This window comes from Hyphomicrobium methylovorum, assembly GCF_013626205.1.
Classification (GTDB): Bacteria; Pseudomonadota; Alphaproteobacteria; order Rhizobiales; family Hyphomicrobiaceae; genus Hyphomicrobium_B; species Hyphomicrobium_B methylovorum.
Genome location: NZ_QHJE01000001.1, coordinates 2,362,314 through 3,285,059, shown reverse-complemented (window position 1 = coordinate 3,285,059; position 922,746 = coordinate 2,362,314). Strand labels below are relative to the sequence as shown.

The following is a 922,746-nucleotide window of genomic DNA, read 5'->3' as shown; positions in this document are numbered from 1 at the left end:
CTCATCAATGCACTTGCTGCCGATACCAAAAGCGTCCAGCAACCTATCGGCCGCACCGTGACGCTTGCAGTCGTCGCCGCGTCCCTCGCTACTCTTGTGCTCTTCCTCTCGCTGATCGGCGCACGTCCTGATTTTTCGACGGCTGCTTCAACGTCTCCGCGCTTTCTGTTCAAGTTCGTGGTGACGCTGAGCCTCGCAGTTCCCGCATTCCTGCTTGCGCGGGCCATTTCGCGGCCCGACTTCACACCGAACGCGCGGTTGCTTTGGCTCGCACTCGCCCCTGCTCTTCTCCTGGCCGGAACCATTCTGGAAATGACGTTGGTTCCGAAGACGGAATGGCACACGCGGATGGAAGGCCATAACTCGATCACCTGCATGGTTCTTATTCCGATGCTGGCGCTCGTGCCGTTTGCTGCGATTTTCTACGCGCTGAAATCGGGCGCACCCGCAAACTCGTCGATGGCAGGCGCAATCGCCGGTCTTCTGGCGGGAGGCATCGCAGCAACGCTCTATGCATCCCACTGCACGGACGACAGTCCCATGTTCGTCGCCGCGTGGTATCCATTCGGCATCGTCTTGATGACCATTCTAGGAACGCTGCTGGGCAAACGCTTCCTGCGCTGGTAGCTCAGATGAGATCGCGCATCCGATAGTAAAGCATTCCGAGCGCCAGCATTTCGTTGCCGAACTGTCCGCTGAACGGTAAGTGCCGGTGACGGATGCGGTCGAAGAGATCGAAGCGCTCCGTCGTCCCTGAGATCGCATCGCATACGATCGACGCGGCGATGTGCGACGCGCTAATCCCATGCCCCGAATACCCCCCGAAGTGATAGAGGTTCGGCTCCAGCCGTCCCATCGCCGGAACACGATTGATGACGATGCCGATCCGCCCGCCCCACGCGAAGTCGATTTTCGCATCTCTGAGCTGCGGAAATATCTGGATCATCCGCGGACGGATCGACCCGGCGATGTCTTTCGGATCGCGGTTCGAATAGTTGCAGCGCCCGCCAAACAGCATGCGCCGATCCGCCGACATCCGAAAATAATCGACGACGACATTGCTGTCCGCCACCGCGAGATCCTGCGGATTGATCTCTGTTGCGAGACCTTCGCTCAAAGGCTCGGTCGCTATGATGTAGCTTCCGGTTGGCAGCATCAGACCGGAAAGCTTCGGCTTACCGAAGCGATCGAAAATCTCACCGGCAAGAATGACGATCCGCGCTTCCACCCGCCCTCGCTCGGTCTGCACCCAAGGCCGCGCGCCGCCGCCGAGAGAGAGAACACGAGAACGCTCGAATATCCGAACGCCAATGTCGGCCGCCGCACGGGCTTCACCCAAACAGAGATTGAGCGGATGCAAATGCCCGCTTGAGGGATCGATGTACCCGCCATGATAGGCAGATGTGCCGAGCACGCGACCGATCTCTTCCGGCTCCACGATCTTCAGATCCGCGCCATCCCCCTCGCGGCGGCGCTCATCGACATAGGTGCGGAGCGCTTGCATGTGGCGTGGACGTGTCGCGACCTCCATCCATCCCCGTTTCCAATCGCAGGCGATGCTATATCGCGTAACCCAGCGATCGACGATCTCGTGCCCGATATAGCGAATATCCCGCACGAGCTTGGCACCCGACGGTCCGAGCTGCCGGATGATTTCCGCTTCACCGCTAATGCCGCCGATCAATTGCCCGCCGCTACGTCCCGACGCGCCCGACCCGATCCGGTCCGCTTCGACCAGCACGACGGACCGCCCGCGTTCCGCCATTAACAGCGCCGCGGCTACGCCGGAAAAGCCCCCGCCGACAACGCACACGTCCGCTGTCACCGTTCCTTCAAGAACAGGAAATGGCTCCAGAGCGTTCGCCGTCGCTGCGTAATAGGAGTGTGTATGAGTATTCAAGGTCACGATCTCAAATGCTTAGACCGCCCCACCGTCACAGACAACGCCCGGCACGAAGCGCCACTTAACGGACGGAAGGCCTAGGTCAACGAACGCAAGATACAGCGGGTATGCGGCGTTTAGACATTAACGACTAACGCCCGTCCGCTGCCTTGAGGCTGTCGTCCATGTATGATGGTCGTTCGGACCGAACGCATTCATCTGGATACCAACCATGACGGCCTCTTTCGGCGCCCCACCTAGCGAAGACGGCGAATTCGGTGTCGGAACGACGCCCGAGTCTCTGCGGCACTGGTTACGCCAGCATCGGATCGAAGAAATCGACTGCGCTATTCCCGATATCGCAGGCGTCGCACGCGGCAAGACGATGCCGGCCGAGAAATTCGTCAAGCTCGACGCGGTTCACCTGCCGATCTCGATTTTCCATCAGACCATCACGGGTGACTACGTCGGCTTCGAGGAAGACGGGCAGCAGCTCTACGCCGAGAGCGACTTGATGATGGTGCCGGACCTTTCGACGATCCGCCCCGCGCCGTGGGCATCAAGTCCGACAGCTCAAGTCATACACGACGCGCGCTGGCAGAGCGGCGCACCGGTCGAGATTGCACCTCGCAACGTGCTGAAGCACATCACCGAACTCTACGACAAGGAAGGCTGGCGCCCGGTCGTTGCGCCCGAAATCGAATTCTATCTCACCAAAACAAACCCCGATCCGGACTATCCGCTAGAGCCGCCGATGGGGCGCTCAGGTCGTCCGGGCGCAGGACGCCAAGCCTACAGCCTCGGTGCGGTCGACGAGTACGACAAGATCGTCGACGACATCTACGAGTTTGCCGAACGCCAATATCTGAAGATCGATACGATCATCCATGAAGGTGGCGCAGCGCAGCTTGAAATCAATCTGCTGCACGGTGATCCGGTCGATCTCGCCGATCAGGTGTTTCTGTTCAAGCGCACCATTCGCGAGGCTGCATTCACGCACGGCTGCTATGCGACGTTCATGGCGAAGCCGCTCGCCAACGAGCCGGGCAGCGCCATGCACATTCATCAAAGCATCGTTGATGCGAAGACGGGCCAGAATATTTTCACGCTTGAATCCGGCGAACCCAGCCCGCTGTTCTTCAACTTCATCGCAGGACAGCAAACGTGCCTTCCCGCCGCGATGTGCCTCATCGCTCCTTACGTCAATTCCTATCGCCGCCTGGTACCCAACAGCGCTGCGCCGATCAACGTCGAATGGGGCTACGACAATCGCTCGGCAGGCTTGCGTGTTCCAATCTCTCCACCCGCTGCACGTCGCGTGGAAACGCGTCTCGCAGGCGCGGATTCAAATCCCTATCTCGCAATCGCCGCGAGCCTCGCGTGCGGATATATCGGAATGAAATCCGCACTAGAGCCGCGCCCCGCTGTGGTTGGAAACGCATATCAGAACCGGCGCCAGTTACCGCGCGGTCTACTGGAAGCATTGACGGAGTTCGAACACAGCTCCCCGCTGCACGACATTCTCGGCCAGCGCTTCTGCCATGTTTATCTGGCGTTGAAACGCAGCGAGTTCGAAGAATTCATGCGCGTCATCAGCCCCTGGGAACGCGAACACCTGTTGTTGAGCGTTTAGCAGAGCGGTACCTATTTGCAGCCACGACCGGCCTGAAGTACCGAAAGAATAGGCCAAACTCAGTAGGCGTCGTTTCGCTTCGTTCAAATTCGGAGCAGCCGGTAGACACTCCTTAAGAGTGTTTGCGAACACCTCTCAAATTTCCACGAATGCCGCATTGCTTATAAGCAATTTGATACGCATTTCACCCAGCATAAAATTGTTTTCATACGCCAGCTGGATAGAACCACGCTGACCAATGATCCGCACAGCGCATTTCCACTTGTGAACGAACGGGTTTGCCGATGCATGCAACGATCGAAACAACCGCAAGCCGTGGCGGCAAGATCCTCTTCGTTGACGATGAAGCCCTCTCGCTGAAGTACTTCAAGGCGGCGGTTGGCAAATATGCCGATGTCGTCACTGCGGAAAACCCCGAAGCGGCCATGAAAATCCTGGCAGCCGAAGGCGACGCGATTTCCGTCGTCGTCAGCGACGAACGCATGCCGCGCGAAAGCGGCGTCGCCTTCCTCGCAAGCGTACGCAAGTCTTGGCCGTCCACAGTCCGCATCTTGACCAGCGCGTACACGAACGTGGATCTGCAGGAAGCAATCAACAGCGCAGCGATTTCCCGCTTCGTTCCGAAGCCATGGAATTTCGACGAGCTTTGCAATGTGTTGAAGGAAGCATTGCAGAGCGAGCACGCAGCCGAAGCGACACATGATTTCGATGAAGCGCCCGCAGCAAATCCCGCTAATCCCGACGCGCAAAACGCAACTCTTGAATTGCTCGCTGTTCTATCGCGCGAACTGACGGAGCCTCTGGCAGAGATCGACGCTGAAAGCCTTCGCCTCGCGTCACTCGCGGGTGCCGACACGGCGATCAATCCATCGCCCGTGCAATCGTTGTCGGCCAACTGGGCGCGGCGCCTCCACGCTGGCCAGATTGGAACATCGGCTGCACGCATCCATACGCTCGTCGAACACTGCCGCGCTCTTGCGAAGCCGATTGTCGACTTGGCGGAAGGTCTGGCAGTTGGCGTATCGCCGTCTGCCCATTCAATGGCAAACGCGCTGTCCGAGGCAAGCGAGCAAATCACCCGCAAGAGCGGCGGCCGCATTCGCATGACGATCGACGCGCGGAACGACTTTTCCTACTGCGCCCCGAAAAAGATCGTTGAGTTCGTACTCATCGAACAATTGGAATTTAGCCACGCCTCAACCGAAAACGGCGCATGCGACGTTTCCGTGAAACTCGTTCCGGGCGCGACTTATAATGATGTTGTGATAACGGTCCCGGGACACTCGGTGAGAAATTCACCTGAGAGCCTACGCATGAGCCGCTGCGCGCTTTGGGCCTTTGGAGGCGAAGTGCTGCTCCAGGAGGCCGATGATAAGGCTGTGACGAAATTGCGCTTTCCCGCCGCCACTGTGACGCTGCGGCACGCCCGGAAACATTAACGATCTTCTCATTCATTCTAAACGAGATCTTAATCTGACGCATCAAAACTGGACCGCCGCATGATAATGTTGGCTCTGCAGGGTTTCAGTAATGGAGCGGTTCATTGCGCATTGAGCGAGACATCGACCGCACGGTCTCGTTCGTCGGCAGTCAGGGCACCACTGTCCGGGGGACACTAAGCAAGCTTTCACGTCGGAATATCGTTTTCGAGATTTACGATCCTTTCTCGACAATTCAGACGAGTGAAGTTTTGACCGACCTCAAAGTGAGGCGCGGCAAGGACGTTGTTTATCAGGGAGATGCCATCGTAACGGGCGTGGTGAGCACCAGTATTCTGGTGATCGTCTCGGCTACGCTCGTGAACGATTGGACCCGGCTTGGCGACGATCCGGTCTCGACCCCGGGACTTCGAGATGAAGTTGCGCGCTTCGTCGATGAATGGGAGCGGCAGCACAAGCTCGACCCCAATTATCAGCTGAAGGTCGCCGATCTCCGCTCATTTCTCTCCGAATTGAGCTTCTGGCTCGATCAGGTCGATCTTACCGCGGAAGCCGCCCAAGGCGTGGACGAAGCCAAATTCGATTCTGAGCGATTCGAAGAGATTAAAGCGCCGGTCATGCCGCGCCTGACCCGCCTTTTCATGGAACTCGAAGATGCCTGCCGGCAGCTGGACGTCGACGAAGTCGAGTCTCATAAGCAGCTGGCCCAGCGTGATCTCTTACCATTGATGATGGCCTCGCCGTTCTTCAACCGCGTCTATTCAAAGCCACTTGGCTACGCGGGCGACTACGAAATGGTCAACATGATGTTCCGCAAGGAGCGTGGCGGAAAGACCACGTACGCGCAGATCGTCAACGAATGGCTGTTGAACGGCGGACCACCTCAGGCGCATCGCAACCGCATCTACATGCTCGAAAAGATGCTGGAAGACGCCGCCGATCAGGCCATTCGTAGCAACAAGTGCCCGCGCGTGCTCAACGTCGGCTGCGGTCCGGTTCAGGAGTTGCAGCTCTTCATCGCCAAGAATCCGGCCGCGCCGCGCTTCTCATTCGACCTGCTGGACTTCAATCCGGAGACCTTGGCTTACGCAAAACGCCAAATCGAAAGCATCACATCCGATAGGCCGGAAGCGCCCAAGGTCACCTATATCCTCAAGACGGTGCAGGAGCTTCTCCGTCAGGCGATCGAGATGGAGACGCCCGCCCAGAGCTATGACGTCCTCTATTGCGCAGGGCTCTTCGATTACCTTTCGGACCGCGTCTGCGCCAAGCTCGTGAAGCTATTTTATCAATGGTGTGAACCAGGTGGCCGGGTTCTGGTCACCAATGTCCATTCATCGAACCCTGTGAAAGGTTTGATGGAGCATGTCATGGAATGGCATCTGGTGATGCGGGACGAGTCAGATATGCTCCGGTTAGCGCCGGACCCCGCTTTGGCGAAAGTCTACACCGACGAGACTGGCATCAACGTCTTTCTCGAGATTGTGAAGCCTGCAAACTAGCCTATGGATGACAACGCTGATCTTCAAAATGCTTTCGAAGCAGAAGAGCATGAGCTTCGGCTTAGGCAGTCGAAGGTCGCGTGCATCCTTGGCATAACGCTGATTCCAGCGGGAATCTTCCTCGATTATATTTCCTATCCCGATCTTCTTCTGACGCTGGGCAGCATCCGTTTAATCGCTGCCGCGCTCATCGCAATTATCTTCGCCCTTCATTTCTGGGATCGGACTGCGGTCTATGTCCGCCAGCTGACGATGTTGGGGCTGCTGATCGCGGTGACATCCATCGCCGTCATGATCGGCATCACCACCGGCGCGGAATCGACCTACTATAACGGCCTCTTCCTCATCCTCTTCGCGGTCGGCGTGCTCGCCGCCATGCAGCCGTTCGAAGCCACGCTGCTCTGCATTTCGACGCTGGTGATCTACACCATAAGTTGTCTCTACGTGCCAAACGCAGAGATGATGACCAAAACACTGCTGAACAATCTCTACTTCCTCATCCTGACCTGCATCATCACGGTCACGGCCGTTCACTTCAACTACCGCCGACGCTTCAACGAATTCGGGTTGAAATATCGCCTCGCCGCGCAGCATCAGGAACTGTCCGCGATGGACCGCCTGAAGTCGCAGTTCTTCGCCAACGTGAGCCACGAACTGCGCACACCGCTGACGTTGATTCTCGCGCCCGTCGAAAAATTGAAGAGCGACGCCGCGGCTCTTCACGGCCCCGCCCAGGAACTGCTCGAAGTCATCGAGAACAACGCGCTGCGGTTGCTCCGTCTGGTCAACGACATCCTTAGCCTCATTCGCCTTGAGGAAGGTCGCGCCACGCTCGCCAAGCGCTCGATCGATATGGCTCACTTCCTCAGCCACACCACCGCATCGATGCGCCACCTAGCAGCGATGAAGGGCATCAACCTCAACCTTGGCGAACTGCAGGGCGACCTCATCATCAACGCTGACCCTGACGCTCTCGAAAAGATCGTCAGCAACGTCATCGCCAACGCAATCAAGTTCACACCGCCCGAAGGCCGCATCGACGTCTCGGCCGCTCACGTCGATCGCATGGTTATCGTGCGCATCTCGGATTCCGGCATCGGCATCGCGCCCGATCAGCTGCCGCACATCTTCGATCGCTTTTATCAGGTCGATGGCTCAGCCACCCGCCGCCATCAAGGTCTCGGCCTTGGTCTGGCGCTCGTTCGAGAATTGATTACGCGCCATGGCGGCGACGTGACAGCATCAAGCGACGCAGGCCACGGCACGACATTCGTTTTACGTTTTCCTCATTCTGAGCAAGATACACTTGCAGACATGCCCTCTCAGGACAAACCAGATCAAATCGCAGATCCATTGCGTAAGTTCGATCGCAAGGCCTCATCACAAGCTTTGACAATACCAGACCATCAGCCTGCACCGATGCTGCAGCAGCAGGAAACACAGACCAACGATGAAGCAAGCGCAGATCTGCCGCTGCTTCTCGTCGTCGACGACGAACCGGATATGCGCCGCTATCTCGCAACCATGTTGCGCGAAAGCTACCGCGTTGTTGAAGCGGGCGACGGCATCGCAGCTCTCGAAATGGCGCAGAAACTGACGCCCGAACTCATTCTTCTCGATGTCATGTTGCCTGGCGCCAGCGGACTTGATGTTTGCCGCTCGCTGAAGGAACGCGCCGAGACGCGCGGCATCAAGATCATCATCCTCACGGCGCGCGCCGACGAGGAAGCGAAAATCATCGCGCTGAAACACGGCGCCGACGACTTCCTGATCAAGCCATTCAGCGGCCTGGAAGTGCGCTCACGCATTGCCAATCTCATTCGGGCGTCACACCTCGAACGAGACCTGCAGCGCACGAACGTGGAATTGAAGCAGAGCTTGCAACAGTTGCGCGAAACGGAAGCAGCGCTCGTGCAGAACGCCCGCCTGAGCGCGCTCGGCACGATGGCGGCTGGTCTGCTTCACGAAATTGGAAACCCGCTGAACTTCATGGGCACCGCGCTTCAACTTGCTGCACGTGACCCAACGATTCAAGCCGATCCCGACACCGCCGACACGATGAAGGACATCCAGGAAGGTTACGATCGCATCCACCGCGTCGTGACGGACCTGAGAGGCTTTACCGCGCCGCAGAAGCCCGAACATCCGCGTCCTTTCCCGATCGAATCCGCCATCGATCACGCGCTCCGTTTTACGGCACACGTTCAGAAAGGGATAAGCATAACGCGCAATTTAACCGAGAACAGTCTCGTCTTCGGATCGCAATCCACCATCGCTCAAGTCTTGGTAAATCTGCTCGTCAACGCTGTTGCTGCAGTCCGCGCAGTCGAAGAAGAACGACACCCCGAGATCAAGATCAACTCATGGACAGAAGGCGAGCAATTGTTCGTTTCCGTGCGCGATAACGGCACTGGCATCGATCCGAAAATCCAGACTCAGATCTTCGATCCGTTCTTCTCGACCAAGGACGTCGGCGAAGGAATGGGCCTCGGTTTGGCCGTTAGCCATCGCATCATCGCGAATCACGGTGGTTCATTGAGTGTTAAGAGTTCCCTAGGAGAGTGGACCGAATTCGTTTTCAATCTGCCGCTCGCATCCGAGCAGGAGAATCAGATCTCCCATGGAGTCGTTTCGTTCTAGTCAGCCCGTCGAAATTCTAATCGTCGACGACGAGCCGCAAGCGGTCAAATACTTCAAGAAAGCTTTTGGTACGAAGTACGACGTCCTCACGGCGACAAGCGCTGACGAGGCCGAAGCACTTGTCCTTTCGGGCGATCACAACATTGCGCTTGTCATCACCGACCAGCGCATGCCGGGCCGCAGCGGCGTCAGCCTGCTGAACCGCATCCGCAATGAACGCCCCGACATCGTTCGCATGTTGACGACGGCTTACGCTGATCTCGACAGCGCTATCGACGCCGTCAACAAGGGCGAAATTCTTCGCTACATCTCGAAGCCGTGGGACCTGCGGGTTCTCGAAGCGGAAATCGATCAGGCGATCACGTTCTATCTGCTCAAGAACGAATACGACATGCTCCTGCGCGACAAGCTCAGCGCGCTCCATCGCACGCTGTTGCGCGATCGCATGAACAGCCTCTCCGTCGTAGCGGGAACGCTGCCTTACAACAACGCCGCCGAAACGATGTACCGCTACCTGAAGGACTCGCTGTCCGAAGTTGCATGGCGTCCGTCGGTTCGGAAGCAGTGGTCACAGCTCCGCGTCCAGGATCACTGGCGCATTCCCGTCGAAGAAACACAACGCGCCATCGACCTGACGGAAGAGTTGATGGACCGCGCGATGCTCACAGGGCATGACGTCGGTGAAGCCGATCTCGTTGCCATTGCGCATGAGTGCGCCAAGGGCATCAACGAAGAGCACGGCGCGCCGCAAGTTCGCGTTTCGAGCGAGCAGGAAAAAATCATCGTTCCGGTCAACGCTGAAACCATTCACGCGCTGCTGCGCGGCATGATGCAGCCGATCAGCCGCTGGGCTGCTCCCGGCAGCATGTTGAACGTCAACCTCAAGCACGAAATGTTCAGCCACGAGCCGGGCGTCGCCAATATCCAGTTCGAAGCGCGCAACTGCGATCCCACGAAGGCGATTCAGGACTGCGTTCTCTTCACACCTGCCATGCAGGTGACCTCGAAGAGCGCCGGCGATCTGCTGCGGTCGTTCTTGGCCGTCGGCCATCTCGGTGGTCGCGTCGCCTCCCCGCCAATGGCAAACGGCTACAAGCAGATTACGATCGACCTGCCGCTCGGCGCAGCGCGCGATTCAAGGGGAATCGAGACGTTCCCGAAACAATGGGTCCAGGATCTAAGCGACGAATACGAACGCTGGGTGCTCGGAACGTTGGATGTCTCCGCGGCCTGATCCGCGTAGGCGTCTCACAACCCCTTTTCTCAACTCTTCCGCATCGCTCGGCCTCGCGCGTCAACGCTGGTGTTCGCACGCGCGGATGCCATGCGTCAGTGATGACGCGGCTACACGTCCCCCCACAGGCGCTGAAACGCATCGGCTCCTAGTGGGTTGATACGTTTTGCTCTCACCGGACGGGCAACCCCACATCCTCGATCGCCCCACCCTCCCTAAGAGGTGGGGACGACAATGCTGCCACAATTGCCGAATGAAGCTCGGGGTGCATATGGTAACCGAGTCCTTACTCAGGCGTTGATCTCTCACACATCGCCAAAAAGACCGGACGTGACAAAGGATAACCCGTTGATGACAGCCCATGTTTTGGTCAACAACCAGTTCGTCCTAAGTGGCGTTCTTGCAAAGCAACGAGCAGCTTTCCTGCAGGATGGGCCACCCGATCTCAAGCAGCGCAAAGCCGACCTTGCGCACTTGAAATCAGCCGTTCTCGCCCGCCGCGCAGCAATAGAGGCGGCCGTCAGCTCGGATTTCGGCAATCGGTCCGCCTATGAGACGCGGATCATGGAGCTGATCCCACTTATTCAGACAATCAATTACTTGCGCCGCAACCTCCGCAAATGGATGCGCCCCGAGCGACGCCGCAACTCCCTGCATTTCATCCCGGCGTCGTCCTATGTGATGTATCAGCCGCTCGGTGTCGTCGGCATCATCTCGCCCTGGAATTACCCCTTCTCGCTGGCGCTGATGCCGTTGGCGACGGCGATCGCAGCGGGTAACCGCGTCATGCTGAAACCGTCCGAGCACACGCCAGCCACCTCGGCACTCATGAAGGATATGCTGGGCAAACTCTTCCCCGAGGATCAGGTTTCTGTCACCTGCGGCGGCCCAGAAACAGGTTCAGTGTTCGCAAGCCTGCCGTTCGACCATCTGGTGTTCACCGGCAGCACCGCCGTCGGCACCTCTGTCCTGAAAAACGCCGCCGAAAACCTCGTACCGGTCACGCTCGAACTCGGCGGCAAATCACCCGCCATCCTCGGACATGACGCGGACTTCGAACGCGCAGCCGTCAGCATCGCTTACGGCAAATTGGCCAACGCGGGACAAACCTGCATCGCGCCGGATTTCGTCCTCGTCCCGCGCGACAAAGCCACCACGTTCGCCGAGCATTACAAGACAGCAGTGCAGGCACTCTATCCCGAAGGCGCAGCCAGCCGGAATTACACGTCCATCATCAATGCCCGCCACCAGACGCGCCTGCGCGACCTGCTGGCAGACGCACGAAAGAAGGGCGCAACCATCGTCCCGCTCGGGCCCGAAACACCGGCGGGCAACGACACAGGCAAAGCCTCGCCCGTGCTTATGCTCAACGTCACGATGGACATGGCGGTGATGAAGGACGAGATCTTCGGACCAATCCTCCCCCTCGTCACGTACGATAGCATCGACGAAGCCATCAAACTGGTGAACCGGCATGATCGTCCGTTGGCGCTCTATTACTTCGGCAATGACGGAGAGGATCGCCGCAAGGTTTTGGCGCGCACAACCTCGGGCAATGTGACGATTAACGATACGCTGATGCACTACGTGCAAAACGATCTGCCGTTCGGCGGCGTCGGCGCCAGCGGTATGGGCGCCTATCACGGCCCCGAAGGCTTCAGGAACATGAGCCACGCCAAAGGCGTCTTCGAGCAATCACGCTGGAATCTGGGTGGCTTTCTGCGTCCGCCGTTTCGCCGCGTCACAGATATCGCGATCCGCTATCTGCTGTGGTGATTTTCCACTGGAGCCATCGCGCCGATCCCGCTTAAGAGAGGATTGGAAAGCGATAAAGGAAGGCTTCATTGGAACAGACAGTCGTCAGGGTCATCTGCGCAATCGGCCAGTCGGGCCAGCTCGGTCTGAACGGCGAACTGCCGTGGGAAGGCAATCGCGATCCAGAGTATGTCGCGGACGTCGCGCGCTTCTTCGATATTACGCGCGGCCACGTACTGCTTGCTGGTCCAAAGACCATCGCCAGCGTACCTGAATTCGCATTTGCGGATCGAACGATTGGCGTGCTGCGCTCCAGCATGGACCCGGAAGAAACGCTGAAGCAATACGCCGGTCGCGTCGTCTACATCGGCGGCGGTCCCCCGGTGTGGGACATCTACGCACGCTTCGTTTCGCATTGGGATATCACGCGGCTGCCGTATGACGGCCCGGCCGATCGCTGGTTCGATCCCGCTTGGCTGACCGGCAGAACCAGCCGCGACGCGCCACACTGAACTCAGCAAATTCAAGTCAACCGGAAGGCGGTGAATCCGCCTTCCGCGGTTAAGGTCGCGACGCGCGCATTACACGCCAGCAAGCCTCAATGGCGAGGTTCGTTGAACGTAAACTCAAAATCATCGCTGATGTTCTGCGTCGCCTGCCGCCAGTCGGCACCGCCGTTGACGTTGTGCGGAGCATCGATCTCTTGCGTCTCGTAGCGCGGTTGCCGATCGATGGCCTGCTGCTCGTAACGCGCCTGCTGATCGATGGCCGTAACCGAAGGCTTCTGAGCGCTCGGCGCGGGCAACACACAGAGCCGACCCGCGAGCGTCTGCAGTTCTCCCAGAATAGCTTCGCGGCGCATCTCGTGCTGAACCGTCACTGTGCGAACTTCCCGCAGCAATTGCTCATCGACGCGACGGATCGCATCGCCAAGCGCGCGGACCAGTTCCATCTCTCCCTGCGAATCCTCGGTCAACCGAGCCAGCAGTTCTTCGACGTTCTGATGTAGGCGTGTCATTGGCGTCCCCTTCTCGTAGGAGACATCAACCATGTGATTCTAATGGCGAAATAAAGATACTAAACACCTATCCACATACTCTAACTGGTTATAACTACAGCTTTTTTAGCCCTTAGAATCTGACCTGCCAACGCTTGGCCGTTCCCTTTGATGCGTTCTCTCAAAGCAACGGCCCGTCGCGATCACCAGCCGAAAGCGCGCCAGCGGCGGAGAGATCGTCTCTCCCCGACACCGAGCGCAGACAGCGGACCGCTCAATTCGAGCTCGGCGAATTCATTGCCCAAAGCACGCCGAACGGATCACGCAACTGGCCATAGCGATCACCCCAAAACATCTTTTCAACAGGCATGACCACCGTCGCACCGGCATCGACCGCGCGTTGAAACAACGTGTCGATATCCCCAACCGTTAAAAGCAGCGAATATCCCTGTTGATCTTTCAGCGGATGGCCATGCTCGGGAAACGCATCGCTCAGCATCAGAGAGTTGCCGTTGACATGCAGATGGATGTGCATGTGCCGTCCCTTTTCATCGGCCGGATGACGAAAAACTTCAGTCGCACCAAATGCGCGAACATAAAAATCGGCGGCTTTGCTGGCGTCGCTAAGACTGAGATACGGAATGATCCCGCCAATCGCCGGACACTTCTTCGTCGCTGTGTCGAAGTCTTCAGCTACGTTCTGCGTTTGAGCTTGTGTCATTAACGGGTCTCCTCAGACTTGGTTGAGTTCGATGTCACATCTGAAAGACGTTTCGCCGTCCACTCATCCGACATCCGCTGGGAATTTTATTTTAGCCGAGCCTCGGCGCATTCGTTTGTCGGCCTCAACGCAGCTAAGATCGAGCTAAATTCGGTTTGTTGTCTTTGATAAAGCGATCGATCTGAGTACGAATATGCGCGGCTTCAGCCGCTGTATTTGCGCAGGCAATCGCCCGGTCGAACGACGTCTTTGCTTCTGCTTCGCGACCGAGCTGCAGTAAAAACGCTCCCCGCGCGCCGTGAAAGTAGAAGTAGCTCCCAAGCGGTTCCGCGAGCGGTTCGATCAGCGCCAGAGCCGCGGCAGCGCCCCGCACTTTATTCGTCGCTACTGCGCGATTGAGCGTGATGACAGGCGACGGCTCGATCTGCTCCAGCGTGCGATAAAGCAGCTCGATCTGAAGCCAATCCGTATCCTCAGGTCGTGCAGCCTGCGCATGCAGCGCGGCAATCGCAGCTTGAATCTGATACGGACCAGGCTGGTGATGGCGCACCGCTTTTTCTAGCATAATAAGAGCTTCCGCGATGGCGCCCTTATCCCATCGCGTGCGATCCTGATCCTCCAGAACGACGATCGCTCCTTCCGCATCAAGCCGTGCCGCTGCACGCGCATGCTGCAGCAAAAGCAGCGCTGTCAGTCCCATCACCTCCGGTTCGGCATTGAAGAGCCGCAGCAGCAATCGCGCAAGACGAATGGCCTCTTCACAAAGCGGCGCCTTAATGTGCGCCGTCCCGCCGGTGGCAGCGTAGCCCTCATTGAAAATGAGATAGATCACGGTCGCGACCGCGCGCAGACGTTCGGCGCGCTCCACAGCACCCGGCGTCTCGAACGGAATTTCGGATTCACCGACCCGCCGCTTCGCACGTGTGATCCGCTGCTCCATCGCCGCTTCGCTGACGAGGAATGCGCGCGCAATCTCCTTCACCGACAATCCGGAAACAACCCTGAGCGCGAGTGCGATCTGCTGCGCGACAGGCAAAACGGGATTGCAGCACACGAACAGCAAACGGAGAATGTCATCGCGGTAATGGGTGCCATCGATGCGTTCAGCCATACTGTCTTCAGCGTCTTCTAAATCCGACATCTGGGCTTCGTCCGGCAGAGCATCTTCTTTGCGACTTCGCCTCAAGCGATCGAGCGCAACGTTGCGGCCAACAAAGATCAACCAGGCTGCAGCATCTCGCGGCGGACCGTTCACAGGCCACGTCTGCAACGCCTTGAGGCACGCCTCCTGAAACGCATCTTCCGCCATGTCGAGGTCGCGAAAATTGCGCAGCAAAGCCGCAACCGCGCGCGGCCGCGCTGCCGTCAACAGCGCCTCGATCGGATTGGCGCTGCTCACGCCGCGCCTGCGTTCGATGTACCCGGCAGATAAAGCCCTATGGGCCGCACTTCGTAGGCACCACCCGGGTTCGCATCACCCAACTCGCGCACGAACGCGAGAACGTCTTCCAGCGTGTCGCCTTCCACAACATAGAAGCCAAGCAATTGCTCTTTCGTCTCCGCGAACGGACCATCCAGAATAACGGCAGGCTCGTTGGTCTTCCGAAGCGTGGTTGCGGCGGTCGTCGGCATCAGACGCGCAACAGGGCCGAGCTTGCCCGTCTTCGCGAAGCGCCCATGGACCTCCATCAGCCGCGCCATAACGGCGTCGTCTTCTTCCTTCGTCCATGCGCAGACGGCATCTTCGGAATGGTAGCAAAGCACTGCGTACTGCATCTCAAGCCTCCCTTTTTGCTGTCCCAAGGACGCACGAGTAGACGCCTAGCCGACACCGGTCCGTAGAAAAAGCAGTCCGATCGGCGGAAGGATCCAGGGCGCATCCGATTTCGGGGCAATAGGCCGCCAGTCCCGGCCTTGCACACGCGCTCAGGCGCGGCTAACTGACTGGAATGCCTCGATACCGGCACAACACCGGTGAGCGCCCGAACTCATAATCCAGCCACTTCGACCGGCGAGAGGCAGCGATGCAGCCACCATCCAATTCAGCACTCCCGACGCCGCCCGTCATTGCAAATGCCGCGGAATTGCTCTCGCGCTACGAAGTTCTATTCTGTGACGTCTGGGGCGTCATTCACAACGGTCTGATCGCCTATCGCGATGCATGCGAGGCGCTGGAAGAATTCCGGCGCCGCGGTGGAACTGTCGTGTTGGTCTCCAACGCACCGGTTCCGAAACAGCGCGTTGCCGATATGCTCGACACGCGACAAGTACCGCGCTCTGCCTGGGACGACATCGTTTCCTCCGGCGACATCGCGCTCGCCCACGTCGCAGAACGCGGCTTCCAGGCGCTGTATTGCATCGGACCGCAGGATCGCGACCAGGCGCTCTTTCGCGCCTTGTCCGCCCGCTCCGTTCCGCTCGCCGAAGCGGAAGCGCTGATCTGTACGGGCCTGAACGACGACAAGACGGAAACGCCTGAAAACTACCGCGCAATTCTGGAGCAGGCACTCGCCCGCAAACTGCCGTTCATTTGCGCCAATCCCGATCTGATCGTCGATGTCGGCGGCACGTACTACTATTGCGCAGGCGCGATTGCAGATCTTTATGCAGAGATGGGCGGAGCGGTTTACTGGGCAGGCAAGCCTCACCTCAACGCCTACGAAACCGCGCACGCCAAGGCGGAATCCCTTCGTGACCGTAACGTCGAAAAGCGCCGGATCCTCGTCATCGGCGACTCTCTGCGCACCGACATGAAAGGCGCCGAAACCTTTGGCTGCGACGCCCTGTTTATCGCCTCGGGCATCCACCGCCACGAAACGATGGATGACGCACACCTGTCGCCAGAACGGCTCGGAGCGCTGTTCGATGCGCAGGCCCCGACGGCTGTTGGCGCGATGGCCCAGCTTCGCTGGTAGGCGAAGAGGCGACGATACTTGCCGCCTCTCCACCCAACAGGCCTCTAAAGCCTAAGGCGTTGGTTCAGCCGGTGCTGCAGGCGTTGCCGCTGGAGCGCCGGTCGGATGCACGGGCGCTTCGTTCTTCGGCGGCTTCGCCTTTGCTTCACCCGAAAAGCTGTTGAACACCAGATCGGGCGACGAGGTGTTGTGGCGCGACGGCACAAGGCGGCCCGCCCAAACGTCTGTCGCCGTCGCCTTGTCGAAGGCCATGATGTTATTTTCGAGCCAGCCCTTCGCGCCGTTCTCGCGCAACGCAATCCGCGCAACGTCGTTATTGAACTCGGTAATGTACATCGACCGCAGCATTGCGAATGGCGAGTCCGAGATGCCCTTGTCGAACGTGACGTCGAGCGTCAGCTTATTGGTATCGGCGTTCATGAGGCGAACGACGGCATTGCCGCCACGCTCGAAATTGAGCGTGAAAGCCCGCGTTGCAGGTTCGAACACGACCTCTTTGATCTTGACCAGCGGACGCCCGTCATAGTCGACGGGCCCGACAAGAAACGACGACCCGTATGCCGTGTTGCGCATCGTGTCAGGCGTCATCGGCCGCGGACGCCAATAGCCATCCTGCGGATAAAGCACGAGCACTTCTTCCGCGCCGTCTTCACGACGGATCCAAAGCTGCAGCATATGAATGCTGTTGTCGACGTGCTCGCCGATCCGAACCGACGCCGTTGCCGGACGCCAGAACGTCGGGAACGTATAACCGATGACCCAGATCGCCGGATCTTCGTAGAGCGTCACTTTTTTCGGCTGGCTCGGCGGCGCAAATACGGGATCGCCTGTCATATCGCAGGCCGTCCAATCGGGCTCGAAGTTGTTGCGCAACCCCGGCGAGAGATAGGCCGGATGCGCGGCCTCAAGACGGAATGACCGAACCTCTTTGTTCGTGAACGAGAGCGCGACGTTATCCTTCTCAGCGCAGAGCACCGGCTCACTTTCGTTTTTAACATCGACGGCAAGCGCGTCGAGCGAAGCTGCACGCACCGGTCCAGTGACAAGACACGAGAGCGCGGCCGCCGCGGCGAAAACCCGAAAGCAATGATGCATTGATGAACTCCGATTGCGTGAACGTGAAAGTATAAGTGTTACGAACCAAGCAACGCATAAACGTCACCCGAATTCGCCTCGTCCGGTAAGGCGAGAATATGATTTGCCATCTCTGCGGCTGAAATCCAGTCGTCGAATGTCAGTTGCTGTGTTTCGCCGAACGCGACGTTATAGCGATAGTCTCCAAGTTGCGACAAACGGTCGAGACATCCGAGCGCCACGTCTCGCGCAATTGTCGTAAATTCAAACGACAGTGCTTTGACAGCACGTGACAGCCCAAACAGAACGGCTTCCTCTGATCCCTCGACATCGATTTTGATGAATGCCGGCACGCCGAAACGCGAGATCAGCGCGTCGAGCGTCACGACATCGACAACGAGTTCCGCATCCCAATTCTGCCCTTCCCATCCGGGTGCATCCACTGCGCCTGCTATGAAGCGCTTAGACAGCGTCGAGACGGTGGGATTGATCGTGTTGATGTGCAGCGTCAAAAACTCCGCACGAGGCCCGACGGCGCGATCGACGATTTCAACCAGCGGATCGCGTCCATGAATGTGCCGCAGCGCATCGAACAGCAGCGGCTGCGGTTCAACTGCAACGACGCGCGCACCGAGACGTCGGAACGATGAGACGCGATCACCGACATGCGCACCGATGTCGAATGCAAGATCGCCCGGCTCGATGAACTTGCGATAAAGCGCGTCCATCTCCGCACGTGGCACGTCGGGCCCGTGATAGACCCGCAAGGATCGGAATACGCCTTTGAGAGCGGGAGACACCATGCGTCAGCCCCTCCCTGCCGGTTGCACGGCAAGAACTTCGGGCGGCGGAGCGAAGTCTTCCGGGATCGCAGCAATGCCGCCACGGCGAAGCGCCCGGCCGAATGCTGGATTGGCAGTCAGCACCGCAAACGGAATGGCGAAAAGAAACCCAGCTGTGAACGGCAAGCTCAGCAATGCCAGCATAGGAGAAACAGCCGCAAGCAAACCAACAACGAGCACGCTGAATAGGAAATGCCAGCCAAACGCTTGCGTCGCCACTCGCCACGAGATCGCTCCCGCATCGCGCCGCTGGCTGCCCCAACCGATTGACTTTCCGAGCACTAGGCCTCCCATGAAGATCGCTGTGCGCAGCGACGTAATCGCGGAAAGCAGAAGCGAGAACACAATCTCGATAACGGCACTGAGCGAAAAGCGAACAGCGCCGCCGAAACGCTTCACTTCACCAGGAGTGAGAAACGCATCCACGATGCCCGCGAGCTTGGGCGTGAGATGCATGATGAGAATGGTAAGAAACAAAGCGACGGCCGAAGCTACCGAAAAACTCGGAGCATGAAGCACCTCGCTCGATGCCGCAGGCAACAGAACCAGAAACGTCATCCATGCCGGAACGCCAAGAAACATCAGCACGGCCCAGCCGAGTTGAAATCGGCTGACCGGACGCAGGCCGGGCAATCCAAGCAACGACACGTATTGCATGTTGCCCTGGCACCAGCGGCCATCGCGGCGGGCGAACTCGATCACGTCCGGCGGATTGTCTTCGAACGAGCCGATCTCAACCGGCAGCACGCGCACTTCAAATCCGCCGCGCCGCATCAGCGCCGCCTCGACTTGATCGTGGGAAAGGATCGGTCCCCCCCAAGGCGCGCTTCCGCCAAGCTCCGGCAAAGTGCAATGTTCGAGAAACGGCTGTATCCGGACAACGGCGTTATGTCCCCAATAGGGTCCGCAATCGCCGACCCACCATGCTTGCCCCGCCGTATAACTCCGCATGCCAAGCCGCATGCCAAATTGAAAGATGCGCGCGAAAGCGGATGACGACGGCGTGCCGACAACGAGACTCTGCAAAATGCCGAGCTTCGGATATTGTTCCATCAAACGGACAAGTTGAACGACGGCATCGCCCGTCATCAGGCTATCGGCATCGAGCGGCAGCATCAGTTCATAGTCTGCGCCCCAGCGCGAAGCGAAATCCCTGAGGTTGCCCGCTTTGAATCCGGCGTTATCCGTCCGTCGACGGTAAATAATCCGCGCGGTGTCCGCTGCGTCGTCCGTCTGCCACCGCGCGATCGCCGCCTCTTCCTGGGCCACAACGTCCGCACGGTCGCTATCGCTCAGAACGAAGTAAGCAAACTTTCCGCCCTCACCCGTTGCATCGATGCTCGCTTTAAGCGTGCGAAGACGGAGCAACGCACGTTCGGTATCCTCGTTGCGCAGCGTCATCACGATCGCGGTGTTAACCGTAATGGCAATCTCCGGCGTCACCGATCCGAACGCAAATCTTCCATCGCCACCGCGGCGCGCACCGTGAAGACACCACACGCCGATCAGCGCATTCCAAAATCCAATGACCGGCCATGGCAAACCAACCGCCAGCGCGAGGAGCAGCACAGCACTGAGCCACATCCATCCGTTCGCCGCCAAAACACTCCCCGCCCACACCAGCAGAAGCGCCCAGGTCGCCACGTTCAAGAATGCGACGAGCACACGGCGGCGCCTGAGCGTGGCGATTGCATCGATGCCCGCCGGTGTCGTAAGGCTTTGACTCGCGTCCGGGACAGCTCTAGCGCCCGACAACAGTTCGCGTTCCATATCGGCCGTCATGACGGAAACCGTCCTTCGCAATGAGTACCGAGCACTCCACGTCAGGCGAAGGTCCTCTCGACACGCGCCGCAGTCGCGGCCAGATCATCGTTGCCCGCGCGCTTTGGTACGTCAAACCAGGCGCAGCGGAACTTAGGAACGAGCGCCTCTCCCCATTGACGCCCAGCGATGCGCGCGTCGCAACGGAGTTCAGCGCCATCAGCCGAGGCACGGAGCGCTTGGTAGCGCGGGGCGAGGTGCCCGAAAGCGAATGGCCGCGCATGCGTGCTCCACTCCAGGCTGGAGACTTCCCTTTTCCGGTCAAATACGGTTATTCCGCGGCCGGTGTTGTGACAGCCGGGCCGCATGAGATCGTTGGCCGCCGCGTCTTCGCCTTGCATCCACACCAAGACCATTTCCAGACCGCAGCAAGCAACCTTGTGCCAATCCCTGATGCCGTCCCGTCACGCCGCGCCACGCTCGCGGCGAACATGGAAACCGCGCTCAACGCGCACTGGGACGCCGCGACCGCCCCGGGCGACCGCATTCTCGTCGTCGGTGCAGGCATCGTCGGGCTGCTCGTCGCTTATCTGGCACACCGCATCGCCGGTACAGACGTGACGATCACCGACATTGATCCCACCCGCGCCGAAACTGCCAAGGCGCTCGGACTAAAATTCGCCGCCCCAGGACACTGCCCGGAAGACTGCCGCTTGGTCTTCCATACCAGCGCCTCATCGGACGGGCTTGCTACGGCAATCGCATCGGCAGCGTTCGAAGGCACCATCATCGAAATGAGTTGGTATGGATCACGTCCCGTAACGGTCGAACTTGGCGGCGCCTTCCATAGCCGTCGCTTGAAGCTCGTCTCCTCGCAGGTCGGTCATGTTGCGCCGAGCCATCGCGCGCAAGTCACCCTGCGCGCCCGCCTCGAACGCGCTCTGGCACTGCTCGACGATCCGGCACTCGATTGTCTCGTCGCCGAAACCGTTCCCTTCGCTGACCTGCCAGTCGTCTTGCCTCAGATCTGGTCTTCGGCCACCTTGCCGCCCGTCATCGCTTATTGAACCCATTCGAAACGAGCCCAACCCTATGTTCTCCGTCGAAGTTCGCGATCGCATCATGATCGCCCATTCGCTGCCCAATCCGTTCTTCGGCCCGGCGCAGAATCTCCATGGCGCAACCTACGTGATTGACGTCGCGTTCTATCGCGAAGAGCTCACGCCCGAGAATGTCGTTGTCGACATTGGCGCGGCTCTTTCCGTTTTGTCGGCCACGTTGAAACCACTTGCTTACCAAAACCTCGACGTTTTACCTCAATTCAAGGGCCACCTCACGACAACCGAATTTCTCGCTAAGTATGTCTTCGATCGCATTGCCGATGCGGCCCGTTCGGGTAGCTTGGGCGAAAGCGGGAAATCATTGGCGCGCATCCGTGTAACGCTGTCCGAAACGGATCTCGCGCGCGCCACCTACGAAGGAAATATTCGTGGCTGAAGCCCTATTCGCCATTCCGGGAGACTTGCGCAGCACGACGGGCGGCTATGCCTACGATCGCCGCGTTCTCGAACTCCTGCCGGACTTCGGCGTGAACGTCTCGGTGCTGAATCTTCCGGCGTCGTTCCCGAACCCCACGCCCGCCGATCTCAAGGAAACCGCGCGCCTCTTCAAAGGAAGCCGCAGCGACGCCGTGACGATGATCGACGGCTTGGCTTTCGGCGCCTTCTCTCCACAGGTCGTCTCGGAGCTCAAGGGTCGCGTCATAGCCCTCGTGCACCACCCTCTGTTTCTGGAAACAGGGTTACCTCACGCGCGCAAGGTGGAACTCAAGGCAAGCGAAGAGAACGCCCTCAACCGCGCCGACAACATCGTCGTGACGAGCCGGACGACGAAGCGCATTCTCGTCGACACGATGGGGCTGCCTGCAATTAAGATCACGGTCGCGGAGCCCGGCACCGATCCCGCGCAACGCGCAACCGGCACCGGCGCACCGATGCAAATCCTATCCGTCGGCGCGGTCCTGCCGCGCAAGGGATACACAGCGCTGATCGAGGCGCTTGCTCCGCTGAAAGATATCGATTGGCGCTTGACCATCGCGGGCGCGCTTGATCGTCATGAGGGAGCCGTCGCCGAGTTACAGGATGCGCTGCGGAAAACGGGTCTCGAAGACCGCGTGACGCTCGCAGGCAAAGTCGTCCCGGCCACGCTCGACCGTTACTACGACAGTGCCGATCTTTTCGTCTCCGCCTCGCTGTTCGAGGGCTACGGTATGGTGCTCGCCGAAGCTATGGCGCGCGGCCTGCCGATGGTCATCACCGCAGGCGGCGCCGCTGCGGAAACCGCGGGCCGCGCCTCAGCGCTGCACGTCGAGGCAACCGACGTCGCCGGATTGACGGAAGCAATCCGAAAAGCACTGACCGACAAGAAACTGCGCGACAGCCTTGCCGATGCTGCATGGGAAGCCGGACGCACGTTACCGACGTGGCATGAAACGGCGCGGCGCATCGCGGCGGTCATACTCGGATTACGAACGTGAGCGATTTCTCCGCCGAATGGCTCGACCTACGCGAAGCGGCTGACCTCCGCGCGCGGAGCCGCACGATCGCAGATGCCGTTGCCGGACGTTTCGCTCTGCGCGATGAAATTCGTGTTCTCGATTTGGGATCCGGCACCGGCGCTAACCTACGCGCCACCGCCGCCTTACTTCCGAAGCGCCAATTCTGGACGTTGACCGATCAGAGCGCAGCCCTGCTCGATGTCGCCAAGGCGCGTCTTGCCCGCTGGGCTGATACGTCAGCACCTGAGGGTAACGGCATTCGCCTGACGAAAAACGGCAGCGACATCACCGTGTCGTTTGCAACGCTCGATCTGGCACAGGGCACCGAAGCCATGCTCGCCCAGGGCTGGGACCTTGTCGCGGCATCAGCCTTTTTCGATCTGGTATCGGAAGACTACATTCGCCGTCTCGCCAAGGCGATCGCTGAGCACCGCGCGGCATTCTACGCGGCGCTGACGTACAACGGCATCCGGCGCTGGACGCCGCCACGGCCCACAGACAACGTCCTGACTGCTGCGTTTCATCGCCATCAGATGCGCGATAAAGGCTTTGGCCCGGCTGCTGGCCCCGTTGCTCCGGTTCACCTCGCGGACCAGTTCCGCATCAACGGTTACACCGTGTTCGAAGACGATAGCCCATGGCGGCTCGATCGCGCCGACCGCATGCTCGTCGATGAACTGGTGCGCGGGCACGCCGTCGCCATCTCGGAAACGGACGGCATCGATCAGGCAACCATATTGAGCTGGGTCAACGTTCCGCACACAGCCGCACACGTCGGCCACACGGATACCTTTGCCGTCCCGGAACTCTGAGCGCTCAGTCGCGGCAAGAGATCAGACGATCCGCTTCGGCAGCATCCGTTCGACGACACGATCCCGGCGAACGAAGCGATGATAGATCGCGGCCGCGATGTGAATAACGACGAGCGCAAGCACAAGCATTGCGCCCGCCTCGTGCCAGCCGAACACCTCTTTCGACATGTCCTCATTCTTTTCAGTGACTGTCGGAAAGGGAATGCCGAACACATCAAGATAGCGCCCGTATGAACTCGCGACGTAACCGAGAATGGGCACAACGATCAGCAACGCATAGAGCGACCAGTGCACCAGATGGCTGCTACCGAGCATGGCTCGATTGAGCGTTGGATCCGGCCGCGGTGCGCCATGCATCAGGCGATAGCCGAGACGCAACAGCACGATCAGCAGGATCGTGACGCCGAGAAGCTTGTGTGAGTTGTAGAGAAAGCCTGTTACCTCGTCCCATACGCCGGTGACGGGTGCACCCTTCTCGTCAACGCCCGGCATCTCGTTGCCGCGATAGACCATGTAAAAGCCGAGAGGGAACTGCACCGCGATCAGCAGCGCCACTGTCCAATGCAGCAGGCGTGCAGGCGGTGTGTAGGTCGGAAGCTCATATCGTGGATCGTGCGCCATGGCGTTTAGCCTCGCCGCTGATGCCTCAGATCACAATCGAACAGCACATCGCCGTCGTCAAGAACGTGAACCTTCGTCGTTGGGCGAAGCGCCTTATCAAGGGTCGAGATAGGCGGCAGCGAAAGACCTTGAACGCCAGAGCCGATAATGATCGGCGCAATCAGCATATGAACCCGGTCAACGGCGCCCGCGTCGATAAAATGCGAGAGCGTTCGCGCACCGCCTTCGATCAGGATTTTCTTCAATCCAAGATGGAAGAGCGCCATCGCGATCGCAGCAGGATCAAGACGTCCGCCTGCAAACGGAACGGCTACAGCCTCCGCGCCCGTCGCGACTGGCCCTTCGCCACCCCGAACGACGATACGGCGCGCGCCATCATCCGCAAGCCACTGCGCAGGCGCCGCGAGCCGTCCAGTGGGATCGATCACCACACGCGCAGGCTGCCGCCCGGCTACGCGGCGCACCGTAAGACGCGGATCGTCAGCAACAATCGTTGTCGCCCCAACGACGACCGCATCGACGTGGGCGCGCAGCCGATGCAAATGATCCAGCGCAGACGCGCCGTTGATCCAGCGCGATTCTCCGCTCGCCGTCGCAATACGCCCGTCAAGTGATTGCCCAAGCTGCGCAATCACGAACGGCTTCTGGGGGTCGGCACCGACAATCGGCCCAAATATGGGATCATTAACGAGCGCGAGCGGCGCATGATGCTCGCCCCGCCCATCGCCTTCGGTCCGATGCGTTTTACCCAATGTATTCATATCGAATAATGATATAGGTCGCCGCCGCTGAACGACTCCTGAATCAGTCGTTTTCCATTTACACAAAGCTGGTCACACCGGCACCAGCCCGACGAATACGGTTTTTTGAGCCTCCGCCCCGAAATAGCGAAATGACCGAAAAACCGCTTGGCCTCATCCAGATCTATACGCGCTCGCTCGGCCTTCTCGCGTCCGAGAAGTATCTCGCTATCGGGCTCGCGAGCGCGGGCGTCGTTATCGCCGCGATCCAGCTTGCTGAGCCGATTCTTTTCGGCCGCGTGGTCGATGCGCTGAGCAAAGGCGAAAGCGCGTACGGCTACATCGGCCTTTGGGCGCTACTCGGGCTCTTCGGCATCATCGCGGGCGTGATCGTCGGCATCAACTCGGACCGGTTGGCGCACAGGCAAAAACAAGTGCACCTCGCGTCCGTCTTCGAAAAGGCGATCGCGATCCCGCAGAGCGTCCACGCCGCGCGCGGCTCCGGCGCCACCATCCGCACTATCCTCGCCGGAACGACCGCGCTCTTCTGGCTTTGGCTCGGCGCCATGCGCGAACAGCTCGCGGCGATCTTCGGTATTCTGCTGCTAATCCCAACGGCCATCAGCATGGACGCGCGGATGGCGATGATCCTGTTCGTTCTGGCCGCCGCCTACACGCTGATGAACGTCATCGTCATGCAACGCACCGCCGTCGGACAGGCGGCCGTCGAAAGTCATGAGTCGGGCCTCTCGAGCCGCGTCGTCGACGTCATCGGCAATGTCATGGTCGTGCAAAGCTACACGCGCTTGAGCATCGAGGCAGACGCTCTGCGCGCGGCATCCCGCGAGCTGCTGGCGGCGCAGTATCCGGTGCTCACGTGGTGGGGAATCCTGACGGTGATGCAGCGCTCCGCCGCCACGCTGACGATGGTGATTATCTTTGTGGCAGGCGCTGTTCTCGTCGGGCGAGGCGAGTTGACGGTCGGCCAGATCGTCAGCTTCGTTGCCTTCGCGACGCTGTTGATCGCCCGCCTCGATCAACTGTCCGCATTCGTCGTCCGCGTTCATCAGCAAGCTCCCGCCCTCACCGCGCTGTTCGCGCTGATGGATGAACCAGCAGGCACCCGCGACAAACCCGGTGCAATACCCCTTCCGCCCGGCGATGGAGCAGTCGCGTTCGAAAATGTCTCGTTCCAGTACCCTGGCAGCGCGCAGGGCATTTCCGACGTCAGCTTCCTTACGCGCGCAGGCGAAACGACCGCCATCGTCGGCCCAACGGGTTCAGGAAAATCAACAACCATTGCACTTTTGCAGCGTTTTCAAACGCCAACCGAAGGCCGCATCACGATCGACGGTACCGACATCGCGAACGTGACGCTCGACTCCTTGCGCCGGAGCATATCCGTCGTTTTCCAAGATGCGGGACTCTTCAATCGTTCGATCGGAGACAACATCCGTATCGGCAAACCCGACGCGACTGATGCCGAGGTCGAACGCGCCAGCCGTCTCGCGGAAGCGCACGATTTCATCATGCGTAAGCCCGAGGGCTATGACTTCATGATCGGCGAACGTGGATTGTCGCTATCGGGCGGTGAACGCCAGCGCATATCCATCGCGCGCGCCATTCTGAAGGACGCACCAATCCTGATTTTGGATGAAGCAACGAGCGCACTCGATTCCGAAACGGAAGCAAAAATCAAGCGGGCACTCGACACCCTTCGCGCCGGACGCACGACGTTCGTGATCGCACACCGCCTCTCGACCGTCGCAGATGCCGATCAGATCCTCGTGCTCGATCAGGGTGTGATCGTGGAACGCGGCCTCTTCAACGAACTGGCAGAAGGCGACGGCGTCTTCTCGCGTCTCGTCGCCGAAGGCGGCTTCACCGTTCCCAAAACGACGGAGACGCCACCCGACGAAGACAACTACGGCGGCGCATAGCCTTTACGCCCGGCCGCACTTTCCGAACCAAAGTCGGATCGCACCCAAAAAAAATTCTACAGCTTGTGCGCCATGCGCGCGCGCTTGGTTTCCAGATAGCGCGCATTGAACTTGTTTGGCACGATGACAAGCGGCAACCGCTCAGCAATGCGAATGCCCTTGGCCTTCAGCGCCTGTTCCTTGGCGGGGTTGTTCGAAAGCAGACGGATCTCGCTCATTCCGAGATCGCTAAGAATGCGCGCGGTCAGCCCGTAGTCGCGGCTGTCGATCGGCGCGCCCACTTCGATGTTAGCTTCGACCGTATCGAAACCCTGATCTTGCAGCGCATACGCCTTAATCTTCTTGAAGAGCCCAATGCCGCGCCCTTCGTGATAGGGCACATAGACAACAGCGCCATAGGGCACTTCGGTGATTACCTTCAGCGCTGCCTGCAGTTGCTGATAGCAATCGCACCGAAGCGAATGAAAAATATCGCCCGTCACACAGCCGGAATGGATGCGCACCACCGGCACGGGCTCGGACCCAGAAGTGATATTAGGATCGCGGTGAATGAGGACGAGCACCTGCTCTTCCTCGGTTTCGCCCTGATACGCGTGCGCCTCGAGCATCAGCTCGCGGCCCTCAAACGCAATCGGCAATACCGTTTCAACCGACCAGTCGGCTGGTAGCTCTATAGACGTCAAGACACCCGGCTTCATGGTTAGCAGTTGCTCCGGTCTTCGTGAAAGGCATATGCCCCATTCGGCGCGCCGGGGAAAGGTCGGTATCCCTTTGCCGTCCCTTCACGCCCCAGAATGCACCCACGTCCCCCTACATGGCCATAATCTGATTGAAAAATTAGGACGTCAGGATGACGCAAGCAGGAGGCCTTCCTGGCGCTCTTTAGAGAGTTTGGCCAGGCTCTAAGGCATAGTACGCGGCCCCCGGCTCTGCTATCGAACGCTGGCAACGCACGTGTCGTGGCAAGGGAGATAATGAGCATTTGCAGTTGCTGTTAACAGCGGGCCTCGCGTTCGTCCTCTCAACGGTCGCCACTCGCGCTGCCATCCCGTGGCTCAAGAGTCAGGGTGCTCTGGCGAGCGAAAATCAGCGCACCATGCACCGGGGGCTCATTCCGAAAGGCGGGGGCATTCCGCTGCTCGCCGCTGCGGCGGTGGCCGTATTTGCCGCCATGCCCCTTCCACCAGCCACGCCCGATTGGCTCATCGTGGGGACCGCGGCACTGTTCGCGGCGTTGATTTCGTGGCGCGACGACCTCGGTCATCTTTCGGCTTTTATCCGCCTTCCAGCGCATCTCGGCATCGCCGCCCTCGTGCTTTCTAAACTAGACCCCGGCACGCTCGTCTTCCATGACCTTCTTCCTCTTTGGGCCGACCGCGTTGCAGCAACCGTTGCGCTCGCCTGGATGATGAACCTCTACAATTTCATGGACGGCATAAACGGGCTCGCCGGTTCGGAAACCATTTCCATTTCACTCGGCTATCTCCTGATCGCCGCCGTCGCAGGAATCGCCCTACCCTATGCGCCACTGGCGGCTGCGTTGCTCGGCGCTGCTGCCGGGTTCCTGATCTGGAACGCACGCACGGCACCGCTGCTCTTCCTCGGAGATGTCGGTAGCGTTCCGCTTGGCCTGTTGACCGGCGTCCTGTTGCTCGATCTTGCGCAACGCGGCCTATGGGCGGCGGCGCTCATTCTACCGGCCTACTTCCTCGCCGACGCAACATTGACCCTGGTTCTCCGCATCCTGCGCGGAGAAATTCCGTGGGAAGCCCACCGGAGTCATGCCTATCAGCGCGCGGCGACTGCCCTCAATTCGCACCTTGCCGTCGTCGGGATCATCGCTGTAGCAAACGCGCTTCTGATCGCCGCCGCGCTTTTCTCCGTCTCCAACCCGGTGACAGGACTCATCGCTGCGGCAATGATCGTGACGGGCCTGATCGCTTATCTCAACCGAGCCGCGAAAGTTCGATCTTCGGGCACCGGTTCATGACGACAGTAAACCCGTGTGCGCGCGCAAGCTCCGCCGCCGCGTCGTTGATTACCCCGAGTTGCATCCAGATGACTGACGCACCGAGACGATCCTTCTCCGCTATCGCGGCCTGAACGATTTCGAGAGCCGCTGCTGAACTACGAAAAATATCGATGACGTCGACGGGCGCCGGAACACTCGCAAGATCAGCGTAGGCGGTTTCGCCATGAATACTTTTCCCCGCGACACCAGGGTTGACCGGACGCACCACGTAACCGCGCACCTGCAGGAATCTCATCACGTCATTACTGGGACGTTCCGCCTTCAGGCTCGCCCCAACTACCGCAAACGTCTTCGCCCGCTTGAGGAGCAGACGGATCTCGTCATCACTCGGATTATTGAATCTCATGCACCGGTCTCCGGGGCGGCGGGTGCCGGAAGCATCGGCTGACCATCGTCAGCAAGCGGCAGAAACGGGTTGTATGCCGTCTCCCAAATGTGCCCGTCCGGATCGGAGAAATAGCCGGAGTATCCGCCCCAGAAAACTTTCTGTCCTGGCTTCAGCAGCTTCGCCCCGGCCGCCACGGCTTCGCGGAGAACCCGGTCAACGTCCTCCTCCGATCTGACGTTATGCGCGAGAGTTATACCTGAAAATCCCGCCGCGCCGTTCGGAACGCAAGCATCCTTGGCAAGCTCGTCCCGACCGAAAAGCGCGAGAACGACACCGCCAGCATCGAAAAACGCAATCCGATCCTGGCTCGCTGACGACGCACGAAATCCCAGCGCTTCATAGAAACGCCGCGACCGTGCAACGTCGTCCACGCCGAGCGTTATGAGCGAAACCCGCGGTTCCAAATTCAACTCTCCCGATCAATCCACGCTGGCAGCGTTCGCCACCAATTGGCAATCGATCAATCGTTGCCCCAATTTGGCGGGCGCTTTTCGAGAAATGCCGCGATGCCTTCTTCGGCCGCGGGCGTCATCAGATTGTCGACCATCACTTCGCTCGCGAAGGAATACGCGTCGACCAACCCCATTTCCGTCTGGCGATAGAAAGCCGCTTTGCCCATCGCCACCGTTGTCCGCGATTTCGACGCGATGACATGCGCCATTGCAGCAGCTTCACCGACCACGCTACCCGCAGGCATCACGCGGTTGATTAGACCGTAGTTCTTCGCTTCCGTTGCCGAGATAGGCTCGCCAAGCAGCAGCATCTCCATCGCCCGCTTGCGCGAAACATTACGATTGAGCGCCACCATCGGCGTCGAACAGAAGAGCCCGATATTCACACCAGGCGTCGCGAAATCGGCGTGCGATGATGCAACGGCCAGATCACACGTCGCGACAAGCTGGCAGCCCGCCGCCGTGGCATGGCCTTCGACCGCCGCGATGACAGGCTTCGGGCACATCACGATCGAAAGCATCATCGCTGAGCAGGCGTACATCGTTTTACGATAGAACGCCTTCCCGCCATCTGGATCGCTGCGATGGGCGGTCAATTCCTTTACGTCATGCCCGGAACAAAAAACGCTTCCCTTCGCTGCGATAATGATCGCGCCAATGGTGTCATCCTTCCCAAGACGTTCAATCGCATCGTGCAGTTCGCGAATGAGTGCTGGTGACAGCGCATTGCGGGCATCGGGCCGATTGAGCGTGAGCATCGCTACACCCGGCTCGACTTCGCTCTGAAGCAAAATTGCTGGAGCGTCTGTAGGAGTATCTTGAATCAAATCACCGCCTTGCGCCGCGGCCGGATCGGCCAGCGCTGTTTGCGTTATCGTGGCGCCGCTACGGCAGCGCCTTCTCGATTTCAGCCCGATGGGCTCTCACGATCTCGACATTCTCTTTGTACTGGAGTCGCGGAGTCGTGTTGATCGCTTCCGTCAATTCCTCCACGAGTTGCTTTTTGTCGGCGTCGGGAATGCTTGAGTCCTTCTCTACCCCCTCGCGTTCTTTAAGCAGAACTTCGACCGGATCGACAAAATTGCCGGTGTTCGCATCAAGACCGGCAATCACCATCGAGATATTCGCTGCCACGTCGTCAAGCTCGGAAAAGCTACCAAATCCGTGCTTGGCGGCGATGCCCTCAAGTTCCGTCTGCAGCGCCGGATCAGGCTTATCACCCGCATCTTGCATCTTTGATGTAATCGCGGCGAGATCCGTCTGCGCTGCAATGAAATGCTTCACCTGCTCGTCGGTCAGCTTAATCTGTTTAACGTCGGCCTGAGCGGAAGGGCCCGAGCCCTCGTTCTTGACGGCCCCATCCTGCGCACCGGCATCGTTCTGGGCGCCGCCGTCGTCCTGAGGCCCCGGTTCCGCTTGTGTCTCAGTACCTTCCTGAGTTGCATCACCAGCAGCAGGCGCGTCGGTCTGCGCCATGAGCGGCCGGGCATTCAGTGCCACGCCCCCAAGACCGAGCATGAGCCCGCACACAACCAAACCGATACGCCCGGATACCGTCGTGCCCCCTAAGAGCCTCGCCATCCCGTTCCTCCACCTCTGAAGAGCCACCGCGCCACGCGGCTAGAAAACCTGACACGCCGACTGAGACGAGAATAAGAGAACCGACAGTCCCCGTTCGGCCCGAGAAAACCACGATCCGCCAGAGAATGCACCCCGCACTTTTGCTTTCCCTGGTAAAACCCCAAAAGCAGCTTACATTTAAACGGTATTCTGCAACCACATTACGGTATCTAATTACCACCCCCGATAAACACGCTATTTTCCGCGAAAAATCGCGGTTAATGCAGGTTCGAAACCTTGCGTCCGGCCTCAAATACCGCTATGCACGCCGCTTCCCGGACCCGCCTCCCGTATAACGAACGTGACGGTGTAGAAGGTCCAATCCGTCAAGGAGCCTAAAGACCAATGTCTACCTATGTCGCCAAACCGGCCACGGTGGAGAAGAAGTGGGTCCTCATCGACGCCGAAGGGCTGGTCGTTGGACGCCTCGCCGCTCTCATCGCAACGCGGCTTAAAGGCAAGCACAAGCCCATCTATACCCCTCACGTCGATTGCGGTGACAACATCGTCGTTATCAACGCCGAGAAGGTCGTCTTCACCGGCGCCAAGCGCGAAGACAAGGTCTACTACAAGCACACCGGTTATCCGGGCGGCATCAAGGAACGCTCTCCGCGCCAGATCCTTGAGGGCAAGACCCCCGAACGCATCGTTGAAAAGGCTGTTGAGCGCATGCTCGCACGCGGCCCGCTCCAGCGCCAGTTGATGCGCAATCTGCGCGTCTACAAGGGTGGCGAGCATCCGCACACCGCGCAGAACCCAGAGCAGCTCGACGTCGCTAAACTCAACCGTAAGAATGTGAGGGTCTGATTACAATGACCACCGAAACCAAGACCCTCGCCGATCTGGCACCCGCAAAGGGTGAAGGCGCTGAAGCCGCCCCGGTCCGTACCCAGAAGCTCGACAAGCTCGGCCGCGCCTATGCCACCGGCAAGCGTAAAGACGCCGTTGCTCGCGTCTGGCTGAAGCCGGGCAAGGGAATGATCACGGTCAACGAAAAGGACTACAAGGCCTATTTCGCCCGTCCGGTTTTGCAGATGCTGTTGCAGCAGCCGCTGAACCTCGCCAACCGCGCAACCCAGTACGACATTCGTATTACGGTTGCTGGCGGCGGTCTTTCGGGCCAGGCAGGCGCAGTCCGCCACGGCATTTCCAAGGCTCTCACATATTATGAGCCGGATCTGCGCGGCGTGCTGAAGAAGCAGGGCTTCCTGACGCGCGACAGCCGCACCGTTGAACGTAAGAAGTACGGCCGCGTCAAAGCGCGTAAATCCTTCCAGTTCTCGAAGCGTTAAGAGAACCGATTATCCGGTCCAGGACGATCGCAGCCCGCCTCATCGGCGGGCTGCTTTTGTTTTTGCGTCCCTGAGCCTTGCCGGATGGGGTTCGTGGTGCCACATAACCGCCCATCGGCGCACGCGAAGCGTGCAGTCTTGGGGGAACGGAGACCGCATGGAATGGTTTTTGAACGGAATTAGCGAGCTGCTCTCCGTGCTCGCAACAGATATTGAGCTGCTCCTCTCCCCCTCATGGTGGAGCGCTAACTCGGTCGCTCTCTTCAACATTTTGATGATCGACCTGACGCTCGCGGCCGATAACGCCATCGTCGTCGGCATGGCCGCGTCTCGCGTCGAACCGCACATCCGCACCAAGGTCATCTTCTGGGGCATCGCCGGCGCGGTGATCCTGCGCATCATTTTCGCCAGTATCACTCAGCAACTGCTGCAGGTTATCGGCCTCACCCTGGCGGGTGGCATCCTGCTGCTGTTCGTATGCTGGAAAATGTACAAGCAGATTATCGACAGCGACGCCCATTCAATCGATGCCGTAGAGCGCGATCTCGCGGCTCCCCTCGAGGCGCATAAGGCAACGAGCTTCTGGAGCGCGCTCTGGACGATCATCCTCGCCGACCTGTCGATGTCTCTCGACAACGTTCTGGCAGTCGCGGGCGCCGCGGGCGAATCCACACTGGTTCTCGTGATCGGCCTGGCTGTTGCGATCATTCTGATGGCAGTCGCCTCGACCTACATCGCCAAGCTTCTGCACCGCTTCCCTTGGATCGCTTGGATCGGTCTGATCATCATTCTTTATGTAGCGCTCAGCATGATCTACACCGACACGCATCGGATCGTGTGCGTGAACTACGGTGTCGGCTGCTCAGAGACACTGTGGGATGGCATCATGCACCGGCTTGGCCTCGGGAACTGACATGGCTGCAACGAAAAACGATCGGTCCCAAAAGGCGAAGGCAGCGACTGTCTTCATCGATGGCGAAGCGGGAACGACGGGACTCGAAATCCGCGAGCGCTTGTCACACCTCGATGCGATCGATGTGAAAAGCATCGATCCGGCCCTTCGCAAGGATCGCGGCGCGCGTCAGGAGTTGATGCGCGCTGCCGACCTCGTCGTGCTCTGTCTCCCGGATGATGCAGCTCGGGAAGCCGTGGCGTTAGCCGACGAACTCGGCGCTGACGCCCCAAAGATCGTGGACGCATCAACCGCGCACCGCGTCAGTTCTGGCTGGGTCTATGGCTTCGCCGAAATGGCAGCGGATCAGGCGGACAAAATCCGCAACGCCGCACGAGTCGCCAATCCCGGCTGCTACCCGACAGGCGGCATCGCGCTTCTGCGCCCGCTCGTCGACGCTGGCATCATGCCGAAGGATTATCCCGTCACCATCAATGCGGTCTCGGGCTATTCGGGCGGCGGCCGTACCATGATTGAAGCATACGAAGCCGGAACAGCTCCGCCCTTCGACCTCTACGGCCTGAGCCTGGAGCACAAGCACATTCCCGAGTTGCAAACCTACACGGGTTTGACGCGGCGGCCGATCTTCGTGCCGAGCGTCGGCAACTTCCGCAAGGGCATGCTCGTCTCGGTTCCGCTGCATCTCGATACGCTGAACGGCGCACCGTCCGTTGCAGAGATCGAAGGCGTGCTCGCAAAGTACTACGACGGCGCTGACCTCGTCCGCGTCGTCCGTGCGGACAAGGCCCCGCTTTCACGGCTCGACGCCGAAGCGCTCAACGGAACCGACCAGCTTGAGCTGTTCGTAACAGGCAAACCCGAGCATGGTCAGGCCGTTCTGATCGCGCGCCTCGATAACCTCGGCAAAGGCGCAGCAGGTGCCGCCGTGCAGAATATCAAACTGATGCTGGGTCTTACCTGAGCTGACCGGCCGCGATCTGCGACGTACCGCGGTGGCGCACCACGTAGAGGTGCAGCACCGCCAGCGTCAGCACGATCGCGCCACCTGCCTGATGCAGCAACGCGACGTCGAGTTGCACGTGCGTGAGCAGCGTTGCGATGCCCAGTCCCATCTGTGCAAACACGACAACGGCGAGTGCGATTGCCGTCGTTTGGATCCGCCGATCGAAGCGGCGTCCCCAGACAAGCCAAACTTCCACCAGAGCTGCGATCCCGACGAGATATGCCAACATCCGGTGATTGAACTGCGACGCCGCGTGGCTCTCGAAGAAACTGAGATACCAAGGCGTCGTCCAGTAGTCGCTCGGCACCCACTGACCATTCATCGTCGGCCACGTATTGTAGATAAAGCCAGCCTTCAAACCGGCAACGAATGCCCCAAGCACAACCTGCGCAATGACGATCACGAGAAGAAACGTCGCCATGCGCCGAACCGTTAGGCTGGCAGCTTCACCCGTTGGCGCAGACGTATTCGGCCATTCCTCAAGGGCTAACCAGACGAGAAGTCCGAGGATCAGAAACGCCGTGGTGAGATGCAGCGCGAGGCGATACTGGCTGACGTCGATACGATCGACGAGTCCAGACTTCACCATGTACCAACCGATCACGCCCTGAAGCCCCCCGAGCGCAAGCACGCCCAGAAACTTCACGCCGCTTCCGCGCTTGAGCGAACCCGTTACCCAGAATGCGAGCAGCGGCAGCGCAAACGCGAGGCCGATGAAGCGCCCGAGAAAACGGTGGCTCCACTCCCACCAGTAGATGAACTTGAACTCTTCAAGCGTCATCCCGTGGTTCATGATGTGGTACTGCGGGATCAGCTTGTACTTCTCGAACGCCTCGATCCAATGGCTCTCATCGAGGGGAGGAATCGCACCCAGCAGCGGCTGCCATTCGGTAATGGAGAGACCGCTTTCTGTCAGGCGCGTCGCACCGCCGACGATAATCATCGCCACCACGAGCGCCGCGACGAACCAGAGCCACAACGAGACGGCGCGCTGAACGCCCTCGCGGTCCGCGTTCCTCGTTCGCTGCTGATCTATCGTCGGAGCCATCGTCATCGGTATTATCCCGGCCGTGTCTAAAGCTGTGATACCTGAGCTTTTCCCCCGGACAATGCGCCTATCGGGCGCGGTTGCGGCGAGACGCTGGCCGCTGTAGCTCATGGATATGACCCTGCGCACCCGCAAATTTATTGGAACGATCGCGCTTTTCGCGCTCGTCACCGTTTATGCGTTGATCGCGCTGGCGGTCGCTATCGTTCTGCAAGTGCACGAAGCGAATAAGCTTGTCGAACTGGTCTATTACGTCGTCGCCGGGCTTCTTTGGGTGCTTCCGGCAGGCGTCATCATCTGGTGGATGCAGAAGCCGGGCGCGTAGCGGCATCACGCCCACTCAGCTTTCTCGCTCCGGCTTTCACTGGAGTGAGAACAGACTTCACCCCATCCCGAAGCGCAAACGGCAGCCCTGAAAGCAGCGCGCTGAGATAGCGCACATCCTGATAATGCCCGTTCAGCGAAAGCCGCGGCAATGCCGTTAGTGCATCTGCATGCGGCGCGTACAGGAGACCTTTGCGCGTCGTCACCGCCGTCTCGACGCCAAGCTCGCGCGCAATCTCAAACTCCCGTTCGGCCGCACTTCCCTCGTCACCATACGGATAACTGAAATGCCGGCATGGACGCCCGAGTTCACGCTCGATGCGCGCGATGCTCTCAGCCATTTCCTGGCGGGCTTCTTCATCCGGCAATTTCGCCAGCGCCATGTGATTGCACGTATGCGCACCGATGCAAACGAGCGGATCGCGAGCCAGCGCCCGGATTTCGTCCCAACTCATAATCAAGTCACGGCAAAGCGCATGGCCATCGATTCCAGCCTGAGCAGCCAGACCGTTCACGACAGCGCGCGCGTCACGTTCCGGCATTTTCCGCAGAGACCAGTAGATGTCGTGAAATGCAGCCGTCTTCTCGCGATCATTCGCCAATGAATACGCGCGCTCGTCTCCATCAAGCGCGACAGTCACCGCCTCGAGCCGCTGCAGCGCTGTTTCCAGCATCAACCACCAGAGATCGCCCTCGCCGTCCGCGTACGTCGACGGAACGTAGATCGTGAACGGAACGCCGTGCCGTTTGAAAACGGGATAGGCAAAATCGCGATTGTCCTTATAGCCGTCGTCCAGCGTGAAGACCGCGAACGGCTTATCACCGTCACCACGGTCTTTGAGACGTGAGGGAACATCGTCAAGCGAGATGATCTCGAAACCTTGCGCGCGGACTTCCTGAATGACGGTATCGAGAAACTCCGGAGTGACTTTCAAACTCCGGTTTGGATCGAACGCGCGAGCGGGTTCGGGCGTCACGTGATGAAGCATCAAAATCACGCCGTCGCCTGACGTAAACGGCCGTGCCATCCGCGCCATGCCGGAGCGATGCAATGCCGAAAGCGCCGCTTTCAGAATTTCCGTCGTTTGTCGGCTCATAGCGTTAACTCAAACCACTCTTCTGTGTCCGTTATCGAAACATCGCTCCGCGCGATGCAAACTTCGTGCTTTCTCCGCCGCGTTGCAGTTCCAACGTCATCAAGCCGAACGCGCGATATCGTCTCCACGAGGGCGCATGATCCGATCTATCCGTGAACGGTCTTTCGCAACTTCTTCGTTAGCGCCTGCGAGATCAATGAGCTCGATGCCTTGAACGTCAAAACCGAGGAATGTCCCGGGCACGCGCACGTCCGCCAGGCCCGCGGAAGCCGTTCCATCCACCGTCGCCTCTCCAGCATTCCCCAATACGGTAACGCCCGCATCGAAGCGGCCTTCGATGACTTCGAACAACCGACGCGCTTCCCCACGATGCCGTCCGACAACGATGATATGATCGTAGGCTTCATCAAGCGCGTCGAGCACGAGATTCATCTGCTCGCTGGCAAGCGCACCAAAATCGGCGCCAAGGGCGGTGCCCGTCGCAATGGCGTGCACGCTCGTTCCCGTTAGCCGCTGAATGATCGCTTCGAAGCTCACCTCGCCGCGCATGAGATCATTGATACCGGGACCAGAGCCCGGACCCGAGACCTCGACGATGCCCTCACCTGCCGGGCTCCAATCGAGCAAGATGACCTGTCCGCCAGCCTGCGCCATTGCTTTCGCAAGCGCGATCGCGTCCTTCGAGGGATCAATCGCTTCAGTTGCACCCGTAATGATCGTGCGATATCCGCCGGATTCTGGCCGCCGCTCGATGAGCAGCGATGCGACAGTCGTAACGTCGGCCGCCTCGATAATCGGCACGGGGATAACGGCGACAGGCTCTGCCTCTGGTTGTGGTTCCATCGCCGGTTCGGACACAACCGCGGCTTCCGCCTCCGGCAATAACGGAAGATCAGGCTCCGAAGCAGCGACGATGCCCTCGTCCAGAACGGGTTCGGTCCGCACACGTCGAGTCTCTGCGCCAGCACGAGCGCGCGGCAATTTCTTGCGCCGGGGATTTTGTCCAGACTCGGCGCGTCGCGCTTCGACAAAAAGAGCTTTCGTCACCGTCCAGGCAACGCCAAACATCAACGCAGCAGCAGCCGCCAGTGCCGCCATGCGTCCCTTCTTCGGGAACACAGGAACGCTTTCCGCTTGCGCGTTTGAAATGATCTGCGCTTCGACGGGCTGCGCACGCGCATCGAGCTTCTTGCGGTTCGCCTCAAGTTGCCCTTGCAAATTTTCAAGCTCTGCGCGTTTCGCCTTGGCGGTCGTCTCAAGCTGTCGCAATTGCGCTTCTTCCGGCGCATTGCTGACCACACGTGCCTTGATGTCGGCGAGGCTCTGCTCAATGCTGGCCTCGCGCCCACGCGCAACTTTGGCTTCCTTGTCTAGGCTATCGACGATCTTCGATACCTCGTTTCGAACCTGAACGTTGAGACCCGCGAGATCCGCTTTCAGCTGCCGCATACGCGGATGGCCTGAAAGCAGCGTCGCCGAAAGCTCGGAAATCTGTCGCTCAATCCCGACGCGTTGCTGTACGAGGTTTTGAATGAGCGGAGACTTCTGCACATCGGGAAGCGCGTCCGCCGAACCGTTCGTCATCATTTCGCGCGCCGATGCCGCACGCGCTTCGGCTTCCCCGCGCGCTGCTTTGGTCTTCGTCAGTTCGGCCGTCAGCTCCGACATCTGCTGTTCGTTGAGACCGGTATTCTGAGCGCCGCCACGAAAGCCATCGATTTTACCGCGAAACCGGTCGACAGCCGTCTCAGCCGCCGCAACTTCGCTCGCAAGCTTTCCGATTTTCGATGTCAGAACGCCCTGCAGATCGTCGACTTCCGCAACGCCCTGTTTAGCGAGAGACGCGCGATAGGACTCCGCAAGCGCATTTGCAATCCGCGCAGCAATCTCAGGGTCCGTTGCCGTCATGCGGACGCCGATGAAACGGCTTTCCTTCGCGGTGTAGATTTCCAGCCGCTCGCGCAGCGCATTCAAAACGCGATCGCGCGCCGTCTCACCAGAGCGCGGCGCACCGATCCCGATCATACGTAAGAGGCTGTCGATCGTATCAACCGGCCCGAGCGCGCTATTGAACTCAGGCCGCTCTTCAAGCTTCAGATCTGTCGCGATCTTCTCAAGAAGATCCGTAGACTGCATTGCGCGCACATGCGTATTGATCGCTTCCTTGTCCATCCGCGTCGTGATGAGATCCGGACCGGAGCCCTGGTTGCGGGCATCGGAGAACGAGCCGGAAGCGCCGCGCGCGACAATGGCAAGCTCAGCTTCGCTCTGATACCGCGGCGCCATCAGCGACGCGACGGCATACGTCAGCCCGCCTACGAGAAAGCAGAGCAACAACAAACGCGGCACGGCGCGACGAAGCGCGTCAACCACCGCGGACATTTGAATATCGTCGGGTGACGCATGAGAGCGGGACGGCATACTCGGGCTCAACTTTGCTAAAAAAAGCGCAATTCCTGTCCCGAATAAGCCGTGCCTTCAGTTAGCAACTGATTAAGCGCGTCAGATAAATACACCGCATCAGCATTTCTTAACCTTGCGCCGCTAGCGTGATGAACGTCGTACGCATTGGAATTTCAGTCATGCCGTCTCGCGTGGTTTTCGTATTGGCCCTCGCCGCTCCGCTTCTTACAGGCGGGTGCGCCAGCCTGGGTGTCTACACATCTGACGAATTTGTTGCCGAGCGCGCCGCCGGGCCGAACGCCGATGGCTATCCCGTGCCCGTCACGCTTGCCTCCGCTGACGCTGTCGCGTGGGGCCCGCCGCTGGTGATGCCGGCTCCTGTCGTTCACGCTGAAATCGTTGCAGACAATGATGGCCCCTACCTTCTCGACACCGGCGATCGGCTCCGCGTCTTCATATACGGGCAGCCGAACCTCTCGCGGCTTTACACAGTCGACCACGAGGGCAAAATCGCGGTCCCGCTCATCGGCAGCGTTCGGGCACGCGGCCTGACGACCAACGCCCTTCAGTCCGCGATCCGCTCGCGGCTTGGCCAGGAATACGTGAAGGACCCCCAGGTCACGATCGACATTCAGCAGAACCGACCATTCTTTATCCTCGGTGAAGTGAAAAACGCCGGACAGTTCCCTTACGTTTCCGGCATGACGGTCGAAACCGCCGTGGCCATCGGAGGCGGATACACCGAGCGCGCAAGCGAACGCAGCTTCCGGATTTCACGAAATGTTGGCGGCGTACTCCAGCAGATCGAGGTTCCCGGCGCTGCAGCCGTTCGGCCCGGCGACACGGTTTACGTGTTCGAGAGATTTTTCTGAAACACGTCTTATCCTCCTCATGTAACAGTTCCTTGGAATGCGCATCCTCCATTGTCTTCGCGCCCCAGTGGGCGGCTTGTTTCGCCACGTTCTCGACCTGGCAGCAGCCCAAGCCGAACGCGGGCATGATGTCGGCATCTTTGCTGACAGCACCGCCGAGAACGCGCTGACGCGGTCTAAATTCGCAGCGATTGCGCCTCTACTGACTCTCGGTGTCGAGCGCGTGCCTATGAGCCGTAAGCCCGGCATTGGCGATATTTCGGCGGCGGCAAAAGTTCGCCGCCACGCGCAAAAACTCAACGTCGACGTGTTGCACGGACATGGCGCGAAGGGCGGGGCTTATGCGCGCCTCGCCGGAGCGAGCCTTTGGCTTCGCGGTCGCGACGTCAAATCGTTCTATACGCCCCACGGTGGCACACTCAATCACAAGCCCGGTTCGCTGGAGCAGCGCGGACTGTTCTTCGCAGAACGCGTACTAGAATACGTCACCGACGGGATGATTTTCGAAAGCGCGTATGCCGCCAATCTCTATCGCCAGAAGGTGAACTCCAGTGGTGCACCCGAGCGCATCATTCCAAACGGCCTGAAGCTCGCCGACTTCAAACAGATCACACCGATGCGCGACGCGACGGACCTCCTGTTCGTCGGCGAACTCCGTGATCTCAAAGGCGTCGATCTGCTGCTCGCAGCCCTCGCGGACCTGTCGCCCCAAAATCTAACAGCGACGATCGTCGGATCGGGGCCGGATGGCGACAAGCTCAAGGCAATGGCGACCGAGTTAGGCCTGGACGGACGCGTCCGCTTCACCGGAGCACTTCCGGCTTATGACGCCTTCGCTCTCGGGCGCATCATGGTTGTGCCATCGCGGGCCGAAAGTTTTCCATACATCGTCCTAGAAGCCGCCGCCGCTGGGCTACCGCTGATCGCGACCAACGTCGGTGGCATACCCGAGATTGTTGCAGGCACGGATACGGCTCTAGTCGCTCCGGATAATGTCCCTGCACTGACGGCCGCGCTCCGTGAAATTCTCGCCACCCCGGAACTGGCACGCGCCAAAAGCGCACGCCTGCGCGACGCAATCGCCAGGAAATTCACGGTCGCAGCTATGACGACAGGCGTTCTCAACTTCTACACGTCGCCGACACCTCAAGATTAGCGCCAGCAACACGATTGCAGGTTAACGGCTCTTAACTCCCTTGGCACAGTGCCTGCTTCTTCCGTCGTCACATTCGGAAATGGGACGACGCATCAATGGCACTTTCGCACTCCATGCTCACCTCGACGGTCATCAACTTCGCCGACGCGAAATTGGCACACCGTGCCGCGCGTCGTCCGAAACTGATCGACGATCGCCGCACGGCCGCTCAGAGCACGATGTCGCCGGTTGTCGTCCGCGGCAGCATTCGCGCCATCGAGTTCCTGACCGTAGCTCTCCTTGGCCTCGCCATCGCCCAGCTCTACGTTGACACCGGCGTCCTGCAGAACACCACCTACCCGCTCGCGACGGCCCTGGTTGGCGCAGCGACCGTGTTCGGCTTCGGCATGCTCAATCTCTACAGCCTGCACGCGCTCTCGGCTTATGTCCGCAACATGCCGACCGTGATGCTCGGCTGGACGACGGCGTTCGCCGCTCTGGTTGCTGGCGTGTTCTTCTTAAAGATCGGACAGGATGTCTCTCGCGTTTGGCTGCTCACCTGGTTTGCTTCGGGTGCGCTCGCATTGATCGCCATCCGCGTCGCCGCTGGGTGCTTCGTGAAAGCGGCCGCCCGGTCCGGCCGTCTCTGCCAGCGCGCCGCCATCTACGGCACGGGGCCCGTAGCCCAGGCGCTCATCGATGATCTGGAAGCCGATCCGAATTCGATCGTCCGCATCGCTGGCGTCTTTGACGACCGTGGCGACGCACGCGCACCGTCGGAGATTTCTGGCTATCCCAATCTCGGCGGTGTCGACGACCTGATCCGCATGAGCCGCGCAAAAACGCTCGATCTCGTGATCGTGTCTCTTCCGCTCGCTGCCGAAGCTCGCCTCTCGAACCTGGCGACCCGTCTTTCGGTTCTTCCGGCCGCGATCAAGATGCCCGCTCGTGCCGCTGGGATCCGCTTTTCTCCGCACACCTATTCGCATGTCGGCTCGGTCGCGATGATCGACCTGTTCGACAAGCCGATCTCGGATTGGAACTCCGTATCGAAATGGCTCTTCGACAAGATCGTCGGAACCGTGGCCCTCGCGCTTTTCGCGCCGCTGATGCTCATCATCGCGCTTGCCGTAAAGCTGGAAAGCCGCGGACCGGTGCTCTTCCGCCAGAAGCGCTACGGCTTCAACAACGAGCTGATCGAAGTGCTGAAGTTCCGCTCGATGTACACCGACCGTTGCGACGCCACCGCTTCCAAGCTGGTGACGAAGAACGATCCGCGCGTCACGCGCGTCGGCCGCTTCATCCGCAAAACGAGCCTCGACGAGCTTCCCCAGCTCATCAACGTCCTCTGCGGATCGCTGTCGCTGGTCGGCCCGCGTCCCCACGCCGTCAAAGCAAAAGCTGGCGATCAGCTTTATGACGAGGTCGTCGACGGCTACTTCGCACGTCACAAGGTGAAGCCGGGCATTACCGGTTGGGCACAGATCAACGGCTGGCGCGGCGAGACCGATACCGAGGAGAAGATCGAAAAGCGCGTCGAGCACGATCTCTACTACATCGAGAACTGGAGTGTGTTCCTTGACCTCTCCATCCTTCTCAAGACGCCGATTGCCCTGCTGAAAACGGAAAACGCGTACTGATCTTTTCGCAAGCCGCTTGAGAGAAACGCTGCAATGATGTCGTCCGCCGCCCTGGCGCCAGACACCGCTTACATCGATTTCGGCCGTGCGCGCACGAACGGATACGTGCATCGCATTGCGTTGGCGTGCGTGTGGTTGACGATCGCGTTGAGCTCAATCGTGTTCAGCGAACCAGCGCCCGTCGACGCATTGACACTCGGCCTGATGATCTTGTTGCCCGTCGTAGGGCTGACGCAAAGCAAACCGTTGCTTTGGGCGGGATTTGCAATCCTGCTGGTCATCACGGCCTCCGGGTTCCTGAGCGCCATCCCCGCACGGGACAGCGCGCTTGCAACCTCATACATGATCGTAAGCCTTTATCTCGTCGGCGCCGCGTTCCTGTTCGCAAGCTTCGTGGCGAAGCGGCCCGAAGCGCACATGCCGCTTATTCTCAATGCGTTCCTGATCGCCGGTGTCATTGCAGCTCTATGCGGTATCGTCGGTTATCTCGATCTCTTGCCCGGCGCATACGATCGCTTTACCCGCTACGACCGCGCCTCCGGACCGTTCAAAGATCCGAACGTATTCGGGCCATTTTTGATCGCCCCGCTGTTGACCGCGTTGCATCTCTGGCTGGTTCGTCCGCTTCATCGCGGTATCATGCCGATCGTGGCGGCAGCCATACTCGCAGCGGGCATCCTGTTCAGCTTCTCGCGCGGTGCGTGGGCTGCGGCTGCAATCGCCGTCTCGCTCTACGTCTACTTCTATACGATCACGGTGCGGACGAACCGCGAGCGCGTCAAGCTCGGGGCACTCATCCTGTTTGGAGCGATGGCGTTGGTTATGCTCCTCGCAGTCGCCCTGCAATCGAACGCGATCGCCAGCTTGCTCGAGCAGCGTACCGCTCTGACGCAATCCTACGATGTGGGGCCAAACGGTCGCTTCGGCGGGCAGATGAAAGCCGTCGGGCTGATCCTGGAAAACCCATTCGGTATCGGCTCGCAGGTGTTCGCGCGCTTCTACCATCATGAGGAAGTCCACAACGTCTATCTCAGCATGTTCCTCAATGCCGGATGGATCGGAGGCCTCCTATTCCTGCTCGTCGCAGTCGCAACGATCGTTGTCGGGTTCCGTCATGCGCTCCTGCGGGGACGTGAAACGCCGCTCTTCCTGATCGTGTATGCGGCACTCGTCGGGAATCTCTGCGAAGGCGTTCTGATCGACAGCGATCACTGGCGCCATATCTATCTGCTGCTGGGTTTGGTGTGGGGCATGATGGCGGCGGACCGGCCCACAACGCGCCGTCCAAGCATCGTGTCCGCTTAAAGCGTCTCCACCCGCAGAACGAGACGCTGGGTGAATATGAGACGTTTGGTGCCGGTACTTTTTCCCGGACTCCCTAAAAACCGCCCATTCTGAAGCAACTTCAGCCGAGGCGTGCGATTGCCGACTTAGGCAACGCGAGTAGAATTATTCTCCAATATGTGGGAAGTTCAATCTTCGATATTTGAAGCCGCAGGCAAAGTCCGCGGCGATTCTCCGGCGCGGGACATCTGGGCTGCATTTGCCCGGTTTTCGGCCGCTACACGCTTCGAACGGCGCTCCTCAAGCACCAACTGATGGTCGATGAATTCGACCATCCTGACCCGATGGAGGTTCGCCACGTAGGATTTAAAATGGGTCGACATCACTGGATCACTCGGCTTCTTTGCCAGGCTGCAGTGCATGTTCTTTGCCAAATCCCGGGAAATTCGCCCGTATAACTTGACGCACCACGGTCTTCGACGCAAAAGAAGTTACAATGTAACAAATGCCCTAGGAACCGCCGGTCAGATGCCACTTAGACGACGCTTGCTGCTGTTGGTTGCCCTCGTCCTGGCCGCGTGTCTTTTGGTAGCGAGCGTGCTCACCTACTGGGCAGGTCTGAGGAAGATCGATCTGGAAATGTCGTCGGCCATCGAAGTCGGCGACAGCGCCGTGATGGAAGCCATGGCATCCATCGACTCCAGCACCGATCCTGCCGCGCACGTCCGCCGAACCATCGCGTCGTTTAACGGAGACCGTCATCTCGTGGCGCGGCTCATCGGCCCGGACGGTGAGGTCGTCGACGTTTCCCAACTCAAACCACCCGCCGATCCACCTCCGGCTTGGCTGTTCGATCTGCTGGGACGCCATTCCTATTCGCGCACCTTCCCTCTGCCCGGCGCATCCAAAAACCTCGGCCAACTACGCATAGACGCCGATCCGCACAACGAAGTGTCGGAAGTCTGGGAAGATCTGAAACTGAAACTGCTGATCGTAACGGCCTTCTGCGCGGTCGTTTTGAGTTTGATCTACGCCATTCTCGGCAGAGCGCTTCGTCCGCTCGAAGATCTCTCCGCCGCGCTTCATCGCATTGGCCAAGGCGATTACACAGCCAAGGTCTCAGAGACAGGCCCGCAAGACCTGCAGGACATTTACCGCGCCTTTAACCGCATGGCCGACGAATTAAACGCGTCCGAGCAGCAGAACCACCGCCTCAACGAGCAACTCTCGACGGTACTTGAGGAAGAACGCTCGGAAATCGCGCGCGACCTGCACGACGAGATCGGCCCGTTCCTGTTTGCCGTGGACGTGGATGCCCAATCGATCCCCTCGCATTTATCGCGCGACGCGAAAGACGCCGTTAGCGATCGCGCCAAGGCCATTCGCCAGAACGTCCAGCATATGCAGTTGCATCTGCGCAGCATTCTGAGCCGTCTTCGTCCGGCGCTGCTCATCGACCAGGGGTTGGACCATGCGGTTGAAAATCTCATCGCGTTTTGGCGAACCCGGCGGCCGGGCATCACATTCAATTCGCAAGTTACTAACGAACGCTTTCCCGCCAACATCGAAGAGACGGCATTCCGCATCCTGCAGGAAGGCACCAGCAACGCGGTCCGTCACGGCAAGCCCTCAACGATCACGTTGACGGCGCGGATCTCCAGCCCGCGGACGCTTGAAGTGACCGTGTCCGATGACGGCACCGGACTTTCCGCCACCTCCAATCGCGGTTTCGGACTGATTGGAATGCGGGAACGTATCGCCATTCTCGGCGGTAAACTCAATGTTGTTACGAGCAATGACGCACAGGGCGTCACGCTCATCGCAGAACTTCCGTTGCCTGAAAAATCAAAACAAACAAGAAACAGCTATTTAGCGACGAGTGCAGCATGAAAATATTGATTGTCGACGATCACGGTGTTGTTCGTGAAGGCCTGCAGAGATTATTTGTCTCCCATTTCGAGGCAGACGTTTCTGAGGCCGTGAATATTGAAGATGGACTTGCAAGCTATACGCATGCGCGCCCCGACGTCGTGGTGCTCGATCTCAATCTCGAAGGCGCTGGCGGACTAGAACTGCTTCGCCGCGTGCTGGGCTATGACCCCAACGCTCGCGTCATCGTATTCAGCATGCACCACGAGCCGATATATGCGGTGCGTGCACTTCGCGGCGGCGCCCGCGGTTACGTCAGCAAAAGCGCGCCGGTCGAGGAACTCATCTCGGCAATCCGAAAGGTGCGTGCTGGCGAGCAGTACATCGATCGCGATCTTGCCTCGCGCATAGCCGTCAGCCAGATTTCGCCCGATGATCCACTGCAGTCGCTTTCGATCCGCGAGGTCGAAATCCTGCGCATGCTCGGTCAAGGCAAGAGCATGACGGCGATTTCGGAAAACCTTGGCATCGCTTACAAGACGGTCGCGAATATCTGCACTCAAATGAAGGTCAAGCTCGGCGTCGACCGGACGGCAGATCTCATCCGCCTCGCGATAGAGACCCTGAAAACCTAAACGCAGCCACCAAGCACAGCGCGCAAAAAAGCCGGTAGCGGTGAGAACCATTACCGGCAAATTCAAAACAATTTCGAGATCAGGCGGACGCGTTCTTAGTCGTCGTTATCGGGCTTCGCGCTCGCGCCGCTCTCTTGAGCCTTGATGTTGTCGAGGCCCGCCTTGAAGATCGTATCGATCACGTCGCGCGCTTCTTTCTTGTCCTTGCCTTCTGCCGGATCGAAGACAGCAGACCAGGCAAAATTGATCTCGTCCTCATCATCGTCGTCCGGCGTCAGCGCAAACTGCGCCTGATAGTTCGTAACGGGAAGCGGGCTCTCGAGGATTTCATAGCGATAGAAGTTCGGCTTCACATCGAGCAGCTTCTCTTTGATCTTGCCGCCGTCCTTGAGCGTCAACACCCTCATCTTCGCATCGCCCTCCATGCTTTCCTCGCATGAAGCAACGGCAGGATGCCAATCCTTGATGGCGCACCATCCGCCAAATTTCTCCCAAAGGCGGGTGCGCTCCGCATCCATGTTCTTGGGATCAACTTTGATTTCGAGCTTCTTGCCGACGGCCAAACTGGCGGCGTTGGCAACCGTGCCCGTCAGCATTGCCGAAGCTCCCAGCGCAACTGCACCTACGGCGGCGGCGGCGGCCTTTGCAAAACCCATTGCTTCACTCCCGATGTTGATCCTCGCAGCAAGCTCTACGAGAAAAACGCGCGGATGCGCTTCACAAGAATGTTACCTTATTACAACGGGAAGATCTGGAAAAGCTGGTGCGCGTCAGAAATGTACGAATGGGAAATTTTCGCGATCAGGAAACGGTTGCGGCTTGGGGTCCAGCGGCCAGCAAGGTCTCTATTGCCAAAGCAAACGCATCGAACGAATAGGGCTTCGATACGATGATCTCGTCGCGGAACTCGGGCAGAATATCGCGCGCGTTGTAGCCGGTGCCCCACGCGAACGGAATTCCACGGGCGCGAAGAGTTTCAGCCAATTCGTATGTCAGCGGACCATCGAGAGCCATATCGAGAATGACAGCATCAAACTCTGTCGTTTCGATGAGGTTCAGTGCCTTGCCGATAGTAGAGGCAGGACCAACCGTCTCGTGGCCCAAATCAGCAATCCAGCTTTCGAGCATCATCGAAATGACTGCCTCGTCCTCGATGATGAGTACTTTCGCCATAAAATCTGCGCCTTAATCAGAACGGCCGAGATACGTAGCCGGATGCTGGCGATCTGTCTGTGTAATTTGACATGCCATGCCAGAATGTGACCCGCGGGTGGCTGTTACCATTTGGGATGTCACAGGCGCAGCTTCCAATTAGTCCCGCGCACATAGCAGCCATTCGCTTCTATACGGCCAAATCACAAGCCTTGCGCGTGCAGAAAAGGTGGAGCGCCCGGATCCCCTGTTTTTGAACCGGGACGCTCCGAAACCACAGCATTGGGGGCAGTCGCACTGAGGGAGGTGCGTGCTGTGGTCGGAATTGTACCGCTGAGCGCAGCCCTGGTTTCATCATGCGTCAAAATAAGTCTAATTCAGAGATATGATAGGAGCGGGCCCGTCATCACGCCTTGACTCGGAACTGCCCTCCTCCCAACTCGTTGTCACTATAAAGATTTATTCCCCAAATCCGCGGAGAACACAGATGAAAACGCCGATGCTCGTGACCGCTGCCCTGCTGTCCGGTGCCGCCCTCGCAACAGCAGCTTATGCCGCACCGGTTTCTGTCGATATTCACGCGATCTCGGCGGCCGGGACGGGTGACAAGATCGGCACGGTAGAAATCTCGGAGAAATCCGGTGGCGGTCTGGAATTCAAAGTCGATCTGACGGGCATTGCGCCTGGCGAGCACGGCTTTCACGTTCATACGAACGGCGATTGTTCCGCCGCTGAAAAAGACGGCAAGACCGTTCCGGGATTAGCTGCAGGCGGACACTACGATCCCGATGGACACAAATCCCACAAGGGTCCGGCAGGCGCCGGACATAAGGGCGATCTTCCGTTCCTCATTGCGACCGACAAGGGCGTCAATGTCGTCGTTTCCGTTCAAGATCTGAAGCTGAGCGACGTCCTCGGACGCGCACTCGTCGTCCATGAAGGCGGCGACAACTACACCGATCATCCGGAAAACGGCGGCGGCAAGGGACGCATCGCCTGCGGAGTCATCCCGAAAGGATAACATCATGCACGCACGTGTTCGAAACGGCATAGCCACGTTGGCAGCAATCGGTGCATTGCTGCCTCTGGCGGCGCAATCATGGGCGCAGGCACCAGCCCCGGCGCCTTCCGAAACGGCACCTGCTGCTGAACCAAACGCCGACCAGGGCGATCTCCAAAAGGACGAGCCACTCACCAAGAAGTTCGACAAAAACGACGGCGTTTTAAAACCGCCGTCGGGAGTCGATCCGGAAATTCACAAGCCGACACCTGAAGGCACGGGCGATAAGATGCCGGTCATCATTCCGCCCGGAGAACCCGGCGGCGATCAGAGCATCAAACCGAAGTGACGAACCTAGCCACCAGCGGACGCGCGACGAATTACTTCGTCGTCGCGTTCGTTGCAGATGTCTCGATCATCGCAGCCTGAGTGGCGGACGCAGCGCCGCTGGCTTTGCTCTTTTCGGTCTTAGCCGACCCCGGTTGAGCTGCCATGTGCAGCGTGTCCCCGCTACCCTGCTGAACGCGACCAAGAAAACTCGCGAGACGTGCTCCCCAGATATCCCAGCCCCGGCGGTCGTCAGCAATGGTGTGCCCGTCCCGGCCATACGGCGGAAGGATGTGTTCCTCGACTTGCCCGCCAGCATTCCCCCAGACTTGCGCCAGACTTTTCGCGAGCCGCGGTCCAAAATAGCTGTCGTTCTCGGAATAGAACCAAATCGTCGGCACGTGTGAATGATGCGCATAGCTCTGCGCTGCCGACAAAAGCTCTTCGACACCGCAAACAGCGTTGGCTCGTCCATAAGCATGGCCGCCGCGTCCGCCCGCGAAATTCACCACGGCTTCGACTTGCGGAAGATTACGTCCGGCAAGCGCGAGCGACGCCCAGCCGCCGGTCGAAACGCCAACAACCACCGCGCCCTTGCTGGCGACAAACGGTTCCTTAGTCAGGTATTCGACAACAGCTTCGATGTCATCGGCAGCCACGTTGCCCGAAGCGAAATGATCCGGACGATCGCAGGTACCGATCGATTCAACGAGCGCTCCACCGGTTGCCCCGTGCCCCCGCCGCTGCGGCAGAACGACGACGTATCCACGATCCACGAACCAGCGCGACATCCAGTAATAGATCGGCATCGCCACAGCCAATCGCGTCGCCTCATCCGTTCCGTGATTGATGACGACGAGCGGACGCGGGCCCGTAAAGCCTGCACCGTCATCTGGCCGGAACACCGTCGCGCGCAAACTCAGATTGGGATCGCCACTCGGCAGGATCCAAAGCTGTTCGCGCATGCGCGAACCTTCAGGACCGAATGCTCCATATCGCTGGTCGCCAGCGCGCGCCGCATTTGAAATCGCAGCGCATGACAGCACTGCAAACGCCATAGTCAAAATAAAAGATAGCCACGCGCAGCGTGGTGATCCCCCGGAACTCAACATACACTCCATCCCCGTAGCGCATTGCGCCGCAATATTGGAGCGCGCCCCGGAATATACGTCAAGCGCCAATAACCCGTGCGAAACACACGGCAATTGCCCGGAATCCGGGCTTCAATCGGCTTTCAGAACTGCGGCATTTCAGATTCCGATGCAGCTCCGACACAGGATCGGAACGCGATCCCAAGCTCGGTCATCCGCTCGTGCAAAACGCAATGATCGCCTGCGGCGCCGTCGCTCTACGCCAACGAGTCCGGAACGAAATCGAAAAGGCGGAGTTGTGATTCGCGGTGATAAGGAAGACTTTGCAATGAGAATCGCACAAATCGGACCTCTGATTGAAAGTGTTCCACCGCGGTACTACGGCGGCACCGAACGCATCGTTTCGTACCTTACCGAAGAACTCGTCGCTCAAGGTCACGACGTCACGCTGTTTGCCAGCGGCGACTCCATCACGTCGGCAAATCTCGTTTCATGCTGCACGAAAGCGCTGCGCCTCAATCCGGACGTACGCGATCCGATCCCCTACTACATGATCATGCTCGATCGGGTTCGCCGCATGGCGCCCGCGTTTGACATCATGCACTTCCATATTGACCAGTTTCATTTTCCGCTGTTTCACGGCATCGCCAGCCATACGATGACGACGCTGCACGGTCGCCAAGACCTGCGCGATCTTCAGCAGCTCTACCATGCGTTTCCCGATATGCCGCTTGTCTCGATCTCGGACTCGCAACGCACGCCGCTCCCGTTCGCAAATTTCGCAGGCACCGTCTATCACGGCCTGCCGCAGAACTTGCATCGGCCGACATTCGCACCGCACGGCGGATACATGGCATTCGTCGGACGAATTTCTCCGGAAAAACGCCTCGACCGCGCAATCGAGATTGCTCACGCTGTCGGCTTCCCAATTAAAATCGCAGCGAAGATCGACAAGGTCGACGTCGAATATTTCGAACAGAAGATCAAACCGCTTCTGTCAGGTGGCGACGTGGAATTTGTCGGCGAGATTTCCGACGCCGACAAATCTCGCTTCATCGGCGAAGCATCCGCCCTGCTGTTCCCGATCGATTGGCCCGAACCATTCGGCCTCGTCATGATCGAAGCGATGGCATGTGGCACGCCCGTTCTCGCGTTCAATCACGGCTCTGTGCGCGAAGTGATCGATAACGGCGTGACAGGATATATTGTCGATAGCGTAGAAGAGGCAGTCGCCATCGTTCCGCAGCTTCTCGCGCTTGACCGCAGGCGTGTACACCGTCAGTTTGAGAAGCGGTTCACGGCAGCGCGCATGGCGAAAGCCTACACACAGCTTTATGCGCGGGCACTCGCATCGCGCGTTCCAATGCGCGAACGCATTTCGGACGAGGTCGGACCGCCGATGGAAACGGCCGTCAACTAACCGGCGGCAAATTGTAAATGGGGGTGGGCGAAGCCTGGGCAACAGGCGTGCCTAAGCGGGAGACATCATTAAATGACAGTCGCGGCACGTCGCGAACAACGCGCCGACGAACGCGAGGAACCTGAATTTCTCGTGTCGACGTCCAACGGATCCGGGCGTGCGCAGGAAACGCTGAAGCACGACGATGCCTTTGCCGTCGTAGACACGCATGGCGACATCGGAGCTTACGGCGACCGCGCCAACGGCCTATTCTACAAAGATACGCGCTATCTTTCCCGGCTCGAATTGCTGGTCGCGCGCAGCACGCCGCTTCTTCTGGGTTCGACACTCGACCAAACCGATTTGCAGCTCTGTGCCGATCTGACGAACCCGGACGTCTTCGCAGATGACGCACTTTGGCTGCCCAAAGATGCCATTCACATTTTCCGCACAAGCTATGTTCGAGATGGCGCGCTTCGCCAGCGGATACATTTCACCAATCATTCCCACAAGGCGATCGATCTCGTTGTATCGATTATCTTCGATTGCGATTTTGCCGACATCTTCGAAGTACGCGGGATGCGGCGCAACAAGCGCGGCACCGTCACGCGCAGCCTGAAAACGGCGCACTCGGTCGGGTTCTCGTACGAGGGACTCGATGGGGTCATGCGGCGCACCGCAGTCCACTTCGAGCCAAAACCGAAGTCGCTTTCCGAAAGCTATGCGCTGATAAACCTGCATCTGACGCCCAAACAGTCCTCGAGCGTGTTCGTTACAGCGACAGTCGAAACCGGACGCGTCAATCCACCTTGTTCTTACATAAAAGGCCTGCGCGACGCTCATAGGGCCCTTAAACGTCTCGACAACGAAGCGACTGGCATTTTAGTCGCGAACCCGGAACTCAATTCCGTTCTGAAGCGCGCACAAGCCGATCTTCGTCTATTGACGACAGAGACCGAAGACGGACCTTACCCCTACGCTGGCACGCCCTGGTATTCGACGACGTTCGGCCGGGACGCGCTCATCACAGCACTACAGGTGCTCTGGCTTGAGCCCGCTCTGGCGCGCGGTGTGTTGAAGCGACTTGCACGCCTTCAGGCGACGGAATTCGACTCCGAAGCCGACGCACAGCCCGGAAAAATCCTCCACGAAATGCGCGGCGGCGAAATGGCGGCGCTGCGCGAGATCCCGTTCGCCCGTTATTACGGTAGCGTCGATTCCACGCCGCTTTTCGTGATGGTTGCCGGCGCTTACCTGATGGCCACGAACGATCGCGCCTTCTGCGCGGAAATCTGGCCCAGCGTGCAGCGTGCGCTCGAATGGATCGACGGCCCGGGAGATCCTGATGGTGACGGCTTCGTCGAGTATGCCCGCGAAACCGATAACGGATTGGCCAATCAGGGCTGGAAAGACAGCTTCGATGCGGTTTTTGATCACCAAGGTAATCTTGCAAATGGCCCGATCGCCCTCGTCGAAGTGCAAGGATACGTTTACGCCGCGAAACATGCAGCAGCCCACATGGCCGCTCACCTCGGCGATAGTCGACGAGCGGTAGACCTCCGACAACAGGCGGAAAGCCTCAAAGCAAAATTCGAACGCAAGTTCTGGTGCGACGAGATCGGGTTCTATGCACTCGGACTCGATGGTGACAAGAACCCCCTTCGCGTCCGCTCGAGCAACGCGGCGCATATGCTGTTTACAGGCCTCGCATCACGCGATCGCGCGCACCGTGTAGCAAGCGAGATCAGGACGCCCGACTTCTTTTCCGGTTGGGGCATCCGCACTGTTGCGACATCTGAATCGCGTTTCAATCCGATGTCGTATCACAACGGTTCTATCTGGCCGCACGACAACGGCATGATCGCCGCGGGCCTTGCGCATTACGGATTGCGCGATCGCATTCAACCGATATTTGACGGCCTGCTAGCAGCCGCCCTGCAGATGGAGCAACGGCGGTTGCCGGAGCTTTTCTGCGGATTCCGCCGCCGCCCGAACCGTGCACCGATACTGTATCCCGTCGCGTGCGCACCCCAGGCGTGGGCCAGCGGCGCCATGCTGCACATGTTGAGCTCGATGCTTGGCCTTGAAATCAACGGTGAGCTTCGAACGCTGGCTCTTCGGTCGCCAAGACTGCCACCGAGCGTCGGCTCAATTTCGATTGAGGGAATTCGCGTCGGTGAGGGTTCTGCTGACTTTACGCTTCATAGCCGGGGCGAGCGCGTGGTGCTCGACGTAACGGATTGCCGGGGCGGTGCAAAGGTCATCATGGCGTAGCGCGCAGCGCTGGTCTGCTCATGACGACGTGTTGAGATCTAAGCCGCGGCCGGACGAAGATGCGCGCGCGTGTCGAAGAATAGCGCCTGACTGATGATTGCCATGACGGTCTCACGCTGAAATGGCTTCGAGATCAGGAATGTCGGTTCTGGCCGCGCACCGGTGAGAACTTTCTCCGGATACGCCGTGATGAAAATAATTGGCACCTCGCCGTCAGCCACGATTTCCTTGGCCGCATCAAGCCCGCTGCTGCCATCGGCCAGCTTCACATCCGCAAGAACAAGACCGGGTTTGCGGCGCTGAACAGCAGCCAATGCTTCCGTTTTGGTCGTCGCAACATCCTGCACGGTATGACCAAGGCTCGTGACGATCGTCTCGAGATCCATCGCAATCAGCAGTTCATCCTCGATGATGAGAACGTTCGTTGCCACCTGATGCGCAATTTCCTGCCCGGCGATGTCGAGCAGCCGTTCGATGTCACTCTCTTCAATCTCAAGAATGGTAGCCGCTTCGCTCGCAGTAAAACCTTCTACGGCGACGAGAAGAAAGGCCTGACGCGGCAACGAACTGATCGAATTGATACGCTGCTGTGCAGTTCCAGGCGCGTTGATAGCTTCTGCTCCGGGTGAAGAAAGCCGCACCGAATTCCATACGCGCAAAAATAAATGATAGAGCGCAACTCTCGGCGGTAACTCAGCGGGAAAATCGCTAGGCGACGACACTAAGCCCTCAAGAAGCGTCGCGACATATCCGTCACCGGCTTCCTGTGTACCGGACAATGTCCGCGCAAAACGCCTGAGATACGGCAAATGTGGACGAATTGCTTGGGCGATCGACATCGGATTGGCACCTCCCACCACGGCTGGATCCCGATTGCAGGTTCCTCCATGCTGCTCCGCAACCCCAAACGTCGAAACAATTCATAAGTTCCAGCCTGGAACGAATTTAACTCCGCGACGTTCGCCTTTCATGGAAACGCCCCAGAACAACATTGTTCGAAACTTTGTCTCTACAGCGGCGATCGCAAATACGGTGGAATCTTAGATCTTTTCTATGCAGCAACGGTTCGACATTCCGGATGACCGGAACGGCAATGACCCCGAGATCACGGAGCGGGAAGAGCCGATCCCTGCGCCCGAGCCGGAGTTAGATGCGCATCAAGTCGCGAAACTTCCAGGCATCGCGACGCAGCTCATCGGCGAACGCATACGTTCGATGTACGCGGTGATGGTCAGTGAAGCCGTCCCCGACGAACTCTTGCAACTCATCCGCCAGCTCGAGTCCAAGGAGTAGCCGGATTGACGGAGACTCCGAGCTTTGGCGACGCGTTGATCGCAACGATCCCCAATCTACGGGCCTTCGCGCATTCGTTGTGTGGAGATAGCCAGCTATCCAACGATCTCGTGCAGGAAACGCTGCTGAAGGCTTGGGCACACAAGGACTCGTTCGTTCCAGATTCCAATCTTAAAGCCTGGCTTTTCACGATTTTGCGCAATACGTATTTCACGCTCTATCGCAAGTCGCAGCGCGAAGAACTGGACGAAGATTACGCCGCCATGAACGCCAGCGTACCGCCGACGCAATTGATGCATCTAGAATTTGCTGACATGCGAAAAGCGCTGATGCGGCTCACACCGGATCACCGCGAAGCGCTTTTGCTCATTACCGCCGAAGGCTTTTCGTACGAAGACGCGGCCCGCGTTTGTGGCTGCGCGGTCGGCACCATGAAAAGTCGCGTCAATCGCGCGCGCAGTCGCCTCATCGAGGAAACGAGTGGCGGCGAACAGGAAGCGCCCCCCTCCCCGCCCGCCAAAACATCGACATCAGGCGGCTGAATTTAACCGACAGGATTCTCATGGAGCGACGGGCTGGGTCGTTTGCTCGCCCATGTTTACGCTAAGAGAGCGCTGAACAGCGCGCCGCTCGGCCGGTAAAAATATTTGCATCCGAGCCGAAAAAAGACGGAACCAAACCCCGTTCGATTGCGTTGCTTAGCGTTTATGTCATGCGGGGAATTTCAATGTCCGAGCAAATGGACGTCGCTGGGCCTGACCGGGCCGACAACACCAGCTCCGTCCTCGTTGAAATGCTCCACGCTCTCCAGGCTGTGAAATCCGGCGACTTCTCGGTCCGCATGCGCGGTGACTGGGAGGGAATTCCGGGAAAAATCGCCGACACATTCAACGACATTATTGCAACGAACCAGCGCATGGCAGGGCAGCTGCACCGCGTCGGCGAAGTCGTCGGCAAGGAAGGCCTCACCAATCAGCGCGTGACTTTCGGATTGGCCCACGGTGCCTGGGGCGAGATGGAGCAATCGGTCAATTCGCTCATCGACGATCTTTTGCGCCCGACAGCTGAAGTCACCCGCACGATTGAAGCCGTGGCGCAGGGCGACCTGCTCGAGCCAATGCGGCTCGACGTGAACGGGCGCCCGCTAAAGGGCGAATTCTTGCGCTCCGCCACGATCGTCAACACGATGATCAAGCAGCTCTCGGTATTCACCTCGGAAGTGACGCGCGTCGCGCGCGAAGTCGGCACCGAGGGCAAGCTCGGCGGACAGGCACAGATCCGCGAAGTGACCGGCGTTTGGAAAGATCTGACCGACAGCGTCAACTCCATGGCCTCCAACTTGACGGCGCAGGTTCGAAACATTGCCGAAGTCACCATCGCCGTCGCGCACGGCGACCTATCGAAAAAGATCACCGTGGACGTGCGCGGCGAAATTCTTCTTCTGAAGGAAGCCATCAACACGATGGTGGAACAGCTTCGTTCGTTCGCCGCTGAGGTGACGCGCGTGGCACGCGAAGTCGGAACCGAAGGTCGCCTTGGCGGACAGGCTGTCGTGCCCGGTGTCGGCGGCACCTGGAAAGATTTGACCGACAACGTCAACCTGCTGGCTGCAAACCTCACGACGCAGGTTCGTAACATCGCTGAAGTGACGACCGCCGTCGCCCGCGGTGACCTCTCACGCAAGATCACCGTCGACGTGAAGGGCGAAATTCTCGAACTGAAAAACACCATCAACACGATGGTCGATCAGCTGAACGGCTTTGCCTCGGAAGTGACGCGCGTGGCACGCGAAGTTGGCACCGAAGGACGCCTCGGCGGACAGGCCACCGTGCCGGGCGTCGCCGGTACGTGGAAGGATCTGACCGACAACGTCAACTCGATGGCCGGAAACCTCACCGGCCAAGTGCGCAACATCGCCGACGTTGCGACGGCCATCGCCCGAGGCGACCTCTCGAAGAAGATCACCGTTACGGTCTCCGGCGAAATCCTTCAGCTCAAAGAAACTATCAATACGATGGTCGATCAGCTGAACGCATTCGCATCGGAAGTGACGCGCGTGGCACGCGAAGTCGGCACCGAAGGGAAACTCGGCGGACAAGCCGATGTCCGCGGCGTCGCCGGAACGTGGAAAGACTTGACGGAAAGCGTCAACTCGATGGCGTCCAACCTAACCACACAGGTGCGCAACATCGCAGACGTTTCGACAGCGATCGCCTCAGGCGACTTGTCGAAGAAAATCGACGTGGATGTACGCGGCGAAGTTCTGGAGCTGAAGGAAACCATCAACACGATGGTCGATCAGTTGAACGCATTCGCTGGCGAAGTCACCCGCGTTGCGCGCGAAGTCGGCACCGAGGGCAAGCTCGGCGGACAGGCAACCGTGCCGGGCGTCGGCGGCACGTGGAAAGACTTGACCGACAACGTCAACTCAATGGCGTCGAACCTGACGGCGCAAGTCCGAAACATCGCCGAGGTGACGACCGCCGTTGCGCGCGGAGACCTCTCGCGGAAGATTACCGTCGACGTGAAAGGCGAAATTCTCGAACTTAAGAACACCATCAACACGATGGTCGATCAGTTGAACGCCTTCGCCTCCGAAGTGACGCGCGTGGCGCGCGAAGTCGGCACCGAGGGCAAGCTTGGCGGACAGGCACAGGTCTCCGGCGTCGCTGGAACGTGGAAGGACTTGACCGACAACGTCAACTTCATGGCTGGCAACCTGACGGCGCAAGTTCGAAACATCGCCGAAGTCGCAACAGCCATTGCCTCGGGAGACCTGTCGAAAAAGATCACCGTGGACGTGCGCGGCGAGATCCTTCTGTTGAAGGAAACGCTGAACACGATGGTGGAACAGCTCCGGTCGTTCGCAGCCGAGGTGACGCGCGTTGCACGTGAAGTTGGCACCGAAGGCCGCCTCGGCGGTCAGGCCGTCGTGCCCGGCGTCGGCGGAACGTGGAAAGACCTGACCGACAACGTCAACCTGCTGGCCGCAAACCTCACGACGCAGGTTCGAAACATCGCCGAAGTCACGACCGCCGTCGCGCGCGGTGACCTCTCGCGAAAGATCACCGTCGACGTCAAAGGCGAAATTCTCGAACTCAAAAACACCATCAATACGATGGTCGATCAGTTGAACGGCTTTGCCTCGGAAGTGACGCGCGTTGCGCGCGAAGTCGGCACCGAAGGGCGTCTCGGAGGACAGGCCACCGTGCCGGGCGTCGCCGGTACGTGGAAGGATCTGACCGATACCGTCAACGTCATGGCCGCAAACCTCACCGAACAGGTGCGCGGCATCGTCAAGGTCGTGACGGCCGTTGCTGAGGGCGATCTGAAGCCAAAGCTCACCGTAAAATCAAAAGGCGAAATCGCGGCCCTCGCCGAAACGATTAATGACATGACCGATACGCTGGCACTCTTCGCGGACCAGGTGACGACAGTTGCGCGCGAAGTCGGCGTTGAAGGCCGCCTCGGCGGTCAGGCGAACGTTCCAGGTGCTTCGGGAACATGGAAAGATCTGACAGGCAACGTCAACCTGCTTGCGGACAACCTGACGAACCAGGTGCGCGCCATTGCTGAAGTCACAACCGCCGTGACCAAGGGCGACCTCACACGCTCAATCCAAGTGGAAGCACGCGGCGAAGTCGCGGAATTAAAAGACTACATCAACACGATGATCGGCAATTTGCGCCTAACGACAGAGCGCAACACCGAGCAAGATTGGCTGAAGACGAACCTCGCGCGTTTCACCGGCATGCTGCAAGGCCAGCGCGATCTCGTCACCGTCGGCAAGAGATTGCTTTCGGAACTTGTCCGGCTGGTCAACGGTCACCAAGGCGTCATCTACCAATTCGATGCAACCAGCAATCAACTGAAGCTGCTGGCACGTTACGCGGACGACGCCGATCAAGGATTCCCCGAGCGCCTCGAATTTGGATCGGGCCTCATAGGCCAATGCGCGTTGGAAAAACAGCGCCGGCTGCTGACGGACATTCCACCCTCTACCATTCCGATCGACGCGGTCGTCTTCAAGGCCGTTCCCAAGAGCGTCATCGTCCTGCCGGTCACATTCGAAGGTCAGATCAAGGCCGTCATTTCGCTAAGCTCGTTGCACGACTTTGAACCCGCGCACCTGACGTTCCTCGAACAACTGACCGTCGACATCGGCATCGTGTTGAACAGTATCGAAGCGACGATGCAGACCGAAGAACTGCTGACGCAGTCGCAGGAACTCGCATCCGAGTTGCAGGAACAGCAAAAGGCTTTGCAGAAAACCAATGAAGAGCTGGCGCAGAAGGCGCAGCAGTTGGCGGAACGAAACGTCGAAGTCGAACGCAAGAATGAGGAAATCGATCAGGCCCGCCGCGCCGTCGAGGAAAAGGCAGCCGAACTCGCACTCACCTCGCGCTATAAATCTGAATTCCTCGCCAACATGTCCCACGAGTTGCGCACGCCGCTCAACAGTATCCTCATTCTCGGCCAGCAACTGGGCGACAATCCGGATCGCAATTTGACGGATAAGCAGGTCGAGTTCGCGCGCACGATCCACGGCGCTGGAACAGACCTGCTCAATCTCATCAGCGACATTCTCGATCTCTCCAAGATCGAATCCGGCACCGTATCGGTCGATGCCGAAGAGATCGCGTTCAACGGATTGCTTGAAGCCGTCGCTCGCCCCTTCCGCCACGAAGCAGAGCGTCGCGGCCTCGACTTCACGATGAGCTTCGATCAAAACCTCGGAAGAACGATCTACACAGACTCAAAGCGCCTTCAGCAGGTGCTGAAAAACCTGCTGTCGAATGCGTTCAAGTTCACGCATGAAGGACGCGTGCATTTTTCAATAAAACCGGCTTCCATGAAGTGGCACGCCGACCAGCCGCTGCTCGCATCGAGCCCCCTCGTCGTCGCTTTCGAAGTCGAAGACTCTGGTATCGGCATTCCGGCCGACAAACAGAAGCTGATCTTCGAGGCATTTCAGCAAGCGGACGCCAGCACCAACCGCAAGTATGGCGGCACCGGCCTCGGCCTCGCCATCAGTCGCGAACTCGCACATCTGCTCGGCGGCGAAATTCAATTACGCAGCGAACCGGGAAGAGGCAGCGCATTTACACTCTATCTCCCCATTCGTTATGCATCCCGCACCTCGGAAACGCGACCCAAAGCAGCCCTCGCGTCGCTGCAGAATTTGCCATCACAAACGCAGACGATTGTAAGCGAAACGATCGATGACGATCGCGACGCCATCTCGGCTGGCGATCAGGTTTTGCTGATCGTTGAAGACGACGCAAACTTCGCGCGTGTTCTCTTGGATGCCGCGCGCAAGACCGGTTTCAAAGGTATCATCTGCCAGCGCGGCGCCGATGCCATGACAATTGCAACGGATTACAATCCGACGGCGATCTCTCTCGATATTCACCTGCCGGATATTCTTGGCTGGTCCGTTCTCAGCCAGCTGAAGCACAATCCGTTGACGCGCCACATCCCGGTTCAGGTCATCACCGCGGATGACGATCGCCATCACGGCTTGGCTCGCGGTGCGTTCTCCTACCTGACGAAGCCTCTCGAAAAAGATCACCTGAAGCAGGCGCTCTCCCGCATCGCCGCCTATGCCAACTCGGACCGCAAGCGCCTGCTGATTGTCGAAGACGATGCCGCGGAGCGTTTCAGCATCGCTGAACTTCTCGAAAATGCCGACATTGAAATCTTGACCGCCGCCGACGGCACAAGCGCCATAGACATCCTCAATAGCCAAGCCGTCGACTGTGTCGTTCTCGATCTCAAACTGCCCGATATGACGGGCTTCGAATTACTCGAAAGAATGTGCGCGAGCGCGGAACTGCGGGACATTCCAGTTGTAGTCTTTACTGGTCGCGAACTCTCAACCGAAGAAGACAAGAAAATCCGCCAGCTTGCACGAACTGTCGTCGTGAAAGGCGTGGAATCGCCGGAACGCCTCCTCGATGAAACCGCACTCTTTCTCCATCGGGTCGTCTCAGACCTCCCGGCTGATAAGCAGGCATTGTTATCGCGGCTGCACGGCACAGATGATTTTCTGATCGGTCAGAAAGTTCTGCTGGTGGACGACGATGCACGAAATATCTTCGCCTTGAGCAGCCTGCTGGAACGCCGCGGCATGGACGTTCTGACAGCGACAACAGGGCTTGAAGCCATAGAAATGCTGGAGTCCAATGATGTTTCTATCGTTCTCATGGACATTATGATGCCGGAAATGGACGGCTATCAAACGATGCAACGCATTCGGGGAAGCGAACGCCACCAGCGCTTGCCGATCATCGCCTTGACAGCAAAGGCAATGAAAGGTGATCGAGAAAAGTGCCTGGAAGCCGGCGCATCGGACTATCTTGCGAAACCGGTCGACACCGAACAGTTGATTTCAGCGCTGCGCATGTGGCTGCATCGATAGGGGGGAAGACGTGGCTTCAGAAACGACCGTCAATATTCTCATTGTCGATGATCAGCCGGGCAAACTGCTGACCTATGAGGCGATCCTCGCGGATATCGACGCGACGCTCATCAAGGCGACGACGGCCGAAGAAGCGCTCGCCGCACTCTTGCGGAATGAAATTGCCGTCATCCTGATGGACGTCTGCATGCCGGATCTTGACGGCTTCGAACTGGCTGCGATGATCCGTGACCATCCGCGCCACGAAAAAACCGCCGTCATCTTCATTTCCGCCGTGCGCATCGACACCGATGATCTTCTGAAGGGCTACCGCACAGGTGCCGTCGATTACGTTTCCGTTCCGGTTGTACCGGAAATTCTGAGAGCGAAGGTTCAGATTTTCGTCGAGTTGTTTCGCAAGACACGGCAGCTGGACGCGCTCAATGCCGAGCTTGAAGGGCGGGTTTGCCAACGCACGGAGCAACTTGAAGACTCCCACGACAAACTGCGCCAAAGCGAGGAACGTCTGCGCCTCGCCAGCGAAGCCGCACGCCTCGCAACATTCGAATACGACGAAGCGGAACGAACGCTTCATTGGTCGACGAACATCAACGACGTCGTCCATCTCGACATTCCCGAGCGTCAGTCCTTCGATGAGTTCATCGGCACGGTCTATCCGGATGACCGCGACACGGCACTCAGTTACTTCCACGCTGCCAACTTTTCCGACCAAACGTCCGAACTGGAATTTCGCGTCTTCGGCGCGCGCGGCATCACTTGGGTGCTCGCGCGCGCACGCGCCTTCCAGACGGACACAGGCATTGCTCGTGTCATCGGCACACTGCTGGATATAACGGAGAGAAAATCAGCCGATAGTCACCAACAGCTACTGATGGCCGAACTCGATCATCGCGTGAAGAATATTCTCGCAAACGTTGCTGCCATCGCCCGCCTGTCGAGTAGCAACGCTGTTTCGATCAGCGCCTTCGCCTCAGCGCTCGACGGACGCATCCACGCCATGTCGAACGCTCATGATCTGCTGCGTCAAAGCAGTTGGACGGGCGTCGACCTCCACGAATTGGTCAAAGGCGCGCTTGAGCCATTCCGCACGCACACCAGCAATGATGTGATCATTGAGGGCGACAAAATTCGCCTGACATCGAAATTCGCGCAATCCATGGCGCTTGTGTTGCATGAACTCGTGACGAACGCGGTGAAGCACGGCGCACTCTCACGCTCCAACGGCCGCGTTTCCGTCAATTGGTCACGCATACCCGCTGACAACGAAAACGGCGAAAAAATCCAGTTTGCCTGGAGTGAATCCGGCGGCCCCCCATGCGTTAAGCCGATCCGCAACGGCTTCGGCTTGACCGTAATCCGCAGCGCCGCATCGGAATGCGGAGGGCAAGCGAAAATGAATCTTGCACCAGAGGGCTTCGAGTTCAGTTTCGAAGGCGCACTTTCCACGCGCACGCAAATGGTGGGAACCCGCCACGTTGCAATCCTGCCCAAAGCGCGCAAACCCGAAGTGATTGCCGAAGGCGAACCAACGGGCGCCCGCATCCTCCTCGTTGAAGACGAGGTTCTGATCGCGCTTCAGCTAAAGATTGATCTCGAAGCAGATGGACATGTCGTCATCGGCCCATACGGTCAGCTTTCCGACGCATTGCGTGCTGCCGACGAAGCCGATATCGACCTCGCTCTCGTCGACATCAATCTTGGAGCCGATAACAGCGCACCAATCGCCGAAATTCTGGATCGCCGCATGATCCCGTTCGCATTTACGACCGGTTACAATGACCTGATCTTTTTGCCGCCACAGCTGCGCTCATACCCACACCTGACCAAACCTTACAGTCCCGCAGACATAAAAGGCCTCGTTGCGCGGTTGCAGGATCAGGCGGCGCGGCAAGCACGCGAGGTTCACAAAGAAGCGAACCAAGTCGCATAGAGATGCGCATATTGTGGTGCATTGAAACCAAGCCCTACACTTAGGCGTTTACGTCGCTTCACCGAACACAAGTCCAGGAAACTCCATGACGGCTGCGAAAAAGCATGCTCCGCTCGACATTGCGGCGATCGGCAACGGACGTGTGGCCGCGTTGATCGACCCAAGCGGCCGCATCGTCTGGTGGTGCTTCCCTCGTCTCGACGGTGATCCAGTTTTCTGCCGGCTTCTTTCTGGCTCCGAAGAAAAGGGTTTTTGCGACATCGTCCTCGAAGGTCAGGTGACCTCGAAGTCAAACTACATTCGCAACACCGGAATTCTCGAAACAATTCTCACGGCCGAAAACGGCGCGAGCGTCAAAATCACCGACTTTGCGCCGCGTTTCATACGCTTCGGCCGCTCATTCCATCCAACGCAACTGATCCGGCGTATCGAGCCGCTGAGTGGTCTGCCGCGCATCGTTTGCCGCGTACGCCCGACATTCGACTACGGCCAGCCTGGGATGACACCGTCGCAAGGCTCAAATCATATCCGCTATTCGTCGGGCGCAACGCACATCCGCGTTACGACCGACCTCGCAGTCTCCTACATCGTGCACGAAACGCCATTCGCGCTAACGCATCCTGTAACACTCGTCATCGGCAACGACGAGCCGATCGACAGTGCCATCGATCAAATGTCGCGCGAGTTTCTCGATCAAACGCGAGATTATTGGACATCATGGGTGCGCGGCCTCGCAATCGGCTACGACTGGCAACCCGAAGTGATCCGCGCAGCGATCTCGCTTAAGCTGTGCGCATTCGAGGAAACGGGCGCCATCATCGCGGCCTTGACGACCTCAATTCCCGAAGCGCCGAACACTCCACGAACGTGGGATTATCGCTTCTGTTGGCTGCGCGACGCGTACTTCGTCATACGTGCCCTGAATCGCCTCGGCGCAACGCAATCGATGGAGCACTACCTCGACTACATCACGACGATCGTCGGCGACGTGCGGAGCCCGTTGAAGCCATTCTATGGCATCGTCCATAACGATACGGTCGAGGAGCGGACCGCTCCTGATCTGCAGGGCTTCATGGGCATGGGCCCCGTGCGCGTCGGCAACCTGGCGTCACAGCAGCTCCAGCACGATGCGTACGGCAGCGTCATCCTGGGCGCATCACAGATGTTCATCGACCAGCGTCTACCGCGTATGGGCGACGTTAGCCTCTTCCGCGAACTCGAGCATTTGGGAGAACAGGCGCGTCGCGTTTATCTGCAGCCCGACGCTGGAATTTGGGAGTACCGCGGACGCGAACGCATTCATACCCATTCCGCCACGATGTGCTGGGTTGCGTGCGATCGCCTGCAACGCATCGCCGGCATGCTTGGGCTGACGGACCGCGCACGATACTGGGCGGAATCCGCTAACCGCATCCGCACCGACATTCTCGCACGCGCATGGAGCGACAAGCGCGGCGCGTTCACAGGCGCCTTCGATCACCACGAACTCGATGCCAGCGTTCTGTTGCTCGCCGAGTTCGGCCTCGTTGCGCCAAATGATCCACGCTTCGTAAAGACCTGCGAGACGATCGGACGTGAATTGATGCGCAATGGCCTCATGCTGCGTTACGCGGCCGAGGACGATTTCGGTCTGCCCGAGTCCGCGTTTCTCGCATGCCAGTTCTGGTACATCGACGCGCTCGCTTCGATCGGCCACACCGAGCACGCCCGCGAACTGTTTACAGATCTACTTGGCCATCGAAACGCGTTCGGCATGCTGAGCGAAGACCTGCACCCGACGACCGGACAGCTTTGGGGCAATATCCCGCAAACCTACTCGATGGCGGGTCTGATCAATTCCGCGATGATCCTCTCGCGCCGATGGGATGATGCCTGGGTGCCGCCCCTTACCGAGTCTGACGGACATCGGATTCAAAAGTCCGATGGCGTCGCGGAAATAACCGGCAAAAAAGTGCCGCGTCTCTCTTCGATGTCTTAACTCGATGACATCGCAGCGCCGCGACCGCGCGTGCGTCGTGTTGTCTGTGCGGGGCGCCGGACGACCGCTTCGATGCGGCAATCAACGCCCCCAGGCGAGAACTCACGCGTAACCTTTGCGCTCGGAAACCCGCTATCGATCAGGATTGATCCCAAGCCACGATGCTGCGGTTGCCCAACGGGCGGACCGCCGCGTTCTTTCCACAGCAGAACGAAGTGCGCATCATCCTCATCGACCGGATCGAACGTCCAGGTCACGCTGACCGCACCAGTATCGTTCGACCACGCGCCGTACTTGATAGCATTGGTGCCGAGTTCATGCAGCGTGAGTGCGAGCGCATTGGCGACGTCACCGGGGATGATCCCGTCTGCTCCGCCGAACGTAAAACGTGACTGCCCCGGCGGCACCAACGGCTTCAGCGTATCTCCCACGAGATCGCTCAGCGACGCTCCGAGAAAACTCCGCGTTGCCACGAGATCCATCGCCGTGCCCATGGCCGAAAGACGTCCCGAAAGCGCGCTTGCGAAACTCTCAATACTTTTGCTGTGCCGCGCCGACTGACTGACGAGCCCGGAAATCACGGCAAACGTATTCTTCAGCCGATGACGCAATTCGACATTGAGTTGCTCAAGTTGCAGTTCCCCCATCGCGCTGTCTTGCAGGAGAGCTTCGTTTCGATCTCGCTCATAGAGCAAGCTCTCCACCTTACGATTGAGAAGATGCACGATGCCGACGACAAGGCACGAAAGCACTCCGAAAGTGAAAAGCGCGAGAATGGGTGCATCAGTTTTGGGTTGCGGATCAGACGAAAAATGAAGCGTCCAAACGCATATGATCGAAGCTGCAACGACGAGAAGAGCAGGCCCCGTCCCCGCAATCAGTGCTGTAACGAGAGCCGCAATGAAGAACGTGAGAAACGGCAGGTTTGGAAGCCAATTCGAGACAACATCGCCAACCCCCACGGCGGCGACAAAAATCAAGATAGCCACCGTGTAAGCCAAAAAAGGCCTGCGCCGAATCCTCGGAAGCACACGCTCCACGACGTTATCGACGTATTGGCTCATCCGCCGCACGTCTGGCCCCCAGTGGTCATGAATGCGTTCGAGGACTCTTCAGCGAGCAGGCAAGTGTTGTTTGAAATGAACACTAGCACGTATTTCGGCAACACGCGAGATAACCCCTGTTTCAACTTCGAATTCCACCTCGGCGAAGTCCCGACGCGAACATCGTAACGTCGTTTTTTTACATCCGCCACCTGCTCGGTTAACATGGCGGAACTAATCAGCAATCTTCCGCGTTTAGCTGTCGTTCATGTTGCGCCGGGTGCGCCGCTAAAACCAACAAAACTCGCCAATTAGAAAAGGGGAATGCCGCGTGTCTCGGCTCGTTATGGTTTCTAATCGTGTCATTGATTTCAACGCCGCAACGCAGGCGGGCGGGGTCAGTGTGGCCATCTATGACGCACTCACGCGACACAAAGGATTTTGGTTCGGTTGGAACGGGCAAGTCGACGAAACCGAAAATGCGACACCCCAGGTCGCTGAATCTGGCGGCCACAAGACGGTAACAATCTCCCTCACGCCTGACGACTACAACGAATTCTATCTCGGTTACTCGAACTCTGTTCTCTGGCCCGTGCTGCACAACCGCCTCGACCTCGCGCAGTTCGAGGCAGGTTATTATGCGCGCTACATGTCCGTGAACGAGAAATTCGCGTCCACACTCGCGCCGCTGATCGAACCCGACGACGTGATTTGGATTCACGACTACCATCTCGTGCCGATGGCACTTGAACTGCGCAAACTCGGTATCGATAATCCGATCGGATTCTTCCTGCATATTCCAGTTGGCCCGGCACAGTCGCTGCTCGCGATCCCCGAGCACAAGGCGCTCGCGCGCGCGCTGAGCGCATACGATCTCGTCGGATTGCAAACGCAGTCAGATGTCCGCAATCTCATGGATTTTCTGCAGCAGAGCGTTTTTGGCCGCCTTCTGCCCTCAGGCCGCATGCGCGTGTTCGACGCTGAACTGGATATCAGTTGCTTCCCGGTTGGCATCACGCCATCGGATTTCGCAACGCCCGCTGCCGATCTGCCGATCGAAACGCCTGAGATCAGCCGCATCATCGGCATCGACCGGTTGGACTATACGAAGGGTCTGCCGCAAAAATTCCGCGCATTCGGGAAATTCCTCGAAGAGTTTCCAGAACATCGCCGAAAAATTGGCCTCTCGCAATTTGCGCCGCCCACGCGCGAAAGCGTGGAAGCATACGCCGATATCCGCGCCGAACTTGAAGCGCTTTCAGGCGCAATCAACGGCCGGTTCGGCGAGCTGGACTGGGTGCCCATCAATTACATTCACAGACCGATGCCCCGCGCCGAATTGCGCGATGTCTACCGGTCGTCGCGGATTGGCTGGGTCACACCACTGATGGACGGCATGAACCTTGTGTCGAAGGAATATGTGGCGTCGCAAGATCCCGCAGACCCGGGCGTGCTTATCCTTTCAATGTTTGCAGGCGCCGCTGAGCAACTGCGCGACGCGGTTCTGGTGAATCCATACGACCCGCTCGACATGGTGCAAGCGCTGCACACCGCAATTGAAATGCCGCTCGACGAGCGCATCGCGCGCAACGCCAAACTTGCACGCACCGTCGCAAAAGGAGACTCCATCACCTGGAGCAATTCGTACTATCGCTCGCTCACAAAAGCCGGACAACGCCGCATCGGAAAAGTTGCGCCGTCCGCCCGCATGACCGACGCGTTGAAGAAACTTAGCTCGACGTCTAAAAAAAAATCTTCACTCAAAAGCCATGAAGCACACGCGGAGGGCTAATGTCCGCGATCATTGAATCCGAACGTTTACGCGGCACGGCGAAAAAAGCGGGCAGCTCCAACATCCTTGCCGTGGATATCGGCGGCACGCTGATCAAAGCAGCCGTTGTCGATCCTGCAGGAACGCTGGTGTCGGAATTTGTGACGACGCCAACGCCGAAGCCCGCGCCGCCGGAAGCCGTCATCGATCTTCTTGCTCGCGTCGCAGAACCGCTGCCGCCGTTTGGCTGCATATCCGTGGGCTTTCCGGGAGTCGTCTATTGCGATCGGATTGAAACGGCGCCGAACCTCGGTACGCCGTTCTGGCGGAACTTCGACTTGGCCGGCGCACTGCACGGAACGTTCGGCGCCCCGGTGCGCATCCTGAATGATGCGGTCGTGTATGGCTTGGGCGTTGCGACAGGTCCCGGCCGCGAGTGCGTTCTGACGTTCGGAACCGGCATGGGTTGCGCGCTCTTCAGCGACGGCACGGCATTCTTTGGACTCGAACTCGGCCAACACCGTGGCCTCGGCGATGGAAACTACGACCAATATGTAGGCCACGCGGCCTATCTCGAAATCGGCCTTGAAGCCTGGAACGAGCGCGCCAAACGCGTCATCGAAACGGTGCAGGCCTTGACGAACAGCGACCGGATGTATCTGGGCGGCGGCAACTCACGACGCATCACCTTTCCGCTCCCGCCCTGGGCGACCGTCGTCGTTCCTTCATCTGGTGTCGCGGGTGGCGCGCGGCTCTGGCACCGCGATATGGATCGCTTCTTTCAAACGCCGTCCGGTAGCAAGGCCGGGGCACGCCAATGAATGTTCTCACCATCGGCGGTGCGATGGTCGACACGATCGTCGTAATCGACAGCGACAAGATTGAGCAGATGAAAATGCTCAACGCCGAAAGCTCCTTCTTGCTTCTCGAAGAGGGCGTGAAGACCGAGGCGGATCAAATTTCGTCAAGCATAGGCGGCGGCGCAATCAACGCCGCCGTTGCCGCCGCGCGCTTAGGTCATCGCACATCGACGATCGTCCGTGTCGGCCGCGATCCAAAAGCAGGCACCATCATTGACCGGCTCGTCGAGGAAGGCGTCGAACTCAACTCCATCGTCACTGATGAAGACGAGCCGACGGGTGCATCTGTCATCGTATCGTCACACGATCGCAACGCGGCTGTCTTCACCTACCGCGGCGCCAATACGCGGCTCCAACCCGGCGACATTCCCGCTTCAGCTTTCGAGGGAAAGAACCTCGTCTACGTCGCCAATCTCAGCAACAACTCTGCAGATTGCTACCCGCTGATCGTCGAACGCGCCAAAACGGCCGGAGCAGAACTGGCCGTCAATCCAGGCGTCCGCCAATTGACAGCGCGCTACGATGACTTCTGGTCGAGCCTGTGCAAGATCGACATTCTATCGATCAATCGAACCGAAGCGCAGGCCCTAATGCCACGGCTTCTCCAATCCTTCAGCGAAGGCGGCGCTGCGCTCGCCGTAAAGAGCGGAGATCCAATTCCTCCGTTGGCCAAACGCGGCCTTCGAAACGGCGGCTACGAAATGACGCTCGTAAAATTCATGGGCGCATTGATGGAGCTCGGCGTCGGCACCGTGGTGCTGACCGACGGAGCAAACGGCGCATTCATCGCGCAAAATGGTCAGATCCATTTTCGCGAAGCACAGCACGTTGAAGCTGGAGCGACAACAGGGGCCGGAGATGCCTTCTCCGCGACATTCGCGAGCTATCTTTCAAGCACTAAAGATGTTTTTCAATCACTCGGTGCGGCCGCGATCAATGCCGCAAGCGTCGTACGATTTGTGGACACGCAGTCCGGCCTGTTGTCGAAAGAGGCTCTTCAACACGAGCTCGAACGCGTTACGAATCCATCGATTTATAGTTGGCAGATATAAGGAGCCGCGCGCATCATGCAGCGCATGACAAAACAGAAGAACCTCGACGTTAGCGACGTTCAAGAAAACGAACAGGTGAGAGTGGCTGGCGATCGCGCCATTCTCAACAGGATCGAAGAGGTTCTTGCAGCCCGCAAGCCCGTCGCGCTTTACCTCGACATCGACGGAACGCTCCTCGACATGGCGCTGACACCAACGACCGTGCGTGTCCCGCCGGATCTCGCAAGTCTTCTTGAAAAACTGTCGGAACGGCTGTCTGGCGCGTTGGCTGTCGTCACGGGTCGGCGGATTGCCGAAGCAGATGAATTGCTGACGCCGTTGAAATTCACGGCGGCGGGTGTTCACGGCGCGGAAATGCGCCTCGCTCCCGAAGCCAAGACGCAGTCGTTATCGCCAACCTTCTCTCCCGCACTTAAACGCGAGATCAAAGCCGTTGTTGAAGCCCTCCCCGGCGTGGTCTTGGAAGACAAGGGTGGTGGCGTCGCGCTCCACTACCGCCTCGCCCCAGAACTTCACAGCTCGCTACTGATTTCCCTACGCGCTTTGGCGCCGAAACACCCCGGGCAATTCGCAATCTGCGAAGGGCGCATGGTCATCGAGCTTCTGCCTGTTGGCTTTTCGAAAGGCCGGGCCCTCGAGCGGCTTTCCGTGCTTCCAGCGTTCGAGAACCGCATCCCGATCATGATCGGAGACGACATCGCAGACGCGGACGCTTTCGAGATTGCCAGAGCCCAAGGCGGCTTTGGGCTAAAGGTGGCGGGCGAGAACTTCGCTCTTTCGGAAGCCACATTTACAGGCCCATCCGACGTCCTCGCCTGGCTCGATGGGCTTTCGCACCGCCTCTGAGCGAAAACGGCATTGCACCCTCGCTCGCGAAAATGAGACGCCTGGCGGTTCTCATTTTGGGACAATTGCGAAATCAAAAAATTTCAAGATGTACTTTTTACTTAATCTCGGCCGCGAGAATTTGAGGGTGTAACCCCGCGGAATATCTTAAGAAGCAACTGAGGGCACCCCGTAAATCATACCCTAGGCCGGCCACCAGAAGCGCGGCACCCAGAAACTTCACATACTGGCTTGGAACTTGCGTCGGATGTCGTCATCGGCATTCGGAATTGTATGTAAAGCGTAAGGGATATTATTGATGAAAGTGCTCGTCACCGGCCACCTTGGCTACATTGGGACGGTAATGACTCCGTTGCTCGTTGCCGCCGGGCACGAAGTAACGGGATGCGACAGCGACCTCTACGAGCGTTGCACGTTCGACGCTGGCGGCAAGATCATCCCACTTCCCAACCTGAAAAAAGACGTTCGCGATATCAACGCGAGCGATCTCAAGGGCTTCGATGCTGTCATCCATCTTGCGGCGCTTTCCAACGATCCGCTGAGCAACCTCAATCCGGATATCACCTACGCCATCAATCACCGCGCCAGCCTTCGCCTTGCCGAACTTGCCAAGGCCGCCGGAGTCAAACGCTTCGTCTTGGCGTCCTCGTGCAGCAACTACGGCCTCGCCGGCGACAACCTGATGGACGAAACAGGAGACCTCAATCCGGTCACCGCATATGGCGAGTCCAAAGTCTTTTCCGAGCGCGATATTTCCCGCCTCGCCGACGATAGCTTCTGCCCCGTTTACATGCGCCCGGCCACTGCCTACGGCGTGTCGCCGCGTATGCGTTTCGACATCGTTTTGAACAACCTTACAGCATGGGCCGTAACAAAGGGCCTGATCTATCTGAAGTCGGATGGAACGCCCTGGCGCCCCATCGTGCACATCGAAGATATCTCGCAGGCATTCGCAGCAGCACTCACTGCGCCGCGCGAGAATGTCTTCAATCAGGCATTCAACGTCGGTCGCACCGACGAGAATTATCGCATCAGCGAGATCGCCAACATCGTCGCTGAAACGGTGCCCGGTTGCCGCGTCGCGTACGCGGAAGACGCGGGTCCCGATACACGCTGCTACCGCGTCGATTTCAGCAAAATCGCGCGGGCGCTGCCGGACTTCAAGCCGAAGTGGACCGCACGCAAGGGTGCTCAACAGATCTACGACGCATACAAGAGCTCAGGGCTGACGCTCGAAGAGTTCGAAGGACCGCGCTACCAGCGCATCAGCCACATCAAAAAGCTCTTGAGCGAAAACATCGTCGATATCGACTTGCGCCACGTCAGCCGCGCTGCGGCCTAACGAGCGGCACACAGGCGCGCGATCCACTCGCGCGTCCTCCGAAAAACCGGGTGGCGGTTACCGCCACCCGCCAATCAACCCAACTCGAAAATGATAATCGACATCCAGAATCAACGCTTAACCAAAAATCGAAATTTTAAGTCAATTTTTAAATAACGTACTATTCGGTGAAAGGCATACCCCATACAGTCTGGATATGCGCAAACCGACGCAATTGGCGTACTGCTCAAATAGCGTAGGTAATAGGTAGCCATCGTGAAGAATGACCCCGCGGGAGCAACCCCGCTCGGTGTGAGCGGAGCCGATATCGGTAACTCGCCGCACAACACCGGTTCACATTCCAATCAGGCATTCCGTACCTCCGGCCCTATTGTGGTACTTGATCGCCGCGCGTTCTACCGCGATTGCGTCGCCAAAATTCTCTCGACCGGCTATGGGCTGACCGTCCATGCAATGGGCAGTGTTGAAGAGTGGATATCCTCGTCCAACGACAGAGCCCCCTCCCTCATTTTGTTATTCGTCTCAAGCGGATCAGTTTCTGAGCAGATCACCTTGCTTACGTCTGGCTTGGAGAAAGCGGGCCGAGGCGCACCCTTTATCGTGTTCTCCGACGACGAAAAGATAGACGACATTATCGGAGCCCTGGAAAAGGGCGCTCGCGGGTACATCGCGTCGACGACGCCGCTCGAGGTCGTCGTGGAAGCACTACGCCTTGTGGCCGCTGGCGGCACATTCGTCCCGGCATCGAGCGTCATCGCCGCCCAACGCAACGGCGAGAGCTACAAAACGGCAAACCAAAAAACGATCACCGACGGCGCCTTCACGCCCCGCCAATCGGCGATCATCGAAAAATTGCGCATCGGCAAATCGAACAAGCTCATCGCATATGAGCTTTCGATGTGCGAGAGCACGGTTAAAGTTCACGTCCGAAACATCATGAAAAAGCTGAACGCCAAAAATCGCACGGAAGTTGCATTCCTGGCCAGCAGACCGGCGCGCTGATCCCTCCGCGCCGAAATCGAGACATTCGGCAACGGAAATTGCGATGCGTGCGCTACCAACCACAATCCCGGCATCGAAGCGTTATGCGCATCGCGACTCCGAGGTTCTGTGGAGCCTGCTTTACGCCAGCGTCTTCGGAATTCTGTTTATCCGGGCGTCACTCGATACCGTTCTCGACATCGTTCAGATCCCGGTTGGTTCCGGCGGGCAGTTGACGCTTGGCGCAGGCTTCAATGCGGCGCTGATCGGCATCACGCTGCTTCTACTGCTGATCAACAAAAAACCGATCGATTGGAAACTCCAGCTGCCGTGGCTGGCGTTCATCGGGTACTGCGCATTCATGTCGATCACGACGACAGACCCGGTCGGCGTAGTCCGACTGCTGCTCGTGATCATCTCCTATCAATGCGTGTTTATGCTGCCGTTCCTGCTCATTCGCACGCCTTTGGATGCGCGGCGTTTCGTGAACGTCGTTATCTACTCGTCATTCATTCCCGCGATCATCGCGCTCGACCAAATCCCTTACGGCAATGGCACTGAAGACGGGCGCATCGCAGCCACGTTCACGCACCCCAACATTCTCGCGTTCTATACGCTTGTGGTGATGGCAGCCATTGCCTTCAGGCTCGTCAGTCCGCTCTTTAAAGACACGCAGGCGAAGCGCGGCTGGCTCATCGTGTACGGCGGGATTATGGGCATCGTCCTGCTGGCGACGCAAACGCGCAGCGCATGGGCAAGCGCAACGATCTTCCTTTTGGCCTACGCGATATTCGTCAATCGACGCGCACTTCTCGCGCTATTCGCACTTCCCGTGCTCGTCGCGCTATCGCCGTCAATCCAACAGCGATTGCTGGACGCAATTTCGCCAGCCGAATACATCGGCACCGGCGTCATTCTGAACTCATACGAATGGCGCCAGCAATTGTGGCGCGATGCGATGTCTTGGATCGAACAGAGTCCCATCGTCGGTCACGGTGGTCTCGGATCATTCCTAAAGTATTCGCCCGAATTCTTCCCGTTGGAGACCAACGGCGTCTACGCACACAATGTCTATATTCAGCTCGCCTTCGAAACCGGCGTTCTCGGAGCGGTTTTGTTCGCCACAATTTTCCTGTTCATCGCTTGGCGCTTTGTCAGAGTCTTCAATATCGATCGCGCTGCGTCCGTGATCGGCGCCGCGTTCTGCATCGTCTATCTCGCGCTCTCCTACTCCGACAACATGCTCTACTACCTCGCGTCAAACTGGTACGCGTTCATGTTCCTCGGAACGCTGCTTGTCATCACGGCACGCAGCCCAGGACGCAGAACACCGTCCAACGGAACCGCGCGCCCGCGCTCGCTCGCGATGGCGGGTAACGGCAGCCGCCCAGGAGCTACCACTTCCGGTCTGGCCACTCGACGCTCATACCCAAAATTGCGTAGTCGCCTTTGACCATGTCGTTCTCCGCGCAATGTTTTTTCTCACACCGGAGAGCTTGCTAAGATTACCAGACCGTAAACAAATGGAGATGCTGGCGCGAGTTTTGCTGTTGGCCTTATGCGCATCTCGTGCGCGTTCGAAACCGGTACAGAGTTGAGCACCTGTTGTGTTGACTGAGGCGTACAAGCTTTTGCCTTCCATCGCGGCCCCTGCAAACAGGCGCTCGGAACGAGGCATGCGGACAATCTGGTCCGCCAGCGCAAGCAGCAACCGCCCTGCCCATATCGATTTTTCTTCGCCATCGCAGAGCGCCGAAACGCGATACTCGGCATTGACTCTCAAAAATTTACTTAATGGCAACATTTCTGTGCCGAGCGCCTCGCCGCCATCTACAACGATAAAAATCATTTCACGATCGAGCGCCGTCACCTCGCAACAACAACGTCCATTCGCTGCCGTCGGCGAATGTATTTCAGAACTTTGAGAAGCAAAACGCGTCCGCCCTACCGCATTCAAATAATGCGGCGCACAGATCACATCGGAGAGCCAAGATGCATCCAACCCACCTCGATCGCACCGGCCGGAAATTTCCGGCTCGCGTCGTCGCGCAGGCCGCCCTATTGGTCGGTCTTGGATTGGCCATCGCGCCGGCGGTGACCCAGATTGCGCGAGCTGACGGCTTCCCTGTTGAAACGCTCGCCGGGATGGACCGGCCCGCGCCGACGGAAGCCGCCATCACGTCGAACGAAAGCAACGACGTCGACCAGATCTACAATCTCGACGTAGGCGACCGCGTAAAGGTCTCGGTCTACGGCCGTGAAGATCTCTCGGGCCTCTACACCGTCAACGACATGGGCAAGGTTCGTATCCCGACCCTTGGCGCATTCACCGCTGCCGGAAGCAGCCCGCTTGCCTTGGAAGATCAGATCTCCGCGGCAATCGAGAAAGTCATGCAGCGTAAAGCAGACGTCACCATCGACGTCAGCGGCCGTCGCCCCGTGTTCGTCAGCGGTCTGGTTGCCAAGCCGGGCTCCTATCCGTTCATCCGCGACATGACAGTCATCCAGGCATTGACCCTGGCTGGCGGCTCACTCTCATCGGCGACCATGCCGTGGCTGCCGACCGAAGCGCTGCGTGAAATGTCTCGTTTGCGGACGTCGGATATTGAATACAAGCGTCTCGTTGCACGTCAGGCGCGCCTCCTGGCAGACAAGGAAGATCGCACTGAAATTGCTACGCCTGCGATGCTCGTAAACCTCGTCGGCACAAACGAAGCAAGCCGGCTGATCGGAGACGAGCAGCGTTACTACAATACGCAGCGCGAAAGCCTGCAAAGCCAGATCGCATCCATCAAGGAGCAGATCCAGCAGGCCAAGATCGAAGTCGATTCCTACGTCAAGGAGCAGGCAATCATCGAGGATCAGCTCGTTTCGCGTCGTACGATGCGCGACACCATCCAGAAGCTTGCCAAGGGTGGGCTGACGACACAGCAGCGCCTCACCGACACTGAAATTCTTGTCGCCATGGTCGAACGCGACCAGCGCCAGGTTGCAGCAAATATCGCTCGTGGCCGCCAGAACATCAGCCGCCTCGATCGTGAACTCGCCGTCCTGACGCTCGACCGTCACCAGGCGATCGAAAAGGAACTTCAGGGTATCGACGATCAGCTGGCTAATCTCGAAACGACCATCAACGGCTCTTCGAAGATCATCCACCAGGTTGGCGGCTTGCCGGCGGACATCACAAACGCAGAGGGCGGTTCGGCATTCCGCTACGAGATCCTGCGGAAGAATGACGTTGGCGGCCTGATGTCGATCAGCGCAACCGACTCGACCCCCCTTCTTCCGGGTGACGTCGTGAAGGTCATAGCTGAACGTACGGCAGGATCGATCCCGAACAACAACATGTTCCTCGACGCGAGCAACCCGGTGACGAACATCACCAACCGCTACACGTCGAACTGGAAGAACTAATCTCAAGGCGGCAACAGCCGCACTGAAAATGGACCACCCAAGACCCGGCGGCGCAGACCAACCAGTCTGCGCCGTTTTGTTTTGGAAGGCGCGGCTCATGGGGAGCGCAAAGCCAGAGCCCGGCAGCTAGCGTTGCCGAAGAACACGACTTGGTTGTTGCCCCTTCCCCTCCCACTCTACGACGCGGATAGGGAGCCAATGTCGCGATACCGGATAATGCTATAATCCGGCTCGGCGATTCACGGGGCGAGAGAGCGACGCATGAAATTCATAGAGACACACTTGCGCGGAGCGTTCGTCCTTGAGCTTGAGCGCCATAACGATGAACGCGGTTTTTTTGCCCGCACCTTTTGTCGAGATGAATTCACGGCACACGGATTAAAGCCGGTCATCGCGCAAGCGAACATCGCGCACAACAGTCGCAAGGGCACAATTCGCGGCATGCACTTCCAGTATCCGCCTGCCACCGAAACAAAGTTGGTGGCCTGCACCCGCGGCGCGATCATCGACGTTATCATCGACCTACGACCCGAAAGCGAAACTTTCCTGCAGCATTTCTCGGTTGAGCTCACCGAAGACAACGGAAGATCGCTCTACGTTCCCGATCGCTTTGCCCATGGCTACCAGACGCTCCGGGACCAGACCGACACGACCTATCAGATGGGTGAGATGTATACCCCAGCACTCCAGGCTGGGATCAAATACGACGACGAGCGGCTCGGCCTCCAATGGCCGCTCGAGCCAACCGTGATTTCCGAAAAAGACCTGTCGTATCTCCGCTTCGACGAAATCGAAGCCGAGCTTGTAAAACGCATGTCAGTCATCTCCTCGACCGACATCGCATAAGCTGCCGCCAGTTCGCCGCTCTACAGCAACACCGACGCGCTGGCGATCACATCGCCAGCGGACCAACGTTCTTCAATTGTCATTGCTATCCCGTCGTATGACGCAGCCTCGTCCGGCTACGCGAAAGGCAAACAAAGTTCTGCGGAACCCTCAGCAGAACTATCCCAGCCTGAGCTTGCGGACAAAGAACCCCTCGGCAAACCGGTCAGGCGCACGGCACTCCATTCCCCGCAGACGCGCTAGGCCGCGAAACGTTTCGGCATCGAACCAATCCTTGGAACGCTGCGTACCGAAATGCTTGAGCAGCAGCTCAACCTTGCGCTCCATCACCGGTTCCGGCAGCGCCATATAGCTGTTGGGACGGCCGAGATCGCCATCCCACTTCGGAATTTCGTATTCCAAAATTAGATTGTCTCGGAACAGATTCCACGTGAGTTCCGAGATCACACGGTGATCCTGGTGCGCATCTTCATCCCGGTGCGTGAAGATAACATCGGGCGATGCAATCGATTTCCCAATGCCAGCCAACCAGGTTTTGATATCGGCGGCCTGATAGGGAAAATAGCTGTCCTTGAACGAGCCGATCTCAATCGCAAGTCGCGAGGCACCTGCGCAAAAAGCGGCGGCCGAAGCCTCCGCTTCTTCTTTGCGCGGACCGTTAGCACTCACGACGCACCACGTCACGTCGACCCGAACACCAGCTTCGATCAACGCCATGATCGTGCCACCGGCACCGATCTCGATGTCGTCAGAATGCGCCCCAAGACAGAGCACGCTGAGGCTCTCGCCCGGGGATGCAAGACCGAGAGATTTCATTCCGCGGCAACGGCCACATTATGCCGTCCCACCGCACCGTCATTGATGCGCCAAGGCATGCTGCCCTTCTCGATCATATCTTCCAGGATCTGACGATCCCGCAATGTATCCATCGAACGCCAGAAGCCTTCGTGCTTGTAGGCAATCAGCTGATCCGCTTCGATCAAGCGCTTAAACGGTTCCAGAACGAGTTCTTCGCCTTCACGCATGTAATCGAAGATCTCCTTGCGGAAGATGAAGTAGCCGCCATTGATCCACATCTCCGAACGATCGGACGAGCGGAATTCACGCACCTTCCCATCCGGAGCGATGTCCGCGAGATGGTAGGTCAGCGGCGGACGTATCGCCAGGAAGCACGCGACCTTACCGCTCGCCTTGAAGTGCGCGATCATGTCGTCGAGATTGACGTCGGTCAGTCCGTCAGAATAGTTCGCAAGGAACATCTCTTCATTGCGCACCTGATCGCGGACGGCCCAGAGGCGCTCGCCAATGTTGCGCCAGATGCCGGTATCGATCATCGTCACGCGCCAGTCTGCTTCCGGCTCGCTCAAGAATTCGACCTTTGAGCCGAAGCCCGACACAACGCAATCAGCCATCGCTTGCGGGCGATAGTTCAAGAAGAAATCTTTCACGGTGTTTGCTTTGTAACCAAGGCACAGCACGAAGTCCTGGTGACCGTACTGGCTATAGTACTGCATGACATGCCACATGATCGGGTGGTTGCCGATCGGGATCATGGGCTTCGGAATTGACTCGGAGTATTCACGAATGCGCGTCCCGAGCCCGCCACAGAACAGAACCGTTTTCATCGTGTGAACTCCTTCGGATCAATGACGGCGACTTCAGGCACTGGCACGATGAACTTGCCGCCCCAGTCAGCCACGTGCTGCATCTGGTTTACGATCTCGTCTTTGAGATTCCACGGAAGGATCAGAATGTAATCCGGTCGCGCCGCGTCGATCGCTTCGACCGGATAAATCGGAATGTGCATGCCCGGCGTGAAACGGCCGTGCTTGTAGGGATTGCGATCAACCGTGAAATCCAGGAAGTCCGGGCCAATGCCACAGTAGTTGAGCAGCGTGTTGCCCTTGCCCGGCGCACCATACCCGCAGATCCGCTTACCCTCTGCCTTGGCCTGCGTAAGAAATGCGAGAAGCTTATGCTTCGTCTGGCGAACCTGCTCTTGAAAGCCCGAATAGCCATCGAGCCGATCGAGACCCGCCTGCTTTTCTTTTGCCAGCAGAGCCGCAACGGCATCGGACGGAACGCGCGCAGACGCCTCGTGCGCAAGATAGACGCGCAGCGAACCGCCATGAGTTGGCAACTCCTCAACGTCGATGATCTTCAGCCCATGACGCGCCGCCATGTGTTCAATCGTCAGCAGCGAGAAATAAGAGAAGTGCTCATGGTAGATCGTGTCGAACTGGTTCTCCGCCATGAGACGATGCACATGCGGAAATTCGAGCGTAATCACGCCTTCGTCGGCGAGCAGGATCTTCATGCCCGCTACGAAATCGTTGAGATCCGGAACCTGAGCCAGAACGTTGTTGCCGGCGATCAGATCGGCCTTCTTGCCTTCGGAAACGAGCGTTTTTGCCAGCTTAACGCCGAAGAAGTCGACGCGCGTCGGAACACCCTTCGCGATCGCCACATCCGCAACGTTCGCTGCTGGCTCAATGCCGAGAACAGGCACGCCGAGCGGCGCAAAATGTTGCAGCAAATATCCGTCATTGCTCGCAAGCTCGACCGCGAGACTTTGCGCTCCAAGCCCCAGCCGCTCCGTAATCATCTCGACGTAACGCTTTGCGTGCGCCACCCAACTCGTCGAGAAGGATGAGAAATACGCGTACTCGTGGAAGATCTCGTGCGGGCTGACATACTCCTTGAGCTGAACAAGGAAGCATTCGCCGCAGACCATCACACGCAACGGATAATACGGCTCCATGCGATCGAGCTGATCGTGCGCGAGAAACGTCTCACAAAGCGGCGACATCCCGAGATCGACAAATGTCTTATCGGCGGTCGAGCCGCAGAGGCGGCAGGACGTCGTATCGTGGGCGTGGCCATGTGCTTGATCGTGCGCAACGCGGATGTTCATGAGACCCAAATTCCATTTTGGATGACAGCCCACAGAATGCTGGGGCCGAATGTTCCCAAAACCTGCAACGGCCATGCCAAAATCGGTAAATGGCCCTTCCCGATGCCGAGCACCGCCAATTTACCGTCCGCGCGCTTTAGAAATCAGGCCAGAATGAGTGGTACGCCCCGTCGCGAGCCTACGCCTTTAGAGGAGGAGGCTCGGACGGGGGTGCTGAACGTCCATCATCGGGACATCTCCGATCCCTCCGACAAGAGGTCGTGCTCTGCGAGTTCCCGCGCAACGTCCGCTATGATCGAAAATGGGATACCGGAGCGCTCGGCAATATCGAGCAGGGAATGCGAACCGTCACATAGGTTCATCACCCAGAGTCTCGCCATGTTACGATCGGCAACGCTTTTTTCACCACCAACCGAGCCGTAAAGCCCGCGCCGCCCAAGCTGTGGTTCGCAGAAGGGATTATTGCTGACGTACCGCTTTTCGTTCTCAATGACGCTCAGGACCGACGCGACCATCTCAAACGATGAAGCCAGATGCTCGGGCTTGATGAAATCCAGATTGTCATCCGAGCAGTGGTACTCCGGAAATGTACCGAATTGGCTCCTCTGAAACAGCCCAACTGGCAGGTTGAAACCCGGGGAGCAAAATTGCCGCTCGTCGTAGCCGTATGGAATGAAATCCAGAATGTTCGGCTTGCGGCTCGCATGCTTCAGAACGTGAGTGAACGCCCTGTCTATGAACGCGTCTCCAATGCGCGACTTCTTGTAGGTCGGGCCGCCGCCATCGCCCACACATGAGAGCACGATGCCGTGCTTGACCCTGGACGCAGTCGCGCGATTTCGCGAAAGCCAACTGATGGCGCCGAGCGATCCCGGCCCGAAAAGAAAGCGGTAGCTGTAGCGCGTCTTCTGCTTCGCGAGCCGCTTGATCAGCGCCGTGAGCAGCGCAAGCCCGGAACAGTTATCGTTGGCAAGCGATGGATGACAGATGTGCGTCGTAAGCAGAACTTCATCTTCGGTCGCGCCGCGAAGAAACGCTTCGCCGTAAGTCAGGCTTCCCTCTTCGAGCGACGACTCGATCGCGACCTCATAGGTACCGTCTTCAAGCGCCAGAAACTGATTGTGCGCCATGCAAAAGCCCCAGCGATCTCCGCCGTAAGCCGTCCTGTAAGGCACTGCATCGGGTTGCTCCGGCAGGGTGTAGATGTGCTCTTTCAGCTCTTGGAGCGGCATCCTTGCCCGCACCGGCTTGCTATAGTTCAGCACATGAAGGCTTGACCTCTGAAAATCGACGACGCGTTCACCAGAAGGAGCGCGAATGTAAGCTTCGCGGATGTTCCACTCGCGCGGAATGGTCCAATCGAAAACCTTCGTCCCAGTCGGCACTTCGTGCACCTCGAGATCGATATGCTGACGTAGAATATCGAGTGTCTGCCGCACACCGTTACCAGTGATGCTCCGGCAGATCGGAAAAATCTCGGCAGCAAGCGAATATATCTCGTCTCCGACGGCAGCGTTCGCGACATCATCCGCTGCAAGTAAGTCGAAGCCGGACACAGTTTGGGAAGTCATTCGATCACCACGAGCATGAGAGAACGCGGCTCCGCGTTATCGCCTTTTGCTTACGAAATGGCCAAGAAACGGGCGGAATTACCGCGCCGACAGGGCGCCGCTTCAATGAATAGGAAATGAGATCCATCGCCTCTCGAGGCCGCACCCGAATAATCTTGGACCATGCGATCCAGTACGCATGCTCCCCCAGACGTTTCCGAACCAAGTCCAGCAACCCCTGAGCATCAGGGCATGCCGCACCCTCGTTGGCGAAAAAGCTCGCAAACGCCGCTTCCCGTTCAACGAAGTCGCGCAAGAAGCTCTGTTCGTAGGCTGAACCGTGCCGCGCCTCATGTTGGCGTCGAATGGCTTGGACTTCGGTCGTGATGGCAACGCCGCCATGCAGCGCCATCCTCAACCACATCTCCAAATCATCCGTGTAGGGCAGGCTCGCGCGATAATGGCCAACCTTCTTCTGCACTGACGTCCGCCGCACGACTGTCGGGGCACCAATCCAATTGATCGGATGCTGGCAGAGCCCTGCTATGAATTTGCCCCCGTCCAGCGAGTGCCATCCGGGGTCGAGCTCAAAGCGCTGCCAATAAGGAATTTCAACATTCCCGGCAGGCGTCAGCATAGCTTCGACACCGCACGTAAATGCGATGTCCGACCGCGAGTCTAGAATGTCCGTGGCCCGCTTCAGGCATCCCGGCGCTAGCAGATCGTCCGCGTCGAGCAGAAGAAAGTAGTCCCCGGACGCCCAATCCACGGCTGCGTTGTAGTTGCCGTTTGGACCGATGTTTTGCGCGTGAGAGATGTAAGAAACGCGCTTATCTTCGTGTGCCAACTCCTTCGCGACCGCCAGACTATCGTCGGTCGACGCGTTGTCGATGATATGCACGCGAAGTCCATCGACATCCTGCTCCAGCACGCTTGAAACGCACTGTCGCAAATATCGGCCGTATTGGAAGCAGGGAATAGCAACATCAATGCTGGACATACGCCTCATTCAGCTCCCGCGCCGTGCGGGCGCTTACCACCCGGAAGAATGTAGCCGAATGCGCTGATTGCCTTTCCGAGTTCGCCCGAAAGGACATGCCCGGTCAGATAGAGCCCGATCAGCCAGCCAATTGCGCTCAGAATGGCGGCGAGAAGAACGCCGAAGTAGCTCATAACGTCGCTTCCTGACAGAAGCACAACAGCGAGCGGCCCGGCAGCACTGAACACCGTCACGAGCACCGATCCCCGAACCGCCTTGAGAATATCCGACCAGCTCACGTCGACATGACGCTGCACGAACCAGATCGAGACATAAGCCTGAAACGGAACTGTCACGAGCCACGCAAGCGCGGCAGCCGTAACGCCAAACATCGCAGCACACGTGATGACCAACGCTGATATTGGCCACGCAATCAGGCTGCGTTTGAAGATGTCACGCATCGCGCCCATCGCCATCAGAATGGGATAATTAAGCTCCGCGGAAAACGCGAACATCGACGCGATTGCCATGATGCGAACCAACGGCACACTTCCCGCCCATTGATCGCCAAGCAGGATATGCACGAGCGGATCCGCAAGAATGGCAAGCACGGCGAGCGCCGGCCACTGAACGGCAGTGATAATTTCAACCGAGCGCAGATACGCGTTCTTCAGCGATCGGCCATTGCGAATTTCGATAGCGAAAGCGGGGAGCAGAATAGCATCAAGACCCCGCAGAATGGCCCGGTCAGGAAGCTGACACATCGTTATTGCACGCGAATACAGCGCAAGTTGCTCGAACGACAAGAGACGCCCGAGTGCGATCGAAGGCAGTGCTTCATAGATCCGATAAAGGATGACGTTGAGGCCGTTATATCCGCCGAATTCCGCCATCCCTCGCCACGTCCGGAATGACAGCCGGAAGATCGACCAGTCCCGCCACAATACAAGCGAGACCAAAGCGATGGTGATCGCCGATGCGAGTGCTGCCCAGGCAAAGCTCATGTAGCTGAAGCCAAGAGACGCAAGGCTCAACGTGACAGTCGCACCAACGAGAGCCCCGGACAAATTGATCACTGCGATCGTTCCGAAAGCCATATTCCGGCGCAGCATTGCAATCACGAGAGCGCCAATCACCTCAATCACGATCGCAACGGCAGCGATGGAGAGGTAAGGCACCAGCCTTGGCTCGCCATAAAACCTGGCAATCAGTCCCGAGATCGATACCAGAACCACCGAGATGAGCACCGATATCGAGAGCAGGATCGTGAACGTCATATGCACGTGTTCAGGCAAAAGGTTGCGATGCTGAACAATGAAATTCGTCGTCGCAAACTCACGCACCGACAGGATGAGCGTCGTAACGGCGAGCCCGACAACTGAAACGCCAATCTCAGCGGGCGTCAAAAGACGCGAAACGACAGCCAGCGTGACGAAGCTGATCAACAGCCCGGCGTAGCGTTCGCCGCTGGCTATGAAGAGAGCTCGTCGTATTCCGTTCATTCTTGGACCCCGAACTGCAGGCGCAATATATGTGAAAAGCTTAAAAACACCCGCACCCGTCAACCATTATGCAAGCCACCTGCCATATAGCCGGACGGCTTCGTCCTACATTTCGAGACCCGCGACCATCTTGCGATCGGTTAACCAAACCCGCGCCTCGTCATTCGGCGCTTTCGCCAGAACATCCATGTTCTTAATCTGGACCGGATATTGCTTTGTCCTTCGAATCCCGAATTTCGCACCCCTCCTGATGCTCGGGGCGCAGCGCTCATAAATGGATGCGAACGAAAATGGATCAGATGCCTGCCCGGGCGACCTCCACGGCCCGGCCAGACACCAGCGTGTCGCGCCAAAAGTCCCCGAAACCCCACCAACCGGCTCGGAAAATCGGACTGTTTGGCTTTTTTGGCATCGAGAACTTCGGCAACGACGGTTCAATGGAAGCGATGCTGCGCTTCCTTCGCAAGCAATCGCCCGCAACCGAGGTCATAAGCATTTGCGGCGAACCGGACAAAATCGCCGCGCTGTACGACGTTCCGGCCGTTGCGATCAGCTACCAGCCAAAAAGACGGCTGCTACGCTATCTAAATCGACTGTGTTTCAGCATTCCTGGAGAATTCGTATCACTCATCCAGGCGGCACGTCAGCTCCGCCAAATGGATCTCTTGCTCGTTCCAGGAACGGGTATCCTCGACGACTTCACGACCGGCCCCTTCGGCATGCCCTACTGGATTTTCCGGTGTTGCGCACTTGCCAGAATTTTGGGCACCAAGGTCGCATTCGTAAGCATTGGCGCAGGGCCAATTCATCATCCATTAAGCCGTTGGCTGATGAAATCCGCGGCTGGAAACGCCGACTATGTTTCTTATCGAGACGACGTCTCATTTAAATTCATGAAGGAGATCGGTTGCGACGTCAGTTCGCATGCGATCTTCCCCGACGTTGCATTTGGCCTTCCCGATCCTATCGCCCTGCGCCCGACGCGCCCTGAGGGCGAGGCGTTAACCGTCGGAATCGGCGTCATGACTTACAACGGCTGGCGCGGTGACAAGGCCCGCAATACTGCGATCTACGACGATTACATCGCAAAAATGGTGCGTTTCATTAGCTGGCTGATCGCGAGAAATTATCGCGTACGTCTGCTGACGGGCGACGGGGTCGATCAGGCTACGATCGAGAAAATCCTGAACGAAATCCGTGGACCTCACCCGGAAAACAGCGATGCGCCGATCGTCGCCGAATATGCCTACTCACTGCATGATGTTATGCGGCAGATGGCTGAGACAGATATCGTCGTGGCCACGCGCTTTCACAATATCGTCTGCGCATTGAAAGTCGGTCGGCCGACGCTATCCATCGGTTACGCCGCCAAGAACGACGCACTGTTGGCTTCCATGGGTCTCAACAGCTTCTGCCAAAGCCTCGAAGATCTGGATTTCGATTTTCTAATTGAACAGTTCGAACGGCTTGTGGCGGGGCGTAAGACATTCGAGCAGGAACTCGCCCGGCGTAACGCCGAGGTCTTGGCCGAACTGCATCGTCAGGAAGCAGAGCTTACTGAACGCTACCTCTAACGGTCACGGTCTCCGGCGGGTGTCCGTGATAATTTCAGGATGCGGATCGCCAGTCCATAATCCCGATTTCCTTAAGCAATTGGCGCAATACTTGCTTTGAGACAAATGGGAGAGTGCGTCCGGACGCTGGTGCCCATGAAGCATAACTCGAACTATGAGCGACAATTGCTTCGGCCGCTGACAGTCCGGCACGGCGTACTCAAGGTGGCGTAATTCGCCGACGTGAATGATGTGTTCGCGGATCGCGACGATCCGTAAGGGAGCCAAGCGTGAACAGTATTTCCAGCCGTTTCCAATCGTCCCGCGCCTTGCAGAAGCGCGCACACGAGATCATCCCCGGCGGCTGCCACACCTACGCAAAGGGAGACGATCAGTATCCCGTATTGGCACCTGGCTTCATCGTCCGAGGCGAAGGCGCCCACGTCTGGGACGCGGATGGCAATACCTACATCGAATACGGAATGGGCAATCGCGCCGTCGGCCTGGGCCACGCCTACCCGGAAGTTGTCGAGGCAGCGCGCCGCGAACTCGTCAACGGCAGCAACTTCACGCGACCATCCACATTGGAAGTTGCATGCGCTGAGGAATTCCTCTCGCTCATCGAAACCGCAGAGATGGTCAAGTTCTGTAAGGACGGATCGGACGCAACGTCTGCCGCCATGCGCCTCGCACGCGCCTACACGGGACGCGATAACATCGCGATCTGCGCCGACCACCCGTTCTTCTCGACCGACGACTGGTTTATCGGCACCACCGCGGTAAGCGCTGGCGTTCCAAAGGCGACGCGCGACCTCACCCTCACCTTCCGTTACAACGACAATGAAAGCGCCCGCCGCCTGTTCGCGGACAACCCCGGCAAGATTGCTGCTGTCATCCTGGAAGCCGCTCGCGCTGACGACCCGGAGCCAAACTTCCTGCACGATCTCAGACGTCTCTGCCACGAGAACGGCGCGCTGTTTGTGCTGGATGAAATGATCACCGGCTTCCGCTGGCACAACGGCGGCGCCCAGCGCTATTACGATATCGTTCCTGACCTTTCGTGCTTCGGAAAAGCGCTCGCCAACGGTTTCTCCGTCTCCGCCCTCGCCGGACGCCGTGAATTCATGCGCCTCGGAGGCCTTGATCACACCGATAAACCGCGCGTCTTTCTCCTCTCCACCACCCACGGTGCCGAAACGCACGCTCTTGCGGCTGCGATGGCCACCATCGGCGTTTACAAGCGCGAACCAGTGATCGAACACGCCAACCGCCTCGGGCAGCGTCTCCTCACGGAAGGAAACGCTCTCATCGCCTCGCGCGGACTTGGCGAACACGTGCGCATTCTCGGAAGGCCGAGCTGCCTCGTCTACTCAACGCTGGACCAAGAATTGAAGCCGTCGCAGGCATTCCGCTCGCTGTTCCTACAGGAAACAATCCGGCGCGGCGTTCTCATGCCCTCGCTGGTCGTAAGCTATGCGCATACCGATGCAGATATCGATCGCACACTCGAAGCAATCGGCGGCGCGCTCGAAATCTATGCAGAGGCCCTCGCTGGCGACGTGAGTAAACTCCTCGTCGGACGGCCGTCTCAGATAGTCTACCGCGCTTATAACGACGGCAAAACCGCCGCTCTCTAGAGCGGCGGCTAAACGTTCTTCAATAGATTGGACAGGGCGTCCTCGCGGGCAGCTAATGATGAGCTGAGAAATCAGCCCATCACCCGAGAAGTTATGCCGCCGGCCGAACGCGAGATTTCAGGGCATCGATCTTTCCGCCGACCGCGTTCCACCAAGAGTCCGGTATGATATCCCGAAGCCGCTCGACGCTCGGACGCGCAACCCGGTTCAGCACGATACCAACGGGCTTGGACTCGCTGTTGAACAATTGACGGATAATGTTCTCCGCCGCTTTTCGATTTGTAACACCCGACCTCACGACCACGACGACACCATCGGCAACGTCGATGACGGCACCAGCATCGATGTAGTCACCCGCCGGAGCGGTATCGATGACCGTCAGTTCGTAATTCTGACGAGCCTTGTCGAGCAACTTGCTAAGCACCGGCGCATCAAGAACGTCGAGTGCCGATTGACCCTGGTCGAGCGTAGCGCCCCGGAAATCTGGCGATTTTTCCCCCAGAGAGATAATCCCCGGTGCAGTTCCGGAGTACGGGTATTCACCGTCCTGCAAGTTTGCAAACGCTCGCGTCAAACCATGCGAGCGGAAGTCGGCGTCAACGAGAAGCGTCTTCCGTCCAGTGCGAGCCGCGGCGAAGGCGAGCGCCGACGCAATCGTGCTGCACCCATCGCCGGGCTTGTTCGAGACAACCGCAATGACGATGTTTTTAGATCTGGAAACACCTTCCGCCCAGCGCCGCAGTGTGAACACGGCCTGCTCGATCTTGCCGCCAGAGAACCCGCTGAACGCGGCTCGTCCCAGATCCAGACCAAAACTCCGCTTCTCGGGAACGAGCGTCAACGGTGCGATGCCATAGATGCGTTCGACATCGGCCGCGGAGTAGATTTTCGCCCGCATGAGTTCGCGAACCAGGATCGCAGCAGATCCAAGCAAGAGAGACAGGAACGCAGCCAATACCAGCATGAGCGGCTTCTTCGGGAAGCTCGGCGTGCTGGGCGTTACAGCGTAGTTCACGATCTGCGCATCGGGAGAAATCGCGCTCTCTTGCGCTTGCGTTTCGCGGTAGCGGGTCAACAGCGCAACGTATGTCTTCTTCAATGCGTCGGCGTCCCGCCGAAGCTCATCCAGCTTGAGAAGCTGCTCGGAACTCTTCTGAACCTTCTTCTTCAGGTCTTCGAGACCAGCTTCGAGGATTTTAACCTGGCTTTTTGCGGCATCGCGCGCCAACTCGTTCGCCATCGAGCCAACCTGCCCAACGCGCGCATCTGCCTGCGCCGCCATCGCCCGCACCTTTGCCAGTTCCTGTTCGTGGTTGGCAACCTCTTGCTGAGCGAGCGTCACTGTGCCGAGTTCAATGATATCGTTCTCAGCTTTGTACTTCTGGATCTCCTGCTCGGACTTGACCAGTTCATCGCGGAGCTCTTCGACCCGCTCCTTGAGAACCTTGCTATTCGACCTCGTAGCGACCGACCGGCTGTCCAACTGATCGGCGATGTAGCCGTCCATATACGCATTGGCGATGCCCGCCGCGCGAACGGGGTTTGTATCGGAATACATCACATCGACAAGGAGGCTCCGGCCCTTACGTTCGATTTTGAGACGGCGCAGAAGGCCGTCGATCAAGCTCGGATCACGCATTTTGCCGTTCAGATGTGCGCTATGGTTGAGCTGGCTCGTATCCGTCACCGACGCCTTCGTCTCGACGGCTGGCAGCGAAATGCCCCGCTCCTCCATAAGATCGATCACCCGCTCGGCAACGCGCGTAGATCGCAAAAGCGCGATCTGCGTTTCGATATTGTCTTGATTGGCGTCGCCACTCGCCAGGAGGCCATCGAGATTGAAAAGCTTGGGCTGGCGGGAATCGAGCAGAATACTGCCGCTCGCCGTGTAACTCTTCGGCGAAACCATCAGGAAGAGCGTCATCAGACCGACGCCCACGGCCGCTATACCGGCAAGCAACCGCATGTTGCGCCGGACCATCTCGGTGAGCATGGTGAGGCTGATGCCGCCGGACCGATGGAACTGCTCGCCCTGAACATCGATGGGCAAATTAGCCTCCGCGAGACGTCGATCGAATTCCATTGGGCAGCTCCGGCTGTATCGCATCGGGGCTCCCGTCTTGAGCCACCGCGAGGAATTCGTGCACGCTCTATGCCAGGGCCCTCGCCCGGTCCGTTAACGACGTTGAAACGCGCCGAACCAGCAATCCCGGACTTGACCCTCCACCGAAGACGGCCGCCCACCCCGGCGCAAAACGAATGACGTAAACAGCGTCGGCAGTTCAGCAAGACGCGTTGCAATCAGGAACGATCCGACACGCGACCTCGGATTATCGATACGAAAGGCAAGCACACCGGAAGCCCGACCACCATCGAGTTGTCGCTCCACCAAAATGGAACCCGGCCCGCTGAGCCGGACGATTCCTGCGATGATAATCAGTAACGGCGCTAACAGGATGAAAGCCAAAACAGCCATAGCGAGCCGGACGAAGCTCTTAAGCGCCTTGGCTACGACGGGCCGCCGCCACTCATCCAATGCAGCGGAGTGCGCGGCCTCGGAAGCTGGCTGTCTGTCATCCGTCATGCGGAAAGAGAACCGCCGACGCGGGTGAGGAAAATGAACGTCGCTCACAGCCTACTGTCTACTTTGAACGCCACAATACAAGACGGCGCGCAAACCTGCACCGTCGACGAACAAGCAATGTCTCCAAGAAAGACACTGATTAAGCACTCGTTAATATATCTTAAAATCGCAAAAGGCCGTTATGGCCAATATCCTATCAATTTGACGTAGGCAACGCGCCATCCAACCTGAGCGCAGAGCAAGGCTCTGGCGTCGCCGCAGCGTTCGCTCTTAAATGACGATCAATCGACGTCAGTCTATTTCGATTGGCAAAGGGATTGCAGGGGCATCGGAAACCTATCCAAAGGCCGGCGATTACCCGCATGCACAAGCCGATATCCAGACACGAGCACGTGGCAGGCGCGAACGTCGCTTACGTCGTCAATCAATATCCGAAGGTGAGCCACGCCTTCATCCGGCGCGAAATCAACGCGCTTGAGGATCAGGGCATCTCCGTTGCCCGCTACGCCATCCGCGGATGGGACGACACCAGCCTCGTCGACCCCGCCGATCTGAGCGAACAACGCCGGACGTCCTACGTCCTCCAGCAACCCCGACTGACACTCCTCACCACAACCGTATCGGCGGCCCTCCGGAACCCGAGATCGTTCCTCCGGGCAACGTCGCGCATGCTTTCGATGATGCGGAAGGCAAGCAGCCGCCGCTTCGTCCACATCGCATACCTCATGGAAGCGGCCGTAATTGCGCGGTGGGCAACCGAAAACAAAACCGACCACATCCATGCGCATTTCGGCACGAACTCCGCCGAAGTCGCGATGCTCGCACATCTGCTCACCGGCATCCCCTACAGCTTCACGGTCCACGGCCCCGAAGAGTTCGACAAACCCGTCGAACTCGGCCTTTCGGAAAAGGTGCAGAACGCGAGCTTTGCTTGCGCCATCAGTTCCTATGGCCGAAGCCAGCTCTGGCGTTGGCTGCCTCAAAACCAGTGGCACAAGATCAAACTCATTCGCTGCGGCTTAGACGAGCGCTTTCTCGCCGCCACGCCGGAAGCCGCGCCGCCAACCAACCGCCTCGTTTGTGTCGGGCGTCTCTGCGAACAGAAGGGCCAACTTCTGCTCGTTGAGGCTGCTGGCCACCTCGTCGCGAAAGGCGTGGACATCAATCTCGTCCTCGCCGGCGACGGCGAAATGCGCGCCAATATCGAAAAGCGAATTTCCGAACTCAACCTGCGCGATCGCGTTTCGATCACGGGCTGGATCAGCAGCGAGCAGGTCGCCCGCGAAATAGAATCCGCCCGCGCACTCGTGCTCCCGAGCTTCGCCGAAGGCCTTCCCGTCGTCATCATGGAAGCAATGGCGTTGGAACGCCCGGTCATTACGACCTACGTGGCGGGCATCCCCGAACTCGTAACGGACGGTAACTCCGGCTGGTTGCTTCCCGCTGGAGACGTCCACGCCTTAACGGATGCAATGGCCGCGTGCCTCGCGACACCGGCTTCAAAAATCCACGAGATGGGGCGTATCGCGCGCGAACGCGTGCTGAACGCGCACAACATCAATACGGAATGCAAGAAGCTGGCAGCGCTCTTTCAAGCGTCGGCGCTGTCGAAATCAGCTTCAGCTTACTGACGATAGAGCGGTCTGGAACCGAACATGTCCTTCGTGCTTTTCATTGCAAACGCAATCCTGCTGACGATTGCAGCGGCGGCGCTGGTAGCCGTCCTCACACTTGCGCTCGAAGTCGTGATGTCGCCATTTCGCACGCCAGCGTCCCGACCATCGAGCGCACCGCGGTCGCCCATTGCCGTTATCGTCCCGGCACACAATGAAGCTGGCGCCATCGCCGCAACGATCGAAGAAATCAGCAAGCAGCTTTCGAGTGCCGATCGGCTTCTCGTTGTCGCCGACAACTGCACCGACGAAACGGCGCTCATCGCACGCCGCGCGGGTGCAGAGGTCGTGGAGCGAAATGACACCACCCGCATCGGCAAGGGCTACGCACTCGACGCAGGCGTAAAGCACCTCGAAGCATCCGATCCCCGGGACGTCATCGTCTTCGTAGATGCCGACTGCAGACTTTCAGACAGCGCAATTGAATATCTGGCTCGAGCTTGCGCCGAAAAGGGTGGACCCGTTCAGGGCATATACCTGATGAACAGCCACGAAAGCGCGACCGCCCGTCAACGGATCGCAACATTCGCCTGGCGCGTGCGAAATAAGGTGCGCCCGCTCGGATACCACGCTCTCGGGATGCCGTGCCTGCTGACGGGTTCGGGCATGGCAATTCCGCGTCACGTTCTCAAGCGCATCGATCTCGCCACCGGTCACATTACAGAAGACACGCTCATCAGCGTCGAATGCGCCCTGCAGGGCTATCCGCCGACGTTATGCCCCGATGCCGAAATCACAAGCGACTTCGCGCCGACAGAATCCGGCCGCGATGTTCAGAAGACACGCTGGATGCACGGCCACCTCTCGGCAATCATCAGCCTAGTGCCGCGGCTGATCGTCGGCGCGGTGCGCAAACGCGATATTCGCTTGCTAGCGCTGGCCGCCGACATCGCCGTACCACCGCTCGGGCTGCTGTTGGCGCTGCTTGTGATCTTGACGCTCGTCACCGCAACTCTCCTCCTAGCGACGGGCTACGCGTTGCCTTTCATTCTTTCGTTCGGCGCAGGTGTCCTTGCATTTCTGGCTCTGCTGCTCGCATGGGCAAAAGGCGGCCGCGATCTCATCGGCGCCGCAGAAGTCCGCGAAATTTCGCAATACGCGTTGCGTCAACTCTCCGTCGCAAAAGACTTTGTTGCCGGCCGCCGCGCGGCCTGGATACGTTCGGAGCGCGACCGATAAATGTCTGCCAACGCTCCGGACATGGAGACCGCCATTATCGGCGGCGGGATCGTCGGATTGGCAATCGCCGCCGAATGCGCCCGCCAAGGTCAAGATGTCTATCTTCTCGAACGCAACGCCGCTCTCGGGCAGGAGACGAGTTCTCGCTCGAGCGAAGTCATTCATGCGGGGATTTACTACCCGAAGGGTTCGCTCAAAGCCCGATTGTGCATCGATGGCCGCAACCGCCTTTATGCCTATGCGCGCGAACACGACGTCGGCTTCAAGAAGCTCGGAAAACTGATTGTCGCCACGTCCGAAGACGAAGTTCCGACACTCGACGTGATTGCATCGAAAGCGAAGCAGAACGGCGTCGACGATTTAGCGGTCCTATCCCGCTCGGACGCGCATGCCCTCGAACCCGAAATCGCTGCCGTCAAAGCCCTCTTCTCTCCATCGACGGGCATCATAGACAGCCACGAATTCACACTGGCGCTCGAACGCGACCTCATCGACCACGGCGGCACGATCGCACGCAGCACCAACATCCAAAGCGTGAGCCAGAGGCCGGACGGCATCTTCGAAATGTCGATGACGACCGGCGGACAAAACACAACAATGACCGCGCGCAATCTCATCGTTGCTGCGGGACTCGGAATGGCGGAGCTTGGGAATAAACTTCCGCACGCACCCTCCTATCAGCCGCCGCAACTCTTTTTCGCAAAAGGTCACTACTTCGCACTCAATCGCGCGACGCCGTTTCGCCACCTCGTTTATCCCGTCCCGGTCGAAGGCGGCCTCGGCACGCATCTGACCCTCGACATGGAGGGCAACGCCCGCTTCGGACCCGACGTCCTCTGGATCGATCGCGTCGATTACGCATTCGAAGAAGACAACGGCTTACGTCGTGAGGAGTTCGAACGCTCGATCCGTCGCTATTGGCCATCGATCGCCGAAGGCGCATTGGTCCCGAGCTATACAGGCATTCGCCCCAAGATTTCGCGACAGGGCGAGCCAGCCCGCGATTTCGCAATTCACGGCCCTCGCGATCACGGAATCCAAGGGCTCGTTGCATTGTACGGCATCGAAAGCCCGGGACTTACGTCCAGCCTTGCGATCGCCAACTACTGCAACACGCATGTGCGGCAGGCGCTGTAGAGAAACTCTCAACCCGTCAACAAACGAGTACGCTACTCGGCTTTGAGAATTTGATCCGTCGCGATTTTGTAGACGCTTCCGGCGTAACGCGACAGAAACAGCGTTTTTCCGTCTGGGCTGAATGCCAACGCCGCAGCGCCGGATCCAGGTGGCAAATCACCTGTAATGTCCCGCCAATTTCGCCCGCCATCCACGCTGACGTAAATATGCTGCGGCGCCATTCCAGACCACGAGGTCGTGCTTACGACAACGAGATCGGAAACCGTTGGATGCGCGGCGATCGCCTTCGTCGTCTCCGTATTTGGAAACCGCGATACGGTCGTCCACGACGCACCATGATCTTTCGAAACGAAAACGGCGCCGCCATTCATTGCTCCCGTCGCGTAGATCGCTCCGTCGTTCGCCGCCACCATATCGAAGACAGCGCCGCTCTGCCGAAATACGGGTACCCAGCTTTTTCCATCGTCGGTCGAGCGATAGATGCCGCCCTTATCACCGACGATACCCCAGTAGAGATATCCTGGCTGCGTTTTGTCGACGGCAAACGCGCTGTAAAATTTGAGCGACGGCGGCCGCCCAGAAACGCGTGTCCACGTCCGCGCGCCATCTTCTGAAATGAACAGCCCGCCACCATCATCACCATCGATGCCGAGGTAAAAGCGTTTGTCATTTCGCGGGTCGATCGCCAGCACGCGCGGATACCCCTGATCCCAAAGCGTATTGATGACAGGCCGCTTGTCCGGCAAGCCGGTGCGTATCTTCTCGAACGTCTTGCCACCATCCTCGCTGAGCAAGACCTGATTTATCGGCGCGTTCCAAGGCGACGACGTCGCAACGATGCGGTTCACCGATGGGCTGGCGATGCGCCAAACGTGCCCGTTCTCATCGTCTTTGTAGCCGGTCGATGGAAAGAGAGCCGTAAACGACGCGCCGCCGTCATGACTTCCAAGAAGCCCATTGTCCATCGTCGCCGCCAAGACTGTCTGATCATTATGGGCGACAATATCGGTCCCGACCGTATTCGGAGTTCCCCGTATTTTCTCTTGCCAGGTCTCGCCGCCATCCTGGCTACGCCACACACCCCACCAGTCCGTACGGAAAACCACGTTCGCTTCAAACGGCGACGCCTTCAACGACGTGATCGCGCCTTGCGTGCCGGCCCAGGACCGCGTTGGATCGGCATGAATATCGCCTTCCGATGGTCCGCTCGTCGCACGCCACGAACTCAGATCCATATTCGAATAGAAAACTTTGCCGCTCCAATCCTTGTTCTGGACGGCATATACGCGCTTCGCGGACGCACTGTATTCAATACGGAATATCGAACTCGGATGCACGCTTGGAATACGCGACCAACGCTCGCCCTTACCGTCCGACTCCCAAATGGCGCCGTCACTCGCAGCAAGAAACCGTTCTTCGAACGGAATAAGATCCGTGACTTTCGGCAGAGGCGTCGCCGAAGTCCAAGAGCGCGTCGCCGAGTGAAAGATGTGAACGCCGTCGGCCCGCGCCGCGATCAGCCCGGACGCATCCATCAGACGCTGCAATGAGACGACCGGTCCGCTGCCCGCCGAGGGCGGAACCTTGAGATCATCCCAGGTGCTGCCGCGATCCGAAGAGCAGAAAACCTCTCCCTTGGCAGTACCCACGCAGATCGAGTTGTCGTCAGCACGATCAAGCAAAATCGAGCGATAGTTCGCAGGCCTTTCAAAACCGATCCGGCCACCGAGATTATCCAACGCCTGCCAATGGCCGCCAGCGTCAGTCGACACCGAAACACCGGCTTGAGTGGCAGCAAATAGAATGTCCGAATTCGCTGGAGAAACTTCGACGATCGAAACGGTCAAATTGTTGAGCCCGCGCGTTATGAACGACCAGCGCTCCCCGCCGTCATCGCTGCGCCACATCCCGGCAACGTCCGATGCCAGATACATCCGGCCCTTGTGAACGGGATCAAACACAATGTTCGGGTAGCACCCGCCGCCATACCACCCGGCGAACGTCCAGAGGACTCCTGTGGCGCCCGCAATTCCGCTGAACACGATCACAGCGACGCAAACAACAAAACCCTGAAACCAACGCATCGCGACACCCTAACGATCGCATCTCGACGGCGCGCCATCTCGCATCCGCGAGAGAACCGCTGCCGCAGCAGATGCATCAACGCCCGGGCATATCACCAAAACCGGCGCCGACGATTGCGAATTCCGTTTCGAGCTTAATCCCATGCGCCCCGCAACATCGGCCACCGGCGTTTGATCTTGCACGAAAAAGCACAACGGGAATTTATCTCGCCGCGCAACCATCACGCCCGGATTCCGCTCTGCAGCAGAGCTGCACAGATTATCGGCCGCCCGCCCGGACTATATCGAAAGATCTACTTGTTGCCCGAATGGAAGTCGAATAGGCGTCGCAAAACTGTAATAAAACTGAAATATTTGGACAGCCCCTGTGAGACAACCCGCATGGATCCAGTCATTGCAGGCCTCGCGCGCTAGCTCCATTGCAGCGATCGGACTACTTGTTGCAGTCGCAGGATATTGCCTGGCATTCGAACGTTCGCTTTACGCAGCAGGTTGGTCTCTACTCATACTCGCGCTTCTAGTGCTTGTCCTTGGGCGCCTGTTAACATCCTCTCTTGCTCTCGCCGCGATCGTTCTTTCAGTTGTAACGGTCTCGATTGTAAAAAATCACATTCTTCAGATCGCGCTGCACTCATCCGATATTTTGATGATTTCCAATTGGGATATGCAGAAGTATCTCTGGAGCGATCAGCGCCACTACATGGTCGCTCTTTACGCAAGTGCCGCTCTAATCATAGCGATGTTGGCGGCCGTCTATATGCGGGATACGTCGTACATCCCGCGCATCACCGGTTTTGCTATCCTAGCAATCGGCTCGCTATTTTTCTTCACCGCGGCCAGTGCACATAGTGAACACCCCGAGTTCAACTTTACGAGCGTGAATCGCCATCTCACAAATTTCTACGCCTCACTCAGAGAAACCACGGGAATCGCGCAAAATCGCTCGTACTTCGGTATTTCGAATAACGTAAAGGCCGCCGGCATCAATCAAGAAAGATGCAATCGAACTGAAGACACTCCGAACATTATTATGATCCACGAAGAGTCGCTCTTTCCCCCGAGCCTCTACAGTGAGATCGAATACGACCGCAGCATCGATCCATTCTTCAAATCGGTCGACGGTGATCTGCACTTGCTGCGCGTCGAAACCTTCGGATCGGGATCGTGGCTCACTGAATTTTCCGTCTTCTCCGGCCTGTCGACGGAAGCCTTCGGCGGCGTAAGAAGCATGGCGCCAGCCATCATGACGGGGAAACTCGGCGACTCCCTTACGCAATGGCTGAAATCATGCGGCTACACCAACATTGAACTGAGCCCATTTCCGGAAGGTTTTGCATTCTCTGGCCGCTTCCTTCGGTCGATAGGCTTCGACCGTATTATCGATCGGAAGGCGCAGAAGGCTTCGACATTCAACGAGCGTGACGCCTTCTATTTCAACAACGCCATCGCCGAGATGAAAAAGCATTTCGCTGATAGTTCTCAGCCGCTCTTCACATACATAATGACGATGGCAACGCACTATCCCTACGACTACACCTATGCGCCAGAAGAAAACGTTGCAGGCGGAACAGCAAAATCGGCGCCTTATATAGATGAGTATCTGAGGCGCGTAGGGTTGGCCGTTAGAGACTATCGAGCGTTCGTTTCGACGCTCAAAGCAAGCTTCCCGTCCAAGAAGTTTCTGATCCTTCACTACGGCGACCATCAGCCGATCGTAACAGGCAACCTCGCCGCTTCATCCAGCACGTCGAGCGACCCTCGATCTTCGATTGGGTATTTGACGTATTTTGCCTTTGATACGATCAATTACACAGCGCCGCCTTTGCCGAAGCAGAAGATAGTCGACATCCCATACCTAGGCAGCATTGCGCTGATGATGGCCAAGTTGCCACTCAATGAAGCCACCGCGAGCCGACTTAGTCTGCTCGAGGAATGCGACGGCCGTTACTCATTCTGCCCTAAAAAGAAGCTCATCGCCGATTTTCAAGAGCGCCTATTTGAAACTGGCGCTCTGAAAGTTCACTAAGAACCGGGTGCGCACTCACCAATAACCCACGCCTTGGCCTCTGGTCATTCGGATGGTCGCGAGAACATAAACGACCGCATCCATCGAAAAGCCAACCGCCGTCATCAGCAGCGTCTTTGCTGACATGCGAATATCCGTGCGCTTTCCTATGTTCAGTCGCTTGTGCAGAAAGTGGAACGGAACATATCCGAACGGCGCACGAGGAAGCTCGGCCTTGAGCGTCGTCCGTAACCAATCTTCATCGTCGGCAACGGCTCTCAAATATCTCTTCGCCTCGTCGAAGCTCATCTGCTTACGGCGCAGCGAGGCGAATAGCGCAGCATTGATCGCACTACCAATGACGATACGGGTCTGATGCCGCAGAAGTTGTCTGACAGTGCGCAGCGATTCATAAACATGGAAGACGTCGTTTCGCCCATCGATGCGTGAAATCTCTTCCGGTCGCGAAAGAAGATCGGTCAGGATCATCTCGCGCAGGAAGCCGTCTTCAACCGGCAGGCCGATCGGCATCGTGATGCTTCGCGCCGTCTCGGATCGAATAACGTAGAGTTGTCCTGAGATCGACGTTCGATAGTCATCGAGCATGCCACCGCCCTGATTGATCAACCAGGCGACCGGACCGACCTTCAGATTATAGTATTGGATGTCCTTCACCGGCCTGCTGACATACACCTTCAGCTCGGAACGCGCCGCGAGACTCTCGGACATCATCTGGATGGTGCGAGGGTCCACCAGCCGGATATCGGCATCCATAAAGATGACTTGCTGAGCGTCGGGGCGGAGCAGCTGATGCGTGAAAATATTCCAGCTTCTGGACTTGCCCGATTTCTGGATCGTCGCGATCTCAATGCGGTGCGCCAGCCGTTCTGGCTGTTCACTCTTCCATCGTTCAGCAACCGCAGTGGTATCGTCCGAGCAACCATTTGCCATAACAACGAGGCGCCAATCCGTCCCGTCGTTCGCAAGTAAGCTCTGCTGCACCAAATCACCTAAAACGCTGGTGATCCGTTCGGCTTCATTGTGGGCAAACAGGCAGATATCGATCACAAGGCCACTCATTTGGCATCAGCTCCAAATGACGAAGCGTGAACGGCCGTTCGTAGAGGCCTGAGACCGTGCCAATTGAGAACAATCAGAACCCGCGTTCCGAAATGAAACCTTGGATGGAGCAGCGGCATGCATCGAAAACGAACTCCTGGAAGGGGCGCTCTCTCCAAATGCAAATTCTGTGGCAGGGCCGAATGCGTCGGTCACGTTAACGTCCGAGGTGAAAAAGGTTCATCTCGTTAGGTTTAATTCTTCCCCAAAACCGCCGCTGACAGACGAGCCGATGGACAGACGGAAGCCGCAGGAACGATCGTCAACGCGAGCTGCTTCAGCCCCAAACAACCCTACAACGAGTTTTTGTAAATCTTTCCGTCTTTCATGATCACGACGAAGTTCTTATCCGGATCGGCGACGAGATCGATGTTCTCCAGCGGATTTCCATCGACCAGCAGCAAGTCGGCAAACGCGCCCTGCTCAATCACCCCCAGCTTGCCGGGATAAGGATTGCGCTCGCCAGACATCTCCAAGAGTTTGGCATTGGTTCCGGTCGCCATGATCAGCGCTTCGGCAGGCGTGTACCACCGCTTGAGTGATGCCAGAATTGCGCCTTGGCGCTTCGCCAACGCATGAGAAAACAGAACGTCGGTGCCCCACGCCGTCTTGACCTTGTATTTCTTCGCGAACTCGTACGTCCGACTGATACCCGGCCAGACCTTATCCGCCTTGATGCGTTGGATCGACCCGACAGGAAAGCCTGTCCGCAGCTCCTCGGGAAGCGGCTGCAAGCTCAGCCAAATGCCTTTCTCCGCAATGAGTTTGACCGTGTCTTCGTCCATCAGGAAGCCATGCTCGATGCACGTCACACCCGCGGCGATCGACATTCTGACGGCAGCCGTCGTAAAGGCGTGCGCGCAAACGTAGGTTCCCCAGTTCGTCGTCGCTTCAACGGCTGCGCGAAGCTCCGCGTCGGTGAACGTCACAACGTCGATGGGACTGAACGGCGAGGATACGCCTCCGCCCGCCGTGAGCTTGATCTGAGACGCGCCCTGCATCAGTTGTTCCCTGACGCGCACGCGCACTTCGTCCGGACTGTCGGTGACCATACTGCCACCAAGCTGTTCCATGCGACTGAGCGTGCCGCCCAGCTTTCGCGGAAGCTCAGAAAGTTGGCGGAAATCCCCGTGCCCGCTTGTAACGGTAATCATGGCGCCGGAAGGATAAATGCGCGGACCGCTGATGACACCTTCATCGATCGCTCGTTTGAGCCCGAATACAGGTCCGCCCAAATCGCGAACCGTCGTGAAGCCGCGCAGCAGCGTATCTTTAGCCTCATCTCCAGCGACAATATTGTTGTACCCAGCATCACCGTTGATAGCCTGAGCGGGGTCAGGACGTATCAGCATTGCGTGCCAGTGCGCGTCGATCAGGCCCGGCATCAGTGTCCGGCCGTCGCCTGCAATAACCGTTGTCGAAGCGCCTTTCTCAACCTCGATTGGATCCTTGGAGATCGTCTCGATGGTGTTTCCACGGACGAGCACATTCATCGCGGGGCTAAGCGTTTCGCTTTTACCGTCAAAAATGCGGACATTCTCAAAAAGCGTAGCGGCGGGCGTTTCACCCGCAGGCGGATTAGCCATCGCAGCGGAAGCGGCAATACAAAGAAGAGAAACGACGAAAGCCATCCGAAAAGGCATGGAGTGTTCCTTCTTTCGCATCTAGCCCGCGAAGGAAAACTAGACCTCCATGCGCATCGTTACCACTTAAAACCGTGTCTGATGCTCCATGAGTTAATCGGACTTCTCAGCATGGCCCAGCCCGAAACATCGTCCCTAATACTGAAATTGGCCTGTAATGATCATCTTTGACCGCTCAGATATGCAGCGCATCCCGGGCAATTCGTAAGCCGCGCATTATCCTTCCATACCGCCGCGCGGTCCTGCGTGCCGGTAAACCGGAAAGATCAGATTGACCGAGGAGTGACGTGAGAACGCTTTGGTTCTCGCTCAAAAACTTTGCGAGGCTCGAGAAACCGGACGGCCATCCAGCCGAAACGGTCGTAAAATGAACGGCGTCAGCCATCCCAAGTGCAACGAGGTCGGTGAACGCGTTCACCGTTGCTTGGCGCCTGTCGTCATCGCTGGTGTAGTTTTTAGAGACATGCAGCGCCTTGCCTGCCTGATCGGGCAGCTCCGTCACAAAAAACGGATAGCTGCATTTCAGCGCGTCCATAGCGTAGGAGCGCACGTCGCGATTGTCAGTGCAAATCAAGACGCGCTTGCGTATCAGCCGCGGGGCGAGCGCTGCAAGAAACATCTTGTAGTCCGTCTGATGATCGGTGTGACGGATATGAATCCCCACATAGCCGGGTTCAATGTCGCGCAGCGCATCGGTGATCGCGCGAGCAACTGGCGCGGAAAACCTGATGTGAGAAAGCAGAGATTGCGAATATGAACCGCCACCGCTTTGGCTATGTACGAGTAACGGTTCCGGGTGATCGCAAGCGAAATCAAAGGAAAGTTGCGCACCGGTCAGTTGATCAACGTGGTTCTTTCCGCAACCTGCCCACCTGGGAACATACTTTCCAAAGCGGCCGGCGATTTCCGGCGGTCGACAATCAAGTGCGTTGAGCGCTTCGATGCAGTCCGCAGACACCCATGGGATGATCTTTTCATCGCAATCTGAAAACTCGAAGTAATCTGTGAAGTGGCCCATCAAGCCGGTCCGCACGGTGTCAGTAATCAGCGTACGGTCATATGCTTTGGCGTATCTCCTGCATTTTTCAATCTGGCAGAGAGTGTCGTTTAATCCGCCGATCGGCGAACACAAAAGCAGCCTGTCGCTGTCGCGCATCCGTGAATACTCCCTGGCCGAGCCAGCTTAGATTATGGCGCGCCAGGGAATGCACAATATATCCGTCCACAGATGATTACAGGAACGAAGGCTTTTGCACGGGTCTCTCACTCCCCCTGCCCATCTGCTAATTCATGCGTAACGACGCATACTGAAATATCTGTGTTTTACCCTTCGCGATGACACGGGAATTTTCGCGCTTGCTTCAGCGGAGAGCATTTGAAACTCAGTATACGGCCGAATTGGCTGGCGAATTCGTGGGACGAGCGGCGCATGCCACCGTCACACTCACAAAGTCACTTGTTCAGTTCTCGTGACCGGAATGATCTGCGAGCCGCGAACTCTCGACAAAAATCGTCGACTGGGACCCGTTTGGGACACGGCAAGAACTCAGCAATGAGTGATGGCAACTTAGGTCTTTGATTGAATGGTCGGAGCGAGAGGATTTGAACCTCCGACCCCCAGTCCCCCAGACTGTAATTTCCTGTCTTTTCGCGACTCTCATCTTCTTTTTGCGTCTCTCTCAAAAAACCAATAGACCAAAGATTTACAAAGTTTTGATGAGACATAACGCGACGTGAAGAGTCGAAGGAAGTCACGCAAACCGGGACACCATTGGGACACGGGATTGATTGAAATCGTCCGATCTTAAGCGTACCGAGTTGTATGCCCGAGATCGCGTGCAACGTCCTGACGGTTAAGTCTCGCCTCAAAGGCGAGCGCGCTGTCTACCAGATTGCTGGCGTTCCGGGACTGCACCTAGCGGTGCTTGGCGGTGGCCGCGGATCATGGCGAATTCGCTACCGGCCACATCGCGGCACTGAAAAGAAGTGGCACACGATTGGCGATGCCCAAACGGTCGAACTAGGCGACGCGATCAAAAAAGCACGCGATTTGCTGGCCACGCTCCAACTGGACGGCACCGACCCTCGGGCTCAGGCAGAGAAGCGTGCCGCAGCGACCATGACATTCGCGGACGTATACCGGGAATGGCTCGAACACCCTGGCCGTGCGCGCACACTGCGAAGCCGAACACGAAGCGAGTATGACCGCCTATTCAAGACACACGTCGAGCACCGCATCGGCAAAGTGAAAATGGCCTTGCTCGACAAGGCCACGGTCAAAGCGAAGGTCGAAGAGGTCCGCACAGCCTCGACCAACGCCAAGATGGGGCACCGCGGCCTGCAGGCGGCCAAAGCGTTGCAGATGATACGCTCAGTGTGCCGTTATGCACTCGCCAAGGAGTATGTGGACCGCGATGCCACGTTCGGCATCGAGCAGCCCGTACCCGATGAGCACCCCGATGGCCGTCAGAACCGCCCGCCGACCAACGACGAATTGAAGACGCTGTGGCTGGCCGCCGATGGCGTGCGCGCCAAGCCGAAACGCGAATTCATGGCCCCGCAGACCCGCCGGGTGTTCAAGCTCGCCGTGCTGCTCGGCAAACGCATCAGCGAACTCGTCGGCGTGCTGAAGTCCGAAGTCGAGTTCGGAGATAACGCGAACCTGTTCATTCCCGGCACGCGCGAGGGCAATAAGAGCCGCGAAGATCAGCGCGTGCCGTTACCGCCCCTGGCCGAAAAGATCATCCGCGAGGCTATCGCAGAGGCTGGCACGTCGCCCTTCCTGTTCCCCGGCGACGGATCGAAGCGCGCCAAGGGCCGCCAAGGTGACTTCTCCATCTCGCGGCACACGCCGTCCCATGCGCTGCGGAAGTTGAAAGCGGACCTAGGCATCGCGGAAAACGTCCGCTTGCATGACATGCGCGGGCTGATCGTGGATCAACTCGCAGCAATGGGCGTGCCGAGCGAATACCGCAGCCACATCCTCCACCATACCGGCGACATGCGCGCGACCCTGGCCAACGATATCTATTCGACTTACGACTTCCTGCCGGAGAAGCGCCGCGCGTTGGAGCTTTGGGAAAAGCGGCTTCTCGAAATTATCGACGGCCGCAAGCCATCAGGATTGAAGTGGGATTAGATGCTCTGCACACGGCATGCAACGTATCTGTCATTGAAACAATCGTGCCCGCGATTTTACAACACGAGCTCATCATAACGCCGCTGCAAATATCGTTTAAAAGCCTTTTGATCTTCCAAGCCAGCGAAGTCGAGCAACTTAACTAGGTCGTTATCTGTGAGGACAATTACAAATCCCCTCCCATCGCTAGCTGTATCGCGGCAAGTTTGGATAGTTTTTTCGCGGCGACCATCGGTTCTACAAGTGAGAAAACCGAGAAAACCACGCTGGTGGCCAAACCTTGAGCTAATTTGATCAAATTCAGGGTTTCCAATATCGTAAGTATAATTTTTACATTCAATTGGCACATGCGTGCTGCGCGTTTGCGGCGCGACTAGCATTGTGTGAAAAAACCCATCGATAGCGGCGTTTGTAAACACGATGTCCACCCTCTTTCTGCCCTCATGAATTTCCTTCTCTTTAATTGGATAGATTAGATGCGGATAAAAAAGGAAGGTGAGTATACCGATCATCAAAGAATGATAGTTGCTCGCGTAACCGCTCCCAGTTGGACAATTTTGCAACTGAACCTTTAGCACCTGAGCAAACGCAGCAGCGTCGAAGTCGTTTTCAAAGTCTTCAATTCCGAGCGCACCTTGCGCTCCCTTGAGTTCTTTATAGCGATCCAAGACCTCCGGATGTTGGCTGACAAATTTTGCAAGCTCATCCTTGATAAAGGGATGAGTGGCCTTTACGTCCTTCTTGGTGATTTTCTTCCTGAAAACGTGGGTTAGACCGGCAACCCCAAGTTGATACTCACTTTGCAAATAATTGATCATGTGGTGGTTGTAGAATTCCTGACTGTCCAATGACAGTCGACGCCTTACCGAATACTTCGGCACAAGCAAAACTGGCTTGCCCCTTATCACAGGCAAGCAAGCGTAGCCCGATTCCCATCGTGATGTTCGCACGTTCCATGCGGGCTGATGCGCAACGCTCTTCGTGAGAACACCGTGCAGGTCACATTGAGATTTGGTATACTTGATCAATGGTCCACGAATTATATTCGTCGTCAAATCCGATACCTTATCTGGACCGATCCCAGCTACAAATAGTTCCGCCTCACCTAGATCAGACAAAACCCCAGTCGCGACCGCTCGACTCTTTCGCAAGGCGTTTAAAAGCAACCCGCCCTGTTCATCCCCAACGCCCCTCCCTTTGGGACGCCCTTTGGATAAACCTAAGTATGTTTCTCTTGGTTCATGAAGGTGAGAAACCAACGACTCGGCTCGATTAGTATCGCCCGCTTTCAGGGCATCAAGTACCTCTTGAAAAAATGACCTAATGTGATCGCCACATGTTCCAGACCATTCATCATCTTTGATTTCGATTGCATAAGGATCGATGAAGAGCCGAGTATCACGCATCGGATCGATATCAACGAAATCAAGTTCGGGCTGCGACTTGCCCAACCCAAAATGTTTTGAAAATCTCATTTTCCCGCCCCCCACCCGCTGGAAACGCCGATTTTTTTATTCCCTATTATACCGCATGCGGATGATGCGACAAATTCTTATCGCACGGCGTGACAGCGCTTGATGCCGTGGACTTCAATGACAGGCTGAGCACGCTTTGCGATCTGGCAAGCATCCGCCGCAGCCGCTCCGCGCTCGTGAACGTCACGCTGGCATAGAAAAGCCCGCCGCATTGTGTCGATGCAGCGGGCTCGCTCGATGCCGGCAAACCACGGGAGGTGAAATCCGGCAGAGCATCCAATCGGCCGCTCGCGCGGCCTTCTCGATCAGATCGGCAGCGGCTTCAATCCAGCAACGGCACGTAACGCCTGGATGCGGTCGCGCTCCTGATCAGCGTCGAACTGCCATGAGAAGTGGCTCGACGGCGCGCAGTGCCCTGTCGGTCCGTACTGCCGGATCATCGCGAGATGTGATCGCGCAGTTTCAAGGATCTTCCGCTGAAGCTCCTGTGCCCTCAGCGGGTCCCGTGGAAGTTGGGCATCTGAGATCCAGAACGCGTCGGAGCCCCTCGATTCATCAACCGGATTGCCTTGGCGGTCCGTGCGGTATTCGGCACCGAAGACCCGACGATTCATTTCCTCGGCATCGTCTGGATCGTATGGATTTAATTCGCTGGTGAACTTCGACTTTGTGGGAATTACTTTCGCTTCGAATATGGGCATTTGAACACCTGACTCTAATCGTTATTGTGCAGCACAATTACCGCTCAATTCGCACCAATTAAATATCTCATATACGATTGCATGAGCAATGTAAAGATGGTAAACCTCAATTAGCATTTACGCTTTTTCGAGATTTAACAATGCCATGCCGTATCTGGTTGAGAGTACCGGCGATATGCGAGTTAACGGCACTCTCCAATGACACCGTGATCCGCTTGGCCAATCGTCACGATTGGCCGTGGAAATCCGCAGCTAATTCGACCGTCAAGCTATATGCGGCCGATGCAGTCGAGCAGACGCTCGATCTCACATTCAATATGGATAATTTAATTGCCGTCGCGCGCCGGTTAAATCGCGTCGCGGTGCTCATCGAAACGGAGAATAGCCCGTGAAGACATCTGAAAAGAAAACGCCCGCAGATATCGTCGCCGGGCTCGTATCAGAAGCGGATCGTTGCGCTGCCGAAGTCGCCGCATTGCGCAAAGATATCGAGACTAAAGGTCAACGCATTCTCTCGCTTGCATTGGAGATTCGCCAAGGCGATGGCATCGCGTTAGCCGAAGTCGGCACATTGCGTGCTGAGATAGCGGCAGCGAAAGAGCAGTTGCCACTGACCGAACGAGCGGAACAGATCCTACGCACGGAAGCGCAGGCTGAACGGGATAAAGAAAAGCTACAGCGAACGCGACACCTAAAGCGAAAGACAAGGAAGGCATTGGAGGCGCTACCGCCAATCGCAGCACGCATCGAAGCGCAGTTCGAAGCCGTCATTCGCGAGATCAAACTGCTAGAAGCGACGGCCGAGCCGATTGCTATTTCGTGGCAGTCCGAGTTTGGCGCGAAACCGCCGGTCCTTTACCCAGGCTCGGTCACTAAGATGCTCGGCCACGCGCTGTTTATGATCATCCGTAAGCACGGCGCAACGCTCCCGGAGATCAAGTACCACCAGGTGCAAGGGTGGAACGCTGGCCTCGCTGACTTCTGGGCCACCAACGTGAAGGAAGCAGGAGAACAGCTGCTCGCTGACGATAGCGTACGCATGGCCAAGCCGGCCATCGAGGCAGACGAACAGCGCGAAGAATTCACACCGGCAGCACCCCACGTCTGGACGGATGCTGAGATCGCTGCCGCGAACGCACAGGGCAACCCACATGGGTGGCCGCTCTCACCGCGGGAATGGGCACATGGCGAACGCAGTGGCGAAGATCTGAAGCCGACCATGCCGGATGGTCACGACTTCGATGTGTTCGGTCCGTGAAGTTGAAAACGCCACCCTCGACGGCAATCGGGGGTGGCGCAATAGCGTCAGAAAAGGAAGTGTTGCAATGTCTCGAATATCATCAATGCCGCCTGGCGGCAATCCCTTAATAGGCATGTTCGCATATTCGCGATACCCAAAGGGCCTACCGCCAGAATCTCAGATTACAAAAAACTATTTGAGAATCGAGGCGCAAGTCGCGCCAACATCATTCCTTGCGGCGCACATGCACGCACGCCCCGGCGAGGGGGTCGCTGGATATCGAATAATCGAAATGGGCGAGCTTCGCGACTGCGCTTTCTTTGCAAGCCATCCAGAAATGTTCGCGCATTGGGAGAGCATCATGGATCAGATATTGTCCACGCCCTATTCGCTCGCAGTGCGGCGAAAGCTGCAGGCAAAGGACCTAGCAGAGCTCGAAAGTATCAAACGGACCAAGTAAATGAAAAAGGCTCGCATCAGTTTCCCCACCGATGCGAGCCGAATTAGTGACAACCCCATCCAAAGGATTGTATTATGAATCTAATAGAGCCTGCCCAAATCGTCAAGCCAGATATCGGCCTCGCCATTCAGCATATCGAGCTTTTGACCGGCGCCGCCGATTACCCGTGCGACTTTCGACTCCTGCATGATAGTCAAAAAGGCGAATTCACCCCTCGCAATCTGTTCGGCACGGTCGAGGATCTTTGGCCAGAGATCGAAGCGGCGCAGCGGGAAGGCTATGGCGTCTTTGTCGTCGTCAATGAGGGCGGCCAAAATGATGCCTCGATTAGCGGCACCCGCGCTCTCTTCATTGATGGCGACGACGTACCGATGCCAAGCCGCTGGCACTGCCCGCCGTCCTTCATCGTAAAGCGCAGCGATATTCGATGGCACGCATATTGGCTCGTTGATGGTCTGCCACCCGACGCGTTCAAACCGGCGCAGCTTCGGCTCGCAGCGAACTACGGCACCGACCCCTCGGTTTGCAATCCGTCTCGTGTGATGCGCCTCGCTGGCACGATGCACATGAAGGACCCGGCCGCGCCGCAGATCGTCATGCTGGAAGAGATCATGGGTCGTTGGGCTGGACCCTATGCAGCCGACAATGTGCTCTGCGGCGTGGCCACCGTGCCCGTCAAGCTCGCGGAGAAGCGCAGGGCCGCCGCGGGCGTCGAGATTGATCACCCTCGCCATATCGAGCGCTTCACACAGCACCTCGGTGGCCTGGTCGCACGCAGCGAAGTTGCTATCGAAGGGCAGCACGGTGACGCTCGAACGCTTCAGGTGGCCAATGTCGGCCTCGATCTAGGATGCTCCCCGGAAACTGTACATCGCTTGATGCTCGATCATTTCAACGACCAATGCGTGCCGCCTTGGGAGGTGGATGACTTAGCCGTCAAGGTGATCAATGCCAGCAAATCGCGCGAGAACGACATCGGCTGCGATGCCCTGCCATCGTCGCAGGACGCATTCGGCCATCTCGCTTCGAACGTGCAGGCGGCCACGTCTCCGGTATCGAGCACTGCACAGGGAAAGGCATCCCGCTTCAAGCCCATTCGTGAAAACGAGATGGACGCCATTCCACCACCAATCTGGTTAGTCGATAACCTAGTTGAAGATCGGACAATCTGCGTTGTCGTTGGCGAGAGCGGTAGCTTCAAAACTTTTATCCTTGCCGATCTTTGCTTCTCGGTGGCCGCAGGCGTGAAGACAGCGTTCGGAACCATGCCCAACCGCAGCGGCCCCGTGTTTTATGCGTCGCTCGAAGGGCTTGCCAACGTCATGCAGGAACGACGGCAAGCATGGCGCGAGGGGCGAAGCATCACGGGCACGTTCCCATTCTTCGCTATGCCCGCCCCGGTGCTGTGGAGTGTGGCCGAGCAAGAAGAATTCGTCGCTCAGATTGATGCAACCGGAGAACGGCCGGCGCTCATCGCACTAGAGACGTTCACGACCATGCTTGACGGCAAGGAGAACGACACCGAAAGCGGCGCACTGTTCGCCAAATTCTGCCGTGGCCTTATCGAACGCTACGGCTGTGCGGTGGTTACGGTCCACCATAATTCCGATAAGGACGGCGCATCCAAAACCGGGCGCGGCACATCGAGCATCAAAGGCAACTGCGACAGCATGATTTTGGTCGAGGGTGACCCGGTGACCAGAACCGCCGATGTTTCTGTATTGAAGCATCGCTCATTCGCTATGTCTGCCAAGCCGTGGCACCTGCGGGGGCGGCCTTGTGGCCCGGCGCTGGTGTTTGGGCTTATCACACCGGAAGAGGTGCGAGCGGCGCAGATCGAGCGTGATCCGTACCACCCGACACATATCGGAGCAGCGCTACGCAACCTTGGCGCTGTAAGGCCAGACAAGGCGGTGGCATCTCGGATCCTCGCAAGCGAGCTTGTGCCCACGGAACGCCATGCCACGGTCGAGGAAAGAGATGCCGCAATTAAGTCGGCCACGAACCGGATTAACGAGCGGGCGGCATTCCAGCCTGGGGAGAAAAAATCCCTTTGCGCCTATGCTGAGAAAACAGACCGCGGCTGGTATTGGAGCTTACCAGGCTAACTGCGAAGGTCATCGAGCAGATAAGATCGGTGGCCTATTTCACCCACCTTAAACAACACCCTTCCCGCCCTTCCCGGGGGATAAGCCCCCCGGGGCGGGAGGGAAGGTACGGCACTTACCTCCCGGGACCTCCCGGCTCTCCCGGGCGAAATATAAGGCATTGATTTGGACGTATATTTTTCTCCCGGTTTGCTCCCGACCTTCCCGCGCCAAGTGCAGCCTATTTTTCATTATGGAAATCGACCTGGGAGGAAATCCGGGAGTAGTATTGCATATGCGACTACAATTTGAGATTTAGGAATAGTTATATTGGACGGGTTTTCAATTACACCGCTGATATCCGTCGCTAATAATTTAATTGTATTTTCGCGTCGGTTTATTTCGACCTCGATCTGAATTCTGGGAATTTCGCTCGCGAAAAGTGGCGACCCTCACCGCGCAATATGCGACCAAACCCGTGAATGCCGTTTAATTGCATCTGCATGGGCGACATTTCATTTATTACAAAATAAATTATGAGAACGACATTTAATTACGCGCCATTTTCTTCGATCACCCGATAAACCGAGCTTCGGCCAATGCCGACTTTGCGGGCAATAAACGTGGCCCCATGCTCCGCAGTATCCAATTCGAGGATCTTGGCCACGATATCTGCCGAGAGGGGCTTGCGGCCCTTGTATTTGCCCTCAGCCTTCGCTTTGGCGATGCCCTCGCGCTGGCGTTCGAGCATCATCTCGCGCTCGAACTGCGCCACACTCCCCATGATGTTCAGCATCAGCTTGCCCGTTGGCGTCGTCGTATCGATACCGAGATTTAGGATTTGCAGCCCAGCGCCCTCGCGTTCGATCTGCGTAATGATCTGACCCATGTGCTGGACGTTGCGAGCCAAGCGATCGAGCTTCGTTACCACGACCACATCGCCTGGCCGCACCATCGCCAGCACCTTATCGAGCTGCGGGCGCTTAGCGACGCTGCTCACCTTCTCATCGTATATCCGGTCACAGCCGGCTGCCTGCAAATCCCGAATTTGAGCTTCGAGCCCGGCTTCCTGCTCCATTGTGGAGGTTCGTGCATATCCAATTTTCATTGCAATATCCCTCAAATGAACCAATAGCATCTAAGATAGATGCGCTAATTCGCCCCATATTGCAATATACCATTTAATTGGGGCAGTTTTGTCATATCCCAATTGGGGAGGGCCTAAAGACACAATTCGCACTAGCTATTTGCCCCTCGAACTATTCCGTTCGATACCTTCCCTCGCCGTGGTGGTCTGCGGGCCAAATCTACCCGGCACCCTACCCCCGGACCCCCGCCGAACGGCATTCCTGATAACAATTCCAGGCTTTGTCTCTTTCGCGCCGTCGCAAAAATTCAGCCGAAAATTCCGGCGGAAAAATTCGAAAATGCCCCCACTTCTATTTCCGGCCGCTATTCCGAAATAACCGGTCAGTTAATTCCGGCGGCGATTACCGCAACCCGAATTTCCATAACATTCTGCGGCATTGACAATTTACCCGTGCAAGATTCTCCGGATTAACCCCGGAGAGCCGAAAATGTCTTTGGTCGAAGAGATCGCCCCGCACGATATCGAGGCGCTGCACCGCGAGCACTCGCAAAAGTATCGCGATGCACGAGCCGAAGCGGACAAGCTGCACACGTTCCGTCGCGCGGAAGCCGAGCGCACGTTCGCCCACGACGTTCTAAGCGCGTATGCCAAGCGCCGCGAAGCGCTCCGCACAGTTCCGTCGTCATGGGGCTGCGATGGCAGTGGCCGGACCTTCGCCGTGGGTGACCCTGATGCCATCGAAGCCGCCGAAGCGGTCTATCGCGAAGCATTCCGCGCCGCAGAGATCAAACGCGATGGCGCAATCGGTATTGCACGCGAAGAGCATGGCCGCGCCATCGATACGGTGCGCAACACATACCGCCACTCGGGCGGATATCTTGGAGAGACGCTGTGATTGAGACACCCGAACAGAAGTACGCCCGAGCCGTTGAAGAGTTGAGATCTGTTCATGAGCAAATCATGGCCGAACGGACAGCCGAGCACGAAGACCGCATGGCCAATGGCACACCGGACCCGCTCTATGCGCAGTCGCTCAGCCTCTACGAAGATTTGTACCAAGAAGCGCTTGTGGACATCTTCGATGAGTACGCAGTCGAACTTGGCTCCGCGACGGGCGGGAACGGGTGATATATAAGCACAATGCAGGCAGCACCCGAACGCTTCACAGCAAGAGCTGCGACGGTATCGTGACGGAACTCACGAGCTTCGATAATCCGCGCGAGTTCGCGCGCGGCGGCGCATGCATTAGCAATGCTTCATATCGAGTTGCTGGCAAAAATCGAGTTCGGCGGTCACAGCATTTCTTACCGCACTCGGCTGTACGCCCCGGATATCGCGGTTGGATGCCATGACCGGCGACTGATTTCCCCGCATTGGGGATGCAGCCCCCCCCTTAAAACACTTGCATATTACAATAATTTTTGTAATATAACTTCATGAACAGTAGAGACGCCGTCACCTGTCTTGCCGCACTGGCACACGACCAGCGCTTGGCCATCTTCCGCCTTCTGGTGAGGGAAGGACCGTCGGGCCTGCCCGCTGGAGAGATTGCCGATGCCGTCGGCGCAACGCCAACCGGCGCTTCCTTTCATTTGAAGGAACTAGACCGTGCGGGCCTCATCCACGCGACGCGGGTCGGCCGCTACATCCGCTACGCCGTACATTTCGACAAGGTTCGCCAAATGCTGACGTTCCTGACGGAAGACTGCTGCCAAGGCCAGCCGGAGCTTTGCGGTTCAACGATCAAAAAAGCGCGCAAGTTGTGTAAGTGAGAAACGAAATGACCGACGACCGCCCCCTCAACGTCCTCTTTCTCTGTACGGGCAATTCCGCCCGCTCGATCATCGCCGAGGCCATTATGAACCGCGTCGGCGCAGGTAAGTTCAAAGCCTACAGTGCCGGCAGCATGCCCAAGGGGCAGGTCAATCCCTTGGCAATCAATCTGCTCAACAAACTCAATTACGACACCTCGGCGATGCGATCGAAATCCTGGGAGGAATTCGCGGCACCGGGCGCTCCGGTCATGGATTTCGTCTTCACGGTTTGCGACAACGCGGCCAATGAAGTCTGCCCAATTTGGCCCGGGCAGCCAATGAGCGCGCACTGGGGCGTGCCTGATCCGGTTGAAGCCGAAGGTGACGCTGCCCAGAAGGCGTTGGCTTTCGCCGACACCTACCGCATGCTCAACAACCGCATTGGCATCTTCACGAGCTTACCGCTGAAGTCCTTGGATGAATTGAGCTTGCAGAAGCAGCTGGACGCCATTGGCAAGTCCAAGTCTCCGGCGCCAGAGAGAGCCTGACGATGTCCACCTTTGAACGCTATTTGACGGTGTGGGTCGGTTTCTGCATCGTTGTCGGTATCGCGCTCGGCCATTTCTTCCCTGCGGTGTTCCAGTCCATCGGCGCCGTCGAGATCGCCAAGGTCAACTTGCCGGTCGCGGTGCTGATCTGGTTGATGATCATTCCCATGCTCGTGAAGATTGACTTCTCGGCGTTGTCGAAGGTCAAGGAACACTGGCGCGGCATTGGCGTCACGCTGTTCATCAACTGGGCCGTCAAGCCGTTCTCGATGGCGCTTTTGGGTTGGGTCTTCATCGGGTGGCTGTTCAGGCCGTACCTGCCCGCCGACCAGATCAACAGTTACATTGCAGGACTCATCCTTCTCGCGGCGGCGCCGTGCACTGCCATGGTCTTCGTGTGGAGCAATCTCACACGCGGCGAACCCCACTTCACCTTGAGCCAGGTGGCGCTCAACGACGTCATTATGGTGTTTGCGTTTGCGCCGCTCGTCGGCCTCCTGCTTGGCCTCTCCGCGATCACCGTGCCCTGGGATACGCTAGTGCTATCGGTCGGGCTCTACATCGTCGTGCCGGTCATCATCGCGCAGATCATTCGCCGCCGCGTGCTCGCCACCGGCGGACAGCGGACCCTCGACGGATTGCTCCGGCTTCTGCAGCCGCTCTCCTTGCTGGCGTTGCTTTCCACGCTGGTCTTGCTCTTCGGATTTCAAGGCCAACAGATTCTGGCGCAGCCGCTCATAATCGGGATACTCGCGGTTCCCATCCTCATCCAGGTCTACTTCAATTCTAGTTTGGCGTATCTGCTCAACCGAGCGGCGGGTGAAGCCCATTGCGTTGCCGGACCTTCCGCGCTGATCGGGGCCAGCAACTTCTTCGAACTTGCCGTGGCGGTTGCAATTAGCCTGTTTGGCTTCCACTCGGGCGCTGCGCTCGCGACAGTTGTCGGCGTATTGATCGAGGTGCCCGTGATGTTGTCGGTGGTTAAAATCGTAAATTCCTCACGGGACTGGTACGAGAGGGGTCAAGCCGTCGAGAAGCGGGGGTTATCCGCTCAGTTTGGAGAGTGAGCCGTGACCATCACCATCTACCACAATCCCGCCTGCGGCACATCGCGGAACACGCTGGCGATGATCCGGCAAAGCGGTGAGGAACCGGAGGTCATCGCGTATCTCAAGACGCCGCCGTCGCGCGCGACGCTGGTGGATTTGATGAAACGCATGGGTATCGTCCCGCGCGAGCTGCTACGCCAGAAAGGCACGCCCTACGCGGAACTTGATCTCGGCAATCCCAAGTGGAACGATGACCAGCTGATCGACTTCATGTTGAAACACCCCATCCTAATCAATCGGCCGATTGTGGTGACGCCGCTCGGCGTGAAGCTGTGCCGCCCCTCGGAAGCCGTACTCGACATCCTCCCAAATCCCCACATCGGCTCCTTCACCAAGGAAGACGGCGAAGTGGTGCCCTCAAGGAAGACAGCCTGATGGGCAAGAACCGCACGAGTGACCTTCACAACGTCGCTCCCGAGCACCTCCACATCCCTGCCAAGGAAAAGCTTGCTGCAACCGTCGCCCACAAGCCACGCATCCTGTTGCTCTACGGCTCCCTGCGCGCGCGGTCATACAGCCGCTTCCTCACCATGGAAGCGAAGCGCCTGCTGGAGCACTTCGGTGCTGAGACCAAGATCTACCACGCGCATGGTTTGCCGCTGCCCGACGACGCGCCCGAGACGCATCCCAAGGTGAAGGAATTGCGCGAGCTTGCAGCTTGGTCCGAGGGGATGGTGTGGTGCTCGCCAGAACGCCACGGCGCCATGAGTGGGGTACTGAAGTCTCAGATAGATTGGATACCGCTATCCACCGGCGCCATCCGCCTAACTCAGGGAAAGACGCTGGCAGTGATGCAGGTCAGTGGAGGCTCACAATCGTTCAACGCCGTGAACCAGATGCGCGTGCTCGGCCGCTGGATGCGGATGATTACCATTCCGAACCAATCATCCGTGGCGAAGGCCTTCAACGAATTCAACGAGGACGGCCGCATGAAGCCGTCTGCCTACTACGATCGGGTCGTGGACGTGATGGAGGAATTGGTGAAGTTCACGCTGCTTACACGCGACCGCGCCGCCTACCTCGTTGATCGCTACAGCGAGCGCAAGGAAAGCGCAGAGGAGCTGTCGCGGCGGGTCAATCTCCCGTCAGCCGTTGTGGGCGACGATTCTACCCCGTAGTCGATTGCGAGCACCACGGCAAAGTAGTTCGCGTTCCCTGGCATCCAGCAGCGCTGGAAGGATCCAGTGAGGAAAGATCTGATTGCGGCCTGATCCTCGGGATTACGAGTGTCGCCAGACTTTTACCGCGGAAATTAGAAGGATAATCGCGAGCGCGGGTAGCAGGATGGAATTCGGAACAATGCCGAGCAGCAAGCCGCCCACAAAAGTCCCAGCGATTGAACCAAGCGCCATGATCAGCAGAAACGCCTTGTTGCGGCGGAGAACAGAGAAGCTTTGATCGCGACTATAGCGTGCGAATCCGACCAGCATCGTGGGCAGGCTGACCGCAAGCGATAGGCTTCCTGCAAGCTTGATATCCGCGCCAAACAGCAGCACCAGAGTCGGGATCAGCAATTCGCCACCCGCCACGCCCAAGAGTGCCGCGACAATGCCAATGATAAAGCCCGCTATCACGCCAACGATGACCTGCGCGGCACCGGTCAGCAAAGGCTGGGCCGCCGTAGCGTCGTGCCCTAGGAGCAAAACAACGGCGATTGAAACGAGCATGCCCGCTATGACTTTGTAGAGTGTCTCCGATTTCAGACGAGTTGCCCAGCCAGCGCCGAACCATGCTCCGAGCAGGTTGACTACGATCGTCCAGTGATCGGCAATCGCGCTGAAAGGCACCGTCCCGGCTCGGAACGGGAGTGCCGTGGCCACCACAACAAGACTCATGGCCTTATTGAGGATCACCGCTTCCAGGGCAGCAAAGTTGAAAAGACCGATAAGGAGCCGCAATCGGAATTCGGCACCGCCAAGGCCTATCAATCCTCCGAGAACGCCAATGATTGCTCCGCCGCCAAATGCCACTGGAGGGTTTCTGTTTGTCGATGGGTTGGCAGTTTCACTCATGGCCGATATGTATGCATGGATATATCGATGTGGGCGGGAAATATATGCTGATGAGTGTGCCAAATTGTTGATGGTGCGTTGCCAACGGAATGACTGGCGGCGAGCCCGTAGCGAGCAATCGATCTCTTTTCCTGACGGCAAAGGCCGACCCACCCAATCCTTCGGGCATGATCATTCCCTACCGGCATGTTGAGACACCATTCGATTTCAACGCTGACGAGTGGGCAGACTTCGGAGAGATACTCAACGAAGCCAAGCGATATCTGAGCCAATATCAGCCGGACGGTTTCACCATTGGCTGGAACGTCGGTTCGGCCGGTGGTCAGCACGTCTTCCACGCCCATCTTCACATCATCTGTCGCTATCGAAATGATCTTTCAGGGGGCCGGGGATTGCGTGACTTCGTCCTGCGCTGATCGCAATTCGCATACGTCGACCACATGATGCGCGCCTTATCGCGCCCCGATTATTTGGCATCACGAGATAGAGATTCGGTTGACCGCGCAACGCCGCCCGTAGCTCGCAGCGATAATCAGTAGAACGTCGGCCTGCGGCTACGGCGCTTCGGCTTTTGCAAGCGCGCCATTTCAAGCGTGATCGCGTGGCCGCATCAGATCGCGCTCCCCGCGAGCGCCACGCTCGTTGCGGATTACGTCGCCGCAAAGACGTTTTGTACGGACCTCTCGCTTGCGCCGCGTGACCACTGTTTCGTGCGCGACGGCGCGCATTGGAACGTGTGGTGCTTTGCCGTTCGCGAGGATGCGGAGACGTTTCGCGCTCACTTCGGTGGAGAATTTTTGGAGCCGAGCGCACGGCCGAAATGGCCGGGGAAGTGATGGTCAGTACGCAGCGTATAGCTCGGCGATTTGTGCACAAGTGCTCTGACAATATTGCAATTCAGAGCGAATCAATAAAAACAAAAAGCGAACACACCGCTCGGATTCAGGGCCCGCGGTGCGTTCGCAATGCATTCGGAACAATGGCAAGCCGATGATCGTCAGCAGCACTGTTCACAAGCGTTCGGTAGCTGCGCCGCGGGGGCGGTGTCAAGCGATCTTCGGCCCTTCAGAGGGATTCGAAGATGGAAGAAACAGATGCGCCACTTTTAGGTGGAGAACCTGCTGCAGATGATGCGCGGTTGGGGACAAACAGAGTTGTTATCCCCGAGCGAGCCAAACTCGAAAAACCAAAATTCGAGACGTTTGAGATTGCTCTGCAGACGGGGAAGCGCATCGCAGCGTTCATCCGGAAAGAAGGACGCGTGCGCATTGAAGCTGGCGTGCGATTACTGAATGCGCATCCTGACGAAACATACAGCAAGCCTCCTGCAGGTGCTCAAGTGGAGTACCTGCAGGAGTTTGTCCTGCCCGAGGCGCATGCGAAAGCGCGTCGAAGACAATCTCCGTGCCCCTGCTGTCAATTTCAGTCGTCCAAGTTCGCGCGTGGCATTGTGGCGTGGTTTCCCGATGAATGTGTTATCCGGGTCATTGGCCGCGATTGCTTCGCTAGGCTTAGCCCCGAGGAACATCAAAAAGCCCTTCGTAATTATCATCAGCGCCAAAAAACCGAAAAGCAAATTGCAGCGCTACTACGCAACATCCCGCTAATCGGCGGAGTCCGAGACGCCATTGAGAGCAACCTCGATATTGCTCGCAGCCTGGATCGAATCCGCGCTGACATCCTCAATGCACTGTCGAAACATGACGTTCGTCTGTGGCCAATGATCCGGCAAGGTTGGCTCAACACGGTCAAAGAGAGCCGGCGAAATAACGTGTCGCCCGGGCGCATGACCAAGACAACTATCACGACAAAAACGAAAGTCGCCCCAGTGCGTGGAACGCAGTTGATCGCACCAAAGACTTCACTCACCTTCGAAGATCGTCTGCAGCAGTGCATATCAGTCCTGAGTACGATCGAGCCGACGAAAGAATACTATGAGAAAGTAGAACAATCAGACGACCGCGAACGAGCCAAATTAGCGCGTATCATACAGAATGCGTTCAAGACTCTAAAAGCTATCGAAAAAGATATGCTCGACCAACTTCAGTTCGTTGACATCATCACTCTAAAGACCATTCGCTCCTGGAGCCTGCGCGAAGATGCAGAAGCCGACTTGTTTTTGGAGCTGGAAGATGATGATAGCGTTCTTCTGCTAGGTAGAGGGCTTGGACGTTATGAACGAATCCGGATCGACGGTGCACTGAGGCGGCGACTGGAATCGATGACGGGCATCTCTGCGAAGGACATAAATTAGCGATACTAGCTAGGCGCGTAGGATCGCCTGACTCACGTCCGCAACGCTCCCGAAATTCTCTCTGCCGTGTATCCCAGCGCGGCATTCCACGCGATGACGATATCCTGGCTATCCACTCTCAAGATACACCCTGGAAAGCGTTCGCTCAAAATGCCGTCGAGAAGTTCCGCGGCGCGGTTGAGTTCGGCGGGCGTATCGAATTCGATGCCGATGATCAGCGAAGCGAGCGGGCTGACGTAGCCGGTGCTGCCGTTGCCGGTGGCCGCGAGATAGCGTTCGAAGTCGTTACGTTCGAAGCCGCTGCGCCTGGCGCCGAGTTTCGTCTTTTTCAGATCGCCGCTTTTGGCCAAGCGATCCACTTGCCGCAAGCTCAGCCGCAGCACCTTGGCGGCTTCAGCGCGTGTCACGTGCTCGGGAAGCGGCTTGCTCATGGCGGCGGATGATCCGCGAGTCGCGAACGGTCCACAAGGATCGCTGACCGGGACACCATTGGGACACCGACCAATTTCAGGAAAAGAAATCGAAAGCTAAGTCTTTGATTGAATGGTCGGAGCGAGAGGATTTGAACCTCCGACCCCCAGTCCCCCAGACTGGTGCGCTAACCAGGCTGCGCTACGCTCCGACATGCTCGATCCGCGCGATGAACGGCGGCGACGGCCGCGACGCCCTGATACGTGCGCAACCTCGGCCGTGGGTATCGGAACGGCCGCGCCACGTCAAGAACGGACCGGCTGCACCCACGTTTACCGAACGCCCATCAACGCTAAGACACGCCGCCGCAGGACCACCGACATCGCCTTAACGCTTATACTCGGGCAAACGGTCCAGCAGATCGATGATCGGGTTCTCGACCCAGGCGCGCGTCAGCAGATCGCGATGCCGCCCCCCGCCGCCCGGCACGACCGCAACGCCACCGGATGCGAGCCGGTTATCTATCTCGCCGCTGACGGTGACGTCATGCGCAGCAAGAATGCCTTCAAGCTGCGCATTCTGATTGCGCGTCGAGCCAAGATAGACGCTGACGAAAAACGCCGAAGGATCGGCTTCAATCCACTTCGCGAACTTGTCGAGATCGCCGTAGAGGGAATCGAGCAGCACGACGCCGCGGACGCGCTTCTTCAGTCCCCCGCGCTCAATCGCAGAAGCCGCCGCGACATACCCTCCGCTGTAGGCAACGATGACGATCGGCATGCTGGCGAATGTCCGCCGCGATTTCCGGTCACCGTGAAGATGCGAGAGTTGCTGCCCCGCCTCCCCGATAAACCGCCCGAACGCACCCGGCTGCCAGAACTTACCCGCACTCGAGTCCTTCGCATCGACCGCGAGTTGCGGTGCCACCAATACGACATTCGCATTCGACGCCGAAATCTGGCCCGGCACCTTTTGCCGCGCAAGCACGTCGCGCTCAAGCGTCGCGCCATGCCCATGGAAGAAGACCAGCATCAACGCCGGCCGGCGAATGTCGAAGCCCTTCGGGATGTGTAGCAGCACCCGATTATCGTTGTATGTCTGATCTTCCCAGTAGACGTGACCGGATCTCGTGCGATGCCCCTTCCGGCCATTCTCGTTGACATTCAGGAATGGCGTCGACGATCCGGGCAGCGATCCATGATAGGGAAACGGCGCGGCATCGAAGGGCACAAGCGCCGTTCGTGCCGATTTGAGCGGAGCGCTACGAGACTGAACTTGCGTCTTGGACGGCGCAATGGGGCGCTTATTGCCCTTCCGGGCCACAGCCCGCGCGCCGGAAGCAAATGCCAAACCCGCGCCGATGCCTGCCGCAAGAAACGACCGCCGCTTCCATGTCATGGCCGGAGGTCCGTCACGAATAAGGCCTCAGAATGCTTTCATGAAATGAGACATTTACCCTCGCCGTCGAAATCCGTGTGCGAAAGAAGACGAGTTGCCTAGACGCATTACGGTCCAAAATTGTCCATATCGTGAGTGAGAGCAGATCCGCCGCAATTCGGATATCGAACGAATTGAGTGACAGAGTCCCGCATTAAGGGCCCAGCAATCTCGATTAGGCATTTTGGCAACTGCGATCCAACTTATGCAGGCGACGGTTGTTGGAAAGTCACCGAGTTAATACTGTCGCGCGATTCGGCCATGGTTTAGCCAAAATATGACAACCGCTACCAGTGTGAGCATGCCCGCGCCCATGGCGCCCGGCCTAGACGTCCGCACCGTTTCAACCATGACCGCAACGGCTCTCGCCGTCGCAGACATGATCGGCATCGGCGTTTTCACCAGCCTCGGATTTCAGTTGAAGGACATTCCATCGGCATTTTCAGTGCTGATGCTTTGGACGATCGGCGGCGCAGCGGCGCTCTGTGGCGCGCTCGCGTATGCCGAGCTTTCGGCCGCCTTCCCGCGTTCTGGCGGCGAATACAATTTTCTGTCGCGAATATATCATCCAGCCGTCGGCTTCCTGGCAGGATGGATTTCCGCTACCGTCGGATTTGCCGCTCCAATCGCCCTCGCCGCAATGGCGTTCGGGGAATACTTCAAAGGCGTCATTCCCGGATCGCCACCGGCACTTCTCGCTCTCGCCGTCGTCTGGTTGACGACGTTCGTGCAATTGAGCGGCGTGCGCCATTCGAGCAGGTTCCAGAACATAGCGACCGCCGTCAAAGCCACGCTTATCATCGCACTCATCATCGCCGGACTCGCATATGGAAATGCGCAGCCCATTTCGTTTGCTCCGGCAACGGGCGATCTGTCTTATATCACCAGCGCACCGTTTGCCGTGAGCCTCGTGTTCGTCATGTACGCGTATTCCGGTTGGAACGCCGCGACGTACATCGCGGGTGAAATCCGTGACCCCGCGGTAAGCCTACCGCGCTCGATCATCGCCGCGACCTTGATCGTGATCTCGCTCTATGTCGCGCTCAACGCCGTCTTCCTCTACACGACGCCGATTGAAGCCATGGCCGGACAGCTCGATGTGGCGCTGATCGCGGGCAAGCACATCTTCGGTGACTTCGGCGGCCGCATCGTCGGCGCACTGATTTGCATCGGCCTGATCTCGTCAGTCAGCGCGATGACGTGGATCGGACCACGCGTCACGATGGCGATGGGCAGCGATCACCCGTTTCTTGCGCGCTTGGCGAAAACCTCACCCAAAGGCGTGCCCGTGGCGGCAATCCTGCTGCAGCTGGGCGTCGTCAATATCATGCTGATGACCAACAGCTTCGAAGCGGTGCTGGATACCATCCAGTTTAGCCTTACGCTCTGCTCGTTCCTCGCCGTCCTCGGCGTCATCGTATTGCGCTGGAAAGAACCCAACCTCAATCGTCCGTATCGCACGTGGGGCTACCCTGTGACGCCGTTTATCTTCCTCGGTGTCACCGGATTTATGATGTACCACCTTATCGCTGAGCGCCCGTTGCAGTCCTTCATCGGACTGGCGATCATGTCGGCAGGCCTCGGCGTCTATGCGTTCTCTCAATGGCGCGCTGGCGCCGGAAATCTGAGCAAGGTCACAAATGGTTAGAACGCGAATTTTCTCGATGCTTGCCGCAATGATCGTTGCGGCCGCTTCTTCCCTCGCTGCGCACACCGCTCCGGCATCGGCCGCAGCAACGGCGAGCGCCGACGATACCGCACGCTTCCTTGCAGGCATGCCGCCGTCAGACGGATCATCGCTGAAGACCTATACGAACGAAGGCTTCTGGAAGCTGCACGCACGTGTGTTTGACAGCACATGGGATGGCCTCGAAAAGCGCCAGCTTTCGAAAATCCGCACGCTCGTCGCGAAGCATTTCAACGATCCAAAGCCGACGCTGTTCTACACCTTCAGCGGGCCGGACTTTCTCTATGCGGATGCGTTCTTCCCAACGGCTGAAACGTACGTAATGGCCGGGCTTGAACCGCCGGGAGCAATCCCGAACCTGAACAAGTTCTCGAAAAAGGAACTGGCCAACGCGCTCGGCGAACTCCGTGGGTCGCTGAGCTCGGTTCTGAGCTACAGCTTCTTCCGCACCAAATCGATGCGCATCGATTTCGGCAAAGCCCGCATGAACGGAACCGTTCCTGTTTTGATGGCCTTCCTCGCCCGTTCCGGCAAAACCGTATACGACGTCTCGCTTATCGATCTTGATGAAACGGGCGCCGTTCATCCCGCTGAAGAGAAGATTGCCAACGCCAAATCCAAGGGCGTGAAGATCGTTTTCTCTGACAACACCGGCAAGAAGCGCACGCTCTATTATTTCAGCACCGACCTTTCAAACGACGGCATCAAAACCAGCGGCTTCCTAGCTTTTGCTGGCAAGCTCGGCAGCGCCGACGCCTTCATCAAGAGCGCGTCGTATCTGATGCACGAAGACAAATTCTCGACGATCCGCGAGTTCCTGCTCGCAAACAGCTCGTCGATCCTCGAAGACGACTCCGGCATTCCCATTCGCTATTTCGCGCAAGGATGGCGTCTCCAGCCATTCGGACGATACGTCGGACCGATCCCGCTGTTCCGTGGTCAAAACCAGCCCGCGCTCAATCGCGTCTTCTCGAAGGACCGCGCAACGCCGATCGATTTCGGCATCGGCTATCGCTGGCGCCCGATGGAATCGAACCTGTTGCTCGCCGTGAAAGACAGCGCGGCGAACGCCCCCGAACTCTCGCCAGAGAATGCGGCTGCCGAGCGCGAGAAAAATCGCAAAAGCGATAGAAGCGCCGTCGAAGGCAAGCGGGTAAAGGAAGCCCGCGCGGACATTCCGAAACGCGAGCCGCGCACGCCTCGCAAGCGCAAGCAGCAGGCCGCTCCGGTTGGCTCACAGATGTTCTTGTTCGAGCAGCCCTGAGCCGTGAGCCAAGACGCCTAGCTGACCTAAACGTCGGCTAGGTATTGCGACAACGCATCGGCTGTTGCGGGAAAGCGCTGCACGTCAACGTGCTCGGGCAGCGCTGTTGCCGCGATCGCCGCGACGTATCCCTCCGGTACCGATAAATCCCCAACCCGCAAACTGGCGACGCGATCATCCATCCCTCGCACGCCAGTTGATTGGGCAATAACGCCGTGCGCCGTCAGCATCCGGCCGATGCCGCTCCCCAGCGCCTTGGCAACCGCTTCGAGACGAACCCAAGCGCGCAGCACGTCATCGTCACTCGCGGGATCGAGAGCATCGCACGCCGCATCGATGGCAGCCGCTGCGGTAACGAGCCTCTGCCGCCGCTCCAGCGACATCGACAGAGTTCGCGCACCCTCGATGTCGATTCCGACGGCGCCGCTCTGCGCCACGGCAATGAGTGCCACGCCCCCACTATGTGAGACGTTGAAGACCGGCATGCCCGCCGGGAGTTCCGGACGTCCGCCATCGGCCAAGATGAAATCGACGCTGCGGATCGTCGGTCCAGCGTAACGTTCGAGCACGATCCGCGTCGCAATCCGAGCGGCGCGCCAACGCATCAAGGTCTCGACGTCACCGCCCTTGCGTTCGGCACGAGCACGATCTTCGGGTGACAGGCACGGCAGCGCATCCTCTGTTGCAAAGAGTAGCGGCCGCGCAGCATCAAGATCGACGAACGTTACAATCGGCTCTGCGCTGAGTGCTGCGCCAGCCACCTCACGAGGCCCGCGCGCAGTGTTCACGGCTGCTCCGCACGCACCTTCTTGGCCTCAACCGCCAGATTGGCCCCAGTGATCGGCAAACCAAGCAGAATGGCGCGTGCAATCTCAAGCTCGCGAATGGCCGTGAGCACGACCATCTTCGGTTCCGGACGCGCGACCACTTCGGTCACAGGAAGCGGTTCAGGTGTTGGAGCGGTGAACGTCTTTACGGGCGAGATCGGCTTGCGCCCGCGCTTCTTTCGCACGGGTTCCGCGCCGGTTTTCGCGACTTGCTCGGCAACGCGATGGGCCGCAGCCTTGACTTGATCGATCCCATGCTCGCGCAAAATCTTCTGCACACCGCGGATCGTGTAGCCCTCCGCGTGCAGCAGCGCGCGAATGCCTCTGAGCAATTCCATATCTTCCGGACGATAGTAGCGGCGGCCGCCGCCACGCTTCATCGGCCGAATTTGCGGAAACCGTCCTTCCCAAAATCGCAGGACGTGCTTCGGGATCGCTAGCTCATCGGCAACCTCACCGATTGTGCGAAACGCTTCCGCCGATTTGCCCAACTTCAGACCCCCTCTGAAAATCGCAGCTTGCACGCAACGGAGACGCCACCGGCTGCGATTGCGCCGGCGCCTTCCGCTAAAAGGACCTTAGTCCTTCACGTGACCCTTGTTGATGCGATCTTTCATGATGTTCGAGGGACGGAACACCAGCACGCGCCGCGGCGTGATCGGAACCTCTTCACCGGTCTTCGGATTGCGCCCGATCCGTTCGCCCTTCTGACGGATTCCGAACGAACCAAATGACGACAGCTTGACGGCATCACCACCCGCGAGGCTGCCCGAAATCTCTTCCAGCACACGCTCCACGAGATCCTGGCTCTCGTTGCGCGGCAAACCGACTTTGACGACGACGGCTTCCGCGAGATCCGCTCGCGTCAACGTTTTGCCCGTCATAATTTCCTCCCGCCGACGACTATTCGACCTACAATGCTAGCGGCAGTACGTCGCGGGGTCAACGTAAAGCGTTGAATGCGCATGTTAATTGTTTGGCCAAATGAAGAAATTCGGGCTTTTCCAGCCGTGCGCTACCAGCGCGCTAACACGGAGCCCCAGGTAAAGCCGCCACCCATGGCTTCCATCAGGATCAGCGAACCTTCCTTGACGCGGTGAGCCTCGAACGCATCGTTCAACGCCAGCGGGATCGACGCTGCCGACGTATTCCCATGCTTTTCCAGCGTCATCACGATCTTTTCGGGCTCAACGCCAAGCTTCTTGGCAATGCCATCCAGAATGCGCTTGTTGGCCTGATGCGGAATGTAGAGATCGATCTCATCGGCCGCGTAGCCCGTCGCAACCAGCGTTTCCTCGATCACGCCTGAAATCTTCTGCACGGCATGACGAAACACCTCGCGCCCGTTCATGCGCAGATGCCCTGTCGTCTTCGTAGAACCCGGACCACCATCGACATAGAGCAGGTCTTCGTATCGTCCGTCCGAGCGCAACAGCGTGGAGATGATGCCCCGGTCTTCGCGGGTGCCGTGCTGCGGCTGCGCTTCAAGCACAACCGCACCAGCGCCATCACCGAACAACACGCATGTCGAACGATCCGACCAATCGAGAATGCGCGAGAACGTTTCCGCACCGATGACGAGCGCGCGCCGCGATTGTCCCGTCTTCAGAAAATTATCCGCGACCGTCATCGCATAAACGAAACCGGAGCAGACAGCCTGCACATCGAACGCCGCGCCTTTCGTGACGCCAAGCATCGACTGGATGCGCACCGCTGTTGCGGGAAAAGTCCGGTCTGGGGTCGCCGTAGCGCAAACGATCAAGTCGATATCGATCGGATCGATGCCAGCGCGTATCAGCGCCTTCTTGGCGGCTGCGGCTCCGAGAAATGATGTCGTCTCGTGCTCGTCCGCAATATGCCGGCTGACAATGCCCGAGCGTTCACGGATCCACTCATCGGTCGTATCGACGATCTTCGACAGGTCGTCGTTCGTAACGACCTTCTTCGGAAGAGCAGCTCCAACACCGCGAATAACAGAGCGAAGAACTGCGACCACGCCTATACCTTTCGAAGCTCTGCGCTACCGGCGGGCTGTTCCGAGGGCGAACTGGGGGAACTGGCCACGGATAGCTGTTGATGGAAGCCGTTAATATCCGCCGTCAGGCGCGCAATAAGACCGGAGTCAGCCATTTCGTAAGCAAGATCGACCGCGCTCGCAAATCCGAAGGCGTCCGTGCCTCCGTGGCTCTTCACCGCAATGCCGTTAAGCCCGAGGAAAGTGCCACCGTTAACCCGCCGCGGGTCCATCTTTTCCCGCAGAACGCGAAACCCGCCCTGCGCCAGAAATGCCCCAACCTTGCTAATGATCGAACTCTTCATCGCAGCGCGCAGGTAGGCCCCGATCTGCCGGGCGGTCCCTTCGGCGGTCTTGAGCGCAATATTGCCCGCGAACCCTTCAACGACGACAACGTCGACCGCGCCTTTACCAATCTGATCGCCTTCGACGAAACCTTTGTAGTCGAGAGGCAGCGCAACGGCCGATTTAAGCAGCGCATGCGCAGCCTTCACGTCCTCGTTGCCCTTCATGTCCTCCGTGCCGACATTCAGCAGACCGACCGAAGGGCGTTCGACGTGGAAGACCGCACGCGCCATCGCGGCGCCCATCAGAGAAAAGTCGCTCAGTTGCGAAGCTGTTGCACCGATATTGGCGCCAACATCGAGAACGATGCATTCCGCAGAGATCGTCGGCCACAGCGCCGCGATGGCCGGACGTTCGATGCCCGCAATCGGACGCAGGATCAACTTCGCCATTGCCATCAGCGCGCCGGTGTTGCCAGCCGAGACTGCCGCATCCGCTTCGCCGACTTTGACCGCCTCGAGCGGCATCCACATGCTGGAGCCTTTGCCGTGGCGCAGGGCCTGGCTTGGCTTCTCGTCCATCGAGATGATGCGGTCGGTATGAACAATCCGCGATTTTGCAGCGAGCGCAGGATGATCTTTCAGAACGGCTTCGATGCGCGTCTGCTGGCCGTAAAAAATGAAATTCAATGAGGGCTGGCGCTCAAGCGACAGCGCGGCGCCCGGAACCAGGACTTCCGGTCCGTGGTCGCCGCCCATAGCGTCGATAGCAATCGTTTTTGGGCCAGCCATGCGTGCCAAATATGCCCATGATCCAGTCTCCGGCGCGACGCGCACGAAAAACGATCACAGCCCTTTAGAACCCCGGATTCGCCGCGAACATAATCTTTTGGGGTCAACCGACAAGGCGAAATCGCGCCTCATGCACCGCTTGCCGCAGCGGGCGCTCAATCTTTGCTCTTAAGCTTGGATAAAGCTGCGAAAGGGCTCAATTTTTCCTCGCCTGCCGCCTGCGGGTCGCTCCATTTGAACTCGGCATCCCGTTTCCGGGGGTAAGGGTCAAGCGAACCCGATAGCGTCTCAAAGACGATCCGGCCGACCGGAATGATGCCCCGCTCCAGGACGTCGAAATCCGGCCCGGACAGCACGCTGACGTCACCGTCTTCGTCGTCTGAACCTTTCTCGACCTCCGGCCGGAATTCCACATCGTAAGCCGCGGAAATCGTAGAGGCGACCGGCTCCAGCGTAACGACGCACGGCTGTTCCAGAGCCGCCGAGATCGTGCCGACCAGCCTGTATCCGCCACCCGCAACGGCTTTAATTCGAAACTTGGAGCTCAATCGCGAAAGCACGAGCAGCCCCAGCTCCGCAGCAAGAGCATCACGCTCGGCATCCGTCGCCTCGCGTTCCCCGTCGAGATAGCTCGCAGGAATTTCCGTTGCCTTGTAGGCCCAGTCCAAAATCTCTGTCACGATGCTCGCGTCCCGCTCAGCAAATCGCCAAATCCTCCCCGCGCCGCAAACGCTTCAAACGCCTCGTTACCCAGCGCAACGGAAGCACTCCGAACATAGGCGGCAAGCGCGTCCGGATCAGCAGGAGCCTCCGGTTTGTCTCCAAAAACATGCCGGACCAAGCTCTCGCGCAGATCATGGCATCCGGCAAAACTCAGACCCCGGCGATAATCCTTGGCGCGCTCGTAAAAGGCAGCGGCCGCCCGCTTAACCTTCTTCCCAACCGAAAGATCCCCGACCCCCATTTCCCGCATGCAGTCGTCCATATCCGTCACAAAACCTTCAACCAGCCGCTGCGACAGGCGTTGATCCACCACCCCGCCCGCCCGAAGAGTTTCAAGGGCGAAAAAGAGATGTAGAGCAACAATTTCGAAGCGGCCTTCCGGTGTGTCAGGAACGCCCATCCGAGCGTAAAATGCCGGATGCCGCGCCGCGGCCACGACCGCGCCATAAAGCTCGCTTGCTCTCTGGGTGGTTTCGGCACGACGCCTGAACCATTGCAACATGCTTTCGTGGGTCCTTTGATCCATCCGGAAGACCGGGGGAATTGCCTGGGGATCGTGTGGGGATATGGCACTGGCTCTCAGTTGCCCGAAATTTCCGCACATTCTAAACACACCCCTATCGGACGGCGAAGCGATTCTGGTTAGGCGAAGGGCCGAATGCGACAGCATGGCAAGGTACGAGTGCGGCGCGCGGTAATCTCCCGCTTGCTGGCGCTTGCCGCAGTAGCGGTTCTTCCGGCGTGCGAAGGCACGATCACAAAACACGGCCAGCAGTTCCGCGCGACGGATCTTCAGGCGATCCAGCCGGGCATGAGCCAGGATCAGGTCCGCGGTGCGCTTGGCACCCCGGCGACGACGGCCATCGTCGGCGACGGGCGCGCCTTCTATTACATCTCGAGCACGGACACGCAGTCCTCGTTCTTCCTGCCAACTGAGCAGGATCGCCAAGTCGTAGCCGTCCATTTCAATCAGGGCGGCACGGTACAAGACGTGGCGCACTACGGCCTGAAGGACGGCAAGGTGTTTGATTTCATCAGCCGCACCACACCGGCTCCGGGCGGCAAGGATGAAGGCATCGTCAAATCGCTGTTCCGCAACCTCGGCAAGCAGCAGCTCTTCGGAAACACCTGACGCTTAGCCTGCCTAAGCTCCACATCGGGCATAATCCCGCGCGATTTCGCGCGGGCATTGATCCCGCATGACGGCGTTAAGCAATCCTGGGTTGCCCAATCGGGTTATGCGCTTCATGTTGCTGCGCTAGGCTTACGGGTGGATCAAAACCGGGAAGCGCTGCATATGGAAAATATCGAAGTCGGGTTCATGGTCTTTCTGGCTGACGGTGCCGACGCCGTCGGCGCAGTTCGCGAAGTCTCGAACACATCCCTTGTCATCTACGTCGAAAACGGCGGCGAGTTCGAAGTCCCCCGCTCGGCGGTCAAGGACGTGCATTCGGACAAGGTGATCCTCGACGCGGGCCGCCTCGACTCTCACATCCTAAAGGCCGTCGGACACGCGCACGATCGCGAAGACCCGAACCTCACCGGCTAAAACTTTCGCACGTTCAGCCCGCCTCGACGGACGAGCGTCGGAATGTGCAAAAAAACAAAGGCCCCGGATCGCTCCGGGGCCTTCGCATTTGTCAGTATCGAACGCCTACCAGTGCGCCAGAACGGCAAGCAGCAGCAGCGCAACGATGTTGGTGATCTTGATCGCCGGGTTCACAGCCGGACCCGCGGTATCCTTGTAGGGATCGCCGACGGTATCGCCCGTTACCGAAGCCTTGTGAGCTTCCGAGCCCTTCTCGTGCTTGACGCCGTCTTTGTCGACAAAGCCATCTTCGAAGCTCTTCTTTCCGTTGTCCCAGGCGCCACCGCCCGAGGTCATCGAGATTGCAACGAAGATACCCGTAACGATCACGCCGAGCAGCATCGCACCCACCGCCGAGAACGCAGCGCCCTTACCGGCAATCGCGTTGATGACGACGAACAGTACGATCGGCGACAGCACCGGCAGCAACGACGGCGCAATCATCTCCTTGATCGCGGCGCGCGTAAGCAGGTCGACCGCACGAGCGTAGTCGGGCTTCGACGTACCCTTCATGATGCCGGGGTCTGCTTTGAATTGGCGGCGAACCTCTTCAACGATCGATCCGGCTGCACGTCCGACCGCCGTCATCGCGAGGCCGCCGAACAGGAAGGGGATGAGACCGCCGAGCAGAAGACCCGCAACGACGTATGGGTTCTCAAGGCTGAAGTTGATGTGTACGTCCTTGAAGAACTGATAGCCCGTCGCGCCCGGAGCATTCGCTTCCGAGATGAAGTGCTGCAGGTCGTAGCTGTAGGCCGCGAACAGCACGAGCGCGCCGAGGCCCGCAGAACCGATCGCATAACCCTTCGTCACAGCCTTCGTGGTGTTGCCGACAGCGTCCAGCGCGTCCGTCGAGCGACGAACTTCCTTCGGCAGTCCGGCCATTTCCGCAATGCCACCCGCGTTGTCCGTCACCGGACCGAACGCGTCGAGAGCGACGATCATACCGGCAAGACCGAGCATCGTCGTTGTCGCGATCGCCGTTCCGAAGAGACCACCAAGCTGATACGTCGCGATGATGCTCGCAACGATCGCGATCGTCGGCAACGCGCAGGCTTCAAGAGAAACCGCAAGCCCCTGGATCACGTTGGTGCCATGACCCGTCACCGACGCCTGGCTGATCGACCTCACCGGACGATAGCCGATGCCGGTGTAGTATTCGGTGATCCAGACGATCAGGCCCGTCAGCGCGAGGCCGATGAGCCCGCAGATGAACAGGTTTTGTCCCGTAATCACCTGCCCCGCCGCCGTACCGACTTCACCAAACCCGCCGAGCACGTATTCGGTCGCGACCCAAAGGCCGAGCACCGACAGCACACCCGACGCGATAACGCCGCGATAAAGCGCGCCCATGATCGAGCCATTCGTACCGAGCTTCACGAAGTACGTGCCGACAATCGACGTGATGATGCACGCTGCGCAGATCGCGAGCGGATAGAGCATCAGCGCAGCGAGGCTCGGCTGACCGGCGAAGAAGATCGCGGCGAGAACCATCGTTGCAACGACCGTCACGGCATAGGTTTCGAACAAGTCGGCCGCCATACCGGCGCAGTCACCGACGTTGTCACCAACGTTATCGGCAATCGTCGCCGGGTTGCGCGGATCGTCTTCGGGAATGCCCGCTTCCACTTTGCCGACGAGATCGCCGCCGACGTCCGCACCCTTCGTGAAGATGCCGCCGCCGAGACGGGCGAAGATCGAAATCAGCGACGCGCCGAAGCCGAGCGACACCAGAGCGTCAACCACATCGCGGCTGCCCGGCGCCAAGCCCATTCCGTCCGTCAGGAACGCATAATAACCGGCGACACCAAGCAGTGCCAAACCGGCGACGAGCATGCCCGTGATCGCGCCAGACTTGAACGCGATGTCGAGGCCCTTGCCCAACGAAACCGTTGCAGCCTGCGCCGTTCTGAGGTTAGCGCGCACCGACACGTTCATGCCGATGAATCCGGCGAGGCCCGAGAGAACCGCGCCGATCAGAAATCCGAATGCCTGAAGGGGTCCAAGCAGCAGCCAGGCCGCCACAAAAATAACAGCTCCGACAATCGCAATAGTACGGTACTGACGGTTCAGGTACGCCTGAGCACCCTCCCTGACAGCAGCCGCAATTTCCTGCATGCGTGCGTTGCCTTGATCGGCACTGAGCACGAAGTTCGAGGTAATGAATGCGTAGAGGATGGCCAGCGCCCCGCAGGCGATGATCCCCAGTAGTATGCTGCTCATGGAGTGGTCCTTTTTGCCCCGTTATTATGGCGGCTCGAACCAGCCGGAAGGCGATGGTTCGATTCCCCCCTTTGGCTTCCTAGGTACACAGAGTCGCGGCGGACCATGCCAAAAGCGCACGGGCGTTGCAACCAAGTCACTGGCGCCACGCCCATGAAAAAGCGGCCCGACGAGAAATACTCGTGGGCCGCGAAAGTCAGAAGATGGGGACGGGAAAGAGAGCCGCCTTAGCGGTGGCGGTGGTGGCCCCAGTGGCGGTGTCCGCCGCGGTGGCCCCAATGCCGGTGATGGCGATGGCCCCAATGACGGTGCCCCCAGTGGCGATGGCGCCAGCGGGGTCCACCATAGTAGTAGCTCGGACCGCCGTAGTAGCCGTAGCGATAGCGCCGCGGATAGTATCCGTAACCACCCCAGCCCGGCGCACCGAAGCCGAAGTAAAGTCCACCACCGCGCCAACCGCGGTGACGCCAATGGCGATGACCCCAGTGCCTATGACGGTATCGAACCTGGGTAGCACCAGGCGCAGGCTTCTCGATGTTCATCTTGGTTAGTCCGGCAGCCGCGTTCGCGGACGCCGGCGACGTTCCGGCGAACGCCAAAAGGCCGCCGAGAACGGATAACGACATGAATAATTTTCGCATGTGAATCTCCTAGATACGGCACCCGTTACGCTCTGCGAATTCGGACAGTACCGATATTCTCCGTAACGTATGACCCGGCTCCGAGTTGCACCTCAGGAAGTTTCTATGTTCGCCCGACAACCAGATTACGCGTCTTTTGCAGTGAACGGCGAATGAACACAGTCGATATGCATAGCGACTATGCCAATTCTGAACGCGAATTGAGGCTGGGACGCTTGCACTCCCAACATGCTAAATCAAACGGACAGTAACGAAAGCGGAGGCTGTCGTGACGATTGATACAAGCTTAAGATCGCCTGAAGGCCAGAGCCTATTGAAGACAGCCGCACAGGCTTATGGCTTGGACGATCAAAAGGCTGGAACCGCCCTTCGCTCGCTGGCGGACTCGGTGAAAGTCCGGATCGAGCGCGCCATGCTCTCCCGCGGTGGCGTCGCCGACGTCGCCGCGCTCGTCACCAATCCCAATAACCAATTGCTCGAAGAACCCGGTTCGGCATCGCTGTCAGCCGCCGAGGAAAACGGCAACGACATTCTCAGCGTGCTGACCGGAAGCAAGCATATCAGCCGAGGCATCGCTGCAAGCGCTGCGCGCCAGTCCGGCCTTCCGGCATCGACGACAGAAAAACTTCTGCCCGCCGTTGCAACCCTGCTCGTTGGAGAGTTGCAGCGTCAGTCCCAACCCGCGCTCGACAAAATCGTGCAGCAGTCTCCGTCATTGTTCGGAGAACTCAGAAACCCGCTCGGCGGACCGGGGAGCCCATCGCAATCGTCCGCGCCGTCATCTGAGATCGACGCCGGACCTCCTCCGCCCATTCCGGGAAACACGATTCCCGGCGTCGGCCGGTCAGCATCGCGACGGTATCAGCCGGATCAAGACAGCCCATATGATCGGCTGCCCGACATCGTTCGCCGTGGCGGCGCCCCCGCACCGGGCGGCGGATCGCTGGAAGATGTCATTCGATCGATATTCGGAAAGGTCCTTGGATCCAACCGAGGCGTTATCGGTACGATGATCCAAATCTTCTTGATCCGCTGGCTCGCGTCGATGGCGCGGCGCATTCTCTCGCGCGTCGTCACTGGCCGATAAAGCCAGACGACGCGACGAGAAGAATTCAACAGCGAAAGATCAGCGGCAAGGCCGTGAGCTGAGATCGCAACCCCAAGAGCCAGCTGAGCCCGTGCAGTTGGCCTGCTTGCCAGCAGACCGCTTCCAGCTTGCCCACCTGGAGCCGTACTCAAAATCAGTGAACTGGATCCATGACTTTACGGCTGCAGCCATAGCGGCAGCTTTCGTTGCCTGGCCAGAGCTTGAACCATAATGGAAGTGGTCCACGAAGCAGACGCGACCACCCTCGCGGCGCTGAGTATGGATGGAATCCAACCCCGTTTCGTCAGCGATTACAGGTGGCGCGGCGATAGCAAAAAAAGCAAGTGCGGCAAATGCCGGACGAATCCAAACGGAACGATTCATTGTGCTGTCCCCGACGAACAAGGGATCTACTCCCCCGGACGCATCTTGCAGATTCAGCACGTTGTCCGAAGGGCCGACGCCCTTCGAACGATGAAAATCTCACTCGCAGCGGCAAACAGGGCACACTGCCCGCCTTGGCGGGACATATGCGCCACGGCCGCGCCTGCGTCTCTACTTTACGGCGACGACCGAAATTTCAACCAGCATCCGCGGGTCGATCACTTTAGCTTCAACGCACGCGCGGGCCGGAGCATCCTTGCCGCCGAGCCAAGCGCTCCAGGCTTTGTTCATGCCATCGCGGTTGCGAATGTCGTTGAGCCATACCGTGGCCTGAACGATCTTCGATTTGTCGGTTCCCGCAAGCGCCAGCAAGCGGTCGACCTCGGTCAGAACTTCGGCAGTCTGACCTTCAACGTCGCGTGAAAGATCGGTCGGGATGACACCCGCGGTGAAGACGAAACCGTTCGCCTCCGTGACCTTCGAATAAACGGCCGTCGATTCATAACGATTGATCGTCATTTGAGCGCTCCCCAAACTATTGTTGGGGGGCGTCTTAGCAGCCCGAACCGCTCTCAAGAAGCCTCAAAGCAGGGGCGGGTCGACGTGCCGCTCACCATCGATAACAAGCCCCTTGAGGGCTGCCTCGCCGTCGCCGCCAACCGCCACGATGGCCTCGATTTTATGGTCGCGCACCTTCTCTTCCAGCACACGCCCCGTGCCTTCGGGAACGAAATAGCTTTCGATCCCGTAGCGAACATTGAGCACGACGTCCCGTTTGTCCTGGGCCGACCAAACGTTGATGACCTGCCCTTTGAGAACCCGTTCGTCCGGCGAGAGCTTCGGCGCATCGGCGCTTACCCCGCTAACGGTCCAGTTTCCGTCCGCGCCTTTGCCGAGGCGAACGTAAACCGTCGAACCCCGGCTCAAATTCGCAATCTCAGGCGCCGGGCCAGGCTGGCGGATCGACGAAAGATCGTAACCGAGGATCACATACTCGCCACGGAAAATATCGCGCGGATCAACCGGCTTCACCGGCAGCACAATCTCTTCGCCTGATTTGATGAGCCGGTCGCGATCATAGAGCACCTTCACCAACGCAGCCGACTGCACCGTGGCGACCAACCCGAGAAGCGGCCAGAGGTACTTCGAGATGCCAATCATGCTGCAACCTCGCTCGGGCGGACGCTTCTAACCAACCGCAGCGCCAGGAAAGCAAGCGCGGCAACAATCACCGCCGCAATCAGGAAGAACAGCGACGTTCCGAGGATCGATCCGACCGTCCGCCAATAGAGCGAAAGGATCTCGAGCGAAAACCCAATGTAGCCAACCCAAAGCACTCCGCGATTTCCGGTCTGCACGCCGTAAGCAATAGCGCCGAGCAAAAGAACAAGCGTAACGATCGCGAGCGTAATCAGCATCGAGAGCGTCGGGCTTTCCCAAAACTGCAATGCGAATAGCCCGGTGAATGCGACAGCGATCGGATAACCGAGCACGGCTCCCGCAGCGGGAGCCATGTCCGGCCGCAGCTTTTCAACGGCGATCACGGCGATGGAAGCCGCAATGCCGATAATCGCGACGATGGCGTTCTCGCCATGTGCAGACAGCAGAAATCCGAGCGAGACCACAAACCCCGACAGCGCCAACGCCGAGAGGTGCAATCCGGGATACCACCGCTGCCAAATAAATGCCGCCGTCACCGCAAGCCAGCCGATGAGGAACGGCCAATGCACCCCCACGAATGACCGCGATGTCGTTTCCATGCCGGACCAGACACACACGAGCACCATCGCAAAGCCAAGCGTCGGATCTGAACGCAGCAGAACACCGGCAAAGAGAGCCGCAACCCACCACAGCAAAACCGCGTCAGGCGCATGACCATCGAGGTGATACATCTGGCTGATGAGCATGATGCTGGCGCCGAACATCGCCGACGAAAACAAAACGGCGGCATCGGCAAACGCAGGCTGATCGCGTCCGGCGAAAACGCCCGCTACCCCGTAACCCGCCCAGATCGAAGCAAGCAAAAGCCCGAGACGCGCGAGCCGTGGAACATCCGCCCAATGCGCGGCGACAAACGAGATTGCGGCGAAACCGAACAGCACGCTCGCAAGAACGGCGAGCGCGCCCGCCAGACTGAACTCGCGATTGTTCTTTGCCACATCGGCAAGAATGACGGTGCGGGAGCTATCGGTGATCCAGCCGTTCGCTTGCCAGCGGTCCAGATCGCGCGCTAGCCGCTTGCTATATCTGCTCCACATCCCAATCCGCTTCCGCGCTGCATGAACCGTGCGCCGATACGTGCCTGCCCTTGCCGGCAAATTCAAGACAGGTTGAGAGGTTAGCGTTTCCGCACCAAAACAAATCGGCGCATTTCAAAGCAGTCCGTCGTCTGAATTGCACAAGCCGTAACCTTGTTTGTGCGCATGCCAGCCCGGAAGACACACACCCGGCAAAGGTTGTGTATCCACACCGGCATTTCCTTGACGAGCGCACGCGACTATTGCACCTTGTTGCGAATGATTGTCATTTGCGAAAAGAAACTTTCTCCCTGATGGACGTCAAAACCGACCCTCCGACGAACGCATCTCCGAAATCCCAATCCGGGCAGACATCAACTTGGAGGCGGGACGTCGGGGAACGATCCCTCGGCGAAGTTTTCGCGTCCGTTCCCGTCGATGCCAAAGCTTCGCCGTGGCGCCGCTTCGCTGCGTTCGTTGGGCCGGGCTACCTCGTCGCGGTCGGCTACATGGACCCCGGCAACTGGGCCACGTCGATCGCGGGTGGATCCAAATTCGGTTACGCGCTCCTCTTCATTGCTCTGCTGTCGAACATCATGGCGGTCATCCTGCAGAGCCTCTGCGCGCGCCTGGCCATCGGCTCGGGACGTGATCTCGCGCAGGCATGCCGCGATGGCTATCCGCGCTGGACCGCAATCCCGCTGTGGCTCCTCGCCGAAATCGCAATCATTGCAACCGACGTCGCCGAGGTCGTCGGCACCGCGATCGGTCTCAACCTGCTGTTCGGAATTCCCCTTGAGATCGGCGTCATCCTGACGGCGCTCGACGTTTTCGTCATTTTGCTTCTTCAGCGTCTCGGCTTCCGCTACCTCGAAGCCTTCATCATCACGATGCTCGGCGTTATCACAATCTGCTTCGGCATCCAGATCGCGCTCGCCGATCCGCAATGGGGCGAAGTGATACGCGGCTTCGCGCCAACGACCGACATCTTGAGAAATCCGGACATGCTCTACATCGCGCTCGGCATCATCGGCGCGACGGTCATGCCGCATAACCTCTATCTTCATTCGGCAATCGTTCAGACACGCGCTTACGGCACGACAACGAAAGAGAAACGCGAAGCACTGAAATTCGCAACGGTAGACTCAACCGTTGCGCTCACGTTAGCCCTCGCCGTCAACGCATCGATCCTCATCCTCGCAGCAGCAGCGTTCCACAAAACAGGACGAACCGAAATCGTCGAATTGCAGGAAGCGCAATCGTTGCTCCATCCGCTGCTCGGCTCGGCCATCGCACCCACGTTGTTCGGCATCGCGCTACTCTGCTGCGGGTTGAATTCAACCGTCACAGCCACCCTCGCTGGACAAACGGTGATGGAAGGCTTCATCGACATTCGCCTGAAGGCTTGGCTCCGCCGCCTCGTGACGCGCGCCTTTGCGCTCATTCCCGCAGCGGGCGTCACGCTGCTCTATGGCGAAGCCGAAACGGCGAAGCTCCTAATTCTCTCGCAAGTGGTCCTCAGCCTCCAGCTTCCCTTCGCGATCGTCCCGCTGGTGCAGTTCACAGCAAGCCGCGCGAAAATGGGTGCGCTGGTATCACCGAGATGGTTGACGGCAATTGCAGTCGTAATCGCCGCGCTCATCATCGCGCTCAATCTGAAGCTGATTTTCGATTTTCTCGTCGAAGGCTGAGCGCCTGCCGTCCTGCGCGCATGAGCGGGTTGCAACGTCGGACTACCGCGCTTAAGTAGCCGGGCGCTCAGGCGCCAACCGGCCGCGTCGCGCGCCGACGCATCCCCTTCAACTCGCAGATCGAAACGCACCAACGAATGCCGCTCAAGAACCAATCCATCGTGCACGTCGTCGGAGCAGGCCTCGCAGGCTCTGAAGCCGCTTGGCAGATCGCATCCCGGGGTGTGCCGGTCGTGCTGCACGAAATGCGTCCCGTGCGTTCGACAGAAGCGCACAAAACGGACGGCTTCGCCGAACTCGTGTGCTCGAACTCCTTTCGCTCAGACGATTGGGAGAACAACGCGGTCGGCTTGCTGCATGAAGAGATGCGCCGCGCGAATTCGCTCATCCTGTCCTCGGGCGACAAGGCAAAGCTTCCGGCAGGCGGCGCACTTGCCGTCGATCGCGATGCATTCTCCGCCGAAGTGACCGCGCGCCTCGAAGCGCATCCCCTTGTCTCGATCGAACGCGGCGAACTCTCTGCCCTGCCGCCAAGCGATTGGCAAAACGTCATCATCGCGACCGGACCGCTGACTTCGCCGGACCTCGCTGCAGCGCTTGCGGAACTGACGGGCGAAAGCTCACTCGCATTCTTCGACGCCATCGCCCCCGTCATTCATCGCGAAAGCATCGACACGTCGATTGCGTGGTTCCAATCGCGATATGACAAGGCCGGACCCGCGGGCACCGGCGCCGACTACCTGAACTGCCCGATGTCGAAACCGGAATACGAAGCCTTCGTCGACGCGCTGCTCGCGGGCGACAAGACGTCGTTCAAAGAATGGGAAGCCTCAACACCCTACTTCGACGGCTGCCTGCCCGTTGAGGTAATGGCCGAGCGCGGCCGCGAGACACTGCGCTATGGACCGATGAAACCCGTCGGCCTTGACGATCCGCGCACCGGACGCTGGCCCTATGCGGTCGTGCAACTTCGCCAGGACAACGCGCTTGCCACGCTTTGGAATATGGTCGGCTTTCAGACAAAACTGAAGCACGCCGAACAGGTGCGCATCTTCCGCACGATCCCTGGTCTCGCAAACGCAGAGTTCGCGCGCCTCGGCGGCCTTCATCGCAACACCTATTTGAACTCGCCGCGCCTGCTCGACCGCGCGCTGCGCCTGAAAGCCGAGACACGCCTACGCTTTGCCGGACAAATCACGGGCGTTGAAGGCTACGTCGAAAGCGCCGCCATCGGCCTTCTTGCCGGTCGTTTCGCCGCTGCCGATGCATTGGGCGAAACGATCGCGCCGCCGCCGCAAACAACTGCGCTCGGCGCTCTTCTCGATCACATCACCGGCGGGCACCTCGTCACCGAAGACGGCGAGGCAGGCAAACCGCGTTCGTTCCAGCCGATGAACATAAACTACGGCTTGCTGCCCGATCTCGAAACGGTCCCGACGCACGACGACAACGGCGCCCGCCTCAAAGGACCCGAACGCGGCCGCGCGAAAAAGCGCGTGATGTCCCGCCGCGCCATCGCCGATCTAACGGCGTGGCTCGACGGACAATCGGCAACGAAGCCTGCCGAATGATTTCGCGCGCGGCTTCGACTATTGCGAAGCTGGCGCGAACGGCTTGATCTCCAGGTCGTCAGACTGAGGAGCAGGTGCCGCGGGCGGCACTCCTTGCTGAGACGGCTGAGCGGAAGGCTGCGTCTGCGTCTGAAACTCTCCTGACGACGCCTCAGAGGGGATCGGCGGTAACGGCTCACCCTGCGCCGAAGGCTCTGAGAAAGACGGCGCAGACGGAATTGGCGGCAAAGGCGTCCCCTGCCCCTGCACCGGCGCCGCATCGGGCAACGGCCCGCTATCGACCGAGCTCGGCGAGCCAACGACAGCCTCCGTTCGCGGCTCTGATCCGTCATCCGCAGGTTCCAGGGTGGTCGCTCCAAATCCTTGCCCGGCGGGCACAGCCGGATGTTGCGCGCCAGGAATTGGAGCAGGCGACACCGCCGCGGGCGCTCCTGGCGCGTTCATCGCAGGGTGCTGCTGCGGTGGTGCAGTCGCATCAGGCGAGGGTTCGAGGCCCGCCGCGGCGGGAGGCGCCGCGGAGCGCGGCGATGCCTGCCACCCGGAAGGTTGTTCGTTGGGCTTTGCTGGCTCCGTCACCGCACCATTTGAAGGCAGCGGCGTCACGGTAGTTTCCTTCGCCAATCCGGGCGCTGTGAGGATCGCCTTCACATCGGGAACGGCCATTCCCGGCTCATCAACCGCGGGTGCGGGACCATCGTCCGGAACGGAGATTGAAACGGCCGGTATGTCGCCTTCCTCTTCTCTCGCATACTTTGCAAGAACCGCGCGCGCCTTGTCGACGACGGAGTCGGCAATCGCGGCCTGACCTTCCGCTGTCGGATGGAACGCGCCGGAATACGTCGACGCCAACACCACCTGGAACGGCGCGAACGGCTCAATTTTCAGAACCTTCGTCATGAGTCCGGCCGCAACGTGGAAGTTGCCGGTCATGAATGCGTCGTTCGGCGTGCGGAACCACCGCTGCCGCGTAGCATACGCTTGATAGTCGCCGGGGTTGTAGGGAACCCACTTGCCGTCGATCTTGCGCGGCAGCCGAAGGTCGTCCGCCTGCCCGACGCCTTCAACGCTCAATCCAGCGCATAGCCCGCGCCCGATGAACTTCCGCCGGTGCGTTTCGACGAACGTCCAGCCGAATTCTTCCGCGCTCTGCCGCATCTCACGATGCAGCTTGTCTGCGAACCACGTGCCGAGCCTCAGCTTCGTTTCATCAAGCTGGAAATCGGGAACGACTTCCATGCCGGAGTTGCCTGTCTTGCACGTCTCGCTGCCATCGCCTTCAAGCGCCATGCCGGGATAGGCGACGAGAAGAATACGATCGCTCTCTTGCCACGGCATGTAGAGAATGTTGTGCAGCGCGCGGTTCAACGATTTGTAGCGCGCGTTGAGCCGCTTCAATTCCGCAGCCGCTTCCGCCTCGCCATACACTTCACCGAGCCAGCCGCCGAGCTGTCGCAGCAAAGACTCGTTCGAGAGAACCGCGTTTGCGACCAACCTGGAAAACCCGATGTCGTTGCCGCCGATCGACAGCAGCAAGAGATCGATCTTGCGCGCAACATTGTGCGGACACTTCCTAAGAACCAGCCCACCCTTCAACTCAGGGATCTGCCCGTTGATGTGATAGGCCTCGGGAACATCCAGCAGTTCGGCCTTCTCGTTGCCGCACTGCGCTTCCGCCACGGCCGAGATTTGCGACATGCGCGGCGGGTTCGGCACCCACTCGTTGCCTTTGTAGCGAAGGAAAAGTCCATCCGTGATTTCCGCGCCCGCGCATGACACGCCGACGAATGTCACAGCCCTGTGCGGTTCTTCGACAGCAAGCTGCAACGCCGCGCGCAACTGTTCCGAATAGAGCGAACGATGGCACGCCTGATCGAGCCAGCGCGCGTTCTCCTTGATGAATGCCTTGTCGCCGAAATCGCGCCACGGCCCAACGCGCGCCGGATAACCCGTAAGCCCGCTATAGATTCCGACCGTGCTATAATCCGCCGAACGCTCGCGCGAGAAGCGGACGGCAACATCCGGATTGCCTTCGCCGGATGCGAAGCTATCGCCCATTCCGGCGACCAGAATATCCTTGACCTTGACGTCGGTCTTGGCGACTTCGCGCCCGCCGATCTCAAGCGTCACCGCCGATCCGCCAGGATAGGGAACTTCAAAACGAACGCTCTCGCTGCAGGGCTGCGTCACAGCCTTGCCGCGCGGATGATCGCCATCGCGCGGTGCCGTTAGCCACGTGCATGAGAGCATGTTCGCATCGTCCACACCCTCGACCTTGACGATCACGGCATGACGGGACGGATTGATGTAGTCTTCGTAGGCCTTGCACTTGAACTGATTGTTGTTCCAGCACGTCTTTTGATAAATCGACGATGCCCAACCATCGGCATCGTGGCTCTGAAGCGCGCGTTCGCCGGAGAGAACAGGTGTTGCACGAGCGCTTTGGTTCAACCCCATAAACGTCGCGCGATGTGCTTCGGTGTCCCGCGGATCGGTAAAAAATCGAAATGGATTTTCCACGCGCCACGTGATCTCGGCGGCCGCATGCGCGGAATTGGGGAAGCCGATCAGCGCTGCCGCAGCGGCAGTGACCCATGCGAACGCCAGGATACCCAAGGCGCTCCATTGGTTCGATGGTGAGCGATGAGACATCTGCCCCCTTTTAAGTGCCCGGTCGATTGATACCCGCCACGTTTCAGACCGAACCGGTCCAGTGCGCACGTGCGACGCGCCACAAACGCATGAGCGGCGCGATCTCTACAATGTCGCGTTCAGGCTCATGCCCTGCCCTCTGCAAAGCGCGAAATTGGGGCTCGATGAGGGCGAGAGGCAACAATGCTGTCGTGAAGACGCGAGGTTTTTCCGCAAGTTGCCGCCGAACGGCCGCGATTGCGGACCGTGAGTCGCGGATCAATCTGGGGATCTGCGAACGCCAATCCGGAGCGCCGTCCGGCGCATTTGCCATCCATGTTGCGGGCAACGGCGACCGGCCGGCCGCAAGCGCATAAGGGAGTTCAATCGCCGTCCGCGCATAACCAGCGGCCCGTGCCGCATCGTTGAGAAGCTCGCGCGAGCCTTCATCAGGTACCCCGGTCAGAATCTGTAGCGAGACCCGCAGCGGCGTACCGTCGATGGCTTGAAATTGGGTGTCGAGCGCAGCCTCATCCGCAGGCGCGTCGGCAAATAGAGCGTCCATGTGGGCGTCGAAATATGCGGAGAACATCGACAGAGGCAGGCGATGCCGCCGCACCACATCCGCGAACGCGTCGAGCACGGGACTTCCCGAAAGCTCCGCGCCCTCTTCCGCTCGATGCAGCGCATCGCGCCACCACGCCATGCGAATTTCACCGAGCGCCGGATCCGTGACCTGCCGCGCGATATGCGCGATCTCGCCGTCAAACGCAGCAGCCGCGATGAGGTCCGGCCTCACCTTGGCCGGGGCAAACAGCGCCGCATAAAAACGGTCAGGCGCGTGGGCTCGCGCACTCGAACGAACCACCTCGGTATTTGCATCCGTTTGCTTGACCGCTGTCACGCCGATCTCCGGCACGGCTTCAATCAACCGCGATCAGCGCCGCCGCAATCGGACGCTTTTCCGCGATCAATATGTTGTAGGTCCGAGCCGCTGCGCCCGTCGACATCGGCTCGATGCCGATCCCGGCATCGGCGAATGCCGCATAAACCTGTTCATGCGGCCATTGCTGCTGCGCGCCTGTACCGAGAAGCAGCGTGATCGGCGGCGTCAGCAGAGACAGCGGGAAAGTGAAATCTTCAACCGTCAGCGCTGCGCCATCGCGCGGTTCCCACGCGTAAATCCCACTCGGCAGGCAAAGGATCGACCCGCGGTGACTCATTTCAGCAAAACGAAAACCGCCGTTACCATAAGCCGTAACGGCGGTCTCGTAAGGGTAGCGCGCACCCGCATCGGTCATTCGGGGCGGCCTCCGGCCATTAGGCCTTCGCCTTGGTCTTTCCTGATGCAACGGCCTTCGCGAGCGCATCGCTCCAGTCGCGCTTGACGCCCAGGTATCCAAGCAGCGGCGCCGCGATAAAGATCGACGAATACGTGCCGATGATCACGCCGAGCAGCATGGCGAGATTGAAGCTGCGGATGACTTCGCCGCCGAAGATATAGAGCGAGAGAAGCACCGCGATTGCCGTCATACCCGTAAGAATGGTGCGCGAAAGCGTTTCGTTAATCGACAGATTGAGAAGCTCGTTCAGCTCCATTTTCTTGAACTTGCGCAAGTTCTCTCGAATACGGTCCGACACGACGACGGTATCGTTGACCGAATATCCAAGAATGGTCAGCAGCGCCGCGACCGTCGACAAATCGAACTCGAACTGGAAGAGCGCGAAGATACCGGCAACCACCACGACGTCATGCGTCAGCGATAAGACCGCACCGACCGCGAATTGCCATTCGAACCGGAACCAGACGTATCCGACGATCGCGAGAATACCCGCCGCAACCGCTATGAAACCGGTCATCCGGAGTTCACTCGAAACCGCCGGTCCGACGACCTCGACACGCCGCTCCGTATAGTCGGCGGAGATGGCTTCCGTTACTTTCTTGACGCTGGCCTGCTGCGCGAGTTCGCCTCCCGGCTGCTCTTCGAGGCGGACCAGAACGTCGGCAGGAGATCCGAATTCCTGGATCTGCACGTTGCCGACACCGAGCGCATTGAGCTTCGTGCGCAGCGCGCTAACGTCGGCATTGCCGGTCTTGGCTCTGAGTTCGATCAGCGAGCCGCCCTTAAAATCGACGCCGTAGTTCAGACCCATGACCGCGCACAAACCGAGCGCAATCGCCATCGCCACGATCGACCCGATCAGAGCAGCGCCCTTGTAACGCATGAACGGAAGCCGGAGGTCATGGGGAAAGAAGTCCATCCCCTTGAAGACGGGTACGTATTTCATAAGCACGGCGCGTCTCCTAAACCGGAACAGTAATCTTCTGGCCCTTCGGCTGAGCCTTGAGCCAATACCAGATGAGCAGACGCACGACGGTAACCGACGCAAAAATCGACGTCAGAATGCCGATGGTCAGCGTCACCGCGAAGCCGCGGATCGGACCCGAGCCAAGCCAGAACATGATGATGGCGCAAGCAAGCGTCGTTAGCTGGCTGTCGGCGATGGTGATGAATGCGCGCGCGAAGCCCGCATCGATTGCGCTGACAGGTGATTTGCCCACACGCAGCTCTTCTCGAATACGCTCATAGACAAGGACGTTCGCGTCGACGGCCATCGCAACGCCGAGCACGAGACCCGCAATACCGGGCAACGTCATCGTCGATCCGATCAGCGTCATGAGCGCGATCGTGAGTATCAAGTGCACGAGAAGTCCGACGACCGCGAAGATGCCGAACGTGCCATACGCGAGAATTGTCAGACAGACGACGGCGATGCCGCCGATCAAGCCTGCATCCTTGCCCGCTGAAATCGAGTCCGCGCCGAGCGACGGTCCGACGGTGCGTTCTTCAACGATTGTGAGCTTCGTCGGCAGCGAGCCGGAGCGAAGCTGCACAGCCAGCGTGTTCGTGCTCTCGACGGTGAAATTGCCGGAGATCTGGCCCGACCCGCCGAGGATGGGTTCGCGGATCACCGGAGCCGAAAGAACCTTATTATCGAGGACGATCGCGAACGGCCGTCCAACGTGGTCCTTCGTGAAGTTACCGAACTTGCGCGCACCAGCCTGATTGAAGCGGAAGTTGATCACCGCTTCACCGGTGCGGCTGTCGAAACCGGGCTGTGCGTCGGCCAGGTCTTCACCCTGAACGACGGGCTGTTCACGCAGCAGATAGTCGCCGCCGCCTTCGCTCTTGTCGCTGGGGAAGATTTTGTATCCTGGCGGCACCGTCCCAAGCTTCGCGTCTTCGCCCGACATCGAAGGATGCACTTCGTGGAACGTCAGCTTCGCGGTCTCGCCGATCAGCTTCTTCAGCTCCTTGGTGTCGGTAAGACCCGGAAACTGGATCAGGATCCGGTCGGCGCCCTGGCGAACGATCGTCGATTCCGACGTGCCGAGGTTGTTGACGCGCCGGTTCACCGTTTCGATCGAAGCAGAAGCGGCGTTGGAAACACGCTGCCGGATACCTTGCTCGCTTTCGCGAACGATGACCGTGCTCGGATCTGGCCCTGCAAACACGTCGACGTCGTATCCGCCGCCGCCCATAAGCATGCTTCCGAGCGGCTGGCGCACCTTGTTGAGTGCCTTGATCGCCGCGTCGCGTTCTTCGGGTTTTGCAAGCTTGATGACGAGCTGCGTCAGACCTTGCGTGCCGATCCCCGCAAAACCAATCTTGGCTTCGCGCAATACCTTGCGCGATTCATCCCTGAGATTGTTGATCCAGTCCTTCTTGATCTCGTCCTGGTCCATGGCGAGCAGAAGATGCGCACCACCCTGCAAGTCGAGGCCCAGCGCGAGCTGATGCTTGGGCATGAACCAAGGCCACGATTCAACAGTCGACTTCGAAAAGAAATTGGGCAGCGCAACAATCAAGCCTGCCAAGCAGGTCAGTACGATAGCTAGTATTTTCGCGCGCGTGAAATGCAACATCGGAATGTAATCTCTCGTCTTGCGAGTATCTCAGAACGAACGGCGAGCAGCGGCGGAATTATCTTCGCATGCCCTCGGCAGCAAAATCACGTTGCGTCTTTGACAGGTTCGCTCTTCGAACGAACATCCAGCAGCGTGCTCTTGACGATCCGCACCCGGAAATTTTCCGCGAGCTCAACTTCGATCTCATCGCTCGTGTCGGATGATTTCAAAACCTTGCCGATCATGCCGCCAGCCGTAACGACGGTATCGCCGCGGCGTACGGCGCTGACACGATCACGATGCTGTTTCGCCCGCTGCGACTGCGGCCGGATCAGGAAGAAATAGAAGATTGCCAGCATCGCCAGCATCGGGATCATCAGACCACCAAGGGGATCGAGCGGATTCGCTGCGGCAGCCTGAGCGAAAGCTGGGGTCGAAAACATTTGCTATGGGATCCTTTGGATGTGAACGGAAAAAGCGGCCGCGCCCGAGAGCGTGAACCTCAGGGAGAGGACGGCGCCAAATTCTGGCCGGACTATAGTGTCCAGCCACCCATTTGCAACATGGCAAACATCGATTCTACGGGCCTCATTTGCCGTTGGCATTGGAGATTCAAGCGCCTAAAGACGCTGTTCGCCTTGAAAGCCCCCACAGGACCACAGATGAGCGACGCAGAATCCATCACTCCCCTCCTCGAACGGATCGCCGCAGCGCTTGACCGTCTTGCCGCACCCGCAATGGCAACCCCCGATTTTACGGCCGCCGACGCGTTCGTCTGGCAGCCGGACGGTTTCGGTTTAGAACCCGTCCACGAGGTGAACCGTGTACCGCTCAGTCTGCTGCGCGGCATCGATCGCACGTCCGTCATCCTGCTCGACAATACCCGCCGCTTCGCCGCCGGCCTCCCAGCCAACAATGCGCTGCTATGGGGCGCCCGCGGCATGGGGAAATCCAGCCTCGTCAAAGCGGCGCACGCAGAATCCCAGGCTGCAGCAGGCGGCAAGCTGAAGCTGATCGAGATTCACCGCGAGGACATCTCGACCCTTCCCCGCTGCCTCGCCTATTTGAAGGCCGCGCCATACCGCTTCATCGTGTTCTGCGACGACCTGTCCTTCGATCACGACGACACCAGCTACAAATCGCTGAAGGCCGTTCTCGAAGGCGGCATCGAAGGCCGGCCGAAAAACGTCATCTTCTACGCAACGTCAAATCGCCGTCACCTGATGCCGCGCGATATGATCGAAAACGAACGCTCAACGGCCATCAATCCGGCAGAAGCGACGGAAGAAAAAGTCTCGCTGTCGGATCGCTTCGGTCTGTGGCTCGGATTTCATAACGCCAGCCAGGACGACTATCTCGCCATGGTCCGCAGTTACGTTTCGCATCTCGCACTTCCGATCGATAGCGCGGAGTTGGAGCGTGACGCGCTTGAATGGGCAATGACACGCGGCTCACGTTCTGGCCGCGTTGCCTGGCAGTACGTTCAGGATCTTGCGGGCCGCCTCGGAAAACCAGCGGACGTGAGCTGAACGCTGCAGTCCATCGCGTAAAATAAAAAAGAGCCGGATCAGGAGATCCGGCTCAAGTTTCCCTCTATGCCAGCGCAGCAAATGGCTGCCCCAAGCCAAGTGAATTCGTCAGAGCCGTTCGAGATAAGGCAGCGGATCGACCGGCTTCGACCCCTGACGCAATTCGAAGTGAATCTGCGGTTGATCGACCGAACCCGTCTTTCCAGCACGAGAGATCACCTGCCCGCGCTTGACCTTGTCGCCGTGCTTCACGAGCATTTCGTCGTTATGCGCGTAAGCCGTTACCCAGCCGTTGTCGTGACGCAGCAGAACGAGATTGCCATACCCCTTGAGCTCGCTTCCCGCGTAAGCAACGACGCCAGATTCCGCAGCGTGAATTTCCGTTCCGAGCGGCACCGAAAGATTGATGCCATCGTTATGCGTGCCATCCGGACGCCCGCCAAAACCGGCGATGATCCGGCCCGTTGTCGGCCAGCGCAATTTCACGCCATCGACAACAGCGGTGCCCGTCGGCGCGGCCAGAGCGACCTTTTCTTCCTTCGGCGCAGGCGCAGCAGCGACCGGTGCTTCAACACGCGGCGCGGAATGCTGCGGCTCGGGCGACGCATCGTTCGCCTTGTTTTCCGTCAAAGCAGCAACGCGCTGCTCACTGTTGATGATCGTCGGCCGCGTCGTGGTGCCGGGTGCAGCAGACGACATGGACGTCGACGAGTCCGTTTCCGCTGCAATCGGCGGCACGATTGGAGAAGCCGCGCGCTCCGTGCTCCGGTCACGATTTTGGAAAGCCGGAGGCGAAGCGGATGGAGCGGCGACAGGTGCCGCAGCCGCCATATGCGTCGGCTCGGCCGAAGCGCGTCCAGGCACACGAAGAACAGTGCCAGGCTTCACACGCCGCGGATCGGTGATCCCGTTGACCTCTTGCAGCTCAGCGAATTTGACGTTGTGCGCACGCGCAACGGCGTAAAGCGAGTCACCCTGCTTCACCGTATACGTACCGCCATAACGCGACACGGTTTCGGCTGACGCCTCCGCAAGCGGAACCGGAGCCGGACGCGCGGACTCGACGGCTTTTGCAGCCGCCACGCTGCTGCGGCTCGGAGTTTCAGAGTCGGTAGGAAGCTGAAGCTTCTGCCCCGGCCTCAGATTGGGACTGCTGAGCGAATTGGCCTGCATGAGCGCAGCAACCGAAACGCCGTGACGTCGCGAAAGGCCATAAAGCGTATCGCCGGGCTGCACATCGATGGTCCGGCCGCTGGCTACGGATGGACGAGCAGCGGGCGGCGTAGATGCCGAATACCCATCGCGGCGCGGCGCGCCGAACGGGCGGGGCTCATACGAAGGGGCGCGCTCAGGCGCCACCGACGGCGCAGATCGCGACGGCGAATAGGAAGGATACGAATACGACTGCGAACCGGCCCCTTCGGGCTCCGGAAGCGCCGCCACCTCGACCGAGGATGCACCCGCGCCATAGGGTCCACGCGGAGACGACCGTGAAACGGTAGACCCGTCGTTCAGCGCGCTCGTGCGCACTGGCTCGGATGGAACAGGCGGTGGATCATTGAAACTGAAAGACGTGCTGTCGAAGCGCGTCACGTCTGCGCTACAGCCACCGATCGCAAGACCGGCAAAAACGATGACCGAAAGGGCCCCTGCGGACTTGAGGCTAAACTGCCCGCGCCGGCCGACGGCTACACAACTGATCATGGTACGCACCTCTACTCGCACCATCTATTAACCTTTAACCGGTTAATGAGAGGTAAACGCCGCCAAAAAGATCGCCCCTGATCGGAAGTGTTTAGGCCATGCCGCTTGCACTTGCCCCAGGCGAACGGCATGCAAAAATGAAACGTCGTGCCGGAAGGGAGAGCAAAGCCGCCCGTCCGATGGTTATCTCAATAGGAGGTAATTGCGCTTAATTCGCGGACGGATTTCGTCATTCCGGCGACTTTTGCGAAGCCTAAGCAACCGTCAAAAAGACAATCAACCCAGACGCTGCGCCAGCGCTTTGGCAGCAGACTGATCGGTTAGATCAAGGCTCAACGGCGTGACTGAAATTTTGTTTTTTGCGATCGCCGCAAGATCCGTACCCGGAACCAGAGTCGATTTCCGCCGTTCGAATCCAAACCAGAAGTAAGGCGTGCCCCACGGATCTTTCCGGCTGTCGATGTTCAGCAGCGCCTGATCGCGAACGCCTTGCGACGTCACCGCGACGCCCTTCACTTCATCAGGCGCAACGTCCGGAAAATTGACGTTGATGAGCGTGTTCGGATTCCACTTCTTCTCGATCAGCTTCTTGATGAGCTGCGGCGCATGCGCGAGCGGCGTATCCCAAATCGCGCGACGGCCGCCCTCTTCGAAACTCATCATCAGCGAGAGCGCGATGGAACGAATACCAAGCAGCGCACCTTCCATCGCAGCCGCGACAGTGCCGGAATAGGTAATGTCTTCGGCAAGGTTTGATCCGTGGTTGACACCCGACAGGATCAAATCCGGCGGCTGCGCCTTGAGCAGGTGGCGCACCGCCATGATGACGCTATCTGTCGGCGTGCCGTCGACTGCGAATGTGCGGTCATCAAGTGTACGCAAACGAAGCGGCGTGTGCAGCGTCATCGAATGCGAGGTGCCCGACTGATTGGTCTCCGGCGCAACAACCCAGACATCCGGCGAGATGCCAAGCGCAATAGCCTTGAGGATCTCGAGACCCTTCGCGTTCACGCCGTCGTCGTTGGTGATGAGAATACGCATGATTAGCTGATGATCTCGCCTTGGCTATTTACGCGGATCGGGGAACCGCGATTGGTTTCCGCATCGACATCGCGTCCGCCCGTCGCAGTGACGTCGCTCGGGTGCAAGCACCAAACCCGCTGCAAATCATAGACGAACACAGCAATACCATCTTCCGTGACTTCGCCGATAACGTGCCCCAACTTGCCACGAACTTCCACATCTTCGAAGTCCGGCGCAATGATCACGACGTCATACGGCTCCAGCTTCGTCATGCCTTCGCGGCCTCGATCTTCGTCAGGCCGCCCATATAAGGCCTGAGGACTTCAGGCACTACGACGCTTCCATCCGCCTGCTGATAGTTTTCGAGAACGGCAACCAGCGTTCGCCCAACGGCGAGCCCCGAGCCATTGAGCGTGTGAACATAAACGGGCTTGCCGCCATCCTTCGGGCGATAACGCGCGTCCATGCGGCGGGCTTGAAAATCGCCGCAGACGGAGCAAGACGAAATCTCGCGATATGCGTTCTGCCCAGGCAGCCAAACCTCGATATCGTAAGTTTTCTGCGACGCAAATCCCATGTCGCCGGTGCACAGAAGAACGGTGCGGAACGGCAGGCCGAGCCGCTTCAAAATCTCTTCCGCGCAGCCCGTCATGCGCTCGTGTTCAGCGAGCGACTCTTCCGGCGTCGTGACGGATACCAACTCGACCTTGGCGAACTGATGCTGGCGGATCATGCCGCGGGTATCACGCCCCGCTGCACCCGCTTCGGAACGGAAACACGGCGTCCACGCCGTCATGCGCAACGGCAGGCGCACGCCATCGAGTATCTGCTCACGAACAAGGTTCGTCAGCGAAACTTCCGCTGTCGGAATAAGCCAGAAATCATTCGTCGTCTTGAAAAGATCTTCCGCGAACTTCGGCAGATTGCCGGTTCCGTATGCAGCGTGATCCTTCACCAGCAGCGGCGGGTTCACCTCGGTATACCCGAACGTATCGGTATGCAGATCGAGCATGAAGCAGCCGAGCGCACGCTCCAGCCGCGCCAGCGCGCCCTTCAACGCAACGAACCTCGCACCGGAAATCTTTTGCGCCGCCTCGAAGTCCATGAGGCCCAGCGCTTCACCGATCTCGAAATGCTGCTTCGGCGTGAAATCGAATTTGCCGGGCTCTCCGACCTTGCGCACTTCGACGTTGTCTTTCTCGTCGGCGCCGTCCGGAACGTCGTCACGCGGCAAGTTGGGAATGACTTCCAGCGCCGCCTTTATCTTGGCATCGAGATCGCGCTCGTCTTCCTCGCCCTTCGCGATTTTGTCCTTGAGATCGGCAACTTCGGCCATCAGCTTGTCGGCCGTCGCGTTGTCCTTCGCGCCCTTGGCCTTGCCGATTTCCTTCGAAGCCGCGTTCCGGCGCGACTGCGCCTCCTGTAACGTCGTCAGCGTCGTGCGGCGCGCGTCATCCAGCGCAATGAGGCCGGCAGCAAGCGGCTCGAGCCCGCGCCGCGCCAGCGCCTTGTCGAACGCGTCTGCGTTATCCCTGATCCATTTGATATCGAACACGGGTGGTCCTCATGATGAGATGATGAGGCCGTCCTATACGATGGCGCAGAATGGGTCCAGAGGATCGCCGACAAAGCTCCGCAGCGGAGGCGTTGTCACCCTGCCCACTTCGACTTAAGGCGCATTACAGCGCGATCGGACCTAAGACGAACTGCCGTCCGCACTCGCTGCCGCTTGCCGTTTCTCGACGAAGCGCACGGCGAGGATCGAAAACTCATAAAGCGCGACCGTCGGCAGCGCCATGATGATCATGCTGAGTGCATCCGGCGGCGTCAAAAGCGCAGCCGCTGCAAAAATCCCGACGACCGCATAACGCCGACCATGACGCAGTCCTTCCGACGTTATCATCCCCGTACGCGCCAGGAGCGTCAGAATAACCGGCAACTGAAAAACGATGCCGAAGCCGAAAATCAACGTCATAATGAGCGACAGATATTCCGACACCTTCGGCAACAGCTCGATCGTCGGCATGCCCACGCCCGTCGTCTGCGTCAATCCGATGGAAAACCGGATGAGCACGGGCATCGCGATGAAATAAACGACCATAGCGCCGATGACGAACAGAACCGGCGTCGCAACCAGATAGGGCAGAAACGCGCGCCGCTCGTTCTTGTAGAGGCCGGGCGCAACGAATTTATAGATCTGCGTCGCGATGATCGGAAACGACAGGAAGCCCGCGCCAAACATCGCGAGCTTAACTTGCGTCATGATCTGCTCAAGAAAATGCGTCGCGATCAGCTTCACATGATCGTTGCCCGACGCCCACATGTAGGGCCAGACCAGCACGTTGTAGATGTGCCCGGCGATCGAGAAGCAGAGGAAGAACGTGACGACGAATGCGGCCAGAGCCCAGATCATCCGCGATCTAAGTTCGATCAGATGATCGAGAAGCGGCGCGCTGCTCGCGTCTATCTCGTCTTGGCCCTCTCGACGCGGCTCGTCAGGCAGTCCGGCGGGCGGCAAGCGCTCCAGCATGAGACTCAGCGCTCCTGCCCAGGAGGCGATGGCATCGGCGGCGCCAGCGTGTTGGCCGGAGCCGGATGAACGGCGCTATCGGACACCAAGGCAGTATCTGCTGAGGTAGTCGAGGTGGTTGATGAGCTCGATATGTCCGCAGAAGCGCTCTGCTGCAGGCTATCGATCGTCGATCCCGCGCGCATGACTTCAGAATTGATCGAGGCTTGCATCTTATCGACTTCCTGACGCATCGAATCCAGTTCGGCTTCCCGCATCGCGGCGTCGAACTGCGCCTTGAAGTCATTGGCATGACGGCGGACCACACCGGCATACTTGCCGAGCGTGCGCATGAACACGGGGAGTTCTTTCGGCCCTACGAACACGAGGACCACAATCCCGAGGATTAGAATCTCGCTCCAGCTGATTTCAAACATGACGTGACCTTGCCGAAATCAGCCGCGCTAGGCCCCGGTCTTCAGCTAACCTTGGAGCGGTCGGAGCCCGAAACATCGTTCTCGATCGTGCGCGGCTGCTTCGCCTCGGGAACCTCGTCTTCGGCCATTCCCTTCTTGAAGCTCTTGATCCCCTTGGCCACGTCGCCCATGAGCTCGGAAATTTTTCCGCGCCCGAACAGCAGCAGGCCGATGACCAGAAGCAGAAGGATATGTTGCGCGCTTAAACCCATTGGTACCTCTTGGGGGCCGAGGCCGCCCTATATATGATCTTCTATATATTACAGAACCAGCCGCAGGCGGCAAGGTTCAAAAGACTTACCATTCAGGCGCACCGTGTCGCGAAACAAGCGAAAAGACCGGCTTTCCGGCGGTTGTTGCAGCATCTACCGCTAACGATGTTAAAGGACTGTAACAATCCGCAAGGGAGAGAACCCGGGAAACACCCTTATTCGCCGTCGTTCTCTGATGGCGTTCTCTCACCGGACGGCTCCACGGCATCCGTTTGATGCTCGTCTTCGGCCCCTTCATCCTCGCCGGACTCGAGCTCAAGCTCCTCCTGAGTCTCTTCGTCGCCGTCGTCCGTCAGAGGTAATTCATCCGGCATCAACGCCGCGACGTCTGTCGGCGCGGGCATCGTGAAGCCGGGCGGCAAATTGGCATCGAGCAGACCAGCCGCCTTGAGATCGGCAAGACCCGGCAGATCCTTGATCGCATCGAGCCCGAAGTGCACGAGGAAGGACTCCGTCGTGCCGTAAGTCAGCGGACGGCCCGGCGCACGCCGCCGCCCGCGAGGACGAATCCAGTTGGTTTCCATCAAGACGTCGAGCGTACCGGGCGAAGTGGAAACGCCGCGAATTTCTTCGATCTCAGCGCGCGTGACTGGCTGGTGATAGGCAATGATCGCCAGCGTTTCGAGCGCTGCCTTGGAAAGCTTGCGCTCTTCCTTCTGCTGCCGCTCGAGCAAAAACGAAAGATCATCGGCGGTGCGAAACTGCCAGCGGCCGGCAACGCGCACGAGCGTTACGCCGCGATCCTTATACTGCTCCTCCAACTCCGCCATTAGCAGGTTGACGTCATCGTCCTCTTCGAGACAGCGCCGCAAAGCCTTGGCATCGAGAGGTTCTGACGAAGCAAACAGCATCGCCTCCAGACGCCGGAGCTTTTCGCGAAGCACGCTTTGGGACAAATGATCGACTGCCGCCTCCGGATCGCTGAGGGCACGCTGGATGGCCGCCTCTCGCGCCTCAGCCGCCTCGTCTCCGTCGAACTCGTCGCTGTCGTATTGACTATCCGACACCAATGTCAGTCTCGGCGGAACCATAGCTTTCGAGCCCCCTTATACCGGCACCGCGCGGCGCGCTAGAGTGCTTCCGGAAATGTGCGAACCGTCTTTCCGTTGAAAAGCACGTTAAACAAAGAGCCAAAGACCTTCCGAGCGTCACGCCCGGAAAGGCATCAGCCAACCTTTTCCCAAGTCGCCCCAGCCTCGCGCTTGCGCATGTAAATCGGCGCAAACGGCTCGTCCTGACGCAGTTCGATTAACCCTTCGCGCGCCATTTCGAGCGTGGCCCCGAACGAACTCGCCAGAGCGCTCCGCTCTTCCTCGTTCCGCGGTAGATACTGCTCGAGGAAGAGATCGAGTTGCTCCCAGGCGCCCTCAGTCGCGCCAACCAACCGTTCGAGCCGCTGCCGCGCCTCTTTGATCGACCAGACCCGCCGCGCCTTGACGACATGAACGACGCGCGCCGTACGCTTTCTCTGGTCGGCATACGCCTTGAGAAGGTCGTAGATCGTCGCCGTATAGGTCGTGTCCCGTGTCACGTGAACACGCTCCGGCGCACCCCGGGGAAACACGTTCTGGCCCAAACGCCGGCGCGTCATCAGGGAGGCCGCCTTGTCCCGCATCGCGTCGAGGCGCATGAGGCGGAATGCCAGCCGCTGCGCCAATTCCTCCGCCGAAGTTGTATCAACTTCGTCTTTTTCCTTCGGAAGCAACAGGCGCGATTTGAGGTAAGCGAGCCAAGCCGCCATCACCAGATAGTCGGCCGCAATCTCAATTCGGAGCTCCTGCACCTCGCTGATAAAACCGAGGTACTGCTCGACAAGTGCAAGAATGGAGATCTTCGACAGATCGACCTTCTGCGTCCGCGCCATAGCCAACAGCAGATCGAGCGGACCCTCGAACCCTTCGATATCGACGACGAAAGCCTCGTCCGCAGCCGGCAGGCTCTCGAACGCTGGCGCACCGAAGTCCGCTGCGCCCCAATCTCCCGCTCCGGGTTCGCCCGCGCTTGGAGTGTCGCCCTGTGCTGCCGTCTCGTTCATGAGGTATTTTTGATTCCTGGCGGCGGTCCTCAAAGACCGCAGGCCAACACTATACTGATTCAGCCGATCCGAGTCCGCCGGACCTGAACCTCCGCCAGCAGGTCCAACGCCGCCGCACGGTCGCAGGCCTCACCCGCCTGTGTACACGCAATGGCCGCAGCGAATCGTTTCTGCGCCCGGCCCGAAAGCTGTGGCACGCCCGCGGCCACGGCCCGCATTTCATCGAGATCGCCGTTGCAGTGGAGCGCCACGTCGGAGCCAGCGGCTATAACGGCCTCCGCTCGCGCGCGCATTGGCCCCTTCAAAGCCTTCATGCTGAGGTCATCGCTCATCAGCAGCCCATCGAAGCCAATCTCGCCGCGAATGATCCGCTCGGTCATCACCTTCGATGTGCTCGCGGGCGCATCCGCATCGATCGCACTATAGACGACATGCGCCGTCATCGCGGACGGCATCGCAGCCAGTTCCTTGAACGGCGCGAAATCGGTCTTCGACAGAACCTCGTGCGGCGTCGACACGACAGGAAGCGCGAAGTGGCTGTCAGCCGTCGCCCGGCCGTGCCCCGGAATGTGCTTGATGACGGGAACGACACCCGCGGCCATCAAGCCTTCGCCGACAGCGCGCGCCAGCGCCACGACTTGCGCCACGTCTTGCCCGTAAGCGCGATCGCTGATGATCTCATGCGCCCCTTCGACAGGGAGATCGACAACCGGCGCGCAGTTCATGTTGATGCCGAATTCGCGCAACTCTTCGCCGGTCAAGCGCGCAACCGCATGGGCGGCGCCGATCGCATAGCTTGGATCCGTACGATAACAATCCGCGTACGCGGCAGCCGGTGGCAGAAGGCGAGAAATCGGCGGCCTGAGACGCTGAACGCGCCCACCTTCCTGATCGATCAGAACCAGAAAATCATCCCGCCCGACGGCCGCGCGAACATCGCTTGTAAGACGCGCGAGCTGCTCGCGGCTCTCGACGTTGCGGGTGAAGATGATGAACCCGGCGGGTTGCGTTTCCGCGAAAAAACGGCGCTCGTCATCGGTGAGCGACGTGCCCGAAACACCGGCGATAAATGCAGCAGTCATAGAGGCCTCACGCAGGCGCACCGCGCCTCACAAAGCGAAACGGCCGGCGCCGGAGCGCTGGCCGATGATGAGAGTGTTGCGAAGCTAAAACCGGCAATCAATAGGATGCAACCCAGCAATCATTGTATCCGGCGGATTTAAGCTCGGAACAAACGCTGTTCGCTTCGCTTCGCGATCCCGGCGGACCAACGACCAGCCGGTCATACTTGCCCTTAGCAAGCGAAGCACTCAGCACGTCCGGCGTCTTGCCCGAAAGCGCGGACGAATACTTCTGCTGCATGTCTGCAAAACGCTTAAGCGCGTCCATACGGCTCGACGATGATTTCGGAATAGAGGCCAACACCGCAACGAAACCGCTGTGTGCTGCCGTGCCCGAACCTGAAGCCGTAACCGGCGAGCTCGACGTGTCGCTATAGGCGTCGGTAGCAGTGCCAGATTCAGCGCGCGCCACCTTCTTGAGCGCCTTCGCCTTGGCCGGAGGAGCAACGGCATCATCCTGAGCGCCGATGCTGCCCGTCTGCGCCGACCTGGCGGAAGCCGTCGAATTGACCGTGACCGGTGTTACCGGCTTGCTGGCGGGAGGCGGGCTGGCTTCAGCTGCTTGCGCCCGGCCGTGATTGCCAAACGTATCGACGAGTGCCGTACCCGGAACGGCAACGCCTGAGCCGCCCGCAACGGTGCCCGGCGGCGGCGCCTGGATCGATCCATCGCGACCAACAACAAGCGTTGAAACCTTGCGCGGCCCGCCCTCATCGGCCTGAGCAGGCTCTGCATCGTGCGACGCATCCGCAGTCTGCTGCTGTGCGTCGTCGTGTGCCGGTTCCGCCGCTGGCGCTGCGTCCGCCGGAGCCGACGACGTACCGTCGCCCAATCGGCCCATGATCTTGGTATCGGAATAGGGAAACATCTTCCCGCCCGCATCCGCCGGCTTCGTCTTCGAGGGGAATGCCTCACTCTTGATGATTGGCGGCTCACCGCTGAATTCGGTGGTGGAAATTTTCTTGTAGCCGTACGCCATGCCGCCACCGATCACGATGGCGCCCGCAAGCGCGGCCATAATTTTCAGCGGCCAGCGTCTACGCGGCGCTTCTTCGTCTTCGTATTCGCCCTCTTCGTCCTCGTAGGCCATATCGAGGTCGCCGCCTTCGGCCTGCGCGAATCCAAGCGCGCCGCCCTGCCCCGGCTGCTGGTAGGGATCGGTCCCGAAAGCGCCAGGCTGTCCAGCCCAGTCCGAAGCGCTGAGTTCGTTCTCGTGGTAGGCGTGTTCACCATAAGCCGCCGCGCCGCCATAGCCGCCCTGGTTCGTTTGGGCGGGCGCGCCGTAATGATTGGCGTCGAAACCGCGCGAATCGGCCCCGCCCTGCGGCGGCCACTGGGACGCGGCCTGATGCCCATAATGCTGTGAAGGCTGGCCACCATAGTTGCCGTGCTCGGCTGGCGTGTACGGCTCAAATTGGGGCGCATAGGGGTCATTGAGTGGCGCGCCGCCCTGATGACCCTGATTTCGGTTTCCCGTCTGCAGTTCCGCCCAGCGCCCGTAATCTTGGGCCTGCTGATCGCCGTGCGATCCGTGCTGGGGATTGTGTCCACCATAGTTGGATGGGGGCGTGAAACTATCCTGATAGCCGTGCTGTTGCTCCGGTGGCCAAGCATTTCCCGCCGGTTGCGCGGGGGCATGAAGCTGAGCTTGCGGATTGACCCAGGACGGATGGCGCTGCTGCTGCTCTTGTTGCGCGGCACGCGCGGAGGGCACGGCAGGCCGTCCCCTACCCTGTCCTGGAAACGTATTCTGCGAGGACATCGCGAAAACCCCTCAAAACAGCGCAGACCCCCCTACGCTTAATCGTCGATTCGAGACTCTATCGCATTGCGTCGGGCGCCTCGACGCCAAGGATCTCAAGTCCTGACTTTATCACCGTCTTTGTGGCAGCGATGAGAGCCAATCGCGCCGCGGTCGCAACCCCGTCATTTGATTGAATAAATCTTAAATGTGGCGAATCGTTGCCACGCGTCCACTGTGAATGAAGCGCGCTCGAAAGCTCGTAGAGATAGAACGCAATGCGGTGAGGCTCGTGTGCGGTGGCTGCGCCATCGATCAATCGCGGATAGCCCGCGATCCGCTTGATGAGGTCAATTTCGCCCGCGTCCGTCAGGATCGAAAGATCCGCTTTTTGCAGAGCCGCCGTCGACACGTCGAGCCCGGCGATCTGCTCGCTGGCGTTGCGCAAAACGCTTGCTGCGCGCGCGTGGGCATATTGCACGTAGAAGACGGGATTGTCCTTCGACTGCTCCGTCACCTTCGCGAAATCGAAATCCAGCGTCTCCTGGTTCTTACGATAGAGCATCATGAAGCGGACCGGATCACGGCCGACTTCATCCACGACATCGCGCAGCGTCACAAACGTGCCCGCCCGCTTCGACATCTTGAAGGGCTCGCCCGCTTTGAAGAGGCGAACAAGTTGTACAACCTTCACATCAAGATCGGCAGCGCCGTCCGAAAGCGCCGTCACCGCCGCCTTAATGCGCGGAATATATCCCACGTGGTCCGCACCGAAGACGTTGATGAGATGCCGGAACCCGCGCTGCAGCTTGTCGTAGTGATAGGCAACGTCGCCCGCAAAATACGTGTAGCTGCCGTCTGATTTCTGCAACGCCCGATCTTCATCGTCGCCAAATGCCGTCGACTTGAAGAGCGTCTGAAGACGGTCTTCCCATTCGTCGTCGTCGTGCCCCTTCGGCCTCTCGAGCTTACCTTCGTAGATAAGCCCCTTTTTCCGCAAAGCTTCGATCGCGGCCTGAACCTGATCGCGACCGTCGGCCGAAAGCGACCCTTCCGAAAAGAACACATCGTGACGGATATTGAGCGCGGCGAGATCATCGCGGATCATATCCATCATCCGGTCGATGGCGATCCTGCGGACGATCGGCAGCCAGCGATCCTCCGGCATGTTGGTAAGCGATCGCCCATATTCCGCGGCCAACGCTTCGCCGACCGGTTTCAGATAGTCGCCCGGATAGAGCCCTTCAGGAATGGCGCCAATGTCATCGCCCAGCGCCTCGCGATATCGCAGGAACGCCGACCGCGCGAGCACATCGACCTGCCCGCCCGCATCGTTGATGTAGTATTCACGCGTAACGTCGTAACCGGCGAAACGGAGCAGGTTCGATAAGGCATCACCGAACACCGCGCCGCGGCAGTGCCCAACATGCATCGGGCCCGTCGGGTTGGCCGAAACGTATTCGACGTTGAGCTTTCCATCCGCCTTCGCCGGACCCGCGCCAAACTCAGATCCGGCCGCGAGAACGTTGCGCACGAGATCGTGCCACACGCCCGGCTTGAACGTGATGTTCAAAAAACCGGGCCCCGCCACATCGATCTTCTCGACGTCCTGATGAGCCGCAAGCTTGCCTTTCAAAGCCTCCGCGATATCGCGCGGCTTCATCTTCGCGGCCTTGGCGAGAACGAGCGCCGCGTTGACGGCAATATCGCCGTGGCTTGCGTCGCGCGGCGGCGCGGCTTCGAAATCCGGCAGCACGAGATCGGCTGGCAGCACGCCATCCGACTGCAGCTCCGTAAGGGCCACCTTCGTGCGCGCTTCGACTTCGGCAAAGAGATCCATTGTCTACCTTAAGTTTACCCCGGCTGCTTAAGCGCGCCGGGCGTCACGCGGCATAGCCTGCGTGAACAGAGAAAAAGGGTGTCCGGCGCCTATCGCAGTTCCGTCGTCGCGTCAAACAGGCGGCAGTATTCCGCGATCGCATAGCGATCCGTCTGCCCCGCAAGAAAGTCGCAGGCCAGCCGCGCCCGCCCGCGCTGCCCGAGACCTAAGTAAACGCCGCGCCAATCGGCGGGATAGGCCTCGGCATCCGAAAAATAGCGGCCGAACAACTCGCGCACGATGCGCTCCGCTTCGTCCATCACCGTCATAACTTTGCGATGATGGTAGACGGCCTGAAACAGAAACGCCTTGAGCGCGGCAAGCTCCGCCGCCATCGGTTCCGAAAAACCGATTGTCGCCCGGCCCGCGTTGCGAATGTCGTCCGCCGACACCGGAGACAGCGCCGCGAGACGCCGTCTGCTTTCCGCGACCAGATCCGTCACCATCACGGTGATCATCCGTCGCGTCACCTCGTAGAACGCACGGCCGCTTTCCACACCATGCGCGAAACTCCGAACCTCTCGCGCGATGTCCCCAGCCAAAGGCGCGTCCGTCAAAGATGCAACCGAAAGCAACCCGGCGCGCAGGCCATCATCCACGTCGTGCGAGAGATACGCGATATCATCGGCAAGGCTTGCAACTTGCGCTTCAGCCGACGCCCATCGATCGAGTTCGAGGGAACGCCACGCTTCGACGCCGCGCATAACCTTGACGATCGGATGCGACATGTCCCGAACAGGCCCGTTGTGTTTTGTGAGACCTTCAAGCGTCTCCCACGTCAGATTGAGCCCGTCGAACGCCAGATACTTGCGTTCCAGCACAGTGACCGTCCGCAGAGACTGCGCGTTGTGATCGAAACCGCCGAACTCACTCATCGCGCTGTTCAGCGCACGCTCGCCCGCGTGTCCGAACGGCGAGTGCCCGAGATCGTGCGCCAGCGCGATGGTCTCCGCCAGATCCTCATCGAGCCGCAGTTGCCGCGCAACGGTCCGGGCAATCTGCGCAACTTCGAGCGTATGGGTCAGGCGTGTTCTGTAGTGGTCGCCCTCGTGCGGAAGAAAAACCTGCGTCTTGTAGGTCAAACGGCGGAACGCGGAAGAATGAAGAATCCGGTCCCGGTCCCGCTGAAAGGGGCTTCGGGTGAAGCAATCCGGCTCCACGAACAGCCGCCCGCGCGAAGCTGACGCACCTGCGCTATAGCTCGCCGGAGAGCGTTCTCCCGGCCGCAATGCCTGCCCGAAATCCGGCCGCACGGAACCTGTTCCTAACCCCGTTGGCATATGCCGCCGCGCTTGGTATTTGATTTGTTCACGAGCGTTCCTATCTTCTTGCTGCGCCCGGCGTTAGCGCTGGCACCGGAAACAACCGGCCACGCAGGGCGCGAATGCAGTACTGGACAACAGCATGACCATGTCGACCGTCACCGTGACAGAACGTGCCGCCACCCGCATCGCCGAGATTGCGGAAAGTGAACCGGCGGCCTCGGTCCTGCGCGTTTCCGTCGAGGGCGGCGGATGCTCCGGCTTTCAATACAAGTTCGATCTGGTCGGCAACCGTGCCGACGACGATTTCGTCATCGAACGCGACGGCGCAGTGGTCGTCATCGATCCGGTCTCGCTCCAGTACATGGAGGGCGCCGAGATCGATTTCGTGGACGACCTGATCGGCGCCGCCTTCAAGATCAATAACCCCGTCGCCAGCGCGTCCTGCGGCTGCGGCACCAGCTTCTCCATCTGATACCGCTTCGCATTTGCTTTGCCCGGCGGCCAGTGGCACACAGTCGGGCATGCTCATCGCCACCTGGAACATCAATGGCGTCAAGGCCCGCCTCGAGTCGGTGCTGACCTATCTGCGTCAGCATCAGCCTGACGTTATCTGCATGCAGGAAATCAAGTCGGTCGACGAAGGTTTCCCGACGGCCGCCTTCCAAGACCTCGGCTACAACGTCGCCACCCACGGACAAAAGGGTTTCAACGGCGTCGCGATCCTGTCGAAGTCGCCGCTTGAAGACGTCGTGCGCGGTCTTCCCGGAGACGACACGGACGTGCATGCGCGCTGGATCGAAGCCTCGGTGCAAATGGGCGAACGCATGGTGCGCGTCGTCTCGCTTTATTTGCCGAACGGCAACCCGATCGACACCGAAAAATTTCCCTACAAGCTGGCCTGGATGAAGCGGCTCTATGCGCGGGCCGAACAACTGCTCGCGGAGGAAATGCCGCTCGTTCTCGCCGGAGACTACAACGTCATTCCCGAACCGGAAGATGCGAAACGTCCGCAGGCCTGGGTCAACGACGCGCTCTTCCAGCCGGAAAGCCGCGCCGCGTGGCGCAAGCTCGTCAATCTCGGATTGACCGACGCGACGCGCGCCTGCCATCCGGGTGCTGGCATTTATACGTTCTGGGATTATCAGGCGGGCGCTTTTCAACGTGACGACGGCATCCGCATCGATCACATGCTGCTATCGAGTCAGGCGGCGGACTTGCTGAAGGCTTCAGGCATCGACCGCGCGACCCGTGCGCAGGAAAAGCCGTCCGATCACGTGCCGGTCTGGATCAAGCTCGCAGCCTGATTAGCGCGGAGTGCTTGGAGAAAATCCAGCAGCCGGCGGGCCCATGAGTGATCCGCCAAGCCCTGACGCAGGCGCAAATCCCGATGCGGCAGCAGGACGGCTCAGCCCATGCGTATTCGGCGTCGCGCTGATGATCGGATGCGTTGGAAGATGCGCACCTGCCGGACCGGTGGACATCGGCTTTACGAGTTCGCCGTTGGAACACGTCCGGACAGCCTCGACCGAAAGATCGTCAAGTCCATCGCCGGTATCGCGCTTCACATGCGGCCTGCGGCCATAGCGATTGTGCCACTCCGCAACCCGGCCGGTCGCCTGCTGGCGGACGCCCTGGCCCGCGTTGCAGAAAATGTTTTGATAGATGTCTTCGATCCAGACGCGCTCGCTCGGCGGCGCATTCGAAACCGCGACGTCGATCAGGTTCAGAGCAGCAGCTTGATCCTTCTCGACGAACTTACCGCGCCAAAGCAGATCCGCCAGAAACGCCTGTGCCCCAGGATGGCCGGACCGCGACAGCCGAGACAGCCAATGACGGCCGTTCTCGATCTTGCTCGCCGGATCTTCAAACCCGCCCATTGTGAGTTCCGGGCCTTCGCCACGCAGCAGAACCTTCGCAAGTTCAAACTGCGCGTCTTCATCGTTGAACGTCAGCGCCGCGCGCTGCAGCGCCTGATCGGCCGCCGCACGGTCTGGACGGATTCCCGCGTCGGTGATGCCATCACGAAGATAGAGCGAGACCGCGGTTAGAGACTTGGCGGCGATCGGCGCGAGTTCCTCATCGTCCGGATCGACGTCCTTCATTTCGTCCGCAAGTTCTTTGAACAGGCGGAAGGCCTTGCCGTGATTGGTATAGGCGCCATCGTTGTCGCCGTAGATTCGCGCTTCGTAATAATGCGCGATCTGCGGTTTGGAAATTTCGAGAGCTTCGAACGCTGGCAGCGCCAATTCATAATAGCCGCCATTGAACGCCGAGATGCCTTGCTTCATGGCATCGTCGGGCGAACGAAAGGTAACGTCCCTGGCCATCGCAGAACCGAAGGCCAGGGCGCTAATCACAACACTTCCAGCGACGAGCAGTCTAAATGTCCGCATAGCAGTGGACTTCCGCCTTTCCACCCGCATGGGTGACGGCGCCGTAACGCGCCGGTCCCACTTGGTCTGCAAATTTTCGTATCGCCCCGCTCTGGTACGCATTCGGGGGCGCCTTCCAGGTCTTGCGACGGCGTTCAAGCTCGGCTGCGTCGACTTCGAGGTCGAGCGTGCCGGTCTCGGCATCCATCGAGATCATGTCGCCGTCTTGAATGAGCCCGATCGGCCCGCCCACGGCAGCTTCCGGTCCAACGTGACCAACGCAGAACCCGCGCGTCGCTCCCGAGAAGCGCCCGTCGGTGATGAGCGCAACACTGTCGCCAGCGCCCTGACCGTAGAGCGCCGCCGTCGTCGCCAGCATTTCACGCATACCGGGACCACCCTTCGGTCCCTCGTAGCGGATGACGAGCACTTCGCCCGGCTTGTAGTTGCGCGCGTCCACAGCGGCGAACGCATCCTCTTCGCAGTCGAAGCAACGAGCCGGTCCGCGGAACTTGAGATTCTTGAGGCCCGCGACCTTCACGATCGCACCGTCGGGAGCAAGCGTGCCCTTGAGTCCTACGACACCACCCGTCGGCGTGATCGGATTCGAAACCGGATAGACGACCTTCTGCTCCGTGTTGAACGTCACGGAGGCGAGGTTTTCGGCCATCGTCTTGCCGGTAACGGTCAGGCAGTCGCCATGCAGAATGCCGCCGTCGAGCAGCGCCTTGAGAATCTGCGGCACGCCGCCGATCTCGTGCACGTCCGACGCGACGTACTTTCCGCCCGGCTTGAGGTCAGCGATGTACGGCGTCTTCTTGAAAATCTCGGCCACGTCGAACAGGTCGAAGTCGATGCCGCATTCGTGGGCCATGGCTGGGAGATGCAGCGCGCCATTTGTCGAACCGCCCGTGGCAGCCACGACAATCGCCGCGTTCTCGAAGGCTTTGCGCGTGCAGATATCGCGCGGACGGATGCCGAGCGCGATAAGCTTCATCACAGCTTCGCCGCTCGCACGCGCATATTGATCGCGACTCTCATAAGGCGCGGGCGTTCCAGCCGATCCCGGCAACGCCAAACCGATCGCTTCCGACACACACGCCATGGTGTTGGCGGTGAACTGAGCGCCGCACGCGCCTGCGCTCGGACAAGCGACGCACTCGAGTTCGTGCAACTCCGCGTCGGTCATGCCGCCGACCGAATGCTTGCCGACGCCTTCGAACACGTCCTGCACGGTGACGTCATGGCCCTTGAATTTGCCGGGCAGTATCGAGCCGCCATACATGAACACCGACGGCACGTTGAGGCGCAGCATCGCCATCATGGTGCCCGGCAGACTCTTGTCGCAGCCCGCAATGCCGACGAGCGCGTCGTAGCTGTGACCGCGCATGGTGAGTTCGATGGAGTCCGCAATCACCTCGCGCGAGACGAGCGAGGACTTCATGCCCTGGTGGCCCATCGCGATGCCGTCAGTGACGGTGATGGTGCAAAATTCTCTCGGAGTTCCGCCGCCGAGCTTCACCCCGGCCTTCGCCGACTGAGCCTGGCGCTGAAGCGCGATGTTGCAGGGAGCTGCTTCGTTCCAGCAGGACACAACGCCAACGAACGGCTGATGGATCTCTTCTTCCGTAAGACCCATTGCGTAATAATAGGAACGATGCGGCGCGCGTGACGGACCTTCCGTAACGTGGCGGCTTGGCAATTTAGATTTATCGAACGTCTTCGCGTCCATTCCAGTCCTCTTGGGCACCCGCCCTCTGCTATTCCGGTCCGGTCGACCGGATAAACAGGGATGCCAGTCGCGCGGCCTCGACGAAAGGCCTTTGCAACGAAAATGGTGCCGCACCCGGCTTCGACTCTTCACCATTGGACGTGCGCGGACTTTGTGGCTCGAAAGAGGCGCAGTCAAAGCCCAACGTTGCTAATTAGCAACAAATGGTAAATCCGCAGATCGCAGTACTATGAGTACGCTTCGCCATCCACGGAGATGCAGCCCGTCGGCCGATTGATCCATCCATGTCAAACATCCAAAAGCAGAATCGGATGCGAATGGTTTTGCCGTCAAACTTCGTCATCACCACGGCCCGACTTTGTCACCGGCGAGACATTCATTTTACCCCGCGCCATGACTAGATGACGCCTCACACGCAGCGTCGGCGCTGCAGGGTTAATTCGCTGAGAGTGATATGCAGGCCAATTCCGGCACCGGTGCGAGATCTCCAAGTTACTGCCGCTATACGCGTCCCGGAAACAATCCCGTGGATGGAACCGCGTCGCTCGGATTAACCGGCGTCGAGATTGATTTCGGCACGGGAAAACCGCGAACGCTTTGGCGCTACGACGGATTGAAAGCGCTGGAGCCGCTACGTGCCAATACCATCGACGTTTTGCTGTCGTCGCGCGATGAGCCCGGAGCAACACTTTTCGTGCAGGGCCGCGCGTTTGCAGCCAGTTTGCGCGAGCACGCGCCGCATCTTTCCGCACGCGCCACACGTTGGCGGCGAGCCCGTCTCTGGCTGCTGTTAATCGCATCCATCGTCGGCATCGTGACGGCAACGATGGTGACCGGCTGGAGCCCGCTGCGCTTCTATGCGGGCATGCTTCCGGAAAGCTGGCGCGCACGTCTGGGAGACGCCGCACGCGACTCGATGACGGAAGGATACAGCCAATGCGTCGACGCAAACGGCACGGCCGCCCTCGCCCGCCTGAGTGAGCGCTTGTCCAAGGCTGCACCTGAAGGCGTGACCTTCGATATTCGCGTTTATGATTGGCCGTTGATGAACGCCTTCGCCGTGCCCGGCGCAAAGATCATTCTGACCAAGGGGCTCCTCGATAAATCCGACAGCCCGGACGAGATCGCGGGCGTCCTCGCGCATGAAATGGGACACGCCATCGCGATGGATCCCGAGGTCGGCATGCTCCGCAGCGTGGGCCTCGCCGCGGGACTCGAAGTGATGCTCGGCGGCACCGGTGGCGGATTGGCGAACATCGGCGTGATGTTGGCGCAGCTCGGGTATTCCCGTAGCGCAGAGCACGAAGCCGACGTCGAAGCCCTCGTCCTTCTCAAAAATGCAGGCATTTCGCCAAAGGGGCTTGGATCGTTTTTCGCCCGCGTGACCAAGATGGAATCGGACGACCACTCGTCCGGCCCATCCGGATGGACGTGGCTGCAAACCCATCCGCCCGCCAAAGAGCGCGCCAAACTCGTCCGAGCGCAACTAGACTACCCGTCGACGCCAGCTCTTGATTTCCAGTCATGGAACGAGCTGAAAGAGATCTGCAAAACGACCGCGAAATCCACAGCAACGAAACACGGCGACGGCTGAACGCTCCGATGTCTGAAGTTCGACAGAATTTCGTGTCACGCGAGCCCCGTTCGACCGCCGCCTTCAGGGATGATGGGAGGTACGCATGAAACCGCTACTTGCTCTTGCGTCCGCTGTTGTCTTTGCAGCTACGATCTACATCGCTGCGCCGTTCGTAACGGCATGGAACATCCGTGAAGCGGTCCGGTCTGAAAACGCGACCTACCTCGCAACGGCGATCGAATGGCCGAGCGTCCGCGCAACGCTGAAACCGTCGATCGCCCGCATCGCACTCGATCTTCCCGAAGGAGCTGCTAACGCAGCACCCGATCAGAACGCCGGGCTCTGGCAGCGCCTGAAAGCCTACTGGGGACAGAGCGCCGTCGACAGCATCGTCGAAAGCTACGTCACGCCGGATGGCCTGCCCAAGCTCTTCTCGCTTCGCAAAGCTTACCGCGACTACGTCTCGGGCGCGGACGACCCCGCGAATACACTCCCGATGACAGAGCGCATCGCAAAAGCATGGTCACGCGTCAAACGCGCGGAGTTCACCGGCTTCACGACGGTTGAGATCGACATGGAAGACAAGCTCGATCCGACGCGCGTTTACCTCGGCAAATTGGAATTGACCCGCCGAGGCTGGATGCTCACGGAACTGCGCGTGAAATTCCTGACGACCGCTGGTGGCGCGATTCAGAATTTCGTCGCCGCCCCCAGCGCGCTCTAATCTCACCGCCGAGTAAGCGTCAGACGCCTTCCAGACGCTTGAGCGCCGCCGAGAAGCGCTTGATCTCAGCTTCGAGTTCCGCCTTGCGTTCCTGGGCTTCCTCGATTGCTTCCTCTTTCGCGCGTTCCATGAACTGCGGATTGGAAAGCTTCGCGTCCATCTTTTTCAGATCTCCGCTCGCCTTCTCGATCTCCTTCGCCAAACGGCGCTTTTCCGCGTCCATGTCGATGATGCCAGCCAGCGGTAGTGCCGCCGTCGTCTCGCCCGCAACGACGAGAGCCGCACCCTTCGGAGCAGCGTCTTCAAAATCGATCTCGTCCAAACGTGCAAGCCGCTTGAGCGTATCTTCGTTGCGCCGAACGCGCTCACGCGTCAGGGCATCCGCACCAACGATAACGGCCGGAATCTTTGCGCCAGCAGGAACATTCATCTCGGTCCTCACAGACCGGATCTCAGAGATGAGCAACACAACCCAGTTGACTTCATCGACAGCGTTCTGCTCGACGAGGCCATCAAGATTGGGCCACTGGCTGTGGCAGAGAAGCGTGTCGCGCTTCACGCCATGCTCCACCATGTGCGCCCAAAGTTCTTCCGTGATGAACGGCATGAACGGATGCAGCATCTTGAGAATCTGGTCGAGCGTCCACGCTGCAACCGCGCGTGTTTCCGCTTTCGCGTCCTCATCGTCGCCTGCCAGAAGCGGCTTGATGAGTTCGAGATACCAATCGCAGAATTCGCCCCAAACGAATTCATAGATCGCCAACGCCGCTTCATTGAAGCGATAGGATTCGAGCGCAGCCGTGACGGCCTTCGACGTCAGCTCCGCTTCACCGATGATCCACTTGTTGAAAATCTGCTTCGCGGTCTTCGGATCGAAGCCGCGCTGGCGCACGCACTCGTTCATCTCTGAAAAGCGCGAGGCGTTCCAGAGCTTGGTCGCGAAGTTGCGATAGCCTTCGACGCGTGACTTCGCGAGCTTGATGTCGCGACCCTGCGCCGCCATCGCCGCGAGCGTAAAGCGCAACGCGTCCGCGCCGAATTCGTCGATCAGCACCAAGGGGTCCATGACGTTGCCCTTGGACTTCGACATCTTCTGCCCCTTCTCGTCACGAACGAGGGCATGGATGTAGACGTCCTTGAAGGGCACATCCTTCATGAAGTGCAGACCCATCATCATCATCCGGGCAACCCAGAAGAAGATGATGTCGAACCCGGTAACGAGAACGCTCGTCGGATAATATCGTTCGAGCTCCGGCGTCTCGTCCGGCCAGCCAAGTGTCGAGAACGGCCACAGCGCCGACGAGAACCACGTATCGAGCACGTCTTCATCGCGCCAAATTGGAACGACTTCCTGTCCACGCTCTCTCTTTGAAAATCCTATCTGGCGATCAAAGAGATCCTTGGCTTGGCTTCGGTCCTTTACAAATTCTATCTTTCGACCCTGGTAGTAATCATTCAGTTGTTGACGAAGTGACTCTTCACTCTCAGCGCAGAAAATCTCGAAGGTCTCATTTTTTAGACCGAGTTCAAATGTGCCTTTCTGTACTTGCTTAGGCCCATACCACGCCGGGATTTGGTGCCCCCACCACAGCTGGCGCGAAATGCACCAAGGCTGGATGTTCCGCATCCACTCGAAGTACGTCTTCTCCCAGTTCTTCGGAACGAAGACCGTCTTGCCCTTTTCGATCGCTGCGATAGCGGGCTTCGCCAGTTCTTCGGCGTTGACGTACCACTGGTCCGTCAGCCACGGCTCAACGACAACGCCGGAACGGTCACCATGCGGAACCGTATGCGTCGTCGGCTCGATCTTTTCGAGCAATCCCAACGCATCGAGATCTTCGACAATCTTCAAGCGCGCCGCAAACCGCTCTAGCCCGCGATAGGCTTCCGGCACGTCGTCCGTCAGATGGCCATGCGCGTCGAGCACGTTGATCTGCGCGAGATTGTGCCGCTTGCCGACTTCAAAGTCGTTGAAGTCATGCGCGGGCGTGATCTTCACCGCACCCGTTCCCTTCTCGGGATCGGAATGCTCATCCGCAACGATCGGAATCTCGCGATCCACGAGCGGCAGCTTCACCTTCGCATTCGCAGCCAGCAGAGCCGCGTAGCGTTCATCCTCGGGGTGAACCGCAACGCCGCTGTCGCCAAGCATCGTCTCGGGTCGCGTCGTGGCGACCACAATGTAGTCGCGCGCGTATCCCGGAACCTTCGCCGCCAGCGGATAGCGGAAATGATACATATGCCCGCTCGGATCCTTCGCGAGCGCCTTGGCCAGCACAGCGGCATCGAACGGCTCGCCAGCGGCTTTATCCCACGTAACGGACCCGCGCTTCTCGACCTGAATAACTTCAAGATCGGAGATCGCCGTCTGGAACTTCGGATCCCAGTTGACCAGCCGCTTGTCTTTGTAGATCAGCCCGTCGTTGTAGAGCTGCACGAAGACCTTCACGACCGCCTTCGACAGCCCCTCATCCATCGTGAAGCGTTCGCGCGACCAATCGCACGATGCACCAAGACGGCGAAGCTGTTCGACGATGGTGCCGCCGGATTCTTCCTTCCACGCCCACACGCGCTTCAGGAATTCTTCGCGGCCAAGGTCCCGGCGCGACGGCTCTTTGTTTGCCGCCAGCTGCCGCTCAACGACCATCTGCGTGGCAATGCCCGCATGATCCGTTCCCGGCTGCCAAAGCACATCGCGCCCGCGCATGCGTTCGAAGCGCACAAGGATGTCTTGCAGCGTGTTGTTGAGGGCATGCCCCATATGGAGCGATCCCGTCACGTTGGGCGGCGGGATGACGATCGAATAGGCGGCATTCTTGCCGCCTGAGACGGAGCTGCCGGCAGCGAACGCGTTTGCCTTTTCCCATTCGGAATTGACGCGCGGCTCAATATCGGCCGGCCGGAACGTTTTTTCAAGCATCAGAGGGGGCGATGTGTCCAACCGTGGTTGTTTGACATCGGTCGTAAGGCTGACGTTTGCCGGCTGTCAACCTTCGCCCCCCAAATGCTGCCTTGCACGGCGAACCTCAGTACCGATTATTCCCGTCGGACTTCTCTTCGCTGAGCAGTGCGCGCTCGACGATTCTCGGCATATTGTCCGTCAACCATTGCTGCAGGATCGGCCGCAAAAGCTGGGCTGCGGCATCTTCGATACCACCTCCAGGTTGCTGCGACACGCCAGGTCCTTCCGGAAGACGCGGCGGTTCTGGCGCGCGGCTACGGTGCTGCACCGGCTCTGGCACGGGCGGAGCTGGCGCGGGCTCGGGCGGCCGTCCCATGGCGCCCATACGGTTGAGCCGCGTATCGAAAAACGACGGCATGACACGCTGAATGCCATCATTTTCAGTCGACAGCTTTTGAACGGCTATCGATTGCGGGTTGGGTTCTCCGAAGGCCACCGGCGGTGGCTCGATCATGCGTCCATGAGCGGGCTCGAACGGAATAACCGTTCGTGTGCGACGTCGCTCTGGCTGCGGTTGTCCGTTCGCGCTCAAGGCTTCGCTCAGCCTCCCTAACAAGTTTGGACGCTCGCTTGGCGGCGGTGCCGCCGCTTTAAAAATTGCAGGTAATTCGAAATCCAATGCTTCATCAGCGACGGCATTGCGGTTTCTGAGAGTCGAAGCCCGCTGCCGCCGGTCACCGAATTTTTGCTCGTCGAATGCTGGCTGCCGGTCCGCAATACTCGTGCGGATGGAAGCGAGAATGTCTTCGACGTCGTGTTTCGCTCCGTTCATTCTTGTCATGACGCTACCCCTTCTGCGTACTCAATGCTTTTCGCAGAACCGCGTCGGCGCCCCGTGCCCCTCCCGGTTCGACCTCATGAGGGAATCCGCCAAAACCAAACGGCACCCCCGTGACGTCACGAACACCGCAATCCCGTCTTCCAAGCGAGCCCGACAGTGTTCGTCTGATGAAAAACCTAGGCCGAGGTCGAGGCGGCCGTGTGGCAAAAGCAACGCGCAATAAAAAAAATATGCAGATACACAAAAAGCGGAGACAAGCTCCGCTTTTACTCAAACCATTTATGAGTCAGGTGATTAGTTGTCTGAGTTGTCACGCCCTGGCAACAAGCGCTCACTCATCTCGCGCCTTAATGCACGCTCGACGATCTTGGGCATGTTCTCCGCAAGCCAAGTTTTCAGAAGTGGCCGCAGCAGATCCGCCATCGCGTCTTCCATCGTGCGCTCGGCCGGAGGCTCTGCTTTAGACGAGGTCGCGAGCATTGAATCGCGGCGCGGCTCGCTGTCCGCATTCCGATCCTCTTCGCGCGTCGGACCGTAAGTCGCTCTCGAAACCTCGGTTCCGCGCGGAGGCGCGTCCTCGCGCGGCGCTTTCGTCTGGAATGCGTTCGACAACGGTTCGAGACGCCGCTGTGGACCTAGCGTCGCCGATACGCTCGGCACTGCAAACGGAGCAAGCTGACGCTGCGATGGTGGCACCGGCTGAGGCGCGTCAGAGTTCATAAACCCCGAAGAGCGCGGCGCCGCAGCGGCTGGCGAATGCGAGCCGTTGAGCTTGTAGGGATTGCGATCAACGTACTTATGCGGCTCGTCCGTCTGCTCTCGCGCCCGAGTTTCTTGCGGACGCGGCGCAGAACTGCCGTTCATCTGCGGTTGTGCCGGAGCGGCTAGCGTCGACCGTGCAAACGGCGAAGGCCCGAGATCAAACGCAAATGGGTCAGCCGCCGTATCTTGAATATTTTCGGCGCGCCTCAGCTGTGCAGCACGCTCCGAGGTTGGAGAGGGCTCATCTTCCGCGCGTGCCGGCTTTTCCGTGTGGCGCGGAGCGGCGGGTTCACTGTGAACTTCGATCGGCTGCGCACCTACTGTGGGTTTGCGCTCCTGCGAAGCGTGCACGGCTATGAGGTCATCTCCGAGAAGCTCAGCAAGCTGAGCATCGATGCTGGCAGCAATGCGGCTGCGATCCGGCGGAGCAAGAGCCTTTTGCTCGGCTGGCGCAGACGATTGCGCGATAAGCCGCCGGGTGCTCTCCTCTTCCGCGGACTTGGATTCCGGAGCCGAAGCAATCGTTTCAGCTTTTGCGACGTCAGCTTCATTCGCTGTCGGCTTTGGCGCTTCGGGCTGCAACTTCGCAGTCTCGGCTACCTCGGCGCGCTGAACCGGCTCCGCCTTGTCTTCCATCTTTGCGATGACTGTCGGCGCAGCGGGTTCGCGCGGCCGCTCAGCATCCTTGCTTCGCTCCGCTTCGACTTCTGATGGCGGCGTAACCGGCGTGAAGTAGCGCTCCTTCGCTTCGGGTGCGGGCACAGCGGCCGGACGGATGAAGGGTTCACGATCCTCGCGATTCATGAAGCCACGGGACTGCGCCGGTGTTGCCGTCTGCCGGGAGTCAGCGCGAGCCTGCGTCGGCGCCGGTGGTGGTAGCGTTGATCTTGAACCCGCCCCGTCCTCCGCGATAATCCGGCGGATCGAAGCAAGGATCTCTTCCATGCTCGGTTCGGCGTTAGGCTCAAATCTCGACATACTCTACCTTCTCGCGGCAACGAACGCTCAGAAACGAATAGCGCATCCTCATGACTCGGCTGGCGCCGCGCGTCGCCGAGTACAGCCGACAACCCCCGCTGCCGACCGTGATATCGTGGCAGTTTGCGCAAAGACCGGCAATATTTCCAGTCTCGGTTATCCCCCGAGCGCGGCGCTCTCAAGGCAATAAAAGCCTAGCCGCGAAATATGACGTCTCAAAATGAGTCAAATCGCAGAAAAATAAGCAAAAAAACTAGATTGATAAGGCGCCCTACTTGATGGGCGCCCACCCGTTGTCCTGGGTGTCCACGTGCTCGCGGCGACCGTCCGCGTGGGTGATATCGATGCCGAACCACTTATTGCGAACGTCCTGATAGTGGACTTCCGGATTGTACACCGTAGAAACCGCGCCAACCTCAGCCACACTCAGACGACCAACGGCCGACACAACCGTATAGGACGCGACGAGGATATTGCGCTTGGTCGTTTCCAGGTTCACCTGAGAGTTCAGCAATTCCTGCTGCGCGTTCAAAACATCGAGCAGCGTGCGCTGACCGACGCGCTCTTCTTCCTTCACGCCCTCGAGAGCTGTCGTGTTCGCCGTGATCGATGCGCGATCCGATTCCGCCTGGGCCTTAAAGCCCTGCAGCTGAGACCATGCCTGCACGACCTGCGATTGCGTTTCAGAGCGCGCAACCTCGATCTGCTGCAACAGCGAAATATGGTTGTGTTTCGCCTGACGAACGCGAGCGAAGACTTCGCCGCCACCCGCATAGATCGGCACATTCACGCGACCAACGATCGACGCAGAGGAATTCTGATTGATGAGCTCCTGCGTATCGTATGAATCCGTGTAATTCGCCTCAACCTGCGCCTGCGGAAGCAGCTCGCCGCGGATCTGGTCAACCTGGAAGCGCGCGGCTTGCTCCGAATAGAGCGCCTGCACGACCAGCGGATTTTCCTTCGTCCCGATCGCAATCGCGTCGTTGATGTTGGGCGGGACGAGCCGCGTATTCGGATTTGGCTCCACAAGCCGAGAGGGCGGATGCCCGATGACCTGCTCATAGATCGCCCGGCTCGACTTCAAGTTCGCCCTTGAAAGATCGAGGTTCGATTGACCGAGTGCACGGCGCGCCTGCGCCTGCGCAACGTCCGTCTTCGTGACTTCACCAACGTTGAAACGATCCTGCGTCGCCTTCAACTCGGCGTCGAGGAACTTCAGGTTGTTTTCATTGAGCCGCACAACGGCTTGATCGCGCACGACATCGCCATAAGCGGTCACTGCGTCGAGCAACACCTGTTGCTCTGTCTGCCGAAGTGTTTCGCGGCCGGCACGGTCTGTCGCCTCGGCAGAGTTGACTGCGTTGGTAACCTGAAATCCGGTGAAGACAGGCTGCACCAAGTCAACGGAATACCCGCGCGGCGACCCGATGCTGTTGGTGTTGCCCGCGCGCGAACGCGTCCAGTTCTGCTGGCGGCCCACGGAAGCCGAGGCACTGATATCGGGGCGATAACCCGAATTTGCACGTGCAATATCTTCATCGCGTGCGCGCTGACGGGAGCGTTCGGCGTCAAGTGTCGGGCTGTATTGATAAGCGGCCGCCAACGCATCGATCAGCGTTTCGGCACGTGCGGTTTGAGGCAATATAGCTGCACCGGCTGCAAGCAAAATCGCCGCCGACACCCCGTGCCACGTGATTGAATAACGACGCGGCGCTTTGAAAATCGTATCAGTAGGCAATGGTGTGCACCCGTTTTGCCGCTCGTACCAGACACCAACCGAGCGAACCCCCAAACGTAGAGTCCGTCTTAACCGATTCGAAACGCGTGATATCCCGCAGATTCGAATCCCCCACAGAGCGTAGCGGATATCATTGCAATACAATGCCGTTCCACGCGCCCGCCGTAACGTTTCGTTAACGAGCGTGGCCGGAAGCACACGGTAATCGGCCTAAAACAGAGGCACGGATGTACGAAAAACCTGCAGGCGAACTGCAGTGATGTGTGAGATTTAGAAAACGAACTCTGGTTTCAACGCTTCGAAGCCGGGAAGCAGAGGCGCAGCCGCCTGAAACACGTCGCGGCGCGCGAACGCCCGATCGGTTTTTTGCAGAACGAACGCCCGCCCCACACCGTGTCCGACTTCGATGCCGACCAGACGGCCTGACGGTGCGAGTTGCGCCGACAGCGCCTCGGGCACGTCTTCGAAGCCGCCTTCGATAACGATCGCATCGTAAGGCGCATGAGCGGTATCGCCCGACGCCAAAGGCCCCACAACGACGGTGACGTTGCCGATCCCAGCGGTTGCAAGGGCCTCGTTTGTCTCGCGCAAAGCAGCTTCATCCGGCAGAAGCGCAATGACATTCGGCGTGAACTGCGAGATCAGCGCCGCCGCATACCCAGCGCAGCCGCCAATGACCAGAACGCGCTCGCCCTTATCGATTTCAGCGGTCTGAATCAGCTTAGCTAAAGCAGCCGGCGCCAGGAGAAAGCGGCCCGGTGCAATCATCAGCGTTTCGTCGCTATACGCGAACTTCTGCCACTCCGGCGGCACAAAGCACTCCCGCGGTACGGTCGACATGGCAGCCGTAATCCGCCGATCCGTAACGTCTGACGGACGGACCTGTCCTTCGACCATATTTTTGCGTTGGAGTGCCGTCTCGCCCATTGCGCGCCTTCTATGCTGAGCCGAGGCGTTCAGCCTGTACTGTCCGCCAACCACGACTCTATACGCGAGCCGTTCAGAAGGCGCGACAGGAAAGCCGTCGCACGCCGGAATAGTCATTACGACTTGTAAGGAGTTGATGCTCCATGATAGACGCCGAACGCGCGCATTGTTCCGCAGCCGAGGACCGGCTCACCGCCGGGACCGATGTAATAAGCGACGCATTGAGGCCACGTGGCGGAGTGGTGACGCAGCGGACTGCAAATCCGCGTACCCCGGTTCAATTCCGGGCGTGGCCTCCATCCTGATTTCGCACAACATTTCAAGAACCACGCACGTAAAGTGCAGCAGAAAAACGCCCTAGCGCGCGTTCTCGCGCCGCAGGCGAAACAAAAACAGCAAAAGGCCTCGCCAGAGGCAAATCGTTCTGCTATGCGGAGCCCTTCCCGCCTTGTTGGCACGGTATTCCGCGGTAGCTCAGTGGTAGAGCGTCCGACTGTTAATCGGATGGTCGTAGGTTCGAATCCTACCCGCGGAGCCAAATATCTCTTCCAGACACACGAAGTCCTTGAGAACCGGCCGCCGACGCTAGGCGCATGCCGCTTGAGCACGCGCTAGGCCATCTTCCGTCCGCGTTTCGTCGTTAGTGGCTATGGTCAGGTCCGACGTAACGGAGTTCGCTGACCGTGCCCGCCAAATCGATTTCCTCCGGCATCGTGCACCAGTTGCCAAAGGATCTTCGGGCCGTCCTCTCATCCGACGCAGCAATGCTGTCGGCTTGGGAAGACATCACGCCAATTGCCCGCAATGAATGGATCTGCTGGATCGAATCCGCCGTAAAACAGGAAACGCGGACCAAACGGATCGAAAGAGCGCGCGAGAACCTCACCAGCGGCAAGCGGCGGCCGTGTTGCTGGCCCGGATGCCCTCACCGGTAGGTTGAAGTCCCCTAGGACCAAAAGTCCGCTCGCTGCCCGTTAATGACGCCCCGAGCTATTCCGAGCGATCGTCGATAACGCTGCCGATGCCTGGATCGGCAACAACCGCAGAACTTTGCACATAGAGCGTCGATCCGTCGGCGCGCGTCACCCTCAAAGCATCAGCAAACCCGATGCCCGCCTCAGGCTCATCCAGCAGGCGTTCTCCGGAATAGAGCAAGACGCAACCGGCCGGTGGGACACCGTCGCGCAATTGCGCAGCCACATGATCATTGAGTTGCATCAGCGCGTCGCGGTCCCGGCATCCGAAGCCGCCCGAGGGTTTCACCATCCAGACGTCCGCATAAGCGGCGGTCCCGGTTGCAGCTATCGCGAGCGCCACAACCAACAGGCGGAGATGTTCGGCAATTCTGCTGTCCGGCATGGATCACTCATCAAGTCATGAAACGTCGGTCGAAGCGCACGTTACCCGTCCGCACGGCACATGAGGCCAGCGGAACTCTCCCATTCCTTATAGACCTCGAGAAGATGTGCCTTGGCACTTTTGATCCGCGCCTCCGCCCATACATCGCGCTCAGTAACGCCGTGAATTCCAGAATTCGAACCAACAGGAACGAGATCATACGACACGAGGTAACAGTTCGGCTCAGGCTGACCCGACTCGTTTGTCATGAAGTCCAAGTTGCCTGACCACCCCGTCGCGACGACAGGCTTCTCTAACAGGAGCGCTTGCTTGAGAACCAGGCCAAACCCCTCCGACCTGTGCAGAGACAGCAGACAGTCGCAGGCGCCTATCAGAGACCACGTGTCTCGCTCGCTCAGATCGTCCGCAATCATCGCAATATTTTTTCCGCAGTACGACTGCACGACAGCAAAAGCCGCCGGATCGAGATGACCATCATGGCATTTGAGGATCAGTCGGGCCTGCGGACGATCGTCGAACGCCGCCTTGAAGGCCGCCACCACGCCCGCGACGTTCTTACGGCTCAACCCGGATCGAATATTGAAAACGCAAAGAACCGCGAAGACATCCTCGGGAATACCAAATCGGGTTCGCGAGGTATCGAGATCCTGCGGCACATCCAGAAGATGAGGAACGACGCGTATCGGCTTTTCGAGACCGGCCCTTTCTACGGCCTGACGCACAAAATGCGACGGCACCCAGAATTCGTCTGCGAAAGCCATAGGCCCCAGCCACGCTTGCGGCAGATGCTCGAACTCCCACACAAGTGACTGGACGATATACTTCGAGGCCACGAGCTCAGACGGAAGGATCGATAGAACGTAACCCAGCTGATCCGGGTTGACGTGCACGACAAGTGTGCCCGGTCCCTTTGCCGTATCAAGTTCGGGTTGAGGCAAACGGTTCGATGCGTAATCCGCCCAGAAATAGGAAGAAATATCGACGGCCCGCGCCGTCTCCTGCTGCGCAATTAAAGTGGCGAGCGTGCCGCGCAGTGCCCAGCCGAAACTCGTGGAACTGGACGCCAATCCGCAAACGAAAAATGGACCAACCGCTGTCGCTGGACGAGAACCCCGCTCGTCCGCACCCCGCGTTACGATATCGACGATCCGCCGCCTGATCCGTTGCGGCACCTTCTGCCAAACGCGAAAGAGACCAAGCCGAAAAAAGAGAAACGGAACCACCGCAAGAACCATGCGGCGGAGGCGAAAGACCAGCTGGCGCACAGGGCGAAAGAACGCATTCAAGGTGTGCACGTCCTGAAAATGCAAGGCGCGTTGATGGGTTGAGACCCCATCGCACAAACAGCAACGCGGCCTACTTTTTTATAATCTAAGAATTGCGCTCATTGTAAAATTCGAGGGCCTCATTGATCTCGCCCATAAAGGCCGTCCGCCCACGCTCCAGAACCAGTCCGTGCGTGCAGAGCGATTTCATGAGCGCCACATTATGGGTGGCCAGAACCAGCCCGCGGCTCCCCTCGACCAAACTCATCATGCGCTCCTTCACCTTCACGCGGAAGCGCGCATCACCGACGCCGATCCACTCATCAAGCAATAGAATGTCTGGCTTGATCATCGTCGAAATGGAGACAGCCAGCCGCAACCGCATACCGGTTGAATACGTGTTGATAGGCCGGCCGATCGCGTCTTCCAATTCGGAAAACGCTAGAACTTCCGGGATAAGCGCTCGGATTTCGTGCAGCCTGAGACCCATCTGCAATCCGCGCAGATAGATGTTCTCGAGGCCCGTCGCTTCCGCATGCATGCCGAGCGAGATGTCGAACAGCCCCATGGCATTGCCGTTCACCTTCAGCGCGCCGGACGTTGGCGTGTAGATCCCGGCAAGCACACGCAGCAGCGTAGATTTTCCCGCGCCGTTAGGCCCGATCAACCCAAGGCGATCCCCGCGCTGCAAGGTGAAAGTAATGTCGTCGAGCAGCGGCGAAATCGATCTCTTCGTGTTGAAGCGATAGAGATCCGTCACAAGCCGCCAGGGATGCGTCAGCAGGTTCTGATCGTTGGGCGTGATGGTCGGCACCTGCAGACCAAGGCCGCGGGCCGAAACCAACACGTCTTCAGCCGCCGCCGAAGCACCAGTGCCCACACGGAGATCTCGCGCCGGTGAGAAATCCTCCGCCAGCCAATCATCCTCTGATGGTGATTTCGTCCCCGTCACAGCCTCTATACCCAAAGCGGAACAAATCTCCCGTACCGCGACCTCAGCCACTTGGCCGTCAAAAATGTGACAGCCGTCATCGACAGAACCAGCCCCCATGTCAGAGCACTGATCGGCTGCCCAAGTAGAGGCGCCCGAAGAACTTCAAGAATATGATAGAACGGATTGAATATCAGGAACGCCCCCAAAGCGCCGCCCTGCATACCATCAGTCGGCATCCACATGATCGGCGTGGCCAGAAACGCGATGCGCAACACCGCGTTGAAAACTTCTGAGACGTCCCGATAGCGCGCACCGAGAATGCCGAAAATATGCGCGATCCAGATGCCATTTGCGATGACGATCGCGAGCCCGACAAGGCTCAACAACGCGCCGCTATGCAAGTGAACATCGTAGAGGATGAAAACCACCACGATGATCAGAACCTGATGCATGAAAGCCAAGACGGCCTTCAGAACATCGATCACCACAATATCATCGAGCGAAAGCACGCCTTCCAGAATCTGCGCACGGTTGCGCTGAAACACGGTCGACGAATTCATGATCAGAACCTGGATCAAAGACCAGCAGACCAATCCGACGGTGAGAAACGGAATAAAGAGGTGGGCCTGAGCCTGATTGATGTGCGCGTAAAGGCGTCCGAGGACCGCGATGAACAACGCGGGTCCAACCAACATCCACAGTGGACCGATGGCCGTCCTGCGATAACCGATGAGAAATTGAATCGCAGCGTAGAAAAATACTGACGAGATCGGCCGCTTACGCTTCTGGAAAAACCCGAGTTCAGGTCGGTTGCGCGTGTCTGGGGATGCGTTGACGCTCGGCTCATGTATGGATTGCATCAAGCACACCTTTTTGCGCTTGGACGTATGCGACGACGCGAGCGCGGTCTATAGACCGGAATAGCTATCAATCCATATAACTGCATAGTGCGAACAACCTAAGCCGGGGCAACCAGCGTTGAAAGCATGAATACTTCCGGCGCTACAACAGCCCACAATTCAATGCAGGACGCTCTCTTGCACTTGGCACGACCTCTATTGGCTCTCGCCCGTTCAGGCAACCTGATTTCGGACATGCCAATCGAAGCTGGGCAGAGACGCGAATATGCTCATCTCGAAGCCGTGGGACGCCTGCTCTGCGGCATGTCGCCGATGCTCGAACGGATTGCGCGAGCGCCATCGAGCCACGCTGAAATGACGGTTCTCGAAGACTGCCGGCACCTGATATCGACCATCGCAGATTCCGAGTCGTCGAATTTTGTGAATTTTCGGAACGGGCGACAACCCCTGGTCGATGCGGCATTCCTGGCACAAGCGATCGTTCGCGCGCCGACAGCACTTTGGTCAGGTCTCTCGCGCCGCGCGCAAGAAGACCTTTTGAATGCCCTGCGGAAAACTCGAGACATACGCCCCGGACACAACAACTGGCTGTTGTTCAGCGCAATGATCGAAGCGGCGTTCAAAACGGTCGGTGAAAGCTGGGATCAGATGCGCGTCGACTTCGCCCTGACGCAACTGGAGCACTGGTACGCGGGTGACGGATGCTATTCCGACGGTCCAATGTTTCGCTACGACTACTACAACAGCTACGTAATCATTCCGTTTCTGGTTGATATCCTGGAAGCCGTCGCCGATGCCAACCTCGCATGGCAAGAGCAGAAACGAACGGTGAAACTGCGCGCCGCACGCCACGCGTCGATCCTCGAACGACTGATCGGACCGGACGGCTCATTTCCCCCCATCGGACGATCGATAACGTATCGCTGCGGCGCGTTTCACGCTCTTGCTCAAGCCGCGCTTCAAGACAACCTCGCGCCGCACCTTCAACGCGGACAAGTCCGATGCGCACTGATGGCCGTGATCGAGCGAACGTTGTCAGACGAAGACAATTACACACCTGATGGCTGGCTGCGGATCGGACTGAATGGATCTCAACCGAACATGGCGGAAAGCTACATCTCTACCGGCAGCCTCTATCTCTGTAGCACCGCATTTCTGCCGTTGGGACTGTCGCCGTCGGCACCATTCTGGTCGGACGTCGACCGTGACTGGACACAAAAAGCGCTCTGGGGCGGACGAACAGACGTCGGCGCAGACAAGGCGCGCGACTGATGAGCCAGAAAAAACTCGGCAGGGTTCCTTCCCGGCCGCTCGTATCTATCGTGATGCCAACCCTGAATCAGGGTCGCTTTATAAAGCAGTCGATCGAATCCGTCCTAACGCAAGACTACTCCGAATTAGAATTGGTCGTCGCAGACGGAGGCTCAAGCGATAACACGCATGGGCTGCTCACAGACATGAGCACTGCAGACCCCCGATTACGCTGGTCGTCACAACGCGATACCGGCCCCGCCGAAGCGCTCAATCGCGCTCTGCGCGGTGTTCAGGGAACGATCGTCGGCTGGTTGAACTCAGATGACCTTTACACACCTGGTGCAATCCAAAGCGCAGTCAACGCCTTCGCTGCACAGCCCGACTGGATCATGACATACGGCCATGGCGAGCATGTTGATGAAGAGGGAACGGTCCTCGCTCCATATCCGACGCTAAGACCTGACGGCCCAATCGAGCGGTTCTCTAACGGCTGCTTCATTTGCCAACCGACGGTTTTCTTCCAGCGATCAATGTATCTGCTGCTCGGCGCGTTGGACAACAATCTCAAGGCGTCATTTGATTTCGATTATTGGCTGCGCGCGTTTCGAGCGTTTCAGGACCGCATCGGATTCATCGATGCGGTGCAGGCCCAGTCGCGCCTGCACGACGCCTGCATCACCAAGACCGCTCGAAGGACTGTCGCACTTGAAGGAGTTCGCGTCGTCGCCCGGCATATGGGAACGGCGCCGACCCACTGGTTCGTGACGTACATCGAGGAACTACTGCACCAAGCTCCCCCTGAAGGAGATGGCCACATCGAAGAACAACTGCGAACGGCGCTCGACGAAGTGAAAGACTGCTTCGAGCCAAACGATCTCCGCGCGCTACAGGAACAGCTGCGGTACATACTTCCGAATGACGGCAACCGCTGAAATTCTCATAATGCGATTGATCGTTCATACCGCTAGCGTATCGTGAGCGCGAACCGGTCAAAGATAACGCCCGCTAGAAACACCGCTTGTTCTGAAATCTCCTGTAAACTTCCATCCCGGCCCGCTGCATCGACTCAACGCGTTTAGCCTCGAACCGCCGCAACCCACGCAAATCATCGAACAGTCCATCTAGCTCGTTGCGCCGGACATGAATAACGGCGTCGTCCCATTTCAAATTTTCGCCGGGTATCGTTGGCCACACCCAGTCTTCGACAATAACGACAGGAATGGCGCCAATCGCGAGCGCTTCCCAGAGCCGGATCGTGTTGGGCCCAGCGCCTTCGGGACAGAGCGCGAATACACTTTCCGACAGAACCTCATTGTAATGCTTGGTTGCTACGCGCTCAGCAGCCGCCCCACGAACGCTGAGCGGTATCCCATCGATCTGCTGCTGATAAACAACGCGATTGAAATGCCAATCACCAGTTAGCTCACAGACCACGTCGGAAAACCCATCGCGAAGAACCTCATCGCGAACTCGCAGTCGGACATCCGAGCGATAATGATCCATGTGCGCACCGATGAACGACGCGAGATACTTTTTGGTCGCCGGCGGCTTATTCAGCAGCAAACCTTCACGGCGATCGGCATTGACGACGTTTGCGGCAGCAAGATGCCAACTATGTAAGCGCACGTCAGAGAGGATCGCGTCCGGCTCCAAATGCGAAACGTGCAGGTCTGTCACGCCAATCTCGCGCCAGAACTGTAAAAGCCTAGGCCAATATATATGCTGGCAAACAGTATGGATTTCGACGGTCGTTTGCTCTGCTCGCGTCGCATAAGCGATGCGCCCAATGTATTCCGATAGACGGCGCTTTATCTCTAAACGCTGAGATTCTGAAATCCCGCCCGCGTCAATAAAAGTCGCCCACGGAGCACCGAAATATCCGCGGGGACCGGAACAAGCCTCGACCGCTCCAGGCACCAATCGATCAAAATGCACATCGAGCGCAGCCTTCTCCGTTATCGCCGGATACTGCCAGTTTGCGAGATCCTCACATCCGATCGCCTCTGGAGCGAGTTGTGTACGGGGCATGGCATTTTGTTTTTGCTGAGGAACACGTGCCTGCGCTCAGATACAGGCTAGATATAAAAATCCAAAAAGGTATCACGCACTATCGTCCGTGTTCGTCGCAAAATACAACCCCTTCTCGCTTGCGATCATTTCTTCGCGGACACTAATCCCACGCTTTTTCCAATGCGCGCGCCAGAGCGCTATGGCAGCTTTCTCATCAGGACGATCAGCATCATCCAAAACCAAGTCGATCTCGTGCTTCTCCAAGTGCTTGAAAATAAGCGGAACGGCCGGATATCTCGCGTTCAAGCACGTCGAACCAGGAGGTCCGTCCACCAAGACTAGAATGCGTTTGCTCCCGCCGGCAGAAAGACGCTTGGCCAAAGCGGCCAACGCTGCATTGCAATCGTAATAAGAATATTTCCCGGTCTCATCCTCCCAATCCTTGAGAGGCGTGTGCAAGAGTTCCACATGCTCTTCCACACCCACGGATCTAAGCAGTCTCTGCGTTTTGCGTAGAAAGCGCGGATTATGTTCGAACGAACACAGCGAAGGCGCACCCTGAGACGTCCGACTGGACGCGTGGTTTTGATTTGTGCGCAAATTCCGATTGATCTCTAACGCTCGAGCCTGCAGTGCCGTCGACGTTCCACTACCAAATTCGATGATCATGTCGTACCGGCGCTCGCCGATTCGTTCGATCAGGAACTGGCCAATATCCGGACTTATTGGCCAACCATGAAAACTGGGAAGTCCCTTCCCTATGGCCATATAATTCTGGATGAAAGTGAAGGCTTCGATCTGTTTGACTGCCTTACTCAGTTCGTCACGAAGTCCCTTTTTTAGTCGCGCTTCAATGGTCTCCAGATGGGACATCTGATCGGCACGCAGATTATCGATCTCGCGCCGCATCTGTTGTTGTAGCTCGCGCAGAACAGAATTCGCATCGGTCGCAACTGACGTCCCGGCGTGAGTACGGTTTTCCCGATCGCGTTCGGCCAACTCAACGATATGATCAGCTCGGAGATGCTCGATCGCATTCCGCACATGATGCAATTCTCGCAGGACAGAATTCGTATCAGCTTTCGCTGCAGCTCCGGCTAATGCGCGACTCTCTCGATCGTGCGCACTCAGGGTACTTCCGAGTGCGTGGAGATCTCGTCTTAGATTGGCTTCGACGCTGACGATAGTTGTCTCACCGGCGTTCGCAGCTCGATCTTTCTCGGCCAGAGCAGATTCATACTCGGAACGGATCTGCTCGATTTCTAACTCTGTTCGCCGCAACAATTCGCTCTGCGCAAGCTCCGCGTCGGCTTTCGCCGCCGCAAACGCTTGCTCCCGCACGGCGATGTCGCGGATATAGAGTACGTGCGCGAGCCCGGGATGGCGTTGCGGAAATGGGTGCACGCATTTCAATCCAGCCGAACGCAACAGTGCATCAGCCGCAGCGCGCCGCGCTTCCGGTGCAATATCGACGTCCTCACTCACCGCCACACGCACAACGACGAGATCGGCTTGCGCCAAGAGCCGGCTGCCTCCCTTTAACAGGGTCGCCGCGGGAAGACAGTCAAGCAGCAGCCAATTGAATCCTTGCTCCGCCTCATCCCACAGCGCGTCGAGTGTCACTGCGGCAGCATACGATTCAGCATGGATAGGCCGAAGATTGGGCCAAAGGGCCCGCAAATCGTTCGGCGGAATCAATCCGCTTTCGGCCGGATTCGAGGCTTGATGGAAAGTAACGGTGTCAGACGTGTCAGCCACAACATCCCGTCGCAGCGTCCAATTGTGCGCGGGTGGCACCTGATGCCGCAAGGCCTGAAATTGGCCTTCATCACCCTCAACCAGCCAGACCTTGGCCTCGGGCCTGACGGCGAGCCACTTGATCCATTGGCTTTCACCCGATCCTGCGCCAACGACGAGAACGCCGCGCGGTGGCTGCGTTACGCTCAATACGTCGAGCCACGACGACAGCGACAACGTTTGCTGGCTTCCGGAATGACCCATAATGCGTCCTGCTGTGTAAACTTAGGAGGTATCTTCGCTTCGCTCTAGGCAAACGGCACGACATGACGCGGAATTGGTCAGACGTTCTTGAGGTTCAATATTCCAAGCGCTCTTCACCCGTTTCCGGACAGTGCCTCAAATTCAGATCGAGCAGATTCGCGCTTGCTTCAAACGAATGGCCAGCGCTCGATCATCAAGGCCTCCACGACTTGCGGGTGAGATGACATTCGGAAACTGAAGTTCAAGCGTCGATCGCCGTTCCGTCGTCGGCGTATCAATCTCGAGCTCACCGCTCGCTCGAACAGGCCAAACGGGCTCCCGCCGCCAAACCTCTTTGTAAAGCTGCTTAACGGACGCCATGGCTCCAGATCCCGCTCCATTTTTGCGTCCGAGGTTTTTGAAGCGTAATGAAAGCGGCTTGCCATCCAGAGTCGCGCGCAATCCGTGCACAATTTCCGCCGACATCGCATCCACGATGTCCAGCTCCAGACTGTAGCGCCCCTTCGACAACGGCGGCATGCGCAAAACGCTCTTTGTGCCCGGACCCGACCAGCGGCCATCATCCTCAGCAAAGTACCAGTTTTCGCCGTCGATGAAGTGGCGCATATCGATCGTGAGATTCGTGGTCTTGGCCGTCGCGCTGACCGTTTTATTTGTATTAGAAGGAGATGCATTTGCCGCCTTTCCAACGGCAGGCGCCGTCGCAACATCGGCTATAGTCTTGACCGATGCTGGAGGGAGTTGCGTTGGCGTAGCATCACTGGCCTCAGAAGGAGTCGCCTTCCCACTCAGCTCCCGATATTTCAAGAAGTAATGCTCAAGCTCATCTTGGACCTGCTGAAGTTGCAACAACAGCAGGTCCGCTCTCTTATCCGCCTCGGCGAGTTTCGCTTGTAGAGTGATCACCTCACCATGAGAGGCCTTTCCCTGAGATGCGCTGGCACTACTGATCCGAGGCTCACCCTCGCGCGCATCCTGCGCCTGTCGAAACTTCGTCTTCAACTCCGAATGTTCTGTCTGCAGCGATTGATGTGCGAGTTCGACGCGCTGTAAGCGCGCTGATAATTCCGCTGCATCCTCCCGCCCATCTTCCAGCTTCTGCAAAAGGCGTTCGTTTTCCTGCTGCTGTGTTTCGTGCTGTGTCCTTGCGAGATTTTTCCCGAAACCCAAGCTTTCTATTCGTTTAGCTTGAGCATGATTTTCCGACCAAGCACGGCAGGCCAACGTGCGCGCATCCATCGTTGCGAAGGACGGCACCTGGGCAACGCTTTCCAATTCCTGAAACAGTGCATCGGCTTCTTTCGCATCACGCAAAAGAACGGAAGCAGTCAATCGCGCAACGGCGTTCTGCGGCTGCGCCAGATTGTCTGCGAACTGCGGTTCAGAAAAATCGAATCCGAAAACGTCTCGCGCCTTTGTGAGAAAATCTTGCGGATCAACAAATACCGGCTCGATGTTCACCAGCAGCGAACGATCCCTATTGCGATAGTAGAAACGCAATAGCTCGCTGTTATACGCGACCCAGTTTTCAATCGTGTGCTTCAGTCCGTCTGCATTCGTAGTCTGGGAGGCAATGTAGCTAGCAGCGACATACGCAGGTGAAGAATAGACCAGACAAAACCGAATGCGCGGATCGAAATCGCGCATATAGTCCAGGAGATAAAGACTATGCGCGTCAGGCCATCCCCAATGCGGCGCATCGAGATTTGCCACCATGAGATCGACGGTTAGCGCTTCCCAAACACGGCTCGGAGCAATTTGAGCAAAAGTGTTCTTTTCGCCCTCTACGACACCATGTGCGTCAAGCAACTTGCGCGTTAAATCCTGCGGCGAAAGAGTCTGCTGCTTCGATGGATTTGCGTCGGCCAATCCGGCGCTTTTTAAGAGCGCATGAGCGACTTCAGGGCCCGAAAGTGCGTGCCCGCATGTGAGTACGATTGACATTGCCCCATACCGCTATGAATTTTTCGACTGCAGACAAGCACGCGGTCGTCAGTGCCGCAAATCGAAATTTTCCCCGAAACATTCAAGCAATTGGTTGTGCGCGACCAGACCTGAAAAACCAATAAAAATGCTATCTCGCTGCATTCCTGGTTAAGAACGCCCGCCATTGCGGCAGGATCGTCGAAACCTCGTAACGTTCCGGGATGAGCTGCGCCGCTTGCTGCACAGAAACTCGACGGTCGCGGCCCTCATCGCTCAGAAGATGCGCCAGTGTGCTGGTCAGATCCTCCGCTGAATAGGGATCGAAATAGCCGGCCCCCTCACCGTAGATTTCTCTATGCACCGGAATATCTGAAGCCACCACGAGGCCGCCACACTGCATTGCCTCGACTCCCGAATAGTCGAACCCTTCACCGACACTCGGGCAAAGCGTAACACTTGAATGTTCATAGAGTACTCCGAGTTCTCGAGCGGGAACATTGGTCAGATGAAAGAGCTGCCCCCGGCGCATTCCGCGACGCATGAGTTCGAAAACGTCCCCGTCGTCCCACCCGCGAGCGCCCACCAAAACGAGACTGAGATCTGGAAATCCCTCCTGCCGCAATCGCTCCCAAGCGGAAAGCACACACGAATGGTTTTTGCGCGGCTCGATCGTCGAAACCATCAACATGAAGGGGCCCGTGGGGCCCGCAACGACGGCAGCCGCGTCGAGCATTGCCTCGGACAGCCGCTCCTGAATGATATTGCTCGCCTGCTGCCGCGTCGAATTCTGACGCTGATACGCGTTTGAAACGATGTTGTGGATCACGGCTGAGCGTGTTTCCAATTCCGGGAAGATGCGCAAGAGATCTGCTCGCGTGGCTTCCGAACAGCAAGCAAACAAGGCGCCCCTATCCACGTTCAGCTTCAATGCCTGCAAATGAATGGCCTGATGGATCTTCTTCGCGCCAATGGTGTGCGGCATGAAAATCGGAACAGCGTCGTGATAGCGTACAATCAACTGCGTGCCGGGCAAGACGCGCGCCGGAAACGGCGTTTGCGCTAAAACATAATCGTAGCCGCGCGTATCGAGCATGAGATGTTGCGGCGGATGAAAGCTGCTAAGTCCACCCAGCCCGACATGGTGAAACATATCCCGCGACGGACCAACAATCTTATAACGCGCCGCCGTCACGACATCCTTGGACTGGACGTCCAAAGACTTCGAAAACAGGCGAGACCAAACAAAGTCCTGAAACAACTCTGCGTCGAAAGCTCCAAGAGGAACATCCCGCTCCCGGCGCGCCTGCCAACGCAAGCGATACATCTGCTGCAATCGCGCGAGCCGTCTTTGGTAGCTCCGCAACCGGCCAAGAACGGGCTCACTGTCGAATGACGCAATCGTTCGCGACGTGCGGATGATCCGGTCGCTCAACGAAAGCGGAGCGTCGGCGTCTGGATAGATCTGGAGGGTTTCATGCTGATGTTGAATGAGGCCATCGACTCGAAAGTCACCGCCAAGATCCTGCAGAGCGCGAAACAACAGACGTGACTCTTGCGGAATTCCCGCGTGCCCATCCAATGCAGGCTTCAAGTCGACGAGGACGTTCAAATTCTTCATGTTCAAATACGTTCTGCCGACGAGATACACAAAGACGAGCCAACCGAATTGAGTTCACACAGAATGAGCGTTCCGTTTCATCTGTGCCGCAGCCCCAGACAACCGCTGAACGAAAACAGTGGAGGATCCGCTAATCTCGGCCAAGAGGCATGGGCAGCGGCATCCGTCAAGGTGGAAGCGCAAGACGAAATCGATGTTCCCGTTCTGTGGACGCTATAAACGCTTGCGAGCAATTCGGTGATATCGGTGCCGAACATAAACCGGCCGACGCGTTACACACCGCGTCGGCCTCATGGCTCAATAAAATCTCATCTGATGAATGCTGTATCGAATTAGTGGCCGGTGGCATCCTTCACGCATTTGGTCGAGAAACTCTTTTCCGCCGCTCCGTGAAGATTTTTAGCTTTTGCCTCAGCCGCGCACGTCGTCGCCGCATCCTTTTCGCACTTCGTCATGAAGCTTTTGAGAGCAGCTCCCGCGAGCTTCTTATCCTTCGCAGTGTCATCACACGAGGCATGCGCAGCGGCTGACAATGTCGTCAGTAGAACCGTCGCGAGCACAGCAAGACCAGTCTTCATTCCTTCCTCCACGAAAACTAAGCCAAAAGACCGCGCCAGAAAGACACAGTCTTTCCGGCCTATGTGGTCTGCGCCCGCCATAAGTCCTCATCAAGTCGAATATCGAGGTTTACCGAAATGTATGCGCCAGACCGGCTGTCCGCGGCGCTCCAAGCTGTTTTGAAACAACCGCTATTGGGTACTTCTTCCCATATAAATTGCTCCGCTTACGGCCAATTTCCGAAGATGAATGAATATACAGAAATCTCTCCGAATCACGAAAAGCACCGCAAATGCTGTATTTTTCCGCATTTGCGAATAAGCGCGCCCCGATAATCGAAATTATCCCGCTGTCTGAACGTTCATATCCACGGCTTGCTTGCGCCATGATTTCACCTAGTGTCATTAAACCGTAATGATCAGCTGCTGGAGGGAATATTGGCTCGAATGGTAGGGGGGCGAGGAAACTGGGTTGGAAGTGGAATTGCAGCAGCATTCCTTTCCGGACTCATCTTGGCATCAGCAGGATTTGCGCACGCCGAAGTCGTGATCGGTGAGCCGCGCGCTGGCCCGACGGCATCCAATCCCGAGCTGCAATACGTTCCCGACGAAGAATTCCCCTACGAACTGCGCAAAGTTTCCGGCCCACTCGAATCGCCGTGGTCGATCGCCTTCTTGCCCGACGGACGCATACTCGTAACCGAGCGGCCCGGCCGCCTGCGCGTTATCGAAAACGATCAGCTCCTGCCGCAGGCCATCTCGGGCGTACCGCAAGTCACCGCGGGCGGACATTCGGGCCTTCTCGATATTGTCGTCGACAAGGACTTCAGCACCAACCAGCGCATATTCATGTCCTATATGGCGGGCCCTGCGGAAAACCTGACGATGCGCATCGTTCGCGCCCGGCTCGACGGGATGAATCTCGTCGACAAACAGGTTATTTTTGAAAGCGAACCCCCGATAAAGGGAACGGATCAGATCGGCGGTCGCCTCGCATTGGGTGCCGACGGACACGTTTATCTGACGATCGGTGATCGCTGGGAGCAAGATCGCGCGCAAAACCTGATGGATGACGCCGGCAAGATCATCCGAATCACCGTTGATGGCGGGATTCCCGAAGACAATCCGTTTGTCGGCCGCTCAGATGTCCGTCCGGAAGTCTACAGCTATGGCCATCGCAACCCGCAAGGCTTGATCACCAATGCGGGCGACGGGCGGATGTGGTCGATCGAGCAAGGTCCGAAGGGCGGAGACGAGCTGAACATCATCAAGCCCGGCGCCAACTACGGCTGGCCTGTCGCCACCTTCGGCGTCAATTACGACGGCACGATCATTTCCAATCAAACATCAGCGCCTGACATGGTCGATCCGGTCCACTATTGGGTGCCGTCAATGGCAACCGCGAGTTTGGTTGCCTATTCGGGAGATGTGATGCCCGACGATTGGCGCGGAAACCTCCTCATCGGCACGCTCGTCGGCCAGTCGCTCATCCGGCTCGAGATTGAAGACGGCATCGTCGTAAATGAGAAGCGCTATCTGCACGACAAGATCGGCCGCATCCGCGACGTGGCTGTCTCGGAGAATGGATTCATCTATTTGCTCAGCGACGGCAGCGAGGCCACCCTTTACCGCCTCGAACCAATAACAGACGAAGTGGCGCGAGCCCGGATCACGCCCTGAACGACACACCGTCTGCATAGATAGCGAAAAGGGTCAGCCACGTGCTGGCCCTTTTCCATTTCAGTCGTTGCGCGTTAAGCCAAAGACTTGGGCGGCTCACGCCGGGCAAGGTCACAGATGCCATCGATGAACGCAGTGGTCGCCGCTGCAAATGCCTCGGCCGGATCGAGCGCCTTGAGCGACGGCACCAGTTCCCGTGTGGTCTTGAACTCCACCGGATCGAGCGCGTCCAACTCGGCCGCGTCGTCATCGCTGATCGGACGTAGCAAGCCTTCGGCTTCCGCAAGCGCGAACCCAAGCACGAACGCGTAGAACGCCAGCCCGAGCCCAACAGCGTCGCGATCGCTAAGCCCCGCCCGCCGCATCGCGCTGTAAACGAGCTCGCCTTCGATATGGTCGGTCGGAGAGGTCGAATAGTACCGGAAGTGGAGATGGAAAATCCGCGGATTCTGGCGGGCCAACTCCCGGTATGCCTCAGCCACCGTCCGCAGGTCGTTTTGCCAGCTCGCAGTGGCAACAGGAACGTCGATACTCTGAATTGCCTGCGCGGCAATCGCCCTCAACAGGCCATCCTTGGATTGAAAATGATGCAAAATCGTCATCGGATCGACACCGATAACCATCGCCAGCTTACGGATGGAAAAACCCGCCTCACCCTCGTCGGCGAACAGCTTCAGCGCGGCTTCGAGAATAGCGAGCTTGCTGATCTTACGTCGCGCACGGGATTTGACATCCGCCACAGCCATCTTCCAGTTCTGCTCTACGCCGTAGAAATCAATTGTTTTGACGACTAAAGACTGTAATGTAAACAAGACTGACCGATCAATTTCGGTAGCATTGCGTCGCCCAATATGTCGTCGTAATATGATTAATATAAATATCCTATTTGCGCCTGATCTGTTCGCTCGTCAAATGCCAGCCAAAATCCGGTCTGGCATGGCGAACGGCGTACTCTCGCGTAAGCGCGAGCTTTTGAAGCTTTGCGCGCGCATCGGCTACACGCCACACTAAGTCTTCCAGCACCGCTTGCATGACGCCTGGGAACCATCCCGGGCCTGGACCTATGCTGAAGGCAAAGCCGTGACCAACCGACTCCAAACACAACAATTCCAAGACCTTGATGCGTCGCATCACCTGCATCCGTTCTCGAACCACAAGACGCTTCGCACGCCGAACGCGACGCGCGTCATCGTGCGCGGCGAAGGCCCCTATATCTTCGATAGCGAAGACAACCGCATTCTCGACGGCATGGCGGGCCTTTGGACCACCAACATCGGTTATGGCAGCGAAGAGCTTGCCAAGGCGGCTCACGATCAGATGCTCGAGCTGCCGTTCTACAATACGTTCTTCAAGACGACCCACCCGCCCGTCGTCGCCCTGTCGCGCAAGCTCGCAGAACTGGCACCCGCCGGGATCAATCAGGTCTTTTATGGTTCGTCGGGATCGGAATCGAATGACACCGCAATCCGCCTGATCCGCCATTACTGGGTTCTAAAGGGACAGCCGAAGCGGCGGATCATCATCAGCCGTCGCAACGCCTATCACGGCTCCACCATCGCCTCGGGCTCGATGGGCGGCATGACTCATGTCCATCATCATAGCTATCCGGTCTACGAGGGCTTCCGACATGTGATGGACCCATATTGGTTTGGCGAGTCGATGCCCGGCGAAACGCCGGAAGCATTCGGCATCCGCGCCGCGCGCGCGTTCGAAGAGGAAATTCTGCGCTGTGGGCCGGAGAATGTCGCGGCAATCGCAGCCGAGCCGGTGCAAGGCGCCGGTGGCCTCAAGATCGCACCAGATACGTACTGGCCCGAAGTCCAGAAGATTGTCGACAAGTACGACATTCTCCTTCTCGCCGACGAAGTCATCACCGGCTTCGGTCGCGTCGGCACTTGGTTTGCGTCGGAATACTATGGAATACGGCCGAACCTCATCACCTTCGCCAAGGCCGTCACATCCGGTTACATCCCGCTATCCGGCCTCTTGATTGACGACCGCATCGCCGAAGCTCTGATGAACGAGGACGATGATTTCAACCACGGCTATACGTTCTCAGGGCACCCGGTCGCCTGCGCCGTCGCGCTGAAGAACATCGAAATCATGGAGCGCAACCAGCTGGTCCCTCGCGTGAAGGAGACGACCGGCCCAGCGCTCGCGCGAGTCCTCGCCCGCTTCAAGGATCACCCCCTCGTCGGCGAAGTCCGTTCGCTCGGCATGTTCGGCGCGATCGAACTCGTCGCCGACAAGAAAACGCGGCGGCGCTTCGACGATCCGGGACGCGTTGGTCTCATCTGCCGCGATCATTTCTTTGAAGCGGGATTCATCATGCGAGCCGTGTTCGACACGATGGTTTGCGCGCCGCCGCTGATCTGGACGGAAGAACAGTTTGAAGAAGCAAGTACCGGAATTTCCAAGGCACTCGATCTAACCCTTGCTGACGTGAGAAGAGAACTTTCAACATGAGCCGTCCCATCGTCGTAATTCCCTGCTGCACGAAATCAATCGACGGCCTGACGTTTGACGCTACGGGCAGAAAATATTCTGCTGCCGTCGCTGATGCTGCCGATTGCCAGCCTCTTCTGATGCCGCTCGGTCCGAACATGACCGATGTCGAAGCTGTTCTCGATCTGGCCGACGGGATTCTGCTGCCCGGTAGCCTCTCGAACGTCGAGCCGAGCCACTACGGCGATGAGCAGCCGCTCGATCCGGCCACCGTCGACCGCGATCGCGATAACCTCACGCTGCCGCTGATCCGCTCGGCGATTGCGCGTAAGTTACCGATCTTCGCGATCTGCCGCGGCTTTCAGGAATTCAACGTCGCGCTCGGCGGCACGCTGCATCAGGCCGTCCACTCGGTTGACGGTCATCACGATCATCGCGAACCGACCCACGAAGACTACGACGTCAAGTTCGGACCGAAGCACCGCGTGACACTTCAGGGCGAACTGAAATCCTGGGTCGGAGTTGACGGATTGACGGTGAACTCGTTGCACTGGCAGGGCATCAAAACCCTCGCGCCAAGCCTCGTCGCGGAAGCCTTCGCAGAGGATGGCCTCATCGAAGCGATCCGCGCGCCGCAAGGCAACCCATTCTCTCTCGGCGTGCAATGGCACCCGGAATGGAAACCGCGTGATAACCCGGCGTCCCTCACACTCTTCCGCCGGTTTGGCGAAGCCGCCAGAACCCGCAATGCAAAAGGCCACACGGCATGACGAACACTTGGATCACACTAGACGAAGCCCAGGCCTTCCTGCGCAGCAATCCCACCGTCGTATGGATTGATCTCATCCTCTTCGACATGAACGGCATCGCGCGCGGCAAACGCCTTCGCCGCGACGACCTTCTGACCGTAGCCCGTGACGGCATCATGATTCCGTCCACCGTCTTCGTGATGGACTCACGCGGCAATTGCATCGAAGAAACGGGCCGCCTTTGGGAGACGGGCGATCCTGACGTTCCGTTTCGCATCATCGAAGGCACGCTCCACGCCATTCCGACTGGAGAGCGCCGCTTGGCGCAAGCCGTCATCTCCGTGGCTGAGCACGACGACCTGTGCCCGCGTGGCATCCTCGCGCAGCAAGTGAAGGCCCTTGAAGCCGATGGACGAACACCCGTCGTTGCGGTCGAGTTGGAATTCTATCTCACCAAGCCGCGAACCAACGGCGCCTTCAACGTCGAGACACCGGACGGCCTCGCCCAGGATACCGACTATGCGATGACGCTCGCATTCGGCGAACTCGATGCCGTCGCTCCCTTCATCGACACGATCTACGAGATCGCCGATACGCAGAAACTGCCGGTCGGCGCGGTGATGCAGGAAACAGGTCCAGGCCAGTTCGAGATCAACCTGAAGCACCGGGCGGATGCAGTCGCCGCGGCAACGGAAGGCCTTCTCCTCAAGCGCGCAGTCAAAGCCGCGGCGAAGGAACATGGCTTCGAAGCATCCTTCATGGCCAAGCCGCATCACGATTGGCCGGGCTCGGGCATGCACGTCCACACCAGCCTGATCGATCGCGACGGCAAAAACATTCTTGCGGGCGATCCTCTCTCTCCGCTGGGCAGAAATGTGATTGCCGGGCTGCAGACCTCGATGGCGGACTTCATGGCGGTGTGGGCACAATCGGCCAACGCCTATCGCCGTTACGTACCAAACAGCTACGTCTCGCTCGCGGCCGAATGGGGCTTGAACAATCGCAACGTCGCGCTGCGCATACCACGTGCGTCCGGCGCAGCAACCCGCATAGAGCACCGCGTCTCCGGCGCGGACGCCAATCCCTTCTTGGTGATTGCATCCATTCTCGCGGGCGCACGGCACGGCATAGCCCAAAACCTCGAGCCCGGCCCGATGGCGCTCGGCGAAAAGGACAACCCGAATACGCCGCGCCTGCCAATCGTCTGGTTCAATGCGCTCGAACGCTTCGCGACATCGAGCGTCGTTCGTGATGCCTTCGGCCCGACCTTCCAGCACGTCTATTTCAAACTGAAAGACACCGAGCGCGCTCACTTTGAGCGCATCGTAACGTCGCTCGATCACACCTGGTACGCCCAAGTTGCATAAGGTTTGCTCGCCATGACATCGCTCGCGCATTTCGAAGCCATCGCCAACGCACTGAAGCTCCCTTCGGACGCGATCATCGATGGCGCATGCGTTGCGAGCCAGTCGGGGAAAACGTTCGCCAATGTCGGGCCGCGCAATGGCCGCGTGCTGAACCACGTCGCCGAATGTGGCGCGACCGATATCGATGCCGCCGTTAAAAGCGCGCGCCGTGCTTTCGAAGCCGGCGACTGGCGCAGGCTACACTACCGCGACAAGAAACGCGTGCTGATGAAGTTCGCGGATCTTATGGAGCGTGACGCCGAAGCCCTCGCCGTGCTCGAAAGCCTCGACGTTGGCAAGCCGATCACCAACGCGCTCAAGGGCGACATCCCGGGGTCGATCCGTACGCTTCGCTATTACGCCGAAGCGCTCGACAAGGTTTACGGCGAAGTCGGCCCGGAAGCGCCAGACCGCTTGTCTTTCGCGGTTCATGAACCGCTCGGCGTCGTTGGCGCAATCGTGCCGTGGAATTTCCCGCTGCTGATGGCGATGTGGAAAATCGCACCCGCACTGGCCATGGGAAACTCGGTCGTTCTGAAGCCCGCCGAGCAATCGCCCATGACGGCGTTGAAGATCGGCGAGTTGGCGCTCGAAGCAGGTTTACCGGCGGGCGTGCTGAATGTCGTGCCGGGATTTGGCGAAGACGCAGGCAAGGCGCTCGCACTTCACGCCGACGTCGACATGATCGCTTTCACAGGCTCCGGCACCGTCGGCAAACTGCTGATGCAGTATTCCGGGCAAAGCAATCTCAAACGCGTCAGCCTCGAGCTTGGCGGAAAGTCTCCGCACATCGTCTTCGCTGATTGTCCGGATCTCGGCCGCGCCGCAACGGAAGCGGCGTGGGGCATCTTCTACAATTCCGGACAGGTGTGCACGGCAGGCTCCCGCCTTCTCGTACAGAACGAGATCGCGGACGAATTACTCGATCGCCTTCTCACGGTCGCGACCGGCATCGTGGCGGGCGATCCGCTAGAGCCCGCAACGTCTTCGGGCTCGATGGCCAGCGAAGCGCAAATGCAGACCGCGCTCCGCTACATCGAAACAGCGAAACGCGAAGGCGGAGCGTTGACACTCGGCGGCAATCGCACCCGCATCGAAACGGGCGGCTTCTACGTAGAGCCAACGATCTTCGACCGCATCGATCCGAAAGCGACACTCTCGCGTGAAGAAGTTTTCGGACCCGTGCTCGGCGTAACCCGATTCAGCGAGGCGGATGAAGCGATCCGCATCGCCAACGACACGACGTATGGCCTCGCCGCTGGCCTATGGACCAAAGACATTACGCTCGCTCATCGCGCCGCGCGCGAACTCCGCGCCGGTCTCGTGTGGATCAACGGCTGGGATAGCTGCGATCTCACAATGCCTTTCGGCGGCTTCAAGCAATCCGGCTTCGGCCGCGATCGCTCTTTGCACGCCCTTCACAAGTACGCCGACTTGAAGTCGGTCTCCATCACACTCTGAACGGACATACGCAATGAACGCGCAAACGACGACCTTCCCAACCGCGTGCCTCATCGGCGGCGAATGGGTAACGAAAGACAAGACGTTCCCGGTGTTCGATCCCGCAACGGGCAACAAGCTTGCTGACGTGCCGGATCTCGACGCGACCGACGCGCGCCGCGCAATCGACGCCGCGCATGCTGCATTCCCTGCCTGGGCAGCCCAACCCGCAAAGGAACGCTCAAAGGTCTTGAAGCGCTGGCTCGCGCTGATCACAGCCGAAACCGAAGCGCTTGCTCAGTTGATGACGGCAGAACAGGGCAAACCCCTCGCCGAAGCGCGCAGCGAAGTCGCCTACGGCGGAACGTTCATCGAGTGGTTCGCCGAAGAAGGCAAACGCGCGTACGGCCACACGATCCCGACAACAAACACCGCGACGCGCTACATCACGATCAAGCAGCCCGTTGGCGTTTGCGCAGCAATCACGCCGTGGAATTTTCCGATTGCAATGATCACCCGCAAGGTCAGCAGCGCGCTGGCGGCGGGCTGCACCATCGTCGTCAAACCATCGGAAGAAACGCCGCTCTGTGCGCTGGCTCTTGCCAAACTGGCCGTTGACGCAGGCGTTCCGCCGGGCGTCCTGAACATCATCACGACGAACGATGCCGCCAGCGTGGGCGAAGCTCTGACAAGCGACAGCCGCGTCCGCAAGCTGACGTTCACCGGATCAACCGACGTCGGCAAGATCCTGTATCGCCAGTGCGCTGGTACCATCAAAAAACTGACGCTCGAACTCGGCGGCAACGCGCCGATGATCATTTTCGACGACGCCGATCTCAAGGAAGCGGTCGAAGGCACGATGGCGTCAAAGTTCCGCAACGCCGGGCAAACATGCGTTTGTGCGAACCGCATTCTCGTGCAGTCCGGCATCTACGACGAATTCGTCGCCGCGCTGAAAGTCGCCGTCGAAAAACTCACGGTCGGGCCCGGACGCCAGCCGGATGCAACCGTTGGACCGCTGATAAATGCCGACGGCATCGAGAAAGTGAAATCGCTGATCGCCGACGCAACGTCAAAAGGCGCAAAGATCGTCACGGGTGGAACGCCAGCGCCGCAAGGCCCGCTTTTCTTCACGCCAACCATCATCACGGGCGTCGAACCGGCGATGGCCATCGCGAAGGACGAAATCTTTGGGCCCGTCGCGTCAATCATTCGCTTTGAAACGGAAGCTGACGCGATCCGCATCGCCAACGATACGCCGTATGGCCTCGCCTCTTATCTCTTCAGCCAGAATCTCGCGCGCGCTTGGCGTGTTGCTGAAGCTCTGGAGACAGGTCTTGTCGGCATGAACTCCGGCCTGTTCTCGAACGAGGTCGGACCGTTCGGTGGCGTCAAACAATCCGGCCTCGGTCGGGAAGGCGCGCAGGAAGGACTTGAAGAATATCTCGAAACAAAATTCCTCTGCCTCGGCGGAATGAATTCGTAATCACACCGGCATCCAGATCCCAAGGACGACCATGAACACGCAAATCAAGCCGAACGACCTCTCGGCGTTCTGGATGCCCTTCACCGCCAATACGCAGTTCAAGAAAGCGCCGCGCCTCTTCGTGTCCGCCGACCGGATGCACTACACCACAAACGACGGCCGCCGCGTTCTTGATGGAACATCCGGACTCTGGTGCGTCAATGCCGGTCACTGCCGACCGAAAATCGTTGATGCCATCAAGGAGCAGGCTGAAACGCTCGATTTCGCGGGCTCATTCCAGATGGGTCATCCACGCGCGTTCGAAACCGCAAACCGGCTCATCGCAATCGCTCCAGATGGCTTCGAGCAGGTTCTTTTCTCTAACTCGGGATCGGAAGCGGTCGAGACGGCGCTGAAACTCGCGATTGCGTATCATCGCGCCAAAGGCAACGCTTCGAAGGTCCGGCTGATCGGCCGGGAACGCGGCTATCATGGCGTCAACTTCGGCGGCATGTCGGTTGGCGGCATTGCCGGCAATCGGAAAATGTTTGGCGCACTCGTCTCGGGCGTCGATCATCTGCGTCACACGCACGATCTCGCGCGCAACGCCTTCTCCCGCGGCGAGCCCGAGCATGGGCAAGAGTTGGCAGACGATCTCGAACGCCTCGTCGCGCTTCACGATGCATCCACCATCGCCGCGGTTATCGTCGAGCCGGTCGCCTGCTCCACCGGCGTTCTAATTCCGCCGAAAGGCTATCTCAAACGCCTCGAAGCCATCTGCCGGAAACACGACATTCTGCTGATCGCAGACGAGGTCATAACCGCCTTCGGCCGCCTCGGCACGCCGTTCGGATCGGATTACTTCGGCATCTCGCCGGACATCATCACCGCGGCCAAAGCCGTGACGAACGGCACGATCCCGATGGGCGTCGTATTCGTAAAGTCGCACATCCACGATGCCTTTATGAACGGCCCGGAATGGATGATCGATTTCTTCCACGGCTACACATATTCCGGCCACCCCATGGCCTGCGCCGCCGCGATCGGAACGCTCGACACTTTTGCCGAAGAAGGACTGCTGACGCGCGCCGCGGATCTGGCCGCCTATTGGGAAGACCGCGTGCAGGCGTTGCGCGACCTTCCTCACGTTATCGACACGCGCAACATCGGCTTGATCGGCGCCGTCGAATTCGCGCCCGATCCCGCGCAGCCCGGCAAACGTGCTTACGACCGCTTCGTCAAATGTTTCGAAGCGGGCCTGCTGGTGCGCCAGACCGGAGACATCATCGCGCTGTCGCCGCCGCTCATCATCTCCAAGGATGAAATCGATGAGCTGTTCGAGACGTTCACGAAGGTTCTGAAGACCACAACGAGCTAGCTGCGCCGAACGTCCTCTAAGCCGCGATCCCCAGCGCGCGTGCGCCGTCCAGACTATCGAACCCAAGCGACAGCGCAACGGCTTGGTGCATGATGCGCCCATCCTTGACGTTGAGCCCGGCCGCAAGGTGCGGATCGCGGTCGAACGCTGCGAGTCCCTTCGCCGCCAGTTTGAGCACGAACGGCAACGTCGCGTTGTTCAGCGCCTGCGCTGACGTAACCGGAACCGCCCCGGGCATGTTCGTCACGCAATAATGGACGATGTCATCGATCGTGAACGTCGGCGCGGCGTGTGTGGTCGGCCGGGATGTCTCGAAACACCCGCCCTGATCGATTGACACGTCCACCAGAACTGCGCCCGCCTTCATCTTTTTCAGCATATCGCGCGTGATGAGCTTCGGCGTCTTCGCACCAGGAACCAGCGCCGCACCGATCACAACGTCGGCAGCGTCGACCGCGCTCTCAATCGACTCCATCGTAGACGCCAGCGTCCTCACTCGGCCTTCGAACAGTTCATCGAGCTGGCGCAACCGGGCAAGAGACCTGTCGATGATCGTAACATCTGCGCCGACGCCCGCTGCCATGCGCGCAGCGTGAGTGCCGACAACACCGCCGCCAAGCACGACGACTTGCGCTGGTTTCACACCGGGAACGCCGCCGAGAAGCACGCCCCTGCCCCCGGTCGAGCGGCGCAATCCCAGTGCCGCCGCCTCAATCGAAAGCCGCCCAGCCACTTCGCTCATCGGCGCGAGCAAAGGCAGGCCGCCCCCAATATCCGTGACCGTTTCATAGGCGATTGCCGCCACCCCGGACTTCATCAGACCGACGGCCTGCGCCCTGTCAGGCGCCAGATGCAGATAGGTGAAAAGGATCTGATCACGCCGCAACTGCGCCCACTCGGCAGGCTGCGGTTCCTTGACCTTCACGATCAGATCCGCATCTCGATAGACGGCTGCGGCCGTCGGCACGATACGTGCGCCAACTCTTTCGTAAGCCGCATCGTCTGCGAAAATTCCAGCGCCCGCCCCGGTCTCTACGATGACCTCATGGCCCTGCGCCACGACCTCGCGCACCGACCCCGGCACGAGACCGACGCGATATTCATCGCTTTTGATTTCTACTGGAACGCCTATTCGCATTGCCCACACTCACGATTCAATTCCGTGGGGCAAGCTTAGGATGATCCGTCACTCTAATCGAGCGTCATCGGCGCGTATCGTGAACCGGTCGCGGGCCATCCACAAACCGGCAGGCCCAACACTGAACGCTTCAGGCTCAGGGCGCGAGTGCAGCAGCCGAAGCAGCCGGCGGAGCGTCGTCGCCATCACGCTGATACGACGAGCGCAACGCTGCGCCATCGCGGCCGTAGATATCCGGACGGAACTCAATCAATCCATTCGAAGGCTCTGCCCACGCCGTAAGATAGGCGAAATACACCGGAACCGGCCGCGTCAGCTTCAGCTCCATCGGCTGCCCTCCGGCGAGCGTCTGGCGCACGCGGCCCGGCTGTTCCCAGCCCGGTTCGTTGTGAGCGATCCAATCGCCTAGATCGAAGACATTCTGCACGCGCACGCAACCTGCGCTGAAGGACCGGCCGCGCTGGTCAAACAGGTTTTTCATCGGCGTATCGTGCATGTAAACGCCGTGTTCGTTCGACATATCGAGACGCAGAAGTCCAAGCGCGTTCTTCTCGCCCGGGTCCTGCTTGAATTTGTACGTCGCGGTCTGCGGTGACGACCAATCGATGGTATGCGGATCGAGTTCCGGACCGTTGTAGCCGTTGTAAACGCGGATACCTTCATCGGTCAGATACTGCGGTTCGGTCTTCAGGCGCGGAATGAGATCGAGCGTTGCTACGCTGTCCGGCACGCGCCAGTAGGGAAAGAAGTTCAGCGCTTTCACCGTCGCGCGAAGATCAGGCGTATCCCGGCCCGGCCGCCCGACGATCACGCGATGGCGCAACTGCACCTCGTACTTATCAACCGCCTCGAGCTGAAACGCAGGCACGTTGACCAGGATGTAACGATCCTCGATCCCGTGCATCAGATTGTGCAGCCGGTCCAAATTGAGCCGGAGTTGCGCCAGGCGTTCTTCCGCCGTCGCATTCAACTCCGCATAGACCGATCGCTCGACACGACCTGTCGGCCGGATGCCGTGACGGCGCTGAAAACGCTTCAAGCCTTCCTCAAGCTCGGAATCGAACGTCTCGGAATCGTAGTACGAGCCTTTCGCCGGCATGTCCCCGCTGATGCGCAACCGCTTGCGCAGAATGGGCACGCGCGGATCGTCCTCGCCCACGCGCATCATGCGGCCGGGAGGAACTGTCGGCCAACCACCAGCGGCGACGATCGCCTCATAGCGTTGGATCGCGCCACCCAGCGCATTCAACGACGCATCGCTGCGCCAGGGCGTCGAATCCGGACGAAGATCATCCAGCGGCTCAATCTTGCGAACCGGCGCCTCGTCCGCACCGCGCCCAAAGGTCGGTCCAGTGAGCTGATCCCAGATACTCATTTGCGCCTGCGCGGGCTGCACACTCTGTGGCAGCACTTGCACCGCGAACACCGCCGCGCCCAGCGCCGCAGCACGTGCCCAAAAACTCAAAGAAAGCATCTTGGATCGTCCGTCGCTCATTCCCTGCCCCAGCCTAAGATCCGCGCCGCCATAACATCCTGAACGCGCAAGACGCATCAATCCTTCCCTGGTATGCGAATGAGTGAGAAGGAGTGCCCTTTCGGCCACCTAAAGGTGTACCGGGGCATATGGCCAAACGGTGACCGATTAGCAGCCCGGTGGACGCCTGAATACGGGGCTATACGCAGACCAGACCTGCGTTCCTGCAGGCAAAATGGCGCGGCGGGCGTTTTGCCAACCCAGCGCGTCTTCCGTGCATCGCCAGGGCCTCTCACACGTTAAAATGGTCATACCCGAAGCGTCGCGGCGTGATCGGGCTACCGTCAGCATCAACGACCCTTAGGCCGCCGCTCTTCTCCAACACACCGACATCCATGATTCCGACGCCCGCCTGCGCCGCGCCGTCACGAAATCCGGCAACGTCGTCCGGTGGAACGGCAATCAGCAGTTCGTAATCGTCCCCGCCGCCGAGAACGGCATCCCGAACCCGTTCGTCCGCCTCGAGCGCCGCCCGCAACGGCGGCGAAAGCGGAATGTCGCCGAACTTCAGTGTCAGCCCGAGATCGCCCGTAAGACGCGAAAGATCTTTCATAAGTCCGTCGGAAATATCGAGCGCTGCACGCGCGTGCGTCCGCACCGTTTCGGCAAGCTCGACCCGCGGCCGCGGCTGCAGGTAACGGATCACGAGTTCGCTACGGCCTTCATCCGTCAACACCGTCGCAAACAGAGCAGGATCACGGTGGAGCAAAAGGCCAAGCGCCGAGTCGCCAATCGTCCCGCTGATAAAAACGTGATCGCCCGCCTGCGCTCCTTGCCGACGAACGAACCGGCCAGACGGCACATGGCCGAAAATCGTAACGGCAATGGAAAGCGGTCCAGGCGTTCGGTCGGTATCGCCGCCGATCAGCCCGCAACCGAACGCGTCCTGCGCCGCCCGAAGTCCCTTCGCAAAGTCGCCCATCCACGCGCGCTCGGGTGCGTCCGGGAGTGCCAGCGTCAGCAGATACGCGATTGGATCGGCACCCTTTGCGACAACGTCCGATACGTTCACCGCCAGAGCCTTCCATGCGACATCAGCCGGAGCGTCTGTCGGCAAAAAATGAACGCCCGCGATGATTGGATCGGTGCTGACGACGAGATCGCTGCCCGGTTCGTTCGCGATCAATGCCGCGTCGTCGCGCAAACCGAAAGCACCCGGCATTGGCTGAGCAAGGGGCGCCAGATACGTCTGGATCAGATCGGTTTCATTCTCGACGCGATCCCCATGAAGCGGCTCGACGTCTACGCTGGATCGATTTTCGGCCATGCTGACTCCGACCCGGCGCGATCGACCGGCTCAGGTCCGCGCGGCAGGCTTTCGCTCGAATTCCCGCGACCGCACGCGCCGTGCGATCTTATCTAGAATGCCGTTGACGACCCTTGGTTCATCTTCATCGAAAAATACTCGGGCAACGTTCACGTATTCGTTGATGGCAACGCGCGCCGGAACGTCGTCCCGATCGACAAGTTCCGTCACGCCGCCGCGTAAAATCGCCCGCAAAATGGAATCTACTCTGACAAGCCGCCAGCCCGTAGCAAGCTGCTCGTCGATCAGCGGATCGATCTCCCGCTGGCGGCGCACGACAGCGCGCAACACGTCAGCAAAGAAAACCTGATCGGCACCCGCCAACATCTCGTCGCGATTGTCACCGGCAAATCGCTCGCGCATGAACTCGGCTATGACGTCGGAAACGTCGATACCGGAAAGATCCATCTGATAGAGCGCCTGCACGGCACCGATGCGAGCCGCGGTTCGCGCAGTGATCTCAGACGGTCTCGACCTTTCACTCGCCGTCATGCCTGCGCTCCCCAGAACGCACGCTTGACTTCGATCAGACGCAAACACGCGCGCACCGCATCACCGCCCTTACCGTCGATGCCACCTTCCGCGCGAGCAATCGCCTGCGCTTCGGTATCGACGGTCAAAATTGCGTTGCCGACCGGAACCTCGTGCTGCATCGCGATTTCCATCATCCAATGGTTGGCGTTGTTGCAGACGATGTCGTAATGCGCCGTCTCTCCACGAATGACACAGCCAAGCGCCACCGCGCCATCGAACGTGGTGCGGCCCGCAGCACGCGCGGCCGCCGCAGCGCCGAGCACTTGCGGAATTTCCAAAGCTCCAGGCACAACGATGCGCTCGTACGTAACGCCTCGCTTCTCACATTCAGCAAGGGCACCCTCTGCAAGGAGATCGCCGATGCCTTTGTAGTAACGCGCTTCGATAATGAGGATGTGCGCACGAAATGGATGCGCGCTCTTGTCGTCACCTTGAGAGCGCGTTGGCATTTTCTGAATCATATGGAGCTACTCGATTTTCCGTGTGCCGGTGACCCGCAGCCCAAAGGCTTCGAGGCCGACGTAAACATGTTGCGGTGACGTTGTGAGCAGAACCATGTCCGTCACGCCAAGATCGGTGAGGATCTGCGATCCGATTCCGATTTCGACCTGCCGCCGCTCATTCCCCGGGCTACCATCGGATCCGGGGCGCGAACCACTTGCCACCCAATTCGACATCGACTTCGGCCCAAGATCGCGAATGAGCACGATGACGCCGCGGCCTTCGGCTTCAACGGCCTTCATCGATTGCTCGATGACGGTGCCGTTCTCTCCGCAGTGATCGCCAATGCAAAGCAAATCGCTCAGCACATTCACGGCATGCACGCGAACGAGCACCGGCCCGCCCTTGGAGAGATTGCCTTTGACGAGAGCAAGATGCTCTGCCGGTTCCGGTGTCGTCTCGTATACGAAGAGCTCGAACCGCCCCGCGCTTGACGTCTCGACCTGCGTCTGCGCCACGCGCTTGACGATCCGCTCGTTCTTGAGGCGATACGCGATCAGGTCTTCGATCGAGCCGATCTTCAACCCGTGCAAGTTCGCGAACTCAGCAAGATCCGGAAGACGGGCCATCGTCCCGTCGTCCTTCATCACTTCGCAGATGACGGCAGCAGGATAGAGCCCTGCGAGCCTCGCAAGATCGACTGACGCTTCCGTGTGCCCAGCGCGAATGAGAACTCCGCCCTCGCGCGCGATCAGAGGAAACACATGACCGGGCGAAACGATATCATTCGCACCCTTCGTGGTGTCGATCGCCGTCGAAATTGTGCGTGCGCGATCGAACGCCGAGATGCCGGTTGAAATGCCTTCGCGTGCTTCGATCGATTGCGTGAAGGCGGTGCGGTTGCGCGAACCATTCGTGCGCACCATGAAATCCAACTGCAGCTCAGTCGCCCGTGCTTGCGTCAGCGCAAGGCAAATGAGTCCGCGGCCATGCTTGGCCATGAAGTTGACTGCATCCGGCGTCGCCATCTGTGCGGGGATAACGAGGTCGCCCTCGTTCTCGCGATTTTCCGCATCGACCAGAATGACCATACGGCCATTCTGCATGTCCTCAACGATCTCCTCGATCGGCGAAACGACCGTGTCTGAAGACGCAGCCTGCAGCTTTGTCGGGGCGGACATCAAATGCGAAACTCCATGAGACGCGCAACATATCGGGCAAAAACATCGACTTCGAGGTTCACCACGTCGCCGGGCCTTTTCGCGCCCCACGTCGTTACCGTCAAGCTGTGCGGGATGAGATTGACACCAAACCGCGCCTCCGAGACTTCGTTCACCGTAAGCGACGTTCCGTCCAGCGCGACCGAACCCTTGGGCGCAATATAGCGCGAAAGATGCTCCGGCGCTTCGAATAGAAAGCGCTGGCTCGCGCCGTCTTGCGTGATCGTTAGGATTCTGGCGATCCCGTCCACGTGCCCCGAAACGATGTGGCCGCCGAGTTCACCCCCGGCCTTGAGCGAACGCTCCAGATTGACGCGCGTCCCCTCTTTCCAGCGCCCAAGCGTCGACTTGGCGAGCGTCTCGTTTGAAACGTCGACGAAGAACTCCGCGCCCGACTTAAGAGGCTTGATCTCGGTCGCCGTAAGACAGACCCCGTCGCAGCAGATGGAAGCGCCGGCATCTTCCGGCGTCAGCGCGTATGCCGTCCGCAAGCTGAAGCGCCCGCCGGACTGCCCGGTAACCTCGCCCACATCCGTGATCAAACCGGTAAACATTACCTCAACGTCCTTTCTGCAACGGTTCGCGAACGAGCTGCCACATCATATCACTACCCATTCGCCGCCGTTCAACGGCATGCAACGCCATCGGCCCAAGCCAACGGGCTGCCGCGGCCAGCGCCTGTTCGTCCGACGGATCACCCGCCATATAGAGAACAATCTCGTCAACGAGCGAGGCGTCCGCAAATGCTCGCCAGATGCGCGGACCACCTTCGACCAGAAGCCGGGTGATCCCGCGCGCCACCAGCGTTTCCATGATCGCCGGTAACCACAAAGTGCCCTGAACCAGCGTGCTGTCGATAACCTCGGCCCCGTGCGCCTCGAACTGGGAGCGCTTGGTAGCGTCGCTTCCGACACCTGTCATGACCCAGGTCGGCACAGTCGCAGCCGAGCGAACGAGCTTGGCGCCCATCGGAATATCGAGCGATCGCGAAAGCACGATCCGAACGGGAGAACGGTCGAAAAGCCCCGGCAGCCTGCACGTCAATTCGGGATCGTCATCGAGGACGGTCTGCCCGCCGACAAGGATCGCATCGGACTTTGCTCGCAGCAGCATTCCATGCGCGCGTGACATCTCGCCAGTAACCCAGACGGGAGAGACACCGCTGCCACGTGCGATCTCGCCAGTTTCGTCGAGCGCAAGCTTTAGCGTCACAAACGGCCGCCGCTCAGTGATGCGAACGATATGCCCACGTGTTATGTGACGCGCCTGCGCGGCCCCGACGCCACGCGTTACGTCGAGCCCGGCGTCGCGCAGACGGTCAAGACCGCGGCCCGATACACGCGGGTCAGGATCCTCGATCGCAACGACAGCGCGACGCAGTCCGGCAGCAACAATGGCTTCGGCACATGGCCCCGTTCGTCCGTGATGCGAACAGGGTTCCAGCGTAACGTAGATCGTAGCGCCGCGCGCACGCTCACCCGCGGCTGCGATCGCTGTCGTTTCAGCATGTGGACGCCCGCCCGGAGCCGTCGTCGCCCGCGCAAGAACTTCGCCTGTCGCTTCGTCCGCAATCACCGCGCCCACGGATGGATTGGGCGACGTCGCACCAAGACCGCGCTCAGCCATCGCGAGCGCAATCCCCATCATCTCAGCATCGAACGTACTGTTCGCGGTTTTTGCGATTGCGGTCATAGCTTTTTCGGCTCGAACAAACCGTCGCGATCACCGCCAAAGCGATTGCCGGTATCGAGAGGATCACGCGTCTCGTCCGCAAGCTCGCGGAGCACGGCATGAAAATCCGCAGTATCGCGAAAATCCCGGTAGACGGATGCAAATCGGACATAAGCAACCGGATCCAGTTCCCGAAGCGCGATCATCACGAGTTCGCCAATGTCCGCCGACGTGATCTCGGTTTCGCCGGAGCTTTCAAGCTGGCGCACCAGTCCCGATACCAACCGGTCAATGCGTTCGGGCTCGATTGGCCGCTTGCGCAACGCAACCGAAATCGATCGCGAAAGCTTCTCACGATCGAACAGCACCTTGCGTCCGGAACGCTTTAGAACCGTCAGTTCGCGCAGCTGCACGCGCTCGAACGTCGTGAAGCGCCCACCGCAATCGGCACAGACGCGCCGTCGGCGAATGGCTGCATTCTCATCCGACGGGCGGCTATCCTTCACCTGGCTATCTTCGCTTCCGCAGAACGGACAGCGCATAGTGCAATCCTTGTAATCAGCCGCCGCGGCGGCCCTAGTCGAACACCATTCGGCCAGGACTTCAATAAATTGAAAGTGCCGCCGGGGGAACGATGCTCGTCAGTCGTTCCGGAAGTCTTTTCAGCGTCTTCGCAAACGCTCTCCCGAGAGGCATGCAAACCGCTGAAACCGCGAGAAGAGTGACGCCCGCAATAGCCTCTAGCATCCGCAGTTACGTCCAGGGATGCAAAAGGCGCCGGAATCACCCGGCGCCCAAGCGTATCTTCAAAACGCGTAAACAGCGTTATGCGTAAATCGGGAAGCGATCGCAAAGAGCGATAGCCTTTGCCTTGACGGCCGCTTCGACGGCACCGTTGCCATCTTCGCCGTTCTTCGCAACGCCATCCAGAACTTCCGAGATCAGGCGGCCGATTTCCTGGAACTCAGCAACGCCGAAGCCGCGCGTCGTTCCAGCAGGCGAACCCAAACGAATGCCCGACGTCACCATCGGCTTCTCGGGGTCGAACGGAATGCCGTTCTTGTTGCAGGTGATGTTGGCACGGCCAAGCGCCTTCTCAGCCTTCGTACCGGTCAGCTTCTTCGGCCGCAGATCGACGAGAACCAGGTGCGTGTCGGTGCCGCCAGAAACGAGCGCGAAGCCGTTCTGCACAAGCACTTCGCCGAGCGCGCGGGCGTTGTCCATCACCTGCTTGATGTAGACCTTGAAGTCCGGACGCAGAGCCTCGCCGAATGCGACGGCCTTACCGGCGATGACGTGCATGAGCGGGCCGCCCTGGATGCCAGGGAAGATCGCCGAGTTGATCTTCTTCGCGATGTCCGCGTCGTTCGTCAAAATCATGCCGCCGCGGGGTCCGCGCAGCGTCTTGTGCGTCGTCGTCGTTACGACGTGGGCATGCGGGAACGGGCTCGGAATGAGACCGGCCGCAACAAGACCGGCGAAGTGCGCCATATCGACGAGGAAGATAGCGCCAACCTCATCCGCGATCGCGCGGAATGCAGCGAAATCGATCTTGCGCGGATAGGCCGAACCACCAGCGATGATGATGCGCGGCTTATGCTCCTGAGCCAGCTTGCGCACTTCGTCCATGTCGATGAGGTGCGAGTCGGGCTTGACCATGTAATGCACGGCCTTGAACCACTTACCGGACTGGTTCACCGGCGCGCCGTGGGTCAAGTGACCGCCAGCTGCGAGCGAGAGACCGAGGATGGTGTCGCCCGGCTGCGCGAGAGCGTTGAACACGCCCTGGTTCGCCTGGCTGCCGGAGTTCGGCTGCACGTTCGCGAATTCGCAGTTGAAGAGCTTCTTGGCGCGGTCGATCGCGATGTCTTCAACGATATCGACGTACTGGCAGCCGCCGTAGTAGCGCTTGCCCGGATAGCCCTCGGCATACTTGTTGGTCAGCACCGAACCTGCTGCATCGAGAACGGCCTGCGAAACGATGTTCTCAGACGCGATCAGCTCGATCTCGTGCTGCTGGCGGCCAAATTCCTTTTGGATGGCGCTGAAAATATCGGGATCCGTCTCCGACACGTGCGACTTGAAAAAACGGGACGTGGGAGCAGTACCTGCAGCCGGTGCGGACGACATGAGTTTTCCTTCAAAATGAAAGTGATTTAACTGCGCGCTCAGGACACGGAGTCAAGTCCGGCCAACGAGCTTTGAACCATAGTACGAGGCTGGACACCAGCACTCAACCGACCCCGAGCCCCGTGTAACAAGGGCGCGGGAACGGCCGTGGCGGGTTAGGCCGGAGGCCTATTCAGCAGCGGCGAGGCTCTCAATCAGCGCCATTGGGCATTCCTGCCAAAGCGACGCCAGAACCTCGACGAGATGATCCATATCGGCGTCGGTATGCTGCGGAGAGGGCGTCAGACGCAGCCGCTCCGTACCACGCGGAACCGTCGGATAGTTGATCGGTTGTACGTAGATACCGAACCGGTCGAGAAGCACGTCCGTCAGCGCCTTGCAGCGGACAGGGTCTGCAACAAGCACCGGCACGATGTGGCTTGGCCCGGACATCACAGGGATGTCGGCAGCAAGCAACCGGCGTTTGAGTGTGCGTGCCCGTTCCTGGTGCTGTTCGCGCTCAACCGAGCTGGACTTGAGATGGCGGATCGAAGCAACCGCTCCAGCCACGATGGCAGGCGCGAGAGACGTCGTGAAAATGAAGCCCGGGGCATACGAGCGAATGGCGTCACAGAGCGTCCGCGAGGCAGCGATGTAACCGCCCATGACGCCGAAGCCCTTAGCGAGCGTGCCGTTGATGACGTCGACCCGGTGCATCACGCCATCGCGTTCCGCGACGCCGCCGCCGCGCGGTCCATAGAGACCGACCGCATGGACTTCATCAAGATAGGTCAGCGCGTTGTACTTCGCCGCAAGATCGCAGATCGCACCGATGGGAGCGATGTGCCCGTCCATCGAGTAGACGCTCTCGAAAGCGATGATCTTCGGCGTTTCGCGCGGAACCTGCGCCAGCTTGGCTTCGAGGTCCGCCAGGTCGTTGTGCAGGAAGATCTGCTTCGGGCCGCGGCCGTTGCGAATCCCGGCGATCATCGATGCGTGGTTTTTCTCGTCCGAGAAAATGATGCAGCCCGGCAGAAGCTGAGCGAGCGTGGAAAGAGCGGCTTCGTTCGCGACGAATGCTGACGTGAAGACGAGAGCAGCTTCCTTGCCATGAAGGTCGGAAAGCTCGTTTTCGAGTTCGACGTGATAGTGCGTCGTGCCTGCGATGTTGCGCGTCCCGCCGGAACCAGCGCCGACCATGTCGATCGCTTCATGCATCGCAGCAAGAACTTTGGGATGCTGACCCATGCCGAGATAGTCGTTCGAGCACCAGACCGTAATCGACTTGGCGGCATCGCCTTTGACGACATCGGCCTTAGGGAATGCACCGCGACGACGCTTTACATCCGCGAACACCCGATAGCGGCCTTCACGTTTGACCGAGTCCAGGGCGTCAACGAGCTTCTGCTCATAGGTCATAAGGAATTTCCGCTCCCAAAGGCATGACGAAAATTATTTTAGTTATAGTCTTTATGGCTCGACTTCTCACCGAGGGCCAGTGCTCATTCGTCGCGCGGCGAAAGGAAATTGTCACGTCTTGATGTGGCTTTTTGTTGAGGCTTTACCTCAGATTATGCAAACCCGGCGTTCTGCCACCAGACGTCGTAAATTCCCTTTGTCGCCAAACCGATTTCCGTGTCTCGCCTTCAATAATTCGAGGCGACTTCGCCGATTCCATCTTTCTGATAGATGTCGCGGCGGAACTGCACGACGCCGTCCGGCGTCGCCCAGGCGCTGATGTAGACGAACAGCAGCGGCACCGGCTTCTTAAGCCTGAGATCCAGGCGCCGGCCTGACGTCTTCATGTAGGTGATGCGCTCGCTATCCCAGCCCTTTTGCTCCTTCAGCAGCCACTGGGCCAGATTCTCGATATTATGAACCCGGATGCAGCCTGAACTCGCCGAGCGAAAATTGCGCCCGAAAATTCGGTCAGACGGCGTGTCGTGCATGTAGACCGATTGCGCACTATTGAAATTGATCTTCAGAAAGCCGAGCGGATTCTCTTTTCCCGGCTGCTGGCTGTAGCTGTAGGTGCCCGGCGTTACCTTCTGCCAATCGATCTGCGACGGCTCCACTTTCTTACCGCCAGCGTAGGCGTCGATCTTGAACTTCTCGAGCACGTTCTGCCCCTTGGACTGCATCTCGCGTCCCCGGGGAATGAGGTCTTCCGAAACCACGGTCGGAGGCAGCCGCCAAACCGGATTGAAGTTTAAGTCCGTGATGGGCGTGTTGAGCATCGGCGTTGGCCGGTCCGGCTTGCCGACGACCCCCGCATAGCGTCCGACGATCGCGCCGTTCTCGACAGTCTCGATCTGGGCCGCGGGAATATTAACGAGAACATACTTCTTCGACGTCGTTCCGACGCCCTGCTGCAGGCGCGCCAGGTTGACCTTGAGTTGCTTCAGCCGCGCTTCCGCTGGAACGTTGAGCGCAAGCACCGTGCGAAGGTCGGCGATGCCGGTTGGCGTCAGTCCGTTGGTCGCCTGAAACCGCTTCAGCGCCTTATCGACACTGGCGTCGAAGCTCGTCGACGTTCCCCCAGCTGGCAGCTCTCCCGACGCCATCAACCGCGCTCGAAGCACGCTGACCTCGGGACTATTGATGCCGTACTGCAGAAGCTGATCGCGCGGCGTCTTTCGCGCCGGCTCCGGCACGAACAGCCACCCGCCACCCGCAACGATCGCCTCGTAGCGCTTTATTGCCTGCTTCGTGGCTTCGACATTGGCCTTAGACAGCGTTGCGAAGCCCTTGGGCGGATTGGCTTCCCATTCGCGGATGAAATCGGGATCATAGGAGTTCGTCGTGCCGCCGGGAGGCACGCCAGTCGGCCCAAACTGGATCCAGTCTTGCGCTATCGCAGGGCTTGCCCCTGGTCCGTCAAGGGCCAAAGCGAAGAGCAAACCGGCCGCCAGCGTCGTCGCGCAGAAGCTGCGCACGAGGCGACAGGCACCCTCGATATCGGTGGTTCTCCGGTGCACGATCCGCCCCTCGCCCCGTTTCAATCATCGCCGCCCGCCGGACAATGCGATCGCCCCATAAGTTGCAGACACGACCTCACCCTGGCGGGGCTCAAGCATTCCCCAACCGGCTTGTACTCTAAAAGTGATAGCCGACTCGGGCGAGCCTTTTTTCTCGGCCCCTACCCCCACTCCCCTCTGGGCAACACCCATCATGGCGCTGAAAAACGAAAAGGCCGCTCCGCGGGGGCGGAACGGCCTGAGCAAATCGCGGCAAAGCTGCCGAAGGGAGGCAAACCGGGCGCTAAGCCGCGCCCAGCCGCTAGAGACGGTAGCGGATCTGATCCGACCAGAAGCGCTCCAGGCGCACGAGCGCCTTGTTGAGGCTCTTCACATCATCGCCCGACACTTCTCCGACCGATTGAACCGAGTTGAGCTGGCGCAGATAGAGCTTGCAGACGATATCGCGAGCCTCGAGACCTTTTTCGGTCAGGCTGACGCGAACCGACCGCCGGTCCGTATCGGAGCGCTTGTAATGGATATAGCCCATGTCCACGAGCTTCTTGAGATTGTAGGACACGTTCGAGCCGAGATAATAGCCGCGCGTTTTCAACTCGCCTGCCGTCAGCTCGCTTTCGCCGATGTTATAAAGCAGCAGCGCCTGAACGCTATTTAAGTCGGCGCCACCCTGACGGTCGAACTCGTCCTTGATGACGTCGAGAAGAAGCCGGTGCAGTCTTTCGATAAGCCGCAATGCCTGGAGATAGTCGGCGCGAAAACCGTCTTCTTGGATCGGCGCGCGTTGCCGCGCAATATCGTACGCTAAACTCATGACTCTTGCCTCACTCATTGACGCCATATCCGGTTTTGTCCCGGATTTTGAATAAATGTGTAACGCGAACAGCTGAATTTCGGCTAAATAGATATAGTAAAAGAATAGTACAGGGGGGTATTTGGAAGCTATTTTTAACTAATGCGGAAAGAAATGCGTTGCGTGGTCAATATTGCACTAACGCGATTACAAGAATGGGGCGGTAGCGGCGCCTGAAAAGCCTCAGACGCGCGCTGCCTGCATGTCCGAACGGATCGGCAGAACCAATTCATCCGTCCCAAGCGGCGCAAAATAGCCTTCAATCAATTCAGACGGTACATCTTCAACGCGCGCGTGGCTCCACCTCGGCGCGCCATCCTTATCGCGCAGTGCGGCTCTGACGCCTTCTTCGAAATCGGAGGCCTCAAGAAAGCGGACCACCAATCGATAGTCCTGCATCAACGTCTCGCGAATATCGAGCGAACGCACACTTCGAATGTGCTTGTCCGTAATCGCAAGCGAAACGGGAGAGGAAGCGCGAAGCCCCACGAGCGTCTTACTTGCCCAGTCAGATCCCTTTGCTGCCGCTGCCTCGAGCGAAGACATAATCTCGACGATCGACGGCAACGAGAAATGCTCTTCGATCAATGAGCGCTCAGCCTGAATAGGCCCGGGCGCTTGCATTTCATTCAGGCCATCAAGCAATGGATCGACAGGTTGCGCGTCGCTCAATTTCTCGACGATTTCTCCGAAACGCGATGCCGAAATGACATGCGTCACGAGACGCAGCCATTGCGCATCGGCGCGCGAGACGGAGCGTCCAGTTAATCCGAGATAAAGTCCGATCGGCCACGGCATCCGCGATAGGAGATGCGATATGCCGACATCGGGAAACAACCCGATTTTCACCTCGGGCATCGCCCACTTGTAATTCTCGCCCGCAATTCGATGGGTATTGTACGCCGTCAGCCCAACGCCCGACCCCATGCAAATACCGTCAATGAAAGAGACCGTTGGCTTTGAAAAACATTCAAGCAGCCAGTTGAGCGAATACTCATTGCGCTGGTGCGCTTTCGCGCCGTCGATATCGCGCCGCGCCAGATCCGTCAGCACCACCACGTCGCCGCCTGCGCAGAATGCTTTCGCGCTGTTGGAGAGCAACGCCGAGATGTAGACATCCGGATTGCGCGCGACGGCGGGAATCTCCTTCGCAAGCACCGCGCACATATCCGCATCGAGCGCGTTAAGCGCCTTGGGCCGCGACAGTCGGAAAATCTGCACAGCACCGGAGCGCTCAGCGATGAGCTTCGGCTCTGACGCCGCCGCGTCTACAGCATGGGAAAGGTGTTCGTTCACGGAGATCCTAAAACCAAAGAAATTACGACAAGAGCCTAGATATGGCCGGTTTTCGCTCAGATCGCCACTTTTCGCCGCTATGACTGAATCGCGACGCCTTTCATCGGAAACGCGTCTTCGAGCATTGCGTTACTTGTCCCGCCGTTCGCGATTCAGCAATGTTTTCTTTGGTCGCGATTCAAAGGGCCGCCTCAACGCTGATTCTGGAAGGAATGCCCGTGTCCGCCGCTCGCCGCCTCTTCTCCCTCGCTCTCGTAGCGGCATCAGCCTCGTGTTTCATGCTCAGCAGCACGTCACCGGGCATCGCTGCGTCGCACAAGAAGGACGGCAACAAGTCCAAAGCGAGCACATCGGCAGCGCCACAAGGTCCCGCGAAGGCGGACCCCACTCCATCCGAAAAACCAACGGCAAAATCTGCCGACCCGGCACCTGCCCCCGACAAACCCGCTGATGATCCAAAGGCGAAGGCTGACGCCGCTGCGAAAGCGCCGGATGCCTGGTCCGAGGGCGAGATCGCTGAAGCCAAGGCGAAGTGCGCAGAAGTCTTGAAACGCGTCGATGCGGTCATCGTTGCGAAGGAGCCGATCAGAGCCGGCGCATGCGGAGCCCCCGCGCCCGTTGAAGTGCTCAGCATCGGACATAGCCCCGAAATCGTCCTGTCACCGCCCGCTATCATGCGCTGCGACCTCGTCGACGCGCTCGCCACATGGCTGGAGAAAGATGTGCAGCCGCTCGCGCGCAAGCATCTCAAATCGGAAGTCGTCAAAATCGAAACGATGAGTTCTTATGCCTGCCGCAACGCCTACCGGCGTAAGACAACGCGTCTCAGCGAGCACGGCCTTGCAAACGCGCTCGACATTGGAAAATTCGTAACGGCCTCGTCGAAGTCGGCATCCGTTCTCGACGCCTGGGGCGAAACTGAGCGCGAGCAAACCGCAAGGCTCGCCGCTGAGAAAGCTGCAGCAGAAGAAAAGGCCGCCGCCGAAGTCGCAGCAGCCGAGAAGACGGCGAACGCCAATATCGCAAGCGCCAATTCAACCGCCGCCACGCCGGTCGCGCCCGCATCGGCCCTTGCAGCCCCTGCGGCCGGTCTCGTCCGAGCGACGATTGCGGAAGGCATCGGGTCGGAGGCCGATACCCCGAAGGACAAATCAAAGAACCCCGCCGCGCGGAAGCACGCGAAGGCGGATAAACTCGGCGGACCGGCGGTACGTCCGGACGCCGACAAAAAGACCGGAAAGAAGCGGCCGGTCGCGTTCACCCCGCCCAAGGCCACTCCCCCACAAAGCCCAGAGATGCAGGCCTTCCTGAAAGCATCCCACGACGCCGCGTGCCGCATCTTCGGCACGACCTTAGGGCCGGAAGCAAACCGCGATCACCTCAACCATTTCCACGTCGACATGGCGGAGCGGAAGTACAAGAAAATTTGCGATTAACGCTGCGACAGCACGACCCTGCCCACGGCTTGCGTTGACGCCATAGCCGGGGGCAATGTCGACCCTTCCCTATTTCCAACCATCAGGCCTCGATGACCAGCCGCGTGCCCCCCATCAAAAACGCTTCCCCACATGCCACCGAACCGGTGCTGGGCGGCTATCCAGCGATCCGCATGCGCCGCAACCGCAAGGCGTCCTGGTCGCGCGCACTCGTCGCGGAGCATCGCCTTTCGCCGGCGGATTTGATTTGGCCGATGTTCGTCACCGAAGGCAAAGACGCACGCACAACAATTGCGTCCATGCCAGGTGTCGAACGCTTGAGCGTCGATCTGATTGTTGACGCCGCACGCGAAGCCGTCCGCCTCGGCATTCCCGCGGTCGCGCTCTTTCCGTTCACCGATCCCGCCAAGCGCACGGATGATGCACGCGAAGCCTTCAATGCCGACAATCTCGTCTGCCGCGCGACGCGCGCGATCAAAGCCGCAGACTTGGATCTCGGCGTGATCCTGGACGTAGCTCTCGACCCCTACACCAGCCACGGCCACGACGGACTTCTAATCGGCGATGAAATCGCCAACGACGAAACGAACGCCGCGCTCGTGAAGCAATCGCTCGTGCAGGCGGAAGCGGGCGCTGACATTCTCGCTCCATCCGACATGATGGACGGGCGCATCGGCGCAATCCGCGCGGCACTCGAAGCAGAAGGCCGTCACAATATCCAGATCATGTCCTACGCGGCGAAGTTCGCGAGCGCGTTCTACGGCCCTTTCCGCGACGCAGTTGGATCGGTCCTGAAAGGCGACAAGCGCACCTATCAGATGGACCCCGCCAACACCGACGAAACGCTCCGCGAAGTCGCACTCGATCTCGCTGAAGGTGCGGATATGGTGATGGTGAAACCGGGATTGCCGTATCTCGACGTGGTGCGCCGCGTGTCGGACACGTTCAAGGTGCCGACCTTCGCGTATCAGGTGTCTGGCGAATACGCGATGTTGCAAGCCGCCATTGCAAACGGCTGGCTCGACCACGACAAGGCGATGCTTGAAAGCCTGCTCGCGTTCAAGCGCGCGGGAGCCGCTGGCGTGCTCACCTACTTCGCTCCGAAAGCAGCACGTCTGCTGGCGACGACTTAGATCAAATGCCTAAATCGAGGATGCTACGCGTCGATCGCTAGCGCCGAAGGCGCCGACGGAATTCCGGCGGGATATCGCCATCATCCTGCGGCCCGGCATCAGGCGATTGTGCGCTCGGCGGCACATAGGCGTCGTTCGGTTGTTCGCCGGTCGCCACTGGCGCAGGAGGCGGCGGAGGCCGGGACGCCGTGGTCGTTTTCGGCTTGTCGCATTCCGCCAGCCAGACATCATACGTCGGATGCTCGAGACCGTAGATGCCGGGGCTCTCGGCAAACATCCAGCCCGTAAAGATTCGCTTTTCCGATCCGTCGAGCTGCGTTTCATCAACTTCGACAAATGTCGTGGTCTTCGGTTCTTCCGTCGGTGGGCGCGAATAGCATGCCCGCGGCGTTACCCGCAGCGCTCCGAAGGTAATGGTCTTTCCAATCTCGACTTCCAGCTTCGAAATCCGCGCCGTCACCTTGTCGAGCGCAGAAAACACCGCAACCTTGTTTTCGATGCGATCTGCCTGCGCCGGTCCTGCGATACCGGCACTTAGAAAAACGGCCGCGCCGAGAATCCGCCAGCTACTCACCAGCCGCGTCTTTAAAGGTGATGATCGTAACAACTGAAATTCCACCGCGTGGGAGTGCCCGTGGTTGAGTCGTCATCTGACGGCAAAAGCAGGCAATTTTTCGAACGGCCCCTTATCGCGGCCGCCATGCCTTATAGTCGGTGGTGGCTTTGGCGCGTTCACCGGTGCCAAGGATCGACCCCTGGGGCCGATAAGCACCCGCCGTTCCGGTCAGATTGCGCTGATGGCGCTTCTGCCAGGGTTTCGGCTGATAGCGCTCCTCGGTCGGCGGCACATCGACAGTGTAGTGAAGCCAGCCATGCCAATCCGGCGGAACCTGGCTCGGTTCGGAAAGAGTAGGATAAGTGACCCAGCGCGCTGGTACGCCCAGCGGACCGACCCCGCGAACCTGCACATAATATCTGTTGCCGAACTCATCGCTCCCGACAAGTTTGCCTTTTCGCCAGGTGAACAGCCGCGTTCCCCAAGTGTTGCCACCCCACCAGCTGAAAATTTCGCTGAACAAGCTCATATCGCTATCGATTCCTTCATGCGCCCGGCACTTCGACTTAGCTTCACACTACCCCGGATGTCCAGCAACGCGGCATCGGTGCAGCCATGCAACAGCCCTGTCTCGGAATCAGGGTAGCCTCAAGCCGTTAGAGGGGTCCATTTGCGTGTCATCCCACCTCGTCCACACCACCGGACCCGCGTCAAACTCCGAAAATGCGCCCTATTCCGCGGATTTCGCGGCAAACCACAAAAGTTGTCCACACCACTACATGTTGTGTCGGTTGCGTCTGCCACCGCAATATATACCTCAAACCCAATGACGCCTCCCCACGAATCGTCCTAACTTTCTCTCCATCGGACCAATGACGACGGGACTGTGAACCGCCGCCGTTGAGACCAGAAATTCATGTTGAGGGACACGATCACGGTTCACGCATCGTCTGTTGCATTCGCGGATGAGAAGAGGGGTTCGTCCGCGTGCACGTAGCGTAAGCGCACATCCAATTTGCAAGTTTGGGTCGGCCCAAAGCCGGCGGGATACGGCTGCTTGCCGCGCTCCGCAGGCACGGAGACCTGCGCTTTGAATGCCAGAAGCGATGCCGCTTCAAAGTCTATCCGAAGCGCTGCTCCGGCCTGTTTTTGGGCCGGACAGCAAACCAGAACAACCATTACGGCGCACGGCATCGATTTGCTTTGCGTCCCGCATGCCAGGGGAATCTATCAATGAAGATCACGCGGCGTTTCACTGAAGCCGGACGCTCTCCCTATTCCACCATTCCGTTCCGCCGTGCGACCTCCGAGATCAAAAATCCCGACGGCTCCATCGTCTTCAGCCTCAAGGGCTTCGACGTTCCCGAACATTTCAGCCAGGTCGCAGCCGACATCCTGGCGCAGAAGTATTTCCGCAAGGCGGGCGTCGCCACGCGCCTGAAGAAATTCGAAGAAACGCAGGTGCCGTCGTGGCTCTGGCGCTCGATCCCGGATGAGGCAGCCCTCTCCGAACTGGCCGCTGAAGATCGCACGGGTGGCGAAACGGACGCCCGCCAGGTGTTCGACCGCCTCGCAGGAACCTGGACGTATTGGGGTTGGAAGGGCCGCTACTTCTCCTCGGAAGAAGACGCCCAAGCCTTCTTCGACGAGCTCCGCTACATGCTCGCGATGCAGATGGCCGCGCCGAACTCGCCGCAGTGGTTCAACACGGGTCTGCACTGGGCCTATGGCATCGACGGTCCCGGCCAGGGTCATATGTACGTCGATTTCGAAACCGGCCGCCTGACGGAATCGACCTCCGCCTACGAACACCCGCAGCCCCATGCCTGCTTCATTCAGTCGGTTGCCGACGATCTCGTCGGCGACGGCGGCATCATGGACCTCTGGGTGCGTGAAGCGCGCCTCTTCAAATACGGCTCAGGCACGGGCTCGAACTTCTCGTCTCTCCGCGGCGTGAACGAAAAGCTTTCCGGCGGCGGACGCTCGTCCGGCCTGATGAGCTTCCTCAAGATTGGTGACCGCGCGGCGGGCGCCATCAAATCGGGCGGCACCACGCGCCGCGCCGCGAAGATGGTCGTCGTCGACGTCGATCATCCAGATATCGAGGAATACATCTCGTGGAAGGTGAAGGAAGAGCAGAAAGTCGCCGCTCTCGTCACCGGCTCGAAGATCTGCCAGAAGCGGCTCAAAGCCGTGCTGAAGGCGTGCGTGAATTGCGAAGCCGAGGGTGAAGCCTGCTTCGATCCGCTGAAAAACCCGAAGCTCAAGCAGGCCATCCGCGAAGCCAAGCGCGATTCCGTCCCGCAGAATTACGTCCTGCGAGTCATCCAGTTTGCGCGCCAGGGCTACAAGGAAATCTCGTTCGACACCTACGACACCGATTGGGATAGCGAAGCCTATCTGACGGTCGCCGGACAGAACTCGAACAACTCCGTGCGCGTCACGGATGAGTTCTTGAATGCCGTCGTCGCCGACGAAGAGTGGAATCTGCGCGCCCGCCTCGGCGACCGCGTAACGAAGACGATCCGCGCCAAGGACCTCTGGGAAGACATCGGCTTCGCCGCATGGGCCTCGGCCGACCCCGGCATCCAGTTCCACACCACGATCAACGACTGGCACACATGCCCGCAGTCCGGCCCGATCCGCGCGTCGAATCCGTGCTCGGAATACATGTTCCTCGACGACACGGCGTGCAACCTCGCGTCGCTCAACCTGCTGCGCTTCCGCCGCGACGACGCCTCCTTCGACGTCGAAGCCTACGAGCACGGCTGCCGTCTGTGGACGATCGTTCTGGAAATCTCGGTGCTGATGGCGCAGTTCCCGTCGCGCCGCATTGCGGAACTCTCCTACCGCTACCGCACGCTCGGCCTCGGCTTCGCCAACATCGGCGGCCTGTTGATGTCCGCCGGAACGCCATATGACTCAGCCGAAGGCCGCGCGATCTGCGGCGCCATCTCGGCTATCATGACCGGCGTCTCCTACGCGACGAGCGCGGAAATGTCAGCCGAGCTGGGGCCCTTCCCTGGCTTCCAGCCGAACTCGTCGGACATGCTGCGCGTCATCCGCAATCATCGCCGTGCCGCGCACGGTGACGTCGGCGGCTATGAGAAGCTGTCCATCTCGCCCGTGCCGCTCGATCATGCATCGCTCAAAGACGCGCGGCTCTCGACCGCCGCCAAGCTTGCGTGGGATCGCGCACTCGAACTCGGCGAGAAGTACGGATACCGCAACGCCCAATCGACCGTCGTCGCGCCGACCGGCACGATCGGTCTCGTCATGGATTGCGACACGACCGGCATCGAACCGGACTTCGCCCTCGTCAAATTCAAGAAGCTCGCGGGTGGCGGCTACTTCAAGATCATCAACCAGTCCGTGCCCGAAGCTCTGAAGACGCTCGGTTACCGCCCGTCCGAAATCGCGGAAATTGAAGTCTACGCAGTTGGCCATGGATCGCTCGCGCAGGCTCCCGCGATCAATTCGGCAACGCTCAAGGCGAAAGGCTTCACCGATGACGCACTCGCCAAGATCGAAAAGGGCCTGGCGACGGCGTTCGACATCAAGTTCGTCTTCAATCGCTGGACGCTGGGTGACGACTTCCTGACCGGAACGCTCGGCGTCCCCGCCGACAAGCTGGCCGATCAGACGTTCGATCTCTTCGCCCACCTCGGCTTCTCGAAAAAAGACGTTGAGGCCGCGAACGAGCACGTCTGCGGAGCGATGACGCTGGAAGGCGCGCCGCACCTCAAGGCCGAGCATCTTGCGGTGTTCGATTGCGCCAACCCTTGCGGCCGCAAGGGCAAGCGCTACCTCTCGGTCGAGAGCCACATCCGCATGATGGCGGCATCACAGCCGTTCATTTCGGGTGCCATCTCGAAGACGATCAACATGCCGAACGATGCGACGGTGGAAGACTGCAAGCAGTCCTACATGATGTCGTGGAAACTGGCGCTGAAGGCCAACGCGCTCTATCGCGACGGCTCGAAGCTCTCGCAGCCGCTGAACAGCCAGATCCTCGGCGATGATGAGGACGAGGCAGCCGACGCGCTCGAAAACCTGATGACGCAACCGCTCGCAGCGCGCACCGCGGTCGTCACGGAAAAAATCGTAGAGAAGATCGTCGAAAAAATCGTCTACGTGAAGGAAGACCGCAAGTCCGAACGCGAGAAGCTTCCCAACCGCCGCAAGAGCTACACGCAGAAGGCGACGGTTGGCGGCCACAAGGTCTACCTGCACACCGGCGAATACGACGACGGCCGTCTCGGTGAAGTCTTCATCGACATGCATAAGGAAGGCGCCGCTTTCCGCAGCTTGATGAACAACTTCGCGATTGGCGTGTCGCTCGGTCTGCAATACGGCGTGCCGCTGGAAGAGTTCGTCGAAGCCTTCACGTTCACGCGCTTCGAACCGGCTGGTCTCGTGCAGGGCAACGAAACGATCAAGAACGCAACGTCGATCCTCGACTATATCTTCCGCGAACTTGGCGTCTCCTACCTCGGCCGTCACGATCTCGCACACGTCGATCCGCGCGAAATCGTCGGTGAAACGGGCCTCGGCTCGAGCGACGACGCAACGGACGAGCAGCTCGCGCTCGACCTGCCGACCGTCTCGAAAGTTGTTTCCAAGGGTCTTGTACGCGGCGCGTCGGTCGTGCGTCTCGCCAGCCGGACAACCGTCTCGCAAAGCACCTCGGAAAGCGCAACGGCCTATAACCAGGCGGCGCCCTACATCGATCAGACGCTAACGCACGGCGCAAACGCTCTGGCGCTCGACACGCAACCGATCGAAATGCGCTCGCCAACGGCGGCAGCATCCGCGTCGGCCGCCGCACCGATGAGCGCGTCCGACCTCTACAAACAGCGTTCGTCCGAAGCCAAACTCCGCGGCTACGTCGGCGTCGCCTGCACCGAGTGCCAAAACTTCACAATGGTCCGCAACGGCACCTGCCTGAAGTGCGACACCTGCGGCAGCACCAGCGGGTGCAGCTAGGTACCACGGAGGCATCGCGGGGTCGGATCGTTCCCACCCCGCGAGCTAGATTTCAATGCAACAAAATTGCCGCCAGAATTTTAATCACGAGATTGCCGAGCGCGTCACTCCGCTCGGTCAGGTGCGCGAAGCATTGGAATATTATTGCTCGGCTATTGCTGCCGAAGAGCGTCTAAGGCTGGCTCACAGCAACCTAGCCATATCGCCTGTCTATTATTTACTCGGACACTCGATTGAACTGTCACTGAAGGCATTGTTGCGCCAAAGCGGAATGCACCCGAACGAATACCGAAAACGACATATCGGACATGATTTATGTAGTTGCTTTCACCACGCTGAGAAGAGATGTCCAGCCGTGTTCAAAGGCATGAGCGATGGGGATAGGCTTCTCCTAGAACTTCTCAACCAACAATACTCGAACAAAGGGTTTGAGTATTTTGGGAGAGGGATAATTCAGGTCCCAGAGTTCGACGCTATTCGTATAGTTGCTCACAATGTTTTGGCTATAGCGATCAACGAAATCCCTATGGCAATGAGCCATCTTCGCGGCAGTCGAAGCGAAATATTCCAAGACGGGTTTACTATCTCGTCATCCTCGGCCGAATGAGCGAAGCGAATGACGGCCGGGGATCCAGCGTAAGTCTCGGCGCAGCCGTCGAAACCAAACCGCAATTCAACAAGGCGCTTCGAATGGAGCGCCTTGTTTGTTTTAGAGCCTTCGGCAATTCTTGTGCTGGATCCCCAGCCTTCGACGCGAAACTTCGTCTCGCGCTCGGCTGAGGATGACGGTCGGGGTGCTAAAACAGATGAAGCGTGCGACCGGTGTTGAGGCTGGCAAAGGAAACATTTCCTGATGCGCGTCGTTCGCCCCGCTGTCTACATCCTGGCGAGCAAGCGCAATGGAACGCTCTACATCGGCGTCACCGGAGATCTCGCGGCGCGAGTTTCAATTCACCAGCAGGACATCGCTGAAGGCTTCACGCAGCGGTACGGCGTGCACCGGCTCGTCCACTATGAACATTTCGAAACGATGTTGAATGCGATCGCCCGCGAAAAGAAGCTGAAGAAAATCTCTCGCGCCGAAAAGCTCGGTCTGATCGAAACAGCCAACCCGGAGTGGCGCGATCTCACCTCCGAGATTTGCGCCTGGCGCGAAGAATAAATTCCCCCACCGCACCAGCACAAAAAACCGAGAACGCAGTCCGGCGCGGAGACACCCGAACACGTTCTCGGTTGGTAGCAGGCTCAACAGCCCGGGCGGTGCCCCCGCCCAGGCGGGGCCTCGCTAGTGCGTCTTCTTCGACGACCTATGCGCCTTCGAATGCTTGTGCGATTTGTGCGCATGCGCGTGCTTGCGCTTATGCGCCCGGCGCGCGTCCCGCTTCTTGCCGTCCTTCCAGAACGTCACCTGCGTCGGCCCAGCTGCGGCAACACCCGGTTTCGCCGGAACCGAAAGAGCAGACGCTGAACCCGCAAAACCTGCCGTGGCAATGACAGCCGCGACCAAGGCACTAAGAACGATTTTCATAATTGCAAAATCCCCAAGCATGACCCGCAGCGCATGTCCGCTGCATTGCAAGACGCTAGGCAGTGACGAGCAAAAAGAGAAAGAAGATAAATTCAAATGCTCTGAACTCAGATTGCATTGCAATCCTCTGCTCCCCACCTCCCCTACGCGTAGAGCCTGCCGCAAGAGCGAGCGAACTCTTCCGTCGCGTTAGCCGAGATGCGCCGACCATTCGAACGCGCGATGACAGCGGCGCTATTCACGCACACTTCTCTGCGTCAGCGCTATTTTTGCCACGGAGCGAAAACGCCAAAAACGAGCCATTTAGCCCGGAAACAGCGTGCTGAACGCGTTATCCTCATTCGTCCACATACGATCGTCCAGACACCGCTAACCCTAGTTGCGGACATGCGAATCAGGTCACTTTCGGAGTGAAATTGCTCTCGAATTAGGTTGATCATGTCTCACGTTGCGATGCGCGCCCCTCTATCGGTCTATCTATTGGCCGATCACCTCGACGCCATCCTTGCAGCAGGAGAGGACATTGTTGCGCGCGGACACGACTGGCGTGCACTCGCAGAAAAGAAAAGCGACCCGGCAGACTTCGTCGTTCGCCAACGCGCCATTGCTGAAGAGGTACGGGGCCTCGAACTCGTACTCGTCGCGCGCGTGCTGAAGGCACGGGATCATGCCCGCTCGCTGGCTGAAATCGACGACCGCTTTCGCCCGGTCGGATCGCTGTTCGCATCGGGCACGGCACTGTTGCTTGACGCGGTAGAGGAAAGCGGCGACGCGCGCAGCGAAGATTTCGAAACGGGCGACGACATCGTATCCTATGTCCGCAGCCGCGGCCTGATCGCGCCGGACGCGCCAGCCGTTCGCGAAGCTGCACAGTTGACCATCGACGATAGCTTCCTCATCGCGAAGCGTGTTGCACTTGGACCGCTTCTCGATATGGCAGCGGCATTTCTCGACGCGCTCGACGTGCAATACACGCTCTTCGTCGAAGACGATCCGCTGCAGGCTGGTCAGCTCCGCATTGAGCCAGACGATATCGATCGCGCGCCGCTCAACTGAGAGCTACGCCAACGACGCTCATTACGTATCCATTGCACAGCATAGCTGCCGCTAGACTGCGAGCAGAGCACGTAGCGTTTCAGCCGCCTCTTCGAGCTTCGCGCCATCAGTCGAGCGCAGCACAAGATCCGCAACGGGTCGGCCGTCGCACAATCGCGGATAACTTCCCATCGCAACGTCCGGATAGCGCAACTGATGCGCCAGGAAGACGTCCGCGATCTCGCTCTCGGGTTTGTTGACAGCAATCGTCACCGACAGCACTCGATCACCTGCCTCCAAGGCGGGCGTGACGGCTTCGAGCATCGCCCGCATGATGTCGGGAACACCCGCCATGACAATCACATTCTCGATGCGAAATCCCGGCGCTCCGGAAATCGTATTGGCGATCAGCGAAGCGCCCGCAGGGATACGCGCCATTCTCAGCCGCGCTGGCGTCAACGCCATACCGCGATGCGCATAATGCTGCTTCAGCATGGCTTCCGCCCGTGGATCGACATCGATCGAAACACCCAGCGCCTTCGCGATGCTGTCGGCCGTGATGTCGTCGTGGGTCGGGCCGATGCCGCCGGTCGTGAAGACGTAATCGTAGCGTGATCGGAGCGCGCCGATCGCATCGCCAATCTCGCGCTCATCGTCCGCAACCACACGCACTTCGCGCAGCCGAATGCCAATGCCCGTCAGGTGCTCAGCAATCGTCCCGATATTGCGATCCTTGGTGCGCCCCGAAAGGATCTCGTCGCCGATGACCAGGAGACCCGCAGTTACAATTTTTTCGCTTCCCACGTCGGCTCCGTGCGCTTTATCCATCCGCGCTATCTATACCGTCCCCACCAACCCCTTGCCCAGCCGCATCCAGCGGACAATAAGGTGCCATGCAATTCCCAACGCCGCTCGTTCCGGGCAAACTCATCCAGCGTTACAAACGCTTTCTCGCCGATGTCATGCTGGAGGGCGGCGTTACCGTCACGGCAAGCTGTCCTAACACGGGCTCGATGCTCGGGCTGACGGGACCAGGCTCCACTGTGTGGCTCTCCGAAAACGATAGCCCCACCCGCAAATATCGCCACGCGTGGGAGCTGATCGAAAACGATCTGGGCGCCGGGCCTCACCTCGTCGGCATCAATTCAAGCCGCCCGAACGGTCTCGTCACCGAAGCCATAACGGACGGTGTGATACCCGAACTCGCCGGCTACGCGACCCTGCGCCGCGAAGTCCGATACGGCCTCGCGAGCCGTATCGACATTCTGCTGACGGGCGGCGATCCCCGCCCCTGCTATGTGGAGGTCAAGAACGTCCACCTGATGCGAACCGCCGGACGCGCCGAATTTCCGGACAGCAAAACAGAGCGCGGCGCCAAACACCTGCGCGAGCTGTCCCAGATGGTTGCCGAGGGAAATCGCGCCGTGATGATGTTCCTGGTGCAGCGCGGCGACGCCGAGAGCTTCGACATCGCCCGTGACATCGACCCGGCCTATGCCGAAGCCTTCGCCGAAGCGCACCGTGTCGGCGTCGAAATGCTGTGCTATCGTTGCCGCCTGAGCCCAACGGAAATTGTCGTCGATCAAGCAGTGCCCATTCTCGGCCTCGGCTAAGGCGGATAGATTTTTCGCTCACGCCGCTGAAACGCTGCCGCAGATCCCGGCGTACTCTCCCCAAAGGCGCATATGCCGAGCGCCCGAGACTGAGACGAAGAGGTGGAAGCCATGTACTCCCGGCGCGATTTTGCGATCCTTGGCCTAACGCTTGCGGGTGGCGCCGCCGCCTACAAGGCGATTTCGGGCGGCACCGGTCAGGGCTCGATTGCGGCCAACGCCGCCGAAAAGTTTGAGATCACGAAAACAGAAAGCGAGTGGCGGCGAATTTTGACGCCGGGACAGTTCAGCGTCTTGCGGCGCGAATGGACCGAACCGCCGGGCTCCTCCCCGCTCGACGCCAACGACAAGCCCGGGACCTATGTCTGCGCGGGCTGCGCGCTCGCCCTCTTTTCGTCGGAGACCAAATTCCATAGCGGCACCGGCTGGCCAAGCTTCTGGAAGCCGCTCGATAACGCGGTTGGGACGAACGTCGACAAAAGCATGATGATGACGCGCACCGAGGTGCATTGTCGGCGCTGCGGCGGACACCTGGGGCACGTATTCGAAGACGGACCCAAGCCGACTGGTCTTCGCTATTGCATGAATGGCTTGGCCCTGAAATTCGAGCCGAAACCCAACGCATGAAACAGGCGCCGGTCTAGCCCGCCTGTTCCAGTAGCCCTTGGTTCAGTTCAAGCAGCTCGGTCGTTTCCGCGCCGGAAAGAGGTTTGCCGAGAAGCGCACCTTGCCCGTGTGACACATTGAGATTGAGCAGCCGCTCGCGCTGCTCGTCCGTCTCGATGCCCTCGGCGACCACGCTGCAATTCAACGTCTGGGCCAATTGCGCCAACGACCGCACGATAAGATTGCTCTGAGCCGACTGCCCGAGTTGGCTCACGAACAACCGGTCGATCTTGATGCGATTGAACGGGAAGCTGACGAGATACGCGAGCGAGGAATACCCCGTACCGAAATCGTCCAGCGCAACCGAGGTGCCCATCGCCTTGAGCCGTTTCAACGACTGGATCGACTCCGGATCGTCTTGAAGCAGACTCAATTCCGAAACCTCGATCTCCAGTTCGAGACGACGTGCCGGAAGCCCGGTCATCTTGAGCGCTTTTTCGACCCGGTCGGCAATCGTACCCGAGCTGATTTGCAGCGACGGAAGGTTGATGCCGACGCGAATATCACCAGGCCACTTAGACGCCTGACGGCACGTTTCCGTAATCACCCAATTACCGATATTTTCGGCCAGACCGATGTCTTGCGCGATATTCATGAACTGGGACGGCGGAAGAAGTCCACGCAGCGGATGATGCCACCGCAGCAGACATTCAAAGCCCGTGATCTCGCCGGTCGCGAGCAGGCAGATGGGCTGATAGTAGAGTTCAAAACCGTCGTTGACGAGCGCAGTACGAAGCCCAAGTTCGATCAAGCGACGCTCATCCGCCGAGCGCTGCATATCCGCCTCGAAGATGCAGAAGCTGCCGCGTCCCGAGCCCTTGGCCGCATACATCGCAAGGTCAGCCTGCTTCAGCATACCATCGCTTTCGGCGCGGCATTCCGATGCCAGCGAAACGCCGACGCACGCGCCGACCTGCACCTTTTGCCCATCGAGCATGTAAGGCTCACTCAGCGACGCAACGAGCCGTTCGGCCAATGCACTAGCCGCCACCCGGTCCGCGATGTCGTGCGCGATGACTGCAAATTCGTCGCCACCGAGCCGCGCAACGAGATCGCCCTTCCGGATCGACTCCTCAATGCGCACCGCAGCTGTCTTTAGAAGATTGTCGCCGACGCCATGGCCAAGCGCGTCATTGACCGCCTTGAAGCGATCGAGGTCGATATAGAAAACGCCGTAGGTCCGGTCGGCACGCCGATCCGACCTGAGCGCCTCCAAACGCGCCATGAACGCCCGGCGATTGGCGATGCCCGTGAGCCCATCGGTCATCGCGACGCGTTCTGTTTCTTCACGCGCTTCGCTCAGGGCTCTGATTGTCGTCTTGAGTTCGTTGATGACCGCGGTGCGTTCCCGGAACATCCGGGCTTTCGTGACAATGAGACCGGCCAGAAAGAATTGGAAACTGAGCGTAAGAGCACCGACCAGAACGTAGTGCCCACCGAGAAAGAACAAGCATTTGATCGCAGTCGGCAGCAGGATGGTTGCCGAGTAGATCAGAGCCGCAGCCGGCACGGGTGAAAGGAGCGTGGCACCGCTCGCCGCCATGCCAACGACCAGAGCGAGAAGGACAAACTTGAGATCACCGGTCCAGACTTGATCCAGATAAACTGCAAGCAGGGTCCAAGGGAGAGCGAGAAGAACCGCGAAGACCAAAGCGCTGATCGCGCTCCGCCCGGTCTTTCCCGATTTTTTCAGCGGCGCGGACGGCACGCGCGACCGTTCGAAGGATCGGATGCCGATATAGAGGCACAGGCCGAGCGCGGTCACGGCCCAGAGCGCAAGCCCCGTATCCGATGTGTGCCCGCGAAACGCGAACACGGCGACACCCACGTTTATGCCGTAGCCGATCATGGCCACGGGCGTCGCGCGTGCCAAACTCTCAAGCTGGTCGCGATGAACGCGTGTCCAAGCCGCCCGAAGGCGGAAACGCAACAGTTCCGTCATAGGACCTCAGTACCCCTGAAGCCCTAAAAAATAGCCGCGAATAGCTTAACGATCGGCCATGACCCCGGCCGCAATTTGAAGAATTTTGCGTGAGACGCCTCCTTCTTTAGGTGGCAATTAGCTCCTCGATGGCACCTTCCCGCTCGGGCAGAGGCAAAAACCGAGTTGGTAATACCATTTAGCTGAAAATGCCTCCGAAAGGCCTCCCATCCCGCGACAGAGCGACACCGAGATGGGGTTTCAGCGGTTAAGGATGTCGCTCGCAACGGATTTGGGCCCAGCGCACGTTTTCAATGCAGGTCCGGAAAAGGTACGAGCCCCGAGCCTTTGGGACCCCCGTCGGCGACAACCTGCGGCAACTGAGAATTGATGGATTGACGGATAATGAAGCTGATGAAATCCGTTCTGACATTACTGGTCGTGGCGGCCATTGCCGGCGGCGCCTACTACGTAATGCAACAGAGCGGCCCCAATACCGCTCAGAAGGCCCGGGGCGGGTTCGCCGGGGCCGGCGGCCCTGTTTCCGTGATCGTGAAAGAGGCGCAACGCGCTAACGTGCCCGTCTATCTCGAAGGCGTCGGCTCGGTGAAAGCGTTGAACACCGCCACCGTCCGCGCCCAGGTCGACGGCCGGCTTGTATCCGTAAATTTCAAGGAAGGGCAGGACGTCAAGAAGGGCGACGTGCTCGCCAAGATCGACCCCGTAACCTATCAGGCGCAACTTGATCAGGCGGTCGCCAAACAGGCACTCGACGAAGCCTTGCTCGCCAACACCAAACGCGATCTCCAGCGCTTTGAAAAAGTCGGCACGCTCGCAATCTCCCAGCAGCAGATCGACACGCAAAAGGCGCTCATCAAGCAGCAGGAAGCGCAGATCAAATCCGATATCGCTGCCGTTGAGAACGCGACTGCCATCCTCGGATACACCACGATCGTCGCGCCGTTTGACGGCCGCACCGGCATCCGCATCGTAGACGAGGGCAATCTTGTGCACGCGGGAGACGCGGGTGGCATCGTTGTCATCACGCAGGTGCAGCCAATCAACGTGCTCTTCACCCTGCCCCAGCAGAACTTGCCGACGCTCACCAAGTCGGTCGGCTCGGGCAAGCTCCCGGCGCAAGCCCTCTCGACGGATGGCCGCAACGAGTTCGACTCCGGCTTCCTCGAAGTCATCGATAACCAGGTCGACCCGCAGACCGGCACCATTCGCCTGAAAGCGGAATTCGCGAACGCGCAGCGCCAGCTCTGGCCAGGTCAATTCGTCAACGTCCGCCTTCTCGTCGATACACTCAAGAACGTCGTCGTCGTGCCGACCGAGTCCGTTCAGCGCGGTCCGGACGGAACGTACGTCTACGTCGTCTCCGCGGAAAACCAGGTGGCGATCCGCCCGGTCAAGATCGAACGCCAGGATGACAAGGTCGCCGTCGTTGCCGAAGGTGTCTCACCCGGCGACCGCGTCGTGACGAGCGGCTTTGGCCGACTGAAGGACGGCGCCCGCGTGTCGATCAGCGATGGATCGGACGCTCTCCCGGCCAGCAGTTCGGCCGCGCCGCAGACACGGACAGGGAAAAACGAAACCGCGCCCGGCAATAGCGCGCTCGCCGCCAAAGACTCTGCGGACAGTTCCCTCGTCACCGGCTCAACAGCAATGAACGCCGCAGCGGCGTCGAAGAATGCTGCCGCGAGTGACGAAGCGAAACGCGGCCGGCGCAATCACCGCGATACCGCCAACGGCACATCGCCATGAGCGTCTCCACACCGTTTATCAAGCGGCCAATAGCGACTTCGCTCCTGGCCGTTGCGACGCTGCTCGGCGGCATTCTTGGCTATTTCTCGTTGCCGATCTCGTCGCTGCCTCAGGTCGATTTCCCAACGGTTGAGGTAACGACCGAGCTTCCAGGCGCCAGCCCCGATACAATGGCGAAGCTCGTGACTGCGTCTCTCGAACGCCAGTTCGGGCAGATCCAGTCGCTCCAGACGATGAACTCGACGAGTTCGTTCGGTCTCAGCTCCATTACGCTGCAGTTCGCGCTTGACCGCGATATCGATGCCGCCGCGCAGGACGTGCAGGCCGCCATCAACGCGGCCGGATCGACGCTGCCGAAGAACCTCCCCTATCCGCCGACGTATTCAAAGGTGAACCCCGCCGATACGCCGATCCTGACGCTCGCAATGACGTCCGACACCGTATCGCTGCGAACACTGTCTGACCTCGCCGATACGATCCTGACCCAGCGCATGAGTTCGGTATCGGGCGTCGGCCACGTATCGATCGAGGGCGGCCTGAAGCCCGCCATCCGCATTCAAGCCGATGTCCGCCGCTTGGCGAGCTACGGCCTGAGCATGGCCGATCTCAGCACCGCAATCAGCGCCGCGAACGTCGCCGGTCCAAAAGGCTCGCTCGACGGCGCGAAACAATCCTTCACGATTGCAGCCAACGACCAGATCAACAACGCGCATGCGTACGAAGACGTCATCATCGCCTATCGCAACAACGCGCCGGTCCGTCTGAAAGATGTGGCCCAAGTCACCGACGGCCTTGAGAACGCACGCGTCGGCGGATGGTACAACGGCAAGGAAGCCGTAATCGTCAACATTCAGCGCCAGCCCGGCGCGAACGTGATCGACACCGTCGCGCGGATCAAGGCCGAACTGCCACGCGTCGAGCGCAGCATGCCGTCCGGCGTCAATCTGCAGGTTGTCAGCGATCGTACGGGCACAATCCGCGCCTCCGTGCATGACGTGCAATTTACGCTGGTCCTCAGCGTCGCCCTCGTCGTGATGGTGGTCCTACTCTTTCTCCGCTCGATCCGGGCCACGATCATCGCTGGCGTCGCCCTTCCCGTATCGCTCATCGCCACCTTCGGCGTGATGTATTTCTGCGGTTTCAGCGTCGACAACCTCTCGCTGATGGCACTGACCATTGGCACCGGCTTCGTCGTCGATGACGCGATCGTCATGATCGAAAATATCGTGCGGCATATGGAGAAAGGCGAGAAGCCGCTCAAAGCCGCGCTCGAGGGCGCACGCGAAATCGGCTTCACCGTCATTTCGCTCACGGCTTCGCTCGTCGCCGTCTTCATCCCGCTTCTTTTCATGACCGGACTCGTCGGACGAATGTTCCACGAGTTCGCGTTGACGCTGACAATCGCTGTCGTCGTCTCAGCCATCGTGTCGCTCACGCTGACTCCGATGATGTGTTCGAAGCTTCTGCGCGCGGGCGGCCATGACGGCGGCGGACGGATTGGCCGTGAATTTGGCCGCTTCATGGATTGGGTCATCCGCGGCTACGGACGCTCGCTCGAATTCGTTCTGCGCCACCAGCCCGCAACGTTGGCCGTCGCTTTTCTGACGGTGGTGATCACCGTCTGGCTTTACGTCATCATGCCGAAAGGCTTTCTGCCCGATCAGGACACTGGCGCCATCACGGCCGTCGTCGAAGGCGAGCCGCAGATTTCCTTCACGGAAATGTCCCGCCTGCAGCGCGAAGTGGCGGCGATCGTCTCGGCCGACCCTGATGTGACGAGTGTCGCGTCCATCGTCGGCATCGGCCAGCTCAACGCAACTCAAAACGTCGGCAATCTCAAAATTCAGCTTCGTCCGCGCGCCGATCGCAAGGCAAACGTTACCGAAGTCATCGACCGGTTGAAGAACAACGTCACGTCGGTTGCCGGAACGATCGTTCACTTCCAGCCCGTACAAGACGTACAGATTTCGACGCAAGCGAGCCGAGCCCGCTATCAATATACGCTCGTCAGCACCGACGACGCGGAGGTCTCGGAATGGGCGAAGCGCTTGGTCGAAGCGCTTAAAACTTCGCCCCATCTGCGCAACGTGTCGTCAGAGGAAGTGGAAGGCGGATTGATCGCCCGCATCTCCGTTGATCGCGTTCTCGCCGGGCGTCTCGGCGTCACCATGGAGGCCGTCAACGATGCGCTGAACAACGCATTCGGCCAGCGCCAAGTCTCTACCATCTACGAACAGTCAAACCAGTATCGCGTCGTTCTTGAAGCGGCCGCCGAATATCGCAGCGATCCCTCGCGTCTGAACCGCCTTTACGTCCCCTCCAGCACGACTGGAACGCAAGTCCTGCTGATGTCGGTCGCGACCATGACGTACGAAACAGCGCCCCTTGCCATCAGCCACCAGGACCAGTTCCCGGCAATCACCCTCAGCTTCGATCTCGCTCCGAATTCATCGCTGAGCGATGCGCTCACGGCAATTGATGCGGCCAAAAAGGAAATCGAGCTGCCCGCAACGGTCACCGGCACGTTCTACGGCGATGCGGCGGAGTTTTCGAAATCGCTGCAAGGGCAGCCATGGCTGATCCTCGCCGCCATCATCACGATCTATATCGTCCTTGGCGTTCTATACGAGAGCTTGATCCACCCATTCACAATTCTCTCGACGCTCCCGTCGGCTGGCATCGGCGCAGCGATCGCACTCGAACTCACGGGCCAGGATTTGTCGTTCGTGGCACTCATCGGCATTATTTTGCTCATGGGCATCGTCAAAAAGAACGCGATCATGATGATCGACTTCGCACTCGACGCCGAACGCACGCGCGGATTGTCACCTCGCGAGTCCATCTTTGAAGCGGCGATGCTGCGCTTTCGACCGATCATGATGACGACGCTCGCCGCGCTTCTCGGCGCACTGCCGCTGGCAATCGAAAGCGGCACCGGCTCGGAGCTTCGCAATCCTCTCGGCATCACCATCGTCGGCGGATTGCTGCTGAGCCAATTGCTGACACTCTACACGACGCCCGTCATCTACCTGGCCATGGAACGCCTCCGCGACCGCATCACCGGCAACCGCCCACCGGCTGGAACAACGCCGGATCAGTCGCGCGTCAGCCGCCAGAGCAATTTCGAAGAGGCCGCCGAGTAGCGCCATGAACGTCTCGCGCATCTTCATCGAACGGCCGATTGGAACTGCGCTATTAGCGGTCGGGCTTTTTCTTGCGGGCGCAGTTGCGTACATTTTCCTGCCGACCGCGAGTATGCCCGCGATCGAGTTCCCAACCATTCGCGTGAACGTCTCACGGCCAGGCGCCGACCCCGCAACAATGGCCGCCAGCGTTGTCGCCCCACTCGAACGCCGCCTAGGCGAAATCGCGGGCGTGACCGAGATGACGTCGCAAAGTTCTCTCGGCTCAGCCGGCATCACGATCCAGTTCGATCTCAACCGCAGTGTTGATGGCGCCGGCCGCGACGTGCAGGCGGCGCTGAACGCTGCAACCGCTGATCTTCCTGGCGACCTACCGCAGGTTCCGACATTTCGAAAATACAATCCGTCCGCATCGCCCGTTCTCATCCTCGCATTGACTTCGAAAACGATGACGACGAGCGACATGTATGACACGGCCGACACCGTAATCGGCCAGCGCATTTCGCAAGTCGAAGGCGTAGCAGACGTGAACGTCAGCGGCGCCGATCAACCCGCAACCCGCATCGAGGTCGACCCCTCGCTGACCGCGCAAATGGGCGTCAGCCTGGAAGATGTGCGCGTAGCCGTTGATGCCGCGAACAATCTATCGCCGATCGGTTCCGTCGACAGCGACCGCCAGACGATCGTCCTCGAAAGCAACGCTCAGATGAGTAAGCCCGAGGACTACAAGGACATCATCGTCAAGAACACACCGAATGGCGACATCGTGCGCGTCGGAGATGTCGCGAAGGTCGTGCTGGCCACCCGCAATCGTCTTTCCTCAGCCAGCTTCAACGGCAAACCGGCAATCCTGCTGATCATCACGAAGAAGCCGGAAGCCAACGTGATCGAAACAGTCGATCGCGTGAAGGCCATGCTCCCGCTGCTCAAGGAATGGATTCCAGCCGGGATCGACATTTCCGTTCTCTCGGACCGGACCGGCACCATTCGCGCCTCCGTCCACGACATGCAATGGACGCTTGGCCTGACGATCATCCTCGTCATGACGGTGATCTTCGTCTTCCTCCGCCGCTCCACACCGATGATTGCCGCAGGAATTACCGTGCCGCTATCCCTCGCTGGAACATGCGCCGCGATGTGGGCGGCGGGCTATTCGATCAACAATCTGACGTTGATGGCCTTCGCCGTTGCGGTCGGCTTCGTCGTCGATGACGCGATCGTCATGATCGAGAACGTATACCGCAACATGGAACGCGGCATGAAGCCGATGGCGGCCGCGCTCGAAGGCTCGCGGCAGATCGGCTTCACCGTCATATCGATTTCCGTTTCCTTGATCGCTGCATTCATCCCGGTGTTGTTCATGACCGGCATCGCCGGTCGGCTGCTGCATGAATTCGCGATGACGCTGACATTCGCCATCGTGATATCCGCGATCGTTTCACTGACCGTCACGCCGATGATCTGCGCCCACTTCATGAAAGCGGGCACGGGCGAACAAAAGTATCTGATCGATCGTCTCTTCGAAGGCGCCCTCGCGAAGATCGTCGCCGCTTATGCATTCACACTTCGGATCGCGCTGCGCCACTTCGCTATTATGCTGGCCATCTTCGTCGCCACCATCGCGCTGACTGTTCACTTCTATAACGTGACGCCAAAAGGTTATCTGCCAGACGATGACACCGGCCTGATCCTGGGCGGAACAGAAGCCAGCGCCGATGTCTCGTTCGCCAAAATGGACGAGTTGCAGCGGCGTGCGATCGAAATCATTCTCGCCGATCCAGCCGTTGAGAACGTCGGCTCGTTCTTCGGAAGCGGCGGCCAAAACAGTACGCTCAATCAGGGTCGCGTGTTCATCGCGTTGAAGCCGCTCGCTGAGCGCAACAATCTTCCGACGGCCCAGATCATCGACCGGCTGCGCAAGCCGCTTGGAGAGGTTGTCGGCCTGTCGACACGCCTCTTCCCTGCGCGCGATATTCGCTCTGGCGCGCGCCAAGGCAAAGCGGATTACCAGTACACGCTTTGGTCATACGACGACAAACTCTACGACTGGGTTCCGAAAGCACTCGCCGCAGTTAAGACTGTGCCGGGCGTGGTCGACGTATCGTCTGACCGCGAGCAAGGCGGCCTGCAGCTAAATGTGACGATCGATCGAGACACCGCTTCGCGTCTCAAAGTGTCGATCAGCGATATCGACAACGCCCTCGATAACGCATTCTCCCAACGTCAGTTCTCAACGATCTATGGCGACCGCAACCAGTACAAGGTCATCATCGAGATCGATCCAAAACTGCAGCGTGAACCGAAGGATCTCGGAAAGATTTACGTGCCGAACGGAAATGGCGGGCTCGTTCCGCTTTCAAGCCTCGTTACCCTCAACGAAGGTGTGGCGCCGCTGGTGGTCAATCACCAAGGCCCATTCCCGGCAGTCACGATCAATTACAGCCTGAAACCTGGCGCGAACATCGACGAGACGCTGCAAGGCATTGAGCAAGCTCTTGCCGAACTCCACATGCCTGAATCGATCCGCAGTGAACCGGCTGGCGACGTGAAGGCATTTGCAGAGCAGGCACGCATGCAAGGTCTGCTCATCATATCGGCGCTGATCGCAATCTACATTGTCCTCGGCGTTCTCTACGAAAGCCTGGCGCATCCGCTCACGATCATCTCGACGCTTCCATCAGCGGGACTGGGCGCTCTTCTCGCGCTCCAATCCGCGAATATGGATCTCTCTGTGATTGCTCTGATCGGCGTCATCCTGCTGATCGGCATCGTTAAGAAGAACGGCATCATGATGGTCGATTTCGCGCTCGCTGCGGAGCGAGAACGCGGACTTTCGCCAAGGGACTCGATCTACGAAGCCTGCCTGCAGCGCTTCCGTCCGATCCTGATGACAACGCTCGCCGCGCTTCTCGGCGCCGTTCCGCTCGCCTTCGCGATCGGTCCAGGATCGGAAATCCGCAGGCCACTGGGCATTACGATCATCGGCGGCCTCGTCGTCTCGCAAATCTTGACGCTTTATACGACGCCGGTGATCTATCTGCTGCTGGAAAAACTCAAGGCACGCTTTGCCCGCCGGCGCGGCGAAGACACTCCGCCGGCCGTATCTGCCTGAGATAAAAAAGTGCAGTGCCCGCGATGACGAGCGAAGCTCAGAGTTTGCAGAGCGTCGCAGAACCGCGGCATTGCCAGCCGATCACATCCCCGGGGCCGCAACGATAGGCGCGCTTCCCGAACGAGTAGCCGGGCGTCGTCCCACTCGAGACATACGTGAAATAGATGTTCCAGTCCGTCGCCTGCAAAAGCGCAGCATCGACCTGGAACTTCGCCAAGTCTTCCGTCAGCGCATTGCCGACAGCCGCTTTTTTGAAGCACGACTTCGCTTCAGCCGGCGCCCCGGCGAGCGAAACCGCAGCGGCGGCCATCAGAGCCATCGAAACGCGTGTCATCGTCCGCATCGTCCCAACTCCATTCATTGCGTCGGGCCTATCCCAGAGGCGTGCAGCCAAGTCGTGGCTCTGCGATGGACGAAGGTCCGCCATCGCGTTCTGGGTTCCCGACCAAGACGACGGACCATACACACGTGCCTCGAACTTTTTCAGACGGCCGAAGCCCCGTCTCCCACTTTCATGTTCAAGCGTGGCGCGGGAAGCGCACTGCCGATCTCCCGGTGAGCACATCGGGAGACCTACAAGCGATCCCGAACTCGGCAATCGTCGAGGTACAAGCTCTTGCTGCAGCAACGCCTAAGGCGCTGCTATAATGTCGAAACGGATTGGCCGATCGACTTGGAAGCACGGATACACTGCGGAATGAATATCGATGTTTTTATCGTGGACGCATTTGCGGACAAACCTCTTTCAGGAAATCCAGCCGCTGTCTGCCCGCTGACTTCGTGGCTGCCACCAGAAACGATGCAGGCCATTGCAGCCGAGCTCAATCAATCCGAAACGGTCTTCTTCGTTCCGGAAGACGACGGCTTTCGTATCCGGTGGTTCACGCCAACCCGTGAGGTCGATCATATCGGTCACGCAACGCTAGCCGCCGGACATCTGATTCTCTCACGCTTGAATACAATGCTCGATGCCGTCCGCTTTCGCACGGGCGACGACTACATGCTTGTGTTGCGGGATGGCGATGGCGTGACATTGGATATGGCGGCCTTGCCTCCGGTTCCGTCGATCGTCACAGAAGCAATTGTTGCGGCTTTGGGGGCAACACCCAAGAAGGCTTTGGCCGCCAAACATCATCTGTTTGTCTTCGACCACCCACAGGATATTGCCGCGCTCAATCCCGACATGGCTGCGATCGCAAAACTCGACCTTCCTGCTGTTATCGTGACTGCACCGGGCGGCGAAGGATCAGATTTCGTGTCCCGCTTTTTTGCCCCGGCCAATGGCGTTCCGGAGGATTCGGTCTCCGGCGTCTCTCATTGCTGCTTGGCGCCGTATTGGGCAAAGCGTTTAGGACGCAGCCGCCTTATTGGACGACAGCTTTCAACACGTGGCGGCATCGTCGTATGCGAGGACCGCGGCCAGCGCGTTGTGCTGGGTGGAAAGGCAACGATTTCCCTCGAGGGGACACTTCACTTGCCGGGAGCGAAATCCGTTTAATCTCAGCCCAAAACGATCACGCGCCACTCTGCTCCTGGCAAAGCGGCGCGTAACACCTCGTTCCTAAAGCCCGCCACAGCACACTCAAATGGCGGACGACGGCTTACGTGACAGAAACGGTCACCGTTAGAAGTTGATCAAGGCACCCACAGTGAAGAGACTGAGATCCTGCAGATCGGTCAAAGACGGAGCGCCTGTCACGTCACCTTCATAACGCTGATACTTGAGATACGTTGTCATCGCAGCAGCGTCGATCTCTTGCGCAATACCACCGCCATAACGGGTCAACTTGCTTGAGGTCGCACCGCGCGCGAGAGCAGCAGGCCCCATCTGATCCAGATATTCCGCGTAGTCACCATAGATGATGGTCGCGCCGAGCGAGTTCCACTTCTGCCGGATACCGCTCTTGATGTACCAATGCTTGCCGTCAGAGACTTGCATGCCGTTCAGAAGCAATTGCTTGCTGTTATTGTCCTCATATCCATAGGCACCATGGAGGAAGAGGCCGGTGGCGACGTGCTCTACGTAAGCACCTGCCTGGAAGTATGAGGTGTCTTTCTGAGTCAGAACACGCGGCCCGGTTACTTTCGCATCGCTAGAATGAGAATAGCCGACCCCAAGAGATAGCTTGAAACCGTTATGTACTCCGGCATAGCGAGCAGCAACTTCCCAAATATCATCCTCGCCCCAACTCACAGCTGCCGTAAATCCGCCGAACGCCGGCAAATCGTAGCGCACGCCATTCATAACGATGCCGGTGCAGTCGCCGCCGAATGGCAAGTTCTGATAGTAACAGAAGCCAAGGTTGCCCCACGTTACCGGAGGCGTCAGGTTATCGCCGCTCCGAAGGTAAAACTGCGGAAACCCGGCCAAGAACGTGTAGTTGTCGATGATGGCGGTACCGGATTGGTCCGTACCCATCGCCGCACTTTTCGCGGCGTGCGCAAGGCGGCCAACGCTAAGTTTGCCAAGGTCCTTGCTCTGCAAATACCAGAACGACATCTGGACGTTCAATCCAGCGTCGTAGTTCGAGCTATTCTGATTGATCGCAGCGCCACCGGGGCCCGCGCCGAACGCATTACCACCAAGATCCTGGATGCGCATCATGTAACCCGCAGTCCAGCCCGGAGCGATGACGGCTTGCCCGTTGAGCTTGAAATGCGACGCCTGCGTCGGACCAAGTCCGTGGATATAGGTATTTGTCTCGCGGCCATCATCCCAGAATGTGATTTCTTGGGCGATGTATCCCGAGATCGTCAGCGAAACTTTGCGGTTACCTTTTCGAGCCGTCGTCGCCTCGAGCTCGGCTATGCGTTCCTCCAGGTCGGCGCAGCAGTTGCCACCGAGATCTGCGGCCCGTGCTGGAGCGTCAAAGCTTGTAGCGGCGACTGCGAAAACCGCAGCGAGCGCCACCTTCCAATAGAGTTTATCTGTTGCCACGGAACCCGTCCCCCAAGCATTCTTTTTGAGTCGTTCTTATTTCGACGCAGATACACTGAGGGGCAGTCGCCCGACGCTACAATTATTATATAGATGAATTTGAATATTTATTGAGGGACTGTTGCACGGGAGCCTCAAGGTTCCGCCGCCGCCGTGCTCTTCGTGACAATTTTCGAAAGAAAACGTAAACGGCAACGCCGCAAGTACGCTGAATTCACTCAGCCCACCGCCTATTTGCAGCACGCGAGATGGGCTTCAGCCACTTACCCGCTCAACGGCATATGCCGCGCAATCAATAAATGAAATTGGCCGGAACTGGTCCGGCGCAGCATCGGGATGTGATTCGTACGAACGGGCCGAAAACGGCGGATGCGCTGAACCCGTCAGCGCATCCAAAAACCAGTCCGCTTGATGTCGTAAAGTAGGCTCTCCTACTCTACGCCGCCCTTATTGGCGCCATCTTCTTTGTCGTCGCTATTCTCCGGCGTCACGTCCAAAACCGCGGCATGCGCCGAGATCTTTGCCTTATCCGGCTTGCAATTCGACATGCACGGCTCTTCGTTCTTCACGTAGTTCGGCTCGGACAAGCGATCATCGTCGATGAAATTCTTTTCATTCGGCAGATGGATCGACGTGAAGTTTTTGTCTGACAGCTCGAAGTTTTCGTCTTGAATGACGTCATTGAGTTGCAGCAGGAAAGCCGTCAACGCATAGACATCGTCATTCGAAAGCGACCGCGCGTTCCCGAACGGCATAGCCCGACGCACGTAGTCATAAACGGTCGAGAGATACGGCCAATACGAACCTATCGTTTTCAACGGCCGCTCGGCCGTGAGCGTTCCGGCGCCGCCCGCGAGAGGTGGCCAACGCCCGGTCGCCTCACCGAAATCGCCATGACACACGGCACAATGGTCGCCGTAAATCTGCTCGCCTTGTGCCGCCGTTCCCTTGCCCTTTGGCAGACCGACTCCATCGGGACGTATGTCAATGTCCCAAGCAGCGATCTCATCCTCAGTCGCGAGCCGGCCAAGCTGGTGCGTCGACACCTTGGTCACTTGTTCCGTCGTAGAGGACGCATCCTTCTTCGACGTCGCAGCGACCTTCTTCGTATCTGCCGCGTTTACGCCAGACACAACGCCAAATGCAGCAAGAGCAGTGACGGCAAATAGAACCTTAAGTGACTTCGACATTTTCGATCACTCCGTCAGGCCCGACGTGCCACGTCTGAATGCCGTTATTGTGATAAATAGAGTTTGCACCGCGCACTGCCCGCAGCGCTTCCTTCGTAGGCTGAACATATCCAGCCTCGTCAATTGCGCGCGACTGCAGGAACAGTTCCGATCCGTCCCAATCGAACTCGTAGTAGAAGCGATGCAGCGCCATGCTCAAACTTGGACCGTCGATCCGCGCCGTGTTCCAGTTGCGACCGCCATCGATCGACACGTCCACCCGCTTGATCGTTCCGTTACCCGACCACGCGAGCCCCGTTAGGACAAGAGGACCCTTGCCGTGCTTGATCGGAGCTTGCGGGCTGGGATTGGTGATGACGGATTTGACATCCATCCCCCAAGTGAAACGACGCGCCTTTCCGTTCGGCAAAAGATCCGTGTACTTCGATGTTTCTTCGCGATGGTGCCACGGCTCATCACCGAGCTCGAGCCTGCGCAGCCACTTGACCCACATGTTCCCTTCCCAACCAGGAACACAGAGACGGAGCGGATAGCCTTGCTCGGGGCGCAGCGCTTCGCCGTTCATTGCGAATGCCACGAGACAATCGTCGAGTGCTTTTTCCATAGGAATGGATCGCGTCATAGCCGACGCGTCAGCACCTTCAGCCAAAAGCCATTTTGCGTTGGTCTTGACTCCCGCAGCAGCGAGGATGTGCTTCAATGGAACGCCCGTGTACATGACACAGTGGATCATGCCGTGCGTAAACTGACATCCATTGAGCTGTGAACCTCGCCACTCCATTCCGGAGTTCGCGGCACATTCCAGGAAGTAGACCTTATTCTCGCGCGGGAAGCGCATAAGATCCGCCATTGTGAATACGAGCGGCTTCTCAACCAGCCCATGGATCATCAAGCGGTGGCTCTCACGCGGGATCTTGGCGATACCGCCGTGGTGACGCTCGAAGCACAATCCATTCGGCGTGATGATGCCGTCCAATTCGTGCAGCGGCGTAAAGTTGATCGACGAAATCGGATCCGCCGTAAGCCAAGGCACGCTCTTGCGAACAACGCCCTTTTCGAACTCGGATGGCTTGCCATACGGATAGGCGTCTACACCCTCGCCGAGGGCACTATTCCAGTCCTGGATCTCGGTTATAAGCGGATCACCTGCAGCTCGCGCGCCGCCGGCGGCAGCAGCAGTTGCTGCTGCTGCCGCCGCCATGCTGCCCGCGCCGGCGCCAAGGAGGAAACGTCGCCGGCTAGCTGGCTTGGAAACAGGGTCTGTATTCTTTTCCTCAGGCATGGGACTCCCCTAATTGCGAGAGTGATATATATTCATATTTTTCTATATATCAAGCCAAACTCGTAACGCCAACACTAAATTATCGTCAATTTCAGTGTTTAATTTTCACGCTCCGGTTCTCCGCGAGCTGCACCGTTGGATTTCTCTTGAGGTGCTCCTCTACGACATCCCAAATCGGCGGACCCTCAGTCGCCTGATTGACGGAAGCCCACCCGGCAACGACATAATTCTTTGTCGGTTCAATTGCCTCGCCCGTTTTCAACAAGACCATATCGGATATACGGCTTCCCATTTCGCCCTCGGGGACAATCGAGTAGCCCATCCCACCGACGCGAACCATGTCGCCGCCCTGCTGATAGTAGGGGTCCTTATGGAAGAGATTGTCGGCCACATCCTCCAGAATATCCCGGAGCTGTTGACCACTCATCGTGGAGCGATAAGCGGAGGGGTAAGTCATTGCGCAGGAGTTGTGCAAATCCTCGACCGTTATCTTTGCACCTGGGAGAACCGAGGTGCCCCAACGGAAGCCAGGAGAAAGCGCAATATCCGCTTCCCGAACGTCAAGCAAAGCCTGGCAGATCAAATCGTCGATCGTACCGTTGAAGTTGCCGCGGCGATAAAGAAGCGTATCGGCTGTCGCCAGCTCGCGTTTGAGTTCAGATTCGTAGGGAGCGCGCAAATCCGCGACCAGTTTCGTCATGGCGGCATCTTGCGCGATGACGTCAGAAAAAACGGGAATCAATCTGTATCGAAAACCGGCAACGCCATCTTTTCCGACATCGAGATCCAACCGGCTAACGAACTTCCCGTGAGACCCCGATGCGATCAGCAGTGTCTTTCCGACTTTGACCGGCTCCGGCAACGCATCATGCGTATGGCCGGTTAGAATGACGTCGATACCCGGGACGCGGGACGCGACGGCGCGATCGACATCGAATCCGTTATGCGACAGCAAGACAACGAGCGAAGCGCCTTCGGCCCGGGCGGCTTTAACGTTGGCAACGATTTCTTCTTCACGAATCCCGAACGACCAATCCGGGAACATCCAACGCGGGTTCGCAACCGGGGTATAGGGAAACGCCTGACCGATGACGGCAATCCGCACGCCACCCTTCTCGAACATCTTGTAGGCCTTGAACGCCGGCTCGTTCCACTCGGCGTCGTAGATGTTTCCACCGAGAAATGGAAACGGCAGCGAGTCGACGATTTCCTTAACTCGGGCGGTGCCATAGGTGAATTCCCAATGCCCCGTCATGGCATCGGGTTTGAGCGCGTTCATGGCATCCACCATGTCCTGCCCTTTGGTCTTCAGTGACGTGTAGCTGCCTTGCCACGTATCGCCACCATCCAGCAGCAGCATGTTATCGCCGCGTGCTGAACGGATCGAATTGACGATCGTTGCAATGCGGTCCATGCCGCCCATGCGCCCATACGCACTTGCGAGCGAGGTAAAATCGTCAGATGTCAAAGCGTAAGCTTGCGGCGTCCCCGGCTCGATATTGTACAGCTTGAGGAAGTCCGCGCCGCTGACGTGCGGCGGCAGCCCCGCCACGCTTCCAACACCGAGATTCACCGATGGCTCCCGGAAGTGCATCGGCATCAACTGCCCGTGGATATCGGTGATATGCACGAGCGTTACGTTGCCGAACGACTGGAAGTCCAGAAGGTCACTCTGGCTCAGCGCCTGCCGACTAGCGGCACGCGCCCAATTACTCGAGAGCCCGGTTCCGGCAAGCGCCGATAGCGCAGTCGTTGCTGCAAGAAACTCACGTCGAGAGATCATAAATTCTGCTTTCAGCTCAAGACATCTCGTTGCCGGAGCAAACCGACAAACCGAAAACTAAGATACCGATGCCAAGCGTTGCCTAGTGGCGAACGGCCGGCGTCTCTACCGATAGACCGGTGCCTCGAGACGTCACGTAGACCTCGAGCGCCAACAACTCGTCGGACATCCCGTCAGGCATGTTTGCCCGAGAGTCACGGATGCATCCGCGAAACCGTTCGTGCGCCGAAACCATTGAGCCCGGTTGAAAGCGATACGTCGGAAACCCGTTGATCTGACCCTGGCTGAGGTAGTCAGCGCGGATATGCTTCCCGAAGCCGACTTCGTGGCAAGAGGCGCAATTAAAATTGAGCTGACCGGTGCGCAGGTAAAAGCGATCTTTGCCCTTCTCCCACCAAGTCTTCATTTCTCCATCATCAAGGTTCAGCGAAATCGGCTGACCCATGGCTTGATGTTTGATGAAAGCGGTAAGAGCGATCTGCTGGGGCGCATTATACGCGTAGGGCTCGGCTCCCATATTGTCGACGCGGCAAGCATTGATCTGCCCTTCGACGTTTATGGGTTTGTTGGTTTTCTTGTCCCACTTAGGATAATGCGCACCAACATTCTTCATGCTTTCCGGAGCGTCATTGTGACAGGACGCACACGACTTCCCAGCCGTGCCCTCCACTTTGCCCCAAAGAGATTCGCCCTCTTCCACGGCAAGCATGCCTGGATTCTGGAATGCATCCGCCTGCATCTTCCGAGTTTCCGGCTCGCGATAAAGCCAACCCGAAACGACCTCATCGAACGGAAGACCATCAATCGCCTTCGCGCGCGTGATGATCTCGACGCCGTCTATTTCGAGTTTCTCATCAGCAGGATCACCTGATGCCGAGACTGCGCCAATCAGACAGGCGAAAGCCGTGGCTCCAATCGTGAAAATTTTCCGCACACGGATCTCCCCGTTCTATCTAGCGGCGACACAGATGTCGGCGGTGCATGCAAGAGGTCACTTAACTTCGATTTTTTGTTCATCCGAATAGGAGGAGCCGTCGTCGTCCATCCAGATGAATTTGAAGGTTCCGCTTTGGGAAACCTTGACGCCAAATTCGAAATACGGATTCGACGAAACAGCGGGATGAACGTCGCAGGAAAAGACCTGCTGCCCATTAAATTCCGCGATGAATTTATTGATGATATGCCGAGGGATCAGCTTCCCATCTTTGTCTTTCCGCTGACCGGATTCCATATCGTGGCTGATTAGCGTCTTGACGATAACCACTTCCCCGGCCGTTGCAGTTTTTTGAACTTTTACGCGCGGCTTTGGCGTTGCCATTGCATTTTCTCCCTGGAATTTTAATTAGCCGCCGCAGCCGCCGATGGTGACCTTGACAAGCTTTTTGTCCATGTACACGGAGCCGTCTGCCATTTTGGCGATAGCGATGACGTTCTGTGTTTTCGCGAGGCGTATGCGCGTCGTTGCAGCAGCAGTACCCAGCGCAGTAAAATTGAACGTGGCAACGCTCGGGAACGGATTCGCGTCCGCGACAAGCATCACGGATTGAACCAAATCGCCGTCGGTCATCTTGCTATCTACAGAGACCGACACAGGAACGGTGTTTCCGTTCTCCGCAATTTCGGGAACAGTGAGCGTAACTTTACCGGCCGCCGGAGTTTTGCCCCCGGTAAACGTGTTAATTTCCTTATCCAATAGGTCATCGGCCATGGATGGGGAAATCGCACCGAGCCCTCCCAACGCGACGACGGTCGCGCCGGCGGTGCAATACATAAGAGCTTGCCGTCGACTGAGATTCATTATGTCCTCCTTCTTGAAGCCATTCTTGTTGTTATTTGAGCGTCACGAGGTAAGCGACAACGTCTTCCACTTGCTGTGGAGAGAGAACCGTCTTTCCCACGAGATCGTCTCGAACATACTTGCCGACTTCCAGTGTGTAGAAGCCGGGCATAATCGTATCAGGGCCAAACACCTTCTTGGCGTTGGCAACGATCGCTCGTAATTGTTCAGGCGTATAACGCTCGGCTACGCCATCCATCGTCGGGCCAACATCGCCATGAAACAATTCCTTTTCCATGGCCTTGTTCGCGTGACATGCTAGGCAATTACCCAAGCTGCGATCCAGAAAGGTCGCAGCGCCTTTCACGGGATCACCTGGCTGCCCTGAAATCGAAGAAGCGACCGCGCCGTCTTCGAATTTGACATCGGCGGGGCTGACATCGTCAGCCGATACCGACGAGACCGAGAGCAATGCCCCCAAAACGCCGACTACAGCACATTTCCAACCCATAGAGAGCAGCCCCTCTTTCCGAACCAATCGAATCAACTGCCGGCAAAATCCGATACAGAAGGCCTGCATCGACTTCGGGATCAATGCATACATATGATTTTATGAATACTTAGCACCGAAGATTGCCGGTCGCAAGGCTTATGCGTTGCGCACCTGTAAAATAGCTCTTTTTGCTATCCGATTGACACGGAGCCTTCGGCCCCCCGCGCCCTCCAGGATCAACAGAGGGCAACCGAACCCAACCACTTCCCCTGACATTCGAACAATGCTACCGACAATTCGTAGATTTCGCAGCGCACACGCTCATCCGAACGTGTGGTAATTCGATTTCAAGTTGCATCGCAGCCCGGAAAAATTCTGATCCGAATGGGCTCGAAATAGTCTTACGGAAATATCGGTTACGTATTAGACTGCACTTCGAGATGGTCGGGCACCGTTGTGCTCCGCAACAAGAATGCGCTTAGGGTGCGAGAGTTGTTCGTGGTGACAAAGATGCTACACCGAACAGAAGCAAAGGCATGACTGCTCCGGTTAGGTCAAAAGACATAGCGGTTGACTATGACGCGCTATTGGACAGAGCGCGGAAGGCCAGCGAGCTACTGAAGGCGCTTTCTCATGAAAGTCGCCTGCTCATCATGTGTCTGCTGACAGACGGAGAAAAGTCGGTATCGGAACTCGAAGAGATCATGACGCTGCCACAGGCAGCCGTCTCCCAACAATTGGCACGTCTTCGTTTCGATCGACTCGTTGATACGCGTCGCGATGGCCGCGTAATTTATTATTCCATCTCTGATCCCGAGATACGCAAAGTTATAGAAACTCTGTATACTCTCTTCTGCGAGCCCATTATCAGCCCTAAAAAGAGCAAACAAAAATAAGGGCTGTAGGCGCTAGATCTGCAAAGATCAGGGAGGAATCCATGAGTGTTCTCGAGTCTCCTTGGACATTGCCTTTGGCTGGTGTCCTAGCTGGAATCGCCATGGGCTTCGTAGCTCGGCGCCACCATTTCTGCACAATGGCTGCCCTCGAACGCTATTGGTACGCCGGCGATAGCCGTGGACTTAGAACTTGGATTCTTGCTGCGGCCATAGCTATTGCGCTGTCGCAGACCTTCTATTTCGCAGGCTACGCAGACCTTCGCGCCTCTTTCTATCTGTCTCCACTGCTGGGCTTGACCGGAGCAGTTATCGGCGGCCTCGCATTCGGCGTGGGTATGGCCCTTGTCGGAACGTGTAGTTTCGGCGCGCTCGTTCGAACGGGAGGTGGAAGCCTAAATTCCGCGGTGGTGCTGATTGTGCTCGGCCTCTCAGCTCTCGGGGCACAACGCGGATTGGTGGCTCAACTGCGAGTCGCCACCGTCGACAATCTCGCCATCGACGTATCGGACGCAGGCGATCAATCCATTGGCAGCCTGCTGACTTGGGCCACAGGCTTGGACCTCGCCATTCCAACGGCGATCGTAATCACCGTCGCGTTGCTTGCATGGGTCTTTAGCGAACCGAGCTTCCGAAGAGAGCGCGGAAGCATCGCGACCGGCGTGGTGCTCGGAGCAGCGATCTCCTTTGGCTGGCTTGCTACGACGTATCACCTGCGGCACTCGCTTGAGGTCGTGCAGATCGAGGCTGGTTCGTTCGTCGTCCCGTTGGGTGACACCATTCTGCAATTCGCGACAAACACCGGCACGATGCCTGACTATGGGGTCGGTCTCGTTCTCGGCGTGATCATGGGCTCGGCGCTCTGCGCATGGAGATATAAGGACGTTCGCTGGGAAGCTTGCGACAGCGCGAGCGAACTTGGACGGCACGTTTTCGGCAGTTTCCTGATGGGAACAGGCGGCGTGTTCGCCGCGGGCTGCACAATCGGTCAGGGCGTTACGGGATTTTCCACGCTCGCCGTTTCAGCGCCGGTCGTCTTCATATCCATCGCCATCGGCGCCAAACTTGGCCTCGGATATCTGATCGAAGGATCGGTCCTCGCAGGTTTCCGCTCGTTACCGCGAGAAATGGTGAAGTAGCCTCACAACCGATCAGGGCTTGGCAGCTTCCTGGACGATCTGGCTGAGAAGCGTGTTAATCGCATCACGCTCCTCGCCGGCTGGAAGCTTGCGATATCCAACCTCAACGACGCCCGGGTTCGCCTCCGTCTCATAAACAAAAACGGTATAGGGGCAGTACGCAATGTTGTTGGGATTTTTCTCGAAGGCTTTCCGCGCAAGCAATACAGAACAGAACTGCAGGTATTCAGCATTCTTGTAGACGCTGCCGGTCGCTCCGACCTCATCTTGCGTGCGCTTCAACATAGTACCGACGTGGCCGCGATGATCGACGACATACCCACGATTAACGATCGCATCCTCGACATCGAGTACGACGCCCGCATACGACGCGTTGACGGAAAGCACTACAAGGTCATCTTCGGCGCGGGCAACCGTCACCGGAATCAGGGCCGCCAAAAGCACGGCTTTCAGATAACAGCGCACGCTGAGAAAACTCCGTTAGCTGACCACCGTTGCCTGGCGTTCGTCCCGTCCATCACGCGCCTTTTCACGGCTCGGTGAAAAATAGACGTACGCCGTCGGCAAGATCAGCAGATTCAACAGAGTTGAACTCAACATCCCACCAACCAAAGTCAATGCCACCGCGCCCTGGAATTCCTTCCCGACCGGATCTCCAATCATAAGCGGAATGACCGCCAAGATCGTCGCCAACGCCGTCATCAGAATAGGCAACATGCGATCGGTAGCACCGTGGATCGCAACGTCCTCGTCGCTGAGCTCATGGCTCTCACCGAGCGCCTGATATCGCGAGAGCAGCAATATGCTATTCCGCGCAGCAATCCCGGTAAGTGCGATCAGTCCGATGATCGAGGCCACGTTGAGTGTTTCGCCAGAGATCCATAACGCGAACACACCTCCGATGAGCGCAAACGGAATACTCACCATCACGAGTGTCGCAAACCAGAAAGACCGGAACGCGAGCAGCAACAGCATAAAGACGATTGCAAGCGTTGCGGTTCCCGCAAGAAGCAGGTTGTGGGTCGCACGCTCTTGCCCGACATAGTCGCCGCCGAACTCGATCGAGTAACCGGCATCAAGTTTGACTTGGCTGGCGATAGCCTCGCGAGCAGCAACAATACTCTTGTTCAGATCGGTACCCGTCACGTTCCACTGCACAACAGAGCGTCGCGTGCCTGAATCGCGATTGATCTGATAGGGCTCAAGATTAGCTTCCAGCGTCGCGACCTGACGAAGCGGTACCACAGGCCCCTGCTTCGATTGCAAAGGCATATCGCGAATATCTGAAAGAGCAGCGCGACTAGGCTCATCGAGACGCACGAAAAGATCATAAGTGCGATCATCCTCGAGAACGCGCGATACGGCCGTTCCGTTCAACGCCTGACCGACCTGACGAACAATCTCACCTGGCGTAAATCCGAAGCTCGCCGCCGCCTGCCGATCGACACGAATATCGATTCCGGGAACACGGATCATTGGCTCCGCCTGCAGATCCGTAACACCGATGACCGGCTTTACGGCCTCGAGGATCTCGGCCTGCTTCGCAGTGAGTACGTCAAGGTCAGGTCCGAAGATCTTCAGAACGACCTGCGCTTTTACCCCGGACAGAATTTCTTGCATCCGGTGCGTGATGAACTGCGAGACGTTGATGTTGATGCCGGGGAATTCGCCCAAGCTCTCCCGAATGGTCTTCAGAACCGCATGGGGATCACCGACGTCCGGCTTCAGGGTTACGTCGAACTCGCTGAAATTGACGGGCTGCGCATCCTCGTCCAGCCGCGACCGACCTGCCCGCTGAGCAACGCTGGCGATTTCCGGAATAGCACCAAGCCGCGCTTCGATCTTGCGGCCCATGCGAAGATTTTCCTCCAACGATGTGCCGGGCATCATCGTTGTCGCAATGACAATGTTCCCTTCCGCCAATGTCGGCATGAACGAGCGGCCGAGCGAAAACAGAAGAACCGCAAACAGAACAAGACAGGAAACGTACGTCGCCAGAATGATCCGGCCACTACCGATAGTCCGTTTCAAGAAGTTGCCGTAATGGCGCTTAAGCCAACTCGCAACCGGGCTCATCGCGTTCTGCGTGGCGTTCGCCGAGCGTGCCATCCCGTAGTACGAGAGCACCGGCACAAGCGACAACGCGACAAACAAGGAACCAACAACAGCCGCAAGATAGGCGATCGCCATCGGCGCAAAGATGCGACCCTCGATGTCGGACAAGAAAAAGATCGGCAGGAAAGCCGCGGCTACGATGAGTGTAGCATAGACCACCGAGTTGCGGATCTCTCGCGAGCCCTCATAGACGATATGCATCGCGCTCGCAGGCGATTTCTCTTTGTCGTTTTCACGCAATCGCCTGAGAATATTTTCGACGTCGATGATCGCATCGTCGACGACCTCGCCTATCGCGAAGATCAAGCCTCCGAGCGTCAAGGCGTTCAGCCCTATGCCCCCGAACCAAAGGAAAAGCACGCCCACCGTCAACGAAGCGGGTATGGCGACAAGACTGATAAAAGTCGGTCTCCACCGGCCCAGCAGAAGTAGCAGAACGAACCCCACGATGATCGCGGACTCCAAGAGCGCCTCGGTGAGGTTGCTCATGGAGCGTTCGATCGATGTCGCCTGGCGGAAAACGTGAGAATGCATCTCGACGCCCGGCGGAAGGTTCTTCGCAAGGTCAGCTAGAACCGCATCGATATGGTTCGTCGTCTCAATGGTATTTGCGCCCCACTGCTTCGATATCGTGGCGACGATCGCTTCGCCGCCGAGCATCATCGCATCGCCGCGCTTGATTTCCTCGCCGAGCTTCACTTCCGCAACGTCACTCAGCAGTACGGGCACGCCATCGCGTGTCGCCACCGGCGTCCGCCCGATATCCGTGAGGCTCTGCGCAAGCCCGTTGACGCGAATGGTGTATTCCTCATCCGGGCTCGGATAGATAAATGCACCAGGCGCAACGACGTTCGCTTGCTCAGCAGCCGCGATCACATCCGAGAACGGGATACCGTAGGATTTGAGCTTGATCGGGTCGACCTGCACTTGGAATTGCTTGACCTTGCCTCCAACCGCAACGACCTCCGCAACGCCGGGCTGCGCCAACAGCCGGTTGCGATACTCCCAATCGACGAGACTCCTCAGCGCCATCGGATTTGGATTCGGCGACCAGTCGACCAGCGCAAACTTCACGAGCCAGCTGATGGCTGACGTCATCGGCATCATCTGCGACGGGTTCACGCCCGTCGGCATCTGTCCGCGCACCATCTGCAATCGCTCTTGAGCGATCGCCCGCGCGCGATAAACGTCGATGCTATTCTTGAAGACAACGATGACGCGAGACAGACCAACCGAAGAATTCGAACGAATCTGATCGACCTCCGGCATGCCCTGAAGAACAGCCTCAAGCGGTCTCGTCACCAACAGCTCGACATCCTTCGCGGAGAAGCCCGGAGCCTCCGTCTGAACCTGCACCTGCGGCGGCGCAAATTCCGGAAAGACATCCACAGTCATTTTGGGAACGACAGCTACAGCCGCCATCGCCAGCAGAACGTAGAGTATCAAAACAACGAGTCTGTTGCGAAGCGACCAGTCGATTATCCAATTGAACATACCGATGGCCTCAATGACTGTGATCGTGGTGGTGATCGGGCTCAACGCCACCAACCTGATGACGATATGCGCCCTCCAGAACGGTCTTGCCGCTCGTCACAAGCTTTTCCGTAAGCGCAACATTGCCGACGCGCACCCATTGGCCCGCGCTCTCGAATGTCTCAAGCGATCGCCGCTCAAAAGAACCGTCCGCCTTCAGCACAAAAGCTACGGGTTGCAGCTCCTGCCGTAGAATGGCGGCGCGAGGAACCCACACACCCTCCGCAGACTCCTTCAGCACCGCAACCGGCAGCGTGTCGCCAATCGAAAACTCATGCGAAACATCCTTCAGGTCCACGATCGAGCGCACCATCTGGGCTGTGCCATCGACCTGAGGCGCAACATACGTGATCGGAACATCAACCGATGCGCCGCCCTGCTTTGCTGCAAACCTCACGTGCGTAGTGCCGGGCCGAAGCGACGACATGGTATTGGCATACGCGTAAACCTCGAGCAGCGGCGCGCGTTCGGTTTCGAGCATCCGCGCAATCACCCGGCCGAGAACGATGAAATTCTGCATCGTTTTATCGCCCGCATCGATGACGTCCCCGGGCTGTACCGAGATCTCCGTGATAACGCCGTCGACTGGAGCAGGAATTGTAATTTGCTCGACAATCGTCTTGCTGCTCGCGAGCTCATCAATCTGCTTCTCGGTCATGCCCCACCACTTAAGGTTCTCACGGGCACTCTTTAGAAAGTTGGGGAGGTTGCCTTCCTCTCGCAGAATGGCAAGCCGCTCCTCATTGCTGAGCAAGATTAGATACGACCGCTGTGTAAAGACGAAATCCGGACTCGTAACCGTAGCGATAGCGTCGCCCTGCTTAACGACGGAGCCCGTGCGCACGAGCACGCTTTCGATCTGGCCGCTAATATTGGCGTTGATGTCCCGCACCGCAGCCGGATGAGCGATGACGCGGCCGAAGGTGTTGTAAGCATCCGCTGCAGGTTTCGCTTGCGCGGAAGCTAAAGTCACCAAGGTCTTGTCGGCGATAACAACCGACGGATTATCGTCGTGCTTTTCCTGCGACGACCCTGTGCCGGACGCGTGCTCATCATTGGCAGCGGATTGAGTTGGCACGATTGCAGAAAGCGAGAGCAACACCAAAGCCGTGAACAACCCGCACCGCAGGATGCTGTCTCTAATGCTTGCCATGATGGTGGTCGTCCTCACGATCTTTGTTTTGCAGGGCGACGAGAAGGGTCGTTCCTGAAAGAAGCGCACCAGCGCTTTGCGCATCCGGCCGAACCCGGACCGTCACCGTCCTGTTTACAGGATTGATCTGGGTAACCGCAGTCTCCACGGTTCCCTTGATCGCCTCGGATGAAGTCGTACCCGGAATATGAAGTTCGACGACCTCACCCGGCTTCAACTCCGCAGCGATGTGATGTGGCATCTGCGCTTCAACCAGAAGCGCATCAGCGGTCGCCACGCGGAACAACGTCGTCCCCGCAGTGCTAAACAGGCCTCCGCGCGATCCGGCAGAAACGATCTGCGATGTCGCGACGTTGACGCCTATAAGCATCCCATCGAGCGGCGACACGATCTCGACCGTCTGCATCGGACGGCGATCTTTTTCGATACGATCGATCTCGGAGTTCGAAAGGCCCCGCCACCGCAAATTCATGCGGCCTTCGAGAATTTTTTCTTCGCCGGTCGTGCTGAACGCCGTCATCGCCTCGCGATTGATGATCGTTTCAATAAACGTCTGCTGCAGCGTCGCGAGCTCGGCGCTTTCAAACTCGGCGAGAACCTGTCCCTGAGAGACTTTCTCTCCGATAAAGCCCGTAAGCAGTCGCGTTATGCGCGCGTTGACCTTGAGGACGACGTTCTTGCTCTTCTGCGGATCGATAACGACTGTCGCCGGATAGAAGGTACGCTCTTCCCTCTCATGATGCGAATGCACAGCGCCGTGATCGTCACTTGCGAAGCTCGAAGCGTCGGAATGCGCGTGGACGTGTCGGGGCAGAACAACCGCACACAACAAGAAAAGCGAAACCAAACCCAGATAGCGCACCGCAAACCTCCTTAAGCGGTCAACCCTCAGAAGAGCGGAAGCGATAGGCCGTACCGTCAGCGACTGCAACGCCTTCTCCCGGATGCGGGAGATGATAGCCGATCAGTCTCGCTTTTTCATGAGTAGCACGATCCAGAAGTTTATTCCGTGTAACGACACTTTCCTTCGGATCGTGATCGGTACCCCAATGCCAGTTCGGATGTGTAAACGACACCGGGCTGGAAAGAACGTCGCCCGTAATCAGCAGCGGAGAGTTGCCCTCTCCGTGAATCATGAAGGAAGCATGCCCAGGCGTATGACCCGGCGTACCGATAGCTTCAACACCCGGTATGACTTCAGCGCCGGGTGAAAACAGCTCCAGCTTCTCTTTGATCAAAGGCAGGCGTCTCTGCGCGCCAACGACAAAGGTTTTCCGATCCTCGGGCGTCTTGTCCAATGTCGATGGATCAGACCAATAATCCCATTCAGCCTGCATCATTCTGTAAGTTGCATTCGCAAACACCAGCTCGTCGAATTCATCCGTCAGTCCCCAAAGATGATCGGGATGCGCATGTGTAAACACGACGTCTGTGATGCTATCGGGCGAAACCCCAGCCTCCCCGAGATTCTCCAGAAGCTTGCCGGCCGTGGGCATGAAGTTCCCGCCCGAACCGACATCGAACAACACTGACCGCTCTCCGAGACGCAACAGCACCACGTTGCAGTCCGGCTTCACAGTATCCGTTGGCAAGCCGCTTTCCGCTAAAGCACCGGCACGCTCGGCATCGGCGACTTCTGGAAACACAAAAGAAGCAGGAAGAACGAGATTTCCGTCACTGATAATGACGATCTCCGAAGCGCCAATCGAAAAGCGCTTGAGCGCCTGCGCCATCGACGAGTTGTACAGAGACGCAACCGCCACTCCGGCACCGGCCGCAAGTTGCAGGGCTCCACGTCTCGAAATCGACTTCACGTCGTCAACCTTGGTGACCACTTTAATCGTGCTCCACGATAGAGACCTACTTGGTGCTGTCTTCGCCCCAACATGGACCGCTGCCAAATTTGGGGCATGTCGTTTTTTCGTTTGAAACGGCATCTGTAAAGTCCGCTTCACCGATATCCGCCGCACTCAGATCCGCACCGGACAGGTCGGCTTCAGAGAAGTTCGCAAAGAACAGTCTCGCATTGTAAAGATCGGCATCAACCAGCTTGGCGCGCTCGAAATTTGCGCTTTCAAGGTTCGCATTGTCGAACCTTACGCCTACGAGCGAAGCAGCCTCAAAGTTGGCATTCACAAGCTTCGCGAGCGTCAGCGTCGCCCCGTCCATCGTCGCGCCCTTGAAAATCGCCCCTTCCATATGCGCCCCGCCAAGCAATGCGGAGCGAAGATCGGCATTCTCAAATTTGGCACCGTCCAGCTGCGACGCATTCAAATTGACGCTCTGAAGCTTCGCGCCAGATAGATCGGCTCCGCGCAAGTCCGCGTGTATCAGTCCAACGCCCGAAAGATCGACGCCCGCCAAGTCACAACCGGAGCAAGCGTTCGTCTTTATAAGGCGGTCTCTATTGGACTCTTCAGCGAAAGCTGAAGACGCAGCGAGGCTGAAGACAAGCAAGAACAACACACGCCGCATGATATCCCTCGATAGCTACGAAAAAGGGAGAATAGGCTCCGTCAACGAGGAATGTCGAAGCGGATCTGCACTGGACTTTCTCCAGGCATCGTCAAATCCACCACAACACGAACGCCCTTTGTCTCGTCAAGCTTGGCGCTGGCGCGGAAGGCATTCTTGTCGGCAGGCTGGAGATCTAAAGACGTTCGCGCTCCATTGCTACCGAAGATCGTCACCCGGGCAGCAGCCCCTTCTGTACTTTGAGGCACGTCACCATGATCGGTGAGCCAGGCATTCACTGCGTCTGGCTTGAGCAGCAATTCAATGTGGTAATCACCGGACATCTGAACCATGCCGCCATTCGGTCCAGGATGAGCCGCAAGGTCGGCGTTATCGTGAGCACCAGCCGAGTGCATTGACACTGCTGCTCCCATAACAAGTGCAAACAGCGCAAAAAGAGAGTTGACCCAAATTCTCTTGAACATCGGAATTTCCCTACTCCCGAAGCCACCCGGTTTAATCGAAACACGTACGCGCCACAGTCACGAAGACTGTGGCGCGATACGAACACCGTATTAAACGGAAGTACTGCGTGATGCCTTGAGGCCTTCCCAGGACTCAGGAACAACGACGTGATCGTGGCTACCCGCTGCCGTCGGCAAGCGTGCAACGATCTCATCGGAGTCTGCGTCGATCACAACGAGGCCCGACTGACCGGCCTGATGGCCGCTGTACACCGTCGTGATGTACTTGCCATCGGTCGTGCAATCGCACGTGTGCGGATCGGGACCCGTATCCCACTTGGCCGCAATCTTCCACGTCTTGGGATCCACCTTACAGATGAAGCCGTTGTTCGGCTTGCGAGCCCAGATCGTGAAGAAGACCCAACGGGAATCCGGCACGTTGCCCATGTGCAGAGGCAGATACTTGTTGCCGAAGCCTTCAACAAAGTTCTCTTTCTTCCACTTCCTCGGATCGGGATCTTCGGAACGGTAGACAGCAACGTTGTTCTGCAGAACGTTGTTGCAAGCGAGGAAGTACTGACCGCTGGTGATGAAGCCAGCTTCATGCAACGGCGAAAGAACCGACGGGATCGAGAACGTCCACGTGTAGCCGGTCTGCTTGATGAGCGGGAACGAGTCCGGCGCACCCTTGGCAGTCGACAACAGCGCCACCGGTTCCCACGTATCCGTGTTCACGATGCAGCAGCAGCCATGACGACGAATGAGGATGGCTCCGAGAGGCAACGTCGGATGCCAAGTGAATGCGTCGACGAATACCGCTGTGGGATCCGCAGGCATCAACTCTTCACCAAGCATAGCTTCGTGAGACGTCTTCATACCCTTACGGCCCTGCAAGTCGAACTTGCCCGTAGAGCCCTCAGGGAACATGTGAGAAATATGAAGTTCGCGCGAGTTGGGATCGTAGTCGCAACGGAACGCCTTCACGATCTTCGGATCGTCATCGACCGTCGTGATCAGCACCATGTCCTTCTGGCCATCAGCGAACGCGACGTACTTGTTCGCGTTGACGCCAACACCGATGGACACGTGAACGCCGAGCGCCATGCCGGTCGTTGCCGAGATATCGTTGACGACAGAAATGGAGTTCTGCGCTCCACTTCCATCATAACGCATCTTGAACATCTTGAAGTCGCCGCGGTTGCGCCACTCCGGAGAGTTCTCGTTGACGTACGGCGCGCCAGGCGGCTGCATCGTCTGATAGAAATCAAACGACTTGTACGGATCGCTCGACGGCATCGCCGCGATATGATGCGGAATAGGCATGTCGATGCCTTGGCGTCCGAATGTGTACCAAGCCAGCGTTTCCGGCACGCTCAGATCGAGCGCCGAAACGTTGCCATTGTACTTGCCAGGGATAAGCACAACCTGGTTCTTAAACTTGCTGAAAAGCGAGTGCTGAGCTTCTTTGCTGGCGTCATGCGTTGCAGCAAATGCTGCACCCGACAACGGCTTCTGTAGCGCGAGACCTGCGCCAACTCCAACACCAGCGGCGCTGGCGAGCCAACGCCTTCTAGAAATTTCCATGGACCATCTCCCAACTATGTTTCTTATAGATCGCCTGTTTTCCACTCGCGGGAACCGACGAACTGTTTCTCCACCTTCCCGTCCTTGCTAATCAGATAGCTCGTCGGGAGACCACGGAAACCAAGCCTGTTGGAAATTCCGCCCGGGTCTAGAACGTTATTCGGCGCCACGAAGATCGGTGACGTCAGATTGTTTTCCTTCTTGACGAGATTGATGGTCCGAACGGTTTCTGCGATCGGCTTTGCTCCCATGAGAGCAACACCAACCGTATCCGCATTCGCGAAAATGACCTGCGTGTCGCTCTTGTCGGCAGCGACAAACTTATCGATTTTCGAGAGCTCAGCGACAGACACAGGCGCCGCTGAAATGAAGAACACCAACAGAGTCCGCTTGCCGGAAGTGATGTCTCCTAGGTTCTTTTCCGCCCCGCTTTCGTCAAAAAGTTTGACGTCCATCGGGAAGGCATCGCCAGGTTGCAGGCCCTTAGGAAAGACCTCGCCGCCGACCAGATCAGCGGTTGGGAAGGTACCTTCTTCATAAGCCTTCACCGAAAGGCTGCCCGCAACTGACAACGCCGCCATGGCGCAGATCAGTTTGAGCGTCGGTGCACATCGGAAGTACGTGTTCACAGGAAATCCTCTCTTGCTGGGACACTGGGCGATTGCGCATTTTTCGCTCTTTGTCCTGTTTGCACTTCGAGTGCGATCGCATCTCGCAGGCCAAACAGTAGCTGCTTTGGGGGGCAACGCAAGATACTCATGCAATAATTTATATGTTTGTATCTAAAGGCTTGATCTATCAAGCGGTGGAACGCAATAATTTTCCACAGTTCGTCAAAATTTTAATATTTTGTTCCGAAAACACGGAAAACGGGACAGCGAATAGGCACTGAACACAAAATAAAAGCAAAACAACACTCCTCGACCAAACCCGAAATTTTGCTCGCAATTTTCCGCCAAAGTGCTCGAGAGACGCGAAGAAGAAAAACACGTCGCTCGCCCGTTTCGTCACTGAACTGACATTTTGGAATTCTGGATTCGATCCGCAAGCCTAACGACCACCCCACGAGAGGTTCCGCCGCACCCACAAGTTTTTTCTAAATCTGCAGGTGCGGTCGAGATCGTTCGTGATACGCAAAATCACGGGATGAGAAGTCCGCGTTGGAGACGCCTTAGGCGTAGTTGCGCGACATACAAGATCGGTAAAATACGCTGCCGTCCGCAATACCCGAGGGTCATGACCAAGCATGAAGCTGACAGCGTAAAAGACCGCTATTCAAACTCCATTTCGGCATAGACCACGCCGGCATTCTTGGTCGCCAGTTCCTCAAACGTATCGAGGTGAGACCACTTCGACTGATCGACGTAATACGCCGCTTTCAGATCTCCGCCCTCGTCTATCAGAGCTTTCACTTTGGCGCGAAGATCAACGAGATAATCGTGCGTATAGCGCGTCACCTGCGCGAGATTTGTTGGATGTCCATGCCCCGGAATGACGTATGTCGGCGCGAGCGGAACAAGCTTATTTTCCCAAGTATCGATCCAGCACGAGGTGCAGGTTCCTTCAAAAATTGGCGGCAGCCTTTCGTGAAAAGCGAGGTCTCCCGTAATTATCAAAGATTGATTGGGCAGCCATACCTGTGCATCGCCGGGACTGTGCGCTGGCCCGAGATGAAGAATTTCGATACGGAAATCCCCCATCGTAATAACGCGACTGTCGGTGAAGGTCTCCGTCGGCCCCATCGGGACTGTTCCTTCAGCATTTTCGCGCGCGTACTTCTTCAGCGACTCCAAGTGTTGCGGACTACGATCGGCAAAATCCGCAGCAGCATCGGCATGCGCTAAAACCGGTACTTTTTGCTCGATCCAATAGTTATTTCCGAGCATGGCATGGCCTTGACCATTCTCATTTATTACTAGCTTCACAGGCTGATCGGTGACGAGTTTTATCTCGTCGTGCAGCGCCTTTGCCAGGCGCCATGAAGCACCCGAATTTACAACGACAACGCCATCGCCAGTGACGATGAAGGAAAGATTGTTGTTGTGGCCTGCATTCTCATACGTTGGCGGCGCAGTTGCCCCGATAGCTGTGAATACGTGAGGAATGAACTCGACAGGCTTTGAGTACAGTACGGATTGCGGATACTGATCCGGAATATCCTCTGACGCAGCGGCCGAAAATGCCGACAACAGCAGCATCGCCAAAGCGTAACGCATAGTTCCTCCAAATAAGTTCTGTTGTTGTGCGCGGCCGAAAACCCGAACCACGAAACAACGCTGCGTGTGCGTATTTCCACTCTTGGATCGGAACATGGACTGGAATTATGCTGTCGGCAATACGAGCGCTGGCAACACAGAGCGCGGCCGCACGAAGCTTAACGCCGTCGTATCGAACTCTACGTCGGCGTCCCGATATTCATTTTGTCGAAGCTATCTTCGGCAGCAGAAAGCCGTACGAAACGGCTTAAAGTCTCAACTTGGAGGTGCCCGCTACTCGGTCAATGCAGCCCAGTGTCCAACGGCCTTGCACCGCTTTTCGACCTCTTGCAGGCGGAACTCCATCATATCCCGCATGCCGATAATCCCACTTAATCGGCCGTTGTCCGACACCGGAATATGACGAATGTGATACTGCTGCATAAGATGCATCACCTCGTCCAATTTGGTCGAGGGCGTACACGTAACCACTTTGCGAGTCATGATCGCTGAGACCGGGCACAGGTGCAGCTCGCCACGACGTTCGGCCAGGCTATAGGCAATATCGCGCTCGGAAACGATGCCGTCGATTGTTTGTCCATCGCGGCTGACAACCATGACGCCGACACGGTAGCGCTGAAGCTTGCGGGCCAAGAGGCCAACGGTCTCGTTTGGCTTGATGGTCAGAAGCTGTTGCTCTTTTCCATCCAGTAGATCCGCAACCCTCATGGCGCTTGTCCCTTTCCGTTTATGTTGCGATGCCGCAGCGCGAGCACGCGTTTAAAGGAGACTGTCGCAAAGCATTTTTGGACACTTGGCGAACGGACATTGGGCCATTTCAACGTACGCTGATGCAATCTCGAGAATGTCGCGCGACATATTGCACGACCAAGTGGGGAAGAGTCGTGCTGACTGTTTCGCAGATGCTCAAAACGTCAACGACGCCTTGTGATAGACGCGCGTGCGCGTGGTAACAAACTCCATCACGTTGTGCCGGAGGTCCTGGACGGTCTCCGCATGTCGACACGCACAGAACTCACGAACTGATACCGAGCTATATCCGTAAGCAACAAGAATAACCGGAACTCGCGCCGCAATCGCAGCACCGCAATCAGCGTCGGTATCGCCAATCATCAGCGCATCATCGGGCCGTCCTCCAGCAAGAGCAATCGCCTCGAGCAGCGGCGCAGGATCGGGCTTCTTTGCACGATCATCTTTATGCCCAACGACCGCATCGAACATGTCGCGAATGCCGAGTTGATCAAGGATCGTCAGCGCAATTGACTCCACCTTGTTCGTGCAAACCGCCATCCGAACGTCGCGGTCTTTCAGCTCCTGAAGAAGTTCGCGTATTCCCGGATAAGTGTGCGAACGCAGAACTGGCGTGCGCCGGTACAGAGCGATGAATTTGTTAAACGCCGCTGCGGCTTCGTCGGCCGGCAGATCGAGCCTCCGATCGACAACAGCACGCCAGAAAAACGTACCGAGTCCATCGCCCATCATGGAAACAGCGTTTTTTGGGCATGTCGTTCCGGAGCTATATGGCGAAATCGCCTCATCAAACGCGGCAGCAATGTCCGCCACCGTGTCGACAAGCGTGCCATCAAGATCGAAGACAACCGTCTGCGAAACAGGGTTCTGCATAACTCTCTTTCATTTGTGCTTTTGAAAGCTGACGCACGAACAACTTCAATACGATCAGGATGGATCTCTCGGTGACCGCGCCGGAGCGGATCCGCCGTCAAAACCACCGCTAAAAACCCGGCTTGCGAGAATGTCCGGCGCGCGGATCATCGACAGTTCGGAGACCGGTATGCCCCCGGCACTGCTTTCGAACAGCCGTCTGGAATGACGAAGTTTCGCTCTATCGAGTGCGTTCCGGATCGAGCGCGCATTCGCGAAAAGCGGTTGCTGGCGGCGGAGCGCAATGTAATCGCGCAACGCTTCGCGCGCCGCCGGATCGATACGATAGCTCTGACGGGTCATCACCAGATCTGCGATCTCAAGCAACTCGTCATCGCCGTAGTCGGGGAATTCGATGTGATGAGCGACGCGCGACCTGAAGCCTGGATTTGAGCCGAAGAACGTTTCCATCCGGGCGCCATAACCCGCAAGAATGACGACGAGATCGTCACGCTGATTTTCCATGACCTGCAGCAGGATTTCGATTGCTTCCTGCCCGTAGTCGCGTTCGTTCTGCGGACGATGCAGATAGTAAGCTTCATCGATGAACAGCACGCCGCCCATCGCTTTCTTCAGGATCTCCTTGGTCTTCGGCGCCGTGTGACCGATGTATTGTCCGACGAGGTCGTCGCGCGTCACCGAAACAACATGAGCTTTACGCACGTAGCCCAACCGATGAAGGATCTCGGCCATCTTCAAGGCGACCGTGGTCTTGCCCGTCCCCGGATTGCCGGTGAAGCTCATGTGAAGCGTTGGAACTTCGCTCTCGAGCCCGAAACGCTTGCGCGCTCTATTCACCAGCAGCAATGCCGCAATCTCTTTGACGCGCTGCTTGACCGGCGCGAGCCCGATCAGTTCGCGATCGAGGCTGGCTACGGTTTCGCTGAGACCGGTCTCAGCAAACTCAGCTTGTAGATCAATGACTGCATCAGAGTTAGCTGCTGCCTGTCCCGCGATCTCAACACGCGCCAAATCTTCAGACATTTTTCGATCCTATATCTAGGAAAAGAAAGCAAAGCGGCGGCAAGTGAGAACCGCCGCCGCTCTCGCATCAGTCGCGATATCGCTCCCCTTCCGGCTTGTCAGTCGCATATGCCCGCGTGGTGTATGCGATCGATCTGCCGGCACCTTCCTGACGAACCAAAGCGTAACCCGCTTCGTCTCTCGGGCGATCAATGATGAAGGACAACTTCACGGACTCCCATCCGTGTGTATTATCGAATGCCGTCACGCGGATGTAAGCTCTGCCGCCATGTACCTTTCGGCATGCATTGATTTCCTGCATCACACCTGCAGCATCGGGAATGTCGAACATGGGCAGGTTCCACATATCCCAGAAACTGTTGCGGGGATGTGGATCATCCGTAAATTCGACGTTCACTGCCCAACCGTTCTCGAGGCAGTACTGAATCTGCCTGCGGATTTCAGCGTCCGTAAGATCGGGCAAGAATGAGAATGCACCTTGAGTTACGCGCATGTCTTAGCTCCTAATGTCGTGATCAATTTTCTATTCTGCGGCAGTAGCTGTCGGCACAAAATCCGGACTATCCGTCGACGTGTAGTCGAAGGTCACATCCTTCCATGTATCGAGTGCCTGTCTCAGCGGCGTGCACCACTTCGCAGCTTCCGCCAGGATCTGCGGACCTTCCTTGACGTAGTTGCGGCCTTCGTTGCGCGCCAGAACCATGGCTTCCAGCGCGACGCGGTTGGCTGTTGCGCCCGCCTGAATCCCCGCCGGGTGACCGATCGTTCCACCGCCGAACTGCAACACAACATCCTCTCCCAGAAGATCGAGAAGCTGATGCATTTGCCCCGCGTGGATACCGCCCGATGCAACCGGCATCACCTTGCCAAGACTACCCCACTGCTGATCGAAGAAAATTCCGTGCTCAAGACACCGCGGAACATAATCCTCGCGGCAAACATCGTAGTAGCCGCGCGTCGTCAGCGGATCGCCCTCAAGCTTGCCAACAACGGTGCCCGCATGAATGTGGTCAACACCCGCAAGCCGAGCCCACTTAGCGATGACGCGGAACGACACCCCATGCGATTTCTGCCGCGTATATGTTGAATGCCCTGCGCGATGCAGATGCAGGATCATATCGTTGCGGCGGGCCCACTTGGACATCGACTGCATTGCCGTCCAACCGATCACGAGATCGATCATAATGACGACGGAACCCAGGCTCTTCGCAAATTCGGCGCGCTCGTACATCTCCTCCATCGTACCCGCGGTTACGTTGAGGTATGTTCCCTTCACTTCGCCCGAAGACGCCTGCGCTTTATTGACGGCCTCCATGCAATAGAGGAAGCGTTCGCGCCAATGCATGAATGGCTGCGAGTTGATGTTTTCGTCGTCCTTGGTGAAATCGAGTCCGCCCTTCAGCGCTTCATAAACGACGCGCCCATAGTTTCGACCCGAAAGCCCGAGCTTGGGCTTCACAGTTGCACCGAGCAGCGGCCGGCCGAACTTATCCAGACGCTCACGTTCAACAACGATGCCGGTCGGCGGGCCCTGGAACGTTTTCACGTACGCAACCGGAAAACGCATGTCCTCAAGTCGCAGCGCCTTCAGCGGTTTGAAGCCGAACACGTTGCCAATGATAGACGCGGTGAGGTTAGCGATCGATCCCGGCTCAAAGAGATCGAGGTCATAAGCGATATAGGCAAAGTACGAACCAGGCGCATTCGGCACCGGATCAATTCTGTACGCCTTCGCGCGATACTTATGTGCGGCCGTAAGACGATCGGTCCAGCACACGGTCCATGTCGCTGTCGAGCTTTCGCCCGCCACCGCCGCTGCAGCCTCCACCGGATCAACGCCGTCTTGTGGCGTAATACGGAACAGAGCCAGGACATCGGTATCTTTCGGAACGTAGTCACCGTTCCAGTATCCCATCTTGCGATATTCCAGAACGCCCGACTTGTAGCGCTCTTTTCCAGTCAGTTCGCCAGCCTTGATATCCACTGTCTTGCTCCTTTGAATTCGATGAAATGCAGATGCGCGTCAGGCAGCCTTGGCAACGTCGGTCGGCGGAGTGGGGATTCCGAATTCACCCGCCGCGTATCGCTTCGCCATATCCGACATGGCGATAACTTTGATTTTTGAGGCATTGCCCGCGGTGCCGAATGCTTCGAAACGCTGCAAGCAAAGCGCAGTCATTGCGAGCATCGCTGGTTTGAGAAACTTGCGCGGGTCGAATTCCGATCTCTGCGTCTCGGCCACACGGCGGAATTCCGCAGCCGCAGCCAGACGAAGATCGGTATCGATGTTGATCTTTCGAACACCGAAACGAATGCCGCGAACGATCTCCTCGACGGGTACGCCATAGGTTTCATTCATCGCGCCGCCATACGCTTTGAACGCATCTTGCCATTCCTGCGGAACGGACGAAGAGCCATGCATAACGATGTGCGTATTGGGCAGCTTGGCATGGATCTTCTCGATCAAATCCATTGCCAGCACAGCGTTCGTCGGCTTCTGCGTGAACTTGTAGGCGCCGTGGCTAGTGCCAATAGCGACCGCCAGGGCATCGACATTCGTCTCCGCTACGAAACGCTTCGCCTCACAGGGATCTGTGAGAAGCATGGACTTGTCGAGCGCGCCTTCGAAGCCGTGTCCGTCCTCTGCTTCACCCCGCCCGGTCTCGAGCGAACCGAGGCACCCGAGTTCACCTTCAACTGACGCACCAACCATGTGAGCAAGGCGCGCAACCTCGCGAGTAACGGCGACGTTCTCGGCATAATTTCGGGGCGTCTTTGCGTCTTCCCCAAGGGATCCATCCATCATCACCGATGTGAATCCATGTTGAATGGCCGACAGACACGTGCTGACGCTGTTGCCATGATCCTGATGGATGCAAATCGGAATCTCAGGATAGATCGCTTCCAGCGCGTCCATGATTTTTGCCAGCATGATGTCGTTGGCATACGTCCGCGCGCCGCGGCTCACTTGCAGAATGACGGGGCTGTCGGTTGCGCGCGCAGCCTCCATAATCGCAAGCGCCTGTTCCATATTGTTGATGTTGAACGCGGGGACACCGTATCCGCGCTCGGCTGCGTGATCGAGAAGTTGACGAAGAGTGATGCGTGCCATCGAATAAACCTCAAAGGTGAAAAGAGCTGCGGAGTGACGGCCCGTAAGACGTGTTAGGTCGTGCGAGATACTTTGCGATATCGATGATGTCGTCGGGCGTAATCTTGAAGTGCCGATAGAGCTCGGAAGCCGGACCGGATGCACCGAAGCTGGACATCCCAACGAAACGGCCTGTGTCTCCGATCCAGCGATCCCAGCCGAGACGGGCAGCAGCTTCGATGCCAATGCGCGGTGCTTTCCCGAGAACCGCAGCGCGATACGCTGGGTCTTGCGCTTCGAACAATTCCCAGCACGGCATCGAGACGACGGCTGCCTTGATGCCACCGGCGTTCAGAGATTCAGCCGCGATCATGGCGATCTCGACTTCTGATCCCGTAGCAAGCAGCGTGACGTCCCGCGCCTTACCCACGTCATGCAGAACGTACGCACCTTTGGCGCTTAGGTTTTCGTCGCAATCGCGCCGCAGCGTTGGAAGCGTCTGCCGTGAAAGGCAAAGCGCAGAGGGTGTTGCTCTCAACGCGAGTGCCAATTCCCAGCACTCCGCCGTTTCCACCACGTCGGCTGGACGGAACACATTCAGGTTCGGGATCGCCCGCAACGATGCAAGGTGCTCAATCGGCTGATGCGTCGGGCCATCTTCACCCAGGCCGATTGAATCGTGCGTCAATACATAGATAACTCTCTGCCGCATCAAAGCCGACAAACGAATGGCGCCTCTCGCGTAGTCAGAGAACACGAGAAAGGTCCCTCCGTACGGAATAAATCCACCGTGCAACGCGATGCCATTCATCGCGGCGGCCATCGCATGCTCGCGAATACCGTAGTGAAGATAGCGGCCGCGAAATGAATCCGCTGATACGGCCGGCTTGAGCTGCTCCGTCAGCGTCAAGTTGGAATGCGTGAGATCGGCCGAGCCGCCAATCGTCAGATCGGTCTCATCATTGATGACCGCCAGCGCCATCTCACTCGCTTTCCGCGTAGCCACCTTGGGCTTCGTCGCAACGAGTTGTTCCTTGAACTGCGACATGCGGCGGGAAAACGACGCCGGTAATTCGCCAGCGTCAATTCTTTCAAAGTCATCCTTCGCTGAAGACTGCGCTAAACGCTGCTCCCATGCGTGACGCGCAGAGGCTCCGCGCCGCGCCACGTCACGCCATGCTTCCAGAATATTTTCCGGAATGACAAATGGCTCATGCGGCCAATCCAACATTTGACGTGCAGACGAGATCTCGGCCGCGCCAAGAGGAGCTCCGTGCACACCTTCCGTTCCTTGCTTGGTTGGCGCACCGCGGCCAATCACCGTCCGACACGCAATCAGACTCGGTCGAACCGACTTCCGAACCACGCTGATTGCCGACGATATTTCGTCGTGGTCGTAACCGTTCACACTGACGACATCCCATCCGGAGGCCGCGAAGCGATCCAGTTGATGCGTCGACGTTGACAGGTTGGTTCGGCCGTCAATGGAAATTCCATTGTCGTCCCAAAGCACGATCAATCGGCCGAGCTGAAGATGGCCCGCAAGATCGATTGCTTCCTGCGAAATGCCCTCCATCAGGCACCCGTCGCCGGCCATCACATAGGTATAATGATCGACGAGATCGTTTCCGAAGCGCGCGTTCTGCATGCGCTCCGCAATGGCCATGCCCACCGCCATCGCGATGCCTTGACCGAGCGGCCCCGTTGTTGCCTCAACGCCCTGGCAGTGACCAAATTCCGGATGTCCTGCGGTCGTTGCGCCAAATTTACGAAAGCGTTGCAGCGCCTCGATCGGCATATCTCGATAGCCGAGCAGATAATGGATCGCATACTGCAGCATCGAACCGTGTCCGGCGGACAGCACGAAGCGGTCGCGATCTGGCCAATAGGGAACTGCGGGATCGAGTTTGATATGATCTCGAAACAACACCGCCGCAACGTCAGCCATACCCATCGGCATCCCGGGGTGCCCGGAGTTCGCTTCTTCGACGGCATCCATCGTCAGAAAACGAATGGCGTTGCCCATGCCTGCAGTATCAGACCCGGAAAATGCTCGCGCGTAGCTCATGCCTTTTCTTGCTCCAATGCCGAGATTGCATTTGCGCCCCAGCCGACGCGCCGCTTTCTGTCGATCAATTCCAGAATGATGGGCGTTAGAATGAGCTGCATCGCCAGATCGAGCTTCCCGCCAGGAATCACGATTGAGTTCGCGCGGCTCATGAAACTGGAATCAATCATCGACAGCAGATAGGAGAAGTCGATTCCGCGCGGATTCTTGAATCGGATGACGACAAGAGATTCATCCAATGTCGGAATCCAGCGAGCAACGAACGGATTGGACGTATCGACAATCGGCACGCGCTGAAAATTAATGTCAGTCTCGGTGAACTGCGGGCAGATGTAGTGCACGTAATCCGGCATCCGCCGAAGGATCACATCGGTAATGGCTTCAGTCGAATACCCGCGCGTCGATCGATCGCGATGGATCTTTTGAATCCACTCAAGATTGATCACCGGCACAACACCGACCTTCAGGTCGACATGCTTGGCAATATCAACGCCAGCTGAAACAAGAGCGCCGTGCAGCCCCTCATAAAAAAGTAAATCCGTATTTTCCGGCAAGTCGCGCCAGGGCGTGAAATTTCCTACGGGAACGCCATACGTTTCAGCATCGTTTTCGTCGTGAACATACGTGCGCGTTCTTCCCGTCCCATTCACACCATAATTTTTGAAAGTCTCTTCCAGCTCCTTCAGAAGGTTCGCTTCAAGCCCGAAGTGGCTCGGCTGGGGCAAGCCAGCCGCGAGCGCAGCTTCGTTCTCTTTCTTCATTCCGGCGCGGTCATAGCGATGGAATGCATCGCCTTCGATGCAAGCCGCGGTGACATTCTCGCGATGAAAAATCGCATCAAACGTCGCCTTGATCAGAGTCGTCCCTGAACCTGATGAACCCGTGACCGATATGATTGGGTGCAATTTCGACATAAATTTTCACGTTCCAGAAATTGAAGTCGTTCGCGAGGTGTCAGTGGCGAAAAATATCGCGCTGAGAAAAGAGCGCGGGGCTCCGTTCGCGTGAATGAGGACCACGCGTGTAATAGCGAACGAGTTCGACATCGCCGCGCGAACCAAAAACGAAAGGCGTTCGCTGATGCAGGCGCGTAGGTTTGACGTCGAGGATGCGTGCGCTGCCATCGGTCGCCAATCCACCGGCTTGCTCGACGAGGAGCGCGATGGGATTGGCTTCATAGATCAAGCGCAAACGGCCGTTCTCGTAGCCGTTTCGCTCGTCGCTCGGATACAAATACACCCCGCCCCGAACAACGATACGCTGTGCTTCAGCGACCAGCGACGCAATCCAACGCATATTGAAATCGCGTCCGATCGGTCCATTCTTGCCTGCAGCGCAATCATCGACATAGTGGCGAACGGCCAAGCTCCAGTGGCGAGCATTGGAGCAATTGATCGCAAATTCAGACGCATTTCTCGCTATTTTCGCGCCCTTTGAGTTGAGTACGAATAGGCCGCTGTCGGGATCGAGAATGAATACGTCGGTTCCGCAACCGCATGTCAAAAACAGCGCGCACTGCGGGCCGTAAACAAAGAATCCTGCCGCAACCTGCTTGGCACCTGGCTGAAAGAACGTTGAGTCTGACGTCGCGTCAGATGCAGTCGGAAGAATTGAAAAAATGGTGCCGATGGGCGCGTTCGTCTCGATGTTGGACGAACCATCAAGAGGATCAATAGCGACAGACAGCGACGCTCCAGGCGTTATTTCAATGCTCTCTTCGCATTCCTCTGAAGCGAGCCACGCAACAGGCAAGCCCTGCAAAGCGTCGACCACATAATTGTGAGCCAGTACGTCAAGGCGCTTCTGCGAATCCCCCGTTCCGTTGTCGGCCTTCACGCATTTGGCGAGACCGCCACCTGCTTCACCACGAGCAATAAGCTTTGAAATTTTTATCGCCGAACGTCCGAGCGCATCAACAATGCTCTCGAGTTCCGACGACGCGTTTCCTTGAGCGACCAGCGTCGACAAATAACTTTGGAGATCTATTTCCTTTTGCATTGGCCCGTCTCCTCCAGCTTCCAAAGTGCGACTGTGGAAAGAGGATGCGCCTCGTTGATAGATAGATAAAATCGAATATAATGAGTTCTGTGCTAGATTTTATTGACTGGTGAAAAATGCGAGACGCGACCCTGAGACAGCTCCGATCTGTCATTGCGATAGCAAAATCGGGCAAGATTGTTATTGCGGCCAATAGGTTGGGGCTAACGCCACCTGCCGTCACGGAGCAACTCAGACTCCTTGAGCGAGATCTCGATCTGCGCTTGTTCGATCGAACGAAAAGCGGATTGCGACCGACGGACGCGGGCCACATCGTGCTTGAAGCTGCGATGCGCATCGAGGCTTTGATTCAAGATACGACCGAACAGCTTCAATCGTTGAAGGGCCTGGAGACCGGCAGCATCACAATAGGCGTGGTCAGCACGGCAAAGTATTTCGTACCGCGACTCATCCATGCGTTTATTCAGACCGTACCGAGCGTCGAAATACGCTTGCTGGTCGGCAACCGCGAAGAAACGATCGCTGCTCTCAGGGACTATGAAATCGACATTGCGATGATGGGGCGCCCGCCGAGCGACATCGTCACGAGCAAGGCATGCTTTGGACCGCATCCCTACGTCCTGATCACACGGCCCGATCATCCCTTAGCAAGCCGCAAGCGTGTCATGGACCGCAGCGTGCTGATCGGAAACAAACTGCTTGTCCGCGAAGAAGGCTCAGGCAGCCGCGTAACCGTCGAAAAGTTCTTCAAAGGCACACCTCTTGCCCACCCCTCGTCCATTATCGAGTTCGGATCGAACGAAACAATCAAACAAGCGGTGATGGCGGGTTTAGGAATCGCCTTGATATCGGCGCACACAATTGAATTGGAAATCGAGGCCGGATACCTATCCATTCTCAACATCAAGGACCTACCCGTAGTCCGAGAATGGAATCTGGTGCACCGCCTCGATAAAGGATTGGGTCCAACCGCTACGGCGTTCTGGACTTACGCATTGAAAGACGGGGCAAAACATCTGCCACAGGTACCCGGCATATAATCACGGCCGAGAAACGCGGTGTATTCACCATTTCAATGCGGTTTGAATATTTTGCAAAAGAAAAAGGGGCGATAGCGAAGCCAAGTCTGCGCTATCACCCCGAAGGTACTTACATGCATGCACTGCATTGATCGCTCTTGCGACCAAACACCATCCAACGCTTATTTCTTGAATAGTCCGCAGGCCACGCGAGCGCCGGCGCCGCCAATGGGCTGCGTGATGTGATCATCCGCACTGGCGTGAATGACGACCGCCGAGCCGTCTTCATCGTAGATAGCGTTTTCGCCCGTGAGCGACAGGCCAGGAACAAACATTTCGGCCAACACAGAACCATCCTCATGCGCCCAGACGTTCGGCAGATCCGAAGGATGAGGTCCCTTCGGATTCAAAAATCCGTGCTCGGTTTTGCTCGGGTTAATGTGGCTCTTTGAATTCTTGAAGCCCTCATCCGAGCAGTCTCCATGCTCGTGGATGTGAATGCCGTGAGCGCCTGGGGTCAGCGCACCCTTGTCGAGGTTAAGCACCAAGACCAGACCATGCGGTCCCTCTTTCGCTTCGATCTTGCCGATCTTCGCCATATTTGGCCCGACAACATCAGCAGACTGAGCAAAAGCAACAGTTGGAGCGGCAGCAATCAGCGCCGTGACAGCAAGAACGAGCATGCGCATTGAGAAACCTCGATGTTGGATTTGGATCTGACTTAGAAGGGGAAGACGCCTCGGCAGCTACCTTTCCGCATCAAATAGCAATATTTATATGTTAATATATATCATGCGCGTGTAGAGTCGCAATAGACTAAACAGCGAGCATTGACGTCCGCCGCTGATATGATTGAAGATCGTGGACGTCATCTTCCGGGGCGGGGGAACGGGGCTATGAGCGGCACGCAAAAGCAAATCATCGTAAGCGTGGCACTGCTACTCTTCGCGGCGACGCTTGCATCGTTTTTTTGGCTGCGTAGTCCAAAGAAGATCTCGGTCGGTCCGCTGGGAGATGAGCGGCCGCTCGCTTCTCTGCTCGACCATTGCTATGAAATTGCCAATGGCAAGGAGCCGTCGCGTAAGAACTATGCCACTCAGACAGAGTGCAAGACGATATCCAAAGTTTGCTCTACGAAGAAAGAGACGACAACCAGCCTTGCCATCAGTCACCGCTGAATTGCACAGCGGGCCAACGTGGCCCTCGCTGAAGTTTGAACCGGCTACGACCTGGACGATGGCGGTTCAAAGATATGCCGGAGCACCAACGCTTTAACGTCCCGCGCATCAACCGGACCGTCCGGCACAAAGTCACGCTCGGATGACATGAAGACCGGCGTGTGTTCGGCGGGTGTATCAGCCCGCCCATGCGAACCGCGCACCAGCTTGGCGTCGAGCGGAATGACATTCATCAGCGTCCGAAAGCCAAGAATCTTTTTCAGCAGACGCCATCCGACAGCAAGCTTCGGAAATCGGATCGCGGGATCGAGAAAAAGCTCGACCGGATCGTATCCAGGTTTGCGGTGAATTTCGACCGTCCGCGCGAAATCCGGCGCACGCGCGTCATCGAGCCAATAATAGTACGTGAACCAGGCGTCGCTTGCTGCAAGCACGACGATCTCGCCAGACCGGGAATGATCGAGCCCGTGCCCACGCTTGCCGTCTTCGTCCAGAATGGCGTCGATACCGTCGAGCTTCGCCAACACCGCACGCACCAGCGGCAGCGCCGAGGGATCGCGGACATAAACATGCGCGATCTGATGATCGGCAACTGCAAACGCCCGAGAACGTGGAATATCGAGCAGCTCGCCGCCCTGCTCCGTTCGAACCGCCAGCAGCCCGGCTTCGCGCAACGCGCGATTGATATGCACCGGACGCCGAACGGGAACGATCCCATACTCGGAAAGCAAAACGACCCGACGACCGAGCTTTTCCGCCTCGGCGATCAGATCGCCCACCACGTCATCGATCTCGGTGAGGTCCGAACGAATTTCCGGCGCGTCCGGCCCGAACCGTTGCAAGCCGTAGTCGAGATGCGGAAGGTAGACGAGCGTCAACGTCGGATCGCGCGCCGTCATCACGTGCTTGGCCGCGTCCGCAATCCAGCGACTGGATGCGATGGTCGTCGCCGGTCCCCAGAACTGAAACAGCGGAAACACGCCGAGCTTCGCTGAGAGTTCGTCGCGAAGCTCCGGTGGATCCGAATAGCAATCCGGTATTTTGCGGCCGTCGGCCTTGTAGATCGGACGCGGCGTAACGGAATAGTCCGTCGCAGCGCCCATCGCGTACCACCAGAACAAGTTCGCGACTGTGAAGTTCGCGTCTTGCTTTCGAGCGGCGTCCCAGATGTGCTCGCCCGCGACCAGCTTGTTCGATTGCCGCCAAAGCCAGATTTCCAGCACCTCGCGGAAAAACCAGCCGTTGGCGACAATTCCGTGCTCTCGCGGCAGACTCCCGGTCGTCAAGGTTGCTTGAACGCTGCACGTGACGGCGGGCGTGATCGTCGTCAGTGCACGCGCAGCACCACGCTCGGCAAAGCGCCGGATGTTCGGCGTCGCATCACCGATCAACGCCGGCGTCAAACCGACGACGTTGATGACGATCGTGGGAGTCATGATGGGAGACCCGCCCTTCGAACGAAGGCTCTTACTTCTTGAGCGAGTGAATGTAAGCGATCATCTGCAGGATCTGGTCCTGCGTGACACCGCGGATCGAGAACGAGCGCATCGCACCCGAAGCACCGGAGTGAATGATCTCGAACATGCCGACATCCGTGTTCGCGCGCGTGTTCGAATACACGTCGTCGACGAGGCTCGGCCCCATTCCGCCCGACGCATCGTCGGCGTGGCAGGCAACACAGTGCTCTTCGAATTGGGTTTTGCCGGCTGCAATCGCCGCTGCATCGCCGTTGTACGGGTTCTTGCCGTCCTTGTGGAACGACTTGACCGCATCGGTGAACGTCTCGCCCTTGATCGGCTCAAGATCGAGCGGGGAATCGTCAAGCGCATTGAGGAACTTGACGTCGGCGACGGCCGGAGCCGTCAAAGCGGGCGTCAGCGCAAGAAGCGACCCGGCGAGAAGGATGGTGAAGAAGCGCGTGTTCGACTGCATGAAATAAATCTCTTGGTTCTGGACTAACCGTAAGTCACGGGGCCTCTCTGCAGATTTCGCAAAGAGGCCCCGGTATTTCAAGCGTAGTTTTTCGACTTAGTTCTTTTTCGTCTTTGCAACTTCGGCGCCCGGAGGCACAGCGTCAGCCGCTACAACGCGCCAGAGCGATCCCGGCGGGTTTGCCGTGGCGCCTCTGTCGTCGGTGTAGAAGCAGTTGCAGTTAACGGCGAGAACCGTTCCGTCCTCGTCATTGTTGCCGGAAGTAAACTGAAGCGCGGTCTGCGCCAGTTCCTGCAGCTGCCACTTGGTGCCGTCCCAGCCAGTTCCGAAGACCCGGCCCGAGCACCAGTCGCCCGTCAGGAAGACGCCGTTCATGCCAGCATAGTTGGCAACGCCGAGACCCTGCACCGAGCAGCCCCAGCCATCCTTCAGCTTTTCAGCGCCGGGATACGGAGTCTGGTGCGGGTATTCTGCGACCGGAAGAACGCCGACGATCGGGCATTTGTCATTCGGCCCCAACATCGGATGGCAGTTGGTGCCCATGTTGTGCTTCCAACCGTAGTTCTCGCCGCCCTTGCTGGACGCAGGCTGCCAGTCGATCTCTTCGAGATGGTTCTGGCCTACGTCAGCGATGAACAGGTCGCCAGTCTTCTTGTTGAAGTGGAACGAGTAGGGATTGCGAAGACCGAAAGCCCAGATTTCAGGACGCGAGCCCATGTGGATCTGTGCGAACTGCTCTTCGGTGACGCCGAACAGCGTCATCATGCGTGCCTGCGAAGCGTGAGCCCACGGGTTGGTGTCGGGAATCTTGTAGCCGACGCCATCCGGCGTGTTGACGTCGAGGCGAAGCATTTTGCCCCAAAGCTCATTCTTGCTCTGGCCGGCGTCCAAAGGATCGCCTTCCCAGCCCGCGTCGCCCTTGCCGACATAAAGATAGCCGTCGGGCCCGAACTGAATGCCGCCGCCGTAGTGGTTGTAGTAGGGCTGCGGGATATTGATGATGACCTTAACAGACTTGTTTGCCTGCTCGACCGTCACAACGTCCGGGCTGGCCGGATCAACCGTATAACGTGCGATAACGTGCGCGCCGTTGAAGGGCAGCGACGAATAGCTCACGAAGAAGTAGCCGTTTTCTTTGAACTTCGGATCGAAAGCAACGGACCAGAGTCCCTGCTCGACGAAGCCGGTCTGAACTTCCGAGCCAAGCGGGCTGTTCTTCGTCAGATCGAGGAACGGCTTTTCGTTGACCTTTCCGTCCTTGGTGACGACCCGGATCTTGCCCTGACGTTCGACAACAAAGATGCGGCCCGATCCGTCAAAAGCTGACGCAACGCCGACAGGATCCAAAAATCCGTCTGCAACTTTGACGAGCGCGATTTTGGGATCGCCCGGAAGCTTTCCGCCTGGGCGGGCAACTTCGTCGGCCTTGGTCGGCACGACCTGAGAAAATGCCGGAACCGAACCAAGCATGAGCGTGGCGGCAGCGGCAATCGACGCGGCAAGTTCTAACCGCATTCGCATTGGACGTTACTCCCTTATGGAATTTGCTGTCGGCGCGAACCGAGGGACCTTGGATCGGCGCCGTACTTCACCGCGCTGACGCATTTGATGCGTCTGCGGCGTAATCACGCTACGTTACGGCATTCATCGGCACAAGCTCACCTCCGCTCTGATCAACTAAATGTGAGAAAACTTATCTACTGATGAGAAAGCAAATAGGATCTTCATGCGGATCAGCAAAATCGAACTTTGAACCGGGAATAATTCCCTGCGGGTGTTGGAAGGTAAACGGCGAGCGCACACGACCAATCATCGAGCCGGACAAAATCACGTGCGAGCAACCACAACGCGTGCTCCAGCCTCGCTACGCCATCATTAGGAAAGCTAAAAATTCGCACGCAAAAACGGGCAAAAAGCAGCTAAGATATCGAGCTGGCCTTGCAATTTGCGATCGCCGCAACGTAGACAGCGCAAGCATGGGAATGGAGTTTAACGAGTGTCGAGCACAATCAGCGACGCACTGGAGAAGTTCGAAGCACCTGGACAGATCCGAACCTACTACCAGCGATTTTCCGTCCCATACGAATATCCCGTTCTCTTCACCCGAGATATTTTTTCTCCTGGGAATACTGCCCTCCGTGAGTGCATCACGAGCAACGGCGGACCGAACAAACCCCGCGTGACGTTCTTTATCGACAGCGGCGTCGAACAGCAGATGCCCGACATTGCGCGCCGGATCTCGAATTACGCGCTCGCGCACACCGACGCATTTGATCTCGTACATCCCGTCGAATGCGTCGATGGCGGAGAGATCTGCAAGAACGACACGACAATCGTCGAAACGCTTCAGCGGCGCCTCGTGGACGCAGGCATAGACCGGCACTCGTATGTCGTCGGCATCGGTGGCGGCGCAGTTCTCGATCTCATCGGATACGTCGCCGCAACCACTCATCGCGGCATTCGCCATATCCGCGTTCCGACGACGGTGCTGGCGCAAAACGATTCCGGCGTCGGCGTCAAAAACGGCGTCAACGCTTTCAGCGTGAAGAACCTGCTCGGCACGTTCCAGCCACCGTCTGCGGTCATCAACGACTCAGCATTCATTGACGTGCTGCCGGGACGCGACAAGCGCGCCGGAATGGCCGAAGCTGTGAAGGTTGCCCTCATCCGTGACGGCGAGTTTTTCAAGTGGCTTGAAGATCAGGCGGGTGCACTAGCCCTGTTTCAGTCTGAGCCGCTGGACCGCTTGATCCGTCACTGCGCGATGCTTCACATGCGCCAGATCGCCCAGGGCGGCGATCCCTTCGAACGCGGCAATGCGCGGCCGCTCGATTTCGGCCACTGGGCAGCTCACAAGCTCGAGACACTCTCCAATTATACCCTACGCCACGGAGAAGCCGTCGCCATCGGCATCGCTTTGGATACGCGCTACTCCGTCATTTCCGGATTGCTGCCGGAAGGCGACGACATCCGTGTGCGCCGTCTTCTTGAACAACTCGGATTCACTCTTTGGCACGAAGCGGCCGGTGAAAAGAACGCGAGCGGCGGGTTGAAAGTGCTCGACGGGCTTGAAGAGTTCCGCGCCCATCTCGGCGGCGAACTGTCCATCACGCTGCTGTCTGCCATCGGCGTTGGTGTCGAAGTCCACACGATGGACCCGAAACTGATCGTCGAAGCGATCGACTGGCTTCGCGAGGAGATGCCGGCCTAATGCAGCTTCCTCTCCCGGGCAGGCCGCACCTCACATACTGCACCAACATCCACGCCGGCGAAACGTGGGCCGAAATCAATACTGCGCTTCGCCGGAATCTACCTGCTGTAAAAGCAGCCATATCTCCCGATGCCCCGATGGGCGTCGGCCTTCGCTTGTCGGCGATCGCCGCCGCAGAACTGGAGCAACCGGATACGCTCGCCGAACTTCAACAGTTCCTGGCTGACAACGGTCTGTACGTCTTCACAATCAACGCGTTTCCCTACGGCCCTTTTCACGGGCAGCGCGTGAAGGAGCAGGTGTACGAGCCCGACTGGCGTCGTCCTGAGCGCCTGGACTTCACACGTCGCGTCGCGAACATCCTGTCAAAACTCGCGCCTAACGGCTCGGAAACGAGCATCAGCACTGTTCCAGGTGGCTTCAAAGCTCACATCACAACGGACGCCGACGTCGAAGCAATTACGCATGCGCTGGTTGCTTGCGCCGCGCACCTGCATTCGCTTCGCAAAACGACCGGGCAAACAATCGCTCTCGCTATCGAACCCGAGCCCGCGTGCTTCCTGGAAACCACTGACGAGGCGATCGACTATTTCTCGCAACACCTGTTCGCAGACTCTGCTGTTGCGCAATTTGCGGCGCTGACTGGCGCTTCGAAAGAAGATGCGGAAGCCGCGCTCCGGCAGCACATCGGCCTCTGCTTTGACGTATGTCATTCCGCGGTCGAATTCGAAAACCCAGACGAGATACTGGAACGCGTTGAGCGCGCAGGCATCCGCATCCCAAAAATACAATTGAGCTCAGCTCTTCGGGTGGCCAACGTCGAGCCGGGTACCAAAGCCGAACTCGCGAAGTTCGACGATGGAGTCTATCTGCATCAGACGGTTGAATCTCGAAATGGCGCCATCACACGCCACACCGACCTCGCTGACGCATTCGCGGCACTCGGCCGAGGCGAAGCAGGCGGAGAATGGCGCGTTCACTGCCACGTGCCTGTTTTCGTCGATCGATTTGAAACCCTGCAATCGACGCAGGCCTCGTTGCGCGATGTGCTTCGCATTTGCCGCGAGCGCACGGTCGCGCCGCATCTGGAGGTCGAAACGTACACCTGGAGCGTGCTACCGTCGGAACTCCGCCAGAGCGACATGACGAGTGCTATCGTTCGCGAACTCGATTGGGTGCTGAAGGAACTCGGCACGTGAGCAAGCTCGGCACGTTTCTTCGGCTAGCCCGCGTCTCCAACCTGCCGACAGTTTGGAGCAACGTCCTCGCAGCAACGGCGCTGACCGGCGCCGTGTTCGATGATTACGTCGTGCTCGTGATGCTTGCGGCATCGCTGCTTTACACCGCCGGCATGGTTCTCAACGATGCCTTCGACCAGAAAATCGATGCCGTCGAACGCCCCACCCGTCCGATCCCGTCACAAAAAGTCAGTTTGCGAAGCGTCTGGATTGTAGGCATCGCCATGCTGATTTGTGGCGTCGGCGTGTTCTCAGTGTTCGGCCTGGAGACCACCGCCGCTGCCCTGGCTCTGGCGGCTGCGATCGTCGTTTATGATGCCTGGCACAAAGGCAACCCGATCGCCCCGTTCATCATGGGGCTATGCCGCGCGCTGGTGTACATCGCCACGGCCGTAGCGCTGAGCGCGCTGTTGACCGGTCCCCTGCTCCTCGCAGCGCTCGCGCTGCTCGCCTACGTCGCGGGCCTCACCTTCGCGGCAAAAGAAGAAAGCTTTGACCGGGTTCGCTCATGGTGGCCGCTCGCGCTCCTTGCCCTTCCGCTTCTAAATGGGCTTCAATACGCTTCGAGCGAAGCGGCTGTTCTTCCCTTCATCGCCCTGACAGCCGGAGCGATTGCGTTGGCGCTGCATTGGCTGCGGCGGCGGGCACCGGGCGACGTCGGCCGCGCCGTATCGTTGTTGATCGCCGCGATCGCGCTCTGCGATGCAATCGCGGCTGCATCGGCAGGACGTATCGACATGGCGCTGGCGTGCTGCGCACTCTTCGTCGTGACGGTAATGTCCCAGCGCACGATTCCAGGCACCTAGGATTGGTTCGAAAGCATGTCTCAAGTTGACGACGTTCCTGCAAGGATTGCGATGCTCCGCGGCTGGCTGGAACGCAGAGTTTCCGCCGAGCAACTCCTCTGGATTGATCAGCGCCTCTCTGCAATCTCGAGCGAACCGCGCCAACGCGAACTCTCCCTCGCCGTCGCCCTTGCACCGCGGAAACTCGGCAAGGCTGACCTCGAACTCTCCGCAGACGAACGCGCCGAAGCCGAACGTGTCCGCGCTGGCCTCGATACGACCGGCTGGAGCGTCGACCAGACGGCGCGCATCCTGTTCGCGCTTGCAAGCTATAAGGGAGACGCAGCCGCCTTCGCGTCCGGCTTGGATTTCATCTTCCAGTCGGGCGAAATCAGTGAGCACATCGCTTTGTTGCGCGGACTCCCGCTTTACCCCGCAAGCAAGCAACTCGTCCCACGCGCCGCCGAGGGTCTTCGCTCCGCTATGGGGCCGGTATTTGAATCCGTTGCGCATCGAAATCCCTTCCCGAAGGAAGAGTTCAATGAAGCGCAGTGGAATCAAATGGTGCTGAAAGCGTTCTTCATCGAAAGCGTGCTCGCGCCGATCCAAGGCATCGACGAGCGTCGCAATCCCGACCTCGCGTCAACGCTGATCGACTACGTGCATGAACGCTGGGCAGCGGGACGCGCAGTCTCGCCGGAAATCTGGCGCTGCATCGGGCCATACGTGCGCGAGCAGGATCTCGCCACGCTCGTCAAAGCGCTTCGATCAAACACTGAGATGGAAGCAAACGCTGCCGCCCTCTCTCTTTCTGAAAGCACCCTGCCAGCTGCGCAACAGGCGCTGAAGCAGCACAGCGCGGTGGTGGACCGCGTTGCAAATCAGCGCATAACCTGGAACTCGATCTGCCGCTAGCCGAGCGCATCGCCCACGAAGGAGCCTCTATACTATGCCCTACATCGACCCGCATGCGCACATGATCTCGCGCACGACCGACGACTACGAAGCAATGGCAAAGGCTGGCGTCGTCGCCGTCATCGAGCCTGCGTTCTGGACAGGGCAAGCACGCACGAACGCCGGAAGCTATCGCGATTACCTTTCGCACATTCTCGGCTTCGAACGCTTCCGCGCCGGTCAGTTCGGTATCTGTCACTATTGTTGCATCGGCCTCAATTCCAAGGAAGCCAACAATGAGGAACTTGCGGAAGCGGTGATGGACCTTCTGCCCTCGTTTGCCGTCAAAGAGGGCGTCGTTGCCATCGGCGAAATCGGCTACGACGAACAGACGGCGCTTGAGGACAAGTATTTTCGGTTGCAGCTCGATCTCGCGCGCGAACTCGATTTGCCGGTCATGATCCACACGCCTCATCGCGATAAGAAGCGCGGCGCATCGCGTTCAATGGACGTGATCCTCGAACACAAGCTGTCGCCAAACCGCGTCGTCATCGATCACGTCAACGAAGAGACGATCCAAGAAGTGAAAGACCGTGGCTTCTGGGCGGCGTTCTCTATCTACCCGCACTCGAAGATGACCGCGGAACGCATGGCGGCACTCGTGAAACAATACGGCGCCGAACGGTTGATCGTCGATTCCGCATGCGATTGGGGCATATCCGATCCGCTGTCGGTTCCCAAAACGGCCGAGCTGATGGCAGCGCAAGGCATCTCCGATAGCGACATCCGCTTGGTAACGTATGCAAATGCGCTCGCGGCTTACGGGCAGAGCGGCCAGATCAAGGAAGACGACTGGCTGAAGCCCGCGCCGATCGATCAGCGGACGCTTTATCAGGGCAACACGGTCCTGCGCGGCGGACAAACTCCGCAAGTCGACACCAAGAGCTGACGCAAACCAGCAGTGCTGAACATGCCGCTGCGCACCCTTCGCCGACAACGCGGGGGTGCGCATTCGTGCGTCGGCTAGCCGTCTCCGCGACTAAAGATTGGGGTCGATCGTTACCTTCAGCACGCCGGAATAATTGCCGCTGATGATCGGATTTCCGCTGAGCAAATTGACATCGACATTGATGTTGCCATTGGAGGTCGCACCTGAACCGACGTTCTTCGAGCCGCTATCGGCTTGAGACGCAATCGACGTATTCAGCGAACTCGAAGCATTCCCGAACGTCCCGTTCGCGCGCCAGTTGATGGAGTTATCGAACCCCGTTTTGGGCGGCGTCGCCAAGACAGGCTGCATCGCTGACCCACTGAGACGCAGAATGGACGGCGCCGTGCATTGCACGTTCGTGAACTGCGTGGACTTCACAATCGCCGGATTGGGCACCCCGTGCGAAATCGCGGATGTGAAATCGAGCGTCGAGGAGCTTGGCGCGGGCAGAACGCACTTTGACACCACCGAAATCGATGGAACGAACGCCTGCTGCGCAATGATGGCTCTTGGAGTATTGCTCAACAAAACCCCTCGCGAGACGACAAGCAGGGTGACCTGCAGATCCGAATAGTTTCCAGCCGCCACCAGTTGGCCCGCCGGAACACGGATGATGACATTGACGGATACGCTGCCAAGCAATGGCACAACGGCGTCAATGCGATTGGCGGGAGCAGGACTAGAGCCTTGCACAAAGCCTGTTGTCTGCAGAAGCGTTGCCCCGCCTGGCGACTCTATCGTGTACTGCAACGAATTCGCGCCCTGGCTCATGACAGCGGGCAACCCCGCCAAGCGCGTAAATGAGATGGAAACGTCGCAACCAAGAGAAATGAGACTGTTCGACAACGTAATCGTAACGCCGAGTGTCGCGTCGGTGCCCGAAAATGGATCATAAGGTGACAGCAGCGTCGTCGTCACCGAACTAACAGTGATCGGAAACGGCGCGACGCACAGCGCTGCCTGCCCCGGCGTTGCCGTCACCACAAGGCATAGCGCGGCCGAAATGAAGCCAGCCACTGCCGATATCAAACGCCGCAATGTCACGTCGCGCCCCCTGGCATCAGATCTCCAGCTTTGAATAGACCGATCGTTCCGGGCGGAACGTCTATCGAATAGTGCGTCGCGTCTTCGTCGCTGCCCATGTCGATGATCCACCGCCCCGGCGACAATCCATCGGCCGCGAAGCGACCCGCCGAATTCGTGAAAATCTCGACACGCCTGTCAGGTTCTTCCGAGGCGTGGGCCGCACCCGTCAGCAACGCCAGCGGTTCGCCTTGGGCATCAAGCAACTTGCCATAGACAGAAACGGAGTGGGCCGAACCGACTTGAATTCGGTATCCGGCCTTATAAGGCGCAACCGCTTCGTACGTTCCGGAGCCTAGACTGTATCCCACCGGCAGATCAGGAACGTCGACAGGAATCGTGGTTCGCGAATAGGCGGGTAAATTCGGAACGACCGCCGGCCCCAGCCAATCCGCTTCGGCACTTACGTCCTCAGGCATTCCGGCAACAACAGTCAGGTCGGCGATGCTCTCATGCGGGCTGAGGATAGCGAAACCGTTTCCCCGTATCGGCCGACCGACTCCAATCACTCCGTCCGCAAATGCAATCGACGTCGCCGCCTCGATACTGGTGACCGACCCACGCGGTCCTCCCTCGAAGCCGTTGAAAACGGATGCCGCAAATCCTGCACGCTGCGCCACCCGCACCTCGCTGCGGTTCCCGATATACGTGATCGATCCGTCGAACGAACTTGTATCGGAACTGCCATCCTGTTGCGCATTGATCGACGTCTGCCAGCTTCCCACGCCATAGCCAGACTCGCGCGACGCAAACACATAGCCCGCATCGTTGAGCGTATCGTAGCTGGTTTCGATCCGCGTATGCTCCGCAGGGATCGCCGACAGCCGAACCATGAGGCGGAACTCGGGCTCCTCCCGTTCGTAAAAATTTCTGTAGGCATAGGATTCGTTCGAATAGCCGAGTGTGAGGCTCCCACTCATCCACGATGTCAGCGGGCGAGAGAGTGTAAGATCGGCGCCGTACCGATCATCCTTGAGCGTGTAGGGCGAAAGGATCAGTGCATCATCATTGGCGAATTGGTATCGCGCGCTGAGGGTGGCCGACGTCACCGGCGAAAGCGCCATCGAGTAATAAGCCGAGAGCCGAAGCCAATAAGGAAACTGCGGGTAGAGAATGTCCCCCGCACCAACGAGAAATTCGCCAGGCTCCCGAAAATCCCTGCTGCGGTACTCCGCGTTGAAGCGGAATGATTCCGGGAGATCGCTGTAGTACGAGAACGGCCCGCGAAAATTCGTGAGGTCGTACTTCAACTGGGTGGCAAAGCCGAAACCTGTATCGCTCGTACTCAGCGCGCCATCGAGACCGAAAAGCCCCCACGGCGTTCCAAGGCTTCCACCCACGCCGCCCATCGCGACCCTCTGATCGCCCTGCAGATTTACTTCACCAGTGAGCGCGTCGGTCAATCCGTAGCGCAGAAATCCCGTCCCGAAGAACGCGCCGCTTTCATAGCGCCGCTCGCTATCGAACAAATACGAAGGAACGCCCGCCGAAACCGACCATTCGTTCATTCCGGGCGCCAGCAGCGTATCGCCCGCAAAGGTCGAGAAGTGTAGGCTCCGAGTCTGCCCAGCGTTATCCGTAATGACGAGCTCGATATCGCTCGCGCCGCTCGGTAACGGAAAATTGGAAAGATCATACGTGCCCGCCGCAAGCCGCATGTGGCGCACGACGACACCGTTGACGCGCACATCGATTTCAGACGTGCGATCGAGTTGAAAACGCGTCCTTCCCCCAGGCGACGTATCGATACCGGGGTGAAATTTGCGCGGCGATTTCTCTATCGTGAACCCCGCAACGTCCGGCGCGCGCTGAAACCCGCTGGTGAAAACGTCCGCGTCTCCGGCCTGAATGCGAATGTCATCATCGGGAATATCGTAGACGATACGCGAGCGCGTCCGCCTGAAACCATTGAGGTCGTCATAGATGCAGCGCGCGCCGAGAGGGCAAAGACCATCGCCCCCGCGTCCGCCAAGGCTCGCTTCATTCTCGATCACGCTGCCATGCCACCGCATAGCGGATTGAAGATTGACGTGCGCTCCGGGACCCGAGCCCGTAACGCCATCATCCCAGTAGTAATCGACGCCCGCGGTGACATTCACGTAACCTGAAAAATCGGCAGGCCGAAGGGGCGGCGCGGCGGCCTTCGGCGCACGCGTGATCGGCACATCGGTTTGATGAACGTCTGCATCCGGTATCAGCACAAGTTCAAGCCGGCGACGGTCAAACTTAAGTTTGACTCCGGTGCTGTTGATATCGATCAGCGACAAGCGGCCGGAATTTCCAGGCAACGCCGCGAGACGGGCATGAACGGCGGAATCGATAACCGGTTCGAGAAGCGCGAGAAGCGGTTGCTTGGGAATGAGAACGCTATCGTTTTTCCCAATAACGACGGAGATATCACCCAGCGCATCCCCCGCGCGCGTCAACGGCACGGCGAGCGTCACAGCGCGACCGGTGCTGTTCAACGTATGCTCCTGGGCAACAAACTCGCTACCGTCCTGCGGTGCGACCCCCGCCAACAGGGGATCAGTCCGAAGCAATGCGACTCCTAAAAAACCAACAGCAGCAAAAAGCGTCGCGAGCTGCCCGCGCACCGCACGAACCGAATGGCCGCCCTCCGCTTGCCGAGCCGCGTTCGGCGTTGTCTCCGCCGCTCGCAAACTGCCGGTCATCATTTCAACTTGTAAGTTAGCGCTGCCCCCACCGCCGCAACGTTGTCAGGAACGGCGACCGGCAGCACGAACGAGCGTCGCTTTCCGGGCTGAACAAGCCCCATCCCAAGCCGCTCACGAATGATGGCCGCAGGAACCTGCGTCGACCATCCGTGCCCCGACACGTCGATCGTGGCGCGAGACAACAAAGCATGGACATTGCCGGTATTCTCGACGGTGATCGTCGGATGCCGGTGGCCGCCGCGATCGTTGGAGATGCCAGCCGCAACGACACGAAGGTTCGGCGTGCCGGAAGGTGGCGCAACGTTGACGACAACGCCAAGTCCCACGACGACCTGAACCTGACTGCGCGCTCCTTTGAACTTCACCGGCACCTGACTGACAGACATCAGATAGGATTTGCTGGCGGCAATATCCGGCTCGCCCACCCACTGCAGCCGGAAGACCTGCGTTTCGCCGGGCGCGATCATGGCTTGCGGCGGAAACACCAGAAATTCGTCACCCGCCGCACTCAGCGTTCGCCCGCTGGCCTCATCAAGGGTCAGCTTGTTCAGCACCAATTCAACGGGAAGCGGAAGATCTCCATCGTTTGTAACGCCGATCTGCGCGCGGCTTTTCCCGCCCACCGTCGACATCTCAATCTCCGTTGGCGAAACACTCATCGCCTGGGCTGCGTCAGCAGCCAGGAAAGCGATAAGCACGGCCAACACGAATACAAGCGCACGGCTGCTTACGTCCGAAGCACGGCGATATGCAGCGCGAGCGCGACGTCGGCTATCGGCCGACACCTCGCCCTGGCCATTCATATCTGCGGAACAATCGAAACGCGCAGGGTATCGGCATAGGCCCCGGCGACCAGTGGTTGGGCCGTTATCGGCGTAATCGTGACCGTGAGGCTTCCAGCTTTGGCGCCGCTCGTAGACGTCGTGCCAAGAACCTTCGTACCGAGAGGACCGACGGCTGTGCTGGATGGCGCAATCGTTACGAAACCACCGGCGCCCGCGGTATAATCGATGAAATTGTCGAAGCCGGTGATGGCTCCTGCCACCGTCGTCATGCGCCCGTTGATCGACGTCAGCGTCACATCTGCAGAAGCATTACAGATCACGGCATACGATTTCACGATCGCCGTAGAGTCGACAATACCACCAGGTGCCGGAACGGTCGCTGAATCGGCGCTCGGGGATAGCGATCCCTCAATCGTGCAGAAAGCAGCAACAGTGGCCGTCAGATTGATGTTCTGGTCCGTAGCGCTTGCCTGTCCAGCTACCACGAAGGAAAAAAAGGCAAACACGATCGATCGGAAAAATACCGGCATTGAGAGTCCTCGCATGTTGACAGTCAGATCAGAGAAAAAAAAGAAACTTTGAAACGTACAGAGACTTCGAAAAACGTAGTGCGCGCTAAAATGTACACCGTACAGAAACTATCGTGATTCGCGGCAACAGTCTGCGGCACGCCGTCGCCACGCAAGCGGCGAGCAAGGTTCGCGCAAGGTTGCAGGGACGGAATCATCCGCGAGCCGCATATCTCTATACTGACGACATCCGTTGCCTTTGCTCGACAGCCCGCGTTTTTCGATCCGCATCGCTTGACAGATTTTGCCCTCCGATGCGAAATTCGAGCACCTTAGCCAAGGTGCAATCGGACAAAATCGCGACGCGTCGCGTAGAAATTTAAAGCGCGCAGTTGGCTCCCCTAAGAAGCAATGTGTTTCGCGTCGATCACTGGGAGACTGTCGCGATGGATGACCTCGATACCCTCAGGGACACTTCGAGCTTCACGCCGATCAACATCCGCTTTGATCTCTATGGCAGCGTAGAGAAGACGCTCGCTGCCCATGGCGTCAGCATCAAAGACTTCGTCTTGCGCGCCTTCATAGAAGTATCGAATTGCGGCAACGGGTTCGAAGTCGCGCATCAAGCTTTCGAACTGCGCGGAAACGGACAGTCTCTCTGGTTCAATGTTACGTCCTATCCGCGGCTGGACGACGCCGAGGTTTGCCTTTGCATATCGCCCGGAAAAGGTCCGAATAACCGCGAGCCTGCCGACAAGTTCTTTGAAGAATTATCGTGCAATCTCTTTGACGAATCCGCGACAAGCACAAAACACTAGCCGCAATGACGCTGGCTCAATGAGAGCGCTCCTCATTGTTCTGTCCAGACACCGCAAGATCACACGCTCCGGAGAAAAATTCCGAAAGCCTGTGGGGTCAATGAGTTTGGCTTGACCACTCGGCAGCCAGCTTAATCCAATAAGCGCTGACGAATTTTGAGCCGCGGCATTGCTCGAAATAAAGCGCCGGACTCGCCAAATTTGGCCGCCATTAATCCATTTAATTTTCCATAAAAATTCTATTTTTAACCGAATACGCAATAATGCCGCCAAAACTCATCAAATCCCGCTAGTTGTAGAGGTGTATTTTATTCCGATGAAATGAACACGAATTGATATTCATATAACGGCGAGAATTGCCATGACGGCAACGCTGAGAGTTCAAACATTCTACCAACTGCTGCAACCATACAGCGCCCGCAGGCGCCGCAAGCGCATTAGTCAATTCATCAACCGAATGGGCTTGCGACCCGGAATGCGGGTCATCGACCTTGGTGGAACACCCAAGATCTGGGAGTTGGTGCCGACGCCTCTTGATATAACTCTGCTCAACAGCGGCCAAGATCCCTGCACCGTCAGGTCCAACGGCAAATCACATCACAAGTTTACATATGTCCAAGGGGACGCGTGTGATCTGACCGCACCGTCGAACAGCTTCGATCTCGTATTTTCAAACAGCGTCATCGAACACGTGGGCGACAGTGGCCGCCAGGAAGCATTCGCTACAAACGCACGCCGCCTCGCACCCAGATATTGGATCCAGACGCCAGCCAAATGGTTCCCGATCGAGGCCCACAATGGCATGCCATTGTGGTGGTTCTATTCGGAAGCACTGAGAGAGAAATATCTGCGCCGCTGGAAAGAAAAAATGCCGGAATGGACCGAGATGGTAGCCGGCACACGCGTAATCGAAAAGCGCTCCTTAATTACAATGTTTCCGGACGCAAAAATATTCGTCGAGCGATCTCTGGGAATAGTAAAATCATATACCGTCTACCGCATCTGACTGGACACACACCGAATCCCAATTCGTCACCTCGGCCTAAGCGGACCCGTTCGGTGCGGGCGCCACTTGCAAATATCCCACAGCAACGCACCGATTGCGACGACCGCTGCATAAATGACGATGATGTCTGTAGCGCTCAGCATAGCGCCTTAAGAAGGGATGATTCGCACACCACATCGCCACCGCGCCTTGCACCCAGCCTCACAAAACATCGCGAAATTGTTGTTCCCGTTGACAACGATTGCGAGCGTTGTTTTCAATAACAATACGAAAGTGGGGCTAACAAAATGACCAACCTACTCATAAAAATTCAGTCCACCGAAGAATGGAAGCGTGGCGCACTGGCGGCGCTAAAGGCCGCGCAGAAGGGCAAGACAAAGGCGGAGCACTCTGTTGGCTTCCCAACCTATTCGGACATGCACGAAACCCTTGCGCCGTCGCGCCTCGAAATTATCAAGGCACTGGCTGGCCAAGGACCGCTTGCCATTCGTGAGGTTGCGCGCAGGGTTGGGCGCGACGTGCAAGCCGTGCATCGCGACGTGACTCGCCTCATCAACGCCGGCGTGATCGAACGCGACGAAAAGGGCGTGCGGTTCGATTATGATGGGCTGAAGTTTGAGTTTAAGGTTGAGCTGGCGGCGTGAATTAATCGCAAGCACAACCAACCCCTTATCCGCACAAATCCACAAACTTCGCGGATCGCACTTCTTGTGAGCGTCGGTCCTAACTTTTGCAGGAAGTTGCTTCGTAAGGCTGAAACGGGCGTCTGCGGAAGGTAAGTTGGTGGAGAGGGCTGGATTCGAACCAGCGTAGGCGAAGCCAACGGATTTACAGTCCGTCCCCTTTAGCCACTCGGGCACCTCTCCCCAGGGCGACACTGAAGCCGCCAAACGAAAGCGCCCTGCCGTCGAGGGCAGGGCCTACGCCCGCGTTATCTTCACGGGGGCCTTCCCTGTCAATCGGAAAAGCTGCAATGTCGCGGCGACATCCAGTGCTTAGCCGCTTCTCAGCTCTGCTTGGCCCGCCAGAACGGGCCGGCGTGCCGAAAGCCGCCCATTCAAGTGCGAGATCAGCCCTGTCAAACGAACGCTTCAAGAAGCCATGGCGCGAGAAAAAGCGCTTTTCGAGCCGCCTAGAACGCGCCCGCGGCGCGGCGTCGGGCGGAAAGCCGCAGCGGCACGGCGCGCCGGGAGAGCAAGGCTCGGCGGGGCACGATGGCCCGCTCGAACTCTTCGGCCTGCACGCGGTAGAAGCTGCACTCCGTAACCCAGCGCGACGCGCCCACCGGCTCCTACTGACAGAGAACGCTGAGCGACGGCTTATCGAGGCCCTGGGCGCGATTTCCCCCCCGATTGAACGGGTCACACCCCGGGACCTGGATCGCCGCCTCGGTGCCGATACGGTCCACCAGGGGGTGCTGCTGGAGACGGAGCCGCTTCCAGAGCCCCACTTTGAAGATCTCGCAAAAGATGCGAACGCACGGCCCTTGATTGTGCTCGATCAGGTAACTGATCCCCACAACGTCGGCGCGATTCTGCGATCGGCTTCTGTATTCGGGGCCAGCGGCCTCGTGATGACGCGACGGCACAGTCCTCCGCTTAACGGCGTTCTCGCAAAATCGGCCTCGGGCGCACTGGAACTCGTACCCGTCGCGCTGGTGGCCAACCTGGCGCGGGCGCTCGATGAACTGAAGGAAGCGGGTTTTACCGTCTTGGGTCTGGATGGCGAAGCGGAACAATCGATCGCTGACGCCGACTGGTCTCGACCAACCGCAATCGTCATGGGCGCCGAAGGCAAAGGCTTGAGAGAACTCACGCGGAAAACGTGCGACAGCCTTGTGCGCATCCCGCAGGACGGCCAGCTCGCCAGCCTGAACGTATCGAATGCCGCAGCAGTTGCGCTCTATGCGGCAATGGCCTCACGCCAGCAGCGAACGAAGGCTTGATCCCGCGGACGCATACTCCAACGCGTCCCCCAAAAACGCGTCCGGCGGCGCTATGAACGCCGCCGATCGACTCAATCTGAAAACGATGTCGTTGCTTACCAATCGCCGCGGCGATGTCCGCCGTAATGACGGCGATGCCATTCGACATGGCGATAATTGCGCTTGGGCGATCCCCACGACGCGTAATATGGCGGCAAATGTCCGCGATAGCGCCGGACCTGACGCGGACCCCACTCACCCGAGTTGTAGTAGGGATACCATCCACGCGGAGAGTAATAGTAGCCGTAATAACGTTCGAGGTCCGCCGCTTTATCCGGATCGAACTGGCGATAGCGCAGGTCCGGACGATGCAGTGCATCGAACGCGGACACCGGCTGACTAACAGAAAGCAGCGCCGCAGCGGTTGCTGCGAGTGCTATTAGAGAAGGCGTGCGCATTGGGCAGCTCCAGGTCTCGTCGGTGCGCCGGCAGTTCGCCACCGCAGTAGAATCGTTGCCTAGATTATCTGAAGATCGCCTAAACAGCACGGGCCGGACAATCGCTATCAGCCGTTTCTGGCGTAACCGTAGCATCGCCGCCATGGCCACAGCAGGCCCCGGATCAGCCGAAAAGCACCCTCTAGAGCGCGTTCCGGCTCGCCTTAGGCGAAATAAGCGTCAGCAGAATAATGTAGAGATCGAAACCCATCGAGCAGTTATCGATGTAAAAAAGATCATGCTCGACGCGTTGGCGCATGGCGTCGTCAGTGATCGTAGCACCCCGGAAGCCATTGACCTGCGCCCAGCCGGTAATTCCGGGTTTCACATTCAACCGACGGGGATAGTCAGCAATCCGGCGTTCGAACTCCCGATCGTGAGCCACCGCATGCGGCCTCGGCCCCACCAGCGACATCTCACCCTTGATGACATTGATGAGCTGCGGCAGTTCGTCGAGAGACGTCCGGCGAAGGAAATTGCCGATCGCAGTTATGCGCGCGTCGCCTTTGGTTGCCTGCCGAATGGTGTCACCGTCGTCGAGCGTCGTCATGGTGCGAAACTTCCAAATTCGGAACTCCGCCGTGTTGTAGCCACGCCGCCGCTGCTTGAAGAACACCGGCCCTTTGCTATCGAGCTTGATCACCAATCCGATAAGCGCAAAGAGCGGCGCAAGAAGCACAAGCGCCAGACTAGCGACGATGAAATCGAAAGCGCGCTTCGCCGCCGCTTCGAATGAGCCGAGCGGCGCGCGCGTAATTGACAGCGCCGCAGCGTGGCCGAAGCGTGCAACGCGCACGTGCTTGAACCGCGCAAGAAAGCCACCCGCACTCAAATGAATGGCAACCGGAAGCGCACTGAACGCCGCTACGGTTTTCTCCAACGTATGCTCGCCCGAAAGCGAGTTTGAAATGATGACGTCTTCGATGCCCAGCGCCCGCGCCTTTGCCACGGCGGAACTGAGCGCTGCGTCGAGATCCGCGCGATCCGCATCGCTATCGCCAAGCGTCATGCGCGCAGCAACCGCGAACCCAGCCGCGCTGCTCACGATCTCCCGTTCGAGGTCGGATAGATCGGTATCGGTCGCGACAATCATAAGCTTCCGGCAGCGCACCCAACTGCGGGCAATCAGCAGCGAAATCAACGCGCGGAGTCCAACATTGAACAAAAGCACGGTGATAAAGCCGAAGACGTAAAAGAGCGTCAGCCAGCCTCGCGAATAGATCTGCGTTCCCTTGGTGAGAAAGCCGATCACTGCAAGTGCAACGAAGACGATGTTCCAGTTGATGAACAACCGGCCCGCTGTACGGCGACCATCGAGAAGGCTCTCGACGCCGTATTCTTCGCGGATGAGGGATGCGAGTCCAAACCCCATCGCGATAAGGGCGCCGATGGCCGCGAAGCTCCCGATTGAACCCAACGATCCGTAGACCAGAACGTGATACGCACTGCCCGTCGCTACCGCAGCGGCAATGATACAAAGAATCTCGATGAAGAAAGCTGCGGCACCGATACGAGGATATGTCAGCGCAAAGCGCGGCCATCTCAACTTGGTATCAGCCGCAATACTGTTTGCGCCGCTGTTCACGAGTAACTTCCCTGTCACGTTCCAACGAACCGGATCGTTCGTCGTGAACCGACAATGCATTTCGTGGGCCTAGATATAGCGCCGCCTTAGATTATTTCTGCCGGACTAAATTTATCGAAAATTCACTATCTCCATACTGCTTCCGTATTAGGCCTCAACCCCACCTAAGTCCCCCGGCCACCATAAATATCCCGCCTCACCGGGACCTGCCGGGACTTTGGGCATACCTCTTGCAAAATGACCGTTCAGAAAAGCTGCCCGGGCTGGAAAGCGCGCGACGTGCTTGCGTCGATCTTTGCAACCTCAAGGCAGCTGCGTTTGGTTTTAATACGTCAACGGCGCAAAATGAGACACTTCGATGCTCTCGATAATCTTCAGGCATCAGTCGTTCACTTTACCCGGCGCCGCACAGGTCATTTGGAATGCCGATACGCAGAGCGCAGAACACCGGATCCTCGATCGTCGAGTCATATGAAGAGAGAGACCCGCCAACGACGGACAATCTTTTTGCCGGCCTCCAACGGAACCGGCGCAAGATCTATGTCTCCGTTCTCCTGACGCTCGCAGCCGCTCTGGCATTTCTTGCAGTCAGCCGACCCGCTTACATGGCGTCGGCTTCGCTGTTCGTCGATCTCCGCAATCCCAAAGTCGTCACGAACAACGCCGCGGCAAGCGGTTACAATCCGGATGCGGCGCTGCTCGAAAGCCAGATCGTCATCATCAAGTCGCGCTCAGTACTGAAGCGCGTGGTCGATAGCCTTAACTTGGCAAATGATCCGGAAGCGACGGGAGACAATCCAGGCCTCCTCGCCCGGATAAAAAGCCTCGTCGTCCCGCAAGTTCCTCGCGGCAATGCCGCCGACCGGGCACTCGATGCGCTGTCCCGCACCGTTCGCGTGCAACGCGCAGCGAACACGTACGTCATCAATATAGACGCCACGTCATCGTCGCCGGAAAGGGCGGCTCAAATCGCCCAGGGAGTATTGGACGCCTATCTCGCCGATCAGATGGACGCCAAAAGCGCCGACGAAAAGCGCGCCAACGCTCTGATCAACGCCCGCCTCGACGAACTTCGCGCCACTGTCCGCAGTGCCGAGGCGCGCTACGACAATTATAGACGCGCCAATGCCATTCTGACGGCGGAAGGCCGCGCCGTCGCCGAACAGCAGCTCACCAAGTTAAGCGAACAATTGACGACCGCACGCGCCGCGACCGCCGAAGCCCGCGCACGCCACGAGCAAATCCAAAGCACGCTCGCATCTTCGTTCGGCGCAAGCCTCAATACAGAAGCGCTGAAGTCACCCCTCATCCAGCGGCTGCGCGATCAATACGCCCAGATAGCCCGGCGCGAAGCCTCTCTGTCATCGCAATTGGGAGCGCGTCACCCGGTGCTCGTAGACGTGCGCTTCCAACTCACCGAGATGCAAAACCAGATTGACGCCGAACTTGTCCGCATCTCGGGAGCCGCCGCAAATGATTATCAGGCCGCGCTAAAACGCGAACGCGATCTCGTCCACGAACTCGAAGATGCCAAGCAGGATGTAACCCGCACGCAAACCGCAGAGATCAAGGCACGCGAAATCCTGCAGGAAGTGATGACAAGCCGCGAGTTGATGCGCCAATTTCTTCAGCGCGCCAAGGAAACGAACGAGCAGGAAAAAATATCAACGCCGGACGCACGCATTATCAGCGCGCCATCCGTGCCATCGAAGCCGTCCAACCCGAGCTCCATATTGGTCCTGGGAGCGGGCCTTGTCAGCGGACTTGGCCTCGGGCTGGGCTGGGCGTTCCTCGCACACAGCTTCGATGAAACGATCCAATCCCCCGCTCAACTGGCCACCGATTTGGGCCTCGAGTCCGTCGCCGCCCTCCCCGTTTTGACAGAGACGCGGGGCGGCCGAGGCGCGACCGCAGCCAACATTAAAATCCCGGATGCGAAACAGTTCAAAGCGCTCTTACACACCATTGCTGATCCAAGAACCCCAGACCATAGCCGCTATCGCCAAGCCGTCTTAAGGCTTCTTGCGCGCATCATGGCGCACGGACGCGCTGGCCATCCGCCCGTCGTCATGATTGCTTCGCCACATCACGGGGCAGGAAACTCGACGGCGGCACTTGCTCTCGCCTATGCAGCCTCGCTCAACGGCGACCGCACACTGCTGATCGATGCCTCATCCTCGAATCCGGAACTGTCGAGAGCCTTCGCAACATCGTTGCAGCCAACCACGGTCATCAAGCTCGACAACAAGGATCATCTCAATCAGATCACGACACACGATGCAGGATCCGGCCTCGCGTTCCTGCCGATCGCGCTCGCCGATCTCCGCAAGCTGAAAAGCGATCAGCGCCGCCGCCTCGTAACCGGGTTAAGCGCCCTCTGCCCGGGCTACGACCTCGTCGTCATAGACGCCGGCAGCGTGCTGGAAGACGAAGCAACCGCGAGCCTGCTGCCTGTTGTCAGTCAGGTGTTCCTGCTCGCCCGCCAAGGCAGAACGGCCAGCGTCGATCTTATCCAGACATTGGACGTACTGGACCCGGAAGGTGAACGCCTGGCCGGAGCAATTTTGACTATGAACGAAGCATCCTCCGCTTAGGGCACAAGGCCCAATATTCGCATTTTTGGTCTAGAGTTCGAACAAATGGGATGCGGGCATGGAACTTGCTGACCCTCTCGATACCCATTGGGCGGACACCCCAACTGAAACTGTCCGCTCGATAACCATTAAGCGGACGACCATGTTGCAATCGCCGAAATCCATACTCGCCCGCGTTGACGGCTACACGATCAATTCGCCCGATCTCGCGGACGCCATCGACTCCGCTCTCGACCGCGCTCACGCTGCTGTCCCCTTCACCGTCTTCACGTTGAACCTCGATCACTTGGTCAAGCTTCGCCGCAACGATGCCTTCCGACGGGCGTACGCCAACGCCACCATCGTTACGGCCGACGGCGCGCCGGTCGCCATGTTGGCGCGGCGGCAAGACGAGCGAATTGAACGCACCACAGGCGCGGACATGGTCCTGCCGCTGATCCGCGCCGCCGCGGCATCCCATCTCCCGATTTATCTCTTCGGCTCCTCGCCGGACATTCTGCGCGACGTCAGCGCAAAGCTTCGCGAACTGACTCATGGGTCGATCGACATCCGCGGCGCAGCTTCGCCTTCACTGTCGTTCAATCCCGAAGGCGCTGAAGCAGACGCCGCACTCGACGCAATCAAGAGATCAGGCGCGCGCCTGTGCTTCGTTGCACTCGGCGCCCCAAAGCAAGAGGTATTCGCCGAACGCGCACGCGCGGAAGGCATCGCTTGCGGAATGGTCTGCATCGGCGCCGCTCTCGACTTCATCGTCGGCGCACAAACCCGCGCGCCTCTTGTTTTTCAAAAGACCGGACTGGAATGGGCGTGGCGGCTCGCGTCCAATCCGCGGCGCCTAGCAAAACGCTACCTCGACAGTGCCTTGCTCTTCGCGGGACTTCTCCTAAAGCCGAGCAGGAACTAATCGCGACGAAATGAATCGCGACGCGGCAATCGCGCGCCATCATCGTACGCACAATCTGCCCGCCGAGCGTGTGCGCACGAGAGTACAGCACCATTGAGATGAGCATCTCGGTCCAAATCTCGGAAACATCCGGCATTTATGCTTTGCGAAGATAATTCCGCCCGAATTCGACGGATAAGTCCCCGCGCGGCGTTACCTCACTGAGATGCGGTGCCGCCGCATCAATGAGACTAGCGAGATTGGAGATAATCTTGAAATTTAAAACCATTGCTCTGTTCGCCATGCTGTTCGCCGTCCCGGCAACGTCTGCGTCGGCGGTCACCGTTGCGAACACGCAAGCGATTGCATCGACCTCATCCACGTCAACGCTTCATACGGTCGACTATCGGAACAACAAGAAGCACTACCGTCAACACCGCCACAACAAGCGGCACTACAAGCCGGGCCATCGCTACGACAGAGCGCCCGCCAACTGGCATCGCCATCATAAGCGCCCGGGTGACTGGCAGCGTCGCGGCTGCATCATGGTCGGCCCGCTCTGGTGGTGCCCGTAACGCTCTGATGAGCGGAACGTGACGAATCAAGTTTTGGGAGCAGAGACATCTCTGCTCCTTTTTCTTTTGCTGATTTTTGGAATGGTGCCGGCTGCAGGATTTGAACCTGCGACCCCCTGATTACAAATCAGGTGCACTACCACTGTGCTAAGCCGGCAAACCAAGAAGAATACGCGAGCGAGGACCCCGCCCAGGAGCACGCTTTTCGAAGCGCGATTGGCGCTTAATACAAGAGGTTACGCATTCCGCGCAAGCTGCGCATTTTGGCGCCCCTCAAGCGCTCGACCCAGCCAAGCAAAAGGCCTGCCCGACCCCAAACGCCTCATTTGCCGTTCGTTGCTTCTGCGGGCGAAAAGAGGCGCCCGGCCACAGGGGCCGCCGTCCGATCACGCACCTGCCGCGCGATGGTTGGCAGAAACGGCTCGATCGCCTCGCGTCCCATCGCAATCATCTCATCGGCACGATGAAAATCGAGAACACCGATGTGCGCCAGATCAGGCGCCAGCAAATGATCGGGCGGATCACCCATCAGCCGCGCCCGCGCGATCCGATCATGAAAAATGCTGAACGAATTTAGAATGACCGACGTAATACCGGGAGCCGCCTCCTCACGATGTCCGAAGAGCTGCCGATGCAGCAACTGTAGCGCGCCGCGCCCATTCCATCGCGTAATCGGCACAGGCGGCGCAGACTCCATTGGCGCGATCTCGACGGTTTCTTCGTCGTCGTCCAAAAGAATTCCACCGCGCCCGAATTCGCTCGTCAGATTGACGGCAACGACCGTCCGCGCGCCCATCGAACGGCAGACCGAAACCGGAATGGGATTGACCAGGCACCCGTCCACTAGCCATCGGCCATTGATGCTAACCGGGCGAACGATCCCCGGAATGGCGGAAGACGCGCGCACCGCCTCATTCACGCATCCGCGCCGCAGCCATATCTCATGCCCGCTGGAGAGATCGGTCGCGATTGCCGCAAACCGCGTCGGCAGATCTTCGATCTTCAATCCGCTCAGATGATCGTCGAACCGGTCGAACAGGCGCTGTCCGGTGATGAGCCCAGACCCCGAAACGCTGAGATCGAGATAGCCGAACACGCCCCGACGCGTCAGCTGGCGTGCGAACTCTTCGAGAGCATCCAGCCGACCCGCTGCATAATGGCCTCCAACGATGGCACCTATCGACGTGCCGACAACGATATCCGGTTCGAGATCTGCCTCGATCAATCCGCGCAAAATTCCGATATGCGCCCATCCACGGGCCGCTCCGCCCCCTAACGCCAACGCAAATTTTTCTTTAGCCATAGAATGTCCCGGAACGGTTGCCTGTCACAGGCAACGCGCGGCTACGCCAATTGGTTCGCAACGACAGGGGCCACTGCCGCCGTTTCGAAGGCGAGTTTGCTCAGGAACCCCACATCGGTTGGTGAGTTAGCCATCGCAGGACCGTCTTTTCTCTGCCGCAAGCCACGGCCAAATGCGCAGAAAAGAAAAACGCATGAAACATACCGGGCGAATTGCATGGACGAGCGCCGTAGCGCTGACCCTTGTGTTGATTGAGTCCGGCAACGTCGGTGCCCAAGCCGCTTCGCCGCCCCAGACGCCGCCGCACACCTCCGATACACCACAAGCCTCACCACCTCGAAAAGGAGATCCCAAAGATCTGCCCACCAAACTTGAGGGAACGCCGGCCGTAGTAGTCGATGACACCGAAGTCGAAAGCCTGCTCGGCAAAGACATCAAAAGCGCCACTGGCGAAAAACTCGGACAGATTACGGACGTCATCGCCGGCAAGTCCGGTGACATTCGCGCGGCCATAATAGACTTCGGCGGCTTCCTGGGAGTCGGCACGCGCAAGATTGCGATCGCATGGTCTGCGCTCCGCTTCACGCCGGAGGCGATTGTCGTCGACATGACGCGAGACGAGCTCCGCGTCTCGCCGGAGTATCGGCACGGCGAACCGATCGTGGTCGTTGGCGCAACGAGCAGCTCACCTCCTGGCAAAGCGGCTGCCTCCTCCAACGCCCCGCCACAACAGAAGCCGTCACAAGCTCCCGGAAAATGAGAGCGTTATGCGCGCCACCAGCGGATGGGATTAGGCGATGCAGAAACGTGAGCAAAGGGAATGCCCACGCACTCTAAAATCCGCGCGCCGAAGTGGACAAGGCATCGACTGGTTCGCGTTCTTCGTTGCCGACGTACAGATGGGCTTTGGCCCGTTTCTCAGCGTCTACCTGACGACTGAAAAATGGACCAACGCGGACATAGGCCTCGTCTTCACCATCGTCAGCGTGATCGCGCTTTTGGGCCAACTCCCAGGCGGCGCGCTCGTCGACGCTGTCCGCCGCGAAAAGCTTCTCGCAAGCATTGCAATGGTTGCCATCGGCATCAGCGCCTTTTGCATCGCGCTCTGGCCACGCTTTTCAGCCGTCATCCTCGCCCAGACGCTGCATGCTGCCGCAAGCGTCATCATCGGTCCGGCACTCGCAGCACTCAGCCTGCGTCTCGTGGGCCACCGCCTGATCGGGGAGCGCCTCGGCCGCAATGCGGCTTTCGGTTCAGCGGGCAGCGTGGTCGCCGCAATAGCGATGGGCGTATGCGGCTATCTGTTGACGAGCCAAGCGGTGTTCTTCGTTTCAGCTTCGATGGTGATCCCAGCACTCATCGCCTTGCAGTTCGTTTCGAGCGAAGATCTCAAACATCATAAAGTTGCGCAGATCGAAGACACGACCTACGATTTCAGAAACGCGCTCAAAGAACTCTCAGGTCACCGGCCGCTGTTGATCCTCGCCATCAGCGTCGCGCTCTTTCATCTTTCGAATGCTGCGGTTCTGCCGCTTGTCGCCAATATCATTACGCTCCGTTCCAGCGAGGCGGCCACGGCGCTCGTTGCGCTCTGCATTATCGGTCCGCAAATCATCGTTACGCTCGCATCCGCTCCGGTCGGACGCTACGCCGACCGATATGGACGCCACAAATTGCTGCTGATTGGATTTGCCTCGCTGCCAATCCGCATCGTGCTTTTGGCCGCAACGACGGAACCCGCTATTCTCGTGACGATTCAGATTCTCGATGGCATCTCAGCAACCGCGCTCGGCGTGCTCGTCGCCAGCTCCGTCGCCGACATCACTGAGGAAAGCGGAAACTTCAATCTCGCGTTGGGCTTCATCGGCATTGCCATGGGCCTCGGCGCTGCGATCAGCACCGCGCTCGGTGGTTACCTCGCCTATCGTCTCGGCGTCGAAGCGGCCTTCCTGGCACTTGCATCGATAGGTCTCGTCGCATTCACCACAGTCGCTTGCGCCCTGCCGGAAACGAAGATCAAAGACACACGCGAACAAGCAGCATAGCTGGCCGCAGTCTGCTCAAGTTATCTCACACACGCTTTTGCGGCGGCAGATCGGTGCAGATCCCTTCAAAAACCTCGGCTGCCATCCCGATAGATTCCGACAGCGTGGGATGCGGATGGATCGTCTTCCCGATATCGACGGCATCCGCGCCCATCTCGATCGCCAAACACACTTCGGAAATCAGATTGCCCGCTTCAACGCCAACGATAGCGCCCCCTACGATGCGCTCTGTTTCGGGATCGAAGAGCAGCTTGGTGAAGCCCTCCGCACGTCCGTTCGCAAGCGCCCGGCCTGACGCAGCCCAGGGAAAAATTGCCTTACGATAGGGAATGCTCCGCGCCTTCGCGTCCGTCTCGGTCAATCCCGCCCAAGCGATTTCTGGGTCCGTGTAAGCTACCGACGGAATTTGCCGCGCATCGAACGCACTCCGCTTTCCCGCTGCGTTCTCCGCCGCTACGTGCCCCTCATGCACGGCCTTGTGTGCAAGCATGGGCTCGCACGCGACATCGCCGATCGCAAAGATATGTCTGACGTTCGTCCGCATCTCACGATCGACGGGGATGAACCCTCGCTCCGAAATCCGAACCCCCGCCTTCTCGGCTCCAATCGCGTTGCCATTCGGCTTTCGACCGACTGCCGAGAGCACAAGCCCGTACTGCATCGTCTCGCCCGGCGCGTTCTTGCCTTCGAAGGTGATCTCTATACCGTCTTGCTTTGCCTTCGCCGCGACAACGCGCGTATCGAGCATGATCCGACCAAAGCGGCCCGCATTGAACTTCTGCCAGACGGCAACGAGATCGCGATCCGCTCCCGGCATCAATCCGTCGAGAACCTCCACGACGTCGACGCGCGCACCCAGCGCCGAATAGACCGTCGCCATTTCAAGACCGATGATACCACCACCGATGACAAGCATCGACTTCGGCACGTGTCGCAACTCCAGCGCGCCGGTCGAATCCACGATGCGCGGATCATCAGGAAGAAACGGCAAGCGCACAGCTTCCGAGCCCGCCGCAATGATCGCAGACTCAAACCGAACAATCGTTTCCTGCGCGCCGGACGTAATCTTCAAAGAATGTTCGTCAACAAACGCCCCCACTCCGGTGAGCGTCGTGACCTTGCGCGCCTTGGCCATGCTCGCGAGACCGCTCGTCAACTTGGTGACGACCGCATCCTTATGCGCCGCAAGCGCCTTGAGATCGACTTCCGGCGCACCGAAACGAACACCCTGCCGCTCAAGAGCCCGAGCAGCTTCAATGACGCCAGCCGTATGCAGCAACGCTTTCGACGGGATACAGCCGACGTTCAAACACACGCCGCCAAGCACCGGCCACCGTTCGACCAAAACCGTTCGCGCACCAAGATCAGCCGCGCGAAATGCAGCGGAATACCCGCCCGGCCCTGAGCCAAGAACAAGCACATCACACTCGTGGTCCGCAGCCGCGCGCTTTTCCTTCGATTGCACCGACGTTTCCCGAGAAGACGCTGATTGCTTCTCGCCTTTCGAAGGGTCAGCATCAGCGGTGGCAGCGTCGTCCTTGTCGCTACTCTCAAGGACCGCAATCTCCGTCCCCTCGCTCACGCGATCGCCCACCTTAACGAGCACGTCAACGATGACGCCGTCTGCGGGCGAAGGAACATCGAACGACGCCTTGTCGCTCTCGAGAGTGAGCAATGCGTCTTCCTTGGCGACCCTTGCACCCGGCTTCACCAATACCTCGATAACCGGCACATCTTCGAAGTCGCCGATATCCGGAATTCGAATCCGTTGTTTACTCATCTCTGGTGTCCATGCTCCCGAGAGAAGGCACGATCGTGAGAGCGCCCGCTAAAGCACAAGCTGGCGAACATCGCTAAGCGCATCGCTCATTTTCCGCAGAAAACGCGCGGCAAGCGCACCGTCGATCGCACGATGATCGTAGGAAAGACAAATCGGAAGCATCAAACGCGGTTGAAACGTCTTGCCGTCCCAAACAGGTTTCATCACCGCCCGCACAACACCAAGAATAGCGACTTCCGGCGCATTCACGATCGGCGTGAAACCCGTTCCGCCTATCCCACCGAGACTCGAAATGGAAAACGTGCTGCCCTGAATATCCGTCGGCGTAATCCGCCCCTCGCGCATCCGTTCCGACACGGCGGTCAGCTCCTGGCTCAGCTCCAGAATGCCCTTCCGATCCACATCTCGGATCACAGGCACGACAAGCCCGTCCGGCGTATCGACCGCAACGCCGATGTTGTAATAGCGCTTGAGAATGAGCGCATCTTTACTCGGCGCGAGCGACGCATTGACGTTCGGATGTTGCTTCAGCGCGAAAACGGAAGCCTTCAGCAGAAATGAAACGAGCGTCACGCGATATCCTGAAGCCTTCGCCGTTTCATCGAGAGATTTGCGATAGCTTTCAAGTTCCGTAATGTCAGCTTCATCCGAATTGGTGACATGCGGAATGTTGAGCCACGAACGATGCAGATGCGGACCGGCGAGGCGTTGCAGCCGCGACATCGGCTTCGTTTCAATCGGACCGAATTTTGCGAAGTCTTGAGCGGGGATTTCAGGAATGCCGACGCCGTGCGACATCGCGCTGCCCGCGCTCTCCGCGATATGGCGTTTCACATCGTCCTTGGTGATCCGGCCCTTCTCACCCGACCCCTTCAACTTGGTCAAATCGACATCGAGTTCATGCGCTATCCGGCGCACCGATGGACTCGCATGCACAAGTCCCGGCTCCACCGGCAGCGATGAAGGCGCACGTGGCATCTCTGGCCGAGCTTCCTCATCCTCGCGCGACTGCGGTTCACGCTTAGACTCGTGATGATCTGTATTCGCTTTGTCTTCGTCGCCTTTGTCGTCGTCTTCGTCATCCGCCGGTTTACTATCCTTCTTCCCGGTACCGCCCGTCTCGAGACGCAGAATGACCGCGCCCTCGCTGACTTTGTCTCCAACCGAGATGAGAATGTCTGTAACCCGCCCTGCTTCCGGAGCCGGAATATCGAGCGCAGCCTTATCGCTTTCGAGCGTAATCAGCGGCTCGTCGGCGGCCACCGTTTGCCCCGTCTTCACCTGAACTTCGACAACGGGGACGTTCTCGAAATCGCCGATATTCGGTACTTTTACGTCAACCAGCGCCATTTCGATAACCTGTCGTTTGTCAGCTGCGGGCCGGATTGGGCTTGTTAGGATCAATCCCATACTTCGCGATAGCTTCGGCCAATTTGATTGACGGAATCTTGTTTTCGTCCGCCAGCGCCTGCAGCGCGCTCAACGTAATGAAATAACGATCGACTTCGAAAAATGACCGCAACGTGCGCCGATAGTCAGATCGTCCAAATCCATCCGTTCCCAGAACGCGAAAGCGGTTCGGCACAGCCGAACGGATCTGGTTGGCATAAAGTTTCATGTAGTCGGTGGATGCAATAACGGGCCCTTCGCCGCGTTCCGAAATCTTCTGCGTGACATACGGAATGCGCGGCATCTCAACCGGATGCAGCAGGTTCCACCGTTCGACGTCTTGCGCCTCGCGGGCGAGCTCCGTGAAACTCGTAACACTCCAGACGTCCGCCGCAACACCCCAATCCGATTGCAACAAATCAGCCGCCGCGATGATCTCACCCAGAATGGCGCCAGACCCCATGAGCTGAACTTTATGGCCCGCCCCTTCTTCAGCGGCACGCCACAGATACATGCCCTTGACGATGCCATCTTCCACGCCCTCCGGCATCGCGGGGTGGGCGTAGTTCTCGTTCAGCAGCGTCAGATAAAAGAACACATCTTCCTGATCCTGAAGCATCCGCTTGAGGCCATTCTGAATAATCACCGCAACTTCATAGCCGAACGACGGATCATACGAGATGCAGTTCGGTATCGTCGTCGACAGCACATGACTGTGACCATCTTCGTGTTGCAGCCCCTCACCGTTCAGCGTTGTTCTGCCCGACGTTCCACCGAGAAGAAAACCGCGGCAACGCTCGTCGCCTGCCGCCCACGCAAGATCGCCGACACGCTGAAAACCGAACATCGAATAAAAAATATAGAACGGCACCATAGGAACGTTTGACGTCGAATAGCTCGTCGCCGCCGCCATCCACGAAGCCATCGCGCCCGCTTCGTTGATGCCTTCCTGCAAGACCTGCCCGGTTTTATCTTCCTTGTAGAACATAAGCTGGTCAGCATCCTGCGGGCGGTAAAGCTGACCGACCTGACTGAAAATACCGAACTGCCGGAACATGCCTTCCATGCCGAACGTGCGGCTCTCGTCCGGTATGATCGGCACGATACGCCGCCCAAGGTCCTTGTCGCGCATCAGCGCATTCAGGATCCGCACGAACGCCATCGTCGTCGAAATCTCGCGGCCGTCCGATCCCTTGAGTTGCGTCTCAAACATCGACAGCGGCGGAGCCTGCAGCGAGACCGACTTGGCACGCCGCGATGGCAAATACCCGCCCAGCCGCTCGCGCGTTTTATGCAGGTAGTCGTCCTCGACCGAACCTTTGGGAAAACGAATGAACGGAAGGTCGACGATTTCCGAATCCGACAACGGAACCTTGAAGCGATCGCGGAAATGCTTCAGCGCCTCGATGTCCATCTTTTTAGATTGGTGCGCGAGCATCGTTGCTTCGCCCGCCGCGCCCATTCCGTAACCCTTGACGGTTTTGGCAAGAATGCACGTCGGCTCACCCTTGTGAGCAACGGCAGACGCATACGCTGCATAAACCTTCGACGGATCGTGTCCGCCACGCGTTAGCCGCCAGATCTTCTCGTCAGACCAGTCGGCAACCAATGTCGCCGTCTCAGGATAGCGGCCGAAAAAATTCTCGCGAATGAACGCGCCGTCGCGCGATTTGAAAACCTGATACTCGCCGTCAACGCATTCTTCCATCAACTGACGCAGCCGGCCGGTGTCGTCACGCGCCAACAACTCGTCCCATTGCGAGCCCCAGATAACTTTCAGAACATTCCAGCCCGCGCCGCGAAAATTGCGTTCCAGTTCTTGAATGATCTTCCCGTTGCCGCGCACCGGCCCATCGAGCCGCTGCAAATTGCAGTTGATGACGAAGATCAGATTGTCCAGCTTCTCTCGTCCGGCGAGCGAGATTGCGCCGAGGCTTTCCGGCTCGTCCATTTCGCCGTCACCGCAAAACACCCAAATTTTGCGCTTCTCGGTATCTGCAAGCCCGCGATTGTGGAGGTACTTGAGAAATCTCGCCTGATAGATCGCCATCAACGGACCAAGGCCCATCGACACGGTCGGAAACTGCCAGAAGTCGGGCATCAGCCACGGGTGCGGATAGGATGACAGACCACGCCCGCCGACCTCCTGCCGAAAATGCAGAAGCCGGTCTTCGTCGAGTCGCCCTTCAATAAACGCGCGAGCATAAATGCCGGGCGACGAATGTCCTTGGATCAAAATGAGGTCGCCGCCGTGATCGTCCGTCGGCGCATGCCAGAAGTGCATGAACCCGGTTTCGTAGAGCGTCGCCGCAGACTGATAGCTGGCGATGTGCCCGCCGAGTTCGGAACTCTCCTTGTTCGACCGCACGACCAACGCCGCAGCATTCCATCGGATCGCGGCGACGATCCGGTGTTCGATCTCACGGTCCCCTGGATGCTTCGTCTCGTCTTCTAGCGGAATGGAATTGATGTACGCGGTGCTGGACGCGAACCGGATCGCGGCACCACTTGCTCGCGCGCGCTGCACAACCTCGGCAAGAATATCATCCGCGCGCCCAGTTCCCTCGAACGCAATAACGGAGGAAATCGCATCCTTCCACTCAGCCGTCTCTGCATCGTGCGACGAGTCGGACCGAGGCGAGCGTTTGCTCATGGTATGCTCCGAGTCACCGGCAACGCCGGCATATGATCCGCGCTCGACAGGCAGCCGCACGAACGCGCGCAAAGCGGACGAACGAACACAGTCCATCGACGGTAGATTCGTACGCCGCTCGAATAAATGTGGTCTTTCGACCGCCTCTCCACAAGGCGCGAAACAGCGCGATGCCGCCTAGTTCGCCTTAGGCAGCCACCGCCAGATGCCGGCAATATTTACGACGAGCAGCACCCCGTTCTGAACCATCAGAGACGGCTTCTGATCGAGCCAGCCCGAGAGCATCCAAGCCACGCTCGCGAACACGAAGACGCAAAAACCAAGAACCATGATGCGCGGCGAATAATTCGACGCGATGAAAATCGCAGCAACAATCGTACTAGCCGCGCCAAAGGCGTTTACAATTGCGAGAGAGTCCATCGCTCGCCCTTCCGACTCCAGCGCGTTTAATCAATTGAGGGCCAAACGTGAAATTCCATTCAGCCCCTACAAACAACACGATATAAACGCGCCAATGAAGACTGCGTTCCGTGGGCTGTCTCCGTAGAGCAAGCGCAGATCGAACCAGCAACCCGGTAGCTAAACATCAAGAAATCTTCTACCAAATATCGGCGTTCGGTTCTCTGTGCCAATCGGCAGGATACAAGATGAACTCACAAACATTCGCCCAATCGAAAATACTGTCGGGGCGAATTCGCCTGAAATGGATTCAGGATAAGAGCAGACTTCCGCTCACATCGGACCATTGGCCACTCTATCGAAAGATCCACCGCTCGTATTTCAACGCGCTCGGAAAATTTCCCAACCTCGTGAATAGCCGCTCGCTGAACGACAAAGTACAGTGGCTAAAACTATTTGACCAAAGCGATCAAATCATTCAGTGCAGCGACAAACTGGGTGTTCGCGAATTCGCGAAAGAAAAACTCGGAACGTCCTGCTTGCTCGACATCTATCAGGTTGCCGACACATTCCAGGACATAAATTTCGATAAACTACCGAAAAGCTTCGTCCTTAAAACAAACCACGATTCAGGTTCTGTTGTACTTGTTCGAGACAAATCGACTTTGGATCTCGCCGCACTTGAGAGCAAGTTCTCTGAATCGTTGCAACGCGCCCCCCATGGCGCTCACGCAGGCGAATGGGGATACGAGTTCATATCGCGAAAAATTTTCGCAGAAGAGTTCATGGAACCGGAAAACCCGGCACCGCCTCCGGATTATAAATTCCACTGTTCAAGTGGCAAAGTCGGCTTCGTCCATTTCCTCTATGATCGCGGCGTCGATACGAAAGAACAAACGCTCACTCCTGAAGGTCGTGATCTCGAGTTTCGCCTTTCACTTCACTACAAAAAGGGGAATGACTTCAAACGACCGAAGAATTGGACCCACCTTATCGCGGCAGCTGAAAAGCTGGCAGAAAATTTCAAATACGTTCGGATCGATCTCTATCAGAGCCAAGACCGCATTTACCTAGGAGAGATGACGTTCTGGCCCCATGCCGGACTCTACAAGGGTGACGGCCAGGAAAAGCTAGGAGAATTTATAGAGTTTGATCGACAGACCGTGAAACCTCTATATCGCGCGACATCACAGACTCAGTAGCTGCCCCCCAGCCATATTCTCTTCCCGAAAGACGTCGCGACATTTCGGAAATTCCGTCGAAGTCACCAGAGGTCGCCTCGTCTTTCACAATTGCCGCAAAAATTCGCGCGAGCTCCTTGAGATCGAAATATTCAATACCGCGCCGGGTAATCTCCTGCATTCCGATCCGGAGCGTAGGCTTTCCATAAATCCGGCGAGCATTGCACAATAACCCCGCTTCGATGAGACGTCGCGCAACTTTCGACGTCTTGTCATCAGAATCGAAGGTGACCAACAGAATATGCGATTCCGTAAATTCGGCCCCCACCTTGAAAAGCGATAGACCATGTGCGGCGAGTTCACGGCCAAATATCTGAGCATTATCTGTAAGAGCTTCTGCATAGTCAGCCGCGTGCTCTAGCAGCTCTAGCATGGTGACATGCAGCGCCGCCGTGGCCGCCGTCTCTTGGCTAGAAACCGTTGCGCACGACAACGTTTCCGCGACGACAGCAGAGATACTCGCATCGTTGCAAAGAGCGATCGCCTTCGGCGGCCCAGGAAATGACTTGTGCGTATTTCCCTGCAAGAGATCGGCCCCGTCACGCAACGGCGCTTGAAACCGGCCGCCAGCAATCAGCCCTAGCGAATGGGAGGCGTCGTAGACAATGAGCGTCTGGTCTCCGACTATGTCACGAAGCGATGTCAGTTGAAGTGGAAAGAGTGGTGCACCGCAGTCCAAGAAAATCAGTTTTGGGGCGTGTTGCTTCGCTCGGCGAGAAATTTCTGAAGCATCAAAATCGTGACTGTCGACATTCCAGGGAAGATAGTCGTGCCGTCTTCCGGAGCATTGAGCAATCCCCCTCGTCGCAAAGTGACCGGCACTCATCTGGGGATCCAAACTCCAAATAGTGTCTCCAGGATTGGTCAACCCTAGGATCGCGGTCGCAGCACAATGAAGTCCCGAAAGAAACCGGGTTTCAACATGGCTCGAACCAAACAGCGTGCACGCCGCGGCATGCGCTCGTTCCTCTATTCGATTGAGTCCTGGGAGATTCCCTAAAACAAGACCATTAAGAACTGTGGTTGTTTCATAGCCTCGGCCTTCGCATGTCCCGAGAAAATATCTCGAATAATAGTCTGACGACAGAGCCGCTTCGCCCGCTAGCGAAAGCACGTTTTCATTGCAGGCCAAATTGATCTGACGATGCATGAGTTTGCGATCTTCGCGCAAAGCGGCATGCACCCAAGCTTCATGGGAGCTTCGGTCATCGATCATCATTTTGCGAACGTCCCCAACCCGCCGCGGATCCATTCCGGAACCGTGGAGAGGTGACGCTAACTCCAGCTGCAAGAAGTGTCGATGCCGGATTTTTTCCCGGCGCGCATTGAGTCCGATTCTTGTTTGCTTGTTTCGGCTAATCCATCGTGTTAGCCGAGCCGCTGTCGATCAACTAACGACTTCGGTAGGCAGCGTCCGACTACTTTCCCGACGCGCAACCAACGAGCAACATCGGACCACGAATGTGAGCAAAGTTTTCCAGTCGTTTTGGGTTGGATCATCGATTTCGCCGTATGAAAAATTGTGCCTGCGTTCATTTATCGATCACGGACATTCGTTCCATCTCTACTGCTATGACGACTCACTGAAAGTTCCCAAGGGAGTCGTCCTGAAAGACGCCTCTGAAATTCTCGCTCGAGAAGAGTGTTTCGCTTACAAAAGCGGCGCGGGAAAAGGGTCGTTCGCAGCGGGATCCAACTTATTTCGCTACAAATTACTTGCCGAACGCGGAGGCTGGTGGGTCGATACGGATGTCGTGTGCATGTCGGACGACATCGCATTGACGCCTCCATTCGCAGCTTGGGAAGACGATGTCCTCGTAAACAATGCCCTCCTGTGTTTCGAGGCAGGAGATAGCTTGATGAGGGAAGCTGCAGCTATCGCGATGCACGTCGGTGACAACGCAGCGTGGGGTGAAATTGGCCCAGGCCTCGTAACGCGACTTCTAAAAGAGCAGAATCGGATCGAAGCGGCCTATCCTCCTGAAATCTGTTACCCGATCCACTATAGCGAGGCGCTCAACGTTCTCGTCCCGGCACAGCACGACGCGCTCGCCCAACGCCTGAACGAAGCTAAATTCCTTCATCTGTGGAATGAAGTATTCCGGCGCGCCAAGGTCTCAAAATACCTGCTTCCACCCGCAGGCTCACTTATGCGTCGGCTCGTAGACAAGCACCCGGTTTCCGGATGGACGGGAGAATACAAAGTCAAACCGCCGCGCACAGAGCGCCCGAGCAAAGGACCAAAATTCAGGCAGAAGTTTACGCCTTGGCTCTACGTCCGCTCGATGATGAATCCGGATTGAGTTTGAAGCGCTCAGCCACCCTGAAACCAGCGCCCCCCCTCTCACACCTATGCAGTGTTCAAAACAACAATTTGCGCACGTCCGTTCTTAACACTGGGAGAAGCTCCGTCTCGAACCACGGATGACTCATGAGCCATCTGTTATTGTGCCACGACGGATGCGGTAGCGGGATCATGCGCAACGCCGGATCCGCGTGATAGTAGCTCCGCCATTGCGCAACAGTATCGTTGACACCTTGCCGGCCGACGCTCGCTCCCAAGTGCCATCGTTGCGCGTAGGCGCCGATGACAAGAAGCAGTTGCAGGTTCGGTAGCCGCGCAAATAATTTCGTTCGCCAGAGTTCCGCGCATTCGCGACGCGGAGGAAGATCGCTTCCGTTAGATCTGAGACCAGGGAAGCAAAAGCCCATCGGTATGATGGCTACTTTGGACGGATCGTAGAATGTCACCTCGTCGATACCGAGCCAGCCGCGCAATCGCACTCCAGACGGATCATCGAACGGACGGCCGGAACGATGTACCCGCGTGCCCGGAGCTTGACTGGCGATACAAATGCGCGCCGTCTTCGAGATCTGCACGACCGGTCTCGGCTCGTGAGGCAGCGGATCTCCATATCGCGGATTGTCCAGACAAACGCGGCAAGCCCGGATGTCGCAAAGAAGAGCGTCCAGCGTTTCGGATTTATCTCTCACGGGCCTCAGCGCGCCGCCTTTCCAAGAAGCACATCTCTCAGAACCACGGCATCGTTATGCGCCTCGTCATGCGCGCTATAGATAAGCGTGACGGTCTGCGCCTTTGCGAGTTTGCGAATGCGCTCCAGATCCGTCTCGTGTTCACGAAGCTCCGTCCGATACCGCCGCTGAAACTCGCTCCATCGCTCTGGATCATGCCCGAACCATTTGCGCAGTTCCGTGCTCGGGGAAATATCCTTGTTCCACTCGTCGAGCGCCGCCTTATCCTTGCTGACGCCACGCGGCCAAAGCCGATCAACGAGAATTCGAATTCCATCTTCTGGAGCCGCAGGTTCGTAGGCGCGCTTCAATCGCAGATGAGAAACTGGAACCCGCGTAACCGTCACCGCATGCCTCCGTGTAAAGCATCAGCCCAGCCCAATGGAAAAGCTCGCCGAGAGCCTGCACCTGGACACAACGTTCGGCAAATCAACGCCCAACGAATGGGGCCGCAACTCCCGCAGCGTCGCACCACAGGAAATAGGTTGGAACTGGTTCCGAACTAAAACGCGAGTTTCGAACGTCCAACCAATCCAAATACTGCATATCTGCTCCAATTATTCAGCAGACGTATAAAATGCCATCCATTACCCTGATTGCCGCTATAAATAAAAGTGACAGCAGATAAGATCGCACTCCCCTTGCAAATTCAGAGCTGACATTTATTCTCTACGGTGGTGAGGGCTCCGACCCTCTTCATTTCCACATTTCATCCCGGGACGGCCCGGCCCAGATAAAAGGGGCCCGATGTGGCTTGGATCGTTCTATTCATCGCTGGTGTTTTCGAGATTGTTTGGTCTTTCTTCCTCAAAAGGTCTGATGGCTTCACCCTGCTTGTGCCCTCGGCCATTACCGCCGTAACGATGTTCATCAGCGTTGTGCTACTCGCCAACGCTATGAAAACGCTACCGCTCGGAACGGCCTATTGTGTCTGGACGGGCATAGGGTCCGCAGGTGCGTTTCTGGCAGGAATTGTCTTCCTGGGAGAAGCTGCGACACCGCTCCGTTTCGTTGCGGCAGCCCTCATCGTTGCGGGCATCCTGCTGATGAATTTATCTCAAAGCTGAACTTTCCCGATCTATTTACATTTTGATCTCAATACTCTGACGTTCGCGGAGGCCTATTCGTCATGTTCGATAGCTATCACCCCCGGGATACGACATCGGTGTTCGATGTCTTCTTCTCGCTCAAGGGCACGCTGCCCAGAGAGCAGTGGTGTTTGGCGATGATCACCGCCGTCGCCGTTTTTCACTTGGGCATTTCACTGTTGCTCGCGGCTGGCGGACATCAGGACGTGCCGTCGATAGTGCTGATCGCGCTGTGGGCTTTCGCCTTCGTCTTCATCGTGTCGCTGCTGGTCGCAAAACGCCTGTTGGACATCGATCGTACGGTTTGGCTCGCTCTGACAATCACCGTTCCCGGGATTATCATGACCATCGGCTTTCTTTCGGGGTTTAGACTGACGGACGTGAACTCAGTGCTGCTGGCGGGCTATCTGGGAATGTTCATGGTTCCCGCATTGATCGCGTGCCTGCGTTACGAGAGCGACAACTGAATCCATCTTCGTCGGCTCTGAAGGCAGACGCCGGCAAGCGACTAACGCAGAAGATCCTCGTATGTCCGGTCCGTAAGCGACTTCAGAAACGCAATAAGATTGTCGACATCCTGCGATGAAAGCGGTGACGCTTGCAGCTCCGCGCGCGCAACGTTGTCCGCAACCTCGGGCGTATCCCAGTTCCGTCCGGTTTCCGGATTGATTTGGGCTTCCGAATTATGAGGCGAGAACCGCTGATGGAATAGAACGGCCGTTCGAAGCTCCTGGAACAGGCCATTGTGCATGTACGGACCGGTTACCGCGACATTGCGAAGTGTCGGCACTTTAAACCGTCCGCTCTGCGCAGGATCATCGATGGCCGCGTTTTCGAGAAGACCGTGATCGATGCGATCGGGCTTACTACCGTTCAGCCTTCGCACCGTATCGTTCTTCGGCACGCCCAAGTTATAATAGCGGAAGTTTGTAAAAAGCTCGGCCTTTGAGCCAGAAGACTCTGATGTCATGTGGCATGCGCTACAACGACCATCGGCGAAGAATATATCGCGCCCCTTGGACTCCGCGGCACTCAAGACGACTTCGCCGCGCAACGATCGATCGTACTTCGAATCGAACGGCGCAAAGTCTCTCGTGCGAAGAAACGCAGCCATCGCCTCCTCTGCAGCCGCAAACGCGCGCGGCGTATCGGACAAGACCTCGGGCCCGAACAGCGATGCAAAAGCTTCTTGATACTCCGGCTTCTCTCGCAAACGCTGGACGACACTCTCCTCGTCCGGCATTGCCATCTCTACGGGATTGAGAAGCGGGTCGCGTATTTGATCTTTCAGCGTCGAAGCGCGCCCATCCCAAAACATCCCGCCTATCGCTGCGCCACCGGCTGCACGATGAAATGCTGGCGTAAACGCGATGTACATAAGCGTCGGCGCATTGCGGTCGCCGAATGAACGCCCATCGCCGCCACGCGAAACGGCGCCATTGATCTCACCCAATGACCTCGGATCCGAAAACGCAAGTTGTGGAGAATGACAGCTCACGCAATTCTGCTTGCGGCTGAACGAGAGATCACGATCGCTGAACAGCTGGCCTCCGAGCGCCTCAAGCGCATCGAGGTTCGGAACCACTGCCGATTGCGAGAAGGCAGATATCGCAAAAGAGGCAAGGACCGACGCCGACAGCACAGCCGCCAACGCCAGTCCTCGTAAAGGGAACGTCGCCACCGTCGAGCCCCGGGGTTACTTATCGGCCGCCGGTCGGATCGTTACCTTAATGGAATCGTTCACGACACCACTCACCTGCACCACAACGGGTCCTTCACGTAGTTCGAAACGAACGCTTTTGCCCATGGTCTCGCATTCTTTTGCACCCGTGAAGGCCGTCGACTGAAGCAGCTCTCCACCCTGCACAACATCGATCCATGAGTGTTCCGATATCGTGACCTGGTACAGGCCCGGAGCCGGCACTTTCTCAATCGTGAACCAACCCGAGTAGCTACCTGGCGGAAGCGCCTGCTTCTTGATGCCAGGCGCAACCGGGAACTTAACGGACGTCGTCTGATCCAGCTTGACCTTTATCGCCTTCGCCGGAATGTCTGAAAGCGTGCCACCCACAGAGACGTCTTGCAGATCCTTGGCCGCCATCCACGCGGCTTCAGTTTCGACGGGCCATTTAAAGCCCGCACATTTGTCGTCTGCGCGGACCGCGCTCCCCATCGCCGCAGTCATGAGCGCGGCGATGAGGATGCCCGAAAACTTTCGAGCAGATGGGTTTTTTGTAATTGTCTGCATAGCTGTGTGCTTCACTCTCGACTTAGAATTTCCAGCGCATGTTGGCGTAATAGCTGCGTCCCATTTCCGGATACCCGTCCGCCAACTGGTAGTTATCGTCGAACAGGTTGCGTGCCGCCAGCATGAGGCTCGTACGTTCGTCGAAATCATACTCAGTCTGCAGGTTCGCCAAAGCAAAAGTACCCGTGCGATAATAGTTCTTGCCGTCAGTTGTCACCGTCCAACGATCGTTGGCGAATTCAACACTCGGCGTCACGCTCCACGCATCCGTGATTTGATACGTGAGGTAGCCAATGCCCTTCCACTCAGGAACGCCTGTCAGCTCGAACTTCGGATTCGTCGGATTAGTTACGTCACGCTGCAGCCACGTAACGTTGCCGCCAACCACCAGCTTATCGCTCACCGCATAGTCGACCGAGAATTCAACGCCATAGAAATTGCCATCACCAACGTTCTGACTTTGCGTAACGGCGTTGCCTTGGAAGATGAACGGCACAGACTGGATCATATTCGTCACGTCGCTGTAGAAGACAGCGGTCGCGACTTGGCTGTTACGCGCAAAATTGCTGGCCCAGCCGATTTCGTAGTTTGTAGCGCGTTCCGGAAGAAGCCCCGGATTCGACGTCGCTCCGCCGAAGCGCGAGCTGAAACGTTCGAAAATCGTCGGGAAACGAGTGCGGTCAGAGACGCTCGCGTGCAACGTGTCGGTGTCGTTGTAGCGATAAATAATAGCACTCTGCCAATTGAACGCGTCCGAGTCCTTCTTGTTGTACTCGAACATCCCAAGGTCGGTCGTAAATTCTTCCGCCTTGTAGAGCTTGCGCCAGTCGTAGCTGACACCCGCAACAACATCGATCCGCTTCGTTAAATGAACGGTATTCTCGAGCGCCACCGAATAGGTGTCTTCGATATCGAGCTGCTCAGGCTCCTGGAAGCACGGGAGAATGGAACCGCAAGGCCGACCTCGCACGTTGTAGGCCTGCGTTTCCGCGTGCTGATCGCGACGGAAGTGAAACGACGCTTTCAGCGTATCCCATTCCGTAATGTCGGTAGCGCCGAGGATGCTGCCACCTGCTGCCCAATCTTTGTAGTCGCTCCGGAAGGCCTTCGGCAGGCTCTGCGTCGTCTGCTTGGGATCGTCATAGCTCATAAGCTGATCGGAAAATGTCGTGTAATACATCTTCGTCTCGACGAACGAAGCCGTTCCGATCTTCGTATGCGAGAGCCAGTACAGATTTTCCTGCTGCGTATTTGGCCAGTCCCAATACCGTTGCGTCGCGACCGGATCGGTCGTGTGGTAAGGAGCGCCCTTCCCACTATTGATCCTCTGATAGTTGATCGAGTAGTCATCCGTCGCATTCGGCGTCAGACCGAACTTGGCGTTGATCTGCCAGTTGTTCTTGTAGGAGTTCTCGCGCTCGCCACCATTTTCGTTAGGCGTCGGCGTGAAGTCGTTCGATAAGAACCAACCATCCGTATCCAGAACGGCGCCGCTGACCTGAGCGTAATAGCCTCGTTGCTTGGTCCCAAGCGAAGCGTAGGTTTTATATCCCTCATACTGGCCGTCGGTACCAAACAGCAGGCCGCCCTGAACCTGGGCATCGAGCGCTTTGGTGGGCTTCTTCGTAACGAGGTTGATCGCGCCGCCGAGACCGCCCGGCCCATTGAGAACGGACGTGTACCCCTTCGCAATCTGCACTTCCGAAATGTCAGCCGTCTGGAAACTTGAGAAATCGATGCGGTTATCAGCCGGTCGATAGATACGAATACCGTCGATAGACAACGGCACCTGCCAGCGATCGAACCCGCGTACGAAAATCAGCTGCTCGTTGCGGCTTCCGCCGGAATTCGAAGCGGAAACGCCCGGAGCCAACGACAATGCCTGATCGAGCGTGTTCTTCGAGAAGGTCCACATCGCGTCGTTCGTGATCGACGATCCGCCGACCATGTCGAGCTGCCCGAGCGTAAAGACCGCCGCGCTCCCTGGCAGGCCAGCGTTCGGGCTGGAGATGCTGCCGTCTCCCTCGCCGTCGGAATCAGATGTCTGATTGCTCGCTTCACCCGAGGCCGTTTCCGTGCCAGCCGCCTTCGGTTTGTACTTAGGCCGTTGCTGAATACGCTGCTTCGGCGAAGCGACCACGACTGGCGGCAATGGCACCGACGTGACGTCGCTCTGATTGTTACTCGCCGCTTCCTGGGCCTGCAGGTTTCCTGCCGTCGTTGCCATGAGTGCTGCGCAAAGAGACACGCAAATTCCGCGTTGACGCATTTTTCTAGTTTCCCCACCAATCGATATAGCTTTGTAACTATGTCGACAAGCGAAGTCTTCTCAAACATAAAATCCGCACAGCGATCATTTCTGACAGCCTGCGTGGCCTTCTTATCTCAAATAACAAAATATCTAGTCAAAACAATGTTTTGCGAGGACGTTAAAATTGCAATCGCACACCATTGACGCCGCGTCGGAAAGACTCGTCACGTAATAGCCGAGTCGCTATCGCGCAAAAATACCTACAGCGGCGCAGCCAGCCTCACCGCATGCAGCCAAGGCGAGCTCAAACTCGCGGAATTCACCCTCCGCTGAGAAGAATCAAAAAGCGCCAGGGAGAGGTCCCTGACGCTCACAACCTCTTAAACGACAGCGGCCATCATCAACGGCAGATGCGGCGTCCATTTCGCCACCAGCAGTGACGAGGTCCGCGCCACGGGCCAACCCAGCGACAATGCCGACGGCCGTTCCGCCACCAGCAACGGTAGCGAACCTGCTCCGTTATTCCAGGTGCTTTGGAAGTCTTAAGCGCATGAGCATCGGTTGTAATAACCGCTGCATTCGCGCTCGGACTTGTAATGACGTCAGCAAATGCGAAAACACAGAAAAGTGCGATAAGCGGAAGCAATATTCTCATTATTATCTCCCTTACTTTACATGTTATCTCGCGGATCAGTGAGCTATAGAACGAACGATAGTCACGTTAGCAATTCTGGTACGTCACAACAGCAGGGCCAACAAGAAATTCATCTGAATGACGGCACATGGTTGCCAAGGCACTGAATAATATAGTCAGGCTCGTATAAAAATGTCCTTAGCACGTTAGTGCCTGCTGGATCCAATCGATTTAGCATCCAAAATGCAAATGCGAAATCTGGATTGACCTCGGAACGCACGGAGATTGGCGGAGAATGTTCGAACCCAATACCCCTTCAAAGATCGAAGTCCCCTCGCCTTTTGGGAGACGCTCGAAGATTGCGGAGCTTTCGCACGCTCGCCCGATTTCAAAACGCATTGCCACTACGACATGACGTCATCAGCAATACAGCTTTCTGGACTTTTGAGTTTCACGATTGCAGTGCTGGTGTTCTTCGCGGGCGTCAGCATCAACAAAGTGGTCAAACCGATAGGCCGCTGGAACATCCCGGAAGCCGTAACCGGCGGAATGCTCGCGGCAATCATAACTCTCGGCGTTTACGTATTTTTCGGAACCGAAATCGCGTTCACGCTGGACGCGCGTGATTTGCTGCTGCTCTACTTCTTTGCCGGCATCGGCCTCAACGCCAAATTCAACGATCTCGTTTCAGGTGGCCCCCCCCCTCGCTGTGCTCCTGGGGCTTACCCTGGCCTATCTCGTCATACAAAATCTCGTTGCTTCGGCCAGCGTCGTTGCGTTGGATCTGCCGCACGGCATGGCCCCTCTCGTCGGCTCGGCATCGCTGATCGGAGGACATGGCACAACGATCGCGTGGGCGCCGATATTCACGGAACGCTTCGGGCTAACCAATGCTCTTGAAATCGGCATCGCCTCCGCAACGCTTGGATTGGTCATCGCAAGCCTCGCTGGCGGACCGATCGCAAGCTTCCTGATCGGCCGTCATCAGCTGAGCGGAGCACCAACGTAGGACCCTTTAGTCGGAATCCCCGATGACCTCGCCAAACCCGAGGCCGACGACATCAATCACATTGAACTCTTACGCACCATCTTCGTTCTGAATGTCGTTATCCTGATTGGCGTAGCACTTGATGAAGTCGTCGCCAAAACGGGATTGAAGTTACCGTTGTTCGTCATTTGCCTTCTCGTCGGAATCGTCGCCACAAATACCATTCCGCTCGCGTTCCCCGCAGCCAGATGGCCGACACGCACGCGCGCATTGGCACTGATCTCGGACCTATCTCTCAATATCTTCCTAGCCATGTCTTTGATGAGCATGCAGCTCTGGACACTTGGCGGCATGGGACCAGCGCTTGCAATTATTCTGGCGCTGCAGACGGCCGTCGCGGTTGCATACATAATCTTCGTCGTTTTCCCGATGATGGGACGGAACTACGAAGCCGCCGTGCTCTCCGCAGGGTTCACGGGTATAAGTCTCGGCGCAACACCAACGGCCATCGCGAACATGTCAGCGGTGACAAAAGTACACGGTGCCTGCGCAAGAGCCTTCATCATCCTACCCTTGGTATCCGCGTTCTTCATCGACATTGCGAACGCCATCGCAATCGGCTTCATGGTCCGCTAGTCATAAAGCGCGTCGGAGTAGTCCTCGACCCTGTGTCGATACAGGACGCCACCGCTGCGTAACTACAGATATGGGTAACTCCATGAGAATTCTGCATACCGCAGACTTACACCTCGGCCGCCAGTTCAACGGAATCCCTCTCGAAGAGGATCACCAGGCGATCCTCGATCAAATTGTAAGCGCCGTTAAAGCCTCGTCCGCCGACGTCCTCATTATTGCTGGCGATATATTCGACCGCGCGAACCCGCCAGCAACAGCCGTTCGTCAGTTCAATACGTTCCTTTCACGCATCGCGTCCGAAACCTCGGCCGCAGTCGCGATGATCGCCGGCAATCACGACTCAGGCGATCGCATCGCATCAATGTCTGTGATGACCGATGCAAAGCGCGCGCTTATTCGCGGCGTTATAAGCGCCGACGAAAAACCTCTGCTGCTGCACGATGCTCACGGGGTCGTTGCCTTCTCCGGCTTACCCTTCTCATACGAATTCGCGGCACGAGAATGCTTTGCCGACGAAACAATGCAAACCCCGGAGCACGTGCTTGCCGCACAAGTTGCAGCAGCGCGAAACAATGTTCCTGACGGCGCACGCTGGGTTGTCATCGCTCATGCTTTTGTGGCGGGCGCGCAGGGAAGCGATAGCGAACGGCCGCTTGCGCGCGTGGGCGGAATCGAAACGGTCCGACCAGAAATCTTCGAAGGCGCACATTACGTCGCGTTGGGTCATCTGCATCGCCCTCAGTTCGTCGCCCAAACTCACATTCGATATTCAGGATCTCCATTAGCCTTCGGCTTCGACGAGGTAGATGCTGCAAAATCCATGAACCTCGTGGAAATCGACGCGGCAGGCATATCGACAACGGAAGCAATTCCATTCAAGCCACTGCGCGGCATCCGTATCCTCAAGGGCAAGCACGCAGAGCTGCTGCTCAGCGAGCCTTCGACGGACTTCGTCAAAGTCATTCTGACCGATGACACACCTGTTATCGACGCCATGAAGCGCATGCGTGCAATATTTCCGAACGCTTGCGATCTAACGTACCAGCGGGACGAACGCCCGCGCGAAACCAAACCTCTCGAAAGATCGAGCGTACGATTGAGAGACCCGATCGAAGTCGTCGGCGACTTCCTGAACAGCGTCAGCAACGAACCGATGACAGAAACGGACCGCAGCATCGTGACCTCAGCTCTCCATTCCATCGAAAATGGCGAGGAGGCAGCGTGAGGCCAGTAAGACTGACAATGCAGGCCTTCGGTCCTTACCCGGGACGCGTCGCAATCGATTTCCGCAGCGCGGTCGATGCGGGCCTTTTCGGCATCTACGGGCAAACCGGTTCCGGAAAATCCACCATCTTTAGCGCGATGACGTTCGCACTATTCGGCGCACCCGCAAAGCCGGATCAGGAACCGACATCGCTGCGTTCCGATCATGCGGATCCCGCCTTGATGACCGAAGTCGAGTTCGTGTTCGACATCGGAAACCGTCGCTATGTCATAGTTCGGCGGCCCGAACAGAAGCGGCCGAAGCAACGAGGAAATGGAGAGACCTCAACCCCGCATGAGGCTTTTCTTTTTGAGGCCACCGGGCAAACGCTCGAGTCGATCAGCGAGAACCAACGCGGAAAGATCATCGCCGAGAAAAAGGTCGGACTGGTCGATCAGGCGGTCTCGGATATGCTGGGCTATGGCGCCGACCAATTCCGCCAGATCGTTCTTCTGCCACAAGGCCGGTTCGAAACATTTCTTGCTGCAAAAACGAAACAACGTCTCGAAATCCTTCGTGATCTCTTTGATGTCTCGCTTTACCGCAACCTCGCAGCCAAGCTGAAAGCAGACGCCAAAGCCGTTGAAGATCGAGTGAGCCACGACCGACACGTCTGCGCGGGTCGTCTCGCAGCCGAAGGCTTCGAAAGTACCGACGCCTTGAGCGACGGGATCGTCAGCGCCGATGCGCATCATGCTGATTTGATCGAAGCCGAAAAGACTGCACTCGGGCTTTTTACAGAGACGCAGACAGCCGTCACCAATGCCGAGAAAATCGAAGCGCTCTTCAAAGCGTCTGAAACGGCTGCGAATACCATAACCGCGTTTGAAGAAAACAAAAACGAGATGAAGGCTCTGGCTGAGCGCGTCACAAAGGCGGAACGAGCACGTTCCCTGCTTGACGTAGAAGCGCACGTCACGACCTTCGCCACCGATGTCGCAACGGCCGAAAAGAAATTGCAGAGCGCTCAACTCCACGTCGAGCAAGCGGTAGACGCAGCAAACAAAGCAGCGGAGCAACTAAAGAAAGAAATCGATCGAGCAGATGAGATCGATGTTCTGCGCCGGAACATCGAAGAACTCGAACGCCACGCGTTAGTGCTGAAGAAATCAGCAGACCTAAAAAGCGAGGTCGACAAAGCACACGCAGCCGAGCGCGCTGCAAGTATCGACCTGGACCAAGCTCAACGAAGGCTGACAGACCTCCAAAGCGCAGGTCAGAAGAAATCGGAGGCGCTCAAACTCGCGCACCAGAGAGACGCTCAGCGGAGCGAAGGAACAATCCAGCTTCATACGCTGAGCGCAGCTCTTGTCGAAGCCACGGCTTTTGAGAAAGCTGGCGATGACGTTCAAAAGGCGAGCGTCAATGTCGAGCAACGAAACGCAGCCCACGAAACCGCGAAGCGCCAAGCCGAGGCCGCAAAATCCGCATACGAGGTTGCAGAGCAAAGCTTCTCTGCCGCTCAGGCTCTGCATCTCGCCTCGAGACTAGAGCCGGGCTCCCCCTGCCCCGTTTGCGGCTCGACCAACCATCCAGCACCCGCAACGCACGCGGTCGAGCACGTCGAAACCGAGCAAACATTCCGAGACGCGAAAAACGCTTGGCAGCAGACAGACGCAGCCGCACGTGACGCCGCGGAACACTTAGCGTCAGCCCGCAGCGTGCTGCAGGACCGCCAGAACAGGCTCGAAGACCTACAAAAGCCCGCAGACAGCGCATCATCTCTGAATACGAAAATCCAAGACATAAAACGCACCCTCGAACATCTTGGGCCTCAGATAGACCTTTCCCAGGCGAACGCCGAGTTCGAGCAATTGAGCAATGACATCGAAACGCTCAAGCAACAGATTGAGACATTGCGAGATGCGCACTCTGAGTGTTTGAGAAAAAAATCAGAGGCACGCGTTCGCCTGGAAGAAACTCTATCTCCCATTCCTGAAAGCCTGAGAAATCCCGAAACTCTCTCGTCCGCCAAACAAGCTGCATCAGAAGCGTACAAGTCGCGCCTCGTCGCAAAAGAAACCGCCGAACGGATTGCGCAAGAGTCCCGCGAGGCGGCTCTGACCGCGCAGAAAGATCAGCAAGCCGCCGACAGCGCCCTCTTGGATTGTCGCGAACGTCACCGGAACGCGATCACCATTTTCGAATCCCGGCTTGCCGAGAGCGGGCTCACCGCCGATGATTTCCTCGTTCTGAAACCTGCAATCAAGACCATCGAAACAGATCGAGCGATCGTGGCGGATCATGATCGCAAGTTGGCACTAGCAAAAGACACTGCTGCAAGTGCAGCAAAAGCCATAGACGGCAAAGCCCGTCCTGATCTCATAAGCCTCATGGCACGTCAGAAAGAAGCCGGAGAAAAGCTGGCCGAAGCTTCCGATCAGCGATCTCATGCCAAGGCCAAGCTAACGCAGCTCATTAAACTTCGCGACGAACTCGCCGACACATTCCGAAAGCTCGACGAGGAAGAAGCCACTTCCGGGCCGCTGCGCAAACTCGCGGCCCTCATGAACGGCAACAACAAACAGAACCTCGATCTGGAAACGTTCGCCATCGGCGCGATGTTCGATCAGGTTCTCGAAGCCGCCAACCTGCGTATTGGCCCGATGACGAATAATCGCTACCGGCTGGAACGAGATCTGGATATCGGCCGCGGACGTCGCGGCCTCGACATTCAAGTGTTCGACACGCATACGGGCAAAGCGCGGTCGACAAGCACGCTATCCGGCGGAGAAACATTCATTGCCGCCTTGGCTCTCGCGTTAGGACTCGCCGACGTCGTTGAAAGCGCCAGCTGCAAGATACGCCTCGACACCATTTTCATCGATGAAGGCTTCGGCAGTCTGGACACCGAGAACGGCGCGGGCACCCTCGACCAAGTGCTCCAGGTTTTGAGCAAGCTCGTCAGCCAGAACCGCTCAGTCGGCATCATCTCGCACGTTCCCCTCGTGCAGGAAGCCATTCCAAACGGTTTCTACATACGCAAAGACATCGCCGGTAGCACCGTGGAAACCAAGATCGCAATTTGAACAGTGATGGCGCAACAAAAGAGACGCGCATGTCCTCCTACACCGATTGCGCTTGAGGCCCGACGCGTCTGACGACCACTGGGATTGATTTATAAGACGGTGTTCCGCTTCGCCGATCATACTGATCGACTGCGATGAGGCTGTTGGCTTCGGGATAGTAAGTCGCAACGGAACCCGCGGCGATATCGAACGCAACTGCGGTCAGGCCGCTCAGCGTGCGCGGTTCGTCGCCATCGTTGCACACCGTTTCTATGTCGACAGTGTCACCATGGTGCAATCCACGCGCCTCCAGATCGGAAGCATTCATGAAAATGATATCGCGGCGGCCGGTTATACCGCGGTAGCGATCGTCCAAGCCGTAGATCGTCGTATTGTACTGATCGTGACTGCGCACAGTCGCGAGGACAAGCGCGCCGGGTTGTTCGCAGCGCGGGTCCTCTTCGAGCCCGCCGACAACGAGGAACTCCGCCTTTCCTGATTTCGTCTTCCACTCCCGACGAGACGCAGGAACCGACAGACGGAAGCCACCGGGCAGCTCGATACGCTCATTGAAATCGAAGAAATCCGGAAACACGGCTTCTATCTTTTCGCGGATCAGGCTGTAGTCCGCAACGAGGTCATCCCAAGGAACGTTCGTATCGGGGATCGCGGCCATTGCCAGACCGGCGACGATTGCCGGTTCCGACTTCAGATGCTCCGACGCAGGTTTCAGACCACCCGAGGACGCATGCACCATCGCCATAGAGTCTTCGACCGTCACCGTTTGCCGCCCGGTATCCTGCATATCGAGTTCAGTCCGCCCAAGGCAGGGTAGAATAAAACTCTCCTTGGCGATGAGCAGATGCGATCGGTTCAACTTCGTCGCAATATGCACGGCAAGATCAAGCTGACGCATTGCGTGAAACGTTACGTCTGGATCAGACATCGCCACCGCAAGATTGCCACCCAGGCACACCAACGCCTTAGACTGCCCGTTGACGATCGCTTCGATGGCCTCAACGGCGTTATGCCCCTTCTTACGTGGCGCCTTGATGCGAAAAACGGCTTCGAGATTATCGAGCAGATCCTTCGATGGGTTTTCAGTGATGCCGACAGTCCGATCACCCTGAACGTTCGAATGTCCACGCAGCGGGCAGATGCCGGCGCCTTCCTTGCCGATATTACCCCGCATCAGAAGCAGGTTCGCGATCTGGTTGACGTTCGATGTCCCGTGGCAATGCTGCGTAATGCCCATGCCGTAGCAGATGATGACCCGATCGGCTTCAGCGTAGATCTTCGCAGCCGCCTCGATATCCGTCCGCGACAAGGCTGAGTAGCGCTCGATCTGCGCCCAATCGGTCGCATCGATGTTCCGAACAAGCGCATCGAACCCTTGCGTGTGCTCGGCAATAAACGCACGATCCAGAATGCCTTTCCGGCCTGCCGCCGTTTCCGCGCGATCCATTTCAAGCAAGGACTTCATCATGCCCTTGAGGACGGCGACATCGCCGCCGATGCCAACCTGATAATATGACGACGCAATCGGCGTCGATCCAAGCGTCACCATCTCGAAGGGATTCTGCGGTGCCTGGAAGCGCTCCAGCCCACGCTCTCGTAGGGGATTGAAAACCACGATTTTGCATCCGCGCTTGGATGCCTCGCGAAGCGTACCAAGCATGCGCGGATGATTGGTGCCCGGATTGTGGCCGATGCAGAAGATCGCGTCGGCATGATCGAAGTCCTCGATCGTCACCGTTCCTTTGCCAACGCCGATCGAGTCCGGAAGACCGACGCTCGTCGCCTCGTGACACATATTCGAGCAGTCGGGAAAATTGTTGGTGCCGAATTCGCGAACGAAGAGTTGGTAAAGAAATGCGGCCTCATTCGAGGTGCGCCCGGATGTGTAGAACTCCGCCATGTTCGGATCAGGCAAGGCCTGCAGCGCTCGACCGATGCGAGCAAACGCCTCCTCCCACGCGATTGGCTGAAACTTATCCGTCGCGCGATCGTAGACCATCGGATGCGTTAGGCGGCCCTCGCCTTCAAGCGCGTAGTCGGACCAGCTCCAAAGCTCCGAAACCGTGTGATTGGAGAAAAACTCCGGCGTCGTGCGTTTGCTCGTTGCCTCCCAAGCAACCGCTTTCGCTCCGTTTTCGCAGAACTCGAACGACGACGTGTGACGCGGATCCGGCCAAGCGCAGCCAGGACAGTCGAACCCAGTGGGCTGGTTCATCGACAGCAGGCTGCGGACTTCTCGCGACACTGCCATCTCATGGCTTAGCGCCTTGGCCACCGCCTTGAGAGCACCCCAACCGCCCGCAGGTCCTGAGTACGTCTCAACACCCGGAACCGCGCGCTTACTTGCTTTGGTGTGCGTACCCTTGAAGGGTTGCTCCGACATTCTCGGCTTTTGATCGAATGTTTCGCCGGGAGACGGATGGCCGTTATCGCGGCGCTGCTGTTGCCGCTCGCTTTCAAGGCCGGAAACGTAATGGGGGTTGCGCGCCATGATGAACTCCAGACTTGGACGAGGCCAGACCAACAGAACATGGAAGACGGCTAAAAGCGGTACAAGTTCCTTATCGAGCTTTGCGAAGGCCAAACACTAACACAACCATGACCGCCTGACATGGATTGATGGCAACTGCCGCGACGGTCAGCAGCCCACGCGGATGGAAGGTATCGGCAATTTAAGGCGCATCCAAATGGATTAACGCGGTGCGCATCGGCGCGCTCGACAATTGCAGTAGCCCATTCATCGCGTCGCTATAGTCCATGATGAGAAACAGAGGCGACGTGATGGAAAGCGCCGACATCACCACCGCCACGTAGACCAGACCATTCCTTGGCGACGTCAGTCCGAAAACACCGAAGATGATCGCCAGCCACGAGGCGAGAATAAATAGAAACGGCCACGAAATATCTGACCCCGTCGACGTGATGATCTGCCAGCGTGTTTGAATAATATCCGACGAAATATCACGCATGCGTGTCGCAGCTTCCCGATGAAAATCATCTGCGGGCTTAAGCTGTAGAATTTGTTGATCGGCTCGAGAAAGAAGATCGCCGAGGGTCTGTCTTTCAAATCCCGACCGTTGCGGAAACGTCGGGTAGTCTCCTGCGGGATGTGGCTGGGACGGCCAAGAGTCAGCGATGGCGGCAGCGAGATACGTCCGCAAATCTTTTCGGATCGGATCGCCCTCCGCGCCGTAGAGACGCAAGCGATGATCGAGATCAATGAAGTTCGCGCTCAATAGCGCCAGTTCTTTGTCGTAATTATCAAAGCGGTTTTTGGCGTTGGACGTGAGCAAGCCGAGAACCAACGCTGAAAACGTCAAGAGCATGCCCATCAGCAAGCGGATGCTGTCGAACGTTTCGTGGCTGGTGTGACGTTCTTGAAGCTTGGTCCGTGCAAACCAACCGGCCCAGGCGCTGGCCAAAAGCACGAGAAACACGAGAACAGGAAACACGATATCCATGCGCCGCGTTCTCCTCGCCGCGCACGCACTCGTCACGGCATACTTGAAAAATGATCGTCGTCTTGGATCAGGCCAACCGTCGAGATTTGGACGGCTTTGCAATATCCGGCGCCGACCGATGGGCGCTAGTAAAATTCACGGAAACTAGGCCTGTCTACACCCGCCTGGGACGGGCGGCTCAAAAAAGCGGGCTATTTCAATAGCCACCACCAGGGTAAACCAAACACGTGCCCCACCGGCGGCTCCCGCCCCGGCACTGTCGTCTCTCGATTGCCAACCGCAAACGAGATGTCCTTGCCCTAAAAAAATTCCCGCGCGATCCGGAGATCGCGCGGGAATGAAATCGTCCATCTCAATCTTCAAACCGGCTTACCAGCCGTATGACAAGCGAGCGTAATAGACCGACGGTGACGGCTCGTTGCTGTGCGTCTGAGCGGTGATCGTTCCAGCGGCATTGCGCGTCGTCAGAATGCGATCGTCGTCGGTGCGCAGGAGGTTGCTGGCCGACAGAGTCAGCACAGCCTGATCAGCCAGCCCAATCCGCACCGAGGCATCCAGGCGATCGAGATTCGAGAAGCTCGTGTGCTGGAACGTACCATTCACCTGCTCGATGTCTTGATCGTAGGCGTAGGTGCGATTGTAACCAAGACCGAACGTCGTCGACCAAGCACGCACGTAGTAGTCGGCACCGATGTTCGTGATCAAATCCGGCTGCTCGGCGAAGCGACGTGTCTGTCCGGTCTGCTGATCGGTCAATTCGGACTTCATCGTGGTCCCGTTGGCCCACAGCGTCAAATCCGGAAGCCCGATCATATGCATCGGCAGGCGGCCTTCGAGTTCCACGCCGTAAAGCTCACCGTCACCGGCGTTGCGCGGCGTAGAAATCCACCGATTTGACGGTCCCTCTCGCGTCAATGTTCTTTCGATCTTGTCCTCGAAGGACCGCGCGAAGAAGTTGGCAGATACGATGCCTGTACGCTGGAACAGGAAAACGTCGGTGCCGACATCCAGTCCCCAAATTCGTTCCGGCGAAACATCAGGATTGCCGCGCATATCCGGATCGGCAATCGAACCAGCACCGGAAATAACTGTCGGAGTGAGCTCACGCAGATCGGGACGACGCAGAGTGCGCGCAATTCCAAGCCTGAAATCGACGTTGGGAGCCGCCTCAAGCTTGTATTGGATGGACGGGTTCAAATCCGCCGCGTCCTTGTCCGAACTGTTCCTCGTGAAATCCATCGTATCGGTCACGCTGTATTCAAACCGCAGACCGAGCGTCAGCAGATCGCGACCGAAAACCGAAAACGCATCGCTTACGTAAGCGTGATAGATGCTTTCGCTAACCTCGTAGTTGCGTTCCGGAAGCGGGACATTGGCAATGCCGCGCACTTCGCTCTCGGCTCTCTGCGTCTGCGCCCAGCCAATTCCGGCTTCGAGCTGATGCCCGCTGATGCGCGTCGTCACCGTGCCGCCAGAGGCAATACGTTCTAGATCGATAGGAACGAAGCGCGGATCTTGCACGGCAGGCGAACCGCCCGGCAAGGTCGTCCGTGTGGACCTGCGCGTGGTATCCTCGCGGCCGCGTTGATAGTCGAAGAATACGCTCGAGCTGGAATACCCGTTGAACGCATGCTGCCATTCGAGATAGCTGCCGTAGGTTTCCCGGGTGCGATGACGAATTTCGTGCGTATCGCGATTAACCGAGGCCTGGTTGTTGGCAAGCCGGAGCGTGTGCTGATCGCGAAATTCGTTCGTGCGCAGGTAGCTCGGCGCGAAAATAATCGTGTTCGCCGGGTCGATCGCGAGTTCGAAGCGAGACAGGAATGTGTACTCGTCAAACTTCCGATGCTGATCGACGAGTTCGCCGCCCCTCCGGACTGTTCCGTTAGCGCCGAAAACGTACTCGTCCGAGCTCTCCTGAACGAGCCGGCGCTGATAGCCACCACCGATGAAATAGCGAAGAGCACCGGCTTGCCCGCCTTGCCACGCGGAGAATTCGCCCGGCGTGCCGTTGCCTTCAACGTATCCGCTGCCAATCGTGATCTGTCCGCCCGTCGGTCCAAAATCGCGGCGCGTAATGATGTTGACGGTGCCCGCAGCACCGCCTGATTCCATGCTGGCGAGCGGGCTGCGTGTAATCTCGATGCGTTCGATGAAGCTCGCCGGAATACGGTCCACTTCCATGCTGCGGCTGGAATCGCCGTCGATGAGCGGACGGCCGTCGAGCAGAACCTGCGTGTATTCCTTGCCGATACCGCGAAGCTTGATGTCGCGCGAGCGATTGACGCCTGGGAAGGTAACGCCGGGCAGGCGCCGCACCGCGTCGCCGATACTCATGCTGTTGAACTGCTGAAGTTGAGCGCCTTCGATCACGACGGTGGCATTCGGGGCGTCCGACCGCGCCGTCATCGCACCCACGGTGGAATTGGTGATCGCGTTGCCGGTATCAATCTTGGAATGAGCAGCGGAGTTATCGGTCGAAGGATCGGAAGGGGGTGCCGCTGGAGCCTGCGAGGGGGCTGTTGACGTGCTCTGGACGGGCTTTGCCTTCTTGGCCGGCGCTTTTTTTACGGGCTTTGCCGCGCCGCCGGCCGTAACAGTTACCGGAGGTAGAGAAGTTTCCGCATCCTGTGCAGAAACGAGCGTGCCCGAGCCAGCCAGAACCAACGCCGCACAAACAGTGCGAGCCCCCAAATCCCACGTCATTCCATTTCCCCCAAGACTTAAACTTGAACGGGAAAATTAAACACCGATTATAAGTATACAATATTGTATACAAAAAAGAGGCACATTCGGGATGCGCAGATGCTCAACTGCCACAGAATGCAACGCCTGCAGATCGATTCGAAGCAAGCGCCCTTAGAAAAATATAATTAGATTACTTGGCGTTGCGCAATCTGACGGCGGCGTCTGAAATGCCGCCGTGACCACATAAGAACGCCTGTGAAAAGCAATAAGATGAGAACCACAGACGTTACGATGTTGATAGACGCGGACCAGAGCCCTGCCCAATTGCCTTCATGGAGCAGCTTCGGCCAATTGCGCGGCATGGCCACGAGACCGGTCGTCGAAACGAGGTAGTTTCGGGACTCCCCGTCTTCGACGAAGCGGGCTTCAATAGCTTTGTTCCTCAAACGGAGCGAAAGCATCGTCGACAAATCTCTTTCCCGCCCTGCGATACGAAGCGCTTCAAGAATTGTGGCCGGCGCTGTATCCGCTGCGATACGCGGGGGCGGTCCGGCAAACGTAACCTTGTAGACCATCGCCAGTCCGCTAAGCGGCGCAATAACGACGAGCGGCAGAGCGATCCAAGCCGACGCCGTGTGCCAGCCACTCGCCGTGTTACGCAATGGCCGGGTGCCCATCACAAGGCCGATCAAAACCAGCGCCAGCATGGCGAACGTCGACGCGGTCACCGCCCATCCGCCGTCGAGAAGTAATCTTTTATGGATATCACGCGCGACCGAAAACACCGAAAGCGAGGTACTCGTCTGGCTGGCGGGCTCGCCAGTCGCGAGATCGATTTCCAAACCGCCGCGCTTGTCGAGAACGAGCGTGCCGAGGTGCCCATGAATAAAGATGCGCTTCGTCGCGCCTTGCGGATCGTGCTTGGCCAGCGCCGCCTCGACTTGAGCAACGTCGACGGAATTAGGCTTTAGCGCCGAAGCCACGACTGCAGGTTCAAACGATAGAATTAGAGCAGTCACAAACACGGCCAGCAACGGCAACGAGAATATGAGCGCCAGCCATCGGTGCAGGCGAAGTGTCCAGGCTTTCAGCAAGTCGAACTCAATTGTTTAGGAGTTAGAGGGGCGAGGAGAAAAACAGGCCCCACACGCGTCCAGACGCACGCAAGACCTGCTTCGCGCTTCATATAGCGATCGGATCGCATTTAGCCAGCGGTGTATTCCAGGCTAATCCAGATTGCTTTCGACGCGCGCCCCATCGGCCACCTTTAAACGCAGCGCCGCATTCTCTTGCTCAAGAGCCGCCAGTCTCTCTTTCAAAGGCTGAAGCATGTCCTCGATTTGGGGCACCGAGAACCGCGGCGTGATGTGCTGCGGACAGTTCCAATCATAACCCTCCACATGGATGATGATGCCGCGCTCAACCCTGGCGGCATAACCGTCCTGAAGCTTCGCGGCGATTTCAGGCTCGGTCTCGGGATCGATGATCGACGCATGCCCAATCAGCTTCAGCCGCTGTCGATTTGGGTAATCCATCAAGAACAGCGCCACGCGATCGTCGCCGCTCAGGTTCCCAGCGCTGACATACTGACGATTGCCGCGATAGTCCGCAAAGCCGATCGTGTGCGCGTCGATGACCTTCAGAAATCCCGGAAGTCCGCCGCGATGCTGCACATAAGGCCACCCCGTCTCAGAGACTGTAGCCATGTAAAAGCTGTCGCGCGCCGCGATGAATTCCGCTTCGTGAACGGTCAGCGGATCACTGCCCGCTTGAGGCTGGCCGATCATACGGGCGTAGGACGCGCGCGAGCCCTGCTCCGCCTGAATTTTTTGTACCCGGGGTGTGAACATCAGGTCTGCAAACCGGTGTCTCATAGCGTTCACTCCAACCTGGCGTGCCGGCGTCGTTCGACATCAGCCAACGACGTCTCATTTGCGGCTGCCTGCCCCCTCCGTCTCCCAGAACTCGTGCTCTCGGGATCCCGATTATTCGCTCGCCGCAGCCAGATAAGTAGATGTTTCCAAAAATCAGAGGTAGATAGAGAAATCGGAACCCTTATTCCCAAAATATGGAAGGATAGATGGATAGGTTCGAGGCAATGTCTGTCCTCGTCGCGGTGGTCGAAGAGGGAAGCTTATCCGCTGGCGCGCGGAAGCTAGGAACGCCGCTCGCGACCGTCAGCCGTAAGGTCTCGGATCTCGAAGAGCATCTGGGCACCAAGCTCCTAATCCGAACGAGCCGCCGCGTAGCACTGACGGACGCGGGGCGCGGCTATCTCGAAGCCTCCAAGCGGATCTTGGAGCAAGTGGGCGAAGCCGAGCGGATCGCAACCGGTGAGTACAGCGAACCGAGAGGCCAGCTCTCCATCACCGCCCCAGTCGTGTTCGGCCGCCTGCACGTCCTGCCGATCGCCGCCGATTTTCTTATCGCCCATCCGAAGATCGATCTTCGCATGTACATGATCGATCGCAACGTGAGCCTGATCGATGAGCATCTCGATGTCGGCGTGCGTCTGGGACATCTTGAGGACAGCGCACTGATAGCGGTGCGGGTCGGAACGGTTCGCCGCGTAATTTGCGCCAGTCCCTCCTACATCGCGCACGCTGGCATGCCGAAGGTGCCTGAAGATATCCAGAACCATGATGGGATTACGCTTCAGGGATTCTCCACGTCTCCCGGCTGGCGCTATCGCGGCGATAACGACGAGCTAACCGCAGAACCGCGCACACGCGTTTCCGTAAACACTGTCGAAGCTGCCATCGATGCCGCAAGCCAAGGCCTTGGTGTGGTGCGCGTCCTCTCTTATCAGGTCGTCGAGGAGATCAAGTCGGGCGCGCTCGTGCCGCTGCTCGAAGCATACGCGCCGGAGCCGATCCCCGTGCAGCTGGTCTATCCGGGGAAAGGCATGCTCCCGGTGAAGGTGCGGGCGTTCCTCGATTGGATGACGCCGCGTCTGCGGGCACGCCTCGCAGCGGCCGGGTTGGGTTAAGCAGGTCCACTCGACTGATCCCAGCCGCGTGCCTCCGAGCAAACTTGACCGGCTCCGCACGACACTTGGGCGGCCGGGTAAAAAAAACCGCCTTGGGATAATCAGTCCAGTGCACTTCGATCTTGAATATGGGCCTGCGCCGTAGGAACAGTCGTCGATCGCTCTCTATTTTTACTATTTTCGCTGCTGATAGTCCTTGGCCGTGGGCCGCCGAGGTATTCGTGCAATTGCAGAGAGACGGGATTGAGCCGATGACCACGCGAAAGACCCGAGGCATAGCGCTGCTTGTAGCACTCATGACCGGCCTCGTCGGTCTGGGGACTGGCTACGTACTATGGGGGCGCGCTCCAAACTGGTATCAAGTTCGCGATGTCTTTCAACTTCCGGCAACTCCGGAAAACGAACTCATCCAATATGGCTGGCAACTCGTCACTGAAACGCCGCGCTTGATCGGCAAGAGCGCCTCGGATCCGAAGCTGCGATATGCCGGAAACGATTTGGCTTGCACGCAGTGTCATATCAAGGCCGGAACGCAAGCGTATGCGGCACCCTTCATTTCAACGTTCACATCGTTTCCGATGATCGTGAATGATGAAGTTCTGACGCTCACGGAACGGATCAATGGCTGCATGAGACGCAGCATGAACGGACAGCCGCTACCCGAAAACGGACACGAGATGAATGCCCTCATCGCTTACATGCGATACGTGGGAAAGGATTCTCCTGACGACGTTCGGATTGCAGGTATGGGATTGATGCCGCTGCGGCCAGCACCAGAGACACCCGACCGCGAACGCGGCGCGAAAATCTTCTCCGATTCATGCTCCAAGTGTCATGGAAGCAATGGCGAGGGCCAGCAAAAGCAATCACCGGAAGTTGGTTTTTCGGTGCCGCCGCTGTGGGGCTCAGAGTCGTTTAATTCGGCGGCCGGCATGAGCCGCATGACGACAGCAGCAGCCTTCATTCGCGCAAAGATGCCCTACCTGACGACGGACTATCACAATCCGTTTTTAAGCGATCAGCAGGCGTGGGACGTGGCCGCTTACATGACATCGCAACCCCGACCGCCCGGCCCTCCGGCGGAACACCGCTAGAAGACCAATGCCTTGGCGATAGACATCGTTGAAGATCTTCGCGTGCAACGACGGTCGTCGCACGCTCATTTTACGATTGGTTCCAGATGAGTATCACCGCCGAGCCAACTGCTCCCTGACTATGCGGTCGAGGGGGCCAACTTCGGCGCGCACGCCGGTTTCAATAACGAGGAATAGGCGATCCAGAGCGCGACCGAGATAAGCGCAAAGCTTCCGAGGATCATAAACATTGCGCTGTATCCGAATATCTGCGCGATCCATCCGCCAATGGCCGGGCTCAAGGACGCGCCGAGTCCTTGGACGGTCATCACGGCACCTTGCCCGATGTTGATACGTCCCGTTCCATTCAGAATGCGTGCAACAAGCCCCGGCACGGCAACGCTCTGCAACCCTGCACCGACGCCATCCAGTATCTGAACTGGATAGACGCCCCAAGGAACCAGCAGGTCGGCGGCAACAAGCCCTCTAACGGGCAGCGCAGTAAATGAAATGAGCAGCACAAGCCAGTAACCCTCGGCTTCTGCCATGCGCATGGCAACGATCGAAGCAACAATCATCGTAGCCTGCGCGACGACAACGGTAATCGCAACAAATCCGGGCCCGTTTGTTGAACCGTCGGAAACGACGGCCATCCCGTACAACGGCAGCATGGCGCCGTTGCCCAGATGGAAGGCCGCCAATGCGGCCGCCAGCACAAGAAGGGGCTTGCATTCGAGCAAAGTCTGCAAGCCGCTCACCTTGCCGTCTTCGCTACCCTCACCTGTCCCGCGCGCGACGTCATGATCGATGCTCGCGGGAGAGATCATTAGAACGGATATGATCGTCAAAACACCGAACACACCGGCGAGAATAAAAACGGCCGGGTAGCCGAACTTCCATCCGAGAAAGCCGGAGAGCCCCGCGCCAACAACATTGCCAGCATGATTGAACGCTTGATTGATCCCGTTCTGACGGTTGAACCCAGCCTGGTGAACAATGCCGAGCGTCATCGCATTGACGGCTGGCCCAATAATGGCTCCGGCAATGGCTGTCGCGACCTGAGACGTCGCCACCAGCCAGAATTCTTGCGATATCAGGATAAGTGCGGACGCCGCTATCGTTGCGATGGCGGGAATGATGATGCTGGCGCGCTTATGGCGCGTCGCGTCTATAAAGGCTCCGGCCGGAATGGTCATCAGCATACCGGCCACGCCGCCGATCGTCATGACGGTGCCGATAAGACCGCTTTGCCAATGGTGCGCGAGTAGAAACACCCCAAGAAACGGACCGATACCCGCTTGGAAGTCGGCCATGAAAAAGTTTACTGAAGCGAGCGGCCAAACATTGACCTTGCCACCCGACCGCTGGCCGGATTTCTGCCCCGACGGTTCGCCTTGGTCCATAACCCTCAACCTTCCAAAACGGCCAAGGGCGGAATGGGAATGACGCCGCGCCGGCTCCCTTCAATTTGAAGGCAGCCCCCACAACACCTATGCCCAGTGAGATGTTCCCAAGCGTCGCTTCAGCCGCTCAGCTTCGACCCTGCGCCCGCCTGAATCTCAGAAAAGCCGATCACCATCAACCTGTCACTTCGACCAAGTGATTGGCGAGCCCGGCGGCCAACAGGGCTTAATGCCTTACGCAGCCACAGCGCTTTCTCAATCTACGAGCGTCGCCTGTGTCTTCGCCCAATCGCAGAGTTTAACGCCGGCAAAGTCCAGCCATCGGCGTCCCTTGGTATTCCAGGAAAGCAGTTCCGCCGGCCCCTCCTCGCGAAAGAGCAGCAGCGGGCCGTTGCCGTAGCGAAGGCAATCCGCGAGACCGATCGCAACTCGGTACCTCTCGCCCGAGTCAAAGTTCTTGACCCTGACATCCACACTGACATCGTCGTTCTCTGCCGTACCAACCACGCGAAGAGAATTATCGTCACTCAGATATCGCCCGTCCGACACGACCGCAAAAAACTGCCAGTCCTCCGCAGGCGCAGAAGACGCGAGCAGCACCAGAGAGATCAAAAACGATTTCATACCGATCCGGCCCGACGAAACTCACACACACCCTCACAGACAGACGATTGGCTTGCATAGTCAACGGGGCAATGCCGCGCTGTTGGGGACAAATCGAATTAAAGGCCCGTCAGTCTGCGCGCTCGCTAAGACAAAACCCGTCAAAGGCCCTTCGACTCCACCGCTCTCATCGCTATCCAGCAATACGTGCAAGGATCCGAAGGCAGCAACCACCGATAAAACTCACTACAATCACAACGGAGTTCAAGATGTTCTGCTGCAAAATCATCTTCCCACGAACGATTTCAAGTCAAAGACTGAGAAAACGGGAAATCTAGACAACTGCGGGCATCAGAATAGTCATCAGCACACGTTTCATGCACTTGACGTACCAAGTCTAAGCTGATGTGAATCACCACGCGACACGGAACGCAGGAAACGAGTTGGGGAAATGGCTCAAGCTGAGAATCTGCCGGTTGTTCTGATTACACCATACTACGAAGCAAACTCGGCAGACCGTCAGCGAGAATTGAAGTTCTGCCTCCAGGCGAATGTAAATTGTCGCGCAATTTCAAAAATCATCCTCGTCATCGATGACGACTCGGAGCCGCCGATAGAGTCGGAAAAGATTTCCGTAGTGCGGGTCTCCCAACGGCCGACATACCGGCACTGGATCAACATTTCGAAGCAGCTCGGCTATCCTCATATCTCCGTTCTGTCCAACAGCGACATCTATTTTGACGATACCGCTGAGGCATTCGAGACATGTTTGACGGACGACCGATCATTCGTTGCGCTTTCACGCTACGAAAAGATTGGCAACAAACTTGAGCCGCATCCTGATCCCCACTGGTCGCAGGATGTTTGGGCCATTCGCCATCCGGTAGATCTGTCTGACTCTTTTTTGCAGTCGATCGAAATACCCCTTGGCGTTCCCCGGTGCGATAACAGGATCGCCTACATATTTAAGATCAACGGCTGGCGCGTCGTGAATCCGTTCGGCGCCATCATTGCTGGGCATGCGCACGAGACCCAAATTCGCACATACGACAAGAAGAGAGACACGACGATCATCGGCGGAGTTGCATATGTGCATCCCTGCGAACCATCCGGCACTTCTGACATCGATATCGATGTCTGGATGCTTGATGACGCAAACGTCAAATCGCTCAAGATCAACAAATGGCTGATGCAATGGCACTCAGAACCGCGATCTCAACCCGCGGTTAAAGAAACAACTCGGCCGACGGCTTCACCCGTTCGACAAGGGAAGCTCAAATCGAATGGTCAAACGGTACAGATCGCGAAGCTTGAAAAGCAGCGCGACTTGGCCGCGATTAAACCGGTCCTCGATATCGATATAGCCATTAAGCAATACTCTAAAGGATCTGGAGATCCGCACTTTTGGCAGTACCCGTGCTTCACTGAGAAGCAAGCTTTCGAGAACCACGATACGATCCCCGTCGGAAGCCACATCGACGAGCGCACACGCACGGTACACACATACCTCGCGCTTCCTTGGGCGACATACATCGACCTTCAAGCTCCGATCAATGAAACCTTAGATACTGTGAGAAAGCGGGTTAATAGCGCACGCAAAACTGCTCACCAGGCGGGATACAGACTGCGCGTCCATACGGTTTGCCAACATTATGCCTGGCACCGGCTCAAAAGCGCGTTTTCTTTGGTCGGCGTAACAGACCTTCATTTGGCACATTGCACATCGACGCTGTTAGCAGAATCAAGACCCTCATTCCGCTTCCACAGCTGGCCACTTTTCGCACCCAATATCGAGAACTCATACAGGTCTCGCGGTACACAGGTCGGCGTCCATCCGAAGAAGAAGTCGTACCTCGCGTCGTTTATCGGATCACATATGAAGCACTACAGATCCGAAACACGACTTGCCCTAGAGCATGCGGCCATCGCAGATGGCGGATCGGATATCCTCGTCGAGTTGACATCCATCTGGCACTTCAATCAATCGGTCTACGACGAGCAGGTAAAAGGAAAAACATTATCCGCGGACTCGCAGAGTCAGCAATTGCAGGCCGCCGAACGCTACAATCGCTTACTGTCCAATTCCGTCTTTTCGCTCTGCCCAGACGGGGCTGGACCAAATACGTTGCGAACTTGGGAATCCCTCGCGGTCGGGTCCATTCCGGTGATCATTGCAGACGATTGGGCACCACCAAATCTGAACGGCAGAGATCTGAGCGATGCGTGTCTCTTTGTTGAACGCTCCGACATTCCCACTCTTTTCGATCGACTTCGGTCAATACCCGACGCCGAGCTCGCAGAGCGAATGCGCGCATGCTTCGATTGCTACTTTGCTGCGCGCAACATGACGGCATTTGGCGCTCATGACTTCGAAGAAATGGAAAACCCCATCTCAGCCAAGGCCGCACGAAATTCTAACAACCTCGTCGAAGTGCCCGCCTAGGACGCCCTGTTACGATAGTATAGAAATCCATCGTCAAATTTGACGGTGCCAAATTCAGTGTCTACTTCCGAACGCCTCGGAAACTCGATAACAGGCTCCCATCCCTTCGCCTTCAATAGTTCAACGAGAGCTTGATGCTTTTGATCGTTCTCGTGCGTTCCGATCATAAGCGCTTTTACATTTGCCGAGAGAAATTCAATACCGTCGGGAATGACGTCATACTCAGCGCCCTGAACATCGACATGAACAAAATCGATGGGGCCGGAAAAGTAAGAGAAGAGGTCTTCTAAGCGCCGAGCGGGAACTTCCACAATATCATCAGCCGACAGTGCTGCACGAATTGACGCTCCGTAGTTTTGATCGGGTTCATGGACGACTGGAAACTTCACAGTCCCTGACGTGGTCGTAACAGCTCCATGGACTAGGCTATATTCGCGGGGGTCGAGCTGATTATCCCTGAAGTGGTCAACCATCCAATTGTAGTGGGTTGGATCAGCCTCTACACCGAGAAGCTCAACTTTCTTTATCGCAGACATTTGAGCCGCGGCGAATCCACATCGGACGAGCCAAGGTGCCCATCCGGCGCCGAGTTCAGCCATCCTCAGGGTGCCCTCTGCGCGTGACACGCAGTCTAACAAAGCGATCCAATCGAAATAATGCTCATTCAATGGCGGGTAACCAGGCTTAGCTTTTTGCTCTACCCGTGTCGCAAATTTTTCCCAACCACTTCGAAACTGAGCCCTTGTCCGAGTGCCCAGAAAATCAAACACATGGATGCCCGTTCCGACGACTTCCTTGCGATCGTAACGCTCAAATATTGGATGATGATTCATTGCTTCCCAGTCCGCGCTGCCCAATCAACAGATAGTGAAACAGAGCGCCCGGCGCTATAGATAATGCAAAAACGAGCGATGGAACCGACGAGGAGTTCCATCATCAAAGCAGTAAGATCGCCCTACGCCCGAACAAAGCCAAGAAGATCTTCGAACCGCGAACCCGTGCCGTCGATGTTAGCTGAGAGACGCTCCGCGGTTGCTTCGGTGCGATTGAGCCAGAATGTTCGATAGCCGAACCAAGTCGCGCCGACGGCGTCCCATCCCGCAAAGGCAACATAGATGATTTTGTCCTTGCTCAGTTGAAGCGCCTCCTCTCCCATCGCATAGGCTTTTGGATCAGGTTTGAACCGGCTCACGCGATCAGTCGACAAAAGAACGTCAAACTTCACGTCAGGCGCATTTGCCGCCGCCGACGCCATCATTGCGTCTGTGAAGTTCGAGAGTATCCCAAGCCGCAGGCCCTTCGACTGAAGCGCCTTGACGCCGTCAGGAACATCCGGCCACGGCCGGAGGTTTAGATACGAATTGAGCAATGTCTGCTGATCGGAAACCGATAGAGAAATCCCCAACTGCTCTAACGCGCCGCTCAAAGCATCCGCTGAAACATCCCAAAAATTCTGATACCTACCGCCCGAGTTTCTGAGCCACGTGTACTCAAACTGCTTCGTGCGCCACACGCGCATGAACTCGGGGCTGCGGTCTCCAATCAAACGCTGCGCCGCAACGCCGACAGGACGCGGATCGAAAATCGCGAACGCATCAAACAGGACCGCCTGTGTCTGTTCGTTCAGAGCGGCAAAGCTACTTGAGGCACTGAAACTCAGAAAACCCCCTGCTGCTCCCTGCAGTAAGAGTCTGCGGCTGACGCTCATGGGATCCTCTGCAAAAAAAGAATTTTGCGAGAATGGCAAAGTTTCAGGGAAATAATCAATACGAACGATCACCACTCGATCATTCAAATAATCGGCACACACCGTATCGCCGCCGAGCGCCTTCAAGCGCCGCAAATGATGAGTCTTTGCCGCCTAAGGTCGGAGAGTCGCGTTTTGGCACCCTGCTGCCCGCTTTCAGGACAACATAGCGCTTTCAGGACGCTTGTCCTTGGTTGCCGGTTCAGCCAAAGCGGCCGCCAGACGCTCGACACCTGCCGTGATTTGTTTCTCAGTCAAAGACGAATATCCAAACATGAGATGGCGTTCAGCATACGCCGTTTTGGCAGGACTGACAGCTGCGCGCGCCGATAGATCGTAGACGCCAACGCCATATTCCAACGCTTTGGAGACAACGGTCGAAGCTGCAGGAAAGTGCTTTGGGATACGCCATACGAGATGCATTCCAGCGTCGGCACCAATCGCGGCCCCGTGGCCGAAATGAGAATGCAATGCCTTTAGAAGCGCGTCTCTTTTCCCAAGATAGTGCTGTCGAATGATCCGCAGGTGACGTGCATAGCTCCCAGTATGCATGAAGTCCGCAAGAACAGCCTGTTCGAGCCAAGGTTGCCCGTTGTTCATCAGAGTCTTGTAATGCCGGGCAGCGGGCAACAGCGACGGCGGAACCACGACGTAACCGATGCGAAGTCCAGCGCCGAGACACTTTGAGAACGTACCGACGTAGAATACGCGATTTGCCCGATCGAGAGCTTTCAACGCGGCCAGAGGCGAACCCACATATCGAAAGTCGCTATCGTAGTCATCTTCGACAATATAGGAATTCGTCTTCACGGCCCACGCGAGAAGCTCGAGCCTTCTATCCAAAGGCAACGTGTAACCCATCGGGTATTGATGAGAAGGCGTCACGTAAGCCAAGGCCCTGGTGACGTCCGGAAGCCGTGCAACGTCCAGTCCCCTCTCGTCCACTTCGATGGCGTGAATACGCGCACCGAATGATTCAAAAAGATAAGACGCACCCGCATACCCCGGCGACTCTACGATCGCGTCGGCGCCGGAAGGCAGCAACATCCGGCACACAAGATTAAGGGCTTCCTGACACCCACCGGTAATAATGATCTGCTCCGGATCGACATTGATCCCACGCGCAGGACGCAGATGATCGGCAATAGCTTGCCGCAACTCGATCAGGCCCGTTGGATCGCGATATTCGGTCAAGGCGGTGCCGGCACTTAACAACCGCTTGGTCATCAGCCGCGCCCACGTTCGAAGCGGAAACGAGCGAGCGTCCGGGCGTCCCACCCAGAAATCAATCAGAGATCGATGCTGTTTCGCATCAACCAAATTGTGGGATCTGATTTTCAGTAGGTCTGGCCGAAAGTGATCCAAAGCGACCGGCACAGCATTGGGTTCGGGATCAACCTGCAATGCGTGCAATGCTTGTTCTGGTATTTGGCGGGAAACATACGTCCCGAGCGATTTTGCTGTTTCAACATAGCCTTCGTCTGCAAGGCGCGCGAAAGCGAGCGTGATCGTGATCCGAGAGACCCGCAACTGCTGGCATAAATGACGGCTGCTCGGCAGGCGTTGCCCGGAACGCAACCGCCCGGTGAGAATCATGCCGCGTATTTGTTCAAAAATTTGAGTCTGAAGATTGAGTGCCGAGCGTCGGTCCACTTCAAGCGGAAGCTGCAAATCATCCTCCAATGGACCTACAAACAACGCTCCATCAGAAGCTAATATATATCCAGAAAATCAAGACCGCATAGGTCCACGCGCGTTGGCTTGCATATGGCCATGCCTCAGATGAGGAAGAGTCATCCATTGAAATCATGAAACATTGCATAATCTCGCAACCAAGTCGGGCGTGGCCTTACCAAAATATCCCGAACCGGAACTACTGATCTGATCAACTTTGCGTCAACATGACTTTACCAATCGACCAGGCACAACGGCTCATACGCAGCCCCAAACACGCGCCCGGCGAATGGTGAGAACCCTGATCAATAGGGTTCGATAACAAAGCAAGTTGGAGGAAGTCGACAATGCGCAAACTCATGTTTGCCGCAAGCGTTACTGCCATGACTCTCGTCACGCCAGCGCTTGCAAATGAAGACGTCACAAAGAACCAAGCCAATCCCAACAACTGGGCTTCGCAGTCGGGCGACTACAGCGCCACGCGTTACTCGACGCTCGACCAGATCAACACCTCGAACGTCGCCGATCTCAAAGTCGCGTGGACGTTCTCGACGGGCGTGTTGCGTGGACACGAAGGATCGCCGCTCGTCATCGGCGACGTGATGTATCTTCACACGCCGTTCCCGAACATCGTCTTTGCTCTCGACCTGAAGGACGAGCAAAAGATCATCTGGAAATACGAACCGAAGCAGGACCCGTCGGTCATTCCGGTGATGTGCTGTGATACGGTCAACCGCGGCCTGGCTTATGCCGAGGGCAAGATTATTCTGCAGCAAGCAGATACCAATATTGTCGCTCTCGATGCAAAGACCGGAAAAGAAATCTGGAAAGTCGCAAACGGCAACCCGAAGATCGGTGAAACGGCAACGAACGTCGTTCTGATCGCCAAAGACAAGGTTATCGCAGCGATTTCCGGTGCCGAATTCGGCGTTCACGGCCATGCAACGGCTTATGATCTCAAGACCGGCAAGCGCGTTTGGAGGGGCTATTCGGTCGGCCCGGATGACCAAATTCTTTTCGATCCCGAAAAGACAATGTCTCTTGGCAAGCCAGTCGGCAAAGACTCGTCTTTGAAAACCTGGAATGGCGATCAATGGAAGATCGGTGGCGGTACGACGTGGGGCGGATGGTCATATGATCCGGAAGCAAACCTCGTCTATTACGGCTCGGCCAATCCGTCGACGTGGAACCCATCTCAAAGAGCTGGGCCCGATGGCAAGCCGATCGACCAGAAGTGGACGATGTCGATCATTGCGCGCGATGTCGATACGGGCGTTGCAGCCTGGGCCTACCAGATGACGCCATTCGACGAGTGGGATTATGACGGCGTCAATGAAAACGTTCTCGTCGATATCGACATCGAAGGGAAATCGACGCCGGCAGTCGTCCACTTCGACCGCAACGGCTTTGCCTATACGCTCAATCGCAAGACGGGCGAACTTCTCGTCGCCGAAAAATTCGATCCGGCTGTCAACTGGGCAAGCGGCGTCGATATGGATAAGGCAAGTCCAAACTACGGTCGCCCCATCCGCGTCGCTAAGTACTCGACGTTCAAGGACGGACAAGGTGCCGACGTAAACACACAAGGCATCTGCCCGGCGGCTCTTGGCTCGAAGGACATGCAGCCATCTTCGTTCTCGAAGCTGACAGGCTTGTTCTACGTTCCAACGAACCACGTGTGCATGGACTACGAACCCTTCAAGGTTTCGTACACAGCTGGCCAGCCGTACGTTGGCGCAACGCTGTCCATGTTCCCGGCTCCCGATAGCCACGGCGGCATGGGTAACTTCATCGCCTGGGATGCAGCGAAAGGTAAGATTGTCTGGTCGAAGCCCGAGCAGTTCTCGGTCTGGTCAGGCGCTCTGACAACCGCTGGTGGCGTCGCCTTCTACGGCACGCTTGAAGGCTACTTCAAAGCAGTCGACCAGAAGGACGGCAAGGAACTGTTCAAGTTCAAGACACCTTCGGGCATCATCGGCAACGCTATGACTTACACCCACGGTGGTAAGCAGTACGTTGCAGTGTTGTCGGGTGTCGGCGGCTGGGCCGGTATCGGTCTCGCAGCTGGCTTGACGAACCCGACCGATGGTCTCGGTGCTGTGGGTGGCTACGCTGGCCTCAAGCAGTACACCAACCTCGGCGGTACGCTGACAGTCTTCTCGCTGCCCTAGCGCTTCCTCCAATAGTGAAGGTCTGCGAGAACTTCGCCGGCACGGAACACGCACCGTGCCGGCTTTTCCTTGTCCGCTTCTCGATAATGATCTGGAAACGGCGCCACGTCCTCAGAGTCACGAAGCGCCGGGGCATTCTTTAGCTCCATCCGATCAAGCCGAATTGGAGTTCGGTTGATCTATGCGAGCACGATGATATCGACGATCTCAAACGTATCAGGATCGACGATCGCTATGCGATTGTCCTCAAGCATAATGTACTCGTAGTCCCGATACGCCGGTACGATATCGATAATTTCTACCGGAACCGGGTACAGGTGCACGGAATGTGGGATCCGCGCGCCGACGCTGACCGCAACGTTGAGGTTGCGTGCAGGCTCGACGTGATGACGAGAAAAAACAGAACGAACTTTTGTCTTTTGTTCTGATGTTACGCTCGTGATCGATCCCCGATCACGCCCAGAGCGACCTTCCGTCCCTTCGCTCGCGCCACTCGATGCGCCTTCGCGATCACGCGATCGGGCGTCGTTTCTGTTACTCTCTCTACTGTTGCGGTCTCGACTTGTGTCGGCGCGGTCGCGATTGTCCCGATCAGTAGCCTTAGATTTCGACTCCGATCGCCGATCCGATTTATCTAGTTTCTTGTTATGCCCGGGTGCGACGTCGCTTGCCGAGTCTCCAGACTTTGTGTGGCCGGGCGCTACTGAATTTGCAGACCCGCCCTCTTTTCTATGTCCTGGCGCAACGTCAGAAGCAGACGAGTTCGAACCCGAAGCACCTTCGCTCGCGCCGGAGGATGCGCCAGACCGGTCACCAGACCGCTCGTGCGATGATCCGGAAGACTCCGGTCCGGATGAGCTTGGAGCGGAACTGGACATTCCCGCTCCGCCCTGTTTGCCGGTATCACCGGCGCCTTGTGCAAATGCCATTGGGGACGCGAGCAGCAAAGCCCCGATAGCAAAGGAATATTTCAACATAGTTGCGTCTCCTAAGCCGATGTTGCTCCCCAGCAGCAAAGTCTCAACGGGCGCTTTTGGCCGAAGTTCCGCAGATAAAATTTTCAGCAGATGATCGACGAACGGGCGAGGAAGTCGGCGCACCGACACGTACGCGCGATATGCGACAGGCTTTGCGCCACGCCGCGGAATATAGCTTTCCGCCGTATTCGAACGTTTGAGTTCTGATGCTGCTCCCGCTCGCATTCAAAGCTGACGAAAAATCGGAAAACCTTCACTGGCTTCGAAGAACGATGAAGCAATTCTGGCCGGATTGAAGGAGCCAAGTAGATATGAATTACGCAGGCTATGTTTGCAGCTCTCTTCACAAAAAGGTGCGTTTGGAGGCGTCTTCGCTGAGTCTACAAAAGCAGACTGCCTAGGGGATATTGAAAGGACTGCGAGATGAGACTGAGGTTTTCAACGGTTTGCATTGGCGCTCTTCTAACGGTGGTGCCTGTGCTGGCTTTCGCGCAAGACGATCAAATCAATCGGTTGACTGTCCCTAAAATGGAAAATTTTGAATTGGACAGCATCGCGTGGAAGCATGAAGCGCTGCTCCCAGGCGAGGCGCAGAGTGCTCTCATCGCGGGCGACCCGAGCAAGCCCGGAGTTTTCATGGCTTATCTCAAGTTCCCTGCGAACTACGAAATTCCCTCTCACACGCACCCCTTCGCAGAAGTCGTTACCGTGCTGAAGGGCACGGTTTGGAATGGCATGGGGGAAAAACTGGATCGGCAAAAAGGAGACAAGCTTGGAGCTGGAGCCAGCTTCACGTTACCCGCCGATCACCCGCACTATCTTTGGAACGAGGAAGAGACTGTCGTTCTTCTTACCGCGACCGGTCCGTGGAACATCAAGTACGTCAACCCTGATGACGACCCACGAAAATAGATCATCGCGCTACAGACAAAGAAAGCGCCAGGATAAGAACCCTGGCGCTTATGCAATTCAGCTTAGACGCGATCAATCCGTATAAGTCGTCTCCACCGATCGGATGCGGCACTGGCCGTGGCGGATCAGTTCTCGAAACCTCACAGTCAACAGAAGAACCAGTGGACCAATGACGTCTTGGTATGAGGCGTCATTCAATGCGGTCCTAGGGCATAGAGCTCGCAGTTGTAAAACGAAGCGGGTTGCTGAGGGCTCGCGTCCCTAGGCGCAAAATTAGAGGTAGATACCGCCCGCCATCAGTCAAAGCTGAGTCACGGAAGCCCGCTGCGTAAGTGGCAATCAAAAAGTTTATAGGAGTTTATAGTTTTTAGGACGTATGCGTCGTAACGCTAAGTCCTTGAAATATTTGCTGGGTGATCACGGGCTCGAACCGTGGACCCGCTGATTAAGAGGAAGTTCCAAGCACTCGTCGAGACTCACTCTCGCTCGCTCAGGCGCAATTTTACATCTCTGAATCTGCAGTTAAAAATCGATAATAGCACGCGCCAGGATGCGCCAAATCAGACGATCGGGGAGTGCTATGATCGCAACTTGCGCTCTCAAAACCTCATCCGGCGATATTCGAGGACGGCAGCGGTCAGCTGTCACGCTAGAGGGCTAATTGTCGTGACACCCGCTCGCCCCCCTTAGCGATTATCGGATTCCCAGTAACGCACGATAGCAGAGCTTCGGCTTCGCCGAGTTTGCTGACATCTGGGGAGGAGGCCGGAATGGCCGCGCTCCGGCTAAGACCGTGTCTGCTAATCGTTTAAAAGGAGCCCTCGCTCGCTGCAATTTGCTGCCCGACCGTTACGAGGACGAGTTTTCCACAAGTTGCCCTTTCCGTTCAAGACCAGTGGTCTCTATAGAGGTGGGGGCTGGGGATTCTTCTTGAGCCGGGTGCAGCTTATGGGCGGGGCGCGGGCGTGGCTTCATCATTTTTCGACCATCCAATTCTGAACTCGCCCTATCTGCCGCCCACGCGGCATCATCCGCTAGACAAAGAAGGGCAACCGTTGGATGGGCCGCCTGTCGAGCGCCGCCGTCCGTCTGAGCTGCTGACGCCTGTACCAAAGCCGCGGAAACGAAAGCGCGGCGATGCTGAGGATGCGTCGCTCTTCGATCGCGATAAGGACGCCAAGTCAAAGCAGAAGTACGACGTCAACCTGTTGGTCAACACAATCCGGCGTCATGTCGAAGGCTGGCGCAGCCTCAAGAACCCGGCGGATTGGGGCGTGACGCCCGCGACGGCCCGCCTGCTGACTCACTGGCGTTCGCACCAGTTCAACGGCCCGCGCCCGTTCTTCTGTCAGGTCGAAGCCGTCGAGACCATGATCTGGCTAACAGAGGTCGCGCGAGGTGACCGCAAGTTCAAGCCGATCTGGGACCAGATCATCGACGCCAACAACGATGCCAATCCCGAGCTAATGCGGCTCGCGATGAAGATGGCAACGGGCAGCGGCAAGACCACAGTCATGTCTATGTTGATCGCATGGCAGACGGTCAACGCTGTGCGCTCGCCGACGAGCCCTCTGTTCAGCCGCGGTTTCCTGATCATCGCGCCCGGCATCACGATCAAGGACCGCCTGCGCGTGCTGCTGCCGGACGACACCGAAAGTTACTACCGATCGCGCGAGATCCTGCCGCTCGACCTGTTACCCGATATGGGCAAGGCGAAGATCATCATCACGAACTATCACGCGTTCAAGCTGCGCGACACGATCCAGGCGTCAAAGGTGACGAAGGACCTCATCGAAGGGCGCGTGCCTGGCCGCCCCGAGAAATTGCGCTCGCTGCAGACCGAGGGGCAGATGCTCCATGACGTCTGCTCCGAGCTGCTGGCCATGAAGAACGTCGTGGTCATCAACGACGAGGCCCATCACTGCTATCGCGAGCGCCCGGACAAGGAAGATGAGGGCGACCTCAAGGGCGAGGAAAAAGACGAGGCAAAGGAAAACAACGTGGCTGCCCGCCTGTGGATCTCGGGCATTGAAGCGCTGAATCGCAAGATTGGCGTACGCGCGACGTACGATCTGTCAGCCACGCCATTCTTCCTGCGCGGTTCAGGCTATGCCGAAGGAACGCTGTTCCCTTGGACGGTCAGTGACTTCTCTCTGATGGACGCCATCGAGTGCGGGATCGTTAAGCTGCCCCGCGTGCCCGTCGCCGACAATCTGCCCGAAGGCGACATGCCGATCTACCGGGACCTGTGGAACCACCTCAAGGAGCAGGGCTACAGCCTCCCGAAGAAGGGTACCGCCAAGGCAGGTGTGCTCGATCCACTCAGCCTGCCTCCGCCGATCCAGACGGCGCTCCATTCTCTCTATGACCACTACGTCAAGGTTTTCGAAGAGTGGAAGCGAGCTGGCATCACGGTGCCGCCGGTGTTCATCGTCGTGTGCAACAACACGTCCACGTCGAAGCTCGTCTATGAATGGATCGCAGGTTTTGAGCGCGAGAGCGAAGACGGTGAGAAGGTGCGCGAGCACTCGGGACATCTCGAGCTGTTCCGAAACTATGATAATCTCGGCAATCGTCTCGCGCGACCCAACACGATTTTGATTGATAGCGCGCAGATCGACTCGGGCGGGGCGCTCGACAAGGACTTCCGCGAAGCTGCCGCAGCCGAGATTGCGCAGTTCCAGAACGAGATGCGCATCCGCGGCGCGTCGCAGAAGGACATCGACAATCTCGAAGAGGCAGACCTTCTTCGCGAGGTCATGAACACCGTCGGTAAGGAAGGGCGTCTAGGCGAGCAAATACGCTGTGTCGTGTCAGTGTCTATGCTGACGGAGGGCTGGGACACAAACACTGTCACCCATATCTTGGGCATCCGCGCATTCGGCACGCAACTTCTGTGTGAGCAGGTCGTCGGCCGCGCGCTACGCCGCCAGTCCTATGAGGTCAACGAAAAGGGCCTGTTCGAGGTGGAGTACGCCGACATCCTCGGCATCCCGTTCGACTTCACGGCCACGCCCGTCGTTCCGAAGCCGACCAAACCGAAGAAGGCCACACGCATTCAGGCCATCAAGGAGCGGCAGAAGCTGGCGATCTCGTTCCCGCGCGTCACCGGCTACCGCCGGGACCTCGCGGATGAGACGATCCGCGCTGAGTTCACATCTGACTCCAAGCTGCTGGGCACCCCCGCGATGGTTGGCGCATGCCGGACTCTCCTTGAGGGCATCGTTGGCCAGGGCAACGAGATTGGACCAGACAAGCATAGCAGCGTGTTCGGCGACATGCGCCGAAGCACGATGGTCATGCACGTCGCCAAGCACCTGCTTTTTACGCGCTTCAAGGAGCCGGGCGAGCCTGCGCCTATGCACCTCATGACGAGCCTCATGAGCGTCACGCGCCGCTGGTTCGATGAGGGTTACTTCGAGTGCACGGGCGGAACGATGGAGGGCATGGTCACCTACATCGAGATTGCCGACCGCGCCGCGGACAAGATCTACCTGGCGTGCCAACGCGCCGTCGGCAAGGATAAAAGCCTGCGTGCCATCCTCGACCCCTACAATCCGCGCGGATCGACAAACCACGTATCCTTCAACACGACAAAGGAAACGCTTTACGCGACGCAAACCAACAAGTGTCACGTCAATTACGTCGTCTGCGACAGCGAGTGGGAGGCGGAGCTAGCCCGTGTCGTCGAGGCGCATCCAAGAGTGGTCACCTACGTCAAAAATCAGGGACTCCAGTTCGAGATCCCATATCGAGACGGCGGTATTCAGAAGAAGTACCTGCCGGATTTCATCGTGCAGGTCGCCGATGGACACGGGTCCGACGATCCGCTCAACGTCGTCATCGAGATCAAGGGCTTTCGGGGACTCGATGCCCAGCTCAAGGCAGAAACAATGAGTGCGATGTGGGTGCCCGCGGTCAACGCGCTGGAAACCCACGGCAGGTGGGCGTTCGGCGAGTTCCGCGACGTGTACGAGATAGAGAAGGCATTCGCGAAGCTGGTCGACGACGGCCGAGTACCAGTCGGCCGCTGAACAGCAGGAGGAGCTGGATCCCCGCGCGCCTATCTCGTTCCGTCGCTCGCGCCCCTTGGCGCAAGGCGAGACGCGCGCCCGCAACACCGACGCCGATCCGCAGATCGTTTGGAAGGGTGCACGCATCCGCCTGACGGACAAGCAGATCGAGCAACTGAAGGAAAAGGGCGAGATCGAGATCGGCGATGCGCAGCTCGTCTGGCGCGGCAAGGATGAGCAGGACTGGTCCGACCTCGTCGTCACCGCGCCGCCGCTCTACATCCAGGACAAGATTCATCCGCAGGCGATCATCGACGATCTCGTGCGGCAGAGCCAGGAGAAGCGCAAGGGCGGCCAAACCGCTGACGACGATCAGCTCTCGATGTTCGCGGATCATTTCCACGACTTCAACGGGTTGAATGATCCTGAGATGCGCACGGAGTTCTACCAGCACGACCAGTATTGGCAGAACCGAATGATCCTCGGCGACAGCTTGGCGGTGATGGCAAGCCTTGCCGAGCGGGAGAGCCTGCGCGGCAAGGTGCAATGCATCTATTTCGATCCGCCTTACGGCATCAAGTTTAACTCGAACTGGCAGGTATCGACGCAGAACACGGCGGTGGTCGATGGCAAGCAGACAGACGTCAGCCGCGAACCAGAGCAGGTAAAAGCCTTTCGCGACACATGGAAGGACGGTGTCCATTCCTACCTGACCTACCTTCGCGACCGCCTGACTGTGGCGCGCGAACTTCTGTCAGATAGCGGGAGCATTTTCGTTCAGATCGGGGATGAAAATGTCCATCGTGTACGGGCTTTGATGGATGAAGTTTTTGGAGATGAGAACTTTGTTTCATTGATCACGCTCACGAAGACAAGCTCGGCTACAGGTGACTATCTTGCAGGCGTCGCAGATTATATCCTTTGGTTTGCGCGCGCTCGTGCGCAACTAAAATACCGCCAGTCTTCAAGGTCAAAGCCGCTGGGGGCGGAGGATCAGCTCATTACAATCAGCTTTTGCTGCATGACGGCGCTACACGATCGGCAACGCCTGACGAACGCGCGGGATCGCTTCCAGAGGGCGCTGACTTGTTTACAGCTGACCAGCTCCAATCAACAGGAAGCCATGGAAGTCTGAAGAGTGCTGGAGCAGCGTCGTGGTTTGAGGTGTCAATTGTAGGCAGGAGCTTCTTGCCGACGTCCAAGAGCATTTGGAAAACTAGCCAAGAAGGTATGCGCCGTCTGGCTGCCGCAAACCGCCTAGTTCCCCAGGCCAATGCGCTTCGCTACATGCGCAAATTGTCCGATTTTCCCGGGTACACAATCAATAATGTTTGGACCGATTTCGGCGGAGCAACTGATCGCCGATACGTCGTAGAGACGAACCCCCGGATCGTAGAGCGCTGCATCCTGATGACCACCGATCCTGGCGACCTCGTTCTCGATCCGACCTGCGGCTCAGGCACGACCGCGACAGTCGCCGAGCAGTGGGGCCGCCGCTGGATCACCATCGATACATCGCGCGTTGCGTTGGCCCTCGCCCGCACGCGCCTGATGAGCACGCGCTACCCTTATTACCTGCTCGCCGACAGCAAGGAAGGTCGCGACAAGGGGCAGGAAGTTTCCGGCAAATTACAACCCGGCACGCCGACAAACGGCGACATCCGACAGGGCTTCGTTTACGAGCGCGCCGCTCGCATAACATTAGGTTCCATCGCCAAGAACGCTGCCATCGACGAGATCTGGGAACGCTGGCAGGCGACGCTGGAGCCGTTGCGTGCCAATCTGAACAAAGCGCAGAAGCAGTCTTGGGAGGAGTGGCAGATCCCGCGCGAGGCCGAAGCTGGTTGGTCAGATGCCGTCAAGAAGATCCACGCGGCTTGGTGGGAGGCTCGCGTCAACAGGCAGAATGAGATCGATGACTCGATCGCCAAGGCGGCCGACGTCGAATACCTCTACGACCGCCCCTACGTGGACAACACTCGCGTCCGCGTAGCCGGCCCGTTCACGGTTGAAAGCCTGTCGCCGCATCGCGTCATCCCTTCCGGTGACATCGAGCTTGCCGAAGGGATCGGCGAGCCGGAGAAGAAGCGGCGAGCGAAGCTCGCCGCCCCGCCGAGCGATTTCACGGCCATGGTGATCGAGCACCTGCGTTCGTCTGGCGTACAGCAAGGTGCAAAGGGTGACAGGATCGAACTCGATCCGATCAGCGGCTGGCCAGGCGAGTATATCGGTGCCGAAGGCATCTTCATGGAGAAGAACGGGAAGGGACCTGTACAGCGTAGTGCCGCCATCCTGATCGGCCCGGAGTTCGGCACACTGTCCCGCGTCGATCTCGTCGCTGCCGCCCGCGAGGCCACAGAGGCGCGCTTCGACGTGCTAATCGGGCAATCTGTTCATCGTGTTCGGCGAACCCGACATCGACGTCCTCGAGCAAGACGGCGACCAGATCGCCGTGAAAATCAACGGCGTCGACGTGTTCGACCAGAACACAGGCGCCATCCGCTCGGGCGATACCAAGAGCATCGCTGCTTGGTTCATCGACACGGACTACAACGAGGAGAGCTTCTTCGTGCGCCACGCCTACTTCCTGGGCGCCAACGATCCGTACAAATCTCTAAAGACCGCGCTGCGCGCCGAAATCGACGAGGAAGCCTGGGCAACACTGTACCGTGACACCTCGCGCCCCTTCCCACGGCCAAAGACCGGCCGCATCGCCGTCAAGGTCATCAACCACTTCGGCGACGAGGTTATGAAGGTTTGGAAGGTGTGACGTGGAATTCCGCATCGCCGACAGTTTTACCAAGTCCCTAACTCGTCTCAGTCGCGATGAGCAGAAGGCCGTAAAGGCCTCGGTGTTCGATCTGCAGACGAACCCTGAGTCCACTGGCCTTCAGCTGCATCGGATCGACGCATCTAAGGACCCGAACTTCTGGTCCTGCCGAGTTAACCGCGACATCCGGATCATCATCCACAAGACCGCGTCGAGTTTCCTGCTCGCCTATGTGGATCATCACGATCAAGCGTACGCCTGGGCCGAGCGCCGTCGGATCGAGGCCCATCCGAGGACGGGCGCCGTTCAAATCGTTGAGGTCCGAGAGCGCGTCGAAGAGATCGCCAAGCGCCGCGCGACGCAACTTCCATTCGACCTCGGCGACGACATCACCACGCTGCCGATCGCACCGCCACTCGCTGTCCGCAAACTATTCGCGGCACTAGCTCCCGACGACCTTCTGTCGATCGGCGTACCGCCGGATTGGCTAACCGACGTCACGGCCGCCACCGAGGACGGCTTCCTCGATCTCGCTCCGCATCTACCCGCCGAAGCCGGTGAAGCGCTGCTCGAGTACGCATCCAGCGGCATCCTAAAGAAGCCCGAGCCGGTCGTCGTCACTGATCCCTTCGCGCACCCCGACGCACAGCGCCGCTTCCGTGTCATCGAGAACGTCGAGGAGCTGGAGCGTGCGCTAGAGCTGCCATGGGAGCAGTGGGCCATCTTCCTCCACCCGTCTCAACGCGCATTTGTAACACGGACTTTCTCGGGTCCAGCCCGCGTCGCGGGCTCCGCCGGGACGGGCAAGACAGTCGTAGCGGTTCATCGCGCAGCCCGCCTTGCCGCCAGCAATGACCGTACGCGCGTTCTCCTCACGACATTTTCCGAGCCCCTTGCCGCGTCACTTGAACGTAAAGTCAAGGTACTCGCGGGTGACGCTGGCTCCGTCGTGCCGCGCATTACCGTCGCGTCGTTCGTCGGTATCGCGCGCGATCTTTACCAGCTCGTGCACGGGCGCAGTCCACAGATCGCATCCGAAGATCTAGTCCACGGCCTGTTGACTAAGGCGGCAGCCGCCGAGCCAGGACCTCCGATCAACGAGCGGTTTCTGCTCTCGGAGTGGAAGCACGTGGTGGACGCTTGGCAGCTCAAATCTGCCGAAGGCTACGCGGACGTACCCCGGCTCGGCCGTAAAAATCGCATGGGCAAGAAGCAGCGTGACAGGCTCTGGCCCGTGTTCGCACATGTGATCCACGAGTTGAACGCTCGCGGTTTTGTGACCGAAGCTGGCGTATTCCAGTCTGTAACCGATCATTATGCGGCGAAGGCGGAGAAGCCGTTTCACCATATCGTGGTCGATGAAGCTCAAGATCTTGGCGTACCGGAACTGCGCTTCCTGATTGCGATCGCGCCAGCCGGCACAGATGCCTTGTTCTTCGCCGGGGACCTCGGTCAGCGTATCTTCCAGCAGCCGTTCTCGTGGAAGGCGCTCGGCGTGAACGTCACCGGCCGGTCGACAACCCTGAAAGTCAACTACCGAACCTCGCATCAGATCCGCGAAACTGCAGACCGCTTGCTGCCCGGCGCCGTCGTTGATGTCGATGGTCGCGACGAAGAACGCAAAGGCACGGTGTCGGTATTCAACGGACCCGTGCCGATCGTAGTTGCGGCGGCCGACGCAGCTGCCGAGCAGACAGCCGTTGCGAAGTTCATTGACGCCGCACTGGCCGACGGCGTCTTGCCGGAGGAGATCGGCGTGTTCGTGCGTACCCGCGAAGTGATGAGCCGCGCCCGCGCGGCAGTCAATGCGACTGGGCGCGACGTAAGCGAGATCACGTTGCATCGGATTGGCGGCGTTGGCACCGTGCGCATCGGCGTCATGCATCTCGCCAAGGGCCTCGAGTTTAAGGTAGTCGCAGTGATGGCGTGTGACGATGATGTCCTGCCTCTTAAGGCCCGTCTCGAGGCCGTCGCCGACGAGACCGAGCTGGACGATGTGTTCGACACAGAGCGCCAGCTCTTCTACGTCGCCTGCACCCGAGCCCGCGATCGGCTGATGGTGAGCGGCGTTAAGCCGGGCTCACAGTTCATGTCGGATCTCATGAGATAGTGTTCGAGCATGTGGAACGGCAGACCCTACGAATACCTCGTGGAATGTGTCTATTCTTCCAGTTGGTCGCAGGATCGAAGTTAGCAGACATGAGGCAGAACAGCAGCGAGGCGGGCAAGAAACGACTGCCAAGGTCGGCTTCTGGGATTGCGCGGTCGTCCTGACGGACGGGCCAAGATTCGATGGCCGCATTGGCCCAAAGCGGACTCACCGCGTTCATTCTCTTCGAAAATATCGACCGACGCCTTCAGAGCATGTGCTCAATTGCTTCCCAAGGAATGATACTGCGGATAGTTGCGCACATCGAGGAGAACGTACCCGAATTTCGTTTTGCTAACCGCGCTGCTGTTGCCACCAGACGCTTGTCGACGCCAGCCGCTTCGCCCAGCCACAAAGCCATTGGGGGGCAGCAGCAATGGTTGTAAGCAAAGGCCGCATCATAAGCTCTACCTTTACGGCCATATGCACCGGGGCCATGGTATTCGCTGAGCCAGCCGATCCAATGCTCTTTTTGACTGGCATACCAAGTTGGCTTCTTCAAATGAAGCTTTTGCAGCGCTTCGGTGTGCGGCGCTCGCACAGGAAGCTTTTCAATTTTTTTGATAAGCTGGTAAGGTGTCATGCGTAGCGCCATCTCATCTTTTCTTCAAAAATCGGCTCGAACTCTCGTTCGGCCGCGCGTGCGTATAAACGCTCGTGGTCTTGAGGTCCGCGTGCCCGAGCGTCTGCGAAACGAGCGTGATCGGCGCACCATTGTCGATCGCATGACTTGCATGCGCATGGCGAAACCAGTGGGCGGACGCTGCTTCGTTCACCCCAGCGCGCTTTGCCGTCCGCTTGATTAGATAATTGATCTCGCGCTCCTTGATCCCGAAGACGCTCGCCTTGGGCGAAGCGCCACATCGGAGCGCCGTCAATCGCGCGGCAATGTCGGCGGGCAAGAGAACATGGCGCGGCTTATCGCCTTTGCCGATGAGCGCGAGCTGCGCCTCCCCGTTCTCGCGTGGAATGATCTCATCCCAAGTTAGGCTCGCAAGTTCCGAAACGCGCAGTCCGCCGTAGTATCCCGTCTCGAACAGGGCCCTATCGCGCTGTGGATGGCGAGAGCCAGCCGTGGCGCGGATGAGAAGATGAATTTCGACTTCCGGCATAATCCGCTGTGCGAGCTTCCTAGGTGCCTTCTTGAGCTTGAGAAGCGGTCCGACGTTGAAGCGGGTGTATCCGACCTGATGCGCGAACCCGAGCAGGGCCTTTACTGCGGCGACCTGGCGGTTGCAATTCTGTTGCACGCCGCGTTGCGGCAGAAAAAATTAGGGCTTAAGTTGTTGAGAGTCCTGGCGCTCCCTATGGGAGTCGAACCCGTCTTTTCAGATTGAAAATCTAATGTCTCAGCCGAAACCGGATCGCACCGGGTTCGCACCCGTTCAAGATTCTACGATCGCCGGATTTGTATAAGTCATTGATTTGTTTGGTGGGTGATCACGGGCTCGAACCGTGGACCCGCTGATTAAGAGTCAGCTGCTCTACCAACTGAGCTAATCACCCGCCGATTGCCGCCTTGTCGAATAGATGATGGCCACTGGGGCCCAAGGACGGCGATGGGGCCCGATGGGCCCCGTCCCGCAGCGAATAGCATCGGCCGGGGGCGCTTGTCCACCCCTGCTTTTCGGAATGCGACGTCAAACACAACGTGTCGCTTAACAGGCCTCAAAATGCGCCAAAACTCGCCGCTGGCCGGTCGCGCCCGTGCACGTAGGCCGACATCGCGAGCCCAAGGCCGACCATCAGCGTCATCATGGACGTCCCGCCATAGGAAACGAGCGGCAATGGGATGCCGACGACCGGAACAAGCCCGGTCACCATCGCAAGATTGATGAAAACGTAAATGAAGAACGTCATCGCCGAACCGGCAATCGCGAGCCGGGCGAACGGGTTTTCGCACCTTCCCGCCATCCGCATCATCGTCGCAATCAATGCCACGTAAAGAATGAGAAGAAGCATCAATCCGGCAAACCCCCATTCCTCGCCGATGATCCCTGCGATGAAATCGGTGTGCTTCTCGGGAAGGAAATCGAGCTGGCTTTGCGTACCCTGCACGAAGCCCTTTCCGGTGATCCCGCCAGCACCAAGTGCGATCTTGGATTGCATGATGTGATAACCGGCGCCAAGAGGATCAGCGTTCGGATCCAGAAACACCTCGACGCGACGACGCTGATAATCGTGCAGGCCAGACCAGATGAGAGGCAGGGCCGCCAACGCGGTCAGCGCGCCGCCAACGAAGTAGCGCATTGGAACGCCCGCAAGGAACGTCAGCGCCAGACCGAGCGCGAGAAACACCATCGCCGAACCGAGGTCTGGCTGCTTGAGTGTTAGCACGACCGGCACCGCGACCATTACGAGCGGCACGAGAACGTAGCGCAACTTCCCCACATCTTCGCGCGGCAGCCAGAGATAATAGCGCGCCAACGCTGCCACCAGCGCGAGCTTCATGAACTCCGACGGCTGAAATGAAATCGAACCCGCTCCGATCCAACGCCGCGCGCCCATCGCCTCGACCCCGATGAGCGGAACGAGCACGAGCGTGACGAGTGCGATGGCATACGCGGGATAAGCAAGCTTCACCCAAACGTCGAGCCGGATCAGCGCCATTCCGACGACGATTCCAAACGCGATCAGAAATCGCAGCGCATGACGCTCTGACCACGGTTGAAACGAACCACCCGCGACCGAGTAAAGCGTAACCACGCCAACGGCCGCGATCAAAGAAACGATTGCGAGCAGTGGCCAGTGCACGCGCCAGAGTTTTTCGCTGACCGTCAGCGGACGCCGGTTCGACCATGCTGTGTAAAGCGCCATCTAGCCTGCCGTTCCCGAGTTGCCGCGATCTTTCGCATCGTTCCGTTGCAACGGATCGGTGTTCGTCTGGATACGCGCGTTGCGGTCAAGAAGCAGATTCAGAACATCGCGAGCCAACAACATTGCGCTTTCTTGCGCGCCGCCAACGCGTTCAACGACCGTAGCGATGGCATACCGTGGCGACTCCGCGGGAACGAACGCAACGAATGGCGCGTCGGTTCGCCGTGCTTCAGCACCCACTGAACTCGCGCCAGACTCCGCTGTTTCGGTCGCCGTCTCACCGGTCTTTGCAGCAACGAGCGGCCGGCCTTTCCCGAGCTGAACGCCGAGCGCTGTACCACCAGCAGCAGTGCCCGCCGCAATCATTCCAGCCCGAACGATCGAGAGATGCTCAACCGAGAACGGGAACGGAGCACGACTGCCGCTTCGAGGCTCTGACTCGGATCGGATCGAAGGAAAAACATTATTTCCGCTCGCAATCCGTGCGGTCATCAACGCAAGTTGCAGAGGCGTGGCCAAAACAGAGCCGCGCCCCATGCCGAGCAGCAGCGCCGTTTCACGCGCGCCCTGCTCGCCGGGTTGAATAGGCATCGTGTTCTTGGCGAGAATTCGCCCAGCCTTTTCGTCTGTCAAACCGAACTCGTAAACGGCACCGAGGCCAAGTTTGCGCGCTGCGGCGGCAAGCGCATCGACACCCGCACGCCGGGCCATTTCGAGAAAGAATAGATCGCACGACGATCGCAGCGCTTCGGAAACAGTCAACGCCCCGTGCCCTGAGGCGCGCGAACACACGTATCGCCGTCCATCATAATCGGCGTGACCTGTACATTTGAAACGCTCCGTCGGCGTAACGACGCCAGCCTGAAGTGCGGCCAGCGCCGTAACAGGTTCGAATGTCCCGCCAGGCGAATAGAGAGCCGACACGACGCGGTTGAGCAGCGGGTTCCCCTCGCCGTCGCGGATCTCGCGCCACTCGGACGCGCGAATGCCATTCGCAATCCGCCCCGGATCAAACCCCGGCACTGAGACGGACGCAGCGATCTCGCCCGTTCCGACATCGATAACGACTGCGGCCGATTTCCCGTCCTGCGCCATACGCGCCGCAATCGCTTGCTGCAAATCGAGATCGATCGACAAACGCACGTCGCGCCCGTTCTTCGGTTCGGACGTTTCGAGGTGGCGCATGATATGCCCACGCGCATCGACTTCGATTTTCGCCGTTCCGCCCGCCCCTCGCAGCTCAGACTCGAACCCCGCCTCCGCGCCCTTCTTGCCAATGCGCATATCCGGCAGCCGCAGGATTGCATCGTCATTCGGATCGAACTTCTCGACACTGCCGACAAATCCGGCGACGTGCGAAATCGCATCCGCGCCATGATAGCGTCGGCGCCACGATGTTTCCGTGCCAACACCCGGCAGGCTCGGCGCAAAGAGATTGAGACGCGCGATCTGCTCAAAGCTGAGATCCGATGCGACGACTGTCGGCACGTTCCGCGCACGCTTCTTCGAACGCGCAATGATGGTCGCGATGCCTTCATCCGTCAGCGGCAGGATCTCTTTCAGACGCGCGAGAACGGCAGGCAAATTCTTGACCAACGCCGGTGTAACCGTCGCGCGGAAAAGATCTTCGTTATCGGCAATGGGGCGGCCGAACCGATCCAACAGGCGTCCCCGGCGCGGGGGCAGGATCAGCACGTTGATGCGGTTTTCGTCCGCAAGCGGCCCATACCGGTCGCGCTCGATCACCTGTAACTGGAAGAGCCGCCATCCGATCAGCGCAAATCCCGCAGCCTGCACGCCACCAAACAAAAGACTACGGCGCGTAAATCGCGTTTGATCTGAGCTTCGCGTCTCGCCGCGCGTCATCATGCGCTAGCTCCCGCGCTCGAGACGCACGTTGCGATCGCGCGCGGCAGCGTTGTCGAGAAATCTCAAGATCGGTAACAGCACAAAAAGCGACGCAATACTGGCGAGCAGCGCTCCGGTCGCGTACGGCCGCCAATCGAGAAACTCAAAGAAATACAGCGACGCCACGGCCCACGCGACGACAGTGACGGACAGAATAGCAAGCCCGAGAAGAATGAGCCGGCTGAATGTCCCGCCCAGCGCATAGCGCGTGCTTACCGTCGCAGCCAGATGCACCAGCAGATAGATCAACGCCCAATAGCCGAGCGGACCGTTGGTCAAAACGTCGAGCGTCAGCCCGGCAAGAAAAACAACCCATTCCGGAAGCCAGGCATCATGCCTCAGCGTCCAGTAGTGAATGGCAACGGCAGGTAGCAGCGGGAGGAAAAATCGATCGCCCGCCGGGATTCCAAGCGGCAAAGCCGCAATCAGCGTCAAGACCGCCACCGAGCCGATCGGCGCCACGAGCCGCCGCCACGTCATCGCACTTTCTCCGTCGCGGCGTTGTTCGCAGAAGGCTTCGGGCGACGCTCCTGTTCGGCTTTCACTTCGCCACGCAAATCCTCCGCGAGCGCACGCGCAGGGTCGTCAAACAAAAGCACGCTGACATACGCGAGACGATCGAGATGCGCCCTCAGCGCAACGCGCGGCGTGCCCGCGATATCACTGACGACACCAATCCTTAGTCCGGCGGGAAACAGCCCGCCGATGCCCGATGTCCCAACCGCGTCACCAACGCGAACCTCGGCGCCTTCCGGCAGATACAGCAAACGCGGCTCGGGCTCGTTGTCACCCGCAAGAATAGCGCGCACACCAGATGCGCCAACGCTGACGGGGATACGGCTGTTGAGATCGCTCGCAATCAATACACGTGCGGAGTTCGGGCCAACATCCACCACCCGCCCAACCAGCCCGTCGGCATTCACCACTGGGTAGCCCGGCTTCACGCGCTGCTTCTCACCGGAATCGATCATCACGCTGCGCGCGAACGCGCCGCTCGAATCGGCGATCACACGGCTCGTCACGAACTCGAACCCTTGCTGCGGAACAACCTTCATCTGAGCTTCGAGATCGGCAAGCTTGGCTTCGAGTTGCTGAGCTCGCCAATCCCAACCACTTAGCTTCTGATTTTCAGTCCGAAGGCGTTCGAGTTCGGCGGTCATATCAATCTGCGAGGAAATCGCCCCGGCGAATTCGCGAATGGGCGCGGTCGGCACAGTCGCCGCTTGCAGCAGAGGTGCGAAAAAGGAAGCGACGCGCCAGCGCAGATCCGCGATTTGACTGTGATGCAGGCGGCTCAACAGCAGCAGGGACAGAGACAGGAAAATCAACAACGCGACGATCGGGCGAACAGCCCGCCGCGGCTCGGCGCGATCGCCCCGCCGAAGAAGAAGATAGTCATACCTGAGGCGCGCCATGCCGGTTGTCCGCGATCAGGGCTTGATCAAAAGATGCTCGCGCTCCTTGAGCGTGCGCAACAGAACCGCAGAGCCCTCAATAACGCAATGCTCAGGCTTCTGCGGCATATGACAGGTGATGCCGATGCGACGCTCAAGTTCCTCACCGAGCTTGGCCAACTTGGCGCCGGCACCCGACAAATGGATGCCCCGCTCACAAACGTCCGTCGAAATCTCCGGCGGCAGATCCTCGATCGCATGCTGGATGAATTCCGCGATCTGCTCGATAGGCTGAGCAAGCGCCTCCGCGATGTGATGCGGCCCGAGCACCACCGTCTTCGGTTTGCCCTCGCCGAGCTCGCGCCCACGAATGAAAATTTCCGCTGTCTCACCATCAACGATGCGAGACGCCGAACCCGCTTCGATTTTGATCCGCTCCGCGTTCTCGTCACCAATCACAAGCTGATGCTCGCGGCGGACATAGCGCACAATCGCCGCGTCCATCGCGTTTCCACCGCAACGGAGCGAGCGCGCCTCGACCACACCGCCGAGCGACAACACCGCAATATCCGTTGTGCCACCGCCGATGTCGACGATCATCGATCCCTTCGGTTCATCGATGGGAAGCCCAGCGCCAATCGCGGCCGCGACCGGTTCTTCAACCAGAAAAACACGCCGCGCACCGGCTGACAGCGCTGTCTCATAAACCGCACGCCGCTCAACCGGAGTTGCGCCCGCTGGAACGCAAACGAGGATACGCGGCCGCACAAACTCGACGAGCGACTTCGTTCGCCCGATGAACTGCCGCAGCATTTCTTCCGTTGCCACGAAGTCCGCCACCACGCCATCTCGCAACGGCCGGATCGTTTCGATGTTTTCCGGCGTCCGGCCAAGCATCTCCTTAGCCTTGTCGCCAACCGCCATGACCTCGCGCACGCCGCCGCGCGAACGGATAGCAACGACCGACGGCTCGTCAATAATGACGCCGCGTCCTTCGACGAAAACGAGGGTGTTAGCTGTGCCGAGATCGATGGCGATGTTGTCGGACAATACGGCTCTGACGCCCAAACCGAACATGACGCGTGTCCCGACCTCCAACCAACGTTCTGAGCTTATAGGTGGAACCGCGCCAATCAAGGACGATGGCCTGTCGAAAGCGTGGCACCTAGCGATATGGTAAGCGTATTCGCGAACGATTGAACACGATTTCCCAGATCGAAACGCAAAACGGCGCCGGATCGCACCGGCGCCGTAATCAATTTCGGAAGTCGGCAAGCACGCGCCGATCAGACGGCTTGCTGCGCTTGAGCCGTCTTCTGCCGCTTGACGACGAGCTTGCTCAGCGCGGCGACATAAGCGCGCGCCGAAGCCACAAGCGTATCGGGATCGGCCGAACGACCTGTCACGATGCGCCCGTCTTCTTCAAGGCGCACGGAAACTTCAGCCTGCGCATCCGTCCCTTCGGTCACCGCATGCACTTGGTAGAGATCGAGACGTGCATTGTGCGGCAACAGCTGCTTGATCGCATTGAAAGTTGCATCAACAGGTCCGTTGCCCGTGCTCTGCACGGTCTTGGACTCGCCCTCGATATCGAGCGTCAACGTCGCCGTCTGTGGTCCCATCGTACCGGCGATCACCGTCAGCGCCGCAACGCGTACGCGATCATTCATATGCGCGACGCCGTCGTCGACAAGCGCTTCGATATCTTCGTCGTAGACGTGCTTTTTGCGGTCAGCGAGCGCCTTGAAGCGATTGAACGCGTCCTGCATCGCGTTGTCGCCGAAGTCATAGCCAAGCTCTTTCAGCTTCGCCTTGAACGCGGCGCGGCCCGAGTGCTTACCCATCACCAGCGACGACTTTCCAACGCCGACCGATTCCGGCGTCATGATCTCATACGTCTCGGTGTGCTTCAGCACGCCATCCTGATGGATGCCACTCTCATGCGCGAACGCGTTGCGGCCAACGATCGCCTTGTTGTACTGCACCGGAAAATTCGTCACCGCCGAAACGAGCTTCGACGCGCGTGACAGCATCTCACTCTTAATGCCGGTGAAGTGCGGCAACAGATCGTGCCGCGTCCGCACTGCCATCACGATCTCTTCGAGCGCTGCGTTACCCGCGCGCTCGCCCAGACCGTTGATGGTGCATTCAATCTGCCGAGCCCCAGCGCGAACGCCAGCGAGCGAGTTGGCAACGGCCAAACCGAGATCATCGTGGCAGTGCGTGGAGATCACGACCTTGTCCATGCCCGGAACGCGTGTCTTCAGCATCTGGATCAGATCGAAGTATTCTTCCGGCAACGCATAGCCGACGGTGTCGGGAATGTTGATCGTCGTCGCCCCGGCCTTGATGGCGGCTTCGCAGACCCGGCAGAGATAATCATGCTCGGTGCGCGTTGCGTCCATCGCGCTCCATTCGACGTCGTCGGTATACCCGCGCGCACGCGTTACGGACGCCACGACGCGTTCGTAAACTTCGTCCTGATTGAGCTGCAGCTGATGCTGCCGGTGCAACGGCGACGTTCCGATGAACGTATGAATGCGGCTACGGCGAGCATGCTTGATCGCTTCACCCGCCCGGTCGATATCGCCGAAGTTCGCGCGCGCGAGACCGCACACGACCGACTCCTTGACGAGTTTCGAGATCTCTGTGACGGCCTCGAAATCGCCTTCCGACGCAATCGGGAACCCAGCCTCGATGATATCGACGCCCATGTCGTCGAGCAGCTCCGCAACCTGGAGCTTTTCCTCGAACGTCATCGTCGCGCCCGGGCACTGTTCGCCGTCGCGCAGCGTCGTATCGAAAATGATGATCTTGTTGTCGTCGCGTTCGGGCTCGGCCGACGCAGTGTCCTTAACGGACGTCATGGCTCTTTATCCTTCGCTGGGCAGCCCGTCATGCGGTGCCGCCGCTATTCGCTCTACGCTCAATTCGGAGGCCGTCCAATCCCCTGGGCACGATCCCGGCAGACAGCCGGGGTTCATGCGGCCCAGGGGCCGATAAGGAGCAGCGAAAATGGAAGCGCACGGTCAGCCGCACCGCAAACCGGATCTGTCTGCAGGGGAGAGGCAAAAAGGGCCGTTTTAATCGGGCGCGCCATTGGGAACCGAGGGTCCATGAAAGCGAAAATACGGCCTCACGGCCGACGCCGTTCCAATACCCGAAATCAGTGGGACAAATCAAGACCGCCCTGAAGGCCCGCCCAAGGGCAGACCAGCCGCAGAGGGGACGTAGATCCTCAGCGTGCCCTCGGCCACCCGGACCGCATGGCCGCCGATCCGCACCCCCTCCAGCTTGCCCCGAGCCACCGTCATGGTGAGCTGGATAGCACTCGGACGGCCCATTTCAATGCCCTGTTCAATGGCGCGCTTGTGCGTACCGTCGGGCAGAACGTCAAATTGGTGAATGATCGACGCAAAACTCGCCGCCGCCGAACCCGTAGCCGGGTCTTCCGGCACACCAAGGTCGGGGGCAAACATCCGCACGTGGAACGCGGAATGGGCACGCACGCATTGGCGCGTATAGAGATAGACGCCGTCCACGCCGTGATCGGTAAACGCACGCGCCCAATGTTGCGGCATCACCTTCACTTGCGACATGACATCGAGATTCGAGATCGGCAGAAACGCAAAGGTGCTGTGGCCACGCATCAGTGACGGCTTGTGATTTTCGAACCCGAGCTCGACGGGAATTAAAGCGATCGCCGCGGCAAGCTCCTCCGGCTCCGAAATCGCCTCTACCGCAGCGGACGACATCTTCGGCGCATCGAACTCTCCGAACGACACCGAATTCGCGCGCATTCGAACGCCGACGCGAATGCTCCCAGCTTCTTCCTCGAGCGCGATGATCGCATCGTTATCGCCATTGCCATTCGTCGCGCGAAGCTCGGCGAGAAGAATGGCCGCTCCAAGTGTCGGATGGCCCGCGAACGGCAATTCACGGCTCGGCGTAAAGATGCGCACACGCGCCGTATGCCCGGCCGACGTCGGCTTCAGAACGAAAACCGTTTCCGAAAGATTGAACTCCCGCGCGATCGTCTGCATTTCGGCCGTCGTCAGATGATCGGCATCCAGCACCACCGCGAGCGGATTACCGCCGAACGGCCGCTCCGTGAACACGTCGAGAATATGATAAGCAAGCGTCATTCTGCACTCGTCTCCGCCGCTGGCCTCAGTCTGCAACGGACCGCGCGTGCGCACGTACCATGCTGCAACGCAATCCCCTCGCCAAGCATTTTCTACAGCGGCGGATTGGAACGGCCGTCGGCAAACAACGCTTCGATCAGCAGTCTCATATAGGCCGGCATCGCAACACCGTCAGCGTCACTCAGGCGCCGGAGAGCAACGACCGCCTCGAGTTCTGAGTTTTCAGACGCCGCGATATGCGCATCCGCTTGGCGAAGAAACTCGGCCGTCGTCATCGCCACTTGAAACGGCACGCCGAGCGACAACTGCACGCCTGATCGCGTGAGATAAAACCCTTCCCCACGGACGAGAGATTCCGGCGCGACGCCCGTTTCTTCCACCGCCTCACGGGCCGCGCTCGCCGCAATATCGATATAGCCATCGGCATCGACATCCTGTGCGTCGATGAATCCGGCTGGCGCGTAAGCCAGACCCGCATTGACGTTTCCTGCCCGTTGCCGCCCGAGCATGATGTCGCCATCCAACGAACGGATCAGCGCAGAGCCGAAGCCATCCAGCACCCCGGCTTCCGGAAAGCCCTGCATGCGCCAAAAGATATAATTTCGGAAATTCGTCGCCAGCAGCGACGCGGTCAATTCGCCATTCGCGAATTCAAATCCATCGATGAGAAATATGCGACCATCGAAGTAATTCGGATTCGATTGCCGCACTTCATCCCAATGCGACTCAATCTCGGCTTTGTTTCGCGCCGCGTAATCCCACGCGCCGTCACCCACACGCAGTATCGCAGTCCGACAATGGAAGACGCCATCTTGCGCTGTTGCGCTGCCGTTAAGCCGTTGCCCGCGCACCATTAACCTCACACACTACAACAGCCACGCAATAACGCGTCACAATTAAGTCTCGATCTGACCAAAAGCCAATTGCCCGAATTTGAGACAGAATGAAATGCTCCAACCACTGATATGATCGGGCTTTTTTCCGTATAAGGTCGCGACGTAAAAAATGTGCGGCCTTTTATTTTGCGAACTTCGGTCATGAGGCGGACACGATTCGATACGCATATCGCACTCACGACAGCGTCGCTGGGGGGCGACAGTCAAGATCTCCCAGCACCTCATTGCCGGTTTCATTTCTGGTGTTGCGCCAGGAGCCATTACGGCGAGGTGTGATGGATCGGATCACCTGCCTCCCGATGGAATAGCCATCGGGTTCACGCAGCGCCTGCGCTGTGGTTGAGCCCAAACTTATCCGAGGAAGCCGCGTCAGCGGCAGAATTCGGAAACGGGCGGCAGAGGTCCCCGCTCCTCTGCCGCCCGCGTTAGTCCCGGCTTGGCGTCCGAAGGGCGACAGCTGGATTATGACGTGGACCGCCCGCGCTGCCGCACATAAACCCTCCCCAAGAGCGCGGCAGTGCGGGACGGTTCACTTCATCAGCCCGCGGGCCAATCCAATCCAATCCCGATCAGTCCAATTCGTCTTTTCGTCATCAGACGAATGAGTCTCGTGCGAACTGCGCGTTAAAGCAGTCGAAACGTCCAGGCAGCCGAAAGAGCGAGCGCAGCGATGTAGGCTAAGAGAAGAATCGCAGCCCACCAGTGGTCGCGGCGCGCAACCGCTTGCACGGACTGGCCATCTTCTCCGCTCCAACTCGTCGCCACCACGCGCCAGAGCGCGGCGATGATGAATGCGTACGACGCGAGATATATCTTATCGATGAGCATTAAGTAACCCACTTCGGGCAGAGTTGATGTTGCCGTCAGCTGCAAAGCGACAAGCGTCAGCAACGCCGTGATGCCGAGCCCGATGCGTCCGTCGACACGGCTCGGCATAATGAAGAAAATCAACGTCGAGCAAACGATGATGAGAAACACCGGCAGAAACGCTTTCACCGCGACCGTCACCAGTTCGCGCGCAACGGGAATCTCCACGATGACGCGCGAATAGCTTTCCGCAGCGCCGGAAGTCAGATCACCGAAATTCGTGTGATAGTCGTGATCGACGATCTTCATAACGGGCTGCCCCACGCGAAATCCGGGCAGCGTGATCCTGGGATTCAGAAGAACCGGCACCTTATCCGGCACGTAGATCTGATCCACGTTCGTCGTCAGCGTATCTTCAATTTCGATCCGGAAATTCTGACGATCAAACGGATAGCGTTCGAGATTGAACTTGGTCGCGAGCTGCCCCTGTTCGCGAACGACAGAGTAAAATGTGCCATCCGGCATCGCCTTCGGTTCTTCCGTCAGCAGATCGCGCTGGTGATCGTAGGGCTGGAAGCGGTTCATGAATTCCATCGACTTCGATGGATTGGCCGCAGCGTCTTTCCAGCGAAACCAAACATAGAGATCGATGGCATAGCTGTGCGTCGGAAAACTCACTTCCTGAATGTCGTTGATATAGAGCCCGACCACAACGCGATGCGGCGTGCCCTCACCGCCAGCGTTTCCCGCATGTGCATCCGGCGCTGTTGGTGCTGCCTGTAATGACGGCATGGTTTGAGCGGGCTGCGGAGGCTCCGCATTAGCGACACGCGGCTGCAGCGCTAGCAAAAGAACCGCGAGAAACGCTAGCGAAGCGAGCGCAAACCGAAGACCGGCACGCCGAAAGCGATGCGAAGGAAAGGGCAATCTCATCTCCGTCCCCGAGTGCGAAGAGAGAGCCTAGGAATAATCCCACAAAAAAGCACGCAGCGAATGAATTCGCTGCGTGCTGAGAATATCGATCGATCGAATAAGTTAGCCGACGAAGAGCAAACTTAGTTCTTAACCTTGTCGACCAGCTTGTTCTTCGCGATCCACGGCATCATCCCGCGAAGCTTCGCGCCGGTTTCTTCAATCTGGTGGCTGTCGTTGAGACGGCGCGTAGCCTTGAAGCTCGGCTGGCCTGCTTTGCATTCCAACATCCAATCGCGCGTGAAGCGGCCCGACTGAATATCGGCAAGCACGCGCTTCATCTCAGCCTTCGTCTCCGCGGTAACGATGCGCGGGCCGGTCTGGTATTCGCCGTACTCAGCCGTGTTCGAGATTGAATAGTTCATGTTCGCAATGCCGCCTTCGTAGATCAGATCCACGATCAGCTTCACTTCATGCAGGCATTCGAAATACGCCATCTCCGGTGCGTATCCGGCTTCAACGAGCGTCTCGAAGCCGTTACGGATAAGCTCAACCAGACCGCCGCAAAGCACAGCCTGCTCGCCGAACAAGTCCGTTTCGCATTCTTCCCGGAACGTCGTCTCGATGACGCCCGAACGGCCGCCGCCGATGGCCGACGCATACGACAGGAAGAGATCGTGCGCGTTGCCGCTCTTGTCCTGATGGACGGCGATCAAGCACGGAACGCCACCGCCCTTTTGATATTCGCCGCGCACCGTATGTCCCGGTCCCTTCGGCGCAACCATGCCGATGTCCAGATCTTCGCGCGGTTCGATCAGATTGAAATGCACGTTGAGGCCATGCGCGAACATCAGCGCAGCGCCCTTCTTCATGTTCGGTTCGAGGTGCTCGCGATAGATATCGCCCTGCAGTTCATCCGGAACGAGGAACATGATGACGTCGGCCCACTTCGCGGCGTCAGCCACGTCCATGACCTTGATGCCTTCCTTCTCGGCCTTCTGCGCCGATGCCGAACCCTTGCGCAGAGCTACGACGATATCCTTCACGCCTGAATCCCGAAGATTGAGAACGTGTGCATGCCCCTGGCTGCCGTAACCGACCACGGCGACTTTCTTGGATTTGATCAGGTTGATGTCGGCATCACGATCGTAATAGACGCGCATGGGCGGCCTTTCGGGTTCCCCGGTCGGTTTCGACGGTCGGGCTGGTTTGAGGAAGGAAGCCGCAGACGCGCTCCCAAAATACGCCGGAAACCTACTCAGAACACGCCAATGTTTCAACGGGCATTGGCAGCCGAATCCCGGCCGTGGCAATGCGCCCGCCGCCCACTGGCAGGCGGCCCGAAAGTCTTAACTGAAATCTAACCCGAAATAGGCAGGATTGCCTCTACGCGCCATTCTCACAGACGTCGGAAAAACCATGCGTTCGCTAGTCGTAATCGGAATGCTGGGAACCGTGGCTCTGCTCGCTGGCTGTGGCGAGGACGCGACCGCCGTCCAGAAAGAACCGGCAAGCCCGCAAGGCATCTTTGTTTCCTCCGGAGATTGCGCCAGCGCGGGAACCTTGACGATCGATCAATGTGGCCAGGCAATCGACCGCGCCGTCGCCTTCGACCAGAAGAACGCGCCAACCTACGGCTCGCTTGCGTCTTGCAACAAAGCCCAGGGCCCGGGCCGCTGCGCCAAAGCCGTTGACGGTGCCTACCGCGCCAACATTCAGGCCTTCCTCGTAACGATGTCGAAGAAGCCCCGCGCGACCGCGCTCTATGCGGCGAACGACGGCTCCATCGGCTTCGCAGACGCCGAGAAAAACGCGTTCGGAGTGGAGAGCGAGACCTACACCGTCTCGACGTCCGCCCAGGCGTTAGCGCACGAAAACGCTCACCTGAAAAACTAGCGTCAGATCGTCGACGATCCCCGTCCGATTGCCGCGATACCGGTGCGTGAAACTTCGACGAGACCCAGTTCGATCATCAGTTGGATGAACGTCTCGATCTTCGAAGGCTTGCCCGTTACCTCGAAAACGAAGTGCTCCACAGACGTATCGACGACCTTCGCACGGAAGATTTCAGCAAGCCGCAATGCCTCGATCCGCTTCTCGCCGCGCCCGCCGACTTTGACAAGCGCCAGCTCGCGTTCGATCGAGCCGCCCTCTTCCGTCAGATCACGCACGCGATGCACCGGCACGAGACGCTCGAGCTGATGCTTGATCTGCTGCAGCACATCCGGCGTACCGCTGGTGATGACTGTGATGCGCGAGAGATGTTTTTCGTGCTCAACCTCAGTCACTGTCAGCGAGTCGATGTTGTAACCGCGACCGGCGAAAAGACCGATCACCCGCGCAAGAACGCCGGGCTCGTTATCGACGATCACCGAAAGGGTGCGCGATACCACCGCCTGCGCCGTGGGCGCGTTCGGGTAGTGTGATTGCTTCTGTGGCTCGGTCATTGATCTTGCTCGCTCAGATGACGTTTTCGACAAGGGTATGGCCGGCGGCATAGTCGGCAATTCGCCAAGTCTCTTTAAGTGCTGCTTCGCGCCACGCAACGAACGCCGGATTTTTCAGCGCTGCGTCCATATAGGCGCGAGTCTCGGTGCGAACGGGCACCTGAAATGTCTCGAACCGCGTGACGACCGGCAAAAACATGGCATCGGCCGCCGTGAACTCGCCGAACAGATACGGCCCGCCAGCACCGAATTTACGGCGCGTCTCAGACCAGATCGTCTCGACACGGTCGATATTCGCTTTGAGAGCCGGCGTCATCTCAGGCGTTTTGAAACGCACGCCAAGATGCATCGGGCAGCCCTGGCGCAACGGCATGAAGCCGCCGTGCATTTCATTGGAGATCGCGCGAGCATGAGCGCGCGCCGCCTTATCCTGGGGCCAAATCGCTCGGTCCGGATAGGTCTCAGCCAGATATTCGATAATGGCGAGGCTTTCCCAGATCACGACATCGCCGTCGAGAAGCACGGGAACCTTCCCGCTCGGCGAATAGCGGGCGAGCTTCGCCGGCGTATCGGCCTCGCGCAGAGGAATGATGATTTCCTCAAACGGAATGTCGAAGTTCTTGAATATGAGCCAGGGGCGCAGCGACCACGACGAATAGAGCTTATTCGCAATAACCAGTTTCATCACTACTTCTCACCCTGCGCGCCTTCATCGCCGAGCTTATTCTTTTCAGCTTCCGCAGGAAAAACCGCGCGAACGAAAATCGGCATACCGTTCTTGTCGACAAGCTGGCGGAATGCCTCGGCCTTCTTCACACCGATCTTATACTGCGAGAACGCCGCGACGAAGCGCTGTCCCATTCCGTTCGCCAATTCTTCCGGCGCCGGCACACCCATCTTCACACGTTCCTTTTGCGGGATACGCGCATAGATCCGCGCCAGAACTTGCGTGTGCATGTAATCCTGCGCCAGGCAGGCTTCGAGACCTTGCGTGAAAGTGCTGGACAGCATGTGCGTGCGATAACAAGCATCGAGAAATTTCATGACCCCCGCCGAGCCTTCGCGTTTATGCAAAACAGCGAGGCGTTTGGCAGCGTCCTGAATATTCGCGACCTTATTCCAGTCCTCTTTCGCAGCCGCCGGGAACACCGGCGCGGAAAGCGCCATCACCAGGATGAGCGCTTTCAAAATTCCACGCAGGTTGCCCCCGAATGCTGTGATTGTTCTCACACCAACACCTTGCCCTCTTCGCCGATGGCCCGTTCGACGTCCTCATCCGACACATGCTCGCCGAGCAGCATCTCGTTGTGGGCCTTGCCGGAAGGAATCATCGGGAAGCAATTGGCAAGCTTGGCGACGCGGCAATCGAAGATCACCGGCCCTTTGGTATTGATCATCTCAAGAATAGCATCGTCGAGATCAGCCGGATGGTCGCAGCGCATTCCCGTCCAGCCATAAGCTTCCGCCAGCTTGACGAAATCCGGCAGCGCCTCGGTGTAGCTTTCCGAGAGCCGGTTTCCGTGCAGCAATTGCTGCCACTGACGCACCATACCCATGTACTCGTTGTTCAGGATGAACACCTTCACCGGCAGACGATACTGCACCGCCGTCGAACATTCCTGAATATTCATCAGAATGGAAGCGTCACCCGCCACATCGACAACAAGCGATTTGGGATGGGCGATCTGCGCACCGATAGCCGCTGGCAATCCGTAGCCCATCGTACCGAGCCCGCCTGACGTCATCCAGCGGTTCGGCTCTTCGAAGTGCAGGAACTGCGCGGCCCACATCTGATGCTGGCCAACTTCCGTCGTGAAATACGTATCGCGATCCTTCGTCAGCTCATAAAGCCTCTGACACGCATACTGCGGCATGATCATGTCTTTGGAATTCTTGTAGGAGAGTGATTTCTTCGCTCTCCATCCATCGATCTGCTTCCACCAGGATTTGTGGGCCGCCTTATCGAGCGTCGGCGCCTTTGCTTTCCAAAGCCGCAGCATCTCTTCGAGCACGTATGCGCAATCGCCAACGATCGGAATATCGACGTGGATATTCTTGTTGATCGATGACGGATCGATGTCGACGTGAATTTTCCTCGAGCCCGGCGAGAACGCATCGACCCGACCGGTGATGCGATCGTCAAAGCGAGCACCGATGTTGATCATCACATCGCAGTCGTGCATCGCGAGATTGGCTTCGTACGTGCCGTGCATCCCGAGCATACCAAGCCACTGCTTGTCGGATGCCGGATACGCGCCGAGCCCCATCAGCGTCGAAGTAATCGGATAGCCGGTAAGACGCACGAACTCACGCAGAAGCTGGCTCGCCTTCGGCCCCGAATTGATTACGCCGCCGCCCGTATAGAAAACCGGACGCTTTGCCGACGCGATCAGATCCACGGCGTCACGTACCGCGGCCGTCTCCGGCTTCAGCTTCGGCTTATACGTTTTATGCTGGATGTTCGACGGACCAACGTAATTGCCGGTCGCGAACTGCACATCCTTCGGAATGTCGACAACCACAGGACCCGGACGGCCCGTGCTGGCGATATGGAACGCCTCGTGCAGAACACGCGCAAGATCGTTCACGCTGCGAACGAGCGTGTTGTGTTTCGTGCACGGCCGCGTAATGCCGACCGTATCGCATTCCTGAAACGCGTCGTTGCCGATGAGGTGCGTCGGCACCTGGCCGGTGATGCAAACGATGGGAATGGAATCCATCAACGCGTCCGCAAGTCCGGTCACGGCGTTCGTCGCGCCTGGACCCGACGTCACGAGCACAACGCCGACTTTACCGGTCGAGCGCGCGTATCCTTCGGCAGCGTGAAGCGCGCCGCCTTCCTGACGAACGAGGACGTGACGGATCTTGTCCTGCTGAAACAGCTCGTCGTAGATCGGTAGCACTGCGCCACCGGGATAACCGAAGATGTACTCGACACCCTGGTCAGCGAGCGCCGTAAGAACCATCTCAGCGCCCGTCATCGTCCTGGCCATTGTATAAGCTCCCTTGGCGACCGCCTTCACGGCCCGCAGTGCAAAAAAATATGCGGAGCATACTACCGCGTCAACGCTAACGCTGAATAAAAGCGAATATAGCGCGCTTCAAACTTTCCATTTATTTCTTAAATGCGTCACTCCACGAAATCATATGACGACGAAACCAAGTTCCCTGCCTTTTTATGTATTGGCGCGTCTCAACCTTCGCAGCCGCAACAGCGTCAGCGACTGTAAGCTTACCTTCGCTGGCCGCAATGAGAGCACCGACGCCGATCGCCCGCATAGCCGGCAAACCCGGATCGAGCCCCAACCGGCCGAGCGCTACGGCTTCATCCATCGCCCCCTGATCCATCATCCGGTCGAAGCGCGCATCTGCATCGGCAAGGAGATCGGAACGCTCACGCCGAACCAAAATCTTGGTCGCACCTTCAGCGCCGCTGATCGGTTGCTTCGGAAGCGCCTGCCATTCCGCCAGAGACTTCCCAGTCTGCTCGATCACTTCGAGTGCGCGGACGATACGCTGCGTGTCCCCAGGCGCCAGCCTCGAAGCCATGACGCTGTCTCGTGCAGCAAGCAGCCGATGAAGTTCGCCTTCGCCAGCGCGGTCCGCTTCGCCCCGCCAGCGCGCACGCACAGCCGGATCAATCTCTGGGATCGGAGAAAGCCCTTCGAGCAACGCTTTAAAATAGAGTCCCGTGCCGCCAACGATGATCGGGCGCTGCCCTGCCTCTTTCGCATCACTGAGCACGCGTGAGACGTCTCGAATGAAACGGCCCGCGGAATAACTCTCCGCCGCACTGACCGAACCATAAAGCGCATGAGGAACGATGGCTTCGTCATCCGCGCTCGGTCTTGCCGTGAGAATCCGCAGTTCGCGATAGACCTGCATGCTGTCGGCATTGATGATGATGCCGTTGACCTGACGCGCGATTGTCAGCGCCAGCGCAGACTTACCGCTCGCGGTTGGCCCCGCAATGAGAATTGGCGCCGAAGAAATCTCACCGTCTAACGCAGTACTTTCTCCAGCGTCGCTACGATCCACGCTATGCATCGGAGCCGGGCCGCCGATCAAGATGGGCATCGCCCTGAAGACCTGCCCCGCTACGATTACCGATCCGAACGGGCATCTCCCGCCCCGTAATGCGCTGCCAAAGCACGGCGACACGCGGCCGGATCCGCGCCCAGGCACGCGCAGTCTCCAGCTTGACGCGCGTCTTCACCATCCGCCCATAACGCCAGACCCACGAAGATCGGATCTCGTCGAACAGCGCGTCCTTCCACGGCACGAACCAGTTGTAGAGCCGCGCAAACCATTCGATCCGCATCAGCGACGGCTTCGTGAGAATGAAGACACGCGCGATCAATGCCGTCGACGCAACCTTCGCTCCGAAGAACACCAACGTAGCGGTCGCAAAATATTCGTTCGCCAATAGCCAGACGGCAACGAGCTTCAACGGCAGCAGCAGCGTTGTCGGCAATGCGAAAACCACCAGCGCACCATACGGCGGAAGCCCTGCGATCCACCGCTCGATGGCAGCGATCGGTGCGTAAGCGGCAAGCCGTCCAAGCAGCGCAGCGAGCGGACGCCAGCCCCACTCTTCGAACAGAACGATGAGCGCCGCCGCAACATTGAACGCAGAGATCAGCGGCCCCCGCGCAAGTCCCCAGGCGGTACGCAGCACTTCGCGCGCGCTCCAGAGCGCGATGACGCCAATGCGCGCCGCGCCTGCCGCAGCCCGTCGAACGACGCTGATGAAGTCTTGCCAACTCAAACGGGATAATCCGCAAATGCAAAAGTCGAACGCCTGAACGGAGTGTAGCAGCGCCGCGTAAAGCGTGGATTAGTTCCAATTTCTACGTTGGAACTGAAAAACACGGAAATCCGCCCTCACGATCGCGCCGCGGCTTGGGCCATACCGTCGCATACCTCACCTAAACGGACGTTCTTGCCCGGATGACGCTTGAGATGCGCGCTCGCCTGTTCTATACTTTTTACGTACAGAATAAGCGACGAGGAAACATCATGAAGCTCGTTTACCAGATTGCGTTTGCCGGCGCGATCACGCTTGCCGCGGCAGTAACAACGCCAAGTCTGGCCAATGCAGCCGAGCATGTAATCAAGATGCTCAACAAGGATGAAGCCGGAAACAAGATGGTGTTCGAACCAGCCTTCGTGAAAGTCGAAGTGGGCGACACCGTGAAATTCGAGCCGACCGATAAAGGCCATAACGCGGAAAGCGTTCCGAAAATCTGGCCCGAAGGCGTCGAGCAGGTAAAGGGCAAGTTCAGCGCCGAAGTCGTCTTCAAGGCTGAGAAAGACGGTCTCTACGTATTCAAGTGCCTGCCACACTACGGCATGGGCATGGTCGCACTTGTTCAAGTCGGCAAGCCGGTGAACCTCGAACAGGTCAAAGGCTTCGTCGCAACGGGCCTCTCGAAGCAGCGCTTCGAAGCAGAACTCAAGAAAGTTACCGAATAAGCGTCTCGCACGCTTTCACGAACCGAGTTCGGTCACGGCGGACCTGGACCTGCCCTAGACCGAAGCTCGTAACAGCCCCGAGACAGGTTACCCGACCCCTGTCTCGGGGTTAGTTTTTTGCTCGCCAGCTTCGAGCGGTTTACTCGGCACCTTCGCGCGTATCGACAATCGCTGCCGTCCGGTCTTCACCGGCCTCTTCCAGCGCATGCACCAATTCCTCGCGCGCCTTCTCCGCCTGGCGCTGTCGCGTCCACAAGCTCTCGTAAAGCCCGCCCTTGGCGATCAGCTGCGTATGCGTCCCCTGCTCAACCAGACGCCCCTCCTCCAGCACCACGATCTGATCGGCATGCACGATCGTCGATAGCCGGTGCGCGATCACGATGGACGTACGATTCTTCGCCACCTGATCCAGCGCGTCCTGAATCTCGCGTTCCGTATGGCTGTCGAGCGCACTCGTCGCTTCGTCAAGAATGAGGATCGGAGGCGCTTTGAGAATCGTGCGCGCAATTGCAACGCGTTGTTTCTCTCCGCCCGAAAGTTTCAGCCCGCGCTCGCCGACCATCGTGTCGTAGCCATCAGGAAGCTGCCGAACGAAATCATCGATCTGCGCAAGTTTCGCCGCCGCGAACACCTCTTCGTCCGTAGCATCCGCGCGGCCATATTTGACGTTGTAGAAAATCGTATCGTTGAACAACACCGTATCTTGCGGAACGACGCCGATCGCATCACGCAGCGAAGATTGCGTCACGTCCCGAATGTCTTGCCCGTCGATCGTGATCCGGCCGGACGTCACATCGTAGAAGCGCAGAAGCAGCCGACTGATCGTCGACTTCCCTGCGCCCGACGGACCGACGATCGCCACCATCTTGCCCGCTGGCGCCTCGAACGAAACATCATGCAGAATGGTCCGGTCAGGATCGTAGGCAAAGCGCACGTTCTCGAACCTGATTGTTCCGCCGCCAACGTTGAGTTCCGTCGCATCCGGACGATCCGCAACTTCCGGAGTCTGATCGAGCACCTCCATCATGCGCTCGATGTCCGTCAGCCCCTGCTTGATCTCGCGATACACCATGCCCATGAAATTCAGCGGCATGAAGAGTTGCAGCATCAGCAAATTGACCATCGCAAAATGGCCAACAGTATGATTGCCTGCGATGACATCATTCGCCGCCATCACGAGGCAGACCGTCAACGCAACCGTAAAAATAACCGCCTGCCCTGAGTTCAGAATAGCCAGCGACGTGTAGGTCTTGATGCTCGCCTTTTCATAAAGCGCCATCGACCGGTCGTATCGCGCCGCTTCCCATTGCTCGGCGCCGAAGTACTTCACCGTCTCATAGTTCAGCAGACTATCGATCGCCTTCGTGTTGGCATCGGTATCGCTCTCGTTCATCGCGCGACGGATCTGAAGCCGCCAATCCGTTGCCCTGACTGTGAACCAGAGATAGCTGATGATCATCAGCACGATCGTCACGATATAGCGCCAGTCGAACTCGATCGCGCACACAGCGATAATCATCACGAACTCGACCGCCGTCGGGATCAGCGTCATCAACGCCATACGGCTGATGTTCTCGATGCCCGTCCGTCCGCGTTCGAGCACGCGCGTCAGCCCGCCCGTTTTGCGCTCGAGGTGAAAACGCAGAGACAGCCGATGCATATGTTCGAATGTGCCGAGCGCCAGCTTCCGCACGGCATGCATCGCAACGCGCGCGAACATGCCTTCGCGCACCTGCACGAGCAGCGCCATGATGATGCGCGAAACGCCGTAGAGGACACTTGCGAGGATCGGCGCTCCGATCAGCCAAGGCACCGTTTGACTTGCGGGCACTGTGCCGCCCGTCACCGCCACAAGCGCATCCGTTGCCCACTTGAGCGTGAACGGCACGCCGACCGTAACCGCTTTCGCAATCACGATCAGAACGAGCGACCAGATAACCGTCCGCTTCAGATCCGGGCGGTCATGCGGCCACACGTAGGGCCAGAGCGCGCGAAGAGCCTGCTGTGTTTCGTTGGATGGCCGTAGCTGCGCGAGCGTTCGCGCAACGTATCCGGGCGACTTGGGTTCTTGCATGCGCTACGAGATAAGAGCAGCCGCTTCTAAAGTCCATTGAGCTTGGCGCGCAGACCGTCGCTTGGCGTTAGGTTCGCCGCGGCAAAAACAGCTTCTGGCACGGATAGACGCGGTGCGGGCTGCGAAGGATCGACCGGTTCGCACGAAAGATCCGCATATACCGCCGCCCGTCCTTATAGTGCCGCCGCGAGATGGCCCACAGGGTATCGCCGCGCCGGACAACGTAGCGACCCGGCAACCTGATTTTGCGCCCGGCATGCCGACAGACCGCACGATACCGTCCCGAGCGCCAAGCCCAGCGCTTGACCGCAGTTCCCCGCGCCATGCGGTAGCTGACGCGAGATGCCCGGGCGGGAGCCGGCGCGACGTCCTCCCGAACAGACCGTATCTCGTCAGCCGGTAGCGGCTCGCTCTTCAGCTCGACCGACAAATCGGTATTCTTCTCATTTTCCAGCGTCGCGGCACGGGCTTTCTCTTCTGCCAGCTTCGCTGCCGCACGCACGCGCTCATCCTCCCGCGCCCGAGCTTCATCGGCCTTCCGCTTCTCCGCGGCCGCGACACGCTCGCGTTCGATCCGCGCCGCTTCCGCTTCGATCCGCTCGCGCTCCTTGCGTAGGTCGTCCGCAAGTTGGGTGGTATCTTCCGCAGTTCTGGACGTGGACGCTTCCGCCTCTTTGGTCTTCGCTTCGCGATCCTGTGCTTCGCGCAGCGCTGTCTCGACATCAGCCTTCATGCGTTCGGTTTCTCGTGCGAGCGCATCAGCTTCTGCCTTCGCCAACTGGGCGTCGCGTTCTTCTTGCGCCTTGGCGTGCTCTTTCTCTTGCCGCACGGCTTCTGCCCGCTGCTCATCCGCTAAGGCCTTTGCCTTTTCCGCTTCGGCCCGGGCCGCTTCTCGCTTGCGTGCCTCTTCCTCACGCTTGGCTTCGACCGTTTTCAACGCGTCTTCAGCTCTACGTATCGAAGCGGCAATGTCCCCGTCGAGATCCTGCAATTGATCGATCTTCTGGGTAATCTCCCTAGGCGAACGGCCGCTCTCAGATGGAATGGAAAGCCGCGGCACGACAGTCGACTGAAACTCTCGGTTCGCGCGCGCCAGCCAATCCTGAACCCGCTCCATGAATCCGAGATTACTGGGCGCCGGATCGGCCGGTTGCGGCCGCGCCAACGCTGACGCATCCGGGCGATCGCCAGCCGCAGCGGGTGTCGGCGTATCGGCGCTGGCGGACGTGACGGCAGCCGTTGCGGCGCCGGTTTCGAAAACCGTCCCAGGAAGATAATCGCGAGCCGACGTGAGCCGCCCTTCAACCCCAAGCGCCGCGCGTTGCTCTGCAGCCTTCCATCCGCTGAGGATAACCGTATCGAGTTGAACCGGAGTCAGAACGCCAAGCGTCGCAACAAGCCCCGCAAGGCCCACTCTGCGTAGAGCAGCAGAGACGCGCCTTTCCGCGAAAACAGCAGCTTGACTAGATTTCATGACAACGCCCACCGATTGCGCCAAGCTAAGCACAACTGCATGAGACGGCCAACGGCCGCAGGAACGGCTCTCCCGAAGGTATGGCCGAAAAGCCTCGCTTTTACAGCGCGCCGTTAAGGCCACCGCCGACGAAGCACATCCTGAGATTGAGCACGCCTTGGTAGTGTCACGGGCTCTGCCTACATAATATGTCTGATGTTTCGATAATGGATTACGAATGAACGAATTGATCAAGTCACCGGCAAGCGCTGAAAGCGTCTCCGGCACGCCCTCCGCTTCCCTCATTCAAGGCGTCTGCGTTTACTGCGGCTCCGGCAAAGGTCTGAAGCCCAGCTACGCGATCGCGGCACGCAAACTCGGAAAGTCCCTCGCCGACAATGGCATCCGCCTGATTTACGGCGGCGGCAGCCTTGGCCTGATGGGCGAAGTCGCGCGCGCAGCGCTCGGCGCTGGAGGCAAAGTCAGCGGCATCATCCCAGAATTTCTCGGCGCGCGCGAAAAGATGCTGAAGGATATCGACGAGCTGATTGTCGTTGAGAACATGCATGCGCGAAAGCAGCTCATGTTCGACCGGTCGGACGCCTTCGTCGCTCTGCCGGGTGGCGTCGGCACGCTCGAAGAACTCGTCGAACAGCTGACATGGTCTCAGCTTGGCCGCCACACCAAGCCGATCGTGATCGCGAATATCGACGGCTTCTGGGATCCATTCCTGAAACTGCTCGCGTGCATGAAGTCTGATACCTTCATTCGCGAAGGGCTCGACGTCCACTACACCGTGGTCAATACCGCCGAGGAAATCCTGCCCGCCCTCATCGCTCACGCACAACCCCAGAGCAACGCCAGCGAACAAAAAGTCCTCGCCGAGTTCTAACGCAAAGGACCAACGCTCAATCAGCGGTCAGTCGCTTCGTGCTGCCCGTCGCGATGTCTCGCGTTCCCGATTCCTTGAACACTTCTGCATACATGTCGTTCAATTGGACCGCGCCAACGGCATTGATATGGTTGTCATCGAAGTACATAACCTCATCGCCTTTCATGTACTTGCAGACGTCACCATCGCAAAACCTCTCATGCGGATAGATCACGCGCACGTTCTCGATCTCGTCCAACCGGGCCAGCAATGGAAGAATGCTGCGCTCATGCTCGAGGAACATTTTGCGCGTCACTGGCTTCGGTAAAGGTTGGCCCCAAGCAAGATGCCGCGCGTACGCCGACATTACGTTGAAACTCTGCTCGGGAACCGGACCGAAAATCACGACCTCGCGCCCAAGGTCCGCAAGTTGCCGGACGGTTCGCTCTAACGCGATCGCAAACGCGCGGCCGTCGCCACGGCCACGACCATAGAAAATTTCGCCGTCCTCATCCTGGCGGACAAACTCAGCGATAGAGGCCCAACGCGCTCCAAGTACCACGCGCTTGACGTTCGGAGCCGATGCCGCAATCAGCGATGCGTCATTGATCTCACGGCATGTCTTGGCGACGGCAATGTAATACGTAACGCCCATAAGAGGTCCACATGCGGGATGCGGCGCCACAAGAACGCGCCGACCAGTTTCTTCCGCATAGCGCGCAATACCAGGAAGCATTGCCAGCATATGGCTATCGCCCCAAAAAATAGTGTCCGGCGGTGTCGTTGCGCGGCCCACCTCATGCAAGCGGCTCGCACGCCCGTTCTCGGTATCGACCGGCCGGGCAATATCGGCTGCTTTGGCCCATCGCTTCTCAACCATCGCCATCTGCTCAGCCGCTGGAGACCATTGTTGAAAGGCTTTTGGCCAAGCCACCACTGCGCGCGCCGTACCAGACAAGAGAAGAACTGCGAGGGCGGAAGCCGCAAACACCGTAAGCTGCGGCCGGTGCGCGAAGACCGGTGACGATCTGGAGCGCTTGCGCCGGAAGGGCTGCTCAATGAACAGCCAGGAAAGATAGCCAAGAACCAAGCTCAGCACGACCAGAAACAACGCCAACCCGAGGCGCGATGGTGCGTCCGCGGCAAATTCCAGCGGAAACCTGTAGCGAGCGAAAACAATCAGCGGCCAGTGCCAGAGGTAGACGGAATATGAAATGAGCCCGATGCCCACCGCCAATCGAGATGACAGCACCCGCCCAACCATCGTCGGCGTCTCAGCGCTTCCCGAGTGAATGATAAGCCCCGCACCAAGGCAGAATGGCAGCGCGGCCAACCCGGGAAAGGAAGTTTCCGAAGTATAAAAGAAATAGCATGATGCGATCAGTGCGAGCCCGATAAACGCAGCCGCTTCACGCGCGGCATGACGACGTATGACAGGCACCGCGCCGAACGCGAGAAGCACGCCCACCAGCAACTCCCAGACACGGCCCGCCGTCGAAAAGAAAGCCTTCTCAGGAAAGAGGGCAACGCCGCGCACGCTGTAGGCAAGCGATGCCAAAGCAATCACCCATAGCAACGGCAAAATGGATGCCCGACGAAATCTGAATACAAGCAAAAGCAGCAGGGGCAAGCCCGCGTAGAACTGTTCCTCGACGCTGAGCGACCACGTATGCAGCACCGGATTATCGGCGGCAACGTCGCCGAAGTAATCACCCGCCTTGCGACCAAAGAAGATATTGGACGTTGCAGTAGCCACGCGGGCCAAGCTTTTGCCGAAGACTTCAAAATCGGAGGGAAACAGGATGAGCGACGCGACAATAGTAGTCGCCAGCATGCACACGACGAGCGCCGGGAGAATTCTGCGCATACGCCGAACGTAAAAATTCGCGATAGAAAACGTACCGTGTTCGAGTTCAACCTTGATAAGCCCAGCAATCAGAAATCCGGAAATCACGAAGAAGACGTCGACGCCACCGTAGCCCCCAGAGATCCCGCCGATGCCGAAATGATAGGCGACGACGCCGAGAACCGCGAGCGCGCGCAGCCCATCAATGTCCGGCCGATAATGCCCCATCTTCCCGCTGGAGCTTTCACTCAACATGCGATCCCCCGCCCCAACTCTCAACACGAGTTCGAGCTTGAGGCATGCGGCCACACGCCAAAAGTGTGATGCTCACGCTATACACAATTAAACAAAGAGCGGCGCATGGTCCGCGCACGACCATTGCTTATTAGTCACACGGCCCTTATCAGCGCTTATGACCGACACGACGAGAGACATCCGCCCCCCGGTTGGGCGCATCCCAAACGGCGACGTTCCCAACACGATCGAACGCATGCGAGCGGGCGAACGCCGCGCTATCGCAAGCGTCATCACGGAACTCGAGCGCCTGTCCGATTCCGCTCCCGCGCTTCTCAAGGCGCTCAATCCTCACCTCGGCCATTCGCTTGTGCTGGGCTTCACCGGCCCCCCAGGGGCTGGCAAGTCGACTCTCGTCAACGCCATCATCGCCGAGATGCGCAAGGACGGAAAAACCGTCGGCGTCATCGCAGTCGATCCGTCGAGCCCCATCTCCGGTGGCGCAATACTTGGCGACCGCATTCGCATGACGGCGGCACTCGACGACGATGGCGTGTTCGTCCGCTCGCTCGCCTCGCGCGGATATCTCGGTGGCCTGTCGCCCGCCGCTGTCCGCATCATCGATGCGATGGACGGCGCAGGTTTCGACGTCATCCTTCTGGAAACCGTCGGCACCGGCCAGAATGAGATCGACGTCGCCGAAGTTGCCGATATCCGCGTCGTCATCGCCGCGCCAGGTCTCGGTGACGACATTCAGGCGATGAAATCCGGATTGCTCGAAATTGCCGACGTCATCGTCGTCAATAAAGGGGATCGGCCCGGCGCCGATCAAACGATGCATCAACTCGCGGGCGCTCTGTCGATCCGCGCGACGATGGCAGAGAAAGTGCCGGTTCTGAAAACGAGCGCTCTCAACGGTGACGGCGTTCCCGAACTCCTGAAGACACTCGCCGACATCGGCACGCGCGTCCACGCCGCCGATCCGGTCAGCCGCCGCCGTAGACGCGCCCGCTACCTGATCGCGCGCGCTGCTTCCGACATTGTCGCCGAACGCATCAAGGTCGGCGGACCGAGCGGTCTCGATCCCCTCGCCGACGCGGTTCTGTCAGGTACGCTGTCGCCACATGAAGCAGCGAAGCGGCTTTTCGATTAGCCGGCCCGCCACCTCGCCGTTAGGCGGTGGCCAGCTTGCTGTTGCGGATCGAATAAACGAAGTAGATCACCAGTCCGACCGCGAGCCAGCCAAGGAAGCGCAGATGTGTTTCGTACGGCAGGAACAGTATCAATGCCCCGCATGAGATCACGCCGCAAATCGGCAGGAGAATGCCTCCTGGCGTCTTGAACGGCCGCGGCATGTCGGGATGGGTCGACCGCAGAACGATCACACCCGCGCACACCATCACGAACGCCGCGAGCGTGCCGATGTTGACCAGTTCCGCCAGAATACCGAGCGGAATGAACCCGGCCATCGTTGCCATGACGAGACCGGTGATAACGGTCGTCCGGACGGGTGTCTGCGTTTTCGGATGGACGACGGTGAAGAACGACGGCAGCAGCCCATCGCGCGACACGCCGACGATGATGCGTGTCAGCGCATAATAGAGAACGAGCATCACCGTCGAGAGACCGGCAATAACACCAGCCGCAACGAGCCCCGCAGCCGTGCTGTGGCCGATGCGAAGAAGGGATTCAGATGCTGGCGAAGGCACATTGAGAACGGTGTAAGGCACGATGCCCGTCATCAAGGCCGACACGATCACATAGATGACCGTGCAGAACACGAGCGCCGCAATGATGCCTCTCGGGACGCTGCGTTGAGGATCGTGCGCTTCTTCTACTGCGGTCGACACCGCATCGAACCCGACATACGCGAAGAAGACGATCGACGCCCCGGCGAGCACACCAATCGGCTTGCCGTCTACGTCATGACTGAACCAGCCGAACGGCAGGAAGGGCGACCAGTTCTCCGGATTGACGTTGAACACCGCCACCGCAATGAAAATCGTGATTGCCACGAGCTTGATCGCAACCGCCGCCGCGTTGATCCGCGCACTCTCTTTCACGCCGATAATCAGAAGAACCATCAGAGCGATGATGATGAGGAATGCGGGGAGGTTGATGATACCGCCCATCCCGGCTTTCTGAATTGCATCAGCGTGCGGATCGAATCCGAACCATTCGAGCGCGCCGCCAAGATACCCATTCCAGGCCAGCGCCGTAGGTCCGCGCGTTAGAGGCTCAGGCAGCCCGAAGCCTATCGCCTCCAGGCCGTTGTTCAAATACCCGGACCAGCCGTTCGCGACCGCGGCGACCGAGACACCGTATTCAAGGATGAGATCCCACGCGATAATCCAGGCGAGCAACTCGCCGAACGCCGCGTAGCTGTAACCGTAGGCGCTGCCGCAACCGCCGACACTGGAAGCGAGCTCCGCATAGGACAGCGCAGCGAAAGCACACGCGAGCCCGGCCACCATGAACGAGAGAACCACACCCGGCCCAGACTGCACCGCGGCCGCGTGTCCCGTTAAAACAAAAATGCCGGTACCGATGATGGCCCCGACACCGAGAAGAGTGAGATCGAACGCACTGAGGCAGCGCCGCAGTCCGAAGTCGGAGTCGTCGTAACCTACAGGCTTCTTCCGAAAGAGCTGGCGCATCAGCGATGGATCCCCTGGTCCCCAGCGCGGCTAGCCTCTCCGACCTATCGGTGCCAAGCCGCGCAAAATCGACAAACCCCGAGTCCGCTTGGTTCCCCCCTTGCAGCCTCCGGCGCGGCGCGAAGCTTCGCTCAGCCGCCCCCAGATGTCTACAACGCAGCTAAATCCATCCGGGGGTTCCCAAAATTGCCTCGGGCCGCTTGGGATCCCATACACCCAAATCCAGGTTGTCGCCTTGCCCCGTTCCTCCAAACCCGATAGCCAGAACGGAAAGTCGGGCACCCGGCCTCTCGGACATGCGGGAGACTGGGCAGGAGGATTGACATGTCGGAAGATGAGGCGGTCGTCGCGCAGACCGGGCCGTATCAGGTCGAATTGGTCCAGGGCGAGGAATACTGGTACTGCCGTTGCGGACGGTCGAAGACGCAGCCCTTTTGCGATGGGTCGCATGAGGGCACCAGCTTTCAGCCCATGCAGTTCACCGTCGACCACAACGGCACGTTTAACATCTGCGGCTGCAAAGCGACGGACGACGAACCGTTCTGCGACGGCACACATAACATCATCTAAGCCGACGATGCGCCGCGGGGTCGATCTCGCATTCCGATAGCGGACGCGGATCCGCTTTCGCGCGAACGCGGCAAAGCAAAAGTGAACAAAAAGTCGGGTAGAGAACGCCGCGCGAAAATCGAAAAAAGCGCTGGCTTTGAAATCAAGGGATGGGTGGATCGCACATCCCAATGCGCGGTCCATATATACGCCGGCGCAATGCCGGTGCTGAAATCGATCCCGCCGGTGAGGCGGCTGAAGTTAACGTCCCTGGGACGCCGACATGCATTCCGTCAAAAAGCGCCGTTCGAGCCTCGAAAGCTCATCCGGAACGGCCTTACCAGAACGACGAAACTCAGTGATCCTCTTTTTCACGAGTGCGTAGCATTGGCGCGGATCGTCGTCTGACTGTTCCATCTGGTGGACCAATTCGGCGAATTCACCGCTGCCCATCTGTTGTGCCATATCCTTCTAGTCTCCCGCTTTCATTTTTCGAAAGGCGACGCCTTACCTCTCGTCAAACCTTTCGACTCATTACCCCGTAAATGTATGGTCGCCGATGTTTGAATAGAATGGGCTGTTAAGCCCAACATCAACGATTTCGCTGAGTGTGTCTTTGACGCTGTGAATATAATCTGAACAGAAATTCCGCTCTCCACAGGCAACGCTCGTATCTAGCGGCTCGCTTCATGGCTGAAGCTCGACGATGACTTGCGCCTCTGCTTCACGAATTGTTTCAGATCGTTAGCAGCCCCGGCCTCTATTCGAAGCGACCTTCAGGCAAAGACGTTCGCGGAAATAGCGCCTCGATTGATTGCTGCGCCATTCGCGCTCTGCTACGCATCCCGTCGTTGCATCAAGGATTTAGCTTATGATTCCACGTTACTCGCGCCAAGAAATGACCCGCATTTGGGAACCGCAAACACGCTTTCGTATCTGGTTTGAAATTGAAGCTCATGCTGCAACTGCGTGTGCGCAAATCGGGCTAATTCCGGAAAGTGCGGCGAAAACGATCTGGGAAAAGGGATCAGCCGCCAATTTCGACGTTGCGCGAATTGACGAAATCGAAGCCGTCACCAAACACGACGTAATTGCCTTTTTGACGCACCTTGCCGAATTTATCGGATCTGATGCCCGTTTCGTACACCAAGGCATGACGTCGTCGGACGTTCTCGACACCTGCTTGAACGTGCAGCTTATGCGCGCCGTCGATATCCTGATTGCCGACGTCGATCGACTTCTGGCTGCACTCAAGACCCGCGCCTTCGAACACAAGAATACGATCACCATCGGACGCAGCCACGGCATCCATGCCGAGCCGACAACGTTCGGCATTAAGCTCGCCTACGCCTACGCCGAATTCGAGCGCGCCCGGCACCGTCTGATGGAGGCCCGTAAGGAAGTCGCCACCTGCGCCATCTCCGGCGCCATCGGCACCTTCGCGAACATCGACCCGCGGATCGAAACCTACGTCGCCGAACAACTCGGCCTGACGCCGGAACCTGTTTCCACGCAGGTCATCCCCCGCGACCGCCACGCGATGTACTTCGCCACCCTCGGCGTCGTGGCTTCCAGCGTTGAGCGGCTCGCCGTCGAGATCCGGCACTTACAGCGTACGGAAGTGCTGGAAGCCGAAGAGTACTTCTCGCCGGGGCAGAAGGGCTCGTCCGCCATGCCTCACAAGCGCAACCCGGTGCTTTCTGAAAACTTGACCGGCCTTGCCCGCATGGTCCGCGCCTATGCGATTCCGGCCATGGAAAACGTCGCGCTCTGGCATGAACGCGACATCTCACACTCAAGCGTCGAGCGCATGATCGGCCCTGACGCGACCGTCACTCTCGACTTCGCCCTCGTTCGCCTCGCAGGCGTAATCGAGAAGCTGGTCGTCTATCCCGAGACGATGAAGAAGAATCTCGACCGCCTGGGCGGCCTGCACAATTCCCAGCGCGTACTTCTGGCGCTCACGCAGGCAGGCGTCAGCCGCGAGGACGCGTATGCTCTGGTGCAGCGCAACGCGATGAAGACGTGGGAGCAAGGCAAGGACTTCCTGGCCGAACTCACCGCCGACAAGGATGTGACGGCCAAGGTTCCACCGGACAAACTGGCCGCCATGTTTGACCTCGATTATCACACCGCCCACGTCGACACGATATTCCGTCGCGTTTTCGGCACAGCCTGACGGAACGCGCGCGAAGCGCAACCTGACCGTCTCATGCGATTGCCGGCTCCGTTCTCTCAACGGTGCCGGCAAAGCTTATTGCAGGGCACGCCGTCTCCATCGCCATCGAGCTGCGTGAGCCCGCAGTCGTTGAGATAGTGTTTTGCCTCCTCGCAACTCGACATCTCGCGGCAAAAGCGTTTTGCACCGCACGCCTGCGGACTGGCCTCGACCGGTATCGGCTTTTCAGGCTCAGTCTCATCCGCGCCAGCATCCGCCGGAGCCATCAGAGTAACCGGACGTTTCGGCTCTTCGTCCTTGCGCCTTTCCTCACCCGGAAGAAAAAGCGGCGCAGCAAGCCCGAGCGTCGCCGCCAACTTCTTTACCCACGCGCGCCCGGAACATCCCGGCGCAACGGGCTCGCATTCTCTGCTGCACCCTTGATGCGGCGGCGGCCCGCAAACCGAAACGATGTCTTTCCAGCCGACACATTTCTTCGTTGCGAGACTTCGGTATCCGGGACCGCCTTTGCATCCGCATCCTTTGCAGGCGACGTCGCAGTGAATCATCCGTTTGACGGCTTCGCCAGCCTTGGCGGCCAACTCTTTCGATACCAGCGGACAAAATCGTTCCGCGTCTTCCGTTTCAACGGGATCGGACAACTGAGCGAGTGCTGGACGCGGAACAGCCGCTAGGGTGAATGCAAACACCCCACACACGACCAAAAGAGATTTGGCAGCGGCTCGCACCAACTCACACCTCCGCGACGGGAGACGACCCGGGGAAACCTACGGTCGATCGCGTGGAAAGTCAGCCTACCGACGAATGAAAAACGCCTCCCCGAAGGAAGGCGTTTCTGAACAGCGTAGAGAAATGCTGTGTCGCGTCGAACCGCTACGCGGCTTCCTTGTTGAGCCGCCCTTCGGCAAGCTTCGTCAGCTTGTCGTCCGCCGCATACTCTTCCTTGAGTGTCTTCTCGAGGATAGCAGCAGCATCCTTGTGGCCCAGCAGCTTCGCCCAAGAAACGAGCGTGCCGTAACGGGTAATCTCGTAGTGCTCAGCGGCTTGCCCGGCTGCGATCATCGCCGCGTCACGCGTGTCGGCATCTTTGATTTCCGACATCAGTTCCTCGCCCTCTTCAAGGATACCCTTGATGGCGGGGCACTCCGTGCCTTTCGGCTTACGCCCGAGCGCTTTGAACACCTCTTCGAGCCGGACGACGTGTTCTTTGGTCTCTTCCAGATGCCCCATAAAGGCCTCCGCAAGGGCAGCGGAATCCGACGCTTTCGCCATCTTCGGCAGTGCCTTCACCAGCTTGCCCTCGGCGTAATAGATGTCTTCAAGCGTATGATTGAAAAGGTCTTCCAGATTTTCGATTTTCATGGGGGGCGTCTCCTTGATCTTGCACTCATTCCCCTCGGCAACGTCCGCATGCTCGCCCGGTTCCGGAGTTATCGGGCACATTTTGTTGCCGCGCCGCACCGGAGCATCGACCAAAAGCCTGCATTGAGATGATGCGCGCCACCTCTGTCGCCTTCCCTAGCCGCGACACCTCCGCTAAGCACATCTGTGATGAAAAGCTCTGAAGTCGATATTCTGATTGTTCCCGGCTGGCAGAATTCCGGGGACGACCACTGGCAAACCAGGTGGGAACGAAACCTCAGGACCGCGCGCCGCGTCATCCAGGAGGATTGGGACAATCCGGAAGTGAGCGCCTGGGGCGACCGCATGGCAAAATTTGCCGGAGGCGCAACGCAGCCCGTCGTGGTCGTCGCGCATTCCGTCGGCGTACCGGCCGTGGTCTATGCTGCCGACAAGTTAAAACGAAACGGCGTCATCGGCGCCTTCCTCGTCGCGCCAGCGGATTTGGACTACGCAACATTCTGGCCCGACACCGGTGGCCGTCGCTGGCCGCCCGACAAAGGCACAGGCGGCTTCGACAAAATGCCGGACCGGCGTCTTCCCTTTCCGGCGCATCTGGTCGTTGCCAACAACGATCTCTATTGCAGCTATGCGCGTGCCGAGCTTCTCGCAAAGCAGTGGGGCGCAACCCTGATCGATGCAGGCGAAAGCGGACACATCAATATCGCGTCCGGTCATGGGCCGTGGCCCGACGGCCTGCTGCAGTTCGGGCAGTTCCTGAGCCGACTCGGCTGAGCGCCGCACACTGCACGCGAACGGAAAGCGATCGTCAGCCCAAACGCGCTGCACAAAATGATGGGCGGCCCGGTTGCCCGCGCCGCCCAATATCGTCAGCTCTTTGAGTTTTCGATCTCGACGACTGCTTTCGCCAGCGCCTCGGCCATCACCTTGCGGATTTCCGCATCGTCGATCGCCATGCCCTTCGCAGCGAAGTCACCCTTCACTTTGCGGAACACGTCGTCGTCGCCAGCTTCTTCCAGATCCGCCTTGCGAACAGCACGGATGTATCCGTCGAGTTCATCGCCGCTTAAACCGAGCTTTGCGCCGGCCCACTCCGCAACGGCTTTGTTGCGACGGCTCTCGGCTCTGAACTTCAACTCGGAATCGAGAGCGAACTTTTTCTCAAATCCCTGCTCGCGTTGGTCGAACGTCGTCATCTCGAAGTGTCTCCCTGAAGGTCCCGGACTGTCTGCCGGACCACTACTTCTGCGTGCAAGCAACAAAGACGCACGCCAGGAGCGTGTTGCATGAGCATTTCTGAGACGTCTTGAAACCGGGTTAACGAGAGGCTCCAAGATAAATCAAAGGTTTGGCTCAAACGCTCCCCGAACGCCGCTGCGGCTCATGGTCTACATTGTGTCGCCACCCGCGTTCGGCTAGTGTCCGGACCAGGCTTTCGAGCGCGAAAAGGCGCGCGGCTCCTTTCCTGCCAAGCACAAAAGAATTTGTAGAATCAAGGCGTCAGCGTACGAGCACCTGCTCGAATAGAGAGTCCACCTACGTATGAGTGAGAGCAAGCTTTTGATCCTCAGAGGTCCCGGAATGAACAAGCGTCGGCGCATCTACGAGGGCAAGGCAAAGGTCCTCTATGAGGGTCCAGAGCCGGGTACCCTCATCCAACATTTCAAAGATGACGCCACCGCGTTCAATGCAAAGAAGCATGCATTGATCGAAGGCAAAGGCGTGCTGAACAATCGCATCTCGGAATACATCTTCGTCAAGCTCGGCGAGATCGGCGTTCCGACTCACTTCATCAAACGCCTCAACATGCGTGAGCAGTTGATCCGTGAAGTGGAGATCATTCCTCTCGAAGTCGTCGTGCGCAACGTCGCGGCTGGCTCGCTGTCCACGCGCCTCGGCCTCGAGGAAGGCGCACAGCTCCCGCGCTCGATCGTGGAATTCTACTACAAGAAGGACGAGCTGAACGATCCGATGGTCTCGGAAGAGCACATCACCGCGTTCGGTTGGGCGACCCCGCAGGAAATCGACGAGATCATGCAGCTCGCGCTGCGCGTGAACGACTTCCTCGTCGGCCTCTTCCTCGGCATCGGCATCCGCCTCGTCGACTTCAAGGTCGAGTTTGGCCGCTACTACGACAACGATCAGGTGCGCATTGTCCTGGCTGACGAGATCAGCCCGGACTGCTGCCGCCTCTGGGACGCCCAGTCGGGTGACAAGCTCGACAAGGACCGGTTCCGGCGGGACCTCGGTGGCGTTCTCGAAGCCTACCAGGAAGTCGCCCGCCGCCTCGGCGTCCTGACGGAGACGCCGCGTCCGCGTGGTTCAGGCCCCGTGCTTGTTGCATCGAATCCCGATACGGGACCGGTGAACGGCAAGCCGAACTGAGATAACTCTTGCTCTCCCCGCAGCCCAGCGGGGAGAGACACCACAGGACCACATCGCACCATCATGAAAGCCCACATCAAGATCACGCTTAAGAACGGCGTCCTCGACCCGCAGGGTAAAGCGATCGAAGGCGCGATCCGCGGCCTCGGCATCTCGGGCGTAGGTGATGTCCGGCAGGGCAAGTACATCGAAGTCGACCTCGGCGAAACCGATCCGGCTAAGGCCAAGGACGTTGTCGAGCGGATGTGCAAAGACCTGCTCGCCAATATGGTCATCGAAAACTACAGCTACGAGATCGCGCCCTGATGCGCACACGGCCGTGGATGATGGCAGCGGGCATCGCCCTTTTCCTCGCCGCGCCGGCTTCAGCAGATCCCGCGTCTTCACCGCCGACGATCGACTGCGCTGCGGGCTTTGAAGGAATCAGGGCCCAGGTCAGCGCGCTTCCAGGCATCCAGCAAGCATCACAAGACCGGTTCGATGTCGTCACGCTGTCCGCTCCCGACACGTGGCGGGTCAGCATCGCCTTCACTCGGCCGGATCATCCCGCGCACCCATCCGTCGTGATGCGTACGTCACGCAAGCAGGTGACGGGCGTATGGACGGCTGAAAGCAAAGGATGCGGATTTGGCGACTCGAGCGTCTTCGCCGCTTTGATGGCGGAAATGAAAACAGAAGATTCGCGGCTAACCAACGAGTCGAGAGCCGTCGTCGAGCGCGAAAGACGAGACCGCTCGCCGCTTTCGCCATCACCCTGACGCCGCGTCAGTCGCGTTCTGGACACGCACTGAATACGCCCGTAATGGTCCTACATCGTCTATCGGAGAATTGAGATGCTGCGCGCGTCCGTCATCGTCTTTCCAGGGTCCAATTGCGATCGCGACGTCAAGACCGCGCTTGAGCGGGTGACGGGCTATTCGCCGAAGATGGTCTGGCACGGCGACGCCAGCGTTCCCTCCTCTGACGTCATCGTGCTGCCCGGCGGCTTTTCCTTCGGCGACTACCTGCGTTGCGGCGCGATGGCGGCCCACTCCCCGATCATGCGCGACGTCGTCGCCAAGGCGAAAACCGGTACGCCGGTGATCGGCATCTGCAATGGCTTCCAGATCCTCTGCGAGACAGGCTTGCTTCCGGGCGCACTGCTCCGCAACGCATCCCTCCACTTCATCTGCCGCGATGTATTTCTGAAGGTCGAGAACGATCAATCGTTCTTCACCAAATGCTATCGCAAGGGCGAAGTGATCCGCATTCCGATCGCCCACGGCGAAGGCAACTACTTCGCCGATACCGATACGCTGGACCGTCTCGAAGGCGAAGGCCGCGTCGCATTCCGCTATTCGGATGCGGCAGGCTCAACGGATGCAGCGGCCTCACCGAACGGCGCCCAGCGCAACATCGCCGGCATCACGGACGAGACGGGCCGCATCCTCGGAATGATGCCCCATCCCGAACGGCTCTACGAAGCTGCGCTCGGCGGCACCGACGGACGGCGCATATTCGAAAGCATCCTGCTTTCGACGCTCGAAGCCGCCTGATCCTGGCGCCGTTTCCGTCCGCAATTGTGATCTTTCAGGGGCAGCGCTTCCGGCCTCTTGTCGAACGTGGAAGCGCACCTAAATCCTAATGGATTGCGGGGCCGGGCCCCTCTGGCAGAGCCAATGACGGCGCTGCGATGTCGGACCGCATCGGGCACGCCCGGTGCTATTCTTTTTTCGCCGGACACGCCCTCCATTCCGACTGGAGGTTCCTATGCTTCCCTATTTTTCCACTTTGCTTGCACGTGCCACCGCCATTCGCGAAGCGATTGAGCGGGAGGAGCGCTTAGGTGCGCTCGACTCCGTCAAGCTTATGCGATTGAAAAACTTGCATCTGCGCCTGTCCGCGAGGATGCGCGACCTCATCGCGATGGCATCCGCTCCGCGCTTGCGGTCAAACTTCCTGTACGCGAGAGCAAATTCCACACCGGCCATCCCCCATCGCTGGTGAAAGCCAAAACGTTAAAGCGCGTTGACGATCCAAAACGTCAACGCGCATAAAAAAGGGGAGAGAGCTTTCGCTCCCTCCCCCAATTCGAACAACTTGCAAGCGTGGACTTGGAAGCGCCGAATTCGTTAGCGGTTACTTCGCAGCAGCCGCATTGTAGGCGACGCGCTGAGCAACCTTCACCGTCATGTTGGTCGCGCCGGGCGCACACTGGAAGATCACCGATCCATCCACGGCGTCGACGCTACCGGTTGCACCCGAACCAACCGTCAGGTTGACCCGGACAGGTGCCGTTGCTGGAGTTCCGTCACCGGCGTAGGCGTCCGACAGCATCAAGGTCAAGCGGCAGGCACCATCTGTCGCGGCGTAATAGCCGACCGCACGCTTTGAACCGACGGTGAAGCTGACACCCTTGAGCGGTTTGACATGATAGGCAGCCGGCTCACCCGCCGAAACTCCTGCAGCTCCTGAGAGCATGGCCAAACCAGAGAAAAGCGCTACGGAAGCGAGTTTCGCGAAATTCCTCATTGGAGGGATCTCCACATTCAAGAACGTTGAGTTCAAGCCCGCGCACAATTGTCTGGGCATGACGCCAACGCTGATCACCAAGATAAGCGCATGACCCGCCAGTAAAATCCCAAATTGTTGCAATGCGGTAATGCGAGCTGTGCAGCGCGGAACGGTCACAGCCCAAACGGGTAGGACACGTCATCCGCAGCTCAAGCGAGTATGTTAGGCGCCCGCCTCCAGTTGGGTCGCACCGGGGGCAAAGAGCCTCGCGCAACGCGAGTCGCCAGCGCACAACAAACCGCTATAAAGCGACCACGAGACCTCCCCACACAGATTCGCTTACGTGAGTGCCCGATGGCCGCTGAGACGACGAAAACAATCACTCCCGAAATGGTGGCCGAGCACGGCCTGAAGCCCGACGAATATCAGCGCCTTCTCGAGATCCTCGGCCGCACGCCGTCGATCTGCGAACTCGGCATCTTCTCCGTCATGTGGAGCGAACACTGCTCCTACAAATCGTCTCGCGTCTGGCTGAAGACTTTGCCGACCTCCGGCGCGAAGGTCATCCAGGGCCCTGGCGAGAACGCTGGCGTCGTCGATCTCGGCGGCGATGATGCCGTCATCTTCAAAATGGAAAGCCACAACCACCCCTCGTACATCGAACCGTTTCAGGGTGCCGCGACCGGCGTCGGCGGCATCATGCGCGACGTCTTCACGATGGGCGCTCGCCCCGTCGCAAACTTGAATGCGCTGCGCTTCGGCGCTCCCGATCACGCAAAAACGCGCCATCTCGTCAACGGCGTCGTTGCGGGCATTGCCCACTACGGCAACTGCACCGGCGTTCCGACGATCGGCGGCGAAACAAACTTCGACGAGGGTTACAACAACAATATCCTCGTCAACGCCATGTGCGTTGGCCTTGCGAAGAAGGACAAGATTTTCTACTCGGCCGCAAAGGGCGTTGGCCTGCCTGTCGTCTACGTTGGCTCTAAAACCGGCCGCGACGGCATCCACGGCGCAACGATGGCCTCCGCCGAGTTCGACGAGAAAAGCGACGAAAAACGCCCAACCGTTCAGGTCGGTGACCCCTTCACCGAAAAACTGCTGATTGAAGCGTGCCTCGAATTGATGGCAACGGACTCGATCATCGCCATTCAGGACATGGGCGCCGCGGGCCTCACCTCTTCGACGTCCGAAATGGCGGACAAGGGCGGCGTCGGCATCGAGCTCAATCTCGATTACGTACCCCAGCGCGAAACCAACATGACCGCCTACGAGATGATGCTCTCGGAAAGCCAGGAACGCATGTTGATGATCCTGAAGCCCGAGCGCGAAGCTGACGCAAAGGCGATCTTCGCGAAATGGGGGCTCGACTTCGCCGTCATCGGCAAGACGACGGACACCGGCCGCATGGTCATCATGCACAAGGGCAATGTCGAAGCCGACCTTCCGGTGCCAGTGCTCGCGAACTCCGCGCCGCAATACACGCGACCGTATGAAGAGCCAAAGAAGCTCGCGAAAATTCTGCCCGAATGGGTGCCCGCACCGAACGCCGTACTCGGCACCCTCAAGACGCTCATGTCCGGTTCGCACCTCGCGTCGCGCCGCTGGATCTGGGAACAGTACGATCACATGGTCATGGGCGACACCGTCGGCCGGCCGGGCGGAGACGCTGGCGTCGTGCGCGTGCACGGCACGTCGAAAGCCATCGCCGTCGCGTGCGATGTGACGCCGAGATACGTCACCGCCGATCCCGAGGAAGGCACGAAGCAGGCCGTCGTCGAAACCTGGCGCAATCTCACCGCCGTCGGCGCTGATCCGCTCGCGATCACCGACAACATGAACTTCGCCAATCCCGAGCGTCCTGAAATCATGGGGCAGTTCGTGGCGAGCGTGCGCGGCATGGGCGAAGCGTGCAAAGCGCTCGACTACCCCGTCGTTTCCGGCAACGTCTCGCTTTACAACGAGACGAATGGCGTTGGCATTCCACCCACGCCCGCAATCGGCGGCGTCGGTCTGATCCCGGACGCAACGAAACTCGCCGACATTCGCCTGAAGACCGAAGGCGACATGCTTATCGTCATCGGCCGCGAGGAAGGCCATCTCGGCCAGTCGCTTTACCAGCAGCACGCCACCGGCAAGTTCGAGGGCGCTCCGCCGCCCGTCGATCTGCAATCGGAAATCAAAGCGGGTCGTCTCATCCGCAGCTTAATTCGCGAAGGCCGCGTCTCCGCCGTACACGATTGTTCGGACGGCGGCCTCCTCGTCGCCATCGCCGAAATGGCGCTCGCAGGCGGCGATCATGGTTTAACGCGCGAAGCGTCCGGCCTCGGCGTTGAACTCTATCCCTACGAAGGCAAGCTGCCAGCACACGCCATCTGGTTCGGCGAAGACCAGGGCCGATACGTCGTCGAAGTCAGTCCGCAGAAAGCGGAAGAAGTTCTGGAACGCGCCCGCTTGTTGGAACTGCCGGCTCGCATCGTCGGCCGCGTATCCGGAAACGCGCTGAGCATCAAAGGCGAAACAGCCCTGCCGCTCTCCGAACTCCGCACCGCGCACGAATCCTGGCTGCCGAAATTAATGGGCGCCTGAATCGAGAGACACTCATTCTCGCAACACGAATGGAGCAAGAACCGAGATGCGCAAAGCCTCACGGGCAATAGTCGTCAGAACCGCCGCCGCCGCGCTTGCCGCCTTCGCGATAAGCGCCAGCATCAACCCCGCATTTGCAGAACCACAAGGATCTACCATGACCACCACATCGTCCGGCCTTCAGATCGAAGACACCGTCGTCGGCACCGGCGCGACGCCCGCAACGGGGCAGACGTGCGTAATGCACTACACGGGCTGGCTCTATGAGGATGGCAAGAAAGGCGCGAAGTTCGACTCGTCCGTTGATCGCGGACAGCCCTTCGAATTTCCAATTGGAACCGGCCGCGTCATCAAAGGCTGGGACGAAGGCGTCGCCACCATGAAGATCGGCGGCAAGCGCACGCTCATCATTCCGGCCGCGTTGGGATATGGCGCGCGCGGCGCCGGCAGTGTTATCCCGCCGAACGCCACGCTTATTTTCGATGTCGAATTGCTCGACGTGAAATAGCGAACGTAAATCGCGCTATTTGTGCGCGCCCGAGTGGTCGTGCATTTCTTTATTCGCAATCGAACCGTCATCCGGCTTCGCGTTGGGCATCGATGTCGATCCCGACGTGTCGCCGTTGACGCCCGGCTGCTCTTGCATCTGCTTTTCCGAAAGACTGCCTGAGTTCGGCTTCGCCGTCGCGTTAGACGTCGAACCACCCATGGTTCCCGGATGATCCTTCATCGCTTTGGTGGTGATGTTGCTATCTTCTGCTGCGAACGCGAACGTTGTCGACAAGGCAAGCGCCAGCGCTGCCAAAAATGCCTTCGGCATTGGAACCACTCCTGTTTGAACGAGTTATGTTCTGTCCAATGCGAACCGCTCGCGCTGCTGCGCGAAATGTTCGCAGTTTAATTGCGCCATTCGCAGGCGCACATGTCGTTACGCCACCGTGAGGGGCCTCGTTTCACGCTTCCAATTATTTTTTTTCGACAGTCTCGCGCGCTGAACCGAGACCATGAAATCGGCCAAGTCCCTCCTGTTCCATGCGGAACAGTTACGGCCGCGAAAAACCGCTTTAAGGAGCCCAGAGTTTTCAGCCAGATTTTTTTTTCACGAAGGAGCAGGTCATGAGCGGAATGAAGTTAATCGCATCCGCATGTGCAGTCGCCTTGTTGCCAGCCGGTATAACCGGCGCAGCTGCTGCAAACGACCCAATCGGAATCTGGCTGAACGACACCGGACGCGGCGCCGTTGAAATCAAGAAATGCGGCGACACGCTTTGCGGTCACGTCGTCTGGGTGAAAGACACATCCGACAGCAAAGGTTGCGGCAAACAGATCATCGGCAACGTCGCCTCTGTCGGCGGCGGACGATGGGACAACGGCTGGATCTATTCGCCAGAACGCGGCCGCCGCTACAATGTCGAGATCACACCACTGGCCAACGGAACACTTCGCGTCACCGGTTATGCAGGCATGAGGTTCCTGTCCAAGACCATGGTCTGGAAGCGCGCGCCGGATAACCTCGAGCGCTGCGATGCCGTGGAAGCAAAGGCAGCTCCAACGGCGACGCCTCAACCGGCGCCAGAGCCGAGTTCGTCAGTCGCGAGCGTCGCGCCGTCAGCATCGAACGCCCCTGCTGCCGAAACGCCGAGCGTCCCAACCACAGCAAACCCTCCAGTCGTGACGAACCCAGCGCCAAACGACAATACGAAGTTGGCCGCGCCGAGCAGCGAAGCATCGACGCCGCCCGTATCAACCCATGAGGAAGCTGCATCTACCGAAGAGTCCAATCAGGAAACCGCATCAGCGGAAGACAACGGGCCCGACATCGCCGAGGCTCTTAACGGATTGGGCCTTGGCAAGGTCATCACCAAAACCAAGTCGGGCAAATGCAAGCTCGACCTTCCGTGGGTGAAAGTAACGCTCGACTGCGATCGCTGAGAAACCTCGCGAACAGACGCAACCGAATGCGGGCGTTCCCTCCGCTCGCTTAGCGCCACGGCCTCCCCCCGTCCTTGGCGCAAACGAGACGCCCGCCCAAATGAGCTGGGCGGGCGTCTCAAAATAAAAACGCGACGGCTGGAAAATCCCAGCCGTCGCGCTCTAGAAAAAGTCAGTCGATCGACTTAGATGAGGTCGATCTCAGCCGGCAGATACGAAGTAACTTCGAGGCCGACTTCCTGCTCGCGAACTGCGGGCTTGGTCCAGGTCTTCATGGTGTCCTCCATTAGACATTTCCAGGAACGTTCGTTCCCTATAGCTAATGTAGTGACGCGCGACGATAACGTCCAATCGCAATCGCGTGAGAGAGTCATCAGAAATACTGATCCGATACCTTGCTTCGCCTGATCGATCGGGTGATAAAATCACTCTAAATTCCAAGCAAATGGCAACTTCCAGGAGCCGACTTGAATGCCGATGCCCGCAACCGAAATTGAACGCCTTATTAAGGCCAGCCTTCCTGACGCAATTGTTCAATTGAAGGACCTTGCGGGCGACAACGATCATTGGGCCGCCCACGTGATCTCGCCCTCCTTCAAGGGCAAGAGCCGCGTGCAGCAGCACCAGATGGTCTATGACGCACTCGGCGGCCGCGTTGGCGGTGTTTTGCACGCCCTGCAGCTCACCACCGCAGCCGATTGACTTCGCACCGCGACTAACCACATTTCGGAATTGAATGGAGCGCGGGCCGCTCCCGCGCAAAGGAACATCCGGTATGACCGACCCTACTCAAGCAAAAATTGCCGAGACGATTGCCGCCAATGACGTCGTGCTTTTCATGAAGGGCACGAAGCAGTTTCCGCAGTGCGGCTTTTCCGCGACGGCCGTAAAGATCCTCGAACACCTCGGCGTCGCCTTCAAGGATGTCGACGTTCTTGAGGACGCTTCGATCCGCCAAGGCATCAAAGACTTTTCCAACTGGCCGACCGTGCCGCAGCTCTACGTGAAGGGCGAATTCGTCGGCGGTTGCGATATCATGCGTGAAATGTACCAGGCAGGCGAGTTGCACGATCTCATCTGCGACAAGGGCATTCCGCATAGCCATCATCACGCCTGATCCGGCGCACCAAATTCAAAACCGGCGAAGCAGCTATCTGCTCCGCCGGTTTTTTTATGCCTGTATCTTCGCGCGAGCATCTTCGCGCGTGTATCGTTGGCGCGCGTTAGCTTTGGAGCGGCGCAGGTGTGCTTGCCGCTGTCGGCTTGCCTTTCTTGCCGGCGCGCCATTCTTCGAACCGCTGCACGATCGCGAACAGCGACGGCACGAACAGAACCGCAAGAAGCGTCGACGCGATCATGCCGCTGAACACGGTGATGCCGATCGATTTCCGGGCCGAAGCACCAGCGCCCGTCGCCATCACGAGTGGCGCAACGCCCAGGATGAACGCGAACGACGTCATCAGGATCGGCCGGAACCGCGCGCGCGCCGCTTCTCTCGCCGCGTCGACGATAGCCTTACCCTCGGCACGGAGTTCACGCGCAACTTCGACAATCAGAATTGCGTTCTTCGCCGAAAGCGCAATCAGCAGCACCAGACCAATCTGCACATAAAGATTGTTGTCGATGCCGAGCCCCTTCATCACGGTGACTGGCCCAATGAGTGACAGCGGCACCGCGAGCAACACCGAGATCGGCGTGTACCAGCTCTCGTATTGTCCAGCGAGCACGAGATAAACGAGCAGCATCGCCAGGGCGAACACGAAGTAGATCTGCCCTCCGACAATCATCTCCTGATACGACAACGCCGTCCAAGACGAGCCAACACCCGGCGGCAACGTATGCGCTGCGGTCTGGTCGAGCAGGCTCATGGCATCGCCAGACGAAAAGCCCTTCGCTGGCATACCGACCACTGTTGCGGATGGATAAAGATTGTAGAGGCTGATTAGCGACGGACCGACGCTCGGCGTAATCGTCAGCACCGTGCCGAGCGGGATCATATCGCCGTTTTGGTTTCGCACCTTGAGCGTGAGGATGTCGTTAGGCGTCATGCGGAACTTCTCGTCGCCCTGCACATAAACCTGAAACACCCGGCCGAATTTGTTGAACTGATTGACGTAGGTCGAACCGAAATAGCTCGCGAGCGTCTGGAACACCTGATCCGTCGTCAGCAGAAGCGTCTGAATCTTTTCGCGATCGATCTCGATCCTGTATTGCGGAGCGGAAGCACGGAACGTCGTCGAGATGCGCTGAATGCCTGACTGCCCTTCCGCCGCGTCCACAAGCGAATGAGCGGAACTTCCAAGCTTACCAAGATCGAAACTTCCGTCGCGCAGCTCAACCTGAAGCGAGAAGCCGCCCGCGTTTCCAATGCCCTGTATCGGTGGCGGCGGAAGCACCATAACGGTGCCGTCCTCGATCACAGATAGCTTCTCGTTGAGCAGCTTATAGAGCGAGGCAAGATCTTGCCCCGGGCCACGCTCGCTCCAATCCTTGAGCATCACGTAGGCAACGCCCGCGTTCGCAAGCGATGAACTGTTGTCGAGCGGCGAGATGCCCGCAATCGTAATGACACGATCAACCCCGGGCACGTCTTTCGCGATCTCGTTGACCTTTTCAAGCGAGGCTTGCGTACGCCCCAGCGCCGCGCCGTCCGGCAACTGCACCGCTGCAAGCATATATCCCTGATCCTCGATCGGCAGGAATCCAGTCGCAACGCGCGTCATGCCATAGATCGAGCCACCGGCAATCGCGAGAGCTACCAGCGTCATCAGCACGCTCCGATGCACCATCCAGTCGATGAAACGGATGTACCCATTCTCGAGGCGCGCATAGACGGCGTTGAAGCCGCGAAAGAAAAAGTTGCGATCTTCAGGCGGCACGGGACGCCGTAGCCAGAGCGCACACTGCGTGGGCTTCAGCGTGGCCGCGTTGATTGCGCTGAGAAGCGCGGTGGCCGCGATGACGAGCGCGAACTGCGCATACATTTTTCCGGTCAATCCCGGCAGGAAGGCCGCCGGAAGGAAAACCGCCATCAGCACCAGAGTGATGCCGATAATCGGACCCATCAACGCGTTCATCGCGCTGATCGCAGCATCGTGGCCCGACATGCCCTTTTCAATATTATGCGCCGCACCTTCGACAACGACGATCGCGTCGTCCACCACGATGCCGATAGCAAGCACGATAGCGAACAGCGTCGACAGATTGACGGAGAAGCCCATCGCCGCCATGGCCGCAAACGCACCGATGATCGTGACGGGCACGGTCGTCGCGGGCACGAGCATGGCGCGCCAATCCTGCAGGAAGACCAGGATGACGATCAAAACCAGAAACGCCGCTTCAAATAGCGTTTTGTAGACTTCCCAAATCGCCTGATTGACGAAGATCGTCGTATCGAACGGAATGGTATAGACGACGCCTTCCGGAAACTCTTTCGAAAGAGCTTCCATTTTTTTCTTCACCAGATCCGCGACCGCAAGTGCGTTCGCTCCGGGCGTCTGGAAAATCGCAAGGCCCGCCGCGGGCTGTCCGTTCAGGCGGAACACCTGCCCATACGTCTGCGCACCGAGTTCGACGCGGCCGATGTCTTTGACGCGCGTGAGATCACCTGACGCGCCCGTCTTCACGACGACATTGCCGAACTGTTCCGGATCGTCGAAGCGGCTCGACACTTCCACCGTGTATTGGAACGATTGCGTGCTCGGCGCTGGCGGCATGCCGATCTGTCCGGCCGTCACCTGCTCGTTTTGCTGCTGCAGCGCCTGAATCACGTCCTGCGTATTCAGGTTGCGCGCCTGCATCTTTTCCGGATCGAGCCACACGCGCATCGCATACTGACCGGCACCGAAAACGTTGACGTTGCCGACGCCCGGAAGCCGCGCGATCTCATCCTTCAACCGAATTGACGCGTAGTTACTGAGATAGAGACTGTCGTACCGAGAATCCGGCGACGTCAGCGTCACGATCTCCAGAATAGACGTCGACTTTTTCTGTACGACGACGCCCTGAACCTGCACGGATTGCGGCAACCCGGCCATCGCCGCCGAAACGCGGTTCTGCACCAGCACCTGCGCTGCGTTGAGGTCCGTTCCGATGTCGAATGTCACCGTCAGCGAATAGCTGCCGTCCGCCGCGGCGAAGGACTGCATATAGAGCATCCGTTCGACGCCGTTCACCTGCTGCTCGATCGGCAGCGCGACGGTGTCGATGACGGTGCGCGCGCTCGCGCCCGGATACCGCGTCGTCACCTGAACCGTGGGCGGCACCACTTCAGGATACTGAGCGACGGGAAGCCCGTAGACCGAAACTGCTCCGATCACGACCATCAGGATCGCGATGACGTTGGCAAGGACTGGCCGTTCGATGAAGAATTTCGAGATCATGGCGCTTGGCCCGCCTCGTTTTCGTCAGCGGCAGAGATCGTCTTATCAACCGGATCGATCTTCTGTCCGGCAACCGTCGTCATCAGACCGGAAATGAGCACGCGGTCGTCGGGGTTAAGTCCCTTCTCGATAACGCGCAGATCTCCATGCTGCTGTCCCAGCTCGACCTTGCGCTGCTCGACAACATTGTCCTTGTTCACTACCAGCACATATCGGCCACTTTGATCGCTTCCCACGATGCGATCGGGAACCAGAAGCCGGTTGGGCTCCTCAGCACGCGGTACGCGAACGCGAACGAAATATCCCGGAAGCAGCGAATGGTCGTTGTTTTCGAGAATACCGCGAACCATCAGCGTTCCGGTTGATGCCGTGATCGTCGGAGCTGCGTAATCAAGCTTGCCGACGTGCGGATACCCGCTCTCGCTCTGCAGGCCGACTTCGATCGGAATTTTCTTCAAGTCCTCGCTGGTCAGGCCGCGGGCTTTCACAGCGGCCCGGATACTTTGCACGTCGTCTTCGCTGACGGCGAAGTTCACATAGATCGGATCGACCTGAACGATGGTCGCCAACGTGGTCGGACTACCCGCGCCGACGAGTTGCCCAATCGAAACCTGGCGCGAGGAAACGATGCCATCGAACGGCGCTTTCACCTCTGTATAGTCGAGATTGAGCTGTGCCTGCTGGATATCGACGTCGGATTGCTTCTGCTTCGCAACAGCCGCATCTTTCGCCGCCGTCGCCTGATCCAGCGTCGACTGGCTCGAATAATTCTTCGACGCAAGCTCCTTTTGGCGCTCGTAGTCCGCCTGCATCTGCTTGGTTGAAGCAGCAGCGCTCGATTGCCCCGCCTCCGCCTGCTCAAGAGCGAGCTGATACGGCTTCTGTTCAATCACGAACAGCACTTGCCCGGCTTTGACGGTATCGCCGTCCTGATATTTGATCGCTTGAACGAAGCCTTGCACGCGCGCCACTAGGGTCGTGCTGTTGATCGCCTGCGTGTTGCCCGTCCCAAAGAGATAGCGCGTAACCGTCTGCTTGAGGGGAACGGCAACCTCAACCTTGGCAGGCGGCGGCGCAACGAACGTGTTCTTTTCTTCGCACGCAGCGAGCCCCAGCGCCGAAGTGACGATCACCGGTAAAACGAAAACGGCTCGTCGCCGCCTTGGATGACAACCCAGCCTCGCGGCCTCCCAGCCAAACGCCTGCAAAAGTCGAGAGCCGCCGGTCATGCTATCCGCCGTTTTTTCTGAAAGATGGAATTCGATCAGTGTTATATGCGGCGCAGAGGTTATTTCATTCCAAAGAAATCGTACAGATACGCATCTCATGATGGATGCGGTCGCGCTCGCCCTTAACGCCGCCACAGGCGTTAATCTGCATAAGGACTAGAGGTTGTCGTTCCAACCTGGTCGGGCTATTCGCCGAAAGCTAACGGTACGCGCGATTACGCTCTTGCACCCGCGTCTCAGCGAAGGTTGTGCCGGCATTGGGATCGCCGCGGAACGCAAAGTGCTCTTCAGCCGGCGGATTCGTTTGGCCTCTTAATCCGCTGTAGAGCCCCCATCCCCGTCCGCCAGTCTTACGACCCGCATAAGGGCTGGCGACCGGCGCAGCGTCGCGTGCGGAGCCCGTACGGATCTGGTCTGGGTTGTACTGACGTGCATTCGGGGGAGCCGGAACAAAATCGCTTGAACATCCAGTCAAGAACGCGGAGGCGGCCAGCACCAACAGCCCCCATCCGGAAGCAGGCCCGCGCCAACGCAATATGTTCACTGAAGTAGCTCGCCCCATTCGCGCGCCGTAATCCTACTGGTCGAGCCGTCCAAAATTCTTCGGCAGATTGATAGGCATTTGCACACTCGGTATAGCCGACCTTGGGTTTTCTTGGGAAGCGGAGCAATAGCCGCGTTGCACAATTGATCGTTTAAACCTGCATTACGGGCACAGCCGGGCCAGTCTCCCCATTTCTGCCCAACATGGGTGTTGCATCAATGTGGCAGTGGACGAAAAGTATCCACCTGCGGGCTCTGATCGAGACGACCGCCCATGACCGTACGCGGCCGGCGCTTTTTCCTGTCTCTCACGATTTTGACCGCAAGCGTCTGCCTCGCGCTCGGCATCACCCTGCCGATCCTGAAGCTGACGACCTTCACGTTCTGGACGACGGAGCATTCGCTTCTGTCGACAGTCAACGTGCTCCTCCGGGACGGACAGACCTTTCTCGGCCTCGTCGTGCTCGTATTCTCGATCCTGCTGCCGATAACGAAGCTGCTCTATCTGCTTCTAGTTTCAACTCTGCCGCCGATTGAGATCGTGCGCCATCAGCGGCGGCTACGCGCGCTCGAATGGCTCGGCAAATGGTCGATGCACGACGTCCTGGTGCTGGCACTGACGATCTTTTTCATCAAAAGCCAGGGCGTTTACGACGCCGCGAGCCTCAACGGCGTCTATTTCTTCACTGCCGCCGTCATGCTGATGATCCTGGCCTATGCCTGGATCAGAACCGATGGCATGGCCGCCGCGCCCGAACTCGTACCCGTGCTCCCGGAACCCGATATCGGTTTGGAAGCGCGATCGAGCAAATGGCGCAACTTCGCGCTGAGTTTCCTGATCATCGTTGCCACGGTGTTCTTCGCGCTCGGCCTAATCCTGCCGACCATCCGCTTCACGACGGCATATGTCTGGACCAATGAGCACTCGATCCTGACGATCATGTACGCGCTCTTCGAGACGAACGAGTATTTCCTCTGCGCCGTTGTGTTCGCCGTGTCCGTTTTCTTTCCGTTCCTGAAGCTCTTCTATCTGCTGACACTGATCAGTTCGCATGACATGCCCGCCGAGTTCCGCAGCCGCTCGATCGCGACGATGGAATGGCTGGGCCGCTACTCGATGACGGATGTCATGGTGCTGGCGCTGATGATCTTTTACGTCAATTCGTCTGGCTATACCGAAGCCACGGTGCTGCCCGGCGTCTACTTCTTCGCCGCCTCCGCGCTAATGACGATCCTGGCTTATGGCTGGGCGAACGTCGACCGCCCGACAGTGCGGCAGCGGCGATCAGGAAGCGGGCCGGCGATATCGGGCGATCCGCGTGTCACCATCGCGCGTGAAAATGTGCGGCGCCACGCCTGACGAAAAAGGCCGCTATTCAAGCGGCCTTTTCCCGAACCTACATTCCACGCGCTTACACGGCGACATGTCGCTCGTCAGATCGTGTTGATGTCACGATCCTTGGTTTCCGGAATGAACAGGAAGCCGATGACAGCCGTCGCCGCGGCGACAACGATCGGATACCAGAGGCCGTAGTAGATATCGCCCGTCGCAGCGACCATGGCGAATGCCGTGGCGGGCAGAAGGCCTCCAAACCAGCCGTTGCCGATGTGATAGGGCAGCGACATCGACGTGTAGCGGATCTTGGTCGGGAACAGTTCGACCAGCGCCGCCGCGATCGGCCCGTACACCATGGTCACATAGAGCACCAGGATGAAGAGGATGCCGACAACCGTCGCCGCCTGACTGCGGAAGATGTCGAAAGGATGGGCCAGCTTCACGATGCCGGGATCATTCGCCCGCGGATAACCGGCTGCGTTGATCGCTTGCGAACCGACGGTGACCTTGTCCTTCGGATCACCGATGACCGTCTCGAGATCGGCGGCCGGAATTTCCTTATCGCCGATCACGACTTTCGCCGATTGACCGGCGGGACCTGCCTCAGTCGAGTATTTCACCGATGCCTTCGACAGCCAGTCGCGGGCCTTATCGCAATTGGTCGTGTACTTGCGCGTGCCGACCGGATTGAACAGAGAACCGCATTCGGCCGGATCGGCAACGACCTTCACCTGTACGGTTTCAATCGCATGCGCGAGCGCCGGGTTGGCCGTCTCAGTGAGAAGCTTGAAGAGCGGGAAGTAGGTCAGCGCCGCGATGAGGCAGCCTGCGAGGATGACCGGCTTGCGGCCGATCTTGTCCGACAGCCAGCCGAAGAACACGAAGAACAGCGTGCCGAACAGCAGTGACCAGGCAATCAGAAGGTTCGCCGAATAGCCGTCAACTTTGAGAATGCTCTGCAGGAAGAACAGTGCGTAGAACTGGCCGGTGTACCAGACAACGCCCTGACCAGCGACGAGGCCGAGCAGCGCGAGCAGCACATACTTGTTGTTCGGATAACGGAAGAAGCTTTCGGTCAGCGGCGCCTTGGAGCCCTTGCCCTCCTCCTTCATTTTCTTGAAGGCGGGCGATTCCGACAATGACAGACGAATCCAGACTGAGATCCCAAGCAGAAGAATCGAAACCAGGAACGGAATGCGCCAGCCCCATTCCATGAACGCGTCCTCGCCGACGATGGTGCGCACCGCGAGAATAACGATAAGCGAGAGGAACAACCCGAGAGTCGCGGTTGTCTGAATCCAGCTCGTATACATACCGCGCCGTCCGGCCGGAGCGTGCTCGGCGACATACGTCGCGGCGCCGCCATACTCGCCACCGAGCGCCAAGCCCTGCAGCAGACGCAGTCCAATCAGGATGATCGGAGCGGCAATGCCGATCGACGCCGCACTCGGCAGCAGGCCGACGACGAACGTCGACAGGCCCATGATCAGGATCGTTACGAGAAACGTATTTTTGCGGCCGACAAGATCACCGATGCGGCCGAAGATGATCGCGCCGAACGGGCGGACGATGAAGCCGGCCGCGAACGCCAGCAGCGCGAAGATATTGCGCGTCGATTCGTTGTAGATGAAGGCGCCGGACGGATCCTTCAGCGAGAAGAACTGCGCGGCGATGATGGTCGCTAGAGAGCCGTAGAGATAGAAGTCATACCATTCGAAGACCGTGCCGAGCGAGGATGCGAATATCACGCGGCGTTCCTCGCGCGACATGCCCCTCTTACGGTCTGACGAAGTTATCGGCTCTGCTTGCGTCATGCGTTCGCCCCCTTCAGCTTTCCGCTTTGTTATTCTCAGTTCTAAGCTGCGAAGCGAATGACTGTTGCAGATATTATATTCTGTTCTCGGTCGACGCGCCTTCCAGGACACAAAAAAGCCGGCGACGTGCACCGGCTTTTTAATTTTAGTTTGCGCATCGGCGTGGGCGGCGGGCTCCCACAGGGAGTCGCCGACGCCAAACAGAAACTAGCGCGAATAGAATTCGACGACGAGGTTCGGTTCCATCTGCACCGGATAGGGAATATCCGAGAGCGCGGGAATACGGGTCAGAGACACCGTCATCTTGTTGTGGTCGGCGTTGACGTAGTCCGGAACGTCGCGCTCGGCGCTCTTGATCGCTTCAAGAACGAGCGCAAGCTGCTTGGCCTTTTCCGAAACTTCAACGACGTCGCCGATGCGGATCCGATAGCTCGGGATCGTGACGCGGCGGCCGTTGACCGAAACGTGGCCGTGGCTGACGAACTGGCGAGCCGCGAAGACTGTCGGCACGAACTTGGCGCGATATACGAGGGCATCGAGACGGCGCTCGAGAAGGCCGACGAGCAGCTCAGAGGTCGAACCCTTGAGGCGTGCAGCTTCGTCGTAAATCGCGCGGAACTGGCGCTCGGAAACCGAGCCATAATAACCTTTGAGCTTCTGCTTGGCCTTGAGCTGCTGACCGAAGTCGGAAAGCTTGCCGGTGCGGCGCTCACCGTGTTGGCCAGGACGGCTCTCGCGACGGTTCAGCGGGCTCTTCGGACGGCCCCAGATGTTCTCGCCAAGACGGCGATCAATCTTATGCTTGGCGCGAATGCGCTTTGTCATCTTCTAGCACTCCAAGTTGAAAAGCCGTGCTGGCGCAATCGCTGGCACGGCGGTGGAGCGCCCCCTCCTTTGCCTCCGCTAAGAGGCTGACAGGCATGGACCTTCGACAGTCCCGCCCCGGGTGCGCGTAAAACCAAACGCGGGCCCAAAAGCCCGCGTTAACTGCCTGATACCGGTGTTGCCCTGCGGCGTCAACCCGTGAAAAGGCCGCTATTTCTTTTCGATAGCCGTCTCGCTGACGGAGGTCGAGCCCGTGGAGGCCGGGGCGCCCTGGTTTTGCCCCTGGCGCTGCGGCTGCTGCCCTTGCGGGGCTGCGGCGACTGCAGGAGCCGGACTTGCGGCCACATAAGCCGCAATCATCTCCTTAACCTTCTTTTTCTGCTCGTCGGTGCAAGTCTGCGCCGTCTCTTTCTTCTCGTCGATGACGACTTCCTTGTCGCCCTGCTTCTCGACCAGCTTGATCCGGCCCGTGAGCAGCATCAACGTCGTCAGATGCAGCTGGCTGATGTAAACCATCTGCTGCTGCGTCCATTTCTTTTTGGCATCCTCCCGGCGCATCAGCGCCCGGTGGTTCTGCACCTGATCGTCCCCAAGTTCGCAGATCTGAGCGTGTGCCGAGAGACGGCCAGCCTTGATCACTTCGCGCGCGACGTCGAGCGGCACGAGGACCTGATCCTTCTTCGTCTTGTCGATCATGATGACCGAGCCGTCAGGCTTGGAGAACTGCTGCGGCGTCAACGACCACGCATATTCCATGAACGATTTGACTGCATGCTCACTGAGATCCTGCGCGCCGGCGGGCGCGACAGACCAACCAAGCGTCAGCCCATACACAGCCGCTAACACTACCCCCGCCCTAATCTTCATCAACATCTCCAGTTGAGTCTCTGCGATTTCATCTCGTCTGAATGTCGTATTGTTCGGCTGTCGCGATCCAGACGACGGTCGCGTTGCATGTCGCCACTATGCCCATTCGATTGGCATCGCTCGGCCCAAAACTTGTCGAGATCAAGGCGTCTCATCCCCGCGCTTTCGGGCCTTTCCCTTGCCCTGTGAGAGAGTGGCAACTATGCCACGAAGCGTCCGCACTTCTTGATCGGTCGCGTTCAATCTCGTCAAAAGCGTGCGCAAATTCTGCGCCACAACCGTCTTGCGATGAGCCGGGTTGAAAAAGCCGTTGGCTTCCAGCTCGCGTTCTAAATGTTCAAATAGGCCAATCAGTTCCTGTTTCGTCGCCATCCGGTCACGACCAAGGTACAACCCCTCAGTGAGCGGTTTTTCGTAGGTCGTCACCCGGCCGAGGCTTCGTCCCTCGTCGCCCCGCATCCACTCGTAGCCGATAAGCAGCACCGCCTGTGCCAGATTCAGCGACGCGAAACGCGAATTAACCGGAATCATAATCAGTGCGTCGGCCATCGCGACTTCGCTGGTTTCGAGGCCATTCCGCTCTCGACCAAACAGCACCCCGCAGCGCTCGCCCCGCCCAATCCGCTTGCGCATCTCCGCCACCGCCTGCTGAGGCGTCATGACGGGCTTGCGAAGATCCCGCTGGCGCGCAGTCGTTGCCGCGATCCAGTTGAGGTCGGAAATACCCTCGTCGAGGCGAGCATATGCTCGAGCGTCGTCGATGACATAGTTGGCACCGGAGGCAGCAATCCGTGCCTTCTCGTTCGGCCAGCCATCGCGCGGATTGACGAGGCGGAGATCATCAAGCCCGAAGTTGGCGCACGCGCGCGCCACCATTCCGATGTTGTCGGCGAGCTGCGGCTCCATCAGAACCATGCTCGGCGTTTCGCCATCGCCCGCGACAGCCTCGCCCTGAATATGTGCGCGCCGAATTCCATGCCGAAGCTTGCGGATAACGCGGCGCGCCCAGAACCAGTAATTTTCTCCCGACCATTGCTTGACGAGCGTTTCGAGGCACGGCGTCGTAACCGTATCGGTACCTTCGCCTTTGAGCCGAACCCGGCCGTCGCCGACGATCACTTCCTTTTTCGACAGGATGAACTGATCGAGCGTCTCAATGCCCAGCGCCTCTGTGCGCCGCTTGCAGCCCGGACACGTCACGCGATCGTCGACGCACCTGAGGCTCGCGCAATACTGCAGAACGGGTTCCAGCGTGTCGCGCGTAAGTCCGGGAATGGCGAGCGAAGCGATGCCCTGGTCGATCGTCGCTGCATGACATTCGTGCACAATGGCGCCAACCGGCGTATCGCGCGGACCGATAACCGGCTCACGTTGGGGAGCGACGCGCACCGCCAGCGATACCTCGCGCTCGTCCGTGCCGGCATTCACCACAATCTCCATCGCTCCCAGGCAACCGGCATCGCAAGCCAACTGTTTGAATTAGTCTTATGCTAAGTCCTGCGCGGACTCCAAGTGCCCTAAACGCGATACGCCGCCAGCTTCAAATAGGGCGCACGTGCGGGGCTTGAATAAGCAGACGATCTGCAGCACGACTGCGTCCAAGGTACGCTTCATCCGCCGCCCGCTCGGCGTTACTGTCGGACGGATCCCATCACAGCTCCATCGTCCACGAGATCAATCCATGAACAAAGTCAAGGTTAAAGGCACCGTCGTAGAACTCGACGGCGACGAGATGACCCGCATCATCTGGAAGCTGATCAAGGACAAGCTGATCCACCCGTACCTCGACCTCAATCTCGAATACTACGATCTCGGCATCGAGAGCCGCGACAAGACAAACGACCAGATTACGATCGACGCTGCGAACGCCATCAAGAAACACGGCGTCGGCATCAAGTGCGCAACGATCACGCCGGACGAAGCACGCGTCAAAGAATTCGGCCTGAAGGAAATGTGGAGAAGTCCGAACGGCACGATCCGCAACATCCTCGGCGGCGTCATCTTCCGCGAACCCATCGTCTGCTACAACGTCCCGCGCCTGGTCCCCGGCTGGACCAAGCCCATCATCGTCGGCCGTCATGCCTACGGCGATCAGTATCGCGCCACGGATTTCCGTTTCCCCGGCAAGGGCAAACTCACGATCAAGTTCGTCGGCGAAGATGGCACGGTCATCGAGAAGGAAGTCTTCGACGCGCCCGGCAGCGGCGTCACGATGGCGATGTACAATCTCGACGATTCAATCCGCGAATTCGCGCGCGCCTCGCTGAACTACGGCCTCATGCGCAAATATCCGGTCTATCTCTCGACCAAGAACACGATCCTGAAGGCGTACGACGGCCGCTTCAAAGATATCTTCCAGGAAATCTACGAGGCCGAGTTCCTCGCTGAGTTCAAGAAGAACGGCATCACATACGAGCATCGCCTGATCGATGACATGGTGGCCAGCGCGCTCAAGTGGTCGGGCGGATACGTGTGGGCCTGCAAGAATTACGACGGCGACGTCCAGTCGGATACGGTCGCGCAGGGCTTCGGCTCACTCGGCCTGATGACCAGCGTTCTGATGACACCCGACGGCAAAACGGTCGAAGCCGAAGCCGCACACGGCACGGTCACGCGCCATTACCGCGAGCATCAGAAGGGCAAGGAAACATCGACCAACGCCATCGCTTCGATCTTCGCCTGGACCCGCGGCCTTGCTCATCGCGCTAAGCTCGACAACAACGATGAATTGAAGAAGTTCGCCGACACGCTGGAACGCGTCTGTATCGCGACCGTCGAGTCAGGCCTTATGACGAAAGACCTCGCCTTGCTGGTCGGGCCGGATCAAAAGTGGCTCTCGACGACGGGCTTCCTCGACGCGGTCGACGCGGGCCTGAAAACGGCTATGGCAAAAGCCTGACGCAGCAAAGCCCCGGCGCAAGTCTCTGTGTCGGCCGAACGGTCTAGTGTTGGCGGCTTTCGTCCGTGCCATAGTCGGCGCGTCGGAGGTCTGCCATGCTTCGTTTGCCGCTGTTGGCTTGCGTTCTAGCCCTCACATCCTTCCCCTGCTCAGCCGAGCCAGTTGCGCTCTGGACGTGTGCGCCTGTCTGGAGCTTCAGCGGCATGGGAAACAGGAGTTATACGGGCGGCGGCGAAAGCGAGGCCACGGCACACGCCGCAGCGCGCACTGCATGCATCAAAGCAAATCGCGCTCTCGAGCTTGATGATTTCTGCGTCGCCGATCCCAAAGACAGCGATTGGAAATGTTCGCAGCGAACACCTCAAGCAGCGACGCCACCATCTCCGAACGAATGATCGATGACTTCGGCAAGCGCAGGCCAACGCACCGCGCTGTGCCGCGTGGCTAATGCTTCAATCGCAATGTCAGAAAATATGGTGGGCGGTGAGAGGGTCGAACTCCCGACATCCTCGGTGTAAACGAGGCGCTCTACCACTGAGCTAACCGCCCGACGCGAACCGCGTCGTGAACACTGTTGCTAATCGCTCGACAGCGTCGTGTCAAAAACAAAGACGCGCGCAGCTCGAAAGCAGCGCGCGTCGAATGAGCCGACTGCTCTGATTAGTTGAGCGCGTCCTTGAGACCCTTCGCAGGCGTAAACTTCGGCACGCGCGCAGCCGGGATCTGAATCGTCTTGCCGGTTGCTGGGTTACGGCCTTCACGAGCCTTGCGGGCAGCAACTTTGAAAGTTCCGAAGTCCGGAATGCGAACCTCGTGACCATCCTTCATCGCGGCGCGAATGTGGGCGAGAACAGCGTCGACGGCGACACTCGCCTTCTCTTTCGTCAACTCGCAATCACGCGCGACGGCATCGATCAAATCTTTCTTGCTCATCTCGTCATTCCTCTAGCGTCGGAAGTTGTGGTGATCAGCGTGGGAAGAGCCCACAGCGGCCGGACAGGGGGGTGAAGTCAGCCGCGCATGCCCGCGTAAAAGCGCCCAATCGGAGGGTCCGTCAAGCACAAAAAGCCCGTATTTCCGGACAAAACCGCATATATATGCTCTGTTAATTTACAATGAAACGGCCCTCACGACGCAATTGTCGCAAGGGCCGCTCAAACTCATTTCTTCGTCAACGGCGATCAGTGCGCGGTGATACGCGAACCGGCTTTCGCAGCTTCCTTGGCTTCGAGAGCCTCGGCTTCTGCCGCCTCATCCCACGTGATCGCTTCCGGCATGCGCACAAGCGCAACCTTCAGCACATCTTCGAGACGGGCGACCGGAATGATCTCCATCTTGGTCTGCACTTCGTTCGGAATCTCCGCCAAATCCTTGGCGTTCTCCTCCGGAATGACGACCGTCTTGATCCCGCCGCGCAACGCCGCGAGCAGCTTCTCTTTGAGACCGCCGATCGGCAGCACGCGTCCACGCAACGTGATCTCGCCCGTCATCGCCACGTCCTTGCGAACGGGAATACCGGTGAGAACCGAGATGATCGCCGTCGTCATTCCGATACCTGCAGACGGGCCGTCCTTCGGCGTAGCGCCTTCCGGAACGTGCACGTGGATATCGCGCTTTTCGAACAGCGACGGGTGAATTCCGAAATCGATCGAATGCGAACGCACGTACGCGTTAGCAGCCTGAATCGACTCCTTCATCACATCGCGAAGGTTGCCGGTGACCGTCATCCTGCCTTTGCCGGGCATCATGACGCCTTCGATCGTCAGCAGCTCGCCGCCGACTTCCGTCCACGCCAATCCCGTGACGATGCCAACCTGATCTTCGAGCTCGGCTTCGCCATAGCGGTATTTCGGTACACCGAGGAAATCGTGGACATTCTCCGCCGTGACGACGATCGCCGTCTTCGACGAGGTGAGAATTTCCTTCACAGCCTTACGGGCAAGCTTCGCGATCTCGCGTTCGAGCGAGCGCACGCCAGCTTCGCGCGTATAGCGGCGAATGACTTCCTTCAACGCACTGTCTTCGACCGTCCACTCACCGGCTTCCAATCCGTGCGCAGTAACCTGCTCCGGAATGAGATGGCGCTTGGCGATCTCCAGCTTTTCATCTTCCGTGTAACCGGCAAGCCGAATGATCTCCATACGGTCCATGAGGGCCGGCGGAATGTTCAGCGTGTTGGCCGTCGTCACGAACATCACGTTCGAGAGGTCGTAATCGACCTCAAGGTAGTGATCGTTGAACGTGCCGTTCTGTTCCGGATCCAAGACTTCGAGCAGCGCCGCCGCGGGATCACCACGGAAGTCCTGACCCATCTTGTCGATCTCGTCCAACAGGAACAGCGGGTTCGTCCGCTTCGCCTTCTTCATCGACTGGATGACCTTGCCGGGCATCGAACCGATGTAGGTGCGGCGGTGACCACGGATCTCCGCTTCGTCGCGCACGCCGCCGAGCGACATACGTACGAACTCACGGCCCGTTGCGTTGGCAATCGATTTGCCAAGCGACGTCTTGCCGACGCCCGGAGGCCCGACGAGGCACAGGATCGGCCCCTTGAGCTTGTTCGTGCGCGCCTGCACCGCGAGGTATTCCAGAATCCGCTCTTTGACCTTCTCGAGCCCGTAGTGCTCCTGGTCCAGAATGATCTGCGCCTCAGCAATGTCCTTCTTGACCTTGCCTTTGACGCCCCACGGAATCGACAGCAGCCAGTCGAGGTAGTTGCGCACCACCGTCGCTTCGGCCGACATCGGCGACATCTGCTTGAGCTTCTTCAGCTCAGCCAGTGCCTTGTCCTTCGCCTCTTTCGACAGCTTCGTGCTTTCGATCTTCTCCTCGAATTCGGAGATGTCATCGCGCTCGTCGGAATCGCCGAGTTCCTTCTGAATGGCCTTCATCTGCTCATTCAGATAGTACTCGCGCTGCGTCTTCTCCATCTGGCGCTTCACGCGCGAACGGATCTTCCGCTCGACCTGAAGGACCGAGATTTCGCTTTCCATCAGCGTGTAGACGCGTTCCAGCCGCTCCGAGATGCTGACCGTTTCAAGAACGTCCTGCTTGTCCGAAATCTTGACCGCGAGATGCGACGCGATCGTATCGGCGAGCTTCGCGTAGTCCTCGATCTGGCCGACGTTGCTCAGAACTTCCGGCGAAACCTTCTTGTTGAGCTTCACGTAGCTCTCGAACTGCGTCACGACCGAACGCGCAAGCGCTTCAAGCTCGTCCTTCGCGCCCTGCGAGTCGGTCACGCGCTCGACTTCGGCTTCAAAATAGTTCGTGTTCGCGGTGTAGCGCACGATCTTCGCGCGTGCGTTGCCTTCAACCAGAACCTTCACGGTTCCGTCGGGCAGCTTCAAAAGCTGAAGCACGGACGCCAGCGTTCCGATCTCGTAGATCGCGTCGGGCGTCGGATCATCATCACCAGCGTTCTTCTGCGCAGCGAGAAGAATCTGCTTGTCCGCCCGCATGACCTCTTCGAGCGCCGCGATAGACTTCTCGCGCCCGACGAACAGGGGAACAACCATGTAGGGGAATACGACAATGTCCCGAAGCGGCAGAACCGGATACAGTTCCTTGGCGGGCGACTTGTCTTTGGTTTTTTTCTCTTCGCTCATTTCGCTACCTTATCGGCCTGCGCCGGAATCGCTCAATTGAAACTACCAGCGCATTCCACGCTCGTTCCACTTTTTGAGCCATGCGTCCCGTCCCTTTTTATTGGCGACGTTGGCATGCTCGTGAGCGCGAGCGCGGGGCGAGGCATTTGCCAGAGAAAGCCGGGTTACGACGGAGGAAGTTCCCCGGTTGGCCTATGGCTGCCACTCCCTCCGAACAAATAGGGACCAGTGCCCCGTAAACAAGTCCTGCGGCATCACTTCAAAAGCAGTGAATGCCGCCAGGATTTAGGCCGTCGATCCCTTTTCTTCGACGCGTTCCGAGTAGATGCGGAGCGGCTTCGCCGAACCGTCCACAACCTCCGGACCGATCACGACTTCTTCGACGCCCTTGAGCGTCGGGAGGTCGTACATCGTGTCGAGCAGAATGCCTTCCATGATCGACCGGAGACCACGAGCACCGGTCTTCCGCTCGATCGCCTTGCGCGAAATCGCCTTCAGCGCATCGAGCGTAATCGTCAGCTTCACGTCCTCCATTTCGAAGAGGCGCTGATACTGCTTGATGATGGCATTCTTCGGTTCGGTCAGGATCTGCACCAGCGCCGCCTCGTCGAGATCTTCGAGCGTGGCGATGACAGGCAGACGGCCGATGAACTCCGGAATGAGGCCGAACTTCAAAAGATCCTCAGGCTCGACATTGCGCAGGATTTCGCCCGTGCGCCGCTCGTCCGGACCCGTAACCCGTGCCGAGAAGCCGATCGAGGAACCCTTGCCCCGCCGCGAGATGATCTTCTCGAGACCTGCGAACGCGCCGCCGCAGATGAACAGGATGTTCGTCGTGTCGACCTGCAGGAACTCCTGCTGCGGATGCTTGCGGCCGCCCTGCGGAGGAACAGACGCAACGGTGCCTTCCATGATCTTCAACAGAGCCTGCTGCACGCCCTCACCCGATACATCACGGGTGATGGACGGATTGTCAGACTTGCGGCTGATCTTGTCGACTTCGTCGATGTAGACGATGCCCCGCTGTGCCCGCTCGACGTTGTAGTCGGCCGACTGCAGCAGCTTCAGAATGATGTTCTCGACATCTTCGCCAACGTAGCCCGCTTCAGTGAGCGTCGTTGCGTCGGCCATCGTGAACGGAACGTCGAGAATGCGTGCCAGCGTCTGCGCCAGCAGCGTCTTGCCCGAACCCGTCGGACCGACGAGCAGGATGTTCGACTTCGCAAGTTCGACGTCGTTGTTCTTCGTCGCGTGGTTGAGGCGCTTGTAGTGATTGTGAACCGCCACAGAGAGCACGCGCTTCGCGTGGAACTGGCCAATCACATAGCTGTCGAGCACGCCGCAGATTTCCTGCGGAGTGGGAACGCCGTCCCGCGATTTGACGAGCGTGTTTTTGTTCTCTTCACGGATGATGTCCATGCACAGCTCGACGCATTCATCGCAGATGAACACAGTCGGACCGGCAATTAGCTTGCGGACCTCATGCTGGCTCTTGCCGCAGAAGGAGCAATAGAGAGTGTTTTTCTCTTGAGCCATTTTTTCTCGCTTTCAGGTCAAGAACATCGAGCCGGATGTTCTTGATTTGGCCCGCCGATGACGTCCTAGCCTTTTTTCACGCGATTCCGATGATGACAACACCGGATTCAAGTTCAGCACGCTAGCGTTCAGCAGATCAAGATTGGATTAATGGATCGTACCCGGCCGTCCCCTGCAAGCGGCGGTATTGCCACAGTTGGTGAACGCAGTGGCAACATCGCAATTCACCCTAACGGTTCATCACGATGAAACCCGCCGCGTGCAGCGTTTGTTCTCACAAACAGCCGGAAATACGAGATGGGACGCGACTAAGGCGTCCTCAAGGTATGAGTTGTCGCAGCACCTGAGCGCGTTATGACGCCGCCGGAGCCTCGAATGCACCGCCAGCCTCATCGCGGTTCTCAAGAACGCGGTCGATCAAGCCGAAATCGCGCGCCTGATCCGCGGTCATGAAGTAGTCGCGGTCGAGCGTCTTTTCGATCATCTCGTAGCTCTGGCCGGTATGCTTCACGTACGTCTCGTTGAGGCGCCGCTTCATCTTGATGATGTCTTCAGCGTGGCGTTCGATGTCGGAGGCCTGACCCGAGAATCCGCCCGACGGCTGATGCACCATGATGCGCGCGTTCGGCAACGCATACCGCATGCCCTTATCACCAGCGCAAAGCAGCAACGAACCCATCGACGCGGCCTGCCCGATGCAAAGCGTCGCCACCGGCGGCTTTACGAACTGCATGGTGTCGTAAATCGCCATGCCGGCTGTCACAACGCCGCCGGGTGAATTGATGTACATCGAAATTTCTTTCTTCGGATTCTCGGACTCGAGAAACAGAAGTTGCATGCAGATCGACGCCGCCATGTGGTCTTCCACCGGGCCCGTCACGAAGATGATGCGCTCTTTCAAAAGTCGCGACGGCAGATCGTAGCCGCGTTCGCCGCGTGTCGTCTGTTCGACCACCATGGGCCAGAACGTATTCGTCACGGTGGTGATGGGATCGCGCATCGTATCGGTCTTTCCTGATATCAACCAACCACGCGCCGTGCGTGGCTGGAGCGTCTAATATTTCTGCCCGCGCGGGAACGCCCGTATGGCGAACCCGTACAACAAGCGCCCGAGTTAGGCGCCCGTTGCCTCTTCGACTGCCTTCAGTAGATCGTCACGCGATACTTTCTTTTCAATCGGCGCTGCTTCCGAGATGACATAGTCGATCACTTTGTCCTCGAAGAGCGGCGCGCGCAATTCAGCAAGCGCACCCGGCGTTTTCTCATAGTATTCATAGACCTGCTTTTCGCGGCCCGGATAACGGCGTGCCTGCTCCACGAGCGCACGGCGCATCTCGTCTTCCGCGACCTGCAGCTTATTCTTTTCGCCGATCTCACCGATCACGAGCCCAAGACGCACGCGACGCTCGGCAATTCCGCGATACTCGGCTTTAAGTTCGTCTTCGGACTTATCTTCGTCGGCAATCGTCTTGTTCGCAGCCTTCAGATTGTTCTCAAGCTGCGTCCAGATGTTGTTGAATTCGAAATCGACGAGCGACGGCGGCAGCTCGAACGTATGCGCCTTGTCGAGCGCATCGAGGATCTCGCGCTTCAGCTTTGCGCGCGACGCCTGATCGTATTCCCGCTTGATCTGCTCGCTGACGAAGCCTTTGAGCTGGTCCAAGCTTTCGGCGCCAAGACCCTTCGCGAAATCTTCGTCGATTTCCGGCTTCTTCGGCAGCGCGACAGCCTTCACCGACACGTCGAACTGCGCCGTTTTTCCAGCCAGCGTTGGCATCGGATAATCTTCGGGGAACGTCGCCTCGACGACCTTCTCGTCACCTGCCTTGAGGCCGGTGATGCCTTCCTCAAAACCCGGAATGAACTGCTTCTTGCCGATAACGAGGCTCGCACCTTCGCCCGAACCGCCTTCGAACGCTTCCCCATCGATACGGCCGACGAAATCCATCGTCACCAGGTCGCCTTCGCCAGCAACGCGGCCTTCTTCAGACTCATACGCGGTATTGCGATCAGCGAGATCATTCAACGCTTTTTCGACGGCCGAGTCTTCGACGTCCGTCACCAGCTTTTCGAGCTTGAGCGCTTTGAGATCCGTGACCTCGATCGGCGGCAAAACTTCGAAAGACATTTCGTAGGCAAGATCGGCTTCACCGTTGACGATACGCTCGAACGCGCCGCGATCGTCGTTGCCGACGAGTTCGACCTTCGGCTGCGCCGCGGGACGCTCATTGCGGTCCTTGATCACCTTCACGCTGGTGTCATTGAGCGTCTGCTCCATGACTTCCTGCATCAGCGACTTGCCGTAGAGTTTCTTCAGATGCGCGACAGGAACCTTGCCTTTACGGAAGCCCTTGATCTGCACGCGATCTTTCATTTCGTCGAGACGTTCGGAGAAACGCTCATTCAACTCGGCTTGTCCAACCACCACCTGAAGGGTGCGCTTCAAACCGTCTCTCGCCGTCTCGGTAACCTGCATCGTCCGTTTCCTGGTTTGAGGCTCGCCACAATCGGGCGCCCCTCTTAGATAAGCTGATACGACCGGGCTAAAACCCGTCTAGTTGCTGCTACTGCGCTTTGCCGCGCCCCAATGGCACGGGTCGACGGCTTGCGCCCCCGAACCTGCGCACGTGCTTCGAAATCCTTTGCAAAGTGGTGCGAGCGAAGGGACTCGAACCCCTAAGCCTTTGAAAGCGCTCGGACCTAAACCGAGTGCGTCTACCAATTCCGCCACGCTCGCTAAGCCAGTCTCGGGGGATTTGTCACCGCGTTTGACATGGATTTTGACCCTATGCAAGGGCGGCAAGCGGGCCATCATTTCCAGCGGGCTAACGATACGCTTGGCGCGTTCCCGCACACCGCTCGCTTCGGCGAGCGCGCTGGCGCTTCCCTGGGTTTACCGCCCCGCCCGCGCCCACCCAAATGGACGCGCCGACACGCCCGGGCACAAACCTGCCCTATACCGCCGGGCCGGAGCCGAAATCTGAGGAGGGCCAAAAGCGCAAATGCGTGGGTCAGCCCCGGTTTCCCCAGAAATACAGCCTATGTCCCGCCATGTAGCATTTCAGTCATTTGCGGCCTAAGTCAAAACTCTGAGCGCTCAACAGCTTGCGACCTCCACTCCTTTTGCCTATGTGCAGGGGGCCGAAAAATCCACCGTCAAGCCAGAACCCAGGGGTACGCTTTGCCGACGAATGCCCAGCATTGGATCGTAGAAACCGATTGGCTTGAAAGCCACCTGTCTTCCCCTGATCTCATCGTTCTCGATGGCAGTTGGCACCTTCCGAACGCCGGGCGCGACGCGAAGAAGGAATATCTGGCAGAGCATATTCCCGGCGCCATCTTCTTCGACATTGAAGATCTCTCGGACGAAAAATCGTCCCTGCCGCACATGCTGCCGTCGACGGTCAAGTTCGCCTCCCGCATGAAGAAAATGGGCATCGGCGACGGCGCACGCATCGTCGTCTACGACTCGACCGGCATCTTTTCGGCCGCGCGCGTCTGGTGGACGTTCCGCGCAATGGGCCACCGCGACGTGGCCGTCCTGAACGGCGGCCTCAAAAAATGGAAGGCCGAGGGCCGTCCGCTGGAAGACGGCCCCGCCCCGCGCCGATCTGAGCGCCACTACTCTCCGCTCCAGAACACCGAAATCATTCGCGACCTCGACGAAATGAAAGCGCTGCTCAAGAAACCTGGCGCGCAGATTGTGGACGCCCGCCCAAAACCTCGTTTCGAAGGCGCCGAGCCTGAACCGCGCCCGGGCCTTCGCAGTGGCCACATTCCGGGCTCCCGCAGCGTTCCGTCTCAATCTCTGCTGCAGGCCGACGGCACATTTAAACCGACTGCTGAACTGGCCGAAATCTTCAAGAGCGCCGGTATCGACGTGACCCGCCCGGTCGCAACGACATGCGGATCGGGCGTCACCGCATCGATCCTAGCGCTCGCGCTTGCAACCCTCGGACAGACCAACGCGGCCGTTTACGATGGCAGTTGGGCTGAGTGGGGCCAGGAAGATAACGGCTTGCCCATCGAAACCGGCCCGGCGAAGTAAGCCGCCTCAGCGCGTCACGGAGAGATCGGTCTCAGTTCTGCAAAGCAGAAGACGCAGGCGCTGGTTCAGCCAGCGCCTTGTCGATCCATCCCGTCAATTCCTCGGACGTCGGCTCGAGCTTGGTTGCAAACGAGCGAACGAGGTGCCCGTCGCGCCCAATGAGATACTTGTGAAAATTCCAGTTGGGCACGCCTGAAGGGCCCATCGCCTCCGCTACCCATTTATAGAAGGGATGCGCAGCCTCCCCGATCACATGCTCCTTCGACGTCAGCGGAAACGTCACGCCGAACGCGCCCTCACAGAACGTTTTGATTTCCCCCTCCGACTTCGGCTCCTGCTCGCCAAAGTCGTTGGATGGCACGCCGATGACGACCAGACCCGCCTTTTCGTAGCGCGTCCAGAGCGTCTGAAGTCCGGCATACTGCTTGGTGAACCCACAGAATGAAGCTGTATTGACCACCAGCAACGCCTTACCGCGCCAGTCCGATAGCTTCATCGGCTTTCCGTCAATCGCCTTGAACTCAAAGTCATAGGCCGACCCGGGGACCGACTTGGAAGGCGCAAGGCTCGGAGCAGCAGTCCACATCGCGATCAGGCTAACGGCCATGGTCCAAAGGTTGCGCATTCTGCTTCCTCGTTTCTGCGAGCATCCGAAAGGCCATCACGTGAAAATCGTGTTCCACCCGGAACAGCGGCAGGTTTAAAATCCCCGTACACCAGCCTCCAGGAAATGAACACCGGGCCAATCGCCCGATCAAGGAGGAACCTTCCAATGACGAACTTCGGAACCATTGTTTTTCGCTCGGCCGCACTCGCAGCGATCGCGACCGCATCTCTCCTGTCCGGTAATGCCGCGAACGCACGCGGCAAGGAAGTGTTCGTTCAGGATTACAAATTCGCCAAGCCGATGCACGGCTATTCCGGCCATTCCGGCAACTATTACTGCGATTATCAGCGCCTGCCGAACCGCAAGTGCGTGAGCACACCCGGCGGCGGCGAAAGCTGCAAGATCGTGAGCTGGACGCTCCGCGAGATGTGCCAGTAGGCCCGCAGAAAAACTCGACTAATGAATTCGCAAAAGGCTTCGGACATCCCCGGAGCCTTTTTCGTTTGCGAGCCGCGTTTCTCCGCTCGTCGCAACACGCACGACACCTGTTCCCGCGGAAACAGCGCGCTGCCTCGCCCTCCCCTAAACCTCCCATGTCGGCCAGGCAAACGACTGGCCACTCGCTCGAAATTCTTAAGGAGGATTGTCATGAGCACCAACGGAAACAACCAGCGCCCGAAGCGGCGTTTGCTATCGAAGATCTTCGTCGTCGTGGCCGCAGCAGGCGCCGGCGGGTTGGGCACGATCGAACTTGCAAAGACGGATCTCTTCACGTCGAAGGCCGACGCGAGCGACGGTCTGAAAATCGAAAATGCTTCCGCACGGATCGACTGGGTTGCCGCAGCCCCCGGTCGCATCGAACCGAAATCTGGCCTGGTCCGCGTTGGCGCGGCACTGCTCGGCCGCATCTCTGAAGTGACCGTCAAATTGAACGACAAGGTCGAGGAAGGCGAGCTGCTGATCCGCCTCGACGATGACGAGGCCCGCGCCCGCTTACAGGCCGCCGAAACAGAAGTTGCATCCCGTAAGCGCGAACGCGACGCACAACCCCTCGATCGCGCACGCGATGAATTGCGCAAGGCAGAAGACGACGTATTTTCCGCGGAACGCGCTCTGACGAACGCTCGCTTCGCGCTTGAATTCGAACTGCAGGCCCAGCGCCAAGGTACAGGCAGCGCCGACCGCGTTGCCGATGCGCGTCAGGATGTCGAACGCGCGAAGGAAAAGCTGCAGAACGAACGCTCGTCTTACGCCACAGCACAGGCCAAGTCTGACATTCCTGCGCCAAACAGACTTGAATCGGCGCTGCAAGCCGCACGCTCGGATGTGCAGGTCGCAGAAGCTCTGCTGGAAAAAACACGCATTCGTGCCCCGGTCGCCGGAACCATTCTTCAGCTTCCTGCGAAAGCCGGTGAAATGGTAGCGCCCTCGCCAGATCAAATCCTCGCGGTGCTGGGCGATATGTCAGTCGTCCGCCTGAAAGCCGAGGTCGACGAGATCGATGTTTCGAAGATCAAACTCGGCGGCAAGGTCGTCGTGAAGAGCAACGCCTATCCAGGCAAGGAATTCGAAGGCGTTGTCGCGGAACTCGCACCGTCGTTGACCTCGCCACAGTTCGCACTGCGCGGCGCGCGCCGTCCGATGGATGTCGAAGTGCTCGCCGTAACCGTCGATCTCTCAGGCAATCCGCCGTTGCTGCCAGGCATGAGGGCCGACGCTTTTTTCAAGTGACGGGAGCGGACGATCTCCCGAAACCCATCGGCCGCGTGATGCTTGCAAAGCATCGATAGAAAGTTCGAACAGGCCAGTGGCGGTAACGCTTCCTCCTTAGCGGAGCAGCTGCCGGTCCTGGAGCGGGGAGGCAAGACGGTACGGGGATTGCGGCCCCTTCCGTCTTCCTCCCCGCAACCGTTTCCGCGCCGACCCAACAGCGCGCAGCTCCCCAACTCACAAAAATTCTGCACCCGCTTCGCGTCGTGTTTCTCCCGGAACAGCGCCGAACGCGCGTCTTCCGCATGATCCGCCAACAAACGAATTTCATCGCAACCTTGGCAGTGGAGAGACCTCATGTACGGCGCAATCAAAAAATTCCGCGGCGATCTCGGCATCGGCATCATCGCTGCTGAAAACGGACGCGATTACCGCTTCGAGCAGACGGCGATCCTCAATTCTCAGCGCGATCTCGAAGGCCAGGAAGTTCATTTCGAACTCGGCGAATTGAAAGCCCGCGAGATCATCGTGCTGGCCGGATCGCCCTGGTCTGCATTCGGCGGCATCGGCCTTTAAGGCAACAAGCGAGGAAACGCACCATGCCTTCCCAATTCAATCTGGACGATGTCCCATCCGTCAACGCCGCGGATTTCAAAGTGCCGATGGATCTTCTGATTCAGCGCGGACATGGGCTCGCACTCATCACGGGGCTAACGGAGAGCGAGATCCGTGCGCTCGAAAGCGAAATCTGGAATGCGTTCGCAGACCAACCCGAAGTGCGTTTGCCGATTGCGTTGCGCTTTCGCGCCTTGCTTCACGTTTTTGCCGCGCGCCGCCTCAGAAACCTGCTGTTGGAACGCGGCTTCAAGGTTCTGACGGCGGCACTGATCGCAGCTTCCGAACAGCGTCTCAACACGCGCTTCGGCTTCAGCGCGCATAGGCTCTTTCTCGCCATCGATGCGGCAACGGCGCCGTCGCAACGCACACACCTCCCGCAAACCTCATTTCAAGCCGCCGCCTGACGCCTGTCACCGCCGGAACTGCTGCAATCCAGCGCTCAGCATAAATCTCGCGAACACAGTCATCAGACGCATCCGAGGGTATCATGGCAATCGACACGGGCTTCAAAATCAAAGGCGGAAAAGTCGGAATTCTGTTGCTGCATCGGCTCTGCGGCACACCGGTCGAGATGCGCTTCGTCGCAAACGGATTGGCGAAACAAGGCTACACCGTGCACTGCCCGATGCTCGCCGGACACTGCGGCACCGGCACCGAATTGACGGCCTCCACCTGGACTGACTGGTACCGCAGCGCTCAACAGGCGCTCGATGATCTCAAAAGCGAATGCGATGTCGTCATCGCTGGGGGACTTTCCGCAGGCGCCGTACTCGCCGTGATGCTGGCAGCGAAAAACCCGCATAAAGTCGACGCAACTGCACTTCTCGCGCCGACGCTTTGGCTCAACGGCTGGATGATCCCGTGGTACGCGCGGCTCTTTCCGCTCGTGCGCCAGAAGTGGCTCGCGAACCTCTTCCGCTTCCCCCACCACGACCCGCACGGCATCAAGGACGAGCGCATCCGCGACTTCATCCGCCGCGCCCGAACGGCATCCGGCACGGCTGAATGCGGCCACCCCGCAACGCCCGGCGGCGCCGTCTTCGAACACCGCCGCATGGTGAGTGCTGCCAAGAAGCTCGTCGCGTTCGTGCGCCAGCCGTCGCTGATCCTGCACCCGCTGGAAGACGACTACGCTGGGATGACCAACGCCACCTATCTGCGCGACGGCATCAAAGGCCCGGTCGACCTGCAGATCCTGGACGACTGCTATCACATCGTAACCATCGATCGGCAGCGCCACCTCGTTGTCGAAGCGATCGATCGGTTTGCACGCGCGCTCACCGGAGAACCCGCCGTCGCTCCCGTCGCGGACATCGCCACCGCGCGCTCCGCGGCCGCATAAATACCTGTTTTAATTAAAAAAATAAAAATTCTCCGCACCTCGCAGTCGTGTTCCGGCCGGAACAGCGGCGGCGGCCAGCAGACGGCATTCTCTCACCCATGGCCGGCGATGACCGGCGCCAACACGAACAACCAGCTTTGCCCCGTAGGAGGCTCCAATGACCAAGATCGCAATCGCCCTCGCCGCTCTGCTCGCCGGAACAACACTGACCAGCGCTACCAACGCAGGCAGCATTCGCGTCGGCTTCGGCTTCCCGCTCGGCTCCTTCGTTGCCCATCCCCACCAGAACTATGATCGCGGCTATGACCGTGACTACGATCGCCGCCCAGCGCCCCGCCGCATCGCTCAGCCGAAGAAACCCATCGCCAAGCCTGTCGTAACCGCCGCCAAACCGCAGCCGAAGGCGCTGGTGAAAACGGCGAAGCTCGAAGACAAGCTATCGAGCGATCCCGCCACCACGACCGAAATCGCCAAGACGACGCCTGCTCCGAACAAGACTGAAACGGCAGCTCCGGTCACGACCGCTTCGACAACCACGACGGACTCCAAGCCGGTCAAAACTGCAGCGACGCCGTCCACCGAAACGAAAACCGCATCAACCGCCGAAACCAAGCAGATCTGCCGCCGCTATTCGGCAGCCACTGCCGGCCTCGTCGATGTCCCCTGCAAAGACTGAACAACACCACACCTGGCAACCCGCAATCAGCCGAACGCAATCAACCGGCCAACGCCTCAAGGAGGGGCAGGTCATGGAACTCGCAGCAAACACACCCTTTGAAGCCGCTCCGCAGGCGAAACCGATGAAGCGCAGTGGCACTGGCCGCCGCTCTATGCCGATGGTCGTGAAGCTCGCCTACCGCAATCTGTTCCACGATCGCATGAGCTTCTTCGTAACGATCGTCGGCATCGTCTTTTCGGTGGTTCTGGTGGCGGTCCAGTCGGGCATCTATCTCGGTTCGCAGAACAAGATCTCCGCGATCATCGACGCCGCCCCCGCTGATCTCTGGGTCATTCCGCTCGGCACCAAGAGCTATGACGATCCGTCATTCCTGTCGGGACGCGAACGTCACATGACGCTCTCGACACCCGGCGTCGAAAATTCCGAAGATATGGTCGTGTCCTTCGCGCGCTGGAGGAAGCCTGCGGGCGGCACGAACACCGTGCTGTTGATCGGAACGGCAGGCGACAGCCCGAATGCGCTTCCCTGGAACATCGTCAAAGGCAGCCGCGATGCGCTGGAAGCGCCCGGCACCGTTGCAATCGACGAAAGCTACTTCAAGGATCTCGGCGTCGACCGCCTCGGAAGCCACGCTGAACTCAACGGGGCCTCCGTCGAACTCGTCGCCGTAACCAAACGCATCCGCTCCTTCACGACGCTACCGTTCGTCTTCACCTCGATCGAGGAATCGCGCCGCCTGGCTGGCGCCGACCAAGACCAGGCATCCTACCAGCGCGTTACGCTCCAGCCGGATGCCGACCTGGAAACGGTACGGGCTGAAATTCAGCGCCGCCTCCCGGATACCGAGGTTCTGTCGCAGGCGGAATTCCGCAGCCGCAGCCAGAATTACTGGCTCTTCCAGACCGGCGCAGGCGCTGCCTTGATCGCCGGGGCCCTCCTGGGACTGATTGTCGGTATCGTCATCGTCGCTCAGACGCTTTATTCAAGCACGAAGGACCACATCAACGAGTTCGCGACGCTCCGCGCTCTGGGCGCAGGTGCTGGGTACATTGTGAAGGTGATCCTGATGCAGGCTGTTCTCTCTGGTTTCATCGGATACGTTCTCGGCATGGCGCTGGCGCTCGCCGCCATCCAGGCCGCACAAGACACGAAGCTGACGATCATTATGACGCCCGCTCTAGGTGGCGCATTGTTTGCCGTCACCATCGGAATGTGCGTATTCGCTGCGATCAGCGCCATCCTCAAGGTCGTCCGGATCGACCCGGCCGTCGTATTCAGCCGCTAACCGAACTCTGGAGAGACCCCAATGACCGCGCCATCTGACAGCAAGATCATTCTGGAAGCCCAGGGCATCGTAAAGGTCCTCGGCGCTGCCCCGAACGAAGTGAAAGTCCTGAAAGGCATCGACGTCGAACTGCACACCGGAGAGTTGACGCTGCTCATGGGGCCTTCCGGCTCCGGCAAGACGACGCTGCTCTCGATCCTCGGCTGCATCCTATCGCCGACCGAAGGCAAGCTGAACGTCGCCGGATACGAAACGCATACGATGGGCAAAGAGGAATTGGCCAATCTGCGCCGCCAGCACGTCGGCTTTGTCTTCCAATCCTACAACCTCGTTCCAACTCTCTCTGCCGTTGAGAACGTCATGCTCGCCCTGGACCTGCGTGACCAGAGAGGCCCGGACGCCTACGATCAGGCGGCTGAAGCTCTGGAAGCGGTTGGTCTCGGCCATCGCATCAAAGCGATGCCGTCAAAGATGTCCGGCGGTGAAAAACAGCGCGTTTCGATCGCACGTGCTCTAGCAGGTTCGCCGTCCGTCATCCTCGCCGACGAACCGACGGCGGCACTCGACAGCAAGAACGGCCTCGCGGTTATGGAACTCTTGGCAAAGGTCGCGCAGGATACGCGTCGTGCGGTGTTGGCGGTTACTCACGATCATCGCACTCTTCAGTTCGCCGACCGGATAATCACGATCGACGACGGCCGCATCGCAAGTTCGGAACGCCCGAAACTTTCCGGACAGCCCTTTGCCGTACCCGCGCATTGAGAGACGTAAACGAAATTACTTAATTTGGCCCGGCAGTTAATCGAGTTCGGCCAAATCCGTCGAAAGGGGCCAATCGCCGCGCATTAGGCCCTTTTCGCCATCTGGACCACCGGTTGCATTTGTGTAGGATGCACCCCAACAACCCAATTACATATCCGGAATATCTAAGGAAATTGAGCCCATGACGGGGTCTGAAACCACCACTCCCGTCGCCGCGGGGCAATTGATGGCCGGGAAGCGCGGCCTGATCATGGGCGTTGCGAACAATCGTTCGATCGCCTGGGGCATCGCCAAGGCATGCGCCGCGCAGGGAGCCGAGATCGCGCTCACATATCAAGGCGACGCGCTGAAGAAGCGGGTTCAGCCGCTTGCTGCCGAGCTTGGAACGAAACTCGTTCTCCCCTGCGACGTGACCGACGCCGCGTCGATGGACGCAGTCTTCGAAACGCTCGAGAAGACCTGGGGTCGTCTCGACTTCCTCGTTCACGCGATCGCGTTTTCCGACAAGAACGAACTCGACGGCCGCTACGTCGATACGACGGAAAAGAACTTCACGCAGAGCCTTTTGATCTCCTGCTATTCCTTCACCGCGCTCGCCAAGCGCGCCGAGAAGTTGATGCCGGACGGCGGCTCGCTCGTAACGCTCACCTACTACGGCGCCGAAAAGGTCATGCCGCATTACAACGTCATGGGCATCGCCAAAGCCGCACTGGAAGCCAGCGTCCGCTATCTCGCGGCAGACCTTGGACGCACCGGCATTCGCGTGAACGCCATTTCCGCAGGACCGATCAAAACGCTCGCAGCGGCAGGCATCGCGGACTTCCGCTACATTCTGAAATGGAACGAGTACAACTCCGCCCTCCGCCGTAACGTCACCATCGAAGACGTCGGCGGCGCTGGTCTTTATCTGCTATCCGATCTCTCGCGCGGTGTGACGGGCGAAATTCATCACGTCGATAGCGGCTATCACCTGCAGGGCATGAAGAACGAGGACGCTCCCGACATTTCGGTCGTGAAGAGCGACGAGACTTGAGCACCCAATCGCCGGGCCTGCTTCGGCCCGGCACGATCCTCTACTTCATCCGTCACGGCGAAACCGATTGGAATCGGGACGCACGCTATCAGGGCCAGCGCGACATTCCATTGAATGCCACCGGCCGCGCGCAAGCGAAGCGTCACGGTGACCTGCTGAAGTCGCTGCTTTCAGACCCAACAGCCGTCGATTTCGTATCGAGCCCGCTCGGACGAGCTTCCGAGACGATGCGCATCGTTCGCACGGCTCTTGGGCTCAATCCCGAGGCGTTCGCAACGGACGACCGGATCGTCGAATTGAGCTATGGCCACTGGGAAGGCGAACTCGCCGCTGAACTTCCGAGCAAAGACCCGGCGGGCGTCGCTGCCAAATCTTTGGATCCGTTTCATTGGCGACCCATCGGAGGCGAAAGCTACGCCGATCTTGAAGCGCGTATTTCGCCCTGGCTTGGCGGAATAAAGAAAACGACGGTTGCCGTTTCACACGGCGGCGTAAGTCGCGTCGCGCGCGGCGCCCTCTACGATCTGGACCGCGCCACCGTCCCCTTCCTCGCGGTTCCGCAGGACCAAATCCTCGAGCTCCGCAGCGACAACCTGCGCTGGCTCTAGTCTACCGTCATCCTCGGTCGAGCGCGGCGCAGTCGCGTCGAAGACCGGGGATCCAGCGCAAGAGTCGCCGAAGGCGCAAATAATCTGCTCGTTTGTGAAATGAGCGACGGCCTTGCCGAGTCTTGCGCTGGATCCCCGGCCCTCATTCGCTTCGCTCATCGGCCGAGGATGACGAACGGCGCTCCGCGCCCGCCTCACCCCACGAAGAGAAGTCGGTAAAGGTCCCACCCCACGACTGCGCTGGCGGCCGGCTCGACGAAGGAGAGTCGCTAGCGCCATCAAAAATCTCCAGCGCCAAACAAAAAGAGCCGGAGATGCGGCTCTCCGGCTCTTCGGCGTCCTAGTGGACGCATAATGAAAGACCATTCGAGCCAGAGGTGCTCAAGCCCCCAGCAGGACGGTCTTTTGGGTCTCAGGCTCACCCGTCACCGGACGTCGAAATTTGAGCCAATAACCCCGATGCTCCAATAAAAGAGCATCATCCGCACCAGTCCTGGAACATGCGATCTTTCGAGACCACGCGGGCCGCTGTCAGGCGGTAAAAGCGTGTTCGGCCGAGTTGCAGGTCGAATGCAGCCTAAAAGTTATCGTCAAAACCTCGCCGGACGCGTGACGGAGCCGTCGACAAACGCAAACTGTGGCGGAGTAAATCTGCGTCGCTGGAACTTGTCACTCACCTTTCGAGCCGCTCCGGGCTTGCCCGCCTCCCCGGCCGCTCCTAAGAACATCAGTGACGCACGGCGGCAACACACTCAGGTTGCTGGCCGCTCGACCGACGGCTTCTAACCTGGCAAGCAGCAAGCGATGTCTCACAACACTTTCGGCCACCTGTTTCGCGTGACGACCTGGGGCGAAAGCCATGGGCCCGCGATTGGCGCGATCGTTGACGGCTGCCCGCCAGGAATCGCACTCACCGAAACAGACCTCCAAGGCTACCTCGACAAGAGAAAGCCAGGGCAATCCCGCTTCACCACCCAGCGGCAGGAAGCCGACGCCGTGAAGATCCTCTCAGGAGTCTTTCAGGACTCTTCGGGACAGCAGGTGACGACAGGCACGCCGATCGCGCTCGAAATTCTCAACACGGATCAGCGCTCGAAAGACTACGGCGAAATCAAAGACACCTACCGGCCGGGCCACGCCGACTTCACCTACGACGCGAAATACGCGATCCGCGATTACCGCGGCGGCGGCCGTTCCTCGGCGCGTGAAACGGCCTCGCGCGTTGCCGCTGGAGCCGTCGCACGCAAAGTGCTCGCGGGCGTTACAATTCGTGGCGCGCTCGTACAGATCGGCCCGCATAAGATCGACCGTAAGAATTGGGATTGGGACGAAGTGAACGCCAATCCGTTCTTCTCTCCCGACAAGAAAGCCGCCGAGCTTTGGGCCACCTATCTTGACGGCGTCCGCAAGTCGGGCTCATCGGCCGGTGCAATCATCGAGGTCGTCGCGGAAGGCGTGCCACCGGGTTGGGGCGCGCCGCTCTACGCGAAGCTCGATCAGGATATCGCCAGCGCAATGATGTCGATCAACGCCGTGAAGGGTGTCGAAATTGGTGCGGGAATGTCCGCCGCCGCGCTTTCGGGCGAGGACAACGCCGACGAAATCCGCATCGGTGACGACGGCAAACCGAAGTTCCTCTCGAACAATGCGGGCGGCATCCTCGGCGGCATCTCGACAGGCCAGCCCGTTGTCTGCAGGTTCGCGGTTAAACCGACGTCGTCCATCCTGGCACCGCGCCGGTCGATTGACTCAAAAGGCAACGAGACCGACATCGTCACGAAGGGTCGTCACGATCCCTGCGTCGGCATCCGCGCTGTACCCGTCGGAGAAGCCATGATGGCGATCGTGCTCGCCGATCATTTCCTCCGCCATCGCGGCCAAACGGGGCGCTGAGATACACAGCTCTAGCGCCGGAAGATCGCGACCACTTCCACGTGCGCTGAATAGATGAACTGATCGACCGGCGTAACGGATTCGATTTTGTAGCCGCCATCTACGAGATGCCGCGCGTCGCGCGCAAGCGTCGCTGGATTGCACGACACAGCGACCACCGTTTTCACCTTGCTCCTTGCAAGCCGCTGCGCCTGCGCGTCGGCCCCCGCGCGCGGCGGATCGAACACCACCGCATCGTGTTCGTTGAGTTCCAGCGGCGACAACGGTTCGCGAAACAGATCGCGCACGCGCGCGGCAATCGGCTTGAGACCTTTGGCAGTCCGAACGCCGGCAGACAACGCAGCGATTGCCGCTCGATCTCCGTCGAACGCCGAAACCTTCGCGCGCTGCGCCAGCGGAAACGTGAACGCCCCAAGCCCCGAAAAGAGATCGGCAACAGTCTTCACCTTGCCGACCGCGGCAACAATGCGCGCTGCGATTTCGCGTTCCGCTTCGGCAACCGCTTGAACGAATGCGCCGGGCGGAAGCACAACCTCGGCCGTCCCAAACTTCAGAACGGGCGGCAGCATCTGGCAAACATCGTCGCCGCCGATGACAAGCCGCGCCAAACCCATTTTATTCGCTTCAAGCGCGAGCTTGCTGCGAATATCGGGCGTCAACCGGCGCTCCGTCCCCTCGACGGAAACATCAAGGCCACCCTCCGTAGCTGTCACGGTGATGCGGGCACCCACTTTCGAAACAAGCGGCCCAATCAACGCTGCAAGCTGCGGCAACGCAGCCACGATCTTTGGTTCAAGCACCGCACAATCGTCGATTGGAACGAGATCGTGCGTTCCCGCCGCGTGAAATCCGATATCCAAACCATGTTTCGACGGCACAGCACTGAAGATCGCGCGGCGGCGCCGTCCCCGCGGTTCGACCACATCGCCAATTTCAATCTCGAGCCCGCGCTGGCGAAACGTAGATTGAACGAGGTCGTGCTTCCACGCGCGATATGGGCTCGGCGCAAGATGCTGGACGGAACAGCCGCCGCAAACGCCGAAATGTCGGCAGACCGGAGCAATCCGGTCTGGGCTTGCCTCAATAACCTCGATCAGCCGCGCCCGATCATCAGATACGCTTGCAAGAACACGCTCTCCCGGCAAAGCAAACGGCACGAAAAGCATGCGTCCATCGACGTCCGCGATGCCATCGCCTTGCGCTCCGAGGCGCGTAATCGTCAACTCTCGATCAGCCGTCACTGCGAACTGCCCCAAGCAGAAATTCTTCATTTCCTGATCCGCCAAGGATCGGCGAAATCATCTCTCCGGCGATAGACCAACCACGTCGATCGGCAATCCAGGAACGAACGCCTTCGAGTGCCGCCTGGCGCTTGACTGGATCGCGCACAATCCCGCCGCTGCCAATGTTCTCCCGCCCGACTTCGAATTGCGGCTTCACCAATACCACCAGCCACGCGTTCTCTGCCGCGAGCGGCAACACCGCGTCGAGAACTTTCGTCACCGAGATAAAGCTGACATCCACGACGATGGCATCGACGGACGTTTCAAGATTGGCAACTGTCAGGTTGCGCGCATCGAAATTCTCAAACGCCGTGACGCGCGGATCGCCCTTTACATCCGGATGCAATTGCCCGCTCCCAACATCGACTGCGAACACGCGCGCTGCGCCGCGCTCCAGCAGAACCTGCGTGAAGCCCCCTGTCGATGCGCCAACGTCAAGCGCCACTTTGCCGGACGCCTCAAACCCGAAATGATCGAGCGCAGCCGCAAGCTTCTCCGCACCCCGAGAAACGTAAGCCGGTGCATCCCGCGCAACTTCGATCACCTGATCGCTATTCACATCGAGCGCAGGCTTGCCGCAAACCTGTCCGGCAACGCTCACAAATCCACGCTTGATCAAATCCTGCGCGCGCGCTCGCGATGGCACCAGGCCACGAGCGACGAGCGTCTGATCCAGTCGCATGATTGTTCCCGATAAGAGCCGCGGCTTCAGCGTCTCAAGCTCGCTCGCCGATTTCGTCCGCGCGTCCGAGCGCCGTGAAAACCGTCGCTACGATGCCTGAAGCATTGAGCCCGGCCACGTCATACATGGCCTCGGGCTTACCGTGATCGATGAAGATGTCCGGCAGAACCTTGCAGCGCACCTTGAGGCCGCGATCCAGCAGACCATTGTCCGAAAGGAACTGCAGAACCTGACTGCCGAAGCCGCCAATCGATCCTTCTTCGACGGTTATCAGCACTTCATGGTTCTGAGCGAGCTCACGGATGAGCCGCTCGTCTAACGGCTTTGCGAAACGCGCATCCGCAACCGTCGTCGAGAGGCCGAATGTCTGCAACTGATCGGCCGCCTTCAGACATTCGGCAAGCCGCGTACCGAACGACAAGAGCGCAATCTTTGAACCTTCGCGCACGATCCGGCCTTTGCCAATCTCAAGCGCAACGCCAACGTCTGGCATCTCGACGCCGATCCCCTCGCCGCGCGGATACCGCAGCGCGCTCGGGCAATCGTCAATCGCCGCCTGCGTGGCGACCATGTGAACGAGTTCCGCTTCATCCGCCGCGGCCATGATGACGAAGTGCGGCAGACAACCGAGGTACGCAACGTCAAAGGCACCGGCATGCGTTGGCCCGTCCGCTCCAACGAGCCCCGCGCGGTCGAGTGCGAACCGCACCGGCAGCTTCTGGATCGCAACGTCGTGCACAACTTGATCGTAAGCCCGCTGCAAGAAGGTCGAGTAAATCGCCGCGAACGGCTTCATGCCTTCGCTCGCGAGCCCCGCCGCAAACGTCACCGCATGCTGTTCGGCAATGCCAACATCGAACGTGCGATCGGGGAATTCTGCGCCGAAGAGATCGAGCCCGGTGCCCGAAGGCATCGCTGCCGTGATCGCAACAATGCTCTTGTCCTTGCGCGCTTCCTTAATCAGGCTCTCCGCAAACACTTTCGTGTAGCTCGGAGCATTCGGCTTCGGCTTCACCTGCGCGCCAGTCACGACGTTGAACTTGTTCACGCCGTGATATTTGTCGTCCGCAGCTTCGGCAGGCGCATAGCCTTTGCCCTTCTTCGTAACGACGTGCGCGAGGATCGGCGCCTGCGTCGCATCACGCACGTTCTTCAGCACCGGCAAAAGCTGGTCGAAGTCATGCCCATCGATCGGCCCGACATAATAGAAGCCAAGCTCCTCGAACCACGCACCGCCCTGCCAGAGATGACGCGTGTATTCTTCCACGCGTGCCGCGCGCCGCTCCCACTGCTTCGGCAGCATCTTGGCAAGCTGCTTGGCATAATCGCGCAGATGCAGGTACGTGCCGCTCGACGTCGCGCGCGCGAGATACGCCGACAACGCCCCCGTCGGCGGCGCAATCGACATGTCGTTATCATTGAGAACGACGATCAACCGCTCGTTGCGCGCCCCCGCGTTGTTCATGGCTTCGTACGCCATGCCCGCGCTCATCGCACCATCGCCGATAACGGCAATGACGTTGTTGGTGCCGTTGTTGAGATCGCGCGCAACGGCCATACCGAGCGCCGCTGAAATCGACGTCGACGAATGCCCCGCGCCGAAGGGATCATACGGACTCTCGTCGCGCTTCGTGAAACCGCACAGACCGTCTGGCTGCCGCAGCGTGCGAATACGATCGCGTCGACCCGTCAAAATCTTATGCGGATACGCCTGATGGCCGACATCCCAAATCAGCCGGTCATCGGGCGTATTGAACACCCAATGCAAAGCGACCGTCAGTTCGATCACGCCAAGGCCCGCACCGAGATGCCCGCCCGTGACCGACACGGCATCGATCATCTCCGCGCGCAATTCCTCCGCGAGTTTCGGCAAATCTGCTTCGCCGAGTTCACGCAGCTCATGGGGCGTCTTGATACGATCGAGTAAAGGTGTCTGGCTCACGATTAACCTTGCGCTATCCAGGACGTCGGCAGCACAGCGTCCACGACGGAAATCTAGTGCCCTCCATAGCCCGTATTGCGCGCGGGCTGAAGAGGGCCGAACCGCGCTGCTGGTCTCACGCTATGGTCAGATCGGTTTATGGCCGCGAAAAGTGGCGCGCTTTGGAGCGGTGCGGTCAGAATGGCGCGCCGTCGTCTCCGTCCAGCGGTGTCGCGCCCTTGGGCGCCCCATCCGGCCCGAGCGTCAATTTCTCGACCCTTGCTTCGGCGGCCTTGAGCAACCGATCGCAATGATTTCTGAGAGCTTCACCGCGCTCATAAATCGCGATGCTTTCCTCCAGCTCCACGTCGCCACGCTCGAGCTTGCCGACAATGCTCTCAAGCTCCTTCAACGCCCGCTCGAACGTCATGTCCTGGATGTCCGCGAACGCATTAGGCGATGTCTTTGCCGTGGTCATAGTATCCTGCTTAGAAAAATGCGGGGTCGATCACCCGCCTGCCTCGATCAGCGCGCTGACATGCGCCGCCGCCGAATGCGCGAGCCCGTCGAGGTCATACCCTCCCTCGAGCATCGATACAATTCGCCCCTTTGCGTGCCGCCGCGCCGTCTCGGCCAAAACGTCCGTAACCCACCGAAAATCCTCTTCAACGAGCTGCAATCCCCCCAGGGGATCGCGGCGGTGCGCGTCGAATCCGGCAGAAATTAAGAGCAGGTCCGGAGCAAAATCATGAAGTGGCGCTAGAATCCGCTCCCGAACCGCGGCCTCGAAAGGTTCGCGCCCATCCCCCGCCCGCAGCGGCGCATTGAAGACATTGCCAACGCCCGCCTCGCGCGTCGCGCCAGTTCCCGGAAAGAGCGGCATCTGATGCGTCGAGCCATAAAACAGATCTTTGTCGTTCCAGAAAATCTGTTGCGTTCCGTTGCCGTGATGCACATCGAAATCGACGACGGCCACACGCTCGGCGCCATACTTCGAGCGCGCGTAGTGCGCAGCGATCGCAACGTTGTTGAAAAAACAAAACCCCATCGCGCGATTGCTTTCCGCGTGATGACCGGGCGGCCGCACTTGGCAGAACACATTCTGCACGCCGCCTGTCATGACAAGATCGACACCATCCAGCGCCGCGCCGACCGCACGTCGCGCGGCCTCCCATGAGCCCGCCGACATCACGGTATCGCCGTCAATGAACTTGTGCGTACTGGAAAGATGTTCTGCGAATGTGCGGATTTCGTCGAGATGCTCGGGCCGGTGAGCTTTGGCGATATAAATCGCATCGTCATCACGCAACGGCGCGCTGTGCCGCTGAAGATTGGCAAAGGCCGGTTCCGAAAAAGCCTTATCGATCGCAGCCATTCGACTGGGACGTTCCGGATGCCCGGCACCGGTATCGTGACCAACAAATGCGGGATGCGTGATGAGAGCGGTCGTCATATCTCAGCGCGTAACGTGCAATGTCTGCACCATGTTTTCAACCTGTCCTATGCCAGTTCCGCCAAGCGCGCGATCTGAACTCCAGGCGGCGGCTTATCATTGACTGGAACGAAGAAATCCGGCGCGAGCGGCACCGACGAGTCAAGCCGATACTGATCGAAATCGGTAACCCCTCCCTTCGTGTAAAGAAAGGTGTCGTCGATCAGAAAGTTCCCCGTAAAGCTCTTCGCGGGTTGCCGGAAGGCAAGATGCGCCGCATCGGCTAGAATTTCGGGCTTGCGGCTCATCGAAATAAGCTTCTCGCCGATAACGTTCTTCACCGCTGCCGTGGCAATCGTCGTGCGCGGCCAAAGCGCGTTAACCGCAATGCCGTCCTTCGCGAGTTCGCCCGAAAGCCCAAGAACGCAAATGCTCATGCCATACTTTGCAATCGAATAGGCGACGCGAGTGGAAAACCACGCGGCGTGCATTTCAAGCGGAGGCGACATCGTGAGGATATGCGGATTCGCAGCGCGCTTCAGATGCGGAAGGCAAGCCTGCGAAACGAGGTAAGTGCCCCGCGCATTCACTGCGAACATCAAGTCTAATCGCTTGATATCGGTATCTTCAATTGGCCCGAGATAGATCGCGCTCGCGTTATTGACGCAAATATCGATGCCGCCAAATTTCGCCGCGGTTGCATCAACCGCACGCTTTACGTCCTCGCCATTCCGAATGTCACACTCGACCGCGAGGGCCTTTCCGCCAGCCTTTTCGATGGCCTCGGCAGCGGAATGAATCGTACCTTCAAGTTTCGGGTGCGGGCTCGTGGTTTTCGCAGCGACGGCGATGTTGGCGCCATCTTTCGCTGCTCGAAGCGCGATGGCGAGTCCAATGCCTCTGCTGGCGCCAGTTATGAATAAGGTTTTGCCCCTTAGCGCCATTGCATTACCTCGTCATTCCGAACGTAGTTTAATTTAATACGTTTGAAAGAGTCGTGTAAGCCGTAGAGACGAAGAGGACGAATTAAAGTTTCGCAGAACATTCAAGACACAAATTTGTGCGCTGCCGAAATAACTTCCGGCCAATTCCCTCAGTTTGCAGTGCCCTTGCCTCGCGTCGCAAAAAACCGATCCAACGCAGCAATAGCGTCGGGCGACGATAGCAAGTCCCGAAACGCCACCACCTCCGCATCAATCCTCGCGCGAATTTCCCTCGCATCGCTGCGCATGAGATCACGCGCCGCCGTCAATGCAGCACGCGGCTTCGCCGCAAGCCGTGCTGCAGCAGCGAGTGCTGTCGCGTCCAACGCATCCTTGGCAACGATCGCATTGACCATGCCAGCAGCAACCGCGCGCACAGGCGAAAACGTGTCGCCGAGAACGAGCATCTCAAACGCGCGAGCGTAGCCCATCCGCATCGGCATCAGCAGGCTGGACGCGGCCTCAGGAACGAGCCCGAGATCCAGGAACGGCGTGGCAAACGAAGACTCGGGCGTGCAGTAAACCAGATCGCAATGGAAAAGGAGCGTCGTTCCGATCCCTATCGCAGCGCCGTCGACGGCCGCCACCATCGGTTTGCGAATGTCGGGCAGCAACCTGATGAATCGCAGCACGTCCGAGCTGAGATCGCCATTGCCCCGCGCGCTCGCCAGAAAATCTCCGAGATCGTTTCCAGCAGTGAAAATACCGCCGGATCCAGCGAGAATATGCGCGCCGACCGCCTCATCCCGCTCACCCGCTTCAATCGCATCGGCGAGCGCACGATACATCTCGCTCGAAATCGCGTTCTTCTTTTCAGCTCGCGTCAGCCGCACGATCTGCACAGCGCCATTGCGCGAAATCGTGACGGCCTCACTCATGCGAACACCGCCCCATGAGGATCGACCAGCACAGACTCGGCGCCGCTTTCGATTGCGTCAGCAAGTCCGATCGCTTCCGGCAAAAGATTTTCCGCAAAGAAACGCGCCACCGCGACTCGCGGAGACGCTGCGTCCTCCGCAAGCGCACCCTTGGCGAGATACGTGCCGCCAGCAACAAGGCTCAATAGCCGGAGATACGGCGTCGCCCCTGCGAGCGCTCGTTCCGGTGCTGTGCGCAACGCATCCGCCATCCAGAGCGTCGCCGACTGGAGACGTGCCAGCGCAGCGGCAAGCCGCGGCCCCATCGCACCGAATTCAGCTCGATTTGCAGCTTTCACGTTTCCAACAATACCGGCCAACTCGATGAGATACGCTGTGATCGTAGCACCGTCATCGAGCGGCAACTTCCGCGTCACGAGATCGATGGCTTGAATGCCGTTGGTGCCTTCGTAAATCGGCAGGATACGCGCGTCGCGAAGGAACTGAGCGGCGCCGGTTTCTTCAACGAACCCCATGCCGCCATGTACCTGAACACCAAGTGAAGCCACCTCATTCGCGATGTCGGTTGAAAATGCTTTCGCGAGCGGCGTCAGCAGAGCGGCACGTTTGAGCGCGGATTGCCGCTCGTTCTCATTCTCTGAGCGCCGACCGATGTCCAGTTCGCGCGCCGTTGCAAAGCAGATCATGCGGGCAGCTTGCGTCAGCGACTTCATCGTCAACAGCATCCGGCGAACGTCTGCGTGTTCGATGATCGGACTTGCTGCCGATCCATTGGCGAGGAAGCTCTTCCCCTGCCGCCGCTCGCGCGCATACGCCAACGCGTGCTGCAGCGCGCGATCCGCAACCCCGACACCCTGCAAACCAACTCCCAGACGCGCCGCATTCATCATGACGAACATTGTCGCCAGTCCGCGATTTTCCTCTCCGACGAGATATCCTGTCGCCCCGCCGTTATCTCCGAACGTCATCACACACGTCGGGCTCGCCATAATCCCGAGCTTGTGCTCGATGCCGGTGCAGACAACGTCGTTGCGCGCCGCAAGCGAACCATCTGTGTTGACGAGAAACTTCGGCACGACGAACAGCGAGATGCCGCGCGTGCCCGGGGGCGCTCCAACAATGCGAGCGAGCACGAGGTGGATGATATTCTCCGCCATATCGTGTTCGCCGTAGGTGATGAAGATCTTCGTACCGGTAAGCCGGTAAGTACCGTCCGCCTGCGGCTCGGCGCGTGTCGTGAGCGCCGAGAGATCGGAACCGGCCTGCGGCTCCGTCAGATTCATCGTGCCGGTCCAGCGTCCGGTGACCATGTTGGGCAGGAACGCTGCCTTCAAATCCGCGCTGCCGCCCACTTCGAGCGCATGAATGGCGCCTTGCGTCAGCAGCGGACACAAACCGAAAGAAACGTTCGCGGCGCTCCAGATCTCTCCGGCTGCAGCCGCAACGACCTCAGGTAAATTCTGACCGCCAATGTCTTCGCTGCACGGCAGCGCACCCCAGCCAGCTTCCGAAAATTGGCGATACGCTTCGGCAAAACCCACCGGCGTCGTGACAGAACCATTCGAGAGTTTGGAACCGGAACGGTCGCCCGGAGCATTGAGAGGTGCTAGGACCTCAGCGCCCAGTTTTCCGGCTTCTTCGATAACGGCTGTCACCGTCGCCATATCGAGGCCTGGATAGAGGTCACGCGCCAGAAGGTCGTCGAGACCCGCTGCCGTCTTGAGAGCGAAGACGATGTCGTCTACTGGAGCGAGATAGGCCATGAATCGTTTTCTCGGTATCGTTGCGCGGTGCTTGGAAGATTAAGCATTTGGAACACCGTAGCAAACCGGATGAATTTATGCAGGGCAGGATCGTGCCGGCCAATGCGGAATGGACCGCGGAGGCTGGAAACCTCATCCGCGCCGGCGCACTGGTCGCCTTCGCCACTGAAACCGTTTACGGCCTCGGCGCCGACGCGACAAATGGCGAAGCTGTCGCGCGCATTTACGAGACCAAGGGCCGCCCGACATTCAACCCGTTGATCGTGCACGTATTGGGCATTGAACAGGCCGTCATCATCGGCACGTTCTCGCCCGTTGCGCGCATGCTGACTGAAGCCTTCTGGCCCGGCCCGTTGACGCTCGTCGTGCCGCGTCTCGAAACGACAACCGTCACCGAACTCGTATCAGCCGGATTACCAACCGTCGCGATCAGAGCGCCCGCGCATCCGCTCGCACGCGCTCTGCTGAAGGAAGCGCACCGTCCGATCGCGGCTCCTTCGGCCAATAGATCGGGCCGCGTCAGCCCCACACGCGCCGAGCATGTCGCCTCCGATCTGGGAGACAAAATCGCACTCATTCTCGATGGGGGACCGGCGTCCGTCGGTCTTGAATCGACCGTCATTGGCTTTGTGAACGATCGGCCCGTCTTGTTGCGGCCGGGCGCCATAGCCGCCGAAGCCATCGAGGACGTCATCAGCGATCGGCTGTCTCGTCACACAGAAACGGGAGAGCAGCTTTCCTCACCAGGCCAGTTGCGAAGCCACTACGCTCCAAATGCCAGCATGCGGCTCAACGCTGAGACGTGGCAGCCCGATGAAGCCGTGTTGGCGTTCGGAAAGGTTTCAGAACGTCCTTCCAGGAAAACGATCAATCTCAGTCCATCAGGTGATCTGGTCGAGGCGGCCGCCAATCTCTTCGCCAGCCTGCGTGCGCTCGATCAAAGTGGCGCAAGCGTCATCGCCGTGACGCCCATACCTACGCACGGGCTTGGTGAAGCAATCAATGATCGATTGGAACGCGCAGCAGCGCCGCGCGATTGATGCGGATGAAAGGCGGCATTAGCCGCCACCGCCTTGCACGATGACGATGCGATACACGATCGGCGCCAACGCGGGGCTTTCCATCGCAATAGAACTGAGCGTCTCGCGCGCCGACATCAGAACATGCGGAACGACCGGAGCCAGCGCCAGAATTGCGCCGTAGAGAACAGCCGTCGAGATGCCGTTGACGAGCAGATAACGCCGCAACATCCGTGTCTCACCTTGCTCGTTAACTTCCTATTAATCAAAGCACGAGCGGAGAGAACGGTTCAACAGAATTTGCAGGAAGCGACAGTCATGGTTAACGGGCCGGAGGCTGGCGGTTTTAAGCGCCAACTGTCCCAATTCGGAAAGCTCCCCTGATCCGCTCCATGACGCCACGGCGCAGCCGGAGAGACGGACCCTCAATCACGATCCAGGACACGAACGCGAGCGGCACCACGATCACGAACGCAGCGAAGGTGAGAAGCAGCGGAGAAATGCCGGGCGCCAGCCACAACAGCGTCTGCTGGATCGGACCCGCGAAAATGTAGATGCCGAACGAGATGTCGTAACGGTTGCAGATCTCGCGCAGCCGACCAAAGCGCATCGTCCCAAGATAGAGCGAACCATAGCCAAGGAACACAGCAGAGCCGACTTCCGCGAACATTGTATTCGCGGACGCAACGAAGACGGCGAACAGTGGCACGAGCAGAATGCCCGCAATCACGATCCGCTCGCGCACCAGATAAACCAGCGCGCCACCGAAAAAGAAAACAGTGAAGTAACGGACGTTATCGATCAAACCATACTGAGCCGGGTCCGAAGGCAGCGTCAGAGTTACGGTCGCAACGACCAGCAAAAGACCGCCAACAGCAAGCCGTCTGCGGCGCACTTCGAATAGCCCCACAAACCCCAGCGCTGCGAGCACGACGTAGCAGATCACCTCGTACTTCAGCGTCCAAAGCGATGAGTTGACGAAACCGGCATACGGCAGATTTTCGAAAACGCCCGGCAGCGGCGCGGCGCCTGTCGAGAGCGACAGCGTCTTCGCCACATACGTGTAGAGCCCCGGGCTCGCGAAATACTGAGACAGCGAAAGATCGCTGACGATAGGACCGAGCACAAACGCCGTCACAAGAACGCAAACAATCAGCGCAGGAAAAATACGCAGCCCACGCGCCACGGCGAAATCCGCCGGATTGCGGCTGCGATCAAAACTCTGCGCCACCATCACGCCGCTGAGAAGGAAGAACACCTGCACGGCATATTCGCCGAGCGATTGGCCGAGCCATGCCGTGAGAGGCTCGGCTTCGGACGTGCCTGCCGAATAAAGATAGCTGTGCGAGATCAGAACCAGCGACGCCATGAGCAGGCGCAACACCCCGAAGCTATTCGTCTCGGGCGTCAGAATTTCGGAGAGGCGGGGTGCTGTCGAAAGGCCAATGTTGGCAGGAATGAAATGACGGGTCATCGGCTCACGTGTGCTGGAATGAGATTTCGCCTCAGAACCAAGCACGGCCCATGCCAGAAAGGTAAACGGGCGGCGGCGCGTATATGCCTAACCGAACCTTGCCGCCCGCTTCAATTTGAACGTTACGCTGAAGCCGAACCGCCTTCGGTCGCGTCCTTCGTCTCGCGTGACTTCGACGGCCAGCTCGCGCCAAGCCAATCGTCCGTTCCGAACAGCCAGTACCAGAAGCCGTGACGCCGACGATACCGCTCGATAATGAAACGGTTCATGTTGTCCATATGCGCGTTGAGCGAATTGATGGTCTCGGCAGGGATTGCGTTGCCTTGGTCCAGACTCGCGATCCGGTTGATGATGTTCGCAACATCCGTCGCCGAATCCGTGCGCCACTGATCCATCGAACCCGCAAGCGTATGCTGGTTCTGATTGAGCTTCATCAGCGCGTCATGCACTTCGGTCAGGTCGTTCGTGTACGCCTGATGCTTCGCCGCCGACGTTTCGATCTCGCCCGTCACAGCGCGCTCAACAGCACCGAGCCGCTCGCTCAGATCCGCCGACACCTGCGAGACAAAGCCGTGTTGCTCGTCGATACGCTCCGACAGACTGCCGATGCGTTCTAACCCCGCCGCAAGCGACGCATCCGCCGTCGGATCGGCCGGAACCGCAAGCACGTTTGAAATGTCGCTGCGGAGTTTGTCGAAACGCTCGCCAAGTTCTGCGCCAAGCGCTGCGTGCGTACCGCCGGAGTTCGTAAGCACCGCCTCCTCGATAATCGCAAGCCTGTCCAACAGAGGCCGCAAGTCGACCGCGGAGCGAATATCCTCGACAGACGGCCCTGCATCCGGTTCACGCCGCTCGCGCACGGCGATCTCGAGTTCCTGCAATCGTTGCGAAAGGACGCTCCAGGATTGCGTCATCTCCTGCAGCCTGAGTTCCAGAGCCGCTTCGACATCTTCGAGCTTGCCGACGAGAGCCTTGTCCGATCCGGGTGCTCCGCGCGATTCAAGAACGGCCTCTTCGAGCGTACCGATGCGATCGAGAAGCACGCTTTGCCGGTGCCCGCCATCTTCCTGCTGCGCGCGTGTCTCGCGCGTCAAATCGCGAACAAGCCCGGAAATGATATGCCGCTCGTTGGACAAATCCTGCCCAAGCGCGCGCACCATTTGTTCAAGCGCTTCGATGCGCGAATTCTGAAGCGCGTCGGTGGTCGTCCCGGAATAGTCGCTGCGATACGATCTCTGCCCATCGGAAAGATAGCGAACGCCTGGCGCCTGCGGATACCGTCCGTCGCCCGCGCGCGTCAGCGGCGGCAACGGTTCTGGCGCTTCGCGCAGCGGCGCACGCGCCGTGTAGTGCAAAAGAATTTCAGACGCGGGCAGCGCACCGCGATGATCGAACAATGCCTGCACCAGATCGTCGACGCTGACCGCAGTCTTTCGACGGCTGGCGGCATAGGCGGCTTGACGCAAAAGCTCGGCAAGTTCCTCCGACCGCCGTGGCGAGACCGGCTCGTTTCCACCGACCGCCGGAATTTCACTGGCAATGATTGTTCCGGTTTCTCGCCGGAGAGACGGAATGCGAATGCCCCGCGCTTCAAGAACGGTGGCTGCTGCATCGAGGCGTGTCATGGCGTTGAGAAGATGCTCAACACGAACCTCGCCCGCGCGATGCGCAACGGCAACGTCATAAGCCTGATTGCAGCACGCCAGCACGATGTCATCGACCAGGATCGGATCCGTGCGATAGCCCGAACGCTTGCCGTTCTGCTGCGAAACATCCGTGGCGGCGAACTCTCCGGCAGCAGCGGTGAACGTCTGCGAAGTTCTAAGATCGAGGTCTTCGCCCCGGTAAGCCATCTGGTCGTCTCCCATCGGGTAACTTCGCTCCCTGCGTCGCCCACCTGCCTCTGGCCCGAGTAGGGCCCTTCCCGACCGGTCTTCTACACAAGGATATCGGCGAGGTCTTGACTTTCGAAGTTAACGCCGATCGCGCACGCTCGCGAGTCTCAACCAAGGTCGAAGGCGAGTCCCAGGATTCAATCGATGAGGGTCCCTGAGAGCCCTCCTCCACCTAAAGAAGCGTCGTAATCACAGGCGTTTGGAGGTCGGCTCCCTCCGAACGTGGGTTATTGAGGCGCGGATCTACGGCTGTGATGGTGATCAAGCCGTCCGGAAGCGGGCCGAGAAGATCGCTGATACCGACCGCAGACCCCGAAGAACAATCAAGCCAACGGGCATAATCCGCAGGTTCCAGAATGACCGGCATCCGCTCATGAAGCGCCGCCATATCGCCGTTCGCCGCCGTCGTCAGGATCGCCATCGTCTCGATCTCACTGCCATCAGCACCGAGCCAGACTTCCGAGATCCCCGCTAAAGCAAAGAGATCGCGCCCCTTCAGCTCAATCAGATGTGGTTGCCGCGACCCGCGTGCGCCGGTCCATTCGTAAAAGGCACTCGCCGGAATGAGGCAGCGTCGATGGCGGAGAGCACCGCGAAATGAGGGCTTGTCAGCCGCCGTCTCTCCGCGGGCATTCATGAGCATCGCAAAGCTTCGCGGGTCTTTGACCCAGGCAGGAATAAGCCCCCAGCGCACCAAACGCGCCTCGCGCTTGCCCCGCGGATCGTTCGCCACAATGAGAACAGGCTGAGACGGCGCGATGTTGTAACGCGGTGGAAAATCATCAATCTGCTCAAGCTCGAAGAGCAATCGCAGAGCCTCAGGAGGCGTCGTCAGGCTATAACGCGAGCACACATCGAATTCCCGGCAATCACTTCAGCCGGCATGTGTCTTATCACGACCGACCGCCGTATCCAGGACGAGAATCTGATTTAAGAGTGCTGCATGAACCAGTCATCTCGACGTTCGACAGCGCGAAAGCCGCTCCGGCATGGGCCGGTGCGCGCCATCATGGCGACGCTGGTGTTCGTAACGGTCGGCCTGCCGATAGCGATGCCGCAAACCGCTGCGGCCGTCGAAACGAAGCCATACGATGATAGGCTGCTTCGGCTATCGGAAATCCTCGGTGCGGTTCACTTTCTGCGCGAGCTGTGCAGCGCCAATGAGGGCCAATATTGGCGCGACCGCATGCGCGAGATCATGGACGCGGAAGGTTCGAGCGCACTGCGCCGCGCCAAACTGACCCGCGCTTTCAACCAGGGGTATCGAAGTTACAGCCGCACCTATAACACGTGCAGCCCCTCGGCCCAGACCGCCGTAATGCGGTTCTTGAAGGAAGGGTCCGAACTCTCGGAAGGCTTACTGAAAGCTTTCCCGTAACGATTGTCTGACGCGCTGGCAACGACCGGTTTACTGTGAATTGCGCGCTTACCGAACTTCCCCAAACGACCATGCTAGTCCACAGTGCCATGAGGGGGAGCCAACCCGTTCTGGGTTAGGCCGCGGGCAAGAAACAAACATGCAATGCTTTGAAGACATCGATACGAAGAATCCGACGCTGAAGGCGCTCGACCTCATCCTGGCAGCCTGGGATGAAGGCGTCGATACCGGCGTCGAGCCGCAGCAGATGGCATACGCGGCGCTCTTCACGGCGTTGACGGATCTGGTCGCAATCTATGGCGAGGAAGCCGTGATCACACTCACGCGCGGACTTGAAAAGCGCGTCGTCGAAGGCGAGTTCACACTCACGCGCCGGGATCAGTAGCGCCAGCCGAAAACCGGCACCACTCAGAAATTCCCGGCTTTGTAGATCACTTCGGCGATCAACACTGCGCCGAAGACCGCGAGCAAAATGCCCGCAATGCGATTGACAAACTGAAGCAAATCCGGCCGGATTTGGTGCCGATACCGGCCGATGATGTTCGACAGCGTAACCCACCAGATCAGGCTGCCGCAGACGATCGCCGCAACCATTAGGAATACGTCGACGGTCGAATGCACTTCGACGAACGTGCTGATTCCGCCAAACACCGCGAACAGACCAAGCACGGCTCCGGGATTCGTGATGGTGAGGAAGAACGTCTGCGGGATGTCCCAGACGAAATCCCTAAGTCGCGCAGTCGAAGCTTCCTCTTCGGTCGCGATGCGAAGCCGCGGCGCGCTGAAATAGAGGCGCGCACCAAATCCCATCAACGCGAGGCCGCCGCAGATTTGGATGATGGCGCGATGATTCTCGACTGCGCCCGAAACGGATCCGACACCGAGACCGGCGCAAAGCGCGATCAGACCATCTCCCATCACCGAGCCGATACCCGCCGCAACTCCGCCCCAGAAACCGCGCTCGATAGCACGCTGAATGCACAGCACGTTGACAGGGCCGACCGGCGCCGCAATGAGAACGCCAACGATCAATCCAATCGGAATGATGAGGGGGTTGGGAATGAAGTCCATCAATGGAAGAAGCGCTCGATGTCAGGAAGGAAGGTTGCGTCGCTCTGCGATGCGCGCAATCTATTTGGCTTCGTGAGCAGACGGCAGGACGGCAATGGCGACACCTTCTAAAGTCCGTTCCGGATCCACATTCGAGAACGCACGGCGAATTACAACCGCGCTTTCCACACTGCGGCACTTCTTCATCATACTGGTAGTTTCGGCTACGTCGCTTGTCTATGTCTTGCGACCCGCTTTCGCGACGCCTGATAAAACTCCAACCCTGCCGCCGCATGTCGCAGAACTGCGCGACGCGATCCTCTCTGCCGCACGCACCGGACGAATCGAAGAACTGAAAACCGTGTTCGATATGAATGGTGGCGCGCCCGAGTTCGGTATCGCGCTCGGCGACGACCCTATCAAGGCATTGAAAGGGTATTCAGAAGATGGCGAGGGCCGCGAAATCCTGGCTGGATTGATCGAAACACTCGAGATGGCGCCCGCCACCATCCCTTTCGGCAACGACCTGGAAAATAATCTCGTCTACGTTTGGCCGTATCTGGCGGTCCGCCCGCTCGACACGCTTACACCCGCAGAAGACGTAGACCTCTACCGGCTCGCCAGTGTGCCTAAGGCCACTGAGATGCATGAGAAAAAGCGGTGGACATGGTGGCGCCTGCTGATCGGCGCAGACGGAACCTGGCTGCTGTTCAAACGCGGCGAATGATCTCTCGATCTCGCCTGATTCGTTGAGATGCATATCCGCCAATTGCCGCAGTGGGGTGTCTTATACGCACTTTCTGGTTTAGGTCCGCGTCACAAACCAAGCGAAGAGCGAGGATCAGTATCATGAAGAGTATCGCGGTTTTAGCAGCCGTCATTTTTGGCTGCGCGCTCGCTGCCCCGGCTCAGGCGTTCCATCCCGACGAGGAAACGTACGGCTACGTCGCCCCCAAGAAATTGAAGCGCGGACAGCGCGCGGCTGCGGAAACCAAGCCTCTCCCAAGCATGGGCTGGGACTGGGGCCGCCCGCAAAACAATCGCGCCGATGAAGAAGACGAAGACGATGTCCGCGGGAGCTCTCGCGGCACGCTCACCGGTGGCGGACAGCCGAACATCGCGGCCACCGCACCGCCAAAAGTGAGATTCCCGAATTCCTACGCCGCTGGCTCGATCGTGATCGATACCGCCGGACGCCAGCTCTACTACGTGCTCTCGTCTTCCAGTGCCTATCGCTACCCGATCGCCGTCGGCAAGCAGGGTTTTGCCTGGTCAGGCGTTGAGAAGATCTCGCGCAAGGTTGCATGGCCAGATTGGTATCCGCCGGCGGAAATGCGCGCTCGCAAGCCGGGCCTCCCGGAGCACATGAAGGGCGGCATTCACAATCCGCTCGGCGCAATGGCGCTCTATCTCGGCAACACGCTCTATCGCATCCACGGCACCAATGACGTTCGGTCCATCGGCACCGCATCCTCTTCAGGCTGCATCCGCATGAAGAACGGCCACGTCATGCACCTCTCCAAGATCGCTGGAGTCGGCACGACGGTGCATGTGCTGAAGCGTCTTCCGGCCAACATCGCCCGCGTCGCGAACGCTGGCAGCGAAGGCTGATTTACCTAAGCGCTGGCGGCCGGCTCGACGGAGGAGAGTCGCCAGCGCCGAACTAGACTTCGGCCGGCTCTACGAAGGAGAGTCGCCACAGCGCCAGACGACCAGCAGCCGATAAAACGTCAGCCGCGGAACCCTTCAAGAAAACCAATGGGCTCGCCATGTGCGGGCCCGTTGATCTCTCCCTGCCACATCACGGTCCGGCCACGGACAATCGTTCCAACCGGCCAGCCTGTCACCTGCATACCGTCGTACGGCGTCCACCCGCACCGGCTTTCGATCCAGCCATTGCTGATCGTTTCTTTGCGCTTGAGATCGACGATGGTGAAATCCGCATCGTAGCCGACCGCGATCCGCCCCTTATTGCGAATGCCGAAAAGCCTCTGCGGACCATGGCTCGTCAAATCGACAAAGCGCTGCAGCGAAAGCCGCCCCGCGTTGACGTGATCGAGCATCGTCGGAACGAGTGTCTGCACGCCGGTCATGCCGGAATGCGTATCAGGATAGACGTGCTCTTTTTCCTCGCGCGTGTGCGGCGCGTGATCGGAGCCAAGAACATCGACAACGCCTGCTTCGAGCGCACCCCAGATCGCCGCCCGGTGCCGCGCATCCCTGACGGGCGGATTCATCTGCGCGTAAGCACCGAGACGTTCGTAACACTCCGGCGCTTCCAGCGTGAGATGATGCGGCGTGACTTCGACCGTCGCATACGCCTTGTGATCGGCAAGAAACGTCATCTCCTCCGCCGTGGAAATGTGCAGCACGTGCACACGTTTCCCATGCTTCTCCGCAAGACGGACCAGCCGCTTCGTCGCGATCAGCGCCGCTTCCGGATCGCGCCACTCCGGATGCGATGATGGATCACCCTTGCGCCGAAGCCCCATCCGCTCCTTGAGCCGCGCTTCGTCCTCTGCGTGAAACGATGCGCGCCGCGAAAGATTGGCGATGATGCGGTCGAGCGCCTCTTCTTCATCAACCAGAAGATTGCCGGTCGACGAGCCCATGAAAACCTTGATGCCTGCTGAGGCTTCGAGCTTCTCGAGCTCCGGAATATCGCCGATATTTTCGCGCGTTCCGCCAACGAAGAATGCGAAGTCGCAGAACATCCGATGCCGTGCGCGGCGAACTTTGTCGGCAAGCGCTTCGGCATTGGTCGTCAGCGGTTTGGTGTTCGGCATCTCGAACACGCCCGTAACCCCGCCCGCCACCGCTGACCGGCTGCCGGTTTCCAAATCTTCCTTGTGATCAAGGCCGGGCTCGCGGAAATGCACCTGCGTATCGATCACGCCCGGCAGAATGTGCAGCCCGGCTGCGGAAATCACATCCGCCGTCCTGGCGAACCCGAAGTCTCCAATGGCGGCGATACGGCCCTGCGAAATCGCGATATCGCCGATCCCCTCGCCATCATGATTGACGATTGTGCCGCCGCGTATCACGAGATCGAACGGTTCCGACATCTGCGCGGCGCTCCTACCCTTGCCATCAACGATAACCCCGCATACGTAACTCTCGCTCCGTTTGCAATCGAGGCGAGTCTATGCCCAACGCCAGCATCGTGCGGCTGACCGACCGCGGCGTCGTCAACGTCGCAGGCCCCGACAGTGAAAAACTGCTGCAAGGGCTATTTACGAACGAAATCGAAGGCTTGGCGGAAGGTTCCGCTCGCTTCGCCGGACTGCTCTCGCCGCAGGGTAAAATTCTGTTCGATTTTTTCGTCGTGCGCGTCCCCGATGGCTATCTGCTCGACGTCGCGGCCGAAAAGGCGCCCGATCTCGTCAAGCGCCTCGCGATGTACAAACTACGCGCCGACGTAACCATTACAGACGTTACGCTGGAGTACTCGGTGCATGCGCTTTGGGGAAATAGTGCTGACCAACTCGCGGCGTGCGCCGGCGGCATCCTCTTTGCCGATCCTCGCGCCAGCGATCTAGGCTTTCGGCTGCTGACGCAGGACGCCGTTCCCGCTCTATCGATTTCGCAACTGGCCCACCTCGATTACGACGCGCTGCGCGTTCGTCTCGGTGTGCCCGAGGGCGGAAAGGATTACGCATTCGGCGACGCCTATCCGCATGAAGCCGACTACGATCTCTTTAACGGCGTCTCATTCACCAAGGGATGCTACGTCGGCCAGGAAGTCGTTGCGCGCATGCAGAACAAGACCGTCGTACGAAAACGAGTCGTAAGGATCAGCGCCGCCTCGCCCCTCGTATCGGGCGCCGACGTTTTGGTGAGCGACGTGGTGATCGGGCGCGTCGGCACGGTCGATGGCACGCGCGCACTCGCGCTTATCCGGCTCGATCGCGTGCTCGACGCGGAAGAAAAAAACCTCTCTCTCACCTCGCACGGAACGACGATAACGATCGAGAGCGATGCACTAGACCGCTATCGCCGAAGCGCGCGTTCGTCGGCGACACTGCAATCATGAGCAAAACAACGAAACTCGTGCGCTGTTCTTGGGCTGGCGAAGACGCGACCGAATATGCGCGCTATCACGACGAAGAGTGGGGCGTCCCGATGACGGACCCGCGAGCGCTCTTCGAGAAATTATCACTCGAAGGATTTCAAGCGGGCCTCTCCTGGCTGACGATCCTGCGCAAACGCGAAAATTTCCGCAAAGCATTTCACAACTTCGATCCCGAGCGCGTGGCGCGGATGAACGCCAACGACGTCGAACGGCTGATGGCGAACGAAGGCATCATCCGCAATCGTGCCAAGATCGAAGCATCGATCTCCAACGCAAAAGCCTACCTCGCGTTAAGCGAGAAGACTCCATTCGCCAAATTCCTTTGGAGCTTTGTCGACGGCCGTCCCGTAATCAATGAACGCACAACATTGCAAGGGGTCGAGACGGAAACCGAAGCATCGAAACGCATGAGCAAGGCGCTCAAGGCCGCTGGCTTTCGCTTCGTCGGCGCGACGACGCTCTACGCGTTCATGCAGTCGACCGGCATGGTGAACGATCACCTTGTCACGTGCTTTCGCCACAAGCCTTGCGCCGCGCTCCAGAAGAAATTCAGAATTGAAAACCTATGACAGCCACATCCAATGCGCCGCCTCGCGCATGGCAGCGGATGCTGTCGGGCCGACGTCTCGATCTTCTCGCGCCGCGACCGGAAGACATCGAAATCGAAGACATCGCACATGGCCTCGCACGCGTCGCGCGTTGGAACGGGCAGACCGTTGGTGAACACGCGTTCTCCGTCGCGCAGCACAGTCTCCTCGTGACGGATATTCTCGCGATCATCGAACCGGGCTTCGGCAAAAAAGAACAGTGTGCAGCGCTTCTGCATGATGCACCGGAATACGTCGTCGGTGATCTCATCAGCCCGTTCAAAGCCGCGATCGGTTTTGATTACAAATCTTTCGAACAAAGACTTCTAGACGCCATTCACCAGCGCTTCGGCATCGACAAAATTGAACCAACCGTGACTGCGGCCATCAAGCGGGCAGACACGATTGCGGCCTACTACGAAGCGACGGTGCTGGCGGGGTTCGAACAGGCGGAAGCAGATTTGTACTTTGGTCGCCCCACCCTTCCCAAGGCGGCCGACGACGATCTAAGATCGATTGCGCCCTGGCCGACAAGCACGGCGCAAACACGCTTTCTCGACGCATTTACGAAGTTCGTGAGTCTCTGAAAATTCGGCGTTTTTTGGGCAATTTGGGGCTATTTAGTTATACCCCTCAATCTGAAAATAGCCACGATCCCCCAGTAGCTCGCCAATGGGGAGCACGGGGAAGACACGTATGAACATGGAATTATCTGGCAGGAGAAAACCGACGCCCGACAAACCACATCGGGCTTCCGAAGCTGACGCCGATCAGGCTCTGGCCGTCGGTATCGGTCTCAATGCCGCAATTGTAGCGGTGGCAGATAATGAGCCCGTCGCGCTTGTTGTGCGCGGTGAGCCAGACAGCATTGGCGCAACAGACGTTCTGCCATTTGGACCTTTTAATCCGCATGAGCATCGCACACTTGAGAGCGGATTACGCGCTTGGGTGCACGATCAGACCGGTTTGGAACTCGGTTACGCCGAGCAGCTCTATACATTCGCCGACCGTGGCCGCCACACCGACTCGGCCGACGACGCACCGCATATAGTCTCCATTGGCTACCTGGCGTTGACACAGGCTGTTGGACACCATGGCCTGACCAATGGGATGTGGCGCAGCTGGTATAAGTACTTCCCTTGGGAAGACTGGCGCCGCGGTAGGCCCGATATCATTTCCAACGAAATCGAACCTCGCCTGAAGGCCTGGGCCGAGAAAACCACGGCAGCAAAGCCGGGTCAGTCGGTTGCGCGCCTTGACCGTGCGCGTATCTGCTTCGGCCTCGACGGCATGGCGTGGGACGAAGAAAAAGTGCTCGAGCGCTTCGAGTTGCTCTACGAGTCGGGCTTGGCCGAAGAAGCTCTGCGTGATGGGCGAAACGCTGCTCGCGAATGGAGTGAGCGACCTAAGCTTGGACTTCCGATGCAATCCGATCACCGCCGCATCCTGGCAACGGCAATCAGCCGGACGCGCGCCAAGATCAAATATCGCCCGGTAGTGTTCGAATTGATGCCGGACGAATTTACGCTCTACGAACTGCAGAAGGCTGTGGAAGCCATTCTCGGACCGCATCTGCATAAGCAGAACTTCCGCCGCTTGGTGGAAGGCGCAGGCCTTGTAGAACCGACGGGTGAAGTCAAAACCCGCACCGGCGGCCGTCCCGCGAAATTGTTCCGCTTCCGCCGGGATGTACTGCTGGAGCGCCCCGCACCGGGCGTGCGCGTCTCAGCGCCACCAGCGCGCAACTAATTGACGAGATCACAAGATACGATTCCAGGGTCGCAGCGGAACCGCGGCCCTGGAATTTTGTTTGATCCTGCATTATCTTAACACCACGGAAGAATACTCAATTTGAGTATTTCAGTGTGCGGAAAGACGGCAGGACGTGCCGACGCAATTTACGTCCTAAATATACTCGAAACGAGTATATTTATCAGAGGAGGGCAGTTGAATGGTCTTAACTGTGGCACGCGGGACGAGTCGCCCAACCCCTGCGGCAGCGGCTCCAAAAGCCCCGCTGGCGTACACTTGGTCCAAGGCGCTCGAAGCCGAAATGGCTCCGATCTACGCGCGGGTGAAGAACGTCATCACCCCGATGGAATGGCCGCACTATGCGCCGCTCATCAAATCCATCAACAGCCTGAAAGAGCAGCGCCAGGCCGTCATCCTCGCGCACAACTACATGACGCCTGAGATCTTTCACGGCGTAGCGGATTTCCGCGGCGACTCGCTTCAGCTCGCGAAGGAGGCCGCACGCACGGACGCCAAGGTCATCGTCCAGGCCGGCGTACACTTCATGGCGGAAACGTCGAAGTTGCTGTCACCGGACAAGACGGTGCTGATTCCCGACATGCGCGCAGGGTGTTCTCTCGCCTCGTCGATCACACCTGAAGACGTGCGCATGCTCCGCGAAGCCTATCCGGGCGTTCCGATCGTCACCTACGTCAACACGTCTGCGGCCGTGAAAGCCGAATGCGATATCACGTGTACGTCGTCGAATGCGGTCCAGGTTGTTGAAAGCCTCGGCGCACCGCGCGTGCTGTGCATCCCCGATCAGTACCTGGCGAAGTGGGTCCAGTCGCAAACCAAGGTAGAGATCATCGCCTGGAAAGGCGCCTGCGAAGTCCACGAACGCTTCACCGGCGAAGAGCTGGAACGGATGCGTGCGGATGAGCCCGGCCTGAAAATCATCGCCCATCCCGAATGCCCGCCGGACGTTATCGCCGCGGCCGACTTCACCGGTTCGACGTCGCACATGATCCAGTGGGTAAAGGACAAGCAGCCTCGCAAGGTGATGCTCGTCACTGAGTGCTCGATGGCATCTAACGTCGCCGTCGAAGCGCCGAACGTCGAGTTCATCCGGCCGTGCAACCTCTGCCCGCACATGAAACGCATCAGCCTCGAGAACATCTACGAGTGCCTGCTGGAAATGCGCCACGAGGTTACCGTCGATCCGGATGTCGCCGTGCGTGCCCGTCGCGCCGTCGAGCGCATGGTCAATCTGACCAACTAGTGTCGGCAAGACACGCGAGGAGACGAGGCAATGGTTCTAGGCACTGAAAAAAAGGGCGCCACGTCCTTCGCCGCCTTCGAAGCGCAACCCGGTTCCGGTGACATTGTCATCATCGGGGCCGGGCTTGCCGGCCTTTTCACGGCGCTGAAACTGGCGCCCTTGCCCGTCACGGTGATCGCCGCTGCCCCGCTCGGGGAAGGCGCATCGAGCATGTGGGCACAGGGTGGCATCGCGGCCGCCGTCGGCGAAGGCGACAGCACAGACAAACACGCTGCCGACACCATCGAGGCTGGCGGCGGCATCGTCGATACAGCCGTTGCAAAGATCGTCGCACACGAAGGCCCAGACCGCATCCGCGATCTCCTGACCTACGGCGTCCCGTTCGATCGCGACCTCGAAGGCCACTACATTCTGTCCAAAGAAGCTGCGCATTCGGAAAAACGCGTCGTGCGCGTTTCGGGTGACCGCGCAGGCGCCGCCATCATGCAGGCGTTGATTGCAGCCGTGCGCGCCACGCCCTCGATCCGCGTTCTGGAAGGTTACGAAGCCGACGATCTGATTTCCAGCAACGGCCGCGTTGAAGGCGTGCGTCTCATCCGTGCCGAACCGCTCGGTGGCGGCAGCTTTGTTTTCGTACCAGCCTCTGCCGTCGTGCTTGCGACAGGCGGCGTCGGCGCGCTGTTCGCGCTAACGACCAATCCGTCCTACGCCAAAGGCGAAGCGATCGCGATGGCAGCCCGCGCCGGTGCGGTCATTGCAGACCCCGAGTTCGTGCAATTCCACCCGACCGCGATCGACGCTGGAATTGATCCCGCCCCACTCGCCACTGAAGCATTGCGCGGCGAAGGCGCAATTCTCGTCAACAGCGACGGCCACCGCTTCATGCTGGATATCGATCCTCGAGGCGAACTCGCGCCGCGCGATATCGTAGCCCGCACCGTCCACAACGAACTGCTCGCGGGCCGCAGCGTCTATCTCGATTGCCGCGAGAGCATCGGCGCACATTTCGAAGCTGAGTTTCCAACGGTCTGGAGCCATTGCCAGCGCGCGGGCATCGACCCAACGAAAGAGCTCATTCCGGTCGCGCCAGCCGAGCACTACCACATGGGCGGCATTGCAACCGACGTTCGCGGACGCACCAGCCTCGTGGGACTTTGGGCTGTCGGCGAAGTTGCATCCACCGGCCTGCACGGCGCCAACCGCCTCGCATCGAATTCGCTGCTCGAAGCCGTCGTGTTCGGCGCACGCGTTGCCGCCGACATACGATCGGGCCTGCAGGGCATCCGCATCGGACATATCGTCGAACCGCGCCGGGTGTCGCCGCCCCTCCCCGTCGACATGGCCATCCGGGACAAGTTGATGTCGGAGTTGCGCAACGTAATGACGACCTATGTCGGCGTCGAGCGTTCAGCCAAGGGACTGAGAACGGCTCTGTTGCGCCTCAAGGAACTCGAAGCCGTATCGGAAGACGATACCGTTTTGGCGAACATGATTTTGACGGCGCGATTGATCGCAATGGCGGCGCTATTCCGCCGGGAAAGCCGCGGCGGTCATTATCGTGTCGATTACCCCGAGACCAATCCGGCGCTCGCGCAGCGCACCTTCATGACAATCGACGATCTCGAAATGGTCGAGCCCATCGCAACGCCTCCCCCGCTTGAGATCGCTCCGGCGGCCTGCCATCCATGACAAATAAGATCTCTCGAAATCTCCCCGTGCTTCCGCACGGGCTCGTCGTTGCCGCCGTCCGCGCCGCGTTGGACGAAGACTTGGGTCTCGCTGGCGACATCACGACCAATGCCACGATCCCCGCCGATGCACACGCCAAAGCGGTTATAGCGGCGCGAAAGCCTGGCGTCGTTTCGGGTCTCGACGTCGCCGAGATCGCATTCAGCGAATTCGATTCCAGCATTCGTTTCGCAAGAGCGATCAACGACGGCGATAGCGTGACCGCGGGCACTGTCGTTGCACGCATCGAAGGCCCCGCACGCGCGGTTCTATCGGCGGAACGCGTCGCGCTGAATTTTCTCGGACGCATGTCGGGCATCGCAACGCTGACGCGCCGCTACGTGGATGCCGTTGCCGGAACCGGCGCACGCATCGTCGACACGCGCAAGACGACGCCCGGACTCCGCGCATTTGAAAAATACGCCGTACGCTGCGGCGGTGGATTCAATCATCGCGTCGGCCTCTTCGACGCTGTCCTCATCAAAGACAATCACATCGTCGCCGCGGGCGGCATCGCGCCAGCAATCCGCGCTGCCAAGGCTGCTGTCGGCCACATGACGAAAATCGAAATCGAAGTCGATACGCTCGATCAACTCGAACTCGTACTGCGCGAACCCGTCGATTGCGTGCTGCTCGACAACATGAACCCCGCCACTCTCGCGAAGGCTGTTCAGCTCGTTTCCGGCCGCTGCCTCACAGAAGCCTCCGGCGGCGTAACTCTCGAGACGGTAAACGCGATTGCGAAGTCGGGCGTCGACCTGATTTCCGTCGGAGCGCTCACACATTCCGCACCAGTATTCGATTTCGGCCTTGATTTCCTGGCCGCAACCGCTGGCTCCTCGACCGAGTGTTGACTTCGCCCCATTCGCTACGCATTTTCCGCGCTAATCTGGAATCCGGACGAAGCGTCGGGTGTGCCTACGAAAGGAAAGCGGAATGCAGTGGATTGTGATCTGGGGCCTTAGCGCGGTCACAGCCTCTGTTCTGGCGTTGATCCTCGCTGGCTGGAAGAATCGTGACTACTCCTATTGGGCCGCGTGGAGCTTCCTCGTTCCGCCCGTCGTCCTGTGGCTGTTGCTGATGCCGAAGAACCAAGGCCCTCGCCCGCGCCAGCCGCGTCTTGACGATATCGACCGCCGCGAGAACGGCCCGCTTTGATAAAGCCGCACACGGATTGGGTCTAACGCGCAAGCGGCCAGAGCAGACTCCGGCCGCTTCTTTTTTGCACCCAACGTGAAAAATGCTTTCCCAACGGAAGAGCACGCCGAACACAGCCGAACGGCGACCGTTAGCTCGCCTTCCCGGAGAGCCGACGGCGGATCGTCGCCTGCGCCGCCGAGAGGCGGGCGATGGGAACGCGGAACGGCGAACAGGACACATAATCGAGCCCAATGTCCTCGAAGAACGCGATCGACTTCGAGTCGCCCCCGTGCTCTCCGCATATTCCGGTCTTGATGTCGGGCTTTACCGAACGGCCGCGATCGACGCCGATTTTCACGAGTTCGCCAACGCCCGGTAGATCGAGCGAAACGAACGGATCGGTCGTGATCACTTCGTGCTCGAGATAGTTCGACAGGATCGGCGCCGCGTCGTCGCGTGAAAGCCCGAGCGCCGTTTGCGTCAGATCGTTTGTGCCAAACGAGAAGAAATCGGCACCCAACTCACCGTCAGCGATCTCAGCCGCAAGCAGTGCAGCACGCGGCAGCTCGATCATCGTGCCGACGTCGTAAGGAATCGTGATGCCGGTTTCTTTTTTGACCGCCTCCGCCGTCTCGACGATGACAGCACGAAGAATATCGAATTCGCGCCGATATCCGATGAACGGAACCATCACTTCCGGACGAACAGCATTGCCGGTCTTCTTCTGCGCGTTGACCGCGGCCTCGAAGATGGCACGCACCTGCATGCGCGTAATCTCGGGATACTTGATGCCGAGGCGGCACCCGCGGAACCCAAGCATCGGATTGAATTCTTCGAGTTCCGCAACGCGTGTTTTCAGCCGCACCAAGTCCATTCCGAGAGCGGCTGCCACCTGCGCAGCCTCTCGATCTTCGTGCGGCAGGAATTCGTGCAGCGGAGGATCGAGCAGCCGAATGGTGATCGGCAATCCGGCCATGATCTCGAACAGCTCTTCGAAGTCTGCGCGCTGCACCGGCAGAAGTTTATCAAGCGCCTGCTGACGGCCTTCCTGATCTTCCGCGCAAATCATCTCGCGCACGGCGAGAATGCGGCTCTCTTCGAAAAACATATGCTCGGTCCGGCACAGGCCGATGCCCTCAGCACCAAAAATCCGCGCCTGCTTGGCGTCGCGCGGCGTGTCTGCGTTCGTGCGCACCTTCATGCGCCGCGCCTCGTCGGCCCATTCCATCATCGTGCCAAACGTACCCGACAGCGACGGCGGCAGCATCTTTGCTTTGCCCGCATAGACACGGCCGGTGCTGCCATCGATCGAGATGATGTCCCCGGATTTGAACATCCTCGCGCCAGCGCGCATCGTGCCCGCGTTCGCATCGATGCGGAGCGTGCCCGCACCGGAAACGCAGGGCCGCCCCATCCCGCGCGCAACAACTGCTGCGTGGCTCGTCATGCCGCCTCGCGCAGTCAAGATGCCGACAGCGGCGTGCATGCCGTGCACGTCTTCCGGGCTCGTCTCCGAGCGAACCAGAATGACGTCTCTGCCTTTTGCCTTCAGCGCCTCTGCCATCTCGGAATGAAAGACGAGTTCGCCGGATGCCGCGCCGGGCGAGGCTGGCAAACCGCGCGCAATCAGATCGTGTTCCGCTCCAGGATCGATCGCCGGATGCAGCAACTGGTCAAGTTGCGCAGGCTCAATCCTGAGAATTGCTTCATCGCGGCTGATAAGTCCGTCCGCAGCAAAATCGACAGCGATCTTGAGCGCCGCTTCCGTCGTGCGCTTTCCAGCACGCGTCTGCAGAATCCAGAGCTTACCCAGCTGCACGGTGAACTCGATATCCTGCATATCGCGATAATGATGCTCGAGCTGCTCGAAGATCTGCACCAATTCGCCGAACGCATGTGGCATCGCAACTTCGAGCGAGCTTTCGGACGCTTCACCCGCGCCCTTCCGCGTCAACGGCTGCGGCGTGCGGATGCCCGCGACAACATCTTCGCCCTGGGCGTTCGGCAGATACTCGCCGAAGATGTCTTTCTCGCCGTTCGAAGGATTGCGCGTAAACGCAACGCCGGTCGCGGAATTGTCTCCGAGGTTGCCGAACACCATCGCCTGCACAGTGACAGCCGTTCCCCAGTCATCCGGAATATCGTGCAGTCGGCGATACGTCTTCGCACGCGGATTGTGCCACGAGCCGAACACCGCAGCGATCGCGCCCCAGAGCTGCTCGTTGGTATCCTGCGGAAAGGGCGCGCCATACTCGCGCTCGATCGCAGCCTTGTAGTCCGCAATAATCTCCCGCCACGACTCTTCATCGAGATCGGTATCGGCGGCAAACCCGTTAAGGTTCTTGAAATTCTCAAGAATGTCTTCGAACGCGCCATGATCGACGCCAAGAACGACATCCCCGTACATCTGGATAAAGCGGCGGTAGCTATCGAAAGCAAACCGGGAATCGCCAGTCAGCCTCGCGAGGCCTTCGACCGTCTGATCGTTGAGCCCGAGGTTGAGGATCGTATCCATCATGCCGGGCATCGACGCGCGCGAGCCAGAACGCACGGAAACGAGCAGCGGACACTTCTCATCGCCGAAGCGCGCGTCAACCATCTCGCCGATCCCGTCGAGCGCGCGCATCACCTCCGCCTTCATCGCCTCAGGCAAAGTGTTGCCCGCCGCAAAAAAAGCGTCACAAACGTCGGTCGTGATCGTGAATCCAGGCGGCACGGGAAGCGCAAGCCGCGCCATCTCCGCGAGATTCGCACCTTTCCCGCCAAGCAATTCCGCCATATCGGCACCACCCTCAGCGGCGCCTGGCGAAAAAGCGTAGACCCATTTCCTTTTGCCGTCAGTGTCCGGCTGTGCCATCAGACCTCCGGTGCGGTCGTCATGCTGCCATGATCCGCGTCAGGAGACGTGCCATAGCAAATGGAGCACGCCATTGATAGCGCGGGCGGTTTGCCCAAACGCGCTTAACAGTGTGGAAAGCAATACAATGTCCCGGCTCGAAACCGTACTTGATACTCTCGCACAATCTCAACCGGACGGCCTCGCCCGGTTATTTGAGCTGCTTGGGATAGACAGCATCTCAACGGACCCCGCCTACAAGGCGAGTTGCCGCAACGCGGCCGACTGGTGCGCCAAGACGCTGCGCGACATCGGCTTTGCCGAAGCCAAGGTTGTGCCAACAAGTGGCCATCCGATGGTCGTCGCGCATGATCGCAAAACCCGCGCGCCTGGCATGCCGCATGTCCTCTTCTATGGCCACTACGACGTCCAGCCGCCGGATCCGCTCGATCTTTGGCAAACGCCGCCGTTCGAGCCGCGCACCGCAGACGATCCCGACAACGGCAAAATCATCGTCGCACGTGGCGCCGAAGATAACAAAGGTCAGCTGATGACCTTCTTCGAAGCCGCCCGCGCGTGGAAAACAGTCGCCGGAGACTTGCCGGTCGCCGTCTCGGTCCTGATCGAGGGCGAAGAAGAATGCGGCTCACCCTCTCTTCCAGCTTTTCTCGCCGAGCACGGCGAAGAACTGAAAGCCGATCTCGTTCTCGTCTGCGACACTGGCCAATGGGACAAGGACACGCCGGCAATCACGACGATGTTGCGCGGCCTCGTCGGTGACGAACTCGTCATCACCGGGCCGTCGCGTGATTTGCACTCCGGCATCTACGGTGGCCCGGTCGCAAACCCGATCCGCGCACTCGCGAAAGTCATGGCCGCTTTGCATGATGAGACGGGCCGCGTCGCCGTACCGGGCTTCTACGATGGCGTCAAAGACCCCTCGCCCGAACAACTGAACCAATGGAAATCGCTCGGACTACGCGGCGAAGCCTTCCTTGGCGCAGTCGGCTTAAAAACCCCCGCCGGGGAACAAGGCCGCTCCGTGATCGAGCAACTTTGGTCGCGCCCGACGCTCGAGTTCAACGGTGTAACAGGCGGCTACCAAGGCATCGGCTCCAAGACCGTCATTCCAGCCAAGGCATCGACGAAAATCACGTGCCGGTTGGTGCCGGGACAGGATCCCGAACGCGTCATGGCCGCGATCCGCGCCTACGTCGAAGAGGTTCTGCCAGCCGATTGCAAGGCGACATGGCTCGGCCACCACGGCTCCGGCGCAATCATGTTCGATACCACCGAACCTGCAATGCAGGCTGCCGCCAAAGCACTGGAAGAGGAATGGCAGAAGCCGACGGTCCTCATGGGCTGTGGTGCATCGATCCCGATCGTATCATCGTTCCGCGATGCGCTCGGCATGGACAGCTTGCTGATCGGCTTCGGGCTTGAAGATGATCGCATCCATTCGCCGAACGAAAAGTACAACGTCCGCAGCTTCGAAAAAGGCGCCCGAAGCTGGGTGCGCATTCTTGCAGCGTTGGCGGAACGAAACGCGTAATCACTGCAGATCGGAACCACTCGGTTCAACCGACGAGTTTGACGTTTCCAAGGATCGACGCCGAATGCGCACTTCGATTGTCCGACTAGCTGCACTCTTCGTGGCCGGACTGGCCATCGCCGCAAGCTCTGCCGATCTTTCCGCACAGCAACGCTGGCCGTGGTCGAACGATAAGGATCGGAACCGGTCTCAGAACGTCGCCGGTGAGTTCGACTATTACGCGCTCGTTCTCTCCTGGAGTCCGAGCTACTGCGCCGAAAAGGGTGACGACCGCGACGACGCCCAGTGCAACCGTCGCGATGGCCGCCGATATTCGTTTGTCGTGCACGGCCTGTGGCCACAGTACGAACAAGGCTGGCCGTCTTCGTGCCGGTTGTCGCGCCGCCCGTTCGTGCCCGATTCCATCATTGACGGAATGCTCGACGTGATGCCGAGCCGCGGCCTGATTATTCACGAGTACCGGACGCACGGAACCTGCTCGGGGCTCGATCCCGCGCGCTACTTCGCAACCACGCGCAAGCTGTTCGAAAGCATTTCCATTCCGCAGCGGTTTGCCAATCCGTTCGATTCCCAGATCGTCTCGCTATCGGACGTTCGCAACGAATTTCTCCGCGCCAATCCGCGCTTCGGACCCGACATGATGTCAGTCGTCTGCGGTGGCAGCGGCAAAGCGCTCAAGGAAGTGCGCTTCTGCTTCTCGAAAGACGGACAACCGCGCAACTGCGGTCAGAACGAAAATCAGCGGCGCCAGTGCTCCACGGATCGCGTCTTCATTCCACCCGTCCGTTCGACCGCGCGAGGTAACCCACCAACCCCGCGCCTGCAGCCGAGCCAGCCCGCGCCGAACACCAACAGTTCGCCCCTGCCGGGCCCGCGCATGGACTATGACTACGGCCGCAACCGCCTCTAAGCGAGCGGCTACGACGCATCCGTTGAGATAAAGCTGGGTTCTTAGCTAAGCGACTTTGTGCATCCGCTCGGCACGCCAGGCCTGCGGTGCCCGCGCGATGAAACCGACGCCTGCATCCTTTGCCAGACGCTCGATCGTCATCGGATTGATGCTCCACGTTCCAGCGATGCTGAGCACATGCAGCTCGGTCGGATGGAGATGAAGCGCGCCGCCGAGATCGCCGTGACGATCGCGGATTCCGCGCAGCTCGACCATCGAAAGCCCGATACGACGCTCCGGCTTCGAAAGCCGTCCCGCATCCCAGACGAGGCCATCCTCACCGATCGCCACCGCTCGAACAGCGATGCCGCGTTCGAAACGCGCCCATGCGTAAAAGTCGATGATCGGGAAGGAGGCGAAATAATCGCAGCAGCCGAACTCGCGTGACAACCGCTCAATTAATGGCGCGGCTTTGTCGATGAAGGCGCCACCCGTGGGCAGCGGCAACGCCACGCCCGCAACCAGCGTCCAGCCTTTGATCGGAGGCGCAACGAATACGAATGAATCGGAAAGATCGACGTCGTAGATCGCGCCTATACCGGAATTCCAGTTGGCGGCGCGTGCCTCTTCGAGGCCGAGAACGTCAAGCAGGCGGGAAGCGTCCGTTGTTTTAACGGCCAGCCACGCCATCTCGCTGCCAAACGGCTGCGGCCGGTCCGGCGCGACGTCCAGCGTAACGCGACGCGGCAGAAGACGAGGCGCCAGCAGAACTGCCGCCACAGCCATCGTCAGAAGCACAGAAATGACAACCGCTGGAATCAAGGATCAGATGCCCGCAACCAAGCCTCACGCCAAGTAGTGTCGTGAGTTGCCGCTTCCTGCAAGACTTCTCAGCGACTCACGTGAAATTCTCTCGCAGTGTTCTATGTGACTCGCACTGCTTCAGACAAAAAAATTGGGGCCCCGAAGGGCCCCAAGCGAAGACGAGAGTTGTATTTCAGATTAGGGCAGCGAGACGCCGGCAGAGAAGACGAAACGCGAATCTGCATTACCATTATCGAAGCCATTCGAAGCCGTCTGGCCGATGTTCGTATCCCAGTAGCGGAAGTCCATGAAGAACTTGTCGACTGCAAGCTTCAGACCCGCGTTCCAGTAGGTGTAATCCTTCTGGCCGAGGAATGCGCCGTCAGCCCAATCGCTGTTCCGCGAGCTGGTCGAATAGCCAACGATACCGCCGATGGTCGGCGTGAACATCGCGAACTGCGGCAGCTGATAGCTGACGTTGCCTTCGATCGTTTCCGTTTCCGGATAAGCAAAGCCCTGGTTCGGCGTGAAGTAGCCCGTGACACCCATCGTCAGGTTGGTGACCGGCGTGATCGAGGCGGCAACCTTGAACTCGACGTAGTCGAGATCGCCAGCAATCTTTGAGTCGGGGTAGGTGTACCAGAGGACACCGATATCCCAGCTAACCGGCCCGGTTACAGGACGGATACCAGCGGTGACGTCCATTTCGAACGGCCGAGCTGCGCCATCGATGTTAGACCCCCACAGGCCGACGTAGGCAATGCCGTACCGGAGTTCGATCGACGGCTGGAATGCCGGATCGCCGTTCGTCAACGAAATGCCGCGGAAGATATAGTCGCTCGTAGCGGTCATCGAGATCGTGTAGTCAAATTTTCTTTCTTCGTCTGCCGACGCTGTTGCCGACATTCCAGCGGCGGCAAAGGCGAGAGCCCCTACAGCAACCGCAAAGCGTCCAAACTTAGCCATTTAATAACCCCCAAAATCACGTCCCGAGCGCGATCCCCGGTCAAATTTGATTCTCGCTGCTTGAAGTCAGATCAACGTTTCGGAGCCCATTCCACAAGCGTTCTGAGTGCAATTGGCCCACTTGCGCCATGCGCTGGTGCCGAGCCGCAACAATGATAACTAGAAGAGCGCTCAAACCCGACAATTTGCATCCAAAATAGGCAATTGCCGCTGTTGCAATATCGCCAATCCCGACCAATCTCCCTCGAAACAACCGCATCCGACGATATGCGAGTCGTTCAGCGCACATGATTCGAGATCGGAAGTCTGCTACCCCGGCCCGATGACCCAGAAATCCGAACGACAGAAGTCTGCACTTATCACTGGCGCCGCCCGGCGAATTGGCCGTGCCGTGGCCCTCGAACTGGCGCGCGGAGGGTGGGCCGTCGCCATCCATTACCGAAATTCATCAGTAGACGCCGAAAAGCTGGCGGAACACATCCGCTCTGAAGGCGGCCGCGCCGAGATATTCTCCGCCGACCTCAAAGACCTCGCCGCGATCGATCGCCTGGTGGCGGACATCGGCCGCTCGATGGGTCCGCTGACCGCACTCATCAACAACGCCTCGGAATTTCAGCCCGACAGCATCGAGACGCTGGACGAAGCAACCTGGGACCTGCACCTGGACGTCAATCTCAAGGCGCCAGCCTTCCTCTCCAAAGCCATGGCGGCGCAACTGCCCCCGGACGCGGAAGGCAACATCGTCAACATCATCGACCAGCGCGTGTGGAATCTGACGCCGGACTTTTTCTCCTACACGGTCTCAAAAGCCGGTCTCTGGGCAACGACCCGGATGCTCGCCCAGGCCCTCGCGCCGCGCATCCGCGTCAACGCGATCGCCCCGGGCCCCGTGTTGCAGAGCGTCCATCAGACGGCGCAGGATTTCGCGCACGAAGCACAATCAACGCTGCTCGGTCACGGCCCAACCCCGGAAGAGATCGCTGGGGCCGTTCGCTTCATCCTCGCAACGTCGTCCATAACGGGACAAATGATCGTGCTCGACGGCGGCCAGCACCTCACCTGAGGACGCGCCGAGCGCAAATCGAGTAATTATCAAATGCTCAGCGGGCCCGCTCGCGCCCCAATCTGACCCCGGCCCGTTCGCAATGCCGCCCTATTGGTTGGCGATGCTCGATTCGGCCCAGGGGGGTCGTCAATACTTTCTTAACGTTAAGCGCCTATGAACCTTAATTGGTATTGTTGGGCGCTCTCTGAGGGGTGCCGCGTCGTTATGGGTGGATCCATGATTTGCCGCGTGGGAGCGCCATTGGCGTTCATCATCGCTGCAGCCAGTGGTATGGCTGCCGTTTCTCTGCCGGCGTTCGCCGCCGACCTTCCACAGATCAAAGTGAGCAAGACCAACACGGTCCCGGCGTGCGCTACGCCCGGACGCATGATGGCCTTCCTCAACAATCGAAACCCCAGTCTCGATCCCCGTTTCTCAACGATCGCCGCAGATTACATGCGCGTCGGCGAGGAACTGAAGATCCGTTGGGATATCGCGTTCTTCCAGATGTTGCTGGAGACCGGCAACCTCACCTTCAAGGGTGACGTCTCTGCCTCGCAGAACAACTTCGCAGGTCTCGGCGCAACAGGTCGCCGCGTTCCGGGAGAAAGCTTCCCCGACGTTCCGACCGGCGTAAAAGCCCATCTTCAGCACCTTCTCCTTTACGCTGGTGAGCATCTCGACAATCCGGTCGCCGAGCGCACGCGCAAGGTTCAGGAATGGGGCGTGCTGACCTCGTGGCTGAAGGCTCAGTCCGGCCCAACAGACTTCGAGCAGCTTGCGAAGAAGTGGGCGCCGACATCGCGCCGCTACGCACGTGACATCTCCGGCATCACCGAATCCTTCTACGGCAGCCCATGCCGCGCGGCCGATCCGCAGCCGGAATTGCTCGCGCTCGCGCGGCCAGGATCCGCACCCGTGCAGCCGTCCGCCGCCGATCCAAAGATCGCGATGGCCGAAGATGCATCGTCAGATACGGACACAACTCCGAAGATTTCCGGAGCCGAACTCGCGCGCAAGGCGAACGAAGAAGCACGCAAATCCGGTTCGTTCGCACGCTGGAGCCTAGGTGCCGAACTGCCGAAAGACGACACGCCCGCCGTCGCCGTCGGCGAGCCCGCTCAGACTGCAAAGCCGCAAACCGTGAAGATCATCAACGCGGAGACCGAGCCCGAAGTCGCGGCATCCGCACCGGCTGGCCAGACGCCTGCCGCACCTATCGCCAAAGCTGAGCAGGAAAAACCCGCCAGCACAGCGAAAAAATTGACGACAAAGAAGATCAAGACCGCGGCCCTCGGCGCAGGCACCAAGTCTGCCGTCACGCCGGACAATGCGGTGAAGGCTGCGCCGACGATCTCTCCCGCTCCGCGCCCGTCTTGCAAAGTCTGGACTGCGAGCTACGGCGGCGGCCATTCCGTGATCATCAAAGCGAAAGCCGATCAGCAGGACAACTACACGGTTCTCGACGTCAACGAAGGCGCAGAGAAACGCGAAGCTGACGCCTACATCGCAGCTTACGCGAAGGGCGGCGTATCGGTGGGCCAGTTTTCAAACCCATCGCAAGCGCTCGATAAGGCCTTCGAACTCTGCCCGGATGGTTGAGTGTTGGCCGCTGTCGTGAACCCGCGCATGAGTATCAAGTACAGGGAAGTGTCAGCTATGCGCTCGGCGCTTCTCACCTCCGCGGCTGCTCTCCCGATTATTTTTGCCGCGACGGGCGCACTCGCCGCTCCCGCAATCCGGACTGACGCAACCAATCGCGTTCCGGCATGCGTGACGCCGGAGCGCCTGATGGCGTTCCTCACTGAGCGCAACGATCGCCTCGATCCGCGCTTCCGCGGCATCGCGCTTTACTACAAGCACTACGGCGAAGGATGGCGAGTCCGCTGGGACTACGCCTTCTTTCAAATGGCGATCGAAACCAACTTCCTGAAATTCAGGCGCGGTGACGGAAAGCGCGGCGACGTTCGCGAAACGCAGAACAATTTCGCTGGCATCGGCGCGACCGGAGGCGGCGTTCCAGGTGAACGCTTTGCCGACGTCCAGACCGGCGTCCATGCACAGATCCAGCATCTCGTCGCTTATTCTGGCGAACACCTCGCGGCTCCGGTCGCAAAGCGAACGCGCGAACAGCAGAGTGGCATCATCCACCTATCTTTGCGGCTCGGCCGCCCGGTGACATTTGGAGATCTGGCGCGGCGTTGGGCGACAGACCGCAACTACGCCAAATCGATCGACTTCATCGCCAACAGTTTCGCCCAGAGCTACTGCAACGGAGCGCCGGTGCAAACCGCTCGCGATACCGTTCCGCCAGCGCCACAGCCCGCTCAACGCAGGCGCGCGTTGCCGTTCCCGCCTCCGTCAGGACTGGGTGGTCCGAAGCCGAGCGAAATCGAAGATCAATCCGCAGATATCGAGATCGCTGCCGATGCGGAAGAACTGCCCTGGCTTGCGAAACCCAAGCCCGCGCACACCGATACACCCGCACGGCCGGCCTCGTCCAAACCGAAGCCCGCACCCGGAAAGCAGAAGCCTGCTCAGCAAGATCGGGTGAAAACGATCTGGTCCCGCGACGCCGTCATACAATCCGACGGTGGATCGCAAGACGCCCCATCGCGGAATGCGTCCGGCGATCCGGCTCTCGATAGAAACACCGCCGAGAGCACGACTTCGCCCGCACCGGCAGCGCCTTCAGGCTTGCCCGTTTTTAAGATCACGCCTTCAACCGGTCCGGAACCCTCGCGTCTCGGCGGACCCGTGCCGGACATTCGCAACGCACCCGCGAACAGCAAACCATGCCGCATTCTGATGGCGAGTTACGGCGGAACGAAAACGCTACTTCTCCGCTCCGAGACGAACGGCGAAACGCAACTGACGGCGCTCACCGTACTCGACGGCTTCGAGAAATCGATGTTCGAAACCTATCGCCGCGTAACCAGCCCGGCAGCAGAGATCGTTGGTGAATACGCCGACAAAGACTCCGCCCTCGCCGACGCACGCAGCAATTGCCCAACAGATTGAACAAGCGGACGAAGCGTCAGGGCGTCGGCTGAAAGTATTTGAGCGCGGCCGTCGAAACGGCTCCGCCGACGACACACGGAATGCCAAACTCGACCTGCCCCATCACACCGGCGGCGACGCATCCCAGCGCGAACACCGTTTGCCCGGCTTGCCCCCACCAATTGTAATTGCGCAGGTTTTCCGGGCCTTTTGCCTTCAATTCTTCAATCGAAGCCAACGCATCTTTGCGCAGCTGCGATAGCTCGAGGCTTTCCGCGGCGTCGATGACTTCAGCAAGCGGCTTTCTTACTTTTGGGTCGGAATCGGCCGAGATCTTCCTGATCATCATCAGCAGATCGTTGTCGCGTGAGGCGTTCTGCGCCAGCGTCCATTTTGCCATCGCGCCGATCGTGAGCGTCTCGACCTCGTTCTTGTCGCCCGCATATTGTACGGCGGCGACAATGCGCCGAACTGGCGCCTCCCACCCGGTCGCGAAATAATAGCCCCAGTTCAAATCCATGACCGTCGCATCGTCTTTGATCTGCAGCGCCGTCAGAACCGGCTTGTCGCCGTAAAGATATTTCTGAATGAGTTCCTTGCGCGCGGGCATACGCTCGACGAACGATGACAGGAGCGGACGCCATTTCGGCAAGCCCGAATACGCGATCCCCTTGATGATGATGACCTGGTTCTCAGGCGGCATCGGAAACATCTGCTCGACGAGGTCTGAAGCACGATCGCCGTTGGCGCCAATGGCGCCCGCCACAAAACCGATATAGAGCGCCGACTGCTCCGCATCCTTGGTGACGCCTAGCGCCGATATCGCTTTGACGGCCAGCGGAATCCGGCCGGGCTCGGGATGGTGCCGATACCCGTTGATCCACCTCAGAAGCTCTTCGCTACTCGTAAACGGCTTCTGCGGCTTCTCTTTTGCTGGCTTCGCAACGGCGGCAAACGGGAAAACGAAGGCCAATGCGAACGCCGCAAAGGTCAAAATTGGGCGCATGGTTCCCCCTTTACGCACACAGTCCCATGGCTGAACCTTGAATCGACGCCCCGCAGGTGGTGATTTTGTGGCGCATGGGGCAACGCCTTGCTTGACGTTTGGCCTGCCCCAATTTTAGGTGCGCCATGACCGAAGATCAGCCGCCCGCGGATTTGGCGGCGACCCCCAGTCGGCCGCCAAAATCCGGCACCGATGTTATTGCGGGATATCTCAAAACACTGCCTCACACGCCGGGCGTCTATCGCATGCTCGATGCGGAGGGAGAGGTAATTTATGTTGGCAAAGCGCGGTCGCTGAAAGCGCGCGTCTCCAATTATGCGCGCCTCCAGGGCCACACGAACCGCATTGCGCGCATGATCCTCGCAACAGTGTCGATGGAGTTCATCACCGTCCGCACCGAGGCCGAGGCGCTGCTGCTCGAAGCCAATCTCATCAAACGCTTCCGCCCGCGCTTCAACGTCCTGATGCGCGACGACAAGTCGTTCCCATACATCCTGATTGCGCGCGATCATCGCGCTCCTGCCGTCATGAAACATCGTGGCGCTCGCAATCGCAAAGGCGAATACTTCGGCCCATTCGCATCCGCTGGCGCGGTGAACCGCACCGTCAACATGCTGCAGCGCGCGTTCTTGCTGCGCTCGTGTTCCGACAGCGTTTACGAAAGCCGCACGCGGCCGTGTCTGCTGTTTCAGATCAAACGCTGCTCGGCCCCTTGCACCGGAGAAATCACGCTCGAAGACTATTCCGGCCTCGTCGGCGAAGCCTCTCGCTTCTTGAGCGGCGAAAGCCAGACCGTGCGCGAACTGTACCAGCGCCTGATGCAGGATGCGGCGGAGAAGCTCGAGTTCGAGACGGCCGCCAAATACCGCAACCGTCTGTGGGCGCTCGCCCACGTCACCGCCGATCAATCGATCAATCCCGAAGGCGTCGAGGAAGCTGACGTCTTCGCCGCCTATCAAGACGGCGGACAGACGTGCATTCAGGTCTTCTTCTTCCGCACCGGACAGAACTGGGGCAATCGCGCCTACTACCCGAAGGCCGACCGCGCGCTCGATGTCGCGGACGTTCTCGATAGTTTCGTCGCGCAATTTTACGACGACAAACCCGTTCCGCGCTTGATCCTACTCTCGCACGACGTCGCAAACCGCAGCTTGCTTGCCGAAGCGCTATCGACCAAAGCCGAGCGCAAGGTGGACATTCGCGTGCCATCGCGCGGCACAAAGTCCGGCCTCGTCGAGCACGCGTTGTCGAATGCGCGCGAAGCACTGGGACGCAAACTCGCGGAAAGCTCATCGCAAGCGCGACTCCTCGAAGGCGTTGCCGAACGGTTCGGACTGCCCTCAGTGCCGCGCCGGATCGAAGTCTTCGACAACAGCCACATCTCTGGAACGAACGCCGTCGGCGGCATGATCGTGGCGGGCCCGGAAGGCTTCGTCAAAGGCCAATACCGAAAGTTCAACATCAAGTCGCCGGACACAACACCGGGCGACGATTACGCGATGATGCGTGAAGTTCTGACCCGCCGCTTCCGGCGCATCTCCGATACCGAGGTGCTCGAAGAAATCGAGACGGAAGTCGCCGAGCTCATCGCGGACACGACAGGCAATCCTGTCGACGTACCGCTACCGCAAGACGAGGAAGATGTTCCCGACGAAGATCAAGTCTTCCCTGACCGCCCGGACCTCGTTTTGATCGACGGCGGCTTGGGCCAGCTTTCCATCGCACGTGAAGTTCTGAGCAGCCTTGGCTTGCACGACATTCAGTTGATCGGCGTCGCCAAGGGTCCGGATCGCGACGCTGGCCGGGAGCATTTCCACATCCCGGGACGCGAGCGCCCGATGATGCTCGAAGCACGCGACCCTGTGCTCTATTTTGTTCAGCGGCTTCGAGACGAAGCGCATCGATTTGCAATCGGCACCCACCGCGCCAAACGCTCGAAAGCGATCGGCGTCAATCCGCTCGACGAAATCGAAGGCATCGGTCCAACGCGCAAGCGTGCGTTGCTGAAGCATTTCGGCTCCGCCAAAGCCGTTTCCCGCGCCGGAATGGAAGATTTGAAGGCCGTCGACGGGATTTCTGCGGATATGTCCCGAAAGATCTACGATTTCTTCCACGAACGGCCACAATAACGAGGCTGATGCGAGCAAAAGACGCTGGTGCTTCGCGCTTCTCTTGCCCTAATTTCGCGGCACTTGGGGGGCCGTCGCCCAGACATACTTCTTCTCTTTAGGGTTCTCGATCTCTGATGCTGAGATACGCCGCTGCACTCACAGTTGCAGTCTTCTTGTCCGTGACTTCGGCCAGCGCGCAAAGTCAGCCGCAGCCGCACGTCGCCAATCCTGAAAAGCCGATCTCGGCAACATCTCCGGCACCCGCCAAAGCGCAAGCCGCGCCAGCGCCTGCCGCGACGCCAGCACCCGCTCCAACAGCAGAGCCCCCAGCCGCCGCGGCAACAACTCCCGCCGCTCCCACAGCAGCACCGGCGGCGAACCCGGCACCCGCAGCGCAGCCCGCTGCTCATCCGGCACCAGCCGCGCCTCCCCCACCCCCACCTGTCCAGGTTTTGCCAGCGGAGGTGAACACCACCATCAACTCGATGGTCGGCGTGATGGATGGCGCGGAGAAAAAGCTGACCGCGATCAGCAATGCAAATACCGACCTCGGCACGCTTCGCGACCAAGTGGACAGCGTTATCGCGAAATCGACGCAGACCGCCGATGGTTTGCGTCCACGGCTTGCCGACCTGCAGCATCAGATCAGCAAGCTCGGTGATCCGCCTGCCGAAGGATCACCACCCGAAGCCGCGACCGTCACAGCCGAACGCGCACGCTTGCTCGCGGAATCATCCGAGCTTTCCGGCGCCGTCAAAACGCTGGAAGTGACGTGGTGGCGCGCACGCCAAGCGATCGACAAAATAACGGGCCTTCGCCTTCAGCTCTTCGTGCGCAGCCTCACCGAACGCATCACGAGCCCGATCTTCCCGGAATTCTGGAACGACATCTCGCGCGCTGCGCCGAGCGTTTCCTGGCGTCTGAAATATAACGCGACCGATTGGTGGTCGTCCGTCAATCAACAGAAGATCAACGTCACGCTGCTGCTCGCGGCAACGGTCGGCCTTTACCTGTTCTTGAAAGCCGTCGCGCTGGCGCTAATCCGCTATCGACCGAAACCTGATGGCACACCGCCGACGTTCTTCGAACGCGCTGCATCCGCGTCTTGGATAATCCCCGTTCGCGCGACGCCCGCAATCGCATCGGCGCTGCTTCTCTACGGCGGGCTCGATTACCTTGGCCTGCTCTATTACCCGACTGCAGCACCCGCCAGCGCAGCATTGCTGCGAGCCGCGCTTATTTTCATTGGCGTATCCGCGCTTGTGAGCGTCGTGTTTGCGCCGAAACGGCCCGAGCGCCGCCTCGTGCTCCTGTCGGATCGAAGCTCGCGACGAATTTCGCGCCTGCTTAAGCTGCTTGCGCTGATTTATTCGACCGACCTCTTTCTCTCGGCGTTCGGACAGATCCTGTATTTCCCGCTGTCTATGAGCGTGCTGCAGTCTCTCGTTGCCAGCATCTCATTCGCCATCGTGCTCGCAGGCCTGCTGCTGACGCCGTTCGAGTCGAGCGAAGCCTCTCCGATGGTCCGCGTGGGACGCAGCGAACCTCTGTGGCTCAAGCTGCCGCTTTGGATCGCGGCGCTCGCGATCGTCGCCTGCTGCCTGTTCGGCTATGTCGCGCTTGGCCGCTTCCTGGCGCAGCAAATGGTGATGACGGGCGTTGTCGGCCTCGTCGCAACGTTGCTGTATCTGGCCATTCGCGCGTTCACGCGCGGCAGCACGACGTCGAACAGCAGTTTCGGAGCGTTGCTGCAAGATCGGATGGGCTTCGATGATGTCCGCCGCCGTCAGATCAGTTGGCTGACAGAGACGGTCCTGACGTTCTGCGTCATCTTTGCCGTCATCCCGGTTTTGCTGCTGCAATGGGGCTTCTCAGGACCGGATATCCGAGACTGGCTGAAATCCTTGCTGTTCGGTTTCGAGATCGGACAGTTCCGCATTTCCCTTTTCCGGATTCTGATCGGCGTCGGCATTTTCCTGGCGCTGCTGTTCCTGACTCGCGTTGTTCAAAGCCGCTTGCGCGAGAACGTTCTGATCCGTCCGCGTATGGACGCCGGCATCGCAAACTCGATCGACACGACGGTCGGGTATGCAGGCACCGCACTCGCGGCGATCATCGCGATCTCCTACGCCGGGTTCGACATCACCAACCTCGCGATCGTCGCTGGTGCGCTTTCAGTCGGTATCGGTTTCGGCCTGCAGTCCATCGTCAACAATTTCGTCTCCGGTCTGATCCTGCTCATCGAGCGCCCCATCAAGGTCGGCGACTGGGTCGTGATCGGCGGCGAACAGGGAACGGTAAAAAACATCTCCGTCCGTTCGACCGAGATCGAAACCTTCGATCGCGCCAGCCTCATCGTGCCGAACTCCGAACTCGTCACCGGCCGGGTTCTGAACTGGACGCACCGCAACGCGCTTGGACGCGTCGTCATGAAATTCAGCTCTGGACCAGACACAGATCCCCGGCGGGTCCTGGCGATTTTGGCCGAATGCGCGGGTCGCCATCCAAATGTGCTGCGCGAACCGGCCCCTGTCGCCGTTTTCGAGGGCTACAACGAGGACACGACCGATTTCTCGCTGCGAATTCTGCTGCCCGACATTTCGCACGGACTGACGGTGCAGTCGGACCTGAGAGTCGCGATATTCGAGGCTCTTCGCCGCGCCGATATCGGTGGTGCCAAGGACTTCGTCGCCCACCCCGCCACGGGAACCGCTGCGGGCTGATTTCGAAGCGTTTTCGTCTGTTTGTTCCAACCCCCATTGACGGGGCCGCGCCGCTGCGGCTACCCCAAGCCCATGGACCGTGTCGCACGCCGCTCGTTTCCGATGAGCTTGCCAAACATTCTGACCTACGGCCGGATCGTTGCTGTTCCGGTTCTCGCCGGTGTGCTGTTTTTCGGCACGAGCGAAGCTGCCCGCTGGCTCGCGTTTACCATTTTTGTGGTGGCCTGCCTGACGGACTGGCTCGACGGCTATCTGGCGCGCATCTGGGAGCAGCAATCAACGCTTGGGCGCATGCTCGATCCGATCGCCGACAAGCTCCTCGTCGGCGCAACGTTGCTGATGCTCGTCTACGTCGATACCATCGGCGACTGGTCGATCTGGGCTGCGATCATCATTCTGTCACGTGAAATCCTGGTTTCAGGATTGCGAGAGTTCCTGGCAGAACTCAACGTGAAGGTGCACGTAACGCAGCTGGCCAAATGGAAAACGACGGCGCAATTTGTATCCCTGGCGCTGCTGTTGGCTGGCCCCGCGGCAGAGGAAATCCTGCCCGGAACGACCATTGCCGGAATCGCGCTCCTTTGGGTCGCCGCACTGCTGACGTTGCTGACCGGCTATGATTATCTGAAGGCGGGCATCCGCCACGCCATCAATCGCTGAGGCGCTATGACTGCAGAAACTCAGAAACCCGAAGTCGTATTGCGCTACTTCGCCTGGCTGCGCGAACGCACCGGCTTCTCCGAAGAGCGCATTCGCCTCCCCGAGGGTATCGAGACGGTCTCCGACGTTCTGCGCTGGCAGACAACGCGCGGCCACCCGTTTGACGTTGCGTTCGCGAAACCGGATCCGATCCGCGTTGCCCTTGACCGAACGCACGCGAAGACAAGCGCATCCATCGCAAATGCACGCGAGATCGCGTTCTTTCCGCCCGTAACGGGAGGCTAACGCGATGTCCGTCCGCGTCGGAGAAGCGGATTTCGATGTCTCGGCGGAACTTGCAGCCGTCGCCGGCAAAGACCACGGCGTCGGCGGCGTAGCGATATTTGTCGGCAAGGTTCGCGACCACGCAGGCGGCGAAAAGCTGACTTCTATGACGCTTGAACACTATCCGGGCATGACCGAAGCAGAGCTTGAACGCATCGAAACCGAAGCCCAAAGCCGTTTCAAGCTGTCCGGCTCGCGGATCGTGCATCGCGTCGGCACGCTCGCGCCCGGCGACAACATCGTGCTGGTCATCGCCACCTCGCCCCACCGCAAAGATGCGTTCGACGCAACCGAATTCCTGATGGACTACCTGAAGACGCGCGCGCCGTTCTGGAAAAAAGAATCGCTCGCCAACGGATCGACTCGCTGGGTCGAAGCGCACGAGAACGATGCGCTAGCCGCCGCCGCCTGGACAACGCCCAGCGCCGATTGAGTTGCTGCGGCAGCCAATCTTCAAACGCAAAGAAATCGCGATTTAACGAGGGCTTAACTCGCGTCCAGATATCCTTAACGGGCGTACCACTCTGACCGCCAAAACGCCATTTTCCATGGGCATACAGACGATTGTGGTGCCCGAGGGAAATTGGGGGCGCGCCACGGGGGAATTTGGAATGCGAAGTTTGGCACATCGTGTGCTGCGTTCAACGTTTGCTCTTTCTCTGCTGATGACGTTCGTCATGCCTTCGCAGGCGGCTGACGTCCTCGCTAAGGCTGCAGCAATCGCAAATCCCGACGAAGTTCAGCTCGCCGTTGCCAGCCCGGAAGGGGCGCCGGCAGTTCGGCAGGACTCGCTGCGCACCCGTTTCGTCGTCGGCCTCGAACGCAAGGTCGACTATAGCGTCTTCGCGATCTCTCATCCGAACCGTGTCGTCATCGAACTTCCGGACGTAAAGCTGCGCCTTCCCTCCCATGACGCGAACAAGCCCGTCGGCCTCGTAAAGGCATTTCGTGCAGGCCTCGCGGCACCAGGAAAAACCCGGATCGTTATCGGCGTAACCGAACCGGTGATCGTCGAAAGCGCAAATATTGAAAAAGGAGAGAATGGCGACTCTCGGCTCGCTGTCATCATTCGCCCAGCCGCCAATCTTTCAGCCGATGAATCCAGCGCTGCGGCCAAGGCCGGTGCCACCAAAAACATTCAGCCGCCCCTTCCCCGCCCAGCCGTAAGTCCAGCAGAACGCGCCGAACGCGCGGCGCGCGCTTTCCGCCCCATCATCGTTCTCGATCCGGGCCACGGCGGACACGACTCCGGCGCTGAAAAACTCGGCGTCGTCGAAAAGAACGTCGTGCTCCAATTCGGTCTTGTTCTGCGCGATCTGCTGGAAAAATCCGGCCGCTACAAAGTCATGATGACTCGCGACGACGACACGTTCGTGCCGCTCGACAAACGCACGGCCTACGCTGAGCACCACAAGGCAAGCCTCTTTATCGCAATCCACGCGGACTATGCGGGCGGACGTTCGAGCGCGCGCGGCGCAACGATTTATACCCTGCGCGACCGCGTCGCCAAAAACCTTGAGCGCTCGGCTCAAGGCAGCGTCGCCGATAACGTGCTGTCGCCGGATGAAATCAATACGGTCAAGGAAGTCAGTTCCGACGTCGGTGCCGTCAAAAGCATCCTCGCGGATCTCGCTGGCCGAGACGTTGCACGCACGCACGACCGCACAGGAATGTTCGCCAAAGCCGTGATCGAGAACATGGGCGAGAGCACGCCGATGCGCAACGACCCCGACCAACAGGCAGCGTTCCGGGTCCTGAAGACGGCGCAGTTCCCGTCCGTACTGATCGAACTCGCTTACGTTACGAACAAAGCCGATGCAGCCAATCTCAAGTCAGACGAATGGCGCGAGAAGGTTGCCCAGTCGATCGCCGATGCAATCGACAACTATTTCTCGCACGACATCGCCCGCCTGCCGATGTGATAGACCGCACGCGTGGCCCATCGAAACGCATGACATCCCAAAATAAAAAGGCCGGCTCGAAAGCCAGCCTTAGAATTTCTGCGTGGCCGGGAGTTGTCGCACTCGACCCGGCATGCCTCAGTTAAGTTCTACTTGGGGGATGTTTGATGTGTTGACGCCAGAGCAGAAACAACCAACGCTGACCGTGCGGCGGATCTTGGCGAGCGAACGCTTCGCCGCAGCGGGACAAACCGTTTGAACGGTGACAGCGCTTCTGCATGAGGCACTCCATCTTCAAAATATCCGCACCCGCGCCCCTGAGAGCGCGGCCTTCTCGGCCGGTGCAACGCACGCGAACGCTCAGCACACGGGCTCGCTGAGTGGCGCGCTAACGTCTGAAGTTCGGCAGTGAAGTAGCGGGAAGGGTTGGACAGGTTCGTGAAGGTGTCGGGCACAAACTCAGACGACGCTCCCTCGGGCAGCCCAGTCCATTGCTGCCACGCGCCGTTTGAAGTCATCAGCCGGTCCGGTCGGATCCGGCTCAGAGAAGAGAAGGGCATAGACCCAAGGTTCTCGCTCTGACGCTCGCACTGCGTTGCAGAGGTTAAGCTCCGCAACCCTTCACCTCTTCAAGGTAAGCGATTCGTGTGACGTTTCGTAAGATCAGCAACATGGCTGTCAGGCACGATTAGGCGAACGCGTGGCCCGTCTGCCGTAATGACCAGCGGAGACAGATCCGCAACGTCTCCATCGATCTCGATCGGCACAGGCCAGCGATGCCCGACGGCGGCTTTACGTACGGGCAACACGGAAACGCCTTTGGGGCAGGTCTCGCCGGATGCCAGCCGCCCCAGCGCCAAAGCAATGGCGTGTCGCGAAAGCGCAAACCGGCTTTGCGCTTCAAACACCACCGCCACCATGCTCTCCTCCCCGACAACCGTCTCGCGCGTCAGCACCAAAGATCCGCCATAGCGGCTAGCCAGCGTGATGATGACCCAACTCGCTTCGAACAGGCGCCCATCAATGTCGACGTCAAACACAACCGGCCCTTCGGCCAATGTCTTGAGCACCGGCACCGCATAAGCGGCGCGGCCGAGGACGCGCTTGGCACGGTAGTTGAGGCGCGAGACGATGCGCGCATCGAAGCCCGCGCCCGCCATCAGAAAAAACGGCTTCCCGTTCGCAAGCCCGCTACCAACGTCGATAACCTTGCCTGAGAGCAGCGTTCGGGTGACAACCCCAACGCGCCGCGAAAGCCCCAGTTCGTGCGCCAGCACGTTGCCGGTTCCAAGCGGTACGAACCCGACCGGCAGATCAGTTCCCGCTGCACCCGTTGCCACCGCGCGGAACGTGCCGTCGCCGCCTGCCGCGATCACCGCGTCGGGAGCGTCTGCCGCCTTCGCCAGCTCTGCCACCCGCTCACTGGCCTCCTCAGCGCTCCGGGAAGGCACCTGAAAGACCTCGCAACCCTCCGCCCTTAGACGCGCCAACACGCCGTCCAGCAGCCGGGGAAGCGCATGCCCTGCACGGGCGTTGAAAATCAGGGCAAAGCGTCGGCGCATCGATTTCTGCAAAAAGCTGTGGCGGCACCGGATGATGCCGCCACGCTTTATAGAGCAATGCTGTTAGCAGTCGCGGCCGAAAACGCTGTCAGCCACGGAGCCGCATTAGGTGGCTGCGCCAGCCGGCGCCTCAGCGCGCCGAGCCGTTGACGTTACCGCCTTCTGCACCTTCTCGAACGCACGAACTTCGATCTGCCGGATACGCTCCCGGCTCACTCCGAACTCTTCGGAAAGCTGCTCGAGCGTCGAAGGATCTTCCGACAGCCGCCGTGCTTCGAACACACGCCGCTCGCGATCGTTCAGAACGGACATAGCCGAAGAGAGGTACGATCTCCGCCGTGTCAGTTCCTCATCCTCTACGAGACGGTCTTCCTGCGTCGGCGTATCGTCGACCAGCCAATCCTGCCACTCACCGGATTCCGACTCTGCACGGATCGGCGCGTTGAGAGACGCGTCACCGCCAAGCCGCCGGTTCATGTTGACGACATCATCTTCCGGCACGCCGAGCTTGGTCGCGATCGCCTTGATCTGATCGGGCCGCAGATCGCCGTCATCCAGCGCCTGCAGCTGGCTCTTCGCGCGCCGCAAGTTGAAGAACAGTTTCTTCTGCGCCGCCGTCGTGCCCATCTTCACAAGGCTCCACGAGCGCAAAATGTACTCTTGAATGGAGGCACGGATCCACCACATCGCATATGTGGCGAGACGGAATCCCCGTTCGGGATCGAAGCGTTTCACCGCCTGCATCAGCCCGACGTTGCCCTCGGAGATAACTTCACCGATCGGCAAACCGTAACCGCGATAACCCATGGCGATACGCGCCACGAGGCGGAGGTGTGACGTGATGAGCTTCTCGGCGGCGTCTGAATCCTCATGCTGCTGCCAGCGTTTTGCGAGCATGTACTCTTCGTCGGGCGCGAGCATGGGAAACTTGCGGATCTCCTCGAGATACCGCGTGAGGCCGAGTGAACCTCCGGCCAGAGTAGGAAGACCTTTTGCTGCCATGAGCCCTCTGAGACGAACCTTGACCCGTTAGGACGGTTCGGTTCGCCACTCCCTTTGCTGTGGCGGGAGTCTATATTCGCGCCCCGTACGCCACACGTTACATAGTGGTAAAATCCGGCATTGCACGCTCCGTTCCCTCACGTTGAATTGAGAAGAGGTGTGCTAGGTATTAACGCGTTCGCCCTAGGTCTTCCGTCGCGATGGACGCGTTTTTCCGCCCGGTGAAACGCGCGGTTTTTCGGGCTCCAGAGACGCACGTAGTTCCTCGAGGTCCTTCGGCAACGGACTGATGAAACTCAGTTTTTCGCCAGTCACAGGATGCTCGAACGCTAAGCCTTCGGCGTGAAGTGCCTGTCGCGAAAGGCGCGTCACCAGGTCACGCGACCTGTCAGTCAGGGAAGCCGTCCGCGTCTTGAAACCGGCCCCGTAGACCTGATCGCCTAGAACTGGATGGCCGATATGCGATAGATGCACGCGGATTTGATGCGTACGCCCCGTTTCCAGTTGTAGCCGAAGCAGCGAAACGTCTCCCGTCTCGCGCTCGCCCGTGTAAACGTCGACCACCTCGTAATGCGTCTTCGCGAATCGGCCCGCCTCAGCACCGCGCGCCACAGCAATCTTGGTGCGATTTGCGCCGCTACGCTGCAGCCGCGCTTCGATCGAGCCTTTGCGCAAATCCATCCGCCCCCAAACGAAAGCCAGATAGCTTCGCTCGAGCCGTCCATCCAGGCCGTGGCTCTTGAACTGATCGGCAAGGCTTTGATGCGCGGCATCCGTCTTGGCGACGACCAACAGACCGGACGTGTCCTTGTCGAGTCGGTGCACGATCCCCGGACGCTTCACCCCGCCAATGCCGGATAGACTGTCGCCGCAATGTGCAACGAGCGCATTCACCAGCGTGCCGGACGCATGCCCTGCGGCCGGATGCACGACCAGCCCGGCAGGCTTGTCGATGACGATCAGGTCATCGTCCTCGTAGACAACCGCAAGCGGAATGTCCTCTCCTGCAACGTCCGTAGGCTCGGCGTCGGGCACGGTCAGCCGATACGTTATGCCCGGTTTGACCGGGGTGCGCGCCTCCCCTATCGTCCCGCCGCCGCTCACCCGGCCCTCCCGGATGAGTGCCTGAATCCGGGCACGGCTCACATTGCCTATCTTTTCGGCCAGCCAACGATCGATCCGCTGGCCGGCGTCATCCGGACCAGCAGTCAATTCGATCGAGCCTGAGAGTTTCGCTGCGGTCGTCACGATCACGCGATCAATAGAAAGAATTCGATTTCGATGACCCAAGGCAAACCCCAGCCATCCACGCCCGACTTGATGCGCGAACAGCGCGTACAGCGCAACCTGAAGATCGTCGTCATCTTATTGGGCATGCTGATCTTGCTGGGTCTAGGTGCCGTCATCGCGAAAGTCACCGGCCTCGCCACGGGACGGTTCGGCCAATCCGCACGGCCCGGCGTCACTACCACCATCCCAGCGTCGTCCGCGGCCGCATTCAACCTCGAAATCCCGCCGGGAGCCAAGGTTGTATCGATCTCGATTTCGGGCAGCCGCCTCGCCGTCTATTACGAAGGCGGCGGCGAACCAGGCATAGCTGTGATTGACATCGAAACAGGCCAGCGGGTCGTCGACGTAAAGCCAATCGGCGCGCTGCCCCACAACTAGGCCCGGCGATCCCTCCGCCTCGACCGAAACTCGCTCGCGGATCGCAACTTTTGCCTCAGGTGCAGAGCCTCATCTATCTTCGGGGTTGATCCGCAACGGGCAACCCTTTACACGTCGCATCTTGCGCCGGCCCCGTTCGTCTAGTGGCCTAGGACACCCGCCTCTCACGTGGGCAACAGGGGTTCGAGTCCCCTACGGGGCGCCAATATTCCTCTTACTCTGTTTTTGATGACGGGGCGGTCGGACTTCAGGTTCGGACCGCGAAGGCCCGTTGGATAGCGACGCTCCTCAACATACCCTCAACTCCTCAGCCTATGATAGCGCGCCAACTCACGCCGCAGAAGTACTTCAATGAGTGAAGTCAGTTGCGCGCGCCGATCCGCAAATCGAAATCAAGCGCAACGACAAACGCACGCCGCGTACTGCGCAATTTGTTCAAATACACATCATTTCTTCTTCTTCGTCCGCACCGAATAAATCGACTAAAGTCTTATACTGCGAAGGTTCATTTACGTCTGAGAAACCGACTTCAGAGCCGTGTTATTAATAGATGCGACATTACACTGTTCGGACTAGTCAAGTGATCGCGATACGTGGTTGGCTTCGGCGGACGGCCGAAAAGAGAAATCGTCAAAGTATTTCGAGCAGATCGCCGCTGAATGCGAATACAGGGGAATTCCGGAAAAAGCTGATCTGAGCTCGGTCAAAAGGGACAGGGCAGGATATGAGAGAGTTCCACACCGACCCGTCGGCCCGCTCATCGATCAACGTAGGGCGCCGGTGGCTTAAAGCGCAAAGGGCATTGGACTGGCCGTCTACCGGGCTGCCCGAACTCGATGATTGGGATCAGGCTATCGCCATAGTTGCGCGATTGGTTGCCTGCTCCTCTGCTCCAATGGCGCTGATGATCGGGTCAAACGGCATTCTGTTCGCCAACGAAGCCGCCGAACGCCGACTGTTCACCGAAACAACCGAAGCCATCAACGGACGCTCGGTGTTCGACGTCCTCCCGCGAAACGCTGCTTTCTTTAAATCCGTCCTGACGCAGGCTCAGACAGGTAAATCCCTGAGCTTTCGAGAGCAGGCACTGTGCCCAACATCCGGCGACCTCAAAAGCGCCAGTTGGTTCAATCTCGATTTTATTCCAGTCACCGATACAGACGGAAACATTGCCGGCGTCCTGGGCATGGCAAACGATATTACCCCATTCGTAAATCGCATCGACAGCCTCAGCGATTCCGAGCAACGCCTGCGTCACGCACTCGATGGCTCCGGCATGGTCGGCATATGGACCCTCGACGTTGCAACGGGCATCAGCACCGCCGATGCAAATGTCGCGCGCATATATGGTTTGGCGGAAAAGACCTGCGAAGAGGGCATAAATGACAGCCTCTTTTTCAAGGCAATCCATCCTGACGATCGCGAACGGGTAAGAACGTCGCTTGCCGAAGCAATCGCTTCAGGCACACCCTATCGCAGCCGATATAGGATCATAGACAAAAACAAAAACGTCCGCTGGGTGATTGTATCGGCAAAGCCCATTCAAAATGACAACGGCGGCATCGCCCGCCCTGCTGGGCGTAGTCGTCGAAGTGACTGACCAAATGAATACCGTCTCTGCACTCGCCGAGAGCCGGTTTCAATTCCAAACCCTCACAGAAACGCTGCCGCAAATCGTCTGGAGTTGTGACGTGAAGGCCGGCACGACTACTTCTCCGCACGTTGGAGCGAGTTCACTGGAATTGAGCCTGCGGACATCACCGAGGACACGTGGAAATTCCTCGTTTATCCGGAACATCAGGCCATGGTCGCTTCAGTCTGGACGAAGGCTTTGCGCACCGGAGAGGCCTACGACATCGATTATCGCTTCCGTCACCGTTCCGGCGAGTTTCGTTGGCTGAGAGTAATGGCGCTTCCTATCCATGACGATGAAGGACGGATCATTCGATGGTTCGGCACAAGCACAGACGTGCACGATAGCTACATCGTGACCGAAGAAAGAGAACGCCTCGCGCAGGAGCTAGAACGCATTGCCACAGAGGATCAATTGACCGCGCATACACGCGGCGCGCCTTCATTGAACGGGCAATTGCTCGACTGGACCAGGATCGCCGTCCGAAAAAGACGACAAGCCTTCTGATGCTGGATATCGATCATTTCAAATCGATCAACGACAACTACGGGCATCCAGCCGGTGACAAAGTGTTGGCCGCAGCCGCGCGACGCATCAAGACCGCGGTTAGGGAACGCGATTTTGTTGGCCGGCTTGGAGGTGAAGAGTTTGCGGTGTTCTTGCCCCAATGCTCTCGGCGACAAGCGATCGAGATCGCTGAGCGAATCCGATCTTCGATCGAAGAAAATCCCATATTGCTCGACGATGGACGCCGAATTTCTATCACCATAAGCATCGGCGCAACGTCCGATTCCGCCTCCAGAACCTCTCTTGAGCAACTTCTATCGTCTGCCGATCAGGCTCTATACGGCGCAAAGTCCGAGGGTCGAAATCGCGTTCTCTTTTCCGCACCTGCGTTGGTGGAGTAAGCGACGCTTCGATACTTCGGAAGCGACCGAGACTATCTCAATCAGACTGCAACACCGGCAATAGTGAAACGAAATTTGATCGCGGTATCGCACGCTGATCTCTGCTCACCGCCCCTGCGGAATACCCCGCTATTAAGCGCTGGCAATCGGCGCAACACGGTCTAATTCCGCAGCAGTGATAAAGCAGCGAGTATTTCTCGAACCAAATCTCGCCATTCTCATCGCGTGAGGTGCTCTGAGAACCCTTCGCATGTAATGCCCATTCCAATTGGGGGCGCGAAAGTCGAGTCACGCAAGACGTGCCACAGCCGGACCAAGCATCAACAGTGTTGCCGGTGCCAAACAGCTTCTTCCACCCCATGAAACGACGCGGCGAGAAGCATGATGGCTGCAATGATTTTCGAGCTCAGCATCGCACTGCTTTGGCCCGCAGTATTGTTCGCGGCCGTCTGGGCGATCGCCGCATATGCCCTATCTGAAAAAGATCAAATCTCGAAGGTCGTCGAAACGCTGACTCAGAGGATTGGAAGCGTTGAAACAGATCCTTCAGATGTATCGAAAGTAAAGGCTAAGCGATGAAACCGACGCTTTCGCCAATCCCATCCGCCGCGATGAGAACCGCCATTTCCCTGATGCTCGCTGCAGAATTATTGGCAGCGTGGGCGCCAACAGCACACGCCACGCGTTTCGAGTTCGACAAGCGGCGCACCGAAGTCCGCTTTATCTACACGATGGCCCTTTCGAAACAGCGCGGCCGCTTCACCAAAGTCAGCGGCACGCTCGATTACGATGAAGCCGCGCCCCAAAAGAGCAAGATCAATGCCTCGATTGCCACAGCCAGCCTGACCACCGGCGAAGCGATCGTGGACGACAAGCTAAAGGGTGAATCCTTTTTCAACGTAAAGTCATCACCCGTCATCGCCTTCAAAAGCCTCGCCGTGCGCGCCAACTCGCCCACAGCCGCCGATGTATCGGGTGAAATAACTGTCAACGGCATCACTAAGCCGGTCGAACTCAAAGTCAGTCTGGAACCTCATGACGACCCTGCGCTGAAACACGACACCGGTGCTCGCAAATTCCTCGCAACAACGCGCATCCAGCGCAGCGCATTCAAGATGACCGACTATCAGGCAATGGTCGATGACGACATCGATATCGAAATCGATGCAATCGTCCGACCAAAGAAGTGAGCACACGGAGGCACTCACCTCTGATACTTCTGTCTAAAGCCTTCGGCTCCATCTTCCTCGTTAAGATCTCTCAGAACTTGCTGCGAAGCTCCGTGCGGAAGCCGAAGTTATCGTCTCCATGTTCCTGGATTTGATACGTCGCGTCGGCGCGGAACAGCCAAGACCGCGTGATCGGAATCTGATAGCGAACCCCAAATCCATACTGCGCATGCCTTGCGCCGATGCCGTCATTCTCGAACGGCTGGACTGTCGCAACCTCGAATACGAGTTGCTGATCCAGATTGAAAAGATACTGCAAACCAAGCGCGCCACCGAATGTGTTGGACGCCGTATCGTCCAGTTTCGGATACCCGGTTAGCGCGTCAGTCTCAAAGTTGATGCCGACGTTCTTCAGAATACCCGCATTGTTTCCGTCAACCAGCGGCTCGGGCTTTCCGAAGCCGACAAAGAAATTAGCGTAAGGAAGAAGTGTACTCGGCAGCGACGTGATCAGACTGTTTTCTGAGATGATGGCCAGACCGTCGCCGTTCCCTCGCCCATCGTCACCGAAGTTCGCAAACACGCGCGTCGAGTTGGAAATCGTGTTGGCATAGCGCCGAGAATACGCGGCCGTCAGAAAGTGCTGCTCGACACCCTCTTGGATGCCTGTGCCCTGCAGGAAGCCGTAACCCGCTTCGACGTATCCGTTAAAGGCATCGACGAATGCCGTAACGCCGAAGAGATGAGCGTTGTCGTTGTCCACCGTCCCATTCGCCCGCGTGAAGCTCGCATTATCAATGTTATCGAACGCGGCGAAAAAGGTGATGTCGAAGTTTGAAAGCCCCAACGCTGCAGAGTTTTTCGCGGGAAGCGAGACCGCGCCGCCGAGTATCGCGTCGTTCGCCCAAATTCCGTTCTGCAGGAACAGAGGGAAGAGCCCGACGGTAAACGGCAAGTCGAAGCCCGCTTGCTTGCCCGAGAAGCCGGAATAAAGCGAGCCAAAATCACCTTCGAAGAATAAGGTTTGCGGCTCGGCATCAAATTCCGCATTGAATCGCTGATCGCCATCACGGCCGCCAAATTCAAAGCGCGTGAACTTCGCATTTCCATCCTGAAACGGCGTGAAGAAAGCATGGATCCGCTCCGTCGCGGTGATTTTGAAGTCCACGTCGAGATTGAGCCGCGTCGCAACCTGCGCAATGTCCTTCCCGTTGTTCCTATTGTAGGCAATCGCCGTGCGCCAATCGCCATAGACCGCTAAGCCTGGCAGCAGCGGATTCAATTTGCCGAGAACCGTGCTGCTCTCGTCGAATATGCCGGATGTGTACTGCTCGCGACCAACTTCGAGCAGCGGACGCGGCGGCTCAACGGCGCCCTTGCCGCCATAAATATCGAGTTGCTCCTTAGCATCGTATTTCCGCTCATACGTCGGACCAGGCCGGAAAGCCGACTTGGTCGATGTCGTGATTCTCTTTTTGCGCTTAGGTGCTGAAGTCGATTGTGATCCCTTGTCAGATACCTCTTTAGCGCGGGCGTCCTTGTCTGTATCAGCCAGCGCTTTGTCGTTTGCATTCGCGCCAGCCTTCGAACCGACGACATAGGTCTTCGCAATCCAAGTCTCATTCCGGGTGGGATCATTGCCGCTTTTGCCTGTTTCGGTTTCCGCGGCTGAAACGGAGGTCAGCAGGTAACCGCCCGCCATCAGCGCCAGAGCAACTGTCGAAGCCCCCGTAAGGAACCGAAGATCAGCATTCGAATAGCGAGTCACGTAGAAGCTCCAGCGTCATGGCTCCGGCGAGAGTTTTTTCTGCTCAGCTCGCAAGAGTCTTCGGAGATGCTTCGGACCCGCGTTTGGACTGAGTGTCCAAATCCGAAATGCGCTTGTGGTTCAGTGTTAGCCTTTGACGTCAACCTCGACGGCGAAGTCATGGAAGTTCATGATCCGCTCATTCATGGCTTGCTCCATTGCCTTGGTCGCTCCAACGAAGCGCATGAAGTAGATCGGCTCGGCTCGGCTTCGCATGCGAAACGCGAGCTGATATTTGCCCGGCTTCTTGATCAAGCTGGCCGGCACGCGATACGCCGCTTTCTTCTCCGCCAGCGGTGCCAGCGAGTGGTTCTCCATCCGCACCAACGGCGGATGATTGAGAACCGTCGTCGGAATTTGCGGCGGACGAAGTTGCGGCAGCGGATCGATATCGAAATTCACCGGCAAATACATTTCGCGGTCGGTGCCCTTGACGTTCGTCGTCAAGAACTTGGTCTGGAAATGCATGAGCTGCTGATCTGTATCGATGCGCCCGGCAGCAACATCCAGACTGTGCAAATCGGCCATGTCGCCATTGCTGTCGACATATCCCGACTCCCAAATGTTATGCCCATCCGGATCGACGAGCGCGACGTTCACCCAAAGCTGCGGCTGCGCACCTAGCGAACCAGACGGCAGATTGTGCCCCGGATTGACGTTCTTAATCTTGTAAGTGAACGCCAGATCCGTGCCGACACTTGGCGTGCCCTCGATGTATGGCCCATCAACCTTGCTCGAATTCTCCATGACCTTCTTTCGAAGTTTGTCACGTTCATCGAGCTTCGCGATGTTCTCGCCAATGATCTGCCGCGCGTCCTCACGGTCATTCGGATCGGCCCAACGCTTCGGAAATTTGACTTTGATCTTACCGCCCGCAACTTTGTCTTCGAACTGCGCCGTGCCCCAACCCGCGCGCCAATCAAACTTCAACCAGTCCTCGACGCTGGTGGTGAGCGCCTTCGGATTATGCGGAAAGATTCCAGGGTGCGCGATCGAATAACCCGGACCGATAAAGCGGTGATTGGCGTGCCGTCGCCCAGGATTGATCTCCTTACCCCCGACGATTGCTGACGGTGCTTTCGCATACCCATCAGGCTTTCCCGGCGCCTTGCCCATGTGGCAGTCCTGGCAGCTAACGCCTGCTTTGCGAGCCGGGCTATCGCGATACTGATCCCAAACGATCTCAAGCTTGATCCCAAGATTCACCGCCACCTGATGGCAACTGACGCAGAACTCGGACTTCGTGATCTGATCGTTCTTGATCATCCCTTTGTGAATGTCATTGCCGCGACCGTTGGCGCTCGTTTTAACGGAATAGGTCTCCTTATTGGCGCGCACATTCTTGATCGCGCTCTTCTCTCCACTTCCGTAAACCGGTTCGTAGATCTTGCCCGGCTCGACGCGACGCTCGCCGTTGACCTTGCCATATTGCTCCTTGACCCTGTGGCATGTGATGCACGTCACGCCTTCGCGCGAAATCTGGCTACGTTGCCATAGCGGCGTTTCGCGCTTTTCGCCAAGCTGCGTGCCAACCTGTTGGTGACAGCGAACACAGAACGTGCCGACCGTCCCCTGAGTCATTGAGGTGAACTTCTGCTCAAATTTGTGGAACATCGGCGAGATCGACGCATAGGCATGCTGCGACGACGACCACTCATCATAGATCTGCTTATGACACTCGCCGCATTGGGCAGCCGTCGGATAGAGCGATAACGCTTCATCGCTGACAGAGATACCAGCTTCGTCTTTACCGGCAGCCGCTGACGCATCGGGTTGTCCCGTATGCGTAATAATCAGCTGGCGCTGTATTTCGGATTGATCGACCGCCCCGGGTCCGGCGATAGCATCCTGACGAAGCGAGGGTGCACAGATCGAGCCCACGCCCACGACCGCGCAAGAGACAATCGCAAAATTGAATAATCGCTTCATTGCCTTATCCCTGTAATCAATACATGTCAGGGCGGCATATCAATCCAGGTATCGAGGCCAAGAACGAAGATAAACGGCCATACAAACGATTGATGCCTGATCATTTAAAGATATTCGAAAATGGGCCGCGATATGGCCGACCTTTCGGCAAAACCGGAATAAATACCGAGCTCACATCTTGAAATAAAACGAAATGACGACTCTGCCAGAAGATCCAACAAAAATCCGCCGAGCCATGCTTGGGCGCGCCACAAAACCTTGTATTATCGAGGCAATTCGTGAAATCAAAAAGCGCGTTTCGAACAATATATATCTATTGCTCATAAGCCTAATTCCATTTTCCTTTTAATTCGTCACGCCATCCGTCGATCTCAACAAATTCAATTTAGCATTTCTGCATTTTCAAAAAACTCTTCAAAGAACCACTATCTGACCATGATGCCGGATTAGCGAGAAAAATGCCTTTCGCCCGAGTTCCAATTCCGGCGAAAACTCCCGTCGCTCCATAGGAGCGTCACTCGATATCTTTGTAGGATTGCGTAATGTCGAGACATCACCAAGTCACTGTAAATGCGAGCAGCTTTCAAACCCGGCATGGCGAGTTACTGCTCGACGTCGCTTTGAACAACGGCGTAGACCTGCCCTACAGCTGCCGCGCCGGACACTGCGGCACGTGCTGCGTACGCCTCGTATCTGGCAAAGTGCAGGGCGGAAAAGGCGTCGAGTCCGGAATCGTACACGCTTGCCAGTGCCGAATCCTCAGCGACGTGGTGATAGAGACGCGTCAGCAATCCGACGTGCGTACGATTGAAGGCGTACTGAGTTCACTGTTGCCGCTATCGCCGGACGTAATGGAAGTCGGCATCACGACAGACTGCACACTCCCCTTTCACGCCGGACAGTACGCCCAGATAACTTTTCACGGCTTTCCGAGCCGCCCGTTCAGCTTTACCCATCCCCTTCGTGGCAATTCGAAAAGTCGTTCTATTTGGCTTCATGTCCGGCGGATGGAGAGCGGACGCGTCACGTCATCTCTTGGCAAAGACATCAAGGTTGGTCATCGAGTGAAAGTTGCCGGGCCTTATGGCTCGGCGCACTTCCGGCCCAATCTCGACGGCCGGATGATCCTCGTCGCCACCAATACCGGGTTCGCGCCGATCTGGTCTATCGCCGTCGCGGCACTTCGCGAAAATCCCGAACGCCGAATGATGATCATCGCGGGCGGCCGCACGATCGAGTCGCTTTATATGGCTCCGGCACTTGCACAGCTCGCGCGCTTTCCGAATGTCATGGTCGCGCCGATCTGCAGCACACCTCAAAGCTTGACCAACGTCGTGATGCAGGGTCGGCCGACGGAATATCTGCCGCGATTGCTTCCAACCGACGTCCTCTATGCCTGCGGCGCACCCGGAATGGTCGATGCGATCAAGGAGATCGCCGAACGCATCGGCGCGGTTTGCTACGCCGATCCCTTCCTGCCGAACTCCGCCGACCCAGTACAACGAGGTGCGCTCGCGCGCGCCGCGCGACGGCTCACGGAGCCTGCAAGTCAGCCGAGACGCCGACGCATTGATGATTACACGCGCATGCACAGCAACGACCTGATACTGCCGCATACGCTTGCCGATGCAGGATACGATCGTTGAGCGGAGCGCGACTGGTCGCCGTGGGCACGAATAGAACAATCCGACATCTCGGTTCTCGCAACACCCGACTGCGGTCGCTCGCGACGAAACTTTCAGGAGTGCTGATGATTTTCGGCTTTGCCGCTTACAGCGCCGCTGCATCTGATCCGACCAAGACGGTCGGCCCGAACGTCTGTGCCGAATGTCACAAGCAGGAAGTTGCGGCTTGGAAGGGCTCGCATCACTTCAGCACGTTCCGCAACATGCCGCGCGATCTCGAAGCGAGCCAGATTGCGAAACGAATGGGCGTACGGCGCATCAAGTCAGAAAGCTTATGCCGTGATTGCCATTTCACTGTGCAGCAGAAGACGACTGAACAAGAAGCAATCGCAGGCATCTCATGCGAGTCATGTCACAGCCCTGCGAAAGATTGGATCAAAGTCCACAGCAGTTACAGCGGCAAAACAGCGAAGACAGAAAGTAAGACGGAGGCACAAGAGCGTTGGAAGCAGGCCGACTCCAAAGGAATGATCCGGCCTCGCGCAATCTATCAGCTTGCAAAGAACTGTTATGGTTGCCACGTCGTGCCGCGCGAGGACCTTGTGAACAAAGGCGGCCATCATGCCGGCAGCGCGTTTGAGCTCGTGTCCTGGTCACAAGGCGAAGTTCGGCACAACACTTGGCACTCCAAGGGCAAAGAGAATGTGCCGGCAAACGCAGCGCGCAAGCGCATGCTTTATCTCGTAGGTCTCGGCGTCGAACTCGAAACCGCATTGCGCGCGCTCAGCAAAGCGACTGAACGAAAGCCCTATGCATTCGAAATGGCGTCACGCGTCGACCGGGCGCGCAAGCTGCTCGCGGCGGCAGCGAAAGCCGCCCCGAATGTCCCGGAAATTTCGAAGATCGTCGAATTTTCTCATTCCGCTGGATTGAAGCTGAACAATGAAAGTCGCCTGACGGCTGCAGCAGATGGCATCTCCAAACTCCTCGAGCGCATCACCGAGACATACGACGGCAGCACAATGTCCGGTTTGGACAGCTTCATTCCCAGACCGGACAAATTCAAAGGCGCCGCAAGAACCGCCGCCGACGTAAGCGCACCCCATTGAACATAGTCGAGGGGCAAGCAGCATGGGCCTGACGGGGAAACAAATGCCGCGATGGGTGGCGTCAAGAAGCAACCACTCGCCGCGCGGGCCAATCGCGAAATCTCAGCGCGCTTTGGGCTATTTCGTAAGCCGAAGTCTACTCGCGCTTTCGATTGCGACGATATCCGTCGGTCTGTTCTGGCTCGTCTGGATCTACGGCAACGGGCTTCGCGACCCGCGCTACTTCGACGGCTGGGTACTGGCCGGCGGCATGAGCCTCCAAGTCTGCTTTCACATCGCTATCAAAACGGAAAGTCTGTCACCCAAATCCGCAAGGCGCTGGCAAAAATTCCATATCTTCCTCGGCTATTTGCTCATCGCCGCATTTCTCTCGCACACTGATTTTTCACTCCCGGACAGCGGCTTCGAATGGATGCTATGGGCCGCCCTCGTGTTGGTGACGCTGAGTGGAATCTTCGGCACCTATCTCGCTTGGTGGCTTCACGCGAAGGGCGAAATTCCGGACCGCGTCACCTTTGATCGCATCCCAGAATTGCGTGCCGATCTCGCACGCGACATCCAAATGACCGTAGCGCAAATCGACCAGGACGAACCCGCGCTTCCTTTGCCCACGCCACCCCACGACGCCTGGATCGCGGACCTCTACACCACACACTTGCAAGACTTCTTTGAAGGTCCGCGCAACGCCACTGCGCACCTCATCGGATCCCAGCACCACCTTAAAAAACTGACCCACGAGATCGATAACCTATCGCGGTACGTCGATGCGCGAGGCCAAGAGAAGCTGGCCGCGATCAAGAGTCTCGTCATCGATAAGGACAAGTTGGATTTCGCGCGTGTCTATCTTGGCCTCACCAAAGGCTGGCTGTTCATACACGTTCCGATCACATATTCGCTCGTCGTTATGACGATACTGCATGTCCTCGTCGTCTATGCCTTTTCGTCGGGGGCGTGGTGATGCAGCGACCGTTGTGGAGCAGAGCTTTCCGTCTCCTGAAGCGGGATGCGCCAGCCAAGCCGCAATCGCTGCGCGATCGGATTGCAAAATATACGGCACTGGGAACCCTCGCTTTCGCAAGCCTGGCCTTCATTCTCTCAAACGGCACGCAGCTTCTCATGCCCGGTCCGCTGACGAGCGCCCATAGCAGCATCAAAAATTGCTACGGCTGCCACGCGCAGAGCGGCAACGGAAAGGTGAGCTGGATTCAAGGTCTCATTCCTGGGGAACCACACGCCGATAGCAAGGCCTGCCTCACCTGTCACAACATGCCGGAGACGGCATTCAATCCCCACGGAGCTTCTGTCGATGTGCTGAAGCAAAGCACTGCGCGACTGATGAAAGTTGTATCGAACGTGCCGGCATCCGCGCGCGCTCAAAGCATCGCGTTTCCAACCAATGAAATGGTGTCACACGGGCTTTCCTGCGCGACGTGTCACCAGGAGCACCAAGGCGCCAATTTCAAGCTGAATAAAATCTCGAATGAGCAATGCCGCTCGTGCCACGTCGTGAAGTTCGACAGCTTCGATGGCCAGCATCCAAAGTTCGATGGATATCCGTTTAAAAGACGCACACGCATCGTCTACGACCACGCGGAGCATTTCAATAAACACTATCCCGAAGTCGCGAAGAAGGATCGCGCGAACCTCATCCCCGCCACATGCTCGACATGCCACAACAGCCGCGACGACAGACGCATCATGGCGGTCGCACCGTTCGAAAAAACCTGTGCGGCGTGCCATCTCGACCAGATCACCGGGAAAGAACGAGCGACCGGCCCGAAAGGTATCGCATTTCTCTCGCTACCCGGCATCGACATGCAATCGCTGAAAGACAAGAAAGCTTCGATCGGCGAGTGGCCGAGCACGTCAGAAGCCGAGCTCACGCCCTTCATGCAGATTATGATCGGCCGCACCGCGCGTGGCAGAGCAATTCTCAAAACGACCGGCAGCTTAAACCTTCAGGATCTTTCGCGCGCGAAAGACAGCCAGATCGCAGCGGTGACAAATCTCGTTTGGGAAATCAAATCTCTTTTCAATTCTCTGATCCTCGGAAAAGGTTCAGACGTTCTGGCCGATCTCAATATTTCTGGCGGCGCAAAACTCAGCACGGATCTCGTAACCGCACTCACCGCGAGCATCCCACGCGACGTGCTCGTCAGCGCACAACAACAGTGGCTGCCAAATCTCCCAACCGAGATGGCCAATCTGCGTGTCACGGGCGATCAAAAAGACAGCAGTTGGATCGCAATGGCACCGCAAGCCACACCGGCCGTTGCAGTTTCTGAGGACGCACCCGAGAAAAGCAACACGGCGAATAACGAACCCGGCGCTCATGATGAAACATCGCCAGCGGACACTAGTGATGAGGCTGGATCTCAAAAGGCTGCGAATAAAGCAAACAAACTGGATACCCCGCCATGTGCAATCCGCATCCTCGGCCAGTGCCTGGTAGCGGGCAAAACGGAAACCGCGAGCAGCAAGCACGACACAGATAAAGATACGTCTTCTGCCGCAAAGCGACCTCCGGCAATGAGAGCTGGTCTCAAGAGCGTGGCTCCAGCAGTCGACACCGAAAGCGACGCTGAAAATCCAGTGATGTCGAACAGCAAGGCAAAGCCGACGCAGATAGCCGACAATCAGACTCCGGCGAAATCAGCCGACCAGTCGGACGATCTGCTCTACCCGAACGAAAGCGAGCGCCGCGAAATCAAGGCACTCAACAAAGGCATCAAGAAACCAGCAGAGCCGGATCTATCTGTACCGGGAGCAAAGTCTTTCGCAGACACGGCAGCCAACACCCAGACGCAGGCTACACCGATTATCAGCATCGACAGTGGCGTCGATCCTGAAAGCTGGGCCCAATATGGCGGTTGGTATCGGCAGGACTATGCGATTTTCTACCGGCCGACCGGACATAAAGACAGGTTCATCTACTCGTGGCTTTTCATAACCGGCCCCCAAGCCCCGAAGGGTAATGCGAGTCCGGCGGCAGCCGTTTTTGAGTCACTCATCGGCAAAGACGCGCAAGGCTCTTGCACGAAATGCCATAGCGTTGACGACATTCAAACCAAGGGACGCCTCGTCAATTTCGCTCAATCATCGGCCGAGACAAAACGCGGAAGGTTCACGACGTTCGCGCACCAACCGCACTTCAGCATGACTGAAAATCGCGGCTGCATGACCTGCCACGACCTGGAGAAAGACCGCTCCTATCTGAAGAGCTACGAGCAGGGCAACCCGCACGTTTTTGCATCGAACTTCGGCGGAGTGAAAAAGGAACTCTGCCAGACCTGTCACCAGAGCAACATGACTCGGCAAGATTGCCTCACCTGCCACAAGTATCATGTGAACGGTGTGACCTCACCAATCATGAGCACCAGGATCCCGACGCCTTAGGCAAGTCCGTCAAACTATTTCGCAGGAGATTGGACATGACGCAGCTTTACGTATCGGTCGTAACCGGAACCGCTGCCACGTTGATGGCGATCACGCTGCTGTCGTTGCGCCTCAACATTGATGGACACCGGCCGGTCTTGGCACTTGTGAGACGGTGGGTTGCGACCGGCGCCCGCACGTCTGGTCTCGTATTGGTTCTGATATCTGCGATTGCCGTTTACAGCTTCGCGCGAATTCCGATGGCCGAATTGAGTGAACTCGCTGATACCATCAGCGCGTCGACTCCGATTGCGGAAAGCACCGCAAATGACGTGGACGAAAATTCGGATCAAGCCGCGTTGGATGCTCTGCGCGCATTCACGAAGAAGATCGATCCAAACGCCCATTCCGCAGCGCCGATGTCGACCGCGTCGAACGCCGCCAGCCTGCCTGACGTCAATACGATGATTGCAATGCTTGTCGCACGCCTCGAAAAAGAGCCCGGCGACGTGAAGGGTTGGAAGATGCTCGGCTGGTCATACCTCAATACTGAGCAAGCGGCGGATGCTGAGAAGGCCTACGAGACGGCGCGCAAGATCGATCCGAACGACGTCGAAGCTCAGAAAGGACTTGAGGCAGCAAAAGCAGCGCAGACTGCGAGTGAAACGCCGCTTTCAAATCCCGGCAACATGGCAGCCGAGGAAAACACGGATGCCCAGCGCGACGACATGATCCGCGGAATGGTCGACCGATTGGCCAAGCGGCTTGAAGCGTCTCCGAACGATGAGGACGGCTGGGTGCGTCTGATGCAATCGCGCATGACGCTCGGCGACAAGACAGCAGCAAAAGCTGCATTGGCCAAAGCACTGGAAGCATTCGCCGGTGATCCCGCCGCGAAAGAGCGCGTGAACTCAGCGGCCCGCGAACTCCACGTCGGCGCTGACTAGAAGACGCGTTTCGAACAACGCAATACACCTGATAATGCTCGCGTTTTTCCCTTCAGCTTAGCGGCATCCATAGCCGAGGAGGTGCACGCCCTTGACATTTTTAGCCCGAATGCTTCTATAGAACAAAATAGGAACATTTGGCATGCATCCAGATACCATTCCAGCTCTGCGGGAGCTCCTGGAACGCGAGCGCCCCTCGGGAAATCCAGTAGATCGCATCCCCTTCGGTATCAGCCGGATCGACGAGGTGACAGGCGGCGGACTTGCCCGGCAAGGCGTCCACGAAGTCTATCCCAGCGCTGCCGTCCACTTCGGTGCCGCGACGGGTTTTGCCGCTCTCCTCGCTTTGAAGGCAGCCGGTGCGAAGCCGATCCTATGGGCCCGCCAACAGTTTCTTGACCGCGAAACGGGCAGCCCCAGCGCCTCGGGATTTGCCGAACTCGGCCTCGACCCTGCCCGCCTCGTTTTCGTTCGCGCACCCAACGGTGAAGGCGTTCTGCGGGCGGGTGAGCAAGCCCTGCGCTGCGCCGCGCTCGGCGCTGTCATCATCGAGCTTTGGGGAGAACCTAAAACACTCGACTTCACTGCGAGCCGACGCTTGTCACTGGCATCCGTGAAATCCAACGTCCCGATCTTCATGCTGCGCGCCGCGGCATCCCCCGGCCAAAGCGCCGCCATAACACGCTGGAGTGTTGAATCCCTACCCTCTCGTCCACTCGAAGCGAACGCGCCGGGGCTTCCTGCTTTCAAGTTGAATTTGCTCCGTCACCGCGGCGGCACGACGGGGCATGAGTGGCGTGTGGAGTGGAACCGTGACCGAAAATGTTTCCAAGACCCGCAAGAAAGCGTCGCGCCGGTATCTAGCTCTGTGGTTTCCCTTCCTCTCAGCCGACCGGCTGCAGCGACGCAGGAATGGCGCCGGGCCGGATGAAGCACAGCGCCCTCTCGTCATCGTCGAGAAAGAGAAGGGCGCGTTGCGGATCTTCGCTGTCGATCGGCACGCAGCGCGGCTGGGCCTGGCACCGGGCCTTGCATTGGCCGACGCGCGTGCCCGTATTCCTCAGCTTACCGTCGCCGACAGAGACGCGAAGGCTGACGCTTGGCTCATCGAACGCCTCGAGCTTCTCTGCGAACGTTATACGCCCACCGTTGCGTTCGATCATCCCAATGGCCTCATCCTTGACGTCACGGGATGCGCGCATCTGTGGAACGGTGAGGCGGGTCTACGAACGGAAATCATAGACTGGCTTGCACGCCAAGGCTTCGAAGCGCGCGCCACCATTGCTGGAACGCCGGACGCATCCCGCGCCCTCGCCCGCTTCAGCCGCACCGCCATCGTGCGCGAAGGAGAGGACGAGCGCGCGGTCTCAAAATTGCCGGTTACCGCGCTCGCAGGCTTGGAACGGGAAACGATTGTTGCACTCACACGCGCTGGACTCAAAACCATCGGCGATGTCGCCGCGCGCCCGCCGCAAGTTCTGGCCGCGCGCTTCGGGCAGTCCTTCATAACGCAACTGCACCGCACGCTCAGCCAGGAAATCGCCCCCCTCGCGCCGCTTCGGCCGGAACCTGTCATCTCCGTCGAGCGCCGGTTTGCAGAGCCCTTGAGCCAAACGGAAGCACTTGAAGCTGTCCTCGCAGACCTCATCGCGGAAGCCGCGCGCGCACTCGAAGCCCGTGATGAAGGCGGCCGCACCTTCGAAGCAAGCTTCTTCCGCAGCGACGGACACGTCCGCAGGTTGACCGTCGAGACCGGACGTCCCTCACGCGAAGCTGCAACGATCCTGAAGCTCTACCGCGAACGACTCGACACGCTGGCCGAGCCGATCGAAGCAGGCTTCGGCTTCGATGTCATTCGTCTGACCATCGCCATCACCGAAAACCTCATCGCTGCACAATCGCCGCTGATGAACGTGATGGAAGACGCACGCATGAGGGAAATGGAAGCGGTTGGCGCTCTCATTGATCGGCTCATCGTCCGTTTCGGTCGCGACCGCGTGCTGCGCTTCGAAACGGAGAACACGCACAACCCTTCGCGCGCGGATCGCCTCGTCCCTGCCGATACGATGTTCGCTAAAGTGAAAGCACAAACCTCCTGGACCTCACCAGAAGCGGGCGAACCTCCATTGCGTCCTCACCATCTGTTCGATCCACCCCAGCCCATCGAAGCGCTTGCGGAAGTTCCGGATGGACCACCGCGCCGATTCCGCTGGCGGCGTATGCTGCATGATGTCGTGCGCGCGGAAGGGCCGGAACGCATCGCACCGGAATGGTGGCGGAAGGCGCACGGCGAGCCGGATCGCGATTATTACCGCGTCGAAGACGCAATGGGCTGCCGCTTCTGGATCTTTCGTCAAGGCTTATACGGAGAGGGTCAGGCTCATCCTCCGTGGTTCATACACGGCCTGTTCGCATGACGGGATATACGGAATTTTCCACGGCAACGAATTTCTCATTCCTGCGCGGAGCCTCAACCGCGCGCGATCTCGTGCTGACGGCTCTGCTGCTCGGTCATCGCGGCATCGGCATTGCCGACCGCAACACGGTTGCTGGCGTCGTGCGCGCCTACACCGCTCTGAGGGACATCAAGGAAGGCACCGTTTCTCTTCCTCCCGAAATCGACCCTGTTTGGCTCAAAGAGCAGACAAAAAAATTCAAACTCGCAACCGGCGCACGCCTGGCCTTCACAGACGATGCGCCAGACATTCTCGCATATCCGAAAAATCGTGACGGCTGGGGAGCGCTAACGCGGCTTCTAACCATCGGCAACAGGCGCGCAAAGAAGGGCGATTGCATCCTGACGATCGAGGATCTCCTCACGCACGCGCATGACCTCGTCTTGATCGTCATGCCCGGCCGGAAGCTTGAGGGACTAGAGCATCTGCTTCCTCGCTTGCGCGATGCCGCCCCCCGCTCCGTCTGGCTCGCCGCCTGCATGCTTCGCCGCGGAGACGACCGCCGCCGCCTCGCGCAACTGAAACAGATCGCGGCACAAGCATCCGTCCCCTTGCTCGCGACGAACGACGTTCTCTACGCCACCCCGGAGCAGCGCGATCTGCAGGACGTCCTAACCTGCATCCGCTCGGGCACAACCATTTTCGAAGCCGGGCGAGTTCTTGAAGCCAACGCCGAACGTCACCTCAAGACGCCTGAAGAAATGGCGCGCCTGTTCCGCGATTGCCCCGAAGCCATCGACGAAACGCAGAATGTTCTTAAACAAATCGGCTTCTCGCTCGATCAACTGAAATACGAATACCCGGACGAACCGGTCCCACCCGGATGGGAGCCGCAATCATGGCTCGAAGAGTTGACGCAACGCTGCGCAATCCAACGCTATCCTGAAGGCGTGCCGAAGAAGGTCGCGGACCTGCTGGAATCCGAACTCAAGCTGATCAAACAACTGGAATACGCCCGCTATTTTCTCACCATTCACGACATCGTCCGCTATGCGGAAAGCCAGAGCATCCTGTGTCAGGGGCGCGGCTCGGCCGCGAACTCCGCCGTTTGCTACGTACTCGGCATCACGGCCGTGGACCCCAGCGCACACGATGTTCTGTTCGCGCGTTTCATCTCGACGGAACGCAAGGAACCGCCCGACATCGACGTCGATTTCGAGCACGAGCGGCGCGAAGAGGTGATCCAGTACATCTACGAGAAATACGGACGCCATCGCGCAGGCATCGCCGCCACCGTCATCAGCTATCGGCCGAGAAGCGCCATTCGCGATGTCGGCAAGGCACTCGGCCTCTCCGAAGATATAACGGCGCGGCTTGCCAATACCCAATGGGGAAGCTGGGGAAGCGACATCAGCAACGCTCAGATCCGCCAAGCGGGATTGGATCCGGAAAATCCGACGTTGCGCCGTGCGGTCGATTTCGCGATCCGGATATTGGGATTTCCGCGCCATCTCTCCCAACACGTCGGCGGTTTTATCCTGGCGCGCAAACGCCTCGATGAAATCGTGCCCGTCTGTAACGCCGCCATGGCGGACCGCACATTCATCGAATGGGACAAGGACGACATCGACGCGCTCGGCCTGATGAAAGTCGACGTGCTGGCGCTTGGCATGTTGACGTGCATCCGCAAATCCTTCGACCTGCTGCGCGAGCATGAGGACATCGACTACGACCTCGCCAGCATCCCGCAGGAACAGAAAGACGTCTACGACATGCTCTGCAAGGGAGACTCGCTTGGCGTCTTCCAGGTCGAGAGCCGGGCACAGATGAACATGCTGCCGCGCCTCAAGCCGAGAGAGTTCTACGATCTCGTCATTCAGGTCGCGATCGTAAGGCCGGGTCCGATCCAGGGAGACATGGTGCATCCATATCTGCGGCGGCGCGCGGGATTGGAGGATGTTAGCTTTCCCGCGCCCCTGCACGGCGACCCAAACGAACTCCGGGACGTATTGCAAAAGACCATGGGCGTGCCCCTGTTTCAGGAACAGGCGATGAAGCTCGCGATGGTCGCCGCCAAATTCAGCGATGAAGAAGCCAACGGGCTGCGCCGCGCCATGGCGACATTCCGCAACGTCGGAACCATTGGCACGTTCGAAAATCTGATGATCAGCCGGATGGTGGAACGCGGGTACGAACCGGATTTCGCACGTCGTTGCTTCGGACAGATCAAGGGCTTCGGCAGCTACGGATTTCCAGAAAGCCACGCCGCATCTTTCGCCAAGCTCGTCTACATTTCCTCTTTCATTAAATGCCGCCACCCGGCCGTCTTCGCCTGCGCGCTTCTCAATGCGCAACCAATGGGCTTCTACGCCCCCGCACAGATCGTACGCGACGCGCGCGAACATGGCGTCGAGGCGCGCGCCGCCGACATCAATGCCAGCCTCTGGGACAACACCCTCGAACGAACAGAGACAGGCGCGCTCGCCCTACGCCTCGGCTTTCGCCAGATCGACGGCTTCGCCGAAAGCGACGCTAAGAAACTCATCGAAGCACGCACGAAGCCGTATGCAAGCGTCGAAGACTTGGCCGTCCGCGCGCGCTTGTTCAGTCGGCCGTTGCGTCTCCTTGCGGATGCGGATGCATTCCGCTCGATCGGCCTCGACCGCCGCGAAGCCATGTGGGCCGTGCGCCGTTTGCCGGATGATGACCCGTTGCCGCTTTTTGCCGCCGCCGATGCGCGTGAGCTTGCGGCGGAGCCAGATGCGCAGCTTCCCACGATGCCTCTCGCGGAACACATCACGACCGATTACCAGACCGTGCGCCTTTCGCTGAAAGGCCATCCGATGGAAATTCTTCGCCCCGTCTTCGCCGCCGAACGGATTGCGACATGCCTTGAGACATCGAACAAACCCGACGGCGCGCCGACGCGCACGGCCGGCGTCGTTCTCGTACGCCAGAGGCCCGGCGCCGGCAATGCGATCTTCCTCACGCTGGAAGATGAAACCGGCATCACAAACGTCGTCCTGTGGGCGCGCCTGTTCGAGCGTTATCGCAAAGAGGTGATGGGCGCACGCCTGATCGTGGTCGAAGGCAAGGTGCAGCGCAGCCAGGAAGGCGTCGTCCATCTCATGGCCAAGCGGGTATTCGATCGAACGAACGAGCTTCGCCGTCTATCGGAAGCTCAGGATATGCTCACCGACCCAAATCAAGTCGACGATACGATCCGCCAGCAGACCATGCGCGCAAGCCACCCGCGTGAGGTTCGCATCCTGCCGAAATCGCGCGATTTTCATTGATTGTCGTGCGCGCCGTCACGTCGATCGGCGGCTCGCGATTATTCCGGAATTCGGATTAACACGCGCGCGCAAGCCACGCTCACAACGCCATGTTTTCGCCCAGAGGAATTGATGCATATGCAGCAGCGGGAGTGTTCGACAATGGAAGCAGAAACAGGATCGGCCCATGCTCGCCTCCGCTTATCGCACATCCAGCGACGAATACGCGTATGACGGCGTCGACATTCATTACGAAAACTATGACCAAGGCTATGGTCAGAACGAATTCGTCTTGGGTGAACGCATATGCGAACCCTTAGGCAATCCGCGCGGCAATACTCTGCTCCGCGTATGCAGTTCGCTTGTCATCGCGCTCATCGGCGGGTGGGCGTTGCTGCACAGCGAAGCAATTTTTCACAAACTCGAGTCCGCCGCCCGCACCGCCGCTGCGATAGCGTCCTCGTCCCGCAATGAAGTTGCAACGGCCGCCCCTCCAACCGTCGCGAGCACGCCCGCGGAACCCGCTCCGCTGTTGCCCGAACTAAAATTATTGGAAATCGCCGCTGCTCCCGGTACGCCGCCGCCAATTGGTGACTCAGCGCCAGCCGATCACGACACAGCCCGCACTCCAATCGACGAGGCTGCCAACGACAATACGTCGAAGCAAACTGCTCAGCCAAAATCCAGCACGATTAAAAGCGACGCGTATACGAACGACGCTTACAAGAGTAACGATCCCGCTCGGTTGCGCGCCGAAGCCGTTGGCCTCAATCCCGATCTCTCGAAATCGCTGCTGGCCCGGCTCTCACCCGCCGACTATCGCAACGCCAACGTCGCTATTCAAACAGCACTGAAAAAAACAGCAGACAACGACACATTCGTTTGGCCGAAAAAACAAAGCGCAAAACTCGCTCGCTTCGAAGTCAGCTTCGTCGCCGGAGCAGCGCCCGATTGCCGACGCTACGTCGTGACGATCACCAAGGATCACTGGACGACCACCGCGCTACCAATGGAAAAATGCGGCACCAAATCACCGCATGAGAAAACCGCGAACCGCCTCTGACGAAAATTACGCGGGATGCTGACACTCATCCGCCGTCGATCACCGCGTACGGCTGCGGCACATGCCCGAACATGGCGACCAACCGGCCCAATCCCCTGCCAAGCTTATCCCCGCCAAGCAAGGCCAACTGCTTGAACGACTTCAAGCCGAATATGATCCCGGCGGGGCTCACAACGACAAGAAGCGTACCGACCAGCAGATGCAGCGGGATCGTATGCAGCCGCCGAAGCGTGGCATAAGGCCAGCCGAACTTCGTAACATCTTTTCGGAAATTGGCCGACGCAATCCAGTAAGATCGATGCAGCTGACGCGCATAGGTCAACCGCTCCGGATGGATGGTCTCATAGGTGATCGCACGCGCCGTGTGTCGAATGGCGAAACCCTGTTTGTGGGCGTTAAAAAAGAACTGGGAGTCCTCGCCCCCGCCAAGCCCCAAATTCTCGTCGAACTTCAATCCAGCGGCCGGTAGCGCCATGCTGAACCGCACGTTGTTCGTGTAGGCGGCCGTGCAAGCCTGCCCCTCGTTCGGCTTCTTCGAGTCTGCATCAGCCACATACCAAAACGGAACCGTCTCCGGCGGCTGCAATATCTGCCATCCCATCAGAACCGGAACATCGGCGTAGTCGGAATGCATGAGCCCCGCGACCCAATTGGGATCGGCCGTTTCATCGTCATCGATGAACGCAAGCCATTTCGCTCCTCGAGCGCGCGCAGCCGCAATCGCCCGATTGCGCGCCGCCGCTATGCCTCGCCGCTCCTCAACGACGTATTCAACAGGCATCGGCGCGCGATGTGCAACTTCGGCAACAACCTGCGCCGCCGTCCGATCGCGATCGTTATCGATAACGATAATGACAACCGACAGATCTTTGGGAAGCTTCTGGGTCTCAAGCGAAGCAAGACACGTCGCGAGCAGCCGCGGTCGCTTATAGGTGCAAATGCAGATCGCGAGATCGGCTGTTGTGGAGATGGACGTCGGCATCACCCTCGGCTTCCATTAGGACATTGCTGTTTTGAAGAGGCTCGGCAAACAGCGGCCCAAGCCCCAATCTACTGAACCCCCATCTTTCGCTCCGGCGCATACGCGTGTGCGAACTGCATTCGGAACAAGCGGCTATAGGCGCCGTTGAGAGCGAGAAGCTGATCGTGGGTTCCACTTTCGATAACGCGGCCCGCATCGATAACGTGGATCAGATCCGCGTGCAGAATTGTCGAAAGCCGATGCGCAATGACCAGCGTCGTCCGCCCACGCGTGAGTTCTCGAAGCTCCCGTTGAATGACTTCCTCGGTTTCGCTATCGAGCGCCGATGTCGGTTCGTCGAGCAGAATGATCGGTGCGTCCTTCAGAAAAGCGCGCGCAAGCGAAACGCGCTGCCGTTGGCCACCAGAAACCTGCGCGCCGAGTTCACCGACTTGAGTATCGTACCCGCGCGGCAGCCCTTCGATGAACTCATGGGCATTTGCAGCCCGCGCCGCGCTGAAACACATCTCATCGGTCGCGTCAGGCAATCCGGAGCGAATGTTGTCCAGAATACTTCCTTCGAAAAGAAATACGTCCTGACCGACAACCGAAATATTTCGCCGCAAAGAATCCAACGAGACCGCGTCGATCTGCTGTCCATCGATCTCAATCGTGCCATGCGACGGCCGACGCAGACGTTGCAACAGCGCAAATATTGTTGACTTGCCACCGCCCGAAAGGCCGACCAGTGCCGTCATCTTTCCCGCAGGCGCCTGCAATGAAAGCCGTCGGATAATCGGCTTCTCAACGTCATAGGCAAAATCAACATCGCGGAATACGACTTCGCCGCCGCGCACCTTGAGATCCGGCTTGCCAGGAGGCTCGTCCTCAACGGCGGGAAGATCGAGAATTTCGTACATCATCTTTAGCCCGACGGACGCCGACGCGAGCTTCAGGCGAACCCGAGAGAGGCGGCGCGCCGGATCGGCACAGAGCAGCAATGCCGTGATGAAGGCAAAGAACTGCCCGGGAGTATCGCCATAATAAAGATTGCGCCAACCCGCGTACATGACGACACCGGCAACGGCAAACCCGCCCACCGTTTCCATCAGCGGGTTCACACTCGCCTCGATGCGGAGAACCTTGTTGGCTCGCCGCTCCACCGCACCGATCGCATCCGATGCGCGCGCGCGGATCGCGTCCTCAAGCTGAAACGATTTGACGACCTTTGCGCCCTGCGAGAGTTCCCGCATTGCTTTATTGATGCCGCTGGCAGACATGAGCTCGCTTCGCGCGGCCTTCTGCACGCGCTGCACCATCTTGCGCGAGGTCAACGCAGCGATCGGCCCGCCAATGAGCGCAATTGCCGTCATGATCGGATCCAGCACCAGCATGGTGATGAACAATCCGAGCACCGTGCAGAAATCCCTCCCGAAACTCATCAGGATCATATTCAGCACGTCGCGAACCGAAGCCGCATTGTTCGAAATGCGAGTCACAAGATCGCTGGACGAGAACTTCTCGAAAAAGGCCATATCCACTTTAAGCAAGTGGTCGAACATCCGCTGCTGCGTCTGCGCAACGAGCCGATTGCCTATCGTCCCAAGCGACACCTCGGACAAATAGGAGGCGATACCCTTCACCATAAAAAGCACGACGATTGTAAGCGTGATGCCCGTCAACGCCGCGCGGTTCTGATGCACGAAGATCGTATCGATCACGTACTTCATCACGTAGGCGGTCAGCGAAGTTGCGCCCGCCATGATGAACATGAAAACGAGCGCCACGGCATAGCGCGGCGCATACTCCCGCCCCTGCTCCTTGACGAGCCGCTTGATCAGCTCGGAGCTGCCCTTGGTATTATCGAGATCGGCCACCCGCAACCTTCGTCAATTACCAGCTCTTCGTCAGAGCTCTCCAAGAGATTGCCCCATCAAACATAGAGTATGTCTAACGTGGAGAGGTAGCTTAGAATATTGCAAGCGAAGATAAGCAGCAACACAACCGCTTCGTCCTTTGGGCTGCCCAGTCGCCACAAGCGATATATTCTCATGAAGCGATACCATGCCTGAAGACTAGCGTATTTCAAACCTGCCCAGCCGCCCGTAAAGTGCCCGCGCACAACATAATACTTCAGAAAGTGCATCGGCATTTCAGTAATCAGACGCAGAAACACTTTGAACCGCGGCTGCGGCTCTCCATTGGCCACAGTCAGCCACATACGCTCATCAAGCTTGCGCCGCATGTCTTCGAACGACCGAATCGAGTGGTGATGAAGCGCCGAAGACATCTTCCCCATCTTGTGCCCGTCCGTAACGACGGAGTCGTGCAGCGATGAATCTCGAAACCGCATAACACGGCGATCATAGAGCCGAATGCAAAAGTGATCACGCGCCCACAGCCTGGGCTTTGTATGCCCAGGATAAACAAGCGCGACCGACATCCCGTAGCCCGAAAATTCTGGCTCGCCGTTCGCAAAAACGTCCGCAATCTCGCGAGCAAGCTTTTCCGTTACGACTTCGTCGGCATCAATGTTGAATAGCCACTCATTCCGGCAAAGCTCTTCGGCAAATCGCTTCTGCTGCCCGAAACCAAGCCAAGCCCTCTGCACGACCCTCGCGCCCTCGGCTTCCGCGAGCTGAACCGTATCGTCAGTACTGAAGCTATCGACGACGATAACCTCGTCCGCCCATTCCCGCACGGACCGGATCGTACGCCCAATTCTATCAGCTTCATTCTTGGCAATTATAAAACACGAAACTGGTAGTTTTAGCATCGCGTCCCCCGACAGACGACTGCACCTGCAAATGACGGCGCTAAGCAGGTGGCGTCTATGGGATTACTTCCTGAGGGAGCATATTTGCGTAAGAGTGGGTAAAGAGTGTCAATTCCGACGAAATAGGACATGAATGCCAACTGCGAAACTGTGCGACAAGAATCGCCCCTCGGAGGGCCGTTAATCCGGGAAGCATTCCGCCCCGAAAAATTTTTTCGCAAGAGGCAGATGGAAGCGGCAAAGTGATTTCCACACGCACTATCATCCCACCCTCGATAAATGGCGTATCAATAGGGCAAACACCACCAATCCGTGCTAGATGAGTAAGCTTTCAATCAGTGGAAACGCCATGTCATTGCTTCCATTTGATCTCAGCAGATTGCCGGTGACCGGCAAATGACGGCGACCGATCACATTGCCGTCGTCGTATCGACGTTCAATCGCTACGACTGTCTGGACGATGCTCTCCAGGCACTCCTCCGCCAAGACTACGCCAATTACGAAATCATTGTCGTCGATAACTCGCCCGATCAAAACGCGGCGCGCAACTATGGAGAGCGATACGCAGGTTCTGATCGCATCACGTATCGGCTTGAACCCGTTGCTGGGCTATCACGCGCCCGCAATATCGGCGTTTCCAATTCATCGGGTAGCATCATCGCCTTCATCGATGACGATGCCATCGCCGAACCCAATTGGGTTTCCGAAATCGCGGCAGCCTTCACATCGTTTCCAAATGCCGGAGTTGCGGGGGGCCGGATATTTCCCCGTTGGAGCAGTGAACCGCCAGTTTGGCTGACGCCAAAACTGTACGACTACCTTTCGCTTGTCGATCTTGGCGATGAAATGCGCGAAGTCGCTCCGGGCGAATACCTTGCGGGATGCAACATAGCCTTCCTGCGAAGCGCGCTGAGCGCCGTCGGCGGCTTCGCTGAGAACCTTGGCCGCAAAGGTGGAAGCACGACGCTTCTTTCAAGCGAAGAAACAGAACTCACCGAGCGTATCCGCCGCGCCGGACAGAGCGTGATCTACAATCCCCGCGCCGCCGTTCATCACATCATCGACCCAGCGCGTCTCTCTGAAGAATGGTTTTGCAAACGCGTCGCATGGCAGGCGGTCTCTGACTTCATGGCGGATTCAGAGGCCATGCAGCGCTATGCCCCCAAGGCGGCGAAGCGGGCCATGCGCGGTCTCAAGCAGGCGACCTTACCTGGAGATGGAACTGTCGATGAGCGTCTCCAGCTCGTTTACAATCTCATCATCGCAAGTCTCGGCGGCGAGATGACCTTCTCTAAGGCGAAGATGCGATCCCACTCCCGCTTGGCGCGCCTGCAAACAGCCATCAAAAAGCTACCCGGAAAACTTGTCCGGACACGCTGATACGCAGGCTCAGAACGAAGCGTAAGTTGCGCGGAACTCAATCGGTATCGATGAGGAAGTTCTTCTGCGAGTGTCCGACGGCCTGCGGCAGGTCCTCTGCCTCATCCTTCAAATTGACGCCGGAAATATTGCGGCGGCGTGCTTCCGACATCAGGAACCAGAGCTTGTGAGCGGCGCCTGCGTAGCTCAACCCTTCTTTGCGCACATTCGAGATGCAGTTGCGCGCTTCGTCCGTCAAACCGCGGCGCGGGTTCAGCGTCATGTAGATGCCGAGGCTGTCCGGCGAACTAAGGCCAGGTCGCTCACCGATCAAAACGACGACCATGGCAGCGCCGAGAATCTCGCCAATCTCATCGCCGACCGCCACTCGCGCTTCCTTGACGACGACGATCGGCGCAACACGTGAACCCGCACGCTCGATTTGCGGCATCAGCGTCGCAAGAAAGCGCGCGGCGTTCTCTTCGATCGCGAGGGCAGAAAGTCCGTCGCCGATGACGAATGCTAAATCATAAGGCTCGGCCGGCTTCGGCAACGCAATCAGCGCTTCTCGTGAGGCTTCGTCGAGCATTCGCCCCTTGTCAGGACGCTGCAGATAGGTCGGCCGGTCCGCGGCGGCGCTGTGAGCAACGATAACGTCTCGGCCCTGAGCCGCTAGGTCTTTTCCAAGTGTCTCGATATCGAGATCGTGGTGCACCGCTTTACGCGCTCGAGCGTGCGCAAGCTGAAAATCGAGATGCGGCTTGGTTGGAAGGCTCGTTCCCGATCGGCCAAGTGCGATCCGCGCAGGCGTATAATCCCGCAGCTTGGTCCAGGGATTGGAAACAACCGTCGGGATGCGCGAAGCGGCCATTGTACGACCTCAATGAAGATGCGCGAGCGCGCGCTGGAATGCCGGCGGCAAAGCATCGGAAAGCCTTACCTCGTCGCCAGCGGCAAAAATTCCGGCCTGCTGCAGCCAATCTTCGAATTCAGGCGCCGGCTTCAGGCCAAGAACACGACGCGCATAAAGCGCATCATGGAATGACGTTGTCTGATAATTCAGCATGACATCATCCGAGCCCGGAATGCCCATGATGAAACTGACACCCGCCACCCCGAGCATCGTCAACAGAATGTCCATGTCATTCTGATCGGCTTCCGCGTGATTGGTGTAGCAAATATCGCATCCCATCGGCACACCAAGCAGCTTGCCGCAGAAATGGTCTTCGAGCCCAGCGCGGATGATCTGCTTGCCGTCGTAGAGATATTCGGGACCGATGAACCCAACCACCGTATTGACGAGCAACGGCTCGAACTTCCGCGCGACAGCATAGGCGCGCGTCTCGAGCGTCTGCTGATCGCAGTCATGATGTGCATTCGCCGAAAGAGCACTTCCCTGCCCCGTCTCGAAGTACATCACATTATTGCCGACAGTTCCGCGCCCGAGGCTGAGACCGGCATCACGCCCTTCCTGAAGGGTGGCAAGCGTAATCCCGAAGCTTTTGTTCGCCGCTTCCGTTCCCGCGATCGACTGGAACACCAGATCGAGCGGCGCCCCGCGATTGATGGCTTCGATGCTGGTCGTCACGTGCGTCAGCACGCACGATTGCGTCGGAATGTTGTAGCGCAAAATGATTTCATTCAGCATCTCCAGCAGCGTCGTCACCGCTGGAATACTGTCTGTCGCCGGATTGATTCCGATCACCGCGTCGCCATTGCCGTACATCAATCCATCGACGATGCTGGCAGCAATTCCGGCGGCATCGTCCGTCGGATGATTGGGCTGCAACCGCGTTGAAAGCCGCCCTTTAAGACCGATCGTATTCCGGAACTTCGTCACCACCCGGCACTTCTGCGCAATCAGAACGAGATCCTGGTTGCGGCTGATTTTCGAAACAGCAGCGACCATTTCCGGCGTCAGTCCCGGAGCGAGTGCAGCGAGAGACGCCGCATTCGCCTGATCCGACAGCAACCAGTCACGAAATTCGCCGATCGTCTGATGGGAAACGGGAGCGAACGCCTTCGCGTCATGCTCGTCGATGATGAGCCGGGTCACCTCGTCGGTCTCATAGGGAACGACATGCTCGCTGAGAAACACAGGCAGTGGCACATCGGCAAGCGCCATCTGAGCCGCAACCCGCTCCTCGTCGTCCCCCGCCGCTGTTCCGGCGAGATAGTCGCCGGAACGGGCTGGGCTGGCTTTCGCGAGCAACTCTCTAAGAGTCTCGAAGTGATAGCGATGACCGCCAACCGTATGAATGTAACTCATCGGAACACCAACTAGAGCACAGCTGGAGCTTCTTCACCCGGTGCGGCGGCAACCAAGTGATGTCGGCTGTAGAACGCAAAGTAAGCGATAAAGATGGCGTAAACCACTGCCGCACCGATCACGACTCGCGGATCGACAAGGAAGCCCGCCACCACAGCAACGCACGCCAGCACCAGCGCGATACCGGACGTAACCAAACCGCCGGGAGTCCGGTACGGCCGGGGCAGATTGGGCTCACGAATGCGCAGTGCGATATGCGACGCCATCATCATCACATAGGAAACGGTCGCGCCAAATACAGCCACCAGGATCAACAGATCTCCCTGGCCGCTGAGCGACAGCAGGAAGCCGATGATGCCGGGTACGATCAACGCCACGTAAGGCGTTTGCCGCTTGTTGGTGAGCGACAGCACGCGCGGCAGATAACCCGCACGAGACATCGCGAACACAAGCCGCGAATAGCCGTAGATGATCGAGAAGAAGCTCGCGATCAGACCGGCAAGGCCGACAAAGTTCACGAACCGGCTGACAAACGTCGGACCGTTGAAGACGTTCGGGGATTCAAGCGCCGCAACCAGCGGGTTACCCGAGTCCTGCAGTGCAGCAGAACCAGCACCACCGGGACCGAAGACCAGGATCAACGCGCAAGACATGAGCAGAACCATCATGCCGCCGATCAGGCCGCGCGGCAGGTCGCGCTTTGGATCCTTCGTTTCTTCCGCAGCAAGCGGCACGCCTTCAATGGCAAGGAAGAACCAGATGCCATAGGGAATTGCGGCCCAGATGCCGATGTAGCCATGCGGAAGAAACGCACTCGCACCCACAGCGTCGGTCGGCGCAATGTCGAACAGCCGGTCGACGCTGAAATAAGGGATCATCGAGACGATAAACGCGATCAGCGCAATCACGGCGAGCGCAGTAATCGCGAAGATCAACCGCAATGCTTCGCCCGCGCCGTAAATGTGAATGCCCAGGAACACCACATAGAAGCCGAGGTAGACCATCCAACCGTCAATTCCGAACAACGACTGGCAGTAAGCTCCGATGAACACCGCGATGGCGGCAGGTGCGATGGCATATTCGATGAGAATGGCAATGCCGCACAGAAATCCGCCCCAAGGACCGAAGGCCCGGCGCGCAAAGCCGTATCCGCCACCGGCCGTCGGCGCGATCGTCGCGAGTTCGGCAAGGGCAAAGCACATGCAGGTGTACATGGTGGCCATGAGGATGGAGGCGATAAACAGTCCGCCCCAACCACCCTGCTTCAGACCGAAGTTCCACCCGGCGTAGTCACCCGAAACAACGTAAGCGACACCAAGCCCTACGAGCAGCAGCCACCCGGCTGCACCGCGCTTGAGCTGACGATTCTCAAAATAGTCTTTATCGACCTTTTCGTATTCGATACCGCCAGTGGAGGTAGGGTCCATGTGTTTTCTCCGCTCGTCATCAATCCCCCCGAACAAATGAAATCTCGTGTTCGGGAAACCGGCCCTGGCGCCGTTATTGCGACGCGATGAGTGCGTGTCGGGAGCCGATCCTAAGCAACAGCTACGCCTGATGCGACGCGATGACTATCCGATTTCGGCAGAATTCGACTTTCGAAGGGCGCCGGTCGGTAAGGTTTTTGCGTGTCGGGGGCTTATGCGAGGCCGTCCGCTGGGGTACAATTGGAGCACAGGGGAAAGCTCCTTCCATGCCCCAATGCCCGGTATAAAATGATCGAAGGCGGCAAAGCTGTTGCGCCAGATCCCGCTCCCCCGAGCGCACCCGCCGTCATCAACTTTGCCAAAACCCACGACATCGACGAACAGGCAGCCTTCCTGAAAGGCTGGAACCAAACCTACGCCCAAACGTCGGCAGGCGTTTTCTCGGGCTCCATCCAGGAAATCGTCTTCGGCGGATTTCACCTCTTCAGGGAAGAAACCGGCAGCTCGCTCTACCAGCTCGGAGCATTACCATCCGACGTTTATGCCGTCGGCCTGCCGCTGAGGCTGTCGGGCCTGGCCACCTTCTGCGGTACACATTGCGACGGCCGGAGCCTGCACGTCTTTTCCGGAAGCGACGGCTTCGAATTCCATACGCCCGGAGGCCTCGTGATGTCGGGTCTCGTCCTGACCAAGGCGACGATCACCGCCGCCTTTTCTGGCGAGGATCAGGACGCCATTTTGCGATGTCTTAACTACCCTCACCTCCGTCGCGCGCCGCTCGAACGTCTTGGCGCCTTGCGTCTGGTGCTCGCGAATGCGTTCGAGCTTTTCCACGCATCACCCGAAATCGCAAGCAGCAGCAATGTCGTCGACGCCGTCCGCAGCGCGCTGATATCAAATCTCTCCTACGCGCTGATGGACCAGAACGGCGTGGACGAATTGCAGATCCGCCCATCGCGGCGCTGGCAGATCGTCCGCGACGCCGTGGATCTGACGGTGCAGAACGTCGAGAAACCGCTAACCGTCGCCGAACTCTGCCGCGGCCTGGATGTCAGCCGCCGGACACTGCAATACTGCTTCCATGAGGTTCTCGGCATTGCCCCGGCAGTCTTCTTGCGCGCCGTCCGCCTCAGCGGAGCTCGCCGAACGCTGAAGACAGCTTCATCCGTTACCGAAGCCGCATGCCTCTGGGGCTTTTTGCACTTCGGCCGCTTCGCCCAGGACTACAAATCGATGTTTGGCGAACGGCCCTCCGACACGTTCATCCGTTACCATGCCCAATCGCCTAGAAACTGAACGAAGCCCTTAAACAGCACGACAAATCCCGGATCGTTTGCATCGTAACTACTCCCTTCACGGACTGTTAAGCACACCTCCAACCCGTGACCGGCCATTAACGCAGTAGAGGGTGCTTCTAGGTATCTTCCTCGAACGAAATGGAAGTCGCAGTTGCGACGGTTACGGAAGAAAGTTACGCGTCATGCCCACGATGCTCTTGGACCGGCAGATTGCTGCAACGGAAGCTCACATTGAGTCCGATGAGGAGATCGCCGAGATGATGGCTGAAGCCGCGCGCGTGGACGCAATGTTCCAAAGCGGCGTGATCTCCACGATGTTCCTTGCTGCATTCACTGACAGCATTCGGAATGCGACCATGCCCCTGCCCTCACCAAACGTGGCCGCAGACGTAGTCGCGGAATATCACCGCGGCTGATGGGCCTATTTGCCTGACATGCGGGACGGTTTAATCACCCCTCCAGATCAATGGAGGAGACGGACCGATGATCAAAGTCAGTGTATTCTACCCGAATACCCCCGGCGCACGTTTTGACCACGAGTACTATCGCGACAAGCATATGCCGATGGTGCAGACGAAGATGGGCGCAAACTGCAAACGCTATACGGTCGACAAAGGCATCGCAGGCGGCGCTCCGGGAGCACCGGCACCCTTCATCGGAATGTGCCACATCTATTGTGAGTCAGTCGCAGCGTTTCAAGCGGGCTTTGGTCCGCACGCCGCAGAAATCATGGCCGACATCAAGAATTACACCGACCTCTCGCCGGTGATTCAAATCAGCGAAGTGACCGTGGAATAAATCCCGGAAGAGCGGCGGCTTCCATGCAGCCGCTCGATACGCCCCTGACCACGCCAAAAATCTGAGAGAAGGCCTGCACCAAACGACGAAGAGCGTGCGGTCGCTATTCGCGGCCACGCGCTCAACCTCATGACGCCGTAGACCGATAGGAGGACACCGATCCATCCGCGGCAGTCACCGAGACGGTTTCCAAACGCCAGTCGTCGGCGTCCGGCTTGAATCAGTAACGGCACGCGAACCGCGATGCGTTTTCCGCACCTAATGGCTCGCGTGCCGTGACATGCTACTCAGATGTCCAGCGTGTTGTCCAACTCCCACTTCGACAAGTGCGAGCAGTACGAGTTCCATTCGCTCATCTTCAGCTTGACGTACGAGCGGCAGAAGTCCTCGCCGAGCAGCTTTTGCAACTCTGTATCCTTCTCGAGATTCCTAAGCGCGTCGAGGAGGTTGAGCGGCAGCTTCGGCGCGTCTTTGACCAGATGCCCGTCCTGATACATGTCGAGATCGCAACGCTTGCCGGGGTTAGCTTTCGTCCGGAAGCCGCTGAGCCCCGCCGCAACGATAACGGCCTGCATCAGATACGGATTGGCAGCACCATCCGGAAGCCGAAGTTCGAAGCGGCCCTTGCCGGGAACCCGAACCATGTGCGTGCGGTTGTTGCCGGTCCAGGTGACCGAATTCGGCGCCCACGTGGAGCCGGATGCGGTACGCGGAGCATTGATGCGCTTGTAGGAGTTCACCGTCGGATTGGTGATCGCCGAAAGAGCTTCGGCATGCTTCATAATTCCGCCGAGGAAGGTGTAGCCTTCCGCGTTCATTCCCATATCGTCATTCATGTCGAGGAAGACGTTTTTCTTACCCGTCTTGTCCCAGACTGAAATGTGCGCGTGGCAGCCCGAACCCGTTTTACCGATGAAAGGCTTGGGCATAAACGTTGCGCGCAACCCGTGTTTCTCGGCAATCGCGCGCGTCATAAATTTGAAGAAGGCGTGACGGTCGGCCGTGATGACGCAATCGTCGAAGCCCCAGTTCATTTCCCACTGGCCGTTCGCGTCTTCGTGGTCGTTCTGATAGGCGCCCCAGTTGAGCTCCTGCATGTAATCGCAGATCTCGGCGATCACATCGTAACGACGCATCATGGCCTGCTGGTCGTAGCAAGGCTTGGTCGCATTATCGGCTTCGTCCGCCAAGACCGTGCCGCACGGCTTGGTCAGGAAGAACTCGCACTCAACGCCAGTCTTGACGTAGAGGCCCTCTTTCTGAGCGTCCGCCATGACCTTCTTGAGAACGACACGAGGTGCCTGATCGAGCGGCTTTTCATCCATCATGCAGTCTGCAGCGACCCAGGCGATATCCTTCCGCCACGGAAGCTGCATGAAAGACGACGGGTCGGGCAAACCGAACATATCCGGATGCGCCGGAGTAAGATCGAGCCACGTTGCGAAGCCAGCGAAACCCGCGCCGTCTTTCTGCATGTCTGCAATCGCCGACGTCGGAACCAGCTTCGCGCGCTGGCTGCCGAAGAGATCGGTGAAAGAGATCATGAAGTATTTGACGCCGCGTTCTTTCGCGAGTTCCGTCAGATTTTGCGCGGTCTCTTTTGGAGACCCCTTCTGTTGGTCCTGCTGTGCAAGCATATGCGTTTTCCCTAGTGATATCTTTTGTTTTGCGGACTTAAAGGTAAGGGCGGTTAGAGACCGCCCTGTCCTTGTCCTGGAATCCAAGTGGTGCCTGCGATGGGAACCCGCGCCATTGCCGCCGCTTCGACGGTAAGTGCCACGAGGTCTTCTGGCTCGAGATTATGCACGCTGTTATGTCCACACGCCCGAGCAATGGTCTGCACTTCGAGATTCATCACCTTCAAGAAATTAGCGAGACGCCGTCCACCTTTCACGGGGTCGAACCGAGCCATGAGCTCCGGATTCTGCGTCGTGATGCCAGCGGGATCTCGTCCTTCATGCCAGTCGTCGTAAGCGCCCGCGGTGGTGCCAAGGGCTTGGTATTCGCTTTCCCAGGCCGGATCGTTATCACCAAGGGCTGCCAGTGCTGCGATACCGATCGATACGGCGTCCGCACCGAGAGCAAGCGCTTTCGCAACGTCGCCACCGTTCCGGATACCGCCAGACACGATGAGCTGCACCTTGCGATGCATACCGAGATCCTGGAGAGCCTGAACCGCAGGACGGATGCAAGCAAGCGTCGGGAGGCCGACGTTCTCGATGAAGACTTCCTGCGTGGCAGCGGTGCCGCCCTGCATGCCGTCGAGAACAACAACGTCTGCACCTGCCTTAACGGCGAGCGCGGTATCATAGTAGGGCCGCGTGCCACCGATCTTCAGATAAATCGGCTTCTGCCAATCCGTAATTTCGCGAAGCTCGTGGATCTTGATTTCAAGATCGTCGGGCCCCGTCCAATCCGGATGCCGGCAAGCCGAACGTTGATCGATGCCCTTCGGAAGGTTGCGCATCTGCGCGACGCGATCCGAAATCTTCTGGCCGAGAAGCATACCGCCGCCGCCGGGCTTCGCACCCTGACCGACAACGACTTCGATCGCGTCGGCCTTGCGCAGGTCATCAGGGTTCATACCATAACGAGACGGCAGATACTGATAGACGAGCGTCTGCGACTGACCGCGTTCTTCTGGCGTCATGCCGCCATCGCCCGTGGTCGTCGAGGTACCGGCCAAGGACGCGCCGCGACCGAGAGCTTCCTTCGCGTGGGCCGACAATGCGCCGAAGCTCATGCCTGCGATCGTGATCGGAATCTTCAGTTCGATCGGCTTCTTTGCGAAGCGGGTTCCAAGCGTAACGTTTGAGGTGCAGCGTTCGCGGTACCCTTCGAGCGGATAACGCGAGATCGATGCGCCGAGAAACAGCAGATCATCGAAATGGGGCACACGGCGCTTCGCGCCGCCGCCACGGATGTCGTAGATGCCGGTTTGCGCGGCACGGCGGATTTCCGACATCGTATAGTCGTCGAATGACGCCGGTTTCCGAGGCGTGGTCGGCGGGTTATGATATGACATCAGTAAGCATCCGCATTGTCGATGTTGAAGTTGTAGAGCTTGCGTGCCGAGCCATAACGCTTGAACTCGCTCGACTTGACGTCCGTGATCCCTGCCTTCGCAAGCAGTTGATCGAGCGTCTTGAGATGCTCCGGCCGCATTTCTTTTTCGATGCAATCGGCACCGAGGCTCTTCACCGTGCCGCGCACGAAGAGCTTGGCTTCGTAGATCGAGTCACCGAGTGCGTCGCCAGCATCGCCAAGCACGACAAGGTGTCCGCTCTGCGCCATGAACGCTGAAAGATGGCCGATGTTGCCGCGAACGACGATGTCGATACCCTTCATCGAAACACCACAGCGCGACGCTGCGTTCCCTTCGATGACGAGCAATCCGCCATGGCCGGTGGCTCCAGCATACTGGCTGGCGTCGCCCGTGATGCGGATGTTGCCCGACATCATGTTTTCAGCAACGCCCGGACCAGCCGAACCATGCACCGTGATAGACGCCTGCTTATTCATACCGGCGCAGTAGTAACCGACACTGCCCCGGATGTTGATGTTGATCGGCGCATCGACGCCGACAGCGACGGCGTGAAAGCCCTGAGAGTTGACAATCTCCCAGTCCGTCTCGTTGGCGCCTTCCGACTGCCGATGCAGATCTTCGTTTAGTTCGCGAAGAGTCGTCTTCGCGAGATCAATCTTGCGCATGGATTGAGATCCCAGATGTGATTTGTCTTAGCGTTCCCAGAAATAAACGGTTGCCGGTTCCGGCTCCCACACCTTCGCCTTGTCGATGTTCGGAAGATTGACCAGCGCACGGTATTCGCTGCCGAATGCAACGTACTGGTCCGTCTCTGCCATCACCGCCGGCTTGCACGCGATCGGATCGCGAAGCACACCGAAACCATTCTTCGTTCCGACAACGAACGTGAAAAACCCATCCAGATCGTCGAGGCTCTTCGTGAGCGCTTCGCCGAGGTTCATGCCTTCGTTCATGCGCGCCGTAAGATAAGCGGCCGCAACCTCGGAATCGTTTTCCGTTTCGAAGGTCATTCCCGAGCGGCGCAATTCGCGACGCAGGTTGTTGTGGTTCGACAACGAGCCGTTATGGACCAGGCACTGATCGAGGCCGGTCGAAAACGGATGCGAACCAAGCGTCGTCACCGCCGACTCCGTCGCCATGCGGGTATGACCGATGGCATGCGAACCCGTCATCTTCGACAATTCAAAACGCTTCGAAACCTCGGTCGGATAGCCGACCTCTTTGTAGATCTCGATAGACGTGCCGCTGGCCATGACCGAGATCGAAGGATGCGCAGCGCGCACGGCAGCGCGTGCCTCTTCCACCTTGTCTTCCGGCACAGTGAGCACTGCGTGCGAAGATTTGATTTTGAGATCGACTGGAGCACCGATCGCCTTGGATACGGTTGCGTCCAGTCCTTTGAAATCAGCATCGGCATTGGCGGACTGCAAAGTCAGCTTCGCCTTGCCGTTCGCCGGGGCACCAAAGACTGCGAAGCCGGCCGAGTCCGGACCGCGCTCGCACATGGTAGCCAACATCTGATTGGTCAACGCGCCGAGCTGCGGCTCCAGCGCCTTGTCCTTAATAAATAAACCCACGATTCCACACATTTTCGCGCTCGTCCGCCGGTTGCTTCTAGATGCAAGCAACCTAGCTCAGGGCCAAAAAGGTGTCAATCATTAGGAAACTAATTTTCTTATGGCTCAACACCGATTTTGCGAATTTGGACGCACGTTCGCGCCCCTCGGCACGCCGCAAATCATGCAGCGCGCCCAAAATTTATTTCGCAAATGCGAATTATTGAATCACGCAAGTCGCGCAAGTTTTTAAATAGACTTACCGCCAAGAGGCAGCCGCGAATATTGCAAAGCAATATTGAAAATGGTGCGAAGCAGCGAATTGCGCAAATACTGAGCGTAAAATTTTTTTACGCGTCAGCGGCGCTGGTAGACGATAATCGAGAGGTAAGTCGCCGGCAGCTTGATCAAACTTTCCGGACCGTGGAATTCCGCCGAGTCAAAAAGCAGGCAATCGCCGGGCTCGAGGCGGTAGCTATCTTCCCCGTGCAAGTAGGTGACTTCGCCCGTCAGCATGTAGATGAGCTCAAGTCCCTCGTGACGAAACTGCGTATAGGGCTCGGCATCTTTGCTTAGCGTGATGAGATACGGCTCGAACGCGATGGAACCGCTGATCGACTGCCCGAGCTGTTGATACTCGTGGCCAACCTTCGTCCCCCGGCGCTTGATGCTGAGTCCCTTGCCCCGCTTGACGAACGAACAGCCCCGACGACCTTCATAAGACGCAAGCAACATGCTCAGCGGCAGATTCAACGCCGAGGCGAGCTGCTGCAGGACCGAGAGCGAGGCTGAAATCTGTCCGTTCTCGATTTTCGAGACCATGGCGGTCGAAATTTCCGCGGCCGCACCAAGCTCCGAAACGGTAAGACCTGCTGCCTTCCGGAAGTCCCGAACCTGCGCTCCGATTGCACTTTCGAGCGTCCGCGGCCCCGCCTCCGGAGCCCCCGATCCAGTCGTCAGTGACCGTTGCGACGCGCGCGTCTGGACCTTTGCTTTTTCAGCCATTTTTTCATTCCCAATTTTCTTTGCCAGCACGGCACGGAGCGTCACCAACTTCGCGAACTCCGCATTGCCTGCATTGCCTCGCGCGTCAACGCCGAAACCACGTGCGTGGGCGACTTCAGCACTCGACAACCCCAGAAACTTGCTCCCTCCAAAACTTAGTCGTGCAAAGCAACATAAATTGCGCAATGCACAAACGAGATCAAACGCGTCCCCCGAATAGAAATTTTCTCTCGCTAAAACAAACCTCATAGCACGGTCGGCTGATAGATAGACAGCGCATTGCCGCTTCCAAACGCACAATTTACCGGCTTACATCATGTTTCTCTTCAGGCAAATTTGTTGACTTGGAGAAGAGCGTGACGTATTTCTGAATAACTGCGGGAGCGAGCCGATAGGGATAATTCCGCTATAATTTCGCGGTCCGACCCAAATCAATTCGGAATCGTCAAAAATAAAAAACGGCGCGCAATAAACATCCAGGAAAGCTGTCGCACGGAATAAACAAACTAAAAAAACAAAGGGATGAGAAATGTCACAACGTCAATTGGATTCTCGAATATCGAGAAAGTTTGCGGGGGACAGGTTTTGGTCCTTGGCCGCTCTGATTCTGCTCTGGTGCCTTTATACGTTTGTCTTCTTCGCCGTCATTCCGCTCGCACCCAACCCTGAAGTCGTTTGGGCACTCGCGATCGCTGGCGGGTTGGTTCTCTTGTTCAATACTGCTTCGGTTCTCGTGATGGTCGCTCATCTGAGCGAAGATCGCGCCGAGATCTACGGCCTCGATCTCCACTATCTCGATGCCGCTAAGAAGCGTCCGACATAGAACGGAGAGAACCAATGTCTCAAACGCGATATGAACCGCCAAAACAATCAGCTTTTGGCCAATTTTTCGACAGTCTGTTCCTCCTGGCCCTCGTGCTCGTCGCACTCTTCGTGCCGCTGTACCTCGGCTTGGCGGGCGGCGGAAAAACAGAACTCAAAGTTGCTGACCCGACGACGTGGGAAGGCCTCGGCCAGAACGCGGTCCAGACCGAACAGTGGGTGAAGCTCGGCATGACGCCGGAGACGGCAGCACCCATCATCACCTCCCGCTACGACTATTCCTTCAATCCGGTCGAACTCGCCATCACTGCCATCGTCGTCATGGGCTATTTCCTCCTGCTGTTTCGCTTCTCAAAGATCGAATACCGGGACGTGATTGCCGAGCGCTTTGGACAAAAGAATGGGGCCCGAAATGAATAGCTTTCATCTCCTCGAAACTGCGGCCTGGGTCATTTCAGCGATTCTGGGTCTCTATATGCTGATCGATCTCATCAAAACCAATCGCGCCTACTCCGAAGACGTGCTGACGTCGTCGAAAGAAGGTGAGATCGACGACAAACTCGTCGCCGAGCCGACTCACCAAGGGGGCAACCAGTGAGCCAAGCAACAGCTGTTCAGGGAGAAAAAATTTCTCTCCTGCGCGTCCTCGGTCCAGCGCACATCTGGGCTCTCGGCGTCGGAATCGTTCTCGTCGGCGAGTACATGGGTTGGAACTTCGCCGTCGGCAAAGGCGGAGCTTTCGCCGCTCTCATCGCATGCTGGTTCGCCGGCTTGCTTTACACCTGCGTCGCCATGATTGACTCGGAGGTCACCTCCACGGTCGCCGCCGCAGGCGGTCAGTACGCGCAGGCGAAACACATCGTCGGGCCCGTCATGGCATTCAATGTCGGACTCTATCTCGTCTTTGCCTACACAATGCTCGAGGCCGCGAACGCCATTACGCTCGGCTACCTGGTGCAAACTGTCGGCAGCATGGCCGGCTTTGAGAACGTACACGACAAGCCATTCATCGTTCTCACCATCATGTTCCTCGCTTGGTTGAACTATCGCGGCGTCTACACGACGTTGACGTTCAACCTGATCCTGACCGCGACTGCCTTCGTCGCCATCATCATTCTCTTCAGCTTCTCGAAGCCGTGGTCGAATGACATGCTCAGGCACAGCGAGCTACTGACGGGGCTGCCATACGGCTTCATCGGTGTCGTCGCCGCGCTCCACTTCGGCCTCTGGTACTACCTCGGCATCGAGGGAACCTGTCAGGCCGCCGAAGAAGTGCGCTCACCGGCCCGCTCGTTGCCGCTCGGCACGATGGCCGGCATGATCACGCTGCTGCTGGCTGCCACGATGACATGGTACGTCTGCACCGGCTTGATGCCGTGGGAGTATCTTGGACAGGCTGTTACGCCTCTCTTCGATGCCGCACGTCTAACCGGCTCTCAGCCGCTGATGGTTCTGCTGTTCGTGGGCACGATGTTCTCCACGATGGCATCCGCCAACGGTTGCATTAACGACGCCTCGCGCGCTTGGTTCTCCATGGGCCGCGACCGTTACCTGCCGACATGGTTCGGAGCGGTGCATCCCAAGAATCGCACGCCGTTCCGTTCGATCGTGTTCCTTGTTCCTGTGGCTCTTATCTTCGCATACTTCGCGCCGCTGGATCAGGTGATCACGTTCTCGATCCTCTCCGGCCTTCTGGGCTACACCTACATGTCCTTCCAGGTCATCATGTTCCGGAAGAAGTGGCCGCTCGACGTCATTAAGCGCGGCTACATTCATCCTATGCATCCGATACCGGCAATCGTGCTGCTGACACTGTGCTCAGTCACCTACTTCGCGGTGTTCCTGGGTTACGGCACGCAGCTCGTGGCAATGATGCTCTTCTTTGCCATCGCCTCGATCTGGTTCCACTTCCATCGCTACCGCTACGTTCGCCGTGGCGATCAGTTCAGCATGCAGTGGCCACGTCCCGTGGGCTACTGACGCGGAAGACAAAACGGCAGGGCGAACAACCCTGCCGTTTTTATTTTGTGACCTCGCCAGAACGTGCGACGTCTGGATTTCAAACAATTACGAGACAGCCATTGCCTTCGGAATTGCTTCTTCTCATCGCCATCGTCGGGGTTTGCGTCGTAACCGTAAAGGCTCGCCGCGATCATGCGCGTCAGCGCGCGCTGCGCACCGGGCTGTTCGACAGTTGCGTCGGCTTGCTCGATCTCGGCAGCGTCAGTTTTGGTGAGGACGGCTATCCAATTCTTGAGGGCCGCCGGCTCGGAAAATTCATCCGCGCCATCTTCATTCTCGACACAATGACGATCCGGCGCTTGCCGCAGTTGTGGCTTTCGGTAACGCGCATCGAGCCGCGCAAAGGCCGACCCGCTTTCGCTGCCCTCGTCCGTCCGGCCGGCACAGAGTTCTACTCGCTCTCCTCCACGTTTCCGCATCGGCTCGACAATCCGCCGAACTTCCCCGACGAGGTTCTTGTCCGCGGCAGTGGCGAGGCAGCTCAAACGCTGCTTCTGCGCATGGAGGATGCGATCCGGAAAATCCTCCTCGATCCCAAGATCAAAGAGATCGCCGTGACGGAAAAAGGCTTGCGTGTCATCTGGCAGGCTGCCGAAGGACGCCGCGGTGAGCACCTCATTCTCAGACAATCAATCTTTGACAACAACACTGTCAGCGCTGAGGACTTCAATCAGATGCTCGCGCATCTCGATGCGCTGAGCGAAGCCGCGGCAACTGCAGATCAGGTACGCACATAATGGCCGCGCCCAAAAAAAGAGCACCGCTCAATCCCTATCTCGTTCTCCTGGTCGCCGCAGTTCTACCCGGCGCCGGACACGTCATCGCCGGAAAGCCCTATCGCGGATTGGGCTTCGCTTTGTTCGCACTGCTGATCGGCGGATATACCTGGATCACGACGACGCCGGAGCATTCCTTCATCGGCCGGATTTCAGGCGGCATCTTCGTCTGGGCCATGTCGCTGCCGGACGCGTATCAAATCGCAAGAATGCGCTACGAAGTCTGGAAACAGGATATGCGCGCAAAGGGTTGACCGGCGAAAGCTGTCGCCTACAGGCCGTCACCCTTCGAAGACTAACCCCTCAATGTTCGCCGCCTGTAGCACGCCCTTCACGACACCCGCGAGTTCGCGCGGGATGTGGCCAAGTTCGCGGTAGCGTGCAACGAGCGTGAGTTTGCGCGAGATCTGCGGCCCAGGCAGCTTTTCGGTGACGAGATTCTTGTTGGAAAGCTTGGCCTCCGCGATGCAGAGCGGCGTCGTGATTGCGAACCCATCACCCGCCGAAACCATTGCCGCGACGGCATAGGGGCTATCGAATTCAAACGAACGCGCCGGCTCGATACCGAGACGACGCAAATGACGCTCGATCTCGACGCCCGTCTGCGAACGCCCGCTAAATCGGATCAGCGGCACGCAAGCAGCAAGCTTCTTCAGATCGCTAAGCGTGCGAACATGCGTATTCCGCCCGTTAATCAGCAACACATAAGGCTCGCGCACAATTTCCCACCGCTCGAGCCCGGGCGATTCCTCAAGATCATCGACCCCAAGAAACAAATCGAGACGCCGGGTCAGAAGCTCGCTCGCATGCGTCGCGGTGAGTCCCGACAGCAACGAAACTTCTTCCGCCTTCGCTTTGAGATGCTGCGATATCGCAACCGTCAGCGAACGACCGAGGGAATCGACCAGCCCGACACGAATGAGAGGAACGCGGCCATGCTCCGTCTCCTGCAGCATCGGCGCAATCTGGCGTGCGTCGGCGATCAGCGCACTCGCCCGCTGCCTCATCAGACCACCCGCCCGCGTCAGCGCCAGCGGCCGAACCGTTCGATCGAACAGCTCGGTCCCGATTTTCCGTTCGAGTTCAGAAACGGCGAGGGAGATAGCCGGCTGCGTCAGCCGAAGCTCACGAGCAGCCGCCGCCATACCGCCCGCCTCGCAAACGGCAAGGAAGATTTCGAGCGATCTCAGATCGAAAGGAAGACTGTGGCTCCGGTCGGACATTTCCACACTATAAATCATACTTATAGAGACCACAATCCAGTCAATTGGCAATATGCCAACGATTAGCCGAGGAGCCTGATTGGACATGTCAGCCGATCGATATTCGATATTTTCCGTACTCCGCGAATCCCTTCGCGGTCACACCGGTTGGGGACCCGCTTGGCGAGATGCCGAACCGCAATCGTCTTATGACGTCGTCATCATCGGCGGTGGCGGCCATGGTCTCGCAACGGCCTACTATCTTGCGAAGAACCATGGCGTGAACCGCGTCGCGGTTGTCGAGAAGGGCTGGATCGGCGGCGGCAACGTTGGCCGCAACACGACGATCGTCCGCTCGAACTACATGCTGCCGGGCAACATCCCGTTCTACGAACAGTCGATGAAGCTCTGGGAAGGCCTGGAGCAGGACATCAACTATAACGCGATGGTCAGTCAGCGCGGCGTGCTGAACCTTTATCACTCCGACGGCCAACGCGATGCGTTTGCCCGGCGCGGCAACGCGATGCGCATCCACGGCGTCGACGCCGAGTTGCTTGATCGCGAAGCGGTCCGCAAGATGGTTCCCTTCCTCGATTTCGATAACGCACGCTTCCCAGTTCAGGGCGGCCTTCTGCAAAAGCGCGGCGGAACCGTGCGGCACGACGCAGTGGCCTGGGGCTATGCGCGAGCTGCCGACCGGCGCGGTGTCGACATCATTCAGAATTGCGAAGTCAAAGGCTTCCGTCGCGAGGGTGACCGCATCGTCGGCGTTGAAACGTCCCGCGGATTCATCGGCGCAAAGAAAGTCGCTATGGCGGTCGCTGGCAACTCATCGCGCGTCGCTGCGATGGCGGGTCTCACGTTGCCGATCGAGAGCCACGTCCTGCAGGCGTTCGTTACGGAATCGATCAAGCCATTCATCGACGGCGTCGTGACGTTCGGCGCGGGCCACTTCTACATCAGCCAATCCGACAAGGGCGGCCTCGTATTCGGCGGTGACCTTGACGGCTACAACAGCTACGCCCAGCGCGGAAACCTCCCGGTCGTCGAAGACGTGTGCGAGGGCGGCATGGCGTTGATGCCGCGTATCGGACGCGTCCGCCTGCTGCGCAGTTGGGGCGGCATCATGGATATGTCGATGGACGGCAGCCCAATCATCGATCGCACTCCGCTCGAAGGCCTCTACTTCAATGGCGGCTGGTGCTACGGCGGCTTCAAGGCAACTCCGGCATCAGGTCTTTGCTTCGCGCATCTGATCGCGCGCGACGAACCTCATCCCGTCGCCGTTCCCTATCGCCTCGATCGCTTCGTCACCGGCCACGCGATCGACGAAAAAGGCATGGGCCCGCACCCGCAGCTTCATTGAGATAATTCGACTCGAAGGATTCGAAACATGCGCATCAACTGTCCACATTGCGGTGCTCGCGGGGTCGACGAGTTCGTCTACAACGGCGACGCGACAGTCACCCGTCCGGATGCATCAACGCCGTCGGCGATGACGGATTTCGTCAAGTTCGTCTACGATCGGAAAAACGCACCAGGCCCGCATGAGGAGCTTTGGTATCACGCGGCTGGTTGCCATGCCTGGCTCGTCGTATCGCGTAACGTTTCCACCCACGAAATCTCGTCCGTCGAACTAGCGCGGGATGTCGCCCTGAGGCGCAATTCCGCAGCGAAGGAGAGTGTCTGATGTCAACACAGCCCTTCCGCCTCGCCTCCGGCGGCCAAATCGACAGACGCCGCGAAATCTCTTTCACGTTCGATGGCCACACGTATTCGGGTTACGCTGGCGACACGCTGGCCTCCGCACTTCTCGCCAACGGCGTTCGTCTGACTGGCCGCTCGTTCAAGTATCATCGTCCGCGCGGCATCCTGACCGCAGGCTCCGAAGAGCCGAACGCGCTCGTCGAATTGCGCACGGGTCCGCGGCGCGAAGCCAACACCAAGGCGACGACCATCGAGCTCTACGATGACTTGACCGCCGCGAGCCAAAACCGCTGGCCGTCTCTGAAACTTGACCTGATGGCGGTCAACTCGATCCTGTCGCCGGTCTTCGTTGCAGGCTTCTACTACAAGACGTTCATGTGGCCCGCAGCGTTGTGGGAAAAGCTCTATGAGCCCGCCATCCGTCGCGCCGCAGGTCTCGGGCGCGCATCCAAAGATGCTGACCCGGACACGTATGAAAAAGCCAACACGTTTTGCGATGTCCTGATCATCGGCGGAGGCCCCGCCGGTCTTGCGGCAGCACTCAGCGCCGGACGCACCGGCGCGCGTGTCATCATCGCTGATGAGAGTTTCGCACTCGGCGGCAGCGCTCTGAATGACTCCGCACCGATCGACGGTATGCCACCAGCAAAGTGGGTTGCATCGGCGCTCGCTGAACTTTCGCAGATGCCGGACGTGCGCATTATGCGCCGCACGACCGTGTTCGGCATCTACGATGGCGGAACCTACGGCGCCGTCGAACGCGTGAACGATCACGTCGCAACTCCGCCCATGGGCCAGCCGCGTCAGCGCCTCTGGCATATCGTGGCGAAGAAAGCCGTGCTCGCTGCGGGCTCGATCGAACGCCCAATCGTTTTCGGCGGCAACGATCTGCCCGGCGTCATGCTGGCAAGCGCCGTCCGCGCATACGTCAACCGCTTCGCTGTTGCACCGGGCGAAAGCGCCGTCGTCTTCACGAATAACGATTACGCTGCAACCACTGCGGCCGACCTTGCGCGTGCTGGCGTGAAAGTCGCGGCAATTGTCGACTCTCGCCCGCAACCGACCGAATGGGTCCGCAACATTGCTAAGACCGCGGGCATAGAGTTGATCTCCGGCGTCGTTCTTGACGCAAAGGGTGGACAGCGCGTGGAAGGCGTTGTCGTCCGCACGCGCGACGGACAGGAACGCAAGATCGCTTGCGATCTCGTCGCGATGTCCGGCGGTTACAATCCCAACATCCAACTCACCACGCATCTTGGCGGCAAGCCTGCTTGGAATAACGACCTTGCCGCATTCGTTCCGGGCTCGTTTCCTCCCGGCATATCGGTCGCGGGTGCGGCTGCAGGCCAATTCGGCTTGCAAACCGTTCTCGCGGCCGGTACCGCGGCTGGTTCCGCCGCGGCCGGTGCGAGCGGAGGTTCCGAACCGCTCGCACCAGCTCCTCGGGCTGAAGACGAAGGCACTGCAATCTCACCGCTTTGGCGCGTTGAAGGATATCGCGGCAAAGCATTCGTCGATCAACAGAACGACGTCACGGCTTCCGACGTCGAGCTGGCAGAGCGCGAAGGGTTCCGCTCCGTCGAGCATCTCAAGCGTTACACAACGCTCGGCATGGCAACGGACCAGGGCAAGACCGCGAACGTCAACGCGCTCGCGATCATGGCCCACCTTACGAACAAGTCCATTCCCGACACCGGCATGACGCTGGCACGGCCGCCCTATACACCGGTCGCGTTAGGCGCCCTTGCGGGTCATCATCGCGGCAAGGACTTCAAGCCGACGCGCTTGCCACCGTCTTACGCCTGGACCAAGGAACAGAACGGCCGCGTCGTCGAGACAGGTCTCTGGCTTCGTCCGAGTTACTACCCGCGTGCGGGCGAGAACGATTGGCTCGATACGGTCAAGCGCGAGGTCAACACGGTTCGTAATTCCGTCGGAATTTGCGACGTGTCGACCCTCGGCAAGATCGACGTCCAGGGTGCAGACGCAGCCGAATTTCTCGACAAGATCTACATGAACGCCATGCGCAAGCTGCCGGTGGGCAAGGCGCGTTACGGCGGCATGCTGCGCGAAGACGGCATCTTCTTGGATGACGGCACCGTCGCCCGTTTCGATGAAAACCACTTCTTCATCACAACGACGACCGCCAACGCGGTGAAAGCATTCCAGCACATGGAATTCTGTCACCAGTGGCTCTGGCCGGAACTCGACGTGCAGATGATCTCGGCCACCGAGCAATGGGCGCAGTACGCCGTCGCCGGACCGAAATCGCGCGACCTGCTTCGCAAGATCGTCGATCCTGAGTTCGATATTTCGGATGAAGGCTTCCCCTATCTCAAAGTCGGGCACATCACGGTGTGCGGTGGGATCAAGGCGCGCCTCTACCGCCTCTCCTTCTCTGGCGAACGCGCTTTCGAAATCGGCGTACCCTCTCGCTACGGCGATGCTCTCCTTCGCCGGATGATGGAAGCCGGTAAGGAATTCGGCGTCTGCCCATATGGCACCGAGTCTCTTGGCGTAATGCGCATCGAGAAGGGCCACATCAGCGGCCCCGAACTCAACGGCATCACCACGCCGAACGACGTCGGGCTCGGCGGAATGGTTTCGACCAAGAAAGACTTTGTCGGCCGCGTACTCAATGGACGGCCTGGTCTTACGGATCCCAATCGTCCGGCGCTGATCGGTTTCCGTCCGGTCGATCGCTCACGGCGGCTGCGATCTGGCGCGCACTTCCTCGCCAAAGACGCGTCTCCGTCTCCGGAGAATGACGATGGCCATATGAGTTCGGTCGCATATTCACCGACGCTCGGTCATTGGGTCGGCCTTGGTTTCCTGCGGCGCGGTCCGAACCGCATCGGAGAGATCGTCCGCGCTTACGATCCGCTCCGCGGAGAAGACACGCTCGTCGAAGTCGTTTCACCGGTCTTCGTTGATCCTGAGGGAGTAAAAGTCCGTGGCTAGCCCAACATTGGCGGCACGCTCCGCCTTCACGCACGCAACGCCCATCGCTGCAGCAGGACTGGTGATCCGTCCTCACGAAACGCTAACGATGGCCAGCATCACGGCCAGCAAAGGCAAGGTGGATCAGGTTCGCGCGGTAATTCGCGAGCACTACGGCGCTGAACTTACCAACACGCCACAGCGCGTGACGGGCAAGGACATCGCATTCGTTTGGACAGGCCCGGACCAATGGACCGCCGTCGCCGAACGTGGCGAGAACCGCGATATCGAGCTTGAGTTAAAGCCGCTACTCGCTGGACTGGCCGCTATCGTCGATCAGTCCGACGCACGCGCCGTCGTCCAGATCTCGGGGCCACGCGCACGCGAAGTGCTGGCAAAAGGCGTTCCAATTGACCTGCATCCACGTGAATTCCCCCGCAATGGGGTAGCCATCACGCATGCCAGTCATATCGGAATCATCCTATGGCAGATGGATGATAAGCCGACCTATGAGATTGCCGTCTTCCGCAGCTTTGCCGACAGTCTTTGGCATTGGCTAGAATCGTCGGCAGCCGAATTCGTCTAAACATCATCGCCCAAAAAAAGGAAAACAACGTGAGCGCACAACTCATCACCAAACTCCCTGAGTCAGGCCCAGATCCGATCACAACTGATCTGCCTGGTTGGAAGGTCGTCAGCGGCACGCCGTCGATGAAAACCTGGATTCTGCACAAGGCAGCCGACGGCTCGATGATTTCGGGTATCTGGGAAGCAATGCCCGGCACCTATCACACGACATACGACAAGTATGAATTCGTGCATCTCATCTCCGGACGCATTACAATCACTCCAGATGGCGGCCAGCCAATTGAATTCAATCCCGGCGACGCGTTCGCTGTTGAGGCTGGCTTTACAGGCACCTGGGTCATTACCGAGCCGGTGCGCAAACATTTCGCCATTCGCTTAGCCTGAACCCTCTGACCTGCCTTGGTCGGACTCTGGTTCATGGACTGAGCCTGCGAACGGCAAAACTGCCGTTCGCGTATCTCTCCAGTTGCATAAGGGAATACGATGACGACCAATCAAAGCAAGCGTATCGGCATTCGCGTTGGTGAAGCACTTGTCGCCGGCGGACCTCCGGGAACGGCGGCAGAGCCTGAAGTCGCAATCGGCGAACTCGATGGACCGTTCGGAACTGCGTTCGCAAATCTCCTCGGCGATCAGACAGTCGGCCACAGCCGGGTACTCGCACTGATGAATACGGACGTCATGGTGCGTCCACCGACCATTTGCGTAAGCAAGGTCACCGTCACCGACGAACGCTACACCAACATCCTGATGGGAACGGTTCAGTACGCCACGGCAATGGGCGTTCTCGACGCTGTGCGCAACGGAGATATCCCGCGCGATAAAGCCGACGAACTGGGCATCATCGTTTCCGTGTGGCTCAACCCGGTCGTGTCGACGATCAAGGATCTCGACCACAAGATTCTATTCGACATTCATCGCAAGGCGACCACGCTGGCCATTCACAAGGCCATGACCTTCCAACCATCGATCGATTGGCTCCTGGAGAACCAGGACAAGATCGTTCACAAGTACTTTGAAAAAGGTCTCAAGGGCGAAATATAGAACCAGCGCCAGTTGGTAATCGCCTCAATGGTGACCTGCAGATGATTGAGCCTGCGCAAGCGCGGACGTCGGCAGGTCACCGTTTTCATCCGTCTCGAATACATTCTGCAGCTTTGCGGCCACGACGCGGAAGTGCTGCATAAGCTGCGCACCGACCTCCTGGTCCAACCCGACGCGATCGATCGCGATCGTCATACAGTTCAGCCAATCGTCGTGAGCTTGCCGGTCAATCACGACATGAACATGCATCTGGCGAACGTCGGAATGCCCGTGCTGCTCGCGATACAATTTCGGCCCACCAAGAAAATCCGATAAAAATTTGAACTGCTCGATCCGCGAATGAGCGACGCCATGTCCGCGCAGATGTAGCATTTTCAGAGCCCGGCCTTCCGGCTCGAATTCGATAATATCGTAGAATGTCTCGATGAGCTTCCTGAGCCCTTCTTCACCACCAACACGTGTGTAAAGAGAAGCAGTCTTTTTCACTTCAATTCCTTTCTAGGTCTCGTTCCTTCTTGGCTTGCGTCTCGCCGCATTAAAGAGACGCTCGTCATCCGAAATACACATCGCTTCGCAGGAAAAATGGCTGGAGGTTGGAACCCCCAGCCAAGTTGGCGTCCGGGATGTCACGAACGCTCGGAAACCGGGTGAGTTCTAAGACGCTTGGGATCGTAGAACGGCATCTGAACGACAACAGCATTCAGATCTTTGCCGTCATGGATAACGAGTTCTGTCCCAAGCTTCGTATACTTCGGCTCGATCTGCGCCATGGCCAGAGACTTCATCAGATGCTGGCTGAACACCGTGCTGGTGACAACGCCAACTTCTTTGCCGTTCGCCGTGATTTTCGATCCCGGCGCAACCGCATCAGAATGATCGACTTCGAGCCCAGTGATGAACGAGCGCTCCTTGCCCTTTTTCGCAGCAAGCGCCTGCTTGCCGATGAAGTCAGGCTTCTCGAGATCAACTGTCCAATCGGCGCGAACTTCCCACGGCGTCGTATCGCCGTGTGACATGTCATAGGGGAAGAACAGCAAGCCGCCTTCCACGCGGACGATATCGAGGCAGGACCAGGACACCGGAACAACGCCCTTGTCTTTGCCGGCCTTCAGGATCTCATCCCAGATAAAGGGCGCGTCTTTCGCAGAGCAAAAGACTTCATAGCCGCGCTCAGCCGAATATCCGCCGCGTGCAAGCGAGACGTCTTTGCCAAACAGCGTCGATTTCTGATGCTTGAAGTAGCCGAGCTTGCTGAGATCCATCGGCGTGTGGGCATTAAGCACTTCCAGCGCAGCAGGTCCCTGCAACGACAGCACGTGCACATCGTCATCGCGCTTGATTTCGACGTTGAACTTGCCCTTGGCTTCGAGCGCCGCTTCTTCAAATGCGCCGCCACCATGTGAAACGCGGTATGCGTTCGGCCCATCGACATAAATAAGAACGTCGTCGATCAACGCGCCATCGCTGTTGACGATGTTGCTGATATGGGAATCGCCAGCCTTTGCCTTCGACACATCCGTCGTCAGGATGTGATTCAGAAATGCCGTCGCGTCAGGACCCGATACATCGAGAAAGCGAAGCGCTGTAACATCGATGAGTCCAGCGCGATACCGCACCGCCGCCGTTTCCTCGTAGGGGCACGTCGAATAGTTTTGGGGAATTGGCATGTCGTTCCAAGCGGAAGACAAGTCTGAGCCAAGAGCTCGATGGCGATCGTTGATTGCCGATTGACGCGAGTTGGTCATGCGCGTTTCCTTTTCCGTTTTTCTGAGTTGTCCAGGTTAAAAGCCGGGCGGGTTTGCCGCCTCTATTTGTGATTGAAGAGAAATCCTTGCGGCGTCGGCTTGCCATCATCGAATTGATCGAGCCACCGCAAAGTGGTTTCGCGATAAGTGCCGAGACCTTTGTATTCGACGAGCTCCGGCGGGATGCTTCTGATGACGCGAGGGAAACGCCGTGCCCAATCCGGCTGCGTAACCAGCTCTCGCATCTTCAAGAGATACGCGCGGATAGAAAACGCGATGGCGTTCGAGCGAGGAAGACGCCACAGCGCCTGCAGCTCGACACGCAAATGAACCTTGTCGCCAACGTTCTCGTCCGTCACAGTCGTCCGATCGATACCCCACTTGTCATAGTTCTCGGGGCTCGTATCCAATCGCGGATTGATGGTCATCGTCCAGTTCAGGCGCCGCACAGGCTGGCCCTGCTGCAAGTTCATCAGAAACTTCAGCGCGCGATCAAAAACGCCAGCTTGATGTGCCAGCGGCACAGGCCCATGCCATTCCATGAAATTCATGCCGACATCGAAATCGATGGACCAATCGGCCTGCGATGTTGCGATACCCGCATCCATCCAAAGATTGTTTTCGCGCTGGTCCTGAAGTGTAAAGTCACCCTGGCACTGCCGCGTGATGTATTCCATCGGCTCATACGGAAGCGATGAAACATCGCCGAACGTAAACTTATTCTCGATCTGCAGCGGCCGGTTGATCCAGTGCCAGTGCGCACCATCCCGATGCAGCGTGAAGTACTGCGGATAGTCGCGCGCGAGCGATGTCATCAGCAGTTCAAGCAAATCCCACTGCGCCGGCATCATATGCGGCAGCGCCTGCACACGCGTCGGATCTTCCTTGAGCACGATCGCGCGGTCGCGCATGTCCGAAACGTAGTGCTCGTCGATATCGATCGGGAATTCGTAAACTGAACCCTTCGGCCCAGCCGTATGCGGTTCGATGTTCACCGAATACATGTACTTGTCTTCCCAGAACGGGAAGGGAAAGCGCTTCACGCCCTCCGGGCTGTTCGCAAATGTGTAATCATCGCGAAACGTTTCATCTCTGAAATACGTGTTCATTTGCATCTCCTTTCGCCGAAGCGAGAACCGAAACTAAAGATCGAGTGTCAGCGACGTTCCCTCGATCCGCGACACGCACGTCGCGATCTGATTTCCGCAAGCCCTCTCATCTTCGGTCAGATAGTGATCGTTGTGTCGAAGGCTTCCCTCGACGCCGAGCACTCGCGTAATGCACTGACCGCACGCACCGCCCCTGCAGAGATACGGCGCATCGACTCCTGCCTGCTCCAAAGCCTCGAGAATGCTCTGATGCTCACCGACCCGGATTTCGCGGCCGGACTTCGCAAGCTTGACAACGAAGGGATTGCCCGCGGGCGGCGCATCGAAATGTTCGTAGTGCACGTTCTCGTCCGGCCACCCGGCAGCGCGCGCGCTCTGCGTCGTCCAATCGATCATCCGCTGCGGCCCGCAGACATAAATGTGCGTTCCTAAGCGCTGATTCTCCAGAATCTCATGCAGCGGAATGCGGTGACCGCGATCCGACCTGTAGAGATGAACGCCCGGTGCGCCTTCTTGCTCGAATGCACCGAAATAAGCGCCTTCCTCAGCGGAGCGCACGGCGTAATGCAGTTCGTAGTTCGCCTTATCGTGGCGGAACTGCGCCAGCATTGCCATGAAGGGCGTGATGCCGATGCCCCCTGCAATCAGGATATGTTTGCGCGCAGTATGCGCGATCGGAAACAGATTGACGGGATCGCCGATTTCGAGCGTCGCACCCTTTGCGATGCGCTCGTGAACGAAGGACGACCCGCCACGCGACTCCGGAACATGGAGTACGCTGATCGCATAATGACTTTGATCGAGCGGCGAACTCATCAACGAATAGGCATTGCGATACACGCGATCGCCGTGACGCATCGTTACGATGACGTGCGCACCAGCGGAGAAGATCGGCAACGCACCGCCATCGACATCGCTGAACCGAAGCCGCTTTACACGTGCCGCAACCGGGGTCACGTCATCGACACGCACAAGTCGCGAATTCCGAGCCGTCATAGATAGTCCGCCTTTTCTTCTGGAATATTGCCGGGGGCATCGGCATCGATGCGAACGCCTTGGAACGCCGCGTGACGCCGCGAATAGTGATCGCGCACCAACAGGCTGTAACCACAATGAGCGCAGATGACGGGATTGGTCGTCACGTTCTCCGTTATGCCCTTGCAATGAACGCATTGAACGCGCCGCTTCAGCGATCCGCGATGTTCTTTGTAAATCGAAGAGTGCCCCACGCCGTGCGCCATTGCGGTCTTCTCGACCAAGCCGATCAACGGCTCGGTTCCAGCCACATAGAGCCGCGTACTCATCAGCGCCTTATCGAGAACGCCATCCAGTCGCGATATAACCGTTTCAATCGTCGGAAAAACCGCGATGTCAGTAATGCCGAGCGACTTCAAGCGCTCGAGTGGATCCGTTCCATTGCCGCCGGCTCTGCAAAGGATCACCGTGGTGCGGGACAGAAACTCCTGATCGACTTTCTTTGCGAGATCGGCAATCGCCTCCGAACCTCCGGCGTCAGCCACCATCAGGTTCTGTTTGGCCTGCAGGTCCGGTTTGAGACCTGGATACTTTGGCCGGCTTTTGATTTCAGATTCGAGCATCGTTGTTTACCAGTTTGGAGTGAAGCACAGCCGCCGCATCAATTGCTCTGCGGCGACTGCATTCGCCTTGGTATCTGGTCAGGGCGATGGGAGGTAGTCGCCCTGACCTCTTCGGCGCGGCAATCTCACGAATTGCCGCCGCCTTTATCTCGGGTCCGATCACGCAGGAAGCGTGAAGAACCAGTTCGCAACCAACACGACAACCACACCTGCAATCAGCGTCAGGTACGGCAGGATGCCCGCCTTGCGCTCCTGCATTTGGCCCGGAGTCAGTTTCAAGTCTTCCAGCATATGGTCGGGGAACTGACCGCGATCCTGCACATAGTGACGGAACAGGAAGACAGGAATGATCAGAGCTGCAGCGATCGCGCCGGACTGCAGCGCCACCGGATTCCACACCTTCGCGCCCGCGCCCATGAACGCTGCGTTGACGAACGCGAACAGCGTGCCAATGGCGAGCAAGATGTTCGGCGCGCGCCACGGCCGCGGAATGTGGCCGTTGTCGATCCGGTGTATCCAGCCCGAGTTGAGATTGAGGAAATTGAAGATGATGTAGCAGCAGTTGGAAACGGCCAGAATGAAGAAGAAGCTGGTCGCATCCGCCGCCGCAATAGCAAGCAGACCGAGGTTGAAAATAAGATCGGTCCACATCGCACGCGTCGGCGCGCCATGCTCGTTCGCATGCGTCAGATACCGCGGAAGCCACCCGTCGACGGAGCCCTGATAGAGCGTCCGCGACGAACCCGCCATCGCCGTGTTGATCGAAAGCATGAGCGCCAGGATCATCAGCATCACCATGATGTTGACGATGAACCCCGAGCCGCCAACCATCGAGGCCATCGCATTCGCAACACCGGAACCATCAACGATCGACGGCGCCAGCATGCCTTCAAGACCAAGAACGCCCTGGAACGTGAACGGCACAAGCGTATAGAGCAGCAGACACAAGAGACCAGAATAGAAGATGGCCTTAAACGTATCCGTCTTCGGATCTTTGAACTCGCTCGTATAGCAGATCGCCGTTTCGAACGCGTACGTTGACCACGCGGCAATGAACATACCGCCAAGCACCAGCGTCCACCCGCCAACATTCCATTCCGTCATATTGAGCGGCACGAGCGGCGAATAGTTGCTCGCATGAATCTGTCCCGTGAGAATGGGAACAATGCCGACAATGAGCATCGGCACAATCACGAGCAGCGCAATGTACTTCTGCACGTTCGCCGTACCGAGAATGCCCCGATGCTGAATCGCGAATGTCAGAAGCATCAGCGCGGCGCCGATGAAGAACACCAGGTTCAGAGAAATCGTGACCGGACCGAGAGCGTGCGTGAAGAGTGTCCAGTTCCGGAATGCAGGCGTCAATGAGGTGATGCCATCCTGCGCAAGCAGAGCTTTTACCGCGTCGTCTGCGCTATGCCCGGCGTTTGCCGCAAGCCATTCGGCAATGCGCGGACTGTCAGCAGCGAGCGTTGAAGCGTTGGCTTGAACCCATGCCAGAACCTCAGGCGAGTCCGCCGCCGGAATCGGTCCAATTGCGTTTAAGATGTAAGCCGCCGCAATCGAACAGCCGAGAGAAAGAACCGGCGTCCAAGCGAGCCAGTTGCACCAGACCGAAAGCGGCGCAATCAGCTTTGAATATCGTACCCACGCCGCTGCGCCATAGATCGACGCGCCACCCGACTTATTCGGAAATAGACCGGCGATTTCCGCATACGTGAATGACTGCAGGAAACCCATAAACATCGACACGGCCCAAACGAGAAAGGCGAGCTTTCCCGTCGTGCCTGCAATACCGCCGATGGAAAACAGAACGAGCGCAGGGACACCGCTCGCAACCCAAAACGCCCCTCTCCAATCAATTGCTCTAACGAGTTCTCCCGGCACCTGTCCGGGCATTGCCCGCGTTTCGACCGCCATTGTTTCTCTCCGCCCAAGTTCATTTTTATTTTTGTGACCCTCGACCGGGGTCGTCGGCTCTAATTTTCAGAAACTAGGATTTGAATGAACAATCACAAACCATTCACAACCAGAATTCACCAAAATAGCCGATATGGCAGTATTTCGTCGATGACAGTTCGACGCAAGCGAAAAATTCATTCCGCTGGATAAAATCCAATTGCACAACAATCGTCTTCGCAGTGCACAAAATTGGGGCTTTTTCGACAATCTGCATCGATAACTGATTTTTCGATCGTTTTTAAAGTCAGTGGGATTTTGGTGTTTTTTGGTTGACGATTGTCCGGAGGCATTGTCTGATTATTTTGCAATGCGGCTGGCCGTCACAAACGATCGGCCCATAGGACGAACGTCAAAAACAAGAATCGGAGAAGCGTCATCGCCACGTCCGACCATAAGAACCGATGGCTCGTCTGCACCCTGTCGGCGCACGCGGCGAGCCGCGCGTGCGAACCAACAACGGAAGCATTCCTCTGGCGCAAATCCGCTGACTACATGACGGGCTTTACCGATAGCGATCCGCGTCGCGCAGCCGGTTATAGCAACGCCGCACTCGGCGCTTGGATGACGGGCGATATTGACGGCGCTGTTGGCTTGATAGAAACGGCCGCGCATCAATGGAACAAATCCGAAGACTGGATTGCAGAACTCGACATTTCGCTTGCCGCAACAGGCACCGCATTTCATCTGATGCTTGCCGCGCGTCATGGCGAAGTCTTCACACGTCTGCGCCGCGCCAAACTGTTCGCACTTTGCCGAGGCGCTGCCGCCATCACCAAAACCATCGCACAGCGCTTGACCAAAGCACCGGAAGCAAAAAGGTCCACGATGCCGGATGACAGCGTTGCGGCGCTCGAATCCGCGTTCGGTCCCAACTGCGCTGAAATCGAAATTTGCAAACGCATGATGACGAACGAAGACGCATGCGGCTCGCCGTGCGAACTCAACTTTCTTGGAGATCGCTGGAGCGATGAAGCACGACGCACACCGCCAGAAATCCGTCCGCTTGTTGACGCAGCGTATCTGACGGCCGGACTTCACCGATTGCCGCCAATGCAGCAAACAGGACTCTACGAAACTCTGCCCACGAACAGGGAGGACTTCGCATGAACGAATTGATCGTTAGGGCCGCCCCCTGGCTGAACGACACGACCAATCAGCCATTCGTGAAAGAGCGCGTGAAAGAAGCGGCCGGCAAGATTTTCATGCTGATTCAGTCGGGCCGTTATTCCTTCGGAAGCCGGCTCGACGCCGAACGAATTTTGGCTGACGAACTGGACATCACGCGAACGACAATCCGACAAGCGATCGATTTCCTGGAGCATTACGACGTCGTTAAGCGCCGTGCGAACAGCGGAACGTTCGTCACGTATCGCCCGTCCGAGTCAGACGCAAACTCCAGAAGCAGCGCTTCCGACGGCATCGACGTACAATCCATCGTTGAGGTATCTTCACCCTTCGAGATGAGCGTCGTCTGCTCTCTGCTCGAACCCGAGATCGCTCGCTTGGCTACGCTATATATGTCAGTGCGCGACCTGACAAACCTTCGCCGCTTGCTCGAAGAAATCGAAACCATCGTGGCCGATGGCGAGCAGTTTGCTCACCTTGAGAAGCTGTTCCTGATGCAGATCGCCGAAGGCACTCACAACCGCCTACTGATCACGATGTACCGAATTATCTGCGAAGTGCGAAAGCAGCCCCAATGGTGCGCAACACGCATCCAAACGCTGTCCCCGGTTCGAATTCGCGAAATTCAAAAGAAATTCCGATCGCTCTACGAAGCACTCGAATGCCGCGACATCGAAGGCGCAGTCGAATTCATGAAGCTGCTCGTCGCCAGCAATCAGGAAGATCTGATCTACCAGCCGTAGCAATCGCGTCAGCGACTTGTAGCCAACTTTGTTTGGCGCTGATCCCACATGAGCCCCATCTCGCGCATGTGCTTAATCAGCAGCGTGCTATTCATCGCCCACCAATCGAGGATCGACCCGAATTCGACGATCCGAGCTTTCCCGTTTTCAATCCTGACGACAGGCCAATATCCGACAAGCGCGTTATCGATGCCAAAGAGCTCTCGGCCCCACCACGTCGCATCACCAAACACGTGCTTACCGGCACCGCCAACTTTCATCGCCGCAAGCACCGTTGCGGTATCGAATGTGCGTGCACGCTCGACAGCAGCTTTCCAGATCTCAAGAATTGAAAAATATTCCCACGAGACCGCGCTCCACGTGCCCGAGTATCGCGAACAAAACTCCTGATAAAACTCGTTCGGTTCGCTGAAATTGATCTGCGCCTCGTTCAGCCGCGGATCATCGAAATCCGGAAACTGAAAAATGAAGTTCTCCATGAACTCGGGGCTCGTCTTCGCAATCAGCTCCGCATAATTATCGCACGTGCACGATAGCAGACGGCCTTTAAACCCGTGCCGGAAAGCTTCGACCGTAAGCGCATGCACGAACGGCTCATACGCTGTATCCCAGCACAGAATATCCGGCTGACGAGACATCAGATCCTGAACGATTCCGGAGAATTCCGTCGTCTCGATCGGAAACAAACGCTCTGCAACAAGTTCAATCCCCGCCGCTTCGAACGCCGCACGATACGTAGCGATTGACGGCCGCCCGTGCGCATCGTCCTGCGTACACATCGCAGCCGTTCGCAAACCCGGATCATTCCGCTTCAGCCAATCGACGCCGGTTACGTTGTAGATCGGATGGACCTCACAAGGCGCGATCAGCGTGCGTGCATCCGGCGAAAGGTCACTCGGAAGCAGCGTCGTCACTAACGTTTTTCGTTCGCTGACGAAATCGCGGACCTGATTGGAAAAGTCATCACCGCCAACCATGACGATCAGATTAACGCCGTCTTCGAGCACGAGCTTCCGCGCGCCTTCGAGCGCCCGCTCTGGCCGAAAGCCGGTGTCAAACGGAAGAATGTCCACCAGATATTGCCGATCGCGAACCTTTATACCGCCGGTCGCGTTCACGCGGTCGCGCCACATGAGGCAGCCATGATAGCCAGGTTCAGCCCACGACTTCAGTTTGCCCGAAAGCGGCGCGAGGAAGCCAATTCTCGCTTCTTTTTTTGTTTCGAATTTCAGCCGGGGCATCGCCAGCGACAGCGCTGATGCGAGCGGACTGCCTATACGTCTGGCCATAAAAGATCTGTTCTCCGCTTCCCGTCGAGCGCGGCCATCGATAACGAAGACCCGGCTCGTTGGCCAGTATGAGCTTTGAGAAGCCACGCCGGAACCACATGCCGGTCACGAAACGCTATCTGCGGCAATCGCGGAACTCAAGAGTGCCGTATGCCCCATCGAAAAGGCGGCCAAAGCCCGGGGCTCGGCCGCCTTTATATTGAAGGCGCCATCACGCCACCCGGGCCACCGAACAAGCAGACCTGATTACAATAGGTCCAACCATTTATTGAGAACCGCACGGTTCGCTTGCTCGAACGCCACAGATCGCGAAGTGCTCTGCTCAATAATTGCGTCCGCGCTGAAGCCGTTCGAAGCCATGTAAGACTCGTTATTCCGGCACATCGCCTCGATCAACGCCATATCGGCCTCGGCGTGATACTGAAATCCGTAAGCGCTCTTTCCATAACGAAAGAGCTGACACTCAGTAAGCGCCGATGAAGCAAGAGTCACAGCCTCGCTCGGCGGCCTGATGACATCACCATGGAAGTGGTACGCCAACAAAGTCTCTGGATGCCCATTGAGCAATGGATCGCTATCAGCACCATTCGAGAGCTTCAGATCGTACCAGCCGATCTCTTTCTGCTTTCCCGACAGCACTTCGCCGCCGAGCGCATACGCGAGGATCTGCGCGCCAAGACAGAAACCTGCAATCGGCTTTCCCTCAGCCAGAAACGCGTGACAGAGATCCATCTCCGAACGCAGAAACGGATAAGTCTCCGTTTCATATGCGCTCTGGGCGCCGCCAAGAATTACGAGCCCGCTGAACGCATCCGATTTGAGTCCGCTGAAATCGGCCTCAAACCCAAGCACCGTCGTCGACTCGATTCCGCGCTCGGCCATCAGCGACGCAAGCAACCCTGCGCCTTCATGCGCATCGTTTTGTAGAACAAGAACTGGCTTCGTCACTCCGCCCCCAATGCCTTTCGCTGCTTCTGTGAAGCCGTGACCTTGCGAGTGTTCGCTGAGGCCTTCCGGTCTGACTCTTTGTAGCCAAGGTGCAAACGTATCGCCCGTTTGAACTCGTCCACCGTTCTCACCATGTCGAAATCTTTCAAAAAGAAAGAACGCGCCATCGTGCCATCGAGCATTGTCGAAATCATCGCCGCGACGACCGGAGGATCGACCTTCCGGAAGAGACCCTTCTCGATACCTTCGCGAATGATGCCCTCAAGCATCTTGTTCTCATACCGGTAGAACCGCTTGATAGGCTCGTCGTGAACGCCGATGACACCTTTGCAGTCCATGCTGATTTTGATGACGCTGCGCAGCTGCTTATGCAGCGTAACGTGAACGTCCAGCCAGTTGTCGATCGCATCGACGGCATCTTCGTGCGCCGCGCTGCTGCAATGGTCTGAGAACAGCTGGAACGCTTCGGCGATCGCCGTTTCGATCGCGGCGCGGAACAGATCTTCCTTGTCCCGATAGTGATAGTAAATCATCGAGCTGTTGACTTTGGCGGCACGCCCGATGTCACGGATCGATACGGATGAGAAGTGGCGCTCTGCGAAAAGATCTAGCGCAATCCGCGCCAACTCCTCCGGACCAGGTCCCGATGCTGCAGCGCTTCTCCGTCCGAGTTTAGGTTCGGCTGACTTTTTTGTTCGCTCGCGTGTTGTTGCCACGTTTATTCCCGTTCGCTTTTCAGCGAGCTTCGCAGATCTAGGCAAACTTCGCCGTCTCACCAAACCTATCGAGACTGCCCATCGCCAATTCTGAGCATTGCGTTCTTCAATATCGCGAGCGGCACTTCAACCGATCAAGTAGCCACTCAAAAGAAGCCCCACAACGCGCGGATAAAATCCGATCTCGCTCTGGTTGGATATTATAGATGCTCGTTCGGACCCAAAATCCCAGAACCGGCAATCAATTGATCGACCGATGAAGGAGCACAGGAAAACGAAGCATCTCCAAATCGCGAGCACGATAGGCCGCCCGTATCGTGAAGGCAACGACTGCGCCTTCAAGCCGAGAATCTATTCCTGCTCATACACTTGCAAGCACTCCCGCGCAGGATATGTCAAAAAAATTGCGCCGCACTGCAGCAAAAAATAGGTGCGACAACTAACTAATCAATCGATTGATTTATTAGAAACGTTGTGTCAGGCTGCCACTTCCATCGAGCGATGGAAACGCCTTCGAACCCGGCGCGCGATGGAAAGAACGTAGATCCCGCTCGAATGAGAACGCGGGACAAATGGAATTCTAGGAGAACTCATCTATGGCCAAGTACATGCTTTCGGATCCCAACTTCAGCGACGGGACTCGCAAGGAAGTTATTGACGCGATCATCGGCGAATTCAGAGACAAGCCGGGCCTGAAGCTGATCGGCTATGAACCGGACGCCGACTTCGACCGTCTCCCCGCCGAATTGCTCGGAACGCCGGAAGCTATCAAGGAAGCGCTTCTCTCCGCGTCCGCCAAGGCATACGAGCTGATCGATATGGAGAAGCAGCACGGTCGCCATCCACGTATCGGTGCCGTCGACACGCTCGAAATTTATCCTGCCAAAGACGTCAGCATCGAAGAATGCGTCCAGCTCGCTGAAGAAATCGGCCAGGAGCTGTTCAAGCGCCACGGCGTTCCGATTTACTTCACCGGCAAGAACGCACGCCGCCCCGATCGCGAAGGCCTGACGGTCATCCGTAAGGGCAACTACGAAGGCCTGCGGGACGCCGTTCTCATCGACCCGAGCCGCGCTCCTGACATCGGACCTGCTAAGTTGCACCCGACTGCCGGCGCAACCATCGTTGGTGCAGCAGAACAGCACGACGCCTACTTCAACGTCGTTCTCGACACCACAGACTTGGCGATCGCAAAGAAACTGGCGAGCTACGTACGTGGAAAGACCGGTGGCTTCACCAACATTCAAGGCACGATTGGCCTGCCGAACGTCCATCGCCGGACAGGCAAGCAGTGCGTGATCGTTTCGATCGAAGTCAGCAATCCTCTGCAGACGCCATTGCACCGGATCTACAATCTGCTCAAGGCAGAAGCAGCGAGATACGGCGTGAACGTACTAGCAGGACAGGTCTGCGGCACCATCGCAGCTGAAGTTCTGGTGCAAACGGCCGAATGGTACTTGCAGCTCGAAGGCATCAACGGCCCGTGGGACTACAAGAGCCAGATCCTCGAAAACCACTTGCTCGATCTACAGGGTTAATCACGCTGCACGACTAGGAGAATAAGAACGAGATCAAAACCGGCTCAAATCGCAAAAGCGATCACGCCAAGAATAAAATAGGCGGTCCGGTTTTGATCTCCATAACGCGATCTGGGAGGATCGATAATGCAGCAGTATGAAGCGACGCAAGGGGATCAAACATTGCGCGCAGGTCATGCTGGCACTCACGCGATGAGACGGGATGTCAATTGGTGGCAGGTCGTCTTCATCGCCGCGGGTTCACCGGCACTTGTAATGTTCAGCCTCGGTGGAATATCGGCCGTCACGGGCACGATCTCGCCGTTGGTCTGGTTCATCTCAGTCATGATCGGGTTCATAGCAATCTTCACTTACGCGGAGATTGCGGGCATGCATCCGAACAAATCGGGTGGCACCGCCGTATACGGTGCAACCGCCTGGGTCCGGCACAGCCGTATCATCGCCCCAATGTCCATCTGGTCGAACTGGTTGGCGTGGAGTCCAATTCTCGCAATTGGTTCGGGGCTTGGATCGGGATATTTGCTGTCGATCTTCCTGCCGCCGGATCATGCATTAAACACCTGGCAGCTCACGCTCATCGATCTCGGGTTCCTCAAGGAAGGTCTGACGATCCGCATCAACGCACAGTTCATCGTCGGTACGATTCTGATGGTGGCCGTGTGGAGCATTCAACACAGCGGCATCGCGAGAACGGCGAAGGTGAATATCGTTCTGACGCTCGGAGGCATCATTCCGCTTCTGTTCGTCACGCTCATTCCCTTGTTCACTGGACAAGTGCACATCAATAACTTCGTGCCGTTCGTCCCGATCAATGGCGAATGGAACCTCGAAGGATGGCGCCTGCTCATCGGCGGTCTTTTCCTTGCAGCATGGGCGGCATACGCGGCAGAAAACGCCGTCTGCTACATGAGCGAAATGAAGGAGCCGAGAAGAGATGGCGCACGCGCTATCATCTGGTCGGGCATCCTCTGCGTCGCTCTTTACTCACTCGTTCCCTTCGTCTTCCAGGGCGTGCTCGGAACCGAATACATGCTGTCTCCCGGCATCGCGTCAGGTGAAGGCGTAGGTGTTGCCCTCGCCAGCATGGTCGGCGCCGGTGAAGTCGGGGCTAAAATCCTCGTCGTCATGCTGACGTTCACGTTGTTCCTCGGCATCATGACTGCGATGGCAGGATCATCGCGCACGCTCTACCAGGGCGGACACGACGGATGGATGCCGAAGTTCCTGGACCAGCTCAACGAAAACGGCGTGCCAACACGCGCCATGTGGGCTGACCTCGCGTTCAACGCAATCCTGCTTCTGATGTCGGATTACCTGTTCGTGCTGGCGGTTTCGGCAGTCAACTACGTGCTGTTCCACTACCTGAACCTGAATGCGGGCTGGATCCATCGTCTCGACAATCCGGATTCCGACCGTCCCTATCGGACGCCCAAGGTCCTCTTGATTGCGGGAGTCTGTCTTGCCTACGTCAACGCGTTCTTGATCGGCGCCGGTGCCAACATCTGGGGCAACCACATTCTGTTCCTCGGCCTGGCCGCTGCGTTCATCTCGACTCCAGTCTTCTGGTACCGACACTACATTGTCGACAAGGGTAAGTTCCCTGACCACATGCTCAGCGATCTTATTCCTCCCGGCAAAACCGAACTCACACCGACTCGCGCTGGCATCCTGCCCTACGTGGCACTTGCCGGTGGCGTGACCTCGATGGCACTCGGTTACTTCATCTTCTGGAGCGGTAACTTCATTTAAAATTGGGCGCCGGGTTCGTCCCGGCCCCCTTCACCGCCCAGTAAGACCCAGCGTCCATTGCGAACGCGCGCGTTGGCATAACAGAGACTACTGAAAAAAGACGTTCGCCCCACCGGGCGAGAGGGCGGCGCTGTGTGTCAGCGGACCGACTCGAAACCCAGAAACCCAACTTCTCGGTAGAGATCCACCCTCAGGGATTTAGAGAAAATGACTAAGACGATTGGCAGCGATATCGAAGTGGCACGCGCTGCGAAACTACAACCGATTGAACAAGTCGCCGCAAAAATTGGCATCGCGGAAAGCAATCTGTTCCGCTACGGCCCACACAAGGCAAAGGTCGGCTTCGGCGACGAACTGAATTCGCGCCCCGACGGCAAGCTCGTTCTTGTAACCGCCATCAGCCCGACACCCGCAGGCGAAGGCAAAACAACGACCACGGTCGGCCTCACAGACGGCCTCAATCGCATTGGCGCAAAGGCAATATGCTGCCTTCGCGAACCCTCTCTTGGGCCTTGCTTCGGCATGAAGGGCGGCGCGGCTGGCGGCGGCTACGCCCAGGTCGTTCCAATGGAAGACATCAACCTTCACTTCACCGGCGACTTCCACGCCATCACGTCGGCGCACAACCTTCTCTCGGCGTTGATCGATAACCACATCTATTGGGGCAACAAACTCGGCATCGACAGCCGCCGCGTCGCGTGGAAGCGTGTGATCGATATGAACGATCGCTCACTCCGCAACATCGTCAATTCGCTCGGCGGTGTCGCGAACGGCTATCCGCGCGAAGACGGATTCGACATCACCGTCGCGTCGGAAGTCATGGCCATCCTCTGCCTCGCGATGAACCTCGAAGACCTCGAGCGCCGCCTCGGCAACATCGTGATCGGCTACACGCGCGACAAGGCCATCATCCGCGCGAAGGATATAAAGGCTGAAGGCGCAATGACCGTCCTGCTGAAGGACGCAATGATGCCGAACCTGGTGCAGACGCTGGAAAACAATCCCGCCTTCATTCATGGCGGCCCGTTTGCCAACATCGCGCATGGTTGCAACTCCGTCCTGGCGACGAAAACCGCGCTGAAGCTTGCTGATGTCGTTGTGACGGAAGCCGGCTTCGGCGCGGACCTGGGTGCCGAAAAATTCTTCGACATCAAGTGCCGCAAGGCTGGCATTACGCCGTCCGCCGTCGTTCTCGTATCGACCGTTCGTGCACTCAAGATGCACGGTGGCGTCGCGAAGGACGACCTCAAGAAGGAGAACACGGCCGCCGTCGCCAAGGGTTGCGAAAACCTGAAGCGCCACATCGAAAACCTGCGCAAGTTTGGCGTTCCGGTCGTCACCGCGATCAACAACTTCGTCACGGATACGGAAGCGGAAATTCGCGAAGTCATGAATGCCGCGGAAAGCGTTGGCGTGAAAGCCGTGCTGTGCACGCATTGGGCTGAAGGTGGAAAAGGCACCGAAGCACTTGCACAGCAGGTCAGCGCGATCCTTGAATCGAATACCGCTGACTTCAAGACGCTGTATGACGATGAGTTGCCACTCCGCGACAAGGTGAAGAAGATCGCAACGGAAATCTACCGCGCAAGTGACATCGCATGCGATGCGGCGGTCGAAGCCCGTTTCAAGGAGCTGCAGGACAACGGATTCGGGCACTTCCCGATCTGCATGGCAAAGACGCAGTATTCCTTCTCGACCGATCCGAACAAGCGCGGCGCACCGACAGGCCACGTGGTTCCGATTCGTGAACTGCGTCTCTCTGCAGGAGCGGAATTCATCGTTGCGGTGACGGGCGACATCATGACCATGCCCGGTCTACCGAGAGTTCCATCCGCAGATTCAATCCGTCTCAATGCTCAGGGGCAAATCGAAGGTTTGTTCTAGAGCTCAATAAATCAATCGATTGATTGATGGGTATCGGCGTGTTTTGTATGCTTCCTCCTCCGAGCACCACAGAACATGCCGATACCAACCAGCAGCGAAACACAAAGGAATGTCCTGGGAGATGTCCATGCTTATGAAGTTATCGGTAGAAGATTTCTGCGGAGTTTTGGGCTCCGACGCGCCGGCGCCCGGCGGCGGCAGCGTTGCCGCTCTTTCGGGAGCCCTCGGCGCTGAACTCGTTGCCATGGTGTGTCGCCTGAGCGTCGGTCGCAAGGACCTTGAGCAGCATCAAGCCTTGCTGAAAGACACGCTCGAAAAGGCACAAGCGCTGTCCGTTAGCCTGCGCAAGCGCGTCGATCTCGATACCGAAGCGTTCAACGGCGTCATGGCGGCATTCAGGCTGCCGAAGGCAACCGACGAGGAAAAGAAGGCGCGCAGCGAGGCCATTCAATCGGCCTACAAGGAAGCGGTTCAGTCTCCCCTGTCGATCGCGTGCGAATGCCGTGACGTTCTCACCCTCTCGCACAAGATCATTGGCAAATCGAACGCCAATGCCTTGAGCGATCTCGGTGTCTCGTCGCAACAGGCGATGGCTGGTCTTGAAGGCGGCCTCATGAACGTTCAGATCAACATGCCGTCGATCAAGGACGACGAATTCAAGTCGCAGATTGCCTCGCAGACCAGCGCGATCCTCGAGGAAGGCCGGAAACTCACACACAACGTGTACAAATATGTTCTCACGAACATCTAAATCGGCAGAAATTGCCGAATTTCCCAGCTCGAACATTCTCGAGCGGTTGAAGAGCCTGCACCCGAAGTCGATCGACATGTCCCTCGATCGACTTCACAGGCTCTTAGGCGCTCTGGGTCACCCAGAGCGCCGACTCCCGCCCGTCGTCCACGTTGCCGGGACGAATGGCAAGGGCTCGAATATTGCCTTCATGCGCGCCATCGCTGAAGCAATGGGCAAGCGTGTCCACGTGTACACGTCGCCCCATCTCGTCGATTTCCACGAACGCATCGTCCTCGCGAAAGGCGCGAGCGGCGCTCCGATCAGCGAAGAGCGACTCATGCGCTGCCTCGCGCGTGTCGAAGAAGCCAACGACGGCCGGTTGATTACGCTCTTCGAAATCACGACGGCCGCCGCGCTCGTCGCGTTCTCCGAAACGCCTGCGGATCTCCTGCTTCTGGAGACGGGCATGGGCGGACGACTCGATGCCACAAACGTAGTGGATCGACCGCTCGTAACCGCCATTACACCGATTTCGATCGACCACGTTTCTTATCTTGGCGATTCACTAACCTCCATCGCCAGAGAGAAAGCCGGCATTCTAAAGCCGGGCGTGACCTGCGTGGTCGGCCGCCAGCAGAAGGAGCCGCTCGATGTCATCAAGTCGAGAGCGGCCCTTCTCGGCGTCCCGCTTAGAATTTTCGGCCAGGATTTCGACGCTTCGGAACGCAACAGTCGCTTGATCTATCAAGGCGCTCAGAACACGTTTGATTTGCCATTGCCCGCGCTACTCGGCCGCCACCAGTACGACAACGCTGCATCAGCAATCGCCACAGCCGAGGTTGCCTTCGGCGAAGACCTGACGATCGAAGGACTGCAAAAGGGCCTGTTGGGCGCACGCTGGCCCGCGCGAATGGAACGTCTGCCGATCGGTGGGCTCCATGAGTTCGTGGCTCCGGGAACCGAGATCTGGTTGGACGGCGGGCACAACGCTGCCGGAGCCGAAGCAATCGCGCGTGCTCTTCCGCAGATGATGGGCCCAGAACCGATCCATCTCGTCTGGGGAATGATCGAGACAAAAGACGCCAACTCCGTCATCGCGCCTTTCAAAGGCTTGGTCGATCGCGTCTTCACCGTTCCGATACCCGGCGAACCAAGCGCATTCCCACAGAATACCTTGACCGAAATCGCCAAAGCGGCGGGGTTCAACGCAACGACGACCAGCGGCATCCAACAGGCACTGATGCAATCGCAGGCAGCATTTGCGCGTCCCGGACGCGTACTGATTTGCGGTTCGCTATATTTGGCGGGCCACGTTCTAAAACTTCATCGGAGCTGAAAATCGCGGCAGTTCCGCAAGGTGAGCACGTGAAATTCTCAACCGGACATCGGCAAAAATGAACTTGGTAAGCGATAAAATATCGAACCACGCTTCAAAACGAAACCAGGAGATAACAAAAGTCCGCAAGCCGCGTCTACTCGGAAACGAGCATGTGAAGGTCTCGTTCGAATTCTATCCGCCGCGCACGGAAACGATGGAGCGAAAGCTCTGGAGCGCAATCAAGCGCCTTGAACCTTTGAGCCCCGTGGATGTTGCGGTTACCTATGGTTCGGGTGAAGAGACGCGGGCGAGAACACGCGAAACGACGGCGCGAATTCTTCAGGAAACAAAATTAAAAGTCGCGGCTCACCTCACCTGCGTTTCCGCGACACGCGAAGAACTCGACAAGCTCCTGAAGTGGTACTGGAGCATCGGCGTTCGCCACATCGTAGCCTTGCGCGGAGATGCAGCCGTCACCAGCCTCCAGCCCGACGGCTATGCAAATTCAACCGAGCTGGTTCGCGCGGTCAGTAAGGTCGCGCCATTCGACATCTCGGTAGCGGCCTATCCGGAAAAGCATCCCGACTCGCCGTCAATGGAACATGACATTGATAATCTGAAGCGGAAGATCGATGACGGCGCGACCCACGCCATCACTCAATACTTCTTCGACAACGACGTCTATTTTCGCTTCCTCGACCGTGTTCGTGCAGCCGGAATCCAGATTCCGATAACGCCCGGCATTCTGCCGATACACAATTTGCAGCAAGTCGCCCAGGTCGCCGCAAGATGCCGCGTGCACATCCCGCACTGGTTGACTCGGCGCCTCCAGGACATTGACGATGGCGAAACACGTCACGTGGCAGCCGCCGCTCACAGTGCCGAGCAAGTGCTCGATTTGGTCGATCGCGGCGTGCAGCACGTCCACTTTTTCACGCTCAATCGCGCCGATCTCGTTTATGGAATCTGCCACATGATCGGACTTCGGGCATCGTCAGCGACCTGTTGAGAAGCGCCGTTCATACGCTAGAGCGAGCCCACTGCGAGTTAACTGACGTCTAAGGGCGCGGAGGCCGCCGCCGATCGTGGAACCACGCGCGATACTCCGCCATCTTCTTACGCTGCGCAGCGGACGCGCGCCGCTTGCACGTCGACGCTTCATCGCTCTTCTCAGCGGCACCCCAACGGAGCTCAACGCAATCATTGACGTTGTACGCCATCTCAAGGTCCGCGGTCCGATCCGCAACGTCCTTCAGCGCCAACGTCCAGGAAGACCCATCGCTGCGCGTATACGAAACTTTGCGCGCGGCAAGCTCTGACGCAAGACTGCTCTCCAGTTCCGTCTTGACGTCAGTGGCGCTCTTGCCTGCAGGCATCGCATACCGCTCCGGACGTCGTGCAACACGATCCGGGAATCCGCGCACCACGTCGATCGCAATCAGCAGACGCAAGTCGCGCGACGGCGTCGCAAAATCTTCCCACGCACCGGTCGTTTCAAAAATCGAAGCGCCATCTGGTATTGCGACTTCAGCGCCGCCGCCGCTCTGATATTTGCGCCCGTTCTCGACCGACGTCACCCGGGCTTTCACCTGCTCGTCGAGCGCCGTGATCGCCTCCCCTATCGCGCGCGAAGGATCAAGCGGCGCAGGCGACATCACATCATCCATACGATCGTAAAAATCTTCGACGCTGATCTTCGATTGCTCGAGCGAGAAGTCGCCGTACTGCGGATTCTTGGTGATCTCGGCATTGGTCAACCGCCGCATGCCCCGATTCTTCTCGGCAACGACCGGGCGAAATCTCTTGAACCCAGCGCCGCCTAAAGCAGGATCTTGCGCAAAAAGGAAATTGCCGCGCCAGAAGCGCTTGCGCGCAACCGTGCCGTCCGGCTGTCCGTCAACGGCAAGGAAAACACCCGCAGCATCACCCGTTTGCGATACCCGCTTGGTGAGCACCAGAAGATGCCCGTAAGGGTCAGCATAGACCGTCCCCGGACGCAGCGTCTCTGCCGTTAACGGCACGGGATAATAATCGGTGTTGTCATCAGTCGCCGCCGTACGCCCGTTTCCGGAGTGAACAGAATTGGCGAGTGTGCTTCGCAGATAGAATCCAAACCCTGGCACAAGCCCCTGCTGCTTGGCGGAAGCCGCTGGACTTTGAGGTTTGGGAGCTGGCGCAGAAAAAATTCCGAATGGATCGTTCGACGCCGTTTTCTGTTCGCGTGGCGCAGGAGGCGGTTCCTCCTTTTGAATGCTCCACCACTGTGTACACTTCGGCGCCGAGCCGCCCCCACCGCGCGTGCATTTCGAGTAGCCAAACGGCAGTCCCATCTTGAAGGCGAAATACACGCGCAAGAAATAAGGAAGATCGGCGCAGTCTGGCCGGATCACGAGCTTCTTCTCATCTTCGCCAAGGCCAAGATGGTTGAACAGCGCGTTGCGTGATTTATCGCGCAGCACCTCGTGCAATGCTGGCCACGAGGGCGCCTCATCGAGCGGCGCATCGAACAGCTTCTCGATCCACGCGGAATAAAGATTCTCAGTCCCACGGTTCCATGAATCGCGCAACGGCCAAACGCTTCCTCCAGTCGCACGCGGCGGCGCGGCCTTCGCAGCGAGAACGGAAATATCGCGGGAAATCGTGCTGCAATCTGCCGACGCGCCTTCACGAGAAAACTTGGCGTGCCACTTGCCCGCAACCGGCGCAGCAACTTCTGCAAAATAGAAGTATGGCGGGCCACCATGCTTCTCACGTGACTTTGCTTGAACGGCGCCGTCTGGCGCAACAAGCGTCAGTTCACCGTCGATCGGCTTTTCCGTCGAGAAGATCACGCGCAGAGGCGCACCCTTCCAGGGCGCAATCGGCGATGTCAAAACCGAAAGCCCCACATCGCTTTCGCAGCTAGCAGCTTGGCTTTCCGCTCGCGCATCCGGCGCAGAAACCAAAATTGCGCCCGAGATCAGCAAAAATGCAAATGCAGCAACGAGCCGGCGGATACAAAACACGCGATTTCCCCCCGAAGCCTCCCCTGAGGCGCAAATACGTTATGCGAAAGCTTTGCCTCAACCATGGCAAAATTGAGCGCCTGGCCGATTCAATACGCCCAAACACGATCGTTTATCATTGTGCAGAGGCCGGAAGCGCAGCATCTGCAGCAGGTTTATGCTTTCCCAAGTAGGTAAGATAACTGATGAGCCCACTGAGATCCGCATCGGAAAGCGTCGCTTTATCGAAGCCGATCATCTGCTGCCTCGGCCACGTTCGCACGGATTTGGGGTCGCGAATGAGTGCGCGAAGTCCCGCTTCGGTCATGTATTGCGTCACGTTCATCGGCTTACCGAGATCGGGCCCTATGTCGCCCAGACCCGCACCGTATAAACGGTGACACGGCAGACAGTTCGTTATGAACGCTGCGCGACCCCGCACCTCGGGCGACGTTTCAGGCAGCGCCTCATCGACGGACAATTGCGGCCAACGCTTTATCGGATCTTCGGCGTCGGACAAACTCGCAAGTGCATACGGCCATTGCTCTCGCCCGACGTTGGAACGCTCCGGGTTCTCCCAAACGAGATAGAACGGCCCAGCGCTCTTTTTCTGGTTTGGTAAGTTCGGCCACGGCGCCTGCGGATCTTCCACCGCAATCCATGCCACCGCCCCGCCATCGGCACCCTTCAGAACCAATGCACTCGGAATATGCGACACGAACCCGTCGGTCGCACGCGCTTCGATTGTATCTACGCTGACAGTCTTGAGCGCCGAACCGATCAATCCAAGCAGCGGCACTGCGCGATACGTCATCTCGCGATTGTACGAGACATCGTTCGGGACAATCAGCGTCGCCGTATCGGATCGCGCGAAAAGTTCGGCCGCCGTGAATCGCTGTTTCTGATCGCCGATCGACAAGCTCAGAGCTCGCTCGGCGGCTACACCCGTGTTCGCCACGAATACCCAGAAAACGAAACTCCAAAGTATCCGGAAACCCATCGGTGTCTCTCCGCCAGTTCAGAGTTGCCCGGCTGGCACATTGAACGCTGCAGCCTGGCCTACAGCAATCCCCGCTGCATCTGTTAAATTCCAAACAGACGCATCCGAAATGCGAAATCGCTTTCCGGATGCCGCGATCCGCACCCCGGCATAGTCCTCAATGATACCGCTCTGCGTAACCCGGGCGAGCAACCGAGCGCGCTCCGCCTGTAGCAACGGCTCGGCAGACATTCGAGATGGCAACTGCGTGAAGTCGCCGAAATCCATCTCAAAGAGTTGCAGGGCAACCTGATTGCCGAAATAGAAAACAGGATCGGCCTCCGTACCGTGCGCGACGACGGCAAACGGAGCCGACCAAAGCGCCTCGACAAGATCGCCATCCGTCACAACAAGCGGGCGCCCCGTCAGCCTCAAATAGCTGTCACCGATATGCGCGATGCGCTCGCGTTGCGTACTGCTGAGATATGGAAGGTTCATGCTGTGCGTGCTTCACCGGCCCGAATTCGCCCGGCGGCACTTTCAGCCGTTATCCGAAAAAAATGAAGAGCCAACTTGAATGCCACTCGCCAAACTGCATCGTTTCCTTGTAAGAATAATTTTTTCGTGTTACGCAAAACCAGATCGTTCGATGAATTAGCAATACGTCGACGGCGAATAGCCAAGATTGCCGAGTTGAAGGTCCGCAAAGAACCGACCAATTGAGTGAGCGCATATGACTGCGAAGATAATCGACGGGAAATCGATAGCAGCCAACGTCCGGCACAATTGTCGGTCCCGTGTCGAGCTTCTGAAGCGCTCATCCGGAATAACGCCCGGATTGGCGGTCTTCATGGTCGGCGAAGACCCCGCATCTGCGGTCTACGTCCGGAAAAAAATTCAAGCTTGCGCTGACGTCGGCATCCAGTCGCACAAATTTCTCTTTTCACATTCGGACACGCAAGACGTCGTTATCGACAAGATCCGCGAACTCAGCGCAGACCCGCGAATTCACGGCATCCTCGTGCAACTGCCGCTGCCGAAACATTTTGATCTCAAAGCAGTGCTCGGCGCGATCGATCAGGAAAAGGACATTGACGGCTTTCATCTCTACAACGTCGGCGGATTGGTCGTCGGCAGCACTGTCTTCCCACCATGCACGCCATACGGCGTCATGCTGCTTCTCGACAATTCGGGTGTCGAAATAGCTGGCCGCAACGCGGTGGTGGTCGGCGCCAGCAATATCGTCGGCAAACCGATGGCGCTAATGTTGATGCAGCGCGAGGCGACCGTATCGGTCTGTCACGCAAAGACGCGAGACCTGGCACAGTTCACGATACTCGCCGACATCCTGATCGTCGCCGCGGGCTGTCCAAATCTCATTACCGGCCCGATGGTAAAATCGGGAGCAGTTGTGATCGACGTTGGAATCAATCGCCTGCCGAATGGGCAGTTGGTGGGAGACTGCGATTTCGAAGCAGTCAGCAAACGCGCGTCGATGATTACTCCGGTGCCGGGCGGCGTCGGCCCGATGACCGTAACGATGCTTCTCGTAAACACGATCAGCTCCGCCATGCGATCAGCAAACGTCGCAAACGCCGACTTCGCACTCGCGGATCTCTAAGCTCGATTTAAAATCTGCTGCGTTTCATCAGCGACTATCGTCGGTCCAGCCGAGCCTATCAAAATTCTACAATAGTTGCCGTTTGCACAGCCCGACCAGATGCTCGCGTATTTGGCGACGATCTCATAAAGCAGCACTTCCGCAGCGGCGGCGGCGCCCTGCTGGAACGCTTCGGAATAAATCCGTCATTACGCTGACTGCTAATTTGCATTCGTCGCATTTCTTTGTGAGCAGTATCAGAAAACCGCCAACTCACGTGAACACCATTCAGCGCTATCTCTCCTTGTTTTAGGAAAACCAGCGTTCACGGACGATAACGCTTGCCTTCCGCACGCTGATCGTTCTCATTGAGGCATTGAGGTTATGCGCCTTCCTCTAGGCGAGTCTATTTCTCTCACTATACGGATTTATCGGGGGGAAATTTTGCAACTCAGTCGCGCAAGGCTCGACGAGCCCATCGAACGATCGGAAGGAATTGATGGGTCCAACACCCACCAATTTCACATAGAAGCGGAAAAGCAGAGATCTGGCGACACGGTCGCAACCAAGATAACTGCATTCACCGCGGATGAAAAAGCACAGCCGCTGCAAGATCAGCGATACAAAAACCTTCTTAAGTTGAGCCACAACACGGGAAAGATCGAGCAAGAAAAAGAATTCCCGCACTTACTGCAAGCTGCCTCCTCGATGCGAGGCGTAGAGATGGTCTCAACCTATTGCTCGCTGATCAAATACCTTTGCATGCAATGCCACTTTGTATCTCAAGACTTGAAGCGCCAATTATACCCTCACGTCCTCAATGCAATCCGGCTGACGAAAGACCCCGAGCTACTCCACCTCCTGCTCGGGGGTGCAATACCAAACGGTCAAGAAATGTCGACGGTAGTGAGACTTTATGAGGGAACGCCTGAATCCAGTTATTACGCCAACCCTACCTTATACTTCGAAGGTCTTACGGCAGCGCAGCACGAAGAGAATTGCAAAAAAAATCCTGAAACTTACGCTGTGATATGCAATTATTTTGCGGCATCCCCACAAAGATATTCTGCGCTGTACTGCATCTATTTGAACCGGTTCCTAAACTCGTTTGGCGTAGCTTCTATTCAAAGTCTCGATCTGAAAGCCCACAACGTTCTCGAGTCGGTCAGATTTGACGAGATCCAGCACGCCGAGCCTGCGCCGCTCGTCTCCGTCATCATGTCTGCATACAATTGCGAAGCGACGGTCGATTACGCAGCGGCATCCATCTTGCGCCAATCCCACCGTAACGTCGAACTGCTGATTTGCGACGATAGCTCTAGTGACGCAACACTCGCCAAACTCCTTGACCTCGCCCAGCGCGACAGTCGCGTGCGAATCTTTCGATCAAAGAAAAATCAGGGAACCTACAACATCAGAAATCTCCTATTGCAGCGCGCGAGAGGGGAGTTCGTGACATTCCAAGATTCCGATGACGTGTCCCTACCAGATCGACTCCATCGGCAGGTAACTCGCATTGCGCAAAGCGACGCCGTCGCGGTCTACGGACATTGGATCCGGGTTTCGGAGGATGGCACGCTCAATTTCTTCTTCGATGGCAAGTTGCTCCGCTTCTGTAGTGTATCCTGCATGTTCCGACGCTCCTCGATCCAGGGAGCGCCATTCCGTCGCTCGCACATTGGAGCAGATACCGAATTCTATGAGAACTTGCGCAGCCGCTTTGGCAGCGAAAAATTGATCACCCTCTCAGAACCACTGATCTTCGGATTGTGGTCAGACTCCTCCTTGACGAAACTGGCGAATATGAAAGCCGAAAAGGACGGATTTCTATCAACGTCGAGACGAGAGTATTCAGATATCGCCGCGCGCCAACGCATTCTGGGCATGCGACTAATCTCCGACGAAAAGGTACATGGCGTCCTTAAGGCGCACGACATTTATCGGACCGAGGCTGGACTCGATAGTCTTGAGATCAATCAATGAAAACCGTCGCATGCATGGCTACATACCCGGCTAGGGCGTCGACGATTGAAGCTGCCGCTGCTTCAATCGCTCGACAGGTTGATCAACTCAACATCTGCTTCAACGAGTATGACCGCTTTCCAGCATGGCTAGAGAAGTACCCGAATATTGACGCTGCAATTCCCGTCCAGAACTTCATCGACGTGGGCAAATTTTGCTTCGATGTCGATCCGCAAGATGAGGTTGTTCTCGTTGACGATGACATATTGTATCCCGTCAATTACGTGAGCGAACTACGGCGACACCGTTGCGTGCTGGGCCTTTCCGACGTGATCGTCGGGGTACATGGAGTAATCTACGCTGACCTCTTCGATGGCTCTGCATCCGCCCGGCGCGTATTTCACTTTCAAAGTGCGTTGAATCGCTATCGCGTCGTCAACCAACTCGGCACTGGAACAGTCCTTCTGAAAGGCTTCCAGATGCCGAGCCGCCCATTCCTGGCCGGATCGGAACGATACGTCGACTTGCGGTTCGCCGTTTATGCTCACCGCAACAGATGGCCGATGGTATGCGTGCCGCGAGAAGCGAATTGGTTGAACGAACAAGAGTCGGGCACAAGCATATTCGCCGATTTTACCGAACGCTGGCCGGAAGCGGTCGTTAGGGAATCGCAGGAAATAGCTGGCTACGCGAAACTAGATCTATCAGTGGTTGCCGACGTTGTGTCGCGATCAACCGCGATGCAAACGGATCAAGCCTAAAGCTAGCTAAAACAATCCCACGGTAGCTGCCCGCGAAACCTCACCGCGATGCATCTTTAGGAATTTGCGCGGCCACCAAGAAGTACGGCGACGAAGCCCAAGGCAATCACGACTGCAGGTGCCGCAATCGCATAGAAGAATTCCAAGCCGATCATTGTTTTATGCCCCCGAGAACGAGTCCTGCAGCGCAATTTAGTGCCACCGCGGAATAATCCAAGCCTCTTTATGCCGCCCTCTTCTCGTGGCGCTCGAAAAGACGGTTGGATCGTCGGCCGAGTTCTGGCCGAACCTGCAGGCGCGGTACGGTCTCTGAGTGTTGCGCAAGAAGCGACAGAGCTTGCCTGGTAATTCCAAAGAGCTTCGCTAGGGCTGTCCTTGTCCTGTCCCCATGCTCAAGATACGCCACGTCGGCGAGAACCTCACCCAGATGCAGCAACATGGCGGGGTGAGATGGTTCGGGGCGCCAAATTGGCGGAGACGGAGTCCGTAGAACCCAGCTTTCCAAGGGCTTGATATGCGGCGCTCTTAAAATTCTTAAATCATTGAATAACAAATTAATACACGGAATTATTCCGGGTATGCCGTCCGTGCGTGTCCGCCGCTATCCGGCGAAAACCACGATAAAAAGTATGACTCGAAGTATGACCGCGAATTGGTTATGGCGCGTGACGGAGGTGACGCGACATGGCTCTCAACAAACTGACCGATGCAGGCATCAAGTCGGCTGAAAAGAAGGCAAGGGACCCAAAGGCTAAGGACAAGGTGCTCGCGGACGGCGGTGGGCTGCATCTGCGGATTCGAAAGACAGGAAGTCTGACGTGGTTCTTCGTCATCCGCTCCGGCAGCAAGCGGCGCGAAATGGGGTTCGGTACATATCCCGACGTATCCCTAGCGCGGGCACGCGATCTTGCCGCCGATGCTCGGCAGAAACTATTGGAGGGCCGTGATCCCATCGCCGATCGGGCGACGGCTAAGGAGCCTGAGACTTCGGCGGAAGTCGTGACCTTTGGCAAGTTCGCCGAGGATTATATCAAGAGCGTCGAAGGCGGCTGGCGCAACGAAGTCCATCGGCAGCAATGGCATAGCTCCCTGCGCGACCACGCGGCCCCGCTCAAGAACATGCCGATCGCCGACATCGGCACAGACGATGTGCTCGCCGTGCTTCAGCCGGTTTGGCTGGCGAAGGCGGAAACCGCCAGCCGCGTGCGCGGTCGTATCGAAAAAATTCTGGACGCCGCCAAGGCGCGCGGTCTGCGGCCGCGGGACGCGATGAATCCGGCCGCATGGCGGGGGCATCTCGCGCTCCTATTGCCGAAGCAGCCGAAGCTGGCGCGGGGCCATCATGCCGCTCTCCCATACAAAGAGGCGACTGCCTTCATGGTCGAGCTACGGAAGCGCCCTGCACTCGCGGCACGGTGTCTTGAATTCGTGATCTTGACGGCGGCACGCTCGGGCGAAGCACTTGGTGCTATGTGGGGCGAAATCAATTTCGAGGAGAAGATTTGGACTGTGCCGGCTGCGCGCATGAAAGCCGGATTTGAGCACGTCGCGCCCTTGTGTCACGCGGCTATCTCATTGTTGGAAGCGCTCAAGCCGGAGAAGCCGAAATCCAATGATCTCATTTTTGCCGTTGGCGGCGCGGCGCGATCGAACATGGCGATGACGATGCTCTTACGCCGAATGGATCATGGCGACATCACCGTACACGGCTGGAGGTCGACGTTCCGCGACTGGGCTGGCGACGCCACTAATTTTCCACGCGAACTTGTTGAACAGGCGTTGGCTCATACGATCGAAAACAAAGCCGAGCGCGCTTACCGGCGCGGGACAGCGATCGAGCGTCGTCGCGCGCTAATGGAGGCTTGGGCAAAATATCTGACGGAAGGCGCCAGTGCCAACGTGGTGCCATTCCAGGCGGCGGGTTAGAGTGCGGCGATGGACAAAGAGATGGACAAGGACAAAAATCCTCAAGACGCGCCTGATTTCGATGAGCCTGTCGTCGATGAAGACAACCCCGAATGGACGAAGGCCGACTTCGCGCGCGCCAAGCGTGGCGACGACATGCCGGATGCGATCAAGCGGGCATTCAAGGTGTGCAGCACGCGCGGGCGGTGAGCGGCTTGGTCGTTGCCGAGTCGCGACTCGGTCGGCGACTTGGCTCCAACTGCGTCGATCAATGGTGCGAATGGCTGGAGCGCGGCTCGTCAGTGCGATCCCGCCAAAAAAAGATCGTGCGGCTTGTCCGTCAGCATCCGCCGCCGTCCTTAATCGGTTGCGTTTTGCAACCGACGCCACCCAAACCGCCCTCTAGCGTTTGTTGAAGCGGCTATCTTGCTCCCCGTCATCCACTTCAACGAAGGGACTCGGAGTGAACAGAAGTCAACTTGCGCGACACATCGGCGTCGATCGCGTCACGATCTATAATTGGGAACGCGCGGGAATGCTACCGGCTGGCGAGCGTATCAGCCCCCGCCGCACCATCTTCAGCCCCGCCGCCATCATCGCGGCTGAAACGTTGATGCAGGGGGCGCGCGCATGAGCATTTTTGCATCCCACGAGGACAAAGCCCACAAAGCGCTGGATACCGCCGTTAGTCATCATGCACTTGCTGTTGCGAGCCTCGACGCACATCGGCTAGCTCCAGCCGATCCAGGCGATTTCAGCGCCATCAAAGAATGGGACGCGACCGACGCAGCGCTTGCCCGCGATGTCGATATCGCGGCTGGAGTGGTCACTCACTGGCAGGGCGTAGCCGCACGGCTGGACGAAGAGGCGGCGAAGAAGGCGGCAGCCGGCGAAAAAATCGCGGCCGAAAAAGAAGTCAAGCAATATGAGCTCTTGGTCCGCGAGATTGTGGCCGATAGCGTGAAGATGAAGGCCAAAATCGATAAGCTGGAAGCGCACCGCGAACGCGCCCGAGCGGCTGGCGTCGACGATGCGGAAATGAGGGTCAGGCGAAAACCCGGCCGGGTTGTCCCCGCGATCACTGAAACCGTGGCCGCGTGGTTCGACCCCACCGGCCGCCGGTTCGGCTCCGACATGACGCACGACGCCAACGGGCTGGTGGTGAAGGCCAAGGATCGCATGCAGCGCGAAGTCGTCGACACGATCCGCGAAGAGCACGAATTGCCCGGCGAGATGCCCACGCGCTTCGCCAATGCAATCAAGTTGGTCGGTCTTGAAGGCCACCCACTGTGAGCGCGGTGCTCGCCGCCATGTGTCAGCCGTTTGCCGCGACGGCCGGACCTATCAGCTGCGATGGCCCGTCGGTTCGCCGCCCGCATCTTTGAAATCGCGGACGCTCATAAAAATGCGGCGGCCGAGGGATGAGCCCGGCCGCCTTTAATCTCTAACCTAAACCGGGCGTTGCAGCGCCCGACAGCCTGTGAAGCGAGTTCTGTTTATGATTGTTTCCGAGACTTGCGAAGTCGCCTTGAGTGGCCTCGCCGCCGCCCGTGTCGCCGCGTATGACCCAGCGCCGGGGCGGCTCCGCAAGGTCGTCGTGCTCGGGCGCACCCTCGGCCAGATGGGGACGCCTCGGCCGGATGCCCTAGAGGAAATCGAGTCGGCCCTCTATGCCGACGGCCTGTTGCCCGCCGACACGCCAAGCCAACAACGAGCGTGGCGACACGCGTTAGACGCCGCCAGTGATGCTTTCGACAATGGCACCAACGAGGCGTTGCCAACTATCGCAGCCGATGCGGTTGCCCAAGCCGATGATGGCGCGGAGGCGTTGCGTCTCGTGCTCGATCGTTGCGCTACCTTCGCCAATGATGGCGAGATGGTCGACGCCGTGCGCGATGCGCTCAGTGCTGTTGGTCGCGCCGACGAAATGCTTGCCGCACCCTTCGGCTATTTGCGGGCTGAGCGTGCTTGGTTTGGACGCGGTGAAGAGCGCGCAGCCGCCGAAGCCAAAGAACGCGCCGAAATGGCGGAGTGGCGGGCGGAGCGTGACGCCGATTCCGTTTTCGCGGCTCTCCCACCCGACGCCGACTTCGCTTCTGCCTTGCGTGATGCTCATTCGCTTTTGACGGAGGAATCCGCCGACATGATCGCCGGCCAGACAATCGCTCGCCTCGCCCGTCCGCCTGTCCGCCAGTACGTGCCTGCAACGGGCACCGATCCATTCGCGGGCGGCTGGCAAGAGGCAGACGACACGGCGATAGCGCTGCACGAAAAGGCAAAATCTACGTTAGAAGCGCGTGAAGCCGGGTTCGATCCGGCTGCAGCCATTCTCGCTCTCGAACTGAGGGCGCAGACGGCCGGAACGCCCGAGGCGCTTGCTCTCGCCACAGCCCTAAAGCGCGAGCGGCTCGGGATGAATGCACCAGTTGAAGTGGACGAGCCCGAACCGGAACCGCTGAGCGTAGAGAACAGCTTAGCCGACCTCTGCTCGCCGCCCGGCCTTGTCGGCGAAATCGTGGATTGGATGGAGGCCAGCAGCGACCGGCCAAACCGCGCACTCATGCTTGGCGCAGCGCTCACCTTTGTCGCCACGCTCGCAGGGCGCAAGTTTGCAACTCCATCGAATCTGCGCAGCAATAACTACGTCGTCACGCTTGCACCTTCCGGTCATGGCAAGGACCACGCCATCGGTCGCATCAAGACATTGTCGGCGGCGGCGGGACTCGATCGCTACGTCGGCCCAGCGCGGATCATGTCCGCCAGTGCTCTGCGCAAACTTGTCGCCCGCGAGCCAGCCGTTGCATGCTTCATGGACGAGTTCGGCGGTTTCATAGGACAAATTCATGACCGCCGGGCAGGTTTGCACAACGCGATGATCCGCTACGACATGCTCGAAATGTTCAGCGCGGCGGGGACATTCTTTGCAGGCGCCGAATATGCGGGAGAGGCGGCGACAAAGGTTTTCGCACCGAACTTCTCGATTTCCGGCACTAGCACGCCGGAATCCTTCTGGTCATCGCTGTCATCGCTTTCTGCATCGGATGGCTTGCTGGCGCGCCTCATCCTGCTTGACGTGACTGGGCCGAAGCCTGCCCGCGTCAAGCCTCGGCTTTCTCCCAACGATGTTCCAGCCGCGCTAGTCGACGCTGTGCGAGCGTTAGCGGAAAGGGGCGGCAATCTCGCGGCCACCTTGTCGGATCGCGCGCCCAAGGCCATCACCGTGCCGCTGGACGCCGAAGCCGAGGAGATTGACGCGGACAACATTGCTGGATTGGACGCTGCCGAAAGCTCGGCCAGTCCCGAAGCCATGCCGTTCCTGAACCGCGTGCGCGAGCATGCTCTGAAGCTGGCGCTTGTCGTGGCGGTTGGTTGCAATCCTAGCGCGCCGGTCATCACTGGCCCCGTCATGGAATGGGCCTATCGGCTGGCGCGCCTTTCGACCGCAACGCTTATCCGTGAGAGCGCCGACCGGATCGCCGACAATGATCGTTCGGCGGCCTATGGGAAAATCCTACGAGTCATCAAGGGTGCTAGCGCAGCCGGCATCCAGCCCAGCCGGATCGGCGATAGGCTGAAGGGCATCGATAAGCGGATGCGCGAAGAGTTGCTGGCCGACATGACGGCGGCGGGCCGGGTCAGGCTGGTGAAAACTGCACCAGCCGGGGGGCGGGGCGGAAGGGTCAGCGAACGCTATTTCGCCAGCTAGCAATTTTCCACTGGCGAGTGGAAAATCGGTTGGAAAATTGATCCCCCGCCCGCGCTCCGGGCGGGGTTTCTTCTGCAAAATTCCATCAAAATTCCACGCGCCAGTGGAAAATTGCGTTGCCGCGAAAGGCGCGGAAAACCTAGGGTTTCGATATTTCAGGTATCAAAATTCCAATTTTCCAATTTTCGGTAAGCCCCCCCTTTTTTACGGCATGAACCTGTTCGGGGGTGGCTTCCCGTTATCGGCCTAGTTGCGGAAAATTGGAAAATTGGAAAATCGCCACACAACGCGGCTGGCTAGCATTTCACCGAGCCCTTGACGGCGCGCGCAAGGGACAACTGGTGACAACTTACGTCGCACGCAGATTGACGTTGATCAAAACCTGCATCACGCCGGCTGCTTATCCAACGTCGGCGGGTCGCTTAACATTACCGTTCGCGATCTGGTCGAACTGACCTTGCAAACCGGCCAGCCGGCCAACGATCTTCGCGCTATCCTTCGAATTCCGATCGCGATCCCTGGCCCGTTTCGCTTCACGCAATTTTTTGTGCTGACGGTTCGGAACCTTAAGTTCGGTGCGGTCGATGATAACGCCCGTGACCTCGCATGCCCGGTCGATTGAGCGCTTTTCCTTATGATACCGAAGGCCGGCCCGGTGGATGCATTCCTTCACCTCCCAGACCAGTTTCTTACTCACGTGCGGCCCGGACAGGGTGATGTCGTCGATATAAATCGACAGTACACATCCATTGGCCTTAGCCAGCGACGCCACCTTCTCCCACACGTCGATGTGCGCATAATATGCCAGGATCGGGCTTGCCGGGCTTCCGGTGGCGAGATGCCCGTCGCAGCACACGAGATTGGCGAGTGTTCCCGCCACATCCTCCGGGCATCCCATGACTGTATTGAAAAACCAATATATGCGACGGCGCGTCGTGCTCGGAAAATACTTCTGCACGTCAAGAGAATGCACTACGCGACCGTCGCGGTGCACGGCGGCGTTCCCCACGTATGAGCGCCCCTTCACCGGACAGAATAAGGCATCCGGCGGCGATATGCGGCCAAGCAGTTTTGCGATGCGCTTCTGCGCACGCTTCAACTGAGCGCATGGATCGTCGATCATGCGGAAGCTGCCGTCTTTTTTCGGCGCAGGAAAATGACGGTACAGGTTTTGAGATGTGCTGAGGAACCGAAGTTCCGCCGGGGTGACGAGAAGCAGTTCGGCAAGCTTTCGCCGGGTGGGCATACGATGAAGCGACGACTGTTGGAGGGCATGATATTTTCTCGCGCTCACGGCGCTTCCTCCGACCGAGCCTCAAGAAATCGCATCAGCGCCAAAATCTTTCCCGCGACAATCTTCTGCGCGCCGGCCCGGCGTTGCGGCTGCGCGTAGTTCTCGGCGAAAAACAGGATCGATGATGCCGGCAGTTTGAAGACGTCCGCATATCGTTGGATCAATTGGAGCGTCGGCTCCTTGGTCTCGCTTTCGATTTCGCTGAGATAGGATTTGGATATGCCGAGCTTTTCCGCAGCGGCACTCTGATTGAGATCATGAAATTTACGGATACAGCGTAGGGCATCGCCGATCATCGTGGCCTCCTTAAGAAAGGGGGATAGCGGTAGGGCGCGCGCCTAATGTTTGAACCACTTCGCGATCTCGATCACCGCATCCACAAACTTTGCGACATACGGCACAACAATCAGAAGTTTGAGCGTCATCCGTCCTAGCAATTGCCAGAACTTCATCCGCCAATTAGACCGCTTACGTCCCCTGCCGAAGCTTTTCGAGCGAGTATGCATCGATTGCCAATCCTCCTGTCGCTACAGGCGCTAGATGCGCATGCAGTCGTCGGGCAACAGGAACGGAACGGGGGACGCTTTTACCCTACTCGATACCCTTTCCGCGCGCGGTCGTCGGCGCGCGGGGGCCGCGTACTGCGGCCTAATTTGGTGAGCTTTCGCCCACCGCAAGGTCACCGACCTCAGCGAATGACGACTTGTCGTTCTGCTACTTCGGCTGCACCCGTGATGGGGCGATTCGGGGGCTGCGATCAACGACAAAAGTTCGCTGGCAGCGAACATCGTTGTGGATTGTATCGATGCGAGCGCTTCCTCTAATCGACCGGCAGCGGCCTTCGACACTCATGCGGCCGATTGAGCCGAGCGGCATAGGTACGAACATCGATCATCGGACGGTGGCAATGGCCTAGCGCTGTGCCATCAATTCGAGCAGGAGGGCCGTCGCGATGTTCGTTCGGAAGGGGCACAATGATCGGTTTAATTCTCATGTTGGCGAGCGCGACGCCATCCATCGATTCCTGCGCCGCCGCAGTGCATCAGCTTGGGAACTTGCCGGCACAGCAAATCGCGGACGCGTGCAAGGTCGAACCGGATCGCGATAGACTATGGACGGGTGACGGCGAGCCAGCAGCTTGCGTTAGCGCAAAAAAGCTTGGCGGGAGTGCTGCCGACATGGGCGATCTCCCGCCGGTCATGATTGAGGGGATCATCGCCGATTTCGACAAGCATGTTGCTGCTTGTAAAAATCCGCCGCCGCCGAGCGATCCGACGAAGGATCGGACGACGGCGCCAAGGCTTTGGGATTGACGGCGACCGTAGCGCGACGCCACCGAAACAATCCCATCGCTCAACTTTCTATCTTTCATGATGCCACCATGGCATCGCACACCAATCACCCTGCTCGCCTCGCCGCCCAAGCGGTCGGCCTGAAGCAATGGCATGGCCCACATTGCCCGATCCACCCGGACGCCTTTCGCTTCGTTTCGACGGGCGCCTGCATCGACTGCGGCCGGATCAATTCACGTGACGCCGCCCGACGCCGTGCAGCCGTCCCCGCCGTCGTCGCACAGCGCGAAGCCCGGCAGGCTGCCATCGCCGGCCGAAAAGCAGCGGAGGCCGAACGCCGGGCACTCCCCAACATCGCGAACGATCCGCGCAGACTCGCTGCGATTGCCGCCGGACTCTCGACCTGGCTCGGCCCCGACTGTCGCCATCGGCATGGGAGCCTCAGATACACGTCATCAACAGCGGCGTGCGTCGAGTGCCGTCGCCTTTCCAATCAAAGGAATGTCTATGCCCGCTGAACTGAGCCTCACCCTTGACCGCCGCAACCTGGCGCGCTTCCGCACGCTGTTGAAGGCGAACCGCATGATGGCAGCTAAGAGCCTCACCTTCGTCGCAGAAAAAGCGAAGCCCGCGTGGATCGCAGGCCATTCGCTATTCCATCGTCGCAACACCTGGCTGGACAGGGGCGTGCGCATCCGCGCGGCGACACCCGGCAATCTCAATTCCCAGGTTGGCAGTCTGGATAAATTTTTCGCTCGACATGTGAAGGGCATTGATGAGCACAAGGGCGGCCGGCTGTTCGTGCCTGCTTACAGGGACATCAGCGAGGCGCCCACACACACCAAGGTCAGGGCCATGCTTCGGCGGGCGGAGGGCACCCAGCGCAAGCCATTCCGCATCGGTGACACGCTCGTGCGCCGCAAGGGCAAGACTCGCACACCGTTGATCGTGTTGGGACGGATAACGAATGGCGCGAAGATCGAGCCGCGCTTCGATGCCTTAGAGATTGTGGATCGAGCGGTGACAGAGAATTTCCCAACAGTTTATTCCCGGCTGCTCCGTGCCTGGTCAGCCAAGAACTAATGCAAGGGCGCACGTTGGCGACTTTGTTGGCACGTCAACACCTGTAAAAAACCGTGGGTCCTCCCAAGGGCGGCACACGGTCACGGGTCGACGCGCAATGGCGACACCCCCGCAGATGAGTTGCATTTTGCAACTTTGTTTCGATCGGACGAACAGAAGCCACAGGTAAACGCGCAGAAAAGCGCGGCCGTCATACGGGTATCTGAATACCCACAATAGAAAATCGCTCTCGTGCCGCGCTGCTAGTCGCGCTCGACCTCGCGGAACGGGCTGTCCGACACGCCCAACTCGTGGCGGATGAAGTAGCGGGCGAACAGGCGCATGATGTCGGCCGCGTGATGCAATCGCGTCAGTTCCTCAGCAATATCCGGGTCGGAGGGATGTTTCTCGCGCACGTGGGCGACTGCGACACGGCACGCCTTCCATAAGTAGTCCTCAACCGTCTCGCTGCCACAGGCGGCAAGAAATGGACGCAGATTGGATTCATCTTCCTCGGCACGAATGAGCGGGAACGTCCGAGCGACCCACGGGCGAATGTCCTTTCCTTCGGGGTATCGGACTTCGAGCACCTTGAAATAGCTGAGCACCGCATAGCTGATCATGAAATTTTGCTCGGCATTGCGCGCTTCGCGATAGAGCGCGAGCGCGCGCTGCGCTTCTTCCGATGCCGGAATATCGCGATCGAACACCCAATAATGCGTGGTGGTGAAGGCGAGATTTCGCTTTGGCACGGCGACGGGCACCGGATTGCCCGACCAACCATCTTGCGCGATTGCGAATTGGTCATCGCACCATGTGAGCAGACTGAGGAAGCGGTTTATCACCGTCATCGCTTCCTCCATGCTGAGCTTGTTGGCGTGCAGGTCGACATGGATGGACTGCACGTGCTCCTTAGTCTTCGGCATCAGCACGAACTTGTATCGGTCAAAGTTGACCAGCATTTCCTCGCGCGGCCACGTGACCTGATTGTCCACGCCGATATTCAGAAAGTGCGACGATGACGTTACGCCGAGGCGCTGACGGCGCGCATTCTCGGCATCCTCTTTGTCATACTCCGACCCGTCGCCGATCGGGGGTGATGGGTGGGCGCGAGCATCTTCAATTCTTCGCGCCAGTTGTTCAAAGAACCGTCGGTTGAAAACAAGTTCTCGGCTGACCGGCGCGTTCCGTAATTCGGCATCGAAGCTCACGCCGGGCTGAAGCAGGGAGACGGCCTCATCGCGCACGAACGAAAGCTGGTGCCGTGCGCCGTCTCGTTCGTAGGTAATCACTGCCAGCCCATGGCTGTTAGTTCCTGCCTCCGCCGCCGAAAGCCGCACGCCGATGATACTGTCTCGCATTGCCTTGTCGGCAAGCAGGTTGCTCAATGCATCAGTCAAGGTAGCGGCGCCGCCAAATGCGTCGGCCTTACCACCAACAGGCTTTAGATGCGCGATGCTCGCGCACACCATGCCCGCCCAGCTTGGCCGCCCCGCGACCAGCCCGAGCACGCCCGCAACAATCTGCTCATCCGACAGCTTTTGGCCACGACTCTCCCGGCCGCTCGGTAAGCGGCCCGAGCCGCGCAGCGCCTCAAACCGTTGATCCATGTCCGCCAACGCGTCTGTCGAGAGATCACTCTTGCCGCACAGTTCATTGAGAATGTGGGCCAACTGTTTGGCGAGCATAGTTCCTCATTTTCGATGACAGCAAAGCGAGGCGGTCGCGTTGGGGGGGGGCTCACGATGGGGCAACTAGTCCGTAGCGCCAAGCGATCAAGCCATGTTTAGCGCGAAGCCACAACCCGCCAGAGCCACCCGACCCGTCCCGTCAGTGGCGACCCAACGCGCCATGATGTTTGCATGTCAAAGCCCGCTCCCTATGTCCGGCCAAGCCGAGTAACGATTCCGGCCAAGGCGAATCCGCTCGCCCGCCTAGCATTCGAACTCATGAAGCGCCATGGCGTCTCGTATCAGGAGTTAGAATTCCGCTCCGGGATTCTGGCTTCCTCCGTGAAGGCGTGGAGGGGCGGCGGCAAGCTTCGTCCGAATGTCCCCAGCCTCGCCTCGATCGAAGCGGCCCTTGGCGTTTTCGGCTACCGGCTTGTCCCATGCCCACCGCTCAGTAATTTGCCCGCAGACGTGCGCGAGAAGCTTGAAGAAGTGGGCCAGCATTTCATCAGCGACGACGAGACCCTTGCCGCTGCCATTGTTGCCGCGACCAGCAAGCCCGGCGACCGCTGCACGGCAGACGGGCCGGCGCCACGTCTTACATATCGCCGACCCTATTGGGAGAATGCCACAGCATGAGCATGGTCCGACTCGAATTTCCAATCGACAGCGGCATGAAGGGCGTTCCGGCAACAGAATATGTCTCGGCCAGAAACCTCAGGGCCGAAGAACTTGAGGGCCTTCAGGGCGCGGACGCCGATACCATCATGGCTGTCTGCACCGGCTTATCGCTCGATCAGGTCGCACGCCTCACCGCACAGGACCGTGCGGCAATCATCGTCGCACGTAGGAGCATTACATGACCGATCCCAAAGCGCTCGCCCGCGCGCGCGAATTGCTGGCTGAAACTGAATCGCAGATCGCCACTGGCCTTGGCGGGCCGTACGTTGAGAAAAACCTCGAGTCTCACCGCCTCCGCGTGGCGCATTTGGAGGCCAGCGCATCGCTTATCGTGCCCGTAGCATCCATACCGCCCATTACGCCTGTACGGCCCGCAGTGTCCCAAATTGCTCGCCCGCTCCCCGCACCGACCGGCTCGCGCGAAGAGCGCCTGCGCCGCCTAGCGACCGCGATGGGCGCGGATGATCGGACCCTTGCCGCTGCAATCGCGGCTGGCACGTCGCCGGATGAGTTTGCTTTGAAGGTTGTCGACGATCGTGATCCAGATGCCGTGGCTCGCCGGATCGCCCATTCGGACGAGCCAGCCGCTATGCGCAAGTTGGCGCCGGAAGTCGAAACCATCGCGGCACGCATTGCGGGTGCATGAGTTCGCCTGTGGCTAAATTTTCCGACCCGAGATAATCAACACCACTGCCACGGTGGAGGCGGTTGCCTCCACGCATAGCGCTGCCAATTGCGGCGTGGCGGTGCGACGGTGCTGCAGATTGAGAGCAAGCGCCAGAGACGCTCTGGCGTGCGCTCGGACCTCTTTGTTGCTTTCGCCGGGGAATTGGTGCGGGACATACGCCTCCAACATCCGGTTTGCGTCGGTGATGCTCGGCTTGACGCCATCCAATGTGGCATGAATTGCAGGATCAAATACGGCCTGCGCGAGCGATATGATGGCCTCGCGGCAGAGCAGACCAATGGCTTGGCAATCTTCCTCTGCGGTCGCAGTTTCAAGTTGCTTCCGTGCTTTGGCAAGCACCCGGTCGACCCTTTCCCAGCCGGTCGGCTCGCGATGCGCGTCAGCCACGACAGAGCGTTGCGATATCGCCTCGATCGCGGGGGAAAGCATTTTCCGAATGTACTCGCGCCGCCCCCGATAGGTGTCGAAATTAGTGCGCCAATAATTGTACCAATCCCATAGGCTGTCGTGTGGATTCTCATAGGGAACGCCATCGGGGAGACTTCGTCGAATGCCGGCGTCGCGAGCGCGATAGTAATCGTCGACCTCCTGAATGCGATCGCCGCCCGTAGCGACCGAAATCATCATCTCGCGATGAATGATAAGATCGGCCAAGAGGCGCGCCATTCCCTCGGCTTCCGAGTTTCCCAAGGTCTCGACCTTTATGTCATCTGGCGCCCTTTGGCTTGGATCGCTGCTTGCCACCGCTTCGGCGATGCGTTTGCGATCGTGGGCAGGCAGCCTTCTCAAAGCCTCGTCAATCGGCGTCGGCGCACGAACAAGCGCCACTGGCGCGATGTCGAATCCGCTCTGTCGGAGGTCGATCGACACTTCGCAGGGTGCAAGCAGTATTGCCAGGTCGCGCCGATGGAGGCTCTCAAGAAATTTTCGGGCGTTGTCGCTGCTGTGAGCCATGATGACCTTATCGCCTGGGTTCGGAGGGTCAACGGTCCGCAGCCAACGGACATATCCGTTGCATCAACGGATATGTCCGTGTGCGGATTTTATTAGGCAAAAACCGAGGCTCTTTCCCACGCTCGTGCGTCGCATGACATACAGCAGGCATCGACTACGTAGGCGTCAAGAGAGGCATCATGGAAATCAAAACGGTCACCGCGGCGCTCATTACTGCGTTCGACGCACTTGATGAAGCGAACGACGAACGGATTGGCGGCCCCGAAGCGGTGGCGGACGATGTGCTGCGCTCTCTCGAAGATCACATTCTCGCTTCGCACGCCGACACGCCCGATGCGCTTGCCTGGAAAGTGCGTTGGCTCGCGCGCGCTGTCGCGAATGATTGGAGCGAGCCCGATGTGCGAACGATTGCGCGCTCGATCGAGAGCGATCTAGCAATGTCGATGACGTGAGCATGTGAACTCCTCCACATCACTCGCGTTGATGCGGTGACGAACGCGCGTGTTCAACGCAAACGCATCGAAGCGTGAACACGTGCGGACACGCACGGACGGCTACGCACAGCAAAATTCTAGAGTATGACTCGGCGTATGACCGGTCAAAGAAAATCATCAAAAATACAATGAAATCAATAAGTTATGGCGGAGACGGAGGGATTCGAACCCTCGATACGCCTTTAAAGCGTATGACGATTTAGCAAACCGTTGCCTTCAGCCACTCGGCCACGTCTCCAGGCGCACTCGCTCGGCACCCTATAGAGGCGAGATCGCGCCAATGCAAGCAGCAGCAATTCTGGATCCCCGTCCTAATCGTTGCCGCAAAGACGTCTTAGTATTCCCTAAACACTTCGCGATCGTGGAACGGGGGCTCACGTTGGCTGTGGACCGCAAATCATGGCTCTTTGCAGCACCGCTGCTCACGCTCGCCGCCGCTTCGGCTGGAGCCACGGAAGTCTGTGTCAAATGCACCGGCCCTGACGCAAGCTATGCCTGCGTCGTCAATGCGCAATCCGACGGACAGTTGGATACAGCAACCAACCTCTACTGCATTACGGCGCTCGCAAAGGCAGGACAGCACTCGAGTTGCAGCATCGACCGTAATACGCGCGCGCCCTGCCAAGGCGAACGCAAGGAGCTTCCGATTCCGGCGGGGTTAGGTGGCGTCGATGAGGAGCCGGCTCAGGAAGCCGCCACGCCGCCAGCTCACCAACCATCAGCCAACGTCGCAACCGCGCCAGAGCCTCACCAGCACGACGGCGCGCCGTCACATGAGCACGCGGATGAACCAGCGCCGGGCGAAGAACCGAACGCCGGCAAGCCGCCGAAGACCGTACTGGAAATGGTGGAAAAAGGCTCGAAGTCCGCGAGCGACAACAGCGCGGTGAAATCAGCCGGCACGGCGTTGCAAAATGCGGGCGCCGCAGTCGGCGACGCTGCAAAAACGTCGTGGAAGTGTCTCTCGTCGTTCTTTTCCAAATGCTGACGTGAAAGACCGCCAACATCCGCACGCGCATTTGCATGCGCGGGCAAAGGTCAATGAACTGTCGAAAGCCACTCGCGGGCCAGCCGCTGTGCGCGGATGATCTCGGCCTTGCTCATGTCCTGGGCAACCTCGAAACGATAGCGCTTCGCATCATCGTTTCCACGCATCGCCGAGATGTTGAACCACTTATGAGCTTGCACCAGATCGATCGAACCATCGCGACCTGTGCAGCAACTCAATCCCATTTCGAACAGAGCATCGTGCTGTCCGCCTTGCGCAGCAAATTCTACAACTTCACGCGCGGACATATCCAAACGCGACATCTTGCTTCTCTCCCAGTTACACAAAGTGCGCCGATCACAAATATCGACTCAACTTTTCTCCATCACGCTTCGTGACAGATCGCGAGCATCGCAGTGCATGGCTGAGAATCCGTAAAATACGGAACAAAATCAGTGTAAAACATCGATAAGCTTCGTTCGTTTCCTGCAACCGAATGACTCAAAACAGAACGAAAAGATCGAAACAGATCAGGCCGCGACGAATTCTTAACGGCGGTTGCCATCTTTCTCTAACCATGTTTTGAATCAGCTGTCGGGGGCGCTCGCGATTGACGGGATTTGCGACGCATTCAGCAGCGGTTCAGTCTGGGCTCGGTAACTATATCGGGTGGACGCATAAGCGTCCTTTGCCAGGGGGCAAGAGGGTTCGCGGTCTCGCGCGCGAACGAGGGAAAATGCAGAGCAGGCTCTTTTGCCGGTCGCTCGCGGTTGCGAGCCTCATCGCGCTCACCGGCTGCGCACAGGAAAGCCTCCAGCCGTCTTACCTCGGCTTGAGAGACTTGAGCAGCGATGCGATGGCAGCTCAGGCAACCGACGAAACCGAAATGCCGGATGCACTGCGCCATGTTCAATCGAACAAGGTGCTTGGCGCGATGGCCTTTCAAAGAGTGACGGGCCGCACCGTTGATCCGTCTCGTCTCGCTGGACCAAATTAAGCGACCGCCGCGCACGTGCGCCTTCAAAACAAACTTCGCGCATGAGCGTCGCCTTTCCGCTCGTCGTTACGCTTGCCTGCGCGCCGTTTCCGGCACCTTGATCGCCAATCCCTTGATCACCGCGGGCCGCTTGCCAACGCGATCGAGCCAGCGCTCGACGTTTGGAAACTTCCCGCTGTCCTGCCCCAGGAGCCGCCACATCCGCGCCCAGGGAAACGTCGCGATGTCCGCAATCGAATAAGCGCCTGCCAGATACTCTCGGGTCTCAAGCCGTCGTTCCAAATCGCCAAACAGACGCGCAATCTCCGAGGTGTAGCGATCGATGACATAGGACATCCGCTCCGGCGCACGATGCCGGAAATGCTCGCACTCCATCGCCATCGGACCGAAACGCCCAACTTGCCAGAACAGCCATTGGTCGACATCTGCTTTCGTGCGCTCGTTCATCGGATAGAACGCGTCATACTTGCGGGCCAGATAGTGGAGGATCGCGCCAGACTCCGACAGCGCCAGCGGCTGACCGTCGGGCCCATCGGGATCGACAATCGCCGGAAGTGTCTCCTCCGATAGCCGGGCAGCAAAATGTGAGTTGAGCTGCGCGCCCGTTGCGTCGTCGGCAGACAGCACGCAGTACGGCGCAAGCAGCTCTTCGAGCATGATCGAAATCTGATACCCGTTCGGCGTCGGGCAAAAATACAATGCGATCGGCTCGTCTTGCCCTTCGTCCGGCATATCGCTCCTTACGGCACGAGAATGATGGATCCTGTCGTCGCCCTGCTGGCGAGCGCCCGATGGGCCTCAGCAGCTTCGCTAAGCGGATAGCGATGATTGACCGCGATCTGGACCTTTCCCGAAGACACCATCTCGAACAATTCAGCGGCGTTCGCTTCGAGATCTTCTCGTTTTTCCGTATATGCAAAAAGCGACGGACGCGTGGCAAAAAGTGAGCCTTTCAGGGCCGTTAGCTCGAATGGAGGCACCGGCCCGGAGGAGTTGCCGAAGGAAACCCATAGGCCTTTCGGCTTTAGGCAATCCAGCGACTGCGGAAATGTGTCCTTGCCGACGGAGTCATAGACGACATCGCACCCAGCGCCGTTCGTGATCTCCTTGACGCGCGCAACGAAGTCTTCTCGCTTCACATTGATCGCATGCGTTGCACCGTTGGCCTTCGCAAGCTCCGCTTTGGCGTCGGTGCTAACGGTCCCAATCACGGTTGCGCCAAGCGCACGCGCCCACTGGCACGCGATCAACCCAACGCCGCCCGCAGCTGCATGAAACAGAAGAACTGTCCCTGGACCGACGTTATACGTCTCACGCAGAAGATAACGGGCCGTCATACCTTGCAGCATCATCGCGGCGGCAGTCGCATAGTCGATCGCGTCAGGCAGCTTGACGAGCTTATCCACTGGCACACGTCGAACGGCAGCATAGGCCCCCGGCGCGCTCGCATACGCCACGCGATCCCCGATCTTGAACGCCTCGACGCCCGCGCCGGTGCCTATGACCTCTCCAGCTGCTTCCGAGCCGAGCACCGCAGGCAGAGACGGCAACTTGTAGAGGCCCGAACGCTGATAAATATCGATAAAATTGACCCCAACGGCATGCTGGCGAACAAGAACTTCGCCCACACCCGGCTCGCCGGTATCGACGTCCTCATAACGCAGTTCTTCTGGGCCGCCATAGTTATGAACGCGAATCGCGTACGCCATCGTCTCAGTCTCCAGTTCGTTCAAGTGTGTGATTGATGCCGCGCCTCAGCAAATCTCGCTAGGTGCAGGGCTCCATTCACCGGTCTGCCACGAGCCCGCCATTCTGCCTTTCTACCCGCATTGAAACAAAAGGATGGACCCACGTTTTGCAAATTCTGCGCTTTCCCTCGAACCTTCCCAAATTGACCGTCTTTCTTTTTGCGCTCGGTGCCGGCGCAGTGATGGCGGGATGCGGGGGAAACGAAGCCGCGCTCGGAGAGCAGGCTCGCGGCCTCAAGTGCGTGGATGATAGCAACGTCTGCATCAGCCAGCGTAAGATCGTCTACGATTCCTACATGGCCGATAAATCGCGCGCCTGGGTGAAACATCCCGCTGGCCCGCACGAATATGCGTCCGGCGTACGCCTCATGGCCTTCAACAAGAAGCGTGCAGAGCTTTCCTGCGACGAACTCGCCCACGCCAAAGCCGAAGCTGACCGCGGCCCGGCATCCCTTAAAAGCGGCGCCAATTCCGGACTGACTCCGGCGCAAATTGCGCGCGCTGGTATGCTTGCACGCGAAGTCTCGCGGGATCTCGGCCGCGAGTTCGCACGCCGATGCCGCTAGTCGAGGCTTGAATGATTCATAATGTTTCCCTATTTGCCCGGGCGGGGGCACGATGGGGCTGTCTCCGTCCTCTCCACAACTCTCCCGCATCGGAAGCCTTTCCATGAACGTGCAAGACTTCGTCGATGCCATTGTCATGTTTGTGCGCAATCACGAAGAATGGGCTGGCCCCATTGCGTTCTTCGTCGCCTTTCTGGAAAGCTTTTGCTTCCTGTCGATCCTATGGCCCGGAACCGCAATTCTGATCGGCATAGCGGCCCTTCTGGCGAAGAGCGGCGTCGAATTGAGCGTCCTATGGCCTGCAATCATCTGGGCGGGCGTCGGCGGCTCCTTGGGATACGCGATCTCTTACTGGATCGGGCTCTATTACAAGGAAGGCATCCGGGAACTCTGGCCGTTCAACAAGTATCCGGCCATGGTTGACCGTGGTCAGGTCTTTTTCGATCGCTGGGGCGCCGCTGGCGTCTTTCTGGGGCACTTCTTTGGCCCGGTACGCGCAATCATCCCTGTCATCGCAGGCGTTTACGCCGTTCCCCAATGGCAGTTTCAGATCGCCAATATCCTTTCCGCGTTCATTTGGGCCGCCGGTGTCATCGCACCCACGTATTTCGGGCTGAGCTACCTCCTGAACTGATGCGATTTCGCGCCCGCTTGCGTCGCGAGAAGCGATCCCGTAGAGGATCGGCTCCGAATATTGCGTCGGGACCCGGCGCGATCATGCTTCACCTATCATTTGCCAGGCAAATATCATGTCCAAGACGTCGCTGAAGAACACGCAGAAGCAGAAGAAGAAGGCCCGCCGCACCATTCCGCGTCCACCGCAGACGCGCATCCAGGGCAACACGCTCGCCGCCCGCACGCGCTTAAAGAAGCTCGCTGGCAAGGCACGCGCCAAGAAGGCAGCCACCGCCTAAGACGCGGACCCGATTGCACCGCAATCGCACGCCCGGCCAAAACACAGGACAGAGCGAGTGGTATGACCACCGCCGCCCTTTACCCGCCAACGGCAACGCCCTCCGCCCGGGCTTTGCCGCTATTGCCGTTTCTTGCGCGCTTCATCCGCAATCCTCTGCGCTCGCTTCCGCGCGCCGTCTACGATCAGCCGGTCGTCACCTACGGCCGCAAGCGGCCGCTCGTCGCCTGGGTAACCGATCCGGCCCTGATCGAGCGCATTCTACTTAGCGACGCCGAGAACTTCCCCAAGACCCGCCTTGACCGCCGCGTGCTGAAGCCCATCGTCGGAGAGGGCCTTCTTACGGCCGAAGGAGAAAGCTGGCGCTGGCAACGCAAACTCGCGAGCCCACTATTCCGCCGCTCCGAACTGCTGAACTATGTGCCCGTCATTCTCGAAGCCGCCCAACAGCGGACTGCAATCTGGCGCGCGGGCGGCGCCAATCGCTTAACCGCCATCGACAACGACATGACCGAGACGACGTTCTCCGTCATCACGCGCACCATTCTCGCAGGCATCGATGAGAGCGAAGCCGACGCCATAAAGGAAGCCGCCCGCGCGTATCTCGATCCGATCACCTGGGAAGTTGCAGCCTCATTACTGATGATCCCCGAAACGGCATGGCATCCGGGGAAACGGCGCATGCGCCAGGCTGCTGTACGCTCGCGCGCCGTTGTTGCGCGCCTGCTGGAAAAGCGGCGCCACGCTGGTAGTGCAGGTGACGATCTTGTTGCACGCCTGATAACAGCGCGCGATCCCGATACCGGCCTGCCGATGCCCGATGACATGATCGTCGACAATCTGACGACGTTTCTTCTCGCAGGGCACGAAACGACCGCCAAAGCACTCACCTGGTCGCTCTATCTCCTCGCGCGCGCGCCGGAGTGGCAAGACCGCCTGCGTGAGGAAATTCGCGGCGTGACGGGATCTGGCGCCATCACAGCCGAGACGATCGCTCAGCTTCCACTCACCGCTCGCTTCCTGAAGGAGTCGATGCGGCTCTATCCACCCGTACCGGTCATAACGCGCGTCACGAGCGACGATGTCGATATCGGCGGCAAGCATCTGCCAAAGCCGACCCTGATCGTCATTCCGATCTTCGCGCTCCATCGCCACAAGCTGCTTTGGTCCGATCCCGATCGTTTCGACCCCGATCGCTTCCTTCCTGAAAACGAGGCGAAACGTCCTCGCACGCAGTTCATGCCGTTCGGATACGGACCGCGCATCTGCATAGGCTCGGCGTTTGCGAACCTCGAAGCAATCACACTCCTTGCCGAATTCTTACGAACGACCAGCTTCGCGTGGGACGGCCGCCATGCGCCGGAACCCATTAGCCGCGTAACGCTCCGCCCAAAGGGTGGAATGCCGTTGCTGGTCAGCCCGCTTTAGCCTCGCGCTGGCGGCCTGAAAGTCGCCGACGCAATCGAAATGCCTTTAACGCATTCTTCATCGCGTCTTAGCGCCGAGCAAATTTCGCTTTGCAATTGCGATGGGTCGCGTGAGCAGGATCGAAAATTATCAGTGGTATGTTTTGTCGCAGATCAACCCTGCCTCCAAGGAGAGGCCCAATGACAGCGACAAAAGCAATTTACGTCATCGCAGCGATCGTACCCGGCGGACTCATACTGCTCGCGTGCATCGGCATTCTGCACGTCGTGCGCGTCGGCCTTCGTGAACACAAGGCACGCCGCCCGGCAGAAGCGCTAGCTTGACGCCTAGGCGAACACTCGCAGATCGGTCAGATCCCGAGCTTCGCCTTTAAGATCTCGTTGACGGCTGCCGGGTTCGCTTTTCCGCCCGTGGATTTCATCACCTGCCCCACGAACCAGCCGAGCATTGAGGGCTTCGCCTTCGCCTGCTCCACCTTTTCGGGGTTTGCCGCGATGATCTCGTCCACGGCCTTCTCGATCGCGCCAGTATCCGTCACCTGCTTCATGCCGCGATCTTCGACGATCTTCGCAGGATCGCCACCATCGGTCCAAACGATCTCGAAGAGATCCTTCGCGATCTTTCCGGAAATCGCATTCGAAGAGATGAGATCGACGATAGAGCCAAGCTGCGCCGCCGAGACGGGGCTAGCTTCGATCTCCTTGCCTTCCTTGTTGAGGCGGCCGAACAATTCGTTGATCACCCAGTTCGCCGCGAGCTTTCCGTCTCGCCCCTTGGCGACACTCTCGAAATAATCCGCAGACGACCGCTCGGCGACCAGAACATCCGAGTCATACGCCGATAGCCCAAACGCCTTCATGAAGCGCGTGCGCTTCTCATCCGGCAGTTCCGGCAAGCCCGACTTCAGTTCCTCGACATACGCCTCGGAAAATTCGAGCGGCAGCAAATCGGGATCTGGAAAATAGCGATAGTCGTGCGCTTCTTCCTTTGAGCGCATCGACCGCGTCTCACCCTTGGCGGCATCGAAGAGACGCGTCTCCTGATCGATCTTCCCACCATCCTCGATGATGTCGATCTGACGGCGCGCTTCCGTTTCGATCGCCTGACCGATGAAGCGGATCGAGTTCACGTTCTTGATTTCGCACCGCGTGCCAAGCCCATCACCCGGCTTCCGGACCGATACGTTGACGTCGGCACGGAGGTTGCCCTTCTCCATGTCGCCGTCACACGTTCCGAGATAGCGAAGGATCGTCCTGAGCTTCGTCACATACGCCTGCGCCTGCTTGGACGAACGGAGATCCGGCCGCGATACGATCTCCATCAGCGCCACGCCCGATCGATTGAGATCGACGTAGGAATAATCCGGATGTTGATCGTGCAGCGACTTACCCGCGTCCTGCTCGAGATGCAGTCGCTCGATCCCCACCTTCATTGTTTCGCCGTCAACGTCGATCTCGACCTCGCCCTCACCGACGATCGGCTGCTTGAACTGCGAAATCTGATAACCCTGCGGCAGATCGGGATAGAAATAATTCTTCCGGTCGAAAACGCTGCGATGGTTGATCTGCGCTTTGAGCCCAAGGCCCGTACGAATGGCCTGCGCCACGCACTCGCGATTGATGACGGGCAACATGCCGGGCATGGCCGCATCGACGAGCGAAACATGGCTGTTCGGCTCGGCGCCAAACGCGGTCGAAGCGCCGGAAAACAACTTCGCGTTGGAAGCCACCTGCGCATGAACTTCCATGCCGATCACGACTTCCCAGTCACCGGTTGCACCCGCGATGAGATTGTTCGGCTTCCCCTTGGCCGCCGTCTTCGTGGCACTCATATTCAGTTCTCCGGTCGTAACCGCGCCGATCGTTAGCGGCGCAGCGCGACTAATCCAAATTCGCTCAACGCTTCGACCAGTAACCGGCCGCCGCGTAAACATAGCCTGCGATCAACGAAACGATGAATGTTCCGGCGATAGACCGCCCAAGCGTCGGCGCATCCCAGATCTGGAAGAACGTCGCGATATAGAGCAATAAAGAACCAGCGGCTGCGCCGATGAACGCTGCAAGCAGAACCTTGTTCTTCGCATCCACACGCCGTCCCATCAAAAACGCGACGACGATCGTCGCTGGATTGAGCACGCCGTAGATCAGCACTTCGAGCAGCGGAACGTCGGGTTGGAGTTCAGGCGTCACTTTTCTCTCCCGTTCCGCGTTTGCCGGCGTCAAGCGCCTGCCGGATTTTCTCTTCTTCGAATTGGATGAACCAACCGATCATGTTGCGCCACTGCGCGCCAACCATCTCGATCATTTCCGGCGGCATATTCTTTTCTTGCGCGCGGGTTTTCACGCGATCAATCACTTGCTGAATGCGCCAATTCACAACGGCGCCTTCCTCGGAAGTCATTTTGAGCTGCCACGCGCGATCGACATAGCCGAAGCGCTCAGCAATGAGATCGACAAGCGAAGCGTCAATACGATCGATCTCACTTCTCACTTGGGACATGTCTGCACATTCCCACGGCCGTTTGGGATCCATTTTTTCAGCCCTTTTTCCACCACGCGTCCGGAGCCTTGAAGCGCCCTGCCGCGTCCTCGATCACCTGCGCTGTTCGAAACAGCGTTTCTTCGTCGAATGGCTTGCCGATCAACTGCAGCCCGAGTGGCGTCCCCTCGGACGAAAGGCCTGCAGGCACAGACATGCCCGGAAGCCCCGCCATGTTTACAGTCACCGTAAAAATGTCTTCCAGATACATCGCCAACGGATCGCCGGTCTTCTCTCCCTGCGCGAACGCGGGCGACGGCGTCGTCGGTGTCAGAACGACGTCAACGCTGTTCCAAGCCTCGTCGAAATCCCGCTTGATCAGCGAACGAACCTTCTGCGCCTTCAGGTAGTAGGCGTCGTAATATCCGGCCGAAAGAACGTAGGTGCCGATCAGGATGCGGCGGCGCACTTCCTTGCCGAAACCAGCAGCACGCGTCTTCTCGTAGGTGTCGGTGAGATTATCGCCCGCGACGCGCAGCCCGTACCGCATGCCATCATAACGCGCGAGGTTCGACGATGCCTCCGCCGGTGCCACGATATAGTAGGCAGGCAGCGCATACTTCGTGTGCGGAAGAGAAATCTCGTGCACCGTCGCGCCCGCTGCCTTCAACCACGCAACGCCGTCGTCCCAAAGCTTCTCGGTCTCTTTCGACATGCCCTCGACGCGGTATTCCTTGGGAATGCCAACCCGAAGACCTTTTACACCCCGGCCGATAGCCTTCTCATAATCGGGGACCGGCGCATCGACGGACGTCGTATCCTTGAGATCATGGCTGGCCATCGTCTTCAGCATGATCGCGGCGTCACGCACGGTCTTGGCGATCGGGCCCGCCTGATCGAGCGACGAGGCAAACGCAACAATTCCCCAGCGCGAGCAGCGGCCGTACGTCGGCTTGATCCCAACCGTACCCGTCAGCGCGGCGGGCTGGCGAATGGAGCCGCCCGTATCCGTCGCTGTCGCAGCGAGACAGAGATCAGCCGCAACCGCCGCTGACGAACCACCCGACGAACCACCCGGAACCAGCTTCGCATCGGACGGCTTGCCGTCCTTCTCGTTGCGCCGCCACGGATTGACGACGTTGCCGAAGGCACTCGTCTCGTTCGACGAACCCATCGCGAATTCATCGTTGTTGAGCTTGCCGAGCATCACCGCCCCGGCATCCCACAAATTCTGACCGACAGTCGATTCATACGTCGGCTTGAAATCGCCGAGAATTTTTGAGCACGCCGTCGTGCGGATACCCTTCGTGCAGAAGAGATCCTTATTGCCTAATGGCAATCCTTCGAGCGGACGCGCTGTTCCGTTGGCGATGCGAGCATCGCTCTCCTTGGCCTGCGCGCGCGCATGTTCCGGCGTGACGAGCACGTAAGCGTTGAGGGCTTGATTGCCGCTGTCTATCGACGCCAGAAAGGCATCGGTCAGTTCAACTGCTGAGAAAGATTTCTTTTCGAGGCCGTCCCGCGCCTCCGCAATCGTGAGCTTGGTAAGATCCGTCACCGTTCGACTTTCCCCTTCAGCGCTGTGCAGCGCTCATAAACAAGGTACTCACCGCCACCCGCAACATCGATGCGATTGGCATCAAGGCGCGTAAACGTGACGGTTTCCTCGTACTCTTCCGCGCCTTCCGAGCAATCCATTTTGGCTTCGAAGACGTTCGGCTTGACTGTCTTCACCGAAGTGAATTTGCAGCCGCCCTCCCAGCTCCCCGTCCCCTCGCGCGTGAGCGTGAGCGGATAGCTCGCGATGTTCGGGCTCGCATCCCCTTTTTCGATCGCCAAGAGCTTCGCGCAGCCCGTCGTCGGCGAGTACATTCCCTCACCGACGAAGGCTCCCAAATCCGCTTCGTCTTGCGCGCGCACACCAACCGTCGCGAGACAAATGCCGAGAGCAAAGACTGCAACTCGAAGCATGGTCTCTACTCCACGACCTTCGGCACGACGAAATAGTGGTCTTCGGCAAGCGGCGCATTCGCGGTCACGGCATCGGCAATCTCGCCGTCCGTCACCACGTCCTCACGCATTTCGAGCGGTTGCGCGACGACGCGGGTCATCGGCTCGACGGCGCTCGTATCGACCTCGTCGAGTTGCTTCACCCAATCGAGAATGCCCGAAAGCTCCGTCTCGAGCCCCTTCGCCTCCGCATCGCTGACCTTGATGCGGGCAAGGCGCGCAATTCGGTGGACGGTCGCTTCGTCGACCTGCATGGAAAATCCTTTTGAAAAAGGCCGCTAGGCTTTGCGGAGCACTCTTACCCGTCCCGACCGTCTTGATGCAACCGGCCGCGAAGCCGCTATGGAGATCACCGGCGGACAGGGCTGCTTTATCGTGTGAAAACCCGAGAATTGCTGCTAGTCGGAGGCCATGCGTTACCCACACCCCGCTTTTGCCGCCTGCCCGGCTGGAACCGATGACTGAGACAGCCCAACCCAATGCCCCCGGCCCGACCACCGAAGATCCGGCGGCATTCCTCGCCGCAGGCGCCGGGCGCGGTCGCTTGATCGGCATCGACGCGGGCACCAAAACGCTGGGCCTGGCGCTGTCAGACGTGAATCGCACCATCGCTTCCCCGATGGAAACGATCCGTCGCACCAAATTTACCGCTGATGCCACCCGTCTGCTGGGTCTTGCCGCCGAACACGCCGTAACCGGCCTCGTGCTAGGCCTGCCGCGCAACCTAGACGGCACCGAAGGCCCCCGCGCCCAGGCAACCCGGGCCTTGGCGCGCAACCTCAACAAGCTCTCTCCGCTACCGATCCTGCTTTGGGACGAACGGCTGACGACGGCCGAGGCCGAGCGCATGCTGATCGCCGCGGATCAGAGCCGCAAACGCCGCGGCGAAGTCATCGACAAGCTCGCCGCCACAATAATTCTGCAAAGTGCCGTCGATCGCCTTGGCCGCGCAGGATGAAATGTAGCTGCCAAGTATCTCTCCGTTAAGGGCATTTCGATAGACGGCGGCACCAGACTTGCGGCACTGCCGGACTCTCCCTATAGAGACACCTTTAATGACCTCGAAATCGAACGCGAACACGCTGAAGAATTTTCCGCGACGCCATTTGCTGACTTGCGAAGGGCTATCGGCGGAAGAAATCAATTTTCTTCTGGGCCTTGCCGATAAGGCCGCCGATCACATTCGGCGTGGCGGGCGCAAGCGCGATGTCCTCGCGGGCCGCACCCTCATCAATCTCTTCTTTGAATCGTCGACGCGCACCCAGGCCTCTTTCGAGATGGCTGGCAAGCATCTGAGCGCCGACGTGATGAACATGAACGTCGCGACGTCGTCCGTCACCAAGGGCGAAACGCTGATCGATACCGCGGTGACGCTCAATGCGATGCGCCCCGATATCATTGTCGTCCGCCACCATGCGGCGGGCGCCGTCGAACTCCTGTCGCAGAAGGTCGACTGCTCCGTCATCAACGCCGGCGATGGCGCGCATCAACATCCAACGCAAGCTCTGCTGGACGCGCTGACGATTCGCCGCGCCAAGGGTCGTGTTGCAGGCCTTACCGTCGCGATCTGCGGTGACATTCTTCATTCGCGCGTGGCCCGCTCCAATATCAACGTCTTGAACGCACTTGGAGCGCGTGTCCGCCTGATCGCCCCATCAACGCTGCTGCCATCGTCGCCCGAACGTCTCGGCTGCGAAGTCTTCACCGATATGTGGAAAGGCCTCGAAGGCGCGGACGTCGTCATGATGCTGCGCCTGCAGCGCGAGCGAATGGACGCCTCCTACGTGCCGTCCAGCCGCGAATTTTTCCACTTCTTCGGCCTCGACCATGAAAAGCTCGCTCGAGCCAAGCCTGATGCTCTCGTCATGCACCCCGGCCCGATGAACCGCGGCGTCGAGATCGCGTCAACCGTCGCCGATCATTCGCGCAGCGTCATACGCGAGCAGGTCGAAATGGGCGTTGCGGTTCGCATGGCCGTCCTTGAAGCACTCTCGGCGCATCTCGCAAGTTTCGAGGAGCAAGCGCCATGAGCAAGGCGATCGAAAAACCAAAGAACGTCGGCAAAGCGACCGTTTTCATCAATGCGCGCGTCATCGATCCGGCCTCGCGCCGCGACGAACCTGGCGGGCTTCTCGTCAAGGATGGCCTGATCGCGGATGTCGGCAGCCACCTGCGCCGCAACGCACCCGACGGCGCAACCGTCATCGATTGCAAGGGCCATGTCCTCGCGCCGGGTTTGATTGACGCGCAGGTGTTCACCGGAGAACCGGGATACGAGCACCGCGAAACGCTCAAGACCGCCAGCCACGCAGCGGCAGCGGGCGGCATCACAACCATCGTCGTGATGCCGGACACCAATCCGGTGATCGATCAGGTTGCTCTCGTCGATTTCATCCAGCGTCGCGCCCGCGACAACGCTCTCGTCCATGTCCACACCATGGCGGCCCTGACGAAGGGACTGAAGGGCGAAGAGATGACCGAAATCGGCCTCTTGAAACGCGCAGGCGCCATCGCATTCTCGAACGGCAAGGGCAGCGTCGCCAACACCCGCGTCATGCGAAACGCGCTGAACTACGCCAAGGATTTCAACGCGCTCGTCGTCCACCACACGGAAGACACGTATTTATCCGGCAGCGGCGCGATGAACTCTGGCGAAGTCGCGTCTCGCCTTGGCCTCCCCGGCACATCGAAGCTCGCCGAAACCATCATGCTGGAACGAGACGTCCGCCTCGTCGAAATGACGGGCGGCCGCTACCACGCGGCAACGATCAGCTGCGCCGAAAGCGTTGACGTCGTGCGCAATGCGAAGGCCCGAAAACTGCCGGTCACTTGCGGCGTCTCGATCAATCATCTGACGCTCAACGAGAACGACATTGGCCCCTATCGCACCTTCCTCAAAGTGCGCCCGCCGTTGCGCCGCGAAGAAGATCGCGTTGCAATGGTGAAGGGCCTCGCCAATGGCGACATCGACATCGTTGTTTCAAGTCATGATCCTCAGGACGCGGATACGAAACGACGGCCCTTCTCCGAAGCGGCCGATGGCGCAAACGGATTGGAAACGCTGCTGTCAGCCGCCCTACGCCTCGTCCATTCCGGCGACATAACGCTGGCAGCCATGCTGAAGGCGCTGACGATCAATCCCGCGCGCCTTCTCGGACTTCATAGTGGCCGCATCTCAAAGGGCGCCGTTGCCGATCTCGTGCTTTTCGATCCGGGCGAGCCCTGGGTCGTCAACAAGGATCTGCTGCGGTCGCGCTCTAAGAACACGCCGTTCGACGAAGCCAAAATGCAGGGTCGGGTTCTAAGAACGATGGTTGCCGGCGAAACGGTCTATGAATACGCTGGCGTAGAGCGCACCTGATCGCGCACCGGCCCAGCGAACCACGGACAACTGCAACGCATGGATCTTTCATCCCCGCTACTGCTTGCGCTGCCGCTCGCCGAACCGGTGCATTTGCTCTTCGCGGCATTCGTCCTTGGCTATCTGTTGGGCTCGATTCCCTTCGGTCTGCTGCTCACGCGGGCGTCCGGCCTGGGTGACGTTCGTCAAATCGGCTCAGGGAATATCGGCGCCACGAACGTACTGCGCACAGGCCGCAAAGGTCTCGCCGCAGCGACGCTCATACTGGATGGCCTGAAGGGCACCGCAGCCGTTCTGTTGGCGGACCATTTCTTCGGAACGAACGCCGCAATGATCGCGGGCCTCGGCGCGCTTCTCGGCCACATATTTCCCATTTGGCTTGGCTTCAAAGGAGGCAAAGGCGTCGCGACCTATCTCGGCGTCCTGTTCGGTGTCGCTTGGCAATCCGCAATCGTGTTTGCCTTGATCTGGATCGCCGTGGCCGTCGTCTCGCGCATTTCTTCTGCAGCGGCTGTTGCCGCGATCGTCGCAACGCCCTTCGTCGTCTGGACGCTTGGACTGGAAGATTTTGCGATCCTCGCTGCCGTGATGAGCATCATTGTTCTTCTGAAGCACCATGCAAATATCCGGCGCCTGCTGGCGGGAGAGGAGCCGCGGATCGGTGCCAAAACCTGAGCAACCGGAACTCTTCACGCCTGCGCCATTGCCGTTCGCAAAACTCTCTGACGCGGAGCGGCTTTCCTGTCTCCGGCTCATTCGTTCGGAAAACGTCGGCCCGGTCACGTTTCGCGAGTTGATCAATCACTTCGGCGGCGCGACACAGGCATTGAACGCATTGCCCGAGTTGTCCCGCAGAGGCGGAAGCGGACGAACGATCCGCCTCTGCTCCGTAGCGGATGCCGAACGCGAATTGGACGCCGCAAGCCGCGTCGGAGCAACGCCGGTTTTCACGATCGAGCCAAACTATCCGGCCATGCTCGCAAGCATCGAAGCACCACCCCCGCTCGTTTATCTCAAAGGGCGGACAGACATTTTTAGCCGGCCCGCCGTTGCGATTGTCGGCTCGCGACAGTGCTCAGCCGCAGGCGTCGAACTTGCCCGTCGGTTTTCCCACACATTGAGTAACGCGGGCTTCGTCGTGGTTTCAGGCCTGGCCCGAGGGATTGATCGGGCAGCACACGATGCCGCGCTCAAGCGCGGAACTGTAGCGGTGCTGGCGGGCGGCATAGACTGGATCTATCCCCCCGAACACGCCGCGCTCCAGCAACAGATCGGCGAAGAAGGCTGCCTCATCACAGAGCGACCGCCGGGCATCCAGGCGCGGGCCGCTGATTTCCCGCGCCGTAACCGGATCATCGCCGGGCTTGTTTACGGCGTCGTCGTAATCGAGGCCGCGATGCGTTCCGGCACGCTGGTGACGGCGCGCTACGCCAATGAGTTGGGCCGCGAGGTGTTCGCACTGCCAAGCCATCCACTTGATCCCCGTGGGGAAGGCACAAACCGCCTCATCAAGCAGGGCGCAACGATGGTGACCGATCCCCAGGAAGTCGTCGACATGCTTCAGCCGATGATCGACATCGATGACCTGCTGCATCCCGAACCTGAACCAGCCCCCTCGGCCCGACATTCAGAGGATCTCTCGGCTGAACCACATGCGACACGCCCAACGCTCCCTCAGCAGACGACAGTCAAACCCGTCAAATCCACCTCGACAACCGCCCCACGTGCCGCAATGACCGGCCCTGAGGAGCTGACCGCCGTCCTGGCCGCGCTTGGCCCAGCGCCCGTCGCGATAGACGCTCTGGCGCGCGCTGTCGGCCTCCCAGCTCAGCGGGTCCAGGCCGTTTTGCTCGAACTCGATCTCGCCGGACGCATCGTCCGCCAGGGGCAAGGACTGATCGCGCTACGGACCGCAAACGAGGAACTGTAGCGGTCATCCGGACGTCGCCCGAGCGAATCGCTAATCGCCTCCACCCGCGACCACGCCAGCAGACCACCGCTACTCTGGCTGTATGTCAGCCCCGCTTTGACAGGACACCGCTATAGCCGCGCGCGACGGCCCTCAGGCTCGCTTGAGAGGTCTGAACCGCAGAAGGTCTTTCAATTTTCCCGTGTGTGCTCATCTTATTGGCGAACCGGGCGATGAAAGAACAACTCCCATTGGTTGAGATGATATAAAAACATAACCGAAAGTAGAAACCATACCCCATTTGACACCAATGCGGCGATCAACCATGTTCCCGCCCCACCGCCCAGCCCCAGATGTATGCGGTTTTCCGCCCGGCGCTTGTTAGCTGCCGCGCCCAGGAGCGAATTTCAAAATGAACGTGGTTATCGTCGAATCTGCCGCTAAGGCCAAGACGATCAACAAATATCTAGGCCCGACCTATAAGGTCATTGCCTCGTATGGGCACGTGCGCGATCTGCCCGCGAAGAATGGCTCGGTCGAGCCGGATCACGACTTCAACATGCACTGGGAAGTGGATGGCAAGTCGCAGAAAATCATACGCGAAATCGCCGATGCAGTGAAAGGCGCCGATAAGCTGATCCTCGCGACCGACCCTGATCGCGAAGGCGAAGCCATCTCGTGGCATATCCTTGAAATTTTGCACCAGAAGAAGGCGCTGAAAAAGACCACCGAGGTCGAACGCGTCGCCTTCAACGCCATCACCAAACAGTCGATCCTTGCTGCGCTGAAAGAGCCGCGCGCGATAGACGGTCCGCTGGTTGAAGCCTATCTGGCCCGCCGCGCGCTCGATTATCTCGTCGGCTTCACGCTCTCGCCGGTGCTTTGGAGAAAACTGCCTGGCTCGCGCTCGGCTGGCCGCGTGCAATCGGTGGCGCTCCGCCTCGTTTGCGACCGCGAAGCCGAGATCGAGGCGTTCCGCACCGACGAATATTGGACGATCGAAGCCCTCCTCTCCACTGCGAAAAACGAGGACGTGAAATCGCGCCTCGTCGCCATCGACGGCACGACGCTCAAGAAGCTCGACATCAAGGACGAAGCGTCGGCAACCGCCATCAAGGCCGCCATCACGTCGCGTGACTTCCGCGTCGCGTCGATCGACAAGAAGGCCGCCAAGCGCAACCCTTATCCGCCGTTCACGACGTCTACACTGCAGATGGACGCTTCGCGCAAGCTTGGCTACTCCGCCAAGCAGACGATGCAGATTGCCCAGCGCCTGTACGAAGGCGTGGACATCGGCGGCGAGACCACGGGCCTCATCACGTACATGCGAACGGACGGCGTGCAAATCGTGCCGGAAGCCGTCAGCCAGATCCGCGATACGATTTCTGCCATGTACGGCAAGAACTACACGCCCTTCGCACGCGAATACAAAACCAAGGCGAAGAACGCCCAGGAAGCGCACGAAGCGATCCGCCCGACAGATCCTCGCCGCACACCGGATCAGATGCGCAAGCACCTGCAGAAGGATCAGGCGGCGCTCTACGATCTCATCTGGAAGCGCGCTGTTGCCAGCCAAATGGCACCTGCCGACCTCGAGCAAACCACAGCCGAAATCGAAGTTCAGGGCAGCGATGGCAAATCATACGGCCTTCGCGCAAACGGCTCGGTACTTCTCTTTGACGGCTTCCTGCGCGTCTACGAAGAAGGCCGCGACGACCGCGTCCGCACGATCGAAAAAGGCAAAGACGATACGTCCGATGCCGACGATGAAAATCGCCGCCTGCCGCCGCTCGTCGCGGGCGACAAGCTGACGGATAAGGAAGTCAACGCCGATCAGCACTTCACGCAGCCCCCGCCCCGCTTCTCCGAAGCGACGCTCGTGAAGCGCATGGAAGAACTCGGTATCGGCCGCCCGTCCACCTACGCCTCCACGATGGCCGTGCTGGTGGATCGCGACTACGTGCGGATCGAAAAGAAGCGCCTCATCCCCGAGGACAAGGGTCGCCTTGTCATCGCGTTCCTCGAAAGCTTCTTCAAACGCTACGTCGAATACGACTTCACGGCCGACCTCGAAGAAAAGCTCGATCTCATCTCCAACAACGAGCTCGACTATAAAAACGTCCTGCGCGATTTCTGGCGCGACTTCATCGCGGCCGTCGGCGAAATTCAGGATCTCCGCGTCGGCGATGTGCTCGACGCTCTGAACGAGATGCTCGGACCGCACGTCTTCCCGGACAAGGGAGACGGCAGCGATCCGCGTCTTTGCCCGAAGTGCAACAAGGGCCGCTTGAGCCTGAAAATTTCCGGCAAATACGGCGCGTTCATCGGTTGCGGCAATTACCCGGAATGCAACTACACGCGCCAGCTGACGCAAAGCGATTCCGGCGACGCCGCTCTCGATGGCAAGATTCTCGGCTACGATGATGCTGGCTCAGCCGTCACGCTTCGCACCGGCCGTTTCGGACCTTATCTTCAGTTGGGCGAACCCGAAAAAGATGAGAAGCCGAAACGCTCCAGCATTCCGCGCGGCATCGATGCCGCAACGATCGACCTCGAAAAAGCGCTGCAGCTTCTTTCGTTACCGCGCAACGTCGGCAGCCCGCCTGAAGGCGGCACAATCACCGCCGGTCTCGGCCGGTTTGGACCCTTCATCGTGCACGAGAACGATGACGCGAAGACGTACGTCAATCTCGAAAGCGTCGAAGACGTATTCACTATCGGCCTCAACCGCGCGATCACGCTGCTCGCGGAAAAACGCGCGGGCGGCGGCAAGAGCCGCTTCCAGCGCAATGCACCAAAGGTTCTGAAAGAACTCGGCGCGCATCCGACGGAAGGTGGTCCGGTGCAGGTGCTTGAAGGGCGCTACGGGCCGTACGTCACGCACAACAAGGTCAACGCCACGGTTCCGCGCGCGAAAGATCCGACATCGCTGACGCTGGAAGACGCTGTCGCGCTCATCGCCGAACGCGTCGCCAACGGCGGCGGCAAAAAGACGAAGGCACGCAAGACCGCGAAACCGAAAGCCGAGAAAGCACCGAAGGCCGCAGCCAAAGAACCCAAAACCGCGAAAGCGCCTGCTGCCAAGAAAGCCGCTGCTCCTCGCGCCGCAAAGAAAACCGCGGCAAAGAAAACTGCGTCTCCGTCGGCAGCCAAGAAGCTCGCAAAGGCCAAAGCCTGAAACAGAAATCACGAGGCTCGAAAGCCGCCACTCGCGTTCCCGCCGATCGCGGCCTCCCGAGCAAGAAGCAAATTCTAGACTTCCTCAATTCCGCTCAGGGCAAAGCGGGTAAACGCGAAATCGCGCGCGCGTTTGGCGTCTCGGGCGGCGCACGCATCGCGCTGAAACGTTTACTCGCTGAGATGGCGGACGAAGGCACGCTGGCGGGCGATAAAAAGCACCTGAAGGAAAAAGGCCGGTTGCCGGCGGTAGCGGCGCTCGAAGTTACCGGGCGTGACGACGACGGCGACCTCATCGCCAAGCCTGTCGAATGGGACGAAGCCGAAGGCAAGCGGCCCACTGTCCGGCTCAGCATGGACGGCAACGATATCGGCATCGGCGATCGGGTGCTGGCACGCCTTACGCGGCTTCCGCGCGGCGACGGGGCCACCTATGAAGGTGCCCTCGTCAAAAAGCTGCTGAAGGAAAAGCGCCGCCTGCTCGGTATCTATCGCGCCGCGTCTCGTGGGGGCGGCGGCACCATCGAACCGATCAACCGCAAAGAATTGAAAAGTTACACCGTGCTAGCGGACGACACGAACAAGGCAGCGGACGGTGACCTCGTTCGTTTCGCTTTAGCCCGCCGGGGTCGCTTCGCATCTTCGAATGCGCAAATCGTCGAAAGCCTGGGCAATCCCGACGACCAACGCCAGATCTCGCTCATCGCCGTCCACGCGCACGGCATCCCTGAAGATTTTCCCGAAAGCGTTTTGGCGGAATGCGAAACGCTACCATCCCCAACGATGGATGGGCGCGTAGACCTGCGCACGGTTCCGCTAATCACGATCGATCCGGTAGATGCCCGCGACCACGATGACGCCGTGCATGCGGAAGCGGATAGCGACGCACGCAATTCGGGTGGCTTCATCGTCACCGTCGCGATCGCCGACGTTGCGCACTACATCCGTCCCGGCTCCAAGTTAGACAAGGAAGCCCAAATCCGCGGCAACTCGGTCTATTTCCCAGACCGCGTCGTTCCGATGCTGCCGGAAAAAATTTCGAACGATCTCTGTTCGCTTCGTGAAAACGAAGATCGTCCATGTCTCGCAGTGCGTCTGGTGTTCGATCGGAACGGAGAGAAGCGCAGCCACACGTTCGTGCGCGCGATGATGCGCTCCGCCGCGAAACTGTCCTACCAGGAAGCGCAGGCAGCGATCGACGGCAATCCGTCAGACAAATGCCAGCCTTTGATGGACAGCGTACTGAAGCCGCTCTGGGCCGCGTACGAAGCCGTTGCTAAAGCGCGCGACAAGCGCGGACCGCTGGATCTCGATCTTCCCGAGCGGCGGATCCTGCTCGACGAAAACGGCCGCGTCGCGCGCGTCACGACGCCGGAACGCCTCACAGCGCATAGGCTGATCGAAGAGTTCATGATTCAGGCGAACGTCGCGGCTGCCGAAACGCTCGAACAGAAGCGTCTGCCCGTCGTCTATCGCGTTCACGATGCGCCGAGCGCCGAGAAACTGAAGGGCCTGCGCGACTTCCTCGAAACGCTCGACATGAAGGTGCCGCACGCCGGCGCGCTGAAACCGGAAGCGTTCAACAAGGTTCTGGCAGCCGCCAAAGATTTGCCGGTGCCCGATCTCATCAACGAAGTCATCCTGCGTTCGCAGTCACAAGCCGAATACACGCCGACGAACATCGGCCACTTCGGATTGAACCTGATGCGCTATGCGCATTTCACCTCGCCCATTCGGCGCTACGCCGACCTGTTGATCCACCGCGCACTCATCAAGGCTCTCAACCTCGGCCCAGATGGACTCTCGGATGAAGAAGTCCCCCGCCTCGCGAGCATCGCAAAGGCCATCTCCGATCTGGAGCGGCGCGCCATGGCCGCCGAGCGAGAGACGAACGACCGTCTGATCGCAGCACACCTCGCTGACCGGGTCGGCGCAACGTTTGAGGCGCGCATTGCAGGCGTGACGCGCTCCGGCCTGTTCGTGCGGCTGAAGGATACCGGCGCCGACGGCTACATTCCAATATCCGGCCTCGGAGACGAATATTACGAGCACGTCGAAGCTGCCCATGCGCTTGTCGGCACGCGATCCGGAACGGGATATCGACTGGGAGATGCGGTGGAAGTACGCTTGCTCGAAGCAATTCCGTCTGCGGGTGCTCTGCGGTTTGAAATGTTGACGCCACCGACACGCGGAAATTTCGGCCCCATGAAGAAGGGCGTCCGCGGCTCCCGCGGACCTAAACGGAAAACGTTCGGCAAATCCGGCCGTCGACGATAACGTCGCAGAAGTACTCGCTACGCTTGACCAAGCTCGCGTCCCGACCCATCACGGTATGATGGCTGATAATCTCCATGAAGCAACATTCGCCGATGAAACGCTGCCGCCGCGAGACGCCTGGCAGTCGATTAAGCGCGGATGGAGTTGTCGTTGCCCGGCGTGCGGAACGGGAAACCTTTACGGCAAATACCTGAAGGTCAACGACGCCTGTCCGGTTTGCCAGGCGGAAATGTACCATCATCGCGCCGATGACGCGCCGCCCTACTTTGTGATGACGATCACCGGTCACGTTATCGTCGCCGGCATCCTGATACTTGAGAAGCTCGCCTCGCCGCCCACCTGGGTTCAACTTTCGATCTGGCTGCCCGCGCTGGTCCTGTTGAGCCTTTGGCTCCTTCCGCGCGTGAAGGGTTCGCTCATCGGCTATCAATGGGCGCTACGCATGCACGGCTTCGGCACGCCCGCGGTCGATGTGGATATCCCGCCCGAGAATCCGTTGCCGCCGGTGGGCGCTGACATGCCTCCCGGGCGCTACTAACAGAGCGACGCGCGTGATGGATGCGACTGGGGCCATCGACACGGAAGATCCAACTCCGATCCGCGATGCGGCCTGCGTGATCCTCATCGATGGGCAGGATCTGGACGCCAAGCTGCTGCTCGGCCGACGTCATGCCGATCAGGTCTTTCTTCCAAACAAGTGGGTCTTCCCCGGCGGCAGAGTCGACGACGCCGATCACGAGCTGGCGAAATCTCATCCTGGCCCTTACGCACCCGCCGACCTGTTTCCATCGATCCGGCCTTTCGCCTTCGCGGCGGTTCGCGAGTTGTATGAAGAAGCTGGTTTAATCATCGGCACGGAGCTAACGCCTCAAACCGAGAAAACATCTTGGCCAGCCTTCGCCCAAACCGGATTGGCGCCAGACCCCAGCGCCCTCACACCGCTTGCGCGCGCCATCACCCCTCCCGGCCGTGTACGCCGCTATGACACGTGGTTTTTCACGGCTCAGAGACAAAGCCTCGCGGATCTGAACTCCGCGCCGGATGGCGAGCTGCTGGATCTGGCGTGGTTCACGTTGGCGGAAGCGCGCGCATTGGATCTTCCGAACATCACGCGAATGGTGCTGGAGGATATTACGAATAGCCTAGCCCACGAGGCGGATTCGCTCAGCGAGCTGATCCCTTTTTACTATTCCACCACATGCGGCTTTCAGCGCACCCTCATCTCGTGCCGCGAAGCGATCCCACCACCTTGACACAGCAAACTTCACGGCTATGGTGCGCCCTCCAACGGCTGCCAACGGCGGCACAATTTTTTCCTTAAGCGTGATTCATGGCTAAGCCTGTAACTCAGAAGATCAAGTTGTTGTCGTCGGCCGGAACGGGCTTCTTCTACGTGACGAAGAAGAACCCGCGCACGTCGACCGAAAAGCTTGTTTTCAAGAAATACGATCCCGTCGCGCGCAAGCACGTCGAGTTCAAAGAGACCAAGATCAAGTAATTGCTCGGCTAAGGCCGCCGCGTGCTTTCGAAGCCGCGAAAAAATTCGAAAAAAAATGAACGATGTGCGCTCTGGGCAGTTAAAGTGACCAGGGCCTAAAGCAAACTCGGCAGCGGGGTAAATCGTTCCGAGACAGCTTCGCGACCCTGGCCACGACCAGATGAGGTTCAAAGAGGGCGTTGTCCCTCACCCGGCTTCAGGATCGACCCAACGCAACCATCAGAGGAGGCCACTCGTTGGTCACTCGGATCGATCTGCGCCCACTCTATCAGGCTATGCGGCGGGCCCGATAGGGCGGGATCTGTGCATAGACGTACGTGCAGCACTAAGGATCCCAGTGCACGTCATCGAAATCTAAAGTTGTCCCAGCCACCCTGCAAAAGCTTCCCCTTTGGTGCCAGAATACGGAGCAGATTGCAAGAACTGCTTTACATGTGTCCACTCAGCAACGATTCGCTCGACCAGAAATCTCTCGCGGCGAGATAAGACGTTGGCACAAGACGGGAATTTAGCGGCCGAAAAATGGTCAGCCACAATTAAGCGGCGTCGGCGACGACCTGATTGCGGCCGCGCCGCTTAGCCAGATAGAGCGCATTGTCCGCCCGCTGGAACAGCGTCTCCGGCGTATCTTCGGAATTTTCCAAAACACCAATGCCGACGCTCGCCGTGATGCGGATCTGCTCACTGCCGATCTCGAAGTCGTCGGCTGCCACGCACGCCCTCAAGCGCTCTCCCACCTGATACGCATGCTTCAAATCCGTATCGGGCATGATGAGAACAAACTCTTCGCCACCGAGACGGCAGGCAAGATCGACGCCGCGTGTGTTGCGCTTCAGCCGGTCAGCGAATTCCTTCAGCACCGCATCACCGGCAACGTGGCCGTGGTTATCATTCACCAACTTGAAGTAGTCGATGTCAGCAACGAGAATCGAAAGGGCTCGGCCCGTCCGCAGCGCTTCGCCAACGAGCGTCTTGAGATGCCCTTCCATATATCGCCGGTTATGCAGCCCCGTGAGAGGATCGGTGACCGACATCTCGACGCTTTCCGCAAGTCGGCGCCGGAGAAAATCCGAGTGCCGTTTGCGCTTGATCTGCGTTTTGACGCGCGCCAGCAATTCATGGCGATCGATCGGGCGCATCAAGTAGTCGTTGACGCCCATGTCGAGACCGCGCAGCAGCCGCGCTTCATCGCCCGGCTCAACCAGCATGATGACCGGGAGATGCCGCGTCCGCTCCACCGAGCGGATCTGCGAGCAAAGCCGCAAGCCATCGGAATCCTGCAGCGAAAGACTGACGACGACGATGTCGAACTCTTCTTCCGCGAGCCGCTCAAGCGCCTGCTGAGCCGCAAACTCGGCAACGGCGGCGTTTGATTTCTTGAGAACTTCGAGAAGACGCGCGGCGGATCTGGGATGATCGTCCACGAGAAGCACACGCCCAGCGCGAGGCGAAACGGCGCGCGCATACGAGCCATCGTCCGGGATTCCCATTTCCCGGCCGGTCGATGCCCGCATCATCATCTCATCATTGAGCATCTTGAGACGCGCGAGGTTTTTAACGCGCGTAACGAGAGCAATGTCGTCCACCGGTTTGGTCAGAAAGTCGTCGGCACCGCTTTCAAGACCCAAAACCTTGTCAGACGGCTGGTCGAGCGCCGTCACCATGACAACGGGAATATGATGCGTCTGATGATTGGCCTTGATCCGGCGGCAGGCTTCAAAGCCGTCCATCCCCGGCATCATAACGTCGAGCAGAACCACGTCGACGCTTTCGCGTGCCAGAACGTCCAGCGCCTGCTGGCCACTGTTCGCGGTGAGAACTTCGAAATACTCCGCCTGCAGCCGCGCTTCGAGCAGCTTCACATTGGCCAGGATGTCGTCGACAACAAGTACGCGGGCTGTCATTGAATCTACGGTCTGAATGAATGCCGGAGAGCGGCAGGTCCTAGGCTTTCGAAGGCCCGATAAATTTACGGATCGTATCCAAAAAAGCCATCACAGAGATTGGCTTCGAGACGTAGGCCTCACAGCCACCCGATCGTATCCGCTCTTCATCACCCTTCATGGCGAAGGCAGTGACCGCCACGACAGGGATGCGCGCGAGTTCGTCGTCATCCTTGAGCCAGCGTGTAACCTCGAGGCCTGAGACCTCAGGAAGCTGAATGTCCATGAGGATCAGATCCGGCTTGTGCTTGCGCGCCAATTCAAGCGCTTCAAAACCACTCCGTGTCTGGATCGTCCGGTAGCCGTGCGCCGCGAGAAGGTCGTTGAAGAGCTTCATATTGAGCTCGTTGTCTTCAACGATCAGGACGGACTGCGTCGCCAGCCGCGGGTCCGCGCCCCGCCGCTCGACATTGGTCCCGGGCTCCTGATAGGTCATGCGAACCGCCTGCTCCCTTGTCGGCCCAAGTTGCACCGATTCTCGGCTAAACTCTCCGCCTGACTTTGCTCTTCAAAGCGGTAACCAACAGTTAACAACCTGAGACAAACGGACGTGAGCATGACGTGGCAGGATCGGAAAAAACTGAATCGAGAGAACGCTGAAGCGCTCGCGTTGCAGGTGCTTACATTTTTGCTGACCGAACCCGAGCGCACGTCGCGGTTCCTGGCGCTCACCGGCGCATCCCTCGCGGATCTCCGCCAAGATGCGCTTGCCCCCGAGTTGCAAACGTCCGCACTTGATTATCTGCTGTCGGACGAAAGCCTGCTGCTGATGTTTTGCCAGGAAGCCGGTGTTCAACCGGAGACCGTTGCGCCCGCATACGCTCTTCTCGGCGGCACCGCTTTCAACGACTGACGGACGCCAACGCACACGCCAGCAATCAAATCCTAGCGGGGCGTCTTCTCCGAGCACTTGCTCGGCTCAAGGAACATCAACTCTTTGAGGTCCCCACGGATCGCAAACTCGCCGTAGTCGATTTTGAGATCGCTCGTAACGCCGTTCTCATAATACCGGAATGACAATTCATAAGCCGGCATTTGATCTTCGTGGTCCTTCCCGGCTTCAAAATAACCGATCGTCATCGGCCAGGACTCGGATGTAGCAAGCTTATCTGCACCCTTGATCTTCGATGAAAGCGGATTTGCGCCAGGCGCAATCGCTTTGCCGATGACCGTATTCGTCAGATAGTATTTCTCGCCCTTTTCCGAACCGTCATAGAGATTGGCTGGAAAAAGCTTTACGCCGCTCTTCGCCGCTTGAACCAGCGACGTTGCATGCTGCATCGGAAAATAGATGTCTGTCGGCAGCGATAAACGTTTCTTGGCGGGCTTTACGAGATCAACGCCCACGACCGGCGTCGTGCCTTTGGTGCGCGCAGCATCGCCCTGGCTCGCATCGGCCAGTTCATCGTTCTGATACTGCGTTGAAGAAAACCGAAGCTTCTTGCCGCCCACGTCTTCCCAACTCGAATTTCTGAGATCGCTCGTCGTATCGGTGCCTTCCTGATTGGTCATCACCGTTACGAAGCGCATGTCCTGCGAGTAACCATCGCACGTGGAACCCTTGAGTTCGTACACCATGCGGCCCGTGATGCCGGTTACGCCTGAGCCCGCGTTCGCGTTATCGAGAGACAATTCATAGACGGCCCGATGCGGCTGAAAGTGCACCGTGTCATCGCCAGCCTCCGTCGCGCTGACCGGCGCCGCAAATGCGGCAAGCCCCATGCAAACGGCGACCGCCGCCGCTTGAATCCGATGTGTCATCGCTCGGCGCACCTTGTTCTCCAACATCTTCCGGCAGCAGCTTACCGGCACAATAAAGGCATTGCAAAGAGAGGGCAGCGCGACCACAAGCACAACAGAAAACGCCGAATGGAGCCGCGCATGTCGATTACCGAAAAAAGGCTGGCAGACCTGGGATTGAAACTCCCGGAGGCGCCTCAACCCGTCGCTAATTATGTTCCCTACCTTATCTCAGGCGACCAGCTTTTCATATCGGGCCAGGTCTCGAAGAATGATAGTGGCGCAATGATTACGGGATTGTTAGGCGATACCGTCTCGCCTGAAGAAGGTAACCGGGCAGCGCGTTTCTGCGCCCTCAGCCTCCTCGCTCAAGCAAAGGCCGCCCTCGGCGACCTTGACCGCGTGGTCCAGGTTTTGCGGCTCACGGGCTTTGTCGCTTCTGCGCCGGGATTTACCGGACAGCCCGGCGTGATTAACGGTGCTTCGGATCTGCTGGTCGAAGTGCTCGGAGATGCTGGCCGCCATACCCGTTCGGCAGTCGGCGTCGCCGTTCTCCCGCTCGGCGCAAGCGTCGAAATCGACGCCATATTCAAGATCCGTTGATCCGATGCTCGACCGTGAGACGTTCCTGCGTCCGGTCGCCCATCGCGGTTTGCACGATGGCGGACGCCGCATCGTTGAAAATACCGGCCCTGCATTCCTTGCAGCAATCGACAAGGGCTACGGCATCGAATGCGATATACGGCCGGTTGCCGCTGGTCTGCCGGTCGTATTTCACGACAAGACGCTACGACGCCTGACGGGCGACCGGCGCGCTTTACTGAATCTTTCCGCGCATGACTTGAGAGCGATACGCCATCGCGTTGGTGGTGAACCGGTGCTTACCTTCGCTGAGCTTCTCGACATGGTCTCCGGACGTGTTCCGCTCTTCGTCGAAATCAAAAGCGAATGGGAACCACCGAACAAATCGTTCCTCACCAAGGTTGCAAACCTGGCCTCCGCATATCGCGGGCCGCTCGCGTTGATGTCGTTCGATCCGGCGGTCATGGCCGTCATAAAAAATCTGGCACCCGCCATTCCGCGCGGCATCGTCTCCGGTAGCTACTCGGGCCCCGGATGGTGGATGCAGCAGATCGGACGGAAGCGAAGCGCAGCACTGCGCAATCTGTTGGAAGCCGGACCCGTTGCACCAGACTTCTACGCTTACGAAGTCAACGCACTTCCGACGCCGGTCACGGAATACGCTCGCCACGTCGCCGGTCTGCCGCTGCTGACGTGGACCGTACGAACGCCAAAGCAACGACGCATTGCTGCGGCGTGGGCCGACGCGATGATCTTTGAAGGCTTCGAGCCCTGATTTCGCGGAACCGTGATCCCGCATCCGAACTCCTACGCCTTTTCACCGCTTCGATCTCATGGCAACAGGGAGTTGCATACACGTCGACCTAGTCTTACCTCAGCAAAGATGCCCTCAGCCGACGAAACTGCAGTCAAACTCATAACATCGCTCGCCACGGTCGATGCCGATGATTGGAACGCGTGTGCCAATCCCGATCCAGTCACGTTCAATCCATTCGTCAGCCACGCGTTTCTGCGCGCGCTAGAAGACTCAGGTTCCGTCGGCACAGGCACCGGATGGTATCCGCGCCATCTCTTGATCGAAGACGAAAACGGTCACGTATCGGCCGCCGCTCCGGCCTACGCCAAGGCACATAGCCAAGGCGAATACGTCTTCGATCATAATTGGGCTGAAGCGTACACCCAGGCAGGCGGCCGTTATTATCCGAAGCTGCTGGTCGCCGTACCGTTCACGCCCGTTCCTGGACCGCGTCTTCTCGTCAAACCCGGTGCGCGTGCAAATTCCGACGAACAGCTTCTAGCCGCCGCCGCCATTGAAGTCGCGCGTCAGAACGGTCTTTCGTCCGTACACATGACATTCCTCACGAAAGAAACGGCCGAGAGATTACAGGCTCTTGGATTTCTTCTCCGCACCGGGCAGCAGTTTCATTGGCACAATCGGGGCTACGGCTCGTTCGACGATTTTCTCTCCACTCTATCGTCGCGCAAACGTAAGGCGATCCGAAAAGAACGCGAGGCCGCACGAGCCCCCGGAATAGAAATCGAAGAGGTGACGGGATCCGCCATCACCGAAGCGCACTGGGACGCAATGTTCGCGTTCTACATGGACACCGGCGACCGCAAGTGGGGCCGCCCATATCTCAACCGCGCGTTCTTCTCCGAAATCGGCCGCACGATGCCCGAGCACTGCCTCCTCATCATGGCCAAACGCAACGGCACCTACATCGCCGGCGCGCTCAACCTGATCGGCGGTGATTGCCTGTTCGGCCGCTATTGGGGCGCAATCGAACACATACCCGCTCTCCATTACGAGGTCTGCTACTATCAGGCAATCGATTTCGCCATTCGCCACAAGCTTCCGCGCGTCGAGGCGGGCGCACAGGGCGAACACAAACTCGCACGCGGGTACCTGCCCGTCGAAACGTATTCAGCCCATTGGATCGCCGATCCCGCGTTCCGCCGCGCCGTCGAACAAGCTCTCCGTCGCGAACGCGATATGGTTTCTCGCTATAACGCGGACTTGACCGACCTCGGCCCCTATCGCAAAGACGAAAGCTGAAGCGCGCCGACGACCGGCATCGCCCAATCATTGCGGACACCTCGCATGGCTTATGATTCAAACAATATCTTCGCCAAAATCCTGCGCGGCGAAATTCCAAGCCACAAGGTCTACGAAGACGACGATGCAATCGTCTTCATGGATGTCATGCCGCAATCTCCCGGCCATGCGTTGATTGTTCCGAAAGCAGCATCACGCAATCTGCTCGACGCAGACCCTTCGGTCCTCAGCAAAATTGTGCCCTTGGTGCAGAAGGTCGCCGTAGCCGCCAAATCGGCATTCGCTGCAGATGGCGTATCTATTGCGCAGTTCAACGAGGAAGCCGGTGGCCAAACGGTATTCCATCTGCACTTTCACGTCATCCCGCGTTACGCGGGCCAGTCTCTCATCACACATGCGCGACAGATGGAAGACAACGCTGTTCTCGCCGCAAATGCGGAAAAGCTGAAAGCCGCGCTGTCGAAATCGTAGCACGAAGCGCCCCTCCACGACCGCACTCGGCATTCGCCTGATAATCTGTTACGGTCTCCGTTTAACGACGGAGCGTTGCCATGTCCGTGATCGTCGTCTTCGGTGCCAGCCGTGGTATCGGATTAGAAACGGTGAAAACAGCGCTTATGGCGGGCCATGAAGTCCGCGCCTTCGCGCGATCAGCGCCGAAAATCGCGCTCACGCATCCCAAGCTCACGAAGATCACAGGCGACGCGCTCGTCCCCGAGGAAGTCATCTCGTCTCTGCAAGGCGCCGACGCCGTCATCCAAAGCCTCGGCGTCTCGAGTCCGTCGGATCTCATCTTCGGAACAACATTGTTCTCAAGCGCCACGCGTATACTCGTGGACGCCATGCGCGACGCCACCGTTCGCCGCCTGCTACTGGTGACCGGCGCTGGCGCGGGCAACAGCCGCGGCCGCATCAATCCTCTCTACGACAATCTGATTTTTCCGCTGCTTCTACAGCGCGTCTACAATGACAAGGACATCGCCGAAGACCTCGTCATGAAAAGCGGACTGGACTGGACCATCGCCCGCCCCGGCGGCCTCACAAATGGCGCGGCGACTGGCACCTACAAAGTCCTGATAGAACCAAAGGATTGGCGCGGCGGATTCATCTCGCGCGCCGACGTCGCCGATTTTCTCGTCAAGCACATCGACGACAAATCCTCATTTCAAACCGCGCCGCTGCTCATCAACTAGCCGCGACGCTCGCCTTCAGTCGCAACCTTTGCCATCCGTTATCGTCAAAGTTTTCCGGCGCCAGCCAAGCTTCGTAGCTTGCTTTAATCGCTGGCCAATCCCGGTCGAGCATCGCGAACCAGGCGGTGTCCCGGTTGCCTCCTTTGACAACCATGTGCTGGCGAAACAGCCCCTCATACGAAAAGCCAAAGCGTTGCGCAGCTCGCTTGGAAGGCTCGTTGTCGTTATGGCATTTCCATTCGAACCGGCGATAGCCAAGGTCTTCGAACGCATGCGCCGCAAAGAGATAGAGCGCTTCGGTCGCGACGCGCGTTCGCGCAATTGCAGGGCCCCAAAGGATTGACCCGATTTCAATAACCCCGTGCACCGGCTCGATACGCATAAACGACTGCCAGCCAGAAGCGCGTCCGCTTGCCTTGTCGACCACCGCCCAGAACAGCGGATCGCGGCTTTGCGCCATCGTTTCGAGGCGCGATTGAAAGCCATCGCGCGTTGCAGGCGGCAAGTCGAACAGATAGCGAAAGCGCTCTTCGACGCCTGGCGCTACCGCTTGTTCAAACAGAGCGTCTCCGTGTTTCGCAGGATCGAGAGGCTCAAGCCGCGCATATCGGCCATCCAAGACAAGGCGTTCGGGACGCGCCCGGTGCGTCCAGTTGGAGAGATCGTCACTCATTCGCCCATGCTCTGCTCTTATCGACCGAACGGGATCCGCACCTGAGCGCATACCCAAAAGTGGATTCAACTGAAATCCTGGCAGCCCGCAAATCCAAACACTGGATAGTCAGCATGCGCAAACAAAACGCGCCGGGATCACCGGCGCGTTTCAATTTCTCAATTTGCATTCAGAGCAAGAAGCGCTCCGTGAGGCGCAACCTCAATCGTCTTTCTTCTTGCGCGGAACGCTGGGCACGGCGCCTGACTCTTTCTTGTCGCCCTTTTCCTTCGGGCCAGCCAATGCCTTCTTCGGCGTTGCATCGGCCAGAACAGGCATCGGACCATCTTCGTCCGTTTCCTCGTCTTCAGTCGACTTACGCTTCGCCGACGGATCGAGCGGCAGGTATTCGAATGCCAACTCGCGATCCGGCCCGGTACCCTTCACGAGCACCTTCACCGTTCCGCCGTTTTCGAGCTTGCCGAACAGCAGCTCTTCCGCCAGCGGCTTCTTGATGTGCTCCTGGATCACGCGCGCAAGCGGACGGGCACCGAATTTTTCATCGTAGCCCTTCTCCGCCAGCCAAGCGGTCGCCTCTTCCGAAAGTTCGATCGAGACGCTGCGATCCGCAAGCTGCGCTTCCAGCTGGAAGATGAACTTCTCGACGACCTGCGAGATGATCTCAGGCGGAAGACCTGAGAACGGCACGATGGCATCGAGACGGTTACGGAACTCCGGCGTAAAGAGCTTCGTCACCGCTTCGGTATCCTCGCCCTCACGCTTCGAGCGATTGAAGCCCATCGGCGGACGAGCCATGTCGGACGCACCCGCGTTCGTCGTCATGATCAGGATCACGTTACGGAAATCAACGGACTTGCCGTTGTGATCCGTCAATTTGCCGTGGTCCATCACCTGCAGCAGGATGTTGAACAGATCCGGATGCGCCTTCTCGATTTCGTCGAGCAGCAACACCGAATGCGGATGCTGATCGATGCCATCGGTCAACAGACCACCCTGATCGAAGCCAACGTATCCTGGCGGCGCACCGATCAGACGCGAAACCGTGTGCTTCTCCATGTATTCCGACATGTCGAAGCGCAGCAACTCGACGCCCATGAGGTTGGCGAGCTGTTTCGCGACTTCCGTTTTGCCAACACCGGTCGGGCCCGAGAACAGATAGCAGCCGATCGGCTTTTCAGGTTCACGCAGCCCGGCCCGCGCCAGTTTAATGGCGCTCGACAGAGCCTCGATTGCCTTGTCCTGACCGAACACCAACCGCTTCAGATCGCGACCGATATGCGCGATGACCTCGGCGTCGTTCTTCGTCACAGTCTTTGGCGGAATCCGCGCCATTACCGCAACCGTCGCCTCGATCTCCTTGGTCGTGATCTTCTTGCGGCGCTTATTCTCCGGCACCAACATCTGCGACGCACCCGTCTCGTCGATCACGTCGATCGCCTTGTCGGGCAGCTTGCGGTCATGGATGTAGCGCGAGGAAAGCTCGACCGCCGCCTTGATGGCTTCGTTCGTGTACTTGACCCGGTGATAGTCCTCGAAGACCGACTTCAGACCCTTCAGGATCTCGATCGCATCCTCGACCGTCGGTTCCTTGACGTCGATCTTCTGGAACCGGCGAACAAGCGCGCGATCCTTTTCGAAGTGCTGGCGATACTCCTTGTACGTCGTCGACCCGATGCAACGCAGCGTGCCCGATTGCAACGCAGGTTTCAGCAGGTTCGACGCATCCATTGCGCCGCCAGACGTCGCGCCCGCACCGATCACGGTGTGGATCTCGTCGATGAACAGAACGGCGCCAGGAAACGCTTCGACTTCCTTCATCACGGCCTTCAGCCGTTCTTCGAAGTCGCCGCGATACCGCGTGCCAGCCAGCAACGCACCCATGTCGAGTGCAAAGATCGTTGCGCCCTTGAGAACGTCCGGCACCTGGCCGCTAACGATCTTGCGCGCAAGACCTTCCGCAATCGCCGTCTTGCCGACGCCGGGATCGCCGACGAACAGCGGGTTGTTCTTCTGGCGGCGGCACAGCACCTGAACCGTGCGCATAACCTCTGACTCGCGGCCGATCAACGGATCGATCTTGCCGTCGCGGGCCTTCTTATTGAGGTTCACGCAATAGGTGTTGAGCGCGTCGCCGGGCTTTTTCTCTTCGCCCTCAACCGCACTGACGTCATCGTCAACGCCACGGACAGTGCGCGGCTCGAACATGCCGGGCCGCTTCGCGATGCCGTGTGCGATGTACTGAACAGCATCAAACCGCGTCATCTCCTGCTCTTGCAGGAAATACGCGGCATGGCTCTCCCGCTCCGAGAAAATGCCGACGAGCACGTTTGCCCCCGTCACTTCTTCCCGGCCCGAAGTCTGCACATGCACGATCGCTCGCTGAACGACGCGCTGGAACGAATTCGTCGGATGCGCATCACGCGCCGACTTCGACACGATCGGCTTCAGCTCGTTGTCGAGGTATTCGATCAGCCGCGCACGCAGCTGTTCGAGATCGACTGAGCAAGCACGCATGACCGCAGCGGCATCGCGATCATCGACAAGCGCTAGAAGCAGATGTTCGAGGGTCGCGAACTCGTGGTGGCGTACGTTTGCATACTGCACCGCGCGGTGCAGAGACGCTTCGAGATTTTTGGAGAGCGATGTCAATCGAGTCCTACTCTTTCTCCATGGTGCACTGTAAAGGGTGGCCATGCTGACGTGAAAAGTCCATCACCTGCGTCACCTTGGTTTCAGCGACCTCGTATGTGTAGACGCCGCAGATTCCGACACCTTTGTGGTGAACGTGCAGCATGATGCGGGTCGCGTCTTCCTGTCCCTTGTTGAAGAACCGCTGCAAAACGAGCACCACGAACTCCATCGGCGTAAAGTCGTCGTTGAGCAGCAGCACTTTGTAGAGGTTCGGCTTCTTGGTTTTCGGCCGCGTCTTTGTAACGATGCCAGTCTTGCCATCGCTATCGCCGTCGTCGCGGCGCGGTCCCTTGGGCGGATCGTCGGAATTTCCTGCGAGCCGGATGACTGCCGCCATACGCAAGTTTCTATGCTCCTGTTCCATGTCGCGACTTGCGGACTTTCTGCCTCCGCGCACGCTTCAAATTTAGCCAACAACCCCTGCGCGCTGGCGGCAGAATGGCTACGCCTTCCACCCAAATAAGGGCTTCCTGCGGCCGCCCAAACCCTGCCTGTCACGCGCAATGGATTATCCGCTCCAAACTGATCCCAATATAAGCATTTACACTGGCAAAAAACAGGACGCCGGAACACCTCGCCAAATGCTTTGGTGTTATTCAGCCGGTTTATCCAAAAGTCCGTTGTCCGCCCGGCAATCTAAACCGACGTCTAGAGACCGCGACCGCGTGTTGCCCTTGCAATCGGCACTCCCGACGGCGCTTGCGCCACACAGAGACTCAATCCGATCTTGGCAAACCCGCCTTCTCGCGGCCTCAGCCTGAAAACGCACGAGTGGGCCATGTGGTTATCCTAAATTTACCGTTTCTTTTAACGTTACTTCAGTCCCTCTCACGTAAGCTCCTTTTCGCACCTTCTCCGGCCCGGATCGCCTCCGGCGCCTAAAAGGTGCCTAAAAACAGTGCTCTACTCACAAATTCAACGGGTGGGGCCAGCCTCGGGAGCCGTTTCGGCAAACCTCGAGGTACGAGAGGCAGTCAAATCCGTCTCGTTGGAGACGGGCAGAGGGATTGGACGTCGTGTTCCGACGAGCGTTCGCGTTAGCGCTGTGTATTGCGCTGCTAGCAAGCCTGTTTGCGCCGTCAGCTGACGCCGCGAAGCAGGACCCGCGCCATGCCACCCTGGTCATCGACGCCAACACCGGCGCGGTCCTCCACGACGAGAATGCCGACGCCGTCCGTCATCCCGCATCTCTGACCAAGATGATGACGCTCTACCTCACTTTTGAAATGCTACAGAATGGCCGGCTGAAAATGTCGGACCGGATGATCGTCTCAAAGGCCGCGACCAATGTCGCGCCGTCGAAGCTCGATCTGAAGGCTGGCGAAAGCATCACCGTATCCGACGCTATCAAGGCACTCGTCACGAAATCCGCGAACGATGTCGCGGTCGTAGTGGCTGAGAAGATCGGCGGCTCGGAAGCCAATTTCATACGCCTGATGAATGCGCGCGCCCGCGATCTCGGCATGACGAAGACGCACTTCAGAAATCCGTCCGGCCTGCCCGATCCCGATCACGTATCGAGCGCGCGCGACATGGCGACCCTGGGCATCCGTCTGATGGACGATTTCCCGTCCTACTATCCCTTCTTTGCGACGCGCTCGTTCGAGTACGGCAAAAAGACCTACCGCAACCACAACACAATGCTGAACACCTTCCAAGGCGTTGATGGCATCAAAACGGGTTACACGCGCGCGTCTGGATTCAATCTGGTGACGTCGGTCGTTCGCGGCAACCGTCATGTGGTTGGCGTCGTCCTCGGCGGCAAGACCGCCGCATCGCGCAACGCTGAAATGCGCGTACTGCTGACCAGAACACTTACGCGCGCGTCGACACACAAGACGCGCAAACCCCTTCTGATAGCCAAGCTCAAAATTGATCCAAAGGCCGCAGTCCGGCCGGCACGCATCGAACAGCCGCGCGTCGCGTCCGCCACGCCGCCGCCAGCACCACGGCTCGCCGCACCAAGCCGGAAAACGGCCGTCGCCGAAGCAAAACAACCAGACGCCGCCGATGAGCCAGGTTCCCGCGAAACGCCGATCCAAGTCTACAAAGTCCGCAACGTTCCTATTCTGATGAAGCCGAACGCCGCGACGCCATCGGACGACTCGACCGACATGGAAAGCGCCGCGCCTGAGCAGCGCACCGCGCCATTTGCTCCTGCGCGCGATACACTCGAACGTCCCGGCAGACCGCCTCAGGCAGATCGCCCCGGTGACATCCGCGTCGGCGATAGCGAACAACCAGCCACGATCCCGGCTTTTGCGCGCAAAAGCCTCGTCAGCGACCGCGCAATGGCATCGAACGAGCCCGAGGCAACGACCGCACGCCGCCCGGCCCCGATCGGAAATCAGGTCGCCATGCTCGGCGCATCGGACGCGATGCCTGAATCTGACGTGTCACAGCAGGCCCAGCCCGTCGCGTTTTCACAGCCACTCCCCCGGCCACGAAACTCCGCCGCTGAGCCGTCCGCACAAGGTTTCGTACGCGGTCTCGCACCGTCCACGCTCAACGCCCAAGCTGCGGCCCTTCGCGGAAGTGCGACGCCGGTCCGCAATGACGCCCCGAGGGTTGCTGTCCGCGGCGGTGGATACGAAGTCCAGATAGGCGCCTATGGCTCTATCGATGACGCCCAGCGCGCGTTGTCGTCAGTCCAGGATCGCGCCAAGCAGCTTCTGTCGGGCGTGGCATCTGTCACGCATCCGGCTGTGAAGGACGGCCATCAGATCTATCGTGCCCGCTTCGCAGGGTTTGATGCCCAACGCGCCAGCAAAACCTGCACCGAGCTTCGCCGCCGCGGCGTCGATTGTTTCGTGATGGCGAGCGAGTAGCCGCGCCCGCGCCTTCCTGCCGGCTCCCATCGGGAGTCGGAAGGCGCAAAAAACAACAACCCTCAGGTCTTGCCCGAAAGCAGCGTGTAGTTGCCCCCGGTTGCGGTAACATCGGTCGAAACAACCCGTTCAGTTGCAAACCGCATAAGATAGTTCGGTCCGCCCGCCTTCGGGCCCGTGCCCGACAATCCTTCGCCGCCGAACGGCTGCACGCCGACCACCGCCCCGATCTGATTGCGGTTGACGTAGAGATTGCCGACGCGCGCATGCTCGGCCACGTAATCAGCCACGCTTTCGATCCTGCTATGAAGGCCAAGCGTGAGGCCGTAGCCGGTTGCGTTCAACGCCTCGATCACCCTGTCCAGATGCCCACGCTCGTATCGCACCAGATGAAGGATCGGCCCGAAAACTTCCGTGTCGAGTTTCGCAAAGCGGTCGATCTCGTAGAGTGCAGGCGTCACATACGTTCCGGCACGGCAGGACTCCGGCATCGCGACATCGATGATCTCGCGGGCTTCGCGCTGCATCCGGACTTTATGACTTTCGAGCATATCCTGCGCGGCTTCATCGATCACAGGACCAATGTCAGTCGCGTAGTCGAGTGGATCGCCGACGTCGAGCGCCTCGATCGCACCGGCCAGCATCGAACGAATGCGGGGCGCGTTGTCGTCCTGCACGAACAGCACGCGCGCCGCCGAGCACCGCTGCCCGGCACTGTCGAAAGCCGAGCGCACCGCATCTCGCACGACCTGCTCTGGCAGAGCTGTCGAGTCCGCGATCATCGCGTTAATCCCACCGGTCTCCGCGATAAACGGGCAGATAACGCCACGCCGTTCTGCAAGAGCCCGCTGGATCGCCCATGCCGTCTCGTTCGAGCCGGTAAAAGCAACGCCACGAATGCGCGGATCGCGGACGAGAGCATCCCCGAGCTTCCCGCCTCCCGTAACAAAGTGCAGCGCACCAGCAGGTACGCCCGCTTCGTGCAATAGGGAGACCGCGAGAAATCCCGCAATCGGTGCCTGCTCGGCGGGCTTGGCGATAACCGTATTCCCCGCCGCCAGTGCCGCCGCGATCTGCCCCGTAAAAATCGCAACCGGAAAATTCCACGGCGATATGCAGGCAAATGGTCCGCGCCCGCGAAGCGCGAGCGTATTCTCTTCCCCCGTCGGCCCTCTGAGCGTGATCGGTTCGGCGAACAGCTTCCGCGCCTGCGTTGCGTAGTAGCGAAGATAATCGACCGTTTCACGAATTTCGCCGTGCGCAGCGTCCAGCGTCTTGCCTGCCTCGCGAATGAGCGCCGCAATCAGTTTCGCACGGTCTCTCTCGAAAAGATCCGCAGCCGCCTCAAGGATGCGCGCACGCTCTGTTGCGGGCGTCCGCTCCCAACTGAACGCTGCACCCGTGGCCGCCGCGACGGCGTCCTCCAGGTTCTGCGGAGTCGCGAGGCGCACCGTACCGATGCGTTCGCGATGATCGTGAGGTGAAACAACTAGGCCCGCAACTTCGCCACCGGTTGTCGCCTTGCCGCTGACGATAGGACCCGCCGCGAAAGGCGTCTTCAACGTTTTCGCCGCGTCATCTAACAACGCGCGCCGCACACTCGCTTCCGTGAGTGCAAGCCCGGCGCTGTTCTTGCGCTCTGGAAGAAAGATATCGCGCGGCCGTGCAATGAGGATCGGCCGATCGCCCTGTGTGTATTCGCGGTCAGCGATTTCGACGGGATCGGCGATGATGTCCGCAACGGACGTTTCGTCATCGCCAAGCCGATTGACGAACGACGTATTCGCGCCGTTCTCCAACAGCCGCCGCACGAGATACCCGAGCAGATCTTCGTGTCCGCCAACGGGCGCATAAATCCGGCACGGTCTATCGAACTGATCCGACCCGGCGATCTGCGCAAAGAGCGCCTCACCCATGCCGTGCAGACGCTGATATTCGAATTCGACCGATCCGCCCGCAACCGACGCTGCCGCAATCGTGTGCGCATTATGCGTGGCGAATTGGGGGTAGAACGCTGTTGGATCCGAGATCAGCAGCCGCATCGCGGCAAGATACGAAACATCCGTGTGCAGCTTGCGCGAGAACACCGGATAATCTTCAAGACCGCGTTCCTGCGCCAGCTTGATCTCGCTGTCCCAGTAAGCGCCTTTGACGAGCCTTACCGGAATACGTTTTCCGGTCTGCTCAGCGAGACGCCGCAACCAGCGGATCATCGGAATGGCGCGCTTGCCATACGCCTGAACCGCGATGCCGAGACCATGCCAGCCATCGAGATGCGGGTTGACGAACGCCTCTCCGAAAAGGGCGGCGGTCAGGTCCAGTCTGTCCTGCTCTTCCGCATCGATGGTCAGCCCTAGACCTTTCGCGCGCGCGGCACGAACCAGCGTCAAAAGCTGCGGCATGAGTTCGGAACGCAGCCGCCGCTCTTTTCCAGGCTCGAACCGCGGATGCAGCGCCGAAAGCTTCACTGAAATCGAAGGCCGCTCGAAAATCGCATCCGCGTTGGTCGCGGTGAACGGACCAGCGTCCGCGCCGATTGCATCGATCGCTTCCATGTAGCGCTGGAAATAGCGTTCTGCGTCATGCTCTGAGCGCGCTGCCTCGCCCAGCATATCGTAGGAATAGCGGTAGCCTTCGGCAGAACTGCGCGCGCGCGCCAATGCGCTTTGGATCGTCGTGCCGAGAACGAACTGCTCCCCAAGGAGCTTCACGGCCTGGCGCACCGCAACCCGAATTGTCGGTTCGCCGGAGCGCACCAGCAAGCGCTTCATCGCCTGCACTGGATTTGCGCCCTTCGCCTCCTTCAGCTTCATGATGCGGCCCGTCAACAACAGGCCCCATGTCGAAGCATTGACGAACATACTGTCGGAGTTGCCGAGATGCTTGTCCCACGCGCCGCTCGAAATCTTGTCCGCGATAAGCGCGTTGGCCGTTTCGCTGTCGGGCACTCGCAGGAGTGACTCCGCAAGGCACATCAGCATCACGCCTTCGTCGGTCGCGAGACCGTACTCGTGCATGAAGGCATCGACGCCCGCATGATTGCCTTTGTCCGCCCGCGCCGTCAGAACCAGACGGCGAGCGATATCGGCAATGCGCTGGCGCTCGTCTTCGGCGAAGAACGCCCGCTCGATCAGCGCCCCAACGAGGCGATGCTCGGGAGCAAGATATTGTGAGGCAAGCTCATCCCTTGGAGGAAGTCCGCGATCCATGTCTTCGCGCCGCAGTGCTGCGACCATGTTCAACCCGCTGAAATAAGGGCGCGCTAATCATTCTCGATTCGCCCAGCGCTCCAGACTAGCAGATCACCCGGCCCTTGCCGCTAGCCTTACCGCACATCGAGCGTCTTATTCCCTTGACGTGCCACCTGCTATCCCGGCAGGACATCCTCAAATTTCGCCCGGGAGCCCATCGTGAGTGATTCGATCGAAACCGTGCGCACCGTTCAGGATCTGCGAAGGATCGTGGAGGGATGGCAGGCGTCGGGAAAAACGGTTGCGCTCGTTCCCACAATGGGCGCGCTGCACACCGGCCACCTCTCGCTCGTCGAACTCGCGAAGACCAAAGCCGACAAGGCCGTCGTCTCCGTATTCGTGAACCCGACGCAGTTCGCGCCCCATGAGGATCTCGAGCGCTACCCGCGCGACGAAGCGGGCGACATGAAAAAGCTCGCGACCGTCGCCACCGATCTCGTGTGGAGCCCAAGCGTCGAAGAGATGTATCCGGGCGGCTTCTCAACAGGCGTAAAAGCCGGAAGCGCCGCGTCTGACCTCGAAGGCGCCTTCCGCCCGCAGCATTTTGACGGCGTCGCAACGGTCTGCTGCAAACTGTTCAACCAGGTCAGGCCGTCCATCGCGATCTTCGGCGAAAAAGACTATCAGCAGCTCGCTGTCCTGCGGCAGATGGTCAAAGACCTGAATATACCGGTGACGCTCGTCGCAGCGCCGACAAAGCGCGAAGCAAGCGGCCTCGCGCTCTCCTCGCGGAATGCCTACCTTTCAGACGCCGAACGCGCCGCCGCGCCCGCTCTTTTCGCCGCAATATCGGATGTGGCAGAACGGGTTGCGGGCGGCACTGCCATCACCGTCGCCACCGTGTCGGCGGTCGAAACGCTGCGCGCGGCGGGCTTCACGAAAGTGGACTATGTGGAAATCCGCGACGCCGAAACACTGGCGCCTGCCGCCGGTGCGAACCGGCCGCTTCGGGTTCTCGCGGCCGCGTGGCTCGGCAAGACGCGCCTGATCGATAACGTCGCGGTCCAAACCCCAGCCTGAGTTGCACCGCGGCCACAAAGCCCACTGGGCGTGCTGGCGCAGAGCCCGACGCACGCTATAAGGACGTTTCCAAGATTCGCCTCAGCGGACCTCTGTCGTGCGTCGGGCCGCCCGGTTTCCCGAACGGTGCTTGGCGTCGCGATATCATCGAGGGCTGCAAATGGGCCGATCGCAGATTGATCTCTTTTCGGAAATCGACAGCGAAATGACTGAAAAATCGTCGCGCGCCAGAAAACCCGCCGAGACAGCAGGTTACAGCGAACACGATATCGAAGTGCTCGAAGGGCTGGAGCCCGTTCGCCGCCGTCCTGGCATGTACATTGGCGGCACCGACGAGAAGGCGATGCACCACCTCTTCGCCGAGGTGATCGACAACTCGATGGACGAAGCCGTCGCGGGCCACGCGACATGGATCGAGGTCGAGCTTTCGGCCGATGGCTTTCTGTCCGTCACGGATAACGGTCGCGGCATCCCGGTCGGCCCCTATCCGAAGAACAAAAGCCTCAGCACGCTCGAAGTCGTGCTGACCGTCCTTCATGCGGGCGGCAAGTTCGATTCCAAGGCCTACAATACCTCGGGCGGCCTGCACGGCGTCGGCGTCTCGGTCGTCAACGCACTGTCGGAAACGCTCGAAATCCAGGTCGCGCGTGAGCAGCAGCTTTATCGCATGGTGTTCTCGCGCGGCGTGCCGCAGACGAAGCTCGAAAAGCTCGGCAGCATCATGAACCGGCGCGGCACGAAAGTGCGCTTCAAGCCGGACGAAAAGATCTTCGGCAAGGGCGCCGCGTTTCGCCCTGCCCGTCTTTTCAAGATGTCACGCTCGAAAGCCTACCTATTCGGCGGCGTCGAAATTCGCTGGAAGTGCGCACCCGAGCTCATCAAGGATGACACGCCCGCCGAAGCCATCCTGCATTTTCCGGGCGGCCTCAGCGACTTCCTCGTCGCGTCGATTGACGGCCGGACGCGCATCACCAAGGACATCTTCTCGGGGCGCGTCGAAAAGGACGGCGGCCACGGTTCTGTGGAATGGGCCGTTGCTTGGATTTCGGATGACGACGGCTTCTCGCTCTCCTACTGCAACACGATTCCGACGGCCGAAGGCGGCACGCACGAGAACGGCTTGCGCCAAGCGCTCTACAAGGGGCTGCGCGCCTACGGCGAACTGACGGGCAACAAGAAAGCCATACAGATCACCTCCGAAGACGTGATGGGCTCCGCAGCGTCGATGCTCTCGGTCTTCATCCGTGAACCGGAATTTCAAGGCCAGACCAAAGACAAACTCGCAACCGTCGAAGCGACGCGGATTGTCGAAACTGCGGTGCGCGATGCCTTCGATCATTGGCTCGCCGATTCCCCGCAACAAGCGACGAAGCTGCTCGAATGGACCATCGATCAGTCGGAAGAACGGCTGAAGCGGCGGCGCGAGAAAGAGATCGGCCGCCAATCGGCAACGCGTAAGCTGCGTCTGCCGGGCAAACTTGCGGATTGCTCCATCCAGCAAGCTGCGGGAACGGAAATCTTCATCGTCGAAGGCGACTCGGCTGGCGGCAGCGCGAAAAGTGCGCGCGCCCGCGAAACCCAGGCGGTTCTACCGTTGCGCGGCAAGATCCTGAACGTCGCGAACGCGTCTTCGGCCAAGCTGCAGCAGAACCAGCTCCTCGGCGATCTCATCCAGGCTCTCGGCGCCGGAACGGGTTCCAAGTATCGCGACGACGACCTGCGCTACGAGCGCGTTATCATCATGACGGACGCGGACGTCGACGGCGCGCACATCGCGTCGCTGCTGATCACGTTCTTCTACCAGGAAATGCCCGAGCTGATTGAGAACGGGCATCTCTTCCTCGCCGTGCCACCGCTCTACAAAATTTCCGACAAGAGCGACGTCGCCTACGCCCACACGGAAGCGCTCCGCGACCAGATCATCGCAGAACGCTTCAAAAACAAGAAGCCGAAGGTGACGCGCTTCAAAGGCCTTGGAGAAATGGACTTCAAGGACCTGAAGGAAACGACGATGGATAAGAGCAAGCGCACGCTTCTGCGCATCGCGCTTGACGAAGGCGAGCGCTCAGGCCTTTCCGATGTCGTGAACTCGCTGATGGGATCGAAGCCCGAAGCGCGCTTCCGCTTCATTCAGGAAAATGCGGCCTTCGCCAAAGACCTCGACATCTGATCGCTGAGGAATCGAACGGATGACGCGCGTGTAAACAAAGCGCGTCTCCGACCTTCAGCTTTCCCGCAGAGAGTCCGCGTTTTCGCGCGCGATCGCCGCAGGATTCTTCACCTGCGCATATTCGAGCGTCTCAGTATCGACGAAGATCTCTTCCGATGCTTTCGGCGCGTACTTCTCGCCCAAAACCTCGATCACTGTCGGATTGCGATTTTCGACATCACCGTGGGGCGAGTTGAAGTACCCTTCGACGACAATGCCTTTTTCCCGATATTCCGGATCCTGCAGCAACAGCTCGTGCAGTCCGTGCAGCTTGTAGTGCGGAACGGACGCGTAGATGTGATGCGGCAGATGATAATCCATGCCGAACGGAAATACGGCGTAGCGAATAAACGGATTGACCAGGAACACGCGTGAGTTCGTAAAACGTCCGCGGTCCGCATTTCCGTGCTGCACCCACTGCCGCATGATCATGAAGAGCGGAAACGTCGTGAAGAGCGGCACGATCCAGAAGAGCCCGAAATACGTCCACGCGGGTGCAAGACCGGAAACCTCGACCGCAGTGAGCGAGAAATAGACAATCGCCATAAAGACGACGCGGCTGATGTTCGTCACCCGGTGCGAAATAACCGTCTCGACATGCGCATGAGGAAGTTTGCTTTCGTCGAGCCGCGCGAAATAGGTAATCACCAGCAACGTCATTGCACCGAGTGCGGCAAACGCCCAATCACCATGGCCCGACTGTAGCAACGGAATCGAAACCGCCGGCGCGCCAACCGCATAAATGATACCGGCAAGCGTCGGCAGGCGCTCGCCGCGCCGCTCGCGATCCACGTAAGGATTGTTGACCGTACCGAGCGCGCTGTAACGCGCCCGCGCAAGCGTGTAGCGGAAAAGGTTAGGCAGCCAGAGTTGCTTTCCCAACGCCTGCAGCATCTCGAAATGCGTAATCGGAAAATCGAGATCGTGCCCGCTGTCATGCAACTGCGCAAAATCCGGATCGCGCACCGGATCATTGATGAATTGATGGTGCGCGAGATGATGCAAGCGGAAATGGAAGGTCGACGTATAAATCGGAAAAGCAGCAAGCCAATCCGAGGCAAGCTCATTCAGAGTCTTGTTCTCGAACAGAATGAAGTGCGTACCTTCATGGATGACGCCACCGAACTGGTGCTGCGACGCCCCGATTGCCGTGATCGCAAACAGCGTCATCGGGATATTCCACCACCAGCCGAGGCCAGCTTCCGCAACGAGATGATAACTCCAGATCGTTGCAACCAACGACGCGGCGATGACGAGATAAACGAAGCCGATGTGTTGGAAGTTCGTGCGATTATCCCGCACCTTGAGTTCGCGGATCGCCTCCGATCGCATCACTCTGGAGCGCCGTGAGACGTCCCCGCCCAGCGCTTCCACAGGCGCAGACGTTTGCTTCGGATCTGACTTCCGAAGAGCAGAGGCTGCATTGGCCGTCATTAATCGTGTCCTCGTGGCAAAAGGAATCGCGCCAAACGCGAATCAGGCAGGAGAGAACTCGCTCACGACACACTAAATGCAAAGGTATGGCAGCGAACATCTGGCGGAAAGTCAATCCAGCCAATATGACGAACGAACTCGCCAGGCCATGAAGCGGGCAATTTACGATATTTCCCCCGGCTCGCCCGCCCAGGACTCCAGCATATATCTCGCTCTGTCGCACCACCACGGGTAATTTCCCGTGCGCACACGTGTGATTCGCGGATCACATAGGCAGTTTTACTTAGATGTGCGAAGCGGCGCTAGAACGGCAATCGTCCCGCTCCGCTGCCTGAACCGCAATGTCGCAGGGATTGAGAGGGGAAGATATGAACAACAGAGCACTTGCAGCCGAGGCTTTCGGCGCCTTCATGCTGGTCGCATCCATTTTGGGGTCGGCATTCTACTCGTTTGGAGCCCCAGCAGGCCCAGCTGGCATCATTGGCGTTGCATTCTCGATTGGCATCACCGTTGCCGTCACGATTTACGCGATCGGCCATATTTCCGGCGGCCATTATAATCCGGCCGTAACGCTAGGCCTCGTCGCCGCTGGCCGCTTCGAAATCGGCAAGGCGATCCCCTACATCATCGCCCAGGTTATCGGCGGGCTTGCTGCCGCTGGGGTATTCTCGCTTATCGGCCACACCAGCGCGACCTTCGCAGCCAACGGCTACGGCGAACTCTCGATGCTGAAAGCGACGCTGCCGCAAGTCTTCATCATCGAAACGGTACTCACTGCGTTCTTCCTTGTCGTCATTGTCGGCGTCACGCGTGCGAGCGGACCGGGCTTGCTGGCTCCGTTGGCCATCGGCCTCGCCTTGACCGCCATCCACTTGATGTCGATCCCGATCTCGAACACCTCCGTGAACCCGGTCCGCAGCTTCGCACCGGCTGTGTTCGCGGGCGGCGAGGCCTTGTCGCAGGTCTGGCTGTTCTGGGTCGCGCCCATTCTCGGCGGCGTCATCGGCGGCCTTTTCGCCAAATGGATGCTCGACGATAAGTAACTCGTCTCAAAGAGCGATCACGATATTACGGATGGCGGATTTCGATCGGCCATCCGTCCCAGGCCTCGCCTTTTGCTCAGAAACCTAAGTGAAACGGGCGGGCGCCGTGTCGCGCACAAGAGCTTTTTCTTGCGTTCGACCGGGATGTATGCGAGCACCCGATCGTGCCGGAGCGCAGGGGATCGATTATTGCGCATTTTTTACGCTATTTTGATCCGCCCTCCCCATTTGGCTTAGTACCTTTTCGGCACTGTCCCCCTGCGCTCTTGTCTACCAACCCGATGTATCTGCACCGGGTAATCCGCTTCGCGCAGATGGAGAATGGGACTTTTGGAAAGCAAGACGTTTGCTGACCTTGGATTATCTCCCAAGGTTCAGGCAGCTGTGACGGCTGCCGGTTATTCGATCCCGACCCCGATTCAAGCCGCCGCTATACCGGTCGCCATCACGGGCCGCGATGTACTTGGCATTGCTCAGACCGGCACGGGAAAGACGGCATCGTTCGTCCTTCCAATGATCCACCGGCTAGAATCCGGACGTGCGCGGGCCCGAATGCCCCGCTCGCTTATCCTGGCACCGACACGCGAACTCGCCGCGCAGGTTGCCCAGAGCTTCGAGAAGTACGGCGTCAATCACAAGCTCGCGGTCGCCCTGTTGATCGGCGGCGTCTCGATGGACGAGCAGGTCAAGAAGCTGGACCGCGGCGTCGACGTTCTGATCGCGACACCCGGCCGTTTGCTTGATCATTTCGGCCGCGGCCGCATCATGCTGATGGGCGTCGAAATTCTCGTCATCGACGAAGCTGACCGCATGCTCGACATGGGCTTCATTCCGGACATCGAGAAGATCTGCAAGCTTCTGCCGCCCCGCCGCCAGACGCTCTTCTTCTCAGCCACGATGCCGCCGGAGATCACCCGGCTCGTCAATCAGTTCCTGAAAGAACCGGTTCGTGTCGAAGTCGCCAAACCGGCAACGACGGCGAAAACCATCACGCAGCGCTTCATCTATTGCGCCAACGGTGAAGACTGGTCGAAACGCGACACGCTCCGCAACATGATCCGCGATGGCAACGTCAAGAACGCCATCATCTTCTGCAACCGCAAACGCGATGTCGCCGTGCTCTACAAATCGTTGAGCAAACACGGCTTCAACGCTGGCGAATTGCACGGCGACATGGACCAGGGCCGGCGCACCGAAACGCTCGAACGCTTCCGTAAAGGTGAAATTCAGTTGCTGGCCGCTTCGGATGTCGCGGCACGCGGACTGGATATTCCGGACGTATCGCACGTCTTCAACTTTGATCTTCCTTGGGCCGCTGATGACTACGTTCATCGCATCGGCCGCACAGGACGCGCAGGCCGGGAAGGCTTTTCGGCCTCACTCGTCAGCCCGGATGATCTGAAGTTCGTCAAAGACATCGAGAAGGTCACCGGGGAAGGCGCCGTATGGCTTGGCGATGCACCCAGCGAAGAAGACATTGCCGACGCCGGAAAACGCCGCCGCGGCCGTGGCGGACGCAGCGGTAGCAAATCCGCACCAGCACCGCGCGGCGGACGCGATCGCGAAGCCCGCAACGCACCCCGCTCAAAGCCAGCTGGCGAACAGAGCGAGCAGCGCAGCGAGCGTAACGAACGGCCCGCCCGAAGCGAGCGTCGCCCGCCTGCGGAACAACCGACCATCGCAGCAACGCCGGAACCTGCGTCCGCAGCCACGGCTGAAGGCAAGCCGCGCCGCGCTCCGGCCCGTTCTGCGCCACGTCAGCAAGAACGCCGCGCCGACGCCTGGACCGACGCACCCAAGCCGAAGTCCTCGCATGCGAAGACGGCGCGCCCTGCCGCGACGGAATCTTCGCGTCCCGAGCAAGCGGAACGCAAGGGCGGCAACAATGACCGCTTAGGCTTCGCCGAAAACGTTCCGGCCTTCATGCGCCGCCCCGCGCGCCCGTTGAAGGTTCCCGGCCGCGGCTAAGCGCAAAATCACGAACAAAAATATTGGCGGGCGCAGGAATGCGTCCGCCATTTTGTTTGGGCCAGACTGTTGCAACGTCCGAAGCTATGCGGCGCTTCACCGATCCGCCGGAGCAAATCCCTCAGGCGTAACCGGCTCGAGGTTCACGCTCTCGCCGCAGCCGCACGCGCTCTTCTGGTTCGGGTTGTTGAACACAAACTGAGACGACAGCTTGTCGGTCTTGAAGTCCATCTCCGTGCCAAGCAGATACATGATCGCGGCCGGATCGATCAGCACGACAGCGCCGCGATCCTCGATGATCTCATCGAATTTACCGATCTCGTCCGCCCACGTCATCGTGTATTCCATGCCCGCGCAACCGCCCTTCTTGATGCCGATTTTGAGCGCTTTCACGCCCGGCTTCTGCGCAAGCAACGTCGCGACGCGCTTTGCAGCCGCATCGGTGAGGGTCATGACCTTGGGCATTATTCTAAGTGAGGGCACATAGGCCTCCAGAATTCGAGTCGCCGACCAGTTTCAATATATGGGAAACCGACCGAAAAAAGCGAGGGCACCTCAAAACGCCGGTTTAGGGCGTCTGTCGGTGGTTAAAACATTCCAACTGCTAAGCGGGCTTCGTCCGACATTCGGCTCTGATCCCACGGCGGATCGAACACGAGGTTGACCTTCGTGCCCAAGATCCCCGGAACGGTATTAACGGCGTCTTCCACCCATCTCGGCATGTCGCCCGCCACCGGACATCCCGGAGCGGTCAGCGTCATATCGATCGTGACATTGCGGTCGTCATCGATCTCGACCTTGTAGATCAATCCAAGTTCATAAATGTCGGACGGAATTTCCGGATCAAACACGGTCTTCAGCGCCGCAATGATGTCGCGAGTGAGTTGCTCGACGTCTTCAGGCTGCAATGCCGATGTTGCCGCCGGAGCCACCGTTGCAGACGTGTCCGCGCCAGCGGTCACGCCAGCCGCGCCTTCGCTTGCAGGCACTTCCGATACGTTGCTCGCCTTGTCATTGGCCGCCGGCGCATCAAGTGCCTCAACGGCATCTTTCAGCGTCCCACGCTCCTCGGTCTTATGTTTGCCGTCCACCAGGCAAGCTCCTTACGCAAAAAGGTCGTGAGCTTTAGTCAGCGCCACGATCAGCGCGTCGACTTCAGCTTTAGTATTGTACAATGCAAATGACGCACGGCAGGTTGCTGTCACACCGAGCCGCTCCATCAGCGGCTGTGCGCAATGGTGCCCTGCACGAATCGCAACGCCCGAACGATCGATGATCGTCGAAACGTCGTGCGGATGAAGGCCATCAACCGTGAACGAGAAGATCGCGCCCTTGCCCGGCGCAGTTCCGTATAGCTTCAGCCACGGAAGCTCGCGCAACCGCGCGTTCGCGTAATCACCGAGTTCGGCCTCGTAATGCGAAATCTTCTCGCGCCCGATCTGCATCATGTAATTGAGCGCCGCGTTTAGCCCCACCGCCTCCACGATCGGCGGCGTTCCGGCTTCAAACCGGTGCGGCGGCTTATTGTATGTGATGCGATCGACGGCGACGCTTTCGATCATGTCGCCACCGCCCTCGAAAGGCGGAAGCGACTCGAGCAATTCGCGCTTGCCGTAAAGCACACCAATGCCAGACGGCCCATAAGTCTTATGGCCAGTGAACGTATAGAAGTCGGCATCGAGATCGCGCACGTCGACAGCCATATGCACGGCGGATTGGCTGCCATCCACCAATACCGGCACCCCCTTGCCATGCGCGAGCCGAATGATCTCCTTCACCGGATTGATCGTGCCAAGCACATTCGACATATGCGTGACGGCAACGATCTTCGTGCGCTTGGTAATAAGGCTATCGAGCCGATCGAGAAGCAACTCGCCCCGGTCGTTCATCGGCGCGAACTGCAACACCGCTCCCTTGCGCTCGCGGAGGAAATGCCACGGCACGATGTTCGCGTGGTGCTCCATGATCGTCGTCACGATCTCGTCGCCCTCACCGATGCGCGTCTGTCCAAAACCATTTGCGACCATATTGATCGCGCTCGTCGCATTACGCGTGAAAATGATCTCGTCCGAATGCTCCGCATTCAGGAACCGCCGCACCGTCTCGCGCGCAGTTTCGTAATGATCGGTCGCGACATTTGAAAGGTGATGCAGCCCGCGGTGCACGTTGGCATATTCGAAGCGGTACGCGTGATCCATCGCCTCGATCACAGCGCGTGGCTTCTGCGCCGACGCGCCATTATCGAGATAGACGAGCGGACGATCGTGCACCTCGCGAAAGAGGATCGGAAAGTCCGCACGAATGAGATCAACGTCATAGGGCCGTGCGGTCAAACCCGCCTGCGACCCAGCGCTTCGCGCCGGAGAAACCTTCGCTTCGCTGCCCATAGTCATTCCTTATCCGCGGTTGGCGCCCTTCAGCCAATCCGCTGCATAGCCCACCAACGCGGAACGCAGCTCTTCGTTTTCGACCTTGTCGAGCGCCTCGCCGATGAAGGAATCGATCAGCAACGCCCGCGACTCGGCCTCCGGAATGCCGCGAGATCTACAGTAAAACAAGAGATCTTCGTCGAGCTGGGCCGTCGTTGTGCCGTGACCGCAAACCACGTCGTCGGCAAAAATTTCGAGTTCGGGCTTCGAGTCGAATTCCGCATCCGGCGACAGCATCAACGCTTGCGACATCTGCTTGCCGTCCGTCTTCTGCGCGTCGGGCTGCACGATAATCTTGCCCTGAAACACGCCGCGAGCCTGGTCATCGAGAACGCCTTTGAAGAGCTCGCGGCTCATGCAATTCGGAACCGCATGATCGACGATCAGCGTCGTATCGATGTGCTCATGACCACGCGCGAGATACGCGCCGGACAGATCGAGCTTTCCGCCCTCACCCGCGTAGATCACATTGATCTCGTTGCGCGCAACTCCAAGGCCCGTCGAAAACTGGAACCCACGATACGTTGCATCCTCACCGAGCGTGACCATCAAGTTCGAAAGATGGAGACACTTACCGAGATCGACTGCAACCTTCGCATGATAAATATCAGCACCCGTACCGACGGTGACGCTGCTCGCCCCGTTCGACTGCCCTTCACGCGCCGCGCCAGGCAGCACGACATGCGCTTCGACGATCGTCGCCGTCGCGCCATCACCCGCCTTGATCACATTGCGCACCGATACCGAGCGCGCTTCCGAACCAGCCCGCACGAATACCGCGAGCAGCGGCTTCGATATGTTTGACCCGGCCGCGATTTCAACCATCGCGCCGTCCGTTGCGAACGCCGCGTTGAGAGCCGTGATCGCGTCACGCGACTGGCCGACGAGATCTAGCGCCGAAGGCTCAGTCGCGTTCGAAAGAGCCGCGCCGAGCGTCGTCACCGTAACGCCATTGGCGTCCTGAAGGTCGTCGAGATCCGCGCGATGTTGTCCGTTGACGAACACAACCCGGTGCGCGTCCACATGGGCGAGCGGTCCAAGCGCGACGATCAGTTCCCCGATCGTCAAAGGCGTCTGGTCTCCAATCGAAGGCGGCAGCACGTCTTTGATGTGAGCGCGCAGATCCGTGTACTTCCATTCCTCGATGCGCCGATGCGGCAATCCGAACGCGCCAAACCGGCCGATAGCCTCCTTGCGCTGCGTCTTGACCGCCGCGCTACCCGGCAAGCGGTCGGCAACAGCTTCGAACGCCTCGGTCAGCGCCTGCTCGGCCTTCGTTTTCATCACTGCTACGTTCATGTCAGGCCGCCTTACCGGTAAAATCCGCATACCCCGATTTCTCGAGTTCAAGCGCGAGTTCCTTACCGCCGGTTTTCTGAATCCGTCCGTCCGCCAAAACGTGCACCTTGTCCGGCACGATGTAATTCAAAAGCCGCTGATAGTGCGTGATGACGAGGAACGCCCGTTCCGGCGAGCGCAACGCATTCACGCCTTCCGAAACAATGCGCAGCGCGTCGATGTCGAGGCCCGAGTCCGTTTCGTCGAGAATGCAGAGCGTCGGCTCCAGCAGCGCCATTTGCAGCGCTTCCGAGCGCTTCTTCTCGCCGCCCGAAAATCCGACGTTGACCGGCCGCTTCAACATATCGATGTCGATGTTGAGCTGCGCACCCTTTTCCTTCGCGAGCTTCAGGAAGGCAGGCGTCGTCAACTCATCCTGACCGCGCTTCTTCCGCAGCGCGTTGAGCGCGGTGCGCAGAAACGTCAATCCGGCAACTCCGGGAATTTCCATCGGATACTGGAAGGCAAGGAACACGCCCTTCGCGGCGCGTTCCTCGGGTTCGAGTTCGAGAACCGACTCGCCGTTCCAAAGAATTTCGCCGTCGGTAACTTCGTATCCGTCGCGTCCGGCCAACACGTAAGCAAGCGTCGACTTGCCCGATCCGTTCGGGCCCATGATCGCGTGCACTTCGCCGTTCGGAACTTTCAACGACAGTCCCTTGAGGATCATGCGATCCTCATCGGCGAGCTTCACGTGCAGGTTCTTGATCTCAAGCATGTCTCAGTACCATTCTCTAAAATATTACTTTGAATCCGTGCTGCCCCAGCGCCAACGCCATTCCCCGTCCGTCTTCGAACGAGTGAACAGCGCGAAGCCCGCCGTCAGAGCGGCGATGAGCGCAAACGAGGCAAACAGTTCCCATGGCGTAGGCGATCCGGCATACCCCGGCCCGGCTACCGCAAAGTTCGAAATACCGGCCACGATCGCGATGAAAGCCGCAACCGACAGCCAACCCTTCCAGTTCGTCGGCGTTGCACCGTAACCGTATCGGCGCGGTTTGAACCAATAGTCGTTCATAGCTAGCCAACACTTCCTTCAAGCGAGATGCCGATCAGCTTCTGCGTCTCGGCCATGAATTCCATCGGCAAATGCTGCAGCACATCGCGGACGAACCCGTTGACGACCAGCGCCACCGCTTCTTCAGACGAAAGCCCGCGCTGACGGCAGTAGAACAGCATGTCGTCGGAAATCTTCGACGTCGTTGCCTCGTGTTCGAAATGCGCGCTCGAGTTCTTGGCTTCGATGTACGGCACGGTATGCGCCCCGCACTTGTCACCGATGAGCAACGAGTCGCAGTTCGTAAAGTTGCGCACGTTCGTCGCCTTACGATGCGCCGAGACGAGGCCGCGATATGTATTCTGCGAATATCCGGCAGCGATGCCCTTCGAGATAATCCGGCTCGACGAATTCTTGCCGAGGTGGATCATCTTCGTTCCGCTATCGACCTGCTGATAGCCGTTCGAAACTGCGATCGAATAGAACTCGCCGCGCGAGTTATCGCCACGCAGAATGCAACTCGGATACTTCCAGGTAATCGCTGAACCCGTTTCAACCTGCGTCCACGAGATCTTCGAATTGTGCCCGCGGCAGTCGCCGCGCTTGGTAACGAAATTGTAGATCCCGCCTTTGCCCTGCGCATCGCCCGGATACCAGTTCTGAACCGTCGAGTATTTGATCTCGGCGTCGTCGAGCGCGATCAGTTCCACCACGGCTGCATGGAGCTGATTTTCGTCGCGTGTCGGCGCGGTGCAGCCTTCAAGATACGACACATAAGCACCACGCTCCGCGATGATCAGCGTCCGCTCAAACTGGCCGGTGCCCTTTTCGTTCATGCGGAAGTAGGTCGAAAGCTCCATCGGGCAGCGCACGCCTTCAGGCACATAAACAAACGAGCCATCCGAATAGACGGCTGCATTGAGCGCCGCGTAGAAGTTGTCGGTCGATGGAACGACGGAGCCCAAGTACTTGCGCACCAGTTCCGGATGCTCACGCACCGCTTCCGAGATCGAACAGAAGATGACGCCGGCCTTCTTCAATTCTTCCTTGAAGGTCGTCACGACGGAAACACTGTCGAACACGGCATCCACCGCGACGCGGGACGTCGAAACGCCCGCCAGAATCTCCTGCTCTTTGAGCGGAATACCGAGCTTCTGATACGTTTCCAGCAGCTTCGGATCGACTTCGGCAAGGCTCGTCGGTCCATCCAAAGACCGCGGCGCCGAGTAATATGTGATGTCCTGAAAATCGATCTTCGGATAATTGACGCGCGCCCATGTCGGCTCGGTCATCGCCTTCCAGCGCTGAAAAGCCTCGAGCCTCCAATTGAGAAGCCACTCCGGATCGTTCTTCTTGGCCGAGATGAAACGAATGGTCGATTCATCGAGGCCCTTCGGAGCTTTGACGCTCTCGATCGAAGTCTCAAAACCATACTTGTACTGGTCGACATCGATCTTCTTGACTTGATCGATCGTCTCCTGAACAGCAGCCATACGTGCGTCTCTCTTTCAACAAACCGCGCAACGTGCGCGAAATTTACAAACCGAATTCCTATGCCGCGAGCGCTGACGCCCCGGCGATTGATCTCCACGCGGCAAGAAACACCGCGATATCTGTTTCTTTCGTCGTGGGGCCGAGGCTGATGCGGATCGTGCTTCCCGCAACGTCTGCACCCCATCCCATTGCTTCGAGAACATGGCTCGAGCCAACTTTGCCCGAAGAGCATGCCGATCCGGCACTCACTGCAACACCCGCAAGGTCAAGCCGGATGACGAGTGTCTCCGCGAGCTTACCGGGCAACGCCACCGCTGTTGTGTTCGACAGACGCGGTGCGTCTTTCCCGATGACGACAGCGGAAGGGGTAATCTCGCCAATACCCGATTCCAACCGGTCGCGGAGCGCCGCGATCTTCGCGTTGTCCGCGGCTTCGCGACGGGCCAGTTCTGCGGCTGCGCCAAATCCAGCGATAGCCGCAACGTTTTCAGTACCAGCGCGTCTGCGGCGCTCCTGGCCACCACCACGCAGCAACGGCACAAGATCAACATGGTCACGAATGATCAGCGCGCCAATACCCTTGGGGCCGCCAAACTTGTGCGCTGAAATTGCCAGCGTATCTAATCCAAGGTCCGCAAAATTTATCGGCATCCGCCCAGCGGCCTGAACGGCATCGCAATGCATTGCGACTCCGTGCGCGCGCGCAAACTGCGCAACATCCGCAACCGGCTGAATAACGCCCGTTTCGTTGTTCGCCATCTGCAGCGCAATCAACGCAGGCGACGCGATACCGCGCTTCAACACATGGTTCGCAATCTCATCGACGAAGACCAGACCATCGCGCCCAACATCCAGCATGATGACGTTGGCAGAACTTGCTTTGGCCGGAGCCAGCACCGAGTCATGCTCGATCCCGCTCGTCAAAATCGTCGACCACGGCTGCGACAAGATCCAACTGTTGGCCTCAGACGCGCCGCTCGTGAAGACGACTTCCGACGGCTTCGCACCGACAAGCGCCGCCACCTGTTCGCGCGCAGCTTCGACGACGCCACGCGCACGCCGCCCTTCCGCATGCACGGATGACGGGTTGCCCACGGTATCGAGCGCTTCGATCATCGCGGCCTTCGCCTGCGGCCGAAGCGGTGCCGTCGCATTCCAATCGAGATAAGTGCGCGCGCGAACATCGGCCACGACTGGCGCAGAGCGGGAATGCAACGAGTAACGCCCATCCCCAACGAGATCAGCGAGCGTCACGGACGACAAAAACTTCGACATGGAGTCGCCAAGCGCGCTCCACAGCTTGTGCGTCACGCATGGCGTCGCAACCGAACAGCGCGGATCGTCCTCGGAGCAGCGTGTGAATTTCGTGACTTCTTCAACGGCCGCCATCACGGCCTTAATGGAAATTTCGGAAGCCGGCCGCGCGAGACGGTATCCACCGGCGCGACCCCGGGCGCTTTCCACCAATCCAAGGCGGCGCAACGGCACGAAAATTTGTTCGAGATAAGCAAGCGGGAGATGCTGGCGCTCGGCCACGACGGACAGCGGCACGGCGGTGTCGCCAGTGTGGCTGGCAAGATCAGCCAGCGCCATGACCGCGTAACGGCCTTTCGTCGTCAATTCCACGCGTTTCGTCTCCGGACTAGGGCCGCCTCAAGTGGCGACGAAATCCTTGCCTTGCGTTCGATACCCCGGACTGTGCTAAGTCACCCGCAATTGAGTGCCTGGCGCGTACATTGAGCCCAAACCTTCGAACTGTTCTAAGTTTATGGAAATCCTGAGCGCTGAAGTCAAGGTTTGAGAATTCGAGCCACGAGGATTTGAACGTCGGGAATGTCGCACCTGACTGCCCGACGCCCAGAAACCCTAGCCACCCCGAAACCGAGTGACCTAATGCCTGAATTGATTATTAATGGCCCCGGCGGTCGCCTTGAGGCCCGCTACCATCACGAAAACAACAGCGATAGTCCGATCGCGCTCATTCTTCATCCCCACCCGCAGCTGGGTGGCACGATGAACAATCAGGTCGTCTACACGCTCTATCATACGTTTGCGGCCCGCGGCTTTTCGGTCCTGCGCTTCAATTTCCGCGGCGTTGGTCGCAGCCAGGGCGTCTGGGATAGCGGTCCCGGTGAGCTTGCCGACGCGGCGTCTGCGCTCGATTGGCTGCAACTCGTAAAGCCCGATGCAAAAACCTGCTGGATCGCCGGCGTGTCATTCGGCACCTGGATCGCGATGCAGCTTTTGATGCGCCGTCCCGAAGTCGATGGCTTCGTCTGCGTTGCGCCGCTCGCCAATCTTTACGACTTCAACTTTCTTGCGCCGTGCCCATCGTCGGGCCTCCTCATCAACGGAGAACTCGATCGCGTCGTGCCGACCGCATCGGTTGCGGAAATGTCGGTCAAGACCAAGGTTCAGCGCGGCATCAAGATCACGCACGAAATCGTGCCGGGCGCGAACCACTTCTTCGAAAACAAAACGGAAGAACTCGGCAACGTCGTCGGCAAATACCTCGACGAACGCCTGATCCAGTTCGAGGAAGACCGTGAGCGCAACAAGGAACGCGAACGCGAGCGTGAACGCGAACGTCAGCGCCAGCGCGAAGTCGAACGTATGGAAGCGCAAAGCGGCCCGGCACCGGGTGCAGGTGCCGACGCATCAGACGATTCTGACGACGAATAATCCGGCCTTCAAAAGCCGTTACGGGTTCGGATCGGCGCGCCTGCCACCAGTCGTGGGCGCGCCGACTCCCGTGGTTCCTGGAAACGTGATGGGCAATCCCATCAGCGATCGAACCGCAAGATAAGCCCACGCTTCCGCTTCAAGACTATCGCCATCCAAGTTCGCCGCTTCGGCCGGAACGACGGAATGGCGCACGCCTGCAGCAAGCAGGCCCATGATCGTCGGGTTAAGTCGGCCACCGCCCGCAACGATCCAAAGCTCCGGCTCTTCCGGCATATGTTCGCGCGATTTCGCGATCGACTGTGCGGTCATTGCCGCAAGCGTTGCCGCGCCGTCGGCAGTCGAGAGATGGGCAACGACATCCCCAGAGAACGAATTCCGGTCGAGAGATTTTGGCGGCCGCCTGGAAAAGAATTCGTGCGCGAGAAACGCGGTCACGACATCCTGGTCAACGCGCCCACTCGTCGAGGTCGCGCCATCATGATCCCAAGGCGCACCGGTCTGTCGCTGCATCCACTCATCGAGAAGTGCGTTTCCCGGGCCCGTGTCGAATGCGAGTAGCGAGCCGTCCCGCCCGATCCAAGTCACGTTCGCAACGCCACCAATATTGACGACCGCCAGCGGATGCGACGGCAGCTTCACCGTCAGCGCACGATGATAGACCGGCACGAGCGGCGCGCCCTGCCCGCCCGCCGCAACGTCAGCCGCACGCAAATCATAGATGATGGGAACACGCGTTCGCTCAGCCAGAGCAGCGCCGTCGCCAAGCTGCACGGTCAATCGCAGCTCCGGCCGGTGCAACACCGTCTGTCCGTGAAAACCGATCACGTCGAGCGACGCAGGATCGATTCCTTTGTCGTTCAGAAATGCACGAACAGCTTCGGCGTGGCGCTCTGTCACGGCAGCTTCCGCTGCGGCAAGCACACCCGGTCGCGCCTCGCGAGACGAGAGCCCCTTAGCCTCCGTGATAGCCGTCCTAAGCAGGCCCCGCATCGCGTCGTCGTAAGGAAACGTCGCAGCTGGACCGCGCTTGACGACATCCTCGCCGTCCGTCTCCAGGTAGGCGACATCAATGCCGTCGAGCGATGTGCCGCTCATCAGGCCTAGCGCGCGCATAACCTTGCTCATACTGCTCTTCCCGTGCATGGTGCCCCCGCTTTGGTGGCGCCAGCCACCTCCCGCCCACCGACAATCCAATCAAGGCCAGACGATCGATGACGAAGCTGAAGTCCGACTTTCTGAACGTTATGACCGAGCGCGGCTTCGTCCACCAGTCCTCCGATCTCGAAGGTCTCGACGCACTCGCCGCGAACAAAAAAGCAGTGGCCTACGTCGGTTACGATTGCACCGCGCCGTCCCTGCACGTCGGGCACCTGATCTCGATCATGATGCTCACGTGGCTTCAGAAGTCCGGCAACAAGCCCGTTGCGCTCATGGGCGGCGGCACCACGCGCGTCGGCGATCCTTCCGGCAAGGATGAAACACGCCAACTCCGAACCGTCGAAGAGATCGACGCAAACAAAGACAGCATCAAACGGGTCTTCTCGAACTTCCTGACGTTCGGCGACGGCCAGTCCGACGCTATGATGGTCGACAACGCCGAATGGCTCGCACCGCTCAACTATCTCGAATTTCTCCGCGACGTCGGCCGGCACTTTTCCGTCAATCGCATGTTGGCGATGGACAGCGCGCGCCTTCGCCTCGAACGCGAGCAGGAACTCTCCTTCATCGAATTCAACTACATGCTGCTTCAGGCCTATGACTTCGTCGAACTCAACCGGCGTTATGGCACGAACGTGCAGATGGGCGGCTCCGACCAGTGGGGCAACATCGTCACCGGCGTCGACCTCGGCCGCAGAATGGGCGTCAAGGATCAGCTCTTCGGCCTCACTTGCCCGCTGCTGACAACAGCATCCGGCGCGAAGATGGGAAAAACAGCGAAGGGCGCTGTTTGGCTGAACGAGCCTCAGCTTTCCGCCTACGATTACTGGCAATTCTGGCGCAACACCGAAGACGGCGACGTCTCTCGCTTCCTGAAGCTGTTCACGTTCCTGCCGATGGACGAGATCGCCCGCCTCTCGGCGCTCGGCGGCGCGGAGATCAACGAAGCGAAGAAGCAACTCGCAACGGAAGCAACCGCACTTGTCCATGGCCGCGAGAAAGCGGAAGCCGCAGAAGCGACCGCGAAGAAAACATTCGAGCAAGGCGCACTTGCAACCGACCTGCCGACCGTTGAGATCGCACGCGCCGATCTTGCCACTGGCATCGGCGTGCTCGCCGCATTCGTGAAGTCCGGCCTTGTCGCTTCGAACAGCGAAGCTCGACGCCAGATTCAAAGCGGCGGCCTGAAGGTCAACGACGAAGCCGTGACCGACGAAAAGGCAACCTTGACCGCCGACGCTGAAAGCTCAGGCGTCATCAAGCTGTCGCTCGGAAAAAAGAAGCACGTCCTGCTGAAGCCTGTCTGAGACGCTTCGATTGGCGACGTTACGGCGTCGTCGTCGACGACCAGCCATCGATTCCTTGCGCCTCGGCACCAGCGCCGCGCTTCTTAGCTTTCGCCTGAGCGCTCGTCTTCGCTTTGGTTTTCGGCTTGCTGCGAAAGGCATCGTCCGTCGGCGTCGACACTTGCCCCTGACCGATAGCGGGCTTTCCGAACGCTCGCTGATCCCGGATCTGCACCTTTGGATCCGATGCCGTCATCTGGAACATCTCGCGGAAAATTCCGGGCGCCACCAGCGAAAGCGGATTGACGATAACCTGCGGATTGGACGTAGGCCCCTGCACCGCGAACGTCATCCCGAAAATGCCCTCGCCCTGAGCACCGGAAATAATCTGCCCGAGAACCGGAATACCACCGAGCGCACCGTTCAAGCCTTGCAGCGGAATATACGTTCCACCGAGGTTCACGCGCTTCGTCCGAAAATCGACTTTGCCGCGCAAATTCGCGCCGAGCAGCGGACCCTTGAGATACGACTCTTCCAACACGAACTGACCGTAGCCGACTGAGAACGGCGCGCGCATCTTATCAAATTCGAACACCTCGCGCGTAACGCCGCGACGCTTGTCGATCGCAGGTCGGCTCTGATCCGCGCTGCTGACAACTTCGCTGACGATCGCGTCACCGAGAACGCGAAAATTATCGACCCAAAGCACGCCTGTCTTTTCTGCAGGCCCCGTTCCGTCCAGATCGACTTCCAGCCGCATGCGGCCACCCTGCATGTTCGGATAGAAATTGACGAGGCGCATCACCTGGCCCGCATCATTCGAAACGACTTTTAGTTTCCGCGTCCCCTCGCTGCGGTCGAGCTTGGCCGAAAGCGGCGTCCCGCCATCAAGGGTTCCGCTCACGTCGAGGCTCGTCAAGTTACCGTTACGCGTCTCGGCCTGCATTTTGAGATTGCGCAGCGATACGTCCGACCCGCCGATGACGTTCGAGATTTGCGCGTTCACGCGTGCACCCGCCGCCGCGTCCTTCGGCTGCCCCTCGTTCTCCGGCCCATCACCAACGTTGAAAAGAGACTTGAAGAAGTTGCGGCCGTCGAAATTGCTTCCCGAAACGTCGATTGCCCAAACCTTATCTTTGCCCATCGCGCCACGAACACTAAGCCGCGAGACGACGTTGAGCATCAAATTCGGAAATTCGAACTTCTTGACCTTCTTGTCCGCGCCGACAACGATCAAACCGTTGGCAGCGATGTCGTCGCTGATGATGCGGAAATTCTGCAGCTCGGTATCTTCATTGGGCATAGCCACAATATCGGCATCCACCGTCGCGTTCCGCCCGACAGCTTTTTGCCAATGCAGATGGTCGAGAGAAATCTCCGCACCCGCAAGATCAGCGTGAAACTTGATAACCGGCGGCGCACCGGCTTCGCCGTGTTGAAGTGAGACCTCGATCGGCACGATGCCGTGAACGACATCGTTGATGTCCAGCCCAAGTTGCGTGCGATCCGCGTCGTCGAGCTTGGCGAGGATCTTCACCGGCGGCTGCTGCCCCGCGTTCGGCCCAAGAATGCGTTGAGCTATAATCTTCGCAGGCACGCCATTGACCAGCAGGTCGCCTTTCGCATCGAGCGACGTTTCCGTCAGATTGAGATCAAGCGTAAATCCCTGCACATCAAACCGGCCGGCAACCTTGCCGAACTGTCCGTCGCTTATGCGCGCCTTCCCAGTGACGATAATGTCGTCGCCGGAAACCTCCGGCACGAAAGGAACCTTGACGAGGAATTGCGCATCGACCTTCCCTTGACCCGCCTTCGGCAACGGGGAAGCATCTCGAACGGCACGAATGGGCAAGCCTTCAAGCGTCTCGACAAACGGACCAAGATCGCCGGACGTCGCAATACTGATCTCGCCATCTGGCCGGGGCGCCATCACGTCCGCCGTGCGAACGCTCCCGTCTTTCACCGCAAGCTTCTGCCCGTCATCCAATGAGATTTCGCCGCTCGGCAGGGTAATATCGAGCGCGTTGTCGATAAGCTTGATCGCCAGTTCCGGCGCGCGCACCGTCGGCATTGCGGGCAGCGGCCGGAACACGGCATCGGTCGCATGGAAGTTCGCCGAAACCCGTTCGAGCTCCGTCGAAACCGTGCCCTCTTCGACGCCGCCGACGTCCTCATTTGTAAATCGCAGCGTTCCGCCCTGGAACGAAACGGCCGAAACGTTCTTGCCCACCCAATCGCGCGTGCCGGTCGCAAGCGCGCGCGGCCAAAGCACCTTCAACGTATCGAGCGGCATGGGCGAAACGGAAAATTCCGCAGCCATACTTTGTCCACGCGGGCCCGCCTGCGTCGTCGCTTTGACAGTCGCTTCCCCGCCGCCGCCCGCAAGACGGAACTCCGCGATTTCGACGGTTCCCGTGCGCGGCACGATCCGGCCATGCGTCGTCCACGTATCGATCGAAACGGGCGGCAGTCCAAAGTCTGGCGCTTCGAAAACACCATTTTTTCCGTCGAGCGAAAATTGCCAGCTTGGCGGTTCGTCACCCTGCGCCACGTTCGTCATCGCGCCAGAGAACATGATCGCGCCATCAGCCCACTTAACCGGGCTGGGTTGCAGATCCCATCGCCGCTTCTGTCCGTCGAACGTCAGTTTGAACAGCCCGGCAGTAACGTCCATTGGTTGCACGAGATATGGAAGGCGCGCGCGACCCTTCCCAACTTGCAAGGCAAGATCGCCGCTCTCGACGTCTCCATCGGTCGTCAGTTCCACAGTCGCGTCCGCAGCCACCGGAAACTCGAACATGCCCAACAGCGCCAAAGGCGGTGCGGCCGCCGCGAGCGTGGACGGAACGAGATCGCGGATCGTCGCCTTGATCTGCAGCTTATGACCGCTATCGCTTTCATCCGTGAGGAACGACAGCGCCCACGGCCCTTGCTTGGAGGCCACCAGCGCACGCCCGGATATGACGCTGCGCCGGCGCGCATGATTGAAGTCGACGCTCGCTTCATCGATCCGCCACGAACTACGATGCCCCTCGTAGTCGACAACGACGGTTGCATTCGAGAGGCCGAATTCCGTCAGATACGACGCCGCATCGAGCCGCTTACGCGCGCGCCGCGAGGAGTCGCTCAGCATCTTCGTCAGATTCACCTTGTGAAGCGAAGGCTCCACTTTAGGTGCGGGCGGCGGTGCCTTGGCCGCAGAGGCCGCTTCATCTACGCCACCAGCGTTCGATGATCCCTGCACCGAGCGCGCGGGCACAGGACGCGGTACGGCCCGTTCGAAAACGAAACCCGCCTCCTGGGAGTACGAGAGCGCGATCATCGGATCGATCAGTTCGATCCGCGCCGGAACGATCCGCCCGCGCATCAATGCCGCCATCGAGAGATTCACCGCAGCAAGCGGCGATGACAGAACGACGTCACCGCCGGTCTCCAGCACGCTGACATCTCGCAACCTGAATTCCAGTTCGCCGGACTTCCCGAGCCTCAGCTCCGCACCGTCGATCCGCACCGAACTTGACACGAGTTCCGCGTTGATGCCGCGTTCGATCGGAGCCACAACGAAATCGAAGCTGATCGGACCATGACTCAACCGCACGTAGAGAACGCCACCCGCGATCACGCCGAGCAGAGCCAGCGGCACGACGACGTAGAACATGACCCGGCAGCCACCAAGAAAATGGCGCAGCCCCCGCGCAGCCAATGCTTTCGGGCGATCGGGACCGGCAGCAACCGTCACGGCACGCTCCGGCAAACCCAGCGAGCGCGGACTATTGGGTTGTTGCGCGTTCCAATCGGTGCGACGCCCCTCCGAAGGCCGTCCACCGGTAACCGGCTTCGTCAACGCAGCTCCTCAAAACCCCCGCAGGCGTCACGGCGCCTGATCGGCCCGTACCCCCAACCACGGACGAGCTAAAATGCGTCCTGGCCAATCAATCGAACCTCTAGCCAGCTTGCGCGCAAGGTGGCAGGTACAGGATCAAAAACGACAAAAGAAAGGCACTTTAAAGATGACCAATGACGGTGAGATGGCGCCGGATTTTACGCTTCCGGCCGACGACGGAACGAAGGTTCGACTTTCGAAGCTCCGAGGGCGCCCGGTCGTGCTCTATTTCTATCCGAAAGACGACACCTCTGGCTGCACACAAGAGGCGAAGGACTTTAGCTGCATCGCCGACGCTTTCGCCGCCGAAGGCGCACACGTCATCGGCGTCTCACCTGACAGCGCGACCAGCCATCAGAAATTCAAGACCAAACATGGACTTGATCTGCAGCTTCTCGCCGACGAAACGAAGATGGTTTGCGAGGCCTATGGCGTCTGGGTCGAGAAATCAATGTACGGACGCAAATACATGGGCGTCGAGCGCTCCACATTCCTGATCGACAAGTCCGGTCGGATTGCAAAAAGCTGGCGCAAGGTGAAAGTCACCGGCCATGCGGAGGCTGTCCTGGCCGCAGTTAAGGCGCTCAAAGCCTGATTTTCGTCAAGTTCCGGATTCGTTGATCTTCCGCCACACTTGTCTGACAAGTTAGGGCTCCACCGGATTAAAGCTGGGGATTTACGGTGGAAAGATCTTGGATCTAAGGTGGACAGCAGCGGCAATGGTGCTATCCGAATCAGGTGCGCTCGCTGCCGCTGGTTGCTGCTGACGGGTGTGGTTAGTTGCATTTGTTGTGTTAGGGGGTTGAACCTATGTTGCCGAATTTTCGTCGCTCCGAACCCGAGTCGTTGAAATCGCAGCCCACCCTCTCCAGCGCTGACACCCACGCGCCCATCGCAGCACCCGCGTTCCACCCGCGCCCCCATCTCGCGGTAACGCCCCGCACGGAGATCGCGCGATCGGTCTCCGTCATCGGCGCTGACCTGACCATTTCCGGCAATCTGATCTGCAAGGGCGAAGTGCAGGTCGATGGCATCGTCGAAGGCGACATTGAAGGCAGCAACGTCGTTGTCGGCGAAGGCGCAACGATCACCGGCAGCATCGCTGCTGACGAAGTCGTCGTCCGCGGACACGTCGTCGGCTCCGTTCACAGCCGCCGCGTCATGCTGCAGACCACGAGCCAGGTCGAAGGCGACATCTATCACCAGAGCCTGTCGATCGAGCAGGGCGCAATGTTCGAAGGCAAGTCGCGCCGCACCACCGAAGATCCGCGCACACTCATGAAGAGGTCCGAGCCGGTTGGCATTGTACTGCCGCCGCGCCTTCCGGAACTCGCAAACTAAAGAGCTGACCCTAGACGACGTCATACTCTTTCCGGCCGCCGGTTTGTATCAAGTCGTAGACGGCCGGAAACTTTCAAACGTCTGGCAATCCGGCGCGCCCGTCACGAGCCCGCCGGATCATCAACGCAATCGTCTCCCGAGAAACACCAGCGCATCGGCCTTGCCGCCGCGCGCCACTTCAGCGAAACCGTTTCGTTTGTAGAAGCGCACGTTGTCCGACGCGGCCGATGTCACGACGTGAACTCCGGCCGCGCCAGCAATGCGCAGTTCGTCAACGAACACTGCAATCAATTGCCCGCCGATCCCGCGACCGCGATCCCTCGCCGCAACGTTGACATGGAGATGCGCCGGATAATCGACCGCAAACGTCGCAAATGGATCGGCATCTGCCGCACCGTCTGACTTCTCGATCGCGCCAACGAGATACCCCGCGACACGCTGTTCCCGGTCAATCGCCACATACGCAAAGTGGGGATAATTCGCGAGGTATCGCCCAAGCCAGCGATGGCGGAATGCGATGCGCGCTTCCGGCGTCGCGAAAGACTTGGTGTTACTCGCTTCGAAAAAAATCTCGTCGATCTCACCCGCGACGGCGTTGCTTAGGTCGCGTGCGATATCTCGATATCGCTGGATGATTATGGGTTCGGCCATCGCGGTGACAGTCTCATCAGAGCGAACCAGTTGGCGGAACGCCCCGAACTTTATTCGACGTCGTAACCCGCTTGCGCAAGCTGCTGCCGAAAGACCGGCGGCAAATCGTCGGGGATTGCGGCCATCGTTCGCGGCGCGGCGTTGTCAGCCGACGCGGGGTGCGGCGGCCGGACATTCGCTGCGGGATTGGAACCACCATAGTTTCGGCTGAACGGTTCGGACGGATCGTCGGGCATTTCGCGAATGTGGGAAAGCGGCGCGGCCTGAACAGGCAGGCCATCGTCTTCAACCTGCACGTCAACGGCCGCCTGCTTGGTATAGCCCGCAACGGCTGGCGCCGTCGCGTAATGAGGGGCGTTGTTCGTTGCACACCCTGATCCGGCCATGCCCGCCGCAATTACAAGCAGCGGCGCGATCGCCGTACGAATGACATTCGCCGGCGATCGACCGGCACCATACGCACACATGAAACTCAAGCCTTGAACGCAACACTATGAAACGCGTCTACCTGTTCCGGATTGAAACAGCCCCGCGTTAAAGACGTCCTAATGCCCGTTCAAAATCTATGATGATGCGTGCCGATTTCGGCGCGAAACTAGTGTTGCATCGGCGCAGGAATGAGCCCCGATCCCGCGATCCCATTGAACAGCGCCTGCACCGCAATCGCCGCCAGCAGGATGCCGAATACCCGGATAAGAACGCGTTGCGCGGTGATGCCGAGCAAGTGGTTCAGCTCCTGCGCGATCAGCAACAACGCCAGCGTCACCAGCATGATCGCCACCAGCGATGCCGTGACAATCGCGATACCGAATGGCTCTTGATGCGCATTCGCTGCGAGAAGAATGCCCGCGCTCATCGCACCGGGGCCCGCAAGCAGCGGCGTCGCCAGTGGAAACACGGCGACGTCGTCACGTGATTGCGCTTCTGCACCTTCAGACGGCGTCAATTTGATCGCGCCGCCAGGACGCGCGAAAATCATATCGAGCGAAATCACGAGCAGGATGATCCCGCCCGCCGCCTGCAACGCAGAAATCGAAACGCCCAACTGCGCCATGATCGGACCGCCGAGCACGGTGAAAAACACAAGGATCACAAACGCGATCAGCGTCGCCCGCAACGCAATCCGCTGTCGCTCGGCACGCGCCATCTTCGGCGTCAACGTCGCAAAGAGAACCGCCGCCTCGATCGGCCCGATCGTCGCGAAAAATGTGGTCAAACTTTTCAGCGCCGTCTCAATCATCCGAGCATCCGTTCATTCGCGCACGTCACCCATCGTCTCCGAAACGACCCGCAAGCACCAGCGTGAGGCACAGAACGCCAAGCACTCTCCCGCTGAGGCTGCTAGCAATTTTAATCGACGAAAGTTCGTAGACAGCGCCTGATTCTCGATTGATCATCATACGTCCAAGCGACTGCCAATCACTCCAACGCGGGAGATTGTAGACGTGAATGACAGGAAGACCATTACGGCCGATACCGGCTTCAAGGCGCAGCTCGCAGGCTTCAGCCTGACCACAGCTGAAATCATCTATCGCCTGCCGGACCATCCCTCCTTGCTGCAAAGCTACATCTGGCAGGAATACGATCTCTGCCCGCGCTTTCCAAAGCTGAAAACCTTTTTGGATTTTTGGACGGCCAAGCTCGAAGGTAAGCTCTTTCGCGTGACAGTCGCTCACTCGGAACTGATCCGGCCAGCGGAACTGCGCCTCATTGGGGCAGAGCTAAAGCTGCACTGATCGCGTTCCAAGGTTCATCCGGCCATTCTATGGCAAACGGCGGCGCTGTCGCTCCAGCGCAACCGTCTGCTTGTGCTTAGATGTTGCTCTCTTTTCCGGCGCACAAATCCCTTCGGCGCTTGCTCATGCGCCGCCGCATGCGCGAAAGCCATTCCGGAGGGATAAATGACCGACAATCGGGATTTATCCTTGCCTCAGTGACCGCAATCCAATCCAATCGGGAAAAACTTCCTGAATTTGGGTGGGAAAAATGGAAGGCCGGGCCGCGAGCGCGCATTGGACGGCGGTTTTCGCCACGGCGCTGGCCTGCACCTTACCGTCGGGCCATTCCCCCGCCAGAGCAGGACCGGCGCTCGCGCAATACGAAATAAAGGAAATCGGCTCGACGCCCGGCGCTATCGAAATTCAAAGCCAGAACGATTTCTCATTTGGAAACCCGACGCGGCGGTTCACGACGAACGACGACGGAGAACTCACCGCCGACGAAAACAGCGTCTCGCGGCAGCGCGAGGGCCTCGAAATCGAGATGGGCCTCACCTCATTCGTGAAGCTCCGCCTTGGCGTCGAGTTCGAGCAAGAACGCATTGATGACCCCACGACATTCGGCACCGCCAACGCGTTCAACGCGCTACGGTTCGACAGCTACGGCGCGGAAACGATCTGGACGCTTCTCCCGCGCAAAGGCGACGGCTTCGGTATCGGCGTCCTGATCGAGTACGAACAATCCGCCCACGCGGACGAGTCCTCTCAGCTGAACGTCGGCCCGATCTTCGAATGGCAAAATGGACGCTGGAGCGCCGCCTTCAATCCAATCCTCACGAAGCATTTCGGCGGCGAAGGGAACGACGAAGGCAAGCGCGACAACAAAATCGATTTCGGTTACGCCGCGCGCATAATGTATCGCACATCAGAGCAATTTGCCGCCGCGGTTGAAGCCTACGGCACGATCGATCGTATCGGCAGTACAGGCTCACCCAACAACGCAAGCCGCATGTTCGGCGACTTCGACCAACACCGTATCGGCCCGGTGCTTTATTGGACATTCGAAGACGATGACGCAAAAGGCGACGACGAAAAGAACGACGGTCGCGAAATCGAAACCACGCTTGGGCTCGGCGCACTCGTCGGCCTCAACGAAAATACCCCAGCTGTAACGATGAAGCTCAGCCTCGAAGTCGATTTTTAAATCGCCGAGAGGGCATTCGGGGGCGCACTCCGTGCCTTACCCCATCTCCCACCATTTGCCCGAGCTCCACACGCCGACGATGCCGCTCTCTTCCCCCTCCTTCGAAGTGGCGAGTTCGGCAAGCTCCGCATAGACCGCGCGCGTACAAAGCGCTTCCAGCCGGCCGCGTATGAGAACGTAAGGCTTCAGCCCCCCATCAGGCTCCGACGCCACGAACCGCAGCGGATGCGCGCGGTCGATCGTCACTTCATCATCGACGTTTGTGCGCAGCGTCAGCGTCTGGTCGCGTCCATCGCCTGAAACCGCGAGTTCAACACCGAGAAACGGCGCATCCTCAATTTCGACATCTACCTTCTCGACCGGCGTCACCAGATAGGTCCGCCCGTCAGCGTCCTTGCGCAAAATGCTCGCGAACAGCTTCACAAGGGCCGCGCGCCCAATCGGGCTGCCCTGATAGAACCAGCGGCCATCGCGGGCGATTTTCATGCCGATATTGCCGCAATACGGCGGATCCCAGCTCTCGACCGGGGGCGCACTCTTGGCACCACTGCTCCGGACATTCCGCATCAGCGAGTCAAGGGCAGACCCGGCCGCGGAAGAAGCCCCAATTTCAGTCTTTTTATGATCCTCGTTAGGCATTTACTGGTGACTTCCATGTCGTGTCGAAATGCAGGCTTTTCCTAACGTAACGTTCACTTGACCCTAGGAGGTCCGACGATGATCGTTTAGGCTAATGTAAGCCGGGAACGCCTAAGCTCGGCCTTTGTTTCATATAGCAAATTTGCTGAGCGAGGCTTCGTTTTTCATGAGCACCGTCGTCGACACTCAAACCGATATCGTGCCGCGGCTCGAAGCGGCCGCCGAACGCGTTCAGCGCGCTCATAAAGCTGCCGCGAACGTGATCTTCGGTCAGGACGAAGTAATCGAACGCACGCTGATCACCATCCTCTCCGGCGGACACGCTCTCCTGATCGGCGTTCCGGGCCTCGCGAAAACGCTGCTCGTCGAAACGCTGGGTAAAGTTCTGGGCCTCGACGCCAAGCGCATTCAGTTCACGCCTGATCTCATGCCGTCAGACATCATCGGTTCCGAAGTACTCGAAGACGAACCAGGCCACGCGCGCTCATTCCGCTTCATCAAGGGCCCGATCTTCACGCAGCTGCTGATGGCTGACGAAATCAACCGCGCCTCTCCAAAAACGCAGTCGGCATTGCTTCAGGCCATGCAGGAGCATCACGTGACCGTTGCCGGTCAGCGCCACGATACGCCGATGCCGTTCCATGTGCTCGCGACGCAAAACCCGCTCGAACAGGAAGGCACGTATCCACTGCCCGAAGCGCAGCTCGACCGCTTCCTGCTGCAGATCGATGTGAGCTACCCCGACCTCAACGCTGAGCGGCGCATGCTTTACGCGACGACCGGCACCGAGTCCGCAAAAGCTGAAGCGGTCATTTCAAGCCAAGACCTGATGGCGACGCAGCGTCTCGTTCGCCAAATTCCCGTGCCCGACAAAGTCGTCGAAGCCATCCTGAAGCTCGTGCGCGCCGCGCGTCCCGGCACCGGCGCCAATCCGGAAACGGACCGCTTCATCGCCTGGGGCCCTGGTCCCCGCGCCAGCCAGGCATTGATGCTCGCTGTTCGCGCCAAAGCGTTGATCGACGGCCGTTTGGCTCCCTCGGTTGACGACGTGATCGCGCTTGCCGAACCTATCCTGAAACACCGCATGGCGTTGACGTTCGCTGCCCGCGCCGAAGGCGAAGACTTGAGCCACATCATCGCGCGCCTCGCCGCTTCCGTGGAGTAGCCACGAATGGCAGGCCCTCAAGGGCAACGAACCGGCAATACCGACGCAAGTCGCCGCCTCATGGCACTCGAACGTGAGGCGGTAAGCCTTGTGGATCGCATGCCTGAGTTGCTGATGGATGCTGACCGTATCGCCACCACCGTCGCGCAAGGCATTCACGGCCGACGCCGCGCCGGACCCGGCGAAACATTCTGGCAGTTCCGGCAGTATCAATCCGGCGAGAACGCAAACCTTGTCGACTGGCGCCGCTCCGCGAGCTCCGATCACCTTTACGTTCGCGAGCGTGAGTGGGAAGCGGCGCACACGATCTATCTGTGGCCGGACGTTTCGCCGTCGATGAACTTCCAGAGCCACATCGCTCCCGTGTCGAAGCGTGACCGTGTGCTCGTGCTCGCATTCGCCACCGCAGAATTGTTGGTGCGTGGCGGAGAACGCGTCGCGCTCCTCGGCCGCTTGCCGCCAACCGCCAATCGCAATGCCGCAACGCGCATCGCTGAAACCATAGCGGCTGACGCACGTGCAGGCGTTTCGTTCGAAGGCATCCCGCCCAACGCTGCACTGAGCCGTTTCTCCGGCCTCATACTTTTCAGCGACTTCCTCACGCCGATCGAGGAACTGCGCCAGCGCCTCGAAACATTCGCCGGAAACGGCATCGCCGGTCATCTGCTCGAAGTCATCGACCCGGCAGAGGAAACGCTCCCCTATGAGGGACGCACGGAATTTCTGAGCGTCAACGGCGATCAGCGTTGGATCGGCGATCGCGTCGAAACGCTGCGGCCGAAATATCAGGCGCGCTTCGCGGCGCACCGCGCTGAAGTCATGCAGATGGCGAAGCGGTTCGGCTGGTCATATCTCACGCACCGAACCGATCGTCCCGCGTCCGAGCCGCTGCTCGCGCTGCTGATGCGGCTCGAAGGCTCAGGCGGCGGTTACCGCTGGATGGCCGGCAGCGCCGACAAGGAGGCACGATGAGCCTCGGTCCGCTTGCCTTTCTCAATCCGTGGCTACTCACTGCGCTGCTGACATTGCCGGTGATTTACTGGCTGCTGCGCGCCGTGCCGCCGCGTCCAACGCAGGTTGAATTTCCGCCGACGCGAATTCTTCTCGGCATCGAAGACAACGAGAAGACGGCAGAGAAAACGCCGTGGTGGCTCACGCTCATTCGCCTCATCGCGGCCGCGTTCGTCATCCTCGCGCTCGCCGATCCGATCCTCAACCCATCGCAGGATGCCGCCCTCGTTGGCGACGGCCCCGTCGTCGTCTTCGTTGACAACGGCTGGGCATCCGCGTCGCGCTGGTCCGAGCGCGCACACCTGATCGACCGCGTCATCTCGGAAGCCGAAAGCAAAGGCCGCCCCGTCATCATCGCGGGAACGGCGCAAGCGAGCAAACTGCCGTCATTGAAAATCCAGCCGCCATCCGAGGCACGCACAAGTGCGGCGGCGCTTCTGCCTGAGCCGTTCGCACCCGATCGCGGCGCAGCCGTCACCGCTCTAGAAACCGCTCTCAAAGCAGCAGACGCGAAAAATCCCAGTATCGTCTGGCTTCAGGACGGCATCGACCATCGCTCGAACGCGGCCGATATCGCCTCACAACTCAAAGCCCTCGCCGGCAATGGGACGTTCGCCGTATTGAATGACGACAAGAGCTTGGCCCCCATCGGCCTCTCCGCAACGATCGGCGAGAAAGGCGCGCTCGAAGCACGCGTTCTGTCTCCCGGCGGCAATGACCGCCACGGCACCGTGTATGCGTATTCAGCTCGCGGTGAACGCCTCGGGGAGGCCGCGTTCCACCTCGCAGCCGGCGCAAGATCCGTAACGGTCAAGTTCGACATGCCGCTCGAACTTCGCAATCAAGTTGCACGCCTCGAAATCGCAGGCGAACGCTCCGCAGGAACCGTCAGCCTGATCGACGCGGCCACCCAGTGGCATCGCGTCGGGCTTCTCTCCGGCGAAAGCCGCGAAGAGGCACAGCCGCTTCTCGCGCCGCTCTACTACATCGAAAAGGCACTGAAGCCGTATTCAGACCTGGCCATCGGCAACAACGCCAACCTCGCGGAAGGCCTCGACGCGGTTCTGAAACAGAACGTCTCCGTTTTGATGCTAGCCGACATCGGCACGCTGACGGGCGAGGCAGACAAGAAAGTCGACGAGTTCGTCAAGCGCGGCGGAGTGCTCGTGCGCTTTGCCGGTCCACGTCTCGAAAAGTCCGGCGACGATCTTCTTCCGGTGCATCTGCGCAGCGGCGGCCGCTCTCTCGGCGGCGCGCTCTCCTGGTCAACACCGCAGCCGCTCGCAGCGTTTGATAACAAAAGCCCATTCGAAGGTTTGGCGATCCCGAGTGACGTGACGGTCAATCGGCAGGTTCTCGCCGATCCGGCGGAGCTGACGCACGAAGTCGAAATCTGGGCGCGTCTGAAGGACGGAACGCCGCTCGTCACCGCAAAGAAATACGGAAACGGCCGCCTCGTTCTCTTCCACGTCACGGCCAACTCCGACTGGTCGAACTTACCGATGTCCGGGTTGTTCGTGGAGATGCTCCGCCGCGTCTCGACGATGGGCACCATCGGCGCATCAGGATCAACGACTGGAACGGAAACGCAAACAACCAGCGACAACAATCCTGAAATCAACGTCCTGCCACCGCTTAAAATTCTTGATGGCTTTGGCAACCTCAGAAGTCCGCCGCCAACTGCGGAACCGCTAAAGGTTGCCGATCTGACCAACGCGTCGCCGACGTTCTTGCATCCGCCCGGGTATTACGGCCAAGCGGCCAGCCCGCGTGCGTTCAACGTTCTGACACCGAAAAGTACGCTCACAGCATTTCCAACGCTTCCGGCCGAGATCGCACGCATGTCTTACGGTGACGCGGAAAGCACGCCATTAAAACCACCGTTGCTCGCCATCGCGCTCGCTCTGCTCTTCGCGGACGTGCTCGCCGTTCTCATTCTTCAAGCAGGCGGATTGCGCCATCTCTTTTCACGCTCGCGACGTCCACATACCGGAACCGCGGCGTTGATCATCGGCATAGCGGCGCTCGGCGGCCTGTCATTGGCGTTGGCCGGTGCGCACCACGCACAAGCACAATCCTTCCAGCAATTTGACCCCTACTCGTCATCCGCAGGCGAACCCGAAACGGTTCGCTCAGGCGATGCGGGCAAATACAAAACCGCCATCGACGCTACGGCAAAAGTTACGCTGGCCTATATCGTAAGCGGCAACCGCGAAACGGACGAAACAAGCCGCAACGGCCTCCAAGGCCTTGGCCGCGTCCTGCAAACGCGCACCGCCGTCGAGCCCGGGGAACCTGCCGCCGTCGACATCACCAAGGATGAAATCGCCTTCTATCCGATCATCTATTGGCCTGTCATGGAGTCCGCTGAGCCATTGGCCGACAACGTCATCGCCAAGATCGACGCGTACATGAAGGAAGGCGGCCTCATCATTTTCGATACGCGCGATTACGGACAGGGCGGCAGCAATAACTTGCCGCTCGCTGGCAAGGGCGGTTCAGCGCTACAGCGTCTGTTGAGCAAGCTCGACGTTCCACCGCTCGAACCTGTTCCGGAAAACCACGTCGTCACAAAATCGTTCTATCTGCTGCGGTCGTTTCCCGGGCGGTGGGACGGCGGCCAGCTTTGGGTCGAAGCCATCGCAAATAACGACGGCGACACGCACCGCGCCCGCGTTTCGGACGGCGTAACTTCGATCATGATTACATCCAACGATCTCGCAGCGGCCTGGGCGCTCGATGAGCGCGGCCGACCTGTCTACCCCGTCGTTCCAGGCGGAGAAATGCAGCGCGAGATGGCATTCCGCGGCGGCATCAACATTGTGATGCACGCATTAACCGGCAACTACAAAGCCGATCAAGTTCACGTTCCAGCCCTGCTCGAACGGCTGGGACAGTAGAGGTCGCACTTTGAATTGGTCGCTGACATTCGCGCCGATCGTACCGCTCCCCATCCTGATGGTGTTGGCGGCGTTCGCGCTTGCCCTCGTCATTCTGCTCATCCTCCGCCGCTCGCGCGGTGCGTTGATCCGCTCTGCCGCGCTCGCGGCTTTGCTGGCTGCCTTGCTCAATCCGATCCTGAAGGAAGAGCAGCGCGAAAGCCTCGCCAACGTCGCGATCGTCGTGCTCGACGAAAGCCCGAGCCAAAAACTCGCCGGACGCAGCGAGCAAATGGAAACGATCCGCGGCGATCTCGAAAAGAAGTTCGCCAAGATTCCCAACCTCACGATCAAGTGGGTGACGGGCGGCGTTCCTGGTGATCAAACCGCCGCCGGAACGAACCTCTTCACGGATCTCAATGCCGCGTTGAGCGACACCGCCCCCGACCGTATCGCAGGCGTATTGTTCGTAACCGACGGCCAAGTTCATGACGTGCCGAAGTCTGCGGGCGCACTCGGCTTCGACGCTCCGGTCCACGCGATCCTCACGGGCAAACCCGACGAATTCGACCGCCGCATCGAAGTGATCGAAGCACCGCGATACGGCCTCGTCGGCCAATCGCGCGCCATTGAAATCGCTGTGCGTCAAACGGGAAAAGCAACAAACGCTCAATCAGGCGCCGTATCACTGAAGGTTCGACGCGAAGGTCTTCCCGATGAAGTCGTCCGGACGGAAATCGACCGTAAGATCAAGATCGACATGCCGATCCCGCATACGGGAACGAATATTGTCGAAATCGAGCTCGATCCCACTCCCGGCGAACTGACGACAGCCAACAACCGCGCCGTCGTGGCAGCGGACGGCGTGCGTGAGAATTTGCGCGTGCTCCTCGTCTCGGGCGAACCGCATCCCGGCGAGCGCACCTGGCGCAACCTGCTGAAGTCTGATGCGTCCGTCGATCTCGTTCACTTCACGATTCTGCGCCCGCCAGAGAAGCAGGACGGCACGCCGATCAACCAGCTTTCGTTGATCGCTTTCCCGACGCGTGAGCTCTTTTCGGAAAAGATCAACGACTTCGATCTGATCATCTTCGATCGTTACGAGCATCGCGGCATTCTGCAATTGCTCTACTACGACAACATCGCGCGCTACGTGGATCAGCACGGCGGCGCATTGCTCGTTGCCGCCGGAGATGACTACGCCAGCGCCTACAGCATTTACCGCACGCCGCTCGCGTCCGTGCTACCGGCCGCGCCGACGGGCCGAGTGCTGGAGATGCCGTTCCAGGCAAAGGTGACGCCCGAAGGCCAGAAGCATCCTGTCACCGAAGGCCTTCCCGGCTGGACATCGTCGAAGGTCGCCGATGCTTCGCCGAAACCAACCTGGGGCCGCTGGTTCAGAGAGGCCGAGGTGACGCCCGAACGCGGCCGCACAGTCATGACTGGCGCGGATGACAAGCCGCTCCTTATTCTCGATCGCAAAGGCAAGGGCCGCGTCGCATTGTTGACGTCCGATCAGGCGTGGCTCTGGGCACGCGGCTACGACGGCGGCGGCCCGCATACCGATCTCCTGCGACGCCTCTCGCACTGGCTGATGAAAGAGCCCGATCTCGAAGAGGAACGGCTTATCGCCTCATCGAAGGGCATGAAGCTGACGCTCGAACGCCGCTCGATGGAGGACAAGATCGGTCCGGTGAAGGTGATGGGCCCGGGCGGCGACACCAGCGAGGTGACGCTCGATCCCGCAGGCAACAATGAGCCGGGCGTCTGGCGCTCGACCATCGACGTCAAATTCCCCGGACTCTACAAAGCCGAAACCGACAGCACCACGGGCACTCTCACCGCCGTCGCCAACGCTGGCGTCGAAGATCCCCGCGAAATGAGCGAGGTGACGGCCACTGGCGACAGGATGCGGTCCATCGCGGATGCAACGGGCGGTGGCGTGTTCTGGACCCGAACCGCATCATCGACAGAACCAACGAACGTCGACGTTCCGCGAATTTCGATGATGTCCGCAGCCAAAGTTATGGCGGGATCGGGATGGTTGGGCCTCAAGGATCGCCAAGCGTTCCTCACGCGTGGCGTTAAGCTGACACCGATGTTCACCGGCTTCGCCGCGCTTTCGGCACTTCTTGCGCTTATCGCGCTCGCATGGTGGCGCGAGGGCCGCTGACGCTAAGGAGGCAGTCTCGCATGCCACGCGACGAAATCCCGATCGGTGTAATCGGCAACGACGACGTCGGTCCTGCAATCGCTCAACGGCTTGCTGCGTGTGGATATCGCGCACTTTATGCCGCCGCTCCCGGCTCCCCGCTGGTCACACGCGCAACACGCCTCGAACCCGTTCCGACGCCAGCCGAAATCGCTTTCGAATGCGAGTACGCGCTCGTGGCGATCGAAGACACCGAAACCCTGCGCGCACTGCTGATTGGAGACGCCGACCACACAGGCCTCGGCGCCGAGATGAAACCGGGCTCCGTGATTGTAGATCTCGGCGCGCGCTCGCCGCGCGAACTGCAGGCGATGCTCGGGCTGCTCGGCACCCGCGGTGTGGCGGTGACGGATGCCGCGATCATCAGCGACGTTCCGGCGATCTCGGAAGGACGCGCAAAGGTTTTAGTCGGCGGCTTTCCCGATGCCGTCGATCAAATCGAGCCGATCCTCACGGCGCTCGGTCGCATCGAACGCACTGGGCCACTCGGCAGCGCACACGCATCCGCCGCTCTGATGAGCTACGTTGAAACCGCTCGCACCATTGCGCGCGAAGAAGCATTCGCGATCGCCACAGCGTGCGGGATCAACGGCGACGCACTGGCACGCATGCTCGCAGACGATCCCTCAACGCCCAACACTGTCGACCGCCGGACGGCGCGCCGCGCAGAGCTAGCGCGGCGAATCGGCCTGGAATTCGCTGTCAGCGCCGATATCATTGACTTTGAAGCGGAAAAACGCGCCCGCCAAAGGCACGAAAACCGTTGATGACAGCATCAAGTTGCCTGCGCACAATCGAGCCAGCGGCGCGACTCGCATAGAGATCCAAGGACCTCCGTCAGCTTCGAGGGTCCGAGATGTCGCCGTTATTCCGCATTGTCTACGCCACACACGCCAACGGCACCCATCATAAGCTTGCGCTCGACGCGCTGAGCGCGATGAACGGACCTGCGCGAGATGCGTGGACGCGCGTATTCCTGAAGCACGTCGAACGCTACCTCGAAGGATCGAAAGCGCCGGACGTCACGTTCAAGGATTTCAAGAACCACGTTCTGCACGTCTCCGACAAATATTGGGGCGGCGCGCCGGAGAAAGCGGAGGCCTGGTATCGCCAGACCGTCGCTGAGCTGAAATCCGGCAACTGGACGGAGGCGGTCTATTCCGCGGGCGTCCTCAGCCATTACTTCACTGATCCGATCATGCCGTTTCACACGGCTCAAACGGAAGCCGAGAATGCCATTCATCGTGCCACCGAGTGGAGCATCAATCGCTCCTACAATGTGCTGCGCGCACTCGGCGAGACGCGCTTTCCTGACTTGGATGCGCCGCGTCCGTCCGGCCCGAAATGGCTTTCCGAATACGTTTGCGACGGCGCCGAATTTTCGCACCGCTACTATGAAAAGCTGATCGCGCACTACGACATCCACAAGGGCGCAACGCACCCTGAAGACGGTTTGGACGACATCGCCAAAGGCATCGTCGCCGAACTGCTCATCTATGCAGCTAAAAGCTTCGGACACGTTCTCGATGCTGCTATCGCCGAAGCAGGCGTTGCCGCACCGGATGTGCCGTTGACGGCTGAGACGTTCCTGGCGATCACGCGCATTCCGCAAAAATTCATCGAGAAACGCCTTTCGAATGCGGAAGATCGCAAGCTCGTCGCTTCGATCTATGACGAGTTGCGTAAAACAGGACGCGTCGACAAATCGCTTCCGGAAGACGACCGCGCGATCCGCGATCTGCATGCGAAAGAAGTTCTGGAACCTCAGCGCGCTCAGCAACGTCAAGAACGCGCCAAGCGCATCGCGAGCAGCGGAACAGTACCCGCACGCCAGACACCTCCGGCCGTCGCGCCCGTAGCAGCGACGAACGATGCGACGTCAGCGGGAGACATGGCGCTTCAGCTTGCAGTCGCAAAGTCGATGCGCGCGCCGTCCGAAGCGACAGCGCGTCCGCCCGCAATTCCGCCTGTAGCTGTCGCCGCCGCTACCCCTGCGCCCGCATCCGCACCCGCCCCCGCCCCTGCCCCCGCACGCGAGGTGCCCGCAAAGGCGCCCACACGCGAAACACCCGCGCCTGTTAAAGAAGTCGCGCGCCTCGAAGCCAAACCGGCACCAGAGCCGGTCCGTGACCAAAAACGATATCTCATCGCCAGCGACGACCTCGAAGCGGCCCCGTCCATTGGTCCAAAGACCGCCGAACGCTTTGCAGAATTCGGCATCTACACCGTTGAGGATTTCCTCGGCACCGACGCCACAGACCTCGCCGACGAAATGGACAATCCAAACTTCGACGCCGAAACGCTTTACGATTGGCAGGATCAGGCACGCCTCGTGATCGATATCCCAGGCTTGAGGGGCACGCACGCGCAGCTTCTCGTGGGTGCTGGATATCGGACAGCGCACGCCGTCGCCGACGCCGACCCCGTCGTATTGTCGGCTGACGTGCTGAAATTCGCGTCGACGTCCGACGGCAAACGCGTGCTCCGCGAAGGCCGCCCGCCCGACATCGAGAAAATCAAAGGCTGGGTCGATTTCGCGCGGCTCGCCGTCGCCGCCTAACCCACCCGACCAATGCGTGCTTGCCATCGCATGCCATTGGCGCAAGAATACTGCTGTTTCCGAGGGGCGCCGGTTTTCCGGCTGAGATTGCGCGATTGAGCGCAAGCACCCTTAGAACCTGATCCGGGTCATGCCGGCGAAGGGACAGGACATGCTTCAGACAACGCACATCTTCGCGGCCCTCAGCCTCGAACCGCACTCCTTTCCGATCGCCGCCACCCGCATCGCATTCGAAACCTTGCGATTAGGCCATGCGCCGGAAAGGAGTTCCGATGAACCTCCACAACAAAGGCATCCAGGTAGCGGGCGTCACGACAGGCCCCCTCCCCGCGTCGGCAAAGTGCTATGTCACTCCAGCAGCCGCACCTGATCTGAAAGTACCGCTGCGCGAGATCGCACTTTCGGAAACATCCGGCGAAGGCCCATTCCGCGTCTACGATTCATCGGGCCCATATACCGACGCGTCTGCAACGATCGATGTTGATCGCGGCTTGCCGCGTCCGCGCGATGCTTGGGTCAGGGAACGCGGCGGCGTTGAACCTTACGAAGGCCGAACGATCCGGCCGGAAGACAACGGCAACGTTTCAAGCACGCACGCCGCACGGGTTTTCCCCGTCACGCATCAGCCATTGCGCGCAACAGTCTCCCCTCTGTCCGCCGAGCAATCGGGAAGCGCGTCCCCGCTCACGCAATTCGAATACGCACGTGCTGGCATCATCACGAAGGAAATGATCTTCGTCGCAGAGCGCGAGAACCTTGGCCGCCAGATGGCGCTGGAGCGCGCGAAGCATGCGCTCACCGATGGCGAGAGCTTCGGCGCCGAAATTCCGGAGCACATCACGCCCGAATTCGTGCGTTCGGAAATCGCACGCGGCCGCGCCATCATTCCAGCGAACATCAATCACGGCGAACTCGAGCCGATGATCATCGGGCGCAACTTCCTCGTGAAGATCAACGCCAACATCGGCAACTCTGCTGTCAGTTCCTCTGTCGAAGAAGAAATCGAAAAAATGGTCTGGGCGATCCGCTGGGGCGCCGATACCGTTATGGATCTTTCAACCGGCCGCAACATTCACACCACGCGCGAATGGATCATTCGTAACAGTCCTGTTCCGATCGGCACCGTGCCGATCTATCAGGCGCTCGAAAAATGCGGCGGCGATCCGATCGCGCTCACCTGGGAACTCTATCGCGACACGCTGATCGAGCAATGCGAACAGGGCGTCGACTACTTCACTATCCACGCGGGCGTGCGGTTGCCGTTCGTGCCGCTCACAGCCAACCGCGTTACCGGAATTGTCTCACGCGGCGGCTCGATCATGGCGAAGTGGTGCCTCGCGCATCATAGAGAGAGCTTTCTCTACGAACACTTCGAAGATATTTGCGACATCATGCGCGCCTACGACGTTTCCTTTTCGCTCGGAGACGGATTGCGGCCCGGTTCGATCGCAGACGCCAACGACCGCGCACAATTCGCCGAACTCGAAACACTTGGCGAATTGACCGAAATTGCCTGGCGAAAAGGCTGCCAGGTGATGATCGAAGGCCCCGGCCACGTGCCGATGCACAAGATCAAGGTCAACATGGAAAAGCAGCTCGCGGCCTGTGGAGAAGCCCCGTTCTATACGCTCGGACCGCTGACGACCGACATTGCGCCGGGGTACGACCACATCACGTCCGGCATCGGCGCGGCGATGATCGGTTGGTTCGGCTGCTCGATGCTTTGCTACGTCACACCGAAGGAACACCTCGGCCTGCCGAACCGAGACGACGTTAAAACCGGCGTCATCACTTACAAAATTGCGGCGCACGCAGCCGATCTGGCGAAGGGCCATCCAGCAGCCCAGCTGCGCGACGATGCACTGTCACGCGCTCGCTTCGATTTCCGCTGGCAGGATCAGTTCAACCTCTCCCTTGATCCCGACACGGCCGTCGCCTTCCATGACGAAACGCTGCCGAAGGACGCGCACAAGGTCGCCCACTTCTGCTCGATGTGCGGGCCGAAGTTCTGCTCGATGAAAATCACGCAGGACGTTCGCGACTACGCCGCTCGACTGGACGAGGCAGGCGTCGAGATCGCAGAGGAAACGACCGTCGTCGATCCGGACGCGGACGCCGCCCGGCAGGCGGGCATGAAGGAAATGAGCACCCGGTTCAAGGAATTGGGCGGTGACATTTATATCGACCCGCGAAAATCCTGATGAAATGAGCCCAGCGGCACGGGGCAGACCGCCTCGTGCCGCTTGCGCATTCCGCGGGCCACGCTAGCTTCCCTGCGAAAAATCGGGGGACCTATGAAATTCAAGACGTACCAGCTTGGCGAGTTGCTCGGCATATTCCTGCTGCTGGCCTCAGCCGCCACACAGATGTTCTATCTCGAACCATTGAAGCGCGACATCGAATGGCGGTTGGCGGCCTTCAGCACGCAGCAGTCTGCGCAGGTTCAAATGAAGGCGCTTTTCGACAATCACATCGAAATGCTGCAATTCCTGAAAGCGCCGGAAGGCATGGTGACGGCCGCCGAAGCGAAACGCGAGCAAAACCTCGATCGCTTCAAGGTTGCCGACGCAAACATTTCCGATTTCATGATCGATAAGGAAAGCGTCGAACGATACATCGAAATCATCGTGATCGCTTTGTTCGCACTCGGAACGCTTCTCGCGGGCCTCGGCCGCGCGATCGAGATGCACGCACGCAACCGCGACTAATCTCACGGCCGCACAGCATCGCGAACAATTCGGACCGTCCCGCATGTTCATGTATCGCACCTTCTTCGCCATCGACATCGCCGCGCTTTTCCTCGCGCTGTTCTACTTTTTCACGGGGATAGGTGACGGATCGATCACCGCCTTTAACATCGCTTTGTGGCTCGGCGTCCTTGCAGCAATTATTGCAATCCTCGCGATGGGATACCGCCTGAAGAGCACCGGGCATCGCGGAACGGCAACAACTGTTCTGGCGATCCTCGCCGTTCCCGCAATCCTTGCCGCCGCGTTCGTTCTATCGCTACTCATCGCGCAACCGAACTGGCACTGAGAGCCGTCGGAAATGTGCAAAGCACACATCTTCTCGCGGCCCTTTCCAAACGCGGCAAACAATGTCACCTTCGCTTTCAACAGCAACAACTGAGAGGAGGTGATCCGATGTCGAGTGGGATCGTGAGGCGGTCGATGTCGTGGTCGATCAGGCTTCTAACCGGACATCTCCCGGGGCACGCCTGAGACAGCACCAGGACAGTCGCGTTCCGCTTTCATGACGAATTGATCTCACGGAGGGCCGCTTGCAAAAGCGGCCCTTTCGTTTGCGGACAAGCACGCGGCGCAGCTTTGAAGATGTGTTATCTCTCGCTGGAGCCCAACTCTAGTTGTAACCGAAACACCACATCGAAATTGAAACGACGTGAGTGATTCGTTTTTCTGTGGAAGAACCAAAGGTCCTGCCATACCTTTTGCTCGCGTGGGATGGCCGGTTGGGGGATCGACCAAAATTAAAACCCACAAAGCCGTAGCGTTTTGCACTGATCCAGATCGGTGCAGGGCGAACGCCCGGGATTACCAGGTGCAGCTTAGCGCACATGGTGGGGGAAGTTTGGTTCGCGGCGGGTCCGGGGGACTCAGGGGCGTCCAAAAAGAAATGGGTGGCATCCGTTGCCACCCATTTCTTTTTTGTCCGATTGATCCGCAGCCAGACGAATATCGCCGCGGCCTTCACATTCCGAAAAACTCGAGCGCTAGTCTCCGAACCAGAGCCGCCACGTATCTTTAACGCGCTCAGAGATGGATCTGTGCGGAGCGGCAGCAGCAGGTTCCGCATTGTGGGCCGGAAGGTCCGGCGAAACACTTTGCTCATCTCCCTCACCAACCGTCCGCACGACGGACGCCGTATTGATCTGCGCCGGTTCCTGTGCGGCAGAAGCAGCCGGTTCCGAAGCCTGAGAAACCGCAGGAGCCACAGGCTGTACGGCGGCAGACGCGACCGGATCGGCCGGCGTCTCACTCGCTGACTTTTTAGCGGGAGAAGCAGCAGGTGCTGCAGGAGCGGGAGCTGCTGCCGGCGGCTCGGCCGACAGTCCTTCGGGCTCCGACGTCGCGTCGTCACCGCTTGCGGGCCCGGTGATGGCCGGAGGCGGCGCTCCAATCGTCCTTACAATCGAATTGAGCGGCTTCTCGGCGCCACCTTGCGGAAGCCCCTTTGCATCTTTGGAGATCGCTTCGTCATATTCCGCAAGCGTCGTGCCCGGCGCTTTCCCCTTCATATGGACGACCTTGTACCCCTTCGCCTTCAACTCAGCGAGCAGCAGGGGCACGGCCTTCGCCGTCGTCTTATGAATATCGTGCATGAGCAGGATGCCCTTGCCGCGCTTCTCAAGCCGATCCATCAATCGCTTGACCAGATGTTCAGGCGTCTGCCGCTTGAAATCGAAACTGTCGATATCGCAGGAAAACATCGAAATGTTTCGCTTGCCGAGATAAGCGACGGCTTCAGGCGTATCCACCAATGTCGGGAAACGGAAAAACGGCGCGATCGGACTGCCGACCGCTCGCTGAACTGCGCTGATGCCGCGCTCGATTTCATCTTTCGCAAGATCGAACGACTTGAGCTTCGCGATCGCCTTATGGCTCCACGTATGCGAGCCGACCGTGTGTCCCGCCTTCGCAACGTCGCGAATAATCTCCGGATAGCCCAGCGCCATCTTGCCGACTGAGAAGAACGTCGCCTTCACGCATTCGTCGTCGAGCGATTTCAGAATGGACTCGGTCGTGAACTTTTGCGGTCCGTCGTCGAACGTCAGGATCACTTCCTTCGGTTCGAGAAAATCATAAGCCTTGTAATGATCGGTTCCGAAGCCGGGGCCTCCGGTCGTGTCGATCTCGACGGTGCGCGACACGCCGAGCGTTCCTTCGCGCGGACACGCGCCTTCGGCAAACGCTGGCGCCGACGAAACTATGATCGCCGCGGCCAGCGAGATGGCCCATCCGAACCGTGTCATTCCCTGTCTCCCCTACGGGTCCAAACCGATCGCGTGACGTCGCCCACCGAAGGTACAACGTTAACGGCGTTCGTTATATGGCCGGAGCCTTCCTCCGGGCCTTGGACCCCATTTTTCCGGATCGAGTGTCGCATGAGTCGTGTTTCACCGCAGCCGCCGTTGCGAACTCAAGATTCAATAAGTATTTTCAAGATCGTATCGAGGTCAGTAGAGAGAAAATATTATGACGGCTTTTTTCCGCCCGGCGCGAACCCTCGCCGCCATCGTTTCCACATCGGCGCTTCTGAGCTTTGCGCTTCCGGCGTCTGCGCTGGACGCTCCGAAGCCATCGCTACGCGCGTCCTCCAGCGTCGTCACCGTAAAAGACGTTCCGGCAAAGAAGCGCACGCATTATCGTAAGCGTCATTACCACCGCGATACCGTGTACGCGCCGTTCACGCGCGTTGAGCGCGGCCGCCGCCATACGACGGTCGATGCACCGTTCGCTCACGTTCATAACGGCCCACGCGGCAAGCGCGTCGTTGCTCCGTTCGTCGATCTCTGGATCCCGCGCTGATCCATAATGAGACTGCGTTTGCGCGCCAGCGGTGGATGAAAATCGCCTCTGGCGCGAAAGCGGGTGCTTCGACATAATCTCCCCAAAGTGCGGTGCTTTAGGAAGCCTGCGGGAACCGGCGTAAATTAGTTCCAATTTGGGGGAAGAGAGTATGTTCAATCGCGTAGCGACGGCCGAACCGCGTATGGAACCCGTCAAATCAACAGCACCGCAGCCCTTACCTCTCAAGCAATCGACACCGCCGCTTTTCGGATCGACCCTGCCCCACCACGGTCACAGCAGCCCAGCAATTGACGCCCCAACGTCCGTCCTCGGACAGGACATCACCATCGCTGGACAGCAGCTCGTCATCAAAACCAAAGGTTCGCTGCTGATCGCCGGACACATCCAGGGCGACGTTCATGGCGAAACCGTCACCGTCGGCGAGACGGGTAGCGTCGCCGGAACCATCACCGCGCGCACGATTACGGTTCAGGGCGAAGTGAACGGCGCGCTCAAGGGCTCATCCGTCAACCTCAACGCAACGTCCAAGGTTGAGGGCGATATCGTCAAGCAGACGCTGTCGATCGACGAGGGCGCGCAGTTTGACGGCAGCGTTCGCCGCGCGCGTGACGTCGGCGAAGTCACGCCCGATCTCGGCTGAGAATTCAAATCGAGATAACCGGCATGCACACGCGTGCCGGTGCCAATATTTGGATCAGAAGCGTCCGCGGCCGTAAGGGTTCACCTCGGCGCACGTTTCCTTGATGCGAATGTCCTGGCCAACCAACCGGCAAACGTGCCGTTTGAAGTTCGGATTGTTGCGGATCTTTGCTGCGGGCGCATTTATGCCGTAGCCCGCCGCAACGCGCGCGACGAGCGCATCCTGGCAATAGGGCGTCGCGATCCGCGATCCCTGCACCTTTTGAAACCCGTCGAGGCAATCGATTTTTGCCTCAGCCGGGGATGCCGCCAAAAATCCGGCCAAGGCGCATACCGCCACGGGAACCGTTCTCACCAAACGCTCAACTGTCATGGGTCTCTTCCTCCAGTCGTGTCGGGCATGTGTCATCCTGCATGATTACACTTCCGTATTGTATCAATGCCGGTCTTGCTCATTCCGGTCCCCGATAGATAAGGGTTGGACCGAGCGAACGTTATAGCACGCGCCAGAGTTGAAAGAGTTCTTACCGGCCCGCACGACTTCCCCGGAGAAAGCTAATGATAACCGTATACGATGCCGTCGGTGACCGGCTGGCGCAGCGCACCGAGATCGGCAACCTCGCCACGGCGGCCTGGATCGACGTGCTTAACCCTGCGGACGACGAGGACAAGATGATCGAGCAGGCGCTCGGTATCGAAGTGCCGACCCGCTCGGAAATGCGCGAGATCGAGGCATCGAACCGCTTCTATACGGAGAACGGCGCCTACTACATGACGGGCATCATCGTTCACGCGAGCTCGCTGGACGTTCCGATGACGTCTGTCGTTACCTTTATTCTCTCTGGTAATCGTCTCGTGACGGTACGCTACGCCGAACCGCGCGCATTCCCGCTATATGTGACCCGCGCGACCAAGGGCGATCCGGCCTGCCGCTCCAGCGTCGGCATCATGATCGGGCTGGTTGAGATGCTGATTGAGCGCGAAGCGGACCTGATTGAGCGCGTTCAGGACGAGGTCGAGCGCATGGCGCCGCTCGTATTCGGCCAGAAGGGCGCGGGCCAACCCTCCCGCAACCGGCGGCTGGATCTGCTGCTGAAGACCGTCGGCAAGGAAGGCGATATAACCGCTCGGGCGCAGGAAAGCGCGATGTCGCTGAACCGGCTGCTTCTCTATTTCGCCAACGCCGCACGCGAACGCAAAGACGACAAACGCCTGATCGCCCGCATCGAGTCAGCCAACAACGACATCACGTCCTTGATGGAAAGCCTCCGCTTCCTGGCCGCACGAACCAGCTTCCTGCTCGACGCCACGCTCGGCATGATCTCGACCGAGCAAAACCAGATCATCAAACTGTTCTCGGTGATGGCCGTGATGCTGATGCCGCCGACGCTTGTCGCGTCGATCTACGGCATGAACTTCGCGCACATGCCTGAGCTGCACGAAACGTGGGGCTACCCGGCAGCACTCGGGTTGATGTTCGTCTCCGGCCTCGTGCCCTTCCTATACTTCCGCAAGAAAGGCTGGCTCTAAAAACATCCGGCGCGAAGCGTGAACGCTTGCGCCGCTCCGAGCAAAATTCTACCGCACCGCTGTAGGCGGCTGAATTTTAAAACTACAAACGGCCCCGCCCGAAAACACTCATTTCGAGTGGAGTTCCGGGCCCAAATCTGCGACCTGGCGTCGCTCCGGACAAAAACGCATAGGTTAAAATTGATGATTTTCAATCGGCTACCGATAATGGTTAAATTGTGGTAACAGCAGTGGGTTGACCATCTCTTCTCCCGATGGTCCGTGGGCGCGCCAGGACGGGGGTGTCCCCAGTCAGCACGGGTAGCAGTAAAGAACTGGGTTCTGGGGTTCTGTTACGGGTCTTCTTTTAGGGGTGAAATCACCACCAGCGGTTTTCCCAATATTGACGGTTAGCGCCGCCAGCTTGGCGGTTCGTCGCAAGCCCCCCGGGATGCGAATTCGGGGAAAACCGACTCATCGACCCGATGACACTGCTGCTCCTATAAAGGGAGTGCACTATGCGTTCGATTTTCGCCGTAGCCGCGTTCGGTCTTGCGGGATTAGTAGTCGGTACGATTCCGGCAAGCGCCGCTAAATGCAGCGGTTCTGCTCAAGTTTGCGGAAAAACCAGCGTACAGAAGTCTCATCGGTCCAAGGTTGCACATCGGACCTCGCATGCAAAACATGCTCACAATTCCTCGCGTCGCTACGCACATCGCTCCGTGAAGCGTTCGCGCTATGCGAACCGCGGAGCAAAGCGCCACTACGCTGCTGCAGGTGGCAAGTACAGCGGCATGGCATCTTACTACTGGCAGGGCCAGCAGACCGCTTCGGGCGCACGCTTTAACCCGAACGGCCTGACCGCTGCCCATCGCTCGCTGCCCTTCGGCACGCGCGTTCGCGTCACCAACCGCCACAACGGCCGCTCGGTCATCGTCGTAATCAACGACCGTGGTCCGTTCATCGCCGGTCGCATCATCGATCTGTCGCGCGGCGCTGCTCAGGTTATCGCCATGACCGGCGCGGGCGTTGCCCCGGTCTCCATCGAAGTCCTCGGCCGCAGCTAAGAGCTCCGGTCAGGCTATCCACATCGGGAGGCGTTGGGGAAAACCTGGCGCCTCCCGACGTTTTTCTGCCGCGCGAATCGGCTTATCTCTGGAGATTCGGGGTCTTCCGGGGGGATGTGCGTGCACCGAGGGATGCGTGTTGGCGTTTTTTTGAGCGCGATTTTATTTGCCGGATCAGCGGGAAACTCGGCATCAGCTCAGTCTTTAACTGAGGGCTTGGCGAAACCAGCCGGCCGCGCGCTCGAAATGGGCCCATGGACGACAACCATCAAAACGGTCAAGGCGAAGGCCACGCCCACACTTGGCTGGGGGCCGAAGGTGACTGTGGCGCTCGGCATTCCGTCGAAGCCCGGCGCATCGCACTCTGAAATCCAGCTAAGCACCAAAGGCAATCTGAACCAGCCGTACGGGCTGCATGGCCCCGGCCTGCCGCCACCTGCTCAAAAGCCTCCGCACAATTTGCTGGGCATCGCTTCGTACTACTGGCAGGGCCAGAAAACGGCGACCGGCGAAACATTCGACCCCAGCGGAATGACGGCCGCGCACAAAACGCTGCCCTTCGGCACCCGTGTCCGCGTCACCCGCGTTGATACCGGCGAAAGCGTCGTAGTCCGTATCAACGACCGCGGTCCCTTCAAGCCAGGGCGTGTCATCGACCTATCGAAAGGCGCAGCCAAAAACCTCGGCATGCTCGACGCTGGCTTGACCGACGTCCGGCTCGAAGTTCTCGCCAAACACTAATTGGCAACCGCGCGCAGGCGGGCCCATTTACCCCACTCCGAGAGATCCTGACACCGGCCGAACATCGGCGCTCTTTGGCGTTGTCAGCCACGGATAAAAACCAGTATTTTCCCGCAACGGACAACCACGAACCAAGGTTCGTATCGTGTGGGGCCGATGAAAAAAATCCCGATAACGCCGCCCGCAACGACCCGCCCGGAAGCGCTCCACCGCATCAAGACGGCAATGGTCGAGAAGAAGCTCACCCAGGCTGAACTCGCGGACGCTGCCGACTGCCACGAGAAAACGATCCAGAACATGCTGGGCGGCCGCTCGGTCCGGGATCAAACGCTCTTCGATGTCTGCATGGTTCTAGGGCTCGACTTTAACGGCCTCAGAGATGCGTGGCACGGCGAGTCCGTCGCCGTCGACAACGGCCAGATGAGTGTCAAAGCGGATGGCGGCGGCGTCTCTCCGATTTACATGGGGGCCTACTCACGCGCCGCGGTCGATCATTACGTCGGCAGCTACCTGACGCTTCGGCGATCTTTCTCGCAGCCTGACACGCTCGTCGCCTACCGCACCGACATCAGTTGGGACCCGGAGTGGCCGAGCCTCCTGTTTCAGGAATGCGACCGCGTAGACGCACCCTACGCGCATCGCGGTCGGCTCTATATCCCCGCGTCATCCAGCTTCATCCATCTCGTATCACTGACGAAGGGCGCTATGCGCATGATCCTGGTGTCGCAAATCGATCGCGCCGGAGAGATGCGCGGCATCATCACCACGCTCAATAAGCAGCGCGCCACGTTCATTCCTGTCGCGACGCCAATCCTCTACGCGCGCCGCGAAACCTTCGATGGCGAAACATTCGGCGACATCACTCCGAAGAGCCGGGCATACGCCGCCTACAAGCGCTTGATCGAAAACACAGTCTCTGAGGGCTACGCGCGGCTGGTTAGCTGAAGGATCGCGCTTAAGCCTTCCCTGCGAGGAAATAGTTGTCGAGGAGATACTTCAAACTCCGCGACCAAGACTCATCGGTGTTGCCACGAATATCGACGCTCTTAACGTAATCGGTTTTTCCGCTCGCAACGTCGACGACATAGAGGTTGAGATTCAGGATGAGGTTCGAGACCTTCTGAACCGTAATCCAAGCGACGCGATCAGCATGTAGCGTCTTCCCATATGCTGCTTCACATCCGCTGCACTGGCCAAGCTGTTGTCCGGCTTGAACCTGCTTTCGCAAGTCAGCCGTAATCGGAACAACAGAATAGCTTCCACTCTTGGAAACCTTGGAAAGAAACTGTTCTTCGAGCGCCGCTAGGCGGTTACGCTCTGCATCCGTCGTCGGCTCGAGCGCGGCGTTGTCGTTTTGTAATTGCGCGCCAAGGAAGAGCAGTCGCGGTGGATGTGAAGCGCTCGCAGCGATCTCAACACTTGCAAGCAAAAACGCGACGCTCATAAGCGTGAAGATAACTATGCGCGAATAGCAATCCCGGACGGCCATAATGTTTCCTCCAGAAACGATCTGGAAGAGAAACGACCCAACGCGCCAGCGGTTGCCAATTCACTTTAACGAACGAAACGGCGATCCACATTCTGGGCCACCAGCAATGACTACCGTTCGTTATGCGCCGGTCGTTACCGCGCGGCTTGCTTACCAGCGCTTCTCTTTGCGCTCGGCTTTTTCCGCGGCGACTTTTCAAGCCGGAACTGAATACCCTTCTCGACCGCCGGAAAGAAATACTCCGTCAGATTGACGGTCTCCAACCGGCCAACGCTATCGCGTGCAGACTCCAGCCACTTCTCAGCGTGATTGCGGCCTGCACCGTGCAGATAGGTGATGACGTCCCAGTTGGGCGTAAGCGTCGTCGCGGGATCGAGCGTTCCGGTAATCGGTCCGCCGTCGACGAGATGAAACCGGTGACGACAAAGCGGCGCCAGACGGCCCTTCGTCAGCAAAGCACCCGCCGACGCCTCGCGCACCGATTGGATCACCTCAATGTCGCGCATCAATGGAGCATTGAATGTCAGACGATTGGCGAGATTTGAAATATCGCGCGACGTCGTCGGCAAACGGTCATTGACGCGCGGCGACACCATCACCAGCAGCGAGTCACCGATCGGACTTTCGCTCGCAAGCGTCACAAGATCGGGATTAGCTGAAAACCCACCGTCCCAATACGCCGCGCCATCGATCTCGACGGCATGGTGCATAACCGGAAGACACGCCGAAGCAAGCACTGCCTCGACGGTGATCTCGTCATGTCGGAAAAGCCGTGCCCGCCCGGTGGACACATGCGTCGCGGCTACGAGCAATTCCACCGGACACGACGCGCGCAACTGATCGAAATCGATATGGTCGTTCAGCAGTCGGCGCAGCGGATCAAATCCGAGCGGATTGAATTCATACGGTGAAAGCATAGTCGCCAGATGCGAGGTCAGTTGCGATGCGCGGACCATGCCGTTCAGAAAAGGATTGAGGCTTGTGAGATCCGGCACACCGGCCTTGTGAATGGCCTGCCAGATCTTGAACATCTTCTCGCGCGCTTTCTCCCGCGAGCCTTCCGCCAATCCTGCAGCAAGAGCAACTGCGTTGACCGCGCCAGCACTCGTACCGCTGATCCAACCAAAGCGCAGCGTTTCGTCTTGGAGAAGACGATCGATAACGCCCCAGGTGAATGCACCGTGCGCTCCGCCGCCCTGAAGAGCGAGATTGATATGGGCCAATTTCGGCAAGTAGCTTGCACCCCGCACGCTTGGTAGTCGATCTTGATAAGGTTAGCACAATCACAAACGTCAGCGGCGCCTCAATGTCATTCGGCCGCGTCACAACGACAGTCCCGAGACCAAACTCATCAATAGGCTAGCAATAAAAACGCCAACTCCTCGACGATGCGACTCCGCATGGCCGAAATGCAATGCCGGAGCATGCGGCGAATTACGCCGCACAAAATGTGACAGAGGGAAAACCGATGGCCGGTGACATTTTTATCGCGCGACACACACACGCGATTTACGGACTGCCTAAATCTTCGGCTGATCGAATTCGAGAAACGTCTCGCTCAGCTTTTCGATTGGGCCGTTGGCTTCAGTCATTCCTCGCACGACAAGACGAATACGCAATCCGCCGGTCGCCTTTCGGAAGAACGTCAAAAGATTGTAGCTTGCGGGCGCTTCTTGATTGTGAGGAATGAGCGCCGACGCAGATCCGGCCGCAACCAGCGGCACAGGCTTGCCGAGCGTCGGCAGCCAATCGACGCGCGCTCGGTGATTGTGCCCGTAAAGAATGACCTCAGCACCCTGCCGCTCGATCAAATTCACAAAGTGAGCCGCGTCGGTCAGTTCGCGACGGGGTGCTGCCAACGAGGCGAGCGGCGGATGATGAATAAGAACGACCCGGATGATGCCGTCGCGCTCGAGCGCTGAAAGCTGTCCGCTTGCGATTTCGATTTGCTGTGAACCGAGCGCACCGCGCGCAACAAACGGCGGCGTTTCATGCGCCGAGTTCAGTCCGATCAGCGCCAACGGCCCGACGCGGCGAATGAACGGAAACGCAAGCGTCTCCTCCTCTCCCCCCATGTAGGCAGCCCAGCGGCCAATCCCGCGATCGCCCCGAAGGTTCGAATAAATATCGTGATTGCCCGGAACGACCGTGACAGCGTCTGGCGGGCCGACGCTCTCAAGCCACTCCAGAGCAGCCTCATACTCCGAGGGCAGGCCCAGGTTCACGAGATCGCCCGTGATCGCAATGTGGTCGGGCCTCAGTTTCCGCGCGTCAGCAATCAGCCGGTCCGCCACCTGGCGGACATGGACGTGACGCCGCTTGCGCTGCCAGTTCAAGTATCCGAGAAGCCGTTTGGCGTTCGCATACCGCCACGGCACTCCGCCCGCAGGCGGAAGATGCACGTCGGAAAAGTGCGCGAGTGTGAACGGTTCGGTCATTGGGAGAATTGAAAGATGGAGAGGGACGGTAGATTTAGCACACGAACGGCGCGTGGGCGTAATATGCGCTCACCAACCGACAGTGTGGGGCAAATGTGTCGCTCTTGAGCACTTTCATCGTCCGCCTGCTGCAAAACTATTGGCGAGCGACCCGCGGGCTGACGCTCGCCTCGCAAGCCTGCGTTGTCGATCCCGCGGGCAGACTGCTTCTGACCACACTCGCCGGTCGTGCGGACGCCCAGATCCTGCCTCGAACCTTCGTTCGACGCGGCGAGTCCGCCTCGGATGCTGCCCTACGCCTCCTCCACGAAGACCTGGCCATCGTACCGACCGCGGAACCGGAATTGCTGGCCATCCTCCCATCACCCGCTCCGGATAGCGGCGGCCAGATCGCGACATTCCTGATACGCAGTTGGACAGGCGGACCCGCCGCAACAGCCGCCGCCCGCGCAGTCGCATTCGTCGCAGCCGCAGACCTGCCCGCGTCACTGGATGACGAAACGAAGCACCGTATCTTAACCGCACTCAGCCGTAGCGCGCCGGGCCAAATGTGATAGAAGCCGCCCAACCGCGCCGCAGGAATTCCAAATCGAATGTCGCCATCGCTCGTTGTCCGAAACGCACGCCCCGCTGACCTTGCCGACATGACGCGCCTTCACGCGCGCGTCTTCGGTCCAGGACGCTTTGCGCGCTCGGCCTATCGCGTGCGCGAAGGCAAAGGGCATCTCTCGCGTTACTGCCTCGTCGCCCATCGCGGCAACGAACTCATCGCTTCGCTCCGAATGACAGAAATCACGATCGGCGGACGGACCGGCGCTGCCCTGCTCGGCCCCGTCGCCGTTGCATCGGAGAACCGCAACATCGGCATCGGCAAGCGTCTGATGCATGAAGCGCTGGAAGCGGCCGAGCGCGGTGGCACCGATCTCGTCGTGCTGGTCGGAGACCTTCCTTACTATGGACGGTTCGGCTTCAAGCCTGTGCCGCTCGGCCAGATCCTATTCCCGGGACCGGTCAATCCGGGGCGCATCCTTGCGCGCGAAATCCGCGAAGGCGCCCTGCAGGACTTTCGCGGATTGATCGTGGCACAGCCCTCGCAGTCAATCGGCAGCTGAGTTCGGAACGCGCACGCCGAGCGCAAACCGAACTCAACTATCCCCGCTGCTACATGCGAACGCGCTCTTTCTTCGGATCGTAGAAGGGAAACGGCACAACAGTCGCCTTAAGCCGCTTTTGCACGCCGTCGAGCCGACCGATTTCGAGTTCCGTTCCCAATTCCGCATGCGTAACGTCAACGCGTGCGAATGCGAGCGTCTTTTTCAACAACGGCGACCGCATCGCGCTGGTGACAAGACCGATACTCGCGCGCCCGACAAACACGGGATCGCCGTGCGACGGCTTCTCATTGCCCGCAATTTCGAGCCCGACCAACTTGAACATCGGATTGGCGCCCCGGTTGACCAGCGCGGCTTTGCCGATGAAATCCTCTTCCTTCTTCGCCGGAACAGTGAAGGCAATGCCCGCCTCGAACGGATCAATCGTCGTGTCGAAGTCATGCCCGCCGAACACGAGACCGGCTTCAATCCGCACCATGTCGAGTGCATCGAACCCAAACGGCTGAATGCGGAACGGAGCACCTGCCGCCATCACCGCATCCCAAACAGCGGGCGCATCCTTGGGGTGGCAGAAAATTTCGTAGCCGAGTTCACCTGTGTATCCAGTGCGCGAAACAAGAAGCGGAATTCCGGTAACGCCGCCGATACGCCCAACGGTAAAGCGGAAAACGCCAAGCTCCTGCACTGTCGGACGGCCCGGCGGTGTTTCAATCAATCCTGCCAGGATCTCGCGTGACTTCGGACCTTGCACAGCAACGTTATGGATCTCCGCCGTCGCCGTTTTGAGATGAACATTATAGTTCGTCTTCGCGAGCTGCTCCTTCAGCCAGATGAGGCTCGCGTCGTCGCCGCCGATCCAACGGAAGTTGTTCTCGCCAAGCCGGAACAGCGTCCCGTCATCAACCATGCCGCCGTGCTCGTAGCACATCGCCGTGTAGACGACCTGCCCGACCGAGAGCTTGCGCACGTCGCGCGTGACGATGCCCTGCAGAAACAGCTCGGAGTCGGGACCGAGAACTTCCATCTTCCGAAGCGGCGAGAGATCCATGATCACCGCGCGCTCGCGGCACGCCCAATACTCTTCAATGGCACCCGCGTTCGCGAAGCAATGCGGAACCCAAAATCCGCGATAGTCGCCGAAATTGCGCGTCAGCGCTGACGTGCGCGGATGGAACCCAGATTCGCGCGTCATCTGCAGGGGAGCGTCCACAGTCATGCGATGTCCAATCGAACGTTTGAAAGAAGTGTCCTTGGGATAAACCCGGACTTGAATTTCGCTGAGATTCCATCCGTTCGAAGGATCGATGTCGGACGGACAAGAGGATGCAGCACAGACAAGATCAGTCAGCGCCCGCATCACGACGTAATCGCCGGGCCGCGACCAAGGCTCGTCGGACCAGATGTTGTTATGGCAGTCGACGTTGGTGTTGTAGAAGAAGTTGATCGCCGGCCAGCCCTTGTAGTTATCGATCGGATACGACTTCAGCACGTCGTTGAGGTTATCGGTGCAATTCGGATGGCCGAAATAGCCCATATCCTCGTAGTAGCGCGTCGTGCACGCCAGATTGAACGTGTCGTGACGGCCAACGGTGTCCTGCACGACTTCGACGAGTGAATTGCGATCCTGATCGAAGAACTTCGAAAGGAGACCGGGCTGCGGATACGCGACGCCAAGCATCGTCCGCGTCGTCACGCCGTCGATTCCGCGAGCAGTGCCTTCGTCGAGCTTTCTCCGATTGAACGCGAGGAAATCAGAGCACTGACGTCCCTGCACGTCGATGATCTGAATGTATTCGCCTTCGTACACCTCAAAGCTTTCAGCGCTCGCAATGTTCACGCGAATATCGAGGCGCGGTTCGGCGATAGGGTCCGGCAGCTTCGCCTTATTCAGCGGCATAGGATTCGCGCGCCCGATGAACACCAAAACATCGGTCGCAGGCGTCTGCTCCCAAACAATCATAGGTTCTGCAGGGGCGCCAAGAACGACGACCATGGGTCGATCGGCTTGCAGCATCACAACGTCTGTCGGGCGCGTATCGGCGCCGAGCACCGTCGCGGCATCAACGCGACCGATATCGAGCCCGCGTCTGAAAAGACCAAACCGCACGCGTTGCGCGTCTTCGCTATCAGCCGATAACGCGCGCGCAATGCCGATCGGCGCACCGCCGCTCTTCAAGCCAAGCGCGGCAAGTCCGGACTTGCCATCCGGAAGAAACGCAGCGAGTTCGACCGCCTGCCCGCCTTCAAGTGGGCTGAGCTCCAGCCGATCACCCTTTTCGAGTTCATAAACGGCCGTGCCACCGCCTTTCAGAACATACCGTTCAACGCCAGGCGCCAGTGACAACCGGCCTTCAACAAAGTTCTTTGGCCGCGAAGGCGATGTTAAAACGGACTCAGTCATACTGCCTCCCGTTGATTTTATTATTTTGCGGACTCTGGCCGCGCGGTCGACGCGACCAGAGTCCTATGCTGCGGTAGGCGAAGTCTATTCCGCAGCTTGTTGTGTTTTCGGCTGATCAAGGAACGCTTCGAGCGAGTCGTCGAGCGCCTCGAGCCATGGCGTATGGTGGACAGGCGCCATCGTTCCGGTGAGCACGGAGCGATAGGACTTGTCGCGATACGTCAGGATGTTTTCCATCTTGTGATGTTCCCACTCCTTGAACATCTCAGCGACCTTGTCGACGTCGAGGCGCGGATAGTCCGTTGGAGCGAGGAGATCGCGAACGAACTCCGTCTGGAAATCGATCGCTTCGAACGCGTCCTTCACCTCTTCTTCTTTCGCAAGCCAGTTCGCTGCGTCTTCCGCCATCTCGCCGTAAGACGGCAGCTTAATCTTGCCCAGGATCACGTCGCGCGCGTACCAAGCTTCAGCATCGAACATGTTGAAGGTGTAGTACTGGTCCTGCATACCGATATACAAAACCTTCGGGTTGTTCAGCCAGAACACGCCCTTGTAGAGATTCGGCGGATAGAGTCTGTTACGTGATTTGAGGCGCAGATTGTCATCCATGAACGGGAAGTGATTGGAATACCCCGTGCACAGAACGATCACATCGAAGTCTTTCTTCGACCCGTCCTTGAAGAAGCAGGTCTTGCCTTCGACTTTCACCAGCAGTTCCCGCTCGTCGAGCGTATCCGGCCATTTGAAGCCCATCGGCTTCGTGCGCCAGGAGAACGTCACGGACTTCGCACCGTACTTGTAGCACTGGATGCCGATATCTTCCGAAGAGTAGCTTGAGCCGATGCAAAGAACATCTTTGCCAGCGAACTCATCTGCCGAACGGAAGTCATGCGAGTGCATCGTCCGGCCGAGGAATTTCGACAGGCCCGGAAATTCCGGCGTGATCGGCGTCGAATAATGGCCGCACGCCACAACGACGTAGTCGAATTCTTCCTTGCTCAGTTCGTCCGTCGTCAGATCCTTGACGGCTACTGTAAACTTGCCGGTGTTCTCATCTTCCGAAACCCAGCGAACCGCGTGGTTGAGCTTGATGTAATGGGTGATACCGCTCTTCTCGATACGGCCCTTGATATAATCGTGAAGCACAGCGCGCGGCGGATATGAGGGGATCGGCCGTCCGAAATGCTCTTCGAACGAGTAGTCTGCGAATTCCAGACATTCCTTCGGTCCGTTGGACCAAAGATAACGGTACATGCTTCCGTGCACCGGCTCGCCATGCTGATCGATGCCCGTGCGCCAGGTGTAATTCCAGAGACCGCCGTAGTCGCTTTGCCGCTCGTAGCAGACAATCTCAGGAATTTCCGCACCCTTGCGTCGAGCACTTTCGAACGCGCGGAGAATAGCAAGTCCGCTAGGTCCGGCTCCGATGACTGCAATACGCTCTGCCATAATCGTTTCCTCTTAAGTTGATGGCGATATTTGAAATGGGTTTGAGCCGGGGGCTCGTCCGTCTTCTTGGTTTTGAAGTTTTGGTATTGGATGTGCGCCGGAGCTTTGAAATAGGAGCTCCGGCGCGCATCCTCGTGCTAAGCCGGGAGCTGGAAAAACCAGTTGGCGATCAGCACGGTCGCGAGTCCTGCAATCAAAGTCAGATAGGGCAGGATGCCAGCTTTGCGGCGGTTCATGTCCGCACCGTCAAGACCGAGATCTTCCATCATGTGAGCCGGGAAGACGCCCTTGTCTTGAACGTAGTGGCGATAAGCGAACACCGGAATGATGAGCGCCGCAGTGAAGAGACCGGCCCACAGCGCAATCGGGTTCCAGACCTTCGCACCCGCGCCCATGAACACCGCGTTGACGAACGCCAGAACCGTACCGATAGCGAGAATTGCGGTCGGCGCGCGCCACGGACGATGAACGTGTGCGTTGTCGAGACGGTGGATCCATCCCGAGTTGAGGTTGAGGAAGTTGAAGATGATGTAACCGCAGTTCGACACGGCCAGGATGAAGAAGAAGCTTGTCGCGTCCGCACAGGCAATCGCGAGGATCGCAAGGTTGACACCAAGGTCGGTCCACATCGCGCGGGTCGGTGCGCCATGCGAGTTGACGTGATCGAGATAGCGCGGAAGCCATCCGTCACGTGCGCCCTGGTAGAGCGTGCGAGACGTTCCAGCCATTGCCGTCATGAGGCAGAGCATCAGCGCCAGGATCATCATCATGACGAGCAGGCTCGTGACCCAACCGCCACCCGAAACCATGTTGCCCATAGCGGCCGCAACGCCCGAACCGTCGACGATCTCCGGTGCAAGCATACCGTTGAGTCCAAGCACACCCTGGAACGTGAACGGCACCAGCGTGAACAGAAGCAGGCAAAGCAGACCGGAATAAAAGATCGCTTTGAACGTATCGGTGCCGGGGTTCTTGAATTCCCGCGTGTAGCAAACAGCCGTCTCGAAGCCGTAGGTCGACCACGCTGCGATAAACATCGCGCCGAGGATCAGCGTCCACCCGCCGATATCCCACTGCCCCATCTCAGGCGCGTATGCCGCCTTCAGTGGCTCCAGAGGAGTAAAGTTAGACCACTCGATCTGACCGGTGATGATCGGGACGACGCCAACGATCAACATCGGAATGATGACCGCAAGCCCGACGTACTTCTGCACGCTCGCAGTGCTGAGAATACCGCGATGCTGAATAGCGAACGTCAGCAGCATCAGCACAGCGCCGATGATGAAAGCGGCGTTGAACGAGAACGACACCGGTCCGAGCGTTCCGTGATAAAAAGCCCAGTTCCGGATGGACGGGGTCATCGCGGCAACGGCGTCCGCTGAAACAAGCGCTGCCACAGCATCCGCCGCAGCCTTTCCGTGATTGGCGCTCAACCATTCTGCGACGCGCGGTGAATCCAGCGGAATCGAATTGGCGTGCGAAGCGGCCCAAGCCAAAACATGCGGCGCATCTGCGGGAGGAATTGGCGCGAGCGAATTAAGGATGTAGGCCGCCGCGATCGAACAACCGAGCGACAGCACAGGCGTCCACGCGAACCAGTTACACCACACCGAAAGCGGCGCGATGATCTTCGAATACCGAACCCACGCGGCCGCGCCGTAAACGGATGCGCCACCCGACTTGTTCGGGAAGAGGCCGGCAATTTCCGCGTAAGTGAAGGACTGCAACAGTCCCATGATCATCGACACGGTCCAGACCAGGAACGCCACCTTGCCGGCGACGCCTGCGATACCGCCGATAGAGAACAGGACCAGTGCTGGCACCCCGCTCGCCACCCAGAACGCGCCCCGCCAATCGATGGTGCGCAAAAGTTCACCGGACGCGTGCCCGCTATCCAGGAAAGTTGCTGATGCCGTCGTGTCCGATGCCATGGTTGCTCCCACTCTTTGTATTGCCCGACCAAATGGCCGAGAGCCCCCTACTGGGAGCCCGCCCACTTCATGCCCTAAAAAACCAATTAAAACCAAAATTAGACCAAAGGGTCTCAGTGGCCGGATATTACGAGACCAAATGTCTCAAGAAAAGTCCGAATTTCGTACAATCTCGAACCAGAACTGCCTATTGAGAGAGCAGAAAGAGAGCAACTTCCTGTGTTAAATCGGTAATTTCTCGATATTGCAGGTGCGAAACTACTTTGGCCCTGTTTGGACAAAATTGGTTGTTACTGGCCACAAAATCATGCATTGTGTCTTCGCGGGCGTGTGAAATGAATGCGCCAGCGGCATGACAATTGAGGTGTTTGACCGGTGCGGATGAGACTCTTGCCAACCATGCAATGCGCGGAAAAAGCGAACAAAACCGCCTCGCCGAAATTGTCGGTTTGCGCATGAACGCCATGACCGGAAACGCCACTCGCGAAACTCCGCCTTGGGTGAATGACCTCACCAAGCATCCGCTCGTGACAGCGCGCGTGAAAGACATCGCAACACACCTGTTCGAACGCATCGCGGCGGGCGAATTCCCCTTCGGCACGCGAATCCCGGCCGAACGCGATCTTGCGCAATCCTATGGAGAGAGCCGCGCAACGATCCGCCAGGCACTCGATTTCTTGTCGTTGTACGGAGCGGTGGCTCGGCGCGCGGGAAGCGGCACGTTCGTGTCCTACGCGAAGCCGGAAGGTCCTGCCCCCAAGATCGAGGAAGACCTTCCGGGCTACCTCAATATCGATCAGCTCGCTGAAAACGCGTCGCCTTTCGCCGCCAATATCGCCATGTCTATTCTCGCGCCGGAGATGGTGCGTATCGCCACGATCTACATGTCGAATAGAGACATCGCCATTCTACGCGGACAGCTGACGCGGCTCGAAACTATCGTCACCGAGTCCGCCATGTTCGGCGCCCTGGAAGACGACATCATGATGACCATTGCACGCGGCACGCACAATTCGCTCATCACCGCGATGTATTCGATATTGCACGAAGTCCGCCGTCGCCCGCAGTGGGCCACGAGCCGCCAACAGACGCTGACGCCTGCGAAGATGAAAAACGTGCAGATGCTGATGCGCTCGCTTTACAACGCCATCGAACGACGCAACGTCGAAACTGCGATCGAGATCATCAAACTATACGTGGCCAACAACCACGAAGAAATGCTCTACGAATCCTGAGGCGTGAGCTTGTTGCCCGCAACGGGAACAGCGGCGAGTTGTTCGCGCTGATCCCACATCAGATCGAGCGCGCGCAGATGCTTGACGAGAACGTCGCCGTTCTTTGACCACCAATCGGGAATGGAGCAGAATTCCTGAATGCGCGCCCGCCCGTTCTCGATCGCAACCACCGGCCAATCGCCAACCAGCGCATTATCGATCCCGAAGAGGTCCGTTCCCCACCACGTCGCTTCGCCGAAGGCATGACTGCCGATACCGCCCAGCTTCATGGCCGCAAGCACTGAGAACGGTTCGAACGAACGCGCGCGCTGAACACCGGCTTTCCAAAGCTCCAGCGTCGCCGCGTACTCCCACGAAACGGCCGACCACGTGCCGGGAAACCGCCTGCAATACTCATCGTAAAACAGCCGCGGTTCTTCGAAATTGATCCGCCCATCGTCCAGGCGCGGATCGTCGAAGTCCGGAAACTGGAAGACGAAGCCTTCCATGAACTCCGGGCTCGTTCGCCGGATCAACTCCGGATAATTATCGCAGGTGCAGGAGAGAAAACGGCCGCGGAAATTGCGCTTATAGGCTTCGATCGTCAGTTCATGCACGAACGGTTCATAGGCCGTATCCCAGCACAGAATATCCGGATCCGGCGCCATCATAGCTTCGACGATACCGCCGAAATCCGTCGTATCCGGCTCAAACAGCTGCTCTGCAACGATCTTGATTCCAGCCGCTTCGAACGCCGCCCGGTACGTCGCAATCGAAGGAAGGCCAAGCAAATCGCGCTGCGCACAAAGCGATACCGTCTTTAACTTCGGCGCGTTGCGCTTCAACCAATCCACACCAGTAACGTTATAAATCGGATGCACTTCGCTCGGCGCAATCAGCGTCGGCGCGTCCGGAGAAAGATCCGACGGCAGCAGCGTTGCAACCAGCATTCTGTGCCGATTGATGACGCTGCGAACCTCCAGCGTCACGTCGTTGCCGCCAATCATCATGAGGAACTTGACGCCATCCTCGCGGATCAGCTTTCTCGCGCCTCGCGCAGAAAATTCGCTATTGTATTCCGTGTCATACGGCACGAGTTCGAGCATGTACCGGCGGCTGCCGACCTTCAGCCCGCCAGCCGCATTAACGCGGTCGATCCAAATGAGGCTGCCGTACAATCCCGGAGCAGCCCAGGATCTCAGCGGCCCGGTTAAAGGCGCTAGAAAGCCGATCTTCAGCACCGTTGCAGAGCCGATTCCGAAATCGCGCATCGCAACGCCGAGCGCAGCCGAAACAGCGCTTCTCGGTTTAGTGGCCATGATCCGGCTTCACCGTAACTGCATCGTCGACATGCCGCCCAACACTCTCTCGCCACCGCGATACACGTATGCGAGACCAGCTGAAGTGCAATATTGCAAGCTCCAAACAGTCTATATTGGCGCTTCGCAGTCAACTGGAAAGCACCCGCAGCACTTTGCCCGAAGAGCCTGTCGGCTCCGCCTCAGACGAAAGGATCTTTCATCAAAATCGTATCTTCGCGCTCCGGGCTGGTCGAGAGAAGTGTAACCGGGCACTCGATCAGCTCTTCGACACGGCGCACATACTTCACCGCCTGCGCCGGAAGATCGGCCCAACGCCGCGCACCCTGGGTCGATTGCGACCACCCCTCGAAGTCCTCGTAAATCGGCATGATGTTGGCCTGCGCACTCGTGCTCGCAGGCAAGCGCGACAGCCGTTCACCGTCGAGCGTGTAGCCGACACAGATCCGGATCGTTTCGAAACCGTCGAGCACGTCGAGCTTCGTCAGCGCAATGCCATCGACTCCGGAAACCTTCGCAACCTGACGAACAAGCACGCTGTCAAACCAGCCGCAGCGCCGTTTGCGTCCCGTAACCGTGCCGAACTCCCGGCCGCGCTCGCCGATCTTCTCACCAATGGCATCCGACAATTCAGTCGGGAAAGGACCCGCGCCAACGCGCGTCGTATAGGCCTTGGCGATACCGAGAACGTAGCCCGTCAAACGCGCGCCGATGCCCGATCCAGTCGACGCCTGTGCCGCCACCGTGTTCGACGACGTCACGAACGGGTACGTACCATGATCGACGTCCAACAGCGCTCCCTGCGCGCCTTCGAACAGAATACGCTTTCCGTCCTTACGCGCCGCGTCCAGCAGCTCCCAGGACACATCCATGTACGGCAGAACTTCGCCAGCAATCGCCGTCAATTCCGCAATCAATTTGTCTCTGGAGATCTCAGGCTGTCCAAGCCCGCGCCGAAGCGCGTTGTGGTGCGTAAGTATCCTGTCGATCTTCGGCCCGAGCGTCTGCGGCGACGCGAGATCCTGCACGCGAATAGCGCGACGGCCGACTTTGTCTTCGTAAGCAGGGCCAATGCCGCGACCGGTCGTACCGATCTTCTCAGTACCCGCAGCATCCTCGCGCAACTGATCGAGTTCCCGATGCAGCGGCAGGATCAGCGTTGCGTTTTCCGCGAGGCGAAGATTGTCACGCGAAATCGCCACGCCCTGTTTGCGCAGCCGCTCGATTTCAGCAACCAGCGCCCACGGATCGACGACCACGCCATTGCCGATTACCGACAGCTTATCCGGCCGGACAACGCCCGAAGGTAACAGAGAGAGCTTGTACGTCTTATCGCCGATGACAAGCGTATGCCCAGCGTTGTGCCCGCCCTGAAAGCGCACGACGACGTCCGCACGCTCGGACAGCCAGTCCACGATCTTCCCTTTGCCCTCGTCACCCCACTGGGCGCCGACTACGACAACGTTCGTCATTCTCACACCTTCTCATAACGAGGCCCGGCATTGGCCGGGCCATGGGGGCAGCCTTGCCCCGAGCGTTGCAATGCGTCTTCAGGATTGGCGCTACGGACCGTATACGATCGATTTCGCAGCCGGCCAGGAAATGCGATAGCCATATTCAAAGATCTTCTCTTCGTCAGGCTCTAGCTGTGAATCGAACGCGATGACACCGCGCTTGTCGTCCACGTTCTTCGTGCTCGGCGTCGCCTTGCCCGTGTATTCGACCTTGATCTCATCGTTCTGCGAAACCGGAACCCGGTCGAGAATCGTAACCGCGATCGGCCTTTCATGCAGATTCTTGACGTTGACGCGGAAATTGCGGCTGTCGACATGAGACGTCGAAATCAGGCCCGTCTCACCGCGCTTCTCTTCCAAGACCGCGTGTTTCACTTTCACCTGATCGTCGATGCCGAAGCCCAGATCATGCTCCTCTCCGACAGCGACGGCGGGAATATCCGTCATGCCGACAAACGTCCCGTCGCGGAACAGGCAAACACTGCCAGGAAGCAGCGGCGTTCCCTTGAGCAGTTTTATCTTGGCATAGAGGTAAGCATTGGTGTCGAGCTTGGGCACGGAGCGACTGCCAAGCGTCACCGTCAAATCTTCCGTCATCAGAAGAACGCGCTTACCCTCGCCCGTTCCCAAGACGGTGTTCCGACCCGGCACTTCGAACGTTGCTTCGAACGGAGCAACCTCGAGCCGCGCAGTCGATTCCTCGGCTTCGACAGGCATAGGCGGCGGAGCAGCAGGCGCCGCTTCCAAAAGCACATCGGCGTCGGCCATATTACCGGCTGCGCGTTCACGCTTGGACTCGGCGCGCTCTAATCGCGCGGCGCTCGCCAACGGACGGGGCCGCGGCGGCGGTTCGTAATCGACAAATTGGCTATCGATCAAAGGCGCTGCTGCACTGTCGGAAGGCCGCGCGGTCGAGAGCTTAAGCTCTACGCTATCCCAATTCTCACCGGAGTACTGTCTGATCGCAGCACGCCGCGCGAGAACGAATTTCGGCTGTTCGGTCTTGGTGCCTGTTTGAAGTCGCGCGTCGTAAATCGGCGTCCAGTTCGCATCCTGCACCTGATAGCGGATCGTAAAATCCGCATCGAGCGGGCTCTGCGCAATCACGTGAACGCGCACTTCCGTCTGCTGCGTCTGCGCGGGAGCAAGAGTCTTTAGCCGGTTCTCGAGGTCCGCAATCTTTCGGTCCACAATGCGAAGTTTCTGCTGGGCGTCCAACTCGAGCTTGTTCGCATCGCCCGTCGCTCTTGCAATCAATTCCAGAATCTTCGGCCAATCATCTTCGCCAGACGTGCCCGTGGCACCGGGCGTCACGGTGCGCGGCCGTGTCGGCAGTTGCGCGAGATTGGCGATCAGCGCCTTCTGCGTCTGCGCGCCCTGCTCCTGCGCGGCGATCCCTGCGCGCTCATCCTGAAGCTTCTCGATCTCGTCCTCGATCGACTTACGCTGCACATCTGCCGCTTGGCTTTCTGCCCGCTGCAAAAACTTGCGCGCCGTATCCACCGAACTGATATCGAGCTTGCCCGTCGCGCGTCCTTCAACTCGGATCGACGCCGGCACAGCAGACGCCGGAACGTCCTCGATGACGATGGTGTGCTCGCCCTTCTCCAGATGCGTCTTCGCGAAGCGCGTAATTTCCGCGCCTTTTAAGAACACCGTCACGGAACCAATCGTCGACGGTGCTTGAATTTCGGCGGCAAACACGCCGAACGGAAGCACGGCAACAAAAACCGCCGCGAGGGCAAAACGCATCTGCTGTGACCTTCGTGTTTGTTTCGGTTGCCGAGTGGGGTCGCTGATCGCCCCTTGGGCCCCAGAACGTACCAGCGCTTATTATGGCCGATACGTCGCCAGAGCAAAAGTATTGACAGCTACATGCCTGTTAACCACGGCAAAAATCCGGTCCCCGTCTCAAAGTCCCGCCTCTTTTCGGGCTTTCGCATAGCTCCATTCGAGCCAGGGCGTAAGACGCACGATATCCTCGGTTTCAACCGTCGGTCCGCACCAGATGCGCAAGCCAAGCGGCATCCCGCGGTAGGCCGCGAGGTCGAAGCCTGCACCCTCTTCCGCGAGAATCCGCACCATCGACCGCACCATCGCGTCGCTTTTCTCTGGCCCGAGAGCCAGAACCGCAGGCTCGACGAAACGCAGAGCGATCGACGTATGCGTGCGCGTTGCGGGCTCGACGGCCAGCGGCTCGACCCACGGCGTCGCCGCAATCCAATCGTACAGCGCACGCGACGAAGCATCGGAGCGCGCAATCGTGCCAGCCACACCGCCGATCTCGCGCACCCAGTTGAGGGCGTCGAGATAATCTTCGACGCACAGCATCGACACCGTGTTGATCGTTACGCCTTCGAACACGTCCATAATGACGGCGCCGTTGTTCTTCATCCGGAACAGTTTCGGCATCGGCCATGGCGGCTGATAGGTCGCCAGTCGTTCGAGCGCGCGCGGCGACATGATCATCATGCCGTGACCAGCCTCGCCGCCAAGCGCCTTTTGCCAGGAATAGGTCAGAACGTCGATTTTTGAGAGATCGATATCTTCGGCAAACAAGGCCGACGTGGCATCGCAAATCGTCAATCCCTGACGATCGTCCGGGATCCAATCGTTGTTCGGCACGCGAACGCCTGTCGTCGTTCCATTCCAAGTGAAGACGACGTCGCGAGCAAAATCGATTTTGCCGAGATCCGGCAAATAGCCCGGCTCCGCATCCATCATCCGCACGTCCGGCAGCTTCAATTCCTCGATAACGTCACGAATCCAGATGCGTCCGAATACATCCCAGGCAAGAACATCCACCCCGCGCCCGCCGAGCAGATTCCACATCGCGAGTTCCATCGCCCCGGTATCGGAACCAGCGACGATGGCCACTTTGTATCCCTCAGGCAGGTTGAGGATGTCGTGCGTCTCGGTAATGGCGCGCTTCAGCCTCTCGCGGCCCTCGATCGACCGATGCGACCGCCCAGCCAGCGCCGTTTTGAAAACATCCGTCGTCCAACCCGGACGTTTAACGCAGGGACCGCAGGAAAAATAAGGGCGGGCAGGCTTGTTTTTGGGCTTTTCTAAGTTGGACATCTGCATCTCTATAAAGCGCGGGATCGAGGCCTATTAGCATAGCTGGAGCACCACGAAAAAGGCGGCCAAACCGCCCCCTTTGCACCGCCTGAAGGGGCCCAGCGCCGAGTCCCGGATCCGGCCGTCCCGTTAGGGGCCACAGCCACGGCAAACGCGCAACAAAAAAGGCGGCCGAAACAGCCGCCCTCTCGGCACCGAAGAAAAAGGTGCGCAGCTTTCAGTTGAACTTGATACGAATGCCCGACCGGAACTGATGCAGGACGGAATCCTTATAGGCAATTGTGCTTTCCCCGGCGACCGTAGGAACAGTTGTGGCGATTGAATTGGACTCCCAAAGCATCTGCCAACCGTTATCCCAGGTAATGCTGTCGGTGATATCGTATGCAATACCGGCTTGAACGGCTGCGGCGAAATCAAACTGGTCTTTCGTTACCGATCCACTGGTCGAATACGAACTCGGAAGCGCTGCGGTGTTCACGCAATAGTCGGTAGGATACGGAACGGGCAGATCCGGATTGGTCGTCTGCACGCATTTCGCAGTTTCAGTGTAGCTGCGCTTCATTTGCCGCCAAGTGAAACCCGCGCCACCGCCGATGTAAGGCGTGAACCGCGTGCCGGTCGGAATATCGAAAATGACGTTGAAGAGCGCTGTGGTGCGCGAGAGCTTTACGGTGTCGCTCCGGCTGATTGAATACTCTGACGTATCGAAGGTCGGAGCGTTCGTAACCGGCAACTGGTAAGTGGAAAGTCCGGACCTATACCCTGTAGCAAGATCAGACTGTTCTGTTTCGGCGATCGTTGATCCACGATTGTAATCGATCGCAATTTCAGCGCGCAGCTGCGGTGTCAGATAGCGACCAAAGCTCAATCCAAAGATCGGCGAAGCACCAATGTCGCTGCCATCTCTGGCGCCGAGACCTGGCGTTACTCCGCCTGCGCTATCGGTGACGTAGCTGTCGATGTTCGCCTGGTCCAAGACGACGGCGCCAATCGCAAGCCCAACGTACCAATCCGAATCCGCATCATAAGTCGGAACCGGCGCAGGCGCCGGAACGGGAATCGGTACGCCGCCCATGTCCTTGACGCTACCCCAGTCGGCAGCGAGCGCCGGAGTGCACCCGATGGCGAATGCGATCCCTGCAAGAACCCATGATTTAAGAAACGTCATAGCCGTCTTCCCTCGTTGCGGGCGCTCTCAACGCACCGCTAATGACTCTGTTCGACGCAAACGCGCGCACTAAACGAGCCTCAGGAGGGAAAAACGACGTTCGCATCGAGCTCTTCTGAACCAGAGCCACGAACGCGAACGCCGCAAATACAAACCACACCTTGAGTATCTCAATCCGGAAGCAGGCACTCATCGCGCTCCTGCTCCCGGCCGTGTATCTGGCACCTCAGCGCCAGCAGAATTCGTCAGTTCAAGTCGTAACGCAGACCGATACGAAGCTGATGCGCCGTGACGTCCCTCACGTGGGCTTCTGTCGAGGCGTACTCGATCAAGCCGCCCGACACGTCGCCGAGATAAAGAAAGCGATACCCGACATCGAGATAGAGCGCGTTGCCGCTGCTAACTGCGACCGGCTCGTCTTTCATGCCGCCGATGTAGCGCGTCTCGCCGCCACGAAGTTTCCACGACACGCCCGCCATTGCGGCTGCCGCGAAGCTGTTGCTCGAACCCTTTGCGATGTCGTAATCGCAACCGCACTCCGTATCGACGATGCCAGCCGATGCACGGTTATGCGCGAAGCCGATACCCGCGCCGATGTAGGGCACGAACCGGCCACCACGATTGAAGTCGTAGTAGAGGTTGGCGAGAAGCACGGTGCTGCTGAAATCGAATTTGGCTTGGCCGAACGTGCCTTCGCAATTGCAGAGCGTCGTCTCGGTTCCGTTATCAAAGAGATAATCGACCGTGATATCGCCTCTGAATCCGCGGCCGAAATAACGGCCGATACCGCCGCCGACGGTCCACGTGCCGTCCATCTTGTTGCCGTGCGTCGTAAATCCAAGAACGTCGATATCGGGATTGGTGTACCAGTTGTAACCACCGTCCACGCGCACATACCAGCCAGCGGATGCCGCCGGCATGGGTGCCATTTCTGGCGCGTCCTGAATCCCGCCGCCAAGATCTGCCGCCGTCGCCACCACGGCGCCGCCGAGCAGAAAAGCTGCACTAAGAAGAACTAATTTGCGCTTGAACATTCCAATTCCCTTTCGCCGGCACGCAACTCCGAGGCGCACCGGACCCGCCACTGAACTTGAACGAACTATTGCTCAAGAACGTTTAAGGGAGACTTAATCCGCGTAGGGAATTGAAACGCGGCGTCTCGGCTGGATCGTCCAGCAACACAACCGGCGGCCGACCTCCCCGTAGGAAGGCCGCACCTGCCGTCAATCAGGCGGCGGCTGTTTTCACCGCGTCAACGATATCACCCACGATCTGGGTAACGACCTGTTCGTCGTCACCCTCGGCCATAACGCGGATCACCGGCTCGGTGCCGGATGGCCGGATCACCAAACGCCCGTTCTCGCCGAGCTTTGACTTGGCACCCTCGATGGCCTTGACGACGCGCTTATCTTCAAGCGGCCGACCGCTGCCATAGCGCACGTTCTTCAGGATTTGCGGCAGCGGACGGAAACGGTTGCAGACCTCCGAAACCGGCTTTTCCATCGCCACGACGCAGGCCAGAACCTGCAAAGCCGAGACGAGGCCGTCGCCCGTCGTTGTAAAATCCGACAGGACAATATGCCCGGACTGTTCGCCGCCGACGTTGAAGCCGTGCTTGCGCATATGCTCGGTGACGTAGCGGTCGCCAACCGGCGTGCGCGCCATCGTCAGACCAATTCCCTTCAAATATCGTTCGAGCCCGAGGTTGCTCATCACCGTCGCGACGATGCCGCCCGCCGCAAGTTGACCGGAGCGATGCCAGCTCTCGGCGATCACCGCCATAAGCTGATCGCCGTTCACGATCTCGCCCTTCTCGTTGACGATTACCACTCGGTCGGCATCGCCATCGAGGCCAATGCCGATGTCCGCGCGGACTTCTTTGACCTTCTCGACCAGTGCGTCCGGCGAGGTTGAACCGCAATTCAGGTTGATGTTTTGGCCATTCGGCTCGACGCCGATCTTTATGACTTCCGCGCCAAGTTCCCAAAGCGCTTCCGGCGCCACCTTGTAGGCTGCCCCGTTGGCGCAATCGATCACGATCCTGAGCCCAGCGAGACGCAGGTTCTTCGGCATCGTCCGCTTCGCGAATTCGATATAGCGCTCCTGGGCGCTTTCAACCCGCGTCGCCCGCCCGATGTGCTGGGCTTCGACAAGCAGCGAACGCGTGTCCGCGTCGATCAGATCTTCGATCTGCTTCTCCATGTCGTCGGAGAGCTTGTAGCCATCCGGATCGAACAGCTTGATTCCGTTGTCGTCCGACGGGTTGTGCGACGCAGACAGCATCACGCCGAGATCCGCGCGGAGCGAGCGCGTGAGCATCGCGACAGCGGGCGTCGGCATCGGGCCGAGAAGGAACACGTCCATCCCGACCGAGGTGAAGCCAGACATGAGCGCCGCTTCGAGCATATAGCCCGAGAGCCGCGTATCCTTGCCGATGACGACCCGGTGTCGATGCGCGCCCGACCGGAAAACCGTTCCGGCCGCCATACCGACCTTCAGCGCGATTTCCGACGTCATCGGATGCCGGTTGGCCAACCCGCGAATGCCGTCCGTACCGAAATAGCGCCTGGTCATGTCCATTCCCCGTGTCGTGCCGAAGGCGCAAAATCGCGCCGCCGTCGTATCCAAAATAGTTTTGGACACCCCTGTTACCTGCCGCCCCCACGCCGTTGCCGGGGCAAAACGTTGCCGGTACGCACCAGGGGCCAGCCCATCCTGCCATCCCTATAGTTGAGCTACTGCAAATTTCCGGTCAATTTCCAGAATGTTGTAGGGACAAAATATCATCCTGAACCTATCGGGCCGGGTTGGATAGGGCCACGGAATCGGCCCATAGGTCGACTATCGAGTTTCGAACCGGCGGCCGGGGCACGAGGGCCGGGGCTTACGAATTGAGGGGTTGAGGGGCATGGCGGTATTTCTGGCAGTCGCAAACCGCAAGGGCGGGGTGGGCAAATCCACCGTTTCCGTCATGCTGGCGCACGCCCTTTCGGTCCACGGCGGCAAGCGGGTTCTGCTGATCGACCTCGATTCCCAGTGCAACGCCTCGCTGATCCTCATGGGCGGCCAGGGCTGGAACGAAGCCCGAAAGGCCGGCAAGACCATCGCCGACTATTTCTACGACCTGTTCGACGGAATTCCCGCCAACGCGCGCGATTACGTTTTCAAGAACGCCGGAGACGTAACCCTGGCAAATGGCAAGCCCGCGCCGATTTCCATCGTTCCCGGTTCGCTGCTGCTGGAGGACATCCAGGGCGAGTTGTACCTAAAGCAGGCAAGCCAGAGCAACGTGCCTGAAGTCGTCGCGAACCGCGTCCGCGGTCGCATGGAAAGCCTCGTTCGCCGTTTTGAAGGCGAGTACGACGTCGTGATCCTCGATTGCGCGCCAGGCCTGTCGTTCGCCGCACTCGCCGCACTGAAGACGGCCGACAAGGTGATCGTTCCGTTCCGCCCGGATTATGTGTCCCAGCTCGCCGTCGACCGCGTCGCGATGCTGATCGAAGACACGCGCAATCTGGACGATCTCGCTTCGATCCCAACGGAAGAACGGCGCTACGCCTGCCTCGCGAACTACGTCCGCAATGACGACCGCGATTACATGATGATCGAGGAAATCAGCCTCGTGCATCCGGTCCTGGAAACGTTCCTGCCCCAGCGCAACGGCATCGCCAATGCCTTCGACTACATCGGCCAGCCAAGATCCATCGAGACCAAGTATTCCGATGCTGCGGGCGACGTGAAGGAGCTATACCAGGAGATCACCAAACTTATTGACACGGTGATCGCAGCAAAGAAAACCAAGGTGTCGGCCGCCTGATCGGCCAAACCAGCAACGTGGCGAAGATGAGCAACGGCAGACAGCTCTGGCCTGGCGACGCGATGCGCAGCTTCTTTCGCGCGCATATCCGCCGTGAGACTTCACTTGATGACGCCGCCGCCGAGCGCCTCGCAACGGCGCTGACGAAGGCCGTCAATCGCATGCTCGTCTGGGACATGCCGTCGATTGACGAAGTCCCCGAAAAAGCGCCCGCATCGCGCCGCGCAAGCGCAACGCAATCGGAATCTGACAGCTCCTCGCCGCGCGAAGGCTTTAACCCGTATCTCTTTTCCGCAATCGTCGTGCTCGCCAAGCAAGGGCGCGATGGCCTTTTCAAGCGCCTGCAGGAAATCAAGACAGCGGAAAACCTGCGCGCCTTCGCCGAAGCCCAGCACGTTCCCGTCGAAAAATCGGTAAAACGTGTCGACGACATTCGCAAAGCCATCGTTGCAGCAGCGGAGCAACGCCTCGCCGATCGTAAGGCGGCCGCGAGCTGAAGCAACAGCGCACATACCCTAAGAACCCGGAGTGAATTGATGACGGCCGACATCGATACCGATGGCGCGCCGCGCCTCCGCCGGTCCATCGGAACGACGCAACTCGCCCTCTACGCGCTCGGCAGCATGGTGGGCTCCGGCATCTACGGCCTCATCGGCAAGGCCGCAGGACAAGCCGGATCGGCCGTGTGGCTCTCGTTCCTCGTCGCGCTGTTCGCGGCGCTGCTAACGTCGCTCTCGTACGCATCGCTCGGTTCGCGATACCCCCGCGCGGGCGGCGCCGCCTACATGACGGACCGAGCCTTCGGTATCCCGGTTCTGAGCTTCACCGTGGGCCTTGCGCTGATCGCATCCGGGCTGACGTCGATCGCCACTCAGTCGAAGATCTTCGCAGAAATTCTCGTTGATCTCACGGGCATCAGCATAGCCTCTCCGGCAGTCGTCGCCGTGGGCTTCCTGCTGATTATGACCGGCGTCGTCTTTCGCGGCATCCGCGAGAGCATCTGGGTCAACGTCGGCTGCACGATCATGGAAGTTTCGGGCCTCCTGCTCGTTATCATGTCGGGAATGTCCTACTGGGGCACCGTCGACTACTTCCAGACCCCGGCGGAACATGGCGACGCAACCCTCGCCGTCGTCGTGCTGCAAGCATCCGTCCTCGCATTCTTCGCCTTCATCGGCTTCGAAGATGCCATCAACGTCGCGGAGGAATGCAAGAACCCGGAAGTCACGATTCCGCTCGGCCTCGTCATCGCAACACTCGCAGCCGCGGTCCTTTATATCGGCGTTGCGATCACGGCCGTCTCCGTCGTGCCGTGGCAAGAGCTGGCCGAAGCGCCAAGCCCGCTGACCGAAGTGATGAAACGTAGCGCACCGTCGATACCGCCGTGGTTGATGAGCTTCATCGCGCTGTTCTCCGTCGCCAACACTGCGCTCGTGAACTACGTCACCGCGTCGAGATTGATTTACGGAATGGCGAACCAACGCCTGCTGCCGGAGCGATTTGCACGCGTCCACCGGACCCGTAGAACGCCTTATGTTGCGATCCTGGCGCTGCTTGTCGCGATGCTGCTTCTGCTTGTCATTGGAAATATCGCAGACCTCGCCGCCGCGACGGTGCTGCTGCTTCTCGTCGTCTTCATCGCCGTCAACGCATCTCTGATCGTGCTGAAGCGAAAGCCGGGCGAAGTGCCAGGCCGCTTTGAGATACCGATCATTCTGCCCGTTATCGGTTTGCTGATTTGCGGAACGCTTCTGGCCGTACGCATCGCAAGCTCGAACTGGAAGGCGCCAGCGCTTGCGATGGCAATCCTGCTAGCCAGCGTTGTCGCTTACGTTGTCCTGCGCGCTTCGAGAAAGGAACTGCGCTAACCACACGGCTTGCCCGTCATGCAAACGAACGGGGGCATATCAAAAAGCCCCTCGGCTCAATCGAGCCCCTTCTCGGTGCCCGCCATGCACGCGCGCCAGACGGCAATCGCTTGCTTCGTCTCTTTGACGTCATGAACCCGCACGATCTGCACGCCAGCCCCAACGCCCGCTATGGCGCAAGCAAGCGAGCCCGGCACCCGGTCCTTGGCATCGGCTACGTCGCATAGTTCGCCGATCATCTTCTTGCGGCTGGCCCCAAGCAGCAGCGCCACGCCAAGCCCGTGATAGAGCGACAGACCCGCCATAACCGCAACGTTGTGGTGGAGGTGCTTACCGAAACCAATGCCGGGATCCGCAACGATCTTCGTCTTCGGAATACCCGCCGCGACGCACGCCTGAATGCGCCCTTCCAGATAATCGAAAACATCGAGAACGACGTCATCATACTTCGGGTCGTCGTTCATCGTCTTCGGGTCGCCCTGCGCATGCATCAGGATGACCGGCAATCCCGTCTCAACAGCAACGGATAGCGCCTCAGGATCATGCGTAAACGCCGAGACGTCATTGAGAATATCAGCACCGGCTTCGGCCGCGCGTTTCATCACCTCTGACTTCCGCGTGTCGACTGAAATCACCGCGTCCGTTCGCGCGCGCAGTCCCTCGATCACCGGAATGACGCGCCGCAATTCATCGTCAACCGCAACAGCATCCGACTTCGGACGCGTGCTTTCGCCGCCGATGTCGAGAATATCGGCCCCGTGCTCTACGAGTTTCAGCCCGTGCGCGATCGCCGCCTCGGTCGAAGAAAACTGCCCTCCGTCCGAAAAGCTGTCCGGGGTCACGTTGACGATGCCCATGATGCGCGGCCGATCAAGAGACATCCCGGCGAACCGCGGACGCTGTTCGGATAGCTCCTGCAGAATATCCGCCGCTGCGAGTGCTTCCCGTCCCCAGTCGCCGCTAAATGCGTCACCAAGCACAATCGTACGGCGCGTGGTGTTGGGGCTTCCGCGCGTCAGAACATCGAGAGCCGCGAAGGATAGCTGTCCGCCCGCAAGCGGCAGTCCGCGCCATTCGGGAATGTCGGGCTGATCGATAGGACGACGCTCGGCACGGCTCCAGAACACAGCGGTCGGCTGCAAGTAGATCGAGCGTTTCATGGGAGGAACTTTCCGCGCAAAAGAATAGCGGCCGCGAAGGTATCGCGACCGCCAGATTATTCAAAGTGGGCAGCCGCCCAAGGCATCTTACTGCGGCTGCGGTTCAGGACCGGGCCCAATATCGATGCCACCGGTTGACTCGCCGCGCGGCCTCGGTGGTTGACGACCCGCTGATGGCACCGCCGAACCGGCAGGCCCACGCGTGTTGTCATCATCGCTACGCCGCACGACCTTCTCGCCGCGCATGATCGCCTGGCAATCTTCGCCCGAGATGGTTTCGTATTCCATCAGAGCCTGCGCCATCGCTTCAAGTTCGGCCTTATGCTTTGTCAGAACGTCCCAAGCAATCTTCTGCCCGGTCGTCACGATGCGCCGCACTTCTTCGTCGATGAGCTTGGCAGTTTCCTCGCTCATGTTCTTCTGCTGCGTGATCGAATGCCCGAGGAAGACCTCTTGCTGGTTTTCCGAATAGAGCAGCGGACCAAGAACCTCGCTCATACCCCACTCAGTCACCATCCGCTTGGCGATACCCGTCGCCTGACTGATGTCGCTGGAAGCACCGGTATTGAGGTGTTCGCGTCCATAGATGATCTGCTCTGCAACGCGGCCGCCGAACGCCATCGCGATTTTGCCCTCGCACCATTCTTTCGAATAGCTGAGACGGTCACGCTCCGGCAAACTCATCGTTACGCCAAGTGCACGGCCACGCGGAATGATCGTCACCTTGTGCAACGGATCGTTGCCCGGCACGACAAGGTTCACGATGGCGTGGCCTGCTTCGTGATAGGCAGTCGCGAGTTTCTCTTCCTCGGTCATGGCCATGGTCTTGCGCTCGGCGCCCATCATGACCTTGTCTTTGGAATCTTCAAACTCGGCCTGCGTCACGAGCCGCTTGTTGCGGCGAGCAGCCAACAGAGCCGCCTCGTTCACGAGGTTCGCAAGATCGGCGCCCGAGAACCCAGGCGTACCGCGAGCAATAACCTTCGCATCAACGTCCGGCGCAAGCGGCACCTTTTTCATGTGAACGCGCAGAATTCTCTCGCGCCCGACCACATCCGGATTGGGAACGACGATCTGACGGTCGAAACGGCCAGGCCGCAGCAACGCCGGATCGAGCACGTCGGGACGGTTCGTCGCCGCGATGATGATGATGCCCTCGTTCGCTTCGAAGCCATCCATCTCGACCAGCAACTGGTTGAGCGTCTGTTCGCGCTCGTCGTTACCGCCGCCGAGACCGGCGCCGCGATGACGTCCGACCGCGTCGATTTCGTCGATGAAGATGATGCACGGCGCGTTCTTCTTCGCCTGCTCGAACATATCGCGCACGCGGCTTGCGCCGACGCCGACGAACATCTCGACGAAGTCGGAACCGGAGATCGTGAAGAACGGAACGTTTGCTTCGCCGGCAACCGCACGGGCGATCAGCGTCTTACCGGTGCCCGGAGGGCCGACCAGCAAACAGCCGCGCGGAATGCGTCCACCGAGGCGCTGAAACTTCTGCGGATCACGCAGGAATTCAACAATCTCTTCGAGATCGGATTTCGCTTCGTCGACACCAGCCACATCTTCAAACGTCACGCGGCCATGCCGCTCCGTCAAAAGCTTGGCGCGAGATTTTCCGAAGCCCATGGCCCGGCCGGAGCCGGACTGCATCTGACGCATGAAAAAGATCCACACGCCGATGAGGAGCAGCATCGGGAACCAACTCAGCAGTATGCTGGTGATCGATTGCACTTCGTCCTCTGAAGGTCGCGCTTTGAACTTCACGCCCTTTTCGCGCAAGCGCGTGACGAGGTTAGGATCTTCCGGCGCATAGGTCGAGAACGCAGTCTCGGCCGAAGCGGCGTCACGCCGCGTGCCGGTTATCCGATTTCCGGCCAAAACAGCTTCCGAAATCGTGCCCTTATCAACGGCATCGAGAAATTCGGAATACTGAATTTCGTTGGTGCGCCGAGCCTGGCCCGGATTGCTGACCAAATTATAAAGCGCGAGCAGCAACACGAGGAGCGCCGCCCAAATCGCAAGCTTCTGATAATTAGGGTTCATTTGGTTCCCTGCTGACGCCCGCCGCGCCCATCGGCGGCAGGGGGACCGGGCTCGTGGCCGGATCGCCGGATTAACATAGGTGTCTCTCTATCGCCGCACAAGTTCACCTGATGACATCCGAGAGACCATTCAGTCAGGATGCCGCCAAATCCTTAATAAGGAGCAGCGGACGGCTCCAGGGCCTCCACCCCGCAACCCGCCTGCTCCAGAAAAGCAACGTCTGCACGCACAAATGGCATGAGCGACGGCACTGCAACAAGACGATCGCCAGCCCAAAACGCCGGAAGCGCATGCGCGGCCCGCGCCGGAGGCCGGCCGCCAGAAATGAGGGTTTCACAGATTTTGGGATAATCTTTGGCGCCGAGCGCTCTCACCGTCACCGGCCCAGCCGCCGACGCGAACCGGGTGACGCGAAATCGACGGTCCCAAATTTTGCTCTCGCCAGGTTGCAGCGGAAGGTCGGCATCAACAAGCCGCCCAGCTTCGCGCCAAATGCGAATGAAGCGCTGCCCGGCCGTCACCATCGCCCCGCCGAGCGTCGCTGTGCATTTGCTCTCGTGCCGAAGCCTTTCAGTCAGGTTCTCGATCTCATCGAGGCGCGGACGCTCACTGGCTCCGCCATACCGTGCGATCAACCGCGACATCAGACGCTGCCCGAGAAGCTCAGGCCCAGCCCGAAACGCATCGCGCGCAAATTGACCGAACACATCGTTCCCGAATGTCAGACCAAGCGTGGCACGGAACTGATCGTCGGCAAACCTGAGAGCGGCCTCCGCCTCACCGAGCCGACGCGCCGAGAGCGCAATCGCCGCTGAAGAAATCCCAGCAGCATTGAGCGCCGCCATCGCCTGGCGAACTCGCGCCCGCTCGTATTTTCCATCCACATTGGTCGGATCATCAAACGAAGGAACCCCGGCTTCCTCGAGCGTCGCCACCAGACGGCACTTCTCAATCGATAGAAGCGGCCGAACCAGATCGATCCCCGAGTCGTCCGTCAACGGACGCACTGCTCGCATGGCTGCAAGTCCGTTGACTCCCGAACCGCGCGCAAGACGCATCGCGAAGGTCTCGGCCTGATCGTCAAGATGATGCGCCGTCACGATCGCAACACGCCGCCCGATACCGAGTGCGTTGGCGTGCTCTTCCAGAAGACGGTATCGCGCGCGACGCGCCGCATCGGGCACACCCGCCAACGGCTTCTCAGACAGCCACATGAGAATCGTATGATCGAGTTGGAGCTCCGCTGCCACCCGCCCAACGAAAACAGCCTCCGCCGTCGACTCCGCACGAAGACGATGATCGACGGTCGCAACTGAAATTGTGGGAGCAGTTCCGCCGCGCCGGAGCCGCCAGCGGGCTGCCAGCAGCATCAGCGCCATGCTGTCAGGCCCGCCCGAAACCGCCAGCACGACATGATCGTAGCGTTTGAGGCAATCGAACGCGGCGTCCGCCTCAGCCTCTGTCACGTCTGATCGATCGTCACGCAACACAACACGTCCAGCCTGCGCCTATTGGCACCCAATCCGCTGCCGCTCGCTTTGCGCCCGCGTCTTGATGCTCTGCGGAGCCGTCGGGAACTTGCTCGAGAGTTCCGAGAACGACGAGCAAGCAGCCTCTTTCTGCCCGAGCCGATCGAGCGACATCGCCAGCTTCAAGAGGCTATCCGGCGCTTTCCCGCTCTGCCCATACGTCTGGTAGCCCTTCAGAAACGCGCCAGCAGCAGACTTATATTGTCCGCGCACGAAATGCGTCTCACCCAACCAGTACTGAGCATTGCCTGAGAGCGAGTCGTTCGGAAACTTGCTCAGAAATTCCGTGAATGACGTTTCCGCCGCTCCATAGTCACGCTGCAGCAAGTAGCCGTATGCAGTTTCATAAAGCTGCTTCGGATCGTTGATGCCGTCGCTCGCGGGCGGCAGCGCCGCCGTCGCAACCTGAGACGCGGCAGGAACAAGTCCGTCGCGCGGCGGCGGACCAACCTGAGCAACCGTCCCGTTCGAGTCACCGTGGCCTTCGAGCAATCCGCCGATTGCATCGTGTCCCTGCGAAACGGTCGTCGAACCGAAACCGCCGGTCAGATCCGTGCTGTCAAAACCGCCGGACGCATCCGCCGTCGCTTTTTCGGATGGCAACGGAATCTCGGAACGCTTCGGTGAGCCCCCAAGGCTCCGCACCTGATCGGAAAGATTCTGCAGTTCGCTCGTCAGCGCTCGGATCTGTGTTTCGAGACCATCGATGCGCGCAGCGTCCGCGCTAGAACCGGCAGCAGCAGCGGGGAACGGCGCGGCCGCGCCACCGTTCTTGGAAAGCGATTCCAGCGTGCCGATCACAACCTGCATATCGACGAGCTGCTCTTCGAGACTCTCGACTCGAGCCTTCAACGCCGCATCGCCCCCGGCCGCTGCAGGCGCAGCGCCCTTTGCCGGTGCTTTCGACTGCGCAAACGAAGGCGAGGCGGCAAGCGCGAGCATCATCGCCGCCGCTGAAAGACTCATAAAACCTGCGTGCAGCCGCTCAAGTCTGGCCATCCTTGGCCTCTCTCCGTGTCAATCGGTTCTCGTCTATAGCGCGCGCTCGCCAGATTGAAACCAGGACATCAGGGCGCTTCAAACGTTCAACTGTCTATGTATGCAGGGTACCTGGGAATCTCCCGCACGCAAACCAGCACTAGCGTTCGAGGTCCAGCTCGGCGCCCATCGACGTTTTTGCTATTCCCCGCGCAGGCGAAACCGTGGAGTCGAGCAAGCTGCTGGAGCCGAGGTCGTTAATATAAACCTCAGCGGTCCGATTCTGCGCTTTGCAGATCGCCTCTTTACAGGTCGCGAGCCGTCCCTCGCGGCCCGTCGACTCGACTCGTATCCGCCGGCTATCCACTCCCGACGCGACAAGCCGTTCACGAACCGCTTCCGCACGCCCCTGGGACAACAGCTGTCCAGCCTGCGCGGTGCCTCCGTCGTCAGACCGTCCGATCACCGTGACCGTAAGATCGGGCCGCGCCTTCAACCAGCGCGCCTGATTCTCGATCACATTCCGCGCGCGCCCACCAATCAACGAGCTGTCTTCCGCGAAGAAGACTCGATCGCCCACTTCGAGAAGAAACGCATGACGGTACTGCGCGCTGCGATCGAGGTTCTCGGCATGGATTGCAGCGCGGACTTCCGGATCTTGAACGCCCTCATCAAGCCGCTCAAGCGCACGCCGCGCACGAGCAGCTTCCATCGAGTTCGGAAAAGCGGAAATCAGCTTGTCGAAAATCCGCCGAGCCGAGTCGTCGGCGTGATCGGCAACGGCATCCAATCCATCGGTAAGGAGTTCGATCGGCGTCTCGCCGTCAGCGGCGTTATCGTCCTGAGCGGCGGCAGCCGCGACGAGAGGAGAGAGCGCCATCATGAGCGCCAAGGCCGCGCCGAAAACGACTCGCGATGAGCAGAGCTTGTACATGGCAACAGCGGCGCAACTTCTGGACTGCCGCCGTTATGCTGATCCAATAGGGCTAAACTTTGCCGGAATAAGGACCCCCATAAGCTCTTGTGGAGTACCGGCCTGTGGCATGCCCGACTGTGGCAAAAACGAGCCAGATAAACCGGCCCGTCGCCCTATCGAAATCTAGCGCTCGCTGACGCGTCCGCCGCTGTTCAGGACAGTCTGTGCACGGCGGTTCTGCGACCAGCACGAAATGTCGTCGCAAACTGCAACCGGGCGCTCTTTGCCATACGAAATGGTGCGAATGCGGCCGCCGTTGATTCCATGTTGCGAAAGGAAATTGCGCACGGTCGTTGCACGCCGCGCACCCAGCGCGATGTTGTACTCGCGCGTGCCACGTTCGTCGGCATGGCCTTCGATGGTGATCGCGTACTGCGGGTACTGCTGCAACCACTGAGCCTGCTTCATCAGTGTCTGAGACGCTTCCGCGGTGAGATCAATCGAGTCGGTCGAGAAGTAGACGATATCGCCGACGTTCTGCGTGAAGTCACGCTGCGAGCCCGGCGTCGCATTTCCGTATTTGCCGCTCAATGCATCGGGTGCGAGTTCTTTGTTCGAAGCACAGGCACCCAGCGCGACCATTGCAATCGAAACGAAGGCGAGGCGCAGGCCAGTGCTCCGCGCGAACGATGCCAGCATTCCGTTTTTCCTCTTCGTCTCGACTGAACACCACGGAAAAGACAGATCAGCGTACTTAGTTCCGGGTGGTGCACGTGTTGTCTGCGTTTAGATGACCGTTCTGCCAAAAATGTGGCCATTTGAACGGACCAATGAGGTATTCCTGCGAAATTTGCTCGGTTTAGCGGCGATTTCGAGTGGCATCTCTAACACTGCAGCGATGGCAGGTGTGTGCGGCGAAATCGATACCAACACTTTTCTTGCGACTTGGCCGCCTTGTTTCCCGCCCTGTCGCTGATGCGACACGCGCCGGGAATCACTCACGCTCGCGTCCAATGCAGACGAGCTAATCCAGCCTCACACCGGATTCGTCGAATCGGCAAATACCGTTCGGAACGCCCACACAACAACGCTCAACACGAAACAAACAGACGCCCAAAAAGCTCAAGACCGAGATGACGGCGAGGATATCGCCAACAGCTCGGCCTTGAAGAGTAGTATGAAACCCGCCTGTTGAAGACAGGCAGCGCGTGTTGCGCGACCTGCCCCGCAACAATCGACCTAACCGTATAGACAGCTAAGACGACTGCGTTTTTCAGTGTCCTTTGAAAACCAAAGAACTCGCTAATTAGCGAGCGATCTGGTCGCCAGCGGTCGGGCCGCCAAGCTTCAAAGGAACATGCTCAGCTTCGCGACGGCAAGCGCCAACCGCAATAGCCGTTGCTACGACTGACAGAAGGATCAGCCCCTTCACACCCTGCATGGTCATATCTCCTGATACGATTCCGGCTAAAGCCGTACTCTGGGGTACTTGCAGGGCGCGTCCCGATCAAGAACCGAGGGGCCAAACGTCAAGTTTTCCAAACGGGTAGATGCGAAAATGCAACGGGCATGAGTGGGCGAAATTCAACACTTTTGCAGATGCAATCAAGGTTAATAAGGCCATGATTTTTCATGGCTTTTACTGCATCCCGCAACGCAACCGCCGCGCTTGCGGCAGTGCGTTCGTAAACAGGGTGTTAATTGAGAAGCGGTGACCACGCCGGGTCAGAAGCGAACGATGGCGTCTGCACTTGCCGCTCGTTGTAGCCCGTAATGTCGACTGAGAAGATTCTCGGGCCGCCTCTGCCGCCCTGCGAGTCGCGCCAGAACATCAACACACGCCCGTTTGGCGCCCAAGTCGGCCCTTCGTTATGGAAGCCCTCGGTCAAAACGCGCTCGCCTGAACCGTCCGGCTTCATCACGCCGATCAAGAATCGCCCGCCGGACTGCTTCGTGAAGGCGATGTAGTCGCCACGCGGCGACCAAACCGGCGTTGAATAGCTTCCGTCGCCCATTGAGATCGAGCGCGCGCCGGAACCGTCCGAGTTCATGACGTAGAGCCGCTGCGCTCCATCGCGATCGCTTTCAAACGCGATCTGATTCCCATCCGGCGAATAGCTGGGACTCGTGTCGATGCCGTCCGACTGCGTGAGCCGCCGCGACTGACGGGTTCTGAGATCCAATTCATAGATGCTCGATCGCCCATCCGGCGTGCCAAGGCTCATCACCACGCGCTGCCCATCAGGCGAAAAGCGCGGCGCGAACGTCATGCCCGGAAAATCGCCCACGAGTTCGCGACGACCGCTCTCAAGGTTCATGATGAAAACCTTGGGCTGATCGCTGGTGTAAGACATGTACGTGATTTCTTGGTTCGTCGGCGAGAACCGGGGCGTCAGCACAAGCTCGTCGCCCTTGCTCAGCAAGCGCACGTTGGCTCCGTCCTGATCCATTATCGCCAGGCGCTTGATCCGCTTTTCCTTCGAACCCGTCTCGTCGACGAACACGACGCGCGTATCGAAATAGCCCTTTTCGCCCGTCATACGCTCATAAACGCTATCCGCGATCATGTGCGCGATGCGCCGCCAGTTCTGTGCCGATGTTGAGAACCGCTGCCCTGCGAGCTGCTTGCCACCTGCCACGTCCCACAACCGGAACTCTGCGCCAACCCGGCCGTCACCGCCATTGACGATTCGGCCAACGACCAACGCGTCCGCTTGGATGGAGCGCCAATCGCCAAAGCGCGGCGCGGAATTGATATCGCGCACCTGTTCGAGAAACGACGCCCGGTCGAGAGGCCGGAACAACCCCGAGCGTTCGAGGTCGGCTTGCACGACGTCGGAAATATCGGCCGCCAGCTTTTGATCGTCACCGACGAAAAACGGCACCGCGATCGGGATCGGCGCGATCGTTCCTTCGGTCTGCGTGCCCTTGAGCTGCGCGAACGCCGACGACGATAACCCCGCTGCACCAATCAGCGCGGCCATGACGGCCGAGAGGACGGAAAGCATCGCGTTTCGGCTGTCATACGATTTCATGATGGGCATGGATCCGTCGCTGAAAGGATTGAAATCAATTCGCTGGTGGTTCGCTTCGCCGTCGAATGAAGCAACTTTGCGGCGATTACAACATTTCGCGCGGATCGAACGTCCAGTCGATGAAGCGCCACCCGCCTTCGTATTTATCGGGCGGAAGCCGGAAAGGTGAGCACATTCTGACCGCCCGAAGCGCGGCTTCTGTGTAAACTTGTCCCGCAACCGTGGACGGAGCTGACGCGACGCGCGGGTCGCCAGCAAGCGAGCCGTCGGGGTTCAGTTCCCAATGCAGCACGACGACGGGCACCTCGCTGCCGCCACCCGTGCCCGGCGGACGCCAGCAGCCATTAAGCTGCGATTTCAGCATTCCCTTGAGCAAATCCTGCTCGCGCGCCGATAGAACCGTGTCGGCTCCTGTCGCGGTGCCAGCTTCCTGGCCAAACTTTTCTGCATCAGCCTTGGAGCCCGCTGCCTGCTGGCCCTTCTTGCGCGGATCCTTGTCCAGAAGCGCCTTCGGCTTCGCGTCATCCGCGGATTTCTCGAGGAGCGACGCGATACGGCTTGGATCGAACTGCTTCTTGGCAGCTTCGGCCTTTTTCTTTGCCTCTTCCTGCTTCTTTTTCTTGAGCTCAGCGGCTTTCTTCTTGGCCGCTTCCGCTTTTTTCTTGGCTTCGGCTTCAGCTTTCTTCTTGGCTTCTTCTTCAGCCTTTTTCTTCGCTTCTTCAGCGGCTTGCTTTGCCGCTTCTGCGGCCTTCTCCTGAGCTTCCGCTTCCGCCTCAGCCTTCTGTTGAGCGGCCTCCGCCGCGGCCTTGGCCGCTTCTTCAGCCTTCTTGGCATCGTCCGCGCGACGCTCCGCCTCGATCTTTTCTTCGAGAAGTTTCTTCTCGTCGATCGTGGGACCGGTGGGTTCAGGCTCGGGCGTTGGAGGTTCGGGCTCCGGCGGCGGCTCGACTTTGGCCACTTCCTGCTCGGAGGGTGGCGGCGGAGGCGGCGGAGCGTTGTTCGGCTTCTTCGTGTCGTTCTGGCTGTCGTCCGGCGTCGGCTCTTCTTTGGCCTTCGTCTCGAGATTCTTCGCGTCCTCACTGCCCTGCTTGAGACGCAGGAATTCGGACGGCGATATGATGTCAGCCGAAATCGCAGGCGTGTCCGGCGTCAGCTCAGGGGTCGAGCGCAGATCGAGTAGCGCCCACCCCAGCAGTGCTGCGTGGAACACAAAGGACAGAACAAGTCCGAAGGGCACGGCTAAGTGCCTCCCTGCTCCTGATCGAGAACGAACGACAGCTTCTTGAAGCCTCCGTCGTTGATGCGCCCCATCACCTTCATCACGACGCCATAGGGCACGCCGCGGTCGCCGCGAACGAAGATCGTCTCGTCGTAACCGTTCTTGGCAATCGCCTTCAGCTTCACAGGAAGCTCGTCGAGCGGAACCGGGGAATCTCCGATGAACACATCACCGTTGGCCTTCACGGTAACGGCCAGCGGCTCCTGCTTCGGCGTCGGGATTTGCTGCCCCTTCGCTTCCGGCAAATCGACCGGAATACCGACCTGCAGCAGCGGCGCCGCCACCATGAAGATGATCAGCAGCACCAACATCACGTCGACCATCGGCGTGACGTTGATTTCGCTCATCGGCATATTGCGGGCACGACGACGTCTGCCGCCGCCACCGCCACCCATTTTGATACTGGCACCCATAGGGCTTAGGCCCTCACGTCGATCTGGCGCGAAACGATCGCGGCGAATTCATCGGAAAAGGCATATAAACGCTGCGAAATCGCAGACGAATCTGCGGAGAACTTATTGTAGAATACCACCGCCGGAATGGCGGCCATGAGGCCGAGAGCCGTCGCAAAAAGGGCTTCAGCGATACCCGGCGCAACGACTGCGAGCGAAGTGTTCTTCGAAACCGCGATCGACTGGAAGCTCGTCATGATGCCCCAGACCGTGCCGAACAGCCCCACGAACGGCGCCGTCGATCCCACCGTCGCAAGGAACAGCAGCCGACGGTCCAGACGTTCCATCTCGCGGCTGATCGTAACGTCCATCACCTTCTCAACGCGCAACTGAATGCCGCCGAGCGCGCGAATGTTACCTTCGACCGAGCGCTTCCATTCACGCATCGCCGCCACGAACAGCGCCGCCATCGTGATGGCACGCCCGCGCGAGAGATTTGCATAAAGTTCGTCGAGCGACTGACCAGACCAGAACAACTGCTCGAACCGATCGCTTTCGATGCGCGCTTTCCGGAACGCGAGCAGTTTCTCGAAAATGATCGCCCACGACCAGATCGACGCCAATCCGAGTCCGGTCATGACGATTTGAACGACGGGACTGGCTTGTAGAAACAGCTCGACAAAGGAAAACCCGGACGCGTGGACCGGGGCGACGACGCCTTGAGCGACTTCCGCGGGATTCATTTCACCATCCATGTCGAAGAACTGCAGGAACCCAAAAGCGCGCACGCGAGAAAGTTAGACGGATCGTCAAAGCAACCGCGCACAGTGAGCTCGCCGAAGATCGCGAAGGACGGTGATATGACGGTGACCCCGGTAGCCATGCCCCGCCGCATGCGCTTTCTCAACGAGAGCTTTCGCCGGGCAATATGACCAAACAAGGGCTCACAAACTGCCGTCGTATTGGCGCATGTTCCGGTTTATCCACGAAAAACCGTGCTCTTTGGCTCATTCTGAGCGTCTTAATCGCGGTTTTCCGCGGTCCTCGGCTAGGCGATGCCGCCAATCAATTATTTTGAGTGTGCTTGAGAAACGCGCTCCGCACCGCTTGGCTGAGCCTGAGAGGTTTTCCCGAGATCGCCACAAGAACCACCGTCACCTCGGCTTCGACGAGACGCGTTTCGCCCCTTCGGATCGTCTGAATGAGCGTTACGCTTGCGCCGCCGAGTTCCTTCACCCGCGTTTCGACTTCCAGCAGATCATCCATTCGCGCGGGCCGGAAAAAATCGAACGACATGCGGCGAACCAGGAACGCCGCGGGCTCTCGGCTATCGGAGCCGTCGATCAACTGCCGAGCGTCCGTACCGAGAAGACGCAGGAAATCCGTCCGCCCGCGCTCGGCGAACCGCACATATGACGCGTGATAGACGACCCCGCCCGCATCGGTGTCTTCGAAGTAAACCCGAACCGGCAGCACATGCCCTTGCCCGTGTTCGTCGTTCACGATGCGACCCGCCAGATCGGGCCATTTCATATCCGTCACGCTGTACCGTTACCTTCCTGACCAAGATCTATGACGACGATTTCCGGTGGCGAACCGAACCTCAGCGGCAGCGACGAGCATCCAAGGCCGCCCGAGACGATGAGATTGCGTCCGTCCTCGACCTTGTGGCCATACGCATACCGAGACCCGAACCGAGACGGCACAACCGGCGTATAACCGAAAATCCGAACCTGCCCGCCGTGCGTATGCCCAGATACCGTCAGTGAGACGCGCTCAGGAACGCGTGGAAATATATCGGGCTCGTGCGCCATCAGCACGACAGGCGCATCATCCGTTATCTTCGCAAGCGTTCCCGGCAGATCGTCCACGCCGATATAGCCGACTTTCCCACCGCGAACGAAATCGTCATAGTCCGACCGTCGCGGCCAGAACGCCCATTGATCGCCGAGCCCCGCGAGCCAGAACGCCTTACCGTTCTTTTCGAGCCGCAAGACGTCGTTCTCGTAAACGGGAATCCCAACGGCTTTCAGCGCCAATCCGGCACGCGTCGGCCCGCTGCGCCGCTTTTGGACCTCAAGCTGATCCCACCAATCATGATTGCCGAGCACTGCATGAACACCGAGCGGAGCTTTGAGATTGGCGAGCGATGTCGCCCAGCTTCCTGCACTGATTGCTGTCGACAGTTTGCCGAGCCTTCGGCCGACGACGTAATCGCCGAGCAGCAAAATAGCGTCTGCACCCAGCGCATTCGTTTGCTCGACGATGCGATCGATCCGCGCGACCGACATCCACGGATCGCACGCATGAATATCGGCAATAACCGCGAGACGAAGCGAGAGGCCGGGTGTCCATCCCGGCGGCGTCAAGCTGTAGTGGGTAACGCTGCCTCCGAACGACTCGGCCACGGCATAGCTGCTGAGCGCCGTGGACCCCAGGCCCAGCGCGGCAATCATCTTGAGCGCATCGCGACGGCTGAACACCAAAGGCTCCTGGCTATGACTGACGGGGTGCAGAAAGAGACATCGGAACCACATCGCCGGCGATGAGAGCACTGCCCAATGCTGTGCCGATAGCATCTGACATCGATGGACGTCCCGTCTTATCCCGAATTTTTGCGACCCTGGTTCGCTGCAAAATTGACCAAAGCATGATCGTCAAAACGGCTAAGCCTCGCCGTCATCTCCGTCAAAGATCGGCAGCTCAGGGGTTGGCGAACCCACGGGTCGGTTAACGCCGAGATGCCGGTACGCCTTGAGAGTCAGCACGCGGCCACGCGGCGTGCGCCCGATGAAACCCTGCTGCAGAAGATAGGGCTCGACGATCTCTTCGAGCGCATCGCGCGGTTCTGAAAGCGCCGCCGCAAGCGTCTCGATGCCGACTGGCCCACCCTCATAGTTTCTGAGGATGCAAGCGAGATACCGATGATCGAGCGCGTCCAGCCCTTCGCCGTCCACCTCCAGCATCTTGAGCGCACGGTCCGCAACGGCAGCATTGACGACACTCGCGCCGTCGACAGTCGCAAAGTCGCGCACGCGCCTGAGCAGCCGGCCAGCGATCCGCGGCGTTCCACGTGAGCGCTTCGCAATCTCTCGCGCGCCGTCCGACGACATCGGAGCGCCAAGCACGCGAGCACCGCGTGCAACGACCTCTTCCAGTTCGTCGATCGAATAAAAATTGAGCCGCACAGGAATTCCGAACCGGTCACGCAGAGGGTTCGTCAGAAGCCCTGCGCGGGTCGTTGCCCCAACCAGCGTGAATTTCGGCAAATCGATGCGAACGGAGCGCGCCGCCGGACCTTCTCCGATCATCAGGTCCAGCTGAAAATCTTCCATCGCCGGATAGAGGATTTCTTCGACTGCCGGATTGAGCCGATGAATTTCGTCGATGAAAAGAACATCGCGCTCTTCGAGATTGGTCAGCAACGCCGCGAGATCGCCCGCCTTCGAGATGACAGGCCCCGACGTTGCGCGGAACCCGACGCCGAGTTCCTTCGACATGATCTGCGCCAGCGTCGTCTTGCCGAGCCCTGGCGGTCCGGCGAACAGCACGTGATCCAGCGCATCACCCCGGCCGCGCGCCGCCTGGATGAAGACGCGAAGGTTCGCTCGCGCCTGCTCCTGTCCGATGAATTCGTCGAGCGACTGCGGGCGGATCGTCGCCTCGAAGGCGTCCACCTCCTTGCGCGCGCTACTGACGAGCCGGTCGGTCATGGTTTGTTCGTGGCTCTATTCGCTGACAACGTCAAGGCGGGCAGACGACCGGGCGATGCTTCTACGCACCGCTCCTCGCGTCATGGGCCCGACCGGTCGAGGATAATACCAATCGCAATCAGCAATTGCCGCATGCCGATCGCGATGAGCCCCGCCAGAAAAGCCAGGAGCGGCATCGCCCCACCCGCATCGATCGGGAAAATGATCGCGCTGGCCATGAATGCCAGCACACCGCCAACGGCCGCGTGCAACCACGTATAGCCGCCATGCTGGAGGACGAACGGGGACAAGCCAATTCCCGCTACCGTCGAAGGCAGCGCCGCCCATGTGAACACATCAACGGCCGCTTCGCCGATCGGCAGCCCTTCCGTTGACTGCAACATAAAATCCGTAAAAGGCCGGGCAAGCCCCAGCGCCATGAACAGTAGGCTCGCGAATAGGGGCGTTGCGAGGGACGTAATCAGCGTCATCCATATCGCACGCTGGACATTGCTCACTTCATTCACTGTCAGTCTGCCTTTATTCCATTGCGAGCACGCGTCGTTATCGCGCCAGCTCCTTGAGACCACGCTTGATCAGCGCGGCCGTGTCGGCCCCCTCGAGTTCGCGCGCCGCTACCGCGATCGCCGCACTCGCTTGCGCGGGGTTATATCCGAGATTTGTGAGGGCCGAGATGGCCTCTGCCGCCGCAAGGCCAGCGGGCGGCATAGCGCTAGAACCAGCGCCTTGTGCCGTTCCCGCCGCCCCGGAGACGTGAAGCCCCGCAACCGCCAGCGCGGGCGCCTTATCCTTCAGTTCCGCAACGATGCGCAGCGCGAGCTTCTTGCCGACTCCGGGCGCCTCCTCGACAGCCGCCGAATTCCCGAGCGCAATTGCACTGGCAAGATCCTGCGGACTGAGAATGCCGAGCACGCTCAACGCCACCTTCGCACCCACACCCTGAATCGACTGCAGCGTGCGAAACCAGTTCCGCTCGAATTCGCTCTGAAATCCAAACAGACGGATCGCATCCTCGCGAACGTGCGTGTCGATCGTCAGTGAAACATCATCGCCCGGTTTTAGATTGCGCAGCGTCCGCGTGGACGCCTGAACCTCGTAACCGACGCCGTGAACATCGACGATGAGAAAGCTCTCGCCAATGGCGTCAACCTTGCCTTTGAGTTTCCCGATCATGACTAAACCGCCTTCAACGGCCGGAGCGCGGCAGCCCGCGCACGGCTGACGCGGTGATGCGCATGTGTGATCGCGATCGCCAGCGCATCAGCCTCGTCTGCAGACTCGAACGTCGCTTTGGGCAAGAGAAACGCGATCATCGCTTGTATCTGCCGTTTCTCAGCATGCCCCGTTCCCGCAACCGACTTCTTGATGAGGTTCGGCGTATATTCCGCAACGCGCAGTCCAAGCCGCGCTGGCGCCAGCAGAACAGCGCCCCGTGCCTGACCAAGTTTCAGCGTCGAGCGCGGGTTTTCGTTGACGAACGTTTCTTCAACCGCCGCCTCCGACGGACTGAAGCTCTGAATTATTCCCGTTATGCCGTCGAACAGCGCCGAAAGCCGATAGGCGAGATCGTCATCGGTCGGCGGCGTTATTACGCCGGACGCGACGTAAACCAGCCGCACGCCGTCGCTTTCGACGACGCCCCAGCCGGTCCGCCTCAGCCCTGGATCAATACCGATGATTCGAATCGTTCGCCCGTTCATGCATTTCGCATAGCACGAACCGAGTACGCCGCCGACGCTGGAGCAGGTTGCGGCGGTAAAGGCGGAGGCTGTGTCGCATCCGCGACCTTCCCCATCAGAATGGCGTCCAGAGCTTCCGCGATCTCCGGCTTGGACCAGTAGCCGGTGTGACCGCCGAGCCCCATCACGTGGTTGTCGATTCGCAGCCCAGCGGGCGCTGTAATCGGCCCACCAATGTAGTCGTCGACGCGATAGAGATTGATCCAGCATTTGAGGCGCGCCGCCATCCCGACGGGCACTGGGCGCGAGGCGTCATATTCGTGGAAATACCTCTGATAAATGCTGCCGAGAGGCGACCCGAACGACAGAAACGCGGGCGATGCCGCGCCAAGATCGGAATACGCCGGAGCGTTGTCACGAAGGTAATCGTAGACCAGCACTGAGCCCTGGCTATGCGCCAGGAAGACCACGCCGTCATATTTCTGAGTTTTGACGAAGCTTTCGAGCACCCGTTTCAACCGGCGCGCGAGGCGAGCCCGGCGCGGCCATTCGAGGTTCGTCCGAAACCGTGCCGGAACAAGAAAGAACGCCGCTTCCAGCCGAGGCCGGTAGTGATGGTCGATCAGGTCACGCGCGATGGTGATGACGTTCGCAACGCGTTGCCCAAATGCCAGCGGCACGAGAAGCGCGGCAAGCGCCGCAAGGGGCAACACCAAACCGCGGACGGCAACGAACGTCGGCCGCATCTCCAGCTCAGGCTGGAAAAAGACGAACGTGATGACGATCACGAACGCGGCGACGAGGAGACCGGCAAGCCACGGACTGAAGAGAAGGCGGGGCATTTCCCGAGCGGTCTTTTCGGGATCATTGAGCCCGAGACGCGCACGCCGTCGGCGAACGGCCATCAACACCCAGGCAGCAAAAAGAAACGCGATCAACGTCAGCGCCGCGGCCGCATAGATGAACTTAAACCGCGCGATCCACTCGAGCTTCAGGTCCGGGATCTGCAGATATTGCACGATCGCCCCGTCATTTGCGATCGCGCCGTGCTCGACAGCCTCCATGATCGGCTCCCTGAGCACTTGCAATGCCGAGCCAGTCTCAGCGCGCATCAGCATCGTGTAGATGATCGTCACGACGATCGTCGTCCACAGCAGGAACTGCATGACGAGGATGCCGATGCTGGTCGAAAGCGCCGAGAGCCGCGAGCGGTCGCCGCATTTCCAGGCCCGCCCGAGCGCAATCAGAAACAGCGCCGTCGCAACGAGAATCAGAAATCCCCACAGCCGCCAGCCGTAGATGAGAACGCGGTAAAGCCCATTGACGTAACACGCAGCGACCGGATCGCTTGCCAGACAGCTCTGATGCGCGACTGCGAGTTCATGTCCGCGCGCCTGCAACGGCGGAAAAAGATCCATCAGACCGATCAGAGATCCGTGCGTCGCGAGCAGCGCTAAGCCTGCACTCGTGATCACGAGCCAGGCGACCGCGTCGTACCAGGAATAATCGCGCCCCTTGAGCACGGAATAGGAGAGGTATACCGCAGCCACACATAACGCGGCCTCCACCGCGATGAACTGCAGCCGGGCATCGACACGATCGACGCTGAACCACTTCGGTTCATACACATAGACTGCGCAGATCAGAGAGACCGCTGCCGTAAGCCCGACAATGGGACCGCGTAGCAGCCACGCAGCTAGCCACAGAATCCCGCGCACGAGGATCGCCATCGCGCCGAGCGACCTGTCGAGCATCGCATGCACGAGGTGATGCGATTCAAAGATGACGCGAAACAGCCCGAAGATCGTGTTGAGCCGACCCGGCTGCAAATGTGTGAGATCGGCCCAATGAAGTTCGACCGCTTCGATGTCGATGCCGCTGGTATGGCGCGCACCACGGCGCACGACGGGAAACACGGTCGGCGTTTCGTCGATCCCAGTTTCCTCGATCCGATCGTACAGGTTCGACGGCGAGACCGTGTAGCCCGGCCGCGTCTCCGCTAGGGTATCAAGAACCGCGTTGATGCAATCGCCAGGTTCGGTATCGCCAACGCCATGCACGATGACGAGTCCGATGCGTAGCGGATCGCTCTCCCTGCCCAGTCCCTCCACGGCCATGTCTGTCCCCACGCGACCGGTAAATCTTGCCGGATCATAATGTCTTTCGCACCGCGCGCACCGTGAATTGCGCACTCATCCGCGTCAACGGCCTCGTCAACGGCTTCGATTCCTTCTACTTTCAATCATTAACCGCAGTTTGCGCATCTCGCGCGAACCGACCATCCGGGAGCGCGAATGGAGCCGGTTTTCGCCCACCCCATCTGGATTTCCACAGGCGTTCTGCTCATCTTCGCGGGCATTATGCTCGTTTCGCTGGGCAGCGCGGGACAAATCCCGTGGTCACATTGCGGCGGCGACACATCGATCGACCGTCCGCAAACTCTTCGGCGCCCCGCCGCGCGACCGTTCCGCTGAACGCGCAGACGCACGTTCCATGTCCGGTCACCGCTTTCGAGGCGCGATGGCTCAGTTCTTCGACATCGTCGGATTTCTTCTGATTATCGCAGGTTTGATGGCGGCGCTTCTCGGCATTTTCTACGTCGGGCCATAGCCAGTACGCTTGCCAGTCGGACGCCAGCTCGGCACTGGCTTAAGCCGCCGTCAGCCGTTTCATCACATCGTCGGAGATGTCGAAATTCGCATAGACGTTTTGCACGTCGTCGTCGTCTTCCAGTGCCGCCAGCATTTTCATGATGGTCTGCGCATTGTCTTCATCGACCGACGTCGTCAGATTGGGCCGCCAGACCGCCTTCACGCTTGTCGCCTCGCCGAGCTTGGCTTCGAGAGCCGATGCGACCGAACCCAGAACGTCGAATGCCGCAACGATAACGTGCCCGTTGCTATCCGACTGCACGTCGTCAGCGCCCGCTTCAATCGCTGCATCGAGCACTGTTTCCGCCGAGCCCGCTTCCGGCTTGTAGACGATTTCGCCAATGTGATTGAACATATGGCTGACGGAGCCGGTGGCACCGAGGTTGCCATTGAACTTCGTGAACACGCTACGCACCACACCGCCCGTGCGGTTGCGATTGTCCGTTAGCGCTTCAACGAGAACGGCCACGCCGCCAGGCGCATAGCCCTCGTAGCGAACCGCTTCATAGTTTGCCAAATCGCCGCCCAACGCCTTCTTGATGGCGCGTTCGATGTTGTCCTTCGGCATATTCTCGGCGCGCGCTTCCTGAATCGCGAGGCGCAAGCGCGGGTTCATCTCGGGATCTGGAACACCGGTCTTCGCCGCAACCGTGATCTCACGCGCAAACTTCGCGAAGAGCTTGGCGCGGATCTGATCCTGCTTGCCCTTGCGGTGCATGATGTTCTTGAATTGCGAGTGACCGGCCATGGCTCCTATCCGTCAAAAAAAGTGTCGTTGGCGCCCCTTTTCGCGGACTCACCCGCTGCAGGTCAAGCCTCTCCGGGCGGCGCAATATCCTCAGGCAGTGCCGGAGAGAGATGTGGCCCCTTGCGAAGCGGCTGCGCCCGCGTGGCAAGGCCCGTCGCGTCGTCGATATCAACCACCAGACCGGAAAGCGTGCCCTGCCCCGTCGCCGGTTCATATCGCGAGCGCGGAATCCGCGTCAAAAACCGGTTGATCGGCTCCTCGGGATCCATCCCTAGGACAGAGTTGTAATCACCACACATACCAGCATCCGACATATACGCCGTGCCACCGGCAAGAACGCGCGCATCCGCCGTCGGCGTATGTGTATGCGTCCCGACGACGACGCTGGCCCGGCCATCGAGGAACAGACCCATGGCCTGCTTTTCACTCGTTGCCTCGGCGTGGAAATCGACCAGGATCGCATCCGCGCCTTGCTTGAGCGCGCACGCCGCCAGTTCGTTATCGACCGCGCGGAACGGACAATCGAGCTCCATCATGAACACGCGGCCCATCGCATTGATAACGAGCACCTCGGCTCCGCTGCGGCCCTTCACAAGCGTTGCGCCTTTCCCGGGCGTACCTCTGGGATAGTTGAGCGGACGGATCAACCGGTCATGGCGCTCGATGAAAACCAGCGCCTCTTTCTGATCGAACGAATGATTGCCGAGCGTCACGCAGTCCGCGCCAGCATCGATCAGATCATTGAATATCGCTTCCGTGATGCCGAACCCGCCAGCAGCGTTCTCGCCATTGATGACGACGAAGTCGATTGCATGGCGCGTGATAAGCCCGGGCAGGTTTTCACAAACCACCGTACGGCCCGGGCGACCGACGATATCGCCGAGAAACAGAAGACGCATGAAAAGTCCGGATCAGGAATCGAGGCAGTGTACAGGGCCAGAGGGCGTAAGGACCCAGTCGAGTCTTTCGTCATAACTTTCGACCGGCACCGCGTCGACCCTTAGTTCGTCATACGCCAATCCAACAGCGATAACGGGCTTTATTTTTCTTAACCGTGCCAGCGTGCGGTCGTAGAAACCGCCGCCGTAGCCGAGACGATAACCACGTGCATCGAATGCCAGAAGCGGCACCAGCACAACATCGGGATCGACAGCCGGCTTGTCGTCCATCGGTTCGGCGATGCCCCAAGCAGCTGTCGCCATAGCGTCTCCCGGCGACCAGCTTCGCATCAAAAGAGGTTTGCCTTTGCCCTGCATGACGGGCAGCGCAAGTTTGCAACCTTCCGCCTGCAGCCACATCATCAACGGCCGCGGATCGATCTCATCGTTGATCGCAGCAAAGCCCGACACGGTTGCCCCGGACGGCGCGTTTAGAAAATCGAGCCCATAGGCGGCGATCTTCCGACTGGATTCCAGTCCGTGCAACAAAAAGGCGGCCTTCCGCCGCTCAAATGCCTGGGCACGCAACTGCTTTTTAGCTTCCGACATGACCTCTTTCAGTCAAATCCTGACGAGATACCGACAGTGAATTCAGTGCCGCGAAGGCCGTTGGGATCATGATCCCGCGTGGTCCCTACGAGCGTAGGTGGGCACCGTGTGTCCGAAGCCACGGCTCCGGTCAGGGACAGCACCCGTGCGGATCTTATAGGCCCCCGGGTCATATTGCCCCTGACGAGCCCCGCAGCAATGTGAATCTAAGGACAGCCAAGGGAAAAATCCAGTGTCCAGATTGCCTGTCCGCAGCAGGCTCGCTGCGACAAATCCCATAAATGATCTGAGGGTTTAGGCTTGGCGAAGCCGTCCGACGACAGAATTCGAGTCTTTGCTCGATGCGCCTTCGAGTAGTTCGTCGATGTCGGCGCGAGCGTCCAGCAGTTCGTCGGTTACGCCCAGAGCCGCCATGAGCATCAGGCGCTCGTCACCGATCGACCCGTGCTCACGCACAAGCGCTTCAAGCTTGCTCATCAAGTACTTGGAGATGTCTTGCAGGCGCTCGACTTCGCTTTCCGCGCAATTGAAGCGGTAGCTACGGCCGTTAAAATTGATTGCAACCTGAGCCACGCAGCCGTTGGCGACGCGCTGCCGCCCTCCCGCTCAAACGCCGCGCACTAGTCTTCGTGCGCGAAGTTATGAAGCGAATCGAGGGCCCAATCAATCCGATTGAGCGCATCAACTGTGCGTTGTTCCAGTTCGGCAATGCGCTGCCGGGCAGTTGCCAGCTCCGCGCGAAGCCTAACGTTCTCCGCCCTGACGTTTCCGTCCGTAACGGATTTGCGGGCCGGCTTAAGATCGACGGCCGTTTTGATTTTCGCGGTGTTGCGTTCAGTCATGGCCTCTCATCGCCCTCTCGAGCGACACGATTGACGCGTATCACCAGTGCATCTCCCTACGTTACGCGTATCGTAAACGCCGTCAACAACGAGCGTGTGTTTAACTGCGTAAATCAAAAAAATTGAACGAGAAGGGTCGCAGCCTTCGAACCTTGCCACGTGGGCAGATGTCCACTAGGTCTCATTCAAAGACCCCAATTGTTACGATAACAAGAAGAGGTTATGCGGCGCACGAGCCAAACTCCGCCGCAAGTCAGCTTTGATCGGAGGATTCCCCAGAATGACAGTGAAGGTGGCGATCAACGGTTTCGGCCGTATCGGTCGCAATGTGCTGCGCGCAATTATTGAAAGTGGCCGGACCGATATTGAAGTCGTTGCTATCAACGATCTCGGTCCCGTCGAAACGAATGCACATCTTTTGCGCTTCGACAGTGTGCACGGTCGCTTCCCTCACGAAGTTAAAGTATCGGGCGATACGATCGATGCTGGTCGCGGACCGATCAAGGTAACGGCCATCAAGAATCCGGCCGAACTTCCGCACAAGGCAATGGGCGTTGATATTGCGCTCGAATGCACCGGCATTTTCACCGCGCGTGATAAAGCCAAGATGCATCTCGATGCTGGCGCCAAGCGCGTTCTCGTTTCCGCGCCTGCTGACGGCGCCGATCTCACGGTCGTCTACGGCGTCAACCATGAAAAGCTGACGAAGGACCACGTCGTCGTTTCGAACGCATCCTGCACGACGAACTGCCTCGCGCCGGTCGTGAAGGTGTTGAACGAATTGGTCGGCATCGACAAAGGCTTCATGACGACCATCCACTCCTACACCGGCGATCAGCCGACGCTCGATACGATGCACAAGGATCTCTATCGCGGCCGCGCGGCGGCACTTTCGATGATCCCGACCTCGACCGGCGCCGCCAAGGCCGTCGGCCTCGTCCTGCCCGAATTGAACGGCCGCCTCGACGGCACCGCCATTCGCGTGCCGACGCCGAACGTCTCCGTTATCGATTTCAAGTTCGTTTCCAAGCGCGAAACGGCCAAGGATGAGATCAACGCCGCCGTGAAGCGCGCCGCGTCGCAGGAACTCAAGGGCATCCTTGGGGTTACGGATCAACCAAACGTCTCAGTGGATTTCAACCACGACAGCCATTCGTCTATCTTCCACCTTGATCAGACGAAGGTTATGGACGGCAACCTCGTCCGCGTGCTGTCCTGGTACGACAACGAGTGGGGTTTCTCGAACCGCATGGCAGATACTGCCGTCGCGATGGGGAAACTGCTCTAAGTCATTCAATTCAATTCGGGCGCCCGGTAACGGCGCCCGATCCATATTCAGAACACGTAAACGGCACGACGGAGTTTCTTATGAGCGAAAAAATTCAAGACATCGCCCGCGCTCTGGTTGCGCCCGGTAAGGGCATTCTGGCTGCGGACGAAAGCACCAGCACGATCAAGAAGCGATTTGACACCATCAATCTGACGTCGACGGAAGACAGCCGCCGCGACTATCGCGAACTGCTGTTCCGCACGACAGACGCGATGAAAAACAACGTCTCGGGCGTCATCCTGTACGACGAGACGATCCGTCAGAAAGCGAAAGACGGCACGCCGCTCGTCGACGTTATGAAGGCGGCAGGCTCCATTCCCGGCATCAAGGTCGATACCGGCGCGAAACCCCTCCCCGGCCCCACCGTCAAAATCGAGACGGTCACTGAAGGCCTCGACGGTTTGCGCGAGCGTTTCGCCGAATATCACAAACTCGGTGCGCGCTTCGCCAAGTGGCGCGGCGTCATCACGATCGCTGACGGCATCCCGACATGGAATTGCGTCAAGGCCAACGCACACGCGCTCGCTCGTTACGCGGCTCTCGCGCAGGAAGCTGGCATCGTTCCGATCGTCGAACCGGAAGTCCTGATGGACGGTCCGCATTCGTCCCACGACATCGACGAATGCTACCGGGTGACGGAATGGGTTCTCCGCACGGTGTTCCGTGAACTCTACGATGCGCGCGTCGATCTCGAAGGCATGATCCTGAAACCGAACATGGTCATCGCCGGTCAAAAGGCGGCCAAGCAGGCCATTGCCGCCGAAGTCGCGGAAAAAACGGTCGCTGTACTGAAGGCAACGGTTCCGGCTTCTGTTCCGGGCATCGCCTTCCTCTCGGGCGGCCAGTCCGACGAAGCAGCGACCGAGCATCTGTCGCTGATGAACGCTGCGGGTCCGCTGCCTTGGGCGCTCACGTTCTCGTACGGCCGCGCTCTCCAGGCGGCAGCCATCAAGGCCTGGGGCGGCAAGACGGAAAACGTTGCCGCCGCGCAGCGTGCATTCGCACACCGTGCAAAAATGAACGGCCTCGCCGCTGAAGGCAAATGGGCAGAGAAACTCGAGAAAGCCGCGTAACAGCGCGCGCTCGATTTCTCCGACAACCGAATACAAATGAAAAAGGGCGGCTATCGAGCCGCCCTTTTTTAATGTGATGCGCGAGAGCGCCGATCAGTTCAGGAAGATATTCGACAGTGCATCCTGCAGCGTCGTACCGGCCGACTTCGGCTCGCGCTTACTGCGAGCGGTCTTCTTGTTGTTGGTCTTGCGTGCCGGCGCGACCGAATCCGAATAACCGCCTGCATCACTGACGTACGAACTATCGACATCGCCAGAGCTCGGATCAATCGCTTCCGGCGCGTTGTAACGCACCGGCCGCCCACGAAGCGCCGACATAACGCGAGAGTCGAAACCGTAAATGTCTCCGTAGGTCGCGAGCCGTCCGCTGTCGTCCACGCGTGCCGTGAAGTAAGCGAGGTAAACCGGAACCGGACGATCGAGCGTCACGTCGGCTCCGCTGTTCCAGAGTTCACCGACCTTCTGCTCCGAATACCCTTTGTCTTCCTGCAGAAGAATTTCCGCCGTGCGCCGAGGCTCCTCGACGCGCATGCAGCCATGGCTCAACGCACGAGCGCTACGGCCGAACAGGCTCCGTTCCGGCGTATCGTGCATGTAGACGTCATGCCGGTTCGGAAAGCGGAATTTCACGAGGCCGAGCGGATTTTCAGGCCCCGGCGGCTGCACGAAGCTGAAGCGACGAATGTCGGCCGTGCTCCAGTTGATCGAATCCGGATTGATCTTCTGTCCGTTGTAAGACACCTGCAGCTTGTAGGCTTCGAGAACGCGCGCGCCACCACCGCCGCCACCACCGCCGAACAGCTGATCGAAGAAGTTATTCCCCGAGTTCGAAGCTCTGCGAAGACGCGGCAGAAGCTCTTTCTGCTTGATTCCGTCCGGCATGCCCCAGCTTGGCCGGAACATGACGTACTTCATATCCGCCATCATGATCGGCGTGGGCCAGGACGGCATGCCAACGATCATCTTCTGGCGCAGCTTGAGCTCTTTTCCCTTCCAGATTTCGCTGACGAACTGGGGCGTGTTGTTCAACACGTAGAAATCGCCGAGGTTCTCCGGCAACCAGCGCCAGCGCTCCATGTTGGCGATGAGACGATCGACATTGCGCGCGGGATCGGCCTTCTCGGGCTTGCCCTCGTTGTTGAGCGCGGTGCGCAGCTGACCACCCACAATCCCATCGACGCGAAGACCGTGCTCGCGCTGGTAATCCTCTACAGCGCCTACGAGTTTCTCATCGTAAAGATCATCGTCTTCAGCGTTTTCCGACGGCGTTTTGAGGCGCTGACGCAGCAACGAAACTTGATCGTTTCGCATTCCGGGCCGAATGAGCTTTCCGCTCGGAATGTTGACGAGCAGTGCCGGATCGACAGTCGCTTCAGGTTCTTCAGGCCCACGCGCCTTGATCAATTCCTGGCGCAGCTTTTCGAAGCCGTCGTGCTTCGGATTGAGGTGCACGAGATACTTGCCCGGCTCAGAAGCTTCCGCAAGTTCCTTCATCACCTCGTTGGCGTCTTTGACCGGCGGCTTCATGTCGAAGATGTTGCTGAGCGCCAGCGGATCCAAACGACCGCCGCGGGCATACCGCGCATACTTGAGCGCTGCGAGCGTCAACTCCGCTTCAGCATTGCCTGCGGCTTCAGGCGTTGCGCCAGACGCAAGCTCAGCGACGGGGAAATCCGATGCTTCAAGTCCCCAGTCGCCTGCTTTCTTGAGCTCCGAAATGACGCTCTTTGCCTTGTCGGTATAAGCGTCATTCGCAATCCAGAGCGCATCGGTCCGCGTCGCGTAGAACGCGCTTGCGGCAGCGACGTCAGAAGCCAAATTCTTTCGACCCGCGATCGATTGATCGGTAAGCCGCTTGCGTGCAGCTTCCACGACAGGGCTCGCTGCTGGCACGCTTGCCGCCGCGGCGGCCTCAGCAGCAGGCGATGCGGGCTGAGATGGTTGCGCCGTCGTCGAGTCTGGTGTTGCGGCAGGTGTCGACGTACTGGCCGCTGGCGGCGCCGCCGGAGTCGACTCGGTTGGAGTTGCAGCAGCCGTCGACGGGCCATCATGCGTGGCAGTGGGCTCAGCCGCTGTAGCACTCGGCTCGTTGGCCGGAGCCGTTGGCGCGTCAGGAGCAGCCGCTGTAGCTGAAGACGGCGGAGTTGCATCGTCGGTGTGAATAGCGCCCGTGGTTTGTGGTGCTGTCGGCGAAGAAGCGGCCGCTGGCGCATCCCCCGGCGCTTCTGGAGCGCCTCCCGGTACGGCTGAGGCAGCCGGTGCAGCGGTGTCCGCTGGCGCGTTCGCGTCAGTCGCGCGCACAGCACCTGTATTGAAAACGGATAGCGCCAGCGCGCTCACACCAAGAACGCAAAGAGCGGAAAAATTCTTCATGCGGATAGGCTCCGAAAGGCGAGAGGCGCTGAGATGCCGGTGTCCCCGAGCAGTTCGTGAGCCCTCATGTTGGCGGAATAACGCCGAAACTCGAGACCGCGCCGAACCATGGCCCGTTCTCTCCCTAGGGTAAACCTCCACAATCGCTTAATCCGGCGAAAAAAACGCTCTGTGACCCCCAAAACGCGATTCGCATTGCGCTATAAGGGTCTGGCTCGAATGTCCTTCTTGTTTCTGCCGCATTCGGCTTCGATTGAGCACACCTGATCCGGAGAAGACTTTCGTGTCGCGCGATGCCCGCCTCTACATAGACTTTGCCGTGGGCGCCCGTTCACTTGAGGGCGCACGAGACGTGCTGAGCCACGTCTTTGCCACGAGCCCCATTGCGAGTGTGCTGCTGCGGTTCGACGGTAGCGGCCTGAACGACCAGGCAAAGCGTGAGCTTGTGGCGCTCGTGCAGTCCAAAGACGCTGCCGCGCTCGTTCTGTCCGATCCCGGCACCGCCGTGGCGCTTTCCGCCGATGGCGTCCACATCCCCTGGTCCGAAGAGATCGGCACCGAGTTTGCGAATGCCCGCCGCAGCGCCGCCCAGGACGCCATCGTCGGCGCGGATGCGGGCCGAACCCGCCATGACGCGATGGAACTCGGCGAAAACGGCGCAGACTATGTCGCGTTCGGCGTCCCGCCCCATGTCGGAGACCGCGTCCGCGCCGCAGAGCGGCAGATCGATCTCGTTTCCTGGTGGAGCGAACTTTTTGAGATTCCGTGCGCCGCCTTCGACGTTACCAGTGAAGAGCATGCGCGCAACCTGTTCTCGGCTGGCGCTGACTTCGTAACGCTGACGATCGGTCCGGATGACTCTGTCGAAGACGCCGTAGCGCGGGCGAAGGATTTTGCCGCCGCAGCGGCAGTGCATGAGGACGCACAGTGAAACGCACGGCTGCAATGAGCATGCTGCCGTGTGCAGCTATCGCATTGATATCCACGATGGTCGGCGCCATTCCGCTCGCCGCCGAAACGAGTTCCTGGATTACGCGCAAATCGGCGCCGGAACCGGAAAAACCGCTTGTAACCAAACCGGCCGCCGCGAAGCAATCGCACGCAGGCACCTCTGAAATTGAGAAAAACATCCCCTCCACCGCCCCCGCGACGGGCGACGACGCGGCGTACATGGCGTTCGACCAAGGGCAATATCTCACCGCGCTGAAACTCGCCGAGGAAGCAGCCGCACGTGGCGAACCGCAAGCCAACACGCTGATCGGACGCATCTACACCGAAGGCCTCGGCATCAAGAAAGATCCCGTCAAAGCTTACTCGTATTTCTCGAAGGCCGCCGAGCTCGGAGACGTACAGGGAACATTCGCCATCGCGCTCGCACTCGCGCAAGGATACGGCGTCAAGAAAGACCGCCGGATGGCCGCCGTGATGTTCGAGAAGGCCGCGCTGACCGGACACGCGGAAGCGAACTACAATCTCGGCGTTCTCTTTCTGAAGGGCGACGGCAAGCCAGAAAACCCGATACGCGCCTTTCAGCATATTCGCTTCGCAGCGGAGAAAGGTCTGCCGCAAGCGCAGTACGACGTCGCCGAGTTGTATCAGACGGGCACAGGAACAGATCCCAACGCACTTGAATCCGCACGCTGGCTTTCACGCGCCGCAGAGCAGGGTCTTCCCGTCGCGCAGTACGACTACGCCGTGAAGCTGCTGCAAGGGTTCGGACTCACAAAGGACGAGCCGAAGATTCCCGTTTTGATGAAAGCAGCCGCCGAAAAGGGCATCCCCGGCGCCCAGAACCGCATGGCTTACATCTGCTTCGAAGGCATCAAGATGGAGAAAAACCCGGTGGAGGGAGCCAAGTGGCGCCTGATCGCAAAGCGCCACGGCGTTATCGATCAAACCATGGACGACATGATCGCCAAGCTGTCCAAGGCAGACCGCAAGAAGGCAGAAGCGGCCGCCGCGGCATGGAGCGACCACATCCAGGCTGAGCCCGAAATGAGCGCTCTTCCTTAATCGCGCGATCAGCCAGCGGCGTTGGCAACCTTGCTACTTCCGGGAAGAGCCGCTAGAGCCCCCGAGTACCTCCCAAACTTTCGGACCTCCCATGGCTAACGTATCGCCGACCCTGAACGTCATGATCTCCGCTGCAAGAAAGGCGGGCCGCAGCCTCGTCCGCGATTTCGGCGAGGTCGAGCAGCTTCAGGTCTCGATCAAGGGCCCGGCCAACTTTGTCTCCGCAGCGGATCACAAGGCCGAGGACATCATTTTCAAGGAACTGTCCAAAGCGCGCCCTGGCTACGGCTTCCTGATGGAAGAGCGCGGCGAGGTCGAAGGCGCTGACAAAACGCATCGCTGGATCGTCGATCCGCTCGATGGCACGACGAATTTCCTGCACTCCAATCCGCTGTTTGCGATTTCGATCGGTCTCGAACGCGAAGGCCAGCTCATTGCTGGCGTCATCTACAATCCCGCAAGCGACGAACTCTTCACCGCCGAAAAGGGCAAGGGCGCTTACATGAACGACCGGCGCCTGCGTGTCGCCGCCCGCAAAACCTTGGCTGACGCACTGGTCACAACCGGCATTCCGCATCGCGGCCGGCAAGGTCACCCGCGCTTCCTCAAGGAAATGGGCCTGCTGATGCAGGAAGTTGCTGGCATCCGCCGTTCCGGATCAGCAGCGCTTGACCTCGCATTCGTGGCTGCTGGACGGTTCGATGCGTACTGGGAGCATAACCTGCAGCCGTGGGACGTCGCGGCAGGAATCGTTCTCGTGCGCGAAGCGGGCGGATTCGTCAGCGATCTGAATGGCGGAGACAAGATGCTGACGAGCGGAGACGTGCTCGCCGCCAACGCCAGTCTTCACAAGGCATTGGGCGCGGCTCTCTCCGCCGCAAACTGACGTTCATCAGCACCATTTTCCGCAGCATTCGCCAACAACGATTGCTTTTCGGCATCATGTTGCCCGTTTTCCATGGAAGAGCCTTACGCTAAGATCGTTCTGATGATCGTGGGGCTGTTCCGGAGACTGTAAATGGCGAAGAATCGTCCGGGCGATCCCGCGGCGTTGAACCCGGTATCTCGGCGGCTGACGCCTCCCGGTGTTTTCCTGCTGCGCATGACGATATTTCTAACGCTCGTCGGCTTCCTGACCGCCATCCTGTTCGATCAGCTCCAGCATTCCTTCCTGAACAATCCCGGCTTGAACGGGCTAATCATCGGCACGCTCTTTCTCGGCATCATCTACGCCTTCCGTCAGGTCATGCGCCTTTACCCGGAAATTCGCTGGGTGAATGCGTTCCGCATTTCCGACCCTGGGCTCAGCATCAGCGCCAAGCCCGTATTGCTCGCGCCGATGGCAACGATGCTGCGCGATCGCACGGGCACCATCTCGATCTCCACCGCCGCAATGCGCTCCTTCATGGACTCGATCGGCTCGCGCCTCGATGAAGCGCGCGACACGGGCCGTTATCTCGTAGGCCTGTTGGTGTTCCTCGGCCTTCTCGGCACATTCTGGGGCTTGCTTGAAACCATTCAGTCCGTCGGCAAAGCCATCGATACGCTCGACACCAAAGCCGCCGATAACGTTCAGCTGTTCAGCGACCTGAAAGCCGGACTGTCGGCACCACTGAAGGGCATGGGCACTGCGTTCTCGTCTTCGCTGCTCGGCCTCGCGGGTTCGCTGATCTTGGGTTTCCTCGAACTGCAAGCAAGCCACGCCCACAACCGCTTCTATAACGAACTGGAAGAATGGCTGTCGGGTATCACAGAGCTGACGCCTGGCGGCACCGGAACCGCATCGAGCGATTACATCAACCGACAGCTTCTCGGCGCCGTCGTAGACATGCAGCGCGCGCTCGAAGAATTCACCAACCGGCTGACAGAAGAACCGGTCACGCCACCGCGCATCGCCACGGGCGCCCCGAACCAAAATCCTGACGAAGTGCGCGATCTCGCTCGCGGCGTGAACCAGCTCGTGACGCAGATGCGCTCCGAACAGAAGGTCGTTCGCGAATGGGTTGACGAACAGGCGCAACAGCAGGCGGAGGTCGCGAGCATGTTGCGCAGCCTCGCCGACGCCATGAAGCGCGGAGGCTGACGAGATGGCGCGCGGACGATCGCGGCGCAGTGGCGAGTACGGCGAGTTCTGGCCGGCCTATGTGGACGTGCTCTCGACGCTGCTTCTCGTCGTGACGTTGCTGATGTCGATCTTCATGATCGCACAGTATTTCTCGGCCGAGGAAGCGACTGGCAAGGATTCCGCTCTGAAGCGGCTAACGCGCCAGATCAGCGAGTTGACGTCGATGCTGTCACTCGAAAAAGGCAAATCGCAATCCGCGGCGGATGAACTTGCGGCGCTGCAAGCCTCTCTCTCCGCACTGAAAGCCGACAATCAGAAACTGACCGGCGCCGGGCTCGGTGCCGACGAGCGCGCGGAAGCAGCCGAAGGTAAAATCGCAGGCCTGAGCGCGGATCTCGAATCTCAGAAAAACATTTCATCCGAAGCCCTGTCGAAAGTCGATTTGCTGAACCAGCAGCTCATCGCTTTGCGCCGTCAGATCGCCGCCCTGAATGACGCCCTGGACGCGGCCGACAAGAAAGGCGACGAGAGCGACAAGACGATCAAGGATCTCGGCGCGCGCCTTAACGCGGCCCTCGCGATACAGGTTCAGGAACTGAAACGCTACCGCTCCGACTTCTTCGGCCGCTTGAGCGAACTGCTGAAAGATCGAAAAGACATCCGCGTCGTTGGTGACCGCTTCGTCTTCGAATCCGAAGTCCTTTTCCCGTCGGGTTCGGCAACGCTGACGCCGGAAGGCATGTCCGCGATGGACAAGATCGCCGAAGCTATCGTTGAGCTTCAACGCAGCATTCCAAATGACATCGATTGGGCTTTGCAGATCAACGGCCACACCGACAGCAGGCCAATTTCCAAGGCACAGTTCCCGTCGAACTGGGAACTATCGACAGCCCGCGCTGCAGCCGTCGTCAAATACCTCATCGTGCGCGGTGTACCCGCCGACCGCCTCGTCGCTGCGGGCTATGGCGAGTTCCAGCCCGTCGATGGCGGAACGTCTGAAGAAGCGATGCAGAAGAACCGCCGCATCGAGCTGAAGCTGACGAGCCGCTAGCGCGACTACGCTGGCACTCCAGACCGTCAGAAAACGCAAACAAGAAAATGGCGCCTCCCCGCAGGAGAGTCGGAAGGGGCCAACGATAAAGAGCCTCCGCTCTTTCCCCCTCGGATCGTCATCCTCGATACGGCGAGCAACGCGAGACGGATCGGGGAACCAGCGCAAAGCGCGCCGAAGGCACAATAAACGCGTCTGCGCGATGAAGTCTTGGGTTGGAGCCCCAGCGATCGGCGTGGCGTTGCCACGCTCGGCCGAGGATGACGAAGCTTATTCCGCAGCCTCGCGGCCGAACTGAAGTTCGGCGAGCCGCGCATAGATCCCGCCACGGCGCACGAGTTCGCTGTGAGTGCCCGCTTCCGCAATCCGCCCTTTGTCCATGACAAGAATCCGATCCGCCTTCTGCACGGTCGCAAGGCGATGCGCGATCACGAGCGTCGTCCGCCCTTCGACCAAGCCGTCGAGCGCACGCTGAACCGCGGTTTCACTTTCCGCATCGAGCGCGCTTGTCGCTTCGTCGAGCAGCAGGATCGGCGCGTTCTTCAGAATGGCGCGTGCGATGGCAATACGCTGACGCTGGCCGCCGGAAAGCGTAGCGCCCCGCTCACCAAGCTTGGAATTGTAGCCACCCGGCAGCGCACGGATAAATCCGTCCGCCTGCGCGGCGACGGCCGCCCGCTCGATCTCCGCCATAGAAGCGTCCGGCGTTCCGTAGCGAATATTCTCGGCAATCGTGTCGGCGAAAAGCGCCACGTCCTGCGGTACGACCGCGATACGATGCCGAACTGCCGCGAGATCGGCTTCCGCAACATTCACGCCGTCGACTTTCACGATGCCGCTGGTGGGATCGTAGAAGCGCAGAAGCAAATTGAGGATCGTGCTCTTGCCCGAACCGGACGCGCCCACCAGCGCAACCGTCTCTCCCGTGCCGACACGGAAAGAAACATCATCGAGCGCCAGCTCACCGGGTCTCACCGGATAAGAGAACGAGACGTCGTTGAATTCCAACGTTCCTTGTGCCGGTTCCGGCAACGGAACGGGGTGTTCCGGCGAACGGATTTCAGGAACGGTCGACATCATCTCCGTCAGCCGCTCGGCCGCGCCCGCCGCCTGAGTGATCTCACCCCAAACCTCAGAAAGCTCTGCCAGCGCACCCGCCGCGAAGAGCGCATAAAGAACGAACTGACCAAGCCGTCCGCCCGTCATCTCGCCTGCGATAACAGCCGACGCGCCATACCAAAGCACAGCGGTAACGCTCGCCACCGTCAGAAAAATTGCGATGCCGGTAAGCGCCGCCCGCGCGCGCATGCGGCCACGCGCTGCGTCGAACGCACGCTCGACCGCCACGGCAAAGCGCTGCGAAACCGTCGCCTCGTTGCCATAAGCCTGCATCGTGCGATGCGCGGCAAGGTTTTCAGCAGCATAGGCAGAAGCATCGCCCAGCGTATCCTGCGCGGCCCGCGAGAGGCGGCGGACGACGCGGCCAAAGCCGACCAGCGGCAGCACGATCACCGGAATAGCGACAAACAACATCGCCGAAAGCTGCGGGCTCGACACGAACATCATGATGAGCGCGCCGACGAGCATGATGAGGTTGCGCGCCGATTGGCTCAGCGCCGAACCGGCGACGGCTTTGATTTGCGTTGTATCGGCGGTCAACCGGCTCATCAGTTCGCCGGAGTGATTGCTGTCGAAGTAGCCGGGGCCAAGTGTGGCCAGGTTCGCAAAAACCTTCGCGCGGAGATCCGCGACTGTCCGTTCGCCAATCCAATTGACGAAATAGAAGCGCGCCGGGCTGGCGATGGCGATCACGAGGCCGATGCAAATCAGCGTCAGGAAGTAGGCATTGATGAGCGACGTATCGTGCGCGCCGAAGCCCTGGTCGATCATCCGGCGCACGGCCATCGGAACCGACAGCATGGCCAGCGCCGCCACGACGAGCGAAATAATGGCACCCCAGAGCGGCCCTTTATGCGCTAGAATCAGAGGCTTCAGAGCCAGCAGCGGCCGAAGAGAGGGGCGCGGCGCCTTACCCGCAGGCACGGCCGAGCCGTCAGGGGGGGCGGGGTCTGCAAATGTGCTGCTCATCGGCTCTTCATTCCAACGTCCGGGCAAACAACACGTTTCAACCCTAAAGTCGGGCTGGACCATGCCCGACGCAGAGACCCGGCTCAAGAGACAATGGGCCGCTGGCGAATGAGCGCCCACCCCAAAGAGGTGCGACTTTCCGGCCTTGTGCCCGATACCCTTTCCGGTTACACACGCGCCAATCCAGCCTTTCCGATCCGAGGCCGCCGGAGCTATCGAAGCTTCGCCACCCGGATTTTGTTATTAGCGGACGCGAGCCATGAAGAAAGATGCCGACCTACATCCCGATTATCATCAGATCAAGGTGGTGATGACCGACGGTTCTGAGTTCACGACCTATTCGACGTACGGCAAAGAGGGCGACACGCTCACCCTCGATATTGACCCGAACACGCACCCGGCCTGGACCGGCGGCGATCAGAAGCTGATGGACCGCGGTGGCCGCCTGTCTCGCTTCAAGAAGAAGTTCGAGGGCATGTTCTGATCGCAGCGAATGCTGCAGAGCAGAACGAAATCTCCGAAATGCAAAAGGCCCGGTCATCGACCGGGCCTTTGTCGTATCGGTTCGCCCCGAAGGGCTTGAAAAGTCTCAGCTCAACTTCGTCGCAAACGCGCGCTCAAGCAAACCGACCTGCTGAGCAACAGGGTTCGTGATCGGCGCCGCCAACGGATCGTTCTCCTGATCTCTCGACATCGCACGATCGAGCTGCGAGATGCGATCATGCAGCGCGAAGCTTTCTTCGATCAGTCCTCTGAGACCATCAGGAAGGCCGCTGAAGCCCTTCACGTGCGAAGGGCGACCGAAGGCCTGGAGCTTAACGCGCCGGCGCTTCTTCTGCGCTTCTTCCTCAGTGATTTCACCTTCACGGCGCGCTCTACGAATGAGCAGCCACGATGCAAGATCGAGAAGACGCGTCGTCAGACGCATGCTCTCCGTTGCGTAGAGAACACCGACGCTGCCCGTAAGCGACTTTGCTTCCTTACGGCCAGGCCCGTCGAGATAGCTCGCCGTCCGTTCGACGAGAGCCATACCTTCTTTAAAAATATGATCGAATTGTCCGGAAAATTGAAACCGCTCTCCGAAGGAGACGGTTGTGGCGCCATCCGAACGCGCGCCATCGACGCGATATAGGTTACTCATGACCCCCAACACTACAAAACGCTACCCGTCCGGGACTGATTACACGATCACACATTAGTGCACCATAGTTAACAAGAACGCCCAAAACGGGGCGAATAAAAATGTGCTGTGGACGGTGCAAAAAAAGAGCCGCCCTGATGGAGCGGCTCGAAGTCAATAAGGAGGCGTCAAATAAGCGGCGGGGTGCCGCTTCAATCCAAAAGTGATCGGATCGAAGCTCAAATTTGCATCGATATGCTTAAGTTCGGGTTAAGCCCCGCGGCTGCCGACGGACGCCCGCGTTAAGAGTCTTCACGGTCACGTTGCGATTCATTGCTCTATCGTGACATTTTTTTTGCGAGCTGCGGCGATAATGACCACCGCTTTCATCGATAGCGCGCACACGGCACGTTTTCAGGATTTGAAGAGTGACCGCGCAGCTGCCTCATGAGCGCGCTTGCGCGTAAGCTCGCTCTTCACATGTTCGATCTCAGCTTCGAGATCCTTGATGCGCCCTTCAAGCTCCGCGACCGAGAGCGTCTCCAGACTTTCGCCAATCGTTACGCCGCTGGATTTGCGCTGAGGCATCAGATCATCAAGGTCCATTTCATCCTCCCAATCCGGGTTTTCAAATTCGCACGATGCTAGCCAATGGAAGACCTTGGGTCGAGATTGCGCGAGGCATGGCGCCCTTGCGCCGCCTTGCTCATACGCTCCGGCCGTGGTCTTTCGCCTCTTTATCATCTGCGAGATCGACATGACCCTCCCAACCACGATGAACGCGGTCGTTATCGACGGCAAAGGCGGCCCCGAAGTCTTGCAGCCACGTGAGTTGCCTCTGCCCGCGATCACGCCCGGACATGTGCTGATCAAAGTCGCGGCGGCCGGCGTCAATCGCCCGGACGTCCTGCAGCGACAGGGAAACTATCCGGCGCCCAAAGGTCATTCGGAATTGCCGGGTCTCGAAGTGTCCGGCGTCGTGGCAGCGATCGGCGAAGGCGTGACGCGCCTCTCCGTGGGAGATGCCGTCCTCGCACTCGTCGCAGGTGGCGGATACGCCGAATATGCACTCGCGCCCGAAGTCTGCTGCATCAAAAAACCAGATACGATCAGCTTCGTTGAAGCAGGCGCGATCCCCGAAACGTTTTTCACCGTCTGGCACAACGTCTTCGAACGCGGCGGCCTCACACCCGGCGAGTCCTTCCTCGTGCACGGCGGCACAGGCGGCATTGGCGTCACCGCCATCCAGCTTGCAAAAGCCTTCGGAGCGCGCGTTTTCACGACGGTCGGATCGGATGACAAGTGCGCGGCCGCGAAGAGCTTCGGCGCTGACGTTGCGATCAACTACCGGACCGAGGATTTCTCCGAAGTCGTCAAAGCCGAAACGAAAGGCCGAGGCGTCAACGTCATTCTCGACATGGTCGGCGGCGACTACATCGAAAAGAATATCCGCGCCCTGGCCGACGATGGCCGCCTCGTCAACATTGCATTCCAGCAGGGCTCGAAAGCGAACGTCGACTTCATGCGCGTGATGTTGAAACGATTGACGCTGACGGGTTCAACGCTCCGCATCCGGAGCGACGAATTCAAAGGCGGCATTGCGCGCGCAATTGAAGAGAAAGTCATTCCGCGCGTCGCAGCGCGCGAGATCGAAGTTCCGATCGATAGCACCTTCCCGCTGGCCGAAGCAGCCAAGGCGCATCAACGGATGGAGACGAGCGAGCACATCGGTAAGATCGTTCTGACCGTCTGAGCTTGATCGACGTCGCCACGACGCTCATCGCTAGCCATCACTGGAATGAGCGTCGTCTCACCACGCAAGTTCGCCCATCACGCCAACGGGTTGCGAAACGCCCGTCGAGGCAAAGAGACGTGAGGATGCCTCGCTCAGGCTTTCACCGATGCGCACATGCACGCCGCTGGCGACGAAGACGGATCGAATGCCGAACTGCGAAGCGCCGAGAATGTCCGTTGCAACACCATCGCCGATAGCAAACACACGCTCCTTAGGTACGTCCCCTCCACGCATCTTGGCTCCCGCTGCGAGAGCCAGATCGTAAATCGGCCTGTAAGGCTTACCGGCATACTGCACGCGTCCGCCCAGCGCCTCATAGGCCGATGCAATCGCCCCAGCGCAATAGATCAGACGCCCGCCACGCTCCACGCGTTGATCGGGATTGGCGCAGATCATCGGCACACCACGCGCATGCAGCCGCCCAAGACGATCACCGTAGTCGGCAGGCGTTTCCGTCTCGTCGTCAAAGAGCCCGGTACAGACGACGACTTCGGCTTCTTCGACATCCGCTCCAGGCTGCGAACCGAGCCCGACGAAAATCGGCAGGTCACGTTCAGGCCCGATGTGAAGCATCGGCCTTCCGGCCCAACCTTCGATCAAACTCCGCGAAACATCACCGGAACTCAAAACAGCGTCATACGCGTCGCCGGAGACGCCGATGCTGTCCAGCTGCCGGATAACGCTATCGTGCGGACGCGGCGCATTGCTGACGAGAAGAACGGTGCCACCCTTCGCGCGAAACGCTTCGCACGCGGCAACAGCAGCGGTGTAGGGGCGAACGCCGTTATGCATCACGCCCCAGATATCGACGAACCAAAGATCCGTCTCCGCGGCGAGCGGCTCAATCGACGACAAAACAGGAATGGAAGTCATGGGAAGTCTGCAATCACATGCGGCTGAGGATGATGGCAGTCGCTATAGCCGCTCAGCGCAGCACTTGCCACCCGCGAAGCCGTTTCTCGAAGCGAGCGCCTCAGCCAGCCGCCGGTCATCGTGAGGAAATAAAAAGGGGCGAACAATTCTGCTCGCCCCTTGAAAAATCACGCAGCCGCCGAACGCCGTGGAGCGCTTGTGCCATCCATCGGCATCTTTCGAGCCTCGCCGAATAGCGGACCCTGTCCGAGACCAACACCCGCGTCGAGCAGCAGCTTCTGCGTTTTCGCATCCGCGATATTCGCGGCAATCACCGAAAGCCCGGCGAGCGTTGTGCGCTGGTACACTTCCTCTCCAGGCACGAAACGTTCCGGCGTCGCGATACCCTTTATCAGAGCCAACGGATCGATGCGGATGAACTGGAAGCCGTCAGCAGCAAGCGCGCCGAAATCGGTTTCCATGTGCTCAATGTCATCAAGCGCGAAACGGAACCCGAAGGCATTCATGTCGCGAATGGCCTGCATCGTCGCGGGCGTCGTGGCATCGATCGAGCGCTGCGACAGCGTTAGAACAAGCTGAGACGCGATATTGGGCCGTGACTCGTAGATTTCGGCGATCGTCGTGAGGAACGCACGGTTGCCGAACGACGAGCCAAGCACGTGCGCGAACAGCATGCCGCCCTTTTCACGCGCTTCCATTCGCAACGACAGCTCTGCCGCGCGGCGCAAACGAGCCGCATCGAACCGCGTCTGCAATTCCGGGTCGGCGCTGGAAAACGCGGCATCATGCGGACTGACAGCCTTGCCCTCACCGGTCTGCAGCGAGACGCTCATGTCGTAATGCACGACCGAATGCTCGGAGAGGCTCACGATCGGTGACAGAAAGACATCCATCGCGTCGGCTTCGATCGCGCTAGCGATCCGCGCAATCTGCATCTCGGACTCGTTTGCCGCCAGGCGAGAAAAATCGAGGCCCGGAAGCTCCGGCTGCGGCAGATCGAAATGCGCCGTCGAAAAATCCGACGGACCGATCGGATCGGAGCCAGCGATACGTTCCGCCGTCGCCGGAATGACGAACTCGCCGAGCGAAGGTTCAGTCCGTTGCGCGGGCTCCGCGGCCTTTGCCGCATGCGCCTTCTCGCTGGACGGCAACGTCAGCGTCGGAATGAAATCCGGCGGCACGTTCCGCTGGCGCATGTTGGACGCCGCGGCCTTGAGCGCATCAATCGAATGCTCGATCGCGTCGGTCGTCGGGTTGCCCCGGCCATCCGTGCGCATCGGCTTGACCGGCGCACGCGTCACGTCGGCGGCATTCACTTCATCCGCCATTTCGCGGATTTTCCGCTGCACAAGCTCAAGGTCGGCTTCGACAGTCGATCCCGACGCGTGGCCCTTGCCATTGAGGGAGAGTTCGGAATCCTTGGACTGCATTCCCGATTGCAGCGACGCACCGGCCTCCGAGCGCGGCCGGAAAGACCACTGTTCGCGCACCATCTCGCCCTTGGGAGGCACAGCGTCGCCTCGAGCAGGCTCCAACGCCGGCTCATCCATCGACGGCAAGGCGCCGAGAACCGGAATGTGCGCACCGGACAAATCAATCCCGGAAAGCTGTGGAGGTGCCTCCGGCCCAATATGACGGTCGCCAGAGTGCGTTTCTGGTGTCGGCAACGACCCGCGCAACAGGACGCCCGCCCCGCGCTCACCGCTAGGGCGCGCACCTTCAGCACGCTGGGCGGTCTTCGCGCCGCCGGGAGCCAACGGCGAAGATGGACCGTGGCGCTGCTGCGCCATCCCTTGCGGAGCTACTGACGGAGGCCCATCGAGATTCGGTACTCCCGGCGCAACCGGCATCGGCCCGCGCCCCGGAGCACCGCGCGCTTTCATCCCCTGCAGACGCGTCCGCGCCAACTCAGCTTTGAGATGCGCAATCTGCGCCGACTTCTGCACCTGCTTGTGAATGAGCATGAAAATAGCCCACGCGCAGGCGCCCGCTATCGACGCGGCAGGAAACGTGAATCCGAACTGAGAATACAGCATCGTCGCCAGCGCGACGGAGACGACGAGTATGCAGCAAAGCACAAACCCATCGCGCGGAGCCGCTTTCTTGGGTTCAATCACCGGATCAACGCGCGATTCTGCTGGCGCTTCGATCGCTGCGGATGGCTTCGGACTGTCTTGTCTTCTCATAGTGTAAAGGCCGCCAATCGATTCGACTGTTGAGAGCTTCGCAGTCTCATCGAGCGAGTCGCAATGTTGCCGGCACGCCTATCACCATGTTTCCCGAGTTGCAGGCGCGCTAAAGCCCACTTCTATACTTCGACGGGGCTCCTCAGTCACACACACGTTCATTTTCTGCCGGTGCACAGCCGCAAAAGCGCCCTTGACCCGTCGCCAGCGTACCCGAATCGGCTGGCTGTTTAGGTCTCGTTAGGCGAATCGGCATGCTATGGTGCGAACCGACGGCGCCTCTCGCGTTCGCCGGTCTTGCGTTTGTGGATTGAGGGGGAAAAGCGTCATGTATATGGATCGTATCAGTGCGCGTCCTGAGGATAGCTTGTCCGGCGAGTTTGCCGATACACGAGTTCTAGTAACCGGCCTCACCGCTACGGCCGGGGTAGACGTTGCGCGCTCCTTCGCGGAGCTGAACGCAAAGCTCGTCGTCCAGACGACTGAGCCGTCTCAAGATCTCATCGAGCTTGTCGCGTTTCTCACCCAAAGCGCCGGTGACATTCGCCTGCACACGCTCGATCTTTCCGGAGCCAACGCGGCGGCACGCTTTGCGCAAACGTCAGCGCAAGTCTTCGGCGGCCTCGACGTGGCAATCAACATGGCCACGGTATCCGAAGCCGAACTGGACGCCATCGAACTCGATCACGACCTGGACGCACTCGTCTCCGCAAAGCTGGATTCGCTTGCCCAACTCACGCGCGTTCTCGCGAACCGGATGAGCCTCGTGATGACCGATGGCCTTATCCTCAACGTGTTGAAGATGCCCACCCCGCGCCACAAGCGCGATGCGGCGGTTGCTGGCTACCTGCGCACGGCGCTCGCCGCGATGACCGCAGCCGAAGCGCGCGACTGGGCAGACAAAGGCATTCGCGTCAACGCCGTAGGTCCGAGGGTGATTGATGCGGGCGACGCCAATACCGGCGCTGTGCTGACCAACGAAACCGACGTTGCCGCCCTCGCGCTGCATCTCGCATCCCGCAAGGGCCGTTCGCTGTCAGGCCACGTCTTCGACGCCGCTGGCATGGAGTGCTGAAATCCTCCAGCCAGACGCGGACCTGTTGCATTTGCTGAGCAAAACAACAATGATCTCGCTTCTCTCGACGGAGCGAGAGCCCCCATGGATATCCGGCAGCTTCAGTATCTCGTAGCGCTGGCGCGTGAGAAGCATTTCACGCGCGCAGCAACCGCATGCAGCGTCACCCAGCCGACGCTGTCGGGACGCATCCGCCAGCTCGAACTCGAACTCGGCGTGCCGATCGTCGAACGCGGGCAGCGCTACCAGGGCCTGACTCAGGAAGGCGAACGCATTCTCAAATGGGCGCAGTTGATCCTCAACAACTGGTCGTCCATGCACCAGGAGCTGGCCCATCTCGCAACGACTGACTTCGGGCTGATCGGCCGCCTCTCACTCGGCGCGATCCCTTCGGCGCTGTCGATGCTTCCGCGTCTCACGCGGGAAGTGCGCAAGTTGCACCCTCACATCGACTTTTCGATCCTGTCGCTCTCGTCCGAGGAAATTCTTCGCGGCCTCGACGAATATACGCTCGACGTCGGCGTCAGCTATCTCGACAACGAGCCGATTAACGGCCTTCTCTCGCTGCCTCTCTACACGGAGCGGTATTGCCTGTTCCTGCCCGCCGGCCACGCACTTTCCACGCGCGACTCGATAACTTGGCAGGAAGCCGCGGAGCTGCCCATTGGGCTGCCAACATCGAACATGCAGAATCGCCGGATTATCGATCAGGCGTTCAAGTCAGCCGGCGCGCGCCCCGTTCCGGCGCTCGAGAGCAACTCGATCATTAACCTCTACACCAGCGTTCAACTGATGGGCATCGCCTCCATCATGCCGCGCGATACCGTATCGCTGCTCGGAACCGATTCGACGCTTTGCGCGATTCCTTTGGTGAAGCCAGAAGTTGCCCACAGCGTTGGACTTCTCACGGCCGACCGTGACCCTGTGTCGCCCCTTGTCCGCGCATTTCGCACGGCCGCTCTAGAGCTTTGGTCGAAAACCAACACGTGAGGGCTCGAATTCCTTCACTTTCCGCTCTAGTATACTCGATGACAGTAGGGCTTTTTGCGTCGCACCATCGACCGCGTCGATGAGAACATAAGCAAAACCTATTTTATCGATAGTAAAAAGTAACCCACTAGAATTCAGGCGGTGAACTGCGCATCTAAGTTATAAACACTGCGCGAATGCCGCGGCGTTACTTGAGGAAATGCTGAGCATGGCAAAGGTCGGGAAGAAACAAAAAGGACCGCGCCGGGAAGAACCCGCAGCGCTGACCCCCGTCGAAATCGCAGCGGTCGCCGTGTGCGCCCGCCACGGCAACAAACCGGATGAGTTGCTGGAGATTTTTCACGAACTCCAACATGAGCTGGGCTACGTGCCGGATGCGGCACTACCGCCTATTGCGCAGGCCCTGAACAGGTCTCGCGCTGAGATCTACGGCGTGTTGACGTTCTATCATGAATTCCACCGCCATCCGGTTGGCCGGAACGTCGTCAAGATCTGCCGCGCCGAAGCCTGTCAGGCCATGGGCACTGATGAGCTTTGTCGGCACGCGGAACACTCGTTGAATGTCCCCCTCGGCGGCACGACCGCTGACGGCTCGGTAACGATCGAGCAGGTATTCTGCCTCGGCAACTGTGCACTCTCTCCGGCAGTGATGGTTGGTGAGAAATTGTATGGTAAAGTCGACTCCCAGCGCTTCGACGAGATCATCGCCGGACTCGAGAAGGAAGCAGCAGAATGATCACCGTATTTGTCCCACGCGATGCTGCTGCTCTTTCCGTTGGCGCCGATGAGGTTGCAGCAGCGATTGAGCGCGAAGCCAAGAACCGCAACGAAGACGTTCGCATCGTGCGCAACGGCTCGCGCGGCATGCTCTATCTCGAACCGCTCGTCGAAGTTGAAACGGAAGCCGGGCGCGTTGCCTACGGTCCGGTATCGACGCGCGACGTTGCAGGCCTGTTCGACGGCGGCTTCCTCAAAGGAAAATCGCACGCACTCGGTCACGGCCTGACCGAAGAGATCCCCTATTTCAAAAACCAGGAACGGTTGACGTTCGCACGCTGCGGCATCACCGATCCGCTGTCGATTGAAGATTACCGCAAACATGGCGGCTTCGACGGTCTCGTCAAAGCTCTTGAAATGAAGCCTATCGACATCGTGACCGAAGTTACGACGTCCGGATTGCGCGGCCGTGGCGGTGCGGGCTTCCCCACCGGCATCAAGTGGAAAACCGTCCACGATCTCAAGGGCGACGAGAAGTACGTCGCCTGCAACGCCGACGAAGGCGACAGCGGCACCTTTGCCGACCGCATGCTGATGGAAGGCGATCCATATTGCCTGATCGAAGGCATGACGATTGCGGCCATCGCTGGCGGCGCCACCAAGGGCTACATCTACGTCCGCTCTGAATACCCCCACTCCGTGCATGTGCTGCGCGAAGCGATCGACATCGCTCGCAAGGCGAACTGGCTCGGCGACAACATTCAGGGCTCGCAGTACTCGTTTGACCTCTTCGTTCGCATGGGCGCTGGCGCCTACATCTGCGGCGAAGAAACGTCGATGCTCGAAAGCATCGAGGGCAAGCGCGGCATCGTTCGCTTCAAGCCGCCGATCCCTGCGATCGAAGGACTGTTCGGCAAGCCGACGATCATCAACAACGTGATGAGCTTCGCCGCCGTACCGATCATTCTCGCGAAAGGTGGCGAGTTCTATCGCGACTACGGCGTCGGCCGATCGCGCGGTACGCTCGCATTCCAGATCGCGGGCAACATCAAACAAGGCGGCCTTGTCGAAAAGGCGTTCGGTATCACCACGCGCCAGCTCGTCGAAGATTACGGTGGTGGCACAGCGACTGGTCGGCCCGTTCGCGCGGTGCAGGTCGGCGGCCCGCTCGGAGCCTACATCCCGGAATCCAAATTCGACGTTCCGATGGACTACGAGGAATTCGCCAAGGTCGACGCGATGGTCGGACACGGCGGCCTCGTCGTGTTTGACGACACCGTCGACATGGCAAAGCAAGCGCGCTTCGCGATGGAATTCTGCACGATCGAAAGTTGCGGCAAGTGCACGCCGTGCCGCATCGGCTCGACGCGCGGTGTGGAGGTGATCGACCGGATCATCGCCGACGTCGATCGCGAGAAGAACATGGTGCTCTTGGAAGATCTCTGCGTGACGATGGCCGATGGGTCGTTGTGCGCGATGGGAGGGTTGACACCATTCCCTGTGATGAGCGCGGTTCGCGGCTTCCCTGAAGATTTCCGCAAACCGGCGCCAAACAAGTTTCTTGCAGACGCAGCTGAATAACGATCCAGGACTTCACGACCTCAACGAGGACGGAAAATGAACCAACACGTTAAGCCGATGACTCTCATCAAAGAGACCGATTTCGGTACGCCGAATCCGGAACTCCACGAAACGACCAAGCAAGTCACGCTTGAGATCGACGGCATGGAAATCACCGTGCCGGAAGGCACATCGATCATGAGCGCAGCAATGCAGCTCGGAATTCAAATTCCGAAGCTCTGCGCAACGGATAGCCTTGAGCCGTTCGGCTCGTGCCGTCTTTGCCTTTGCGAGATCGAAGGCCGCCGCGGCACGCCGGCGTCATGCACGACACCGGTCGCGCCTGGCATCAAGGTCACGACCCAGAACCAGCGCCTCGCCAAGCTTCGTCGCGGCGTGATGGAGCTCTACATCTCCGACCATCCGCTGGACTGCCTGACCTGCGGCGCCAACGGCGACTGCGAACTTCAGGACATGGCGGGCGCAGTTGGCCTGCGCGAAGTCCGCTACGGCTATGATGGCGAGAACCACGTCTTCGCCGCTCGCGCCGATGGCAAGGTCAATGACCTCTATCAGCCGAAGGATCTTTCGAACCCCTACTTCCAGTTCGAACCATCGAAGTGCATCGTTTGCTCGCGTTGCGTCCGCGCTTGCGAAGAAGTGCAAGGCACGTTCGCATTGACGATCGACGGCCGCGGCTTTGCTTCTCACGTTGCAGCTGGAATGGATGAAGAGTTCCTCGCATCCGAGTGCGTGTCTTGCGGCGCCTGCGTGCAGGCATGCCCGACCGCGACTCTGATCGAGAAATCGGTCATCGAAATCGGCCAGCCCGAGCATTCCGTCGTGACCACCTGCGCCTACTGCGGCGTAGGCTGCTCGTTCAAAGCCGAGATGCGCGGCGAAGACGTCACGCGCATGGTGCCCTACAAAGATGGCGGCGCCAACGAAGGCCATTCATGCGTGAAGGGCCGCTTCGCATTCGGATACGCAACGCACAAGGATCGCGTTCTTACACCGATGATCCGCGAAAAGATCACGGATCCGTGGCAGGTCGTCTCTTGGGACGAAGCCATCAACTATGCCGCGAAGCGCCTGAAAGAGACGCAAGAGAAATACGGCAAGGACTCCATCGGCGGCATCACCTCCTCGCGCACCACGAACGAGGAAGTCTATGTCGTACAGCGCATGGTCCGCGCGGCCTTCAAAACGAACAACATCGACACCTGCGCCCGCGTCTGCCATTCGCCGACCGGCTACGGTCTGAAGCAGACGTTCGGTGAATCGGCCGGCACTCAGGACTTCAAGAGCGTCGACAAGTCCGATGTCATCCTGCTCGTCGGTGCCAACCCGACTGACGCGCATCCCGTCTTCGGTTCGCGGATGAAGAAGCGCATTCGTGAGGGCGCGAAGCTGATCGTCGTCGATCCGCGCCGCATCGAACTCGTGCGCTCGCCACACGTTGAAGCGGTCTACCATCTGCCGCTGAAGCCATCGACGAACGTCGCGGTGATGAACGCCATCGGCCATGTCATCGCTACCGAAAACTTGATCGATCGTAATTTCGTCAAGCGTCGTTGCGAGGCCGCTGATTTCGAACGCTGGGAAGAATTCATCAAGCAGCCGGAGCATTCGCCCGAAGTTGTTGAATCCATCACCGGTGTTCCGGCTGAAGACGTGCGGAAAGCTGCTCGCCTGTTCGCAACCGGCGGCAACGGCGCGATTTACTACGGCCTCGGCGTGACCGAGCATAGCCAAGGTTCCACGATGGTCATGTCCATGGCCAACATCGCGATGGCCACCGGCAACATCGGCCGTGAAGGCGTCGGCGTGAACCCGCTGCGCGGTCAGAACAACGTGCAGGGCTCGTGCGATATGGGCTCGTTCCCGCACGAGTTCCCCGGTTATCGCCACGTTGCGAACGCCGAAGTGCGCGACGTGTTCGAGAAGGAATGGAAAACCAACCTCGATCCGGAGCCGGGCCTTCGTCTGCCGAACATGTTCGACGCTGCGGGTGACGGCTCCTTCCGGGGCATGTTCATCCAGGGCGAAGACATCGCTCAGTCCGACCCGAACACGCATCACGTCGAGCATGCACTCAAGGCGCTTGATATTCTCGTCGTCCAGGATCTCTTCCTGAACGAGACAGCCGCCTTCGCACACGTCTTCCTGCCAGGCACGTCGTTCCTCGAAAAGGACGGCACCTTCACCAACGCCGAGCGCCGCATCAACCGCGTCCGCAAGGTGATGCAGGAAAAGCAGGGCATGCCCGAATGGGAAGTCATCAGCCGCATCGCAACCGCGATGGGCTACCCGATGCAATACTCGTCGGCTTCCGAGATCATGGACGAGATCGCACGCGTTACGCCGACGTTTGAAGGTGTCTCCTTCGAACGCCTCGACGAACTCGGTTCGATCCAGTGGCCGTGCGATACCCTGCATCCGACAGGCACGCCGATCATGCACATGGACGAGTTCACGCGTGGCAAGGGCCGCTTCATGTTGACGGCATTCGTGCCGACGGATGAACGCACCAACAGCAACTTCCCGCTGATCCTGACGACCGGACGCATCCTCTCGCAGTACAACGTCGGCGCTCAGACCCGCCGCACGGAAAACAGCGCGTGGCATCCGGAAGACGTTCTCGAGATCCATCCTCATGACGCGGAAGTCCGCGGCATCCGGACGAACGATATCGTCTCGCTGCAAAGTCGCGTTGGCGCAACGACCTTGAAGGCAAAGATCTCCGATCGCATGCCCCAGGGCGTCGTCTACACGACGTTCCACCATCCGATGACTGGCGCAAACGTCATCACCACCGACAATTCCGACTGGGCAACAAACTGCCCGGAATACAAGGTGACGGCGGTGCAGGTGTTGGTCTCGAACCACCAGTCGGATTGGCAGGCGGAATGGGAAGAGCGCGAGCTCGAGAACAAGCGTATTGCCAAGGAAAAGAAGTTGGAGCCGGCGGAGTAATGCGCTGCCGGCGCTCAACGGAGGACGTGACACCTAATGAGCGTCATGCCGAAAGCAGTAACCCATGACGGCGGCGGTGAGAGCCTTTGCTCTCGCCCCGCGTCGGGCGTGACGTCGCTCGCTGGTGAAGCTGAGCGCGTCACTTGGCAACTGCCGGAGGAAACTCCGGTCGCGCTGCAGATCAATTCCGAACCCTACACAGTGATGATGGCGACGCCCGCAGACCTGCGCGACTTCGCTGTCGGCTTCCTCATCGGCGAAGGCATTCTCAAGTCGCCACGCAGTATTGTCGGCGTTCTCGTGATGCCGGTCGATAATGGCGTGGCCGTCGACGTTGCGATTCCTGAAACGGAACTCGAGACAACGCGCCTTGCACGGCGCACCGTCGAAGGGCGCACCGGCTGTGGCCTGTGCGGTATCGAAGACATCTCGTCTGCGTTGCGTCCGCTTCCGGTGCTGACGCGGACATGGGCACCGTCGCCCGATGCCATCGAACGCGCTGCGAGCAGCCTTTATCAGCATCAGCCGATGAACCAGCTCAATCGCTCCGTTCACGGCGCCGCGTGGGTCTCGCGCGAGGGTGAGATTTTACTCGTGCGCGAAGACGTCGGCCGCCACAACGCACTCGACAAGCTGATCGGCGCACTGCTGCGCGATGAAACGGATCTGACGAACGGCTTCGTTTTGATGACAAGCCGCTGCAGCTTCGAACTGGTGCAAAAGACGGTCACGGCAGGAATCGGCGGGCTCGTCACCGTCTCCGCACCAACCGCGCTCGCGCTCGACCTCGCGAAAAAATCGAATCTCTTCCTCGCGGCGCTCGCAAAAGGCCGCGCAGTGATCTTCAACGCCTAACCCAAGCAACAGTCAAAACGACACCGGTGAGATAATGAAAAGTTCCGACCTTGTTCGCATGGCGAACCAAATTAGCCAGTACTTCTCGGTTTATCCCAAAGCTGAAGCGCTGGATGGCATCGCAAAGCACATCCACAATTCTTGGGAACCGCGCATGCGCAATGAGATGAAGGCCTATCTCGACAAAGGCGGAGACGGCCTCTCGACGTTATTCATCGAAGCCATGTCGGACTACTACAAGGGTCCGAAGTCGACCGGCCGGAAAGTTACGGTCAATCCGCGCAAAGGCGCGCCGAAAGGCGCTGAGCCGAGCTTTGCCGATGGCGGTGGAGATGCGGGCTAAATGAAAAAAGGGCAAAGCAACATGCTTTGCCCTTTTCCGTTTCACGTTACGCGGCGACAGCCTTACTCGCCGCCAACACCTGATCCTTAAGCCTGCCCGAAACCTCGGCCAGATGATCGAAGCCAGATGTAAATGAGCCGACACCAGCCGTCGCCGATCTGAGATCGATGATGAGGTTGTCCATCTCTGCTTCCGGAATATGCGCTTGAATCACGTCCCAGCCGGGCCACTCCGGCCGCGCATCGAAGCCCAAAATCTGGCCGCGCCGTTGTGAAATAATGCCGTTGATGCGCGCATTGCTTTCCGACGGAACCACAATCGAAACGGACATGATCGGCTCGAGCAACACCGGATTGCACTTCGGCATTCCTTCTGTCATCGCGAGCCGCCCCGCCTGCCGAAACGCCATGTCGGATGAATCGACCGAATGGAACGACCCGTCCATCAGCGTCACAGAGACATCCACCACCGGAAAACCGAGCGGTCCCTCGCTGAGATAATCCCGCACGCCGATCTCAACAGACGGTATGAAGTTCCGGGGAATAGCGCCGCCGGTGATCTTCTCACCAAACATCACGCCCGTACTCCGCGGCAACGGCTGAATGTCGAGTTTCACATCGCCGAATTGCCCGTGTCCGCCAGACTGCTTCTTGTGCCGCCCGCGCACTTCCGTTCCCGACTTGATCGTTTCCTTGTAACCGACACGCCGTCGCTCGCGCACAACTTCGATGCCGTACTTGCGCTGTAGCCGTTCGAGCGACACGCGCAAATGCATCTCGCCCTGACCGTGCAGCAAGATCTGATGCATGTCGGCGTTGTGTTCGAGAACGAGAGAGGGATCCTCATCGACGAGCTTGGCAGCCGCGGCTGACAACTTGACCTCGTCCTTGCGATCCTTGAGACCGAGCCCGATTGCCAGAACGGGTTGCGGTGCATCCGGCGTGGAAATCTGCCGAATGGGCGTTTTCCCAACAGTGATCGTTTCACCCGAATGGATCGCATCGAGCCGGCCAAGCGCAATCGTGTCACCGGCTTTCGCACCGCTGCGCTTACTCGTCTCCTCACCCTGGATCGAGAAGATACCTGCAGCGCGCACCTCTTGCCCATCGCGACCCGTAACGATCGCGCCGTCCGGAATTTCCCCCGTCAGCACGCGAACGAACGAGAGCTTGCCACCGGCCTTGGTGTGCACGCTCTTGAACACATAGGCGGCTGAAGGAACGTCGCTCAATCCGAGACGCGCCGCAGTTTCATCCACGAACGGACATTCGTGCCGGAGCGCTTTGAGCAATCGGAGAATGCCGTTGCCTCTCTCCGCCGAGCCGATCAGAACCGGGCAGATCAATCCGTCCTTCAACTCCTTCGTGAGATCGTCGAAGACGCGATCGTTGGCCGGAGTGACATCGCTGAGCAACTGCTCCATGAGCTCGTCATCGTAGTCAGCAAGCTTTTCGAGCATCTGGAAACGAGCGACCTTCTCGTCGCTTGCGATACCCTTCGGCAGCTCGATGATCTCGCTCTGCGCACGTTCGCGATAAACGTAAGCCCGCTCCGAAGCGAGATCGACAAATCCTGTAGCGACGCCGTTCTCGGAAATCGGAATTTGGCGCAACACGAGCGGCTTTTCGCTCGCCGGCTGCAGGTTCGGAATGATGTCGGCAATCGCGGCTTGCGAAATGTCGACCTTGTTCAAAAACAGAAGATGGGGGACCTTCGCCTCGTTCAACTGCTTCAGGATGAGTTGCACGGCCGGAACGCGTTTCGCATCAGCCTCGCACACCACCACGGCCATGTCGCACGCTGGCAGCGCAAGGGCGCCTTCATGTGCGAACTCGACCGAGCCTGGGCAATCGATGAAAGTAAATTCGTCGTCGAGAAACGAAATGCTCGCCACGTTGAGACCGACACTCATCGCATGATTGCGTGCTTCCGGAGTGTTGTCGCCGACCGTGGAATTCGCTGCGATCGAGCCGGGCCTCGATATACGTCCGGTGCGAGCAAGAATAGCTTCCAGAAGTGTTGTCTTGCCGCTTGCGAAGGGCCCGATCAGCGCGATGCAGCGCGCGCCGCGGACCCCATTCCTCCTGCCTTGAGCGCCGTTTCTGCCCGTTGGGCCATCTGAACTCGTCATGATTGCCTCCGACATTGCGAGGCGCGCGCCAGCACTGGGCCGCACCCCGCACCTCGGAAAGGCACGGCAACAACCATGCTGTCCCTAAAGCCGAACCCGCACAACGGGAATTGCTGCACGGTTTCGTGAAACTGTCGTACTGCGGTGCGATAGCATAAGTCCGGTTTGCGCGGCGATGCAGCACGCTAAGTCCGCGTGCGGACATAACAAAATCGTCAAATGAAATCTGACGAAATAAAAATCACTTGAATAACTTTCAACTTAGCTCATCATGAACTCTTCCGTGTTTGGCGCGTATTAAGAGGCGTGAGCGTACAATTCGGAAATGGGGCCGAACGGTATTCGGCTCAGGAATGCGAGGCTGGGTATGAGTATTAAAACACTGATGTCCGCTGCCGAAGCTGCCGGTTACGTGATGGCGGCCGAGGAAGAGCTACCGACGAACTTCGGTGCGGAGCCGGAAATTCTAGAGTTCAAATCGCAGCCGACTACGGAAATCGCGATTTGGCGCCCCGTGGTCCCGGCAATAGACGGCAAGCCGCTCTCTGGTTATGTCGCCCATGCGTGGGATTGGCTCACAGACCGCGTCGCGGGACGGAGCGCAACAGCCGCCTGATCCTGATCGGATCTTTGGGCATACGCGAACGCAAGCGCGCCATCTGGCGCGCTTTTTTGTTGGCCTATCGAAGGTTTCCGCAGAACCGCTGAATTCGCATGCACGCGTCCTTCAGAGCTTCGGTCGACGTTGCGTAGGAAATGCGGAACGACGGCGAACCGGCAAACGCCGCCCCGTGAACAACCGCAACGCCCTCTTCTTCCAGCAGCGCCGTCACAAAATCTTCGTCACTGGCGATCGTCTTGCCGTCCTTGGTCGTCTTCCCAATCGTCTCTTTAATGCTCGGGTAGACGTAAAACGCACCTTGCGGCGTCGGGCAGTGAATTCCGCGCGCCTGGTTCAACATGCCAACTACGAGATCGCGCCGCTCGACAAAAATCGCATTGTGCTTCGCAATGAAATCCTGCGGACCGTTCAGCGCTTCAACACCCGCCCACTGAGTGATCGACGACGGGTTGGAGGTCGACTGCGACTGAAGCTTACGCATCGCGTTGATGAGCGGTACGGGCCCTGCTGCATAACCGAGACGCCAGCCCGTCATGCAATAGGCTTTCGACAAACCGTTCATCGTCAGCGTGCGCGGATAAAGCCGCGGTTCGACTTGCGCAGGCGTCGCGAACGACAGTCCGTCGTAAAGCAGGTGCTCGTACATATCGTCCGTCAGCACCCACACATGCTCGTGACGAAGCAAAACGTCCGTCAGCAGCTTGAGATCGTCCGCTGAATACGCTGTGCCCGTGGGGTTCGACGGCGAATTGAACAGAAACCACTTGGTCTTCGGCGTAATCGCCTTCTCAAGCGCCTCGGGCTTCAGCCTGTAGCCATCTTCCAGCTTCGTCTCGGCAAATACCGGCGTACCGCCACCGAGCAGAACGATGTCAGCGTAGGAAACCCAGCACGGAGAAGGGATGACGACCTCATCACCCGGATTGAGCGTTGCGAGCAGCGCGTTGTAGAGAACCTGCTTGCCGCCTGTTCCGACGGAAACCTGCTCGAGCTTATAATCAAGACCGTTGTCGCGCTTGAACTTCGCAACAATTGCAGCCTTCAGTTCAGGAATACCGTCGACGTCGGTGTATTTCGTCTTACCGGCATCGAGCGCGCGCTTCGCAGCCTCTTTAATATTGTCCGGCGTATCGAAATCGGGCTCGCCTGCTGACAGGGAAATGATGTCTCGACCCTGCGCCGCAAGCTGGCGCGCTTTTGTTGAAACTGCGATCGTGGCCGACGGCTGGATACGATTCAAACTTTCGGCGATGAAGCCCATGAGGCGCTCGGATGGCTGAAGAAGCTGAGACATTTCTATTTCGCATTAGCGAAATAGGCGGCGCGGACCGTAATAGCAAGCACGTCACACTGCAAGTCGACCAATTGCCCAGAACCGCGACTTTTCCGGGCTTGAGGAGGCTTATCAGTCGACGCTCGAACCAGTGATGCCGCAACGCAACTGTAGGCCACGAATGGCTTAGGTTCAGAAAATAGCACGTCCAGCGCCACATTCCGAACCCACGAGCGCCCAACCCGGCAGCCAACCTCCCGCTTAGCTCAGGTACGATCCGAGCGGAGTGACGGTGGAGATGTCCAGGCATGGATGATGGAAACACGTACAAGCGTCATTTACGGCAACAACCCGCGCCTGTTGCGCGGAGAAAGCCCCGCCGCCGGTCCCGGCTCATTCGTCCGATGTTCGATGCGGCGGTGGCGGCCTCGGTGTTCCTTGCCCTCACCGTCATAACGACGACGAGCGAGAAGGTTCACGCACATCCGATCTCGGCGGCCGTGAACGGAATTGATCACCTTCCAACGTCCCTTGGAGCGAACGCGGTAACAAGCTCCAAGCCCGCATCCGTCTTCCAAATCTCGACTGCATCCGACCAAAAGGCAGATGCGGTATTCCGGCGCACAGGGAAAACCGCCGCTTGGGCCCTGCTGGGGCTCTCCCTATCTTTCCTTGTGGCCTTGGATCTCTTCTTTTTCAGGCACTTACGCCGCGTTTACACCAGTCGGAACCGGCAGTCCCCTGCTGCGGAATAGGCATAACTGTAATCCTTTGCGGCATCGCTATTGAATTGCCGCATTCTGATTTGTACCAATGATACGGAAACGGTTCGTCCCTACCCTACTTTATTAATTGCAGAAGATTGGTGGAGGTCCGAAGCATGACGAGGCAGAACATTCGCCCAATCTGGCTGGGGCTCTGCTCAGGCGCGGCAATGATCGCCCTGGCGGGTGCATCCTTGTTGGCCAGCAGCGAAAATGTCCTGCGATCGAGCTTCGCGACGGCGCTGACGAAGTCTGAATCCACGGTCAACCAGCGAATCGCCTCCGCTGCGCCGATTTCCGGCTCCGAAGATTTTTGGCTGACGGCCATGCGCCGTGACGGCAGCGGCGGCGGTCCCGTATCCAAAACCATCTCGGTTGGCGATCAGCTGTCGATGACGTTGGCCGGCCGGCACCGTACTCTCGAAGTCTCGACCGTCTCAGACTTCGAACCCAAGACGACCAAGATTAGCAACGCCGCCGGGCCGACGCACTTCGTGCTCGTGACCGCGCGCGACTCTGCCGACACCACAGCACGCCCCATCCGCTTCATCATGGAAGTTGATCAGGGTGACCCGTCGCTGGTCATGGGATCGCGCGGCGGACGCACGCTCTAATCTCGTCTGACCCGGCTATTCCTGTTTAATCGTTGGGCTATCAGCCCCGCGACTCTCGCCCACGCGAGTCACCAATCAATGGGCTTCTTGTCGTGAAAGAATCCGCCCGTTGGTCCGCTTGCGGGTAGCTGCGCCAGCCAGACGGCCGTCTCCGCGCCTTGCGCTGGAGTCCGCTCGGCGCACGGCCCACCCATGTCGGTTCTCACCCACCCCGGCGAGCACGCGTTGATTTTGACGTCTCCTGGCGCTTCAGCCGCCGCAATCCGCGTCAACGCATTGAGCGCTGTCTTCGATACGCGATACGCCGGAAACCCTGAACTCATGCTGCTAAGTTGGCCAGCGATCGAGGAGATGTTCACCACCCTCCCGTAACCGCGCTCAATCATTCCGGGAACGAGCGTACGCATCGTCACTGCCGGGCCGAGTACATTCGTCGTCCACGTCCGCTGCAAAGTCTCGTCGGTCATATCGAAGAAACTCGCATCGAACCCGCCGGGCTCGTCGATCAGGATCGCGGCATTGTTGACGAGAATACCGATCGCTCCGTGCAGCCGCTCGATATCCGCCAACACGGATGGCATGCCCGCTGCATCCGCGATGTCGAGCACGACCGGATCGACTGCTACGCTCGCTTTGGCGAATGCCTCACGCGCAGTAAGCGCCCTCTCATTCGTCCGCACACCGGCGAGCACCTTGATGCCAGCCCGCGCGAGCTGACACGCAATCTCGAAGCCGATGCCGCGGTTGGCGCCAGTTACAAGGGCCGTCTTCATTCGCTTGCTGTCCGCCATGAAAACATCCTCCTGATCGCAACGTTCACCAGTTTAACGGTCTCAACGTAGTGATGAGGCACGACCATCGGAAGTGTCGCGTCCGCAAACGAAAAGCCCCGCCGTTATGCGCGGCGGGGCCAAAGATCGATACCAGGAGGAAAAGCGTTTAAGATTTCTTCTCGCCCTTATGCTGGTTCATGAGATCCTTTTTGCAGGACGCACGGAATTTCTTCCGGTCCTTGCCATGCAAACCCTTCGCATCGGCCTGCTTCGAGCATTCGATCGATTCCGGCGAGTGCACCACCGGCGTCGCTGCCGTCTTCGCGGTTTTGGCCATGGCAACGCCACTGCCAAGAGCAACCATCGCCACCGCCGCCGCTGCAACAGCTTTAATAGAAATCATCTTAATCTCCGTGTTTCGCGTAGTTGGGATCAACCGGCCTGCTGACGGCTCATCCCCCTGAACCGCATCGGTCGAGATACGTTCCATAGGATCGCGACCGCATGTTTTCGCTATCACCCTTTTCCACACCGGAGGAACTTACTCTTCCGTAAGGAGCCCTCCCGAAAAACCCAGTCCGCGCGGTATTTTGGCGGAAATCCATTGCGGGCTTTATACCGGGCGCTTGCCTATCTATATTTGCACCGTGCCCAAATCATCCAACACGCCCCCGCAGAAGCCGTTTCGCCCGCGCCCGTCGCGCGGCAAGGCCAGCAAGCCCGCCGGACCGCCTGTCGAAACGGCAGCCGGAACGCCGGGCTTTGGCGAAGCTCCGCAATCGAACTATGCCGCATCCATCGGCCACCTAACCCAGGGAGAGGGCTCGGGCGAAAAGCGCTCGCTTCCCGCGCTTCGCCAGTCCGGTCCGCGCCCACCCATGGGCGGCGAAAGCCTCACCGACAGTCTCAACGCGCTTCTCACCCGGCCGGAAGAACGCTCAGACCGCGCGCGCGAACTGATTGCCCGCCAGCCCCTGATGGCTTCGCATCCGATCGTCTCTGGCGGCATGCCGATGTTCATGCCGCACAGGCCCGATCGCCCCGAAAAAAGCGAAGGCGGAATTCCATTCAAGATCGTCTCCGACTACTCGCCGAAAGGCGACCAGCCGCAGGCCATTGCCGAACTCGTCGAAGGCGTAAAAAAGCACGAGCAAAGCCAAGTGCTGCTTGGCGTCACCGGCTCGGGTAAAACCTTCACGATGGCGCACGTCATCGAAGCGACGCAGCGCCCCGCGTTGATCCTCGCGCCGAACAAGACGCTCGCCGCGCAGCTCTACGGCGAATTCAAGAGCTTCTTCCCGAACAACGCCGTCGAGTATTTCGTTTCGTATTACGACTATTACCAGCCCGAAGCCTACGTTCCGCGCACCGACACCTACGTCGAAAAAGAAGCGTCGGTGAATGAGCAGATCGACCGCATGCGCCACGCCGCAACGCGTGCGCTGCTGGAGCGCGACGACGTCATCATCGTCGCGTCCGTATCGTGCATCTACGGTATCGGCTCGGTCGAAACTTACACCGCAATGACGTTCACCGTGCGCGTCGGCGAGAAAGTTTCGCGCGATCAGTTGCTGGCCGATCTCGTCGCGCTTCACTACCGCCGCAACGATCACAACTTCCAGCGCGGCTCGTTCCGTGCGCGCGGCGATTCCGTCGAAGTCTTTCCGGCGCATTTGGAAGATCGCGCTTGGCGCTTCTCACTGTTCGGCGACGAAGTCGAAAGCATCGTCGAATTCGATCCGCTGACCGGCACGAAAACCGACGAGCTCGCGCTCGTCAAACTGTACGCCAATTCGCACTACGTCACGCCGAAGCCCACGCTTCAGCAAGCAATCAAGTCGATCAAGATCGAATTGAAACAACGGCTCGAAGAACTCTACAACGCCGGCAAGTTGCTCGAAGCCCAGCGCCTTGAACAGCGCGCAACCTTCGACATGGAGATGATGGAAGCGACGGGCTCGTGCGCTGGCATTGAGAACTACTCGCGCTATCTGACGGGCCGCAACCCGGGCGATCCACCGCCAACGCTGTTCGAGTATCTGCCCGACAACGCACTCGTCTTCGCCGACGAAAGCCACGTAACGGTGCCGCAGATCGGCGGCATGTTTCGCGGCGACTTCCGGCGCAAAGCAACACTCGCGGAATACGGCTTCCGCCTGCCTTCCTGCATGGACAATCGCCCGCTCCGCTTCGAGGAATGGAACGCGATGCGGCCGCAGTCCGTATTCGTCTCCGCCACTCCGGCTGCGTGGGAACTGGAGCAGACGGAGGGCGCATTTGCCGAGCAGGTCATCCGCCCAACCGGCTTGATCGATCCGGTTGTCGAGATCCGCTCGGCCAAGTCTCAGGTCGATGATCTGCTGGACGAGGTGCGCCAGGTTTCGCAAAAAGGCTATCGCACGCTCGTCACCGTATTGACGAAGCGCATGGCCGAAGACCTCACCGAATACATGCACGAAAGCGGCGTGCGCGTGCGCTACATGCATTCCGACATCGAAACGCTCGAACGCATCGAGATCATCCGCGATTTGCGGCTCGGCGCTTTCGACGTTCTGATCGGCATCAACTTGCTGCGCGAAGGCCTCGACATTCCCGAGTGTGCGTTCGTCGCCATTCTCGACGCCGACAAGGAAGGCTTCCTCCGCTCGGAAACGTCGCTCGTGCAAACGATCGGCCGCGCCGCAAGAAACGTCGACGGTAAAGTCATTCTCTATGCGGATAAGATGACCGGCTCGATGGAACGCGCTATCGCAGAAACCAATCGTCGCCGTGAGAAACAAATCGCGTGGAACGAAGCCAACGGCATCACGCCGGAATCGATCAAGCGCAACATTCACGACGTTCTGCAATCGGTCTACGAGCAGGATCACGTCACCGTCGACTCGGGTCTTGCCGATAGCGAAAACGTCCAGGTTCTGGGTAACAACCTGCAGGCCGTCATCGCAGACATGGAGCGGCGCATGCAGGATGCCGCCGCCGATCTCGAATTCGAAACCGCCGCGCGATTGCGTGACGAGATCAAGCGCCTTCGCAGCACTGAGCTGGCAATTGCCGACGATCCGCTCGCACGCCAGTCCGAAGTCGAGGACAAGGCCGGAGGCTTCAAAGGCGACAGGAAATACGGCGCGAGCGCAAACCTGCCGCCGAAGTCTGCGTCGGGATCAAAGATTGCCAACACATACGAACCCGTGCAGCCCAGCCACGCGCAGCAGACATCGCGCGTCAAGAAACCGTCGCTCGATGACATGGGCCCGGGCACGGATCGCCCCATTCCAGCAGCGCGCATTCAGAACATTGATACGCGCACACGCGCCGGTGCTTACGGCGAGAAGATAGCTGGTCCGCATAAACCGACACTCGATGAGATGGGCCCGCACGCATTTCGCCCGGTCAAGAACGGCGACGCACCGTCACGCATAACCACACCGACGCGCACACGCGAGTTCGATGACCCAGCGCAGAAAAAAGGCCGCCGCGGCAGGCCCAAAAAGACCGGTCGACCGGGGCAATAAGCGACGTCACGTCTGCGCAGTATCGACCGCGTTCCCGAGAAAAACCCGCTAAATTTCGGACGTTTCCGCGCGCTTCCGCGCACGTGCGGAACGCCTGCGCATATCCGTCGTTCTCCTAGAATGTAAGTTTCAAGGAGAGTGACCATGCCAAAAATAAAGAACGCGAAAATTCTCATCCTTGCGACGGACGGCTTTGAGCAATCCGAACTCGAAGTTCCTCTCAACAAGCTGAAAGCAGTTGCGCAGCTTGTTCACGTCGCCGCGCCCAAAGAGCGCAAACAAAAAGAGTCGATCACCGGATGGCAAAAGCACGACTGGGGCAAGCCAGTGAAAGTGGATGCCGAACTGTCGGACGTTTCGACTTCGCTGTATGACGCCATCGTTCTTCCAGGCGGCCAGATGAATCCCGACTCTTTGCGCCAATCGCCGGAAGCTATGAAGCTCATCAAAGCGTTCATCGAAGAAGGCAAAGTCGTCGCCGCAATTTGCCATGCGCCTTGGCTGCTCATCGAAGCCAACGCGGTGCGCGGACGCAAGGCAACGTCCTATAGTTCGATAAAGACGGACATGATCAACGCAGGCGCCAACTGGGTCGATGAACCCGCGGTGGCAGACCAAGGCATCGTAACAAGCCGCAACCCGCAGGATCTTGAAGCCTTTGTCGCCAAGATCATCGAGGAAATCGAAGAAGGCAAACACGAACGCGCCGTCCTCGCCGCCTAACGGACAAAACGGCAAATAAAAACGCACGCTCCAAAAGGGCGTGCGTTTTGCCGTTTTTGAAGGTGATGCAGGTTAGATCCGCGGAGCACCGGAATTCATGTGATAGGTAATCATCAGCATGGCCATCAGGATCGCGGAGAAGAGCCCCGCAAGCGCTCCCAGAAACGCCACGCCCATGTTATCCGCCAGATGACGATGAAGATCGTGCGCAGCGAGACTGCCAGCGAACGAAGCAATCGCGGAATAGATCAACACGAGGGATGGAACGCTCGAGTCATCCGCTCCTTTCCCAGCACCGAGGAAAATGATTTTGTAACGGGCGACGCTCGCCATCACCGTAGCGATGAAGCCCGAAACGATAGCGATCGTCCGTGATCCAAGTCCGGTATCTTGAAGAATAAGCGCAACGCCTGCACCGATTACAGCGGCTACAAGAATAAGAATAATAAGACTTGCCGAAATAACACCGCCCGATTTGACTGCCATGCTCACCTCCTAAAATAAGGAATCGAGATAACGTCAATATCCCGCGCATGCATGGCCAGGAACGTCAAGGTCAACCAACCGCCGCCTCACGGAGGAGTTTAGCCAGCCTGCGCGCGCCTTTGCGGTTTCGGTGATTTGTCTTCAATGTTCTTGAGGATCAGAAGCAGCGTAAAGCGTAGAGCTTCCTCGACTGTCGGCATGGTGCGGCCCGGCTCGGCCAGATTTGCCGGGACCCAAATCAGTTCCTCATCCGTTGCCCGCCAGCTTCCAATGTAGGAGCGGCCACGCAGAAGCGTCACCCCGGAGCCCGCCAGACCTTCGCGGACACTGAATCCAGCCAGTTCCACCTCGGGAATGAGTTCGAGTTGGTCTAAGAGATCGCGATCGAGTGTAGAGCTTTCCATCGTATTCCAGCGACCGTTGGCGAAAAATCCTCATGTCGAAGCAAACTCGCCGCTGATCCTTGCGCCGCCATTGCGGGTGCCCATCCACGCAGGGCAATCCGATAGCGAACAGGGATCACTTAAGTCTGCACACTGGTTCTTTAACGACGCGAGCGTTAAATCCTCGTTAAGACTTGGTCGCCTCACGGGGGTATACGATACGTGCGGGCAGCCTCAGCACCGGCCATACGAGGGAAAATCGGCATGAAACATCTTCGGAAGTCTTGCCGCCAGCTGCAACGCGTTTGGGCCGTTGCGAGTCTTGCCTGGATTGCAATTATTGCCTGGCGCGCCAGCACTGATGCGCCGCTGCTGTCATCAAGCGTTCGCCCGGACGACTTCTTCTCCCATTACGAATTTCGCACCGCCCTCATCACGCATTATCTGAAGGCGGCCGTGCTCGCGCTCGGTATGCCGCTGGTCATTTATGCCGTCGGCTTTCTCTCCTGCCGCTACGCGGGCCTCTCCTCGACGCCGGTCGTTGCGGCGGAGCGCACCGATTCCGGCCCCGCGCGCATCCTGCTGATGCGCCACGCCGAAAAAACCGGCGATCAAGCAGATATGCATCTTTCCGAAGCGGGCAAAGCGCGCGCCGAACGGCTCGTCACCTACATTCCAGAAACGTTCGGAAAGCCGGACTTCATCTTCGCTGCTGCCGTCTCGAAGCATTCTTTCCGCTCGATCGACACCGTAACGCCGCTCGCCAAAGCACTCGGCCTTGAAGTGCATCACGACATCGAGGACAAAAATTTCGAGGAACTCGTCTCCGAGATTTATTCGAACCCGGTTTATAGCGGCAAAACTATTGTCATCTGCTGGCATCACGGCAAGTTGCCGGAGATCGCCGCACTACTGGGCGCGCCGGAAGGGACATACCCATCCCCCTGGCAGCCCGACACGTTCAATCTGATTTTGGATTTCGTCTATTCGCCGACGGCGGAAGTCCCGCCTACGGTCACTCAGGTTGTCGAACCCTTCTAGCAGCCCCGCGCGAAAGACCCTGGGGCTGCGGACGACACCATTCACTGACAAAACACTAGAGCCCGCTCCCGGATCTTTTCAGAACCCGAACAGGCTCTAGTGCGCGGCGCACATGGACGCTCGCTCCCCCCTTAGGCGGGATCAGCACTTCTTCAGCGTTGCCGCAAGCTCGCGGAACACATCGGAATTCTTCGGAAGCACTTTCACGGACTGAGCACAGCCCTCGCCCGCCACGGCCATATGCGCAGCAAAGAACTGCCCGGAAAGCTGTATGTCGAAACCCGCCGGCGTCAGCTGACCTTCAACCGTTCCGCCGATATCGTTGATCTTGTCCTGCCAAGCGCCCGTCAAGCGCTCGCCCTGGAGTTCCAAATCCGTTGCGGCGTGCAGCTTGAAGCTCGCGCCATCATCGCAACGCAACGTCTGCCGCATGCCGGGCGCATCCCGCCGCGGAATGTAGGTCACGATGCATTTGAAATTCGACTGGGGACCTGAGTTGGATGTCATCGTAGCCATGCCGACCCATCGTCCGGCCAAGCCAGCCAACGGATCCGACGGCGGCGCCGCGCGATTTTCAGGTGCTGCAAGACTGGAAAGCGCAGCCACTGCCACATAGATGGCGGCGCGGAATGATTGACGCATCGAACGCAACTCCCTCACAAACGGACGCAACCAAAGCGCTTCCCGCGCCAAGTCGACTTCTAGTTGTATCCGAACCCCATATGGCCGGGCTCCGTCAGCTCCGACGTTCGCCACAACCGGCGATGGAACGACTTTGACGCGGGATAGCGACAGTTTCGGGGCCGGATTTGGGTTTCTCGCGGGCCGGACGCCAATCTCCGTCGAGTGACGCACGACACGCACCTCGCGCAACAAAATCTTAGTCACGCTCGTTTATGGGGGAATTCGTTCCTCCCAGCGCCGCCGACTGTCATTGTCGGGCAACACTTTTTCGAGACCATCTGGAGTTCAACCATATGGCTCGCAAAATAGAAGTAGCCAGACAATAATGTGCGCCGCTTGTGCCGCCACGAAAGGGATGTCTCGTGCTCTGCAATCACAGAACCGCCGGCAGGCTCGTCCGGGCCGTGCCAGCCATGCTGGCTGCCGTCGCTTTTAGCTTCGCTCTGCCCGCAGCAGCCGCCGGGAATAACCCATTCCCATCGCTCGTTGGCACGTGGACCGGCTCCGGCACCGCCAAATTCGATGGCGGCAAAACTGAAAGCCTGCGCTGCAAGGGCTACTACACAAGCCAGGACAGCAAAGAAAATCTCGGGATTTCCATCCGCTGCGCGAATGCGTCAGCCAAAGTTGAGCTACGCGCTAACATCGTGGATAGCAACGGCAACGTCAGCGGCCACTGGGAAGAACGCACGTACAATCAATCGGGCAGCGTGAACGGCAAAGCATCGAACAACCGCTTGAACCTCGCGATCAGCGGCGGCATTTCCGGTTCGATGCAGGTCTCGATCAGCGGCCGGTCCCATTCGGTGACCGTCGCGACCAGCGGTCCATCGCTGAAAGGCATCAGCATTTCTATGACGCGTTGATCGATATCAGCGACTCCGGTCTCATGCCGGGGTTCGCAGCCGCGAGGGGCGGCGACTGACAGGGGAACGATTCTAAATGCGCGCAATTACAGTGGGCCTCGCAACGATGGCCGCAGCCATTCTCGCAACCGCCATCCCACAAGACGCGGATGCAGGTGGCATCCGTCGCCTACGCTCGAACTATGAGCCGGGTGAAGTCATCACCGCGCGCAGCCATTTCGGCAACGGCGTCGTTCAAAGCGTCGTCCGCAGGGGCCGTTACGGCTGGCAAGTCCGTCTTCCGCGCGGAGGCACCTGGGTCGATTGCCGTCGCAGCTGCGAGGAAACGCTGCGCGTTCAAACCGTCGACATCTTCGGCGACGGCACCAACTCGCTCAGCAACGGCGGCTACGGCACGCTCGCCAACGAATGCGGCATCTTCGGCTGCTTGCACTGGGAATACTCGTTCTAACGAGGTCCCTACCGCGCGTGCGGCCAACTCCCCAAAAGGGGAGTCGCACGCCGCTAGAGAAACAACCTGCCGCGCGTGCGGCCGGCTCCCCGAAGGGGAGTCGCACGCGCCAACAAAGACTCCCTCAGACGAGAAACGGATTCGTCTCCCGCTCCGGCCCGAACCTGCCCGGCGGGCCATGACCGCAAATGAAGGCGACGTCGTCGCCCAGCGGAAACAGCTTCGTCTTGATCGCCGAAATCAGCGCATCATGATCGCCGTACGGGAAATCCGTGCGGCCGATCGAGCCGCGGAACAGCACGTCGCCAACAAGCGCGAACCGTTGGTCCCGATCGAAAAACACAACCGATCCCGGCGAATGCCCGGGGCAATGGAAAATCTCAAACGTATGTCCGGCGAGGGTGACCGTATCGCCGTCGTCAAGCCAGCGATCCGGCGTAACGTTGCGCACGCCGTCAATGCCATACGCCTCACCCTGCTTCTCGAGATTATCGAGCAGGATGCTATCGGCCTGATGCGGCCCTTCGATCTTGACGCCGAGCTTGTCTCTTAGCTCCGCCGCTCCGCCAGCATGATCGATGTGACCGTGCGTCAGCAGAATCTTTTCCACCGTCATTCCGGTGTCGGCAATCGCCTTTTCGATGCGATCGAGATCGCCGCCGGGATCGATCACAGCGCCAACTTTCGTCGCCTCATCCCAGACCAGCGTGCAGTTCTGTTCGAACGGCGTCACCTGAATGATCGCGGCTTTCAAAGGAGATAGAGGCGAAGCACGTGTATCGGTCATCATCGCTGTCCTGTGGCTACGCGCAGAACTTAGGCGATCTGCACACTGTTCGGAAAGCATTGGTTTTCTGCCGCCCGCCAGGTAGCTCAATACTCGGTCCGAGGACTCTCGGATACATGCGAATCGGCAATCCGCAGCATCCCGTGCCCGCACGAAGCAGAATCACATTACTCCAGCCCGCATTGCAAATTTACCTAGCACTTGTGGGATAGAAGTCATGACACGCAATCTGATGAAACTGATTTTGATGTCAGGAGTAGCAGCGTGGATAGCCACACCAGCAGCCGCCAATGATTGGGGCGGCTTCTCGCTGGGAATTGGCGGTGGCTACGGAATGGCCAAAAACGATCTCGATCTCGGCGCACCGATTGATACCGATGCCAGCGCATCCGTCGGCATCCACGGCCTTGGCGGAGCCGGAGGATTCTTCACCCTCGGCGCCGGGTACGATCACGTTCTTCTCGGACCACTCGTCGTCGGTGCATTCGTCGACTACGACTTCTCCGACATCGACACGAACATCAACGTCAATGCATTCGGGTTCTTGGACGCCAACGTAGGCTTCAAGATCAAGAACCAGCTCTCCGTCGGCGGCCGCATCGGTTACCTCATCTCGCCGACGACGATGTATTACTCCACCTTCGGATACGCGCACGCCGAATCGAGCGACCTCGACGCTTCACTGTCGTTGGGTGGCGCGACAGGCGGCGGCACGCTCGCAAGCATCGGCAGCTTCGACGGCTACTTCCTCGGCGGCGGCATCGAAACGATGATCTCGAACGGCTTCAGCGTGAAAGCCGAGTATCGCTATACGTCGCTGCAGGCCGAATCTCTCACCTTTACTGAAGCATCCGGTATCGGCGACGCAGTGACGGGATCGATCAAGCCGCAAATCCAAACAGGCCGCGTCTCGCTGAACTATCGCTTCGGCGATGGAAAAACCGAAAAGGTCGATGACTCCATTCCTCCGATCACCAGCAGTTGGACCGGCGGATACATCGGCGTCGGCACGGGTTACAGCGTTGCCAACAGCGATCTGAAGATTGGCGAGAATTCACCAGTCCCAGGCTCGGCATTCGGGGTCACCGTTCCCTTTGGAGGAGACGGCGGCTTCATCTCGGGCACGGTCGGATACGACTACCAGATGAATTCGCGCTTTGTGATCGGCGCGTTTGCTGACGCTGATCTGACCAATGTCGATCAGAAAAACAGCTTCGGAATAAATACGGATGGCCTTGGAATAGGATTTGGAACCTCCACTGGGTTCCGTAATATTTTGATGGTTGGCGGCCGTCTCGGCTATCTCACCACGCCAGACACGCTCGTCTTCGTCAGCGGCGGTTACGCCAACGCCAGCATGGAAGACACCTACCTGACCTCTGGAGCAAGTTTTGAGGGCGTGCCGTTGGGCTCGGAGTCCATCACGTTGATCGACGGCAGACGCTACGACGGTGGCTTCATCGGCGGCGGCATCGAAACACGGTTGACGGACGCTCTGTCTCTGAAGGCGGAATATCGCTACATCGACCTCGGCACCCGCAGCGCAACGCTGTTGCCGAACGAACAGCCTGAAATCAACCAGGTCATTTCGACAAAGTTCGATAGCGACATTCAAACTGGGCGCGTGTCGATCAACTACCGCTTTGGAAATCCGCTTGGCACGGCTGACGCCGCTCCGCTCAAGTAGCTCCCAAGCTTTCGAATATCCAGAAACACGACAGGGGCCGAAAGGCCCCTGTATTATGACGGAGATTGAGCGAAACCGAGTTAAGCGGCTTCAGATCCCTCATGGCCAGGATCGCGCAGGACGTATCCCCGGCCCCAGACCGTTTCAATGTAGTGCTTACCGCCGGTCGCAGCCTGCAGCTTCTTGCGAAGCTTACAGATGAACACGTCGATGATCTTGAGTTCCGGCTCGTCCATGCCACCGTAAAGATGGTTGAGGAACATCTCCTTCGTCAGGGTCGTGCCCTTACGAAGCGAGAGCAGCTCGAGCATCTGGTATTCCTTGCCCGTCAGATGCACCCGCTGGCCGTTAACGTCGACCGTCTTGGTGTCGAGATTGACGCGAAGATCGCCCGTCTCGATGACCGACTGCGCATGACCCTTGGACCGGCGAACAATCGCCTGGATGCGCGCTACCAGCTCATCTTTATGGAAAGGCTTCGTCATGTAGTCGTCGGCGCCGAAGCCGAGACCACGAACCTTGTCGTCGATGCCTGCCAGACCCGAAAGGATCAGGATCGGCGTCGAGACCTTCGAAACCCGAAGTGTCTTCAGAACTTCATACCCGCTCATATCTGGCAAATTCAGATCAAGCAGGATGATGTCGTAATCGTAAAGCTTACCGAGGTCGACGCCCTCTTCACCAAGATCGGTGGTGTAAACGTTAAAGCCCTCGGACTGTAGCATCAGCTCGATGCTCTGCGCTGTCGCGCTGTCGTCCTCAATGAGTAGAACCCTCATAGCCGTCCCTCTGGTGCCAATCCAACCCGTCTCCGCGCCATGTCTGCTGTTCGCCCAAAGAAACGCATCACACTCGAGCTAAGCGATCGTTAGGAATTTAGCGACGAGAGGTTAACAAACCCTAATGCGGCGTTAGCCATTTCATCAAAGTGAACCGACACCGCTGGGACGGTGTGCCTCCCTTCGCATCATGCGAAGCGGATAAGCGTATCCTCTCACGCCAAGCCATGACGGCTCATCGCGTGCCGAGGCCGGCTCGCTTAAGATTCGAAAATAGAAATAAGAACTGCGCCCCTCTCGTCCGCCCACAAATCCCGCCGCGAAATCCAGACATCGGGGCGCCCACCCCTCAATCCGTCTTTTCGACCGCCTTGCGACCTGCATTCGGTACGAATCAAGAGCTAACAGAATTCGCATCCCAGCCCTAGATAGGTTTGGATAAAAACTGCCCCATCACGGCACGATCCGTCAGAAAAGGTTACGCGTTGCTTTACCGCAACTTAAGTGCAACATGCTAGACGTAGTATTGAAGTAGCAACGAGAAAGTTCTTGCCCCTTAACGGAGCCCGTTAACGGCGATCTTCATGTTGCTGCGGCCACGAAGTCTAGCCGTTCAGTTGGCACATTTTATGTATCGCCGCTGTCACGGGTTCGAAAAGTGTTTGGGGTATCGGACGATGAAGTCACGTGACACGGCCATCCGCGTGAAGCAGCACGCAGTCGACGAAAAATCGCGTAAGGTTGAAGACCTTGAGCGAATTATTCGCGAATTTGATCAAATGGCTTCCGATCTCGAACGCCAGATCCAGCTTGAAGAAGACCGTACCGGCGTGCGCGACCGGGGTCATTTCTCCTATTCCACCTTTGCCAAGGCTGCCGCCCAGCGCCGTGACAACCTCCGCCAGTCGACGGAAGGCCTGCGCGAGAAGCTGGCTGCCGCCGTCCGCGAGCGCGACGACACGGTAGAACAGCTTTCCCGCGCCGCTCAGCAGATGGAAGGCCGGGACGATCCGCGCGGTCACCGCCGCGACCGTCCGTTCGGGCTGACAGCGCTCCGCTAAGCTCCGTTCCGAGATAAGAATCAAAGCCCCGTCGGCCCTGCGCCCGCGGGGCTTTTATTTTGGGTCACTTTGTCCCGAACCGGGATAAACGGATGAAGCTGCCCCCAGCTCAACCCAAGATCGCAAGGGCGATACGTCTGCAAGAATCCAAAAAATCCGCCCGCGGACTCTCCAGCCCTCCCGCACCCAGCCCTCCCAGAACAAGTCCCGCAAAGCGCGCCTTTCCAATTGCTGGAGGATAACGCACCGAAGAATTCGGATCGTCAGCGCACACCAGAACGCCACAAACCGCCGCGACCCAACGCTATTTCCCGCGCATAGTCGCCACTTTCACCTGTCACGATCACCGGAAGCGAGCTTATCGGTGGGTAAACCTCTTGCCCACGAGCGAGAGCGCAGGCACACGCGATCTGGATTGGGATTAATTCTCGATTCCCTTGGAGTCGCCCGACGGAAATCGCATGGCAAAAGGGAGCGCATCGAAGGTCGTGATTGCGCTGCTGTCGGTTGCGACGGCGGGCTGCGCTGGCTCGGGCGGTCAGTCGCCATCCTTCACCCTGCCGAGCTTGCCATCGGTCGGCGCACTTCAACTATCATCCGAAAGCGCACCCGATGGAGCGCCAGCCGCGCCCACGTCGTCTGGATCGGCCACTGCCGCCAACGCGTTGGACGAACACAAGGCTCCGGTCACGACCCCAATCAGCGGATCAGTTGGATCGGCAACGGCCATCTATTCGCGTGTCGCCAGCGGCGCGATGAGCTGCTGGTTCGCTGTCGGCGGGCCGTTCAAGTCGGAATATATCTATCACGCATCCGCAGATGCACCCTCGCGCGGTGGCAAGGCAGCAATCGCCATCCATCGGCGCGATCCAACGCAGCCAAATCCGCGCGGCGCGAAAGTCTATCTGATCGACATCACCCCGTCCGGCGATGATTCCGCGAACGTCACCACGGAAAATCGCAAAATGCCGGACGCCTTCGCCAGCGCAATGACGGAGGACGTTCGCCACTGGGCGCAGGACGAACCAAGCTGCACGACGCCATCCGTCGTCGCGGCTGCTCGGCCGCCCGCCGCACCGGCAAGCGAAAAAGCAACTGCGGACGCAGCGAAGCATCCGAAGACCAAAGCGGCGAAGAAAAAGCCGAAAGTGAAGGCTGCAGAAGCAACGGCCAACGCCCCGCACTCCAATTAGGAATACGGCGTCAGGCAACTGCCATGCGCATAAGCTTACGAGCGGCCGCTAAGCCACTCGCGCAAATACCTTCAGCGTAGGCCGAGGTTAATCGCGATAATCCTGGAGCCGCGTCGCACGCAGGCCCGGAAGACCATGCTTGTCGATTGACCGCTGCCACGACAGGAATTCGTCAACGGTCAGCGTATAACGCTCACACGCTTCCTCAATGCTGAGAAGGCCACCGCGAACCGCAGCCACGACCTCAGCCTTGCGACGGATCACCCATCGTTTGGTATCCCGCGGGGGAAGATCTGCGACCGTGAGCGGCGACCCATCGGGTCCGATCACGTAGCGCCCGCGCGCTCTCATTTGCTGTTCGGTCATGATACTCAATACACACTCTCTGACCACATCATCACGTTATAGCGGCTTGCCATTAAATTACCACTAAGCCCTTGAGTGAAAAAGAGTTAAAGGGTCGTGTCAATTCAACGATTCAGCGCCTCGGATTAAGCGTTGTTGAGACCATGTTCCGGTTTGAAACAGCGCAGTAACCCAAACCAGGAAGTAGCGAATATCGGGCCAAATGAAGTGGTTGGCGCTTGCGTCGCCTTGCGGGAGAACCATTTAATGGCTTACTGATCTATCGGCGCTCGCGGCGGATAACGGGTAAGCTGGCGCAACGCCTGACAAGTACTTGATACAGCATATTCTTTTGCCGAAACACGGCACCTTGGTATAACTGCGCGAGACCCGCGCTACACCGCAACCCTAGCTTTCCCGGCCCCCGATGAGCGAAACGCTGACACCTATTCCCCCAGCCACCACACCGAAACGCGTCGTCGTGGCGATGTCGGGCGGCGTCGACAGTTCAGTTGCAGCAGCCATCATGAAGGCCGCCGGACATGAAGTTATCGGCGTCACCCTTCAGCTTTATGACCATGGCAGCGCTACCCAGCGCAAAGGCGCCTGCTGCGCCGGGCAGGACATTCACGATGCCCGCCGCGTCGCCGAAACGCTTGGAATTCCGCATTACGTGCTGGACTACGAAGCGCGCTTTGCCGCCAAGGTCATCGAGACATTCGCAGAAAGCTACGTGAACGGCGAAACGCCGATTCCTTGCGTAACCTGCAATAACGAGATCAAATTCCACGATCTACTCGACACCGCCAAGGAACTCGGCGCGGAAATACTGGTCACAGGCCATTATGTTCAGCGTCGCGACACGCCAAACGGGCCAGAGCTTGCTCGTGCGGCCGATCCCGAGCGCGATCAGAGCTATTTTCTCTTTGGAATTACCAAGGAACAGCTCGCAGCGCTGTGGTTCCCGATCGGCGGCATGCAGAAAGCTGACGTCCGCGAACTTGCCCGCACTTTCAATCTTCCCGTCGCGGATAAGTCCGACAGCCAGGACATCTGCTTCGTGCCGACCGGCCGCTATACGGATGTAATCGAACGCCTGAAGCCGAGTGCGCTTGATTCGGGTGACATCGTGCATCTCGACGGCCGCGTTCTCGGCCGCCACGATGGAATTGTGCACTACACGGTAGGACAGCGCCGCGGCATCAAGATCCCAGCGCCGGAGCCTCTTTATGTGGTTCGCCTGGATGCGGCAAAAAACGAGGTCATCGTTGGCCCCCGTTCCGCGCTGACGACCATCGGCCTTGAGCTCCGCAACGTAAATTGGTTGGGAGAAAACCCCTTCAATGCCAGTTGCGACCAGGGCTTATCGCTTTTTGTTCGCATGAGATCTTCGCAATCACTTCGTCCAGCAATTGTCACTTCAGGGCCAAATCGCAGTGCGACAGTCGCACTTCAGGATGGAGAAGAAGGTATTGCGACCGGACAGGCGTGCGTGTTTTATGCAGACGCTAGCCCGGGAGCACGCGTCCTCGGGGGTGGATGGATTGCGAGAACGGTGAAAGAAGCTGCAAGCCAGAGCAGCTTCCGCGCTGACGACCGGATGCCGGCCGTAGAAGCGCGGAGCTAAGAGACCTCGGCTAAGCAGCAGCAAGTATGGAGATAAGCGGTGGGTAAAGACGGCTTGGACTTTCGACGCGCGTCGGCACAAGCGGGTGTTGCCAAAAGACGGTTCGAGACGAAGCCCATCCAGCTTGACGAAGGCGCGGTGAAGGATGCGTATCGCCGCTGGGCACCGGTGTACGATTATACCTTCGGCGCAATCTCAACAGCCGGCCGCCGGCACGCCGTAGAGATCATCAACAGTGGCTCCGGACGTGTTCTGGAAGTCGGCGTCGGCACCGGCCTCTCCCTTCCCGAATACAAAAACCACCTCGACATCGTTGGAATCGATCTCGCGCCGGAAATGCTCGACAAGGCCCGCGAACGCGTCAAAGCCGAAAAGCTGGCGCACGTTTCCGGCTTGCACGAAATGGACGCGAGCAATCTGAACTTCCCGGACAATCACTTTGACTCCGTCGTCGCCATGTACGTCATCACCGTCGTACCCGACCCGCAGAAAGTGATGTTGGAACTTGCCCGCGTGACGAAGCCCGGTGGCCAGGTCATGCTCGTCAACCACTTCAGCCAGGACGAAGGCGTCCGCGGCTGGGTCGAGCGTCAGATGGCGCCCTTTGCCGACCTCGTCGGCTGGCACTCCGTGTTCGACGTCTCCCGCGTGATGGTCTGCGATAACCTGAAACTGATCGACCGGAAGTCGCTGCGGCCCTGGGGCATCTTCACGATGATGCGTTTCCGCAAGGAAGCCGTGTCGGAGCAGCATCCCATTGCGGCTGAATAATTAATCGAACTTAGCTTACCGGTTACCGATCACGGCGGCACTTAAGACAGTGCGCGTCTGCCGTGTTGACAGAGCCGGTCGGCGCTCCCTATAGACGGGTCTCTTCGCGGCAGACTGCTCGCGACGTGGCGGGATAGCTCAGGTGGTTAGAGCGACGGTCTCATAATCCGTAGGTCGGCGGTTCAAGTCCGCCTCCCGCTACCAAAAACACCGTTATAAAAGTCACCCTTTATTCTAATCGGATCCCCCGGATGAAACGGGCTGAGGATAACGCGCGCAGAAATGCGCATCCTGGGCCAAACGTCGACTATAACGTCAGCACACTTCTCAATCGGGGGGAGAAGGCTGATGGAAGTCCAACAGACGGCTCCGCGTCTGATTGAAGTTATGGGCCCGCCAGGGGTGGGCAAATCAACCACGCTCAAAGCGTTGTTCGGAGATCCGGCGGTCAGCGAACACTACATGGACCGCTTCGTTTCCGAGAAGCAGCTCCAATATCTGGGCTACGACCAGGAGAAGACCGCTTTCGACCGCGGTTCCTATCGCCAGGCCTTCGAACTCGTCTTCAACATTCTCGCGGAATCCGATCTCCGCGTATCCAGACGCGTATTCGCACTGGATATGTGCCGGGAAACGTTGCTCACACGATACAAATTGGAGAATGGCGCAGCCAACAGTCTCGGCGAGAGACACATCGTGCACGATGAATTGACGCTCCATCGCGCACTCAGCGTTCTCCCATTTTCACGATGCAAAGAGCGTGATGCGAGAGAGTATTTTCGAGTTGCACCCGTTCCGGACAAGCTGATCATCTGCCTTGCTGCCCCGGAAACGATTGCTGAGAGAGCACTGACTCGCGGCGGTCTGATAAACGGCTATCAAGATTATCCGACGGAAGACCTGCCAGTCTTGATCTCGGAACTGACAGACTGCTGCTTCATCGCCGCCGAAGAACTTTCGCAACGCGGGGTCGCAGTTGGATTCGCGCATCTCGACGTTGAATTGGAAAGCTCAATGAGCTCTATCAGAGAGCATCTTCCATTGGCCTCAATTCAACACGCTGACAGCAAGCCACGCAAAAAGAGCTGGCTCACGTCCATTCTATCGTCCGCGTTATGTCCGGCTATGGAGTTAGCAACGGGCGAAGCCATTCAAAATGGCCTGCCAGCGGCACTATTGCTGGCTTGAGCGCCTGAATCAGCACGCGCTGCAAGGATACGTCCGACATCCCAATATGCGGGGCCAGCGTAAACGCAATTACTCCGTGCGCCGAATAAAAAGGACGGCGATTTATTCGATCGCGCAAATGTAAGAATTCAATCGCGTAACGCGCTGCACGCGATATTCGCCATTTCTCGCCAATAACGAGAAAAGATGTATTGCGATTGATATATCGCAATACATCTTCAACTTCAGTCGGTATGCGGAAGCAGCTTCGTATCGCCGTCCAACGTTTTGAGGAAGGCAACCAGGTTGGCCTTCTCAGTCGCTGTGAGTCCCAGAGGCGCGATCTTGTCGCTCATACCATCATGCGGAATGCCACCGCGATCATAGAAGTCGACAACATCCTCAAGGTGCTGGAGCGAGCCTTCATGCATGTACGGCCCCGTGCGTGACACGTCTCTCAAGCTCGGTGTCTTGAACGCCCACCGATCTTCAGGATTGACCGTTACTTCGAAACGACCGAGATCGTTCTTCCACGGCTCACTCGCAGAGCTGACAAGCTTGTCTGTGATCGAGATGAATGTGTCCGGCGTCAGCTGGACTTTGAAAGTACCAGTGCCAAGAGACTGCGTCTGATAATATCCGATCCCGGTATCATGGAAGAGATGATCCGTGAAAATCGCGCCATCAGAGTCGATCAAGTGACATTGCGTGCAACGGCCCTTGCCAGAAAAGACTTCGAAGCCGTCTTTCTCAGCTTGAGTCAAAGCGGTCTCATCTTTCCCGAAATACCAGCGGTCAAACCGCGAATTTCCAGAAAGGAGAGTCCGTTCAAAAGCCGCGATCGCTGTCCCGACGGAGTGCATCGTCGGGCCTTCACCATTGAAGGCTTTCTCGAAGAGATTGTCATAGTCGGAATATGATCGAATGCGATCGATCACCATCCCAAACGACGTGTTGCCCATTTCGGCATGATCGAGAAGTGGCAGCCAAGCCTGTTGGGCCAAGTCGGTTTCACGACCATCGTGAAAAAACGTCTTCTGATACGCGACGTTCAGAATCGATGGCGCGTTGCGACGCCCGGTGCGCCCCTCGATGCCGATCGCACGACTTGTCTGATTGGAGGCGAAACCGTTCTCTGTAAGATGACACATCGAACAGGAGAGCGTGTTGTTGAATGAGAGGCGCCGGTCGGAGAAAAGTTTCTTCCCGAGAGCGATCTGCTCTGGCGACCCGTCGGTCCAGGTCTTCTCTGGTAATCCGAGAGGAACACCACTCTTATTCGTGTTCGCTTTTAGATTGGCCGCCTGAAACGGCGCCGTGAAAACAAAAGCCAGTCCTGCCATCGCTAAGAGCGCGACTGATACCTTCTGGACGCGCCCGACGCTTGGAGGGCGCAGTCCAGCAATAAACCTATGTGCCATTAGTTCGTTCTCTTTTTTTCCAGATCGCTCTCGATAACCAGTGTCCGGATATCGTTGAGCATTACCTGTGGGTCCAGAAAGGCCGTCGTATAGATCTCTCTCACCCACTGATTTTCATCAACCAGATACACTTTGATCATGTGGTTGATGACGTCTGTCACTTTTCCGTCTTTATCTACCTCTCGCGAGGCAGTCTGGTTGGCGTCAGCGATAATTGGTTTCAAAAAAGAGTTCGACCAAGTGGTGAGGAAGTGCCACGGAGCAACCTTCGGGGCATCGCCGAACGAACGCGCAAACATTTCAAGACGCTCGGGCGTATCAACATCCGGATCAAGCGTAAGGAAGACAAGCCTTACGCGGCCATGAAGAGTGGGATCCTTTCTGATTTCTTCCTGCACATTCTGGTATGCCAGCCAAGCGACCGGACATCCATTGAGGTCAGTGCAGTTCGTATAGAAGAATGAAAACAGCGTAATTTTACCGCTCATGTAGCTCGAAAGCCGATGCGGCCGCCAAACACTATTCTCGAGGACCCAACCCGTTGGGGCCTTCTGTATCTTGTGGAGCTCGTAAGTTCCGGGCTCCGGATAAATAGTGCCGGCAGAGCCGGCACCCGCGATCGTCACGTGCAGAAGCAGTGAAGAAGCAAGTGCCAACCCGCCGGCCAGTAGAGTCACAAGTCTAGGCATTTTCTGGAGGAACATATCAAACCTTAAGCGGCTACTGCCGCGTGGGGAACGATTGGTTAGTGCCGAGTTCTGCAGCGTTCGTCTTGGACGAGAACTTCATATGATGAGCGCGGCCGAGCTTGAGCTCGTTGAAGTCCACTGTGAACTTCTCGACGAGTTCCTTGCCGTCCCAGTCATAGGCCTTGAGCCACTGATCGTTCTCAGCGCCCTTCTTGTCCCAGTTCGCGATGAGCGACGTGGTGAAGTACACGCGCTTACCGTCATAGGACTGCGAGACCATGTTGACCTGGTTGCCCATCTTCTTCGAGAACACTTCCTTCGGATGTTCCGGCTCGGAGATGTCGTAGAAGCGGGTCGTTCCATCAAGGAAGGTGTTGACCCACAGACCCTTGGCATCTGCCGTGATCGAGATATCGACAGGGAGCGGAATCTTCGAAGGATCGCCGATCGTCCCCGTTTCCTTCGCAATCCACTCGCCCTTTTCATCCTGCTTGATGAGCCAGAGCTTCGAGGTGAGCGCCGTTGCCGTGTAAGCCCAGTTATGTTCAGGCTTCAGCGACCAACGGATTTCGAGCGGAGCACCCGGAACGTTCAGGATCTTCTCAGCCTTCATGGACTTGAGATCCCAGATCGCCATCGTGTTCCCGAAGCGCTTCATCGCCTCAGGATCTTTGACCATCTTGCCAAGGTCCATCATGTAGTTGTTCCAGCCCGTGAAGGAGGAGGTCAACAACACGTTCTTGGCGGGGTTGATGCCGATGTCATATCCGTATCCATCGCCACCATCGGTGACGGGCATCGGATGCAGTGAAACCAGCTCACCTGCGTTCGAATAAACAGCCAAACCTGTCTGACCGTCATGCGTCTTCGTGTTCGACAGCGCCTGGATAAGCATGCGGCCTGGCAAAGCGTAGAACGTATGCGGGCCAACATAGCCGGTCCGGTCAGCGAAGTCGGTGATCGTCTTGATCAGCTTCGGATTCGCCGGATCGATGAGATCGAAGATGAAAATCTTGTTGTCATCCAGACGGCCAGCCCACAGGTAGCGACGATCATCGGTGAAGCCCGTGTGATGTGCTTCGCCACGTCCGCCAACCGAAAGTGTATTGATGACCTTGCCGTACTTGTCGGACTTCGGATCAACACTGATCGTCACAAGCTTATCAGACTCATCGCCCATGCCCGGCATGCCGAGCGTCCAGACATGAAGATACTGCTCTTGGCCCGTGATCAGCGCGGTTGTGAACGGCGAATTGCAGGTTTCGTCTGCGAACGTTCCGGGAATGACCGCAAACCCCATGGCTAGGGCACAAACGCCCGCCAACAAATGCTTCTTCACCTTGGTCCTCCTTCCGTCGCACTATGCGACGGCTTAATTCAAGATTGCTCTTCAGTGAGCTAAGAGGAGCATAGCCGAGCGCGTACACCTTCTTAAATTGTATTTGACAATGACCCTTATTTTGCAAACCTATAGATCAAAGACATTGCTTGCTAACCGATCTGGAATTTTAGTAGATCGTTCCAATATTAGAAAATCGGTTGGTTTTTGCTACCCTAGGGCATGTCGTGAACCTACAGCAGCTGAGATACTTTAGAGCGCTCGTCGAAGAGGGATCGTTTGTTGCTGCGGCCGGAAGCTGCGCAGTGACTCAGCCAACGTTATCCAACGGCATTGCGCAGCTCGAAGCAGAGCTTGGTCAACGCATTTTTCGCCGAACAACGCGAAGCCTTTCCCTAACACCTGCAGGCGAACGACTACTGCCAGCGGTGCTCGAAACGCTTAACGCCTTCGAGAAAATTAAAGAGCTTGCAAAGCAAAAAACTCAGAAACCCTGCACTTTGCAGGTCGGCGTATCGCCTGTGGTCGGCATTCGCCAAGCTGAAGATGCGCTCGAAGCATTCCGAAAAATTCGACCTGACGTAAATGTAATTTACCGTGAAGGCAATCTGCAGGATCTGTCCGACGCGTTGAGACGCGCAGAGCTCGATTTGATCCTGTCGCCGCTCGATAGCATCGACGCGCAGCCGGCAGATTGCATTTACCAGCTTCTGTGCAGCGAACCTTTGATGTTCCTGCCGAAGAAATCCGAAAAGGCACGTTGGCACAATCGCAGCGAGGTCAGCGTTAGCGACATCGCCGACGAAACCTTCGTCTTCGTCCCTAACATTTGCGGTCTAACGCACGTCATAAAGCGCATTTTCGAAACCGAGAACCTAACGATCAAGCGTTATGCCGGTGAGGCAAGCAGCTACTCCGTTATTGAAGAGTGGGCGTCCCTTGGGCTCGGCTGCGCGATCCTCCCCGCGTCAAAAGTGTCGTTCGACACCAACGCTTCGGGTGCAATTCCGATCAAGAACAACGGCAAGCCGGTGATGATCGATTACTTCGCGCTTGGCAAACCGAACACAGTGCCGCCCGATATCTTCTCGGACATCTGGAACAATCTAAATCCGTTGGTCCTGCCGACGAACGAAGAAGATTCCGCGCTCGACTGGGTCGTATAATCGGGCACTTCACGACAGTAAGCTGCATACATCCTCCGCGACATTTTCGTTCGCGGATTGAGACACCTTGCACGCGTGAAAGCTCAAAAATCCCAGTATTTACGCGCTAAACGCTATCATACTCATCTCATCCGTACGCGGCGCGTCGTAACGCTCATCATCAGAATTTGAAGCGCGAACGCTGCACATCGCAGTACTGTCGTCATTGCAATACACGACACACGATCCGACATGACCGTCGGCTTAGAAACCAATCACAAAAACATCAAGGAGGATTAGAAGTGGCGCGATCCTTTACCATCGCACTCGCTATGGCAGCGCTGTCGTACCCGGCTGGCGCATTTGCGCTGGATCTGCCCGGCCCTCTCGTCACGACAGAATGGCTAGCTCGCAATCAGGATTCTGTGCGCGTTCTCGATGTCCGCAATGACCCCACCAGCTTTAAGGAAGGTGGCCACATCATCGGATCCGTGCGCGTCGATTACAAAAATTTGCGCGGCGTGATGCCAGAAGCTGGCGTCCCCGTCGATGGAATGAGCGTAAGCCCTGAAGCCTTTCAAGACGTCATGAGAAAAGCAGGCGTCTCCGTCGATCAACCTATAGTTCTCACGCATAGAAGCAGAGGACCGGATGATGTCGGCCTCGCGACATACCTCTACTGGCAGCTCAAGCGTTATGGGCATGACAACGTCGCCATACTCGACGGCGGAACGACGAAGTGGATCGCAGAGAGTCGTGAAGTCTGGGGCGATGACGATGAAGTTCAACCTGGAAATTTCGTTGTACGTCCGGAACGAACGGAACTTGTCACCGGCACACCTGCTGTCGAGCAAACGCTACAGAGTAAAAACCTAACACTGCTCGATGCACGCCTCTTTGAATTCTTCGTCGGGATTGAAAAGCGGCCAAACATTTTGAAGTTCGGGCACATCCCTGGCGCAGCATCCTTCCCGTTCAACGCAAACTTGAATCCCGATCTGACGTTCCGAAACAAAGATCAGCTCGCCGCCGCGATGACTTCTGTCGGCTTCAATCCCAATCAGCCGGTCATCACGTATTGCAACACCGGACACGTCGCTTCCATTTCATGGTTCGTGATCCACGAACTGTTGGGCTACAAGTCCGCGTCACTTTACGATGGCTCGATGCTCGCATGGACAAAGCATGGGCATGACGCCCAATCGACCATCCCACGCTGAGCGATTGTCGCCTCGCGGCAAAAAAAAAATGGGCACAAAAAAAGAGAGACCTTCGGGTCTCTCTATTTTTTTGCGACGTCGCCAAGCTTGAGCAGATCAAAGAATGGGTCGGCGCGGATATAAAGTTCGCTGGCGGCTTCGCCTTTCAGTCAAGATCGCGGCCAACACCAGCGAGGCCGTGAGAGCAATCTTGGAGGCACCCAATCATGCGTTGTCGAAGCAGATCTTCGCGATCTAAGACGAAGCTGAAATTAGCAACGCCGCAAACGAACGATGACTTCCACTCTGGCGATTTCCATTCCAGGCGGAACTTCCGGCATCTGGTTCAGAGCCAGATGAGTGCTATCGATATCCAGAACGCAGTTATCGTCTTCGCAGAAGAAATGATGATGCTCCGACATGTTCGTGTCGTACCAGGTCTTCTGACCGTCGATAGCTAGGCGACGCAGCATACCGGCGCTCGTGAACTGCTGCAGAGTGTTGTAGATCGTCGCGAGAGAAACTTTAACGCCGTGCTTCTTAGCGTCGTCATGCAGAGAATCTGCCGTGACGTGGCGATCACCATTCTGAAAGAGAAGCCGCCCGAGCTCGAGACGCTGACGCGTGGGACGCAACCCAGCCTGAACAAGCATCGTCCCGATTTCACGAGTTGCGCACGATCCGCTGCAGAGATCGCAACGCCCGCACGGAGCAGCCGTAAAAGTAAGTTCGTGCTCAGCAGTTCTCGGAAGGCTCATACCTATGACATCCCTAAATCTGAAGCTGTTCGTTACGGTCCACTGGCAAACTAGCCGCGTCCCGCAGGCATAGACGACGCATCAAGGAACTTATCGAAGTAGATTCTATTTTCCTCGAGACCCATCGCTTTCAAGCGATCAATCGCAGCATCGATCATAAGCGGCGGCCCGCAGAGGTAAGCGTGACTGCTTTTTCCATCGATCATTTCAGGAGTAATTGCGTCCGGGCAATTACCGACGGCGCCTTGCCATCCTTCGCCGTTCTTCTCGACTGAGAGAACCGGAATGTATTTGAAGTTGCCATTCATGGCTGAGCTGAATTCGGCAATCTCTTCGGAGCAATAGAGATCCTGCTGCGTACGGGCGCCAAAGATCAGCGTCACGGGCGACTTCACACCCTCAGCTGTAATCTGCTGCATCAGCGCTCTCATCGGTGCCAGGCCGCTACCGCCGGCGATAAGAACGATCGGTCCTTCAGGCTTACGAAGGTAAAAATTACCGTGAGGTCCATCGAGGACGATTGGGTGGCCGACGTGATTGTCGCCATGCAGCCATTCGGTAAACTGTCCGTTCTTCACCTTGCGAATGAAGAAGCTGACCTGATTCGGTTTTTCATTCGCTGGTGATTGCGAAAATGAATAAGAGCGGGCACGGTCGACAATACCTGGAACGAGAATGTCCGCATATTGCCCAGGCAAATAGTCTTGGAATTGCCCATCGAGTTCCACTTGAACTTCGAGAATATCATGGGTCAATTGCTTGGTATTCGAAATCTTGCCGTTGAGCGTCCGAGCTTTCGCGAGCTCAACTCCGGCGGTATCTTCGAGCTGAACTTCGACCTCGATATCGCCCTTGAGGGACGTCTGACAGGCGAGGATGTAACCTTGCTTGAGTTCGTCGCCCGTCAGCACGTAGCTGAAGTCGGCGAGCGGCTTTATCTTGCCGCTCACCAGTTTACATTTGCAGCTGCCGCAACTTCCAACCCGACAGTTGTACGGCCACTGGATTCCATTCTCGAGTGCAGCTTTAAGCAGGTTTTCCGAAGACCCACTCTTCACGGTAATGCTCTTTCCCAGAGGGGAAATCTTTGCAGTAAACGGGCCTTTATTTTGCTTGAAAAAGCTGAACATCAAGAATGTCTCTTCGGTGTGAATGCTATCGCTCTTGGAGCGATTAGAGGCGAACGACTTCGGGCTTCAGTGAATAGAGGATGCAGAGGACTTCATCTTTCTCGCGCTTGCCTACGCCGTTCTTATCCAGCGCATCCAGCACGTCGTCGCAAACAGCAACGAATTCAGTTTCGTTGATATTCATGCCGGTGTGGGTGGTGATCATATCTCTGCCGGAATAAGATTCCGGGCCGCCAAAACCAGCACAGCACATTTCCGTAACCAGTCGCTTCACGTTGACTGGATCGCTATTGACGTATCGATTCTTAACTTCGGGATTGGTCGTGTGATTGATCCAAATCTGCTCGACGATCTTCTCAATTCCGGCTCGTTTGCCCAACCGCTCATAAAGAGTTGCATCGGGAGCAACCGATTCCGCGACAGCTTCCATACTCATGGTTTCCGACCTCCTGGAAACGCGATCCACATTGAAGTGGATCGCGTCATTCATCTATTTTGAAAGGGGATTACCCACAATCAGACGTAGCTGACTTCAAGGTAGCGACCTTCGATCGCCTTCGGATCAAGGTCGTAACCGACCTTCTTATTGATCATCGCAGCAATCTTGCGCTCTTCGGGCGTCGCGAAGTCACGATCCCAGATAGCAAGCTTACGACGCATGATGTAGTGCCAGAGCGGCGGGATCAGCGCGAGAGTGAACTCGGTGTAGTACCCGATGCGTGCGTTCGGAGCACCCGTCGGAGGACCACCAACACCGGTGAGTTCCCAGAAGTGCGTTTCGCCACGATCGTGATGATCTGCCTGACGACCGATCTCAATGAACGCCCAGCTCGTGAAAGCCGTGTCATTGTCCCACGAGTGACGATACTCGATGGGCTCGTTCTTCACACGGATCAGACCGTAGTGCTCCATGTAGTTCAGCGCTTCGAGCTCGAAGTTCGAAATGATCCAGACAACGAGCATGACAGCGAGACCGATCAGAACACCGCTGGCGCCTTGGCCGCCGGCGTATCCTGCGTAGCTGAAGAGAGCTACGGTCGGGAGGCTCATCATGTAACCGCGAATCCAGCGATTAGACAACGAGAAGAACGATTTGCCCATACGCTTCAGGCGCTTGCCTTCGGTGATGACACCGAAGTACGACTGACCGATATGCGAAATCACGAAGTGCTTGTAGATCGAGCGACCACGCGGAGCCGTAGCGGGATCCGTGTCGTCATCCATCTTGTTGCCCTCCGGACCAAGCCAAGCGCGGCCCAGTTCGAGGTGATGGTTATAGACGTGAGCAAAGCAGAAGTGCGCCGTGCCCGAGAGAGCCATCATCCAGCGCGAGATCAAGAAGCCGATGCCCTTGGTATGCGCGAGTTCGTGACCGAACATGATGCCGAGGCCCTGGTGCATACCAGCGCTGAGCGTGGCGCCAACCAAGGTGATCAGATCAATACCGTTCGTGAACTCATAACCGTTCCAGGTCATGGTTTCGATCGGCACGCCAGCGACGTACTGATAAACACGCCATGCGAGCGCGAGCTGCAGAGCAATGAACGAGATCAACTGCATGTACATCATGGAGTTGAGCACGGCCGGAATACCAGCTGGCGAACCGTCCTTATCAGCGGCAGCGCCACGGAGATGCAGACCAGAGGTCAGCGTATCGACGACGATATTGAAGCCGAAAATTGCAACACCGAGCCAGGCCCAATGTCCGCCTAGTAGGATACCTACCACGCACGCCAGAACTCCCAGCGGCGTGTATAGATACACAAGATGACCAAGTATCAGTTTTCTCATTTTTTCTATTCCTCCTGAACCCCAACGGAGAGGCTGAAATCGAAATTTTTTGCAGTGCTTAGACTGCCTCTATTTATTCACACTCTGAATAAATAGAGAATTCGATTTACCGCATTTTATCTCTATGACTTCACGAATCTATCCGTGAGATTACGCAAGCCAGCGCAGTTGAACTACGTGTACAATCTCGACTCCCCGTCGCAATAACAGCGAAGCCCACTCCGCACGCGCAGAACCTCAGTAGAGAAGCGACCCGAGAACTCTATTGAAGTGCAATCCAAGTCAGCAGTCTGAACCCTCGAAGTCATCGCGACGATAATTGAGTCGTGACGCATCGAGGCCCCTTTGCTCCATACATCTGGCTGGGGTGAATAAACCACCCGGCAGATTACGCATGGTTAGGTATTTGCACGGTCTCCCCTGCCCCTGCCCGATGTGTTTTGGTGTGCCCGTATAGACATCACCAATAACGAGATTGGGAGCGAGATGACGCGGGTTCTCTTCATAAAGGCCTCACCAAGAGGCACGTCTTCGGCATCGGCCCGCGTGGCAGAAGCCTATATAGACGCACTAAAATCCAAGGGTTCCGTAACGGTCGACGAACTCGATGTTTGGAATGCGAATTTGCCGCCATTTGACGGCCACGCACTCGAAGCAAAATACGCAGGTCTTGCTGGGCAGCCGTTGAGCGCAGATCAGCAAACCGCATGGAAAGCAATTGAAGCGCTTGGCGCCCGTTTCCAAAATGCAGATCAGATCGTGATCGCCACACCGATGTGGAATTTCGGTGTCCCGTATCAGATGAAGCACTTGATTGATCTGGTTACGCAGAAAAACGTGACATTTACCTTCGACGAAAACGGCTTCGGCGGCATGCTCAAAGGTAAGCGCGCAGTCGTCGTCGCCGCGCGCGGTCTCGAGTACGTCGAGGGAACGCCGATCTCAGAGGAAAACCTCGACTATCAAAAGGCCTTCCTCCTCTCCTGGCTGAACTTCATCGGCATCTCCGACATTCAAACCATTCGCGTTGAAAAGACCCTCTTCGGAGAAGAAGCGCTTACGGCGTCGCTTGCTGCCGGCATCAACGAGGCGAAGGCGTTGGCCAACGCAGGTTAAGAGAAATGGGTAAATTTCTACCGGTTAGCAGGTGGGTTTTGCGGAAACGCATAGCGACGTGCACTGCACAAACTAGGTAGATTTTACCTATTCATCTACTCCGCTGGCAGGCATTAAAATGGCTCGATTACTTACCTCAAGCCTCACCTCATCAGAGGACTTTTAATCCTCCGTCGGAGTGGTGAGTTCTTGCCAGCGACACAGCAAACGGAAGAAAAAAACAATGTTGGAAAAAGCACTGCAGCGCGACGCGGAATCGCGTCCGTTTGAAAAAGAAATGAGAAAGCTCGGTGATCTCGTGATGAAGGATCCGGCCCTACTGGATCGTCTCGAAGCCACGCCAACAAAAGAAGCTTTCATAAACGTCTACTGCGAAATGGCGCGGGAACAGAACATCAGCTTTACCAGGGACGATCTCTTGATTGCTGTTCAAGAGCAGAAGCACGGAAAGGACTACGTTCTTCCGAAGAAGATTCTCCGCATGGTCATGGATCGCTTTTAAGGTGTGATGAAATGAGCGACGAAATTAAAACGACTGAAGGACGTGCCGTCGGAACCTGGAACGGCGCTTCCGCAACTGAACTGATGCAGGAACTCACCCGCATCCGCAAACAGCTTGCTGATGAGAAGAGCAGAGAAAAAGTCTCTCCTCGCGATATTCCTCATCGCGATCAGATCCCCGCTGACCTGCAGAACTTCCGCGCATACCCGCTGTGGTGCGTTGATAAAGCCGGGTCTTGCCTAGTCGGCGCTGGCGCAAACCGCATCGAGCCGGTTGATAAGGTGCTGGCATTTTCCCTTGTCGAGCATCACTGACAAGGCATTCCAGCCGACTTTTTTCACGATCAATACGGGGGAGGCATTTGCCTCTCCCTCATATTTGGAATTCAGAAGAGTCTAATTTATGAATTTTTGGGACGGTGGCTCCTTAGCAATTCTCAAGAACGTCGAAGAGATTGCCAAAAGCGTACTTGCCGCCAATTCTGCCCAAGTCGATAGCGAAGCAATTTGGCCCAGAAAAGGCATGACGGCACTTCTTGATGCCGGACTGGGCGGCCTTGTGGTCCCCCGACCTTACGGCGGCAAGGGCCAAGGCCTGCAAATGCTTGCGCGTGTTTGCGAGCAGTTGAGCAGAGAATGCGCCTCCACCGGCATCTGCTATGGCATGCATTGCGTCGGATCTTACGTCATCGCGGCGAACGCCACGGATGCCCAACGCGAGGCGTTGCTAACGCCGATATGCGAAGGCAAACACATCACAACTCTTTCGCTGAGCGAGACCGGAACCGGGAGCTACTATTACCTCCCCCAAACGACGCTCACCAATCATTCCGCTGACTACTATAGCCTCACCGGAGAGAAGGTTTTTGTAACAAACGGCAGCCACGCGGATTCTTACGTTGTCTCCGCTGTCTCCGGCGAAAAAGAAGACGCCACCGCTCAATTTTCCTGCGTCGTTGTTCCCGGCACAACCGAGGGATTGAGCTGGGGAGGAGTTTGGAATGGCGTGGGCATGCGCGGGAATTCCTCGCGCACGATGATATTGCGAAATGCTCGTATTCCGCGCGCAAATCTTCTCGGTCGCGAAGGCGATCAGATGTGGTACATTTTCAATGTAATCACTCCCCTATTCATCATCGCAATGGCTGGCACCTATCTCGGTGTTGCTGCAAGCGCGATCGATGAAGCGCGAGACCACGTGGCTTCACGCCGCCACATGCATGCGGGATCGTTATCGCAAGCACCAATCGTCCAACATCGCATCGGAGCTCTCTGGTGCATGCTCGAGCGAGCGCGCCAGCTCGTATACGGCGCGGCAGCCAGCTTCGATAACGGCAGCCCCGACGCACTTCTGCAGATCATGGCGAGTAAAGTCGAAGTCGCCGAGAGCGCCGTCGCCATCGTTGACGAAGCCATGACGCTCACCGGTGGCCGCGGTTACTCGCAAGGGTCGAAACTCTCGAAGCACTTGCGCGATGTTCGCGCGATCCACCTTATGGCGCCGACCACCGAACTCTTGAAAACGTGGATCGGAAAATCCCTGCTTGGCGTTCCGCTACTCGCGGATTAACGCGTTAAGCTAAAACGTTGCTGAGCCTGGGCAATTGGCCCAGGCCCGACTTGCCCAAAAGCTCTGTAAACATTGACCGTAGCCGCCCCCTCGACAGCGGACCGCTCGGTCAACAGGAGCACGCCCGGCCGGAGATCTCCGTCAGCTTGGCGCAATCAAAATCGATTGCTTCAAAGCGCGGGGAATTACGAAAAAAGCGCGCCTATCTCCCCCTCCAAAGCTCAGCTCGACATTCAATCCCTCACTCGAATATTCGAACCCGCTCTGCGCAATCCCGCGCGCCAGGAAGAGATTTCAATTCGCCGTCCGATCGAACTCAAAATGGTCGAACGCGATCCCGCACCCGTGACGCCGTCGCAGCGACTCTCTCGGTCGCTCCCAACCGCCAGCGCAACGATTTCGCGTCTGCTATAGCAGACGCCGAACATCATCGAACCTGCAAGCGGTGCGTCTCCGCACAATCATTCAGCCGTTCGATGACACCCGTCGCAGCAAAGTTTTCAACAAGCTCCTTAACGAGCAAGCCTCTTCCACACCCTCGAATCCGGCTCTCGGAACGCAGGATCGGAAGCATAATTGACTATGACAGACGCCTGGTTTCTCCAGCAAAACGGGATGAGAGACTCGAAACTTTCTCGAATAAGAAACTCTGACGACGTCATCGCAGCCGTTCTGAATAATTTAGTCGGCACCGTCGAGGAAATCGAGCAACAACCACAAGTAAAATCAGTGCGGAGTTTCTAGGCAAGGTGACAAAAAATTGCTGCACGCCAACAATCAAACATCTTCACAACTGCAAGCATTTCAGGGGATTCGAGAGCGAAAAATCCCTCTACTAGAGCTACTTTGTTTGCATTGCAGCATGCGCAAGAGCTCATTCAAGAAAGAAATCAGTATAATTTCAAAAAGACAATTTGTGTGCTGAGCAGCAGAAATCGCAAGATGGTTTCATGATCTTGAATATATCTCCGCGCGCCCTATGAGACGGCGCGGAAAACTAGGTTGAACTCGGCAAGTCACCGGACACGCCAACTTCCTACGGCTGGCATTGTGTCCACATAAATCTCCGCTTCTTCAGAAGTCGAGACCATTGGAAATTTCGATGATCGTGCGCTCGGAGGACAGTGATCGATGATCCGACGTGAAATTCCTAGCCGCAAAAGTTACGCAGATCGTCTGCATAATCGTGCGCGCCCGGAACCACGCGAAGCCATTCGAACAAAATCCTCCCTATCGGCAACTGATTTCAACATGGGGCAGTCAAATGCTTCGCGGATATTATGATTTCCGCGAGCCGTTAAAAGGTGTTTGAACACCTCGTGCCTGATTGCGACGTCATTGCGGATATTGCTTGTCGAATGAGACGACAGAAAATTCTGAAGAATTCAAGGGGGGAAGAAAGAATGAAATGGAGGAGCTCGCTGAGGGCGCGTTTGGTACCGGCAAACTCAAGCAAAGCGCTTCAAGTAGATGCTCGATCGAGTACAGTTCGTACAACGATCGACTGCTAAATCTAGGGACAAGAAAACCAAAATGACAGCGCCAATGAGTGTTGGAACAGCCTCACCAATGACATCTCAACACCGCGATGCCGCAACGAGCACAAAGGTTGTATCAATCAAGAATTCAATGGAGACAACTACTCGCGCCAACGCAGACACCACAACACCAGTCCTAGCCCTCGAAGACGTTAGCCTCGCCTTTGGGGGCATCAAGGCGCTTACTGATGTTTCACTCACAGTAAAGCCTGGCGAAATCCGGGCAATCATTGGCCCCAACGGCGCGGGCAAAAGCTCTCTGATCAACGTCATCAGCGGCATTTACAAACCCAACAAGGGAGTTATCAGCCTCGTCGGCAACTCCTTCTCCCGCGTCCCAACCGAACGTCTATCCCATCTCGGCGTTTCACGAACATTCCAGAACATCGCCCTCTTCAAAGGCCTGAGCGTCTTTGACAACATCGCAATCGGGCGCGTCTCTGCTGTAAAATCTAATACGTTCCAGCAAATTTTCGGCTCGAAGCGCGCGCGTCAGGAACGCGAGATCACTGAAGCCCGGGTCGAAAAAGCTCTCGAGCACATGCATCTGACATCTGTACGCGATCGCCTCGCCGCGTCGCTGTCCTACGGCATGCAGAAGCGCGTTGAACTGGCTCGCGCTCTGGTCATCGAACCCCGCCTCCTCCTGCTCGACGAGCCGATGGCGGGCATGACCGGCACTGAAAAAATAGAAATGACCCAGTTTATTCGCGACGCGTGCAGTCGATACGGAACGACGGTCGTTCTCATTGAGCACGACATCGGCGTCGTTATGGGATTGTCGGATTACGTCAGCGTTCTCGATTACGGACGCAAGATTGCCGACGGAACGCCATCGCAAGTTATGAACGACCCAGCTGTTGTCGACGCCTACTTAGGCGTGCCGCACGAAGCTGATGAGTGAGAGGCACATTTAAATGGCAGAGTTTCAATTTTTTCTAGAGGTCCTCATCAGTGGCTTACTGTCGGGGATCATGTACTCGCTCGTCGCACTGGGCTTCGTGCTGATTTACAAGACGTCTGGCGTATTCAATTTCGCACAAGGTTCGCAGCTCCTTTTTGCAGCCTTGACGTTCGTGTGTCTGAACGAACTCGGCGTGCCCATGTGGGCCGCGTTCGTGATTACGCTTGCGATCATGGTGTTGCTGGGAATTCTCATCGAACGCGTCGTCCTGCGGCCGTTGGTTGCCCAGACGCCGATGACGCTCTTCATGGCGACGCTCGGCCTCTCCTACATCATCGAAGGAGCTGCTCAGATCATTTGGGGCACGCAGGTTCACAGCCTCGATCTTGGCATTGACGACGTGCCGATCGAAGTTGGCGGCGTGTTCATCAGCACATTCGATCTGGTCGCTGCTCTTGTTGCTGCAGCCATGGTTGGACTTCTCACGTTCTTCTTCCGCTACACACGTATGGGCTTGGCATTCCGAGCAGTCGCACAAGACCAGCTGGCTTCCTTGTCCGTCGGTCTACGTTTGCCGCGCATCTGGGCTGCTGTCTGGGCGGCATCGGGTCTTGTTGCACTCGTTGCAGGTCTCCTGTGGGGCGCCCGCATTGGTGTTCAGTTCTCACTCTCGCTCGTGGTTCTGAAGGCACTCCCGGTTCTGGTGTTGGGTGGCTTTGACTCGATTGCCGGAGCGATTGTCGGCGGCCTTATCATCGGCGCTGCTGAGAAGCTTTCGGAAGTCTACATCGGCCCGTTCCTGGGCGGCGGTATCCAAGGGTGGTTCGCATATGTGGCCGCACTGATCTTCCTGCTCGTTCGCCCCACCGGCTTGTTCGGTCAACGTCTCGTCGAAAGGGTCTGATTGTGACCAGCGCATCTTCATCATCGTCTAGAGCGACGAACAGCCTGATTACGCCCGGCGTTCTATTCATCCTCGCTGCGGCGTACACAATCCCACCGTTGATCGGATCGGAATATCTGTTCAACGCGATCCTAGCGCCAACACTTGCGTTAGGTCTCGCAGCACTGGGGCTCAACCTGCTTACGGGCTATGCTGGCCAAGTCTCACTTGCCAGCGCTGCCTTCATGGCGATCGGCGCATTCGCAGCGTATAATCTGACGCTGCGCGTGCCTGATATCACGATGGTCGTCAGCTTTATTCTGGCGGGCCTCTTTGCGGCAGCAATCGGTCTCATATTCTGCCTGCCGGCATTCCGGCTGCGCGGCTTCTATCTGGCCATTTCGACTCTTGCTGCTCAGTTCTTTGTCCAATGGGCAACGAACTTCCCATGGGTCACAAACTACAGCCCGTCCGGCGTTATCGATGCGCCGCCGATCTCGATATTTGGGTATGTCGTCCAGACAATCCAGGGCAAGTATTTCGTCGCTCTGACCATTGTCGCCCTGCTGACCATCTTCGTTGCACGTCTTGTGCGGACGCAGGCAGGTCTCAACTTCATCGCCATACGCGACAATGAACTCGCCGCAAAAGTGATTGGTGTTCCGGTCCTGAAAACCAAGCTCCTCGTATTTGCGATCAGCTCGTTCATCATCGGCATTTCGGGCGTGCTCTGGGCGTTCACCTATCTGGGAACGATCCAGGCTGGATACGGCGGCTTCGATCTCAATCGCTCTTTCAGCGTGCTCTTCTGCATCATCATTGGCGGTCTGGCGACCATTCGTGGATCGTATCTTGGTGCAGCATTCATGGTGGCATTCCCACTGCTGCTTTCGCGAGTAGGCGGCTATCTGTTTGCCGATCTAAACGCCGGCATTCTTGAGAACTGCCAGAAAATCATTATCGGCGCCCTGATCATTCTCGTTCTCATTTTTGAGCCCGATGGATTGTCTGCGCTGATCGACCGGATGTGGCGCAAAATAACTGGCGCCAACAAAAACGATAAGGAGAAAACAAGCGACTTACAGACAATCGGAAACACCTAAGACTAGCAGCGATTTACTCGTAGTTTCCACACGGCAAACGGAAAATAAAAACAAGCCAAACTGATAAAAACAAACAAGCGTATCAGAAGGAAACGGCCAATATGACTAAATCATTCGGAATGGGGCGAGGCTATCTGAAGAGCCTGGCACTCGGATCACTGATTGCATTTTCACTTGGTGCCACACCATCATCCGCTGAGGAACAGTACTTCCCGCTACAGGTTTATCGACAGGGCCCCTACGCCGCCGGCGGCACAGGCTTCTTCGGTGGCATGATCGACTATATGAACCTGATCAATATGCGCGACGGCGGCGTCAACGGCGTCAAGCTGACGTGGAGCGAATGCGAAACGGGTTACGAAGTCGAGAAGGGCGTCGAGTGCTACCAGAGAATGAAGGATCACAATCCTCCTCCGGGCGTCTGGACTCCTCTCAGCGTCGGCATCTCCTACGCGATGACCGATAAGATCACCGCTGACCAGGTTCCGCTTACGACAATCAACCATGGTCGTACTGAATCATCAGACGGACGCGTCTTCAAATACCTGTTCCCGCTTCTCACGAACTCGGGCAGCGAAACATCCGCCATCGTCCAGTACATTGGATCCAAGTTTGGCGGCATGGAGAACCTCAAAGGGAAAAAGATCGTCATCCTTTTCCACGGCTCTCCCTATGGCAAAGAGACGACCCCTCTCTTGAAGCAGCTGGGTGAAAAGTACGGCTTTGAAGTGAAGGACATCGAAGTCCCTCATCCGGGCGCCGAACAAGGATCTCAGTGGCTCGAAATCAAGCGCTACAAGCCGGACTTCATCATCCTCCGCGGTTGGGGAATTATGAATCCCGTGGCGCTCAAGACGGCACGCCGCACCGGATATCCGATCGATAAGATCGTCGGCAACATCTGGTCGAACTCGGAAGAAGACGTGAAGCCCGCCGGCGATGCAGGTATCGGATACACTGCTGTTACGACCCAGACGTCTGGCACGTCTTCGCCGATCCTCCAGGACATTATCAAAACTGTCTATGGTGCGAACAAGGGCGATCTCGCCGATAAATCACGCATCGGCAGCGTCTATCACAACCTTGGCATTGTGAACGGCATGTTGACTGTCGAAGCAATGCGCGTCGCACAGAAGAAGTTCGGCAACAAAATGCTGACCGGCGATGAATTCCGCTGGGGCCTCGAACATCTCAATCTTGATGAGGCCGCTGTCGATAAGGTTGGTGCAAAGGGCTTGTTCCACTCCATCAACGTGACGTGCGAAAACCACGAAGGAAATGGCTTGCTCATCTTCCAGAAGTGGGATGGCACGAAGTATGAGCCGGTCACAGACTGGATCAAGCCGGACTGGGCAATGCTTCGTCCTATCATCGAAAATGCTTCAGCCGCATATGCCAAGGAGAAGGGTATAACTCCGCGGAATTGCGCTGAAGAAGAAACCGCACAGAAATAAGCTAGAAGCCCTGTTCCCAAATATCTGGCAGTGCCGGTCTTCGGCACTGCCAGACGGGGCAAGCACGCTGAAGATGAAGATGACACAAACAGCTATCCTAAAGATCGACCAGATCGAGGCCGTCTATAACCTCGGGATCATCGCCCTACGCGGCGTGAGCCTGTCGGTAGAGCCCGGTGAAATCGTTGCTCTCCTGGGCGCCAACGGCGCTGGCAAAACAACCACATTGATGGCTGCCTCTAATCTGCTTGCTGCAGAACGCGGTAAAATCGAACGCGGCGACATTCTGTTTGAAGGCAAATCGACGAAAGATCTCACGGCGGCTGACCTCGTCGAAAGAGGTTTGGTTCAGGTGCTTGAAGGCCGCCACTGCTTCCCAGCGCTGACTGTGGAAGAAAACTTGCTGACGGGAGCCCTCTCGCGGCGGATCAGCCGCAGCGAACTGAGCAGGGATCTCGATCGCATCTATGCTGCATTTCCAAAACTGAGCGCTCTACGTAACAACCTGGCAGGACTGACGTCCGGCGGCGAACAGCAGATGACGGCGATCGGCCGTGCATTGATGGCGAAACCGAAGCTGCTCATCCTCGACGAACCCTCAATGGGACTCGCGCCAATCATCGTCGAAGAAATCTTCAAACTCCTGAAATCTCTGAACAAGAATGAGAACCTCTCGCTACTCGTAGCAGAGCAAAACTCAAACATTGCATTGCGATACGCCGACCGAGCTTACGTTCTGGAAAACGGCAAAGTAGCTCTCAATGGGAAAACGGCCGAGCTCCGTCAGCGCGACGATATCAAGGCATTCTATCTGGGCCACGATACTCACGTCGGACCATCGGCAACGGCATAGAGCAGTCAAATCTACAGATGCACACTGACATATCTGCTGATGCCGACACGCGAGCGCCACTTGAAATGGAGCATAGTCAGCCGGAAGCGGGCCTATCGGAAGTAATGTCGTATTTACGAACCGAGTTTCCTCAGTTCGACATCGCCCGCATACACGAGAACGAAGATGAGATCGTTCTTCAGCTAAAATCCTTGGGCCAGGTCCACATAGTTCGCGTGCATCGGAGCTTCCTGGAGCGTACGTCCGAAAAGGAAATTAGCGAGCGGCTGACGAGTTTCCGCCTTGCATCTGTGCTCCGCGATCTCGGCAATTTGCCTGTCGCGCTTACTCCCAGCGGCTGCATCTTTATGTGAGTAGCATCGAACGACACCGCAAGTTCGCAACTGCCAACCAATAAGCCAGAGAGATCTCTCCGCCGCCAACCTCTGAATTGAACAATTACATGCGTATTCCGCATATATATATACATTCAGAAAATAAATAATCATGCGGACCGGCCGAGATAACGCTCAATGACTTCTTGTTGACAGCGAGCAATCCGTAATTTGCAGAAATTGTTATTTAGACGACCTGAACTTAGTGTTATTCTAGAGTGCAGACACGACTAATCAACCTCGATGAATAATCGAGCGGGAGCGATGAGACACCGCAAATGGGGCCAAATCGCTTCGAAGAAAAGAAAATCGGAGGAGCAATATGACGCTCATTAGCACCAGACTACCAGTTCCCGCAGAGCATTCTCTCCATCACGTCGTATGTCCTCACGATTGCCCCGACACATGCTCCATGTTGGTCACGGTTGACGATCGCAGCGGTAAGGCCGTTCGGCTTCAAGGTGACCCAACACATCCGATCACGCGCGGTTACCTTTGCAATAAAGTCAATCATTACCTTGAGTTAGTATACAATGACAATCGTATTCTTTACCCACACCGGCGCGTAGGACCGCGCGGACCAGGCGCGAGATTTGAGCGTATTACGTGGGACGAAGCGCTCGACGCCGTCACGAACAACTTCAAAGAAACGATTGAGAAATACGGCCCCCAAGCCGTGCAGCCCTACTCGTATTCCGGCCAAAGCGGAATTCTGATGTTCTGGGGCATGGATCAGCGCTTCTGGAACAAGATGAGCGCTGCCCGTTTGGAGCAATCCATCTGCATCTTCGCGGCTATGTGGGCGGGCCTTTACACGTACGGCTTAGCGCATCCCGTATCTATTCATGAAGCTTGCGACAACGGCGCCGAACTGATCATTCTTTGGGGCGCCAACCTGGTAAGCACCGGCGTTCACGCCATCCCCTTCCTCAACGCAGCCAAGGCTCGCGGCGCGAAGATCATCGTAATCGATCCGCGCATCACGCGAACAACGATGATGGCTGACTGGCACATCCAGCCACGCCCAGGCACCGACGGCGCTCTCGCGCTCGGAATGATGAAGATCATCGTCGACGCTGGCAAAGCCGATATGGACTTCCTCAAGGAGCAGACCCACGGCTGGGAAGAGCTGCTGGAGAAGAAGCTCCCTGATTATCCGGTCGACAAAGTTGCAAAGATCACCGGTCTTTCGGAAGAAATCATCACCAAGCTGGCGATGGAATATGCATCGACCAAGAAGAGCTATATCCGCGCCAACTATGGTTTGAACCGCCACCAGAACGGCGGGCAGATGTGCCGGTCAATTCTGATCCTGCCGTGCATCACCGGCTCGTGGCGCGAAAAGTGCGGGGGAGCAGCCTTCGGCGTTCTTGAAGAGCAGTGGCTGCATCTTCCGACCGCCAAGCTGCAAAGACCAGAACTCGGAACGCGCCCTGAATCGCGCATGACCAGCATGGTGCAGATTGGCCGGGCACTCGCGGACCACATCGGCATCGATGGCAAGCCGCTCGACCCACCGATCAAATCCATCTTCATTTACAATTCTGACGTGGCCAATTCCGCGCCCAACACAAATAACGTGCGCAAAGGCCTGATGAGAGAAGATCTCTTCGTTGCGGTCCACGACACGTTCTGGACTGACACCTGCCAGTACGCTGACATCGTCCTACCGGCCGATACCGCGCTCGAGCGAACGGATCTCCATACCGCATACGGCTCGAACTATTATTCGCTGAGCAAAGCTGCCATCAAGCCGCTCGGCGAAAGCGTCCGCGATACAGAGATGTTCCGGATGATGGCCAAGAAGATGGGCTACGTCGAGACGAGCGGTGATGCCTTCACGCAGACGGATGAAGAGATGATCGCGGATCTGATCGATCCCGTGAATCCGTTGATGGAAGGCCTGACGTTGGAGCAATTCGAAACCAACGGTTGGTGCCGCTCAAGCGTTGAATCTGAGCGGAGAAACTTCCTGAAGAACGGCTGGCCAACGCCGAGCAAAAAAATTGAGATCCTCAGCGAAGCGCTCGCCAATGATTATCCTGGCCAGGATCCATTGCCGACGTACGTGCCTGAGATCGAAGGCCAGGAAGATCCGCTCCGCGCCAAATATCCGCTACAGGTTCTTTCTCCGGCCACCCATCACTTCATCGGTGACTCATTCCAGGTCGTACCGCGTTTGAACGCCATGACCTCGAGGCCGACAGTGGAACTGAGCCCCGAGGATGCCGCCCAGCGCGGTATCAAGGATGGCGATCTCGTCCGCATCTATAACGACCGTGGCGAGACCTACTGCTACGCCGTCATCATTCCAGGCATGTTGTCGGGAATGATTGCTGCGCAAAAGCAATACAAGGGCAGCAACACGCCAAATGGCGTCAACATAAATGCCCTCAATTCAGAACGCGTCACTGACTTCGGTCGCAGTCCCACATTCTATTCGTGTCTGGCAGAAGTCGAAAAAGTGTCGGCCGAAAAAGCGAAACTCATGGCCTGATCATATCGTACACGGAAACTAAGATAACGCGGACAGTAGCAACAGAGTTGTCACTGTCCGCAAATGGAGAAGTGAATGTCGACTATGATCTCCCACGTCTCGGAGCATTGCGAACTAAAGCCGCTTCCACGTCCCGATCGTCGCCTGCACAACAGCAGGGTTCAGATCAATCAAGGTATTCTCAAGAGCGTAACGCGCTTGAACTACGACACGCTTCAGCTCGTAGTAAAATGCGATGAAGGTTCGCCACCCATCAGCAGCAGAGCCGGACAATACGCGACGTTGCATACGCCGGATCTGACCAAGGCTCGCGCCTACTCGTTTGCCCGCGCGCCTGAAAACGAAAATCCGAATGAGCACACGTTCTTCGTACGCGTCGTTCATGGCGGAGAATTCTCAAGCTGGCTTGCTGAGAAAGACCGCAGCGGCGCACCGATAACGATCAGCGGTCCGCTCGGGAAATTCGGGCTCGACGCAAGCGATCGCACAATGGTCTGCATTGCAGGCGGCAGCGGCATGAGCGCCATCAAGGCGCTACTTGAAAGTGCCGCGAACCTCAAGGTCAAGCGCGACTGCATCTTCCTCTACGGCGGCCGCGCTCAACGCGACCTCTACTGCAGCGAAGAGATCGCAGCTATCGGCAAAAACTGGAACAAGGACTACAAATTCGAATTCGTTCAAGTCCTCTCCGACGAACCCGAAGACAGCAACTGGGCGGGCGCCAGAGGCTTCGTCACCGAGTATTTCAAATCGACCTATCTCGATTCAGGCAAAATGAGCGTGAACAACTGCAAAGCGTTCTTTTGCGGTCCGCCACCAATGATCGATGCAGGCGCCGAGATACTCAAAAACGCCGGCATGGACGAACGCGACATCCACTTCGATAAGTTTGAGGATGCTCGCTCTCCCGCACCGGTCATCGACAATACAAAATGCGTGTTGTGCGATGAATGCCTGATGGTCAAGCCGACCGCCAATTGCATCGTCGAGGTCTCGCGTCTCATCAAAACCGAAACGTCGGACTTTGCGGGCTACGAACGTGTCGATCCGGCGTACACGTCCGGACTGTACTACAATACTCTGTTCATCGACTCGAAGGCGTGCATCCGCTGCTATGCCTGCGTGGAGGCCTGCCCGGCTCACGCAATATCGCCCGAGCACGACAAGACGCCACGAACCTTGCGGCAAACAATATCCTGAGGGGGTCGCCTCCTCATTCGCAGGATGTCTGCGGCTGATATTGAATTCCTACAGGCATCACGAATTAGCGACGGCATCTAATAAATGCCGTCGCTCAACTCTCTAAGAGCAATGGCTGCAAACACCGCCGACGCCATATTGATCCCGCGCCGACAAAGAAAACCCGGCGCGCAAGCGTCTCGCAGCACGAATAAAACCAAATCCCTTCAGCTCCCAATGGTCAGCTCCGTGAGGCTGAACCGTTTTGGCGCGTGGCAATACTGAAGTTCAGACTGCCCATTACGCGACCCCCAAATCCGTATTTATCCTTAGTTATCTTCGCAATAGCGCGGGGTTGTTATCGCCCAATGCCTGTGATTAAAGCGCACTATTGCGTACGGCAAATCGTAACAGGACCTACGGATGGCGGATCTTTCGAAGTCGGGAAACAATTCGGAAATCCTTGAATGGACAGAAAATCCCTCAAGCTTTGCGCTATTCAGCGATACTTTGACTGCCCTACCATCGCCCGACCCTGGCTTAAAAAACAGCCGTGTGAAATCAAAGCCAGGGTTCATCAGCCGCATCCGTAATCTTACCCACGACACCTATGAGGTTGTCGTTGAGTACGAAAACGACGGAGATTCCTTCGGTTTCAGAGCTGGTCAATACGCAGTATTGCGCCACAAGGATATCAAGAAACCGCGCTCCTATTCATTGGCCAAGGCCCCAGAAGCAGAACGCCCTTTTGAACTGACTTTCTTCATCCGTTACGTGCCCGGCGGCGAATTTACTACTTGGCTAACAGCAGCAGATCGGACGGGCGAACCACTCACCGTGAGTGGTCCAATGGGCAAGTTCTTGCTCGATGGGAGCACAGATCCAATTCTCGGTATCGCGGGCGGCAGCGGTATGAGCGCAATTCATTCCATTCTCGAATACGCCGCCCACGCCAAACTACCTCGCGATGCGTATTACATTTACAGCGCACGCAGCCAGCGCGACCTCTACTGTCAAAAAGAATTAGAAGTTCTCGCGCGCAATTGGCACCCTGATTACAAGCTGCATTTCATCCCGACATTGTCGCGCGAACCCGCCAAAAGCAAATGGCGTGGCGTACGAGGACGCGGCACCAATCATGTTCGGGATGTACTTATCAAGCAGGGAATATTGGATGTAAGCAAGGCTCGGGCATATTTTTGCGGCCCCCCAGCCATGATTGACGACGGCATCGAAATACTCCTCGCCGCCAACATGCCGAAGCACCATATTGCATACGACAAATTCGAGGATATGAGTTCGCCGGCGCCGGTCATCGACAATACGAAATGCGTGCTCTGCGATGAATGCCTAATGGTAAAGCCACAACCGACATGCATCGTTGACGTGTCGAAATTGAATCGTGGCTCCGATGGAACAATGGTTGGATATGAGCGTGTTGTTCCCGCCGTATCCTCACCCCTCTACTACAACACCCTTTTCATCGATGAGCATGAGTGCATTCGCTGCTATGCCTGCGTAGAAGCGTGCCCGACCCAGGCTATTTCTCCCGCCAATAACCGCAATCCGAAAACACTGCGCGCCACCACAACAGACGTCACTGATTGATCTCCATCGCGTCTTGCTACCGAGCGAAAACTGCGCGCGCGGTGCGGTTCGTAACATTGCTGAAAAATACAAAGTTACGACAATCATAGTCGTTGCACTCGCCCGCAGCGGGCCGCATGTTTACATGGATAAATGAAACACGATCGCGTTCGGAATTTTGGGCATGGGTAACGCGCGAAAGCTAATCGGATTTATTTCCGCAGCACTCTTATCTGGATCAAGCGCGGTTGCCGAATTCGACAAACATCCGATGTCGAGCTGCATTGAGGATGCAATGCTCGTCTTTGATGCATCCGGATCAATGTCGGGAATTGACGCTTATAGCCCCGGCAGTAGCGTAACGCGGATTGACGATGCACGTAACGCATTGGCGCAAAGCTTACCCCACGTCACACCTCAAAGGCGTCTCGGCCTTATAACTTACGGCCCCGGCGGGCACTGTCATTTCACATTGAATCTGCGACCGGCATTCAATGCAGCGCCGCAGATTATGACTGAACTAACCGGCATTTCCCCCGATGGCCGCACGCCTTTGACCAGCTCAGTCGCTGAGGCAGCTAATGTTCTCGATTATCGCAACAAGGCTGCCGTTATCGTTCTGCTGACAGACGGCGCGGAAACGTGCGGAGGCGAGCCATGCAAGCTTGCGAAAGCTCTCAATGCCACCGCCAAGGCAATCACGATCCATGTCGTTGGCTATCGAATGAAGGACATGATCGAATCGAACGAACGCGATATCGGCGATATGAAATGCCTCGCTGCGGCAACAGGCGGTCGCTTTATCGGAGTCGATTCGATTCCCGAACTGGTTGATGCGCTAAATTCAACACTCGGATGTCCCGTCTTCACCCAAATGGACACACCTTTCAGTCGGCTGATCGACCGCACCGGCCAGACAATCACCAATTGAATATCGAGCACGGTGATTCAGAATTACAAATTAAACACCTCAATTTAAAGCCGCCGATCCGACGTGATCGTTTGTGCATCGCAATGATCGTGAGAAATTGCACCAATTTTTCTTGGTGAGAAACTAAGATCTATGTCCCGAGCCACATCGGTTTTACTTGCCACCACCCCGACAAAGCTAGTCACGCACCAAATTTAACTGGCGTCTCCGGAGCGTATTCTTGATTTATAGATAAAAGTTATTGATAGAACAGCAGAATTTATGTGACAAGACTATCACAAGCTTCCCATTCCTTATACGGAACTTGCCATTTGATGGTATCGGATTTCATCCGCATGCTAATGAGAACGCACGGAGAGAGAACCGAATCGATCTGCACTTATTTGATTTGTTTCGCTTAATCGATCGTCACCTCACCTAATGGGCAATAAAATACTGAGTTGCACACTCAACAAACGTACTAACAAAGCTAAGAGTCTCGATCGGGGGATCTATGAAAAAGAAGATAAGTACATCGAGTGCCGCAATGGTCGCATTAGCGACCGGAACATTGATCAGCGGATTTGGTGCAAGTCAGGTTTCGGCGGCCGACCTCGGGGGTAACTGCTGCGCGGACCTCGAAGAACGAATCGCTGAGCTTGAAGCCACGACGGCACGCAAGGGCAACCGTAAGGTTTCTCTGACGGTCACCGGCTGGGTGTCGGAGCAGGTTATGTGGTGGGACGACGGCGTCGAACAGAACACCTATGTCGTCGGCCTTGGCACCAACTACGCAAGCAACGTGCAGTTCACGGGTTCGGCGCAAATCTCGCCTGGCCTGACGGCTGGTTATTTCATGCGCATCGAATTGCGTGACAATAACCTCTACTCCATCGATCAAAATCATTCGACGTCCGCAGATGCCAACAGCGTGTTTGCAGAAGAATCTTACTGGTTCTTGAAGAGCGACACCTACGGTCGTATCGCAGTCGGTAAGCAGAGCCCCGCAGGCGACAACGCCGCATTCAACTCCGATCTTTCTGGGACCACGGCGGCCGCCTACTGGGTGACGTACGATGCCTGGAACTTCGGAATTCGCTTGAGCGACGGTTCCTATTCGAACTTCACTTGGGGTGGTGGCAAAGGTGCTGCCGGTGGCCAGTGCCATGGCTGGGGCGGCGGTGCCGCTGACTGCGTAGGCTCACCACGCAACCAAGTCCGCTATGACTCGCCCGTTCTCTCCGGCTTCCAAGTCGTCGCCTCGTGGGGCGAAGACGACGAGTGGGGTGTTACCGGCTACTACACCCAGACCTGGGGCGACTTCCTCGTGAAGGGCGTTGCTTCTTACTCGGGAACGAACGACAGAAACCTGGTCACGCCGCCGGTTGGCGCTGGCCCGCAATGGTCGCCTGATTCTCGTTATCTCCAGTTGGCTGGTTACCTCGAGAACGTCCCGACAGGTATCTGGGGCAACTTCCAGTGGGGCCATATGGACAGCGAAGGATACGAATCCAACGACGTCTATTACGCCAAGGCTGGTATCAAGCTTAAGCTGACCTCGCTCGGCACGACCCGGCCCTACGCCGAATACCTCCATGCGTCTAACGGCATCTACGACAAAGACGGCAACCACGCCGCCGGTGCCAGCCAGACGTTCTATGGCGGTGGCGTTGTGCAGGACATCGACGCTGCAGCAATGCAGGTTTGGCTCCGGACACGCGTTCTTACAGAAGATCTTCCCCGGTCGCTTACGGGCGGCCTGGATACGAAGGATTTCACTGAAGTCGTCGCCGGCGCTCTGATCTCCTTCTAATTCACCACCAGACTAAAAGTTCTACCTTTCCGTCGATCTTAAGTTGCCCGAAGCTCATCGCTTCGGGCAATTTTTGTATGAGCATTCCCTAGCGCTTACAGTCAGCTGCTCATCAGCACGGGCAAAATCTCCGCAATCAAATCTCTTATTATTTTTCGGTAATCCACGCGGGAGCAATGCGTCGCCTAATGCGAAGTGCGTTCGCGTCGATTAGAATGAGGAACGCTCGCTACACATGATGATGACTTCAAATATGTAGATAGCGGAGGCAAGGAGCGTACGTTGAAGCGGAAGTTTGATCCGGTATTGCCGCGAATTTGACGCTTCAGTTTTTATAACGCTTACCGCTCAGCGCGATTGAATTCAGGGCGCGATCGGCTCATGACATGAAACTTCAAATGCCGTGAGATTTCGCTCCGTCGAAACGCCCAACGCCTTTCGCAAACGTCTGCGGCGAGAGGAACGAACAGTCTTCGAGTAACCACCGGAAAGGTGACGCATGCGCCAGAACACCAACGCCGCTGCCAGCGAAACGCTTCAGTTCGTCAAGGATGCGATTTACGATCTTCAAGTTGGCCCGGCCGAAATTACGAGCCCGGATGGCACTCCATCGGCTTACGTCATTAAGTTCGAAATCCAGCATGGCGTCTTTCAAGAAGTCTTCATTCCCATTCCCTCAACTTACCAATCGATTTGTCGATCTCTGAAGGCGGCCATGTTCCCCGCACAACGCTCCGCACGCTGATCGGCGACATAGGACGTCGCGACGTCGGTGTACTTTGATGGAGAACACTGCCTGACGCGCTTTACGCGGCACGCTACAGCACGGCTTTACATAGCCAGATTGACGGCGCTGCCATTAGCTATCGGAATTGAGCGAAGGCAGTCCCACGGCCACGTCCTGAATGATTATATTCAGACGGCATTACGAATTAATTCAGCGCCCGAATACGCAGGAAGTGCTTACGCATTGCGACACCCGCAAAGCTACGTATAAACGCGCCAAAAAGAGCGAATTAATGCGCAGCTTCCACCGCAATGAAATCGTCTTTAGGCAAATCAAAATCCGGGGCATTGTCTGAATTACGCTGACAGATCTTCACAGTTTACCTCCCTGCGGACGACTTTCCAGCGCCTCCTTAGACCCCGAATTATTTCGGGGTCTTTTTTTTATTTCCGCATGATTGGGATCGCTTCAGAGCCAACCGTTGTCCCGGTTCTCACTTCATGTGCGCGCGACGCGATGCAGAACTTCAAGCAAGCGCTCGCGCGTGCTGCCTAAGCAAACATAGCCCACCTGGAGCATCGATTTTGGATTTTGAGATTGCGCATCGGGCTGGCGCAGCCGTTACGCCGAGAGACCGCGCCACACAACGTAGGCTCCGACCATCGCCACGATAATGGCAAATATTGTCGAAAGAGCTCGCTTCTTTTCCGACATTTTCCGAGCAAGAACCTGGCCGCCAATTCCGCCGACAAGACCGCCGCCGATAAAGCACGCAACCAAGACCCAATCGATCAATCCGGAAAGCGCGTAGTTCGTCGCCGTCGTCATTCCAAAAGCAAAGACGGAAACAAGCGACGACCCGATCGCAAAAATGAGAGGCATTCCCGTCGCGGCCACAAGGCCAGGCACCACTAGAAATCCGCCACCGATCCCGAAGAACCCCGCAAGCGCACCCACACCGACGCCGTAAGCGATGAGCAGCGGCATGAGATGACGCGCGGTGGAACGCGTCAAACGGACATCAGGATTTCCGGACTGATCGCCTTTCCAAAACATGAGCCCGGCAATGACGATCATCAGCACTCCAAACAACGTAAGGAGACGTTCGCCATCGAATTGCTTCCCGAACGTCGAGCCGAGAGCTGCTCCAGCAGTACCCGCCGCGGCGAAGACAAGTGCGCACCGCCACTTCACACGCTGAGCTCGAGCGTGACCAACGAGATTGGCCAAAGCACTCACCGCAACCGCGACGGCACTCGTTCCGATCGCAACATGCGGGCTAGTGACGCCGACAACATAGACGAGCAGGGGAACGGCGAGAATCGACCCGCCGCCCCCAATCAGCCCGAGCGTAAAGCCGACGAGCACCCCGCTGCCGGTAGCAAGAAAGTCCTGAATAAAATTCACGCTTTAGCCTTGGGCCGCGCCATCCACTCGCGACCTTTCAGCATTGCGTTCCAATAGAGCGGCGGAAGAACCCGCTCTTTAAGAAGCCACGCGGCGCGTGATGGCTGCTTGCCATCGATGATGAAGCTCGGGAACGACGGCGAAACTTTTCCGCCGTAGCAGAACTCAGCGAGAACGATCTTGCCGCGTTCAACCGTTAGCGGACATGAACCGTAGCCATCGTACGCGCACTCAGCAGGGCTCATTCCCTTGTCGAACAGAATGTTCTCTGCCACGACCGGAGCCTGCTTGCGCGCTGCAGCCGCCGTTTTCGCATTCGGCGTATTCGCAGCATCTCCCAAGCTGAAGATGTTCGAATATTTCTTGTGCTTCAGCGTGGCCGGATCAACATCCACCCAACCTGCTGCGTCTGCAAGCGGGCTCGACCTGACGAAATCCGGAGCGGTCTGAGGCGGACAAACGTGGATCATGTCGAACGACGTTTCGACCGTTTCCGAGCTTCCGTCCGGTCCCGTCTTTTTGAACCACGCCTTATGCGCCGGTCCGTCGATTGCCGTCAGCGTATGGCTGAACTTGAGCTTCGCGTTGTAGCGCTTCACGTACTCCATCAACGCCGGAACGTAGTCTGCAACGCCGAAGAGAACGCCGCCAGCGTTGTAGAACTCGACGTCAATATTGTTGAGCCGCTTCGTTCTGAGCCAATGATCCGCTGAAAGATACATCGCCTTCTGCGGCGCGCCGGCGCATTTGATCGGCATTGGCGGCTGCGTGAAGAGCGCGCGCCCCTTCTGCAGATTGCGAACCAACTCCCAAGTGTAGGGCGCCAGATCGTAACGGTAGTTCGAGGTGACGCCGTTCTTGCCAAGCGTTTCCGGCAGCCCTTCGACACCAGCCCAATTCAGTTTGATGCCAGGGCATACGACGAGTTGGCTATAGCGCACGACGCCACCGCCTTCGACGATGACGCTATTCGCATCCGGCTCGAACGCCGTAACTGCGGCTTTGATCCACGTGACTTTGCTCGGCAAGACGGTCGCCATTCTTTTCGCCGTCTGCTCTTTCTTAAAAACGCCGCCACCGACCAACGTCCAGCCGGGCTGATAATAATGCGTTTCAGCGGGATCGATGATCGCAATGTCCAGGTCTCCCCGGCGATGCAACAAGCTCGCCGCAACCGCCGATCCAGCCGATCCGCCACCGATAATGACGATGTCGTGGACCGCGGACGGGTGCTCCAGATCGATTTTGCCCTTGCTGGAGAGGCGGGTCACAACACCCGAAACATCGTATCCGACGGCTTTCGCAGCACTCAGAATTTCCGCCGGCGGCCGGTGCGCGCCTTCGACAATTGCCCACATCGTTGCCGAGCGTGTTCCGCTTCTACAGTACGCCAAAACGGGCTTCGGCAATTCAGCCATCGCAGCCGCAAATTTCTCGACGTCTTGATCGGTGATCTTTCCGGTCATCACCGGGATATACCGCGCAGACAATCCGCTGGATTTCGCAGCCGCCTCGATTTCCGAAAAGAGAGCCTGATCTGCGCCCTCTTTATCGGGGCGATTGCAGATGATGGATTTGAAGCCCTGAGACGCAAACTCCGCAACTTCTGACGGTATGATTTGTGCGGAAACGGAAACGTCGTTGGAAAGTTTTTTGGCGGTCATTTCTGTAAACCCCGTTGATGGGAAAGATGCTGAATATCAAAGCTCGTTGATCGGAATCTTAAGGTGGCGCTTCCCCTGCTCATCGGGCGCCGGCAGGTTTCCACCCTTCATATTGACTTGGATCGAAGGGATGATGAGCTTCGGAAGAGAGAGCGTCTTATCGCGCTCTTCGCGCATCTTCACGAAGTCGTCTTCCGTGAGTTCATCCCGAACATGGATATTGCTGGCGCGCTCTTCCGCGACGGTCGTCTCCCAGCGGATCGGGCGTCCGCCCGGACCGTAGTCGTGACACATGAAGAGCCGCATCTCCGGCGGCAACTCCAAAACCCGCTTGATCGATCGATAGAGAATCCGCGCATCGCCGCCAGGAAAATCGGCGCGGGCTGTACCGCCGTCCGGCATGAACAGCGTGTCGCCGACCAAAGCCGCATCGCCGACGACGTGCACCATACAGGCAGGCGTATGTCCTGGCGTCGACATCGCAAACGCCGTCATGCCACCGATCTGATACGTATCCCCGTCTTTGAAGAGGCGATCAAACTGGCTGCCGTCACGTTGGAATTCACTACCTTCGTTGAAGACCTTCCCGAAAACATCTTGCACGCGCTTGATGTTCTCGCCGATGCCGATCTTGCCGCCAAGCTTCTGCTGGATATACGGCGCGGCCGAGAGATGATCGGCATGCACGTGTGTTTCGATCAGCCACTGAAGCGTGAGGTCTTCGCGTTTAATGTATTCAATGATCTTGTCAGCAGACTCATACGAGATGCGCCCGCCAGCATGATCAAAATCCATCACGCTATCGACAACGGCGCACGCCTTGGATGCCGGATCTTTTACAACGTAGCTTACAGTATTCGTCTTCTCGTCGAAAAAGGCTTTGATGTCGGGCCGGATGGAAAGATCGACCGTGTGCGGAATCATGTTAAGTCGTCCAGACGAAACTCAGATCTTGGAAGTATACGCTCTCTCTCGTCCAATTAATCTGCGTGATAACCACACGTCGACACACCCATGGCACCATAAGCCGGACAAAAACGAGCCAATCCGGTTATCAGAGGGACAAGCCCAAGAAGGCCCCAGAGGCTTTTGGGTCCGACGAATACGAGGGCGAGCAGCGCGATCCCGATAGCAATCCGTAATGAGCGATCCCAGCTCCCGACGTTCGCTTTCATGACATCTCACCTTTGTTGCTGAATCGAATACCTACGAAATCCCGAATTTCAGCTTCCCATCAGCTCCATGTGCGGCCTGGAACCGATGGTGCATAAGCAATGAATGCTCCCGCTGCGAAACATAAGACCAATAAAGAATCCCCTTGGGCCGCACGGCAGACGGGATTCGTTAGACCCAAGGGGCAACCGTCCAAACAAGAAATGCCGACCCCGCCGGGACGATCCGAGCTCCGGAGAGCACGGATCGCTAGGCGTCCAGATGTCTTGTCCGGTCGGAAATCAGAGGAACGTGTCTCCGATCATGGCGTCATACCAACCCAGGTTTTCATCCAGAGTCATTTTGCGAACTCCAGCATCCTCACCGGTCTTTGAGATGAACGAAGATGCCGACGCAATTTTTCCGTCCTGCGGGATGTAACGCCCGCCGACTTTCACAGCGTCACCATCGTCGATTATGCTCCAGCAGATGTTGTTAAAGCTGGTCTCACGATGTGCGGCGCCTGCATATTTTTCACAAATTGCAGCGACAGCGACTTTCGCTTGGCTGTTTGCTCCAAACGCTGACTTCGGCATGTCACCGCCACCGCATGCATCGCCGATGACGTAGATGTTGGGATCCATCTTCGACTGCATCGTCTCCGGATTGACCGGGCAAAATCCCGTTTCGTCTGCGAGACCCGCGTCGCGCGCAATCGCACCGGCCATCTGTGCCGGGATCACGTTGACCAGAGCCGCATTCTTGTAGGTCTCAAACGAGGTCTCGACCGTGTTGGTCGACGGATCGACCTTTACGATCTTCTCGTAGATATCCTTGCCGAGCCACTCGACCATTTTGGGATAATGCTTTTCCCATCCCTCCAAGAAGAGAGCTTGCTTGGAAAACTTGTCCTTGGGATCGAGAATAATGATCTTGCATTTCGTCTTGCCCGCGCGCTTCAGCGTGTGCGCCATCATCGAAACGCGTTCATAAGGTCCCGGCGGGCAACGATAAGGGTTCGGCGGCGCAAGCATGACGATCACTCCGCCATCCGGCGTCGCGTCGAGCATCTGCTTCAAAAGAAGTGTTTGAGGACCGGCCTTCCAGCCGTGGGGCATTTTCTCTTCATCGGCTTTCGACCAGCCGGGCACGCTGTCGTACTTGAGGTCGATGCCGGGAGAAAGAACAAGCGCATCATATTCAACCGTCGAACCGTCAGCGAGGCTGATGCGACGGGCATTTCTATCGATTCCAGCCGCATGCTGATGAACAAGCTTGATGCCATACTTGCTACCAAGCGCATCGTACGAATGCGTAATATTTTCCATCGTCTTCATGCCGCCAAGCACGAGGTTGGAATGGAAGCATGTGATGTAAGACTTCGACGCTTCGATCAGCGTAACGTCGACGGCACCGTTCCCGCCTTTGGAAATATACTTCGCAGCGGTCGCGCCGCCTGCGCCGCCGCCGATCACGACGACTTTCGCTTTGCTATTTCCCAGCGCAGGTGCGCTCAGCCCCATCGAGGCCAACACTGCGGCCTGGCCCATCCCTGCCGTAAACTGACGACGCGTGATTGACATGTGCATTCCCTTTTTCTGATTTTTTTGCCGTCTTTTCTTGTATTTCCGACTTCGGGTGATGGATTCCCCCTCAGTCGACGTGTGGTCCGGTTTTTGAGTCCGGAGTCACATCCAGAACTGCCGCGGTGGCAGTGACCTTGACATCGGTTTTGCAGTCTTTCATGCAGGCCTTTGCATTCCAGAACTGACGCTCGGCCGTTTCGCGATCGTCATCGTAGAAACCGCCCTCGTTCGGCATCACGATCGTCGAGAAATTTTTCTGGTTGAGTTCGAAATCGGGGTCTTTGATGACCTCGTTCATGTTGAGAAGAAATGCGGTCAGCGCATATACGTCGTCGTCGGAAAGTGACTGCGCATTTCCGAACGGCATCGCGCGCTTGATGTAGTCAAAGACTGTCGACGCGGCCGGCCAGTACGAGCCGATCGTCTTCTCAGGTCGATCCGCTTTAAGAGAACCAAGCCCGCCAGCGAGCACGGGCCACTTATCGCGGCCTTCTGCGAAATCACCGTGGCACGCGGCACAGTGATCAAGGAAGATGGCTTCGCCCGCGGTCGCTGTTCCCTTTCCGGGAGGCAGCCCAACTCCGTCAGGTCGCACATCGATGTCCCACCCGGCGATCTGCTCTGGGGTGGCAGGAACGCCGAGCCCGAGACGTTCCCCGGCATGCCCAGCAATGCTGCCGCTCAGACCAAACGCACCCGCCACAGCGAACGCGCATGCAATCTCTTTCAAACGACGTGTACGCACCTTAGGAAACCTCCACATTTTCGGTTTCTCCATTGGCACGGACCAGCCACGTCTGAATGCCATTGTTGTGGTAGATCGAGTTGACGCCGCGGATAGCTCGCAGCTCATTTTTGGTCGGCTGCAGATAGCCAGTCTCGTCGTGACAGCGCGACTGGATCAGAAGCTCTTCTCCCTGCCAGTCGAAATCGACATAGAAGCGCGTTACCGAGCGATCGAACACCGGACCATCGATCCGAGCTTCGCGCCAGTTGCGTCCACCGTCCAACGTAACGTCGACCCGAGTGATCTTGCCTCGGCCAGACCAAGCGATACCCGTAAGCACATTGCGTCCGCGGAAACGAAGCGGAGCCTGCGGAGACGGGTTTGTAATGACCGACTTCGCATCCATCACGAACGTAAAGCGGCGTGCGCGGCCATCCGCCATGAGGTCGGTGTATTTCGACGTTTCCTCTCGGGCGAACCACGGCTTGTCGCCGACTTCGATGCGACGAATCCACTTGATCCAGATATTGCCTTCCCAACCCGGCACGACGAGACGGAGCGGATAACCTTGCTCCGGACGCAGCGCTTCTCCGTTCATCTTGAACGCCAGCAAGCAATCGTCGAGCGCCTTTTCGAGCGGCAGAGATCTGTTCATTCCCGCCGCGTCGCCGCCTTCCACGAGCAGCCACTTGGCGGTCGGCTTCACGCCGGCCTCCTCGAGAAGAACTCTCAGCGGCACGCCCGTATACATGACGTTGTGAATCATGCCGTGCGTGAACTGGCAGCCATTGAGCTGCGCACCGCGCCACTCCATTCCGCTGTTAGCCGCGCATTCAAGGAAGAAGACGCGATTGACTCGCGGCATCCGCAAGATGTCGCTCATCGCGAAGATAAGCGGCCTCTCCACGAGGCCATGAATCATCAAGCGATGTTCGTTGGGATCGATCTCAGCCGCACCGCCATGATGGCGCTCAAAGCAGAGACCGTTCGGCGTGATGATGCCGTCGAGGTCATGCCATGGGGTGAAGTTGACCGAGCTCTGCCGAGAGGCCGTAAGCCACTCGACGTCACGACGAACGACATGCGCTTCGAACTTCGAAGGCTTTCCATACGGAAAGTCGGCAACGCCTGGCCCTAAACTCTTCGACCAGTCCGCTACATGCGGCGGTAGAACATCGGGATTAACTGGCGCTGCTGCCGTTTCGGCAGCAACAGCAGCCTTGTGTCCCACTGCGAGCATTGCGCCCGTCATTCCAGCGGCGCCAAGAAACTGTCGGCGTGTGCTTATTTTTTCAACCGGCGAATTATCGTCTGCCATTCGTTCGCTCTCATACACCTTTGACATCAACGGCCATGCCGGGATTGACGCTCACGACTTTCTTCTTCGAGATGTAGTTGGATACGACATCCCAAATCGGCGGGCCTTCGGTCCCCTCATTGACGCTAGCCCAACCAGCAATCGTGTATTCTTTCGAGGGCTCCAGCGCTTCCCCGTTTCGCGCAAGAGTCATGTTTGAAATCCGCTTGCCGATGGGCTGCGAAATATCAATCGTGTACTTGAGGCCGCCAGAGCGAACCATGTCGCCGCCCTGCTGGAAGTACGGATCCGGATTGAAGATGTTGTCGGCAACATCCTCGAACACCTCTTTGAGGCGCTCGCCGGTCATCGTCATGCGATAGCAAGCGGGATAGCTCATCGCCGTTGCGTTGGTCACATCCTCGAATGTGATCGGAGAATCCGGCAACAAGCTCGGCCCCCAACGAACGCCAGGCGACAATGAAATCTCGACGTCGCGTTCTTCAAGGATCGCGTCACAAATCAGCGTATCTAACGTCCCGCTGAAATTTCCGCGCCGATAGAGGAATCCGTCGGTCTTACCCAGAACGCGCGTGAGATCCTTCATGTAAGGCTCGCGCACTTTTTCGATTTGCGCCTTCATTTCCGGATCGGGCGTTATCGCATCGGAGAAGATGGGAATAAGCCGATAGCGGAAGGCGGCGATCTTCTTCGACTGCACATCGAGATCGAGACGCGACACGAACTTTCCGTTCGAGCCAGTCGCAACCAGCAGCGTCTTGCCGATGACCGTAACCTCGGGAACCGCATCATGCGTATGACCCGAGAGAACGACATCGATACCCGGCACGCGTTCGGCCAGCTTGCGATCGACGTCAAAGCCATTGTGGGAAAGCAGAACGACAATATCCGCGCCATCCGCGCGAATTTTCTCGACCTCTTCCGCAAGCTCACGCTCTCTGATGCCGAACGCCCAATTCGGGATCATCCAACGCGGATTGGCGATAGGTGTATATGGGAAGGCTTGGCCGATAACGCCGATCTTCACTCCGCCGCGCTCAAAGATATGCGAGGCTTCGAAAACCTTTTCCTCGAACTCGTTGTCGCGAACGTTCTGAGCCAGGAACGGGAAGCCGAGCTTGTCCACGATCTCGCGAACGCGCGCCTCTCCGAGCGTGAACTCCCAATGCCCGGTCATGGCATCAGGCTTCAGCAACGACATGGCGTCCACCATGTCCTGCCCCTTGCTCTGGAAGGACGACCAGCTATTGGTCCAGGTGTCTCCACCATCCAATAGCAGCGTTCGATCTCCGCGCTCTGCACGGATCGCCTTAACGACCGTTGCGATTCGATCCAGGCCACCCATCCGGCCGTAAACGCGCGCTAGGCTGTCGAAATCATCCGACGTCAAAGCATAAGCGAGCGCCGAACCTTCCGACAAACGGAAGGCCTTTCGAAATTCGGCACCCGTGATGTGGGGCACCTGTCCCCGAGCAGCACCGACACCGAAATTGGCCGAAGGTTCCCGGAAATAAATCGGAACGAGCTGCGCATGAATATCGGTGAGATGGATCAGCGTAACGTTGCCGACAGGATCGAACGATAAAAGATCGTCCTGCGAGAGACGGCCTTCGGCGGCGAGGCGACCGAGCGGAACGCCGCTCCCAGCCGCCAGCGTCGCCATTGCCGTCGCAGCTACAAAGAATTCACGACGCGAGATTGTCATAGAGCGATCCGCCAACCCTTCTCTTCAGCTGCCGAATGCATCAAGAAACTTCGACTTTGTGCTCGGATTTGTAGACCGAGCCATCGTCATCGAACCACGTGAAGACAAACGTTCCGGTTTCCGTCGCTCTCACGGGGAACGATTGATACGGGTTTGCAGAGATCGCCGGATGCCAATCGGCACTCAGGATCTCCTGACCGTTAAAGGTCGCCGTGAACTTATTGATGATGTGGCGAGGAATGAGCTTGCCCGCTGCATCCTTGCGCTGACCACTTTCCATCTCGTGGCTGATCAGCGTCTTGACTTCGATAATTTCGCCAGCCTTTGCAGTAGCCGGCATCCGCACGCGCGGCGTAACCTTAGAAGCCATAGTCGTATATCCCTGGTGTTTCCAACGTGGTGACTGTTCTAAACCTCAGCCGCCGCAGCCGCCGATCGTCACTTTGACTTCCTTCTTGGTGGCGTAGACATCGCCATTCGACATGACGGCCACTGCCGAAATATTCTGCGTTTTCGCAAGCCGAATTCTCAACTGAGCCGACGCCTTGGGGGCCAGCGGCGTAAAGGTGTAATCGGCGAGTTGCGGATTGGGATTTCCGTCAGCGAAGAAGTGGACCGACTTGACGTAGTCATCTGCCGTCATCGGGCTTTCGACCGAGAAGTTCAGCGGAACGACCAAGCCGTTTTCAGCGATGCTCGGAAGATCCAGCGTGATGCGTCCGTCCTGGACCTTCTTCCCGCCAGCCAGCTTCTGGATCAGCTCATCGACCTCGGCTGTCGAGGCCAGCAACTGACCACCCGGAACGGCCACCAACGCGAGAGCAGCTATAGTTCCGCCCAAAATTTCGCGACGGCTCCGCGGTTCATTCAAAGCTCGAATTTTCGGCACCACTTGTTTCCTCTTCACGGCCGGATTGTTATTCGTCGTCGTACGAACGACTTGTGCGCGCCGGCAAACCGCCAGCCCACCTTTCGGAAATGACCTGCGGTGAGCGCGATGCGGAAGGAATTTCCAGCGCTACAAAAGTTGCTCAACAATACTGGCGTCGCGATCCGAAGGGATATTTTTATTGCGAATTTATCTCTGCGGGTTCTACCTACGCCCCCCTCCGGACCTACGTGTTCAGGACGGATGCATCGGAACGCTGAGAAGGCCTTGCTGTGCAATGCCTGCACGCAGATACAAGGGCATGAAGCCACGCCATGACCGCGACGGCCCCAGCGTCACTCATTTATAATTCCAATAAATTGAAATGAGACCGTATTCGCCGAACGGAAATTGGATTCGAGCCGCTCGCCACGCCAAAGCGAGCGGCGTTTCCCGACCCTGCGTATGGTTAGCAACTTACCGCAGCGCGGGAGCGCCTACTGTCCAGACCCATTATGAACATCGGCGCTCGGACGGCGACCGAAGCGAATGAGGTTATCCCGCATAGCCTGCCGATACGTCTGGAGTTCGCCTGTCGCCATCGCATGGCGCACGGTCGATAATCCCTCCGCCCTCGGATTACTTCCGAGCCCGATCGTCGCCCCAACGCCAGCATAGATGTTGCGATCGCCAAAACGATCCATCAGCGCCATGAAGGCTGGCTCACCGGTGCAATGACCGGCCGCTATCCACGCAACATGAAACTTATCGTTCAGCGCGGCGACCTGAGATGCGATCTCCGCATCGGAACTCGTAACGAGGTGTAGACCACCCGCGATGAGATGTATCTTGGGGTTGATCGTTTTCGCGACCTCGACAATGCGGTCGATGCCGGGATGCGAACAGCCCACCACCAGCACAATCCCGTCTGGAGTTTCAATCGCGAGTGATAGCTCTCGCAATTCGAGCGTCCCCGGCTTGTCAGACACGAGAGAAATCAGGTGGACGCCGGGAGCAATTTCCGTCGTCTTGTCGATCAACGTGATGTTGGCTTCGGGCCATGCCTTGCCAAACGTCATGCGCTCCGGTGGCGTGCCTCCGAAATACTGAGAGTCTTTCGGAAGCCGCGGCTCGGGGCGAAGAAACGTTGCTGGCAGCGATGAGCCGAAGACGCCGAACTTCTCTTCGGGCGCATAGATCTTGACGCCGGGATTGACCGAGAGGACATGGCTCAGCCCAGTCGTATGATCACCATGCCGGTGCGAGATGACGACGAAATCCAACTTCCCGAGATCGACACCCAGTGCTTTGGTGTTGTGCGCGAGGACCGCCGCATCGTTTCCGGTATCGAAAAGAATTCGACGGCCACCGACCTCAACCAGCGCGGCATAGCCCCAGTCCTTACGCAAGTCTGCGCGATTTCCGATTGCATCGAAAAGAACTGTTAGTTTAGCGGCGGTGTTCGAACGCGCTCCGTCTGCCTCGCCGTTCGGCTGACTGCCCGTAGCGGCCGATGCAGATGAGGCCACCAAGGCCATCAACAATCCAACAATGATACCGACGCGCATAGCCTGACATCCAATTAGAAAGCTTGTACCGATCGAAAAAGTGCGCTGCCTCACTCTCTTCGCGAGAGCATGGTCCGCCTCGGGAAACAGTAGTGCGGTTTGACGTCAAACACATATTCATTTGCAAAATGATGCTATTCAAAATCACTATTTGAAAACACGAGTGAGGCGAGACTATTCCGGTAGCGCCGGTCGAGTATCGGCTAATTGCATCATGATACAGTGTTGGGACACCGGTGCAGAAACAAACGAAGACGCGCTCCCGCATCATTGGCTTCGGAGCAGCAATGCTCGTCCTCAGCTGCCTGGGAGCAGGACTGAGTTCCGCCGATTCAGGTGACGAGATCCAGCGCTATCGGGAAATGATCAATGACCCGATGGCCAATCCAGCTTTTCTGAATGTCGACCGTGGAGAAGCCCTATGGGCGTTAGCGCGCGGCACGAAGAACGTGTCGCTCGAAACCTGCGACCTCGGCAAGGGACCAGGCGTGCTCGAGGGCGCTTATGCCGAGCTTCCACGCTACTTCGCCGACGCTGATCAGGTCATGGATCTCGAGCAGCGCCTTCTCTGGTGCATGAAAAACGTGCAGGGACTAGACACAGCCGATGTTCTTTCGCGCAAATTCAGCGCGCCGGCCGTGACCTCTGACATGGAAGATCTGGTCGCGTACATCGCGAACAAGTCGAGCGGCAAGACATTCCACATTCCCCTCGACCATCCGCAGGAAAAACAAGCATACGCGCTTGGCGAAGAACTCTTCTACCGGCGAGGATCGCTTCTCGATTTTTCCTGCGCTACCTGCCACAGCGCCGACGGTGCAAAAATTCGCACCACGCAGCTGCCTAATCTTTCCAAGCCTGGCAAAGACGCAAGCGACACGATGGGCTCCTGGCCCACGTACCGCGTGTCTCAAAGTCAAACCCGGACGATGCAGAATCGTCTTTGGGATTGCTATCGCCAGATGCGTATGCCCCCGCCTGAATATGGCTCTGCTGGGCTAACCGCACTCATGATGTATTTGACTAAGCAAGCCGATGGTGGGCCGATCAATGTTCCGTCAATCAAGCGCTAATAGAACCCTATTGGCTGCGGTTTTAGCCCTCGGCGCCGTCTTCGCAGGCGTCGCATCGATTGCCGCCCAAGACAGCAAAAGCGTAGCACCCGCAGAATCGAACGAACGCCTCAACGCGACCGTTCAAGAGATGTGGGCGCATGCCGACCCTGAGTGGAAGAAGCGTCTGCAGCAGGACGAGACACAGCTCCTTTGCTCACGCTTCCGCAACGAGCCACCGGAAGACGTCGCGGCGTCAATCCGAGCGCGAGAGTTGGCAACGATCGTCTACCCGAAGGACGGAAACTATCTCGGCGATTGGAAGGAAGGCGAGAAAATCGCGCAAAGTGGGCGTGGCGGACAGTTCAGCGACGCTCCAGATGCGGCGCGCGGAGGGAACTGCTACGCTTGCCACGAAATGGCCAAGACCGAAATGTCTTTTGGATCGCTTGGACCTAGCCTTGCCGAGTACGGTAAAAACCATAACTTCACGGCAGAAGCGACAAAAGAAACATTTGCCAAGCTCTACAATTCCCAGGCAAGCTTCGCGTGTTCAAACATGCCACGATTTGGTGTTCATGGATTTCTTTCCGAACAGCAAATCAAGGACGTTCTGGCTTACCTGTTCGACCCCAAAAGCCCGGTCAACAAATAGCGCCAGAAGCGTCATCCGCATCTAAGCCGAGTTGATCGCATGCGCTGGTTCTTCGCGAGTATTTTGGTTGCGCTTTGCGCAATGTCTCCACGCGACGCCACCGCAGCCGAACTCATCATGGTACGGCAGATCGGTTGCTACTGGTGCATTCTCTGGGACGAGGAAATCGGCATAGCATATCCGAAATCCGAAGAAGGACATTTCGCACCTCTCCGGCAAATCGACATACGCGGACCGTTGCCTAGCTACATAACCAAGCCAGTCACGATCACGCCGACGTTCCTCCTCGTCGAGAACGATAAAGAAGTTGGCCGCATGATCGGATACCCCGGAAAGAATTTCTTCTGGGAGCTCCTTGCCGAGATGCTTCAAAAGTCGACCTTCACCCGAAAAGAAACGCCCTAACTCACCCAAGTTGCTGGGACACGCGGCGAAGAATTCTGAGCCAGAACAGGTCTTGCAAGTCCAATAAAAAAGGCCCCAAATCGCATTTCGATCTGGGGCCCTTTTAGATGTGCCGGGTTAAACGATCCGCAGCTCAGTACTTATTCGTCGCAACTCCATGAGCGATCTCACGCCAAATCGATTGCCAAGACGAATGCACTCCAACACCAAAGCGCGATAGGAAAGCGAAATTATCGTCGCGATCTCCGTCAGATCCTTATCCTGCACCAGATATCGTAGAATATCCGTGTGGCGCGCGCTTAAAGCACCCTCGTTTTTGTTGATGCCGATCTTCAACAGCGCGACCGACAACATCATTTTTTCGCTTAGCCAAACTTCGTTGCGCGCAACAGCTCTCACCGCTTCAAGCAAATCTTCCGCGCTGCAGTTCTTGGAGACATAGCCTGTCGCCCCGCATTCAAGAGCATGCGCCGCCACCAACGGACACTCGCTCGCAGAGAAGACAATAACTCTGGCGAATGAATTCTTCCGCCGAATTTCTCTCATCAGATCGAAGCCGGAACCATCCGAAAGATGGACATCCAGTATAATGATCTTCGGACGAATGTTCTTAATCGCCACGCGCGCCTCAGCGATGCTGGAAGCATGTACGATTGAAAATTCGTTGTCTGCGCGAAAAACTTCCTGACAGCCCAACGCGACAACCGGCTGGTCATCGACCAGAAGGATGCTCTGCGCACGCGCATTCGTTCCATTAAGTTGCAAGTGCAAATCCCACCAAGTAATCGATCTCAGATTTATTCTGACCGGACACGCTAATTCATCCAGATTTGGAGTCAGAATTTTTTTTGAGAATGTAGATATTTCCCGACGCTATGAGTGCGCGCGCCGGCGCCCGAACCGGCTTCAAAATCACCGGAAACATAGGGATTTTTGAATTTATCACGCGTGTAACAGGCATCGATGTCGCGGCGCGCGGATGACAATATGACGCCAACGGAACGTCTTTGATCTTGCCGAAACGGACGCTCAAACGGCTCTTTAGCATTCGCTCGAGGGACTGAGTCGCCGCGCTAGGCATACCGTCCCGCCTCCAAGCACCCAGCACATTTCCCGGCGAATGGGCTGTGCTCTTCGCACTGCAGCAAGAAAAAACCATCCCAAACTGAGTTCCGGACAGCGCTCACCGCGTAAAAAATATAGCTAGAAAGACGTAGTGCGCCGGCCCGAGAAGCGAGCCTATCCGATTGATAATATTTGAAAATAACTATTCATAGATCGGACCTGTACGTATTCGAGCACGTGATCTCCCGGGGTTTCTACTTTGCACTTCATGACGCATCCCTATGGATGGGAGAACACCATGAATTTGCAGCAGCTGAGATATGTCAAAGCTCTGGTCGACAACGGTAGCTTCGTCGCGGCCGCCGCCCGTTGTGCTGTAACCCAGCCAACTCTCTCGAACGGTCTCGCCCAGCTCGAAGCTGAATTCGGCCACCGCCTTTTCCGTCGCACAACGCGAACGATGAACCTGACGCCATACGGCAAACAGCTCTTACCAACGATCCTCGAAATCCTTTCGCTGTTCGAAGATCTAAAAGTGCTGTCGAAAAGCCATCACGTCAGAGACGCCGTCTCGCTCCAGGTCGGCGTATCGCCGATCGTCGGCATCGCGCGCGCGTCAAAGATCATCGCGCCGCTCAGAACAAGCCACCCCGCGGTTGATATCATTTTTCGGGAAGTCGATCTCGACAGTCTCGTTAAGTTTATAGGCCGCGGTCTTATCGACATTGCGATCGCACCGCATGACGGCGATCTTCAGGCCTCAGGCGATGTCACTTGGCCTTCGATGGATCAAGATCCATTGGTTTTCCTGCCGAAAACCGATGACTGCGCCAAATGGCGAGGCACCACGTCAGTCTCGATCGAGGACATCGCATCGGAAGCGTTTGTTCTCGTTCCCGACAGCTGCGGACTTACACGTCAAATTACAAAGCTATTCGACGCAAAAAACCTCGAACTAAAACGATACGCTGGCGAAGCAAGCAGCTATTCCGCGATCCAAGAGTTCGCATCTCTCAGTCTTGCATGCGGAATTCTGCCAGCGTCGAAGCTGTCCGGATTTAACCAGGTGGCCATCCCCCTCGTTCAAAAGGGACGACCTGTTGCGCTTGAATATTTCGTAGTCGGCAAGCCTTCAACGATCTCGCCGCAACTCTTCTCGCAGCTGTGGTCAAACTTGACCGAGGAGAGCGACGCGCTGAAGTGCTGGCCGACGCCCTTGGCATTGTCGCCCTTCGTCCATCGCGAGGCTGTCAGACTAAGCAGCGATTGAGCCCGCACGAACTCATACGCGGCGGTTTTTAGAATTAGCTGCCGCGAACCGCCTACTGAATCGGCGCTCCGCTTTCTTCATTGGTGACTTGGACGAACTGGAAAAAATCGCTAAGCGTCCACGCTGAACATGGTTGTTCGCTAAAACCGCGCCCGCTCAGCCAATTACGCGACGGCGCGTCTCTGACTTTGCTCCATCTCCGATTTATGACGCCGACGATCTTCCTGGCGCAATTCAAACCGGATGAGCTTCGCTCTTGCTTCGGCAAGAACATATGGGGAAATTCGAGTGTCGCGGGCGAGTTGATCCATTGCCTTATAAATCGCTGCCACGGAAAGTGGCGCGCATGAACAACATTGCATCCGCTTATTCAAATGGCGGAATACAACGCCAGGCGTCGGAATAACGCCCGGTCCGGCGCTCATGATTTCGGCGACAGCCGCTTCTATATCCAGATCGGATATGACGGTGCATGAGCAAATGATCACCTAAACGCTCCTATCGTTTAGCAATCGCACGCGATCTTCTATTCGCTATAAAACGGCATCCACCCGTCTCTGGTCAAGACGAGGGCATTACGCGTCGATTACACGTAAAAACGCCCAAACCAAGCACATTTTGTGAGGTTTTAGCCCCCGCAATCCGAGCCCGTCTGGCGGACATCTTCGCAACGATCTTGGAGCTTTTCAAATCGACGAATTTCTTATAACGATCATCCTAGGGAAAATAAAATCGGCTGTCCCTCTGGGGCCTCACCTGAACAATAACAACGATCGGAGATCGGAATAATGGACCATAACCCATATTATTCCCAGAATATCCACGGTCCCTATTCTCTGTATGATCTCGGCAATTTCGATCTCGATAGTGGTTTGCGCCTTCGCAATGCGCAATTGGCTTACGCGACGTTCGGCACGCTTTCACCTCTCAAAGACAACGCCATCCTATTTCCGACCTGGTACTCGGGCACGTCGAAAATCATTGAACAGGCCTACATCGGCCCTGGACGTGCGCTCGATCCAAGCAAGTATTTCATCATCATTCCAAACCAGCTCGGCAATGGCTTGTCGACGTCGCCGCAGAACACTCCCTCGCCCATGAACGCCGGCGCGTTTCCCGCTGTTTCTATCGCCGACGATGTGCGGGCTCAGCACAAGCTGGTTACGGAGCACTTTGGAATTTCCAAGCTGGAGCTCGTTCTCGGCGGCTCCATGGGAGCCCAACAGACATACGAATGGGCCGTTGCATATCCCGATGTCGTCAAGCGCGCCGCTCCAATCGCAGGAACAGCGAAATGCTCGTCGCATAACAAGTTGCTCGTGCAGACGTTCAAAGAAGCGATCACCAGCGATCCCGCTTGGAGAGGCGGCATGTATAGCGATTCATCCGCTGTACATCGCGGCCTGAAGCGGCACGCGCATCTATTTGCAGCATCCGGCTTCACGGCAAAACTTTTCACTATGGAAGGTTGGCGCGGCCTCGGATTTACATCGGCAAACGATTTCGTCACGAATTTTGTCGAAGCGCATTTCCTTCCTCAGGATGCGAACAATCTTCTGCTGATGCTCAACAAATGGCAGAACGGCGACGTCACGCTCAACGGTCGCGGCAGCCTTGAAGCGGCATTGGCAAAGATAACTGCAAAGGTCGCGGTCATCGCCATTGAAGAAGATCTCTTCTTCTCGTTAGCTGACATCCGGGCCGAACAACGCCTGATACCGAACAGCGAACTGAAGCTCGTGTCTTCGGATTGGGGACATCTGGCGCTGTTTGGAGTGGATGCGGGCTACAATGCCACGATCGACTCCTACCTCAACGCGTTGCTGGCGTCGTAAATTCTGACGCCACCAATTCACACACTAACAACTGAAAGCTAGATCATGACTCTCACGGCCACGCTCGATCAACCCGAAGTCGAAGGACTCGCGGTCAGGTGGATTATGTCCGACGGAAAGAAGAATGTCGTTTGCTGGGTTCGCGCAGCAGCGCTCGAGCATCTTGAAAACAACATCGATCTTCCAAAATCCGAATACATGAACGCATTCATCAAGCATCGCGAGATTTTGGAAGATCGCGCAAAGGACATCTTCAAGCGCGGTAAACTAGACGGTCATGCCATCATCGTTCGCAAAGAGAACATCTGACGACCGATCTTGACCGCTCTCACGCGTGTCTACGGCCGTCTACAGGCGGACCGAATATCGTTGGAATAGTGGATGGCCCGGGAGCATCAACTGCCGAGGGCCGTCCATCAAGCGCCTTAAAACTGCGATGATCTGCGAATGCTAGCGTCGCGTTCCACGCGTCGCTCAGAGTTCTCGCACTCCGCATCCAAGGCAAACCAGCGGATGCGCGAGGACGCGCTCAGCGGGATATGGCCCAATTAAAACGTAAACTGGGCCACTCGATCACTTGCAACGTTGCCTGAGGCGAACAACCACTTCAACACCGGCAACTTCCATCCCATGGGGGATCGGCGGCATCTGACCGATAAGCACTTCGCCATCTTCGATGTCGACGATGCAATCATCCTCTTCACAATAGAAATGATGATGCTCGGTCGTGTTTGTATCGTACCAGGTCTTCTGCCCGTCTATCGACAATCGCCGCACCAACCCTGCGCTGGTAAACTGCTGAAGCGTGTCGTCGATCTCAGACAAGGAGAGCTGAGCGTTTTGGAGATCCGCTTCTTCAAACAGAGATTCTACCGTGAAGTGCCTGTCTCCGTCCTGAAAGAGCAATCGAGCCAGATTCATGCCTTCTCTCGTAATGCGCACGCCGGCCTTAACGAGACGGCTTGCTGCATTATGAGTACCGCAGGCTCCGATGCTGAAGCCACAGTCGCTACGTCCAGCGCCTGAGGACTTCTTTACTCGCTCATTGTCCTTCAAAAGATCCATGATCGTTCCTTTCGTTTGCGCAGGAAACCGACGAGACTTGTGGTGACGCAACAGCGGCCGGGCATAAGTTACAAGTCTATTACATCTCGTCGCCTTGAAGTATCTGCGTATGCTTGGCGGCACGCCGTCTTATTCAACGCCGCGCCGCCCAAGTAGATTCCCGAAGAAGACATATCGAGAATGATGCGGAAGATAGGATTCGCAACAGCGAAATCTTACTTCCCGGGCAGCTCTACGATCCGAAGGTAGGGCTTGAGCTCTTTCCAACCCTGCGGAAACATCGTCTTCGCCTTTTCATTCGAGATGCTCGGCGGAATGATTGCCGGCTCGCCCGGCTTCCAATCAACCGGCGTAGCGACAGTGTACTTGTCAGACGTCTGCAGGCTGTCCACGACCCGAAGGATCTCTTGGAAATTGCGCCCTGCGCTCGGCGGATACATCATCATGAGCCGAACTTTTTTAGCCGGGTCGATAATGAATACGGTGCGCACGGTGATGTTCGGATCGCATTCCGGATGCATCATTCCGTAGAGATCAGTGACGGTGCGATCTTCGTCTGCGAGGACCGGGAAATTGAGAGACTGGCCCTGCGTTTCCTCGATGTCCTTTTCCCAGCCGACGTGGTTCGCGCCAGAGTCGACCGACAAACCGATGACCTTAACGTTGCGCTTTTCCCACTCAGGCATGAGGCGCGCAGCTTGTGCGAGTTCGGTGGTGCAGACAGGCGTGTAGTCTTTGGGATGGCTGAAAAGGATTCCCCATGAATCTCCCAGCCACTTATGAAACGAGATTTCACCCCGGCTGCTTTCTTGCGTAAAATCCGGAGCGATCTGCCCGAGCTGTATTGACATTTAGTACTCCCATAAAGTTCTTCACGAGCAACAGGCGCCCCCCCGACAATCCGCCGAAATCATCAGTAATTGCGCATATTTAAACGTCGCTCTGATCGGCTAATTATCTCACGGGGTATGGGTGTACCATCCGTTAGACTACCCAAACTTAGGTAGTTGCACGCCCCTCTCCTTCCCCTCGGTGGAACGCACGTCCTCCAGAGAGAAAATTCGCGCCGCAACATAACGACGGCCCTCTCTTGGGGGCTCGATGGGAAGAGGTCGTCCTCAGAGGGCAAAAGCTTCGGATGACGTCTCTGCCCGCCATCGAACATTGGACAATCTTGGGCGAGAAAAACGCCGCCTCGAGCAAAACCAGCGCAACGTCGATCACGAAGACATGGCTGAGCGGCGCCGTCATAAACCTCTTCGCACCCGCAGCAAAAAACGATCAAGAACAGCGCATGAAAACACCAGCATCGATGACGATTAGGTGAGTTCCGGAGCGTATTTTTACTTATTCAAACAGTTGGGGAGCAGAGATAATATTTCCTTCGAAGCGCGAATATCAGGCACTCATAAGATTCGTCTTTTGACGAAGGCCATAGCTCTATCGTGGTGAGGCAATTGATTATCAAAAAATAGAAACGGAAAAAAATGCGGGAGAGAAAGCTTAGGGACATAGAGTCCGGCGAATACAAAAAAGCGATCAAGAAACTGGGTGAGGCCGTCATGGACGATCCGGCTCTCCTTGAACGCCTTGATGCGACGCCAAGCAAATCCGATTTTATTGATCTGTACTGTAATTTGGCAAAAGAGAGAGATCTCAGCTTTTCTAAGTCGGACTTACTGATAGCCGTCCAAGAGCAGAAGCAGGGCAAGGACGGGATCATTCCGACGATCGTTCTTCGAATGATAGCTGATCGGTTCTAAATGTGCGTCTCCGCAAGTAATGCGATCCTGGCGAATGAAGGCCGCGCCGTCGGAAGCAGGAATGAAAATCCCGCGCACGACCTGATGACAGCTCTTGCCTCGGTCCATCCGCTACTGGCGTCTGAAACACAACCAAGAGAAACCAATTCGAAAAATGCCTTATCGCGATCAGCTCCCCCAAGAGACCGAAGGGGTTAAGGCTATCCTCTCAGAAACTTCGATAAGAGCAGTACAAACCGGGTCGACGCTGGCACAACCCCGTTTGGAAATATAACGAAAGTCATGTTGTTTTTACTGGTGGAACACCTTTAGCATGCTCACCAAATCGCATAGCAAAACAAAGAACAAAAACCGGGAGGGGCTTGTCGCCTCGCCCGCAGCCAGGAAGTCAGATCTGATGAATCCTTGGGAGGGCGGCGGACAATCGATCCTTAAAAAGGCTGAGGAGATAGCAACAAGCGTTCTTGCAAAGAACGCCGCCTCGGTGGATCGCGACGCGCGCTGGCCCGAAGAGGGGATGCGGACGCTACTCGCTGAGGGCTTTGGTGGCCTCGTCGTCCCTAAGCAATACGGCGGCAAGGGCCAGGGCATGCTGATGATGGCTCGCGTATGCGAGACGATCAGCCGAGAATGCGCTTCGACGGGCATCTGCTTTGGAATGCATTGCGTCGGATCTTCCGTCATCGCAGCCAACGCGACCGACGTTCAACGCGAAAGTTTCCTCACGCCGATCTGTGAAGGCAAACACATCACAACGCTGTCGCTGAGTGAGGCGGGATCCGGCGTCTATTATTATCTACCGCAGACGAGCCTCGTTTCCGTTTCGCGTGACCAATACGCGATTAGCGGCGAGAAAGTATTCGTCACGAACGGCGGCTGCGCAGACTCATATGTTGTATCCGCGGTATCCGGCGATCCAGACGCCCCTGCCGGTCAGTTCTCGTGCGTTGTCGTTCCCGGTGAATCGCAAGGCTTGAGCTGGGGCAGCAACTGGAATGGGTTCGGCATGCGCGGAAATTCTTCGCGCATGATGACACTCGATGGGGTTCTCGTCCCGCGCTCCAACCTGCTCGGCCGGGAAGGCGACCAGATCTGGTATATCTTCAACGTTATAACGCCGTTCTTCCTAATCGCGATGGCGTCGACCTATCTCGGCGTTGCCGCCAGCGCTTTGGACGAAGCCCGCGCACACATCCTTTCCCGGCGCCACGTACACTCCGGCGCGCTATCGCAAGCGCCCATCATCCAACATCGCTTTGGAGCACTCTGGTGCATGCTTGAACGCACCCGACGGCTGGTCTACGGCGCCGCCGCGAGCTTCGACAACGGAGAACAGGACTCGCTGACCGCGATCATGGCCAGCAAGGCCGAAGTTGCTGAGAGCGCAGTCGCCATCGTCAACGAAGCTATGACGCTCACCGGGGGGCGCGGCTATGCAGAAACGTCAAAGCTATCACGACATCTGCGGGACGCGCGCGCGGTTCACCTCATGTCGCCAACAACAGATCTGCTGAAGATTTGGATTGGAAAATCCCTCTTGGGTGTGCCGCTGCTGGCTGATTAAATATATCGTCGAGGCACACGATAGGGTGACGCTCTATCCTCGGTCCGACCGTCGGGGAGTTTGAATTGTCTGTTAGCAGCGCCAAGGCAGTGATCAATATGAACCGGCGCGCAGACGGCGAAGGAGACGACCTCAGTCGCGTCGTCTTCGTCAACGTGGATCGAAGCGTTGCCAAACACATTTCTCAGCATCTGACCAAACGACACCGCATAGAATCTTTTGACGACAGCAAATTCCCAAACTCGAGTTCGCAGCTCAAAACAATCGACGCTGTGCTGTTGGGAAGCGACGTAAAAGAACCCGTTAACGCAGTACAGCGCATTCATTCCGTCGATAAGCGCGTTCCTATCATCATCCTCAGCGGCGCAGCGCAATGCGCTCGCTTGCGTCAAGACCTGATGTTTAGCCCATTCGTCGGGCACGAGATCATCGTCTGGCCGACGACCGATATGGACGGCCTGTCAGACGTCCTCATCGATGCGGCACAGCGACGAAAGCAGCGTCTTCTCTACCAAGACGCGGCGATGGCGAACGCCCATGTGCAGCTCGAGGTTTTGCCCTTACTGCATCCCGAGACAGCCGAGTATATTGAAGGCCTGTTCGACCATGAACCGATCGGCGTTCTCGCGACAACGTCCGGCGGAAAGATTCTGAAGATCAATCGCCAGGCTCGGCAGATCTTCGGAATATCCGACCAAGCGCATCGCGAAACGTCGCTGTATAAGCTCTTTCCGAAAAGCGAAAAAAGCCGCCTCGAAAGTTTGTTGACCCAGGCCGTCGACGCCAATGACCAGCCGCGCCCGGAGCTTTTTGAACTTCAAACAACCAAAGACAAAGTCTCTTTTGTCGAAGTCACCGCAGCGCCATTTTCACGCCCAACGCAAGACCGCTGCGCGATGCTGGTCGTGCAGGAGGTCACCCTCCGCGTTCAATCCGAACGGCAGCGCACCGAAGCCGTCGTAGAGCTTCGGCTCATTGCGAACGCGCTGCGCACGCTCCATTCGATCAGCACCGGAAACACCGGCGCCCTGAACGATAAGATTCGCGATTTTCTTCATCTCGGCTGCGAGCAGTTCGGTCTTCCGATCGCGATGCTTTCGCAGGTCGAAGGCGATAAACTCAGCATTGTCGCGTCGGTTTCAGACAACAAACGATTTTTGCCGGGCGCAACATTCAGGCTCGAAAATACATTCTGCAAGACGACGGTACAGTCGTCTGAACCTGTTGCAGTCGAACGCACGAGCGGAACAGCCTGGCACGACCACCCCTCCTACGGCGAGTGCGGTATTGAATCGTACCTAGGCGTTCGCATTATCGTTGGCGAATCTGTCTTCGGCACACTCTGCTTCATGAGTGATGCGCCGCACAGAATGCCATTCTCGTCGGCTGAACGCGAAATCTTGAAACTGATGTCGCGGTGGATCTCCGGCGAACTTCAGCGCGAGCGCGCCGAGGCGCATATGCGTAAGCTCTCGAGCGCTATTGAACAGACAGCAGACTCGGTGATCATCACAGACCGTACCGGGATCGTTGAATACGCCAATCCATCTTATCAATTTCTCACCGGTTATTCGCGCGACGAGATCGTCGGCTCAACAGCAGGATTTCTCCAGCCCGAGGATCCTTCTAGTGAGGAACTTTGGACTGCGATAAATAACGGAACTGACTACCGGTTTCTTCTCAGCAGCAAAACCAAGAGCGGCGACCTCTACCACGAGCAGATGACGATCAGTCCGCTCAAGGATGACGTCGGAGAGACCACGCATCTCATCGCAACCGGGCAAAATGTGACGGCTCTAGTGGAAGCCAAAGAGCGCGACCGGAAGCGGCAAGCAGAACTCACCCATGTGGCCCGGCTCAGCACGCTCGGCGGAATGGTTTCGGGCCTCGCGCACGAACTCAATCAACCTCTGTGCGCGATAATGACGTATGCCCAAACCTGCTTGCGGAAAATGCGCGCCGGCGAAGCCGAACTTGATGATCTACAGCACGGCCTGACTCAGATCGTGCGCCAAGCCGAACGCGCAGACGAAATCTTCTCGCGAATTCGAGATTTCTCGCGGAAACGTCAAATCCGGAAGCAGCGAGCGAACATTCGCGAGATCGTTGAGATATCCGTTGGATTTATCCAAACGGAGCTCAAGGAAAACAACATCAGTGTTGAACTGAAATTTCCCAAGAAAAACCAACTCGTTTTCGCGGACTCAATTCAGATCCAGCAGGTGCTCATCAATCTTGTCCGCAATAGCATCGACGCGCTGGCAAGCGTTGAATCCAGCCGGAAGAAAAAAATATCTATAAAGGTGAGTCTGGAAGGCCGAAACTTCACGAAATTAACGATCACCGATACAGGCCACGGATGCCCCGTTGAAAAATTCCACCGGCTATTTGAACCTTTTTATACGACCAAGGAAGCTGGATTGGGCGTCGGACTAAGCATCAGCCAGTCCATCGTGGATGGGCATGGCGGAAAACTTTGGCTCGCGTCCTCATCCCCAAAAGGCTCTACATTCTGTCTCACGCTACCGAACTGGAATAATCGGCAAGATGCAACAGACACAGACTAAGAAGACCGACACAGTTTTCATCGTTGATGACGATCCTGCCGTCCGTGATGCCTTGAGGTGGCTCATGGGACAGGTGAAGCTGAAAGTTCAGGTCTTCTCATCGGCGGACGAGTTTCTCGCGAACTACACGCCGGAAACGCGCGGCTGCATCATTCTCGATATCAGAATGCCGGGCATGAGCGGCTTGGAACTTCAGGAGCGCCTGAAAGCACTCGGCTCTCTCATCCCCATCATCATCATCACCGGCCATGGCGACGTTTCGATTGCCGTTCGCGCCATGAAGGCCGGCGCGGTCGAGTTTCTACAGAAGCCGTTCAACGATCAATTGTTGCTCGATACCGTTCAATCGGCATTGTCGACGTATGGCGCGATCTGGGAACAAGAAGAACGTCGGCAGGAATACAACCGCAGCCTTTCATCACTGACAAAGCGCGAAAAAGAAGTGCTCAATCTTCTGCGCACAGGAAAGGCGAACAAAGTAATCGCCTCGATCCTGAAAATTTCTGTCCGCACCGTGGAAGGTCATCGCGCAACTATAATGAGCAAGACCGGCGCTAAATCACTTGGCGAGCTGATCGAGATGCTGCACGCGAATACCTAATTCGAAATCTATTTTTTAAACCGGCAACAATTGCGTTGTAACGCGTTCTGCTGTTTTCGCACCGCAGTAGCGGTCAACTAGCTTGCGCCATTCCATTCATCCCTATGGCGATAGATCCGTGAATCGGATCATCCTTCGCGACCTGCACGGTAGTACATTTTTTGGACCTCGCCCGTACTCATAAGGCGACCCTTCATCGTGATTTTAGAAGACCGGCCGACGCTCTAATTACCAATAAACATCGTGGTTTTTTAAGTTTCGCAAATGCGAAACATGCGGCCGCACACTGCTCAATTACAACACCAATCGAGTGTTATTACGCCCTAAAGACGTATTTGTACCAAGTGAGACTCATCGCGTTCCTCCACTAAGATAACTTAGCATCGGATGGCATCGCCAATTGCCTCCCGGCGCCGTGCTCGCTAGGGCGACGACGATTATCGGGTTCGATGTCCTCGGCTGCTCCCGTCCGCGATCTCGATAGCCATAATAAAAAGCAATAGAACGAAACGCTAAAGGAGTAATTTGATGAAGATTAGCTTGGCCGGCCTCATTGCCGCGGCCGCTTTTGTGAGCGCAATGCCGGCGGCAAATGCCCATAGCCCTGGTGTAATGAGAACGGACGAAGAGCTGATTAAGGTGCTTCGCACCGCCGCTCCGACCGCGATCGTCGACCACGCCACGATCCTGAACATGGGCGCGGACGGCAAAATGAAAACCATCCAAGATGGCACCAACGGCTGGACCTGCATGGATCCCGGCAACCACGGCAACGGTGAGCCGATGTGCGCCGACAAGGCAGCCATGGAATGGGCAATGTCTTGGCAGGAAAAGAAGCCCCCGACTGCAGCCGTCGGCTTCATGTACATGCTGAATGGCGACAGCGGCGTCAGCAATACCGATCCTTATGACAAGAGCCCTGAAGCAACCGCCACGAACAACTGGGTTCAAACCGGCCCCCACGTCATGATCGTGGGAACGGATGCGAAGGAAATGCTGAAGGCATATCCGCGCGACGCCAAGGCTGATCCGACGAAGCCCTACGTCATGTGGCCGGACACGCCCTACGAGCACATCATGTTGCCGGTAAAGTAAGAGCCTCTCTCTTCTGAGGGCATGAACTTTATCAAGTAACGCGATACGCCTGTTTTCAACGCGGGACCTGCAACAGCGGGCTCCCGCGTTGTCATGATCGCTCCCCCAACAGCAATCTCAACGCTTTCGCTGCACAAATCCGATTCGCGTTGCTCGACGGCTCCTCGTCAAGCGCGCCACGATTTCCAGCTACCGCAAGCCCAGACACGCCCGTCTGGTCGCCCGTCACCGGATTCCCGTGGAGCAAATGCTCTAAACGCGTAATACCGGTGCAAAATCTGCCGCCCCAAATAGCGCCTCTCACCGATTCGCATTCTGTTGCGAAAAATACCCGGGGGAGAGATTCATGAAGCCCATACTCGCCGCAATGGTGTGCCTGCTGCTGGAAGGCTGCGCATCGTCGTCGAACGACATCGCCGCTCAGTACGTTTCGCCGATCCAGTATGACAACTACACCTGCGCGCAAATCGGCGCGGAAGCAGAACGCGTCTCCGCTAGAGCTGCTCAGCTCGCTGGTGTTCAAGATTCCAATGCCACTAACGATGCAGTCGCCATGGGCGTAGGCCTCGTTCTCTTCTGGCCAACTCTCTTCTTCATAAAGGGAGATGGTGTATCTGCTGCCGAACTCGGACGCTTGAAGGGCGAATTCGAAACACTCGAAAAGGTCTCGGTCGCGAAGAACTGCAACATGCAGTTCCGCCGAGGGGCACCGGAAAAACCCGCCACGACCGCAAGCCTCAGTACTCGCTGACGATCAACAAACGAAAAGGGCACCTCGACCCGAAGGGCGAAGTGCCAAGTTGTCCGCAGCGAGAAAAACTGCGGACGGGCTTTTCGTCGACCGATGAAAACGCAGGCAATCATTCCGGCGTTCTCATCGGCCTATAGCTGTGGCTAGGGCACGTGATACGCCGCCAGCTGACTACCGAGGTACACGGTCAAACCACCTGCAATCAGCGTGAGGTACGGGAGCATACCGGCCCGCTTTTTGATGAGCTGACCATTCTCCTCAAGGTCTTCCTGCATCCACGGTGGGAACTTGCCCTTATCCGTCACATAGTGGCGGTAAGCGAAGATCGGGATGATGCCAGCAACGATCAGAATGCTGGTCAACAGCACGCGCTGTCCCCAGAAGTCCGCACCCCAGCCCATGATGAGCAGGTTGATGAAGCCGCACACAGCGCCGATGGCGAGAAGCCAATTCTGCGCGCGATACGGCCGCTCTGCATTCGGACGATCGATACGATGCAACCATCCAGCCTGAAGGTTGAGAAACACGAAGACCATGTAGGTCGTGTTCGCCAACACGATCAGGAACACGTAGTCCGAGATCGACAGCAGCACGGCGTTGACGGCGAGATCCGTCCACATAGCAGCCACAGGCGCGCCGTGGCTGTTAACCCGCGACAGATACTTCGGCAGCCAGCCGTCGTGCGAACCCTGATACAAAGTACGAGACGAGCCCGCCATCGCAGTCATAACGACCAGACAGATCGACAGTGTCAGTACGCAGATGATGAGGTTTCCGAGGATCGGCCCTGCACCGACCATCTGCGCCAACACCTTGCCGACACCCGTTCCATCATAGATGCCAGGATCCAATAACCCCTGGAGACCGAGATAGCCTTGGAACGCGATGGGAACCAGCGTGTAGAACGCGATGCAAAGCAAGCCCGAATACAGCAGAGCACGAACCGTATCGTAGCCTGGGTTCTTGAATTCGCTGACATAGCAAACAGCGGTCTCGAATGGATACGTAGACCAAGCTGCGAGCAGCATGCACGCCATGAACGTGGTGATACCCACCATGTCCCAAGCGCCGTTCGTGGGATTGCCCGCAGCATCGACGATGAGCGGAACGAATGGCGTAAAGTTTTCAGACCGCACGTCACCAGTAAGCAGCGGCACGATGCCGGTAAGCAAGAGCGGAAGAAGAACCGCAATCGCAACGATCATCTGCACGCGAGCAGCCTTCAGAATACCGCGATGCTGAATGGCAAAAACGGTAAGCATCAATGCTAAGCCAAGAAAGAACGTTGCGTTGAAACGAACAACGACGCCTTCCTTGATGAAGCTGAGATCGAACAGAGTGACTTGCCAGGTTCGGATCAGCGAGTCCGCTGGGAATAGCAAATTGAGAACGTAACCAGCGGCCAATCCTGAGCCGATGGCGAGAACAGGCGACCAGGAAAACCAGTTGGCCCAAACTGAAATCGGGCCAAGCATCTTGCCGTAACGAACCCATGCGATCGCGCCATACACGGACGCGCCGCCGGACTTCTTCGGAAAAAGTCCCGAAATCTCAGCGTATGTAAAGCATTGTGCAAAACCGATCAGCATCGAGAGTATCCAAACTCCCGCTGAGATATTTCCTGCTGCCGATGCGACCGCACCAATAGAAAAAAGAACCAACACGGGCGTTCCGGCTGCGAACCAGAACGCGTGTGTCCAATTCAATGTGCGGTGCATCGTAAACGTCTGTGCTGAATTCGGCGCAGACGTGGCGGCTAAAACGGCCTCCGACATCGCTCACTCCCCGTCTATTTTTTTTGCCCGATGCCTCGTTAGGAGTATCGGGATCATTTTGAAGGAGATCACAGGGTCGGATTTCAAAAACTACCCGGCGGACTATTTATAGCATTGAGCAGTCCGATGCACTGACGCGCGACGCACGACAAAGAGCAAGCGCGTCCCGGACGTGTCCACCATGCGCGCGGACAAGATCGAGGAAGGCAGCATCGGTGCTTTCGGCGAAGTCACCATTCGCTGGACCGATTGGATCCGGACCACGACGGGCTTACGCGCGGATTTCTATACCGCCGATGTCGAAAGCGACAACCCGGCGAACTCCGGAGACAAAAGCGACGCGATCCTCAGTCCGAAATTTGGCTTGGTTCTGGGTCCCTGGTCGGGAACAGAGTTGTACTTAAATGCCGGAACCGGCTTTCACAGCAACGACGCTCGCGGAACAGTAACGAACATCGATCCAGTCAGCGGCGATCGTGTACTACCGTCGCCATTCCTCGTTCGCTCCGAGGGCGCGGAAATCGGCATACGCACGCAGCCGAACTCACGCATAACCAGCACCTTGTCGGTCTTCGCGCTCGACTTCGATTCCGAGATCGTGTTCGTCGGCGACGCAGGAACGACCGAGGCCAGCCGCCCAAGCCGGCGGATCGGGGCCGAGTACTCGCTTGATGTAAAGTTGCTGCCCTGGCTGACACTCGATTTAGACGCCGCCTACACACGCGCCCGGTTCCGCGTCGATGATCCAGGGGCACCCGGCAAACGCATCCCCGGCGCCATCGAAGGCGTCGTAAGTGCCGGGCTTTCATTCGATAACCTCGACGGATGGTTCGGCAGCGTCAATGTTCGCTACTTCGGTCCCCGGCCACTGGTCGAAGACAACTCAGTGCGGTCGCAATCGAGCACACCGGTCTCAGCGAGGGTCGGTTATAGGTTCGACGACGGATTGATCGTCAGGCTCGACGCCTTCAATCTGTTCGACGAAACCTCGAGCCAGATCGATTACTATTACGCATCCCGCCTCCCGGGCGAGGGCGCCGACGGCGTCGAGGATATTCACTTCCATCCACTCGAACCGAGATCGCTCCGTCTGTCCGTCACAAAACAATGGTGAACGCGAACCGCTTCTCTTGATCCAACTTTAAGAACGTCAGCGCGAAATCGGACGACCGTCGCGCAATGCTCAATCGGGGACGACCCCAACCCACCGACATTGCACTTCCAAAAAATTTTCCACCGCTTGCGCGCTCCATTCATAGAGCACGAAAAAATCCGCAAGCCCGCGCCCAACTCGCCTCACGCAGCAGTTTCGCTTTCGGCATTTCTAGCGATGCAAAACGCGCAGGGTTAGCGCGACCGCGCTGAACTCAATCGTAGTCCACCTTGCCGCTACGCATCTTCTTGACCCGCCCGCGAACGGTCTTCGCCTTGATGCGTTCTTCGCGCTGTCCGCGTGATGGGCGCGTTTTGATACGCGGCTTCGGACGCTCCAGCGCCTCGACGACGAGCGCTTTCAACCGCTCGCGCGCATCCGCGCGGTTCTGCTCCTGACTGCGAAACCTATCGGCTTGAATAACAATCACGCCCTCGGTCGTCAGCCTGCGGCCTGCCAAGCGCTTCAGCTTTCCGCGCGCGTAATCCGGGATCGAGCGATTCATCCGGAGATCGAAACGCAATTCGACAGCCGTCGAAACCTTGTTGACGTTCTGTCCGCCGGGACCTGAAGCGCGCACAAAACGCTCCTCGATCTCCGCGTCTTCGATCTCGACCGTCTCCGATATGCGCACTGGCTTATGAGCCCTCGTTCCGAGGCGCAAAGAACGTCAGTCGATTGAACGACGGATCCATCACTTTCATTTCTGACGTTCCCCAGGGCGTGTCCTCGATTCCGGGACGCATGTATTTGTAACCCTTCGCCATGATCTCCGTCCGGTACGCAACGATGTCATCAACACCGATGCGCACGCCGCCACCCGGCGCGACATCGCCGTGATGTTCGGAAAGATGGATCAAGCAACCGCCGCGCGACACCTGCATATAGAGCGGCATGTCCGGCTCGAAGCGATGTTCCCAGTCCACTTTGAAACCCAGAAAGCCGACGTAGAAATCCCTCGTTTTGCTTTCGTCAAAAAGCCTGAGAATGGGAACAGCCGGTGCAAACGTAATCGCCATCGAATTTCGCACCTCTTGTTATCCCACTGCGGACCATATCAATCAGCCCAGCAACGACGTCCATATAAAGCTCGTGCGAAGCCGTCTACTGGGTATCGACGTGACCAGCACCGTCAGCCCAGCGCGCTAACCGCTTGGTAGCAAGCAATGAAACGCCGTTGAAAAAATTGGAAATCAAACTCACGGAGAATCAGCGTACCTTAACGAAACAGTGGAAACCGGGCGCATGCGAACTTTACCAAGTTTGGCGCACGTGCATTGGTGCAGAACTAAAGTGGTAGCGCCATGGAAATGCCCTGTTTCGCTTCGTTAAAAGCGTTCGAATATTATTAACGAACGGTTCATTGTGCGGCCATACGCTTCGACGGTGGAACTCGACGGCACGACGCGAATTTTCTTGAATGATGTTCTTCGAACTGGGGCGAAGCTGTTATGCAGACGATAGCAAACACTGTTCCGCACCATCAGACCTTAAGCCGTCCTCTGGCTGGACGGTTTGCACGCGCTCTCGGTCTTGGCATAGCGACGCTCGTGCCCGCTGCTTTGTGGGCCGTGTTGATAAGCGCAGTCGCGAGCTGGATCGGAAGTCCGCTCGCCTATCAGACGGTTGTGATCACCGCGATTGCGATCGCTGTTTTTCTTGGATTGGTATGCGCGCCGCTCATTCTGCGCCTCAATCACTAAGCAGCACATCTAAGTTCAAAGAAGCACGTGTGGCTTCAGCTTCCGCTCCACCCGCAATCCATCCGCTGACAGTGGCGTCGCTTGCTGCCGCCGATCTTGCATGGCGCCGATACGAACTCGCATCTCCTGCACGAATAGGATGATACGCAGCCGCGCCAACTTCCGCCCTTCTTGAAGTTGCATGTCAACAATGTCTGACAATCGCGATGCGGATTGATTGCCCCGCCAGGCCCCTCTTGGGCCACGGCAGATCCGCTAGCGCCCAGGGCGGCACCCATCAAAATCAAAAGGGTTAGGGCGAACGTACGCATACAGCATTGTCCATGACGCTCATGCCATTCGAGCATCGGCCTAACCGACGCCTCAGGCAAGAGCAGTCAGGGCAAAACCGCGTGCTTGGTTACTCAGCTGCTACTCGCGCCTTCGGGCGAACAAGGTTCATGTAATCGCCAAGCAGTGTTTCGGTAATCGCGCCCGGCTTATACCGGTGCTCTCCGATTTCCGAAACCGGCGTAATTTCCGCAGCCGTACCGGTGATGAAGCATTCCGAGAAGCTGCCAAGCTCTTCCGGCATGATGACCCGATCGATCACTTCGATGCCCCGCGCCTTGGCGAGATCGATCACTGTCCGCCGCGTGATGCCATCCAGGAAGCAATCCGGCACCGGAGAATGGATCACCCCATCCTTGATCAGGAACAGGTTCGCACCCGTGCACTCAGCAACCCGGCCGCGATAGTCCAGCATCAAGGCATCCGAGTATCCCTGCCGCTCTGCACGATGTTTTTCGATTGTGCAGATCATATAGAGACCAGCCGCCTTGGCCTTTGACGGCGCACAAGCCGAGTCCGGGCGGCGGTATTGCGCATGCGTGATGCGAATGCCTTTCAGACGCTGCTCCATCGGGAAGTAGGAGCCCCAGTCCCATGCTGCGATGGCGAGATGAATTTTCGCCTGCTGAGCGGAAACGCCCATCTGCTCGCTGCCCCGCCACGCGACGGGACGCACATAGCAATCCGAAAGATTGTTGGCCTTCACGACATCGCGACAGGCCTGGTCGATCTCTTCGGCGCTGTAAGGAATGGTGAAATCAAGAATTCTGGCGCTTTCGATCAGTCGCTCGGTGTGTTCCCGCAGCTTGAAGATCTCGCCGTCATAGGCGCGCTCGCCTTCGAACACGGAACTCGCATAGTGCAGAGCGTGCGTCAGCAGGTGGACCTTGGCGTCACGCCAGGGCACCATCGCCCCATCCATCCAGATCAGCCCATCGCGGTCGTGATAAGGGATGAGGTCGGCCATGCCAGTCTATGTCCTCCGCTGGTCTTGTCTTTTCGATATCGCGCCGGCGCCGCGTGAGTTGCGGCCTATCAGGCACTGCGCGTTTCGGGACGATTAGTCCTTAGCTGCGCGGCCTGCAAGGGTCCGGCCCAAATGCGCGCCGGTCGGGCGAATTTCGCTTGAAATAAAATACGATCGAGGCCAATAAGTCAACATGGCTGACATAAATTCAGAATCCGAACGGCCACCCGGTCCGGGCGTTGAATTCGATGAGCGTACGAAGCCCGAAACGCCGACCGGCGGCGTAATACCATTGGCCGATCTGATTTCCTGCGTGGAATTGTTTTACTTTGCCTACCGTGACTTCACGGGCGATCCGGACGCAATTCTGGAGCAATACGGTTTTGGCCGTGCGCACCATCGAGTGCTACACTTTGTTCATCGCAATCCAGGCCTGAAGGTCGCGGAATTGCTGGATATCTTGAAGATAACGAAGCAATCGCTTGCGCGCGTTTTGAAGCAACTCGTTGACGAAGGCTTCGTTGTTCAGCGCGCGGGCAGTGAAGATCGCCGTGAACGTCGACTTTATCTTTCGGCCAAGGGAACACGCCTGACCGACAAACTGACACAAATACAGGTCAAACGGGTCGAAGGGGCTTTGACGAAGCTCGGTCCCGGAACGCAAGCCTTGGCACGCGCCTTCCTTTTCGCGATGATCGCTGAAGAGGATCAGCCCAAGGTCGAACGGCTTATTAGAGGCGAGCATCCTGAGCTTTCGGGAAGCTAGGCCCGCAACGAATGAGTTCATTGATGATTGCGGAACGTTCGGAACCTCTCGCTGACAATGCACCACACGTTCTGGTCGTCGACGACGATCAGAAGATTCGCGCCCTTCTCGGCCGGTTTCTGACCAGTAACGGTTTCCGCGTTACCGAAGCGGCCGACGCCGCCACTGCTCGCGCTTTCATGCGCGGCCTCGCCTTTGATCTCGTTCTCCTCGACGTCATGATGCCGGGAGAATGCGGCCTCACTCTCGCGCGCGACCTGAAATCGACGCGGCCCGTACCGATCTGCATGTTGACGGCATTGGCTGACGCGGAAGATCGCATCACTGGCCTTGAAGCTGGCGTTGACGATTATGTCTCGAAACCGTTCGAGCCGCGCGAATTGCTTCTTCGCCTGCGCAACATCCTGCGCCGCGGTCAGACACCCGCCTCCACCTCGTCGCGCGATGAAATCCGCATGGGCGGCTGCGTCTTCTCCATTACGCGCGGCGAACTCAAACGCGATGACGAAGCCATCAAGCTCACCGAGCGCGAACGCGATCTTCTGCGCCTGTTCGCCCAGCGCATCGGCGTTGCGGTTCCTCGACACGAACTATCCAGCGACGACAGCACGGGCAGCGAACGCGCCATCGACGTGCAGATCAACCGCCTTCGCCGCAAGATCGAGACCGACCCTTCGAACCCTGTTTACCTGCAGACCGTGCGGGGCAAGGGCTATATTCTTTACATAGATTGATATTCAATTCGCCGCTTGACTGCGGGGGCGCCGGTGAGGCGGATGGCGGCGATGGCGATTGCTGAGGAAACGAACGCGAAAGACGACACCGACGGAGAGCGCCCGCGCTCCCGCTATCGTCAATTTCGCGAACATCCACTCGTCATCCGCATGCTCGGCATCGGCAGCGAACTGCTGCCGAAAGGCCTCTACGCACGCGCGCTGCTCATCATCATCACGCCGATCGTCGTTCTCGAAGGCGTCATCGCGTTCGCCTTTATGGAACGCCACTGGCAAGCCGTTACGCGCCGACTATCGGAAGCGACGGCACGCGACATCGCCGCCCTCATCGAAGTCTATAGCGACCTTCCAAAATCCGAAGGCGCGCAGAAAATCGTCGATCTCGCACGCGAACGTCTGAATTTGAAGATGGAGGTCCTCCCTCCGGGAGACTTGCCGCCACCGGGGCCGAAGCCATTCTTCCGTCTGCTGGACCGCGCGCTCTCGAATGAGTTGCGCAAGCATGTGCAGCTCCCGTTTTGGATCGATACCGTAGGCGAATCCCAGAATGTGGAAATCCGCGTTAAGCGGGACGATGCCATTCTCCGCTTCGTCGCGACACGCAGCCAGACCTACGCATCGAACTCACACATCTTCCTGCTTTGGATGGTCGGATCGTCGGTCATCCTGTTGACAGTCGCGATCCTCTTCCTGCGCAATCAGATCCGACCCGTCCTGCGTCTCGCGGATGCCGCTGACGCCTTCGGTAAAGGACGATCGATCCCGGAAGACTTCCGCCCGCGCGGCGCGCGTGAAGTGCGCCAGGCGGCGTCCGCATTCCTGCAGATGAGCGACCGCATCAAGCAGCACGTCGAACAACGCACAACCATGCTCGCCGGCGTCAGCCACGACCTTCGCACCGTGCTGACTCGCTTCAAGCTCGAACTGGCCCTGCTGGGCGACACAGCGGAGAGCCGCGCCCTCGCGTCCGATGTGAACGAGATGCAGCATATGCTCGAAGCCTACCTTGCGTTCGCCAAGGGCGACGGCGGCGAGGAAGCCGTCGAAACGAACCTCGCCGACCTGCTGCAGGAAATCGTCGATGACGCCGCGATTCACGGCTGGACGATCGACCTCAGGGTTCGCAAGAGCAAAGGCGAGATCGTGCTGCCACTGAAGCGCCGCGCCCTCAAACGGGCGATCACCAATCTGGTGACCAATGCGGCGCGCTTTGGCGATCAGATCGTCGTGCGCGTTGCGCCGGAAGGCGCTTGGGTCCGCATCGAAGTGGACGACAACGGGCCGGGTATTCCAGCTTCAGAACGTGAGAACGTCTTCCGGCCGTTCTATCGCCTCGACCATGCCCGCAACCAGGACGACGGCAACAGCGGCCTAGGCCTCGCCATCGCCCGCGACATCGCCAAGAGCCACGGCGGCGAGATTGCGCTCGGCGAAAGCTCGATGGGCGGGCTTCGCGCCATCATCTCGCTGCCTCAGTAGCGATTCCAAGCCGAACTCCTCGCCCAGCCCTCACTCGCTGATCCAAGAAATTAACGTGGCAATTCAAGGGACTGCAAATTACACAGCCTTGTGAATTGACTGTAACGTTATGATATTACACCTTCGGGACGGGTTCCGGGCTTCGACTAGGTTTAGGTGTCCTCCAGACCTGATTTCGGAACCGCAGATAACCCGAGCGCCGTGGACGAAAGTCCATTCGGGAAGAGAAAAACAGGCCGCGGGATTTAGCTGTAATCGGAACCCAGCCCGGTTAGCTGCCAAGCTCGCGGCCACGTTTTTGTGCGGCCAGCACCGTCTCCGAAACGAGTTCCTTGAGCCCGCTTCCTTCGCGCATCAGCACCGCGAGACCAGCCGCCGTGGTGCCGCCGGGCGACGTTACGTTTTGCCGAAGCGTCGCCGCATCATCCTTCGAACGTGCCAAAAGTTCGCCCGCGCCTGAAACGGTCGCGCGCGCAAGGCGCTGCGCCGTCTCTTGATCGAGACCTGCGTCTACCCCGGCAGACGTCATCGCTTCGACAAGCGCAAACACATACGCCGGGCCCGAACCTGATACCGCCGTTACCGCGTCGATCAACGCTTCCTGATCGAGCCAGACGACATCGCCGACGGCGGCAAGCAGCGATTGGCAGACCGCCCTTTGCGAAGCGCTCGTGTTCGCATTTGCAACCGCGCCGGATATGCCCCGCCCAATAGCAGCAGGCGTATTCGGCATGGCACGCACCACCGCCGCACCGGATGGCAGATGGCGCTCGAAACTGGCTATCGATTTACCAGCAGCGATCGACATGATGACCGTATCGACACCCGCAAGGCGCGCCAACGGCGGAAAAACCGCATCAAGCACTTGCGGCTTCACCGCGACGACGATCGCCGCAGGCACACGATCGAGCGACGGCAACTCGGAGACGACCGTCAGCCCATGCGCGGCAGCAAGCGCCGCTGCCTCACCTGAAATGTTCGGTTCTTGAATGAGAATGTCGCTGGGCTTCAAACCGCCCGCGAGCCAGCCCGACAATAAGGCTCCGCCCATCTTACCGGCGCCTGCCAGGACGACCGGACCATCAAATGCGAAAGACATGACGCGAAACACCTAGAGGACTTCCGGAAAAGCGGGCGACGGTTTTCCGATAGGAAACACGACAATACGAGAGCTAAAGCCTTTCCGCAATTTAGCCAAATCCGGAAAGGCGTTAGACCAAATTCGCCTCGCTAGGCCTGTCCCTGCGTCTCGAACATCGTGGAAACCAAGGCTTCCCGGCTTTCCTTACCCGCCCAAACGACGAACTGGAAGGCTTGGTAGTAGCGCTCGCAGCCTTCGAGAGCTGCCTTGAGCATCGCCTCGCACTGCGCGACCGTTGCCACCGCCCCGTTCAGCAACAGGGCATGCCGGAACATTACCAAGCCCTCTTGCGTCCAGAGGTCGAAGTGACCGAGCCAGAGCTGCTCGTTGATCTGTGCGATCAGCTTGTACATTTCCGTCAACCGGCTATCCGGCACCCGGAAGTCAAATGCGCACGCGAGGTGGAGTGCTTCGAGATCGTCGCGCCAGTTGATCGAGATGTGATAGTCCGCCCAAGTCCCGGCGACGATCAGGGTCATCTCTTCATCACTTGCTCGCTCGTGTGGCCAGTCGTGACCATGAGCGAGCTGCTCAATGAGATCGATTGGATTAAGGATGCGGGCGGGAGCCTGTTCCGCAGCTGCCATTTCTATCGATCTCCAGTCTGCCGCTAGGCAAAGTTTGTCGCCAAAAGACGCTATCAAAACAAATCGAAACGCATCGTTTTGTGCTGCGGCGGACAAAACCAGACGGCCCGACGAGTCGCAAGGCGACGCCTCTGGCTGCGGGAGCTTGTCCACGGTGAAAGTGGCAAACACCGGGCATTTGCGACCCTCGCGCACAGCGGGAGTCACGAACTGTAGAAAATCTGATTGTAGCTGTGGATCGAGGCGCAGATAGCGCCACACCAGCGTCGAAATGTGAAGGGGATTCGCCTCAGCGGCGTTTCAACGTCTCGATCTCTGCTTCAAGCGCACTGAGACGTGCCGCCAGCGCCTCGTTCTCCTGACGCGCCTTCTGCGCCATCTCACGAACCGCTTCGAAATCTTCCCGAGCCACGACGTTCATGTCGCGCAAGAACTTCTCCGCCTGAGAGCGAAAGAGGGACTCCGTCTCCCGCTTGACGCCTTCTGCCGCCCCGGCCGCATCGGTCATCAGCTTGGCAAAGTCGTCGAAGAACTTGTTTGTCGTTTGCGTCATTGGAATACCAGTCTCGAGGGGTCGCAACTGACTATGGCGATTGATGAAAAGGATCGCAAGCCTGCCCTGCGAGTGCGACGCCTTGATGGCGCCCGGGTCGCCTTGACATCTGAGGGGCCATCCCAAACAACCTCGCCCGGGCGGCATTAACGACGATGACGGCAGTTTGCAGGGAACATCGATGACTTATCTGGCTGTACTGACGTACCCGAACATCGATCCCATAGCGTTCGAGTGGGGGCCGATTTCGATCAAATGGTACGGGATCGCCTATCTCGCCGGCCTGATGCTCGGCTGGCTGTATATCCGCCGCCTGATCACGACGCCGAAGCTCTGGTACGGCGACAAGCCGCCTCTGACACTCGAACGCATCGACGACCTGCTGATCTACATGACGATCGGTATCATCGTCGGCGGCCGCCTCGGGCAGGTCTTCCTCTACGATCCCGAATACTACTACGCGAACCCCGTCGAGATCTTTCAGGTCTGGAAGGGCGGCATGAGCTTCCACGGTGCAGTGATTGCCATCGCGCTGCTGCTGGTTCTGTTCGCGAAGGTCTACAAAGTTTCGCTGCTCTCCGTAGCAGACCTCGTCTGCACCGCCTCGCCCTTCGGCCTCTTCTTCGGCCGCGTCGCGAACTTCATCAATTCCGAACACTGGGGCCGCGTCACCGATAGCGCGATGGGCATGGTGTTTCCGAATGGCGGACCCGAACCCCGCCACCCGAGCCAGCTCTATGAAGCAGTGCTGGAAGGTCTGGTGATGCTCGTCATCATGCGCATCGCCACGCATCATCTTTTCGGCTTGAAACGCCCGGGCTTGGTCACTGGTATCTGGATGGTCTGGTACGCCATTGCCCGCGGCATCTGCGAGTTCTTCCGCGAACCCGAAGTCGGTCACTTTCTCAACATCGGACCATTCACGGCCGGACAGGTCTATTGCGTGCCGATGCTACTGCTCGGTTGCTATTTGATCTGGAATGCCCGGCAACCGGAGGCGAGCGGAAAGGCCGTCCCGTGAGCAACATCCACGCGCCAAACCGCAACACGCCGCTGGCGATGGAGCTCAAAGAGAGCATTCGCCAAGATGGTCCGATGACGGTCCAATCCTATATGGGCCGCTGCCTCTGGGATCCGCGCCACGGTTATTACCGCAGCCAGCGCGTGTTCGGCGCGCAAGGTGACTTCATCACCTCCGCTGAGATCAGCCAGGTCTTCGGCGAGTTGATTGGAGTCTGGGCTGGCGTCATCTGGCGGAACGTGCTCGGCGCACCAAAAACGGTAACGCTCGCTGAATACGGCCCAGGCCGCGGAACGATGATGCGAGACGCGCTCCGCGCTTCACGCGTCGTCCCCGGATTTGCAGATGCTGCTCGCGTGCATCTCGTAGAAGCGAGCGAAACCCTTATCGAAGCACAACGCGCAACGCTGAGCGATTTCTCCGACCGGGTCACCTGGGGCGCAGACCTCGACGGCTTCGACCCTCCCGCAATCATTTTCGCTAATGAATTTCTCGACGCATGGCCTGCCGCCCAATGGGTCAAGACGGACGAAGGCTGGCGCATCCGTGGCGTCGGCCTCGATATCACCGGCGAACTCCAATTCACCGATCTCGACGGCGACTGCCCCCGCGACGCGTTCGAAGCGCTGCTGCCTGACGCGCAACTCGGCGCAGTCATCGAAGCCCAGCGCCTCGATCAATTGGCCTCGACCCTCAAACGCCTGAGCGAGCGCGGTCCGGTCGTGCTGCTGCTGATCGACTATGGCTACACTGCCGCCGCTGCAGGCGACACGCTGCAGGCGGTTCGCAATCACGTTTACGAGTCTCCGCTGGCATCGCCCGGCGAAGCCGATCTTACCGTACACGTCAATTTCTACGATCTCGCTTCGGCCCTCCATCGTGCAGGCCTCGACCTCGACGGACCAGTTACGCAAGCCGAGTTTCTAGGAGCTGTCGGCATCATCGAACGCGCATCGCGCTTGATGTCTGCCAATCCCCAGCGCGCCGCCGAGATCGAAGCAGGCGTCGCTCGGCTTCTCGCTCCAAATGGAATGGGCGGCCGCTTCAAGGTGCTCGCAGCGCGCAGCCGCGGGTTGCCGTCGCTACCCGGCTTCCGCGATCCAGCCGCAGATGAACCGCCTGGACAGGCTCGAGACGCAGGCCGATAACGGTTCCATGCTCGCACCGCTCCTCGCACCTAATCTCCAAAGTCTTTCCGGAATTCGTCACGGCTTCTTCACCCGTCAAGGCGGCGTGTCAGAAGGCATCTACGCCAGTCTGAATTGCGGCGCGGGCTCCAACGACGATCGCGAGCGCGTGCTGGAAAATCGCCGTCGTATCGCAGACCATCTCGGTGGCTCCGGCGGAAACGTCGTGACACTCTATCAGGAGCACGGCGCAACAGCGCGCACGGTCACAGACCTTCCGCTGACAACCGCCGAACTTCCTCATGCTGACGCCGTTGTATCCGCGACACCGGGTCTGGCCATCGGCATCCTGACAGCAGACTGCGCTCCGGTCCTTTTCGCGGATGCAGAGGCGCGAGTCGTTGCTGCTGCACACGCAGGCTGGCGCGGCGCGCTCGGTGGCATTGTTGAAAGTGCAGTCCGCGAAATGGAACGCCTCGGCGCTCGCCGTGAGCATATCGCAGCCGCCGTCGGCCCCTGCATCAGTCAGCGTGCGTACGAAGTCGGCCCTGAGTTCGAAGCGCAATTTCTGACAGCCGCGCCGGGTGCTGCCTCATTCTTTGTGCGAAGCGATGCGAATGCACGGCCGCACTTCGATCTCCAGGGCTTCGTGATGCACCGCCTCGCTGAGGCGCGCATCGCCAATGTCGCCCGTCTCGACGTCTGCACCTGTGAGAACGAATCGCTTTTCTATAGTTACCGGCGCAAAACCCACTTGCTGGAGCCCGATTACGGGCGTCAAATCTCTGCCATCGTCGTGGCCTAACCGCTTAATCCACAGAGAAGTCCCTCCACTGAGGGACATATGGGAAGCTGAACACACTTTACGCGGGCCTGTGTCTGGACGTGTCGAGCTACGCTGATCTACAGAACGAGGATCAGTTCCGGTAGTTGTTGTGTGAGGGAGTATTGGCCGCGGGGTAAGTATGCCGGCCGCCGGGAAAGTAGCGGTTGGATATGGGGGGACGTCACGTGGCGACCTTACGCTTTAAGCAAACGCGTGCGGGCAGCACGCTTTTCGGTAATCTTGGGTCGGCGTTCCTGGCGTCGCTCATGGCTCTGTCACTTGGAGCTTGCTCATCGGCAGGCCCGGGTATGCTCACGCCTGACGGCAGCGGTCCTCAAGCAAGTTTGACGGACTCGTCGGCAACGCCGGTATCGGCACAGACTGCCAAAATTCAGATCGCGCCGGTCATCGGTTCGCCGGACACTGTCGCGCACAGCCTTCAGACAGAACTCGCATCCGCAATCGGCCGCAACGGCTTGACGGTGGCGACGTCTGCAAACGCACCGAGCGAATATACGCTGCGCGGCTACATCGTCGCCGCACGTGAGAAGACGAAGGCCAAGATTTCCTACATCTGGGACGTCACTGACCGAACGGGCAAACGTGTCCACCGCATCACGGGCGAAGAAATCGCGCCGGGCGGCAACAAGGATCCGTGGTCGGCAGTGGACCAGCAGGTCGTTCAGCGCATCGCCGAGAAGACAGCGAAACAGCTTTCCACTTGGCTACCGACCAGCAGCACCATCATGGCGTCGAATACGGCGGCAGGGTCTACGGCTAGCGCCGCACCGCATGCAGCCCCGGCTGCATCGAACAACACCTACGCTGCAGCTTCCACCGCGCCCTCCACTCAAGCGGCGACGACTGGCAGCATCGCGACGGCAGGCCCTATTACGGCGATCGTGCCGAACGTGACCGGCGCGCCGGGCGATGGCGGCGTTTCGCTGACGTCTGCCATCCAGCGTGAGCTGTCGAAGAACGGCTTGGCTCTGGCCACTGCACCAAACCCGCAGTCTTACAAGGTTGAGGGCAAGGTCGCGTTGGGCGCGGGCAAGGACGGAAAGCAGCCGATCCAGATCGACTGGAACGTTCTCGACCCGACGGGCAAGAAACTCGGAACCGTTTCGCAGAAGAACGAAGTTCCGCAGGGCTCGCTTGACGGGGCCTGGGGCAAGACGGCGGATGCAGCCGCCGCCGCTGCCGCTGCTGGAATTATCAAATTGATTCCGGCGAAGAGCGTAAATTAAGCAAATCACTGCTTACATATGCTGCGACAGCAAATGAGGGCCCGGACAGTTGAACAGTCCGGGCCCTCTTGCTACAAGCCGCGCATATTCCTCAATTCGGAGCGCATATGCCTTTCGACGCCAAAGGTGACGAAATCCGAAATCTCGACGCGCGAGGAAAACTCGGCGTGAAAATTGTTGCAGGAAATAGCAATCGGCCCCTCGTCGAAGCCATCTGTTCGTACCTGAAACTTCCCATGGCCAAGGGCCAGGTGAAGCGCTTTGCCGACATGGAAGTGTTCGTCGAAATCCAGGAGAACGTCCGCGGTCAGGATGTCTTCGTGATTCAGTCGACGTCGTTCCCCGCCAACGACAACATGATGGAGCTGCTGATCCTGATCGATGCGCTGAAACGCTCGTCAGCACGTCGCATCACGGCCGTCCTCCCCTATTTCGGTTACGCCCGCCAGGATCGCAAACCCGGCCCGCGCACCCCAATCTCCGCCAAGCTCGTCGCCAACCTGATCGAGCGCGCAGGCGCCGACCGCGTGCTGACGCTCGACCTACACGCCGGTCAAATTCAGGGCTTCTTCGACATTCCGACGGACAACCTCTTCGCCGCGCCGGTCATGACGCGCGACATCGAAGAGCAGTTCGGCAAAACGGATGACATCGTCGTCGTATCGCCAGACGTTGGCGGCGTGGTTCGCGCGCGCGCCCTCGCAAAGCGCATCGGCGCACCCATCGCGATCTGCGACAAGCGCCGCGACCGTCCGGGCGAAAGCGAAGTGATGAACGTCATCGGCGAAGTCGATGGCAAACGCTGCATCCTGATCGACGACATCGTCGACTCTGGCGGCACGCTGGTGAATGCCGCCGAAGCGCTGCTCAAAATGGGCGCGACCGAAGTGAGCGCATATATTACGCACGCGGTTCTTTCGGGAGGCGCCGTCAGCCGCATTCAGAACTCCCGGCTGAACTCGCTCGTCATCACCGACTCGATCATGCCAACGGAAGCGGTGCGCGCGGCGAGAAATATTCGCGTCATCTCGATCGCTCCGCTGATTGGCGAAGCGATATTGCGCACCAGCCGCGAAGAGAGTGTTTCAAGCCTCTTTTACTGAAGCACAGCCGTGCGTTTAGCGCACTGGTGCGAATTTGGATTCCACCACAAGAAGCGGCTTGAGACACACCGCGCCGTCCGTCAGCATATGCGTGGACGGAGCGATGAGACGGATCAAGTGTGACCAATGGAGGATCAGCGATGAAATTCAAAGGTTGGGCCGCGACTGCCCCGAACAAGCCTCTCGAACTGATTGAATACGATCCAGGTCCACTCGGTGCTGACGATGTTGAAATCGCAGTCGAGCACTGCGGTATTTGCCATTCGGATGTCTCGGTCCTGAAAAACGAATGGGGCCTGACAAAATATCCCACCATCCTCGGACACGAGGTCATCGGCAAAGTTGTCGCCCTCGGCTCGAACGCAAAGGGTCTGAAAGTTGGGCAGCGCGTCGGCGTGGGCTGGGGTGCCGGAAGCTGCATGCATTGCGAACAGTGCATTGGCGGAGAAGGCAATCTCTGTGCTGAAGGCGTCGCGACGATCGTCGGCCGCCACGGCGGTTTCGCTGATCGCGTTCGCGTCCAGTGGCCCTGGGCAATCCCGGTGCCGGAAGGCGTCAACCCGAAGACTGCCGGACCGCTTCTTTGTGGCGGCGTCACGGTATTCACGCCGCTGCGCGTGTTCGATATCCGGCCAACAGATCGCGTCGGCGTCGTCGGGATCGGCGGCCTCGGTCATATGGCCCTCAAGTTTGCGAAGGCCTGGGGCTGCGAAGTGACGGCCTTCACCTCATCAGACAACAAGGCTGACGAAGCACGCGGTTTCGGCGCACACAATGTCATCAACTCGCGCAATGCCGACGCGATCAAGAAAGCAGCGTCCTCGCTCGATCTCCTCATCGTGACGGTGAACGTTCCGCTCGACTGGAAAGCGATGCTGGCAACGCTTCGCCCAAAAGGCCGCCTGCACGTCGTCGGCGCTGTGCTCGAACCCATGCCCGTAGAAGCGTTCGACCTCATCATGGGGCAAAAAAGCGTATCCGGCTCACCGAACGGCGCCCCGATCACTAGCGCCCAAATGTTGAACTTCGCCGCGCGGCACAACATCGAGCCGCAAACCGAGCACTTCCCGATGGCAGACGTAAACAAGGCGATCCAACATCTGCTCGATGGCAAGGCACGCTATCGCATCGTCCTAGACGCGTAACCACGGGACTAGCAACAGGCCCTCGGTGCCCGCCCCACGACCACGCCGTCGGCCGGCTCGACGAAGGAGAGTCGACGGCGCCACAGAAAACTCTCCCAACTCCACGCGATGCCTGCCCCACAACCGTCATCCTCGGCCTAATGAGCGAAAGCGAATGTGGGCCGGGGATCCAGAGTGAGACTCGGCAAAGCCGTCGTTAATCTCTTTGGCCTGGGCTAACGGCAAGAAATTCACTCAGCCCGCCGGAGCGGCCGCGCATTGAGCGCATCGCCCCCTGAGTTCCATCGTCATCGCACGAACGATGAAGTCGTTCTTGCTCGCCCATCCCTGCAGACTTTTGACCGCCGCAGGACTGTCGAACTCTTTGACGGAACCGCACGCGTCGCAGATGGCAAACACGGCCTTGCCCTCATGATGCGGATGCTCGCAGGCGACGAACGCATTGAGGCTTTCCAGCCGGTGCGCCAACCCGTCTTCGATGAGCCGCTGCAGTGCCCGGTAAACGGTCGGCGGCGCGCTGACCCCTTTGCCGCGCACTTCCTCGATCAGTTCGTAAGCACTGACAGGACGGCCCACGCCCCGGAGCGCCTCGACGATAATCCTGTCCTGATCGGCCGCGCTTCGGCGCTTTGTGGGCTTGCGAGCCATGAGTTGCAGCGTCTCCTCTGCGGCAGGTCGGCATTTCCGTGGCACGACCGGCCATCCAGGCCCTATATGCTGATATTCGGCCCGTTTTTCCAGCCTAACCGGGCCGTCGGGTGCCCGAATTGACCAGCGGACCGCATTGCGCCCGCTGCAAACCCCGGGTATAGACCGCACATCTCATGAGATTAATCCTGAGACGCCGCACGGCACCCTTGGAGGCCGATGAGCGGCTTTTGGTCTTTCGATAGGCGAAAGACCTGAAACACGGAGACGATGCCATGGCTGAGCTGATTTCGCTCAAGGCTACGGCGCGCGCTCGTGCAGGCAAGGGGGCCGCACGACAAGCACGCCGCGATGGAAATGTGCCTGCCGTCATTTACGGCAATCAGGAAACCCCTGAAACGATCAATCTCGAATACAACGAGCTTTGGAAGCAGGTTCTGAAGGGCCGCTTCACTTCGACCGCGATCGAAATCGACGTCGAAGGCAAGAAGCACATTGTGCTCGCTCGTGACGTGCAGGTCGACCCCATCCGCGACACGCCGCTCCACGTTGATTTTCAGCGCGTCGGCAAGGATGGCGTCATCCGCGTGTCGGTCCCGGTTCGCTTCGTCAACGAAGCAGCGTCTCCCGGCCTGAAGCGCGGCGGCGTTTTGAACATCGTCCGCCACGACGTCGAAATCTTCTGCCCTTATGACAAGATCCCGAGCTTCTTCGAAATCAACCTCGAAGGCCTTGAGATCGGCCGCTCGATCCATGCTTCCGCATTGAACCTTCCGGAAGGCATCTCGACCGTCATCAAGAACCGCGACTTCACGATCGCGACCATTGCTGGCGCACTGAAGGGCGACGATGATTCCGCATCGACGACGGATGCCGCTGCAGCACCTGCGGGTGACGCGAAGGCCGCCGCTCCGGCAGCTGGCAAGGCAGCAGCAGCTCCGGCCGGTAAGGCGCCGGCTGCTAAGGCAGCACCTGCTGCAAAGCCTGCGGCAAAGAAATAAGCAATTACCAACCCGGCGTGATGGAAATCGCGCCGGGTTGAATGTTCTCCTGCGCCTCCCGGCCAGCTCGCCGTAGGCGAGACTGAAGGCGCTACGCGACATGAAGCTCTTCGTCGGCCTCGGCAATCCCGGAGAAAAGTACAGCGGCAACCGGCACAACATCGGTTTCATGGCTGTCGAGCGCATCGCCGAACGTCACGGCTTCGGCCCCTGGCGCAAAAAGTTTCAAGGCCTGGTGACCGAAGGCAGTATCGGCTCTGAACGCATCGTTCTTCTGAAGCCCGAAACGTACATGAACGATAGCGGCCGCGCCGTCGGTGAGGCCGCGCGCTTCCTCAAGATCTCGCAATCGGACATCTACGTTTTCCACGATGAGCTTGATCTCGTTCCAGGCAAGATCAAGCTGAAGGCAGGCGGCGGCAACGCCGGACACAACGGCCTGCGTTCGATCTCCGCTCATATCGAAAATGACTACAAGCGCGTGCGGCTCGGCATCGGCCATCCGGGCTCCAGAGATGTCGTCGCGCATTACGTACTGAACGATTTCGCGAAATCTGAGCGCGCATGGCTCACGAACCTGATCGACGCGATTGCCAACGCCGCGCCCCATCTCGCCAAAGGTGACGACGCACGCTTTCTGAACGATGTCGCGCGCGCCACGATCGAAGACGACGAACCGCCCGCTGCAAAGCAATCTGCGCCAGCCGAACGCGAAGACGTGAAAAAGCCTGCAACTGCGTCACACCCTGCTGGTGAACGCGCCTCCAAACGCCAATCCGCCCTTGCCGAGAACCTGAAAAAATGGCTCGGTGCCAGAAAATCGGGTGGCGACGGCTCGTAAAAGCCGCCGGAGGGGATTCGTTTAGCGTCGAGGGCACCGATGTCGGATTATCAAATCGAGCGGCGTGAAGGCGGTTGGTCACGCTTTTTCGGCGATCGCCGCGAAGTCGTCCTTGGCTTGCTGATCCTTCTCTTCACCGTCGGCGTGTTCGGCTTCGTCATCAAAGACGCGCTCGTCGCGCACAACAAAGACAAGAGCGGCGTCAGACACATTATCGCCAAGCGCTGGAACGACCGCACGCTGGCCTTCCCGATCGAAGGCGCTGACCGCCACGGCAAGCGTGTTTTCTTCGACGTGGTCGTGCTCACCAAAAATTACGGCTGGGTTCGCGGCTCGACAACGGACCTCGAAAGATCCGAACAGCGCCTTTCACCGGCAGACATCCGAGACGAAGTCTTGGCGCCGCAGCTTCGCGAAGGACTGGGCTCGGCACGTGGACTGATCGCGGTCGGCCTTGCCAGCCAAGAGGGCGACGTCGAGCGCGAGGAACAGCGGGGCGGATTGCGCGCGGCACGGACAGCGCACTGGGTCCGCGACGCGCTCGGTGACCGCATTCCGATGTGGACGCTCAATCTCGGCCGCTACCTCGAACCCTGCGCCGAGTGCGAGGATGCCGACACGAGCTGGCAGCGCCCATTCATCGTCATTGCGATCCGACAGGCGGACGCAGGCGCATTGATTTCCGAGGCACTCGCGGACGCCATGTCCAACACGTCCAACCTGCCGAGCCCCGATCGCTACTCGGCATTCGCCTTCGCCAAGTTCGTGAAGTGAGCCAAAGGGCCGCATAATGGCCTCATGCGGCTTCACAAGCCGCAACGTCTCGCTTAACCCCACGGACAGCAACTTCAAACGGATACCCCACACACATGGGCTTTAAATGCGGAATCGTCGGTCTGCCGAATGTCGGCAAGTCGACACTCTTCAACGCGCTGACCGAAACGGCCGCGGCCGAAGCGGCCAACTATCCGTTCTGCACCATCGAGCCGAACGTCGGCGAAGTTGGCGTGCCTGATGATCGCTTGGAAATGCTTGCGAAGATCGCGGGCAGCAAAGAGATCATCCCAACACGGCTGACGTTCGTCGATATCGCCGGGCTGGTGCGCGGCGCGTCGAAGGGCGAAGGACTCGGCAACAAATTCCTCTCACACATCCGCGAAGTCGATGCCGTCGCTTATGTGCTGCGCTGCTTCGTAGATGACGACATCACGCATGTCGAAAACCGGATTGATCCGCTGGCTGACGCCGACGTCGTCGAAACCGAACTGATGCTTGCCGATCTCGAAAGCCTCGAGAAGCGCGTTTCCCAGATCGAGAAGAAAGCCAAGACCGGAGACAAAGACGCCAAGGCGCAACTCGCCGTCATGGAGAAGCCGCTGCATCTCCTTCGCGAAGGCAAGCCTGCCCGGCTCGCCAGCATCACGCCTGAAGAAATGCCGGCCTTCCGCGCCCTTCAGTTGTTGACGTCGAAGCCCATCGTCTACGTCTGCAACGTTGAGGAAACGGCAGCAGCTGAAGGCAATGCGTTTTCAAAGATGGTCGAAGAGCGCGCGAAAGCCGAAGGCGCGGCCGTCGTCATCATCTCGGCCAAGATCGAAAGCGAGTTCGCAGGTCTTGCACCGGAAGACCGCGACGCGTTCCTGTCTGAAATGGGTCTCGCCGAAGCTGGGCTGAACCGTCTGATCCGCGCAGGTTATGCGCTTCTCGACCTCGTGACGTACTTTACAGTCGGTCCGAAAGAGGCGCGCGCCTGGACGATCACGCGCGGCACCAAAGCACCGCAGGCCGCGGGCGTAATTCATTCCGATTTCGAGAAAGGCTTCATTCGCGCTGAAACCATCGCCTATCCGGATTATGTGACCGGCAAAGGCGAGACAGGCGCAAAGGAAGCAGGCAAGATGCGCCTGGAAGGGAAGGAATACGTCGTCCAGGATGGCGACGTGATGCACTTCCGATTTGCAAACTAAGAGGGACGAGCTATGGCCGACCAACTTCCTGACCGCCTCAGCAACGACCCCCGAAGCCCGCACTTCGACGAAGAAATTCTGAAGCGCGACATCGGCATTCGCTTCAACGGCGTCGAGAAGACGAACGTCGAAGAATATTGCATCAGCGAAGGTTGGATCCGCGTTTCCGCAGGCAACGCCAAAGATCGCAACGGTCGCCCGATGACGCTGAAGCTCAAGGGCCAGGTGGAGCCCTATATCCGCGTCACGGCTTGAACAGAGACGCTGCGCTTCCTTAGCCCTGATAGCCAACAAAAAAGGCCCCGCATTCCCGCGGGGCCTTTTTGCTATGCCTGTAGGCGCGCGGATTTACTCCGCAGCTTCGCTGGCTTGCGGCATCTTCTGCTGCTGCGCCGTCTCAGACGCCTTCTGCCTCGTCATATGCTCAAGCGCCGCCCTGACGCCTGCTTCATACTCCGGATGCACCTTCTTGAAGTGCCCAAGCTGACGCTCGGCAATGAAGTCCGGAATGCCCCACATCGCTTCAGCAACGTTGTTGAACAGGCGCGCTTTCTGATCCTTATCGAACAGATTGAAAAGCGCCGTCACCTGCCGGTAGTCGTCGTTGCCATCACGATGGTTGTAGCGCGCAGCATCGCCCGAGAGCTTGAGCGGCGGCTCGGCAACCGACTTGTCTTCAGCCGCACCGTTGAACGAATTCGGCTCGTAATACGCGTCGACGTTACCGGTCTCTTGCGGGAAGAACCGCATCGGACCGTCTTTATGATAGTTGTGCACCGGGCACCGCGCAGCGTTCACCGGCAGATGCTCGTAATGCGTTCCGAGGCGATAACGATGCGCATCGGCATACGAGAATATGCGGGCCTGCAACATCTTGTCGGGCGAGAAGCCGATGCCCGGCACGATGTTTGACGGCGAAAACGCTGCCTGCTCGATCTCAGCGAAATAGTTCTCAGGATTACGATTGAGTTCCAGAACACCAACATCGATCGGCGGATAATCCGCGTGCGGCCAAACCTTGGTCAGGTCGAATGGATTGTACCAATGCTTGTCGGCTTCGGCTTCCGGCATGATCTGGACCTGAACCTTCCACTTCGGGAAGTCGCCCTTTTCGATCGCGGTGAACAGGTCTTCCTGCGTGGATTCACGCGTATGGCCGACGATCTCGGCAGCCTTCTTGTTCGTCCAGTGCTTATGGCCTTGCAGGGTCTTGAAGTGGAACTTCACCCAGAACCGCTCGTTCGCAGCGTTGATGAAAGCAAACGTGTGCGAGCCATAGCCGTTCATGTTGCGAACGCCGACCGGCAGACCGCGATCCGACATCAGGATCGTTACCTGATGCAGGCTTTCCGGCGAAAGCGACCAGAAATCCCACATCGCCGTTGGCGAACGCATGTTCGTCTTCGGGTGCCGCTTCTGCGTGTGAATGAAGTCCGGGAACTTCAGCGGATCACGAACGAAGAACACCGGCGTGTTATTGCCGACGAGATCCCAGTTGCCCTCGTTGGTGTAGAATTTGAGAGCAAACCCACGCACGTCGCGCTCAGCGTCTGCCGCGCCAAGTTCACCGGCAACGGTCGAGAAGCGTGCGAGCATCTCTGTCTTCGCGCCCGGCTGAAAAACCGAGGCTTTCGTATACTTCGAAATGTCGCCGGTAATCGTCAGCGTGCCGTAAGCACCCCAGCCTTTCGCATGCACCGTGCGCTCTGGAATACGCTCGCGGTTCTGATGCGCCAGCTTCTCGATCAGTTGATAGTCTTCGAGAAGAAGCGGGCCCCGCGCTCCGGCGGAGAGAGAATTCTGATTGTCTGAAACCGGCGCGCCGGCCGAAGTTGTCAGTTTGGTTGTCTTGGTCACCATCGTTAACCCTACCCTGGAAGAAGGAAGAAGGAGGAAGACGGCCAGCTAAGCCCGGATCGAATTGCCGAGGCTAATTGAATTTAAAAATCTGACCATAAGAAAATATGATCCCTACACGCCCCTATTTCCAGCTTCGTCCTTATTTTACGGGCTTTACTTGCTCAAAACCGCCGCCCTCAGAACCTACTCTGCGTTCCGTCCGTAGCTTTTGAAGCGATTGAGCACATCATCCATTTCGCTTTCCGAGAGAAGCTGAGCCTTCCCGAGCGTCAGAACTTTGTAATACTGCTCGGAAAGCGCCTCGACCTCGAACGCCAGTTCGAGCGCGTGAGAAAGAGAAACGCCGATCGCGATTTGCCCATGGTTCGCCATCAGGCAAGCGTCCCGCGCCTTCAAGCCAGCAGCCACATGCTGCGCAAGCGCCTCCGTTCCAAACGTCGCGTAGGGAACACATGGAATATCCGAACCACCTGCCGCCGCCACCATGTAGTGAAACGCCGGAATAGGCTGGTGCGCACACGCCAAGACCGTAGCGTGCATCGAATGGGTATGAATGACGGCGTGTCGGTCGGGCCGCGCACGATAAGCCGCCAAATGAAAATGCCATTCCGTCGAAGGCTTGAACTTACCGCCCGCGACAGACCCATCACCAGCAACGAACGCGATGTCTTCCGGCGCGGTATCTTCATAGCGTCGCCCAGACGGCGTAATCAGCATGCCGTCTTTCCAGCGCGCCGAGACGTTGCCGGAGCGGCCAGGCGAAAGCCCGGATTGGCTCATCTCCAACGCCGTCTCGACGATGGCGCGCCGCAGGGCTTTCTCGCTCGGTTGCTTTGCTTTGGTCATTCTGCGGCGCTTCTCTTTTCTGGATAAAGCGATAGAAGCCCGTCGTGCGAAGACGCACACACGCCCCGCTCCGTAATCAATCCGCTGACAAGACGCGACGGCGTGACATCGAACGCCGGGTTACGTGCAGGCGTCCCCTCTGCCGAAATCGAAACGGCCTGAACTTCGCCAGCAGAGTTGCGTCCATAGACGGACAACACTTCTTCCGATCCGCGTTCTTCAATCGGAATATCGACGCCGTTCTTGATGCTCCAGTCGATCGTGGAATAGGGCAGCGCGACATAGAAAGGCACGCCGTTGTCGTACGCCGCCAGAGCCTTCAAATACGTCCCGATCTTGTTTGCCACATCTCCATGCGCCGTCACCCGGTCCGTACCGACGATCACAAGATCAACGTCGCCACGCTGCATGAAGTGCCCACCTGCGTTATCGACGATCAGACTGTGCGGCACACCATGATGCAGTAGCTCGAACGCCGTTAGAGCCGCACCCTGACTGCGCGGCCGCGTTTCATCGACCCAGACATGCACAGGAATACCAGCGTCGTGTGCGTGGTAGATCGGCGACGTCGCGGTTCCCCAGTCAACGCAGGCAAGCCATCCAGCATTGCAATGCGTAAGGATATTGACCGGCTCGCCAGGTTTCTTTTTCGCAGATGCTGCGCGGATGATTTCCAACCCGTTGACGCCGATGCGACGACACGACTCGACATCTTCTTCCGCGATCTCACCGGCACGCGCGAATGCAGCGTCGCGTCGCTCACCCTCTGCAAGCGGGCCAAGCCGCTGCGCCAGATCATCGAGCGCCCAGCGCAAATTGATCGCTGTCGGCCGTTGCTCGGCAAGATATGCAACGGCACGCCGAAGCGCGGCATCAGACGCATCGGCTTGCATCGCGAGCGCCACACCATACGCCGCAGCGACACCGATCAGCGGCGCCCCACGCACCTGCATCGATTTGATCGCACGCGCCGCATCGTCAACGGTTCGCAGCGTCACGCGCACGATCTCGTGCGGCAACCGTGTCTGATCCAGGATGCCGACCGTCTGGCCGTCGCTTTCCAGCCAAATCGTCCGGGACGGAACGCCGTCGATTTTCATCTTTTCTCCTTGGCCGCCGTGTACGAGGACACGAACGAAAGAATTTCAGCCGCACATTCTCTGGCGCGTGTTTGCAGCAGCATGTGCGCCGCAGGCAAGACAATCATGCGCGCCCCGCCCTTGCGGCTTACGGCGCGCTGAATAGGCGTCCTGCGAATAAGCAAGTCTTGCCGCCCGTGAAGCGCCAGAACAGGAACTTTGAGCGCGGTAAAGTCATCTCGCACATCAATATCTGCTATCGCGCAAAGCCGCGCCGCGCGCACCGGACGCGACAGGTTCCGCACAATACCATCGACCTTCGCCTCCAATTCGGGATCCCCATACGAACCCATCAGCACCCGATTGCGAAGCCGCACCGGCGTCGTTTCCGGATCGACGCGCGCTGCCCGCCGTAGCAGCCAGCCGGGATACGGATATTTGAGGAACGTCGCCGCCAGAACAACGCTTTCGATTTGCTGGCCGAGCTGAGCCGCCACCCGAACCGCAACAGGCCCGGAAAACGATTCTCCAAGCAAGATGACGTTTCGCTTCCCGATCAGCTCGCATACGAGCTTCGAATAACCAGCATAACCGAGACTCGCGTCATTCGGATAAGACACGGCTGTGACGGTAAGCCGGGGCGAGAGATCGCGCTCAAGACGGTCAAACAGTTGTCCTGTGCCATCAAGACCTGGCAACAGAACGATCTCCGTCTTCGCGTCGTCAGCCATCACTCAATGGTCCGGCCCAGCGAGCGGAAGAGACAGGCGAGCCTCAAGCCCGCACGCGCCGCAAGCTAGAATGTACCACTCGACGTATGGCCGCGCCGAGTGATCGCTGATCTCAAGACCATCCGCACCACAGACGGGACAGCGACGCGGCGTCAGCCGATCGGTACGCCACGCCATGACGCAATCAAACGCATCCTTCACGCGGTTGCCGGGCAATTCCACGCCTTCGCCCCTTGCTGTTAATCTCCCTCGAACGCAACAAGCGAATGGCTGGTAACGCCGAGGCTCGTGACGCGATCGACACCGCCGAGATCAGGAAGATTGACGATAAACGTCGCGCCGACAATCGTCCCGCCTGACCGCTGCAGCAGTTTGATCGCCGCTTCCGCCGTACCGCCGGTCGCGATCAAATCATCAACCACCAGCACCCGCGATCCTGACACGATGGCGTCTTCATGAATCTCGATGACGTCGACGCCGTATTCAAGCGTGTATTCCTGCCCAATGGTCTTCCACGGCAGCTTGCCCTTCTTTCGGATCGGAATGAAGCCACATTCGAGCCGGTCGGCGATTGCGCCACCGAGGATGAACCCCCGCGCCTCAATTCCCGCAACTGCGTCGACTTTGAGATTTTCGAAAGGCGCCGCCATTTCCCTGATCGCCCTTTTCAAACCTTTGGGATCCGCAAGAAGCGTCGTGATATCGCGAAACTGGATCCCGGGTTTGGGGTAATCTGGTATCGTTCGAATGAGGTCTCGTAGATCTTTAAGGTCTTGCACCTGCTGCACTCCCGCCCAATTGACGGCGCAAAATAGCAATATCCGAAGCTTACAGGTAGCCGTGTTGGGGGCACGGCGTAGCGTTTGATTTCGCTGCGAGGTGAAATCGTTGTTTGAGGGCCATTTGAGATGTCAGCGTTTAGTCCGGCCGCAACGGCCACCCCCGACTTTGGACCGTTGACGGATGAATCCGATGATCTTCCACGGACCCTAAGGCGCGAAAAGGAAGCACGCGCGAGAGCCGCGCGAGAACGCGCCGCGGCAGAGCGCGCCGCTGCACCCAGCCTATCGGGCCTCTCAAGCGCAAGCGCAGACGATGACTATGAGCGCCCTCGCCCGCAAATTTTCCGCGCCGCAGAGTTTGCACCCGCGCGCGACGAGCGGCCACCCGCCGCAACCGTCACGCGCCTCGACATCCCGTTCCGTGACCTCACCTTATTCTTCTTGAAAGCGGTCCTCGCCAGCATACCGGCTCTCATTCTTCTCGGCGTCATTCTTTGGTTCGCTGGTTGGGCGCTCGAAGCAATCTTCCCGCAGCTCATCAAGATGAAAATCCTGATCAGCTTTCCGAATTAGGAAACAGCACGCGGCCCGCAACGGCGTCGAGCTTCTTCATCAACTCCGCATCGCGCGCTTCCGGTGGCGTAATGATCGCAACTTCGAGCGCGCGATCCGAGCCGATCGGACACGCCGGATGCTCCCGCGGAAAATCGCGCCCAAGGCGAGCCACAAGCCGCTGAGCCTTGAACGTGTTCTCCTTCATGACTTCGATAATCGCCGCCACGTCGACATCCGCGTGATCCGAGTGCCAGCAATCGTAGTCGGTCACCATGGAGACGCTCGCGTAACAAATCTCCGCTTCGCGCGCGAGTTTCGCTTCCGGCATGTTCGTCATGCCGATCACGTCCGCACCCCAGGAGCGATAGAGATTGCTTTCGGCGCGCGTCGAGAATTGCGGCCCCTCCATCGCGAGATAGATGCCGCCGCGATGCACCTTGATCTTCTCCTGCTTGGCCGCGCGCTCAAGCGCCTTGAACAGCAGAGGACTGACGGGATCGCCCATCGCGACATGCGCAACGCAACCCTTGCCGAAGAATGATTTCGCCCGAGCGAATGTGCGGTCGATGTACTGATCCGGCAGAACGAAATCTCCGGGCCGGTACTTCTTCTTCAACGAGCCACAGGCCGAGACCGAAATGAGATCGGTCACGCCAGCGCGCTTCAGCACGTCAATGTTGGCCCTGTAATTGATGTCACTCGGCGCCAGCTTGTGCCCTCGTCCATGACGCGGGAGAAACCGCACCGGCAGACCATCAAGCTCCGCGAACATGATGTCGTCCGATGGCTCGCCCCACGGGCTCGTCACCGATCGCCATTCTGCATTCATGAGGCCCGGAAGGTTGTAGAACCCGCTGCCACCCACGATGCCGAGTACCGACTGCGTCATACTTATTTTCCTTCCCCGGAATTCTCGCGCCGCAGTTAAAAATAAAAAGGCCCCGCAAGCGAGGCCTTTTGCAATTTCGATGATTTGAAACGCGACCGCGAGGCCGCGCGGCATCAATGCTTCATCGCAGACCAGATGCGCTTCTTGCCGATGTAGAGCAGGACCGTCGTAACAAGCAGATACAGCATCACCTGCCAGCCGATACGCTTTCTCTGGTTAAGCGAAGGATCGCCCGCCCACGAGAGAAACGCAGCAACGTCACGCGAATAGTTCTCGACGGTGCCCGGCGTGCCGTCCTGATAGGTCACGACACCTTCCGACAACGGCGGCGGCATCGCGATCTGATGGCCCGGGAAGGCATTGTTGTAGAACTTGCCGTCAACCAGTTCGACGCCGGCCGGCGGGTCGGTATAGCCGATCAACAGCGCGTGCAGATAATCGGCGCCGCCTTCCGAGTATGTCTTGATGATGTCACCGATCATCAGGAACGGATGAACCCACCAGCTTGGATTGCGCTCAACGCCACGTGCCTTCGCCATGAGGCTGAGGTCCGGCGGATATGCGCCGTTCTGGGCCGCACGCGCTTCCTGCTCGTTGTGATACGGACCGCGGATCGGGTCGGACAGCAACGGCGGACGCTCGAACATCTTGCCTTCGTCGTTCGGACCGTCAGTGATCTGGTTCGGCCACGCGGCGGCAAGCGCCCTCACAGAGGCTTCAGGAAACTCAGGTCCACCCGGTTGGACAAGGTTGCGGAACGCAATGCGATGCAGAGCGTGGCAGCTTGAGCAGACATCTTTGTAGACCTGGAAACCGCGCTGCAATTGCGCCCGGTCAAACTGGCCAGTGAAACCGCCAAATGACCAAGTCTCACGCGGAATCTCCGGCCCATGATGGCCGCCCTCTTCAGCAAGCGCAGCGAGCGAACCCATCGAGAGCACCGCAACGGCGCCGGCAAGAAGCTTAGGGAAACGGCTTTTCATTTGTTGTTTCCTCTCAGCGCACTTCCGACGCAGCAGTTGCGCCCTTGGCTGTTTCCCCGTCCGTTCCAAGCACCGCGTCCGTGATCGAGCGCGGCAGCTTCTTCGGCGTTTCGATGAGGCCGACGACCGGCATCACGACCAGGAAGAACAGAAAATACGAGAGCGTGAAGATCTGCGCCCAAAAGATGTAGACGCCTTCAGCCGGCCTCGACCCGAGATACCCCAGCGCAACGCACGTGAATGCGAAGTACCAGAAGAACCATTTGAAGATCGGACGATACTTCGCCGACCGCACGCGCGACGTGTCGAGCCACGGAGCGAACGCAACGATGGCTATCGCCGCGAACATCGCCACGACGCCGCACAGCTTTGCGTACTCGCCGAGCGGAATACCCAGGAACGAGCTCGTGAAGGCGCGCAGGATCGCGTAGAACGGCAGGAAGTACCATTCCGGAACGATGTGCGGCGGCGTCACCAGCGGATTGGCTTCGTTGTAGTTGTCAGCATGCCCGAGGTAGTCCGGCATGAAGAACACAAACCACGCGAAGAGCATCAAGAAGGCAAACAGCCCGACAGCATCCTTTGACGTTGCATAGGGATGCATCGGCACGGAGTCGCTCGGCTGCTTCAGGTCGAGACCCGTCGGATTGTTCTGTCCGGCCGTGTGCAGCGCCCAAATGTGCAAGCCGACAACGCCCGTCAGCACAAACGGCAGCAGATAGTGCAGCGAGAAAAACCGGTTGAGGGTCGCGCCCGAAACCGCATACCCGCCCCACAGCCATTCCACGATTGCGGTGCCGAGACCGTTGATAATGCTATCGAGAGCCGAGAACAGGTTCGTAATAACCGTCACGCCCCAGAAGCTCATTTGGCCCCACGGCAGCGAGTAGCCCATGAACGCCGTGGCCATCATCAGCAACAGGATGATGACGCCCAAAACCCACAGCACTTCGCGCGGCGCTTTATATGAGCCGTAGTACAAGCCGCGGAAAATATGAATGTAAACGGCGACGAAGAACATCGACGCGCCGACCGCATGGAAGTTGCGGATCACCCAGCCATAGTTCACGTCGCGGCGGATATGTTCGATAGAATCGAACGCGCCCGCAGCGCTCGGATTGTAGTGCATCGCCAGAATCACACCCGTCACGATCTGCGCGACGAGGCAGAACGTGAGAATACCGCCGAACGTCCAGAGGTAGTTCAGGTTACGGGGTGTCGGAAAATCGACAAACGACCCGTGCATCAACCGATAGATCGGTAGGCGCTCGTCCCACCATTTGCCCCAGCGGGTGGTCGGCTCATAGGTCGAGGAATGACCGCTCATATTGCTCTTGCCCCTTAGCCGATCTTGATTTTGGTGTCAGATGCGAACGCGTAGGGCGGCACCTCGAGATTGCGCGGCGCCGGGCCGCCACGAATGCGCCCGGACGTGTCGTAGACCGAACCGTGACACGGGCAGAACCATCCGCCATAGGATCCGCGTTCGTCGCCCATGGCCTGCCCCTTCGGAATGCAGCCAAGGTGCGTGCAGATACCGATGAGCACGATCCAGTTCTCGTGGCCCTTGATCGTGCGGTTCTGGTCCGTCGCAAGATCGGTAGCCGGAAGAGCGTCGTTGCGTGCGAAGGTATCCGGCAGCTTCTGCACATCGACGTCCAGAGCCTCGTCGAGCTCCTTCTTCGTGCGGTTGCGGATGAACACCGGCTTGCCGCGCCACATCACCGTGATCGCTTGCCCTTCCTTAACGGGAGCAAGATCGACGTCGATCGACGAAAGCGCCATCGTGCTCGCGTCAGGATTCATCTGCTGAATGAAGGGCCAAAGGAGCGAGGCCGCCCCGACGGCAGCAAACGCGTTGCCGACAACCACCAGGAAGTCCCGGCGATTCGCCTCAGTAGCGTCAGTGGTCACGGGTGCCTCCGGTTGGAAATTCTGGCGAGCTGTTACACATAACGGCGCCGGACGACGAGAAAGTTCGGTGCTCTTGCCGAGGACGCTCTATAACCGTGCGCTTCTGCGCATCATTTCATTAGAGCCGTTCTGACAGCGTTTGACTTTGCTCTCAAGCTCGGCAAAGCCAACGGCCAAGAGGCAATTTGGCGCATCGTCAAAACATCGGGCTGGACTGGCCCATTTTATATATTAGAGAAAATTATTGATCATGCGTATTGCGCTTTATCAACCCGACATAGCGCAAAATACAGGCACGATCCTTCGCCTTTGCGCCTGTCTCGGAATCGCCGTCGACATCATCGAACCGGCAGGCTTCGACATCAGCGACCGCGCACTTAAGCGTGCAGCACTCGATTATCTCCCCCACGTCGATCTCACACGGCACATGAGCTTTGCAGCGTTCACTGACGCTCGCGCTGCAACAATGCCCTCGAATGGCCGGCTCATATTGCTGACGTCACACGGAGACACGCCTTACCATCATTTCACATTCGAAAAGACGGATACGCTATTGCTCGGCCGCGAAAGCGCTGGCGCCCCTGACGCGGTGCACAACATTGCGGATGCGAGAATTACAATTCCGATGCGGCCGGGACTGAGGTCGCTCAATATTGCCGTCGCGACGGCAATGGTCCTCGGCGAAGCGTTGCGCCAGACGGGCGGCTTTCCAGAAGCCTAAACCCGCCTGACTCAACCGTTCAGTTTTTTTGAGCTAGATCGCCGACGGCCCTACTCGGCCGCCTCGCGCGCGAGGAAGCCGCCAGACTGCCGCTGCCAAAGCTGCGCATAAAGCTCGCCACGCTTCAGCAAGTCTTCGTGCGTACCTTCCTCTACGATCCGCCCATCGTCCATCACGACCAGCCGGTCCATCGCCGCGATCGTCGAAAGCCGATGCGCAATGGCGATAACCGTCTTGCCATGCATCAGCCGTTCAAGGCTCGCTTGGATCTCGGCCTCGACCTCGGAATCGAGCGCACTCGTCGCTTCGTCGAGAACCAGGATCGGCGCGTTCTTCAGAAGCACACGCGCAATCGCAATCCGCTGACGCTGTCCGCCCGAAAGCTTCACGCCGCGCTCGCCAACGTGCGCGTCATAGGCTTTGCGGCCCTTCATATCTTCCAGGTCCGCGATAAAACCGCCCGCTTCCGCCTGCCGCGCAGCGGCGATGATGTCAGCGTCGTCCGCACTCGGACGGCCGTAGCGGATGTTGTCGCGCACGGAGCGGTGCAGCAAAGACGTATCCTGCGTCACCATTCCGATTTCGGCCCGGAGACTGTCCTGCGTGACGTGCGCAATATCCTGCCCGTCGATCAAGATGCGGCCGCCTTCCAGGTCGTAGAAGCGCAGCAGCAGATTGACGAGTGTCGACTTCCCGGCGCCCGAACGACCGACAAGTCCCACCTTCTCACCCGGGCGAACGTGCAACGACAATCCTTCGATGACACGCGGCGGCGCATCGACAGACGCGGACCGTCCCGAACCATAGTGAAAGCGGATGTGGTCAAAGGTGATCTCACCGCGGGAAACCACAAGCGGCTTCGCATCAGAAGAGTCGGCCAGCAGGTTCGGGCGCGCGATCGTCTCCATGCCCTCGTGCACGATACCGATGTTTTCGAACACGTCTGCAATCGTCCACATGACCCAGCCAGACATCGCGACGATGCGGATGACGAGGCCACTGACAACGGCGATATCGCCCACGCTGACGTAATGCTGCGTCCACAGCCAGATCGCCATGCCGCAAGCTGAAACCAGCAAGCTGCCGTTCAGCAGATAGAGCGTCACCTCCATGCCGGTGATCAGGCGCAGCGACGCCTGCCACTTCGCCATTTGATCTTGCAATGCCGCGCGTGCGTATTCGTCTTCTCGCGAAGCATGCGCGAAAAGCTTCACCGTCATGATATTCGTGTAACTATCGACGATACGCCCAACGAGCATCGACCGCGCCTCGGACGCCTCCGTGGAACGCTGCTTGATGCGCGGCACGAAATAGCTAAGCGCAAACGTATAGGCGACGACCCAGATCAGCAGCGGAACAGTCAACCGCCAGTCAGCCGCCGCAAACAGCACCGCCGCTCCGATGAACTGCACGCTTGCATACCAAAGCGCATCGATGAGCTGAATGACGCTTTCACGAAGCGCCGACCCAGTCTGAATGATCTTGTTGGCGATCCGTCCCGCAAAGTCGTTCTGGAAAAAGCCAAGGCTCTGCCGCAACACATAACGATGTGTCTTCCAGCGGATGCCCGTCGTCACGACCGGAGTCATCATCTGGTTCTTAATGAGGTCGTGCGCCGTCGAAACGATCGGCCGCAACACAAGCGCAACCGCCGCCATCCCCAGCAGCATCCAGCCGTGGTCAGAGATGAACGTTGCCGGATCGGTGCTCGCCTTCATGCGATCGACAATCGTGCCGACGAACGCCATCAGCGCCACTTCAATTGACGAGCCAAGGAAGCCCGCAATCAAAAGCAGAAGGAAAAACGGCCAAAGCGGCATCATGAAATGCCGGTAAAATGCCCATAGCGTATCGGGCGGGCGCGTGATCTCACTCGCCTCGAACGGGTCAATCCGGGTCTCGAACCATTTTGCAATCGCGCGAAGCATTTGCCTAACAGACACAAAAAGCGGCGCTAAATCGCAAGACGGTGGTTCCGACTGGCGACAGCGACCGGGTGTTGATCATGGATGTGGGGTATGGCTAAGGGTTATTTCAGACAAAAACAAGACAAGGCACAATACTTTCCATGGAAGACGCCCAATCGAAGCTCGAAGAACGCAAGGCTGCCGCCCGCGCCTGGTTCGAATCCCTGCGCGACGACATCGTCGCAGCATTCGGGAAACTCGAAACGGGCCTTCCCGAGACGGCGCCCCACGGAACGGACGCGCCGGGTCAATTCGTTCAAACGCCCTGGACCCGCGAGAGCGAGCAAGGCGGTGGCGGCCTGATGAGCATGGTGCACGGCCGCGTCTTCGAGAAGGCAGGCGTTCACACCTCGACGGTCCAGGGTGAATTCTCTCCTGAGTTCCGCGCGCAAATTCCAGGAGCCGCAGAAGATCCAAGGTTCTGGGCGTCCGGCATCTCGCTCATCGCCCATCCGCTCAACCCGAACGTGCCAGCCGTGCATATGAACACGCGCATGATCGTCACCAGCAAATGGTGGTTCGGCGGCGGCGCAGACCTGACACCCGTGCTGGACAAGCGCCGCGTGCAGTCCGACGCCGATACGCTCGCATTTCACGCGGCGATGTACGGCGCATGTGCAGCACACGCGATCGCCGATTATCCGAAATATAAAACCTGGTGCGATGAATACTTCTTCCTGCCCCACCGCAACGAAATGCGCGGGATCGGCGGCATCTTCTACGATTACCTGACTCCTGATGAAGATGCCGGAGGCTGGGACGCAGCCTTTGCGTTTACCAAAGACGTCGGCAAGGCATTCCTCAGCGTCTATCCGATGCTGGTTCGCGGCAACTACACGATGCCCTACACCGATGCAGACCGCGAAGAGCAGCTCATTCGCCGCGGACGCTACGTCGAATACAATCTGCTCTACGACCGCGGAACAACGTTCGGCCTCAAGACCGGCGGCAACGTCGCCAGCATTCTCTCCTCCATGCCGCCCGTCGTGAAATGGCCGTAACCGGGCAATTACGTCGAGAACATCGCCGGTTCATCGCGCTCGTTGTGGCCAATCGGCCAGCATCGGCGGGCGCGGCACCTTCAAATCCAGCCCTCGCCTTGGTCCCTGAAGGCGCGGGCCGTATAACGTCGCTCGGATGACAATGCGCACCCCTTGTATTGCGTGCGCCGGAAACGGCCTTCGGGGGAAGGCAGCATGAAACGTATTGTCTGTTCTTTCGACGGCACCTGGAACGACCAGGATCCTAAAGCGCCCCCTACCAACGTGGCGAAGCTTCACCGCGCCATCCGCCCGCGAGACCGCAAAGGTATCCGCCAGTATGTCCGCTACCTCGCTGGCATCGCCAGCGACGAGGGTATGCGCTTCGCATTCGTCAAAGGCGCAATCGGCCTGGAAGTCGGCGCGCGCATCAAGCTGGCTTACAGCTATTTGATGGACGTCTATGAACCCGGCGACGAAATCTATCTATTCGGGTTTTCACGCGGCGCCTTTGAAGCACGCAGCCTCGCAAGCTTCATTTCCCTATTCGGCATTGCGCGACCCGACAGCGAATTTTCAATCGGCAACGCCTGGGATCTCTATCGACGCAGCGATCACGAGCGCAATATCGATGCGGTGGCGGAACTCAGCGCGTCGTGCCATTATCCGGTCCGCATACGTTGCATCGGCGTTTGGGATACGGTCGGCAATATCGGCAATCCCCTAACAGGCGGCACATGGAGCAGCCGCCGTCTCGCCTTCCATGACATGCGCCTACATGACACGATCGACGTCGCGCTGCACGCGCTTTCCGTTGACGAAATTCGCGGCCCCTTCCGCCCGTCGCTCTTCACGCTTCCCGCAGAAACGTCTCTCGGCTCTCATCAGCATGTGGAGCAAGTGTGGTTCCCCGGAACGCACGCGGACATCGGCGGCGGCTGGCCGGAAACCGCCCTGTCGGATGCGCCACTGCTGTGGATGGCCGATCGCGTCTCCGCCACCACGGATCTCGACATCGATTTCGATCAGTTGAGTGCGATTGCAAATCCTGACTGCTTCGGCGCGCAGCACGCGTCGGCCACGGGCTGGGTTTATGCGTTCAGCCGCGCATTTCCATTCATCCGCCTCGTTCGCCAAAACGACGAAGCGATCTCACCCGCGCGCCGACGCTGGTTCCGATCCTGGCGCAGCAGCAAGACCGAAAGCGGCTTTCTCTCTCTGAATGAAGCCATTCACGAAAGCGCCCGCCGCCGCTTTGGCGAAACGGTTATCGAGATGCACAAGAAGCGTCCCCGGAAAATTATCTATGAGCCCCGCAGCCTCGCGGCAGCCATGGAAACAGACCGGATGCCGGAAACCTGAACAGCCCTCAGAGGCCTTAAGCCACATGGATCGCGATGCGTGGCCGCAGTTGCGCGGCGGGACGCCTAGCGCCACATTCCTCCTAATCAACGACGGAAAGAAAATATGACATCGCTGTTTGATCCCCTAAAGGCTGGCGCTTTCACGCTTAAAAATCGCATCGTTCTCGCTCCCCTCACCCGATGCCGTTCAAGCGAAGGCCGCGTCCCAAACGATTTGATGCGCGAGTATTATAGTCAGCGCGCCTCCGCCGGATTGATGCTGACAGAAGCGACCTCCATTTCGCCGATGGGTGTCGGCTATCCCGATACGCCGGGCATCTGGTCGGATGAGCAGGTCGCGGGCTGGAAGCGCATCACCGATGCAGTACACGCCAAGGGCGGCACGATCCTGCTGCAGCTTTGGCATGTCGGCCGCATCTCTGATCCGATTTATCTCGACGGCGCGCTACCGTTTGCGCCAAGCGCAATCGCACCGAAAGGACACATCAGCCTCGTGCGCCCAAAGCGCGAGTTTGTCGTTCCGCGCGCACTTGAGATCGACGAACTCCCAGGCATCATCGCGGAGTATCGGCGCGGCGCAGAGAACGCCAAACGCGCAGGTTTTGACGGCGTCGAAGTCCACGGCGCCAATGGCTACCTGCTCGATCAATTCCTTCAGGACAGCACCAACAAACGCACCGACGCTTACGGTGGACCGATCGAAAATCGCGCGCGACTGATGCTTGAAGCCGTTGACGCTGCAATCGCGGTCTGGGGCGCGGATCGCGTCGGGCTCCATCTCGCGCCGCGCGGCGACACTCACGACATGGGCGACAACGATCCGCTCGCGACGTTCGGATACGTTGCCGAGCAGGTTGGCCGCCGCGGTCTCGCTTTCATCTGCACGCGAGAGAAACAGGGCCCAGGATCAATCACCGCTGATCTGAAGAAGCGCTTCGGCGGCGTCACGATCGCCAACGAAAAGTTCACGAAGGAGACTGCGGAAGCCGTCCTTGCATCGGGCGATGCGGACGCCGTTGCCTTTGGTCAGCTCTTCATTGCCAACCCGGATCTGCCCAAGCGTTTCAAGATCGGTGCCGAGTTGAATGCGCCGGACCCCACGACATTCTACGCTCAGGGGCCGGAAGGCTATACCGATTATCCGATGCTCTCCGGCCGGGAAACCGAACACGCTTGAAGCATCATCGAGCCGACGCGCACAGCATCACACTCAGCGATTGGATGCGCGTCGGCTCAACACTTCATCGAATGCGGATGCAAATTCCTTCGAACCGGCGGTCGTGACGGCCTGCGTCATACGCCGGTCCAGTTCGGCCTTAAGCTGCGATCCAGTTAGCCCGATCACCATCTTGTTCACGTAGTAAGCGCGCCGCGCGAAAAAGTTCGCCGTCGGAGCTGATGCGCCAGGCTCATCCAGCATCTCGAGTCCGGTAAGCGGACCAGCAAGATTCATCAGCTCGAGTTCCGCGCCCGTCAGCGAATGCCGTCCCTGCTGAGCGGCCGTGTCCTTCAGCGTTCTGAGTTTCATCGCCTGCAGCATTGGCCCGATGTCGCCATCGATGTTGAGCGTATGGATCCCCATGCCGACTTCGGTCTTCGCGTAAGCCTGCTGAACATGCCACTCGAACTTGAGTTTCTTGACGTTCGCATACATCCGCTTCAACACCGCCAGCTTGCGCTTCAGTGAGGCCGTACGCTCCGGCGTATTGTTGGGATTATGCAGACGCTGGTTTAGCCGCGCGATGAACGTTGCACCGCTGCGCGCCAACTCGTTGATCGAGTTGGCGTCCAGAAGCTGCGCATACCCAAGCGCGCTCGAAATCGCGCGGCCCGTCTTGCGCGCCGGGTGAATTCCGGCCTGCATGTCGTAAGTGCCGATGCCGCCCGTTTCGAGAGCATAGACCCGCACGACCTGATCTTTGGAAAGCCCGAGCGCCGTTGCCTCTTCCGCGTAGCGAAGCTTGAACTCGCGCTCGCTCACACGCTCGGGCGTAAAGTTATACACGCGCTTGGCCGCTGCCAGATAATCACTGACCGTTGAGAGCTCCTTCGGCGGCGTCGGGCTCGTCGTCTTTTGCTGCTCCAAAAATGAATTGTATTTTTTCGCCAACGACGGCGCGAGCGATGGACCTTTGTATTGCGGCGGCAAGCTCATCTCATAGTCGCTGCGCTCGAACGGCAGCTTGCGGGCGCGCTTTTTCCGCCGGCCCTGCCGCTTTGCTTCGACGCTATCCCAATAGCTGTCGACCTGATCGTTGAAGACGGCACGCTGCTGCCGCCACTCGCGAAACTGGCCAATCTCGGCGTCAGAAAGGGAAGATAAAAACTCGGCGGTCGACGAGGCGGCCAAGGCGGTCCGCGGCGCAATGACCGAAAGCCCGCACGCAAACGTCAAAACGGCCAACAGCGCACAGAGGAAGGTCTTCGTTCCGGTGTTCGCCACGTGCGGTCTCATTATCCTGTCAGGCCAGCACGAGTGTGCGCTACCATTCAATCCTATCGTGATTCAGCGCGACTCGGCCACCCGCTCGTGCCGCACGCCCAGATCAGTTATGATTGTGAAATGAGCCCACTTTCTGCCTCCAATGTGGCCATCGAGCTTGATGCCGCCAACTTTGCGCGGCTTGCCCGGTCGCGATTGCTGAATATCCCGCCAGATCTCCACGACGCCCAAGGCCCGGGCGACGACGATCTTAACCCCGGCGCGAACAGGTACGCGGCCACCCCGCGCCATGCCGCCGTCCTGGTCCCCGTCGTGGCTCGCGATCCCTTGACCGTCATTCTGACAGAGCGGACGGCGCATCTCTCCGCCCACGCGGGACAGATCGCCTTTCCGGGCGGCAAGGTCGAAACCTTCGACGAAACACCCTTCGCCGCGGCGGCCCGCGAGGCGAGAGAGGAAGTCGCCCTTGGTTCGGAGTTTCTCGACCTGCTGGGGTACCTCCCGGCCTACCGCACCGGCACCGGCTACATCGTCACCCCGGCCGTGGCGCTCGTCCGCCCCGGCTTTACCCTTGAGGCGGAGCCCACCGAAGTCGCTCGCGTGTTCGAGGTGCCGCTCGCATTTTTGATGAACGAAGCCAACCATAGGATCGAAAGCAGATTGTGGAGCAGCGGTGAACGACGCTTCTATGCGATGCCCTACGGCGAACACTATATATGGGGAGCGACTGCGGGGATCATCCGCTCGCTCTATCGGAGACTGGTCAGCGCATGAGCCGCATCGTTATCGAGAATATTTTCTTCTTCATGCTCCCAACGGTCGCTTACATCGCCTGGGTCGCATTCAAGGACGATGAATGGGCGGGCATTGGCGCCGTGTTGCGCCGGGCCCCGCTGCTGCGCCTGTTCGTTGCCGGTGCCGCGCTGATGCTGGCAACGCTGGTCACTTTCTCATCGCGCTCGCACAACAACCCGCAGGACGTTTACGTGCCCCCGTCGGTTCAAGACGGAAAGCTTACGCCCGGTCACACCATCCATGAGCCGCCAGCCAAGGCGCAAGACAACTGACGCCATGACGGAACCGCACGCGCAACATATCCGCATCCGCGGAGACTGGCTGAACGCGGAACCGCTTCGCCGTGTATTCGCCGCGCTTACGGCTGGAAAGGCCGAAACGCGCGTCATCGGCGGTGCCGTACGCGACGCGCTCTACGGTCGGCCTGTCCGCGAGGTCGACCTGGCAACAACCGCCATACCCGACGAAGTGATCCGCCTTGCACGAGCGGCCGGACTGGGCACGCATCCAACCGGCCTCGCGCACGGCACCGTCACGCTCGTCTCGAATGGCCACACGTTTGAAGTCACGACACTGCGCCGGGACGTTGAAACGGACGGCCGCCACGCCGTCGTCGCCTTCACGACATCGTGGAGCGAAGACGCAGACCGGCGCGATTTCACGATCAACGCGCTCTCCTGCTCCGAGAACGGCACGCTATTCGACACCGTCGGCGGCGTCGACGACATTCGTCACCGCCGCGTGCGTTTCATTGGCGACGCCAAAACGCGCATTCGCGAAGATTATCTCCGCATCCTCCGCTTCTTTCGCTTCAGCGCTGGCTACAGCGAGGGACAGCTCGATCCCACAGGACTTGCCGCTGTTACGGCTTTGAAGGACGGCCTTTCCGGACTCGCCGCTGAGCGCATCCGCAGTGAATTGATGAAATTGCTCACGGCGCGGCACGCTCCGGAAGTCGTCGCCGCAATGAACGAGGCGGGCATCCTCCCGCTCCTTGTGCGAACCAACATCGCTCCGCAACGGCTGACCCGACTAGCCAGCATCGAAACGGCCCTTGGCCGCCGCGCCGATCCGATCACTCGCCTAGCCGCACTTGCTGTTTCCACCCCCGAGGATGCCGCAATCCTTGGCCGTGACTTGCGCCTTTCGAACGCCGAAACCGACGCCCTGGAAGTCATCGCAATCGCCGTGCCGGAAATCGATCCGGCAGCGCCAGACGCCACCGCACGCGCCCAACTGTACAAGCTTGGACCGGAAGCCTTTTCCCGCGCCGTAATTGCCGCCTGGGCGCGTTCCGAAGCCTCGGTGACGGATAACGCATGGCGACGCCGCGCCCTTCTGGCGGACCGCTGGAAGGCACCACAGATGCCGTTCTCCGGCGCCGACGTTCTCGCCCTCGGCACAGCACCCGGCCCCGCCGTCGGACGCATCCTCGATGCCTTCGAACGATGGTGGATGGCCGCCGATTTTCCGCAATGCAAAACGACGTTGCGTGCAAAGCTCGCTGCGTTGACTGCGGAGCAACTTGGTTAACGAACCGTTAAATATGTCTTTGTGTTCGGCCCGAGCAAAGTTAAGATGCTCTCCGGGGTTTTCTATTTGTAACGCGTCAGGGACACCCGATGAGCACCATCCGCCGTGAGCGTGAGCGCTCGCTCAAGTTCGTCCAAGTCTTCTTCGCCATCCTCGCCCTCATCAGCCTCGCAGCCGCTCTCGCGGTATCGACGCGCGGCTCAGACTTAGGGCTTCCGGAATCCTCCACCGTTCCGATCGCAATGGCCTTCTTACTCGTCGGTGCCATCGACACGGTGTTGCTGTTCGTCTGGGAACGGATCTTCCAGCGCATCGAATACTGATCCGGTCACCAGTATCGAACCCTGAATTCGCGCCGAGTCGTCGCGCGGACTGATTCTGTCATACGCCTGTTACATGAATCCGGCTCATCGCGTGCCATGGAGAGCTTAGAGCGCGTCCAGAAAACGCGCACCGCTTTCCTCAACTGAGCACGATACCGCGCTGGCGGCCGCCTCGACAAAAACGAGCTGCTAGCATTGCGATGAGGGGGCGACGGTGAGCGCATCCACCGCCACGGGCGAGTTCAATTATCGCGCCGTATTCATTTCCGATGTCCATTTGGGCATGCGCAGTTCCCAAACTGCAGCCCTGCTCGACTTTCTGAAAGACGTCGAATGCGAGGTTCTCTATCTCGTCGGCGACATCGTCGATTTCTGGAAGGTGCGCCGCGGCCCGCATTGGCCGCAGAGCCACAACGACGTTCTTCAGAAACTTCTGCGCAAAGCCCGCAAAGGCACGCGCATCATCTTCATTCCCGGCAATCACGACGACGGATTGCGCGAATATACCGGCATGCATTTCGGCGGCGTTGAATTGCATCGCGACGCGATCCACGAAAGCGCGGACGGCAAAAAATACCTCGTTCTGCATGGCGATGAATTCGACGTCGTCGTTCGTTACGCACGCTGGCTCGCCTTCCTGGGAGACCGCTCCTACGACGCGGCGCTCGCGCTCAACGTTCCGCTGAATTTCGCACGCCGCATATTCGGGCTGGGCCACTGGTCATTGTCGGCATTCTTGAAGCGGAAAGTTAAAACCGCTGTCAGCTACATCGGCGAATTTGAAGAAGCGCTCGCAAGCGAAGCGCGCAGGCGCGGCGCCTCCGGTCTCATCTGCGGTCACATCCACCACGCCAACGATCGGATGATCGCCGGTATCCATTACCTGAATTGCGGCGACTGGGTCGAAAGCTGCACCGCGATCGCCGAGCGCTTCGACGGCACATTCGAAATCATCGACTGGAAAAGCGTCATGCAGAAGCGGGCCCAGCGCGGAACCCGGCGCGGAGGCCTGGTTGAAGCGGCTTGAAAGCCACTTACGCCAACACACCACGAAATCTCATTCAACCACACAGCAACCCGAAACCAGAGTTCGTTTGGAGATCCCTTGATGGATGCCACGGCACGACTGATGACACCCGACAGTGCGGACCTCCTGAGCGAGGCCGTACATCGCAACAGGGCGCTCAGCAGCACCGGTGTTCTCGAACGCGTTTTCACGTTCGCGTTCCGCTCGCTTGTCTATCCGCAAATCTGGGAAGATCCCCGCGCCGACATGGAAGCGCTGGAACTCGACTCGCAAAGCCGCATCGTCACGATCGCCTCCGGCGGCTGCAACGTGATGAGCTACCTCACGGCAAATCCAGCGCGCATCTACGCGGTTGATCTCAACCGGACTCACATTGCCCTTCTAAACTTGAAGCTGGCAGCGGCACGCCACCTTCCAACCCACTTGGCGTTCTTCCGCTTCTTCGGCGCTGCTGACGATCGCCGCAACGTCTACCTCTATCGCGATCTCATCGCCCCTCACCTCGATGCGTCGAGCCGCGCTTATTGGGAAGGCCGCGACGCAACCGGCCGCCAACGGATTTCGCGCTTCGCTCGCAATTTCTATCGCCACGGACTTCTCGGCCGCTTCATCTCGACAGGACACATCCTTGCACGCGTGCTGGGCGTAAACCCAAAGCGCTTGCTGGAAGCAAAATCGCTGAGCGAGCAGCGCGAGATCTTCGATCGCGAGTTCGCGCCAGCCTTCGAGCGCCCGCTCCTGCGATGGCTGACGGCAAATCGAGCATCGCTGTTCGGGCTCGGAATTCCTCCGGCGCAATATGAGGCCCTGTCCGAACACGGCGCTCAGCCGATGGCCTCCGTTCTGAAAGCGCGCACGGAGCGGCTCGCAACCGCATTCGATCTGAAGGACAACTACTTCGCCTGGCAGGCATTCGGCCGCCGCTACGCAGCCGAAGGCCAAGGCCCGTGCCCGCCCTACCTCGAAAAAGCAAACTTCCTCGCGATCAAGACGCGCACCGGATGCGTCAGCGCGATCCACGACAACTTCATTCACTTCCTTGAGAACGAGCCCGCATCCAGCCTTGACCGATACGTTCTGCTCGACGCCCAGGATTGGATGGACGACAAAACCCTCACCAAGCTCTGGCGCGAAATCACGCGCACGGCACGCCCTGGCGCCCGTGTCATCTTCCGCACAGCCGGCGAAAAAACCATTCTGCCCGGCCGTGTTCCTGCGGCACTGCTCGACCGTTGGCGCTATGACGAAGCGCGCTCCGCGGAAATTCACGCAAAGGATCGCTCCGCCATCTACGGCGGCTTCCACCTGTACATCAAAACCGCTTGATCAACGGACGGCAGATGACCAACCACGCCGATACGATGAATGCCATCTACCGCCATCAGCGTTTCATCTATGACGTGACCCGTCGCCCCTACCTTTTCGGGCGCGACAGGATGCTGGCGGCGGTCGAGCCGCCACCATGCGGTTCGGTTCTGGAAATCGGCTGCGGAACGGCGCGCAACCTGCTGCGTGCCGCACGCCTCTATCCCGACGCGGACTTTTTCGGCATCGACCTTTCGGGTGAAATGCTGAAGACGGCACGCGCCGCCGTGGCGAGAAGCCCGTTTCGCGACACCATCCAGCTCGCCGAAGCCGACGCGGCGACGTTCTCCGCCCGCAACCTGTTCGGCCTCTATGCGGCAGACCGCATCGTAATCTCATATGCGTTGTCGATGATCCCCGCATGGGAGAAGGTTCTCGACAACGCACTTACGCAGCTTGCCCCGCGCGGCGAACTGCACATCGTCGATTTCGGCAGCATGAACGGATTGCACCCCGTTCCGCGACGCGCCCTTCGCGCGTGGTTGCGCCACTTCAGCGTAACGCCGCGTCTCGATCTTTCAGACGTTGCAACGAAGATCGCGTCACGGCATGGCCGCGATACCAGATTCAGCGAAGGCAAACTCGGATACGCGGCGCATGTCCGAATTGGCCAGCACCAACCGGATGGCCTTTCGACGCCGCTGCCGGATCGACTAGCAGCTTGGCTTAGCTGACGCCGGGCCCGCGCAATTGCGTAAGCGCCACCTGGATACGGCGCCAGTCATCAACAAGCCGCTTATCGCCGCTCTCTTCGACTTTGCGAACCATTTGAGCCGCTTCAGCCAGCGCCTTCGCGCCGTGGGCTTCAAACAGTTGCCGCGCGTGCGCTTGAATTTCTACCGCATTCATAGTCGCCTCCTGTTCGCGCCTTGATGGCAACAGTTTAGTCCAGCAACGCGGAAAGCAAAGTCTCGCGAAGAGAAATGTGATCGCGCTGAAAACGTTTCCCAGAAAAGTGAAAGCCCCGGAAACCGGGGCTTTCTTTGTTGCGATGCTCTGAAGCATTCGGCGTTAGGCCGGAGCGCCTGCAGGTGGCGCAGCAGCCGGTGCAGGCGTTGGATGTGCTGCTCCGTTAGGAAACGCTGCAGCGGCTGGCGCTTCAGCAAGAGCTTCGGGCTCGACAGCAACCTCTGCCGGGGCCTCTGCCGCAGGTGCCTCGGCCGGTGCTTCGGCTGCGGCCGCAGCATCTGCTTGAGGTTCTTCAGCAGCCTCCGTAGCAGCGGGCTCACTTGCCGTTGCCGCGGCTTCCGCAGGTGCCTCCTCAGCGGCCGGTGCAGCTTCTGCCGCTGGAGCCGCTTCTTCTGCAGGTGCTTCGGCAGGTGCCGCTTCAGCCGTCGCCTCCGGTTGCGCTTCAGCCGCAGGTGCCTCCGCAGCATCTACTTCACCAGCTACCTCAGAACTGGCCTCAGCCGCAGGCTCTGCAGCAGCTTCCGCCTCTGCTGAAACCTCCGCCGTAGCTTCAGCCGGAGCCGCATCTGCAGCGCCGTCTGCGGCCTCAGCCGCTGGCTCCGCCTCTGCCACCACGTCAGCAGCAACAGCGTCGTCAACCGCCGACGCCGTACCCCCGTCGGCATCGGCGGTTTCCCCGGCGCCATCGGCAACCGAAGCGGCCCCCTCATCTTGTCCGGCACTGTCGTGAGTCACGTCGTCGTTCGCCGCCACAGGAGCCAACGCTGCTGCGAGTTCGTCGATGGCCCGCTCGACCGCTTTCATCGCCTTAAAGTCAGATGTTGCCTCAACACGCGTGCGAACGTCCCCGTGTAACGCCTTGAGCTTGGATAGAATATCTTCTGACATTTATTCTTCCTCTCATCTTTGTGATTTAGAGAAAAACCCGCCCATCACCGACGCATGACTAATCATGCCGATGCTCAACCTCGAATTTTGCAGTAATGCGCAAGAATAAATGTACAGGAATTCTCTCGAACGCGAACCCCTGCGGCAAACTGTACACAGCAATAAATTGCCCGGATCCGTTTTCGAAATCGACCGACGCCGCTCCATCACCTCACGCGGGCTCGCGTTTTTGTGAGAGAAGTTCAAGTAACCGCGAGATTGAACCCTCGGTACCGGGCCTCCAAGTCGATAGGAGCGGTATCAGCCGCCGACAACGAGGATAGAGGAGTTCCCCATGCCGGCCCGTTTGATTGTTTCCGTTTTCGCGCTTGCAGTGACTGCATCGTCATTCACGCAACCCGCATCCGCAATGCAGGAATCCGCCGTCGACGCAGCCAAGACGCCAGCCTCTGTGATCGTGATGGATCAGAAGTTGGATCGCCCTGAAGTCAACGTCAGCTATGTCTTCGCTCCCGAAAACGCCTTCGCCGTCGTCTACGGAAAGGGCGACAATGCCAAGAGCGTGCTCGGCTCAATCGCCGTCGCAGCGGGCGATCATCGCGACGTGAAAATTCCAATCTCGGAAAATGCCAAAGCCGGAGACGAACTCTGGATCTCGGTCTATCGCGCCAAGGACGACAGCAAGACGTTCGATCGAGAGAGCGCAACGCCATACTGGACGGCAGAAAACTTGCCTTCGACAAACGGCTTCGTCGTTCGCTAACACCGACAGGAAAGCCCCGCAGCGATGCGGGGCTTTTCGACTTTCGGTCGTCCAAAAGAATGGGTTTCCGGCCAATCAATCGCAGCATCGTGAGATTAAATCTCGAACAGACTCGATTGCCGTCGCGTCAAGCTCATCCCAAATCGAGAACAGGACGCTCGTTCCGAACGCCCCTATCGACGATAGGAGGATCATCTCATGACAATACGAATGAACGCTTCGGTGATCGCACTTGCATTCGCGGCCGCTGCATTCGCGCAACCGGCTCTCGCGCTTCAAAATACCGGTGACACTGCAGGTACGCAGGCTTCGATCATCGTCATGAATCAGAAGCTCAAGGATTCAAAGGTAAAGCTCACCTACGCGTATGCTCCAGAGAAGAGCTTCGCCGTCGTCTTCCGAAGCGATGAGGGCGGGAAGACCGCCGGAAAGCCGCTCGGCACGGTTGAACTGAATGCCGGCGATCATCGCAACGTCGACATCCCGCTCTCAGGCGTGAAACCCGGCGACAAGCTGTGGGTGTCCCTCTATCAGGTGCAGAACGGCGACACGCAATTCAACCGCGCGCACGACGTCTCGTATTGGGCCGGCAAAAATCTGCCCAAGGCGAACAGCTTCATCATCCAGTGACATGACAAACAAAAAGCCCCGCAGCGATGCGGGGCTTTTCGATATCTGAGCTCGTCTAAGCTTGGGCTTGGACCTGGCCTTCGAAGTTTCTGCACCATCCGGCCGGTTGCCCGGCGGGGAATCGGAAAGTGCTTCTGCCTCTTGCACCCAGCAAGAACACCCGCGCCGGGCGGCCGGCTCCCAGAAGGGGAGTCGCCCGGCGCAGACAAAGAACTTCTTAGAAGTCCATGCCGCCCATTCCGCCCATGCCGCCAGGAGCAGCGTGCGAATGGCCGCCTTCCTTCTTCGGCACGTCGGCGATCATCGCTTCCGTCGTGATCAACAGACCAGCAACCGAAGCTGCGTCCTGCAGCGCGCAACGCACAACCTTAGTCGGGTCGATGACGCCCTGCTTGTAGAGATCGCCATACTGGTGCGACTGAGCGTTGTAGCCGAAGGCATACGACGTGTTCTCGAGGATCTTGCCGACGATCACCGAGCCATCTTCACCGGCGTTGGCCGAGATCTGACGAGCCGGAGCCTGCAGCGCCTTGCGAACGATGTTGATGCCGACCTTCTGGTCGTCGTTCTCAGGCTTCAGGCTTTCGAGAGCCTTCACTGCACGGAGAAGCGCAACGCCGCCGCCGGGAACGATGCCTTCTTCAACGGCCGCGCGCGTTGCGTGCAGCGCGTCGTCGACGCGATCCTTACGTTCCTTGACTTCGACTTCAGTCGCACCGCCGACCTTGATGACAGCAACGCCGCCAGCAAGCTTCGCGAGACGTTCCTGGAGCTTCTCACGGTCGTAGTCCGAGGTCGTTTCCTCGATCTGCGCCTTGATCTGCTTCACGCGTGCTTCGATGTCGGCCTTCTTGCCCGAACCATCGACAACAGTCGTGTTTTCCTTGTCGATCGTCACCTTCTTGGCGCGGCCGAGCATCTCGAGCGTTACCGTCTCGAGCTTGATGCCGAGATCTTCCGAGATCACGGTGCCGCCCGTCAGAACTGCGATGTCTTCAAGCATGGCCTTGCGGCGATCGCCGAAGCCCGGAGCCTTGACAGCAGCAACCTTGAGGCCGCCACGCAGCTTGTTGACGACGAGCGTAGCAAGAGCTTCGCCTTCGACGTCTTCAGCGATGATGAGGAGCGGCTTGCCCGACTGAACAACGGCTTCCAGAACCGGAAGCATTGCCTGCAGACCCGAGAGCTTCTTCTCATGAATGAGAATGTAGGGGCTTTCGAGTTCAGCGATCATCTTGTCGGCGTTGGTAATGAAGTACGGCGAGAGATAGCCGCGATCGAACTGCATGCCTTCAACGACATCGAGTTCGAAATCGAGCGTCTTGGATTCTTCAACCGTGATGACGCCTTCCGAACCGACCTTTTCCATCGCTTCGGCAATCTTCTTGCCAACGACTTCGTCGCCGTTCGCCGAGATCGTGCCAACCTGGCCGATCTGGTCTTTCGTAACTTTCTTGGAGTTCGTCTTGAGGTCGTCGATGACGGCCTGAACAGCAAGGTCAACGCCGCGCTTCAGGTCCATCGGGTTCGCACCGGCAGCAACCGACTTCGCGCCTTCGCGAACGATTGCCTGGGCCAGAACGGTCGCCGTCGTCGTGCCGTCGCCTGCGAGGTCGGCGGTCTTCGAAGCAACTTCGCGCAGCATCTGCGCGCCCATATTCTCGAACTTGTCTTCGAGCTCGATTTCCTTCGCAACCGTCACGCCGTCCTTCGTGATGCGCGGAGCACCGAACGACTTTTCGATGACAACGTTACGGCCCTTCGGACCGAGCGTCACCTTTACTGCGTTGGCAAGAATGTCGACGCCGCGAAGCATACGCTCGCGGGCATCTTGCGAAAACTTGACGTCTTTAGCTGCCATGTAAGCAACTCCTGATGTAGCTGAAAATAGAAGGGTGGGGGGAGCCCGTATTAGGCGGCAGCTTTGGCCTTCGCCGGAGCTGCGAGAACGCCGAGAATGTCGCTCTCCTTCATGATCAGGAGATCCTGACCGTCGATCTTCACTTCGCTGCCCGACCACTTGCCGAACAACACGCGGTCACCGACCTTAACGTCGAGAGCGTGCACCTTGCCCGCTTCGTCACGTGCGCCGGGGCCAACGGCGACGACTTCGCCCTGCTGCGGCTTTTCCTTGGCGGTATCGGGGATGATGATCCCGCCTTTCGTCTTCGCATCTTCCTCGATGCGCTTAACAACCACGCGATCGTGGAGGGGACGGAACGTCATGGGTATAACCTCATGAATTTGATGAGAAAATTACGTTGCAACACCCAAGTGCAAGATGGCGGCGGAGCTACTCATGCGGCTCCGAGAGCCGCATTTGCATCACCAGCCAAGTCAAATCCTGGGCGCGCGAGACATATGAGCGGGGCTGCTAGCACTGTCAAGGAGCGAGTGCTAAAGATGTCGGGCTGGATTAAAATCCCCGCCGGGCCTGCTCCTGCTAAGTGCAGATAAGAAGCAGACGTTTATGACTGCTTAATGGGGCGGCGTTCGCCACGCGGCGACGGGTGTCTGTGTCCGTATATAAGTGATTTGGAAGCGTCGCCCAGCCCCTGCCCAAAAGAAGAGGAAGCCGCGACGTCTTTTTTGACGATCGATGGAATTCAAAAAAAAAACGGGACCGCCGACAGCCGCCAACGATCCCGTTTCATTTCTAGAAGCGCTCAGCTCAAGATGAACTCAACCCGAGTTCAAGAGTTTGCGCCGACACTAATTTCGCTCAGATCGCGAAATCGTTGAGCTTGGCGCCCTTCCTCAAGCGCTCGACAAGCCAATTCGGCTTGCGGCCGCGACCCGTCCAGGTATCTGCGCGATTTTCCGGATTGGCGTATTTCGCGACACCGACCGACTTCGTACGGCCAGCGGATTTACCACGCGGCGCGCCGAACAATTCCGATACCGAGAATCCGTGCGTTTCAGCCAAATCGGCCATTTTCTTCTTGAGATCGGACCGCTCGCGGTCACGCGCCGAAGCAATTGCTTTTTTTACTTTCGCTTCAAGATCGACGAGCTCCTTGAGAGACATCTTGTCGACATTGATCCCAGCCATTTTCTTTACATTTCGCATCGGAACGAGAAACCTCTGATAATCTACTACGGGGCCAAGCCCGGAAACCCGGAAAACAAAAACTCCGATATCCCCTTGGATGTCAATACGTCCTAAGAGAGACTCATGAATTTTCGGGAAATCGAAATTGTCGTAATTGGGACACCGAAATCCACACACTACGAATTTAATTCAATCAATCCCTAGTCCCGATATGCCGTTATAAGTTGCGAACATATATAGAGAAGTCCGCGACCAATTGGCGCCCGCCTTCGATTAAATTCCGTAGGCTGATCACTGTTGCCATTGCTGTTTATCGGGCTTGACGCGCAAAAAGTGCCGTCACCAGAGAATAATTCCAAAATAGTCGGTATAAACCAAGCCAAAGACCGGCTGTATCCAATACCGACCTGATCAACAATCGCTCCGCGTCACAAAAAATATTTTTTTGCGAGCCACGACCTCTACCGCTGCTTTGGAAAGGGATTTACCCGCGAAGTCGTTGTATTTGAGGAGCGATGTGAACGTTTCATGCGGCCAAGCGTTGCTTGTAACATCTGGCTCCAAAAGCTAAGTTCAGAGAATCCCAACAAACTACTGGATGAGTGGCACCAATGACGTTGAAACTTCCCGACCTGCCCTATTCATATGACGCCTTGGCGCCGTTCATGTCTGCAGAAACGCTCGAATTCCACCATGACAAGCACCACTTGGCGTACGTCGACAACGGCAACAAGCTGCTTGCCGGTTCGAAATACGAAGGCCAATCCCTCGAAGATATCGTCAAAAATGCTTATGCCGATAAGAACGCAGGCCTGATCAATAATGTCGGCCAGCACTGGAACCATCTGCATTTCTGGCAATGGATGAAAAAGGGCGGCGGCGGCAAGAAGCTTCCGGGCAGCATCCAGAAACTCGTCGACGGCTACGGCGGATTCGACAAAGTTCGCACCGATTTCATTGAGGCTGGCAAAGGCCAGTTCGGCTCGGGTTGGGCTTGGCTCGCGATCAAGGACGGCAAGCTCGAAGTTCAGAAAACGCCGAACGGCGAAAACCCCCTCATGCACGGATCAAAGCCGATCCTCGGCGTCGATGTGTGGGAACACAGCTATTACATCGACTATCGCAATGCTCGGCCGAAATACCTCGAAGCCTGGTTCGATAACCTTGTGAACTGGGAACACGTCGAAGAGCTCGCCGGCTAACGCGCGTTATTGATCCCACGAACACGTTTTATCGGGGCGCCTGCGCTTGTGGTATAAGGCCTGACAACAGCCTGCCACACGCGGCGCCCCGATGTCGTCTCAGCCGTTTTCACTCGCGAGCGTATCGACCTTCAACGGGCTGGACCCAAATGCCCTGCTGCGGCTCGAGCAGCAGCTAGAACCCATTCTCGTCCGGCGCGGTGACTATGTCGTGCGCGAAGGCGAAACGGCAGACGCGTTGTATGTCGTTATCTCCGGCCGCTTCGCCGTCGAAATAGCATCGCACCGCGAACCGATTACTGAGATCTCCCACGGCGCCACCATCGGAGAGATCGCCTTCTTTGCGGGTGGCACCCGCACGGCCACCGTGCGCGCGATAAGAGACGGCGTGCTCGTGCGCCTGACGCGAGACGATTTCCTCGCCATTTCCGAAATGTCCCCCGCGATCTGGAGCACGATATCCGCCGCACTGGCTGAACGTCTCTCCGCCGCGACCCAGCGCATGCATCGACCGGGCGCGACCGCAACCCCAGCCGAGAACCGACCCACTCCCCGCACGATTGCAGTTGTCGGAACTCGCTCCGGCGTCATTCCCCCAGCATTCCTCGCGAGCCTTATTCAAGTCGCGGCGACGACGCCAGGCACCCTCGTTGTCACCAGCAGCACACTCGCCGAAGCCCTCGGCCGCACGCCGCGCGACGACTACGATCTCACCGATGCGCTCAATGACCTGGAACGCCGTTATCCGCGTATCATTTTCATAGCTGATGCCGAACGCACCCCTTGGAGCGAGAAGGCCGTCCGCCAGGCAGATGAACTCTTGCTCGTTGCCGCACCACTCGGCGACCCCGTTGGCTCGGCAGTCGAGTTTGGCCCCCTCGAAGCATTCGCGTTATCGCTGCATCGGCCAGCATCGCGACGCCTCGTCATCATTCATGACAGAAAGGGCATCGTCCAAGGCACGCGTCACTGGCTGGCACTGCGCGAACCGGCAATGCACCACCACGTCGCGTTGGGCGATCCGGCAGGGGTCGACAGTCTCTGGCGTTTTCTCACCGGACGCGCACTCGGATACGTCGCCTGCGGTGGAGGTGCATACTGCTCAGCGCACGTTGGTATCTATCGCGCCTTCCGCGAAGCGGGCACGCCTTTCGACATCATCGGCGGAACGTCAGGCGGCGCGGCGATGGGTGCAGCGTTTGCCCAACAGCTCGATCCAAACACGATCGATAAACGCATCCATCGCATGTTCATCGAAGGGCGCGCGATGAGCCGCTACACGCTCCCCCGCTATAGCCTGCTCGATCATGCACATTTCGACATGCGCCTCGAAAATGAGTATGGCACGACCCGCATCGAGGACCTTTGGATACCGTATTTCGCCGTCTCGACAGACCTCTCCGCGTCCGAGGTCGTCATCCACCGCCAAGGCAGCCTCTGGCAGGCGATCCGCGCCAGCGCAGCAATTCCCGGCCTGCTCCCGCCATTTTACACTGCCGATGGTCGAACACTGGTCGACGGCTCGGTGATCGCCAACGTACCGATCGAAGCCATGCACGCGCTGAAGCGCGGCCCCAATATCGTGACCAGCTTTCAGAATTGCGCGCGGGAGTCGGCACCCGTGGATTACGCCACCCTGCCCCGCCGCCGCGAACTTCTCTGGCGGATGTTCAATCCCATGGCGGCCAATCCACTGCCGCGGGCGCCCTCGGCCGCCACTGTGCTCGTTCGGAGCATGATGTCCAATCGCGGCGGTTTCGAACGTCATATTGGCCCGGAAGACTGGCTCCTCGTCCCGCCAACGCCTGAAAATATGGGCGCTTTGGACTGGCGGCGGCACTCCGAGGTTATGGAAATGGCCTACCAATACGCGCGGTCGGAACTGGCGCAACGCCCCGCCTAGTCAGTGTGCCCAAGATGTCATGAGCGACGCCATGGTGTCTTCGGGTTGCTCGACGCTGCGATAGCGCGCTGATATATCTGCGCCATAAGCGCGCCGCAAAGGGCAGCGTTTCTGGGGTGTTTAGTCAACGAGGGGTTTTGGGGCGTGTTGCGGGCGAAGCTCTGCGTCAGCCTTTTGATGGTTGCAACGCTATGCCTTGCTGGCTGTGCGGCAACGATCCCGCGCAATGGCATCTCCGACGCCAGTCTCGCAGCGACGGCCGAAATTCCCGATATGTCCGGCGTTCGCTTCTGGGCGGACGAAGTCCCGAAGGATCCGATTGCCGAGATCCGGCGCAGAACCAGCCATCTCCCACCAATCGCGCGTGACGCCCGTAGCGTCGGCGGCCGCAAAATCATCGAAACACTTGCGCTCTCCGGAGGCGGGTCGGACGGCGCGTTCGGTGCCGGCGTTCTCGCGGGCTGGACGAAGCGCGGCGACCGGCCGGAATTTGAAGTCGTTACCGGCGTCAGCGCCGGCGCCATCATCGCGCCATTTGCATTCCTCGGTCCGTCCGAAGATCAAAAGCTGCACACCATCTGGACGCAGTATAAGCAGAACGAGGTTATCACCACTCAGTTCTTGCCCGCGCTGTTCGGAGGACCGGCCCTTGCCGACACCGCGCCGCTCGAAGCGCTCATCGCTCAATACGTCGACCGCCCGTTCGTTGATCGCATCGCGCGTGAATACAAGCGCGGCCGCATTCTCATGGTGCTGACGACGAATCTTGATGCGCAGCGTCCCGTCGTCTGGAACATGGGCGAAATCGCACTCGATCGATCAGATCGCGCGATCGAACTTTTCCGCAAAGTGATCCTTGCGTCCGCCGCCATTCCGGCCGCCTTCCCGCCGGTCAAGATCGAGGTCGTTGCGGGCGGCAAAATCTACGACGAACTGCACGTCGATGGCGGCACGACGAATGAAGTCTTCATTTTGCCGGTGCACGCACCGCTAAAGGCGTTCGATGCGCTCTATCCCGAGCCGCCCATTCGCCGTTTCTACGTCATCAAAAATGGCAAGGCATCGCCTGAGCAGTCCGTCGTCCAACCGACAACATTACAGATCGCATCCCGCTCCATTTCGACGCTTATCAAGAGCCAGAACCAGAGCGAACTCTATCGCATCTACCGCATCACGCGTGACGGTGGTGCCGATTTCAACTTCATGTCGGTGCCTGCGTCGTTCAATTATACGACCAAAGAAATCTACGATCCGCAGTATCAAGCAGCGCTCTATGCCGAAGGCGTCGCTGAGGGGCGCAAGGGAATTTGGCTGAAATCGCCGCCAGGCCAAACTCCGATCAACGCGGCAGCGCCCCAAAAGAAAATGGCACCGGCCGTAAAGCCGATGCCGATGCCCAAACCCGACACGCCGCAAGCCAAACAGCTACCGGCGAAATCAAAGAAGGTCGCAACGATCGCTGAAGATCACTCCGCGATCGATTAGAACCAGCGCGGCTGCCACCAGTGCAGCAGCATGCGCACCGACTCCGGCGCAATCAAATACGCAAGACCCGCGGCGACGATCAGCAGCAGCAGAATTCCGATCACCGCGATGCTGAGCGGCGTGCGATAGCTCAATCCCGTGCCGGGCACGCCGAGTGTCACCATCGGACCGTTCTTGCCGACGTTCACTGTCGCGCCGTTGCCGCCGATGCTCGAACTGACGCCCGTCTTGCTGAGATTGATGCGCACGCCCGGAAAAATACTGAACGTTTTGCGAAAACGGAAATGGCCCATATCTCTCTCCTCGGCGATTCAGCCGGTGTCCGATCACGATATAAAGACAACTCACGCGGCATCGGCTCCGCGAATCTTCGCAAAAGCTAGTAGCTCTTCAGCCGACTTTCAACGCCACCTACCGGTTCATCCCTTGCCACGAATGAGGTTCGAGAACCGCGACAACCGTTCCTTGAGCTGCCCGACAGTCGTATTGCGGGATTGCAAACGTTCAAACGCCGATTCGCGGTCGAGCGTTTGAGCGTATTTCCGGCGATTATCGGCATCCGCTTCGATAATCCGTTTCCGCTCTTCTGGCGTCAGGGGGCCAACCCGCGACATGGGCGGCCGGATCAGCGTCCGCTGCACCATCGAAGGTTCACCCTTTCCATGCAGCAACGAAACGAGCGCTTCGCCCACCGTCAGTTCCTGAATAACTCGCTCGGTATCGAGTTCGGGATTCGGACGAAACGTCTGAGCCGCTGCGCGGATCGCCTTTTGCTCCCGCGGCGTGAACGCGCGCAGCGCGTGCTGAATGCGGTTACCCAACTGGGCCGAAACCCGATCCGGCACGTCGTTCGGACTTTGCGTAACGTAGTAGACGCCCACACCCTTGGAGCGGATCAGGCGCGTCACACGCTCGACCTGTTCGAGCACAGATTTCGGCGCGTCGTTGAACAGGATATGCGCTTCGTCAAACAAGAAGACGAGCTTCGGCTTTTCCAGATCGCCAACTTCCGGCAACCGCTCGAAGAGTTCCGTCAGCAGCCACAGCAGGAACGTCGCGTAAAGACGCGGCGTATTCATCAGCTTGTCGGCCGCAAGAATGTTGACCACACCGCGCCCGTCCGGCGCAGTCTTCAGAAAGTCCATGATGTCGAGTGCCGGCTCGCCGAAAAAGCGGTCAGCCCCCTGCTCTTCGAGCACCAGCAAACGCCGCTGAATAACGCCAACGGTCGCCGGTGCGATATGACCATATTTGCTTCTGAGACTTGAGGCGCGCTTCCCCATCTCGTCGATGATCGAGCGGAGATCCTTGAGATCCCGGATCACCATCTGATCGTCGCCCGCTTCGCGCTCATCCGCAGCCCAACGGAAGGCGATGTTCAAAACACCCTCCTGCGGCTCCGTCAGTTCGAGCAGGCGCGACAGCAGAAGCGGCCCCATCTCCTGCACGGTTGCGCGCACCGGATGGCCGTCGTTGCCGAAGACGTCCCAGAACGCGACTGGAAAACTCGTGTTGCCGTAGCGGGTCAGACCGATTTCCTGCGCACGCGCCACAAGCTTCGGCAGCGGCGATCCCTTTTCCGCAATTCCGGAAAGGTCACCTTTAATGTCGGCGGCAAAAACCGGAACACCTGCGGCGGAGAACCCTTCCGCCAACACTTGCAGCGTCACCGTTTTTCCGGTGCCCGTTGCGCCTGTGACGAGACCGTGCCGATTGGCGAGCGCAAGCTCAATGCATTCGGGTGCGAGTTCGCGGCCCGATTGGCTGCAGCCAATAAGAATCAGACCGCCTTCGACGTAATCGCGCGGATCTGCGACCGGTTGGTCTTGCCCCGAAACACCCGGAGTTCCTGTCATTTGACCTCCTCGCACCGCCGAACGTCGACTCGCCTCAGCTCGCCCCCTGATCGCACGGCGCACCATGCGACGCAAATGGTCGGACTTGAGCCGGGCGCTCCGTGTATTTACCCTACGCCCGCGCGCGGCAATTCGGCCACCGCCAGCGCCCGATTTCACGCTCGCGCACCGCCGATGAGCGGGTATACCGGGCCAAACATTTACGCACGACACGCCCAGGAGCCCGTCAGAATGACAAGCCCGACCCCGGACCAGACCGAATCCCTCCTTGGGGATGACTTTCCGGCCGCCGGAATAGATGAATGGCGCGGCCTGGTCGAGAAGGCGCTGAAGGGTGCGGATTTCGAAAAGCGCCTCGTCAGCAAGACGGCTGACGGCTTGAAGATCCGTCCGCTGTACACCCGCGCGGACGAACTGGCGAAGACCGTCGGCATGCTTCCTGGCGAACGCCCCTACACGCGCGGCCAGAAAGCCTTACGCGACGGCCTCGGCTGGGACATCCGCTCCTTCCACGTCGAATCCGATCCGAAGGCCGCCAACGCCGCGATCCTCGAAGACCTTGAAGGCGGTGTGACGTCGATCGGCCTCCAGCTCGCGAACGCACTGCCGCCGACGCGCGAAGCGCTCGCCATCGCCCTCAAGGACGTCATGCTGGACGTCTGCCCGATCGTGCTCGTTTCCGGCGAGGCTTTTTTTGAAGGCGCACTCGCGCTCAACGCGCTCTGGGATGCCAAGGGCGTCAAACCTGCGGACCGCCAAGGATCGTTCGGCGCCGATCCGCTTGGCGCGCTCGCAATGCAGGGCAGGCTATCCGAACCGGTAGACACCGCACTCGCCCGCGCCGTGGCGCTGATGAAAACGGTAGAAGCAAGCCCCGGCGTACAGGTGATGACGGCCGACGGCGTCGTCGCGCACGTTGCAGGCGCCAGCGAAGCGCAAGAACTGGCTTGGATGCTGGCGTCTCTCGTCGCTTACCTGCGGGCAGCCGAAGCTGGCGGCATCAAGCCCGCCAAAGCACTTCCAAAGATCAATGTTGCCCTCGCGGCCGACATCGATGAGTTCTCCACCATCGCGAAACTGCGCGCCGCTCGTCATTTGATCTGGCGTGTCGCCGACGCCTCCGGATCCGGAGATGCGGCAGAAAGCGTCAAACTCAATTGCCCGACGTCCTACCGCATGATGGCCAAGCGCGATCCTTGGACCAACATCCTTCGCACGACGATCGCTTGCACAGGCGCAGCACTCGGCGGCGCAGACGCCATCGTTGTCCTGCCATTCACGTTCGCGCTCGGAAAACCGGACTCGTTCGCACGCCGCGTCGCTCGCAACATTCAGATCGTGTGCCAGGAAGAAAGCCACCTTGGCCGCGTCACCGATCCGGCCGGCGGCTCGTGGTATGTCGAAAACTTGACGGACGACCTCGCCAAGAAGGCCTGGGAAATCTTCCAGGACATCGAAGCGCGCGGCGGCATGCTCAAATGTCTGACATCGGGCTATTTGCAAGACACCATCGCGGCAACGGCCGAAACGCGAACCAAAAGCATCGCCACCCTGCGCCAGGAATTGACCGGCGTCAGCGCATTTCCCCTTCTGGGCGACGACGGCGTTCAAGCCGAGCCATGGCCCGCGCCAGCTAAGCCATCGGCTAAAGCTGCCATCGAAGTGAAACCCATGCGCCCGCACCGCTTGGGCGAGGCGTTCGAAGCGTTGCGAGACGAGGCAGACGCACACGGCGGTTTTCAGATCTTCCTCGCGAGCCTCGGACAGATCGCGGATCACAACATCCGCACGACTTGGATCAGGAACTATCTCGCGGCAGGCGGCATCTCCTCGCTCATCAGCGAAGGTTACAAGACGCCTGAAGACGCCGCGGCTGCATTCAAGGCATCCGGCGCGACGGTTGCGTGCATCTGTTCGTCCGATGCCGTCAACGCGACGCTAGCCGAGCCGACGGCCGCAGCCCTGAAGGCAGCGGGCGCAAAGCGTGTTCTGATGGCTGGCAAGCCCGGCGAGAAGGAAGCGGCGCTCAAGACCGCGGGTGTCGACCAGTTCCTGTCCGCCGGAGCTGATGCCGTCGCAACATTGCGGGGCCTGCAAGACGCTCTGCGATAGTCGCCCAGCGCCGTCGTTACCTCGTCTTTGTCGTCAGTCGCCTGTCGGGCGACAGCGACTTGAACCCGATGATAGGGGCGAGATACGACGTGATGCCGCTGTATGATGAGCCGGATTGCTCCTGCGTCTGAGCCGCCGCAACGCGATGCTGGCCGTGATGCCGCTTCTGACGCGCACGCCGCACAACGCTAGACTTGGAACCGGAACGAGACACCGTTACCCGCCGCGATGAGCGGTGCTCTTCAGATTTGTCAGCACGGGGCAACCTCGCCGGTTCGCTGATATCCGCGCCCGAATCCTTTTGCTCCGCGTCCGACTGATCGTCCTGCTGAGCTTCGAGAGCCGCCATCTGCACGAGCTTCTTCGGATCTTCCGGCTTCTCGACGAACTCTCTCGCGACAGGATCCTGCTGCACGATAGCGCTCAGGAAAGTGCGGTCAGGATCCGCGGGCGCTTGCACGGAGAATTTGGTGCTCAAAGCCACCGCAGCGAGACGCGCGGCGGGCGATGCGTCGTCACGCTGGCCGACATCGCTTTGCTGCGCGGCCAGAAGAAACTGATCGAAATTGATGACCGGCACGAAGTCCGGGAGCCGCGTCGCGTTTTGCGAGACGGCAATCACCGCCGCCGAGGCCGTCGCAGGATGAGCTTCGAGCTTGCGCTCGGCGCGCATCGGAAAGCCGGTCGCGAGCAACGCGCCGAATAAAAGCGTGAATGCATTTAGTCTCAATGGTCCGGTCCCCACGCACAACAAACTGGGATCGAGCTCCCGCGCGACACAACAGGTCGCGCGCTACTGGAGCAAACTCACAAAGCAATCGGCTGAAGAATTGTCTTTCGCCCCTTGCCCGAGAACGACCTCACCGCGCAACCAAGGCAACAGCAAGGCCTTGAAAAACAATCTCGTTTGTCTCGGGACGATGACAATTGCAACTACAGCACGAGTCCCCGCGCCCCACAGCGAAGACAAAAAAAGACCGGCCCATGAGAATGAGCCGGCCAGGGAGGGGATGAGAAGGAAACGAGGCAGAAGGATCGAAGGCGCGTGCTACTCGCGGCCGGAAAGAGCGAGAACGCTCAGAACCGAGAGCACGGGAAGCGAAGCAAGAATGGATACGGAGACGAGGGCGTATTCGTTACCCGGCTCGACAAGCGGGGCCATCAGCGCATGAGCATCGGGAATGGTTGCGATCAGAACGGTACCGAGCGCCACGATCGCCGAAGCAGTGCCGACCACGATTCCTGACATAGCTGTTCTCCTCGATCATGAGCGCTGATGTGCGTCTCATCTGTGTCGAGGAGAGAATGCCGTGCTGCTGCTGAAACCGCTGTTCCACCGGTGACACGGCGCAAACGCCGATAAAATCCCGCCGGTTTACTTCTTCAGGCGTTCGATCTTCGCGGCCATGTCCGGAACGACCGTCATGCGATACACGCCGTTATCGCATGTGATTTCCCAGACCGTTTCATTCGGCACCGAAAGCTTCGCATTCCGAACGGCATGTTCTGCTTTCGCGCAGGAGAAACCCTGGGCGCGAAGCTCAGCCGCAAGCGCATTCGTACCCGCCTCATCGGCCCAGGCACCGGAAACGCCGAATGGCGTCCACATGTCAACACCAAGAGCCAGCACTAAAGCCGGCACCGCCGCCTTCAAGTCATGTCGCATGACACTCTCCATATCCGAGAGATTCAACCATATGGAAAAATGACTGGCTCGCACGCGGGAAGCTCGCAGGCGGTAAAGAAACGCTCAAGCCTCGCGGTTAATTTTCATCTTATCGACGCCATTGAGCGCCGCGACGAGCGTATAGGAAATCAGCATCAGCAGGAACCATGAGCCAGCCTTCCCAAGGCTGACCAACTCCCATCCGTGCCTCTGATTGGGATACGTCCAGGCCGCCGTAAACGTCCCGATGTTTTCCGCCAGCCAGATGAAAAACGCGACAAGCGCCAGACCGAGAAGCAGCGGCATATGTCGGTGCGTCTTCCAGATCTTGTAATAGATCGTCGTCGGCCCGAGCAGCACGAACGCAGCAACGAACAGAACGGGCCGAAAATCCCAGACGTAATGGTGCGCGAAAAAGTTGCAGTAGATCGCCGCGCTCAATATCCCGAGCGCCCATACTGGCGGATGCCGGGTAAAGCGAAAATCAAACAACCGCCAGCAGCGCGCGATATATGAGCCGATTGCTGCGTACATGAAGCCGGTGAACAGCGGCACGCCGCCAATGCGCAGCAAGCTCGCCTCCGGATAAACCCACGAACCGACCGACGTCTTAAAGATTTCCATCGCCGTGCCGACGACGTGAAAGACGAGAATGACTTTCGCTTCTTCGAGCGTTTCGAGCTTCGCGACAAGCATCACGATTTGAATCGCAACCGCAGCGATCACCAGAAAGTCGTAACGCGCGAGCGCCGCGCCCTTCGGGTAGAAGAGATACGTTCCGATCAAAAGCGCCAGAAGCAACGCACCGAACAGACAAGCCCACGCCTGCTTCAGCCCGAAGCGCACAAACTCATATGCGAAATGCGCAAACCGCCCGTGTGCTTCGGCCGCCGCCCCGACCTCGGCCTCCCACTCGACGAAGCGGTCGAGCGGCGCCCAAAGCCGCGCCGCGCTTCCCTCCGATCGGCGCACTTTTTGTTGCATATATAACTAGGCCCGCATTGACGACGCGCATCATGCCGGAGTTTGTGGCTAAATCACCGCCACGCGCTGCTCATCCGCGGTGCCCTGAACAGTCAACCGGAAACCCCGATGAACGCCACCCAGCAGTCCATCGCCCAGACCTGTCTTTCCGCCGCCGATAACGGCACGATGACCTTTCCAGAAATCGTCGCAACACTGACACAGGCGGGATTTGAAAGTTACGCGATCGATTTCCGGCGGGCGACCGCAACCTATTATTCAACGAACGGCGAAAGCATCGAGCTTCCAACTCACCGCCTTGACGTCCCCGTCGCAGGAGCATTCGACGCAGCGACCATTCAAGCGGCGATCCGCGAAGCGCAGCAGCTCGTGGAGGGATATACATACAGGGGCTTCTGCACGAAGGTCGCACAAGCCGGATGCGCCGGTTACATCGTCTCGTTTTCGGGCCGCCGGTCGCTTTACATCGGCAGAACCGCCGAAACCCACGTCGAACACTTCCCGAGTTGACGCGCGGCCCCATCTTTCGTCGTAAATCCGCCAGCCAACCCCTCCGGGTAACGCGGTTAACCTCTCGGGGTAGCCAGAATCCAAATCCTGGTGCATTGACCCGCGAACGGGCGTCGCATGCGTCAAGGAATGTTGTCGCCGCCCCCCGTTTTCGCGTACCGTCGCGGCAGATTTCAATCTTTGGTCCGGAACACCCCTAGACGATGTCCTCGATCCCGAATTTCGCCAAAGTGCCTCTCGATCCGGAAGTTCCGGTTGCCGCCCCGAAGGCGAAAGCGCCTGATGCTCCGGTGTGGGAGACGCCTGAAGGCATTCCGGTGAAGCCCGTGTTTACGGACGCCGACACAGCCGGGCTCGATTTCGTAGACACGCTTCCCGGCATCGCGCCGTACGTTCGCGGACCCTATCCGGCAATGTACGCGCTGCAGCCGTGGACCGTCCGTCAATACGCCGGCTTCTCGACCGCCGAAGATTCGAACGCCTTCTACCGCCGCAACATCGCCGCCGGTCAGAAAGGTCTTTCGATCGCTTTCGATCTCGCGACCCATCGCGGCTACGATTCCGATCACCCGCGCGTCAAGGGTGACGTCGGCATGGCGGGCGTCGCCATCGATTCAATCTACGACATGCGCGTTCTGTTCGACAGCATTCCGCTGCAGGACATGACCGTCTCGATGACGATGAACGGCGCCGTCCTTCCCATCCTCGCGCTCTTCATCGTCGCGGGTGAAGAACAAGGTGTGCCGCCGCAGAAACTCGCCGGAACCATTCAGAACGACATTCTGAAAGAGTTCATGGTGCGCAACACCTACATTTATCCGCCCGGACCTTCGATGCGCATCGTCTCGGACATCTTCGCCTATACCAGCGCGAATATGCCGAAGTTCAATTCGATCTCGATCTCCGGCTATCACATGCAGGAAGCGGGAGCGACGGCCGACCTCGAACTCGGCTACACGATCGCCGACGGCATCGAATACGCACGCGCTGGCGTCGCGGCGGGCATGGACATCGATTCCTTCGCGCCGCGCCTGTCGTTCTTCTGGGCGATTGGCATGAACTATTTCATGGAAATCGCGAAGATGCGGGCGGGCCGCCTGATCTGGGCGAAGCTCATCAAAGAAGAATTCAATCCGAAGAACGAACGCTCGCTGTCGCTGCGCACGCACTCGCAGACGTCCGGCTGGAGCCTCACCGCGCAAGACATCTTCAACAACGCCACGCGAACCTGCCTCGAAGCCTTGGCCGCAACGCAAGGCCATACGCAATCGCTGCACACGAACGGACTGGACGAAGCCATCGCGCTTCCAACAGACTTCTCCGCCCGCATCGCGCGCAACACGCAGCTTCTGCTGCAGCAGGAATCAGGCACCTGCCGCACGATCGATCCCTGGGGCGGCAGCCACTACGTCGAACGCCTCACCTACGATCTTGCAAAGCGGGCAATGGCGCACATCGAAGAGGTTGAGGAACAAGGCGGCATGGCGAAAGCAATCGCCGCCGGCATTCCCAAACTGCGCATCGAAGAAGCTGCTGCGCGCACGCAGGCACGCATCGACTCCGGCCGCCAGACGATCACCGGCGTCAACAAATTCCAGATCAAGGGCGACAAGGAAATCAACTTCCTGAAGGTCGACAACCGCGCCGTGCGAGAAGCTCAGCTTGCAAAGCTCGAACGTCTCCGCGCTGAACGCGACGAGCCCTCCGTCCAAGCCGCGCTCAATGCGCTGACGGAAGGCGCAAAGGGCAATGCGAACTTGCTCGATCTCGCCGTCAAGGCCGCACGCGAAAAAGCGACGGTTGGCGAAATTTCCTACGCGCTCGAAAAAGTCTTCACCCGCCACAAGGCAGAGATCCGCGCCATTTCCGGCGTCTACAAGAAGGAAGCGGCGATGAACCCGAGCGTTGATCGCGTCAAAAAACTCGTCGAAGCCTTCGACAAGAACGACGGCCGCCGCCCGCGTATCCTGATCGCAAAGCTAGGTCAGGATGGCCATGACCGCGGCCAGAAGGTGATCGCGTCCGCATTCGCCGACCTTGGCTTCGACGTCGATATCGGGCCGCTGTTCGCAACGTCCGACGAAGCAGCGCGTCAAGCCGTCGAAAACGACGTCCACGTCATCGGCGTTTCATCACTTACGGCCGGTCACTTGACGCTGGTGCCTGAGCTCAAAGCGGCACTCGACAAAGAAGGCCGTGGCGACATCATGATTGTCGTCGGTGGCGTCATTCCGCCATCAGACTACGATGAGCTTTTCCGCTCCGGCGCCAAGGCCGTATTCGGCCCCGGCACCAACATCCCGGAAGCCGCAGCCGACCTCATCGAAAAACTCAACGCCCAACTCGGCTACACCGAAAAAGCAGCCGCGGAGTAAGCCCATCGCGACTACCCGTCATCCTCGGTCGAGCGCGGCAGAGCCGCGTCGAAGACCGGGGATCCAGCGCAAGAGTCGCCGAAGGCGCAAAACATCATCTCCGCCAGAAGCACACTGAATAATTATCGACGGCTACGCCGAGCCTCGCGCTGGATCCTCGGCAGACACTCGCGTCGCTCATTCGGCCGAGGATGACGATCGCGAGACAGCCAATGCCCTACCGATCCTGCCCGCAGCTTCGCTTACACGCCGCGAACGCATCGCGGCTGCATCGCTTCTCAGCCTCACAGCTTCTTTAAACTGAATACCGCCGTACCGGCCTCGCCCGACAAGCGCACGCTCTGGCTCCGGCCGGATACCGTGATGCGGATCGAACCGCCGGTGTTGTACTGCTGGTTGAAGAAGCTGCCCGCGTATCTGTTCGCGCCGGTGCGCGTCAGTTCCGCAGTCTGATCGACTTTCGCTGACGGCGTCGCGCAAGTCGCCGACATCCGATAGCTCGTCGCGCCCGTCTTCGCGAAGTGCGCCCGGCACCGCGCGCGTTCCTTCGAACCCGACGAAAACGAAATGGAACCGCCGCCGCTCCACGATCCGATAAGCGATGATGACTCGGCAGCAGCCCCGCTAATCCCCGCGCTGAAACTCAAAGCTGCCGCGAATGCGGTGCCAACGAGCACGCGCGAAGTACGAGAATAAACGCTTCCAGACATCATCATCTCCTGTGAGATCAGCCCCTATACCCAAATATACTACAACCGTCTCCAGAGTGCAGCGTCTCGGCAGGTGGGAAGCAAAAGCCGTTTCGTCAATTGCTGTTAGCCTGAACTGAAAGTTCACCCTGTTGGAATCCGCCACCCCGCGCGTAACGGAAACGCCCATGCCGCACCCCACTGGGTCGACGGGTGGCGCACCTCCCCCGGCCCCGCCCCTGTTTGCGGGGCTTGCCCGACTTGTCCCGACCTGGGAAGTGTGCTCAGCAATCGGACGATGAACGCGATTTCCGAAGCATATCGGCCGTTCGACGCGCGCATGCTCAGCGTCGGGGACGGCCATTGGATCTATGTCGAAGAGGTCGGCCGAAAGGGGGGCCGGCCGGTCGTGTTTCTGCATGGCGGCCCGGGAAGCGGCTCGCAACACCTGCATCGCACGCTGTTCGACCCGGAACGCGATCACGTATTTCTGATCGACCAACGCGGTGCGGGCCGCAGTCATCCGTATCTTCGCTTTGAAGCGAATACGACCGGCCACCTCATCAACGATCTCGAAACCGTGCGGCGGCACTTCGGGATTTCACAATGGCTTCTCGTCGGCGGTTCCTGGGGCTCGACGCTGGCCCTCGCCTACGCCGAGGCCTACCCCGACCGCGTCACAGGCCTCGTTCTGCGCGCCATCTTTCTCGGCACCGATGCCGAAGTCGAATGGGCGTTCGTGACGGGTCCGCAAATTTTCCGACCCGAACTCTACGCCGCCTTTGTGGACCGCCTCCCCGAGATGGAACGCAAAGATCCACTTGCTGCCTATATCGCGCGCCTGACCGGCCCCGATGACAAAGCCCGTCTGCTCGCCGCGCAAATCTGGTCCGCGTATGAACGCGCCCTCTCTCAGATCGCGCCGGGCAACGCCGTACTGCCGGCGAGCGTACCCGACGACGCGCGCTTGCCGCCGACGCCGCTGATGGAAGCGCACTACATTCTCAATGAATTCTTTCTTGCGCCGAACCAGCTTCTGAAAAACGCCTACCGGCTAACGGACATTCCCGGCCGCATTATCCAGGGCCGTTATGACCTTCTTTGCCCGCCGAAAAATGCCCGCGCGCTCGCCGCCGCCTGGCCGGACGCGCGCCTGGATTTTATCGACACAGCCGGACACGACATGACCGAGCCCGGCGTGATGGACGCGCTACGTAAGGCCATCAACGAAATCGGAAAGTAAGGCTTTAAGCCATCTCCCAACGGCTGCCCCGAGTGCTGTTTGCCCGCGTCAGAGTCGCTGGAATCGCCGGATCGCCTTGACTTTCAAGGCAAACACACCGATACACCGCTCATTGATCTTCAATGGCGCTCGGGTTTTCGTGCCACTCAAAGCGGTTCCACTACCGCGCTCGACCCTGCATTTGAGATCAATTCCTTCAGACTAGGCCACACCCCGAAAGCGCCGGTGTGGGCCATGGGACGAGCCGAACGCGCATCGCGACGGGCTCGAAGCCCTTGGGAAATCTCCAACTTGAATACTCCGACATTTGAGGCGTTCGGCTTTGCTGAGCCTCTTGCACGTGCCCTTACGCAATGCGGGTACGAGAAGCCGACGCCTATCCAGGCGCTGGCCCTTAAGCCGCAACTCGAATCCCGCGATCTTCTCGGCATGGCCGAAACGGGCTCAGGCAAAACAGCAACCTTCATTCTGCCGATCCTTCAGCGTCTCGCTGCCGAGCCGGTAGACCCGCTTCCGAAGCAGGTCTTCGCACTCGTGCTCGCGCCGACGCGTGAACTCGCAATCCAGATCGATCAGGAAGTCGCCAGCCTGTCGCGCAACATGCGCGTCCGCCGCGCTGTCGTCCTCGGTGGTGTCAGCAAAGGCCCGCAGATCAACGCGCTGAAGCGCGGCGTCCACGTTCTGGTCGCTACGCCCGGCCGCCTGCTCGATCACGTCAACATGCGCACATGCGATCTCTCGCACGTCCGCGTTCTTGTGCTCGACGAAGCCGACCGCATGTTCGACATGGGCTTCATCCGCGACATCCGGAAGATCGTTTCATTGATCCCCTCGTCGCGCCGCACTGCGCTTTTCTCGGCAACGATGCCGGACGAAATCCGCAAATTCGCGTACGAAGTTCTGAAAGATCCGCACAAAGTCGATCTGTCTACCAAAACGGTCGTCGTCGACCGCATCGATCAGAAAGCCATGATCGTGCGCACACCGGAAAAACAAAGCCGCCTGCATACGCTTCTTGCTGATCCGGAAGCCAAACGCGTCATCGTCTTCACCCGCACCAAGCGCGGCGCCGACCGTGTTTCGCAGCGTCTCGAGTCCGCTGGCATCAGCTCGTCAGCGTTCCATGGCAACAAGGCTCAGAACGCGCGTCAGCGCGCGCTGAACGACTTCACGCAGGGCCATATCCGCGTGCTCGTCGCAACCGACATCGCCGCTCGCGGCATCGACGTTTCGAACATCACGCACGTCATCAATTTCGACATGCCGGTTGATCCCGAGACATACGTGCACCGCGTCGGCCGCACCGCCCGCAAAGGCACGAGCGGCATTGCCATTTCGCTGTGCGATCCCTCCGAACGTAAGGAGATTGTCGCAATCGAGCGGATGATGAAGCAGAGGCTCGAAATCATCGACGACGTCGGCGGCGCTTCGTTGCCGCCGCTCGAAAGGAAGCCCCGCGAAGCCAGCCGCAGCCCGCGGCCTGACCGCGGCCGGCCGGATCATCGCAATGGTGAGGGAGCCGGACACCGCAACGGTGGCGGCGCCCGCCCGGAACGTCATGCTCGACCGGAATACCAGCCTCGCAAAGATGATGCGGCGATCTTCGGTGTCGGATCGGCATCCGAGCCTGCGCAAGCGCATCGCGAACCGCGCCGGGATCGTGGTGATCGTCCGCAGGGTGCTCCGCATCATCGCGGCGAACGCCCGCATCGTGGACAGCACACACGTGGCGAACGCGGCAACAGTGAACGATCTGGCGAACAACGCCCGATCCGCTTCGCTGATCCGAGCCAGCGTGACAAGCCGCGCAATGATGGCAACGGACAGCGCCATCGCGATCACGCCGACGCCTCCGCGTCAGCCGGTAAGACGGGTGGCAGAGATGCAGCTCGCTCGCCGAGCGATCGCCCGCATCGTGACGGAAACGAAGGCGGCAAAGGCGCTTGGGCAGCTGCTGGCGCACCTAAATTCATGCGTCGCCGCAATGACGACCGCGGCCGTGGCCGCGCCGATCGCAATCCCGCCTGATAAGCTGGAAAGCATCGTCTGAAAATAAAAAGGCCGGGCTCAAAAGCCCGGCCTTCATTTCAAGCAGCGCGTGTCGCTTAATCCTTATCGGTTTCCGTCGGCGGGGAATTGTCCGCAGGCGCCGGCTGAGCGTCCTTCGTGGCGCCGCCATGGTCATGATCGCCATGTCCGCCATGCTTGTGCCAGCCGTCATGCTTCGGCCCACCACCAGGACCCCAGCCACCGCCGAACGCCCAGTGCTTACCGTGATGCCCGTGATCGCCGAAACCGGGTGAAAGCTGCCGCATCAGCGGCCGCAACACATCCTTCTGTTCGTCATTCAACGAAGCGTAGAACGGCGTGAACGCAGTCGAGAACGCCTTCATGCGGTCCGCACGCTCAGACAAGCGCTGGCTCATTTTCTCGTAACGCTCAGCAAGATCACCGCGCTTAGCTTCACCTTGCTCGGATTTTCCGGCGCGTCGCTCTTCACGCTTCTTTGCGCGCTCCGCACGCTTGTCAGCACGCGCTTTGAACGACGCACGGACCTGCTCTTCGACCGGCTGCCACAGCTTTTCCTGATCGGCGTTGAGCTGCAGAGCGGCCTTCGCCATCGCGATCCGGCCGTCTTCCAGGCGCGAACGCGTTTCCGGCGTCATTGAGCGCCAGCCGCCATCCGTCGATTTGGCGATCGCCACCGTGGTGGGAACGGCAACGACAGCAGCAAGAGCCAGCCAAGCGCCGCGTGAAAGATTTTTCATACACAGTCTCCTTCAGAAACATGCCGGATCGTGGGGGGATCGCCCGGCCGTCGCTTTGAAGAACGCGCACGCCAACGGAATTCCGTCGGCACAAAATCTCCGATTCCGGTGAGCCAACGCCGAAATCGGGAAACATAACCAAATTGAAATCTGCAAACGGGGCTTTTTTGCCCGGAAGCGCACGCGGCTAGTTGTGCGCCGAAGATCCGCCCGTGCCGTCCGACGCACCATTCAGAATGGTCGGCGAACTGGGATCGTGAGAGACCGGAGCAGCGGCGCTATCGACTTCCACACGCACGGCGCTTTTCTCGGCGGGCTTCACCGGATCGGACGAGGGGTCGGCAAACGCCGTCGGCTTCAGCTTGATCTTCCGATCGATAGGCTGAGCGTAGACCACACGGTCGCGATCGCTGAAGCAACCGGCAACACAGATGACGAGATCTTCGTTAGGGCGCGCAGCCATCAACTGACGAACGAGACGATTGTTCGCCCCGATCTTATCGCGCGATCCAAGCCCATCGATGGGAACCGAATTGAGACCTTTGGGCACCTGATCATCGGATCCCGCTCCGGCGGCGACGATCTGCGAGCCGTCCATGTCATCAAACTCGGCGTCTTCGGAAAACGCGCCGCCCGATGCAACTGCAAATGCCAAAACCGAAGCGGCCGCAGCCAACGAAAAGCCGAGTGAGCGACGCATGGACCTAAGCCCCTCAATACTGAACAAACTGCAAAGGACTGTGCCGTATGCCAGTAAAAGAAGTCTTACGCGCCGAGCCACCCGCGCACAAAAACGAACGTAAGGGCGGACCGAAATCCGCCCCACGCATTATTTTTCCGGCTGGAACCGCCAGAATGTTCCATTCTCCGACTGCACGGTCAGCACGTTCTTGATGCGCTTGTCTGGCGGGCGAATGCCAAATTCCACCAGCGCCTTCACGTCATCGAGCAGCGTCGGATTTTCCGCATATCCGGAATGGTTCAGCCCCAGCGCATCTGTCGAAACCGCCGTCACGTCGATGGTATCGACACCCGGAATGATGAGCGGCCCCGACTTCGGAACATCGCCTGCGCGCGGAACGCCGCCCCAGAAGCGAGCCGAATACCCGAGCGCCCGATCGTTCGAAGCCGCATAGAGCGTAACGCCCTTTGCAAAGCTCGTAATCTCGCGTGCAATGATGTTGAACTTGTCACGATCGACATCCGGCGCCGCCAGAATGACCTGGCTGATAACGACGCCCTTCGGCACTTCAGGACGAAGCCGCTCCAGCACACGCAGCAGAAGCTCATTGCCCATCGAGTGCGCGATCAGGCTGATGGATTTTGCTCCGCTCTTCTGAATGACGAGCTTCAGGAATTCCGCAAGCGACGGCTCTGCCTGCTCTACGCTGCCGCGGTCGTAAGTATAGCTCGCGACCTTGCCGCCGGACGGCCAGCTATAAAGAAACGGAGCGCCGTCAAACTTCAGATCATACGCAATCTGCGCCGTCCGATAGAGCGCGCTGTCGAATGACGTGTTGAAGCCATGCACGAAAACGAACGCATGGTCTTTGTATGCCGTCGCCTTCGCCAACCGCTCTTTCACGAGCGCCAGCATCTGCTCTTCCGTGAGACTGGCGATTTCCTGCAGCGTGAAATGCTTGGCCGGATCTTCAGCTTCCTCGTAGACCTTGACCTTGAAATACGGGATCTCGATCACCCACGGCCGTTCAATGTGCGGCACCTTGTGAATCAACGGCACCGTTACGAGCGCCCGCCCGAGCTGGAGCTTGTGCCCACGCTCTGAGCCGAATTGCAGACGCTTCGGGTCCGCTTCAACGGCGCGGTCCGTGCCGTAGAAAACCGGCACGACATCGTAAGTCTTAGACTCAGCAGTCGCAGCTCCTCCAGCCGCACCAATCGAGGCTGCAGGCGGAAGGGAAGAAGGTACCGGCGCTCCGCCACCCGCTGGCGGCAGTTCCATCTCTGCTTTCGGCACGGGCGCGGCAGCACGCCCGGAGCGTTCCTCGCGATATTCGGTTATCGGCGCAGGAGGCGGCGGTGCAGCAGGAGCAGGAACCGCGCCTTCATTCCGAGGGACGGGACTCGGCCGGGCTGACTGCTTTCGCGGCGGCGTTGCCTCGGCGATGACGTCATCGTTCTGTTCCGGAGCGGCCGTCGCGCTCTTCTCTTGACCTCGGTGCGCGTGCTGCGGCGCCTCGGTGCAGGCCGCGAGCGCACCGCAACCGATCAAAGCCGCAACAAAAATCCCAACCGGCCGCCAATGAGCGCGCCCGTGCCCAAGACGTGACTTCACATCGGAAAGCGATCCCATCGCCCCCTCCCCACTTCGTTTTGAGCCCAACCCCGGAAAAACCTTAAGGGTACGCCGCGTGCCCGGCAACTTGCCTGCCTGATATGACGGGTGATTGTGGCGGGGACAGCGGCGAAATCACGGCTTGCAGTGGCCATCAATCCTGCCCATGGTCCGATTGAAAGATAAGGGGTTTCTCCAAGACCGATGCCTGCCGCTGCCGCACCTGCCCACCGCATGTCCGTCCCTGACTACGTCGCCGGTATCGCCGCCGGGGATCGATCCGTTCTGGCGCGCGCCATCACTCTGGTTGAAAGCACAAATCCCGCGCATCGCCGTTTGGCGCAGACCGTGTTGCAGGAGCTTCTGCCAACCACCGGCAATGCCGTCCGGCTCGGCATCACAGGCGTCCCCGGGGTTGGCAAGTCGACCACCATCGATCAACTCGGCATGAACTTGCTCGCGGCAGGCCACAAGGTCGCCGTGCTCGCGATCGACCCGACATCGAAACGCACGGGCGGGTCGATCCTCGGCGACAAGACCCGCATGAGCGCGCTCTCGCAGGAGAGAAACGCTTTCATTCGGCCCTCGCCAACGTCGGGCACGCTCGGCGGCGTCACCCGGCGCACGCGCGAGACGATGGCGCTGGTCGAAGCGGCAGGCTTCGATGTCGTGATTGTCGAAACGGTCGGCGTCGGCCAATCGGAAGTTTCAGTTGCCGATATGGTCGATTTTTTTCTCGTTCTGCTGCTAGCGGGCGGAGGCGACGACCTTCAAGGCATCAAGAAAGGCATCATCGAACTCGCCGACATGATCGCGATCAACAAGGCCGACGGCGATAACGTCCGCCGCGCCCAACGCGCCGTTGGTGACTATAAGCACGCGCTGCAGATCTTCACCCCGGCGGGCGCCGCATGGTTTCCTCCCGTGCTCACCATTTCCGGGCTCAACAATCAGGGGCTCAAGGAGCTCTGGGAGAAGATCCTCGAACATCGCAAGACGATGACGGCCATCGGCACGTTTCAAGAGCGTCGCCAGTCGCAAGCCGTCTCCTGGATGCGAGACATGCTCGAAGACCGGCTAATGGGCGCGCTCCGGGCTCAGCCCCAGGTCGCCGTCGAGCTGCCCGGCATCGAAGCGGCCGTCCGCGATGGCACATTGCTGCCGACCCTTGCCGTCGAGCGCCTGATGTCGATGATGGGTTTCCCCTCAGAATGACCGCCGCAGACGTGGCCCCCCGTTGAAGGCCCCCGCAACCGGCATCAATCGTGTTAAATCGCGCTTATGTCAGCCGCTGACCGCCAAGCTCGCCCCGCCATCCTGCTGACCGGCTTTGGTCCGTTCCCAGGCGTAAGAGAAAACGCGTCGGGCGATCTTGTCCGCGCCCTTGCGCGTCGCGCCAGGCGGGCATTCCCGGACTATACTGTCTCGGCTTCGATCCTCCCCGTGGAATGGACGCGCATGCCCCGAATGATCGCCGCGTTACATCGGCGGCTTACACCTATCCTGGCGCTTCACTTCGGCGTCGCGGCTGAGACGCAAGGCTTTCGCATCGAGTCTCAGGCACGAAATGAATGCCGTAATGCACCTGACGCGGCCAATTCCCTGCCACCCGCCGCATACCTTCTGGCGAACGATCAAGAACGCTACGCCGCCACGCTCGATGCAAACCGCATCGTCGCCACCCTGAAGGACAAAGGCTTCCCCGCCGAACTATCCGACGACGCCGGAGGCTATCTCTGTAATGCCGCCCTGTATCACTCGCTGCGCGAAGCCGAGACACACGGCAACCGCTGTCGGGTGGGCTTCATACACATCCCCGCCGATCTCACGACGTCATCACTCACGCGCGAGAAGGCACTGGCGGCCGCACTCGAAATCATCAAACAGGGCATCGCCTAGACAAGAAGCACGGCACTTGCCCGCTAACTTAACTCCGGCTTAACGCGGATCGCGCCTCGCTGGCTCTCCTGCCAAGAGATCAACGTCCGGAGCCTGACATGACCTTCGACCGCCGCACGCTGCTGGCCGCGGGCCTCGGCCTTGGTGCAACCGCGACCGGTGTACAAGCAGCGGATAGCGTTCTGCCGAAAGTCATTCCAAACGCATCCGACATTGCCCCCGCGCTCGCGCCCGACGAACAGCGCGACCAGACCGCCGCCCTGCAAGCCGCGATCGACACCGCCGCCGAAAAGGATTTGCCGCTCGTCCTGCCTCCCGGAAAATTCGTCGTCGGAGACCTTCGCCTCCGCTCCGGCACACGACTGCTCGGAATGGCTCGCACGACGGCCCTATCTTTCGCTGGCGGAGACGCATTCCTGACCGGCGACAAGGCCGACGGCCTCGTGCTGACCGGTCTGACGTTTGATGGCGCTTACAAAACCTTTTCGCCCGAGCGCGGCGACGGCCTCATCACGCTGACGCGAAGCCACGCCATTCGCCTGAGCGATCTCGAAATCTCAAACAGCGTTGGGATCGCCCTTTCGCTGACCGGATGCGGAGGGAGAATTGAAACAATCTTCATCTCCAAAAGCATCGACACCGGACTGAAGAGCCTCGACGCCGAAGGTCTCACCATCGCGGGCAACACCGTCTCCGATTGCGGAAACAACGGCATCCTCGTCTGGCGGTCGGCCCCCGGCGAAGACGGCACGATCGTCTCGGAGAATCGCATCTCGCAGATTCGCAACGCGGCGGGCGGGACCGGAGAATATGGAAACGGAATCAACGTCTTCCGCGGGGGCAGCGTGCTCGTAACGGGAAATCGCATCACCGATTGCACCTACAGTGCCGTGCGGGGTAACGCGGCTTCCAACATCCAGATCATCTCGAATAGCTGCGGACGTCTGGGCGAAGTCGCGATCTACGCCGAGTTCGGCTTCGAGGGCGCGCTCATCGCGAACAACCTCATCGACACAGCAGCGGCCGGAATTTCCGTCACCAACTTCAATGAAGGCGGCAGGCTAGCCGTCGTGCAGGGCAACCTCATCCGCAACCTGTTCCGCCGCGAGGCAGAACCGGAGGACAAGCGTGGCGAAGGCATTGGCATCGAAGCCGACGCAGTCGTCTCGGGAAATACAATCGAGAACGCGCCAACCGTTGGCATTCAAATCGGATGGGGCAAGTTCATGCGCGACGTCGCCGCGACCGGAAACGTCATTCGCTCCGCGCGCGTCGGAATATCCGTCACGGGCGACCCCGATGCGGGCAAATGCTTGATCGCGAACAACCTGATTTCCGGCGCAACGGACGGCGCAATCCGCGCGATGAACCTGGGCGAATTAACGGGCCCCGATCTCGCGCGCGAACCTGCTTCAAGCAAGTCGATCCACGTCACAGGCAATCTCTCGACCTGAACGGACGCATTCGTCGAGCTAGATTTTTGGAGAGGGGGGAGGCACCGCGCCAGACCAAGGGGAAGACGGGGGGAGTCGGGGCTTGGCCCGGCGCGGCCTCATCTGGTGCGCACGGGGGAGTGACACCAGCTATGAAAGTAGTTCTAGCAGACAAAGATGAACTCATTCTGAACGCAGAGTTAAATTGCCGCAACGTTGCAGGGCCTAAAACTCACATCGAATCAAAGGCATCGGTCGATTAGCTGGGGACGGAGCAGATCGCGCATCGACGAATCGCATTAGCCTAACGGCCGATGAATTGCCCAGGAAAACAATGATGTCGGCCGACGCTCTGCGGCTTCCGTTGGCTTTCGAGTCTGCGGTCGGCAACGACTCGATGGCGCTTGCCCGCGCCAAGCTCGACAAGATCTTCGGCTTCAAAAACTTTCGCCCGCTCCAGGGCGACATCATCGCGACGTTGCTCGACGGGCGCGATTGCCTGGCGCTGATGCCGACCGGCGGCGGCAAGTCGCTTTGCTATCAAATCCCATCGCTCGTGCGTCGCGGCACTGGCATCGTTGTATCGCCGCTCATCGCACTGATGCAGGATCAGGTTGATGCCCTCCGCGACTTTGGCGTGCGCGCCGCCTTCCTGAACTCCACCCAGGACCGCGCGACGCAGGACAGCATCGAACGTCAATTCGCGGCTGGCAGCTTGGACCTGCTGTACGTCGCCCCCGAGCGTCTTGTTCAGGACCGCACGCTTTCCCTGCTCGAACGGAACGACATCGCCCTCTTCGCGATTGACGAAGCGCATTGCGTCTCGCAATGGGGGCACGACTTCCGCCCGGAATATCGGCAGCTCAAAATCCTGGCGCGCCGCTTCCCGAACGTGCCGCGCATCGCACTGACCGCGACGGCTGACGAACGCACACGCCAGGACATCGTGTCCGAGCTGTCGCTCGAAAACGCGTCGACATTCATCGCCAGCTTCGACCGCCCGAACATCCGCTACACCATCGCGGAACTGGGTAGCGTCAGCGCCCGCGAGCGCCTCTGGCAGTTCATCGCAACAGAACATCCGACAGACGCAGGCGTCGTCTACTGCCTGTCGCGCAAATCCGTCGAGGAAACGGCCGCTTGGCTCTCATCCAAAGGCCGGAAAGCACTCGCCTATCACGCCGGTCTCGATGCGTCGGTCCGCGCCGCCGCACAAACGAAGTTCCTCACCGAAGACGGCTTGATCATCGTCGCCACCATCGCCTTCGGCATGGGCATCGACAAACCGGACGTTCGCTTCGTGGCGCACCTCAACCTGCCGAAATCGATCGAGTCCTACTATCAGGAAACCGGCCGCGCTGGCCGCGACGGTGAAGCCGCTAACGCCTGGCTCGCCTATGGCTTGAACGACATCGTCCAACTCCGCCAGTGGATTGCACAATCCGAAGGCTCCGACGCATTCAAGCAAGTGCAACGCCAAAAGCTCGACGCACTCGTCGGGCTCGCCGAAATGCCCGGCTGCCGTCGTCAAGCGCTGCTGGCTTACTTCGGCGAGACGCGCCCCATTCCATGTGGCAACTGCGATAACTGCCTGACGCCACCACGCACAGAAGACGGCACCGTAATCGCGCAAAAGGCCCTCTCCGCCGTCTATCGCACCGGCCAGCGGTTCGGCGTCACATACCTGATCGACGTGCTCGCCGGGAAAGCCGACGAACGCATGCTGCGCAACGGGCACGACCGCCTAAGCGTCTTCGGCATCGGCAAGGACGTCGCGCCAACGATCTGGAAAAGCCTATTCCGTCAACTCGCCGCGCAAGGCTATCTGACGGGAGACGATGAAGGTGCGGGCTCGTTGCTGCTCACCGATCGCGCGCGGCCTCTATTGCGCGGCGAAGAAAAATTCCTGCTCCGCGTCACACGACCAACTGCAAAACCGTCTCGCCGCGCCGCGCCGATGATCGCGAAGATCGCACACGAAAATCAGCCGCTGTTCGACGCGCTGAAGGCGCTGCGCTCGAAGCTCGCAGCCGCCGCGAAGCTGCCGCCCTACGTCGTCGCCCAGGACAAGACGCTGATCGAGCTTGCCGAGAAGCGCCCTGCGAACGAGGCCGCGTTGCACGAGATCATCGGTCTTGGCGCCAGCAAAATCACACGCTATGGCGCCGCCTTCCTGTCCGTCATCGGCGAATTCAAGAAGCATCCCACGCTGACCAATCGCCTTTCGGCAAGCGTCAACGTCACGCTCGCGGCGCATCTGCGAGGCGAGGACGCGGAAGACATCGCATCCGAGCGCGGCCTCGAACTCACGACGATCTATGGCCACCTCGCGGAAGCGATTGAAGCGGGCCTCATATCGGCCGACGACGCCTTAAAGCTCGATCCCGGTGAGCGCGACGAAATCGAAGCGGCCTTCGATCAGTGTCACACGCGCGACTCCGGCAAACTCGGCCCCGCATTCGCCGCTCTCGACGGCCGCTACGACTACGGCATCCTGAAATGCCTACTTGCCGAGATCGGCTGACAATTCGTCATCCTCGGCAAAGTGAGCAACGCGAACGACTCCCGGGGATCCAGCGCGAGACTCGGCGAAGCCGCCATTCCTCGTCTTCGTCGTCATGCTCGACCGACGAAAACAGTCGCAAGAGGTGAAGCTAACCCGCCAGCGACCCGTTGATACGCGCCGCCAGCGTCTCACATAGCTTGCGCTTCTCAGGCGACCAATCCGCCGCCTTCGATGCGCAGAGATTTGCTTCCGATTTCAGCATCACGCCATCATCAAGAATGCGCAAACCGTTCGCGCGCAGCGTCTCGCCCGTCGTCGTAATATCGACGATCAATTCGGCCGTGCCGGCAGCGGGCGCGCCCTCAGTCGCCCCCGCACTTTCCACGATGCGATAATCGCCATACCCGCGAGAGCCAAAGAACCGACGCGTCAAATTCATGTACTTCGTCGCGACACGCGGCCAGCGCCCATGCACGCGCCGAAATGGCATCGCAATGTCTTCAAGATCGGAAACGGTCCAGACATCGATCCAGCAATTCGGAACCGCGACGACGACATCCGCAAAACCAAAAGCGAGCTTGCCGAGAAAATCGACCCGGCTATCCGCATTGGCGATGTTCTCGCGCACGAGATCTTCGCCAGCGATGCCCATTTCGACATTGCCGGTCTTCAACGCTTCGACAATTTCCGACGACGACATGTACGCAACATCGACGCCTTCGAAGCCCTCGATCTCACCGCGATAGCCGCGCTGATGCCCGACCTTGCGCACGATCAATCCGGCGCGGCCGAACATATCGGTCGTCTGCTCCATCAGACGGCCCTTGGAGGGAATAGCGAGTGTCAACCGCGTCATAGCGATACCCCGCGCACGGCTGCCAGCAACCGTTCGGTGTGAATGGCAGCACCCACCGCTGGAATGTCCGCGTTGGCGCCAGCGGCACGCATCAAAGCGTCATAGCGCCCGCCGTTTGCGACGGGGCTACCCGTTCCGGCCGTTCCGGTGTGCACTTCAAATACGAGCCCCGTATAGTAATCGAGCGTGCGTCCGTATTCAGCCGAGAACATCACGCGATCCAGGTCGATACCGGCATTGGAAAGCAAGGCGAGCCGCCGGTCATAGGTTTCGAGCGCCGCGCCTGAGCCCGCACGCGCGCCCTTGAGCAGGCGCGCAATCTTGGCGCCAGCGGTCCGCGCTGGTCCCGAAACGTCAATGTAATCCGAGATCAATTTTGCGGCTGTCTCATCAAGCGGTGTCTCTTCGCGACCCTCGGCAATGGTGACGAGGTTGGCGGTGATGTCCGCCAGAGCGCGCGTTCCGAAAAGCTCGATGCCCTTCTCTTCCAGATAAGCGAGAACAGCCGCCTCACTCGGCTCCGTATTCTCGCGATCCAATGACGACAGGAGCGAATCCGGCAGCGCGAGCGGTGCACTGCGGACGCCGCGTGTAAACGCCTTGAGAGCCTCGCGGAATGCGCGGGGCCTGAGGAACGCGTCGTCGAGGCGCTTCTTCCAACGCGGCGAAAGACCCGCCTCGTCGAGCACGCTGGAAAACAGCCCGAGGTCGCCGAGCTTCAGCGTCCAGGTCGTAAGCCCCGCTTTCTCAAGCGCGGTGACGACGAGCGAAATCGTTTTGGCCTCTGCCTCTTCGCGCGCAACGTCACCGAAACGCTCGAAGCCCGCCTGGCGAAACTCGCGCGGGTGCGCCGCATCAGCATCGACAGGCTGAATACGAAACGCCGCGCCATTGTAGCAATACCGTGCAGGCGTTGCGGGATCAACGTGGCGCGCAAGATGCAGACGGCACGTCGGAACCGTCAGGTCGGGCCGAAGACAAAGTTCGGCACCATCGGGATCCGTGAAAACATACGTGCGCGCACGCAGACTTTCTCCGACGACATCGAGAAAAACGTCCGCCGGTTGAATGATTGCAGGCGCCACCGCTTCGTGCCCAGCTGTTGCGAACACGTTCATCAGAGTTTTTGCCTGAGCTTCTAGCGCTTCAAGCTCTCGCGTCGTTTCGACGACCATGCTAGCGCCCCCGTCCCGTCGCCGTGGGGAGAAATAAGAAACCGCTCGGAAAGTTCGCTGCTCGCATCGCCCTCAATCCGTGTGCCGCGCGATGAGCTTCTTGACCTCTTCAACGAGATCTTTCTCAGCCACGGAAGCCTGCGCCGGACGCGCTTCCTTCCATGCCTTGTTGTCTTTGATCGCGGCGGCTGCCTTCGCGCCTTCGATCAGATCCTTCAGCGTAACCTCGCCCTTCTCGCGCTCGTCCGAGCCTTGAATGACGACGCACGGGCTCTGCCGTTTATCGGCATATTTCATCTGCGCCTTCATGCCCGACGACCCAAGGTACATCTCGGCGCGGATACCGGCGTTGCGGAGTGTCTGCGTCATCTGCTGATAACGCGCGACCTCACCCTTATCCATCACAAGAACCACGACCGGACCGAGCCGCGGTGTCTCTACGGCCCCAATAACCGAGAGCGCCGCCTTCAGCCGCGACACGCCGATCGAAAATCCTGTCGCCGGAACGCGGTCGCCCGTGAAGCGCGACACGAGATCGTCGTAACGGCCGCCGCCGCCCACTGAGCCGAAACGAACCGGCTTGCCGTCGTCGCCTTTGACGTCGAACGTCAGTTCCGCCTCGAATACTGGACCGGTGTAATATTCAAGCCCGCGCACACATGACGGATCGATCCGCACTCGGTCCGCGCCATAGCCCGCCGCCTCGCACAGCCGCACCAGCTCGGCGAGTTCGGCGATACCAGCGAGCCCTGCCTCGGAGTTCTTCACCGCGCCTTCAAAGTTCGCAAGAGTCACCGCGTTGGAGGGTGCCGTTGATCCCGCGCTGCCCCAGCCTGTGAATCCAAGAATGTTATTGATCGCCGCATCGGAGAGATTTGCGCCCGTGGTGAAGTCGCCGCTCTCATCCTTACGGCCCCGCCCGAGAAGCTGCGCAACGCCCTCGCCACCGAGCCGATCGATCTTGTCAACAGCGCGCAGCACGATCAAACGCCGCCCCGCATTTTCTGCCCCGGAAAGCCCGTTCGCTTCCATCAGACCGTCGAGCACTTTGCGATTGTTGACCTTGATGACGTAGTCGCCGCGCTTGATACCCAGCGCTTCGAGCGTATCGGCCGCGAGCATGCACATCTCCGCGTCGGCCGCCACGCCTTCGGCGCCAACGGAATCCGCATCGAACTGCATGAACTGCCGGAACCGCCCCGGGCCTGGCTTCTCGTTGCGGTAGACATAGCCGAACGCATAGCGCCGGAACGGCTTCGGAAGCGTCTGGAAATTCTGCGCGACGTAACGCGCGAGCGGCGCGGTCAGATCGTACCGCAAGCTCATCCATTGCTCGTCCTCGTCCTGGAACGAGAACACGCCCGCATTGGGCCGATCCTGATCGGGAAGAAACTTGCCGAGCGCGTCGGTATATTCGATCGCAGGCGTCTCCAGCGCGTCGAATCCGTAGCGCTCGTAGACGGCACGAATCTTCGCGATCATTTCGTCGAGCGCGCGAAGCTCTCCAGCTTCGACATCGCGAAAACCTTTCGCGAGCCGCGCTTCGGGACGCGCGCTTGTGGTATTTTGAGAAGCCATTGGAACAGTTGGGGACCGGTGCGAGTGAAAAGTTGCCGAGACACCTAATGCCTCGGTCGGCGGAGTTGCCTTATATCGGATCATATACCGAGACGAAAGCCGCCTCTAAACCCTACTGGCCGCGGGCAAAAAGGCCCTTGAGTGAGTGAAATCCGCGCCCAACCAAGCGGCTCCGGCGCATCCTGCCCTGCATCCGGTGAAACAACGCCTTCGGGGCCGCCGAGATGTCGCGCGCAACGATCAGATCGTAAAGCGGCACATCTTCCCCGCCAAAGCTGCGAATGAACGGGTGATTTCCTAACCCGAGGTCAAACCGGCGGACGTCCTGCGCGACGAAATACTTCATCGCTTCCAGGATCAGAAGGCGCCCCGGTGAGTAATGACTCGCCGCATCAGGATCGGTCGCGATCCGCAGCAAACTGAACGTGCCGCCATGCTGAATTCCAAACAGGCTCGCAATGATCTCGCCGCGGACTTCGAGGGCAAAAAGAGCCGCGAGCCCGGCCTCTGATCCATCGATTGCAAGACGTTCGTAAAACGCGTCGATCGGCTCGGAGAGCACATATCGGCCGCCGAGCGAAAGATGACGCGTCTGTTGCTGCTCATCCAGCACCGAACAAACACGCGCGATCTCATCCGGTGTCGTCGCGCGATAGAACCGAGCCTCCCCCTCCTTTTCCAAAAGGCGGTAGCAGCGCTCGACCTCTTTCCGATATTTCTTGCCGCGCGATTGGAGAAACATCTCGACCGTATCCGGAACCGTCACCCGATTGCCAAAACGGCGCGAAGGCGTAACGCGCGAGAGCATCAATAGCGGGTTGGCCCGGCCGCCAATCGTAGCGGGCATACGGTGCAAGCGAATGAGATCGACATCGGCGAGCGCATCACAAACACCGCGCCACACCCTCGCGATCGCTCGCCCGCTTGCCGGAAACGCAGGACCAAGAATCGGCGCGCCATATTGGCAAACGCCGAGATCCGCAAACTGCGCGACGGTAAGAGATCGCTTCTTCTTGATCAGTAGCGGAAGGATCATCGCAACGTCGCCGCTGTCGCATTCGCTTACGACAACAACACGCGGCATCGCGCGGGCCGCAGGCGCAAGCTCTTCATAGAGAACAGTCAGCCAATCGAGTGTTTGAAACCCTGTCGAAACGAGGCCAAGTTCCACCGCTTCCAGCGCGGCCAGCGCTTCGTCAGCCCCGTCGAATACTTCTGTGATGAATCGCTTTCCGCGCCAGCTCGAGAGAGCCGACGTAAGTCGTTCCGGAAGACCGAGAACTCGGCCATCCCCCACATCCGTCGTCGTCGCCATACGCAATACACTTCTAAGGCGATACGCGATTGATCCCGTCCATGGCTCCCCGTGTCACCGGCTTCGCCACAGCATGACCATAAGAAAACGGAGAGAGGCGGAACGCAAGCGCTGAGGCAAAGAAACAGCGCGCTTGAGCGCCGATCTTGAAGCAAATATTGTTGCTAAGTGTGCCCGCCAGATCAGCCCGGCCCGCTGATGACCGCAGCTGCGAACATGAAGAATACGACTTCAAACACTTGCTCGATCGCGCCCAGAACATCGCCCGTGTAGCCGCCGAACGCACGTTTTGCGAGGATTGCCAACCAAATCACCGCCAAGGCGGCAGCAATCAGCGGAATGACAAATGCTGCACTGCCGAGCAGAACAGCGCCCGGAATTAACCCTGTCACAATTGCGAACGCGATTTCGCTCCACGTCAGGCTGGATGCCTTTCCGCTGACCTTCGCCGTCTCGCGTGCCGGTTCGAGCACGGCAAGAGCCAACACCGATGCAAGCCGCGCAGCGGCATGTGCGGAGATCAAAACGAGCGCTGCGGACATTGCATCGAGACTGGCAAGCGCCGCCGCCTTCAGCCCAATCGCAACAATCAATGCGACCGCGCCGAAAGATCCGATCCGGCTATCGCGCATGATTTCGAGGCGACGCTCGCGCGTCTGCCCACCGGCGATCGCATCCGCCGTATCGGCGAGACCGTCTTCATGCAGAGCACCCGTAAGAACGAGAGCCGCAACGAGACCGATGAGAACGGGCAGCGGCGCCGGAAAGAATGACGCCGACCCGATAACAATACCCGCCGCAGCAACGCCGATGAGCGCGCCGACGAGCGGCATATACTTCGCGGAGCGCACCAGCCAGTCGTCCGGCCACGCCCCGGAAATGGCAACCGGAAGCCGCGTCAAAAATTGCACCGCGATCAGAAACTGTTGCGCTTCTTTCTGGATCATTTCGGATGCTGGCCGGGAAGATCAGCCATCTCTCGCAGCATGAGCTCAGCGGCACGCACAAGCGGTATCGCAAGCGCCGCGCCTGTTCCTTCTCCAAGACGCATTTGCAAATCGAACAGCGGCTTGGCACCGATATGATCGAGCAGCGCTCTGTGTCCAGGCTCGGCTGAACAATGCGCGAAGACAAAATTACTTCGAGCAGCGGGTGCAAGCGCCAGTGCCGCCAGCGCCGCCGCCGTGACGATGAACCCGTCAACGATCACGATGCGCCGCGCCTCTGCCGCCGCCATCATCGCACCGACCATCATCACCATTTCAAAACCGGCGAACTGCCGTAGCGCCTCAAGCGCGCGCGACCGCGGATCGTCGATCGCGATGGCCGCACGCTCCACTGTTTCACTGAGCACGCGAAGTTTGTGCGCAACGCCGGCCGGATCAAGCCCCGCCCCTGGCCCCACCAGCGTCGCAAGATCAATGCCCGTTAGAACATGACCGACCAGCGCCGCCGCGCTCGTATTGCCGATCCCGATCTCGCCGAACACGACGATACCGGCATTCTTTTCGTCGAGATAAGCATCAAGCCCGTGACCTTCTTCGAGGGCACCGGCACATTCCTCAAGCGTCATGGCCGGTTCGCGCCGCGCATTCCGCGTGCCCCGGCCGATGCGCCTGTCGATCAGACTGGCATGCGGCGGTAACGCCTCGATCATCCCCGCATCGACAAGCACGACACCCGCGCCCGCCGCACGCGCACAAATGTTGATCCCGGCGGTTCCTGCAAGCACCAGCTTGGCGATCTCGCGCGTCACCGCAGAGGGATAGGCGGTCACGCCTTCCGCAGTGAGCCCATGATCGCCTGCAAAAACGAGAACTTCCGCAGCGCCGAGCACCGGCTTCGGCTTCCGCGTGACGAGACCTATCTGAAGCGCCAATTCCTCAAGCCGCCCGAGCGAACCCACTGGCTTTGCTTTACCGCGAATGGCCGCCGTCAGCGTATCCGCGAACCCCTGCTCCCACTGCGCTTTTTGCCCGCCAACACTCATGCGCCGATATAATCTTCAACGCTGTGCTTCGGCTGCGGCACGCTCGTCGAATACTGCTCGAGGTTTTCGAGACCGGGCGGAACGGGCCCGCCGTGCGCCCAGTCCAACAATTCGATCGTATGCACGACCGGCACGTCGAGCCCCATTTGCAGTTGCCGGATACAGCCGATGTTTCCGGCAGCAACCACGTCCGGACGAAGCGCCTTGATGTGTCCCGTCTTCCTGTCGCGCAGTTCCCCGGCAATCTCGGGCTGCAAAATGTTGTAAACGCCTGCCGAACCGCAGCAGAGATGACTCTCCGGAATATCGACGACGGTAAAGCCCGCCTTCTTCAACAACGATTTCGGCTGGCTCGTCACGCGCTGCCCATGCTGAAGCGAACACGCAGCATGATACGCGACCTTGAGACTCGACCAACGCTTCGGCGCGCCAATATCATAACCATCGAGAAATTCGCTGACGTCTTTCGTCATCGCCGCGATGTCCTTCGCGCGTTTTGCGTATTCCGTCTCGTAGCGCAGAAGATGCCCGTAATCCTTGACGGTCGTACCGCAGCCGGACGTGTTGATGATGATCGCATCAACTCCGCCCTTGGCGATCTCCTTGCTCCAGGCCTCGACGTTCGCCCGCGCCATTCGGACAGCTTCTTCCTCACGTCCGATATGCAGACTCAACGCACCGCAGCAGCCAGCCCCGTTCGATACAACGACATCGATCCCGCCACGCGCGAAAAGCCGAATGGTTGCGTCGTTGATCTCAGGGCGCAGCGCCTGCTGCGCGCACCCGGCCAGCAGCAGAACCCTGCCCGTTCTGACCCCAGTCGGCGAAGCCGTGCCCGGACCACGAAAACGGCCGGCGCGCGGCCGCTCGGGCGGCGCAAGCTCAATCATCGCCGCAACTTCAGGCAACTTCATCGCCCGCAGCATCGATGTGAACCGGCGGCCCATCGGCGCCGCGCGCATCGCCCAGCGGAAACGATTTGGATAGGGCACGATCTCGGCGAGCGCGCGCCGGATCAGACGATCCTTCAAGCTGCGGCTGCCCGTCTTTTCGATATGCCCACGCGCAATCTCGACAAGATGCATGTAATCGACGCCGGAGGGACACGTCGTCATACACGAAAAGCACGACAGGCACCGGTCGATGTGCGTCGAAACTTCCGGCGTCGCCGCAGCTCCCTTCTCCAGCATGTCCTTGATGGCGTAGATCCGCCCCCGCGGACTATCGCGCTCATCACCCAGCACCACATACGTCGGACACGTCGCTGTGCAGAAACCGCAGTGAACGCACCGCCGCAGAATGCGATCGGCGTGCGCGGTCTCCTGATCGGCAAGCTGCGCTTTGGAAAAATTGGTTTGCATTGCGGGTGAGCGCTCGAATTCGCTTGGCTAGAGGTTGGCGTACATGCGGCCGCGATTCAAAAGTCCCTCGGGATCGAACGCGGACTTGACCCCGCGTGTCAATCGCTCGATTTCAGGCTTCATCGGTTCGAACACATCGACGCTGGCGCGAACTTCCGGTTCCGCGCGGATCAGCGTCGCATGTCCGCCTCGCACGGCAACCGCGCGACGGACGTCGGCTGCTCCCGCGTCCGCAGCGGCCGGAACTTCCAGCCAGATCAATGCGCCCGCCCAATCGTAAAGCGCCACCACCGGCATGAATTTCTGGATCGCCGCGACGATATCCGCAGCCTTTGTCGGCAACGTCGAGATACGCCAGAGGCTCGTCTCGGTGGAGAATGGCAGAACAGCAAGCGTTCGAAACTCGTTCCAAAGGCTCCACGTCGTCTCGGCGTTGAGGACGACCGGCGTCCCGTAAACTTTTAGCGCCGCTGCCAGCTTATCCTTGCGTTCTTCGATGGCGGAAGAAAACGTTTCGAGGCGCAGCAGCGTCACGGCCTGCCCGGTTCCTGCAAGATTTGAATGCGTCAGCCGCGCCGCGCATTCCTTCGGCAGATGCACTGCGCCCGTCACCTCGTATGGCGTGCGCATGGCGGCCATCATAGCTTCAAGCGCCAGATCGTCTGGAAGACCGGTATACGCCAGCGTCAGCACCGTTTCCGGTAAAGGCGCCACCTTGAAGGTCACTTCGGTCATGACCGCCAGCGTTCCCCAGCTTCCGCTCAGCCCGCGCGCCACGTCGATGCCCGTCACGTTCTTCATGACGCGGCCACCCGACTTAAAAAGCTCGCCCCGTCCGTTGACGGCGCGAACACCAAGCAGATGATCGCGCGCACTGCCGCTCGAAACGCGTCTGGCGCCGGAAAAATTCGTCGCAAACACGCCACCGATCGACAGCGCGCCACCCGGTGCGCCCGTCGCTGGCCCGAGATCGATCGGCTCGAACGGCAACATTTGTCCCCGCGCCGCCAGGATGGCCTCGATCTCATAGACGGGCGTTCCGGCCCGCGCCGACATCACGATCTCAGTCGGCTCATACAGCGTCACGCCTTTGAGACCCGCCGTCGACAACACGACTTCCGAACGCGCAACACGTCCAGCGTTGCGCAACGCCCCATGTCCGACGACCTCGACGCGCCGCTTCTGCGAAGCGAGTTTCGCGATCATGGATTGGAGTTCCCACTCGGCCGCGGGACGCAGAAGCTCAGTCACAGTGACACCATTCGCTAGGCGGCCTCGGTGTTGGTTTCGCGACCCGCGCGCATTCCTTCGCTAGCAGCGAGAGGAAAGACCTTCGCCGGATTAAGCCGCCACGTGGGATCGAACACCGACTTGATGCGCATTTGCACCGCAAGATCTGTCGGCGAAAATTGCGTGGCCATCAACTCTCGCTTTTCGATGCCGACGCCATGCTCGCCAGTGAGACAGCCACCAAGCTCGACGCAGAGCTTCAGAATGGCTTCTCCCGCCGCCTCCGCTTTCGCAGCTTCATCTTCGGAGTTTGCATCATACAGGATGAGCGGATGCAGGTTGCCGTCACCCGCATGGAAAATATTGGCGACCTTGAGGTCATACTCGGCACAGATCTGCGCGATGCGCGTCAACGCGTGCGGAAGCTGCGCGAGCGGAATGGTCCCGTCCATGCAAAGATAATCGGAGATCCGCCCGATGGCACCGAAAGCCGCTTTGCGCCCGGCCCAGATGCGCGCGCTTTGCTCAGCGCTCTCGCTGATAACGACGGTTTTGGGATCGAACGCCGCGGCGATCTCCGCAATCTTGCCGAGCAGAATGCCGATCTCGCTCTCGGAACCCTCGACTTCGACAATGAGAAGCGATTCAACATCACGCGGATACCCAGCGTGCGCGAACGCTTCGCAAACTTCGATCGCAGCCCGGTCCATGTATTCGATCGCGACCGGAATAATACCCTGCGCGATGATCCCCGCCACGCACGCACCAGCCGCTTCCGGCGACCGAAATCCGATCATCATCGGCCGCGCACCTTCGGGCGCCGGAACGATTTTCACGGTTGCCTCGGTAATGACGCCGAGTTGCCCCTCGGACCCGATGATATAGCTCAAGAGATCGTAGCCATTGCGCTCGATGGCCGCTCCGCCGATCTCCACGATCGTTCCATCGATCATCACCATCTTGACGCCGATGACGTTGTGCGTGGTGACGCCGTACTTGAGGCAGTGAGCGCCACCGGAGTTCATCGCCAGATTTCCCGCGAGCGTACAGGCGAGCTGGGACGACGGATCGGGCGCGTAGAAAAAACCTTCCTCCGCAACCCGCGCCGTGATCTCGAGATTGGTAATCCCGGCTTCGACCCGCGCGAGGCGATTGTCGTAATCGATCTCGATGACGCGGTTCATCTTCGAAATGCAAAGAACAATCGCGTCTTCTGTCGGCAAAGCTCCACCGCAGAGCGACGTGCCAGCGCCGCGCGGAATGACCTTCACGTCATTGTCGTGGCAATACTTCAGGATCTTGGAGACGTCTTCCGTCGTTCGCGGAAGCACCACCAGCATCGGCACACGTCGATAGGCCGTAAATGCGTCGGTCTCATAGGCGCGCCTGCCGTCTTCATCGAGGATCAGCAGATCCATGCCGACGCGGTCGCGCAGACCTTCAATCAGAATAGGTCTGCGGCGCAGGACGCCGACATCAGGATCAGGCAGCTCAATATGCGGCATCGCCGAACGTTCTCTCCAGAGCGATCCTGCCTCCAACGTCGCGAGCGCTCGCTTTCGTGCGAAGCGTCCCGCGGTCGCCGCGGCAGGTAGCTGCAACGGTCGCAGGTTTGAAACACGCACACGCTGTCGTTAAGCATTTTTGCACGCGCTTCAACGCACGGCAACGACCATCACACGCCGGATCGAGCCTCGGATCTACCGCGGTCCGCGCGGTGGGCCGCCACGCTCGTGCGGTTGCCCGCGCATTGCGGGCCGTTCGCGATGCGCGGCAAAACAGCGGCTGATGCAGGATTGAAGCTGCGCGTCACAGCGGGGCGAAGACAAAAGCTTCGTCGCCATACGGCAGTCGTTGTGTTGCGCGCGGCATTGCTGCACGCAAGGGTCGGAATGCGCCGAAGCCGACCATCCAACCGCCAGGAAAGCGATGAAAATGGCCGCGCCTGCCAGCTCCTTTCGCGATATCGCGACTGGAAACATGGTATCTCCTCGTGCCGGCCCCGGCCCAGATAGACATGTACCGTTACCGGCATATCCATGAACACCCGCTGAACCAGAGGCCCTCGCGCTGGTTCCAAGCTATGGAGGGAGTCCGCGGCCGTCTAGAACGCGAACTCCTCGAAAATGTGGTCGATCGTCTTTTCCCAGCGCCCATTATAGCGCTGCAGAAGGTCGTCGGATACCGTCTGTCCACTGGCGACAATATAGTCCAGCGGCTCCAGATACACCGTTTCGTCCGCACCCTGTTCATTTCGCCGGCCGCGATTTTGCAAACCAAGGCGCGAGATAGCAAGTGCGTCGCGCGTAATCTCGCGGACGCTTCTCCCGCGCAGCTTGGCGGCAAAACCTTCCTTTGGCACGTCATTGCGAAGGGTTTCGCGCTCTACTGCGGTCCAATCGCGAACGAGCTGCCATGCCTGGTCCAGCGCCGCGTCGTCGTAGAGAATGCCTGTCCAAAATGCCGGCAGCGCAGTGATCGTGCCCCAGCGCCCGCCGTCCGCTCCGCGCATTTCTAGAAAGCGCTTTAAACGCACTTCCGGAAAAAGCGTCGTCAGGTGATCGGACCAATCGTCCGCAGTCGGCAAAACGCCCTCAAGGCCTTTGAGCCGCCCTGCCATGAAATCGCGGAACGACGCTCCGGCGACATCGAAATAGTTGCCGTCTCGGTAGACGAAATACATCGGCACATCGAGCGCATAATCGACATAGCGCTCGTAGCCCATGCCCGCTTCGAACGCGAATGGCAGCATGCCGGTGCGCCGCCTGTCCGTGGCGCGCCAGACTTCGCTGCGCATGGACTGAAAACCGTTCGGCCGTCCTTCGGTAAATGGCGAGGAGGCAAACAGCGCCGTAGCGATCGGCTGCAGCGCCAGCGACACGCGCAGCTTTTTCACCATGTCGGCTTCTGAGCCAAAGTCGAGATTCACTTGTATCGTCGCCGTCCGATACATCATGTCGAGGCCGCGGCTGCCAACCGTCGGCATATAGCGCGTCATCACCTCGTAACGCTTCTTCGGCATATGCGGCACCTCATCGAGCCGCCATTTCGGCGAGAAGCCGACACCGAGAAAACCGATCGCGAGATCTTCGCCGACGCCAAGGACTTCGCGCAGATGTTCGTCCGTTTCGTCCGCCGTCTCGTGCAACGAATCGAGAGGCTGGCCCGACAGCTCGAATTGACCGCCGGGTTCGAGGCTGATGGTTCCGCCCTTCTCGCCTTCGGGCCGCTTGAGCGCGATAATGTTGTCGCCTTCCTGAATCGGAATCCAGCCGAAGCGGGCGATCAATTGCTCCATCAACGCGCGAATACCGTCGTTGCCGCCGTAGGGCACCGGAGCAAGCGACATCGTGCGGAAAACGAACTTCTCGTGCTCCGTACCAATTCGCCAATCCGATTTGGGCTTCTCGCCAGCCGCGATCCAGCGCACGAGATCGTCGCGCGACTCGACCCGTTCGGCTTCTGCACCCTGCTCTCGTGTGGACATGCCCGCGTAACCCGGCTCGATCCCTTGACTGCGCTCGGGTAGCTCCCGGACGGCTGGAGCCTTATGGCGGGGAGAACAAGGATCGGCAAGAGAAGAGCGAAGGGACGTTTTTTACCGTCCTTGCCAGTCACCCAATACACTGTTGACCAGAGCCAAAACGGCCACCGCCGCCGTGTCTGCCCGCATGATTCGTGGTCCGAGCGAAAGCGCCACGACATAGGGTTGAGCCATCAACCGCGCACGCTCTCCCGCCGAAAATCCGCCCTCTGGCCCTATCAGAACGCCGACCGGCCCCTTCGTCACGCCTCTAAGCACGGCGATCGGATCGGCCATCTCTGCCGCTTCGTCGCAGTAGATAAGCGGGCGCGCCTTATCCCAAGCGTCCAAAGCGCTGGATAATGACTGCGGCGACAGAACCTCGGGTACCCGAAGAACGCCGCACTGCTCGGCGGCTTCGATCACATTCGCCCGCATCCGGTCGGAATTGACGCGCTCGGCAATCGTTCGCTCGGTGATGACGGGCCGAAGGCGCGCAACGCCCATCTCCGTCGCCTTCTGCACCATATAGTCCAGGCGCGATCGCTTCAGCGGTGCGAAGAGGTAATCAATGTCAGGCCCGGCTTCCTGTGGCCGTGTTTGACGCTCAGCGCGGAGTGTCGCGCCACGCTTTCGAACATCGGCGAGCGTTGCCAGCCATTCTCCGTCGCGGCCGTTAAAAACAAGCACAGCCGCGCCGGCCTGCATCCTGAGCACGTTCGTCAGATAATGAGCCTGCGCGGATTCAAGCGCCACCTCAGCCCCTTGCGCGAGGTCCGAGGCAACGAAAAGACGTTCTGAAGTCAGATCGCGGACAGCCATTCTGCCGTCTTAACCGAGCCGCGCGTCCCGTCAAACGCCGCGTTGGCGCCGAGCCATTGCGTTGCGGCACCTTGACCGCTAGCGTTCGCGCAAAATTCCGGCGCACGGTTGAGTAATGGGAGCAGATTTTTCCTCAGGAACGAATTTACCGGTGGCCGACGCAGCCCCGTCAAATTGGGTTGACCGCTGGGCGCCCGCGTCGTGGCGGCCATACCTTCGCCTGGGCCGTTTCGACCGTCCGATCGGCGCTTGGCTGCTGCTGTTTCCCTGCTGGTGGTCGCTAATGCTCGCTCAGGTTTCAGAGCGTGAACCCGTAGCGAACGCGAGCTATCTCGTATTGTTTGCAATTGGCGCGTTCGCCATGCGCGCCGCCGGTTGCGCCTATAATGACTACATAGATCGCGACATCGACGCCAAAGTCGAACGCACGCGCAGCCGCCCGATTCCATCCGGCCAGGTGTCGCCCGAAGGCGCGTTGAAGTTCGCAGTTGTCTGCGCCCTCGTCGGCCTTGCCGTTCTGGTCAATTTCGATTGGTTCACGATCTGGCTCGCAATCGGTTCGCTCGCCCTCGTCAGCGTCTATCCGTTCGCCAAGCGCGTGATGCCATATCCCCAACTCGTGCTCGGATTGACGTTCAGCTGGGGTGCGCTCGTCGGGTGGTCCGCCGTTCAAGGGTCGCTCGCGCTTCCGGCCATTGTCCTTTACGTCGGCTGCGTGTTCTGGACGATCGGCTATGACACGATCTATGCCCACCAGGACAAGGAAGACGATGCGCTTCTGGGGCTTGGCTCAACGGCACTGCAATTCGGCGAAGATACCGTCACATTCGTCGGCGCGATGTACACGCTCGCCAGCCTGTTCTGGCTCGTCGCCGGCGCGCTTGCGGGCGCCCACCTTGTCTATTTTCTTTCGGTGACGCTGGTCTTCCTGCAAATGTCCTGGCAGGTCGCAACGCTCGACATCAAGGACCCCGCCAACTGCCTGTGGCGCTTCAAGTCTAACCGTGATGTGGGGATCGCCGTGTTCGTCGGCCTGCTGGCCGATACGACGCTATCCTGGTTCGCGGGATTGGGCTAAACCCGCCCGAAAACAGGAACGGCGCGAAGGCCCCCTTCGCGCCGCGCCGTAACGCCTCGATATCGACTTTACTTGGGGCGCTATCGGCCCGCATTACGAAAAATCTAGCACAAGCCCCTTCCGATAGCCTTAACACGTCCGTAAATATGGCGTTTCGAAATGTCCGGCTTTCGGCCGAAGCTGCGCGGAACGCTTTGCCACGCGCAAAATATTGCCGAATGGTTGACGCAAGGGGACGCATGAGCTTTCTCGGACCCCGAGATAACGCTTCGAAGTGTACAGGGCCGCTTACTTCGTGATTGCGCCCCGGATTCCAAGGGAAAATCGACGACGCCATGACCTCGCCTACCCAATCGACACAACCGCAACTTCTGCACCTCGTATTTGGCGGCGAATTGAAAAGCCTCGAAGGTCACGAATTCAGTGACCTGAGCGAGATCGATATCGTTGGCGTTTTCCCCAACTATCAAACCGCGTACGCCGCCTGGAAAAACGCCGCCCAGCGCTCGGTCGACAATGCAATGACGCGCTACTTCATCGTGCACCTGCATCGGCTGCTCGAACCGAACGGCCTGAAGGTCCCGCCACAACCCGAAACATCCGCCTCGTGAGTTCAGTCGACAACAAGCCCGGCAAACGTCCTCGGGCACGACTCCGTCTTGATGCGGCGTCACGCGCCATCCTGAACCGCTTCATGTCCGAGTGGGTGTGGCCGCGCCGTTGGCAACTCGTCTGGACGTTTTTCCTCACGGCATGTCTTGCGGCGATAACGGGCGGCTATCCAACAGTCATCAAGCTCTCGTTCGACACACTGATGGGCGGCCACACCGGCGCACTTCCGTGGGTACTCGCGGCCATCGTCGGCATCACCTGCGCACGCGCAACGTTTCTGTTCTTCCAGGCAGTCGCGACCAACCATTTCGTTCTGCGACTGACCGCCGACATGCAGAAGCTCGCGTTCCGCCATCTCGTCAATGCAGATTTCGCACGTCTCTCGCGCGAGACACCGGGACGCCTCGTCTCACGCCTGACGAACGACATCGGCTTCATTCAAACGGCGCTCACGGCTGGATTGAACTCCGCTCTGCGCGATACGCTTTCGGTTATCGCCCTTGTGATCGCAATGCTCTATCTCGATTGGGCAATGACGCTCGTCGTCTTGAGCGTCTATCCGATCGCAGCCCTTCCCATCGCAGCGATCAGCTCACGCCTGCGCCGCGTTGCCAAGCAGACGCAAAGCGGCCTCGGCGACATGACATCGCTGTTGACGGAGAAGCTGTCCGGCTCGCGTCTTATCAAGTCGTTCCGCCTTGAAGACTATGCTGCCGGTCGCCTCGATAACAGCTTCGAAGACATCTACCGCCTGCGCATGAAGGCGGTGAAAACCCGCGCCCGCATGGACCCGATCCTCGAAGTCCTCGGCGGTCTCGCAATCGCTGGCGTCGTCGCCTTCGCCTATCTGCGAATTTCGAACGGCATTTCGACCGTTGGCGACTTCATGGGCTTTGTTACGGCCCTGTTGATGGCCGCTCAACCGATCCGCGCGCTTGGCAGCCTGGCCGGACGCGTCCAGGAAGGTATCGCCGCCGCTGAAAGCTTCTACGGCCTCATCGACGAAAAACCGTCCATTACCGACAAGCCGAATGCAGCACGGCTCAACGTCTCTCGCGGAGAAATATCATTCCGCCACGTCGCCTTCGCCTATGATCCGAAATCGACGGACCGCGCCGTCTATGATTTCACGCTCGACGTTCCAGGCGGATCGACGGTAGCGCTCGTCGGCCGGTCCGGCGCAGGCAAGACAACCATCGTCAACCTCGTGCCGCGCCTCTTCGATCCAACCTCAGGCGAGATATTCATCGATGGCCAGGAAGTACGCGACGTAACGCTTGCCTCGTTGCGCGATCAGGTTTCCATCGTCAGCCAGGACATCACACTGTTCGACGATACCATCCTCGCCAATGTCGCGCTCGGCCGCCTCGGAGCCAGCGAGGCAGACATCATCGAAGCGACGAAAGCCGCAGCAGCACACGACTTCATTCTGGCCCAGCCGCAAGGCTATCAGACGGTCATCGGTAGCAGCGGCAGTCGCCTTTCGGGCGGACAACGCCAACGCATCGCCCTCGCCCGCGCCATCCTCAAGAATGCGCCCATTCTTCTGCTGGACGAAGCCACCAGCGCGCTCGACAACGAAAGCGAACTTCTTGTCCAGCAGGCGCTCGCTAAGTTCACCAAATCGCGCACCACTCTCGTCATCGCCCATCGCCTGTCGACGGTGCAGAACGCCGATATCATTTGCGTGATGGATGGCGGCCGCATCGTCGAACGTGGCACGCATGCCGAACTGTTGAGCAACGACGCACATTACGCGCGCCTGAACCGGTCGAGCCACGGCCATGCGATTGCAGGCTGAGGTCAGACGCTATTCGCGCCGCAGGAGCCCGTTCACCAGACGATTGGCCCAGCCATTCGCCTTGAACGACTGATTGACCTCTTTGGCATCGTAGACGGTCTCGACCCACTCCCAGAAGCCAATGCCTGTCTTCGCTTCATCCTGAAGGTAGCGGTCGAACACAGCGTCGAGCACACCCGTGTCGGCGCTGCGGATGTGCCCAAAGCGGAGCGAAAGCTGCTCCTTCGCTTTGCGCACCGGCAAACCTTCATGCACCAAAAGCGCCACGGCGCTCATCAAGCCCGCGCGATCCGCGCCAGACTTGCAATGCACGAGGATAGGATACTCCACGCGCTCCAGCATGCTACGCATGGCGAGAAAATCAGCCCGCGTCGGCGCATCCCGCGATTTCAACATCAGATCAACAAAAGCGATCCCGTGCCGCGCGCATGCTTGCTGCTCCAGCCAACGTGTACCGAAGGTCTGCTCGCTGCGGAGATTTACGATCGTCCGGATTCCGCGCTTCGCAATCCACGCCACGTGGTGTGGTGCCGGTTGCGCCGAGCGCCAAATGTCATCCGAAATGCGATGGCGGTTATTGTAAAGAACGCGAGCAATACCGTAGTCCATGACGAGCATGTCGCCGTAGCACAACGCCGGAGCAAACCGGGACCGGACCCAGCCCGGCGAAGCGCCAACGGCGCCCTGCAGAAGCGCAGTGCTCTTCCGGCGCAACCCACGTTTTGCTTGTTTGATCAGGCTGGCCATAGTCGCCCGGTAGAATGCCCGCGATTCGGCCCCCGCAGAACGGCCGTCCCCAGCGTTTCGGTAACTTGTTCGTACACAAAATGCCCCGGGACCGGTCCGCAATTGAACGTGCTAGTTATTCACTATAGCAACAGGCCGCAAGGGGTTCGAACCTCATTCGGTTTCTGTCCTGACGACCACTCTCCCGAGACCTGGAAGGCGACCTGTCCGCATGGCCGATACGAAGAAGACGCTGCTGCGATTTGGCGGGCGCACTGTTGCCCGCTACATCCGCCACGTCGGCCGAACATCTACCAGCGTTTACGAACCCAGCGATCTCCTGGACCGCCTTGCAGGCGTCCACCCCTGTATCGTCGCATGCTGGCACGGCCAGTTCATGATGGTCTCGGAACTGCGGCCCGAAAATGTCAGGGTCGCCGCGATGGTGGCGCGGCACGGAGACGCTGAACTCGTCAGCGAGACGATGCGCTCGATGGACGTCGAACTGATCCGCGGCGCAGGTGCCGGACACCGAAAGCGCGACCGCGGTGGCGCCGCCGCGTTGCGCGCGTCCGTCGGCACGCTGCGCGACGGCGCATCGCTGGTAATGACGGCGGACGTACCGCCGGGACCAGCCCGCGTAGCTGGTGCCGGGATCATCGCAATCGCACGAATCTCCGGCCGCCCCATTGTACCCGTGGCAGTCGCGTCGAAACATTTCGCATCGCTCGACACTTGGAGCCGGCTGACGTTCGCCCTTCCCTATTCGAAGCTCGCATTCGTCGGCGGCAATCCGATCTTCGTTCCGAAGGACGCTGACGCAGACGTACTCGAGTCCAAACGCCTGGAACTCGAAACCGTGCTCAACGCGGTGACTGTCCGCGCGTATGAACTCGCAGGCGGCGACATCAACCGCGCGACCCCGCTCGATGTTCTCGCCGCCGCCAATCCGCCCGAGCCCGGCCTCGCATTGAAGGTATACCGCGCGGGAACATCGCTTTTTCGCCCAGCCGTTCCGGCTTTCCTCAATATGCGCGGTCGCCAGGGCAAGGAAAACATCCACCGGCGCGGCGAACGTTTAGGTTTCGCTGGACGCCCACGACCGCCCGGACAGATCGTCTGGGTTCATGCCGCCAGCGTCGGCGAAGCGAACGCCGTCCTACCGATGATCGATCGCATCCTCGCCGCGGCTGACGATGTCCACGTGCTGTTGACGACAGGCACAACGACGTCGGCAGAGGTTGCCGCGCGCCGCCTGCCGGAGCGCGCGTTTCACCAATACGTGCCGCTGGATGTGCCGAGCTACATCGAAAGATTTCTCGATCACTGGCGGCCTTCGATTTCGATTTTCACGGAATCTGACATCTGGCCAAACCTCGTGTTGAAAACGGCCGCGCATAAAATTCCGCTCGTGCTCGTTAACGCGCGCATGTCCCCACGAAGCATCAGCCGCTGGCGGCGCTTCGCGAAATTCGGACGGCCGCTGTTTTCCCGCTTCTCAGCCGTGCTGACGCAGAACGCGCAGATCACCCGCGCCATCAAGCGCCTCGGCGCGCCGAACGTCATCACCGCCGGAAATCTGAAGATCGACGCGCCGCCGCCGCCCGTCGATGCCGATGCGCTCGCGACACTCCAATCAGCAATCCGCACACGGCCGGTCTTCCTCGCCGCGAGCACGCACCCTGGCGAAGACACCGTCATTGCTGCGGCACACGCGCTGATGCGGCGCGACGTGCAAGGCTTGCTGACAATCATCGTGCCCCGCCATCCGGACCGTGGCAGCGCACTTGCTTCATCGCTCGGCGCACTGGGCCTGAAGACGGAGCTTCGCAGCCGCGCGTCTGCTCCGTCGGCCGATACCGAAATTTACATCGCCGATACGATCGGAGAACTCGGCACCTTCTACAAGATCGCGCCGATCGCATTGATCGGCGGCTCGCTGGTCGAACACGGCGGGCAAAATCCAATCGAAGCCGTCCGCATGGGTGCCGCGATCCTATCCGGTCCCTTCACGCACAACTTTCGCGATGCCTACGCCGCGCTTTATGCCGAGGGCGGTGCAGCCGAAGTGCGCTCCTCCGATGACATCGCCAAGCAGGTCACCCGACTCTACGCAGATCATGCCGCGGCAGAGAAGATGCGAGCGGGCGCAGATCGCGCTCTGCAATCGCTCGGTGGTGCACTGGATAAAACGCTCGGCGCAATTCTGCCTCTACTCGAACGACAGAGGCGTTAAATGCCGGTCCGCGAACCCGAATGGTGGTACGGCGCGGAATCGTCATGGCAGGCCGCGCTTCTCGCTCCGGTCGCAGCGGTCGTCGGACGTATCGCTTCAGCGCGCCTGCGCGATCAAAACGGCTACCGTTCGCGCCTTCCGGTCATATGCGTCGGAAATTTCACCGCTGGCGGATCCGGTAAAACACCGCTTGCGCTGCTCCTTGCCAAACTCGTCAAGGAAGAAGGCCGCGCACCGTGGTTTCTATCTCGCGGATACGGCGGAAGCGCATCCGGCGCAGTTCTCGTGGACCCTACGCGCCATGCCGCGGCCGACGTCGGCGACGAACCTTTCCTGCTCGCAGCACACGCATCCGCCGTCGTCTCACGTGACCGACGAAAAGGTGCCGAACTGATTGAGCAGAACGCAACCGGCCCCGCTGCAATCATCATGGACGATGGCTTGCAAAATCCCACCCTCGCAAAGGATTTGACGATTGCAGTCGTCGATTGCGCACGACGCTTCGGCAATGGCCGCGTCATCCCGGCGGGACCACTGCGGGCGCCGCTCGCCGAACAAATCCGCCTTGCAAACCTGATTGTTCTAAACGGCGAAGTCCGATCCGCCGCCAGCGACCTGCGTGTCAAACTCAGCAGGCTGACATCAGCACCGATCATATCCGCTTCAGTGCGCCCAACCGCGAATGCCGATCGTTTCCGCAGCCGAAAAGTTATCGCCTATGCCGGTATCGCAAACCCCGGACGGTTCTTCTCTCTGCTGGAAACATTAGGGGCCGTCGTACTCAGCCGTCACGCCTTCGCCGATCATCATCCGTTTTCAGACCACGATGCACGCATGCTGCTCGAAGCAGCACAGGGCGCAAACGCGGAACTCATCACGACCGAGAAAGATTTCGCGCGCCTCGCAAGCGCAAGTGGCGCTGTCACCGAACTCCGTGCGGCTTCATCGGTGCTGGCCATTGAAGCGGCGATAGACGGCGAAAATTTGCAAACCTTGAAAGCGTTGCTCCATGCCGCGCTCTCGCGGCAATCATAGCAGGGCGATCAACCGAGACGCGACACGTCGCCTTGAGCCTTGAGTTCGAGATACCGCTGCAGCGAAATCTCGGCCGATGCATACGCCTCCTGTGCGTCGACGCTCCAGTAGCGCAGATCGTTCAGCGCAATCGGCTGCCCGGTCACGGCGCAGCGCACGAACTCGCCCGCGGAGACGACTTCGAATTCTCCGTCCAGATAGCGAAGCTTGGCTTCGTTACGAACGCCAAAAAATTTCTCGATACGGTTCATTCTGCCTCGGAGCGCGCCTATCTCTGCAGGCCAACAGTGTTTGATGTGCGGGCCACAACCCTGCACATCAAACAGTCTAGCTCAAGCTCATTAAAAAAGAGAGCCCTGTCCGCCGCGACCGCCTTTCTTGGGGCGCGGGGGTTTTGTGTCGATTTGCGGATCGCGACCGCTTCTGTCAAGCGGTGGGGTACCATCCGCGACGACACCGATCCGTCCGTCGGCAAATTCGATGCCGAGCGCTGCACCCGGCGCAATCGATCCCGCCGACCTGACCATAAGTCCCGCGTCATCCCGTACCAGCGCGAACCCTCGCGCCAGAACGCTCTGATAACCCAACGACTTGAGAAGCGCCGCGCGTCCGTCGAGCGTCCGGCGGCTGTCGACCAGCCGTTGCGCTAAAGCCCGGTGTCGACGCCGATCCAGCGTCTGCAACCGTTCGTCAAGTCTGGAAATCTTCTGAACCAGCGGGGCCCCATTCAAACGCCCGCCCGTTCTTGCCAGCCGCGTACCATGAGCGCGCGTATTCGACAAAAGCGCCCGCGACAGCCGCCCATCAACGGCATCGAAACGCTGACGTGGCATAGCGATGAGATCCGCCAATCTTGGCAAACCCCGAGCCGACGCCTTGAGGTGCGAGCGAACATCGTTGAGCACGCGCCGCATCGCAGTGCGCTGACGGCTATCAAAACTCTCGACCCGTTCTATCAGGTCGGAATACTTAGGAACCGCCCATTCCGCAGCCTTGGTCGGCGTTGGAGCGCGCGCATCCGCAACGAGATCGATCAGCGTCCAGTCGGTTTCATGCCCGACTGCCGAGATCAGCGGGATGTCACTCTCCGCGACCGCCCGCGCCACGCTCTCTTCGTTGAACCCCCAAAGGTCCTCAAGGCTGCCACCGCCGCGCGCCACGATCAGAACGTCCGGGCGCGGAACCTTACCGTCGGCAGAAAGCGCGTTGAAACCACGGATCGCCGCGGCGACCTCAGCCGCACTGCCTTCGCCTTGTACGCGCACCGGCCAAAGCAAAACGCGCGTCGGAAAACGCTCGTTGAAGCCGTGCAGCATATCTCGGATCACCGCGCCGGTCGGCGACGTGACGATGCCAACCACCTTCGGCAGAAACGGCAGGGGCTTCTTGCGCGCTTCGTCAAAAAGCCCCTCGGCCGCGAGCTTGCGTTTCCGCTCTTCCAGAACCGCCATCAACGCACCGGCACCTGCCGGTTCAATGGCCTCTATGACGATCTGATACTTCGACGACCCCGGAAACGTGGTCAGCTTGCCTTGGGCGATAACCTCCATGCCCTCTTCGGGCTTGAAGCGCAGGCGGCCAAATGATCCCTTCCAGATAACCGCGTCGATCTTCGCCTTGTCATCCTTGAGTGCGAAATAGCAGTGTCCGGAGGCATGAGGGCCGCGATAACCGGAAATTTCGCCCCGGAGACGCACATGTCCGAATTCGCCCTCGATCGCGCGCCGGATCGCGCCCGAAAGCTCGGAAACGGAATACTCCGGCGTGTTCGCGCCCGAACGGGCATCTTTTGCTTGAGGAAGGTCAGTCAATTGTCTGCCGTCTTGTCTGTTTCAAGTTCGATGATACACCAGGGCCCGAAAACCAACAGGGCGACCGAATGAACGTCTTACTAATCGGAGCGGGCGGACGCGAGCACGCACTTGCCTGGGCGCTGAGCGCCAGTCCGCTGCTAACGAAGCTTTTTTGCGCACCGGGAAATCCCGGAATCGCGGAACTCGCGGAATGTGTCGCTCTCGACGCAGGCAACCATGAGGCCGTCATCGGCTTCTGTCGCGACAACGCTATCGAATTCGTCGTCATCGGTCCTGAAGCGCCACTCGTCGATGGTCTGGGGAATGCGCTGGACGACGCCGGGATCCGCTATTTCGGTCCGACCAAAGCTGCGGCCCAGCTTGAAGGGTCGAAGGGCTTCACCAAAGACCTCTGCCGCGAAGCCAACATTCCGACGGCTGATTACGGCCGCTTCACAGACGCAACGAGCGCAAAATCCTATCTCGCCACGAAAACGCTTCCCATCGTGGTCAAAGCGGACGGGCTCGCCGCTGGTAAGGGCGTCGTCATCGCCGCCACGCAGAGCGAAGCCGAAGCCGCAATCGACGCCTGCTTCTCCGGAGCGTTCGGAGCGGCGGGACGCGAAGTCCTCATCGAAGAATTTCTCGACGGAGAGGAAGCCAGCTTCTTCGCACTCTGTGATGGCAAAACGGCTATCCCCTTGGCGTCTGCCCAGGATCACAAGCGCGTCGGCGAAGGCGACACCGGTCCGAACACGGGCGGCATGGGCGCCTATTCCCCCGCGCCTGTCATGACCGAAGAAATGACCCAGCGCGTGATGCGCGAAATCATCGAGCCGACCGTCAAAACGATGGCGAGCCGTGGCACTCCGTTCAAGGGCGTTCTTTTTGCGGGTCTGATGATTACGTCAACCGGCCCGAAGCTCATCGAATACAACGTCCGCTTCGGCGATCCGGAAACACAGGTGCTGATGCTGCGTCTGAAATCCGACCTGCTTTCGAGCCTCATCGCAACAGCCGATGGTGTGCTCGGAAAGTTCACCGTCCGCTGGAGCGACGACGCAGCTTTGACCGTCGTCATGGCGGCCGAAGGTTATCCCGGAACACCGACCAAAGACACCGAGATCAAGGGCCTCGAAACGGCACGCCAAACGCCCGGCGTTGAAATCTTCCACGCCGGAACCCGCCGCGACGGTCCGCGCCTTCTTGCCAACGGCGGTCGCGTGCTAAACATCACCGGACGGGGCCGCACCATCGCCGAAGCCCGCGACGCCGCTTATGCCGCGATTGAAAAAATCGAATGGCCAGGCGGGTTTTATCGCACGGATATCGGCTGGCGAGCGTTGAAAGCTCGCTGAACGGAATGCGCGAACGCTTCGATTTGCACGGGTAAGCGAGAAATCCATGAAACCCCGCATAGAAGCCACCCAGCAGACAACGCGGCCGATTTCCCATTCGCCGCGAATTGGTCTCGCGCTCGGCGGCGGCGGCGCGCGCGGTCTCGCACATATCTCGATGCTCGAAGCATTTGATGAACTCGGCATACGCCCGTCCATCATCGCCGGAACCTCCATCGGCGCAATCTACGGCGCCGCTTACGCGTCCGGCATCTCAGGCAAAGACCTGCGCACGCACACCCGTCTGATCCTGGGTCAGCGCTTCGGAATTGTGCGCGAACTCTTCATGGCCGCTCAACCATTGCAGCAGCTTCTGAGCGTCTTCAGCGCGCGCAACGCCATCCTCAATCCCGAAACCGTTCTCGACGTCATCCTGCCGAAGGAAGTGAAAAGCGACTTCGCAGAGTGTGAGATCCCGCTGAAGATCGTCGCATCCGATTTCTACGATCAGGAACCGAAGATCTTTACTGAGGGTCCGCTTCGCCAAGCCGTTGCTGCAAGCATGGCGCTTCCTGCAATCTTTCAGCCGGTCATTCTGGACGGACACGCGCTTATCGATGGCGGTCTGACGAACCCGCTGCCTTTCGATCTTCTATTTGGCGAATGTGATATCGTCGTCGCAATAGACGTGACGGGCTGCCCCAGCGCCAACCCAAAACGCCCAGCGCCAACCGCGTTCGAGGCGCTGTTCGCAAGCGCCTTTCTGTTCGAACGCACCATCGTTCGCGAAAAGCTGAAAGCCGCGCAGCCCGACATCCTAATCCGCGCTGGAACGAATACCTTTCAGGTTCTTGATTTCCGAAAGTATGACGAAATTTTCGACGCAGCCGCACCAGCTAAGCAGCAACTGAAGCAGCAGCTCACGCGCGTTTTATCTGTCGAAACACTCGCTGAAGTCACCCACGAACCAAAACCCGAACCTGCCACCGCTGAAAAGCCAAAACGACGCAGCCTTCTCGCCCGCGCTCGCGCCCGAAAACGCGATTGATCGACTTCGTCATCCTCGGTCGAGCGCGACGCAGTCGCGTCGAAGAGCGGGGATCCAGCGCAAGGCGCAACCTTTAGACTCTTCTCGTTGCAAAAAACTCTTTCAGCAGCGCACTCGCCTCTGCCTCACCAATCCCGGCATAGATCTCCGGCGCATGGTGGCACGTCGGCTGGCTGAAAACACGCGCTCCGTGCTCGACGCCACCTCCCTTCGGATCGCTCGCGCCATAGTACAGGCGCCGGATACGCGCGAAGGAAATCGCGGTAGCGCACATCGCACAGGGTTCGAGTGTAACGTGAAGATCGCACCCCACCAGTCGCTCTTGGCCCAGAGCCGCGCAAGCCGCGCGAATGACAAGAATTTCCGCGTGCGACGTCGGATCGAAAAGCTCGCGCGTACGGTTGCCGCTGGCAGCAATCACCTCACCGGTTGGCCCGACAAGAACCGCTCCAACCGGGATTTCACCGCGAAGTCCGGCGGCACGGGCCTCCCCGAGTGCAAGCGGCATATGGCTTCGCGGCGCGGTCAATGTCATAAGCTCGCTTTGCCCCTCACAATTGCATCGTAGACCATGGCCAAACCAGCACAAACGCCAGCCAAAACACAGGCCAGCAAACCATCGAGCGCCAATACGGGCCGCGATGAACCCATGCGCATCGCCAAAGCGATGGCACGCGCCGGTCTCTGCTCACGCCGAGAAGCCGAACGCTGGATCGCCGACGGCCGCGTCAGCGTCAACGGCAAGCTCCTGAAGACGCCAGCCGTCGAAGTCTCGCCCGGCGACAAGATCATCGTCGACGGCAAACCGCTTCCAGCCGCCGCACCACCTCAACTCTGGCGCTACCACAAACCCAAGGGCATCGTCACTACGCACGCCGATCCCGGCGGCCGCCCGACCGTATTCGAAAAGATGCCGCCGGAAATGCCTCGCGTCATCTCCGTCGGCCGCCTCGACTTTAATACCGAAGGCTTGCTGCTTTTAACCAACGACGGAGCCCTCGCGCGTCACCTCGAGCTTCCCGCCAACGGCTGGGTGCGCCGCTACCGAGCGCGCGCCAAGGGCCGTGTCTCGCCCGCCGATCTGGCCAACCTGAAAGACGGCGTCGAAATTGACGGCATCAAATACGGACCGATCGAAGCCGCCGTCGATAGCGTCCAAGGTGCCAACACGTGGCTCTCGATCTCAATTCGCGAAGGCAAGAACCGCGAAGTGAGAAACGTCCTCGCGCATCTCGGCCTCACCGTAAGCCGGTTGATCCGCGTATCGTTCGGACCGTTCCAGCTTCTCGATCTCGCGCCGGGCGCTGTCGAAGCCGTTCGCCGTCGCGTCCTCGTCGCCCAGCTTGGGCCGAAAGCCGCCGAAGCACTCGGCTTTTCCGAAAGCCAGGTCGAGCGAAAAGCCCGCCACGCACGCGGACGCGCAGCTAGCGGGAGCAACGACGAATGAGAGTCGTTGCCGGGCGCTTTCGCGGACGGGCGCTCGCCACGCCCGCCGACTCCAGTACGCGCCCAACATCCGATCGCGTGCGCGAAAGTGTGTTCAACATTCTTTCACACGGCATGGGAAACTTTTTGCTGCAAGGCTCCCGCGTCATCGATCTCTTCGCGGGCACGGGTGCACTGGGGATCGAAGCCGTTTCCCGCGGCGCGAGCTTCTGTCTCTTCGTCGAAGATGCTGCCGGAGCACGCGCGCTCATCCGCGAAAACGTCGAAGCTCTCGGCCTCACCGGAGAAACCCGCATCTACCGGCGTGACGCGACAGACCTCGGACCGGCTGGCAACATGCAGCCCTATGATCTCGCTTTCCTAGACCCGCCTTATGGCAAGGGCCTTGGCGAAGCCGCCCTCACGGGCCTCGCAAGCGGCGCATGGCTGCGCCCCGGAGCGGTGTGTGTACTGGAAGAACGTTTGAATACTGAAATTTTACCGCCCGGCGCATTCACCCTGGTAGACCGAAGAGCCTACGGCGATACTGAAATTCGTTTTCTCCAGTTCTCCAGAAATTGAGCGGACAATTCATGCCTAAGGAAATCGTAATGCTGCACGGCGCGAACGCCGGCGGCTGGTGCTTTGCAAAGTTCAAAGCCGTTTTCGAAGACCTTGGCTGGAAATGCCATACGCCGGATTTGATCGGGCACGGATCAAGGGCAAAAGATAGCCAAGCAGAACTCGCTGGCAAAAGCGTCAAAGACTATTATGCCGAACTCGAAGAGTTTCTGCGTTCTTTTCCAACGCCGCCGGTTGTCCTCGGTCACTCGCTCGGCGCCATCCTTGCGCAACAGCTCGCGTCCCGCGGCTTGGCAAGCGCCCTCATTCTCATCAGTCCGGCCGCGCACGCCAGCATTCTGGTCGCGACCGACAACGAACGAAAAATGGCGCAGGATTTCATGTCGCTCGGACCGTTCTGGACGCGCGTGCTTCCTCCCGATTTCGACATTGCAGCCGCCTGCTCTCTCAATCGCATTCCGCGCGAAGAACAACGGCAGATCTTCGATCAGTTCACGCCGGAATCTGGCCGCGTCTGGTTCGAACTCTTCTTCTGGATGTTCGACCTGTCGGAAGCGACTGCGGTGAACGCAAACGCAATCGATTGCCCAGTGCTTTGCATTTCCGGAACCGACGATCAACTCGTATCCATCGCCACGGCACGCCGCACGGCGCAATCCCTGAAGAACGCTATTTTCGAAGAGGCGAAGGGACACGCCCATATGCTGCCGATGGAGCCCGGCGCAGAAGATATCGCCAAGAGGATCGCCAATTGGGCATCAGTCAGCGCTCGGACGCCAGCCGTTCAAACCGTAGAATAAGATGTACAGATACGCGGGTCCGGCAAGCACGAGATACGCGATCTGGAAATCGATATGCTCCTTGATCAGCGCGAAAGCGTAAGGCATCAGCGCACCGCCGACGATCGCCATGATGAGAAACGCCGAACCCGTTTCGGTATCGCGGCCGAGATCGCGAATAGCGAGCGGAAAAATCGCCGGCCACATCATGGCATTGGCAAAGCCCAGGCTGGCGATAAATGCGACGGATAAAAATCCGCTCGTAAGCGTCGCTGCAATCGTCAGCAGCACACCGAGTGCCGCCGATATCGCAAGATAGCCGTGCTGCGAAATATATCGCGGTATGGCAAGCACACCCGCCACGTACCCAATCAGCATGGCCAGGAGCGTGTAGGACGTAAAGAACCGCGTATCATCGAGCGGGAGTTGAAATCCTGCACCGTAAATGCCGATGCCGTCCGCCGCCAAAACTTCAAGCCCGACGTAAAGAAACAAGCAAATAACGCCAAGGCGCAAATGGCGAACGCGTAGAACGCGAACGAAACTTGATCCGCTGCCGCCGCCCGTATCGGTATTCGCCTCCCCGGACCGAATATCCGGCAATCGCGAAAACAATATCCAGACGGCAAGGGCCGCAAGCAACGCAGCCATCACCATGTATGGCAGATAGACCTGCCGCGCGAATGTATCCAGCAACGCATCGCGCGCGGCGGTGGTCTCTGCCGCTTGCACACGCTGATCAAAATGATCGAGCCCCTGCAAAGCGATCACGCCGAACACTAACGGCGCGAGGAAGCCAGCAAACTTGTTACAGATGCCCATGAACGCGATGCGGCGCGCCGCGCTATCCGCCGGACCGAGCACGCAGACGTAGGGGTTCGATGCAGTCTGTAACAGCGACAGACCCGTTCCGATCACAAACAGACTGACAAGCGTTCCAGGGTAATACCGCGCCGTCGTAAATTGACCGAACGCAACCGCGCCGAACGCCATCACCAGCAGCCCGATCGCCATTCCCCTTTTCATGCCGACACGCCGAAGCAACGCCGACGAAGGCAACGCAAAGAAAAAATAGGAGAGATAAAACGCCATCGGCACGAGCAGCGCGTTCACGTCATCCAGGTCGAACGCGAGCTTCACGAACATGATCAGCGGGCCGTTCAGCCACGTCGCAAACCCGAAGATGAAAAACAAAACGCTGATCGTAACGATCGGACCGAAACCCCGCGCAGACGTTTCGTCCTCGACCGCAAGTGACATCGAATAGCCCCCTAAAGACTCGCGTATCCGCCCTCGGAATCCGTCTTCAGTCACGTCCGAAACTCGGCCCAAATATTTAAAATGATTCCAACTTGATGCGCATTTGAGAGAGAGCGAGTCGATCGGTAATCATCTCAATGCCAATCACGCGTTTTTGCACGACAAGCGACTTCGATAGGGCATTGGAATCACGCACTCTTCTCACCATCTCCACAGTGGCAGAAAGAGTGCTTGACGAAAGTATACTTATTCGACCAACTACGCTTGAAAATACCCTTTAAGGGTGTCCGATGCCGGGGCCTTGAACCCCGAAAGATTGGAGCCAAGACGTGATCGTTTGTTCGTGCGCGGTTATCTCAAACAGAGATATCGAGCTTGCAGTTGCGGAAATCATGGGTTCGGATCCGGGGCTTTTGCCGACGCCGGGCGTGGTCTTCCGCCATCTCAATAAAAAGATGAATTGCTGCCGGTGCGCACCAGTAACCGTCTCGTGCATCTATTCTGCTATGGACCGCCTTGAAAAGTCGACCCGCATCTGCCCGTTCGCTCTCGCAGAGGCCCGCGCAAAGCTTTCCCGCATTGAGGAACGCCGCGAACGCCGTCAGCGCCGGATCGATACTGCCCTCGCAAACCGGTCTTCGCGCTCCGCAAACGCCGCTTAAACACCTGATCCTCAGCGATAATTCCTCGCCTGCGACACTTAAATTCGCTGGCCGCTATGAATTTTGTTCCAATTCACGCGTCGCCTAGTTTAGAATACTTCTTGTTTTAAAGAAGCAGAACCAGTCAGACATGCGGAGCGCGCCATGAAGGGCAACAAAGAGGTCATCACCCGTCTCAACGAGGCGCTAAAGCTCGAACTGGGAGCGATCAACCAGTATTGGTTGCATTACCGCCTTCTAGACAACTGGGGATTTAAGAAACTCGCCAAGAAAGAGCGCAAGGAATCCATCGAGGAGATGGAGCACGCGGACCGCCTCGTGGACCGCATCATCTTCCTGGACGGCCATCCGAACCTCCAGCACGTTGCCCCGCTGATGATCGGCGAGAGCCTCAAGGAAGTCCTCGAGTGCGATCTGAAGGGTGAGCACATCGCCCGCGATCACTACAAGAAGTCGCGCGAGATCTGCCGCGAGCAGGGCGACTACGTCTCGATGGATCTCTTTGAAGACCTCCTGAAGGACGAAGAAAGCCACATCGACTTCTTGGAAACGCAGCTCGACCTGATCGGCCGGATCGGCATTGAGAACTATGGCCAGCTGAACGCTGAAAGCGCCGACGAGGGCGGCGACCACTAAGCCCTGCGTCCATCCTGCAAACGGAGCGGCCGATTCTGACGGCCGCTCTTTTTTGTCTATCGCCGGCCAAACAGCCGTTCGATGTCTGACAGCTTAAGCGCGACATACGTCGGCCGACCGTGGTTGCACTGACCCGAATAGGGCGTCGCCTCCATCTGGCGCAGCAACGCATTCATCTCTTCGACCGTAAGCCGCCGTCCGGAGCGCACACTGCCGTGGCAGGCCATCCGTGATGCGATGCTGTCCAGCCTGTCCTTGAGCGAGCGCGCGGTCCCATCGGCTCTGATCTCGGCCGCAAGATCTCGAACCAGACCGTCGATATCGGTTTCACCGAGCAGCGCGGGAGTTTCGCGCACCGCCACCGCCCCCTCGCCAAATCCCTCGAGCACCAGACCGAGTTCGGCAAGCTCATCAGCACGGCCTACGAGAAGCTCCGCGTCGTCCGCATCGAGCGTCACAATCGCCGGGATGAGCAAGCCCTGCCGCGCAACACCGCCATTAGAGAGAGCCGATTTCATTCGCTCATAAACGAGCCGTTCGTGCGCCGCA

General features: G+C 58.7%; 824 protein-coding genes, 12 tRNA genes, 1 other RNA gene, 3 pseudogenes and 1 riboswitch (2 of these 841 running past the window's edge). Of the genes and pseudogenes, 410 read left to right on the top strand and 430 right to left on the bottom strand.

Going from position 1 to position 922,746, the window contains the following annotated elements; all coding sequences use genetic code 11:
• A protein-coding gene (locus tag DLM45_RS15595; protein WP_181337989.1) for an NrsF family protein crosses the window boundary here: on the top strand, positions 1-627 show its 3' portion. The gene continues 15 nt to the left of window position 1, outside the view; the window shows 627 of its 642 coding nt (coding positions 16-642); its start codon lies off the left edge, out of view; it ends in the stop codon at positions 625-627.
• A 1-nt stretch (position 628) separates the two neighbouring features.
• On the opposite strand, the gene DLM45_RS15590 is transcribed toward DLM45_RS15595, so the two are convergent.
• Positions 629-1,906: an NAD(P)/FAD-dependent oxidoreductase gene (locus tag DLM45_RS15590; RefSeq protein WP_425485224.1), complete on the bottom strand. Its 1,278-nt coding sequence runs from the start codon at positions 1,904-1,906 to the stop codon at positions 629-631.
• Between the two features lie 208 nt (positions 1,907-2,114).
• Here DLM45_RS15590 and DLM45_RS15585 point away from each other — a divergent pair, with 208 nt between their 5' ends.
• The 7 genes from DLM45_RS15585 (at position 2,115) to DLM45_RS15555 (ending at position 12,597) form a co-directional block, all read left to right on the top strand.
• Positions 2,115-3,515: a glutamine synthetase family protein gene (locus DLM45_RS15585; protein ID WP_181337988.1), complete on the top strand. Its 1,401-nt coding sequence runs from the start codon at positions 2,115-2,117 to the stop codon at positions 3,513-3,515.
• 284 nt (positions 3,516-3,799) lie between these two features.
• Positions 3,800-4,954 carry a response regulator gene (locus tag DLM45_RS15580; RefSeq protein ID WP_181337987.1) on the top strand — a complete coding sequence of 385 codons (1,155 nt, stop codon included), beginning with the start codon at positions 3,800-3,802 and terminating at the stop codon, positions 4,952-4,954.
• Positions 4,955-5,058: 104 nt separating this feature from the next.
• Entirely contained in the window at positions 5,059-6,456 is a 1,398-nt protein-coding gene (locus DLM45_RS15575; protein WP_181337986.1) for a class I SAM-dependent methyltransferase, read from the top strand.
• A 3-nt stretch (positions 6,457-6,459) separates the two neighbouring features.
• Positions 6,460-9,096 carry an ATP-binding protein gene (locus DLM45_RS15570; RefSeq protein ID WP_181337985.1) on the top strand — a complete coding sequence of 879 codons (2,637 nt, stop codon included), beginning with the start codon at positions 6,460-6,462 and terminating at the stop codon, positions 9,094-9,096.
• The gene (locus DLM45_RS15565; RefSeq protein ID WP_181337984.1) at positions 9,077-10,330 is read left to right on the top strand and encodes a response regulator; all 1,254 of its coding nucleotides are present in this window, start codon (positions 9,077-9,079) and stop codon (positions 10,328-10,330) included. Before DLM45_RS15570 ends, DLM45_RS15565 begins: the two co-directional genes overlap by 20 nt.
• 351 nt (positions 10,331-10,681) lie before the next feature.
• Positions 10,682-12,106, top strand: coding sequence for a coniferyl aldehyde dehydrogenase (locus DLM45_RS15560; RefSeq protein ID WP_181337983.1), 1,425 nt, complete (start codon positions 10,682-10,684; stop codon positions 12,104-12,106).
• A 68-nt stretch (positions 12,107-12,174) separates the two neighbouring features.
• Positions 12,175-12,597, top strand: a complete 423-nt coding sequence (locus DLM45_RS15555) for a thymidylate synthase family protein (protein WP_181337982.1) — start codon at positions 12,175-12,177, stop codon at positions 12,595-12,597.
• 86 nt (positions 12,598-12,683) lie between these two features.
• On the opposite strand, the gene DLM45_RS15550 is transcribed toward DLM45_RS15555, so the two are convergent.
• The 4 genes from DLM45_RS15550 to DLM45_RS15535 all read right to left on the bottom strand — a co-directional run bounded on the left by DLM45_RS15550 (position 12,684) and on the right by DLM45_RS15535 (position 15,579).
• On the bottom strand, positions 12,684-13,103 hold the full coding sequence (locus DLM45_RS15550) for a hypothetical protein (protein ID WP_181337981.1): 420 nt from the start codon (positions 13,101-13,103) through the stop codon (positions 12,684-12,686).
• A 253-nt stretch (positions 13,104-13,356) separates the two neighbouring features.
• Entirely contained in the window at positions 13,357-13,803 is a 447-nt protein-coding gene (locus DLM45_RS15545; protein WP_181337980.1) for a VOC family protein, read from the bottom strand.
• Positions 13,804-13,936: 133 nt separating this feature from the next.
• On the bottom strand, positions 13,937-15,202 hold the full coding sequence (locus DLM45_RS15540) for a sigma-70 family RNA polymerase sigma factor (RefSeq protein ID WP_181337979.1): 1,266 nt from the start codon (positions 15,200-15,202) through the stop codon (positions 13,937-13,939).
• Positions 15,199-15,579 (bottom strand): YciI family protein, encoded by a 381-nt coding sequence (locus tag DLM45_RS15535; protein WP_181337978.1) that lies wholly within the window; start codon positions 15,577-15,579, stop codon positions 15,199-15,201. Before DLM45_RS15535 ends, DLM45_RS15540 begins: the two co-directional genes overlap by 4 nt.
• Before the next feature lie 248 nt (positions 15,580-15,827).
• On the opposite strand from DLM45_RS15535, the gene DLM45_RS15530 reads away from it, so the two are divergent.
• A complete protein-coding gene (locus DLM45_RS15530) occupies positions 15,828-16,718 on the top strand; it encodes a TIGR01459 family HAD-type hydrolase (protein WP_181337977.1) in 891 nt (296 codons plus the stop codon).
• A gap of 51 nt (positions 16,719-16,769) precedes the next feature.
• Here DLM45_RS15530 and DLM45_RS15525 read toward each other — a convergent pair whose 3' ends face one another.
• From DLM45_RS15525 to mdoH, 3 genes are read right to left on the bottom strand one after another with little or no spacing between them, the layout of a single operon-like run.
• Positions 16,770-17,813: a hypothetical protein gene (locus DLM45_RS15525; protein ID WP_246317454.1), complete on the bottom strand. Its 1,044-nt coding sequence runs from the start codon at positions 17,811-17,813 to the stop codon at positions 16,770-16,772.
• Positions 17,814-17,851: 38 nt separating this feature from the next.
• Positions 17,852-18,595, bottom strand: a complete 744-nt coding sequence (locus tag DLM45_RS15520) for an FkbM family methyltransferase (protein WP_181337976.1) — start codon at positions 18,593-18,595, stop codon at positions 17,852-17,854.
• A gap of 3 nt (positions 18,596-18,598) precedes the next feature.
• Positions 18,599-20,416, bottom strand: a complete 1,818-nt coding sequence (gene mdoH, locus DLM45_RS15515) for a glucans biosynthesis glucosyltransferase MdoH (protein WP_181337975.1) — start codon at positions 20,414-20,416, stop codon at positions 18,599-18,601.
• Between the two features lie 20 nt (positions 20,417-20,436).
• Between mdoH and DLM45_RS15510 the strand changes: the two genes are divergently transcribed.
• The 4 genes from DLM45_RS15510 to DLM45_RS15495 are packed head-to-tail and all read left to right on the top strand — an operon-like array spanning position 20,437 to position 23,764.
• Positions 20,437-21,462 (top strand): zinc-dependent alcohol dehydrogenase, encoded by a 1,026-nt coding sequence (locus DLM45_RS15510; RefSeq protein WP_181337974.1) that lies wholly within the window; start codon positions 20,437-20,439, stop codon positions 21,460-21,462.
• Between the two features lie 25 nt (positions 21,463-21,487).
• Positions 21,488-21,892: a 6-pyruvoyl trahydropterin synthase family protein gene (locus DLM45_RS15505; RefSeq protein WP_181337973.1), complete on the top strand. Its 405-nt coding sequence runs from the start codon at positions 21,488-21,490 to the stop codon at positions 21,890-21,892.
• The gene (locus DLM45_RS15500) at positions 21,885-22,931 is read left to right on the top strand and encodes a glycosyltransferase (RefSeq protein ID WP_181337972.1); all 1,047 of its coding nucleotides are present in this window, start codon (positions 21,885-21,887) and stop codon (positions 22,929-22,931) included. Before DLM45_RS15505 ends, DLM45_RS15500 begins: the two co-directional genes overlap by 8 nt.
• Positions 22,928-23,764, top strand: coding sequence for a class I SAM-dependent methyltransferase (locus tag DLM45_RS15495; RefSeq protein WP_181337971.1), 837 nt, complete (start codon positions 22,928-22,930; stop codon positions 23,762-23,764). The genes DLM45_RS15500 and DLM45_RS15495 overlap by 4 nt, the downstream gene beginning before the upstream one ends.
• 21 nt (positions 23,765-23,785) lie before the next feature.
• Here the strand turns inward: DLM45_RS15495 and DLM45_RS15490 are convergent, their stop codons facing one another.
• The gene (locus DLM45_RS15490; protein ID WP_181337970.1) at positions 23,786-24,385 is read right to left on the bottom strand and encodes a cytochrome b; all 600 of its coding nucleotides are present in this window, start codon (positions 24,383-24,385) and stop codon (positions 23,786-23,788) included.
• Between the two features lie 5 nt (positions 24,386-24,390).
• A complete protein-coding gene (locus DLM45_RS15485; protein WP_246317452.1) occupies positions 24,391-25,137 on the bottom strand; it encodes a RibD family protein in 747 nt (248 codons plus the stop codon).
• A gap of 140 nt (positions 25,138-25,277) precedes the next feature.
• On the opposite strand from DLM45_RS15485, the gene DLM45_RS15480 reads away from it, so the two are divergent.
• Positions 25,278-27,065, top strand: a complete 1,788-nt coding sequence (locus DLM45_RS15480) for a glucan ABC transporter ATP-binding protein/ permease (RefSeq protein WP_181337968.1) — start codon at positions 25,278-25,280, stop codon at positions 27,063-27,065.
• Between the two features lie 56 nt (positions 27,066-27,121).
• Here DLM45_RS15480 and DLM45_RS15475 read toward each other — a convergent pair whose 3' ends face one another.
• The gene (locus DLM45_RS15475; protein WP_181337967.1) at positions 27,122-27,763 is read right to left on the bottom strand and encodes a GTP cyclohydrolase II; all 642 of its coding nucleotides are present in this window, start codon (positions 27,761-27,763) and stop codon (positions 27,122-27,124) included.
• A gap of 284 nt (positions 27,764-28,047) precedes the next feature.
• Between DLM45_RS15475 and DLM45_RS15470 the strand changes: the two genes are divergently transcribed.
• Positions 28,048-29,055: an MraY family glycosyltransferase gene (locus DLM45_RS15470; RefSeq protein WP_181337966.1), complete on the top strand. Its 1,008-nt coding sequence runs from the start codon at positions 28,048-28,050 to the stop codon at positions 29,053-29,055.
• On the opposite strand, the gene DLM45_RS15465 is transcribed toward DLM45_RS15470, so the two are convergent.
• The 4 genes from DLM45_RS15465 to DLM45_RS16580 form a co-directional block, all read right to left on the bottom strand.
• The gene (locus DLM45_RS15465; RefSeq protein WP_181337965.1) at positions 29,012-29,443 is read right to left on the bottom strand and encodes a CoA-binding protein; all 432 of its coding nucleotides are present in this window, start codon (positions 29,441-29,443) and stop codon (positions 29,012-29,014) included. The genes DLM45_RS15470 and DLM45_RS15465 overlap by 44 nt on opposite strands.
• Positions 29,440-29,889, bottom strand: coding sequence for a VOC family protein (locus DLM45_RS15460; RefSeq protein WP_181337964.1), 450 nt, complete (start codon positions 29,887-29,889; stop codon positions 29,440-29,442). Before DLM45_RS15460 ends, DLM45_RS15465 begins: the two co-directional genes overlap by 4 nt.
• Positions 29,890-29,945: 56 nt before the next feature.
• Positions 29,946-30,761 carry an enoyl-CoA hydratase gene (locus DLM45_RS15455; RefSeq protein ID WP_181338371.1) on the bottom strand — a complete coding sequence of 272 codons (816 nt, stop codon included), beginning with the start codon at positions 30,759-30,761 and terminating at the stop codon, positions 29,946-29,948.
• A 61-nt stretch (positions 30,762-30,822) separates the two neighbouring features.
• Positions 30,823-31,518: a hypothetical protein gene (locus tag DLM45_RS16580; RefSeq protein ID WP_246317448.1), complete on the bottom strand. Its 696-nt coding sequence runs from the start codon at positions 31,516-31,518 to the stop codon at positions 30,823-30,825.
• A 384-nt stretch (positions 31,519-31,902) separates the two neighbouring features.
• Here DLM45_RS16580 and rplM point away from each other — a divergent pair, with 384 nt between their 5' ends.
• The 4 genes from rplM (at position 31,903) to argC (ending at position 34,723) form a co-directional block, all read left to right on the top strand.
• The gene (rplM, locus tag DLM45_RS15445) at positions 31,903-32,364 is read left to right on the top strand and encodes a 50S ribosomal protein L13 (protein WP_181337963.1); all 462 of its coding nucleotides are present in this window, start codon (positions 31,903-31,905) and stop codon (positions 32,362-32,364) included.
• Positions 32,365-32,369: 5 nt separating this feature from the next.
• Positions 32,370-32,849: a 30S ribosomal protein S9 gene (gene rpsI, locus DLM45_RS15440; protein ID WP_181337962.1), complete on the top strand. Its 480-nt coding sequence runs from the start codon at positions 32,370-32,372 to the stop codon at positions 32,847-32,849.
• A 157-nt stretch (positions 32,850-33,006) separates the two neighbouring features.
• Positions 33,007-33,762 carry a TerC family protein gene (locus tag DLM45_RS15435; protein WP_181337961.1) on the top strand — a complete coding sequence of 252 codons (756 nt, stop codon included), beginning with the start codon at positions 33,007-33,009 and terminating at the stop codon, positions 33,760-33,762.
• Between the two features lies 1 nt (position 33,763).
• Positions 33,764-34,723: an N-acetyl-gamma-glutamyl-phosphate reductase gene (gene argC / locus DLM45_RS15430; RefSeq protein WP_181337960.1), complete on the top strand. Its 960-nt coding sequence runs from the start codon at positions 33,764-33,766 to the stop codon at positions 34,721-34,723.
• Here argC and DLM45_RS15425 read toward each other — a convergent pair.
• Positions 34,716-35,819, bottom strand: a complete 1,104-nt coding sequence (locus tag DLM45_RS15425; RefSeq protein WP_181337959.1) for a COX15/CtaA family protein — start codon at positions 35,817-35,819, stop codon at positions 34,716-34,718. The genes argC and DLM45_RS15425 overlap by 8 nt on opposite strands.
• Before the next feature lie 103 nt (positions 35,820-35,922).
• Between DLM45_RS15425 and DLM45_RS15420 the strand changes: the two genes are divergently transcribed.
• Complete coding sequence (locus DLM45_RS15420) at positions 35,923-36,138, top strand: DUF2842 domain-containing protein (protein WP_425485223.1); 216 nt, start codon at positions 35,923-35,925, stop codon at positions 36,136-36,138.
• Here DLM45_RS15420 and DLM45_RS15415 read toward each other — a convergent pair.
• Positions 36,107-37,234, bottom strand: coding sequence for a polysaccharide deacetylase family protein (locus tag DLM45_RS15415; RefSeq protein WP_181337958.1), 1,128 nt, complete (start codon positions 37,232-37,234; stop codon positions 36,107-36,109). The genes DLM45_RS15420 and DLM45_RS15415 overlap by 32 nt on opposite strands.
• Positions 37,235-37,333: 99 nt before the next feature.
• Positions 37,334-39,616 (bottom strand): GumC family protein, encoded by a 2,283-nt coding sequence (locus DLM45_RS15410; protein ID WP_181337957.1) that lies wholly within the window; start codon positions 39,614-39,616, stop codon positions 37,334-37,336.
• A 200-nt stretch (positions 39,617-39,816) separates the two neighbouring features.
• On the opposite strand from DLM45_RS15410, the gene DLM45_RS15405 reads away from it, so the two are divergent.
• From DLM45_RS15405 to DLM45_RS15380, 6 genes are all read left to right on the top strand, one after another.
• Entirely contained in the window at positions 39,817-40,509 is a 693-nt protein-coding gene (locus tag DLM45_RS15405) for a polysaccharide biosynthesis/export family protein (protein WP_181337956.1), read from the top strand.
• Between the two features lie 67 nt (positions 40,510-40,576).
• A complete protein-coding gene (locus DLM45_RS15400) occupies positions 40,577-41,665 on the top strand; it encodes a glycosyltransferase family 4 protein (protein WP_343062327.1) in 1,089 nt (362 codons plus the stop codon).
• 95 nt (positions 41,666-41,760) lie between these two features.
• A complete protein-coding gene (locus DLM45_RS15395; protein ID WP_246317446.1) occupies positions 41,761-43,284 on the top strand; it encodes an undecaprenyl-phosphate glucose phosphotransferase in 1,524 nt (507 codons plus the stop codon).
• 33 nt (positions 43,285-43,317) lie between these two features.
• Positions 43,318-44,589: an O-antigen ligase family protein gene (locus tag DLM45_RS15390; RefSeq protein WP_181337954.1), complete on the top strand. Its 1,272-nt coding sequence runs from the start codon at positions 43,318-43,320 to the stop codon at positions 44,587-44,589.
• Positions 44,590-45,096: 507 nt separating this feature from the next.
• Positions 45,097-46,458, top strand: a complete 1,362-nt coding sequence (locus DLM45_RS15385) for a sensor histidine kinase (RefSeq protein ID WP_181337953.1) — start codon at positions 45,097-45,099, stop codon at positions 46,456-46,458.
• Positions 46,455-47,072, top strand: coding sequence for a response regulator (locus tag DLM45_RS15380; RefSeq protein ID WP_181337952.1), 618 nt, complete (start codon positions 46,455-46,457; stop codon positions 47,070-47,072). Before DLM45_RS15385 ends, DLM45_RS15380 begins: the two co-directional genes overlap by 4 nt.
• Positions 47,073-47,167: 95 nt before the next feature.
• On the opposite strand, the gene DLM45_RS15375 is transcribed toward DLM45_RS15380, so the two are convergent.
• Positions 47,168-47,728 (bottom strand): SRPBCC family protein, encoded by a 561-nt coding sequence (locus DLM45_RS15375; protein ID WP_181337951.1) that lies wholly within the window; start codon positions 47,726-47,728, stop codon positions 47,168-47,170.
• Between the two features lie 145 nt (positions 47,729-47,873).
• On the bottom strand, positions 47,874-48,245 hold the full coding sequence (locus DLM45_RS15370) for a response regulator (protein ID WP_181337950.1): 372 nt from the start codon (positions 48,243-48,245) through the stop codon (positions 47,874-47,876).
• A 466-nt stretch (positions 48,246-48,711) separates the two neighbouring features.
• Here DLM45_RS15370 and DLM45_RS15365 point away from each other — a divergent pair, with 466 nt between their 5' ends.
• Together DLM45_RS15365 and DLM45_RS15360 are read left to right on the top strand one after the other, a co-directional pair.
• A complete protein-coding gene (locus DLM45_RS15365; RefSeq protein WP_181337949.1) occupies positions 48,712-49,245 on the top strand; it encodes a superoxide dismutase family protein in 534 nt (177 codons plus the stop codon).
• Positions 49,246-49,249: 4 nt separating this feature from the next.
• Entirely contained in the window at positions 49,250-49,573 is a 324-nt protein-coding gene (locus DLM45_RS15360) for a hypothetical protein (RefSeq protein ID WP_181337948.1), read from the top strand.
• Positions 49,574-49,604: 31 nt separating this feature from the next.
• On the opposite strand, the gene DLM45_RS15355 is transcribed toward DLM45_RS15360, so the two are convergent.
• Complete coding sequence (locus DLM45_RS15355) at positions 49,605-50,516, bottom strand: alpha/beta hydrolase family protein (protein WP_246317444.1); 912 nt, start codon at positions 50,514-50,516, stop codon at positions 49,605-49,607.
• Positions 50,517-50,970: 454 nt separating this feature from the next.
• Here DLM45_RS15355 and DLM45_RS15350 point away from each other — a divergent pair, with 454 nt between their 5' ends.
• Together DLM45_RS15350 and DLM45_RS15345 are read left to right on the top strand one after the other, a co-directional pair.
• Positions 50,971-52,062 carry a glycosyltransferase family 4 protein gene (locus DLM45_RS15350; protein WP_181337946.1) on the top strand — a complete coding sequence of 364 codons (1,092 nt, stop codon included), beginning with the start codon at positions 50,971-50,973 and terminating at the stop codon, positions 52,060-52,062.
• 72 nt (positions 52,063-52,134) lie between these two features.
• Entirely contained in the window at positions 52,135-54,315 is a 2,181-nt protein-coding gene (locus DLM45_RS15345; protein WP_181337945.1) for an amylo-alpha-1,6-glucosidase, read from the top strand.
• 38 nt (positions 54,316-54,353) lie between these two features.
• Here DLM45_RS15345 and DLM45_RS15340 read toward each other — a convergent pair whose 3' ends face one another.
• Complete coding sequence (locus DLM45_RS15340; protein ID WP_181337944.1) at positions 54,354-55,154, bottom strand: response regulator; 801 nt, start codon at positions 55,152-55,154, stop codon at positions 54,354-54,356.
• A 214-nt stretch (positions 55,155-55,368) separates the two neighbouring features.
• Between DLM45_RS15340 and DLM45_RS15335 the strand changes: the two genes are divergently transcribed.
• The 5 genes from DLM45_RS15335 to DLM45_RS15315 all read left to right on the top strand — a co-directional run bounded on the left by DLM45_RS15335 (position 55,369) and on the right by DLM45_RS15315 (position 65,937).
• Positions 55,369-55,608 carry a NepR family anti-sigma factor gene (locus DLM45_RS15335; RefSeq protein ID WP_181337943.1) on the top strand — a complete coding sequence of 80 codons (240 nt, stop codon included), beginning with the start codon at positions 55,369-55,371 and terminating at the stop codon, positions 55,606-55,608.
• A 5-nt stretch (positions 55,609-55,613) separates the two neighbouring features.
• Entirely contained in the window at positions 55,614-56,150 is a 537-nt protein-coding gene (locus DLM45_RS15330; RefSeq protein ID WP_181337942.1) for a sigma-70 family RNA polymerase sigma factor, read from the top strand.
• 197 nt (positions 56,151-56,347) lie between these two features.
• The gene (locus DLM45_RS15325; RefSeq protein ID WP_246317669.1) at positions 56,348-62,029 is read left to right on the top strand and encodes a HAMP domain-containing protein; all 5,682 of its coding nucleotides are present in this window, start codon (positions 56,348-56,350) and stop codon (positions 62,027-62,029) included.
• 10 nt (positions 62,030-62,039) lie between these two features.
• Positions 62,040-63,959, top strand: coding sequence for an HWE histidine kinase domain-containing protein (locus tag DLM45_RS15320; protein ID WP_181337940.1), 1,920 nt, complete (start codon positions 62,040-62,042; stop codon positions 63,957-63,959).
• An 85-nt stretch (positions 63,960-64,044) separates the two neighbouring features.
• The gene (locus DLM45_RS15315) at positions 64,045-65,937 is read left to right on the top strand and encodes a glycoside hydrolase family 15 protein (protein WP_181337939.1); all 1,893 of its coding nucleotides are present in this window, start codon (positions 64,045-64,047) and stop codon (positions 65,935-65,937) included.
• Here DLM45_RS15315 and DLM45_RS15310 read toward each other — a convergent pair.
• Entirely contained in the window at positions 65,934-66,926 is a 993-nt protein-coding gene (locus DLM45_RS15310) for an HWE histidine kinase domain-containing protein (RefSeq protein ID WP_343062326.1), read from the bottom strand. The two genes, DLM45_RS15315 and DLM45_RS15310, sit on opposite strands and share 4 nt — an antisense overlap.
• Positions 66,927-67,311: 385 nt before the next feature.
• On the opposite strand from DLM45_RS15310, the gene DLM45_RS15305 reads away from it, so the two are divergent.
• The 7 genes from DLM45_RS15305 (at position 67,312) to DLM45_RS15275 (ending at position 75,285) form a co-directional block, all read left to right on the top strand.
• Positions 67,312-68,772: an alpha,alpha-trehalose-phosphate synthase (UDP-forming) gene (locus DLM45_RS15305; RefSeq protein WP_343062325.1), complete on the top strand. Its 1,461-nt coding sequence runs from the start codon at positions 67,312-67,314 to the stop codon at positions 68,770-68,772.
• On the top strand, positions 68,772-69,572 hold the full coding sequence (locus tag DLM45_RS15300) for an ROK family protein (RefSeq protein WP_181337938.1): 801 nt from the start codon (positions 68,772-68,774) through the stop codon (positions 69,570-69,572). Before DLM45_RS15305 ends, DLM45_RS15300 begins: the two co-directional genes overlap by 1 nt.
• A complete protein-coding gene (locus DLM45_RS15295; protein WP_181337937.1) occupies positions 69,569-70,663 on the top strand; it encodes a carbohydrate kinase family protein in 1,095 nt (364 codons plus the stop codon). Before DLM45_RS15300 ends, DLM45_RS15295 begins: the two co-directional genes overlap by 4 nt.
• A 15-nt stretch (positions 70,664-70,678) precedes the next feature.
• Positions 70,679-71,509 carry a trehalose-phosphatase gene (otsB, locus tag DLM45_RS15290; RefSeq protein WP_246317442.1) on the top strand — a complete coding sequence of 277 codons (831 nt, stop codon included), beginning with the start codon at positions 70,679-70,681 and terminating at the stop codon, positions 71,507-71,509.
• A gap of 298 nt (positions 71,510-71,807) precedes the next feature.
• The gene (locus DLM45_RS15285) at positions 71,808-72,851 is read left to right on the top strand and encodes an NAD-dependent epimerase/dehydratase family protein (protein ID WP_181337936.1); all 1,044 of its coding nucleotides are present in this window, start codon (positions 71,808-71,810) and stop codon (positions 72,849-72,851) included.
• Positions 72,852-73,106: 255 nt separating this feature from the next.
• Positions 73,107-73,853 carry a LuxR C-terminal-related transcriptional regulator gene (locus DLM45_RS15280; RefSeq protein WP_181337935.1) on the top strand — a complete coding sequence of 249 codons (747 nt, stop codon included), beginning with the start codon at positions 73,107-73,109 and terminating at the stop codon, positions 73,851-73,853.
• A gap of 43 nt (positions 73,854-73,896) precedes the next feature.
• Positions 73,897-75,285, top strand: coding sequence for an O-antigen ligase family protein (locus tag DLM45_RS15275; RefSeq protein ID WP_181337934.1), 1,389 nt, complete (start codon positions 73,897-73,899; stop codon positions 75,283-75,285).
• Here the strand turns inward: DLM45_RS15275 and DLM45_RS15270 are convergent.
• The gene (locus tag DLM45_RS15270; RefSeq protein ID WP_181337933.1) at positions 75,256-75,834 is read right to left on the bottom strand and encodes a hypothetical protein; all 579 of its coding nucleotides are present in this window, start codon (positions 75,832-75,834) and stop codon (positions 75,256-75,258) included. The genes DLM45_RS15275 and DLM45_RS15270 overlap by 30 nt on opposite strands.
• On the opposite strand from DLM45_RS15270, the gene DLM45_RS15265 reads away from it, so the two are divergent.
• Together DLM45_RS15265 and rfbC are read left to right on the top strand one after the other, a co-directional pair.
• A complete protein-coding gene (locus tag DLM45_RS15265; protein WP_181337932.1) occupies positions 75,825-77,246 on the top strand; it encodes a polysaccharide biosynthesis/export family protein in 1,422 nt (473 codons plus the stop codon). The two genes, DLM45_RS15270 and DLM45_RS15265, sit on opposite strands and share 10 nt — an antisense overlap.
• Before the next feature lie 261 nt (positions 77,247-77,507).
• Positions 77,508-78,092 (top strand): dTDP-4-dehydrorhamnose 3,5-epimerase, encoded by a 585-nt coding sequence (rfbC, locus tag DLM45_RS15260; RefSeq protein ID WP_181337931.1) that lies wholly within the window; start codon positions 77,508-77,510, stop codon positions 78,090-78,092.
• A gap of 159 nt (positions 78,093-78,251) precedes the next feature.
• Here the strand turns inward: rfbC and DLM45_RS15255 are convergent, their stop codons facing one another.
• The 6 genes from DLM45_RS15255 to DLM45_RS15230 all read right to left on the bottom strand — a co-directional run bounded on the left by DLM45_RS15255 (position 78,252) and on the right by DLM45_RS15230 (position 85,037).
• On the bottom strand, positions 78,252-78,908 hold the full coding sequence (locus tag DLM45_RS15255) for a PIG-L deacetylase family protein (RefSeq protein ID WP_181337930.1): 657 nt from the start codon (positions 78,906-78,908) through the stop codon (positions 78,252-78,254).
• Positions 78,905-79,717 carry a glucose-1-phosphate cytidylyltransferase gene (locus DLM45_RS15250; protein WP_181337929.1) on the bottom strand — a complete coding sequence of 271 codons (813 nt, stop codon included), beginning with the start codon at positions 79,715-79,717 and terminating at the stop codon, positions 78,905-78,907. Before DLM45_RS15250 ends, DLM45_RS15255 begins: the two co-directional genes overlap by 4 nt.
• Entirely contained in the window at positions 79,714-81,006 is a 1,293-nt protein-coding gene (locus tag DLM45_RS15245) for a class I SAM-dependent methyltransferase (protein WP_181337928.1), read from the bottom strand. Before DLM45_RS15245 ends, DLM45_RS15250 begins: the two co-directional genes overlap by 4 nt.
• Positions 81,007-81,230: 224 nt before the next feature.
• A complete protein-coding gene (locus DLM45_RS15240; protein ID WP_181337927.1) occupies positions 81,231-82,577 on the bottom strand; it encodes a DUF4910 domain-containing protein in 1,347 nt (448 codons plus the stop codon).
• 4 nt (positions 82,578-82,581) lie between these two features.
• The gene (locus tag DLM45_RS15235; protein WP_181337926.1) at positions 82,582-83,556 is read right to left on the bottom strand and encodes a glycosyltransferase; all 975 of its coding nucleotides are present in this window, start codon (positions 83,554-83,556) and stop codon (positions 82,582-82,584) included.
• 5 nt (positions 83,557-83,561) lie between these two features.
• Positions 83,562-85,037, bottom strand: coding sequence for a lipopolysaccharide biosynthesis protein (locus DLM45_RS15230; protein WP_210269858.1), 1,476 nt, complete (start codon positions 85,035-85,037; stop codon positions 83,562-83,564).
• A 341-nt stretch (positions 85,038-85,378) separates the two neighbouring features.
• Between DLM45_RS15230 and DLM45_RS15225 the strand changes: the two genes are divergently transcribed.
• Together DLM45_RS15225 and DLM45_RS15220 are read left to right on the top strand one after the other, a co-directional pair.
• Positions 85,379-86,611 carry a polysaccharide pyruvyl transferase family protein gene (locus DLM45_RS15225; protein ID WP_181337925.1) on the top strand — a complete coding sequence of 411 codons (1,233 nt, stop codon included), beginning with the start codon at positions 85,379-85,381 and terminating at the stop codon, positions 86,609-86,611.
• A gap of 269 nt (positions 86,612-86,880) precedes the next feature.
• Positions 86,881-88,227 carry a glutamate-1-semialdehyde 2,1-aminomutase gene (locus tag DLM45_RS15220; RefSeq protein ID WP_181337924.1) on the top strand — a complete coding sequence of 449 codons (1,347 nt, stop codon included), beginning with the start codon at positions 86,881-86,883 and terminating at the stop codon, positions 88,225-88,227.
• Positions 88,228-88,318: 91 nt separating this feature from the next.
• Here DLM45_RS15220 and DLM45_RS15215 read toward each other — a convergent pair whose 3' ends face one another.
• Together DLM45_RS15215 and DLM45_RS15210 are read right to left on the bottom strand one after the other, a co-directional pair.
• Entirely contained in the window at positions 88,319-90,310 is a 1,992-nt protein-coding gene (locus tag DLM45_RS15215) for a GumC family protein (protein ID WP_181337923.1), read from the bottom strand.
• A 93-nt stretch (positions 90,311-90,403) separates the two neighbouring features.
• The gene (locus DLM45_RS15210) at positions 90,404-90,811 is read right to left on the bottom strand and encodes a hypothetical protein (protein ID WP_181337922.1); all 408 of its coding nucleotides are present in this window, start codon (positions 90,809-90,811) and stop codon (positions 90,404-90,406) included.
• A 362-nt stretch (positions 90,812-91,173) separates the two neighbouring features.
• Here DLM45_RS15210 and DLM45_RS15205 point away from each other — a divergent pair, with 362 nt between their 5' ends.
• From DLM45_RS15205 to DLM45_RS15195, 3 genes are read left to right on the top strand one after another with little or no spacing between them, the layout of a single operon-like run.
• Positions 91,174-92,442: a glycosyltransferase gene (locus tag DLM45_RS15205; RefSeq protein WP_181337921.1), complete on the top strand. Its 1,269-nt coding sequence runs from the start codon at positions 91,174-91,176 to the stop codon at positions 92,440-92,442.
• 24 nt (positions 92,443-92,466) lie between these two features.
• A complete protein-coding gene (locus tag DLM45_RS15200) occupies positions 92,467-93,663 on the top strand; it encodes a glycosyltransferase family 2 protein (protein WP_181337920.1) in 1,197 nt (398 codons plus the stop codon).
• The gene (locus DLM45_RS15195) at positions 93,664-94,800 is read left to right on the top strand and encodes an NAD(P)/FAD-dependent oxidoreductase (protein WP_181337919.1); all 1,137 of its coding nucleotides are present in this window, start codon (positions 93,664-93,666) and stop codon (positions 94,798-94,800) included.
• 32 nt (positions 94,801-94,832) lie between these two features.
• Here the strand turns inward: DLM45_RS15195 and DLM45_RS15190 are convergent, their stop codons facing one another.
• Positions 94,833-96,884, bottom strand: a complete 2,052-nt coding sequence (locus DLM45_RS15190; RefSeq protein WP_181337918.1) for a VPS10 domain-containing protein — start codon at positions 96,882-96,884, stop codon at positions 94,833-94,835.
• A 367-nt stretch (positions 96,885-97,251) separates the two neighbouring features.
• Between DLM45_RS15190 and DLM45_RS16705 the strand changes: the two genes are divergently transcribed.
• Positions 97,252-98,910, top strand: a complete 1,659-nt coding sequence (locus DLM45_RS16705; protein WP_181337917.1) for a sulfatase-like hydrolase/transferase — start codon at positions 97,252-97,254, stop codon at positions 98,908-98,910.
• 15 nt (positions 98,911-98,925) lie between these two features.
• Here DLM45_RS16705 and DLM45_RS15180 read toward each other — a convergent pair whose 3' ends face one another.
• The 3 genes from DLM45_RS15180 to DLM45_RS15170 form a co-directional block, all read right to left on the bottom strand.
• On the bottom strand, positions 98,926-99,969 hold the full coding sequence (locus tag DLM45_RS15180) for a glycosyltransferase family A protein (RefSeq protein WP_181337916.1): 1,044 nt from the start codon (positions 99,967-99,969) through the stop codon (positions 98,926-98,928).
• A 332-nt stretch (positions 99,970-100,301) separates the two neighbouring features.
• Entirely contained in the window at positions 100,302-101,594 is a 1,293-nt protein-coding gene (locus DLM45_RS15175; RefSeq protein ID WP_246317665.1) for a metal-dependent hydrolase family protein, read from the bottom strand.
• 232 nt (positions 101,595-101,826) lie between these two features.
• On the bottom strand, positions 101,827-102,807 hold the full coding sequence (locus tag DLM45_RS15170) for a hypothetical protein (protein WP_181337914.1): 981 nt from the start codon (positions 102,805-102,807) through the stop codon (positions 101,827-101,829).
• Between the two features lie 666 nt (positions 102,808-103,473).
• Between DLM45_RS15170 and DLM45_RS15165 the strand changes: the two genes are divergently transcribed.
• Positions 103,474-104,790 (top strand): tyrosine-type recombinase/integrase, encoded by a 1,317-nt coding sequence (locus DLM45_RS15165; RefSeq protein ID WP_181337913.1) that lies wholly within the window; start codon positions 103,474-103,476, stop codon positions 104,788-104,790.
• Between the two features lie 56 nt (positions 104,791-104,846).
• Here DLM45_RS15165 and DLM45_RS15160 read toward each other — a convergent pair whose 3' ends face one another.
• Together DLM45_RS15160 and DLM45_RS15155 are read right to left on the bottom strand one after the other, a co-directional pair.
• Complete coding sequence (locus DLM45_RS15160; RefSeq protein ID WP_181337912.1) at positions 104,847-106,265, bottom strand: hypothetical protein; 1,419 nt, start codon at positions 106,263-106,265, stop codon at positions 104,847-104,849.
• 305 nt (positions 106,266-106,570) lie between these two features.
• Entirely contained in the window at positions 106,571-106,966 is a 396-nt protein-coding gene (locus DLM45_RS15155; protein WP_181337911.1) for a hypothetical protein, read from the bottom strand.
• Between the two features lie 140 nt (positions 106,967-107,106).
• Here DLM45_RS15155 and DLM45_RS15150 point away from each other — a divergent pair, with 140 nt between their 5' ends.
• Together DLM45_RS15150 and DLM45_RS15145 are read left to right on the top strand one after the other, a co-directional pair.
• Positions 107,107-107,358: a hypothetical protein gene (locus tag DLM45_RS15150; RefSeq protein ID WP_181337910.1), complete on the top strand. Its 252-nt coding sequence runs from the start codon at positions 107,107-107,109 to the stop codon at positions 107,356-107,358.
• Positions 107,355-108,224: a V-type proton ATPase subunit G gene (locus tag DLM45_RS15145; RefSeq protein WP_181337909.1), complete on the top strand. Its 870-nt coding sequence runs from the start codon at positions 107,355-107,357 to the stop codon at positions 108,222-108,224. The genes DLM45_RS15150 and DLM45_RS15145 overlap by 4 nt, the downstream gene beginning before the upstream one ends.
• A 522-nt stretch (positions 108,225-108,746) precedes the next feature.
• Here the strand turns inward: DLM45_RS15145 and DLM45_RS15140 are convergent.
• Complete coding sequence (locus DLM45_RS15140) at positions 108,747-108,980, bottom strand: hypothetical protein (RefSeq protein ID WP_181337908.1); 234 nt, start codon at positions 108,978-108,980, stop codon at positions 108,747-108,749.
• Between the two features lie 246 nt (positions 108,981-109,226).
• Here DLM45_RS15140 and DLM45_RS15135 point away from each other — a divergent pair, with 246 nt between their 5' ends.
• Complete coding sequence (locus tag DLM45_RS15135; RefSeq protein WP_181337907.1) at positions 109,227-110,774, top strand: AAA family ATPase; 1,548 nt, start codon at positions 109,227-109,229, stop codon at positions 110,772-110,774.
• Between the two features lie 532 nt (positions 110,775-111,306).
• Here DLM45_RS15135 and DLM45_RS15130 read toward each other — a convergent pair.
• On the bottom strand, positions 111,307-111,861 hold the full coding sequence (locus tag DLM45_RS15130) for a recombinase family protein (RefSeq protein ID WP_181337906.1): 555 nt from the start codon (positions 111,859-111,861) through the stop codon (positions 111,307-111,309).
• A gap of 469 nt (positions 111,862-112,330) precedes the next feature.
• Here DLM45_RS15130 and DLM45_RS15125 point away from each other — a divergent pair, with 469 nt between their 5' ends.
• The 7 genes from DLM45_RS15125 to arsH all read left to right on the top strand — a co-directional run bounded on the left by DLM45_RS15125 (position 112,331) and on the right by arsH (position 116,372).
• Positions 112,331-112,738 (top strand): hypothetical protein, encoded by a 408-nt coding sequence (locus tag DLM45_RS15125; protein ID WP_181337905.1) that lies wholly within the window; start codon positions 112,331-112,333, stop codon positions 112,736-112,738.
• Entirely contained in the window at positions 112,735-112,971 is a 237-nt protein-coding gene (locus DLM45_RS15120; protein WP_181337904.1) for a hypothetical protein, read from the top strand. The genes DLM45_RS15125 and DLM45_RS15120 overlap by 4 nt, the downstream gene beginning before the upstream one ends.
• Before the next feature lie 308 nt (positions 112,972-113,279).
• The gene (locus DLM45_RS15115; RefSeq protein WP_181337903.1) at positions 113,280-113,615 is read left to right on the top strand and encodes an ArsR/SmtB family transcription factor; all 336 of its coding nucleotides are present in this window, start codon (positions 113,280-113,282) and stop codon (positions 113,613-113,615) included.
• Between the two features lie 8 nt (positions 113,616-113,623).
• On the top strand, positions 113,624-114,145 hold the full coding sequence (locus DLM45_RS15110; protein WP_181337902.1) for an arsenate reductase ArsC: 522 nt from the start codon (positions 113,624-113,626) through the stop codon (positions 114,143-114,145).
• A gap of 2 nt (positions 114,146-114,147) precedes the next feature.
• Complete coding sequence (gene arsB, locus DLM45_RS15105) at positions 114,148-115,212, top strand: ACR3 family arsenite efflux transporter (protein WP_181337901.1); 1,065 nt, start codon at positions 114,148-114,150, stop codon at positions 115,210-115,212.
• 3 nt (positions 115,213-115,215) lie between these two features.
• Positions 115,216-115,629, top strand: a complete 414-nt coding sequence (gene arsC / locus DLM45_RS15100; protein ID WP_181337900.1) for an arsenate reductase (glutaredoxin) — start codon at positions 115,216-115,218, stop codon at positions 115,627-115,629.
• A complete protein-coding gene (gene arsH / locus DLM45_RS15095) occupies positions 115,629-116,372 on the top strand; it encodes an arsenical resistance protein ArsH (RefSeq protein WP_181337899.1) in 744 nt (247 codons plus the stop codon). The genes arsC and arsH overlap by 1 nt, the downstream gene beginning before the upstream one ends.
• A 102-nt stretch (positions 116,373-116,474) precedes the next feature.
• Here arsH and DLM45_RS15090 read toward each other — a convergent pair whose 3' ends face one another.
• Positions 116,475-117,266, bottom strand: coding sequence for a sulfite exporter TauE/SafE family protein (locus DLM45_RS15090; RefSeq protein WP_181338362.1), 792 nt, complete (start codon positions 117,264-117,266; stop codon positions 116,475-116,477).
• 167 nt (positions 117,267-117,433) lie between these two features.
• Here DLM45_RS15090 and DLM45_RS15085 point away from each other — a divergent pair, with 167 nt between their 5' ends.
• From DLM45_RS15085 to DLM45_RS15075, 3 genes are all read left to right on the top strand, one after another.
• A complete protein-coding gene (locus tag DLM45_RS15085; protein ID WP_181337898.1) occupies positions 117,434-117,682 on the top strand; it encodes an HIT domain-containing protein in 249 nt (82 codons plus the stop codon).
• A gap of 177 nt (positions 117,683-117,859) precedes the next feature.
• Positions 117,860-118,102, top strand: a complete 243-nt coding sequence (locus tag DLM45_RS15080) for a hypothetical protein (protein ID WP_246317436.1) — start codon at positions 117,860-117,862, stop codon at positions 118,100-118,102.
• A 245-nt stretch (positions 118,103-118,347) separates the two neighbouring features.
• Positions 118,348-119,520 carry a hypothetical protein gene (locus DLM45_RS15075; protein WP_181337897.1) on the top strand — a complete coding sequence of 391 codons (1,173 nt, stop codon included), beginning with the start codon at positions 118,348-118,350 and terminating at the stop codon, positions 119,518-119,520.
• A 32-nt stretch (positions 119,521-119,552) separates the two neighbouring features.
• Here the strand turns inward: DLM45_RS15075 and DLM45_RS15070 are convergent, their stop codons facing one another.
• The 3 genes from DLM45_RS15070 to DLM45_RS15060 all read right to left on the bottom strand — a co-directional run bounded on the left by DLM45_RS15070 (position 119,553) and on the right by DLM45_RS15060 (position 121,329).
• Positions 119,553-119,951, bottom strand: a complete 399-nt coding sequence (locus tag DLM45_RS15070; protein WP_181337896.1) for a helix-turn-helix domain-containing protein — start codon at positions 119,949-119,951, stop codon at positions 119,553-119,555.
• 113 nt (positions 119,952-120,064) lie between these two features.
• Positions 120,065-120,142: transfer RNA gene (locus DLM45_RS15065), tRNA-Pro, on the bottom strand.
• Between the two features lie 176 nt (positions 120,143-120,318).
• Entirely contained in the window at positions 120,319-121,329 is a 1,011-nt protein-coding gene (locus DLM45_RS15060; protein ID WP_181337895.1) for an alpha/beta hydrolase, read from the bottom strand.
• A gap of 352 nt (positions 121,330-121,681) precedes the next feature.
• Here DLM45_RS15060 and DLM45_RS15055 point away from each other — a divergent pair, with 352 nt between their 5' ends.
• Positions 121,682-123,016: an APC family permease gene (locus DLM45_RS15055; RefSeq protein ID WP_246317434.1), complete on the top strand. Its 1,335-nt coding sequence runs from the start codon at positions 121,682-121,684 to the stop codon at positions 123,014-123,016.
• Positions 123,009-124,319, top strand: a complete 1,311-nt coding sequence (locus tag DLM45_RS15050; RefSeq protein WP_181337893.1) for a hypothetical protein — start codon at positions 123,009-123,011, stop codon at positions 124,317-124,319. Before DLM45_RS15055 ends, DLM45_RS15050 begins: the two co-directional genes overlap by 8 nt.
• A 26-nt stretch (positions 124,320-124,345) precedes the next feature.
• Here DLM45_RS15050 and DLM45_RS15045 read toward each other — a convergent pair whose 3' ends face one another.
• From DLM45_RS15045 to DLM45_RS15015, 7 genes are all read right to left on the bottom strand, one after another.
• Positions 124,346-125,107, bottom strand: a complete 762-nt coding sequence (locus tag DLM45_RS15045; RefSeq protein ID WP_210269857.1) for a 4'-phosphopantetheinyl transferase family protein — start codon at positions 125,105-125,107, stop codon at positions 124,346-124,348.
• The gene (locus tag DLM45_RS15040; protein WP_181337892.1) at positions 125,104-125,637 is read right to left on the bottom strand and encodes a MerR family transcriptional regulator; all 534 of its coding nucleotides are present in this window, start codon (positions 125,635-125,637) and stop codon (positions 125,104-125,106) included. The genes DLM45_RS15045 and DLM45_RS15040 overlap by 4 nt, the downstream gene beginning before the upstream one ends.
• An 87-nt stretch (positions 125,638-125,724) precedes the next feature.
• Positions 125,725-126,030 carry an integration host factor subunit alpha gene (locus tag DLM45_RS15035; RefSeq protein WP_181337891.1) on the bottom strand — a complete coding sequence of 102 codons (306 nt, stop codon included), beginning with the start codon at positions 126,028-126,030 and terminating at the stop codon, positions 125,725-125,727.
• A gap of 131 nt (positions 126,031-126,161) precedes the next feature.
• On the bottom strand, positions 126,162-127,142 hold the full coding sequence (locus tag DLM45_RS15030; protein ID WP_181337890.1) for a beta-ketoacyl-ACP synthase 3: 981 nt from the start codon (positions 127,140-127,142) through the stop codon (positions 126,162-126,164).
• A gap of 2 nt (positions 127,143-127,144) precedes the next feature.
• Positions 127,145-128,236, bottom strand: a complete 1,092-nt coding sequence (plsX, locus tag DLM45_RS15025; RefSeq protein WP_181337889.1) for a phosphate acyltransferase PlsX — start codon at positions 128,234-128,236, stop codon at positions 127,145-127,147.
• Positions 128,237-128,391: 155 nt separating this feature from the next.
• Positions 128,392-128,916, bottom strand: coding sequence for a YceD family protein (locus DLM45_RS15020; RefSeq protein WP_343062324.1), 525 nt, complete (start codon positions 128,914-128,916; stop codon positions 128,392-128,394).
• Positions 128,913-129,563, bottom strand: a complete 651-nt coding sequence (locus DLM45_RS15015) for a ubiquinol-cytochrome C chaperone family protein (protein WP_246317432.1) — start codon at positions 129,561-129,563, stop codon at positions 128,913-128,915. Before DLM45_RS15015 ends, DLM45_RS15020 begins: the two co-directional genes overlap by 4 nt.
• 54 nt (positions 129,564-129,617) lie before the next feature.
• Here DLM45_RS15015 and DLM45_RS15010 point away from each other — a divergent pair, with 54 nt between their 5' ends.
• Positions 129,618-130,091, top strand: a complete 474-nt coding sequence (locus DLM45_RS15010) for an outer membrane protein assembly factor BamE (protein ID WP_181337887.1) — start codon at positions 129,618-129,620, stop codon at positions 130,089-130,091.
• A gap of 165 nt (positions 130,092-130,256) precedes the next feature.
• The gene (locus DLM45_RS15005) at positions 130,257-130,508 is read left to right on the top strand and encodes a hypothetical protein (protein WP_181337886.1); all 252 of its coding nucleotides are present in this window, start codon (positions 130,257-130,259) and stop codon (positions 130,506-130,508) included.
• 105 nt (positions 130,509-130,613) lie between these two features.
• On the opposite strand, the gene DLM45_RS15000 is transcribed toward DLM45_RS15005, so the two are convergent.
• Together DLM45_RS15000 and DLM45_RS14995 are read right to left on the bottom strand one after the other, a co-directional pair.
• On the bottom strand, positions 130,614-132,770 hold the full coding sequence (locus tag DLM45_RS15000) for a sodium-translocating pyrophosphatase (RefSeq protein WP_181337885.1): 2,157 nt from the start codon (positions 132,768-132,770) through the stop codon (positions 130,614-130,616).
• 227 nt (positions 132,771-132,997) lie between these two features.
• Positions 132,998-133,411: a VrrB protein gene (locus DLM45_RS14995; RefSeq protein WP_181337884.1), complete on the bottom strand. Its 414-nt coding sequence runs from the start codon at positions 133,409-133,411 to the stop codon at positions 132,998-133,000.
• 268 nt (positions 133,412-133,679) lie between these two features.
• Between DLM45_RS14995 and DLM45_RS14990 the strand changes: the two genes are divergently transcribed.
• Complete coding sequence (locus tag DLM45_RS14990; RefSeq protein ID WP_181337883.1) at positions 133,680-134,498, top strand: DUF937 domain-containing protein; 819 nt, start codon at positions 133,680-133,682, stop codon at positions 134,496-134,498.
• Between the two features lie 555 nt (positions 134,499-135,053).
• Here the strand turns inward: DLM45_RS14990 and DLM45_RS14985 are convergent.
• The 3 genes from DLM45_RS14985 to DLM45_RS14975 all read right to left on the bottom strand — a co-directional run bounded on the left by DLM45_RS14985 (position 135,054) and on the right by DLM45_RS14975 (position 137,140).
• Complete coding sequence (locus tag DLM45_RS14985; RefSeq protein WP_181337882.1) at positions 135,054-135,401, bottom strand: RidA family protein; 348 nt, start codon at positions 135,399-135,401, stop codon at positions 135,054-135,056.
• 63 nt (positions 135,402-135,464) lie between these two features.
• Positions 135,465-136,043 carry a GDYXXLXY domain-containing protein gene (locus DLM45_RS14980; protein WP_181337881.1) on the bottom strand — a complete coding sequence of 193 codons (579 nt, stop codon included), beginning with the start codon at positions 136,041-136,043 and terminating at the stop codon, positions 135,465-135,467.
• The gene (locus tag DLM45_RS14975) at positions 136,040-137,140 is read right to left on the bottom strand and encodes a DUF2157 domain-containing protein (protein WP_181337880.1); all 1,101 of its coding nucleotides are present in this window, start codon (positions 137,138-137,140) and stop codon (positions 136,040-136,042) included. Before DLM45_RS14975 ends, DLM45_RS14980 begins: the two co-directional genes overlap by 4 nt.
• Before the next feature lie 293 nt (positions 137,141-137,433).
• Here DLM45_RS14975 and DLM45_RS14970 point away from each other — a divergent pair, with 293 nt between their 5' ends.
• Positions 137,434-138,810 (top strand): Nramp family divalent metal transporter, encoded by a 1,377-nt coding sequence (locus DLM45_RS14970; protein WP_181337879.1) that lies wholly within the window; start codon positions 137,434-137,436, stop codon positions 138,808-138,810.
• 137 nt (positions 138,811-138,947) lie between these two features.
• Positions 138,948-140,381: a methylenetetrahydrofolate--tRNA-(uracil(54)-C(5))-methyltransferase (FADH(2)-oxidizing) TrmFO gene (gene trmFO, locus DLM45_RS14965; RefSeq protein ID WP_181337878.1), complete on the top strand. Its 1,434-nt coding sequence runs from the start codon at positions 138,948-138,950 to the stop codon at positions 140,379-140,381.
• Positions 140,382-140,399: 18 nt separating this feature from the next.
• Here trmFO and DLM45_RS14960 read toward each other — a convergent pair whose 3' ends face one another.
• From DLM45_RS14960 to yajC, 6 genes are all read right to left on the bottom strand, one after another.
• Entirely contained in the window at positions 140,400-143,030 is a 2,631-nt protein-coding gene (locus tag DLM45_RS14960) for an SGNH/GDSL hydrolase family protein (protein WP_246317431.1), read from the bottom strand.
• Between the two features lie 43 nt (positions 143,031-143,073).
• Positions 143,074-143,913, bottom strand: coding sequence for a squalene/phytoene synthase family protein (locus tag DLM45_RS14955; protein ID WP_181337877.1), 840 nt, complete (start codon positions 143,911-143,913; stop codon positions 143,074-143,076).
• Between the two features lie 19 nt (positions 143,914-143,932).
• On the bottom strand, positions 143,933-144,310 hold the full coding sequence (locus tag DLM45_RS14950; RefSeq protein WP_181337876.1) for an Mth938-like domain-containing protein: 378 nt from the start codon (positions 144,308-144,310) through the stop codon (positions 143,933-143,935).
• Between the two features lie 19 nt (positions 144,311-144,329).
• On the bottom strand, positions 144,330-145,304 hold the full coding sequence (secF, locus tag DLM45_RS14945) for a protein translocase subunit SecF (protein WP_181337875.1): 975 nt from the start codon (positions 145,302-145,304) through the stop codon (positions 144,330-144,332).
• Between the two features lie 10 nt (positions 145,305-145,314).
• Positions 145,315-146,937 carry a protein translocase subunit SecD gene (gene secD / locus DLM45_RS14940; RefSeq protein WP_181337874.1) on the bottom strand — a complete coding sequence of 541 codons (1,623 nt, stop codon included), beginning with the start codon at positions 146,935-146,937 and terminating at the stop codon, positions 145,315-145,317.
• Positions 146,938-147,023: 86 nt separating this feature from the next.
• Positions 147,024-147,362, bottom strand: a complete 339-nt coding sequence (gene yajC / locus DLM45_RS14935) for a preprotein translocase subunit YajC (protein WP_181337873.1) — start codon at positions 147,360-147,362, stop codon at positions 147,024-147,026.
• Positions 147,363-147,581: 219 nt separating this feature from the next.
• On the opposite strand from yajC, the gene DLM45_RS14930 reads away from it, so the two are divergent.
• The gene (locus tag DLM45_RS14930) at positions 147,582-148,448 is read left to right on the top strand and encodes an ATP-binding protein (protein WP_181337872.1); all 867 of its coding nucleotides are present in this window, start codon (positions 147,582-147,584) and stop codon (positions 148,446-148,448) included.
• A gap of 108 nt (positions 148,449-148,556) precedes the next feature.
• Here DLM45_RS14930 and DLM45_RS14925 read toward each other — a convergent pair whose 3' ends face one another.
• From DLM45_RS14925 to DLM45_RS14865, 13 genes are all read right to left on the bottom strand, one after another.
• Positions 148,557-150,152, bottom strand: coding sequence for a LysM peptidoglycan-binding domain-containing protein (locus DLM45_RS14925; protein WP_181337871.1), 1,596 nt, complete (start codon positions 150,150-150,152; stop codon positions 148,557-148,559).
• 276 nt (positions 150,153-150,428) lie between these two features.
• The gene (gene surE, locus DLM45_RS14920) at positions 150,429-151,193 is read right to left on the bottom strand and encodes a 5'/3'-nucleotidase SurE (protein ID WP_181337870.1); all 765 of its coding nucleotides are present in this window, start codon (positions 151,191-151,193) and stop codon (positions 150,429-150,431) included.
• A gap of 2 nt (positions 151,194-151,195) precedes the next feature.
• Positions 151,196-151,447, bottom strand: a complete 252-nt coding sequence (locus DLM45_RS14915; protein WP_181337869.1) for a hypothetical protein — start codon at positions 151,445-151,447, stop codon at positions 151,196-151,198.
• On the bottom strand, positions 151,444-152,730 hold the full coding sequence (gene serS, locus DLM45_RS14910; protein WP_181337868.1) for a serine--tRNA ligase: 1,287 nt from the start codon (positions 152,728-152,730) through the stop codon (positions 151,444-151,446). The genes DLM45_RS14915 and serS overlap by 4 nt, the downstream gene beginning before the upstream one ends.
• 141 nt (positions 152,731-152,871) lie before the next feature.
• Positions 152,872-153,705: a twin-arginine translocase subunit TatC gene (gene tatC / locus DLM45_RS14905; RefSeq protein WP_181337867.1), complete on the bottom strand. Its 834-nt coding sequence runs from the start codon at positions 153,703-153,705 to the stop codon at positions 152,872-152,874.
• A 5-nt stretch (positions 153,706-153,710) separates the two neighbouring features.
• Complete coding sequence (tatB, locus tag DLM45_RS14900) at positions 153,711-154,121, bottom strand: Sec-independent protein translocase protein TatB (RefSeq protein WP_181337866.1); 411 nt, start codon at positions 154,119-154,121, stop codon at positions 153,711-153,713.
• Between the two features lie 41 nt (positions 154,122-154,162).
• Positions 154,163-154,372 (bottom strand): twin-arginine translocase TatA/TatE family subunit, encoded by a 210-nt coding sequence (locus DLM45_RS14895; protein WP_181337865.1) that lies wholly within the window; start codon positions 154,370-154,372, stop codon positions 154,163-154,165.
• A gap of 215 nt (positions 154,373-154,587) precedes the next feature.
• Entirely contained in the window at positions 154,588-155,463 is an 876-nt protein-coding gene (scpB, locus tag DLM45_RS14890) for an SMC-Scp complex subunit ScpB (protein WP_181337864.1), read from the bottom strand.
• A 134-nt stretch (positions 155,464-155,597) separates the two neighbouring features.
• Complete coding sequence (locus DLM45_RS14885; protein ID WP_181337863.1) at positions 155,598-156,467, bottom strand: segregation and condensation protein A; 870 nt, start codon at positions 156,465-156,467, stop codon at positions 155,598-155,600.
• A gap of 59 nt (positions 156,468-156,526) precedes the next feature.
• Positions 156,527-157,549: a beta-N-acetylhexosaminidase gene (gene nagZ, locus DLM45_RS14880; protein ID WP_181337862.1), complete on the bottom strand. Its 1,023-nt coding sequence runs from the start codon at positions 157,547-157,549 to the stop codon at positions 156,527-156,529.
• A 97-nt stretch (positions 157,550-157,646) separates the two neighbouring features.
• On the bottom strand, positions 157,647-159,350 hold the full coding sequence (locus DLM45_RS14875) for an SPOR domain-containing protein (protein WP_181337861.1): 1,704 nt from the start codon (positions 159,348-159,350) through the stop codon (positions 157,647-157,649).
• Between the two features lie 58 nt (positions 159,351-159,408).
• Positions 159,409-161,169, bottom strand: coding sequence for an arginine--tRNA ligase (argS, locus tag DLM45_RS14870; RefSeq protein WP_181337860.1), 1,761 nt, complete (start codon positions 161,167-161,169; stop codon positions 159,409-159,411).
• A gap of 89 nt (positions 161,170-161,258) precedes the next feature.
• Positions 161,259-162,488: a deoxyguanosinetriphosphate triphosphohydrolase gene (locus tag DLM45_RS14865; RefSeq protein WP_181337859.1), complete on the bottom strand. Its 1,230-nt coding sequence runs from the start codon at positions 162,486-162,488 to the stop codon at positions 161,259-161,261.
• 124 nt (positions 162,489-162,612) lie between these two features.
• On the opposite strand from DLM45_RS14865, the gene erpA reads away from it, so the two are divergent.
• A complete protein-coding gene (erpA, locus tag DLM45_RS14860) occupies positions 162,613-162,945 on the top strand; it encodes an iron-sulfur cluster insertion protein ErpA (protein WP_181337858.1) in 333 nt (110 codons plus the stop codon).
• Positions 162,946-162,994: 49 nt separating this feature from the next.
• Positions 162,995-163,777: an exodeoxyribonuclease III gene (xth, locus tag DLM45_RS14855; RefSeq protein ID WP_181337857.1), complete on the top strand. Its 783-nt coding sequence runs from the start codon at positions 162,995-162,997 to the stop codon at positions 163,775-163,777.
• Here the strand turns inward: xth and DLM45_RS14850 are convergent, their stop codons facing one another.
• Together DLM45_RS14850 and ilvD are read right to left on the bottom strand one after the other, a co-directional pair.
• Positions 163,778-164,866 carry a tetratricopeptide repeat protein gene (locus DLM45_RS14850; protein WP_181337856.1) on the bottom strand — a complete coding sequence of 363 codons (1,089 nt, stop codon included), beginning with the start codon at positions 164,864-164,866 and terminating at the stop codon, positions 163,778-163,780.
• On the bottom strand, positions 164,853-166,577 hold the full coding sequence (ilvD, locus tag DLM45_RS14845) for a dihydroxy-acid dehydratase (protein WP_181337855.1): 1,725 nt from the start codon (positions 166,575-166,577) through the stop codon (positions 164,853-164,855). The genes DLM45_RS14850 and ilvD overlap by 14 nt, the downstream gene beginning before the upstream one ends.
• Positions 166,578-167,031: 454 nt before the next feature.
• On the opposite strand from ilvD, the gene DLM45_RS14840 reads away from it, so the two are divergent.
• Together DLM45_RS14840 and DLM45_RS14835 are read left to right on the top strand one after the other, a co-directional pair.
• Complete coding sequence (locus DLM45_RS14840) at positions 167,032-168,171, top strand: M48 family metallopeptidase (protein ID WP_181337854.1); 1,140 nt, start codon at positions 167,032-167,034, stop codon at positions 168,169-168,171.
• Positions 168,172-168,256: 85 nt separating this feature from the next.
• Positions 168,257-168,877 (top strand): DUF2939 domain-containing protein, encoded by a 621-nt coding sequence (locus DLM45_RS14835; protein ID WP_181337853.1) that lies wholly within the window; start codon positions 168,257-168,259, stop codon positions 168,875-168,877.
• 19 nt (positions 168,878-168,896) lie between these two features.
• Here DLM45_RS14835 and DLM45_RS14830 read toward each other — a convergent pair whose 3' ends face one another.
• From DLM45_RS14830 to DLM45_RS14810, 5 genes are all read right to left on the bottom strand, one after another.
• Positions 168,897-171,797 carry a valine--tRNA ligase gene (locus DLM45_RS14830; RefSeq protein WP_181337852.1) on the bottom strand — a complete coding sequence of 967 codons (2,901 nt, stop codon included), beginning with the start codon at positions 171,795-171,797 and terminating at the stop codon, positions 168,897-168,899.
• A 106-nt stretch (positions 171,798-171,903) separates the two neighbouring features.
• Positions 171,904-172,620: a DUF2497 domain-containing protein gene (locus tag DLM45_RS14825; RefSeq protein ID WP_181337851.1), complete on the bottom strand. Its 717-nt coding sequence runs from the start codon at positions 172,618-172,620 to the stop codon at positions 171,904-171,906.
• A 294-nt stretch (positions 172,621-172,914) separates the two neighbouring features.
• Entirely contained in the window at positions 172,915-174,360 is a 1,446-nt protein-coding gene (locus DLM45_RS14820) for a DUF2497 domain-containing protein (protein ID WP_181337850.1), read from the bottom strand.
• A gap of 271 nt (positions 174,361-174,631) precedes the next feature.
• The gene (locus tag DLM45_RS14815) at positions 174,632-176,005 is read right to left on the bottom strand and encodes a TolC family outer membrane protein (protein WP_246317430.1); all 1,374 of its coding nucleotides are present in this window, start codon (positions 176,003-176,005) and stop codon (positions 174,632-174,634) included.
• Between the two features lie 366 nt (positions 176,006-176,371).
• The gene (locus tag DLM45_RS14810) at positions 176,372-177,028 is read right to left on the bottom strand and encodes a protein-L-isoaspartate O-methyltransferase family protein (RefSeq protein WP_181337849.1); all 657 of its coding nucleotides are present in this window, start codon (positions 177,026-177,028) and stop codon (positions 176,372-176,374) included.
• 225 nt (positions 177,029-177,253) lie between these two features.
• Between DLM45_RS14810 and DLM45_RS14805 the strand changes: the two genes are divergently transcribed.
• From DLM45_RS14805 to DLM45_RS14795, 3 genes are all read left to right on the top strand, one after another.
• Positions 177,254-177,327: transfer RNA gene (locus DLM45_RS14805), tRNA-Cys, on the top strand.
• 164 nt (positions 177,328-177,491) lie between these two features.
• Positions 177,492-177,566, top strand: a tRNA-Asn gene (locus DLM45_RS14800).
• Between the two features lie 145 nt (positions 177,567-177,711).
• Positions 177,712-177,963 (top strand): YdeI/OmpD-associated family protein, encoded by a 252-nt coding sequence (locus DLM45_RS14795; protein WP_181337848.1) that lies wholly within the window; start codon positions 177,712-177,714, stop codon positions 177,961-177,963.
• A 55-nt stretch (positions 177,964-178,018) separates the two neighbouring features.
• On the opposite strand, the gene DLM45_RS14790 is transcribed toward DLM45_RS14795, so the two are convergent.
• The 4 genes from DLM45_RS14790 to DLM45_RS14775 form a co-directional block, all read right to left on the bottom strand.
• A complete protein-coding gene (locus tag DLM45_RS14790; RefSeq protein ID WP_181337847.1) occupies positions 178,019-178,387 on the bottom strand; it encodes a hypothetical protein in 369 nt (122 codons plus the stop codon).
• A gap of 41 nt (positions 178,388-178,428) precedes the next feature.
• Positions 178,429-179,673: a glycosyltransferase family 4 protein gene (locus DLM45_RS14785; protein ID WP_181337846.1), complete on the bottom strand. Its 1,245-nt coding sequence runs from the start codon at positions 179,671-179,673 to the stop codon at positions 178,429-178,431.
• A gap of 85 nt (positions 179,674-179,758) precedes the next feature.
• Positions 179,759-180,604, bottom strand: a complete 846-nt coding sequence (locus DLM45_RS14780; RefSeq protein WP_181337845.1) for an ATP-binding cassette domain-containing protein — start codon at positions 180,602-180,604, stop codon at positions 179,759-179,761.
• Between the two features lie 5 nt (positions 180,605-180,609).
• Positions 180,610-181,446 carry an ABC transporter permease gene (locus DLM45_RS14775; protein WP_181337844.1) on the bottom strand — a complete coding sequence of 279 codons (837 nt, stop codon included), beginning with the start codon at positions 181,444-181,446 and terminating at the stop codon, positions 180,610-180,612.
• Between the two features lie 126 nt (positions 181,447-181,572).
• Between DLM45_RS14775 and DLM45_RS14770 the strand changes: the two genes are divergently transcribed.
• Both DLM45_RS14770 and DLM45_RS14765 read left to right on the top strand, forming a co-directional pair.
• A complete protein-coding gene (locus DLM45_RS14770) occupies positions 181,573-182,718 on the top strand; it encodes a DUF2264 domain-containing protein (RefSeq protein ID WP_343062323.1) in 1,146 nt (381 codons plus the stop codon).
• A complete protein-coding gene (locus tag DLM45_RS14765) occupies positions 182,718-183,632 on the top strand; it encodes a glycosyltransferase (protein WP_181337842.1) in 915 nt (304 codons plus the stop codon). Before DLM45_RS14770 ends, DLM45_RS14765 begins: the two co-directional genes overlap by 1 nt.
• Positions 183,633-183,705: 73 nt before the next feature.
• On the opposite strand, the gene DLM45_RS14760 is transcribed toward DLM45_RS14765, so the two are convergent.
• The 5 genes from DLM45_RS14760 to DLM45_RS14740 all read right to left on the bottom strand — a co-directional run bounded on the left by DLM45_RS14760 (position 183,706) and on the right by DLM45_RS14740 (position 190,833).
• Complete coding sequence (locus tag DLM45_RS14760) at positions 183,706-184,377, bottom strand: exostosin domain-containing protein (protein WP_181337841.1); 672 nt, start codon at positions 184,375-184,377, stop codon at positions 183,706-183,708.
• A 423-nt stretch (positions 184,378-184,800) separates the two neighbouring features.
• Entirely contained in the window at positions 184,801-186,138 is a 1,338-nt protein-coding gene (locus tag DLM45_RS14755; protein WP_181337840.1) for a hypothetical protein, read from the bottom strand.
• A gap of 714 nt (positions 186,139-186,852) precedes the next feature.
• Positions 186,853-188,025 carry a hypothetical protein gene (locus DLM45_RS14750; RefSeq protein WP_181337839.1) on the bottom strand — a complete coding sequence of 391 codons (1,173 nt, stop codon included), beginning with the start codon at positions 188,023-188,025 and terminating at the stop codon, positions 186,853-186,855.
• A gap of 760 nt (positions 188,026-188,785) precedes the next feature.
• Complete coding sequence (locus DLM45_RS14745; RefSeq protein WP_181337838.1) at positions 188,786-190,255, bottom strand: glycosyltransferase family 4 protein; 1,470 nt, start codon at positions 190,253-190,255, stop codon at positions 188,786-188,788.
• Between the two features lie 332 nt (positions 190,256-190,587).
• Positions 190,588-190,833, bottom strand: coding sequence for a PsiF family protein (locus DLM45_RS14740; protein ID WP_181337837.1), 246 nt, complete (start codon positions 190,831-190,833; stop codon positions 190,588-190,590).
• A 426-nt stretch (positions 190,834-191,259) separates the two neighbouring features.
• Here DLM45_RS14740 and DLM45_RS14735 point away from each other — a divergent pair, with 426 nt between their 5' ends.
• A complete protein-coding gene (locus DLM45_RS14735; protein ID WP_181337836.1) occupies positions 191,260-192,492 on the top strand; it encodes a PQQ-dependent sugar dehydrogenase in 1,233 nt (410 codons plus the stop codon).
• Between the two features lie 74 nt (positions 192,493-192,566).
• On the opposite strand, the gene DLM45_RS14730 is transcribed toward DLM45_RS14735, so the two are convergent.
• Positions 192,567-193,238, bottom strand: a complete 672-nt coding sequence (locus tag DLM45_RS14730; RefSeq protein WP_210269853.1) for a TetR/AcrR family transcriptional regulator — start codon at positions 193,236-193,238, stop codon at positions 192,567-192,569.
• A 334-nt stretch (positions 193,239-193,572) separates the two neighbouring features.
• Between DLM45_RS14730 and DLM45_RS14725 the strand changes: the two genes are divergently transcribed.
• From DLM45_RS14725 to aptA, 6 genes are read left to right on the top strand one after another with little or no spacing between them, the layout of a single operon-like run.
• Complete coding sequence (locus tag DLM45_RS14725) at positions 193,573-194,958, top strand: aminotransferase (protein ID WP_181337835.1); 1,386 nt, start codon at positions 193,573-193,575, stop codon at positions 194,956-194,958.
• Positions 194,955-195,707: a gamma-glutamyl-gamma-aminobutyrate hydrolase family protein gene (locus DLM45_RS14720; protein ID WP_181337834.1), complete on the top strand. Its 753-nt coding sequence runs from the start codon at positions 194,955-194,957 to the stop codon at positions 195,705-195,707. The genes DLM45_RS14725 and DLM45_RS14720 overlap by 4 nt, the downstream gene beginning before the upstream one ends.
• Entirely contained in the window at positions 195,704-197,053 is a 1,350-nt protein-coding gene (locus tag DLM45_RS14715) for a glutamine synthetase family protein (protein WP_181337833.1), read from the top strand. The genes DLM45_RS14720 and DLM45_RS14715 overlap by 4 nt, the downstream gene beginning before the upstream one ends.
• 12 nt (positions 197,054-197,065) lie before the next feature.
• On the top strand, positions 197,066-198,553 hold the full coding sequence (locus tag DLM45_RS14710) for an aldehyde dehydrogenase (RefSeq protein WP_181337832.1): 1,488 nt from the start codon (positions 197,066-197,068) through the stop codon (positions 198,551-198,553).
• A gap of 13 nt (positions 198,554-198,566) precedes the next feature.
• The gene (locus DLM45_RS14705) at positions 198,567-200,018 is read left to right on the top strand and encodes an NAD-dependent succinate-semialdehyde dehydrogenase (RefSeq protein WP_181337831.1); all 1,452 of its coding nucleotides are present in this window, start codon (positions 198,567-198,569) and stop codon (positions 200,016-200,018) included.
• Between the two features lie 31 nt (positions 200,019-200,049).
• Positions 200,050-201,375, top strand: coding sequence for an omega-aminotransferase AptA (aptA, locus tag DLM45_RS14700; protein WP_181337830.1), 1,326 nt, complete (start codon positions 200,050-200,052; stop codon positions 201,373-201,375).
• 16 nt (positions 201,376-201,391) lie between these two features.
• On the opposite strand, the gene ald is transcribed toward aptA, so the two are convergent.
• The 14 genes from ald to DLM45_RS14630 all read right to left on the bottom strand — a co-directional run bounded on the left by ald (position 201,392) and on the right by DLM45_RS14630 (position 216,452).
• Positions 201,392-202,513, bottom strand: coding sequence for an alanine dehydrogenase (gene ald / locus DLM45_RS14695; protein WP_181337829.1), 1,122 nt, complete (start codon positions 202,511-202,513; stop codon positions 201,392-201,394).
• 136 nt (positions 202,514-202,649) lie between these two features.
• A complete protein-coding gene (locus DLM45_RS14690) occupies positions 202,650-204,008 on the bottom strand; it encodes a L,D-transpeptidase family protein (protein WP_181337828.1) in 1,359 nt (452 codons plus the stop codon).
• A 271-nt stretch (positions 204,009-204,279) separates the two neighbouring features.
• A complete protein-coding gene (thiL, locus tag DLM45_RS14685; protein ID WP_181337827.1) occupies positions 204,280-205,314 on the bottom strand; it encodes a thiamine-phosphate kinase in 1,035 nt (344 codons plus the stop codon).
• Between the two features lie 30 nt (positions 205,315-205,344).
• Positions 205,345-205,845: a transcription antitermination factor NusB gene (gene nusB / locus DLM45_RS14680; protein WP_181337826.1), complete on the bottom strand. Its 501-nt coding sequence runs from the start codon at positions 205,843-205,845 to the stop codon at positions 205,345-205,347.
• Positions 205,842-206,336, bottom strand: a complete 495-nt coding sequence (ribH, locus tag DLM45_RS14675) for a 6,7-dimethyl-8-ribityllumazine synthase (RefSeq protein WP_181338356.1) — start codon at positions 206,334-206,336, stop codon at positions 205,842-205,844. The genes nusB and ribH overlap by 4 nt, the downstream gene beginning before the upstream one ends.
• Positions 206,337-206,354: 18 nt before the next feature.
• On the bottom strand, positions 206,355-207,509 hold the full coding sequence (gene ribB, locus DLM45_RS14670; protein ID WP_181337825.1) for a 3,4-dihydroxy-2-butanone-4-phosphate synthase: 1,155 nt from the start codon (positions 207,507-207,509) through the stop codon (positions 206,355-206,357).
• Positions 207,509-208,102: a riboflavin synthase gene (locus DLM45_RS14665; RefSeq protein ID WP_181337824.1), complete on the bottom strand. Its 594-nt coding sequence runs from the start codon at positions 208,100-208,102 to the stop codon at positions 207,509-207,511. The genes ribB and DLM45_RS14665 overlap by 1 nt, the downstream gene beginning before the upstream one ends.
• Positions 208,103-208,106: 4 nt before the next feature.
• The gene (ribD, locus tag DLM45_RS14660; RefSeq protein WP_210269851.1) at positions 208,107-209,240 is read right to left on the bottom strand and encodes a bifunctional diaminohydroxyphosphoribosylaminopyrimidine deaminase/5-amino-6-(5-phosphoribosylamino)uracil reductase RibD; all 1,134 of its coding nucleotides are present in this window, start codon (positions 209,238-209,240) and stop codon (positions 208,107-208,109) included.
• Positions 209,237-209,761 carry a transcriptional regulator NrdR gene (gene nrdR, locus DLM45_RS14655; protein ID WP_181337823.1) on the bottom strand — a complete coding sequence of 175 codons (525 nt, stop codon included), beginning with the start codon at positions 209,759-209,761 and terminating at the stop codon, positions 209,237-209,239. The genes ribD and nrdR overlap by 4 nt, the downstream gene beginning before the upstream one ends.
• 283 nt (positions 209,762-210,044) lie before the next feature.
• Complete coding sequence (gene glyA / locus DLM45_RS14650) at positions 210,045-211,349, bottom strand: serine hydroxymethyltransferase (protein WP_181337822.1); 1,305 nt, start codon at positions 211,347-211,349, stop codon at positions 210,045-210,047.
• Between the two features lie 168 nt (positions 211,350-211,517).
• On the bottom strand, positions 211,518-212,747 hold the full coding sequence (gene hemA / locus DLM45_RS14645; RefSeq protein WP_181337821.1) for a 5-aminolevulinate synthase: 1,230 nt from the start codon (positions 212,745-212,747) through the stop codon (positions 211,518-211,520).
• Between the two features lie 227 nt (positions 212,748-212,974).
• Positions 212,975-214,306: a L,D-transpeptidase family protein gene (locus DLM45_RS14640; RefSeq protein ID WP_343062322.1), complete on the bottom strand. Its 1,332-nt coding sequence runs from the start codon at positions 214,304-214,306 to the stop codon at positions 212,975-212,977.
• Positions 214,307-214,607: 301 nt separating this feature from the next.
• Positions 214,608-215,117: a transcriptional regulator LdtR gene (gene ldtR / locus DLM45_RS14635; protein WP_181337820.1), complete on the bottom strand. Its 510-nt coding sequence runs from the start codon at positions 215,115-215,117 to the stop codon at positions 214,608-214,610.
• Positions 215,118-215,339: 222 nt separating this feature from the next.
• Positions 215,340-216,452, bottom strand: a complete 1,113-nt coding sequence (locus DLM45_RS14630) for a 3-hydroxyisobutyryl-CoA hydrolase (RefSeq protein ID WP_181337819.1) — start codon at positions 216,450-216,452, stop codon at positions 215,340-215,342.
• Between the two features lie 212 nt (positions 216,453-216,664).
• On the opposite strand from DLM45_RS14630, the gene DLM45_RS14625 reads away from it, so the two are divergent.
• The gene (locus DLM45_RS14625; protein ID WP_425485219.1) at positions 216,665-217,888 is read left to right on the top strand and encodes an extensin family protein; all 1,224 of its coding nucleotides are present in this window, start codon (positions 216,665-216,667) and stop codon (positions 217,886-217,888) included.
• A gap of 92 nt (positions 217,889-217,980) precedes the next feature.
• A complete protein-coding gene (hemB, locus tag DLM45_RS14620; RefSeq protein ID WP_181337818.1) occupies positions 217,981-219,021 on the top strand; it encodes a porphobilinogen synthase in 1,041 nt (346 codons plus the stop codon).
• Between the two features lie 37 nt (positions 219,022-219,058).
• Here the strand turns inward: hemB and DLM45_RS14615 are convergent, their stop codons facing one another.
• On the bottom strand, positions 219,059-219,595 hold the full coding sequence (locus DLM45_RS14615) for a DUF2155 domain-containing protein (protein ID WP_343062320.1): 537 nt from the start codon (positions 219,593-219,595) through the stop codon (positions 219,059-219,061).
• A 112-nt stretch (positions 219,596-219,707) separates the two neighbouring features.
• Positions 219,708-220,106, bottom strand: coding sequence for an NADH:ubiquinone oxidoreductase subunit NDUFA12 (locus tag DLM45_RS14610; protein ID WP_181337816.1), 399 nt, complete (start codon positions 220,104-220,106; stop codon positions 219,708-219,710).
• 704 nt (positions 220,107-220,810) lie between these two features.
• Here DLM45_RS14610 and DLM45_RS14605 point away from each other — a divergent pair.
• The 3 genes from DLM45_RS14605 (at position 220,811) to DLM45_RS14595 (ending at position 225,725) form a co-directional block, all read left to right on the top strand.
• Positions 220,811-224,563, top strand: coding sequence for a vitamin B12-dependent ribonucleotide reductase (locus DLM45_RS14605; protein ID WP_181337815.1), 3,753 nt, complete (start codon positions 220,811-220,813; stop codon positions 224,561-224,563).
• 55 nt (positions 224,564-224,618) lie between these two features.
• Complete coding sequence (locus DLM45_RS14600; protein ID WP_181337814.1) at positions 224,619-225,170, top strand: hypothetical protein; 552 nt, start codon at positions 224,619-224,621, stop codon at positions 225,168-225,170.
• A 246-nt stretch (positions 225,171-225,416) separates the two neighbouring features.
• Complete coding sequence (locus DLM45_RS14595) at positions 225,417-225,725, top strand: GIY-YIG nuclease family protein (RefSeq protein WP_181337813.1); 309 nt, start codon at positions 225,417-225,419, stop codon at positions 225,723-225,725.
• 123 nt (positions 225,726-225,848) lie between these two features.
• Here DLM45_RS14595 and DLM45_RS14590 read toward each other — a convergent pair whose 3' ends face one another.
• Complete coding sequence (locus tag DLM45_RS14590; protein ID WP_181337812.1) at positions 225,849-226,091, bottom strand: hypothetical protein; 243 nt, start codon at positions 226,089-226,091, stop codon at positions 225,849-225,851.
• A 438-nt stretch (positions 226,092-226,529) separates the two neighbouring features.
• On the opposite strand from DLM45_RS14590, the gene DLM45_RS14585 reads away from it, so the two are divergent.
• Positions 226,530-227,147 carry a hypothetical protein gene (locus DLM45_RS14585; RefSeq protein ID WP_181337811.1) on the top strand — a complete coding sequence of 206 codons (618 nt, stop codon included), beginning with the start codon at positions 226,530-226,532 and terminating at the stop codon, positions 227,145-227,147.
• A 51-nt stretch (positions 227,148-227,198) separates the two neighbouring features.
• Here DLM45_RS14585 and DLM45_RS14580 read toward each other — a convergent pair whose 3' ends face one another.
• Entirely contained in the window at positions 227,199-227,954 is a 756-nt protein-coding gene (locus tag DLM45_RS14580; RefSeq protein ID WP_181337810.1) for a competence/damage-inducible protein A, read from the bottom strand.
• Between the two features lie 65 nt (positions 227,955-228,019).
• On the opposite strand from DLM45_RS14580, the gene sfsA reads away from it, so the two are divergent.
• Both sfsA and msrB read left to right on the top strand, forming a co-directional pair.
• Positions 228,020-228,739: a DNA/RNA nuclease SfsA gene (gene sfsA / locus DLM45_RS14575; RefSeq protein ID WP_181337809.1), complete on the top strand. Its 720-nt coding sequence runs from the start codon at positions 228,020-228,022 to the stop codon at positions 228,737-228,739.
• Positions 228,740-228,850: 111 nt separating this feature from the next.
• The gene (gene msrB / locus DLM45_RS14570) at positions 228,851-229,366 is read left to right on the top strand and encodes a peptide-methionine (R)-S-oxide reductase MsrB (protein ID WP_181337808.1); all 516 of its coding nucleotides are present in this window, start codon (positions 228,851-228,853) and stop codon (positions 229,364-229,366) included.
• 13 nt (positions 229,367-229,379) lie between these two features.
• Here the strand turns inward: msrB and DLM45_RS14565 are convergent, their stop codons facing one another.
• Positions 229,380-231,347: a putative bifunctional diguanylate cyclase/phosphodiesterase gene (locus DLM45_RS14565; protein ID WP_181337807.1), complete on the bottom strand. Its 1,968-nt coding sequence runs from the start codon at positions 231,345-231,347 to the stop codon at positions 229,380-229,382.
• A gap of 384 nt (positions 231,348-231,731) precedes the next feature.
• Here DLM45_RS14565 and DLM45_RS14560 point away from each other — a divergent pair, with 384 nt between their 5' ends.
• Genes DLM45_RS14560 through DLM45_RS14550 form a run of 3 tightly spaced genes read left to right on the top strand, consistent with a single transcriptional unit; the run spans position 231,732 to position 239,348 of the window.
• Positions 231,732-233,093 (top strand): efflux RND transporter periplasmic adaptor subunit, encoded by a 1,362-nt coding sequence (locus tag DLM45_RS14560; RefSeq protein ID WP_181337806.1) that lies wholly within the window; start codon positions 231,732-231,734, stop codon positions 233,091-233,093.
• Entirely contained in the window at positions 233,090-236,236 is a 3,147-nt protein-coding gene (locus DLM45_RS14555) for an efflux RND transporter permease subunit (protein ID WP_181337804.1), read from the top strand. The genes DLM45_RS14560 and DLM45_RS14555 overlap by 4 nt, the downstream gene beginning before the upstream one ends.
• A gap of 4 nt (positions 236,237-236,240) precedes the next feature.
• The gene (locus DLM45_RS14550; protein WP_181337802.1) at positions 236,241-239,348 is read left to right on the top strand and encodes an efflux RND transporter permease subunit; all 3,108 of its coding nucleotides are present in this window, start codon (positions 236,241-236,243) and stop codon (positions 239,346-239,348) included.
• Between the two features lie 37 nt (positions 239,349-239,385).
• Here DLM45_RS14550 and DLM45_RS14545 read toward each other — a convergent pair whose 3' ends face one another.
• Positions 239,386-239,691 (bottom strand): hypothetical protein, encoded by a 306-nt coding sequence (locus DLM45_RS14545; RefSeq protein WP_181337797.1) that lies wholly within the window; start codon positions 239,689-239,691, stop codon positions 239,386-239,388.
• Between the two features lie 354 nt (positions 239,692-240,045).
• Here DLM45_RS14545 and DLM45_RS14540 point away from each other — a divergent pair, with 354 nt between their 5' ends.
• The gene (locus DLM45_RS14540; protein ID WP_181337796.1) at positions 240,046-240,846 is read left to right on the top strand and encodes a PhzF family phenazine biosynthesis protein; all 801 of its coding nucleotides are present in this window, start codon (positions 240,046-240,048) and stop codon (positions 240,844-240,846) included.
• Positions 240,847-240,972: 126 nt separating this feature from the next.
• Here the strand turns inward: DLM45_RS14540 and DLM45_RS14535 are convergent, their stop codons facing one another.
• The 8 genes from DLM45_RS14535 to soxX (DLM45_RS14500) all read right to left on the bottom strand — a co-directional run bounded on the left by DLM45_RS14535 (position 240,973) and on the right by soxX (DLM45_RS14500) (position 248,922).
• On the bottom strand, positions 240,973-242,286 hold the full coding sequence (locus DLM45_RS14535) for a porin (RefSeq protein WP_343062319.1): 1,314 nt from the start codon (positions 242,284-242,286) through the stop codon (positions 240,973-240,975).
• 431 nt (positions 242,287-242,717) lie between these two features.
• The gene (locus DLM45_RS14530; RefSeq protein WP_181337794.1) at positions 242,718-243,476 is read right to left on the bottom strand and encodes a c-type cytochrome; all 759 of its coding nucleotides are present in this window, start codon (positions 243,474-243,476) and stop codon (positions 242,718-242,720) included.
• Positions 243,460-244,677 (bottom strand): sulfite dehydrogenase, encoded by a 1,218-nt coding sequence (gene soxC, locus DLM45_RS14525; RefSeq protein WP_246317657.1) that lies wholly within the window; start codon positions 244,675-244,677, stop codon positions 243,460-243,462. Before soxC (DLM45_RS14525) ends, DLM45_RS14530 begins: the two co-directional genes overlap by 17 nt.
• A gap of 172 nt (positions 244,678-244,849) precedes the next feature.
• Positions 244,850-246,541, bottom strand: a complete 1,692-nt coding sequence (soxB, locus tag DLM45_RS14520; RefSeq protein ID WP_181337791.1) for a thiosulfohydrolase SoxB — start codon at positions 246,539-246,541, stop codon at positions 244,850-244,852.
• A gap of 82 nt (positions 246,542-246,623) precedes the next feature.
• Complete coding sequence (gene soxA / locus DLM45_RS14515; protein WP_181337787.1) at positions 246,624-247,475, bottom strand: sulfur oxidation c-type cytochrome SoxA; 852 nt, start codon at positions 247,473-247,475, stop codon at positions 246,624-246,626.
• A 57-nt stretch (positions 247,476-247,532) separates the two neighbouring features.
• The gene (soxZ, locus tag DLM45_RS14510) at positions 247,533-247,859 is read right to left on the bottom strand and encodes a thiosulfate oxidation carrier complex protein SoxZ (protein ID WP_181337782.1); all 327 of its coding nucleotides are present in this window, start codon (positions 247,857-247,859) and stop codon (positions 247,533-247,535) included.
• Positions 247,860-247,883: 24 nt separating this feature from the next.
• The gene (gene soxY, locus DLM45_RS14505; protein WP_181337780.1) at positions 247,884-248,339 is read right to left on the bottom strand and encodes a thiosulfate oxidation carrier protein SoxY; all 456 of its coding nucleotides are present in this window, start codon (positions 248,337-248,339) and stop codon (positions 247,884-247,886) included.
• A gap of 31 nt (positions 248,340-248,370) precedes the next feature.
• The gene (gene soxX, locus DLM45_RS14500) at positions 248,371-248,922 is read right to left on the bottom strand and encodes a sulfur oxidation c-type cytochrome SoxX (RefSeq protein ID WP_343062318.1); all 552 of its coding nucleotides are present in this window, start codon (positions 248,920-248,922) and stop codon (positions 248,371-248,373) included.
• A gap of 425 nt (positions 248,923-249,347) precedes the next feature.
• Here soxX (DLM45_RS14500) and DLM45_RS14495 point away from each other — a divergent pair, with 425 nt between their 5' ends.
• Both DLM45_RS14495 and DLM45_RS14490 read left to right on the top strand, forming a co-directional pair.
• Entirely contained in the window at positions 249,348-249,707 is a 360-nt protein-coding gene (locus DLM45_RS14495) for an ArsR/SmtB family transcription factor (protein ID WP_181337777.1), read from the top strand.
• 41 nt (positions 249,708-249,748) lie between these two features.
• The gene (locus DLM45_RS14490; protein WP_181337775.1) at positions 249,749-250,843 is read left to right on the top strand and encodes a YeeE/YedE family protein; all 1,095 of its coding nucleotides are present in this window, start codon (positions 249,749-249,751) and stop codon (positions 250,841-250,843) included.
• Between the two features lie 12 nt (positions 250,844-250,855).
• Here the strand turns inward: DLM45_RS14490 and DLM45_RS14485 are convergent, their stop codons facing one another.
• The 19 genes from DLM45_RS14485 to DLM45_RS14395 form a co-directional block, all read right to left on the bottom strand.
• Entirely contained in the window at positions 250,856-251,308 is a 453-nt protein-coding gene (locus DLM45_RS14485) for a DUF302 domain-containing protein (protein WP_181337773.1), read from the bottom strand.
• 15 nt (positions 251,309-251,323) lie between these two features.
• Entirely contained in the window at positions 251,324-254,452 is a 3,129-nt protein-coding gene (locus DLM45_RS14480) for an efflux RND transporter permease subunit (RefSeq protein WP_181337771.1), read from the bottom strand.
• Between the two features lie 10 nt (positions 254,453-254,462).
• Entirely contained in the window at positions 254,463-255,644 is a 1,182-nt protein-coding gene (locus tag DLM45_RS14475; RefSeq protein WP_181337767.1) for an efflux RND transporter periplasmic adaptor subunit, read from the bottom strand.
• Positions 255,631-256,506, bottom strand: coding sequence for an efflux RND transporter periplasmic adaptor subunit (locus DLM45_RS14470; RefSeq protein WP_181337766.1), 876 nt, complete (start codon positions 256,504-256,506; stop codon positions 255,631-255,633). Before DLM45_RS14470 ends, DLM45_RS14475 begins: the two co-directional genes overlap by 14 nt.
• A 19-nt stretch (positions 256,507-256,525) precedes the next feature.
• Positions 256,526-257,479 carry an MBL fold metallo-hydrolase gene (locus tag DLM45_RS14465; protein WP_343062317.1) on the bottom strand — a complete coding sequence of 318 codons (954 nt, stop codon included), beginning with the start codon at positions 257,477-257,479 and terminating at the stop codon, positions 256,526-256,528.
• A gap of 25 nt (positions 257,480-257,504) precedes the next feature.
• Entirely contained in the window at positions 257,505-258,119 is a 615-nt protein-coding gene (locus tag DLM45_RS14460) for a pentapeptide repeat-containing protein (RefSeq protein ID WP_181337764.1), read from the bottom strand.
• A 41-nt stretch (positions 258,120-258,160) separates the two neighbouring features.
• A complete protein-coding gene (locus DLM45_RS14455) occupies positions 258,161-258,583 on the bottom strand; it encodes a hypothetical protein (protein WP_181337763.1) in 423 nt (140 codons plus the stop codon).
• Between the two features lie 90 nt (positions 258,584-258,673).
• A complete protein-coding gene (locus tag DLM45_RS14450) occupies positions 258,674-260,146 on the bottom strand; it encodes a hypothetical protein (RefSeq protein WP_181337762.1) in 1,473 nt (490 codons plus the stop codon).
• A gap of 23 nt (positions 260,147-260,169) precedes the next feature.
• Positions 260,170-260,727: a TlpA family protein disulfide reductase gene (locus DLM45_RS14445; protein WP_210269850.1), complete on the bottom strand. Its 558-nt coding sequence runs from the start codon at positions 260,725-260,727 to the stop codon at positions 260,170-260,172.
• Positions 260,728-261,417: 690 nt separating this feature from the next.
• Complete coding sequence (locus tag DLM45_RS14440; RefSeq protein WP_181337761.1) at positions 261,418-262,362, bottom strand: MBL fold metallo-hydrolase; 945 nt, start codon at positions 262,360-262,362, stop codon at positions 261,418-261,420.
• A 273-nt stretch (positions 262,363-262,635) separates the two neighbouring features.
• A complete protein-coding gene (locus DLM45_RS14435) occupies positions 262,636-263,070 on the bottom strand; it encodes a CBS domain-containing protein (protein WP_181337760.1) in 435 nt (144 codons plus the stop codon).
• 198 nt (positions 263,071-263,268) lie between these two features.
• Positions 263,269-263,985 (bottom strand): HAD family hydrolase, encoded by a 717-nt coding sequence (locus DLM45_RS14430; RefSeq protein ID WP_181337759.1) that lies wholly within the window; start codon positions 263,983-263,985, stop codon positions 263,269-263,271.
• A gap of 54 nt (positions 263,986-264,039) precedes the next feature.
• Positions 264,040-265,008 (bottom strand): CbbX protein, encoded by a 969-nt coding sequence (cbbX, locus tag DLM45_RS14425; RefSeq protein WP_181337758.1) that lies wholly within the window; start codon positions 265,006-265,008, stop codon positions 264,040-264,042.
• 67 nt (positions 265,009-265,075) lie between these two features.
• Positions 265,076-265,501, bottom strand: coding sequence for a ribulose bisphosphate carboxylase small subunit (locus tag DLM45_RS14420; protein WP_181337757.1), 426 nt, complete (start codon positions 265,499-265,501; stop codon positions 265,076-265,078).
• Positions 265,502-265,531: 30 nt separating this feature from the next.
• Positions 265,532-266,992, bottom strand: a complete 1,461-nt coding sequence (locus DLM45_RS14415) for a ribulose-bisphosphate carboxylase large subunit (protein ID WP_181337756.1) — start codon at positions 266,990-266,992, stop codon at positions 265,532-265,534.
• Between the two features lie 39 nt (positions 266,993-267,031).
• Positions 267,032-268,120, bottom strand: coding sequence for a class II fructose-bisphosphate aldolase (fba, locus tag DLM45_RS14410; RefSeq protein ID WP_181337755.1), 1,089 nt, complete (start codon positions 268,118-268,120; stop codon positions 267,032-267,034).
• 10 nt (positions 268,121-268,130) lie between these two features.
• Positions 268,131-270,167 carry a transketolase gene (gene tkt, locus DLM45_RS14405; protein WP_181337754.1) on the bottom strand — a complete coding sequence of 679 codons (2,037 nt, stop codon included), beginning with the start codon at positions 270,165-270,167 and terminating at the stop codon, positions 268,131-268,133.
• A complete protein-coding gene (locus DLM45_RS14400; RefSeq protein ID WP_181337753.1) occupies positions 270,164-271,081 on the bottom strand; it encodes a phosphoribulokinase in 918 nt (305 codons plus the stop codon). The genes tkt and DLM45_RS14400 overlap by 4 nt, the downstream gene beginning before the upstream one ends.
• A 40-nt stretch (positions 271,082-271,121) precedes the next feature.
• Positions 271,122-272,165 (bottom strand): class 1 fructose-bisphosphatase, encoded by a 1,044-nt coding sequence (locus DLM45_RS14395; protein WP_181337752.1) that lies wholly within the window; start codon positions 272,163-272,165, stop codon positions 271,122-271,124.
• A gap of 116 nt (positions 272,166-272,281) precedes the next feature.
• Between DLM45_RS14395 and DLM45_RS14390 the strand changes: the two genes are divergently transcribed.
• Complete coding sequence (locus DLM45_RS14390; RefSeq protein WP_181337751.1) at positions 272,282-273,205, top strand: LysR substrate-binding domain-containing protein; 924 nt, start codon at positions 272,282-272,284, stop codon at positions 273,203-273,205.
• A gap of 161 nt (positions 273,206-273,366) precedes the next feature.
• Here DLM45_RS14390 and DLM45_RS14385 read toward each other — a convergent pair whose 3' ends face one another.
• Entirely contained in the window at positions 273,367-273,873 is a 507-nt protein-coding gene (locus DLM45_RS14385) for a superoxide dismutase family protein (protein ID WP_181337750.1), read from the bottom strand.
• Between the two features lie 207 nt (positions 273,874-274,080).
• Here DLM45_RS14385 and DLM45_RS14380 point away from each other — a divergent pair, with 207 nt between their 5' ends.
• Positions 274,081-274,362 carry a hypothetical protein gene (locus tag DLM45_RS14380; protein WP_181337749.1) on the top strand — a complete coding sequence of 94 codons (282 nt, stop codon included), beginning with the start codon at positions 274,081-274,083 and terminating at the stop codon, positions 274,360-274,362.
• A gap of 44 nt (positions 274,363-274,406) precedes the next feature.
• Here the strand turns inward: DLM45_RS14380 and DLM45_RS14375 are convergent, their stop codons facing one another.
• The 3 genes from DLM45_RS14375 to DLM45_RS14365 all read right to left on the bottom strand — a co-directional run bounded on the left by DLM45_RS14375 (position 274,407) and on the right by DLM45_RS14365 (position 277,815).
• Positions 274,407-275,798: an alkaline phosphatase family protein gene (locus DLM45_RS14375; protein ID WP_181337748.1), complete on the bottom strand. Its 1,392-nt coding sequence runs from the start codon at positions 275,796-275,798 to the stop codon at positions 274,407-274,409.
• A gap of 31 nt (positions 275,799-275,829) precedes the next feature.
• Positions 275,830-276,294 (bottom strand): c-type cytochrome, encoded by a 465-nt coding sequence (locus DLM45_RS14370; RefSeq protein WP_181337747.1) that lies wholly within the window; start codon positions 276,292-276,294, stop codon positions 275,830-275,832.
• A gap of 96 nt (positions 276,295-276,390) precedes the next feature.
• Positions 276,391-277,815: a PQQ-dependent sugar dehydrogenase gene (locus DLM45_RS14365; protein WP_246317414.1), complete on the bottom strand. Its 1,425-nt coding sequence runs from the start codon at positions 277,813-277,815 to the stop codon at positions 276,391-276,393.
• A 475-nt stretch (positions 277,816-278,290) separates the two neighbouring features.
• On the opposite strand from DLM45_RS14365, the gene DLM45_RS14360 reads away from it, so the two are divergent.
• From DLM45_RS14360 to DLM45_RS14340, 5 genes are read left to right on the top strand one after another with little or no spacing between them, the layout of a single operon-like run.
• Positions 278,291-279,505 (top strand): 3-dehydroquinate synthase, encoded by a 1,215-nt coding sequence (locus tag DLM45_RS14360; protein WP_181337746.1) that lies wholly within the window; start codon positions 278,291-278,293, stop codon positions 279,503-279,505.
• Positions 279,505-280,704 (top strand): metabolite traffic protein EboE, encoded by a 1,200-nt coding sequence (gene eboE / locus DLM45_RS14355; protein ID WP_181337745.1) that lies wholly within the window; start codon positions 279,505-279,507, stop codon positions 280,702-280,704. Before DLM45_RS14360 ends, eboE begins: the two co-directional genes overlap by 1 nt.
• Positions 280,701-281,549, top strand: a complete 849-nt coding sequence (locus DLM45_RS14350) for a UbiA family prenyltransferase (protein ID WP_181337744.1) — start codon at positions 280,701-280,703, stop codon at positions 281,547-281,549. Before eboE ends, DLM45_RS14350 begins: the two co-directional genes overlap by 4 nt.
• 15 nt (positions 281,550-281,564) lie before the next feature.
• On the top strand, positions 281,565-282,443 hold the full coding sequence (locus DLM45_RS14345; RefSeq protein ID WP_181337743.1) for an EboA domain-containing protein: 879 nt from the start codon (positions 281,565-281,567) through the stop codon (positions 282,441-282,443).
• 34 nt (positions 282,444-282,477) lie between these two features.
• A complete protein-coding gene (locus DLM45_RS14340; protein ID WP_181337742.1) occupies positions 282,478-283,371 on the top strand; it encodes a TatD family hydrolase in 894 nt (297 codons plus the stop codon).
• 90 nt (positions 283,372-283,461) lie between these two features.
• Here DLM45_RS14340 and DLM45_RS14335 read toward each other — a convergent pair whose 3' ends face one another.
• The 4 genes from DLM45_RS14335 to DLM45_RS14320 are packed head-to-tail and all read right to left on the bottom strand — an operon-like array spanning position 283,462 to position 288,486.
• Complete coding sequence (locus DLM45_RS14335; RefSeq protein ID WP_181337741.1) at positions 283,462-284,457, bottom strand: hypothetical protein; 996 nt, start codon at positions 284,455-284,457, stop codon at positions 283,462-283,464.
• Complete coding sequence (locus DLM45_RS14330) at positions 284,454-287,168, bottom strand: fimbria/pilus outer membrane usher protein (RefSeq protein WP_210269849.1); 2,715 nt, start codon at positions 287,166-287,168, stop codon at positions 284,454-284,456. Before DLM45_RS14330 ends, DLM45_RS14335 begins: the two co-directional genes overlap by 4 nt.
• Positions 287,168-287,974, bottom strand: a complete 807-nt coding sequence (locus DLM45_RS14325) for a fimbria/pilus periplasmic chaperone (protein ID WP_181337739.1) — start codon at positions 287,972-287,974, stop codon at positions 287,168-287,170. The genes DLM45_RS14330 and DLM45_RS14325 overlap by 1 nt, the downstream gene beginning before the upstream one ends.
• Positions 287,971-288,486, bottom strand: coding sequence for a hypothetical protein (locus DLM45_RS14320; RefSeq protein ID WP_181337738.1), 516 nt, complete (start codon positions 288,484-288,486; stop codon positions 287,971-287,973). The genes DLM45_RS14325 and DLM45_RS14320 overlap by 4 nt, the downstream gene beginning before the upstream one ends.
• A gap of 425 nt (positions 288,487-288,911) precedes the next feature.
• Here DLM45_RS14320 and DLM45_RS14315 point away from each other — a divergent pair, with 425 nt between their 5' ends.
• From DLM45_RS14315 to DLM45_RS14305, 3 genes are all read left to right on the top strand, one after another.
• Complete coding sequence (locus DLM45_RS14315) at positions 288,912-289,283, top strand: hypothetical protein (RefSeq protein ID WP_181337737.1); 372 nt, start codon at positions 288,912-288,914, stop codon at positions 289,281-289,283.
• Positions 289,284-289,644: 361 nt separating this feature from the next.
• Complete coding sequence (locus DLM45_RS14310) at positions 289,645-290,289, top strand: class I SAM-dependent methyltransferase (RefSeq protein ID WP_181337736.1); 645 nt, start codon at positions 289,645-289,647, stop codon at positions 290,287-290,289.
• Between the two features lie 287 nt (positions 290,290-290,576).
• The gene (locus DLM45_RS14305) at positions 290,577-290,933 is read left to right on the top strand and encodes an HVO_A0114 family putative DNA-binding protein (RefSeq protein ID WP_181337735.1); all 357 of its coding nucleotides are present in this window, start codon (positions 290,577-290,579) and stop codon (positions 290,931-290,933) included.
• Between the two features lie 137 nt (positions 290,934-291,070).
• Here the strand turns inward: DLM45_RS14305 and DLM45_RS14300 are convergent.
• Positions 291,071-291,155: transfer RNA gene (locus DLM45_RS14300), tRNA-Tyr, on the bottom strand.
• 107 nt (positions 291,156-291,262) lie between these two features.
• Here DLM45_RS14300 and rlmB point away from each other — a divergent pair.
• Entirely contained in the window at positions 291,263-292,234 is a 972-nt protein-coding gene (gene rlmB, locus DLM45_RS14295; protein WP_181337734.1) for a 23S rRNA (guanosine(2251)-2'-O)-methyltransferase RlmB, read from the top strand.
• Positions 292,235-292,329: 95 nt separating this feature from the next.
• Here the strand turns inward: rlmB and DLM45_RS14290 are convergent, their stop codons facing one another.
• Entirely contained in the window at positions 292,330-292,671 is a 342-nt protein-coding gene (locus DLM45_RS14290) for a hypothetical protein (protein WP_181337733.1), read from the bottom strand.
• Between the two features lie 181 nt (positions 292,672-292,852).
• Positions 292,853-294,295, bottom strand: coding sequence for an exopolysaccharide biosynthesis polyprenyl glycosylphosphotransferase (locus DLM45_RS14285; protein WP_181337732.1), 1,443 nt, complete (start codon positions 294,293-294,295; stop codon positions 292,853-292,855).
• 422 nt (positions 294,296-294,717) lie between these two features.
• Between DLM45_RS14285 and DLM45_RS14280 the strand changes: the two genes are divergently transcribed.
• The 3 genes from DLM45_RS14280 (at position 294,718) to DLM45_RS14270 (ending at position 298,347) form a co-directional block, all read left to right on the top strand.
• Entirely contained in the window at positions 294,718-296,889 is a 2,172-nt protein-coding gene (locus tag DLM45_RS14280; RefSeq protein WP_181337731.1) for a GumC family protein, read from the top strand.
• Positions 296,890-296,947: 58 nt separating this feature from the next.
• Positions 296,948-297,793 (top strand): WecB/TagA/CpsF family glycosyltransferase, encoded by an 846-nt coding sequence (locus DLM45_RS14275; RefSeq protein WP_246317409.1) that lies wholly within the window; start codon positions 296,948-296,950, stop codon positions 297,791-297,793.
• 251 nt (positions 297,794-298,044) lie between these two features.
• Complete coding sequence (locus DLM45_RS14270; RefSeq protein WP_181337730.1) at positions 298,045-298,347, top strand: hypothetical protein; 303 nt, start codon at positions 298,045-298,047, stop codon at positions 298,345-298,347.
• Positions 298,348-298,429: 82 nt separating this feature from the next.
• On the opposite strand, the gene DLM45_RS14265 is transcribed toward DLM45_RS14270, so the two are convergent.
• Positions 298,430-298,504, bottom strand: a tRNA-Thr gene (locus tag DLM45_RS14265).
• Between the two features lie 165 nt (positions 298,505-298,669).
• Positions 298,670-299,650: a patatin-like phospholipase family protein gene (locus DLM45_RS14260; protein ID WP_181337729.1), complete on the bottom strand. Its 981-nt coding sequence runs from the start codon at positions 299,648-299,650 to the stop codon at positions 298,670-298,672.
• A gap of 193 nt (positions 299,651-299,843) precedes the next feature.
• Between DLM45_RS14260 and DLM45_RS14255 the strand changes: the two genes are divergently transcribed.
• Positions 299,844-300,410, top strand: a complete 567-nt coding sequence (locus tag DLM45_RS14255; protein WP_181337728.1) for a PRC-barrel domain-containing protein — start codon at positions 299,844-299,846, stop codon at positions 300,408-300,410.
• Positions 300,411-300,447: 37 nt separating this feature from the next.
• Positions 300,448-301,695: an MFS transporter gene (locus tag DLM45_RS14250; protein WP_181337727.1), complete on the top strand. Its 1,248-nt coding sequence runs from the start codon at positions 300,448-300,450 to the stop codon at positions 301,693-301,695.
• A gap of 25 nt (positions 301,696-301,720) precedes the next feature.
• On the opposite strand, the gene lpdA is transcribed toward DLM45_RS14250, so the two are convergent.
• The 4 genes from lpdA to DLM45_RS14230 form a co-directional block, all read right to left on the bottom strand.
• Positions 301,721-303,475, bottom strand: a complete 1,755-nt coding sequence (gene lpdA / locus DLM45_RS14245) for a dihydrolipoyl dehydrogenase (protein WP_181337726.1) — start codon at positions 303,473-303,475, stop codon at positions 301,721-301,723.
• A gap of 48 nt (positions 303,476-303,523) precedes the next feature.
• A complete protein-coding gene (locus DLM45_RS14240; RefSeq protein WP_181337725.1) occupies positions 303,524-304,825 on the bottom strand; it encodes a 2-oxo acid dehydrogenase subunit E2 in 1,302 nt (433 codons plus the stop codon).
• A gap of 19 nt (positions 304,826-304,844) precedes the next feature.
• The gene (gene aceE / locus DLM45_RS14235) at positions 304,845-307,517 is read right to left on the bottom strand and encodes a pyruvate dehydrogenase (acetyl-transferring), homodimeric type (protein ID WP_181337724.1); all 2,673 of its coding nucleotides are present in this window, start codon (positions 307,515-307,517) and stop codon (positions 304,845-304,847) included.
• A gap of 177 nt (positions 307,518-307,694) precedes the next feature.
• Complete coding sequence (locus DLM45_RS14230) at positions 307,695-307,937, bottom strand: hypothetical protein (protein WP_181337723.1); 243 nt, start codon at positions 307,935-307,937, stop codon at positions 307,695-307,697.
• A gap of 110 nt (positions 307,938-308,047) precedes the next feature.
• Between DLM45_RS14230 and DLM45_RS14225 the strand changes: the two genes are divergently transcribed.
• Positions 308,048-309,118 (top strand): ATP-grasp fold amidoligase family protein, encoded by a 1,071-nt coding sequence (locus tag DLM45_RS14225; RefSeq protein WP_181337722.1) that lies wholly within the window; start codon positions 308,048-308,050, stop codon positions 309,116-309,118.
• Here DLM45_RS14225 and DLM45_RS14220 read toward each other — a convergent pair.
• Positions 309,057-310,376 (bottom strand): PLP-dependent aminotransferase family protein, encoded by a 1,320-nt coding sequence (locus DLM45_RS14220; RefSeq protein WP_181337721.1) that lies wholly within the window; start codon positions 310,374-310,376, stop codon positions 309,057-309,059. The two genes, DLM45_RS14225 and DLM45_RS14220, sit on opposite strands and share 62 nt — an antisense overlap.
• 244 nt (positions 310,377-310,620) lie before the next feature.
• On the opposite strand from DLM45_RS14220, the gene DLM45_RS16700 reads away from it, so the two are divergent.
• A complete protein-coding gene (locus DLM45_RS16700) occupies positions 310,621-311,460 on the top strand; it encodes a glycosyltransferase (RefSeq protein ID WP_181337720.1) in 840 nt (279 codons plus the stop codon).
• 58 nt (positions 311,461-311,518) lie between these two features.
• Here DLM45_RS16700 and DLM45_RS14210 read toward each other — a convergent pair whose 3' ends face one another.
• Together DLM45_RS14210 and DLM45_RS14205 are read right to left on the bottom strand one after the other, a co-directional pair.
• Positions 311,519-312,151, bottom strand: a complete 633-nt coding sequence (locus DLM45_RS14210; protein ID WP_425485217.1) for a uracil-DNA glycosylase family protein — start codon at positions 312,149-312,151, stop codon at positions 311,519-311,521.
• 5 nt (positions 312,152-312,156) lie between these two features.
• A complete protein-coding gene (locus DLM45_RS14205; protein ID WP_181337719.1) occupies positions 312,157-312,537 on the bottom strand; it encodes a DUF488 family protein, N3 subclade in 381 nt (126 codons plus the stop codon).
• A 402-nt stretch (positions 312,538-312,939) separates the two neighbouring features.
• Between DLM45_RS14205 and DLM45_RS14200 the strand changes: the two genes are divergently transcribed.
• Positions 312,940-313,257 (top strand): SMR family transporter, encoded by a 318-nt coding sequence (locus tag DLM45_RS14200; protein WP_181337718.1) that lies wholly within the window; start codon positions 312,940-312,942, stop codon positions 313,255-313,257.
• A gap of 98 nt (positions 313,258-313,355) precedes the next feature.
• Positions 313,356-313,745 carry a DUF805 domain-containing protein gene (locus tag DLM45_RS14195; protein WP_181337717.1) on the top strand — a complete coding sequence of 130 codons (390 nt, stop codon included), beginning with the start codon at positions 313,356-313,358 and terminating at the stop codon, positions 313,743-313,745.
• A gap of 41 nt (positions 313,746-313,786) precedes the next feature.
• On the opposite strand, the gene DLM45_RS14190 is transcribed toward DLM45_RS14195, so the two are convergent.
• Genes DLM45_RS14190 through DLM45_RS14180 form a run of 3 tightly spaced genes read right to left on the bottom strand, consistent with a single transcriptional unit; the run spans position 313,787 to position 317,774 of the window.
• Positions 313,787-314,959 carry a cytochrome c peroxidase gene (locus DLM45_RS14190; RefSeq protein WP_181337716.1) on the bottom strand — a complete coding sequence of 391 codons (1,173 nt, stop codon included), beginning with the start codon at positions 314,957-314,959 and terminating at the stop codon, positions 313,787-313,789.
• A gap of 15 nt (positions 314,960-314,974) precedes the next feature.
• Positions 314,975-315,526, bottom strand: a complete 552-nt coding sequence (locus DLM45_RS14185; RefSeq protein ID WP_181337715.1) for a hypothetical protein — start codon at positions 315,524-315,526, stop codon at positions 314,975-314,977.
• Between the two features lie 22 nt (positions 315,527-315,548).
• A complete protein-coding gene (locus DLM45_RS14180) occupies positions 315,549-317,774 on the bottom strand; it encodes a TonB-dependent receptor (protein WP_343062316.1) in 2,226 nt (741 codons plus the stop codon).
• Between the two features lie 1,048 nt (positions 317,775-318,822).
• Here DLM45_RS14180 and gltS point away from each other — a divergent pair.
• The 3 genes and pseudogenes from gltS (at position 318,823) to DLM45_RS14165 (ending at position 324,328) form a co-directional block, all read left to right on the top strand.
• Positions 318,823-320,035, top strand: a pseudogene (gene gltS / locus DLM45_RS14175) (sodium/glutamate symporter).
• 82 nt (positions 320,036-320,117) lie between these two features.
• Complete coding sequence (locus tag DLM45_RS14170) at positions 320,118-321,260, top strand: exonuclease SbcCD subunit D (protein WP_181337713.1); 1,143 nt, start codon at positions 320,118-320,120, stop codon at positions 321,258-321,260.
• Entirely contained in the window at positions 321,257-324,328 is a 3,072-nt protein-coding gene (locus DLM45_RS14165; protein WP_210269848.1) for an AAA family ATPase, read from the top strand. Before DLM45_RS14170 ends, DLM45_RS14165 begins: the two co-directional genes overlap by 4 nt.
• Before the next feature lie 37 nt (positions 324,329-324,365).
• On the opposite strand, the gene DLM45_RS14160 is transcribed toward DLM45_RS14165, so the two are convergent.
• The 5 genes from DLM45_RS14160 to DLM45_RS14140 form a co-directional block, all read right to left on the bottom strand.
• On the bottom strand, positions 324,366-326,708 hold the full coding sequence (locus tag DLM45_RS14160) for an FdhF/YdeP family oxidoreductase (protein ID WP_181338346.1): 2,343 nt from the start codon (positions 326,706-326,708) through the stop codon (positions 324,366-324,368).
• A 289-nt stretch (positions 326,709-326,997) separates the two neighbouring features.
• Positions 326,998-327,786: a bestrophin-like domain gene (locus DLM45_RS14155; protein WP_181337711.1), complete on the bottom strand. Its 789-nt coding sequence runs from the start codon at positions 327,784-327,786 to the stop codon at positions 326,998-327,000.
• Between the two features lie 369 nt (positions 327,787-328,155).
• A complete protein-coding gene (locus DLM45_RS14150; protein ID WP_181337710.1) occupies positions 328,156-330,492 on the bottom strand; it encodes a TonB-dependent receptor plug domain-containing protein in 2,337 nt (778 codons plus the stop codon).
• Positions 330,493-330,659: 167 nt separating this feature from the next.
• Positions 330,660-331,568 (bottom strand): PepSY-associated TM helix domain-containing protein, encoded by a 909-nt coding sequence (locus DLM45_RS14145; protein ID WP_181337709.1) that lies wholly within the window; start codon positions 331,566-331,568, stop codon positions 330,660-330,662.
• A gap of 132 nt (positions 331,569-331,700) precedes the next feature.
• A complete protein-coding gene (locus tag DLM45_RS14140) occupies positions 331,701-332,348 on the bottom strand; it encodes a pyridoxamine 5'-phosphate oxidase family protein (RefSeq protein ID WP_181337708.1) in 648 nt (215 codons plus the stop codon).
• Between the two features lie 206 nt (positions 332,349-332,554).
• Here DLM45_RS14140 and DLM45_RS14135 point away from each other — a divergent pair, with 206 nt between their 5' ends.
• Positions 332,555-333,463, top strand: coding sequence for a LysR family transcriptional regulator (locus DLM45_RS14135; RefSeq protein ID WP_181337707.1), 909 nt, complete (start codon positions 332,555-332,557; stop codon positions 333,461-333,463).
• Positions 333,464-333,714: 251 nt separating this feature from the next.
• The gene (locus DLM45_RS14130; RefSeq protein WP_181337706.1) at positions 333,715-334,557 is read left to right on the top strand and encodes a c-type cytochrome; all 843 of its coding nucleotides are present in this window, start codon (positions 333,715-333,717) and stop codon (positions 334,555-334,557) included.
• A gap of 119 nt (positions 334,558-334,676) precedes the next feature.
• On the opposite strand, the gene DLM45_RS14125 is transcribed toward DLM45_RS14130, so the two are convergent.
• The gene (locus DLM45_RS14125; RefSeq protein WP_246317408.1) at positions 334,677-335,939 is read right to left on the bottom strand and encodes an MFS transporter; all 1,263 of its coding nucleotides are present in this window, start codon (positions 335,937-335,939) and stop codon (positions 334,677-334,679) included.
• Positions 335,940-336,194: 255 nt separating this feature from the next.
• Positions 336,195-336,563, bottom strand: coding sequence for a hypothetical protein (locus tag DLM45_RS14120; protein WP_181337705.1), 369 nt, complete (start codon positions 336,561-336,563; stop codon positions 336,195-336,197).
• 883 nt (positions 336,564-337,446) lie between these two features.
• Between DLM45_RS14120 and DLM45_RS14115 the strand changes: the two genes are divergently transcribed.
• Positions 337,447-338,985 carry an exostosin domain-containing protein gene (locus DLM45_RS14115; RefSeq protein WP_181337704.1) on the top strand — a complete coding sequence of 513 codons (1,539 nt, stop codon included), beginning with the start codon at positions 337,447-337,449 and terminating at the stop codon, positions 338,983-338,985.
• Here the strand turns inward: DLM45_RS14115 and DLM45_RS14110 are convergent.
• From DLM45_RS14110 to pdxR, 3 genes are all read right to left on the bottom strand, one after another.
• A complete protein-coding gene (locus DLM45_RS14110) occupies positions 338,982-339,818 on the bottom strand; it encodes an FkbM family methyltransferase (protein ID WP_181337703.1) in 837 nt (278 codons plus the stop codon). The two genes, DLM45_RS14115 and DLM45_RS14110, sit on opposite strands and share 4 nt — an antisense overlap.
• A gap of 122 nt (positions 339,819-339,940) precedes the next feature.
• Positions 339,941-340,693, bottom strand: a complete 753-nt coding sequence (locus tag DLM45_RS14105; RefSeq protein WP_181337702.1) for a haloacid dehalogenase type II — start codon at positions 340,691-340,693, stop codon at positions 339,941-339,943.
• Between the two features lie 195 nt (positions 340,694-340,888).
• Positions 340,889-342,385, bottom strand: a complete 1,497-nt coding sequence (gene pdxR / locus DLM45_RS14100) for a MocR-like pyridoxine biosynthesis transcription factor PdxR (RefSeq protein WP_343062345.1) — start codon at positions 342,383-342,385, stop codon at positions 340,889-340,891.
• A gap of 404 nt (positions 342,386-342,789) precedes the next feature.
• On the opposite strand from pdxR, the gene DLM45_RS14095 reads away from it, so the two are divergent.
• Complete coding sequence (locus DLM45_RS14095) at positions 342,790-344,577, top strand: methanol/ethanol family PQQ-dependent dehydrogenase (RefSeq protein WP_246317647.1); 1,788 nt, start codon at positions 342,790-342,792, stop codon at positions 344,575-344,577.
• A 179-nt stretch (positions 344,578-344,756) separates the two neighbouring features.
• Here DLM45_RS14095 and DLM45_RS14090 read toward each other — a convergent pair whose 3' ends face one another.
• Positions 344,757-345,455 (bottom strand): DUF1236 domain-containing protein, encoded by a 699-nt coding sequence (locus DLM45_RS14090; RefSeq protein ID WP_246317646.1) that lies wholly within the window; start codon positions 345,453-345,455, stop codon positions 344,757-344,759.
• A gap of 642 nt (positions 345,456-346,097) precedes the next feature.
• Between DLM45_RS14090 and DLM45_RS14085 the strand changes: the two genes are divergently transcribed.
• The 5 genes from DLM45_RS14085 (at position 346,098) to DLM45_RS14070 (ending at position 355,359) form a co-directional block, all read left to right on the top strand.
• Positions 346,098-346,466, top strand: coding sequence for a cupin domain-containing protein (locus DLM45_RS14085; RefSeq protein WP_246317406.1), 369 nt, complete (start codon positions 346,098-346,100; stop codon positions 346,464-346,466).
• Positions 346,467-347,431: 965 nt separating this feature from the next.
• Complete coding sequence (locus DLM45_RS14080) at positions 347,432-350,500, top strand: BPTD_3080 family restriction endonuclease (protein WP_181337698.1); 3,069 nt, start codon at positions 347,432-347,434, stop codon at positions 350,498-350,500.
• Positions 350,501-350,555: 55 nt separating this feature from the next.
• Entirely contained in the window at positions 350,556-351,614 is a 1,059-nt protein-coding gene (locus DLM45_RS16420) for a DNA methyltransferase (RefSeq protein ID WP_246317403.1), read from the top strand.
• 95 nt (positions 351,615-351,709) lie between these two features.
• Entirely contained in the window at positions 351,710-353,152 is a 1,443-nt protein-coding gene (locus DLM45_RS16415; protein WP_343062315.1) for a DNA methyltransferase, read from the top strand.
• 98 nt (positions 353,153-353,250) lie between these two features.
• A complete protein-coding gene (locus DLM45_RS14070) occupies positions 353,251-355,359 on the top strand; it encodes a UvrD-helicase domain-containing protein (protein ID WP_181337697.1) in 2,109 nt (702 codons plus the stop codon).
• 247 nt (positions 355,360-355,606) lie between these two features.
• Here the strand turns inward: DLM45_RS14070 and DLM45_RS14065 are convergent, their stop codons facing one another.
• The 14 genes from DLM45_RS14065 to ilvC all read right to left on the bottom strand — a co-directional run bounded on the left by DLM45_RS14065 (position 355,607) and on the right by ilvC (position 369,440).
• A complete protein-coding gene (locus DLM45_RS14065; RefSeq protein WP_246317399.1) occupies positions 355,607-355,993 on the bottom strand; it encodes a hypothetical protein in 387 nt (128 codons plus the stop codon).
• A gap of 1 nt (position 355,994) precedes the next feature.
• A complete protein-coding gene (locus DLM45_RS14060; protein WP_181337696.1) occupies positions 355,995-356,648 on the bottom strand; it encodes a tyrosine-type recombinase/integrase in 654 nt (217 codons plus the stop codon).
• A 46-nt stretch (positions 356,649-356,694) separates the two neighbouring features.
• A tRNA-Glu gene (locus DLM45_RS14055) sits at positions 356,695-356,759 on the bottom strand.
• A gap of 69 nt (positions 356,760-356,828) precedes the next feature.
• Positions 356,829-356,904 (bottom strand) — tRNA-Lys (locus DLM45_RS14050).
• A gap of 162 nt (positions 356,905-357,066) precedes the next feature.
• Complete coding sequence (rodA, locus tag DLM45_RS14045; protein ID WP_181337695.1) at positions 357,067-358,215, bottom strand: rod shape-determining protein RodA; 1,149 nt, start codon at positions 358,213-358,215, stop codon at positions 357,067-357,069.
• Positions 358,216-360,084 carry a penicillin-binding protein 2 gene (gene mrdA / locus DLM45_RS14040; protein ID WP_181337694.1) on the bottom strand — a complete coding sequence of 623 codons (1,869 nt, stop codon included), beginning with the start codon at positions 360,082-360,084 and terminating at the stop codon, positions 358,216-358,218.
• Positions 360,085-360,087: 3 nt separating this feature from the next.
• Positions 360,088-360,603, bottom strand: a complete 516-nt coding sequence (gene mreD, locus DLM45_RS14035; protein WP_181337693.1) for a rod shape-determining protein MreD — start codon at positions 360,601-360,603, stop codon at positions 360,088-360,090.
• Positions 360,600-361,538: a rod shape-determining protein MreC gene (mreC, locus tag DLM45_RS14030; protein ID WP_181337692.1), complete on the bottom strand. Its 939-nt coding sequence runs from the start codon at positions 361,536-361,538 to the stop codon at positions 360,600-360,602. Before mreC ends, mreD begins: the two co-directional genes overlap by 4 nt.
• Positions 361,539-361,553: 15 nt before the next feature.
• On the bottom strand, positions 361,554-362,594 hold the full coding sequence (gene mreB / locus DLM45_RS14025; RefSeq protein ID WP_181337691.1) for a rod shape-determining protein: 1,041 nt from the start codon (positions 362,592-362,594) through the stop codon (positions 361,554-361,556).
• A gap of 209 nt (positions 362,595-362,803) precedes the next feature.
• On the bottom strand, positions 362,804-364,384 hold the full coding sequence (locus DLM45_RS14020) for a 2-isopropylmalate synthase (protein WP_181337690.1): 1,581 nt from the start codon (positions 364,382-364,384) through the stop codon (positions 362,804-362,806).
• A gap of 312 nt (positions 364,385-364,696) precedes the next feature.
• Positions 364,697-365,662, bottom strand: coding sequence for a PhzF family phenazine biosynthesis protein (locus tag DLM45_RS14015; protein WP_181337689.1), 966 nt, complete (start codon positions 365,660-365,662; stop codon positions 364,697-364,699).
• Positions 365,663-365,754: 92 nt separating this feature from the next.
• Positions 365,755-366,438, bottom strand: a complete 684-nt coding sequence (locus tag DLM45_RS14010; RefSeq protein WP_181337688.1) for an NUDIX hydrolase — start codon at positions 366,436-366,438, stop codon at positions 365,755-365,757.
• A gap of 744 nt (positions 366,439-367,182) precedes the next feature.
• Complete coding sequence (locus DLM45_RS14005) at positions 367,183-368,298, bottom strand: ligand-gated ion channel (RefSeq protein WP_181337687.1); 1,116 nt, start codon at positions 368,296-368,298, stop codon at positions 367,183-367,185.
• A 122-nt stretch (positions 368,299-368,420) separates the two neighbouring features.
• Positions 368,421-369,440, bottom strand: coding sequence for a ketol-acid reductoisomerase (ilvC, locus tag DLM45_RS14000; protein ID WP_181337686.1), 1,020 nt, complete (start codon positions 369,438-369,440; stop codon positions 368,421-368,423).
• Positions 369,441-369,696: 256 nt separating this feature from the next.
• Here ilvC and DLM45_RS13995 point away from each other — a divergent pair, with 256 nt between their 5' ends.
• On the top strand, positions 369,697-370,173 hold the full coding sequence (locus tag DLM45_RS13995) for a DUF1190 domain-containing protein (protein WP_181337685.1): 477 nt from the start codon (positions 369,697-369,699) through the stop codon (positions 370,171-370,173).
• A gap of 2 nt (positions 370,174-370,175) precedes the next feature.
• On the opposite strand, the gene ilvN is transcribed toward DLM45_RS13995, so the two are convergent.
• From ilvN to DLM45_RS13965, 6 genes are all read right to left on the bottom strand, one after another.
• Positions 370,176-370,724 (bottom strand): acetolactate synthase small subunit, encoded by a 549-nt coding sequence (gene ilvN, locus DLM45_RS13990; RefSeq protein WP_181337684.1) that lies wholly within the window; start codon positions 370,722-370,724, stop codon positions 370,176-370,178.
• A 13-nt stretch (positions 370,725-370,737) separates the two neighbouring features.
• Entirely contained in the window at positions 370,738-371,412 is a 675-nt protein-coding gene (locus tag DLM45_RS13985; protein ID WP_343062314.1) for a glutathione S-transferase family protein, read from the bottom strand.
• On the bottom strand, positions 371,412-371,954 hold the full coding sequence (locus DLM45_RS13980) for a hypothetical protein (protein WP_343062313.1): 543 nt from the start codon (positions 371,952-371,954) through the stop codon (positions 371,412-371,414). Before DLM45_RS13980 ends, DLM45_RS13985 begins: the two co-directional genes overlap by 1 nt.
• Positions 371,951-373,717 carry an acetolactate synthase 3 large subunit gene (locus tag DLM45_RS13975; protein ID WP_181337682.1) on the bottom strand — a complete coding sequence of 589 codons (1,767 nt, stop codon included), beginning with the start codon at positions 373,715-373,717 and terminating at the stop codon, positions 371,951-371,953. Before DLM45_RS13975 ends, DLM45_RS13980 begins: the two co-directional genes overlap by 4 nt.
• Before the next feature lie 121 nt (positions 373,718-373,838).
• Positions 373,839-374,762 (bottom strand): tRNA (adenosine(37)-N6)-dimethylallyltransferase MiaA, encoded by a 924-nt coding sequence (gene miaA / locus DLM45_RS13970; protein ID WP_343062312.1) that lies wholly within the window; start codon positions 374,760-374,762, stop codon positions 373,839-373,841.
• Between the two features lies 1 nt (position 374,763).
• Positions 374,764-375,492, bottom strand: a complete 729-nt coding sequence (locus tag DLM45_RS13965) for a hypothetical protein (RefSeq protein WP_246317397.1) — start codon at positions 375,490-375,492, stop codon at positions 374,764-374,766.
• 251 nt (positions 375,493-375,743) lie between these two features.
• Between DLM45_RS13965 and DLM45_RS13960 the strand changes: the two genes are divergently transcribed.
• Complete coding sequence (locus DLM45_RS13960) at positions 375,744-376,199, top strand: pseudoazurin (protein WP_181337681.1); 456 nt, start codon at positions 375,744-375,746, stop codon at positions 376,197-376,199.
• A gap of 139 nt (positions 376,200-376,338) precedes the next feature.
• Here the strand turns inward: DLM45_RS13960 and DLM45_RS13955 are convergent, their stop codons facing one another.
• Positions 376,339-378,273, bottom strand: coding sequence for an ABCB family ABC transporter ATP-binding protein/permease (locus DLM45_RS13955; RefSeq protein WP_181337680.1), 1,935 nt, complete (start codon positions 378,271-378,273; stop codon positions 376,339-376,341).
• A gap of 67 nt (positions 378,274-378,340) precedes the next feature.
• Complete coding sequence (locus DLM45_RS13950; protein ID WP_181337679.1) at positions 378,341-379,747, bottom strand: LysM peptidoglycan-binding domain-containing protein; 1,407 nt, start codon at positions 379,745-379,747, stop codon at positions 378,341-378,343.
• A gap of 217 nt (positions 379,748-379,964) precedes the next feature.
• On the opposite strand from DLM45_RS13950, the gene DLM45_RS13945 reads away from it, so the two are divergent.
• Positions 379,965-380,618: an LOG family protein gene (locus DLM45_RS13945; protein WP_181337678.1), complete on the top strand. Its 654-nt coding sequence runs from the start codon at positions 379,965-379,967 to the stop codon at positions 380,616-380,618.
• A 16-nt stretch (positions 380,619-380,634) separates the two neighbouring features.
• Here DLM45_RS13945 and DLM45_RS13940 read toward each other — a convergent pair whose 3' ends face one another.
• On the bottom strand, positions 380,635-382,698 hold the full coding sequence (locus tag DLM45_RS13940) for an acyltransferase family protein (RefSeq protein ID WP_181337677.1): 2,064 nt from the start codon (positions 382,696-382,698) through the stop codon (positions 380,635-380,637).
• A 157-nt stretch (positions 382,699-382,855) separates the two neighbouring features.
• On the opposite strand from DLM45_RS13940, the gene meaB (DLM45_RS13935) reads away from it, so the two are divergent.
• Positions 382,856-383,830, top strand: a complete 975-nt coding sequence (gene meaB / locus DLM45_RS13935) for a methylmalonyl Co-A mutase-associated GTPase MeaB (protein ID WP_181337676.1) — start codon at positions 382,856-382,858, stop codon at positions 383,828-383,830.
• Positions 383,831-383,849: 19 nt separating this feature from the next.
• On the opposite strand, the gene DLM45_RS13930 is transcribed toward meaB (DLM45_RS13935), so the two are convergent.
• On the bottom strand, positions 383,850-385,334 hold the full coding sequence (locus DLM45_RS13930; RefSeq protein ID WP_181337675.1) for an amino acid permease: 1,485 nt from the start codon (positions 385,332-385,334) through the stop codon (positions 383,850-383,852).
• A gap of 324 nt (positions 385,335-385,658) precedes the next feature.
• Here DLM45_RS13930 and DLM45_RS13925 point away from each other — a divergent pair, with 324 nt between their 5' ends.
• A complete protein-coding gene (locus DLM45_RS13925) occupies positions 385,659-385,904 on the top strand; it encodes a CDGSH iron-sulfur domain-containing protein (protein WP_181337674.1) in 246 nt (81 codons plus the stop codon).
• Positions 385,905-386,754: 850 nt separating this feature from the next.
• Positions 386,755-388,062, top strand: a complete 1,308-nt coding sequence (gene purB, locus DLM45_RS13920; protein ID WP_181337673.1) for an adenylosuccinate lyase — start codon at positions 386,755-386,757, stop codon at positions 388,060-388,062.
• Positions 388,063-388,118: 56 nt separating this feature from the next.
• On the opposite strand, the gene DLM45_RS16695 is transcribed toward purB, so the two are convergent.
• The gene (locus DLM45_RS16695) at positions 388,119-388,790 is read right to left on the bottom strand and encodes an excalibur calcium-binding domain-containing protein (RefSeq protein ID WP_210269847.1); all 672 of its coding nucleotides are present in this window, start codon (positions 388,788-388,790) and stop codon (positions 388,119-388,121) included.
• 145 nt (positions 388,791-388,935) lie between these two features.
• Complete coding sequence (locus DLM45_RS13910; protein WP_181337672.1) at positions 388,936-389,424, bottom strand: YciE/YciF ferroxidase family protein; 489 nt, start codon at positions 389,422-389,424, stop codon at positions 388,936-388,938.
• Positions 389,425-389,613: 189 nt separating this feature from the next.
• Here DLM45_RS13910 and DLM45_RS13905 point away from each other — a divergent pair, with 189 nt between their 5' ends.
• Entirely contained in the window at positions 389,614-390,198 is a 585-nt protein-coding gene (locus tag DLM45_RS13905) for an RBBP9/YdeN family alpha/beta hydrolase (RefSeq protein WP_181337671.1), read from the top strand.
• A gap of 95 nt (positions 390,199-390,293) precedes the next feature.
• Here the strand turns inward: DLM45_RS13905 and DLM45_RS13900 are convergent, their stop codons facing one another.
• Positions 390,294-390,620 (bottom strand): DUF1476 domain-containing protein, encoded by a 327-nt coding sequence (locus DLM45_RS13900; RefSeq protein ID WP_181337670.1) that lies wholly within the window; start codon positions 390,618-390,620, stop codon positions 390,294-390,296.
• A 385-nt stretch (positions 390,621-391,005) separates the two neighbouring features.
• Here DLM45_RS13900 and purC point away from each other — a divergent pair, with 385 nt between their 5' ends.
• The 4 genes from purC (at position 391,006) to purQ (ending at position 393,344) form a co-directional block, all read left to right on the top strand.
• On the top strand, positions 391,006-391,809 hold the full coding sequence (gene purC, locus DLM45_RS13895; protein WP_181337669.1) for a phosphoribosylaminoimidazolesuccinocarboxamide synthase: 804 nt from the start codon (positions 391,006-391,008) through the stop codon (positions 391,807-391,809).
• A gap of 63 nt (positions 391,810-391,872) precedes the next feature.
• A complete protein-coding gene (purS, locus tag DLM45_RS13890) occupies positions 391,873-392,115 on the top strand; it encodes a phosphoribosylformylglycinamidine synthase subunit PurS (protein WP_181337668.1) in 243 nt (80 codons plus the stop codon).
• Positions 392,115-392,567: a hypothetical protein gene (locus DLM45_RS13885; protein WP_246317396.1), complete on the top strand. Its 453-nt coding sequence runs from the start codon at positions 392,115-392,117 to the stop codon at positions 392,565-392,567. Before purS ends, DLM45_RS13885 begins: the two co-directional genes overlap by 1 nt.
• Positions 392,568-392,642: 75 nt before the next feature.
• On the top strand, positions 392,643-393,344 hold the full coding sequence (purQ, locus tag DLM45_RS13880; protein WP_281365429.1) for a phosphoribosylformylglycinamidine synthase subunit PurQ: 702 nt from the start codon (positions 392,643-392,645) through the stop codon (positions 393,342-393,344).
• Positions 393,345-393,927: 583 nt separating this feature from the next.
• On the opposite strand, the gene DLM45_RS13875 is transcribed toward purQ, so the two are convergent.
• A complete protein-coding gene (locus DLM45_RS13875) occupies positions 393,928-394,320 on the bottom strand; it encodes a hypothetical protein (RefSeq protein ID WP_181337667.1) in 393 nt (130 codons plus the stop codon).
• A 336-nt stretch (positions 394,321-394,656) separates the two neighbouring features.
• Between DLM45_RS13875 and purL the strand changes: the two genes are divergently transcribed.
• The gene (gene purL, locus DLM45_RS13870) at positions 394,657-396,894 is read left to right on the top strand and encodes a phosphoribosylformylglycinamidine synthase subunit PurL (RefSeq protein WP_181337666.1); all 2,238 of its coding nucleotides are present in this window, start codon (positions 394,657-394,659) and stop codon (positions 396,892-396,894) included.
• A gap of 12 nt (positions 396,895-396,906) precedes the next feature.
• On the opposite strand, the gene DLM45_RS16690 is transcribed toward purL, so the two are convergent.
• Positions 396,907-397,053: a hypothetical protein gene (locus DLM45_RS16690; RefSeq protein ID WP_343062347.1), complete on the bottom strand. Its 147-nt coding sequence runs from the start codon at positions 397,051-397,053 to the stop codon at positions 396,907-396,909.
• On the opposite strand from DLM45_RS16690, the gene DLM45_RS13865 reads away from it, so the two are divergent.
• Positions 397,004-397,402 (top strand): FKBP-type peptidyl-prolyl cis-trans isomerase, encoded by a 399-nt coding sequence (locus DLM45_RS13865; RefSeq protein ID WP_343062344.1) that lies wholly within the window; start codon positions 397,004-397,006, stop codon positions 397,400-397,402. The genes DLM45_RS16690 and DLM45_RS13865 overlap by 50 nt on opposite strands.
• Positions 397,403-397,417: 15 nt before the next feature.
• On the opposite strand, the gene DLM45_RS13860 is transcribed toward DLM45_RS13865, so the two are convergent.
• Positions 397,418-397,714 carry a hypothetical protein gene (locus DLM45_RS13860; RefSeq protein ID WP_181337664.1) on the bottom strand — a complete coding sequence of 99 codons (297 nt, stop codon included), beginning with the start codon at positions 397,712-397,714 and terminating at the stop codon, positions 397,418-397,420.
• 296 nt (positions 397,715-398,010) lie between these two features.
• Here DLM45_RS13860 and DLM45_RS13855 point away from each other — a divergent pair, with 296 nt between their 5' ends.
• Complete coding sequence (locus DLM45_RS13855) at positions 398,011-398,826, top strand: DUF2147 domain-containing protein (protein WP_181337663.1); 816 nt, start codon at positions 398,011-398,013, stop codon at positions 398,824-398,826.
• A gap of 185 nt (positions 398,827-399,011) precedes the next feature.
• On the opposite strand, the gene pqqA is transcribed toward DLM45_RS13855, so the two are convergent.
• Entirely contained in the window at positions 399,012-399,101 is a 90-nt protein-coding gene (gene pqqA / locus DLM45_RS13850) for a pyrroloquinoline quinone precursor peptide PqqA (RefSeq protein WP_015598411.1), read from the bottom strand.
• Positions 399,102-399,297: 196 nt separating this feature from the next.
• On the opposite strand from pqqA, the gene DLM45_RS13845 reads away from it, so the two are divergent.
• Positions 399,298-399,528 carry a BolA/IbaG family iron-sulfur metabolism protein gene (locus DLM45_RS13845; protein WP_181337662.1) on the top strand — a complete coding sequence of 77 codons (231 nt, stop codon included), beginning with the start codon at positions 399,298-399,300 and terminating at the stop codon, positions 399,526-399,528.
• Between the two features lie 73 nt (positions 399,529-399,601).
• Positions 399,602-399,943 carry a Grx4 family monothiol glutaredoxin gene (gene grxD / locus DLM45_RS13840; protein ID WP_181337661.1) on the top strand — a complete coding sequence of 114 codons (342 nt, stop codon included), beginning with the start codon at positions 399,602-399,604 and terminating at the stop codon, positions 399,941-399,943.
• 106 nt (positions 399,944-400,049) lie between these two features.
• Here grxD and DLM45_RS13835 read toward each other — a convergent pair whose 3' ends face one another.
• The gene (locus tag DLM45_RS13835) at positions 400,050-403,208 is read right to left on the bottom strand and encodes an efflux RND transporter permease subunit (protein ID WP_181337660.1); all 3,159 of its coding nucleotides are present in this window, start codon (positions 403,206-403,208) and stop codon (positions 400,050-400,052) included.
• Positions 403,205-404,341: an efflux RND transporter periplasmic adaptor subunit gene (locus DLM45_RS13830; protein WP_343062310.1), complete on the bottom strand. Its 1,137-nt coding sequence runs from the start codon at positions 404,339-404,341 to the stop codon at positions 403,205-403,207. The genes DLM45_RS13835 and DLM45_RS13830 overlap by 4 nt, the downstream gene beginning before the upstream one ends.
• Positions 404,342-405,254: 913 nt before the next feature.
• Here DLM45_RS13830 and DLM45_RS13825 point away from each other — a divergent pair.
• Positions 405,255-406,340, top strand: coding sequence for a paraquat-inducible protein A (locus DLM45_RS13825; RefSeq protein ID WP_181337658.1), 1,086 nt, complete (start codon positions 405,255-405,257; stop codon positions 406,338-406,340).
• A 74-nt stretch (positions 406,341-406,414) separates the two neighbouring features.
• On the opposite strand, the gene DLM45_RS13820 is transcribed toward DLM45_RS13825, so the two are convergent.
• From DLM45_RS13820 to DLM45_RS13805, 4 genes are all read right to left on the bottom strand, one after another.
• Positions 406,415-408,130, bottom strand: a complete 1,716-nt coding sequence (locus DLM45_RS13820; protein ID WP_181337657.1) for an MFS transporter — start codon at positions 408,128-408,130, stop codon at positions 406,415-406,417.
• 207 nt (positions 408,131-408,337) lie between these two features.
• Entirely contained in the window at positions 408,338-408,955 is a 618-nt protein-coding gene (rpsD, locus tag DLM45_RS13815; RefSeq protein ID WP_181337656.1) for a 30S ribosomal protein S4, read from the bottom strand.
• 210 nt (positions 408,956-409,165) lie between these two features.
• Positions 409,166-409,822, bottom strand: coding sequence for a hypothetical protein (locus DLM45_RS13810; RefSeq protein WP_181337655.1), 657 nt, complete (start codon positions 409,820-409,822; stop codon positions 409,166-409,168).
• Between the two features lie 141 nt (positions 409,823-409,963).
• Positions 409,964-411,250 (bottom strand): RNA methyltransferase, encoded by a 1,287-nt coding sequence (locus DLM45_RS13805; RefSeq protein ID WP_343062309.1) that lies wholly within the window; start codon positions 411,248-411,250, stop codon positions 409,964-409,966.
• Positions 411,251-411,503: 253 nt separating this feature from the next.
• On the opposite strand from DLM45_RS13805, the gene DLM45_RS13800 reads away from it, so the two are divergent.
• A complete protein-coding gene (locus tag DLM45_RS13800) occupies positions 411,504-412,721 on the top strand; it encodes an NADP-dependent isocitrate dehydrogenase (RefSeq protein ID WP_181337653.1) in 1,218 nt (405 codons plus the stop codon).
• A 474-nt stretch (positions 412,722-413,195) separates the two neighbouring features.
• Here DLM45_RS13800 and DLM45_RS13795 read toward each other — a convergent pair.
• The 7 genes from DLM45_RS13795 to DLM45_RS13765 all read right to left on the bottom strand — a co-directional run bounded on the left by DLM45_RS13795 (position 413,196) and on the right by DLM45_RS13765 (position 420,602).
• A tRNA-Val gene (locus DLM45_RS13795) sits at positions 413,196-413,270 on the bottom strand.
• A gap of 111 nt (positions 413,271-413,381) precedes the next feature.
• Positions 413,382-413,654 carry an HU family DNA-binding protein gene (locus tag DLM45_RS13790; RefSeq protein WP_181337652.1) on the bottom strand — a complete coding sequence of 91 codons (273 nt, stop codon included), beginning with the start codon at positions 413,652-413,654 and terminating at the stop codon, positions 413,382-413,384.
• Between the two features lie 248 nt (positions 413,655-413,902).
• Positions 413,903-416,329: an endopeptidase La gene (gene lon, locus DLM45_RS13785; RefSeq protein WP_181337651.1), complete on the bottom strand. Its 2,427-nt coding sequence runs from the start codon at positions 416,327-416,329 to the stop codon at positions 413,903-413,905.
• Between the two features lie 285 nt (positions 416,330-416,614).
• Entirely contained in the window at positions 416,615-417,865 is a 1,251-nt protein-coding gene (gene clpX / locus DLM45_RS13780; RefSeq protein ID WP_181337650.1) for an ATP-dependent Clp protease ATP-binding subunit ClpX, read from the bottom strand.
• Positions 417,866-418,217: 352 nt separating this feature from the next.
• Positions 418,218-418,865 (bottom strand): ATP-dependent Clp protease proteolytic subunit, encoded by a 648-nt coding sequence (locus DLM45_RS13775; protein WP_181337649.1) that lies wholly within the window; start codon positions 418,863-418,865, stop codon positions 418,218-418,220.
• Positions 418,866-418,979: 114 nt separating this feature from the next.
• Positions 418,980-420,341, bottom strand: coding sequence for a trigger factor (gene tig, locus DLM45_RS13770; protein WP_181337648.1), 1,362 nt, complete (start codon positions 420,339-420,341; stop codon positions 418,980-418,982).
• Positions 420,342-420,515: 174 nt separating this feature from the next.
• A tRNA-Leu gene (locus tag DLM45_RS13765) sits at positions 420,516-420,602 on the bottom strand.
• Between the two features lie 444 nt (positions 420,603-421,046).
• Between DLM45_RS13765 and sseA the strand changes: the two genes are divergently transcribed.
• Entirely contained in the window at positions 421,047-421,913 is an 867-nt protein-coding gene (sseA, locus tag DLM45_RS13760; RefSeq protein ID WP_181337647.1) for a 3-mercaptopyruvate sulfurtransferase, read from the top strand.
• 31 nt (positions 421,914-421,944) lie between these two features.
• On the opposite strand, the gene DLM45_RS13755 is transcribed toward sseA, so the two are convergent.
• Positions 421,945-422,538, bottom strand: a complete 594-nt coding sequence (locus tag DLM45_RS13755; RefSeq protein ID WP_181337646.1) for a glutathione peroxidase — start codon at positions 422,536-422,538, stop codon at positions 421,945-421,947.
• A 147-nt stretch (positions 422,539-422,685) separates the two neighbouring features.
• Between DLM45_RS13755 and DLM45_RS13750 the strand changes: the two genes are divergently transcribed.
• From DLM45_RS13750 to aroC, 11 genes are all read left to right on the top strand, one after another.
• Positions 422,686-422,958 (top strand): hypothetical protein, encoded by a 273-nt coding sequence (locus DLM45_RS13750; RefSeq protein ID WP_181337645.1) that lies wholly within the window; start codon positions 422,686-422,688, stop codon positions 422,956-422,958.
• Between the two features lie 210 nt (positions 422,959-423,168).
• Positions 423,169-424,251 (top strand): HlyD family secretion protein, encoded by a 1,083-nt coding sequence (locus DLM45_RS13745; RefSeq protein ID WP_181337644.1) that lies wholly within the window; start codon positions 423,169-423,171, stop codon positions 424,249-424,251.
• Positions 424,252-424,587: 336 nt separating this feature from the next.
• Entirely contained in the window at positions 424,588-424,806 is a 219-nt protein-coding gene (locus tag DLM45_RS13740; protein WP_181337643.1) for a S1 domain-containing protein, read from the top strand.
• A gap of 23 nt (positions 424,807-424,829) precedes the next feature.
• Positions 424,830-425,252, top strand: coding sequence for a hypothetical protein (locus DLM45_RS13735; protein WP_181337642.1), 423 nt, complete (start codon positions 424,830-424,832; stop codon positions 425,250-425,252).
• A gap of 83 nt (positions 425,253-425,335) precedes the next feature.
• On the top strand, positions 425,336-426,190 hold the full coding sequence (locus DLM45_RS13730; protein ID WP_181337641.1) for an alpha/beta hydrolase: 855 nt from the start codon (positions 425,336-425,338) through the stop codon (positions 426,188-426,190).
• Between the two features lie 157 nt (positions 426,191-426,347).
• Positions 426,348-426,866, top strand: coding sequence for a hypothetical protein (locus tag DLM45_RS13725; protein ID WP_181337640.1), 519 nt, complete (start codon positions 426,348-426,350; stop codon positions 426,864-426,866).
• 73 nt (positions 426,867-426,939) lie between these two features.
• The gene (locus tag DLM45_RS13720) at positions 426,940-428,154 is read left to right on the top strand and encodes an ABC transporter permease (protein ID WP_246317395.1); all 1,215 of its coding nucleotides are present in this window, start codon (positions 426,940-426,942) and stop codon (positions 428,152-428,154) included.
• A 21-nt stretch (positions 428,155-428,175) separates the two neighbouring features.
• The gene (locus DLM45_RS13715) at positions 428,176-428,916 is read left to right on the top strand and encodes an ABC transporter ATP-binding protein (protein ID WP_181337639.1); all 741 of its coding nucleotides are present in this window, start codon (positions 428,176-428,178) and stop codon (positions 428,914-428,916) included.
• A gap of 181 nt (positions 428,917-429,097) precedes the next feature.
• Positions 429,098-429,949, top strand: coding sequence for an enoyl-ACP reductase FabI (gene fabI / locus DLM45_RS13710; RefSeq protein ID WP_181337638.1), 852 nt, complete (start codon positions 429,098-429,100; stop codon positions 429,947-429,949).
• Positions 429,946-430,557, top strand: a complete 612-nt coding sequence (locus DLM45_RS13705; RefSeq protein ID WP_181337637.1) for a histidine phosphatase family protein — start codon at positions 429,946-429,948, stop codon at positions 430,555-430,557. Before fabI ends, DLM45_RS13705 begins: the two co-directional genes overlap by 4 nt.
• An 804-nt stretch (positions 430,558-431,361) precedes the next feature.
• Positions 431,362-432,450, top strand: a complete 1,089-nt coding sequence (aroC, locus tag DLM45_RS13700) for a chorismate synthase (protein WP_181337636.1) — start codon at positions 431,362-431,364, stop codon at positions 432,448-432,450.
• An 11-nt stretch (positions 432,451-432,461) separates the two neighbouring features.
• Here the strand turns inward: aroC and DLM45_RS13695 are convergent, their stop codons facing one another.
• The 8 genes from DLM45_RS13695 to DLM45_RS13660 all read right to left on the bottom strand — a co-directional run bounded on the left by DLM45_RS13695 (position 432,462) and on the right by DLM45_RS13660 (position 441,392).
• Positions 432,462-433,721, bottom strand: a complete 1,260-nt coding sequence (locus DLM45_RS13695) for a class I SAM-dependent RNA methyltransferase (RefSeq protein ID WP_210269846.1) — start codon at positions 433,719-433,721, stop codon at positions 432,462-432,464.
• Positions 433,681-434,415, bottom strand: a complete 735-nt coding sequence (locus DLM45_RS13690) for a TlyA family RNA methyltransferase (protein WP_181337635.1) — start codon at positions 434,413-434,415, stop codon at positions 433,681-433,683. Before DLM45_RS13690 ends, DLM45_RS13695 begins: the two co-directional genes overlap by 41 nt.
• Before the next feature lie 34 nt (positions 434,416-434,449).
• Entirely contained in the window at positions 434,450-436,357 is a 1,908-nt protein-coding gene (gene dxs, locus DLM45_RS13685; RefSeq protein WP_181337634.1) for a 1-deoxy-D-xylulose-5-phosphate synthase, read from the bottom strand.
• A 175-nt stretch (positions 436,358-436,532) separates the two neighbouring features.
• On the bottom strand, positions 436,533-436,814 hold the full coding sequence (locus DLM45_RS13680) for an exodeoxyribonuclease VII small subunit (RefSeq protein WP_181337633.1): 282 nt from the start codon (positions 436,812-436,814) through the stop codon (positions 436,533-436,535).
• A gap of 30 nt (positions 436,815-436,844) precedes the next feature.
• Entirely contained in the window at positions 436,845-437,789 is a 945-nt protein-coding gene (locus tag DLM45_RS13675) for a histone deacetylase family protein (protein WP_181337632.1), read from the bottom strand.
• 47 nt (positions 437,790-437,836) lie between these two features.
• Positions 437,837-438,712, bottom strand: a complete 876-nt coding sequence (locus DLM45_RS13670; protein WP_181337631.1) for an SDR family oxidoreductase — start codon at positions 438,710-438,712, stop codon at positions 437,837-437,839.
• Between the two features lie 149 nt (positions 438,713-438,861).
• Positions 438,862-439,629, bottom strand: a complete 768-nt coding sequence (locus DLM45_RS13665; RefSeq protein ID WP_181337630.1) for an enoyl-CoA hydratase-related protein — start codon at positions 439,627-439,629, stop codon at positions 438,862-438,864.
• Positions 439,626-441,392: an acyl-CoA dehydrogenase family protein gene (locus tag DLM45_RS13660; protein WP_181337629.1), complete on the bottom strand. Its 1,767-nt coding sequence runs from the start codon at positions 441,390-441,392 to the stop codon at positions 439,626-439,628. Before DLM45_RS13660 ends, DLM45_RS13665 begins: the two co-directional genes overlap by 4 nt.
• 77 nt (positions 441,393-441,469) lie before the next feature.
• On the opposite strand from DLM45_RS13660, the gene DLM45_RS13655 reads away from it, so the two are divergent.
• On the top strand, positions 441,470-442,432 hold the full coding sequence (locus DLM45_RS13655; RefSeq protein ID WP_181337628.1) for an L-threonylcarbamoyladenylate synthase: 963 nt from the start codon (positions 441,470-441,472) through the stop codon (positions 442,430-442,432).
• An 18-nt stretch (positions 442,433-442,450) separates the two neighbouring features.
• Here DLM45_RS13655 and DLM45_RS13650 read toward each other — a convergent pair whose 3' ends face one another.
• From DLM45_RS13650 to DLM45_RS13635, 4 genes are all read right to left on the bottom strand, one after another.
• Positions 442,451-442,642 (bottom strand): hypothetical protein, encoded by a 192-nt coding sequence (locus DLM45_RS13650; RefSeq protein ID WP_181337627.1) that lies wholly within the window; start codon positions 442,640-442,642, stop codon positions 442,451-442,453.
• A 115-nt stretch (positions 442,643-442,757) separates the two neighbouring features.
• The gene (locus tag DLM45_RS13645; RefSeq protein WP_181337626.1) at positions 442,758-443,885 is read right to left on the bottom strand and encodes an acyltransferase family protein; all 1,128 of its coding nucleotides are present in this window, start codon (positions 443,883-443,885) and stop codon (positions 442,758-442,760) included.
• A 122-nt stretch (positions 443,886-444,007) separates the two neighbouring features.
• Positions 444,008-445,753, bottom strand: a complete 1,746-nt coding sequence (locus DLM45_RS13640) for a Clp protease N-terminal domain-containing protein (protein ID WP_246317394.1) — start codon at positions 445,751-445,753, stop codon at positions 444,008-444,010.
• 199 nt (positions 445,754-445,952) lie between these two features.
• Positions 445,953-446,633, bottom strand: coding sequence for an SOS response-associated peptidase family protein (locus DLM45_RS13635; protein WP_181337625.1), 681 nt, complete (start codon positions 446,631-446,633; stop codon positions 445,953-445,955).
• A 90-nt stretch (positions 446,634-446,723) separates the two neighbouring features.
• Between DLM45_RS13635 and DLM45_RS13630 the strand changes: the two genes are divergently transcribed.
• Entirely contained in the window at positions 446,724-447,158 is a 435-nt protein-coding gene (locus tag DLM45_RS13630; protein WP_246317393.1) for a TIGR02301 family protein, read from the top strand.
• 139 nt (positions 447,159-447,297) lie between these two features.
• Complete coding sequence (locus tag DLM45_RS13625) at positions 447,298-447,543, top strand: hypothetical protein (RefSeq protein WP_181337624.1); 246 nt, start codon at positions 447,298-447,300, stop codon at positions 447,541-447,543.
• A gap of 23 nt (positions 447,544-447,566) precedes the next feature.
• On the opposite strand, the gene DLM45_RS13620 is transcribed toward DLM45_RS13625, so the two are convergent.
• Positions 447,567-448,229, bottom strand: a complete 663-nt coding sequence (locus tag DLM45_RS13620; RefSeq protein WP_181337623.1) for a LysE family translocator — start codon at positions 448,227-448,229, stop codon at positions 447,567-447,569.
• 94 nt (positions 448,230-448,323) lie between these two features.
• On the opposite strand from DLM45_RS13620, the gene DLM45_RS13615 reads away from it, so the two are divergent.
• Positions 448,324-448,935 carry a hypothetical protein gene (locus DLM45_RS13615; protein WP_246317391.1) on the top strand — a complete coding sequence of 204 codons (612 nt, stop codon included), beginning with the start codon at positions 448,324-448,326 and terminating at the stop codon, positions 448,933-448,935.
• Between the two features lie 122 nt (positions 448,936-449,057).
• On the top strand, positions 449,058-449,819 hold the full coding sequence (locus DLM45_RS13610; RefSeq protein WP_181337622.1) for a L,D-transpeptidase: 762 nt from the start codon (positions 449,058-449,060) through the stop codon (positions 449,817-449,819).
• Between the two features lie 119 nt (positions 449,820-449,938).
• Here the strand turns inward: DLM45_RS13610 and DLM45_RS13605 are convergent, their stop codons facing one another.
• Positions 449,939-451,273, bottom strand: a complete 1,335-nt coding sequence (locus DLM45_RS13605; RefSeq protein WP_181337621.1) for a dihydroorotase — start codon at positions 451,271-451,273, stop codon at positions 449,939-449,941.
• 80 nt (positions 451,274-451,353) lie between these two features.
• Here DLM45_RS13605 and ygfZ point away from each other — a divergent pair, with 80 nt between their 5' ends.
• The 8 genes from ygfZ (at position 451,354) to DLM45_RS13565 (ending at position 458,766) form a co-directional block, all read left to right on the top strand.
• A complete protein-coding gene (gene ygfZ, locus DLM45_RS13600; RefSeq protein WP_181337620.1) occupies positions 451,354-452,241 on the top strand; it encodes a CAF17-like 4Fe-4S cluster assembly/insertion protein YgfZ in 888 nt (295 codons plus the stop codon).
• Entirely contained in the window at positions 452,238-452,849 is a 612-nt protein-coding gene (locus tag DLM45_RS13595) for a DNA-3-methyladenine glycosylase I (protein ID WP_181337619.1), read from the top strand. The genes ygfZ and DLM45_RS13595 overlap by 4 nt, the downstream gene beginning before the upstream one ends.
• A complete protein-coding gene (locus DLM45_RS13590; RefSeq protein WP_181337618.1) occupies positions 452,846-453,454 on the top strand; it encodes a YfbR-like 5'-deoxynucleotidase in 609 nt (202 codons plus the stop codon). Before DLM45_RS13595 ends, DLM45_RS13590 begins: the two co-directional genes overlap by 4 nt.
• A gap of 109 nt (positions 453,455-453,563) precedes the next feature.
• Positions 453,564-454,616, top strand: a complete 1,053-nt coding sequence (locus DLM45_RS13585; protein ID WP_181337617.1) for an NUDIX hydrolase — start codon at positions 453,564-453,566, stop codon at positions 454,614-454,616.
• Positions 454,617-454,818: 202 nt separating this feature from the next.
• Positions 454,819-455,880 carry a quinolinate synthase NadA gene (nadA, locus tag DLM45_RS13580; protein WP_246317388.1) on the top strand — a complete coding sequence of 354 codons (1,062 nt, stop codon included), beginning with the start codon at positions 454,819-454,821 and terminating at the stop codon, positions 455,878-455,880.
• Positions 455,881-455,910: 30 nt separating this feature from the next.
• Complete coding sequence (locus tag DLM45_RS13575) at positions 455,911-457,569, top strand: L-aspartate oxidase (RefSeq protein WP_181337616.1); 1,659 nt, start codon at positions 455,911-455,913, stop codon at positions 457,567-457,569.
• On the top strand, positions 457,566-458,462 hold the full coding sequence (gene nadC / locus DLM45_RS13570) for a carboxylating nicotinate-nucleotide diphosphorylase (RefSeq protein ID WP_181337615.1): 897 nt from the start codon (positions 457,566-457,568) through the stop codon (positions 458,460-458,462). The genes DLM45_RS13575 and nadC overlap by 4 nt, the downstream gene beginning before the upstream one ends.
• 82 nt (positions 458,463-458,544) lie before the next feature.
• On the top strand, positions 458,545-458,766 hold the full coding sequence (locus tag DLM45_RS13565; protein ID WP_181337614.1) for a hypothetical protein: 222 nt from the start codon (positions 458,545-458,547) through the stop codon (positions 458,764-458,766).
• Between the two features lie 130 nt (positions 458,767-458,896).
• On the opposite strand, the gene ppdK is transcribed toward DLM45_RS13565, so the two are convergent.
• Positions 458,897-461,605 (bottom strand): pyruvate, phosphate dikinase, encoded by a 2,709-nt coding sequence (gene ppdK, locus DLM45_RS13560; protein ID WP_181337613.1) that lies wholly within the window; start codon positions 461,603-461,605, stop codon positions 458,897-458,899.
• 127 nt (positions 461,606-461,732) lie between these two features.
• Between ppdK and DLM45_RS13555 the strand changes: the two genes are divergently transcribed.
• Both DLM45_RS13555 and DLM45_RS13550 read left to right on the top strand, forming a co-directional pair.
• A complete protein-coding gene (locus tag DLM45_RS13555) occupies positions 461,733-463,136 on the top strand; it encodes a dipeptidase (protein ID WP_181337612.1) in 1,404 nt (467 codons plus the stop codon).
• Positions 463,137-463,200: 64 nt separating this feature from the next.
• Positions 463,201-464,046 carry a ribonuclease T2 family protein gene (locus DLM45_RS13550; RefSeq protein WP_181337611.1) on the top strand — a complete coding sequence of 282 codons (846 nt, stop codon included), beginning with the start codon at positions 463,201-463,203 and terminating at the stop codon, positions 464,044-464,046.
• Positions 464,047-464,091: 45 nt separating this feature from the next.
• Here DLM45_RS13550 and DLM45_RS13545 read toward each other — a convergent pair whose 3' ends face one another.
• Positions 464,092-464,847, bottom strand: a complete 756-nt coding sequence (locus tag DLM45_RS13545; protein ID WP_181337610.1) for a hypothetical protein — start codon at positions 464,845-464,847, stop codon at positions 464,092-464,094.
• A 180-nt stretch (positions 464,848-465,027) separates the two neighbouring features.
• A complete protein-coding gene (locus DLM45_RS13540) occupies positions 465,028-465,795 on the bottom strand; it encodes a TorF family putative porin (protein ID WP_181337609.1) in 768 nt (255 codons plus the stop codon).
• Positions 465,796-466,117: 322 nt separating this feature from the next.
• On the opposite strand from DLM45_RS13540, the gene DLM45_RS13535 reads away from it, so the two are divergent.
• From DLM45_RS13535 to DLM45_RS13525, 3 genes are all read left to right on the top strand, one after another.
• A complete protein-coding gene (locus DLM45_RS13535; protein WP_181337608.1) occupies positions 466,118-466,858 on the top strand; it encodes an SDR family oxidoreductase in 741 nt (246 codons plus the stop codon).
• Between the two features lie 243 nt (positions 466,859-467,101).
• Complete coding sequence (locus DLM45_RS13530; RefSeq protein ID WP_246317386.1) at positions 467,102-468,442, top strand: glucosaminidase domain-containing protein; 1,341 nt, start codon at positions 467,102-467,104, stop codon at positions 468,440-468,442.
• A 27-nt stretch (positions 468,443-468,469) separates the two neighbouring features.
• Positions 468,470-469,861: a glucosaminidase domain-containing protein gene (locus tag DLM45_RS13525; protein WP_181337606.1), complete on the top strand. Its 1,392-nt coding sequence runs from the start codon at positions 468,470-468,472 to the stop codon at positions 469,859-469,861.
• A 16-nt stretch (positions 469,862-469,877) separates the two neighbouring features.
• Here the strand turns inward: DLM45_RS13525 and DLM45_RS13520 are convergent, their stop codons facing one another.
• Entirely contained in the window at positions 469,878-470,846 is a 969-nt protein-coding gene (locus DLM45_RS13520; RefSeq protein ID WP_181337605.1) for a hypothetical protein, read from the bottom strand.
• A gap of 125 nt (positions 470,847-470,971) precedes the next feature.
• Between DLM45_RS13520 and uvrC the strand changes: the two genes are divergently transcribed.
• The 6 genes from uvrC (at position 470,972) to DLM45_RS13490 (ending at position 478,586) form a co-directional block, all read left to right on the top strand.
• A complete protein-coding gene (gene uvrC, locus DLM45_RS13515) occupies positions 470,972-472,975 on the top strand; it encodes an excinuclease ABC subunit UvrC (protein WP_181337604.1) in 2,004 nt (667 codons plus the stop codon).
• A 116-nt stretch (positions 472,976-473,091) separates the two neighbouring features.
• A complete protein-coding gene (locus DLM45_RS13510; protein ID WP_181337603.1) occupies positions 473,092-475,680 on the top strand; it encodes a DUF3772 domain-containing protein in 2,589 nt (862 codons plus the stop codon).
• A 72-nt stretch (positions 475,681-475,752) separates the two neighbouring features.
• On the top strand, positions 475,753-476,340 hold the full coding sequence (pgsA, locus tag DLM45_RS13505) for a CDP-diacylglycerol--glycerol-3-phosphate 3-phosphatidyltransferase (protein ID WP_181337602.1): 588 nt from the start codon (positions 475,753-475,755) through the stop codon (positions 476,338-476,340).
• A gap of 6 nt (positions 476,341-476,346) precedes the next feature.
• Entirely contained in the window at positions 476,347-476,625 is a 279-nt protein-coding gene (moaD, locus tag DLM45_RS13500; RefSeq protein WP_181337601.1) for a molybdopterin converting factor subunit 1, read from the top strand.
• 4 nt (positions 476,626-476,629) lie between these two features.
• Positions 476,630-477,097: a molybdenum cofactor biosynthesis protein MoaE gene (locus DLM45_RS13495; RefSeq protein ID WP_181337600.1), complete on the top strand. Its 468-nt coding sequence runs from the start codon at positions 476,630-476,632 to the stop codon at positions 477,095-477,097.
• 178 nt (positions 477,098-477,275) lie between these two features.
• A complete protein-coding gene (locus DLM45_RS13490; RefSeq protein ID WP_246317384.1) occupies positions 477,276-478,586 on the top strand; it encodes an N-acetylmuramoyl-L-alanine amidase in 1,311 nt (436 codons plus the stop codon).
• A gap of 608 nt (positions 478,587-479,194) precedes the next feature.
• Here DLM45_RS13490 and DLM45_RS13485 read toward each other — a convergent pair.
• The 3 genes from DLM45_RS13485 to DLM45_RS13475 all read right to left on the bottom strand — a co-directional run bounded on the left by DLM45_RS13485 (position 479,195) and on the right by DLM45_RS13475 (position 482,377).
• Positions 479,195-480,127 (bottom strand): diacylglycerol/lipid kinase family protein, encoded by a 933-nt coding sequence (locus DLM45_RS13485; RefSeq protein ID WP_246317383.1) that lies wholly within the window; start codon positions 480,125-480,127, stop codon positions 479,195-479,197.
• Between the two features lie 105 nt (positions 480,128-480,232).
• A complete protein-coding gene (gene rpoH / locus DLM45_RS13480) occupies positions 480,233-481,129 on the bottom strand; it encodes an RNA polymerase sigma factor RpoH (RefSeq protein ID WP_181337598.1) in 897 nt (298 codons plus the stop codon).
• A gap of 183 nt (positions 481,130-481,312) precedes the next feature.
• A complete protein-coding gene (locus DLM45_RS13475) occupies positions 481,313-482,377 on the bottom strand; it encodes an RluA family pseudouridine synthase (protein WP_343062308.1) in 1,065 nt (354 codons plus the stop codon).
• A gap of 33 nt (positions 482,378-482,410) precedes the next feature.
• Here DLM45_RS13475 and DLM45_RS13470 point away from each other — a divergent pair, with 33 nt between their 5' ends.
• From DLM45_RS13470 to DLM45_RS13445, 6 genes and pseudogenes are all read left to right on the top strand, one after another.
• Positions 482,411-482,797, top strand: coding sequence for a hypothetical protein (locus DLM45_RS13470; protein ID WP_181337596.1), 387 nt, complete (start codon positions 482,411-482,413; stop codon positions 482,795-482,797).
• 129 nt (positions 482,798-482,926) lie between these two features.
• A tRNA-Glu gene (locus DLM45_RS13465) sits at positions 482,927-483,002 on the top strand.
• 519 nt (positions 483,003-483,521) lie between these two features.
• Positions 483,522-484,397, top strand: coding sequence for a PAS domain-containing protein (locus DLM45_RS13460; RefSeq protein ID WP_181337595.1), 876 nt, complete (start codon positions 483,522-483,524; stop codon positions 484,395-484,397).
• Positions 484,398-484,502: 105 nt separating this feature from the next.
• Positions 484,503-484,937: pseudogene (locus tag DLM45_RS13455) on the top strand (PAS domain-containing protein); the annotation flags it as partial.
• Positions 484,844-485,338 (top strand): diguanylate cyclase, encoded by a 495-nt coding sequence (locus DLM45_RS13450; protein WP_181338330.1) that lies wholly within the window; start codon positions 484,844-484,846, stop codon positions 485,336-485,338. The pseudogene DLM45_RS13455 and the gene DLM45_RS13450, both read left to right, overlap by 94 nt.
• Positions 485,339-485,913: 575 nt before the next feature.
• Positions 485,914-486,528, top strand: a complete 615-nt coding sequence (locus tag DLM45_RS13445; RefSeq protein WP_181337594.1) for a YceI family protein — start codon at positions 485,914-485,916, stop codon at positions 486,526-486,528.
• 70 nt (positions 486,529-486,598) lie between these two features.
• Here the strand turns inward: DLM45_RS13445 and DLM45_RS13440 are convergent, their stop codons facing one another.
• On the bottom strand, positions 486,599-488,275 hold the full coding sequence (locus DLM45_RS13440) for a hypothetical protein (RefSeq protein ID WP_181337593.1): 1,677 nt from the start codon (positions 488,273-488,275) through the stop codon (positions 486,599-486,601).
• 126 nt (positions 488,276-488,401) lie between these two features.
• The gene (locus DLM45_RS13435; protein WP_181337592.1) at positions 488,402-490,243 is read right to left on the bottom strand and encodes a multiheme c-type cytochrome; all 1,842 of its coding nucleotides are present in this window, start codon (positions 490,241-490,243) and stop codon (positions 488,402-488,404) included.
• 542 nt (positions 490,244-490,785) lie between these two features.
• On the opposite strand from DLM45_RS13435, the gene DLM45_RS13430 reads away from it, so the two are divergent.
• From DLM45_RS13430 to DLM45_RS13390, 9 genes are all read left to right on the top strand, one after another.
• Positions 490,786-491,889 carry a 2Fe-2S iron-sulfur cluster-binding protein gene (locus DLM45_RS13430; protein WP_181337591.1) on the top strand — a complete coding sequence of 368 codons (1,104 nt, stop codon included), beginning with the start codon at positions 490,786-490,788 and terminating at the stop codon, positions 491,887-491,889.
• Between the two features lie 104 nt (positions 491,890-491,993).
• Positions 491,994-492,977, top strand: coding sequence for a cytochrome c family protein (locus tag DLM45_RS13425; protein WP_181337590.1), 984 nt, complete (start codon positions 491,994-491,996; stop codon positions 492,975-492,977).
• 112 nt (positions 492,978-493,089) lie between these two features.
• Positions 493,090-493,935 carry a hypothetical protein gene (locus DLM45_RS13420; RefSeq protein WP_181337589.1) on the top strand — a complete coding sequence of 282 codons (846 nt, stop codon included), beginning with the start codon at positions 493,090-493,092 and terminating at the stop codon, positions 493,933-493,935.
• On the top strand, positions 493,935-496,373 hold the full coding sequence (locus DLM45_RS13415; protein WP_181337588.1) for a cytochrome c3 family protein: 2,439 nt from the start codon (positions 493,935-493,937) through the stop codon (positions 496,371-496,373). The genes DLM45_RS13420 and DLM45_RS13415 overlap by 1 nt, the downstream gene beginning before the upstream one ends.
• 35 nt (positions 496,374-496,408) lie before the next feature.
• Entirely contained in the window at positions 496,409-497,299 is an 891-nt protein-coding gene (locus DLM45_RS13410) for a tetratricopeptide repeat protein (protein ID WP_181337587.1), read from the top strand.
• A gap of 142 nt (positions 497,300-497,441) precedes the next feature.
• On the top strand, positions 497,442-498,230 hold the full coding sequence (locus tag DLM45_RS13405; protein ID WP_181337586.1) for an ImuA family protein: 789 nt from the start codon (positions 497,442-497,444) through the stop codon (positions 498,228-498,230).
• The gene (locus tag DLM45_RS13400; protein WP_343062307.1) at positions 498,112-499,716 is read left to right on the top strand and encodes a Y-family DNA polymerase; all 1,605 of its coding nucleotides are present in this window, start codon (positions 498,112-498,114) and stop codon (positions 499,714-499,716) included. The genes DLM45_RS13405 and DLM45_RS13400 overlap by 119 nt, the downstream gene beginning before the upstream one ends.
• Positions 499,713-502,991: an error-prone DNA polymerase gene (locus tag DLM45_RS13395; RefSeq protein WP_181337585.1), complete on the top strand. Its 3,279-nt coding sequence runs from the start codon at positions 499,713-499,715 to the stop codon at positions 502,989-502,991. The genes DLM45_RS13400 and DLM45_RS13395 overlap by 4 nt, the downstream gene beginning before the upstream one ends.
• 166 nt (positions 502,992-503,157) lie before the next feature.
• Positions 503,158-504,033: a hypothetical protein gene (locus DLM45_RS13390; RefSeq protein ID WP_181337584.1), complete on the top strand. Its 876-nt coding sequence runs from the start codon at positions 503,158-503,160 to the stop codon at positions 504,031-504,033.
• Positions 504,034-504,058: 25 nt separating this feature from the next.
• On the opposite strand, the gene DLM45_RS13385 is transcribed toward DLM45_RS13390, so the two are convergent.
• The 3 genes from DLM45_RS13385 to DLM45_RS13375 form a co-directional block, all read right to left on the bottom strand.
• Entirely contained in the window at positions 504,059-505,015 is a 957-nt protein-coding gene (locus DLM45_RS13385) for a glycosyltransferase family 2 protein (protein ID WP_181337583.1), read from the bottom strand.
• A 68-nt stretch (positions 505,016-505,083) separates the two neighbouring features.
• On the bottom strand, positions 505,084-506,871 hold the full coding sequence (locus tag DLM45_RS13380; RefSeq protein ID WP_343062306.1) for an ABC transporter ATP-binding protein: 1,788 nt from the start codon (positions 506,869-506,871) through the stop codon (positions 505,084-505,086).
• 56 nt (positions 506,872-506,927) lie between these two features.
• Positions 506,928-507,770, bottom strand: a complete 843-nt coding sequence (locus tag DLM45_RS13375; RefSeq protein ID WP_181337582.1) for a glycosyltransferase family 2 protein — start codon at positions 507,768-507,770, stop codon at positions 506,928-506,930.
• Between the two features lie 396 nt (positions 507,771-508,166).
• Here DLM45_RS13375 and DLM45_RS13370 point away from each other — a divergent pair, with 396 nt between their 5' ends.
• On the top strand, positions 508,167-509,150 hold the full coding sequence (locus tag DLM45_RS13370) for a glycosyltransferase family 2 protein (protein WP_181337581.1): 984 nt from the start codon (positions 508,167-508,169) through the stop codon (positions 509,148-509,150).
• Between the two features lie 37 nt (positions 509,151-509,187).
• Here DLM45_RS13370 and eutC read toward each other — a convergent pair whose 3' ends face one another.
• The 3 genes from eutC to eat are packed head-to-tail and all read right to left on the bottom strand — an operon-like array spanning position 509,188 to position 512,825.
• A complete protein-coding gene (eutC, locus tag DLM45_RS13365) occupies positions 509,188-510,000 on the bottom strand; it encodes an ethanolamine ammonia-lyase subunit EutC (protein ID WP_181337580.1) in 813 nt (270 codons plus the stop codon).
• A gap of 9 nt (positions 510,001-510,009) precedes the next feature.
• Positions 510,010-511,398, bottom strand: a complete 1,389-nt coding sequence (locus tag DLM45_RS13360) for an ethanolamine ammonia-lyase subunit EutB (protein WP_181337579.1) — start codon at positions 511,396-511,398, stop codon at positions 510,010-510,012.
• An 11-nt stretch (positions 511,399-511,409) separates the two neighbouring features.
• Positions 511,410-512,825, bottom strand: a complete 1,416-nt coding sequence (gene eat, locus DLM45_RS13355) for an ethanolamine permease (RefSeq protein ID WP_181337578.1) — start codon at positions 512,823-512,825, stop codon at positions 511,410-511,412.
• Between the two features lie 288 nt (positions 512,826-513,113).
• Between eat and DLM45_RS16655 the strand changes: the two genes are divergently transcribed.
• The 3 genes from DLM45_RS16655 (at position 513,114) to DLM45_RS13340 (ending at position 514,921) form a co-directional block, all read left to right on the top strand.
• The gene (locus DLM45_RS16655) at positions 513,114-514,121 is read left to right on the top strand and encodes a helix-turn-helix domain-containing protein (RefSeq protein ID WP_181337577.1); all 1,008 of its coding nucleotides are present in this window, start codon (positions 513,114-513,116) and stop codon (positions 514,119-514,121) included.
• Between the two features lie 184 nt (positions 514,122-514,305).
• The gene (locus DLM45_RS13345; RefSeq protein WP_181338392.1) at positions 514,306-514,539 is read left to right on the top strand and encodes a hypothetical protein; all 234 of its coding nucleotides are present in this window, start codon (positions 514,306-514,308) and stop codon (positions 514,537-514,539) included.
• Positions 514,540-514,606: 67 nt separating this feature from the next.
• Complete coding sequence (locus DLM45_RS13340) at positions 514,607-514,921, top strand: EthD family reductase (RefSeq protein WP_181337576.1); 315 nt, start codon at positions 514,607-514,609, stop codon at positions 514,919-514,921.
• A gap of 287 nt (positions 514,922-515,208) precedes the next feature.
• Here DLM45_RS13340 and glnT read toward each other — a convergent pair whose 3' ends face one another.
• The 5 genes from glnT to DLM45_RS13315 all read right to left on the bottom strand — a co-directional run bounded on the left by glnT (position 515,209) and on the right by DLM45_RS13315 (position 520,528).
• On the bottom strand, positions 515,209-516,558 hold the full coding sequence (gene glnT / locus DLM45_RS13335; RefSeq protein ID WP_181337575.1) for a type III glutamate--ammonia ligase: 1,350 nt from the start codon (positions 516,556-516,558) through the stop codon (positions 515,209-515,211).
• A 53-nt stretch (positions 516,559-516,611) separates the two neighbouring features.
• Positions 516,612-517,946, bottom strand: coding sequence for an FMN-binding glutamate synthase family protein (locus DLM45_RS13330; RefSeq protein WP_181337574.1), 1,335 nt, complete (start codon positions 517,944-517,946; stop codon positions 516,612-516,614).
• Entirely contained in the window at positions 517,946-518,632 is a 687-nt protein-coding gene (locus tag DLM45_RS13325) for a GltB/FmdC/FwdC-like GXGXG domain-containing protein (protein WP_181337573.1), read from the bottom strand. Before DLM45_RS13325 ends, DLM45_RS13330 begins: the two co-directional genes overlap by 1 nt.
• Before the next feature lie 27 nt (positions 518,633-518,659).
• A complete protein-coding gene (locus tag DLM45_RS13320) occupies positions 518,660-519,556 on the bottom strand; it encodes a class II glutamine amidotransferase (RefSeq protein ID WP_181337572.1) in 897 nt (298 codons plus the stop codon).
• A 324-nt stretch (positions 519,557-519,880) separates the two neighbouring features.
• Complete coding sequence (locus DLM45_RS13315) at positions 519,881-520,528, bottom strand: helix-turn-helix domain-containing protein (RefSeq protein WP_181337571.1); 648 nt, start codon at positions 520,526-520,528, stop codon at positions 519,881-519,883.
• 592 nt (positions 520,529-521,120) lie between these two features.
• Here DLM45_RS13315 and DLM45_RS13310 point away from each other — a divergent pair.
• From DLM45_RS13310 to DLM45_RS13285, 6 genes are all read left to right on the top strand, one after another.
• Positions 521,121-521,351: a hypothetical protein gene (locus DLM45_RS13310; protein WP_246317382.1), complete on the top strand. Its 231-nt coding sequence runs from the start codon at positions 521,121-521,123 to the stop codon at positions 521,349-521,351.
• Positions 521,352-521,365: 14 nt separating this feature from the next.
• Positions 521,366-521,770 carry a hypothetical protein gene (locus tag DLM45_RS13305; RefSeq protein ID WP_181337569.1) on the top strand — a complete coding sequence of 135 codons (405 nt, stop codon included), beginning with the start codon at positions 521,366-521,368 and terminating at the stop codon, positions 521,768-521,770.
• Positions 521,763-521,948, top strand: coding sequence for a hypothetical protein (locus DLM45_RS13300; RefSeq protein ID WP_181337568.1), 186 nt, complete (start codon positions 521,763-521,765; stop codon positions 521,946-521,948). Before DLM45_RS13305 ends, DLM45_RS13300 begins: the two co-directional genes overlap by 8 nt.
• Positions 521,945-523,330 carry an amino acid permease gene (locus DLM45_RS13295; protein ID WP_181337567.1) on the top strand — a complete coding sequence of 462 codons (1,386 nt, stop codon included), beginning with the start codon at positions 521,945-521,947 and terminating at the stop codon, positions 523,328-523,330. The genes DLM45_RS13300 and DLM45_RS13295 overlap by 4 nt, the downstream gene beginning before the upstream one ends.
• Before the next feature lie 101 nt (positions 523,331-523,431).
• On the top strand, positions 523,432-524,109 hold the full coding sequence (locus DLM45_RS13290) for a hypothetical protein (protein WP_181337566.1): 678 nt from the start codon (positions 523,432-523,434) through the stop codon (positions 524,107-524,109).
• Positions 524,109-524,402, top strand: coding sequence for a hypothetical protein (locus DLM45_RS13285; RefSeq protein ID WP_181337565.1), 294 nt, complete (start codon positions 524,109-524,111; stop codon positions 524,400-524,402). The genes DLM45_RS13290 and DLM45_RS13285 overlap by 1 nt, the downstream gene beginning before the upstream one ends.
• A 27-nt stretch (positions 524,403-524,429) precedes the next feature.
• Here the strand turns inward: DLM45_RS13285 and DLM45_RS13280 are convergent, their stop codons facing one another.
• Entirely contained in the window at positions 524,430-525,371 is a 942-nt protein-coding gene (locus tag DLM45_RS13280; protein WP_181337564.1) for a LysR family transcriptional regulator, read from the bottom strand.
• 85 nt (positions 525,372-525,456) lie between these two features.
• On the opposite strand from DLM45_RS13280, the gene DLM45_RS13275 reads away from it, so the two are divergent.
• From DLM45_RS13275 to DLM45_RS13250, 6 genes are all read left to right on the top strand, one after another.
• Positions 525,457-526,716, top strand: a complete 1,260-nt coding sequence (locus DLM45_RS13275; RefSeq protein WP_181337563.1) for a sarcosine oxidase subunit beta family protein — start codon at positions 525,457-525,459, stop codon at positions 526,714-526,716.
• Between the two features lie 27 nt (positions 526,717-526,743).
• Positions 526,744-527,040: a sarcosine oxidase subunit delta gene (locus DLM45_RS13270; protein WP_181337562.1), complete on the top strand. Its 297-nt coding sequence runs from the start codon at positions 526,744-526,746 to the stop codon at positions 527,038-527,040.
• Positions 527,040-530,018 (top strand): sarcosine oxidase subunit alpha family protein, encoded by a 2,979-nt coding sequence (locus DLM45_RS13265; protein WP_181337561.1) that lies wholly within the window; start codon positions 527,040-527,042, stop codon positions 530,016-530,018. The genes DLM45_RS13270 and DLM45_RS13265 overlap by 1 nt, the downstream gene beginning before the upstream one ends.
• Positions 530,011-530,583 (top strand): sarcosine oxidase subunit gamma, encoded by a 573-nt coding sequence (locus DLM45_RS13260; protein WP_343062304.1) that lies wholly within the window; start codon positions 530,011-530,013, stop codon positions 530,581-530,583. The genes DLM45_RS13265 and DLM45_RS13260 overlap by 8 nt, the downstream gene beginning before the upstream one ends.
• Before the next feature lie 29 nt (positions 530,584-530,612).
• A complete protein-coding gene (locus tag DLM45_RS13255; RefSeq protein ID WP_343062303.1) occupies positions 530,613-530,969 on the top strand; it encodes a cupin domain-containing protein in 357 nt (118 codons plus the stop codon).
• Between the two features lie 99 nt (positions 530,970-531,068).
• Positions 531,069-531,629 (top strand): formaldehyde-activating enzyme, encoded by a 561-nt coding sequence (locus DLM45_RS13250; RefSeq protein WP_181337560.1) that lies wholly within the window; start codon positions 531,069-531,071, stop codon positions 531,627-531,629.
• 24 nt (positions 531,630-531,653) lie between these two features.
• Here the strand turns inward: DLM45_RS13250 and DLM45_RS13245 are convergent, their stop codons facing one another.
• The 6 genes from DLM45_RS13245 to DLM45_RS13220 form a co-directional block, all read right to left on the bottom strand.
• Entirely contained in the window at positions 531,654-532,115 is a 462-nt protein-coding gene (locus tag DLM45_RS13245; protein WP_181337559.1) for a globin domain-containing protein, read from the bottom strand.
• Between the two features lie 140 nt (positions 532,116-532,255).
• Positions 532,256-533,374 carry an aminomethyl transferase family protein gene (locus DLM45_RS13240; RefSeq protein WP_181337558.1) on the bottom strand — a complete coding sequence of 373 codons (1,119 nt, stop codon included), beginning with the start codon at positions 533,372-533,374 and terminating at the stop codon, positions 532,256-532,258.
• Between the two features lie 62 nt (positions 533,375-533,436).
• Positions 533,437-534,483: a heme-dependent oxidative N-demethylase family protein gene (locus DLM45_RS13235; RefSeq protein ID WP_181337557.1), complete on the bottom strand. Its 1,047-nt coding sequence runs from the start codon at positions 534,481-534,483 to the stop codon at positions 533,437-533,439.
• A 33-nt stretch (positions 534,484-534,516) separates the two neighbouring features.
• Positions 534,517-535,479 carry a PDR/VanB family oxidoreductase gene (locus DLM45_RS13230; protein WP_181337556.1) on the bottom strand — a complete coding sequence of 321 codons (963 nt, stop codon included), beginning with the start codon at positions 535,477-535,479 and terminating at the stop codon, positions 534,517-534,519.
• Complete coding sequence (locus tag DLM45_RS13225) at positions 535,476-536,081, bottom strand: dimethylamine monooxygenase subunit DmmA family protein (protein WP_181337555.1); 606 nt, start codon at positions 536,079-536,081, stop codon at positions 535,476-535,478. The genes DLM45_RS13230 and DLM45_RS13225 overlap by 4 nt, the downstream gene beginning before the upstream one ends.
• Before the next feature lie 159 nt (positions 536,082-536,240).
• Positions 536,241-538,001 (bottom strand): trimethylamine N-oxide permease, encoded by a 1,761-nt coding sequence (locus DLM45_RS13220; RefSeq protein ID WP_181337554.1) that lies wholly within the window; start codon positions 537,999-538,001, stop codon positions 536,241-536,243.
• Positions 538,002-538,535: 534 nt separating this feature from the next.
• Between DLM45_RS13220 and DLM45_RS13215 the strand changes: the two genes are divergently transcribed.
• Together DLM45_RS13215 and DLM45_RS13210 are read left to right on the top strand one after the other, a co-directional pair.
• Positions 538,536-539,150 (top strand): hypothetical protein, encoded by a 615-nt coding sequence (locus DLM45_RS13215; protein WP_181337553.1) that lies wholly within the window; start codon positions 538,536-538,538, stop codon positions 539,148-539,150.
• Positions 539,147-539,911 (top strand): FadR/GntR family transcriptional regulator, encoded by a 765-nt coding sequence (locus DLM45_RS13210; RefSeq protein ID WP_181337552.1) that lies wholly within the window; start codon positions 539,147-539,149, stop codon positions 539,909-539,911. The genes DLM45_RS13215 and DLM45_RS13210 overlap by 4 nt, the downstream gene beginning before the upstream one ends.
• An 8-nt stretch (positions 539,912-539,919) precedes the next feature.
• Here the strand turns inward: DLM45_RS13210 and DLM45_RS13205 are convergent, their stop codons facing one another.
• The 3 genes from DLM45_RS13205 to DLM45_RS13195 form a co-directional block, all read right to left on the bottom strand.
• Positions 539,920-541,200, bottom strand: a complete 1,281-nt coding sequence (locus DLM45_RS13205; protein WP_181337551.1) for an ABC transporter substrate-binding protein — start codon at positions 541,198-541,200, stop codon at positions 539,920-539,922.
• 246 nt (positions 541,201-541,446) lie between these two features.
• Positions 541,447-542,148, bottom strand: a complete 702-nt coding sequence (locus DLM45_RS13200) for a glutamine amidotransferase-related protein (protein ID WP_181337550.1) — start codon at positions 542,146-542,148, stop codon at positions 541,447-541,449.
• Positions 542,145-542,774 carry a TetR/AcrR family transcriptional regulator gene (locus DLM45_RS13195; RefSeq protein ID WP_181337549.1) on the bottom strand — a complete coding sequence of 210 codons (630 nt, stop codon included), beginning with the start codon at positions 542,772-542,774 and terminating at the stop codon, positions 542,145-542,147. The genes DLM45_RS13200 and DLM45_RS13195 overlap by 4 nt, the downstream gene beginning before the upstream one ends.
• Before the next feature lie 686 nt (positions 542,775-543,460).
• Here DLM45_RS13195 and ftcD point away from each other — a divergent pair.
• The 6 genes from ftcD to metF all read left to right on the top strand — a co-directional run bounded on the left by ftcD (position 543,461) and on the right by metF (position 551,095).
• The gene (ftcD, locus tag DLM45_RS13190) at positions 543,461-544,402 is read left to right on the top strand and encodes a glutamate formimidoyltransferase (protein ID WP_181337548.1); all 942 of its coding nucleotides are present in this window, start codon (positions 543,461-543,463) and stop codon (positions 544,400-544,402) included.
• Positions 544,403-544,594: 192 nt separating this feature from the next.
• The gene (locus DLM45_RS13185; RefSeq protein WP_246317381.1) at positions 544,595-546,151 is read left to right on the top strand and encodes a trimethylamine N-oxide permease; all 1,557 of its coding nucleotides are present in this window, start codon (positions 544,595-544,597) and stop codon (positions 546,149-546,151) included.
• Positions 546,152-546,358: 207 nt separating this feature from the next.
• On the top strand, positions 546,359-548,035 hold the full coding sequence (locus DLM45_RS13180; RefSeq protein WP_181337546.1) for a formate--tetrahydrofolate ligase: 1,677 nt from the start codon (positions 546,359-546,361) through the stop codon (positions 548,033-548,035).
• A 127-nt stretch (positions 548,036-548,162) separates the two neighbouring features.
• Positions 548,163-548,786 (top strand): cyclodeaminase/cyclohydrolase family protein, encoded by a 624-nt coding sequence (locus DLM45_RS13175; protein ID WP_181337545.1) that lies wholly within the window; start codon positions 548,163-548,165, stop codon positions 548,784-548,786.
• Entirely contained in the window at positions 548,767-550,104 is a 1,338-nt protein-coding gene (locus DLM45_RS13170; RefSeq protein ID WP_181337544.1) for a bifunctional folylpolyglutamate synthase/dihydrofolate synthase, read from the top strand. Before DLM45_RS13175 ends, DLM45_RS13170 begins: the two co-directional genes overlap by 20 nt.
• Before the next feature lie 154 nt (positions 550,105-550,258).
• A complete protein-coding gene (gene metF, locus DLM45_RS13165) occupies positions 550,259-551,095 on the top strand; it encodes a methylenetetrahydrofolate reductase [NAD(P)H] (protein ID WP_343062302.1) in 837 nt (278 codons plus the stop codon).
• A gap of 49 nt (positions 551,096-551,144) precedes the next feature.
• On the opposite strand, the gene DLM45_RS13160 is transcribed toward metF, so the two are convergent.
• The 3 genes from DLM45_RS13160 to DLM45_RS13150 form a co-directional block, all read right to left on the bottom strand.
• Complete coding sequence (locus tag DLM45_RS13160) at positions 551,145-553,091, bottom strand: hypothetical protein (RefSeq protein WP_181337542.1); 1,947 nt, start codon at positions 553,089-553,091, stop codon at positions 551,145-551,147.
• Positions 553,092-553,206: 115 nt separating this feature from the next.
• Complete coding sequence (locus tag DLM45_RS13155; RefSeq protein ID WP_181337541.1) at positions 553,207-554,070, bottom strand: cytochrome c; 864 nt, start codon at positions 554,068-554,070, stop codon at positions 553,207-553,209.
• Between the two features lie 18 nt (positions 554,071-554,088).
• On the bottom strand, positions 554,089-554,547 hold the full coding sequence (locus DLM45_RS13150; protein WP_181337540.1) for an MEKHLA domain-containing protein: 459 nt from the start codon (positions 554,545-554,547) through the stop codon (positions 554,089-554,091).
• Positions 554,548-554,782: 235 nt separating this feature from the next.
• Between DLM45_RS13150 and folD the strand changes: the two genes are divergently transcribed.
• From folD to DLM45_RS13110, 8 genes are all read left to right on the top strand, one after another.
• A complete protein-coding gene (gene folD, locus DLM45_RS13145; protein WP_181337539.1) occupies positions 554,783-555,670 on the top strand; it encodes a bifunctional methylenetetrahydrofolate dehydrogenase/methenyltetrahydrofolate cyclohydrolase FolD in 888 nt (295 codons plus the stop codon).
• A gap of 423 nt (positions 555,671-556,093) precedes the next feature.
• Positions 556,094-557,632 (top strand): glycosyltransferase family 2 protein, encoded by a 1,539-nt coding sequence (locus DLM45_RS13140; RefSeq protein WP_181337538.1) that lies wholly within the window; start codon positions 556,094-556,096, stop codon positions 557,630-557,632.
• Complete coding sequence (locus DLM45_RS13135; RefSeq protein ID WP_181337537.1) at positions 557,629-558,372, top strand: hypothetical protein; 744 nt, start codon at positions 557,629-557,631, stop codon at positions 558,370-558,372. Before DLM45_RS13140 ends, DLM45_RS13135 begins: the two co-directional genes overlap by 4 nt.
• 684 nt (positions 558,373-559,056) lie before the next feature.
• The gene (locus tag DLM45_RS13130; protein ID WP_181337536.1) at positions 559,057-560,298 is read left to right on the top strand and encodes a tyrosine-type recombinase/integrase; all 1,242 of its coding nucleotides are present in this window, start codon (positions 559,057-559,059) and stop codon (positions 560,296-560,298) included.
• A gap of 9 nt (positions 560,299-560,307) precedes the next feature.
• Complete coding sequence (locus DLM45_RS13125) at positions 560,308-560,487, top strand: hypothetical protein (protein WP_181337535.1); 180 nt, start codon at positions 560,308-560,310, stop codon at positions 560,485-560,487.
• A gap of 253 nt (positions 560,488-560,740) precedes the next feature.
• The gene (locus DLM45_RS13120) at positions 560,741-560,911 is read left to right on the top strand and encodes a MerR family transcriptional regulator (RefSeq protein ID WP_181337534.1); all 171 of its coding nucleotides are present in this window, start codon (positions 560,741-560,743) and stop codon (positions 560,909-560,911) included.
• A complete protein-coding gene (locus DLM45_RS13115; RefSeq protein ID WP_181337533.1) occupies positions 560,908-561,570 on the top strand; it encodes a hypothetical protein in 663 nt (220 codons plus the stop codon). The genes DLM45_RS13120 and DLM45_RS13115 overlap by 4 nt, the downstream gene beginning before the upstream one ends.
• Before the next feature lie 205 nt (positions 561,571-561,775).
• Positions 561,776-563,983: a hypothetical protein gene (locus tag DLM45_RS13110; RefSeq protein WP_181337532.1), complete on the top strand. Its 2,208-nt coding sequence runs from the start codon at positions 561,776-561,778 to the stop codon at positions 563,981-563,983.
• Positions 563,984-564,383: 400 nt separating this feature from the next.
• On the opposite strand, the gene DLM45_RS13105 is transcribed toward DLM45_RS13110, so the two are convergent.
• Both DLM45_RS13105 and DLM45_RS13100 read right to left on the bottom strand, forming a co-directional pair.
• Positions 564,384-565,277: a reverse transcriptase domain-containing protein gene (locus DLM45_RS13105; protein WP_181337531.1), complete on the bottom strand. Its 894-nt coding sequence runs from the start codon at positions 565,275-565,277 to the stop codon at positions 564,384-564,386.
• Positions 565,274-565,573, bottom strand: coding sequence for a helix-turn-helix transcriptional regulator (locus tag DLM45_RS13100; protein ID WP_181337530.1), 300 nt, complete (start codon positions 565,571-565,573; stop codon positions 565,274-565,276). The genes DLM45_RS13105 and DLM45_RS13100 overlap by 4 nt, the downstream gene beginning before the upstream one ends.
• A gap of 678 nt (positions 565,574-566,251) precedes the next feature.
• Here DLM45_RS13100 and DLM45_RS13095 point away from each other — a divergent pair.
• Positions 566,252-566,590: a hypothetical protein gene (locus tag DLM45_RS13095; protein WP_181337529.1), complete on the top strand. Its 339-nt coding sequence runs from the start codon at positions 566,252-566,254 to the stop codon at positions 566,588-566,590.
• Between the two features lie 212 nt (positions 566,591-566,802).
• On the opposite strand, the gene DLM45_RS13090 is transcribed toward DLM45_RS13095, so the two are convergent.
• A complete protein-coding gene (locus DLM45_RS13090) occupies positions 566,803-567,003 on the bottom strand; it encodes a hypothetical protein (protein WP_181337528.1) in 201 nt (66 codons plus the stop codon).
• A 73-nt stretch (positions 567,004-567,076) separates the two neighbouring features.
• Here DLM45_RS13090 and DLM45_RS13085 point away from each other — a divergent pair, with 73 nt between their 5' ends.
• The gene (locus tag DLM45_RS13085) at positions 567,077-567,652 is read left to right on the top strand and encodes a hypothetical protein (protein WP_181337527.1); all 576 of its coding nucleotides are present in this window, start codon (positions 567,077-567,079) and stop codon (positions 567,650-567,652) included.
• Between the two features lie 242 nt (positions 567,653-567,894).
• On the opposite strand, the gene mauJ is transcribed toward DLM45_RS13085, so the two are convergent.
• Positions 567,895-569,319 carry a methylamine utilization protein MauJ gene (mauJ, locus tag DLM45_RS13080; protein WP_181337526.1) on the bottom strand — a complete coding sequence of 475 codons (1,425 nt, stop codon included), beginning with the start codon at positions 569,317-569,319 and terminating at the stop codon, positions 567,895-567,897.
• 174 nt (positions 569,320-569,493) lie between these two features.
• Here mauJ and DLM45_RS13075 point away from each other — a divergent pair, with 174 nt between their 5' ends.
• Genes DLM45_RS13075 through DLM45_RS13065 form a run of 3 tightly spaced genes read left to right on the top strand, consistent with a single transcriptional unit; the run spans position 569,494 to position 570,628 of the window.
• Positions 569,494-569,940 carry a helix-turn-helix domain-containing protein gene (locus DLM45_RS13075; RefSeq protein ID WP_181337525.1) on the top strand — a complete coding sequence of 149 codons (447 nt, stop codon included), beginning with the start codon at positions 569,494-569,496 and terminating at the stop codon, positions 569,938-569,940.
• Positions 569,937-570,164 (top strand): hypothetical protein, encoded by a 228-nt coding sequence (locus DLM45_RS13070; RefSeq protein WP_181337524.1) that lies wholly within the window; start codon positions 569,937-569,939, stop codon positions 570,162-570,164. The genes DLM45_RS13075 and DLM45_RS13070 overlap by 4 nt, the downstream gene beginning before the upstream one ends.
• Positions 570,161-570,628: a hypothetical protein gene (locus DLM45_RS13065; protein WP_181337523.1), complete on the top strand. Its 468-nt coding sequence runs from the start codon at positions 570,161-570,163 to the stop codon at positions 570,626-570,628. The genes DLM45_RS13070 and DLM45_RS13065 overlap by 4 nt, the downstream gene beginning before the upstream one ends.
• 12 nt (positions 570,629-570,640) lie before the next feature.
• Here DLM45_RS13065 and DLM45_RS13060 read toward each other — a convergent pair whose 3' ends face one another.
• Entirely contained in the window at positions 570,641-571,624 is a 984-nt protein-coding gene (locus tag DLM45_RS13060; RefSeq protein ID WP_181337522.1) for a hypothetical protein, read from the bottom strand.
• A 179-nt stretch (positions 571,625-571,803) separates the two neighbouring features.
• On the opposite strand from DLM45_RS13060, the gene DLM45_RS13055 reads away from it, so the two are divergent.
• The gene (locus DLM45_RS13055) at positions 571,804-572,076 is read left to right on the top strand and encodes a hypothetical protein (RefSeq protein ID WP_181337521.1); all 273 of its coding nucleotides are present in this window, start codon (positions 571,804-571,806) and stop codon (positions 572,074-572,076) included.
• 187 nt (positions 572,077-572,263) lie between these two features.
• Here the strand turns inward: DLM45_RS13055 and DLM45_RS13050 are convergent.
• A tRNA-Ser gene (locus DLM45_RS13050) sits at positions 572,264-572,356 on the bottom strand.
• A gap of 147 nt (positions 572,357-572,503) precedes the next feature.
• Here DLM45_RS13050 and DLM45_RS13045 point away from each other — a divergent pair.
• A complete protein-coding gene (locus DLM45_RS13045; protein ID WP_181337520.1) occupies positions 572,504-573,106 on the top strand; it encodes a hypothetical protein in 603 nt (200 codons plus the stop codon).
• 50 nt (positions 573,107-573,156) lie between these two features.
• Here DLM45_RS13045 and DLM45_RS13040 read toward each other — a convergent pair whose 3' ends face one another.
• A complete protein-coding gene (locus tag DLM45_RS13040; RefSeq protein ID WP_181337519.1) occupies positions 573,157-573,429 on the bottom strand; it encodes an SEL1-like repeat protein in 273 nt (90 codons plus the stop codon).
• Positions 573,430-573,842: 413 nt separating this feature from the next.
• Here DLM45_RS13040 and DLM45_RS13035 point away from each other — a divergent pair, with 413 nt between their 5' ends.
• Positions 573,843-574,103, top strand: coding sequence for a hypothetical protein (locus DLM45_RS13035; RefSeq protein WP_181337518.1), 261 nt, complete (start codon positions 573,843-573,845; stop codon positions 574,101-574,103).
• A gap of 66 nt (positions 574,104-574,169) precedes the next feature.
• On the opposite strand, the gene DLM45_RS13030 is transcribed toward DLM45_RS13035, so the two are convergent.
• On the bottom strand, positions 574,170-574,835 hold the full coding sequence (locus DLM45_RS13030) for a glutathione binding-like protein (RefSeq protein WP_181337517.1): 666 nt from the start codon (positions 574,833-574,835) through the stop codon (positions 574,170-574,172).
• Between the two features lie 8 nt (positions 574,836-574,843).
• On the bottom strand, positions 574,844-575,812 hold the full coding sequence (locus DLM45_RS13025; protein WP_181337516.1) for a quinone oxidoreductase family protein: 969 nt from the start codon (positions 575,810-575,812) through the stop codon (positions 574,844-574,846).
• Positions 575,813-575,994: 182 nt separating this feature from the next.
• Between DLM45_RS13025 and DLM45_RS13020 the strand changes: the two genes are divergently transcribed.
• The 5 genes from DLM45_RS13020 to DLM45_RS13000 all read left to right on the top strand — a co-directional run bounded on the left by DLM45_RS13020 (position 575,995) and on the right by DLM45_RS13000 (position 579,081).
• The gene (locus tag DLM45_RS13020) at positions 575,995-576,417 is read left to right on the top strand and encodes a hypothetical protein (RefSeq protein ID WP_246317380.1); all 423 of its coding nucleotides are present in this window, start codon (positions 575,995-575,997) and stop codon (positions 576,415-576,417) included.
• A 103-nt stretch (positions 576,418-576,520) separates the two neighbouring features.
• A complete protein-coding gene (locus DLM45_RS13015) occupies positions 576,521-577,051 on the top strand; it encodes a DedA family protein (protein WP_181337515.1) in 531 nt (176 codons plus the stop codon).
• A 115-nt stretch (positions 577,052-577,166) separates the two neighbouring features.
• Complete coding sequence (locus tag DLM45_RS13010) at positions 577,167-577,331, top strand: hypothetical protein (RefSeq protein WP_181337514.1); 165 nt, start codon at positions 577,167-577,169, stop codon at positions 577,329-577,331.
• Positions 577,332-577,393: 62 nt separating this feature from the next.
• On the top strand, positions 577,394-578,758 hold the full coding sequence (locus tag DLM45_RS13005; protein ID WP_181337513.1) for a cytochrome P450: 1,365 nt from the start codon (positions 577,394-577,396) through the stop codon (positions 578,756-578,758).
• Between the two features lie 179 nt (positions 578,759-578,937).
• Entirely contained in the window at positions 578,938-579,081 is a 144-nt protein-coding gene (locus DLM45_RS13000) for a hypothetical protein (RefSeq protein WP_181337512.1), read from the top strand.
• A gap of 26 nt (positions 579,082-579,107) precedes the next feature.
• On the opposite strand, the gene gatB is transcribed toward DLM45_RS13000, so the two are convergent.
• The 6 genes from gatB to gatC all read right to left on the bottom strand — a co-directional run bounded on the left by gatB (position 579,108) and on the right by gatC (position 583,500).
• A complete protein-coding gene (gene gatB, locus DLM45_RS12995; protein WP_181337511.1) occupies positions 579,108-580,589 on the bottom strand; it encodes an Asp-tRNA(Asn)/Glu-tRNA(Gln) amidotransferase subunit GatB in 1,482 nt (493 codons plus the stop codon).
• 64 nt (positions 580,590-580,653) lie between these two features.
• On the bottom strand, positions 580,654-580,947 hold the full coding sequence (locus DLM45_RS12990; RefSeq protein WP_181337510.1) for a hypothetical protein: 294 nt from the start codon (positions 580,945-580,947) through the stop codon (positions 580,654-580,656).
• Positions 580,937-581,257, bottom strand: a complete 321-nt coding sequence (locus tag DLM45_RS12985; protein WP_246317379.1) for a chorismate mutase — start codon at positions 581,255-581,257, stop codon at positions 580,937-580,939. Before DLM45_RS12985 ends, DLM45_RS12990 begins: the two co-directional genes overlap by 11 nt.
• A gap of 37 nt (positions 581,258-581,294) precedes the next feature.
• On the bottom strand, positions 581,295-582,794 hold the full coding sequence (gene gatA / locus DLM45_RS12980) for an Asp-tRNA(Asn)/Glu-tRNA(Gln) amidotransferase subunit GatA (RefSeq protein ID WP_181337508.1): 1,500 nt from the start codon (positions 582,792-582,794) through the stop codon (positions 581,295-581,297).
• Positions 582,791-583,207, bottom strand: coding sequence for a hypothetical protein (locus tag DLM45_RS12975; RefSeq protein WP_181337507.1), 417 nt, complete (start codon positions 583,205-583,207; stop codon positions 582,791-582,793). The genes gatA and DLM45_RS12975 overlap by 4 nt, the downstream gene beginning before the upstream one ends.
• A 5-nt stretch (positions 583,208-583,212) precedes the next feature.
• A complete protein-coding gene (gatC, locus tag DLM45_RS12970; RefSeq protein ID WP_181337506.1) occupies positions 583,213-583,500 on the bottom strand; it encodes an Asp-tRNA(Asn)/Glu-tRNA(Gln) amidotransferase subunit GatC in 288 nt (95 codons plus the stop codon).
• 203 nt (positions 583,501-583,703) lie between these two features.
• Here gatC and ruvX point away from each other — a divergent pair, with 203 nt between their 5' ends.
• The 10 genes from ruvX (at position 583,704) to rpmG (ending at position 595,468) form a co-directional block, all read left to right on the top strand.
• On the top strand, positions 583,704-584,204 hold the full coding sequence (gene ruvX, locus DLM45_RS12965; RefSeq protein ID WP_181337505.1) for a Holliday junction resolvase RuvX: 501 nt from the start codon (positions 583,704-583,706) through the stop codon (positions 584,202-584,204).
• A gap of 97 nt (positions 584,205-584,301) precedes the next feature.
• Positions 584,302-585,276 (top strand): aspartate carbamoyltransferase catalytic subunit, encoded by a 975-nt coding sequence (locus tag DLM45_RS12960; protein WP_181337504.1) that lies wholly within the window; start codon positions 584,302-584,304, stop codon positions 585,274-585,276.
• Positions 585,273-586,607, top strand: a complete 1,335-nt coding sequence (locus DLM45_RS12955) for a dihydroorotase (RefSeq protein ID WP_181337503.1) — start codon at positions 585,273-585,275, stop codon at positions 586,605-586,607. Before DLM45_RS12960 ends, DLM45_RS12955 begins: the two co-directional genes overlap by 4 nt.
• Positions 586,608-586,646: 39 nt before the next feature.
• Positions 586,647-587,282 carry a glycerol-3-phosphate 1-O-acyltransferase PlsY gene (gene plsY / locus DLM45_RS12950; protein ID WP_181337502.1) on the top strand — a complete coding sequence of 212 codons (636 nt, stop codon included), beginning with the start codon at positions 586,647-586,649 and terminating at the stop codon, positions 587,280-587,282.
• A complete protein-coding gene (gene dprA, locus DLM45_RS12945; protein WP_343062301.1) occupies positions 587,269-588,537 on the top strand; it encodes a DNA-processing protein DprA in 1,269 nt (422 codons plus the stop codon). The genes plsY and dprA overlap by 14 nt, the downstream gene beginning before the upstream one ends.
• A 391-nt stretch (positions 588,538-588,928) precedes the next feature.
• Positions 588,929-591,694, top strand: coding sequence for a type I DNA topoisomerase (topA, locus tag DLM45_RS12940; RefSeq protein ID WP_181337500.1), 2,766 nt, complete (start codon positions 588,929-588,931; stop codon positions 591,692-591,694).
• The gene (gene rnr / locus DLM45_RS12935) at positions 591,691-593,970 is read left to right on the top strand and encodes a ribonuclease R (protein ID WP_181338324.1); all 2,280 of its coding nucleotides are present in this window, start codon (positions 591,691-591,693) and stop codon (positions 593,968-593,970) included. Before topA ends, rnr begins: the two co-directional genes overlap by 4 nt.
• Positions 593,971-594,028: 58 nt before the next feature.
• The gene (locus DLM45_RS12930) at positions 594,029-594,508 is read left to right on the top strand and encodes a DUF983 domain-containing protein (protein ID WP_425485211.1); all 480 of its coding nucleotides are present in this window, start codon (positions 594,029-594,031) and stop codon (positions 594,506-594,508) included.
• Positions 594,509-594,524: 16 nt separating this feature from the next.
• Positions 594,525-595,223 (top strand): NUDIX hydrolase, encoded by a 699-nt coding sequence (locus DLM45_RS12925; RefSeq protein ID WP_181337498.1) that lies wholly within the window; start codon positions 594,525-594,527, stop codon positions 595,221-595,223.
• Between the two features lie 77 nt (positions 595,224-595,300).
• Positions 595,301-595,468: a 50S ribosomal protein L33 gene (gene rpmG, locus DLM45_RS12920; RefSeq protein ID WP_013214665.1), complete on the top strand. Its 168-nt coding sequence runs from the start codon at positions 595,301-595,303 to the stop codon at positions 595,466-595,468.
• A gap of 536 nt (positions 595,469-596,004) precedes the next feature.
• Here rpmG and DLM45_RS12915 read toward each other — a convergent pair.
• Positions 596,005-597,372 carry a PleD family two-component system response regulator gene (locus tag DLM45_RS12915; RefSeq protein ID WP_181337497.1) on the bottom strand — a complete coding sequence of 456 codons (1,368 nt, stop codon included), beginning with the start codon at positions 597,370-597,372 and terminating at the stop codon, positions 596,005-596,007.
• Between the two features lie 40 nt (positions 597,373-597,412).
• A complete protein-coding gene (locus DLM45_RS12910) occupies positions 597,413-597,847 on the bottom strand; it encodes a response regulator (protein ID WP_181337496.1) in 435 nt (144 codons plus the stop codon).
• 120 nt (positions 597,848-597,967) lie between these two features.
• On the opposite strand from DLM45_RS12910, the gene DLM45_RS12905 reads away from it, so the two are divergent.
• Complete coding sequence (locus DLM45_RS12905) at positions 597,968-598,264, top strand: DUF3572 domain-containing protein (protein WP_181337495.1); 297 nt, start codon at positions 597,968-597,970, stop codon at positions 598,262-598,264.
• Positions 598,265-598,296: 32 nt separating this feature from the next.
• On the opposite strand, the gene DLM45_RS12900 is transcribed toward DLM45_RS12905, so the two are convergent.
• Positions 598,297-599,172: a cell envelope integrity EipB family protein gene (locus DLM45_RS12900; RefSeq protein ID WP_181337494.1), complete on the bottom strand. Its 876-nt coding sequence runs from the start codon at positions 599,170-599,172 to the stop codon at positions 598,297-598,299.
• A 120-nt stretch (positions 599,173-599,292) separates the two neighbouring features.
• Here DLM45_RS12900 and DLM45_RS12895 point away from each other — a divergent pair, with 120 nt between their 5' ends.
• From DLM45_RS12895 to DLM45_RS12875, 5 genes are all read left to right on the top strand, one after another.
• Entirely contained in the window at positions 599,293-599,754 is a 462-nt protein-coding gene (locus tag DLM45_RS12895; protein ID WP_181337493.1) for a RidA family protein, read from the top strand.
• 4 nt (positions 599,755-599,758) lie between these two features.
• Positions 599,759-600,508 carry a glycerophosphodiester phosphodiesterase family protein gene (locus tag DLM45_RS12890; protein ID WP_181337492.1) on the top strand — a complete coding sequence of 250 codons (750 nt, stop codon included), beginning with the start codon at positions 599,759-599,761 and terminating at the stop codon, positions 600,506-600,508.
• A gap of 108 nt (positions 600,509-600,616) precedes the next feature.
• Positions 600,617-601,789, top strand: a complete 1,173-nt coding sequence (locus tag DLM45_RS12885) for a GNAT family N-acetyltransferase (protein WP_181337491.1) — start codon at positions 600,617-600,619, stop codon at positions 601,787-601,789.
• Between the two features lie 45 nt (positions 601,790-601,834).
• Positions 601,835-602,260 carry an HIT family protein gene (locus DLM45_RS12880; protein WP_181337490.1) on the top strand — a complete coding sequence of 142 codons (426 nt, stop codon included), beginning with the start codon at positions 601,835-601,837 and terminating at the stop codon, positions 602,258-602,260.
• Between the two features lie 80 nt (positions 602,261-602,340).
• Positions 602,341-602,982: an NAD(P)-dependent oxidoreductase gene (locus DLM45_RS12875; protein ID WP_181337489.1), complete on the top strand. Its 642-nt coding sequence runs from the start codon at positions 602,341-602,343 to the stop codon at positions 602,980-602,982.
• On the opposite strand, the gene DLM45_RS12870 is transcribed toward DLM45_RS12875, so the two are convergent.
• From DLM45_RS12870 to clpS, 3 genes are all read right to left on the bottom strand, one after another.
• Positions 602,975-603,655, bottom strand: coding sequence for a GNAT family N-acetyltransferase (locus DLM45_RS12870; RefSeq protein ID WP_181337488.1), 681 nt, complete (start codon positions 603,653-603,655; stop codon positions 602,975-602,977). The two genes, DLM45_RS12875 and DLM45_RS12870, sit on opposite strands and share 8 nt — an antisense overlap.
• A 201-nt stretch (positions 603,656-603,856) precedes the next feature.
• Positions 603,857-606,304 (bottom strand): ATP-dependent Clp protease ATP-binding subunit ClpA, encoded by a 2,448-nt coding sequence (gene clpA / locus DLM45_RS12865; protein WP_181337487.1) that lies wholly within the window; start codon positions 606,302-606,304, stop codon positions 603,857-603,859.
• Between the two features lie 7 nt (positions 606,305-606,311).
• Positions 606,312-606,683, bottom strand: a complete 372-nt coding sequence (gene clpS / locus DLM45_RS12860) for an ATP-dependent Clp protease adapter ClpS (RefSeq protein ID WP_210269843.1) — start codon at positions 606,681-606,683, stop codon at positions 606,312-606,314.
• Between the two features lie 679 nt (positions 606,684-607,362).
• On the opposite strand from clpS, the gene DLM45_RS12855 reads away from it, so the two are divergent.
• The gene (locus DLM45_RS12855; protein WP_181337486.1) at positions 607,363-609,174 is read left to right on the top strand and encodes a serine hydrolase; all 1,812 of its coding nucleotides are present in this window, start codon (positions 607,363-607,365) and stop codon (positions 609,172-609,174) included.
• Between the two features lie 62 nt (positions 609,175-609,236).
• Here DLM45_RS12855 and putA read toward each other — a convergent pair whose 3' ends face one another.
• Positions 609,237-612,410 carry a bifunctional proline dehydrogenase/L-glutamate gamma-semialdehyde dehydrogenase PutA gene (putA, locus tag DLM45_RS12850; RefSeq protein WP_181337485.1) on the bottom strand — a complete coding sequence of 1,058 codons (3,174 nt, stop codon included), beginning with the start codon at positions 612,408-612,410 and terminating at the stop codon, positions 609,237-609,239.
• A 174-nt stretch (positions 612,411-612,584) separates the two neighbouring features.
• Between putA and panC the strand changes: the two genes are divergently transcribed.
• Positions 612,585-613,445: a pantoate--beta-alanine ligase gene (gene panC / locus DLM45_RS12845; RefSeq protein WP_181337484.1), complete on the top strand. Its 861-nt coding sequence runs from the start codon at positions 612,585-612,587 to the stop codon at positions 613,443-613,445.
• Positions 613,446-613,605: 160 nt separating this feature from the next.
• Positions 613,606-615,615, top strand: a complete 2,010-nt coding sequence (gene parE, locus DLM45_RS12840) for a DNA topoisomerase IV subunit B (protein ID WP_181337483.1) — start codon at positions 613,606-613,608, stop codon at positions 615,613-615,615.
• 54 nt (positions 615,616-615,669) lie between these two features.
• On the opposite strand, the gene DLM45_RS12835 is transcribed toward parE, so the two are convergent.
• Positions 615,670-617,088 carry a fatty acid desaturase family protein gene (locus DLM45_RS12835; protein WP_181337482.1) on the bottom strand — a complete coding sequence of 473 codons (1,419 nt, stop codon included), beginning with the start codon at positions 617,086-617,088 and terminating at the stop codon, positions 615,670-615,672.
• A 368-nt stretch (positions 617,089-617,456) separates the two neighbouring features.
• Between DLM45_RS12835 and DLM45_RS12830 the strand changes: the two genes are divergently transcribed.
• On the top strand, positions 617,457-618,131 hold the full coding sequence (locus DLM45_RS12830) for an aquaporin (protein ID WP_181337481.1): 675 nt from the start codon (positions 617,457-617,459) through the stop codon (positions 618,129-618,131).
• A 321-nt stretch (positions 618,132-618,452) separates the two neighbouring features.
• Positions 618,453-620,099, top strand: a complete 1,647-nt coding sequence (locus DLM45_RS12825; RefSeq protein WP_181337480.1) for a DEAD/DEAH box helicase — start codon at positions 618,453-618,455, stop codon at positions 620,097-620,099.
• A 96-nt stretch (positions 620,100-620,195) separates the two neighbouring features.
• Here DLM45_RS12825 and DLM45_RS12820 read toward each other — a convergent pair whose 3' ends face one another.
• From DLM45_RS12820 to DLM45_RS12785, 8 genes are all read right to left on the bottom strand, one after another.
• Complete coding sequence (locus DLM45_RS12820) at positions 620,196-620,552, bottom strand: HesB/IscA family protein (protein ID WP_181337479.1); 357 nt, start codon at positions 620,550-620,552, stop codon at positions 620,196-620,198.
• Between the two features lie 134 nt (positions 620,553-620,686).
• Complete coding sequence (locus DLM45_RS12815; RefSeq protein ID WP_425485236.1) at positions 620,687-621,061, bottom strand: SUF system Fe-S cluster assembly protein; 375 nt, start codon at positions 621,059-621,061, stop codon at positions 620,687-620,689.
• Positions 621,062-621,202: 141 nt separating this feature from the next.
• Positions 621,203-622,486, bottom strand: a complete 1,284-nt coding sequence (locus DLM45_RS12810) for a cysteine desulfurase (RefSeq protein WP_181338322.1) — start codon at positions 622,484-622,486, stop codon at positions 621,203-621,205.
• A 9-nt stretch (positions 622,487-622,495) separates the two neighbouring features.
• Positions 622,496-623,827 (bottom strand): Fe-S cluster assembly protein SufD, encoded by a 1,332-nt coding sequence (sufD, locus tag DLM45_RS12805; protein WP_181337477.1) that lies wholly within the window; start codon positions 623,825-623,827, stop codon positions 622,496-622,498.
• 1 nt (position 623,828) lies between these two features.
• The gene (gene sufC / locus DLM45_RS12800) at positions 623,829-624,584 is read right to left on the bottom strand and encodes a Fe-S cluster assembly ATPase SufC (RefSeq protein ID WP_181337476.1); all 756 of its coding nucleotides are present in this window, start codon (positions 624,582-624,584) and stop codon (positions 623,829-623,831) included.
• A gap of 24 nt (positions 624,585-624,608) precedes the next feature.
• Complete coding sequence (locus DLM45_RS12795) at positions 624,609-624,884, bottom strand: hypothetical protein (RefSeq protein ID WP_181337475.1); 276 nt, start codon at positions 624,882-624,884, stop codon at positions 624,609-624,611.
• A gap of 2 nt (positions 624,885-624,886) precedes the next feature.
• Positions 624,887-626,356, bottom strand: a complete 1,470-nt coding sequence (gene sufB, locus DLM45_RS12790; RefSeq protein ID WP_181337474.1) for a Fe-S cluster assembly protein SufB — start codon at positions 626,354-626,356, stop codon at positions 624,887-624,889.
• Positions 626,357-626,414: 58 nt separating this feature from the next.
• Positions 626,415-627,983 (bottom strand): aminotransferase class V-fold PLP-dependent enzyme, encoded by a 1,569-nt coding sequence (locus tag DLM45_RS12785; protein WP_181337473.1) that lies wholly within the window; start codon positions 627,981-627,983, stop codon positions 626,415-626,417.
• Positions 627,984-628,250: 267 nt separating this feature from the next.
• On the opposite strand from DLM45_RS12785, the gene DLM45_RS12780 reads away from it, so the two are divergent.
• The gene (locus tag DLM45_RS12780) at positions 628,251-629,039 is read left to right on the top strand and encodes an alpha/beta hydrolase (protein WP_181337472.1); all 789 of its coding nucleotides are present in this window, start codon (positions 628,251-628,253) and stop codon (positions 629,037-629,039) included.
• A gap of 18 nt (positions 629,040-629,057) precedes the next feature.
• Here the strand turns inward: DLM45_RS12780 and DLM45_RS12775 are convergent, their stop codons facing one another.
• A complete protein-coding gene (locus DLM45_RS12775) occupies positions 629,058-630,167 on the bottom strand; it encodes an anhydro-N-acetylmuramic acid kinase (RefSeq protein ID WP_246317376.1) in 1,110 nt (369 codons plus the stop codon).
• 86 nt (positions 630,168-630,253) lie between these two features.
• On the opposite strand from DLM45_RS12775, the gene tyrS reads away from it, so the two are divergent.
• Positions 630,254-631,507: a tyrosine--tRNA ligase gene (tyrS, locus tag DLM45_RS12770; protein WP_181337470.1), complete on the top strand. Its 1,254-nt coding sequence runs from the start codon at positions 630,254-630,256 to the stop codon at positions 631,505-631,507.
• Between the two features lie 19 nt (positions 631,508-631,526).
• Here the strand turns inward: tyrS and DLM45_RS12765 are convergent, their stop codons facing one another.
• Positions 631,527-635,330, bottom strand: coding sequence for a YhdP family protein (locus tag DLM45_RS12765; protein ID WP_181337469.1), 3,804 nt, complete (start codon positions 635,328-635,330; stop codon positions 631,527-631,529).
• A gap of 166 nt (positions 635,331-635,496) precedes the next feature.
• Here DLM45_RS12765 and DLM45_RS12760 point away from each other — a divergent pair, with 166 nt between their 5' ends.
• Together DLM45_RS12760 and DLM45_RS12755 are read left to right on the top strand one after the other, a co-directional pair.
• Positions 635,497-635,964: a peroxiredoxin gene (locus DLM45_RS12760; protein WP_181337468.1), complete on the top strand. Its 468-nt coding sequence runs from the start codon at positions 635,497-635,499 to the stop codon at positions 635,962-635,964.
• 215 nt (positions 635,965-636,179) lie between these two features.
• Complete coding sequence (locus tag DLM45_RS12755; protein ID WP_181337467.1) at positions 636,180-636,710, top strand: bactofilin family protein; 531 nt, start codon at positions 636,180-636,182, stop codon at positions 636,708-636,710.
• Positions 636,711-636,830: 120 nt separating this feature from the next.
• Here DLM45_RS12755 and DLM45_RS12750 read toward each other — a convergent pair whose 3' ends face one another.
• The 3 genes from DLM45_RS12750 to DLM45_RS12740 form a co-directional block, all read right to left on the bottom strand.
• A complete protein-coding gene (locus DLM45_RS12750; protein ID WP_181337466.1) occupies positions 636,831-637,361 on the bottom strand; it encodes a GNAT family N-acetyltransferase in 531 nt (176 codons plus the stop codon).
• Positions 637,362-637,411: 50 nt separating this feature from the next.
• Positions 637,412-637,828 (bottom strand): adhesin, encoded by a 417-nt coding sequence (locus tag DLM45_RS12745; protein ID WP_181337465.1) that lies wholly within the window; start codon positions 637,826-637,828, stop codon positions 637,412-637,414.
• Positions 637,829-637,956: 128 nt separating this feature from the next.
• Positions 637,957-638,601 carry a MarC family protein gene (locus DLM45_RS12740; RefSeq protein WP_181337464.1) on the bottom strand — a complete coding sequence of 215 codons (645 nt, stop codon included), beginning with the start codon at positions 638,599-638,601 and terminating at the stop codon, positions 637,957-637,959.
• A gap of 205 nt (positions 638,602-638,806) precedes the next feature.
• Between DLM45_RS12740 and DLM45_RS12735 the strand changes: the two genes are divergently transcribed.
• Complete coding sequence (locus DLM45_RS12735) at positions 638,807-639,097, top strand: usg protein (RefSeq protein WP_343062300.1); 291 nt, start codon at positions 638,807-638,809, stop codon at positions 639,095-639,097.
• 250 nt (positions 639,098-639,347) lie between these two features.
• Entirely contained in the window at positions 639,348-640,283 is a 936-nt protein-coding gene (locus tag DLM45_RS12730) for a hypothetical protein (protein WP_181337463.1), read from the top strand.
• A gap of 36 nt (positions 640,284-640,319) precedes the next feature.
• Here the strand turns inward: DLM45_RS12730 and DLM45_RS12725 are convergent, their stop codons facing one another.
• A complete protein-coding gene (locus tag DLM45_RS12725; protein ID WP_246317373.1) occupies positions 640,320-640,850 on the bottom strand; it encodes a DUF1285 domain-containing protein in 531 nt (176 codons plus the stop codon).
• Positions 640,851-641,088: 238 nt separating this feature from the next.
• On the opposite strand from DLM45_RS12725, the gene DLM45_RS12720 reads away from it, so the two are divergent.
• The 9 genes from DLM45_RS12720 (at position 641,089) to DLM45_RS12680 (ending at position 653,785) form a co-directional block, all read left to right on the top strand.
• Positions 641,089-642,087 carry an AAA family ATPase gene (locus tag DLM45_RS12720; RefSeq protein ID WP_181337461.1) on the top strand — a complete coding sequence of 333 codons (999 nt, stop codon included), beginning with the start codon at positions 641,089-641,091 and terminating at the stop codon, positions 642,085-642,087.
• Positions 642,088-642,093: 6 nt separating this feature from the next.
• Positions 642,094-643,059 carry a DUF58 domain-containing protein gene (locus DLM45_RS12715; RefSeq protein ID WP_181337460.1) on the top strand — a complete coding sequence of 322 codons (966 nt, stop codon included), beginning with the start codon at positions 642,094-642,096 and terminating at the stop codon, positions 643,057-643,059.
• Positions 643,056-645,998, top strand: coding sequence for a DUF4159 domain-containing protein (locus tag DLM45_RS12710; RefSeq protein WP_181337459.1), 2,943 nt, complete (start codon positions 643,056-643,058; stop codon positions 645,996-645,998). Before DLM45_RS12715 ends, DLM45_RS12710 begins: the two co-directional genes overlap by 4 nt.
• Positions 645,999-646,008: 10 nt before the next feature.
• Positions 646,009-648,150 carry a hypothetical protein gene (locus tag DLM45_RS12705; RefSeq protein WP_181337458.1) on the top strand — a complete coding sequence of 714 codons (2,142 nt, stop codon included), beginning with the start codon at positions 646,009-646,011 and terminating at the stop codon, positions 648,148-648,150.
• Between the two features lie 20 nt (positions 648,151-648,170).
• A complete protein-coding gene (locus DLM45_RS12700; RefSeq protein ID WP_181337457.1) occupies positions 648,171-648,956 on the top strand; it encodes an NAD(P)-binding domain-containing protein in 786 nt (261 codons plus the stop codon).
• A gap of 89 nt (positions 648,957-649,045) precedes the next feature.
• Positions 649,046-650,749 (top strand): DUF4332 domain-containing protein, encoded by a 1,704-nt coding sequence (locus DLM45_RS12695; RefSeq protein WP_181337456.1) that lies wholly within the window; start codon positions 649,046-649,048, stop codon positions 650,747-650,749.
• A 52-nt stretch (positions 650,750-650,801) separates the two neighbouring features.
• Positions 650,802-650,911: riboswitch (TPP riboswitch) on the top strand.
• A 110-nt stretch (positions 650,912-651,021) separates the two neighbouring features.
• A complete protein-coding gene (thiC, locus tag DLM45_RS12690; RefSeq protein ID WP_181337455.1) occupies positions 651,022-652,950 on the top strand; it encodes a phosphomethylpyrimidine synthase ThiC in 1,929 nt (642 codons plus the stop codon).
• Between the two features lie 93 nt (positions 652,951-653,043).
• Entirely contained in the window at positions 653,044-653,457 is a 414-nt protein-coding gene (locus DLM45_RS12685; protein WP_181337454.1) for a hypothetical protein, read from the top strand.
• A gap of 43 nt (positions 653,458-653,500) precedes the next feature.
• Complete coding sequence (locus tag DLM45_RS12680) at positions 653,501-653,785, top strand: osmoprotectant transporter permease (RefSeq protein WP_181337453.1); 285 nt, start codon at positions 653,501-653,503, stop codon at positions 653,783-653,785.
• Positions 653,786-654,479: 694 nt separating this feature from the next.
• Here the strand turns inward: DLM45_RS12680 and DLM45_RS12675 are convergent.
• The gene (locus DLM45_RS12675) at positions 654,480-655,739 is read right to left on the bottom strand and encodes a polysaccharide deacetylase family protein (RefSeq protein WP_181337452.1); all 1,260 of its coding nucleotides are present in this window, start codon (positions 655,737-655,739) and stop codon (positions 654,480-654,482) included.
• 223 nt (positions 655,740-655,962) lie between these two features.
• On the opposite strand from DLM45_RS12675, the gene DLM45_RS12670 reads away from it, so the two are divergent.
• Complete coding sequence (locus DLM45_RS12670; RefSeq protein ID WP_181337451.1) at positions 655,963-656,295, top strand: hypothetical protein; 333 nt, start codon at positions 655,963-655,965, stop codon at positions 656,293-656,295.
• Between the two features lie 151 nt (positions 656,296-656,446).
• The gene (locus DLM45_RS12665) at positions 656,447-656,938 is read left to right on the top strand and encodes a bactofilin family protein (RefSeq protein WP_181337450.1); all 492 of its coding nucleotides are present in this window, start codon (positions 656,447-656,449) and stop codon (positions 656,936-656,938) included.
• 54 nt (positions 656,939-656,992) lie between these two features.
• On the opposite strand, the gene DLM45_RS12660 is transcribed toward DLM45_RS12665, so the two are convergent.
• A complete protein-coding gene (locus DLM45_RS12660) occupies positions 656,993-657,310 on the bottom strand; it encodes a hypothetical protein (protein ID WP_181337449.1) in 318 nt (105 codons plus the stop codon).
• A gap of 185 nt (positions 657,311-657,495) precedes the next feature.
• Between DLM45_RS12660 and DLM45_RS12655 the strand changes: the two genes are divergently transcribed.
• The 4 genes from DLM45_RS12655 to DLM45_RS12640 all read left to right on the top strand — a co-directional run bounded on the left by DLM45_RS12655 (position 657,496) and on the right by DLM45_RS12640 (position 661,199).
• Positions 657,496-658,467, top strand: a complete 972-nt coding sequence (locus DLM45_RS12655; protein ID WP_181337448.1) for a magnesium transporter CorA family protein — start codon at positions 657,496-657,498, stop codon at positions 658,465-658,467.
• Between the two features lie 497 nt (positions 658,468-658,964).
• Positions 658,965-659,513 carry a septal ring lytic transglycosylase RlpA family protein gene (locus DLM45_RS12650; RefSeq protein WP_181337447.1) on the top strand — a complete coding sequence of 183 codons (549 nt, stop codon included), beginning with the start codon at positions 658,965-658,967 and terminating at the stop codon, positions 659,511-659,513.
• Positions 659,514-659,729: 216 nt separating this feature from the next.
• Positions 659,730-660,254, top strand: a complete 525-nt coding sequence (locus tag DLM45_RS12645; protein ID WP_246317371.1) for a septal ring lytic transglycosylase RlpA family protein — start codon at positions 659,730-659,732, stop codon at positions 660,252-660,254.
• Between the two features lie 156 nt (positions 660,255-660,410).
• Positions 660,411-661,199 (top strand): helix-turn-helix domain-containing protein, encoded by a 789-nt coding sequence (locus DLM45_RS12640; RefSeq protein WP_181337445.1) that lies wholly within the window; start codon positions 660,411-660,413, stop codon positions 661,197-661,199.
• Positions 661,200-661,209: 10 nt separating this feature from the next.
• Here the strand turns inward: DLM45_RS12640 and DLM45_RS12635 are convergent, their stop codons facing one another.
• The 3 genes from DLM45_RS12635 to DLM45_RS12625 all read right to left on the bottom strand — a co-directional run bounded on the left by DLM45_RS12635 (position 661,210) and on the right by DLM45_RS12625 (position 664,181).
• On the bottom strand, positions 661,210-661,743 hold the full coding sequence (locus DLM45_RS12635) for a DUF3280 domain-containing protein (RefSeq protein WP_246317370.1): 534 nt from the start codon (positions 661,741-661,743) through the stop codon (positions 661,210-661,212).
• A gap of 134 nt (positions 661,744-661,877) precedes the next feature.
• A complete protein-coding gene (locus tag DLM45_RS12630) occupies positions 661,878-662,975 on the bottom strand; it encodes a patatin-like phospholipase family protein (RefSeq protein WP_181337444.1) in 1,098 nt (365 codons plus the stop codon).
• 288 nt (positions 662,976-663,263) lie between these two features.
• Positions 663,264-664,181: a metallophosphoesterase family protein gene (locus DLM45_RS12625; RefSeq protein WP_181337443.1), complete on the bottom strand. Its 918-nt coding sequence runs from the start codon at positions 664,179-664,181 to the stop codon at positions 663,264-663,266.
• Positions 664,182-664,276: 95 nt separating this feature from the next.
• Here DLM45_RS12625 and DLM45_RS12620 point away from each other — a divergent pair, with 95 nt between their 5' ends.
• Together DLM45_RS12620 and DLM45_RS12615 are read left to right on the top strand one after the other, a co-directional pair.
• Entirely contained in the window at positions 664,277-664,735 is a 459-nt protein-coding gene (locus tag DLM45_RS12620; RefSeq protein ID WP_181337442.1) for an NUDIX domain-containing protein, read from the top strand.
• Positions 664,736-664,774: 39 nt separating this feature from the next.
• Entirely contained in the window at positions 664,775-665,293 is a 519-nt protein-coding gene (locus tag DLM45_RS12615; protein WP_181337441.1) for a GNAT family N-acetyltransferase, read from the top strand.
• 49 nt (positions 665,294-665,342) lie between these two features.
• Here DLM45_RS12615 and DLM45_RS12610 read toward each other — a convergent pair whose 3' ends face one another.
• From DLM45_RS12610 to DLM45_RS12600, 3 genes are all read right to left on the bottom strand, one after another.
• On the bottom strand, positions 665,343-667,694 hold the full coding sequence (locus tag DLM45_RS12610) for a trimethylamine N-oxide demethylase (protein ID WP_181337440.1): 2,352 nt from the start codon (positions 667,692-667,694) through the stop codon (positions 665,343-665,345).
• Positions 667,695-667,778: 84 nt separating this feature from the next.
• Positions 667,779-669,143, bottom strand: coding sequence for an NAD(P)-binding domain-containing protein (locus DLM45_RS12605; protein WP_181337439.1), 1,365 nt, complete (start codon positions 669,141-669,143; stop codon positions 667,779-667,781).
• A 137-nt stretch (positions 669,144-669,280) separates the two neighbouring features.
• Positions 669,281-671,074: a trimethylamine N-oxide permease gene (locus DLM45_RS12600; protein WP_181337438.1), complete on the bottom strand. Its 1,794-nt coding sequence runs from the start codon at positions 671,072-671,074 to the stop codon at positions 669,281-669,283.
• A gap of 455 nt (positions 671,075-671,529) precedes the next feature.
• Between DLM45_RS12600 and DLM45_RS12595 the strand changes: the two genes are divergently transcribed.
• Entirely contained in the window at positions 671,530-672,309 is a 780-nt protein-coding gene (locus DLM45_RS12595) for a FadR/GntR family transcriptional regulator (RefSeq protein ID WP_246317369.1), read from the top strand.
• On the opposite strand, the gene DLM45_RS12590 is transcribed toward DLM45_RS12595, so the two are convergent.
• The 7 genes from DLM45_RS12590 to glmM form a co-directional block, all read right to left on the bottom strand.
• Positions 672,297-673,607: an ABC transporter substrate-binding protein gene (locus DLM45_RS12590; RefSeq protein WP_181337437.1), complete on the bottom strand. Its 1,311-nt coding sequence runs from the start codon at positions 673,605-673,607 to the stop codon at positions 672,297-672,299. The genes DLM45_RS12595 and DLM45_RS12590 overlap by 13 nt on opposite strands.
• A gap of 182 nt (positions 673,608-673,789) precedes the next feature.
• The gene (locus DLM45_RS12585) at positions 673,790-675,079 is read right to left on the bottom strand and encodes an adenylosuccinate synthase (protein ID WP_181337436.1); all 1,290 of its coding nucleotides are present in this window, start codon (positions 675,077-675,079) and stop codon (positions 673,790-673,792) included.
• Between the two features lie 90 nt (positions 675,080-675,169).
• Positions 675,170-676,873: a mucoidy inhibitor MuiA family protein gene (locus DLM45_RS12580; protein ID WP_181337435.1), complete on the bottom strand. Its 1,704-nt coding sequence runs from the start codon at positions 676,871-676,873 to the stop codon at positions 675,170-675,172.
• Positions 676,874-677,032: 159 nt separating this feature from the next.
• Entirely contained in the window at positions 677,033-678,202 is a 1,170-nt protein-coding gene (locus DLM45_RS12575; protein ID WP_181337434.1) for a phosphoserine transaminase, read from the bottom strand.
• Positions 678,203-678,419: 217 nt separating this feature from the next.
• Entirely contained in the window at positions 678,420-679,370 is a 951-nt protein-coding gene (locus DLM45_RS12570) for a hypothetical protein (RefSeq protein WP_181337433.1), read from the bottom strand.
• Between the two features lie 245 nt (positions 679,371-679,615).
• A complete protein-coding gene (locus DLM45_RS12565) occupies positions 679,616-680,404 on the bottom strand; it encodes an outer membrane protein (protein ID WP_181337432.1) in 789 nt (262 codons plus the stop codon).
• A 193-nt stretch (positions 680,405-680,597) separates the two neighbouring features.
• A complete protein-coding gene (gene glmM / locus DLM45_RS12560) occupies positions 680,598-681,944 on the bottom strand; it encodes a phosphoglucosamine mutase (RefSeq protein WP_181337431.1) in 1,347 nt (448 codons plus the stop codon).
• A 334-nt stretch (positions 681,945-682,278) separates the two neighbouring features.
• Here glmM and DLM45_RS12555 point away from each other — a divergent pair, with 334 nt between their 5' ends.
• Genes DLM45_RS12555 through DLM45_RS12545 form a run of 3 tightly spaced genes read left to right on the top strand, consistent with a single transcriptional unit; the run spans position 682,279 to position 685,055 of the window.
• Positions 682,279-683,187, top strand: a complete 909-nt coding sequence (locus DLM45_RS12555) for a ParA family protein (RefSeq protein ID WP_181337430.1) — start codon at positions 682,279-682,281, stop codon at positions 683,185-683,187.
• 26 nt (positions 683,188-683,213) lie between these two features.
• Complete coding sequence (locus tag DLM45_RS12550) at positions 683,214-683,684, top strand: hypothetical protein (RefSeq protein ID WP_181337429.1); 471 nt, start codon at positions 683,214-683,216, stop codon at positions 683,682-683,684.
• A 39-nt stretch (positions 683,685-683,723) separates the two neighbouring features.
• Positions 683,724-685,055, top strand: a complete 1,332-nt coding sequence (locus DLM45_RS12545; RefSeq protein WP_181337428.1) for an APC family permease — start codon at positions 683,724-683,726, stop codon at positions 685,053-685,055.
• A 56-nt stretch (positions 685,056-685,111) separates the two neighbouring features.
• Here the strand turns inward: DLM45_RS12545 and folP are convergent, their stop codons facing one another.
• The 24 genes from folP to DLM45_RS12425 all read right to left on the bottom strand — a co-directional run bounded on the left by folP (position 685,112) and on the right by DLM45_RS12425 (position 707,510).
• Positions 685,112-686,215, bottom strand: a complete 1,104-nt coding sequence (folP, locus tag DLM45_RS12540) for a dihydropteroate synthase (protein WP_181337427.1) — start codon at positions 686,213-686,215, stop codon at positions 685,112-685,114.
• 87 nt (positions 686,216-686,302) lie between these two features.
• The gene (gene ftsH / locus DLM45_RS12535; RefSeq protein ID WP_181337426.1) at positions 686,303-688,261 is read right to left on the bottom strand and encodes an ATP-dependent zinc metalloprotease FtsH; all 1,959 of its coding nucleotides are present in this window, start codon (positions 688,259-688,261) and stop codon (positions 686,303-686,305) included.
• 152 nt (positions 688,262-688,413) lie between these two features.
• A complete protein-coding gene (gene tilS, locus DLM45_RS12530) occupies positions 688,414-689,748 on the bottom strand; it encodes a tRNA lysidine(34) synthetase TilS (protein WP_246317367.1) in 1,335 nt (444 codons plus the stop codon).
• Positions 689,749-689,769: 21 nt separating this feature from the next.
• Positions 689,770-690,789 carry a tol-pal system protein YbgF gene (gene ybgF, locus DLM45_RS12525; RefSeq protein ID WP_181337425.1) on the bottom strand — a complete coding sequence of 340 codons (1,020 nt, stop codon included), beginning with the start codon at positions 690,787-690,789 and terminating at the stop codon, positions 689,770-689,772.
• A gap of 139 nt (positions 690,790-690,928) precedes the next feature.
• Entirely contained in the window at positions 690,929-691,648 is a 720-nt protein-coding gene (locus DLM45_RS12520) for an OmpA family protein (RefSeq protein ID WP_246317363.1), read from the bottom strand.
• Between the two features lie 219 nt (positions 691,649-691,867).
• Positions 691,868-692,383, bottom strand: a complete 516-nt coding sequence (gene pal, locus DLM45_RS12515; protein ID WP_181337423.1) for a peptidoglycan-associated lipoprotein Pal — start codon at positions 692,381-692,383, stop codon at positions 691,868-691,870.
• 607 nt (positions 692,384-692,990) lie between these two features.
• Positions 692,991-693,125, bottom strand: a complete 135-nt coding sequence (locus DLM45_RS16650) for a hypothetical protein (protein ID WP_281365428.1) — start codon at positions 693,123-693,125, stop codon at positions 692,991-692,993.
• Between the two features lie 256 nt (positions 693,126-693,381).
• Positions 693,382-694,728, bottom strand: coding sequence for a Tol-Pal system beta propeller repeat protein TolB (tolB, locus tag DLM45_RS12510; RefSeq protein WP_181337422.1), 1,347 nt, complete (start codon positions 694,726-694,728; stop codon positions 693,382-693,384).
• 76 nt (positions 694,729-694,804) lie between these two features.
• Complete coding sequence (tolA, locus tag DLM45_RS12505; RefSeq protein ID WP_181337421.1) at positions 694,805-695,956, bottom strand: cell envelope integrity protein TolA; 1,152 nt, start codon at positions 695,954-695,956, stop codon at positions 694,805-694,807.
• Between the two features lie 2 nt (positions 695,957-695,958).
• Entirely contained in the window at positions 695,959-696,411 is a 453-nt protein-coding gene (locus tag DLM45_RS12500) for an ExbD/TolR family protein (protein ID WP_181337420.1), read from the bottom strand.
• A gap of 5 nt (positions 696,412-696,416) precedes the next feature.
• Positions 696,417-697,133 carry a protein TolQ gene (gene tolQ, locus DLM45_RS12495; RefSeq protein WP_181337419.1) on the bottom strand — a complete coding sequence of 239 codons (717 nt, stop codon included), beginning with the start codon at positions 697,131-697,133 and terminating at the stop codon, positions 696,417-696,419.
• Positions 697,134-697,455: 322 nt separating this feature from the next.
• Positions 697,456-697,923: a tol-pal system-associated acyl-CoA thioesterase gene (gene ybgC, locus DLM45_RS12490; RefSeq protein ID WP_210269966.1), complete on the bottom strand. Its 468-nt coding sequence runs from the start codon at positions 697,921-697,923 to the stop codon at positions 697,456-697,458.
• Between the two features lie 5 nt (positions 697,924-697,928).
• Positions 697,929-698,873 (bottom strand): metallophosphoesterase, encoded by a 945-nt coding sequence (locus DLM45_RS12485; RefSeq protein ID WP_343062299.1) that lies wholly within the window; start codon positions 698,871-698,873, stop codon positions 697,929-697,931.
• 183 nt (positions 698,874-699,056) lie between these two features.
• Positions 699,057-700,103, bottom strand: a complete 1,047-nt coding sequence (ruvB, locus tag DLM45_RS12480) for a Holliday junction branch migration DNA helicase RuvB (protein WP_181337417.1) — start codon at positions 700,101-700,103, stop codon at positions 699,057-699,059.
• A gap of 80 nt (positions 700,104-700,183) precedes the next feature.
• On the bottom strand, positions 700,184-700,609 hold the full coding sequence (locus tag DLM45_RS12475) for a hypothetical protein (protein WP_343062298.1): 426 nt from the start codon (positions 700,607-700,609) through the stop codon (positions 700,184-700,186).
• Between the two features lie 37 nt (positions 700,610-700,646).
• The gene (ruvA, locus tag DLM45_RS12470; protein ID WP_181337416.1) at positions 700,647-701,276 is read right to left on the bottom strand and encodes a Holliday junction branch migration protein RuvA; all 630 of its coding nucleotides are present in this window, start codon (positions 701,274-701,276) and stop codon (positions 700,647-700,649) included.
• A gap of 2 nt (positions 701,277-701,278) precedes the next feature.
• Complete coding sequence (gene ruvC / locus DLM45_RS12465; protein ID WP_181337415.1) at positions 701,279-701,803, bottom strand: crossover junction endodeoxyribonuclease RuvC; 525 nt, start codon at positions 701,801-701,803, stop codon at positions 701,279-701,281.
• Positions 701,800-703,899: a hypothetical protein gene (locus DLM45_RS12460; protein WP_181337414.1), complete on the bottom strand. Its 2,100-nt coding sequence runs from the start codon at positions 703,897-703,899 to the stop codon at positions 701,800-701,802. The genes ruvC and DLM45_RS12460 overlap by 4 nt, the downstream gene beginning before the upstream one ends.
• A 532-nt stretch (positions 703,900-704,431) precedes the next feature.
• Positions 704,432-705,181, bottom strand: coding sequence for a YebC/PmpR family DNA-binding transcriptional regulator (locus DLM45_RS12450; RefSeq protein WP_181337413.1), 750 nt, complete (start codon positions 705,179-705,181; stop codon positions 704,432-704,434).
• Positions 705,182-705,243: 62 nt separating this feature from the next.
• The gene (locus DLM45_RS12445) at positions 705,244-706,080 is read right to left on the bottom strand and encodes a TIGR00282 family metallophosphoesterase (RefSeq protein ID WP_181337412.1); all 837 of its coding nucleotides are present in this window, start codon (positions 706,078-706,080) and stop codon (positions 705,244-705,246) included.
• Positions 706,081-706,092: 12 nt separating this feature from the next.
• Positions 706,093-706,668 (bottom strand): 5-formyltetrahydrofolate cyclo-ligase, encoded by a 576-nt coding sequence (locus tag DLM45_RS12440; protein WP_181337411.1) that lies wholly within the window; start codon positions 706,666-706,668, stop codon positions 706,093-706,095.
• 41 nt (positions 706,669-706,709) lie between these two features.
• Positions 706,710-706,870: non-coding RNA, 6S RNA (ssrS, locus tag DLM45_RS12435), on the bottom strand.
• Positions 706,871-706,962: 92 nt separating this feature from the next.
• Positions 706,963-707,241, bottom strand: coding sequence for a cell division protein ZapA (locus tag DLM45_RS12430; RefSeq protein WP_181337410.1), 279 nt, complete (start codon positions 707,239-707,241; stop codon positions 706,963-706,965).
• A gap of 47 nt (positions 707,242-707,288) precedes the next feature.
• A complete protein-coding gene (locus DLM45_RS12425) occupies positions 707,289-707,510 on the bottom strand; it encodes a hypothetical protein (protein WP_181337409.1) in 222 nt (73 codons plus the stop codon).
• A gap of 280 nt (positions 707,511-707,790) precedes the next feature.
• Between DLM45_RS12425 and gap the strand changes: the two genes are divergently transcribed.
• Positions 707,791-708,798, top strand: a complete 1,008-nt coding sequence (gene gap, locus DLM45_RS12420; RefSeq protein ID WP_181337408.1) for a type I glyceraldehyde-3-phosphate dehydrogenase — start codon at positions 707,791-707,793, stop codon at positions 708,796-708,798.
• An 80-nt stretch (positions 708,799-708,878) separates the two neighbouring features.
• Entirely contained in the window at positions 708,879-709,913 is a 1,035-nt protein-coding gene (locus DLM45_RS12415) for a class I fructose-bisphosphate aldolase (RefSeq protein WP_181337407.1), read from the top strand.
• A 93-nt stretch (positions 709,914-710,006) separates the two neighbouring features.
• Here DLM45_RS12415 and DLM45_RS12410 read toward each other — a convergent pair whose 3' ends face one another.
• Complete coding sequence (locus DLM45_RS12410; protein WP_181337406.1) at positions 710,007-712,286, bottom strand: L,D-transpeptidase family protein; 2,280 nt, start codon at positions 712,284-712,286, stop codon at positions 710,007-710,009.
• Positions 712,287-712,569: 283 nt separating this feature from the next.
• On the opposite strand from DLM45_RS12410, the gene DLM45_RS12405 reads away from it, so the two are divergent.
• From DLM45_RS12405 to DLM45_RS12385, 5 genes are all read left to right on the top strand, one after another.
• Positions 712,570-713,217: a thiamine phosphate synthase gene (locus DLM45_RS12405; protein ID WP_181337405.1), complete on the top strand. Its 648-nt coding sequence runs from the start codon at positions 712,570-712,572 to the stop codon at positions 713,215-713,217.
• Entirely contained in the window at positions 713,214-714,299 is a 1,086-nt protein-coding gene (locus DLM45_RS12400; RefSeq protein ID WP_343062297.1) for a tetratricopeptide repeat protein, read from the top strand. The genes DLM45_RS12405 and DLM45_RS12400 overlap by 4 nt, the downstream gene beginning before the upstream one ends.
• 91 nt (positions 714,300-714,390) lie before the next feature.
• The gene (locus tag DLM45_RS12395; RefSeq protein WP_181337404.1) at positions 714,391-715,185 is read left to right on the top strand and encodes an inositol monophosphatase family protein; all 795 of its coding nucleotides are present in this window, start codon (positions 714,391-714,393) and stop codon (positions 715,183-715,185) included.
• Between the two features lie 132 nt (positions 715,186-715,317).
• A complete protein-coding gene (locus DLM45_RS12390; protein WP_181337403.1) occupies positions 715,318-716,382 on the top strand; it encodes a flagellar motor protein MotA in 1,065 nt (354 codons plus the stop codon).
• Between the two features lie 4 nt (positions 716,383-716,386).
• A complete protein-coding gene (locus DLM45_RS12385) occupies positions 716,387-717,415 on the top strand; it encodes a peptidoglycan -binding protein (protein WP_181337402.1) in 1,029 nt (342 codons plus the stop codon).
• Between the two features lie 270 nt (positions 717,416-717,685).
• Here the strand turns inward: DLM45_RS12385 and DLM45_RS12380 are convergent, their stop codons facing one another.
• Positions 717,686-719,503, bottom strand: a complete 1,818-nt coding sequence (locus DLM45_RS12380) for an ABC transporter transmembrane domain-containing protein (RefSeq protein ID WP_181337401.1) — start codon at positions 719,501-719,503, stop codon at positions 717,686-717,688.
• A gap of 259 nt (positions 719,504-719,762) precedes the next feature.
• Here DLM45_RS12380 and rpmE point away from each other — a divergent pair, with 259 nt between their 5' ends.
• Positions 719,763-719,987 (top strand): 50S ribosomal protein L31, encoded by a 225-nt coding sequence (gene rpmE / locus DLM45_RS12375; RefSeq protein WP_013216411.1) that lies wholly within the window; start codon positions 719,763-719,765, stop codon positions 719,985-719,987.
• A gap of 105 nt (positions 719,988-720,092) precedes the next feature.
• Here the strand turns inward: rpmE and rcdA are convergent, their stop codons facing one another.
• Together rcdA and DLM45_RS12365 are read right to left on the bottom strand one after the other, a co-directional pair.
• Positions 720,093-720,644 (bottom strand): protease adaptor protein RcdA, encoded by a 552-nt coding sequence (gene rcdA / locus DLM45_RS12370; RefSeq protein WP_181337400.1) that lies wholly within the window; start codon positions 720,642-720,644, stop codon positions 720,093-720,095.
• A 393-nt stretch (positions 720,645-721,037) separates the two neighbouring features.
• Complete coding sequence (locus DLM45_RS12365) at positions 721,038-721,229, bottom strand: DUF1192 domain-containing protein (protein ID WP_181337399.1); 192 nt, start codon at positions 721,227-721,229, stop codon at positions 721,038-721,040.
• Positions 721,230-721,380: 151 nt separating this feature from the next.
• Between DLM45_RS12365 and DLM45_RS12360 the strand changes: the two genes are divergently transcribed.
• Complete coding sequence (locus DLM45_RS12360; protein ID WP_246317361.1) at positions 721,381-722,376, top strand: NAD(P)H-quinone oxidoreductase; 996 nt, start codon at positions 721,381-721,383, stop codon at positions 722,374-722,376.
• Positions 722,377-722,433: 57 nt separating this feature from the next.
• Here DLM45_RS12360 and DLM45_RS12355 read toward each other — a convergent pair whose 3' ends face one another.
• Entirely contained in the window at positions 722,434-723,291 is an 858-nt protein-coding gene (locus DLM45_RS12355; RefSeq protein WP_181337398.1) for a TIGR01459 family HAD-type hydrolase, read from the bottom strand.
• A gap of 167 nt (positions 723,292-723,458) precedes the next feature.
• Entirely contained in the window at positions 723,459-725,477 is a 2,019-nt protein-coding gene (locus DLM45_RS12350) for an EAL domain-containing protein (RefSeq protein ID WP_210269839.1), read from the bottom strand.
• A gap of 328 nt (positions 725,478-725,805) precedes the next feature.
• On the opposite strand from DLM45_RS12350, the gene DLM45_RS12345 reads away from it, so the two are divergent.
• From DLM45_RS12345 to DLM45_RS12315, 7 genes are all read left to right on the top strand, one after another.
• Positions 725,806-726,552, top strand: coding sequence for an SDR family oxidoreductase (locus DLM45_RS12345; RefSeq protein WP_181337397.1), 747 nt, complete (start codon positions 725,806-725,808; stop codon positions 726,550-726,552).
• 84 nt (positions 726,553-726,636) lie between these two features.
• Positions 726,637-727,542 carry a LysR family transcriptional regulator gene (locus tag DLM45_RS12340; protein ID WP_181337396.1) on the top strand — a complete coding sequence of 302 codons (906 nt, stop codon included), beginning with the start codon at positions 726,637-726,639 and terminating at the stop codon, positions 727,540-727,542.
• Between the two features lie 208 nt (positions 727,543-727,750).
• Positions 727,751-728,278, top strand: coding sequence for an NAD(P)H-dependent oxidoreductase subunit E (locus tag DLM45_RS12335; RefSeq protein WP_181337395.1), 528 nt, complete (start codon positions 727,751-727,753; stop codon positions 728,276-728,278).
• Positions 728,275-729,840, top strand: a complete 1,566-nt coding sequence (locus DLM45_RS12330) for a formate dehydrogenase beta subunit (protein ID WP_181337394.1) — start codon at positions 728,275-728,277, stop codon at positions 729,838-729,840. The genes DLM45_RS12335 and DLM45_RS12330 overlap by 4 nt, the downstream gene beginning before the upstream one ends.
• 57 nt (positions 729,841-729,897) lie before the next feature.
• Positions 729,898-732,795, top strand: coding sequence for a formate dehydrogenase subunit alpha (fdhF, locus tag DLM45_RS12325; RefSeq protein WP_181338312.1), 2,898 nt, complete (start codon positions 729,898-729,900; stop codon positions 732,793-732,795).
• 36 nt (positions 732,796-732,831) lie between these two features.
• Positions 732,832-733,650, top strand: a complete 819-nt coding sequence (gene fdhD / locus DLM45_RS12320) for a formate dehydrogenase accessory sulfurtransferase FdhD (protein WP_181337393.1) — start codon at positions 732,832-732,834, stop codon at positions 733,648-733,650.
• A 58-nt stretch (positions 733,651-733,708) separates the two neighbouring features.
• Complete coding sequence (locus DLM45_RS12315; protein WP_246317359.1) at positions 733,709-733,993, top strand: formate dehydrogenase subunit delta; 285 nt, start codon at positions 733,709-733,711, stop codon at positions 733,991-733,993.
• A gap of 46 nt (positions 733,994-734,039) precedes the next feature.
• Here the strand turns inward: DLM45_RS12315 and DLM45_RS12310 are convergent, their stop codons facing one another.
• Positions 734,040-736,124, bottom strand: a complete 2,085-nt coding sequence (locus tag DLM45_RS12310) for an elongation factor G (RefSeq protein ID WP_181337391.1) — start codon at positions 736,122-736,124, stop codon at positions 734,040-734,042.
• A gap of 367 nt (positions 736,125-736,491) precedes the next feature.
• On the opposite strand from DLM45_RS12310, the gene DLM45_RS12305 reads away from it, so the two are divergent.
• Positions 736,492-736,740: a hypothetical protein gene (locus DLM45_RS12305; protein ID WP_181337390.1), complete on the top strand. Its 249-nt coding sequence runs from the start codon at positions 736,492-736,494 to the stop codon at positions 736,738-736,740.
• 64 nt (positions 736,741-736,804) lie between these two features.
• Here the strand turns inward: DLM45_RS12305 and DLM45_RS12300 are convergent, their stop codons facing one another.
• A complete protein-coding gene (locus DLM45_RS12300) occupies positions 736,805-738,007 on the bottom strand; it encodes a pyridoxal phosphate-dependent aminotransferase (RefSeq protein WP_181338311.1) in 1,203 nt (400 codons plus the stop codon).
• Between the two features lie 892 nt (positions 738,008-738,899).
• Between DLM45_RS12300 and DLM45_RS12295 the strand changes: the two genes are divergently transcribed.
• Positions 738,900-739,397 carry a hypothetical protein gene (locus DLM45_RS12295; RefSeq protein WP_181337387.1) on the top strand — a complete coding sequence of 166 codons (498 nt, stop codon included), beginning with the start codon at positions 738,900-738,902 and terminating at the stop codon, positions 739,395-739,397.
• Positions 739,398-739,465: 68 nt separating this feature from the next.
• Here the strand turns inward: DLM45_RS12295 and DLM45_RS12290 are convergent, their stop codons facing one another.
• Together DLM45_RS12290 and DLM45_RS12285 are read right to left on the bottom strand one after the other, a co-directional pair.
• A complete protein-coding gene (locus tag DLM45_RS12290) occupies positions 739,466-740,188 on the bottom strand; it encodes an SDR family NAD(P)-dependent oxidoreductase (protein ID WP_181337385.1) in 723 nt (240 codons plus the stop codon).
• Between the two features lie 148 nt (positions 740,189-740,336).
• Positions 740,337-740,573: a PsiF family protein gene (locus DLM45_RS12285; protein ID WP_181337383.1), complete on the bottom strand. Its 237-nt coding sequence runs from the start codon at positions 740,571-740,573 to the stop codon at positions 740,337-740,339.
• A 223-nt stretch (positions 740,574-740,796) separates the two neighbouring features.
• Here DLM45_RS12285 and uvrB point away from each other — a divergent pair, with 223 nt between their 5' ends.
• Positions 740,797-743,682, top strand: a complete 2,886-nt coding sequence (gene uvrB / locus DLM45_RS12280) for an excinuclease ABC subunit UvrB (RefSeq protein WP_210269838.1) — start codon at positions 740,797-740,799, stop codon at positions 743,680-743,682.
• Between the two features lie 144 nt (positions 743,683-743,826).
• On the top strand, positions 743,827-744,405 hold the full coding sequence (locus tag DLM45_RS12275) for a type 1 glutamine amidotransferase domain-containing protein (protein ID WP_181337382.1): 579 nt from the start codon (positions 743,827-743,829) through the stop codon (positions 744,403-744,405).
• Positions 744,406-744,477: 72 nt separating this feature from the next.
• Here DLM45_RS12275 and DLM45_RS12270 read toward each other — a convergent pair whose 3' ends face one another.
• Together DLM45_RS12270 and DLM45_RS12265 are read right to left on the bottom strand one after the other, a co-directional pair.
• Positions 744,478-744,891, bottom strand: a complete 414-nt coding sequence (locus tag DLM45_RS12270; RefSeq protein WP_181337381.1) for a hypothetical protein — start codon at positions 744,889-744,891, stop codon at positions 744,478-744,480.
• A 98-nt stretch (positions 744,892-744,989) separates the two neighbouring features.
• On the bottom strand, positions 744,990-745,295 hold the full coding sequence (locus DLM45_RS12265; RefSeq protein ID WP_181337380.1) for a hypothetical protein: 306 nt from the start codon (positions 745,293-745,295) through the stop codon (positions 744,990-744,992).
• A gap of 243 nt (positions 745,296-745,538) precedes the next feature.
• Here DLM45_RS12265 and DLM45_RS12260 point away from each other — a divergent pair, with 243 nt between their 5' ends.
• Complete coding sequence (locus tag DLM45_RS12260; protein ID WP_246317357.1) at positions 745,539-746,315, top strand: histidine phosphatase family protein; 777 nt, start codon at positions 745,539-745,541, stop codon at positions 746,313-746,315.
• A 141-nt stretch (positions 746,316-746,456) separates the two neighbouring features.
• Here the strand turns inward: DLM45_RS12260 and DLM45_RS12255 are convergent, their stop codons facing one another.
• Positions 746,457-746,957, bottom strand: coding sequence for a hypothetical protein (locus DLM45_RS12255; RefSeq protein WP_181337379.1), 501 nt, complete (start codon positions 746,955-746,957; stop codon positions 746,457-746,459).
• A gap of 455 nt (positions 746,958-747,412) precedes the next feature.
• On the opposite strand from DLM45_RS12255, the gene DLM45_RS12250 reads away from it, so the two are divergent.
• Both DLM45_RS12250 and DLM45_RS12245 read left to right on the top strand, forming a co-directional pair.
• Positions 747,413-747,865 carry a hypothetical protein gene (locus DLM45_RS12250; protein WP_181337378.1) on the top strand — a complete coding sequence of 151 codons (453 nt, stop codon included), beginning with the start codon at positions 747,413-747,415 and terminating at the stop codon, positions 747,863-747,865.
• Between the two features lie 76 nt (positions 747,866-747,941).
• Positions 747,942-748,316, top strand: coding sequence for a hypothetical protein (locus DLM45_RS12245; RefSeq protein WP_181337377.1), 375 nt, complete (start codon positions 747,942-747,944; stop codon positions 748,314-748,316).
• 124 nt (positions 748,317-748,440) lie between these two features.
• On the opposite strand, the gene DLM45_RS12240 is transcribed toward DLM45_RS12245, so the two are convergent.
• Positions 748,441-749,103, bottom strand: coding sequence for an MBL fold metallo-hydrolase (locus tag DLM45_RS12240; protein ID WP_181337376.1), 663 nt, complete (start codon positions 749,101-749,103; stop codon positions 748,441-748,443).
• A gap of 217 nt (positions 749,104-749,320) precedes the next feature.
• On the opposite strand from DLM45_RS12240, the gene DLM45_RS12235 reads away from it, so the two are divergent.
• Entirely contained in the window at positions 749,321-750,790 is a 1,470-nt protein-coding gene (locus DLM45_RS12235; RefSeq protein WP_181337375.1) for an outer membrane protein, read from the top strand.
• A gap of 80 nt (positions 750,791-750,870) precedes the next feature.
• Here DLM45_RS12235 and ctrA read toward each other — a convergent pair whose 3' ends face one another.
• Positions 750,871-751,569, bottom strand: coding sequence for a response regulator transcription factor CtrA (gene ctrA, locus DLM45_RS12230; protein WP_181337374.1), 699 nt, complete (start codon positions 751,567-751,569; stop codon positions 750,871-750,873).
• 677 nt (positions 751,570-752,246) lie between these two features.
• On the opposite strand from ctrA, the gene DLM45_RS12225 reads away from it, so the two are divergent.
• Complete coding sequence (locus DLM45_RS12225) at positions 752,247-752,630, top strand: flagellar export protein FliJ (protein WP_181337373.1); 384 nt, start codon at positions 752,247-752,249, stop codon at positions 752,628-752,630.
• Positions 752,631-753,091: 461 nt separating this feature from the next.
• On the top strand, positions 753,092-753,823 hold the full coding sequence (locus DLM45_RS12220; protein ID WP_181337372.1) for a hypothetical protein: 732 nt from the start codon (positions 753,092-753,094) through the stop codon (positions 753,821-753,823).
• An 87-nt stretch (positions 753,824-753,910) separates the two neighbouring features.
• Here the strand turns inward: DLM45_RS12220 and sciP are convergent, their stop codons facing one another.
• Positions 753,911-754,189, bottom strand: a complete 279-nt coding sequence (gene sciP / locus DLM45_RS12215) for a CtrA inhibitor SciP (protein ID WP_045836900.1) — start codon at positions 754,187-754,189, stop codon at positions 753,911-753,913.
• A 406-nt stretch (positions 754,190-754,595) separates the two neighbouring features.
• Here sciP and mnmA point away from each other — a divergent pair, with 406 nt between their 5' ends.
• From mnmA to DLM45_RS12195, 4 genes are all read left to right on the top strand, one after another.
• Positions 754,596-755,795 carry a tRNA 2-thiouridine(34) synthase MnmA gene (gene mnmA, locus DLM45_RS12210; protein WP_181337371.1) on the top strand — a complete coding sequence of 400 codons (1,200 nt, stop codon included), beginning with the start codon at positions 754,596-754,598 and terminating at the stop codon, positions 755,793-755,795.
• Between the two features lie 39 nt (positions 755,796-755,834).
• Complete coding sequence (locus DLM45_RS12205) at positions 755,835-756,566, top strand: class I SAM-dependent methyltransferase (protein WP_181337370.1); 732 nt, start codon at positions 755,835-755,837, stop codon at positions 756,564-756,566.
• Positions 756,567-756,693: 127 nt separating this feature from the next.
• A tRNA-Met gene (locus tag DLM45_RS12200) sits at positions 756,694-756,770 on the top strand.
• A gap of 144 nt (positions 756,771-756,914) precedes the next feature.
• Positions 756,915-757,754: a hypothetical protein gene (locus tag DLM45_RS12195; protein WP_181337369.1), complete on the top strand. Its 840-nt coding sequence runs from the start codon at positions 756,915-756,917 to the stop codon at positions 757,752-757,754.
• A gap of 224 nt (positions 757,755-757,978) precedes the next feature.
• Here DLM45_RS12195 and DLM45_RS12190 read toward each other — a convergent pair whose 3' ends face one another.
• Genes DLM45_RS12190 through mtoX form a run of 3 tightly spaced genes read right to left on the bottom strand, consistent with a single transcriptional unit; the run spans position 757,979 to position 761,143 of the window.
• Positions 757,979-759,154, bottom strand: coding sequence for a cytochrome-c peroxidase (locus tag DLM45_RS12190; protein WP_181337368.1), 1,176 nt, complete (start codon positions 759,152-759,154; stop codon positions 757,979-757,981).
• Positions 759,154-759,831 carry an SCO family protein gene (locus DLM45_RS12185; protein WP_343062296.1) on the bottom strand — a complete coding sequence of 226 codons (678 nt, stop codon included), beginning with the start codon at positions 759,829-759,831 and terminating at the stop codon, positions 759,154-759,156. The genes DLM45_RS12190 and DLM45_RS12185 overlap by 1 nt, the downstream gene beginning before the upstream one ends.
• Before the next feature lie 43 nt (positions 759,832-759,874).
• Positions 759,875-761,143 (bottom strand): methanethiol oxidase, encoded by a 1,269-nt coding sequence (mtoX, locus tag DLM45_RS12180; protein ID WP_181338307.1) that lies wholly within the window; start codon positions 761,141-761,143, stop codon positions 759,875-759,877.
• Positions 761,144-761,409: 266 nt separating this feature from the next.
• Here mtoX and DLM45_RS12175 point away from each other — a divergent pair, with 266 nt between their 5' ends.
• Together DLM45_RS12175 and DLM45_RS12170 are read left to right on the top strand one after the other, a co-directional pair.
• The gene (locus DLM45_RS12175) at positions 761,410-762,348 is read left to right on the top strand and encodes a LysR family transcriptional regulator (RefSeq protein ID WP_181337367.1); all 939 of its coding nucleotides are present in this window, start codon (positions 761,410-761,412) and stop codon (positions 762,346-762,348) included.
• 281 nt (positions 762,349-762,629) lie between these two features.
• Positions 762,630-763,547 carry a rhodanese-like domain-containing protein gene (locus DLM45_RS12170; RefSeq protein ID WP_181337366.1) on the top strand — a complete coding sequence of 306 codons (918 nt, stop codon included), beginning with the start codon at positions 762,630-762,632 and terminating at the stop codon, positions 763,545-763,547.
• 251 nt (positions 763,548-763,798) lie between these two features.
• On the opposite strand, the gene irrA (DLM45_RS12165) is transcribed toward DLM45_RS12170, so the two are convergent.
• The 4 genes from irrA (DLM45_RS12165) to DLM45_RS12150 form a co-directional block, all read right to left on the bottom strand.
• On the bottom strand, positions 763,799-764,284 hold the full coding sequence (gene irrA / locus DLM45_RS12165) for an iron response transcriptional regulator IrrA (RefSeq protein ID WP_181337365.1): 486 nt from the start codon (positions 764,282-764,284) through the stop codon (positions 763,799-763,801).
• A 50-nt stretch (positions 764,285-764,334) separates the two neighbouring features.
• The gene (locus DLM45_RS12160) at positions 764,335-765,414 is read right to left on the bottom strand and encodes an NADH:ubiquinone reductase (Na(+)-transporting) subunit F (RefSeq protein WP_181337364.1); all 1,080 of its coding nucleotides are present in this window, start codon (positions 765,412-765,414) and stop codon (positions 764,335-764,337) included.
• Between the two features lie 43 nt (positions 765,415-765,457).
• Entirely contained in the window at positions 765,458-765,844 is a 387-nt protein-coding gene (locus DLM45_RS12155; protein ID WP_181337363.1) for a group I truncated hemoglobin, read from the bottom strand.
• 86 nt (positions 765,845-765,930) lie between these two features.
• Positions 765,931-767,205: a fatty acid desaturase gene (locus tag DLM45_RS12150; protein ID WP_210269837.1), complete on the bottom strand. Its 1,275-nt coding sequence runs from the start codon at positions 767,203-767,205 to the stop codon at positions 765,931-765,933.
• 486 nt (positions 767,206-767,691) lie between these two features.
• Between DLM45_RS12150 and DLM45_RS12145 the strand changes: the two genes are divergently transcribed.
• The 16 genes from DLM45_RS12145 to DLM45_RS12070 all read left to right on the top strand — a co-directional run bounded on the left by DLM45_RS12145 (position 767,692) and on the right by DLM45_RS12070 (position 786,232).
• Positions 767,692-768,321 carry an FMN-dependent NADH-azoreductase gene (locus tag DLM45_RS12145; protein WP_181337362.1) on the top strand — a complete coding sequence of 210 codons (630 nt, stop codon included), beginning with the start codon at positions 767,692-767,694 and terminating at the stop codon, positions 768,319-768,321.
• Positions 768,322-768,544: 223 nt separating this feature from the next.
• Positions 768,545-768,823 (top strand): Nif11-like leader peptide family natural product precursor, encoded by a 279-nt coding sequence (locus DLM45_RS12140; RefSeq protein ID WP_181337361.1) that lies wholly within the window; start codon positions 768,545-768,547, stop codon positions 768,821-768,823.
• An 11-nt stretch (positions 768,824-768,834) separates the two neighbouring features.
• Positions 768,835-769,137: a hypothetical protein gene (locus DLM45_RS12135; RefSeq protein ID WP_181337360.1), complete on the top strand. Its 303-nt coding sequence runs from the start codon at positions 768,835-768,837 to the stop codon at positions 769,135-769,137.
• An 88-nt stretch (positions 769,138-769,225) separates the two neighbouring features.
• Positions 769,226-770,392 (top strand): acyl-CoA dehydrogenase family protein, encoded by a 1,167-nt coding sequence (locus DLM45_RS12130; protein WP_181337359.1) that lies wholly within the window; start codon positions 769,226-769,228, stop codon positions 770,390-770,392.
• A gap of 1,629 nt (positions 770,393-772,021) precedes the next feature.
• On the top strand, positions 772,022-772,834 hold the full coding sequence (locus DLM45_RS12125) for an ABC transporter ATP-binding protein (protein WP_246317353.1): 813 nt from the start codon (positions 772,022-772,024) through the stop codon (positions 772,832-772,834).
• 13 nt (positions 772,835-772,847) lie between these two features.
• Positions 772,848-773,738, top strand: a complete 891-nt coding sequence (locus DLM45_RS12120) for a branched-chain amino acid ABC transporter permease (RefSeq protein WP_181337358.1) — start codon at positions 772,848-772,850, stop codon at positions 773,736-773,738.
• Positions 773,735-774,820, top strand: a complete 1,086-nt coding sequence (locus DLM45_RS12115; protein WP_425485235.1) for a branched-chain amino acid ABC transporter permease — start codon at positions 773,735-773,737, stop codon at positions 774,818-774,820. Before DLM45_RS12120 ends, DLM45_RS12115 begins: the two co-directional genes overlap by 4 nt.
• A gap of 101 nt (positions 774,821-774,921) precedes the next feature.
• Positions 774,922-776,274: an ABC transporter substrate-binding protein gene (locus tag DLM45_RS12110; protein WP_181337356.1), complete on the top strand. Its 1,353-nt coding sequence runs from the start codon at positions 774,922-774,924 to the stop codon at positions 776,272-776,274.
• 79 nt (positions 776,275-776,353) lie between these two features.
• Complete coding sequence (locus DLM45_RS12105) at positions 776,354-777,127, top strand: ABC transporter ATP-binding protein (RefSeq protein ID WP_181337355.1); 774 nt, start codon at positions 776,354-776,356, stop codon at positions 777,125-777,127.
• Between the two features lie 65 nt (positions 777,128-777,192).
• Positions 777,193-777,480, top strand: a complete 288-nt coding sequence (locus DLM45_RS12100; protein ID WP_181337354.1) for a hypothetical protein — start codon at positions 777,193-777,195, stop codon at positions 777,478-777,480.
• Positions 777,481-777,823: 343 nt separating this feature from the next.
• Entirely contained in the window at positions 777,824-779,998 is a 2,175-nt protein-coding gene (locus tag DLM45_RS12095; RefSeq protein WP_281365427.1) for a molybdopterin-containing oxidoreductase family protein, read from the top strand.
• 75 nt (positions 779,999-780,073) lie between these two features.
• The gene (locus DLM45_RS12090; RefSeq protein ID WP_181337352.1) at positions 780,074-781,198 is read left to right on the top strand and encodes a 4Fe-4S binding protein; all 1,125 of its coding nucleotides are present in this window, start codon (positions 780,074-780,076) and stop codon (positions 781,196-781,198) included.
• A gap of 402 nt (positions 781,199-781,600) precedes the next feature.
• On the top strand, positions 781,601-782,785 hold the full coding sequence (locus DLM45_RS12085; protein WP_181337351.1) for a 4Fe-4S binding protein: 1,185 nt from the start codon (positions 781,601-781,603) through the stop codon (positions 782,783-782,785).
• Positions 782,786-782,948: 163 nt separating this feature from the next.
• Positions 782,949-783,695 carry a VWA domain-containing protein gene (locus DLM45_RS12080; RefSeq protein WP_181337350.1) on the top strand — a complete coding sequence of 249 codons (747 nt, stop codon included), beginning with the start codon at positions 782,949-782,951 and terminating at the stop codon, positions 783,693-783,695.
• A gap of 493 nt (positions 783,696-784,188) precedes the next feature.
• Complete coding sequence (locus DLM45_RS12075; RefSeq protein ID WP_246317352.1) at positions 784,189-785,487, top strand: porin family protein; 1,299 nt, start codon at positions 784,189-784,191, stop codon at positions 785,485-785,487.
• A 499-nt stretch (positions 785,488-785,986) separates the two neighbouring features.
• Complete coding sequence (locus DLM45_RS12070) at positions 785,987-786,232, top strand: hypothetical protein (protein ID WP_181337349.1); 246 nt, start codon at positions 785,987-785,989, stop codon at positions 786,230-786,232.
• 603 nt (positions 786,233-786,835) lie between these two features.
• Here the strand turns inward: DLM45_RS12070 and DLM45_RS12065 are convergent.
• The 11 genes from DLM45_RS12065 to DLM45_RS12015 all read right to left on the bottom strand — a co-directional run bounded on the left by DLM45_RS12065 (position 786,836) and on the right by DLM45_RS12015 (position 798,209).
• Entirely contained in the window at positions 786,836-787,621 is a 786-nt protein-coding gene (locus DLM45_RS12065) for a TSUP family transporter (protein WP_181337348.1), read from the bottom strand.
• Positions 787,618-789,285: a bifunctional protein tyrosine phosphatase family protein/NAD(P)/FAD-dependent oxidoreductase gene (locus DLM45_RS12060; RefSeq protein ID WP_181337347.1), complete on the bottom strand. Its 1,668-nt coding sequence runs from the start codon at positions 789,283-789,285 to the stop codon at positions 787,618-787,620. The genes DLM45_RS12065 and DLM45_RS12060 overlap by 4 nt, the downstream gene beginning before the upstream one ends.
• A gap of 36 nt (positions 789,286-789,321) precedes the next feature.
• Positions 789,322-790,209, bottom strand: a complete 888-nt coding sequence (locus tag DLM45_RS12055; RefSeq protein ID WP_181337346.1) for an MBL fold metallo-hydrolase — start codon at positions 790,207-790,209, stop codon at positions 789,322-789,324.
• A gap of 56 nt (positions 790,210-790,265) precedes the next feature.
• A complete protein-coding gene (locus tag DLM45_RS12050; RefSeq protein WP_181337345.1) occupies positions 790,266-790,460 on the bottom strand; it encodes a YgaP family membrane protein in 195 nt (64 codons plus the stop codon).
• 279 nt (positions 790,461-790,739) lie between these two features.
• A complete protein-coding gene (locus DLM45_RS12045) occupies positions 790,740-792,020 on the bottom strand; it encodes an NAD(P)/FAD-dependent oxidoreductase (protein ID WP_181337344.1) in 1,281 nt (426 codons plus the stop codon).
• Between the two features lie 70 nt (positions 792,021-792,090).
• On the bottom strand, positions 792,091-792,768 hold the full coding sequence (locus DLM45_RS12040) for a c-type cytochrome (RefSeq protein WP_343062294.1): 678 nt from the start codon (positions 792,766-792,768) through the stop codon (positions 792,091-792,093).
• A 1-nt stretch (position 792,769) separates the two neighbouring features.
• Entirely contained in the window at positions 792,770-794,068 is a 1,299-nt protein-coding gene (gene soxC, locus DLM45_RS12035; RefSeq protein WP_181337342.1) for a sulfite dehydrogenase, read from the bottom strand.
• A 10-nt stretch (positions 794,069-794,078) separates the two neighbouring features.
• Positions 794,079-795,773: a thiosulfohydrolase SoxB gene (soxB, locus tag DLM45_RS12030; protein WP_181337341.1), complete on the bottom strand. Its 1,695-nt coding sequence runs from the start codon at positions 795,771-795,773 to the stop codon at positions 794,079-794,081.
• 40 nt (positions 795,774-795,813) lie between these two features.
• Positions 795,814-796,143 carry a thiosulfate oxidation carrier complex protein SoxZ gene (gene soxZ / locus DLM45_RS12025; RefSeq protein ID WP_181337340.1) on the bottom strand — a complete coding sequence of 110 codons (330 nt, stop codon included), beginning with the start codon at positions 796,141-796,143 and terminating at the stop codon, positions 795,814-795,816.
• 45 nt (positions 796,144-796,188) lie between these two features.
• Complete coding sequence (soxY, locus tag DLM45_RS12020) at positions 796,189-796,662, bottom strand: thiosulfate oxidation carrier protein SoxY (RefSeq protein ID WP_425485207.1); 474 nt, start codon at positions 796,660-796,662, stop codon at positions 796,189-796,191.
• A 476-nt stretch (positions 796,663-797,138) separates the two neighbouring features.
• Positions 797,139-798,209: an MBL fold metallo-hydrolase gene (locus DLM45_RS12015; protein ID WP_246317350.1), complete on the bottom strand. Its 1,071-nt coding sequence runs from the start codon at positions 798,207-798,209 to the stop codon at positions 797,139-797,141.
• A 287-nt stretch (positions 798,210-798,496) separates the two neighbouring features.
• On the opposite strand from DLM45_RS12015, the gene soxA (DLM45_RS12010) reads away from it, so the two are divergent.
• From soxA (DLM45_RS12010) to DLM45_RS12000, 3 genes are read left to right on the top strand one after another with little or no spacing between them, the layout of a single operon-like run.
• On the top strand, positions 798,497-799,282 hold the full coding sequence (gene soxA / locus DLM45_RS12010) for a sulfur oxidation c-type cytochrome SoxA (protein ID WP_181337339.1): 786 nt from the start codon (positions 798,497-798,499) through the stop codon (positions 799,280-799,282).
• A 10-nt stretch (positions 799,283-799,292) separates the two neighbouring features.
• Positions 799,293-799,916, top strand: a complete 624-nt coding sequence (soxX, locus tag DLM45_RS12005) for a sulfur oxidation c-type cytochrome SoxX (protein ID WP_246317349.1) — start codon at positions 799,293-799,295, stop codon at positions 799,914-799,916.
• Between the two features lie 39 nt (positions 799,917-799,955).
• The gene (locus DLM45_RS12000; RefSeq protein ID WP_181337337.1) at positions 799,956-800,321 is read left to right on the top strand and encodes a thioredoxin domain-containing protein; all 366 of its coding nucleotides are present in this window, start codon (positions 799,956-799,958) and stop codon (positions 800,319-800,321) included.
• 117 nt (positions 800,322-800,438) lie between these two features.
• Here DLM45_RS12000 and DLM45_RS11995 read toward each other — a convergent pair whose 3' ends face one another.
• Positions 800,439-801,086, bottom strand: a complete 648-nt coding sequence (locus tag DLM45_RS11995; protein ID WP_181337336.1) for a response regulator — start codon at positions 801,084-801,086, stop codon at positions 800,439-800,441.
• A 598-nt stretch (positions 801,087-801,684) separates the two neighbouring features.
• Here DLM45_RS11995 and DLM45_RS11990 point away from each other — a divergent pair.
• The 3 genes from DLM45_RS11990 (at position 801,685) to DLM45_RS11975 (ending at position 804,800) form a co-directional block, all read left to right on the top strand.
• On the top strand, positions 801,685-802,656 hold the full coding sequence (locus DLM45_RS11990; RefSeq protein ID WP_181337335.1) for a LysR family transcriptional regulator: 972 nt from the start codon (positions 801,685-801,687) through the stop codon (positions 802,654-802,656).
• A gap of 788 nt (positions 802,657-803,444) precedes the next feature.
• On the top strand, positions 803,445-804,491 hold the full coding sequence (locus DLM45_RS11980) for an alpha/beta fold hydrolase (protein WP_181337333.1): 1,047 nt from the start codon (positions 803,445-803,447) through the stop codon (positions 804,489-804,491).
• A gap of 45 nt (positions 804,492-804,536) precedes the next feature.
• Complete coding sequence (locus DLM45_RS11975) at positions 804,537-804,800, top strand: DUF1488 family protein (protein ID WP_181337332.1); 264 nt, start codon at positions 804,537-804,539, stop codon at positions 804,798-804,800.
• Between the two features lie 264 nt (positions 804,801-805,064).
• Here the strand turns inward: DLM45_RS11975 and irrA (DLM45_RS11970) are convergent, their stop codons facing one another.
• The gene (irrA, locus tag DLM45_RS11970) at positions 805,065-805,556 is read right to left on the bottom strand and encodes an iron response transcriptional regulator IrrA (RefSeq protein WP_181337331.1); all 492 of its coding nucleotides are present in this window, start codon (positions 805,554-805,556) and stop codon (positions 805,065-805,067) included.
• Positions 805,557-805,771: 215 nt separating this feature from the next.
• The gene (locus tag DLM45_RS11965) at positions 805,772-806,407 is read right to left on the bottom strand and encodes a peroxiredoxin (protein WP_181337330.1); all 636 of its coding nucleotides are present in this window, start codon (positions 806,405-806,407) and stop codon (positions 805,772-805,774) included.
• Positions 806,408-807,043: 636 nt separating this feature from the next.
• On the opposite strand from DLM45_RS11965, the gene DLM45_RS11960 reads away from it, so the two are divergent.
• The 6 genes from DLM45_RS11960 to DLM45_RS11935 all read left to right on the top strand — a co-directional run bounded on the left by DLM45_RS11960 (position 807,044) and on the right by DLM45_RS11935 (position 813,897).
• Positions 807,044-807,319 (top strand): Nif11-like leader peptide family natural product precursor, encoded by a 276-nt coding sequence (locus DLM45_RS11960; protein WP_181337329.1) that lies wholly within the window; start codon positions 807,044-807,046, stop codon positions 807,317-807,319.
• A 397-nt stretch (positions 807,320-807,716) separates the two neighbouring features.
• Positions 807,717-808,883, top strand: coding sequence for an acyl-CoA dehydrogenase family protein (locus DLM45_RS11955; RefSeq protein WP_181337328.1), 1,167 nt, complete (start codon positions 807,717-807,719; stop codon positions 808,881-808,883).
• Positions 808,884-808,948: 65 nt separating this feature from the next.
• Complete coding sequence (locus DLM45_RS11950; protein ID WP_246317346.1) at positions 808,949-811,450, top strand: GAF domain-containing sensor histidine kinase; 2,502 nt, start codon at positions 808,949-808,951, stop codon at positions 811,448-811,450.
• A complete protein-coding gene (locus DLM45_RS11945; protein WP_181337327.1) occupies positions 811,431-812,051 on the top strand; it encodes a response regulator transcription factor in 621 nt (206 codons plus the stop codon). Before DLM45_RS11950 ends, DLM45_RS11945 begins: the two co-directional genes overlap by 20 nt.
• A gap of 528 nt (positions 812,052-812,579) precedes the next feature.
• Complete coding sequence (locus DLM45_RS11940; RefSeq protein WP_181337326.1) at positions 812,580-813,146, top strand: hypothetical protein; 567 nt, start codon at positions 812,580-812,582, stop codon at positions 813,144-813,146.
• Positions 813,147-813,492: 346 nt separating this feature from the next.
• On the top strand, positions 813,493-813,897 hold the full coding sequence (locus tag DLM45_RS11935; protein WP_181337325.1) for a hypothetical protein: 405 nt from the start codon (positions 813,493-813,495) through the stop codon (positions 813,895-813,897).
• Positions 813,898-814,040: 143 nt separating this feature from the next.
• Here DLM45_RS11935 and DLM45_RS11930 read toward each other — a convergent pair whose 3' ends face one another.
• A complete protein-coding gene (locus DLM45_RS11930; protein ID WP_181337324.1) occupies positions 814,041-815,672 on the bottom strand; it encodes a trimethylamine N-oxide permease in 1,632 nt (543 codons plus the stop codon).
• Positions 815,673-815,853: 181 nt separating this feature from the next.
• Here DLM45_RS11930 and DLM45_RS11925 point away from each other — a divergent pair, with 181 nt between their 5' ends.
• On the top strand, positions 815,854-816,786 hold the full coding sequence (locus tag DLM45_RS11925) for a TonB-dependent receptor domain-containing protein (RefSeq protein ID WP_181337323.1): 933 nt from the start codon (positions 815,854-815,856) through the stop codon (positions 816,784-816,786).
• Between the two features lie 253 nt (positions 816,787-817,039).
• Here the strand turns inward: DLM45_RS11925 and arfB are convergent, their stop codons facing one another.
• Together arfB and DLM45_RS11915 are read right to left on the bottom strand one after the other, a co-directional pair.
• Complete coding sequence (gene arfB / locus DLM45_RS11920; RefSeq protein ID WP_181337322.1) at positions 817,040-817,459, bottom strand: alternative ribosome rescue aminoacyl-tRNA hydrolase ArfB; 420 nt, start codon at positions 817,457-817,459, stop codon at positions 817,040-817,042.
• Positions 817,460-817,463: 4 nt separating this feature from the next.
• Positions 817,464-817,844 (bottom strand): glyoxalase superfamily protein, encoded by a 381-nt coding sequence (locus DLM45_RS11915; RefSeq protein WP_181337321.1) that lies wholly within the window; start codon positions 817,842-817,844, stop codon positions 817,464-817,466.
• A 432-nt stretch (positions 817,845-818,276) separates the two neighbouring features.
• On the opposite strand from DLM45_RS11915, the gene DLM45_RS11910 reads away from it, so the two are divergent.
• A complete protein-coding gene (locus DLM45_RS11910) occupies positions 818,277-818,528 on the top strand; it encodes a hypothetical protein (protein WP_181337320.1) in 252 nt (83 codons plus the stop codon).
• A 400-nt stretch (positions 818,529-818,928) separates the two neighbouring features.
• Here the strand turns inward: DLM45_RS11910 and DLM45_RS11905 are convergent, their stop codons facing one another.
• Positions 818,929-819,825: a branched-chain amino acid aminotransferase gene (locus tag DLM45_RS11905; protein WP_181337319.1), complete on the bottom strand. Its 897-nt coding sequence runs from the start codon at positions 819,823-819,825 to the stop codon at positions 818,929-818,931.
• Positions 819,826-820,018: 193 nt separating this feature from the next.
• Here DLM45_RS11905 and DLM45_RS11900 point away from each other — a divergent pair, with 193 nt between their 5' ends.
• From DLM45_RS11900 to DLM45_RS11890, 3 genes are read left to right on the top strand one after another with little or no spacing between them, the layout of a single operon-like run.
• On the top strand, positions 820,019-820,591 hold the full coding sequence (locus tag DLM45_RS11900; protein WP_181337318.1) for a MarR family winged helix-turn-helix transcriptional regulator: 573 nt from the start codon (positions 820,019-820,021) through the stop codon (positions 820,589-820,591).
• A gap of 23 nt (positions 820,592-820,614) precedes the next feature.
• A complete protein-coding gene (locus DLM45_RS11895) occupies positions 820,615-821,325 on the top strand; it encodes a response regulator (protein ID WP_181338300.1) in 711 nt (236 codons plus the stop codon).
• 51 nt (positions 821,326-821,376) lie between these two features.
• A complete protein-coding gene (locus DLM45_RS11890) occupies positions 821,377-822,804 on the top strand; it encodes an ATP-binding protein (protein ID WP_181337317.1) in 1,428 nt (475 codons plus the stop codon).
• 271 nt (positions 822,805-823,075) lie between these two features.
• Here the strand turns inward: DLM45_RS11890 and proC are convergent, their stop codons facing one another.
• From proC to DLM45_RS11875, 3 genes are all read right to left on the bottom strand, one after another.
• A complete protein-coding gene (gene proC / locus DLM45_RS11885; protein ID WP_181337316.1) occupies positions 823,076-823,903 on the bottom strand; it encodes a pyrroline-5-carboxylate reductase in 828 nt (275 codons plus the stop codon).
• Between the two features lie 131 nt (positions 823,904-824,034).
• On the bottom strand, positions 824,035-824,532 hold the full coding sequence (locus DLM45_RS11880) for a type III secretion system chaperone family protein (RefSeq protein WP_181337315.1): 498 nt from the start codon (positions 824,530-824,532) through the stop codon (positions 824,035-824,037).
• A 289-nt stretch (positions 824,533-824,821) separates the two neighbouring features.
• Positions 824,822-825,085 (bottom strand): accessory factor UbiK family protein, encoded by a 264-nt coding sequence (locus DLM45_RS11875; RefSeq protein WP_181337314.1) that lies wholly within the window; start codon positions 825,083-825,085, stop codon positions 824,822-824,824.
• A 181-nt stretch (positions 825,086-825,266) separates the two neighbouring features.
• Here DLM45_RS11875 and lgt point away from each other — a divergent pair, with 181 nt between their 5' ends.
• From lgt to ahr, 6 genes are all read left to right on the top strand, one after another.
• On the top strand, positions 825,267-826,106 hold the full coding sequence (gene lgt, locus DLM45_RS11870; RefSeq protein ID WP_181337313.1) for a prolipoprotein diacylglyceryl transferase: 840 nt from the start codon (positions 825,267-825,269) through the stop codon (positions 826,104-826,106).
• Positions 826,103-827,254, top strand: coding sequence for a class I SAM-dependent methyltransferase (locus DLM45_RS11865; protein ID WP_343062292.1), 1,152 nt, complete (start codon positions 826,103-826,105; stop codon positions 827,252-827,254). The genes lgt and DLM45_RS11865 overlap by 4 nt, the downstream gene beginning before the upstream one ends.
• A gap of 7 nt (positions 827,255-827,261) precedes the next feature.
• Entirely contained in the window at positions 827,262-828,038 is a 777-nt protein-coding gene (pgeF, locus tag DLM45_RS11860; RefSeq protein WP_181337312.1) for a peptidoglycan editing factor PgeF, read from the top strand.
• Between the two features lie 206 nt (positions 828,039-828,244).
• The gene (locus DLM45_RS11855) at positions 828,245-829,306 is read left to right on the top strand and encodes a hypothetical protein (protein WP_181337311.1); all 1,062 of its coding nucleotides are present in this window, start codon (positions 828,245-828,247) and stop codon (positions 829,304-829,306) included.
• Between the two features lie 107 nt (positions 829,307-829,413).
• Positions 829,414-830,409, top strand: coding sequence for a ribose-phosphate pyrophosphokinase (locus DLM45_RS11850; protein WP_181337310.1), 996 nt, complete (start codon positions 829,414-829,416; stop codon positions 830,407-830,409).
• Positions 830,410-830,549: 140 nt separating this feature from the next.
• Complete coding sequence (ahr, locus tag DLM45_RS11845; protein WP_181337309.1) at positions 830,550-831,554, top strand: NADPH-dependent aldehyde reductase Ahr; 1,005 nt, start codon at positions 830,550-830,552, stop codon at positions 831,552-831,554.
• A 234-nt stretch (positions 831,555-831,788) separates the two neighbouring features.
• On the opposite strand, the gene DLM45_RS11840 is transcribed toward ahr, so the two are convergent.
• Positions 831,789-832,202 (bottom strand): Fur family transcriptional regulator, encoded by a 414-nt coding sequence (locus DLM45_RS11840; protein WP_181337308.1) that lies wholly within the window; start codon positions 832,200-832,202, stop codon positions 831,789-831,791.
• Positions 832,203-832,477: 275 nt separating this feature from the next.
• On the opposite strand from DLM45_RS11840, the gene DLM45_RS11835 reads away from it, so the two are divergent.
• The 5 genes from DLM45_RS11835 (at position 832,478) to DLM45_RS11815 (ending at position 836,266) form a co-directional block, all read left to right on the top strand.
• The gene (locus DLM45_RS11835; protein ID WP_181337307.1) at positions 832,478-833,203 is read left to right on the top strand and encodes a 50S ribosomal protein L25/general stress protein Ctc; all 726 of its coding nucleotides are present in this window, start codon (positions 832,478-832,480) and stop codon (positions 833,201-833,203) included.
• A 100-nt stretch (positions 833,204-833,303) separates the two neighbouring features.
• Entirely contained in the window at positions 833,304-834,044 is a 741-nt protein-coding gene (pth, locus tag DLM45_RS11830; protein WP_181337306.1) for an aminoacyl-tRNA hydrolase, read from the top strand.
• 39 nt (positions 834,045-834,083) lie between these two features.
• A complete protein-coding gene (locus tag DLM45_RS11825) occupies positions 834,084-834,818 on the top strand; it encodes a hypothetical protein (protein WP_181337305.1) in 735 nt (244 codons plus the stop codon).
• Between the two features lie 95 nt (positions 834,819-834,913).
• Positions 834,914-836,011 (top strand): redox-regulated ATPase YchF, encoded by a 1,098-nt coding sequence (gene ychF / locus DLM45_RS11820; RefSeq protein ID WP_181337304.1) that lies wholly within the window; start codon positions 834,914-834,916, stop codon positions 836,009-836,011.
• Positions 836,012-836,023: 12 nt separating this feature from the next.
• Positions 836,024-836,266 (top strand): DUF3297 family protein, encoded by a 243-nt coding sequence (locus DLM45_RS11815; RefSeq protein ID WP_181337303.1) that lies wholly within the window; start codon positions 836,024-836,026, stop codon positions 836,264-836,266.
• Positions 836,267-836,359: 93 nt separating this feature from the next.
• Here DLM45_RS11815 and DLM45_RS11810 read toward each other — a convergent pair whose 3' ends face one another.
• The 6 genes from DLM45_RS11810 to DLM45_RS11785 form a co-directional block, all read right to left on the bottom strand.
• Positions 836,360-837,871, bottom strand: a complete 1,512-nt coding sequence (locus DLM45_RS11810; RefSeq protein ID WP_210269835.1) for a catalase — start codon at positions 837,869-837,871, stop codon at positions 836,360-836,362.
• A 183-nt stretch (positions 837,872-838,054) separates the two neighbouring features.
• Positions 838,055-838,717 carry a class II aldolase/adducin family protein gene (locus tag DLM45_RS11805; RefSeq protein WP_181337302.1) on the bottom strand — a complete coding sequence of 221 codons (663 nt, stop codon included), beginning with the start codon at positions 838,715-838,717 and terminating at the stop codon, positions 838,055-838,057.
• On the bottom strand, positions 838,714-839,817 hold the full coding sequence (mtnA, locus tag DLM45_RS11800) for an S-methyl-5-thioribose-1-phosphate isomerase (RefSeq protein ID WP_181337301.1): 1,104 nt from the start codon (positions 839,815-839,817) through the stop codon (positions 838,714-838,716). The genes DLM45_RS11805 and mtnA overlap by 4 nt, the downstream gene beginning before the upstream one ends.
• Positions 839,814-840,527: an alpha/beta fold hydrolase gene (locus DLM45_RS11795; protein WP_181337300.1), complete on the bottom strand. Its 714-nt coding sequence runs from the start codon at positions 840,525-840,527 to the stop codon at positions 839,814-839,816. Before DLM45_RS11795 ends, mtnA begins: the two co-directional genes overlap by 4 nt.
• Before the next feature lie 3 nt (positions 840,528-840,530).
• On the bottom strand, positions 840,531-840,749 hold the full coding sequence (locus DLM45_RS11790) for a hypothetical protein (RefSeq protein WP_181337299.1): 219 nt from the start codon (positions 840,747-840,749) through the stop codon (positions 840,531-840,533).
• 17 nt (positions 840,750-840,766) lie between these two features.
• Positions 840,767-841,306 carry an adenine phosphoribosyltransferase gene (locus tag DLM45_RS11785; RefSeq protein WP_181337298.1) on the bottom strand — a complete coding sequence of 180 codons (540 nt, stop codon included), beginning with the start codon at positions 841,304-841,306 and terminating at the stop codon, positions 840,767-840,769.
• Positions 841,307-841,435: 129 nt separating this feature from the next.
• Here DLM45_RS11785 and DLM45_RS11780 point away from each other — a divergent pair, with 129 nt between their 5' ends.
• Positions 841,436-841,882 (top strand): hypothetical protein, encoded by a 447-nt coding sequence (locus DLM45_RS11780; protein ID WP_181337297.1) that lies wholly within the window; start codon positions 841,436-841,438, stop codon positions 841,880-841,882.
• On the opposite strand, the gene DLM45_RS11775 is transcribed toward DLM45_RS11780, so the two are convergent.
• The 4 genes from DLM45_RS11775 to petA all read right to left on the bottom strand — a co-directional run bounded on the left by DLM45_RS11775 (position 841,866) and on the right by petA (position 845,650).
• On the bottom strand, positions 841,866-842,753 hold the full coding sequence (locus DLM45_RS11775) for an S-methyl-5'-thioadenosine phosphorylase (protein WP_181337296.1): 888 nt from the start codon (positions 842,751-842,753) through the stop codon (positions 841,866-841,868). The genes DLM45_RS11780 and DLM45_RS11775 overlap by 17 nt on opposite strands.
• A 113-nt stretch (positions 842,754-842,866) precedes the next feature.
• Entirely contained in the window at positions 842,867-843,736 is an 870-nt protein-coding gene (locus DLM45_RS11770) for a cytochrome c1 (RefSeq protein ID WP_181337295.1), read from the bottom strand.
• A gap of 13 nt (positions 843,737-843,749) precedes the next feature.
• On the bottom strand, positions 843,750-845,063 hold the full coding sequence (locus tag DLM45_RS11765) for a cytochrome b (RefSeq protein WP_181337294.1): 1,314 nt from the start codon (positions 845,061-845,063) through the stop codon (positions 843,750-843,752).
• A gap of 14 nt (positions 845,064-845,077) precedes the next feature.
• The gene (gene petA / locus DLM45_RS11760; protein WP_181337293.1) at positions 845,078-845,650 is read right to left on the bottom strand and encodes a ubiquinol-cytochrome c reductase iron-sulfur subunit; all 573 of its coding nucleotides are present in this window, start codon (positions 845,648-845,650) and stop codon (positions 845,078-845,080) included.
• Positions 845,651-845,900: 250 nt separating this feature from the next.
• Between petA and DLM45_RS11755 the strand changes: the two genes are divergently transcribed.
• A complete protein-coding gene (locus tag DLM45_RS11755; protein ID WP_181337292.1) occupies positions 845,901-846,371 on the top strand; it encodes a tRNA (cytidine(34)-2'-O)-methyltransferase in 471 nt (156 codons plus the stop codon).
• A 50-nt stretch (positions 846,372-846,421) separates the two neighbouring features.
• On the opposite strand, the gene DLM45_RS11750 is transcribed toward DLM45_RS11755, so the two are convergent.
• Positions 846,422-848,299 carry an ABC transporter ATP-binding protein gene (locus tag DLM45_RS11750; protein WP_181337291.1) on the bottom strand — a complete coding sequence of 626 codons (1,878 nt, stop codon included), beginning with the start codon at positions 848,297-848,299 and terminating at the stop codon, positions 846,422-846,424.
• Positions 848,300-848,439: 140 nt separating this feature from the next.
• Here DLM45_RS11750 and hemF point away from each other — a divergent pair, with 140 nt between their 5' ends.
• The 3 genes from hemF to DLM45_RS11735 all read left to right on the top strand — a co-directional run bounded on the left by hemF (position 848,440) and on the right by DLM45_RS11735 (position 851,859).
• Positions 848,440-849,339 carry an oxygen-dependent coproporphyrinogen oxidase gene (gene hemF / locus DLM45_RS11745; protein ID WP_181337290.1) on the top strand — a complete coding sequence of 300 codons (900 nt, stop codon included), beginning with the start codon at positions 848,440-848,442 and terminating at the stop codon, positions 849,337-849,339.
• 195 nt (positions 849,340-849,534) lie between these two features.
• A complete protein-coding gene (locus DLM45_RS11740; protein WP_181337289.1) occupies positions 849,535-850,680 on the top strand; it encodes a DUF2235 domain-containing protein in 1,146 nt (381 codons plus the stop codon).
• A gap of 105 nt (positions 850,681-850,785) precedes the next feature.
• Positions 850,786-851,859, top strand: a complete 1,074-nt coding sequence (locus DLM45_RS11735; protein ID WP_181337288.1) for an alkene reductase — start codon at positions 850,786-850,788, stop codon at positions 851,857-851,859.
• A gap of 33 nt (positions 851,860-851,892) precedes the next feature.
• Here the strand turns inward: DLM45_RS11735 and DLM45_RS11730 are convergent, their stop codons facing one another.
• Positions 851,893-853,125, bottom strand: a complete 1,233-nt coding sequence (locus DLM45_RS11730; protein WP_343062291.1) for a hypothetical protein — start codon at positions 853,123-853,125, stop codon at positions 851,893-851,895.
• Positions 853,126-853,245: 120 nt separating this feature from the next.
• On the opposite strand from DLM45_RS11730, the gene DLM45_RS11725 reads away from it, so the two are divergent.
• The 7 genes from DLM45_RS11725 to DLM45_RS11695 all read left to right on the top strand — a co-directional run bounded on the left by DLM45_RS11725 (position 853,246) and on the right by DLM45_RS11695 (position 858,842).
• Entirely contained in the window at positions 853,246-853,899 is a 654-nt protein-coding gene (locus DLM45_RS11725) for a CoA pyrophosphatase (RefSeq protein WP_181337287.1), read from the top strand.
• Positions 853,896-854,192 (top strand): DUF6111 family protein, encoded by a 297-nt coding sequence (locus tag DLM45_RS11720; RefSeq protein ID WP_181337286.1) that lies wholly within the window; start codon positions 853,896-853,898, stop codon positions 854,190-854,192. The genes DLM45_RS11725 and DLM45_RS11720 overlap by 4 nt, the downstream gene beginning before the upstream one ends.
• A 4-nt stretch (positions 854,193-854,196) precedes the next feature.
• Positions 854,197-855,453: a CCA tRNA nucleotidyltransferase gene (locus DLM45_RS11715; protein ID WP_181337285.1), complete on the top strand. Its 1,257-nt coding sequence runs from the start codon at positions 854,197-854,199 to the stop codon at positions 855,451-855,453.
• An 89-nt stretch (positions 855,454-855,542) separates the two neighbouring features.
• Complete coding sequence (locus DLM45_RS11710; protein ID WP_181337284.1) at positions 855,543-855,776, top strand: hypothetical protein; 234 nt, start codon at positions 855,543-855,545, stop codon at positions 855,774-855,776.
• Positions 855,777-855,990: 214 nt separating this feature from the next.
• Positions 855,991-856,803 (top strand): metallophosphoesterase, encoded by an 813-nt coding sequence (locus DLM45_RS11705; protein WP_181337283.1) that lies wholly within the window; start codon positions 855,991-855,993, stop codon positions 856,801-856,803.
• 81 nt (positions 856,804-856,884) lie between these two features.
• The gene (locus tag DLM45_RS11700) at positions 856,885-858,129 is read left to right on the top strand and encodes a BtaA family protein (protein WP_181337282.1); all 1,245 of its coding nucleotides are present in this window, start codon (positions 856,885-856,887) and stop codon (positions 858,127-858,129) included.
• A 14-nt stretch (positions 858,130-858,143) separates the two neighbouring features.
• Positions 858,144-858,842 carry a class I SAM-dependent methyltransferase gene (locus DLM45_RS11695; protein ID WP_181337281.1) on the top strand — a complete coding sequence of 233 codons (699 nt, stop codon included), beginning with the start codon at positions 858,144-858,146 and terminating at the stop codon, positions 858,840-858,842.
• Here the strand turns inward: DLM45_RS11695 and DLM45_RS11690 are convergent.
• Both DLM45_RS11690 and DLM45_RS11685 read right to left on the bottom strand, forming a co-directional pair.
• On the bottom strand, positions 858,835-859,017 hold the full coding sequence (locus DLM45_RS11690) for a hypothetical protein (RefSeq protein WP_181337280.1): 183 nt from the start codon (positions 859,015-859,017) through the stop codon (positions 858,835-858,837). The genes DLM45_RS11695 and DLM45_RS11690 overlap by 8 nt on opposite strands.
• A 162-nt stretch (positions 859,018-859,179) precedes the next feature.
• Positions 859,180-859,965: a hypothetical protein gene (locus tag DLM45_RS11685; RefSeq protein WP_181337279.1), complete on the bottom strand. Its 786-nt coding sequence runs from the start codon at positions 859,963-859,965 to the stop codon at positions 859,180-859,182.
• Between the two features lie 334 nt (positions 859,966-860,299).
• Here DLM45_RS11685 and DLM45_RS11680 point away from each other — a divergent pair, with 334 nt between their 5' ends.
• Both DLM45_RS11680 and DLM45_RS11675 read left to right on the top strand, forming a co-directional pair.
• Positions 860,300-860,728, top strand: a complete 429-nt coding sequence (locus DLM45_RS11680) for a DUF7282 domain-containing protein (RefSeq protein WP_181337278.1) — start codon at positions 860,300-860,302, stop codon at positions 860,726-860,728.
• 198 nt (positions 860,729-860,926) lie between these two features.
• Positions 860,927-861,358, top strand: coding sequence for a DUF7282 domain-containing protein (locus DLM45_RS11675; RefSeq protein WP_181337277.1), 432 nt, complete (start codon positions 860,927-860,929; stop codon positions 861,356-861,358).
• A gap of 217 nt (positions 861,359-861,575) precedes the next feature.
• Here DLM45_RS11675 and groL read toward each other — a convergent pair whose 3' ends face one another.
• From groL to DLM45_RS11660, 3 genes are all read right to left on the bottom strand, one after another.
• Entirely contained in the window at positions 861,576-863,219 is a 1,644-nt protein-coding gene (groL, locus tag DLM45_RS11670; RefSeq protein ID WP_181337276.1) for a chaperonin GroEL, read from the bottom strand.
• A 50-nt stretch (positions 863,220-863,269) separates the two neighbouring features.
• Positions 863,270-863,584, bottom strand: a complete 315-nt coding sequence (groES, locus tag DLM45_RS11665; RefSeq protein WP_181337275.1) for a co-chaperone GroES — start codon at positions 863,582-863,584, stop codon at positions 863,270-863,272.
• A 496-nt stretch (positions 863,585-864,080) separates the two neighbouring features.
• Entirely contained in the window at positions 864,081-864,410 is a 330-nt protein-coding gene (locus DLM45_RS11660) for an H-NS histone family protein (RefSeq protein WP_246317344.1), read from the bottom strand.
• Between the two features lie 611 nt (positions 864,411-865,021).
• Between DLM45_RS11660 and DLM45_RS11655 the strand changes: the two genes are divergently transcribed.
• From DLM45_RS11655 to DLM45_RS11645, 3 genes are all read left to right on the top strand, one after another.
• Complete coding sequence (locus DLM45_RS11655; RefSeq protein ID WP_181337273.1) at positions 865,022-865,612, top strand: superoxide dismutase; 591 nt, start codon at positions 865,022-865,024, stop codon at positions 865,610-865,612.
• A gap of 91 nt (positions 865,613-865,703) precedes the next feature.
• Positions 865,704-867,515, top strand: a complete 1,812-nt coding sequence (locus DLM45_RS11650) for a cyclic nucleotide-binding and patatin-like phospholipase domain-containing protein (protein ID WP_181337272.1) — start codon at positions 865,704-865,706, stop codon at positions 867,513-867,515.
• A 144-nt stretch (positions 867,516-867,659) separates the two neighbouring features.
• On the top strand, positions 867,660-869,000 hold the full coding sequence (locus DLM45_RS11645) for a patatin-like phospholipase family protein (RefSeq protein ID WP_181337271.1): 1,341 nt from the start codon (positions 867,660-867,662) through the stop codon (positions 868,998-869,000).
• Here the strand turns inward: DLM45_RS11645 and DLM45_RS11640 are convergent.
• Complete coding sequence (locus DLM45_RS11640) at positions 868,997-869,293, bottom strand: DUF4236 domain-containing protein (RefSeq protein WP_181337270.1); 297 nt, start codon at positions 869,291-869,293, stop codon at positions 868,997-868,999. The genes DLM45_RS11645 and DLM45_RS11640 overlap by 4 nt on opposite strands.
• A gap of 126 nt (positions 869,294-869,419) precedes the next feature.
• Positions 869,420-870,856: a helicase HerA-like domain-containing protein gene (locus DLM45_RS11635; RefSeq protein ID WP_181337269.1), complete on the bottom strand. Its 1,437-nt coding sequence runs from the start codon at positions 870,854-870,856 to the stop codon at positions 869,420-869,422.
• A 231-nt stretch (positions 870,857-871,087) separates the two neighbouring features.
• Here DLM45_RS11635 and DLM45_RS11630 point away from each other — a divergent pair, with 231 nt between their 5' ends.
• Positions 871,088-872,968, top strand: a complete 1,881-nt coding sequence (locus DLM45_RS11630) for a methylmalonyl-CoA mutase family protein (protein ID WP_181337268.1) — start codon at positions 871,088-871,090, stop codon at positions 872,966-872,968.
• Positions 872,969-872,984: 16 nt separating this feature from the next.
• Here the strand turns inward: DLM45_RS11630 and DLM45_RS11625 are convergent, their stop codons facing one another.
• The 4 genes from DLM45_RS11625 to DLM45_RS11610 form a co-directional block, all read right to left on the bottom strand.
• Positions 872,985-873,698 (bottom strand): prolipoprotein diacylglyceryl transferase, encoded by a 714-nt coding sequence (locus DLM45_RS11625; protein ID WP_181337267.1) that lies wholly within the window; start codon positions 873,696-873,698, stop codon positions 872,985-872,987.
• Between the two features lie 318 nt (positions 873,699-874,016).
• A complete protein-coding gene (locus DLM45_RS11620; RefSeq protein WP_181337266.1) occupies positions 874,017-874,217 on the bottom strand; it encodes a hypothetical protein in 201 nt (66 codons plus the stop codon).
• A gap of 126 nt (positions 874,218-874,343) precedes the next feature.
• Positions 874,344-874,634 carry a hypothetical protein gene (locus DLM45_RS11615; protein WP_246317342.1) on the bottom strand — a complete coding sequence of 97 codons (291 nt, stop codon included), beginning with the start codon at positions 874,632-874,634 and terminating at the stop codon, positions 874,344-874,346.
• Between the two features lie 84 nt (positions 874,635-874,718).
• Positions 874,719-875,618 carry a DUF817 domain-containing protein gene (locus tag DLM45_RS11610; RefSeq protein ID WP_181337265.1) on the bottom strand — a complete coding sequence of 300 codons (900 nt, stop codon included), beginning with the start codon at positions 875,616-875,618 and terminating at the stop codon, positions 874,719-874,721.
• Between the two features lie 108 nt (positions 875,619-875,726).
• On the opposite strand from DLM45_RS11610, the gene DLM45_RS11605 reads away from it, so the two are divergent.
• Positions 875,727-876,128: a DUF1398 domain-containing protein gene (locus DLM45_RS11605; RefSeq protein WP_181337264.1), complete on the top strand. Its 402-nt coding sequence runs from the start codon at positions 875,727-875,729 to the stop codon at positions 876,126-876,128.
• Between the two features lie 203 nt (positions 876,129-876,331).
• A complete protein-coding gene (scpA, locus tag DLM45_RS11600) occupies positions 876,332-878,503 on the top strand; it encodes a methylmalonyl-CoA mutase (protein ID WP_181337263.1) in 2,172 nt (723 codons plus the stop codon).
• A gap of 284 nt (positions 878,504-878,787) precedes the next feature.
• Here the strand turns inward: scpA and DLM45_RS11595 are convergent, their stop codons facing one another.
• Positions 878,788-879,213 (bottom strand): hypothetical protein, encoded by a 426-nt coding sequence (locus tag DLM45_RS11595; protein WP_181337262.1) that lies wholly within the window; start codon positions 879,211-879,213, stop codon positions 878,788-878,790.
• A 277-nt stretch (positions 879,214-879,490) separates the two neighbouring features.
• On the opposite strand from DLM45_RS11595, the gene pip reads away from it, so the two are divergent.
• Positions 879,491-880,435, top strand: coding sequence for a prolyl aminopeptidase (gene pip, locus DLM45_RS11590; RefSeq protein WP_181337261.1), 945 nt, complete (start codon positions 879,491-879,493; stop codon positions 880,433-880,435).
• A 291-nt stretch (positions 880,436-880,726) separates the two neighbouring features.
• The gene (locus DLM45_RS11585) at positions 880,727-882,463 is read left to right on the top strand and encodes a DEAD/DEAH box helicase (RefSeq protein ID WP_246317340.1); all 1,737 of its coding nucleotides are present in this window, start codon (positions 880,727-880,729) and stop codon (positions 882,461-882,463) included.
• A gap of 77 nt (positions 882,464-882,540) precedes the next feature.
• On the opposite strand, the gene DLM45_RS11580 is transcribed toward DLM45_RS11585, so the two are convergent.
• The 3 genes from DLM45_RS11580 to DLM45_RS11570 form a co-directional block, all read right to left on the bottom strand.
• Positions 882,541-883,203, bottom strand: coding sequence for a Spy/CpxP family protein refolding chaperone (locus DLM45_RS11580; protein WP_181337259.1), 663 nt, complete (start codon positions 883,201-883,203; stop codon positions 882,541-882,543).
• Between the two features lie 187 nt (positions 883,204-883,390).
• On the bottom strand, positions 883,391-883,903 hold the full coding sequence (locus DLM45_RS11575) for a hypothetical protein (RefSeq protein ID WP_181337258.1): 513 nt from the start codon (positions 883,901-883,903) through the stop codon (positions 883,391-883,393).
• 129 nt (positions 883,904-884,032) lie between these two features.
• Positions 884,033-885,517, bottom strand: a complete 1,485-nt coding sequence (locus DLM45_RS11570; RefSeq protein ID WP_181337257.1) for an alpha/beta hydrolase — start codon at positions 885,515-885,517, stop codon at positions 884,033-884,035.
• 186 nt (positions 885,518-885,703) lie between these two features.
• Here DLM45_RS11570 and meaB (DLM45_RS11565) point away from each other — a divergent pair, with 186 nt between their 5' ends.
• From meaB (DLM45_RS11565) to recQ, 4 genes are all read left to right on the top strand, one after another.
• A complete protein-coding gene (gene meaB, locus DLM45_RS11565) occupies positions 885,704-886,714 on the top strand; it encodes a methylmalonyl Co-A mutase-associated GTPase MeaB (RefSeq protein WP_181337256.1) in 1,011 nt (336 codons plus the stop codon).
• Between the two features lie 66 nt (positions 886,715-886,780).
• Positions 886,781-887,398 (top strand): pyroglutamyl-peptidase I, encoded by a 618-nt coding sequence (locus DLM45_RS11560; RefSeq protein ID WP_181337255.1) that lies wholly within the window; start codon positions 886,781-886,783, stop codon positions 887,396-887,398.
• Between the two features lie 98 nt (positions 887,399-887,496).
• Positions 887,497-888,852, top strand: coding sequence for a TIGR03808 family TAT-translocated repetitive protein (locus DLM45_RS11555; RefSeq protein ID WP_181337254.1), 1,356 nt, complete (start codon positions 887,497-887,499; stop codon positions 888,850-888,852).
• A 316-nt stretch (positions 888,853-889,168) separates the two neighbouring features.
• Entirely contained in the window at positions 889,169-891,355 is a 2,187-nt protein-coding gene (recQ, locus tag DLM45_RS11550) for a DNA helicase RecQ (protein ID WP_181337253.1), read from the top strand.
• A 151-nt stretch (positions 891,356-891,506) separates the two neighbouring features.
• Here the strand turns inward: recQ and hisG are convergent.
• The 11 genes and pseudogenes from hisG to DLM45_RS11495 all read right to left on the bottom strand — a co-directional run.
• A pseudogene (gene hisG / locus DLM45_RS11545) lies at positions 891,507-892,193 on the bottom strand (ATP phosphoribosyltransferase); the annotation flags it as partial.
• Positions 892,190-893,368 (bottom strand): ATP phosphoribosyltransferase regulatory subunit, encoded by a 1,179-nt coding sequence (locus tag DLM45_RS11540; RefSeq protein WP_181337251.1) that lies wholly within the window; start codon positions 893,366-893,368, stop codon positions 892,190-892,192. The gene DLM45_RS11540 and the pseudogene hisG, both read right to left, overlap by 4 nt.
• Before the next feature lie 72 nt (positions 893,369-893,440).
• The gene (gene hisS, locus DLM45_RS11535) at positions 893,441-894,946 is read right to left on the bottom strand and encodes a histidine--tRNA ligase (protein ID WP_181337250.1); all 1,506 of its coding nucleotides are present in this window, start codon (positions 894,944-894,946) and stop codon (positions 893,441-893,443) included.
• Between the two features lie 112 nt (positions 894,947-895,058).
• Positions 895,059-896,261, bottom strand: coding sequence for a GNAT family N-acetyltransferase (locus DLM45_RS11530; RefSeq protein WP_181337249.1), 1,203 nt, complete (start codon positions 896,259-896,261; stop codon positions 895,059-895,061).
• Positions 896,262-896,443: 182 nt separating this feature from the next.
• Positions 896,444-897,208, bottom strand: a complete 765-nt coding sequence (gene cobS, locus DLM45_RS11525) for an adenosylcobinamide-GDP ribazoletransferase (protein WP_181337248.1) — start codon at positions 897,206-897,208, stop codon at positions 896,444-896,446.
• Positions 897,205-898,251 (bottom strand): nicotinate-nucleotide--dimethylbenzimidazole phosphoribosyltransferase, encoded by a 1,047-nt coding sequence (cobT, locus tag DLM45_RS11520; protein WP_181337247.1) that lies wholly within the window; start codon positions 898,249-898,251, stop codon positions 897,205-897,207. Before cobT ends, cobS begins: the two co-directional genes overlap by 4 nt.
• Complete coding sequence (glcF, locus tag DLM45_RS11515) at positions 898,248-899,612, bottom strand: glycolate oxidase subunit GlcF (protein WP_181337246.1); 1,365 nt, start codon at positions 899,610-899,612, stop codon at positions 898,248-898,250. The genes cobT and glcF overlap by 4 nt, the downstream gene beginning before the upstream one ends.
• Positions 899,613-899,639: 27 nt before the next feature.
• Positions 899,640-900,863 carry an FAD-binding protein gene (locus DLM45_RS11510; RefSeq protein ID WP_181337245.1) on the bottom strand — a complete coding sequence of 408 codons (1,224 nt, stop codon included), beginning with the start codon at positions 900,861-900,863 and terminating at the stop codon, positions 899,640-899,642.
• 14 nt (positions 900,864-900,877) lie between these two features.
• The gene (locus DLM45_RS11505; protein WP_181337244.1) at positions 900,878-902,347 is read right to left on the bottom strand and encodes an FAD-binding oxidoreductase; all 1,470 of its coding nucleotides are present in this window, start codon (positions 902,345-902,347) and stop codon (positions 900,878-900,880) included.
• A gap of 599 nt (positions 902,348-902,946) precedes the next feature.
• Positions 902,947-904,329, bottom strand: coding sequence for a glutamate--cysteine ligase (locus tag DLM45_RS11500; RefSeq protein WP_181337243.1), 1,383 nt, complete (start codon positions 904,327-904,329; stop codon positions 902,947-902,949).
• Positions 904,330-904,440: 111 nt separating this feature from the next.
• Complete coding sequence (locus DLM45_RS11495; protein WP_181337242.1) at positions 904,441-905,187, bottom strand: 16S rRNA (uracil(1498)-N(3))-methyltransferase; 747 nt, start codon at positions 905,185-905,187, stop codon at positions 904,441-904,443.
• Positions 905,188-905,302: 115 nt separating this feature from the next.
• On the opposite strand from DLM45_RS11495, the gene ubiA reads away from it, so the two are divergent.
• The 3 genes from ubiA to DLM45_RS11480 all read left to right on the top strand — a co-directional run bounded on the left by ubiA (position 905,303) and on the right by DLM45_RS11480 (position 908,678).
• The gene (gene ubiA / locus DLM45_RS11490; RefSeq protein WP_181337241.1) at positions 905,303-906,265 is read left to right on the top strand and encodes a 4-hydroxybenzoate octaprenyltransferase; all 963 of its coding nucleotides are present in this window, start codon (positions 905,303-905,305) and stop codon (positions 906,263-906,265) included.
• 335 nt (positions 906,266-906,600) lie between these two features.
• Positions 906,601-906,876, top strand: coding sequence for a DUF4170 domain-containing protein (locus DLM45_RS11485; protein ID WP_181337240.1), 276 nt, complete (start codon positions 906,601-906,603; stop codon positions 906,874-906,876).
• Positions 906,873-908,678, top strand: a complete 1,806-nt coding sequence (locus DLM45_RS11480; RefSeq protein WP_343062289.1) for an ABC transporter ATP-binding protein — start codon at positions 906,873-906,875, stop codon at positions 908,676-908,678. The genes DLM45_RS11485 and DLM45_RS11480 overlap by 4 nt, the downstream gene beginning before the upstream one ends.
• 9 nt (positions 908,679-908,687) lie before the next feature.
• Here the strand turns inward: DLM45_RS11480 and DLM45_RS11475 are convergent, their stop codons facing one another.
• On the bottom strand, positions 908,688-909,425 hold the full coding sequence (locus tag DLM45_RS11475) for a protein tyrosine phosphatase family protein (RefSeq protein ID WP_181337239.1): 738 nt from the start codon (positions 909,423-909,425) through the stop codon (positions 908,688-908,690).
• 211 nt (positions 909,426-909,636) lie between these two features.
• Between DLM45_RS11475 and DLM45_RS11470 the strand changes: the two genes are divergently transcribed.
• Both DLM45_RS11470 and lpxK read left to right on the top strand, forming a co-directional pair.
• Positions 909,637-911,640, top strand: coding sequence for a glycosyltransferase N-terminal domain-containing protein (locus DLM45_RS11470; RefSeq protein WP_181337238.1), 2,004 nt, complete (start codon positions 909,637-909,639; stop codon positions 911,638-911,640).
• Complete coding sequence (lpxK, locus tag DLM45_RS11465; protein WP_181337237.1) at positions 911,641-912,675, top strand: tetraacyldisaccharide 4'-kinase; 1,035 nt, start codon at positions 911,641-911,643, stop codon at positions 912,673-912,675.
• Positions 912,676-912,683: 8 nt separating this feature from the next.
• On the opposite strand, the gene DLM45_RS11460 is transcribed toward lpxK, so the two are convergent.
• Both DLM45_RS11460 and xseA read right to left on the bottom strand, forming a co-directional pair.
• Positions 912,684-912,926, bottom strand: a complete 243-nt coding sequence (locus tag DLM45_RS11460; protein ID WP_181337236.1) for a DUF2093 domain-containing protein — start codon at positions 912,924-912,926, stop codon at positions 912,684-912,686.
• A gap of 90 nt (positions 912,927-913,016) precedes the next feature.
• Positions 913,017-914,486, bottom strand: coding sequence for an exodeoxyribonuclease VII large subunit (xseA, locus tag DLM45_RS11455; RefSeq protein ID WP_181337235.1), 1,470 nt, complete (start codon positions 914,484-914,486; stop codon positions 913,017-913,019).
• Positions 914,487-914,554: 68 nt separating this feature from the next.
• Between xseA and purD the strand changes: the two genes are divergently transcribed.
• Positions 914,555-915,826, top strand: a complete 1,272-nt coding sequence (gene purD / locus DLM45_RS11450) for a phosphoribosylamine--glycine ligase (protein ID WP_181337234.1) — start codon at positions 914,555-914,557, stop codon at positions 915,824-915,826.
• A 46-nt stretch (positions 915,827-915,872) separates the two neighbouring features.
• Positions 915,873-916,853 (top strand): patatin-like phospholipase family protein, encoded by a 981-nt coding sequence (locus tag DLM45_RS11445; protein WP_181337233.1) that lies wholly within the window; start codon positions 915,873-915,875, stop codon positions 916,851-916,853.
• Positions 916,854-916,926: 73 nt separating this feature from the next.
• Here the strand turns inward: DLM45_RS11445 and DLM45_RS11440 are convergent, their stop codons facing one another.
• On the bottom strand, positions 916,927-917,388 hold the full coding sequence (locus DLM45_RS11440) for a nucleoside deaminase (protein ID WP_246317339.1): 462 nt from the start codon (positions 917,386-917,388) through the stop codon (positions 916,927-916,929).
• 36 nt (positions 917,389-917,424) lie between these two features.
• Here DLM45_RS11440 and DLM45_RS11435 point away from each other — a divergent pair, with 36 nt between their 5' ends.
• Genes DLM45_RS11435 through DLM45_RS11425 form a run of 3 tightly spaced genes read left to right on the top strand, consistent with a single transcriptional unit; the run spans position 917,425 to position 919,660 of the window.
• Positions 917,425-918,300 carry a pseudouridine synthase gene (locus DLM45_RS11435; protein ID WP_246317337.1) on the top strand — a complete coding sequence of 292 codons (876 nt, stop codon included), beginning with the start codon at positions 917,425-917,427 and terminating at the stop codon, positions 918,298-918,300.
• On the top strand, positions 918,297-918,860 hold the full coding sequence (rsmD, locus tag DLM45_RS11430) for a 16S rRNA (guanine(966)-N(2))-methyltransferase RsmD (RefSeq protein ID WP_181337231.1): 564 nt from the start codon (positions 918,297-918,299) through the stop codon (positions 918,858-918,860). The genes DLM45_RS11435 and rsmD overlap by 4 nt, the downstream gene beginning before the upstream one ends.
• 11 nt (positions 918,861-918,871) lie before the next feature.
• A complete protein-coding gene (locus DLM45_RS11425) occupies positions 918,872-919,660 on the top strand; it encodes an alpha/beta fold hydrolase (RefSeq protein WP_181337230.1) in 789 nt (262 codons plus the stop codon).
• On the opposite strand, the gene DLM45_RS11420 is transcribed toward DLM45_RS11425, so the two are convergent.
• A complete protein-coding gene (locus DLM45_RS11420) occupies positions 919,619-920,899 on the bottom strand; it encodes a sugar MFS transporter (protein WP_181337229.1) in 1,281 nt (426 codons plus the stop codon). The two genes, DLM45_RS11425 and DLM45_RS11420, sit on opposite strands and share 42 nt — an antisense overlap.
• A 329-nt stretch (positions 920,900-921,228) precedes the next feature.
• Between DLM45_RS11420 and DLM45_RS11415 the strand changes: the two genes are divergently transcribed.
• Together DLM45_RS11415 and bfr are read left to right on the top strand one after the other, a co-directional pair.
• The gene (locus tag DLM45_RS11415) at positions 921,229-921,561 is read left to right on the top strand and encodes a hypothetical protein (protein ID WP_181337228.1); all 333 of its coding nucleotides are present in this window, start codon (positions 921,229-921,231) and stop codon (positions 921,559-921,561) included.
• Between the two features lie 144 nt (positions 921,562-921,705).
• Positions 921,706-922,197 carry a bacterioferritin gene (gene bfr, locus DLM45_RS11410; RefSeq protein WP_181337227.1) on the top strand — a complete coding sequence of 164 codons (492 nt, stop codon included), beginning with the start codon at positions 921,706-921,708 and terminating at the stop codon, positions 922,195-922,197.
• 56 nt (positions 922,198-922,253) lie between these two features.
• On the opposite strand, the gene mutL is transcribed toward bfr, so the two are convergent.
• On the bottom strand, positions 922,254-922,746 hold the 3' end of the coding sequence (gene mutL, locus DLM45_RS11405) for a DNA mismatch repair endonuclease MutL (protein WP_181337226.1). The gene runs 1,292 nt beyond the window's last position; 493 of the gene's 1,785 nt are visible here — the last part of the coding sequence; the start codon falls outside the window, past its right edge; the stop codon is at positions 922,254-922,256.

Bases quoted from the DNA above. Each gene is read 5' to 3' on its own strand.
- ftcD (WP_181337548.1), top strand. From the start codon at position 543,461: ATGGCCAAGTACATGCTTTCGGATCCCAACTTCAGCGACGGGACTCGC.
- DLM45_RS15435 (WP_181337961.1), top strand. From the start codon at position 33,007: ATGGAATGGTTTTTGAACGGAATTAGCGAGCTGCTCTCCGTGCTCGCA.
- DLM45_RS13305 (WP_181337569.1), top strand. From the start codon at position 521,366: ATGTCTCAAACGCGATATGAACCGCCAAAACAATCAGCTTTTGGCCAA.
- DLM45_RS12220 (WP_181337372.1), top strand. From the start codon at position 753,092: ATGGCAAAAGGGAGCGCATCGAAGGTCGTGATTGCGCTGCTGTCGGTT.
- DLM45_RS15235 (WP_181337926.1), bottom strand. From the start codon at position 83,556: ATGTCCAGCATTGATGTTGCTATTCCCTGCTTCCAATACGGCCGATAT.
- DLM45_RS15370 (WP_181337950.1), bottom strand. From the start codon at position 48,245: ATGGCGAAAGTACTCATCATCGAGGACGAGGCAGTCATTTCGATGATG.
- DLM45_RS12500 (WP_181337420.1), bottom strand. From the start codon at position 696,411: ATGGGTGCCAGTATCAAAATGGGTGGCGGTGGCGGCGGCAGACGTCGT.
- DLM45_RS12225 (WP_181337373.1), top strand. From the start codon at position 752,247: ATGAAGTCACGTGACACGGCCATCCGCGTGAAGCAGCACGCAGTCGAC.
- DLM45_RS15250 (WP_181337929.1), bottom strand. From the start codon at position 79,717: ATGAAAACGGTTCTGTTCTGTGGCGGGCTCGGGACGCGCATTCGTGAA.
- DLM45_RS13940 (WP_181337677.1), bottom strand. From the start codon at position 382,698: ATGTTGAGTGAAAGCTCCAGCGGGAAGATGGGGCATTATCGGCCGGAC.
- DLM45_RS14365 (WP_246317414.1), bottom strand. From the start codon at position 277,815: ATGCGAATGCGGTTAGAACTTGCCGCGTCGATTGCCGCTGCCGCCACG.
- DLM45_RS15200 (WP_181337920.1), top strand. From the start codon at position 92,467: ATGTCCTTCGTGCTTTTCATTGCAAACGCAATCCTGCTGACGATTGCA.
- DLM45_RS14140 (WP_181337708.1), bottom strand. From the start codon at position 332,348: ATGAGACACCGGTTTGCAGACCTGATGTTCACACCCCGGGTACAAAAA.
- DLM45_RS13385 (WP_181337583.1), bottom strand. From the start codon at position 505,015: ATGCCGACGTCCATCTCCACAACAGCCGATCTCGCGATCTGCATTTGC.
- DLM45_RS15060 (WP_181337895.1), bottom strand. From the start codon at position 121,329: ATGACATGGAAGCGGCGGTCGTTTCTTGCGGCAGGCATCGGCGCGGGT.
- cobS (WP_181337248.1), bottom strand. From the start codon at position 897,208: ATGATCCAGAAAGAAGCGCAACAGTTTCTGATCGCGGTGCAATTTTTG.
- DLM45_RS15055 (WP_246317434.1), top strand. From the start codon at position 121,682: ATGGCGCCCGGCCTAGACGTCCGCACCGTTTCAACCATGACCGCAACG.
- DLM45_RS15345 (WP_181337945.1), top strand. From the start codon at position 52,135: ATGACAGTCGCGGCACGTCGCGAACAACGCGCCGACGAACGCGAGGAA.
- DLM45_RS12925 (WP_181337498.1), top strand. From the start codon at position 594,525: ATGGATGCGACTGGGGCCATCGACACGGAAGATCCAACTCCGATCCGC.
- DLM45_RS13390 (WP_181337584.1), top strand. From the start codon at position 503,158: ATGCTCGCCTCCGCTTATCGCACATCCAGCGACGAATACGCGTATGAC.
- purQ (WP_281365429.1), top strand. From the start codon at position 392,643: ATGCTGCGCGCGTCCGTCATCGTCTTTCCAGGGTCCAATTGCGATCGC.
- DLM45_RS12655 (WP_181337448.1), top strand. From the start codon at position 657,496: ATGATAACCGTATACGATGCCGTCGGTGACCGGCTGGCGCAGCGCACC.
- soxA (WP_181337339.1), top strand. From the start codon at position 798,497: ATGCTCGTCCTCAGCTGCCTGGGAGCAGGACTGAGTTCCGCCGATTCA.
- DLM45_RS14625 (WP_425485219.1), top strand. From the start codon at position 216,665: ATGCCCGTGTCCGCCGCTCGCCGCCTCTTCTCCCTCGCTCTCGTAGCG.
- DLM45_RS13535 (WP_181337608.1), top strand. From the start codon at position 466,118: ATGACCCAGAAATCCGAACGACAGAAGTCTGCACTTATCACTGGCGCC.
- DLM45_RS14345 (WP_181337743.1), top strand. From the start codon at position 281,565: ATGTCTCAAGTTGACGACGTTCCTGCAAGGATTGCGATGCTCCGCGGC.
- DLM45_RS13470 (WP_181337596.1), top strand. From the start codon at position 482,411: ATGACCCAAGGCAAACCCCAGCCATCCACGCCCGACTTGATGCGCGAA.
- DLM45_RS13005 (WP_181337513.1), top strand. From the start codon at position 577,394: ATGACCACCGCCGCCCTTTACCCGCCAACGGCAACGCCCTCCGCCCGG.
- DLM45_RS14135 (WP_181337707.1), top strand. From the start codon at position 332,555: ATGGATAGGTTCGAGGCAATGTCTGTCCTCGTCGCGGTGGTCGAAGAG.
- DLM45_RS11945 (WP_181337327.1), top strand. From the start codon at position 811,431: ATGCAACAGACACAGACTAAGAAGACCGACACAGTTTTCATCGTTGAT.
- DLM45_RS11475 (WP_181337239.1), bottom strand. From the start codon at position 909,425: ATGGCCAGCCTGATCAAACAAGCAAAACGTGGGTTGCGCCGGAAGAGC.
- DLM45_RS13950 (WP_181337679.1), bottom strand. From the start codon at position 379,747: ATGAAATCTAGTCAAGCTGCTGTTTTCGCGGAAAGGCGCGTCTCTGCT.
- DLM45_RS15395 (WP_246317446.1), top strand. From the start codon at position 41,761: ATGGCACTTTCGCACTCCATGCTCACCTCGACGGTCATCAACTTCGCC.
- DLM45_RS12905 (WP_181337495.1), top strand. From the start codon at position 597,968: ATGACGTGGCAGGATCGGAAAAAACTGAATCGAGAGAACGCTGAAGCG.
- DLM45_RS13100 (WP_181337530.1), bottom strand. From the start codon at position 565,573: ATGATCGGCGATGCCCTACGCTGTATCCGTAAATTTCATGATCTCAAT.
- DLM45_RS12820 (WP_181337479.1), bottom strand. From the start codon at position 620,552: ATGACCCTCACCGATGCGGCTGCAAAGCGCGTCGCGACGTTGCTTGCG.
- DLM45_RS12295 (WP_181337387.1), top strand. From the start codon at position 738,900: ATGACGAGGCAGAACATTCGCCCAATCTGGCTGGGGCTCTGCTCAGGC.
- DLM45_RS14065 (WP_246317399.1), bottom strand. From the start codon at position 355,993: ATGGCGCTACGCATGACACCTTACCAGCTTATCAAAAAAATTGAAAAG.
- bfr (WP_181337227.1), top strand. From the start codon at position 921,706: ATGAAGGGCAACAAAGAGGTCATCACCCGTCTCAACGAGGCGCTAAAG.
- DLM45_RS13000 (WP_181337512.1), top strand. From the start codon at position 578,938: ATGACAGCGACAAAAGCAATTTACGTCATCGCAGCGATCGTACCCGGC.
- DLM45_RS12100 (WP_181337354.1), top strand. From the start codon at position 777,193: ATGGAGCATAGTCAGCCGGAAGCGGGCCTATCGGAAGTAATGTCGTAT.
- cbbX (WP_181337758.1), bottom strand. From the start codon at position 265,008: ATGTCTGAAGATTTGGCGCGTGTTGAGATCGCGGGACAGGCAGCAGCT.
- DLM45_RS13085 (WP_181337527.1), top strand. From the start codon at position 567,077: ATGCCCGCTGAACTGAGCCTCACCCTTGACCGCCGCAACCTGGCGCGC.
- DLM45_RS11900 (WP_181337318.1), top strand. From the start codon at position 820,019: ATGGCTGACATAAATTCAGAATCCGAACGGCCACCCGGTCCGGGCGTT.
- DLM45_RS12810 (WP_181338322.1), bottom strand. From the start codon at position 622,486: ATGGGCAGCGAAGCGAAGGTTTCTCCGGCGCGAAGCGCTGGGTCGCAG.
- DLM45_RS14975 (WP_181337880.1), bottom strand. From the start codon at position 137,140: ATGTGGAGCAGATATAGCAAGCGGCTAGCGCGCGATCTGGACCGCTGG.
- ruvB (WP_181337417.1), bottom strand. From the start codon at position 700,103: ATGACCGACCGGCTCGTCAGTAGCGCGCGCAAGGAGGTGGACGCCTTC.
- DLM45_RS11620 (WP_181337266.1), bottom strand. From the start codon at position 874,217: ATGTCAGGAATCGTGGTCGGCACTGCTTCGGCGATCGTGGCGCTCGGT.
- soxC (WP_246317657.1), bottom strand. From the start codon at position 244,677: ATGGCGGCGGCAGCAGCAGCAACTGCTGCTGCCGCCGGCGGCGCGCGA.
- DLM45_RS15335 (WP_181337943.1), top strand. From the start codon at position 55,369: ATGCAGCAACGGTTCGACATTCCGGATGACCGGAACGGCAATGACCCC.
- mnmA (WP_181337371.1), top strand. From the start codon at position 754,596: ATGAGCGAAACGCTGACACCTATTCCCCCAGCCACCACACCGAAACGC.
- DLM45_RS13860 (WP_181337664.1), bottom strand. From the start codon at position 397,714: ATGCCGAAGGCATTTTTGGCAGCGCTGGCGCTTGCCTTGTCGACAACG.
- DLM45_RS14730 (WP_210269853.1), bottom strand. From the start codon at position 193,238: ATGGCTGTGGCGGATGTCAAATCCCGTGCGCGACGTAAGATCAGCAAG.
- DLM45_RS12190 (WP_181337368.1), bottom strand. From the start codon at position 759,154: ATGGCACATAGGTTTATTGCTGGACTGCGCCCTCCAAGCGTCGGGCGC.
- DLM45_RS12055 (WP_181337346.1), bottom strand. From the start codon at position 790,209: ATGATTCCGCACACGGTCGATCTTTCCATCCGGCCCGACATCAAAGCC.
- DLM45_RS11420 (WP_181337229.1), bottom strand. From the start codon at position 920,899: ATGTCACTTGCGGTCGAGGACGAAACGTCTGCGCGGGGTTTCGGTCCG.
- DLM45_RS13875 (WP_181337667.1), bottom strand. From the start codon at position 394,320: ATGAGGAATTTCGCGAAACTCGCTTCCGTAGCGCTTTTCTCTGGTTTG.
- DLM45_RS11925 (WP_181337323.1), top strand. From the start codon at position 815,854: ATGCGCGCGGACAAGATCGAGGAAGGCAGCATCGGTGCTTTCGGCGAA.
- DLM45_RS14560 (WP_181337806.1), top strand. From the start codon at position 231,732: ATGAAGCTGATGAAATCCGTTCTGACATTACTGGTCGTGGCGGCCATT.
- DLM45_RS11715 (WP_181337285.1), top strand. From the start codon at position 854,197: ATGACGGAACCGCACGCGCAACATATCCGCATCCGCGGAGACTGGCTG.
- DLM45_RS13690 (WP_181337635.1), bottom strand. From the start codon at position 434,415: ATGCGACTGGATCAGACGCTCGTCGCTCGTGGCCTGGTGCCATCGCGA.
- DLM45_RS12780 (WP_181337472.1), top strand. From the start codon at position 628,251: ATGCCTGAATTGATTATTAATGGCCCCGGCGGTCGCCTTGAGGCCCGC.
- DLM45_RS13650 (WP_181337627.1), bottom strand. From the start codon at position 442,642: ATGTTGCGGCGTTATCTGCTCGTCAACGGCATCTCGACGGCTGTTCTC.
- DLM45_RS12050 (WP_181337345.1), bottom strand. From the start codon at position 790,460: ATGAAAGCGAACGTCGGGAGCTGGGATCGCTCATTACGGATTGCTATC.
- rpsD (WP_181337656.1), bottom strand. From the start codon at position 408,955: ATGACAAAGCGCATTCGCGCCAAGCATAAGATTGATCGCCGTCTTGGC.
- eat (WP_181337578.1), bottom strand. From the start codon at position 512,825: ATGGACCCTACCTCCACTGGCGGTATCGAATACGAAAAGGTCGATAAA.
- DLM45_RS12700 (WP_181337457.1), top strand. From the start codon at position 648,171: ATGCCACGCGACGAAATCCCGATCGGTGTAATCGGCAACGACGACGTC.
- DLM45_RS13075 (WP_181337525.1), top strand. From the start codon at position 569,494: ATGTCAAAGCCCGCTCCCTATGTCCGGCCAAGCCGAGTAACGATTCCG.
- DLM45_RS11765 (WP_181337294.1), bottom strand. From the start codon at position 845,063: ATGAGCGGTCATTCCTCGACCTATGAGCCGACCACCCGCTGGGGCAAA.
- DLM45_RS13565 (WP_181337614.1), top strand. From the start codon at position 458,545: ATGCAGTGGATTGTGATCTGGGGCCTTAGCGCGGTCACAGCCTCTGTT.
- yajC (WP_181337873.1), bottom strand. From the start codon at position 147,362: ATGTTTTCGACCCCAGCTTTCGCTCAGGCTGCCGCAGCGAATCCGCTC.
- clpS (WP_210269843.1), bottom strand. From the start codon at position 606,683: ATGGCGGCAGTCATCCGGCTCGCAGGAAATTCCGACGATCCGCCCAAG.
- DLM45_RS12315 (WP_246317359.1), top strand. From the start codon at position 733,709: ATGGCGAACCAAATTAGCCAGTACTTCTCGGTTTATCCCAAAGCTGAA.
- DLM45_RS11740 (WP_181337289.1), top strand. From the start codon at position 849,535: ATGAAACGTATTGTCTGTTCTTTCGACGGCACCTGGAACGACCAGGAT.
- DLM45_RS12125 (WP_246317353.1), top strand. From the start codon at position 772,022: ATGGAGACAACTACTCGCGCCAACGCAGACACCACAACACCAGTCCTA.
- tyrS (WP_181337470.1), top strand. From the start codon at position 630,254: ATGACGAAGCTGAAGTCCGACTTTCTGAACGTTATGACCGAGCGCGGC.
- DLM45_RS13900 (WP_181337670.1), bottom strand. From the start codon at position 390,620: ATGACGACGTTCGACCAACGCGAGCAGGGATTTGAGAAAAAGTTCGCT.
- DLM45_RS15355 (WP_246317444.1), bottom strand. From the start codon at position 50,516: ATGCGCGAACAGCTTTGGATCCTGCCGAGTGGCGATCCCAATCTGAGT.
- DLM45_RS13360 (WP_181337579.1), bottom strand. From the start codon at position 511,398: ATGAGTTACATTCATACGGTTGGCGGTCATCGCTATCACTTCGAGACT.
- DLM45_RS13695 (WP_210269846.1), bottom strand. From the start codon at position 433,721: ATGAAGAATTTCTGCTTGGGGCAGTTCGCAGTGACGGCTGATCGAGAG.
- DLM45_RS14290 (WP_181337733.1), bottom strand. From the start codon at position 292,671: ATGCGCACGCCTTCTCTAATAGCACTCGCAGCAACCGCTGCGGCGCTG.
- recQ (WP_181337253.1), top strand. From the start codon at position 889,169: ATGTCGGCCGACGCTCTGCGGCTTCCGTTGGCTTTCGAGTCTGCGGTC.
- DLM45_RS12440 (WP_181337411.1), bottom strand. From the start codon at position 706,668: ATGTCGGAAGCTAAAAAGCAGTTGCGTGCCCAGGCATTTGAGCGGCGG.
- DLM45_RS15265 (WP_181337932.1), top strand. From the start codon at position 75,825: ATGCATCCAACCCACCTCGATCGCACCGGCCGGAAATTTCCGGCTCGC.
- DLM45_RS11755 (WP_181337292.1), top strand. From the start codon at position 845,901: ATGCGTATTGCGCTTTATCAACCCGACATAGCGCAAAATACAGGCACG.
- ctrA (WP_181337374.1), bottom strand. From the start codon at position 751,569: ATGAGGGTTCTACTCATTGAGGACGACAGCGCGACAGCGCAGAGCATC.
- DLM45_RS13030 (WP_181337517.1), bottom strand. From the start codon at position 574,835: ATGCCGGACGAAGGGCAAGACGAGCCGATCGCATTGTATTTTTGCCCG.
- DLM45_RS14480 (WP_181337771.1), bottom strand. From the start codon at position 254,452: ATGTTCAATTGGATAATCGACTGGTCGCTTCGCAACAGACTCGTTGTT.
- DLM45_RS12160 (WP_181337364.1), bottom strand. From the start codon at position 765,414: ATGTTCAGCTTTTTCAAGCAAAATAAAGGCCCGTTTACTGCAAAGATT.
- DLM45_RS13855 (WP_181337663.1), top strand. From the start codon at position 398,011: ATGAGCGGAATGAAGTTAATCGCATCCGCATGTGCAGTCGCCTTGTTG.
- surE (WP_181337870.1), bottom strand. From the start codon at position 151,193: ATGCGTATTCTCATCACCAACGACGACGGCGTGAACGCGAAGGGTCTC.
- DLM45_RS14250 (WP_181337727.1), top strand. From the start codon at position 300,448: ATGCAGAAACGTGAGCAAAGGGAATGCCCACGCACTCTAAAATCCGCG.
- DLM45_RS13155 (WP_181337541.1), bottom strand. From the start codon at position 554,070: ATGGGTTTCCGGATACTTTGGAGTTTCGTTTTCTGGGTATTCGTGGCG.
- rpoH (WP_181337598.1), bottom strand. From the start codon at position 481,129: ATGGCAGCAAAAGGTCTTCCTACTCTGGCCGGAGGTTCACTCGGCCTC.
- sufD (WP_181337477.1), bottom strand. From the start codon at position 623,827: ATGAACGTAGCAGTGATGAAAACGAAGGCCGAGCAGGCGCTGACCGAG.
- DLM45_RS13300 (WP_181337568.1), top strand. From the start codon at position 521,763: ATGAATAGCTTTCATCTCCTCGAAACTGCGGCCTGGGTCATTTCAGCG.
- DLM45_RS12275 (WP_181337382.1), top strand. From the start codon at position 743,827: ATGCCAAAAATAAAGAACGCGAAAATTCTCATCCTTGCGACGGACGGC.
- irrA (WP_181337331.1), bottom strand. From the start codon at position 805,556: ATGGATCTTTTGAAGGACAATGAGCGAGTAAAGAAGTCCTCAGGCGCT.
- DLM45_RS12680 (WP_181337453.1), top strand. From the start codon at position 653,501: ATGTTCATGTATCGCACCTTCTTCGCCATCGACATCGCCGCGCTTTTC.
- tkt (WP_181337754.1), bottom strand. From the start codon at position 270,167: ATGAGCTACGCGCGAGCATTTTCCGGGTCTGATACTGCAGGCATGGGC.
- DLM45_RS14985 (WP_181337882.1), bottom strand. From the start codon at position 135,401: ATGACGATCAATCGTTATGAATCGACGGCCGTTTATTCGAAGGTCACG.
- DLM45_RS12255 (WP_181337379.1), bottom strand. From the start codon at position 746,957: ATGCGTCAATCATTCCGCGCCGCCATCTATGTGGCAGTGGCTGCGCTT.
- DLM45_RS12730 (WP_181337463.1), top strand. From the start codon at position 639,348: ATGGAAGGCCGGGCCGCGAGCGCGCATTGGACGGCGGTTTTCGCCACG.
- DLM45_RS15390 (WP_181337954.1), top strand. From the start codon at position 43,318: ATGATGTCGTCCGCCGCCCTGGCGCCAGACACCGCTTACATCGATTTC.
- soxC (WP_181337342.1), bottom strand. From the start codon at position 794,068: ATGGCAGACGATAATTCGCCGGTTGAAAAAATAAGCACACGCCGACAG.
- DLM45_RS14580 (WP_181337810.1), bottom strand. From the start codon at position 227,954: ATGGATAAAGCGCACGGAGCCGACGTGGGAAGCGAAAAAATTGTAACT.
- pgsA (WP_181337602.1), top strand. From the start codon at position 475,753: ATGGACCGTGTCGCACGCCGCTCGTTTCCGATGAGCTTGCCAAACATT.
- DLM45_RS14720 (WP_181337834.1), top strand. From the start codon at position 194,955: ATGAGCCGTCCCATCGTCGTAATTCCCTGCTGCACGAAATCAATCGAC.
- DLM45_RS15505 (WP_181337973.1), top strand. From the start codon at position 21,488: ATGTTCTCCGTCGAAGTTCGCGATCGCATCATGATCGCCCATTCGCTG.
- aptA (WP_181337830.1), top strand. From the start codon at position 200,050: ATGAACACGCAAATCAAGCCGAACGACCTCTCGGCGTTCTGGATGCCC.
- rplM (WP_181337963.1), top strand. From the start codon at position 31,903: ATGTCTACCTATGTCGCCAAACCGGCCACGGTGGAGAAGAAGTGGGTC.
- DLM45_RS12755 (WP_181337467.1), top strand. From the start codon at position 636,180: ATGTTGCCGAATTTTCGTCGCTCCGAACCCGAGTCGTTGAAATCGCAG.
- DLM45_RS13755 (WP_181337646.1), bottom strand. From the start codon at position 422,538: ATGCGCAACCTTTGGACCATGGCCGTTAGCCTGATCGCGATGTGGACT.
- DLM45_RS13430 (WP_181337591.1), top strand. From the start codon at position 490,786: ATGTCGAGACATCACCAAGTCACTGTAAATGCGAGCAGCTTTCAAACC.
- DLM45_RS15035 (WP_181337891.1), bottom strand. From the start codon at position 126,030: ATGACGGGCAAAACGTTGACGCGAGCGGATCTCGCGGAAGCCGTCGTC.
- tolB (WP_181337422.1), bottom strand. From the start codon at position 694,728: ATGCCCATCATGAAATCGTATGACAGCCGAAACGCGATGCTTTCCGTC.
- DLM45_RS13660 (WP_181337629.1), bottom strand. From the start codon at position 441,392: ATGGCCTATCTCGCTCCAGTAGACGACATCGTCTTCGCTCTCAAGACG.
- DLM45_RS12760 (WP_181337468.1), top strand. From the start codon at position 635,497: ATGACCAATGACGGTGAGATGGCGCCGGATTTTACGCTTCCGGCCGAC.
- DLM45_RS15160 (WP_181337912.1), bottom strand. From the start codon at position 106,265: ATGAGATTTTCAAAACATTTTGGGTTGGGCAAGTCGCAGCCCGAACTT.
- DLM45_RS15190 (WP_181337918.1), bottom strand. From the start codon at position 96,884: ATGCGTTGGTTTCAGGGTTTTGTTGTTTGCGTCGCTGTGATCGTGTTC.
- DLM45_RS13375 (WP_181337582.1), bottom strand. From the start codon at position 507,770: ATGCTAAAACTACCAGTTTCGTGTTTTATAATTGCCAAGAATGAAGCT.
- DLM45_RS14565 (WP_181337807.1), bottom strand. From the start codon at position 231,347: ATGACGGAACTGTTGCGTTTCCGCCTTCGGGCGGCTTGGACACGCGTT.
- DLM45_RS13445 (WP_181337594.1), top strand. From the start codon at position 485,914: ATGAAACCGACGCTTTCGCCAATCCCATCCGCCGCGATGAGAACCGCC.
- fba (WP_181337755.1), bottom strand. From the start codon at position 268,120: ATGGCACGCATCACTCTTCGTCAACTTCTCGATCACGCAGCCGAGCGC.
- rpmE (WP_013216411.1), top strand. From the start codon at position 719,763: ATGAAGAAAGATGCCGACCTACATCCCGATTATCATCAGATCAAGGTG.
- DLM45_RS15285 (WP_181337936.1), top strand. From the start codon at position 71,808: ATGAAAGTGCTCGTCACCGGCCACCTTGGCTACATTGGGACGGTAATG.
- DLM45_RS12895 (WP_181337493.1), top strand. From the start codon at position 599,293: ATGTCGATTACCGAAAAAAGGCTGGCAGACCTGGGATTGAAACTCCCG.
- DLM45_RS13540 (WP_181337609.1), bottom strand. From the start codon at position 465,795: ATGGCTAAGTTTGGACGCTTTGCGGTTGCTGTAGGGGCTCTCGCCTTT.
- DLM45_RS13405 (WP_181337586.1), top strand. From the start codon at position 497,442: ATGCATCCAGATACCATTCCAGCTCTGCGGGAGCTCCTGGAACGCGAG.
- DLM45_RS12240 (WP_181337376.1), bottom strand. From the start codon at position 749,103: ATGACCGATACACGTGCTTCGCCTCTATCTCCTTTGAAAGCCGCGATC.
- DLM45_RS13210 (WP_181337552.1), top strand. From the start codon at position 539,147: ATGAACGAATTGATCGTTAGGGCCGCCCCCTGGCTGAACGACACGACC.
- hemF (WP_181337290.1), top strand. From the start codon at position 848,440: ATGGAAGACGCCCAATCGAAGCTCGAAGAACGCAAGGCTGCCGCCCGC.
- gatC (WP_181337506.1), bottom strand. From the start codon at position 583,500: ATGCAGGTCGACGAAGCGACCGTCCACCGAATTGCGCGCCTTGCCCGC.
- DLM45_RS12915 (WP_181337497.1), bottom strand. From the start codon at position 597,372: ATGACAGCCCGCGTACTTGTTGTCGACGACATCCTGGCCAATGTGAAG.
- DLM45_RS13775 (WP_181337649.1), bottom strand. From the start codon at position 418,865: ATGCGCGATCCCATCACCACCGTGACGAATACGTTCTGGCCCATGGTG.
- DLM45_RS14255 (WP_181337728.1), top strand. From the start codon at position 299,844: ATGAAACATACCGGGCGAATTGCATGGACGAGCGCCGTAGCGCTGACC.
- DLM45_RS15015 (WP_246317432.1), bottom strand. From the start codon at position 129,563: ATGTGCGGAAATTTCGGGCAACTGAGAGCCAGTGCCATATCCCCACAC.
- DLM45_RS12900 (WP_181337494.1), bottom strand. From the start codon at position 599,172: ATGACACATCGGATTCAAGCGGCGGCGGTCGCCGTTTGCATGGGGCTT.
- DLM45_RS14155 (WP_181337711.1), bottom strand. From the start codon at position 327,786: ATGGATATCGTGTTTCCTGTTCTCGTGTTTCTCGTGCTTTTGGCCAGC.
- DLM45_RS15000 (WP_181337885.1), bottom strand. From the start codon at position 132,770: ATGAGCAGCATACTACTGGGGATCATCGCCTGCGGGGCGCTGGCCATC.
- DLM45_RS12135 (WP_181337360.1), top strand. From the start codon at position 768,835: ATGAGCGACGAAATTAAAACGACTGAAGGACGTGCCGTCGGAACCTGG.
- DLM45_RS11650 (WP_181337272.1), top strand. From the start codon at position 865,704: ATGTCGTCTCAGCCGTTTTCACTCGCGAGCGTATCGACCTTCAACGGG.
- DLM45_RS12590 (WP_181337437.1), bottom strand. From the start codon at position 673,607: ATGGCCACTAAACCGAGAAGCGCTGTTTCGGCTGCGCTCGGCGTTGCG.
- DLM45_RS12015 (WP_246317350.1), bottom strand. From the start codon at position 798,209: ATGCGCGTCGGTATCATTGTTGGATTGTTGATGGCCTTGGTGGCCTCA.
- DLM45_RS13905 (WP_181337671.1), top strand. From the start codon at position 389,614: ATGAAAAGCTCTGAAGTCGATATTCTGATTGTTCCCGGCTGGCAGAAT.
- DLM45_RS12745 (WP_181337465.1), bottom strand. From the start codon at position 637,828: ATGTGTGCGTATGGTGCCGGTCGATCGCCGGCGAATGTCATTCGTACG.
- DLM45_RS14925 (WP_181337871.1), bottom strand. From the start codon at position 150,152: ATGATCAGTTGTGTAGCCGTCGGCCGGCGCGGGCAGTTTAGCCTCAAG.
- DLM45_RS11685 (WP_181337279.1), bottom strand. From the start codon at position 859,965: ATGTCAGAAGATATTCTATCCAAGCTCAAGGCGTTACACGGGGACGTT.
- DLM45_RS14950 (WP_181337876.1), bottom strand. From the start codon at position 144,310: ATGACCGATGCGGGTGCGCGCTACCCTTACGAGACCGCCGTTACGGCT.
- DLM45_RS12825 (WP_181337480.1), top strand. From the start codon at position 618,453: ATGGGACTTTTGGAAAGCAAGACGTTTGCTGACCTTGGATTATCTCCC.
- DLM45_RS13055 (WP_181337521.1), top strand. From the start codon at position 571,804: ATGGAAATCAAAACGGTCACCGCGGCGCTCATTACTGCGTTCGACGCA.
- DLM45_RS13280 (WP_181337564.1), bottom strand. From the start codon at position 525,371: ATGTCCGACCGGAGCCACAGTCTTCCTTTCGATCTGAGATCGCTCGAA.
- DLM45_RS13975 (WP_181337682.1), bottom strand. From the start codon at position 373,717: ATGGCCAGGACGATGACGGGCGCTGAGATGGTTCTTACGGCGCTCGCT.
- uvrC (WP_181337604.1), top strand. From the start codon at position 470,972: ATGACCGAAGATCAGCCGCCCGCGGATTTGGCGGCGACCCCCAGTCGG.
- DLM45_RS11640 (WP_181337270.1), bottom strand. From the start codon at position 869,293: ATGGGCCATTTCCGTTTTCGCAAAACGTTCAGTATTTTTCCGGGCGTG.
- DLM45_RS13230 (WP_181337556.1), bottom strand. From the start codon at position 535,479: ATGACGGCTCGGAATTCGCGACTTGTGCGTGTCGATGACGTGACCCCG.
- DLM45_RS12150 (WP_210269837.1), bottom strand. From the start codon at position 767,205: ATGAGAAAACTGATACTTGGTCATCTTGTGTATCTATACACGCCGCTG.
- DLM45_RS15175 (WP_246317665.1), bottom strand. From the start codon at position 101,594: ATGGCTAATCCGCCTGCGGGTGAAACGCCCGCCGCTACGCTTTTTGAG.
- DLM45_RS11655 (WP_181337273.1), top strand. From the start codon at position 865,022: ATGACGTTGAAACTTCCCGACCTGCCCTATTCATATGACGCCTTGGCG.
- sufB (WP_181337474.1), bottom strand. From the start codon at position 626,356: ATGGCTGCTGTTCAGGAGACGATCGATCAAGTCAAGAAGATCGATGTC.
- DLM45_RS13615 (WP_246317391.1), top strand. From the start codon at position 448,324: ATGGCGACACCTTCTAAAGTCCGTTCCGGATCCACATTCGAGAACGCA.
- DLM45_RS14385 (WP_181337750.1), bottom strand. From the start codon at position 273,873: ATGCGCATGCTCGTTCTTGCTGTCACGGCGCTGATTGCTGCCGCTCCA.
- DLM45_RS14220 (WP_181337721.1), bottom strand. From the start codon at position 310,376: ATGATGATCGATGACCGAAGCTCCCATGAAGCTTGGGTGCATGCCGCT.
- DLM45_RS14185 (WP_181337715.1), bottom strand. From the start codon at position 315,526: ATGCAGACAATTACAAAAAACCCATCTGCTCGAAAGTTTTCGGGCATC.
- DLM45_RS12550 (WP_181337429.1), top strand. From the start codon at position 683,214: ATGAGCAACGGCAGACAGCTCTGGCCTGGCGACGCGATGCGCAGCTTC.
- DLM45_RS11880 (WP_181337315.1), bottom strand. From the start codon at position 824,532: ATGGCAGCTGCGGAACAGGCTCCCGCCCGCATCCTTAATCCAATCGAT.
- ppdK (WP_181337613.1), bottom strand. From the start codon at position 461,605: ATGGCACAGCCGGACACTGACGGCAAAAGGAAATGGGTCTACGCTTTT.
- DLM45_RS13740 (WP_181337643.1), top strand. From the start codon at position 424,588: ATGTACGGCGCAATCAAAAAATTCCGCGGCGATCTCGGCATCGGCATC.
- DLM45_RS14260 (WP_181337729.1), bottom strand. From the start codon at position 299,650: ATGGCTAAAGAAAAATTTGCGTTGGCGTTAGGGGGCGGAGCGGCCCGT.
- DLM45_RS16690 (WP_343062347.1), bottom strand. From the start codon at position 397,053: ATGGTAGATCCTTGTGGTTCTGCAAATGCGGGGTTGATGCTGGCGCTT.
- DLM45_RS13520 (WP_181337605.1), bottom strand. From the start codon at position 470,846: ATGCGCCCAATTTTGACCTTTGCGGCGTTCGCATTGGCCTTCGTTTTC.
- DLM45_RS12750 (WP_181337466.1), bottom strand. From the start codon at position 637,361: ATGGCCGAACCCATAATCATCCAGCGATATCGAGATATCGCACGCGAC.
- DLM45_RS15085 (WP_181337898.1), top strand. From the start codon at position 117,434: ATGATCATTCCCTACCGGCATGTTGAGACACCATTCGATTTCAACGCT.
- DLM45_RS13215 (WP_181337553.1), top strand. From the start codon at position 538,536: ATGACGGGCTTTACCGATAGCGATCCGCGTCGCGCAGCCGGTTATAGC.
- DLM45_RS12130 (WP_181337359.1), top strand. From the start codon at position 769,226: ATGAATTTTTGGGACGGTGGCTCCTTAGCAATTCTCAAGAACGTCGAA.
- DLM45_RS11940 (WP_181337326.1), top strand. From the start codon at position 812,580: ATGAAGATTAGCTTGGCCGGCCTCATTGCCGCGGCCGCTTTTGTGAGC.
- ribB (WP_181337825.1), bottom strand. From the start codon at position 207,509: ATGTCCGCCCCGACAAAGCTGCAGGCTGCGTCTTCAGACACGGTCGTT.
- DLM45_RS13025 (WP_181337516.1), bottom strand. From the start codon at position 575,812: ATGGCGTACGCGATTCGCGTTCATAACTATGGCGGCCCAGAAGAACTG.
- DLM45_RS13725 (WP_181337640.1), top strand. From the start codon at position 426,348: ATGACCAAGATCGCAATCGCCCTCGCCGCTCTGCTCGCCGGAACAACA.
- DLM45_RS15480 (WP_181337968.1), top strand. From the start codon at position 25,278: ATGACCGAAAAACCGCTTGGCCTCATCCAGATCTATACGCGCTCGCTC.
- DLM45_RS11850 (WP_181337310.1), top strand. From the start codon at position 829,414: ATGCCTTTCGACGCCAAAGGTGACGAAATCCGAAATCTCGACGCGCGA.
- proC (WP_181337316.1), bottom strand. From the start codon at position 823,903: ATGTCTTTCGCATTTGATGGTCCGGTCGTCCTGGCAGGCGCCGGTAAG.
- DLM45_RS15090 (WP_181338362.1), bottom strand. From the start codon at position 117,266: ATGAGTGAAACTGCCAACCCATCGACAAACAGAAACCCTCCAGTGGCA.
- DLM45_RS12720 (WP_181337461.1), top strand. From the start codon at position 641,089: ATGAGCACCGTCGTCGACACTCAAACCGATATCGTGCCGCGGCTCGAA.
- DLM45_RS15245 (WP_181337928.1), bottom strand. From the start codon at position 81,006: ATGAACATCCGCGTTGCGCACGATCAAGCACATGGCCACGCCCACGAT.
- DLM45_RS15230 (WP_210269858.1), bottom strand. From the start codon at position 85,037: ATGAACGGAATACGACGAGCTCTCTTCATAGCCAGCGGCGAACGCTAC.
- DLM45_RS13175 (WP_181337545.1), top strand. From the start codon at position 548,163: ATGCTTATGAAGTTATCGGTAGAAGATTTCTGCGGAGTTTTGGGCTCC.
- ilvC (WP_181337686.1), bottom strand. From the start codon at position 369,440: ATGCGCGTCTATTACGATCGTGATGCCGACATCAACCTGATCAAATCC.
- purL (WP_181337666.1), top strand. From the start codon at position 394,657: ATGGCCGCTGAGACGACGAAAACAATCACTCCCGAAATGGTGGCCGAG.
- DLM45_RS15075 (WP_181337897.1), top strand. From the start codon at position 118,348: ATGGAAGAAACAGATGCGCCACTTTTAGGTGGAGAACCTGCTGCAGAT.
- DLM45_RS12575 (WP_181337434.1), bottom strand. From the start codon at position 678,202: ATGTCCAACTTAGAAAAGCCCAAAAACAAGCCTGCCCGCCCTTATTTT.
- lpdA (WP_181337726.1), bottom strand. From the start codon at position 303,475: ATGAGTAAACAACGGATTCGAATTCCGGATATCGGCGACTTCGAAGAT.
- xth (WP_181337857.1), top strand. From the start codon at position 162,995: ATGCTCATCGCCACCTGGAACATCAATGGCGTCAAGGCCCGCCTCGAG.
- DLM45_RS13825 (WP_181337658.1), top strand. From the start codon at position 405,255: ATGACCGTACGCGGCCGGCGCTTTTTCCTGTCTCTCACGATTTTGACC.
- DLM45_RS13910 (WP_181337672.1), bottom strand. From the start codon at position 389,424: ATGAAAATCGAAAATCTGGAAGACCTTTTCAATCATACGCTTGAAGAC.
- DLM45_RS14370 (WP_181337747.1), bottom strand. From the start codon at position 276,294: ATGCAGTCGAACACGCGCTTCTTCACCATCCTTCTCGCCGGGTCGCTT.
- DLM45_RS15010 (WP_181337887.1), top strand. From the start codon at position 129,618: ATGCGACAGCATGGCAAGGTACGAGTGCGGCGCGCGGTAATCTCCCGC.
- DLM45_RS14305 (WP_181337735.1), top strand. From the start codon at position 290,577: ATGACCAACCTACTCATAAAAATTCAGTCCACCGAAGAATGGAAGCGT.
- soxZ (WP_181337782.1), bottom strand. From the start codon at position 247,859: ATGGCAACGCCAAAGCCGCGCGTAAAAGTTCAAAAAACTGCAACGGCC.
- DLM45_RS12450 (WP_181337413.1), bottom strand. From the start codon at position 705,181: ATGGCCGGTCACTCGCAATTCAAGAACATCATGCACCGCAAGGGCAAG.
- DLM45_RS14020 (WP_181337690.1), bottom strand. From the start codon at position 364,384: ATGACGTCCGTTAAGGACACTGCGTCGGCCGAGCCCGAACGCGACGAC.
- DLM45_RS12285 (WP_181337383.1), bottom strand. From the start codon at position 740,573: ATGATTTCTATTAAAGCTGTTGCAGCGGCGGCGGTGGCGATGGTTGCT.
- DLM45_RS12045 (WP_181337344.1), bottom strand. From the start codon at position 792,020: ATGTCAATCACGCGTCGTCAGTTTACGGCAGGGATGGGCCAGGCCGCA.
- topA (WP_181337500.1), top strand. From the start codon at position 588,929: ATGAACGTGGTTATCGTCGAATCTGCCGCTAAGGCCAAGACGATCAAC.
- DLM45_RS12145 (WP_181337362.1), top strand. From the start codon at position 767,692: ATGACGCGGGTTCTCTTCATAAAGGCCTCACCAAGAGGCACGTCTTCG.
- DLM45_RS15425 (WP_181337959.1), bottom strand. From the start codon at position 35,819: ATGACGATGGCTCCGACGATAGATCAGCAGCGAACGAGGAACGCGGAC.
- DLM45_RS12640 (WP_181337445.1), top strand. From the start codon at position 660,411: ATGAAAAAAATCCCGATAACGCCGCCCGCAACGACCCGCCCGGAAGCG.
- DLM45_RS15240 (WP_181337927.1), bottom strand. From the start codon at position 82,577: ATGACTTCCCAAACTGTGTCCGGCTTCGACTTACTTGCAGCGGATGAT.
- DLM45_RS11810 (WP_210269835.1), bottom strand. From the start codon at position 837,871: ATGGTGACCAAGACAACCAAACTGACAACTTCGGCCGGCGCGCCGGTT.
- DLM45_RS13960 (WP_181337681.1), top strand. From the start codon at position 375,744: ATGAAGCTCGTTTACCAGATTGCGTTTGCCGGCGCGATCACGCTTGCC.
- DLM45_RS14555 (WP_181337804.1), top strand. From the start codon at position 233,090: ATGAGCGTCTCCACACCGTTTATCAAGCGGCCAATAGCGACTTCGCTC.
- DLM45_RS15275 (WP_181337934.1), top strand. From the start codon at position 73,897: ATGCGTGCGCTACCAACCACAATCCCGGCATCGAAGCGTTATGCGCAT.
- DLM45_RS14885 (WP_181337863.1), bottom strand. From the start codon at position 156,467: ATGAACGAGACGGCAGCACAGGGCGACACTCCAAGCGCGGGCGAACCC.
- DLM45_RS13340 (WP_181337576.1), top strand. From the start codon at position 514,607: ATGATCAAAGTCAGTGTATTCTACCCGAATACCCCCGGCGCACGTTTT.
- thiC (WP_181337455.1), top strand. From the start codon at position 651,022: ATGAACCTCCACAACAAAGGCATCCAGGTAGCGGGCGTCACGACAGGC.
- plsX (WP_181337889.1), bottom strand. From the start codon at position 128,236: ATGGCTGGCCCAAAAACGATTGCTATCGACGCTATGGGCGGCGACCAC.
- DLM45_RS15325 (WP_246317669.1), top strand. From the start codon at position 56,348: ATGGACGTCGCTGGGCCTGACCGGGCCGACAACACCAGCTCCGTCCTC.
- DLM45_RS14775 (WP_181337844.1), bottom strand. From the start codon at position 181,446: ATGCAATCCATACATGAGCCGAGCGTCAACGCATCCCCAGACACGCGC.
- glcF (WP_181337246.1), bottom strand. From the start codon at position 899,612: ATGCAAACCAATTTTTCCAAAGCGCAGCTTGCCGATCAGGAGACCGCG.
- DLM45_RS12695 (WP_181337456.1), top strand. From the start codon at position 649,046: ATGTCGCCGTTATTCCGCATTGTCTACGCCACACACGCCAACGGCACC.
- DLM45_RS13435 (WP_181337592.1), bottom strand. From the start codon at position 490,243: ATGAAGCGATTATTCAATTTTGCGATTGTCTCTTGCGCGGTCGTGGGC.
- DLM45_RS12105 (WP_181337355.1), top strand. From the start codon at position 776,354: ATGACACAAACAGCTATCCTAAAGATCGACCAGATCGAGGCCGTCTAT.
- DLM45_RS11990 (WP_181337335.1), top strand. From the start codon at position 801,685: ATGAATTTGCAGCAGCTGAGATATGTCAAAGCTCTGGTCGACAACGGT.
- DLM45_RS13720 (WP_246317395.1), top strand. From the start codon at position 426,940: ATGGAACTCGCAGCAAACACACCCTTTGAAGCCGCTCCGCAGGCGAAA.
- ybgF (WP_181337425.1), bottom strand. From the start codon at position 690,789: ATGGCCAGACTTGAGCGGCTGCACGCAGGTTTTATGAGTCTTTCAGCG.
- ldtR (WP_181337820.1), bottom strand. From the start codon at position 215,117: ATGAGTTTAGCGTACGATATTGCGCGGCAACGCGCGCCGATCCAAGAA.
- DLM45_RS11720 (WP_181337286.1), top strand. From the start codon at position 853,896: ATGAGCCGCATCGTTATCGAGAATATTTTCTTCTTCATGCTCCCAACG.
- DLM45_RS13170 (WP_181337544.1), top strand. From the start codon at position 548,767: ATGTTCTCACGAACATCTAAATCGGCAGAAATTGCCGAATTTCCCAGC.
- DLM45_RS16415 (WP_343062315.1), top strand. From the start codon at position 351,710: ATGCGCCGTCTGGCTGCCGCAAACCGCCTAGTTCCCCAGGCCAATGCG.
- DLM45_RS13595 (WP_181337619.1), top strand. From the start codon at position 452,238: ATGAGCAAAACAACGAAACTCGTGCGCTGTTCTTGGGCTGGCGAAGAC.
- DLM45_RS13715 (WP_181337639.1), top strand. From the start codon at position 428,176: ATGACCGCGCCATCTGACAGCAAGATCATTCTGGAAGCCCAGGGCATC.
- DLM45_RS14445 (WP_210269850.1), bottom strand. From the start codon at position 260,727: ATGGCGGCGTTGTCAGTTGCGGGCAGCCTTTCGGTGAAGGCTTATGAA.
- DLM45_RS14310 (WP_181337736.1), top strand. From the start codon at position 289,645: ATGACGGCAACGCTGAGAGTTCAAACATTCTACCAACTGCTGCAACCA.
- DLM45_RS13285 (WP_181337565.1), top strand. From the start codon at position 524,109: ATGGCCGCGCCCAAAAAAAGAGCACCGCTCAATCCCTATCTCGTTCTC.
- ribH (WP_181338356.1), bottom strand. From the start codon at position 206,336: ATGCCAACGCGCTCTCAAGGTGACGACAAGAGCGCGCATCCATTTCGT.
- DLM45_RS14340 (WP_181337742.1), top strand. From the start codon at position 282,478: ATGCCCTACATCGACCCGCATGCGCACATGATCTCGCGCACGACCGAC.
- DLM45_RS11975 (WP_181337332.1), top strand. From the start codon at position 804,537: ATGACTCTCACGGCCACGCTCGATCAACCCGAAGTCGAAGGACTCGCG.
- DLM45_RS12000 (WP_181337337.1), top strand. From the start codon at position 799,956: ATGCGCTGGTTCTTCGCGAGTATTTTGGTTGCGCTTTGCGCAATGTCT.
- gatB (WP_181337511.1), bottom strand. From the start codon at position 580,589: ATGAGTGCCACGAAGACGGCGGCCAAGGGGAAGCCGAACAATCTCATC.
- DLM45_RS15005 (WP_181337886.1), top strand. From the start codon at position 130,257: ATGGAAAATATCGAAGTCGGGTTCATGGTCTTTCTGGCTGACGGTGCC.
- DLM45_RS13620 (WP_181337623.1), bottom strand. From the start codon at position 448,229: ATGGACTTCATTCCCAACCCCCTCATCATTCCGATTGGATTGATCGTT.
- mrdA (WP_181337694.1), bottom strand. From the start codon at position 360,084: ATGATGACGCGCGGCGAGACGCGAAGCTCAGATCAAACGCGATTTACG.
- mreB (WP_181337691.1), bottom strand. From the start codon at position 362,594: ATGTTCGGTTTGGGCGTCAGAGCCGTATTGTCCGACAACATCGCCATC.
- soxX (WP_343062318.1), bottom strand. From the start codon at position 248,922: ATGTATGCATTGATCCCGAAGTCGATGCAGGCCTTCTGTATCGGATTT.
- DLM45_RS14125 (WP_246317408.1), bottom strand. From the start codon at position 335,939: ATGGACCAAGGCGAACCGTCGGGGCAGAAATCCGGCCAGCGGTCGGGT.
- otsB (WP_246317442.1), top strand. From the start codon at position 70,679: ATGCAGCGCATGACAAAACAGAAGAACCTCGACGTTAGCGACGTTCAA.
- DLM45_RS11835 (WP_181337307.1), top strand. From the start codon at position 832,478: ATGGCTGAGCTGATTTCGCTCAAGGCTACGGCGCGCGCTCGTGCAGGC.
- sciP (WP_045836900.1), bottom strand. From the start codon at position 754,189: ATGACCGAACAGCAAATGAGAGCGCGCGGGCGCTACGTGATCGGACCC.
- DLM45_RS11440 (WP_246317339.1), bottom strand. From the start codon at position 917,388: ATGACATTGACCGCGCCGCGAAGCCATATGCCGCTTGCACTCGGGGAG.
- DLM45_RS15405 (WP_181337956.1), top strand. From the start codon at position 39,817: ATGCCGTCTCGCGTGGTTTTCGTATTGGCCCTCGCCGCTCCGCTTCTT.
- soxZ (WP_181337340.1), bottom strand. From the start codon at position 796,143: ATGGCTTCTAAGGTTACGCCGCGCGTGCGGATGCCGGCTACTGCAAAG.
- DLM45_RS11460 (WP_181337236.1), bottom strand. From the start codon at position 912,926: ATGAACCGTATCGAGAAATTTTTTGGCGTTCGTAACGAAGCCAAGCTT.
- DLM45_RS15365 (WP_181337949.1), top strand. From the start codon at position 48,712: ATGAAAACGCCGATGCTCGTGACCGCTGCCCTGCTGTCCGGTGCCGCC.
- DLM45_RS12350 (WP_210269839.1), bottom strand. From the start codon at position 725,477: ATGAGAAGACAAGACAGTCCGAAGCCATCCGCAGCGATCGAAGCGCCA.
- DLM45_RS12835 (WP_181337482.1), bottom strand. From the start codon at position 617,088: ATGACGGCCAATGCAGCCTCTGCTCTTCGGAAGTCAGATCCGAAGCAA.
- DLM45_RS14895 (WP_181337865.1), bottom strand. From the start codon at position 154,372: ATGGGTTTAAGCGCGCAACATATCCTTCTGCTTCTGGTCATCGGCCTG.
- DLM45_RS14735 (WP_181337836.1), top strand. From the start codon at position 191,260: ATGGTAGGGGGGCGAGGAAACTGGGTTGGAAGTGGAATTGCAGCAGCA.
- DLM45_RS15525 (WP_246317454.1), bottom strand. From the start codon at position 17,813: ATGCATCATTGCTTTCGGGTTTTCGCCGCGGCGGCCGCGCTCTCGTGT.
- DLM45_RS11770 (WP_181337295.1), bottom strand. From the start codon at position 843,736: ATGAAAAGCCGTTTCCCTAAGCTTCTTGCCGGCGCCGTTGCGGTGCTC.
- DLM45_RS14315 (WP_181337737.1), top strand. From the start codon at position 288,912: ATGGATGACCTCGATACCCTCAGGGACACTTCGAGCTTCACGCCGATC.
- ftsH (WP_181337426.1), bottom strand. From the start codon at position 688,261: ATGAACCCTAATTATCAGAAGCTTGCGATTTGGGCGGCGCTCCTCGTG.
- DLM45_RS11615 (WP_246317342.1), bottom strand. From the start codon at position 874,634: ATGCGACATGACTTGAAGGCGGCGGTGCCGGCTTTAGTGCTGGCTCTT.
- pal (WP_181337423.1), bottom strand. From the start codon at position 692,383: ATGCTGGCATCGTTCGCGCGGAGCACTGGCCTGCGCCTCGCCTTCGTT.
- DLM45_RS11445 (WP_181337233.1), top strand. From the start codon at position 915,873: ATGAAACCCCGCATAGAAGCCACCCAGCAGACAACGCGGCCGATTTCC.
- tatC (WP_181337867.1), bottom strand. From the start codon at position 153,705: ATGCTGGAGCGCTTGCCGCCCGCCGGACTGCCTGACGAGCCGCGTCGA.
- purC (WP_181337669.1), top strand. From the start codon at position 391,006: ATGAACAAGCGTCGGCGCATCTACGAGGGCAAGGCAAAGGTCCTCTAT.
- DLM45_RS12625 (WP_181337443.1), bottom strand. From the start codon at position 664,181: ATGACCGAACCGTTCACACTCGCGCACTTTTCCGACGTGCATCTTCCG.
- DLM45_RS15565 (WP_181337984.1), top strand. From the start codon at position 9,077: ATGGAGTCGTTTCGTTCTAGTCAGCCCGTCGAAATTCTAATCGTCGAC.
- nrdR (WP_181337823.1), bottom strand. From the start codon at position 209,761: ATGCGCTGTCCGTTCTGCGGAAGCGAAGATAGCCAGGTGAAGGATAGC.
- sfsA (WP_181337809.1), top strand. From the start codon at position 228,020: ATGCAATTCCCAACGCCGCTCGTTCCGGGCAAACTCATCCAGCGTTAC.
- putA (WP_181337485.1), bottom strand. From the start codon at position 612,410: ATGGTCGCAGCACTGCGGCGCGAAGACATGGATCGCGGACTTCCTCCA.
- DLM45_RS14875 (WP_181337861.1), bottom strand. From the start codon at position 159,350: ATGTCCTCGCAGAATACGTTTCCAGGACAGGGTAGGGGACGGCCTGCC.
- DLM45_RS14545 (WP_181337797.1), bottom strand. From the start codon at position 239,691: ATGCGGACGATGACACGCGTTTCGATGGCTCTGATGGCCGCCGCTGCG.
- DLM45_RS15490 (WP_181337970.1), bottom strand. From the start codon at position 24,385: ATGGCGCACGATCCACGATATGAGCTTCCGACCTACACACCGCCTGCA.
- DLM45_RS12460 (WP_181337414.1), bottom strand. From the start codon at position 703,899: ATGGCCGTGGAGGGACTGGGCAGGGAGAGCGATCCGCTACGCATCGGA.
- DLM45_RS12260 (WP_246317357.1), top strand. From the start codon at position 745,539: ATGAAACATCTTCGGAAGTCTTGCCGCCAGCTGCAACGCGTTTGGGCC.
- mdoH (WP_181337975.1), bottom strand. From the start codon at position 20,416: ATGACGGCCGATATGGAACGCGAACTGTTGTCGGGCGCTAGAGCTGTC.
- mreC (WP_181337692.1), bottom strand. From the start codon at position 361,538: ATGGCGCGCCTCAGGTATGACTATCTTCTTCTTCGGCGGGGCGATCGC.
- nadA (WP_246317388.1), top strand. From the start codon at position 454,819: ATGGTCTTAACTGTGGCACGCGGGACGAGTCGCCCAACCCCTGCGGCA.
- DLM45_RS14970 (WP_181337879.1), top strand. From the start codon at position 137,434: ATGGACGTCAAAACCGACCCTCCGACGAACGCATCTCCGAAATCCCAA.
- pip (WP_181337261.1), top strand. From the start codon at position 879,491: ATGAACGCGATTTCCGAAGCATATCGGCCGTTCGACGCGCGCATGCTC.
- DLM45_RS14595 (WP_181337813.1), top strand. From the start codon at position 225,417: ATGCGCGTCGTTCGCCCCGCTGTCTACATCCTGGCGAGCAAGCGCAAT.
- eutC (WP_181337580.1), bottom strand. From the start codon at position 510,000: ATGGCCGCTTCGCGCATCCCGACGGTTGTTTCCAATCCCTGGACCAAG.
- DLM45_RS15560 (WP_181337983.1), top strand. From the start codon at position 10,682: ATGACAGCCCATGTTTTGGTCAACAACCAGTTCGTCCTAAGTGGCGTT.
- DLM45_RS15195 (WP_181337919.1), top strand. From the start codon at position 93,664: ATGTCTGCCAACGCTCCGGACATGGAGACCGCCATTATCGGCGGCGGG.
- DLM45_RS11575 (WP_181337258.1), bottom strand. From the start codon at position 883,903: ATGCGTCGCTCACTCGGCTTTTCGTTGGCTGCGGCCGCTTCGGTTTTG.
- hemA (WP_181337821.1), bottom strand. From the start codon at position 212,747: ATGACCTATGAGCAGAAGCTCGTTGACGCCCTGGACTCGGTCAAACGT.
- DLM45_RS12635 (WP_246317370.1), bottom strand. From the start codon at position 661,743: ATGGCCGTCCGGGATTGCTATTCGCGCATAGTTATCTTCACGCTTATG.
- DLM45_RS15475 (WP_181337967.1), bottom strand. From the start codon at position 27,763: ATGAAGCCGGGTGTCTTGACGTCTATAGAGCTACCAGCCGACTGGTCG.
- DLM45_RS13015 (WP_181337515.1), top strand. From the start codon at position 576,521: ATGAACGTGCAAGACTTCGTCGATGCCATTGTCATGTTTGTGCGCAAT.
- DLM45_RS14330 (WP_210269849.1), bottom strand. From the start codon at position 287,168: ATGACCGGCAGTTTGCGAGCGGCGGAGACAACGCCGAACGCGGCTCGG.
- glmM (WP_181337431.1), bottom strand. From the start codon at position 681,944: ATGACCAGGCGCTATTTCGGTACGGACGGCATTCGCGGGTTGGCCAAC.
- DLM45_RS11580 (WP_181337259.1), bottom strand. From the start codon at position 883,203: ATGAAAAATCTTTCACGCGGCGCTTGGCTGGCTCTTGCTGCTGTCGTT.
- DLM45_RS14160 (WP_181338346.1), bottom strand. From the start codon at position 326,708: ATGTCGGAGCAACCCTTCAAGGGTACGCACACCAAAGCAAGTAAGCGC.
- DLM45_RS13185 (WP_246317381.1), top strand. From the start codon at position 544,595: ATGAGACGGGATGTCAATTGGTGGCAGGTCGTCTTCATCGCCGCGGGT.
- DLM45_RS13525 (WP_181337606.1), top strand. From the start codon at position 468,470: ATGAGTATCAAGTACAGGGAAGTGTCAGCTATGCGCTCGGCGCTTCTC.
- DLM45_RS15585 (WP_181337988.1), top strand. From the start codon at position 2,115: ATGACGGCCTCTTTCGGCGCCCCACCTAGCGAAGACGGCGAATTCGGT.
- DLM45_RS13275 (WP_181337563.1), top strand. From the start codon at position 525,457: ATGTCAGCCGATCGATATTCGATATTTTCCGTACTCCGCGAATCCCTT.
- DLM45_RS12605 (WP_181337439.1), bottom strand. From the start codon at position 669,143: ATGGCAGAGCGTATTGCAGTCATCGGAGCCGGACCTAGCGGACTTGCT.
- scpA (WP_181337263.1), top strand. From the start codon at position 876,332: ATGTCCTCGATCCCGAATTTCGCCAAAGTGCCTCTCGATCCGGAAGTT.
- DLM45_RS12885 (WP_181337491.1), top strand. From the start codon at position 600,617: ATGCCCTCAGCCGACGAAACTGCAGTCAAACTCATAACATCGCTCGCC.
- DLM45_RS14390 (WP_181337751.1), top strand. From the start codon at position 272,282: ATGCGAGACGCGACCCTGAGACAGCTCCGATCTGTCATTGCGATAGCA.
- DLM45_RS14475 (WP_181337767.1), bottom strand. From the start codon at position 255,644: ATGGCAAGCATTAGAGACAGCATCCTGCGGTGCGGGTTGTTCACGGCT.
- DLM45_RS13315 (WP_181337571.1), bottom strand. From the start codon at position 520,528: ATGGCTGAAAAAGCAAAGGTCCAGACGCGCGCGTCGCAACGGTCACTG.
- DLM45_RS12360 (WP_246317361.1), top strand. From the start codon at position 721,381: ATGACCCTCCCAACCACGATGAACGCGGTCGTTATCGACGGCAAAGGC.
- DLM45_RS12875 (WP_181337489.1), top strand. From the start codon at position 602,341: ATGTCCGTGATCGTCGTCTTCGGTGCCAGCCGTGGTATCGGATTAGAA.
- DLM45_RS15215 (WP_181337923.1), bottom strand. From the start codon at position 90,310: ATGGAATTCGATCGACGTCTCGCGGAGGCTAATTTGCCCATCGATGTT.
- folP (WP_181337427.1), bottom strand. From the start codon at position 686,215: ATGAAACGCTCGATCTACTTGCAGCCGACCGCTGTGTTCTGGAGCCGT.
- sufC (WP_181337476.1), bottom strand. From the start codon at position 624,584: ATGCTTGAGATCAAGAACCTGCACGTGAAGCTCGCCGATGAGGATCGC.
- clpX (WP_181337650.1), bottom strand. From the start codon at position 417,865: ATGGCTCAAGAGAAAAACACTCTCTATTGCTCCTTCTGCGGCAAGAGC.
- DLM45_RS14765 (WP_181337842.1), top strand. From the start codon at position 182,718: ATGAGCCAGAAAAAACTCGGCAGGGTTCCTTCCCGGCCGCTCGTATCT.
- glyA (WP_181337822.1), bottom strand. From the start codon at position 211,349: ATGTCGTCCGCACCGGCTGCAGGTACTGCTCCCACGTCCCGTTTTTTC.
- DLM45_RS14705 (WP_181337831.1), top strand. From the start codon at position 198,567: ATGAACGCGCAAACGACGACCTTCCCAACCGCGTGCCTCATCGGCGGC.
- purD (WP_181337234.1), top strand. From the start codon at position 914,555: ATGAACGTCTTACTAATCGGAGCGGGCGGACGCGAGCACGCACTTGCC.
- DLM45_RS11425 (WP_181337230.1), top strand. From the start codon at position 918,872: ATGCCTAAGGAAATCGTAATGCTGCACGGCGCGAACGCCGGCGGCTGG.
- irrA (WP_181337365.1), bottom strand. From the start codon at position 764,284: ATGAGCCTTCCGAGAACTGCTGAGCACGAACTTACTTTTACGGCTGCT.
- DLM45_RS11955 (WP_181337328.1), top strand. From the start codon at position 807,717: ATGAATCCTTGGGAGGGCGGCGGACAATCGATCCTTAAAAAGGCTGAG.
- DLM45_RS13265 (WP_181337561.1), top strand. From the start codon at position 527,040: ATGTCAACACAGCCCTTCCGCCTCGCCTCCGGCGGCCAAATCGACAGA.
- DLM45_RS15050 (WP_181337893.1), top strand. From the start codon at position 123,009: ATGGTTAGAACGCGAATTTTCTCGATGCTTGCCGCAATGATCGTTGCG.
- DLM45_RS14710 (WP_181337832.1), top strand. From the start codon at position 197,066: ATGACATCGCTCGCGCATTTCGAAGCCATCGCCAACGCACTGAAGCTC.
- gap (WP_181337408.1), top strand. From the start codon at position 707,791: ATGACAGTGAAGGTGGCGATCAACGGTTTCGGCCGTATCGGTCGCAAT.
- DLM45_RS15465 (WP_181337965.1), bottom strand. From the start codon at position 29,443: ATGAGATTCAATAATCCGAGTGATGACGAGATCCGTCTGCTCCTCAAG.
- DLM45_RS14715 (WP_181337833.1), top strand. From the start codon at position 195,704: ATGACGAACACTTGGATCACACTAGACGAAGCCCAGGCCTTCCTGCGC.
- rlmB (WP_181337734.1), top strand. From the start codon at position 291,263: ATGTCGCGGCGACATCCAGTGCTTAGCCGCTTCTCAGCTCTGCTTGGC.
- hisS (WP_181337250.1), bottom strand. From the start codon at position 894,946: ATGGCTTCTCAAAATACCACAAGCGCGCGTCCCGAAGCGCGGCTCGCG.
- DLM45_RS13680 (WP_181337633.1), bottom strand. From the start codon at position 436,814: ATGACCACGGCAAAGACATCGCCTAATGCGTTCGCGGACATCCAGGAC.
- rpsI (WP_181337962.1), top strand. From the start codon at position 32,370: ATGACCACCGAAACCAAGACCCTCGCCGATCTGGCACCCGCAAAGGGT.
- DLM45_RS13370 (WP_181337581.1), top strand. From the start codon at position 508,167: ATGACGGCGACCGATCACATTGCCGTCGTCGTATCGACGTTCAATCGC.
- DLM45_RS15295 (WP_181337937.1), top strand. From the start codon at position 69,569: ATGAATGTTCTCACCATCGGCGGTGCGATGGTCGACACGATCGTCGTA.
- DLM45_RS13130 (WP_181337536.1), top strand. From the start codon at position 559,057: ATGGCTCTCAACAAACTGACCGATGCAGGCATCAAGTCGGCTGAAAAG.
- DLM45_RS14120 (WP_181337705.1), bottom strand. From the start codon at position 336,563: ATGAAATCGTTTTTGATCTCTCTGGTGCTGCTCGCGTCTTCTGCGCCT.
- DLM45_RS11485 (WP_181337240.1), top strand. From the start codon at position 906,601: ATGACCTCGCCTACCCAATCGACACAACCGCAACTTCTGCACCTCGTA.
- DLM45_RS14440 (WP_181337761.1), bottom strand. From the start codon at position 262,362: ATGCGTTACGCTTTGGCGATGCTGCTGTTGTCGGCATTTTCGGCCGCT.
- DLM45_RS14835 (WP_181337853.1), top strand. From the start codon at position 168,257: ATGAAACCGCTACTTGCTCTTGCGTCCGCTGTTGTCTTTGCAGCTACG.
- trmFO (WP_181337878.1), top strand. From the start codon at position 138,948: ATGCCGCTCAAGAACCAATCCATCGTGCACGTCGTCGGAGCAGGCCTC.
- DLM45_RS12955 (WP_181337503.1), top strand. From the start codon at position 585,273: ATGAGCAAGGCGATCGAAAAACCAAAGAACGTCGGCAAAGCGACCGTT.
- DLM45_RS12290 (WP_181337385.1), bottom strand. From the start codon at position 740,188: ATGGCGGACAGCAAGCGAATGAAGACGGCCCTTGTAACTGGCGCCAAC.
- soxB (WP_181337341.1), bottom strand. From the start codon at position 795,773: ATGACAATCTCGCGTCGTGAATTCTTTGTAGCTGCGACGGCAATGGCG.
- DLM45_RS13135 (WP_181337537.1), top strand. From the start codon at position 557,629: ATGAAAACCGTCGCATGCATGGCTACATACCCGGCTAGGGCGTCGACG.
- DLM45_RS15135 (WP_181337907.1), top strand. From the start codon at position 109,227: ATGCACATGAAGGACCCGGCCGCGCCGCAGATCGTCATGCTGGAAGAG.
- DLM45_RS15205 (WP_181337921.1), top strand. From the start codon at position 91,174: ATGCACAAGCCGATATCCAGACACGAGCACGTGGCAGGCGCGAACGTC.
- eboE (WP_181337745.1), top strand. From the start codon at position 279,505: ATGCAGCTTCCTCTCCCGGGCAGGCCGCACCTCACATACTGCACCAAC.
- DLM45_RS12910 (WP_181337496.1), bottom strand. From the start codon at position 597,847: ATGACCTATCAGGAGCCCGGGACCAATGTCGAGCGGCGGGGCGCGGAC.
- DLM45_RS14015 (WP_181337689.1), bottom strand. From the start codon at position 365,662: ATGACGCTTGCTTATCATATTCTCGACGTGTTCACGGAGCGGCCGTTC.
- parE (WP_181337483.1), top strand. From the start codon at position 613,606: ATGGGCCGATCGCAGATTGATCTCTTTTCGGAAATCGACAGCGAAATG.
- DLM45_RS12615 (WP_181337441.1), top strand. From the start codon at position 664,775: ATGTCGCCATCGCTCGTTGTCCGAAACGCACGCCCCGCTGACCTTGCC.
- rodA (WP_181337695.1), bottom strand. From the start codon at position 358,215: ATGGCGCTTTACACAGCATGGTCGAACCGGCGTCCGCTGACGGTCAGC.
- DLM45_RS14930 (WP_181337872.1), top strand. From the start codon at position 147,582: ATGAGCGACGCAGAATCCATCACTCCCCTCCTCGAACGGATCGCCGCA.
- DLM45_RS12340 (WP_181337396.1), top strand. From the start codon at position 726,637: ATGGATATCCGGCAGCTTCAGTATCTCGTAGCGCTGGCGCGTGAGAAG.
- DLM45_RS14105 (WP_181337702.1), bottom strand. From the start codon at position 340,693: ATGAGCGTCAGCCGCAGACTCTTACTGCAGGGAGCAGCAGGGGGTTTT.
- DLM45_RS12410 (WP_181337406.1), bottom strand. From the start codon at position 712,286: ATGAAGAATTTTTCCGCTCTTTGCGTTCTTGGTGTGAGCGCGCTGGCG.
- DLM45_RS12120 (WP_181337358.1), top strand. From the start codon at position 772,848: ATGGCAGAGTTTCAATTTTTTCTAGAGGTCCTCATCAGTGGCTTACTG.
- cobT (WP_181337247.1), bottom strand. From the start codon at position 898,251: ATGAGTGTTGGCGGGCAAAAAGCGCAGTGGGAGCAGGGGTTCGCGGAT.
- DLM45_RS15530 (WP_181337977.1), top strand. From the start codon at position 15,828: ATGCAGCCACCATCCAATTCAGCACTCCCGACGCCGCCCGTCATTGCA.
- hemB (WP_181337818.1), top strand. From the start codon at position 217,981: ATGACCAGCCGCGTGCCCCCCATCAAAAACGCTTCCCCACATGCCACC.
- DLM45_RS14430 (WP_181337759.1), bottom strand. From the start codon at position 263,985: ATGCAGAACCCTGTTTCGCAGACGGTTGTCTTCGATCTTGATGGCACG.
- DLM45_RS14090 (WP_246317646.1), bottom strand. From the start codon at position 345,455: ATGTCCAGTTCCGCTCCAAGCTCATCCGGACCGGAGTCTTCCGGATCA.
- ruvC (WP_181337415.1), bottom strand. From the start codon at position 701,803: ATGAACGGGCGAACGATTCGAATCATCGGTATTGATCCAGGGCTGAGG.
- DLM45_RS13125 (WP_181337535.1), top strand. From the start codon at position 560,308: ATGGACAAAGAGATGGACAAGGACAAAAATCCTCAAGACGCGCCTGAT.
- DLM45_RS14820 (WP_181337850.1), bottom strand. From the start codon at position 174,360: ATGTCGAGATTTGAGCCTAACGCCGAACCGAGCATGGAAGAGATCCTT.
- DLM45_RS14585 (WP_181337811.1), top strand. From the start codon at position 226,530: ATGTCTCACGTTGCGATGCGCGCCCCTCTATCGGTCTATCTATTGGCC.
- moaD (WP_181337601.1), top strand. From the start codon at position 476,347: ATGACTGCAGAAACTCAGAAACCCGAAGTCGTATTGCGCTACTTCGCC.
- DLM45_RS12390 (WP_181337403.1), top strand. From the start codon at position 715,318: ATGGCGAAGAATCGTCCGGGCGATCCCGCGGCGTTGAACCCGGTATCT.
- DLM45_RS13800 (WP_181337653.1), top strand. From the start codon at position 411,504: ATGAACAAAGTCAAGGTTAAAGGCACCGTCGTAGAACTCGACGGCGAC.
- DLM45_RS12305 (WP_181337390.1), top strand. From the start codon at position 736,492: ATGAGTATTAAAACACTGATGTCCGCTGCCGAAGCTGCCGGTTACGTG.
- DLM45_RS11935 (WP_181337325.1), top strand. From the start codon at position 813,493: ATGAAGCCCATACTCGCCGCAATGGTGTGCCTGCTGCTGGAAGGCTGC.
- DLM45_RS13415 (WP_181337588.1), top strand. From the start codon at position 493,935: ATGCAGCGACCGTTGTGGAGCAGAGCTTTCCGTCTCCTGAAGCGGGAT.
- DLM45_RS13425 (WP_181337590.1), top strand. From the start codon at position 491,994: ATGATTTTCGGCTTTGCCGCTTACAGCGCCGCTGCATCTGATCCGACC.
- DLM45_RS12585 (WP_181337436.1), bottom strand. From the start codon at position 675,079: ATGACGAACGTTGTCGTAGTCGGCGCCCAGTGGGGTGACGAGGGCAAA.
- DLM45_RS12665 (WP_181337450.1), top strand. From the start codon at position 656,447: ATGTTCAATCGCGTAGCGACGGCCGAACCGCGTATGGAACCCGTCAAA.
- DLM45_RS13790 (WP_181337652.1), bottom strand. From the start codon at position 413,654: ATGAGCAAGAAAGATTTGATCGATGCCGTCGCGCGTGATTGCGAGTTG.
- DLM45_RS13270 (WP_181337562.1), top strand. From the start codon at position 526,744: ATGCGCATCAACTGTCCACATTGCGGTGCTCGCGGGGTCGACGAGTTC.
- DLM45_RS14600 (WP_181337814.1), top strand. From the start codon at position 224,619: ATGCAACAAAATTGCCGCCAGAATTTTAATCACGAGATTGCCGAGCGC.
- DLM45_RS11750 (WP_181337291.1), bottom strand. From the start codon at position 848,299: ATGCTTCGCGCGATTGCAAAATGGTTCGAGACCCGGATTGACCCGTTC.
- DLM45_RS12195 (WP_181337369.1), top strand. From the start codon at position 756,915: ATGGAAGTCCAACAGACGGCTCCGCGTCTGATTGAAGTTATGGGCCCG.
- DLM45_RS15380 (WP_181337952.1), top strand. From the start codon at position 46,455: ATGAAAATATTGATTGTCGACGATCACGGTGTTGTTCGTGAAGGCCTG.
- DLM45_RS13885 (WP_246317396.1), top strand. From the start codon at position 392,115: ATGCGCACACGGCCGTGGATGATGGCAGCGGGCATCGCCCTTTTCCTC.
- DLM45_RS12235 (WP_181337375.1), top strand. From the start codon at position 749,321: ATGACACGCAATCTGATGAAACTGATTTTGATGTCAGGAGTAGCAGCG.
- DLM45_RS14770 (WP_343062323.1), top strand. From the start codon at position 181,573: ATGAATACTTCCGGCGCTACAACAGCCCACAATTCAATGCAGGACGCT.
- DLM45_RS13630 (WP_246317393.1), top strand. From the start codon at position 446,724: ATGAACCAGTCATCTCGACGTTCGACAGCGCGAAAGCCGCTCCGGCAT.
- DLM45_RS13320 (WP_181337572.1), bottom strand. From the start codon at position 519,556: ATGTGTGGAATCGTGGGTTTATTTATTAAGGACAAGGCGCTGGAGCCG.
- DLM45_RS14980 (WP_181337881.1), bottom strand. From the start codon at position 136,043: ATGATTGGCATCTCGAAGTACCTCTGGCCGCTTCTCGGGTTGGTCGCC.
- DLM45_RS14690 (WP_181337828.1), bottom strand. From the start codon at position 204,008: ATGAGCGACGGACGATCCAAGATGCTTTCTTTGAGTTTTTGGGCACGT.
- DLM45_RS11435 (WP_246317337.1), top strand. From the start codon at position 917,425: ATGGCCAAACCAGCACAAACGCCAGCCAAAACACAGGCCAGCAAACCA.
- DLM45_RS13065 (WP_181337523.1), top strand. From the start codon at position 570,161: ATGACCGATCCCAAAGCGCTCGCCCGCGCGCGCGAATTGCTGGCTGAA.
- DLM45_RS14275 (WP_246317409.1), top strand. From the start codon at position 296,948: ATGGAACTTGCTGACCCTCTCGATACCCATTGGGCGGACACCCCAACT.
- DLM45_RS12880 (WP_181337490.1), top strand. From the start codon at position 601,835: ATGGCTTATGATTCAAACAATATCTTCGCCAAAATCCTGCGCGGCGAA.
- DLM45_RS15340 (WP_181337944.1), bottom strand. From the start codon at position 55,154: ATGTCGATCGCCCAAGCAATTCGTCCACATTTGCCGTATCTCAGGCGT.
- soxB (WP_181337791.1), bottom strand. From the start codon at position 246,541: ATGATCTCTCGACGTGAGTTTCTTGCAGCAACGACTGCGCTATCGGCG.
- DLM45_RS11710 (WP_181337284.1), top strand. From the start codon at position 855,543: ATGAGCACCATCCGCCGTGAGCGTGAGCGCTCGCTCAAGTTCGTCCAA.
- DLM45_RS15070 (WP_181337896.1), bottom strand. From the start codon at position 119,951: ATGAGCAAGCCGCTTCCCGAGCACGTGACACGCGCTGAAGCCGCCAAG.
- DLM45_RS11890 (WP_181337317.1), top strand. From the start codon at position 821,377: ATGGCGATTGCTGAGGAAACGAACGCGAAAGACGACACCGACGGAGAG.
- purS (WP_181337668.1), top strand. From the start codon at position 391,873: ATGAAAGCCCACATCAAGATCACGCTTAAGAACGGCGTCCTCGACCCG.
- DLM45_RS11495 (WP_181337242.1), bottom strand. From the start codon at position 905,187: ATGGCTGTCCGCGATCTGACTTCAGAACGTCTTTTCGTTGCCTCGGAC.
- DLM45_RS14745 (WP_181337838.1), bottom strand. From the start codon at position 190,255: ATGAAGAATTTGAACGTCCTCGTCGACTTGAAGCCTGCATTGGATGGG.
- DLM45_RS12960 (WP_181337504.1), top strand. From the start codon at position 584,302: ATGACCTCGAAATCGAACGCGAACACGCTGAAGAATTTTCCGCGACGC.
- DLM45_RS15360 (WP_181337948.1), top strand. From the start codon at position 49,250: ATGCACGCACGTGTTCGAAACGGCATAGCCACGTTGGCAGCAATCGGT.
- rfbC (WP_181337931.1), top strand. From the start codon at position 77,508: ATGAAATTCATAGAGACACACTTGCGCGGAGCGTTCGTCCTTGAGCTT.
- DLM45_RS11635 (WP_181337269.1), bottom strand. From the start codon at position 870,856: ATGACAGGAACTCCGGGTGTTTCGGGGCAAGACCAACCGGTCGCAGAT.
- DLM45_RS12155 (WP_181337363.1), bottom strand. From the start codon at position 765,844: ATGGAAGCTGTCGCGGAATCGGTTGCTCCCGATGCAACTCTTTATGAG.
- DLM45_RS12660 (WP_181337449.1), bottom strand. From the start codon at position 657,310: ATGACAGTTGAGCGTTTGGTGAGAACGGTTCCCGTGGCGGTATGCGCC.
- DLM45_RS16650 (WP_281365428.1), bottom strand. From the start codon at position 693,125: ATGCAGGGTGTGAAGGGGCTGATCCTTCTGTCAGTCGTAGCAACGGCT.
- grxD (WP_181337661.1), top strand. From the start codon at position 399,602: ATGACCGACCCTACTCAAGCAAAAATTGCCGAGACGATTGCCGCCAAT.
- DLM45_RS11875 (WP_181337314.1), bottom strand. From the start codon at position 825,085: ATGACGCAAACGACAAACAAGTTCTTCGACGACTTTGCCAAGCTGATG.
- DLM45_RS13925 (WP_181337674.1), top strand. From the start codon at position 385,659: ATGTCGGAAGATGAGGCGGTCGTCGCGCAGACCGGGCCGTATCAGGTC.
- pqqA (WP_015598411.1), bottom strand. From the start codon at position 399,101: ATGAAGACCTGGACCAAGCCCGCAGTTCGCGAGCAGGAAGTCGGCCTC.
- DLM45_RS11470 (WP_181337238.1), top strand. From the start codon at position 909,637: ATGGCCGATACGAAGAAGACGCTGCTGCGATTTGGCGGGCGCACTGTT.
- DLM45_RS13090 (WP_181337528.1), bottom strand. From the start codon at position 567,003: ATGCCGATGGCGACAGTCGGGGCCGAGCCAGGTCGAGAGTCCGGCGGC.
- DLM45_RS13730 (WP_181337641.1), top strand. From the start codon at position 425,336: ATGGCAATCGACACGGGCTTCAAAATCAAAGGCGGAAAAGTCGGAATT.
- DLM45_RS14280 (WP_181337731.1), top strand. From the start codon at position 294,718: ATGCCGATACGCAGAGCGCAGAACACCGGATCCTCGATCGTCGAGTCA.
- DLM45_RS15180 (WP_181337916.1), bottom strand. From the start codon at position 99,969: ATGAGTGGCCTTGTGATCGATATCTGCCTGTTTGCCCACAATGAAGCC.
- ribD (WP_210269851.1), bottom strand. From the start codon at position 209,240: ATGACCGCAATCGCAAAAACCGCGAACAGTACGTTCGATGCTGAGATG.
- DLM45_RS14170 (WP_181337713.1), top strand. From the start codon at position 320,118: ATGAGAATTCTGCATACCGCAGACTTACACCTCGGCCGCCAGTTCAAC.
- DLM45_RS12310 (WP_181337391.1), bottom strand. From the start codon at position 736,124: ATGACGAGTTCAGATGGCCCAACGGGCAGAAACGGCGCTCAAGGCAGG.
- DLM45_RS12070 (WP_181337349.1), top strand. From the start codon at position 785,987: ATGCGCCAGAACACCAACGCCGCTGCCAGCGAAACGCTTCAGTTCGTC.
- DLM45_RS11805 (WP_181337302.1), bottom strand. From the start codon at position 838,717: ATGACCAAAGCAAAGCAACCGAGCGAGAAAGCCCTGCGGCGCGCCATC.
- DLM45_RS12245 (WP_181337377.1), top strand. From the start codon at position 747,942: ATGCGCGCAATTACAGTGGGCCTCGCAACGATGGCCGCAGCCATTCTC.
- DLM45_RS12930 (WP_425485211.1), top strand. From the start codon at position 594,029: ATGGCTGATAATCTCCATGAAGCAACATTCGCCGATGAAACGCTGCCG.
- DLM45_RS15375 (WP_181337951.1), bottom strand. From the start codon at position 47,728: ATGGGTTTTGCAAAGGCCGCCGCCGCCGCCGTAGGTGCAGTTGCGCTG.
- DLM45_RS12380 (WP_181337401.1), bottom strand. From the start codon at position 719,503: ATGAGCAGCACATTTGCAGACCCCGCCCCCCCTGACGGCTCGGCCGTG.
- DLM45_RS11905 (WP_181337319.1), bottom strand. From the start codon at position 819,825: ATGGCCGACCTCATCCCTTATCACGACCGCGATGGGCTGATCTGGATG.
- DLM45_RS12060 (WP_181337347.1), bottom strand. From the start codon at position 789,285: ATGACCGCCAAAAAACTTTCCAACGACGTTTCCGTTTCCGCACAAATC.
- msrB (WP_181337808.1), top strand. From the start codon at position 228,851: ATGTACTCCCGGCGCGATTTTGCGATCCTTGGCCTAACGCTTGCGGGT.
- plsY (WP_181337502.1), top strand. From the start codon at position 586,647: ATGGATCTTTCATCCCCGCTACTGCTTGCGCTGCCGCTCGCCGAACCG.
- DLM45_RS13995 (WP_181337685.1), top strand. From the start codon at position 369,697: ATGCGTTCGCTAGTCGTAATCGGAATGCTGGGAACCGTGGCTCTGCTC.
- DLM45_RS15150 (WP_181337910.1), top strand. From the start codon at position 107,107: ATGCCATGCCGTATCTGGTTGAGAGTACCGGCGATATGCGAGTTAACG.
- DLM45_RS15535 (WP_181337978.1), bottom strand. From the start codon at position 15,579: ATGCAGTACGCAGTGCTTTGCTACCATTCCGAAGATGCCGTCTGCGCA.
- DLM45_RS13115 (WP_181337533.1), top strand. From the start codon at position 560,908: ATGAGCATTTTTGCATCCCACGAGGACAAAGCCCACAAAGCGCTGGAT.
- DLM45_RS13625 (WP_181337624.1), top strand. From the start codon at position 447,298: ATGCAATGCTTTGAAGACATCGATACGAAGAATCCGACGCTGAAGGCG.
- DLM45_RS12545 (WP_181337428.1), top strand. From the start codon at position 683,724: ATGACGGCCGACATCGATACCGATGGCGCGCCGCGCCTCCGCCGGTCC.
- DLM45_RS15170 (WP_181337914.1), bottom strand. From the start codon at position 102,807: ATGCGCGACAGCGACAGGCTGCTTTTGTGTTCGCCGATCGGCGGATTA.
- DLM45_RS12975 (WP_181337507.1), bottom strand. From the start codon at position 583,207: ATGCTTCGAGTTGCAGTCTTTGCTCTCGGCATTTGTCTCGCGACGGTT.
- folD (WP_181337539.1), top strand. From the start codon at position 554,783: ATGACTGCGAAGATAATCGACGGGAAATCGATAGCAGCCAACGTCCGG.
- ygfZ (WP_181337620.1), top strand. From the start codon at position 451,354: ATGCCCAACGCCAGCATCGTGCGGCTGACCGACCGCGGCGTCGTCAAC.
- DLM45_RS14865 (WP_181337859.1), bottom strand. From the start codon at position 162,488: ATGCCAACGGGGTTAGGAACAGGTTCCGTGCGGCCGGATTTCGGGCAG.
- DLM45_RS11735 (WP_181337288.1), top strand. From the start codon at position 850,786: ATGACATCGCTGTTTGATCCCCTAAAGGCTGGCGCTTTCACGCTTAAA.
- DLM45_RS12445 (WP_181337412.1), bottom strand. From the start codon at position 706,080: ATGCGTCTTCTGTTTCTCGGCGATATCGTCGGTCGCCCGGGCCGTACG.
- DLM45_RS11695 (WP_181337281.1), top strand. From the start codon at position 858,144: ATGACCAACCACGCCGATACGATGAATGCCATCTACCGCCATCAGCGT.
- DLM45_RS11910 (WP_181337320.1), top strand. From the start codon at position 818,277: ATGCAGACGATAGCAAACACTGTTCCGCACCATCAGACCTTAAGCCGT.
- DLM45_RS11680 (WP_181337278.1), top strand. From the start codon at position 860,300: ATGCCGGCCCGTTTGATTGTTTCCGTTTTCGCGCTTGCAGTGACTGCA.
- rcdA (WP_181337400.1), bottom strand. From the start codon at position 720,644: ATGAGTAACCTATATCGCGTCGATGGCGCGCGTTCGGATGGCGCCACA.
- DLM45_RS12675 (WP_181337452.1), bottom strand. From the start codon at position 655,739: ATGACACGGTTCGGATGGGCCATCTCGCTGGCCGCGGCGATCATAGTT.
- DLM45_RS14810 (WP_181337849.1), bottom strand. From the start codon at position 177,028: ATGGGCGAGACGGCACTCCAACGCAAAAATATGGTCGAAGGACAGGTC.
- DLM45_RS13150 (WP_181337540.1), bottom strand. From the start codon at position 554,547: ATGAACCTTCCATATCTCAGCAGTACGCAACGCGAGCGCATCGCGCAT.
- DLM45_RS14320 (WP_181337738.1), bottom strand. From the start codon at position 288,486: ATGCCGGTATTTTTCCGATCGATCGTGTTTGCCTTTTTTTCCTTCGTG.
- DLM45_RS14840 (WP_181337854.1), top strand. From the start codon at position 167,032: ATGCAGGCCAATTCCGGCACCGGTGCGAGATCTCCAAGTTACTGCCGC.
- DLM45_RS12600 (WP_181337438.1), bottom strand. From the start codon at position 671,074: ATGGCATCGGACACGACGGCATCAGCAACTTTCCTGGATAGCGGGCAC.
- DLM45_RS13605 (WP_181337621.1), bottom strand. From the start codon at position 451,273: ATGTCGGAACCGTTCGATCTCGTGATACGCGGCGGCACAATCGTCAAT.
- tolQ (WP_181337419.1), bottom strand. From the start codon at position 697,133: ATGAATCCCGCGGAAGTCGCTCAAGGCGTCGTCGCCCCGGTCCACGCG.
- nagZ (WP_181337862.1), bottom strand. From the start codon at position 157,549: ATGACTGCTGCATTTATCGCCGGTGTTTCGGGCACGTCGCTCACCGAT.
- DLM45_RS12330 (WP_181337394.1), top strand. From the start codon at position 728,275: ATGATCACCGTATTTGTCCCACGCGATGCTGCTGCTCTTTCCGTTGGC.
- DLM45_RS15545 (WP_181337980.1), bottom strand. From the start codon at position 13,803: ATGACACAAGCTCAAACGCAGAACGTAGCTGAAGACTTCGACACAGCG.
- DLM45_RS11965 (WP_181337330.1), bottom strand. From the start codon at position 806,407: ATGTCAATACAGCTCGGGCAGATCGCTCCGGATTTTACGCAAGAAAGC.
- DLM45_RS13655 (WP_181337628.1), top strand. From the start codon at position 441,470: ATGCAGGGCAGGATCGTGCCGGCCAATGCGGAATGGACCGCGGAGGCT.
- DLM45_RS13835 (WP_181337660.1), bottom strand. From the start codon at position 403,208: ATGATCTCGAAATTCTTCATCGAACGGCCAGTCCTTGCCAACGTCATC.
- DLM45_RS13410 (WP_181337587.1), top strand. From the start codon at position 496,409: ATGACGCAGCTTTACGTATCGGTCGTAACCGGAACCGCTGCCACGTTG.
- DLM45_RS14375 (WP_181337748.1), bottom strand. From the start codon at position 275,798: ATGACTCCCACGATCGTCATCAACGTCGTCGGTTTGACGCCGGCGTTG.
- DLM45_RS14240 (WP_181337725.1), bottom strand. From the start codon at position 304,825: ATGGCGCTGGTTGACGTAAAAGTACCGAATATCGGCGATTTCGAGAAC.
- DLM45_RS11505 (WP_181337244.1), bottom strand. From the start codon at position 902,347: ATGCCGCATATTGAGCTGCCTGATCCTGATGTCGGCGTCCTGCGCCGC.
- DLM45_RS12685 (WP_181337454.1), top strand. From the start codon at position 653,044: ATGAAATTCAAGACGTACCAGCTTGGCGAGTTGCTCGGCATATTCCTG.
- ybgC (WP_210269966.1), bottom strand. From the start codon at position 697,923: ATGAAATGGCCCGATCTGGCGGGTCGCATCGTGAACGACGAACACGGG.
- DLM45_RS13035 (WP_181337518.1), top strand. From the start codon at position 573,843: ATGCAGAGCAGGCTCTTTTGCCGGTCGCTCGCGGTTGCGAGCCTCATC.
- DLM45_RS14915 (WP_181337869.1), bottom strand. From the start codon at position 151,447: ATGACGAAGCTGGAGCCGTATGACGTCGTGATCATTGCGCCGGACTTC.
- DLM45_RS14420 (WP_181337757.1), bottom strand. From the start codon at position 265,501: ATGCGCGTAACTCAAGGTGCATTCTCATTCTTGCCCGATCTTACGGAC.
- DLM45_RS14460 (WP_181337764.1), bottom strand. From the start codon at position 258,119: ATGCGGCGTGTGTTGTTCTTGCTTGTCTTCAGCCTCGCTGCGTCTTCA.
- DLM45_RS11700 (WP_181337282.1), top strand. From the start codon at position 856,885: ATGGATGCCACGGCACGACTGATGACACCCGACAGTGCGGACCTCCTG.
- DLM45_RS12345 (WP_181337397.1), top strand. From the start codon at position 725,806: ATGTATATGGATCGTATCAGTGCGCGTCCTGAGGATAGCTTGTCCGGC.
- DLM45_RS15255 (WP_181337930.1), bottom strand. From the start codon at position 78,908: ATGAAATCTCTCGGTCTTGCATCCCCGGGCGAGAGCCTCAGCGTGCTC.
- nadC (WP_181337615.1), top strand. From the start codon at position 457,566: ATGACAAATAAGATCTCTCGAAATCTCCCCGTGCTTCCGCACGGGCTC.
- DLM45_RS13550 (WP_181337611.1), top strand. From the start codon at position 463,201: ATGCGCACTTCGATTGTCCGACTAGCTGCACTCTTCGTGGCCGGACTG.
- DLM45_RS12670 (WP_181337451.1), top strand. From the start codon at position 655,963: ATGACGGCTTTTTTCCGCCCGGCGCGAACCCTCGCCGCCATCGTTTCC.
- DLM45_RS11595 (WP_181337262.1), bottom strand. From the start codon at position 879,213: ATGTCTGGAAGCGTTTATTCTCGTACTTCGCGCGTGCTCGTTGGCACC.
- DLM45_RS12415 (WP_181337407.1), top strand. From the start codon at position 708,879: ATGAGCGAAAAAATTCAAGACATCGCCCGCGCTCTGGTTGCGCCCGGT.
- fdhD (WP_181337393.1), top strand. From the start codon at position 732,832: ATGAGCGTCATGCCGAAAGCAGTAACCCATGACGGCGGCGGTGAGAGC.
- DLM45_RS13110 (WP_181337532.1), top strand. From the start codon at position 561,776: ATGATTGTTTCCGAGACTTGCGAAGTCGCCTTGAGTGGCCTCGCCGCC.
- ald (WP_181337829.1), bottom strand. From the start codon at position 202,513: ATGCGAATAGGCGTTCCAGTAGAAATCAAAAGCGATGAATATCGCGTC.
- aceE (WP_181337724.1), bottom strand. From the start codon at position 307,517: ATGAGCAAACGCTCGCCTCGGTCCGACTCGTCGCACGATGCAGAGACG.
- DLM45_RS13750 (WP_181337645.1), top strand. From the start codon at position 422,686: ATGACGAACTTCGGAACCATTGTTTTTCGCTCGGCCGCACTCGCAGCG.
- DLM45_RS12710 (WP_181337459.1), top strand. From the start codon at position 643,056: ATGAGCCTCGGTCCGCTTGCCTTTCTCAATCCGTGGCTACTCACTGCG.
- DLM45_RS11555 (WP_181337254.1), top strand. From the start codon at position 887,497: ATGACCTTCGACCGCCGCACGCTGCTGGCCGCGGGCCTCGGCCTTGGT.
- DLM45_RS13345 (WP_181338392.1), top strand. From the start codon at position 514,306: ATGCCCACGATGCTCTTGGACCGGCAGATTGCTGCAACGGAAGCTCAC.
- DLM45_RS13235 (WP_181337557.1), bottom strand. From the start codon at position 534,483: ATGAACACGTATTTCAGAGATGAAACGTTTCGCGATGATTACACATTT.
- DLM45_RS11530 (WP_181337249.1), bottom strand. From the start codon at position 896,261: ATGGCGACGACGACGGATGTGGGGGATGGCCGAGTTCTCGGTCTTCCG.
- DLM45_RS12080 (WP_181337350.1), top strand. From the start codon at position 782,949: ATGGGTAACGCGCGAAAGCTAATCGGATTTATTTCCGCAGCACTCTTA.
- DLM45_RS14665 (WP_181337824.1), bottom strand. From the start codon at position 208,102: ATGTTTACCGGTTTGATCACGGATGTGGGCGAGGTTACCGGGCAGTCC.
- DLM45_RS15410 (WP_181337957.1), bottom strand. From the start codon at position 39,616: ATGTCCGCGGTGGTTGACGCGCTTCGTCGCGCCGTGCCGCGTTTGTTG.
- fdhF (WP_181338312.1), top strand. From the start codon at position 729,898: ATGACTCTCATCAAAGAGACCGATTTCGGTACGCCGAATCCGGAACTC.
- DLM45_RS11560 (WP_181337255.1), top strand. From the start codon at position 886,781: ATGTCAGCCGCTGACCGCCAAGCTCGCCCCGCCATCCTGCTGACCGGC.
- erpA (WP_181337858.1), top strand. From the start codon at position 162,613: ATGACCATGTCGACCGTCACCGTGACAGAACGTGCCGCCACCCGCATC.
- DLM45_RS15125 (WP_181337905.1), top strand. From the start codon at position 112,331: ATGTCTTTGGTCGAAGAGATCGCCCCGCACGATATCGAGGCGCTGCAC.
- DLM45_RS12650 (WP_181337447.1), top strand. From the start codon at position 658,965: ATGCGTTCGATTTTCGCCGTAGCCGCGTTCGGTCTTGCGGGATTAGTA.
- DLM45_RS12270 (WP_181337381.1), bottom strand. From the start codon at position 744,891: ATGGCAGTCAAATCGGGCGGTGTTATTTCGGCAAGTCTTATTATTCTT.
- meaB (WP_181337256.1), top strand. From the start codon at position 885,704: ATGCCTGCCGCTGCCGCACCTGCCCACCGCATGTCCGTCCCTGACTAC.
- DLM45_RS13225 (WP_181337555.1), bottom strand. From the start codon at position 536,081: ATGCTCGAATCTGAAATCAAAAGCCGGCCAAAGTATCCAGGTCTCAAA.
- argC (WP_181337960.1), top strand. From the start codon at position 33,764: ATGGCTGCAACGAAAAACGATCGGTCCCAAAAGGCGAAGGCAGCGACT.
- DLM45_RS12715 (WP_181337460.1), top strand. From the start codon at position 642,094: ATGGCAGGCCCTCAAGGGCAACGAACCGGCAATACCGACGCAAGTCGC.
- DLM45_RS11895 (WP_181338300.1), top strand. From the start codon at position 820,615: ATGATTGCGGAACGTTCGGAACCTCTCGCTGACAATGCACCACACGTT.
- DLM45_RS14325 (WP_181337739.1), bottom strand. From the start codon at position 287,974: ATGAATGGCCAGGGCGAGGTGTCGGCCGATAGCCGACGTCGCGCTCGC.
- DLM45_RS13610 (WP_181337622.1), top strand. From the start codon at position 449,058: ATGAAGAGTATCGCGGTTTTAGCAGCCGTCATTTTTGGCTGCGCGCTC.
- DLM45_RS11960 (WP_181337329.1), top strand. From the start codon at position 807,044: ATGCGGGAGAGAAAGCTTAGGGACATAGAGTCCGGCGAATACAAAAAA.
- DLM45_RS14150 (WP_181337710.1), bottom strand. From the start codon at position 330,492: ATGACGTGGGATTTGGGGGCTCGCACTGTTTGTGCGGCGTTGGTTCTG.
- DLM45_RS13735 (WP_181337642.1), top strand. From the start codon at position 424,830: ATGCCTTCCCAATTCAATCTGGACGATGTCCCATCCGTCAACGCCGCG.
- DLM45_RS13220 (WP_181337554.1), bottom strand. From the start codon at position 538,001: ATGGCGGTCGAAACGCGGGCAATGCCCGGACAGGTGCCGGGAGAACTC.
- DLM45_RS13945 (WP_181337678.1), top strand. From the start codon at position 379,965: ATGAACGAATTGATCAAGTCACCGGCAAGCGCTGAAAGCGTCTCCGGC.
- pgeF (WP_181337312.1), top strand. From the start codon at position 827,262: ATGCTCGCACCGCTCCTCGCACCTAATCTCCAAAGTCTTTCCGGAATT.
- DLM45_RS12870 (WP_181337488.1), bottom strand. From the start codon at position 603,655: ATGAGTGACGATCTCTCCAACTGGACGCACCGGGCGCGTCCCGAACGC.
- rpmG (WP_013214665.1), top strand. From the start codon at position 595,301: ATGGCTAAGCCTGTAACTCAGAAGATCAAGTTGTTGTCGTCGGCCGGA.
- mreD (WP_181337693.1), bottom strand. From the start codon at position 360,603: ATGACGTGGCGGCGGCTCGTGGCGCCGATCGGCTCGGTGGCGGTCTTG.
- ruvA (WP_181337416.1), bottom strand. From the start codon at position 701,276: ATGATCGGGAAACTCAAAGGCAAGGTTGACGCCATTGGCGAGAGCTTT.
- pth (WP_181337306.1), top strand. From the start codon at position 833,304: ATGAAGCTCTTCGTCGGCCTCGGCAATCCCGGAGAAAAGTACAGCGGC.
- DLM45_RS12580 (WP_181337435.1), bottom strand. From the start codon at position 676,873: ATGCGTTTTGCCCTCGCGGCGGTTTTTGTTGCCGTGCTTCCGTTCGGC.
- DLM45_RS15130 (WP_181337906.1), bottom strand. From the start codon at position 111,861: ATGAAAATTGGATATGCACGAACCTCCACAATGGAGCAGGAAGCCGGG.
- tatB (WP_181337866.1), bottom strand. From the start codon at position 154,121: ATGTTTGAAATCAGCTGGAGCGAGATTCTAATCCTCGGGATTGTGGTC.
- DLM45_RS13395 (WP_181337585.1), top strand. From the start codon at position 499,713: ATGACGGGATATACGGAATTTTCCACGGCAACGAATTTCTCATTCCTG.
- DLM45_RS14110 (WP_181337703.1), bottom strand. From the start codon at position 339,818: ATGAATCATCATCCAATATTTGAGCGTTACGATCGCAAGGAAGTCGTC.
- DLM45_RS14490 (WP_181337775.1), top strand. From the start codon at position 249,749: ATGAGTGTTCTCGAGTCTCCTTGGACATTGCCTTTGGCTGGTGTCCTA.
- DLM45_RS12565 (WP_181337432.1), bottom strand. From the start codon at position 680,404: ATGTTCAAGCGCAAATTAGTTCTTCTTAGTGCAGCTTTTCTGCTCGGC.
- DLM45_RS12570 (WP_181337433.1), bottom strand. From the start codon at position 679,370: ATGACGTTTCTTAAATCATGGGTTCTTGCAGGGATCGCATTCGCCATC.
- rsmD (WP_181337231.1), top strand. From the start codon at position 918,297: ATGAGAGTCGTTGCCGGGCGCTTTCGCGGACGGGCGCTCGCCACGCCC.
- DLM45_RS14435 (WP_181337760.1), bottom strand. From the start codon at position 263,070: ATGAGGGTTGCGGATCTACTGGATGGAAAAGAGCAACAGCTTCTGACC.
- nusB (WP_181337826.1), bottom strand. From the start codon at position 205,845: ATGACGGCGAGTGAAAGGTCGAGACCGTCTGAGATCACTGCGCGAACC.
- soxY (WP_181337780.1), bottom strand. From the start codon at position 248,339: ATGAATCTCAGTCGACGGCAAGCTCTTATGTATTGCACCGCCGGCGCG.
- ilvN (WP_181337684.1), bottom strand. From the start codon at position 370,724: ATGACCGAGCCACAGAAGCAATCACACTACCCGAACGCGCCCACGGCG.
- DLM45_RS13010 (WP_181337514.1), top strand. From the start codon at position 577,167: ATGTCCAAGACGTCGCTGAAGAACACGCAGAAGCAGAAGAAGAAGGCC.
- DLM45_RS11540 (WP_181337251.1), bottom strand. From the start codon at position 893,368: ATGGTCGTCGAAACGACGCGAGAGCTTGAAGCGCTAGAAGCTCAGGCA.
- DLM45_RS13575 (WP_181337616.1), top strand. From the start codon at position 455,911: ATGGTTCTAGGCACTGAAAAAAAGGGCGCCACGTCCTTCGCCGCCTTC.
- lpxK (WP_181337237.1), top strand. From the start codon at position 911,641: ATGCCGGTCCGCGAACCCGAATGGTGGTACGGCGCGGAATCGTCATGG.
- DLM45_RS15570 (WP_181337985.1), top strand. From the start codon at position 6,460: ATGGATGACAACGCTGATCTTCAAAATGCTTTCGAAGCAGAAGAGCAT.
- DLM45_RS12520 (WP_246317363.1), bottom strand. From the start codon at position 691,648: ATGGCGCTCTCTCCTCTCGTCGCGGCTGCCGCCGCTCAGGACGATAAC.
- DLM45_RS13670 (WP_181337631.1), bottom strand. From the start codon at position 438,712: ATGGCGCTAAGGGGCAAAACCTTATTCATAACTGGCGCCAGCAGAGGC.
- DLM45_RS13810 (WP_181337655.1), bottom strand. From the start codon at position 409,822: ATGAAGATTAGGGCGGGGGTAGTGTTAGCGGCTGTGTATGGGCTGACG.
- DLM45_RS14395 (WP_181337752.1), bottom strand. From the start codon at position 272,165: ATGCAAAAGGAAATAGATCTCCAAAGTTATTTGTCGACGCTGGTCGCT.
- DLM45_RS13745 (WP_181337644.1), top strand. From the start codon at position 423,169: ATGAGCACCAACGGAAACAACCAGCGCCCGAAGCGGCGTTTGCTATCG.
- DLM45_RS11570 (WP_181337257.1), bottom strand. From the start codon at position 885,517: ATGGGATCGCTTTCCGATGTGAAGTCACGTCTTGGGCACGGGCGCGCT.
- DLM45_RS11500 (WP_181337243.1), bottom strand. From the start codon at position 904,329: ATGTCCACACGAGAGCAGGGTGCAGAAGCCGAACGGGTCGAGTCGCGC.
- DLM45_RS16580 (WP_246317448.1), bottom strand. From the start codon at position 31,518: ATGGCGAGGCTCTTAGGGGGCACGACGGTATCCGGGCGTATCGGTTTG.
- DLM45_RS12355 (WP_181337398.1), bottom strand. From the start codon at position 723,291: ATGACTTCCATTCCTGTTTTGTCGTCGATTGAGCCGCTCGCCGCGGAG.
- DLM45_RS13845 (WP_181337662.1), top strand. From the start codon at position 399,298: ATGCCGATGCCCGCAACCGAAATTGAACGCCTTATTAAGGCCAGCCTT.
- fabI (WP_181337638.1), top strand. From the start codon at position 429,098: ATGACGGGGTCTGAAACCACCACTCCCGTCGCCGCGGGGCAATTGATG.
- mtoX (WP_181338307.1), bottom strand. From the start codon at position 761,143: ATGGGGTTTGCGGTCATTCCCGGAACGTTCGCAGACGAAACCTGCAAT.
- DLM45_RS11780 (WP_181337297.1), top strand. From the start codon at position 841,436: ATGTCAGCGTTTAGTCCGGCCGCAACGGCCACCCCCGACTTTGGACCG.
- DLM45_RS12725 (WP_246317373.1), bottom strand. From the start codon at position 640,850: ATGCGGAATGTCCGGAGCAGTGGTGCCAAGAGTGCGCCCCCGGTCGAG.
- ychF (WP_181337304.1), top strand. From the start codon at position 834,914: ATGGGCTTTAAATGCGGAATCGTCGGTCTGCCGAATGTCGGCAAGTCG.
- arsB (WP_181337901.1), top strand. From the start codon at position 114,148: ATGTCCACCTTTGAACGCTATTTGACGGTGTGGGTCGGTTTCTGCATC.
- DLM45_RS15520 (WP_181337976.1), bottom strand. From the start codon at position 18,595: ATGGTGTCTCCCGCTCTCAAAGGCGTATTCCGATCCTTGCGGGTCTAT.
- glnT (WP_181337575.1), bottom strand. From the start codon at position 516,558: ATGCTTGCACAGCAGGACCAACAGAAGGGGTCTCCAAAAGAGACCGCG.
- DLM45_RS14740 (WP_181337837.1), bottom strand. From the start codon at position 190,833: ATGAAGACTGGTCTTGCTGTGCTCGCGACGGTTCTACTGACGACATTG.
- DLM45_RS14095 (WP_246317647.1), top strand. From the start codon at position 342,790: ATGACTCTCGTCACGCCAGCGCTTGCAAATGAAGACGTCACAAAGAAC.
- DLM45_RS14400 (WP_181337753.1), bottom strand. From the start codon at position 271,081: ATGTCGAAATTGCACCCAATCATATCGGTCACGGGTTCATCAGGTTCA.
- DLM45_RS13325 (WP_181337573.1), bottom strand. From the start codon at position 518,632: ATGCGCAAGATTGATCTCGCGAAGACGACTCTTCGCGAACTAAACGAA.
- DLM45_RS11610 (WP_181337265.1), bottom strand. From the start codon at position 875,618: ATGCAACAAAAAGTGCGCCGATCGGAGGGAAGCGCGGCGCGGCTTTGG.
- DLM45_RS12250 (WP_181337378.1), top strand. From the start codon at position 747,413: ATGCTGGCTGCCGTCGCTTTTAGCTTCGCTCTGCCCGCAGCAGCCGCC.
- DLM45_RS12365 (WP_181337399.1), bottom strand. From the start codon at position 721,229: ATGGACCTTGATGATCTGATGCCTCAGCGCAAATCCAGCGGCGTAACG.
- DLM45_RS14790 (WP_181337847.1), bottom strand. From the start codon at position 178,387: ATGCCGGACAGCAGAATTGCCGAACATCTCCGCCTGTTGGTTGTGGCG.
- DLM45_RS15550 (WP_181337981.1), bottom strand. From the start codon at position 13,103: ATGACACGCCTACATCAGAACGTCGAAGAACTGCTGGCTCGGTTGACC.
- groL (WP_181337276.1), bottom strand. From the start codon at position 863,219: ATGGCAGCTAAAGACGTCAAGTTTTCGCAAGATGCCCGCGAGCGTATG.
- DLM45_RS12985 (WP_246317379.1), bottom strand. From the start codon at position 581,257: ATGTCCCAAGTGAGAAGTGAGATCGATCGTATTGACGCTTCGCTTGTC.
- DLM45_RS12890 (WP_181337492.1), top strand. From the start codon at position 599,759: ATGCTCGACCGTGAGACGTTCCTGCGTCCGGTCGCCCATCGCGGTTTG.
- ilvD (WP_181337855.1), bottom strand. From the start codon at position 166,577: ATGGACGCGAAGACGTTCGATAAATCTAAATTGCCAAGCCGCCACGTT.
- DLM45_RS11915 (WP_181337321.1), bottom strand. From the start codon at position 817,844: ATGGCGATTACGTTTGCACCGGCTGTTCCCATTCTCAGGCTTTTTGAC.
- groES (WP_181337275.1), bottom strand. From the start codon at position 863,584: ATGACGTTCCGTCCCCTCCACGATCGCGTGGTTGTTAAGCGCATCGAG.
- DLM45_RS11930 (WP_181337324.1), bottom strand. From the start codon at position 815,672: ATGTCGGAGGCCGTTTTAGCCGCCACGTCTGCGCCGAATTCAGCACAG.
- DLM45_RS11825 (WP_181337305.1), top strand. From the start codon at position 834,084: ATGTCGGATTATCAAATCGAGCGGCGTGAAGGCGGTTGGTCACGCTTT.
- argS (WP_181337860.1), bottom strand. From the start codon at position 161,169: ATGGATCTCTTTGCCGAAGTCGAAGCGCGCACGAAGGTGGCCCTTACG.
- DLM45_RS11690 (WP_181337280.1), bottom strand. From the start codon at position 859,017: ATGAATGCGGTAGAAATTCAAGCGCACGCGCGGCAACTGTTTGAAGCC.
- DLM45_RS11980 (WP_181337333.1), top strand. From the start codon at position 803,445: ATGGACCATAACCCATATTATTCCCAGAATATCCACGGTCCCTATTCT.
- DLM45_RS14380 (WP_181337749.1), top strand. From the start codon at position 274,081: ATGAGCGGCACGCAAAAGCAAATCATCGTAAGCGTGGCACTGCTACTC.
- DLM45_RS13645 (WP_181337626.1), bottom strand. From the start codon at position 443,885: ATGACCCGTCATTTCATTCCTGCCAACATTGGCCTTTCGACAGCACCC.
- DLM45_RS12265 (WP_181337380.1), bottom strand. From the start codon at position 745,295: ATGGAAAGCTCTACACTCGATCGCGATCTCTTAGACCAACTCGAACTC.
- DLM45_RS15385 (WP_181337953.1), top strand. From the start codon at position 45,097: ATGCCACTTAGACGACGCTTGCTGCTGTTGGTTGCCCTCGTCCTGGCC.
- DLM45_RS15580 (WP_181337987.1), top strand. From the start codon at position 3,800: ATGCATGCAACGATCGAAACAACCGCAAGCCGTGGCGGCAAGATCCTC.
- DLM45_RS13070 (WP_181337524.1), top strand. From the start codon at position 569,937: ATGAGCATGGTCCGACTCGAATTTCCAATCGACAGCGGCATGAAGGGC.
- DLM45_RS14590 (WP_181337812.1), bottom strand. From the start codon at position 226,091: ATGAAAATCGTTCTTAGTGCCTTGGTCGCGGCTGTCATTGCCACGGCA.
- DLM45_RS12090 (WP_181337352.1), top strand. From the start codon at position 780,074: ATGTCGACTATGATCTCCCACGTCTCGGAGCATTGCGAACTAAAGCCG.
- DLM45_RS11605 (WP_181337264.1), top strand. From the start codon at position 875,727: ATGAACGCCACCCAGCAGTCCATCGCCCAGACCTGTCTTTCCGCCGCC.
- arsH (WP_181337899.1), top strand. From the start codon at position 115,629: ATGGGCAAGAACCGCACGAGTGACCTTCACAACGTCGCTCCCGAGCAC.
- DLM45_RS12595 (WP_246317369.1), top strand. From the start codon at position 671,530: ATGAACGCCATGACCGGAAACGCCACTCGCGAAACTCCGCCTTGGGTG.
- DLM45_RS12075 (WP_246317352.1), top strand. From the start codon at position 784,189: ATGAAAAAGAAGATAAGTACATCGAGTGCCGCAATGGTCGCATTAGCG.
- DLM45_RS15110 (WP_181337902.1), top strand. From the start codon at position 113,624: ATGACCGACGACCGCCCCCTCAACGTCCTCTTTCTCTGTACGGGCAAT.
- DLM45_RS13555 (WP_181337612.1), top strand. From the start codon at position 461,733: ATGTCCCGGCTCGAAACCGTACTTGATACTCTCGCACAATCTCAACCG.
- DLM45_RS13205 (WP_181337551.1), bottom strand. From the start codon at position 541,200: ATGGCCAGACGTATAGGCAGTCCGCTCGCATCAGCGCTGTCGCTGGCG.
- DLM45_RS13930 (WP_181337675.1), bottom strand. From the start codon at position 385,334: ATGCGCCAGCTCTTTCGGAAGAAGCCTGTAGGTTACGACGACTCCGAC.
- DLM45_RS14530 (WP_181337794.1), bottom strand. From the start codon at position 243,476: ATGTCGAAGTCACTTAAGGTTCTATTTGCCGTCACTGCTCTTGCTGCA.
- DLM45_RS11725 (WP_181337287.1), top strand. From the start codon at position 853,246: ATGAGCCCACTTTCTGCCTCCAATGTGGCCATCGAGCTTGATGCCGCC.
- DLM45_RS13095 (WP_181337529.1), top strand. From the start codon at position 566,252: ATGATCGGTTTAATTCTCATGTTGGCGAGCGCGACGCCATCCATCGAT.
- DLM45_RS14005 (WP_181337687.1), bottom strand. From the start codon at position 368,298: ATGAGATTGCCCTTTCCTTCGCATCGCTTTCGGCGTGCCGGTCTTCGG.
- DLM45_RS12085 (WP_181337351.1), top strand. From the start codon at position 781,601: ATGGCGGATCTTTCGAAGTCGGGAAACAATTCGGAAATCCTTGAATGG.
- DLM45_RS12555 (WP_181337430.1), top strand. From the start codon at position 682,279: ATGGCGGTATTTCTGGCAGTCGCAAACCGCAAGGGCGGGGTGGGCAAA.
- meaB (WP_181337676.1), top strand. From the start codon at position 382,856: ATGACCGACACGACGAGAGACATCCGCCCCCCGGTTGGGCGCATCCCA.
- DLM45_RS12300 (WP_181338311.1), bottom strand. From the start codon at position 738,007: ATGGGCTTCATCGCCGAAAGTTTGAATCGTATCCAGCCGTCGGCCACG.
- DLM45_RS13180 (WP_181337546.1), top strand. From the start codon at position 546,359: ATGACTAAGACGATTGGCAGCGATATCGAAGTGGCACGCGCTGCGAAA.
- DLM45_RS11630 (WP_181337268.1), top strand. From the start codon at position 871,088: ATGACAAGCCCGACCCCGGACCAGACCGAATCCCTCCTTGGGGATGAC.
- DLM45_RS15420 (WP_425485223.1), top strand. From the start codon at position 35,923: ATGGATATGACCCTGCGCACCCGCAAATTTATTGGAACGATCGCGCTT.
- DLM45_RS14230 (WP_181337723.1), bottom strand. From the start codon at position 307,937: ATGGACTCTCTCGCAATTGTAAACGCCTTTGGCGCGGCTAGTACGATT.
- DLM45_RS12610 (WP_181337440.1), bottom strand. From the start codon at position 667,694: ATGACTGAGTCCGTTTTAACATCGCCTTCGCGGCCAAAGAACTTTGTT.
- DLM45_RS14450 (WP_181337762.1), bottom strand. From the start codon at position 260,146: ATGGAAATTTCTAGAAGGCGTTGGCTCGCCAGCGCCGCTGGTGTTGGA.
- DLM45_RS13820 (WP_181337657.1), bottom strand. From the start codon at position 408,130: ATGACGCAAGCAGAGCCGATAACTTCGTCAGACCGTAAGAGGGGCATG.
- DLM45_RS13590 (WP_181337618.1), top strand. From the start codon at position 452,846: ATGACAGCCACATCCAATGCGCCGCCTCGCGCATGGCAGCGGATGCTG.
- DLM45_RS15415 (WP_181337958.1), bottom strand. From the start codon at position 37,234: ATGAGCCGACAAACGACGGAAATTCTGAAAGCGGCGCTTTCGGCATTG.
- DLM45_RS12395 (WP_181337404.1), top strand. From the start codon at position 714,391: ATGGCTAACGTATCGCCGACCCTGAACGTCATGATCTCCGCTGCAAGA.
- aroC (WP_181337636.1), top strand. From the start codon at position 431,362: ATGTCTCACAACACTTTCGGCCACCTGTTTCGCGTGACGACCTGGGGC.
- DLM45_RS15510 (WP_181337974.1), top strand. From the start codon at position 20,437: ATGAGTACCGAGCACTCCACGTCAGGCGAAGGTCCTCTCGACACGCGC.
- DLM45_RS12385 (WP_181337402.1), top strand. From the start codon at position 716,387: ATGGCGCGCGGACGATCGCGGCGCAGTGGCGAGTACGGCGAGTTCTGG.
- DLM45_RS12740 (WP_181337464.1), bottom strand. From the start codon at position 638,601: ATGATTGAGACGGCGCTGAAAAGTTTGACCACATTTTTCGCGACGATC.
- DLM45_RS11795 (WP_181337300.1), bottom strand. From the start codon at position 840,527: ATGGCTGACGACGCGAAGACGGAGATCGTTCTGTTGCCAGGTCTTGAT.
- DLM45_RS11660 (WP_246317344.1), bottom strand. From the start codon at position 864,410: ATGGCTGGGATCAATGTCGACAAGATGTCTCTCAAGGAGCTCGTCGAT.
- mtnA (WP_181337301.1), bottom strand. From the start codon at position 839,817: ATGAAAATCGACGGCGTTCCGTCCCGGACGATTTGGCTGGAAAGCGAC.
- DLM45_RS15155 (WP_181337911.1), bottom strand. From the start codon at position 106,966: ATGCCCATATTCGAAGCGAAAGTAATTCCCACAAAGTCGAAGTTCACC.
- ruvX (WP_181337505.1), top strand. From the start codon at position 583,704: ATGACTGAGACAGCCCAACCCAATGCCCCCGGCCCGACCACCGAAGAT.
- DLM45_RS13510 (WP_181337603.1), top strand. From the start codon at position 473,092: ATGCTGAGATACGCCGCTGCACTCACAGTTGCAGTCTTCTTGTCCGTG.
- DLM45_RS14850 (WP_181337856.1), bottom strand. From the start codon at position 164,866: ATGCGGACATTTAGACTGCTCGTCGCTGGAAGTGTTGTGATTAGCGCC.
- DLM45_RS11815 (WP_181337303.1), top strand. From the start codon at position 836,024: ATGGCCGACCAACTTCCTGACCGCCTCAGCAACGACCCCCGAAGCCCG.
- DLM45_RS14495 (WP_181337777.1), top strand. From the start codon at position 249,348: ATGACTGCTCCGGTTAGGTCAAAAGACATAGCGGTTGACTATGACGCG.
- DLM45_RS13060 (WP_181337522.1), bottom strand. From the start codon at position 571,624: ATGGCTCACAGCAGCGACAACGCCCGAAAATTTCTTGAGAGCCTCCAT.
- DLM45_RS14825 (WP_181337851.1), bottom strand. From the start codon at position 172,620: ATGACAAGAATGAACGGAGCGAAACACGACGTCGAAGACATTCTCGCT.
- lgt (WP_181337313.1), top strand. From the start codon at position 825,267: ATGACTTATCTGGCTGTACTGACGTACCCGAACATCGATCCCATAGCG.
- DLM45_RS12110 (WP_181337356.1), top strand. From the start codon at position 774,922: ATGACTAAATCATTCGGAATGGGGCGAGGCTATCTGAAGAGCCTGGCA.
- ahr (WP_181337309.1), top strand. From the start codon at position 830,550: ATGAAATTCAAAGGTTGGGCCGCGACTGCCCCGAACAAGCCTCTCGAA.
- DLM45_RS13955 (WP_181337680.1), bottom strand. From the start codon at position 378,273: ATGCAAGAACCCAAGTCGCCCGGATACGTTGCGCGAACGCTCGCGCAG.
- DLM45_RS13490 (WP_246317384.1), top strand. From the start codon at position 477,276: ATGCGAAGTTTGGCACATCGTGTGCTGCGTTCAACGTTTGCTCTTTCT.
- DLM45_RS12795 (WP_181337475.1), bottom strand. From the start codon at position 624,884: ATGAACGACTATTGGTTCAAACCGCGCCGATACGGTTACGGTGCAACG.
- DLM45_RS14455 (WP_181337763.1), bottom strand. From the start codon at position 258,583: ATGTTCAAGAGAATTTGGGTCAACTCTCTTTTTGCGCTGTTTGCACTT.
- ubiA (WP_181337241.1), top strand. From the start codon at position 905,303: ATGGGAGCAGATTTTTCCTCAGGAACGAATTTACCGGTGGCCGACGCA.
- DLM45_RS11775 (WP_181337296.1), bottom strand. From the start codon at position 842,753: ATGACGCAGTCGGTACTCGGCATCGTGGGTGGCAGCGGGTTCTACAAC.
- DLM45_RS12775 (WP_246317376.1), bottom strand. From the start codon at position 630,167: ATGAGCAAGGTTATGCGCGCGCTAGGCCTGATGAGCGGCACATCGCTC.
- thiL (WP_181337827.1), bottom strand. From the start codon at position 205,314: ATGGCCGAAAATCGATCCAGCGTAGACGTCGAGCCGCTTCATGGGGAT.
- secD (WP_181337874.1), bottom strand. From the start codon at position 146,937: ATGTTGCATTTCACGCGCGCGAAAATACTAGCTATCGTACTGACCTGC.
- DLM45_RS15315 (WP_181337939.1), top strand. From the start codon at position 64,045: ATGACGGCTGCGAAAAAGCATGCTCCGCTCGACATTGCGGCGATCGGC.
- DLM45_RS12425 (WP_181337409.1), bottom strand. From the start codon at position 707,510: ATGACTGAACGCAACACCGCGAAAATCAAAACGGCCGTCGATCTTAAG.
- DLM45_RS13250 (WP_181337560.1), top strand. From the start codon at position 531,069: ATGACGACCAATCAAAGCAAGCGTATCGGCATTCGCGTTGGTGAAGCA.
- purB (WP_181337673.1), top strand. From the start codon at position 386,755: ATGATTCCACGTTACTCGCGCCAAGAAATGACCCGCATTTGGGAACCG.
- DLM45_RS14540 (WP_181337796.1), top strand. From the start codon at position 240,046: ATGAATATCGATGTTTTTATCGTGGACGCATTTGCGGACAAACCTCTT.
- DLM45_RS16655 (WP_181337577.1), top strand. From the start codon at position 513,114: ATGATCGAAGGCGGCAAAGCTGTTGCGCCAGATCCCGCTCCCCCGAGC.
- DLM45_RS12830 (WP_181337481.1), top strand. From the start codon at position 617,457: ATGAACAACAGAGCACTTGCAGCCGAGGCTTTCGGCGCCTTCATGCTG.
- DLM45_RS13640 (WP_246317394.1), bottom strand. From the start codon at position 445,753: ATGGGAGACGACCAGATGGCTTACCGGGGCGAAGACCTCGATCTTAGA.
- DLM45_RS15115 (WP_181337903.1), top strand. From the start codon at position 113,280: ATGAACAGTAGAGACGCCGTCACCTGTCTTGCCGCACTGGCACACGAC.
- DLM45_RS13675 (WP_181337632.1), bottom strand. From the start codon at position 437,789: ATGACGACCGCTCTCATCACGCATCCCGCATTTGTTGGTCACGATACC.
- lon (WP_181337651.1), bottom strand. From the start codon at position 416,329: ATGAGCGAAGAGAAAAAAACCAAAGACAAGTCGCCCGCCAAGGAACTG.
- DLM45_RS14995 (WP_181337884.1), bottom strand. From the start codon at position 133,411: ATGCGAAAATTATTCATGTCGTTATCCGTTCTCGGCGGCCTTTTGGCG.
- DLM45_RS12335 (WP_181337395.1), top strand. From the start codon at position 727,751: ATGGCAAAGGTCGGGAAGAAACAAAAAGGACCGCGCCGGGAAGAACCC.
- DLM45_RS14830 (WP_181337852.1), bottom strand. From the start codon at position 171,797: ATGCTTGAAAAAACGTTCCGGCCGGCCGATATTGAGCCGCGCGTCAAT.
- DLM45_RS12095 (WP_281365427.1), top strand. From the start codon at position 777,824: ATGACGCTCATTAGCACCAGACTACCAGTTCCCGCAGAGCATTCTCTC.
- DLM45_RS11840 (WP_181337308.1), bottom strand. From the start codon at position 832,202: ATGGCTCGCAAGCCCACAAAGCGCCGAAGCGCGGCCGATCAGGACAGG.
- DLM45_RS11675 (WP_181337277.1), top strand. From the start codon at position 860,927: ATGACAATACGAATGAACGCTTCGGTGATCGCACTTGCATTCGCGGCC.
- DLM45_RS13585 (WP_181337617.1), top strand. From the start codon at position 453,564: ATGAACATGGAATTATCTGGCAGGAGAAAACCGACGCCCGACAAACCA.
- DLM45_RS14605 (WP_181337815.1), top strand. From the start codon at position 220,811: ATGAAGATCACGCGGCGTTTCACTGAAGCCGGACGCTCTCCCTATTCC.
- DLM45_RS15350 (WP_181337946.1), top strand. From the start codon at position 50,971: ATGAGAATCGCACAAATCGGACCTCTGATTGAAAGTGTTCCACCGCGG.
- mauJ (WP_181337526.1), bottom strand. From the start codon at position 569,319: ATGCTCGCCAAACAGTTGGCCCACATTCTCAATGAACTGTGCGGCAAG.
- DLM45_RS14130 (WP_181337706.1), top strand. From the start codon at position 333,715: ATGACCACGCGAAAGACCCGAGGCATAGCGCTGCTTGTAGCACTCATG.
- DLM45_RS15300 (WP_181337938.1), top strand. From the start codon at position 68,772: ATGTCCGCGATCATTGAATCCGAACGTTTACGCGGCACGGCGAAAAAA.
- DLM45_RS13665 (WP_181337630.1), bottom strand. From the start codon at position 439,629: ATGAGTGAGGCCGTCACGATTTCGCGCAATGGCGCTGTGCAGATCGTG.
- tig (WP_181337648.1), bottom strand. From the start codon at position 420,341: ATGCAGGTTACCGAGACGGCGAGAGACGGTTTGAAGCGCACCCTTCAG.
- DLM45_RS13460 (WP_181337595.1), top strand. From the start codon at position 483,522: ATGAGAGAGTTCCACACCGACCCGTCGGCCCGCTCATCGATCAACGTA.
- DLM45_RS14960 (WP_246317431.1), bottom strand. From the start codon at position 143,030: ATGTCTCATCGCTCACCATCGAACCAATGGAGCGCCTTGGGTATCCTG.
- DLM45_RS14550 (WP_181337802.1), top strand. From the start codon at position 236,241: ATGAACGTCTCGCGCATCTTCATCGAACGGCCGATTGGAACTGCGCTA.
- DLM45_RS15210 (WP_181337922.1), bottom strand. From the start codon at position 90,811: ATGACGGATGACAGACAGCCAGCTTCCGAGGCCGCGCACTCCGCTGCA.
- DLM45_RS14610 (WP_181337816.1), bottom strand. From the start codon at position 220,106: ATGAGCTTGTTCAGCGAAATTTTCAGCTGGTGGGGTGGCAACACTTGG.
- scpB (WP_181337864.1), bottom strand. From the start codon at position 155,463: ATGGTTCCGCCGAGACTGACATTGGTGTCGGATAGTCAATACGACAGC.
- DLM45_RS13485 (WP_246317383.1), bottom strand. From the start codon at position 480,127: ATGCGCCGACGCTTTGCCCTGATTTTCAACGCCCGTGCAGGGCATGCG.
- DLM45_RS13495 (WP_181337600.1), top strand. From the start codon at position 476,630: ATGTCCGTCCGCGTCGGAGAAGCGGATTTCGATGTCTCGGCGGAACTT.
- DLM45_RS15165 (WP_181337913.1), top strand. From the start codon at position 103,474: ATGCCCGAGATCGCGTGCAACGTCCTGACGGTTAAGTCTCGCCTCAAA.
- DLM45_RS13040 (WP_181337519.1), bottom strand. From the start codon at position 573,429: ATGTCGCGTTTGGATATGTCCGCGCGTGAAGTTGTAGAATTTGCTGCG.
- DLM45_RS12140 (WP_181337361.1), top strand. From the start codon at position 768,545: ATGTTGGAAAAAGCACTGCAGCGCGACGCGGAATCGCGTCCGTTTGAA.
- DLM45_RS13330 (WP_181337574.1), bottom strand. From the start codon at position 517,946: ATGTCATATCATAACCCGCCGACCACGCCTCGGAAACCGGCGTCATTC.
- DLM45_RS13240 (WP_181337558.1), bottom strand. From the start codon at position 533,374: ATGACCAACTCGCGTCAATCGGCAATCAACGATCGCCATCGAGCTCTT.